This window comes from Cupriavidus basilensis, from assembly GCF_008801925.2.
Lineage (GTDB): Bacteria > Pseudomonadota > Gammaproteobacteria > Burkholderiales > Burkholderiaceae > Cupriavidus > Cupriavidus basilensis.
This window is the reverse complement of the sequence record NZ_CP062804.1, coordinates 1,713,865-2,619,257: the sequence shown is the minus strand read 5'-3', so window position 1 is coordinate 2,619,257 and position 905,393 is coordinate 1,713,865. Positions and strand designations below refer to the sequence as shown.

Sequence of the window (905,393 nt, the reverse complement as noted above, 5' to 3'; positions counted from 1 at the left end):
GGGTTCCTCCATCGAGGCTTGTTCGACGCCTGCCAGTAACGCGCGGTGGCACACTCACATGCCAAGCCTGCGCGCAACCCGTGCTGACATTGCGAAGCCCGTCAAAGCCGCGTTGAGATCGCCGGGGACGTACTGAAGACTCGCATCCGCGCCGCTGTGGCCCCTCGACAGTTCCTACGCCCGTAAATGATCAAGGTAGCAAGTGCCTCTCGAAGAACACGGCAATCTTGCGGTTGGCCTCGGTGACGTCGGCGCGGTCAAATCCCGGCGGATCATTGAGCAGCTCTCCCACAAGCCCATCGAGGCCAGGTGGGTGCGGCGATAACAGCGCGCCATGCCCGCCCGCGGGCAGGTCAGCGATATGCTCGCAGGTCTGGCAGGCCGCGAGCACGCGGTCTGCGTGGAAGCGCGGGATCAGCCAGCGATCCTGCTCGGCCGTCACCAGGCCAAGCGGCACCGCTGGCCGGGCCAGCGAGCTCATGTCGAAATCGGCTGCGGCAGGCACACCGGCTACCGCTGCGGCAATACGGGGGTCGGCCGCGGTGCGCGGGATATCGTCATTGAAGCGGTGGTGGATCACACGCAGGGCCACCCACTTTTTCGGCCCGTCCAGCAGGCCGCCGGTCAATCTTGTGATCAATCCGACGCAGGACTGGAAATCTTCCGCGATATGCTCGTCGCAATGCTGCATGAAGCGGGCCGGCGACCAGCGACCACCGGCCAGGCTGAGCGCGGTGTGACCACCTGCGGACATGCCGAACACGCCCACCTTGTCGAGTCGGAGCATGGGGGCGAAACGCGAGTCGCGTCCCATCGCGTCGATCGCGCGCGACACCTCCGCGGGCCGGATCGTCTAGCTGTCGGGGCCGGGGTCGCTGCCATCCAGGTAGTTGTCCGCCCGGTGCTGCGGCATGGCAACGATGAATCCGGCCTCCACCAGGTCTCGTGCCAGGTCGGCATGCACCCAGGGCGAGCCGCCCGATCCGTGCGAGATGACAACCAGCCTCCCGTTGCCCGGCACGGCGCGGCCTTCCGCCGCCACGTCCAGCATGAATCGTCCCCGCCGCACGGGTTGGCTCGCGTCGCTCGATGGGTAATACACGGTTACCGGACCGTCTTCGGTGGTGGCCGGCAACTCGCTCAAGCCCATCGAGGCGCGAGCAACACCACACAGCAATGCCAGCGCCAGGCTGACCCAACGAAACATGCGCATCGGAACCCTCGTCATTGGCAGGGGACCATCCCCCGGTGTCTGAAGCATGTGCGGCGGCACACCTTGCGTCTCGCCGAAAGTGAACGGTGAAGGCTTCCGGCTAGCCGATTTCAGAAATCGGCCAGCTTTTCTCTGCGAAATTCGGTGGGCGTGGAGCCCGTGGCCGCCTTGAAGGCGCGATTGAATGGGCCGATCGACTGGAAGCCAGCCTCCAGGGCAATCGTCAAGACCGGTAGCGTGCGGCATGCTGGATCGCTGAGCGCGGCGCGTGCTTCCTCCAGCCGGAATCCGTTGACGAAGGCATTGAAATTGCGGTGCCCCAAACGCTGGTTGATCAAGCGCCGTAGCCGGTATTCTGGTACGGCGAGCTGGGCAGCCAGGCTTGCGATGCTAAGATTTTCCCGGCGATAGGCGCGTTCGTCGGACATCAGGCGCAGCAGGGCGTCCACCAGCGCCTGCTCGTGCTCATCCGCGACGCACGGCTGCGCGGTGTCTACCACTGCACCCCCGGCATGAACGGGCGGGGCAGGCAAATCGGAGCGGGCAGGACAGGGGCGGGTGTCGGGCGGGGTGAAGGGAACAGTTCCGAGCGGGTCATACGCAGCATCGAGAATGCCAGCGGCGCAACAATGCACAGCAGCATCGCCGTATCGAGCGTGGCGCCCGCCGCCGATAGTCGGCCGCCACTAGAGGCAAGCCGCGCGGCGAGTTGCAGCAGCGTATAGGCGACGCCGGCGACCACGATGAAGCCACGCAAGCGCCGACGGCCTTCAACCAGATCGACACGCCAGCCCGCCACCGCCGCTTGCACGGTCAACAGGGCGAACAGCAGCGGCACCGCGCGCTGCAAGCCCATCGTGAATAGTGCGATTGCCGTGCCGCTGTGCGCGAGCACCGCGCAGTTCAGCCCGCCGAGCCCGGCGGTTGCGCCCCACGCAAGCGTGTGAACCGGCCTGAAGCCAAAGGCGTCGTCGAACAACGCCTGCACGAAGATCCAGAACATCACGGCATTGCCCACCGATACGGCAACGATTGGCGCCTGGAGCAGCCGTGGCGCCGCTTGCTCGAACCACGGCATCGCCCCTGCCGTCTGCACGGCCAGTCCAACGGCCAGTGCCACGCCCGTCCGCACGGCCGGCAGGGCCGGCCGGTCACGTCCGAACGCCCAGGCAAGCAAGGCCAGCAGCGCCAGCAGCATGCCACGCAGGAGAGCGTCCAGCAGGAAAACAGGGGGCAGGGGCGACGTCATCTTGGCTCCGCGAAACCGCGCCTTGTCTAGGTCTTGCAATACTACCGCGATGATCACGCCTCGAAGTTTGCCTCAGAGACCGTCTCTCAATTGCCACCCGTTGTCGGTCCTGACAAGCCACATGTTCTGGTGGTCGAATGTCACCGCGTTCTTCCCACTACCATCCGCTCCCTTAGTCACCAGGATGTAGATCTTGTCATCCGGAACCTGCGGGCAGTCACGCTTGATGTCATTTCGCACGTTGATCATCTGATTTGAGTCCTTCAAGCGATCGATCTGGTCCTTGTCCAGCCTCAAACTTAGTTCGTACGTTGCCTGAACGAAGTAAAGGCTGACGTTGTTGCCTTGAGCAGCATCACCGATCTGCTTGAAATCCGACAGGCTGATGGATTTGCAGCCATCAAACTTGGCTGCGACTGCTTTCTTTGTGTCGGATTCAGATGGCTTGCCGTCTCCGCAGGCGACAAGTCCACCAAGGGCAACCGCGAGTAGAAGATTGCGCACAGTCTTGAACGGGTGGCTGCCCCTGCCAGAGCCGATCACCGGAAATGCCGCAGACCAGCCACCGGCTGGATTGATCGGCATCAGATACCAGCGATAGCGCTCTTGCTCGATACACTCGCTCAACCGCCGCCGGAAGATTTCGACGCTCAGGAGTTCCTGTCGCGAAAACTCCGCTTGGGGAATCTCATTTACCTCCGTCAGGCAACGGCGGCACAAGGCGTTCAAGTCGTGTCGATAGGCCTCGCTGAGATCGTTGGCAAAGACGCTGTCGTACTTGCGCACGCCTCCGTCCTGCATAGTAAATATCCTGGGCGGAATGGGCACCGTTGTATGGAACCGGCAACGTAGCGCAACCGTCCGCTTTGGTAGGCATTGGCGTCTTTAGCATCACGCCATGATGAACAAAGGCCACCCTGTACCAGGGTGACCTTTGTCAACAATCCGAATGGCCAGCTCGCTCTGTTACTTCACGCTGGTCAGTTCCTGCGTGTATGTCCTCAGGTAAGTCGGATCCGAGAAGCCGGTCGGATAGCCATAGGTATCTTGCCACTTCACAATACGACCCAGCTCCGTCGACCACCATGTCTTGATGGTTTCGTTATAGGTCGTGAAGCCAGCCGGATCGTTCAAGTTGGCGTACGAGATCACATAGCTGATACGCAGTGCATTGAACGTACCGGCAGCCGTCGTAACGGACTCGATACCTTCCACATTGCCCACCACGCTGGCGTTTTCATGATAACCAGGTACGCCGCCCACCAGGCAAGCGTATTGCCACGTGCTGTTCCACGTCTTGCCCACATACAGCGGGAAATTGTACAGGTCACGCTTGGGCGTATACGTGCAGACGTTGTTGGTCGCCGGGTTGGTCTGGGTCAGACGATTGCGATCGCCATCTTGCGTGTAGTTGCGGAAAGCCGAGTTGTCGGCCAGATTCACGGCATTGATGGTGAACACGCCGTTGTTGACGGCCGAAGTCGTGTAGGCAATGTTTCTGACGTTGCTGGTGCCACCGATCGTTACCGAGGTTTCCTTGAACGTCGTTACCTCGCCGACCGTTGGCGTAATCGCCGAATAACGCGTCGATGCGGCAACCGCCAGCTTCAGCGTAAATACCTTGTTCGGATTGCTGGCGAGTGCGGCCGTCAGAACGATGTTGTCACCGTCTGGGCTGATCAGGTTGCCGGACCATACCGTGTCCGTCAGCGTCTGGTTGGTAACCGTCGTCTTGGTGCTGGTAATCACGGCTTGCCACTTGACCGGCTCGGCCGCCTGCAGCGTGATGAAGTCGCCCGACTTGACATTGATGGACGCGGTCTGGCCTGTCCCGACGCTCGTCGCTTGTGGCGCGCTGCCCGTGGCATTGATGCTCAGCGAGCTGCCGCCACCGTCGTCACTGCCGCCGCCGCCGCAGGCGGCAAGAGACCCTGCCAGCAGGAGGCTGGCAAAAAACTTACTCATCGTTTTCATTATTTCCCTTCAATCTTATTGTTAATTTTTAGTGCGATGGATTTCTGACTCGAAATCTAAAGCATCGCAATTCTAGCTCTTTATGCAATAAGTCCGGGAAAATCGATAACCCAACCAATGGGGGGCTGGGGAGATGCAAATGGCCACCTCGATTCCCGCGGCCCGGCCAAGCGTACTCCCGCCTCGCACATCAAGACACACGCCTTGCGGCCAGCCGGACCGGAAGTTGACGAACTGCGGAACACGTTTGCCTTCGAACAGGGCCTGGGTCAGACGGCAACGGAATGACATGATCCTGGCGGTGTGTATCGCTTATCGATAAGTCGTCAATCTCGTTCTTTGAGATATCGTTATAGCGCCGCGTCGCATTGCGACGGACTGTATGTTTATACAGGGATCGTACGATGCGAGATCGGAAGCGCGCCAGCGGAAGACCGCACCAGATTGCGCCGCCAGAAGCGCGAACGGGCGCCGTGCGGCGCCCGATGCAACGAGGGTGTGTGGGGAGCGAACCTAGCGTTGCACGGCGTGCCGCTCGCGCTGGGACAGCAGCGCGGCCTCCACGCGGCTGCGTACCTGCAGCTTCTGCAGGATGTTCGTCACGTAGTGCTTGATGGTTTTTTCCGACAGGCAGATGCGTTGTCCGATCTCGCGGTTGGTCAGCCCGAGGCCGATCATGCCAAGGACTTCCTTTTCGCGATCGGTCAGCTCCTGCAGCGGGTCGGGTGCGGGTTCGCGCGTCAGCGAGGCCAGGATTTCCGTGGCCAGCGGCGGCGATACATAGATCTCGCCGCTGAGCGCCGAGAGCAGCACCGCGTGCAGCTTCTGCGCGGAGATTCCCTTCAGCACATAGGCACGGACTCCGGCCTTGAACGCCGCAAGCAGCGTGTCATGGTCCTCGGAAGCGGTCAGCAGCACGATCACGCTGGCGGGGCATGCCGTGGCGATCCTCTCGGCCGTTTCCAGCCCGCTCCAGCCTGGCATGCTGACGTCGAGCAGCACCAGGTCGGGCAGCAGCTCCCGGCTCATCGCCAGCGCTTCTTCCCCCGACGACGCTTCGCCGACCACGCGAAACGTGTCAAAGCCGTTGAGAGCCTGCACCACACCCTGCCGGAACAGCGGGTGATCGTCGACGACGAGAACCTGCACGAAGTCAGCCATCTTGCATCTCCGGTGTGTTGAGCGGCAGGCTCACGTGAATCACCGTGCCTTGCCGCGGCGAACTGATGACCTGGAATGCGCCGCCGAGCAGTTCGGCGCGCTCGCGCATGCCAACCAGGCCCTGGCCGCCTTTCAGTGCGGCAACGGCCGGATCGAACCCGCAGCCCGTGTCCGTGACGCGGATGATGAGGTTGTCGTTTTCCGTGCGAATCTCCACGCGCTGGCCGGTGCCGCCCGCGTGGCGCAGCCCGTTGGACAACGATTCCTGCAACAGCCGGTACAAGGCGATCTTCACTGGCAGCGGGCCTTGCTCCTGTGCGATGCCGATATCCTGGATGACGGTGGCCCCTGACTTGCGTTCGTAATCGCGCACGGCGCGATTGGTCACCTCGGCCAGTGTCAGCGGTTCGATATCGGGCAGGCGAAGGCCGCCGCAGATCGCACGCAGGTCCGCCAGCGCGGACTTGAGCGAGGCGCGCACCGACTCCATGGTGGCAGAGGCCGTAGGTGTGGTAGCGGCGACCGAGGCGACCGGGGCCGTGACGGCCGTGGAGTCCACGTGCCGCGCTCCCACGTGGTCGTGCAGCAGCGACTCGATCTGCATGAGCGCCAGGCTCATGTCCTGCCCTGGCCCATCGTGCAGGTCCGACGAGATCTGGCGCAGCTGCCGTTCGTTGACCGTGGTGCTGCGAAACGCCGCGCGCCGGACGCAATCGTGCAGCGCTTCGTTCTGCCGGACCAGCCCAGACAGCTGCGTGACCTTGTTGCGCAGTTCCTCGCGCTGACGATCGATCGTACGACTGCCACGGTGCACGAGCCAGAACAGCGAGAGGTACATCGCCAGCACGGTACCGGCCACGCCGCCCCAGCTATTACGCTGGGCCACCCGCGCTTCGTGCTCCACTTCGTCGGTCTGCTGGTAGAACTCGGCCACGGCGATGACCTTGCCCGTGCCGTTGCCGCGGATCGGTACGTAGGTCTCGATGAGCTGCTTCCAGCGGCCGGCTTCCACCTCGTTCTCGTCGCTGTCCAGCGGACTGATCTTCGATTGCACGCTGCCTTCGAGCGCGGTCCGCAGGCCGTCCTCGATCGGGAATTTGCGCCCGACCGTCTCGGGGCTGCGGCTGTAGAGGATGCGGCCGTCGGGGCGCCACACCTTGAATGCCACGATGCGTTCGCCCAGCGGGGTATTGTCGAGCAGCTTGCCGAGTTCGTGCCTGTCCTGGTCGGTCAGGTCGTCGGCGGCGAGCAGTGTCTGGGCGTGAGGGGCCACGAAGCTCTCCACGTAGAGCCCGGTCACGCCGCCGACACGGTTGACCACGCCATTCTTGACCTCGCGCGCCACCAGCGTGCCGATCACCACCACGACGAGCACCACCACGGGCAGGCTGGTGACCAGGAATTGCCGCGAAAGGCTCATATCGGCGAGGACTCTCAAGATACGGACTCCCTTCATGATGACGCTCCCTCAAAGCCTAGCAATGCAAGTGTGGAAAACCTATGGACCATCGTCGGATTCGGTCCGGACCATCGCCGCGCCAAAGTCGCGCGCACCGGCCGTGTCGGACGCGAGGGCCGCCGCGTATAGTCAGTACAAAGCCCTATCCGGAGCGCAAGGCCCTCGGCAGGCAGGCCAGTACGGCGCCTTTGCACGGATGCGATAGCAGCGGCTTCGTGCGATATCGGCCTCCGGGCATCCCAGGGCGGCGCCGGATCGCCGCCCCCATAGCGCTTGCCTCCCCCAGGTGCTACGGGGCTTTTTCTTGGCATGGCAGCAGCATGCATGCGGCGCACGGGAGCCTCTGGCGCGCCGTGGCAGACGGGCAACCCGCGACAGCAAGGAGTGCAGATCATGACGACCAGTGCCGCAGTTCGATACCCGATGACGGGGCCTGCATCAAAGATGGCCGCCGCCGTCGCGCTGGCCGTATGGCTTGCGGCCTGCGGCGGCGGAGGGGGCGACAGCACGCCGGCCGCGCCGGCCACGCCCGCCGCCACTACGTCGCCCACCGCCTTCAGCGGGCCGATCACCGGCTTTGGGAGCATCTTCGTCAACGGCGTGCGCATCGACAACAGCGGCGCCGTCAACACGCTCGATGACAACCCCAATGCCGGTGCCGACGACCTGCGCCTTGGCATGGTCGTGGAAGTGCAGGGCGCGCGCGACAACGACGGCCCGACCGGCCGCGCCACCGCGATCGCCTCGCGCAGCTTCGTGCAGGGCCCGGTGGCATCGATCAATAGTTCGGGCGGCAGCTTCGTGGTGCTCGGCGTGGCCATCACTGTCGCGCCGTCGACCGTCTTCGATGGCCACAACAGCTTCAGCGGACTGTCGGGCCTGGCCGTCAACGACATCGTCGAGGTCCACGGCCTGCCCGATGCCAACGGCACGAGCGTGAAGGCGACGCGGGTCGAGCGCAAGTCGCCCGGAACGGAAATCCGGCTCACCGGCATCGTGCGCAACGCCGGTGCCAGCAGTTTCACGATCAACGGCATCACGGTGCAGTACACGCCGGCCGTGCTCGACAACCTGCCATCGGGCATCGCCAACGGCGGCGTGGTACGCGTGAAAGGCACGCAGACCGGGCCGACCGCGATCACCGCGACCCGTGTGCGTGGCACGACGCTGGTGCCTGCCGTGGTGCAGGGCCAGCGCGCGGAACTGGAAGGCGTGGTCACGGCGCTGCGTTCGGCGACGGACTTCGACCTCTCCGGCTTGCGCGTGACGGTGCCGTCGACGGCCACGGTGCGCGGCACGCCGGTCGTGGGCGCGCGGGTCGAGGTCAAGGGCACGGTCAGCAGCGGCGTGCTCGTGGCGGCCGACGTCAACGTCGAAGACGAGCGCCAGCAGGCGAACGAGGCTAACGAGATCCACGCTAACATCGTGTCGATCGACCGCACCGCGCAGATCTTCTCGGTAAACGTCGGCGGCCTGCGTGTGCAATGGAGCAGCGAAACGGTCTTCGACAACGCCACGCTGCCGCGCGGCGCCGGAGATCTCGCTGTCGGCATGCGGCTCGAAGTGAAGGGCAGGACGTCGGGCAATATCATCATCGCGAGTCGTATCAAGCGGGACAATTAGCCAGTACAGGTTGCAGGAGCGTCGTCATGTTGTGCAAAGCGCGATCCGCGGGGTCGCGCTTTTCTTTGGTCGAGCTCATGGTTCGTGGGTCTCATGGTTTGTCGGTCTCATGGCGGCGAGTACTTGCGGGGCGCCTGCGGCTTCGCGCCATAGCGGTCGCTCTGGCCATACCGTTTGTTCTGACTGTTCTGACTGTTCTGAGTGTTCTGACCGTACGGCCGGGCGCCCTTCGGCTGGCGCTGCGGTGCCGCGCGCAGCCAGTCCCGGTAACCGAACGGCGATTGCAGACCGAACGTCACCGGCGGGGCGCCAGCTTCCGCCGCGCCATCGCTTGCGTTGCCGCTCTTGTTCCCGACTGGCCCGAACAGGCTGACCGCAACCGGCGCGGTGTCGACGAACAGCCAGTGGTCGTCGGGTTGCCGGCAGGCGATGCCGATGATTTGCTGCGGCTGGTTGTCGATCACGGTCTGCACCGATACCTGGTCGCAGGGCAGCCCGACGATCCAGGTCTGCCCGGCCAGCGTCTGCGCAGTGGCAGGGTTGCCAGCCAGTGCCGCAAGCAGCGTCGCAAGCGATGTTGCGATGGCGCGTCTCATCGCGATACTCCGGGACGTGGTGGCTGCAACTGCGGCTGCGGCTGTTGTTGCGGCTGTTGTTGCGGCAAGGCACCCGCAAGCGGTGCGGCCTTGCCTGCCGGCGTAATGACTTCCGGTGGCGCCATGAATTTCCAGTCCGTGTAGCTGGTCTTGCCGTCGAAATCCTGGAAGCGCAGGTCGAAGTTGCCGATCTTGATCGGCTTGCCCCCGGCGGTGCTGTAGACGCCCATGATGCCGGGGCCCGGTATCGCCGCGACGGTCGCCCATGCATCGTCGCCGGTCAGCGGATCGGGGTAGATCCGGCGCAGGTGGCGGCGTGGTTCGGGAAAGCGCGGGTCCTTCAGCAGCGCCTGGAGACTGGACGGTGTGCGCGGCAGGCCCGGTGGCGTGGCATTGGCATAGCTGATGAACGCATCGCGGAACTCGTTGCCGATGGCCAGCAGTTCTTCCTCGGCGGCTCGTCGCTCCACGATGGCGCCAAGCCGCACGGTGGCCACGGCGGCCAGCCCCAGCACGGCCATCATCAGGACCACGCCAACGTAGGTGAATCCCGCAACGCGCGCGCTGTATCGTGCCATCTAGCGCTCCACGAACGGGGTGCCACTGCGCCCGCTGCCGCCCGCGCCGCTGCGCAGGTCGTAGACACGGCCACGGCCCGCATCGTCGGGGGGAATCAGGACCCACGCGGTGCTGCTGTTGGCCACGGGATCGAACGGCAGCGTGCGCAGGTACTTCTTCTCGACGAGTTCTTCGAGCGAGTCGGGATAGCGTCCGGTGTCGCCATAGAACTTGTCGATGGTCGAGCGCACGGTGGCCAGGTTGTCGATCAGGATCGTCTCGCGCGCCTGGTCGATGCTGTGGAAGTAGCGCGGGACCGCCAGCGTCAGCAACAGCGCCACGATGGCCAGCACCACCAGCAGTTCCACCAGCGTGAAGCCGCGCGTTTGGCGAAGGCGGTGAAGGGGGCGAAGGCGACGGCTGGGCATGGGCATGGGCATCGGAGTCACCATTTCGCGTAGGGCACGCCGTTCAGCCCGATCTGCGTCGAACGGCTGAAGATGTCGTAGACGTCCTCGCCCTCCTGCGGCGCGGTGGCTTCGCTGGCGTAGCTGCGCTTGCCCCAGGTGGCGGCTTCGGGCTGGGTCGGATCGCTCGCCAGCGGGTCGCGCGGCACGCGGCGCAGGAAGTAGAGCTTGGCGCGCGTCGGGCTGCGCTGGTCCACCACGCCTTCGACGAGCAGGTCGAGATCCCTCGGGTAGCCGGTGGCGCCGGGCGGCTTCGGAATGCGGCCTTCGTCGCTCGCGCGCTTGTAGGCATCGATCGCATTGCGGACCTCGCGCAAGGCATGCCGCAACTGCTGCTCCTGGGTGCGCTGCATCGCCACTTGCGCGAGCGGCACGGTCAGCGTGGCCAGCACGCCCAGGATGGCCAGCGTGACGAGCAGCTCGATCAGGGTGAATCCGCGCGGGCGCTTGGGGACGGTGTGCATGCGGATCTCGGCGTTCAGGGCTGCACCTGCACCACATGGGGCGCGGGTGCCCGTGCGGACACGGCGGCCCCCTTGATGCCGACAGGCGCGGCGGCCAGTACCTGGATGGCCGACGCATTGGCCGGCGCGAGCGCGCGGAAATGGATGCTGGCGAAGCTGCCGTTGCCGCTGGCCCCACTGTTGTCGGTGCGCGTGCCGGTAATCAGCAATTGCCCGCCGGCATCGACCTTGCTCGTGAAGCTCGTCGGCGCACCGCCCTGGCGCAGGAAGCTGCCTTCCACCACATCGCTGGCCTGGAACACCTTCTGATCATAGGTGATGGCCACCGGCACGCTGGTCACGGCCTGCGCCGACTGCATGGCCAGTTGCAGGGTGAAGGTGTCGCCAACCTTCAACTGCTGCACGCCGTCCCAGCTCAGTTGCGCGCTGCCACCGCCGATGGCGGCTTCGGGTTCGGCTGGCGGTGCCGGCGGTGGGGCGGGTGCGTCCCCGGACGGCATCGCGGCTTCGGCAGCCGGCGTCTGCGGCGCCGGGGCAACGACCTGGATCATCTGCGCGGACGCGGGAGCCGGTGCCGCCGCCACGGCCCTGCCGCCGCGCACCGACGGCATCGAGGTGCGCGGACCCTGAGCGGTCACCGCGGCGGGTGCCGCAGGGTTTGCGGCCGGAACGGCGATGGGCTGCTGCGCGGCCGGTGCCGGGCTGCCGTTGATCGCCACCAGCGGCGCCCGTGCGCCCGGGACGATCATCTCGTCGGGACGCAGCCGCAGGCTGTTCTCGGTGCCGGCGGAGAATTCGGTCAGCGACGTCTCGGGACGTTCGATATTGCGGACCAGGCGCGGCGTGATCGACAGTACGATCTCGGTGTTCTGCTTTTCATCCGCCGAGCTGCCGAACAGCCGGCTCAATATCGGCAGGTCGCCGAGCCCTGGAATCTTCTTGGCATTGCGCCGGTCTTCGTCGCTGATCAGGCCGGCCAGCACCTGGTTCTCGCCATCGCGCAGTCGCAGCACCGTGCTGGCCGTGCGCGTGCCGATCTGGTACGCCACCGACCCCGACTTGGTGGTCACGGTGTTGACGATGTTGCTGACTTCGAGGGCTACCTTGATCGCCACGTCGTTGTCCAGGTGGACGGCGGGTTCAACATCGAGCTTCAGGCCCACGTCGATATAGTTCACGGACTCCGACGCAAAGCCCGTGGCGGTGGACGTGGTGGTGATCAGTGGCACGCGGTCACCGATCAGGATCTTGGCCTTCTCGTGGTTGCGCGCGCGGATGCGCGGATTGGCCAGTAGCCTGGCCGATGATTCGGTGGCGCCAGCATTGATCGTGAGCGGGCCGATACCGGCTGCCACCGTGGAACTGGTCAGGTGGGTCAGGTCGCGCAGTGTCAGCAGTCCGCCGGCGACCGACGGGATCGGCGTCAGGCTCAGGCTGTCGGGCCACGCCACGCCAAGGTTGACCAGTCGATCCCGTTTGACTTCGAGGATTTCCACTTCGAGCATGACTTCGGGCTCGGGCACGTCATGCAGCGAGATCAGGCGCGAAGCGAGCCGGATCGCCTCGGGGCTGTCGCGCACGATCAGCATGTTGAGCTTGTCGTCGACGACCACATCGCGCGTCTTGAGGATCGTCTTCAGCGTGTTCGCAACCATCTTGGCATCGGCATTCGCCAGATGGTAGCTGCGCACCATGAGCTCCTGATAGTCCTTGATCTTGTTCGGTGTGTTCGGATAGATCAGCACCGTGTTGTCGTTGAGCACCTGCTGTTCAAGCTGGTTGGTCAGCAGCGTGTAGAACACCACGGCCTCCACGGTGCTGTTCTTCAGGTACACGGTAGCCTTCTGGTCGGTGCGCACGTCCTTGTCGAACAGGAAGTTCAGGCCCGACGAGCGCGACACCACTTCGAACAGCTGCTTGAGCGTGACATCGCGGAACTCGATCGAAATCGGCATCTTGTACGCGGCGGCCAGCATCGAGGGCGCGCGCTTTGGCGTGCTCTCGATGGCCAGCGCAGCCGCAGCGGCAGTCGGCGCCACCTTCGCTGCCGGCTTGGCCGCACGGCGGGCGGCATCGAGCGCGCGCAGGCCGGCGCTGGCGCGCTCGTTGCCACGGTCGATCGTCAGCACGCGGCGATACAGGGCCTCGGCGATCTGGGCATTGCCGCCGGCGGCTTCGCGGTCCGCGCGCTGGTTGTAGGCCGCCGTGGTCAGTTCCTTGGCCCGCACATAGCCGACTTTGTAGCGCACATCGTTCGGATCGATTTGCAGCGCTTCCTGGTACTTGGCCATCGCTTCTTCGTTGCGGCCTTCGGCGGCGAGATCCTGCCCCGTCTGGTAGGCCTTCTGCGCGGCGCAACCGCCAAGCAGCAACGCCGCCGCGGCCAGGGCGGCACCGCACAAGCGCCGCAGGCGCGCGCCCCCGTTGTTGCCTTGTGCGATGGCAGTCATGATCATTCCCCCCCGATAGCAAGACGCTGCGTCTGCCTGAGCGGCAGGTACGTCAACGTGAGCGTGTTCGATGTGATGGCCTCGGCTCGATACTGGCCATCAAGCACGCTTTGTTCGTGGACCACGTAGGTCTCGCCGCCCCGGGCGAGATAGGCTTCCCATTTGCCGTTCTCGAGCTTCTTCCCGAGATAGGTGAAAGGCAGCGGCGGTGCGGTGGGCGTTGGCGGCGGGCCGGCCACCACGGGCGCCGGTGGCGGCGGCGGTGGCGCGGGCGTCCAGTTATGGCTGGCAAACAGCGACGCCGGACCCTGTGCATCGCCGCCAAGCAGTTCGTTGCGGTCGCGCAGCGCGGCAATCTCGGCCGGACCCGCGTCTGTGGCCGGCCCCGGTGCCTGGGCCGTGGCGACGGCGGCAGTTGGCCGCTCGCGCTGAGCGCTGGCGGGCCCACGTTCCACCGCAGCCACGACTGCGCCGGCGGGGTCGCGGTTCGCCAGGATCGCCAGCACCACGGTGATGGCCAGCGCACCACCGAGTATCAGCAGGCGGGGCTTCATGGCCGCACCTCCTGCATGGCGACGATGCCGGGCGTGGCATCGACGGCCGGGGTTGCCGATTCGCGCTCGGGGCGCGTCTCTACGCTATTCGGCTCGCTCGTCTGCGCGAGATGAAACGTGAAGCGCAGGCGGCCTTCCAGCTGACCGTTGGCGACGCCCTCGCGCCGGAACGCGATTTCATCGAGCGATGCATACGGGAGCGCGCGCAGCGCGGCTTCGCAGAAGCGGCGGATCGCCACGTACGAGCCCTTGACCGGAAACAGTGCCTGATAGCTGTAGACGCGGCTCTGGCTGTCATAGCTGCGCTTGTATTCACCCTTGTCCAGTTGCAGGCCATTGGCGTTGGCCAGCGCGAACAGCGTTTCCAGCGGCAGCTCGGTGCGCCGCGCATCGCCCAGCACCGCGTAGAAATCGGCGAGCCTGGTCTGCGGCGCGTTGCGCAAGGCCTGCTCCTGCCGGGCGCCGTTGCGCCGGGCATCGGCAACGGCGCGCCGCAGGGTGGCCTCGGCCTGCGTGGCCGCCTGCCGCGCATGCGGCATCCACCATGCCCATGCCACTGCCGCGCCGATGCACAGCACGGTGGCCACTGCGGCGAGCGGTGGCGTGCGGCTGGCGAGCAGGGCCAGATGCAGGCCCGCGCGGCGGATCGGCATCAGGTTCATGGCTGCCTCCCGGCCACGGTGGCCGAGACGGTCACCGGCCCGGCGGCGGCCTCGGTGAGGACGTCGCGCCATTGCGCGGCGAACTGGAAGCGCAGTGGGCGGTTAGGGTCCTGCAGATTGATCTCGTGACTGGTCAGCGTGGCGTTGGTAAAGAACGGTTGTGCCGCAAGCCGCGTCATGTAGGCCAGCATGTCCTCGCTGTTGCGGGCCTCAGCCGTGCCCTTGAGCGTGTGCCGCGCGGGGTCCGGCGTGATTTCGAGCAGGGCGATGCGCTCGCCAGTGGTGGCCGACTCGATCGACCGGAACAGGTCGCGCCACGGCACATTGAGCCGCGCGACCATGGCGTTTACGGCCGTGGCCTGCCCGGCAGGAATGGGTTGCGTGGTGGCGCGCGCCGGGCTGGGCGCATGCTGCACAATGGCCGCCTGGCGCTTCGCTTCCCAATGACTGGCCTGCATGGCGCTGCGCTGGGCCATTACCGCTGCGCCGATGCACAACGCCAGGCCGGCCGCGACGGCCAGCCACGTCACCGGCCGCGCCAGCGCAAGCGAGCGGTAGAGCGTCGGCGGTGCGAAGTCGATCCGAACGGGCTTCATGACGCATCCTCCGCGCGGACGGCATCGAGCGGCACGCAGAGCGGGCTGTCGGACGGTGCCAGCCATGCCGCCGGCACCGCGCCGCAGAGACGCAGGCGGGAGGGCGGCGCGATGCACAGCCGCAGCGCTTCGCGCGTCACGACATTGAGCGGCCAGGTGCCGTCACCCAGCGCTTGCGATGGCAATGCCAGGCGACGCACATCGGCGAGCCGGCGGTCGCCGAGCATCGCGAGCGTCAGCGCATGGGCATCGACCATGCCGAACCAGTCGCCGGGCTCCAGCTTGGCGCACCAGCGGTTCCACGCGGCGAGAAACTGCGGGCGGATCGACATCCATGTCAGCCGCTGCGTGTGGCCGATACGCTGCAGTCCTTCCAGCAGTCGTTCCGATACGGCACAGGCCAGGAATGGATGCGACGCATCATGGTCGGCACGCACGGTCCAGGCACTGGCGCTGTCGCCGAACAACTGCAGGCTGCGCAGTTGCACGGCGGCGTCGCAGTCGCGCCGGCTTTCGGCATTGCGCGGCGCGGTGGCCATGAACAGGCGACTCCATTCGTTGCCGATCACCGCCGTGGTACGCAAGCCTGTGCAGTGCGCGTCGGCCAGCACGCCAGCCAGCGCCTGCAGCGCAGCATCGGGCGACGCGTCGTCGAGCACGCGTTGCGCCACGAACTCGCGCACGGGACGCAGCCAGCGCGTGGTACGCGTGACACGCAGGCACGTGGAGGAGAGTTCGATGTGCAACGCACCGGCGATTCTATTCATGGAGCGTCACCCGCTTGATTTCATCGAACGTGGTCTCGCCGCGCCGCACGAGCGCCAGCGCGGCGTCGCGCAGGCTCCGGCTGCCGTTGCGGCGCGCTACCTCCTTGATTTGCCGCACCGGGCGCCGTTCCACGATCAGCTCACGGATCTCGTCGTCCAGGATCAGGATCTCGGCGATGGCGCGGCGCTTGCTGTAGCCGGTGCCACGGCAGTCACCGCAGCCCGTGCCGCGCATGCAGCGGAAATCCTCGATCTGTGTGCGGGTCAGGAATACGCGCGCGAGCTCATCGTCATCGGGCTGATAGGTCTCGGCGCAGCGCGCGCAGTTCAGGCGCACCAGGCGCTGGGCCCAGATACCGTTGAGGGCGGAGACGAAGGCGTACGGGTCGATGCCCATGTGCGTGAAGCGGCCGAAGACGTCATAGACGTTGTTGGCGTGCACGGTGGTCAGCACCAGGTGGCCGGTCAGGGCCGATTGCACGGCAATCTCGGCGGTCTCGCGATCGCGGATTTCGCCCACCATGATCTTGTCGGGGTCGTGCCGCAGGATCGAGCGCAGGCCGCGTGCAAAGCTCAGCCCCTTCTTCTCGTTGACCGGGATCTGCAGGATGCCCGGCAGCTGGTACTCGACCGGGTCCTCGATCGTGATGATCTTGTCGCGACCGTTGTGGATCTCCGTAAGCGCGGCGTAGAGCGTAGTGGTCTTGCCGGAGCCCGTCGGGCCGGTCACCAGCAGCATGCCATATGGCTCCTGCGCCAGCCGGCGCAGCGCCACCAGCGATGGTGCGTCGTAGCCGAGCGCCTCCAGCGTGAGCGCGCCGTAGGCCTCGATCATCGCGCGCTTGTCGAGGATACGGATCACCGCATCCTCGCCGTGGATGCTCGGCATGATCGACAGGCGCAGGTCGATCTCGCGTCCGCCGGCCTGCACGCGGAAGCTGCCGTCCTGCGGCACGCGGCGCTCGGCAATGTCCAGTTCGGCCATGACCTTGAGCCGTGAAATCACCTCCTGCGCCATGTCCGTACCCTGCGCGGTGATGGCCAGGTCGAGCACGCCATCGATACGGTATTTCACGGCCAGCCCGAGCGGCGTGCTCTCCAGATGGATGTCGGATGCGCCCGCCTTGAGCGCGTCGTAGAGCGTGGAGTCCACGAGCTTGACGGCAGGGCTCGCCGCCTCGGACAGCGTGGCAAACGACAGCACGGCGACGGCCTTGCCGCCGGCCCCTTCGGTAGCCGTGCTGCCGACGATTGCATCGACGGCGCGCACCGACTCTTCCTGCTTCGACAGGTAGGCCTGGATGTCGGCCTGCAACGCCAGGCGATACTGGACGGGGCCGCCCGCGCAGGTTTCGAGCCAGGTCTGCAGGTCGGCGTCGAACGGATCGGCGACGACCGCGATCACGGCGGTCTCAGCGCCATCGACGCCGTGCAGCAATACGCAGCGCCGCTGGATCGCCTTCGACAGCGGCAGCAGTTCGAAGGCGGGCGTCATGGTCAGCATCTGCGCGGTTTCCACGACGGCCATGCCGAACGTGCGCCCCAGGGCCAGCACGAGCTGGCGCGGGTCGGTGCCGGTCAGCACTTCCAGCTCGCTGACCATCGGGCGTTGCGTGCGCTGCGACTGCTGGCGTGCGCGTTGCAGTAGCGTGGGCGTCAGCGCAGGTGTCGGTACGGGTGTCGGTGCTGCGGCCGGCGCGATGTCGATGCTCATGTGAGGCCTCCGGCAAGGTCGAAGATCGGCATGTAGAGCAGCACGACGATGGTGCCGACCACCAGGCCGATCGCCGTCATCAGCAACGGTTCGAACATGCGCATGAAGCGGTCGATCCAGCGGCTGATCTCGCCGTCATAGAAGTTGGCCGACTGCGTTAGCATGGCGCCGAGTTCGCCGCTGCGTTCGCCCACGCGCAGCATGCGTACCGAGATCGGCGTGACCAGCCCCTGGCCCTCGAAGGCGGCGGACAGCGGCTGGCCCTGCTGGATCGCCTGCCGTGCCGCGTCCAGGCGCTCGCGCATGTCCGTGCCAGCCATGCCTTGGGCCGTGTCGAGCGCGGCGACGATATGGATGCCACCTTCAAGCAGCATCCCGAGCGTGAGGTAGAGCCGCGACAGCTCCACGATATGCACACGTTCGCCAAGCGCCGGAATCCGCCTGAGGAGAGCGGTCATGCCACGGCGCGACAGCAGCGCGCGCACCCCAAGTGCGGCGGCGATGACCAGTGCCACCGCGCCGGGCATCAGCACGCTGCCGTGGCGGCCGGCAAACTGGCCCCAGTCGAGCAGCAGCTGCGATAGCCAGGGCAGGCTGCGACCGGCGCCTTGATACACCTCGGCAAAACGCGGCACCACGTAGCCCACCAGGAACAGGCTGACCGCACTGCCCACGCCAAGCAGGATCAGCGGATAGATCGCGGCGCTGATGAGCCTGCCTCGCACACCGTCGACGCGCTGCTGGTAGGACAGGTAGCGCTCCAGCGCCTGCGGCAGGCCGCTGGTGTTTTCGGCCGCCTGCACGATGCCGACGTAGAGCGCCGGAAACACATCGGGGTGCGCGGCCAGTACGCGCGAAAAGCGCTTGCCTTCGCGCAGGCCGGCGAGCAGACGGTCGAGCAGGGTGGCGGCGACCACACCGGCTTCCTTCTCGCGCAGCGCTTCGAGTGCTTCGACGAGGCTCAGTCCGGCGCTCAGCAGCGCCAGCAGTTCCTGGCTGAACAGCGTCACCGAAAAGCGCGACTGGCCGCGCGTGCGCCAGCGCAGGCCCATGACACGCGCGGGACGCACAGGGTCGATGGCGGCCGCCCGCAGACCACGCGCTTCCACCTGGCTGCGGGCGTCCGCCGCGTCGCGGGCATCGAGCCTCAGGCGCACGACGAGGTGGTCAGCCGAGAGGGCGCGCACGTCGAATTGCATGGCGGTCGCCTGCGGGGTCAATTGGTGATGTCGGCGTTGTCACCCGCGCCGCCGGGCTGACCATCCTTGCCCAGCGAGCGCAGCTCCACGTCGGTCGCGGCGCCCGGCGAGCGGTACAGATAGGCGTGGCCCCACGGATCGAGCGGTACCTCGCGCTTCAGGTAGGGGCCATTCCAATGCGCGCCGCTGCCGGGGCGGCTCACCAGCGCGACGAGTCCTTCCTCGGTAGTGGGATAGCGGCCCATGTCCAGGCGATAGGTGTCGAGCGCCTTTTCCAGCGCGTCAATCTGCGCGCGGGCGATCGTGCGTTCGGACTTGCCGAGCTGCGAGAAGTACTTCGGCCCGACGTATGCCGCGAGCAGCCCGATGATGACGACGACGATAAGCAGTTCCAGCAGTGTGAAGCCCGCGCGTCGCGGGCGCCGGCGATGGCTAACGTTCATGGTGACCCTCACGGTTTGCTCGTGTTGTTCGTGTTGCTCGTGTTGTTCTGGTTGACCTGCATGCGGGCCAGCACGGCCGGCACGTACAGCATGGTTTCGCGGTAGGGGGGAATCCGCGCGGCATGCCTGGCCACGGCACCTTCGCCGGCGTTGTACGCGGCCAGCGCCAGGGTCAGGTTGCCGCCGTGGCGATCGAGCAGGTACTTGAGGTGCCGGATGCCGGCCTCGATGTTCTGGGCGGGATCGGTCAGCTCGGTGACGCCGTACATGGCTGCGGTGGAGGGCAGCAACTGCATGGCGCCGGTGGCGCCCTTCGGCGACACGGCGGCGGCGTTGCCGCGCGATTCCACATCGATCACCGCCTTGACCAGCGCCGGATCGATGGCGTGCTTGCGCGCAAGATGCTCGGCGAGTTGCGTCACCTGGCCGGCGTCGGGGCGCGATGCTGCGGCGCCGACCGCGGCGGGCGCGATCGGGATGACCTGCGCGCGCAATGCTGGGCGCTGCGCGTCGTCGCGCAGGAACAGCCGGTAGCTCTTGTCCAGCGGCCGCGTGGCAAAGCGGACCGCGCCGTCCGGACCCTCCGAGCGGTAGATGTCGGCGGCACGCACAGGCTGGCCTGCAATGGCCATCAGGCCTGCGCAAGCGCAACATATTCTCGTTATCGTGGCTGCCATTGATATTCTCCCCGCCCATGGAAAAAATGTAGCACGCCGATTATCCAAATCAAATCCTGCCGTGGGTCATCCAATCGGATGGCCTTTTCTCGGACGGGTTTCCCTTATTTGGTCGCGACCGGATGGGGCCGAAAGTCCCGACTGGATCAGTCAATTAATTCAAAATGAATCCAGCGCCACTTGACTGTTGGGGAATACCCGAAATTCGAGGGGGCGCAATGTCAAGACAATGCTCCACCTTCCGACCAATGGCGGGCGTTCTCTGAATGCACAAATCTTTGTTCAACCGGCAGGGATTTACAAAAAGCTCCCGGGAGCGAAGAAAAAACACAGCAGGCCGTATCAAGAATGGCCGCAGGGAGCTGCGTCGTGCACAAGAAGCCAAGATCATGTGGGTTCCCCACAAGACGCTGCGGACATGTCCAATGTCCTTTGGCCAGGGCATTGCCTCATGACAGATTGACGCCTCGCGCCGTATGAAAAGTTGATTTTCATGCCCGTGGCAGGCGTGCATGCGCAGCGCGAATTCGCGCCTGCGCGGGGAGGGTTCGCGCTTGAAAATCACGTAAAGACGTTCAATGGCGTTTTTTAATAGAACGTTACGCGGTGTAAATAAATGGAGTGAATAATGGATGCGCAGGGTCACGAAACGGTTCCCGACGAAGGACGCCGACGCCTTTTCAAAACCACCGCGGCAGGTGCCGGCGCGGCGCTCGCTGGCGCCGCGCTGCCGGCCGCCCCGGCGCTGGCCAAGGACAGTGACGATGCGAGCCTGGCCACGCGCTCATTCGTCGAAGTGCTGCCGGTGCCGTTGGTCAAGCAGCCGGTGGCGGCACTGAGCCCCGCGCCGCTCGTGACCCGGGGCGAAGGAGAATGTGGCCGCGGCAGCCATCAGCGCTGGGGCGAGTTCGAGCCGCGCAAGCTCTATGAGTTGCATGTGAAAGAGGCGCTGCACTCGTTTCACCGCGACCTGCCGACGCAACGCGTGTGGGGCTACGACGGCATGCTGCCCGGACCCACCGTCGTCGCGCGCTACAACGAGCCGGTGCTGGTGCGCATCTTCAACGAACTGCCCGCCAATCACATCGGCTTCGGCTCGCCCGAGATCACCACGCACCTGCACAACCTGCACATGGCGTCGGAAAGCGACGGCTTTACCGGCGACTACTACAGCAGCACGCGCTTCGGCCCGACGCTGACCGGCCCTGGCGGCTATCGCGATCATCACTATCCGAACTGCTACGCGGGCTACGACGCATTCAGCAGCACCCAAGGCGACGCGCGCGAGGCGCTCGGCACCTGCTGGTATCACGATCACCGCCTCGATTTCACGGGGCCCAACGTTTACCGGGGCCTGTCGGGCTTCTATCTGCTGTTCGACGAGCTCGATTCGGGCAACGAGGAAGACGCCAATCCCAATGCGCTGCGCCTGCCCAGCGGCGTGGGCCGCTACGACATCCCGCTCGTGTTCCAGGACCGGCGCTTCGATCGCAAGGGCATGCTCGCGTTCGATTCGTTCAACTCGGACGGTCTCCTGGGCGACAAATTCCTGGTCAACGGCAAGATCCAGCCACTGTTCGAAGTGGAACGGCGCAAGTACCGCTTCCGCCTGCTCAATGGCGGGCCCGCCCGCTTCTATGAGTTCCACCTGATGTACCAGAACGCCGAGCAGGACTTCACGTACATCGCCAACGACGGCAACCTGCTGCCGGCGCCCCTGACGATGCGCAAGATCCGCATGGGCGTGGCGGAGCGTGCCGACATCGTGATCGACTTCAGCAAGTACCCGATCGGCAGTCAGCTGTTCCTGGTCAACCGGCTGGAACAGGACGACGGCCGCGGCCCCGACGACAAGCTGATGAAGAGCGGCACGCAACTGCTGCGTTTCGACGTCAGGTCCAATCCGGCGCGCCCCGATATCAGCCGCGTGCCGGCCAGGTTGCGCGATCTGCCCGACCTGCCCAGCGAAGCGCAGCTGCGCAAGCTGCCCACCCGTGTGTGGGAGTTTGACCGCTCCAACGGCGGCTGGACCGTCAACGGCAACCACTTCGATGTCGAAAAGCCGGCCGCCCGGATCAAGCGCGGGGCCGAGGAAGTGTGGGTATTGCGGGGCTCCGGCAACTGGCATCACCCGGTGCATATCCATTTCGAGGAGGGACGCATCCTGTCGCGCAACGGCTCGACGCCTCCGGTGCACGAGCGCGGGCGCAAGGATGTCTACGTGCTCAAGCCCGGCGAGGAGATCCGCGTCTTCCTGCGCTTTCGCGACTATGAAGGCAAGTACCTCATGCATTGCCACAACGGCATGCACGAGGACCACGCGATGATGGTCCGCTTCGACATCGTCCCCTGACTGGCCATCGTCCCACGGTAAACGGAGTCCGACCATGCACGCAAAGCGAACAATGCTCCTGGCCCTCTGTGGCGCAGTGCTGCTGCCGGGCGCGGCCGGTGCGCGCGGTACGGCGCCCGGCCCGCGTGGCGGCCCCAGTGGGCCCCGCGCTGGATATTTCCCCAACGCGGTGTTCGATACGCACGACGGCCGAAAGGTGCGCTTCTACGACGACGTGGTGCGCGGCCGCGTGGTGGTCTTCAACATGATGTACACGGTGTGCACGGGCATCTGCCCACCCAACACCGCGAACCTGATGGCGGTGCGCAACCTGCTGGGTGCGCGCGTCGGGCGCGATGTCCACATGGTGTCGCTCACGCTGCAGCCGGAGCTCGATACACCGGCCGCGCTGCTCGCCTATGCGCGCCAGTACGGCACGGGCAGCGGATGGACCTTCCTGACCGGCCAGCGCGCCGACATGGAGCAGGTGCGGCGCCGTCTCGGTTTCTACGATACCGATCCCGCCGAGGATGGCCGGCTCTCGCGCCATACCGGCATGGTGGTGATCGGCAATGAAAGGCTGGATCGCTGGTGCATGATGCCGGCCCTGACATCGGCGCGGCAGATCGCCCACGCGATCCTGAATATCACATGAGCGGTGAAACGGTGGAACGGTGAAACGGTAAGGCAGCAAGGCAGCAAGGCAGCGGCACGCGCGGACGCCGCATGCACACGGAACGATGTGCAGCGGCACCAGGCGATTCGATTCGGACGGGAGGGGGCCATGGATCAACACGGGGAGCGCAAGCAACGCAAGCGGCTGGCCACAACCAGCCGTTGGATCATCGCCGGGCTTGCCGGATCGGCTGCCGCGCTGGTGGCGCTGCATGCGGGCCGGCTGATTGCCGCGGCGCCGGTCGTATTTCCGCCCCCGGCCAGGCCGATGGGCTCGTTGAAGACGGTGCCCGTGCCGGGGCCCACCGAACAGGAGCTGGCAGTGTTCGTGCGCGACAGGAAGGCGGCCATCCAGCTCGGCAAGGCGCTGTTCTGGGACATGCGCGTGGGCAGCGACAACCTGACCGCGTGTGCGTCCTGCCACTTCCAGGCGGGGGCCGACAACCGGATCACCAACCAGATCAACCCGGGGTTGCTGGCCGGCGACAACCAGTTCAACACCGGCAGCGCCAAACAGGTTGGGCCGAACTACAAGCTGCGTGCCGCCGATTTCCCGCTGGTCCGGCACGGCGATGTCGATGACGCCGGGACGATCATCGCCGACAACAACGACGTGGTGGGCTCGCAGGGCGTGTTCGCCGCCACGTATGACGACATCAAGCCGAATGGCCGGAAAGACGACTGCACCAACATCTCCGATTCGCTGATGCACGGCGGCACCGGTTTCGACGTGAATGGCGTAAACGTGCGGCGCGTGACCGGCCGCAACGCACCCAGTGTGATCAACGCCGTATTCAACTTTCGCAACTTCTGGGACGGCCGCGCCAATAACGTCTTCAATGGCGGCGATCCGTTCGGCATGCGCAACCCGCAGCCGCTGGTGTGGAAGCTGGAAGGCAGTGTGCTGCGGAACGTGCCGGTGCGGCTCTCGTCGTCGTCGCTGGCGTCTCAGGCATCGGGCCCGCCAATGTCGAACGTGGAAATGAGTTGCGCAGGCCGTGCCTTCATCGACCTCGGCAAGCGTCTGCTGGACGAGACGATCCTGCGCGCGCAGACCATCTCGCCCAAGGACAGCGTGCTGGGGGGCTTTGCCGCCAACGCGCCGACATATTCGCAGCTGGTGCGCAAGGCGTTCCAGCCGGCCTTCTGGGAATACGCCGGGCAGCTGACATTGCCGGGCGCGCAGCCATTGAACTTCAGGAACATGGACCTGCCGCGCATGCGTCGCGACGACGAGCGCGCGCGCGACAAGCTGCCCAAGCCCGGCAAGCTGGTCACCACGCAGATGGAGGCCAACTTCGCGCTGTTCTTCGGCATTGCGGTGCAGCTCTATGAATCGACGCTGGTGTCCGACGACACGCCGTTCGACCGTTACGCCGATGGCGACCGCACGGCGCTCACGGCGCAGCAGCTGCGTGGCATGAAGATCTTCCAGGAGCAGGGCAAGTGCCTGGGCTGCCATAGCGGCCAGGAGTTCACCAATGCCTCGTATGCCAACGTGCAGAGCCAGCGCGTGGAACGGATGACGATGGGAGACGGTGGCGTGGGCGTCTACGACAGCGGCTTCTACAACATCGGCGTGCGGCCCACCAGCGAGGACATGGGCCTGGGCGGCACCGATCCGTTCGGCAATCCGCTGTCAGAGACCCGCATGGTGATGCAGGGCAAGACGGCGCTGCTGGGCAATAACTTCGGCAGCGGTGTCGCACAATCGTGGCCGGCAGGTGCGCGCGATATCGCCGATGGGGCGTTCAAGGCCCCGGCCCTGCGCAACGTCGAATTTACCGGACCGTACTTCCACAACGGCGGCGCGGCGACGCTGATGCAGGTGGTGGACTTCTACAACCGTGGTGGCGACTACGCCTACGCCAACCGCAAGGACCTCGATTTCAACATCTCGCCGATCGGTCTGTCGCAGGCCGAAAAGGAGGATCTGGTGGCATTCCTGCTGTCCCTGTCCGACGAGCGTGTGCGCTTGCGCCGCGCGCCGTTCGACCATCCGTCGCTATGCGTGCCGGATGGGGCCTTGGGCGGCACGAAGTCGATCGCGCAGCACGGCAGGTCCGGTCATGGCGTGGACGACATGGTGTGTCTCGATGAAGTGGGGGCGAACGGCACGAAGCGAGGGTTGAAGACCTTCCTCGAACTCAGCCCGTTTGCGCGCTGACACCACCCGACACCGGAGACCACACCATGTTCGCTACCCCCAACTTCCGCGCGATGGGCGCCGCGCTGGCCACGCTGGCGGCGATGTCCGGCACGCTGGCCCAGACCCCACCCGTGGGCGCCGACATGCAGTTCGACGTGCTCGGCCCTATCCAGGAGGCCACGCTGGACAACTGCAGCAATGCACTGTGCGGCGGCACGATCAAGGTCAATGGCCATCGCATCGTGATCCCGGCCAATACGATCGTGATCCTGCCGGGCATGGCGCTGACGTGGAAAGAGCTGTTCACGCTGGCGCCCGCCACCTACCTGGCGGCAGGCAGCAGCGGTCTGGCGCTGGCCGACGTGCCGGCCCCGCTGGCCGCCTATGAGGCGCACCTGATCGGCAATCAGGTCGGCGACACGTACATCGCCGGGCTGGTCAACATCGCCCAGCATTCGCTCAATGCGGGCAGCGGCCTGATCAACTACATCGACTACGCAACCGGCGAGCTGCGCGTGGGCGGCAAGCTCGTGCGCGATGGCAACGGTGTGCCGCGCAACGCGCTCGATGCCGCGCAGCCCGGCACGCGCATCCGCCTCAATGACCCCGTGGGTCGCTATGGCCGCAAGATGGCGGGCGATCCGCGCTTTGCAGTCGACGCGGACAGCCCCACGGTGCGTAGCGTGACAGGCTATCCGATGTGCGTGCCGCGCGTGGCGCCCACCGCGCAGGCAAGCGATCCGGCATGTCCGGAAGGCAATCGCCCGAAGAATCCGGACGGCCTGCACAACGCCAACTTCACGATGCCCGATCCGGCGGCGGTGCAGCCCGGACACGTGCCCGATCCGCGCATCATGGCGCCGTTCGAAGTGGGCGACAGTGTCACGTACTCGGGGACGCTGGTGTCCGACGCCGGACCGCAGGGGCCCTATGCAAGCGGATCGACCTATATTGCGGCGCACACGTTCGTGGCCAACGTGGCGATCTACACGGCGCCGTTCACCGATCCGGCCTATGTCGCGATCGACGTCGCGCTGCTGGGCAACGGCGGCGTCACCGAGCCAGGCGCGCTGGAAGCCACGATGCGCACGCGCTTCGAGGGATTCACGACCGATCCGTCGCGCAATATCCGTCTGTACGGCGTGGATGTCGCGCCCGATGGCAGCACCTCGGAGCGTGACTGGGGCGTCGTCAGCGTCGATCCCGGTGCGCCGACCGGCGCGCAGAAGGGGCGCTGGCGTTTCCGGCCGCCCTGCACGGGCCTGGTGGCCAGCGTCAATTTCTGCTTCGGCCCGCTCGACGAGAACACGTTCCTGCCCGCCACGCGTGAGGTTCGTGCAGTGGTGGAGGGCGCCTGGACGCCGTCATCATCGGTGCCGCAGCCGAGCGGCATCGTGGCCGGTCAATACCACGCGCCGATTGGCGAGTATCTGTTCCAGGAAGGCCTGCCCGGTGGGGCACCGCCGGCTATCGCCTTTGCCACGATGCCGTTCCTGGCGCGCGGTGGCTACAGCTCGGCCACCGGTGTGGTGGCCACCGGCCCGCTCAATCCGTGGCCCGGATCGGGCGGAGTCCCGTCGACCTGTACCGCCCCGACCGCCGACGCGGGCGCGAGCGTGACCGTGCTGTCCGGCGCCACCGGCAGCCTCAAGGGCACGGCATCGGGATCGGGTTCGCTGACGGTCCTGTGGACACCACCGAAGGGCTTCACGCTGAGCCCATCGGCCACCGTGCTGACCCCGAGTTTCACGGCACCCGCGGTCACGGCCACCAATACCTACCTGTTCACGCTGGCGGTGACCGGCTGCGGTGGGCAGACCGCTACGTCGGCGGTGGCGGTCACGGTGACGCCGGCGCAGCAGAACGTGCCGTTCATCAATCCGATCGCGCCGGTATCGGTGGCGTCGGGCGCCACGGCAACGCTGACGGCCGTGCCCGCGACCAGCCCGAACAAACTCACCTACAGCTGGACGCAGACCGGCGGACCGACGCAGTCGTTCCAGACCTCGGGCGCAGGCGCGAGCCTGCAGGTATCGCACGTGGTGCCGATCGGGCAGACCACCGCCGACGTGCTCTCGTACACGGTGGTGGCCACCGACAGCGTCACCGGCGCGAAGTCGAGGCCGGTCACGGGCACGGCCTCGTTCACGCCGGCGGCCGACGTCGAGCGCATCACCGTGGCCGAGTATCGCGTGGCCAAGCAACGGCTCGATATCACGGCTGTGTCCTCGGTGGCGAACGCGAAGGTGGTGCTGACGCTCCAGCCCTACAAGACCACGAACGGCAAGGTCTTCGATCCCGCGTCGGTCGGCAACACGCTTACCAACAACGGCGGCGGCAACTACACGATCACGATCGTCGGTGTGCCGCAGCCGGGTCCGGGCGAGGGACTGGTCGTGAAATCGAATCTCGGCGGCGAGAGCCCGCCCACGCCGCTGACGCGCATCCGTTGAGCGCGGCGGGGGGGTGGCAGGAAAACGGCAGGACATCGTTGATGCAGACTGGGATTGACTGACAAAGGCATCCGGCGATTGGCACGAGACGACGAGCAGCGAGGCGAGCAGCGCGTTATCGGACCTTCGGACCTTCGGGCCATGAGGCCATGAGGCCATGAAGCCCTGACAACCGGACACAAGGATTCCGTTACCGGCCAGGCAACTACCCGGGGCGGCTTTTGAGGAGGTACAGCATGAAGACTCGACTCAGCACAATGGCGTGTTCCATCGCGCTCGCATTTGGCGCGGGAGGCGCATCCGCCGAACTGGCCCGCATGGGCCCGATCGACCGGGCCAACGGATATCCGCAGTGGTATCAGGACAAGACCGGCCTGACCCTGGATTTCTGCCAGAACCAGAGCGCGGCCGAACTGGCGGGTGGGTGGTGCGTGCTGCTGCCGCCCGATGTGCCCGGTGGCAGCGGCCCCGAGACGTTCCCGAACAACTTCGCCGACGAGCACTTCTACTGGCTGGCCAACGCGGGGGATCGGCGCGCACCGATTCCGGGCTCAGCCCAGACCACGGTGGCGCAACTGGTGCTGGCGATCGAAGGGGCGTTCGGCGGCGGGCCGGTAGTGCCCGGTGACCAGGTGGTGTTTGCGCGGCTGCGCCTGCGCCTCAATCCGATCCCGTTCGACGGCACCTATACGTTCTACACGCCGTACGGCAAATTCGAGTTCCCGAACCAGGTGGCCGGCGAGCGGCTGTTTTCGACCGAGGATATCGGTATTGCACCGGGTGCGTTTACCGAAGTGCTCAAGGGCCGCATCGGGCCATTCCTGCTGCCGTCGGCAACGGCCGGCGGCCTCGAAGTGCCCCCGATCCCGGACCTGCAGCCGGGGCAGGACCCGTTCCACGACATCCTTGTGAACACGGGCGCGGCCAGTGCTTATCCGGGTAACGGCCGGCGCTATATCGCCGATCCGGCGCGCGTGGGCCCGGTGACCGGCAGCCCGATGGCGGACTACATCATCGCTGGTGGTGGCACGCGCAACGCGAACATCTTCCGCATCGAGGGGCCAAACGGCTTCGTCTACGAAACCACTGACTTCACGATTGCCGGACGCATCTTCGAGGGCGCCATCGCTGGCATGGCAACGGTGGACCGCGCCAGCTACCAGCGCACGGCAACGAACCGGCAGGTCGATGTCTACGCGACGGCCATGCCGACGCTGCAGGCACGGCTGCCGGCCATGCCGCCGTCGGCCACGGTCTCCACCCAACTGGCGTACTTCGACGCGCCCTGTACACCTTCGGTCGATGCCGAGGGCAATTTCGTGCCGCCTTACAGCGCGCCGGCGAATGGGGTGGCCAACCAGATGCTGAACAGCGGCACGCGCTACTACGGGCAGAGCCGGCCGGCGACGATTCCTACCGAGGTCTGCGTCCAGGCCAACGCGATCAGTTCGGGCGGACAAGCCACGACGGTCTATATGCCCGCCCAGCTAGGCGACCAGGTGTTCATCACCGAGGCGCTGTACGACCCGACTACCCAGGCCATGTCGGTCAAGGCCAGATCGAGCGACCAGGTGGTGCAGCAAACGCTCAAGGCGGAAGGCTTCGATGCGCCGTTCGATGCCAATGGCCAGATGGTGGCCACCGAAGTGCTGTCGCCGCCGTCCAAGGTGACGGTGCTGTCAAGCGGACATGGCCTCAACGAGATGCAGGTCAGCACTGGTGCAGTGGCCGGGGGCGGTACGTCGTTGCCAGTGGCCAATAACGATACGCTGACCGTGCTCGAGGATTCGGGCGCCACCATCATCAAGGTCCTGCTCAACGATACCGCGGTGGCGGGCGGCACCGTGGCCATCTCCAGCCCGGCCACGCTGGGCACGGCGGCGGCCAATGCCGACGGCTCCATCACCTATACGCCACGCCCGAACGCCAACGGGTCCGATCGCTTCGGCTACAAGGTGACCGTCGCCGGCAAGGTGTCGAACGAAGGGTCGGTGGCGGTGACCATCACGCCGGTCAATGACCCGCCGGTGGCCAATGCCGACAGCACGAGCGCACTGCGCGGCATCCAGTCCAGCTTCAATGTGCTGGCCAACGATACCGATCCCGATGGCGCCACGGACCTGGCCTCGGCGGTGATCGTCACCGGCAATGCCAACCTCGGTCTGAACGCGGACGCCACGTTCAACGGCGGGATCGTGACCTTCACGCCGAGTGCGTCGATGCCCACGGGCATCGCCACGTTCACGTACCGCGCGGTGGACCGGGCTGGCGCCACCTCGGCCACGGCGGCCACGGTGTCAGTCACGGTATCGGCCGGCGAAGCCATTGCCGGCACGCGGGCGCGCTTCACGCAGAACAAGAACCGCTGGACCATTACCGGCACGGACAGCCTCAGCGCGAACCAGACCATCACCATCAAGTACGACAACGGCACGTTCCGCCAGAACGGCAGTTGTACGAACCCGGGCAGCGCCGTGGGCACGGTGGTGGGGACGGCCGTGGTCACGGCCGGGGCGTGGACCTATGACCAGGCATTGACCGCGACCACGGGCATCCTTAATCCGAGCAACACCGGCAACAACAACTTCTGGTGTACGCCACCGACGACATTGCGCATGACGTCGTCGCAGAGCCCGGCCACGGCCACGCTGGCGATCGAGCTGAAGTAGCAGAAGGAGAAGCACGAAACGGCGCGCAGGACGGTTGGGGGAAGCAACACAGCGCCGCCCCGCGCCTGGCAGCACCACGCTGGGTGGTGCGAGGATTTGTCATAGGGCTCTTCCGCTGATGTGGGCCAGATCTGCTTGCGGTAACGCGCTTCAGGAGAGTCCGAACGTCTTGCGCAGCCTCCGTTGCGGCGTGACTACTTGCTAGCAATGGCGGTCGATTCGTCGGGCTGCCACCCACCACCCAGGGCCTTGAAAGCCGCGACGGCAGCGCGCGCTGATTCGGTTTGCGCCTGCGCGCGCGCGTCGGATGTACGTAACAGGCTTTCGTCGGCTTGCAGGACTTCAATCAGGCTGACGACGCCTTTTTGATACGCAGCAAACGATGCATTTCGCGCGCGGCCAAGCGAATCCACGCCTTGTGTGAGCACGGCCGCTTGCTCCTCGCGCTTGACGAGGGCTGAGAAGGCGTTTTCCACGTCTTCCGTGGCGTGCAGCACGGCGAGCCGGTACGCGGCCAGCATCTCCGCCTCTTGCCCCTTGGCCTGATCGATCTGCGCGTTGATACGGCCGAAGTCGAACAGGCGCCAGCGCAGACCGAGCACGCCGGCAAATTGACTGGCACCGCTGCCGAACAGGCTGCCGGCGCCCACCGATGTAGCGCTGCCGAGCAGGCCGCTGAGCGAGAACTTCGGATAGTACTCGGCGATGGCGACACCGATGCGCGCGTTGGAAGCTGCTAGGCGGCGCTCGGCGACGATGAGGTCGGGGCGGCGCCTCAGCAATTCGCCCGGCGATCCGCTGATCGCAATTTGCGGAGCGGCCGGGATGTCGCCGCCTTGCGCAAGCTCCGCCCGGTGCGTGCCCGGCAGCGAGCCGAGCATCACATCCAGCGCGTTCATCGCCGCATCGAGGCCAGCCTCAAGCGCAGGGATAGAAGCGCGAACCTGGGCGAGTGCGCCTTCGGCCTGCCGGACTTGAAGCTCGGCCGCCAGTCCCTTGCCGTACAGCAGGTTGATGGTGGAGAGCAATTCTTCTTGCGTCTGTACCTGGTGGCGGGCCACTTTCAAGCGCGTCTGCAAGCCGCGGATGGTGATGTAGATATCGGCAGTCTGTGCGGCCACGGCCAGCCGTGTGGCGACTGCGCCCGCCTGGGAGGCCTGGTAGTCGGCAAGTGCCCCCTCGCGGCCGCGGCGCAGGCCGCCGAATACGTCCAACTCCCAGCTTGCACTGACATTGGCCTCAAAAGCGTTGCCGTAGCGGTCGAAGCCGGGCCGCGAATTCAAGACGCGGCCCAAAGGGGTTTCGACGGACTGGTAGGCACGCGCGGCCTGGCCCGTGACATTGCCGGAGGGCAGCAACGCGGCATTGGCAGCGCCAAGCCCCGCACGGGCTTGCGTGACGCGGGCGAAGGCCTGTGCAAGGTCCAGGTTTTGTTCCAGCGCGAGCTGCACGTACCGCGTGAGTTGCGGATCGCCAAAGCCAGCCCACCACGCGGGCAGATCGGCTTCGGCATTGGCTGTGCGCTGCTCCACTGCTGTCTGGCCCTGGAATTGCCGGGGAACTGGCACATCGGGCTTCACATAATCGGGGCCGACGGCACAACCGGTCGCCAGGCTGGCAGCGAAGAGGGCCATAAGGGAGTGTTTTGGCAACATGGATGTCTTCCAGCGAGTTTGTGTGACTATAGTACAAAATGGTCACACGTTGTTCAACTATCGCGACTCGCGTAAGCTGGAGCCTATGAAGACCGCCTCCTACCCCGTTTCCGCCCGTGGCCCGGCGGACCATGACGTGCGAGACCAGATCGTTGCCGCCGCCACCGAGCACTTCAGCCGCTACGGCTACGAGAAGACCGCCGTTTCCGATCTGGCCAAGGCCATCGGTTTTTCCAAGGCCTACATCTACAAGTTCTTCGAGTCCAAGCAGGCCATTGGCGAGATGATTTGCGCCAACTGCCTGCGCGACATCGAGGCCGACGTGAATGCCGCCCTGGCCGACGCCGACTCCCCGCCAGAAAAGCTCCGGCGCATATTCAAAGCCTTGACTGAGGCCAGCCTTCGGTTGTTTTCCGACGACCGCAAGCTGTACGAGATCGCGGCCTCGGCAGCGACGGAGCGCTGGCAAGCGGTGATCGCTTATGAGGACCGCATCCAGGGGGTGCTGCGCGATGTACTGCAGGAGGGCCGGCAGACTGGAGACTTCGAGCGCAAGACGCCGTTGGACGAGGCCACGACGGCCATCTACCTGGTCATGCGCCCGTACATGAATCCGCTGCTTTTGCAGTACAGCTTTGACTACACGGAAAGTGCGCCCGGGCTGCTCTCCAGCCTCGTGCTTCGGAGTCTTTCCCCCTGACGTGCAGTTTTTTGATTGTGACCATTGACTAAAATAGTCACAAGAACCAGAATGAAAGCCCAGATCATCTTGTCGATGGGGCTTTCATGCTTTCTCGTTGCTTTGTTACCTCTATCGTTATTGGTGCGTTGCCGCTCGCTTTGAGCGCTTGCGGCGAAAAGGCCCCTGCCGATCCGCGCACCGAGGCACCGTTGGTGCGTGCCGCGTTGGTTCAGCCCGTCGCTTTCGCGTCGCGTTCATTCACAGGAGTCGTCGCTGCCCGGGTGCAGAGTGATCTCGGGTTCCGCGTGCCCGGCAAGGTGCTGGAGCGGCTTGTGGATGCCGGGCAGACAGTCAAGCGCGGGCAACCGCTCATGCGCATCGACCCTGTCGATCTGAAGCTCGCCGCACACGCACAGGAAGAAGCCGTGAGCGCCGCACGAGCGCGCGCGCGCCAGACGGCGGAAGACGAAGCCCGCTACCGCGATCTGCGCGGAACTGGCGCCATTTCCGCCTCAGCCTATGACCAAGCCAAGGCTGCGGCGGACGCCGCCAAAGCCCAGCTGAGCGCAGCGCAAGCGCAGGCCGATGTTGCGCGTAACGCCAGCCGTTACGCAGAGCTTGTTGCCGATGGTGAAGGCGTGGTCATGGAGACGCTGGCCGAGCCCGGCCAGGTCGTCAATGCAGGGCAAGCCGTCGTGCGGCTGGCCCACGCTGGCCGCCGTGAAGCGGTGGTCCAGTTGCCGGAAACGTTGCGCCCGGCGATCGGCTCTGTCGCACAAGCCACGCTTTTCGGCAAGGAAAGCGCCGGTGCACCTGCCAGGCTGCGGCAACTGTCGGATGCTGCCGATCGGCTTACCCGTACGTTCGAAGCGCGCTATGTGCTGGATGGGGAACTGGCCAATGCGCCGCTGGGCGCCACCGTGACGATCCAGATTCCCGATCGGCTTACCACCGTGCAAGGCGATCTGCAGGTGCCGCTTGGTGCCGTGTTCGATGCCGGCAAGGGCCCGGGTGTGTGGGTCATCCAGGGTGATCCGGCGAAGGTGTCGTGGCGATCCGTCACCATCGTGCGCCTCGGTGACGAAAGCGCTCGGGTTGCTGGCCAAGTCAAGCAAGGAGAGCGGATCGTCGCGCTTGGCGCACAACTGCTGCGTGAAGGACAGCAAGTGCGTGTGGCAGGGCAAGGTGCCAGCACGGCCGTGGCGGGGGGGCGCTTGTGAGCCAGGGTCGTTTCAATCTATCGGCGCTCGCCGTGCGCGAGCGCGCCATCACGTTGTTCCTTATCTGCCTGATCTCTCTGGCGGGTCTCATTTCCTTCTTCAAGCTGGGCCGCGCCGAAGACCCGGCGTTTACGGTCAAGGTGATGACCATCATCACTGCGTGGCCCGGCGCGACGGCGCAGGAAATGCAAGACCAGGTGGCCGAGAAGATCGAAAAGCGCATGCAGGAACTGCGCTGGTATGACCGCACGGAAACGTACACGCGGCCGGGCCTGGCATTCACCACGTTGACCCTGCTCGACAGCACGCCACCGTCGGAAGTCCAGGAGGAGTTTTACCAAGCGCGCAAGAAAGTCAGCGACGAGGTGGTCAACCTCCCGCCCGGCGTGATCGGGCCGATGGTCAACGACGAATATGCGGACGTGACCTTTGCGTTGTTTGCGCTCAAGGCGCAGGGCGAACCGCAACGTGTGCTCGTGCGAGATGCGGAGACGCTGCGCCAGCGCTTGCTGCACGTGCCCGGCGTGAAGAAGGTCAACATCATCGGCGAGCAGTCGGAGCGCATCTATGTCGAGTTTTCCCATGACCGGCTGGCGACGCTGGGCGTGAGCCCGCAAGAGGTTTTTACCGCGCTCAACAGCCAGAATGCCCTGACGGCAGCCGGCTCGGTGGAAACGAAAGGGCCGCAGGTATTCATCCGTCTGGACGGCGCGTTCGACGAGCTGCAGAAGATTCGGGATACGCCGGTTGTATCCCAGGGCCGGACGTTGAAGCTGTCGGACATTGCCACGGTCAAGCGCGGCTACGAGGATCCTGCCACGTTCATGGTGCGCAATGGTGGCCAGCCTGCCTTGCTGCTGGGCATCGTCATGCGCGAAGGCTGGAACGGGCTGGACCTGGGCAAGGCGCTCGACAAGGAGGTGGGCGCCATCAACGCCGACATGCCGCTCGGCATGAGCTTGACCAAAGTGACCGACCAGGCAGTCAACATCGCCGCTGCCGTCGATGAGTTCATGCTCAAGTTCTTCGCCGCGCTGCTGGTGGTCATGCTGGTGAGCTTCGTCAGCATGGGCTGGCGCGCGGGCCTGGTGGTGGGCGCGGCCGTGCCGTTGACACTGGCGGTCGTCTTTGTGGTGATGGCTGCGACAGGCAAGAACTTCGACCGCATCACACTTGGATCCTTGATTCTGGCGCTCGGCTTGCTGGTGGACGATGCCATCATCGCCATCGAAATGATGGTGGTGAAGATGGAAGAAGGCTACAGCCGCGTCGCCGCTTCGGCATATGCATGGAGCCACACTGCGGCGCCCATGCTGTCGGGCACGCTGGTGACCGCCGTCGGCTTCATGCCCAATGGCTTCGCGCGATCCACCGCCGGTGAATACACCAGCAACATGTTGTGGATCGTCGGCATTGCGCTGATCACGTCCTGGGTGGTCGCAGTGGTGTTCACGCCTTACCTGGGCGTAAAGATGCTGCCCGATTTCAAGAAGGTCGAAGGCGGCCACGATGCGATTTACGACACCCTGCGTTACAACCGCTTCCGTGCGCTGCTCGGGCGTGTGATTGCGCGCAAATGGCTCGTCGCGGGTTTGGTCGTCGGGCTCTTTGCCTTGGCCATCCTCGGTATGGCGGTGGTCAAGAAGCAGTTCTTCCCAATTTCGGATCGGCCTGAGGTGCTGGTCGAGGTGCAGATGCCCTATGGAACATCGATCAACCAGACCAGCGCGGTTACCGCAAAGCTGGAAGCTTGGCTCGCCAAACAGAAGGAAGCCAAGATTGTGACGGCTTACGTTGGCCAGGGTGCGCCGCGCTTCTATCTGGCGATGGGGCCGGAACTACCGGATCCGTCGTTCGCCAAGATCGTGATCCGCACAGACAGCCAGGAAGAGCGTGACGCGTTGAAGCAGCGCCTGCGCCAGGCGATTGCCGACGGTCTTGCCCCCGAGGCGCGCGTGCGTGTCACTCAACTGGTGTTCGGCCCGTATTCGCCGTTTCCGGTCGCATACCGGGTGACCGGGCCGGATGCGCAGACGTTGCGCCGCATTGCGGCCGATGTCCGGCAGGTGATGGACGCCAGCCCGATGATGCGCACGGTCAACACCGACTGGGGGATGCGCGTACCCACGCTGCACTTCACCTTGCAGCAGGACCGCTTGCAGGCCGTGGGGCTGACCTCCAGCGCCGTCGCGCAACAACTGCAATTCCTGCTCAACGGCATTCCGGTGACGGCAGTGCGCGAGGACATCCGCACGGTGCAGGTGACCGCCCGCTCGGCCGGCGACATCCGACTGGATCCGGCCAAGATCGGCGACTTCACGCTGGCAGGCGCCAACGGGCAACGCATTCCGCTGTCGCAGGTGGGCAAGATCGATGTGCGCATGGAAGAGCCCATCATCCGCCGGCGCGATCGCATGCCGACGATCACGGTGCGAGGCGATATTGCCGATGGCCTGCAACCGCCCGACGTTTCGACGGCCGTCAGCGCGCAGCTTCAGCCAATCATCGAGAAACTGCCTAACGGATACCGCATCGAACAAGCGGGTTCCATTGAAGAATCGGGCAAGGCGACGAGGGCCATGCTGCCGCTGTTCCCGATCATGCTGGCAGTCACCCTGCTGATTCTCATCTTCCAGGTGCGGTCCATTCCGGCGATGGTCATGGTGTTCCTGACCAGCCCTCTCGGCCTGATTGGCGTGGTGCCAACGCTGATTCTGTTCGGGCAACCGTTCGGCATCAACGCGCTGGTTGGCCTGATTGCGTTGTCGGGCATCTTGATGCGCAACACGCTGATCCTGATCGGGCAGATTCAGCACAACAAAGACGAAGGGCTGGATCCGTTCAGGGCCGTTGTGGAAGCCACGGTCCAGCGTGCGCGGCCGGTGATCCTCACCGCGCTGGCCGCCATCCTGGCCTTCATTCCTCTGACCCATTCGGTGTTCTGGGGCGCGCTCGCCTACACGCTCATAGGCGGGACGCTTGCCGGGACAATCCTGACTCTGGTGTTCCTGCCGGCCATGTACTCGATCTGGTTCAGGATTCGGCCCGGCAGCGCGGCCGATGCGCAGCGTGATCGACACGAGACCGTGCCGCCCGCCGGACAACTGGCGTCCGAGTCATATTGAATTGCGAGGGCATGTTGCCGCCGCAGAGACGCCCTCGCGTCGACGATCCGGCCATGACGGGAAGGGGAGTCTGAACGATGGAACCTGCTGGGAAGGGCTGGCGCTGCGCGCCGGGGGATTGCCCCGGACGCGGGCTGTTTCCTGGCTTGAGGTGAGGCGATGGCGGCCACCCCGATAACGGTAGCGCTAGGATCCGATGGAAGCGTGAGCCCGCCCGCACAGGAGTGAATCGCCGTGGTGGGCGATGTGAGGGCGCGAAAAAAGGCCGGCATATCTGCCGGCCAAGCGTCCCTGCACCTAGTAAACAAGGCAAGGTCGATATGACTTGTCTCCAGCGCGCCCCGACAGCGCGCTGGCCATGATCACGAGTGATATTAGAAGCGGTGGCGCACGCCAACCATTGCGCCGGTCTGGTTCTGGCCGGGCAGCGTATTCATCGCATTGGTGACGCCGTAGGTGGCCTGTCCCTTGTTGTTCACGTAGCCGAGCAGCAGATAGGCATCGGTACGCTTGGACAGGGCATAGTCGGCATTCAGCACGAACATCCACGAATCGTTGCTGTCGTTGCGCGCATCGGTGTAGTACGCCGCACCGGTCAGGCTGAATGAAGGCGTGATGTTGTACAGCGCGCCAAGCCAGTACAGATTGTCATGACGGACGGTGGTCGTACTGCTGAGTTCATCGCGCAGCCAGCGGTAGCCGGCGAACAGCTTCGCGTCGCCGAGCGCATAAGACGCGCCAATGGCGGCACGCTTGGCCGCGGCGCCGGATGTGGCAACGGTGCTGCCCTGGTATTGGTCGTAAGCGACACCCACCGAGACCGGGCCGGTGGCGTAGGCCACGCCACCGCCGAAGTTCTTGCCGACCCGGAAGCTGCCCGGCACTTCGCCGCCGTTGACGACGTTGCTGTCGCGGCCGAAGCTGTAGAAGCCGGTTGCGGTCAGCCCGCCGAACTTGCCGGTGTACTTCACAGCGTTGTCGGCGCGGCCGTTGAAGCCATTGGTGTCGACCGAATTGAGCGAGTAACTGTTGCCGGCCATCATCGGGTCATAGGCGGCGAACAGGTCGTACAACGTGTTCTGCTGGCGGCCCAATGTGACGGCGCCAAGGTCGTTCTGCAGACCGACGTAAGCCTGGCGGCCGAACAGGCGGTTACCCTGGGCGGACGTGCCGGTGTCGAGATTGATGCCGCTCTCCAGCACGAAGATGCCCTTCAGGTTGTTGCCGAGATCCTCCACGCCGCGAATGCCCCAGCGCGAACCGGAAAGGCCACCCGACGTGACGCCATACAGTGCGCCGCCCCCGTTAGGGCCTTGCACATGGCTTTGGTAGCTGATACCGGCATCGGCAATGCCATAGAGCGTCACGCTGGACGATTGCGCGAATACGGCGCCGGACGCGGACCAGGCCGCAGCGGCGGCGGTCAATGCAAGGAAAGTTTTTTTCATTGTCATTTCAATTTCTGCTTAGCAAGTCGTTTCTTGCTTTCGGAAGGTGCCATGCCGGAGGGATCAGGCATGACCCGGTACGGCTATGGACGACGCATGATGAGGCAGCTTTATGACAATTATGTGTAAATAGTTGTATAAAAACGTTTATTATATTTTCTGAAATAGCAATTATTCATTGCTTTCATTGCAAGAAGCGCTACACGGCTTCAAATATGACTCACAACCATCTTTTGCAAACTGGCGAACGCAAGTCCAATCTCCATTTCGATAGCTTTTGGTAAATAGGGGAAGGATCGGATTGGATGGAGTCACGGCATCTGAAAGTTGCTAGCGCGCTACTTCAAAGTGCGTGAAAGACGCGCTGATCCAACGTCGGTGCTCCCGACGCTCGGGCCGCGCATGCCATCGGTATTCCATCGCGGAATTATTGTCATTCGGTTAATTCAATTGCGTCGGTGCAACGTCAACCTTAATATTGGGGGGGAATAGAGTGCCGCTGTCGGGTTTTCCCCCGGACTGCGTGATGCGCAGCTACAGCGAAGCGCGTCGTGAATACTCTCCCCCCGGGATTCGACAAGTGTGTCGCGTAGTCGGGCTTACAACAGCAAGCCGAACTCGAGCAATCCCCGCACTTGCGAGCGGCTGTTGCCGTCCGAACCGAAAGCCAGACCAGGGGCGGTCTTGCGCGCGCCGACGTAGGAGAACTCGGCGCGGCCAAAGAAGCGCTTGTATTGGTAGGTGGGCGTCACGGTAAGCGACCATGCCGTGCTCCCAGGACCATACAGCAGGTTGGGCGCGCCGTCGGCGGCGCTACCCGTGGAGCCGATGTACTCCAGGCGCACCGGCAGTTTGAAGCCCGCTTTGCGTAGCAGTGCCGGGGCGGCGTCGGAGCCAAAATCGTAGCTCATCAGCAGCGCGCCGCCATAGGTCGATGCGGACGCCTTGGCGCCGAACTCCGGAAGCTTTGGCACGCGGGTGTATTGCAGGTAGGGCTGGAAGGTCCAAGGGCCTTCAGTGCGCGTGTAGGTCAGGTTGTAGATTTGCTGGTTGTTCTGGAATAGAGGTGTCGCTGCGGTGGATACATCGGTGTGGTTAGTATTGCCGCCCGCGACAACCGCCAGCGTGTTATTGCTGTCGAATGCATAGCTAGCCGACATGGACACCCAGCTGTATCGCTTCGAGTAGAAGCCGTCGTTCACCGAGGCCGCGAGCGTTAGCGGCCCTGCAGCGTAGTTCACCTGCACCCCACGGTTCACGGCGTTTTCCTGATTCCACAGCAGACCGCGCTGGACGTTCATGTTCTGGAACGAGAACGTGCTCTCGGCGCCGATCAGCGTTGGCAGCTTGCCAACCACTACGGAGAAATCCTCGGTCGGCGCGATCTTCAGGTAGCCCTGTGCGACGGGGCCGAAGAACGTCGGCGTGGCATCCGAAGTGCGGATATACGGCATGCCGAGGACAGGGATCGAGTAGTACCCTGCCTGGAGAAAGAACTGCAGCAAGCCATCCGGCTTGTTGATGAATACCTGGGCATTGCCAATATCGAACTGCCGGCTGCGATCTGAAGGCAGGGCGTTGCTCTGCACTTGGCCTAGACCGCTCAGCACGCCGGTCAGGTATATCGGGCCAAGGCCGCCTGCATCGAAGCTGGCTGGCTCCGGGTTGGCGCTCAGCGTCAATGCGCTGGCTGGTTGTAGCGCCGGTGGGGCCTTCGCCTCGGCCGCGGGCAGCGGATTTGCGTCGGTCGTCGCTGCGGGCTCTTGCTCGTCTGCCCGGGCGGCAATAGGTATGGCGCTCAATAGCGTGAGCGATATGCCTATGCAGATGCGGACGCTAATTCTCATCGGACGTCTTCCTTCGAATGCCGAGGCCAGGGTCGCCAGCCGGCGACCCATCGTGAACACCAAGGTGTCGCAACGGCCGCTGCTTCCCGCGCTCCAGGCCCACCGGTAGTTGCACGCTGCGCTCAGCGCCTGCGGATATCCAATGCGTCGCGACGCGGCGCGCCATTGAACAGCTGGCGCGGACGGCCGATCTTGTATTCCGGATCGGTGATCATTTCTTCCCACTGCGAGATCCAGCCCGGGGTGCGTGCCAGGGCGAAGATGCAGGTGAACAGCGACGTCGGGATGCCGAGTGCGCGTTGCACGATGCCCGAGTAGAAGTCGACGTTCGGGTACAGCTTGCGGCTGACGAAGTACTCGTCTTCCAGCGCGATCTTTTCCAGTTCCATGGCGAGCTTGAACAGCGGGTCGTTGTGCAGGCCCAGTTCGTTCAGCACTTCATAGCAGGTTTCGCGCATCAGCTTGGCACGCGGATCGTAGTTCTTGTACACGCGGTGGCCAAAGCCCATCAGGCGCACGCCCGAGTTCTTGTCCTTGACCTGCTTGATGAACTCGGTGATGTTGTCGACGCTGCCGATTTCCTCAAGCATCTTGAGGGCGGCTTCGTTGGCGCCACCGTGGGCAGGGCCCCACAGGCAAGCCACGCCGGCAGCGATGGCGGCGAACGGGTTGGTACCCGAGGAGCCAGCCAGGCGCACCGTGGAGGTGGAGGCGTTCTGCTCGTGGTCTGCGTGCAGGATGAAGATGCGGTCGAGCGCGCGCTCGAGCACCGGGTTCACCTTGTACGGGGCGCACGGCGTGGAGAACATCATCTGCATGAAGTTGCCCGAGTAGGACAGGTCGTTCTGCGGATAGATGTACGGCTGGCCGATGTTGTACTTGTAGGCCATGGCGACCAGGGTCGGCATCTTGGCGATCAGGCGGATCGCGGAGATTTCGCGCTGGTGCGGATCATCGATGTCCATGGCGTCGTGGTAGAACGCGCTCATGGCGCCCACCAGGCCCGTCAGGACGGCCATCGGGTGGGCATCGCGGCGGAAGCCGCGCAGGAAGAACTGCATCTGCTCGTGAACCATGGTGTGGTTCATCACGGCGCCCACGAATTCTTCCTTCTGCTTGGCGTTGGGCAGTTCGCCCTTGAGCAGCAGGTAACAGGTTTCCAGGTGGTCGCACTTGGTGGCCAGTTGCTCGATCGGGTAGCCGCGGTACAGCAGCTCACCCTTGTCCCCGTCGATGTAGGTGATCTTCGAATTGCACGAAGCCGTCGACATGAAACCGGGGTCATAGGTGAACTTGCCGGTTTGTCCGTACAGCTTGCGAATATCGACTACGTCGGGGCCAACGGTACCCGTATAAATCGGCAGCTCAAGGCTGGGGGAGCCATCGGAAAACGATAGCGTGGCTTTCACATCGGTGGGCGTCATTTCTATTCCATAAATGCGGTGAACTACAGCGCTGCTCAATTTCCGGCCAGGTACGGGGAGATATCGAGAGAAAAATCAATGTCCTGACAGCGGCTTGACTACGAAGTGTACCTACGCAGAGAACATTTCAATCATGATTTAATACTGCCAATGTCATTCAATTTATTCATGGTGATAGCATGCTCTGCGTCATGGTGGCGTCAGCTTGATCCGCAGGTCTCGTGTTCGCGGTGGATGACGTAGATGATGCTGCCAAGGACAGCGCATCAAGAATGCGCAGCGCGGCCTCGAAATCCTGCTTGTTGATGCCGGCAAAAACGCTGGCACGAAGCTGCGCGAGCTTGGCCTCGATCTTTTCGGTTAGCGCCTTGCCGGTGGCGGTCAGCCATAGCGCATTGGCGCGCCTGTCAGTTGGATCCGCCTCCCGGCGCACCATGCCTGCTGCGCATAACTGATCGAGCAGCCTCACCAGTGACGCGCCCTGTATCCCAGCGTACTCCGCCAGAGTGATCTGCCGCACCCCGCCTCCCAGCCTCGCAATGGCCAATAGCGGCCTGGCACATGCCGCGGAAATGCCGTATGCGGTTACGACTGCGTGGGAGATCCGCCGCCATTGCCGACCCGCGTGCATCAGTCGGCTGGCGAAGGTGAAATGCAAGACGTCAATGGTCGTCATCACCATATTCATGCGACATCTAATGATCAGGAGGCGTCATTTTGAGTGGTCTGCCCGGACGTATATCCGCCTCCAAGTGCCCTGGTCAGCGCAATTTCCGACTGGATCTGCTTGCTGCGAATTTCCACCGCCTGACTCTGTTCCATGAGCAGGGGCAGTCTTGCTTCAAGGGCCGACGGCTTGTCGAGGAGTCCTTGCCGGTAATGCGCCTCGGCGCTGTTGGAAGCGAAGCTGACCGACTTAAGCTTGCTTTCCTGCATCGCTGCTTGCCGGTTCAGGCCGTCTAGCTCGATACCCGCCTGCGCTACCTCACGCACGGCGTTGAGCACTGACTCGTTGTACTGCGCGATCAGGGCATTGCTCTGCGAGCGCGTCGCGGCAAGGTTCGCGTTGAGCCGTCCACTGTCGAATATTGGCAGGCTCAGGCCGGGGATCACGTTGATCTGGCGGCTCGACTTGCGCAGCAGATCGGCAAGGTGCAGCGAATCGAGGCCGAGGAAGGCGCGGATGTCGAAGCTTGGATAGAACGCCGCCTTGGCTGCGTCGATCTGGTCCATCGACGCCTGCACGTACCACCGCATCGCTTGCAGGTCGGGTCGGCGCGCGAGCAATTCGTAGCCGAGCGACGATGGCACGCCGCCGGCGCTGTCCGGCAGCGGCCGTGGCGCGATGGCGGGCAGGTCGTCAGGACCGGCACCGGTCAGCGCGCGCAGTCCCTCGCGCAGCGAACGCACGCGCGTCTGGGCCACGGTGATCTGCTGATCCAGTTGCAGCAGCTGCGCCTGCGCGGTCTCGGCTTGCGTGCGAGGCTCAAGGCCACGTGCGGTGCGGGCCTGGCTGGCGGCGACCAGGTTGCGGCGCACGTCGCGCGCCTGTTCCAGCAACGCTTCGAGCGCGTAGGTGGTCTGGATCTCGTAGTAGAGCTGGACGACCTGGGACGACAGCAGCAGGGCGGCCTGGGCGGCCTCGGCCTGGCGGGCCTGGGCCACCCCCATGGCGGCATTGACGCGCGCGCGATCCTTGCCCCAGAGATCGAGCGTGTATCCGGCGCCCACGCCGATGGTGCCTTCGGTGTACCACGGCCCCGTGGTGCCCATTTCCGGATTGGTGTGGGCAAACGGTCCGAGGAATCCGTTCTCCGACAGCTTCTGGCGATTCACCGAAGCGTTAAGGCCGACCAGCAGGCCGCTCGATGCATCGACGAGCTTGGTCTGCGCGCGGCTGGCGTCGACCCGCGTCCGGGCCACGGCCATCGAGGGCGAATCCTGCAGCGCGCGCGTCACGAGCGCACCAAGCTGGTCGTCCGCGTAGCGCTGCCACCAGGCGGCGGACGGCCATGCCCCATCGGGCAGCGCGGTGTCCTGCGCCACGCGAACCTGTTCGCCGGGGATCTGCGGCAGCGGCGCCGTATCCTTGCGCATCAGGGCGCAGCCGCTAGCGGTTAGCAACAATGAAACGGCCGATGCCATGATGATCAGCCGGGACAGGAAAGGTCGATGCAATGCGGGGCGGTTCATGGTTCCCTCGTGAGTCAGGCCGCCGGCGTCGCCAAGCGACGGTCCAGTTGCGAAATACGTTCATCGAGCACGCGCGCGGCGCAGACGACATCGTGGAGCCAGTCGGCGTCCGGGCCGGGGTCCATGGCGAAGCTATCCAGGGCACGTAATGGGTCCGTATCGTTAGCGGTGTGGACAGGATGCTGCGCGCCCTGTCCGTCGAACCGGCCGGCCATCCATTCGAGCCGGATCGCTGCGTGCGCGCGGAATGCCTCGAGCGATTGAGCCAGCGTGCGTGGCAGGGCGGGCCCGGCGTGCGCGAGCACGATCTGCAGCCAGTTGACCGCCAAGAGCGCTTCCTGTGCTTGCGCCAACGACCTCGTGATGGCCGGGGTGACTGAGTCGTGGTCATAGTGCCAGCCCGGCTCCAGTGCCACGCGCGCCTGCATTTCGCGGTTCTGCATGAGCAGCGACCAGCCCTGGAGGCGCGCCTTGTCGACCGCGGCGCCGCGCGCATCGGTGTCGCGCTTGTCGCTGCCCGCGCGGGCCAGCCCAGCCACGCTGCGCAACAGGCGCGCCAGCATGCGCTTCAGGGCATCGCCTTCCCGCTCGGGCCAGATCCATGTCGAGACGGCAATCGACACCACGGCACCAACCAGGATGCCGATCATGCGGTCGCGAATCTCGGTCAGGTCGGTCGTCGGTGCAAAATGTCCGAGCTGGGACAGCGCATAGGCGAACACGAATTGCACGCCGATGTAGTTCGTGCGCGGCGAGCCCGCGGCGATCCACGCGCCGACGGCGACGATAGGCAGCGTGAGCACCAGCAGGCCGGCGATGGAGTCGAGATGCGGGACGATGAAGATTGCTGCCACGAGCGCCACGACGCTGCCAAGCGCACAACCGATGATCCGGGTCAGCCCCTTGTGAGAGGATGCGCCCAGGCTCGGCAGCGCCAGAATGAAGCAGGTCAGCATCGACGTGTGGATGCCCTGCCATTGCACAGCCGTGTAGAACACATAGCAGATCATCGCGGCCAGCACGGTCTTCAACGCAAACTGGCCGTAGGCGGGGTTCTGGAAGGCGTCGCCCGACAGGAGCCCTTCCTTTTGCAGGCGGGGCGACGCGGGTAGTGCTTCGGCCTCGCCTATCGCTTGCAGCGCATGCTCCATCTCACGCAGTACGCTGTCGAACTGGCTGGCCACCGGACGAGTGCCAACCACATTGGCGGGGCGCGGCAAGGCAGTGCGCGTCGCGATGGCATCGCGCAGTGCCTGGCAGTGGGCGCGCAGCGCCGCCACGTCGGCTTCCTGCGCCGGTGACAGCGCCGCCATCGGCAGGCGCGATAGGTGTGCGGCGGCCGTGTGCAGGCGGTCGATCGCCGCGATGCAGGCGAGGTGCCGTGCCCGGTCGCGATGGTAGGTTTCATCGCCCTGGGTGGCAAAGACGAGGTGCCGGTGCAGCACCAGCACGCCCTTGGCCACCGCGTCAGTGCCGATCGGCCGGGACGGCGATTGCGCGCGGCGCGCATCGAGCTGATCGAGCACGACTTGCAGCTGGCGGCGCATCTCATCGTTCAACAGCCGGGCGGGCCGGCGCGGCCAGAACACGAAATTGACCGTGATAGTGAGCAGGATCGGATAGGTCATGGCGACCCATACCCATAGCAGGCTCCGCACCAGGGATTCCGGCGCCAGTCCAAGATCGACGAAGCTCTGGAAATAGAACACGAGGAGTGCGACGAGATAGCCAATGGCCCCGAGCTTGCTGATGCGCATGAAATACATGCCGCAGAACGCGACCACGCACGCGGCCAGGATACGCAGCATCGGATAGTTGATCGTGAACTTGACCAGCAACAGGCCGATCACCACCGCGATCGTCGCACCGATCACAAGCACGATGCCAGACAGCCGGGTCAGCACGGTATTCTCCTGCGCGGTGAAGAACACCATGATCAGTGACAGCGGGAGGAACGGCACCTCGAGCGCCATCGAGATGACAATGACCAGCGCCGTGGCCACGACAAACCGCAATACTGCTTCCTTGCGCCCCGGGAACGGCGCGAGTTCGGTGCGAATCAGACCCATGATGGCTGCCTCAGTGCGACGACGAAGCGGTGTCGGACGTCACGATTGCCACCGCCGATGCGCCGATCCGGAACACGGTGGGGTCCGGTGCATTGACCAGGATGCGGACCGGGAAGCGCTGAGCCACGCGCACCCAGTTGATCGAGCGGGGCACATGAGGCAGGCCAGCCGCGTCTGCGCCGCCATCGTCGGGAAACACGCCGAAGCCCACCGAATCGACCACGCCGCGGAAGCGCTTGTCCGCCTGGCCGAGCACGTAGACCTGCGTCGACTGCCCCGGCTTGATGTGTGCGAGCTCGGTCTCGCGGAAATTGGCCACGACATACCAGCGGGTGGTATTGGCCAGCGTAAAGACTGGATGGCCGGCCGCCGCGAACTGCCCGGCGGTGGTCTTGAGGTTGATGACGATGCCGTCGAACGGCGCACGCACGGTGGCGTATTCCAGATTGAGCTCGGCGAGCGCGATTTCCGCCTTGACCACCTCGCGTTTGGCTACCAGGGCGTCCACGCCGCTGATGCCGGCGGTGGCGCGTTGCGCATCGAGCACGGCAGCGCTCAGTTGTGCCTTGGCAGAGCGCTGAGCGGTGCGCGCCTGGTCGACCTGTTCCGCGGCCACGTATTCCGAGCCCAGCAACGGCTCCATGCGGCGCAACGTATCGGCGGCCTGCTCGGCCGCGGCGCGGGCGCGCTCCACGCTGGCTGTCGCGGCGGCGGCGCCGAGCTTCTGCGCGTTGACCGAGCGCTGGGTCAGCTCGATTTCTCGATCGAGCGACGTCAGCGTCGCCTGCGCCTTGGCGAGCGAGGCTTCGAACGGCCGCGGGTCGATCTTGAACAGCAGGTCGCCGCGCTTGACGGCCTGGTTGTCCCTGACCGCCAGTTCTACGATCTGGCCACTGACTTCCGGCGTCACGCTGATCGTGTCGGCGTAGGCGTAGGCATCGTCGGTGCGGGGCGCCGCATCGATGCGCCAGGTGACGAAGACCGCGAGGCAAAGCGCCACCAGGATCAGCAACAGCGCGATGGTGCGGCCCACGCGGCTTTGGTTTTCAGTCTCTTCAGGCATTGCAATACGCTCGGATCAGTTTTGGAAAAAGATGAGCCAGCCGACCAGGGCCAGCGTCATGGTCAGGGCCGAATAGACCACTGGCAGCGTCAGTCGGCCGGGATGTCGCAGCAGTCCTGCGGCGCGCAGCCCCGCGTGGATCAGCGCCGTCACGACGATGGCGCCGACCATGCAGAACAGCCAGTCGGGGAAGAAGGCGCCCAGCACGCTGACCGACGGCGACGTCGCACAGCCACCCAGCAGCGCGCATGCAATAAACAGTGTTGCCCGGGATCTCATTGCTCGTTTCTCCGTTTGAGCCATGTCCAGCTATCAAGTCAGTGTCATGAATGTTGCCTAGGCAACATGTTGATCAAAAAAATTTACTCGCGTGCCAGCATTCGTTCGAGCAGCGCCTCGAACCGGGACAGATCGGCGCTGTCGAAGTCCCCAAGGAAGCGGTTGATGATGGCCGCCGATGTGGCGAGCAGTTCGGGAAACAACTGCCGGCCCTCCTCGCTCAGTTCCAGCTTGTGTGAGCGCCGGCTGTCGGGATGGGGCAACCGGCGGATCAGCAGCTTCTGCTCGAGACGGTCCAGCATGCGCGTCATGGCACCCGGGCTATAGGAGATCTCCTTGCAAAGCTGTGCCGCCGTATCGCCGCGCCCCCCCCAGAGCGTCGACAGGATGGCGTATTGCGCGGCCGTGACGCCAAAAGGCTCCAGATCCCTGTCGAGGGCCAACACCAGCTTGCTCTGGCCGCGATTGATCAGGCGGGCGACTCTGGCGCGCCGCTCGTAGGTGATCACCTCAGCGTCTGTATCCATGGTGTGGGCCTCCCGGTTTCGATGGCTGAATCATACGTTGCCTAGGCAACATGTGTCCAGGCACCCGTCGCAACGGGGTATTGCGTCGGCTGAGCACAATCGCCGGCCGCTTATGGCCCTAACGGCGTAATCATTGCAAATTAAAAAATATATATTTGCATAGCATCAGGTTTTGTTGCTGAAAGAAAAATACTACGGTGCACCGTCGAATGCGTTGCAGCATCCCGCCAAGCACTTCCAACCGAACGACCGGACCGGCAGGCCGGACGACCCATCCCTGACGCACCAGGAACGCGGTGCGACCCACGCCGCGCGCTGGCGTCGCTCGTCCCCAAAGGACATGGTCAGTTCTTGACGGCCAGGCGCACCGACTTGTCGTCAGCGCGCGTACCCGGGGTTGTGGGGCGCACGTGGGTGCCGGTCACGAAGTAGGTGTGCAGGTCGTACGCAAAGCGGTTGAGCTTGCTGATGACGCCCTTGTTGCCACGGCTCAGCGCGTTGTAGCCAAGCACGGCCGGGATGGCGACTGCCAGACCGAAGGCGGTCATGATCAATGCTTCGCCCACGGGGCCGGCCACCTTGTCGATGGTCGGTATGCCCGAGGCGCCGATGCTGATCAGAGCGTGATAAATGCCCCACACAGTGCCGAACAGGCCGACGAACGGAGCTGTCGAACCCACCGAAGCCAGCACCGCCAGGCCCGACTGCATGCGTGCCACGGCCTCGTCAATTGCGCTCTTGAGCGAGCGGGTCAGCCAGTCGGAGATGTCGAGGGCATCGCGCAGTTGCGTCTGGCTGGCGCGATGGTGCTGCGCGGCTTCGCGGCCGGTGATGGCCAGCATGCGAAACGGATTGCCATCGTTGGCGCCAAGCGTGTCGAGTGCGTGATCGAAATCCTCTGAGTGCCAGAAGCGTTTCTCGGCACCATTTGCCATCTTCCGCAAACGAAACAGATCCCAAGCCTTGGAGATAATCACGATCCATGACAGCACCGACATGATCAGTAGAATGATGGCGGTCGCGCGGATGACGAAATCGCCTTGCGCCCAGAGGTGGGGTAGTCCGAGGTCCTGCATGGCAGCTCCTGGAGAATTTCAGTGTTCGGAAGTAACAGAAGGAATCCGGCAATCAGTTCAACTCGAAGCTGACCGGCTGCTGTGCGGTTCTGCCACGGCGCGGCCGTTCTCCCTATAGGGCTTGCAGCGCATCGCCTGAGCGGCATTGGTCGCTCGCGTATCCGGGCGCGCCGACGCAGCGCCCGCCGTGAAGGCTCGAAGCGGGAAATGGGGCATTGCAATACCTCTGATGGCGTGGATGTGTCGCGGGCACTCTGTGCCCGCACCAATGCACTACGCGAACGATCCGCCAGACAGAGGGGGGCCACGGCTACGGGGCCGTAGCGAAATTATGCGAGCTATGTACCGCGCGGCGAGCAGTGGGTAGTGCCAGCGCCTCGCGCAGGCAACCAGCAGCCAGAATCCCAGCGAAGGCATGGCCACCGTGGCCGCGGCAAAAGCCAGGCACTGCAGGCAGACAGGATCGCCCGGCCCGCACGGATCGGTGTCGGCGGGCGCGGCACACGGATTGCCCTGCAGATGCACATGAATATGTGACAACGCGTGAACAGCGCCACAGGCCTGCCCGAAGAGCAGGAAGAGGCTGAGCAGGAGGGCAAGCGAGCGTCGCGACATCGAGGGCTGCAGAAATGGCGGTAGACGATCAAGCGGCGTCAAAGCGCTTTTTGCAACGGTGTTGCGAGTTTGGCACCTAACAACGCCCTTCGCAAGATCCAGTGCGGCGCCAGCTATTCTGCATGCACCTGGCGATACCCGCTGGCGTCCAAGACGGACGCCGACCAGCCACAAGCATCATAGATGCAGGATCCCAGGCCATCCGCGAACACCAAAGAGGACAGGGAGTAGCCTACACGGCACTCTTGTCGGCTTGCAGGCGGTGATACTAAGTTCTACGCTTTATTCAGCGGGTTGCCGACCGACAAGCTTTCCTTTCCGTCCACCGGGCAACCGCGTCCCCCGGATCCGGACTCGGGAACCCATCAAGGAGTTAGCGCCATGGTCGACTGCTCTCTGCAACACCCCACCGATCATCCTCACCAGCACGGGCCGCAATGCGGACACGTCGCTGTGCGCCATGAGGGACATGTTGACTATCTGCATGACGGGCACCTGCACAATATGCACGGCGATCACATCGATGAGCACGTGCTCGCCATAAGCGACACCAACCCTGATCGGTGCACCCCTGACCATCATTGCGGTGCCCATGACCCGAACCACAGGCACGGCCCTGGCTGTGGCCACGAGGCCGTACCGCACGGCGACCATGTCGACTATCTGGTTGGCGACCACCTGCATCACCCCCATGGGGATCACTGTGATGACCACGGTCCATTGACGCTCGCCTGACATCACAGCACGAAAGGGATTCTCGGTCGGCAACCAGCCTATTGAATCCTGGAAGCTGGCATTACCGCTGCAAGCGGGGAACCGCCCAGCGTGGTTCGCTCTCGCCCTGCATTGCATTGCATTGCATTGCATTGCATTGCATTGCATTGCCGCAAGGACCCCAAAAAATGCCGGTCCCAGGACCGGCCTCTCGCCAGGAATGTAGCCTCCTACTGGGTCACCAGCTCAAGCCCGGCTTGTGACTCGTCATCGCCGCGGGCGACCAGTACCTTGATCTTGTTCGGTACCGCTGCACCGATACCGTCGACCGGGATTGTGGTGATCAGCCAGTCTGCGTTGTTGGCCAGCGTCAGTGCTCCCGAGTCAAAGATCACGGTCTTGGTGCCAGCCGTGGTGATTCGTAGGCGATAGGTCCCGCCATCCAGGTCAATCGAATCGCTGCCCGATGCAGGTACCGTCGACTTGTAGCCGACTGCTGCAAACGTAGGCGTCGCCGCTGTCAGGTCAGCCGCCGGGACGGTCAGGTAGATATCGACATTCTGTGCATTGAACGATGCGTTCAAGCTGCGAACGCGAGCCTTGTCAGAGAACAGCCCCTTCTCAAACGGGTCGTCGATCTGCAGTATGTCAGCCGCAGTTGCGCCGGGCAGGGCCACTACCGTGTATTTATGGCCGGTGTGGGTGTTCACCGTGGTTCTCCCGAGTTCAGTTGCTGTGTTGGCAACATTGAACGAGAACGTCTGGTTACCCTCGTCCACATTGAAATACTTCGAAACAAACTTGTAGGGCTCATTGAGCAGGTTGGTCTTGGTGCCGTTCTGCAGCACATCCACGTTAGGGCCGCCGGTAATAGCATGGATCACGCGCACGGTCGGCTCGCTGACGCCGATGCGAGCACCGATGCTGTCGTCCCCGCCTCCGCATGCCGAGAGAATTGCCGTTGCGGCTAGCGCTAGGCCAAGGATAAGACTGGTTTTAGATCGAAACATGTGTCACCTCTATTCGTTTGAGCTTGGGCGCGCTGCTGCGCACGGCGCCTGCATGCTGCGAGTGAAAATGCGCCGGTGCATGCTTGTAAGCGTTGTAATCGCGTGTCGCCGTGAAGCTAAGATAGGTAGCAACTTCGAGCGCAGGCAGGCGCCCGGCTCCGAATTCAATGTCGGATGATTCCGACAGAAGTCGAGAGCGAGAAGCTAGTGCGGGCCTTTTGCCTCACCGCATATTGCCCGCGCCCGGCGAAAATCCGCGACAACGCGGTCACGATGACAGTCAAGGCCTCTGCCCTTTGAAAAATCCGCAAGGATTTTGTAGTCTTGATGCAAAGTGAGCGTGACATCTCAAAGCAGGAAGACATACCCGAGAGCCATTTTCTCCAGGCGCCGGCTCTGGAAGGAGCCGGTCGGCAGCAGGCCCGGCTTTGTGCGGCCATTCCGCCCGGTGACGGAGGACAAATGGCGGACTACAGCAATCCATCGCCAACAGCAGCAACAGCAGCGCCGATGGGAAACGCGGCCCGGTGGCCGGCTGCCCTGGCGGTCGTTGCCGCTTTCAGCGCTCACGCGCAGACACCGTCGCCTCTGGCCGAGTGGCAATACTCAGCCGGTGTCCCGTTGATGAAACTCTATGGGGCCAAGGTGCCAGAATGGCAGGTCCAGGTCGGGGCCGCCGCCAGCCTGCGACCGGTATACGAAGGTACCCAGCGCTATCACGTGCTCGCGGGCCCCAGCTTCGATATCCGCTATCGCGACCTGTTATTTGTTTCAACGGGCGAGGGCGTCGGCGTGAATCTGCTGCGGGCGGATCATTGGCGCGCGGGGGTGGCCATCGGCTACAACCTGGGCCGCCGCATGGCCGACGACCCGGGCCGACTCAATGGACTAGGCAACATCAATTTCGCGGCTGAGTCCAAGCTATTTGGCGAATATGCGGTGTCGGCGGCATTCCCTTTGGTGGTGCGCATCGATGTGCGGCGCAGTCTGGGCGGCACCGATGGCTGGATCGGCGATATCGGCGCCTACCTGCCCCTGCCCGGCAGTTCGGAGCGCTTTTTCTGGTTCGCCGGCCCTACCGTCACCTTCGGTGATGCACGCTATATGAGCCGGTGGTTCGGCGTCACCTCGGCTCAGGCGATGCGCTCGGGCTATCCGCAATACAAGGCCGACGCGGGCCTCAAATCATACGGCGCGGGGTTCTCCGCGATCTGGTTCTTTCGGGAGCATTGGTTTGTCACTGGCGACATGGCGGTCGGCCAACTCACAGGTTCGGCAGCGCACAGTCCGATCACGCAGAAGGCAGCCAATACTGTCGTCGACCTTTCGCTGCACTACCAGTATTGATGCTCGTTTTCCCTCCTTCGCTGGTGGGCCGGTGGCACCGAACGCCGCGCGCTGCGCGCAATCGGCCTGAAGTTGCCGCCGGCCACAGGCGCGGAGCGCCGTGGCGAACAAGGCGAGAACGGCAGCGCGTGCGCCGGCGAGAGCATGTGGGAACATGGACCCCAACCCGCATTGGCATGGTAATGGCCGCCGAGCAAGCTCTGTGGTGGCTCCCGCCCTCGATGGGGCGTTTCGCTGAAGCTCAAGGCGACGCTGCTGGCCGCCGACGGGAGCGAAGTCAAGGGCGCCAGCTTTGCCTGGACGTCGACCGACCCGACCGTGGCCGCCGTGGCTCAGGCATTCGCATCCTCATCGTCGCCGTCCCGTTCCATGCCGCGTTGATGCGCCGCCTTCATGAGCGCAGGCTTGCCTTGCTCAGCCATTGCGGCATCAACCGGGTCGTCGCGCTGCCGCATCAGCCAGTAAACGACGCCAAGCGCAACCAATGCTGCCGCAAGAGCGGCGATATGCGCGGGCGGCGTGGCTGGGTCGAGAATGATGAATTTGCGCGCTATCGCCAACAGGGCAATGAGGATGACGGTCTTGACTTGGACAATGTGGTCGCGCCGCACCATAACCCTGGTGATGGAATGCTTGAACTCCATTGCGATCAGCAGTGTCATGACCATGCCGAACACCGATTGAAACGTCTCATGATCCAGCGGGTTAAGTGCACCCGCCATAAGCAACATGGCGACCGCGCGTATCAGTTGCCAGAGCGATACCACGATGATCACTGAAACCACGGCGCTCAGGATGTAGGCAATGATCTGCTCGAAGCGCTCATAGAAGCCCAGAACGCGCCACTGCAGCCGATATGCATCGAGATCCTTGCGCAAGCCGCCTCTTTCATTCCTCATGGTTCACCCTTGCAGATAGTTAGACGTCGACGCAGCGGATTGAGCGGGGAGCCGGGGAAACGAGCCTCTCAGGGCTGGGCTCAAGGCTTTCCTTACATATTAGGGGTGCGGGCGTATCCCTGTGCTGTGGGCTTGTGCAGTTCGTACTTTAATCCGAGTCCGACGGATCAGTGCACGAGTGATAGCTACGCGCTGCCGCTGCCGCTGCCCGCCGGAGAGTGCGTGCGGAAAGTTCATGACCAGCCACTCGCCGCAGCCACCAGTTCCACGGCTACCGCTGTCCTCCATTGCTCCCCGATCAGCTGGTATCGGTTTTCCGGGAGGGAAACCATCGGCCCAGGTGACTGACAGCCCGTTGGGCGGGACCTGCCGGATGTGCTGGAAGAGACTGTTCTTCGAAAGATCTGGTTTGCGATGTTTTGTTAAATTTACCATTATTGATAAATAGATGGGCAGAATTGGGTAGATTGCTGAATGTCGGTCGATGAGCAAATCACCGGCGGCAAGCTCAACAGGAACCAGGAGGACAATATGGATCGTGGAATCAAGGACGAAGCTTTCGTCCGGCGCGCGCTGGAGTTGGCAGATTTCGATTGCGGTCGCTGGATCGCCAATCAGGCAGGCTTCAATCAACAGGCTTCGACGCCGCTAGCACCGCTGGCTAAAGCGGCAATCGTCACGTCGACGGCAATCTATGCACAGAAAGCCGGATTCGATGACGCAGAGGTCAAAGCAGCGCTCGCCCTGGCGACGGTTGGGGAGGCGCGCGCCTTCATTGATCGCCTGTCGCCCAAAGTACCGCGGCGCGAATAGGCCGGCCCAAGCCGCCCCTCCCGGGCGGCTTTTTCACTCGTCTTCTCGCCGATAACTGGCGCAATCGGACAAGTCCCATCTTGGGCGATTGACGCCATCCAGAGGTGCCCGAGATCTCTCAAATCTTCGCGTTGAATAGAACCCGTTTTAGCTGGCCTCGGCCCGGTCTGATCTCGGTTATCGAATCAATCCCTGTCCGTTCACCTGACGCCCTTGAACGTTCGCCCGCCCTGATGGAGGAGGGAGGAGAAATTGATTCTCTTGTCCGTCGGCGTGAAGATGCGGCACTATCTCTCCTTGCTGCCGAGGTCGTACGCCTGCCTCGCCCGTTCAATGGCTGGGAGATGTGTGATGGCCCATAGCGCCTTCGTTGGCGTGTCCCAGCTCGAAGTGGTCGCCGCCGAGGTTGTGTCTGCCGGTGCCGAACAAAGGCAAGTCGCAATTGAGCAGGCACAGCGAAAGATCGACGATCTGCTCGCGACCTGAGTGCAGCCAAGTCGTCAGGCCACGGGAAACGGCGGGACACGATGACCGTTGTCTCGCCATCGTCGTCAGAATAGCTTGATCAAACGGATCTGGGTCATGCTCCCGACCTTTGCATTGCGCGAACTGGTTGTCGCCATGTACTGCAACGTCAGCGCCGCGTCAATGCCGGGCACCATCGCGGTATAGAACGCACCGGCATTGAGCGATCGGTATCGGCTCGGGCCCCAGGGGTTGTTCGCGTCGTCCTGGTACTGCTGAACGAAGACGGTGTGCAATCCGAACACGCCAATCCCGGTCTTGTATGCCGCCGCGCCTTCCAGTCCGATCCAGTTTCCGCTGCGCAGGTCATTGTCCCGATTCTTCGTATTCAGGCCCAGGGTCGCCTTTGCCGCGAAGGCGATGTCCGGCGTTGGCAGATAGGCCACTTGCACCGACGGCCGCAGCGTATAGAAATGACCAGTGCCTATGTCGGGTGCAGGCGATGCGTTGTAGCGTCCTGTCGGAATGACGAGGGACGCGCCCAGCAATACACGCAGCTGCTCAGTCGTATAGAGCCAGCCGCCTTGCAACTCCAGGTCTCCGATACCCGATACGTCGCCACTGGAACTGGCTGCTTCGCCGGCAAGGTTGGACTGATATGTCGCGCCGAACTGGCTTGCGATGGCCTGCTGTGCGGCCGCGGGGACTGCGGGGTTCGCCTGCACGGCCGGCGTTGCGGCATTAGCCCTGACCGATTGCGATTTGACGCCATACGGCAGAACGCCGCCAAACGCGAAGCGACCGCCGCCATAGTCCGCGTTGGTGATGTAGCCAACGCCGAGGTTGAACAGTTTGAAAGTGCCTGAGGCAGGGATCTGGGCGGTATTGGCGCCATACGTGGGATACGCCGTCACGGGGGTGGGGGACGGAAGTGGAATGGCGCCGCCGGGGATCGGCTTCGTCAGTGTGTTGCCATCGTTGCCGGTCACTTTCCTGATGTCGATATAGGTTTCTGCAACGCCAACTGCAAGCCCGGCGGCATCCGGGGGGGTGAACATTTCCCCGCCGATGCTGCCTGCGATGTTGTACCGCACCTGAAAGTCTTCTCCGGCATGTGCGGCCATGCTTGCAAGGCAAGTGATTGCCGCGAGGGAAAGGCAATAAGCAGAAGTCTGCAACACAAGGGTCTCCTCCTTGTTATAGAAGCGGCGTAAAAGAAGCCCCGCCCGCAGGCGCCATGAACTGGCGCCAGAAGGTCTGTTGTGCTTGTTATCTGTCTGCGGGGCGACGGGTGCTTCAGGCGGCCTTGGGGAGGCGCATCTCGACGCGTAGCTGTGGCGGATAGATCAAATCAAGGGCGCGCTGGAGGATGTGCTCGGCCTGAGAGGCAGGGCCTTCGGCGAGCACGCATCGGTCCGGGCGGACCACCACCATCCAGTCGAGCGGGGCCACGCCGGGCAACACGACCTCGTCCAGTGCTTCCAGGCGCCGGCCTTTGGGCGCGAGATGCTGCGCCTGGGCACGCTGGCACCATTGCCACACCATGCCGCCAGCGAGAGACCAGCGCACCATGAGCTCAGACGACAGACGCGTCGCCGGGTCGAAGCCGAATCCGATGACAGCCCACTCAAGTCCCAGGCACTCGTCGCTGAGCGTCGGGATCCCGCTTTCTGCCGGCCGGACCCAGCCCTGTGGAAAACTTGAACCGGCACGCAATTTCTCGATGCCAGGCGCGCGCACGAACAGGCCTTTGTCGAACGTGTTTGCGGGCTTCACTTTCAAGTCTTCGAACAAGGCACGGCCGCGCGGCAACAACCTTATCGCGCTCATGCACCCGTGTATGGCGAGTGCCGCTGCTCGGTTGCGCGGCATGACAAGTGCCCCAAGAAAGCGCGCCAGGTTGATGATCTTTCTTGCGTGAGGCCGGCGTTCCTGGTCATAGCTGTCGAGAATCTGCTCGCTCGCCTGGCCGCGTAGCACCCACGCCAGCTTCCACCCCAGGTTTGCCACGTCCCGCAGGCCGGCCACCAATCCTTGCCCGGCAAAAGGCGGCGTAATGTGAGCGGCATCACCGGCCAGGAAACATCGACCTTTCGAGAAAGACTTCGCTTCACGTGCGTGAAATCGATATACCGCAGTGCGCTCGATCTGGATCTTGTCTACATCGCACCATGGCGCTAGTAGCTTTCGTACCGATTCAGGCCGTTCCATTTCCTCGGCGCGTTCTCCCGGCTTCAACATGAATTCCCAGCGCTGGCGTCCCCCTGGCGCGACCATATGCGGCGTTGGCCTTGCCGGGTCGCAGAGAAATTCGCAATGGTCAATGGGATTCGGCACGCCAAGTGCGTCGACGATCAGCCAGTCCTGCTGGAATGTACGGCCCTCGAAATCAAGCCCCAACTCACGCCGGACCAGTGAACCTGCGCCATCGATCCCCACCATATAGTTTGCCCTGACCTTCAGGTCGGGCGAGCCAGCTGATTTCACGACGGCATGCACGTGATGACCATCATCGACGAAGGACTGGAGTTCAGCCCCGAGGCGAACGTCCACGGTGCGGTACGCTGACAGCTTCTTGCGCAGCACCGCCTCCAGCTCCGGCTGGTAGAACGTGACGAGCATCGGATGGCCGTCGACGATCCTTGCGCTGTTGATGCGCGCAAAGCGGCCGAACAGTGGCGAGCGGTATTGCACCTTTGGAATTGCCACCGTGGCGAATTCTCCCTCCGCTACGCCCACGAGCTGCAGAATGCGCAGGGCCTCGTTGTCCAGCGCGATTGCGCGCGGTTTGGCAAAGATCTCCGTGGCGCGGTCGATGACCAGGACGCGGATCCCGTAGCGGCCAAGCAGGTTGGCCAGCGCTGCCCCCACCGGCCCCAATCCAACAAGCAGGACATCCGTATCGAGCATGTTCCCCTGCGCGGTCTTGTCGGCGTTCGTCATCATTGCTCCTGCCATGCGGGAATCACGGGATAGCGAGCCACCAGGGCCATCGCCGCCTCACGTGACGCGACAGGACCGAAGATATCGGCCACGGCGCCGCGCTCGGGGCAGAGCCGGGCCTTGACGCGGGTGTCGGACATGCCATGCTCGGCAAGCGCCGCCTGGATGACGTGCTCGATGGTGAGCAGCCGCAGGTCCGGCTTGGAGACCTTGCCGACGGCGGTAAGGGGCAGTGCGGGCATGATTTCGATGCGCACCGGCACCGCCGCACGTTCAGGCATCCTCTCCCGCGCGTATGCCATCAACGTCTCGCTGCAAGCCTGTGCGCCTGGCCTGAGTACCGCGAAGGCCACCGGCAATTCGCCCGCATGGGTGTCCGGCTGGCCGACCGCAGCGACCATGGCGACTTCGGGGTGTGCGGCGATCGTGTCCTCGATCATCGACGGATCGATATTGTGGCCGCCACGGATAATCAGATCTTTCGCGCGGCCGCACAGCGTGAGAGATCCGTCCGCGTCAAGGCGGCCCAGGTCGCCCGTGTTGAACCATCCGCCCTCGATCCAGATGCCCCGGTTGTCGGCTTCCCTGAGGTAGCCGGGAAACACATTGGGGCCGCGTATGCCGATCACGCCGGTGGCGCCGGCTTCGGCAAGCTCGGCGGGCCTGCCGTCCGCGCATAGCTTGAACAGCTTCAATTCCTGATACGGAATGCGGATGCCAACGGTACCGGCCTTGGGCATGGCTTGTGGCGGGTTGACGGTCGACACGCAACTACCTTCCGTCAGGCCATATCCCTCGTGGATGCGAACACCGGTGAGCTTTTCAAACTCGTGTGCGACCTGACTGGGTAGCGGCGCCGCACCACAGAGGACGTGGCGCAAGGTCGGGATCCCGCCCGCAGGCAACGGCCTGGAAAGCAGCGCCGCCAGGATGGTTGGTACGGCGGAAAACGTGGTGGCCCCAAATCGGTTGGCAATTTCCCAGAAGGCGTCCAGCAGGCCCGGCGTCCGATACCCGCCAGCGGTCAGCATGACGATTTCCGAACCACTATGAAGCGCGCCGAGTCCGGTCACCATGGCGCCATTGACGTGGAAAAGGGGCAACCCCGCCAGTATCACATTGCGCCGGTCGTCGATCCGTTGAAGGACCCATGCCATCACGGCTTCGTTCAGGTGACTGTGCACGGCCACCTTGGGGTACCCGGTGGTGCCACCCGTATGAAAATAGGCGCACGGCTCGGCGGGCGTGAATTGCCGCCCGCTGATCAGCTGCGTGCTGTCGGATTCGGCCAGCACGTCATGGAAGTCAAGCACCTGCACGCCGGGACGGCTCGGCATCTTGCCGCGCGGGATGTGACCGCCGGAACCGGTACGCCGCCCCATCGCGGCCGTCGGGTCGACCTGCAGGATCGTCTCGACCCGAGGCAGCCTGTCCGCGACGTCCACCGCTTTTTCCCAGATGCCCCCTTCCGTGGTGGGCCCCAGCGCGATCACAACTTTGGCTCCCGTCTCTTCGCAGATTCGCGCAACGTAGCTGGATTCCAGCATCGGGTTGATCGGGCTGGCAATGCCGGCAGCTTCCGCGCCCCATAGCGCCAGGTGGCCCTCGATCAGGTTCGGTAGCAGGATGGCCACTGGCACCCCCGGCGTCACGCCCAGGCGGTGGAGTGTATTAGCGGTGCGATGGATGCCCTCCAGCAATTCGGCATAACGGACGTCGCGCGTTGGCGCGCCGGCGCTGCCGTCCAGTAGCAGCCGCAGGGCCACGCGTTGCGACCAGTGCTCGCAAGCGGTCCGTAGCACCGTGTAAGTGTTTGTGGCGTGGATCACGTCCTGCCAGGGCGTCCGTTCGATCTGTTCCACGTCCTCCAGTCGCCTGACGACATCTGGCATGGCGTTGATTGCAAGGCTACTCATAAGACATCACTCTCATTCCGAAACTGCGAAGGATGGCGCGTGTTTGGTCGCAAACCGGCATGGTCGTCATGCCGGGGCGATCACGGTGGTCTGCTCACCCAGGTCGATGGTGCCGTCATCCGTGCGAATCGAGGCCCGGATGCTATCGCCGGGCCGAAGGTAGGCGGGATTGGTCATGCCGCGGCGCACGAACATGCGCCATTTACCGGCGTCGCTCAGAAAATGTTTTGCCATGAACATGGCGAGCTTGCCCGGCGCGCGCGCCGCGCAACCGGCAGGTGTGCCGGTGGCGATCAGGTCGCCCGCGTGAACGTCGTGCATGGATGCCAGTTCCGTCAAGGTTGACGCCGGCGCGTGGATCATATCGGCGCAGTAGGCGTCCTGCCGGGGCTGTCCGTTGACATCCAGGCGCATCCGCAACGCCGGCCAACGTTGCCACTCTTCCGGTGTCAGCAATATGAGCCCGGGGCCAACAGGTCCGAAGCCGCGATAGCTCTTGCCCTTGTAGAACTGACCCTGCGGCAATTGCACGTCACGCGCCGACAGGTCATTGACGATGGTCACGCCGGCAAGCCAATCACCGAGAGCGTCGGGGCTGACCTTCACGCCCGGCTGCAAATCCCGCCGCAGCACCAGCCCGAGCTCGATCTCGTAGTCGAGCAGCTTGACGTGGGCCGGGGAGGCAACCGGAGCATCCGCGGCCGTGATGCATGAGGACGCCTTCGTAAAGATCGTGTTGAATGGAAAATCCTCGACACGCAGGCCGGATTCCATGACGTGGCTGCGGTAGTTGACCCCCTGGCAGAGGAATTGCTGGTTTTGCGTGACGGGAGCCAGAAGCTGGACGGCCTCGCGCGCAATCGTTGCCTGCGCCGCCGGCACTTGCCAGATGCTCTGCCAGTGTTTGGCAAGCAACTCGCCAGTGGTCGCGGCGTTGCCCTGCAACGGCGCGATGCGCGCGCCAAAGAGAATGCCCCATTGCGGGCCATCCGTATGGATGTAGCGAATGACGGTACGAGACATGATACTTCCTATGGAATTGCCAAGTTCTAGAGCCAGGGCCTGGCGGGTGCACCCAGTGCCGTTTCGATCAGTTTGAGCCGCGCCGGCGCAATCGCCTTGCGCTGTACCAGCCTCAGCACCTTCAGCACATTGCGCAGAGTCTTTCTTGGCTTCATGGAAGCCGGTGCGTCTGCCCCCCAGGCCCAGATGCCGCCGAAATCAAGCGGCGAGTAAGCGGTTTCGAAATCCGCGGTGAACAGGTCGCCATCGGTGTAGTGCTCCAGCTCGAAACCGTCCGGGTCGCGCCAGTAGTCGAACAACTGGCTGCCCAGCAAATGCCGCCCGATGCCCCACATGTGCGAATGGCCTTGCGCACGCAGCACCTGCTGACCTTGCCCAAGCGCATCGAGATCGATGACTTCGTAAGCGCTGTGCTCGTATTTCTCTTCGATGCCACCCACCAGTACGAGGGTGTGGTGGTCCGCTGGCGCCTGGCCAAGGTCGAGCCGGCAGAAGGCCAGGTTGGGACTGCCATCCGCGAGGTACTGCACATCGGTGGGAATGACGCCGAGCACGTTCATGTACCACGCCGCCATGGTGGCAAAGTCCACGGTTTGAAAGACAACATGACCCAGCCGGACAATACTGGCGGGCTCAATCGGGGTGCGAACGGTGCGGTTGACGCGCGGCGCATGTTGCGCCGTGTTGGTCAACGTCATGGGTGGGCGCATGGGCAGCGCTTCGACACGCTGCTGGCCTTGCAGGAGCCAGACACTACGGCCAGAGGGATCGAACAGCTCGACACCGCGGCCGCCTCCGGGAATCTGCTGTTCGGTCAACCACGTGGCGCCAAAGCGATCGACATACCGATGCAAGTCGGTATCGTCGGACATGCGAAAGGCAGGCCCAACGAAGCGGCTCGCCGCCGAACGTTCGGCCACGGCAATGCAAGGGGCCGTCCCGACGCCACGGGCCGTGATCCGGCCAGGCGAGACGCTGACCAGTTGCATGCCGAAATCGCGCCAGAAGCGTTCAGTCGCCGCCAGGTCTTTTTTTTCCCAGCGAAGGAATGCCAGCTCCACGGCTCTGCCGCATGGCTGTGGGCGATTCAGTCTCTGCACGCCAGGTGGCAGCCGACTCTCCGGATAAGACTCCGGCTGACGGAGTACTCCAGTTGACTTGGGCATGAGGTCTCCAACCGCTGAGCGGTCCATTTGTCATTGTTTTGGATTTGCGCCGTGCATGCTGGTGCCGCCAAGGAGGCGCCACGGCGCTTGCGACGTCGGCATGTGTCGGCAGGCGACGTCGTTTACGGATTTAATAATAGTCCAAGTGTCATAATGACATATATGTCGTTAACACCTAGATGGCGAAAAAAAAGCGAGCTGGTCGCCCGCTTCGCCGTGCCCAATGTGCGGGGTGTTTCACGTCTAGCGGTCAAGGGATTGCACGCCGGCTGCTATGTCGGCCGCGGTTGCGGCGAGGATCTCCCGATACGCTTTCACCACGCCCTCCATCTGCCCGGGCGCGGGCACCTCGGTTTCGGTGCGGCCGCTCAGAACCTTGCCATCCGGCAGTCGCCGCACGGTCCAGGCGATGGTCGCCGCGGCCCACTTGCCCACATTGGCGTCGAGGTTTACCACCTCGGTCGTTACCCGGAAGGCCGGCTGCGTCGCCGGCAGGCCGCGCTGGTAGACATCCAGCGCGCCAAGCGTGGATTGCAGTTGCTGCGACAGCGCATCGCGTAGCTCGTCGGGTAACGGGGACGTCCAGCGCGATGTGTCGAGCAGCTTCACCTCCCCGCTGGTGCCGTCACGCACTACCAGCTGAATGCGGTTCAGCCGTTCGGGCACGCGCACCGGCGTGACCTCGATCCATAACGGTTCGCTGCTACGGCTGGCTCGCCCTGTCACGGCCGGCGTGACGTTGGAGCGACTGGCTGCCAGCGTGTAGTAGCGCGCCTCGGGCGACGCGCAGCCGTTCATCATGGTCATGCCCGCGGCGGCCAGCGTAAAAAACAGCGTCATACGTTTCATCATTTCTCTTCTCTCTTGCCTTGCAGCAGTGCTTCGGGATGCCGCTCGAGATAATCGGTCAGCGTGCGCAGCGAGACTGCCGTTTGCGTGAGTTCCTGCATCATCCGACGCGTGTCCTGCTGCAGCGATGCGTCGGGCGCCAGCGCGCCATTGGCCGTGGCGAGCGTGCGGCGCACATCCTTCAACGCGGCGAGCACTTCAGGTGCCACATCGCCATTGACCTGTGCCACGAGCTTGTCCGCGTTGACGAGCATCTTGTTCATGGACACCATCGCCGTGCGCGCGTCCTGCCCGATCTGGTCAAACGGCACTTTGCCGATCTTGGTCACAATGTCGCCAAGCTTGGCCTGAAGCTCGTCGAAGGTGCCCGGCGTGGTGGGGAACTCAGGCAGCGACCCGTTCAGGTCCAGATCAGCCGGCAGAGTTGCCCTCGGAAAGAAATCGAGTGCCACATAGAGCTGGCCTGTCAGCAGGTTGCCGGTGCGCAACTGCGCACGCATGCCGCGCTGTACCAGGCTATGCACGATGGCGAGCTTGCGCGCGTCATCAGCCACGTCTTTCTCGTGCAGTCCCATGCGAGACGGATAGAGTTCCACCACCACGGGCATGCGGAAGGCCTTCTTGTCACGCTGGTATTCGATACCGATCGAGCGCACTTGCCCGACGGTCACACCGCGGAAATCGACTGGCGCACCTGGAGACAGGCCGCGCACGGACTGATCGAAGTTGAGCACTGCCAGTGCGGGGGCGAGTTCCTCCGGCTCCTTCATGGCTTCCGATTGGTCCGCCGCAAGCAGGAACTCGGTGTTCTCGGCGGCCGTGGCGTGCGCAGTCGAGTGCTCCGGCGCCTGGAAGGCAAGGCCACCAAGCATCACGGTGACCAGCGACTGCGTGGACAACTTCAGCCCGTTCGCATCGAGCTTGAGGTCGACGCCGCTGGCATGCCAGAAGCGCGTATCGGCGCAGACGAGCTTGTCATAAGGCTTGTTGACAAAGATCCGCAGCGTGATGTCGTGGCCGTTCGGCTCGAGTTGATACGCTACGACATGCCCGACCTGCACGCGACGATAGTAGACCGGTGAGCCGATGTCGAGCGAGCCCAGGTCTTGCGCACGCAGCACGAACTGCCTGCCTGAGGCGTCGGCAGTGACTGTCGGCGGGACTTCGAGACCGGTGAAGCTGCGCGTCGTCTTGCCTGACTTGCCGGCATCCACGCCGATATATGCGCCTGATAGCAGCGTCTCGAGCCCCGACACGCCGCTGGTGGCAAAGCGAGGCCGCACCACCCAGAAGCGTGTGTCGGCCACGGCGAAGGTCTCTGCGTCCTTGGACAACGCAATCGTTGCGATCACATGCGAACGGTCCGCTGCCAGCCGTGCCGTCTTCACCAAGCCGATATCGACGTCCTTGTAGCGCACGGGGGTCTTGCCTGGTGTCAGGCCTTCGGCGGTGCGAAATGTGACGGTGATCTCGGGCCCGCGCGATGCTAGCGTGTTGATCAACAACGAAAGCCCGACCACCGCCGCAACGAGGGGGATCAGCCAGACGAGCGAGGGTAGCCAACGCGCGCGAGGCTTGCGCACGGGCGGCGGTACACCATGAGGTGGGGGATGATTAGTGTGTTCAGGCATGATCGGAGTGCGGAAATTCGATAGAGGGAGGCGACGTATCAAACGCATCCCACAGCAGACGGGGATCAAAGCTCAGTGACGCGAGCATGGTCAGCACGACATCCGAGGCAAAGGCCAGGGCCCCGCCCCCGGGCGTAATCGTGGCCAGCGCCCCGACCTGCACCAGTGAGGCCAGCAGTGCCACGACGAAGATGTCGAGCATGGACCATCGGCCGATGACCTCGACCAGCGCGTAGAGCCGGGTCTGTTCTCGGATGCGCCAGGTCGATCTGCGGCGCACCGATATCAGCAGCAATGTCAGGATCATCATCTTCAGCAGCGGGACAACAATGCTGGCGATCAGCACCAAGAGCGCCAGCACGTGCGAGCCGGACAGCCACAGATAGATGACGCCGGACATGATGGTGTCGCGCTGTGTACCGAGAATTGACTGCGTCACCATCACCGGGAGCAGATTGGCTGGGATATACAGAAGGTAAGCGGCCAACAGGAAGGCCCAGGTGCGCGACGCGCTGGCTGGCTTGCGACGATGCAGCAAGGCGCCGCAGCGCGGACACGGTCCGGCCTCGAGCGTCATCGGGCTGAGCCGATCACAAGCGTGGCATGACAGCAGGCCGCGCGAAGCAGCGGTAACGTGGGGCAACTGAGTCGTGGTCATGGTGCGGCGTCCGGCGTGCAGGTGTGTCTGTCATCTGCACCCTGCGCGTCGAGGTAATGCCACAGGTCGCGTGGATCAAAGGACAGGATCGCGGCAAGTACGACCACGAGGGCACCGAACGACCAGAGCGCGACGCCAGCAAGCACCTGCGCTATGGTCGACAGCTTTACCACCGTCACCAGCACGCCAATCATGAACACTTCGATCATGCCCCACGGCCGCGTCAGGAGAATGCCGCGCACAACGCGGTCGAATCCGGGGGGCATGCGGTGCTGTGCCATTGGCACGAGCAGGTAGCACATCATGAGTAACTCTGCCAGCGGAAGCAGGATCGTCGTGGCGAACACGAGCATCGCCACCGGCGACATGTCATGCGCGTAGAGTGCTTGCACGGCGCCCCATAGCGTGGTCTCCACGCGCGAGCCCTTGAGTTCCATGGCGACAATCGGGTACGCGTTAGAGATCATGAACAGGATCAGAGCGGTCACCACAAGCGGCAGCAGGCGGCGATAGGCGAGCGAACTGTTGCGATAGAGGGCACCGCCGCAGCGCAGACAAGTGGCACGTTCGCCCGGTTGCAGTGTCACGCGCATATGGAGTGCATCGCAATGCTCGCACGCAACCAGCCGATGCATGGCCTGCGGTGGATCTGGCGGCGGAATGTGGTTCTGATGCATTGAGGCAAGCAGTGCGTCGATCGCACCGGGTTCATTCGAGATTCCCGCATTCTGTTACATAATGACTTTAATGTCATCATGACAACAAGTATCTTGTAAAAATTGCGATGGGCACGTCTGCTGCAAAGCACCTCCTTGTCCCACCGTTCAGCAGACGCTGCGCACTCGGTGCGAGCCGGGGATGGCACTGAGCTTGTTCGTGTCAAGGAGGGCGGGACGTGGCCTACGCCATGGTGTCGGCGTTGTAGCGGCGTATTGATATAATCATCCAATCACATAAGGTCCTAAAATTGAAGATGCCTGCCGCCCCTGATCCTAAAGACCATCGCCCTCGCGTTGCCGCTGAGCGGCGTGCACGGATGCGCATGCGTCTCATTGAAAGCGCGATGATCGTCTTTGCGCAACGAGGTGTCGGAGTCAGCGTGATTCCGGAAGTCATCGCGGCGGCTGGCGTCTCGCAAGGTTCCTTCTACAACTACTTCCGCACCAACGACGATCTGCTGGCGGCTGTCAGCGAGGCGCTCAGTCGCGACATGGTGCAAATGATCGAGAGCGTGGTTGGCGATATCGAAGATCCGGCGTTGCGTGTTGCAACGGGTTTTCGCTTGTATCTGCACCTTGCGCGATCCTATCCTGTGGTGGCGCAGTTTCTATCCGGCACAGGCCTGACCTTGGTCGGCAAGAAGAGTGCCGTGTACGAGTACCTGCCCTCGGATGTCAAGGAAGGCCTGAAGACTGGCACGTTTGACGAGGCATCGGCCGATGTTGCATTGGACATGGTGGCAGGCGCGGGGGTAATCGCCGTTCACCGTATGGCCCAGGGAAAAACGACCAAGGATTATCCCGAGCGGATTGTCCGGGCGGTGTTGCGGTCGCTCGGCGTGTCCGCATCGAATGCCACAAAGTTGACCTCCGCGCCTTTGCCAAAGCTGGTCGTTCCGCCTGAATCACTGCTCGAAAAGGCACAGGAGAGGCTCGCCGAAATGGCCGAGCCCTCCAACTTGCGCGCATAGCCAACACTACGATACTTCGCCGCTCGCTTCGGCGAGCAAGCCATCGAATAGCACTTCACTCGCATCCAGCGGCGACTTGGATATCGCATCAGCCACCGCTTCGTCCACGCCTAAGGCGCGCAATGCCACGGCAGCGGCGAGCTCCGAGAAATCTTCGCGACATTCGGTTTCAAGCATGTGGTGCATCGCGCTCATTGCCGCGCCGGCGACGATATTGAACCCCAGGGCGGTCGGCATGCGCTTGAAGCGCTTGCGTCGAATACCTTCCTCTACGTCCCTGCGGACAAACTCCAGCATATTGGGCGCCTGGTAGCCAGCCCAGCCCAGCCGACCCAGGATTGCAGCCACTCCCGGCTGGCGTATCGCAAGCATCGACGCCAGCCGTATTCCCCTGGCGATGTGCTCGGCCAGGTCGTCATGGCCGCGCACAATGGGGTCGGCGGCCCGCTCCCATTGTTCAGCAATCTTCCCGACAAGCTCCCGCACGATCGCATCTGACGACGGAAAGTACTTGTAGAACGTTCCACGGGACACCCGTGCGGCCGAAATGATGTCATCGATGGAAGGCGTTGCGGCGCTGTTCTCTACCATCAAGCGCATTGCACTGTTCAGCAACAGCGAGCGCATACGCTGCCGCCGCTTTGCCGCAACCCGCTGACGGTGGTCGCGAGTCTCCCACGGCTCGGTTTCAGCTGCCAATCTCTTCGGTATCGGGGTCATTGATCTGTTTTTTTCCTCATGGTCAATGAGTCGACATAGCCGCGCTTCCTGCGCCTTCAGTCCAGGCCCATCACGTCACTCCGCATCCAGCGCTTGTCTGCGCGCGTCCACTTGCTTGTGGTCGCCATGCACCTTCTTCGTCTCATGTGGAATCCGGTACGGCATAGTCGTCCCGGTTCGCTCATAAAATAAATTCTACGTCATCATGACACATAAGTCAGTATGATGTATATTCCGGGCTATCGGGAAGGGCGAAAGCCCTGACAGGCCTGCTGTCGCATACGCCAGCACGAGTCCGTGGGGCGGCTCGGCAGCGTGGATCGCTGATGACTCGCAGGCGAGCGACGGACCTTACTTGAGGGCAGAAATTGAACAGGAACTATCGAGCGGCAGCTCTTATCATCATCGCGGCACATCTGCTAGCAGCCTGCACACCGCACTCTGCGTCTGAACACGCGGACGTAAGGCCGGTGCGGACAGTGGTCGCCGGACGTACCGCCGGGTCGGTCGGCGCGACCTACTCAGGCGAGATTCGCGCGCGTTACGAAAGTCAGCTTGGATTCCGCACAGCCGGCAAGATCGTCGCGCGCATGGTGGAGGTGGGCAGCCACGTCAAGCGCGGCCAGCCGTTGTTCCAGCTCGACCCCACCCAGGAGACGTTGCAGGTGGCTGCGGCGGGTGCGGAGGCTGATGCCGCGAGGGGCCGGGTAGCCCAGGCGCGGGTGGATGTTCGGCGTACCGAGCAATTGCTCGCGCAGAACTTTGCCTCGCAAGCCGAGCTGGACCAGCAGCGGCTGGCGCTCAACCAGGCGGAAGCACAACTGCGTTCTGCCCAGGCGCGCCAGCAGCTGAATGCCAACCTGCGCGGTTTTACCACGCTCCTGGCCGACCGCGATGGTGTGGTCAGTGCAGTCAACGCGGAAGCCGGGCAGGTGGTCGCGGCCGGGCAGTCGATCGTGACCGTTGCGGCTGACGGCGAACGCGAGGTCTCGATCAGTATTCCCGAGTCGCGAGTCGACGAACTGCGTAAGGCGTCGACGCTGAAGATCACGGCCTGGGCGCATCCGGACAAGTCATGGACCGGCAAGCTCCGGGAGCTTGCGCCGGATGCGGACAGCATCACGCGGACGTACTCGGCACGCATTTCCATTCAGGACGCGGATCCGGACCTCCTGCGGCTAGGCATGACAGCGTCTGTCATAGCACCGGACGTGGACGGCAACGGCGTTGTCCGCGTGCCGCTGACCGCTATTGTCGATCATGAACATGGCCGGCAGGTGTGGGTGGTTGATCCGAAGACGTCGCGGGTGATCGCGCGTGAAGTCAAGCTGGGCGCCGCGCAGAATGACAGTGTGATCGTGGTTGGGGGACTGGCGGGAGGAGAGACCGTCGTGAGTGCCGGCGTGCATATGCTGCAGCCTGGCCAGCAGGTGAAGGTGGCCGAGGCGGTAGCTGTCGCCAGGGCGGGAGGTGTGAAGTGAAAGGCATCAACCTGTCCGAATGGGCACTGAAGCACCAGCAGATGATCGCGTTCCTGCTATTGCTGTTGTCCGTGGCCGGCGTGCTGGCCTATGGCAGCCTTGGCCAGAAGGAAGACCCGGAGTTCACGATCAAGACCATGGTCGTCCAGGCGTACTGGCCGGGGAGCTCCGCCCAGCAGATGGCCGATCAGGTCACTGACAAGATCGAGCGCAAGCTGCAAGAGGTGGCGGAGATCGACTATACGTCCACCTATGTGAAGCCGGGCGAAACGCAGGTCAAGGTGAACTTGCGCGAGGACGTACCACCGGGCGCAGTGCCGGACGTGTGGTACCAGGTCCGGAAGAAGATGGGCGACATCCGGCATACCCTGCCACAGGGCACGCAGGGACCTTTCTTCAATGACGAGTTCGGGGACACCTTCGGTAACCTCTATGCCATCACTGGTGATGGCTTCGACTATGACGATCTGAGACGGATTGCAGATGCCGCGCGTAACGAGTTTCTTCGTGTCGGCGACGTCAACAAGGTCGACCTCGTGGGCAAGCAGGAACAGAAGATCTATGTGGAAGTCTCCACCGCCAAGCTCGCCTCGCTGGGGATCGACCCGGCACTGATTGCGTCGACGCTCCAGCAAACCAATGTCGTGACGTCGGGCGGGACGGTGCAAACCACTGCGGAACAGGTGCGGCTGGCTGTCAGTGGCGAGTTTGACTCGGTCGAAGGAATTCGCGCCATCGGCATCCGTGCCGGCCAGCGTACCTTCCGCCTTGGCGATATCGCCGACGTCCGTCGGGGCTTTGTGGAGCCTGCCACCTCGAGGATGCGCTTCAACGGCAACGAGGCGATTGGACTTGCGGTGAGCATGCGCAAGGGCGGCGACGTGATTCGGCTTGGCACAAAGCTGGACGAAACGGTCAAGCGCATCGAGTCCACCTTGCCGGTGGGTGTGCAGATCCACGCCGTAAGCGACCAGCCACGTATCGTCGAGCATTCCGTATTCGAGTTCAAGAAGAGTCTGGCCGAGGCAGTGATCATTGTGCTCGTCGTGAGCTTCCTGTCGCTGGGCTTGCGCACGGGACTGGTCGTCGCGCTCAGCATCCCGCTCGTGCTGGCCATGACGTTCCTGGCGATGTATGTGATGGGCATCGACTTGCAGCGCATCTCGCTAGGTGCGCTGATCATTGCGCTCGGACTATTGGTGGATGACGCCATTATTGCCGTCGAAATGATGGCACTGAAGCTCGAGCAGGGCTGGGATAAGTTCCGCGCCGCCACCTACGCGTACACGGCCACGGCTTTCCCGATGCTTACCGGCACGTTGATCACGGCGGCGGGCTTCCTGCCGGTCGGCTTTGCGAAGTCGGGCACCGGCGAATATGTGTACTCCCTGTTCCAGGTGGTGGGCATTTCGCTGTTGTTGTCGTGGATCGTGGCCGTCCTCTTCACGCCATACATCGGTTTCAAGCTGTTGAAGGAGCATGCGCATGCGTCGCATGACGAGGATGCCGTCTACCAGCGCGGCTTCTATGTCAAGTTCCGCCACTTCATTGACTTCTGCCTTAAGCAGCGCGTGTGGGTGCTCGGCATCACGCTCGCGGCATTTGTCGGCGCACTGGTGCTGTTCAAGGCGATACCCCAGCAGTTCTTTCCCGCGTCAGACCGGGCCGAACTCATTGTGGACCTGTGGATGCCGAAAGCCTCGACCTTTGAGGCGAGTCAGCGCGAGGTCCAGACGCTGGAAGACCTGCTCAAGGGCGATCCGGACATTGCTGCCGTGACCAGCTTTGTTGGCAACGGTACGCCACGATTCTACCTGCCGCTCGATGTGCAGACGCCCAATCTGAACCTGGGCGAGATGCTGGTGATGACGAGGGGCGGTGAGGCACGGGAGCGGGCGAAGGAGAAGCTCGAGAAGCTGTTCGACGAAAGATTCCCGAATGTGCGGGGCCGCGTCAATCGACTGGAGAACGGTCCGCCAGTCGGATACCCGGTGCAGTTCCGCGTGTACGGGCAGGACAACGTCAAGGTTCGCGCGATCGGTCAGCAGGTGGCCGACATCATGCGCGAAGAGCCGCATGTGCGCCAGGTCAACCAGGATTGGGGCGAACGCATCAAACGCGTGCAGATCGACGTGGACCAGGATAAGGCGCGTGCACTGGGCATCAGTTCAGGCCAGATCAAGGAAGCCCTCGAGGCCTCGTTGTCGGGCACGCCAATCACGCAGTACCGTGAGGAGGACCAGGGTATCGACGTGGTCGCGCGCCTCGTCGCGGCGGAGCGCACGGACCTGAACAACCTGAAGGATGCCAAGATCTATGTGCGCGACGGAAAATTTGTGCCGGTCTCGCAAGTGGCCCGGCTCACGCTTGACAGCGAAGACAGCGAGCTCTGGAGGCGCAACCGCGTGCCAACGCTGACCGTTCGTGCCGACATCGCGGGGGCGCAGGCACCTGACGTCACGCGCGCGCTACAGCCGAAGATCGATGCATTGGAAAAGGCGCTTCCGCTCGGCTATGGCATCGAGATCGGAGGCGCTTACGAATCGAGTGAGAAGGCCCAGCGTTCTGTTTTCGCGGTGATGCCGGTGACGATTATCGCGGTGCTCTTGCTGCTGATGATTCAACTTCAGGACATGAAGAAGATGGCGATGGTCCTGCTGACCGCGCCGCTCGGGCTGATCGGTGTCAGCGCGATCATGGCCACATTTCAGATTCCATTTGGCTTTGTCGCCATGTTGGGTGTGATCGCCCTCGCTGGAATGATCATCCGCAACTCGGTGATCCTGGTCGTACAGATCGATCAGGACGTGGGCGCGGGCGTCGCACTGTGGACAGCCATCGTCGAAGCGGCGGTGCGGCGGCTGCGTCCGATCGTGCTGACTGCCTTGGCTGCAATTCTGGCGATGGTGCCGCTTACCCATTCCGTGTTCTGGGGCCCGATGGCGTGGGCAATCATGGGAGGACTCGCCGTCGCCACGGTGTTGACGCTCGTCTTTCTTCCCGCTTTGTATGCGACCTGCTATCGGGCCAAGCGCCCGGAGACCGTCTGATCGCAAGTATGACGATGAAAGTTATGTCGATGAAAAGATTGAGTATGGCCCTGCGGGCCGGGCAAGTGGCGTTGGGCTGCATGCTTTTCCTGAACGCTGGAGCGTCGGGCGCTATCGATCTCGTGGGGGCCTACCAACAGGCCTTGGCGCATGATCCGACAAGCCTGGCTGCAAATGATGCGCTCACGGCCGGGCGTGAGAAGGCTGTGCAGGGCGATGCCTTGCTGCGTCCCCGCGTAAGCCTCCAGGCGGCACTGGATCGGATCAACAATCGTTCGTCCGCCAACCCGCCAGCCGAGCTCGCGCCCTTGGTTTCCGCCGATAGTTCGGGCACGGCGAGGCAGGCCGGCGTCTTGCTCGTGCAGCCGCTTTACGACAAGACCGCGGTAGCCACGAGGAAGCAGTTGGGCGAGCAATCGAACCTGGCGCAAACGCAGTTCGACCAGTCTCGCCAGGATCTGGCCTTGCGGGTGGCCGAGGCCTATTTCGGCGTGGTATTGGGCGAGGAAACGCTGCGTGTAGTGCGGGCCGAGAAGGCGGCCTTGCGACAGCAACGGGACCGCGCGAAGGCGCGCTTCGACATCGGCCAGGGCAAGATCACCGATCTTCATGAAGCCCAGGCGCGCCTGGATGGCGTGGAGAGTCGCGAAGTCACGGCGCAGTCTGCGTTAGAGCAACGACGCACGCGCTTCCTGGAAACGGTCGGCCTGCCGCCCGATCAGCTCAGCGGGCTGGCGCCAAATTTCGCGCCGCGACCGCCGGAACCGGACAATCTCCTGGCGTGGCAGGCAAGGGGTGAAGATCAGAACTACGTCGTGAAGACCAAGCAGTCGGAGCTCGACATTGCCCGCGCGGAGATCGACAAGTACCGCGTCAGCAGTCGCCCGACCGTCGCGCTCGTGGCCCGTTACGGCGCCCAAGGCCAGACCGGCAACCTGGCTCCCTGGGTTGCAGCCAGCAACACCCGAACCGCGACGATCGGCGTGCAGCTGAACATTCCGCTGTACGCGGGCGGCGGACTGGATTCGCGCGAGCGGGAATCCGTTGCGAGAAGGAGCCAGGCGGAGCAGGAGGTTGCCGCCGCCCGGCGAGACGTGCGCTTGAATGTGCAGGACGGATTCCTCTCGGTGAAAACGGGCGTGTCGCGCGTCGCCGCGCTTGAGCAGTCGTTGACTTCGGCGCGTAGCGCGCTCGCGGCGACGACGCTGGGCCGGGACGTTGGCACCCGTACGGAACCCGACGTACTGGACGCACAGCAGCGCGTGTTCGCCGCTGAGCTTGACTTGGTTCAGGCACGCCTGGACTACCTCCTTGGCCGTCTGCGGCTTGCCGCCGCGGCGGGGGAACTGAGCGAGGAAACCTTGCGCTCGTTGAATGCCTGGCTCGCAGCCTGATCGCGAAATCCTATGCTAGGAGATCTGCAGCACTATTGGAGCAGCGCCTTTCTCGCTGCCAACGCGTTTATCGGGCTGAACATGGTGGGCGCGCTGCTGCTCGGGATGCTGGTGGGCTACGAGCGCTCGTACAACGGGCGCGCCGCCGGCATGCGCACCTACGGCCTCGTGTGCATGGCGTCCACGGCGCTGACGGTATTCGTCGGTCACGCGTCGCTCTGGTATGGCGGCGCCACGGCGCACATCCAGGCAGATCCGACCCATACTATCCAGGGCGTGGTCACCGGCGTCGGCTTCCTCTGCGCCGGGGTCATCATGAAGGACGGCATGCGCATCCGCGGCCTCACGACCGCGGCGTCCATCTGGGCTGCCTCGGCCATAGGCGTGTTGCTCGGGGTTGGCTTCTATGCCGCCGCGTTGGTGCTCGCCGTGCTATGCGTGGGCTCGATGTCCCTGTTGCACCGGCTGGAGTCCAGGCTTCCGGGGCGCATGACGCTTGATGTGTCGCTGACTTTCCAACCCGGCGAAGCACCGGACTTCGATCTGCTGATCGACAGGGCAAGGTCTCGCGGCTATCGCGTGCTGCACGACAGCCTGACCATCACGTTTGCCGACAACCAGGCCGTGTGGCGAGTCAGCCTGGTCGCACCGGACAAGGCGCGCGCGCTATCGCCGGCGGGACTGGCGGCCGAGATGGCTGCAACCCAGGGAGTCTCTCGGTTCAGTATCGTGCCGGTGCGCAGTTGATCCGGGTATCGGTTCTCACTTCAATCTTTGAATGGCGTTGCCGGGCCTTTTGCGACGTGTGCGGATTGGCGCGATCGCCATCAACGCAGTATCAGGCTCGACATTTCGGAGGTTCCGGCTGTTGCACGCTCGGCGGGCCCATCTTCCAGGAACAGGTCATGCAGGTGGCTATGCTGGCGGCTGGTTTCAGTGCCGGCGAGGCTGACCAACTGTGCCGCGTGATGGAGGAACATGCCAACCCGGTGGCATCAACCGAAGGCGCGGAGGTCGTCAGCGACGATGCGCGATGGGCCTCACGCTGAACCGGTACCCGCTCACCGCTCACCGCTCACCGCTCGACGCTTTGATCCGGCCCCAAGCTAGCCACCTACCAGAACCGCGAACTCGCCCGCGGCTGCGGCATCGTGACCGTGCGGCAGCGTCCTCGGCCAACGGCGTAGTCTTCATGGCGCTGGAATCAGCGTGAGGATTCGGAGTGAAAAACTGGTCGGTTCAGGATTGGGTCGGACCGAATTCGAGCGAAAGCAACGGCTTGTGTTAAGGCTAGGTTCGCCTCAAGGCAACGTGCCTCAGCCCTCACTAGGGTGGTGAGATCCCTAGCCACAATTCCGCTCATCGACTGCCTCAAGCAGGAAATCCAGGAACGTGCGCACCTTTGCCGACAGATTTCGGCTGCTGGGATAGACGGCCGAAACCGCCTGGGCCGGTGGACGTACGTCCGCCAGTACCTCGACCAGGCGACCGCTACGAAGATCATCATCAACCGTGAAGTCGAGCAATTGCGCGATACCGGCATCGCTGAGTACGGCAGCCAGCGTGCCCAGCGGGTGATCAAAGGTCATGCTCGAGCGAATGGCGACTTCGCTTTTGGCATTCCCCTCGGCAGAAAAAGTCCAAGGCAGGACGCGTCCGCTATCGGGCATAAGCAACCCCAGGCAATTATGCTGGCGCAAATCATCGGGGCTGCGGGGGACATCATGCTGGCGCAGGTACGCTGGCGTGGCGACGACACGAAACTGTGCCTCATGCAAGCGGCGCACAACCAGCCTTGAGTCTGCTATCGGCCCCAGCCGGATAGCCATATCGAAGTCCTGTTTCACGAAATTAGCCAACGAATTGCTAAGAGAGACTTCGATCCTCACTTGCCCCATGTAGCGCTCGACGTACCGTGGGATCAGTGGGATGACGCGCTTGATGCCGTAACTGTAAGGCAGGCTTATGCGCAGCACGCCGCGAGGCCTGCTATGGCAGGTAAGCGCCTGCTCTACTTCCTGGATGCTCTCCAGCGCCTGGTGGCAGGTCTTGTAGTAAGCAAGTCCGTCGTCTGTCAGGCGGATGGCGCGGGTTGTGCGCTGAAACAGCTTGATTCCCAACCTGTTCTCCAGGCGCCGCACAGCCTTACTAATCGCGGACGGCGTGGTCCCCAGGCAGGCCGCCGCCGCGGTGAAGCTCTGCGCTTTCGCCGCAGCGCAGAACAGTTCCACTGTATTCAGTTTGCTCGTGTCCAGATCTTTCATGACGTGTGTCCCCGAAAGGAAATATCGCGGCATCATCCGTTGCCGCGCGGAGCTTGGCCAACGTGATATGGCCGACTCGCAATGTTGCGTGTTCAAGAATTTGTGCCGCCGTGGCACAAATGAAATGCCGCCGGATGACTTCTTGTTGGTAGGGACTACTCGTAGAGTATGAAGCCATCAGGATCGCAACGATATGGAGTCTAGGGATGAACAAAATCCAATCCTTTTCTGCGTCACCGAGACTGCACTTGGGCGTAGTCGTAGGGCGCGCACTGCTGGGCGCGCTGTTTGTCGTATCTGGCTTGTTGAAAATCGGACATTTTGCCAGCGTTTCGGCAATGCTCACAACCTTAGGGCTGCCATTCGTGCAGTGCGTCACCGTCCTTGTCATCATCGTCGAAGTTGGGGTAGGGCTGGCATTGGCGCTAGGTTGGAAGACGCGGTTCGCCGCTGCGGTACTGGCGCTGTTTGTGGTTCCAGCCACGTTTATCTTCCATAGCTTCTGGTTCGCTGACTCTGCCAACTACAGCAACCAGCTGAATCATTTCCTCAAGAATTGCGCCCTGTTCGGCGCATTACTGATGCTCGCATGCACCAATGCAATCCCGCGCCTCGGCCGGGCTGCCGACTAGGCAAAGTCGAGAGTCCGTGGCGAAACTTCGGTCAGGATCTGAGCCGGGTTGCCGTCAATATCCAACAATGCCCCAACAGGAGGCACCTGCGATGTTTAAACCGCAGCCCACTATAGACGTTTCGGCGGTCGTGGACACAAGCCGCCTCAGCACCTTCCAGATCTGGATCCTGCTGCTGACTGGCCTGACAGTCATCATCGATGGGTTCGACGTGCAATCCATGGGCTTCGTCGCGCCCGCCATCATCCAGGCCTGGGGCGTGGACAAGGCTGCGCTCGGCCCTGTATTCGGCGCGGGCTTGCTGGGCATGCTGCTGGGCTCGCTGGCCTTCAGTGTCGTTGCCGACAAGGTGGGGCGCCGCCCGGTCTTGATCTGGGCTACGCTTGCCTTTGCGCTGTGCATGCTCGCCACTTCCCAGGCAACCAGCATTACGCAACTGCTGGGGCTGAGGTTTGCTACCGGCGTGGGCCTGGGCGCCATCATGCCCAACGCCATGGCGCTGGCGAGCGAGTTCAGCCCCAAGCGCAAGCGCGTGACGCTGATGATGCTGGTGTCCAGCGGTTTCACTGTCGGCGCGGTGCTGGGTGGCCTGATCTCGGCCGTGCTCATTCCGGCCTGGGGCTGGCAGTCCGTTTTCATCGTGGGTGGCATCGTGCCGATGGTGCTTGCGATCTTGATGTTTCTGCAGATGCCTGAGTCCATGCAGTTCTTGGTGGTGCGCGGCGTGCGGCATGACCGGGTAGCGGCGTGCCTGCGCCGCATCGACCCGTCCCTGGCGGTCACGCCGGACACGCACTTGGTCGTGCCCGGCGCTCGCCAGGGTGGCGTACCCGTGCTGGAGTTGTTTCGCGGCGGCCGCGCCAGGATGACCTTGCTCCTTTGGGCAGTCAATTTCATGAACCTGCTCAATCTATACTTTCTCTCTAACTGGCTACCCACGATCGTCAAGAGCGCCGGGCTCCCGACTTCGGCGGCGGTGCTGGTAGGTACGGCGCTGCAGATAGGTGGGGTGGTCGGAACGTTAGCGATGGGGCCGGCGATTGACCGCATCGGCTTCTTTAAAGTACTCGTGCCTGCCTTCCTGTTGGCGGCGGTCACAATTGCAACTATCGGTCAGCCCGGTCTACCGCTGGGATTGCTGTTTCTCGTTGTCGGTATCACTGGGATCTGCATCATTGGCGGTCAGCCTGCGGTGAATGCCCTGGCTGCCACTTACTATCCGACCTCGTTGCGCTCCACTGGCGTGGGCTGGAGCCTGGGAGTGGGACGAGTCGGCTCCATTGTGGGGCCGGTGGTCGGGGGTGAACTGATCCGGTTGAACTGGTCGAATGCCGACCTATTCCTCGCTGTGGCTGTGCCGGCCGTGATCTCCGCGCTGATGCTGTTTCTGATGGCGAGGCGTCCCCACTTGGCGATCCACGCGAGCGCGGCGCAATGACGGCGTTGTGTACGCGGCACGTGCCGTCTTCCGACGAGCGTTCTTTGACGGCCCCTTGCGATCATCCATGAGGCCGTCCTGAAGATCGCCCGTCGCTTCATCTCTTGGCGACATCTCGGGGAAGTCATGTTGTTAGGTCTTCATAGAAGGTGTCGAAGGTGCCGTGACTCGCGCAAACGTTCACATCCCCTCCAGCGAATCCGGCACCTGCGATCCGCTACAGAGGGAAACCATCTACCCCGGAGGTGTCGAAAAGCCAGGTAAATGACCGCTCGCCACTGACCAGATGGCGGTTTCGCCGAGTGCGACATTGATGCAGGGAGGGTTGGCATCCAGGCGGCCGAAGCGGTCAGCCGATTCGCCGGAAGCCGTTCCTCCTGGTGGATTGAGTGGATCAGCCCAAACCGGGAAGAGGCGATATAGCCGAAGGGGAAATGCGAAAGCCAGGGCGGCGATCTTCGACATGAGGAACTCCAGCGGAATGGCTACGTGAGCGGAAATGGTGCGGCGTATCGAGAACCATAGATCACCGGACTCAACGCCACGCTGTCGTCCACCTTACGGAATTGTCATTCAGCGCTCATCGGATTTCGGTTAAAAATGACGTTCGGAACTGGGTTTCCTACTCAAGGGACATCAAATGAAAATTCTGATCGTCGAAGACGAGGCCAAGACAGCAGACTACTTGCGCATCGGTTTGACCGAGGGCGGATGCGTGGTCGATGTGGCAAGCAATGGCATCGATGGGAGGCATCTGGCTCTACAGAACGACTACGACGCGATTGTGCTTGATGTCATGCTGCCGGGTATCGATGGATTTGCCGTACTGGAAGCGCTCAGGGCCAGCCGGCAGACGCCTGTGATAATGCTGACCGCCCGTGACAGGATCGAAGACCGCGTGAAAGGTCTGCAGGCGGGCGCTGATGACTACTTAATAAAGCCCTTCTCATTCCTCGAACTGCAGGCACGATTGCATGTGTTGATCCGACGTGGAAAGCCGCAGGAAATGGTGCATCTTCAGATCGCCGACCTCCACGTGGATATGTTGGCGCGCAAGGCTTATCGCGGCAATGTGAGGCTGGAGCTGACCGCCAAGGAGTTCAATCTGTTGACCACGTTGGCGAGGCGCAAGGGAAAAATACTATCAAAGACGGAGCTGGCGGAACTCGTGTGGGATATGAACTTCGACAGCAACACCAACGTGGTCGAGGTTGCGGTCAAGCGGCTGCGGGACAAGATCGATGGGCCGTATGATAACAAGCTGCTACACACCATTCGTGGTATGGGCTACGTTCTAGAGTCCCGGATCAATGATGTGACGCAATGATACGCTCGATTGCATTCCGACTCTCGATACTATTCGGCCTGGTCGGGCTTTTAGTGTTCGCGCTTTCAGGCATCGCGCTATATCAAGGACTCCGTCATACGCTCGATCAGCAATTGGACAACGACCTGCGTGCGAAACTGGAGGTCGTCCAGAACCTCGTGGAGAAGGTGCCGTCGGTCGAGCGGTGGGGTGAGTTACGCGACACATTGACCATGTTGACCACCACGGACGGAAACACTCGCTTCTGGATTTCCTGTACGGATCCGTCGCTGAACTACGGAAAGAACTTTCCGTCCGCGCTTCATCCGCCAGGGGACAGCCGCATCAAGCAATTGGTGCTCGATGATCCGCAGCACCCGCTGAGAACCCTTGGGAGAATGCTAAAACCGCTGGTGGACCATCCGGAGATCCATCTGGTTGTAGGCGTAAGCACAATGCAGATCGAGGCAACGATGCGAGCTTTCGCGGTCGGACTGACCATAATCTGTTTGTGTGGCATCGGACTCGTCAGCGGACTCGGCTACTGGGTGGCACGCGTCGGACTGCATCCGGTAGCGCAGCTATCTGCTTCCGCGCAGTCACTCAGCCCGAGCAATCGGGCTCAACGTTTGCACCTTGTTCCGGCAGTGAGTGAGCTGACCCCTTTGGTCTCATCGTTCAATGGCGCGCTAGACCGGCTTGAATCCGCCTATGCGCAGCTAGAAGGCTTTAGCGCCGACGTAGCGCATGAACTGCGAACGCCGATAGGAAACATGCTTGGAGCCACGCAGGTGATGCTCACTCGCGAACGCAGCGCGGCAGATCTGCGCAATGTATTGCAGTCAAATCTCGAGGAGCTGGAACGTCTCGGCGCCATCGTCAATGACATGCTATTTTTGGCCCGAGCCGACCAGGGAGAGGCTGCACAAACATTGAGGCAGACCAGGCTCTCCGACGAAGTGAAGAAAACGGTTGAATTCCTGACGCCATTGATTGACGAAAGGGCCCTGACGGTCCAAACAGAGGGAGACGCAGAAACACTTGTGGACCAGGCGCTATTCCGGCGAGCGATGACCAACTTGCTGCACAACGCCATACAGTACTCGTCTCCCCGTTCGCACGTGCGCGTAACAATGCGGGTGTGCCTGGAAGGCGCTGAAGTTGCGGTGTCAAATGTTGGCGCCCAAATCGCATCGGAACACCTGAGTCGTTTGTTCGACCGTTTCTATCGCATTGATTCATCACGCGCGCGCGGCGCGGACAGCCACGGCCTCGGCCTGGCGATCGTCAAGGCCATAGCACGCATGCATGGCGGCACCGTTTTCGCCAGCAGTAGCGAAGGCATAAACACCTTCGGTATGAGAATTCAAGGCAGTATGCTCGAGGGCCTTCAGAATCGCCAACGTCCCTGACCTGTCGGCGATGTCCGCAGAAGTCAGGTTCACCATTAGCTGCCGGCCACTCCTGCCCGCGGCAATATGGCGCTTGCGCTAGACCATCATCTTTCCCGCCAGGCGGGGTCGCCTTTCCTGCATACCAGTCCGCGCGGCAACGGGTGCTCGTCGACAGGATCGTGCAGTACCGGCCCGGAAGCCGGTGTCATGGCAGTGTCGCACTTGCCACCGGACCACACTCCGAGAGGCCGCCTCCCAGGGCGCGATACAGGTCGATGGCATTGGCTAGGCGAAGCTGGCGCGCCTGTATTAGCGCCTGCTCCGCGGCAAGGAGCTGCCGCTGCGCATCCAGCGATTCCATTTGACCGCCCACGCCATTGCGCCATCGCTGGCTGGCAAGCCGGTACCGCGCGGCCTCGGCGTCACGCATCTGCACCTGGCCCTCCACCGTCTCCTGCAAGGTGGCGAGCGCCGATAGCGCATCGGCCACTTCGCGGAACGCCACTTGGATGGTGCGCTCATAGTTGGTGGCCTGAATGCGCAGGCGAACCTCGGCCAGATCGAGATTCGCACGGTTGCGGCCTAAATCGAAGACCGGCAGCACGAGTTGCGGCGCGAATGACCAGGTAGCGGTGTCGGATCCGAAGAGGCTGGCGAGGGTAGGGCTGATGCTGCCCGCCGTCGCGGTCAGCGTGATGCGCGGGAAAAATGCCGCGCGCGCCGCCCCTACAATGGCATTGGCGGACTGCAACTGTTGCTCGGCCTGGCGGATGTCGGGCCGCCGAACCAGCAGGTCCGATGGCAATCCGGCCGGAATGTCGGCGATTACGCTGTTTTCCGACAGCGTGAGCGGTGCAGGTAGCCCTCCCAGTGCGGCCAACGGGGTTCCGACCAGCACTTCCAGCGCGTTCTGCGCCTGCGCGCGAAGGCGGCCCAGCTCGGCCACCGCCACACGGGCCTGGGCGACCAGGGATTCGTTATCCTGCAGGTCCAGCGCCGCAGCCATGCCGGCGTCGTAGCGCTGCCGGGTGAGCGCGTAGGTGCGGTTGCGCGCGTCGAGCGTGGAGCGAGCGATGGCATACTGCTCCGCGTACGAGCGCTCCGCGAGATAGGCCTTGGCGACTTCCGCCACAAGAGAAAGCTGCGCGGCGCGACGTGCTTCTTCGGTGGAAAGGTACTGCGCGAGTGCCGCATCGGATAGGTTTCGCACGCGGCCGAAGAAATCCAGTTCGTAAGCGATGACAGCACCACCGGCTTGGTAGGACTGTCGGATCTCGCCTTGACCATTGCGCGATTGCGCGGCGGATGTCCGCTGGCGCGTGAAACCCGCCGTCGCATCGAACTGCGGCAGCAAGTCGGCGCGCTGCACGCGATAGAGGGCGCGCGCTTCGTCGATCCGGAGCGCGGCCACGCGCAGATCGCGATTATTCTCCAGCGCGGCGGCAATCACGCCTTGTAGGCGCAGGTCGCGGAAGAATTCGCGCCAGCCGATGTCGCCGGCGCTGCGCGATGTGGCCGGGGCTGGCTTGGCAAAGCCTTCAGGTGCGTCAGGGTAGGCGGGGGCCACTGGCGATGCAGGGCGTTCATAGGGGGGCGCAAGGGTGCAGCCGGTCATAAGGAAGCCAGCCAGCAGCGCGGTCAGTCTCGGGATCATTTCAGGGCTCGGACGTGCGGTGGGCGCTGCCGGAGTTCGGCGGGGTTGTCGGGTCTGCATGGCGTTGCCCTATTCCGCGGCAGCCGCCGGCTGCTGCAATTGCACGGGTCTCCTGTGGTAACGCGAGAGCCTGTCAAGTCCCAGGTAGACCACTGGGGTGGTGAAGAGCGTGAGCATCTGGCTCAACAGCAAGCCGCCGACCACGGCCACGCCGAGGGGCTGCCGTAGCTCCGCGCCGGTACCGAAGCCGAGCATCAGCGGTACGGCACCTAGCAGAGCTGCCAGCGTGGTCATCATGATAGGACGGAAGCGCGTGAGCGCGGCCTCATAGATGGCCTGTCCAGGACTGATGCCGCGCGCGCGCCGCGCTTCGAGCGCGAAATCAATTAATAGGATGCCGTTCTTCTTGACGATGCCGATCAGCAGGATTACGCCGATCAACGCCATGATCGAGAAGTCAAAGCCGCCAAGCCACAGGAAGGCGAGAGCGCCAATGGCGGCCGACGGCAACGTGGACAGGATGGTGAGCGGATGGACCAGGCTCTCGTACAGCACACCGAGGATGATGTATACAGCGAGCAGCGCAGCCAGGATCAGGCTCGGCTGACCAGCCAGCGCCTCCTGGAATGCCTGGGCCGAGCCGAGGAATGTGCCTTGGATGGAGGCGGGCATGCCGATGCGGCGGCGTATCTCATCGATCCGCGCCACGGCGTCGCCGAGCGGCGCTCGCGCAGCCAGGTTGAACGATATGTTGACGGCGGGCAACAAGCCGTGGTGCAGGATCGAAACCGGCCCGGCACCTGGCGCGGCGATGGTGACGATGGCTGAGAGCGGCACCATGTCGCCGGAAACCGGCGAGCGCAGCCGGAGCGATTGAAGCGTCTCGATATTGCCTCGGCCGTCGCCGTCGACTTCCAGCACCACTTTGTACTGGTTGGTATCGGTCTGGAATTCATTGATCTGGCGCTGGCCGAAGGCGTTATATAGCGCGTCGTCTACATCGCCTGCGGTGAGACCCAGGCGGGCGGCAGCTGCGCGATCAATTTGCAGGCGAATGACGTTGGCGCCAAGCTGCAGGTCGCTGGACAAGTCGCGGTAGAGCGGCTCCTTCTGTAGTTCAGCGGCCAGCCGCTGCGACCAAGTGTACAGACTGCCGGTGTCGCTCGCCTTCAGCACATATTGATATTGGGCGCGCGGCTGGCCCGCGCCGATGTTGATGTCCTGCGCCGCGCGCAGATAAAGCTGAATGCCCGGTATTGCCGCCAGTTTGGGCCGCAGCCGGTCGATTAGGGCACTGGCTGAAACATCGCGGTCCGAGCGGTCCTTGAGCACTATCCAGAAGCGCCCGTTGGCCAGTGTCTGGCTGCCACCGGTCATACCTACTGACTGGGTGATCGTGAGCACGGCAGGATCGGCGCGGATGATTTCAGTCAGCGCACGGTGCTTCTCGAGCATGGCCGTGTATGGGACATCGGCGGCCGCCTGGGAGGTGCCGACGATAAAGGCTGTGTCCTGCAGAGGAAAGAAGCCCTTCGGCATCAGCGCGAAGCCGGCTGCACTGAGGCATACAGTGATGCCGAACACGCTTAGCATGAGGCCCTGTCGGCGCAGGCACCAGCGCAGTCCGACGGCGTACCGCTGCACGAGCCATGCGGACAGCCGGGATTGCTGGAAATCAACGCCATGCGCACCCCGGCGCATGGCCACGGCAGCCAGCGATGGCGCCAGCGTCAGAGAAATGACCACGGAGATCAGGATGGCCACGGCAGAGGTCAGCGCGAACTCGCGGAACAGCCTGCCGACCACGCCAGACATGAACAGGAGCGGGATGAACACGGCCACCAGCGACAGCCCGATTGATAAAACGGTCGAACCGACCTCTTCCACGCCGCGCAGCGCGGCTTGTCGCATGCTCAGCCCGGTTTCCTGATAACGATGAATGTTCTCGATCACGACGATGGCGTCATCGACGATGAAGCCAACCGCCACCACCACAGCGACGAGCGTCAGGTTGTTCAGGCTGAAACCCATCAGGTACATGGCCGCGAAGGTGGCCGCCAGGGACACTACCAGCACCGCCGCGACGACCAGTGTGGCAGACCACTGGCGTAGGAACAGCGCCATCACGCCGATCACCAACGCGATGGTTATCACCAGCGTCAACTCGACCTCGTGCAGGGAGGCGCGAATTGTGCGGGTGCGGTCGTTGGTGATCTCTACCTGAATGGCTGCGGGCAGCGCTTGGCGCAGGGCAGGAAGGGCACGTGCGATGCGGTCATATGTCCCGACGATATTGGCACCGGGCTGGCGCATGATCGACAGGGCGACACCTGGCCGGCCGTTAGGAAATGCGTTCACGTAGGCATCCTCTGGGCCCAGCGTGACCTGTGCCACATCCTTCAGGAATACCGGGCTGCCCCCCCGCCAGGCAACCACGAGGTCGCCGTAGGCGCCTGGCTCGAGCAACTGGCCGTTGGTGTCGAGCGTGCTCACGCGCGTGTCGCCATACAGCGCGCCTTTCGGCGCATTGCGGCTGGCGGCGCGAATGGCGGTGCGGATGTCCGCCAGTGTCAGGCCGACGCCCGCGAGCGCCACGGGCGACGCCTGCACGCGAATGGCCGGCCTGCGCAGGCCGGTGGTAGTGATCAGGCCCACGCCGGGCAATTGGCCGATCTCGCGCACCAGAACACGCTCTGCATAGTCGCTGACCTCGGTCAGCGAGAGCGAATCGGAATGCACGCCAATGATCGCGACTGGGCTGTCGGCTGGGTTGACTTTGCGCCAGGTCGGCATGGACGGCATGTCGGGCGGCAACCTGCTGCTGGCCCGGTTGATCGCCGCCTGTACCTCCTGCACGGCGCTGTCGAGCCGTGTATCCAGCGTGAACTGGAGGACGATGCTAGCGGAGCCCAATGCGCTGGTTGACGTCATCTCCGCGATGCCCGGGATCGCACTAAACTGGACCTCGAGCGGTGTGGCGACTGACGACGCTATGGTGTCGGGACTTGCTCCAGGCAGTAGCGCGTTGACCTGAATGGTTGGCACTTCGGCCTCAGGAAGCGGTGCGACGGGCAACTGGAAGTAGCTGACTACGCCCAGCAGGACCAACGCCATGGCGAGCAGGACGGTGCCGATCGGGTGATCGACGAACCAGCGAAAGAGGGGGGCTCGTTCTGTCACGTCAGATTCTCGCCTTCGTGGTGGCAGGCGGAACGGTCACGCGTACGCCAGGGCGCAGTCGCGACTGTCCGTCGGATATCAGCTGGTCGCCGGCGGTCACGCCATCGATCACGACTTGCTGCCGGTCCTGGTAAAGGACGTTGACGGGTATGATCTCCACTGTGCTGTCCGGCTTCAGGCGGAACACATACGGTTTGTCCTGCTCGCCATAGCGGAGCACCGCAGGCGTGGAAACCAGCGCGTCGTGCAGCAGCCCTGTCTGTAGACGCACAGTGACAAACTGGCCGGGCCAGAGCTGACCAGCACTGTTATCGAACTCCGCCTTGACACGTACCGCGCCATTGCTTGTACCCACGCGGCTGTCGATCACCAGCAGTCGCCCCTGCGCCACGGACGTTCCAGCCTCGCGAGATATCGCTTGCACGGCGGCCGGCGTGCCGGCGCGAATCAGGCTCTGTAATACTGGCAGCGCCGACTGCGGCATGGCGAACTCCACCGTTATCGGTGCGATCTGCGTCACTGTAAACAGCCCCTCTGTGTCATTCATACGGACCAGATTGCCTTCGTCGACATTGCGCAGACCGACCCGCCCGGAAATGGGCGAGCGTATCCGCGTGTAAGACAGCCGCACTTCCTCGGCGGCGATCGCGGCGCGGTTGCCTTGCGCGGTCGCGCGTAGCTGTTCCACCAACGCTAGTTGCCGGTCGAGTGTCTGGCGCGGGATCGCGTCCTCGCCCATCAAGGTCTTGTAGCGCTTCAGATCCAGTTCGGCTATCCGCAGTTGAGCCTGGGTCATCTCCAGTGTGGCGCGGGCCTGGTTGAGTGCCGCCTGGATGGGGCGGTCGTCCAGGGACGCTAGCAATTCTCCCTTCGTGACCTGCTGGCCTTCAACCACATAAAGGCGTGTGAGATGGCCATCGATCTGCGCCCGCACCACGACGTCGCGCAACGAACGCACTGTGCCGACGCTCTCCACCTGGCGTGGCACATCCCGCGCCTCCACGCGTGAAAGCCGTACGGGAACGGGCGGGGGCGGCGCTGCGGTGGCGGGCGAATGGCTCGACTGGCTGCGCTGGAGCAGGCCCAGTGTGCCGAGCAGGATCAGTGCGAGGGCAGAACTGGCCAGCGCCGCGCGTCGCGAGCGGGTGGAAATGGGCGGCAATTGCATTTTGGGTAGGCCATTGCGGGCCATGAATCATTGGCAAGGAATTTATAGCGGACGATCACTGACGCGACGCTGACGCCACGCTGACAGTTGTGTTGGGCAGTACGCTCGCGCGTAATCGCGATGTCGCCGGCCGCGCATGACATGGCATTCAGCGGCCTGACCGAGGGAAGCTGTTAGGGAAAGACTGATTGAATCAGCGCGGCAGTCATCGTCGAGTGGCTTGCCAGCGTTGTCATGGGCATGGCCAAAAGATGAGTCGGCGATAAGGCGACAGATTCGTTTTGCGGAAGCGGAAAGCCACGGCAAGAAGCGGGCGACGCGACGCCAGCGCTCCCTGACGGAGATGGAAAGCGTGTTGGCGTGGTCGCGGCTGATTGCGGCGGTCGAGTCGTACTACCCCAAGGCAAACGTGGGCGACCGCCGATCGGACTGGAGCGAATGCTGCGTATTTACTTCGCTCAGCAGTGGTACGGTCTGTCAGACAAGGCGCTGGAAGACGCACTGTACGACAGCATGGCCGTCAGGCGCGGCAAGATCAAGGCGATGCGTGACGGAGCGGTCAAGGACTTGCTGATCGCCGTCGAAGGGGCCAAGGCCCGGATCCGTTCACGAGTCGAGCATTCGTTGCACGTCATCAAGCATCGCTTCGGGCATGGCAAGGTTCGCTACAAGGGCCTGGTCAAGAACACGGCGAAGTTGTTCAGCCCGTTTGGTCCGGCAAATCTGATACATGGTCTTATCGACCTTGTTCGTATCTGCCTGATGGCCGAGCTCGACTGCTGGCGGGTCTTTGTCATCGAGGTTCGAGCCACCAGCCTGTGCGCGGGCCAATGTCGACACCGCAAGGGTGGTCGCTGCAGCGACCACTGGAATGCTCTTCAGAAATTTCCACGTGCGGCGAGCTTAAGCGCGCTGCATGCCCGATTTCATCCGTTCAACCACCTCGAAGACGACCATGCCGGCCACCATGGCGGCGACAAAGCCCGCGGCCTTCGGATAGCCCGCACCCATTGCAACCAGTGCGGGGCCCGGGCAAAAGCCTGCAAGGCCCCAGCCAATGCCGAAGGCGGTGCTGCCCAGGACAAGCCTCGGCGTGATTGCGGTGCTGGCCGGCAGTTGGACGGGCAATCCCAGGAATGAGTGCTTGCGGCGACTGGCGATGAAGAAGGCGAGCGAGCCGATGGCGATTGCGCCGACCATGACGAAGGCCAGGGACGGGTCCCAGCGTCCCGTCAGGTCGAGGAAGCCCAGCACTTTTGCGGGGTTGGCCATGCCGGAAACCATCAAGCCGATGCCGAAAAGCAGGCCGGCCAGCAATGCGGCGATTGCGGTCATGTCAGCCTCCAATCATGTGTCGTACTACGAGGACGGTCAGGAAGCCCGCCGCCATGAAAGTCATGGTCGCGACCAGCGAGCGGATGGACCCGCGCGAGATGCCGCATACGCCGTGGCCGCTCGTGCAGCCGCTTGCGAAGCGGGTGCCGAGGCCGACCAGGAAGCCGGCAACCAGAATTTCCCCCCAGCTCGCTTGAATATCGGGTGTCGCCGGCTTGCCGAGCAGGCTGGCTAGGACAGGGGCGCCCGCCAGCCCGACGAGGAACGCCACGCGCCATGCCATGTCGTTACGCGGTAAGCTGAGCAGCCCCCCGAGGATGCCGCTGATGCCCGCAATCCGGCCGTTGAACAGGACGAGCACGGCAGCCGCCGCGCCAATGATGAGCCCTCCGGCCAGCGATAGGCCAGGTGTGAAGTTACCCAGGTCAATCAACATATAGGCCCTCTACCTGGTGTTGGCGCAAAACTGCGAATACAACACGGCCATCACGGCAAGCGCCTCCTGGCTCGCGATGGAATAGAAGATGCTCTTCCCCTCGCGGCGCGTTGTCACCAGACCGTTTTCACGGAGCACGGCCAACTGCTGGGAGAGCGTTGGCTGCCGGATGCCGAGCCGCTCTTCCAGTTCGCCCACGGACAACTCGCCCTGGGACAACTGGCACATCAGCAGCAGCCGGTCTTGGTTTGCGAGCACCTTGAGCAGCGCACAGGCTTGCGCTGCGGCAGCTTGCATGGTGTCAAGGTCGATGGCGGGATGGGACTCGCTCATGGGTTGTCCTCAATTTAGATATTGATATTATATTGAAAAATAAAATGTCTGTGAATAGAATGTGTTGCATCCAAGGAGGCCCGCATGCAAGCGACCATTCAACCGTTCTTCGACCCGGCGACCTGGACCGTAACCTACGTGGTCTATCAGGCGGGGCGTCCAGAGTGCGCCATCATCGACTCCGTCCTGGACTATGACCCCAAAGCGGGGCGGACCTCGACGGCGAGTGCCGACAAGGTCATCACCTTCGTGCGTGAGCATGCACTGCAGGTCGAGTGGATTCTGGAAACGCATGCGCACGCTGACCACTTGTCGGCCGCGCCTTATCTCCGGAGTCGGGTGGGTGGCAAGATTGCGATCGGCCAACACATCCGCAGCGTGCAGGGCGTGTTTAAAAAGCTGTTCAACCTGGAGCCGGAGTTCCGGCTCGATGGCTCGCAATTCGACCACCTCTTCGCGCAGAACGAGGAATTCGCCATTGGCGGCCTGACGGGCAAGGCGCTGCATGTGCCAGGCCATACACCTGCTGACCTGGCATATCAGATCGGGGATGCAGTCTTCGTCGGCGACACGTTATTTATGCCCGACGTCGGCACGGCCCGCTGCGACTTTCCCGGTGGTAATGCACACGCGTTGTACCGCTCCATCCGCAAGCTGCTGGACCTGCCAGGCGATACCCGCCTCTTCATGTGTCACGACTATCCGCCCGAGGGCCGCGGACCCACATGGGAAACGACCGTCAGCGCACAGCGTGAAGGCAACATCCACGTGCACGATGGCGTGAGCGAGGAACAGTTCGTCGCCATGCGCCAGGCGCGCGATGCAACGCTGGCGATGCCGACACTGATTCTGCCTGCGGTGCAAGTCAATATCCGCGCCGGGGAGTTGCCGCCCGCCGACGCGAACGGTATTCGTTACCTGAAGATTCCGCTTAACGCTATCTGAGAACTGGTTCGCGCTTTGCGTGGTGGCAAGGCGAATCGGGCCCGGTGTCGTTCATGAGGTGCGACAGGCGAAAGGCAAAAAAAAACACCGTGACCAGCCCGCGGCTGGCTGGTGAGCCTCGGCCATGACTTCCACGAGCGATAGACCGGCTTCGGCCGCGGCACCCGCGACCTTATGAATGAAGACCGGCCCGGCAACGGCAGCAGTCAGCATGCCGCTGCCTGCGTAACCCCCGTGGGCAGGTGCGTGGCCGGTGCCGCCGCCCGAAATGATGTTCACCTCCTGTCGCCAGGCGTGCTGGCTGGGGCACCGCCAAGGCATTCGTCCGGCGATGCAGCCAGCCACGGTGACTATTTCTCATAGTAAGCAGAATCAACCGGCCAAGGCTGAACGTGCGGCCACTCGCGTCGAGGGCTGCGGGAGAAACACCGCGCATCAACCTTCGACTGCTTGTGATTCAGATAAGTATACGCTAATGTATTGTCATGATTGAAAACGACATCTTCAAGGCGCTGGCCGATCCGACCCGCCGCACGATCTTCGAGAAGCTGGCGACTGGCAGCATGAACGCCAGTGCCTTGCGGCAAGGCATGGAGATCAGCCAGTCGGCCATGTCCCAGCACCTTTCGGTTCTGCGCAACGCCAGGCTGGTGCGTGAAGAGCGGCAAGGCCGTTTCGTGAATTACGAGGTCAACCCGGAGGGCTTGGCGCTCATCGCCGGCTGGCTGGCGAAGTATCGCGCCTACTGGCCGGCGCGCGTCGACACGTTGAAGGCTTTGCTGAAGGACATGGACCAATGAACGACATGCAATCGGAAGGGCAGATGAAGGATCTGGTGCTCGAATACGAACTCGACGCGCCGCCCGAGAAAGTCTGGCGGGCAATCAGCATCCCCGCGTTTCGCGAGAAATGGCTGCCTCAGGGCGCATTGGCCGATGCCGAGCCGGTTTCTTCGACGCCGGACGAGGAAATTCGCTACAGGATGCGGGACGAAGAGGCGCCTTTCCTTGAAAGCACAGTGACGTTTCGGCTCAGGCCCAATGCCGTTGGCGGCACCGTGCTTAGCATCATCCACGTGCTGGAAGACGCTCGGCTAGAGCGCCACGCGCAGACGGCCGCGAACGACGGCTGGCCCTACCTCATGCGCGCCGCCTGACGCCTCGCGCCAACAACCGCTAATCTGGAATACAGGAGTTCGCCAATGCGCGAAATGATGCAACTCGTCCCTACGGTCGTTGAGCAATCCAGCCGGGGAGAACGGTCCTTCGACATCTATTCGCGGCTTCTGCGAGAGCGGATTGTCTTCCTGAACGGTGAGGTCAACGATGCGGTATCCGCATTGGTCTGTGCACAGCTCCTGTTCCTGGAAGCCGAGAATCCAGCGAAGCCCATCCATCTCTACATCAATTCGCCCGGCGGGGTCATTACCAGCGGCCTTGCCATGTACGACACCATGCGATACATCAAAGCGCCGGTGCATACGCTGTGCATGGGTACCGCGCGTTCCATGGGCTCGTTTCTGCTGATGGCGGGTGAGCCAGGCGAACGGGCGGCGCTCCCCAATGCGAGTCTGCACGTTCATCAGCCGCTGGGCGGTTTTCAAGGGCAGGCGTCGGATTTCCTCATCCATGCCGAGGAGATGCAGCGGACCAAGCAGCGTGTCACCCGGCTCTATGCCGAACATTGCGGGCGCACCTACGAGGAGGTCGAGCGCACCCTTGACAGAGACCGCTACATGACATCGGAGCAAGCGCTGGAATGGGGGCTGATCGACCGCGTTCTCACGCAACGGGAGCCGACATCGTTGCGGTGAGCGAGCCGAGCTTCCTGGCGCCGTCCAGGCGAACTCCGATCTTGATGCGGAAGGCGACAGCTGTGATTGCGGCCTGTAAACTGGCCGCGCGACAGTGGCGCCACCGCGAACGCATCAGCCACACACTCAACGGAGAGTAGACATCGAAGACATCGCGTTTGGCCTCGGCCTGCTTGTGGGGGGCATCTCCGCAACCGTCGGGAGCGTGCGGCTGCGCTCGGTAATATGGCGCGTGGTCTTGCCTGCCAGCATGGCAAGCGCAGCATTTGCCGCTGCGACCATCTGGGGGCGGCCGTACTCGGGCCTTCTGGTTTTATTCATCAGCGTGGCCACCGGCAGTGGCTATCTGATCGGCATGCTGGCAACGCTTTTCACGCGGCGCAGGCTTGCGAAGTGCCGCCAATCGCCGCCAACCGCCGCCAATCGCCACGGGCAAAGACTAGATAGATGACCAAGCAGACAGATCAAGCCATGCCAAGCGTTTCATTCTCCATCCGTTTTCTATTTGCCTGCTGTCTTCTGGTCGCGACAGCCAATCACGTGCGGGCAGATTTTCAACATGGCTTTCTCTGGGACTACGGCTATGGGCATGGCGCGTACTGGGCCAGCCGGGTGTTCTGGGGAGCGCTGACATTTGCCGATCCCTTGGCGGCACTGCTTCTTTTCATCAAACCAAGGGTGGGCATTGCTCTCACCGCGGCAATCATCATTGTCGATGTCGTCCACAACACGTTTTACGTCGCATTGAATCGGCAATGGCTCGAGCCGTTCTATCTTTCGCAGGTGGCGTTCCTTCTGGCGGTGCTGCTCCTCGCGCCGGTGGCGTGGCATCGTACGGCTCGCCGGGACGAACTAAGCCGATATTGACCCGCCGTCCTCCAAACCGCGCTAGCGTGGCCTGCCGCGCGCGCTCGGCTTGATGCTCCCTGCGCGCGGCGCGTCTTTACCCGCCATGACACTGCCGCCGTTCATCTGCTCCATCCACGACAAGGCATCAACGTACGACAAGAACTGGTGGAGATATTCAGGCGACAGTTCGCGCATCAGCGAGAGCGAGCGATGCACGAGGCGGCTCGAATTGAGCGGGCCGGCATTGTCGGGCACTTGCTCCAGCGACTGCCGCAACCGTCGATCGGTGCTGACCCTGGACCAGGTCTCCCGGAAGTAGTCGAGCACCTCCATGTCCGGTAAGGATGCGCGCCGGGGCACGCCTGCGATCGCTGCGGGAGCGCCGCGATCCGACGGCGTCCGGATGGCCATGTAGTTGACCAGTCCGGCCAGCGGCCCGCGAGGGGGAGCGCATGGCAATGCTGTGCCGCTGTCCTTGCCGTCCTTGCGGTCTTTGCAATCGGCGCTTTCCAGATCGCCGGCATAGGCCTCGAGCAGTTTGGCCAGCCTGGCGTCCAGGATGTGTCGCGCATTACCGCTGTGTGCGGCCGCGCGCCGGGCCAGCGCCTCGATGAAGCGAAAGCGGACAGGATTCAGGCGATCAGCACCACGTGCGCGCCAAGCGTCGAGCGTGGCAAGGGCATCGCGGATGTTGCTACCAATCTCGCCACCAATATCGCCACCAATATCGCCACTACTCACGCGGCTTCCCCGTTTCGTTGGACGGCCTTGGGATTGGCGCGATTTCCACGCGCCGGTTCTTGGCCCGTCCCTCGTCGTTGGCGTTCGAGGTCACGGGCTGCTCGGCGCCGAAGGCGGCCGCAAACACCGAGGAGGGCGGGACGCCTTCATCGATCAACGCGCGGGTTACCGTCAGCGCGCGCTGGGCCGACAGCTCCCAGTTGTCGGCAAAGCGGCGGTTGGCCTCGCGCACTTGGCGGTCGTCGGTGAATCCGCTCACCATCAGGATCTCCTCGCGGGCCTGGAGGTACGCGGACAGCGGCGCGGCCAGGCTCTTCAACACCTCCCGGCCTTCGGGCTGCAATTGATCGGAGTTGAGGGCAAACAACACGCTGCCCTTGATGCCGATGCGCCCGTTGACCAGCGTCACCCGGCCCGCAGCCAGCGGGCCAGCCAGCGCTTGCTCAAGGGCCTCGCGGCGATGCTTCTCCACCTGCCGCTGCTTGACCTCCTCCTCCAGCCTGGTCGAGAGTTCCAGCTGCACGCCGATGACGCTCACCAGGATCAGCACAAAGGCGCCCAGCAGTACCGACATCAGGTCGCCGAAGACGGCCCAGATCGGCACGGTCGGCTCCACGCCGGCGTCGATCTCCTCGCTCATGCCGCTTCAGCGCTGGCGGGCGCCCGCTGTCCTGCGAGATGTTGCAGGTTTTCGACGATCTGCTTCTGCGACAGCATGCTCAGGTCGATGACTTCCCGGGCCTGTGCGACGTAGTAGGCAAGCTGTTCGTCGCTACGCGCGGCGGACTTGTCCAGCGCGGCTTCGATGCGCTGCAGGTGAGCCACCAGCTTGTCGTTCGACTCGCCGAACAGCTGCACCGCCATGCCGAAGGCTTCGCCCAGGCTTGCCACCTCGACGGCGCTGCCGGTGACCTGCGCGGCGACAGCCTCCAGCTTTCCGGCTTCAGCCTCGACCTTGTCGGTGAAGCGGGTGCCAACACGATCCAGCAGATCCGCCGTCGTGCCCACCAGCGCGTCGACGGCGGTGCGCTGCTCGGTGGAGGCATGGTTCACGGCATCGAGCAGGGTTTCCAGCGTTTGCAGCAAGCGGCCGCGCTCCTCCAGCATCGCGTTGTCGCGGACCATGCTGTCCGATAGCTTCTGGCGCAGTTCGCCGATGACGTCGGCGGCTGCCTTCGGGGCTTCCGAAGCGGCTTGCACGAGCCGGGCGATCTCGGCGATGGTGTTGCTGGCGTGCGCCTGCGTCTGGGCCGAGATGTCGCGCGCGGTTTGCGCCAGCGTGTCGCAGACTTCCTGCTGCCGGCTGGCATTGTGCGTGCCTGCCTGCTCCCACTCCTGGCGCAGCGTTGCGGCCATCGTGCCGAGCGTATCGGTCCAGGCCGCCAGCCGCTGCTGGTCCCGGGCAGCCAGTTCCGCTTGCAGGTCCGCATGCGACTGGCCCACGGTGCGCACCAGCGACGCCGAGTGCTGCTCGAACGTGGCCGCCGCCGCCGCCAGGGCGTGCTGGTTGTCGCCCGCCAGTTTTTCGCTGACGCGTTCGTGCCGGGATAGCGCGGTGTTCCACGCTTCCGACATGCCGCTTGTCGCGGTTTCCAGGCGGGCGGAGACGCTTTCCAGCAGCTTGGGGGCCGCCGAAGCGGCTTGCACGAGCCGGTCGATCTCGGCGACGGTGTTGCTGGCGTGCGCCTGCGTCTGGGCCGAGATGTCGCGCACGGTTTGCGCCAGCGTGTCGCAGACTTCCTGCTGCCGGCTGACGTTGTGCGTGCCTGCCTGCTCCCACTCCTGGCGCAGCGTTGCGGCCATCGTGCCGAGCGTATCGGTCCAGGCCGCCAGCCGCTGCTGGTCGCGCGCAGCCAGTTCCGCTTGCAGGTCCGCATGCGACTGGCCCACCGTGCGCACCAGCGACGCCGAGTGCTGCTCGAATGTCGCCGCGGCCGCTGCCAGGGCGTGTTGGTTGTCGCCCGCCAGTTTTTCGCTGGTTCGTTCGTGCTGGGAGAGCGCGTTGTGCCACGCTTCCGACATGCCGCTTGTCGCGGTTTCCAGGCGGGCGGAGACGCTTTCCAGCAGCTTGGGGGCCGCCGAAGCGGCTTGCACGAGCCGGTCGATCTCGGCGAGGGTGTTGCTGGCGTGTGCTTGCGTCTGGGCGGAAATGTCGCGCACGTTCTGCGCCAGCGCGTCACAGATTTCCTGCTGCCGGCTCGCGGTGTGCGCGCCCGTCAGTTCCCACTCCTTGCGCAGCGTCGCTGCCAGCGTGCCGAGCGTATCGGCCCAGGCCGCCAGCCGCTGCTGGTCTCGCCCAGCCAGTTCCGCTTGCAGGTCCGCATGCGACTGGCCCACCGTGCGAACGAGTGCCGTCGATTGCTGCTCCAGGCTCGCCGCGGCGGCCGCCAAAGCATTTTGATTGTCGGCCGCCATTTTCTGGCTGACGCGTTCGTGCTGGGAGAGCGCGTTGTTCCAGGCTGCCGACAGGCTGCCGGTCGTGGCTTCCAGGCGGGTGGAGACGCCCTCCAGCAGTCCTGCGGAGCGTTGCTCGAAGGTGTCGGTGAACCGGGAGAGCGAGGCGCGCAGGTCCTGGGTAAGCGCTTCGCTTGATCGCTGGTGCCCCGCCAGCGCATCGTTCCAGATGCCGGCCACGGTGGTGGTGGTCGCCTCGAAACCGGTCGACAGGCCGTCCAGCTGCCGCTGCACGGCCTGCGTGACGGTGTCTTGCAGCGCGGCGGTCCCGCGCGCGAGGCTGGCCATGGTGGCCTCCACCGCCGGCTGGAGCGCTGCACCGGCGGCGCGGGCGCTATCGGCGACGCTCTCCTTCAAGGATTGCTCCACCGATGAAGCCAGGCGGGTGTACGCGGCCTCGGCCTTGCCGTGGAAAGCGTCCTGGCTGGCGAGCTGGCGCTCGTGCAAGGCCAGGCTTTGCTGTTCCATGGCCGCCATCATGGCCTGCAGCCGATCGACCAAGGTGGGCATCACCTCGGCCTGCCGCTGCAGGAGCTTGAAGGTTTCCTCGCGCTGGTGGGATAGCGAGTAGATGCGCAATGTCGTTGCGATCCTGGTGTCGAGCCTCTGCGCCGCTTGTGTCCGCTCGCGGCGGCACAACGTCGAAAGCAGCCCCAGCATCGCGGAGGTGGCCACGCCCGCGACCGAAGTGCCGAACGCAAATCCCAGGCCCTTGACCGGCGCGGCCAGCGAGGCGCGGATGGCCTGCAAGTCCGTCGCGCTTTCCAGCGCCATGCCGGTGCCTTTCAGGGTAGCCACCATGCCCAGGAACGTACCCAGCATGCCCAGCAACACCAGCAAGCCCACCAGATACGGCGTGAGCGACGGACCCGGCAAGCCCACGCGCTCACCTTCGATGCGCAGGCGCGTCGCATTGCGCAGGCTCGCAGGCAATAGCGCCAGCCAGGCATCCAGGCTGGCCGGCGGCTCGGACAGGCCAGCTATGGCCTGCGCCAAGGTGGACGTGTCCTGGTGATAGCGCCGCAGCTCGAGTGCGCCTGCCACATAGCAGGCGCCGATCAGCATGGTGACAGCCAGCGCCAGGGTGTTCGATCCGGCGTAGCCGACACCGATCCAGCACACCGCGGCCAGACCGGCCAGAAAAACAGCGAAATTAAGATATCTGGACATGGCGTCCTGTTAGCTGGAGCGAAGGGCGGCAAGCAGCCCTTCGACCGGTTGAAAACGAATATCCAGTTCGGCAAGCAGTACGCTGCGCATATCCCTGCGGAACACGTCCAGCCATGCGCCGGACGTGACCACAGCGGGCTCGCCCGAGGCCTGGGCGTCGGCCAGCATTGCCTGCTCGGCCTGGCGCAAGCGCACGAAGTGGCCTTCCAGCAATGCGGGCACGCCACCAAGCAGGCTGCGCTCGCGCGCACCCAGTGCCCCCTCCATGACGGCATCCACCGCTGCGAGCTGCGCCAGGGCGGGCGTCCTGGCGGCCAGCATCGCCCGCAGGCGGCCGCGCAAGCTGCCGATATCGGTCTCCATCGCCTGCTGCATCGAGAGATAACGCTGGCGATAAGTCGCGTAATCGACCGCTGCATCCATGGAATCTCCCTGGGCAGGCGCTTGCGGTTGCCCGCGCCGCTTGGCCGAGGCAACTGCGCTATCGCCTGCGATGGCATTCGCCAGCGCGGTCCGCACACGGTCGCAAGCAAGCGCCTCGGCACTGCCGAAGGCGCGCGCGCCGGGGGCTACCGACGGCGGGTTGCCGTTCAGGGCCGTGGACAGTTCGATGGCGTCGGCCCAGCCGAGCCACTGGCTCAGTCGGTCCGAGAGCGATTGTCTGGGTTCGGGAACATCGACGTGCGCAAGGCGCGCAAGCATGCGAATGAGCGTCGGGCCGCTGCAACCTGTGTGCTGTGGAGCTTGCACCATACCGGCTGAATCAAAAACCCTGCAGTTTACACGCCAGCGAGGGGTGGACCTATCGCATTTCGCTTTGAATTGCGAATACCCACGCAGGGTCACATCGGAATCACATGCCGCGAGGTTTTTCGGCCGGAACAGAGATGGAAACTTTCGCGATTAAGGGGTTGCCGAGCAGGGTCGATTAGTCCATAATGCAGTCCATTGATTCGGCGGGAACTCAAAAAATTCCTTAAAAATCAATGGGTTAGAGTGATTTTTTGGTAGTGGGAATAAAGCGGTAAGGTAGTAAAGCAACGCGTAATCGTTGCCCATGTGGCTCAGTGGTAGAGCACTCCCTTGGTAAGGGAGAGGTCGGCAGTTCGATCCTGCCCATGGGCACCATGTCTTTTCCCTCAGGTCCCCCGGGTTCGCGTTCTTCGCGCGGGCTCATCAAGCTAGATGGCGCCGACAAGCTGTTCCTCCCGGCCCACGCCACTTTCGCCAATGCGGAATCACCGCACCGGCAGCCTTCAAGTATCAAGTTCCTCGTTCCAGGTTTCAGCTTCCCCCGAACATAAAGCTCGACACGGTGATGCCGCCGGCGAAGTCGGCTTCGTGGTAGACGCGCGTGGCAATGTCGTCTTCGGCCGCGCCCACGGCGACCATCAATGGCAACAAGTGCTCTTCTCGCGGATGGGCCTGCCGGGCGGCGGGCGCGCTTTCCCAGCCCGCTAGCGCGGCAGTGCGCTGCGCCGGGGTGGTTGTCGTCAGCGCTTGCTGGAGCCAGGCATCGAATGCGGCCGATGGCGCTTTCCCGGCGGGGCCGAAGGCGCGCAGGTTGTGGTAGCTCAGCCCGCTGCCCACGACGAGGATGCCTTCGTGGCGCAGCGGCGCCAACGCTCGCCCGAGTGCGAGATGCGTTTGCGGATCGAGCCCGCGCTTGAGCGAGAGCTGCACGGTCGGCATATCGGCTTCGGGATAGATGGCGGCCATCGGCGCAAACATGCCATGGTCGAAGCCGCGCAGCGGATCGAGCCGCGCGGCCAGGCCGGCTTTCTCGAGCAAGCCTTGCACGCGCGCGGCGAGCTGCGGTGCGCCCGGTGCCGCGTACTGAATCTGGTAGGTGTAATCCGGGAAGCCGTAGTAGTCATAGATCATGGGTGGCTTCGGGTTGGCCATGACGGTGAATTCCGGCTCTTCCCAGTGCGCTGAAATCATCAGCACGGCCTTGGGCGCAATGCCCGTGCGTTGCACCAATCGGGGCATCTGCTGCAGCGCGGCCTTGAGCTTGTCATAGCGGCCGCCCATCTGGTCTTCCATCCAGGGCCAGGGCCCGCCGCCGTGCGAGATGAAAAATGTAGGGAGTGCAGGCGTTGTCATCCGGGCTTCTCCTGTTGACATGGCGTCAGTGTGGGCGGCGCTGCCCGGCGGCATAGCCGAGCAGGCCGGACAAATCGCGTGCGGCGCGCTTGACCTCGCGCTCCACACGTTCGCGAAGATCGGGGTCGCGCTCGAAACGAATGTCCGGGCCGGCCACGCTGATGGCAGCCACGGTGGCGCCGCTGGCGTCGAACACGGGTGCCGCGCAAGAGTCGATGCCGGGCTCGAATGCAGAGAAGCTCCAGGCGCAGCCGCGCTCGCGGTCGGCCGCGAGGATGTCGCCCAGGCGGGCATACGTGGCCGGGCTTTGCCCGGTGGCGGTCGCGAGCGGTTCCTCGCCGAGCCGCTCGCGCAACGTATCTTCCGGCAGGCCGGCAATCAGCATGCGGCCGGGCGTGGTGAGGTGCGCCGGCACCCGGCTGCCAACCTGGATATTGCTGACCAGCGAGGTCTGGGGCATATCGCGCAGCAGGTAGAGCACGTCGCCGCCATCCAGCACGCCGAGATAGGCGGAGAGCCGCAGCGATTCGCTCAGGGTGGCTAGCACGCGCCGCGCAAAGACGGTGAGATCCTTGCCTGCCAGCACCTTTGCGCCCAGCTTGAGCAGAGCGAAGCCCGCCTGGTGGCCGCCCTGCGGCAGCCGCTCCACCATGCCTTCGTGCTCCAGCGTGGCGAGCAGGCGCATCACGGTGACGCGGTTCACGTCGATGCGCCGGCCAACTTCGCTCAGGTTGGTGGTGGAGCCGCCTTCGGCGATAAAGCGCAGCAGCCGCATGGCGCGGATCACCGGGCTGACCAGTTGCGTCTTGTCTTCGTCGCCGCCGGGATCGGCGGCATCGCTTGCGTCGGGCACGGGCTGGTTCAGCCTGGGGTTCTTGCTCATCGGTTCCGTGAAAGGGTGGGGCGGCGAGGTCTGCCTGCGGACTTGGTGCTTAGCCGAGGGCTACCTGCCAAGCGTTGTAATCGTACACCCAGTCCGCGTTGCCACCCTCCTTGAGCCAGGCGTTGCTGCGCGAGCCGATCTGGATGCGGCTGGTGCGCTCAAAACGCGCGGCCCGGTAGCGTGCGAGCGCGCTGGGGATATCGTCGCCATTGGCTTCGGCCAGGCAGCGCGCCAGTACCACGCCATCCTCGATGGCCATGCCGGCACCTTGCGCCATGAAGGGCATCATCGGGTGGCAGGCGTCGCCCATCAGCACGACATTGCCGGCTGACCAGGCGGGCAGCGGGTCGCGTACGTAGAGCGCGGAGATCAGCACGTCGTCACAGGCATCAAGCAGCGCGCGCGCCTCGGCATGGAAGCCAGCGTAGGCTGCGCGCACGTCTTCCACACGGCCCGGCGTGGTCCAGGACTCGTTGCGCCAGGCTTCCTGCGCCACCGTGGCGAAGATAAAGATCTCGCGCCCGCGGTTGAGGGGGAAGGTGACGATCTGCGAGGTCGCCTCCGGGCCCCACCACTTGGTGAAGGCCTGCAGGTTCGGCACGCCGGCAAGGCGCTCGGCGGGCACCACGGCGCGGTAAGCCACCACGCCGGTGAAGACCGGATGCTCCGGCCCGAACAGCGCGGTGCGCACGGCCGAGTGAATGCCGTCTGCACCGATCAGCACATCCACATCTTCCTGCGTGCCGTCGGCGAAATGCAGCGTGGCGCCGGCCGCATGCCGCTCGATCCGCGTCGCCTTCTTGCCCAGCTTGACGCAAGCCGCCGGCAGGGCGGCTTCCAGCGCGGTCATCAGGTCGCCGCGGTGCATGGTGAGCTGCGGCGCGCCATAGCGGATCTGCGCCTCGTCGGACATGGCCAGCCGCGAGGTCTCCTCGCCGGTGTTCCATACCCGGCTGATGCGGTGGCTGGGCCGCGCGGCGGTCTCGCGCAATGCCTCGCCCACGCCCAGGCCATCCAGCGCGCGCACGGCATTGGGCGTGAGGTTGATGTCCGCGCCGACCCGCGCGAAGCGCGAGGCTTGCTCGAACACCACCACGTCTTTCCCGAGCTTGCGCAGCGCAATCGCCGCGGCGAGTCCGCCGATGCCGGCGCCGTTGATGCCAATCTTTTGTGAAGCCATGGTGCTTGTTCCTCAGGGGTCGCCTTGGTGTGGGTCCGGGTGTGCGCCTCGCTGCTCAGCGGCTGCGCTTTCCGGTGTGTATGTTCAAATATGAACGTAGTGTTCATAAAAGAATATAAAGACGAAGTGGGGATGTCAATCCGAGGGTTTACGCTGGGAGGACGAAAAAAGAGGCCGCATTGGGGCCGCAGGGGGAAGTGGAGCGGAGGGAGCGGGGGCGATGCGTTGGCGGTAGTGAGCCGGGGGTTCTGGCTGGCCGGCCGGAAACGGAAGCGGCAGCTTACTGCTGAGTGCTGATCACTACGACATCCGCTGCCATGCGCCAGCGGTGGACTCCGTCCCTGGAATGTCGTCGTTGATCATGGTTTGGCACGTAGCGGCATGCCATGCCCGAGGCCCCAGCGCATCGAGCCGGGTTTGCCGTTGTTCGCTGCCGGTCAAGGTACAAGCGCGGGCTGGTGCCCGGCTTTGTTCGTGCGGTTGGACCTCGCGAGCCGGCTAGTGTTGATGCTTAGAGCTTGGCAACAGCCATCAACTCCGCGACCGTAACCTCAAGCGCAGTCGCAATTCTCAAAAGATGCATCACTCCCTAATTCTGCCCTCCGCGCTCCACCGAACTCATATAGGAGCGGTCGATGCCGGCCCGATGGGCAAGCGCTTCCTGGGAGAGGTCACGCCGAAGGCGGACCTCTCTGATCGCGGATCCCAACTGAACAAGAGGGGCGGCACCACCGTGCCTTGGGGAAGCTATTGGCATTCAGAATGTTTGGCGGGCAACTGGCTGTTGAGTATCTGGAGAGCGAGGGCGATGCGTTGGCGGTAGTGCTCCGGAGGACCTGGCCGGCCGGAAACCGAAGCCCGCAGCTTGCTGCCGAGCGCCGATCACTCACGCACTTCGTCACCCCGGTCTTCCCATCGTTTTCCGTGCCTCTTCCCGGTCAGAATTCACGCAATACCCAGCCACTGATAAACGCAAAATACTCGCGTAGCCAGGCGTTGTAGCGCAAGTAGAGCGGCGTTGGCGCTCCTGCGCCAGACACTGCCTGGAACCCAGCCTTAAGCGCGATCCGCTTTGCGCGCACCAGATGAAAATCACTGGTCACCAGCACCAGCGGGTCTGCGGCGCTCACGCCCTGTTGCGCAAGCAACCGGTGGCTGAAGAGCAGGTTTTCCTCCGTGCTGGTGCTCCGGTCCTCCCGGATCAGGCGCTGCGGTGCCAGGCCGTGCGCGATCAGGTAGTCCGCCATGATGTCCGCCTCACTGCACCGCAGCCCGAAATCCTGGCCGCCGCTCACAACGACCCGCGCGGCCGGCCATTGCCGCGCCAGCGCCAGCCCTTTGTCCAGCCGTGCGGCCAGGGTGCGCGACGCGGTGCAATGTGGCGTGCCGGAGCCCAGTATGAGGATGGTGTTTGCCGTGGGTCCCGTTGCCGGGAAGTTTGCGTTGCTGGCGCTGATGAAATAGAAGAACATCCCTAGCGTCACCAGCCACCCGGCAAACGCTGTGCGGCCCAGCGCCCAGATCCATCGGCGCCGTGGGCTGGCCGCGCGCCATCGCGCTACCTGCTCCCAGCGCCATGACAGCGCGAGAAAGGCCGCGCCGATCGCCAGAGGGAGGACGACCCCGAAGTTGAACAGGCCCATCAGCATCAGGGCGATGGCATCGGCCACCAGCAGTGCGCCAAGCAGGGCAAGGCAGGCGCGCCGCCAGAAAGCGCCAGTCTTCAAGTCATGCATTGTTGTTCGGACCCATATCGTTAGTCAGTGTATTTAAGCGTGATGCAAGGCCAGGCGCTGGCTGCCTGGCCATGCAGCCTTCAGATCAATCGACAATGACGGGCGTGTCACTGGCATCCAGGCAAACGGTCAGCTGCGAGCCTGCTTTGCTGAAGGCGCAATGCGGTAGCGGCGTGCGCAGCGCGTTGGCGAGGGGGATGGCGATGAAGATCAGGATCAATGAGCTGGCAACCACGGACCGCACCACCATCCTTGTGCTTGATATCGGACGGCGGCGCCGTGCGCGGGCCGCTCTGACATGCAGGAATACCCCGCCAATCAGCAGCGCCATGCCGACCAGCATCGCCGCGGCAATCTCTTCCCGCTCTGGCGATAGCAACAGGTTGCCATCGTGCGTTGCGGGATAGTGCAACAGCCACCAGGCGCCCGCGCCTGTTTGCACGATCCCGGCCATGCACCAGGCAGTGCGGTGCCCGTCCAGACGGAACGCCGTTGCCAGGAGCAAGCCCGCCATCGCCGCGATCCAGGCGCCGGCATACATCATTTGATTGAAACTACCGCCAAACAGGGTGCCGCCCACGTCCAGTGGCCGCATCCCATGGAAGTCGGTCAGGCCAAGGCACGTCAGGATGCCCAGCAGGGCAATCCAGCTCAGCGCGGTGTCCAGCCATAACCACTGCTTGGGCACAGGATGCGTCATTGCGTCATGGGTGCATTGCCGGCGTCCGGCCCACGCATCATCGGGCCTGGCTCTCGCCCAGCGAACGCAGGAGGGTCGGCACCTTGGCGCTGCTGGTGGCCTGCACGCGGGTGATGAGGTCGTAATCCACCCGGCGCATGCCGTAAGTCTCGGCGATATCGCGCTGCAGGCGGTGCCAGAGGTGGCAGGTCATCTGCGCGTCGGCCATGGCCCGGTGGGCACGGCCGGCCTTCGGCAGGCGCAGCATATCCACCAGCGTCGACAACCTGTGGTTTTGCGCATGCGGGTAGACGCGCCGCGAAACGAGCATCGTGCAGGCAAAGGTCTGATCGGCCGGCATGCCCAGCAGCGAGAGCTCGGCTTGCCAGAACCTGCGGTCGAATCCCGCGTTGTGGGCCACCACGGGATGCTTGCCGACGAACTGGGCCACCTCCCGCATTACCTTCGACGCCGCGGGTGCCGATGCAATCATGTCGTTGGTGATGCCGGTGAGGTGAACGACGTCAGAGGGAATGCGTCTGCCCGCGTTCATCAGGCTTTGATACTGGTCGACGATTTCCCCGTCGCGCAGCAGCACGACTGCGATTTCAGTGGCCCGGTCGCCTTGACGCGGTGACAGTCCTGTCGTTTCAAAATCCAGAACCGCAACGGTCTGCATGGTGTTCTTTTCCTGTTTCCTATGATTAGTGAATCGCCCGCCCCGGGGTGGCGGGTCAGGACGACTGCATCGCCCGCCGCCGCGCGCGCGCCGCCAGGCCGCTGCCCAATGCCCAGCGCAAGGTGGGCGCCAGCACGCGCATTCCGGCCAGCGAGACCGGACGGCGGATCGCGGTGCTGCCATGCAGCCCGAGCTCGCGCTGCGCCCAGCGCGGCAATAGCGCAATGCCAGCGTCTCCCATGACCCGCACCGCTGGCACCAGCAGCGGGCTGGCCACTGGCATGGCCATGACCAGCCGCACCACTTCGCGGGTGCGCTCGCTCACTACCAATTGCGGGCGCATGCGCTCCAGGTAGCTGGCGATGGCGTCGGCGCTGCGTGGCACGCCGGTGGCGCCCAGGCGCTCGGCGATCTGTGCCACCTCCGCGTAGTAGCGGTCCTGCTCGGTGACCGAGAGCGGGCCGACATAGCGCAGGTAGGCGGTGAGAAAGCTCGACACCTCGGCAACATGCACCCAGGTCAGCAACGCCGGATCGTCGGCCGCGTAGGGGCGGCCATCTGGCGCCGTGCCCTTGATCGCCGCGTGGATGCGCCTGACCCGGTCAATCAGCGCCAGCGCATCGGCGCGGTTGCCGTAGGTGGTGCCGGCGATAAACTGCGCGGTGCGGCCCAGGCGGCCCTGCATATCGGTACGAAAGGTGGAATGATCCCATACTCCGGCCAGCGCCAGGGGGTGCATGGTCTGCATCAGCAGGGCGCTGACGCCGCCGGCCAGCATCGCGGGGAAATCCGCGTGCACACGCCAGCAGACCGCGTCCGGCCCGAACAGGCCGGGATCCCCGGGCGGGTTGTCGTAGTCGAGGCTGAGGCCGGAGTTGCTGCGGGTCAGGCCCCGCACCTGCGCGCCGGCACGGGCGCGCAGGCGGTCGAGCAGCCGCCGGGGGAGAGGGACGGCCTGGGGCGTGGAGGGTGGGGTGCCGGGTTGTTGGCCTTGCGAGCCGCTCATAGGTGCCTGGTGTGCGAGATATGCGAGGTTGATCGAGCGCCGCTCAGTCAATGCTCAATAGCATTGCTCAGTAGTAATGCTCAGTAGTAATGCAGGTCGGTCGCCTTCCCCCAGAATACACGGTAGGCATACACCGTGTAACCCAGGATGGTCGGCAGCACCACTGCCGCGCCCACCAGGATCACCCCCAGCGACTCCGGCGCGCTCGCAGCTTGCCAGATATCGATCTTGTCCACCACCAGGTACGGGAAGATGCTGTATGCCAGGCCGTTGAACGCCATCAGGAAAATCACCGCCGTGCCGGCGAAGGGCACCCAGCACCAGCGGTCGTTGCCGCGGTCGTGCATGGCCGGCAGGCGCCGCAGCAGGCGGTCGATGAGGATGAACAGCGCCACCGTGACCAGCGGGATCGGCGCCAGCAGGATGATGTTGGGCAGCGAGAACCATTTATCGAAGATGCGCTGGCTCACCATCGGCGTGACCAGCGAGATCGCCGCCACGCCAATGCCTGTGAGCCACAGGCTGCGGCGCGCCCAGTACATGGCGCGCCGCTGCAGGCTGCCGCTGGTCTTCATGATCAGCCAGCCCGCGCCCAGCAGGCAGTAGCCCGCCACCAGGCACAAGCCCACCACTACCGCAAAGGCCAGGTCGAGCCAGCCGTGCTGGAATCCCGTGATATACAGGCCGAGCATCAGGCCCTGCGAGAACGCGGCCAGCAGCGAGCCGGCGTAGAACGCGCGGTTCCACCATGGCTTGTGGTGCGCGCGTGCCTTCACGCGGAAGTCGAACGCCACGCCGCGCAGGATCAGCCCAGCCAGCATCAGCGCCACTGGCAGGTAGAGCTGGGTCAGGATCACGCCGTGCGCAATGGGAAAGGCCACCAGCAGCAGGCCCACGCCCAGCACCAGCCAGGTCTCGTTGGCATCCCAGAACGGGCCGATGGAGGCGATCATGGTGTCCTTGTCGGCATCGTCCGCGCGGCGCAGCAGCACACCCACGCCCAGGTCGTAGCCGTCCAGGATCACGTAGACCAGCATGGAGATGCCCATCAGGGCCAGGAACACCAGCGGCATCCAGCCGGCGGGTTGGGTCAGGTCGGTCATTCTGCGCTCCGCAGTTCGCCAGGCAACATGGCTTGAGGGGGTTCGGTCCGCGGGTTGTCCACCTTCGGGGCGGTCCCGGCCTTGCGCGCCAGGTGGAACACCACCGAGACATAGGCCGCGATCAGCGCCAGGTAGAGCGCCAGGTACATCGCCAGCGTAGAGGCGATCATCGCCGCCGGCACCTTGGACGCCGCCTGCGCCGTGGTCAGCACGCCGTACACCAGGTAAGGCTGGCGGCCGATCTCGGTCACGTACCAGCCAGCCACCAGGGCCACCCAGCCGGAGAAGGTCATGGCAATCAGCACGCGCGCCATCCACGGCGCGGGCTGTCCGCCACGGCGCAACTGCCACGCCGCCACCCACGATGCCGCCAGCATCAGCAGGCCCACGCCCACCATGATCCGAAAGGCGAAGAACAGCGGCGCCACGGGCGGGTGCTTGTCGCCAAAGGCATCGATGCCCTTGATCTCGCCATCCATGTGATGCGTCAGGTAGAGCGAGGCCAGCTTGGGAATGGCGATCTCGAAATCATTGCTTTGCGTGCTTGCGTTGGGTACGCCGAACAACACGGCGGGCGCGCCCTTTTCCGTCTTCCAGATTCCCTCCATCGCGGCGATCTTGGCCGGCTGGTGGTGCAGCGTATTCAGGCCATGCAGGTCGCCCGCCACGATCTGCAGCGGGATCAGCACCGCGGCAATGGTCACGCCGGTGCGCAGCGACGACAGCACCTCTGGCGCGCGGTCGCCACGCAGCCAGCGATAGGCCGAGATGCCTGCCAGCAAGAACGCCACGGTCAGCCCCGACGCCAGCAGCATATGCACAAAGCGGTACGGGAACGACGGGTTGAAGATCACCGCCAGCCAGCTCGTCACATGCGCGCGGCCATCGATCATCTCGAAGCCAGCCGGGGTTTGCATCCACGAATTCAGCGCCAGGATCCAGAACGCCGACAAGGTGGTGCCGCCCGCTACCAGCAAGGTGGCGATGGTATGCGTGCGGTTGCTCACCCGGCGCATGCCGAACAGCATGATGCCGAGGAAGGTCGCCTCCAGGAAGAACGCCGTCAGCACCTCATAGGCCAGCAACGGACCGGCCACGTTGCCCACGGTCTCCATATAGCCCGGCCAGTTGGTGCCAAACTGGAAACTCATGGTGATGCCGCTGACCACGCCCAGCGCAAAGGTCAGCGCAAAGATCTTCACCCAGAAACGGTACGCCGCCATCCAGCGTTCATCGCCGGTCTTATTGAAGCGCAGCTTGAAAAACAGCAACACCCAGCCCAGCGAGATGCTGATGGTGGGAAACAGGATGTGGAACGTGATGTTGGCGGCAAACTGCACGCGCGCAAGCACCACGGGGTCGAGCGACGAGAACATGCAACTACTCCTTCCGGGTACGGGTCGTCTTGGCTTTCACGGCACTGGCAGGGGGTGTGCCGGCGCGGGCTTTTCCGCCGATGGCAAGGCTGAGCTTGTCCTTCACGTCCAGCAGCTTGTTGACCTTGGAGCCGAGCTTCATCAGCTTCTCCAGCGTGGCCACATCGAGCTTCTGGATCTCGCCGAACCAGCTCGTCACCAGCAGGATCAGCCCGTACATCTCCTTCATCCGCTCCTGCGCATGGCGATCGTCCGGATCGCTCACGGTCTCTAGCTGGACCTCGCGCAGCATGGACAACGTGGGGTCGATCTCGCGCCGGCGGCGTTCCTCCGCCAGGGTGCGGAAAATCGCCCAGACATCGTCAGGTGCCGAAAAATACTCGCGGCGGTCACCCGGCTGGTGAGACAGCTTGACCAGGTTCCACGATTCCAGCTCCTTCAGCCCGATGCTGACGTTGGAGCGCGAGAAGCTCAGCGCCTCGGCGATTTCGTCGGCGTTGAGCGGGCGGGAGGCGGTAAACAGCAAGGCATAGATTTGCCCAACCGTGCGGTTGATGCCCCAGCGGCTGCCCATTTCACCGAAGTGAAGCACGAAGCGCTGGATCAGGGGCGACAGTTGCATCTTGTTAGTTTTGAATTTTTAGGAAGTTGTGAAAGTTTAGTACGAAACCGCAGGCTATGCTGCGGTGCGGGGTGCGACAACGGGTCGCTGCTGTCCTGCGCTAAGCTGGCGCCCTCGGCGCCATATCTCTACGTCGAACCTGCCGACAATCCAGGTCGGCCTGCTTGTAAGATAGGGTTGCTGGGGAGCAACTGCCGCCCACACCAGCCAACCCAACCCAGAATGAACAGGACCAGTCATGTTTTCAGGCCATTCGATCCATTTAGGGAACTCCGCCGTTGCGATTACGCTGTTGGTGGCGTCGGCGACGGTATTTGCCGCTCCGCAGACAAACAGTCTCGGCCTGAGTCTAAGTACCCAGCGCGGCATTAGTGGCGGTCGGAGCGGCGGCACCGAGCTGGAAACCGCGCCACTTTCACAGCAGAAAATCGGTGTGGCACAGCCCGCGTCGACATCCGGGACCCTGCCAGGTAACGGATCGGCGATATATCCGTACATCGTCGTGCCGTATACGCAGCTGCCTGGCGTTGCGCCCACTCCGCGTCCGCAGCCGCTTCCCCGACCGATGCCACGTTTGCCATAGGAGGCACGCGAGTCTCGACGATGCAATGCGGGGGCGAGAGCGCGGGCATGGAAGGCAAGTAGCTCTCAAAACAAGTACTACGCTGATTCACCGCGAATGGGATTCCTGAGCACGCCAAGCTTGCTGACTTCGACCTCGAGCACATCGCCGCTCTTCTTGAATACCGGCGGATTTCGCTTGGTGCCGACACCGCCCGGCGTGCCGGTGACAATCACGTCGCCAGGCCCAAGCGTGACGAAGCTGGAGCCGTAGGCGGCGGTCAGCCCGCGAACCTGGCCTGGGGACTACCTGCTGGATCTGCCGGGGTGTGCTCCGCCATTCGCGCATTTGGCAAGCGGGCTGATTACTTGCGGATGTTCTTTTTCAAGCCACTATATTTGAGGCGAAAGCCTAAGGTTTTTCGCCTGTCAGGTTTCTCGCGATCAGGCGCGGCCGGCAGCCGATAAGGGCCACCACATGGCATTCACATGGCATTCCCGCAACGAATGCGATGCGGGTGGTGATTGGGGGGCTGGAGATGTATCGGGACTTGCTGGTGCACGTAGATGGGAGCGAATCAGGGCGGCGCAGGGTGCAATTCGCTGCCGACCTAGCTGGCAGCACAGGCGCGCGACTGAGCGGAATCCATGTGACCCCACCGCCGGAGGTGCCGCCGCTATACAAGCCGACGCGGGTGGAGGAAGTCGCGGCGCATCTCTCCTCGCAACTCGCGCTGCAAGCCGCGGAGGCGGCGGCTGTGATCGGAGCGCCAGGCTGACACGTGCTGGTTCGAGACAGCAGGCGACGTCGTCGAGGGTATTCGCGACAGAGCCCGCTACGCGGACCTTGTCATTGCTGGCCAGTACGAATGGCAAGGCTCGCCGGAAACCCACCCCTTGCCGATCGCTCATCATGCACTCCGGAAACAGATTGAGCAGGGGCCGTATGATCTCTTGGTGATGGGCGGCTACTCTCACCCGATGTGGATGGCGTTCATATTCGGCGGCGTCACAGAGTCCATTCTCCTGTCCTTGAAGATACCCGTGCTGGTTTCCCATTAGCGAGGCCGCGTTTTAGACTGGCGGAGAAATTACCTTGAACCGCTTCCATATGCGTCGCAAGGCTTCCTTGTCGGCGGACACCAGGGCGGCAATATAGCCGCGCGCATAGCTGGCGCCGGCACAGGCTTCCTGCTGCTCGTTCTGCAGGCGGCCAAGCAGACCATCCGCGACGGTCATGTCGTTGCGCCAGCCCAGGTCGTCCTGCAGGCGGGCTAATAGGTCCCGGTATCGTCGTGTGCGCTTTTCCGGGTACAGTGACCCGAAGAACTCGGTCGCATAGCGTAGCTTCTTTGCAGCGATGCGGGCGCGATGGAGCCGGCGCGGATCCAGCCTGGCCAGGCCGCGGCCGCGCTTTAGCAGCTTGCGATGCCGCTCATGCAATCTCGCAAGTGCGAAATCGCTTGCACTTCCTGCAAGCGAGGCGCGCTGCGTTTCGTCCAGATCCCGACGCCAGTCAGCACTTTCCAGCCACCGGCAAAGCTCCAGGATCAGTCGCGTGTACCGTTCGGAATCAACTGCCTGTGCGGCGTGCCGCCGTTTCTCGCCGGCCATCGCCGCCACGCTGTGCAGCGGCTCTGTCAGCAGATCCTCCGGCGCGCCTTTGAATACCGCTGGCAGGGTGGTATTCGCGAGCACTTCCCAATCGCGTGCGGGCCCGAGCTCTCCCGCGATCCAGTTCAACTCGGCTACCAGCCCTGTAGGGAAAACAATCGACGTCGCAAAAAGATCGAGCGCGGAACGCAGGCGGCGCAGCCCCACGCGCATCTGATGCACGCTTTCCGGGGCGTCGCCACAGATCACCCCGCGCTCGTTACCGCAGATTTGAGCCAGGCAGTTCCGGGCAATCACCTGAAACACGGTCTCCACCGTGACCTTCCGGCCGAGCTTGAGGGGCTGGGCGTGGACTGCTTCCAGCCGCATGCCGGCGAGCAGCTCGTAGCCTCGGTCCCCTTTACTGACGCGGCTCAGGCGCATCGGTACCGATGCAAGCAAGTGCAGGGCAAACGCATACAAATGCGCCGCATTGCCGGCCTGGATCTCCATCTCCAGTTCCCGGATGGGTGCCGTGGCGTCCCCGGCCTGGACAATACCCCGATCCAGCGCCAGCTCGACTTCGTCCCCCTGCGGCAAGCGCAACAGCGCAACGGTGCGCTGCACGTTGGTAACGAACACCGGCTGTAACTGGTCCGCCAGATCGCCCTCGCGAATCAGCAGGCCCAGATCGGTAGTGCCCGGCACCAGCGCCCTGAGCGCATCGAGATCGGGCCGGTTGGTGGGGACCGCGGATTCAAACTCGTCTCTCGCATAAAGACCCGCTTGGCGGGTTCCGCGCGTTTTCAGCGTCTGTACGTAGTGCGCCCCCGCCTGGCGCACGCGCAGGGAGACCCCATGCTGCCTCAGGCGCAAGCCGGGCGTATCGAAATAGGTGCTGACAAGCAATGCCTCGTGTGGTGGCTCGACACAGAACGAAGCCACCAGGGGCAAGGCTAGCAGCGCATCGGCTTGGTCCTGCTGCAACTCCAGCTTCAGCTCGCGCTCCATTTCCGGCCTCCCACATGCTGCCAGACAGCCCCTGGTCGGTGGCGTCATCCACTGGCTTGCGCCAAAGCGTTACCTGCGTCTGTTCACGCCGCCAGCGTGCGGAGCAGGGCATCCTGCGCGGCGAACGGTACGCGGCCGCGCCGACGGCGGTAAGTGCCGTTGGCGGTCATTTCCCATGTGTCTCGCTTGTCTTTCAGGTATGGCTTTAACCCCTCGTCGATGACGCGCGCCTTGAGACGCTTGTCGGTCACGGGAAAGCACACCTCGATGCGCCGGAAGAGATTGCGCCCCATCCAGTCAGCACTGGATAGCATCACGTCTTCCGCCTTGTCATTGTAGAAGTAGTAGATGCGCGAATGCTCGAGAAAGCGGCCGATGACCGAGCGCACCCTGATGTTCTCCGAGCAACCGGGAATGCCCGGGCGCAATGCGCACGCACCCCGCACGATCAGGTCGATCCTGACGCCCGCGCACGATGCCTGGTAAAGGGCATCGATGATGCCTGGCTCCAGCAATGCATTCATCTTGGCGATGATTCTTGCCTTGCGTCCCGCCCTGGCGTGCTCGGCCTCGCGCCCGATCGCCGTCAGCAAGGCCGCGTGCAGGGTGAACGGCGATTGCCAGATGCGGGCAAGCTGGCTGGTCTGGCCCAGCCCGGTCAGTTGCCCGAAGACACTGGCCACGTCCTCGGCGATGCCATCGTTACAGGTCAGCAGACCGAAATCCGTGTAGACCTTGGTGGTCTGGCCGTGATAGTTGCCGGTGCCCAGGTGCGCATAGCGCCTGAGGTGCCGGCCTTCGCGCCGCAGCACCAGGGCCATCTTGGCATGCGCCTTGAAGCCGACCACACCGTAGACCACATGGGCGCCGGCCTGCTCCAGTGCCGCGGCCCAGCCGATATTGGCCTCCTCGTCGAAGCGAGCCAGAAGTTCCACCACGGCAGTGACTTCCTTGCCTGCCCGCGCGGCATCGATGAGCGCCTGCAGCAGGGCCGAGTCATGGCCGGCGCGGTACACCGTCTGCTTGATCGACACCACGTCCGGGTCTTGCGCAGCCTGCTGGATGAAGTCGACAACTGGGCTGAAAGATTGATAGGGATGGTGCAGCAGGATATCGCCATCGCGGATCGCGCGGAACATATCCGGCTGACGCTGCAGCGCCTTTGGCAACCCCGGGCGGAACGGCGGGTACTTCAGGTCAGGGCGTTCGACCTTCTCCGGCACATTCATCAAGCGCACCAGGTTGACCGGTCCGTCCACGCAGAACACATCCGCATCGTCCAGCTCGAATTGCTCTTGCAGAAAGCGCGTCATCTCCGCGGAGCAGTTGCCAGCCACCTCCAGCCGCACCGCGGCGCCGAGATGCCGCTGCGGCAGCTCACCCTGCAAGGCTTCACGCAGATTTTTGACCTCCTCCTCATCGACGAACAGCTCGCTGTTGCGGGTTACGCGGAACTGGTAGCAGCCGCGCACCTCCATGCCCGTGAACAATTCGCCCACGTGGGCGTGCAGGATGGATGACAGGAAGACGAAGCCATGCTCGCAGCCGGCGACTTCCCTGGGCAAGCGGATAACGCGCGGCAGCGCGCGCGGCGCCTGGACAATGGCCGCGCGATGGCTGCGGCCAAAGGCGTCCCGCCCCTGTAGCTCGACAACGAAGTTCAGGCTCTTGTTCAGTACGCGCGGAAAGGGGTGAGTCGGGTCCAGGCCGATGGGAGTCAGGATCGGCATCAGCTGCTGGAAGAAATAGGTCCTGATCCACTCCGACTGCGCGGCAGTCCAGCTGGGGCGGCGCAGGAAACGGATCCCCTGTTCGGCGAGCTGGGGAATCAATACTTCATTGAACAGCCGGTACTGGTGCGCCACCAGGTCCCGCACCTTGGCGCTAACCAGGGCGTGGACGCGTTGTGCGCCCAGTCCATCCGGGCCAGTCGCAGCGGACTGGACTTTGATCTGTTCCTTCAGCCCCGCGACACGGACCTCATAGAACTCGTCGAGATTGCTGCTGAAGATGCAAAGGAAGCGCAAGCGCTCCAGCAAAGGCGTGTGCGGATGTTCGGCCTGGGCAAGAACCCGCCGGTTGAATTCCAGCAGACTGAGTTCCCGGTTGAAGTAAAGCGCTTCGCCCGCCGGGCTTGGAGGCGCTTCGGCGCGCCTCTCTGCAAATTTCATTGTGACGGCCCGCGAGGAGCCCTCCTGCGAGATCAATGTCGCGCTTTCGTCCATATCGGGCTGGTTGAGTGCTGTGTGAGTGTTTATGACATGCCAGTGTCATAATAGCTCACTTTTATTGTCGGATTGCGCCAAATACAGCCTTATATGTAGCCCATGGGGCGCACGTAAGATTCTGCCGAACTGGCGTGCTGAGTCGCTCGGAACCAGCAGGCAAACAGAGCCGAGATGAAGCGACACCCCTCGACTTGAAACCCCACAAGCGCAGGGATTAACGGTCAATCGTCCAAATCATGGATCAGGCTTATTAGTTGCCGTTTGAATCACAATTCGCCTGGGGCTAGGCCGCCAAGTCGTGCCAGCGCCGCAAACAAAAAGAGCCACCGACCTGGTGGCTTCGTTCACCCCGTGTCGAGAGCGATCTGGCGCTCTTCGCCGTTCGTCGGGCCACCGATGAATTCCGCCTGCGTCAACGAGCCGATCGGGAGAAACGCGAATAGTCTTTCCAAACGCGGTCGCGGATTTCGGTGAGCGTGGTCGGGGAAGGAGGGCGGTACTGCCCGGTCAGGAGACCGTAGCGTGACCGAGTTCGATCTACGACGGCGATGAATTTCCGCCATCAGGCGTACTATCAGGAGGTGATCGAACGCCAGGTTTTCCCGTGCCTGAGCGTGTAACGTATCCCCAGCCAAATGGTCCTGCCATGATCCTGTATCACACCGCCCCCGATTCCCCGGTTGTCGAGATTTCCGTCGAAGGCAAAATCACTGACCACGATCTGCGCGAAGCCATCGCGCGCCTGCGAGAGGATCTCGAACTGAACGGCAAGACCCGCGTGCTCGAACGCATCGAGCATTTCACCGGCATCGAGCCAAAGGCGCTGTGGACCGACCTGACGCTCGGCGTTTCCGTGGCCCGCAAAATCACACGCGCCGCCGTGGTGGCCGATGCGGGATGGATCCACGCCTCGATGCATCTGGCGCGGTTCTTCACGAAGGCCGAAGTCAAGGCGTTCCACGTCAACGAGCTGGATCAGGCGCGCGCCTGGATCAATGCCTGAGCCCCGCGCCGCTTAGCGGCTTTTTTTTCGTCGCGGCCGTCCGAGCCAGGGTTGCCGACTGGCGGCATTGCAAGATGCAGACTCGACTCTCGCGGATCTCACCGCTCGGAGCCATTGCATACCATTAGCCATACTTTGGTCGGTCGCGGCAACAAGCCTCAGTCGATTCCGTCGACACACCACCTCGACGGCCAACACCGGGCACGTGATAAAATTCGCATGTGAACTAAATAACTTCCTATATCCGTCACAGACATGGAGCATCGCCTCGTCTATCTACTGAATGTCGGCCAGCGTCGACTGCATCGGTGGTCGCAAGTACGCACGGCTACGGGCGGTGCGACAGCGGCCCAGGCTGGGCTGCTTTTCTTTCTGGGCAGCAACGACGGCGCGCTGATGAGCGAGGCCGCCGCAGCGCTGGACCTGGGCGCACCCGGGATGAGCGGTCTGGCTGACCGGACCGAAAGGGCCGGCCTGATCGAGCGCCGGCCGGACGAGACCGATCGCCGTGCATCGCGCCTATGGCTGACAGAGGCAGGACGCTCGGCTCGCCAGCGTGCCAAGGCTGGCATGAAGGAAACGAATGCCAGACTGACCGAAGGTTTTACCGCGGCCGAGATTGACGTGGTAGCGCGGTGGCTGACCAGCTTGCAGACGAAGTTTCCGGCCGCCGACGACGGCGAGGTGTAACGCTGGGTAGCGGCCGGACAGCGAGGCACTCGACTTACTGCGGGGCGACCTTGGTGAAGTCCGGTTTGCGCTTCTCGGCGAAGGCCAAGAAGGCTTCCTTGGCTTCGGCACTGGCCAGCCGCTCCTCGAACCTGGCGCTTTCGCTGTTCATCTGCGAAACCAGTTTCTCCGCGTCTCGCATGAGCTTTTTCATTGCGCGAAGCGACCCGGCGGGCCTGGCGGCAATCTTTTCGGCCATCAGGCGCGCGTTTGCCCGCAACTGGTCATTGGCGCAAACCTTGTTCGCGATGCCCCATGCCACGGCGGTTTGCGCGTCAAGCGGCTCGCCCATCGCGAACATCTCGAAGGCCCTGACGTGCCCGATGCGCAGGGGCAGCAGGTAACTCGAAGCCGCCTCGGGAACAAGGGCAAGGTTCACGAAGGGCATGATCAGTTGAGCATCCTGCGCGAGCACGACGTAATCGCAATGCAGCAACATGGTGGTGCCAATGCCGACGGCCTTGCCGTTGACCGCGGCGACAATTGGCACGGTCGAGTTGGCAAGGGCGCGCAGAAAGCGCTGCACGTGGCGTTCGCTGGGGCCATTTCCCGCCGCTATTGCTGCGAATTCGCCCACATCATTGCCCGCCGTAAAAATGTCCCCGTCCCCCTGCAGCAGCAATACACGGATATGGCGGTCCTGCTGAGCCTGCTCGATAGTGTCGGCGAGTGCGCCGTACATCTCGTTCGTCAAGGCATTCTTCTTGTCTGCCCGGGCAATCGTAATGGTCAAAACGCCGCCGGTTAGGTCAACACGAATTTCCGAGGTCATGGTCGGTCTCCAGATGGGTTGCGGGATGCCGTGCAGGCATCCGGTTTTGGTTCGCATGCGAAGTATATAAAAAATTCGCATGCGAAGTAAACACCTGGCCGAGTCAGTGCATCGAGAGCGTCCCGCACGCGGGGATGTCCGGTGACGGCAATAGGCAGGCTTGGGTCTGGCTGTAGACTGAATGGGCCTGCCGCTCCTGGTCGACGGATCGAAACTGGCCGAGTGCCCGCAGTAACCTGCCATGCGAGACGCAGCGCGGATTAGAGGAACGGCGAAATGTTCGCCATCGCACGCGTCACGTAGGCCTCCTTTTCTCCCACTGGCGCCACATAGTGAATCGCACTACGTGCAGCCTCGACACCTTTCAGACGCGCGATGAACCAGGCCGCCAGATACTGCGACGACAGGCAGCCGCCGGCGGTCGCGACGTTCCCCTTGGCCACGAACGGCTGATTGAGCACGGCCACACCTGCCTCCTCGACCCAAGGCTTGGTGGTCAGGTCCGTGCAGGCCGGAACGCCGTCCAGCAGGCCCAGTTTTGCAAGTAAGAGCGTTCCCGAGCACTGCGCGCCAAGCAACTGGCGCGTCGGGTCGAACCCCAGCTGCGACATCAAGGCGGCATCGGCAACAACGTTCCTGGTCTGAACCCCGCTGCCCACCAGCACCGCGTCGGCATCGCAAGCGTCCTTCAGGGATGCTTGCGCCTCCAGCACCACGCCGTTCATCGAACGCACTTTGGCCGCCGGGCTGGCAATCGAAACCCGCCAGTCGGGCACTTTTACCCGATTGAGGATGTTGAGCGCGATCAGGGAGTCGAGTTCGTTAAAGCCTTCAAAGGTCAGGATGGCGATGTGCATGGGAGCCTCGTGCGAGTGGGGACGTTGTAATGCGACATCGTAGAGCCGATAATCAATACACTCAAATAATTGTCATGGATACGCTCAGGCATGCCTCAGCCTCGCTACAAGCAACTGGTCGACCGTCTTGCGGCCGACATCCGCGCGGGGCGCCTGCGTCCCGGGACGCGGCTGCCAACGCACCGCGATCTCGCGGCACGCGAAGGACTGGCGCTGGTCACGGCCACGCGTGTCTATGCGGAGTTGCAGGTCATGGGACTGGTAAGCGGCGAAACCGGCCGCGGCACGTTCGTCAAGGAGGCGCTCCCTCGCGGCCAGGGCATCGATCTGCAGGCATGGAGCGATGACACGGTGGACCTGAGCTTCAACAATCCTTCATTGCCGGGCCAGGCAGACCTTCTCAGGGCGGCGCTGCGCCAGCTCGCAGCCGCAGGTGACCTGGAGGCCCTGCTTCGATACCAGCCCCACGGCGGACGTGAGCACGAGCGGGCGACGGTGGCGCGCCACCTGGCCAGCCGGGGGCTGGCCGCATCGGCGGAAACGGCGTTGCTGGTGAGTGGTGCACAGCAGGGGCTGACGATAACCGCCATGGCCTTGCTTGAGCCCGGCGACGTGGTTGCAGTGGACGCCCTGACTTACCCGGGATTCAAGCTTGCTGCCGAGGCCAATCGGCTGGAACTCGCGCCGATTCCTGCCACCGAGAACGGCCCCGACCTGGACGCATTGGCGGCCCTGTGCCGGCGGCGGCGGGTACGGGCCGTGTACACCATGCCGACGCTCCATAACCCGCTTGGCTGGGTGATGAGTGCAAGGTGGCGTCGGGAGCTTGTCGCCATTGCCCGAGAACACGGACTGATACTCATTGAAGACGCCGCCTACGCATTCCTGGCTAAAGGCGCTCCACCTCCACTGGCATCCCTTGCGCCGGAGACGACGGTCTATGTGTCGAGCTTGTCGAAGAGTGTCGCGACCGGTCTGCGCGTCGGTTTTGTCTGTGCACCGCGTGAATGGATTCCCAGGCTAGAAAGGGCCATCCGGGCAACGACCTGGAACACCCCGGCGACCATGACGGCCATCGCCTGCGGCTGGCTCGAGGACGGCACGGTGGCCAGACTTGAAGCCGACAAGCGGCGGGACGCCATGCAGCGTCAGGGCGTTGCCGCTGAAGTCCTGGGCCCGTTGAGGAGGATCAGTCATCCCGCGTCGTACTTCATCTGGCTTCCCCTGGCACAGGAGGTTCGCGCGGACGCGATCGCGATGGCGTTGATGCGCGAACGGATTTCAGTGTCGACGGCCCATCCGTTCTCGACATCCGCTCATGTGCCGCACGCCATACGGCTGGCAATTGGCTCCGTCAGCTTGGCCACACTCAGGCATTCCCTGGAAGCCGTGGCCCGAGTGATTGCCGATCAGACCTTCTGACCTACGGGCAGGGCGCGATCCGGCTGGCGGCTTGCTGGTAGTTCTTCTCCAGAGCACTGTTGTGTTGCCGGATTCGCGCGTGGCTGCGGGAGCCGACAGTGCCCGCGCATTGGCTCGCTACGGCATCCGACAGACCCAATCCAGTCATTCACGATGCGCTGCCGGGTCGGCACCGCGCCGAAATCATCGGTTCGTGCCGCCGCGCCGGAGCCTTGCGGAGTGTATCCATGACAATTATTTGAATGTACTGGTTATCGGCTTTACGATAGTGACGTAGCGCAGTTGGCCGGCATCGCCCAGGGTGGTGCAGCGAACACCAGCGCCGAAGATTCGTCAGTTCGTCCCGATAGGAAGGAGCTCAATGAAATCGCCTGACAACGCTTTCTCGCAAGCGCCAGGTCGTGCCCGCGAGGTGACCGACATGGCAGGGAAAACGGAGGAATCATGGATGACTTCCTGATTGCCTTCGGCGCACTCTGGTTTGTGATCTGCGTGTACGCCAGCCTGGCTTACCACCTCAGGCGTAGTGAGCCTGACGCGGCACCACAGAGCAAGTCTCTTCCATGGCTCGGTAAGGAAACCTTCATGCCTCCATACACTGATTCCGCATCCGCAGGTTTCTATCCCCGGGGCCATAGGAGGAATTCGCGGCAGCGATTACCGCGCTGCATAACCAGGTCACCGGGGCGAATTCGTTCTTCGCGCAAGTGAAGTTCCGGGGCGTCTGGCATGAAATGACGTCTTCCGAGGCCGGCGTCGAGGCACGCCTTCGGCGCGGCTATGGCGTCCGTGGACCCGCGGCGCGCGCCAGGCCGAGCCTTTCCCTCAATCTCGGCACCGCAAAATCGATGAATGCCCGAAGCTTGAGCGGTATCTGGCCCTGGCCCGCGTATATCAGATTGACCGGCGCCGGTAGCGGCTCGAAGGCTTCCAGCAGCATCTTGAGGCTGCCCGACTTCACCAGTTCTTCGATCTGGTACGACGCCACCCGTGCAATGCCCGCCGCCTGCGCCGCGGCAACGACGGCAGCTTCCACTGAGTTCACTACGAGCCGGGATGGCACCTCGATCTTCAGCGGCCGCCCTTTCGAGAGAAATTCCCAGTTGCTGCCAACCGCATACCCTTCGTATGTCACGCAGTCGTGTGAAAGAAGATCTTCAGGCTTCTCGGGTGCCCCACGCTGCTTCAGGTAGGCGGGGCTTGCGCATACCACTTCCCGAAGCAGGCCAATACGCGTGCCAATCAAGCTGCTGCTCGGTTGCTCTCCAATTCGCAGCACCAGATCCACCCGCTCGTCCAGCAGATTGACGAGCCGGTCCGTCAATTGCACCCGCATGCGGACTTGCGGAAACGCACGTAGAAAGTCAACGATCACCGGCATGACGTGAATGCGGCCCAGCACGGGCGGCACGCTGATCACGAGTTCGCCCTGCGGCGCATGATATTCGCCCGAAGCCGTACGTTCGATTTCCGCGATCTCCTCCAGAACGCGCCGGCATGATGTCACATAGGCACGCCCGGCTTCCGTCAGTGTCAGCTTGCGGGTACCGCGCACGAGCAACCGCACATTCAGGTGTGCCTCCAACTCCGACACGCGTCGGCTCACGGTCGCCAAAGGAATGCGAAGTTTTCGACTTGCGGCGGAAAGCCTTCCGGTGTCTATTGCCGCCAACAAAATGACCATCGCCTCGAGTCGATCCATGGCCTTCCACCGATGAAAGGGTAATTCCCAATTCTACCGGCTACTCAACGGACCTGGAGAGGCCTAGATTCCCTATCTATCCGGACGCGCCTTTTTCATCCTTTGCGTCAACGTATTGGGCGCGCGACCACATGTTCCATAGCCTGTTTCCGGTCTTGCCCATCAGGAGCCAACCATGACGTTCGATACGCTGAAGGTGAACCGCGACGGAGCGGTTCTGTTCGTGGAAATAGCCGCGCCACCCATGAATCTGCTCGGACCCGCGCTCGTACGCGACCTGGTCACGCTGATCCGGGACGCCGAAGCCGATGACGGCACCAAGGTGCTCGTCTTCAGCAGTGCCGACCCCGGTTATTTCATCTCGCACGTAGATGTGACGAAGGTAAAGGAGTATCGCGAGGAAGCCGCAAAGCTGACCGGAGAGCCATCGATCGCATTGCTGTTCCGCCACCTGAGCGCCAGTCGGCTTGTCTCCATTGCACAGATCGAGGGGCGTGTGCGCGGCGCGGGCAGCGAATTCGTGCTGGCGTGCGACATGCGCTTTGCTGCGCGGGAAACCGCGGTGTTCAGCCAGATGGAAGCCGCGTTCGGATTGATTCCCGGCGGCGGCGCGGCCCAGTCCCTCACCCGCCTGATGGGCCGCGGCCGGGCGCTCGAAGTGATGCTGAGCGCGTTGGACTACGACGCGGACACCGCTGAACGGTATGGATGGATCAACCGGGCGCTGCCCGCCCAATCGCTCGGCGACTTCGTCGCATCGCTGGCGCGACGCATTGCACGTTTTCCGGCGGCCGGGCACGTGATGGTCAAGGAGCGCGTCAATGCCATCGCGCTGGCATCCGTCGAAGATTTTCGCCGCGATTCCGATCTCTTCGGGGAGAACGTGCGGTCCCTGCCAGCGCAACGCCGAATGGAAGCTGCCATGGCGCGCGGCTTCCAGACCCGCGAGGCGGAACTGGACCTCGCCCGGATGCTGGGCGAACTTGCCGAATGACAACCAGGAGCGCATTGATGTTTCAGAAGCAAGACGTACGTTTTCCCGTCGAGGGTGGTATCGAGCTGTCGGCATGGCTGTTTGTGCCGGAGCACCACAACGCGCCGCTGCCGGCCATCACCATGGCGCACGGCTTCGCGGGTACGAAATACCATGGCATCGCGTCGTTCGCCGAGGCCTTCGCAAAGGCCGGCTTTGTCGTACTGCTACACGATCACCGCAACTTTGGCGACAGTGGCGGCGCGCCAAGGCAAGACATCAACCCCTGGCAACAGATCGCTGATTGGCGCCGCGCGATCTCCTATCTGCAAGCGCGGCCGGAGGTGGACGAGAACCGCATCGGCATCTGGGGCACGAGCTTTGCCGGCGGGCATGCCATCGTGCTGGGCGCGACGGACCGGCGTCTGAAGGCGGTGGTGGCGCAAGCGCCCACCATCGACGGCCATGCCGCGGGGCTTCGGCGGGTTCCGCCGGAGGCCGTCGCCGACCTCGAGGCGAGGTTTGCGGCCGACGAGCGGGCACAACTCAATGGCGAACCGCCGGAGATGCAGCAGATCGTCTCCAACGATCCCTCCGGGCCGGCCGCCTACAAGGCTGCGGATGCCGTGAGCTTTTACCTGCGCCCGGTGCCGGACGGCATCTGGGAAAACAGGCTCACGCTGCGCTCGACGCGCTGGGCACGCATGTACTCGCCAGGAGCCTTCATCGATCGCGTATCCCCGACCCCGCTGCTGATGCTGGTCGCCGAGCGCGACCACATCGCCGTCACCGACCTGGCGCTCAAGGCGTACGAGCTGGCACTGGAACCGAAGCGGATGGTCATGCTCAAGGGCGGCCATTTCGATCCCTACCTTGCTGAGCTTCCGAGCGCTTCGCGCGAGGCCGTCGACTGGTTCAGGAAGAACCTCTGACGGCGCGGACAGATCGGTCGGCGACCAGCGCCCGCCGTCCGTCGCCCAGGCTCAGTCCATTGCCGAAAGCCCCGTTCTAACGCATCGGGGACGCCCGGGAGCGACGGAAATTTGATACGAGATGAAGGATTCTGAATGAAAACGTTTGACAACCCTCTCCCGGAAGCGAAACGGCTAACCCGTCGCGATTTTCTTGGTGTCTCCGCCGCAGCAGCCGGCTATGGCATTGGCCTGCCCGTGTTTGCCGGCGAGGCATCGGCTGCCCAGGCATCCGTTGGGACGGTCGGCGCCACGGATGCCATCCGCCCGTACCGCATAGCCGTTCCGCAGGAGGCGCTGGTGGATCTGCGCCGGCGGATCGCTGCAACGCGCTGGCCCACGCGGGAAACCGTCACCGATGAATCGCAGGGCGTTAGATTGGCAACCATGCAGCAACTCGCCCGCTACTGGGCGACCCAGCACGACTGGCGCAAAGTGGAAGCCCGGCTGAATGCCTTGCCGCAATTCATGACCACCATCGATGGCGTCGACATCCACTTCATCCACGTACGGTCGAAACACGCCAACGCGCTGCCCGTCATCATCACCCACGGTTGGCCCGGATCGGTGATCGAGCAGTTGAAGGTCATCGGCCCGCTTACGGATCCGACCGCACATGGCGGCAAGGCAGCCGATGCGTTCGACGTCGTGATTCCCTCGATCCCCGGCTACGGATTCTCCGGAAAGCCGACGACGACCGGCTGGGACCCGGTGCGCATCGCGCACGCATGGATTGCCCTGATGCGCCGCCTCGGCTACAAGGGATTCGTGGCGCAGGGCGGTGACTGGGGCGATGCCGTGTCGGAGCAGATGGCGCTGATTGCCCCGCCGGAGCTGCTTGGCATTCACGTCAATATGCCCGCGACCGTGCCCCCCGATGTATCAAGGGCGCTCAAGTACGGTGAGCCGGCGCCCGCCGGCCTGTCCGTGGACGAGCAGCATGCATACGGGCAGCTGGACACCTTCTTCAAGCATGGCCTCGGGTACGCGATCGAGATGGCGAACCGCCCGCAAACGCTCTATGGCATCGAAGACTCTCCAATCGGCCTGGCCGGCTGGATCCTTGACCACGATGCGGCCAGTCAAGCGCTCATCGCACGGGTGTTCGACGGTCAAGCTGAGGGCCTCACGCGCGACGACATCCTCGACAACATCACGCTGTACTGGCTGACGAAAACCGCGATCTCTTCAGCGCGACTCTATTGGGAAAACAAGCTGGCGTTCTTCGATGTCAAGCACGTCACCATCCCGGTCGCCGTAAGCGTCTTCCCAGACGAAATCTATGCGGCGCCACGCAGCTGGGCCGAGCGAGCCTATTCAAAGCTCATCCACTACAACCGCCTCGAAAAGGGAGGGCATTTCGCGGCATGGGAGCAGCCAAAGGCTTTCGCCGATGAGCTGCGCACGGGTTTCCGACCCTTGCGTGCGCGAGTCACGGTGTAGGGCGGCCGGCATCGCGCCAGCCATTCCTTTGAGCGACCAGCCCCAGCCAGCCAAGGAACTTGCCATGTCGACGATTCACTTTCACTACAAGACCACTTCGACGCCCGAGCACTTCGTCGCCGGGCTTACCGACTTCGGGATCAGAGCCATTGAAGCCCGGAGTGGCGTGGCAAGAGAGGATAGCGCGTCGTGTGCCAGCTAGTCCTCAAGCGTGGACGGCGATCTGGACAGCCCTTTGCATCACCCATCGTGTCCAGGCAACGGAAACGGAGCGACCGTCCCTTTTATCTTCAATACCGAAACGAGAATCCTGCAGATGTCCACACTATTCGATCCCATCCAGATTGGCGCGTTGAAGCTGTCGAACCGCATCATCATGGCACCGCTCACGCGCATGCGCGCGTTCGCCGAGCGTAGTCCCAGTGCCCTCAACGCACGGCACTACGCGCTGCGTGCGAGCGCCGGACTCGTCATTACTGAAGCTACTTCGGTCACGCCTCAGGGCGTCGGCTATCCCAACACGCCGGGTATCTGGACCGAGAGGCAGATTGCTGGCTGGAAAGAGGTCACTTCCGCGGTCCACGAGGCGGGCGGCCTGATCGTCTCCCAGTTGTGGCACGTTGGGCGAGTGTCCGACCCGCTGTACCACGATGGCCAACTTCCGGTCGCTCCCAGCGCCATCGCGCCAGAAGGCCATGTCACGCGTGTGCGGCCTCAGCGCCCATACACGGTACCGCGTGCGCTGGAGACCGAAGAAATTCCCGGCATTGTGGAGGATTTCAGGGTCGGCGCCGAAAACGCTAAACGCGCTGGTTTCGATGGCGTCGAGCTTCACGCGGCAAATGGCTACCTGTTTGATCAGTTTCTGCACGACGGATCTAACCTGCGGACCGACCGCTATGGTGGTTCGATCGAGAATCGCGCGCGCTTCTTGCTGGAGGCCGTCGACGCGTTGCTCACGGCCTGGCCGGCGGGCCGCATTGGCGTGCATCTGAACCTGATGTCAAGTGCGTACTCGGTGCGTGATTCGAATCCGCGTGCGCTGTTTACTTATGTCGCCGAGCAACTCAACGCGCGCAACCTCGCTTTTATTTTTGCGCGCGAGGCGCTGGATCGCGGCGACGACCGCATCGGCCGCGACGTGCGGCGCGTCTTCAAAGGGGCCTACATTCTCAACGAAGGGCTGACGAGGGAGAGCGCTGAGTTGGCTATCGAGCGCGGCGAGGCGGACGCGGCGGCGTTCGGGCGTCCGTTTATCGCCAACCCGGATCTCGTCGAGCGTTTTCGACGCGGTGCACCGCTCAATAGGGTCAATCCGGAAACGATCTATACGGACGACGAAATCGGCTACAACGACTATCCGTTGCTCGATGAAGCGGTCTGAAGCCGAGCGCGCTTCCGGCCTAGCCGGGTTGAGTGCAAAGAGCGAAGCGTCGGCTCACGCCACGCGTGCTTGGCGCGAAATGAATCAACCTGAAGAGAGGAGGTATTGATGTCGAATCAGATAAACACCCGTCGTCGACGCTTTCTGGGGACGGCAGTTGTCAGCGTTGGTGCGATGGAATCGGTCTTGAGCGGGCTAGCGAACGCGCAAGTCGAGAAGTCGAGCCAGCCTGCTGCAAGCGCGCATACCGCAGCGTCAATTGCATCGTTCGCCGAGATCAAGCAGATCGATGCCGGCGTCCTGAACGTAGGGTATGCGGAAGTCGGCCCGGGCAATGGCCCTGTCGTGATCTTGCTCCACGGCTGGCCTTATGACATCGAGAGCTTCGCCAACGTCGCGCCTCGGCTCGCATCGAAGGGCTATAGGGTGATTGTCCCGTACCTGCGCGGCTTTGGCACGACGCGGTTTCTTTCCCGGGATACGGTCCGCAATGGCCAGCAGTCGGTGCTCGCCGTCGACCTCATCGCGCTGATGGATGCGCTGAAGATCCAGAAGGCGATCATCGGCGGCTTCGACTGGGGCGCGCGCACGGCCAACGTCGTGGCAGCGCTGTGGCCGGAGCGCTGCAAGGCATTGGTTTCGGTGAGTGGCTATCTGATCGGTAGCCAGGTGGGCAACAAGGCGCCGTTGCCGCCGAAGGCGGAGCTCGCGTGGTGGTATCAGTTCTACTTCGCAACGGAGCGGGGCAGGCAGGGCTATGAAGCGAATCGGCGCGACTTCGCGAGGCTTATCTGGCAACTTGCGTCACCGAAATGGCACTTCGACGATGCGACGTTCGAACGATCCGCAAGTGCCTTGCAGAACCCGGACCACGTTGCGATCGTGATCGACAACTACCGCTGGCGATTGGGTGCCTCAAACGGGGAGCCGCAATACGATGCGCTGGAGGCGCGTCTTGCTGCCGCGCCGGTCATTACCGTGCCGACGATCACCCTCGAAGGCGACGCCAATGGCGCGTCCCATCCGGAGCCTGAGGCGTATGCGAGAAAGTTCGTCGGCAAATACGTGCACCGCAATCTCACAGGCGGAGTCGGTCACAATCTGCCGCAGGAAGCGCCCAACGCCTTTGCGGACGCAGTAATCGAAGCAGCGAGCTAGACCGACGCCATACCGCGCGAGTTGCCGCCGCGATCATCGCGGCCGCGAGCAAAGTCCAATAGGCATCGCACTGCGTCTGACTTGTCGCCGATTGCGCGCGCGGTTCGCGACGGGCGATGCGATAACTGTGCTACGCGACGACCTTCCTGGCACTCACACGACGCGTGCGCGCAGTGTGCCCCGTGGTCTGAATCGCGCGCTGTTCCCGCACCAGGCTGCCGTCGTCGACCGGGATGCATCCACCTGTGATCCACCTGTGCGAGTCGCCGCTCGCACAGCCTCTGATGTGCCGCCTCTCCCGGCGTCAGCCCAAGGGCGCGTGAGATGTCGGTGTCGCCGACATGGAAGGCACGCACATCCTGGCGTATCTCGGCCATGCAGCGGCCGCAACGCGCCGCGATCAAGGTCCTAGGGTAAACCCATACTTGCCAATATGTTCAAACATATTATATGTTTAATATGTTCGAACATATTGGCGTGTGTTCGTGAAACCAGCAATTACCTCAGAGGCCGATATGTCCACTTTTCCCGTCCCCGTGGCTAGCACCGTTGTTGATTCGATTCTGTTCCGCGATGCCTTTGGCACCGCCAGGATGCGCGAGATCTTCTCCGACCGGGCGCTGATCCAGCGATACATCGACGCCGAGATCGCGCTGGCGAAGGCCGAAGCGCGCGTCGGCGTGATCCCGGCCGAGGCGGCGGAAGTGATTGCGCGCGAGTCGCGCATCGAGCGCATCGACTTCGACCATATGCGCGAGGAGACGGACATCGTGGGGTACCCGATCCTGCCGCTGGTGCATCAGCTGGTTGGCATGTGCGGCGATGCCGGCCGCTACGTGCACTGGGGCGCGACCACGCAGGACATCATGGACACCGCGGTGGCACTGCAGGTGCGCGACGCGCTCGACAGCATCGATACTGATATCCGCGAACTGCGTGGCATCCTGGCCGGCCTGGCGGTCAAGCATCGCGACACGCCCATGGCCGGCCGCACCCACCTGCAGCAGGCGCTTCCGGTCACTTTTGGCTACAAGGTAGCGATCTGGCTCGCCATGTTCGACCGCCACCAGCAGCGCCTGGCGCAATTGCGTCCACGGGTGGCCGTGGTGGAGTTTGCCGGTGCGGCGGGCACGCTGGCCTCGCTGGGCGACAAGGGCTTCGCGGTGCAGCAGGCGATGGCCGAGGAACTTGGGCTGGGCGTGCCGGCAACCACCTGGCATGTGGCACGGGACGGCTTCGCCGAGGCGGTGAACCTGCTCGCACTGATCACGGGCTCCCTTGGCAAGATCGCACTCGACATCATGATCATGGCGTCGACCGAGTTCGCCGAGGTCTACGAGCCCTTCGTCAAAGGCCGTGGCGCCTCCAGCACCATGCCGCAAAAGCGCAACCCGATCTCCAGCGAACTGATGCTGGCCGCCTCGAAGGCCGTGCGACAGCATGCCGGCCTGATGGTCGATGCCATGGTGCAAGACTTCGAGCGCGCGACCGGCCCATGGCATGCGGAGTGGATTGCGATTCCCGAGAGCTTCATCTTCACTGCGGGTGCCCTTTACCAGGCGAAGTTCGCGCTTGGCGGCCTCATCGTCGATACCGAACGCATGAAGCACAACCTCGGCATCACCCGTGGCCTGATCGTGGCCGAGGCGGTGATGATGGGCATGGCCCCCTTTACCGGCCGCCAGCAGGCGCACGACATCGTCTACGACGCCTGCCGCACCGTGAACGAGAAGGGCGGCACGCTGGCCGAGGCGCTGATGGCGCTGCCTGAGGTCACGCAACACTTCGATCGTGCGGCGATCGACCGTTTGACGGATCCGGCCAACTATCTCGGCCTGGCACCGCAGATGGTGGACCGCGCCGTCGCGCTGTCGAGCGGTGTGTAAGAAGCCGCATCGAGGAGACAGATATGGAAAACCATTCATCCAGCGCAGATGCGCTGATCTCGCCCCCGAGAAAACTACCCTGGTATCGCAAGCTGGGTATACAAGTGCTGGTGTCCCTGGTGCTGGGCATCGCGGTGGGCTTCCTCTTCCCGAAATTCGCCTCGCAGCTCAAGCTGCTCGGCGACATGTTCCTCTCGCTGATCAAGGCGGGCGTGGCGCCGCTTGTGTTCCTCACCATTGTCCACGGCATGGCATCAGCCGGCGATGTGAAGAGTGCCGGCCGCGTCGGCTGGCGCTCCATCTTCTATTTCGAAGTGCTTTCGACCATTGCCCTGGTCGTGGGCATGCTGGCGGGTAACCTCTTGCAGATCGGCAAGGGCATGACCACGGTAGCCACCGGCGCCGCCCCGCCGGTGGTGGCCAAAGCCGGGCCGCACGGCTTCCTCGAGTTCATGGCCCACGTCGTGCCAGACAACTTTGTCGGGGCGTTCGCCAAGGGCGAACTGCTGCAGGTGGTGGTGCTTGCGGTGATGGTCGGCATCGGCATCCTCGCCATTCCGGAAGGCCGGCGCGAGAAGATCAACGAGGGCCTCGGCCAGATATCCGAGGTACTGTTCTCCTTCATCAACCTGGTGATGAAACTGGCGCCGATCGGCACGTTCGGCGCAGTAGCCTATTCGGTCGGCAGCAACGGCACCGCGGTGCTGATTGCGTCGGCCTGGTGCTGCCAACCGGCTACGCATTCAACCTGGATGGCACCTCGCTCTTCATGGCCATGGGCGTGATGTTCATCGCGCATGCCTACGGCGTGCCGCTGTCGCTCGATCAGCAGATTGGCATCCTGTTGCTGATGCTGCTGACTTCCAAGGGCGCGGCGACCGTCTCCGGCGGCTCCTTCGTGGTCTTCGCCGCAACGGTGACTTCGACCGGGATGCTGCCGGTCGAAGGGCTGGCCGTTATCTTCGGCGTCTACCGCTTCCTGTCGATGGCGATCGCCACCTGCAATACGATCGGCAACAGCGTCGCTACCGTGGTCATTGCCAAGTGGTCCGGTACCTTTGACCGGGAGGCTGCGCAGCGGCATCTGTATCCCGAGCGCTTTCCTGAAACCGCCAAAGCCGATGCCGCGCTCGACGATGGCAACCTGTTGCCCGAGGACTCCAGGGAAGGCAATCCACACAGCGCCGGTATCCCGCTGTCGAAATCCGGAGTGTGATCGGACCGGCCCGCCGAGCAAGCGACGGTGCCACTTCAGGAGCATCAGGTTCAAGTGGCGCCTTGCCGCTCGTCCTCACTAGCGGACGGACGTTCCGCGCGAATGCCAAACCAGCACATCACGGCTCCCACCAGCAGCAGTGCGGCCGCGAGGCCGAGCGAGAGATGCATGCCGTGCATGAAGGCCTGCGGGGCAGTGTCGTGCACCAGGTAACCGAACCCCGCGACACCGAGCATACCGCCCACCTGCCGCGCTGCGTTGAGGACGCCGGAGGCGATGCCCGCGCGGGAGCCATCGACGGCTGACAGCGTGACATTGGTCATGGTCGGCACCATCAGTGCAATGCCGCTGGCGGCCAGCAGCATCGGTGGGGCGAGCAGCCAGTAGGGGCCGTCGATGCGCACCGGCAACAGCAGCAGGTAACCCAGGGCGGCCAGGAGCAATCCCAGCACCATCAGGTATCTCGTGCCCATCCGCGTGATCAGGCGGCCGGCGAGCACGTTGACTGCCATCAGCACCACCGTCATCGGGAGGAACGCCAGCCCGGTCTGCTGTGGCGATAGTCCCTGCTGAAGCTGGAAGAACAGGCTGAAGACAAAGATCTGGCCATAGTAAGCAAAATTCACGATCACACCGGCGAGTGACGCCACCCTGAACGCGGGGATGCGCAATAGCGCCAGCGGCAGCATCGGCGCAGCACTGCGTGATTCGATGCGGACGAAAGCGGCCGCCGACGCCAAGGCCAGCCACAGCCCCGCCTGCACCCAGGCGTGTCCCCAGCCGAGACGGCCGGCTTCGGTGACCGATGCGGTGAGTGCCGCCAGCGCCAGTATGGCCGCGCCTTGCCCTGGCCAATCCAGGCCGCGTTGATGTCCGCCGCCATCGGCGGCGACATGGCGCAACGTCAGATACAGGCCAATCAGGCCCAGCGGCAGGTTGATCAGGAAGATGCTGCGCCAGCCGAAGTGGGTCACCAGCAAGCCGCCAAGCACCGGCCCGGCCGCTAGCGAAATACCACCGATCGCACCCCACCAGCCGACTGCGCGGCTGCGTTGTTCGCGATCGGGAAAGGCACGCTGGAGCATCGACAGCGAGTTCGGCACCAGCAGCGCCGCACCAATGCCCTGGCCCAGCCGGGCCACCACCAGCATCGCCAGGCTGCCCGCCGCGCCACACGCCACCGACATCAGCGTGAACAGCGCGAGCCCCATCAGGAACACCCGCCTGGCGCCCAGGCGATCTCCGAGCGCTCCGCTGGTCAGTAGCAACGCCGCGAACACCAGCGTATAGGCGTTGATCACCCATTGCAGCCCCGCCACATCGGTGGCGAATCCTTGCCGCAAGGTATTCAGGGCGACGTTGACGACGCTGACGTCCAGCAGGACGACAACAAAGCCGAGCGCAGCGGCCAGCAGGGTGGCCCTTTGTGCGTTGGTGGTGGTAGGCATGGCATGGATTCCAACGATAGGATCTGCGCATGCTAGGCTGCAGACATATCTGCGTAAATTCCCTAAAATCTCCACCGAACCTGGAGAAAACGCACAGATGCTCGATTGGGAAAACCTTCGCCACTTCCTGGCAGTCGCCCGCACCGGCACGCTGTCCGGCGCAGCGCGCGATTTGCAGGTGGATCACGCCACGGTCAGCCGCCGGCTGGCCGCGCTGGAAGCCGGGCTGCAAGCGCTTCTGGTTGAGCGCTTGCCGCGCTCGTGCCGCCTGACGCCGCTCGGGGTGTCGGTCTTCGAGCACGCCAAGGCGATGGAAGCCGCCGCATTCGCTATCGAGAGGCAGACGCGCGCCAGCCACGAGCCCGTGAGCGGCAAGGTGTCGCTCAGTGCGCCACCAGTGCTGGCCACACATCTGCTGGCCGGCCGGCTGGCGGATTTCCGCGCGGCTTATCCAGGTATCCAACTCTGCGTGTCGGCGCAGGCCCGCGCGGTGTCGCTGACGCGCCGTGAGGCCGACGTAGCGCTACGGCTGGTGCGGCCCAGCGAGTCGAGCAGTGTGGTGCGCAAGCTGGGGCAGATGCCATTCGCCTTGTACGCAAGCCTCGACTATCCGGCATTGCGCAATCCCCGCGACTGGACCTTTATTGCCTACGATGCGCAGTTCGCCGACATGCCGCAGCAGCGCTGGCTGCTGGAGCTGGCGGGTCCAAGGCCCGTGGGCTGCGAACTCAGCGATATCAGCGGCCATCTCGCCGCTGCCCGCGCAGGGGCGGGCGTGGCAGGCCTGCCTTGTTTCCTGGGGGATGACGATGCAGGCCTGGTACGGCTGGAGCACGAGGGCGCTGCATTCTCGCGCGACATCTGGCTGGTGGTGCACAGGGACTTGCGGCGCTCGGCCCCTGTGCGCGCGGTGATGGACTTTCTTGGCGAGGTAGTGGCCGGGCACGGCGCATTTGGATCCGTTTCGGAATAGGCAACTGGCTTTCAAGCGCTTGCTTGGGGCCGGCTAACGTGGCCGGGCCCGCCAATATCGGTCGGTCGACACGGACGCCTGGATCATCGACAATCGACGTGTGAATGACAGAGAATTCTCTTCGTGGAGTGAGCCCCAGACCATAAGACGCAAATCTCGCGTGCGGTGGGAAAAAATATAAATGACTCTGATTGACGATTTTCTGCCTCAATATGATTTCCGCGAGCGACACGCTGCGCTCGTACACGCGCCAGCAAACATCATTCTGGATTGCGTTGCTCGCCAACGTGCGCAAGACGATCCGCTGGTACGGCTGGCCATTGGCCTGCGCGAACTGCCGTCGCGATGGATGAAACGGTCGAGCAGACCCCCGCTTGATCTCGACGATTTCACGTTTCTTGGTCGCGAGGGGGATTCCGGGCTGGCGTTCGGACTGATCGGCGCTTTCTGGCGGGCGGATTACGGTTTGCTGGACATTGGGTCTCCCGAAGCCTTCAAGGCGACCGCCAGAACGGACGTCTGCCAGCTCGTCATGAGCTTCAACGTAGACGCCAATACGTCAGGCGCATCCGTGCTGAGCACGGAGACCCGGGTGTTTTGTCCAACCGCGGCAGTTCGTCGCCGATTTGCTCCCTACTGGTACATCATCCGTCCCGTCAGCGGGCTGATCCGGCGGCGTATGCTTGCCCGGGTTCGGCGACAGGCCGAACGTGTTGCCAAAGAACGATGAGCGCCGTCTGCGCAAGGCGGTGAAGGGCGGGGCGGGTATTCCCCGGTGCGCTTGCACGCTAAAGAGCGATGCGGTGGCCTCCGCCGAAAAAAGGGTCCAATATGAATGGACAGGGGCCGTTTGCGATGCCATCCGGCGCAAATGCCAATCCGGCGGCAGTGAGTGCGACCCGATGTCACACCCCGCACCAGCTGCATCAAGCCCAGAGCGTCCTTTCAGGCTGCAGCTCGCCGCTATAATCAGCCACCCATTTTCACGACGCAACATGTCCTTCACCCGTCGGCTCGTCTTCTGGCTCGCGCTGCTGGGCATGGTGTTGCACTCGCCATGGCCGCCGATGGCCCACGGGCAGGCTGCCGGGGGAATGATAGATCACTCGATCTGCAGTGCGAGCGGCATACGTGTCGTCTCGGTAGAGGATCAAACGTCCCTCGATCAGGACGCCCCCGGCAATCACCAGAGCCTCGACGATTCCCTCTGCTGCCTGGTCTGCGCGGATCTCGGCAGTACCGTTGCAATACCGCACGTGCCCTTTGTCTTTCAGCCTCAACTGAGGCAGCTTGGCCTTGTGCGGCCGGTGTTACAGCCGGATGCCTATCGGCCTCCGGGCAATCTTCGCGCGACGGCCCGAGCGCCACCCTTGGCATGAGCGCATAGCCTGAACGGCCGCGCGCTACACAGCGCGCGCTCATGCCACGGGCGGGCTAACGGTCCGCCCCCGTATTGCCCTGAACACCATGAATCCGATCCTTCGCGCCGGCACCACAGGTGCCGCCTTGCTGCTTCCCTCGTTTGCGTTCGCCTGCGCCACCTGCGGCTGCTCACTCAGCGCCGATGCTGCCATGGGCTACTCCGCAATGCCGGGCTGGCGCATCAGCTTCGACTACAGCTTCATCAACCAGAACCAACTGCGCCATGGGACAGGATCCGTCCCCGCCACGCAGGCTGCCGCAATCAACGACGCCGGTGGCAACCAAGAGGTGGAGAAGCAGACGATCAACCGTTACTACAACCTGGGCCTGAGCTACAGCCCGAATAGTAGCTGGAGCTTCAGCACTATCGTCCCCATCATCGACCGCAGTCACACCACGTACGGCAACGCTACCTCCGACCAGCTCACGCCGGACAACGTGAGTGGTGTGACCGCCAGTGGCCTGGGCGATATCAAGCTCATCGGCACCTACCAGGGTTTCCTGCCCACCCGAAACCTCGGTGTGCAACTTGGCGTGAAGCTGCCCACTGGCGCCTACGGAGGCCAGAATGTCGCCACCGGCGCCACCGTGGGGCGCCGCCCGGTGTTTTTCTCGTCAGGCCCGAATGCGGCTGCGGGCCAGGCGCTCGACGCCAGCCTGCAGCCCGGTACCGGCAGCACCGACCTGATTCTTGGCGCGTACTATTACCAGCCGGTCAGCCAGAATTTCGACGCCTTCATCAATGGCCAATTCCAGGCGGCAGTGATGCAACGGCTGCACGACTTCAATGCGGACTATCGTCCCGGCAATCTCCTGACCGTGAGCACCGGCGTGCGCTACGTAGTCAACCCAAAGATAGTGCCCCAGCTACAGTTCAATTTCACTCACAAGAACGCGGACCAGGGCGCACTTGCCGATACCATCAGTACAGGGGGTAGCGTGCTCTACCTGAGCCCCGGGGTCACCGTCGCCGTGAGCGAGCATGTGCACATGTACGCCTTTGTGCAGAAGTCGATCCATAGCAATCTTCAGGGGTATCAACTCTTCCCTCGCTGGACTGGCAACCTGGGGGTGTCCTATGCGTTCTGACCTCTCGTCTCGTCGCGACTGGATCCGGAAGGCCGCCGCTCTTGCCTGCGGACCGTCTCTTGCTGGCTGGCATACATCGGCGAGCGCGGAGAGCCTGGCGGTGGGGCGGCCTGCGCCACCGCTGGTGCTGCGCACGCTCGACGGGCGCACCATCGATACGCGGAGCTTGCGTGGCCAGGTAGTCGTACTCACGTTCTGGGCGACGTGGTGCGGCCCGTGCCACGTAGAGCTGCCTGTCTTGTCGGCCTATGCAGCGGCTCACGCTGGCGAAGGGCTGACTGTGCTCGGGTTCAGCCTGGACACGCCGGACTCGCTCGCCGACGTGCGCAAGATGGCTGCCAGCCTCGCCTTTCCGGTAGGGCTGCTAGGTAGTGCCTACGCGGGCGGCTATGGCCGGGTCTGGCGCCTTCCAGTGAACTTCACCATCGACCGCGCGGGGATGCTCGCCGATAACGGCTGGGATGATGCCACTCCGGCCTGGACAGCCGAGCGGCTGGAGCAGGTGGTCACGCCTCTGCTGAAGCGGTAAAACTGGGCAGAGTCCTGGGCGACATGGAGTGCTTGGCATGCCGATTCGCGGCCGTTCAGACTTCTACAGGAGTGCCGCTCCAGAACGTGCTAGCGGGCGGCCGCCTAGGAAGAACGCCAAAGCTGCTCGAGGTCTCCATGAACGTCGAGTAAGTTGACTGAGAAGCGGCATGCATTCTCGAGCGGCAACCCTTTAGCACTGACGCCCGCCACGGCAGCGTCCGCTAAGGCCCAGCACTTGCCGGCCCGCGGGAAGGATCGGACGACTCCGAGGGGGCGCAGACGCGCCCAGGGGTGGGCGCCGATGTCGGTCGGCACACATGGTGGTGGCCTCAGGCTCCTTGTGCTCGGCTCAAGGTCGGGTAATCGGTGCGCCTGTTCGCGCTCGCTGCGAAGAACTGCTGGATCCCGGCATCACCTTCGATTTCGGCCTGACTCCACGACGGGTCGATCTGGTTAGTGAACCCTTCGACGTGGTGATCCGCATGGGGGAGTCCGGGAACTCGCAACGGATCGCACGCGCGTTGGCCTTACTCACGCCGCATCCGGCTACCTGGAACGGTCGGGCGAGCCAGACAAGCCCGGCGACCTGGATCGGCACGAGTGCTTGAGCCTCCTGAAGGCGGGTTCGTGGACGTTGCGAGACGGGAAGCGAAGCGCCACGGTGTCGGTGGGCGGGCGGTTCGTGTTCAACAGCGTTGGCTTGAGCCGCCGCCTGGCAACGCTGGATATGGGCATCGTCCTGATGCCGGATGAGGTTGTCGCTGATGAACTGGCCAGCGGAAGGCTGCATGAATGCCAGGCATGGCAGCCGCAGGTAAAGCAGCGCATTGCGCTGCACAAAAAATTTGCCGGATATACCAAATACACACCGTAAAAAAGACATTTCTTGCCATAATAACAACCGCTTCTGATCAGTCTCCGACCCGTTTCGGCAAGGGGCAGGTCAATCGTCTGTCAGCCGTAAGGCACTTTCTTGTGAATGGCTCGTGGAAGAACAAATCACTGTCTACGCATTCCCGGTATTCCTGCTATTGATGCTGGTGGAGCTGGGCTACGGCCTGTTCGTCGGTCGCAATACCTATCGCCTGAGTGATGCTCTCAGCAATCTGAGTCAGGGCTTGCTAAGCCAGCTGGTGGCCAGTGTCAGCCAGCTCTTCCAGATCGGCCTGTATGTTCTGACATGGCGCCGGGTGGCACTGTTTCCTCATGCCGGCCTGTGGGGCAGTGTCTGGGGCTGGCTGCTGGCGATCGTGATGTTCGATTTCTGCGACTACTGGTTGCATCGGGCCGGGCATGAAAGTGCGGTGTTCTGGGCCGCCCATGCCGTGCATCACCAGAGCCAGGATTTCAATCTGTCCACCGCGCTGCGCCAGGAGAGCACCGTTGCCTTCCTGGGATGGCCGTTTTACTTGCCGATGGCGCTGGCCGGGGTTGCACCGCAGCAGTTTGCGCTGGCCGGCCTCGTCGTGCTGCTATACCAGTTCTGGATCCACACCGAGCACATCGGCAAGCTGGGCTGGTTTGACCGGGTGTTTTCCTCGCCGTCCAACCATCGTGTGCATCATGCGGTCAACGACCAGTACCTGGACAAGAACTACGGCGGGATGCTGATCATCTGGGACCGGCTGTTCGGTACTTTTGCCGAGGAGGAGGAGAAGCCGGTGTACGGTACCCGCACCCCGCTCAACAGCTGGAGTCTGCTATGGGCGGTGGCTTCCGGCTATATGCCGCTGTGGCAGATGGCGCGCCGCGCGCCACGCTGGCAGGACAAGATCAAGGTGTGGTTCAAGGCACCGGGCTGGCTGCCGCCCGGCGTGAGCGATGATAGTGCGCCCTTTGACTTGCAGCGTGCACGCCAGCGTTTCGATCCTCCGCTGGTGGCCGGTGCCGCGCCAGTGGCTCTGCTGCAGTTTGCTCTGCTGATGGTGGCCGGTGCCGGCTATCTGTGGCAAAGCGATGCGATGGGGAGCGGCCTGCTGTGGGGGCTGGCGCTGTTGCTGATCGCCGGTCTGGCTGGTCTGGGCGGCTTGCTGCAGGGGAGGTTGCGGCCACGCAGCCTGCTGGGGCTGGATGTGCTGCTGTTGTTGCTGGCCGGATTGCTGCTGCGCTGACTGGGATCCAATCGTAGAGTCGCCGAGTCGCCAAGCGGCAAAACGGCTGGGCAGCCCATGGCCCCGCCTATAACCCTATAACCACCCTGCCCATGCGGTGCGCTCAGGCCCCGCCGCCCGCCCGCAATTCCGCCCGCACCGAATGCGCCCGCCGATGCGCGCCCGGCGTCTGGCCCGTATGGCGGCGCACCAGGTTGCGGAAGGCGGACATATCCTGGTAGCCGCATTGCTCCGCAATGGCGGTCAGGCTGAGCGTGGAGACTTCCAGCAGGTGGCAGGCGCGCTCAGCGCGCAATTGGTGCAGGAACTGCAGCGGCGACATGCCCACTGTCTTCATGAAATGCCGCAGCAGCGTGCGTTCACTGGTGGACGCCACCGCTGCCAGCCGCGGCAGGTCATAAGGCTCGGCCAGATGCTGCTGCAGGTAGCGGCGCGCGCGCAGCGCCACGCTGTGGCGCTGCGCGTCGCCGGTCTTCAGCCAGATGTTGACTGTCTCGCCGCGCTCGGGCTGGTCCAGCAGAGCGTTGCCCAGCGTGCGGGCCAGCGCGTTACCGGCGGTATGCGCCACCGCCTGCAGCAACAGCGCATGCATGCGATCCAGCGCGCGGGAACTGAGCAGGTTGCCGCTCTTGACCACTGGCTGGTCGGCCTGCAATCGTCGCGCGGGTTCGCTCAGCTGCATCCAGTTGGCAATCAGCCACGGCACCGCCAGCTTGCGCTGTGCCGGCAAATCCATGGCTACCAGCAGTGCCACTGCCGTGAACGGCGCCACCACCAGCGCCCCCCGCGCAGCCACTGCCGCAATGGCTGCGCGTTCGCGGTCCAATCGCGACAGCATATGTTCAAGCCCGCCGATGTGGTCAAACAACGGTGGCGCGATCACCACCATGGCGTCCTTGCCTGCGCCGGCCAGCTCTTCCAGCGGCACGCACGTGCAGCGCAGCACGCTGGCCAGCGCCTGCCAGCGTTGCGGCTCGGCTACCGCCAGCCGCCAGCGAAAAGGCGCCGCCGTGGCGCGCCGCCGGCTTTGCATGGAGGCAAGCGTGTTGGCAATGTCCAGCATGTCGACCGCGGTGGAGAGGGCGGAGACAACGGCCGAGGGGTAGCACAGCAGATAGACGTCCGACATGGCGCGGCGAGTTGTGGTTGGAAGGGTGCCTGCCCGATGGCGGGAACGCCACCAATTGTGGCGGAATCCACTCTACCTGTCACGGCCGCGATGCCCGACCATGTCGGCGGCACCATGGCGCGTCGTCGGTTGGCGCGCAACGTTCCATGGGCCCACAGCACAGACACAAGACCGAGGAGACAACACAATGAAGCAACGCATCGTGCGCGGCGCGACCGCACTTGGCGGCGCCGTGCTGGCGGCCGCCACCCTGGGCGGCTGCGCCACCGCAGGCAGCGACAGCGCCAACTGGAGCGAAGGCGGACTCAACGCCGAGATCCGCCGCACCGCCTTTGGCATTCCCCATATCAAGGCCGACGACTACGCCAGCCTGGCCTTTGGCATGGGCTACGCATACGCGCAGGACAACGTCTGCCTGATGGCCGACCAGGTCGTCACGGTCAGCGGCGATCGCTCGCGCGTGTTCGGCCCTGACGAAAGTACCGAGGTGTCATTCAAGCGCATCAAGAACAGCGAATCGGACCCATTCTTCCGCGCCATCATCGATGACGACGCCCTGCGCGCTGGCTATGCGCAGGCCTCGCCAGAGGCGCGCGAACTGCTGCGCGGCTATATCGCTGGCTACAACCGCTACCTGCGCGATACCCCGCCCGCCCAACGCCCGGCTGGCTGCCGCAACGCTGACTGGGTCCGGCCCATTACCGCCATCGACCTGTTCCGCCTGGCCGAAGAGAAGAGCATCCAGGCCAGTGCCGGCGCGCTGGCCGCGGGCATTGTCGCCGCCGTGCCGCCTGGGGCGGCGGGCACTGCCAAGACCGCGCAGCAGGCGGGGGCGGTAGACCTGGCCAGCATCGACTTCGAGGCCGTCAACAAGGACCTGCAGCTGCTGGATCCGCCGATCGGCAGCAACGGCTGGGCCTTTGGCAAGGAAGCCACCACGAATGGGCGCGGCCTGCTGCTGGGAAATCCGCATTTTCCGTGGACCACCACCAATCGTTTTTTTGAAGCGCACCTGACCATACCGGGCAAGCTGGACGTCATGGGCGCGTCCATTGCATCGTTCCCGATCATCAGCATCGGCTTCAACAAGGACGTGGCCTGGACGCACACCGTGTCCACCGCCCGCCGCTTCACGCTGTATGAACTGAAGCTGGCCGAAGGCGACCCCACCACCTACCTGGTGGACGGCGTGCCGCACAAGATGACCCCACGCACCGTCAGTTATGCGGCAAAACTGCCCGACGGCCGCACCGAGCAGCGCTCGCACACTTTCTACATGACGGAATACGGCCCGGTGCTGTCCATGCCATCGGCCGGCCTGCCGTGGTCCGCGCAAAAGGCCTACACGCTGCGCGACGCCAACCGCAACAACACGCGTTCGGTCGACACCTGGCTAGATATCGGCCGCGCGCGCGACGTGGCTGGCATCCGCACTGCCGTTGGCCGCCTGGGCATTCCGTGGGTCAACACCATTGCCACCGACCGCGAAGGCCGCGCCATGTTTGCCGATGTGTCGGTCGCACCCAACGTATCGGCCGCCATGCTCAAGCAATGCGCGCCGGCCGGCGACAGCGCTACGCTGGCCGCCAAGCTGATGCAGGGCACGGGCATGGTCCTGCTGGACGGCACGCGGGCTAGCTGCAACTGGACGGTGGACGCGGCATCGCCAGTACCGGGGCTGGTGGCCCCCAGCGCCATGCCCGTGCTGGTACGCGATGACTATGTCGCCAACAGCAATGACAGCTCGTGGCTGTCTAACCCCAGCCAGAAGCTGACCGGCTTCTCACCGGTGCTGGGACCCACTGAAGTTGCGCAACGCCTGCGCACGCGCGTTGGCCTGATGGAAATCGGCCGTCGCCTCTCGGGGGAGGACGGCCTGCCCGGCAACCGCTTTGACGTGCCCAGCCTGCAGGCCGTGCTGTTCCGCGACCGCAACCTCTCAGGCGAACTCGTGCTGGATGACCTGCTCGATGCCTGCCACGGCACCAAGGACGCCGACCTGAGCGACGGCTGCGCGGCGCTGCGCAAGTGGGACCGCCACAGCAACCTCGACAGCCGTGCCGCACCGCTGTTCCGCGAGTTCTGGATGCGCGCCAGCAAGATCCCCAAGGTCTACGCCATCGAGTTCAACCCGAGCGATCCGGTCAACACCCCACGCGGACTGCGCATGCGCGATGCGGCCGTGCGCGCCGAGGTCTTCAAGGCACTGAAGGACGCGGTGCAGGCCATGCGCACCGCCGGCTTTGCGCTGGATGCGCCGCTGGGCCAGGTGCAGGCCGCCACGGCACCGACTGGCCGCATCGCCCTGCACGGCGGTGAGGAATACGAAGGCGTGCTCAACAAGCTGCAAAGCACCCCGGTGTCGGACAAGGGGCTGCAGGTCTACTTCGGGACCAGCTACGTGCAGACCGTAGGCTTTGACGAGCAAGGGCCGGTCGCCGAGGCGCTGCTGGTGTACGGCCAGTCCGCAGATCAGCAGTCGCCGCACGCCTTTGACCAGATGGCGGAGTACTCCGCCAAGCGGTGGGTGCGGCTGCCGTTCAGCGAGCAGGCCATTGCGGCGGACCCGCAGTTGAAGCTAACGCGGCTGAGCCAGTAAGCCGGCGGCGTTGGGAGCGGGGCCACCGGCCCCGCTCACCAGACAAGCGTGCCTCAAGCGGTCGATAGCCCGCCGCGGGCCTCTGCGAGTGCAACCGTCAAGTGCTGCACCTTCTTTTTCAACTGATCGCGCTCTTCTGTCAGCTGTGCCACCAATTGCGTCAGACGGTGAATTGCCAGTTGATCGGGGGTGGCGTCGCTGGGTGGGGGCACCGGTTCAGGCTTGGGTGGCATGCGGGCCTCGCGCACCTGTCTCGCCACCTGGCGCAGTTCCTTCTTGCCCCCTGCAACGGCCGCTACCTGCTTCTCGCCAGGCAAGGAGGCTACGGCTGCCGCGGCATTGATGGAAATCACGCCGGCCTTTACCGCGCTGACCAACTCGGGCGCAGCGGTCTTCTGGATTTTTTCGATCTGACCAAGCGTCGCACTGCTCACCCGCGCCGTGCGCGCAACGGCCTCGCGAGTCAACACGGTACCGGCCCCGGCTTGCACGGCGACTTCAGCCCCGGCAGGCTTTGCAGAACCAGGCTGGGCTTGCGCTTGCGCTTGCGCTTGCGCTTGCACTTGCGCCAGACGCGCGGATACGATTTCCTTCTTCCGCAATGCGAGTACACCGCGCTGGAAATCCGATACGCTGCGCCGCCCGAGGTGATTGTCGATCATCCACAGGTGCACATCCTCCATGGACTGGAACGTCTGGTTTTGTACCGTATTGAAAGGGACTCCGTGCTTCTGGCAGATGCTGTAGCGGTTGTGTCCGTCCACCAGGAGATCGCCCCACAGCACCAGTGCATCGCGGCACCCCTCCGAGAGCAAGCTGCGTTCCAGCGCCGCGTATTCGTCGTCTGTAAGTGGATCGATATAGGCACGGAGGTCTTCGTTGATAGTGATCGTCATGGGTCACGCGAAAAAGGTAGGGCAGTAGTGTACACACTGCCTGCCTTACCAGGCGACGGCCGACCTGGCGGCCGGGCGGTGGCTAACCGCCGGTACAATGTGTGCACGGTGCCATGTGCACAGATCGTTTCTCCACGGCTGACCCATGCTAAACCTGGACCTGCGTTCCATGACGGCAATGACGGGGATGATCAATATCGCCCTGGGCATCGTCCTGCTGGCCTTTCGCCGCGCCTATCCCGCTTCCATCAAAGGGTTGCTACCCTGGGCGCTGGCGCCGCTGCTTTGCGCGCTTTCCACCGCCTTCTATGCGATGGATGGGCATTGGCCGGCCGTGCTCGTCGCACTTGGCGGTAACGCGCTGCTGCTTTCGGGCTGTGCACTGTTCTACTTCGGCAGCCAGCGCTTCTACGGGGTGCCCTGCACCTGGAAACGCTGGCTCGCCCTGGGCATTGGCTGCCTGGCTGGCATTACCTGGTTCCTGCTGGCCCATCCCGACTACCGGATCCGCGTGTTGCTGCTTACCTCGGTGTTAGCGGCAATATGCCTGAGCCATGCGCGGCTGACCTGGCAGCACGGCCGGGGCTTTGCGCCGCGCTTCATGGCAGTTGTCCTCGCTTTCCAGGGGCTGGCCTTGCTGATGCGGGCTGCGACGACGCTTTTCCAGGATGCCGTCGATACTTCCCGGTTTTCCCCTTCGGCCATTCAGACCGCGTACATTACAGCGTTTTGCTTCGCCTCCCTCTTCGTCTGCCTTGGACTGCTTTTGACGGTGAGCGAGCGGTTACGTGCGCAGTTCGAGTACCTGGCCCAACGCGACGACCTGACGGGAATATTGAGTCGACGCGCTGTGCTGCACGCAGGTAGTAGTGAACTGAAGAACCGGCGCGGCGGCCAGCCACTGTCGTTGCTGCTGATGGATATCGACCACTTCAAGCGCATCAACGACCAGCACGGACACCTGGTGGGTGACCGCGTTCTGGCGCATTTCGCACAAATCGTAGGGCGGGCACTGCGCCACACGGACCATCTCGGCCGCTTTGGCGGCGAAGAGTTTGTCGTGCTGCTGCCGCAAACCGGCATGGAGGCGGCGCTTGCCATGGCCGAGCGCGTGCGCCAGGCAGTCGAGCAGCAATCGGCCATCGCCGGGCAGCCCGCCTGCACGGCAAGCCTGGGGTTGGCCAGCGTCGAGGCCGGGGAAGCGACCCTTGACGAATTGCTGGCACGGGCCGATTCGGCGTTGTATCGCGCCAAGGCTGAAGGGCGCAATCGTGTTGAGGCAGGCTAAGGGGCGGTTTCAACTGGCTTACCGTCTCAAAACAACGATTTAACATAACCATCATGCGGTGTGGCTTGTCGTAGTGGCTAAGCAATGGCTGGAGCGAAGCTCAATCTTTGTCATTGAAGACAAACCGGGCGCCAGCATGCGATCATCGATACCCTCGGATTTCACGTAAAACCACGTGCCATGCCGGCGGCAGACAGGGGTGTTCGCCCTGCTGCCAATCCCCAACGCCAGCGAAGGAAGACGCGCGCTCATGACGCAACAAACCATTTTCAGCCTCGAACCCAACCCGAACGCGCTCGACGCGGCCACGCGGGATGCACTGATGCGCGACCCCGCTTTCGGTCGCGTCTTCACGGACCATATGGTGACGATCACCTGGCGTGAAGGGCAGGGTTGGCAGGACGCCAAGGTCACTGCCCGCAAGCCGTTCTCGATCGATCCGGCGTGCTCGGTACTCCACTATGGCCAGGAGATCTTCGAGGGCATGAAGGCCTATCGCGGCGCGGATGGCGCCGTGACGCTGTTCCGCCCGCTCGAGAACGCGCGCCGCTTCCAGGCGTCGGCCAAGCGCATGGCCATGCCGGCGTTGCCTGAATCGCTCTTTCTGGAAGCGATCGAGCAGCTGGTGCGGATCGACCAGGCCTGGGTGCCGCACGGCACGGGCAGCCTCTACCTGCGTCCCTTCATGTTTGCCAATGAGGTGTTCCTCGGCATCAAGCCCGCCTCCGAATTCATTTTCTGCGTGATCGCCTGCCCGGTGGGACCGTACTTCAAGGGCGGCGACAAGGCCGTCTCCGTCTGGGTATCCGAGAACTACACCCGCGCCGCGCCCGGCGGCACCGGCGAGGCGAAGTGCGGTGGCAACTATGCCGGCAGCCTGGTCGCGCAGAGCGAGGCCACGGCGAACGGATGCGACCAGGTGGTCTTCCTGGATGCCGCCGAGCACCGCTGGGTGGAGGAACTCGGTGGCATGAACATCTTCTTCGTGATGGACGACGGCACCCTGGTCACGCCGCCCCTTAGCGGCTCGATTCTTCCGGGCATCACCCGGGCTTCGGTGATCGAGCTGGCCAGGGAGATGGGCATGGTGGTGGAAGAGCGCCGGTATTCGTACCCCGAGTGGGAGGCGGATGCCCAAAGCGGACGCCTGGCCGAGGCCTTTGTTTGCGGAACGGCGGCGACGCTGGTGGCCATTGGCGAAGTGCGGTCCGCGCGCACGCGCTTCGCGATCGGCAACGGCACCGCCGGCAACACCGTCAAGGTGCTAAGGGAGCGGCTGGTGGAGATTCAGCGCAACCAGGCCGCTGGCCCTGCCGGCTGGGTTCATCACGTCGGTTTGTAAGAGCGCCTTGCTGGGCGCTTACGGTCGGGCTCGCCTGATCTGCCGCCTGGCAATCGGCGGGCCAAACCGGAAACCATGGCGCAGCCGGATTCTCACCTCGCTGCGCCATGCCGCCCCCGCGCTAGCCGGGGCCGTCATACTCACGCCACGCCGTCCTCCCCCCCGCATGACGCGCTGATCTTCTCGATCAGGCCGAGCAGCAGCGGCGCATAGCGCGCCACATCACGCGGCTTTTCGCTGGGCTTGTGCGGGAAGCTGATATTGAGCCCGTACCACTGGTGGTCCGGCCCGCGGAACGCCGCGCCCACGGCGGTCAGGTGACCCGGCTGGTAGTTGGCGCTGCAATAGCCTTGCGCCTGGGCCTGGGCAATGCCACGCGACAGTTCCTTGTGCAAGGCCGGCCATTCGTCGCCGGCCTTCTCCTCGATCCGTGCGAGGAAGTGGTCGCGCACGCCGGCCGGCACCGCGGCCAGCCACGCCATGCCGATCGAGGTCAGTTCCATGGGAACGCGCGTGCCGGGCGCGACGCGCCGGGTGCGCGATACGCTGTCGCGGCTGTGGCGCACCGCGGCCAGGTAGACCATGGCGGTCTGGTCGGGCACGGCCAGGCCGACATTGACCTTTTCCGCCTCGGCGATCCTGCGCATCAGCGGCAGGGCGATATCGGGCACCGTGGTGGCGTGGTGGAAGGCGTCCGCCAGGCTCACCACCACGGCCGCCAGCCGGTAGGCGCGCTCGGTGGCGTCGTAGCGCAGGAAGCCGCTGTCCACCAGCGAGCGCGTGAGGCGGCTGACAGTGGGGCGCGGCAGGCCGGTGCGCGCAGCCAGGTCCGCATTGGTCAGGCTGGAAGAGCCGACGCGGAACGCGCGCAGCAGCAGCAGGCCACGTTCGAGCGACTGACTGCCTCCGGTCTGGCGCGTGAACTGGCCGGTACTGTGCGTGAGTTCGCGGCTCGAAGGCGGTTTGGCGCGGGAGTCCGGGTGGGAATCGGGGTCGGAACCGGAGTCGGAATGGGGGTGCGGGTCAGCCATGTCGTTGGCCGCAGGCCCGCGGATCCAGCATCGGGGCGCTGCAAGTAATTTCAGTATCCGAAATTGTAGTGTAGCGCGGGAATCCGCATCGGCGAATACTGGGTGCCTTTCCACTTCCCGGAGCCCCTCGCCATGACCTCGGCATCCACCCCCGAAATCGTCCTGACACGCGACCAGCATGTTGCGCAGATCGAGATCTCGCGCCCGCCCCATAACTTTGTCGACGCCGATGTCATGCGCCGGCTGGCCGAAGCGCTGCTGCAACTCGACGAGGACGACAGTTGCCGCGCCATTGTGCTGTCATCTGGCGTGGGCGCCTTCTGCGCCGGGGCCGATTTCAGCGGCGCCGACCAGGGCAGCGTCTCGCGCGACCCATCGGCCTTCTACGCTCAGGCCATGAAGCTGTACCGCAACCGCAAGCCCATCGTGGCGGCCGTTGCGGGTGCCGCGATCGGCGCGGGGCTGGGACTGGCCCTGGTGGCGGATTTCCGCATCACATGCCGCGAAGCGCGCTTTAGCGCCAGCTTCAACAGGCTCGGCTTCCATCCCGGCTTTGGGATGAGCGTGACGCTGCCACGCCTGGTCGGCGAGCAGCAGGCCGCGCTGTTGTTGTATACGGGCAGGCGCATCGACGGCGAAGAAGCGGTGCGAATCGGGCTGGCCGACGAACTGGTGGCGCAGGCCGAGGTGCGTGCCCGCGCGCTGGCGCTCGCGCACGATATCGCGGCCTCGGCGCCGCTGGCCGTGGAAAGCACACGCGAGACGCTGCGCCTGGGGCTGGCCGACCGCATCGTGCAGGCCAACCAGCGTGAACTGGCCATCCAGCGCGTGCAGTTCGCTACCGCGGATTTCCGCGAAGGCGTGGCGGCGATGGCCGAGCGCCGCGCCCCCGTCTTCCAGCGCCGCTGAGGGGGCCGCATGCCACATGAGAGACCCGTCTGCGCCGGCCCGCTCGAGGGAATTCGCGTACTCGACCTGACTTCAGTGGTGCTGGGCCCGCTGGCCACGCAATCTCTGGCCGACCTGGGCGCGGACGTCATCAAGATCGAAGGGCCGGAAGGTGACCTCATGCGCGCCAACGGCGTATCGCGCAACGCCGGCATGAGCTCGATCTACCTGGCGCTCAACCGCAACAAGCGCTCGGTGGTGCTGGACCTGAAGACGCCTGCAGGCGCGGCGGCGCTGCGCCGCCTGATCGGCGGCGCCGATGTGCTGATCCACAATATGCGCGTGGCCGCCATCGAGCGGCTGGGTTTTGGCTACGCCGCGGTGGCAGCGTTGAACCCGCGCATCGTCTATTGCGTGGCCACCGGTTTTGGCCAGGACGGCCCGCACCGTGACAAGCCGGCCTTCGACGACATCATCCAGGCCGCTTGCGGGCTGGTGTCGCTGGGCTCCGCCGCCGGCGGCCGGCCCGAGTATGTGCCCAGCCTGATCGCCGACAAGACCACCGGGATGGCGCTGGCCAACGCGGTGATGGCCGCGCTGCTGCACCGCGAGCGCCACGGCAGCGGGCAAGCGGTGGAGGTACCGATGCTGGAAACCATGGCCAGCTTCGTGATGGCCGAGCACCTGGCGGGGTTGACCTTCGAGCCCGCCACCGGCGCGGCCGGCTATGCGCGCCTGCTGCAAGGCGGGCGGCGGCCGGCGCAGACTGCGGACGGCTGGATCTGCGCGCTGCCATACACGGACCGCCACTGGAGAGCCTTTTTCCACGCCGTGGGCCGCGATGACCTGGGTGACAAGTACAACATCGCCAGCCGCGCGCAGCGCAACGCCCATATCCGCGCGCTGTACCAGCACCTCGCGCAGATCACGCCGACCCGTACCACAAGGGAGTGGATGGCGCTGTTCGAGACGCTGGATATCCCCGCCACGCCGATCTATGCGCCGGACGAATTGCTGGCGCATCCGCACCTGGAAGCGGTCGGGCTGTTCCAGCAGACCGAGCATCCCACCGAGGGCCCGTTGCGCGAGATGCGGCCCGCGACGCGCTTCTCCGCCACGCCGCTGTCGCTGCGCCGGCATGCGCCTACGCTGGGCGAGCACACCGATGAAGTGTTGCGCGAAGCCGGGCTAAGCCCTGAAGACATCGCCCGGATAACGGGTGGTCGGGACGCCGCCTGAAGCGGCACGCAAACAATAGAGGAGACATGGCATGAACTTCGTACTGGAAGAAGAACACCGGATGCTCAAGGATCTGGTGGCGCGCTTTGTGCGCGAGCAACTGATCCCGCTCGAAGCGGGCGTGCTGGCCCGCGAGGCCGAGGGCGGCCAGCTCACGCTGCTGCCGCAGGAGCAGGACAAGCTGGACGGACTCTCGCGTGAGCTGGGCCTGTGGGGCCTGGATGCGCCGGCCGAGATGGGCGGCGCCGACCTGCCAGTGGTGGCCATGGTCGGCGTCAACGAGGAACTGGGCAAGACCGTCACACCCTATGACCTGCCGCCCGATTCGCCGAACCTGCGCATGCTGCTCAAGACCGCCGACGCGGCCCAGCGTGCGCGCTACCTGGAACCGTACGCGCGCGGCGAGACCATCTCCGCCATCGCTATTTCCGAGCCCGGCGCCGGCGGCGACCCGGCCATGATGACCACCCGTGCCGAACGCGACGGCGATGACTGGGTGCTCAACGGCCGCAAGATCTGGATCAGCCGCGCCGCCCGCGCCGACTGGACCATCGTGATGGCCGTAACCGACAAGGCACGCGGCGCCCGCGGCGGCATCTCCGCTTTTCTGGTCGACCGTGGCACGCCCGGCTTCAAGGTAGAACGGCGCATCCCCATGATCGGCGGCGCCTCCACCTACGAGGTGGTGCTGGAGGACTGCCGCGTTGCGCACACGCAGCTGCTCGGCGTGGAAGGCCAGGGCTTCGCGCCGATGCAGGCACGGCTGTCCAGCCGGCGCGTGCAGATGGCGGCCTGGTGCATTGGCCGAGCCCAGCGTGCGCTTGACATGCTGTGCGAGTACGCGCCGCAGCGCCGCACCTTCGGCGCCGCGCTGGCGGACCGGCAGGCAATCCAGTGGTGGGTGGCCGATGCCGCCACCCGCATCCACGCCTGTCGCCTGATGACTTACGAGGCCGCGGCACGCATTGACGCCGGCGACGAGGCGCGTACCCAGGTCTCGATGATCAAGGTATTCGCCACCGAGATGGCCTGGGACGTGATCGACCACGCCATGCAGGCCTTTGGCGCGATGGGCATGACCAAGGAAATGCCGTTGCAGCAGATGGCCAACGAGACGCGGTTGATGCGCATCTACGAAGGCCCGTCCGAAGTGCACCGATGGGTGATCGCGCGGGATCTGCTTGGCCTCAAGCGTTAGCCCGCCGCCAAAGCGAACCACGGAATCACTGAACCACGGAAACACAGACGCACCCGCACTGGCGGAACCCACTGCCAGGCGCAAGACCAAGGAGACAACATGACCCGAACCGTGAACTGTTCCCGGCGCCGCTTCGCTGTCCTGGCTGGCACCGTCTTCACAGCTAGCCTGGCAGGCGCGCCGTTCGCCGCGCTGGCGCAGCCGCAGGCATTTCCCAGCCGCCCGATCCGCTTTATCGTGCCGTTCCCGTCCGGCAGCGGTACCGACATGACCGCCCGCATGTTCGCCAAGAAGATCGGCGAGCTGACGGGGCAGGGCGTGGTGGTGGAGAACAAGCCGGGTGGCAACGGCTTTATCGGCGTGCAGACGCTGCTCAGTGCGCCGGCCGACGGATACACGGTCTTTATCGGCAGCAACTCCACGCTGTCCACCAATGCCGCCACCTTCCGCAAGCTGCCTTACGATCCGCTGACTGACTTCACGCCCATCACGCTGTTGTCGCGCGGGCCATGCCTGATCATCGTGCCGGCCAGCTCGCCGTATCACACGTTCAAGGCGCTGGTGGAGGACGCGCGCAAGCGGCCCGGCGCGCTCAACTACGGCACCGGCTCGGTGTCGTACACGCTCTACAGCGAATGGCTGAACGAGCAAAGCCGCATGAAGACCACTGCCGTGCCTTACAAGGGCGCCGGCGACGCGATCAACGGCGTGATGGCCGCCAACGTGGACTTCGCCGTGGTGGATGCCAGCGGCGCGATTGAGCTGGTCAAGGGCGGCAAGGTGCGCGCGCTGGCTTACACCGCGGCCCAGCGTTCGCCGCTACTGCCGGGTGTGCCAAGCGCGGCCGAAGCCGGCGTGCCGGACTTCCTGGCCTACAACTGGGTGGCAGCGGCGGTCTCCGCCAAGACACCTGCGCCCATTGCACAACGCCTGGGCGAACTGTTCGCCCAGGCCGGCGCCGCCGACGACGTCAAGGAGTATTACCAGCGCCAGTCCACCTCGCTGATCCTCTCCACGCCGGCGGAACTGCGCGACTACCAGAAGGAAGAAATCGCGCGCTGGAAGCGGCTGGCAGCGATCGCGAAGATCGAGCTGCAGTAAAAAGAGAGCGCAGGGGGATCATGCCCCATTCGCTTGCTCGGCGCGCGGCCCTCTCCCTGCGGACTCCGAGGCAAAAGCTCTAGCCTTTACAACTTTGACGATATGCGTCGCCCCGGGGCGGCCCAATAGAGGTCTTCGCGAGGACTGGCGGTGTTCGTGGAGTGGTTCGAGGCGCACCTCAAGTCATATCGTCGGCTGACTTTATTGCCCCCAGTTCGCCATCGCAATTCAAGCCGCCATCGAGCAGTCGGGCATTTTGCCTTTGCTCCCTATGCGGCGGCCGGTACTGAAGATGACTGCTTGGGTGTCGCGAGAGCCAACGCGACCGCCCACCGTTTAGCTGCTGCCGACTCCCATCGAATATCAATCAATAAAATTGAACAAGTTGTCCGACTAACTCATCACATCGTCAGCCCGCGCTGCCATAAAGTTCAACCCATGGACGGATCGATGCCAAAGACGACGTTCTAAATAATTCAACCAGGTAGCCAAGGAGAGAAATCATGACCAACGCCAAGCTCGAAGTCCTGACCCCGCAAAACAGCCAGCTGATCTTCATCGACCACCAGCCGCAGATGGCCTTCGGCGTGCAGTCGATGGACCGCCAGGCAATGAAGAACAACGCGGTTGGCCTGGCCAAGGCGGCCAGGATCTTCAATATTCCCACCACCATCACCACGGTGGAGAGCGAGTCTTTCTCCGGCTATACCTACCCCGAACTGCTCGACGTATTCCCCGGCCAGCAGACGCTGGAACGCACCTCGATGAACTCGTGGGACGACCAGAAGGTGCGCGACGCGCTGGCCGCCAACGGCCGCAAGAAGATCATCGTGGCCGGCCTGTGGACCGAGGTCTGCAACACCACCTTCGCGCTGTCGGCGATGCACGACAGCGACTACGAGATCTACATGGTGGCCGACGCTTCCGGCGGCACCAGCAAGGAAGCGCACGACTACGCCATGCAGCGCATGGTGCAGGCCGGCGTGGTGCCGGTGACCTGGCAGCAGGTGCTGCTCGAATGGCAGCGCGACTGGGCGCACCGCGACAGCTATGACGCCGTGATGAAGCTGGTCAAGGAACATTCGGGCGCTTACGGCATGGGCGTGGACTACGCCTACACCATGGTGCACAAGGCCGAGCAACGTACCGCCACGCCGCACGCGTCGCTCGCCCCGGTTCCAGCCCGCTGATATTCCCGGCCTGAGCCCGCAGGGAAATTCCCCAGGCAGTCAGACTAGTGCTAAAGTTCCGAGCCATGTCACCTGGTATTGCCCGGGGGCATCATGCAAAGTTGATATCGGGAGAGACTGCCTGGCCATGCGCCGGGCAGCGCCGAAGGAGCAACCGCCCCGGAAACTCTCAGGCAAAAGGACCGGTATCACGTTTGAACTCTGAAGAACCCCGGCGCTCGTCAGCCGGCGGTACCGAAGGAGCAAGCGATCCCCGCCACTCCCAAAGTGGCGTATCGTGAATCTCTCAGGTCAAGGACAGAGGGGGCGTCTTTTGCGCATGCCGCGCAGGAGGCTCCCACTCGACGTCCTGGAACCATAGAGATGAAATCAATTGCCGTTATCGGTGGTGGCATCACCGGCGTGACCACTGCCTACGCGCTCGCCAAACGCGGTTTCTCGGTCACCCTGCTCGAAAAACACCGCTATGCCGCCATGGAAACCTCGTTCGCCAATGGCGGCCAGCTTTCCGCTTCCAATGCTGAAGTCTGGACACACTGGTCCACCATCCTCAAGGGCATCAAGTGGATGCTCAAGAGCGATGCGCCGCTGCTGGTCAATCCGCGCCCGAGCTGGCACAAGCTGTCCTGGTTCGCCGAGTTCATCGCCGCTATTCCCCATTACCGCAAGAACACCGTCGAGACCACGCGCCTGGCGATTGCCGCGCGCGACCACCTGTTCTCCTGGGCGGCGGCCGAAGGCATCGATTTCGACTTGAAGAAGGAAGGCATCCTCCATATCTATCGCGACAAGGCGGGCTTCGAGCATGCAGGCAGGGTGTCGAAGCTGCTGGCCGAGGGCGGGCTGGAGCGCCACGCCGTCACGCCGGAAGAAATGCGCGCGATCGAGCCGACCCTGGCCGGTCAGTACTACGGTGGCTATTTCACCCAGAGCGACGCCACTGGCGACATCCACAAGTTCACCAGCGGCATGGCCACGGCCATCGACCGCCTGGGCGTGCGTTGCCTGTACAACCAGGATGTCCAGTCGGTCAGCACCGATGGCCGGCAGGTCACCATCGTCAGCAGCGACGGCCAGCAGGCCGAATCGCGCGTGTTCGACGGCGTGGTCGTCTGTGCCGGCACGGCCAGCCGGGCGCTGGCGGCCAGCCTTGGCGATCGCGTCAATATCTATCCGGTCAAGGGCTATTCGATCACCGTCAACCTGAACGATGCGCAAAGCCAGGTGGCCGCGCCCGTCGTGAGCCTGCTCGACGACGAGACCAAGCTGGTCACCAGCCGCCTGGGCGTTGACCGCTTCCGGGTGGCGGGCACGGCGGAGTTCAACGGCTACAACCGCGACATCCGCGCTGACCGCATCCGTCCGCTGGTGGAGTGGGTCAACCAGTGCTTCCCCGGTGTCAGCACGCGCAGCGTGGTGCCCTGGGCCGGACTGCGGCCGATGATGCCTACCATGCTGCCGCGCGTGGGCCGGGGCCGTGCGTCCTGCGTGTTCTACAACACCGGCCACGGCCACCTGGGGTGGACGCTGTCGGCGGTCACCGCGGACATGATCGGCGATGTGGTGCAGCAGGCCATGGGCGCCCGGCGTGCACATGGCGTGCAGGACGCGGTGGCGCTGGTGACTCCGTAAGGGGCCGGACGCGTTACCCGCCAAGCGCGGCCATATTCTCCACCCGCAAGGTCTGCGGGACCGACAGCGAGATATCGGCCGCGCGCAGCCGCTTCAGTATCTCGAACAGCAGGTCGCTCTTGGTCGCGGTGGCGATCCGCGGGCTGCCTACGTAGCCCGTCACGCTAAGCGTGATCCCGTTCGGCGCCAGCTGGCTGAACGTGACGGATGGCGCGGGCTTGTCGAGAATGGCCTCATTTTCCCGATAGGAGTCGAGCAGCAGTTCGCGCACCTGCTCGGGATCGATGTTCAACGGGAAGGTGAGCAGCAGCGTCGCCACGCCTTGCGTGCTGTTGCTCATCGTCACGTTGCGCAGGTTCTGCGAGATCAGCTGCGAGTTGGGCACGATCACGGTCGAGCGGTCGCCCAGCAGGATCTCCGTCGCGCGCACGTTGATGCGCTTGATGTCGCCCTCCACGCCGCCGATGCTCACCATGTCGCCGACCTTCACCGGGCGCTCGGTCAGCAGGATGAGCCCCGACACGAAATTCTTGACGATCTCCTGCAGGCCGAAGCCAATGCCAACGGACAGCGCACTGACGATCCAGGCCAGGTTTTCCCATCTGACGCCGAGCAGCGACAGCGTCAGCAATACGATCAGCACATAGCCGATGTTGCTGAACAGCGTGATGAGCGAAGCGCGCAGGCCCGCTTCCATGCAGACCTTGGGCAGGAGTTCCGCGTCCAGCCAGCGCCGCACCGAGCGCAGCAGGTAGGTGCCGACCGAGAGCGCGATGACCGCGTTCAGGATGCGGTCGGGCATGATGTTGAGGCTGCGCAGCCGCTCGCCGCCGAGCATCGACAGCAGGCTGTTGAGCAGGTCGCTCGGCGTGGTGCCGAAGCCGCCGGTCAGCAGCGCGATGACGGCCACCAGGAGGAGCAGGCTGGTGCCGATCCCCGAGAGCACCGTCGACGCCTGCGCGAGATGGCTGTCCCCGAGTCCGAACAACTGCTTGATGACCTTGCCGCTTGGATGGTGCGCGCTGAACACGCTTTCGCAGACGTCGCGGGTCAATTGCGTCAACAGGTACAGGCTGCACAGGACGATGTCGATCCAGACAAGCTCGTAGGTCAGGAAGCGGGCGAACGTGATGTAGCCGATCAGCAGCGCCATCAGCGAGGCGACGACCGTCACCGTTACGCCAGCGTGGATCAGGCCGGCAAAGGTGGAGCGCGCTTCAGGCCGCTCGCCCGCCGCGGCGAGCTTCGTGCGCACGCGGTTGGCGCGCAGCAGCGCCGCGCCTATCGTCAGCACCACCACAAGCGACACCAGGCCGCGGCCTAGCAAGGTCACCTGCAGGCTTGTGTCCGCGGTCCGGTTGAGTTGCTCGAGTGTGCCGGCGATCAGCAGCAGGCCAGCGAGGACACTAGGGAACGGACGCATCGCCAGCGCGACCTTGTCGGCGAGCGCGGGCACGCGCCATGAGGGATGGCGCGTGCACAGCAATGCCCGTCCCAGGCCCGCGATCAGCGCGCTTGTCAGCGTCAGCTTGCCGAGTTCGCTGATCAGGTCCTGTACCTGAGCTGGTAGTTCATAGTGCGGGGCGAAAGCAAAACACACAACCTGTACCGCGATGGCGGTCGCCGCAACCGTCGCGAGTACCGTGGCAAGCGCGAGCGCGCTGCGCCGCAGCCGGCTCTCGGGCAAGCGCGTCAGGCAGAACCATGCCAGCGCCCGCTCGATCAGCCGTCGGCCGACGGTCCAGGCGCCGATCGCAAGCAGCAGAAGCAGGGCGGTGATTGCCTGCCGCCCGGGTTGCCAGGCCAGGTCCCACAACGGGGTAACTTGCCCCATGAACGCGTTTAGCCGCTGCTGGTCCTCCTGGCTTGGCGCGAACAACGGCTCCCAGAATGCCGTGCCGAGAATGCTGGCCGAGCGCAGCGCGAGCTGGTTCTTCAATCGGCTGCGCTGCAGCTTGGCGATCTGCTCGGTCAGGTTGGTCACATTGCCCTTGACCTCGGCCACTTGCTTCAGTCCGCTGTCCAGTTGCGCCTTGCGCGCGTTCAGGTCTGCCCGCTGCTGTGCGACTGCGGCTGCCTCCGGTGTGGTGCCGGCGGCGGGTGGCGGCCCGAGCACGTCGAGCTGTGCCTGTAGCTGCGCACGCTGGGGCGTGAGCGCCGCGCTCAGCTTGTCGACGTCGCCTGCCAACTGGTGGATGGCGTCATCCAGCCCTTCGAGCTGCGTGCCGCTGGTGGGCGACGACGCCAGTTGCTTGATGCGGTCCTGCTCGGTCTGGAGCCGTTTCAGCTCGGCAACGGCATCCGCGCGCGATGGCGGCCTGCCGGCGGGCGCATCCGCATTCATGGTGGTGTCGGCGGCTGCGGCCGGGAGCGCGGTGGGGATCAGGTGCAATAGCGCAACCAGCACAAGGCTCAGCACGAGCCTGGGGAGTTTGCTCATAGAAAGAGATAGATCCTTACTGATCGGCTTGCCGGGCCGGCAATCGCGCGGGTTCGCGTGGATTGCCATGACGCGTCAGACGGTCGATGACCGGGGGCGACGATCAGGATGTTGGGCGGCCGCGCGGAGATCGAGATGGGAGTCGATCGGAGCGCCAGGGGGCGATCTTGCCGGCGTGTGCTCTATAGTCAGTCGGACTATTGGCGATGCCGCGTGATCGGCACGCCGCTTGATAAGGGAGACTTGCCTGAAAGAGTCTGAATTATACAGAAGGCATCGCGTGCCCTTCGTTTTCAGCAGGCTACTGGCGTTTGCGTCACTCGACCCGTATCATCCAAGGTTTCACGCGAGCGGCATGCAAGCTCTGCTATTCTTGGTCAGCCGCTGCTGCCGCGGCGTGGGTTTTCATGGTGGTGGTTTATTCCCGTGTGAGATCATGTCCGTCAACGCCAATGCCTCCATCTCGCTCGCAGCCCCGGTATCGATTGACGCATTCGGGTGCGCCGCGGAGAAGCTCTCCAGGGATCAGAAGCTCGCCGGCAGCGATATCCAGTTTTTCCGCAAAAGCTCGCCCGGCGAGAAGGCGAGCCAGGTTATCACTGCGGCGTCGAATCGTGGCTTTCTGGTTGGGGTTTCGCTGTGCACCGGACATCGCCGCCGGGTGTTTCATGAGGGCCGCGCGAGCACCCACGAGTTTGAAAGGAATTCCATTTATATCCGGAATTTCCTTGAAGACTATAAAGCCGATTTTTATGGCTATTTCGATTTCATCCTGCTGGAGATTTCCCGCACCTTTATCGAGCGCACCAGCGCGGAACTAGGCCGCTCGCGCATCCTGGGGCTGCGCAGCGCGGGGGGAGAGCAAGACCAGGTACTGGCGCATCTCGCCCAGGCGGCGGCACCGGCGCTGGGCCACCCCGGCATGGCCAGCAAGCTGTTCGTCGATCAGCTGGGCTTCACCATCGGGACCTATCTCGTCGAGCACTATGGGAATGGATCCGTCGCAACGCCCAAGACGAACCGGTTGCTGTCGCAACGCAGCGTGGCGACGGCCAAGGAAATGCTGATCGCCAAGATCGATGGCGACCTTTCCATTGCGGACGTCGCCGACGCCTGCAACCTGTCGCGTAGCCATTTCACCCGTGCCTTCCGGGACACGACTGGCCAGACACCTTATCAGTGGCTGGCGGCCCAGCGCCTGGAGCGCGCCCGCTGGCTGCTGCGCGAATCAGGGCTCTCCCTGGCGGAAGTGGCCGTGGCTTGTGGCTTCTCCGATCAAAGCCATTTCACCCGCGTGTTCTCGCAATCGGTCGGCGTCTCTCCCGGCAACTGGCGCCGCCGGGTTCACGCCTGACGCGCCGGGCGCAAGGCCAATCCGTCGGCGCCGATGCTAGCCGCTGCCCGGGCACAAGACAATTGTCCCTTGGTATGGGTAGACGGCGCCTGCTGTGCTCCACACAATGCGGCTGTGCCACCATTGGCACTGCCACCGTCAGTGCCTGAGCAACTTGCGACCAAGCCATGAATGACCCTCAAGCCGGCACTGCCGGCACACCTGCCGCCGAGCGCGGCAGCGCCGGTGCCGCCGGTGCCGCCGGATCGCCGTGGAGCCCGCTGCGGCACAGCACTTTCCGGATGCTGTGGATCGCCACGGTGGCGTCCAATGTGGGCACCTGGATGAACGACGTGGGTGCCAGCTGGCTGATGACGTCGCTCGATCCCGATCCCCTGATGGTCGCCCTGGTGCAGGCGGCGGGCAGCCTGCCGATGTTCCTGTTCGCCCTGCCGTCCGGGGTGCTGGCCGATATCGTCGACCGGCGCAAGTACCTGATCTTCGCCCAGCTTTGGACGCTGGCCGTGGCGACCACGCTAGGTGTGCTCGCGCTTACCGGCCTGGTCAACGCCCATGTGCTGCTGCTTGCTGCATTTTTGCTGAGCACCGGCGCGGCGATGAGCTCGCCGCCGTTCCAGGCCATCGTGCCGGACCTGGTCGACAAGGCGGACTTGCCGCCGGCCATTGCGCTGAACTCGCTGGGGATCAATATCAGCCGTGCGATCGGCCCTGCGCTGGGCGGCTTGATCCTGTCGTTCTCCGGGCCCGCGGTGGTATTTCTGCTCAACGCGCTGTCGGTGCTGGGCGTGACGCTGGTGCTGTACCGGTGGAAGGCCGAACCCGCCCGGCGGAACCTGCCGTCCGAGCATTTCTTCTCGGCGGTGCGTGCCGGCCTGCGGTACGTGGAGGCCGCGCCGCTGCTGCGCGTCGTGCTGGTCAGGGCGGTCGCGTTCTTTCTCTTCGGCAGTGCCGGCTGGGCGCTGCTTCCGCTGGTGGCCCGGCAGGAACTGGGCCTCGGTCCGGGCGGATATGGCTTGCTGCTGGCCAGCATCGGCCTGGGCGCCGTCGGTGGCGCCCTTGTGCTCCCCAAGCTGCGCGGCCGGGTCTTGGCCGATCGCATGGTGGTGCTGGCAAGCTTGTTGTTCGCGCTGAGCTTGCTTGCGCTGGCCTATGTGCGGCATTTCTGGCTGCTGGCAGCGGCACTGCTGTTTGCCGGGCTGGCATGGATCGCGGTGTTGTCCACGCTCAACGTGGCCGCCCAGCGCAGCGCCGCTGGCTGGGTCAAGGCGCGCGCGCTGGCGGCCTACCTGACCGTGTTCTTCGGCGCCATGACCGCGGGGAGCGCGCTATGGGGCAAGACCGCCGCGCTGCTGGGCATTCCCGTCGCCCTGGTGCTGGCGGCAGCGGGGTTGGTCCTTGCATGCGCGACTGCGTTGCGGTGGCGCCTGGACATCTCGCCGGACCTGGACCTGGCGCCTTCAGGTTTTCTGCACCCGGGTGAACTGGACGTGGCCCATGACCGTGGGCCGGTGATGATCTGCGTGGAATACGAGGTCGCGCGCGAGGATGCAGCAGCGTTTGCCAAGGCTGTGCAGGAGATGCGCCGGATTCGTCGTCGCAGCGGTGCGCTGTCCTGGGGGGTCTACGAAGACCTGGCCGTGCCCGGGCGCTTTATCGAGACCTTCCTGGTGGAGTCGTGGCTGGAGCATCTGCGCCAGCACGAGCGCCACACCATGAACGACAAACTGATCCAGACGCGCGTGCATCGTTTTCACCGCGGCGCCGCGCCGCCCGTCGTGCGCCACCTGGCAGCGCCCGACGGCAACTGACCACCCCGCGCCGGATCAGGGCAGGGTGGCGTCCAGGCGCGGCAGCAGTTGCCTGGACAGCGCCAGGATCAGCAGGATTGCGGGCCCTGGCGGAATGCGGCATAGGCAGGCATGAAGCTCGTCACCGCCACACCGGTCTTTCCTGCGGAGATCCCAAAATCGCGCGACAAGGCCGGCAGCAGGGTATCGGCAGCCCGGATGGAGGCGGCGGCAAAGAAGCCGCCCAGGCCCAGCGCAAGCCGCTCGTGGCGCCTGCCGAGTGCCAGGGGCATCACGCTTTCGGACATCGTCTTCAGTCCCCTGGCTGCGGCCCGGAATTCGCGCTTCGCGCCAGCACGTTCCCGATGCAACGGATGATGTCAGCTTCCATGAAGGGTTTGCTGAGAAAACAGACCGCGCCGATCGCCTCGGCGCGTTGCCGGAAGCGCTCCTCGGGGAAGGCCGTCATGAAGATCACCGGCGTGGAAAGCCCGCGTGCGCGCAGGTGTTCGCAGAGCGCGAAGCCGTTCATCGCGGGCATCTGCACGTCGGCGACCAGGCAGGAAATGGCATCGATGGTGTCTGACTGAAGCAGATCGTTCCCGCTCGCATAAAGCTCGACGCTCATGTTGAAGGAGCGGAGCAGGCTTCCCAGGGCTTGTCGGACAGCAGCATCGTCGTCGACGATGGCGATCACCGGGGTAGCTATCACACGGTGTTCCTCCTTTTGTCTTGAGCGGTGACGAAGCGGTCGGAGGCCTCCATCGCTTGCTTCGAGGATATCGCGCTGTCACGTTCAGTGAAATCATACGGTGGTATTGTCGGCATCGGTCGCGGATTCCCCCCGGGCAAGGCGGGAAGGGCGGTCCGGCCGCGCCGTCCCCACCGTGCTATCCGGCGCGGCCCGGCCCGCGCTAGCAAGGCCTGGCTTGGCCGGGGGTAACACCAAAGTATGAGACGGCGACACCAGCGGGCGCATCCTCTACAGCGGATTGCCCCTCGGGGGCGCAATATACTCTGAGGTTCCAGCTTTCATGACGCGGTCCCAGGTCCGATGAATTCGTTGCGCAGCTACAAGCTCGAGTATTTGCTGGACGGTGAGATCGCGCTGCTGCGCGGGACCGCCGCCGGATGCACGCCCGTGCTGCTTTCGCTCGCCGGCCCGGCTGCCAGCGCGGCTGGCGTACGGCGGCGCCTCGAGCACGAATACACCTTGCGGGACCTGCTGCGACCCGATTGGGCAGTGGTCCCGGTGGCATTGATCCGCTATGACCGCAGGCCGGCCCTGCTCGCGGCCGACGAGGGAGGCTTGCCGCTGGCCCAGCTGCTTGGCCAGCCGTTCCCGCTGGATGCCTTCCTGGAAATCGCGATCGCCGTGTCCGCCGCGATCGTGGCCATGCACGAATCCGGCATCGTCCACCGGGACATCAAGCCAGCGCATCTCCTTATCGCACCGAACCGGGAACGGGCCTGGATTACCGGGTTCGGCATTGCCACCGTCGCATCGTCCGGCACCTTGCCCGGCGCGCAACCCCCGATGCTGGCGGGAACCCTGGCCTACATGGCGCCCGAGCAGGCCGCCAGGGGCGAGCCGGCGGTCGACGCACGGGCGGACCTCTACGCGCTGGGCGTGATCCTGTATCAGATGCTCACGGGTGTCCTGCCGCTCGAAGCCAGCGAGCCGGTCGGCTGGGTGCACTGCCATTTCGCAAGACTGCCGGTGGCGCCGTCGGAGCGCAACGACGGCGTTGCACCAGTGTTGTCCACCATGGTGATGCGGTTGCTGGCCAAGGCACCCGGGGAACGCTACCCCAGCGCGAGCGCGCTTGCCGGCGAACTGCGGCGGTGCCTGGAGGCGTGGCGCAGCCAGGGCAGCCTGGAACTGGTCGCAAGCGCTCCGTTGCCTGACTTGCCGGATATCCAGGGCAATGCGCCGGGTTTGCTTGCCGAGGGCCTGCAGCGACTGCCGCCAGAAGCAAGCGCCTTGCTGATGGCCCTGTCTTGCCTGGGCAGCACGGTGCCGGCGGCAACCGCGGCGCAGGCGCTGGATGTCACCGAAGCACGCCTTGGCGGCCTGTTGGCCGAAGCCGTGGCCGGGGGCTACATCGTGGCCGGCGACGCCTGCTATCGCTTCGCCCACGAACGGCTCCAGGAGGCAGCGTATGCCTTGATCCCGGCAGCCGACCGCCCGGCCTTGCACCTGCGGCTGGGACGCCGGTTGGCGCAGCGCATGGCGCACGGTGACAACAGCGGTGACAACAGCGGTGACGACCGAAACGGTGGCATCTTCTGCGCGGTTGACCAGTTCAACCGGGCAGTCGGCATCCACCTCGATGACGGCGAGCGGCTCCAGGTTGCCCAACTGAGCCTGGAGGCCGCGCTTCGCGCGATGAAGACGACCGCCTACGACCGCGCCAGTGCCTGTTTTTCCGCCGGCGAGCGATGGCTGCCAGACGGGGCATGGGAGGCCCATCACGCATTGGCGCTGGCGTTGGCGATGGGGCGCGCCGAGTGCGAATTCGTTGGTGGCCGGCTCGGCGCTGCCGCGGCCAGTTTGCTGGACTTGAGCGCCAGGACGCGGACACCCTATGACCTGGCGGCGGTCACGCGGCTGCAAGTGGCTGTGTATACGGCGCTTGACCGGTCCGACCTCGCCGTCAGGCTGGGGCTGGGCTTCATCCGCACAATGGGATTGGACTTCCGGCCCGGCGCGCAGGGGCAGGTGGAGCAGGAGTACCAGCGCTTGCTTGCGTTGCTGGGCGATCGGCCGGCCGAGTCGCTGGCCAGCTTGCCGCGCATGCATAGCCCGGTGTGGCGCGCCACGCTCAGCGTCCTGGCCGAGGTGATGTCGCCCGCGTCGTTCATGGACCGGAACCTGCGCGACCTGATACCGCTCTGGATGGCGCTCATCAGCCTGGAACATGGCAACGACGAAGCCTCCTGCATTGCCTACGTTCACCTTGGCATGACGATCGGGCCGCGCCTTGGCGACTACGGGCTGGGTTATCGCCTGGGCCGGGCCGGCCTGGCGCTGGTCGCGCAGGAGGGCATGGGCCGCTTTCGGGCCAAGGTCCACATGTGTTTTGGCGCGTTGCTGCTGCCGTGGACCCAGCCCATCCGCGGTGGGCGCGAACTGATCGAGCGCAGTTTCGAAGAAGGCCGGCAGACGGGGGATTTCAATTTCGCTGCCTACAGCCGCAACCAGCTGGTCACCCATCTGCTGGCTTGCGCAGAGCCGCTGGCCGACGTGGATGCGAAGATCGAGGCGGGCCTGGCTTTCGCCCGCTCGCTGGGCCTGGCGCGGGTCGTCGATATCCTGAGCGCGCAATCCAGGTATGTTGCGGTGCTGCGGGGCCGGGCCCCGGGCTGGATGGCGCTGGACGCCGGCGAGCCGGGGTTGCTGGAAGCCGAGGCAAGACTGCAGGGCGACCCCCGCCTCGCCGTCGCCGCCTGCTGCTACTGGATTCGCAAGTTGCAGGCCTGTTTTGCCGCGGACGACTATCGGGGTGCACTGGACGCGGCCGGCAAGGCGGAGCCGCTGCTATGGACCGCCCCATATTTCCTGGAGATCGCGGACTATCATTTTTTCGCGGCGCTCTCGCTGGCCTGGGCGCCGGCATTGCCGGGCCACGCGCCCGGCCAAATATCCGGCCACATGCCTGGCAGCGTGCAGGCGGCGGCGTTCAAGCGCCATCACGACCAGCTGAGCGTCTGGGCACGGGAGAATCCCGCCAACTTCGGCGCGCGCGCTGGCATCCTGTCGGCCGAAGCCTTGCGCATGGCGCGGGAGCCCTTGCAGGCCATGCGCCAGTACGAACAAGCGGCCCGCCAGGCGAGAGAGCGGGACCAGGTTCATGACGAGGCCCTGGCCTACGATCTTTGCGCGCGCTGCTGTTTCGAACAGGGCCTGGCGGCGCCGGCATTGGCTTACCTGCGCAAGGCACGCGATGCCTATGGCAGTTGGGGCGCCGACGGCCAGGTGCGCAAGCTGGAGGCGCGCGCTCGCGCCCATGACGGCACGGATCTGGACACGGGCCGCGCGGCGACCGGGCAGGCCGACGCGGCGGCCCTTCAGCCCGCTACTTATATCGGGCCGGCCGCCCAACTGGACCTCGACACCGCCATCAGGGCGACGCAGGCGCTGGCCGGCGAGATGCAGCTCGACCGCCTGATTAACACGCTGCTGACTACCACGCTTGAGCAAGCGGCCGCGCAGAGGGCACTGCTGTTTCTCCGGCAGGACGGTACGCTGCGCTTGGCCGCGCAAGCCCGTACCGAGCAATCCGGCATTGTGGTCGACCTGGATCCGATTGGTGCCGTGCCCTATCCCCGCGCCATCGTCGACGCGGCGCTCACGACCCGCGCGGATTTCGTCCTCGACAATGCCCGCACGCATGCGAAGTTCGGGCAGGATCCGGACGTCCAGGCGCGCAGCGTGCGCTCGGTGGCCTGCCTGGCGTTGGCAAAGCAGGCCGCGCTGATCGGCGTGCTCTACCTGGAAAATAATCTGGCGGATGCGCTGTTCACCGGCCGGAGAATCAACCTGCTGGCCATGCTGGCCTCCCAGGCGGCCATCTCGCTGGAGAATGCCAGGCTGTATGCCGAGTTGCTGCGCCAGAACCAGGAGCGCCAGCGGGTACAAGCCGAACTGGCGCACGTCTGCCGGGTCACCACGCTTGGCGAGCTGGCGGCATCGATCGCACACGAGGTCAATCAGCCGCTGACCGGCATCGTCACGTATGGCGGCGCGTGCCTGCGCTGGATCAACCGTCCTGAACCCGATCTCGATGAAGCGCGTCATGCGGTGCAGAACATGATCGCGGAAGGACTGCGCGCAAGCGAGGTGATCCGGCGTATCCGGGCGCTCGCGCGCAAGGGGGAGTCCCGCCGCTTGCCGTTGCAGCTGAGCGACCTTGCGGCCGAGACCGTCGCCATGGTGAAGCACCAGGCCGAGGCCCACGGCATCGTCATCGCCCAGGACTGCGTGGCCGGGCTGCCGCAAGTGCTCGGCGACCGCATCCAGTTGCAGCAGGTGATCATCAACCTGCTCGTCAATGCCATCCAGGCAATGTCATGCCGCCGCCCGGGGCGCCGTCACCTTCGTGTCGCCACGGCGGCGCCAGCCGAAGGCCAGGTACGGTTGCGCGTGGAGGATACCGGCCCGGGTATCGACGCGGGAAAGCTGGACAAGCTGTTCGAGGCGTTCTACACCACGCGCGAGCAAGGGCTGGGTATGGGCCTGTCGATCTGCCGGTCGATCGTTGAAGCGCATGGTGGCACCATATGGGCCGAGTCTCCCGTGCGCACCGAGGCGCAAAGCGGCCAGCATCCGGCAGGCCCCGGCGCGGCCTTCTCCTTTACCCTGCCGGTGCCGCAACCACAGCCATGACCTCTCTTAAAGTGATCGCTGTTCAACTTGTAATGTGAGGCGCGTCCTAATAAGTCACAGTAGACAAAAGCCGGCACAAATTGACAATATGCCGGCAAAGCAAAAGCGTAGAGTGCCCGCGGGGTAGCCATACGGCGACACAGCCCCGCACAGCCCGACACAACGATTGACGTTGTCCCCGTTCTTGCTGGCGCCTTTGACGTTGACTGGAGAAACTGACCGTGACAATTCAAAGTCTGGAGCCCGTTGACACGATTTCCCCGGACGACGCGTTGGTGCTGGTCGTCGACGACGACGCGCTGCTGCGCGGTGCGCTGGGCAACCTGTTTCGCTCGGTCGGCATGCGTGCCGCGCTGTTCGGCTCGGCCGCGGAATTGCTTGAATACCAGTTGCCGGAGGCACCTTGTTGCCTGGTGCTCGACGTCAGGCTGCGCGGCCAGAGTGGACTGGACCTGCAGGCGCGCCTGGGGCAATTGGGCATCCGGGTCCCGATCATCTTCATGACAGGCTATGGCGATATTGCCATGACCGTGGCAGCGATGAAGGCGGGCGCGGAAGACTTCATGGCCAAGCCGTTTCGCGATCAGGACCTGCTCGATGCGGTATCGGCAGCGCTCGCGAAGGACCGCCGGCGACGCGAGGGAATGCGCAGGGCCCAGGGGCTTCGCAGCTGCTTCGAGACGCTGACGCCGCGGGAGTCGGAGGTGATGGCGCTGGCCACGTCCGGGCTGATGAACAAGCAGATTGCCAGCCGCATCGGCATCAGTGAGGTGACGGTAAAGATCCACCGCGGGCAGGCCATGCGCAAGATGAAAGCGCGCACGTTTGCCGATCTCGTGCTGATGGCCCAGCAACTTGGCGTCTGCCACGTCGGATGCTAGCGGCGCTGGGATAGCCACGGCTGCATATCCACACGCCTCGCGCCGGGACACCTGCCTCGCCTACAATTTGTTCTGCATGGCTGCAACGGCCCAATCAGAAAACGAAGCAAGGCGAGGCAAGATGATGGACTTCAGTTTGACGCCCGATCAACGGGAGTTGCAGGAGCGCACCCGCCAGTTCATTGCGGACCAGGTCATGCCGATGGAGCGCGATCCCCGGCAAACGCCGCATGGCCCAACCGAGGACTTGCGTGCGGACCTGGTGGAAAAGGCAAGGGCGGTGGGCTTGCTGACACCCCACGCCAGCACGCAGGCCGGAGGCCTCGGGCTTTCGCACCGGGACAAGGCCATTGTCTTTGAAGAGGCGGGCTACTCGCCGCTGGGGCCGGTCGCGATGAACATCCATGCGCCGGACGAAGGCAATATCCACCTGATGGAACTGGTCGCCACGCCGGAGCAGAAGGCGCGCTGGCTACATCCCCTGATCCTCGGGCACACGCGCTCCTGCTTTTGCATGACCGAGCCGGCGCCAGGCGCGGGGGCCGATCCGTCCATGCTGCAGACCACGGCGGTGCGCGATGGGGATCATTTCGTGATCACGGGCAGGAAGTGGTTCATCACGGGCGCCACCGGTGCCACCTTTGCCATCATCATGGCGCGGATGGAAGACGGCACCGCCACCATGTTCCTCGCTGACATGAACCAGGCCGGTGTCGAGATCGAGCGGCAGATGGACGCGCTCGATACGTGCTTCACGGGTGGGCATGCCGTGGTGCGCTTCGATGGCCTGCGGGTCCCCGAGGGCGACGTGCTCGGCAAGCTTGGCGAAGGATTCCGCTACGCGCAGCTGCGCCTGGCCCCGGCGCGGCTGACGCACTGCATGCGCTGGCTCGGGGCGGCCCGGCGCGCGCATGACATTGCGGTCAACTATGCGCGGCAGCGCCTTGCGTTTGGCCGGACCCTGGTGGAGCATGAGGGCGTGGGGTTCATGCTGGCCGACAACGAAATGGATATGCACACCGCGCGCCTGACCATCTGGCACTGCGCCTGGGTGCTGGACCAGGGCGAGAAGGGGCGCGACGAGTCCAGCCTGGCCAAGGTGTATTGCTCGGAGGCGTTGTGGCGGGTGGTGGATCGTTCCGTGCAGGTGCTTGGCGGCAGCGGGGTGACGGACGAAACCATCGTCGCGCGCATCTTCCGCGACATGCGCGCCTTCCGGATCTACGATGGTCCCTCGGAGGTGCATCGCTGGAGCATGGCCAAGCGGATTGCGCGTGGCTGAGCCGTTGCCGGCGCGCCGGGTCGAACAGCGATTCTGATTCAGCGATGCAGTGATGTGTCTTCACCATAGGAGGTACGCTCGCCGTGGACAATTCCTTCCACCATTTTTCCGAGTTGTTTGCGCAACTCGGCCTGCCCGCCGACGATCGGGCGATTCGTGAATTCCTGGCCGCGCATTCTCCCCTGGCCTCCGATGTCGTGCTTGCGGACGCCCCATTCTGGACGCCCGCGCAGGCCACGTTGCTGCGGGAGGAAATCCTGGAAGATGCTGACTGGGCGGAAGTGGTTGACCAGCTGAATGCGGCGCTGCGAGTGCCCGGTTAACGCCCCGGCGAAATTCGGCTCTGCTCCGCTCCAAATAGAGTACTTCTGCTCCTGTTCTGCATTGTTGCGGTGCGGCAACATCCCCTGGACGCGCGTCATTGTCGACGCCAGGGGAAACCGCCGCAACCATGAAGTGCCAGTTATTTGTATTGGCCGGATGTCCGGCCTGCACCGCGCTTGAACTGTGCATGCGAGACGCCGGTCTCGCCTATGACCGCATCGTGCTGGCGTCGCCACGCCATGCTGCCGATGTGCTGGTTCTGCTTTCCGAATCCGATCCGCGTTGTCCGGCCTTGAGCATGGGCGAGCAAAGCGCAAGCGGCCTCGCGGCTTGCCTTGCGCTTCTCGGCCAGGGGCATCCCGAATGCGTTTCGCTTGCACCGCCGGCATTCACCGCCGCGGGCAAGGAACTGATGGATGGCATGCTTAGCGGCCGTGTGCTGACGGCCAGGAATGAGCGGGCGTTCCTGCTCGCGCTCGGTGCGCTGCGTGCTGCCGTCCAGGCATGGGGCAGTGCGATGCCGGCGGCGCTGCGCCGCATCGGTTTGTTCGTGCCTTACCTGGACCTGAGGATCGCGGATGGCCTGTCTGGCGGGAAATTCAGGCTTGCCGGTGCGTTCGGCGCGGACGAAAGCGCGTTGGCGTCCATGGCCAATCGCTTGCCAGCCGGGTTTGAAGACGCCTACCTGGACCGCCTTAGAAGGGGCCGGAGCTGGGTCTATTGGGAAGGGGGCGCCAGCATGCTTGGCGACCGGACCACGCGGTTTCAGAGTATCCGCCACTGGCCCGCGGCCAGCCGCACGGCGGCCGCCGGCGGCCTGCTTATCTAGTCGTTCTATCTAGTCATTCGCAAGCACGCCGCCTGACGGTGGCGCGTGGCCGGCCCCCGCCGAGGGGGCGGCCACGCCATGGTGCCCTTGGTGCCCGAGGTGCTAGTCGCGCAGACGGGCGCGTTCCGGCGACATATCCATCGGCATCATATTGACGTTCGCGTTATGCATGACCCACAGCGAGCCTGCCACGATGATGGCGATCAGCAGCCCGGTGCACACGAAGATCGCCGTGTTCATGCGCTGGTCCGCGGACGTCCCGATATGCAGGAAAAACACCAGCTGCACCACCAGCTGCGCAACGCAAAGCACCACGATGGCGGCAAGGCCCATGCCCTTGGGCACTAACCCGCCCATCACCGCGCCGAACGACGCGAGGGTGAGCACCAGCGACAGCGCAAAGCCGATCGCATAGCCTTTCAGGCTGCCGTGCGCGGCGTGCGCCGTGGATCCTGTGTGGAGATGGGTGGTCTTCATACAAACTCTCGCAGATAGACAAAGGTGAACACGCAGATCCAGATCAGGTCCAGGAAGTGCCAGAACAGGCTGAGGCAGGCCAGGCGGCGCCGGGTCACGCCATCCAGGCCGAAGGACTTGACCTGGTGCATCATGACCAGGATCCACAGCAGGCCGCAGCTCACGTGCAGCCCGTGGGTGCCTACCAGGGAGAAGTAGGCAGACAAGAATGCGCTGACGCCCGGTCCCGCGCCGGCATGCAGCAGCTCGGCAAACTCATACAGCTCCATGGCGATGAAGGCCGCGCCAAGCACGAACGTGATGCCCAGCCACTGGATGACCTGGCGCTCCCGACCGGGCTGCATGTTCAGCATGGCCACGCCGAAGGTGAAGCTGCTGATCAGCAGCAGCATGGTTTCGCCGAGCACGAACGGCAGCTCGAACAGCTCCCGGCCGCTGGGGCCGCCTGCCGTATTGCCGGCGAGCACCCCGAAGGTGGCGAACAGCACGGCGAAGATCAGGCAGTCGCTCATCAGGTAGATCCAGAACCCCAGTGTGGTCTTGGATCCGTCGTCGTGCGCGACGTGCTCGTGCGTGTTGTGAATGACTGTGTAGCTCATGGGTCAAGCCGCCTTGCGTAGCTGCGCATAGCGCGCGTTTTCGATGCGTTCGACTTCGGCCGCCGGGACGTAGTAGTCCACGTCGCGGTTGTAGGTCCGTGCGATGAAGGTGCCGATCACACCCAGCAGGCCAAGGCCCGCGATTGCCCACATGTGCCAGACGAGCGCGAAGCAAAGCAGCAGGCCGAACGCCGATACGATCACGCCCGCGCTGGTATTCCTGGGCATATGGATGTCCTCGTAGTGGGCTGGCCGCACATAGGCGCGCCCGGCCTCCTTGTCATCCCAGTGCTGTTCCAGCGAGGTGATGTGCGGCACATGGGCGAAGTTGTAGAAGGGAGCCGGCGATGCGGTGGCCCACTCCAGGCTGCGGCCATCCCACGGGTCGCCGGTGAGGTCGGGATTTTGCTTGCGGTCGCGCACGCTCACGGCCAGCTGGATGAGCAGGGCGACGATACCGGCGCCGATGATTACGGCGCCGCACAGCGCCACGATCAGGTAAGGCTGCCAGTCGGCGTGCGTGTAGTGGTTCATCCGGCGGGTCATGCCCTTGAAGCCGAGCACGTAGAGCGGCATGAAGGCCAGGTAGAAGCCCACCAGCCAGCACCAGAACGAGATCTTGCCCCAGCGCTCGTTCAGGGTGAAGCCGAACACCTTGGGGAACCAGAAGCTCATGGCGGCCAGGCAGCCGAAGATGACGCCGCCAATGATCACGTTGTGGAAGTGCGCAACCAGGAACAGGCTGTTATGCAGCAAGAAGTCCGCGCCGGGCACGGCCAGCAGCACGCCCGTCATGCCGCCGATGGCAAAGGTCACCATGAAGCCGATCGTCCACAGCGTGGAAGAGTGGTAGCGGATGCGGCCGCGATACATCGTGAACAGCCAGTTGAACAGCTTCACGCCCGTCGGGATCGAGATGATGGTCGTCATGATCCCGAAGAAGGCATTGACGTTCGCGCCCGAACCCATCGTGAAGAAGTGGTGCAGCCAGACGAAGAACGACAGGATGCCGATGGACGAGGTGGCGTACACCATCGACTTGTAGCCGAACAGCGGCTTGCCGGAGAACGTGGAGATGATCTCCGAGAAGGCTCCGAAGCACGGCAGGATCAGGATGTAGACCTCCGGGTGGCCCCAGACCCAGATCAGGTTGACGTACATCATGGCGTTGCCGCCAAGCTCATTGGTAAAGAAGTGCATGCCCAGGTAACGGTCGGCGGTGAGCAGCGCGAGCGTGGCGGTCAGCACCGGGAACACGGCAACGATCAGGATGTTGGTGATCAGCGCGGTCCAGGTAAACACCGGCATCTTCATCAGCGTCAGGCCCGGGGCACGCATGCGCAGGATGGTGACGATGAAGTTGATCCCGGTGAGCGTGGTTCCCAGGCCCGATATCTGTAGTGACCATATGTAGTAGTCCACCCCCACCGTCGGGCTATATCCCAGCTCGGACAATGGTGGATAGGCGACCCAGCCCGTGGCGGCAAAGTCGCCGACGAACATCGACATCATCACCAGCACCGCGCCTGCTGCCGCCAGCCAGAAGCTGAGCGAGTTGACGAACGGATAGGCTACGTCGCGCGCGCCGATCTGCAGCGGCACGATGACGTTCATCAAGCCGAGGATGAACGGCGTCGCCACGAAGAAGATCATGATCACGCCGTGGGCGGTGAAGATCTGGTCGTAGTGGTGTGGCGGCAGGTAGCCGGCCGCATCGCCCACGGCGATCGCCTGCTGCGCGCGCATCATGATGGCGTCGGCAAAGCCGCGCAGCAGCATGACCAGCGCCATGATGATGTACATCACGCCGATGCGCTTGTGGTCGACCGAGCAGATCCACTCGGTCCACAGGTACTTCCATTTGCCGAAGTAGGTCACGGCGCCGAGCAGCGCGATGCCGCCCAGCATGACGGCGGCCAGCGTACCCATGATGATGGGCTCATGGTACGGAATCGCCTCGAGGTTCAGTTTGCCGAACATGGATCAGTGCTCCGTGGCCGCGGCGCGGTGGCGTTGCGTGTGTTGCATGCAGTGCATGTGTTTCGGATTCATTGGCTTCATCAGTTGGCGGCCAGCGGGGGGCTTTGGGCTGTGCATACGTCGCCAGGCACATCGCCACGCGTATTGCCAAGCGTATTGCCACGCATATTGGCGCGCATATCGCTATGCATGTACTTGTTGACGATGTTCTGGAACAGGCCGGGCGCAACGCCCGCGTAGACCGTTGCCGGCTCCTTGGTGCTCGGCAGCTCCAGCGTCTTGTAGGCTGCCTCGTCCAGCGTCAGCGGCGACTGCCTGGCCTGCCGTACCCACGCGTCGAACGCCTCGCGCGAGGTGGCCACGGTGTCGAAATGCATGTCGGAGAAGCCGGGGCCGCTGTAGGCCGCGGACATGCCCGCGTAGGTGCCAGGCGTGTCGGCGATCAGGTGCAGCTTGGTCTGCATGCCGGCCATGGCATAGACCATGCTGCCGAGCTGCGGGATGAACAGGGAGTTCATCATCGATTCCGCGGTGATGCTGAAATTGATCGGCGTATCGACCGGGATCGGCAGCCGGTTGACCGAGGCGATGCCGTAGTCCGGGTAGATGAACAGCCATTTCCAGTTCAGCGCCACGGCTTCCACGCGGATGGGCTTGACGGTCGACTCCAGCGGCTTGTAGGGGTCCAGCGAATGCGTGGTGTTCCAGATCAGCACCGCTAGGCCGGCCACAATCACGCACGGGATGGTCCAGACGACCACCTCGATCCGCGTGGAGTGCGACCACTTGGGCGCATACGTTGCCTTGGTGTTGGAGGCGCGATAGCGCCAGCCGAAATACAGCGTCAGGAAGATGACGGGCACGACGACCAGCAGCATGATGAACAGCGAGACCAGGATCAGCGTCTTTTCCTGGTGCCCGATGTCGCCCTTCGGGGATAGCAGCTCCAGCTGGCAGCCACTGAGAAGGAGCATCGCTGCTCCACCGAGGAACAGCCCCGCATGGCGGAGTCCTCCCTTGCAAGCATTCAGCCAAGCGCTGGATTCTCGCCGGACGGCAGCGTCTGCCCCGGCATTTGAGTTATGCATAAGACACACCTTAGTTATGCATCACATCACCGGCGCGCGCGTCGGGACTGCCTGCCACGGCACGCTGGAAACCATCGCGAGAGAGGGGAGTCCGCCGGACTGGCGGGAAACGCATACAAAGCGTTAAATGTATGGATTTGTGTGATGCTGCGGCGCATGATAATGTAAGACAAAGGCCATACATAAAGCAAAATGCATCAGAGCAAATCCATACAAGATGACGGCGCCGCTCCCGGCTGGGCCGCAGCCTTCGTGCGCGGCGAGGGCGCGCGCTACCAGCAGATCGTTGGCTTCATCGAGCGCGCGGTCGGGGACGGGCGCCTGAACCCCGGCGACCGCTTGCCGCCGCAGCGCGAGCTGGCCAGGCAGCTCGGGGTGGATCTCACCACGGTGACGCGTGCGTTTACCGAAGCCAAGCGGCGCAACCTGATCGAGGCGCGCGGGGCGCTGGGCACCTTCGTCGCCCCGCCAAAGGTCGAACTGGCACAGATGGTCGACCTGAGCATGAACGTGCCGCCGCCGCCCGCCGGCGTGGATTTCCATGATTTGCTGCAGCGCGGGCTGTCGCAGGTGCTGCTGCGCTCCGATGCGCACCTGCTCATGACCTACCAGCTTGGTGGCGGCAGCAGGGCGGACCGGGCCGCCGGCGCCATGTGGCTCAAGCCGGTGCTGGAGTCGGTCAGCCCGCAGCAGCTGATTGCCTGCCCCGGCGCCCAGGCCGCGCTGGCGGCGCTGATCCTCACGCTCACGCAGCCCGGCGAGGCGATCCTCGCGGAGCCCCTGACCTATCCCGGCCTGCGCGCGGCCGCCGAGCAGCTCGGGCGCCGCGTGGTGACGGTGGCCACCGATGACGACGGCATGCGGCCCGATGCGATGGAGCAAGCGTTGCGCGAGCATGGCGCACGCGCGATCTACCTCAACCCGACCATCCAGAACCCGACCACGCGGACCATGCCCGCGCACCGGCGCCGCGATGTCGCGCTGGCCGCGCAGAAGTGCGGCGCCTGGATCATCGAGGATGATCCCTACTGGCTGCTAGGCAGCGACGCGCCGCCGCCCGTGGCCCACTTCGCGCCGGGCCAGGTCTACTACGTTGCCACGCTGTCGAAATGCCTGAGCCCGGGGCTGCGGACCGCCTATATCCGCCTGCCCGAAGCGCGCAGCCGGGCGGGCGTGCTGGCCGCGCTGCGCTCCTTCGCGCTGATGTCCACGCCGCTGTCGACGGCCCTGGCCACACAGTGGATTCACGAAGGCTCCGCCGCGCAGCTGCTGGCCGGGATCCGCACGGAAGCCTTCGCGCGGCGCGAGCTCGCGCGGCAGTTGCTGTTCAGCGCGGACCAGGCACCGCCCAGCGGCATACACGTCTGGCACACCTTGCCGAGCTACTGGACATCGCTGGCGCTGACGCAGGCCGCGCGTGCGGAGGATCTGCGTGTTACCGCTTCCGATGCGTTCTATGCGGGCCCCACGCCGCCCAATGCAATCCGCATCTCGCTGGGAGGTGTCGAGACGCGTGCCCATCTTGCTGCCGCGTTGAAGAAGCTGGCCGAGTTGCTGGTGCGCAGGCCGCAGGCGTCGCGGGAGATTGTGGTTTAGGGGGAGTTTTTTGGGTCTGCGCCGATCTGCATGGCGGCCAGGCGCAAGCACTGTCGCCGCGAGATCGGAAAGGTTGGGGTGGACCGTTGACCACACTTCATGTAAGCTCTCCCGCCCTCTTCGCGCCGCTGTACCGCGCCGCCATGCCCCAGATCATCGTTAGCCGTCTACACAAGACCTACCGCATCCACGAGCGCGACCCGGGCGTGCTCGGGGCGCTGCGTGCACTGATTCGCCCGCGCTATCGCACGGTCGATGCGCTGGCGGGGGTGTCATTCGAGCTGCAGCGCGGCGAACTGCTGGGGCTCATTGGCCCAAACGGCGCCGGCAAATCGACCACCATCAAGATCCTTGCCGGCATCCTGCGGCCCGACGGCGGCCGCGTCGAAATCGACGGGCGCGTTCCCTTCGCCGACCGCGAGCGGCACGTGGCGCGCATCGGCGTGGTGTTCGGGCAGCGCACGCAACTTTGGTGGGACCTTCCGGTGGGCGACGGCTTCGCGCTGCTGCGCGACATCTATCGGGTCGACCCGGTGCGCTTTGCCCGCACGCGCGACGAACTGGTCGCGCTATTGCATCTCGAGCGCCTGCTCGACCAGCCGGTGCGCCAGTTGTCGCTGGGGCAGCGCATGCGCGCGGAGATCGCGGCGGCGTTGCTTCACGAGCCCGACATCCTCTTCCTGGACGAGCCGACCATCGGGCTCGATGCACCCACCAAGCTCGCAGTCCGTGACTTCGTGCGGCGCGCCAACCGCGAACGCGGCACCACCGTGCTGCTGACCACGCACGACATGCATGACATCGAGGCCCTGGCCAAGCGCGTGATCGTGATCGGCCACGGCCGTGTGCTGGCCGACTGCGCGGTCGAGGCGTTGCGGGCCCAGGTGGTGGCTGCGCGCCGATTGGATGAGGGCCTGTCAGCGGACGCGGAAGACGAGGGCATGACCATCGAGGCCGTCATCGCGCGCTTCTACGCGATGCACGGCGCGGTGGAGGCTTAGTCCATGATGGCGCCGCGCGAACTCGTGCGTCCCTATCTCGCCGCGTTCAGATCCCGGTTCCTGCAGATGCTGCAGTACCGGGTGGCGGTATACGCGGCCTTCGTCACGCAGTGCTGGTGGGGGGGAATCAAGATCATGGTACTGGTGGCGTTCTACCGCAGCGCGGTGGCGGCGAGCGCGCCGCTGTCGCTCGCGCAGGCCATCACCTATACATGGTTGGCCCAAGGCCTGCTCGCACTGCTGCCGTGGATGGGCGACCCCGAGGTGGCGCAGGCGGTGCGCACCGGTGCCGTGGCATACGACCGGCTGCGGCCGGTGAATGCCTATGCGCTGTGGTTTGCGCGCTCGGCCGGCTGGACGGCGGCGCGCGCGCTACCGCGCGTGGCACTGATGCTGGCCTTTGCTGGCGTCGCGCTGCCAATTGCCGGGCTGGGGGAATGGGCCTGGCAGCCGCCTGCCGGGCTGGCGGCTGGCCTGGGCTTCATCGCCTCGGTGCTGCTCGCGCTGCTGCTGTCCACATCGCTGGTGATGCTGCTCAACATCGCGGCGGCAGCGGCGCTCAACGAGCGCGGCATCAATACGCTGGCGGCACCCGTCGTCATCGTGTTCTCCGGGAACCTGCTGCCTCTGGCACTACTGCCGGACACCTGGCAGACCGTGTTGCTGGTGCAACCATTCGCGGGCGTGATGGATATTCCGGCGCGGATCTATTTCGGGCAGCTGGGCGGCGCGCAGATGCTCTGCGGGCTGGGCCTGCAATGCCTGTGGATCGTGCTGCTGGTGAGCGTTGGCCATGCTGCCATGGGCCGCACGATGCGCCGGCTCGACGTGCAAGGCGGCTGAGGCGCATGGGCTCGCTGGCATTGTTCGCCCGCCTCGTGATGGCTTCGCTGAGCGGCCAGGCACGCTATCCGGCCTCGGCGCTGATGCTGACCGTGGGGCAGTTCCTCGTCACCGGCATTGAGGTGGTCGCGGTCTGGGCGCTGTTCCACCGCTTCGGCGACGTGCAGGGCTGGAGAATCGGCGAGGTGGCGCTGTTCTACGGGCTGGTGAACTGCATGTTCGCCATTGCCGACGCCCTGGGGCGCGGCTTCGACGTGCTGGGCACAACGCTGTTGCGCACCGGCGAATTCGACCGGTTGCTCTTGCGGCCTCGTCCCCTGGCTCTGCAATTGATGGGGCAGGACGTCCGCATCAGCCGTCTGGGGCGCTTGTTGCAAGGGCTGATGGTACTGGCTTTCGCAACCGTGCAGGCCGGCATCGCGTGGACACCGGGAACCATCGCCATCGCCCTGTTCGCGGTCGCAGGCGGCGTGGCGCTGTTTCTGGGCATCCTGGTACTGCAGGGCACGCTGTCCTTCTGGACCATCGAGAGCCTCGAGGTCGCCAACGTCCTGACATACGGCGGCGTACAGGCGACGCAATATCCGCTGGCTCTGTATGCGCAATGGTTCCGGTACGTGCTGACCTTTGCCGTGCCACTGGCCTGTGTCGCCTACTACCCTGCGCTGGCCATATTGGGCAAGGCCGATCCACTCGGTGCGCCTGCCTGGACAGGGCTGGTGTCGCCATTGGCGGGTTTCGTCTTTCTCCTTGCTGCTTTCGGCGCGTGGCGTGTCGGGCTGCGCCACTATGCCTCGACCGGCAGCTAGTGGGTAACGCGCCTGTCCGTTTTCGCTTCGGTGTTGCCTCCGCAACCACCTGCCCGGCATCCCGGCCCGCACCCGCTGGCCCTTGGGCACCAATCTGATTGAAAGCACCGGCGTGACCAAGAGCGTGGCCCACCCCACCACGAAACCATCGCGACGTGATGTATCGAGGCAAACCGAACCGGTAACGGCAGATTGGCGAGTGGGCAAGAATGCCGCTACCGGGGGCCTCACCGCGAAACCAGTATCACTCGCAGGGGCGTGGCGATTGAAACCGGTAGCGGCATGAGTTCGTTAGAACCCGGGGCCAGACGACGAAACCACCGGGCTGCGCAATCCCAATAAGCCAGCCTCCTGCAAGGATCGCTTTCTTTTGGTTACTTTTCTTTACGAGCCCTCCATGTCAGGATACTTGTCGTCTCCGTCTCCTTGGTGAAGCAAAATGGAGGGCGGTGTGCGAATAGGTGATGACACGATATGCAATCGAGCATCGGGAATGGGTGGTGGAGCAGATGATGCCGCCGCTGAACCGGTCGATAGTGGAGTTGGCCAAGGCCACAGGGATCACGACAGTGACCTTGCGGACTTGGCGCAGGATGGCGAGAGAAGCAGGAAGAATTGTGCCGGGTGACGGAAAGCAGAGTGATCAATGGTCCAGCGCGGACAAGTTTCGCGTTGTGTTGGAGACAGCGCCGCTAAGCGAAGCGGAGCTGTCGGAGTACTGCCGCGCAAAGGGCATCCGGGCGGAGCAGATTCAGCAATGGCGTGAGGCGTGCGAGCAGGCCAATGCGGCTACCCCCGTCAAGCGAACGTTGGCGCAGCGGCGGGAAGACGAAGCGGCGCGTGGGCGAGTGCGTGAGCTGGAACGCGAGCTCAAGCGCAAGAATGCGGCGCTGGCGGAGACGGCGGCACTGCTGGTCTTGCAAAAAAAAGCCGCAGCGATCTGGGGACGGGACGAGGAAGACTGATCAGCACCCCGGATCGCTTGGAAGCCATAGAGTTGATCGATGAAGCCGTAGGCGCCGGGGCCCGTCAGGCGAAGGCGTGCGAGGCGCTTGGTTTGACCGAGCGGACCATGCAGCGCTGGCGGCATGCCCCCGCCGACGGGCGGCTTGAAGCGCGTCGTGATGCACCGGCCAACAAGTTCAGCGAATCAGAACGGCAGGCGGTGCTGAGGGCGGCGAACCAGCCAGGTTATGCGAGCCTGACGCCGCACCAGATCGTGCCAAAGCTGGCGGATGAGGGCATCTACGTGGGATCGGTATCGACGATCTACCGGGTGCTGCATGAAGCGGGACAAAGCCGTCGGCGTGGCCGCAGCAAGGCCCCGTGCACGCGCCCGCTGACGACGCACCGGGCCACGGGTCCGAATCAGGTGTGGTGTTGGGACATCACCTGGCTGCCGACTACGGTCAAGGGCAAGTTCTTCTACTGGTACATGATGAAGGACATCTACAGCCGCAAGCTGGTAGCCAACGAGGTGCATGAGAGCCAGACGGCTGAGCACGCCAGCCGCCTGCTGATGCACGGCTGTTTGCGGGAGCAGACAGCGGGTCGTCCGCTGGTGCTGCACTCGGACAACGGCAAGGCCATGAAAGGGGCCACCATGCTGGCAGCAATGTATGACCTAGGGGTGGTGCCATCCTACAGCCGGCCCAGGGTGAGTAACGACAATGCCTATGCCGAAGCGCTGTTCCGCACGGCGAAGTACTGCCCGATGTGGCCGGAACGCCCGTTCGATAGCCTGGAACAAGCGCGTGACTGGGTGCTGCGCTTCGTGCGCTGGTACAACGACGAGCACCGACACAGCAGCCTGAAATACGTCACGCCCAACCAGCGGCATCAGGGCACAGCCACCGCTCTGTTGGCGCAGAGAACGGCACTGTATGAAGTTGTGCGCGCCCGGAATCCGCAGCGTTGGACCACGGGCATCCGCAACTGGGAACTACCAGATGCTGTGTACCTGAACCCGGAGCGAGCGCAGCAAAACGGACAGAATTACAAGCAAGCAGCGTAACGGCTGAGGCGACAACTACCTTGACACACGCCGCGAGTAAAGAAAAGTGACATCTCCCCCAAGCGAAAACGGCCAAAGGCGCACAGCCGCGCCAGCAGCTAGGAGCGCTAAAAGACTGGCCCTGCGGCCCCAACTAGCAACACCCGGCGCTCGCCGTAGATCTTGCGCAGGCGGGGTGTGCAAGTCATTGACTGGAAAGGAAACCCGCCCTGGCCGCCGGCTGCCCGATCGGGAATCCATACTCAGGCGGGGTGATCGTTATGAGTTTTCATGCGAGGCCGTCAAGGAATACCCGCGCCTAGCCGGCCCGGGGGTGTTGCGACGGCGCTTGCGCAATGTCCTCGGCCTCCAGGGCCGCCACGGTATCGGAGTCCTGCGTGGCGCCAAGCTCGCCTTCCCATTTGGCAACGACGGCCGTGGCGATGCTGTTGCCGATGACGTTGGTGGCAGTGCGGCCCATGTCGAGGAACTGGTCAATGCCAAGGATCAGCAGCAGGCCGGCTTCCGGCAGGTTGAACATCGGCAGGGTTGCCGCCACCACGACGATGGAGGCACGGGGCACACCGGCGATGCCTTTGCTGGTGACCATCAGCACCAGCAGCATGGTGATCTGCTGGGTCAGGCTCATCTCGATGTTGTAGGCCTGGGCGATGAACAGCGCCGCAAATGCCTGGTACATCATCGAGCCGTCGAGGTTGAACGAGTAGCCCAGCGGCAGCACGAAGCCGGTCACCTTGTTGGGTACCCCGAACCTCTCCATCTGCTCCATGGTCTTGGGGTAGGCCGCCTCGCTGCTGGCGGTGGAGAACGCCAGGATCGTCGGCTCGCGGATCAGCTTGAGCAGCGTGAACACCCGAGTGCCCAGGAACAGGTAGCCCGCCGCGGTCAGTACCAGCCACAGCACCAGCAGGCCCAGGTAGAAGCCGCCAATGAACTTGCCGTAGGTAAACAGCACGCCAATGCCTTGCACCGTGATGGCGGCGGCTACGGCGGCAAACACGCCGAGCGGCGCGAAGCGCATCACAAAGTCGGTGACGCGCAGCATGATCGCCACCAGTTCCTCGATCGACGCCACCAGGTGATGGCCCACCTTGCCCTTGAACGACGCAATGGCAAAGCCAAAGAACAGCGAGAACACCAGGATCTGCAGGATCTCGTTCTGCGCCATCGCCTCGAACACGCTCTTGGGGAAGACGTGCGTGATGAAGTCCTTCAGGTTCAGCGTGGAGGTCTTGAGGTTGGTGGCCGTGCCGATTTCGGGCAGTGGCAGGTTCAGCGCATGCCCGGGCTGCAGCAGGTCCACGAAGAACATGCCAAGCAGCAGCGATATCAGCGATGCGGTGATGAACCAGCCGAGCGCCTTGATGCCGATGCGGCCCACGGCGCTGGCGTCTTTCATGCCGGCGATGCCCGCCACCAGCGTGCCGAACACCAGCGGCGCGATGATCATCTTGATCAGCCGCAGGAAGACGTCGGTGACGATGGAGAAGTAGCCGGCGATCTCCTTGGCCATCGCCGCATCGGGCACGAAGCGGTTGCAGAGATAGCCGGTGACGATGCCCAGGACCATGGCGATCATGATCCGGGTTGTGAGCTTGTTTGCCTTCATGATGCGTTGTCTCCAGGGGGTGCGGCCAGATCCTGGTCTGATCGTCGGTATCGGGGGCAGGGCGGGGCAGGGCGGGGCCGTGCTTTGCACCGGACGCGCCTCGCCCCCGGATCAGCGTGCGCGGGGCGCCAGGCTCAGCGGGGCTGGCTGCGTCAGCACTTCCGGGCGCAGGATCTGGTCCAGTTCCTCCCGGGTCAGCAAGCCCTTTTGCAGCACGATCTCGTACACGCTGCCGCCGGTAGCATGGGCCTCCTGCGCCACGGCGGTGGCGTTGGCATAGCCGATGTAAGGGTTCAGGGCCGTCACGATGCCGATGGAGTTCTCGACCGTGGCCCGCAGGCGTTCTTCGTTGGCGGTGATGCCGTTGACGCAGCGCTCGGCCAGCGTCAGGCAGCCGTTGCGCAGATGGCTCACGCTCTTGAACAGGCTGTGCGCGATGATCGGCTCGAAGGCATTGAGCTGCAGCTGGCCGGCTTCGGCCGCGAAGCTGACCGTGATGTCGTTGCCGATGACCTCGAACGCGATCTGGTTGACCACCTCCGGGATGACCGGATTCACCTTGCCGGGCATGATGCTGGACCCTGCCTGCATGGCCGGCAGGTTGATCTCGCCCAGCCCGGCGCGCGGGCCGCTGGACAGCAGCCGCAGGTCGTTGCAGGTCTTGGAGAGCTTGACCGCCACGCGCTTGAGCACGCCGGAGAGCTGCACAAAGGCGCCGCAATCCTGCGTGGCCTCGATCAGGTTCGGCGCGGTCATCAGCGGAATGCCGGTGATCTCCTTGAGCCGCTTGAGGATCAGCGGCGCGTAGTCCGGGTGCGCGGTAATGCCGGTGCCGATGGCGGTGGCGCCCATGTTGATCTCGCAGATCAGCAAGGCGGCTTCGCGCAGCCGCTCCTCGTCCTCGCCGAGCATCACGGCGTAGGTGCTGAACTCCTGGCCCAGCGTCATGGGCACGGCGTCCTGCAACTGGGTGCGGCCCATTTTCAGGACATGCCTGAACTCTTCGGCCTTGCGCTCGAAGGCGCGCCGCAGCACGCCCATGGCATCCACCAGGCCCAGGATGCCGAACCAGGTGGCGATCTTGAGGGCGGACGGGTAGACGTCGTTGGTGCTCTGGCCAATGTTGACCTGCTCGTTCGGGTGCAGGTACTGGTACTCGCCCTTGTTGTGCCCCATCAGTTCGAGCGCGCGGTTGGCGATGACTTCGTTGGCGTTCATGTTGGTCGAGGTGCCGGCGCCGCCCTGGATCACGTCGACGACAAACTGATCGTGCAGCTTGCCGCCAAGCAGTTCCGCGCAGGCGGCGACGATGGCGTCGCAGCGGGGCTCGTCGAGCAGGCCCAGTTCGTGGTTGGCCAGCGCGGCTGCCTGCTTGATGCAAGCCAGGGCCTTGATGAGCTCGGGGTAGATGGAGATGGGGGTGCCGGTGATCGGGAAGTTCTCTACCGCGCGCAGGGTGTGCACACCGTAGTAGGCATCGGCCGGGACCTCGCGATCGCCCAGGAGGTCATGTTCGGTTCTAAAGGTGCCAGCGGTCATTGCATTGCTCCTCGCAAATTTGCATCAGGGAGGAGTTGACTTTAGGTAATCCGCCGGCTGGTAGCGACCATGATGCGAATTTGTCATGGCGCGGCGCGAATTACTCATGCGGCCCCCGCGCTACCGGCAAGGCGCCCGCAGCGGCTGGACCGCGGCGGGCGGCGGCCTCGCGGGGTGATGATTTTTCCGCATACTTCGCCCCGAATTTTGCATCGCCCTATCAGGGCTTATACGGATACGGGCGCTTTTGGGTTGCCGTATCATCGCCCGCTCATCACCCATTATCACCATTTGGCGGGCACTTACCCAGCGCCTGATTCCAATGCATGGAGAACACCATGAAGCGTTTTGCACGTCTTAATACCCTCAGCGCCTTGCTGCTTGCCGCCAGCCTGACCACCGGCGTTGCCCATGCCCAGCTTGCGCCGTCCGCCCCTGCCGCCGGCGCGCCGACACAGGCCAGCGAAGCCCGCAAGGCCAATATCGTGATCATCGGCACCGGTGGCACCATTGCCGGCGCGGGCGCTGCGGCCACCAATACCGCCGCCTACCAGTCGGCCGTGGTGCCGGTGGACAAGATCATCGCCTCGGTGCCGGAGATCTCCAAGATTGCCAACGTCAAGGGCGAGCAGGTCTTCCAGATCGGCTCGGAGAGCTTCAACAACGAGCGCCTGCTCAAGCTTGGCAAGCGCGTCTCGGAACTGCTCAAGCAGCCGGACGTGGACGGCATCGTGATCACCCACGGCACCGACACCATCGAGGAAACCACCTACTTCCTCAACCTCACGCTCAAGAGCGACAAGCCGGTCGTGGTGGTGGGATCGATGCGTCCGGGCACGGCGCTGGGCGCGGACGGCGCGCTGAACCTGTACGACGCGGTGCTGGTGGCGTCCAGCCCGGAGTCCAGGGGCAAGGGCACGCTGGCGGTGCTGAACGACGAGATCCACACCGGGCGCGACGTCACCAAGACCAACACCTTCAAGATCGAGACCTTCCGCTCGCCGTTCGGCCCGCTGGGCTACGTGGTGGAAGGCCGCACGCTGTACTACCGCCTGCCGGCCCGCCCGCACACCATGCAGACCGAATGGGACATCGACAAGATCGACAAGCTGCCTGAAGTGGCCGTCGTGTACGCCTACGGCAACGTCAATCCGGCCAGCATCGATGCAGCGGTGAAGAACGGCGCCAAGGCCATCGTCTATGCCGCCACCGGCAATGGCAGCGTGGGCGACTACATGGTCGAGCCGCTCAAGGCCGCCCGCGCCAAGGGCGTGCAGATCGTGCGTGCCTCGCGCACCGGCAGCGGCGTGGTGGTGCGCAACGCCGAGCAGCCGGACGACAAGTACGACTGGCTGGTGACCGACGACCAGCTGCCGCAGAAAGCCCGCATCCTGATGGCGCTGGCTCTGACCAAGACCAACGACACCAAGGAACTGCAGAAGATCTTCTGGAAGTACTGAGCGCGCACTGAGCGAGCATCAGTCGGGTACTCGGCGCCTTGCGCTTGTAAGCGTGAGGCCGGGGAGGGATGTTGCAATTTCGGAATAATGTGGCGCAGAATTTGCACGGTGCTATCGGCTTTCACCGATTTTTGCAGCGCCGTGCTGCCGTATGATGTGCCAGAGACAGCGCGTCCCCCCTGATGTTGAGTACATTCCAATATGGAAACCAAGTGGCTTGAAGACTTCCTGTGCTTGGCTGAAACGCGCAGTTTTTCGCGCGCGGCGGCCGACCGGCATATCACCCAGTCGGCGTTCAGCCGGCGCATCATGGCCCTTGAGGAGTGGCTTGGCGTCAGCCTGGTTGACCGCAGCGTGCATCCGGCAATGCTGACCACGGCAGGCTGGCTGTTCCGCCGGCTGGCCGCCGACCTGTTGCGTGACGCTTATGCCGCACGCGCGCTGCTGAGCAGCCGCCAGCCCCTTGCCGAGAGCGACAAGGTCATCCGCTTCTCGGTGGCGCACACCCTGGTCTTTACCTTCTTCCCATCCTGGCTCAAGTACCTGCACGAGCGTTTCGGCTCGTTGAGCGCCTGCGTGCATGCGGTGAACGTGCCGGAAGGCGTGCAGCAACTGGTGGATGACGATTGCGACATCCTGCTGGGCTACCACCATCAGCAACTGCCGATCCTGCTTGACCCGAACGGCTTCCCGTTCCTGATGCTGGGCGTCGAGCGGATCCTGCCGTTCTCGGCGCCGGACAAGCAAGGGCAGCCGATCTTCCGGCTGCCGGGCACGAATGCCAATCCCTTGCCCTTCATGGCCTATTCATCCGGCGCGTTCCTTGGCAACGTGGTCGAGATGATCCTGCTCAATGCGCCGCAGCCCTACGGGCTGCAGCGCTGCTTCGAGACCCATATGTCGGAGGCCCTGAAGGCCATGGTCGTGGCCGGGCACGGGGTGGGCTGGTTGCCGGAGAGCTGCGTCAGCGACGAGATCAAAGAGGGCAAGCTGGTGTTGGCGGGGCCTGCCTCATGGGCAACCAGCCTCGATATCCGCTTGTACCGCTCGGCGGCCAGCCCGAAGCCGCTGGTCGATGAGCTGTGGTCCTTTATCAGCCACGTGCGGGACCCGCAGTTGATGCTGATGGGCAAGACCGCGGAATCGAGCGACTGCGGGATGCCGTAAGGCGGGGTTCCGGTCCGCGGTGGTTGGCGGCCCGGTTCGGTCCCTGACTTCACGGCTTGCGCCGCTGGCCGACGGACGCCGTTTTGAGCAGGAAAACCGTTGCGCAAGGTATCATTCGTTGCCGGTGAATACTCAGGTCCCGCGCCGGAGTGGCGCAAGTACGGCGCACGCCACTCATCAGGCCAAGGATGTTCCGGTTGAGGCTCGCCAGCGTTTTTGTGATCCTGGCGCGGTTTCAGATATGTGGCCTGTTCAGCGGTTGCCCGGTGGTCGATTTCGCCACTCAGCCACACGTCGGCCATGGCCGCCCCCGGGTTTTTGCCGCTCATACCAAGTGACGGAGCGCCGGCCACCGCCGAAGGCCGCTTCGCTCGACGCGCGGCGCATGCAGGCTTGCTGCATGCGCCGCTATTCATAGCCTGCTTGTCGCCAGAACTGGCGCCCGCCGGTTCGCATGCTTGCGAACCACCAGATGAAAGTTTCCTGATGTTTGGATTTCTCCGTAGCTACTTCTCCAACGATCTCGCGATCGACCTCGGCACCGCCAACACCCTGATCTACATGCGCGACAAGGGCATCGTCCTCGATGAGCCCTCGGTGGTCGCGATTCGCCAGCAGGGCGGCCCCAATCCCAGGAAGACCATCGAGGCGGTGGGCAAGGAAGCCAAGCAGATGCTGGGCAAGGTACCTGGCAACATCGAGGCCATCCGCCCGATGAAAGATGGCGTGATCGCCGACTTCCGGGTCACCGAGCAGATGCTCAAGCAGTTCATCAAGATGGTGCACGACACCAAGCTGCTGCGGCCATCACCCCGCATGATCATCTGCGTGCCGTGCGGCTCGACCCAGGTCGAGCGCCGCGCCATCCGCGAATCCGCGCTGGCCGCCGGCGCCAGCCAGGTCTACCTGATCGAGGAGCCCATGGCGGCCGCGCTCGGCGCGGGGCTGCCGGTGTCGGAGCCGTCCGGCTCGATGGTGGTGGATGTCGGCGGCGGCACCACCGAGGTCGGCGTGATCTCGCTGGGCGGCATGGTCTACAAGGGTTCCATCCGCGTGGGCGGGGACCGGTTCGACGAGGCCATCGTCAACTACATCCGGCGCAACTACGGCATGTTGATTGGCGAGCAGACCGCCGAGGCCATCAAGAAGACGATCGGCTCGGCTTTCCCGGGTTCCGACGTCCGCGAAATGGAGGTCAAGGGCCGCAACCTGTCCGAAGGCATCCCGCGTGCCTTCACGGTATCGTCCAACGAAATCCTGGAAGCGCTGACCGAACCACTTAACCAGATCGTGTCGGCGGTCAAGATCGCGCTGGAGCAGACCCCGCCGGAACTCGGCGCCGATATTGCCGAGCGCGGCATGATGCTTACCGGTGGCGGCGCGCTGCTGAGCGACCTGGATCGCCTGCTGGCCGAGGAAACCGGCCTGCCGGTCCTGGTGGCCGATGATCCGCTGACGTGCGTGGTGCGGGGCGCGGGCATGGCGCTCGATCGCATGGACAAGCTCGGCAGCTTCTTCTCCTACGAGTAACGGCTCGCAGGTCGCAACGAAGAAGGCCGGCCCTCGGGCCGGCCTTCTTCGTTGTAGTTCCGGTGCTTCGAAAGCACCGATAGCACCAGCAGCAGCACCATTGCGCAACCGCGCTTAATCCCCCAGTGCCACCCCCTCGCGGCGCGGGTCGGCACCGCCGGCCCAGGCCCACGTGCCATCGGGGCGCTGGCGGCGCATGATGGCCTGCGTGCCGCTGGTCATCTCGATCTGCGCGACCTCATGCCCACGGTCTTTCAGGCCCTGCACCAGGGCCGGGCTGACCAGGCCGGCTTCCAGCTCCGTCGGCCCGTTGCGGCTGCCGAAGTTGGGCATGTTGATGGCCGCCTGCACGTCCATGTTCCAGTCCAGCAGGCCCACCAGCGTCTTGGAGACGTACTCGATGATCTGCGAGCCGCCGGGCGAACCCACGGTTGCAACCAGCTTGCCGCTGTCGCGGTCGAACACCAGCGTGGGCGCCATCGACGAGCGCGGGCGCTTGCCGGGCTGCACGCGGTTGGCGACGGGCTTGCCGTTCTCGCTCGGCACGAAGGAGAAGTCGGTGAGCTGGTTGTTCAGCACGAAGCCGCGCACCATCAGGTGCGAGCCGAAATAGCTCTCCACGGTGGTGGTCATGGAAATCGCGCCGCCCGCGTCATCCACCGCGACGATCTGCGAGGTGGACACGCGCGGCGGCGAGCGGTCCGGCGCCAGCGCGACTGTGGCGCCAGGTGGCACGCCAGCCTCCGCCTTGCCCATGCTCTTCTCGCCGATCAGGCTAGCGCGGCTTGCCAGGTAGTCGCGGCTGAGCAGCCCCGCCACGTTGACGGGCACGAAATCCGAGTCCGCCACATAGAGGCCGCGGTCCGCATAGGCCAGGCGCCCGGCCTCGGAAATGGCGTGCGCGGCGTCGATGCCCGGCTCGACACCGGCAGGCGTTGCGACCTGTTTCGGCTTGAGCGCGGCGAGCGCGTATTTCGGGTTCCTGGCCTCCAGTGCCTGCAAGGCGCCGAGCATCTGCGCGATCGCGATGCCGCCTGATGAAGGCGGCGGCATGCCGCAGATCTTCCAGCGCTTGTAGTCGCTGCAAATGGGCGCGCGCTCCTTGGCGCGGTAATCCTTCAGGTCAGCCAGCGAGAGCGAGCCCGGATTGGCGCTGCCGTTGACCTGCTTGACGATCTCACTGGCAATCGGGCCGGTATAAAGCACGTTTGGCCCGCGCCGCGCGATCTCGCGCAGCGTCTTGGCCAGCGCCGGATTCTTCAGCATGGTGCCGACCGGCCTGGGCTTGCCGTCCGGCGTCAGGAAGTAGGTTGCCATCTCGGGCGAGGCCGGAAGGAACTTGTCGGCGGCGATCTGCGTATAAAGGCGCGGCGAAATCGGGAAACCCTGCTCTGCCAGCGCGATGGCCGGCTCGAACAGCTTGGCCCAGGGCAGCTTGCCATGCTGGCGGTGCGCCAGTTCCAGCGCGCGCAGCACGCCGGGGGTGCCCACCGAGCGCCCGCCGATCTGCCCTTCGCTGAAGCTCATGGGTTTGCCGTCGGGGCGCATGAAGAGATTCTCGCCGGCGCCGGCGGGCGCGGTCTCGCGGCCGTCATAAGCCTGCACGCGCTTGCCGTCCCAGTACATGATGAAGGCGCCGCCGCCGATGCCGGTGGCTTGCGGCTCGACCAGCGTCAGTACTGCCTGCATGGCAACGGCCGCATCGATGGCCGTGCCGCCCGCGCGCAGGATCTTGCGGCCGGCTTCGGTGGCCAGAGGATTGGCGGCCGCGGCCATGTGCTTGTCGGCGTAGGTGGTCGTCATGCCCGGCCGGTAGCCGGACGAGACTTCCGGTGCCGCGGGCAGGGCAGTTGCCGTGGGAGCGGTTGTGGCCGGCGGTGTCGAGGACACCCCGGTCTGCGTCGAGCACGCGCTTAGCAGGGCGAGCGCCAACGCCAGCGGGCTGCCCCGACGTATCAATGAAAACTGCTGAGTGGCCATTTCATTTTTCTCCTGAAAGGAAAGGCATTCTAGAAATCGATGCTTGCCCCCTCGGGGGTGGCAGAGCTGCGTACGGCCTCGATGGCTTCGAGCCGGCGCCTTGCCTCCTCGGGAAAGCGGGCGATGAGCGCGGCAATTAAGGTCTCGCATTGCGCCAGCGCGGGTACCTTGGTATCAAACGGCGAGCCGGTCTGCACAAAACTGCTTAGCGTGGCCGTGGCGAAGCCGGCAATCGGCGACTTCCACTCGTCGGTAAACAGGATGATCCTTGCGCCCTGGCGATGCGCCGCGGCGGCAAAGTCGATGACGCTTTTCTGATAGCGGCGGTAATCGAAAACGACCAGCGCATCGTCTGGCCCGATGTCGACCAGTACCTCGTTCGCCCGCTCCAGGGCAGGCTCGACGAGGCGGACCTTGGGCCGGATATGCGTCAGGTGCGACGCGAGCCGCGAGGCGAGGAACAAGCTCGATCGTCCGCCGGTGCAGAACACGGCGGACCGCGCATTGCCAAGCAACTCGACGGCGATGTTGAAGTCCTCCGGCGAAGCGTGCTGCGCCACGCGCTCGACCGATATCGCCAGGCTTGCCAGCGCCCCCTTCTGGAAGTCTTCTCCGAGTGCTGCGTCGCCCGGTGCGCCGAGCCGGGACAGCGGCGAATTCATTGCCTCGTCGACCTCCGCCAGCAGCGCTCGCTGAAATGACGGGTAGCCGTCGAATCCCAGCTTCACGACCATCCGGTACACAGTGGGATCGCTGACCCCGGCTTGTCCCGCGAGGTTGGAGATGGAGGTCAGCGCGGCACTCGGGTAGCTGGCGAGCAGCGTTTCCACTACCTTCAGCTCCGCCGCGGTGAAGCCGGCGCCCTGGTCTGCCAGCATTTCCCTGATTGATAACCTGGCCAACCTGCTCTCCGAAAAAGGGACTGCCGGGCCACTATGCGGTGCGGCAGCATGATGTAATAGATATTACAGAACGTAAAACAAAGGCGAGAATATCATTTGGGTAGCTCGGCAAGACCGCGTAGAAACCCTCGGTTTCGCCTGATGGACGCTGAGCGTATTTGTTTGTCAGTGCAGCACCCGGCTCAGCCTTCAGATTTTTTGTAGCGTACGTTACAAAGTGCCGCCGCGGACCGCCTCGGACAGCGCACGACGACCTTGTCGCCATCCACGAACACCGGACGAACGCATCTCGAGGCTATCGACGCGGCGTTGATTGTTATGCTGATTGTTGTACGAACAGGCAGTCCGCCGCGCTCACCAGTTGCACGAACGGCCCGCTCAACGTCCGGTTGTGATGCGCGATGATGGCCTGCGCCGGCAGCACCGGCGTGTCCATGCAGGTATGTCCGTCCGCGACCAGCACCGGCCTGAAGCCTAGCTCCGCGGCGGCACGGCAAGTCGTGTCGACGCAGTACTCCGTCTTCATGCCGGCGATGACCAGTTCGGCAACGCCGGCATCCGCCAGCCAGCCTGCCAGCCCGGTTCCGGCAAAGCAGCTGGGCCGGGCTTTATCGAACACCGTGTCCGTCACGGCATCCACCGCAAGCTCGGGAAGCAGTTGCGACAGCGCGCTGCCGGGCTCCAGTGGAGATCCCAGCGGGCCGGTGTGGCGCACGGCAAAAATGGGCGCGCCCGCTTCGCGGGCTTTCGCGATGAGCGTGTTGATGGTGGCGAGGACGCGCTGCCCTTCATAGGGCTTCTGCGGACCGTTGAACATGCCGACCTGCATGTCGATGATCAACAGGGCGGAACGTCCGGCGCTTGCACTGCTTGGCATGGTGTTTCTCCTGTGATGCCAGCGCGGGCGCAGAAACCAAAAGGCCCCGTCCATCGCTGGCGGGGCCTTGGGGTGAAGACTTGAGCGGCTTATTCCTGGCTCATGGTCCGACCACACGACCCGCCATCAGCGGTCGTGGTAGTGATAGTGGTCGAGGTGTGGAGAGCCGGGAAGTGCATCTGCGGATCATGCAGCAGGCCCGGCTGGGCGTCAATATCCCGCGCAGGCTCAGCGCGCAAGCGCACGCTGGCGAATGTGCTCGAAGTCCGCCGGCGGGGCGTGCCGCGTCAGGAGAGTCTGCACGGCATGGGGAAGGCGCCGGCCTGAACGTCACCCCATTCCACCCAGGCTGGGAAGTATCCCAGTGACGTCTGTACCGGCCCATCGTGCGCCGGAACCACGACAATATCCGGATGCCTGCCCGCCAGCGCGCGAATCTGATCCACCGCGTCCTGGGTTTGTTCAATGTCGCCATCCACCAACCAACGTGCTGCCCAGAACTTCGGGCTGCCAAGCTTCAATGCCTTCGCATTCCAGACTGCATCGCCCACCAGGAAGTACTGTGCACCGGAGTCGACAGCGATGAACATGCCGATCGAACCGGGGGTATGACCGAGAAGAGGAACGAGCACGACCGTGCCGTCTCCATAGAGATCCAGGCTGTTCGCGAACCCTTTGTATGACACCGGTTCGAATGCCAAGCTTTTCCATTTGATCGATTGCGCGCTGACTTGCGAGGGCCAGCTGCCGCCGACGCCAGCGGTAGGGCGCCTGATCACCGACAGCTCCGCGGGATGCACCAGCACCGTGGCATTCGGGAAGTCGCTAATGCCGCTGGCATGATCCCAGTGACTGTGGCTCAGGATAATCGTTTGCACGGGTGCCATGCCGGCGCGCAATAGCTGGTCGATCACCGGGGCCACCGGATTCTCGTACTTGAAAAACAGGCTTTGCCACCAAGGCATATCTTGCCGATATTGATCGGCCACCTTCGAGCCCAGCCCTGCGTCAAACAGCAGCGTGTCAGTGCCGTGTTTCACCAGGAACGCGGAGAAGTTATTGCTCACCTTGCGCGCGAAGCTCCCGCCGGAGTAGACCAAGGCCTCGGTAACGGATAGCTCCGCGGTTCTGATGATCGCAAAAGCTACCTTGGGTTGGCCCGAAGTCGATGGGCTGCCTGGTGCCGAGCCATTGTCGGCGATAGCAGGCATGGCAATAGCAGACAGCAGTAGAAGAACAAGCATACGAAACATGGCGTCACCTTTGTCGATGGTTCCGGGATGCTGCGGAGTGCATCCCACGCGCACCTTAAACCTTGGTGTAGACTCCAAGGTCAAGACAAATCAGGGACGTCGCGTTTGACGGGGGTCACAGGTGAACATCAGCGAGTTGGCGAAGGCAGTTGGCACGACTACAGATACCCTGCGTCACTACGAAAAGGTGGGACTGTTGGCGCCGCCCGCTAGGCTGGGCAATGGCTATCGTTCATACGACACCCAGGCCGTTCGGCACATTCAATTCATCCGTAGCGCGCAAACGCTCGGGTTCTCGCTTGCCGAGATTCGGGAAATCATCCCGCAACTGATTGACGGCAGGTTTGGCCGGGCCGAGATAGAGCAACGCTTGAGCGCCAAGATCGGACAAATCGATGCCCATATCAAGGCGCTTCAGTCCTTGAGAAAGGAGTTGGTCGCAACGGCCAACGCCTTATCTTGTCCTCCGGGCGCTCCGGTCACCATGGCATCCGCGACTAAAGTTCCCGTGATCCATCAGGACAAGTTGCATACGGACAAGAGAATCTCACCGCGCCCCGGCAAGCGATGACACCGTCGGACAAGGCGCGTTCTCCTCGACTCTCGCGATGCACTTCTCGATGGTTCTCATGTTCCGGCCACACGACCCACCATCAGCGGTCGCGGAGTGCAAGCGCATTACCGGGTGCTGCAGGACGGGCTGGACGTCAAAATCCCGGCCAGGCTCAGCGCGCAAGAGCACGCCGGCGAATATCCGCGAAATCCGCCGGCGGGGCGTGACGCGTCAGGCGCGGCCCGGCCTGCGAAACCTGCGCGGGCAGGTCGTGCTTGAGCAGCTGGCGCAGGGTGGCGGCAGCGCCGAGCAAGCCGGGCAAGTCCATGCCGGTGTCATAGCCCATGCAGTCGAACAGATGCACCATGTCTTCGGTGGCGACGTTGCCGGTGGCGCCGGGCGCGTAGGGGCAGCCGCCGATGCCCCCAAGCGACGTGTCGAAGCGGCGGATGCCGGCTTGCACGGCGGCCACTGCATTGACCAGGCCCATGCCACGCGTGTTGTGGAAATGGGCAGTGAATTCGAGCCTGGGAAAGCGTGCCTGCGCGGCCTCGCACAGGGCCTGTACCTGGTTGGGGTACGCCATGCCGGTGGTGTCGCATAGCGTGATGCCGTGCACGCCCAGGCTGGCAAAGCGAGCGACCCATCCAAGCACAGCTTCGGCCGCGATCTCGCCTTCCATCGGGCAGCCGAATACGCAGGACAGCGAGACGTTCACCGGCACGCCGCGTTGCGTGGCGAGCGCGATCACGTCCTGCAGCTGGCTCAACGATTGCGCTTGCGTCATGCGCAGGTTGGCCAGGTTGTGGGTCGCGCTCACCGACATGACGAGGTTGAACTCGTCGGTGGCGGACTCCAGCGCGCGCTCTGCACCGCGCACGTTCGGCACCAGCGCGGTGTACACCACGCCGGGCGCGCGCCGGATACGCTGCATGACCGCCTCGGCATCCTTGAGCGCCGGGATGGCCTTAAGCGACGTGAACGACGTGACTTCGATCTTGGCGAAGCCCAGGCCGCCCAGCGCGTCGAGCAGGGCGACCTTGTCATCCGTCTCGATGAAATCGCACTCCATCTGGAAACCGTCGCGGGTCGCCACTTCATTGAACTGCAGGCGGATGCCTTGGCCGTGATGCATGCTTGCACTCCTTTTGCGGGTTGCGGATGACGCGCCGGCCGGCCACCGGCGGCTTGATCCGGCTTGTGTTCGCCAAGCCGTGGTGCCGTCGTCTTGGCTCGGGCCGTCCCCGCCACTCTATGGGTGCGGCGCCGCTGGCGGAATTGCGATCTCCACAATCCGGCTTCGCAAAACGCGAAGGACCCGGGCTAGAATGCGCCAATGACCTGGCCTCTCAATCCCGCCCGAGTAGATTTCGTGACGCTGCGCCTGTTCTGCGCGGTCGTGCAGACCGGCAGCATCACGCAAGGCGCGGCCGCCTGCCACCTGGCCCTGTCGGCGGCCAGCCGGCGCTTGTCGGATTTCGAGGAAACCACGGGCTTCCAGTTGCTGGAGCGCACGTCCAAGGGGGTGACGCTCACGCCCGTGGGCCATATGGCCATGCAGCATGCCATGCGCCTGTTCCAGGGCTTCGAGCGCTTCAGCGCGGAGCTGCAGGACCATTCACGCGGCTTGCTGGGCCATGTGCGGCTGTGGGCCAATATGTCCGCCCTGACGGAGTTCCTGCCTGCCAGGCTTGCCACCTTCCTGGCGCAGCATGCGGGGGTTCATGTGGAAGTCGAGGAGCAACTCAGCGGCGATATCGCCCGCGCGCTGGTGGACGGCCTGGCGGATATCGGCGTGTTATCGGAAGGCACGCCCACGGATGGCCTGGACATCAGCGATTTCCAGACCGACACGCTGGTGCTGCTGTGCTCGCGCCGCCATCCCCTTGCGCGCAAGCGGCGCGTCGATTTCGCGAGCTGCCTGGAGTACGACATGGTCGGGCTCAATCGCGGCAGTGCGTTGCTGGAGCTGACCTCGCGCGCGGCGGAGCAGGCCGGGCGGCCGCTTCGGCTTCGCATCCAGGTCCGCAGCTTCGACGCGATGTGCCAGATGATTGCGGCCGACCTTGGCGTAGGCGTCCTGCCGCAAGCCGTGTGCCGCGCCCAGGCCAAGGCGCTGGGGCTGCATATGGTCGGCTTGTCGGACGCTTGGGCCAGCCGGCGGCTTCTGCTGGCAACGCGCTCGGGCGTGCCCTTGTCAACCGCCGCGCGGCTTCTCGGGGAGCATCTGCGGCAGGCCGGCGTGCCCTGACCGGATCCCCGCCCGGCAGGCTTATTCCACCTTGGCGCCAGACTCCTTGATGATCTGGCCCCAGCGCGTGGCCTCGCTCTTCATGTAGGCCGTGTATTGCTGGGGCGTGCCGCCGAGGATGTCGGAGCCCTGGGCGATCAGCTTGGCGCGCACCGCCTCGTCTTTCAATGTCCTGTCGGTTGCTTCCCGCAGTTGCCTGACGATGGGCTCCGGCGTTCCTTTTGGCACCAGGATGCCTTGCCACGCGCCCATTTCCAGGGCGCTCATCCCGCTCGCTTCCTTGATCGTCGGGATCTCCGGCAGCAGCGTCGAGCGCTTGGCGCTGGTGATGGCCAGGGCTTTCAGCTTGCCGCCCTTGATCAGCGGCTGGGCGTCGCTCAGCGGCAGGAACATGAACTGCGTCGAGCCCGCGATCAGGTCGGTGATCGCCGGCGCACTGCCCTTGTAGGCGACATGGGTGACCTGGATGCCGGTTTCCTTGGCAAAGAGCGCGCCGCCGAGATGGAGCAAGGCGCCGGCACCAGATGACGCGTAGTTCAGCTTGCCGGGGTTTGCCTTGGCGTAGGCCACCAGTTCATGCACGTTCTTCACCGGCAGGCCTGGCGTGGTGACCAGGACCAGCGGCACGATGGCGGTGAGCGAGACCGGCACGAAATCCGCGAACGTATCGAATTGCACGTTCTGGTACAGCGCCGGGGCCAGCACCACGGCGGAGGTGCTGTAGAAGATGGTGTAGCCATCGGCCGTGGCGCGCTTGGCTTCCGTTGCCGCGATGTTGCCACCGGCGCCGGGCTTGTTGTCCGGCACGACGGAGGTGGACAGCTGCTTGCCGAGGCCCTGCGCGACGATGCGCGCGTTGATGTCGGCCGAGCCCCCGGGCGGGAAGCCAACGATCATCCGGATCGGCTTGCCGGGATAGGTGTCCGAAGCCAGCGCGGGCGTGGCCGCGATGGCGGGCAAAACAATGGCCGTCGCCAGCAACGCATGGGCGAGTTTGTGCATGGTGTCTCCTTTTTATTTTGAAAGCGGATTCGGGCGCAGCGAGGGGGCCGGCTATGGCTGGTTGGACAGCAGCCAGCCAAGCGCGTCCTGGATCGTGGGGTTGTCCTGGATGGGATGCGCATCCAGCGCCGTGGCCGTGGCCCTGAAGCGCGCTTCGACACCGGGCAGGACCAGTGAGGCAAGCCCGGCGCTTGCGAGTTCTTTTTGCGCTTCCACCACCTCGTGCGTGCGGCGCCGGGCGTGGATGGTGTGGGTGCGGACCAGCATGTCGATAAAGCCGGCCAGCGGCGCTTCATCGATGTCGCGCAGCACGCCATAGAGCTTGTCGCGCACGCCTTGCTTCTCGGCGGCCATCAGCAGTTCCACGGACAGGGCCTCCATGCCCTTGGTGAAGACGCTGCGCAGGATCTTCAGCGAGATCGCATCACCGGCCACGCCGCCTTCCACGGCTTCGGCCTTGCCGCCGGCCGCGTTGACCAGCTTGCAGAATTCGGCGGCGGATGCCCCGGCGCAAAGCAGCGGGGTGCGATGCAGCGACAGCGAGATGGCGCCCATCACGGCCACGTCGACATACGCGAGCCCGGATGCGGATGCCGCGGCGGCGGCCTTGCGTTTGTCCTCGGGGCTGGCGGTCGTCAGGTCCGCGTAGCTTGCGCCTGCTTTCATGTGCGCATGGCAGTTGCCCGCCACGGCCAGCGCAGCCGATCCGAATACGCAGGACAAGACCCAGTCCGCCGAGGCGAGCCAGGGGCCGATATCCGCATGGACGGGAAGGCCCCGGGCGGTGGCGAGTTCCTTGCCTGCGGGCGAGAGATGGGTGTCGCAGAGGTGGAGCTTCACGCCCGGCAGGCTTGCCAGGGCGGTGGCGTAGCAACGGCCGACTTCCCCCAGGCCAATGATTGCGATGTTCAAGACTATCTCCTGGCTGATTTCGGCCAAGAGTACATAAAAAAAACAGTCGCAACAATCTGAAATGACTAGCCTACGGGTATACCTCTAATTTTTCGGCGCATCTGACGACTTTTTTTGCAGGGTCGCGCCGGATTTGTACTCAATTTGTTTTGTCGGCGGCTTCGTCGCCGGCGTCGGCATCGTGCGGCAACCCCGCCGGCGCCGAGTCCAGGCGGCGGCTCATGAAGCGCTGGTTGGAGATATGGAGGTGGACCGACATAAGCTGCGCGGCCAGCTCGCCGTTGTGCAGCTCCATCGCCAGCACGATGTCCTGGTGATGATGCAGGCTGCGCCTGAGGTCATCGAGTTCATAGAGGAAGAACGAGCGGACGATGACCGGCATGTCGATCATCGTCTCCAGCATGGACTTCAGGCGGTTGGAGCCGGATGCCTCCAGCAGCAGGCGGTGAAAGGCGCTGTTCGCCGCCTGTATTTCCGCGATGGCGTCATCCCCTTTGGCGCCGGCTTCGATCACGGCGGCCATGCGTGCGTTGCAAGCCTTGAGCGCGGTGATGGTCTGCGCATCCGCCCGCTCGGCGGCAAGCCTGGCCGCGTACGGCTCCAGCAGCGCGCGCAGGCTGAACATCTCCTCGATGTCCCAGCGCGTCCAGCCCGCGACAAACACGCCGCGGCCGGTCTGCGCCACGGCCAGCCCGTCGTCGATCAGGCGCTTGAGCGCGGCCCGCACGGGCGTCCTGCTGACGCCCATTTCCTCGGCGATGTGCTCTTCCTTCAGCTGCGTGCCCGCGGTGTAGTGACCCGCCACGATGCGCTTTTTCAGCTGCTCGTAAGTCTGTTCGCTTCCTTTTTTCATAGCTGGCTTTGTTCTTTCCGGGGCGTGCCCATGCCGGGCGGCGCGCGATGTCCTCGGCGCGACTGGGATGCAAATTGCGCGCAAGCGTGCACACCATGCGCGGCGGCAATCGTATCAGACCACGTGTCGGCCCCGGAAAACGGCCCTGAGGGTGGCGGGCGGGAATGCCCGTTGCCTGGATGAGGTGTATTGCGCACCTTTCATTGCGCTATGTATTCAGTTTGTATTCTTCCCCGCCGAATGCGGGGTGTTACTCTGTTTTTTAGCTGTATTTTTCTTGTCAAATCCTTTTCTTGCTTTTTATTGTACTTTTTTTGTATTATCAGGGGGTCGCAAGCGCGCTGCAGGCGCGGGCGGACAAGCAGGCGGCCGCAAGAGCCCCTCGACTTCAAGACACCAAAGGAAACGAAAGGAAAGCCATGACCATCTCCCCGGAACAGATCACGCGCCTGAAGGCGCTCGGCGCGGCCACGATTCACGAGGCGCAAGGGCAGAAGGGCGCGGTCGACGTTGGCCTCAAGCCGCTGGACCCCACCTTGCGCATGGCCGGGCCAGCAGTGACGGTGGACCTGCGCCCCAGTGACAACCTGATGATTCACTACGCGCTGACCAAGACCAGGCCGGGCGACGTGCTGGTGGTCGACGCCAAGGGCTATCTCGAAGCCGGCCCATGGGGCGACCTGCTCACGCTCGCCGCGCAGAAGCTCGGCCTTGCCGGGCTTGTGGTCAACGGTTCGGTACGCGACGGCAACGCCATCATCGAGATGGGGTTCCCGGTCTTCTGCCGTGGGCTGTCGATCAAAGGCACCAACAAGCATCAGCCCGGCCGCGTAAACGTGCCGGTGTGCCTTGGCGGCGTGGTGGTGAATCCCGGCGACATCATCGTGGGCGACCGCGATGGCCTGGTGGTGGTCGATGCGAACGAGGTAGACAGCGTGATTGCCAGGAGCGCCGACCGGGAGCTGAAGGAAGCGAAGATCCGCGAAGAGCTGGAGAAGGGCAAGACGATGGTCGAGCTGCTCGGGCTGGGAGATACGTTGCAGCGCTACGGGCTGGTTTGATGGCGGGCAGCGCTGCGCGGCGGCAAGTACGCCGCAGCGGCTCGGGGCAGCATAGGGTCGCAGTTAGGGGGCGCAGTCAGCGGGCACAGTTGTGCCCCTTTTTGCCATTCAAGGCGCTAGTGTTCATCACGGCAATCAAGCCGGCAAGATAGACGCCACGCCTTTCGTTGGGAAAGCGAGGTCGAGCTTGGATCAAGAAGTATCAAGACAAGTCAAGACAAATTGCTGCGAGCGGCTCCGGCCGCCGCTTGCCGTCCACCATGCACTCCAACGCGTGGAAGTCCGGCCAGAGCGCATCCGGCGATCCTGACAGCACGGCGGATGCCCCTGCCTGGCGCGGCGCATCGTCATACGCCGGCTGGACACTGGCTGTGTGCATGCCGACGGCTTGCGCGGCGCGCAGGCTGCTCGGCGTGGCGCCGACCAGCAAGGCGCGGTGCGCGGGCACGTCGGCGGTGCGCAGGATCAGCCGGTAAAGCTCGATCTCGGTTTCCCGGGGCAGCAGCGCGTCCGCGGTGGCGACGACAGTAAAGCGGCCCATCCAGTCCGGGCCGATGGCGCTATCGAGCAGGATGTGCAGCGCGCGCGATGGGACCGGCGCGGCAAGCGCCAGCCGCGCGCCGCCCAGCTCCGCGCTGCGCATGAGCTGCATGGCCTGGGCACGGATTCCGGCCGGCATGCCGGCACGCGCGCCGCTGCAAGCATCCTCATGCGAGTGGAGTGGGGCATCGCGTTCTCGCGGTGCTGCGCCGAAGCCGGACTTGCGCAGTTCGTCCGCGCGGATGAGTACATCGTCCAGGGTGAGCACCAGCAATTCCAGCGACATTTTTCTTCTCCCTATGCAGTACGTTTTCGATACGCGGACGCGATTGCGTTTCCGGCCAGGGCACTATAAGGTAGCCGCTTCATATTGAAAAATTGGTTTATAAAACCGACCAATAGGTTTTCTACTATGAATCGCACCACCACCTTCCGGCAGCTCAACGCCATCGATGCCATTGCCCGCCTGGGCGGCGTTTCCCGCGCGGCGGAGGAATTGCACATCACGCAGCCAACGGTGTCGCTGCAGATCAAGCTGCTTGAGGAAGCGATTGGGGCGCCGCTGCTGCAGCGCGCGGGCCGGGGCGCGCAGCTCACGCCCGCCGGTGAGGTGATGGCGGGCTACGCCGGTCAGATCCTGCGGCTGTGGCGCGAAGCCACCGAGGAGGTGGCGGCGCTCAAGGGCAACCTGGCCGGCACGCTGCGGGTCGGCGCCATCACGACGGCGGAGTACCTGCTGCCCTCGATGCTGGTGGCATTCACCGCGGACCAGCCCGATGTCAAGATCAAGCTCCATGTGGGCAACCGCGAGGAGATCGTGCGGATGCTGGCCATGCACGAGATCGACCTTGCCATCATTGGCCGGCCACCCACGGACATCCGCACGCAGGCGACGCCGTTCGCCAAGCACCCCATGGCATTCATCGCGGCGCCGGACCATCCTTTGATGGCGCGCCGCAATCTCACGCTGCAGGACCTGGTGGCGGAGAACCTGCTGGTGCGCGAGCGCGGCTCCGGCACGCGCAATACCGTGGAGCGGCTGTTCAGGGAGGCCGGCCTGCGGCTGCCCCTGGGCTCCGAGCTGTCCAGCAACGCGGCGATCAAGCGGATGGTGTCGGCAGGGTTGGGGCTTGCATTTCTCTCCCTGCACGCCTGCACACTGGAATTCCAGGCCGGGCTGATCGGGCTGTTGCCGCTGCAAGGCAATCCCATCGAGCGCGACTGGTACGTACTGAACCTGCCGGGCGTGCGCCTGCCGCGCGTGGCGGTCGCCTTCCGCGGCTACCTGGTGGAGCAAGGCCAGGCGGAGATCAACCGGCAGCTGGAGTCCTTTGACGTGATACTGCGCCGCCTGCACGCGCGCGCCCGGCGCCAGCACAAGGCAACGCTTGCGCAAGGGGAGCGATCATGAGGCCCGGCATGCCGATGCGCAGTGCCATGGCGGCGCTTGCGCTCGGGCTGGCATGCACGGCGGTACAGGCCCGCGGGCCTGTGCCGTACAATCCGCCTCCTATTCAGGATCTGGCGCAGATGCAGCAGGCTGCCGCGGCGTTCGTGGCTGCGCAGAACCAGCAAGCGGGCACCCGCTGGGTAGCGGGCGAGCCGAACAACAAGGTGCTGGTGCCCCGCTGCGCCACGGCCTTGGGTGTGCAATGGGCGCCGAAAAGCCAGGGGCTGTCCAGCCAGAGCGTAGCGGTGCGCTGCCCGCGTACCGCAGGCGGCTGGACCCAGCACTGGGAGGTCTTCGTCCCGGTGAGGCAGGCCGCACGTTGACGCGCTGGCGCGTTGGCCAGTTGGCCCGTTGGCGTGCGGGCAATCCCTCGGTCGGGGCAATCACTTAACAAGACATGAAGAAAAAGTCTCTTCTAATTGCCGCCGCGGCAATCGCCATCCTGGCTTACCCCGCATATCTCTATTGTTATTACGGCGTGGCCTATGGCGGCAAGGCATACAGCCCCAACGGGGCCTTCTATTATCAGAAATACAAGCTGGCCAGCTGGCGTAGCTGGGTGCCGACCATGGCCTTTCCGGGACAAGGCTCGGACAAGCTCTACTATGTGAACGGCTATGTGCGGGTGTACACCGCCGACGGGAAGCAGATCGGCCAGGCATCGGCGTCCGGCGTGCCGTTGGCGGAGGTGTTCTGGGCTGGCGATGCGCTGGTGGTGATGGACGGCAGCGACGATCAGGATGGCCCCATCATGCTGCCGGGGCGCTCGGACTGACCGGCGCAGGGCATTCAAGTTTGCGGATGGCTCGCCGTTAGGAGGGGCACCCGCTGATTTCGAAAGTAGACCTTGCGCCTCGCCACCGAATACGACCGCCCCGCCAGCAGGCTGCTGCCGGACGAGATTGACGCCAGCGGGCAGCATGCCGAGCCGTCGGTCATCGACTGGCTGCTGCACGATGACCAGGTGATCCGCGAGTGCTTTCGCCATGCCGCCGCGATCCTGAAGAATGCGACGGGTGCCGCCATGACGGCGGTTACGTTGCTCGACGAGGAGCACCAGCACTATCGGGGCGCGGTGGGCATGCCGCTTTCGCCTATCTCGCGCAAGCACTCGCTTTGCGATCATGTGGTGCGGCACGGCGACCTGTTCGTGCTTGAGGACGCGCTGGCCGATCCACGCTTTGGCGAATGCATGCTGGTCAGATGCTTCCCCTTCGTGCGTTTCTACGCAGCGATCCCGATCAATGGGCCCTGTGGCACGGTCGTCGGCGCGCTCTGCGCGATGGATTCGGCGCCGCACCGCATCACCCTGGCGCAGTGCGAGGTCTTCAGGCACCTGCGTGCCATGGTAGAGAACGACCTGAAGCTGCGCACTGCCACCGCGATCGATCCGCTCACGCAACTGTTCAACCGGCGCGCCATGCTGGAGAGCGTTCGCCGCAGATGGCATGAAACCGCCGACGGAGAAGAAATCGGCGCGGTCATGGTCGACGTCGACTGGTTCAAGCGATACAACGACGCCTACGGGCATCCGGCGGGCGACACCTGCTTGCGCGAGGTCGCATCGGTGCTGCAATCGATTGCCGATGCGCATCGCATGCTCGCCGGGCGCCTGGGCGGGGAAGAGTTCGGGCTGCTGCTGTGCGGCGCGCCACGGCCAGCGCTGGAGACGGCGCTGGAAGACCTGCGCCTGAGCGTGGAGCGCTTGAAGATCGAGCACCGCGGCTCGCCGTTCGGCAGCGTGACGCTGAGCATCGGCGCCTCGCTGGCGCGCAAGAAGGGCGCCGTCGAGCCCGGGTCTCGCGAGGGGTTCGCGCTTGCGGACCGCGCGCTCTATATGGCCAAGGCCGACGGCAGGAACAAGGTGGTCATCATCTAGATGGGCAACTCGCTGACTGGCTAAACCGCTAACCCGCTAGCTGGCCGCCGTGCCTGCGCAGGCCTGCGCCCATTGCACGAACCCGGCATGGCGCGCCAGCAGGCGGCGTGCCGTGTTGTAGTCCGGCGAATCGATGCGCGGGCCCTGCGCGGGCTTGCCGTCGCGCACCGCCTCATACCTGCCAACCCTGTTTTGCGCCTGCGTGACCTGCTGCGCCGATGGCGTCAGCGCGGCGTGTATCGCGGCGACCTGATGCGGGAACACCGTGCATTTCGCCTTCAGCCCGATCCGCCTGGCCCAGGCGAGGTCCTCCGCCAGCGCCGTGGCATCCTGGTAGTTGAACGGACAGTCGATCGGCACGCAGCCTGCGGCAATGCAGTCCACCAGGAAGCGCGCGCGCACATGATGCAGCTCGACGCCGTCCGGGCCGCGCACCGCATCGAGATCCGCGCTCAGGTCTTCGGCCGCCAGCAGGCAGGCACTGACGCGCGGGCTGGCCGACAGGATGGCGGGCGCGGCAACGATGCCCCGCGCGGATTCCAGCGTCGGCACGATCTCGGTGTGGCCATGCGGCAAGCCAAGCTCGCGCTCAAGGCCGGTGATCAGCTGGTCGAGCGCCAGGATCTGCGCGCCCGACTCGGTGTGCGGCAGCAGGATCGCCGCGGGCGCGCCGGGCAGCACGCCGCGCAGGTCTTCCAGCCCATCGCCATCCAGCTTGTTGACGCGCACGGCGCCGACAATGCCGCGCGCCCGGCATTCGCCCATCAGGGCGGCGATCCGCGCGCGCGCCGCGGGACGGTCTGCGGGGCTGGTGAATTCCTCCAGGTCGGCGACCACCACATCCGGCCCGCTCTCCAGGGCCGCCTGCTGGCGCACGGGGTCCAGGCCGGGCACGAACAGCCAGCTGCGCCGCAATCCTGGCGGCCGTCTTGTCGCTTGGGTGCTCATGGCGTTTCTCTCGTGGCGGGCGCGTGTCCAGCGCCCTGGAACAGCACGGCACTGGTCGGCTCACCCGCCTGCAGGCGGGCCAGGATCGCCGGCTCGGCTTCATCGGAAGCCAGCGCCTGGTCGATGATGGCGGCGGCGACATCCGGCGCGAGGAACAGCACGCCGTTGTCATCCGCCAGCACGATGTCTCCTGGGTTGACGGTGACGCCGCCGCAGATCACCGGCTCATTGACGGCGCTGCCGCCGTCGTCGATGCGCTTGGTGGTCAGGACGCTGGTGCCGCGCGCGAATACCGGCATCCCCATGGCGCGCAGCTCCAGGATGTCCGTCACCACGCCGTCGACGATGATGCCCCTGGCGCCGGCGCACAAGGCTGCGGTGCCGGTGACGGCGCCAACGGGGGCATGCGCATGGTCGCCGCAGGCGTCGATCACCAGCACATCGCCGGGCGTGAGGCTGGCCAGCGCCCGGTTCACGGCGATGGCGTTGGGCGTGGCCAGGCGCAGCGTGACGGCACGGCCAACGACCTTCACGTTGGGCGCGAGCGCGCGGATCTCGTGGCTGGCAAAGCCGTCTTCAAGGAAATGCCCGAGCGTGGGGAAGCTCACGCGTTCAAGCTGGCGCAGCAGCGCCGTGTCAAGTTTGGCTTGCATGGCGCTCACTCAGGACAGCGAGGTGGTGGCGTCCACTCCGGTGGCCGCCGCCGGGGCATGCCTGCCGAGCGTCTCGGCCAGCAGCAACAGCGCGGCGGCGGAAATCAGCGCGGAGCCGATCATGTACCAGGCAACGGAGGAGCCGCGGCCCGTGGCGGACAGCAGCGCGGTGGTGATGATCGGCGTGGCGGCGCTCCCCAGCAGCCCGGACAGCATGTAGCTGATCGACAGGCCCGAGTAACGCACCTTGGTGCCGAACAACTCCGCCAGGAATGTGGCGATCGGACCGTAGTTGGCCGCGAAGGCGCTCATCATCAGCAGGTAGCCGAGCAGGGCGAACGAGAACACCTTGGTGTCCAGCAGCCAGAACAGCGGGAAGGCAAGCAGCGCCTCGGCGATGATGCCGCCGATGATCACCGGCTTGCGGCCCACCTTGTCCGACAGCAGGCCAAACAGCGGCAGCAGCACGACGCACAGCGCGCATGAGATCAGCGCGATGGTGAGCATCTGGTTGCGGGAGAAGCCGAGCGTCTGCGTGCCGTACGTCAGCCCGAACGCCACGATCAGGTTGAAGGCCGTGCCGGTCGACATCGTCGCGATGCCGCCCAGCAGGACTTGCTTCCAAGATTTCGTCAGCACTTCCGCCAGCGGGATCTTCACCTGCGCGGCGGTGGCCTTGACCTTGCTGAACGACGGCGTTTCCGACGTGTTCAGGCGGATGTACATGCCCACGCCCACCAGCAAGACGCTGGCCAGGAACGGAATGCGCCAGCCCCAGGACAACAGCGCCTCATTCGACAGCACGGCATTGCAGAGCAGGAACGCCAGGTTGGCGATCAGCGTGCCGGCGGGCACGCCGATCTGCACCCACGATCCGTACAGGCCGCGCTTGTCGGCCGGGGCGTGTTCCACCGCCATCAGCACCGCGCCGCCCCACTCGCCGCCCAGGGCCAGGCCCTGTATCACGCGCAAGGTGAGCAGCAGGATGGGCGCCCAGATACCGATCGAGCGGTAGTCCGGCAGCAGGCCGATGGCAAAGGTGGCCGAGCCCATCATGATGAGTGAGATCAGCAGCATGGACTTGCGGCCGACCTTGTCGCCGAAGTGGCCAAACAGCGCCGCGCCGAGGATGCGGGCCAGATAGGCCGATGCGAAGGTGCCAAAGGCGAGCAGCGTGCCGGTGAGCGGGTCGAAGGCCGGGAAGAAGACCTTGTTGAAGACCAGGGCCGAGGCCGTGGCGAAGATAAACAGGTCATACCACTCGACCGTGGTGCCGATGACGCTGGCCGCGGCAATCTTTTTCATGTTGCGGGGCGCTCGCCCGGCTTCGGGCTGGTGGGTGGGGGCGTGGTCGGGGTTCATGAGGCTTTCCAGTAATGCGGGCAGGCTTGGGCACGCGTGAGGTAAGGGGGCCGATGCGGGGTGATGCTTTGGATGTCTTTTTGTTCGGGTGGTCAGACCAATATAGCGTAGATGGCCGAGAAATTAAGCGTAATAGGTAGTTGTTCTAGGTCTGGTGGGCAGGTGGTCCGGCCTGTTGGGGCGAATTTCATCACTTTGGCTTCGTTAACGCAAGCCACGTGCCAGCAACAAAAGTGACTAAATGGCACTTTTGGCTAAGGTCCGCGGGTGGAATTGGTGCGAAAGTGGGCGGCTGGAGGCGCCGGATCGGGCCTGGCTTGCACCAGCGATGTGCGCCCGGACCCGGATTGCCCGGGCCCGGCAAAGGGGCTGTCCGACCTACTCAGCGATGTCCTCGGACAAGCGCGACACGATCGCCAGCAGATGGAACGACATGGCGTGGCGCGCCCGGATGGGGTCCCGCGCCACAATCGCGCTGACGATGCGGTCGTGCTCGCCAACCGCCGCGCGCCAGGCAGACGCATCCACAAAATGCTTGTCGAGCCGCTTATACAAGGGGCTGGCCTCACACAGATCCCATACATGGGTGACCACCGATGCCAGTGCCGCATTGCCGCAAGCGTCGGCGATGGCCTGGTGGAAGGCCCGGTCATGCGCGAAGTCGCCAGCTTCCGGGGACTGGTCGGGGTTCATCCTCCGGTGTGCCTCTTCGATCGCGGCGATCTGCTCCGGCGTGCCTTGCTGGGCTGCCAGCGCCGCGCATTCCGGTTCGAACAGCGTGCGCGTCTCGATCAGCTCGAACGGGCTGGCTTCCAGCGCCGCGCCCAGGCGGGCATCGATCTCGGCCGCCGGATCGGGCGCGGCGCCGTTGACGGCCGCTTGCCCGTTCTCCTTGGGGTCCAGCACGAATACGCCGCTGCCGACGCGCACCTCGATATAGCCGCCGATCTCGAGCGCGATCAACGCTTCGCGCAGCGTGGAGCGCGCGACGTTGAGCTGCTCGGCCAGCTCGCGCTCCGCGGGCAGGCGCTCGCCGGGGGCGAACTCGCCTGCGCTGATTTTCTTGGCAATCTGGTCGGCGATCAGCCGGTAAAGGCGCTGCGCTGAAACCGCTTGAAGTAAGGACATGAAGGCAAGGCCGCTGCAAATTGACTGATGGCCTGATCAATACAGCAAAACCCGGTGTCTGTTCAAGGGGCAGGGCGAGTTTCGCCCGGCTTTCCGGGGCGCCAGCGGGAGTGGTCCGGCCAATTGGCCCCGGATTGGCAGCAAGCCGGGCATGCGCTCCGGGTGCTATCGGTCATCTTTCCCGCGCATCGCAGCGCGCGTACTGGGCAAAACGTGAAACTATCACCCTCAATTGGACTGACCACCCAGTCAAAAAATCAAAAGATTTGGCAATTTTTCTGTGAAAGCCATAGAATTGGTCCGGCCACCTGTTGAGTTTCAAATGCGGTGGCACAAAAAGCGGCTTTAGCGCCATGCGGAGGGCCGCACTGGTCTGACCTGAAGCCTGACCCGAAGCGCTTTCCCCCGATTTCCCGGCCGGCCCCTCACGGCGCCGCCGCCCAGATCCAGACAAGACAGCAGGACACCAATGCAATGGAGCATGCAATGAAGAACGCAGACCTGGTACGCCGCAAAGATGCCGCCACGCCCCGTGGCGTTGGTGTGATGTGCAACTTCTATGCCGAGCGCGCCGAGAACTCGGAGTTGTGGGATGTCGAAGGCAACCGCTACATCGACTTCGCGGCCGGCATCGCCGTGCTCAATACCGGTCACCGCCATCCGCGCCTGGTGCAAGCCATGCAGGCGCAGATGGAGCGCTTCACGCACACCGCCTACCAGATCGTTCCCTACGCCAGCTATATCGAACTGGCCGAGAAGATCAACGCCCGCGCGCCGGGCGCGTTCGCCAAGAAGACCGCGTTTTTCACCACCGGCGCCGAGGCCGTCGAGAACGCCATCAAGATTGCCCGTGCGGCCACCGGGCGCCCCGGCGTCATTGCCTTCTCCGGCGGCTTCCACGGCCGCACCATGATGGGCATGGCGCTGACCGGCAAGGTGGTGCCGTACAAGGTGGGGTTTGGCCCGTTCCCGGGCGACGTGTTCCACGCGCCGTACCCGTACGGGTTGCATGGCGTGAGCGTGCAGGATTCGATCAACGCCCTGCACCAGCTGTTCAAGGCGGATGTGGACCCGAAGCGGGTCGCGGCCATCATCTTCGAGCCGGTCCAGGGCGAGGGCGGTTTCAACGTGGCGCCGGCCGAGTTCGTGCGCGCGCTGCGCGGCATCTGCGACGAGCACGGCATCCTGCTGGTGGCCGATGAAGTGCAGACCGGATTTGGCCGCACCGGCAAGCTCTTTGCCATGGAGCACTACGACGTCACGCCGGACCTGACCACCATGGCCAAGAGCCTGGCCGGCGGCATGCCCTTGTCGGCCGTTTGCGGCCGGGCCGAGATCATGGACGCGCCGGCCCCCGGCGGGCTGGGCGGCACCTACGCCGGCAACCCGCTGGCGGTGGCCTCGGCACTGGCGGTGCTGGAGGTGCTGGAAAGCGAGAGGCTGATCGAGCGCGGCGCCGCGCTCGGCCAGCGGTTGCAGGACAAGCTGGATGGCCTGAAGTCGCGCGTGCCGGAGATCGGCGAGGTCCGCGGCGTGGGCGCCATGATTGCCGTGGAGTTCCGCAAGGCCGACGGCAGCCCCAATCCCGAATTCACGCGGCAAGTGCAAGACCGCGCCCTGGAGCGCGGCCTGCTGCTGCTCTCCTGCGGTGTCTACGGCAACGTGGTGCGCTTCCTGTTCCCGCTGACCATCCCTGACGCCGTGATGGACGAAGGGCTGGGCATCCTGGAAGCCGCGCTCCTGCAGTAACTGCCTGCGCGCAAGCCCAAGCCAAAGCCCAAGCCCGCAAACATCGTATTCAAGACTTCGAAGGATCGCCGCACCCAAGCTGAAGCGGGCGGCGATCGCAAAAACGGAATTCACGACCATGAACAAGCAATCGCCGCAATCATTGCCGGCGCGCACTGAGCGCAACGGTGGCCAGATCCTGATCGACCAACTGATTATCCAGGGCGTGAAACGCGTCTTCCTGGTGCCGGGCGAAAGCTACCTGCCTTGCATCGACGCGCTGTACGACCATCAGGACAAGATCCAGCCCATCGTGTGCCGGCAGGAAGGCGGGGCGGGTTATATGGCCGAGGCGCAAGGCAAGCTGACCGGCGAGCCCGGCATCTGCTTTGTCACGCGCGGCCCCGGCGCCACCAACGCCAGCATCGCCGTGCACACCGCCTACCAGGATTCGACCCCCATGATCCTGTTCGTTGGCCAGGTCGGCAACGATTTCTACGAGCGTGAAGCGTTCCAGGAGGTCGACTACCGCCGCATGTTTGGCCAGATGACCAAATGGGTGGCGCAGATCGACCGCACCGAGCGCATTCCCGAATTCATCGCACGCGCCTTCGCGGTAGCCACCAGCGGGCGGCCCGGCCCAGTCGTGCTGGCGCTGCCCGAGGACACGCTGTGGGGCAAGGCCACGGTGGCCGACGTGCCACGTTACCGCCGTGCCTATAGCGCGCCGACGCCCGACGCCGTGGCCTCGCTGGCCGAGCTGATCGAGCAGGCGGAGCGCCCGTTCCTGCTGCTGGGCGGATCGGGCTGGACGCCGCAGGCGTCGCGGCAGATGGAAGGGTTTGCCGAGCGCTTCGCGCTGCCGGTCGGGGTGGCCTGGCGCCGCCTGGAGTGCTTCGACAACCATCATCCGAACTTTGCCGGGCATGTGGGCTGGGCCATGCCCGAATCGTTGCGCAAGCGCGTACAGGAAAGCGACCTGCTGATCGCGGTGGGCACGCGCATGGGCGAGGCCACCAGCGAGGGCTACACGGTGGTGCAAAGCCCGCTGCCGAAGCAGAGGCTGGTCCACGTGTACCCCGACGCCAATGAGCTTGGCCGCGTGTTCCATCCCACGCTGCCGATTGCCGCGGACGTGGTTTCGTTTGCCGCCGCGGTGAGCGAACTCTCCCCATCGCGTTCCCCGGGGGCGCGCAACGCCGGGCATGACGCCCATCAGGTCTACCTGGCCGAGCAGGAACCCAAGGCCGCGCCGGGCGCCCTCAACCTCAATGTGGCTGCCTGCCACGTCCGCGACAACGTGCCGCAGGACGCTTGCATCACCGTTGGCGCGGGCAACTACGCCTTGTACCCGCATGCCTACTACCGCTTCAAGGGCGTTGGCACCAGCCTGGCGCCGACCGTGGGATCGATGGGCTACGGCCTGCCGGCGGCCATTGCCGCCAAGCTCGAGAACCCCGATCGCACCGTGATCTGCTATGCGGGTGACGGTTGCTTCCAGATGAACTTGCAGGAACTCGGCGTTGCCATGCAGTACCGCGTCGGCATCGTCGTGCTGGTCTTCAACAATGGCATCTGGGGCACCATCCGCGCGCACCAGGAGCGCGAGTTCCCGGGCCGCACCGTGGCGCTTGGCTTCGACAATCCGGAGTTCAGCGAACTGATCCGCGCCTATCGCGGGTATGGAGAAGTTGTCGCCAGCGATGAAGCATTCGGTCCCGCTTTTGCACGTGCCCTTGCGTTCGCCAACACCCGGCAGCTGCCCGCCTTGCTGGAGCTGCGCTATGACGCGGACGGCATCGCGCCGGGCATGACCTTGTCGCAGATCCGCTCGGACGCACTCGCCCGGCAAGCGGGCGCGAAGTAATGGCCACGACGGCAAGGAGAGAGAACATGAGCATGCTGGCAATCAACGGCGAGCGCCTGTGGCAGTCGCTGATGGACCTCGCCGCGATCGGCGCCACGCCCAAGGGCGGCAATGCGCGCCTGGCGCTGACGGCGCTGGATGGGCAGGGGCGCGACCTCGTGACTGGTTGGATGCGCGCAGCCGGACTGAGCGTGACGGTCGACCAGGTTGGCAATATCTTTGCCCGCCGGGCAGGGCGCAACAACGCGCTGGCCCCGGTCATGACCGGCAGCCATATCGACACGCAGCCCACCGGCGGCAAGTTTGATGGCTGCTATGGCGTGCTGGCCGGCCTGGAAGTCATGCGCACCCTGAACGACCACGGCATCACCACCGAGGCCCCGCTCGAAGTGGCCATCTGGACCAATGAAGAAGGCTCCCGCTTTGTCCCGGTGATGATGGGTTCCGGCGTGTTTGCCGGCGTCTTTCCGCTGCAGACCGCGCTGTCGGCCACCGATGTGGCGGGCAAGCGGGTGGCGGATGAACTGGCGGCCATCGGCTATGCCGGCGACGCGGAAGTTGGCCGCCAGGTTGGCGCCTACTTCGAAGCCCATATCGAACAGGGGCCGGTGCTCGAGGCCGAGGACAACGTGATCGGCGTGGTGACCGGATCGCTGGGCCTGCGCTGGTACGACGTCACCGTGACCGGCATGGAGGCGCACGCCGGCCCCACGCCGATGCCGCTGCGCAAGGACGCGCTCTATGGCGCCACGTTCCTGATGCAGGAAGTGATCCGCATCGCCAACGACTTCGCGCCGCACGGGCGCGGCACGGTGGGCGTGGTCAAGGTCCATCCGTCGTCGCGCAATGTCATTCCCGGAGCGGTGACGTTCACGGTTGACCTGCGCCACCTCGACCCGGTGCAGCTTGCCGGGATGGATGCGCGCTTTCGCGCGGCTTGCGCCGCTGTCGCGGACGGTACCACCACAGGCGCGGCCCTGGATGTGGTTGTGGACGACGTGCAGTACTTCGCGCCCACGCCGTTCGCGCCCGAGCTGATCCGCCACGTGCGCCAGGAAGCCGCCGCGCGGGGCTACAGCCATCAGGACATTGTCACGGGCGCAGGCCACGACGCGGTCTATATCGCCGGCGTGGCGCCCACCGCGATGATCTTCGTGCCGTGCAAGGACGGCATCAGCCACAACGAAATCGAAGACGCCAAGCCGGAACATCTCGAAGCCGGGGCCAATGTGCTGCTCGGCGCCATGGTGGCGCAGGCGAATGCAAGCGCCTAAGCGGGCCGGAACCCCAATGAATGCCAGGAATCCACGATGAGTGACTTGAGAGATCTCGCCTATTGGCGCAAGCAGGCCGCAACGGTATCGATCCGTTCGCAAGCCTATATCGATGGCCGCTGGGCCGACGCCGCCGACGGCGCCACCTTCGAGACCATCAACCCCGCCACCGGCAAGGCGCTCGCCAGCGTCGCGGCCTGCGGCGCGCAGGACGTCGACCGCGCGGTAGCCGCGGCGCGCAAGGCGTTTCAGTCCGGCGTCTGGTCGGACTTGCCGCGCAGCGCCAGGAAGGCCACGCTGCTAAGGCTGTCGCACCTGATCGACACGCATCGCGAAGAACTCGCGTTGCTGGAAACGCTCGACATGGGCAAGCCCATTGCCGAGACGCTGCAATACGACATCCCCGAAGCCGGCCGCACCTACGCCTGGTACGCCGAAGCCATCGACAAGATCTACGACGAGATCGCGCCGACGGGCCCCGGCGTGCTGGCCACCATCACGCGCGAGCCGCTGGGCGTGGTGGCGGCGGTCGTGCCCTGGAACTACCCGCTGCTGATGGCCAGCTGGAAGGTGGCACCCGCGCTGGCCGCCGGCAACAGCGTGGTGCTCAAGCCCGCGGAGCAGTCCCCGCTGACCGCGCTGCGGCTGGCGGAACTCGCCGAAGAAGCGGGCATCCCGGCGGGCGTTTTCAATGTGGTGCCGGGTCTTGGCGCCGCCGCCGGGCAGGCACTTGGCCGCCATCCCGACGTGGACTGCATTGCCTTTACCGGCTCCACCGCCACCGGCAAGCGCTTCATGGAGTATTCCGGCCAGTCCAACCTCAAGCGCGTCTGGCTCGAGTGCGGCGGCAAGTCCCCGCATATCGTCTTTGACGACTGCCCCGACCTGGACCGCGCCGCGCAGGCCGCCGCCATCGGCATCTTCAGCAACCAGGGCGAGATCTGCATCGCCGGTTCGCGCCTTTATGTGCAAAGCGGCATCTACGATGCGTTCATGGAGAAGCTGGAAGCGCACGCGGCGCGCATGCAGCCGGGCGATCCGCTCGACCCCGCCACCGCCATGGGCGCCATCGTCGACGGCGCGCAACTGCAGCGGGTGATGTCCTATGTGAAGAGCGGCGAGGACGAAGGTGCCCGGCTGCGCACCGGCGGCAAGCGCGCGCGCACGGACAGTGGCGGCTTCTACATGCAGCCCACCATCTTCGAGTGCCCCACGCAGTCGCTCACCATCGTGCGCGAAGAGATCTTTGGCCCGGTGCTGGCGGTGACCCGCTTCGAGTCCGAGGAAGAGGCCATCCGCATGGCCAATGATTCGCCCTACGGGCTGGGCTCGGGACTCTGGACCTCCAACCTGTCCCGCGCCCACCGGGTTTCGCGCAAGCTGCAGGCTGGGCTGGTGTGGGTCAACTGCTATATGGACGGCGACGTGACAGTGCCATTTGGCGGCGTGAAGCAGTCGGGCTCGGGACGGGACAAGTCACTGCATGCGCTGGACAAGTACACGGACCTGAAGACCACGTGGATCAGCCTGGCGTGACAGGCAACGCGCTGGCCGACCAGCTGCTCAGAGCAGTTCCATTTGCCGGACGGCAGGGGCATGGCGGCGTGCCAGCGTCAACGCCGGCACGCCGCCAACCGGCCACGCCAGGCTAAAGCCCTGTTGCCGCGCCTTGTGGGCGGCTTCTTCCTTGCCAGCCACCTGGAGATGCCTGTACATGGCGCGGGCATGTGTCTTGACCGTCGGCGCCGAGATATTCAGCAGGCGGCCTACGGTCTTGACCGCATGACCTCGGGAGAGCAGTGCCAGCACGTCGTACTGGCGTTGCGTCAATCCCAGTTGCGTTGCTTCTCGTGTCAACCGCTGGCTCCCGGCTGCGGGCCGCGGTGCCAGCGCAGCCAAGGGCAGGGCGGGCAAGGCGGGGAACAGTGAAAGCTGGCTCGCGCGCGCACGCTCCGGCTGACGGGTGGCGATACGCCGGATGGCGGTCCTGAGCACGTCGAGCGGGGCGGATTTTGGCAGGCAGCCGCAGAAGCCTTCGGTGATCTCGCCTTGCGGCAGTTGCAGGGGGACGGCATCGCATAGCAGCAGCACGCGCGGCGCGGCCCATAGCCTGCGTGCCTGGCCGAGCCATTGCCAGCCCGTGCCAGCATCGGCGGGCATGCCAAAGACAATCAGGTCAACGGCGCCGCCGGCATGCAAATGCTCCGGGATTTCCCCCGGGTCGATGGCAACGGCTTGCGCGATGCCGGCAATACTTTCCAGCAGCGTGAGCATTGCAATCCGCAGCAATGGATGGCTTTCAACGAGCACCACGTTCATGCCGTAACTCCCCGTACAAGCGCAAATGCAAGTGCAACGGAGACAGGCTGAACCCGCGGGGATGGCACGAAACGACACTGCCAGCGCCGACCAGCGCCTGCGGCAGGTTTTGCAATCCCCGGATTTCCGACCCTGCCCTGGCGAACCCGCCAGGACTGCTCTGTGCGTCGTAGAGCCTGCCCGAATATGTCATGTTTTTATCTCGGAGGATATTAGGTTCGGATTATGTTTGAAATCAAGTGGCTATGTTGCATGGATGAAACATGAATATGCGCGCTATGCATGTCAAATGCGGTCTTCTGGCTATCTTCTGGCGCAGGCCACGATGTCAGCCACTGCGTGCCTCCGCGCCTCATGCCGCCAAGGCATCTTCGCCGCAGGCGCCGGCGTCGGTCCCGCACGCGGCATGTAGCGCAGACGCGAGGATCATGGCTTCGGCGTTGCGCGCCGGTGGCCGGCAGGGGCGCGGGCGGTAGACGGCCTGGCCCTTGGCGATGGGCAGCCCGCTGAGGGCGCACACGCCAGCCCCGCGCGCCGATATCGCAGTCCAGATCTGCGCGCCGTAACGGCAATGGGTGGCATCGCGCCAGTTGATCACCGCCAAGGTGGGGCTGGGTCGCTCCACCACGCTGACGATGGCGGTGTGGCGGTGGTGCCCGGAATCTTCCTCATCGGGCCAGGCGCAGTCGGCGTACAGCTGGAAGGCCTGGCGCGCACGGAGCAGGCCGATGGTGCTGTCCCACGGGTCGGGGCGGTCTGCTTGCGCGCATGGGGTGGAGGATGTGGCGGGATTCGGGTGCGCTGGCATGGTCAGCTCCGGATGATGGAGGCGGGCGGGGGAGGCAGCCGGACCCCCAATCGCGCGGATGAAGGCTGGCGTGCGGACGCCAACCATAAAGACATCTTATGACGCGCGCCGCGCCGCACGCAGTCGTCCATCGGTGCAGGCGCGGTACGACATTGAGATGGCCGGGTTATACGAACGTAGGAGGCGCCCGCTGCGGATGGAACGAAGGCCGTTGCCTGCGGGGGCAATCTCCCTATTTTTCAGTGAGAATCCACAATCAACATATTTGAATAACGCATCCATGAAATGGCTGATTCTCAGGCGGTCGTCGATGCGTGCCCTGCCTATCCTTTAGTTTGATTGACAGCTTCTCGCCGTCGCACCGATCATCGGCTCGCACCGCGTCCACCGGGCACACAGGTGTCCAGGGGCCATGGCCGCTGACTGATTCTGATAGGAGAGAGCGCATGTCCAATGAAGCAAAGTGTCCGTTCAATCATGCCGCCGGCGGCGGTACGACAAATCGTGACTGGTGGCCGAAGCAGTTGCGGTTGGACTTGCTCAGTCAGCATTCCGACAAGTCCAGCCCAATGGACGAGAGCTTCAAATATGCCGAGGCTTTCAAGCGTCTCGACCTCGCGGCGGTCAAAAAAGACCTTGCTGCGCTGATGACCGACTCGCAGGATTGGTGGCCGGCGGACTTTGGCCACTACGGTCCGCTCTTTATCCGCATGGCCTGGCATAGCGCGGGCACCTACCGTGTCGACGACGGCCGGGGAGGCGCCGGACGCGGTCAGCAGCGTTTCGCACCGCTCAATAGCTGGCCCGATAACGTCAGCCTGGACAAGGCACGCCGCCTGCTCTGGCCGGTCAAGCAGAAGTACGGGAACCAGATTTCCTGGGCCGACCTGCTGATCCTCACCGGAAATGTCGCGCTGGAGACCATGGGATTCAAGACCTTCGGCTTCGCCGGCGGTCGTGAAGATACCTGGGAACCGGACAATGACGTCTACTGGGGTAACGAGAAAACCTGGCTGGGCGGCGATATCCGTTACGGCAAGGGCGCGGCCGGCAACGACGGGGATCCGCATGGCGCGGGGGCCGGCCGCCCGGACGACGGACGAAACCTGGAAAATCCACTGGCTGCGGTGCAGATGGGCCTCATCTACGTGAATCCGGAAGGCCCCGACGGCAATCCGGATCCAATCGCGGCCGCGCGCGATATCCGCGAGACCTTCCGCCGCATGGCCATGGACGACGAGGAAACCGTCGCGCTGATCGCCGGTGGCCATACTTTTGGCAAGACGCACGGCGCCGGACCGGCCGATAACGTTGGCCCGGAGCCGGAGATTGCTGATCTGGAGCAGCAGGGGCTGGGCTGGAAGAGCAGTTTCGGCACCGGCAAGGGGGCCGATGCCATTACCAGCGGTCTGGAAGTGACCTGGACAGCGACGCCGACGAAATGGGGCATGGGATTTTTCGAGAACCTGTTCCACTACGATTGGGCGTTGACCAAGAGCCCGGCCGGCGCGCATCAATGGGTGGCAAAGGATGCTGGTGAGACGATCCCGCACGCGCATGATCCGTCGAAGAAGCTGCGGCCCACGATGCTGACCACCGATCTTCCGCTGCGCTTCGACCCGGCTTACGAGAAGATCTCGCGGCGCTTCCTGGAGAATCCCGACCAGTTTGCCGACGCCTTCGCCCGCGCCTGGTTCAAGCTGACCCATCGCGACATGGGTCCGCGCGCCCGTTACCTCGGCCCGGAAGTGCCTGCACAAGCTTTGATCTGGCAAGACCCGATCCCCGCCGTCGACCATCCGTTGGTCAACGACCAGGATATCGTTTCGCTCAAGCAGAAGATTCGAGCGTCGGGGCTGTCCGTAGCGCAGCTGGTGTCGACGGCCTGGGCATCGGCGTCAACCTTCCGTGGCTCGGACAAGCGCGGTGGTGCCAATGGTGCGCGCATCCGCTTGGCACCGCAGGTTGCATGGTCCGTCAACCAGCCCCAGCAATTGGCGAGGGTGCTGACGGTCCTGGACGGCATCCAGTCCGGGTTCAACCGCGCACAGTCTGGCGGCAAGAAGTTTTCACTGGCGGATTTGATTGTGCTGGCCGGCGGAGCCGGTATCGAGCAGGCGGCAGAAAGGGCAGGCCATCGGGTGACCGTGCCGTTCGCGCCAGGTCGCATGGACGCGTCGCAGGAACAGACCGACGTGCAATCTTTCGGGGTGCTTGAACCGGTTGCGGATGGCTTTCGCAATTACCTCAAGGGAGAATACAGCGTTCCCGCGGAGGCGTTGCTGATCGACAAGGCCCAACTGCTGACGCTGACCGCACCGGAGATGACCGTTCTGATTGGCGGGCTTCGTGTGCTGAACGTTCATGCCGGAACACAGGCTCACGGCGTTCTCACCGACCGGCCGGAGACGTTGACCAATGATTTCTTTCGTAACCTGCTCGACATGCGTACGGAATGGAAACCACTTTCGGCTTCCCGGGAGGTATTCGAGGGATACGACCGCAAGACCGGTGAACTGAAATGGACCGGCACGCGTGTCGATCTGATCTTCGGTTCGCACGCACAGCTCCGCGCGCTCTCTGAAGTCTATGCAAGCGAGGACGCCCAGGAGAAATTCATTCGTGACTTCGTCACGGCATGGGTCAAGGTGATGAATCTCGATCGGTTCGATCTGGCCTGCGCATAAGCCAACCATCACCGTCGGCTGTTTGTCGACGGATCCATCTTAGAGGCCATTTCAAAAAGATCCTGGCGTCGTTGCGCGGCCTTGGCCGTACCAGTTGTACTGTCTGCGGCCGCGCGCCTGGCCAGAACCGCTTCGCTTCATTTTGAAACCGCTTCTTACTGCGGCAAAGCCCCCCATCGCATTGCCGAATCCGGCAATGCTTCTCGCGGACTTCCAGCCCCGCTCCCCGCACCTTGCTCGTGGGCCTGCGCCCCTGACCCACCCGCCACGCATTCCGGACACCTTTCCAAGTGGCGGGATGATTGGGTTAGCGCCCCCCCGGCGCGAACCCATACCCTTGCTGCGCCGGTGTAAAGACCGTGCGAGAACCATATCGTCAAACAGGACGGAACAGCGAGGAGAAACGCATGAAAAGAATGGGAACACTCTTGGTAGTGGCGGGGGCAACGATGCCGGGCATAGCGGCGGCACAATCGGGGGTGACCATCTATGGCGTAGCCGATCTCTACACCGAGTATGTCAGGTCCGGGGCGGTGCATGTCGCGCGGGTCGAAGACGGCGGGCTGTATCAATCGCGGTGGGGTTTGCGGGGCAAGGAGGAACTGGCGCCGGGACTTTCCACGGTATTCACACTAGAGACTGGGCTTGCGCTGGACAGTGGCACCGCCCAGCAGGGAGGGCGCCTGTTCGGCCGCCAGGCCTGGGTCGGCCTGAGCAGCAACGACTGGGGCGCGCTGACGTTTGGCCGCAAAAACACGCCGATCTACTACATCGAGGGGCAGGCATCGGCCTTTGGCTTCTCCCCGTATGGCCCGCTCGGTCGCCTGCAGAACGGCGGCCCTGCCGGCAGCAGCCTGACCGCGCGCGCGGACAATTCGATCCGGTACGAGAGTCCCGAACTTGCCGGGCTGCAGGGCAGCGCGATCTATTCATTCGGCGCCGAGCGGACCAGCGCGCCACGCGATGCCGACCGGCTGGCGGGCCTGGCGCTGACTTATGCACGCGGACCGCTCTGGCTGGGCCTTGCCTACGAACGTACCTACAGCATCAACGCGGTAACGGATGCCGACCGCGACGAGCGCGCGATCGGCGCCGCGTATGAATTCCCGTGGGCGAAGTTGTTCGCCAATGTCCGCCAGGCCACACGATGGGTGCCAGGCCAGGCGACGCTGAAGGACCGCGGCTTCCATGTCGGCACGACCATTCCCGTGGGAGGCGCCGGTTTGGTGCTGGTGGCATATGGCATGCAGCAATCGGTCGGCACGCCGAATCGTGGCCAGCAGCTGTCGATCGGCTATCAGTACTCGATGTCCAAGCGTACAACGCTCTATGCCAACGCCAGCAAGATCTGGAACACGAACGGGGCCAACTACACATTTTCAAACATCCCCAATGAGGTCACAGCAAGCAGCGTGTCCGACCCGCGCGGGGTCATGATAGGCATGCGCCATCTCTTCTGATGTGCGCACGCCGGCGTATGCCACCCGGTCGCCGTCTTCGGCCAGAGGCCGATGCGTTGCGATCTCGTCATGCATAGGAGAATCCATGAAGCGCTCTACCTTCGCAGTGGCCTTCGGGCTGCATCTGTTCTGCGCGTCGATCGCATCGGCGGCCGTCGTTCAGGTGCAGACCCTTGGCGCGGACACCGCGTTGCGGCTTACCGATGCCGCCAAACAGTTTGCCGAGGACCGGAGACTTGCCGTCAGCATCGTCGTGGTCGACGTATCCGGCCACTTTCTCAGCGGCGTGAGAATGGATGGCGCCCCGTTTGCGACCTTTGATGTCGCACGCGGCAAGGCCATCGCTTCGGCGGCCACGGGAGGCGCCTCCGGCGCCGAACTCGTGAAGCGCTATCAGGCCAATCCCATCGTCTTCGGCCAGATGAGTTCGCTGGTATATGGCGGCCCCGTCTTTCCATCGCAGGGTTCACTGGGCATCTACGTCGGTGGCCGCCTGGTCGGGGCTGTCGGCGTTAGCGGGGGGCCATCGGACATGGACGAGGAGATCGGGCGTCGTGGCGTGGTCGCGATCGGTGCGGCCGAGGCGCCCTGAGTGGCGTATGCGCTATGGTGGTGCCTGCCGGTGTACGACACCGGCAGGCGCGCCGCGTTAGCACTTCAGCACGTCAGCGCTCGCTGCGGGCATGGATGTCCGTCAGGAAGCGCTCGATCCGCGTGACGAGGTCCACTGGCGTCTCGTCCATCGGATAGTGTCCCGCATTGCGGATCACGTCGATGGCCAGATCGAGGCATACTTTGCCATACGTCTGCTCCATGACGTCGGCAGTCAGCGATGGGTCGTGCTCACCAACCAGCAGCAGTGTGGGAACACGGATGCCTGCAATCTCGGCTGAGAAATCGGTGTCTGCCCATGCCCGGAAGTAGGCGGCGAACGCGTTGGCATCGGCATGCAGCGTCGAGGCTTGAACCAATTTCTCCACCCAGTACTGGCTCAGGCGTTCGCCCGTCGAATGATCCACGACAGCAATTCTTGCCGCGAAATCGTCGGCAGCACGTTCGAACAGCGAGCGTGTCGGCTCGTCGAACAGCACGCGCGTCGGTGGCACAGGTGTGACGCCGACCATGGCCTTGACGCGTGCAGGGGCCAGCATGGCGGCAGCCTGCATGGCCTTTCCTCCCATGGAGTGTCCGATCACCGAGAAACGTTGCCATCCCAGTTCGTCACCAAGCGCCAGCACATCGGCGGCGATCTCCTGCATGTCGAATCTGCCCTCGACCTCTCGCCGGGCACCATAGCCTCGATAGTCGATGAAGGCGTAGGTGAAGCGGTCACCGTCGAGCACGTCCACAAGTGGCCCCCATCCACGCGCATGGCCAAACCAGCCGTGCAAGGCGATAACATGGTGTGGGCCGTTGCCGATTGTGACCACGGTGCCGTTTTGCTGGTATTGCATTGATTTCCTCCGGTCGTCGATGTTTCGTTCCATATTGCATGACGGACCGCGGCGTTAGCGCAGCGCCCGTCAAGTTCCTGGACAATCCGGTAAGCAGACGCCGCGCGGGATCGGGCGATCGCTTGCCGGCGTGCCTATGCCGCAGAACGGAGGACGTATTGGTAAACGGCTCCCCAAATGGGCAAGCGTCTTGTTTCCAGATCAGTAGAGTGTGAGCCTGGGCTGACCCTATCGCCCACGCCTCGAGATTCACCAGGAGACAAGAGTCAATGCAAAGCCGGAAGCTCCCATCATTTCTCACCGCCCCTCAGCGGGTGGCCACATTTGCCGCCATCACTGCGGCCATCGCCGCCGCACTGGCCGTGGCACTTGCAGTCCTGTGGCCCGCCGCCGCCAACGCGGCGCAAGCGGACACAAACACGCAGGCCAGTTGGAAGCCTTCGAAGCCTATCGTCTTTATCGTGCCGTTCCCGCCGGCAGGCATCAACGATGTACTGGCCAGGGCCGTGGCGCAACGCCTGTCGAAAGCGCTGGGACAACCCGTCGTGGTGGAGAACCGACCGGGCGCCAGCGGCAACATCGGCGCGGAGGCGCTCGTGCGCGCGGCGCCGGACGGCCATACGATCGGCATCCTGAACAGCATCCACGCGGTCAATGCCGCCTTTTACCGAAAGCTGCCCTACGACGTGACGCGCGACGTGGTGCCTGTGGCGCCACTGGGCGAGTCGCCGCTTGTACTGGTTACGAATCCGCACACACCCTACAAGTCCGTCACCGAACTGATTGCCTACGCCAAGGCGAATCCCGGCAAGGTCAACTACGGTGGCCCGACCAGCTATCCGCTCGAAATGATCAAGACGATGGCCGGTGTCGACATCACCAATATCCCCTACAAGGGCAGCGGCCCAACCATCAACGATATGATCGCCGGACACATCGACCTGGCGACAGGCCCGCTGCTGGAGTACATGCCGCATGTGAACGCCGGCAAACTGAGGCTGCTGGCCGTCGGTACGGCGAGCCGGCTCCAGGGCCTGCCCAACGTGCCCACGGTGGCTGAGAGCATTCCCGGGTACGACATTACCGTCTGGTATGGCGTGTTCGCCCCCAAGGGCACGCCGGCGCCGGTGACCGAGCGGCTGCGCAGCGAGGTCCGCGCCATCATGAACGATGACGAAATCCGCGCCAGGCTGGCCGGCCTGAGCATTGACACCGCCTTCAGCCAGACCGGCGTGACCGGCTTGAGCAGCCGCCTGACCAGCGAAACGCGGCGCGCGCACCAGATCGTCACCAAGACCGGCGGCTACCTGAACTAGATCGGGCATTGCCTTGTTGTGAGGATTCCAACATGAAACATCCCATGGAGCGCCGCCGGCTGTCTGCCCGCTTGCTCGCGTTGTGCACGCTGGCTGTGATGCCTGCGCTGGCGCGCAGCGCATCGGAGGCAGGCGAATCGCGGCCCGCGCGGCTGATCGTCGAGCAAGTCTGCGCGGCATGCCACGGCAACACAGGCCAGAGCACGCAGAAGGCATACCCCAGCCTGGCGGGTCAGAACGAAGACTACCTGTTCAAGCAACTGAGGCAGTTCAAGGCCGGAGCCAGCGAGCCGGCACTGCGCCAGGACGCCACGATGGCTGCCGTGGTGCAAAGCATGAGCGAAACGCAGATGCGCGAAGTGGCTCGCTACTTTAGCCGCCAGGCACCCGCGCGCGGACAGGCCGCCCTGCCGCACTTGGTCGGGGCGGGCATGGCCATCTACTGGAAGGGCAATCCGTCCAATCACCTGCCGGCCTGCGTGACATGCCATCGGCCAAACGGGGAGGGCATCGCGCCCGACTTTCCGCGCATTGCCGGCCAGCAGCCGGAATACGTGGCCAGGCAGCTCCACGCGTGGAAATCCGGCACACGTGGCGGTCCCGGCAAGCTGATGAGCCTGCTTGTGCCGTTGATGACGGACGAAGAGATCCTCGCCGTTGCGCAGTATGTCGCGCAACTGCGCTGATGGACTGCATCTTGCCGTCCGGCGCAGTGGTGCTGCCGACGGCCCAATCGAAAGGAACCAGAACGATGATGATCGACAGGAGACATTGGCTGAAGGCTGCAGGTGCCCTCGGCCTGGGAGCCGCATCGCTGCAAGCGGCGGCGCAGGTGACGTCGGGGCGGAACGCACCGGTTGCCGAGCCGGGTGCAGTTCCACTCCCCGCATTCAAGCCGGGCAAGATCCACCGGATCGAGTCCGCCACGCAGACCGTGCACGTCGGCATTCTCGACCCCAAGGCAACGCCGGCCGCCAGCATCGAGTCGGGCGATCTCGTGATGTATCCCAACACCTGGGTGAACTGGGCCAACGGCGCCTCGTACGGCATGAGCTACGAGGATCGCGAGCCCGTGCGCAAGCGATTTCCGCAAGGGCCGTACTCGAACGTCGGCCCCGTGGAACTACGGGGGGCGATGCCCGGCGACGTGGTGGAGTGCCGGATGGTCAGGTTGCGTCCGATCGGCTGGGGATGGAACTCCGCGCCCAAAGGGGTCGGTGCACTGCCTGACGACTTTCCGAAGCCGTACCTGCGCTATTTCAAATTTGACGAGAGCCGGCAGTACACCGAGTTCGCGCCGGGCATCCACATCAAGCTGGCGCCGTTCCAAGGCGTGATGGCGGTGCAGCCCGCCGGCGATGAACCGGTCAGCGCCATCCTCAGCGGTCGGTATGGCGGCAATCTCGTGTTGCGCGAGCTGGTTGAGGGTACGTCACTGTTCCTGCCGGTCCAGCGGCCGGGCGCGATGATCTGGACAGGCGATTCGCACGCTGCCCAAGGCGACGGCGTGGTCAATCAGACCGCCATTGAAACCGCGATGGAGGACATGCAGATCCAGTATTTCCTGCACAAGCAGCGGCCCTTGTCCCTGCCGATGGCGGAGACGCCCAGCCACTGGATCATTCTCGGCTTCGGCAACAATCTCGACGAGGCGCTGGTCGCCTGCCTGCGGCAGATGCTCAACTGGGTGAGCGCTGCGACCGGCATGGATCCTCAGGACGTGTACTCGCTCGCTAGCATTACCGCGGGATTCCGCATCACCCAGTACTCCAACCAGACGGCCAGCAACTACACGTCGATCCCGGCCAAGACCGTGCACGGCATGCTGCCCAAGGCAGTATTCGATGCGGCAATCCAGGACAAGTTGTCGCGCTCGCTGCGCGGTTGACGGCGGCTGACATCAGTTGACGCCGGGTGGCGTCGGGCGCCTCAGTCGCCGTGTGCATCGCCCGGCATGCCGATGCGGCGAAACTCCGACGGGCTAAGCCCCAAGTGTTGGACGAAAAAGCGCGTGAAGTGTCCTTGCGCGCTGAATCCGAGCTGGTCTGCTACGTCGCCGATGCTGGCATGCCGTTCAGCCAGCAGCCGTGTGGCGATGCCAATTCGGATCCAGTCGAGGTATTGCTGCGGCGAGATGCCCATGCAGGCCTTGAACTGGTGGAAGAGCCGGCTGCGGGACATGCCCACCGCGCTGGCGACCGTCTCCACGTTGGGATTTTCGCCCGCGTGGCTGCGTATGTACTCCGTCGCGCGCTTGATCCGGTAGTCCAGCGGTTTGGTGTTTGCCAGCACTTCGGTCATGGACCGCCGCTGAAGATGGCAGGCCGACACCCTGCGTGCCAGTTCCGCGACAGCGGCCTCGCAATCTATCGAGCCAGTCGCCGAATCGGCAGCCAGGTCCCGGGCCAGGCAGGTACCCAACTCTGTCAATGATGCTGCGGTATGCGCATCCATGCGCGCCAGCGTCTTGCTAAAGCGCAGGCCGCTGGCAGGATTGTCGACGCCGAGCGTGCGTCCGAGCCATTCCGGCTCCAGCAGCAAGGCGAGCAGCAGCGAGGGTGAGCCCTCCTTGGCGCTCTTCGCATGCGTCGACCAGGGATTGATCAGCAGCGCGCAGCCGTCGGTCAGTGTCTGCGCGTGGCCGTCGATCTTGAACGTCGCATCCGTGCCGCCGAACTTGAAGATCAGATGGAACTCGGCATGGGCATGCGCGACGAGCGGCCCCGATATCCGATGAAGGGTGGCACGGCCGAAGCTGCCGTGGACGATGCGTAGCTGGCGGTCCTTTGCCATTCAGGGTGTCTCCTCATCAATGCCTTGGGGGATCGTGCGTGCTCACGCGCGGTGGGCGGTGGAGCAAGGCTTCGCCTTGCGCGAGCCCGGTGCTCGACCAGCACACGCCGACAAGCCACTCGATCATCCTGGTTATGCAAACGTTTGCAGTGATTGGGATTATGTCATCTGTCGGGCAGTCGTCAAGGGGGAACAGTCCCTATCGATCCGGTCAGATGTGAGGCAAGGTCTACACGGAGACGAAGGAGAGGGGGCCGATGACGATGCAAGCGTCGAATACGCCCCGTCCTTCGCGGGCTCCGGCACGTCGGCAAGGCTCGGCTTGTCAGCGTTTCTCGCTTGTACGCGTCGAGGTGCAGCGGGCGCGGTGGCCGGCAAGCCCGAATACAGTTGCGCGTTTGAATGCGACTTCCCCGGCCTGCTACGCCCAGGGAACGCGAATGCCCGCCTGGCTGGCAATTTCCCCCAGCGCGGTAGCAGTTGCAGCCGTCAAGGCAATTCCGCTCACGCCGCGCTCCCGGGCTTCGGCGTAACCGCGTTCTCCCGGCAGCCGTGGAGGACCTTCGGAAGACGCTGGCAGATTGTGGATGGCCTGCGCGAGCTCGGCCAATTGCGCTTGAAACATGGAGGGGTCCAGCACCTGAGCGATATCGATCACGAGCATCCACGCGTTCTGCGTGTGGCGATGAACGGCAGGGGAAGCAAGCAGCGCGGGTGCCAGGATCGGATGGTTGGTCAGCAGGCTGCAGGCGATCTCGGCCATCAGCGCGAGGCCCGAGCCTTTCGGGCCGCCCAGTGGCAGCGGCGTTGTCGCCTGATGGGCGTCCGTGGTGGGGTTACCCATGGCATCGATGGCCCAGCCCGGCTCGAGCGGCCGGCCGGCTGCCCGAGCCTGCATCAGCTTGCCGAAGGCGATCGCGCCCGAAGCCATGTCGAACACGATCGGCTCGACGAGGCCAGGGCAGGCCATGGACAGCGGAGCCGTCGAGACGCCGGCCACCGATGCGCCATGGTAGGCCATCAACGGTGCCGACGCGGCCATGGCCATGGCAAACATGCCCGCGCTGGCCACATGGGCGGCGTGAAAGCCGAGCGCGCCGGTGTGCGTTGTTTCCCGCAAGAGCACCAGGCTCGCCCCGGCCTGGCGCGCGGCGGCAATGCCTTGCTCGGCGGCAATGCGCATGCCCAGCGCACCGGCGCAGCGATCCCCCTCGACAACGGTTAGTGCTGGCAAGCTGAGCACCGGGCGCGGTTGTGCCCGGCCATTCATGTCGCCAGAGGCCAGCCACGCAATGTACTGCGGGATGCGCGCTACCCCATGTCCGGGAGAACCACGCAGGTCGGCCCACACCAGGCTCTGCGCCACCAGTGAGGCGCCAGGTTCGTGCAGCCCTGCCGAGGCAAGTAGCGCCTGCGCGAAGGTTTGCAGCCGGGCTGCACTGATCGTGGTCGGGGCGCGCGCAGTCATGCGGCCCCCGATGGCGCCTGGTGGACCGGGAAGAACTTGTACAGCCAGTCCGTGACCAGGTTCAGGACAGCCCGGTTGTCGTCGGAGAAGATGAAATGATCGATCTCCGAGAACAGGTGCAGTTCGACCGGCATCCTGGCGTGGCGGAACAGCGCGATCGACTGGTCCGTAGGGGTGACCGAATCGTCCGCCGGATGCAGCAGCAGGAGCGGACGCGGGGCAATGTCACCGGCCACTGCGTTCGGCCGAAAGCCCAGCATGCTCTCGACCACCTCGAACGGGAATGTCATGAAGCTTCCCGCAGGCAGGTTGCTGCGCATCGCGGCGGGGATCGGCACGATGTCAAAGCGCGAGACCGGCATCGACTGGCCCATGGCCAATCGGGCACGGCCTTCTTCCACCATTGCCTCGAAGCGCTGCCATTCGCCCGGCCCGGCATGTTGCTGACGCAGCTTCATCTCCCCATCGCCCCATCCGGCCGATGAGATGCAGGCCACGATGCGAGGGTCAACGCCGGCCGCATAGACCGCCACGGCCGCGCCGAAGCTGTGGCCCATCACAGCAATTTTCGCTGGCTCCACCTCGGAAAGGCTCTGCAAGTAGCTGACCGCATTGCGCGTGTCGCGCACCTGGTCCTCGCACAGTACCTTGCCGCGCTCGCCTTCGCTGTTACCGCAGCCCCGCATGTCGAAGCGCAGGACCACATAGCCCAGCGAAGAAAACAGGCGCGTCGCCAGCTGCACCATACCGTCATCCTTGTTGCTGCCGAACCCATGCAGCACGGCGATGGCGGGACGTCGCTCGCCGCCGGCAAGATTGGAGGGTAGATGCAGGGCTCCGGCCAGGCGGAGCCCGTCGGAGTCAAATGTTACATCTGTGTGCACGCTCATTTCTCCAGGTTTGGTGACACACGATGTTCTACGAAATCCGCGGTTCCATGACTGCCCAAGAATCCAAGGACTTACCCGATCGTCCGCTGACTTTGACGACGGGCGCGATTTGCGTGTCCGTCAGTACGGCTCACGATCGCGCGCGCCGGACGCAAGGCAGGCAGCGATGTGGTCGATCAGTTGAAGCAAGACCTGCCTGTCGAAGTAGTTGTTCATCCTGTGGCTGAGGAACACGTCGCCGCCAGCGCCGGCGACGCGTTCTCTTACCTGGGCAATCCGTTCGGCAAGATCGGGGAGGCCGGCTTGCATCGCCGCCCGGGCAATGGCATCAGGCCAGAAACCATAGGCGTCAATGCCGCAACAGTCCGCGACGCATTCCGTTTCGAGCCAGTGAAGCAAGGGCAGGATAGGGGCGAGCCGGCAATGCAAGCAAGCTGGTAAAACAGCCAAATCAGGTGCAATCCCGATGAATAAGAGCGCAACGCCGCAGGGCGAATCCCCTTCCCGCCTGTTCGACGCCAGGATCCAGGAGCTGGACGACTGGCGGGGCAAGACGCTCGCCCACGTCCGCGCGCTCTTCAAACAGGCTGACGCCGAATCCTGCGCCGCATGCGTTGGCGCCTATCCTGGCCGGCCACGCAGCATTCATGGCCAACTAACGCGCCCAGCAGCTACGGCCGCTTGTCTCCTGCCGGGCTGGCAGGGCGCTGCGCCGGCAGCTTGCCGACGATGCAATCCACGGCGCGTGTGTCCGATTTGCCTTGCCCGAGCGCGCCGATGACCGAGTCGCGATACTGCGCCGGCGTGATGCGCTGGTAGTAAAGCCGGGAGGTCTGGTCGAGCCAGTACACGTAGTCGCTGTCGTTCTGGCCGCCGTCGGTGCGCAGCCAGTCGCTGATGTTGTTGTTTCCGATCATCATGTTCGGGCAACCTCGCTGCACGCTGTCGAGGTAGGCATCGAAGCCTTTCGCCTCGTAGTTGCGCACCGAATCTGGCGCGCAGGCCCATAGCGCCATCGCTGCGCAAGCGCAGGCAAGCCAGCTTGCCGCCCGGCGATGCCGTGGGCTATGGCGCGTTGTCATTGCGGGGGCTGGCATATCGCTCCTGTGTCCTCTCGATCACGCGATCTCTCGATCCCTGGTTCCCTGCTGCTCTGGTTCGGTGTGCGTGAAGCCACGTCCAAGGATAGAGCGGATCCCCCGACACCTTGCCGCGTGGCGAAAAATTTCATGGGTCGCCAGCAAAGGCTTGAATGCCAGGGTGGGCAATGCTGCCGGATACCGTAGGCCGCACTTTTATGTGCGATTGCAGCAAAAATTGGCAATCGTCCTTGAACAATGGGTTGTTCCATTCTATAACCATCCCATTGGATGGTATTTGGATGGTATTTGGATGGTGTCCGGATGGTTAGCAACGATGGATGAGCAACAAAAGGCACTTGTGGCGCAACCCCGCCCTAAAGGCGGCGAAACCGAGAAGATCACAATCAATCTCGGCCCGGTCGATCTCGGCCAGATCGACCTGCTGGTCGAGGAAGGCTTTTACTCAAACCGTACCGACCTGATCCGCACCGCGATCCGCAACCAGCTTGCGATCCACGCGCAGGCCGTCAGCGAGACCGTGACGCGGCGCGCACTGGTGCTTGGCCTGCAGCATTTCTCCCGCCAGGACCTGGAGGCGGCGCAAGCCGCGCACCAGCGCCTGGATATCCATGTGCTGGGACTGGCCAGCATCGCATCCGATGTCACGCCCGAGCTTGCCCTGGCCACGATCGAGTCGATCATGGTGCTGGGCGCTTTCCATGCTTCCGCCGCCGTCAAGACGGCGCTGGCCGGCCGCATCCGCTAAGCCGCCAGGCAACGGAAAGCCCAACGCCAAAGGCACGTAGAAGGACACCATGATGAAGATGAACGAAGAATTCCTGGCTTCCATGCAGGAAGCCATGGCGCTGCTGCGCACCGCGGGGCCGTTGGAAGCCACCGAGGTCATTGCGCGCGCGTTGCGCGGCAACAGCGCAGTGCCTAATGCCAGCTTCCAGCCTGCGCAAGTTGTCGAGGCGCTGCTGCCGCGCCAGGCGCAGGAGAACGCAGCGCATCCCGGCACGCAGGATACCGGCCACTTCACCACCCGGCGCCATGCCGGACACGCCGGCCAGCGCGCCTACAAGCTCTACGTGCCGGCCGGCTTCGCGGGCAAGCGCCTGCCGCTGGTGGTGATGCTGCACGGCTGCACCCAGGACGCCGACGATTTTGCGGCGGGTACCCGCATGAATGCGCTGGCAAGGCAGCACGGTTTCCTGGTTGCCTATCCCATCCAGCCCGCGACGGCGAACTCGTCCAGGTGCTGGAACTGGTTCAAGCCGGGCGACCAGCAGCGTGAGCTGGGCGAGCCGTCACTGATCGCGGGCATCACGCGGGAAGTCATGGCCAGCCATCCGGTCGATCCCGATCGCGTGTACGTGGCCGGCTTGTCCGCCGGCGGCGCCATGGCCGCCGTGATGGTGCATGCTTATCCCGACCTGTATGCCGCGGCGGGGATCCACTCCGGCTTGCCGTATGCCAGCGCGCATGACTTGCCGTCGGCACTCGCCGCGATGCAGGGCGGCAAGCTGGCGGGCAAGCACATGGCGAACGCGCAGGCCGCGCCGCTGCGGCCCCTGATCGTCTTCCAGGGAGACGCGGATAAGACGGTGCATGTGTCCAACGCCGACCGGCTGCTGCGAGCATTCCAGCTTGGCGGTGAGCAGGACAGCCAGTGCCGGAGCAAGCAGAACGGGCGCGCCTTCACGCGCCGTCAGTTGAAGTCGCGCGATGGCGTTGATGCGGAGTATTGGCTGCTGCATGGCGCGCCGCACGCGTGGGCGGGTGGCAGTACGCATGGCTCGTACACCGATGCGAGCGGGCCCGATGCCAGCGCGGAGATGGTGCGGTTTTTCCTGGCGCATCCGTTGAAGAGGTAAGCGGTGGCACGGGTGCGTCGACCCGATCACCCCTGCACGCCTCAAGCCTCAAGCCTCAAGCCTTCATCCGCGCCACCAGTTCCTGCGCAAACTCCAGCGACAGCCGCGACAGCGGCTCGGACTGGATATTGAAGATCTGGACCGAGGCATTGACCTTGGTCCGGATCGGAATCGCCACGATATTGGGCCACGCCTGCCCGAACACCGTCATGGCATCGACCAGCGCGATGCCTGCCCCGGCCTGCGCCAGCGCGCGCGCCACGTGCGCCTGCTCCACTTCGATGCGCATATCGAGGTCGTCGAAGCCGCTGCCAAACATTTCCCGCACCAGCAAGCCGAACGGCACATCCGCGCCGTAGCCGATCAATGGCTCCCCGGCAAGCTCGGCTGGGCGCACGTAGCTGCGCCCGCTCAAAGGGTGCCCCGCGGGCACCAGCGCCACCATCGGGTTCTTCACCAGCAGCCGGGATTCCAGGTTAGGATGCGCCAGCGGCATGTTGGACACGGCCAGCTCGGCCTGGCCGGAGAGCAGGGCGCGCAGCATGTTGCCTGGGATCTGCGTGCGCACGACGATGCGCACGGCCGGATGCGCGGCGCGAAACGAGGCGATGGCGCGGGGCAGCACCGTCTGCCCGAGATTCGGGCTGCATGAAATGCGCAGGCTGCCCGTACGGTTGGTTGCGAGGTCTTTCGCGATCTCGTTCACGCGCTCGATCCCCTCGTACACCACATTGACCTCGCCCAGCAGCCGCCTGGCCTCCGGCGTGGGATGCAGGCGTCCCTTCACGCGGCGGAACAGTTCCAGCCCCAGGCGCTGCTCGGTGTGCGACATCAGCCGGCTGATGGCGGGCTGCGACACATACAGGAGTTTGGACGCGCCGCTGATCGATCCGGTGAGCATCACGGCGCGGAACACTTCGATCTGCCGGAGGTTCATTTTCATGATTTCAACCTATTAACCTGATGTTAAGTCACGCGGATATATAAGCATATGACAGTAAGGGTGAGGCTGCCTACACTGGGTCCTGGCAGCGCGCTTGCACACGCGCACCAAGGCGGCGCCAGGTGCGATTGGCGCCGGCACCGCGATGGGGATGCATGGCCCATCGCGGGGCATCCTGATGCATGCCGGTGCATCGCCCCAACGTCCATTGCGGGAGACAAGGAAAACACATGAGCGACATCCATCTGACCTACATCAACGGCCGTGACATTGCCAAGCTCGCGATGACCGACCAGGAAATCCTCGACGCGGTCGAGCAGGGCCTGCTGGCGCAAGGCAACAAGCAGACGGTAATCGAGCCGCGCGTGCACCTGATTCCAGACCCGGCATTCAATGGCCACTTCAATGTGCTGCGGGGCTATGTGGCGCCCCTGGGGCTGGCCGGCGTGAAGATCGTTGGCGACTACGTCGACAACTACAAGCTGGGCCTGCCGTCGGAGATGGCCATGCTCAACCTGTTCGACCCTCGCACCGGCATGCCGGTGGCGATGATCGACGCGACCTTCATCACCGATGCGCGCACCGGCGCGGTGACCGCGCTGGGCGCTCGCCACCTGGCACGGCGCAACAGCAAGGTGCTTGGCCATATCGGCGCGCGCGGTACGTCGTACTGGAACGTGCGCCTGCTCGACAGCCTCTTCGACTTCGACGAGATCCGGGTGCATTCGCGCCGCCCGGAAAGCCGCGACGCGTTCGCCGCGCGGCTGGAGAAGGATCTTGGCAAGAAGGTCATCGTCACGCAGGACTGGGAGTCGTGCGTGCGGGGCGCGGACATCGTGGTCGAGGCGTCGCGGCTGGACAAGCCCACGCCGCTGCTCAAGACCGAGTGGATCAAGCCGGGCGCGTTTGTGGTGCCGTACGGGACCATGAGCGCGGTGGAGCTGTCGCTGACCGACATCATGAGCAAGCTGGTGGTGGACGACTGGACGCAGTGCAAGGGCGGCATGTTTGGCTCCCTGCGCGCGCATGTGGAGGCGGGCAAGTTGTCCGCGCAGACGCTGCACGCGGAGCTTGGCGATATCGTCGCGGGCCGCAAGCCGGGCCGCCAGAGCGATGACGAGACCAACCTGTTCTGGCACCGCGGCCTGTCGCTGAGCGATATCGCGCTTGGCCACGCCATCATGAAGAAGGCCGAGCGCATGGGCATTGGCCAGCAGCTCGTCTACGCATGATCGCCAACGCGCGCATGTATGCGGTGGCCGCGCCGGTGGCCCAGGCGTGGCGTGCGCTGTTTGCCTACGTGGGCGAGCGCGCCGGCGTGGCGTGGACGTACGTCGAGCATGCCGCGCCGGCGCCGGTCAGCGCGCTGTGGGCGCGGCCGGACTGCGGCTGCGTCTTCATGTGCGGGTTCCCGTTCGTCAGCGCGGGAAGCCGGCATCGCCTGCTGGCGGCGCCGGTGCCATCGCTGCCGCGCTACGGGGACCGGCCGGAATACTTCACCGAGTTCATCGTGCGCGACGATGCGGCGTTCGCCACCCTGGAGCTGGCCTTTGGCGGCCGGCTGGCCTGCATGTTGCCGGAATCGAACTCCGGCTTCAATGCGCCGCGGCACTACCTGATGGCAAAGGCTGCCGCTGGCGCTGCCACGCTGTTCCGGCCAACGGCGGCGCCAACCCCCACGCCACGCCAGGTGATCGACGCGGTGATCGGCGGCGATGCCGAGGTTGGCGTGGTCGACAGCTATGTGCTGGACCTGCTGCGCATGCATGTCCCTGAGCTGATGGCGAAGGTGCGCAGCGTGGCGGTGACGCCGGCGTCCCCGATCCCGCCGCTGGTGGCCGCGCCGCAGGCCGGCGACGCCGCCGTGGCGCGCGTGCGCGCCGTGCTGCTGGGCCTGCATCGCGACCCGGCCTGCGCGGGCTGGCTCGCGCAGCTGCGGCTGGCGCGCTTTGCATGCGTCGCCGCGCAGGACTATGACGTGCTGGCGCGCTACGCTAGCGAAGCCGACCGCGCGCGCTTTGCGCTGACCGGCACCCTTGACGCCAGGCAGCCGCGCCCATGACCGCCACGGCAGCGAGCGCGGCTTGCGTGCGGCCCGACCGTGCCAGGGAGTCCGTTTTTGTGATTGTCTGCTAGTCCGACTGACGTGGAGAAATGTCGATGAAGCGTTTCCTGATGACCTTGCTGGCCGCCGGGTTGCCGATGCTGGCCAGCGCCCAGGCCTATCCGTCCAAGCCCGTGCGGCTGATCGTGCCGTTCCCGGCGGGTGGGCCCGCCGACGTGCTCGGCAGGGTCGTGGGCGAGGGACTGTCCAAGGCGTGGGGCCAGAGCGTGCTGGTGGAGAACAAGGCGGGCGCGGCCGGCACCATCGGCATGGAGCAGGCGGCCAAGGCCGCGCCGGACGGCTATACGCTGGCGGTCGTGCCGGTGGGCAATATCGCCGTCAATCCTTCGCTGTTCCGCAGCCTGCCGTACAAGGCGCAAGACCTGGTGCCGGTGACGATGCTGGCGACGGCGCAGAACGTGCTGGTGGTCGGCGCCAACGTCCCCGCCGCTTCTCTCGCGGATCTGCTCAAGCTGGCGGCGCAAAAGCCGGGCGAGCTGACCTTTGCTTCGCCCGGGGCCGGCAGCCAGGCGCACCTGGCGGGCGAGTTGCTGCAGCTGGACGCCAAGGTCAGGCTCAACCACATTCCCTACAAGGGCGTGAGCCCGGCCATGACCGACCTGGTCGGGGGCCAGGTGACCATGATGTTCGCGCAGGTCTCGTCGGCGTTGCCGTACGTCAAGGCGGGCAAGCTCCATGCGCTCGGCGTGGCCAGCCAGAAACGCCTGGCGGTGATGCCCGACGTGCCCACCATTGCCGAGCAGGGCTTCCCCAGGTTCGAGGCGGTTTCCTGGTACGCGCTGATGGCCCCGGCAGGCACGCCAAGGGAGGTGATTGCCCGCATCAATCACCAGGCGCTTGAAGTCCTGGCGAACCCGGCGCTCAAGGAGAAGCTGGCCACGCTCGGCATGGATCCCAGCGGCGGCACGCCACAGGAACTGGCCACCACGATCGAGCAGGACAGCGCGCGCTGGGCCGGCGTGATTCGCAAGCGCCAGATCACGGTGGACTGAGGGCGTTGCGATGCCGCCAGCTTGATCCGCTGCGCCAATCGCAGGCAGCGGGGGAATCAAGCCAGGATCAAGCCGATGCTGTCCTGCACCCGTCCTGCACCTGATTCGCGACCGGCGACGACGCCTTTACCCCGCCACCTGGTAGTTGCCGCGCAGCTCGATGACGTCGCAGTTGTGGCCCTCGCCGCCGCGGTCCACCACCAGGAAGCGCGCCGTGCCTTGCGTGACGATCAGCGAGTGATGCCAGGTGCCGCGCTTGTAGTTCACGCCTTGCCTGCCGTTGGTGACGTACACGCGGATGGCCGATTCGTCGATCTGGTCGCCAACGGGCGCCACGACCACGAGGAAGGCGGCCTCGTCCAGGGGCACGAAGGCCTGGCTGCCGAGCGGGTGCCGCTCCATGGCACGGATGCCGAGCGGCAGCGCATAAGGCTGCGCGTCGAAGAAGCTGATCAGCGCGCGGCCGCCCTGCGTGCCGACATCGACGCTGGCAAGGTCGTCATAGCGCAGCGTCATGCCGCCATTGATCACCATCGGCGCACGCCCCTCGCTTTCGATGACATCGCCAAACGGGGCGAATGCGGCTACGGTCAGTGGCTCCACCTGCAGGCGCACCGGCGCTCGGGATGGCAGTGGGGGCTGGATCGCCTTCTCGTCGGGAGCAGACACGTTTTTCCTTTTTCCTCTTGTCATGGGTAAGAAGTGGCCGGGAAGGCGCTTGGCTAACCTCCGCGGATCAACTGGTAATACCAGTGGTGCCAGTATCCGATTGTCAATGACGGGCGTCAAGGCGCCAATATCACAGGGTTTACGCCGCTTTCCCAGGGAGACGCCGGGACGTATCCTTCGCCATCTCCAAGAAAACAGACTGGTAATACCAGTTGAGATAGCAAGCCGAGCCACCTGAGGAGGAAACCGTTGTGTCCCTGACCACCGCCCCATCGCTAGCCCCCGAGCCAGCCGCCGCCCACGCGACGGCGGCGCAGGAAAACGCCGTCTACCGCAAGGTTGCCTGGCGCCTGTTGCCGTTCCTGATGCTCTGTTATGTCGTGGCCTACCTGGACCGCGTCAACGTGGGGTTTGCCAAGCTGCATATGCTGGGTGACCTGCAGTTCAGCGAGTCCGCCTACGGGCTGGGCGCTGGCTTGTTCTTCATCGGGTACTTCTTCTTTGAAGTGCCGAGCAATGTGCTGATGCACCGCATCGGCGCCAAGGCGACCATCTCGCGCATCATGATCATGTGGAGCGTGATTTCGGCGGCAATGGTGTTCGTGCAGACCACCACGCAGTTCTACGTGCTGCGCTTCCTGCTTGGCGCGGCCGAGGCGGGCTTCTACCCCGGCATGATCCTGTACCTGACCTACTGGTTCCCGTCGCACCGCCGCGCGCGCATGGTGGCGCTGTTCATGTGTGCGATCCCGGTGTCGGGCATCTTCGGCGGCCCGCTCTCCGGCTTCATCATGGAGTCCATGCAGGGCGTGGCGGGGCTGCGCGGCTGGCAATGGATGTTCCTGATCGAAGCACTGCCCTCACTGCTGGTCGGCGTTGCCGTGCTGGCCTACCTGGACAACAACATCCGCTCGGCGCGCTGGCTCACGCAGGGTGAGAAAGACCTGCTGGAGCGCAACATCGCCAACGAGAACGCCACCAAAGGCGGGCACATGACCATGCGGCAGCTGTTTTCGGACCGCCGCATCATCAAGATGGCCTGCATCTGCTTTTGCACGGTGATGGGCCAGTACGGGCTGACGTTCTGGCTGCCGTCCCTGATCCGGCAGTCCGGCGTGAGCGGCGCGCTGAATATCGGCCTGCTGACGGCCATCCCGTTCTCCGTCGCAGTGTGTTCGATGATCCTGGTCAGCCGTAGCTCCGACCGCATGCGCGAACGCCGCTGGCACCTGATCGTGCCGTTTTGCTGCGGCGCCGCCGGTCTGGCGCTGAGCGCGATCTTCAGCGACAACGTGGTGCTCTCGCTCGCCGCACTGGCGCTCGCTGCGGGCGGCAGCCTGGCCACGTCGCCGTTGTTCTGGAGCCTGCCGACCGCGCTGCTATCCGGCGCGGGCGCCGCTGCCGGCATCGCCATGATCAACTCGTTTGCCAACCTGGCGGGCTTTGTCAGCCCTTACATGATCGGCCTGATCAAGGACGCGACGCAGAGCACCAACCTGGCGATGTTCGTGCTGGCTGGCGTGCTGCTTTGCGGCGCGGCGCTGACCTATACGGTACCGGCGCGGCTGGTGAACAAGTAAGCCAGGCAGGCATGCGATGGCGCTGCCCGGGGCGTGCTCCGGGCGGGCCGTCGAGTACAATTTGCCGTCGATCCGGCGGCAAGCGCCGGCCTCCATCTTTCACGATCCCGCGCAGGGCTTCATCGCATCCAATGGTCACAGCTACCGCCATCTCCGCCAACGCCGCGAACCTGATCCGCGAGTGGATCGAGGGCGGCAAGTATCCGGCCGGATCGCTGTTGCCCTCGCAGCGCGACCTGTCGGAGCAGCTCGGCATCAGCCGCACCTCGCTGCGTGAGGCGTTGTCCACGCTGCAGGGGCTCGGGCTGGTCGTCTCGCGCCCCGGCAAGGGCGTGTACGTGGCCGCCGACGCAGGCGACGGCGCGCCGCCGCCATGGCGTTTCTCCAAATCGCATTCGCTGACCGACATCTACCAGTTGCGCTTCGCGCTGGAGGGCTTCACCGTGGGGCTGGCCGCGGCGGCGCTGCTGCCGGAAGACATCGACGCCCTGCGCGAGAACACCGAGGCCATGCGGGTGTGCATCGACGCGTCCGACTTCACGCAGGCCGCCCGGCTGGACTTTGATTTTCATATGCGCATCATCGCGATCGCCGGCAACCGCGCCATCGCCGATATCCTGCGCAACAGCACCGACGTCATGCAGGAAAGCCAGCGCCTGCCGTTCTACCAGCGCGGCAGCCGCCATGCCACCTACACCGAGCATTGCGCCATCATCGACGCCTTGGCCGCGGGCGATGCCAGCCTGGCCCAGCGCGCCATGTCGGATCACATCGTCCGGGCGGCCCAGCGCGCCGGCGTGCATTTCCCCGCGGGCAGCCGTGTGGGCGACGGGGCGGCGCCGGGCCATCTTCCCGGCTGAGCGGGCTCTAAGGACGGAGCGGATGAAGGCATCCAGGATTTCTCCTAAAGTTTCTGCGCGCATCGCCGTTATCCAGGCGACGAAGAAGGCGTAGTCCACATAAAAAGGGGAGATGCAGCAATGATGTCATTTGCCAACCTGACCATCCGTACGCGCCTTGGCGTGGGATTCGCGGTGGTTTTGCTCTTGATGGCCGCAGCAATCGCGATCGGGCTGGACCGCTTGCCCGGGGCCGGCGGCGGTGACGCGCAGCAAGCCATCGATGGCGCGCGTACCCTGATGTTTACCCTTTGGCTTGTCGCGCTTCTGGTGGGCGCCGCCTTTACCTACGGCATTGCGCGCAGTATCGCCGAGCCGCTAGGCGAGGCCGTTTATATCGCCGAGACCGTGGCCTCCGGCGACCTCAGCAAGGAATTTGAAACCGAACGCAAGGGCGAATTCGGCCGCTTGCTGGCCGGCATGGGCGAGATGGAGGACATGCTCACGGACCTGGTGACCCGCATCAAGGAGTCGACCGATTCCATCTCCGACGCCTCCAAACAGATTGCCGAGGGCAATGCCGACCTCTCGCAGCGCACGGAGGAGCAGGCCGCGGCGCTGCAGGAAACCGCATCGAGCATGGGCAAGCTGACCGCCATGGTCAGGCAGAATACCGAGCGCGCGCACGCGGCCAATGAGCTGGCGGCCAATGCCTCGCACATTGCGCAGCGCGGCGGCACCGTGGTGGGCGAGGTGGTGGAAACCATGCAGGCGATCAGCGCCAGCTCCAAGAAGGTCGTCGACATCATCGACGTGATCGAGGGCATTGCGTTCCAGACCAATATCCTGGCGCTCAACGCTGCCGTGGAAGCGGCGCGCGCGGGCGAGCAAGGGCGTGGTTTTGCGGTGGTGGCCGGCGAGGTGCGCACGCTGGCGCAGCGCAGCGCCGCGGCCGCCAAGGAAATCCGTGGCCTGATCGGCGATTCGGTTGAGCAGGTGCGCAACGGCTCCGCGCGGGTGGAGCATGCCGGCCAGACCATGCGCGAGATCGTGACGGCGTCCAGCCAGGTCACCACCATCCTGGGCGAGATTTCGGTGGCATCGGCGCAGCAGAGCGGCGGCATCGAGCAGGTCAATCAAGCCGTGATGGAAATGGACGCGGTCACGCAGCAGAACGCCGCGCTGGTGGAACAAGCCGCCGCCGCCGCATCGGCCCTGGCGGAACAGGCGCACCAGTTGCAGAACGCGGTGGGCGAGTTCAAGCTGGAAGCCACCCCTGACGACGCCCCGGGGCAACACCGCTTTGCCGGCACGCTGCAGGGCGCGCATGCCTGATCGCTTGCGGCAGGCCTTGTGATGCAGGCGCGCCTTGCGCGCCGCGTCCTGGTCAAATCGGCTTGTATTTCTTACACGGATGGCGGGCATTTACCGCCATCATGTTCTTGCCAGTCTCCCTGCGCACTTCATTTTTGCTCCGCGCATGCGTGATGTGCGCCTGATCCGGCGCTTCTCGCCGGCATCCTGCGCCGCAGCCACTATCCTTAAGTCGGGCATCGAAGTTGCGTGCCAGTCCATGGCGACAAGCCATTTGCGTGGACTGCTGGTGCTTTTGGCCTTGTTGACGATGTCCTGCCAGGGCCGGCGCGGCCAGCGCGGCCGGCATGGCTACAGCGGCTAATAAAAAGGAGTGCCTGATGACGAAAACCGTGAGAAGCAAACTGCTGTTGGGCGTGATGCTCGCCGGCGGGTTCCTGGTTTCGGCCCAAAGTTCTGCGCAGCCGGACCGCGACTCTGACCGTGGCTACCAATACCAGGGCCAGCCGCCCCGGGATGACCGTGGGCGGCCGGGTGACGATCGGGACAACGCGCGTAGCGGGCCGGGTCATTGGCATAAGGGCGACAGGCTCCCCGCGGAGTACCGTGATCGCCAATATGTCGTGGATGACTGGCATTCGCATGACCTGCCGAAGCCGTCGAAGGGCCACCACTGGGTTGCCATTGGCGCGGATTACTACATGGTCGCGCCAAACGGGGCGATTGTGGATGTGGGCGGGCGGCGCTAGAACGTTCTTCCCCGCCGGATCCGGCCCCATACGATCGGCGGGCCGGATTCCGGGTGCGCGCAGGGCATGGATCGATGATCGATCGCATTCCATGACTACGCGCAACGTCAACGCAATCGGCGTCGGCTAAACTCAATCGGGATACAAGTCTGGAGCCGGCCATGACGGTGGCTCCGGGTGCCGGCTGCGCGCACTTTGAACCGACGTGTCTGACACTTGGTTTTTTGCTGGGGCGTGGCCTGCGTCCGGGCTGGTATCCGGCGGGCGCCGTCATGGGCGCGCCGATGGTTGACGGACGGTGGCTTGCGTGGTTGCAAAAGGCGCGGCCCTGTCCGGTTTGTCCCCCACAGAAAAATAGAGGATTAAAGATGTCAACTCGTCGTCATTTCTTGAAAGGCATTCCGATCATCGCGGCGGCCGGCGCGCTGGGTGTTTCCCTGCCAACCCGGGCACAGGGAAGCGGCCCGATGGTGGATGAAAAGGATCCGCAGGCGGTCGGCCTTGGCTACAAGGCGGATTCGTCGAAGGTGGACAAGACCAAGTACCCGAAGCATGACGCCAGCCAGCACTGCGGCAACTGCCAGCTCTTCCAGGGCAAGGCGGCGGACGCAAGCGGCGGCTGCCCGCTGTTCGCCGGCAAGCAGGTCGCGACCAAGGGCTGGTGCAGTGCGTGGGTGAAGAAGGCGTGAAAAAAGCTTGATGCAGGTTGATGCAGGCTTGATGCCGTGAAGGCGGCGCACGCGCGTCTGGGCGCGTGCGCCGCCTTTTTTGTTCAGGCATCGATCGGCCACTTGGGCCGGCGAGTGTGCCGATAGGGCAGGGAACGCAAATCGGGCGAGCCCCGGCTTGCCGCTGCCGGAGCGCAAAGGCCGGGGCATCGTGCTGAAACCCCTAGCCGGCGCTTGTGAATGCTGTGGCCTTGGGCAGGTACACCCAGTGGCTGGGATGCGTCAGCTCCGGCACAAGGCAAAGGCGCCCGGTTTGTGGCTGGGCAAGCTTTGCGATGGCGGCGCGCACGGCATCCTTCAGCGCCCCGGCGTGCGGCGCAGCGCCCTTGGTGCAGCAGTTGACGACGATGTCCTTGCCGTTGCCGCGCCAGATGGCGTCCAGCCGCCGGGCGAAGTGGTCCGCGCCGATCGTGGGGCAGGCCCAGGCGGCGGCAAACACGGCGTCGCGGTAATAGGCCGGCGTGTAGGCGAGTGAGCACTGGTGGCGGATCGCGTTGACGAGGATCAGGTCGAAGCGCGCGCCGGGCACCATGCTGGGCAGGCTCGCCTGGGGGAGCGGCCAAGCGTGCAGCCTGGCCCGGATCTGCCGGCCGCTCTGCCCGCGCGCCGGGCCGACCGGGATACGGCCGCGTCCCCTGGCGACAGAGGATGCCATGGGTCCGGGAAGCGGGGCGAACTCGGCCTTGTGCGGGCTTTCCAGCACCAGGATCAGCCGGGGCTGCCCGTGCGGGTCTAGCTGGTCGGCGTCTTGCCGGCAGAAGTCGTGGGCGAGTGGCTGGCCGGCTGCCGCAAGGTAGCGAAAGGCGTTGCCATGCACGACGGCTTCGCCCACCTTCTGGTCCGGGCAGGCGAACGAACAGAACGCTTTGTGCCACTCCCGGTTTTCCCGCTTGCGATTGACTGCATCGAATGTGCGCTGGGCGATCCGCTCGAAAGCCAGCTGGCTGCTCGCAGGCATGGCCGTGGCTCAGCTCGGCATGGATGCCTGGGACAGGCCCGCCGTGGCTGGCGGCGCGGCAAGCCGTGCCGCGCGGCAAAGCGCAGTGGCTGTCGCAAGGCCCTGCGCCACGACGGCCATTGGCCGGTACAGTGCCGTGGCCAGTACCGCAGCCATGCCCTCTTGCGTCAACGGGCCAAATGCAGCAAGGCACCTCTGCAGCGGCGGGGACGTCTCGGCGGCGATCAGGAATGCCAGGATTTCCGTGCCGGCTTCGCCCAGGCCGGCGGCCTGCGCCAGGGCCGAGGCGCGGGGCCAGGCCGGATACGCGGTGATGTAGGCGGGGTCGGCAGCATAGCGGACGGCTTGCGCGATACCGGGGTCTTGCGCTGCCAATTGCACCCGCCGAGGATCTTGCGCCAGCTCAGCGCGCCGCAGCAGCCGTCTTATCCAATGGCAGACCACGGCGGGAGGCGGCATGTCATTCGTCATATCGGCGCTGGGTGCGGCAGGGAGCATCGGGGTTCCGGTTGGTTTGTTGGTTTGTTTGTTTTCAGTGCGCCAGCTCCACCCGGCGTTCCGCCTGGCGCCCAAGCCGCACGCTGTGGTCGTGCAACGTGGCCTTCATGCGCCTGAGCGAGGCCGTCAGCGCGTGGCGTTCCTCCGTGCTGAAGGGGGCCACGGAGACGGAGTGGAGCGCCTTCAGTCCTTTCCAGACGCGGTCCACCTTAGGCTCGGCGCACGGGGGAATCAACGGCCGGCCGGCGGGATCGTATGTGATCCAGCCGTCGGCGTGCAAGGCTTCCAGCAGGCTTTCCGAGTGTGCCGCGGAAATCAGCATCTGGCCCAGGTAAGGCTCATGGCGAACGAACTCTTCCTGGCGGATAGCGCGCAGCAAGATCCATTTCGCATAGTCGAGTCCAGCATCGCACAGAGTCTGGTCCAGCACGCGCTGCCATTCGCGCACGCTGTCCATCAAGGCAAGAAGTACGGATTCCGTCGGTTCGAGAGCCTTAGGCTGCATTGCTTTATCTCCTGTCTTTCGGGCTTGCCGCCAGACCAGGGGCCGGTGCGTGGCCGGCCCGGGCGGCGCAGGGGATGCGGCGGGCGTCGCCTGCCTTGATTTCCTGCGGAGCAGACATTAGCAGACAACTTCTGCCATGGCGAAGTGTCCCTGCGGATCGAAAGGTCTGACAGTGCACTACGCGGCGCAAACCAAGGGAAAATCCCAAGTGGCTTGTCCGGTGCGCATCACGCCGGCGTTCGCGCCGCGAACTTCGGTGCGGCCGCAGACCGAAAGATGCGGGTCCGAAACCAAGCCGATTGTCATGCGTCTTTCCTTGGGGGGGCTGGCGATGCCAATCCCGGTGCCATGCCGGGCAGGCAACCGGGCAGGCAGGGCGGACAGGTCCGACTTTGGGCTGGCCGCGCTTGCGGCGGATGCGGGCTATGCCGACCAGGCCCACCTGAGCCGGGAGATCCAGTCGCTGTGCGGCATGACGGCGTCGGCCCTGCTGCGCCAGTTGCACGCGCCAAAGGCTTGATTGGCCGTTTTGTTCAAGCCTTGCCGCGGCATCCGGGTGAAAATGGTGTTCCTTATCCATCACCAGGGAGTTCGCCATGGGCACCAGAGGCCAGGACCGGCAGATCGACAACATCGAGTTCAACGTCAGCGACATCGCGCGCAGCAAGGCGTTCTATGGCGCAGCCTTCGGCTGGACCTTTACCGATTACGGCCCCGCCTACAGCGAGTTCAGCGATGGCCGGCTGACCGGTGGCTTCACCACCGGCGAAGAGGTCCGCCCCGGCGGGCCGCTAGTGATCCTGTACGCGGATGATCTGGCGCAGGCGCAGCAGGGCGTGGAGGCGGCCGGTGGCACCGTGGTCCGGGCGGTCTTCTCGTTCCCGGGCGGGCGGCGTTTCCACTTCCGCGACCCGGACGGCTACGAGCTGGCGGTGTGGTCGGCGGCATAGTGCAGGCGCGTCGCCTGGCGCTGCCTTAGCGGTCATTCCGGTCGTTCCGGCTATTTGCCTATCTGCCGGCGACGCCGTCGCCTGCAGATATTCGCGTTATCCCGTATTGTGTCGGCTTGCCATGCCCTCTCTCGCATCGGGAGGGTGAGCCATGGCGCATGTATCAAACAATCGGGCAGGGCGCTGGCGCATCGCGCGCGGCTTCCCGGGCGCGGCGGTAACTGGCAAAGACAGTGTCGAACACAGCAGAATCCAATCTCCCCTCGCGCGCGGCGGATGCGCCCATGACGTCGCTGGAGCGCCGCGGCATGGCCGCCATCCTGGTGGCGGTCTCGCTCGCTACGCTCGATACGGCAATCGCCAACACCGCACTTCCCAACATCGCCGCCTCGCTGCATGCCACCCCGGCGGCATCGGTCTGGGTCATCAACGCCTACCAGCTCGCCATGGTGGCCACGCTGCTGCCGTTCGCGGCGCTGGGCGGCATCGTCGGGCACCGGCGCGTGTATCTCGGCGGCTTGATGCTGTTCATCGCCGCGTCGGTGGTCTGCTCGCTTTCCTGGTCGCTGCCCACGCTGGTGGCAGCCCGGTTGCTGCAGGGCGTGGGCGCCAGCGCCATCATGAGCGTGAACGCGGCGCTGATCAGCGCGATTTTTCCGCCGCACCGGCTCGGGCGTGGCGTCGGGCTCAACGCGCTGGTGGTTGGCGTGTCGTTCGCGGTGGGACCCACGGTGGCCTCGATCATCCTGTCGCTGGGGCCGTGGCCGTGGCTGTTTGCGGTGAACCTGCCGATCGGCCTGCTGGCGCTCTACATCGCCTGGCCCGCGCTGCCCCAGACGGTGCGCGGCGCGCACCGCTTTGACCGTGTGGCCGCGGGGCTCAACGTGGTGATGTTCGCCTCGCTGATCTTTGCGCTGGGCGAGGGCGCGCAGCGCGCGCCGCTGGGGCAGTCGCTGGCGGCGCTGGCCTTGTTCCTGGTGGCGTTCGTGTTGCTGCTGCGCCGCGAGCGTGGTCATCCCGCGCCGATGCTGCCCATCGATCTGCTCAAGCGGCCCATGTTCGCGCTGTCGACCATGACCGCGATCTGCTCGTTCGCCGCGCAGGGGCTGGCCTTCGTGTCGCTGCCGTTCTATTTCGAGAGCGTGCTGGGGCGCAGCCCGATCGAGACGGGCTTCCTGATGACGCCGTGGTCGGCGGTGGTGGCGCTGATGGCGCCGCTGGCCGGGCGGCTGTCCGACCGCTATGCGCCGGGTTTGCTCGGCGGCGTGGGGCTGGCGGTGATGTGCATGGGCATGGTGTCGCTGGCGCTGCTGCCGGCGCATCCCAGCGCGCTGGATATCGGCATTCGCATGGCGATTTGCGGCGCGGGCTTCGGCTTCTTCCAGTCGCCCAACCTCAAGGCGCTGATGTCGAGCGCGCCGCGCGAGCGCGCCGGCGGCGCCAGCGGCGTGATTGCCACCGCGCGCCTGCTCGGACAGGCAACAGGTGCGGCGCTGGTCGCGCTCAGCTTCGGCATTGCGGGCCGCCACGGTCCCACCCTGGCGCTGGCGATTGGCGCGGGCTTCGCGGGCGTGGCCAGCATCGCCAGCGGGCTGCGCCTGATCACGCGTGAGCCGGGCGCGGCCGCGCTGCGGCACTCGGGCGAGTGAGCGGCCGCCGGTAGTGCACCGGCGTCGCCGTCGCCGTGGCTGCCTCAGAAGCCCACGGGCGCGTGCGGCACGTAGGGCGCCTCCAGCGCGGCGATCTCCTCGGTGGCGAGGCCGAGCGAGAGCGCTGCCACGGCGTCCTCGATATGGTGCGGCTTGGACGCGCCAATGATCGGCGAGGTGATCTCCCGCTTCTGCAACAACCACGCCAGCGCGACCTGGGCAGCCGGCACGCCGCGCGCCTGCGCAATGGCGTGTACCTGCTCCACCACCTTGCGATCCGACGCCTCGGTATCGCGGTACAGCGTCTTGCCAAACGTGTCGCTCTCCTCGCGGGCGCTGCCGGCAAGCCACGGCCGGGTCAGGCGGCCGCGCGCCAGCGGGCTCCACGGCATCACCGCGATGCCCTCGGCGGCGCATAGCGGCAGCATCTCGCGCTCCTCTTCGCGGTTCAGCAGGTTCACATGGTCCTGCATGCTGGCGAACTGCGTCCAGCCGCGCAGGCGCGAGGTGTAGATGGCCTTGGAGAACTGCCAGGCATACATCGAGGACGCGCCGATATAGCGCGCCTTGCCCGCCTTGACCACATCGTGCAGCGCTTCGAGGGTTTCCTCGATGGGCGTATGCGGATCCCAGCGGTGGATCTGGTACAGGTCGACGTAGTCGGTGCCCAGGCGGCGCAGGCTGTTGTCGATCTCGGCCAGGATAGCGCGGCGCGACAGGCCGGCCCCGTTCGGGCCGGGGCGCATGCGGCCGTGAACCTTGGTGGCGATCACCACGTCGTCGCGGCTGGCGAAGTCTTTCAGCGCGCGGCCGACGATTTCCTCGGAGGTGCCGTCGGAATACACGTTGGCGGTATCGAAGAAGTTGATGCCGGCCTCGATCGCCTGCCGGATCAGGGGGCGGCTGGCTGGCTCGCCAAGCGTCCAGGGGTGGTTGCCGCGCTCGGGCACGCCGTAGGTCATGCAGCCCAGGCACAGCCGGGAGACCTTCAGCCCCGTCGCGCCAAACCTTACATAGTCCATCTGCCTCTCCTTGAATGCGTCGCTGCCATCGATGCGGGCGGTGGGCCCGCGGCGGACTCCGGCATGGTATGCCAATTCCAGCGAGGACGACGGCGCTCAAGGCAGCACGTAGCCGCCGTCGACGAACAAGGTGGATCCCGTCATATAACCATTGCCGAACAGGAACAGCACGGCATCCGCGACTTCATCCACGCTGCCAACCCGGCCAAGCGCGGTGCTGCGGCTGTAGCTCTCGAACGCGTGCGAGCGCAGCTCGGCGCTCCGGCGCTGCCACAGGTCGCTGTCGATGGTGCCTGGTGACACGCTGTTGACCCGCACCGGCGCCAGGTCGAGCGCGAGCGAACGGCCAAGGCCCTCGATGGCGGCGTTGCAAGCCGCATAGGCCGAGGCGCCCTTGATCGGGCGCGCCCCGGCGGCGCCGGACATCAGCACGATGGCGCCATCCGGTGCGATCTTGGGCGCGGCTTCGTGCACGGCATGGTACTGGCCCCAGAACTTGCTGCGAAAGGGGCTTTCCACCGCTTCGTGGTCATCGCTGTGGATAGACGCGACCTGGTAGGTGGCGCCGGGTGCGAACAGGTAATCGAGGCGGGCAATCCTGGCGAAGAACGCGGCGACCGATTCGCGCTCCGCCATGTCGACCACATGGCCGCAGGCGGCGCCGCCTGCGGCTTCGATGCGGGCGAGTTCCGCATCCAGCGCGTCTTGCGAGCGGCCGCCGAGGATCACCGCGCCGCCGGCCGCGACCACACGGCTGGCCACGGCGCGGCCGATGCCGGAGGTGCCGCCGATGATGACGGCGGTCCGGCCTGAGAGCGGGCGGGTTGGATGGTTTTGGGTGGTCTGTGCGTGCATCGATGCGTGCCTTGTCGTGAGCGTTGTCGTGAGCTTTGTCGCGGGCTTTGTCGCGGGCGTTAAGGGCAATCCCAAATTGACGCTATGGGCCTTGGACTATATTCTGGAACCTCAATCCATAAAACGAACCATTCCTCATGAGCACACTCGTTAATGCCGCCGATGTCCTCAAGCTCATCGCCAAGCTCCGCAGCGACATCACGGTGACCGACGTGGTGACGCATCTCGGCCTGGCCAAGAGCTCCGCCTCGCGCACGCTCAGCATGATGGCCGAGTACGGCTTCCTGGAGCGCGACAGCGTCTCGCGCGCCTACCGGCCGGGCGCGGTGGTGATGGAGGCTTCGTATCACTTCCGCGCCTCGCATACCGCGCTCACGCTGTTGCAAGGCGTGCTCGACAAGCTGGTCGGCGAGACCGGCTACACCGGCTATATCAACGTGCTGGACGGTGCCGATTCGGTCGTGATCCAGATGCGCACCGGCGCGGGCTCGCTGCAGGTCTACACGCCGCCGGGGTCGCGCGCGCCCGCATATGCTTCGTCCATCGGCCGGGCCATCCTGTCGCGCCTGACCGATGAAGAGGTCACGGCGCTGGTGCAGGACGGCTTCGAAGTGCGGCGCGGCAACATCCCGCGCACGCGCAAGGACCTGCTGGCGCGGCTGAAGGAAGCACGGGAAACCGGCTGGGCGCTGTCGCGCGGCGAGTTCGTGCAGAACGTGGCGGGGATTTCCGCCGCGCTGCGCGATCCGACCACGCGGCAAATCTATGGCCTTGGCATTGCCATGCCGGTGCAGGACCTCACCGATGCCATGGTCCAGCGCTTTGGCGCGCGCATCGTCGAGGCCACCAGCGACGCCGGCCGGCAGATCGGCGACCCGTACTGGCTCGCCTTTGCGCCGCGCTGACGCCGCCGCGGTCCCTGTTGTCCCCCTTATTGCCCGGCATCCTCCTGCCACGATCCGATCACGCTGGCGATCGATGCCGTCAGGCGCTTGGCGTACGGCACGTGCAGGAACTCGTTCGGGCCGTGCGCGTTGGCGTTTGGGCCAAGCACCCCGCACACCATGAACTGCGCAAGGGGGAAGGCCTTTTCCAGCATGCCCATCAGCGGAATCGTGCCGCCTTGCCCCAGATAGCCGCAGGACGCGCCGAAATACTGCTGCGAGGCCGCCTCCAGCCGTGAGGCCAGCCACGGCGCCATGGCCGGTGCGTTCCAGCCGTCGGCCACGCTCTTGTCCGGCACGAAGGCCACGCGCGCGTTGTACGGCGCGTGGCTTTCCAGCAAGCGCTTGAGCTCCTGCGCGGCGGCCGCGCTGTCGACCAGTGGCGGCAGCCGCAGCGACAGCTTGAACGCCGTGCGCGGGCGCAGCACATTGCCCGCGGTAGCCAGCGGCGGCAGGCCTTCGGCGCCCACTACCGACAACGCGGGGCGCCAGGCGCGCCGGATCAGCGCGGTGGCGGGATCGGTGGTGGTTGGCAGCACGCTGGCGCCATCCGCGCCGCAGGCCCACGCAAACCGCTTCCACACCAGGTCGCCAAGCTGGCGTGCCGCATGCTCAGCTTGAGCCTGGCGCTGCGGCGGCACCTCGCAATGGAAGCTGGCAGGCAGGATCTCGCCGGAGCCGCTGTCTTCCAGCCGGTCCAGCACATGGCGCAGCACGCGGAAGCTGGACGGCACGATGCCGCTGGCATCGCCGGAATGCACGCCTTCGTCCAGCACCTGCACTTCCAGCCGTCCGCTGACATAGCCGCGCAACGACGTGACCATCCAGAGCTGGTCGTAGTTGCCCGCGCCCGAGTCCAGGCAAACCACCAGGCCGATGCGCCCCAGGCGGTTCGCCAGCGCATCCAGGTAGGCGGGCAGGTCATAGCTGCCGGATTCCTCGCAGGTCTCGATGATGCCGACGCAGCGCGGATGGCTGGCGCCGCCCGCTCTCACGGCCATCACGGCGGCCAGGGCGGCGTAAAGCGCGTAGCCGTCGTCCGCGCCGCCGCGGCCGTAGAGCTTGCCGTTCTCGTACTTCGGCTCCCACGGCCCGAGGTCGCGGCGCCAGCCGTCGAACTCGGGTTGCTTGTCGAGGTGGCCATAGAAGAGGATCGTGCCGGCGCTCGCATCCGCGGTGGCCGGGATTTCGAAGAACAGCAGCGGCGTGCGCCCCGGCAACCGGATCACCTCGACCGTCATGCCCGCGATCTTCTGCGCCTCGGCCCACGCGGCGGCCGAGCACACGACGCGATCCAGCAGGCCCCGCGCTTGCCAGCCGGCGTCGAAGGCGGGGCTCTTGGCCGGCACGCGGATGTAGTCGTGCAGCGCGGGCAGGATTTCGCTGTCCCACTTCGCCTCGATAAAGGCGCCGATGGCGCGCAGGCCCGCCACCGGGGCGGCGGTGTCCTGGCGCGGCGCGGCAGCCGTCATGCTGCCGGCTCCAGCGGCGCGAACGCCGTGCCCAGGGAGGCCTCCAGCGGCTGATACAGTTCGCGCATATTCATGGTGCGCGACAGCAGCAGACGCTCGCCGGGGGCCACCAGCACGCGCAGCCGCATGCCCTGGCGCACGCGCGCCGAGACCACCGGCTGGCCGTCGTCATCGAAGGTCATGATCAGGTTGGGGAAGGCACTCTGGCGCTCGCCGTGCTGTTCCAGCGTCATGTACTCGTTGATAAAGCGCAGTTCGGTGCGCGCGGTGTCGTCGAACACCAGGTGGCCCACATCCAGCCCCTCGCGCTGCTCGCAGCGGTACTCGGCCACGATGCCGTCCGCCACGATGCGCCCGCCCAGCGCCGCCGCCGCGCCATCGACGCCGCCGGACAAGAAGGCGCGGCCCACTTCGATGGCATGGCTGATCGCGCCAGGCGCGCCGTGTGCGGCGGCGTAGCCCACCGTCACCGGGTTGCGTGCCACCGCCACCACGCCCCCCGCCTCCACGGAGGCGCGGCGCACCAGCGCCGAGGTCAGCTCCAGCCGGCCGGAAACCACGCCTTCCAGGTAGCGCGCCTGGGCGCCGCCGGCGAAGGCCTGCACGGAGACGTAATCCGCTTCGGTGTGCAGCCCGAGCGCGCCCATCACGCTCGACGGGTGGGCGCGCCCGTTGCAGGCCAGGTCCATCACGGGGATGCCGGTGATGGCGGCATGGAACCAGCCATTCACCGTGGTCTCGGCGCCGTTTTCGTTCGAGTTCAGCGCCACCAGCGGGCGGCCGCCGGCATGTTCGCGAATTAGCGCCAGCGTGCGCAGCAGGTGCGCGGGGCGCACGCAGGGCAGCGGCGCGGCGGGCGCGCCGACGATGGCCACGGTGGTGGTGATCGCCTGCGGATCGAACTCGTCCACGCTCCACAGTTCCGGCACGCCGGCGGCAAGCGCCAGCCGGGCGACGCGCAGCCCCTCTTCGATCAGGCCGCCGCCGCCACCGCCCAGGATGGCGCCGCCGAGCACCGCGGCTTCCACGTCGTCTACCGTCAATTGTCTTTTCACTACAGGCTCCTTTGATGGATGGATGTTTACTTCGTGTTGTGCCGGCTTCCGGCTTCCTGCCGCTTACTTTTTCAGCGGCAGGCTCTTGGTCAGGCCGCTGAAGAAGCTGAAGAGCGCGTCGCCGGCGATCACGCCGCCGGCAAAGACTTCAAGGCGCTCCTTTGCGGCATGGCCCTGCCAACGCAGCATGGCGGCGCGCACCACCAGGCCGGCCGCCACCATCCAGCCCGCGGCCGGATTGGTGATGAGCAGCCCCGTGGCCAGTAGCACGCCAAGCTGCTGGCGCGCGCCGCCGATCAGTTGCAGCGCCATGCCGGGCAGTGCCCACAGCAGCAGGTTGCGCGCGGTGTCCGCCGAGATGCCGGCCTTGATGGCGGCGGCATAGGCGTTGTTGATGGGTGCGAACTGATGGTTGGCGAACAGGCCCCGGTAGGACGCCAGCACCACCACGATGGCGACCAGGAAGCCCACCATCGCCGCGATCAGCTGCTCGCGCCGGCCTTCGCGCTCATAGGCGGCATCCGCGCCTTCGCCGCGCAGGATGTAGCCCGCCTTGAGGTCGTAGCCCATGTCGGCAAAGGCGGGGCCCGTGGCGGCGGAAAAGCCTGCCAGCACCACCAGCGCCTGCGGCGGAAACCCGATCCAGATGCCGATCAGCAAGGAGATCAGCGCCACCGCGAAAGCGGGAAACCAGCCTGAGTGCATGGCCGCGATGCCAACGATCAGCTCATGGACAAAGGCCGAGAACGCGCCGTAGAGGATGAAGCCGAGCAGCAGCGGCAAGGGCATGCCCGCATGGAGGCCGGTGGCCAGGGCCAGGCCTGCCATGATGGCCAGATAGCCGAAGCCGCCGAGCCGGAACGAAGTGCGCATGCGCCGGGCGTCAGCGCGGGCATCCACCGTGGCGCCCGCGCCCTGGCTCGCGGCCTGTGCACGCTGCGCGGCCTTGCCGAACATGGCCCGCGCCACCTGCGCCAGCGCCACCAGCCCGGCGCCGATCATCATGCCGTGCGGCACGTAGTGCGAGCCGATCTCGGTGCCGAACAGCGGCATCGAGTAACCGCGCAGCAACAGGCCCGCGGCAAACGCTGTCATCGCGCCGAAGCTGCCGATAAAGGCCACGCCGAAGGCCGACATCGGCAGCTTGAGCAAGCCGCCGGCCACGCCGGTGACCAGCCCGCCGGCCAGCAGCCAGGCTTGCTTGCCGCCGCTGTCGCCAGCCTTGATGGCCTCGGCCGCCGCCACGCCAAGCGGCCAGGCGCCGGACGCGGGAAAGGCGGGGGTATCGAACATGCGGTAGAGCAGGTAGGCGTCCAGCAGCATGGCCACGGACACGCCGGCCAGCATCGGCAGGATCAGTTCGGGCATGCCCATCACGTAGGGAATGCCGATCGGCAGGATCAGGCTGTTGGCCGCGCCGAAGGTGGCCGACGAGATGCTTGTCTGCGCCAGGTTCTGCACGTGGACCGAGCGGAAGCCGGACAGCGCGGCAAGCGGGATGCGGGCCAGCGTCATGGCCACTAGCGCGCCGATCAGCGAGGTGTTGGGCGTGATGCCGAGGGTGGTCAGCAACTGGATGCCTACCACCGCACCGAACGCGCTGATGGCGATCATGAGCAGCAGGTTGGCGGGCGCCAGCGCGCGCGGGTGGCGCACCGGCGGTGCGGCGCTCTCTAGCGGGATCGCAGCGTCATGCATGAGGCAGTCTCCGGGTGTGTGGGTTGGCGGGGCGGGTTCAGAAGGCGTGGCGCAGCCCGACCTGGATCGTGCGCGCGTTGGCGCCCGGGTAGGCCAGCGGCAAGCCCGGGCTGGTGTTGCCGCCAATCACATTGCCAGCGCCGTTGTGGTTGTTCAGCCAGGCCGCGGAGGTGTAGACGCTGGTGCGCCTGGACAGCGAGTAGACAAAGCCGAAGCCGAACAGCGAGGCATCCAGTTGCGCGGGGCTGTGGTCGTTCAGGAAGGTGTAGCCCGCCAGGAAGCGGCCAGCCTTGCCGACCGGCACCGCTACGCTCAACGTGTACAGGTCCTGGTCGATACGGCCGAAATACACGTCATCCGCGATGCGCTGGCGCTGGTAGCCACCGTACAGCGCGAACGGGCCGAAGTCGTAGTTGCTGCCCGCCATGTAGGTGGTGATGCTGCCGTTGGTCACGACATTGGGCAGCACCACGACGGGCTTCACCACTTCGCCCAGCGCCGCGGCGGAGGCGAACTTGCGCACGCCATAGGCTGCGACGAGGCGCATCGGGCCGCTGGCATAGTGCACGTTGATGCCATAAGAGTCATCGCCTGCGCGCGGCGCGGTGCTGCGCTCGCCGAGCGCCAGCATGGCCGCCATCGTCAGCCCGCCAAACGAGGGGCTGGTGTACTTGATGGCGTTGTCGATGCGCTCGCCACCGGGGTAGAGGCCAAGGTTGGGGAACTGCGGGGCCATGCCATTTTCGAAGGCGTCCATCTGGAATGCCACCGACACCAGCGGGCTGTATTGCCGGCCCAGCGTCAGGGCGCCGGCGCGCCCGCTCAGGCCGACATAGGCTTGCCGCCCGAACAGCCGGCCGCTCTGGCCAGCCACTCCGGTATCGCTGTTCAGGCCGTTTTCCAGCACGAATACCGCCTGCAAGCCGTCGCCGAGGTCTTCCGTGCCGCGCAGGCCGAAGCGGGATCCGGCGTATTGGCCGGATTGCATGCGGGCCGTGGTGGGGCCGCCAGCGCTTGAAAGATCCAGGCCCGTGTCCATCAGGCCGAACAGGGTGACGCTACCTGCCGTGGCCACGGCAGGGGCGCACAGCAGGGTACAGGGCAGCCATGCCCAGGTCTTCCGATGCATCGATTCTCCTCCAGCGTTTTTTCTCTTTTTTATCGAGTTCCATTTTATGGAACTGAGATCCATAAAATGGATGTGCGTATGGTAATGCATGGAGTCTGGTTGTCAAGGAGGGGCTGTATCCAGGCCGTTCGAACCCGTTCGAGCCCGATCGAGCCCGTCTGAGCTGGCGAGTGCAGGCAGCCGCTGGCGCGGCGGTAAGGCTTTGGGGGAGTGCGCTCGGAGAAGAGCGATGCTTGCGGGGGAGGGAAGGTTGCGCGGCTTGCGGCGCTGAACCCGACATTGCCGTGCCGTTCGGGCAATGCGCTTGCGGTAGCGAGAGCCTGGCGCCGATTTCCGGGCAACCGTTGAAGCGTATCGATGCGCTGTCGCGGGCTAAGGGGTTGCCGGCTTGAGGTTGGGGCTTCGGCGCGTCTCGCCTAGGCGCCGCACAAAGAACGACAGGATTTCGTCGCGCGCGGCCACTGTCGGCTCGCCAGCTTCGTCAATCAGGTGGACGGTGACGACGCTGTGCGGGCAAGGCACGTGCTGGGCAAAGAAAGCAGGGACATCGGGGTTGGCGGCGCTGTCCGGCAGCGCGCGTCCCACGAACCGGTCGCCAAGGCCCTCGGCATAGGCAGCAAAGCGTTCCGCCCTGCAAAACCGATCGCCTTCAAATCGGTACGCCAGCACCGTGAGATCCTCCCGCTCGAGCCGCTCGCGCACCACGGCGAGTTCGCCGGGCGCCATCTCGATGCCACCCGGATCATCCAGCGGCAGCGAGGGCTGGCAGATCACCGGCGCCAGCATCGCCGGCTCCAGCATCATCGACAGGGCGAAGTTGCCGGTGAAACACATGCCGATGGCGCCGACACCGGGGCCGCCGCACTCCTGGTGCGCCAGCCTCGCCAGCGCCCGCAGCCACTGTGTCACCGGGCTCGATTGATTGGCAGCGAATGCGCGAAACTCCGCGCTAACGCAGGCGCGCCGAAAGACCGCTGCACCTGCCTCGGCGTCCGGCACGGCGCCGTCGCGGCCGAAGAGCGACGGCATGTAGACCGTCAAGCCCGCATCGCGTACCCACCGGGCAAAGCGTGCGACGTGCGGGCTGATGCCCGGCATCTCCGTCATGACGATGACGGCAGGCCCTGTGCCGGCCACGTGGACCACCTTGGCCACGCCATCGAGCGTGATCGTGCGGCGTGTGAAATCGTCAAGGCGGTCTACTTCCTTCATGCTGCGTTTCACCATGGCGTCGTCTCCCGTGCGTTGGATAGTCAGGCCGCAGCGGCCAGATGCTGCAGGTGCCCGTAGCCGGCCACCGTCGCGAAGCGGGGCAACTGCCAGACATCGCCATTGACCCCCCAGGTGCCGTCGGCCACATCGTGGAGCCTCACCGAGGTGGCCAGCCGCCGCTGGTCGCCGGCTGGCTGTGCCTGCTGGAAGGCGTCGTGCATCAACCGGACATACAAGGCCCTGGCCGGCGCGTCCAGCACGCCAGCGGGCACATGGACCGTCGCGATGCAGGGCAGCACCTGCGATGCCATGTCGACGCCGCCGCACGTCCACAGGCCGGCCTCCGTTTCTTCGATCACGACCCAGATCGCGAAGCGCTTGTGCGGGTCGTCGGGCATGCGCTCCGCCATGGCGGCGGCGTCGCTGATGCGGCGCGCGAGATCCGCGCGGGCAGGGCCGGCAAACGCCCCTTTGGGAATGTTGACGAGGATATTGGGCATCGATGCGTAGTTGTCGTTGAGGTAGGTGCATTAGACGCTTCGGTCAGCTAGACTTTGAGTGTCAATTTAGACATCTTTAGGGCGTTTCCGGCCAATGAAGGATTTCACCGTTCTGGCGCTGTCAGGCGCCTACTCAACCAGCGTGGCTGCGACGATCGATATCCTGCGCACGGCTTCGTTGCTCGCGCCGCGCATGCATCTGCCCCGGCCGACCTGGCGCGTGGTGTCGACATCGGGGCGTTCGGTGCCGCTGAGCGGCGGCATGCATATCGATGCCGCGGCCTTGCCAACGCGGCTGCGCGCGCAGGCCGGGCATGCGGCGACCTGGATCGTGCCGGGGCTGGGCATCGACGATGCCAACGCCATCGCCAGCCGGCTGGCGCAAGACGATGCGCGGTTGGCGGCCCGGGCAGTTGCCACGCATGCCGCCGCCGGCGGCCATGTCGCGGCATCTTGCTCCGCGGTGTTCCTGCTACAGGCCGCGGGCCTGCTGGCGCAGCGCCGGGTCACGACATCCTGGTGGCTGGCGGCCGAGTTGCAACGCCTGGAGCCGCGTTGCATCGTCGATGCCGACCGCATGGTCTGCGCCGATGAGCACGTGAGCACAGCCGGCGCGGCATTTGCACAGACCGACTTGATGCTTCACCTGTTGCGCAGCCGGTTTGGCGTCGCGCTTGCCGACGCGGTGAGCCGGGTCCTGCTGATCGACGGGCGGCAGGCACAAGCGCGCTTCGTGGTGCCGGCCATGTTGTCCAACGGCAATGCGCTGGTCGGCCGTCTGGTGGCACGGATCGAATCCGCGTTGCCGCAGCCGCCCAGCATCCAGGTACTGGCGGACGAGTTCGCCATGTCCCAGAGAACGCTGTCGCGGCGCGTGCGCGAGGCCACGGGCAAGAGTACCTTGGCGCTGGTGCAGAGCGTGCGGCTCAATCGCGCCCGCATGCTGATCGAGTCGAGCCGGATGTCCGTCGAGCAGGTTGCCGAGCAGGTGGGCTATGAGGATGCCACGGCGCTCAGGCGCCTGATGCGCAAGAGGGCGGGCGTCACGCCAAGCCAGTATCGAACGGCGGGTGAAGGGCCTTGATGCGGGGCGTCGTCGGCCACCATTCAATGGCGCAGGTGATGTGGCGCGTCCTCGTCGCCGTCCTCGTCGCCGTCTTCGGGGCCTGGGGTCGCCGCCGGCGCCCAGGTGTCGATGGAAAGCCCCGCATCGATCGCAACCAATTGCCGGAGTGTCTGCGGTGATACGTGGACGCCGACGTTTTCGATATTCCCCTCGCAGAACAGAAAGCACAAGATATAGCCATCGCTGCCGAGCGCCGCGCGGATGTGCTGATACATGGGGGAGATCTTCTCTATCAGCGACATGATGTGCACATCCGCTGAACATCCCTCGATCTCATCGCGGGAAGTCACTGTCAGGACCGAGTGAGGAACGACGCCCAACGCTCGGCGTTCCCCTTTCCGAGAGTAGTCATAGGTGCTGAGCCCTATGGTGTCGGCAAGCGCCTCGGGATCGAATTGATCGCTATAGAAACAAAGGCTCGCATACATTCTGGTTAGCATTTTTCCCGTTCCGTGCGTGTAGTGTCTGGCTGGCTGTCCGATTGTTGCTCCCGCGCCGAATGCAATTCGTGCGTCATTCGTTTTCTATCTTCCGCCCTTTCTCCCTTCCGGGCCAGCCGGCCAGCCACGAGAGTAGAATCTCGCAAAATTTTTCGCTTGTGGCGCACAGGAATCGACATGACACAGGGCAACGCCAATGCCAACGCCGCCGCGGTGACCGGGCTGGAGCCGGCCGCGGCGGCAAATCCGCCGCACGGCCGGCAAGGCCTCACGGAACAGGAGCAGGCCACCTACGCCCGCAAGGCCGTGATCGCCTCGGCGGTCGGCTACGCGCTGGACGGCTTCGACCTGCTGATCCTCGGCTTTATCCTGAGCGCGGTGTCTGCCGGCCTCGGGCTGACCAGCACCCAGGCGGGCTCGCTGGTCACCTGGACGCTGGTGGGCGCGGTGGCCGGTGGCATCTTCTTCGGCATCCTGAGCGACTACGTGGGCCGGGTGAAGGTGCTGACCTGGACCATCCTGCTGTTTGCCGTCTTCACCGGCCTGTGCGCGCTCGCGCAGGGCTACTGGGACCTGCTGGCCTACCGGACCATCGCCGGCTTTGGCCTTGGCGGCGAGTTCGGCATCGGCATGGCGCTGGCCACCGAGGCCTGCCGGCCCGGCCAGCGTGCCCGCGTTTCCTCCTATGTGGGCCTTGGCTGGCAGGCGGGCGTGCTTGCCGCGGCGCTGCTGACGCCGGTGCTGCTGCCTTATATCGGCTGGCGTGGCATGTTTGCCATCGGTGTGCTGCCGGCGCTGGCGTCGTTCGTGGTGCGCCGCTTTATCGGCGAGCCGGAAGTGTTCGTTGCCAGCAGCAAGGTGGCGCGCAAGGGCAACCCGCTCAAGATGCTGGTGGCGGATGCCGCGACCGCGCGTGCCAGCCTGGGCGTGGTGGTGCTGTGCTCGGTGCAGAACTTCGGCTACTACGGCCTGATGATCTGGATGCCGACCTACCTGGCCAAGCAATTCAATTACTCGCTGACCAAGTCCGCGCTGTGGACCTCGGTGACCATCATCGGCATGGCCATCGGGATCTGGGTGTTCGGCCAGCTGGCGGACCGCGTCGGCCGCCGGCCCACGTTCCTGATCTACCAGGCCGGGGCAGTGGTGATGGTCTTTGTCTACTCCCAGCTATCGACTCCCTACGCGTTGCTGTTCGGCGGCGCGGTAATGGGCCTGTTCGTCAACGGCATGATCGGCGGCTACGGCGCGCTGATCTCGGAGCTGTATCCCACGCAGGCCCGCGCCACCGCGCAGAACGTGCTGTTCAATATCGGCCGTGGCGTGGGTGGCTTTGGCCCGCTGGTGGTTGGCGCGCTGGCCGCCAGCTATTCGTTCGGCACGGCGATTGCCGTGCTGGCGTCGATCTATGTGCTGGATATCCTGGCTACGCTGTTCCTGATTCCGGAGCGCAAGGGCGCCGCGCTGGAGTAGCCTGGACCCTTGAGCCTAACCCTCAAGCCCGACCCTCAAGCCCGACCCTCAAGCCCGACCCTCAAGCCCCGCTCTCCACCGCCGGCCCTCCCAACGCCTTGTACAAGGTCGTGATGTTCACCAGCCGGTCGAACCGGTTGCGCGCCGCCGCCACGGCTGCCTGGCGCAACGTCTCCTTCGCATCGAGCCAGGGCTGCAGCGCGGTGGCGCCGGCGCGGTAGCGCGCCGCGCTAAGCCGCTCCGCCCGGCTCGCGGACTCCAGCGATTCTCCCAGCCGGTCCGCGCGCACGCCCAGCCCCGCATGATCGGACAGCGCGTTTTCCACTTCGGCAAAGGCCGTGTACAGCGACTGCCGGTATTGCACCACCGTTTCCTGGTACTCGTTGTGCGACACCTGTATCGTCAGCTGCGTGGTGTTCCATTGCAGGAAGGGCAGGCTCAGCCCGGCGCCGAGCAGGGCGGTGGGGTCTCGCAGCAGCGAAGCCAGCGCCGCGCTGCCGGTGCCGACGATGCCGGTCAGCGTCAGCTTGGGGTAGAAGCTGGCGCGGGTCGCGTCGGCGTTTGCCAGGGCGGCGCGCAGGCGCCATTCGGCCTGCCGCACGTCAGGCCGGCGTCCGACAACCGCGGCGGGAATGCCGGCGGCGATGCGCGGCAGCGCTTCGACGGGCAAGGCCTGCGGCTCGGCCACGTCGTGCCCGGGTGGACGGTTGAACAGGATGGCCAGGGCCTGGCGGTTTTCGCTGCGCTGCTGGTCCAGCACGGTACGCTCGGCCAGCAGGGCGGCCAGTTGCTGCTCGGCTTGCGCCAGGTCCAGGCCCGACACTGCGCCAGCGCGGTAGCGCGCGGCCACCAGGCCAAGCGTGCGCCGTGCGTCCGCCAGGCTTTGGCCGGAGATGTCGATCAGTTCGTTCAGCAGGCCGGCGCGCCAGTACAGCGTGGCCGTGGTGGCCGCCAGTGCGATGGTTGCGGCTTCCAGGTCTGCCGCGCTTGCGCGCGCTTCCCAGTGCGCCGCGCCGCGCAGGCTGGCCAGCCGCCCCCACAGGTCGATCTCATAGTTCACTGTCGCATTGAGCCCCCCTTCGTCGCGCCGCCCGGGACCGTCCAGGCTCCATTGGCGCGTGCCCCTGGCCTGCGCGCTCAGTTCGGGCGCGCGGTTGGTGGCGGCCAGCCCCGCGCGCAGCCGGGCGCGCTCGAAGCGCAGCGCGGTAATGGCAAGATCGTTGTTGGTAGCCAGCGCGGACGCGACCAGCGCGCTCAGTTGTGGATCGCCAAAGGCCTCCCACCAGGCGTGCTGCTCCAGCGCCGTGCCCGGCTGCCCGGCCGTGTCCTGCCGGGGCGCGTGTTGCCAGTGCTGTGGCACGTCCAGGGCGGGATCCACCTCCGGCGTGCGCAGTGCGCTGCAAGCACTCAGGGCAACGGCAATCACCGGCAGCGCGGCGAGCAGGCGCACCGGCAACGCGCGCGGCGAATGCGGCGAGTGCGGCAGCCGTGGTGGCCTTGGCGAATGCGGACTGCGCCTATTCATGGCCAAGCGCCTCGATCGGTTGCAGGCGCGCTGCGTTGCGCGCCGGCATATAGCCGAACACCACGCCGACCAGTGTCGAACACAGGAAGGCGCCGGCAACCGCGCCCGCGGAGAACACCATCTGCCATTGCGGGATCAGCAGCGCCAGCGCCAGCCCGATCAGGTAAGCCACGGCGGTGCCGATCAGCCCGCCCAGCAGGCATACCAGCACGGCTTCGGTCAGGAATTGCATCAGCACATCGCGCTGCCGGGCACCCACGGCCATGCGGATGCCGATCTCGCGGGTGCGCTCGGTCACCGAGACCAGCATGATGTTCATCACGCCGATGCCGCCGACCAGCAGCGAGATCACGGCGACCGCCGACAAGAACAGCGTGAGCGCCTGCCCGGTGCGTTCCATGGTCTTGACGATGCTGTCCATGTTGTAGGTAAAGAAGTCCTTCTTGCCGTGGCGCAGCGTCAGCAGGCGCTCGATGGCTTGCTGGGCTGCCGCGCTGGGCTCGCCGTCGCGGATGCGCACGGACAGCTCGTCGAAATGCGACTGGCCGAAAATGCGGCTGCCCGCGGTGGTGTAGGGCAGCCAGATATTGAGGCTGCTGCCGTTGTCGTCGAACATGGTCTTCTTCTCACGCGCCACGCCGATCACCACGCAAGGCAGGTTGCCCACCAGGATGATCTGGCCCAGCGCGCTCAACGCATTGCCGAACAGCTTGCGGCGGGTTTTCTCGTCGATCACGGCCACTTGCGCGTGCCTGCGCAGCTCATCAGGCAGGAAGGCCGCGCCTTGCGTCAGGCCCAGGCCGCGCACGCGGAAGAAGCTGGCGCCCACGCCATGCACGGTGGCATTGACGTCGACGCCGCGGTACCTCAGCCGCTGGACCTTGCTGGTGATCGCAGTGGCGCTGTCCACATACGGCAGCGCTTGCAGGGCCTCGATATCGGCGGCCACCAGGGTGCGGATGCCGGCGGCGCGGTCGTCGCCAAAATCCTTGCCGGGGAAGATCTCGAGCGTGTTGGCGCCGATGGCGCGGATATCCGCCATCACGTAGCGCTTGGCGCCTTCGCCGATGGCCACGATCGACACCACGGAGGCGATGCCGATGATGATGCCCAGCATGGTCAGCGCGGTGCGCATGCGATGCGCCATCAATGCGCCCCAGGCCATGGAAAAGGCCTCGGTGCAGCCCTGCCAGGCGCGCGCACGCCGCAGCGGGGCCTCGGCGTTGCCGCCGGCCGCCGGGGCTTGGGCGGCCAGCCTGGCTCGCACAGGGCTGCTGCCCGGCTCATCCTCGGCCCGCGGCGGCCGGTTGGCGCGGTCGGCCACGATACGGCCGTCGGCGATCTCGATGATGCGCTCGGCGTTGCGTGCCAGTCCCATGTCGTGGGTGACGATGATCACGGTGTGGCCGAGCGTATGCAGCTCGCGCAGGATGGCCAGGACTTCCTTGCCGCTATGGCTGTCGAGCGCGCCCGTGGGCTCGTCCGCCAGGATCACCTGGCCGCCGTTGATCAGCGCGCGGGCAATGCTCACGCGCTGCTGCTGGCCGCCGGAGAGCTGGGAGGGGCGGTGCCCGGCGCGCTCGCCCAGGCCCAGCCGCTCCAGCAGCTGCAGGGCGCGGGCACGGCGCGCGGCGCGGTCGGTGGCGGCGTAGATGGCCGGCACTTCCACGTTGTCCGCGGCGGAAAGCTGGGCCATCAGGTGGTAGCGCTGGAAGATAAAGCCGAAGCGCTCGCGGCGCAGGCGGGCCAGTGCGTCATCGTCCAGGGCCGCCACGTCCTGGCCTGCCACCAGGTAGCGCCCGGCGTTGGCCTGGTCCAGGCAGCCCAGGATGTTCATCAGCGTCGATTTGCCGGAGCCGGACGCGCCGACGATGGCGACCATCTCGCCCGCGCAGATGGCCAGGCTGACCTGGCGCAGCACCGGGATGTCCTGGTCACCGGCGCGGAACGTGCGTTCCACATGCTGCAGCAGCAAGAGCGGGGCTTGCGTCATGACCTGGTTTCCGCGTTGACGGCAGCGGCATCGCCGGTGATGACGCGATCGCCTTGCGCCAGGCCGCTCAGCACTTGCGCATGCGCGTTGTTGCTCAGGCCGGTGCGCACCTTCACCGTCTCCACGCGCTGGTCAGGGCGCAGCACGCGGACTTCCATGCTGCCGTCCTGGCCGCGCGGCCCCAGCGCGGCCAGGGGCACCAGCAGCGTGTCCCTGGCCTCGCCCAGCATGATGGCGACCTGTGCCGTCATATCGATGCGCAGCTTGTGGCCTGGATTGGGGACGTCGAACAACGCATTGAAGAACACGGCGTTGTTGATCTTCTCCGGCGACGGCTGAATGGACTGCAGCGACGCGTGGTAGCGGCGGTCCGGCTCGCCCATGATGGTGAAGTAGACCGCCTGCCGGTCGGCGATGCGGATCACATCGGCCTCCGACACCTGCGCCTTGACGGTCATGGCATCCAGGTTGGCCAGCTTGAGGATGGTCGGTACCTGGTAGGACGCCACCACGGTCTGGCCTTCCAGCGTGGAGAGCGCCACCACCTCGCCGTCCATCGGCGCGACGATGCGGGTGTAGCCAAGGTCGATGCGGGCGGACTCGGCCTTGATGCTGAGCTGCGCGATATCGGCGTCCAGGGCGATCAGCTCGGCCTCCAGCGAGCGCAGGTCGGCTTCGGCGATTTCAAGGTCCTGGCGCGAAGCCGCCTCCTGCGACTGCAGTTCACGCTGGCGTTGCCAGTTCAGGCGGGCCTGGCGCAGGCGCGAGCGCTTGGCGTCGCGCTGGGCCTTGCCACTGGCCACGGCGGCATTCGCCTGGCGCAGCGCATTTTCCAGCAGCACCGGGTCGATCTGGGCCAGCAACTGACCCTGCTTGACCTTGTCGCCGAGCTTCACCTTCAGCGATTTGAGCTGGCCATTGACCTGCGCGCCGACTTCGACCTGGCGGATGGGCTGCAATACGCCATTGGCCAGCACGGTGACTTCGAGGTCGCCGCGGGTGACGGTGGCGGTGATGTACTCGGGGTGCTTGCCGGGTGTGAGGCGCCAGGCCGCCAACGCAATGATGGCGGACAGGGTGAGCACGGCGATGATCAGGCCGTGCCTGCGGCGGTTCGGGGGATGGGCCATTAGCGTTGCGGGGATCTACGGAAAAAGGATCAAGGTCAGGCAATCCGCGGCGGATGCCTTGGGGAACAGGCGTAGAGGCCTGTTTTGGCAATCAAAGGCAGTGGCGATGCATGAGGGGATTGTGAACGGACAGGCCTGCCGTGTCTGTGGGCAATCTATCCCCGCTTGTCTGAAAGTGTGGCGAGATGTGCGGCTTTGTCGTCGCGCCTGTGTTGGCCGGGGCTCGCGGTGCGGCTGATGGGCGATTCGCGGCCAGCCATGGCGCGGGGCGGTGGCTCGAAGATGCGGGCGCGCTCTGGCGGCGGGCGGAAGGATCTCGTCGGGCGGATCGCATTGGTGTTGCCCGGCCAATGCGAAGCGATTCCACAGGCCAGCGCTTCGCCCTGAATCGGTTCGAATCAACTCGTGACAATTGCGCACAATTACGCACAGTTTCGCGTCACTTTCCAACAGACGCCGATAGGCCCTGTCCCTAGACTCTGGGGCTTGATCCAAGGGGGCTTAGGTGAATCGCATGTTGAGAAGAAAGTTGGAAAGATCGATGTGGGCCGGCGCTTTCCTGGCCAGCGGCCTTGGCGGTGCCGGCGCGCATGCCGATAACGTCTACACGGTCGGACTGGGCCTGGGCGCCGCGCCGCGCTATGAGGGTAGCAACGAGTACAGGCTGATCGGCGGCCCGCTGTTCAGCGCGGAGTTCGGCAATGGCTTCTTCATCAGTCCGCTGCGCGGCGGCGCCGGCTACGGCCACACGTTCTCCAACGGCATGTTTGCGTCGCTTGGCCTCGACTACGACCTGGGACGCACCGATAGCAAACGCTTCGACCTGCCGGGCTCCGATCACCTGAGGGGCATGGGGCGGATCCCGGGATCCCTGGTGGGGGCGTTGCAGGTCGGCATGCCGGTGTATGGCGGCGCGGTGCTCAGCGTGACGCTCGACGCGCCGATGACCAACCGCGACCGTGGCCTGAGCGGCCATCTCGACCTGTCCGTGCCCGTGTACAAGGCCGGCAAGCACCTCATCAGCGTCAGCCCCAGCCTGCATTTCGGCTCGCGCAAATACACCCAGACCTTCTACGGCGTGACCGATGCGCAAGCCGCGAACAGCCAGTTCCGCGCCTACACCACCAAGGCCGGATTCGACCGCGCCAGCGTGGCCGTGTCCTGGGAATACGCGATATCGCCTTCCTGGTCGGTAAACAGCACGGTGGCCGTGACCCGCTTGCTGGGTGACAGCGCCAACAGCCCGATCGTGCAGTCGAAACAGTCGTTCGTTGGCCTGACGGCGCTCAAGTACCGCTTCTAGCCGCAACGGCGGCGCAACGCCGTTCTGCTTTGCTCTTGTTCGCCGAGGGAAGACATGACACCGCGAATCCCCATCCTGATGTACCACCAGATCGATGCGCCGCCGCCGAGCGGCACGCCAATGCGCAGCCTTGTGGTGGCCGCGCGCGATTTCTCCTGGCAAATGCGCCTGCTACGGCTGATGGGATATCGCGGCCTGGCCTTGCGCGACCTGCTGCCTTACCTGCGCGGCGAGAAGGCTGGGAAGGTAGTGGGCATCACGCTGGACGACGGCTACCGGAACAACCTGGAGCATGCGCTGCCAGTGCTGCAGCGTTGCGGGTTCAGCGCAACCTGCTATGCGGTCAGCAGCCTGGTCGGCAGGACCAATGCCTGGGACGCGGCCATTGGCGTGCCAGAGAAGCCGCTGATGACCGTGCAGGAACTGCGCGCGTGGACCCGTGCAGGCATGGAGGTCGGTGCGCATACGCGCACCCATGTGGACCTGACCCGGATGGACGGCATTGCCGCGCTGGACCAGATCGCGGGCAGCAAGCTCGCGTTGCAAGATGCGCTCGGCGTGCCGGTCCGGCACTTCTGCTACCCCTATGGCGAGTTCAATCAGCCAGTCGCCGACCTGGTGCGCGAAGCCGGCTACCACAGTGCCGTGACCACGCAGCGCGGCCGCGCTGCCATCGGCGGCAACCTGTTCGGCCTGCCGCGCGTGCTGGTCGCGCGGACCTCGCACCTCGGGCAATTTTTGCTGAAGCTGGCGACAGCCTATGAAGATCGCCGTGGCGTGGAGGTGGTGTCATGATGCACGCTGACCGAGACGTCGTGCTGTCCGCCGGCCAGTTGCGGGTGCTGGTGCTGAACTCCCGGCTGGATGGCGGCGGCATCGATTCGCACACGCTGTCGCTGTGCCGGGCCCTGCGGCTGCAGGATTGCGTGGTGAGCCTGGCCGCGCCGGCGCGCGCACGCTGGATCGACGCGGCGCAAGCCATGGCCGGCATCCAGGTGCTGGCGCTGGATGCCGGGCGGGCGGTCTGGCCGCTGGTGCTGTCACGCTATATCCGCGAGCAGCGCATCGATGTCATCCACGCGCATCACGGGCGCGATTACTGGGTGGCGATCGCGGCCTGGATGCTGTCTGGCCGGACTGCATCGGTGGTGGTGACGCGTCACCTGATGACCCAGCTCAAGGAGCGCACGCGCCGCTACCTGGCGGCGTTCTCCAACGTGATCGCGGTGTCCGATGCGGTGCAGGAGTCGCTGCGCCGGGTTGATCCGGAGCGCGCCTTGCGGCTGCGGCGGATCTACTGCGGGATCGACACCGAGCGCTTTCGCCGCATTGCCATGCGCGGCTATCGCGTGCGCGAGGCCCTGGGGCTGCCGCAGGACGCGTGGGTCTACGCGATGATCGGTGGGGCGCAACGGCCTGACGGCAAGGGGCAGTTCTACTTCGTCAATGCCGCCGCGCAGGTGCGGGCGCGGCACCCGCATGCGCATTTCCTTTGCGTCGGCGAAGGCGACCTGATCCCGCAGTTGCGCCAAGAGGCGCAGGCGCTGGGCCTGGCTGGGCACATCCACTTCCTGCCGTTCGAGCATGATGTGGCGTCGCTGTTGCAGGCGATCGATGTGCTGGTGCATCCGGCCGTGGGCAGCGAGGCGCTCGGGCTGGTGATACTGGAGGCGCTGAGCTGCGGCAAGCCAGTCATTGCCACCGCGCTGGACGGGATACCCGAGACCTTTCTCGATGGTGCCCACGGCGTGCTGGTGCCGCCGCGCAACGCGCATGCCCTGGCGCAGGCCATGTGCCAGCTGGCGGCGGACCCCGGGCGCGCGGCCCGCATGGGGTGGCGCGGGCGCGGCTGGGTGGAGGTGAACTTCTCGCTGGCCTCGCTCGGGCGCGAAACCGTGCAGTTGTACCGGGACTGCGTGACGGCGGCGCGGCATCGGGACCGGGCGCGCATCGCGCAAAGCGGGCAGGCCGCTTCGGAGCGGACCTGAAACGGTGCGTTTTGGCACCAGGGTGGGGACAGTCGTCTATACTTGTCAGCATGCTAACAAGTTTGGTGAGTTGAATGTCCTCTGCAAAACGTCAAACGACGCGCTCCGCTCCTCCGGCCGAGGATCCGGCGCCGTCCGAAGCGGACCCGGCCAAGGCGCTTCTGTGGGCGCGGCCCGGTTTCCTGGTGCGTCGCCTGCACCAGATCCACGTGGCCATGTTTTTCGAGGAATGCAAGTCTCCCAGCATCACGCCGGTGCAGTACGCCATCCTGACGGTATTGTCCGTGTTGCCCGGGCTGGACCAGACCGCGCTGGGGCAGGAAGTCGGCTTTGACCGCACCACCACCGCCGACGTGGTGCGCCGCCTGGAAGAACGTGGCCTGGTCGAGCGCAAGGACAATCCGGCCGACCGCCGCACGCGCCACGTGCACCTGACCAAGGAAGGGCAGACCGTGGTGGCGTCGCTGCGCGCCGACATGGAACGCGCGCAGGAGCGCATGCTGGCGCCGTTGCGCCCGGCGCAGCGCAAGGTGTTCATGGACCTGCTGTCCACGCTGGTCGAGGCTAACAACGACTATAGCCGCACCGTGTTGCGCATCATGTAGCGACAGCGCGCCGGCATGGCGCCGGCGCCTGGACTACACTCGCTCAGACCGGATACACCAGGTCGTTGGCGATGATGGTGGTGTCGTACACGACCTGGCGCTCGGCCAGCAGCAGCTTGCCCTCGACGCGGGCGAAGCGGTCGTGATACGTGCCCGCCATGTGGATGGTGGTGGGGCCTTCGACCAGCGTTTGCAGCAGCAGGAAGCTGGCCTGGGCCTGGATCTCGCCAGATTCGCCTTCATCGGTGACGCGCGTATTGGTGACGAGATGCAGCATATAGCGCGGCGCGAACATCTGGGTGCGCGCAATCGCCACCGCCCGGTCGTGCATCATGCCGCGGCCTTCTGCATAGACGAGCCCCACCGGCAACCCGAGTTCCACGTTCTCCCGCGCGGTGACGCGGTAGATGCAATCCTCGGTAAAGAACTCGGGCCACGTTTCCACCATGCCGGCATCGAGCACGGCGCAGTATTCGCTGTGGAAGGCGTCGATCTCCATGCGCAGCGCTTGCGCGCGCGCGGGGGCCAGCTGGCAGGGGCGAAAGAGGCTATGCGCCATCGGTGTCATGGTTGGGGTGATTGTCGGTGTCATGCTGTTCAGAACCCCATCACGCTGCGGTAGTACTGGTACATGGCGCGGATCGCGGACTCCGAGATCAGCGAGTTGGCGGTGCCGACGTGTCCGGGATCGAGCTTCAGCACATTGCGGTCGGTGCTGGAGCGGCGCACGCCTTCCTGCACGAACTTCATCGCCTCGTTGTCTTCCAGGCCAAGGAAGCCGGCCGGGCCCATCAGGTTGCCCTGGCGCAGGCGGTGGCGCGTCATCTCCTCGGTGTCGTCCTCATAGCCGAACATGGTCCACTGCATCAGCATGCTGTCCGGGCCGTTGGGCACGATCTGGCGCACGCCCAGCGTGTTCATCTCGCGCTGCACGATCAGGTTCGGCCAGATGGTCTGCATGGTGACGGACCACGGCGAATCGAACTCCTTGATGTACTCCAGGAAGCGGTCGTCCTGCAGGCGCATGCCTTCGTGGTAGGAGCGCATCTCCTTCTTGTTCTCGTCGCTCACCGCCGCGTACTTGTCTTCTTTCTTGGCCGAGGCCATGGTGCCGTGGCGGCCGTGCACCGGGTCGGCGATCATGGCGGAGTCGTTGCCGGCGACCAGCAGGCCGAACACCACCAGGAAGGAGTGCAGCAGCGTGGCGTGGTACGGGTCCTTCAGGTTCTCGTGGTACATCTTCCAGTTGCAGGGCAACTCGTTCTTGTAGTACCCGAGGACCTTGAGCGGCTTGCCGTTGAACACCACATCGAAATCCTTGAGGATTTCCGGCGTCATATACACGTCCAGCGGTTCCATGTCGTTGGCGTACGAGGCGAAGATCACCCCGTTGCGCGTGGCCACGTTCAGCTTCACCAGGCCATGGTCTTCATTGCGGAAGTCCTTGGGCATGCCGCCTGCACGATTCACGCCGCGCTTGAACGGCACGCCCTGCAGGTTGCCCTTCAGGTCGTAGGACCACTGGTGATACGGGCAGACGAACTCCTTGGCGTTGCCCTGGCCATGCCGGCAGAACTCCGCGCCGCGGTGCGCGCAGCGGTTCTCGAAGACATTGACGGAGCCGTCTTCAGCGCGCGCCACGACGACGGGCGTCGGCCCGACGTAAGAGCGCTTGAAGTCGCCCGAGTTGGGAATCTCGGCCTCCAGCGCGACGAAATTCCACGAGCGGCCGCGGAAGATCTTCTCCAGTTCCAGGTCGTACACGGCATTGCTGGTGTACACCCAGTCAGGGATGAAATGCAGGGCGTCTTCCGGCCACTGGCAGGCGGCCAGTTCGGCATCCTTGGCGCGCGGCGTGCGGTTGATGACCGCATGGGTCTGGTACATGTTTCGTTCCTCGTTCAGGATTGGGTTTCGCTCGCGCGCACGGCGGCGGCTTCGCGCGCCGCCTGCTTCAAGGGCAGGGCGGTGTCGCACAGCAAGCCGATATCGCAGGCGGTGCCTTGTTCGATCAGGTTGCGAAGCTGGCGCAGGTCGCCGCCCGCGTTGACGGCAATGGCGTGGCGCAGTTGCGCGCCGGCCATGCCAAGCAGCAGGAATCTGGGGGGCGTGCCGGCGTCGGGGGCTTCTGTGCTGCCGCGCAGCGCGTAGCGCAGGGTGGGATCCATGGCGCCCAGCATCTGGATATTGCAGCCGAGCTGGTCGGTCCAGAACCAGGGCAAGGCGGCCGGGGCCGTCGTCACGCCGAGCATGGCGGCCGCGGCGATGCGGGCCTGCTCATTGGCGTTCTGCCATGACTCCAGGCGCATCTCCTGGCCAAACAACGGCTGGTATTGGCTGGCGCAATCGCCGGCGGCAAACACACCCGGCGCGCTGGTGCGGCAGTGCGCGTCGACCTGGATGCCGCCGTTGCCCGGGTGCAGCGCAAGCCCGGCTGCCTCGGCCAGGCCCACATTGGGGTGCAGCCCGATGGCCACCACCACCAGCGGCGCGCGCAGGGCAGTGCCGTCGGCCAGCGTGATGGCAACTTCGTCCACAGCCGGCGGGATCGACGCGATCGCGCAGCCCAGGCGCAGGTCGATGCCGAGGCCGCGCACGCGTTGCGCCAGCCAGTCCGAGAACACGCTCGGCACGGCGCGCTGCAGCAACAGCGGTGCGGCTTCGACCACCGTCACCGCCAGCCCCATGGCGCGGGCGGTGGAAGCGGTTTCCAGTCCAAGGAAGCCGCCGCCGATCACCAGCACCGCGCGCTCGCGGCGCAGCGCGGCCCGCAAGCCGCGCGCATCGGCGAGCGAGCGCAGGTAATGCACCCGGGGCTGGCCCTCGGGCAGGGCGGCCAGGGTGCGGGCACGCCCACCGGTCGCCAGCAGGCAACGGCTGAAGGAAATCACCTGGCCATCGGTGCAATGCGCCGTGGCGCTGGCGGGATCGAGCGAGGCCACGGTGGTGGCCAGGCGCAAGTCGATGTCTCGCTCGGCATAGAAGCCGGCCGCGTGCACGCCGATGCGTTCGTCTTGCTGCTCGTCCGCCAGCACGGCCTTGGACAGCGGCGGGCGCTCATACGGCGCATGGGCCTCGCCGCCGACCATGACGATGCCGCCGTCATGGCCCAGCGCGCGCAGCGCGGCGGCGGCCGTGGCGCCAGCCTGGCCGGCGCCGATGATCAGGATGGGAGCGTCTTGTGACATGGCCGGCGCTCAGGCTGTGACCATGACATCGACCAGGACATCACTGTCCACGATCTTGACCGGGTAGACCTTGATGCCCTGGGTGGCGGGCGCGCACATGGCTTGCCCGGTGCGGATATCGAAGCGCGCCTGGTGCAGCGGGCATTCGATGCAGCCATCCTCCAGGTAGCCGTCGGACAGCAGCGCGTACTGGTGCGTGCAGACGTTGTCGGTGACGAAGTACTCCCCTTCGCTGCGGTACAAGGCCAGCTGCGCGTCGCCAAGCGTGAGCGGCATCACTTCATCGTCCTGAAGCTGGCCGGTGGTGGCGATCTTGGTCCAAGCCATGATGCATCTCCTTTTATCAGTATGCTGAGTATTAATGATCAGTGTACTGATTTAAATTGCCGACTGAATCAGCGTTAACCCTTGAGCGTCGCCGAGGTGGCCGCAGTGGCGCAGTGGCCGTGCAAGGGCGCGGCGGCGCTGGCCGGGGCAGGGCGCGCCAGCGCGGCCCGGCGCTCCAGCAGCGCTTGCACCTCGCCCATGATGCCGCGGCGAAAGGTGAGCACGCAGACCACGAAGATCAGGCCTGTGACCATGCTGACCGACTCGCCCAGCGTATTGAACCAGTCCACCCCCGTCATCGCGGCCAGGCTGCTGCCGGCATCGCCGAGCTTGTTCTCGACCGCGACGATCACCAGCGCGCCCAGGATCGGCCCGGACAAGGTGCCCATGCCGCCCACCAGCGTCATCAGGATGACGGATCCGGACATGGCCCAGTGCACGTCGGTCAGCGTGGCAAAGCCGAGCACCAGCGTCTTCAAGGCGCCTGCCAGTCCCGCCAGCGCGGACGACAGCACAAAGGCCAGCAGCTTGAACCTGTCCGTGTCGTAGCCCAGCGAGATGGCGCGCGGCTCGTTCTCCTTGATGGCCCGCAGCACCTGACCGAAAGGCGAGTTCACCACCCGCGCGATCAGCAGCAGTGCGGCGCCGACCACGATGGACACCACGTAGTACATCGTCAGGTCGCCCTCCAGCGAGAGCAGCCCGAACAGGCTGCCGCGCGGCACCGCCTGCAAGCCGTCCTCGCCGCCCGTCACCGGGGCCTGCAGGCAGAAGAAGTAGAACATCTGCGCCAGCGCCAGCGTCACCATCGCAAAGTAGATGCCCTGGCGCCGGATCGCCAGCGCGCCAAAGGCCAGGCCGAGCAGCGCGCCGAACGCCGTGCCGGCCAGCAGGCCGAGCTCCGGCGTGGCGTGCAGGGATTTCATCACGTAGCCGCAGGCATAGGCCGCGCCGCCAAAGAACGCGGCATGGCCGAACGACAGCAGCCCGGTAAAGCCCAGCAGCAGGTTGAAGGCGCAGGCAAACAAGGCAAAGCACATCAGCTTCATGGCCAGCACCGGGTAGGCGCCGAGGAAGGGCGCCAGCGCGACGGCCGCCATCAGCAAGGCGCCAGTCAGTCTTGCGCGAGAGTCAAAGGTCATTATTTTTCCTTTCCGAACAGGCCGGCGGGGCGCACCATCAGCACGCACACCATGGCCACGAAGACGACGGTTGCCGAGGCTTCCGGGTAGAACACCTTGGTCATGCCTTCGAACACGCCCAGGCCCAGCCCGGTGAAGATGGAACCGAGGATCGAGCCCATGCCGCCGATCACCACCACGGCGAACACGGTGATGATCAGGTTCTGGCCCATCAGGGGCGAGATCTGCATCACGGGCGCGGCCAGCACGCCGGCAAAGGCGGCCAGCCCCACGCCGAAGGCGTAGGTCAGCGTGACCAGCAACGGCACGTTGATGCCGAATGCTTCCACCATGCGCGGGTTCTCCGTGCCGGCGCGCAGGTAGGCGCCAAGCCGCGTCTTCTCGATCACGTACCAGGTGGCGAAGCACACCACCAGCGAGGCCGCCACCACCCAGGCGCGGTAGTTGGGCAGCACCATGAAGCCCACGCTGGTGGCGCCGGTCAGCGCCTCGGGCGTGGCGTAGGACAGGCCGGAGACGCCATACGCCGAGCGCAGCAGCCCCTCGATCAGCAGGCAGATGCCTAGCGTCAGCAGCAGGCCATAGAGGTGATCGAAGCGATAGAGCCGGCGCAGCATGGTGCGCTCCAGCACCACGCCCAGCACGCCGGTGACGAGCGGGGCGAGAAGCAGCATCAGCCAGTAGCTCAGCCCCAGGTAGGCCAGGCCCATCCAGGCCAGCACGGCGCCCAGCATGAACAGGGCGCCGTGGGCAAAGTTGATGACATTGAGCAGGCCAAAGATGACTGCCAGCCCCAGGCTCAGGATGGCGTAGAACGAGCCGTTGACGAGTCCGAGCAGCAACTGGCTCAGCAGGGCGGGCATGGGTATGCCAAAAAATTCCATGACGATGGTTCCTTACACGCCAAGCAGGGCGTTCAGCGTGGGCATCTTGCGCGCGAGCGCGCTGGCATCGAAGCACTCCACCATGCGGCCGTGCTCCATCACGTAGAAGCGGTCGGCGAGTGGCGCGGCGAAGCGGAAGTTCTGCTCCACCATGACGATGGTGTAGCCGCGTTTCTTGAGCGTGGTGATCATTCTGGCGAGGGTCTGGACGATGACGGGGGCCAGGCCTTCGGAGATTTCATCGAGCAGCAGCACGCTCGCGCGGGTGCGCAGGATGCGGGCGACGGCCAGCATCTGCTGCTCGCCGCCCGACATGCGCGTGCCCTGGCTCTTGCGGCGTTCCCACAGGTTGGGGAACATCGCGTAGATCTCGTCCAGCGGCATCGGCTCGCGGCCTGACGTTGCAGCGTCAGGCTTGAACACCGGTGGCAGCATCAGGTTTTCCTCGCACGACAGGCTGGAGAAGATCGCGCGTTCCTCCGGGCAATAGCCCAGGCCCAGCGGCGCGATGCGGTGCGTCTTCATGCCGATGGTCTCGGCGCCGTTGACGCGGATCGAGCCCTTGCGGGCGCCGACCAGCCCCATGATGGCGCGCATGGTGGTGGTGCGGCCCGCGCCGTTGCGGCCCAGCACGGTGACGACCTCGCCCGGGTTGACGCTCAGGTCCACGCCGTGAAGGATGTGGGATTCGCCGTACCAGGCGTGCAGGTCCTGGATCTGCAGGGCGGGGGTGGGCTGGCTCATCATGCGGCCTCCGTCAGGGCGGCATCGGCCGTGCCCATGTACGCTTCCATCACTTGCGGGTTGCGCGTCATTTCCTCGTATGGTCCCTCCGCCAGGATGGCGCCGCGCTGGAGCACGGTGATGCGCTCGGCGATGGACGACACCACGCTCATATTGTGTTCCACCATCAGCACGGTGCGTCCCGCGGAAACCTGCTTGATCAGGGCGGTCACCACCTCCACATCCTCGTGCCCCATGCCTTGCGTGGGCTCGTCGAGCAGCATCAGCTCGGGGTCCATGGCCAGCGTGGTGGCGATCTCCAGCGCACGCTTGCGGCCATAGGCCAGCTCGGCGGTCGGCAGGTCGGCAAAGCCCTCAAGGCCGACGGCCTTGAGCAGCGCGAGCGCGCGGTCGTTGAGTTCGTCCAGCGAGCGCTTGCTCTTCCAGAAGTGATAAGCGGTGCCGAGCTTGCGCTGCAGCGCCACCCGCACGTTCTCCATCACGGTGAGCTGGGGGAACACCGCCGAGATCTGGAAGGACCGGATCACGCCCTTGCGGGCGATCTGGGCGGGGCGCTCCCGCGTGATGTCCTCGCCATTGAACAGGATGGTCCCGGCGGAGGGCGCATGGAACTTCGTCAGCAGGTTGAAGCACGTGGTCTTGCCGGCGCCGTTGGGCCCGATCAGGGCGTGGATGGCGCCGCGCCGAACGCGCAGGTCGACCTTGCTGACGGCGGTGAAGCCCTTGAACTCCTTGGTGAGGCCCCGGGTTTCAAGGATGACGTCAGCCTGGCTCATGCGTGCTCCGCTGTTTGGTCTTGGCAGGTTGGTTCTGCATCGCGGCTCACTTCTTCACCAGTGCGCATTCGCTGGCGGACAGCGGGCGGAATGCCGAGTCGCCGGGGATGGTGCCGATGTACTTGACCAGGTCCCACGGGCCCTTCGACTCCGCCGGCGTCTTGGCCTGCGCCAGGTACATGTCATGCACCATGCGGCCATCCACGCGCACCTTGCCGGCATGCACGAAGTCGTCGTTGACCGCGAGGGCGCGCATCTTTTCCGCCACCGCCGGGCCATCCACCGTCCTGGCCGCCTCAACCGCCTTCAGGTAGTGCAGCACACCGGAATACACGCCGATCTGCCCGTGCGTCGGGTAAGCCTTGTGCTTGGTGTAGAAGCGCTCGACGAAGGCCTTTGACCTGGCGTCGAGGTCGAGCTTGAACGGGTCCACATAGGTCAGCCCCTGCGCCACGCTGGGGCCCAGGCTCTTCAGGTCGGTGATGAAGGTCGACGGCGTGATCACGGTCTGTCCGCCCTTGATCAGGCCGAATTCGCCCGCGGCCTTGACGCCGTTGATCATGTCGTTGCCGGCGTTGGCCAGCACCACCACCTTGGCCTTGGACACAGAGGCAGCCACGATGGGGCTGCTGAAGTCGCTGGCGTTAAGCGGATGCTTGGTGCTGCCCACGTTCTTGCCGCCGCTGGCCTCCACCTCCTTGCGGAAGTCCGATTCCAGCGACTGGCCCAGCGCGTAGTCCACGGTGATGTAGTACCAGCTGTTCTTGCCGTCGGCGATCAGCCGCTTGACCAGCGGCGCCGACACCGAATATGTATCCCAGCCCCAGTGAAAGCCGGTGGGCGAGCAGTTCTGGTTGGTCAGCGCCATGGCGCCGCCGGTGGAGACGATATTGATCTTCTGCTTTTGCCTGGCGATTTCCTGCACCGCCAGCGCGGTGGAGGAGTTGGGGAAATCGATCACCATGTCCACGCCATCGGTGTCGAACCAGCGGCGCGCCAGCGACGAGGCGATGTCCGCTTTGTTCTGGTGGTCGCCAGAGAGCACCGTGACCGGTTTGCCGAGCGCCTTGCCGCCGAACTCTTCCACGGCCATCTGCGCCGCGAGCACCGAGCCGCGGCCCGAAAGATCGGCGTAGGAGCCGGACATATCGGTAATCACGCCAACCTTGACGCCGTTGGCGTCCGCCAGCGCGGCGGTGCTGCATAACAGGGCGATCAGGGCGGGAATCGAGGTGCGGCGTGCGTTGTGAAGAGACTTCATGGGGGCGCTCCAGACAGGGTGAATGGGGTTCAGGAACCGGGGGGGAACAGGATGGCTTCGTCTTGGTGCAGCGATCAGTATGCTGAATATTAAATGCAGTGTACTGAGCAAATTTTGCGCCAGAGGACGAAGCCGGGCTACAGGGCTACAGAGGGCACGGCGGGATCAGGTGTCAAGGTTGCGGCCACGGGTCTCGGGCACGAACACCATGCCGACGACAAAGGCGATGGCGGCGATCGAGACCGGATACCAGAGGCCAAAGTACACATTGCCGCTGGACACGTTCATCGCCGTCACGACGAACGACAGCATGCCGCCGACCCAGCCCGCACCCAGGTGGAAGGGCAGGGACAGCGACGTGTAGCGGATGCGCGCCGGGAACAGCTCGACCATGAATGCCGCCAGCGGGCCGTACACCATGGCGAGCAAGAGAATGGGGATCAGCAACATCAGGAACAGCATCGGGCGGTTGATGGCGGCCGGGTCCGCGTGCTCCGGCCAGCCGGCGGCCACCAGCGCCTGCTTGATCGCCGCTTTGTCAAAGCCCTGCAGCGTGGTGTCGCCGATGCGCAGATCGGGTTGCGCGCTGGCATCGATCTGCGTGAATTCGTAGCCGACGCCAAGATCCGTCAGGTAGCCCTTGACCTTGTCGCACGCCGACACCGGCTCGGCAAACAGGCGGAAGTGGCAGTCGCCGGCGCGCAGCTGCACCGTGTTGCGCTGCTGGAACTGCTCCAGCGCCGGGTTGGCGTAGTGCGTCAGCGCCCTGAAGATGGGCTGGGTGGCCAGCGCCGCCAGCAGGCAGGCGGCCATCATGATGTGCTTGCGCCCGATCCGGTCCGACAGCCAGCCGAAGAACAGGTAGCAGGGCGTGGCGATCACCAGCGCGATGCCGATCAGCAGGTGAACCAGCTCCAGCGGCACGTGCAGCGTCTTGTTGACGAAGAACATCGTGTAGAAATGACCGGTGCCGAAGATGGCGCCGAGCCCGGATGCCACCACGAACAGCAGCAGCACGTACTTCAGGTTGGCCCAGTTCGTGAAGCTGTCCAGGATGGGGGATTTCGACGTGGCATTGCCGGCTTTCATGCGCGCGAAGATCGGCGACTCATGCAGCTTGCCGCGGATGTAGACCGACACCACCAGCATCAGGAACGAGACCAGGAACGGCAAGCGCCAGCCCCATTCGCGGAACTGCGCCTCGGTGAGCAATGTCTTGAGCAGGTATACGACCAGCAGCGACGAGAGCAGGCCGAGCGTGGCCGTGGTCTGCAGGGAGCTGGTGTATAGCCCGCGTTTTTCCACCGGAGAATGCTCGGCGACGTAGGTCACCGCGCCACCCACTTCACCGCCCAGCGCCAGCCCCTGCAGCAGGCGCAGCACCACCAGCAGGATGGTGGCGGTGATGCCGATCTGGCCATAGGTGGGTAACAATCCGACGCCCACCGTGGCGATCCCCATGAGCAGGATCGTCACCAGGAAGGTGTGCTTCCGGCCGATCTTGTCGCCCAGCCGGCCGAACAGCAACGCCCCCACCGGGCGCACCAGGAAGCCCGCGCCGAAGGTGGCAAGGCTGGCGAGGAAAGCCGTGGTCTCGTTGCCGGGCGGGAAGAACAATGCACCAAAGTAGACCGCCAGCGCCGCGTAGATATAAAAGTCGTACCACTCCATCAGCGCCCCGAAAGACGACGCGAGGATCACCTTGCGTTCTTCCCTTGTCATGCCCTGCTTGCGCACGGCGGCACCGTCATTGGCCAGGCTGATCGTCATGGTCGTTTCTCTCCGGGGGGGCAGGTCAGCCTGCCCGTGTGTGTTCTCCACACTGTCAGCATGCTGAGTAATTTCAATCAGTGTACTGAGCAGAATTTGTCAGTGTTATGGGGGTTAACCCTTTTGGCTCCGGCTAGACATTCCCCAACCTCGTTGCTATATTAAAAATGCTCAGCATACTGATCAATTAGCAAGCCCCCACCCAAACAGGAGTCGCCACAGCATGACGAGAATTCGGAAGATCGCCCTGGAAGAGCACTTCATGGCCACCGGTTTCCAGGCCTATTCGAAGGGATACCTCCAGCATATCGACGCAGCGGTCATGGCCGATCTCGCCAGGCGCCTGGCGGATTTCGACGACATCCGCATTGGCGAGATGGACCGTGCCGGCATCGATCTCACCATCCTGTCGCAGACCGGCCCGGGCGTGCAGGGCGAGACGGATCGCGTTGCCGCCATTGGCCGTGCCCGCGAGAACAACGACTTCCTGGCGGCGCAGGTGGCGCGCCACCCCACGCGCTTCGCTGGCTTTGCCGCGCTGCCGATGCATGACCCCGTCACGGCCGCGGACGAGTTGGAGCGCGCCGTGAAGCAGCTTGGCTTCAAGGGCTCGCTGGTCAACGGCCACACGCAGGGCGTGTATTACGACGATCCTTCCTATGACGCGTTCTGGGAGCGCATGCAAGCGCTGGATGTGCCCATGTACCTGCATCCGACCGATGCCTTTGTCGCGCCGCATATGTATTCGGGCCATCCCGAAATCAGCGGCGCGGCCTGGGGCTGGGGCGTGGAGACGGCCAGCCACGCGCTGCGTCTGGTGTTCGGCGGCGTGTTCGACCGCTTCCCCCGGCTCAAGCTCATCCTTGGCCATATGGGCGAGGGGCTGCCGTTCCAGCGCTGGCGCTTCGACAGCCGCTTTGCGGTGTACTCGCATGGCATCAAGCTGGCGAAGAAGCCGTCGGAATACATCGGCAGCAATATCGTGATCACCACGTCGGGCGTGTGCTCGCCGGCAGCGCTGAACGGCGCCATTGCCGAGATGGGCGCCGAGGCCGTGCTGTTCTCGGTCGACTATCCCTACGAATCCACGGCGATCGCGGCGGATTTTATCGAGCAGGCACCGATGGATGAGGCCACCCGCCGCCTTGTCTGCCATGGCAATGCCGAACGCATTCTCAAGCTTTGAACCCCGAAACAACGGAGCGCCCCGTGCAAAAGACTTTCCGGATCGGCCAGATCGTGCCGAGTTCCAACACCACGATGGAAACCGAAATCCCCGCGATGCTGCTCGCGCGCCAGCAGGTGCGGCCCGAGCGGTTCACCTTCCACTCCAGCCGCATGCGCATGAAGAAGGTGGTCAAGGAAGAGTTGGCGGCCATGGACGCCGAGTCCGACCGCTGCGCGCTGGAACTGAGTGACGCCCGCGTCGACGTGCTGGGCTATGCCTGCCTGGTGGCCATCATGGCGATGGGCCACGGCTACCACCGCGTCTCTGAAAAGCGCCTGCAGGCCCATACGGCCGCCAACGGCGCCGACGCGCCCGTGGTCACCAGCGCCGGTGCGCTGATCGATGCGCTCAAGGTGATCGGCGCCAAGCGCATCGCCGTGGTTGCGCCCTACATGAAGCCGCTGACCGAGCTGGTGGTGGACTACATCCGTAACGAAGGCTACGAAGTGGTGGACTGGCGCGCGCTGGAAATCCCCGACAACCTCGAAGTGGGCCGCCACGACCCCGCCAGGCTGCCCGGCATCGTCGCGCAGATGAACACCAAGGATGTGGACGCCATCGTGCTGTCCGCCTGTGTGCAGATGCCGTCCCTGCCGGCGGTGGCCAAGGTCGAGGCGATGACCGGCAAGCCGGTCATCACGGCCGCCATCGCCACCACCTACGCCATCCTCAAGCAACTCGACCTCGAGCCCGTGGTGCCGGGCGCCGGCGCCTTGCTCTCGGGCGCTTACTAAGATGCGTACCTTTGTTTGCGGCGGCAACGTCCACGCCAACGGCATCCGCCAGCACTATCTCCGCTATGGCGGCCACAGCGGCGCGCGCGTGACGCGCGATCCGGTGATCGTGGTGCCGGGCATCACCAGCCCGGCTATCACCTGGGGCTTCGTAGGCGAGCGCCTTGGCGAGCAGTTCGATACCTATGTGCTGGATGTGCGCGGACGCGGCCTGTCGTCCGCTTCGGACACGCTGGACTACAGCCTGGACGCCCAGGCCGCCGACGTGCTGGCGTTCGCGCAGGCGATGAACCTGCCCACCTACAGCGTGGTGGGCCATTCGATGGGCGCGCGCATCGGCATCCGTGCCGCGCGCAGCCAGCCTGCCGGGCTGGCGCGGCTGGTGATGGTGGATCCGCCCGTGTCCGGTCCGGGCCGGCGCGACTATCCCGCGCAGCTCGCCTGGTATGTGGACTCCATGGCGGTGGCGCGCCACGGCGTGGACATCGAGACCATGCGGCGCTTCTGTCCCACCTGGACCGACGAGCAGCTGGCGTTGCGCGCCGAATGGCTGCACACCTGCGACGAGCGCGCAGTGCTGGCCAGCTTCCAGGGCTTCCACACCGACGATGTGCACGCCGACTTGCCAGGCATTGGCATTCCCGCCTTGTTGATGGTGGCAGGCCGTGGCGATGTGGTCCGCGCCGAGGATATCGAGGAGATTCGCGGGCTGCTGCCGCAGCTTGAAGTCAGCCATGTACCGGGCGCCGGCCACATGATTCCCTGGGACGACGAGGGCGGCTTCTACAACGCGCTGGGCGACTTCCTCGGCGCCGAAATTGTCCCCCGGCAACAGGCCGCGGCCTGAACTACCGATCGACCGAAACGATCATCAGGAGAGAACATGCCAGTCAGTGACCACGCCCTGATCCAGGCCTGGAAACAGGTCCTCACGCTGTCCCGGCTCGCGCCCGGGCAGACCGTCACCATTCTCACCAGCGCCGCCACGCATCCGCAGACGCTGTCGTGCGCACTGGTTGCCACCCAGGCGATGGGCGCCATCGTCAATCGCCTGGACCTGCCGCCCGTCAACGCGGACAAGGCCTTGAGCCGCGATCCGCTGGCCTACCTGGGCACCACGGCGCTCACCGGCAACCGCGCGGCCATTGCCGCGCTCAAGGAGAGCGACCTGGTGCTGGACCTGATGACGCTGCTGTTCTCGCCCGAGCAGCACGATATCCTCAAGACCGGCACCAAGATCCTGCTGGCGGTGGAGCCGCCCGAAGTGCTGGTGCGCATGGTGCCCAGCGACGCCGACCGCGAGCGCGTGAGCGCCGCCAACGCGCGCTTGTCGCGGGCGAAGGAGATGACGGTCACATCTGACGCGGGCACCGACCTGCGCTGCCCGCTCGGCGAGTTTCCCGCCATCAGCGAGTACGGCTTCGTCGACGAGCCGGGGCGCTGGGATCACTGGCCCAGCGGTTTCGTGCTGACCTGGCCGAACGAGGGCGGCGCGAGCGGGCGCATCGTGCTGGACCGCGGTGACATCTTGCTGCCGCAAAAAGGCTACGTGGCGGACCGGGTCGAGTTGACCGTGGAAGGGGGCTTTGCCACGCGCATCGAAGGTGGCCTGGATGCCGAGCTGCTGAACGACTACATGGCCTCGTTCAACGACCGCGAGGCCTATGCCATCTCGCATATCGGCTGGGGCCTGCAGCCGCGCGCGCGGTGGTCCACGCTGGGCCTGTATGACAGGGAGGCCTCGATCGGCATGGACGCGCGGGCTTACGAGGGTAATTTCCTGTTCTCGCTCGGCCCCAACAACGAGGCAGGCGGCAGCCGCACCACCGCCTGCCATATCGATATCCCGTTGCGCAACTGCACCGTGAGCCTGGACGGCGAGGACGTGGTCCGGCAAGGCAAGGTACTGGACGGATGGAGCAGCAAATGACGAGACATGGCGAACTCCCTACCTACGAGCGCCAGGGCTTCGGCACCCAACTGCCGCTGCAGGGCCCCATCGGCCTGCTGATCGTCGACTTCGTCAACGGCTTCGCCGATCCGGCGATGTTCGGCGGCGGCAATATCGCCGAGGCCATCGCCAACACGGTGCCGCTGCTGGACAGCGCGCGGCAACAGGGCTGGGCGGTGGCGCACAGCCGGATCGTGTTTGCCGATGACGATGGCGACCACAACATCTTCACGCTGAAGGTGCCCGGCCTGCTGACGCTGAAGGAGCATGGGCCGGCCAGCGCGATCGTTGCGCAGCTGGCCCCGCGCGATGGCGAGCTGGTGGTGCGCAAGACCGTGCCGTCCGCCTTCTTCGGCACGTCGCTGGCGGCGTGGCTGACGCAGCGCGGCGTGCGCACGCTGGTGGTGGCCGGCGCGGTCACCAGCGGCTGCGTGCGCGCCAGCGTGGTCGATGCCATGTCGCACGGGTTCCGCCCGCTGGTGGTGTCGGACTGCGTGGGCGACCGCGCGCTCCAGCCACACGCGGCCAATTTGTTCGACATGGAGCAGAAGTACGCCGCCGTGATGCCGCGTGAGCAGGCGCTGGCGGCGCTGGCCCGGCACTGCATCGGCTGAAGCCCCAATTGACGGGCGCCGCCCGTTTCGCCAATGTGTCGATAAGCTCAGTGCACTGAATATGTGCCGCTGGACGTGCGATCAGGCAGGTGCACGGAACTTGCTTGCAGACCCGCTGGTTACCGGGCTTTCCGCCACGCACGAACCCCACGAACCCCACAAAGCAGTCACGGACGGCCGCAAGCCCGGGCTGGAGAAATGTATGGACAAAGACCACATCGAGAAGCAAGGCGGGCGGGGTGTAGGCGCGCGCGTGGCGCGCAAGGAGGACGCGCGCCACCTGCATGGCAAGGGCCGCTTCGTCGCCGACATCGCCATGCCCGGCCTGCAGGAGGTTGCGTTCCTGCGCAGCCCCATGGCGCATGCGCGGCTGCTGGCGCTGCACAAGCCGGTAGGGCTGGAGCATGCGGTGATCGGGCGGGACGATATGCATGGCGCGCTCGATATCGTGGCCGAATCGGCTTTCCCGTCATACCAGCCGTCGGCGCAGCCGCCCCTGGCCGCCGGCAAGGTCCGCTTTGTCGGCGAGCCCATCGCCATGGCCTTCGCGCCGACCCGCGCGCAGGCCGAGGACATCGCCGAGCGCATCGTCGCGGAGCTCGATGAGCTGCCGGCACTCACCGATGTCGATGGTGCACGGCAGGCCAGCGGCACCACGCGCGTGCACGAGCACTGGAAAGACAATCACTTCCTCACACTCACCGCCGACAAGAATTTCGACACGCTCAGCAAGACCGCTGCGGTGGTGGTCAGCCGCAAGATCGACCTGGCGCGCCAGTGCATGGTGCCGATGGAAGGCAAGGCCGTGCTGGCCTACTGGGACCACCAGTTCGACCAGCTGATCGTCTACAGCGCCACCCAGGTGCCGCACATGATCCGCACGGTGCTCAGCCATTGCCTGGGCCTGGAGCAGGAAAAAGTCCGCGTGATCTCGCCCGACGTGGGCGGCGCCTTTGGCTACAAGTGCGTGCTGCAGCAAGAGGAGCTGTGCATCGCCTGGCTCGCCATGACGTACCGCAAACCGTTCCGCTTTATCGAAGACCGGCGCGAGCACCTGACCGCGGGCGCCAACTCGCGCGAGCACCATTACGAGGTCACGGCCTACGCCGACGCGCGCGGGCGCCTGCTGGCGCTGGACGCCAGGATCGCCATCGACGGCGGCGCCTATTCGGTGTGGCCCTTCACCATCGGCCTTGAACCCGGCCAGGCCATCGGCAACCTGCCGGGGCCGTACGCCTTCGACGGCTACCGCTGCATCACGGAATGCGTGGCCACCAACAAGCCCGGCTTTGTCCCGTACCGGGGCGTGGCGCGCACGGGCGTGTGCTTTGCCATGGAACTGCTGATGGATGCGCTGGCGCGCGAGGTCAAGCGCGAGCCGTGGGAGATCCGCTGCGAGAACCTGGTCCAGCCGGAATCCATGCCCTATGTCAACGTCACCAACAAGCACTTCGATGGCGGCGACTACCCGGCCAGCGTGCGCAAGGCCGCGCAGATGATCGGGCTGGCGCGCATCCGTGAGCGCCAGCGTCAAAGGCTGAACGATCCTTCGGCGGGCTCGCGCTATCTCGGCGTGGGCTTTGGCACCTACACCGAGCAATCGGCGCACGGCACCTCGGTATTCGCTGCATGGGGCACGCCGGTGATTCCCGGCTTCGATTCCGCCACCGTGCGCATCACGCCGGATGGCGGGCTGGAAGTGCGCGTGGGCGTGCACTCGCATGGCCAGGGCATGGAGACTACCTTTGCCCAGATCGCGCACGAGATCCTCGGCATCGATGTGGCGCGCGTGAAGGTCGTGCATGGGGACACCGGTGTGACGCCGTTCTCCACCGGCACCTATGCTTCGCGCTCGCTGGTGATGTCGGGCGGCGCGGTATCGCGTGCATGCAAGGCGCTGGTGCCGCGCCTGCTGAAGATCGGCGCGCATATGCTGCAGCGTCCCGAGGACGAGGCGACGCTGGCTTGTGGTTCGGTCAAGGCGGGCGACGCCGCCGTGCCGATCAGCGAGATCGCCAACGCCTGGTATATCAACCCGCAGCGGCTGCCCGCCAATGTGGATCCCACCGGGCTGGAAACCACCATGGGCTACAAGCCCAACGTGGATACCGGCAGCTTCACGTATTCCACCCACGCCGCGCTGGTGGAGGTGGACACCGATTCCGGCCACGTCGAGATCCTCGACTACGTGGTGGTGGAAGACTGCGGCACCATGGTCAACCCCATGGTGGTGGAAGGGCAGACGTATGGCGGTGTGGCGCAAGGCATCGGCACGGCCATGTTCGAGGAGATGCGCTACGACGGCAACGGCCAGCCGCTGGCCTCCACGCTGGCCGACTACATGCTGCCTGGCCCGACCGAAATCCCCTCGATCCGCATCCACCATTTCGAGACGCCGTCGCCGCATACGGAATTCGGCGCCAAGGGCATGGGCGAGGGCGGCGCCATCGCGCCCCCTGCGGCCATTTTCAACGCGGTCAACGACGCGCTGGGGCAGTTCGGCGTGGAGTTGCTGGAGACCCCGCTCACGCCGCGCAAGGTGCTTGAAGCGCTGGCCCGCGCCGAGCAAGCCCGGAAGCCGCAGACCACGCCAACCAGAGAGGCGGCCTGAACCATCATGAAAGCAGCTGCATTCACCTATCACGCGGCCCCCACGCTGGCCGCCACCTGCGCCGAGCTGGCGGACCGCACCGACAACGCCAAGGTCATGGGCGGCGGGCAGTCCATGGGGCCGATGCTCAACCTGCGCCTGACGCGCCCCGATGCCATCTACGACCTGTCGAAGCTGGCCGAGCTACGCACGGTCACCACGCAGCAGGATCGCGTGCGCATCGGCGCAGCGGTCACCCATGCGCAGATCGAGGATGGCGAATTCCCGGCACTGCGCGGCGGCATGCTGCAATCCGTGGCGCGCGGCATCGCCTACCGCGCCATCCGCAATCGCGGCACCATCGGCGGCAGCCTGGCGCACGCCGATCCCGCAGCGGACTGGGTGGTGGCGCTGACCGCCATTGACGCGCAGATCGAGCTTGCATCGAAGGCTGGCACGCGCATCGTCCCCATGACGGAGTTCATGCTGGGTGCGTACACCACGGCGCTCACCGAAGGCGAGCTGATCTGCGCCGTCCATGTGCCGAGCCAGCCCGATACGGCACGGTGGGGCTACCACAAGCTGTGCCGCAAGACTGGCGAGTTCGCCGAGGCCAGCTGCGCCGCGTACTTCGATCCGTCCACGCGCTTCGCCCGCATCGCGCTGGGCGCGCTCGACGGCGCGCCGGCGCTGCTGCGCGGCCTCGCCAGCGACATTGCCGCGCAAGGCCCCGCCGCGCTCACGCCGCAGGCCGTGCTGGCCGCCGTGACGCAAGCCACGCCGGCCAAGGATGCGATCGACCGCAAGCTCTGCTGCGCAGCCGTCACGCGCTGCATCGAACAACTTTTCAACTGAGGGCCGCAGTGGAAACCATCGCACTGACGATCAATGGCCGCGCCGCGTCCGGCGCCTGCGCGCACCGCACCCACCTGGGCGACTTCCTGCGCGACGCACAGGGCCTGACCGGCACCCACCTGGGCTGCGAGCACGGGGTTTGCGGCGCCTGTACCGTGCTGGTCGACGACAAGCCCGTGCGCTCGTGCATCACCTTTGCCAGCGCCTGCGCCGGCAGCAAGGTGGTGACCATCGAAGGCTATGACGACGACCCCGTCATGCGCGACCTGCGCGCCGCGTTCAACCAGCACCACGCGCTGCAATGCGGCTACTGCACGCCCGGCATGCTGGCCACCGCGCGCGACATCGTGCTGCGGCTGCCGGATGCCGACGAGGCAACCATCCGCCAAGAGCTATCGGGCAACCTCTGCCGCTGCACAGGCTATATGGGGATCGTGGCCGCGATCAGCTCCGTGCTGGCGCAGCGCAAGCCGCCTGCAACGGGTAACGTGGTGCAAGCCGTAGCAGCGACCGTGAAGCGCGAATTCGTCTGCTTCACGCCTGCGGCCGACAGCGCTGTCCTGGCCCACGCCGAGCCTGCCACCAAGGAAGACGCCGAGCGCAGCGCTGACAAAAAGGGCTGGTCGCGCATCGACGGCAGCTTCAAGGTGCCGTTCCCGGCTGACGACGTGTGGCGCTTCATGGCGGACCTGCCGGCGGTGGCAAGCTGCCTGCCAGGCGCGGCGCTCACCGAGCAGGACGGCGATCGCGTCAAGGGGCATGTGGCGATCAAGTTCGGGCCGATGGCGGCGCGCTTCAACGGCGCGGCGCGGCTCGAGCGCGACGACGCGAACCGGCGCGGCGTGCTCAAGGGCGCGGGGCAGGATTCGCTGAGCAACTCCAAGGCCGCCGGCGACATCACCTATGTGCTGCAGGCGATATCGGTGGGCGAGACCGAAGTGCTGATCGACCTGCAGTACTCCCTGCAAGGCCCGCTCGCGCAGTTCTCCCGCTCGGGGCTGGTGCGCGATTTTGTCCGGCGCATGATGGCGGACTTCGGCAAGAACGTCGCCCGCAAGATGGACCCGTCGTTGTCGGAGAGCGAGCGCAGCCAGGCCACGCAGATGAACCCGGTGTCGATGATGTTGGGGGTGATGTGGGAGAGGGTGAAACGGGTGTTTGGAGGTGGGCGGGATTAGGCCCCGGGGCAGGGCTGGAGGGTGGCAGCCGCATCCCTTTGTGGCAACCCTGCCTTTGCGCCGCCTGAGCCCGGCATTGATGATGCGTCCTTCCGGAGTGATCCGGTCCTCGGCCGGCAATCGGCTGCGGCGCTTCTTGTGGGCAAGGAGGAGAACATCGCCCGGGAGGGGCAGCGCTTGCATATGCAGCGGTGAGAGCCAGGGAGATGCGGCATGCGGCAGCGACTTGATGAGATAGGCATCGGATAGCCCTGTTTTCAAACGGTGTCTGCGGTGCGTGTCAGATGTGACTTGTTCCCGAGAATCACAAGGTGTGGTTTCTGGGCGGAGCGAGTTCGCGCAGGCCCGAATAGGCCGTGGTCTGGTCCTGAATTCGGAGTACATGGATCATCAACAGGGCGAGCAGGCCGGCCTCGACACCGAACAGCAGCCATGGGCTGTCCAACCATGTTTTTGGGAGCCGGTGGTACGCCCATCGCATCGGCCATCTCCCGTGTCAGGCACCACGTGAGAGGCCAGAGGATGGCAAAGCAGGTGGCTGCAACGACGGGTCCCCTGGACGGATACTTCCTGGCCACGACGGCAGCAGACACCATCAAGCCGAGTATCATCAGCGAGCCGGCAGCGAACGGTCCGGAGATTGCCGGCAGCGACGACATCAGCCATCCGAGTGCGAATGCGAGGGCCAGGCCACCGCTGACCACCACCGATTGCCGGTGAGCCGCGCACCAGGCCGCAACACCGGTCTGTCTGTCGGGGCGTGTCGTCAGCAGGAACACGCGATTGTCGGGCGACACCCGAACAGTCACGCCCTTGGCGCGGAAATCGACCAACTGGCCCCGCGAATTGATGGCATATTGCACACGCCCGCCGTCCAGGAACCGCACGTCGTGCGAGTCAATGCCCGCGATGCTGATTTGCTCTCGCCCGAGGACTTCCCACGGCTCGGCTATCTCGATCCCGGCAAAGGTTTCCAGGTTCAGTTCGACGCGCGCGTCGGGATGGACCACGCAGGATACGCCTGGGCGTAGTTCCCGTGTAAGCGCACCGTCTGCGCGTTTGACCCATGGCGCGGCTTCCTGGCTGCGGCGCAGGCCTAGCCATCTTGCCGCTCTCGCGGTCCAGAAAGTCATAGTAGCTGCGCAGCGTCGGCGCATTGATTTGCTGGCGTTGGTGCCAGCCAGCGGTAAAGGGCCGCGAGCGCACCGATACTGAGCAGGTTTGACGATACGCAGACCATGGAGTACAGCACAGCGTCAAGCAGCGTGATATTGCGGAATGCTTCGGTCGGGTTGCTCACCGGGAAAAAGTGCAGAACAACGTACACGGGAAACGTGGTCACAGTGATTGTTGCCAGGACAGACCAAACGCGCCCGCGGCTCATGTCCCATATCTGCCTAAAGGACGCATTTCGTGCATCGATGGCCAATGCGGGCAGCATCAGGGTCAGGCGGGCGTACAAGAAGCAGGAGCTGATTGCCAGAACCAGCGCAATAGCGACAACTCCCCAGGTTGGGGATATCAAGACCCATACTGTCAGAAATAGCATGGCGAGGAAGTTGCCGGTACTCTCGGCTACGGTGAGCAGGAAGAACTCGGTTGTCTTGCTTGACCAGCTTTTCGTTGTCTTCCCTAGCAACAGAAGACGATAGCCTCCCAACTGCAAGGGAGCTGCAACAATCGTTTGTAGGCCGGTGAACAGGACCAGCAAATCCATGGTCGACATTCCGCCGTCTCTGAGGCGGGAAATCCAGCAGGAAACGGCGCTAAGGACTGCAACTGTCAAGCCCACGAGGCGTGGAAGTGCAGTCAAGACCTGGAATGCCGAGACGTAGGAATGCTGGATGGTTTTCAGCCAGTTGATTTTTGGGTTCATATCGCCTTGTGCAGGAACGGATTTGGAATGGGCGGCGTGATTCGGACCCCGCTGGGGGCAACGTGTCGCGGCTTCACAGCTGGCCTGCCATGGCGTCTGAGCTGCCGATCAGCACGCAGCCGCATTCGGTGCGGTCGCCCTCACAGGCCACGGGACGGGTGCCACTCATCAGGCCAGAGGTTGCAGTGATGATCTTGTTGACCCCGTGCGGTCGCCCGTCCGGGTAGCGTTCGGGGCAGTCCACGAGGTCGCCAAGGCGCGCCATGGGCTGCCCGTCGAGCAGGTCGTCCTCGGCCCCGGTAATGACCACGCCGTCATGGCTGGTCTTGTCGCCCTTCTTGATGAGTGTTCCTGGCATTCCGATTGCTCCTGCGTTACTGAGTCACCACCACTTCCACGCGCCGGTTTGCCGCGCGGGCCGCAGGGGTCTTGTTGTCCGTCAGCGGTTCGGTGTCGCCCTTGCCGATGGCTTCAAGGCGCCCTTTGGCGACGCCCTTGCGGGCCAGGTACTCACTGACCACGGCGGCGCGCTCCTCGGACAGGGCCTGGTTCGATGCATAGCGCGCGCTCTTGATCGGCTGGTTGTCGCTGTGGCCGGTCACCTGCACCATGCCCTGCACCTGCTTGATCTCGGATGCGACCTTGTCCAGCGTTGGCATCAGCGTTTTGCTGATCTCGGCTTTTCCGGCGCCGAACATAGCGTCGCCCCGGAATGTCACGGTGCTGCGGCGGTCGTCGTCCTTGACCGCGACCACGCCGCGCGCGATCTCATCCTTCAGCAACTGGGCGAGGCGCAGCGTCTTTGGTGGCGGCGGTGGCTTCATATTGCCGATCGCGACAATCTGCTGCACGAGGTCGCGCTCCCGGAGCGTCAGCTGGTACTTGTAATAGCCGGCCATGCCCGAAACAACCAGCAGGCCAAGCACCCAGGTCACCCAGATGGGGATGCCACCCAGGTGCTGGAAGCGCCCCGGCGGTGCGGGCTGCACGTTCGGCGACAGCGCCTCGGGCACCGGGTCACGGTGCTTGTTGATTGCCTCCAGCAGGCGGCTCCGGATATGGCGCAGCTGTCGTTCGCCGTCCGCCACGCCGCGATACCGCCCCTCGAACCCCAGCGACAGGATATGGTAGTAGACCTCGATGGGGCCGATGTTCTCGGCCACCGAGTCCACCAGCCGGCCCAGGATGAGAAAGACCTTGACGCCACCCTCGCAGTCCTGGTGAAAGGTTGATGCCAAGGCGCTGCCCGGCCACGCGCCGAGCGAGGCGGCGCTGCCGCCGCCCCATTCGGTATGGGCCACGGCCTCGTCCAGCGCCGTGCACAGCGCGTAATGCACGCCGGTGGTGTGCCCGCGGTCGATGTTCAGCCGGTCGCACACAGCCTGGAAAGTGCGCAGTTCCTGCTCCAGCAGGGCGCGCAGCCGCTCCACCGTAGCGCGCTCCTCCAGTATGGGCGGCATGTCGGCCAGCGCCCGCAGCAGCCGCCGGGCGGCTCCCAGCAGGGGATTGGGCGTGCCGTCAATCTCGGCGACGCGGGCCTCGATGGTCTTGCCCGCGGGCAGGGGCGTCGGGTCGGCCTCCTGCTTCTCCTGGCCTGTCACGGCCAGCTTCACGGAGGCGCCGGGCGCCTGCTGCCCCCGCTGCGGCGGGGGGGCGTCCTTGTCCAGCCACGCGGTCATGCCTCGTCCACCTGGCCGGGGGCGGCACCGTCATTGATGATGCGGACCGCATCGGCATTGATGGACGTCGGCCTTGCTGCCTGGGTGTCGCGGGTGTTCTTCTGCACGGCAATTGCGCCAAACAGGGCCAGCGCAAACGACATGGCATAAAAGCCCTTCTCGCTCAAGGCAAGCGTGGCATTGAACAGCCCGACGCACAGCAAGAGCACTGCCAGCAGCACGGACAGCCAGCTCAGCCCATAGTAAATCCCCGTGACAGGAATGCCCTCCAGCCTGTCGCGGACGGACTTCTGCACGGAGACGGCGGCGAACAGGCCATACACCAAGACGGTGAAGTAATAGCCTTTTTCATTGAGTTGCATGTCGGCATTGAACAGGCCGATCAGGAAGGCAAGAAAGCCCGCCAAAAGCGCAGCCCAGGAGGCGGCCACAAAGGCGAAGGAAGGTTGTTGAGAGTTGGTGTAGTTCATACGTGTTTCCCAGGTTGAAGCGCGGGTTGACGCGCCGGTTAAAGTGCTGTTTAAAGTGCTGGTCGATGCGTTAGCCGATGCGCTGGTTGCCGTGGCAATGCGAACGGCCTTCTGCTATGCCGCGCGCCTTTGCGCGCCCCCAGTCATGCCAAGGTGCCGGATCTTCTCGTCATCCCCGACAAAGACCGTACGTGCCCATCCATATCCGCCGGGCGCGTACTCATGGAAGTGGGGCACACGGAACCAGGCGCGGCTGTCATGGATGTAGTTGTCGAACATCTCGACGGCGGCTCTCTCGCGCAAGGCAAATTCATCCACCGCCTTGGCGGCGGTGGTTGCTCTCAGGTAGGCAACCATTTCGCGGGCGGGCTCCACCAGCACGTCGTCAACGGCGTAGTACTTCCTGATAGCCGCCGTGGATACCATTGCATCCGGCGCTACCAGCGCCACACTGGCCGAATCCGTCATCGGGCGGTCGGCACGCGGCACGCACAGGTGCATGCCGGATTTTTCCCACGTGCCAACGATCGCGCCGCCCGGCCCGATGCCACCCTTGCGAAAGTCATCGAACGAGAACCACCGTTCGACGGATTGCGTCTTGACATTGAGACTGGCTTGCTGATCCGGGTGTAGAAAGCCCAGTAGCAACTGGAATTCCTCAGCCGCTTCGAGCAGGTCCGTGCGGTCATTGGTCACCAGTTCGTCCGCGCCTTCGCCGGGCCGGCAATCTTCCGGCTTCTTGCCGGCCACCTCGGCAAGAATGGCCACCTCGCGCGCCAGAATGGCGGCTTCGTTGGCCGCGATCCTGGCCTTGATGTCCCCCAGTTCCTTCATGTCGGCCATGATCTGCGGGATCGCCCGCCGGGAACTGGCACGCGCCTTCAACAGCTTCATCTTGCTGTCCAGTTCGGCGTTTTCCTTCTTTAACCGTTCAATTTCGGGGTCGGTCTTCCGCCTCCTGTCGGCTTCCGTCCTTAGCGCGTGAGGGGTCTTCCTGTCTTCGCGCTTGTCCGCGCAGAACCGATAGAAAGGCTGATTGGTGAGGTAATGGCCCGTGTGGTAGCGTGCCCGCAGCGCACGCCATTGCAGGTTCTGCCGCAGCCCGAATTCCAGTGCCTGCTCCAGGCTATCCATGGCGGGCAGCTTAGCGCGCCAGTCGTTGAAGGCTTTGGCGACGGCGGGATCGATGGAGAAGTCTTGCAGGTGCGAGTCGTCCATGCGATCGTCGTCGCCGTCCTTATCCAGACGTAGCGGAACGCCGGCATTCAGAGCCTCGATGTACATGTCATGCAAGGGGATCTTGCCCAGCCTGTGTCCCTCGCCCTTGGTGGACTTGCCCTGGTCGCCAGGCGCATAGCTGCCGCCCACGTCCGAATGAACACCGGGATAGGCCACTTCCAGCAGCCTGACGAAATCCACCGGATAGCGCTTGCCTTGCCGGATCGAGTCCAGCGGAAAACTCATGCGCTGTTCGTGAATCGAGAAGAAATGCACGCAGCGCCGCACTTGCGGCGGGATGTTCAGCGCGCCACCACCGGACCAGCTGAAGTGCCCGTCAAATTTATCGGAATCCACGGCGGCACGGGTGGAGTCCGGCGGCCCAACCGATGCCACCGTATCGAACAGCCCCATGAAATTCACCTCATAGGGAATCCTGTCGATCAGTTTCCCGTTCTTGGCCCAGCGCTTGATCAGCCTGCTGACAAAGACCCTGGCGCCCGCCGCGCCGCGCGAGAAGCCAAAGACGTTGATGTAGGCCTTCTTGATCAAGCGGTTGCGCTGGCAACTGCGGACCACGGCCTCATGAATGCTGCCGAGGTGCTTCTCTCTTTCTGCGAGCTTGAAGGAATAGAAAGCTCTGTCGAGCGTTGCACAAATTTTGCCAGCATCATCCTCCTTAATCAGATCGTCACCATGCTTTGCCGTAATCGCCTTATAAACCGCATTTAGCACACGCGTATAGCCCCACACGCAGCGCTTGGCGAATCCCGCTGCTAGTGCCTTGCCTGCGCTGCTGTACGTCTCCTCTCCGATCTCGGGGAATGGTGTGCCCACCCCAACGATGTAGTAGCTGAATAGACCTTGTTCTGGCCTATTCTTGCTGGCTCTGAACAGCCGGACTACATTGGTGTGCGTCCCATGGACGGAATCACGCCATTTGTTATTGGGGTCATCATTGTTGTTGGTGCCGTCGAAGAACAGGCAGATGTGGATGGTCTGCTCGCAGTCGCCCAGCGGATCGACTACACGCATTTTTCCCTTGTTGTAGGCTTTCTCTCCTTCCGGGAGGCGACCTTTGTTCGTTTCCGGCATCGCGGCAGGCCAGCGCAGTACGCTCATTTGAAACGCTCCTGTAGTTCTTTCGTCAGTGCTTCGTCGAGTACCCCTTGGGCAATAAACGGGTCGTCATCGGGAGGTCTGATATTGACATCGTTGTTCCCATTGGCATTGCCGTCTCCTACCATGACTTTCACGCGATCTCCTGGTAGGAAAATGGCAAAAAAACCGGATGTCTTCGGCGCATACTGAGGCACTGTCACGGTCGCTTTCATTACTACTGCTCCGGTTCTGTTTTCATGGTTGTAGGGAAAGCGGTCCCGCTCCCACTCGATTTCGAGTTTGGTATTGGGCTGCCAGTACTTCGGAATCCCGATGCAGCACATCTCCCCAGCAGTGGCAGGCCCATCCTTATATGCCGGGCTCATGTTGGCACCCCCGCCGTTCATGCCACGTGGCCCGCTGACGCTGAAGCGATAGATGGCATCCGATGAGTAGTTCAGGCCGCTAACGCCTCCGCCATATCTCTCTTCCTTTTTGGTCGCGCTGGCGTGATTGGGCGGCTTGCCAATCGGCCGTTCCTCGGAGCAGGCAGACAGCGACAAGCATGCAGCCAACGGCAGCATCATCGCAAGCTGGCACTTCATGCGCGCATGCGTCCATGTATTAACTCGATTCACTTTGTCTCTCCAGTCCCCGAGGTGGCAGCGCGCGCCGTCCATCCGGGTTTGGAATTTCTCCGTTGTTGTAGGCTTTCTCTCCTTACGCTCATTTGAAGCTCTCCTGTAGTTCCTTCGTCAAGGCTTCATCGAGTACCCCTTGGGCAACAAAGGGGTCGTTGTCGGCGGGCCGTTTCCATACCGAGTTATTGCCGTTTGCGTTGCCGTCCATGACTACCACCTTGACGCGATCGCCCGGCAGGAAGATGGCCCAGAATCCATAGGTCTTCGGCCCGTACTGAGGCACAGTCACGGTCGCTTTCATTACTACCGCTCCAGTTCTGTTTTCATGGCTGTAGGGAAAGCGATCGCGCACCCACTCGATTTCGAGCCTGGTATCGGGCTGCCAGTGCTTCGGAATCCCGATGCAGCACCGTTCTGCACCGCCACCGGAAGGGCCGTCCTTTCTGGACGGACCGATGTTCGGCCCCCCGCCGTTCATGCCACGTGGCCCGGTAACGCTGAAGCCCTCGATGGCATCCGATGAGTAGTTCAGGCCGCTAACGCCTCCGCCATATCTCTCTTCCTTTTTGGTCGCGCTGTGCTCGCCTGCACGCCATTCCTCGGAGCAAGCGAACAGCGAAACGCACGCACCCAACAGCACCATCAATGCAAGCCGGCGCTTCACATGCCCATGCGCCCATGTATTAGCTCGACTCACTTCGTCTCTCCAGTCTCTGACGTGGCGACCAGCTTCCTGCGCAGGCTGTTCCACACGTAATCGGGGATGCGATCCATGCAGTCGCCGAACCCTTCGCCACTTTCGGCACGGGACTTCAGCGCACTGCATACTTCCGGATACAGATCGAATTCCAGCCCGTATTGATACGAGTGCTCGCAATAGCGCAAGCGGTCCGCGGGTTCGGTGAGGTGCCACCGCGTGACGCGCCGATAGCGCGCCAGGAAGTCCCGGAAGCGGGGCAGATAGGGGCCATCCGCTGGCACCGTGCCGTTTTCCACGAGGGTGCCCAGCAACTGATCCGGCTCGCTGTGCGCCATGAAGGCATCGACTTGCTGCTGGTCGAAGCGGATGGCAACCGGGGCGGTCTGCACCGTATGCCCGTTCATGGGGCCGTCCAGGCGCTGCCACTCCGGCTCATGCCCGCGATATTTCCATTGCAGGATGGGGGCCATCAGCTTTTGCGTCGTGTCCTCGCCCCATAGCGTCATGGTGGTCTTGAGGTTGCGGGGATCGAAGTAGCGCAGCATGACGCCCATGCCGTCGCCAATATCGGCGATCAGGAATTGCTGCAGATGCGTGGCCAGTGCGTCAATCCCGGCGCGGCTCCAGATCAGCGAGATGCAGGGCGCGAGCAGGTCGAGTTCGTCCAGCTTCGCGAGCCAAGGCTCCTCGGCGTCGGCGACATGCGCGAGAAACAGGGACGCATCGCCGGCTTTCTCTTCGGGCAGGCCGGCATAGACGTTGCGATGCGCCGACGCCTGGCGGACCAGGTCGCCAACCTGAGCGTGGTGTTGCGCACCGTCGGCAAGAACATAGACAAAAATGGGGTTGGCTTGGCTCATGGCAGTCTGGTGGTTAGCGCAGCATCAGGGCGGTGTTGCGCGCGGCGGCTCGGATCAGGCATTCGATGCACACCTGTTTCGTGTTCAGTTCCATCGGCAGGCTGTTTGGCCCGGTCAGGAGCTTGCTGGCGGCGTGAACGGTGAAACTGCCGTTGGTGCCGTGCTCGATGTTGCCGTCCAGGCGCAGGTAGCTCCCACCCCCGGCCAGCAGCAGCTTTTCCTTGGCCTGGATGCGGATCTCGTCGGCCGTGAGCGTGATCTTGAGTTTTGCCAGCAGGTTGATGTTGTTCTTCAGGGCTTGCAGGTCGATGTCTCCCATGTTGGCGACCAGTTTCATGCCGGCCTCATATGCGAACAGGCGCAGCGCCTTGCGCACGCTGGCAAAGAAGCCGCCGCCGGTGGTCACCGACAGGTGTTCCCCGGTGGTGAGCGCGGTGTCGCCGCCGCTGGCAATATGCGTGGAACCGGCAGCGGCGGAGACGATGCCGGCGGGGCTGGCCGATACCAGGTGGGGCGCGGTGAATTCCTTGAGATCCCCTCCGCCCTTGATTTGCGCCGTTTGCGCTTCCAGCCGCTTGGCAACTTCCGGCTGCTCGCCGTCCTGGGCATGGGCTTCGGTCGCGTTCTCCCCCAGGGTGGCGGCAATGTCCTGCGCGCTTTCGAGTAACTGAACAACATCGCGTACGTTCATCGCGTTGCCTTCGGCATGCAGGCGAGAGGAGGTGGTGATGAGCATGCCGAGCGCGGCGCGCAGCGCGCCATGCGCATCGGTGCGCAGCTCGAACCCTTCGCCGCGCTTGTCCTTGCGACCCTCGAAATCCTTCACCCGGACGTTGTGGCCGAGCGCGAGCAAGCTGCTCTGGTGGTCCGACGCCACCTGTACCTGCTGCTGGCCTTCGGTATCGTCGTAAAGCGTGTGGTTACGGCCATCGCCGAACAGTTCCTTGCTCTGGTAGCCGGACAAGGCGAACTGGTTCGGCAAGTCCCATGGCGGCAGGTTCAGCTGGTTGTTGACGCGCCCGACGATGATCGGCCGGTCCGGGTCGCCGCCCAGGTAGTCAACAATCACTTCCTGGCCGATGCGCGGGAGGTGCGTGCTGCCGAAGCGGTTGCCCGAGGCGAAATCCGCGACGCGGACCCAGCAGGAACTGTTTTCGTCATTGTTCCCGTAGCGGTCCCAGGGAAACTCGATTCTGATGCGGCCAAAGTTGTCGCACCAGATTTCCGTATTGGCCGGGCCGACAACCCTGGCGACGTGATAGCCGCCGATCCTGGGTTTTTCCACGGTTTCAGGCCGGAAGATCTCGCTGGTCGGCTGCGCTTGGAATTCCACTTCGCAGCGCCATTGCTGGCCGCTGCCGGCGAACTCACCTACGTCCTCGATCAGGAGGTACGTGGCAAAGATCAGGTACTCTCGGTTCGCCTTCGTACGCAGGAAGCGCTCGAGCGTGAAGGTGTGCCCTGGCGCCATCGCGCGCACATTGCCCTTGCCGCGCACGCGGAAGGCTTGCTGCCGGATCGCTTCCATGCGGATGCGCGCCAGCATGTCGCCCTCCTGGCGGGCATCGCTGCCGGTCGCGGGCTCGGAAAAGTCTCCCGGCCAGGAATAGAGCTGCTGAGTCGCGTGGCTGGTGTCGCGCGGGTCAGCGGCCGAAACGTTCAGGTTCGCGCCTGGGTGGTTGAAGTCGTAGTCGCCGTGCGCCCATTCTCCCGGGATGAGCCGGTCGCGGACCTCGAATTCATAGAGGTGTTCTTCGTCTACGCGGTCCGAGGAGGGATACCAGCTGATCGTTTCATAGGCGGGGCTGGGGATATTCAGGAAGGCGCCGTTGCCGTCGGTCAGCACCATGCGATGGTGGCCCTCGGAGAATTCCCAATGGAAATTGATCCCCCATTCCGCGAGCAGGCGGCGTACGAACTGGTAGTCCGTTTCGCCGGCCTGTAGCTGATACTCGCGCTTTGGGTACGCGATGAGTGAAAGCCGGCGCTCGACCGGGAAGGTGTATTTGCTCAACACCGCTTCCACGATTTCCAGCACCGTCATGTTCTGGTATCGCTTGAAGGTGCTGGTGAGCGTGGCGAGCCACAGCCACGGGCGCAGCGTCAGGCGGTAGCGGATGCGCTCGTTTTCATGGAAGGGACCGCGCACGTCGGTGACGATGCCCGTAATTTCACGCACGCCCTTGCCGAAGCCGCCCGCCATGCCGGTGCCGGAGCCGTCCAGCTCGATGCTGATGGTCAACTCCTGGCCCTGCATGGCTTCGAGGTCGAAATCGCCCGCCGGGCCGTACAGCGCATTGCGGTCGTCGGGCGTCTTCAGGTCCAGTTCGTATTCGAACAGGGCATTGATGCCCTCGGTGCCGGACAGCCTGGAAAACACCAGCAGCGGCTGTCCCAGCAGTTCCGGCAGGCCGGCACCGGAAACGGTGACGGTACGAGAGGAAAATGGCAATCGACTACCCATGCAATCACGCTCCGAAACAATAGGATTGGTTGCTACCGCAGACACCCAGTGAGTGGGTGTCTTGCGGGGCTATTGCTGCGCTACTTGCCAAAGGCGCAACGACCGAAGGGGGATAGTAAATTGGGCAACGTCGCTAGGGGAATCAGACGGGTCTTAAGAATTTGCGGAAAATTCCGAATTAGAGTTCTTGAATTCAGATTGAGGGCGGATTGAAATCACGCTGAGATAGCCCGTCAGATAAGACGGGCGTGTCGAATGCGGGTTTGCGGATTTTTTTCGTTTCATTACATTTCTCTCACAATGCGTGGGCAGAAAACAACGCCGCTGACAGCTCGCGCAGCCAAAGCGGCGGCCCGATGGGCGGTGGAGGTTGACGGCGGCGCCCCGGCGAGCGGGGCAAGCGGAGGGGAAGGAGGGAACGCACGCGCGCGCGGCGGCGAGGCAGCCGCAAGTGCCGAACTGAAGAAGGAGGCGTTCTGGTTCATCACCACGTAGGCTGGGGGTGATGTGGGAGAGGGTGAGACGGCTGTTTGGCGTGGCCCGGTTACGCGGTGTGTGTGTTGTGGGCGGGGTTTTATTTCTTCTGGCTGCTGTCGCGGCTGTACGGTATTGGCGTTTTAGAACGTGTGAGATGTCACTTTTCTTTACTCGTAAAGAAAAGTAAACAAAAGAAAGCGATCCTTGCAGGAGGCTGGCTTTTCGGGGTTTCGCAGCCCGGTGGATTCGTCGTCAGGCCCCGGGTTTTAATGGACTCGTGCCGTTACCGGTTTAAAGGACCACGACCCAGCAAATGACGCTGGTTTCGTGGTGAGGCTGCTCGGTAGCGGCATCCCTGCTCGTTCACATATCTGCCGGCACCGGTCCGAATCGCCACGATATATCACGCCGTGATGGTTTCGTGGTGAGGTGGGCGCGGTGGTGAATCTCTCAGAACTGTTCCAGCGGTGCCACCGCGCCCACGACGGAAACGGGACGCCTGCAACTTCGTGGCCGCTCGCACAGCGAGCGACAGACGGATTGAAATTCGTGGCGGTAGCTACCGTTGGGGGCCACCACGAAACCCTGGGCATTGGCAGCGTCGTGACGATCTAAACTGGTAACGGCACGAGTCCATTAAAACCCCGGGCCTGACGACGAAATCATTGGGGTCCCCAATGACGTCGTCCAGCCTCCTGCAAGGATCGCTTTCTCTTGGTCACTTCTTTTTACGAGTAAAGAGAAGTGACATCTCACACGTTCTAAAACGACCAACTCCGTATAGCCGCGACAGCAGCTAGAAGCATCAAAACCCCACCCACAAGAGACGTTCCCGAGTCAGCGGGCTACAAGCAACACACATCGCATACCGCCCCCGACCTACTGTTCCTGCTCCAAGCTCAACAGATTTTGCGTACGAATCAACGGAACGGGACATCAAAACGCCGAACCCCCAGCTCTCCCCTACATCCTCGACGTAGCCAGCCGCGCGGCCAGCCCCAGGAACACCACCCCCGCAAACCAGTTCAGCGCACGCTGTGTGCGTGCCGAGCGCAGCAGCAGGGCGCCGAACATGGCCGAGCAGTAGGCGATGACGGAAAAGACCAGCAGGGTGGCGATGATAAAGACCACGCCGAGCACCATGATCTGCAGTGCGATGTGGCCACGGTCCGGCGCGACGAATTGCGGCAGGAATGCGAGGAAAAAGATCACCACCTTGGGGTTGGTCAGGTTCATCACCACGCCCCGCCGGTACATATGCCCCACGCCAGCCTTGTCGCCGTTGCCCTGGCTCATCGCGCCCACCGGGGCGCGGAACGCCTGCCAGGCAAGATAGGCCAGGTATAGCGCGCCGGCGATCTTGAGCAGCATGAATGCGAGCTTGGACGCGGCGAACAGCGCGGCCAGGCCAAGCGCGACCGCGGCCGTATGCACCAGCAGCCCGGTGCACAGGCCAAGCACGACGACCATGCCCGCGCGGGGCCCCCGCATGGCGGATTGCAGCAGCACGAAGACATTGTCCGGGCCCGGGGTCAGTCCAAGCACCACGGCGATGCCGAAAAATGGCAAAAGGGTTTCGAACGGGGGCATGTGCTTCACTCCTTGGCTACCGCGGCTATCGCGTTGTCGGGTTAGGCCCGCTATCGGGCGATATCGGGCAAGATCGGGCAAGAGGCATGGCCGGCGCATCCGGCGCGCCATCCGGATATTGCCAGCCAGACAGCGTTTTGTGCCGGCAATGCAAAAAGCCCGTGCGGCGTGAACCGTACGGGCTTTTCAGAATTTGGTTGCGGGGGCAGGACTTGAACCTGCGACCTTCGGGTTATGAGCCCGACGAGCTGCCAACTGCTCCACCCCGCGGGCCGAAATATACGCGGGTTGGCGCGTCATGGATAGTCCTGATTGGGATTATTTCCAGAAATGGTCTCGGCGCATTGCAAGAATCAATGCAGTTGCTGCAAGAATGAGCGCGGCATTCGCGCTTTGTCGGGCATCCGCCCGGTGGCCGATCACGTCGTCAAGCCACGTATTCGCCGCACACGCGGCATCGGCGGACACGATTGCCCGCGAGATCGGCGGTGCGCATGCCCCAGATCCTGGCACCGGCCTGGCAGCAACCACCTCCGCTTTTACCCTCCGGCGGCATCCTTCGGCGCCGGAGCCAGGCGGAACTGCGCGGACAAGTCGGCCTCGGCGCCAAGCTGGGCGTCGGTCTGCACGACGCCTTTTGCGGCGAGTTTCGTGAGCGTGCGCGCTGCCTGGATCGGGCTGACGCCCGTGGCCTTTGCGACCTGATATGCATCCATCGGGGTGCCCGTCTTTTGCAGGGCGTCGATTACTGCCTGGCGAGTGTCGTGATTGTTGTTCATTTCCGGGCGTAGGTTGAGTCTGCTCAGACTAGACGAGGTGGACCGCCGGCGCAACCCCGCATTCTTGCTGATCCGCCTGCCCGAAAGGGTTGCGCGACGGGCTTCGCAGGTCAAAATAGAGGGTCTGATCGCACGCATCGAAAGAATCGCAAGAACAATGAAGCACACGCTACTGCTCATCGACGGCCTGAACATCCTGCGCCGGGTCTACGAAGCCAACCCGGCCGAGGACATTCCGGCCAAGGTCGAAGGCGCCGTACTCTCGGCGCTGGCCTCGTTTCGCCGCGCCCTGACCGAATGCAAGCCGACACACGCGCTGGCGGCGTTCGACACCGGCGGCAAGACCTGGCGTCACGCGCTGTATCCCCAGTACCGCCAGCACCGCAAGCCCATGGATCCGGAGCTGGCGGAGGTTCTGCCTGACTTCCGCCTGACGCTGACGGAGGTGCTCGGGCTGCAGACAGCCATGATCGAAGGCTACGAGGCCGACGACATCATCGCCACGGCCTTCTATCGCTGGACCGCGAGCAAGGAGGGGCAGGTGATTCCGGTGAGCACGGACAAGGACGTGCTGCAGCTGATCGCCGACGGGGCCATCGTGCGCAACCACTTCGCTACCGCGAAGAACGGGGAGCCGTCCTGGTTCGATGAACGCTATGTCATGGACAAGTTCGGCGTGGGCAGCCACCAGCTTGCCGACTATCTCGCCCTGCTGGGGGATAGTACGGACGATATTCCCGGTGTCGAGAAGGTCGGGGCGAAGACCGCGGCCAAGCTCTTGCAGCGCTACGGCGACCTGGAGGGCGTGCTTGCCAACGCCGCCGAGGAAAAAGGCGTGGTCGGCAAGAACCTGGCGGAACAGGCGCATCTGGCCCGGCTCTCCCGCCAGTTGCTCTCGCTGAAGACCGATGCCCAGCTTGGCCTGACGTGGAACATGCTGCGGGTGGGAGACACGGCTGAGTAGGGCGCGCTGAGTAGTGCGCGTTGAGTCGGGGCGCCGAGTAGGGGGGAGCATGGCGGCCTGGGCAGCGTTCAAAAAACATTCAATATCCAGCCGGGGTTCTTCCGGTGCAGACTATGGCTTCCCGGAGGAGGCGAGATGCTGCAGCTCAACACATATGAAACCCTGGTGGCGGCCTCGCTGGTCCTGCTGGCCGGCCGCAAGCTGATCGCCGTCACGCCGTTCCTGAAAACCTACAGCATCCCCGAGCCGGTGGTCGGCGGCCTGGTGGTGGCGTTTGGCCTCTTTGCCGCGCGCGCGTTCGCGGGGGTGCAGGTGGGGTTTGATCTCACCATGCAGACGCCCTTGATGCTCGCGTTTTTCGCCACGCTGGGGCTCAGTGCCGACCTGGCCAGCCTGCGCCGCGGCGGCAGGAGCATCGCTGTCTTCCTGCTCGTGGTGATCGGGTTGCTCGTGATGCAGAACGCGATCGGCGTCGGCATGGCGACCGTTCTCGGGCTGAAACCGGTGGTCGGGCTGCTGGCGGGGTCGATCACGCTATCTGGCGGCCATGGCACCGGCGTGGCCTGGGGCCACACGTTCGCCAGCCAGTACGGCGTGGCCTCCGCCACGGAACTGGCCATTGCCTGCGCCACGTTCGGGCTCGTGCTCGGCGGTTTGCTGGGCGGCCCTGTCGCACGCGTGCTGCTGCGGCAAATCAAGACGCCAGGCAATGCCGCGCACGACCCCGATCCGCTCAATTTCGAGGAGCCGGCGGCGGTGCGCCTGATCACCGCGTCCGCGCTGATTGAAACGCTGGCCCTGATCCTGGTCTGCCTGACCGCCGGACAGGCGCTGGCCGCTGCCTTTGCCGATAGCTGGCTCGCCTTGCCAAGCTTCGTCTGGGTCTTGTTCATCGGGGTCATCCTGCGCAATGGCCTGTCGGTGCTCGGCTGGTACAGCGTGTTCGACCGCTCGGTCTCCGTGCTGGGCAACGTCAGCCTGTCGATGTTCCTGGCGATGGCGCTGATGAGCCTGCGGCTGTGGGAGCTGTCCGCGCTGGCCCTGCCCTTGCTGGCGATCCTGCTGGTCCAGGCAGCGGCCATGGCGGCCTACGCCATGTTCGTCACCTTCCGCGTAATGGGACGCAACTACGATGCCGTGGTGCTCGCCGCCGGGCATTGCGGCTTTGGCCTGGGCGCGACGCCGACGGCCATCGCCAACATGCAGGCGATCACCGATCGCTTCGGGCCGTCGCACCTGGCGTTCCTGGTGGTGCCCATGGTCGGCGCGTTTTTCATCGACCTGGCCAATGCCATCGTGATCAAGGCCTACATGCTGCTGCTCGCCGCGCTTTAGCCGGTGGCCTGGGTGCCCTGGGTGGCCCGGATGGCGGGCAAGCCGCGCAGCCATATCGCTCATTGCGTTGCCGGCTCGTGCCCATAGACGGCGTCACGCAAATCCGTCACGAAGCGGCCGGACATGCCTTCATACAGGGTGTTGGTGAACGCGGCCACGCTCAGGCCCCGGGCGCGGTCGACGAACCACGAGTGTCCGTAGGCGCCGCCCCAGCGCCAGGTGCCAACCGACTCGGGCGAGCCGGCCGCAGCCGGATCGTGCAGCACCGAGAAGCCCAGGCCGAAGCCGGTGCCTGGCGCATCCGGCGGGCCCCATGCGCCGGTCTGGTTGCGGCCCATTTCATCCACCCAGGCAGCGGGCATCAATGGCTCGCCGCCCTGGCGCAGGGCTTCCAGCAAGCGAAGGAAATCGCCGGCGCTGCCAATCATGCCAGCGCCGCCGGAGGGGAAGGCGCCGGTGTCCAGTGCGCGCGCCGGCGCGTAGTGGATGCCGGCCGTGCCGTCGACGACAGGGACCACGTCGTGCGCGCGCATGCGGCGCGGCACCGGCGTGTCGTTGACGTAGGCGGTGGCTAGCCGCCCGGCATCGGCCGCGGCAAAGCCAGTGTCGCCCATGCCCAGCGGACCCGTGACCAGCGCGTGCACCGCGTCGGCCAGCGGCGCGTCGCAAACGCGTTCGATCACGGCGCCAAGCACGTCGGTTGCCAGCGAGTAGCCCCAGGCGCTGCCTGGCTTGTAGAGCAAGGGCACGCTGGCGATGCGGCGCAGGTTCTCCGCAAGGGTGATGCCCGGCTGGTCCATGCCGTCCGAGACGCCGGCGCGGGCATAGGGCCCGTGCTCGTCGGCTTCGAAGAAGCGGTAGCCCAGCCCGGCGGTATGGGTCATCAACTGCCGCACGGTGATGATGGCGGGGCTGCCGTCGGCCAGTCGGGGCATGAAATCCGGCAGCCAGCGCGTCACGGCCTCGTCGAGCCCCAGGCGGCCCTGCGCCACCAGCACCATCGCTGCGCTCGACACGATGGGCTTGGATACCGACGCCAGGCGGAACAGGGTATCGGCGCGCATGGGCCGGCCGGCCTCGCGGTCGGCCAGGCCTGCGGCGCGGCGGTGGATGACTTCGCCGTGGCGGGCAACCAGCACGACGGCGCCGACCAGGCGATGCTCGGCAAGGGCTTGTTCAATCGCCGCATCGACGCGGGCGGACAGGGAGGACTGGGTGGACAGGGGTGACAACATGCGTGTTTTCCTTCGTCGCAAGACAGGGATGGGATCAAGCAAACGATAAGAAACATTTGACTCGGGAAAAAGTAGGCTAGAGTTCCTTGTTATCCGGACGGATTTGTCCGTAATCGAAGATCAAGGCGCCTGGAATGGCGGGAAAGCCAATGGACAGCCTGAGTGGCTTTACGGTGTTTGTGCAGGTTGCCGAGACCCGCAGCTTCGTGGCCGCCGGCCGCCAGATGGGCGTGTCGGCGTCGGCCGTGGGCAAGAGCGTGGCAAGGCTGGAAGAAAAGCTCGGCACGCGGCTGTTTCACCGCAGCACGCGCAGTATCACGCTGACCGCGGAAGGGGCGCTGTTCCTGGAGCGCAGCCGCCGCATCCTGGCCGAGATCGAGGCGGCGGAGCAGGAGTTGTCGCGCGCCGCGCAAGCGCCGCGCGGGCGCTTGCGCGTCAGCCTGCCGCTGGTGAGTTCGCTGGTGCTGCCGGTGTTGGGCGAGTTCATGCGGCAGTACCCGGAAATCGAGCTGGACCTGGATTTCACCGACCGCATGGTGGACGTGATCGAAGAGGGGTTCGATGCCGTGGTGCGCACCGGCGAGCCAAGCGACTCCCGTCTATCGGCGCGGCGCCTTGGCGCATTCCGGATCCTGCTGGTGGCGTCGCCGGCGTATCTCGCGCAGCGTGGGGTGCCCCGGCAGCCCGCGGACCTGGCCGGGCATGCCTGCCTGCAATACCGCTTCCCGAACAGCGGCAAGCTGGAAGCCTGGCCGCTGCGCCGCGCAGCCGTTGATCCGGAATTGACCCTGCCTACCTCGATGATCTGCAACAACATCGAGACCCGCGTGTGCTTTGCGCTGCAGGGCCTCGGCATCGCCTGCCTGCCGGACTTCGCCATCCGCGAGGCGCTGGCCGACGGCCGGTTGCGTACCGTGCTGGACGACTACGTGGACCGTAGCGGCACCTTCCGCGTGCTGTGGCCGGCCAGCCGGCACCCGTCGCCCAAGTTGCGCGTGTTCATCGACTTCCCGGGCGAACGGGTGTTTCCGGGTGGCGCGGATCATGCCGTTTGAGCATGTCCGGTCGGCGCCAGATCGGTGCCGGATTGGCGCCAGCAAGCGCTCAGGCGGCTGCCTGCCGCGCGTGCCGCAGCAACGAGAGGATCAACGGCGTGCGGGGTGAGGCGCGTTGCCACAAGATGCCGAACCGGCGCGGCTCGGTCGCCTCGGGCAGCGTCAGCTTGGCGATGCGCAGGCCTGCCGTCAGCGGCGACGCGATGTCGGGCACGAGAGATACACCCAGTCCCCGGTCGACCATCATGGCGATCGCCACCAGCGAGCTGAGCTCGAACCGCTCGTGCGCGGCGATGCCGGCCTGCCGCAGGTACCGGTCGGCCTGCTTGCCGCCGCCCACGCTGCGGTCGTAGCGGATCAGCGGCTCGGTGCGCAGCAGGTCGTGCGGATCGCGCCGGGCTAGCGCGGCAGGCGCCAGCACAACCAGGGGTTCCTCACGCAGCAGTTCCCAGACGATGGTCTTGGGCAGCGCGAAGGGCGGGTGCAGGCAGACGGCCGCATCCAGTTCCGCGTTTTTCACGGCGTCGTACAGTGCCGCCGATTTGTCCGACTGGATAAACACGGAGACACCCGGATGCGCCGCGGCGAACCCGGCTAGGGTTTCCGGCAGCAGGCTGTGCAGCGCGGTGTTGATCGTGCCCAGGCGCAGCTCGCGCGGAGCCTGCGCCTCATTCACCCAATCGCGCAACTGGCCGAAGTCCCGCAGCAGGGTGCGGGCGCGTTCGGCCAGCCGTGCGCCTGACTCGGTCGGCGCCACGGTGCGGCCGGCCCGGCCCAGCAAGGTGGTGCCCAGCTCCCGCTCCAGGACGTGGATCTGCTGCGCGATGGCGGCGGGCGTCACGTTGAGCCGCCGGGCGGCCTGCGCGAGGGAGCCGGTATCCACGACGACCAGGAACGCGTTGAGGTAGGCTGTCTCCATACATTTTCTATCGATTAAAGAAAGACATAGATAGTTTATCTTTGTTATGGCGTGACTCACACTGGCGCACTCCAAAGCCATCGGTTCACGTTGCCATGAGAAGCAAGCTGTTCGTCCCCGGTTCCCGCCCGGAATTGTTCGACAAGGCCTTGGCCAGCGCCGCGGACGGGCTCTCGTTCGACCTCGAGGACGCGGTGGCGCAGGAGCGCAAGCCGCAAGCGCGCGAGGCACTGCGCGCGCTGCTGCGCTCGGGCCAGGCCCGCGCCGGCGGCAAGACGCTGATCGTCCGGGTCAACGCGCTGGACACCCCTCACTTTGCGGCCGACGTGGCCGCAGTGGTGCAGCCCGGCCTGGACCTGATCAACCTGCCCAAGCCCGAGAGCGCCGACGACGTGCGCCGCGCTGCCGCCACTATCGAGCAGGCGGAACGTGCCAACGGGTTTGCGCATGGCGTGGACAGCCCGGTCCGCCTGCTGCTCAACATTGAAACGCCCAAGGCGCTGCGCCTGGCCGGCGAACTGGCAGCGGCCCACCCGCGCGTGGCTGGCTTGCAGCTTGGCCTGGGCGACCTGTTCGAGCCGCTAGGCATCGCCAGGCGCGAAAGCGCGGCGATCCAGCAAGCCATGTATGCGGTACGCATGGCCGCCGGCGAGGCCGGCGTATTCGCCTACGACACGGTGTTTGCCAACATCAAGGATGAAGCCGGCTTCCGCGCCGAGGCTGAGCTGTCGCGCCGCATGGGCTTTCTTGGCAAGAGCTGCATCCATCCCAGCCAGGTCCCGCTGGCCAATCAGGCCTTCCGCCCGAGCGATGAGGAGATCGGCCATGCGGCGCGGGTACTAGAGGCCGCGCGCGATGCCGAGGCCAGGGGCGTGGGTGCCTACGTGGTGGACGGGAAGATGATCGACCCGCCGTTCGTGAAGCGGGCGCAAGCCATCGTGGCTACCGCCAGGCGCCTTGGATTGCTGCCTGCCTGACTCCACCGGGATCCGCTGCCGGAGTCAGGCTGCATCGCATGGGGAAAACAAAAAAACAGAAGGAGACATCTTGACTACACGAACCGCATCCGTATCCGTAACCACATTCGTATCCTTTTCCCGTAGCGTGGCCTTGGCAGCCATGGCCATTGCCAGCCTGGTATCCGGGGCGGCGTTCGCGCAGGGCGGCTATCCAAGCAAGCCCATCACCATCGTCGTACCCTATCCGCCGGGCGGCTCCAACGATATCTTCGCGCGCATCGTTGCCAGGGAGATCGGCGAGGAGCTTAAGCAAGCCGTGGTCATCGACAACCGTCCCGGCGCCAGCGGCAATACCGGCACTGGCATCGTGGCCAAGTCCGCGCCGGACGGGTACACGCTGGTCGCCGTGTCGTCCAGCATGACGACCAATGCCGCGGTGCAGGCCAAGCTGCCGTTCGATGCGGTCAAGAGCTTTGTGCCGGTGGCGATGTTTGCGCAAGGGCCGTTCATTGTCGCGGTCAACAATGCGTTTCCCGCCAGGACGCCGCAGGAACTGATCGCGGCGATCCGCGCCAGGCCGGGCAAGTACAACTACGCGTCAAGCGGGCCGGGCAGCGTCAACCAGTTTGGCACCGAGCTGCTCAAGGCCAGGGCCGGGAACCTGTTCATCACGCATATTCCGTATCGCGGCATGGGGCCCGCCGTGACCGACCTGATCGGCGACCAGACACAACTGCTGATCTCCAGCGGCCCCTCGCTGCTGCCGATGGTGCGCGCCGGCAAGGTGCGCGCGGTTGGCATCACCAGCCTCAAGCCGAGCCCGATCGCGCCGGATCTCACGCCCATGTCCAGCGCGGTGCCGGGCTACGAGTTCGAACTCTGGTGGGGCCTGCTGGCACCGGCCGGCACGCCGCCGGCGATCGTCAGCCAGCTCAACGCCGCCGTCAATACCATCTTGTCCAAGCCCGAGATTAAAGCGGCCTTCCTGAAGGAGGGCGCCGAAGCCAGGCCCGTCACGCCGGCCCAGTTCGCCGCCATCATCGGGCAGGACGTGGAACGGTGGAAGACGCTCGCCAAGCGGCAGAACATCGTCGTGGACTGATGCCAGCCCGCCTTGCCTCTACTGCCTCTACCGCCTGTTTCCGGAGATCTCCATGCGTTCCCCCTCTGATGACCGCGCCGCGCCGCTGAGCGAGCGCACCGGCAAGCCAGGCCCGTTGTCCGGCCTGCGCGTGCTGGACCTGAGCGCCTACATAGCTGGCCCCTATGGTTGCTCGCTGCTGGCCGACCAGGGTGCCGAGGTCATCAAGATCGAGCCGCCCGCCGGCGACAACCTGCGCAAGTATCCTTCCTCGCTGGAGGCGGAGAGCCGCGCCTTCCTGGGCGTGAACCGCAGCAAGCTGGGCGTGGTGCTTGACCTCAAGCAAGCCGACGACCTGCAGCGGCTGATGGCGCTGGTGCGCACCGCCGACGTGCTGGTGCACAACTTCCGGCCCACCGTGCCGGCCAGGCTGGGCATCGCTTACGAACAGCTCAAGCTGGTCAACCCGCGCCTGATCTATTGCGCCGTGACCGGCTATGGGGAAGACGGCCCGCTCAAGGACAAGGCCGGCTACGACCAGGTCCTGCAGACCATGACCGGCATGTGCACGCTGCAGGGCAAGCCGGGCGGTGCGCCAGAGATTCTCTATGGCTCGGTCGTCGACTACTACGGCTCGGCGCTGGTTGCCGGCGGCGTCGCGTCCGCACTCTACGAGCGCGAGAAAAGCGGCGAAGGCCAGTATGTCGGCATCTCACTCTTGCGCGCGGCGCTGACCATGCAATCGGCCCGCATGGTCTGGGCGGACAACGAACCCAGGGAGGTTGGCCGCGACATGCGCTCCGGCGGCATCACCGGCATCCATCCGACCAAGGAAGGCTATCTCTACATCTCCGCCAACACGCCGCATTTCTGGGCGGCGCTCTGCGAGAAAACCGGCCTGGCGGAACTCGCCACCGAGCGCTACGACAGCGTGCGCAAGCGCGCGCAGCATCAGGACGAGATCGTCCCCATGCTGCACCGCGCGCTGGCAGCCCGCACCGCGCTGGAATGGGAGGCGCACTTCGGCGAAGCGGTGCCCTGCGCTGCCGCGCGCTCCGTGGAGGACATGTTCGACTTCCCGCAGGTGCGCTCGGAAGGCATGGTGACCACGTTCGAGCATCCCACCGTGGGCCAGTACCGCGGCTTTACCCGTGCCATCAAGTTCGGGCGCACGCCGGGGCCGGAACCGTTCGCGGCGCCGGTGCTGGACCAGCATGGGCGGAGGGTGAAAGCGGAGGCGGACCGGTTGGTGAGCGAGGGGATGTAGCCGGTCTCGCCGGGCTTCGATTCATTGGCAAGCCCGTGGCAAATGGTCGCTGCATGGATGGCGCGACCACGCATTGCGCCCAATGCGTCGCATTGCCGCATTCCGCCCGGCTGGCGCGTGGATGCCAATGCCGCGCTGCGCGGGTTCAATGTCTTCGACAAGCACTACGTCACCACCGCCTACTACAACGCCACGCAATGGCTGCAAGGATCTGGCCGGCGGGTCGAGCTGAGCGTCAACTACCGCTTCTGAGCGGGCTGGCGGCGCCTGGCGCGTCCGGCCGCACGGCGGCCGACCGTGCGAACCAGCGATCCAGCAGCCAGACCATCACCAGCGTGGCGCCCATCATGGGGAACACCGCGCCCAGCAGACCCAGGCCGATCACCCACGCCCGCATGGGCGGGAGCGAGCGCGGGAAAGACGGCGCGGCCAGGGCGCGCGCGGGCCGGCGCTTTAGCCACATCACGAGGCCTGTCACGGCGAGCAGCATCAGGCCCAGCGAGATCACCGTGCACGCAATCTGGTTGGCCAATCCGAAGTAGCGGCCCATGTGCAGGGACGTGCCATAGGAGATGGCCTGTGCCACCGCGCCGTAATCGCCGTAGCGAATGTCCTTGAGCACCTTGCCGGTGTATTGATCGATATGCAGCGTGCGTTCCACCTTGGGATCCGCGGGGAAATAGGAGGCGGTGAACACGCCGGTGGCGGACTTCGGCAGCACGAGCTGGTAGCCGCTCGACACACCGTTCTCGGCCACGATCGCCACGGCGCGGTCCAGGCTGATTGTGGCAGCGCCCACTGTCGGTGGCGTGCCGGACGGAACCTTGGCCATGCCGACTGCCCAGGGGACCGCCGCGAGCGGAAGCGCATCCATGCTGGCCGCGCCCGGCGTCGAGCGGACCCCTGCGTCGCCCCATGCGCCGGCCGGATTGCCCAGCCGCGCCGCGGTCGCGATCGCCTTGAATTGCTTGCCCCAGGATGCGGTCCAGGGCAGGCCGGACAACACGAACGCCACGGCGCCGATGGCCATCCAGGCACCGATGACCAGGTGGACTTCCTTCCACCACCCGCGCCCGCCGGCGGCCTTGCCGATCACCAAGGCCTTGCCGCCTTTGTCGCGCAGCCGCGGCCACCACATCGCGACGCCCGTGGCAATCATCACCAGCGACCAGCATGCCGCCAGCTCCATCAGCAACTCCCCGGTCTTGCCCAGCAGCAGCGCGCGATGCAGCATGCGCACCTGCTTCATCAGCCTGTCCTCCACGCTCAGGCTGCCGAGAAAATTGCCGGTGTACGGGTCCAGGTACAGGCTTTCGCTCTTGCCCGACGGCAGCCGAAAGACAAACTCGGCGCTGGCGCGCGGGGACGAATCGACGGTGTACGTCGTCGCCACGGCCCCTTCCGGCGCCTGGGCCCATGCCCAGTCCAGCAAGGACTGGGCGGGAAGCTTCGCGCCCACGGGCTCCACGCGCAGCAATTGCGGATAGAGCAGCGATTCGATCTGCGGCTGGAAGCAGTAGATCGTGCCGGTGATCGCCAGGACGACCAGGAAGGGCGCGACGAAGAGCCCGGCGTAGAAGTGCCACCGCCAGAGCATGCGATAAGACGCCGCTGCTGCCGGCGAGGGCTGGGTGGCTTGCGCGCCCATGGGCGGCCGTTCGAGAGGCTGGGACATGGCGGGATCTGTCAAAGGGTGTACTTCAGGCTCAGGTAGAACGTGCGCTGCGGGAAGGGGTGGAACAGGAAGTACTTGTGATTGTTCAGGTTGTCCACGCCCAGTGCACCGCTCCAATGCTTGTCCAGTTGGTAGTGCACGCGCGCATCCATCACGAAGAAGCTCTCGAAGCCTTGGTAGGTCGCAGGGTTGATGTCGGTGTTGTCGACCGTCGCGTACACGCGGCTGCTATAGCGCGCGGCCAGCGTGTAAGCCCATTTGTTGTCAGGCCGATAGGTTGCCGCCACCGTGCCGCGCCACGTGGGCACGTAGGGCACGCGCTTGCCGACCGCCGTCGCGCCAGGCGTGGTCGGCACGTAGCTGTCATCCGAGAGAATCCGGGAGTTGACATAGGTGACGTTACCCGAGAGCGTCAGGCCATTGATCAGCACATTGTCTTGCTGGCCGGCTAGCTCCAGCCCCAGTTGCCGCGTCTTGCCCACGTTTTGCGTAAAGGAGACGGGCGTGGCGAACCCGGCAATTGTCGAGGTCTGGGAGATCAGCGCGTTCTTGACGTACTCGCTGAAGGCGGAAACGCGCAGTTTTCCCTCGCTGGTGTGGCGCTCGATGGCAAGTTCGCCCGACAGGACGCTCTCCGGTTGCAGGAACGGATTGGCCTGGGTGAATGTCGTTCCGGTCTGCACGCTCTGGTAGAGCTCGCCGACCGTCGGGAAGCGAAGCGCCTTGCCGAACGAGCCGGTCACCGACCATAGCTGGCTGGCCTCCCATGTCAGCGACGCCTTGGGGGAGAATCCGGATTTGTCGAGGCTGGGCTGCTGGATCGGCACCCCCACGCCGTTGCTGCCAATGGCGTAGTTGAACCCGTCATAGGCGCGCCACATTTCATAGCGGCCGCCCAGCGTTGCCTGCAGGCTCGGTGTCATGCGCCAGACGTCCTGCAGCCAGAGCGCGCCGGTCTGCGTCTTGCCTTGCGAGGTGCTGAACAGGGCGCCATTGCCGCCGGATACCCAGTTGGTGGTGCTGTAGGTCGGGCTGCTCAGCTTGAACTGGTCGTAGTGGGCGCCAAAGCTGACGATGTTCGCGCCGTCGATGCCCTGCGGCCGCCAGATACCCTTGACGTCGAAGGTGGACCAGCCGGAGCCGCTCATGTCGGTGGTCCGGCCCGGCCCACCCGTCAGGGCCGCCGGATAGAGCCCGGTGGACAAGCGGCTCGAATCCTGCAGATAGTAGAAGTTGCTGACAATGGCCTCCCAGTCGAACAGCCCTTGCGTCCGGGTCCCGACCTTCAGGCTCTGCATCAGGTGTTCCTGATCGACGTTGTTGCTGGAAAACTGGCCCGCGATGGTGCTGGCGCTGTACGCGAACCCACCGATATTGACGTTGCCGCCCGGCGCGCCATAGAAGGGCGACCCGGATGCCGTGCTCAGGTAGGTCTGCGCGCTCGCTTTCGAGCTGTTCTGCCAATAGCCCAGCGTGTAGACCGCGCTCAACGTCGGCGTGAAATCGTAGCCCAGCTTGACGGTGGCGTTGTCCTGCAGCGTATGGATGAAATTGCCCGCGCCGATTACCTGGATGGCGCCGCCGGTCCGGTTGCGGTCGGCGTACGCGCCAGTGATGACCGGCAGGCTGGCGCCGGCGGCGGTCGTCGACTGGCCGACGGTGGCGAAGGTGAGCGGCTGGCTGAAGCTGTTGAGGTGGTTCGCGCTGAACCACCACGAGAACTTTCCGGTGCGGTCGCCCAGCGTGGCGCTGACCTGCTGCGCCGGCTCGTTCTGGTCGGTGCCGTACTTGCTGAACTGCTGGATGGCGCCCGTGACTTCCAGGCTGCCCTCGAGCGTCTTCGGCATCCGCGTGGTGATCTCGGTCACGGCACCGTAGGAGTTGCCCGGATACGCGGCTGCGAACGGGCCGTACATGACGTCGACCCGGTCGATCGATTGCGGCGTCACCATAAACCACTGCGGGGAGCCGTTGCCGTTGTTGTTGTTGATCAGGGTCGACAGCAAGACCCCGTCGGCATAGATCAGGCTGCGCGCGCTGGCATTGATGCCGGTGGTGCGGGTCGCCATCGGGGACTGGGTGTCGCCGATAAAGCGCTTGCGCACCAGCACGTCGGGTAGGTATTTCAGGGCATCTTCCGCGCCCATCACGTTGATGGCCTGCGCGGCTTGTTCGCCGGTGATGCTCGCGGTAGTCTGCGGCAACTGGTTCTTCTCGGCAAACGAGCGAGTTTCGGTCACCTGGACCGCCGGCAGGCTCTGTTCGTCGGCGGCCTCGGCCAGCGTGCCGATGGTGCCAAGGATGACTAGGGGCAGCAGCGTGCGCATGATTGGGTCTACCTCAAATCGTTGTCCGGCGCCCGCGCGCAGGTGCGCGCGGACGCCACGATCACGCCAAAGGGCGTGCGTTGCTTACAGACTGGATTGAGGCAGGGCCGGAGGGTCCCTGGGGCGTCCTGACGGAAAAGCCCCGAGTGGCGTGAAGCGGGTGACCAGCACGTGCGACGTGGCGACCACCAGCAGCGGGATCGCCGACAGCGCCGCAGGCGCAAGGTTAGGCAGCGGCACATGGTCCGCCAGCAGATCGCAATAGCCGCAGGCGTTCATCGAGCTGCCCGGCATGTCATGCGGTGCATCGCCCGGGTGGGCGGCCGAGCAGATGACGGCTGCGGGATCGCTGGCCTGGGCCGCAGCCACAAACTGGCTGACTGCCGGCGCAAGCACGATGAGCCACATGGCGATCAGGCCAAGCCATGCGGTCAAGCGGATGCGGCGGATAAGCGTCATTGTTATATGGGAGCGGGCGCGGCGCAGTCTACCCCAGCCAAGGTAAAGTGCGATCAGGCAGGCTGCGCGTCATTTTGACACAGGCGCAACCCGGATATGCGCCGAAGGCACAGGAGATTGGCGCGATTCCCATCAGAAGTGGCGCGATTGTGGCGCGATAGCCGAAACCGCGCCACTCCGGGTATCCGCGTCATTCCGACGATCAACGGCAAGGAGGCTGTGTTGGTACGTCTGATAAGGCATTTTTACAGCGAGCTCGCGTAGCAGATATGCGGCTTCCAAACACCAGGTCCTGGCGCTCACGGCGTCAGGCACATCCGAGCAAACTCTCTGCAATCGTCGTTCGCGGCGGGATGCCGCAGCACCGCGTCAAGCGCATCCAGGAAGGCCGCAACGGTTGGGCCGCCTTGCTCCTCGCGCTCGGCTTCGTCCATGCGCATCATGCGGTCCAGGAACCCCACCACCTGCGTGCTCGGCTGCCGCTTTAGTGACGCCAGCAACTGCGCTGCATAGGCGCCGACGGGCTGGCGCTCAATCAGCGACCCGAAGGGGCCAGGACCACCATAATCCAGCTCGGGATACTTTTCGATCAGGGCCAGTATGCGTGCCAGGACATCTTGATAGTCTTGGCTTTCTAGCGCATCCAGGTGTTCGTAGATGCGATCGATCACAATCCATTTGTCACCCTGTGCGCGGGCCTCTGCGGCCGCCTTGTCGAGGTTGGAAAAAATTGAATCGGAATCTGGATTCATTGTCACGCTCCGGAGTAATAGGTAAATAGGTAATAGGTCGCGGAAAGTCGGTCAGAAACGCTGATTTGAGTGAAGCCTGAGCGCTACCGCCCACGGCGACAATCCGTCGCTCGGATTGACGGGTTGACGGGTGATGTGACCCAGCACGTGGTGTGGAGACACGCGACTAAAACTGCACTTTACCCGCGACCTGTGTGGCTTGTCTGCAAAAAGTGGCGCTTTCTTGATGGTTCCCGGCGGGGCAACCAGTGGCTAGTGCGCTGGCCGCGCGGCCAGTCCCAGGCGATCCGCAACCGCCAGCAGGCGTCGGTCGCGCGTCCATAAGGCACTCCCGGGCGTCAGCCGCGTGGCGGCCAACAGATGCGCGTCGACATAGCCAATACCCAGTCCGTACAGAACCTGGTCTTCAATCATCCGGTCGACCTCATCGTCCGTCGCCACCACGGCGCGCGGCAGGTCGCGCAGTGCCCCCAGCACCAGATCACGCTGTCGCAGGCTTCCCAGCGCGATCTCACCTATCACAAATGGATGGGCCAAGACGCGATTGGCATCGAGCAAGGCGGCTAGCGCCGCATCTCCGGCACGCAGGTGGTCAATCCAGACCGAGGTGTCGACGAGGATCACACGGGCTCCGACCGGCGGCGTGCCGCCGGCTCCAAGGCAGGTTCAGTGCCGCCGAGGCGACTCAGACGGCGTGCGCTTTCGCGCTCGATCAGCGCGCGCAGCGCTTCGCGGACGAGGGAGGATTTCTCGGACAGGCCGGTCAGGGCTTGGGCTTTGGCCAGCAAGTCGTCATCCAAAGCAAGTGTGGTGCGCATGCCAATCTCCGTTGTCGATCGGCATCAATTTTAGCATCGTATGATGCGGAATGACGTGCATCACGACTTCCGGTCAGGCCCGTATCCGCTGCGAGGCGGCCGCAGTCATCTGCGCGCAAGCCAGGCCTGGACTGCAGCGTGAGTCCTGCATGGCAACACTCAAGCGAGCAGCTGATCGCGCAGCGCCAGGGGGTGCAACGCTCGGAAAATGTCGAGAGCATGGGACTTATCCCCGGGACGCACGCCGGACAAACCAGCCGGTCAGGACAGACGTCACGCTCATCGGCACGAAGATGCCCAGAAAAATCACCGGCCACAAGTCGCCGAGATCCGAGCCGCCGGAGTGTGCCCAGTTCGATGTCATGCACCAAAGCACGGGGAGGCTCGCACACACTGCGGAGAGACCTACGGATTCGATGATTGGATGGGCCGCCTCTTCTACCGCAGCGCTACAGACTCGAAGCTCGCCACCACGGCATTGTCTGCGCCGAGCAGGTCGAGTTGGCGGCCCGCAATGCGATAGCGCCGTACCGTTTCCAGTGCGTGCAGAAACTGCGTTTCCTGGGCCATGCCCTGCGCGCAGGCCATCATGGTGCCTGCCAGGCCCTTGAAGCGAAGCCGGTCGCCATCGGCTTCATAGCCGCCCATCAGGCTGTTACAGCCGCCATTGCCTGACAGCCGCGCTTCGTGCGTGGCGAGGATCAGGTGCGGTTCGCGCTGGCGCTCCGCCACGCTGACCGGCGCATCGCCCAGCCGCGTGAGCTTCCAGTAGGTCCCGCGCAACGGGCTGTCAGGCACCTGTGCAGCTGGCTTTTCTGACGGCTTCTCCTCGCCCCTGGAAGCCGATACCAGTTGCAACTGGAGCGGCGCGTTGTTGCCGTCCAGCGCCGGGACATGCGTGTCGGTGGTGAACAGCAACCGGCCATGCTGCCGGATCACCGCTCGCACGGCATAGCGATGGTCAGGCTCGATCGCCTGGTCCTGGTAGGCAACCCCGAAATGGAAGGGCGGCTGCCCCGCCGGATCCAGCGTGGACCGGTCGATAACCAGGGCTGGCGCGCCCGCGCGCGACACATCTTGCAGCGTGACTTCGAACACGGCATCGGGAGGCAGCGCGATACGCTCGCGATAGGTCGCCGTGCCCGTCACGATACCGGCCAGTGCGGGTAACGCCAGGGTGGCCGCGAATGCGGCAAGGGTTTGGCGTACGGGGTGCTTCCACATGGTCTTGTCCGTTCTCAGGTTCATTGGGTGAAATCGTGCAGCGCTCACGCCATCACGTTCAGGTAGTTTGCCAGGCTGGGAAACAACGGCTGACTATATGCCGAGCCGCTCTTTGAGTGCCTCGGTAGTCAGCGCTCCCGAGAACGTCAACATCTCGCCCCCAGGGCCCTGATAAACGGCAAATGGCACGCTGTCCAGCTTCAAGCGTAGAAAGTACTCGGTGTTGGCCTTGACCTGGCTCACGGCATTTTCCGGGGTCTGTGCGGCGGAGACCTCAAGCCCACCCTTGCGCGCGTCGAGCAAGGCTTCATGATTGTCCATGTCCCTGACAGCGTTCTGGCTACCGAGCAGGTAGGCGCTCTGCAGCGCGGATTTTTCCGGGGTCAGCAGTCCGACCGGGATCCAGATGAAGTGCGCGGACGACAGCAGTGGCTTCGCTGCCTTCCAGAGCTCACCGCAATGGGGGCACTGCGGATCAAAGAAGATATAGATCTTCCTGGCGCTGAGCACATTGCCGGCATTGAAACCGTGCGTGTTACTTGCCACGGACTCGATCGACAGCGTTGCAGCAGGCTGCTGGGCGACGCTGGAAGGCGCGGGATTTGCCTCGACTTTGGCTTTCTCTCCGCAACCATAAATCTGGACGATGAGCGCTGCGCAGATCGGCAGCAGTAGTGTTCTTTTCATATTGAGATCGTTTCAAAGAAAATTCAGCAAGAACGCCGTCAGCCGATAGCACCGAGCGCAATGAGCTTCGAGATCGTATTGAAATTACGGGTCGTCGCGGCCACCTTGAGCTTTCTCTCGATGAAATTGTTGTTGGCCTTCAGGTCGCTGTATTTCGTGGCGCATAACACATACGCCATGTCGCCGACCACTTGTACCTGGTCTGGCGCATGTCCAAGTGCATGGAACGCGCCGAGCAACGCATCTTCAGGCCCGGCTGACAGCAGCGTGAAATAGAGCTTTGCGGGATCGGCGCCCTTGAACGGGTTGTTGTCCATCGCCTCGTTGAAGTACGGTGCCGACCTTGCCAGGACTTTGATATCGCCACCAAACCGTTCCTTGATGACATCGTGAACCAGGTCCTCGATGGCGGACTGGTTCAGATTCGTCGATGCAATGACATTGCCACTCTGGATGTAGGTTCTCACGTTGGCGAGCCCCGCTTCTTCCAGCGCAGCGCGCAGCGGTGCCATGAGCACCTTGTTCTTTCCCGTCGGCGTTACACCGCGCAACAGAATGATCTTTGTCTTCATGGCCCTGCAGCATCGTGAAAGCAGCTTGGCTGCCAAACGCCAAGTATAGACTGTGGCGTCCCCATGCGAGCGGCATCACGCTCCCGGTGGGGCTGTGAACCGTGGGCATGGTGTAGACGATGCGCACCCGGCCTGCGTGTTTGCGGCAAACCGCGTCGAGCGCGTCCGGCATGATGCCGTCGGCGTCGATCGGAACGCTGGCCAGGGGAATGCCCAGCAGTTTTGCAGCGCGCTTGAAACCGGGGTAGGTCAGGGATGACACGGCAACCAGATCGCGCCGCGTGACAAGGCTTGCGAGAATGACGCTCAGGGCGTGCCGGCTGCCGCCACTGACAATCAGTGTCGCGACCGTTTTGCTCGCGCTGTCGATGGTGCTGGGCTCGTCTATCGGGAGATATCGGACGATCTAGAGGTCATTTCAAAAAGATCCTGGCGTCATTGCGCGGCCTCGGCCGTACCAGTTGTAATGTCTGCGGCCGCGCGCCCGGCCAGAACCGCTTCGCTTCATCTTGAAACTGCTTCTTGGTCCAGTTTCCCAACGGCAGCCCGTTATTTCGGAATCACCTGCGCATGGTGAGAAACCAACAACCACCGGCTACCGTTTTTCTCAAAGATATTCGTAAAGAAAGTCTCGAACTTCAGCGCTTCGCCGCCGGCCCTGGGTTGGAGCACGGCGCTCTCGGTGCCGATGACCCAGGCCAGTTTTCCGTCGGTCTGGACTTGATCGATCGATGCAGGCGACACCGCCATCTCGGAGAAGGCATCAAAGGCGGCTGGCCAGTACCCGGACACGGCATCTGCGTATCCGACGGCTACGGTCTTGCTTCGGGGCCCGATATTGACAACATAGGGTTTGTTAGCCCACAGGGCCACCATTGCCTTGGTGTCCCTCGCGGAGAGGGCGGCATAGAAAGCCTGGTTGGCGGCCTTGATCGCTTCAATGCCGGAGGACTGCTGTGCGCTTGCGCCCGCAGCGTGCAGACCGGCGACCGATGTTGCGGCGAGAACCAGAACGTTGCGGCGATTCATCGTGATTCCTTTACGGATCCGGGAACATGGTTCCTCGTGCGGAAATCCTCGCGGCATCGCGCGGGGCATGAAACGTCGGCACCTAACGTTCCGGCTTCAGACGTCGGACTGTGTCCCTGAATATAGGTGAAAACAGCGAGAGTGTCAGGATGACTTGCCGTAGATGTAGTTTCGCAACTGCGCGTGCGGGCTTGCGCCACGAACCGCGCGGTCATGCTGCGCCCCGCAAGGCGATGAACACTACGCCGAACACGGCAGCGCCGATGACCAGCCCGGCCCACGCTCGCATGGCGCTGCGCGTGCTGAACACCCAGATCGCCACCGCCGTGTAAAACGCAAAGGCAAGCAGCGTGGCCACGAGCACGCTGGCCGCGCGTGAAACGCCGGCGACGACCGGCAGCGCCAGCGCCAGCATAGCCGCGAACAACGAGGCCAGCGCGTAGCCGCCGAGCGTCGCTGCCAGCACCTGGCAGGCGACCATCCAGCGGTAGCGCGCCGATACGGCCTGGGTGGGCTTGCTGCTCATGTCTTCACCGCCGGCGTTGCCCGCCCCGACCAGCCGCGCCGGACTTGCCAGGCCGAAAATGCGAGCGCAAGGCCGAAGCCGATCACCGTCAGTTCCACGCCCGCACGCTCCCAGTCCGCCCGCGAGGCGTAGGTCCAGGCCTGCTCCGCGGTGCTCAGCGCGTTGAGTAATGGCAAGCCGAGGCAGAGCAGCGCGCCTGCCGACAATTGCGCCATCCAGGCCCGGACTGGCGGCCGGACCGTGGCGTGCAGCAGCGTTGCCAGCCAGGCGTAAAAGAAGATGCGGATCTCCCACGTGGCGCGGTCGGGCAGGTCGGCGGGGATCAACCGGTTGCCGTACAGGTAGGCGATGCAGGCAATGCAGAGGCCGGCGATGGCCGCGACGTTCAATGCCTCGATGCAGCGATAGACGCGTGCGGTGAAGGTGCCGAACTCATGCTCGCTCTTCTTGCGTCTCTTGATGGTGAAGAGGAGGGTGCCGGTGGCCATCATGGCCGTACCAGACAGGCCACTGAAGAAATACAGCCACTTCATCGTCCATCCACCGAAGCCCACCAGGTGCAACTGCTCCATGACGCGGTGAATGTCCTTCGCCGAGTGCGCATCGGCTGGATCGGACCGCTTTACGTCGAGCACGGCGCCGGTGACGCCATCAAAGGTGACGCTGCCGGCCTCGTTGAGAATGCGGCGGGAGGTTCCGGTGTCGGGCGTGCGCCCCAGGATCTTGATTACCATGCTGGTGTCTGCGGGGCGTTCGACGATGAGGCGGCTCGCTGGGCTGCCCGTTAGTGCCCGCGCCTGCCGCAGCAAAGGTGCAAGGTCGTGCATTGCGGCTGCCTTTCCCGTGCGGGGGCGCAGCAACGGCGTTTTGGGCGATAACTCGCCCTGGAATTGGCTGAACGCATTGTCATCCCATCCGTAGGCTGCATGCAGCGGCAATGGCACATAGCTCGTATAGAAGATGGCGAGGCCGGTGTAGACGATCATGAACAGGAAGGGCAGCGCCAGCACGGCCGTGGCGTTGTGCGCATCGAGCCAGGAGCGCTGCCCCTTGCCGGGACGGAAGGTAAAGAAGTCCTGGAAGATGCGCTTGTGCACGACAACGCCGGATACGAGCGCCACCAGCATGCCCATTGCCATCGCCCCGACCACCCAGAAGCCCGCCAGGCCGGCTTCCAGCGAATAGTGGAAAGCCATGAAATGCCGGCCGCCTTCCGTGTGCCGGCCCCAGGGCACCGGCAGCAGCGTGCCGGTGCGCGGGTCCATCGCGGCTTGCCGAATGGCGGGCGATCTGCTCCCGGCTTGCCACAGATGGATCGCGTCGCCTTCGTGCCGGGGCATATCCATGCCCCAGAGGCTGGCATCCGGCGCGGTCGCGGCAAGGTAGCGCGCCGCGCGCTGGAGCACCTCGGCTTGCGTGAGCACGATCGCCTCCGTGCTGGCGGGCAATGCCGGCTGCGCCTGCATCCAGCGCGTAATCGGTTCGCGAAACACACTCAGCGTGCCGGTCAGGAAAATGGCGCAGAGCAGCCAGCCGCAGGCCAGGCCGCACCAGGTATGAAGCCATGCCATGCGCTGGCGAAAACTGTCTTTCATGTCACGAGCATGCAGGATCGGCGGGCAAGATCAGAACGACCCGCGCAAGGTCAGTGTCACGTTGCGCGGCTCGCCGTAGTAGTTGCCACGCCGCAGCTCGCCCAGCATGGCGTAATAGCGCTTGTCGAACAGGTTGGCCACGTTCAGCGCGGCTGTCCAGTGGCGGTTGATGCGATAAGCGGCACGCAGGTCCCACACCGCGCGCGCGCCTTCGCCCATACGCACCTCGGGGTCATCGCCCGCGAAGTACGAGTAGCCGGTCTGCGCCGATACGCCGCCGCCGATGGTCCAGGCATTCCACGGCCCCGGCAGGCGATAGGTGGTGGAGGCGCGCAGCAGATGGCGGGGGGTCTCGGCGTTGATGCTGCCGCCTTCGTCGTTGCGGCTGGTCACATAGGTGTAGCCTGCGGCCACCTGCCAGCCGGGAAGGATCTCGCCGCTGGCCTCGGCCTCGAAGCCCTTGCTGCGCAGCGTGCTGCCATTGCGGAAGCACTCTGCGTCGGCGGAGGTGCCAGGGCAGTTGCCATAGTTGGCCGCGTCGGACACGGCAATGTTGTTCTTCCTGACGCTGAACACCGCTGCCGAAACGTTGAGGCGACCGTTGTACAGTTCGCCTTTCACACCCGCCTCGTAGTTGGCGCCGATCGCCGGCTTCAACGTATCGCCGGAGACGCTCCGGTACTGGCTCTGCGGCTGGAAGGTGTCTGCATAGCTGGCGTACAGCGACCATTGCTTGTTCAGGTCATACACCACCCCCGCGTAGGGCGTGAGCTGATGATCCACCTTGTCGTCGCGCAGCTGGCTTGCGCTCAGGCGCTCCGACGCGCGGTAGTCCAGCCAGCTCAGCCGTGCGCCAAGCAGCATGTGCAAGGGCTCGGCCAGTTGCAGGCGCGCGCTGGCGTAGATGCCGTAGCGCCGGTCCCGGGAATCCTCCTCGCTGCTCCATCCCGGGCGCATGGGGTCCGGAATGGCGCCGTGATTCGGGTTGAACACGTTGATGGCGGTGCCGTCGTCGAGCGATGCGCTATTGTTCTTCACGCGCTGTCTCGATGCGTTGGCGCCTACCAGGATCTGGTGCGTGCCGCCGAATGCCGCGAAGCTGCCGGTGACGTTGGCATCGATCCCATCGCTGACAACCTTCAGGTCCTTGAAGTAGAGGCTATAGAAGCGGGTTCCGGTGCCCGTGGCACGGTCCACGGCCCCGCGTGGAATCGCCACCTTCTGGTCGAGCTCGCCCTCGGTGTGGTTGTAGGAAACCTTGGCCCTCCAGTCGCCGTCAAAGCGATGCTCGACCTCGGCGAATGCTTCGTTGACCGTTGCCCTCTGACGGTTCCAGTCTTGCACCAGCGAGGTCGAGCGGGACACGTCCAGCGCGCCGCCATCGTTGTAGCGGGGCAGGCCGAACAGCCAGAATCCGTCGGCGGTCTTCTGCTGGTGGCGCACGCCCAGGGTCAGCGTGGTGTCGCGGCCCAGGTCGGCGTCGATGACGCCATAGAACAGCGGCTGGCGGGAATGCGTGACGTCGTAGAAGTACTTGCGGTCTTCATAGGCGGCGACCATGCGAGCGCGGATGGTGCCCTCGGCGTTGAGTGGGCCGCCGGTATCGATCTCGGTGCGGTAGTTGCTCCATGAGCCCACGCTGGCCGTCACGTCGAAATGCCGCTCCGTGCGCGGGCGCTTGCGCACCAGGTTCACCGCGCCGCTCGGGTCGCTGGCCCCCACGATCAGCCCGCCCGCGCCACGCAGCACCTCGACCCGGTCAAGGATGGCGGTGTCCAGGGGCAGCCAGCCGGTGGAGGAATACAGCGTGCCCGAGACGCCGTCGATCATGTAGTTGTCGTTGTCCACCGCGAAGCCCCGGATGGTGAACTTGTGGTCCCCAAAGTTTCTCTGCGAGCGGGTGACGCCGGTGGACTGTGCCAGGACCTGGTCGAGGCTGGTGAGGTTCTTGTCGTCCATCTGCTGGCGCGTCACCACGCTGACGGACTGCGGCGTTTCGCGGATTGACTGCGTCATCTTGCCGATGGTCAGCGCCGGGCTGGTGTACGAGCCAGTGAGCTCGGTCATCGCGCTGCGCTCGACCTGTGCGCTTACTGTGACGGCGGGCAGCGTGGCATGGCCGTCGGATGCCGGCTGCGCAGTCCGCTGGATCGTCACGGCCGTGCCGTCGATGTCCGCGCTCAGCCCGCTGCCAGCCAGCAGCCGCTCCAGCGCTTGCCGCGTGGTCAGCCGGCCGGTGACGGCTGGCGCCGTCTTGCCGGCCAGCAACGCTGGCGTGGCGACGAGCGTGATGCGGGCTTGCCGCGCCAGCTCGGTCAGGGCCTGCGCCAAAGGCTGCGCGGTGATGGATATTTCCACCGGCGTACCGGCGCTGCCTGTAGATTGCGCGTGCGCGGCGTACGGCGCGCCGAGCGCCAGGAAAGCCGCCAGGGCCAGCGGCGCCAAGGCGAACGGGGTAGCAGACATCTGCATTCGATCCTTCTTCTGTATGCATATGGCGTCATGAAGACGACGCCCTCTCTACAGATGACGAATCACGAACACAAACCCTGATGTCCCCCTTGAAAAAAGATGCCGTTGAGAACGAGCCTCCCGTTTCCGTCAACGCGCGACGATGTCCGTGACGCCATCGCGCTGGCGCAGGCGCACGGGTAGCACCAGCGGCAAGCTGCGGGTGAAGCCGTCGATATGGTCGAGATCCACGCTGGCCGTGACGGGCAGGCCGCCGATGACGGGATCGCTGACGCGCAGGCCGGATTCGCCGTAGCGGCCGAGTTCGGCCAGGACGTTTGCCAGAGGCGTGTTGTCAAAGCTCAGGCGCCGGCCTCGCCACGGTGCCATGGCGTCGGTCGGCACGGCGTCGACACGGCCGGGCCGCCCCTGGTCGTCGACATCCACGGCTTGTCCTGGCATCAGTACCACGGTTTGCCCGTGCCCTTCGCCACTGGCGCCGGTCACGCGCACCTTGCCTTCTATCACGGCAACTTGCACGGCCTTGCTGCCGATGGAAGGGGTATAGCGCACGGAGAATTTCGTGCCGACCACCGTAATGCGTGTCGCACCGGCAATGACGTGGAAGGGCCGGGACTTGTCGGCCTGGACCTTGAAGACGGCCTGGCCCTCGGGCAATCTGACCTCGCGGCGGTTGCGGTAGAGCGTCACGTCGGCCTGGGTGGCGGTGTCGAACACGAGCTGGCTGCCGTCGGGCAGCGCGGTGTCCAGGCTCTGGCCCCGTTGTGTGGCGTAGTGGCGGTTGAAAATGGGCTGGTTCTGCCAGGTGTTCCAGCCGAACCAGCCGGCACCCAGCAAGCCGGCCGCCAAGGTCGCGATGAGGGCATGGGGCAGTAGCGGTCGGTTAGCGCGGGCGCGTTTGGCTGCCGGTGCCGGCACCGGGGGACGCACGTCGCCGGTGGCGTCGAGCGCTGACGATTCGGAGGCTTTTTCGATGGCGACCGTGGTCCGCAGGCGAGCCGTGCCCGCCGGTGGGAGGTCATCGATAGCGTCCCAGACGCCGGCCATGTCCTCAAAGGCCGCGCGGTGCTCAGGCTTGGCGTCGAGCCAGGCCTGGAACTCGGCGCGCGCCATGGGCGACAGTCCGTCGGCCATGCGCACGGACCAGCGCAGGGCCTCGAATGCTGGCGGGGACAGGTCGTCCAGCAGCGATTCGTCGATCGGCTCGCCGGGCGCCGTGGGTGAGGCGGGTGTAGCGGGTAAGGGGGGCGACTTCGGCGGTACAGGGCGCTGGGTCATCGCATGGCTTCTCTTGTGGTGTCTTTCATGATGACGGATCAGGCGCCAAAAACCTGATGCCGGGCAACGGGTGGCGGATAGGGGAGCGGGTGCGTGCTGAGAATAACCGCAGTCAGCCGCCTTGCGGCAAACTGACGGGCGGCTCGGATGGCAATCCGGACGGCAGTCCGGATGCCGGCTGCGTTCTTGCCCTGCGTGGGTCGTCGCCCAGCGCCTTGCGGCAGGCCGCCACCGCCAGCATGACGTGCCGCTCCACGGCGTTGATGCCCACCCCCATGCGGGCGGCCACTTCGGCGTGGGACAGGCCATCGATCTTATGGAGCACGAAGGCTTCGCGGCAGCGTGGCGGGAGGCGTTCGATGGTGGCGACCAGCAGGCGACCGCGCTGCCGCCCGGCATAGGCCGCTTCCGGGTCGTCGGAGAGCGGGCCCGCCATGTCTTGCAGCACGGCGTCGGACTCGTGGTTGCGCACTTGCCGCGCACGGTGACGGTCGATCAGCAGGTGGCGGGCGATCTTGTAGTGCAGCGCGCGCGGGTCATCGATGCGTTCGCCAGCGCTGGCCATGGCCAGCCCGCGCTCGCAGGCTTCCTGGACCAGGTCTTGCGCCTCATCCAGGTTTTTGACTTCACGTAAGAAGAAACGCAGCAGCTCGCCGTAATACCGCACATGCACGATGCACCCCAGCCAGAAAGAGGACGAAAAACTTGCCCGTCTGGTGGCTGAGATGTGGCGGCGGCTAGATCTGTTGCGCTGTGTGCGACGGGAACCCGCGGATTATAAATGAGAACGTTTCGCATTGATAGGCCGCCGGAGCCCGCTTGCCGTCAGTCCAGCCTTGGCAGCATCTTGGCGGGATTGAGCAGGTTCTTCGGATCCAGCGCCCGCTTGACCTGCCACATCAGCTCCAGCTCCACCGGCGATTTGTAGCGCTTCAGGTCGTCGCGCTTGGCCACGCCAATGCCGTGCTCGGCGGAGATCGAGCCGTTCTCCGCGTGGGCCAGGGTGTCCACCGCCTCGGAGATCGGTGCGTACCACTGGCCCAGGAAGTCCGCGGCGCTGCGGTCCTTGGGGCGCAGCGGGTTGAAGTGCACGTTGCCGTCGCCCATATGGCCGTAGATCACCATGCGCGCGGCGGGCTCCAGTGCCAGCACCTTGGCCGAGGCGTCGCCGATAAACGCGGCGATGCGCGACAACGGCACCGACACGTCGCACTTGATGCTGCCGCCGGTACGGGTCTGCGCGTCCGAGATTTCCTCGCGGATGCGCCAGAAGCGCTGGGCGTCGGCCAGGCTGGCGGCCACCGCTGCATCCAGCACCAGTTCTTGTGCCAGCCCGGCTTCGAGGATTTCCATCAGCGTGGCGTTGAGGCTTTCGTCGCTGCCACCGGAGGTCAGCTCGATCAGCACCATCCAGTCGTGCCGTTCGGGCAGCGGCGAGGCCACGTCGCCCAGGTATTCGAGCACCAGTTCCAGCGCGGGCGCCGAGATCAGCTCGAACGCGGTGACGGCCTGGCCACCATGCTGCTTGGCCACGCCGAGCAGGCGCACGGCGGCTTCGGGGCTTTGCACGGCCACGAAGGCCACGGCATTGGCGCGCGGCTGCGGCATCAGCTTGAGCACGGCCGCCGTGATGATGCCGAGCGTGCCTTCCGAGCCGACGAAGAGTTGCTTGAGGTCGTAGCCGGTGTTGTCCTTGCGCAGGCCGCGCAGCGACGAGTAGATGCGGCCATCGGGCAGCACGGCCTCGATGCCCAGCACCAGGTCGCGCATATTGCCGTAGCGCAGCACGGCGGTGCCGCCTGCGTTGGTGGCCAGGTTGCCGCCAATCTGGCAGGAGCCTTCCGAGCCGATGCGCAGCGGGAACAGGCGCTGCTCCTGCTCGGCGGCGGTGCGGGCCGCGTTGAGCGTGACGCCGGCCTGCACCGTCATGGTGTCGTTGATGGTGTCCACGGCTAGCACGCGGTTCATGCGGCCCAGGCTGAGCAGCACCGCGGTGCCGCTGTCATCGGGCACCGCGCCGCCCATCAGCGAGGTATTGCCGCCTTGCGGCACCACCGGCACATCGCGCGCGTGGCACCAGGCCATGACCTGGCTGACCTGTTCGGTCGTGGAGGGCATGACCACTACCTGGGCTTTGCCGCGGTAGATGCGGCGGTAGTCCGTGACGTAGGACTCGGTGTCGGCGTCGCCGCTCAGGCAGGCGCCGGCGCCGACGATGGCTTGCATCGCGGCCAGGGTGGCGCTGGTGGCGGGGGCGGTGTGGGAATCAGTCGGCATGTTGTGTTCTGCGATTGCGGTGGCGGGCATCAGTATGCGGCAGACGGCCCTGCCGCGGGCGCGGCGCCGGCGCCGATGAAGTCCGCGGCCAGCCGGCGAGCCGCGCCGGCATAGAGCAGCACATCCACGCCTGTGGCCACGAAGGTGCAGCCCAGGTCCAGGTAGCGGCGCGCCAGCTTGGGGTCGGAGGTCAGCGTGCCCGCGGCCTTGCCGCTGGCGACGATGGTGCGCATGGCGCCTTCGATGGCGGCCTGCACCTCGGGGTGGCCCGGGTTGCCGCGATGGCCCATGGAGGCGGCCAGGTCGGCGGGGCCGATAAAGACGCCGTCGACGCCGTCGACAGCGCAGATGGCATCCAGGTTCGCCAGGGCCTTCACGGTTTCGGCCTGCACCAGCAGGCAGATCTCATCGTCGGCCACATCCAGGTAGTCGGCGCGCGCGCTCCATTGCGAGGCACGGCCCACGGCGCTGCCCACACCGCGCATGCCCTGCGGCGGGTAGCGGGTGGCGGATACCAGCGCGGCGGCTTGCTCGGCGGTATCCACCATCGGCACCAGCAGGTTCTTCGCGCCGATATCCAGCAACTGCTTGATCAGCGGGACTTCGCCGGCCACGCAGCGCACCACCGGTTGCGAGCGGTACGGGGCGATCGCCTGCAGCGCATGTAGCGTGCCGCGCAGGTCGTTGGGCGCGTGCTCGCCGTCGATCAGCAGCCAGTCGAAGCCGGCCGTGGCCGAGACTTCGGCGAGATAAGGCGATGCCATCGAGAGCCACAGTCCGATCTGGGGCTGGCTGGCCGCCAGCGCGGCCTTGAATGCGTTTTGTGCGGGCATGGTGTTCCGAAGAATGTCGTGGGCGTGGATGGGATGCCGCCTGGGCTTAGCCGAGCAGGCCCTGGCAAATATATTTGGTGTGCATGTAGTCGTCCAGCCCGTGGCGCGAGCCCTCGCGCCCGTAGCCGGATTCCTTGACGCCGCCGAAGGGCGCGGCCTCCGAGGCGATAGCCCCTTCATTGACGCCGACAATGCCCGTTTCCAGCGCCTGCGCTACGCGCCAGATGCGGCGCACGTCATTGGAGTAGAAGTAGGCGGCCAGGCCGAAGGGCGTGTCGTTGGCGTCGTGGATCACTTCGGCTTCATCGGTGAAGCGGAACACGGCGGCTACCGGGCCAAACGTTTCTTCGCACGACAGCGCCATTTGCGGCGTGGCGTTGGTGAGCACGGTGGGCGCGTAGTAGTGCGGTCCGTCTGCCAGGCGCACGCGTTCGCCGCCGGTCATCACCACGGCGCCCTTGGCGACGGCATCTTCCACATGGCGGGCGATTTTCTCCACGGCGCGCGCGTTGATCATGGGGCCGATCTGCGACGCGTCATCGGTGGCAGGCCCGACCTGCAGCGCGGCCACCCGCAGCGACAGGCGCGCGACGAAATGGTCGTGCACGCCAGCCTGTACATAGACGCGGTTCGGGCAGACGCAGGTCTGGCCCCCGTTGCGGAACTTGGAGGCCATCAGGCCATCGACGGCGGCCTCGATGTCCGCGTCGTCGAACACGATGAACGGCGCATTGCCACCGAGCTCCAGCGACAGCTTCTTGAGCGTGCCGGCGGATTCGCGGGCCAGGTGCTTGCCCACCGGGGTGGAGCCGGTGAAGGTGATCTTGCGCACGCGGCTGTCGGCCAGCCAGGCGTCGACCACGGCGGGGGTATTGGCGCGCGAGGCGGTGACGATGTTGAGCACACCGGCGGGCAGGCCGGCTTGCTGCGCCAGGTAGACCAGCGCCAGCGCGGTCAGCGGGGTGTCTTCCGCGGGCTTGGCCACCACGGTGCAGCCGGCGGCCAGCGCGGGCGCGATCTTGCGCGCGATCATGGCGAGCGGGAAGTTCCACGGCGTGATGGCGGCTACCACGCCCACCGGTTCCTTGAGCACCAGCATCTTGCGGCCGGGGACGGACTCGGCGACGATCTCGCCGCTGATGCGGGCGGCTTCCTCGGCGAACCACTCTACGTAGGAGGCGCCGTACAGCACTTCGCCGCGGGCCTCCTTGATGGGCTTGCCTTGTTCGGTGGAGATGATCCGGGCCAGGTCTTCCTGGTGCTCGAGGATCAGGGCGTGCCAGCGCTTGATGATCTGCGCGCGGTCGCGGGCGGTGCGACGGCTCCAGGTGGGGAATGCCGCTGCCGCGGCATCGGCTGCCTGGATGGCGTCCTGGGCGTCGCTGTCGGGCACGCAGGCGAAGACGGTGTTGGTGGCAGGGTTGGTGACATCCAGGTGGTGGCCGGTGTGGGAGGCTGACCACGCTTGGCCGATCAGGTTGCTGGTGCGGAGCAGGGCTGGGTGGGTTAGGGGAGTGGGGTGGATGGCATGGTTTTTGGATATGGGGGTGAGTGCAACCGCAACTGCAACCGCAACCGCAACTGCTTGAATTCAAGGACAACTGCAACTGCCGTTTCACCACCCCTGCGGGGCGGCGACCTACTTTCTTGTCTTGCCAAGAAAGTAGGCAAAGAAGGCGCGCCGGATGGGGCGACTACCCCTCGTGATCCAACGAAAAGAGCGGCCGGGACCCAAACTCGCATCGCCTTAAGGCGATACTCAGACATGGGTCCCTCTTTTCCGCTCTTTTCGCCGGATCACGAGGCGCCCCATACGGCCTTGGCACACCTCCACGGCTCGCTTCGCATCGCCGAGGGGGATTCCCGCCCCTTCGGGCGGGAATCCCGGCTACCACAGTTGGTTGATCTTGCGCTGGTTTGCTCCCCTCTCCCGCCTGCGGGAGAGGGACGGGGGAGAGGGCGGGCGATCGCAATTTCGTGATGGTTCCAGGCTGCGAGGCTTTCTACTTTCTAACTGACAATCCCCAAGTGCCAAGGCACAAACTCGTTGTCGCCCAGCCCGAGTGCTTCGCTCTTGGTTGGTCGTCCGGAGGCCGCTTCCAGGATGTGTTCAAAAATCCGCTGGCCCATCTCGTCCACAGTCAATTCGCCGTCCAGCACCAGCCCGCAGTTGATGTCCATATCGCCTTCGAGCCGCGTGTACATCGGCGTATTGCTCGCAAGCTTGATGGTCGGCGCTGGCTTGGAGCCGAACATCGATCCGCGCCCGGTGGTGAAGCAGATCAGGTTGGCGCCGCTGGCGATCTGGCCGGTGGCGGCGACGGGGTCGTAGCCGGGGGAGTCCATGAAGACGAAGCCGGATTGCTCGATGGGCTCGGCGTATTCATAGACGGCCTGCAACGGCGTGGTGCCGCCTTTCATGGCGGAGCCGAGCGATTTTTCGAAGATGTTGGCGAGGCCGCCTTGCTGGTTGCCGTGGCCGACCACGCCGTTGAACTGGGCGTTCTGCCCGGCGGTGTAGCGCTCCCACCAGGCCAGGCGGTCCAGCAGTTTCTGGCCGACTTCCGGCGTGACGGCGCGGCGCGTGAGCATGTATTCCACGCCGTGGATCTCGGGGGTTTCCGACAGGATGGCGGTGCCGCCGTGGCGCACCAGGATGTCCATGGCCGCGCCGAGCGCCGGGTTGGCGCTGATGCCGGAGAAGCCATCGGAGCCACCGCATTCCAGGCCGATCTTCAGGTGGCTGGCGGGCACGGGCTGGCGCGTGGCGGTATTGGCGCCGGGCAGCATTGCCTCGATGGCGCGGATGCCGGCCTGGATGGTGGCCGCCGTGCCGCCGCTGTCCTGCATGACCATGGTGCGCACGTGGCTGCCGGGCACCAGGCCTTGCGACTCCATCAGGCCCGCTACCTGGTTGCGCTCGCAGCCCAGGCCCACGATCAGCACACCGGCCAGGTTGGGGTGGCGCGCATAGCCCGCCAGTGTGCGCCGCAGCACGTCGAAGTGCTCGCTGGGCGAGGACATGCCGCAGCCGCTGCTTTGCGCGAAGGCGGCCACGCCGTCCACATTGGGATAGGCCGCCATGCGCTCGGGCGTGAAGTGGTCCGCGATATGCCGGATCACCGTGGCCGAGCAGTTCACCGACGACAAGATGCCGATGAAGTTGCGCGTGCCAACGCGGCCGTCGGGCCGCACGAACCCCATGAAGGTGGCGCGCTCGGCCTCGGGCACGTAGTCCACCGGCCGCACGTCCTGGCAGAAACCCGGGTCACGATAGAAATCCACCAGCGCCAGGTTGTGCGAATGCACGTGATCGCCGGCCTCGATGTCGCGCTCGGCCACGCCGATCACGGTGTCGAACTTGCGGATCTGGGTGCCCTTGGCAATGGCGCAGGCGGCAATCTTGTGCCCCGCGGGCACCTGGGCGCGCACGCGCAGCCCCAGTTCCGGCAGGCTCTGGCCAAGGCTCAGGGCGTCCCGGGCGATCAGGACGTTGTCGTTCGCATGCAGGCGGATGAGGGCGGCGGAGTTCACGTTGGGTCAGCCTTGTTGCAGCAGTTCTTTGAGCTTGAGGCGCTGGATCAGGTGGGTTTCCTGGTCGTACACCGTGCTGATGTAGCGCTTGTATTCCGGGCCGTCCAGGTACATCACCGGCGCATCGATGCGGGCCGCGACCTGCTGGAATTCCTTGCTGGCCACAGCCTGGCGGAAGGCGTCGCGCAGCTTCTTTTCCACCGCCGGGTCCAGTCCGACGGGCGCGCCGATGCCGTTGGGCGCCTCCACCACCACGTTGTAGCCCAGCTCCTTGAGCGTCGGCGTGTCCTTGAAGCGCGGCGTGCGCTGGTCGCCCCAGGTGGCCAGCAGGCGCAGCTTGCCGGCTTCCACATGGGGCGCCCACGAGCTGGAATCGGCCAGCAGGTCCACTTGCCCGGCGAGCACGTCCTGCAAGGCCTGCGCGCCGCCCTTGTAGGCGATGGCATTGAAGCGCACACCGGCGGCCTGCGCGAATTCTTCCATGCCCACGTGGGTGGCGCCGCCGATGCCGGCATGCGCATAGGTGAGCTTGCCCGGATGCGCCTTGGCCTCGGCCACGACGTCCTTGAGCGACTTGAAGCGCGAGTTCGCCGGCACCGCGATGCCGAAGGTCTGGCCTGAGGTGCGCGCCAGGTAGGTCAGCTCGCTGCGCGGGTCCATCTGCAGCATGCCTAGCTGCGAGAAGCGCGTCACCGAGATCGGCACCTGGCCGATGGTGTAGCCGTCCGGCTTGGCGCGGGCCAATGCCTTGGTGCCGATCATGCCCGATGCGCCGGCGCGGTTCTCCACCACGATGGATTGCTTGAGTACGCCGGACGCCACCTGGCACAGCGCGCGCATGGACTGGTCGGCGGTGCCGCCGACGGGCCACGGGCAGATGAAGGTGATGGGCCGGTCCGGATAGTCGGCGGCACGTGCGAGGCCCGGCAGCAGCAGGCCGGCACTACCAGCCGTCGCAGCCGTGGCGGCAGCGGCGCCGCTGATGAGCAGGCGGCGTCGCCCGTGGTTGATGCCGTGGGATGCGGTCATGTGTCGTCCTCGCAGGGTGTCGTTATTGGAGTCATGGGCTGGTGGCAATGTCCACCGGTCAGGCCGGATTGTGGCAAAGCCATTCATAACAATCCAATCAATCATCGGAATGGCTTCATAACCTTAAAGTTAAGTAGAATCGCACCATGCCCCAGATCGACCGTGCCCTGCGCTCCAATATCAAGCTACGCCACCTGCAACTGGTGGTGGCGCTGGACGAGTTTCGCCATCTCGGCCACACCGCCGAGTTCCTCTCCGTCAGCCAGCCAGCCGTCTCCAAGATGCTCACCGAGGTGGAGAAGACGCTGGGCCTGACGCTCTTCACGCGCTCCACGCGCGGCACCGAGCCCACGCCGGCGGGCGCGTCGCTGGTGCGTTTTGCCCGTTCGGTGCTGGCGCAATACGAGCGCACGCGCGATGAAATCGCCGCGGAGGCCAGCGGCGCCGCCGGGCGCACCCGGGTGGGATCGATGGGTGCGGCCCTGCCGGTGTTGCTGGCGCAAGCCATAGGCCAGCTCAAGCAGCGCTCGGCCCAGGCCACCGTGCTGGTGGAGGAGGGCGACCTGCCCCACCTGCTGCCCAAGCTGCGCATCAGCGAACTGGATCTGATCGTCGGGCGGCTGGAGCCCGGCTACGCCGCCCCGGACCTCATCACCGAGCCGCTCTATAACGAGCCGATGGTGGCGGTGGTGCGCAGCGGCCACGCGCTGGCAAGCAAGCGCGCACCGGGCTGGGCGGACCTGGCCGGCATGCCTTGCGTGGTGCCGCCGCCATGGGCCTCGCTACGGGTCAAGATCGAGCAGGAGTTCTACCGCTTTGGGCTGCAGCCACCAAGCGACCTGATCGAGTCGTCGTCCTACCTTGCCATCACCACCTTCGTCTCCCAGCTAGATGCCGTGGGCTTCCTGGCCAGGTCGGTGGGGCAGCAGTTCGAGCGGGAAGGCCGCTTCCATATCCTGCCCATGGACATAGCGCTGGAGCTGCCGCCAGTGGGCGTGATCACGCTGCGCGAAGGGCGGCCTACGCCCAGCAGTATCCAGCTGGTCGAATGCCTGCGGGCAGCGGCCGGGCAATTGGCCGCGCCGCCGGCCGGCGCGAAACGGCCGGCGCGCGCGCCGCGGCGCACGAAGTAGCCAGCCCGCCGCGATCAGCGCGGCCGGGACAGCAGGTACTTCGCCAGCGCGTGAAACGCCGGGATCGTCGTCGGGTCGTTGGCGGCATTGCCGGCGACCGGGTTGGAGGCGTAGCGCACGATCACCATCTCGGCCTTCGGGTCGATATAGATGCGCTGGCCATGCACGCCGCGAGCCATGTAGGCGGCATGCTCGTTATGGGTGACCCACCACATGTCGCGATAGCTGCCGCCCTTGAGCAGCGGGTAGTCGGCCTTGGCAAACGCGGCCTTGTCGCCGCCGCCGCGGATGTCGTCGACCACCGTCTTGGGCAGGATCTGCTGCCCGTTGAACTTGCCGTCGTTGCGCAGCATCTCGCCAAAGCGCGCCAGGTCGCGCAGGCCGGTGTTCAGGCCGCCGCCGGCAAAGGGCGTGCCGATGGAGTCGACGGTGAAGTACGCATCCTGCTCCGCGCCCAGCCGGCGCCAGATGCGCTCGGACAGCAGCTCGGCCACCGAGCGCCCGGTCACGCGCGCGATGATCCAGCCCAGCGCGTCGGTGTTGACCGTCTTGTAGCCAAAGGCCGCGCCATGCTCGCCTTGCGCCTGGATGGCCTGGAGCGACTCGTAGTAATTGCGTGGGCCGGTGTAGTCCTTGGGCTTGGGCAGCGGGCTGCCCGCCTGGGCGTGCATCCAGACCTCGGCGTCGGGATCGGCGTAATCCTCGCTGTATTTGAGCCCCGTGGTCATGTCCAGCACCTGGCGCACCGTGGCATTGCCGAACGCCGATTGCGCCAGCTCCGGCACGTAGTCCGCCACGCGCTTGCTGGCATCCAGGCGGCCTTCTGCCACCAGCATGGCGCCGAGCGTGCCGATGACCGACTTGGTGACCGACATGGCCGCATGCTGGCCGTCGTCCTTCAGCGCGCCGAGGTAGCGCTCGTAGACAATGCGCCCGCGATGCAGCACCACGATGCCATCGGTGTAGTTGGCCGCCAGGGATTGCGCCCAGGTCATCGGCCGGGTGGCGCCGATCGGCATGAACTGCAGCGCGTCGATATCGGTGCGCAGTGCGCGCGGCAGCGGCACCGGCGCGCCAAGCCCGCGCGAGACATTGACGGTGGGCATCAGTTCGCGGAAGTGCGACACGCTCCAGCGCAGGGCGGGGAAGCGCCAGTAGCTGCCGTCGTCGAAGCGCACCGTGCGCTCAGGCGGCGGTGGCGCGCCCTTCATCCAGCCAAGGCCGGCGGGATCGCTGGCGGCGGCATCGGGTGCCGGTGGTGTCGGGGCGTCGGCCCATGCCAGGGGCATCAGCCCGAAACCGCAAAGGGCCAGCGCGATCGCCGCGCGGCCGGGAACGCCGGTGCTCATCATCGAGATCCTCTATCGAAAATCAAATGTCTGCGTACATGCAGCCTCGGGCAATATAAACCATTCAAATCGCGGTGCGCTTCTATCCCGCCCGTCACCGGATTGAATATGGATCGAATACTGATCAATTTCGGCTTGCTACCTCAAGCCGAAATTCGGAAAATGCGCCGGCGCGCAGGATAGTTGCGCCGGGAAAACAGGGTCCCGCAGTGTCAGGTCACATAAAAGCCCATTAAAAGAACACAGATAAACAGGCAAAAACAATATGCAACGAATCGATCGATTTATCCGCAGCCGGCTGAGTATTGCCTTGCAGGCGGCTTTTGCGCAGGCGCCGTCGCGCTATGCGGGACCGCGGGGAGCGGTGTGCGTGCTGGCGCTGGCCGGTGTGATCTCCGGCCCGGCCCAGGCGGCCGGGGGCGCCGCCGTCGGCGGCGGCGGCGCGGGGGGCAGCGTCAATCAAGGCACTGGCAATGGCGCGGCAGGCGCCAATGGGGCCGGAGCGGCGCCTGGCGGTGCGGGTGGCGCAGCTGGCCTGGTCGCGGACAGCTGGTTCAATGGCTCGCCGCTGGCGGGCGGCGACGGCGCCGACACCTTCGCCCCCGTGCAGGGCGGCGGCGGGGGCGGGGCAGGCGGATACGGCATGGTCATCACGGGCGCCGATGGCTCAGCGAGCAGCGCGAGCATCGCCGGCGGCGCGGGCGGCAAGGGCGGCCTCGTCACCCCAGTGGCTCTGCCCGGCCTGGGTGGCGGCGGTGGCGGTGGCGGCGAAGGCGGCGGCGGGGTGCTCCTGACCAGTTTCGGCAGCAGTTTCGGCAATACCGCCGCCATTACCGGTGGCGCTGGCGGGGCAGGTGGAGATGGCCTGCCCAGCTAGCCTCATCCCGGGCGGCAATGGCGGCGATGGCGGTGCAGGCGTCGTGTTCCGTTTTCCTGGCGGTGGCCTGTCCAATAGTGGCGCCATCACGGGCGGCAATGGCGGTGCGGGCGGTGCCACGCAGTCGACGGGCGGCGTGGGCGGGCAAGGCGGCGTCGGCGTCAGCGGCACCGGCATCAGCCTGACCAACACCGGGGCCATCAGCGGGGGCAATGGCGGTGCGGGCGGGCCCGGCATCGGCGTCGCTGGCGCGGGTGGCATCGGCATCGTCGGCAGCGACCTCACCATCGTCAACAGCGGCGCCATTTCGGGTGGCAACGCCGGGGATGGCAGCACGCGTGCCGCCGCGATTCGCTTCACTGGCGGCACCAATTCGCTGGAGCTGCAGAGCGGCAGCAGCATCAACGGTGTGGTCGATGGCACCCTGGGCAGCAATACGCTGATCCTCGGCGGCGCGGGCAACGCATCGTTCAATGCCGGGGACGTCGGCGCGGCGGCTGCGTACCGGGGCTTTTCCACGTTCCAGAAGACCGGCGGCGGCACCTGGGTGCTGGGCGGGACCGATAGCACGGGCATCAACTGGGCGATCCAGTCCGGCGTACTGCAGGGCAATACGGACAGCCTGCGCGGCAGCAGCATCAGCAATAACGGCACGCTGGCGTTCGACCAGGCCAGCGACGGCACCTATGCCGGCAGCATCAGCGGCACCGGCGCGCTGGTCAAGGCCGGCGCGGGCACGCTGACGCTCAGCGGCGCCAACCATTACAGCGGCGGCACGACGATCTCGGCCGGCACGCTGCAGGGCGACACCAACAGCCTGCAAGGCAATATCGTCAACAATGCGGCGCTGGTTTTCAACCAGGGCACCGATGGCACATTCGGTGGCGCCATCAGCGGCAGCGGCAGCCTGGCCAAGGCGGGCGCGGGCACGCTGACGCTTGGCGGCACCAACACATACAGCGGCGGCACCTTGATCTCCGCCGGCACGCTGCAAGGCAATACCACCAGCTTGCAAGGCAATATCGTCAACAATGCGGCCCTGGTCTTCAACCAGGCCGTTGATGGCGCCTTCAACGGCGCCATCAGCGGCAGCGGCAGCCTGGCCAAGACCGGGGCCGGCACGCTGACGCTTGGCGGTGCCAACCGCTACAGCGGCGGCACTGTGATCTCGGCCGGCACGCTGCAGGGCAATGCGACCAGCCTGCAAGGCAATATCGTCAACAACGCGGCACTGGTCTTCAACCAGGACACCGATGGCGTGTTTGCCGGCGCGCTCAGCGGCACCGGCACGCTGGCCAAGAACGGCGCGGGCGCGCTGGTCCTGACCGGCAACAGCAGCCTTGGCGGCGCGACCACTATCAATGCCGGCCGCCTGGCCGTGAACGGCAGCAATGCCGCATCTAGCTTCCAGGTCAACAGTGGCGCCACCCTGGGCGGCAATGGCACGGTCGGGAGCGTGACGGTGGCCAGCGGCGGCACGGTCGCGCCGGGCAACTTCATCGGCACGCTGAACGTGGCCGGCGATATCCGCTTTGCGGCCGGCTCAACGTATGTCGCGCAGATCAACGCCGCCGGCGCGTCCGACCGCATCAACGCCACCGGCTCGGCGGCACTCGCCGGCACGCTCGACGTGATCAAGACCGCCGGCCTCTACAGCCCGGGGCAGCGCTACACGCTGCTCAGCGCCAGCGGCGGGGTGAGTGGCACCTTCGGCGCGCTCACGCAGAACCAGCCGTTTGTCGACCTGGGGCTGGCCTATGATGCCAGCCATGTCTATCTGGACGTGGCGCGCAGCGCGGTGGCCTTCCCCGCGGTGGCGTTCACCGCGAACCAGCGCGGCGTGGCTGGCGCGGTCGAGCGCATCGGCAGCGGCGAGCTGCATCGGGCCGTGCTGAATTCGCCGTCCGCCGCCGCTGCGCGGCAGGCCTTCGATGCCTTGTCGGGCGAGGCGCATGCGAGCATCGCCAGCCAGCTCATCGATAGCGGCCAGGTCATGCGCGACAGCCTCGGCGCGCGCCTGCGCGGCGCGTTCGATGCGGGCCTGCCCCAGCCCATCCTGGTGGCATCGCTGGGCCCGGTACCCATGCCGGTGGCCGCGCGCAACGGCGCCTGGGCCACCACGTTTGGCTCTTGGGGCCAGCGCGCGGGCGACGGCGGCACTGCCCGCACCACGCAATCTGGCGGGGGCTTGCTGGCCGGGGCCGACGCCGATGTAGGCGCAGGCTGGCGTGCGGGCCTGGCGGCCGGCTACGACCATACGCGCATGGAGGTCAGCTCGCTGTCGTCGTCGGCGGGCATCGACAACTACACCCTGGCCGCGTATGCCGGGACGCAGCGCGACGGCCTTGGCGTGCGCCTGGGCACCTCCTATACCTGGAGCCACATCGATGCGACCCGACGGATCGCCTTCGCCGGATTCAGCGACACGGCACAGAGCAGCTACGCCGCCGGCGCGGCGCAGGTCTTCGGCGAAACCGGCTACACCTTCGCGCTGGGCGCGGCGTCGCTGGAGCCGTTCGCGGGCCTCGCGTACACGCATTTGCGTACCGACGGCTATCAGGAGAGCGCCCGCGCCGCCGGCCTGAAGGCTGGCAGCACCGCGCAGGACACCACGTTCTCGACCTTGGGCGCCCGGGCCGCCATCCCGTTTGCCGTGCGTTCCGCCATGCCGGGGACGCTGCGTGCCCGGCTGGGCTGGCGCCATGCCTATGGCGATGTCATCCCGACGGCCACCCTTGGGTTTGCCGGCGGCGACAGCTTTGCCGTGCAAGGCACGCCCATCGCGCGCGACGCGCTGGTGGCCGAGCTTGGCGTGGAAGCCGGCGTCGCGGCGAATGTCAGCGTTGGCGTGAGCTATCGTGGGCAACTGGCCTCGCAGGTGCAGGAGCACGCGCTGGTCGGGAGCCTGCGCGTGCGGTTCTAAGGCGCCGGGACGACGCACCACATTGCGGCGTCGTCCTGCCGGCTGGCACTGATTTAGCTCTACCCGCGCCGCCCCATGGTGCGGTGCGGGTGCGTGCCGCGCATGCGCCTTCGGCCCGCGAAGGCGCTCTGATCCCGGCTCCCTTGATTTCCTCGAAATGTAAGATCAATGTACTTTTTGTCTTACATGGCATGTCTCCTGCTTTGCTGGTCTGCAACGCCCTCATGTATACAACCTGGGATACAAGCGATGACCAGCAAGACGCCTCTGCGCCGATCCGCCGCCAGCCTTGGCAGTTGCCGAAGCCTGCCTGAGTGGCAACAGCTCTACAAGACGCAAGGCGCGTCGCCCGCGGACGCGCTGGCGCCGTTCCTGGACCTGGACGCAGCGGACCCGGCCTGGATCGCGCGGCTGGATGCGGCGCGGCTGCAGTCCCAGCTGGCTGCGCTGGCGGCGCGGGTTGAAGAAGCGGGCGGCAAGCGCGATGCGTTTCCCCTCTACGGTGTGCCGTTCGTGGTGAAAGACAACATCGACGTGGCGGGGTGGCCCACCACGGCGGCGTGTCCCGCGTTTGCGTATGTGGCCGAGCGCGATGCCGGCACGGTGGCGCGGCTGCGCGCGGCCGGGGCCATCGTGGTGGCCAAGGCTAACCTCGATCAGTTCGCCACCGGCCTGGTGGGCGTTCGTTCGCCCTACGGCGCGGTGCCCAACACCTTCGACGCGGCGTACGTCAGCGGTGGCTCCAGTTCGGGCTCGGCGTCTTCGGTGGCGCGCGGCTGGGTGCCGTTCTCGCTCGGGACAGATACGGCGGGGTCGGGGCGCATTCCCGCGGCATTCAACAATATCGTGGGCCTCAAGCCGACCCGGGGCTGGCTCTCCAGCGCCGGCGTGGTGCCGGCCTGCCGCACGCTGGATTGCGTCTCCGTGTTTGCGCTGACGGTCGAGGATGCCGCGCTGGTGGCGGAGATCGCGGGCGGTTTTGACCACGACGATCCTTACTCGCGCACCTATCCGCTGAGCGCGCCCGCCGCGCTGGCGCCATCGCCCGTGCTGGGCATTCCCGATGCGCTGGCTTTCTTTGGCGATACGCAGGCGCAGGCCAGTTTCGCGCAAGCGCAGGCGGACTTGCAGGCGATGGGCGCCAAGCTGGTGCCGATTGATTTTTCGCCATTCGCCGAGCTGGCCGCGCTGCTCTACCAGGGGCCATGGGTGGCTGAGCGTTTCCTGGCGGTGAGCCAGCTTCACGCCAGCCAGCCGGAAGCCATCGATCCGGTCGTTCGCGTGATCGTGGAGGAAGCGGGCCGCTATAGCGCGCTGGACGCGTTCAGCGCCGAGTACCGGCGCGCGGCGCTGACCCGCGCTATCCACCTGGCGCTGGCAACGGTCGATGCGCTGGTGGTGCCGAGCGCGCCGTCGATCTATACGCTGGCCGCCGTGCAGGACGATCCGATCCGCCTGAACGCGCGGCTTGGCACCTATACCAACTTCACCAACCTGGCCGACCTGTCGGCGCTGGCGCTGCCGGCCGGTGCGCGCGAGGACGGCCTGCCGGCGGGCATCACGCTGATTGCCCCGGCCTGGGCGGACCGCGCGCTGGCCCGCTTTGGCCGGCAGTGGCAGGCGGCGCAAGCGTTGCCGCTGGGCGCCACCGGGCGGGCTTGTCCCGTTGGTGCGCAGCGCGCCACGCCGGTCACGCCGGGATCGGTGCGGCTGGCCGTGGTCGGCGCCCACCTTAGCGGCATGCCGCTTAACCATCAACTGCTCACGCGCCACGCGGCCTTTGTGGAGGCTTGCCGCACGGCGCCGTGCTACCGGCTTTATGCGCTGGCGGATACGATCCCGCCCAAGCCCGGGTTGGTGCATAGCGGCACAGGGCAGGGCGCGCCGATCGAAGTCGAGCTCTGGGATGTGCCACTGGCCGGCTTTGGTGCCTTCGTCGCGGAGATTCCCGCGCCCCTTGGCATCGGCAAGCTGCTGCTGGAAGACGGCCGGCAAGTGACCGGGTTCATCTGCGAACCCCGGGGCCTGGAAGGTGCCCGCGATATCACGGCATTTGGCGGCTGGCGCGCGTATCGCGCCAGCGCGGACGCCAGCGCAAATGCCAGCGCAACCTGACCCGGGAGCGCCGATGTTCCACACCGTACTGATCGCCAATCGTGGCGAGATTGCCGTGCGCGCCATTCGCACCTTGCGTGCGCTAGGTATCAAGAGCGTGGCCGTGTATTCGGATGCCGATCGCAATGCCGCGCATGCCCGGCTGGCGGATGTGGCGGTGCCGCTAGGTGGCGAGCGTGCGGCGGATAGCTACCTGGTGGCCGAGCGCGTGCTGCAAGCCGCGTTGGATACCGGTGCGCAAGCCGTGTTTCCGGGTTACGGCTTTCTGTCGGAGAGCGCGGCGTTTGCCGAGGCCTGCGAGGCGGCGGGCCTGGTGTTCATTGGCCCGACGCCGCACCAGCTCCGCGAGTTCGGGCTCAAGCACCGGGCGCGCGAGCTGGCGGCCGAGGCGGGCGTACCGATGACGCCCGGCACCGGCCTGCTCTCCAGCGTGGAACAAGCCCTGCGGGAGGCCGCGCGTATCGGCTACCCCGTCATGCTCAAGAGCACGGCCGGCGGAGGCGGTATCGGCCTGTCGCGCTGCGCTGATGATGCCGAGCTGAGCGCGGCCTTTGACAGCGTGCAGCGGCTGGGCGAGCAATTTTTCAAGCATGGCGGCGCCTTTATCGAGCGCTGCCTGGACCGCGCGCGGCATATCGAGGTGCAGATCTTTGGCGACGGCGCGGGCCGCGTGGTGGCGCTGGGCGAGCGGGATTGCTCCACGCAGCGCCGCAACCAGAAGGTGGTGGAGGAAACCCCGGCGCCGCACTTGAGCGAGGCCACGCGCCACGCGCTGCATCGGGCCGCGATCCAGCTGGGCGAATCGGTGCGCTACCGCTCTGCCGGCACGGTGGAGTTCATCTACGACGTGGAGCGGGAGGATTTCTACTTCCTGGAGGTCAATACCCGGCTGCAGGTGGAGCATCCCGTGACCGAACTGGTCACCGGGCTGGACCTGGTCGCCTGCATGCTGAAGCTGGCCGCGGGCGACGCGCTGGACTGGGATGCCATCTCCCGCCCGCCGCAGGGTGCTGCCATGGAGGTGCGGCTCTATGCGGAGGATCCGCTCAAGCAGTTCCAGCCCTCGCCGGGCACCTTGACCGAGGTGGCTTTTCCGGACGGCGTGCGCGTCGACGGCTGGGTCGAGACCGGCACGGAGGTATCCGCTTTCTACGATCCTCTGCTGGCCAAGCTGATCGTTCACGGCCCCACCCGCGAAGCCGCGCGCGCAAGGCTCGCGGCAGCGCTGGCCGCCACGCGCCTGTGCGGCATCGCCACCAACCTGGACTACCTGCGCCAGATCGTCGACTCGCCCGAGTTCACCACGGGCCGCGCCTTCACGCGCATGCTCGACGGCTTTCCCTACGCGCCGGCGGTCATCGAGGTGCTGGAGCCGGGCACCTACACCAGCATCCAGGACGTGCCGGGCCGCACGGGCTACTGGCATATCGGCGTGCCGCCATCCGGCCCGATGGACGACTACGCCTTCCGGCTGGCCAACCGCATCGTCGGCAATCATCCGGGCGCGGCCGGGCTGGAATGCACGCTGACAGGGCCACGCCTGCGCTTTCATGGCGCGGCCGTGGTGGCGCTGGCCGGCGCGCCTTGCACGGCAACGCTCGACGGAATGAACGTCCCGTTCTGGGCGCCAATCAGCGTGGCCCCGGGCCAGGTCCTGGCGCTGGGCAAGGCCACGCAAGGCTGCCGCACCTACCTTGCCGTGCGCAATGGCTTCGATGTGCCGCGCTATCTGGGCAGCCGGTCCACCTTCGCGCTCGGGCAGTTCGGCGGGCATGCCGGGCGCACGCTACGGCCGGGCGACATGCTCCCGCTCGGCCAGCCACATCTGGCCGCCAGCGGCGTCGAGGCCCCGGTGACGGCGCCACAGGCCGCCCCCGCGGCACTGGTGCCGACCTACGGCCAGCATTGGGAGATCGCGGTCCTGCACGGCCCGCATGGCGCTCCCGACTTCTTTACGCCGGCATCCATGGAGATTTTTTTCGCCACGGACTGGGAGGTGCACTACAACGCCAACCGCCTTGGCGTGCGCCTGGTCGGGCCCCGGCCCGAATGGGCGCGGCGCGACGGCGGTGAGGCGGGGCTGCACCCATCCAACGTGCACGACTGCGAATACGCAATCGGCGCCATCAACTTCACCGGCGACTTCCCGGTGATCCTTACCAATGATGGCCCGAGCCTCGGCGGCTTTGTGTGTCCCGTCACGGTCGCCAAGGCCGAGCTATGGAAGGTTGGCCAGGTCAAGCCGGGCGACCGGATCCGCTTCCGGCCAATCAGCTTCGATGCCGCGCGTGCCTTGCAGGCGGCGCAGGATCAGGACATTGCCGGGCTGCGGCAAATCACGCGCGCGCCGCCGCTGCCGGCGCCGGGGCGTTCCACCGCCATTCTTGCCGCGCGCGCGGCCAGCGGCTATCACCCGGCCATCGCCTACCGGCAGGCGGGCGACGGCTATTTGCTGCTGGAGTACGGCGAGAACGTGCTCGACATCGGCCTGCGGCTGCGGGTGTACCTGATGATGGAGGCGCTCAAGGCGCAGCCGATTGACGGCGTGCTGGAGCTATCGCCCGGCGTGCGCTCGCTGCAGGTGCGCTACGACGGCCAGCGCATCCATCAGGCGGCGTTGATCGAGGCGCTGCTCGCCATCGAGGCCGGCCTGCCGGACGTGGCCACGCTGAAGATTCCCACGCGCGTGGTGCACCTGCCGATGGCCTTCGAGGATGGTGCCACGCTGGATGCCGTGCAGCGCTACCGCGAGACGGTCTGCGCTGATGCGCCGTGGCTGCCCAACAATGTCGACTTCATCCAGCGCATCAACGGCCTGGCGCATCGCGACGACGTGCGGGACATTGCGTTCGCCGCGCGCTATCTGGTGCTGGGGTTGGGCGACGTCTACCTTGGCGCGCCTTGCGCCGTGCCGCTTGATCCGCGCCACCGGCTGCTCACCTCCAAGTACAGCCCCGCGCGCACCTTCACCGCGGAAGGCACGGTCGGCATCGGCGGGGTCTATATGTGCATCTATGGCATGGACTCCCCGGGCGGTTACCAGTTGATCGGGCGGACGCTGCCGATCTGGAACAAGTTCCTCAAGAACCCGCTGTTCGCGCGCGGCGCGCCGTGGCTGTTGCGCTTCTTTGACCAGGTGCAGTTCTACCCGGTGTCAGAGGCGGAGCTGGACCGGCTGCGCGAGGATTTCCGCGAAGGACGCGCCACGGTGCGCATCGAGCACGATGTCTTCGACTATGCCGCGTACCGGCAGTCGCTCGTGGACAGCGCGCACAGCATTGCCGCCTTCCAGGCGCGGCAGCAGGCGGCTTTCAGCGCGGAGGTGGCGCACTGGAAAGCCCATGAGGCCAACGCCGCGCCCATCGAAGTGCCGGCCGCCTTGCGCCATGACGAGCACGACGGCCATGCCGTGATGGCGGAGATGAGCGGCAGCGTGTGGAAGGTGCTGGTTCAGCCCGGCGAGCAGGTGCGGGCCGGGCAGCCGCTGCTGGTGGTCGAGGCCATGAAGATGGAGCTGACCGTGCTGGCCCCGGTGGCGGGCACGCTGCTGGCCATGCGCTGCCGCGCGGGCTCGGCGATCAAGGTGGGCGACCGCCTGGCGTCGATCGCCTGACAAGCGTGGAGCGTGCCTCAGCGCGGCTTGATGAACTTCAGCGTCATGCGGTCCGATTCGCCGATGGCCATGAAGCTCACACGGTCGCGCTCGCCGCCGCGTAACGTCGGCGGCAACGACCACACGCCATCGGGATGGTCGTGGTTGTCGCGGGGGTTGGCATTGATCTCGCTGCGCCCGGCAAGCGCAAAGCCGGCCGCGCGGGCGTGGTCGATGACGTAGTCTTCGGTGACGTAGCCGGTGGCGATCATCTGCTCCAGCGAGGTGCCGGGCGTGGCCCAGTGCTCCTCCACGCCCAGCACGCCGCCGGGTTTGAGCACGGCGTAGAAGGCGCGCAGGCTGTCGTCCAGGTGGCCGTCCTTGATCCAGTTGTGGATGTTGCGAAAGGTCAGCACCAGGTCGGCGCCGCCCGGCGGGGCGATATCGGTAAAGGCGCGCACCGGCAGCGTGCCGACCGTGACCTTGCCGTAGTTGCCCGGATCTTGCGCCAGTTTCTTCTCGAAGTTCGCCCTTGAGCGCTTGCCTTCCTCGCTGGCATCCGCGGCGCTCACATCATAGTGCGCGGCGTATAGCTTGCCGTGGTCGCGCAGCACCGGTGCCAGGATCTCCGTGTACCAGCCGCCGCCCGGCGCGATTTCGATCACTGCCTGATCCGGCTGCAAGCCGAAGAACCGCAGCGTTTGCAACGGATGGCGGTACACGTCGCGGGCCTTGTTGGCGGCACTGCGCTGCGGACCTGCGATGGCGGCGGCGAGGGCTTCGTCTGCCGCGGCAGGCGCTGCGCTTGCCGCGCTGGCCAACATGCCGGCGCCGGCCAGCAGCAGGGCGTGCCGCACGAAACGGCGCCGGGCAGGGGAGGGAGTCATGGCATTCCTTGCTGCAGGTGAGCGGTGAACGATGCGCGGTGAACTGTGGTTATCCATAGCCGCCCCTGAATCTGGACGCAGCCAGGCAGGTTTGTCAAGCCGGCTCATGCCTTTCCCGCGTTGGCCCGTGCCGCCCTCGAGGAAGCGTCTTAGGAAATGCGTTTTTATTCGTTCTCAATCCGGCAGCGTCATTTCATAGTTGAGCCGTGATGGCTATAGGCGGTTGCCGTCAACGACAAAGCGTGCATCGGGCAGGCCCGGCTTAGCCCGCACGCGGACAACATGCTGCAAGGAGAGCGTTTCATGACAGTCGCATCGGAAGACAAGATCAAGCATCCCGTGCTGGAAGCCGCTCGCGGCGTGGCACGTTCCTCCGGCCTGCCCTATGCCGGCCGCGTGACGCCGCAGCAGGCCTGGGCGCTGTTCAGCGCCGGCGATGCGGTGCTGGTCGACGTACGCACAGCGGAAGAGCGCAAGTTCGTCGGCTATGTGCCCGATACCCTGCACGTGCCCTGGGCCACCGGCACCAGCCTGACCCGCAACCCGCGCTTTGCGCGCGAGCTCGAAGCCAAGACCGGCAAGGACGCCGTGGTGCTGCTGCTGTGCCGCAGCGGCAACCGCTCCGCGCTGGCTGCCGAAGCCGCCACCAAGGCGGGGATCGCGCATGTGTTCAACGTGCTCGAAGGCTTCGAAGGTGAGATCGACGAGCGGCAACGGCGCGGCAAGCGCGGCGGCTGGCGCTTTCACGATCTGCCGTGGATCCAGGACTGAGCCGCGGCTGGCGCAAGCAATCGATCCATAGAGATCAACGAGCATAGCGCTCAACAAGCCGCGCGAGCCATCACGCGGACAACGCAGAACGGGGAGTACCACAGTGGCTGACTTCGAGATCGGCGAGATCGTGCTCGCCTTGCAGCAGGTGCGCCAGCAATGGAGAGAAGGCCAGCAACGCTTGCTGGAGCCGGGTGGGCGCGACCTGCCTTCGCGCGATGCGCTGGCGCAGGTGGTCGCCACGCTCAAGGGGGTGCTGTTTCCCATGCGGCTGGGGCCGCCCGATTTGCGCCAGGAGAGCGAGAACCTCTATATCGCGCATTCATTGGACGCGGCGCTGCACGGGCTGCTGGCCCAGGCAAGGTTGGAGTTCCACTACGCCGCGCGCTATGCCGAACGCGATGAAGCCGCGCTAAAGGCGCGCGCGCTGACGGCCGTGCATGCGTTCGCCGCCGAGCTGCCGCGCATCCGCGGCCTGCTCGACAGCGACGTGCTCGCGGCCTTCCATGGCGACCCCGCGGCCGGCAGCGTGGATGAGGTCCTGCTCTGCTATCCCGGCATCCTGGCGATGATCCATCACCGCATCGCCCACGCGCTCTATGGCCTCGGGCTGCCGCTGCTGGCGCGCATCGTGGCGGAGCTGGCGCATGCTGAGACTGGCATCGACATCCATCCCGGCGCGCAGATCGGCGGCGGCTTCTTTATCGATCACGGCACGGGCGTGGTAATTGGCGAGACCACCATCATCGGCGAGCGCGTGCGGCTGTACCAGGCGGTGACGCTCGGCGCCAAGCGCTTTCCGCGCGATGCCACGGGCAAGCTGGAGAAGGGCCTGCTGCGGCACCCCATCGTCGAGGACGATGTGGTGATCTACGCCGGCGCCACCATCCTTGGCCGCGTCACGCTGGGCCGCGGCGCGGTGATCGGCGGCAATGTGTGGGTCACGCAGGATGTCGCCGCCGGCGCCCATGTGACGCAGGCCGTATCGCGCAACGAGACCGCCAGGGCGCCGGGCGCAAGCGAGCTGGCGCGCGCGATCGAGGCGAGCTTGCCATGACTGACCTGGTGCGGACTTTGGGCGCCACCGTGCGCCAGTTGCGCGAGGCGCATGCGTGGTCGCAGGAGGAGCTTGCCGAGCATGCGGGCATGAACCGCTCGTATATCGGCGAGATCGAGCGTGGCAGCGCGATTGCCTCGATCGTCACGGTGGAAAAGCTGGCCGTGGCGCTGGGCGTGCCGATCTCGTGGCTGCTCGGATCGGGCGCCGCGCACGTCTCGCTGCGTGATGCGCAGGTGGTAGGCACGCGGTCCTAGCCATCGCCGCCGATGCCCACGAACCACGCGCCAATCCTTGCGCAGATCCATGCGCATTGCCGTCTATAGCATGTTGAACGGGCCGGGCCGTCTCCCGATAATCGCTGCGGTAATAACGATTCTTGTTTTTCTCATATAGCAATCAGCCATCAGCTCACAGCTCACAGCTAAACGGAGTAGCACATGTCGGTAAACGGGAGCGGCCAGACGGCGCTCGGCGATAACGCAGCACGGCAACTAGCCAATGCCACCAAGACCATCCCCCAGCTCGCGACCATCACGCCGCGCTGGCTGACGCATTTCCTGCAATGGGTGCCGGTGGAAGCCGGCATCTACCGCCTCAACAAGGTGCAGGACCCCGAGTCCGTCAAGGTCGCCTGCACCCAGCGCGACGACGAAGGCAAGCTGCCGCGCACCTTCGTCAACTACGAAGAGCAGCCGCGCGAGTATTTCCTGAACGCGGTCAGCACCGTGCTGGACGTGCATACCCGCGTCTCGGACCTGTACAGCAGCCCGCACGACCAGATCAAGGAACAGCTGCGCCTCACCATCGAGACCATCAAGGAGCATCAGGAAGGCGAGCTGATCAACAACCCGGACTACGGCCTGCTGGCCAACGTGGCCGAAGCGCAGCGCGTCTTCCCGCTGACCGGCGCGCCCACGCCGGACGACATGGACGAGTTGCTCAGCAAGGTGTGGAAGGAGCCCGCGTTCTTCCTGACCCACCCGCTGGCGATTGCCGCTTTTGGCCGCGAATGCACGCGCCGTGGCGTGCCGCCGCCCACCGTCAGCCTGTTCGGCTCGCAGTTCATCACCTGGCGCGGTATTCCGCTGATCCCGTCCGACAAGGTGCCGGTGGCTGACGGCAAGAGCAAGATCCTGCTGCTGCGCGTGGGCGACAAGCGCCAGGGCGTGGTCGGCCTGTTCCAGCCGGGCGTGGCGGGCGAGCAGGGCCCGGGCCTGTCGGTGCGCTTCATGGGCATCAACGACCAGGCTATCGCTTCGTACCTGATCTCGCTGTACTGCTCGCTGGCCGTGCACGCGCCGGATGCGCTGGCGGTTCTCGATGACGTGGAGATCGGCAAGTACCATGACTATCCTGACACCTACAAGTAATCCGGTGAATCTGCCGAATCCGCCGGCCAGCCCGTCGGCGGCGCTGCCGGGCGCGCCTTCGGTGCCGCCCGGCCTGCCGGATCCGGCGGTGCTGGCGCGCCTGGCGGGGGCGTTTTTCTCGGCCCTGCCGGGGACGTCGCCCGCCGCCGCGCAGTCGCTGCCCGTGGTGAACAACCCGGCGCCGCCTGGCTCGCCCGTGGCGGGTCCAGGCGGCACGGGCACCGGCGTGCCGGGTGCGGCGATCCCGCAGGGCCACGTGCCCGGCGCCAACCTGCTGCCCGCCGCGCCAACCCATGTGCTCTCGCTGGCTAATCGCGCGCCGGCCTTGCGGCCAACCTCGGTGGCGCAGAATAGCCTGCCCGACACGGTAGCCACGGTGGCGCCCGCGGTGGAAAGCCGCTTCGGCGGCCAGGCGCTGGGCGTGCCGCATGCGGCGTCGCCGTCGCCGCAGTCCTCGGCCGCGCCTGCTTACTACTTCCTGGAGGGCGCGGGCCGCGACCTGCATGGCGGCGCATCGAGCCTGCGCGAGATCGCCACGTTCGGCGATCCGCTTTCGCTGCATGCGCCGCAGCAAGGGCCGGGCGCTTACGGCTCTGGGCGCGAGCAAGAGCAGACGCTACCGTGGGCATCGTCTTCGGCGCGCGTGCCGTTCGACGTCAACGCCATCCGGCGCGATTTCCCGATCTTGCAGGAACGCGTCAACGGCCGCCAGCTGGTGTGGTTCGACAACGCCGCCACCACGCACAAGCCGCAGTCGGTGATTGACCGCATCTCGTACTTCTACGCGCACGAGAACTCCAACATCCACCGCGCTGCCCATGCACTGGCCGGGCGCGCCACGGATGCCTACGAGGCCGCGCGCAGCAAGGTGCAGCGTTTTATCGGCGCGTCCTCGCCCGACGAGATCATCTTCGTGCGCGGCACCACCGAGGCCATCAACCTGATCGCCAAGACCTGGGGCGTGCAGAACGTGGGCGAGGGCGACGAGATCATCGTCTCGCACCTGGAGCATCACGCCAATATCGTGCCGTGGCAGCAGCTTGCCGCGCAGACCGGGGCCAGGCTGCGGGTGATTCCGGTGGACGATTCCGGGCAGGTGCTGCTGGATGAATACCGGCGGCTGCTCAATGACCGCACCAGGATCGTGTCCGTGACGCAGGTCTCGAATGCGCTGGGCACCGTGGTGCCGGTCAGGGAGATCGTCGACCTGGCCCACAGTGCCGGCGCCCGCGCGCTGGTCGACGGCGCGCAGTCGGTCTCGCACATGCGGGTGGACGTGCAGGCCATCGACGCGGATTTCTTCGTGTTCTCGGGCCACAAGGTGTTCGGGCCCACCGGCATCGGCGTGGTCTATGGCAAGCGCGAACTGCTGGAGGCCATGCCGCCCTGGCAAGGCGGCGGCAACATGATTGCGGATGTGACCTTCGAGCGCACCGTGTTCCAGCCGCCGCCCAACCGCTTCGAGGCCGGCACCGGCAACATCGCCGACGCGGTGGGGCTGGGCGCCGCGCTGGACTACGTGGAGCGGGTCGGCATCGAGAACATCGCCCGCTACGAGCACGACCTGCTGGAGTACGCCACCCACCTGCTGCAGCCCATCCCGGGCGTGCGGCTGGTAGGCACGGCGCGCGACAAGGCCAGCGTGCTGTCCTTCGTGCTCAAGGGCTATGAAACCGAGGAAGTGGGCCGCGCGCTCAACGAGGAAGGCATCGCCGTGCGCTCCGGGCATCACTGCGCCCAGCCTATCCTGCGCCGCTTTGGCGTGGAGGCCACGGTGCGGCCGTCGCTGGCCTTCTACAACACCACGGACGAGGTGGACCGGCTGATTTCGGTGGTCAGGCGGCTTTCGGGGCGCCGTTGAGCCGGAAAACGCGGGGCGTGGGGCTGATAACCCCCCTGAAACTGCATGAATCGGGACGCGCCCTGCGTTTTCTTCTAAAATCCGCTATCTTCTCACCTTGATCGGCGCGCCTTCCAGCCTTCGGACCGGGGCCCGCCTTGTTGAACGCAACCGGCAAGCTACCGCCAAGCCTTTGGTATCAGGCCACAACAGGCCATCGACGCCGGCGCCATCCAGCGCATACAGCGCCTTATTCATGAGCAATCTCAACCAGCAAGCCATCCTCTCCGTCCACCACTGGACCGACACGCTCTTCAGCTTCACCTGCACCCGCGACCCCGGCTTCCGTTTCGAAAACGGCCAGTTCGCAATGGTTGGCCTGGAAGTGAACGGTCGTCCGCTTCTGCGTGCCTACAGCATCGCCAGTGCCAACTACGAGGAAACGCTGGAGTTCTTCAGCATCAAGGTGCCGGACGGCCCCCTGACGTCGCGCCTGCAGCACCTGAAGGAAGGCGACCAGATCTTCGTCGGCAAGAAGCCCACCGGCACGCTGCTGGTCGACAACCTGCTGCCGGGCAAGACCCTGTGGCTGCTGGCCACCGGCACCGGCCTGGCCCCGTTCCTGTCGATCATCCGCGACCCGGACGTGTACGAGCGCTATGACAAGGTCGTGCTGACCCACACCTGCCGCTTCGTCGAGGAACTGGCCTACCGCGAGCTGATCCAGGAACACCTGCCGCAGCACGAACACCTGGGCGAGCTGATCCGCGAAAAGCTGGTCTATTTCCCCACCGTGACCCGCGAAGAGTTCGACAACCAGGGCCGCATCACCGACCTGATTGCCAACGGCGAGCTGTTCGAGCGCCTGGGCGTGGAGCCGTTCTCGCTCGAGAACGACCGCATCATGCTGTGCGGCAGCCCGGACATGCTCAAGGACATCCGCGCGATGCTGACCGAGCAGCACTTCACGGAAGGCAATATGAGCGAGCCGGGCCATTTTGTGCTTGAAAAGGCATTTGTTGGCTAAGCGTTCGGCACACTGAAGGCCATTGCGCCATGACGATCGCCGGGGTTCCCCGGTGATCGCTCAATCCCGCTGGCGGGACATCATTGCTGGCGGGACATCACCCAGAAGTGAATCCCCAGGGTGGTCAGGAAGACACCCCCGAGCTGTATCCACGCCAGTTCCGTCCCCAGCGACAGATAGAGCCCCGCAGCGCCGGCGGCCGTGCCCGCACGCCCGTGCCATTTGCGCGTCCTGCCATGGTTCTCTTGCATCATGCTTGCGTTCCTTCGCCGACGAGCGCCACTCACCAGGCGCGCCATCACTAAGCCACTGCCACCACCGGCAACCCTCGTACCCGCCCCACATCCGGCACCGCGGCCATCAGCGTGCGCGTATAGCCATGCCGGGGTGCGGCAAAGACCGCATCCGCTGGCCCGATTTCAACCAATTGCCCGCGCTGCATCACGCCCACCTGGTCGCATAGCTGGCGGATCACCGCCAGGTTGTGGCTGATCAGCAGGTAGGTCAGGCCGAATTCGTCCTGCAGGTCGCGCATCAGGTTGAGTACCTGGGCTTGCACCGAGACGTCCAGCGATGACGTGGGCTCGTCGCAGATCAGGAAGGCGGGGTGGCTGACCAGGGCGCGGGCGATGGCGATGCGCTGGCGCTGGCCGCCGGAGAACTGGTGCGGATAGCGCCGGCCGGCGTCCGGCGACATGCGCACGCGGCGCAGTGCCTGCGCCACGCGTTCCGCGGTGTCTTCCGTGCTATTGCTCAGCCCCAGCGCTTGCAGCGGCTCGGCAATGATGCGGTCGATGCGCCAGCGCGGGTTGAGGCTGGCGTACGGGTCCTGGAAGATCATCTGGAAGCGCCCGGGCAGGGTGGCCGCAGCCTGGCGGTCCGCCCAGCGGTCCACGCCGTCGATCACGATGCGTCCCGCGCCGGGCCGGGTCAGGCCGGCAATCATGCGCGCCACGGTGGACTTGCCCGAGCCGGATTCGCCCACCAGCCCGAAGGTGGTGCCGCGCGGGATGGCGAAGCTGACGTCGCGCACCGCGTGCAGCACCTTGCGCGGCTGGCGCGCGAGGGTGCGCAGCAGCCAGCCGGCGGAGAGATCGAAGTCGCGCGACAGGCCCTGCACCTGCACCAGTGGCGCGGCGTCTTGGCCGGCCTCGGGGCGGGATGCCGGTGCCGGCAGCGGCGCCACGGCGCCTTCGTCCGGCACCGGCAGGCGGTGCAGCCGCTGGTGCACGGAGGGAATGGCGGCCATCAGCGTGCGCGTGTATGCCGCGCGGGGGCGGTCGAGGATGTCGCGCACCGCCCCGGTCTCCAGCACGCGGCCTTGATACATCACCAGGACGCGGTCGGCGGCCTCGGCGATCACGCCCATGTCGTGGGTGATCAGCATGGCGGCGGTGCCGCGCTCGCGGCAGACGCGGCGCAGCATTTGGATCACCTGCGCCTGCACAACCACATCGAGCGCGGTGGTCGGCTCGTCGGCAATCAGCAGTTCGGGCTCGCCGCACAGCGCCAGCGCAATGGCCACGCGCTGGCGCATGCCGCCGGAGAACTGGTGCGGGTATTGGTTGAAGCGCGTGGCGGGGTCGGGGATTTCCACGTCCGCGAGCCATGCCAGCGCGCGCTGGCGTGCCTGCGCTGGCGATAGCGGCAGGTGTGTGCGGATGGTTTCGGTGAGATGCCGGCCGATGGTGCAGACCGGGTTGAGGCTGGTCAGCGGGTCCTGGAACACCATGCCGATGTGCTTGCCGCGAATGCGGCGCATGTCTTCGCCGCGCAAGGTATCGATGCGTTCTCCGCGCAGCGTCACGCTGCCGGCGCTGATGCGCCCGGGCGGCTCGATCAGGCCGGTGACGGCATTGCCCGCCATCGATTTGCCCGCGCCGGATTCGCCCACCACACCCAGGATCTCGCCGGGGGCGATGTCGAAGGACACGTCGTCGAGCACGTTCACCGTGCCACGATAGGTGTCGAACGCCACGGACAGGCCGCGCACGCTCAGGACGGGCAGGTTCACAGGCATCTTGGTCATTGGAGCTTGGGGTTGAGTGCGTCGCGCAGCCAGTCGCCCGCGAGGTTGACCGAGAGCGCCAGCGCCAGCAGCACCAGCGCGGGGAACAGCAGGATCCACCACTCGCCGGAGAACAGGAAACCCTGGCCAATGCGGATCAGCGTGCCCAGCGAGGGCTGGGTGGGCGGCAGGCCCACGCCCAGATAGGACAGCGTGGACTCCGCCACCACCGCCAGCGCAAAGCTGATGGTGCCGATCACCAGTACCGGCGCCAGCAGGTTGGGCAGGATATGGCGCAGCAGGATGGCCGTGCGCGAGCGCCCGATGATGCGGGCCGCCAGCACGTAATCCTTGTGCTTCTCCACCATCACCGCGCCGCGCACGGTGCGCGCGTATTGCACCCACTCCGACAGGCCGATGGCGGTCACGATCACGTAGAGGGCCATCTCGTCGCGGTAGCCAGCGGGCAGGATGCCGCGCGCGATGCCAAAGATCAGCAGCGCCACCAGCAGCACCGGAAAGGTGAGCTGGACATCGGCAAGGCGCATCACCACGGTGTCGAACCAGCCGCCGGCATAGCCGGCCACCAGGCCAAGCGTGACGCCGATGGCCAGCGACAGCGCCACCGCCGCCGCGCCCACCAGCAAGGACATGCGCAAGCCGTAGAGGATGGCGGAGAAAATGTCGCGCCCCTGGTCGTCGCTGCCAAGCGGATAGAAGGCGCCGGACGCGCCATGCCCCCAAGGTGGCGTGAAGGCGTCGAGCAGTTCCAGCCCGGCGGGATCGAAGGGGTTTTGCCGCGCCAGCCAGGGCGCGAACAGGGCGGCGAGCACCAGCAGCGCCAGCAGCAGCACGGCACATTGCGTGGTGCGCGAGCGCGCCAGCGCCCGCACCACGGGAGACTCGGCATTGCGCCAGCGGGCTTGCGCCGGGGCGGCCGGGGCGGGTGGAGCGGGGGCGTTCTGCATTGAGGTCATGGAGAGGTCAGGCACGGCGCAGGCGCGGGTCAACCAGCAGGTAGACCAGGTCCACCGCCAGGTTGATGCACACGTACAGCACCGCGATCATCAGCAGGTAGGCCGCGATCACCGGCACGTCCACTGCCTGGATCGACGAGATGAACAGCAGCCCCACGCCGGGCCACTGGAACACCGTCTCGGTGACGATGGCGAAGGCGATCAGCGAGCCGATCTGCAGCCCGGTGATGGTGACCACCGGGATCAGCGTATTGCGCAGCGCGTGGCCGTAGTGGATGCGCCGCTCGGGCAGGCCGCGCGCGCGGGCAAAGCGCACGTAGTCGGTGCGCAGCGCCTCCATCATTTCCGCACGCACCAGGCGCATGATGAGTGTCAGCTTGAACAGGCCAAGCGTGGCCACTGGCAGCACCAGCGACGCCCAGCCTGAGCGCGTGAGCAGGCCCGTGTTCCACCCGCCCAAGGCTACGGTGTCGCCGCGCCCGAACGAGGGCAGCCAGCGCAGCTCCACGGCAAACAGGTAGATCAGCAGGATGCCGATCAGGAAGGTCGGCAGCGAGACGCCGACCAGCGACACCGTCATCAGCACGCGGCTGGCCCAGCCGTCGCGCTGTATCGCCGTGTAGACGCCCAGCGCCACGCCGCCCAGCACGGCCACCACCGCCGCCACCAGCGCCAGCTCCAGCGTGGCAGGCGCGCGCTCCAGGATGACTTGCGTTACCGGCCGCTTGACCCGGTAGGAGATGCCGAACTGGCCGCGCAGCACGTTGCCGAGATAGCGCGCGTACTGCACCGGCACGGGCCGGTCAAAGCCCAGTTCGGCCACCAGTGCCTGGCGATCTTCGATCGAGGCATCCTCGCCCAGCAGGCTGACCGTGGGGTCGCCGATATGGCGAAACACCAGGAAGGCGATAAAGGACACGGCCAGCAGCACCAGCAGCGACTGGCCGAGGCGGCGGAGAAGGTGGACCAGCATCAGCGCGCGCCCATTGTCACGACTTCGCCAGCTTGAACAGCTTGAAGTAGGGCGTGTTCGACGGGTTCACCGGGATGTCGAACTTGCGCGCCATGGCATAGGTCTGGATCTGGTCATGCAGCGGCAGGTAGACCAGTTCGTTCTGCACCGTGGCCCAGATACTCTTGATGGTGGCGTCGCGCTGCTTCTGGTCGCCCTCGCTTGAGAGCGAGACGATCTTCGCATCCAGCTCCGGGTTGCTGTAGCGCGTGGCATTGGTGGCGCCGCGCGCATTCTTGCCGCGCGTGTGGACCAGGTAGTCGAAGATGTAGGCGGAGTCGTAGGTCGGCACGCCCCAGCCGTACAGGTAGAAGTCCGTATCCAGGTTGTTGATGGCGGCGGTCTGGATCGCCAGCGGGCGCGAGACCACCGTGGTCTTGACGCCAATGCGGCCCAGGAAGCCGGCAGCGGCCTGGCAGATCGCCTCGTCGTTGAGGTAGCGGTCGTTGGTGCAATGCAGGGTGATGCCAAAGCCGTTGGGGTAGCCGGCTTGCGCCAGCAGCGCCTTGGCGCGCGCCACGTCGGGCTTGCCGACCACGTCGAAGGCCTTGTCATAGCCATGCACGAACGGCGGCGCGATGATATTGGTCGGCACCGACAGGCCGCGCATCACGGCCGTCTTGATGGCGTTGCGATCGATGGCGAGCTGGAACGCCTCGCGCACGCGGCGGTCGGCCAGCGGGTTGCGGTCTTTCACGTCCGAGTACTTCAAGGGCGCGTTGCCCACGTTCAGGCCGAAGAAGATCACGCGGTTTTCCGCTGCCTGGTTCACCCGCAGCCTGGGGTCGGCGCGCAGCCGCGCCGTGTCCTGGATTGGCAGGTCCTGCACGAAGTCCACCTCGCCGGAGAGCAGCGCGGCCACGCGGGTGGCGGGCGACTTGATCGGCAGGTAGACCAGCTCGTCGATCTCCAGCGGGAACTGGCCGCGGCCCCAGTACTGCGGGAAGAGCTTGAGCACCGTGCGCACGTCCTGCTCGCGCGACACCAGCGTGTACGGGCCGGTGCCGTTCACATTGCGCGTGGCGTAGGTCTCTTCCTTGGCCGAGGCGTTCTGCGGTTGCTCCACGTTGTGCGACCTGGACCATGCCGCGCTCAGGATCTGGATATTGGTCAGGTTGTCGGGCAGCAGCGGGTTGGGGCCGGCGGTCTTGATGCGGATGACGAATGGCGAAACCTTGGTCACCTCGGTAATCGAGACCAGCAGCGATTTCATGTCCGAGGTGGGCGACTTGGCGCGCAACAGAGAGAACACCGCATCGTCGGCGGTGAACACGCTGCCATCGTGGAACTTCACGCCCTTGCGCAGCTGGAACTCCCATACCGTGGGGTCGTCCGTGCGCCGCCACGAGGTGGCCAGGGTGGGCAGCAGCTTGCCATCGGCGGTGCGGATGATCAGCGGCTCGTAGACCTGATGCAGCAGGTTGTGGTTGGGCCCGTTGTTGACCGCGTGCGGGTCCAGCGTGGAGGCGTCGGCCGAACGCGCCCAGCGCAGGGTTTCGGCATGCAGCGCGGGAGCGGCCAGCAATGCGGCGGCCAGGGTGGCGGCCAGCGCCAGTCGTTGGATCATGTCTGTTGTTCTCACTTACGGTCGTTGTCTTGCAATCAGGAGTGCATGGGCTCGCCGGCAACCGCGGGAAAGCGCTGCGACAGCAAGCCAAAGAGCGCGCGCAGTCCCTGCGCCTCCCCGCCGCGCGGACGGCCCGGGCGGTCTTCCTGGTTCCAGGCGAACAGGTCCAGGTGCAGCCAGGGCGTACCGTCCGGGATAAAGCGCTGCAGGAACAGGGCGGCGGTAATGGCGCCGGCCAGCGGCGCGGCGGCGGCATTCTGCGTATCCGCGAACGACGACTTCAGCATGGTGTGATAGGGCTGCCACAGCGGCATGCGCCACAGCGGATCGGCCAGCCGCCGGGCCTGCGCAAGCAGGTCGGCGGCAAGGGCGTCGTCATTGCTGAACAGCGCGGGCAGCTCCGGCCCAAGCGCGACGCGGGCCGCGCCGGTCAGCGTGGCCAGGTCGATGGCGATGGCGGCGCTCTCCTGGCGCTCGCCCAGCGCGTGAAGCAGGGCATCGGCCAGCACCAGCCGGCCCTCCGCATCGGTGTTTTCGATTTCCACCGACGTGCCATTGGCCGCACGGAGCACATCGCCCGGGCGCAGCGCGCCGGCGCCGACGGCGTTTTCCACGGCCGGCACCACCAAGGTCAGCAGCACGGGCAGGCGCGCCTGCATCACCAGCTGCGCCAGCGCAATGGCGTGGGCCGCGCCGCCCATGTCTTTCTTCATCCAGCGCATGCCCTGCGCCGGCTTGATATCCAGCCCGCCTGAATCGAAGCACACGCCCTTGCCGATCAGCACCACGCGCGGCGCAGCCGGGTCGCCCCAATGCAGCGTGGCCACGCGCGGCGCTTCGGCAGCCGCGCGGCCCACGGCATGGACCAGCGGGAAGCCCGCATCCGGCAGGGCGTCGCCGATCCATTCCCGGAACTCGGCGCCATGCGCCTGAGCCAGTGCGCGGACTTCTTCCGACAAGCGTGCGGGGCCGAGGACGTTGGCCGGTGTGTTGACCAGCCGGCGTACCAGGCCGATGGCTGTGGCCAGTGGCTGGAGGGTTTGCTGCGTGGCCTGTGGCACGACCAGTTGCGCGAGGTCTTCGGCGCCATTCGCCGCGTCGTCCACCGTGTCGTCCCAGCTCGCCGGCAAGGCACCGATAGCCCAGCCGAGCGCGGCCAGCGGCGGTTCATTGTGCGCGGCGGTGATGGCATAGCGCCCTGGTGGCAACTGCTTCGGCAGGCCCGCCAGTTGCCACAATGGCTGGGCCGGATCGGCGCCAACGATCACGCCCGCCAGAGCGCCTTCGGCATCCGGCAGCAGCAGCATCTTGCCAGGCAACGGGACGAAGCCGGTTGCGCGTGCCCACTGTGCTTGCACCGGCGGCAATTGTTCCAGCAAGGCCGCAAGCGTTTGCGGTGCCGCCACGTGGAGCGGGATGGCGCCATCGGGCAGCGTGGAGAAGCTTTGAGGCATGGAGCAGGTAGCGGCAGGCTTGCCATGAACAAGGACTTGCTAGACTACCGGCCGGTGCGCATCGGCACAAAGAAGCATATTGCGCTTCCATATGCGCTTGTTGACGGGGCAGTGCCTGCTTGCCTTCCCAGGCTGGAACCACTCAGAAGAGAACGCGCGTTGTGAATGTGAAAATCAGGAATTACTCGTCGCTGATCGCCTTGTTGGCGCTGTATGTCCCTGCCGCACAGGCGGCGCAGGCCGGCATGCAATGCGAGCGCGCGGCGAGCAGCACGGAGATCGCGATCTGCGCCAATGAGGATCTGCGCAAGCTCGACAGCAAGCTCTCTGCCGTGTATGGCAAGCTCGCCAGCGCCCAGGCCCGGCAGCGTGCCGCGCTACGGCAAGCCCAGCTTGCGTGGCTGAAGACCCGGGATCAGTGTGGCGCGGACAAGAGCTGTATCAACGCGCAGTATGACGAGCGACTTGCGGCATTGCAGGCGCAGCTGCGCGAAGCCGCCGCCTACAAGCCGGACAGCGTGGACCGGCAGGCGCTGGAGGACCTGCGCCAAGCCGTGGAAGCCATGCGCAAGACCGAGCCGGTATTCCCGCTTGAGAAGGCCCTCGATGCGATCCGCATCAAGACGGGCGTGACGACGTTCGCCAACGTGAAAGACGGCAAGCAGACGGGCGACGACGCGCATTTCCCGGCGACGCGCCCCCCGGGCGTCACCAGCGACGAATGGCGCGCCTTGCTGGCCTCCGGCATCGAAGGCGGCGGGGAGAACGGCAACGCTTCCTACACGCTGATGGATATCGACGGCGACGGGCAGCGTGATCTCATCATCGACACCTATTCCGGTGGGACCGGGCTGTTTTCCTTCGTGAGCGCGCTGCGGCGGGAGGGCGGAAAATTCGCAGGCGCCGATGGCTCGACGGGCCGGGCCGACGCGTTCGAGGAAGGAGGCTACCTTTACTCGATCAACGGACGCGGCGCCAACCAGGCGGCGGACTGGGTCCGCCTGCGCGGACGCGTCTATGTAGCGTACTGGAACAGCTACTACGGGGTGGACAACGTTCACCTGCTGAGGCCGCTGACGGTGGTTGGCGAGGTGCCAAGGCTTGCCGTGCACTACCGCTACCAGCTCTCCATCCCCAAGGTCCAGAAGGACGAAGAGAAGGGCACGGTCGCGACGCTGGACAGCACCCTGCATGCAGCCCTGACACGCGCGCTTGCGCAGGCAAGCAGCGAGGTGGCACGCGATGCCGGCAGCATGGACAAGCCCCTTTGCCCGGTTCCGGACACGGTCAAGGGCGATGACCGTGGTGCCTACTACAGCTACGGCACGGGCCACTACACCTTTGAAATCGTGGCAGACATGCCCGTCTGGGTGGGGCGCCAGTGCTACATCGGACGACTGGTCGACTGGTTTGGCGGCTATTCACCCAAGGACGGGCTGTTCGCGCAGCTGTGGATGCGCAAGCCGGAGGACCAAGAGCAGGCGCAAACGTATTCCGTCAAGGGCTTGCGCACCGCTGTCGGGATCAAGGCGTCGATCGGCAAGATGGAGGGCGACAACGATATGTAATCCACCGCTTGCCGCCGCCCGCCGCCCCGTAGCCGGATCATTCGCTGATCTCGACCTCCATGTTGGTGATGGTCGGGAAGTGCTTGTCTTGCTTCAGGTTGACGGTAAAGGCCACCCCCTTGCGCTTGCCCGCCATGAAGCCGGTGTTGCGATCCAGGTCGGACACAGCATCCTGCAGCGGCGGCGTCAGTTGCTTGTAGAAGGCCAGCACCTGCTCGATGCTGTCGGTAGTCTGCAACCGCAGCACACGGTTGGCCTTGGCGTTGCTCAGCGCATCCTGCGCGGTGCGGTGAACGATGGCCCGCGGGTATAGCGGCACTTGCGACGAAAATCCCTTGGGGGGCTTGATCGGCTTGGCCGTGGTGTTGGCGGCATCCAGCGTGATGGTCTCCACCTTGGTGATCTTCTCGCCGGAGTCGGTCTGCAGGTCTTCGGGCACGTCCTGGCTCCACGCAACCAGCGGTTGCGCCTTGGCACGATCGAAGCCGGGCCGCAGGAAGACGGACAGCCGGCCGTGCTGGTCGTCCTGGCAGCCATCCTTGCCGCATTCGCGGTGCACCAGCGCTGCAGCCAGCACGTCACCGCGCTCGTCTACCAGCACGGCCGCGCGCTCGGCGCCATGCGATAGCTGGCGGCGCGACGACAGCACGCGCTGGCCATCGGGCAGTTCCTGCTGGACCCGGTTGGCGCGCGACTGCAGCCCCGACAGGATCTGCTCGGCGAGCAGGCCGTCCTCCCAGTAGTAAGTACCGGACGCATTGCCGGCAAACCGGGTGATGGCGAGATCCAGCGCGGGGGCTTCCCGGGTTTCCTGCTGGCGGCTGCTGTCCAGGACCAGGACGGCATCCGCGGCCAGGGCAAGGGGCGCGGCGCCGAGGGTGGAAAGCAGCAATGCCAGCGCTGCACAGGAGGCGGGACGAAATCGAAGAGCCATACGGATAGGAGAAATGGTAGGGATTGTCAGTCCGGTAAACAAGAAAACGGGCCCGGGAGGGTCCGTTTTGACGGGAGGCTGCGAAGCCTGATGTGATCGTAAGTGTACTTGGTAATGCCGGGCGACCGGCCTGAAACGGCGCCGATATCGTCCTCGCCGCGCTCAGTCGGCGATCTCCACCTCCACGTTGGTGAGGCTTGGGAAGTGTTCATTGCGCTGCGCCTCGACGGAAAACGCCACGCCCTTGCGCTTGCCGCTCACGTAGCCGCTGTTGTCATTCTTGCCGGTCTCCAGCTGCCTCATCGGCGGCGACAACCGTTTGTAGAAGGCCAGTACCTGCTCGATGCTATCGGTGGTCTGCAGCCGCACCACGCGCCTGGCCCGGGCGTCGCTCAGTGCATTCTGCCCGGTGCGATAGAGGATCGCCCTCGGGTACAGCGGCACCTGCGCCGGGAATCCCGTGGGGCGCTGGACCGGGCTGGCGCCCGTGTGGCCGGCATCCAGCGTGATGGTCTCCACCGTGGCGATCGTCTCGCCCTTGCCAAGCATCAGGTTCTTGGGCACATCCTGGCTCCACGCGACCAGCGGCTGCGCCTGGGCGCGGTCGAAGCCGGGCCGCAGGAAAACCGACAGCACGGCGTGCTGGCTGTCCTGGCAGACGGATTCCTTGCCGCACTGCCGGTGCACCAGCGCCGCGGCCAGCACGTCGCCGCGCGCGTCGACCAGCGCGGCCGCGCGCTCGGCGCCGTCGGAAAACTCCCGGCGCGACGCTAGCAGGCGCTGGCCACCGGGCAGCGCCTGCTCGAGCCTGTCCGGGCGCGATGCCAGGCCGGTCAGCAGTTGCTCGGCCAGCAGACCGTCCTCCCAATAGTAGGAGCCGGAGGCCAGGCCGGCGAATCGGGCCACGGCTGGTTCCAGCGCCGAAACCTCCCTGGTCTCCTGCTCGCTGCCAGTGATCGGGACCAGGACGTAGTCGTTGGCCAGGGCATGGGGCGAGGCGGCGACGGCGGAAAGAAGCAAGGCCGATAGAGCGCAGGGGATGGGACGAAATCGAAGAGCCATGCAGAGAGGAGGAAAAGGTAGGAGGGGGGTGTCAGTCCGATCAACAAGAAAGCGGGCCCTGAAGGGGCCGCTTTGACGGTAGGTCACGGAGCCTGATGTGACTGACAGTATACTTGGCAACGCCGGCTAATTGAAGTCGGGCACCAATGACGGGAAACGCAGAGAACCATGAACAAGAAGATGCCAGCCATCCTGATGGCCGCAAGCATGATCGTGCTTGCCGCTCCGGCGCACGCGCAAGCAGACCCGGCCGTGCTCAAGGGCATGTATGACATGTCCCGCAACGTCGCTGGCCTCACCAGCTACTGTGTCGGAAAGGGCTTCCTGAAAGCCGACAGTGTCAAGAACGCCAGGAAGATGGTCGGCCTGATCGCGGGCATCCCCGGGGTAGATACAAGTGGTGGCGAAGCCAGCGAGGCCGCCGGGCTGCGCGGCAACGTGCTGATGCCGGACGGCAAGGAACAAGGGATTGAAAGCAGCCCGCTCGGCGCCAAGCAGTGGTGCAAGGACTCGGCACAAGGCGTGTCGGATGGTTTGAAGAGCGCGGCTGCCGGCTAATCACGCGGCGTCGAAAGAAATCGCATTCGGCTGCCCGAACCAGCGCTATCGGACGATGGCGCTGGTTCGGCGCCAGCCAGGCAAGCGCTGTCCCTCATCGTGCAAAACCGCATATCTTCCCTCGTTCTTATTCCTTAAAGATCGCCTATCCACGGCGTATGTTCATGCTTTGGCGATACGGCGCGCAACTTCCGCGCAGCCGCTTCAAATCATCGCAAACCAGGAACAGGAGCCTACGATGAGCGTGGAAATCATTGGCATGATCCAGAGCCAGAAGCAGTCGGAGATCCATCCGGCCAGCGGCCCGGTGGTGGATCGAGACTATGTGCGGGCATTTGCGCAAGCGCATGAGAACGCCGGCTTCGACCGCGTGCTGGTGCCGCATCACTCCACCGGCCCGTCCGCCACGCTCACCATTGCCTACGCAGCTGCCGTGACCGAGCGCGTGCATTTCATGCTCGCACACCGGCCGGGCTTTACCGCGCCCACGCTGGCGGCCCGACAGATCGCCTCGCTTGATCAGTTCAGCGGTGGCCGGCTTGGCGTGCACTTCATCTCCGGCGGCTCCGATTCCGAGCAGCAGCGCGACGGCGATTTCCTCAGCCACGACGAGCGCTATGCGCGCACCGACGAGTACCTCGGCATCCTGCGGCGCATCTGGACACAGGACAAGCCGTTCGACCACGAAGGCAAGTATTACCGCTTCACCCAGGGCTTCTCCGAAGTGAAGCCGGCCCAGCAGCCACACGTGCCGATCTTCTTCGGTGGGGCTTCGGACGCGGCGATTGATGTCGCCGGACGTCATGCCGATGTGTACGCACTGTGGGGCGAATCGCTCGAGCAGGTCCGCGACATCACCACGCGGGTGCGCGCCGAGGCGGCCAGGCATGGGCGGCAGGTGCGCTTCTCGGTCTCGTTCCGGCCGATCCTGGCGCAAACCGAGACGGCGGCATGGGCACGCGCCAATGCCATCCTCGAACAAACGCGCCGCCTGCGCGAGGCGGCTGGCCTGGGGCAGGGCGGGCCGCAGCAAAGCGAAGGCGCGCGCCGCCTGCTGGCCGCCGCCGACAAGGGCCCGCGCGTGGACAAGCGCCTGTGGACGGAGATCGCCAAGCTCACCGGTGCGCGCTCCAACTCCACCGCGCTGGTCGGCACGCCGGAGCAAGTCGCCGACGCGCTGCTGGATTACTACGACCTTGGCGTGACCACGTTCCTGATCCGCGGCTTCGATCCGCTCGAAGATGCCGTGGACTACGGCCGCGAGCTGATCCCCCGCGTGCGCGCGCTGGTGGCGCAGCGCGAAGCCGCGGCCGGCGCTGGTTCCGGTGCTGGCCGCAAGGCAGCCTGAAGGGGATGGCGAGCGGCATCATGACGGCATCCCGAAGACAATTCCTGCGCTACGGCGCATTGGCGGCGGCCAGCTGCACCTTGCCGTTTTCCGTGTCGGCCCAGGGCCGGCCCGTGCTCAAGGCCGGCGACCAGAAGGGTGGCCTGCGCGCCTTGCTGGAGAGCGCAGGCGAGCTCAAAGGCCTGGCCTACGACATCCAGTGGACGGAGTTTCCCGCCGCCGCGCCGCTGGCCGAGGCGCTGAACGCCGGCGCGGTGGATTCCGGCCCGATCGGCGACGCGCCCGCCATCTTCGCGCTGGCCGCCGGCACGCCGATCAAGATCATCGGCGCCAACCGCTCGGACCCGTTCGGCACCGCCGTGCTGGTACGCGCCAGTTCGCCCTTGAAGACGGCGGCGGACCTGCGCGGCAAGAATATCGGCACCAACCGTGGCTCGATTGGTCACTTCGTTGCTTTGAAGGCGCTGGAATCGGCCGGCTTGAAGCCCGAGGACGCCAGCCTGCGCTTCCTGCCGCCGGCCGACGCCAAGCTGGCGCTGGTCAACGGCTCGATCGATGCATGGGCCACATGGGAGCCATACACCGCGCTGGCCGAGACCAGCGGTCATGCCCGCGTGCTGGTGAGCGGGCGCGGGCTGTGGTCCGGCCTGAGCTATCTGGCGGCGACGGACAGCGCGCTGGCCGCCAAGCGCGAGGTGCTGCGCGATTTCCTGCAGCGCGTGGTGCGCGCGCAGGTGTGGTCGTACCAGCATGTGGACGGCTTTTCAGCGGCGCTGGCACGCATCATCGGCATCCCGCCCGAAGCCGCGCGGCTGCAGTTCGAGCGGCGCCGTACGCAGTGGCGCAACATCGATGCGGCAGTGATTGCCGAGCAGCAGCGCACGGCGGATTTCTACCTGAAGGCCGGGCTGCTCAAGCAGCGGCTGGATGTGCGGACCACGTTCGATACCGGTTTTCCGCTGGCGGTGCAGGCCAACCCGGTGAGCTGACCGGGCCGCGAGCGGCCGCAGGTGGCGCCGAGCGCGCCGCGCCATGATGTGGCTTGTTTGTGGCTTGTCGTTTCGCGTGAACCTGACCGGCGCGGCGCCTCAACGCAAAGGCACCACCAGCTCGCTCTCCCGCAGACTGACGACCCGGTTACGCCCGCTGCGCTTGGCCTGATATAAGGCCTCGTCAGCGCGCGCATAGGCCTGCTCGAAGCTCGTCCCAGGGGGGCTCCAGCTCACGCCGAAACTAGCCGTCACCTGCAGCCCTGCCTTGACCGGAAACACATGCTGCTCGATCTGCAGCCGCATGCGCTCCGCCAGTTCGACAGCGGCGTCCAGCGCGCACGCAGGCAGCAGCGCAGCGAACTCTTCGCCGCCCACCCGGCCGATGACGCCCGCGCCTTGCACCGATTGCTCCAGGCAGTCGACGACGCCGCGGATCACGGTATCGCCGACAGGGTGGCCCATCGAGTCGTTGACCCGCTTGAAGTGATCGATGTCGAGCACGATCAACGACAGGCTGTCCCTGGCCAGCACCGCGCCGGCCCGCTCGATGATGGCGCCGCGGTTCAGCGCGCCGGTGAGCGTGTCGCGCGTGGCGCGGAACTCCAGCTCCCGGGCCAGGTCCTGCAGGCGGTGGTTGAGCCGGTTCATTTCGAGCTCTTCGCGGTCGCTGCGCCGTATCAGGCGCCGGGTTTCGCGCATCAGCCGCTCGTAGTAGCCGATCAGTTCGCCCAGCGTGTCGCGGTACGCCTGGGCACCGGCATCGGGATTGCCGAATACCGCCCTGGCGCGCGCCAGGACGCCGTTTTCCGACTCGAAGAGATCTGGCTCGGACATGCGCTGCTCAGCTCGCCGTGGTGGCGTGGTCGAGGAAATCGATGGCGGGGAAGTCGGCGTGCAGGTCCTGGCCGAATTCCAGGATGGTGTCGTCGTCCACGTCGTGATACCAGTGCACGATGACCCGGTTGCCCTTGTCGGCTGCGTCGTTCATGGCGTCGAACATGCTGAACAGCACCTTGGTGCTGGAGCTGTTGAAGTACGTCAGCGCCACGTGCACGGTGACTTCGGTGTCCTCGCAGGCAGCCAGGTATTTGCGCAGGCGCAGGATCACGTCACCGTAGAACAACGCGGCGTTCTCCGGATAGGACTCGCCTTTGAGGGAGAGCGTGTGCTGCTTGAAATCAAAGCTCACCTCGGGCGAGGTCGGTGTGGCGGCAATGAACAGGTTTTCCATCAGGTTCCCTTTCGATCCCGTTCAGTCATTCAGATGGTTGCGGTAAGGAAGAACATCGTCGATACCGGGTCCGCGTCGATGGGCTGGAAGCTGTACTCCAGCGGTGCGCTGGCGTCGCGGGCTACCGTCAGGAATCCCAGGCCGGCGCCCTTGCTGCCTTGTGGCGCTTCGGCGCGCATGGTTTCCTTGTAGGCCTGCTTGATCTGGTCCAGCGTCATGGTGCGCAATGGCTCCAGCGCGGCGCGCAGTTGCCCCACGCGGGTGATCGCCACCGGGTTGGAGCACATCAGCCGGTAGCGGTCATCCACCATGCAGATGCACACCGAGCCGTGGCGCAGCTGGTTGGTGTCCTGGGTGGGCGGCGTGAGCGCGTCGGACGAATAGTGGACGATGTTCTGCGCCATCTCCACGAACGAGGAGAACAGCTTGCGCCGGGTCGAGCCATCGACGCCGCTCACCGTCAGCTGCAGCCGGACCGCATCGGACATTGCCGCGATGATGTTTTGGGAAAAGTAGCCGACGTAGTAGAAGATCACGTTGCGTTCCCGGGCCATTTCAAAGAATGGCCCATATTCATGGTCAATCGAATTGCAGTTCATCTCAGTGCTATAACAGGCCATTGCAGGACTATTGAACGCGAAAGCAGAAAAAAGTAAGGTCGTCGCGGCGGCGGTGATGGCCTTGCCACGCGCGATACTGGTCCAGCACCGCTTCGTTGATCTGCGCCGCCGAGGCATGCCGGCTTGCGCGGATCGCTTCGCGGATGCGGCGCTTGCCAAAGGCGATTTCCTTGGGGCCGCCGATCTGGTCGATCAGGCCATCGGTGGTGACAAACACCACGCTGTCCGGCAGGGTCTGGACAAGGCGGTTCTGCCAGGCAAAGTTCAGGTCGGTGTCCACGTAGCCGACGCCCATGCGCTCGCCGTCCACCATCTCGCCTTCCTCCTCGCCGGGATGGAGCACGAACAAGGCGCACTTGGCGCCGGCGAACACGAGCTGGCGGCTGGCGTTGTCAAACCAGAAGAACGCCGCATCCATGCCGTCATTCGAGCCAGGCGTTTCATCATCGCCGTCGAGCTGCCCGAGCATCTGCTTGATGCCGCGGTTCACCGCCATCAGGAGCGCGCCGGGGTCGCGCGGGCCGCGCTGCTCGATGGCCTGGATCAGGATGGATGAGGAGATCAGGGTCAGGAACGCACCCGGTACGCCGTGGCCCGTGCAATCGGCCAGCGCGGCAAACCAGCCGTCCTCGAACGCGGCAAAGTGATAGAAATCTCCGCCAACCACATCGCGCGGCTCCCACACCAGGCCCGCGTCGCCGAGCGTCCTGGCCAGCGCCTCGCGCGAGGGGCGCAGCATCGAGCGCTGGATGGTGCTGGCGTAGTCGATGCTGTGCATGATCTGGCGGTTCTTCTCGGCCTGCATGTCCGCCACCACGCGCATGAGCTGCAAGCCATGCCCGATGCCAAGGAAACGGCCGTCGCGCGCGATGATGAAGCCATCGGCAAGTGCCTTCTCGCCGTACTCCACCGCCTTGAAGGTCAGGGCCTCGATGCTCATCGCGGCATCGACCACCAGCGGCTCCTTGTCCATGAAGGCGATGCAGCTCTTGCGGTTGTACAGCTCGCGGTGATAGGGCTTGCTCATCTGCGACATGAAGATCGCGCGATTGATCAGGCCGATCGGCGTGTCGTTCTCGGTCACCGGCAAGCTGGCAAGGTCCCGGTGCTTGCCGAACACATCGAGGACTTCCTGATTGTTCTGTTCCGTGGTCACCGATGGCGTGGTGACGCAGAGATCCTCGGCACAGGGCTGCCGGAAGCGGGAACGAGCCACGTGTGAGTCAACCGGAACGTCAGGCATCGCCAGGGCATTCGGACTATTGGGAAGTCACCGATTGTATGGCGCGCGCATGACGATTACGTGACATATGGCGCATGCGGCCCGTCCGGGGGTATCTCGCGGGCGCCGTCGCCAGCGCCTGAAAGCCCCCGGAAATCCCTTGGGGACACGCCGTAGGCCCTGCGGAATGCGCGGGTAAAGTCCGAGGCACTGTTGAAGCCGGCGCCATAGGCGATCTCGCCGATGCCGATGTGCGCATGGCGCAGGAGATCGTCGGCTGCCGCCCGCAACCTGCAGTTGCGGATATACGCGCCAAGGCCGCCTTCGTGCTCGAACATCCGGTACAGGGTTGGGCGCGGCAGCCCGAACGCTTGCAGGATGCTCTCGGGCGAGAGGTCCTCGTGGTGTAAGTTGGCCTGCACGTAGCGCTGCACCCGCTCCAGCATGGCGGCGCGGGCCGCCGCGCGCGCGTTGCCGGCAAGGCGCGCCTGCTTGCCGAATGCGGCAACGATCAGGTGCGCGCAGCCCTGGATGGTGCTTTCCGCATCGGCCTCGGACCGTGCCGGGAGGCTGCGGCAGAGCGCCGTCACGTGGTCGAAGATCAGGCGCGTCAGCGGCGAGGTATAGGTCACCACGCGGCCATGAATGGACTCGGCATCGGGGATGGCCGCCTCCACCGTGGCGCGCGGCACGAAGAAGGCCAGCACCCGGGCGCGCGTGGGGCGGTGCATGTGCATCGGCTGGTTCATGTCGAGCGCCAGGATGCCTGGCACGAACTGGGCGGATTTGCGCTGCCGGGAGAAGTCCGTCACCGTTTCGGCGATCCCGTCCATGGCCACATGGAACACGTAGTCGCGCACGCTGTCGGTGGAGATGCGCGCGGTGGTGCGAATCTGGCTCACCGGGTCGGTGCGGCTGTCCAGGTAGGTCAGGTCCTTGAGCACATAGGTATCGATTTCGCCCCGGAAGCCGCCGGCAACCTGCGCGCGCGACACCGGGACATCGAGTATGCGGCCGACATAGTCGCGCCAGGCCGGCAACTGCAGCGTCACCGCCTCGTTCGCGACGGTGAAATGCTGGTGCACGACTAGCGGCGGGGTTGCGGCAGCGCTGGCGGACGCAGCCGGCTGGGCATGCCTTTGCAGATGGGAAGCCAGGATCCGGCTGACGGTGTCTGAATAAGCCTGGGTCATGATGGCGTCGGGGTCAGGAAATAGCTCGCGTCCCAAGTCCGAGCCATTGTACCGGCGATGCTCAGCGGCTAGTCGGTTGCCGGTGCGCTCGCTTCTTTCAGTGCGGCCGCGTCGTACTCGCGCACAGCATCGGCAGCGCGGCCGTTTTCCAGCACGCGGAAGCTGGCCGGATCGGCGCCGTCGATTGCTACCAGGTTCACATAGCCGATGATATAGGCGTGCTTGCGGTCGCGCGCAAAGTCCGCGTCGAGGAACTCCAGTGTGGGCAGGTGCACACGCTTGGCCGAGACCGGCCGGCGCCCGAAGAACAACTGGTCTCCGGCCAGCAGGAAGCCAGGGTGCGGTACCTGCAGCGTATCGTGCGGCACGGCTACCTTGAGCGGCTTGTCGTCGCAGAACAATTGCGCGTCGTCCCATGCGTAGCAGCCTGCGATGCGCAAGGCATCCGGGTTCACGCCTTTCTTGGCCTTGCCGCGATGGAAGGCACGGCTGGCATCGCGGGCCCACGAGCCCTGCAGCACGGTAAACCCGGCGGGATCGACCTTGCGCAGGGCTTGCGGCGTTTGGTAATGGTTCGGCGCGTAGAACACGGTGACGCCGTCACTGAGATAGCCATCCCCCAGCGTTTCCAGGCTGGATATCGGCCGCGAGGAGAGCAAGGTCAGCTCGCACGGGCCGTCAGCGTACCAGTGCAGCCAGTGGATGCCATGCGCATCGCCACAGAACACGCCCATCAGGCCGTGGCCAACGGGCATTTCCCTCGCGGCAAAGGTGGCCGGATCGAGCCCGGTGAGGCGATGGCCGCCGTATTCCACTTCTTGCGCTGGCGTGGCTGGCGTGGCTGGCGTGGCTGGCGCGGCGGGCGCCTGCAGGCGGTGCCACCAATAGTCCTGCAGCGCGGGCAGGGCAGTGAAGAACTCCCGCCAGTGCTCGACCTGGCGGTGGTCGAGCGCGGTCATGCGCTGGCCGTCTTCGATGGGGCCGATCTTGTCGGTCATGCGCAGCGGGCCGTCGCCACTGGGCGCTACCACCAGGCTGGCGCGGTCGGCTTCGATGCGCTGGCCGAAGTAGTACGCATGCCCGGCATCGGCGATGTAGTTGCCCGGCAAGCCCACCACGGTGGCGCCATCCGCGCCGATCACACGCTTGCCGTTGAAGTAGGCCGACTCGGCGTCCACGGCGTAGTAGTCATGCATGCAGGTCACCGGCTCCAGCGGGCCATTCTCGGGCCAGCGCCAGTCCTGGTAGACCAGCGGCCGGAAGGCCTGCGGGCTGCGGGTGCGGATGGTCTTGCCGGTAATGAAGTAAGCCTGGCGGGCGTCGCGGGCGTAGCGCTCGTTGAGGACTTCGAAAGTGGCGATGTCGGCGTTCTCGATCCGGTAGAAGTAGTACCAGACCGCGGCGCTGCCTTGCTGGGCCTGCACGATGACGTGCTCGCCGTCGGTGAACCAGCGCCCGTCGATGCAGCGGAACGCCTGCGGATGGGCAATGGGCAGCGGGCTGCCGTCCTTGGCCCAGAGCGGCCGGTCGTTGTGCGACCAGATCACGGTGTCGCCCTCGATGAAGTACGAGGGATGGTTGGTTGGCTGGCGCGATGCGGTCATGGGAAGGCGTTGGGTGCCAGGTGGAGCAAGGCCGACATATTAAACTGTCCGCCCGGATCGGCAATGGTTGGCGAATCCTCCTTCATTGCAATTAACGGCCAAGCATTTCTGCCATCCATCCGTGGCGCGCCGGCCGCTTGCGGCCGGCGGCCGAGGCGTGCAGGATGTGGGCGGCAAGCCATACCCGAAAATGCGCAAGACAAAGTGGAGACCCTATGTCGTACATGCTGTTGATTGTCGAACCCGTTGGCCAGCGCGCCGAGCGTTCCCCGGAAGAAGGGCGCCAGGCTTACGCCAGCATGCAGCGTTTTGCCGAAGGCCTGAATGAGCGCGGGCTGCTGCTGGGTGTCAACTCGCTCACGTCGCAGGCCAATGGCGTGCGCGTGCAGGTGCGCGAAGGCCGCCGCGACCTGCTCGACGGCCCCTTTGCCGAGGCCAAGGAAATGATCGGCGGCTACTTCCTGCTCGACTGCGCCACGCAGGACGAGGCCATTGCCATCGCCGCCGAGTGCCCCGCCGCGGCATGGTGCACCGTGGAGGTCCGCGAGGTCGGGCCTTGCTTCCTGTAAAGCCGCAAGCGGATGGGGTGCGCGGCTTTACCTAGGTAGTTACCCTTGGTTTGCAGGGATATTTGTACAGGATGTCGATCTGGCGGCGCGCGGTTCGTCGTACCGGTAAGAGCCAACGAGATGGCAGCGGCGTGCCACCGCCACGGCTTACCACCGACAACCAGCAACCTCAAGCTAAGGAGAACCGCGATGCGATTCATGATCCTGGTGAAAGCCACGCAAGGCAGTGAAGCCGGCGCGATGCCGGACGAAAGCCGCTTCGCCGCGATGGCGGCATATCACGAGCAACTGGCCAAGGCGGGCGTGCTGCTCGACGCCGCCGGGCTCAAGCCCACTTCCGCCGGCTGGCGCATCCGCTATGCCGGTGGCCAGCGCACCATCATCGACGGGCCGTTTGCGCAAAGCGAGGAAATAGTGGCGGGCTACACGCTGATCCAGGTGCGCAGCCGCGAGGAAGCGATGGAATGGGCGCGGCGCTTCCCATCGCCGCATGGCGATATGGCCGACGGCGAGATCGAGGTACGGCAGCTGTTCGAGCTGGAGGACTTCGCGCCGAGTCCTGCGGTGGAGCGCTTTCGCGACCTGGACGTTGGCCAGCACTGAGCCAACGATCCCACGATCACACCCGAGCCCACCCCAACCATTGCCGGATCCCGACACCATGCTCAAGCCCATCCTGCTCGCCGCTTTCGCCGCCATCGCCCTGCTGCTGATCTACGCCGCCACGCGGCCCGATACCTTCCGGGTTGAGCGCAGCGCCAGCGTCAAGGCGCCGCCGGAGCGCGTGTTCGCGCTCATCAACGACCTCCACAACTTCAACCAGTGGAACCCCTATGAAAAGAAGGACCCGTCCCTGAAGGGCACCTACGGCGCCACACGCAGCGGGCAGGGCGCCGCCTACGCCTGGGAGAGCGACAAGGTAGGCGTGGGCAGCATGGAAATCCTCCATGCGGAGCCGGCCTCCAAGGTCACGATGCGGCTGGATTTCATCAAGCCGTTCGAGGCGCACAACACCGTCGAATTCACGCTCAGGCCGCAGGCCGATGCCACCAACGTGACCTGGTCGATGGAAGGCGGCGTGCCGTACTTTGCCAAGTTGATGCATCTCGTCTTCAAGATGGTCGGCAACGATTTCGAGCAAGGGCTGGTCAACCTGAAGACGCTAGCCGAGGCCCCGGCGGCCCTGGCCCGTTAAGCGGGGCAACCCGCCGAGCTTCCCCCCAATCACGCGAAACCGAATCCAAGGACGAATCATGCATAAGCAAATCTACCTGAACCTTCCCGTGGCCGACCTGCAGCGCTCGCAGGATTTCTTCATGGGCCTCGGGTTCACCTTCAACCCGCAGTTCACCAACGACAGCGCCGCCTGCATGATCATCGGCGAGAACATCCACGCGATGCTGCTCAAGCACGAATTCTTCAAGACTTTCACTACCCGCAAGCTGTGCGATACCTCCGAGAGCACCGAAGTGCTGATCTGCATCTCCTGCGAGAGCCGCGCCGAGGTGGACGCCCTGGTCGCCAAAGCCTTGGCCGCAGGCGCTACGGCGCCACGCGCGCCGCAGGACCACGGCTTCATGTACGGGCACGGGTTCGATGATCTTGACGGGCATATCTGGGAGTTGGTGTACATGGAGCCCTCGGCACCCGGCGCGACCAGCGCGGCCTGAAACACATGGTGACGACGACACCGACGCAGCGGGCGATCGAAGCCGTCTGGCGCATCGAATCCGCCAAGGTCATCGCCCACGTTGCGCGCGTGGTGCGCGACGTGGGCCTGGCCGAAGAACTGGCCCAGGATGCGCTCGTTGCCGCGCTGGAGCGCTGGGGCGAGACCGGCGTGCCGGACAACCCGGGCGCCTGGCTGATGACCACGGCAAAGAACCGCGCGCTCGACCATCTGCGCCAGCAGGCACTGCACGCCCGCAAGCACGAGCAGATCGGCCACGATCTCGAAGCGATGGAGGCTCACGTGGTGCCGGATTTTGTCGATGCGCTGGACGCCGCGCGCGCGGACGATATTGGCGACGACCTGCTGCGGCTGGTCTTCACCGCCTGCCACCCGGTGCTCTCCACCGATGCGCGGGTCGCCATGACGCTGCGCCTGCTGGGCGGGCTGACCACCGAGGAAATCGCGCGCGCCTTTCTCACGCCGGAGGCCGCCATCGCCCAGCGCATCGTGCGTGCCAAGCGCACCCTCGGTGCGGCCCGCGTGCCTTTCGAAGTGCCAGGCCCGCAGGCACGGGCGCCGCGCCTGGCGTCGGTGCTGGAGGTGATCTACCTGATTTTCAACGAAGGTTATTCCGCTACGGCTGGCGACGACTGGATGCGCCCGGCGCTGTGCGAGGAAGCACTGCGCCTGGGCCGCACGCTGGCCGGCCTGGCGCCGCAGGAAAGCGAGGTGCACGGACTGGTGGCGCTGATGGAGATCCAGGCCTCGCGCACGCATGCACGGGTCGATGCGCAAGGCCGCCCGGTGCTGCTGCTTGAACAGGACCGCAGCCGCTGGGACCGCCTGCTGATCCGGCGTGGGCTGGCGGCGCTGGCGCGCGCGCAAGAGCTGGGCGGCGCGCTCGGCCCCTACGCCTTGCAGGCGGCGCTGGCCGCCTGCCACGCCCGCGCCACCGCCGCCGCAGATACCGACTGGGCACAGATCGCCGCCATCTACGACGCGCTGTCGGAGGTGGCGCCATCACCCGTGGTGGAGCTGAACCGCGCGGTCGCGATCGGCATGGCTTTCGGCCCCGAGGCCGGCCTGGAACTGGTGAATGCGCTTCTCACCGAGTCCTCGCTGGCGAAGTACCACTTGCTGCCCAGCGTGCGCGGCGACTTGTTGTACAAGCTTGGCCGTTTCGCCGAGGCCCGCGCCGAGTTCGAGCGCGCCGCCGGCATGACCCGCAACACCCGCGAGCGCGAGTTCTTGCTGGGGCGGGCGCGGGATGCTGGGGCTCCCCGGCCCTGACCCGCCAGCGCGCATTGCCGCGCGTCACCACCGCCTGACTGGCAAAACGCTAATATCAGATACCGAAATAACTAAATTCCGCAATACCGGAAAGCCGACGATGATCTTAGCCGCGGGCCCGGGGGATCGATTGCTCCCGATCTCTGCACAAGCCAACCGGCCGCCGACGACCGCGGGACCGGCCGGCGATACCATCGAAGTGTTCCAGGAGACTCTAATGATTCCACGGCTACTGTCGACCGCCAGCCTGGCGCTGGTCGCATTCTTTGCATCCGGCACTGTCGGCGCGCAACAACCCGCGCCGCAACCCGCCCCCCAGGCGGCGCCGCAAGCGCCCATGAATCCAAAGGAAGCCAAGGCGAAATTCGCAGAGAAGTTCGCTGCCGCCGATACCAACCACGACGGCAAGCTGAGCCGCGAGGAAGCAGAGGCCGGCATGCCGGAGGTCTACAAGAACTTCGACAAGATCGATACGAAGAAGAAGGGCGAGATTACGCAGAAGCAGATTGGCGCGTACTTTGCGGCCAAGGCCAAGCAGAAAGCCGCGGCGCAGAATCCGGGAAGCCTGAACTGACCTGGCGCTGCCGGCAGGGCGCTTGCGAGCTGAAATGCGCCCAGGTTCCGCCGGCAGCGGACGACGGGACAGCACTGAAAATACGGGTCCCTGACGACAGAGATCCCCGGAAAACTGGCCGGATCAAAGCCAGTGCCGGGGAGCTTTAATAAAGCCTGGATTCTTTCTGGATTCTCTTTATACCTTTGATACCTGACAACGATGGAGGATCTCTGTTGTCCTTTGAGTCAGGTCAGGAGATTGAAGGCGAAGCCTAGCGCAATCGCGCCGCCGAGGGCCTCCACTGCTGCCAGCGCGAGAAGGTTCTTCAAAATGAAGCTTTCGTCCTGCTTGGTCACCATGGTGTTGTCTCCTGGAGTCGGAATCCCACGGCTGGCATGTAGTGGCAAGCTAAGCAGTGCCAATCCACGCTCCAGCCACGTCTTGATTCGCTTCCAGTAGACCGCAACCCGGGGCCGCAGAGAAGTTGGCATAAACCCCTATTCAGGCAGCCGGAGGAGCGCTGCCGCTAGTTTGGCCAGTTCGCACACTTCGTGCACGTGCGCGGTGGCCTCGATGTCGCGCGATGCGCAGCACGATGAGAAGCCCGGTCCGGCGCCCTAACGCACCAGCGCCCGCAAGCCCTCCAGCAACCTCCCGATCTCCGCCTCGGTGGTCAGGTAGCTGACCGATGCGCGGGCGATCTGGCTGAGTCCGCGGGCGTGCATATCCAGGGGCGTATAGGCGACGCCGTTGCTGCCGATCACCACGCCCTGCGCCGCCAGGCTGCGCTGCACCGAGACCGGGTCCTGGCCGGCCAGGTTGAACGCCACCAGTCCGGAGCGCTCGTGGCCCTGGTCCAGCACCGTCACGCCGGGTATGCCGGCCAGCTGCGCACGCAGCGCCTGCGCGGTGGCATCGATCCGCGCACGGATGTTCTCGAGGCCGATTTCCAGCGCTTCCTGCAAGGCGTTGGCCAGGCCGCAGCGCAGCGCCATCGATGCTTCCGCCGATTCGAAGCGGGCCGCGCCGGCCAGCAACACCGGCTCGCCGTCTGCGTTCAGCGGCGCAGAGTACGTGTCGACGAATGCCGGCGTGAGCCGGGGCAGGAAGTCCTGCCGCACATAGAGCAGGCCTGTTCCCCTTGGGCCGCGCAGTGCCTTGCGCCCTGCGCCGCTGAGCACGTCGCAGCCCAACTGGGCGACATCGATCGGCAATTGCCCCACCGCCTGCGCGGCGTCGATGAAGTAGGGGATGCCGTGGCGCCGCGCTACCTTTCCGATGGCCGCTGCGGGGTTGATCAGCCCGCCGTTGGCCGGCAGCCAGGTCAGCGCAATCAGGCGCACGCGGTCGTCCAGCATGGCCTCCAGCGCCTCGGGATCCACCGCGCCGCTGTCGTCGGACGGAATGGCTTCGATCGACGCGCCCGCGCGCTGCGCCGTGAGGCGCATGGTGGCCAGGTTGCCGCCCCATTCGTGGCGCCCGACCAGGATCCTGTCGCCGGGTTGCCAGGCTCCCAGGGCGGCGAACGCAGCGCCCCAGCCGGGCGAATTGCCCGTGGTCAGCGCGATTTCCGCCGGCTGGGCGTTGAGCAGTTGCGCGGCGAGGGTGCGCGCGCGTTCCGTTTGTTCGCGCGCCGCGACGCCGGCTTCCATCGGTCCCAGCGTGGCCTCGCGCTGCAGGTGGCTGTAGATCGCCTCGAGCGTGGCCGCTGACGGCAGGGAGGCGCCGCCGTGGTTGAAGTGCGTGGTGCCTTGCACACCCGGGGTAAGGGCGCGCAGGGCGTCGATGGCGGCAGCGGTGAGGGGGGCTGGCATGGGAGTTCCTGTGATGCGCGTTCGGTTCAGGCCGAAGTCAGCGAGATGACCGCTTCGACTTCCACGGCAACGCCGGCAGGCAGCGCGGCCACGCCCACGGCACTGCGCGCATGGCGGCCCGCATCGCCGAAGACTTGCACCATCAGGTCCGACGCACCGTTGGCGATGGCGCTCTGGCGATTGAAGTCCGGCGTACAAGCCACGAACACGCCCAGCCGCACCACACGGGCCACCCGGTCGAGCCGGTCACCCGTGGCGGCGGCGATCTGCGACAGGATGCCGAGCGCCGACAGCCGCGCCGCCCGCACGCCGTCTTCGTCCGAAATATTGTCGCCCAGGCGGCCCAGGTACGCGGCCTGGCCATGTTCGCGGGAGATCTGGCCGGAGATAAAGAGCTGGTTGCCGTCCTGCACGAACGACACATAGTTGGCAGCGGGCGCGGCCGCGGCTTCGAGGGTCAGCCCGAGTTCGGCCACGCGGGCGGAGAGGGAGAGAGTCATGGGGGTTGCGCGGGAAAGAGATTGGGAAGGCCCATCCTATCGGCTTGGCGGCCGGGAAACCAATCAATTCTTGCCCTGCCACACATGAGTAAAACTAATCCGTGGGTGATCATGTGATGCCATGCGGCGCCACGTGGCATCAGGCGCGGTCCAGCGTATCCTCGGCGGCCGCCGCCATCAGCCAGCCACGGAACGCCGACGCGGCCTCGCCCAGCGCGCCGCGCGGTGCGACCAGCCACCAGCCGATGCCGGGATCATCCAGTACCGCGTCGGGCAGGGCCTGCACCAGCGCGCCGCTGGCCAGTTGCTGGGCGATCAGGCGGTGGCGGCCCATGGCGATGCCCTGGCCGGCGAGCGCCGCTTCCACCACGATGTTGTAGTCGTGCAGATGCACGGTCTGCGCCTGGCTCAGGTCCAGGCCAAAGCGGCGCGACCAAGCGTCCCACTCGAACGGCTGCCGGGCATGCGACGATAAAAACGCAAAGCGCAGCAGGTCCTGTGGCGTGGCGGGCCGGTCCGGCCCGGCGATCAGGCCGGGCACGCAGACCACCGACAGGCGCTCCGGCATGAGTTGCTGCGCCTGCACGCCCGGCCAGGCGCCGCGCCCGTAGCGGATCGCTACGTCGACCTCGCCGCCGGCCACATCGGCCAGGCCGATATCCGGCCGCAACTGCAGGTCGATGCCGGGATGCGCCAGGTAGAACGCCTGCAAGCGCGGCGCCAGCCAGCGCGTGCCAAACGACGCCAGCAGCCCCACGGTCAGCGTCGTGCGCGCCGTGCCGGGCGTCCGTACCTGCTCCGTGCCGTCGCGCAGCAGCTCGAACGCTGCATGTACCTTGGCGTAATACACCTGCCCCGCGGGCGTCAGCACAACCGCGCGCGCGCGCCGCTCGAACAGCGTCACGCCCAGGTCGTTCTCCAGGCGCTGGATATGGTGGCTGACGGCGCTCTGTGACACAAAAAGCTCTTGCCCCGCCAGGCTAAAGCTCAGGCGCCTGGCGGCAGCTTCGAACGCGCGCAGGGTGACGAGAGGCGGCAGGGATCGCATGGAACGCATGAGGCTGGGTCAAAAGCTGGAGGCGAGCGCGACATGCTACGCCTGGTTGCGCAGGCCTGCTGGTTCCGTCGTGCCTCAAAATGAGGCCGGTCATGCACCATTTGTATCGCCTTATTTGGTGCGTGATGCGTCTGTTACTTCATTTTTCCCGCAAAAAATACATATGTTTCATGGTTATCCATGATGGAACAGTTGTTGCTCAGTGAATAGTATTCAAACGCGATGGCCCGTCGCATGTCTGCTAAACAAGGAGCGATAAATGAAAGCTGTGAAAGCCACCTGCCTCGGATTGGCAATGCTGGGAGCGATGCTTGGCGTGGGGGCGGTCCAGGCCTCGGATGTGGCTGCCAGCCCCACGCTGACCCGGATCAAGGCGTCGGGAACGATCACGATCGGGCATCGCACCACCTCGATCCCGTTTTCCTACTACGACAGCAACCAGAAGGTGATCGGCTACTCGCAGGACATCTGCGACAAGGTGGTGGCCGAGGTCAAGAAGCAGGCGGGGTTGGCCAAGCTTGATGTGCGCATGGTGCCGGTCACGTCGCAGAACCGCATATCCCTGGTCCAGAACGGCACGGTCGACCTGGAGTGCGGGGTCACCACCAACCTGAAAGCGCGCCAGCAGCAGGTGGCGTTCTCCACCACCTTCTTTGTTGCCGGCACGCGCTTGCTGGTCAAGAAGGGCGGCCCGGTGCACGACTTCCCGGACCTTGGCGGCAAGGCCGTGGTCACCAACGCGGGCACCACGTCCGAGCGGATCCTGCGCAAGCTCAACGACGACAAGAAGGCCAACATCACGATCCAGAGCGCCAAGGACTACGGCGAGTCGTTCCTGATCCTGCAATCGGGCCGCGTTTCCGCCTTCATGATGGACGACGTGCTGCTGTCGGGCGCGAAAACGCTGGCGCCGAACCCGGCGGAATGGGAAGTGGTTGGCACGCCCCAGTCGTTCGAGGCCTACGGCTTCATGATGCGCAAGGACGATCCCGAGTTCAAGAAGCTGGTCGACGGCGTGATCACCGGCCTGATGAAGAGCGGCGAGATCAAGGGCCTGTACGACAAATGGTTCAGCAAGCCGGTGCCGCCTAAGAACATCAATTTCGAGTTCCCGATGAGCGCCGCGGTCAAGAGAGCTTACGACCAGCCCAACGACGAAGCGTTTGAGTAATTTCGTACCAGGAGGAGACCAGCATGACCGTTGTCAAGAACCCCGCCACCCTGGGTGATGCGGGGCAAGCGCCCCGCGTTGAGAGCGGGCTGGACGCCGCCGCCTTCGCCAAGGTGACCAGGCGCATCGTGCCGTTCATCGTCCTTTGCTATTTCTTCAGCTACCTGGACCGGGTGAATGTTGGCTTTGCCAAGCTGCAGATGCAGCAGGCGCTGGGGCTGAGCGACGTGGTGTACGGCGTCGGGGCCGGTATCTTCTTCTGGGGCTACATGCTCTGCCAGGTGCCCAGCAGCCTGCTGATCTATCGGCTGGGCATGCGCAAGAGCATGGCCGCCATCATGATCGTGTGGGGGCTGGTTTCCGCCGCGACCATGCTGGTGAGCACGCCAGCGGAGTTCTACTTCGCCCGTTTCATGCTGGGCGTGACGGAAGCCGGCTTCTTCCCTGCCGCGGTCATGTACCTGAACAAATGGTATCCGGCGGCCCGGCAGTCGAAGATCATGTCGATCCTGTTCCTGGCGATGCCGCTGGGGATGGTGCTGGGCGGGCCGATTTCTGGCGCGCTGATGTCCGGCACGCATGACCTGCATGGCTTGCAGGGCTGGCAGTGGATGTTCCTGATCGAAGCGTTGCCGGCGATCGTGCTGGGCCTGCTCGTGCTCAAGATGCTGCCGGAGTCGCCTCAGGCCGCGCCCTGGCTGACCAAGGCGGAAGCGGCGGCGATCACCACCACGCTATCCACGGAAAACGCCCGCAAGAACACGAGCTTCGTGGCCGCGCTCAAATCCCCGGTGCTGTGGATGCTGATGGGCATTTGCCTGCTGTTCAATATCGGCAACTATGGCCTGGTGTTCTGGCTCCCGACCATCATCCAGTCCACGGGCATGCAGTCTCCCCTCGAGATTGCCTTGCTGACGGCAATCCCGTATGGCGTTGCCTGCGTGGTGATGAACCGCAACGCGGCGCATGCGCAGCGCGTGGGCGAGCGGCGCCTGCATGCCGCCGTCCCGCTCTTTGTCGCGGCCGCCGCCATGTGGGCCAGCACGCTGTTTGCGCACAATACCGTCATGGCCATGGTGTTCCTGACCATCGGCATCTCCGGCCTGATGGCGACGCTGGCGATGTTCTGGGGCCTGCCGGGCCGCGTGCTGGCCGGTACGGCCGCCGCTGGCGGCATCGCCATGATCAACAGTGCCGCCAGCCTCGCTGGCTTGATCGGCCCCGTGCTCATGGGTGGCATCAAGCAGTCCACCGGCAGCATCTCGCTGGGGGTGCTGGCACTGGCGGCCATGATGCTGATTGCTGCGGTGCTGATCCTCGCCATTCCGCGCGAGCTCATGTCCGACCGGCAGGTGTGAGATGGCGACGCAACGCATGACGCAGGCGGAACTGCGGGCTGCCGTCGATACGGCCATTGGCAAAGTCCGGCCGCCGGTTTCGGCGCAGGATATCGAGGCTGTCGTGGCGCTGGTGCAGGGCATGGAGGGCATGGCGCAGGGGCTTGCCAATGCCTTGGCAAGCGGGCCGGTGCGGAGCAGGGTGGGGGGCGGCGATGGCGGTTGATTTGCAGTCCGTCACTGGCATCGCGGCGCAGCTCCGCGGCGGGAGTCATTCCGCGCAAGACGTGGTTCGGGCCAGCCTTGCCAGGGCGGCGCAGGTGGCGCCGCTGAACTGTGTCTCCCGGCTGCTGGCGCGGGAGGCCATTGTCGGCGCGGGCGCCTGCGACACGGCCCGCCTCGCCGGCAAGGCCCCGTTTGCCCTGGCTGGCGTGCCTTTTGTCGTCAAGAACCTGCTGGACGTGGAAGGCCACGCGACTCTTGCCGGCGCCCAAGCGCGGGCGAATGAGCCGCCCGCCACCCGCAGCGCCGCCGCGGTGCAAGCATTGATGGCGGCCGGCGCGATCCCGGTGGCGCTGACACAGATGGACGAGTATGCCTGCGGCGCTACCGGCGAGAACGTGATCGGCGGACCGGTGCGCAATCCGCTGGATCCGGCCAGGATCGCGGGCGGATCGTCGGCGGGCACCGCCGCGGCGATTGCAGCCGGGATCGCACCGATTGGCATCGGGTCCGATACCAACGGATCCATTCGCGCGCCGGCGTCGTTCTGCGGCATTTGGGGCCTGCGGCCGACCACGGGCCGCATTTCGGCGCAAGGGTGCTTTCCGTATGCCGAGAGCCTGGACGCGGTGGGTCCGATGGCCTCGGATGCAACCGGACTGGCAATGGCATACCGCGCGATGCTGGGGTCCGCAGCCGAACCCGGACCCGGCGAGCCGGTGCGGCCTGCCGGCGTGTCGATGACGGGCCTGCGCGTGGGGATTCTGCAAGCCGGCTTTGGCGATTTCGCGCAGGACGAGGCCCAGGATGCCGTGCTGCGCGTTGCCTCGGCGTTTGATGCTGTACGGAAGATCGATTTACCGGAAGCCGATCTTGCGCGCGACGCCGCGTCGATCATTTCCGCGTTTGAGGTCGGGCGCAACCATGTGCAGCGCGGCTTCGCCGAGCGCCATCCTGGCTATAGCGCCTTTGTGCGCCAGCGCATGCTGGCCGGCCTGTCCATCCCCGAGGGCTGGTACCAGTTGGCCAAGGCCTACCAGGCCGTGTGGCGCGAGAAGCTGGAGGCACTGTTCGATGAGGTTGACCTGCTGCTGGCATGCACCACGCCATACGCCGCACCCCTGATCGGAGCGGAGCAGATCGCTGGCGGCAAGCGGACCTACGTGCCGCGCGCAGATGCCGGCCACCTGACTCGCCCTGTCTCGCTGGCGGGGCTGCCCGTGGTCGCCGCGCCTTGCGCCGTGGCTGGCCTGCCCCTCGGCGTACAGCTAATCGCGCCGCCGTGGCAGGAAACAAGGTGCCTGGACGTGGCGTTGTTCCTGGAAGCGCAAGGGCTTTGCCGCAATGCGCGGGCCGGCTGCGGCCAGCTCGCCTAGCCGCATGCCTGGCCTGCTAGCCCCGCCTGGCCGGGACGTAGGCGCCGGTCTGGTGCAACTGGCCTTCGGCGAGTTCGAGCGCCTTGATCGCGCCCTTGCCCTTCTTGGCCAGCAACTGCTCGACCAGGGCTTCCGCCACCGCCACGCCAGCCGTGATGGAGGGAAAGAACGACGGGCTGTCGATGGAGAACAGCAGCGTGCAATCGGCATGCAAGGCAATCGGTGCCACGGTGCTGTCGGTCAGGGCCACCACGCGGCAGCCGGCCTCGCGCGCGGCATCGGCCACGCGGATGCTTTCCTGCGAGTAGGGCGCAAAGCTCACGACCACCACGGCATCCTTGGCCGTCAGGGCGCGCAGCTCCATTTCGAGCGTGCCCGCGTCGCCACGGATCAGGTGCACCGTTGGGCGAAACAGCCGGTACACGTAGTGCAGGGTGAACGCGATGGGGTAGCACGAGCGAAAGCCCGCTACATACACATTCGGCGCGGCGCTGAGCAGCTCGGCGGCTTGCGGCATCGACTCGGCATTGTTGGCCCCGGTCAGGTCCAGGTTGCGGTGCTGGGCGTCGAGCATTTCCGTGAGCATCCGGCTTGACCCGCTCTCGCGTACCAGCTTCTTGGCACGCTTGGCGTAGGGCTGCGGGCCGCCGCGGATCGACTCGACAAAGAGCTCGCGCAGGCCCTGCCAGCCCTCGAAGCCAAGGAACTGCGCCAGGCGTACCAGGGTGGCCGGCTGGACACCTGCATTCGCGGCAATCTTGCGCATGGACAGGATGGGAATCTCCTGCGGATGATCGAGCAGGTAGCGCGCCCCGCCCTGGAACTGCGTACTGAGCGTGGCGAAGTTCTCCCGGAGATGAACGAGCAGTTCATCCAGGCTCTGCGGCGGCGTGGAGACTTCGGTAGGCATTGGGGTGTCCTGATTGTCGGATGTAACGATTGTTGCACAACTGGTCACCCGACGCACGGGGCGTGCCTCCGGCGTCGCGCGGCGCAGAGTGAATCGAGTGAATCTCATCTATTTATTAAGAAACAATTGTTGCATAACCGGGCACGCTTTCTTATACTTCACCGGTGCCCGCAGCGCTTCATTGCGCCGATCCCGCCTTGAGGGCGAAGCTCGCAGTCCCAGGCGGGCAGGCGTGGTCCAGCTTCGCGGCCCGGCAGGCCTGGAGGCCGGAAGGTGGGCGTAGGTTGTCAAACAAGCGGGAATCGAACCACAGTAAGCAGGGGAGAGACGTCATGTCGGCATTACCCATGGAGGCCGCCAGCATTGCAGATCTGCTGTTTCGGCGCGCGACGCTGGTCGATGGCACGGGCGCGCCGCGGCGGATCGCGGATGTCGCCGTCGCTGGCGGCCGGGTCGTTGCCGTCGGTGACCTGGCCGGCATGCGGGCCAGGGCAGTGATCGACGCGGCGGGCCGCGTCCTGGCGCCGGGCTTCATCGATTCCCATACGCACGACGACGGCTACCTGCTGGTGCATCCGGAGATGGAACCCAAGGTTTCGCAGGGCATCACCACGGTGGTGACAGGCAACTGCGGCATCAGCGTGGCGCCGCTGGTCACCGGCGATCCGCCGCAGCCACTGGACCTGCTGGGGCCGGCGGAACTGTTCCGGTTCGCCGAGTTCGCCGACTGGCTGGATGCCATGCGCGCCAAGCCGGCCAACGTGAACGTGGTGCCGTTGCTGGGCCACTCCACGCTGCGCGTCAAAGCCATGCCGGACGTGAGCCGCGAGGCCAATGCGCAGGAAGTGGCCGCCATGCGCGCGGAGGTGGAAAAAGCCATGCAGGCAGGCGCCTTCGGCGTCTCCACTGGCACCTTCTATCCGCCGGCCGCCGCCGCCACGGAGCAGGAGATCATCCAGATCTGCGAGCCGCTGCGGGCATTCGGGGGCATCTACTCCACCCACCTGCGCGACGAGACCGACGATATCGTGCCCGCGATCGAAGAGGCGCTCAGGATCGGCGGGGCGCTGGATTGCCGCACCGTCTTCTCGCATCACAAAGTGGCAGGCAAGCGCAATCACGGCCGCTCCGTGGAGACCCTGGCCATCCTGGAGAACGCCTCCAGGCTACAGCCGCTATGCCTGGACTGCCATCCCTATCCCGCAACCTCGACCATGCTCCGGCTGGACCGCGTACGACAATCCACGCGCACCATGATCACCTGGTCCAAAGGCTACCCGGAAGCTGGCGGCCGGGATTTTCAGGAACTCATGCAGACGCTGGGGCTGGACGAACATGGCCTGCTGGAACGGCTCAAGCCCGCCGCCGCCATCTACTTCATCATGGATGAATCAGACGTCGAGCGCATCGCCAGCTTTCCCCTGACCATCTTTGGCTCGGACGGGCTGCCGTTCGACCCACGCCCCCATCCGCGCCAGTGGGGCACGTTCCCGCGCATCCTTGCGCGGATGGTGCGCGAGTCCGGGCTGATGACGCTTGAGCAAGCCGTTCACAAGATGTCCGGGCTTGCCGCCGAGCAATACGGACTCACGGACCGCGGGCTGGTCCGGGCCGGCCAGTTCGCCGACCTGGTCCTGTTCGATGCGCAACGGGTGCAGGACCGCGCCACCTTCGAGGATCCGATCCGCCTCAGCGAAGGCATCCACGGCGTCTGGGTCAATGGCCAGCGCGTGTGGGAAGACACACACGTTATCCCGGCATTTCCCGGTCAGGTTCTGACGCACCGCCCACGTCCCTAATTCGACATTTCGTTTCCACACCAGACATCATGACCCACGTATTTCACCGCAATCCCCGCCAGACGCTTGCCGTGGCAGTCGCCGGCAAGGGCATCGAGCTCATCGACAGCAACGGCAAGCACTATATCGACGCTTCGGGCGGGGCCGCGGTGTCCTGCCTGGGCCACGGGCATCCCAAGGTGATCGAGGCGATCAAGCAGCAGGTCGATTCGCTCGCTTACGCACATACGTCGTTCTTCACCACCGAGGTGTCGGAAGAACTGGCCCGCACCTTGGCGCAAGCGGCGCCCGGCGATCTGAATCACGTCTACTTTGTCTCGGGCGGCTCGGAGGCGGTCGAGGCCGCGTTGAAGCTGGCGCGGCAGTATTTCGTGGAGATCGGGCAAACGCAGCGCCGCCACTTCATCGCGCGCCGCCAGAGCTACCACGGCAATACGCTGGGGGCGCTGGCCATCGGCGGCAATGCATGGCGCCGCGAGCCGTTCCTGCCCCTGCTGGTGCCGGCGCACCATGTGGCGCCGTGCTACGCCTACCGCGACCAGGAAGCGGGTGAAACCGACCAGCAGTACGCGCAGCGCCTGGCCGACGAGCTCGAAGCCAAGATCCTCGAGCTTGGCCCGCAGAGCGTCGCCGCGTTCGTGGCGGAGACGGTGGTGGGCGCGACCGCTGGCGCGGTGCCGCCGGTGGCGGACTATCTCAGGCGCATTCGCGCCGTCTGCGACAAGTACGGCGTGCTGTTGATCCTCGACGAAATCATGTCCGGCATGGGCCGCACCGGCTACCTGTTCGCGTGCGAGGAGGATGGCGTGGTGCCCGATATCGTGACCATCGCCAAGGGCCTGGCCGCGGGCTATCAGCCGATCGGCGCAATGCTATCGAGCAGCCGCATCTATGACGCGGTGGTGGGCGGCAGCGGCTTCTTCCAGCATGGGCATACGTATATCGGGCATGCCACGGCTTGCGCGGCGGCACTGGCCGTGCAGCGCACCATCGCCGAGGACCGTCTGCTGGAGAACGTGCTGGCGCGCGGCGAGCAACTCCGCGCCCGGCTGCGCGAAACGCTGGGCGACCACCCCAACGTTGGCGACATCCGCGGCCGCGGCCTCTTTGTCGGCGTGGAGTTCGTGGCTGACCGCGAGACCAAGGCGACACTGGACCCGGCCCTGAAGATGCATGCCCGGCTCAAGTCCACCGCCATGCACAACGGGCTGCTGATCTATCCGATGGGCGGCACCGTGGATGGCGTGCGGGGCGACCACGTGCTCTTTGCGCCGCCGTTCATCTGCACGGCGCAGGATATCGACCGCATCGTCGAGCGCTTTGCCGCGTCGGTGCAGGCCGTGATGCCGGCGACCCGCGGCGCGCTCGCCTGAGCCGGTACGCCAGGCGCAAGACGGGGCGCGGCGTAACCGGCGGTCGTATGTCGTATTGCCAGGACTATTTGCCGCCGACCGAATACGGCGGCATCTGGTAGCTCCACGTCTCGCTCAGCGTCTTGTCGCCGGACACCAGCGCCGCGCGCATTTCCACCACCTGCTTCGGATCCTTGACCTTGATCCGCAGGTTCAGCCGCCAGCCCTTGATGACGGGATTGGGTTCCACCACCCTGTCGATGATCTCGGCGTTGCTGTTCACGCTGACCTGCGCGCCGACCTGCGTGCCCGGGGGGAGGCTCGCCAGCACGGGGCCTTCGAAGTCGACCACGATGCCGGTGCTGCCATCCAGGTGGCGGATCAGGTTGGCCTGCGTGATTTCTCCCGCTGAGCGCAGCGTCTGCTTGACCGAGGCCAGGTCTTTGTCCATCAGGGCGCGCTCGTCAAGGGTCCAGTGCATCGTGTAGTCCGCCTTCAAGGGCTGGCCCTTGGGCGGCAACTGGTCCGGCGTCCAGAACGCGACGATGTTGTCGTTGGTCTCGTCGGGCGTGGGGATTTCCACCAGTTCGACCTTGCCCTTGCCCCAGTCGCCCTGGGGCTCGATCCAGGCGCTTGGCCGCAGGTCATAACGGTCCTTCAGGTCTTCATACGAGGAAAACTCGCGGCCCCGCTGGAGCAGGCCGAAGCCCTTGGGGTTGGTGACCTGGAAGGTGCTGATGGCGAGGTTGCGCGGATTGTTCAGCGGGCGCCACAGCCATTCGCCGCTGCCGGTATGGATGGCAAGGCCGTTGGAGTCGTGCAGGGCGGGGCGGAAGTTGTACTGGTCGCGCTGCTGGTTCGGCCCGAACAGGAACATGCTGGTCAGCGGCGCCACGCCGAGCTTGGCGACGGGGCCGCGCAGGAAAATGCGCGCCTGCACCTTGAGGACCGCGTCCTCGCCGGGATAGAGATCGAAGCGGTAGGCGCCGGTGGCACGCTGGGAATCGAGCAGCGCATAGAACACCAGGTGCTTGTCCTGGGGGGCGGGCCGCTCGATCCAGAACTCGCGGAAGGCCGGAAACTCCTCTGCGACGGGCAGCCCGGTATCGATGGCCAGGCCGCGGCTGGACAGGCCATAAACCTGGTTCTTGCCGATGACCCTGAAGTAGCTGGCCCCCAGCACGCTCATGATCTCGTCGAGCTTGTCGGCCCGGTTGATCGGGTAGAGCACCCGGAAGCCGGCATAGCCGAGGTTGCCGGTCGCGGACTTGTCCAGCTTCAGGTCGCCGAAGTCGAAGCGCGCGGGATCGTACCTGATCTCATGGACCGCGCCGCCCACGATCTCGTTGATGCGAACCGGGCTGCCGAACTGCATGCCCTGGTGGTAGAAGCCCAGGCGGAACGGCGTGCCCTGGTCCTTCCACTCCAGGTTGTCGCGCCGGGGCTGGATCTTGATGTAGTCGGCAAACTGCATCTGGCTGAACACCGGAGGCAGGTTGCTGACCGGCGCGGCATAAGGCTTGTCGGCCAGGGTCTTGGCGCGGGGCACTACGTCGTCCAGGGAGAACGCGCTGGCCTGGCTGCCCGCCAGCAGCGCCCCTGCGGCCAGCAGCGTTGGCAAGGCGATTTGCATCTTGTTACGAATCGACGCGGCGAAGGCGGCAAGAACCACGAATCTCTCCAGAAAAACAGGTTAAGCAAGGCTGCCGCGTCACATGCTGCGGCAGCAGATAGTGTAGTGGCGGTAAACTGCGCTCGCAGTGCAGAAAGATAAACGATAGCGCATTTCGCTTCGCGTGCCTGTCAGGCAGGCAGCAAACGCGCACCACCTGCGGGGCAGCTACCTTGTCGCGCCACCTGGATCACGCTCAGATGAGAATGCTCTCTGCGCTGGCCCTGTCGGCCAGCCTGGTTTGTTCGCCGGTTCTTGCCGGCACCGCGCCGGCTGCCGCCGGCGACAAGAATGCCTTCGTCGCCGATCTCATCGGACGGATGACGCTGGAGGAGAAGATCGGGCAATTGCGCCTGATCAGCATCGGCGAGGACATGCCCCAGCCCCAGTTGCTCAAGGAGATCGCGGCGGGCCGGGTAGGCGGCACGTTCAACTCGGTGACGCGCAAGGACAACCGGCCGATGCAGCAAGCGGCGGTGGAGCGCAGCCGCCTGAAGATCCCCATCTTCTTCGCCTACGATGTGGTGCACGGGCAGCGCACCATCTTCCCGATCAGCCTGGGCCTGGCATCGAGCTGGGACATGGAGACCGTGGCGCAGAGCGCGCGCGTCTCGGCCATCGAGGCCAGCGCGGACGGCCTGGACATGACCTTCGCGCCGATGGTCGACATCTCGCGCGATCCGCGCTGGGGGCGCACGTCGGAAGGGTTTGGCGAGGATCCGTACCTGGTCTCGCTGTGCGCGCAGGCCAGCGTCCGGGGCTTTCAGGGCACCTCCCTGGCCAACGCAGATAGCGTGATGGCGGTGGTCAAGCACTTCGCGCTGTACGGCGCGGTGGAAGGCGGGCGCGACTACAACACGGTCGACATGAGCCCGCTGCGCATGTACCAGGACTACCTGCCGCCGTACCGCGCCGGCGTCGATGCCGGCGCCGGCGGCGTCATGATCGCGCTGAACTCGATCAACGGCGTGCCGGCCACATCCAACACATGGTTGCTGCGGGACCTGCTGCGCAAGAGCTGGGGCTTCAAGGGCATCACCGTGAGCGACCACGGGGCCATCGACGAGCTGACCAAGCATGGCGTGGCCAAGGATGCGCGCGAGTCCGCCAAGCTCGCCATCATGGCCGGCGTCGACATGAGCATGCACGACTCCGCCTACCGGGATCACCTGCCCGAACTGGTGAAATCCGGCGAAGTGCCCATGCGCGTCATTGACGACGCGGTGCGCGAGATACTGGGCGCCAAGTACGACCTGGGACTGTTCCAGGACCCCTTCAAGCGCATCGGCACCGCCGAACAGGACCCGGCGGACGTCGACGCACCGAGCCGCCTGCATCGGGAGGCCGCACGCGCCGCCGCGCGCAAGTCGCTGGTGCTGCTCGAGAACCGCGAGCGCACGCTGCCGCTGAAGAAGTCCGGCACGGTCGCGGTCGTCGGGCCGCTGGCCGATGCGCCCATCGACACCATGGGGAGCTGGTCGGCTGCCGGCAAATCCTCGCAGACGGTGACGCTGCTGCGAGGCGTGCGCGACGCGCTCGGCGGTAATGGCCGCGTGGTCTATGCCCGCGGCGCGAACGTGACCGATGACGCTGGCGTGGTCGGGTACCTGAACTTCATGAACTGGGACAAGCCCGAGATTGTCCAGGACAAGCGCGCCCCGGGGGACATGATTGCCGAAGCCGTGGCGGCAGCGCGCGGCGCCGACGTGATCGTGGTGGCCGTGGGCGAGTCGCGCGGCATGTCGCACGAAGCCTCGAGTCGCACCAGCTTGTCGCTGCCGGGCAGCCAGGAGACCCTGCTCAAGGCGCTCAAGACCACCGGCAAGCCGATGGTGGTGGTGCTGATGAACGGCCGCCCGCTCACCATCAACTGGGTGAAGGACAACGCCGACGCCGTGCTCGAGACCTGGTACGCCGGCACCGAAGGCGGCCATGCCATTGCCGACGTGCTGTTTGGCGACTACAGCCCTTCGGGCAAGCTGCCCGTTTCCTTCCCGCGCTCGCTCGGGCAGATCCCCACCTACTACAACCAGCTGCGTATCGGGCGCCCGTTCGTGCCGGGCCAGCCAGCAAACTACACCTCGCAATACTTCGAGGAAACGTCCGGCCCGCTGTACCCGTTCGGGTACGGACTGAGCTATACGGATTTCAACGTGTCCGGCATCTCGCTGTCGAGCCCCACCATGCCACGCGGTGGCCGTATCGAGGCGAGCGTGACGGTGAAGAACACCGGGCAGCGCGATGGCGAAACCGTGGTCCAGCTCTATATCCAGGACGTTGCCGCTTCCGTGGTGCGGCCGGTGAAGGAGCTGAAGGACTTCCACAAGCTCATGCTCAAGGCAGGCGAAGAGCGCGTGGTGCGTTTTGCCATTGACGAGGACAAGTTGAAGTTCTTCAACGCCAGGCTGGAGTACGCCGCCGAGCCAGGGGAATTCAAGGTGCAGATCGGGCTGGATTCGCAAGCGGTGCGGGAGCAGGGCCTCGTGCTGCAGTAGGGGATTGGGTTGGAGCGTTGACGGCGCGCTGTTTAAAACACGCCAGGAATGACGCGATATCGCACATTGGCCTGATACGCGCGATAGGCGGGATCCTGGCCCAGCAGTTGTTCTTCCCTGAACACACGGCCGGTTTGCAAGGCATAAAGGCCACCGTAGAGCAGTGCATTGCGCCAGCCGAAGTTGGCCAGCAGGAAGCCAAGGTCTGTCACCAGATAGCTGAGATAGATGGGATGGCGCACGAGCCGGTACGCGCCGCGCGACACCACGCCGCGATTGGCGGGCAGGATGCCGAAGGAGCCGCGCAGCGATAGCTTGGCGAATAGCTGGAACAGGATGCCGGTGATTTCCAGCGTGGCGCCGACAGTCTCGGGGACAAGGCGAACGCCGGGGTCGAGCTCGATCCCGAGGTAATAGAAGCTGCCGCCAATCGACAGCACAAAGCTCAAGGGGCGCATGTCGCGTTTTTCGGGGATGCGCGAGAACAGCGACAAGCCGACGGTCAGCACCGTGGCAACCACGAGCAGCAGCAAGGTGATGCGCTCGGGCGCCAGGCGCCACTGCGCGTAGGCGCTATAGGCGAACAGGCTCAGCAGCAGGGCGACACAGAGGCGCGCGGATACCTCCATCACCATCTCACGCACTTGTGGCCGGATGAATCTGGCAGTGAATCCACCAGCGTTGCGCGCATTGACCCCATTGGCGCTACGCGACTTTGCGTCGCTTTCGTTATGCATTCCCTGGTACCTCTATGTTTTTATAAGGCAAGCCTGCATGACCCGGGCGAGACATCATCATGCCGCTTCGGGTGGATTCAGCGTGCCAACCATGAGCAGAGATTACGCCGGGATGCGGGTGCAACCCATATCCCCCTGACGAGGGGTCAACCTTGCGCCTTGCGTGTCAGGCGGCCACGGGCCGCGCTGGAGGGTGGCGACGTCGTGCAAGGCGGCGGGCGGGATGTGCGTCGGCCTACACCTTGTAGCCCGATGCGGCCTCGCTGATGTACTCGGCGAGCCGGCTTGCCACCGGCTGACGGCTATGGCGCGGCCGCTCCACCAGGCCGATCTCGCGGTGAAAGGTATCGTCGCCAAGCGGCAAGGCTGTCACGCCGTGCGGCCACGGGCCTTGCGCCGCCGTTTGCGGAATCAGCGCCACGCCAAGGCCGCGCGCCACCAGTTGCACGATGCCCTGCAGTTCGTCCAGCTCGATGGCGTCCTGTACCGCCAGCCGCGACTGTCGCAGGAACTGGTCGACCAGCCGGCCACCGAACGAGCTGCGGTCATAGCGGATGAAAGGCGCGGATTCCAGCGCGTCGCTCCACGCCTGGCCTGCCATCGCGGCCGGCGCCAGCAGCACGAACGGCTCCATGACCAGCGTGCGCCACTCCAGCTCCGACGGCAGCGCAAAGGGCGGCCGGATCATCACCGCGATATCGATCTCGCCCGCATCCACCTGGCCAAGCAGGTTCAGGGACACGCCCGGCACTACACGGATCCTGCACCCGGGCAGCTCGGCCCGGAAGGCAGCCATGGCGTCGATCAGGAACGACACCTGGGCCGAGGCGATCGAGCCCACCCGCACCATGCCGCTGCGCTCCGTGGCGCCGCCGTGCTCGCCGATGCGCGCGTAGAGCGCCATCAGTTCCTCGGCCAGCGCCAGGGTTTCCCGGCCGGCGGCATTCAGCCGCGCCGAGCGGCCCGTGCGGTCGAACAGGGCGAAGCCAAGCTCTTGCTCGAGGCGGTGGATCTGCGCGCTGACCGCCGACTGGGTGAGCCCGATGCGCGCGCCCGCGCTGGCAAAGGTGCCGTGCCGGGCTACGGCGATAAAGGTCTTGAATTCGCGCAGCATGATCGATTCATCAATTTTCGTGTAGCTAAGGTCAAAAATATATCGCTTTTTTTAATTGGTTGCCATGCCTAGACTTTCCCTCATTGGTTCACCGGCCGGCGCGTTGCCGGCGGTGGGCCAAGACCCGACCCACACACGACACATCGATCCCCAAGCGCCATGAGCGAAATCACTCCCGTCCTCGCCCCGTTCCACCTTGCCTTCCCCGTCCACAGCATCGCCGCCGCGCGCGAGTTCTACGGCGACCTGCTGGGCTGCCCCGAAGGGCGCAGCGCGCCGGACTGGGTGGACTTCAACTTCTACGGCCACCAGATCGTGGCCCACCTGGCGCCGGAAGAAGCGGGCCACCGCCATACCAGCGCCGTGGACGGCGATGCCGTGCCGGTGCGCCACTTTGGCGTGGTGCTGCCGATGGACCAGTGGCATGTCGCCGCCGACAGGCTCAAGGCCGCCAACCTGTCGTTCATCATCGAGCCGCATATCCGCTTCAAGGGCGAGGTAGGCGAGCAGGCCACGATGTTCTTCCTCGACCCGTCGGGCAATGCGCTGGAGCTCAAGGCCTTCGCCAATATCGCTTCGCTGTTCGCCAAGTAATACCAACATCGGATCCACGCCAGATCCACGTCGGATCCACGCCAGACCAGAGTGAGACCGGCCACAAGGCCGGCCGCCGCATGCGGGGCAGGGCTTGCCCGCCCCGCATGCATCGCCCCCACGCAGTAGCTGCAAGAGTTAGTCGATATGCGAAGAATCCTGGTTGCCAACCGTGGCGAGATTGCCTGCCGCATCATCCGCGCCGCGCAGGCGCTCGGCATGGAAACCGTCGCCGTGCATTCCGCCGCCGATGCCGGCGCGTTGCACTGCGAGATGGCCGACGTTGCCGTCGCGGTAGGTCCCGCGCCGGCGGCGCAGAGCTACCTGAATGTGGAAGCGGTGCTCGCCGCGGGCACGGCGCATGGCGCCGATGGCGTGCACCCAGGCTATGGCTTCCTCTCCGAGAACACCGCGTTTGCCCGTGCGGCGCAAGCGCAAGGCATGCAGTGGATCGGTCCGTGCGTCGAGTCGATCGAGAACATGGGCGACAAGAACCGCGCCCGCGATATCGCCGCCGCGTGCGGCGTGCCGGTGCTGCCTGGCAGTATCCGCTTCCTGCCTGATGACCTGTCGCGCTTGCACGCCGAGGCCCAGCGCGTTGGCTATCCCGTGCTGGTCAAAGCCGCCGGCGGTGGTGGCGGCATCGGCATGAAGCGCGTCGACGGGCCAGACACGCTGGCGGCCACGGTGGCGTCCACCCAGGCGCTGGCCCTGAAGGCCTTTGGCGACGCCAGCATCTACCTGGAGCGCTACGTGCCGCGCGCCCGGCATATCGAGGTGCAGGTGTTTGGCTTTGGTGACGGCACGGCGGTGCACCTGTTCGAGCGCGAATGCTCGGTGCAGCGCCGCTTCCAGAAGATCATTGAAGAAAGCCCGGCGCCCAATGTGCCGGCCGCCGTGCTGGCCAGCATGAGCGCGGCGGCGGTGGCGCTGGCCGCGCACCAGCGCTACAGCGGCGCGGGCACGGTCGAGTTCATCCTCGACGCGGACAGCGGCGAGTACTTCTTCCTGGAGATGAACACGCGCATCCAGGTGGAACATGGCGTGACCGAGGCCATCACCGGCTGGGACCTGGTGCAGGCGCAGATCCGGCTCGCCGCCGGCACGCTCGCACCCAGCGCGCAGCATGATATCCGGCGGGCAGGCGCGGCCATCGAGTGCCGGCTATATGCCGAGAACCCGGCGCGCCATTTCATGCCATCGCCGGGGAAGCTGGCGCGCTTTTGCCTTCCGGCGGGCATGGCCGGGCTGCGCGTGGACACCGGGGTGCGCGAGGGCGATGCCATTACGCCGTTCTACGATCCGATGATCGCCAAGCTGATTGCCTATGGCACCGACCGCGAAGCCGCCATCGCCACCATGCAGGCGGCGCTCGGTGCAACCGAGATCGAAGGCATCCGGCACAACGCCGTGTTCCTTGGCCGCGTGCTGGACCATGCGGACTTCCGTGCCGGCTGCGTCGATACCGGTTTTGTGGAGCGCGAACTGGCGGTGCTGGTGGGCGAGTCCGCCGCGCCGGTGGCGGTGCCCGCGCCATTTGCCGTGGAGGTGCGGGCATGATCGCGCAGGACACGCAACACGCCGCACCGGCCGCACCGGCCACGCAAGCATCCTGGCGGATCGCGCCGTCCGGCGATCGCTGCCTGATTGTCGAGTTCGGCACGGTGGCGGATATCGCCATCAATCGCCAAGCCTGCGCGGCAGCGGTGCGGATCGCCGCTGCGGCCTTGCCCGGCGTGACCGACATCGTGCCCGCCCTGACGACCGTGGGCGTGCACTACCAGCCCATTGCCGTGGCCCGCGCGACGGGGACCAGCGCCCCGTTCGAGGCGCTCTCGGCCATGATCGGCGAACTCCTGCGCGAAGGGCTGTCGTCAAACGCGGGCGCGCCGCTGGTGATCGATATTCCCGTCTGCTATGGCGGCGAGCACGGCCCCGACCTGGACGATGTGGCAGCCACCTGTGGCCTGTCGCCCGAGCAGGTCATCGCGCTGCATAGCGCCGAGCCGGTGGATGTGCTGATGCTGGGCTTCGCGCCGGGGCATCCCTATGTGGGCCGCTTCGACGAGCGCCTTTCGCCGCCGCGCCGCAGCACGCCGCGTACCGCGGTGGCGGCGGGCTCGATTGGCCTGGCCAATCGGCAGACCGTGATCTATCCCATGACCTTGCCGGGCGGCTGGAACCTGATCGGGCGTACGCCCGTGGCGCTGTTCGACCCGCATCGCGCGTCGCCGTGCCTGCTGGCCGCCGGCGATCGTGTGCGCTTCGTGCCGATCTCTTCCGACGTATTTGCATCCATGCTGGCGGGCGGAGGCGTGCAACCATGAGCATCGAAGTCATCAAGCCCGGTGCGTTGAGCACCTTCCAGGATCTCGGCCGCAACGGCTACCAGCAACTCGGCGTGCCGGCCAATGGCGCCATGGACGAGCGAGCCCACCGGCTGGCGAACGCGCTGGCCGGCAACGCCGCGGCGCAAGCCACGCTGGAGATCACGCTGATGGGCCCCACGCTGCGGTTCCATGTGCCGGCCGTGATCGCCGTGTGCGGCGCGGATCTGGATGCCACGCTGGACGGCGCGCCCATGCCGATGGACCGTGCGGTGCCCGTCGCCGCAGGCGCGGTGCTGGCCTTCGGCAAGCGCCGCAGCGGCTTGCGCGCTTACCTTGCGGCGCAGGGCGGCTTTGCGCTGACGCCGGTCATGGGCAGTTGCAGCACCTTTGTGCGCGGCGGCTATGGCGGCGCGGCGGGCAAGCCGTTGCGCAAGGGCGAGCACATTGCCTTGCGTGGCGGCGTGCCCGCACCGGTCCGCGATGCCGGTTCCCCGGCGTCTCCGGCGCTTCCGGTGTTTCCAGCCGATGTCCTCACCGCGCCCGATCAGCCCCTGCGCATCGTCGCCGGGCGCGAATGGGCGCGCTTTACCGACGCCGCCAGGCACGCGCTGGTCAGCGAGCCGTTTCGCATTGGCGCGCAATCCGACCGCATGGGTTATCGCCTGGAGGGCTCGCCGCTCGCGCTGGCGGCGCCTGCCGAGATGCTGTCCGAGGCGGTGGCCTTCGGCACGATCCAGGTGCCGCCCGACGGTCAGCCCATCGTGCTGATGGCGGACCGCCAGACCACCGGCGGCTATCCCAAGATTGCCCATGTGTGCGCGGTGGACCTGCCGCGCCTGGCGCAAAAGATGCCGGGCGAGGCGGTGCGCTTTGCCTTGATCGATCTGCGCGAAGCCCAGCGCCTTGCCATGCTGCAGGACGCGGTATTCGACGCCATGGATACGGCAACGGCAGGGGAGCACGCGCATGGCTGAGATCGATTTCAACAGCGATATGGGCGAGAGCTTTGGCATCTACCGCCTTGGCGACGATGCGGCCGTGCTGCCGCATGTCACCTCCGCCAACATTGCCTGCGGTTTTCACGCGGGTGATGCGCAGACCATGGCAGCCACCGTGCGCGCCGCCATTGCGCTCGGGGTCTCGCTCGGCGCGCATCCGGGCTTTCCGGATCTGCAAGGCTTTGGACGGCGCGCCATGCAGCTTGGCCGCGAGGAGATCTACAACATCACGGTCTACCAGGTTGGCGCCCTGCAGGCGTTTGCCGCCGCGGCCGGCAGCCGGCTCGCGCATGTGAAGCCGCACGGCGCGCTGTACAACCAGGCCGCGCGCGATGGCGTCATGGCGCGCGCCTTGTGCGAGGCGGTGCGCGATGTGGATCCGTCGCTGGTGTTCTACGGCCTGGCCGGCTCCGCGCTGGTCACGGCCGCGCGCGAGACCGGGCTCGCGGTGGCGCAGGAAGTCTTTGCCGATCGCACGTATCAGGACGATGGCTCGCTGACCCCGCGCAGCCATCCCGCCGCCATGATCACCGACGTGGACGCGTCCATCGCGCAGGTATTGCGCATGGTGCGCGACGGTGTGGTGCGCTCGCTCGGCGGCGTGGATGTGCCGGTCCGGGCGGACACGCTTTGCATCCACGGCGACCAGCCAGGCGCGGCGGGGTTTGCCCGCCGCATCCGCGCCGCGCTGGAGGCAGAGGGCATCACGGTGCGCGCACCGCAATCACGATAGTTACGGAAAAATAGAATATGCCCCACACAAAATCCCCCATATCCATCGTGGCAGACACCGCCGGCACCCTCTGGAAGCGCGTGGCGCAGCCCGGCGAGATGCAGGTAAAGGATGCCACGCTGCTGATTATCGAATCCATGAAAATGGAAATACCGCTTGAGGCCGGATCGGCCGGTTATATCGAATCGTATTGCGTGGCCGAGGGTGAAGTGGTGGAAGAAGGGCAGGTATTGGGAATTTTTATTCCTGTCGCTTGAAAGCGCGCGATTGATAAAGCTGTAAATCCGCCGCTGACATTGATTTTGTGGCGTCGGCCGGGCCGCACGGCCTGGCTTTTTCTCAATGATCCCGTGGGTTGGGAGGTTAATCACCAGCCGGCTGCGAACGATGTCGGTTTCGGTGCGTTCCATGCCCCAGGCGGGACGAGAGGTTCATTGTTGTGGTGCGGCGGGGCGCATTGAATCCCCGAGTCAGATGGCTTTTTTTAGTCAGGAATCATAACGCCCGGAATTCCGTGTTTTTAACGAAATAGCCGCTGGCATACTTGTTGCAAAGTATCCGGTGTAATCGATGAAGCATGCATCCCGGTGGCCATTTAAGGCCCGTGATTCCCGGCAAGTGGTTAGCTCTCCGGAAATAAAAACAAGACGCGAGCCCGCTCTGTGCGCCAGCAGGTTTCAGGCACAGGACGGCCATCGCGGCAGGTATTCGTGCTTCAGCGCTGGTTCATCCAGGGGTTTCACCACGCCTGGACTGGATTTTCTACCCCGTTGCATCCTGGAAACTGACAATATGTCCAACGCCCCCACCTCATCCCTGCCGATGCCCGACACGGTGCCGGCATCCACCCCTGCCACGGCGCCGGCAACCGGCAATGCCGTCGCCCGCAAAGCCGCCATGGCCGCCGCCGCCGGTACCGCCATCGAGTATTACGAGTTCGGCGTGTACGGCTATATGGCCTCTACCATCGGCCCGCTGTTCTTCCCTAGCGACAGCGCCACGGCTTCGCTGCTGGCCATCCTGGCCGTGTTCGGCAGCGCCTTCCTGATGCGCCCGATCGGCGGCATCGTGCTTGGGCGCCTGGGCGACCGCGTTGGCCGCCGTGCCGTGCTGCTGGTCACCGTGATCGGCATGGGCATTGCCACCGGCATCATCGGCCTGCTGCCGGTGGCCGCCAGCGCGGGCATCGTCGCGCCGCTGCTGCTGTTGGCGATTCGCCTGGCGCAGGGCTTCTTCGCCGGCGGCGAAGTCACCGGCGCGGCCGCCTATGTGGCCGAGTCCGCGCCCAAGGGCAAGCGCGGCTTCTATGGTGCCTTCACGCCGGTGGGCGTGGCCGTGGGCGGCGCGCTGGCCGCGACCGTGTGCGGCATCACCACCGGCTTGCTGGAGCCCGCGCAAATGCAGGCGTGGGGCTGGCGCATTCCGTTCCTGATGGCGATCCCGATGGTGGTGATCTCGTCGATGGTGCGCAAGCGCGTGGAAGAGTCCGTGGCCTTCAAGCAGTTCCAGGAACACAGCGAGCCGCCCAAGGCGCCGCTCAAGGAAGTCTTCACCGCGCACATGCCCGCGGTGGTCAAAGTGGTGCTGCTGTCCTTTGGCCAGAACGTGGGCTACTGGGTGGGGCTGGTGTTCATGAACATCTACATGACCACCTATCTCAAGTACGACAAGGCAACGGTGTACTGGATCATGGCCTTCGTCAGCCTGACCATGGCCATGCTGATGCCGCTGTGGGGCGGGCTGTCCGACCGGCTCGGCCGGCGCAAGGTGCTTGCCATCGGCTTTTGCGCCTACATGGTGCTGGTATTGCCGATGATGATGCTGATGGACAACCACAGCATCGGCCTGGCCTTCCTCGCCATGATGGTGGTCGCGCTGCCCATGCCCATCGTGCAGTCCGTCGGCTACCCGACCTATGCCGAGCAGTTCCCGACCCGCGTGCGCTACACCGGCATGGCGTTCAGCTTCAACATCGGCGCCATCCTCGGCGGCGGGCTCACGCCCTATGTGGCCACCGCGCTGATCGGCAGCACCGGCAACCTGCTCAGCCCGGCCTACTTGCTCATGGGTGGCGCGGCAGTCAGCCTGCTGGCCCTGCTGGGCGTGAAGGAAACCGCCCGCCAGGCCCTCGACTGACGACGGACCGCAACCGGAGCATGGAGATGGAAAGAAGCATCCACGCCGCGGCCGGGCTCGCCCCCGGTTGGGCCGCCACGCCGGCCGGCGCCCGCGCCGGCATCCGCAGTGGCCGGTACAACGGCAATACCAGCGGTATGGCGCCCGGCCATGGGCAGGGCAACCTGATGATCCTGCCCAAGGCCTGGGCCGGGGATTTCCTCGGGTACTGCCGGGCCAACCCGGTGCCATGCCCGCTGATCGGCATGACCGAAGCGGGCAGCCCCGCGGTGCCGATGCTCGGCAGCGATATCGACCTGCGCACCGACGTGCCGCGCTACCGCGTGTGGCGCCATGGCGAACTGGTGGAGGAGCGCGACGATATCAGCGCGCTCTGGCAGGACGATTTCGTGGGCTTTGTGCTGGGCTGTTCGCTGTCGTTCGAGGACGCGCTGGAGCGCGCCGGCTTGCGCGTGCGGCACGTTGACGAAGGCAAGATCGTGCCGATGTACCGCACCAGCATCCAGACCACGCGCGTCGGCGCCTTCCATGGGCCGATGGTGGTGTCGATGCGGCCCTACACGCCGGAAGAGGCGGCCATCGCCTCGGCCGTGTGCGCCCGGTTGCCGGGGGCGCACGGGGCACCGGTGCATATGGGCGACCCCGCCGCGATCGGCATCGCGGACGTCGGCCGCCCGGACGAAGGCGAGCCGACCGCGATCCTGGCCGGGGAGATTCCGGTGTTCTGGGGGTGTGGGGTCACGCCGCAGGCGGCGGCCATGATGGCGCGTCCGCCGCTCTGCATCACCCATGCGCCGGGGCATATGCTGGTGTGCGATGTGCCTGCCGACGCGTTGAAGCTAGTGTAGGGCGATCGTTGCGATGGGTGCGGCGACCAGCAGCGGCGCGGGCGGCATCGGCGCTGCCCAGCGGTAGACCAGCAGGCGGCCCTTGTAGGCATCAATGCCGGGCGCGGCCACGCGGTCGAGCTTTTCCTCGCGCATCGCGAAACCCTGCTCGGCCATCTGCCGGTTGAAGGCGGGCCGGTTGCCGCGGTCGGGGTCGATGATCCAGATCTCGACCGTGGGGCTGGCATGGCGCCCGATAAAGTGGGCGAGGTTGGCATTGGCATCGCGCTCGTAGAGCAGGTCGCTGCCGATGATCAGGTCGAAATGGCCGTGGACGCCGGTGGGGGAGGGGTTGGCGCCAGCAGGGGCATCTTGCTCGTGCTCCGCGGCGCTCCAGTGCCCGTGCCGGTACTTCATTGGCGCGAGGTCATTCAGGCGTACGTTCTCCGCGAGGAAGGCGGCGGCCATCGGATGGCAGTCGCTGGCGGTCACGTCGGCACCCCTGCGGTGCCCCACCAGGCTGGCCAGCCCCAGCCCGCAGCCGATTTCCAGCACCCGCTCGGCGGGGTCCACCGGCCGCAGCGCCATGCGCGCGGCCAGGTGCGCGCCGGACGGCCACAGCAGCCCGAACAGCGGCCACATGGCGGACGAAATGCCCATGCGTTCGGCTTCGCCGAGGGGGTCGGAGTACTGCTGCTTGTCCAGCAAGGAGCGAATGACCAGGTCGGCGACGCCGGTCACGGCGATGCTCTCTTGCTTGGTTTGGTAGCCGGGCATCAAGGGGGGAAGCCAGGACGCCGGCTTCGCAATAGGAGGGAATCGGCCATTATGCCCGAAAACCCCTTCGCAAGCCCGGAATCTGAGGCTAAATGCGTTGAAATGAAGCGAAACCACCAGGAAGAAGGCTTGGGCAGGCGCCGCCGCGGGCAGGAAGTGCGGCATCCGCCTGACGCGGCGCTCCGTTCTTGTCGCCACCCGCGCCGTGCGAGAATTCGCGATAAGTAAAATAGCGGAAATCTCGATCCGCCTATTCTCGGAGATTATCGCGGTGAGCATTCCATCCATCCCATCCAGCGCATCCATCCGCAAGCGCCTTCGCATGCGGCACCTGCAACTGATGCTGGCGCTCTCGGAGTCGCCCTCGCTGCGCCAGGCGGCCGAAGGGCTGGCCCTGACCCAGCCGGCCGCGACCAAATCCCTTCAGGAACTGGAAGACGTGCTCGGCGTATCGCTCTTTACACGCCACGCGCGCGGGCTGGACCCGACGGTATCGGGCAAGGCGGTGATGCGCTACGCGCGGGTGGTCTTTGCCGACATGGATGAACTGCGCGAGGAGCTTGTCGCCATCCAGGCCGGCGATGTAGGCAAGGTGCGCGTGGGCGCGGTGATGGCGCCGGCGCCGGACCTGCTCACCCACGTGATCGTCAAGCTCAAGCAAGCGCATCCGCGCTTGCACATCATCGTGCAGATCGATACCAGCGACGTGCTGGTGCACGCGCTGCAGCAGGACCAGATCGATATCGTGCTGGGCCGCATCCCCGATGGCTGGCCGTCGGAGGAGTTGTCGTTCGAGACACTGGGGGAAGAGGCGCTGTCGATCGTCACCCGCGTGGGGCATCCGGCGGCGGAGCGCGGCAAGCTGAAGCTGGCCGCGCTGACGGAGTACGCGTGGATCATCCAGCCGCACCCCAGCCCGATGCGCCAGATCATCGACCAGACCTTCCGCGAGAATCGCGTGCCGCCGCCGGTGAGCACGGTGGAGACCTCGTCGATCCTCACCACGCTGTCCGTGCTGCGCGAATCCGACATGCTCGCCGTGCTGCCCACCTCGGTGGCCCGCTACTACGAAGACCTGAACATGATCGCCACGCTGCCGGTCGCGTTGCATGGCCGGCTTGCGCCTTACGGGCTGGTGCTGCGCAAGAGCCGTCCGCCCACGCCCGCCATGCAGCTTGTCATCGACATGCTGCGCGCGGGCGGAGCGACGGCGACGGGCGGCATGGAAGGCAAGGGCGGGGTGGCCACCGTCAAGCCTTAGTCCACCCCTGTCCCGCGCCTTCAATCCCGCGCCCTCAATCGGCGGAGATCCTGGCCTTGCGGACCACTTCGCCGTAACGCACCATCCGTTCGGCCATCATGCGTTCAAAGGCGGCCGGTGCCATCTCCTCGGGCGGGAACACGCCGCGCGCGCGCAGCGCCGTCTGCATGGCGGGGTCGCTGGCGGCCTGGCGCACTGCCTGGTAGAGCTTCTGCACCACCGGCTCGGGCGTGCCCGCAGGTGCGGCGATGCCTGTCCAGGAACTCAGGTTGAGCTGCGGATAGCCCAGCTCGGCCATGGTCGGCACGTCGGGCAGCTGCGGCAGGCGCTGCTCGGAAGCCACCGCCAGCGCACGCACCTTTCCTTCCTTGATGTAGGGCAGCATGATGACCAGGTTGTCGAGGATGAACTGGACCTCATTGCTCAGCACGGCCGTGATCAGGTGCGTGCCGCCGCGATAGGGGATGTGCGTGGCGTAGATGCCGGTGCTGGCCTTGAGCATTTCCACATTCAGCTGGCCCATGCTGCCAACGCCGCCGCTGCCGTAGTCGAGCTTGCCCGGGTTCTTCTTCGCGTAGGCCAGGAACTCCGCGAAAGTCCGCACCGGCAGGCTTGAATGCACCACCAGGGCGTTGGGCTGGCGGCCCAGGATGGCGATGTTCTCGAAATCCTTGATCGGGTCATAGCCCAGCTTTGGCTGGGTCAGCGGGTTGGCCAGGTGGCTGCTCTGGGAGGACACCACCAGCGTATAGCCATCGGGCTTGCTGCGCGCCACGGATTGCGTGGCGACCGAGCCGCCCGCGCCCGGGCGGTTGTCGACGACCACCGGCACGCCGAGGATGCGCGACAGCGGCTCCGAGTACTGGCGGGCCATGATGTCCACCGAACCACCGGGCGGGAAGGGCACCACCAGCGTGATGGGGCGCGACGGATAGGCACCCTGCGCTTGCGCGGCCAGCGGCGCGGCACACGCGAGCGCGGCTACGCTGAGGCCGGTGCGCAGGAAATGGCGGCGAGAGAATGGCACGTTCGGCATGGCAGTGAGTTGAAGGTAGTTAAAAATCGGGTGCGGGGGCAGTGCGCCGGCTCAGCGCAGGGCGAGGATGGCCAGCGCCACCGCCTGCGCGCGCGGCACGAAGGTGGCAAGCTCGGAGTACTCGCGCACGGTGTGCGCATGGCCGCCCACCGGGCCGGTGCCGCACAGCGTGGGCGTACCGACCGAGGACGTGAGCCCGCTATCGGCCGCGCCGCCGGTGAATTCGCCGTCCACCGTGAAGCCCAGGTGCTGCGCGCCGCGCTGGTACAGCGCCAGCAGGTCCGCGGGCGTCTGGGTCATCGGCCGGGTGCGGCGCATCTCGGTGATCCGGCCCTTGGTGCGCGGCAGCGATTCGGCCTCGATGATCGCGCGCACCTGCTCGACCAGCGCTTCGATGTCCGTGTCGGCGGTAAAGCGCACGTCGAGCTCGGCCTGCGCCAGTGGCGCCACCATATTGGGCACGATGCCGCCCTTCACGCAGCCCACATTGGTGGTGATGCCCTGCTCGGCGTCGGTCAGCGCATGCAGCGCCAGGATCTTGCGTGCGAGCGCGTCGATCGCGCTGGCGCCCTGGGCATGGTTGACCCCGGCGTGCGCGGCCACGCCCTCCACCTCGAACTCCACCACCATCGACCCCTTGCGCCCTGTGACCAGGTTGCCGCTGACGCGGCCGGGCTCGGCGTTGAACACGGCGCGCGCGCCGCGCGCCACGTCCATGATCCGTTCGCGGGTGGCGCCGGAACCGATCTCCTCGTCGCAGGAAAAGAACAGGCGCACCGGCAAGGCGTTGCCGCCGCAGCGCGCCAGGGCCTCGGCCACGAACACATTCATCACCAGGCCGGATTTCATGTCGGCCACGCCGGGCCCGTAGGCAAGCCCATCCTCCACGCGGAACGGGCGGCGCGCCGCCGTGCCGGCCGGGAACACGGTGTCCATATGGCCCATCAGCAGGATGGGCGCGCCATCGCCGGCACCAGGCACCAGCGCATCCAGGCACACGCCATAGCCGGGCACGGCATGCAGCGTGACCGCAATGCCGGCGGCCTCCAGGTGCGCGCGCAGGACCTCTGCCACGGCCGTCACGCCGGCTTCCTGCCGGCTGCCGCTGTCGATGTCGACAATGCGCTGCAGGAGCGCCTGCATTTCAGCCTGCTGGCCACCCAGCCAATCGATCACCCCGCTTGCCGCCTGGGCATGCATGTCGCTATCCGCTGCGTTGTCCGCCATATACCGCTTGCTCCTTGCTTGGTGTGGGGCTGAATCGTGCATTGCAAAAGTGATATGATCATGCAATACGCATTGCAACGTGTCAACACCATGAAACATGCCCCGGAGACTCCCTCACGTGACGCTACCTTGCTCGAGCGCCTTGCGCGAGAGGCGGCCACGCTGACAGCCCGCGAGCGCACGTTGGCCGATGCGCTGGGCCGCGACTATCCGCATGCACTGCTGGAATCGGCCACCGCGCTGGCTGCCCAGCACGGCACGAGCGCTTCCACGGTGGTGCGGCTGTTCGCCAAGCTGGGCTATGCCAGCTATGGCGATGCCCAGCGCGAGGCACGGGCCAGCGTGACGGCGCTCCTGCCCACCGCCGGCCAGCGCGCGCCGGCCACGATCGGTGGCAAGCGCACCCTGCGCGCTTGCGTGGACGACGCGCTGCTGCACGACCAGCACAACCTGGCGGCCACCCACGAAGGGCTGGACATGGCCGCCTTCGAGGCAATTGCGCGCCTGCTGGCCGAGCCGCGCGGCCGGCTGTTCGTGCTGGCGCAAAAAAACAGCGCGCCCGTGGGCGCATGGCTGGCGCTGCATCTGAATATGTGCCGGCCACAAGTCCAGGAACTGGGCGCGGGCGCGGTGACGGCCACGGATGCCATGCTGTGGGTGGAGCCGGAGGATGTGCTGCTGACTTTCAGTATCCGGCGGTATTCCAGCGCACCGGTGAGCATCGCGCGCGCCTTCCGCGAACGCGCTGCGCGCGTGATCGCGATTTGCGACAGTCCGGCCGCGCCGCTTGTGCCGCTGTCGGATCACCATCTGTTGGTGCGCACGGCCAATGCGTCGCCTTTCGACTCTTATACGGCGGCTTTCTTCCTGTGCAATGCGCTGGTCTCGGCGGTCGCGCAATTGCGGCATCCAGCGGTCATCAAGGCGTTGCAGCGGCGCGATGCGCTGTGGGAGGCTTTTGAGGCGGATCCTGTTGAGGGGTTGAGGCGGGGGTAGGGGTTTAGGTCTGGGTACGATATTGCTGCTTTGTAGCCCCGCTGGCGCGGGGGCATGCGTTTTTTGGGTGGGGTTTTCTTGCTTCTAGCTGCTGTCGCGGCTGTACGGTGTTGGCCGTTTTAGAACGTGTGAGATGTCACTTCTCTTTACTCGTAAAGAGAAGTAACCAAGAGAAAGCGATCCTTGCAGGAGGCTGGCTTGTCGGGGTTGCGTAGCCCGGTAGTTTCGTCGTCAGGCCCCGGGTTTTAATAGCCTCGTGCCGTTACCGGTTTGAATGGCCACGATCCTGCGGATGGCGCTGGTTTCGTGGTGAGGCTGCTCGGTAGCGGCATCCCTGCTCATTCATCCATCTGCCGGTACCGGCGCGAAGTGTCACGATATATCACGCCGTGATGGTTTCGTGGTGGGGTGGGCGCGGTGAGGAATTCCTGCTGCTATCAATGCAGTGCCACCGCGCCCACGACGAAAACGGGACGCTCGCAGCTTCGTGGCCGCCCGCACCGCGAGCGACAGACGGCTTGAAATTCGTGGTGGTGGCTACCGGTGGGGGTCACCACGAAACCCTGGGCACTAGCAAGGTCGTGGTGGTCTAAACTGGTAACGGCACGAGTCCATTAGCACCCAGGAAGAGTTCTTCGACCTATCCATTCGGTGCCACCGTGCCCACGACGAAAACGGGACGCTTGCAACTTCGTGGCCGGTCACCCCGCGAGCGACAGACGGCTTGAAATTCGTGGTGGTGGCTACCGGTGGGGGCCACCACGAAACCCTGGGCACTAGCAAGGTCGTGGTGGTCTAAACTGGTAACGGCACGAGTCCATCAGCACCCGGGGCCGTACGACGAAACCATTGGGGCTCCCAATGACGCCACGCCAGCCTCCTGCAAGGATCGCTTTCTTTTGGTTACTTTTCTTTACGAGTAAAGAAAAGTGACATCTCACACGTGCGTAAACGGCCAACACCGTACAGCCGCGCCAGCAGCTAGAAGCAGTAAAACCCCGCCCACAAGAGACACCCCCGCGTCAGCGGGGCCACAAACTGCCGCCCCCGCCCCAAAAATCCCGCATTCCCTCAAACCACCCCATCTTCCAACGTAACCAACTGCGCCCCATCCTGCACCTGGTCGCCGATCCCATAAAGCACCTCCTGCACCACGCCGTCGGCCGGCGCGGTCAGGGTGTGTTCCATTTTCATGGCTTCCATCACGATCAGCGGATCGCCCTTGCCAATGACCGTGCCGGCCTTGACCATTACCGCGATGATGCGGCCCGGCATCGGCGCCACCAGCTTGCCGCCCTCGGCATCGGCGCTGCCCGCATGGGCCAGGGGGTCGATGACTTCCAGCCGGGTCTGCTGCTTGCCGCTGAATACGTAGAGCGCGTCGCCGTCGAGATGCGTGCTGCCCTTGACGGTGCGCTCGCCCAGGTCCAGCGCGTGGTTGCCGGCCAGGCTGGTGGCGCGGAAGGGCAGGGTTTGCTCGCCTACCGTCAGCCATTGCTTGCCGCCATCGCTGCGCAGGCTGGCTAGCGTTTCGCCTTCGCCGGTGCGCAGGCGGAACTGGCTGGTGGCGTCTGCGTTCAGGCGCCATGCGCCGGCGTTCTGCCAGGGCGAGTGCGCGTCGGCCGGGTCCACGCGGCGCGCGCGGGTTTGTGCATCCACCAGCGCCGCCACGGCCAGCGCAATGGCGTCGGTGCCTACCTTCGCGGGCGGCGGGAATAGTGCTGACTGGTTGCGCTCGATCAGGCCGGTGTCGAGGTCCGCCGTGCGGAACGCCTGGGAGGTCACCAGCCGCTGCAGGAAGGCGATATTGGTCGACAGGCCCACCACGTGATACTCGGCCAGCGCCTGTGCCATGCGTGCCAGTGCTTCCTCGCGGTCGCGGCCCCACACGATCAGCTTGGCGATCATGGGGTCGTAATACGGGCTGATGGTGTCGCCCTCGCGCACGCCGGAGTCGATGCGCACGCCAGCCGGGCCGTTGCCGTCCTGGCCCAGCGCGAACGTGACCGCTGCCGGTGTGCGCAGGTAGCGCAGCGTGCCGGTGGAAGGCAGGAAGCCCTTGTCGGGGTTTTCGGCGTAGACGCGCGCTTCCAGTGCATGGCCGTGGATCTGAAGCTGATCCTGCCTGAGCGGCAGCGGCTCGCCCGAGGCCACGCGCAGCTGCCACTCCACCAGGTCCTGCCCGGTGATCATCTCGGTGACCGGGTGCTCCACCTGCAGGCGGGTGTTCATCTCCATGAAGTAGAACGAGCCGTCCTGGTTGGCGATGAACTCCACCGTGCCGGCGCCGACGTAGCCCACGGCCTGAGCCGCGGCAACGGCGGCTTCGCCCATCGCGCGCCGGCGTTCCTCGCTCATGCCGGGGGCCGGCGCTTCTTCCAGCACCTTCTGGTGGCGGCGCTGCACCGAGCAGTCGCGCTCGAACAGGTAGACGCAGTTGCCGTGCGTGTCGGCAAAGACCTGGATTTCGATATGGCGGGGGCGGGTCAGGTATTTTTCGACCAGCACGCGGTCGTCGCCGAAGCTGGCGCTGGCCTCGCGCTGCACGGACGCCAGTGCGGCTTCGAAGCCTTCGCTGGCTTCCACCACGCGCATGCCTTTGCCGCCGCCGCCGGCGCTGGCCTTGAGCAGCACGGGGTAGCCGATGCGGTCGGCTTCGCGGCGCAGCAGGGCGGCATCCTGATTCTCGCCGTGGTAGCCGGGCACCAGCGGCACCGCGGCCGCCTCCATCAGGCGCTTGGCCGCGCTCTTGCTGCCCATGGCGCGGATGCTGGATGCCGGCGGCCCGATAAAGACGAGGCCGGCTTCGGCGCAAGCTTGCGCGAAGCCGTCGTTCTCGGAAAGGAAGCCGTAGCCGGGATGGATGGCCTGCGCGCCGGTGGCCTTGGCCATCTCGATGATGTGGTCGCCGCGCAGGTAGCTGTCGCGCGCTGCCGCGCCGCCAATATGCACGGCCTCGTCGCACAGCGCCACGTGGCGCGCGTTGGCGTCGGCGTCGGAGTAGACGGCTACCGTGCGGATGCCCAGGCGGCGGCAGGTGGCTGCCACGCGGCAGGCGATTTCGCCGCGATTGGCGATCAGGATCTTGTTGAACATGACTGTTCCTAGTTTTCTGGTTCTGGCGGCGCGGCTGCGGTGGCCGCGCGGCGGATGCGCAGGATTGGCTGGGTGCCTTGGCTCAGGCAGGACGCCAGGACGGCGAGCGCTTCTCCAGGAAGGAGCGCACCCCTTCGCGGCCTTCGTCCGACGCGCGGATCGCGGCGATGCGCTCGGCGGTGTCGGCCAGCAGCGCATCGTCGATGGCGCGGCCGGACACTTCCTGCACCAGCCGCTTGCTCTCGCGCACGGCATTGGGGCTGTTGGCCACCAGCGCGGCGGCGATCTCGCTCACCTTGGCATCCAGCGTGTCGCCCGGCACCACCTCATGCACAAAGCCCAGCCGCAGCGCCTCGGCCGCGCCGAAGCGCTCGGCCGTGATGAAGTAGCGGCGTGCCGCCTGCTCGCCCATGGCGCGGATCACGTAGGGGCTGATGGTGGCGGGCAGCAAGCCCAGGCGTGCCTCCGACAGGCAGAAATTCACCGTCTCCGCAGCCACGGCGATGTCGCAGGCGGCAACCAGGCCCACGCCGCCCGCATAGGTGTCGCCGTGGATGCGCGCGATCACCGGCTTGGGGCAGGCCCAGATGGTGTGCAGCATCTGCGCCAGCTTGAGCGCGTCAGACCGGTTCTCGTCGTGCGAGTAGCCGGCCATCTTCTTCATCCAGTTCAGGTCGGCGCCGGCGCAGAAGGCCGGGCCATTGCCAGCCAGCACGATGGCGCGCACCGTGGGCTCGCTGCCGAGCGCGCGGAACGCGCCGGTGAGCTCGGCGATCACGGTTTCATTGAAGGCGTTGCGCACGTCCGGCCGGTTCAGCGTGACGGTGGCCACGTGCTGCGCGGCCGTGACGGTAAGCGTGGTGAATTCCATGTTGGTGTCCTGTACGGTGCGGTGCGATCTGTTATCCGGGGCGCTTGCCATCACATGCGGAACACGCCGAACTTCATCTCGCCGATGGGCGCGTTGAGGCTCGCCGACAGGCCCAGGCCCAGCACCGTGCGGGTTTGCGCGGGGTCGATCACGCCGTCGTCCCACAGCCGCGCGCTGGCGTAATACGGGTGGCCCTGATGCTCGTACTGGTCGCGGATCGGTTGCTTGAACTTGTCCTCGTCTTCCGCGCTCCAGCTGCCGCCCTTGGCCTCGATGCCGTCGCGGCGCACGGTGGCCAGCACGCTGGCTGCCTGCTCGCCGCCCATGACCGAGATCCGTGCGTTCGGCCACATCCACAGGAAGCGCGGCGAGTAAGCGCGCCCGCACATGCCGTAGTTGCCAGCGCCAAACGAGCCGCCGATGATCACCGTGAACTTGGGCACCTGCGCGGTCGCCACCGCCGTCACCATCTTGGCGCCATTGCGCGCAATGCCTTCGTTCTCGTACTTGCGGCCCACCATGAAGCCGGTGATGTTCTGCAGGAACACCAGCGGGATCTTGCGCTGGCAGCACAGTTCGATAAAGTGCGCGCCCTTGAGCGCCGACTCCGAGAACAGGATGCCGTTGTTGGCGATGATGCCCACCGGATAGCCCCAGATCCGCGCAAAGCCGCACACCAGCGTGGTGCCGTAGCGCGCCTTGAACTCGTCGAAATCCGAGTCGTCCACGATGCGCGCAATGACCTCGCGCACGTCATAGGGCTTGCGCGTGTCGGTCGGGATCACGCCGTACAACTCCTCCACCGGATAGCGCGGGGGCAGCGGCTCGTGCAGGCGGATCTGGTCCGGCTTGCGGCGGTTCAGGTGCTGCACGATATTGCGCGCCAGCGACAGCGCATGCGCGTCGTTCTGCGCAAAGTAATCGGCCACGCCCGACAGGCGCGTGTGCACATCGGCGCCGCCCAGGTCTTCGGCGGTGACCTCCTCGCCGGTGGCGGCCTTCACCAGCGGCGGGCCGCCCAGGAAGATGGTGCCCTGGTTCTTGACGATGATCGATTCATCGCTCATGGCCGGCACATAGGCGCCGCCGGCCGTGCACGAACCCATCACCACCGCGATCTGCGGAATGCCTTGCTTGGACAGGTTGGCCTGGTTGTAGAAGATGCGGCCAAAGTGGTCGCGGTCCGGGAACACGTCGTCCTGGTTAGGGAGGTTGGCGCCGCCCGAGTCCACCAGGTAGATGCAGGGGAGGTTGTTCTGCTCTGCGATTTCTTGCGCGCGCAGGTGCTTGCGCACCGTGAGCGGGTAGTAGGTGCCGCCCTTGACGGTCGCGTCGTTGCAGACGATCACGCATTCCTGCCCGGCCACGCTGCCGATGCCGGTGATGATGCCTGCGCCGGGCGCCGCATTGTCGTACATGTCGTACGCGGCGAGCTGCGACAGCTCCAGGAACGGTGTGCCCGGATCCAGCAGTTGCTGCACACGCTCGCGCGGCAGCAGCTTGCCGCGCCCAAGGTGCTTGGCGCGGGCTTCCTCGCCGCCGCCTTGCGCCAGCTTGGCGATCTTCGCCTTGAGGTCGGCGACCAGCGCCTGCATGGCGTCGGCATTGGCGCGGAAGGATTCCGAGCGCGCATTGAGTTTGGTTTCGAGCGTGGGCATAAGGTGTCGGATCTCGGGTCTTTGTTCTTGTGGCTAGTGCTGCGGGCGCGGGGGCGTCGGCTGGATGCTCAGGCCGTTTCGGCGTAGAGCTCGCGCCCGATCAGCATGCGGCGGATTTCCGAGGTGCCGGCGCCGATCTCGTACAGCTTGGCGTCGCGCCACAGGCGGCCCACCGGGTACTCGTTGATATAGCCGTTGCCGCCCAGGATCTGCACGGATTCGCCGGCCATCCAGGTGGCCTTCTCGGCGGTATAGAGAATCACCGCGGCGCAGTCCTTGCGCACCTGGCGCACGTGCTCGGTGCCGAGCGAATCCAGGTTCTTGCCCACCGTGTACAGGTAGCTGCGTGCTGCCTGCAAGGTGGTGTACATGTCGGCCACCTTGCCCTGTATCAGCTGGAACTCGCCGATGCTCTGGCCGAACTGCTTGCGGTCGTGGATATAGGGGGTGATGACATCCATGCACGCTTGCATGATGCCCACCGGGCCACCGGAGAGCACGGCGCGCTCATAGTCCAGGCCGCTCATCAGCACCTTGGCGCCCAGGTTCTCGCCGCCGAGGATGTTCTCCACCGGCACTTCGACATCCTGGAACACCAGCTCGCCCGTGTGCGAGCCGCGCATGCCGAGCTTGTCCAGCTTCTGCGCCACCGAGAAGCCCTTCATGCCCTTCTCGACGATAAAGGCGGTCATGCCGCGCGCGCCAAGGTCCGGCTCGGTCTTGGCGTAGACCACCAGCACATCGCAATCCGGGCCGTTGGTGATCCACATCTTGGTGCCGTTGAGCACGTAGTGGTCGCCCTTGAAGTCCGCGCGCAGCTTCATGCTCACCACGTCGGAGCCGGCGTTGGGCTCGCTCATGGCCAGTGCGCCGATCCAGTCGCCGGAGACCAGCTTGGGCAGGTATCTGGCCTTTTGCGCGGTGGTGCCGTTGCGGTGGATCTGGTTGACGCACAGGTTGGAGTGCGCGCCGTACGACAAGCCGACCGATGCCGAGGCGCGGCTGATTTCTTCCATGGCGATCATGTGGGCCAGGTAGCCCATATTGGCGCCGCCGTATTCCTCCGCCACCGTGATGCCGAGCACGCCAAGGTCGCCCATCTTCTTCCAGGCGTCCATCGGGAACTGGTCGGTGCGGTCGATCTCTGCGGCGCGCGGCGCCAGTTCGGCCTGCGCCCAGTTGCGCACGGTCTCGCGCAGCATGTCGATGTCTTCGCCGAGGTGGAAATTGAGGCCGGGGAGTTCGTTCATGGTTGAGTGCTCGCTATCTAGTGGAGTACGGCCGCGGCAGACGGCGGCCCGATGTCAGATGGGATTCGGTTGGGTCGTCACGTGGTCTTGTCGCCAAGCCCCAGTTCCAGCGTCATGCGCTCGCGCATCACGAACTTCTGCACCTTGCCGGTAATGGTCATGGGCATTTCGTCGACAAAGCGGATGTAGCGCGGAATCTTGTAATGCGCGATCTGGTCGCGGCAGAAGGCGCGGATATCGTCCTCGGTGGCCGTATCGCCCGGCTTGAGCACGATCCACGCGCAGACTTCCTCGCCGTACTTGGGGTCCGGCACGCCAAACACCTGCACCGCCTGCACCTTCGGGTGGCGGAACAGGAATTCCTCGATTTCGCGGGGATAGACGTTCTCGCCGCCGCGTATCAGCATGTCCTTCACGCGGCCGACGATATTGCAGTAACCCTCGGCGTCGATGGTGGCGAGGTCGCCCGTGTGCATCCAGCCATCGCGGATCGCCTCGCGGGTGCGCGGCTCGTCGTCCCAATAGCCTTGCATCACCGAGTAGCCGCGCGTGCACAGTTCACCCTTTTCGCCAACGGGCACGATTTCGCCGGTGCCGTCCACCAGCTTGACCTCAAGATGCGGCTGGATCAGCCCCACGGTGGTCACGCGCTTGTCGAGCGGGTCGGTGGTGGAGCTTTGGAAGGAAACCGGGCTGGTCTCGGTCATGCCATAGGCGATCGTCACTTCCGCCATGTGCATCTGCGAGATCACGCGTTTCATTGTCTCGATGGGGCAGGGCGAGCCCGCCATGATCCCGGTGCGCAGCGTGGAGAAGTTGTACTTGGCAAAATCCGGATGATCCAGCTGGGCGATAAACATGGTCGGCACGCCGTGCAAGGCCGTGCAGCGCTCCTCGCTGACCGCCGCCATGGTTGCCGCCGGCTCGAACGCCTCACCGGGGAACACCATGCAGGCACCGGTGGATACGCAGGCCAGCACGGCCAGCACCATGCCGAAGCAGTGGTAGAACGGCACCGGGATGCACAGCTTGTCCTGCTCGGAGAAGCGCATCGCCATGGCGATGAAGCGTGCGTTATTGACGATGTTCCGGTGCGTCAGCGTGGCGCCCTTGGGTGCGCCGGTGGTGCCGCTGGTGAACTGGATATTGATCGGGTCGTAGCGGTCCAGTTGCGCGGTGAGCGCGTCCAGTTCGCCGGTGAGGGCATGCGTGCCATGGGCGAGCAGCGCATCGTAGTTCAGCATGCCCGGCGTGCGCTCGCCGCCCATGCGGATCACCCAGCGCAGCGCGGGCAGGCGCGCTGCCTGCAGCGCGCCCGGCTCGCAGCTTTGCAACTCCGGCGCCAGCGTCTGCAGCATTTCCAGGTAGCGCGACGTCTTGAACGACTCCGCCGCCACGATCGCCTTGCAGCCCACCTTGTTCAGCGCGTATTCCAGCTCCGCCAGGCGGTAAGCCGGATTGATGTTCACCAGCACCAGCCCAAGGCGTGCGGTGGCGAACTGCGTTACCAGCCACTCCACCCGGTTCGGCGACCAGATGCCGATGCGGTCCCCGCGCTCCAGGCCCAGCAGGCGCAAGCCCCCGGCCATGGCGTCCACCACCTGTGCAAATTCCCGCCAGCTCCAGCGGATGCCTTGCTCGCGAAACACCACCGCCTCGCGATCCGGGAAACGCGCTACGGTTTCGGTTAGCAGCGCCGGCACCGTCAGCTCGGACAAGGGAATGTCGGTACTGCCCCTGACGTGGGAGAGCCCGCCAATGGGCAAGATCGTTGGGCTAGCCGCACCCTGCATCGTCATACTCGTCTCCAAAGCGCTGTCGCAATATTGTCCGTATCCCGGTTTCTTGAGGTTTGTTCAACTTTGTTGAGTGTGGCTCAAGTCGGGGAGTGCGCATATATTCTGGCCCTCGTCCCGTCTTAGCTAGCATCGGGGCTGTGGCGTTGACTGGAAAAGTACACGCAGACCCGAAAAATTGCAACCATGAGTTGAGTAAAGATCAATTACAATCCCGTGACGGGGGCGAGCAGCGCCCCAAGGCGTGCCCGGGCATCTGTTTTATGCTGCGCCGCACTATAATCGCCGGCTTCCGGCAAGCGAGGTAACACGTCGATGGACGACATCATGGTGCGGCGCCGCGTCCCCGCGAGCGCCAAGGCGGAGCAACGCATCCGCGACATCCTGCGCGTGGCCCGCGAAGTCTTTGCCGAGATGGGCTACGAGCGCGCCACCACCACCGAGATCGCTCAGCGCCTGGGCATCTCCGAAGCCACGGTGTTCACCTATTTCCACGGCAAGCGCGAGCTTTGCGTGCGGGTGATCGAAGACTGGTACGACGAGATCATCGCGGCGGTGGAAGAAGGCATGCCGCGCGGCCAGAGCACCAAGGCGCAGCTCGAGTTCTTCGTGCGCACGCACCTTCGGCTGTTCCTGATCCAGGGCACCGGGCTATGCGCGCTGGTGCTTTCCGAAGGCCGCGCCAGGGGGCCGGGGCTGGGCGAGGTGTTCGTGCCGCTGCAGCGGCGCTACACCGCGCCGCTGATGGATATGCTGGCGCGCGCGCGGGAGAGTGGGGAGATCCGGGCCGACCTGCCGCTGAGCTTGCTGCGCTCGGCGATCTTCGGGCCGATGGAACACATTCTCTGGGACGCAATCGCCAGGCAGCGGCCGGTGGATATCGAGCGGACCGCCAAGGATATCGTGGCGCTGCTCTGGCCGGCACTATTGCCGCCGGACCTGGAGGTAGCGGCGCTGCGGGAGTTTTATGGGGAAGTGGGGGCGGCGTTGCGGCGAGTGGACGGGCGCACGGAATAGGGCGCGCGGAATAAGGCACGCGAAGCAGAGCGCTCCGTCGTGCCGCGGCGTGTGCGCGTACTTGGACTATGCTGGAAGGGTTCCTGGCCCGAGAACACCACCCGGGCCAACGATGGAGAATGGTCATGCAATATCGCTTAGCCAGATGGATGGGGGCTGCCGCCGCCGCACTCGCGCTGTGTGCCTGCGCCTTCCTGCAGCCGGTGGAGACCGCGCAAAAAATGATCGGCAGCCCGCAGAGCGCCGTGCGCGACACCTTTGGCAAGCCCACGGAGACCTACCAGCTTGCCGGCGGCACCAGCCGCTGGATCTACTCAAAGCAGCCGCTCGGGTTCGAAGTCTACGCGGCGGATTTCGATGCCAGCGGAAACCTCACCAGTTTCCGCCAGATGCTGACCGAGAAGGAGATCTATGAGGCGCGCCCGGGTACCTGGACCAAGCAGGACGTGGCCGAACGCTTCGGCCTGCCGCGCGAGCCGGTCGAGTACTACCCGCTGATGAAGCGTGAGGCGTGGTCGTACCGGCTCTACGTCGGCGCTTACCAGCCGGCCCACTTCAGCGCCTACTTTGACAATCGCGGGGTGCTGGACCGCACCATGATCATTGTCGATCCGCTTGGTGGCGACGACCACTCCAGCAGCAAGTGATTGCTGCCTTGGAAACCCGCTATGCGGCGGGTGCAAAGGCGAGGCGCGCAACGGCCTAGGGGTTCGCTCCGGAGATGCGCAAGGCATCCTTTGCCATTAACGTTCCAGCCGCGCCTCGATCCCCCCGATCAACCGCTCAACCCAGATCCGCAGCAAGCCATTGGACGGCGCCATCAACGCCGAATACCCCACAATCCGATACACCTCGCTGCGTCGTATCTTGGACACCTTCGCCGGATCCAGCCAATCGTCATTGCCCGCAAGCAGCAGCAGCGTCTCCAGCCCGATAAGCACTGGCCACAAACACGCCAGGCGCAATCGCACAGAGAACGCCGGAATCGCAAACGTGTAATCCACCGCCTCACGGAAATGATCCAGCGTCGTGCGGATCAGCGCGAACAGAAGTGGTTTCGCGCGCGCCGCATTGCCTGGCAACAGCAAGTCTTGTGGCGTCAGTCCATACTGGTCCAGCATGGTCTCGGGCAGGTAGCAACGCCCGATCCGCAGGTCCTTGGCGCAGTCCCGCAGCACATTGGTCATCTGCAGCGCCTTGCCAAAGCGCACGCCTCGCAGCAGCATCGCCTCGGAGTCTGCCTTGAGCGTCCCGGGCATATGGGCGTAGGTCATCTTGGTCCAGAACTCTCCCACGCATCCCGCGACCAGGTAGGTGTACCGGTCCAGCTCTTCCCATTCGCGCAGCACGCCGATCTGCCCGGAGTGTTCGTCGGGGAACGTGCGCAGGTCAAATTCCATGCCGGAAGCCAGGGTCGACACGATCTCGCGAACCGCCGTCCGATCGGCCGCGCTTAGCTGGGACAGCACTGTCAGCGCCGGGCCGAGCGATTCGAGCAGAACCTTCTCGTCCGATAGCGCTTGCTGCCCGGCGACCTCTGCCGCCAGCCGCCGCATGAGCGTGCCATCGTCCGTGGCGCCGTTGACCTGATCACGCAGCGATAGCAGCAGTTCCAGCCGTTGCTGCGGTGAAATCAGCGAGGTGTCCGCAATGGTGTCCGCGGCGCGCGCCAGCAGATAAGCCAGGCCGATCGGATCGCGCATCCCGGCGGGCAGCACCCGCAGGGTGAGATAGAAGGAGCGTGAAACGCCTTTGAGCAGCGGGCCAAGAAGGAAGGCCCGGGTAGGGTTAGGCATGGATGGGGTCGGGTCGTGATGGACGGTCGTGATTGACAAGTCGGCGCTGCCGGATTGTATCCGCATCCGGCGCGATGACCGCGTGCCCGGGCGCTGCCTTGCCAGACTGAACCAACCAGCGCTGGCCGAGGCGCTTGCAAAGATCGTGACAAGCTGGTGGGGTTGCAGAGGCCGCAACGCAAGTGATGGCCGCGATGCGGCCGTGCAGCATCAAGGAAGGCGGCGCAGCCGAATCACGCCATTCTCATACAGGACCACGCCGGCGACATGCCCGGCCGCATCGCGCTCGAACTGGAGCTGGCTGCGGCCGTTTTCGTAGGCGAACCGATCCGGTTTGCCGGCGACGGGGAACACGGGGCGGCGAAACCAGTTTCCGGCGCGCACGCCAAGTTGCCCGTTCTCCGCGCGAACATCAAGGTCCAGGTCCGTGCGAATGATGCGGCGGGCGCGGTAGTGGCCGGCGTAGTCCAGTTGCGTGTCGAGCGACACTACGGCAACCGGCGGCGCGGCTTCCTTCGTGCGTAGCCCCGCGACGCCGCTAAAGCTGCTAAAGCCGCCAAAGCCGCTATCACCCAGGTAGTAGTCGACCCGCACGATCTCGCCGGCCTCGCGGCTGAACACGTACCGCGCGCCGGCATCGGCGTCGACAAAGGTGTCTGGCCCGCCGGGCGAGAGCGCGCGAAACCCTGTGCCCGTTGAGCGGCGATAGAGCTTGCCGTCCTGCGCCACGAAGGTGAAGCTGGTGTCCTTGTCTGCCTGGTAGACGCCGCCGTACTCGGCCAATGCGGCCGGTGCTGGCGCCATTTGGGTAGCCGGGGCGATCGGGTAGCGGCTGGCCGTAATGCCTGTCAGAACCTTAACCGGGCTGGCGTGCGAATTACTGGCCAGTATCGCCACGGCTTCCTGTGTATCAGGTGCAAATGCCAGCAGTGTCCGGTAGCCCCCGGTAAGCCCGTCGTGGTGATACGTTCGATGCCCGGCCGGCCCACGGATCAGGATGGCATAGCCGATCTCATCTCCACGGAAGTAGCCCAGGGGGGTGAGCGCCCGTTCTGCCGCCGGGCCAAGCGGACCGGCCCGGCCAGCCATGAGGGCGCGCGCCAGCAGGAGCAGGTCGGGGGCCGTCGAGCGCAGTGCGCCGGCGCCAGACAGCGCATCGAAATCCCATGGTCCCTGGAGCGCCTCGTGCTGATAGCCGGTGGCCAGCCGGCTGGCCTGCCGGCCTAGGTATTGCATCGTGTCGCGCATGCCCAGCGGCCCGGTGATGTTCTCGCGCACCAGCACATCCCATGGCTTTGCGTAGTGGTCCGAGAGCAGTTGGCCGACGAGGCCCATGCCCAGGTTGCTGTACGCCGCGCCGCACGGTGGCGCATGCTCAAGCGTCATGCCGGAAAGACCGGCGTAGATTTTCCAGCGGTCGTGCCGGGAGAAGGGGTTTGGCGTGCCGTAGCCGGGAAAGTCCTGTGGCTCGCGGGGCAGGCAGGCGCTGTGCGTCACCAGCTGGCGCAGGGTGATGGCGGCGGTTTCGGGCTTCAAGGTGGCCTTTGCCTCGAGCAGCTTGCCCAGCGTGTCGTCCAGGGACAGGTCGCCGCGCTCCACGGCCTGCGCGAGCAGCAGGCCGGTGAATACCTTGCTGATGGAGCCGATCTCGAAGAGCGGCTGTGCGTGCGCGCTGTCGTCCTCCACAACCTCGCCGACGCTACCTACTGGATTGCGTTGCAGCGCGAAGCGGCCTTGCTGGTTCCGCCAGATGCCCACCGCCACGGTGCCGGGTTCATCGTCGAGCACGGCCTTGGCGATTTCGGCGGGGGGCGACGCGAACGTAAGCGGTGCGGCCGCAACCGGCGGGAGATAGGAAAGGCCGGCTAGCGCCGCCAGCGCGGTAGCCAGGTCACCGGACCGCTTTGTTTTTCCCGGCATGAGAATCCTTGAGTGGTCTCAGGCGTCGATTCTATTTTGTTTTCCGCGCGTCAGTGCCGTGGTTTGGTGTGGTAGAGCGCACAGGTCGCACGGCCTGGGCAGGCTCAAGCAGGCGCCATCCCGCGCTCATGGGCTGCCGCCATGCGTGAACCTGGGTGCGCCGGGGAAGTCGCGCCGCTGCGCCGGCTCAGAGCGCGCCCGTCAGCCTGCGCCGCACAAAGACGATATGCTCGCGCAGCACATAGAACTGGTCGGCGTAGGCGAGCGGCATCTTCATCTTGTTGACCGCGTCTTCGATGTGGTCAAGGCGCTGGGCCAGAGCGGCTTTTTCTTCCTCGGAGGGGTTTACCAGCGCCACGCGCTCGATTTCGATCAGGATGCCGTACCAGCGATAGATGCGGGACTTGACTCGCCACCTGTAGAGCGAAGGCACCAGCCGGAACGCCGGGATCAGGATCACGATCACCGGCACAAGCACCAGTGCGCGGGAGAGCAGGCTCGCCAGCCAGAAGGGCAGGTGGCGGTAAAGGAAGCCCTTGCCCGAGGCGTAATAGCGCGTGGCGTCGTCGCTCAGCGGGAACTCATGCGCGGTGGCCGAGGGAAACTGCCCGGCGCTCTGCAGCAGCCCGGCCTTGCCATGGACCTCGCGCGCGGCCTCGATCAGCAGGTCGGACAGCGCGGGATGCAGCGAGTCGCGCGCCACCAGCTCCACCGTCGGGCCGATCAGGCGGATCGGATGTGCCGGGAGATTCTTGCCCAGGTCGAATACACCGGCGGGCAACACCAGCTCCTGCAGATAGAGAAAGCGCCGCGTGTAAGCACTGGCCTGGGCGAAATCCAGCAGGCGGATGCCCGGCATGCGAAACAGCTTGCGCATGACCGGGCCGGTGGCGGAATCGCCGGTCAGCATGGCCACGTCGATCTTGCCGTCGACCAGCGCCTGGGCGGCGTCGTCGCCATCGAACGCGATAAGCTCGGCGCTGCCGCCCGGCTCGATGCCGTTCGCCTTGAGCAGCGTCAGCGCCAGCGCGCGGGCACCGCTGCCTTCGCGCCCGATGGCGATGCGCGACTTGCGGAAGTCGGACAGCTTGTGCTGTTCCTTGCCGCGGTACAGCACCGTGATGGGCGCGTAGAACACGCTGCCCAGCGAGACCAGCCCCTCGGTGTCCACATCGCCGGAGACGCCGCCCTGGACCAGCGCCAGGTCAACGTCCTGCTTGCGATCGGCCAGCCGCTCCACGTTCTGGCGCGAGCCTTCGGAAGCCAGCACATTCAGTGTGATGCCATTGCGTGCGAGGATCTTTGCGTACTTCTCGGCGGCGTTGTAGAAGGAACTGCCCTTGGGGCCCGCGCTGATGGAGATGGTGCTCGGCGGCGCCGGCTGCACCAGCCATACGGCGAGCCAGATGGCGGCCAGGGCAAGGGCCAGCACGGGGCCGAAGGACACGGCCAGGTCGCGCCAGGAAATGGCGACAAAGCGGGCGCGCAGGCGGCGGATATCAGGCAGCGCGTTGGCGGCAGTGGGCTTGTCTGGTGCGGGGTCCGGCGGCATCGGCGCGATTGGGGAGGGTAGGGCCGTTGGATGATAGCACCGCGGTGTGCCGCATTTTTGCGCGCGTGCTATCCGGCTACGTCATTGCGTCCAACGGCTTCCTGGCGCTAGTCGTGCTCCCGGTTATCGCCGTTGCGCTCCGTGCCATACGCCTGTCCGCGATCGCCGGAGCGGTGGTCGTTGTTCCATTCGTTGCCCGGATGGCCGTCATGCCGGTCTTCACCGCGATAGCCGCCATCGCCACCGGTGCGGCCTTCGCCACCGGGTACCCACAGGCACCCTGTTTGGGCGAGTGCGAGCGCAGCAGCGCAAATCATAAGACGAGTTCGCATGACATGCTCCTATCACTACCACGCCGCAGGCGTGATGCGCTGCGGCGGTCATCCGCAGTGCTTCATGCCCACCGGAAACCTGGCATGACGTCACTGTGTTCCTCAACGCTTACGCCACCCAGTTCATGGATCATGCGCTTGACGGAATCCTTCGCGTCCGCGGCGCAGCTTGCGACCAGCAGCATCTCGCCTTGCGCGAGCTGCGCGCGCTCGCGGGCAACCTTGCCGCGCGGGATGCGTGCGCCAAGCTGGCCCGCGAGCCAGGCGCCGCACAAGCCGCCGAGCGCCCCGCTTGCCACGCAGGCCAGGACGCTGGCAAAGGTGCCCGCCGAGGTGCCGAGATGCAGCGTCGCGGCAACGGCCGATATGGCGCCGATCACCGTGCCCGCTATCGCCCATTCCTGGCGATACGTGGTTTGCCTGGACGCGGCCCGGGGCAACCCTTCCATGGGCTGGTCGTCGCGCTGGATGAACCAGGGCCCATCGATATGGACAGGGGCAACAGGCAGCGCCTGCAACGAAGATTGCATGCTTCTCGCGGCAGCGATGCCGCTAAGCCGGAAATACAGGACGCTGCGCATGATGTCACCTCGGGATCTATCGCATGGCGCGCTACATGGCGAAGGGCCGCAATGCGGCGCCGCGACAGGCTGAGACTGACATGGATCGGCTGCGAAGTCGGTACGATGGCGGACACGGAATCCAACGCGGCGCATGGTGCAAAAAAAGCCCCCGGCCCGAAGGCCGAGGGCATGAAAGGAATGACGTTCAGCGTTGGCTTGCGTTTGCCGCCATCGCCGGTCGGCCGCATGAACCCTGCCCGGTCGCAGCCGCGTCTACTGCCTGGCAGTTCCCTGCGCTTCCGCGACTTGGGATACCCGTTCCCCATTGCCCAGGATCATCAGCGCGCTGTCATCCATTTCCGGCGACGGCTCGACCAACTCAAGCACCGGAATCTCCGGGAATAACACCACCACCAACTCCCTGACGAGCTTGTGCGATTGGAATGGCCCAAAGCGGTAGACAGCTTTCCTGTCGATCTCCGCGAAGTACCATCCACCGACCATGTCGGGATAGACGATCACACTGTGACCATTAGCTTGGGCTTGCATGTGCCCTCCAGAACGTTTCCCCTGCCAAGTGGTTCGAGCGCCACTAGCTACCGCATGCCCCAAGGGGAGGGGGAGGCATGCCTTGGCTATGATGCGGCCCCGCAGCCCTATGGCATCCGGTCGATCGACATCTGGGGGCATCTTAGGCGGGGGCTTATGGCAAGTCGGTACGCTAGCGTGCAAGTTGGGTTCTCTTTCTATGGCGCAGTGTCTGGCGGCTTCGATAAGCGCGTCATGCGGCTGGTTTAGACTGTGGATCAGATGGCGGTCCTGACCCTGATTTGCCATGGCAGATGCCGGCAAGAGGCAGGTCCTGAACCTACGAGGCACACCCATGCAGACACAGGAAGACGCCAGAGCCAATCATCTGTTGGCGGTGTTGCCGGAAGAAGAATGGGCGCGCCTGGCGCCGCAGCTGGTGCTGGTGGATTTGCCGCTGGGGCAGGTGATCTATGAGTCTGGGGACCGGCTCAATCATGTGTATTTTCCGACCACGTCGATCATATCTTTGCTCTACGTGATGGAAAACGGCGCATCGGCCGAGATCGCCATCGTTGGCAACGAGGGCATGGTCGGGATCGCGCTGTTCATGGGGGGCGAGACCACGCCAAGCCGTGCCATCGTCCAGAGCGCCGGCACGGCCTATCGGCTTGACAGCGCCACGGTGAAGGCGGAATTCAATCGCGCCGGCCCCATGCAGCGGTTGCTGCTGCGCTATACGCAAGCGCTGATCACGCAAATGGCGCAGACGGCCGTATGCAACCGGCATCACTCCATCGAGCAGCAGCTGTGCCGCTGGCTGCTGCTCAGCATGGACCGCTTGCCAACCAACAAATTGAAGATGACGCAAGAGCTGATTGCCAACATGCTTGGCGCGCGGCGTTCCGGCGTGACGGAGGCAGCGCTGAAATTGCAGAACGCCGGCCTGATTCGCTATCATCACGGGCAAATCGAAGTGCTCGACCGGCCAGGGCTGGAGCGGCGCGTGTGTGAGTGCTATGCCGTGGTCAAGCGCGAGTGCGATCGCCTGCTGCCCGACCTGCGGGCGATCTGAGCGGGGATCAGGCCGTCTTGCTTGCCTCGTCCGCCAGGATCGAAATCAGCTCCGGCACCGTCGGCTGCGGCCGGGCGGTGTGGCTGGCGCGCTCGTAGGTATCCCGCACCGCCTGCGCCGTGGCCCGCGCGGCGCCCAGCTCCTGCGCCATCGTGGTGTAGTAGCCCATGTCCTTGAGCGCGTTGGCAATCGAGAAGCGGAAGCCGGACTTGTCCTGCGACTCGATGTAAGGGCGCATGCGGTTGAGGATCACGCCGTCTGCGCCGCCCTTGGCCAGCACTTCCACCAGCACGCCCGGGTCCACGTCTGCGCGCTCAGCGCAGGCGGCGGCCTCGGCCAGCACGGCGGAGAAGCCCAGCGAGACAAAGTTGTGCAGCAGCTTGAGCCGGTGGCCCGAGCCGGCTGGCCCGGCGTGCACGATGTTTTCCGCGAAGCAGGACAGCAATGGCCGGCATTGCTCGAACAAGGCGCGGTCGCCGCCGACGATCAGGTTGAGGCGGCCTTCCTCGGCTTCCTTGGGCGTGCGCGTCATGGGCGCGTCAAGGAAGCGTGCGCCGGCCTTGGCCACCGCTGCGGCAATGCGCTCCGTGGACGAGGGAATGGCGGTGGAGCAGTCGATCACCACGGCGCCCTGGCGCAGGCCGGCAAGCACGCCGTCCGGGCGAAACAGCACGTCCTCCACCTCAGGCGTGCCTGTGACGCACAGGATCACGATATCGACCGCGCGCGCAAGCTCGGCCGGGGTGGCGGCCGCGGTGGCGCCAGCCGCCAGCAGCTTGTCCAACGGCTGGTTGCCGGGATGGTCGAGCAGCACCAGCGGGTGGCCGTGCCTGGCGATGTTGGTGGCGATGCCATGGCCCATCATGCCAATGCCGATCATGCCGATTCTCTTCATGTTGTCTCCGTTCTTGTGTTTTCTGCCAGGCGCTGCCGGCTCCGATTTTATTGATTCCAGGTCATCCTCGATCCCGTATTTTGGGCGCTCGGAGCCAACGCCGGGCTTCTTGTCGCCGCCAAACGGCGCCACCGCGGTGGAGATGATGCCTGGATTCAGGCGATGATGGCGTAATCCGGCGCATCGGTCACGCGCCAGGCGCGGGCGTGGCTGATGGTATGGCGGTGCGCGCTCAGGCCGAATGGCGTGTTGTTTGCCATGGCGACGGCATGGGGGATACGCGGTCCGGCGGCCGCGCGGATGGCACGTCAGGCTTTTGGCGGCGGTGCGAAGGCTGCGGCCTGCCCCGGCTTGCGCAGCATCTTGTCGACCTCGCCGGCATGCAGTTCCTCGATCTGGATCATCTGGCGCGCGAATTCCTCCAGTGCCACGGAGCGATCCTCCACCAGCGCCAGCAGCTCGCGATATAGCTTGAGGGCAGCGTTTTCCGCATCCAGCGACTCACGCAGCATGGCGGCGGTATCGAAGGTGTGGCTGTCGAGCAGCTTGCCGATGGCCAGCGACGGATACGCGCCCAGCGTGGTAATCCATTCCCCCGCCTGCTGGGCATGCAGCAGTGATTCGTTGGCCTGCTCGCGCAGCCAGGAAACGATCGGGATGCGGCCGAAGCCAAACACAAGCAGCGAGTAATGGGTATAGCGCACCACCCCCGCAAGCTCGGCTTCGAGGATCCGGTTCAGCACGCTGACCACTTCTTCTGTTTCGATCTCAGCCATGGCATGTTCCCTCCGACGGGTTGGCGTTGCTACGTCATTGGCGGGTCGCAATCATCATGGAGTCGGGCCCGGTGAGCGGTTCCACCCGCGCTTGCGCAAAGCCCACTTGCCTGGCCCAGGCGCAGCACTGCGCCCCGGTGTAATCGAAGCCGCCCGGGGTTTCGATCAGCATGTTCAGGCTCATCAGCAAGCCAAACACGTTCTGTTTGCGCGCATCGTCGATCATTGCGTCATAGACGATCAGGCGGCCGCCGGATGGCAGCGCGGCGTGGCATTTCTCCAGCAGGTATAGCTTCTGCTCGAGATCCCAGTCGTGCAGGATATGCCCCATGACCAGCACGTCTGCCTGCGGGCAGGGGTCGTTGAAGAAATCGCCGGGATAAAAGCGCAGCCGATCCTGCAGGCCATGCGCGGCGACATACTCCTCGAAGACCGGGCCAACGGCGGGCAGGTCGAAGCCGCCGCCACGCAGGTGCGGGTGGGCCAGCGCGATCTGCACCGGCAGGGCCCCTTGCGCCGTGCCGATGTCGATAAAGGTCTCGCACTGCGCCCAAGGGAATTTGCGCGCCATCGCCTGGGCGGCGGCCAGGCTGACGCCGGTCATGGCTTGCAGGAAGCCGCGCAGGCCTTGTTCGTCCCGATAGATGGCGGCGAAGAGGTCGCCATGCTCGTCGGCCTGGGTCTGCGGCAGGCCGGAGCGCAGGGAATCGGTCAGCGACGCCCAACTGGGGTACAGGCGCGCATTGGCCATCTCCAGCAGGCCGCCTACGTAGCTGGGCTTGGCCTTGTCCAGGAAGAGGTCCGTGTCGGGCGTGTTGCTGTACCGGCTGGGTGCCTCGGCGTCTTCGCGCTCGAGCAGGTGCAGGGCCACCAGCGCGTCGAGGAAATCCACCGCGCCGCGTGGATGCAGGCCAAGGGCGGCGGCCAGGGGGCCGGCCGGCTGTGGCGCCTTCGCCAGTTGCGTGAACACGCCAAGCTCCACTGCGCTGAGCAGGGTCTTGGAGGCCCAGAAGCCCATCCCGAGCTGCAACACCCGCTCCGGTGTCAGGTCCGGCACCTGCCACGGGCTGGCGGGCATGGGGCCGCGGGCGACGTCTTTTCCGTTCTGCATAAGTCACCTCGTCGCCGCCGCCGGCGCACACCTGGATACCCGGGCGCCGGGGCGTAGGGAAGGATGCTGGTAACTCTAGATGCCGGAAGAGGCGAAATCCAGCCGATTCTGGCGCGGCAGCCCTGGCACTCCCATCCTGCCGGGCGACGCCCCCGAATGCCCTTTCGCCTGCGGGGTCTACTGGGACGCGGCCAGCCGCCGCCCGCGACAAAGATGGGTGACAAGCAGCGCAAGGCCGAGCAGGCAGCCCAGGCACCAGGCAAAGGCGCTGCCGTAGCCATGTGCCGTGCCGGCGCCTTCCAGCCGCGCATAGAACAGGTTCCCGACCAGCGCCACGCCAACCGAATTGCCCACCTGCTGCACCGTGGCCAGCACACCGGCGGCCACGCCGGCATGGTGTTGCGCCGTCCCCGCCAGCACGGTGGAGGCCAGCGGCGCCATCACCATGCCGATGCCCGCGCCCTCGACCACCAGCAGGATCAGCATCACGGTCATCAAGCCTGTGCCTTGCGCCTGCCATGGCAGCAGCGTGTTCGCCAGTTGCAGCCAGTGTCCAGCCGCGAGCAGCATCGCGCCATAGGCGATGGACGAGCGCCCCAGGCGGGCGGCAATGCGCGGCGCGGCCAGTGCGGTGGCGAAGAAGCCCAGCGCCAGCATCGTGAACGCGCCGCCGCCTTGCAGCGGGCTCAGGCCAAGGCCGTCTTGCAGGTAGAGCGCCAGCACGAAGTAGAACGAGGCGTTGCCGGCGTAGAAGGCGACCGTCACGGCCAGCCCGCGCGCAAAGCCTGGTGCGGCGAACAGCGCCGGGCTCATCAGCGGCTGCCCGCCGTGCGCATGCAGCCAGCGCTGATGCCAGGCGAACACGGCAAGCAACACGGGCGCCATGGCTAGCGTAAGCAGGGCGGCGGGCGGCCAGCCTTGCTGCCTGCCTTCCACCAGTGGCCACACCAGCGCACCCAGTGCTGCCGCCAACAGCGCCATGCCAGGCACGTCCGGCTTGCTGCCGCTGATGGGCGGCGATACGCGCAACACGCGTGGCGCCAGCAGCAGCGCAATGATTGCCACGGGCACGTTGATCAGGAAGCAAGTGCGCCAGCCCAGCCCGCCCAGGTCGGCCCGGATCAGCGCGCCGCCTGCCAGTTGGCCGAGCAGCGCCGCCAGGCCCAGTGTGAGACCGTACGCGGCGAAAGCCCGAGCCCGCGCGGGGCCGGTGTAGGTGAGCGAGAGCATGGCCAGCACCTGCGGCTGGAGCAGCGCGCCCGCCAGGCCCTGCGCCACGCGTGCCGCGACCAGTGCGGGCGCGGACGGGGCAAGCCCGCAAGCGGCGGAGGCGAGCGCGAACAGCGACAGGCCCAGCATGAACATGCGGCGCCGCCCGAGCATGTCGCCCAGCCGCCCGCCGGTGATCAGCCCGGTGGCGTTGGCCAGGCCGTAGCCCGCCACCACGAACTGCAGCGCGCCGGCACTGGCGTGTAATTCGCGCTGGATGGCCGGCAGCGCCACATTCACGATAAAGAAATCCATCACCACCATGAAGGTGCCGCTCAGCATCACCAACAGGGCCAGGCGGTCCATGGGGGTCGGGGACGATGCGGCGGCGTGGTGCGGGACGGGCGCGCTCTCGGCGCGGTTCAGGCTCGAGGAGGTCATGGCTGGCGTCCTTGGCAAGGGGTTTAGCCGAGTTCGCGCACGAACGCCAGGATGTCCGCGCCAAGCCGCTGCGCATGCGTGAACGGCAGGCCGTGCGGCGCGCCAGCGTAGACGGCGAGGCGGGCGTCGGGCAGCAGGGCCGCCGTGCGCTCGGCGGTCAGCACATGGCCGGGCCGTGTGGAATGGAGCCGGGCGGGGTTTGAGGCGCCGGGATGGCGCAGGGACGGGGCGGAATGGGTACTGGCGGCGGCAGGCATGAGGCAGCTCCGGTGGCGGTTACCTGGCGAGTCCAGGCAAGCTCAGTGTGGGAGCTGGGGAGCTGCGCGCCAATTACGCGACAGGTAATCAAGGTGCCCATGACGACCGCGGCAGGGGCCAGGAGCCAGGAGGATCACGGCGCCGGCTATGACCGGTGCGCCGGTCGCGCCGGCTCTGGACGCCGGCGAACGGGAACAAGGGAGAAAGGGAGGAAGGGAGGAAGGAAGGGAGAAAGTTACCGCCTGCGATGGCTTCGCGGCGCCCGCGGCGTCCCGCTCCGAATCGATTCTTCGAGCAAATCCGCGAGGGCCCGCGTCCGGCGTTCCGCGATCTGCTGCACCGTTGCCAGAGCGCCAGGCATCCCCGTATCCGTGAGCGCATCGGCGCCCAACTCCTTCACGGCTTCGCCGCGGCGGGCCGGATCGATCTGTGGTTTCGCGTCATTTAGCATGGGATTCGAGGCCTGCGGTTGCTGTTTCAGGCCGGATTGTGCACCCATCTCGGGTGGGGACGATCCCCCCTTGTTGGGGTAATCGTGAAGGACTATTGACGGCGGAAAAGCGCCTGTGCCGACGCCCGGCGATCCGCCATCGGGATGATGCGGATGAGCGCCATAGGCCATTGTGGCGAGGACGTTTCGCGCGGGACCCGATGTTTCGGGTGTACACGCGCGAATCACGCAACTCAGCCTGCAAGAAGCGCCGCGAAACGGTCAATGTCCACATTCCCGCCGCTAACGATGATGCCCACGCGCTTGCCCTTCAGTTCGGCCTTCATGCCGCGTGCGGCGGCGAGGCCCAGGCAGCCGGTTGGCTCCACGACCAGCTTCATGCGTGACGCAAAGAAGCGCATGCCATCGACCAGCTCGTCGTCACTGGCGGTAAGGATATCGTCGACATCACGGCGAATGATCTCGAACGTGTGACGGCCCAGGTGCTGCGCTTGCGCGCCGTCGGCGATGGTCTTCGGCGTATCGATATGCACGATCGCGCCGGAGCGCAACGATTGCTGGCCATCGTTACCGGTGGCGGGCTCTACGCCGTAGATCTTGCACCGCGGCGCCAGTGCGCGCGCGGACAGTGCGGAGCCGGCGAGCAAGCCACCGCCGCCCAGGCAGACGAACAGCGCGTCGAGCTCGCCCGTTTCCTCGAACAATTCCTTGGCGGCGGTTCCCTGGCCGGCAATCACGTCCGGCTGGTCATAGGACCCGATCAGCGTCAGGCCCTGTTCCTCCGCCAGCCTGTGGCAGATTGCCTCGCGGTCGTCGGTGTACCGATCATAGAGCACCACCTTGCCACCGTAGCCCTTGGTCGCCGCCACCTTGGCAGCCGGCGCATCGTGCGGCATGAGGATCGTCGAAGGTATTCCCAGCAACGCCGCCGACAGTGCGATGCCCTGCGCGTGGTTGCCGCCGGAGAAGGCAAGAGCGCCCCGGCGACGCTGCGCGGCATCGAAGCGCGCCAGCGCATTGAATGCACCACGAAACTTGAAGGCGCCAGTGCGCTGCAGGTTCTCGCACTTGAAGAACAAAGCGGCGCCCAGTTCCTTGTCGGCGGTCGTGGAGCGCATCACGGGCGTCCGGTGGGCAAAGCCTTCAATCCGGCGCGCGGCCGCTACCACGTCATCGAAGGTTGGAAGATTCAGCATCATCGTTAAGTCTTGTTAGATTGAAGGCGTTGTCAGGGCCGATGGATTCCGGGCCCCCTGAGCATCGATAGCGCGCCGCAGGGCAGGCGTGCCATCGTCATGGCCTGCGGCGCCATGTCGTCAGATTGCAACTGGTGTGAAAGTCTCAATCAAACCGTGGGCCGCTTTCCCTTTCCTGTTCCTGCTCGAACAGCTCTTGCTGCTTGCAGGGACTCAGAGGTGCGATCAATCTGTACAGTTTATCTATATTTGGATAATTTGTAAATTCGTGGCCAAAGGACGGCAAGGCAAAAAAAATGCCCACCGGGTAAACGGAGGGCATGAAGAAGTGACATTGGGCGAGACGCTTTTCTCGCCCGCCCGCAGTGTCGCACCGTGGGCGCTGGGCATCTGCCCCAATAGCGTGGGGATTGTGCTCCATCACTCACTTGACTTGGATCAACATTCGAAGCTAGGAGATGTGATCTCCGCTCCCTGCGGGGCAGTGGCACCGGATGGCCCCCGCGGCCTGCTTACTGCTCGCGCGGCACAAACCGCCAGCCGCCGGCTTCGAGCGCAAAGGCAAAACCGGTGACGCGCTGGTCGGGCTTGCCGCCGGTGGAGATCAGGGCAGAGCAGCGCACGTTGCCGCTATCGTGGCTCAGACTGCACTCGTTGAGTTGCTTGACCGTCAGCGATGTGGCCATTGCGGTCAGTTCCGCGACGGCCTCCGCATCCGTCTGGGTCTTCAATTGCCCACGGGCGAATTCGCGCATCGAGGCGGTGGCTTGCGCGGCGTCCGGGCCACTGATGGCGGGTTCTTCACGCCGCACCAGCACCCACGGCTCCGGGTTGCCGCCGAAGGCCAGTGCACGGTAGCCGTCGCGGCGGCCGGCCTTGACCCCGACGATGCAGACGATCTCGCCGCCGCTGGCGGGCAGGCAGCCCTTGACCGTATGCGCCTTGATGGAAGCCATGATCCCCGCCACCAACGGCGAGCGCGCACGCTCGGCCGCGGCCGGGTCAGTCTGCTCCAGTTGCTTCAGGCGCTCGGCTTCCGATTGCTGGATGGCGGCGGTGACCTGGTCGGGCGTGGGCGCGGGTGGGGCCTCGGCGGCGATGACACCGGCGCTGGCGGATGCCAGGCAGACTGAAAGGAGTGCAGCTCGGGTAGCGAGGCGGGAAATGCGCATGGATAGGGTGCAATGGCCGGATAAGAAGGGCGGCCAGTTTAGCACCGGGGCAGGTAACCATGAGCAGCAAGGGCCGCTTTGTCGGGGCGCTCGCTTTCCATTTTGCGTTGCGGGGACCACGCCCGGCGTCCGGTGCCAGTCACCGGCATGAAACAGCCCGCCAATCGGCGGGCTGGGCGGCCAGGTCAGGCCTTGCGGGGTCCAAGCGCCAAGCGCCAAGCGCCTTAGCTGGCTTTCTCTTTCTTCTGGTGATGGACGATCCGGTCCCACCAGTAATGGAACGGATGGGCATGTTCCGGATAGAGCACCGACTTGTGGAAAAAGCCTGCGCGAATGACGAAGGCATAGAGCAGGACGACTGCCCCGAGGAAGAGCATATAGACGATCATGGCGGTTCCCTTTTATGGTGGCCATGATTCATTGTAGGCGTCGTGCGCCTGGCGTGCCGGGCGCTGGCGGCTACGTTTTCCTGGCCTACCGCGCGGCGAACGGCATCGCCGGCCAGGTCATGTAGATCCATGGCGCAAACATCGGAAACATTGTGAACGGCTGAGCCGATGCCGCAAGCGCCTCTCAGGCGCGGACTGCGGCGCAGGCTTGCCAATCACCGCACCGGGACGGAGCCCCGCCATGCCACTTATTCAGAGCGATATCCCCGCCCGGCTGGATCGCCTGCCGTGGTCGCGCTGGCACTGGCGGGTGGTGATCGCGCTGGGGGTGGCATGGGTGCTCGACGGGCTCGAGGTGACGCTGGTGGGTTCGCTGGGCGGCGTGCTCGAGCGCCCGGATGGGCTGGGCCTCGATGCGGCGCAGGTAGGGTGGCTAGGGTCGCTGTACATCGCTGGCGCGGTATTGGGCGCGCTGGCGTTCGGCCGCCTTGCGGACCGCCTTGGCCGCAAGGCCTTGTTCCTGGTGACGCTGGCGGTGTACATGGCGGCGACATTGGCCACCGCTTTTTCCACGGGTTTCGTCTTCTTCGCGGTGTGCCGCTTCCTGACGGGCCTTGGCATCGGGGGCGAGTACGCGGCGATCAACTCGGCCATCGATGAACTGATCCCGGCGCGCGTGCGCGGACGCGTCAGCCTGGCCATCAACGGCAGCTTCTGGTTCGGTGCCGCGCTTGGCGCGGGCCTGAGCCTGGTGCTGCTGGATCCGCGCGTGTTGGGCCCGGCCCTGGGCTGGCGCGTGGCGTTCCTGCTCGGCGCGGTGCTGGCGCTAGCCATCTTGCTGGTGCGCCGGGACGTGCCGGAGAGCCCGCGCTGGCTGCTCACGCATGGGCGTGGCGAGCAAGCCGGGCGCATCGTCGCCGCCATCGAGGCGCAGGTGGTGGCCCAGTACGGCGCGTTGCCGCCGGCCACGGGCACAATCTTGCTTTCCAGGCGCGCGGCCCCCACGCTTGGCGAGGTCGTGCATGTGCTGTTCAAGCGCTACCGGCTGCGCAGCGCGGTAGCCCTGGCGCTGATGGTCTCGCAAGCGTTCTTCTATAACGCAATCTTCTTTACCTATGCGCTCGTGCTCACGCGCTTTCACGGCGTGCCCGATAACCGCGTGGGGCTATACATCTTTCCCTTTGCGCTGGGCAATGTGCTGGGGCCGCTGCTGCTGGGGCCACTGTTCGACCACGTCGGGCGGCGCCGCATGATCGGTCTGACCTATGTGCTCTCCGGCGTGGGACTGGCCATGACCGGGTGGGCCTTCGAGCAGGGCTGGCTTGACGCGCGCAGCCAGGCGCTGTGCTGGTCGGCTGTGTTTTTCCTGGCCTCGGCGGCGGCCAGTTCCGCTTACCTGACGGTGAGCGAGGTCTTTCCCATCGAGACGCGCGCCCTCGCCATCTCTGTGTTCTACGCCGTGGGGACGGGCACCGGGGGCTTTATCGGGCCGTTGCTGTTTGGCGCGCTGATCGACAGCGGCAGCCGCGCCGCGGTGGCTGTTGGCTATGGCATAGGCGCGGCGCTGGTGATCGTCGCGGGCTTGTTTGCCCTGCGCTATGCGGTCAATGCGGAAAGGCGCCCGCTGGAAGAGATCGCGCCGCCGCTGTCGTCGCGCGATTAGCTCGCCTTGCATGGCGCCCTGCCATCACGGGCGCAGGTCTAGTCTGCCCGGACCGGATCCTTCCTGCGGAATGCGGCCTGCGCGGTGGCGATCAGCCGGCCTTGGCTGTCGGTGACCTCGGCGTTGGAGAAAAATACCCGGCGGCCACCGCCCACGCGCCGGCCAACCACCAGCAGCGTCTCCACTTGCGCGGACGAGACATAGTTGACGTTCAGCGAGATGGTAGTGGCGGCGCGGCGCACGCCATTCTCGGGAAACAGGCCGGCGTAGCCGCCCGCCGCGTCCAGCAGCGTGGCCAGGATGCCGCCTTGCACGACGCCCGTGTTGTTGAGGTGCGCAGCCTGCGGCATCAGCGACATGCGCACCAGGTCCGGCTGCCACTCCACGATGACGAGATTCAGCGATTCGAGAAACGGGTTCTCCAGTGCGTATGGCTGGCTTGCGGGGGTGTTGTCAGGCATGGCGAGCGAAGGACTGTGCCAGTGAGTTGGAATGGCCGTCATGATAGCCGCTGGCGGGCCCGCGGCAATCCAGTCGGCGTCGTCGTCACGCTCTGCGGCGCGACGGGCGAGATGCGTTTGCCGCGCGCCTGATCCTGTTCGCAGGCACCAGGGATGGCTAGGCGGGCATCGCGCCCATCATCAGCAGCCCGCATCCGCCCAGCAAGCCCGCCCAGCGGGCGGCGCGTACCGCGATGGCCGGCGCGTAGCCGAGCAACAGCACCAGCACGAGCGCGCCGAGCGTCAGCGTGCCGATCCATGAGACGCTGCCCATCGGCCAGCCTTGCTGCTGCACGCAAGCCGCCAGGGCAAGGGCCAGCGCGGCCCAGCCGAGTACCTGCAGGCGCAGGCGCTCGGCGGGCGAAGGCGTGGCGCCGCGGCCGTGGCGATCGGCATAGTGGCGGTCCAGCGTCTGGCTGAGCGCGGTGAAGCCGCTATACGTGAAGGCCAGCGCGGTGAAGAAACCCAGGCTTGCGCTCATGCGGCTCCCTTCGCATCGCTGGATGGCATGCCGATGTCTTTGGCCGGCACCGGGCGCCGCGCGGGCACGCGCGCCTTGGCGCGCCGCCCCAGGATATGCGCTGCCGCACCCAGCGCAATGCCCAGCGCCAGCACCGTCAGGTCGAACCCCGCCACGGCGGCAGGCCCCTGGCCTTGCAGCAGCGTCACGCCCAGGTGGGTCTGCGTGGTGAAGGCGTTGAGCACCGGAATGGCAGCGAGCATCAGCGCACCGGCCCACAGCTGCACGCGCCACATGGTGCGCGTCGGCCGCACCTGCGCCAGCACGGCTGCCGCGCCCCAGGCGATGAAAAAGGCATGGATCTCCGCGTCGGGACGGTGCGGCATGCCCACGGGCAGCAAGCGGTTTGCCCAGAAGTACGTAGCAAACGCGATCGGCAGGCCGGCAATGGCGCCGAGGTTGAGCGCGTCCACCAGCCGCAGCCCAAAGCTCGGGCGCGCGCCGGCCGCCAGTGCCTTGGCCTGGCCCTGGCGTGTCTTCACGCCCCACAGCAGCGCGCCGGTGGCCACCATGGCGCAGCCCGCCAGCCCGCTCACGAAGAACAGCGCGCGCAGCAAGGGCCCGGCGAAATGCGCCTCGTGCAGGCCCACCATCACGCCGCGCGTCTGGTTGGCCGCGCCGGGCGCGTCGCCCGTGACCGCGACCAGCGCGCCGGTGACGCCGTTAAAGCGCATCGACGGCGCATTGGCGGACAACGAGCCATCGGTGCCGCGCGACACCGTGATGGTGGCGTTGGCATCGCCCGCCAGCATGATGGCGACGCGGCTGGGCTGCGCGCCATGCCAATGGCGCATGGCTTGCTCCACCAGCGGGGCGACCGGCGTCAGCGGCGCCGCCTGCCCACTTGGCTTGCCTTGCGGCGCGCGGCCGAAGGCCTCGTTGATGAAAGCCTGCTGGTTGCCCTGGTACGCAGTCTGGATGCCCCACGGCATGTACATGAACATCAGTGTGACCAGCCCGGTGTAGGTGATCATCAGGTGGAAGGGCAGGGCCAGCACCGCGGTGGCATTGTGCGCATCGAGCCAGGAGCGCTGGCCCTTGCGCGGGCGGAAGGTAAAGAAGTCCTGGAAGATGCGCCGGTGCGTGATGATGCCGCTGAGAATGGCCACCAGCATGAACATGGCGCACAAGCCGATGATCCAGCGCGCCCAGATCGCCTGCATGAAGTACAGGTCGAAGTGCAGGCGGTAGAGGAACTCGCCGCCGCGCGTGCTGCGCACGGTCTGCAGGAAGGCGCCGGTGGCCGGATCCAGCGTGCGGCTCTCGAAGCGGCCGCGGCCGCCCCCGATGCCTGAAGCCGGCGCGCCGGGTGGGCGCGTCCATAGTACGCTCACCGCAGGGTTGCGCGCATCCGGCAGGTCGATGAACCAGCGGGGCGAGTCCGCGGCGTTGCGCTGCAAGTACGCTACCGCACGGCTGGCGGCCTCGGCGCTGGACACTGGCGTGGCGGCCGAGCGGTGCAGCTCGGGCTGCATCCACAGGGTGATCTCGTCCTTGAAGTAGCTGGCGGTGCCGGCGCAGAACACCAGCAGCAGCACCCAGCACACCAGCAGCCCGGACCAGCTATGCAGCCAGGCCATCGATTGACGCAGCCCGGCCTTCATGGCGCGCTCCGCAAGACAGCCAGCAAGAGGCCGAGCACCACGGCAGGCACCGCCACGCCGGCCCAGGCGCGCCACGCGCTGCCGGCGGCGAACACCCACAGCACCGCGCACGCGTAGAGCGAGAACGACAGCAGCGTGGCGGTCATCACCGCCTCGGCTGGCGGCATGGGCATCACCACGGCCAGCAGCCCGGTGGCCACGGCCGCGAGCACATAGCCGCCCCCGATGGCGGCCACCACGCGCGAGGCAACGCCAAGGCGATAGCGGCCGGTCTGGCTCAATCCCATGACAAGCGCTCCCTTACTTGTTGGGCGTGGCTGCCGGCACTGCGGGTACCGCGGGCAGGCCATCGCCCTGCGTCAGCGACAGGGTGGTGACGTAGCTGGCGATGTCGTATGGCTTGCCATTGCGCTCGCCGGCGGTCTTGTCGACGTGGTGCACCTCCAGCACGTAGGTGCCTTGCCACGGCTGCGCCAGGCGCACGATGCCTTGCTCGTCGGTGCGCAGTTCGCGGCCCCAGCCGGACTGCACGGCCACGCCTACCTTGGCCTTGGGCAGTGGGCGGCCGGCATAGACCACCTGGTACTCGCCGGCGCGGCCGGTCGGCACAATGTCCAGCGCGAGCTTGGGCGCTACCGCGCTTGTGGAGCCGGCACCCAGCAAGCGAGCCGCCGGCGTCCAGGCGGTACGGATCACCTTGTCGCCGTCCTTGCGCTCCAGCAGCGGATAGCCCGTGTCCTGCGCGACAATGGTCTCGCCCGCGCCTGCGCGCCCTGAGAGTACGAAGCCGTTGGTCGTCTTGTCGGCCTTGAGGGGCTGCTCACCCCTGGCCGTTACCAGCACGGCGGTGGGCTGCACGAACCGGTCCAGCAGTCCCGGCGAAACTTCGCGCAGGTTCTCGTTGAATTCGCCAAAATACAGTTGGGCGGTCGCCGGCGTTTGTTCCAGCCAGACCTGATGGGCTTGAGCGGTGCCGCTCAGTGCGGCGCCGCAAAGCAGGGCGGAGGTGATGAGGCGATTCATGGGCTATGCATCCTTTCAAGACGGGGGGCTGGCAGTGCCGTGTTGCGCACAGGCCGTTGGCCGGGACGGCCAGGAAATCGTGACCGTGAAGTCGCATATGATAATCGTTCTCATTTAACTTGTGTGGGTTTTGCATGATGGCGCAGGGTTGGGGGCAGGACATGGACGCAGGCCGGCCGATGCCCCACGGAGGCGGATTTGCGGTCATTGATGGGGTGCAGGAGAGGGGCCTTTGGCCCGGCTTTTGCGTCCGGATTCAAGGCTCGGCGGGGGCGGGTCCCGCGCTCGGCTATCATGTGCGATCCTCAGGATCTCCAGTGTGCGGCCAGCGCCGCATCCGCGACCGTTTCCCCGCCCTTTCTACCTGCATTTATTGTGTCTTTTGCCATGCCTTCTTCTGATCCCGCCGACGTCAAGAAAGTCGCCGCCATTGTCTGGATCCGCGTCCAGATGGAGCGGCTCGGCATCTCCATGGATGAACTGGAGGCGGCAGGTTGTTTTGACTGGGAGGCGGCGCCCGCCAGGGCGCCGATCGAGGAGCCCATCGAAAAGGAAAATGAAATGGATGTAGATGTCGCCCAGGCACTGTTGCCCGCAGGACCGATCACGGCACCGCCCGCGCTGTTGCCTGCCGGGCCGATCACCGCACCGCCTGTCGTGGCACCTGCGCCATTGCGCAAGGCCGTAGCGCGCAAACGCGTTGCTGCCCCTGTCAGGCAATCAGCGCCGCCTGCTGTGCCGGTCGCAACGCCGGCCGCATTGCCGCAGGCCACGCCTGTCGCAGATGCGGTGGCGGTTGCCGAGGCCGTACCCGCGGAAAAGCCGGCCGCCGTATTGCTTGCCGAGCCGGCGGCAACCCCGGCCGCCGCGCCCGCGCCTGCACGGGTGACCATGTCCGTGCCCACGCAGAAAGCGGGAGCCGTGAAACCGGCGGCACCAGCAGCGGCACCAGCAGCGGCGCCGGCACAGGCAGCCGAGGCCGCCGCCGCGCCGGCCGCGGCCGCACCTGCGCCCGCACTGCCGCAGGCGAGCGCGCCCGCACGCCGCTACCGCAATGCCGAGGGACAGGTCTGGGATGGCGTGGGACCCATGCCCGCATGGCTGCTGCGCGCAGTCAACGCGGGCCAGTCGGTGGAGCATTTCCGGGTGAATTGACGACAGCGGCCGATGGCCGCTGTCCTGGTCGCTGCCGGCGAGGCAGCGACGGCGCCGCGCTGCCGTTCAGGCCAGCGGGTTAATGATGGTGCGGCAGCGGATAAACGTCGTTTCCGCATCCAGCGCGGCGGCCAGCGTTGGCGAGGGCACCTTGTCGAGGTCGGTCACCACGTAGCCCATCTGGCCATGCGTCTGCAGGTGCTGGGCCACGATGTTGACCCCGTCGCGCGCCAGCAGCGTGTTGAGCGCGGCGAGCGCGCCCGGCGCGTTGCCGTGCACGTTGAGCAGCCGCGCCGGCGACGTTAGCGGGCCGGGGCTCACCTCGGGGAAATTCACCGCGCCAATCGTGTCGCCCGTCCTGAGGAAGGCAATCAGCTTGGTGGCGACTTCCGTGCCGATATTTTCCTGCGCCTCCTCCGTGCTGCCGCCGATATGCGGCGTCAGGATCGCGTTGGGCACGCCTTGCAGCGGGCTGGTGAAGCGGTCAGCGTTGGTCTTGGGCTCTTCCGGGAAGACGTCGATCGCCAGGCCGGCGATATGGTTGTCATCGCACGCCGCGCGCAGCGCGTCGATATCCACCACGGTGCCGCGCGACGCATTGATCAGGATGGCGCCGCGCCGGAACTGCCGGAGCACGTCGGCATCGATCATCTTCTTGGTCTGCGCGGTGGCCGGCACGTGCAGCGTCACGATGTCGGCCTGCGACACGGCATCCGCCAGCGAGCGCGCCGCGCGCGCCGAGCCCAGCGAAAGCTTGGCCTGCACATCGTAGTACACCACGCGCATCCCCATGGCCTCTGCCAGCACGCCAACCTGCGAGCCGATATTGCCGTAGCCGATGATGGCGATGGTCTTGCCGCGCGCCTCGAACGACCCGCTTGCGCCCTTGGCCCATTTGCCGGCATGCGCCAGCGCGTTTTTCTCCGGAACGCGGCGCAGCAGCAGGATCGCCTCCGCGATAACCAGCTCGGCCACGGAACGCGTATTGGAGAACGGCGCGTTGAACACCGGCATGCCGGCGCGGGCCGCGGCGTCGAGGTCTACCTGCGAGGTGCCGATGCAAAAGCAGCCAATGGCCACGAGGTGCCTTGCGGCTTCGATTTCAGCGGCGCCAAGGTGCGTGGCGGAGCGAATGCCGAGAATCTGGTGGGCCGCGGGAGCGCGATGCAGTTCGTCGCCAGCGAGCGCGCCAGTGCGGCGCTCGACGGTGACATGCGCTTCCTTGAAGCGCTCGACGGCGGTGTCATGGATGTTTTCAAGCAGCAGTGCTGAGGTCATGGCGATTGGGTGATGGCGGCGAAGGCGCGAGGTGGGTGCGGCAGCGCGAGGGCATGCGCAAGGTGAAACGTACGCTGCCATGGTAACGCAGGCGGCGCTGCCCCGCCGAACACCCACATCGCCGCCAATGGCAAATCCGTCCCGCCCGGGACGAGGCTCGCCAGGGAAAGCCCCCGGATTGACCGGCGAATCAACGGCTCCTAAAATTAATCGGAATATTATTCCGTCTAATAGAACATTGGACGCAACAACTCCGGAAGAACGACCCGCCACCAAGAGCAGGCCAAGAGCAAGCGTGAGCCACGAATAGCGAACACCGGACATCAGTCAGGCATCAATGGAGACAGCCATGTACCACCGCCTTTGCGCCAGCCTTGCCCTGGCAACCCTCAGTGTGGCCACTACCTATGCCCAGCCTGGGCTGCGTGTGGGTGCTGAGCAAGCGTGGCGAGCCCGAGGCGATCCTCGCCAGCCCGGCGGGCGCAACCACCACCAACGTGGCGTTTTAGCCCGCCGTTGAGCCGGGGCGGCCGCGCAAGGTGTTTGTGACCGAATCGGAAACGGGCACGATCCTGTTCGCGGATCTGGACGAGGCCGGGCTGGGCGTTTGATCCCGTTGCGGCCCGCGCCGGTCACTTCGGTGGCAGCAGGTCTTGCAGATCCCGCAGGGTTGCCGCGGTAGCGGGGCCCGCGGGCGCGGAGACGGAGGGCGCCGGGCGGGCCTGGCTGATCGGATTCGTGCTGCCGGCCGGGCCATTGCTGCCGCCGGCAGCGACATGCGGCACGGCAGCCGGGTCGAGCCGGCCATTCTGGCCCAGCGCGATCTGCCCGCAGCCGGTGAGGAAGCGGTCCTTCTTCAGGCTGTTGGTGATGTCGATCGCCAGGACTGCAGCGCGTTCCTCGATCGGGATGATGGTGCCGCCGCGGCTGAACGTGTATTTGCCTTTCCACACCGCGCGGTTCTGCCTGACATCCGTCAGGGTCGTGCCATATTCGATCGACAGGCGGCCGCCGGACGCATTGACCACACCCCCGCCGTTGGCGATGGTCAGCACCGTATCGGCGCCGAACGTGCGCATCCTGCCGGTCAGCGCGGTCGAGTCCAGCTCCAGCCCCGAGATCTCGTCGTATGCCGATTCCACGCCGCACTGCCGGGTCACCTCGCGGAACTTGGCCGCGAATGCCGCGGAGAAGTCGCTGTTCCACCCCATGCCGGTAGTGCCCAGCACATACATGCGGGTGGGCTTGCCGGTGTAGTCGCTGGCGCGGCTGGTCACGCCGACGGTGGTCGGCGCGCAGCCGCCGAGCAGCATCGACGCTACGGCCAGCGCGACGGGGGCGCTATTTCGATATCGGTTTCCCATGTCTTGTGCCCAGAGAGAAATGGCGAGGCGAGCGGCTGCGGCCGGCGCCCGCTCACTACTTCGTGTATGAAAAGTAATAGGGACTGGTGGCGGATCGCATGACATAGCGTCCGTCGGCCTCGGTCAGCCGATAGCACGTTTGCATCGCGCTGAAATTCGGGTTGGCCATCTCCAGGCAGACCTGGCTGGTTTCCGGCTCGATGCGGTAGCGCCCGGACGAATAGCCGCGGCTGACGGAGTTTGTCACGTCCAGGCTGCCGCTTTCCCGGACCTGCATCCAGAGCGTAACGCCGGACGGCGCGATGGCGTTGATCCTGCCTAGATGCGTGAAATGGCTGGTCAGCTCGGCCCCGGTCAGTTGCCTGCCCGGCGCGCCGGCAGCGGGCCGGGCCGGGGCGTAGGCCGTGGCGCCCTGGCTGGGCTGCCCGGGCTGGCCAGGCGGGAGCGCCATGGCAGGCGGGGCGGCGGATGCCGTCTCGCTACGGAATTTCTGCAGCGCCAGCGCGGACCGCGCCGGCACCTCGCTGATCCATTGCGCGGGAATGGCAAAGTTGATGTTCTGCGCGTCGGTTCGCATCAGGTAGGTAATGCCGACGAGTTGCCCGTCCGTGTTGAACAGGCCGCCACCGCTGGAGCCCGGGGAGATCGGGGCGGTGGTCTGCAGGCGGACGATGCGGTCGCGCTCGTCCTTGTTCAGCGAGGAGAGCAGGCCATCGCTCAGCGTCAGCTCGTAGCCGCGCGGCGCGCCGATGGCGTAGACCTTCTGCCCCACCTTGAGCGCGGCCAGCGGCGCGATCTTTACCGCCGGGGCGGTGAGGCCCTTGGCGCGCAGGATGCAGAGGTCGCGCTCGACATCGGCGTGCACCAGGCTGGCGCCATACGTGACCTTCTCGCGCCGGATGCTGATGGACTTGCCGCTCTTGAGCACATGGCAGTTGGTGACCAGTTCCTCCGGCCCGATCACCACCGAGCTGCCCAGGCCAAACCGCGTGCCCTGCGCGTCAAAGACGGATACCACCCAGATGCTGGGCGATTCCCGCTCATAGAGTTCGGCCGAGTCCAGCGCCAGGCAATCCGTCGAGATGCCAAAAGCCAAACACGAAATAGCGACGCTTCCCGCAATGTTTTGCGCCCGACCCATGATGTTCATTCTGGTGACTGGTTTCGCCGGATTCAGCCGCTATCCTGACGATGCGGGCTGTCCGGTCTTTCCCGGCCAAAGCGGCCGGGCTGCTTATGATAAACGTTCCGGATGCCAAGCGGGCGGCCCGCTATTGCGGCCGCCGCGCTAAAGATTCCCGGTTGGTGGCCGACAACATGGATGCTGGGAGGTGCGCCTTCCCGCTGGCTTCAATGCCAATCGTAGCTTCAACCGTAGCTTCGAACGTCGCTTCAATCTCAACCTCAATTTCAACCTGGAAGACCCTTCAATGGATATTTCCCTCGTCAGTGCGGCTAGCAACTCGGGCGGCGATCCGGTGCCCACCATGATGCTGCGCAAGTCGCTGGACCTGCAGGCCCAGAGCGTGGCAACCCTGCTGGGCTCGATGCCGCAAGTCAGCGTTCCGGCCAGCAATCCCCCTCACCTTGGCCAGAACATCGACGTCAAGGTCTGATTCCGGCAATCCGGTAACGGAGCTGCCCGCGCCCGGGTTGACATCAAACGGGCGCGGGGGGCTAATCGGCGCAGCCGGGTGGCTGCGGCGCCAGTGCAAACGTCAGCCGCACGGTCGTTCCTTGCGCCGAAGAGCGCAGGTCCAGCGCCGCCCCGATGGCCTCGGCACGCCGGCGCATATTTCCCAATCCCCGTCCGTGCGCGGCAGCCTCGGGCGTAAAGCCGCGGCCATTGTCGTGGATCTCGATGACCAGCGCTTGCTGGCAGGCATCATGGCGCGCCGAGACCCGGATAGCGCTGCCGCCCGCATGCTGCATGGCATTGGAAAACACCTCCAGCAACAGATAGTGCAGCTCACGCACCCGCTGCGGCGTCAGGTCGTGCAGCGCCGGCAGGCGCGCTACCTGCCAGTCCACCCGTAATCCCGCCGCCTCCAGCCGCGGGCCAAGCCGGTAGCGCAGGTTGCCGAGCACGGTGGCCAGGTCGCCGCCGGTGTCCTGCAGCGCGTCGACGGATAGTTTCAAGGCATCCAGCGCATGCTGCAGTTGTTGCTGCAATGTGTGCATGGAAGGGCCGCCGGAGCGCAGCATGGCGAGCATGCCCACCAGCTGGCTGCCAAGCCCGTCATGGATGTCGCGCATGATTCTGCCACGCTCCTGCAGGGTGGCCTGCTCGCGCTCCATCTCGCGGGAGTGGAGGTATAGCGCATGCAGTTCCTGCTCCTTGCGCGAGACCGCGCTGTCGAGCTTCTTGTTCAGGGCAGCCAGCATGTGTGTGGCGCGCGTGTAGCGGTCGACCAGCAGCCAGCCCATGGTCAGGCTGAAAATCAGCGACACGTAGCGGGTGACGGAGGAGTCCCAGTAGTCATCCCCGATCCACCAGACATGGATCAAATCCAGCACCGAGATGAGCAGGGTGAGGCCAAGGGCGGCGGCAATCGCCGTGCGCTCACGCTCCGGACGCGTCACGGCGGCGCGGATCAGAACGGCCACGATCGACAATGCCATCGCAACATTGACGACCACATTGGCCAGCACCATGGCGTGGGTGCTATGGGCCGTCACCATCAGTGCGATCAGCGGAAGCTTGACGCTCAGGTAAAGCAGCATCCCGCGGCGCAGCCAGCGCGCCTCCAGGCCCGTCACAAGGATGGCGAACCTGGCGGTCGCGTACATGAAGACCGCCCGCCCGGCCAGCACCAAGGCGAGCCACACATCGGGCGCGCCGGTGTCGTCGGCAACGAAGTACTCGGCCAGCCCGAAAGACCAGCCAAGCTCGGCGATGGCATATAACCCGAACAGGGGATCCCGCTGCCGCCACCACACCAGCGCCGCCAGGCAAGCCAGCAGCACACTGGCCGCTGCGATGACCACCGGGCCGATGACCTTGAACCAGAGCGCCCGCTGGTAGTGCGCCTCCACGAGTGCCGGCGCGCCAAACTCCACGCGTGACAGGCCGCCGCGCGAGCTGGCGCTGGCACCGATCGTGACAAGCAGTTCGTTCTCCGGGCGCAGCAGGTCAGCCGGCACCGGGATCAGCAACGGCTGCTGGCCGGCATAGGGCACCGGGGCCGACAGGCTGCCAGCGCTGGCAAGGCGGCTGCCGTTGAGCCGCACCTCATAGCTATTGGCGGCCCGCTCGATGTACAGCGCGGCCATGCCCTGGCGGCCCGGCAGATCCGGGAAGCGCAGGAGAAATCGCGCGCCGCCCGTCTGGCCAGGACGGGACCGGTCCCAGTAGTAAGGCAGGCTGACGGTGGCCGGCGTGCCGTCGGCGGTGATCATGGCGGCCTCGCCAAGGATTTGCAACTGCCCGGCGGCAAGCGGTGATGAACCGGGCAAGGTGAGCAGCAGCCAGAGCACAAGCGCTAGCAGTGGCTTTGCGGTGAGCAGGGATTGGGGCGACAGGATGCGCGCCATCCGCAAGGGGGCGGTAGCCGGCGTGCCGGGGGCGCTGGCCGCCGCGTGGGGTATCACCATGAGCTGGTCTGGGGCTTGGCGCAAGGGTGCGGGATGATGCCGCGCCCATCGTAGCGTTGCGCCGGAGTTCGGTCAATCGCGCCGGCTGAGCGGCCCATCGCCGTGCCTTCAGGCGGGATGGGCCGGGCCTCACCCCACCTCGGCCGGCGCGGTCGCGGCGGGCCGGGAACGGGTGCCGCCCGCAGGCGAAGACACCTGTTTCAGGCGTGGAGCGTGTGCCGCCTCGGCATGGCTGCCCACGACCTCCAGGCGCAGCAGGATGATGGGCACGGACGCCAGGGCGCGTTCCAGCGTGACCAGCAACTGCCCGGCCCGCATTTGCGGCATCCGGATCTCGAAGCTCAGCATGCACTTGATTGGCGGCAGGCCGAGCGGCATCTGCCGCTCGTTGGACGGGTACTGGCCGCAGTCGCTGGTGGCGCAGCGCATGGCCACGCGCACGTCGGGCACATCGTCCAGCCGCGCGATCACGCTCAGGCGATACAGGCGCCACCGCTGGATGGGCGGCGCAAGATTGACGGCTTTCATGGCAGGTCTCCTTTGTCTTTCGACTCGAGGCAATCGAAGCGTTTGGTGCGCCCGGCCGTGGCCGGGGCGCACCGGGCCTTTAAAGCGCGGGCCGCAAGCCGGTGGAAAGTTGCAGCTCCACCGTGGCGCCCGCCAGGTCCGCCTGGGCCTGGAGGTAGTCGAGGTAGGTCTCGTCCGCGGTGCGTTGCGCATCGAGCAGTTCCAGCAGCGAGGCAGAGCCCTGGCGGTACGACTGGCGCATGCCGTCCAGCACCCGGTCGGCATCGGCGATCACCGAGTCGCGGTAGCGTTGCAGGTTGTCCCGCGCAGCCTGGAACGCGGTGAGCGCGTTGCGCACGTCGACCTCGGTTTTCAGCTCGGCCTCGCGCAGGGCCAGCATGGCCTGCGTGACCTCCGACTCCGCCTGGATCAACTCGCCGCGCTGCAGCCGCGACAAGGGCAGGGGAATCGATACCGACACGCCCAGCATGCGCGAGCGCGCCGTGCCGTCGCCATTGGGCTGGCCCTCGTCGTCCGTGGTGCCGCGCACGCCGGGGGTCATGGTCATTGCGAAGCTCACGCTGGGATCCACCCAGCGGTTGGCGCGCGCCAGCCCTGACTTGTCGCGGGCATTCTCCAGCGTGGCGCGGGCGATCCGCACCTCGTCGCGCGCTTCCATCGCCTGGGCGATCAGCGCGCCGCTGTCGGTGCCAGGATCGTAGGGCTGGAACTCGCAAGCCAGCGGCGCGTTGCCGAAGGCCTCGGCCACGCGCACGCCAAGCTGGATGGACAGCTTTTGCATGGCAGCCTGCGCGGCGGCGCGCGCCGATTTCACCTCGGCGGTGAAGCGGTCACGCTCGACCCGCGACTGCGACAGCTCCAGGCCACCGATGTCGCCCGCCTTGCGGCGGATCTCGTTGGCGCGCACCACATTGGACAGGGCGGATAGCGTCGATTCCTGCCGGACCAGGGCTTCGCGGCTGCGGCAGGCTTCGACAAAGGCGGTGGCGGATTCCTGGTACAGCGCGTGCTTGAAGCCCTGCAGGTTCGCCTCGGTCAGGCGCAGGTTGCTCTCGGCGGCGCGGATGCGCGCGCCGCGCTTGCCGCCCAGCTCGATGGGGATCTCGATTTCGAACTCATGCGTGCGCGGCGGCTTGGGCGACACCGCGCGGCTGGTCTCGATGTTGCCACGGCCGTACTTGAGCACCGGGTCCGGGCGCACGCCGGCGATCGAGATCTCGGCTTGGGCGCCGCGGATGGTTTCCTGCTGCGCGGACAGGCCGATGTTGTGCCGCTCCACCGTGTCGAGATAGGAGGCGAAGCGGACCGGTGCGCGGGCCGTGGCGGCGGGCGCGTCCTGCGCGTCCTGCGCCCAGGATGCGGATGCCGCCAGCATCGATGTTGCCAGGGCGAGGTGGCGCAGGGCGGGTGCCGCTGGCAAGTTCTTGTCTTTGATTTGCATGGGATTCTCCTCAGGCCTGGCCGGCGGCGCTGGTCGCTGGTGCGTTGCCTTCGGCATCGGTTTCCGATTCCCCGGCCGCTTGCGCCGCGCGCTCGGCGCGGGCCTCGACCAGGTAGTAAAGGGCGGGCAGCAACAGCAGGGTCAGCAAGGTGGCGGTAAAGAGCCCGCCTACCACCACGGTGGCCAACGGCCGCTGCACATCGCTGCCCAGGCCTCGCGCCAGCATTGCCGGGGTGAGCCCGATGGCGGCCACGGTGGCGGTCATCAGCACCGGACGCATGCGGCTTGCCGCGCCTTCGATCACGGCTTCGCGCAGGCGCAAGCCGTTCTGCGCGCGCAGCCGGTTGATCTGCGAGATCATCAACACGCCGTTGAGCACGGCGACGCCAAACAGGGCGATAAAGCCCACCGCGCTGGACACGTTCAGCGTCATGCCGCGCAGATGCAGCGCAGCCAGGCCGCCGATGGTAGCCAGGGGCACTGCCAGCAGCACCAGCGCCGGCTGGCGCAGGTTGCGGAATTCGGCAAAGAGCAGCACGAACATCAGCGCCAGCGTCATCGGCAGGATGATGGCGAGGCGCGCCTGCGCGCGTTCCAGGTTCTCGAACTGGCCGCCCCATTCGATCTGGATGCGCTTGTGGTCGTAGGACACGGCGCGCTCGATGGCGGGCTGGGCCTCCTTGAGGAAGCTGGACAGGTCGCGGTCGCGCACGTTCAGGCGCACGATGATGTGGCGGCGCGCCATCTCGCGCACGATCACGCTTTCGCCGGACACGGTGGTGATGCGTGCGACCTGCGCCAGCGGCACCTTGGCGCCATTGGCCGCGGTCAGCATCAGGTCGCCCACGCCGGATGCGCTGGCACGCACGGCCGGCGGGAAGCGCACCGTCATGTCGTAGCTCTTCTCACCCACATAGAGCTGGCCAACCGGCGATCCGCCGATGCCGGTGGAGATCAGCTCGGCCACGTCGGCCGCGTTGATGCCGTAGCGCGCGGCGGCGGCGCGGTCCAGGTCGATCTTCAGGTTGGGCAGCGGAGGCTCCACGTCGATTGCCACATCCGCGGCGCCGGGCACGCCGCGTAGCGCTGTGGCCACTCCGCCGGCAATGCGGCGCACGTCGCCCAGGTTCTCGCCGAACACCTTGACCACCAGGTCGCTATGGGCGCCGGACAGCTTGTCCTGTACCCCGTCGATCATCGGCTGCATGAAGCCCACCGAGTAGCCTGGCATCTGCGCGTAGCGCGCCGCCAGCTTGTCGATCAGCTGCTGCTTGGTCATGCCCGAGGCCCACGTCTTGTATGGATGCAGGCCGACGCTGGCCTCGATATGCGAGGGCGTCCAGTAGTCGGTGCCGTCATCGTTGCGGCCGGTCTGCGTCACCACGTAGGCGACTTCCGGGAACTCGCGGGTCACCCGGCGCAGCTCGCTTGCCATGTCGGAGGCACGCTCCAGGGTGATGCCGGGCGGCATCTGCACCTGCAGCCATAGCGAGCCTTCGTCCAGGTACGGCAGGAAGTCGCGACCGATGGTGGCACCCAGCGCCAGCACGCAGGCGAGCGCCAGCGCGCAGCTGGCGGCCACCCAGCGGATGCGTCCAATGCCGCGCTCCAGCGCGGCGCGGTAGCGCACGCCGAGCCAGTCCAGCACAGGATTGTGGAACACGCGGCGCGGCTTGCACATGGCAATCCAGGCCAGCCCCGGCACCAGCGCCAGCGCAACGATCAAGGCGCCGATCAACGCCGCGCCAACGGCGAACGCCATCGGCGAGAACAGCTTGTACTCGATGCGCTCGAAGGAGAACAAGGGCAGGTAGGCCGCAACGATCACCAGCATGCCGAAGAACATTGGCCGTGCCACCTGCAAGGTGGCCTCGATGGCGTCGCGCGGGGTGAGCGCGCGGTCCTTGTCCTGCTCGCGCCGGCGCAGGATGTTCTCCACCAGCACCACCGCGCCATCCACCAGGATGCCGAAGTCGATCGCCCCCAGGCTCAGCAGGTTGGCCGGGATGCGCAGGTGATACATGAAGACAAAGGCGATCAGCAGCGAGAGCGGAATCGTCAGCGCCACGATCAGCGCCGCGCGCGGGCTGCCCAGGAACAGCAGCAGCACGACGCCTACCAGCAGCATGCCTTCGGTCAGCGTGAAGCCTACCGTGCGCATGGTGGCGTCGATCAGCGAGGTGCGGTCGAGGTAGGCGACCACCTTCACGTCCTTGGGCAGCAGGTTGTCGTTCAGGTCCCGCACCGCCTCGTGCACGCCTGCAAGTGCTTCCGATGCGTTGAAATCCTTGAGCAGCAGCGTGATGCCGGAGATCGTGTCGGGGTTGTCGTCCTTGCCCAGGATGCCGCGCCGCTCCACGTTGCCGTAGCGCAGCTTGCCGAGATCCTTGACCAGCACGGGGGTACCGTCCTTGCTCGTGACCACCACGTTGCCCATGTCGTCGAGCGAGCGCAGCAGGCCCACGCCACGCACCACGTACGATTGTTCGCCGCGGTCGATGACGCTGCCGCCCGCATTGACGTTGTTGGCGTTGAGCGCCTCGGTGACCTGCGTCAGCGTCAGGTGGTACTGCGTCAGCCGCGCCGGGTCGAGTTCCAGCATGAACTGCGTGGTGAGCCCGCCGAAATTGGTCACGTCGACCACGCCGCGCACCTTCTTCAGGCGCGGGATCACGGTCCAGGTCTGCAGTTCGGATAGCTCGCGCAGGTCGCGCGTGCTGGACTCCAGCGTGTAGCGGTAGAACTCCCCGGTCGGCGAGGTGTACGGGTCCAGCCCCGGCTTGGCGCCGTAGGGCAGGTCGACCTCGTTCAGTCGTTCCTGCAGGCGCTGGCGCGCCCAGTAGCCGTCGGTGCCATCCTCGAACACCACGGTGATGAGCGACAGCGCAAACAGGCTGCGGGTGCGCAGCACATGCATGCCGGGGGTGGCCAGCAGCGTGCGCTCCAGCGGGATGGTGATCTGCTGCTCGATTTCCTCCGCGCCGAGCCCTGGCACCTGGGTCACGATCTGCGACGTAACGTCGGCAATGTCCGGATAGGCCTCCACGGGCAGTTGCTTCCAGCTGTAGGCGCCGTACAGCGCCACCAGCGCGAAGACCAGCCAGACGATGGCGCGCCGGTTGAAGCATAGGGTGACGAGGCGGTCAATCATGTAGCAGCACTCCGTTTTTCACGACGATGCGTTCACCGGCCTTGAGGCCGGCCAGGATCTCGACTTGCCCGTCGGCATGCGCGCCCGTGGTGACCACGCGCGGCTCGAAGCGCAGCGGGGCCTTCTCCACCAGCACGCGCGTGTAGAGCCCGCTTTGCAGCAGCGCGCTGGGCGGCACCAGCAGTGCCGCGTGCTTTTCGCCCGCGAAGGTCACCTTGGCAAAGAGGCCGGGGCGATAGCGTCCGTCCGCGTTGTCGATGGCCACGCGGACTTTCACGGTGCGGGTGTCGGGGTCGAGGATCTCGCCGATGTAGCGGACCTTGCCGGTCACGGGCTTGCCGGGGTAGGCGTTGAGCAGGATCTCGGCGGGCTGGCCGACGAAGATCGAGGCGATGTCTTTCTCCGACACGCTGGCCGCGAGGTAGACCGTGGACAGGTCGGCCACCGTCATGACCGGCGCGCCGTTGTCGTTCCAGAAGCCGCCCTGCGCGCCTTCGAGCTCGATCACCCGGCCGGCCAGCGGCGCGTGCATGGTGTACTGGCGGTGCGATTGCGGCGCGGTGCCGGCGCCAAGCTGCGCGAGCCGGGCGGCCGTGGTCACGGCGTCGCTGTTGGCTTGCGCGTAGGCCAGCTGGGCTTGTTCATAATCCTTGCGTGCTGCGATTTCCGCTTCGAACAGGGTGCGTTGGCGGTCCAGGTTGAGCTTGGCTTCAAGCAGCGCCGCGCGCGCCTTGCTGGCCTCACCCTGCGCCGCGCTCAGCTCGGCGGAGTCCAGCGTGAGAAGCGGGTCTCCCTTGCGTACGGTGTCGCCCAGGGCAGCGTGCAGGCGGACGGTGCGCCCGGGCATGGGCGGCACGATCTTGACCAGCTTGGCGGCATCGGGCTCGATCGAGCCCGGTACCTCGATGGGGCGCTCCAGCGCTTGCTCGACGAGTGTCTGCACCTGCAACTGGGTGCGCAATGGCGATGCCTCGGGCACCGTGATGAAGTTGCCCTCGTGCACCGGCTCGGTACTGTGCTTGGGCGTGTTGGCGGTGGCGCCGGACAGGCTGGCGCCATCGCAGCCGGCCAGCGCGAGACATGCCGCGCAGACGGCGGCTAGCGCAAGGCCTGGCTGCCGGCGCAGCGGCAAACGTAGGCGGGTGATGGGCGTTTGCATGGTTTTTTTTCTCCTCGGTCGGTGCACTTGCCGTGGCGGCAGCCAGGACAGGGGCACCGCTTGTTGCCGGTGCGTCGTCGGTGGCATCGCAAAGCGCAATGCGCAATCGCAGGTTCAGGATCCACGGGCGACAGGATTCGACAGGCGTGACGCATCCCCGGCGCTGCGGGCTGGCAAATGCACGCAGGTAACCGGTGATGGGCGAAAGCGCCCGCTTTGCTAACGGGGGGAGGCGGCGCGAAAGGCGGGGCGGGTCCGGCGCGCACGCGGCCGGGACGGCGCGAAACGCAATGGGAGCCTGGCGGGTCCAGGTAGCCTGCCGCGGCTCCGGCAGGAGGCCGGAAGCGGAATCAGGCCAGCTGGAACACGCCGTGCCTTCGGCGCTGCCTACTAGAAGGGTCTGGGTCCATGTCTTTCCTCAGGCAATCAAGGTGGATCTTGGCGGGCGGGCCTTGCGCTCAGGCAGCGGCTAACGCGCGCTCGGGCTGCGGCACGGTCTCCCAGCGCACGGCGCGAACCAGCGGCTCCAGGCCAAGGCGCTGCACCAGCTTGACCATGCCGGGCCTGCCGCCCGGCTGGCAATGCACCAGCACGCGCATCTCGACCAGCTCGCGGCGCTCGCACTGCCGGGTGCGCAGGCGCTGCAGCGAGAGTTCGCGCGCGGCCAGCTCCTGGCGGACCTGCTGCTCCAGCCGGGCGCCATAGTCGTCCTTGCAGAGCAGCACCACCTGGAACAGCTGGGCGGCTGTGCCGCGGCTCGCCTTGGCGGCGCGGCGGTTGGGGGCCTGGGGGAGCATCCAGTTGAACAAACGCATATCCAGCTCCTTTCCTTCTCCTTGGGGTTATTCGAGCGCGCCGGCCGGAATGGCCCAGCGCACGAGGGAAACGCTCTTTTCCATGCTGATGCGGCTGACGATCTGCTCCAGCTTGCCTTCATTGCCGGGCGCGGCCAGCACATCGGCGCGCACTTCTATGTGCCCGCCAGCGGCGGTGTCCTCGCTGTGCAGCGACTGCAGCAGCAGGGCGGGCATTTCGGTCAGCGCATGCAGCAGCAAGCCGCGCACACGGATTTCTTCCTGGGCCGTGCATACCGTGGTGATGCGATAGACCATCTCCACTTCCTGCGCGGTGGCCGTACCGTTGCGATTGATGCGCTGGCCCAGCATGCGCAGGCCAAAGTTGGCGCACAGGATGCAGGCGGTGCCGATGGCGGCTTCCAGCGCATGGCCAAGGCCGGCGAGCACGCCGACGGCGGCGGAGCACCACAGCGTGGCAGCGGTATTCAGGCCGCGCACGTTCAGGCCGTCGCGCATGATCACGCCGGCGCCGAGAAAGCCGATGCCCGAGACGACCTGCGCGGCAATGCGCGCATGCCCCTGCGGATCAAACGTAAAAGCGGAAACCGAAACAAACAAGGCCGCGCCGGCGGCAACCAGCGCGTTCGTGCGCAGCCCCGCCATGCGCTGGCGCAACTGCCGTTCGGTACCGATGCAAGCGCCCAGCGCTAGCGCTTCGAGCAAGCGCAGGGCAAATTCGTGCCACACCATGAGAACTCCCGTATTGAGCAGGAAGCACCGGTGAGCCTTGTGCAAATCGCGGGCAAGCGCAGGCAGCGGCGTGCTGCAACGCAGGCGCGATCAGAAGAATGAAGCCGTATTCAAGAAGAGAGGCGGGACAGGACGTCCGGCCTCGAAAGCACCGTGCCGCAAGCGGGGCACGGTCGCTAGGGATACCGTGGCCCGTCAGGCGGAGGTGCCGATCCTGGATCGACTACTGTCGTCGGAACAAGTGCTCACTGGGTAGCCCTGGAATTAAGAACCCGCGTACTGTAGCGGCGCAAATTGAATGGGTCAAGCACAAAACGGCGGATGCCTGCGATTCATCGATATTGACGGTCGAATGCATGTAGATCGCCTGAAAATCAATCGGACAAGTCTGAAAATAGATCAGGAAATTCCCGAATCAATGCATCGCATCGGAATATCTCGCGGCCTGATCTGGCGTGCCGCGAGATTGGCGCGTTGCGATAGTCAGTGCGTCGGCGCCGGCGCCGGCACGGCGGTGCGCCGCGACCGCGCCGCCAGCACCTGGCTCAGGCCCAGCCCGCCCAGCGCCGCCACGGCCGAGAACAGGAACACCGAGCCATAGCCGGCATGGCTGGCGATCACGCCGGCCACCGGGCCGGTCAGCCCCAGCGCCAGGTCCAGGAACAACGCATAGGCGCCAAGCGCCGAGCCGCGGTTGCTCTGGGGCACCAGCTTGACCGCCTCCATGCCCAGCGACGGGAACACCAGGGCAAAGCCGAAGCCGGTGACGGCGGCGCCGATCAGCGCCTGCGTGGGCGTCGGCGCAAGCCAGATCAGGGCCAGGCCGGCGGCTTCCACGGCAAACGAGCACAGCGCCACCCGATAGCCGCCAAAGCGGCCGATGCTATCGGCCAGCAGCAGGCGTGCCACCACAAAGCTCACGCCCAGGCTGGTCAGCGCCAGCGCGGCATGGTCCCAGCCGTGGCTGGCGTAGTACAGCGTGACAAAGGCCGTGATGGCGCCAAAGCCCACCGAGCCCAGCGCCAGGCACAGGCCAAACGGCGTCATGTGGCGGAACACGGTGCGAAACGGCATGCGCGCGCCCTTTACCGTGGGCACCGCTGCCTTGCGCCGGGCCAGCATGAACGCGGCCAGGGCCATGACGGTGGTGACGATGCCCAGCGAGGCAAAGCCCCAGCGTGCATCCAGCAGCACGCCAACCGGCGCGCCCAGCGCCAGCGCGCCGTAGGTGGTCATGCCATTCCACGAGATCACCTTGCCGGTATGGCGGGCGCCCACGTCGCCAATACCCCAGGCAATGGTGCCGGTGGTCACCAGGCTCTCGCCCGCGCCCAGCATCAGCCGCCCGGCAAACAGCCACGCCAGGCTAAGCCAGCCGATCGGCACGAACAGGCTGGACACCACCGCCAGCAACCCGCTGGCGGCAACCAGCGTGAGCCCGAGCGTGACGGATTTCTTGGGGCCCTGCAGGTCGCACAGGTTGCCCGCGTAGGCGCGGCTCAGCAGCGTGGCCAGGTACTGGATGCTGACCGCCAGCCCGGCCACGACCGTGCCATAGCCAAGATCGCCGTGGACAAAGCCGGGTATCACCGCCAGCGGCAGGCCGACCGTCAGGTAGGCAATGAAGTTGAAGAAGACGATGGCGACGATGCGCCGGTTGATGCTGCCTTGCTGGTGTTCCCCGGATTCCGGGGCGGCGAGGGTCGTGCTGTTTGCGGACATGGCGATGCGAAGGCGAGTGTCTTGGCGCTGAAAGCGCAGAGCCCGGACAACGAACCGTGGCGCGCCATGTTTTGGGCGCGCGGGAGCGGGTGGTCTTGGGGCGAATGCGAAGCGGGTAGCGAAGGTGTGATGCGGGCGCTACTCGCGGCGGCGGATGAATACGGCGGGGCGCAGGCGGTGGGCTGGCAGCATGAGCAGGGACATGGCTAGGGGGCGGTTAGCCGGCCTGTGTCCCCAGAATCTGGCCGGTGAAATCGGAGCCGCCCGGTCGTATGCAAGTCCGCCGCTGCTGGCTGGGCAATTTTAAGCGGCTGTTTAGTTGGTGTAAATCCGGGTTGCGGAATTTAGCCCCCCGAGTGCGCCCGAGCGCGTGCCAGGTCTGGCTGAAGTGCGCTAAGTGGCACGTTCACGGGGCGGCGGGGCCTGTGCAAGTGCGCTCGGAGAGGTAGACAATGCCTCGTGGCAGCAGCAGGGTTCGCCACCAGTTTCGTCACCAGTTTCATCACCAATGACTTAGTGAGAGGACCGGATATGCAACTCGGAATCATAGGACTCGGGCGCATGGGCGCGAACATCGCAAGGCGGCTGCTGCGCGCGCAGCACGAAGTGGTGGTGTACAACCGCAGCGCAGACAAGGTGCAGGCCCTGACGGCGGACGGTGCCGTCGGCGTTACCAGCATCGAGGCGCTGGTCGGCAAGCTGGCCGCCCCGCGCGCGATCTGGGTCATGTTGCCGGCGGGCGACACCACCGAGCAGATGATCGCCGCGCTGGCGGACCTGCTCGAGCCTGGCGACGTCATCATCGACGGCGGCAACACCTTCTACAAGGACGATATCCGGCGCGCTGGCGAACTGGCGGCGCGCCAGCTGCATTATGTGGACGTGGGCACCTCGGGCGGGGTCTGGGGCCTGGAGCGCGGCTATTGCCTGATGATCGGCGGCAAGCAGGAGGTCGTAGGCCGGCTCGATCCGCTGTTCGATACGCTGGCGCCAGGTTATGGCGACATCCCGCGCACGCCGGGGCGCAACCCCGCGAACGACCGCGCCGAGCGCGGCTACATCCACGCCGGGCCAGCGGGCGCGGGCCACTTTGTGAAGATGGTCCACAACGGCATCGAGTATGGCCTGATGCAGGCCTATGCCGAGGGTTTCGACATCCTCAAGACCAAGGCCGCCGAAAGCCTGCCCGAGGCCGAGCGCTTCCAGCTCGACCTGGCGGATATCGCCGAGGTATGGCGGCGCGGCAGCGTGGTGTCCTCGTGGCTGCTCGATCTCACCGCGCAGGCGCTTGCCAGCGACGTCAAGCTCTCGCGTTTCTCCGGCGAAGTCGCTGACAGCGGGGAGGGGCGCTGGACGATCGATGCGGCTGTCGAGCAGGCAGTGTCGGTGCCGGTGCTGGCCAGCGCCTTGTTTGCGCGGTTCCGCTCGCGGCAGGATCACACCTATGGCGAGCGGCTGCTCTCGGCCATGCGCTTTGGATTTGGCGGGCATGTGGAAGAGCGTGGCGGCGGGGAGTCCGGTGTGGCGCACGCCGGCCGCCCCGCCGGCCTGCCTGATTCCGCACTTTAGTAGGGTGGGGCGCGAATTCGTCAGTCCTTTGCCGCGTTGCCGCTAAATTTCCCCAAAGATTGGCCGTTAGCCGGAGCAGTGGCCCGTCATTGCAGCGCGCCGCTCCGGCGCCAAGCATCGCTGGAGCCACGCGGCGATGCCGGGCCCCGGGGAAACGATCAACACCGCGCAGCGAGCCCGCGCCTTGCGGGGACAAAGGAAGCGTATGAGCAGCTCGATGAGAGACATCGACGAACGGACCAACCTGACTAACAACAACCAGTTCGAGTTGCTGTTGTTCCGCCTGGGCGAGTCGGACCAGTCCGCGCAGAGCGAACTGTTCGGCATCAACGTCTTCAAGGTCCGCGAAATCCTGGTAATGCCCCAGGTCACCACCGTGGTCGGCGGCGGCCCGGCCATGCTCGGCATGGCCGATATCCGCGGCCAGGTGATTCCTGTGATCGACCTGCCCAAGATGGTGGGATGCACGCCGCGCAGTGGCCTGAACATCCTGCTGGTGACCGAATACGCGCGCTCCACGCAAGGCTTTGCCGTGGAAGCCGTGGAAGAAATCGTGCGCCTGGAGTGGAACCAGGTGGTCTCGGCCGAGACCAGCGTCCGGGGCGATATGGTGACCAGCATCGCCAAGCTCCATAACGAGGCCGATCCCGCGAACCCGCGCCTGGTCCAGGTGCTGGACGTGGAGCAGATCCTGCGCGACGTGCTGCCGACCCGCCAGCCGGAAGTGGACCCCAAGACGGTCGGGCCGCAACTGCAGCTGCGCCCCGGCACCAAGATCCTGGCTGCCGACGATTCCGCTTTTGCGCGCAGCCTGATCGAGCAAGGCCTCAAGGCCATGGGCGTGCCGGTGCTGATGACCAAGACCGGCCAGGAAGCCTGGCAGCAACTGGGCGAGATCGCCGATCACGCCGCCGCCAACGGGCGCACGGTGCAGGACGAGATCGCGCTGGTGCTGACCGACCTGGAAATGCCCGAGATGGACGGTTTCACGCTAACCCGCAAGATCAAGGCGGACTCGCGCTTCAAGTCGATCCCGGTGGTGATCCACTCCTCGCTGTCCGGGACGGCCAGCGAAGACCACGTGCGCAAGGTGGGGGCCGATGCTTACGTGTCGAAGTTCCTGGCGAAGGACCTGGCGGATACGATCCGGGGCGTGCTGGCACGCTGATTCTTTGTCCCCTGGTTTGCTGTCTCTCCCGCTCCCACGTGTGGGAGCGGGAGAGACAGCCGTCGTCATGGCGCGCGGCTTTGGCCCGTTCGGCGGCTTCGGCGGCTTCGGCGAATGCGCTCAGGCCGCCATTCCCAGGAACTGCTGCAGCTCCGGCGTAGCCGGATTGCTGAACAGCTGCTCCGGCGGCCCGATCTCATGCACGCGTCCCTGATGCATGAACACCACCCGATTGCACACTTCGCGCGCAAAGCGCATTTCGTGCGTCACCATCAGCAGCGTCATGCCCTCCCTGGCCAGCTGGCGCACCACGTTCAGCACCTCCACCACCAGCTCCGGGTCCAGCGCCGAGGTAATCTCGTCGCATAGCAGCGCCCGTGGCTGCATGGCCAGCGCGCGCGCAATCGCCACCCGCTGCTGCTGCCCGCCGGAGAGCTGGTCGGGATAGCTGTCGAACTTCTCGCCCAGCGCCACCTTGGCCAGGCACTCGCGCGCGCGGGCCAATGCTTCCGGCTCCTTGACGCCGGCCGCCACGGTGGGCGCGAGCATCACGTTGCGCCCCGCGCTCAGGTGCGGGAACAGGTTGAACTGCTGGAAGATCATGCCGACCTTGCGCCGCAGCGCGCGCAGCTCCAGCTCGCTGCTGCCGAGCTTGGCGCCTGCCACGGTGATGTTGCCTTCGTCGATGCTCTCCAGGCCGTTGATACAGCGCAGCAAGGTGCTCTTGCCCGAGCCGCTCTTGCCGATGATGGCGATCACCTCGCCGGCCTCCACCTTCAGGTCGATGCCCTTGAGCACTTCGTTGGCGCCAAAGCGCTTCTTTACGTTTTCAATGGCGATGAGCGACATTGAGCTTCCTTTCCAGGTGACGGCTGTAGCGGGATAGCGGCCAGCACAGCGCAAAGTAGATCAGCGCGACCAGCGCGTAGACGGTAAAGGGGCTGAAGGTGGCGTTGGTGATGACCGTACCCGCCTTGGACAGCTCGACAAAGCCGATGATGGACGCCAGCGCCGTGCCCTTGATGATCTGCACCACGAACCCCACCGTGGGCGCAATGGCAATGCGCAGCGCCTGCGGCAGGATCACGTAGCGCATCTGCTGCAGGTGGCCTAGCGAGAGGCAGCCGGCGGCTTCCCACTGGCCCTTGGGGATGGCCTCGACGCAGCCGCGCCAGATCTCCGCCAGGTAGGCGCCGGACCACAGCGACAACGCCAGGCCAGCGGCCAGCCAGGCCGGGATCTCCACGCCGAACAGCGCCAGGCCGAAGAAGGCCAGGAACAGCTGCATCAACAGCGGTGTGCCCTGGAACACTTCGATAAAGGCCCACGCCGCGCGGCGCAGCGGCGCGCGCCGGCTGATGCGCATCAGCAGCACCAGCAGCCCGACGGCGGCACCGCCGGCAAAGGCCACCAGCGACAGCACCACGGTCCAGCGCACCGCCATCAGCAGGTTGCGCAGGATGTCCCAGGTTGAAAAATCGGTCATGACGCCCTCCGGAACAGCATGCCGCCAATGCCGCGCAGCACCTGGCGCAGCCCGATGGCAAGCAGCAGGTAGATGGCGGTGGTCAGCAGGTAGACCTCGAACGCGCGGAAATTCCGGCCCTGGACGAAGTTGGCGGCAAAGGTCAGGTCCTCGACCGCGATCTGCGAGCACACCGCCGAGCCCAGCATGACGATCACCACCTGGCTGGACAGCGCCGGCCATATCTTTTTCAGGGCGGGGCGCAGCACCACGTGGCGAAATACCTGGAAGGGCGACATCGCCAGGCTGGCACCCGCTTCAAGCTGGCCGCGCGGCACCGCTGCGATGCCTGCGCGCACAATTTCCGCGCTGTAGGCGCCAAGGTTGATCACCATGGCCAGGATGGCGGCCTGCATTTCTCCCAGTTGCACGCCCGCGCTGGGCAGGCCGAAGAAAATAAAGAACAGCTGGATCAGGAACGGCGTATTGCGGATCAGCTCCACATAGCCGCCGGCGATGGCCGCCAGCCAGGCCGGGCCCTGGGTGCGCGCCCAGGCGCAGGCGATGCCGAGGGTCACCCCCAGCACGCCGCCCATGGCGGTGAGTTCAGCCGTGACTTTGATGCCGTGCGCGAACACGCCGGCGTAGTCAAAGGCTGAAAGGAAATCGAATTGGTAGGACATGCGGTAGCGATCGGTGGAGGCGCCCGGCTGGGGCGCTCATGAGCGCGGAGCTGGCGCAGTACGCCATGCCGCGGCGGCTGGCCGCCGGGCACGGCTTCCCGTGGCTTGGGCCGTCAGTGCATCAAGGCATCAACGCATCAACGCATCAAAGCGTGGCCGGCAGCGGCATGCCCAGCCACTTCACCGTGATCGCATTGAGCTCGCCGTCCTTTTTCACTTCCGCCAGGATGGCGTTGACCTTGGCTTGCAGCTTGGGCTCGCCCTTGTTCAGGCCGATGAAGCAGGGCGAGTTCTTGATCAGGAACTTCGGCTCTGGCTTCTTGGGCGGGTTCTTGGCGAGGATGGCGGCTGCCACCACGTTGCCCGTCGCCACCAGTTGCACCTGGCCGGACAGGAACGCGCTGATGGTGCCGTTGTTGTCTTCGTAGCGCTTGATGGTGGCCGTCGCCGGGGCGATCTTGGTCAGCTCCAGGTCTTCCACCGCGCCGCGCGTCACGCCGATGGTCTTGCCGGCCAGTTCGGCGGCACCGGTCACTTTCTGGTCGGCAGGGCCAAACACGCCGTTATAGAACGGTGCGTAAGCCTCGCTGAAATCGATGGCCTTCTCGCGCTCGGCGTTCTTGCCCATGCTGGAGATCACCAGGTCCACCTTCCTGGTCTGCAGGTAGGGCACGCGGTTGGTGCTGGTCACGGGCACCAGTTCCAGCTTCACGCCCATCTTCTTGGCAATCAGCGCGGCCACGTCGATGTCCAGCCCCTGGGGCTTCATCTCGGCGTTGACCGAGCCGAACGGCGGAAAGTCCTGCGGCACCGCGACCTTGAGCACGCCGGCCTTGACCACATCGTCCAGCGCTTCGGCGCCGGCGGTTTGCATCGAGAAGGCGAGGGCAGCGGCACCGAGGCCGAGGAGGAGTTTGGAGAGCTTCATAAGGGTCCTTGCTAGCTTGCCGTTGGGGTGGAAATTCAAAGAATCGAAATCGAAATCAAAGAAGCGGGTCGTTGCTATCTACCGGTTGCCCGCGCGCTCAGGCCGCATGGCCCAGCGGGCTCAGCGCCTGGCGCAGCGGATCGGGCGGGTCGGCCGGTGTGGCGGCGCTCAGGCCCGCCTCGACATGGCACAGGTGGGCGTCCATCAGTGCGATGGCGCGCTCGGTATCGCCAGCGGCCAGCGCCGCCACGATCAGTACATGCTCGGCGCAGGACTCGTTGGCCTGGTGGCTGGACTGGTAGCGCATGGCAATCAGCGTGGTGCGCGCCGTCAGGTCGCGCAGCGTGTCGGCCAGCAGCACATTGCCCACGCATTCGCCCAGGCACACATGGAAGTCGCCCAGCAGGTAGCTGCGCAGGGCGGCGTCGTCAGCGCTCAGCGCGCGCTGCTCCTGCGCCACGTGCTCCTGCAACCGGCTGATGGCAGCAGCGGAGACCGGCGCCGCATAGCGCAGCAAGCCAAGCTCGATCGCGCGACGGGCGGCAAACGCCTGCCGGGCCTCCTGGCGCGAGGGCTCGATCACAAACCAGCCGCGCCGGGCGGACACCGTGACAATGCCGCGCGCCGCCAGCCGGGTCAGGGCTTCACGCACCAGCGTGCGGCTGACGCTGAACAGCCCGGCCAGCGCCTGCTCGCCCAGCCGCGTGCCGGGCGCCAGGCGCTGGGCCAGGATCGATTGCGTGATGCGTTCGGCAATCTCGGCGGAAGTGCTGCCGCGGACGTGGCCGGTGGCATCGCTGAAGACTGGCATGGAGGGGGTGGCGAAAGTCATGCCAGCCTTAGACGCAAGAGGTATGCCAGACTGATATACAAGCGTGATGTGCAGTTTTTGTACGCAAAACAGCCTTGGCCCGGATTGGGCGCGCACCAGTTGGGCGCGGCTTATGCCACCGGCGAGTGCGGGTGCACGGCAGTGGTGCGGCGAGCGCTGCCGGCAAAGTCCCCAGGCTGCGTGTGGGAGACGTCACCAGCCGTCCGGATAGGGCACAATGCTGCGCAGAATTCCGGCTCGCGGTGGCCTGGAAGCACGCTAAGCATCGGAATCATGAGAAGCACGGGGAGAGGGAATCGGGCATGAAAGGCATCGTCTTCAATCTGCTGGAAGAAGTCGTGATCCGCCATCACGGGGAAGACGCCTGGGACAACCTGCTGGAGCAGGCGGGGCTCGGCGGGGCCTATACCTCGCTTGGCAGCTACCCGGACGAAGATGCCCACCGGCTGGTGGGCGTGGCCGCACAGGCGCTCGGCATGGCACCGTTCGATGTGCTGCGCTGGTTCGGGCGCGAGGCCATGCCCTCGCTGGCCAGCCGCTATCCGGCTTACTTCGCCGCGCATTCGGCCACGCGGCCGTTCGTGCTCAGCGTCAACGACATCATCCATCCCGAAGTCCGCAAGGTGTATCCGGGCGCCGATGTGCCCACCTTCGGCTTTCGCGACGAGCCCGACGGCACGCTGCTGATGCGCTACAGCTCGCCCCGGCGCCTGTGCGCGCTAGCCCAAGGATTTGTGGAAGGTGCGGCCGATCACTTTGGCGAGGCGCTGAGCTTCGAACATGTCGAGTGCATGCATGACGGTGATGCAAGCTGTGTGTGCCGCATCGGCTTTCTCGGGCCCAGGCAAGCCTGAGCGCGCATGGACACGAACCCGCTGCTGGAGGCCGCGAAGGCCGAGAACCTGAAGCTGCGCCGCAGGCTGGAGCGCGAGCGCCAGGCGCGCGTGGAGGCCGAGGCCATTGCCGAGAAAGGGCTGCGCGAGCTCTATGAGAAACAGCAGCAGCTGCAGCTCCTGGAGGCCGTGGCGGGCGCGGCCAACCAGGCCATCTCGGTGGCCGACGCGCTCCAGTTTGCCGTGCGCATGGTGTGCCGCTACACCGGCTGGCAGCTGGGCCATGCCTACCTGACCGATGTGGCCTGCGCGCAGCCGCGCCTGCTGTCCACTTCCATCTGGCACGGCGTGGACGGCGATGGCGGCCAGCGCTTCCACGAGTTTTATCAATGCACCGAGGCCGTGGCGTTTCTCGCGGGGGTCGGGTTGCCCGGGCGGGTGCTGGCCGCCTCGGCACCGGCCTGGGTGGGCGATATCGCGCTGGATGCGAACTTCCCCCGAGCCGGCGCGGCGCAGCGGGCCGGGCTGCACGCGGCTTTCGCCTTTCCCGTCTTGCTGGGCAGCGAAGTCACCGCGGTGCTGGAGTTCTTCGCGGACCGCGTGGCGGAGCCGGACGAAACGCTGCTGCACCTGATGACGCAGATCGGCAACCAGTTGGGCCGGGTTGTCGAGCGCAAGCGTGCCGAAGACCAGCTGATTCACGATGCTTTCCACGATCCGTTGACCGGGCTGCCCAACCGCGCCCTGTTCGCGGACCGGCTGGCGCGCGCCGTGGCGCGCGCCAGCCGCCATCGCGAGCAGCCATTTGCGGTGCTCTTCATCGACCTGGACCGCTTCAAGCTGGTCAACGACAGCCTCGGCCACCTCGCGGGCGATGCGCTGATCGTGCAGGTGGCGGTGCGCCTGGGAGATTGCCTGCGCGTGGACGACACGCTGGCCCGCATGGGTGGCGATGAGTTCACCATCCTGCTCGACAGCATCGACGATGTGAACGAGGCGGTGCGCATCACCGAGCGGCTGATGCATGCGCTTGAAACCCCGTTCGTGATCGAAGGCGAGCAGCTCTACGCCAGCGCCAGCATCGGCATTGCCACCAGCCCGCTTGGCTACGAATCGGCCGAGGAAATGCTGCGCCACGCGGACCTGGCCATGTACCGGGCCAAGACGCTGGGCAAGGGGCGCTACGAGATCTACGACGCCACCATGCACGAGCGGGCCGTGAGCCGCCTTGCGCTGGAGTCCAGCCTGCGGCGCGCATTGCACAACGGCGAATTCGTGCTGCATTACCAACCGGTGGTCATGCTGGAGACCGAGGGCATCGTCGGCGTGGAGGCACTGGTGCGCTGGCGCAAGTCCGAGTCGGAACTGGTCTACCCCGCCGAGTTCATTGGCGTGGCGGAAGAGACCGGCATGATCCTGTTCCTTGGCATGTGGGTGCTGCGCGAGGCCTGTGCCACGATGGCGCGCTGGCACAAGGAGTTCCCGCGCAGCCCGGCACTGACCGTCAGCGTCAATGTCTCGGCGCGCCAGTTTGCCCAGCACGACTTCGTGCAGCATGTGGGCCGTGTGCTTGCCGACACCGGCATCGCGCCGGAAACGGTGCGGCTGGAGATTACCGAGAGCATCACCATGGTGGACTCCGAGCGCACCGTTGCCGTGCTCGGCCAGCTCCGCGACCTGGGCGTGCGCATCAGCATTGACGATTTCGGCACGGGCTACTCATCGCTGAGCTACCTGCACCGGTTCCCGCTCGATATCCTGAAGATCGACCGCTCCTTTATCGCGCAACTCGACCGCGGCGAGGAGGGCCTGCAGATCGTGCAGACCATCATGAGCCTGGCGCGCAACCTTGGCATCGAGGTGGTGGCCGAGGGCACGGAGACCTCGCGGCACGTTGAGCACCTGCGGGCCCTGGGCTGCGATTTCGGGCAGGGCTATTTTTTCTCCCGGCCGCTCGCGTCGGAGGACGTTTCCGCCTTGCTGAGGGAACGGGTTCCCGCGCCAAGCCTGGCCTGATCTGGCCTGATCCGGTCACCACCCACCGCCCAGCGCGCGGAACGTCGCCACCGCGGCGCGCGCGTTGTCGGCGTGCACGCGGGCCTGCTGGTCGCGCGCGGCCAGCAACTGGCGCTCCTCATCCAACACCTCGAACAGGCTGACGGCCCCGCCCTTGTACGCATCTTCGGAAGCGCCGCGCGCGCGTTCGTGGGCGTCGATCTCGGTGCTCAGCTCCTTGCCTTGCGATTCCAGCTCGGTCAGCGTGACGATGGCGTTCTCCACGTCTTCGGTGGCGCGCAGCATGGCCTTGCGGTAGTTGACCAGTGCCTCGGCGTTGGCGCCTTTGGCCTGCGCCACCTCGGCATCCACGCGGCCGAAATCGAACAGGCGCCAGCGCAAGCCCGCTGCCGCCACCGGCTGGAACGCGGCAGCGGAAAACAGCTTGCCGCCGCTCAGGGTCTCAAAGCCGAGCAGCGCGGACAAGGACAGCTTGGGGTAGTACTCGGCGGTGGCCGCGCCGATGCGCGCGCTGCTGGCGGCCAGCCTGCGCTCGGCCGCGATCACGTCGGGGCGGCGGCGCAGCAGGTCGGCGGGACCCTGGGCCACGGAGATGGCCGGCACGGCCACGCCGCTCGGCAGGGGGCCAAGCTCGGCCGCGTAGGTGCCCGGCTGCGCGCCCATCAGCACATCGAGCCGGTTCAACTGGGTTTGCAGCTCGATGCGCAGCGGTGGAATGGTGACGCGCGCCTGCGCCACCAGCGCTTGCGCCTGGGCTACCTCGCGGCTCGATGCAAGCCCGTCGCGCAAGCGCAATTGCACCAGGTCCAGCAGCTTGCCGTTGTTCGCCACCTGCTCCTGCGCAATGGCAATGCGCTGCTGCGCGCCGCGCACGCGGAAGTAGGCATCGGCGGCCTCGGCCGCCACCGAGATGCGCGCGCCGAGCTGGTCGGCCTGCGCGGCCTGCGCCTCGGCGTCGGCCGCCTCTGCGCCACGCCGCAGGCCGCCGAACAGGTCGATCTCCCAGCTCGCCCCCGCGCCCAAATCGTATAGCGCGGCATTGCGGTCGTAGCCAGGGAACTTGCTCGCGATCTTGCCTAGCGGGCTTTCCAGCGACTGATGCACCTTGGCCGCCTGCGCCGAAAAACTGCCTTGGGGCAGCAGTTGCGCACCGGCCTCGGCGGCGGCGGCCCGTGCCTGCTGCACGCGGGCAAACGCGGCGGCCAGGTCCAGGTTCTGGTCCAGCGCGCGCTGGACGATGCGCGTAAGCGCGGGATCGTCGAATCCCGTCCACCAGGTATCCAGCGCAGGCGCAGGCTGGCGCGTGGCGCGTGCGGCCAGCGCATCGGCATGCGGGTAGCTGGCCGCGGTGTCGATCGCGGGCGCCCTGTAGTCCGGGCCTACCGCGGCGCAAGCCGCCAGGCCAAGCGCCGTCAGCGCTGCCGCGGCGAGCGCGGTGGCCCGCGCCGCGTGCCGGCGCAGGTGCTGGTACGGCTGCGGCTGCGGCTCTTGAGGCGCGAGTCCGGGGCGGGGCGGGGTACGGCGCATGTCCATCTCCTTCGGGGATTCAGGGATTCAGCGAAATCAGGAAGCGGCTTGATCGCCGCCCCACTGGCTTTCTTCAACAAGTTACTTGCATGATGATATTTACAACTCTATACTAACTTTCATCTTGATAGCAACCTGATTTCCCGGAGGTCGCGAACATGCAGAAAAAGCCGCTCGACAATGCGCCTTGTCCCATTGCCCGCAGCCTGGCGCGGGTGGGTGAGCCGTGGAGCATCCTGATCCTGCGCGAGGCGTTCTACGGCAACAGCCGCTTCGACGAATTCCAGAAGCAGCTGGGCATCGCGCCCAACATGCTGGCGCGCCGCCTCGAAACCCTGGTGCGCGAGGGCCTGCTTGCGCGGCGCCAGTACTGCGAGCGGCCGCCGCGTTTCGAATACCTGCTGACTGACCGGGGCCGCGAATTCCGCCCGGTGATGCTGGCGCTGCTGGCCTGGGGTAACCGTCACTTCTCGCCCGAGGGCGAGAGCGTGCTGCTGGTGGACCGCCAGACCGGCGCCACCGTTGTCCCGATCCTGGTGGATGCGCAGACCGGGCATCCCATTACCGATGCCGATCACGTGGTCGTGGCCGGCCCGGCCGCCAGCGAAGGCGTCCGCGCCAAGCTTGAAAAGTCGACGCGGGCACGCGTGGCCACCATCCCCGATGTCCCGCAAGCAGCGGTCCAAATCTGAAAGCGCTACAGCGCTGCAGCGAAAGTTCGAGCGAAAACCAGAGGAAGCGTCATGACAAGCGATATCACCGCCGAGCGTGCAGGCCCGGCGCCCATCCCCGTTACCAGCAAGCCTCGCATCAGCCGCAAGCGGCTGATCGTGACCGGCGCGCTCATCGCCGCCGGCCTTGGCGCCGCGGCCTATGGCCAGCACTGGTGGACGCACGGCCGCTTCCTGCAAAGCACCGACGATGCTTATGTCGGCGGCGAAGTCACGGTGATTGCACCGAAGGTGCCGGGCTACCTGGCGCAGGTGCTGGTGACCGACAATCAGCAGGTGCACGCCGGCGACTTGCTGGCCCGCATCGATGACCGCGACTACCGCGCCGCGCTGGCCAAGGCGGAAGGGGCGGTGGCCGCCCAGCAGGCGTTGCTGGCCAATCTGGATGCCACCCGCTCCTTGCAGGAAGCCGTGATCGGCCAGGCCCGGGCGGCGGTCACCGCGGTGAATGCCGACACCCAGCGCTCGCGCGACGACCAGGCTCGTTACCAGAGCCTGGCGGCCAAATCGGCCGTATCGGTCCAGAGCTCGCAGAAGGCCGACTCGGACTACAAGCAAGCTCTGGCCAACACGCAGAAGGCCCAGGCCAGCCTGCTCGCCGCGCAGCGCCAGATCGACGTGATCGCCACGCAGAAGCTGCAAGCGCAGGCGGCGCTCGCGCAGGCCGTGGCCGAGCGCGATATCGCCAAATTGAACCTGGGCTACACGGAGTTGCGCGCGCCCATCGACGGCACCATCGGCAACCGCCGCGCCCGCGTGGGCGCCTACGCCGCGGGCGGCGCGCAGCTACTGTCCGTGGTGCCGGCACGCGGCCTGTGGGTCGATGCGAATTTCAAGGAAGGGCAGCTTGCGCATCTGCGCCCGGGCATGCGTGCCACGGTGGAGGCCGACGTGTTGCCTGGCCGCGTGTTCCACGGCCGCGTACTCAGCCTGGCGCCGGCCACGGGGGCACAGTTCAGCGTGCTGCCCCCGGAGAACGCCACCGGCAACTTCACCAAGATCGTCCAGCGCGTGCCGGTGCGCATCATGCTGGATGACAACGAGGCCGCGCTGGCCATGCTGCGGCCCGGCTTGTCGGTGCTGGCGCAAGTCGATTCCCGTGCCGACGCGCAGGTGCAACCATGAGCAGCAGCGTCCTGGCCGGCCCCGGGCAGGCCACGCAGCCAGCCGAGCCCGCGCAGCCGCCCGCGCCGGCGTATTCCGCGGCCTCCATGAGCACGGGCGCCAAGGTGCTGGCCTTCGCCACCATGTGCGTGGGCATGTTCATCGCCTTGCTGGATATCCAGATCGTCTCGGCCTCGCTGCGCGACATCGGCGGCGGGCTGTCGGCGGGCACCGATGAAACCGTGTGGGTGCAGACCAGCTACCTGATCGCCGAGATCATCGTGATTCCGCTGTCGGGCTGGCTGTCGCGCGTGATGTCCACGCGCTGGCTGTTTGCCGTTTCGGCGGCAGGATTTACGCTAACCAGCCTGCTGTGCGGCCTCGCCTGGAACATCCAGAGCATGATCGCCTTTCGCGCCATGCAGGGCTTCCTGGGTGGCTCGATGATTCCGTTGGTGTTCACCACGGCTTTCGCCTTCTTCGGCGGCAAGCAGCGCGTGATTGCCGCGGCCACCATCGGCGCGCTGGCCTCGCTGGCGCCCACGCTCGGGCCCACCGTGGGTGGCTGGATCACCGACAACTACTCCTGGCATTGGCTGTTCTTCATCAACCTGGTGCCGGGCATCTTCATCGCGGTGGCGGTGCCGCTGCTGGTGCGCGTGGACCAGCCCAACTGGTCGCTGGTGCGCGGCGCCGACTATCTCGGCATGACGCTGATGGCGCTGTTCCTCGGCTGCCTGCAGTACACGCTGGAAGAAGGCCCGCGCTGGGACTGGTTTGGCGACGATGTGATTCTCACCACGGCCTGGATCTCGGGCATGGCGGGCGTCGGCTTTGTCTGGCGCAGCCTGACCTACGCCCATCCGGTGGTGGACCTGCGCGCGCTCAAGGACCGCAACTTCGCACTCGGCTGCTTCTTCTCGTTCGTCACCGGCGTGGGCATCTTCGCCACCATCTATCTCACGCCGCTGTTCCTGGGCCACGTGCGTGGCTTCAGCGCGCTGCAGATCGGGCTGGCGGTGTTCTCCACGGGGGTGTTCCAGGTCATGTCGATCCCCGTCTATGCCTTCTTCGCCAATCGGGTGGACCTGCGCTGGCTGATGATGTTCGGGCTGGGCTGCTTTGCCTTCTCGATGTGGCAGTTCGCGCCCATCACGCATGACTGGGGCGCGCAGGAGCTGTTGCTGCCGCAGGCGTTCCGCGGTATGGCGCAGCAGTTCTCGGTGGCGCCGGCGGTCACGCTCACGTTGGGGTCGCTGGCGCCGGAGCGGCTCAAGCTGGCGTCCGGGCTGTTCAACCTGATGCGCAACCTGGGCGGCGCGATCGGCATCGCCAGTTGCGCGACTATCCTGAACGACCGCACCAACTTGCATTTCCAGCGTCTGGCGGAGCACCTGAACTACAGCAACGAGGCCATGGGCGCGCTGCTGCAGGCAGTGGGCAGCAATATGGCCGCGCTGGGGCACGACGTCGCCGATGCGCAGTCCGCCGCGCTCAGGCAACTGTGGGCACTGACCTGGCGCGAGGCGCAGACGCAGACGTTTGGCGATGCCTTCCTGGTCATCATGGTGTGCTTTGTCATCGCCACCGCCATGGTGCCGCTGCTGCGCAAGGCGGGGCCGCCCATGGCGCCATCGGCCGATGCGCATTGAGGCCTTCCACACCCGGGAGATGGATCATGAACACCCGTTTAGCTAGCGCGCTGGCCTGTGCCACGCTGTTTGCCGCCATGGCGGCCCAAACCATCCACGCCGGCACGGAGCGCCCACGCGACTCCGGCGTGGGATGCGCCCGCGCCGACAACCGTTACTGCAAGGCGCCGCAGGGTGCGGCAGCTGGCGATGCGCAAGCGCAATGGCCGGCCGCCGCGCGGCCGGCTTCGTCCACCACCCCAAGGAGCCTGTGATGAAAACCAGGGAAGTTGTGTTATGCCACCCCGTTCGCACCGCCATCGGCGCCTATAACGGTTCGCTCAAGGCCACGCCGGCGACCGAACTGGGCGCGGCGGTCATCCGCGAGACGGTGCGCCGCTCAGGCGTCGATCCGGAGCGCATCGGCAGCGTGGTGTTCGGCAATGTGATCCAGGCGGGCAACAGGATGAATCCCGCCCGGCAGGCGGCCATCGGCGCGGGCCTGCCGGTTTCGCTGCCGGCGATGACGGTCAACCGCGTATGCGGGTCCGGCGCGCAGGCCATCGCCAGCGCCGCCGATGAAGTCTGGCTTGGCCATGTCGACGTGGCGATTGCCGGTGGCATGGAGAACATGGACCAGGCGCCTTACCTGATGCCTGCCGCCCGCTGGGGCAGCCGCATGGGCGACGCGGCACTGCAGGACAGCATGCTGCGCGATGGCTTGGTGGATGCATTCTCGGGCGAGCACTCCGGCTGGCATACCGAGGACCTGGTGACGCGTAACAAGATCGGCCGCGACGAACAGGACCGGTGGGCCGAACGCTCGCAAAGCCGTTTTGCCCGCGCGCAGGAGCAAGGCCGTTTTGTGGAGCAGATCATCGGTGTGCCCGTGAAGGCAAAGGGCGGCACGTCCACGTTCAATGTGGATGAAGCGAACCGGCCGGATACCACCTTCGAGATTCTCAGCAAGCTGCGTCCGGCGTTTCGCAAGGACGGCACCATCACCGCGGGCAATGCACCGGGGCTCAACAGCGGCGCGGCCGCCATGCTGGTCGCCGAACGATCGCTGGCCGAGAGCCTTGGGCTGGCACCGATGGCCCGGCTGGTGGCCTATGGCGTAGGCGCCGTCGAGCCGGGCTTGTTTGGCCTTGGGCCCGTTCCGGCCGTGCGCCAGGCGCTGCAGCGCGCGCAATGGGCGCTGGGCGATGTCGAGTGGCTAGAGATCAATGAGGCCTTCGCGGCGGTGCCCCTGGCCGTGGCGGGCGAACTCGGATTGCCGCTCGACATCATCAATGTGGAGGGCGGCGCGATCGCGCATGGCCATCCCATCGGCGCAACCGGGGCGGTGCTCACCACACGCCTGCTGTACGCGATGCGGGCGCATGGGCTACGCCGGGGCATCGTGACGCTGTGCATCGGGGGCGGGCAGGGCATTGCGCTGGCCCTCGAAGCCCTGGATTAGACGGCACCGGCGGGGACGGCATCGCGGCGTTTCAATCCAGCTATCATGTTGAAAGTATCAAGATGCCGAAGCGGAGTCCTCGACCATGCAAAGAAAAACCTTCAGGAACATGCAATGCCCCATCGCCCGCGGGCTGGAGCGCGTTGGCGAGTGGTGGAGCATGCTGCTGATGCGCGAGGCGTTCTATGGCGCGCGGCGTTTTGACGATTTCCAGAAGAACCTGGACATCGCGCCCAATATGCTCACGCGCCGCCTCACCGCGCTGGTGGAGGAAGGCCTGCTGGAGCGCCAGCAGTACTCGGAAAAGCCGCCGCGCTATGAGTATGTGCTGACGCAATGCGGGCGGGATTTCCTGCCCGTGCTGCTGGCCATGCTGGCCTGGGGCAACAAGCACTTCGCGCCGGAAGGCCCCAGCGTGGAATTGCGCGACAAGGAAACCGGCAAGGTGGTCGATCCCGTGCTGGTGGACGCCGGCACGGGCGAGCGGCTGAGTTTCAAGCGGCATGCCCTGGTAGCGGGCCCGGCCGCCGCGGACGGCATGCGCCGGCGCCTGGCATCCGCCGCCGGCTTCCTGGGGGGCGCAGAGCAAGCCGGGGAGGCGGGCGACGCGGTGCTCGCTGGCGACCTGCCGTAGGCGCTCTGCACTGTTAATCACCATTAACCAAGTCGGATATCGAAGCGGGAAACGTCATGAAGATTCTGGTCCTGGGCGCTGGCGCCATGGGTGGTTACTACGGCGCTCGCCTGATGCAGGCGGGGGCGGATGTCACGTTCCTGGTGCGGCCACGGCGCGCCCAAGCGCTGGCGAGAGACGGCCTGACCGTGCGCAGCGAGCTTGGCGATTTCCGCGCCGCCGTGAAGACGGTGCTGGCCGAGCACGTCAAGGCGGACTACGACCTGGTCCTGCTGGCATGCAAGACCTATGACCTGGACAGCGCGATGGCCGCGCTGGGCCCGGCGCTTTCTGCCAGCGGGAGCAAGCGCGCGGCGATCCTGCCGCTGCTCAACGGGTTGCGTGCGTATGAGACGCTGGACGCGCGCTACGGCCGCGACAGGGTACTTGGCGGCGTGTCGTACATTGCCACCACGCTGGACGCCGCTGGTGCGGTGGTGCATCAAGGCGCGGTCGACAGGCTCATCGTGGGCGCGCGTGCCGAGTCGGCGCAGGGCCTGGCCAGCGCCTTCCATGCGCTTGCCGCCAGCACGCCCGGCACGCGCGAGTTGTCACCGGCCATCGACCAGGCGCTATGGAACAAGTGGGTGATGATCTCGGCCGGCGCGCTGATGACCTGCCTGATGCGTGGCACCGTCGGCGAGATCGTGCGGACGGTGGACGGCCGCGCGCTGATGCAGCAGGCCATGGACGAATGCGCGGCGGTGGCGCGTTTGTCCGGGCACGCCTTGCCCGAGCCGGTGACCCAGGCCATGGCCGCTCGCCTGCTGGATGAGAACTCGGCCTGGGCCGCCTCCATGATGCGCGATATCGCGCAGGGCGCGCCCCGCCTGGAGGCATACGACATCGTCGGCGACATGGCGCAGCGTGCCGCGCGCATGGGGCATGCGGTGCCGCTGGTGCGCATCGCCTATAGCCACCTGCAGGTCTACGAAGCGCAGCGCGCCGCGGCCTAACGCGCCGAGGCCGCCTGCGCGGCGGCGGCCGTGCGGCGCTCCCGCGCCGCACGCCGGAACATGCCCGGCCCCACACCAAAGTGCGCTTTGAAGGCGCGCCCGAAGGCGGCCTCGGAGGCATAGCCGCAATGCTCGCCGATGCTGGCTGCGGAGCCGCGGTCCAGCGTCAGCAGGCGGGCGGCCATCTCCATGCGCAAGGTGGTCACGAACTGCAGCGGCGTCTCGCCGCTAAGCTGGGCGAAGCGCCGCGCGAACGTGGCGCGCGACACATGGCACGCCGCCGCCAGCGATGCCACCGACCACGGCTCGGCCGGCGCGCGCAGCACCGCATCGATCGCCTTGGACAGCCGCGCATCGCCCATCAGCGCCAGCAGGCTATGCGTGACGCCGCCCTGCGCGATCAGCGCGCGCAACACCAGGGTCAGCAACGCGGTGGAGAGCTGCCCGATGACCGCCGCGCCACCTGGCTCGGGCGCCTGCGCCTCGTTGCGCATCATGTCGATCAGCGCATGCAGCCAGGCGCAATCGGCGCGCTGCGCGGTGGCCACACGCAGCACCGGCGGCAGGTTGCGCAAGAGCACCGTGCCCGGCAAGCCCAGCACGAACGTGCCGCACAGCATGTCCAGCGGATGCGCGTCGCCGGGCATCGTCACCTCGGTCAGCAAGCCATTGAAGCGCGTCGTCCGGGCCGGCATGGCGGCGTGTGCGCCGGCGGCACTTTCGGTCTCCTCGGTCCCCTCGGGCAGGCTGCGCAGCGTGTGCGCGCTGCCATGCGGGAACAGCAGCACGTCGCCCGTATCGAGCGAGATGGCCTCCTGCGCCACCAGCGCGCGCGCCTGCCCCTTCAGGATGATGTGATACGGCAGATGGCCGGCCGGCGCCGCCGCATTGTCCACCCGCCAGTTGCCGGCGAAGTGGCAGTGCAGGTCGACGGTGCCGGCTGGCGAAAGCATGCGCACAAGTTCGGTCAGGCTATCCATGGTGGGAACGTTAGCATTGAGACGGATATGTGTGTTGAGACGATTGGGCAAGATAATGCGACGATTGTGTGCGGTAAGTCTTGCCTGGTGCGCCTAGACTTCAGTCCATGGAAGCAGCGCAACAAACACAGCGCGGGTCCATCAACCAACCGCAAAGGAGTGCCATCATGTCCCGTCTTCACACCATCAATCCCTCCGAAGCCACTGGCCAGGCCGCCCAGCTGTTTGCCGCCATCAAGGGCGCCGTGGGCAAGGTGCCCAACGCTTACGCGGTGATCGGCAGCAATGCCCCCGAGGTGCTGGCCCATGCGCTGCAAACCGGCGCGCTGCTCAAGAATGGTACGCTCAGCGCCCGTGAGCTCGAAACGATCAACCTTGCCGTCAGCGAAGCGTCGGGTTGTGACTATTGCGTGGCCGCGCACACCATGACCGGCAAGATGGCTGGCTATACCGCGGAACAAACGCGAGAGCTGCGCGCCGGCGAGTACCCGCAAGACAGCAAGATCGACGCCCTGGTCCGCTTCGCACTGGCCGTGGCCACGACTTCCGGCACGGTCCCTGCCAGCGTCGTCGCCAATGTGCGCGAAGCCGGTTACACCGATCGGCAGATCGTCGAGAGCATCCAGGCCATCAGCGCGATCCTGTTCACCAATATGATCAACCGCGTCAACGATACGGTGATCGATTTCCCGAAGGTGGCGTGAGAGGCGGCGGGAGGCGAGCTGATCGTGCCCCGCGCTGGCCGACACCGCCGTCCTTAACGCCGGCTACGACGTCACCCGCGCGCGGTATCGTGAGATCAAACCCGGTGTTGTCGCTAGCTGGAAGCAGGCGAGTGGGGAGCGCCGGCTGTAAGCCAGGCGCAGGCGGCGGGTGAGTCCCGCCGCCTGCTTGCGGATGGCGTATCCGTTACGGCTTCGGGCTCAGGCCGTTCAGGTGCTTGACCAGCTTGCCCAGCGTGGTGGCCTGGATCAGCAGGCTGAACACCACCACCAGGTAAGTCACGCCGATCAGCATCTCGCGGCCGGGGAACTCCGGCAGCGATAGCGCCAGTGCAATCGAGATGCCGCCGCGCAGGCCGCCCCAGGTCATGATGGTGGCCGAGTGCGGATTAAGCCGGCGGAAATTCTGCAGCGCCAGCAGCGGGATGGCCACGCTGATGCCGCGCGCAATCAGCACCACGGGAATCGCCGCCAGCCCCAGCCAGACAATATGCAGCTGCAGCGACAGCGCGATGATCTCCAACCCGATCAGGCCAAACAGCACCAGGTTGAGCAACTCGTCCAGCAGGCCCCAGAAATTGAACAAGTGTTCGCGGGTCTTCTCCGACATCGACTTGCTGGTGCTATGGTTGCCGATCACCAGGCCCATGATGACCACGGACAGCGGCGCGGACACGTGCACCGCTTCGGCCAGGCTGTAGCCGCCGGTGGCGAGCGCCAGCGTGATCAGGATCTCGACCGGATAGCTGTCGATCCCGCGCAGCAGCACCGACGCCACATAGCCCACCACAATGCCCAGCACCACGGCGCCCAGCACTTCGCGCACCAGCGCGAGCGCCACGTGCGAAGCGGAGAACTCGGTGGCGCCGGTAGCGAGTCCCACCAGGGTCAGGAATGCCACCACCGCGGTGCCATCGTTGAACAGCGACTCGCCCGCAATCTTGGTTTCCAGGCTTTCCGATGCGCCCGCGTTCTTGAGCACGCTGAGCACGGCGATCGGGTCGGTAGGGGAAATCAGCGCACCGAACACCAGGCACCACAGCAGGCTGACCGGGTGGCCCAGCCACTGTGCGACATAGAAGAAGCCGAACCCGACCGCGGCGGTCGAGATCACCACGCCGATCGTGGCCAGCATGACCACGGCCCGGCGCTGGCGGCGCATGCGCGAGAGGTCGACGTGCAGGGCGCCGGCGAACAGCAGCAGGCTGAGCAGGCCGTGGAAGACCACGTCGGAGAAATCGATCTGGGCCACGAGCTTGCGGGCCTGCGCGACCATTTCAGGGTGGTTGAAGCCGAGGATGGACACGCTCAGGCAGGTCACCAGCCCGACGGCGGTGATGCCCAGGGTGTCGGGCAGCTTGATGAAGCGGTGGTTGATGACGCCGAAGATGGCGATGAGGGTGAAAAGGGCGCCAGTCCCTTGGAATACAGTCATGCGGGGAGTTCTCCTTGCCGATGGGCGTTGCGGGTGTTTCAAGAATGACAGGCAGTGCAGGTACTGCAGGCACCGCCGGCATTGCGCGTCGGGTGCGACGCTATGTGGATTTTGTGCCACATCAACCATATCAGCAATTGGGAAATTTCTTCAATTGGCGCCCGCCTGACGAAAAAAAGGGTTCAGCCGCCGCTGAACCCCCCTTGCTTACCTGGCTCGCCGCTGCGTCAGCGGTTCAAGCCCCGAACCCCGTCGCGCCGCCATGCGCCCTGGCCAGGCGGAACTGGCCGACCGCATCGGCCAGCTTGTTGGCTTGCTCATGCAGGAAACCGGCGGCCGCCGAGGCTTGCTCGACCAGCGCCGCATTCTGCTGCGTCGTCCCGTCGAGCTGGCTCACGGCCTGGTTGACCTGCGTGATGCCTACGCTTTGCTCGCTGCCGGCACTCGAGATTTCGCGCAGCACCTGCTCGACCTGCTTCACGCTGGCCACGATGCTGTTCATGGTCTCGCCGGCGTCTCGTACCAGCTCCGCGCCCGAGTCCACCTTGGCCACCGATTTGCTGATCAGTCCTTTGATTTCCTTGGCGGCCTGGGCGCTGCGCTGGGCCAGCGTGCGGACTTCGCCAGCCACGACGGCGAATCCGCGTCCTTGTTCGCCGGCGCGGGCGGCTTCCACGGCAGCGTTGAGCGCCAGGATGTTGGTCTGGAAGGCGATGCCGTCGATGACCCCGATGATGTCGTGGATCTTGGCGGAGGCGGTCGAGATTTCCTGCATGGTGGTCACCACGCGAGAGACGGCATCGCCCCCTCGGTTGGCGACCTGGGAGGCCGCCGCCGCCAGCTCGCCGGCGCGCACCGCGGCCTCGGCCGAGTTTTGCACGGTGCCGGTGAGCTCGTCCATGGCCGCCGCTGTCTGCTCCAGGCTGGCCGCGGCTTGCTCGGTTCGCGAGGACAGGTCGATATTGCCCTGCGAGATTTCGGCGGTTGCCGTGCGAACCGATTCGCTGCTGTCCCGGATATCGATCAGCACCGTGGTGAGCTTGTCGGCAAACTGGTTGAACGCGCGGGCGATCTGCGCGACCTCGTCATTGCCGTCGGCGGGCAGGCGCTTGGTCAGGTCGCCTTGTCCGGAGCCGATTTCATCCATCGCCTCGCGCACCTGGGACAGTCGCCGGAACGCAGAGGCAGTCATGACCGAGCCGACTCCCGCGGCGAGGAAGGCCACCGCCACCAGGGTCATGAACATGGCTTGCAGCACATTGCGCAGGCCGGCCAGCGCTTCGTCCTCATCCATGGCAACCACCACTTCCCAGTCGGAGTTCTTGACCGGCTCCGCATGCAGCAGCTTGGTGGCGCCGGCGATCTTGACCGCGAGGGGCTGCTCGGGATCCGACAGGCTGGCCAGGGCGTTCGCCGTCAGGTCGGCGGACAGATCGGTGGCCGGCTTGAGGTTGAGCTTGGCATCCGGATGCGCCACGATGCGCCCGCTCTTGTCTGCCAGGAAGGCAAAGCTGGCGGGGGTGGGATGGATGCCGTTCACGGTGGAGGTCACGGCGTCCAGGTTCACATCGGCGGCCACCACGGCCTTCAACTGGCCATTGGCCAGCACAGGCAGGGCCAGCGTCACCACGAGCTTCTTGCTTGCGACATCTTCATACGGCTGCGTGATGACCAGCTTGCCGGCGCTGACGGCGGCCTGGTACCACGGGCGGCCCGTGGGATCGTAGTCGGCCGGGATGCCGAGATCGCGGGAAAACACCGCGTGCTTGTCCGGGTAGCCCGCATAGGCCACGATAAAGCCGCCGGATTTTTCCAGCTGCGTGACCGCGGCCATGGGATCGGTGGAAAGGCTCTCCGGCGAAACGGCTTGCACCATGGCGGCCCGCGCGTTTAGCCACTCGGTGATGGCTTGCGCGTTGCCTTGGGTGATGGTGGCGAGGTTTTGCCGCAGCGTGCGTTCGTCGCTGCGCTTCGTGACAACGTAGGTGATGCCGGTGGACGCCGACAAGGCGGTGACAACGATGGCGACACAGGTCGCCGTAATGCGTGTACGGAGCGAGAGATGCATGCGCGTTGGGTAGGGGGCGGTGGTTAAAAAAAGGCCTCCGACAATTTTGTTGTCGGCCAGCATGCCCCGGCTAACGGAAGGCTGGAGGGGAACTGTAGGGCTGAAACGGCAATGTGCAGACATTTCACCGCGATCGTGCATGGTGGCGCCCCGCGGCGTGGTGAATACGCCGCTATTGCGCAGCGGGACTCAGTTTCCGCCCCCTCCTTGCCTTAGCCGCCAACCTCAAAAAATGCCAGGAACCGACGCATGATCGGTGACAGCGCGCCGGTGCGATGCGCCACCAGCACCCGGCTGGTGGCATCCTGGCCAGCCAGTGGCCGGTACGTCACGCCGGGGATGCCGGTGCGCGCGTAGATCTCCGGCAGCACCGACACGCCGGCGCCGCTCGCCACCAATCCAATGATGGTGGTCGCCTCGCGCGCCTCCTGGCCGATGCGCGGGGCAAAGCCCGCCCGGTTGCACAGCGTGGTGACGTGGTCGAACAGCCCGCAGCCCAGCCCGCGGGGGAACAGCAGGAAAGCCTGTGCGGACAGCGCGCCGATATCGATCCCGGCGTCGTCCACCGCGTTTGCCAATGCGTGCCAGGCAGGCAGCACGGCGACCAGGCGGTCGGCCAGCACTTCGTGCACGGTGATGCTGGCGGGCGGGTAGAACTGGGGCGACGGCCGCAGGAAGCCAATGTCGATCTCGCCTTTCTCCAGTCCTTGCAACTGCTGGCCGGTGGACATATGCACCAGCTCCAGCATGGCGCGCGGGTGGTCCACGCGGAACTGCTGCACCGCGCGCGGAAATGCATCCTGCATCGGCACCGAGGCGGTGAAGGCCACGCGGATCTCGCCTGCCTCGCCGGCGGCCACCTGCCTGACCACCTCGCGGGCCTGCTCCAGGTTGGCCAGCGCCGCCCTGGCCTTGTCCAGGAACAATGTGCCCGCCGGCGTCAGCGCCACATGATGGCGGGAGCGGTCCAGCAGCGGGCTGCCGAGCTCGTCCTCCAGCGCCTTGATCTGGATGCTCAGCGGCGGCTGGCTGATATGGAGCTTGCGCGCGGCCTCGCTGAAGCTCAGCGCTTCGGCCACGGCGACGAAATAGCGGAGTTGGCGGAAATCCATTGCTTATATCGAAGTGCAATAACAAGGGGTTTGAAAACGTATTGGACAGTATCACGGCAGCTGCCCAGAATGCACGTAAACGGCCTTGAGCCGCACCTCAAATTGCACCATCAGGAGACAACCATGCTGCGCCGCCCCTACCTTGCCGGCTTCCTGGCCGCCGCGCTGTCGCTGGCCGCCAGCGCCGCCAGCGCCCAGGCCTACCCGGCCAAGCCCATCCGGCTGGTCGTGCCCTATGCCGCCGGTGGCGCGGTGGACATCGTGGCGCGCTCGGTCGGGCAGAAGATGAGCGTGCTGCTCAAGCAGCCCATCATCGTCGACAACCGCCCGGGCGCCAGCACCAATATCGGGATGGAGGCCGTGGCCAAGGCCGCGCCGGACGGCTACACCATCATGATGGCGTCCAACAGCCTGGCCACCAATGCCGCGCTGTTCGCCAAGCTGCCGTTCGACCCGGCACGGGATTTCACGCCGGTGGCGCGCGTGGGGCAGGCCTCGCTGGTGCTGGTGGTGCCGGCAAAATCCAGCGTGGCGTCGCTCAAGGGCCTGGTCTCCCAGGCACAGGCCCAGCCGGGCAAGCTCAGCTATGCCTCGGCCGGCAACGGCAGCTCGGGCCATCTCGCCGGCGAGCTGTTCAAGGAAGCGGCGCATATCGACGTGCTGCATGTGCCTTACAAGGGCGGCGCGCCCGCGATCACCGACCTGCTGGGCGAGCGTATCTCGTTCATGCCGATCAACCCGCTCGAAGTCATCACCCATATCCGCGCCGGCACGCTGCGCGCCATCGCGGTGGCAAGCGACCAGCGCACGCCGCTGCTGCCGGACGTGCCGACCTCGCGCGAGCAAGGCTTGCCAGGCTTCACCGCCTCGGTCTGGTGGGGGCTGGTGGCGCCGGCCAAGACGCCGCCGGCCGTGGTCCATGAACTCAACACCGCCGCCAACGCCGCGCTCGCCGACCCCGATGTGCGCAAGCAGCTCGCGCAACTGGGCGTGACCATTCTGCCGGGCACACCTGAAGCGTTCGGCCAGTTCGTGCGCGGCGAAGCGACCGCCTGGAACGGCGTCATCCGCAAGGCAGGCATCACGGCCGACTGACGCCTCACGCGCATCCGCCGACCCAACACGATCCATTACGATCCGCCACGATCCAAGAGAATCCCCCATGTCCGACATCCAAGCCCAAGCCCAGCCGGACGCGCAGCGTCCCTCGATCCTGGTGGTCAGCGCGCACGCCGCCGATTTTGTCTGGCGTGCCGGCGGCGCCATCGCGCTCTACGCCGAGCGCGGCTACAACGTCAAGATCGTCTGCCTGTCCTTTGGCGAGCGCGGCGAGTCCGCCAAGATGTGGCGCCAGCCGGGCATGACCATCGAGCGCGTCAAGGCGGCCCGGCATGAAGAAGCCCAGCAGGCCGCCGACATCCTGGGCGCGACGCTGGAGTGCTTCGACCTGGGCGACTACCCCATGCGCGTGACCGACGCGGCGCTGCTGCGCCTGGCCGATCTCTACCGCGCGCTGCGGCCCGAACTGGTGCTGAGCCACTCGCGCGAGGACATCTACAACTTTGACCATCCGCTCGCCACGCACGTCGCGCAGGAGGCGCGGGTCATCGCCCAGGCGCATGGCTACAAGCCCGAGGTGCCCGTGATCGGCGCGCCGCCGGTGTTTCTGTTCGAGCCGCACCAGCCCGAGCAATGCAACTGGAAGCCCGACGTGCTGCTCGATATCTCCTCGGTATGGGAAAAGAAGCAGCGTGCCTTCGCCACCATGGCGGCCCAGGAGCACCTGTGGGAGTACTACACCCGCGTGGCGCTGCAGCGCGGTGCGCAGGCCGCGCGCAACTCCGATCGCAAGGTGAAGTACGGCGAAGGGTATGCGCGCGTGTTCCCGCAAGTTGCACAGAGCCTGTCATGAAGACCATCGCCTATCGCAACATCCTGCGCGCGGCCGCCGCGGACATCGACGTACTGGGCGCCGCCGGTGTCGCCACGGTGCACGAGGCGCAGCGCCGCACCGGGCTGATGAAGCCCTACATGCGGCCCATTCAGCCCCGTGCCGCCATTGCCGGCAGCGCCGTGACGGTGCTGATGCATCCCGGCGACAACTGGATGATCCACGTCGCGGTGGAACTGGTGCAGCCCGGCGACGTGCTGGTGGTGGCGCTGGTCAGCGACTGCACCGATGGCTTGTTCGGCGACCTGCTGGCCACCTCGCTCAAGGCGCGCGGCGCGCGCGGCCTGGTGATCGACGGCGGCGTGCGCGATGTGGCCACGCTCAATGCCATGGGCTTCCCGGTCTGGTCGCGGGCGGTTTCGGCGCAGGGCGCGGTCAAGGAAACCGTGGGCGCGGTCAATGTGCCGGTGGTCTGCGCCGGCGCCCACGTGCGGCCCGGCGACGTGATCGTGGCCGACGACGATGGCGTGGTGGTGGTGCCGCGCCCGCTCGCTGCCGAGACCGCGCGCCGTGCCGCCGAGCGCGGTGCCATGGAGGAGGGCAAGCGCGCCACGCTGGCCGCTGGGGTGCTGGGGCTGGACATGTACCAGATGCGCGAGGCGCTGGCGGCCAAGGGCCTGGTGTACGCCGACCAGACCGTGGACTGGTACAGCGGCTTCGACGAGGCCTGACCGGGCGGCCACCGCCGGTTCGCGATCTGGTATAAGCGTCGCACACACGAATCCAGACACGAATCCAGGCCGGGGAACCCCATGGAACTGCGCCAGCTTCAGTATTTTGTCCGCGTGGTGGAGCTTGGCAGCATGAGCCGCGCCGCGCTCGACCTCGATATGGTGCAATCCGCCATGAGCCAGCAGATCAGCCGGCTGGAGAGCGAGCTGGCCACCCGGCTGCTGCGCCGGACCACGCGCGGCGTGACGCCCACCGAGGCCGGGCTGGCCTTCTTCCGCGAGGCGCAATTGGCGCTGCGCCATGCCGAGCAGGCCAAGCGCGCCGCCCACCATGCGCGGCTTTCCGGCACGGTCAGCGTGGGGCTGGCGCCCACCACGGCTTCGGTCATCGGCGTGCCGCTGATGCGCGCCATGCGCGAGCGCTATCCGGATGTGCGCCTGCACATGGTGGAGAGCCTGTCAGGCCACCTCAGCGCCATGCTCAACGCCCGCCAGCTCGACCTGGCCGTGCTGTTCGACACCGTTGTGGCGCGCCGCTGGAGCGTGACGCCACTGCTTGAGGAAACCCTGTTCCTGATCCGCTCGCGCCGCGCGCTGCCGGCCGAGGACGACGCCGAGGCGCCACCGCGGCTGCGCATGGCGCAGTTGCGGGACGTGCCGCTGATCATGCCCACCGGCCTGCATGGGCTGCGCAGCACGCTCGATGCCGCCTTCGCCCGCGTGAAGATCGTGCCGCAGGTGGTGCAGGAGGTGGATTCCCTGGCCATGCTGATGGACGCCGTCGACCTCGGGTTTGGCGCCACCCTGCAGCCCTGGGCCGCGGTGGGGCGCTATGCCGATGCGCAGGCGCGTTTCCACCTGGCCGAGATCGCGGACCCCAAGGTGCGGCGCCAGAACGTGCTGTGCAGCCTCTCAGACGACGAACTATCGCCCGCCGCGCTGGCCTTGCGCGTGGTGCTGGCCGATTGCGCCCGCGAACTGGTGCGCTCCGGCGCCTGGCGGGGTGCCCGGTTGCTTGGGCCGGAGGGATGATGGACGTGCCCCGGGGGGGGTATCACGATTCGTGATGCCCCCATGCGATCCGGGGGCTTAGCAGGGCGCCGGCGGGCCGCTACAGTGCGGGCATCCCAACCGGAACCCTCATCGTGCTGTCCACTATTCAAATCCGGGAGCCGTCCCTGCCGGCTATCCCTAGCCTTGCCCGAGGCGCACGCCCATGATCGACGTCCTGGTCATCGGCGGCGGCAATGCCGCCCTGTGCGCGGCCCTGATGGCGCGCGAAGCCGGCGCCAGCGTGCTGCTGCTGGAAGCCGCCCCGCGCGAGTGGCGCGGTGGGAACTCCCAGCACACCCGCAACCTGCGCTGCATGCACGACGCGCCACAAGACGTGCTGGTCGAGGCCTATCCCGAAGAGGAATACTGGCAAGACCTGCTCAAGGTCACCGGCGGCCTGACCGACGAGCGCCTGGCTCGCCTGGCCATCCGCGCCTCGTCGACCTGCCGCGACTGGATGCGCAGCCACGGCGTGCACTTCCAGCCACCGCTGTCAGGCGCGCTGCATGTGGCGCGCACCAATGCCTTCTTCATGGGCGGCGGCAAGGCGCTGGTCAACGCGTACTTCCGCAGCGCCGAAGCCCTTGGCGTCAAGGTGCGCTACAACGCCCCGGTGGACGCCATCGAACTGGACGGCGACCGCTTCAAGGCCGCCCGCATCGGCAGCGAGCGCATCGAGGCGCGCAGCTGCGTGCTGGCCGCCGGCGGCTTCGAGTCCAACCGCGCATGGCTGCGCGAGGCCTGGGGCCAGAACGCCGACGGTGACTGGCCGGCCGATAATTTCCTGATCCGCGGCACGCGCTTCAACATGGGCGTGCTGCTCAAGTTCATGATCGAAGCCGGGGCGGACGCCATCGGCGACCCCTCCCAATCGCACTGCGTGGCCATCGACGCGCGCGCGCCGCTGTATGACGGCGGCATCTGCACCCGGGTGGACTGCGTCTCGCTGGGCGTGATGCTCAACCGCAATGCCGAGCGCTTCTACGACGAAGGCGAGGATTTCTGGCCCAAGCGCTACGCCATCTGGGGGCGGCTGGTCGCGCAGCAGCCCGGGCAGATCGGCTATTCGATCATCGACGCCAAGGCCGTGGGCCGCTTCATGCCGCCGGTATTCCCGGGCGTGCGCGCCAACACGCTGCCGGAACTGGCGCGCCAGCTCGGTCTGGACGAGGCCACCTTCATGCGCACCATCGGGGACTACAACGCGGCGTGCCGCGTCGGCACCTTCGACCACACCGTGCTGGACGATTGCCACACCGAGGGCATTGCCCCGGCCAAGACCCACTGGGCGCGGCCGATCGATACCGCACCGTTCTTCGGCTATGCCCTGCGCCCCGGCATCACCTTTACCTACCTCGGCCTCAAGGTGAACGAGCACGCCGCCGTGCACTTCGGCGGCAAGCCCAGCGCCAACCTGTTCGTGGCTGGCGAGATGATGGCCGGCAACGTGCTCGGCAAGGGCTATACGGCAGGTGTCGGCATGGCCATCGGCACCGCCTTCGGGCGTATCGCCGGCACCCAGGCCGCCGCCGCCGCGCTTGGGCGGCCCGGTCACAACGTATTCCAGGAAAAACAGCATGCAACATCTTGAAGCGCTGACGCGCGAAGCGGCGGCGCTGGCCCAGGGCGTGCTGCCGCTCACCGGGGACGAGGCCGAGGTAGGCCGCGTCATGCAGATCTGCAATGCCTGCCGTTATTGCGAGGGCTTTTGCGCGGTGTTTCCCGCCATGACGCGCCGGCTGGAGTTCGGCAAGGCCGATATCCACTACCTGTCCAACCTGTGCCACAACTGCGGCGCTTGCTACCACGCCTGCCAGTACGCGCCGCCGCACGAGTTTGCGGTCAACGTGCCGCAGGCCATGGCCAAGGTGCGTGTTCAGACATACTCCGACTACGCCTGGCCCGCCGCCCTCGGTGGCCTGTACCGCCGCGCCGGCCTGGCCACCGCGCTGGCGCTGGCAGCCGGGCTGGCGTTGTTCCTGGTGATGGTGCTTGCCATGCGTGGCAGCCTGCTGCACGCACCGCTGGCCGGCAACTTCTACGCCATCTTCCCGCACAACCTGCTGGCGGCGATGTTCGGCCTGGTGTTCGGCTGCGCGGTGCTGGCGCTGGGCGTGGGCGTGACGCGTTTCTGGCGCAGGGTCTCGCCCGGCGAGCTGCAGGGCGAGGCGCGCGGCCCGGCCATCGGCGGCGCGGCGCACGATGCATTGCGGCTGCGCTACCTGGGCGGCGGCCACGGCCAGGGCTGCAACAACGGGGACGACGCGTTCACCCTGTGGCGCCGGCGCTTCCACCATTTCACGTTCTATGGCTTCATGCTGTGCTTTGCCGCCACGGCGGTCGCCACCTTGTACCACTACCTGCTGGGGCTGCACGCACCGTATGCGCCCACCAGCCTGCCGGTGCTGCTGGGCACGGCCGGCGGCATCGGCTTGCTGGTCGGCCCGGCGGGCCTGCTCTGGCTCAACCTGAAGCGCGACCCGCGCACCGGCGATGCCGCCCAGAAGCCGATGGACCGCGGCTTTATCGCGCTGCTGTTTTTCACCAGCCTGACGGGGCTGGCGCTGCTGGCCTGGCGCGACACCGCGGCCATGGCGCTGCTGCTGGCGGTGCACCTGGGCGTGGTGATGGCGTTGTTCCTGACGTTGCCTTACGGCAAGTTCGCACACGGCATCTATCGCAGCGCGGCGCTGCTCAAGTGGAATATTGAAAAACGCCGGCCCGATTGAGGTGTTGTGGGCTGGACGTCAAAAGCAACTGCGGTTTCGCCACCCCTGCGGGGCAGACCTACTTTCTTGCTTGCCAAGAAAGTAGGCAAAGAAGGCGCCCCATACGGCCTCTGAACACCTCCACGGCTCGCTGCGCATCGCGTGTGGGTGTTTCCCGCCCCTTCGGGCGGGAAACACGGCTACCACAGTGGTTGATCTTGCCGCCGGTTGGCTCCCCTCTCCCACTTGTGGGAGAGGGGTCGGGGGAGAGGGCGGGCGCTCGCCATTGCGATGTCCCTCGCGCTCCTGTTTGCTTTAGCCTGCGCTCACCGGCGTGAACGTCGGCACCGGCGGCCCGTCGTCCGTCGGCGTGAACGTCAGTTTCACTTCCTGCCCGATGCGCACGGTATCCAGGTCGCAATCCACGATGTTGGTCATCATGGTCACGCCTTCTTCCAGCGTCACATAGGCAATGCAGAAGGGCGTGGGGCCGGCACGGCGGGTGACGCTGAACGAGTAGATGGTGCCCCGTCCCGAGGCCTGCTTCCATTCGGTCTCGCCCATGCAGAACGGGCACAGCGTGCGCGGGTACCAGTGGGGCTTGCCGCAGGATTTGCAGTGCTTGACCAGCAGGCGGCCTGCGCGGGCGGCTTCCCAGAACTCGGTGTTGTCCGGGGCAACCTGCGGCGCTTTGAGGGGAGTGGCTGTGTAAGGTGTGCTCATCTTATTACTCCCGTTCCAGGATGACGGTGGCGCTGCCGTGGCGCGAGCCGAGGTAGCCGCCGGTGCCTTGGGCCAGGGCCAGGTCGCAGTTCTTGACCTGCACGGCGGGATGGGCTTCGCCGCGCAGCTGGCGCACCGCTTCGATCACCTTGGTGATGCCGCCGCGGTTGGCCGGGTGGTTGTTGCACAGGCCACCGCCGTCGGTGTTGAAGGGCAGCTTGCCCACGCCGGAGATCAGGTTGCCGTCGGCCACGAACTTGCCGCCTTCGCCCTTCTTGCAGAAACCCAGGTCTTCCAGCTGCATCAGCACGGTGATGGTGAAACTGTCGTAGATCGAGGCGTACTTGATGTCGGACGGGCGGATGCCGGCCTCTTCAAACGCGATCGGGCCGGAGATGGCGGCGCCCGACCAGCTCAGGTCGACCATGCCGCCGAGCTGGCCCTTGACGGCTTCACCGGCGCCACGGATCTTCACCATGGGGCGCTTGAGCTTGGCCGCGATTTCCGGGCGGGCGACGATCAGCGCGCCGCCGCCGTCGGACACCACGCAGCAGTCGAGCTTGCGCAGCGGATCCGAGATCATTGGCGAATTCAATACGTCCTCCACCGTCACCACATCGCGCAGCATGGCGTGGGGATTGTGCTGCGCGTGGTGCGAGGCCGCCACCTTGATCCAGGCAAGCTGTTCGGCGGTGGTGCCGTACTGGAACATATGGCGCATCGCCACCATCGCGTACAGGTTCACGGTCACCGGGCTGAACGGCGCCTCGAACGGCTGGTCGGGCAGGTTGGCGCCCCAGTTGCGCGCCTGCGTGCCGCTCGAGCCTTCCGAGCGCGGGCGGCCTGCCAGCGTGATCAGCGCCACATTGCACTTGCCGGCGGCGATGGCCTGCGCGGCGTGCGAGACGTGGACGATATACGCCGAGCCACCGGTATCGGTGGAGTCGACATGGCGCACCTTCAGGCCGAGGTAATCGACCATATTGAGCGCGCCAAGGCCAGGCGCGTCACCCGCGCAGAAGTAGCCGTCCACGTCCTGCAGGGTGAGGCCGGCGTCCTCCAGCGCGCCCTTGGCGGATTCGGCGTGCAGTTGCGCGACGGATTTGTCCGGTGCCTTGCGGGTCGGGTGCTCGTAGGCCCCGACGATATAAGCTTTGCCGTTGATGCTCATGGGTCTCCCTGGTTGTTGTCCCGGATATGTTGGTGTGCGTTGATGGCTATGGACTATGGATATAGCCGAAGTCTTGAGTTCTTGCTTGGTGCCGCGAGTGTCAAGGTGCGCGCCCGTATTGCTCGCGCAGATCGCGCTTGAGCACCTTGCCGATGGCGTTGCGCGGTAGTTCCTGCGACAGCTCCAGCGCGGCCAGGCGCTGCATTTTCTCCAGCCGGCCATTCACCCAGTCCAGCAGCGCGGCGGCTTGGGCGGTGGCGCCGGGCCGCAGCACCACGAAGGCGACGGGTGTCTCGCCCCAGCGTTCCGAGGGCACGCCGACCACCGCCGCGTCCGCGATGTCGGGATGCCCGAGCAGCACCGCCTCGATGTCGCTCGGGTAGATGTTGAAGCCGCCCGAGATGACCATGTCCTTCTTGCGGTCCATCAGGATGAGGAAGCCGTCGGCATCGAAGTAGCCTACGTCGCCGGTGCGGATGAAGCGCTTGCCGGTGGCGTCGAACCACTCGGCCTCGGCGGTCTTCGCTGGATGATTGTGGTAGCCGGACATCATCGCGGGGGAATGCCCGACGATCTCGCCCGGGGTGTTGCGCGGCGCGTCGGTGGGGAGCTCGCGGCCGTGATCGTCCAGCAGGCGCATATCGGTGTCAGGCGAGGGACGCCCGACCGTATGCAGCTTGTCCGGGTGCTCATGCGTGCGAAGCTCGCAGCGCCCGCCGCCCTCGGTCATGCCGTAGTACTCGATCAGCGCGCCCGGCCAGCGTGCCAGCACCTGGGCCTTGAGCGCTGCGGCAAAGGGCGCGCTGGTGCAGAACTTATAGCGGAACGATGACAGATCGGTGCTGGCAAAGTCGGGGTGGGCCAGGATGCGCTGGTATTGCACCGGCACCAGCATGGTATGGGTCACGCGGTGCCGCGCGGCCAGCGCCAGGTACTGGCCGGCATCGAACTTGCGCATCAGCACCACGGTGCCACCCAGCGACAAGGTGGGGAACAGGCTGACCAGTGTGGTGTTGGAGTACAGCGGCGTGGACAGCAGCGCCACGGTGTCCGGGCCGTAGCCGCCCTGGGTGGCGCGCTGCACATGCGACGAGCGCATGCCGAACGGCTGGATGATGCCCTTGGGCACGCCGGTGGTGCCGGATGAATAGATCAGGTTGAAAGCCCAGTCGGGCTGCACGTCGACCGGAGCCGGCCGGGCATCTTCGGGGGCCAGCCATTGACCAAAGGCAAGGCCCGCGTGGCTGTCGTCCAGCGCGATGCAGGGAATGCCAAGCTCGGCCTCCAGCCCATGCAGGGCCTGGTGCGTGCTGGCATCGATCAACAGCCGGCGCGCCCCCGAGTCCTGCACCATGCCACGCAGCGTCTGCGGGTTGAGCGAGGGCGACAGCGGTGCCACCGCCACGCCCGCCCGCAGGCAGCCGAGGAAGGCGGCGACGTATTCGATCGACGTCGCGGCGCAGATGGCGACGGCGCCTTGCGCCGGCACACCGTCTCGCTGCAGCGCGGCGGCAACGCGGTCGGCAAGCCGGTTGAGGCTGGCGAAATCTACGCTGCGTTCGTCCAACACCACGGCCGGATGCCGTGGCCGGAGCGCGGCTTGGGCGTCGACGAGGGCGGCTAGAGGGGTGAAGTCAGTGCTTGTCGGTGACATAGGGCTGCCATTGGGCGCTTGGGGTGTGCTTGGGTGTCTCATTCATGGCCGGCCTGCCGTGGCTGTGAAAGAGTGTCGCCCCTTGTGCCGGGTTCGACAATTTGGCTTTTTGGAAGAGGGGCTTGCCGGGAATCGTTGTTGCGGCGCACAAGATGGCGCGGAAGGGGCAAGCGAGGGGAGGGACGAGGGGGCGAGGGGCGCTGCGCAGGGAGACGGAGGAAAAACCAACTTGCAGGGTGGCCCTCGATGGAGCCACCCTATGGCGGAATCAGCCCATGGCCAAGGCCGCCGCGCTCATCTGCTGCTCGGGCGTGGTCTTTTCCATGGACTTGGCCAGCGCGCCACTGGCGCTGGATATGGCACCGGTAAGCGAACTCATGGCCTGGTTCAGCGCTGCCAGGCGGACCTGCTTCTGGTCGGCAGAAAGGTTCTGGGCCGAGGCCACGGCTTGCAGCTCCTGCTGCTTGCGGGCCAGTTCGTCGCGCAATTCACGGATTCGCTTGAGCAGGTCCTTGGCCGTATCCGGCAGGTTGCTGTTGTCGATATCACTGTTTCGGCCGCTGGAGCCGGCCGGCTTGCCTGACGCCAGCGTGCGGCCAGCCGATGAAAGATCGACATGGATGCCATCGGACGGCTTGCCGCCGCCCGACTGGCTGGCGGGCGTTGCCTGGCTGGCGGTGGCAAGGCTGGCTGCGCCGGCCAGGGCCGTGGCGGCGGCAAACTGGCCGCTGGTGGAGGACGCCGGATCGATCGTGCTCATCGGATTTGTTCCTTCGGGTAGTGCGCGAACGCGCGGGAGGCGGCCGCGCGCGGCGCACCTGGGTACCCGGAATTAACGAACTCGTGAAGCGGATCTGTAGGGCAATACAGGTAATTTTGTGATGCTGGCGGCGCCAAATACAGCAATAAGTGGATGATGAAGCTCAAAAAGCCGATGCTACCGGACGCGCCTTGCGATAAAGGATGAGGGTGGCCAGCAGCCCGCATGCCGCGGCAAAACTCATCCAGTAGCCCGGCGCGGCCTTGTCGCCGGTCACCTCGATCAGGTAGGTCGAGACCGCCGGCGTAAAGCCGCCAAACACCGCTGTGGCAAGGCTGTAAGCCAGCGAGAAGCCGGCCACGCGCACCTCCACCGGCATCACCTCGGTCAGGGCCACCACCATGGCGCCGTTGTACATGCCAAAGAGGAAGGACAGCCACAGCAGCACGATCAGCATGCGCTCGAAGCTCGGCGCGCCCGCCAGCCACGACAACGCGGGATAGGCGGTAACCAGCGCGATGGCCGAAATGGCCAGCAGGATAGGGCGGCGGCCAATGCGGTCGGACAGGGCACCGCCGATGGGCAGCCAGATAAAGTTGGAAATGCCGACACAGAGCGTGACGGCAAGGCTGTCGGCCGTGCTGAGCTTGAGCACCGTCTTGCCGAACGTGGGCGTATAGACGGTGATCAGGTAGAAGGTGGTGGTGGTCATTGCCACTAGCAGCATGCCGGCCAGCACCGTGCGCCAGTTGCGCAGCATGGAGTCGAATACCTCGCGCGTGCTCGGATGGTGCCGGCGGGTACGGAACTCTTCGGTCTCCTGCAGCGAGCGGCGCAGCACGAAGAGGAACGGCACGATCAGGCAGCCGATAAAGAACGGAATGCGCCAGCCCCATGCGCCCAGCTCGTCGGTCGTCAGCCAGTAGTTGAGCCCGAAGCCGAGCCCGGCTGCCACCACGATGGCGATCTGCTGGCTGGCCGACTGCCAGGCGGTATAAAAGCCCTTATGGCCCGGCGTGGCCATTTCAGCCAGGTAGACCGATACGCCGCCCAGTTCCGCGCCCGCCGAGAAGCCCTGCAGCAGCCGGCCGGTCAGCACCAGCAGCGGCGCCAGCACGCCGATGCTGGCATAGCCCGGCACCAGGGCGATCAGGATGGTCCCGCTGGCCATGAGCGACAGCGTCACGATCAGGCCCTTGCGGCGTCCCACCTTGTCGATGTAGGCGCCCAGCAAGATCGCGCCGAGCGGGCGCATCAGGAAGCCCGCGCCAAACACGGCGAAGGTCAGCATCAGCGAGGCGAACTCGCTGTTTGACGGAAAGAAGGTGTGGGCGATGTAGGTGGCGTAGAAGCCGAACAGGAAGAAGTCGAACTGTTCGAGGAAGTTGCCGCTGGTAACCCGCAGGACCGCGCCCAGCTTTGAGGATCCAGGCACTGCCGCGCCTGCCATTTCCGCTTGCATCGCCAGTCTCCTTCGCCGCGCCGTCCCGGCTATCCGCCGCCTTTTGCAAAAGGTCGGCTAGCCTGTGCGGGCGCGCTTGTGCTGGTCAATATATGCCTTGCAAGCCGCCAGCGCCAGTCCCCCATGCGGGAGGCGCGAGCCGCCAGCAACACCCCCCCTGTGCCTCGCCCGATACTCAGGCGCCGCGAAACGTGGCCGGACGCTTCTCCACGAAAGCGCTGCTGCCTTCCCGCGCGTCTTGCGAGGCCGCGGCGATCATGAACTGCATCGCTTCCACCGCCAGCCCCTCATCGATGGGCAGGTTGATGCCGCGCGTGACCGCGCGCAGCGACGCGGTCACTGCAATCGCCGAATGCCGCGCGATCCGCTCGGCCAGCCGCAGGCAGGCGGGCAGCAGGTCGGCGGCGCTCACCACCGCATTGAGCAGGCCGAACCGCAATGCGCTGTCGGCATCGATTGCGTCGCCGGCCAGGATCATTTCGTTGGCCCGCTTGCGGCCCACGTGGCGCGGCAAGCGCTGCGTGCCGCCAAACGTGGGCGGGAAGCCCAGCTTGATCTCAGGCTTGGCAAACGTGGCATGTCCGGCCGCGATGGCCAGGCTGCAAGCCTCCACGATCTCGCAGCCACCGCCGAAAGCCAGGCCATTGACCGCCGCGATGACCGGTTTCGGGAACGTTTCGATGCGCCGCGTCATGGCTTGTCCCCGCAGCAGGAAACGGCGCTGCGCCTGCTCAGGGGAGGCCGCGATGTCAGGCGCGAAGCCGGCGATGTCGGCCCCCGCGCTGAAGGCCCGCGAGCCGCGGCCCGTCAGAATCACGCAGCGCACCGCGGGATCTGCCTCAATCGCATCGAGCCGGGCCATCAGCGCGTCGATCAGCGCATAGCTCAGGGCATTGAGCTTGTCGGGGCGGTTCAGCACCAGCAGGGCATGCTGGCCGGATTGTTCGTAGCACACCAGATCGTTTGCGTTGGTCATGTCGGGTAGGTTGTTCATCTTCAGCGGGTCCTGGTTGTCTTGTTGTTTTGTTGTTTTGTTGTTTTGTTGTCCTGATGGGTTGCAAGGCTTGCCGGTGCGGTCAGGCGATTGTCCGAACGGCGATGCGCGCCGTGCGGCCGCGAAAACCGGAGACAAAGACCACGGCCTCCTGCCTGGCGCAAAAGCACTCGCCGCTCACTAGTACCGTGTCGCGGCAAGCCGCATCCAGCATGGCTGACTGCTGCGTGAGCCACACGATGCCTTCCACGCAGATCAGGTAAGATCCCAAGCCGAGCGGGATCCGCAGCGCATCCGGGCCGAGGATCCAATTGCCTTGTCTTGTGCGCATGATCGCCTCCTGGCTAGCCCGCCAATTTCTGCAACGGTGCTTGCATTCTTGCGGGGAACAGCAAACGCTGCCCGGAAGCCTTTTCATGAAGGGTATGCCTGGCTGTCATGTCAATCCTGAGCCGAGCCTCCGCCAACGCGCTGCGCGCCATGTCGCTTGAAGCCCTGCGCGGCTTCGAATCCGCCGCGCGCCATCTCAGCTTCACCGCCGCCGCCGAAGAACTCTTCATCACCCAGTCCGCCGTCAGCAAACAGATCAAGAGCCTGGAAGACGTGCTTGGCACCGCGCTCTTCCTGCGCGGCGGCAAAGGCCTGAGCCTGACCCCGGAAGGCCGCCAGCTCTACGAGGCGGCGCGCCTGTCCATCGGCCAGCTCGGCGCGGCCATCGACCGCCTGCTCGCCGTTGACCGCATCTCCATCGCCGTCACCACCACGCCGTCCTTCGCGTCGCTCTGGCTGGTGCCCAAGCTCGCCCGCTTCCAGGCCGCCGAGCCCGGCATCGACGTGCGCATCGACGCATCCGAGCCCATGGTCAACCTGGAGCGCGACGGCATCGACCTTGCCATCCGGCTCAACACACAGCCCCCCGACCCCGACCCTGATGGCCCGCGCCCGCTGCTGCAGGAGCGCCTGATGCTGGTCGCCGCACCTGCCGTGGCCGCGCGCATTGCCGACGCCAGGCAGATACTCGATACGCCGCTGCTGGTGTTCCATGACCCCGGCGCCCGCTTTGACTGGATGTCATGGACGCAGTGGTATCAGCGCCTCGGGCTCATGCGCTCGTCCAAGCAGGCATGCTTGTACTTCTCGCAGTACGCGCACGTGCTGAATGCCGCCGCGCAGCAGGCGGGCATTGCGATAGGGCGTACGCCAATGGTGTTGCCGATGCTCAAGAGCGGGCAGTTGCAGGTGGTGCTGCCGGAGCATGTGGCTGACGGGCCGACCTATCAGATCGTGACGTCCAGCGTGGTGCGGCCCGGGGTGGAGCGGTTGCGGACCTGGCTGGAGACGGAGCTGGCGGGGGAGGTGATTGGGTGAGGGCTGCCGCAAGAACTGGCGACCTCTTCCTAGGGTAATCCCCAATATGCCGTATCATCACGCCCGGGCGTCGCGCCGCCGGGCGTTTTGCCGTCCTCGGGCCGCGAGCATGCCCCATCGCACTTTTTCAGGAAATCCGGGACAAAGCCAAGGTGCGCCGGCAGCCTGCCGGGCGCCAGATCACCGCCCATGGGTGCGGATTTGCTCACATTGAATAAACGGGGGCCACTGGTAAGTGGCCTCGGAGACATCCAGGCGCTTTGTCGGAGCACCCGGATTGCCAGGTATTGCAGGAGTTGCTTTTGTCCTTGAACGAAACCCAGCGCAGAACTGAAGTTGACCTGATTCGCGGCATCGCGCTGATTTTCATCGTGGTTGACCATGTGAACGGCAGCGTGCTGGCCGATTACACCATCCGCAATTTCGCGTTCTTCGATGCGGCGGAGATCTTTGTCTTCCTGGCCGGTTATTCGGCAGGGGCGGCCTACGTCGCCATGGAGGCGCGCCACGGCGCCTCTGCCGCGCAGAACCGCCTGATCCGCCGTAGCTGGGAGATCTACAAGGCGTTCGTGCTGACCGGCGTGCTGATGCTGGTGTTCGGCCTGTTGCTGGCGCTGGCCAAGGTGCCGGCGCCCGCGATCCGGTCCACCGAGGCGCCGATCTTCATGGCGCATCCGATCAGCACGCTGATCGAGGTCTTCAGCGTGGCGCGGCAGCCCTTTGTGTCGGATGTGCTGCCGATGTACGCGGTCTTCATCCTGTTTGCGCCGCTGGCGATCCGCATGGCGCGCGCGATGCCACTGACGTTTGTCGGCGCCAGCGGGCTGCTGTGGCTGATGGCGCCGATGCTCACGCCACTGCTGCCTAGCAGCGATGGCAACGGCTGGAGCTTCAACCCCTTCGCGTGGCAACTGCTGTTTGGGCTGGGCCTGATGGCGCGCCTGCGCCCCGATGTGATCCTGCCGCGCCAGGCGCTGGTGCGCTGGGTGGTGACGGTGCTCGCCGTGGCGGTGACGCTGGCCGGCGTGCTGCTGGCTTACCTGTGGATGCGTCCGCATGTGTACGAGCCATGGCTGCCGACCTGGCTGCCGGCCATGGTCTTTCCGCTGCCCAAGAAGAGCCTGGCGGCGCTGCGCATCGTGAGCTTCCTCGGGCTGGCCTGGCTGTGCTACCTGGCTGTCCGCGCGGGCTGGGTGGCGCGGCTGGCGTCGGTGATGGGGCCGGTGGTGCAGATCGGCCGCCACAGCTTGTTCTGCTTTGTCTTTGGCGCGGTGGTGTCGGTGGTGATCGAGGGCTTTACCTATGGCATTGCCGGCGGCCGGCCGTCGCGGCCGATCGCGCTGGGCGGCGATATCGTGGCCGTGGCGCTGTTGCTGGTGATTGGTGGCTGGTATGGGCGGCGCAAGGAGGGGCGAAAGGAAGCGCGCAAGCAAGAGAGCAGGGAAGAGGGAAGGGAAGAAAGAAAGGCAGTGCAAAAGGCTGCTGCTTAGGCAGCCTTCGCCGGCTTGCGATTGTGCTTGTGTGCGATTACGCCGTCATTCCTTGATATCCGAGCCTGTCCGTCTTCCTGTGTGCCATAGGTGGCAAGGCTCACTCCCCCAGCGCGATGCCATCCTTGCGCTTGTCCGACGCGCCAAGCAGGTCGCCGCACGCACTGCGCATGACGATCTGGGCGCCGCCGAAATCGCTGCGCCCGCCCAGTTCGCCAAGGCCGGCGGGATCGCTGTAGCCAGCATCGCGCAGGGCTTGCACGATGGCCGGCGGCATGCCGGCTTCGATGGCCAGGGCGGTGTCGGATTCCAGCCGCCAGCGTGGGGCATCCAGCGCAGCTTGCAGGGGTTGCTGCCAGGCGGCCAGCCTTACCAGCAACTGTAACTGGCCTTGCGGCTGCATCAGCCCGCCCACCACGCCGAAGCCCGCGTGGAAGCGCCCGTCGCGCAGGGCCGCGCCAGGTACCACGGTGTGATACGGGCGCTTGGCCGGAGCGGGGCTGTTGATATGGCCCGGCCCGGCAAAGCCGAAGCCGCGGTTCTGCAGCACGAAGCCACAGCCGGGCACGGCGATGCCCGAGCCGAAGCGCTTGAAGATGCTGGTCATCAGCGTGACCGCCAGGCCGTCGCGGTCCACCACCACGGTGCATACGGTGTTGCCGGCCGGGTCTGCCACGGTTTCCTTGGCATACTGCATGGCGCGGCCCATGGCTCGCACCGTGCGCAGCACGGCTGCGGGATCGTCCTCGGCCAGCATGGCAGGATCGAGTTCGCCGAGTTCGTCCAGCGCGTGCAGGATGGCCACGCCGTGCGTATTGGGCGGGCATTCCAGCACCGTCAGTCCGCGGAAATCCGTGGATATGGGCGTGCAGAAATCGCCCCGGTGGGCGGCGAAGTCGGCGGCAGCCAGCGCGCCGCCCGCGTTGCGGCTGGCTGTTTCGGCGGCCTGGGCGGGCTGGCCGAGGTAGTACGCATCGGCACCCTCGGCGGCGATGGCGGACAACGTGGCGGCCAGCTCCGGATTGCTGAAGGTTTCGCCGGCCGCAGGTGGGCGGCCGGCGCGATAGAGCGCGGCGCAGACCGGGTCGTGGTGCAGCACGCGGTCGAACAGCGCCCATTCCCGCGCCGCTACCGGCGCGACCGCAAAGCCGTCGCGCGCTAGCGCAATGGCGGGCGTGAACAGCCGTTTCCATTCCAGCCGGCCGTAGCGGCGATGCAGGTCCTCCCAGCCACGCACCGCGCCGGGAGTGGTCAGCGAGAGGGCGTGGCGCTCGGGGATGCGCTGCCCGGGCAGGGCCGCCAGCGCGTGCATGGGGAACGCGCCCGGCGCGCGCCCGGTGCCGTTGTAACTGACCGCGTGGCCGTCGGGCTCGACGATCATGGCCAGCATGTCGCCGCCGATGCCCGTTGCCATCGGCTCCACCACGCCCAGGATGGCATCGGCCGCGAGCGCCGCGTCAATGGCGCTGCCACCTTCGCGCAGCACCTGCAGCGCGGCCTCGGCAGCGAGCGGGTGGCCGGTGGCGACCATGCAGTGCGGCGCGCGCACGCCGTCGACTGTGTTGGCACGGCTGGCGCTAGCTGTGGTTGTCATGCGTGGCGCTCCAGGAGAATCAGATCAATCGGGTTTGACGCAATGGCGGGCGTGAGCGGCAACGCAGCGCCGCGGACCTATTCGGCCGCCGTTCCGGCGACTGTCCCGGCGACCGGAACGGCGGCCTTGGCCGGGCTTGCCTGGGCTTCCCAGGACACGGCGATGTTGCCGGTGACGAAGGTCTGGCAGGCCATGCGGTAGCCCTCGCCAAATTGCGCCTCCGACAGGTGCTTGCGCTCTTTTGGCTTGATGGCGTCGGTGAACTCGAGCCCGCGCTCGATCTTGCACTTGCAGGTGCCGCACAGGCCGCCGCCGCACTTGAAGGGGATGCCGCCTTTCTCGCGCAGGGAAACGCGCAGCAGGTTGCTGTTCTCGGGGGCGCTGACGACCTTGCCGTCGTTGCTGACAAAGGTGATTTCAATCATGGAAACGGTCCGATGCGATGAGGGGGCTGCCCGGCGCTGTGCCGGTCTTACTCGGTGGATTCAGTCGGTCGCTTGCCAGTCATGCGCATGGACGTCCCGCTTGACCAGCGTGATGTCCATGCTGCCGAAGGTGGCCAGGCGCGTGAGCTCGTCGCGTGCGCCCTGCAGCGTGTCGAACTGCTCGAGGAACTTGGAGGGCACGTAGTTGATGGTGGGGGCCGGGCGGCTCGCGGCATCGACGTCTTCGCCGAACTCCTCCACAACCTTTACCTTCACCGGGTGCGCTATTTCGGCGATGACGAAGTGCGCCGTCCTGCGGCCGTAGAAGAGATAGTCGTAAGCCTCGACGGCCAACAGCCCCTCTACCAGTTCGGTGCGAAACTGCCCCGGCTTGCTGCTGAGTATGACGTACATGACTGCGCTGCCTGGTGGATGCTGATGGATTACTGCGCGTTGCCGGGGACGCTGGCTTGCAGGACATTGGCCCCGCCGCTGGCGGTGGACGTGCTTTGCACTGGCAGTTCGTCCTGGATCAGCTCGATGTCATGCTCCAGCCAGATCTGGCAGGTCAGGCGATAGCCTTGCTCCAGCCGTTCTCCGAGCTGCTTCTTTTCCTTCCAGTTCGGCGGCGGCAGGTGCTCGGCGCCGGCGATCACGCGGCACGCGCATTTGGAGCACTTGCCCATGCCGCACTCGTAGCGCAGGTTCGGATACGGAAACTGCTTGATCCCGGCGCGCACCACCAGGTTGGTGCTGGGCTTGACCTCGTCCTCGAAGGTCTGGCCGTTCTTGTGAAATACGACTTTAGGCATACAACGTTTCCGCAAGCGGTCTGGTGTGTCAGGGGCGGCCGGGCGGATGCGCACCGGCCGCGCGTCATCGCACGATCTGGCGGCTGCTTCAGGCCGCCATGTCCAGTTCAGGCAGGGGGATTTCCTGCGCGACATAGTCGTGATAGAGGGCGGTGGTGTAGAGCAGGCGCATCTGGGCACCGATCTCGCAGATCTTGAGGCAGCGCTGCTGCAGCTCCGGGGTGTTGGCGTGTTCCAGCACGATCTGGTAGCCACGCTCGCCGTGGATTTCATCGGAGACGATATGCAGGTCGAAGAATTCGACCTCTTCGTCGGTGAAGTTGTACTTGTCGCGCAGGGTGGGGGTCTGCTTGCGGTAGATCGAAGGCACCTGGGACTCCAGGCCAACGACCAGTCCGGCAACGGCCACGACGGGGTCTTCGCGCATGGCTACGGCGTAGCACCAGCTTTGCAGGCCACGGGTGGTGGGCGACATGTTGTCGGGGTCGAGCACGCGCTCGCGGGTGGTGCCGCAGGCTTCGGCAAAGCGGATCAGCAGGTCGGTGTGGCGGTCGCCGCCGATTTCTTCCTCATACATATTGGCCAGCAGGAAGTCCTTGGCTTCGGTGAAGCGGTCGGGGGTGCGGGCGTAGATGTAGGCGAGGTAGTCGGCGAAGGGGCCGACGTAGTGATAGTGGTTCTCGGCCCAGCGGGCGAGGTGGTCGCGGGAGAGTTTGCCGCTGGCCCAGGCCACGCTGAAGGGGGCTTTGTTGGCGCTCTTGCCCTTGATGGCGTTTTCAAGGGCGGCACGGAAATCATCACGGTTCATCAGTTCGGCCATCGGGGGCTCCTGGGGGAACGGGTTCAAGGTTGTGAGGGACTGCGTGGCAGCTTCCGGAAGCGATTTGCTTGACCGGTCATCGTTTCAGTAATTGTATACTATCTACAATTAGAAGAAAGGGGTAGTGGTTGATAGGGCAAATACGAAGGCCGTGTGCAGGTCGCATGCAGGCTGCATCACGTAGTGTGAATCAAGCGGCTCTGGCTTCACCCGCTGCCTCGATCTGCCGATAGGCGAAGCCCGCCAGCGCCACATCCTCCAGCCCCACGCCCACGGACTTGTAGATCAGGATGTCCGTGTCATTGCCGCGCGGCTTCACGCTGCCGGTCACCACATCGGCTAGCTCGATGACCTTGTCGGCCGGCAGCACGGCGGGATCCGCCAGCACGATGTCCCCGGCCTCGCGCATGGATTGCGGGCGCCACTCCACTACCAGCCGGGCCGCGCGGGAGAGCGCCACGTCGTCCAGCTCGCGGGTGTGCGGCAGGCTCGACCCGATGGCCGCGACGAAGGCGCCGGGCTTGAGGGAATGGCCGGAGAACAACGGCGTGGTGGAGCGCGAGGCGGTGACCACGATGTCGGCCTGGGCCACGGCCTGGTCCGGCTCGGCAAGGTCGACCGGAATGCCGCACTGCCGCGCCAGGCGCTCGGGCATGGCGGCATCGGCATACGGGTCTGACAGCAGGATGCGCTTGAGCGGCAGGGCCGCGGCGAGCTGCCGGGCATGCTGCACGCCTTGCGTGCCGGCGCCGAACAGCGCCAGCACTTCGGCTCCCGGCCGCGCCAGGTGCCGGGCCGCCAGCACCGAGCAGGCAGCCGTGCGCAGCCGGGTGATCGCGCCTGCATCGAACGATGCCAGCGGCCGGCCGTCCTCGGTGGAGAAGATCAGGATGACAAAGGAAAACTGTCCCTTGATGGTGGTGTAGACCTTGGCGCCGGCCACCTGCTGCTCGGGAATCACCGCGCCCAGCGTGGACAGCTTGACGCCGCCAGCCTCGGTGCGGATACGCTCCTGCATGGCGGCCTTGCCTTGGCCGAAGCTGCGGAAAGCGTCCAGCATCACTTGCTGGGCATCAGCGGGGCTGACGTGGCGGTCGATCATCTCATCGGTGATATGCAGCATGGTCTGTTTCCTGGCGTAGCGGGAATGGAAGGGAGCGTAGGGTCTGAGGTGAGGCGAGGGGAGGCGAGGGGAGGCGTCAAGCGGGCAGGGCGAGCTTGACCAGCACGCCAATGGCGCCGGCCGTGCACAGCGCCAGCAGCAGCTTGCGCACGGCCTTGGCCGAAAAGCGGTTCTTGAGGCGATTGGACACGGCAAAGCCGACCAGCAGCATGGGCGACAGGCTCAGGCTGAGCCACAGGTCCACCAGCCCGAAGCGGCCGGCGGCAGCCAGCATGGCCAGCGAAAACGCCGCGCCGGCACACAGGATGCAGCCGATGGTGGCGCGCAATTGCGGCGGCGGCAGGTGCTGCATGACGATGGCAAAGGGCGGCGCGCCCGCCGAGGTGACCGTGCCCATGAAGCCGGAGGCGGCACCCGCCACCGCCATGTTCAGGCCGGATGCCTGCACCCGCCAGCCCAGCAGGCTCAGCGCCACCGCGGCCAGGATCGACAACGCGAACACCAGCGCCAGCACTTCGGCCGGCAATTGCGTCATCGCCGCCACCGCCACCACCGTGCCCGCCGCACGGCCAGCCAGGGCATTGCCCGCCGTGCGCCAGGCAATGGCACGGAACTCGCGTATCGCACCCAGCAACGAGACCAGCCCGCCCATGGCCAGCAAGGGGCCCGGGGCCAGTTGCGGAAAGAACAGCACGGCCACCGGCGCCGACACCATCGAGAAGCCGATCCCGCCCACGCCTTGCAGGCAGGCGCCGCACAGGATCAGCGCACCCATCAGGCCGAATTGCCAGGCGGTGGTGCCGGCGGGAAGAAGGGTGGAAAGTGTCATGGCGGCTTGGATTGATGTCAGGGATCGCACTCCGCGCCATCGGTGATGACATCCTGATGATGCGATAAATTGGTATACAGTCTACATAAAATTCAAATGAAAGACATCTGGAATCGGCAGGACGAGCGCTGCTGGCTCACAAAAGGTGCCTGCTATCCCCGTTCCGGCGCGAAAATATAGGATTTGCACCAGATTGGGTGGATTCCCTAGTCCCGGTAGATTTCGCTTGTTTTGATGTATATCAAGAATATAGTATACGTTCATGGGGCAGCCATAGCCCCGCAAGACAAAAACGATGGTCTCTACAGATAAAGATCCAAGGGGAATACATGCAACACGAAGTGGTGATTGGCGCAGCACACTGGATCTACCTGGCGGGCGTGGCGGTGATCGTCCTGACCATGATCCTGCGAGCCAATGTGGTCGTGCCGTCGATTCTGGGTACGTTCCTGGTGGTGTTCGCGCTGACCGGTAGCCCGGTCTCGGCGCTGGGAGGCATTTTTTCGGCCAGCCTGGTGGCGGCCAAGGAGTTGTTCAACATCTTCCTGGTCATCGCTTTCATGACGGCGCTGCTCAACTCGCTGAAGACGCTGCGCTCGGATATCCGCATGGTGGAGCCGTTCCGGGTGGTGATGAAGAACGGCCATTCCGCGTTCTTCATCCTGGCCGGCATTACCTACGTGATTTCGCTGTTCTTCTGGCCCACGCCGGCGGTGCCGCTGGTCTCGGCCATCTTGCTGCCGGCAGCGATCGCGGCGGGCCTGCCGCCGCTGGCGGGCGCCATGGCCATCGCGATTGCGGGGCAGGGCATGGCGCTGTCGTCCGACTATGTGATTGGCGTGGCGCCCGGGATCAGCGCCAAGGCCGCCGGCGCCGCGGTCAGTGCGGTGGTGGTTGCCGATCGCGCGCTGGTGCTGTCGATCATTACCGGCGCCATCGCGCTGACCCTGGCCTATCTGTCGATGCGCAAGCACATCGTGCCCGCCAGCGGCACCTTGCTGACCCATTGGCAAGCGCGCGCGGGCGGCGCCGTGGAAAAGGCCGAGCACGCGGGCACCTTCGACAAGGCCGAGATCGCGCGCGGCACCGAGCACGACGAGCCGCTCGTCACCGATGCCAATATCGAGCGCAGCCTGGCCATGGTGGCGCTGCGCCGCGTCAAGTGGTCGAAGTGCTTCGCGGTGGTGACGCCGCTGGCCTTCCTGGCGGTGGTGGCCGTGATGGTGCTGCCGAAGATGGGTTCGGCCCTGCCGGAGTTGAAGGGCGGCGATGCGGCCGCGCTGGTTGGCGGCGTCGCGGCGCTGCTGATGATGCTGGCCACGCTGGCGGCGGAAGGCCCGCGCAAGATGCTCGATGTGTGCCCCGAGCACATCACCGATGGCTTTGTCTTCGCCTTCAAGGCCATGGGCTCGGTGCTGCCAATCGCCGGCTTCTTCTTTGTCGGCGCCGGCGAGACCGCGGCGCACATCCTGGGCGTCAGCGCCGACAAGGCGCCCAGCCTGCTGTTCGAGCTGATCCAGGCTTACCAGCACATGATTCCGGACAACCATGTGCTGGTGGCGTTTGGCGTGCTGCTGGTGGGCATGATCACTGGCATCGACGGCTCGGGTTTTGCCGGCCTGCCGCTGACCGGCACGCTGGCCGGCGCGCTGGGCCCGGTGGTGGGCTTCGATTCCGCCACGCTGGCGGCAATCGGGCAGATGGGCGCGGTATGGACGGGCGGCGGCACGCTGATCGCATGGTCCTCCCTGATTGCGGTGGCCGGATTTGCCCGGGTGCCGGTGCTCGATGCGGTGCGCGCCTTGCTGTTGCCGGTGCTGATCGGGCTGTGCGTATCCACCGTTTGCGCCATGTTCCTCTGGCGCTGAACCTGTCGCATTGAGCCGCAAGGAGCGAGGCCATCCGTGCCTCGCTTTTTTATTCCTGAGGCGCGAATACACTCTTCACAAAAACAGTAGATAGTATACAATCTACATCAAGGTATCGGGTGGCACGGATAAAGCCACCCGGACCACGCCACGCAGTCCCCCACAACCTTGAACTCGTTCCCCCAGGAGCCCCCGATGGCCGAACTGATGAACCGTGATGATTTCCGTGCCGCCCTTGAAAACGCCATCAAGGGCAAAAGCGCCAACAAAGCCCCCTTCAGCGTGGCCTGGGCCAGCGGCAAGCTCTCCCGCGACCACCTCGCCCGCTGGGCCGAGAACCACTATCACTACGTCGGCCCCTTCGCCGACTACCTCGCCTACATCTACGCCCGCACCCCCGACCGCTTCACCGAAGCCAAGGACTTCCTGCTGGCCAATATGTATGAGGAAGAAATCGGCGGCGACCGCCACACCGACCTGCTGATCCGCTTTGCCGAAGCCTGCGGCACCACCCGCGAGCGCGTGCTCGACCCCGACAACATGTCGCCCACCACCCGTGGCCTGCAAAGCTGGTGCTACGCCGTAGCCATGCGCGAAGACCCCGTCGTGGCCGTTGCCGGACTGGTCGTTGGCCTGGAGTCCCAGGTGCCTTCGATCTACCGCAAGCAGACCCCCACCCTGCGCGACAAGTACAACTTCACCGACGAAGAGGTCGAATTCTTCGACCTGCATATCGTCTCCGATGAAATCCACGGCGAGCGTGGCTACCAGATCGTGCTGGAACACGCCAACACCCCGGAGCTGCAGCAGCGCTGCCTCAAGATCTGCGAGATCGGCGCCCAGATGCGCCTGCTCTACACCACCGCCCTCTATCACGACTATGTCGCGCAGGAAATCCCCCTGCCTGAACTGGACATGGCGGCCTGAGCCTGCCCTGGGCGGCATCGCGCAATCGTGGCATCGCATTGGCATTGACGGCCCCGCCCGGGGCCTGACCGGACGAAAGGCTTGGACATCATGGCAGTGGCAAAGACAGACGAATTCAACAACTACATCAACGGCGAATGGTCGAAGAGCGCCAGCGGGCGCACCTTCGACAACGTCAACCCGGCCGATACCGGCGATATCGTCGGCCGCTTCCAGGCCTCGACCGCGGCTGACGCGCAGGCCGCCGTGGCCGCTGCCGCGGCCGCGTTCGAGGCGTGGAAGAAGACCCCCATCTCGAAGCGCGCCAAGATCCTCAACGGCGCCGCCGATTACCTGGAAGCCAACGCCGAACAGATCGCCGAGGAACTGACCCGCGAAGAAGGCAAGGCACTCAACCTGAGCAAGGATGAAGTGCTGCGCTCGGCGCAGACCATCCGCTTCTATGCCGTGGAAGGGCAGTCCTTCTCCGGCGAGACCTATCCCCAGGACGATCCCGACATGATCGTCTACAGCCAGCGCGAGCCGCTGGGCGTGGTGACCGTGATCTCGCCGTGGAATTTTCCGGTGTCGATCCCGGCGCGCAAGATTGCCCCGGCGCTGATCGCGGGCAACACCGTGGTGTTCAAGCCCTCGTCTGACGCGCCGCTGAGCGGCTACCGGCTGGCGCAGGCGTTCGTCGAAGCCGGCATCCCCAAGGGCGTGCTCAACTTCATCACCGGCCGTGCCGGCGACGTGGGCGCGGCCATTACCGAAGCACCGGCGGTGCGTGCGATCTCCTTTACCGGCTCCACGGCGGCTGGCCAGCATATCCATCGCTCGGTGTCGCTGAGCACACGCACGCAGATGGAGCTCGGCGGCAAGAACCCGCTGATCGTGATGGAAGACGCCGACCTGGACCGCGCGGTGGACCTCACCATCAAGGGCGGCTTGTCGCTCAGCGGCCAGGCCTGCACCGGCACCAGCCGCGTGCTGGTGATGGCTTCGGTCAAGGCCGCCTATACGGAGAAATTGCTGGCCAAGGTCAAGACCCTGAAGATCGGCAGCGGCATGACGCCCGGCATGGACGTGGGCCCGCTCGCCACCCGCAAGCAGCTCGAAACGGTGCTCGGCTATGTGGAAGCGGGCAAGGCCGAAGCCACGCACCTGTGCGGTGGCGAGCGCCTGGGCGGCGAGCCATACGACAAGGGCTTCTATGTCTCGCCGGCCGTCTTTACCGGCGTTACCCAGCAGATGCGCATTGCCCGCGAGGAAATCTTCGGGCCGGTGATCGCCATTATCGAGGTGAGCAGCTACGCCGACGCCATCGCCAAGGCCAACGACACCGAGTACGGCTTGTCGGCCGCCATCGTGACCAGCAACCCACGCTATGCGCACGACTTCGCGCATGACATCCAGTCGGGCACGGTCAAGATCAACCGCACCACCACGGGCAACCTGATCAACGCGCCGTTCGGCGGCCTCAAGCAATCCAGCACTTCCACCTTCCGCGAGTCGGGCCGGGCAGGGCTGGAGTTCTACACGCAGATCAAGACCGTCTACCGCGGCTGCTGAACCAGCACGCCCGCAAACCAACCGGCATTCACGCAGCATTCACGTATCGCGCAGGAGCAGGACATGAGAAGAGCCATCAAGCTGGAACTGAAGGAAGCCCGTCACATGGTGGCGGCAGCCATCCGCAAGTCCGAGGAAATCGGCGTGCTGGAATCGATCTGCGTGGTCGACGACGGCGGCTACCCGCTGGTGCTGGAGCGCATGGACGGCGCGCGCATCACCGGCCCGCAGATCGCCTGGAACAAGGCCTTCACCGCCGCGGGCCACAAGCGCTCCACCCACCTGTTCAACCAGGCCCCCAACGGCCCCGCGCTGCCCGGCAATGAAGCCTTCGGCATCCAGTGGAGCTTCGAAGGCAAGTTCGCCGTGTTCGTCGGCGGTTTCCCGATCGTGGTCAACGGCGAAGTCATCGGCGGCATCGGCCTGAGCGGCGGCAACGGCGAACAGGACACCGCCGCAGGCGTGGCAGCGCTGCAGGCCCTGCAGGAACTGCTGGCCGGCGACGACCTGGAGGTGCTGGCAGAGGCCGATATCAAGAAGTAAATCCAGGATCCAGCGACATCCGGCAAATCGCGCGACGCGAAGCGAGCCCCCACGCGATGCGAAGCGAGCCGTCAAGGTGTACCAGGCCGTATGGGGCGCAAGGGAAGTCGCCCCATCCGGCGCGCCTTCTTTGCCTACTTTCTTGGCAAGACAAGAAAGTAGGTCGCCGCCCCGCAGGGGTGGTGAAACTGCAGTTGCTTTTGACTTTAGGTTCTAGATCCAGAAGCCCATCCCCCCGCATTCCGAGTCCACCATGTCCTACCGCATCCATCTCCTCGAATCCCAGCAATCGTTCGAAACCAGCGCCGGTGAAACGGTACTGGACGGCGCCCTGCGCGCCAATGTGCAGATGGCGCACGACTGCCGCTTCGGCGGCTGCGCTACGTGCCGCGTCAGGCTGGTCGAAGGCGCGGTGGCCTATGAGGAGTACCACATGGGCCTGACCCCGGAAGAAGAAGCCGAAGGCTTTGCGCTGGCGTGCCAGGCGCGGCCCACCAGCGACCTGGTGATCAGCACCGCGCGCCCGGGCGAGCCATGCGCCGAGCCTGCGCGCCACACCGCGGTGATCCGCAAGATCGCGCCGCTCAGCGCCGACGTGGTGCACCTGACGCTGGAGCTGCCGCAGGCGCAGGCGCTTGACTACCGTCCCGGCCAGTACCTCAAGATCTTCACTGGGGACGGCATCGCGCGCAGTTTCTCGATGGCGTCGGTACCCAAGGACCGCACGGTGGACCTGCACGTGCGCCGTATTCCCGGCGGCTACTTCACCGAGCGCTTGCTGGCGGGTCTGCGCTCCGATGACCAGCTCGACGTGGAGCTGCCGCTGGGCGGCTTCTATTTCCGCAAGGACGACTATCGCCCGCTGGTGATGGTGGCCACGGGCACCGGGCTGGCGCCGATCAAGAGCATCCTCGAATCGCTGATGGACGATCCCGATTGCCCGCCGGTCTCGCTGTACTGGGGCATGCGCACCCAGGCGGACCTGTACCTGCACGAACAGATCCAGGCGTGGGGCGCGCGGCTCTACGATTTCCAGTACGTGCCGGTGCTCTCGCGTGCCGACGGCGCATGGAGCGGCCGGCGCGGCCACGTGCAGCACGCCGTTGCCGCCGACCTGCCGGACCTGTCCGAGCATGCCATCTACCTGTGCGGCTCGCCCGACATGATCCGCGACGCCCGCGAGACCTTTCTGGGGCTAGGCGCCAGCGGCGCGCATATCTACGCCGACAGCTTCACATTCCAGCGCAGTTGAACCAGCGCGCGCGGGCTGGCCAAGGCCGGCCCGCGCGCCCACAAGACGAACATGTCCGACGACCACGGCAGTGTTCCACCCGCCCACCCGGCGGGCCATCCCGGTGCCAGCCTCGGCGCGCGCCATTCGCCGCTGTTTTCGCAGGTGACCGATACCTTGCGCCAGCGCATTGTCGGTGGCGTGTACCGCCAGGGCGAGCGCCTGGTGGAACACACGCTGTCGGCCGAACTGGGCGTGTCGCGCGTGCCGGTGCGCGAGGCGCTGCGCGCGCTGGCGGCCGAGGGGCTGGTTCGCATCGAGCCGCGCCGGGGCGCGTCGGTGGCGTGCCTGTCGGAGCATGTGGCCCGGGAGATGGTGGAGGTGCGCGCCACGCTGGAAGGTCTGAACGCCAAGCTGGCCGCGCAACGGCGTGATCCCCGGCTGGTCGCCGAGTTGCAGGAGGTCTTGCGCCAGGGCAGCGCGGCGGCATGCGGCGGCGAGGATGCGCGCCTGCTCACGCTCAATTTCCGCTTTCACGAAGTGCTGGGCAATATCGCCGCCAACAGCGTGCTGCAGGAGATGATGCGCTCCTTGCGCGAGCGCACCGGACTGGTGTTTGCGCCCGCGCACCGGCAGCGCGCGCAGCAGAACTGGGACGAGCACGCGCAGATCCTGCGGGCGGTGATTGCCGGCGACGCCGACCTTGCGTCACTGCTCGCCGCGCGCCACGTGTACAGCGCGGCGGAGGCGGCCACGCCTGTTGGCCCGCAAGCCTAGGCCCCCAGCCCCTCAGTGACGCAGCGCCACGGCAATGGCATGATCCAGGTGTTCGATGCCGAAGGTCACGTCCTGTATTTCCCCATTGACGAAGAATGCCGGCGTGCTGCGCACATGGCTGGCGATGCCGCTTTGCTGGTGCTCGCGCACGCGCTGCAGGTAGGTGTGGGACTTCATGTCGTAGTCATAACGTTCCAGGTCCAGTTCCAGCGCAGCGGCGTACTCCCGCAGCATCGCCGGCTTGAGGCCGTGATGTTGCTCGAAGAGCTGCTGGTGCATCGGCCAGAACTTGTGCTGGGCCGCCGCGGCCTCGGCAGCCTCCGCGGCGCCTTGCGCCAGCGGGTGCCAGGCCGTCAGCGGGAAATGGCGGTACACAAAGCGCACGCGGTCGTGGTAGCGGGCAAGCAGGATCTTCACGCCGCCGTAGGCCAGGCGGCAATACTGGCATTCGTAGTCGCCGTACTCGACCACGGTGACTTGGGCCGAGGCCGGCCCCAGTACATGGTCGGTCTTTTCAACGGGTGTCGACAGCATGACATTCTCCTTGCAGGATTGGCGCATGGGGGTCGGCTTGCGCGAGCGCCGGGCGCCGGGCACCCCTCAAGGAATGAACAGCTTGTCGATATAGCACCAGCGCCAGGTTTCGCCCGGCTCGAACGACTGGATCACCGGATGCTCCGTGGCCAGGAAATGCCGGGTGGCGTGCTGGTTGGGCGAGTCGTCGCAGCAACCGACATGGCCGCAACACAGGCACAAGCGCAGGTGCACCCATTCGTCGCCGCTGCGCAGGCATTCCTCGCAGCCTTCCGCGCTGGGTGTGACGGGATGGCTCAATGCAAGGTGCGCACACGTCGTTGTCATTGCGGTACTCCATCATTGGCCCCGGCAGGGCGGGCCCGTGCCGCGCGGATGAGCCAGGATCTTTCATTGTAGGCGGCGAAGATGCGAAGGGAAGCGCGGCAGTCACCGCGCGGCGCGCTTGCGTCGCCTAGACTCAACGGATGGCCTGTTGCGGCCTGAAGTCCCGATTTCGTATTTCGTCATTTCGTCATTTCGTCATTACGTATTTGGCATTGCACTCAGGAGAATGTCATGACCTGCAAGATCCAGGTGGTCTTCTACAGCATGTATGGGCACGTCTACAAAATGGCGGAGGCCGTGGCGGCGGGCGCGCGAGAAGTCGATGGCGCCGAGGTGACGTTGCTCCAGGTGCCGGAACTGGTGCCCGACGCCGTGCTGGAAAAGAGTGGCGCCAAGGCCGCTCGGGCGGCTTTTGCCCATGTGCCGGTGGCGGAGCCGGACAAACTGGCCGACGCCGATGCCATCCTGTTCGGCACCCCCACACGGTTTGGCAATATGTGCGCGCAGATGCGCAACTTTCTCGACCAGACCGGCGGGCTGTGGATGAGCGGCGGGCTGGTGGGCAAGGTCGGCAGTGTCTTTACCAGCACCGCCACCCAGCACGGTGGCCAGGAGACCACGATTACCAGCTTCCACACCACGCTGCTGCACCAGGGCATGGTGATTGTCGGCGTGCCCTACGCCGAAGCGCGGCTGCTGGACATGAGCCAGATCACGGGGGGCACGCCCTATGGCGCCTCCACCCTGACGGCCGCCGACGGCTCGCGCCAGCCGAGCGAGAACGAACTGGCGATCGCAAAGTATCAGGGCCGGCACGTGGCCGGCATCGCCGCCAAGCTCGCGGCGCGTTAGCCGGGCTGTCGACCGGATGGCGGGCGGGTTCAGCTTCGGGTTCAGCTTCGGGCCACTCGCTCGCTCTCCACCTCGGCCAGCACCGCGTCCAGGGTGTCGGCCAGCAGGTCGGCGTGCGCTTCGGTGAACACCATCGGCGGGCGGATCTTCAGGATGTTGGCCGCTTCGCCGGTGGCGCCAACCAGCACGTGGCGCCGCCGCAGGCCGTTGACGATGCGCGCCGTGCGCGCGGTCGCGGGCCGCGCGGCATCGCCGTCGTCGACAAACTCCAACGCGACGAACAGCCCGGCCCCGCGGATATCGCCGATCAGTGGATGCCGCGCCGCCACGCCTGCCAGCCGCTCGCGCAAGTACTTGCCCACGCGCCGCACCTGCGCCATGAGCTGGGTCTGCTCGATGACGTCAAGCACCGCCATGCCGGCGGCGACAGACACCGGGTTGCCGCCGAAGGTGTTGAAGTAACGGCACTCGCGCCCAAACGCCGCCAGCACTTCGGGGCGCACGGCCAGGCCGGCCAGCGGATGCCCGTTGCCCATTGGCTTGCCCATGGTGACGATGTCCGGCACCACGCCATGCCGCTGGAATCCCCAGAACGCCTCGCCGGTGCGTCCCAGGCCGGGCTGCACCTCGTCGGCAATGAACACGCCCCCGGCCGCGCGGATGGCGGCGACCGCATCTTTCAGGAAGCCGGGCGGATCGGTGAAGATGCCGTCGCTGGAGAACACGGTGTCGACCAGCAGCGCGGCGGGGCGGATGCCATGCGCGCGCAGGTCCTCGATGGCGTGGCGCACACCGTCGGCAAAGACAGCACCGAGCTGCGCCGGCGCAACGCGGTAGCTGTCCGGCGCCGGCACGGTACGCACGTTGTCGCCGAGCTTCACGTAGCGCCCGAGCGAGGGCGATGCCTCGGCAATGGACGCGGTCACGCCGTGGTAGGCAAAGCGCGTGATGATCAGCCCTTGTGCGCCGGTGTGGGCGCGCGCGATGCGCATCGCCAGGTCGTTGGCCTCGCTGCCGGTGCAGGTGAGCATGGCATGGCCCAGCGCGTCCGGCATGGTGGCCAGCAGGCGCTCCGCGTAATCCAGGATGCCCTCGTGCAGGTAGCGCGTGTGCGTGTTGAGCTGCGCCGCCTGGCGGGCAATGGCTTGCACCACCTGTGGATGGCAATGGCCGACCGATGCCACATTGTTATACGCATCGAGGTAGCGCTCGCCGTTGGCGTCGTAAAGCCAGACGCCATCGCCGCGCACGATGTGCAGCGGCTCCTCGTAGAACAGGCGGTACGCCGGGCCGAGCACGCGGGCGCGCCGCTCGGTCAGCGCTGCAACGCTTGGGGTGGCTGCTGCCATGGTCATCGGATTCCTTGGAGTCGTGGTCACGCTACCGCGCAGGCACGGCGCAGGACGGAGCGTGCTTGTTCGGTGGGGATCGCGTCGCAGGCCGCCAGCCGGTCCCAGGAGACCGCGTTGTTGCGCAGCAGGTAAGGCGCGTTTTCCGGATGCCGCGCGGCGCGCCAGCCGCTGATGGCTACCACCATCACCAGCCGGGCCTGCACCAGGTCGAACAGCACGTCGACCTCATCGGCTTGCAGCGGCAGTACCGCGTGATAGGTGGCGGCAAAGTCCGCCAGCGTGGCCATGGTGTCGCCGGCGGGGTCAACCTGATAGGCGGCGGCAACGGCCAGGTCGTCGATCAGGGGCGCATGGACCATGTCGCCAAAATCCAGCACGCCCGCAATGCGCGCATGGTCTTGCGGGTCGACCAGCACGTTATAGATATTGAAGTCGTTGTGGATCGGCTGGGCCCGCAGGTGCGCCAGCCGGGGCTGCACATTGGCGGCAAAGCGATCCAGCGCGCGGTTTGCCAGCGCGCGGCGCGCCACGTCCGGGACGCTGTCGAGCAGGCCGCGCACGCGGTCGGCGCGCTGGATGTCCCACGGCAGCTCGAGTTCGCCGGCGGGATGGCGCAAGTCGCGCAGCGCCAGGTCGAGCCGGGCCAGCGTGCGCGCCAGCTCCCGTGCCTGCGCTTGCGAGCGCTGCGCCTTGGGCAGCGGCACGCCAGGCAGGTAGGTGAACAGGCGCACCACGCGCGCTTCGCCACCGGGTGGCTGGGCGATCAGCGATGGCTGGCCCGCCAGGGTTGGCACGATGCGCTGCACGGGCAGGGCGGGGTCGGCCGCCGCGATGTGCAGCAGCGCCTGGGTCTGGAAGTCCGCCACCAGCGGTAGCTCGGCCGGGTGGGATACCTTGAGCATGTAGCTTGCCGCCGGCGTTTCCAGCAGGAAGTTCCGGTCGCGTTCGCCGCTCAGCGGAGAGAGCCGGCCCGCCAGCCCGTAGTGCTGCGTGAGCAGCGCCATCGCCCACGTCACAGGGACTTCGGGCGAGCCTTCGCTAAGCACATCGGCGGCCACCAGTGCCGCGCTTGCCGGCCCGTTCATGCCGCGCTCGCGAAGCCGCGCAGCGCGCTGGACAGGTTGGGCCCGAGATCGTCGGAGAGATAGCCGCCTTCCTGCACCAGCACCGTCGGCAAGCCCAGCCGCGCGATTTCTGCCGTGATGAGGGCGAAGCCGGGCGTGGTGACGGCCAGTGCCTGGTACGGGTCGCGCTCGTGCGCGTCCAGCCCCAGCGCCACCACCAGCGCCCCGGGCGCGAAGGCGCGGATGCTCTGGCACACATCGCGCAGCGCCGCCAGGTAGGCCTCGTCGCCGGTGCCGCGCGCCAGCGGGCGGTTGATGTTGTAGCCGAGGCCCTTGGCCTCGCCGCGCTCGTGCGCGTGTCCGGTGAAGAAGGGCGTGAACAGCATCGGGTCGCCATGCAGCGACACGGTCAGCACATCGTTGCGCTGGTAGAAGATGCCCTGGGTGCCGTTGCCGTGGTGCATGTCGATGTCGAGGATGGCGACACGGTCATGGTGGCGGCGCAGGTGCTGCGCGGCAATGGCGGTGTTGTTCAGGTAGCAAAAGCCGTTGGCGCGGTCCGCATAGGCGTGGTGGCCCGGCGGGCGGCACAGCGCATAGGCGGCGCGTTCGCCGTCGGCGACCAGTTGCGCGGCGTGGGTGGCCACGTCGGCCGAGCCGACCGCCGCACGCCAGGTGTTGGGCCCGATGGAGCAGGCGGCGTCGCCCATGTGGAAGCCCGCCTGGCCGACCACGCTGTCGGGATAGGTGCAGGGCTGCCCGGGGAAGGGATGGATGTTGGGCAAGACCTCTTCGGAGGCGTCGGGCAGCAGTTGCCAGCGGTCGTACGCGGTTTCCAGGAAGCGCAGGTATTCCGGCGTGTGGATCGCGGCGCGCGGGCCGGGGCCGTGATCGGCGGGGGCAATCACGTCGTGGCCATCGGCGCGCACCGCTGCCAGGAGGCGCAGGGCGCGCTCGGGCTGCTCGTTGCTGCGTTTCATCTTGCCGCGCACCATGAACGCGTGCGGGTCGTGGTCGAGATGCAGATCGCTGTAGACGACTTTCATAGGACGGACTCCATCGGGGGCGCCTCGGCGGCGCCCTGTTTTTGCATGAACACCGCCCGGACATGGACCCAGGCGTCATCGATATGAAAGCGCACCGCGGCTTGCGCGGCGGCCTCGTCGCGCCGCGCAATCGCCTCGGCAATGGGGCGATGGGTCTCGGCCACGGCCTTCGGGTCGTGGTACACGCTGTCGATCAGCGCCACGATCATGCGGATCTCCGTTTGCATCATGGAGAACATGCGATGCAGGTAGGCATTGCCGGACAGCTCGCAGATAGCCGTGTGGAACGCCAGGTCGCGCGCCACGCGCTCGATCTGCGGCAGCGATTCGGCCTCCTGCACCATGCGGTCGACCATGGCCACGAGCTGCTTCAGCCCGGCCTGCGGCGCCTGCTTGCAGGCGAGCGATGCGGCCATCAGTTCCAGGTTCAGCCGTACCTGGAACAGGTCGTCGATCTCGCGCACCGTCACCGTGCGCACGGCAAAGCCATGGCGCGGGCGCGAGACCAGCACACCCTGGCGCTCCAGCCGCCGCGCCGCCTCGCGCACCGGCGCGCGGCTGACATTCATGCGGCGGGCGATGTCGGCCTCGACGATGCGGCTGCCGGGCGGGAGGCGGCCTTCGACGATGGCCTGGGTGAGTTGCGCCTCCACCGCCGCCACCAGGTCGGAGACTTCGATGGAGGCAAAGGGCGAGGATTCGTCGAATGCGGAATCAGACATGGGCTTAGTCCTTGGGTCGGGCTACGACCGGCTTTACCTGCGGAGCGGGCGGCGCCTGCCGCCCGCGCAATGCGAGGTAGCCGCCCGACAGCATGATCAGCACGATGCCCGCCAGCGCGATGCCATCGGGCGGGCGCTGGAAGACAAAGGTACTGATCAGCACGGCGAGCAGCAGTTGAAAGTAATTGAGCGGCGCGAGCGTGGAGGCGGCAACGCGCCGGAAGGCGGCCAGCAGCAGCAACTGGGCCAGGCCGCTGCAGGCGCCACCGGCCATCATCAGCAAGATGTCGGGCGCGGGCGGCATGACCTCAGGCAGCGTCGCCAGCGCCGGCACGCCGGTCACCACCAGGCAGATCAGCGCGGTCCAGGCATAGAGCACCGGCCCGGCGACCACGCCCGCCAGCCGGCGCGTCAGCAGCTGGAAGGCCGCGTAGCATACGGCCGAGACCATCATCAGCACCGTGCCGACAAGCGGCAGGTCGCCGCCGGGCCGCACGATCAGCAGCATGCCGCCAAAGCCGGCCAGCACCGCCGCCCACTGCGCGCGTCCCACCCGCTCGCCCAGCACCGCCGGCGACAGCGCCACCATGATCAGCGGCGCGGTGAAGTAGATGGCGGTGGCCTCTGCCAGCGGCATGTGCACCAGCGCCGCCATGAAGCAGCTTGCCACGATGCCAAGCGCCAGCCCGCGTGCCAGCAGCAGCCATTTGCAGGGCGTGCGCCACAGCTTCAGGCCGCCTTCGCGCAGCAGCCACACCAGCGCGATGACGCTTACCGACACATAGCGGGTGAGGTTCATCATGGGCGCCGAGTGGTCGCGCAGCATCCATTTGCAGAAGGCGTCGTAGCTGGCAAACGCCACCAGCGCGCAGAAGAACAGCGCGATGCCATCGCGGCGCGCACTCGCCGTGGTGAGCCGTAGCGAAGGATTGGCCGGGCCGGTCATCAGGCCGCAACCTTGTCGCCGTCATTGCCAGCATTGCCGCCCTTGCTGCCGGCCGGGAGCTCACGCTCCAGCGCCACCATGGCGCGCTCGAACCGCGTGAACAGCTCGTCGATCTGCGCCTCGGTGATGATCAGCGGCGGGCAGAACGCAATGGTGTCGCCCATGGCGCGCACGATCAGGCCGTGCTCCTGCGCCAGCTGAGCCAGGCGCGGGCCTGCCTTCAGGGCCGGGTCGAAGGCGCGCCGCGCCGCCGGATCCGCCGCCAGCTCGACCGCGCCCAGCAGGCCAACCCCGCGCACCTCGCCCACCAGGGCTCGCCCGGCATAGGCACGCAGCGCTTGCTGGAAGCGGGGCGCGATGGCGTTCACATGATCCAGGATGTGGTCATCCTCATAGACGCGCAGCGTCTCCAGCGCCACCGCCGTGGTGACCGGATGGCCCGAGTAGGTGAAGCCGTGGCCGAAGGTGCCGATCTTGCCGCTGTTGGCGGCAATGGCCGCGTGCACTTTCTCCGACACCATCACCGCCGAAATCGGCATGTAGCCGGAAGACAACGCCTTGGCGCAGGTGAGGATATCGGGCCGCATGCCGTAAGTGGTGGAGCCGAACATCGCGCCGGTCCGGCCAAAGCCGCAGATCACCTCGTCGGCGATCAGCAGGATGTCATTGCGGCGCAGCACGGCCTGGATCTCGGCAAAGTAGGTGGCTGGCGGCACGATCACGCCGCCCGCGCCCATCACCGGCTCGGCGATGAAGGCGCCGATGGTGTCCGGGCCTTCCGCCTGGATCAGTGCCTCGAGCTCCTGCGCCAGGCGGCTGGCGAACACCGCCTCGCTCTCGCCCGGCGCGCCATAGCGGTAGTGGTGCGGGCAGCCGGCGCGCAGGATGCGGTCGATGGGCAGGTCGAAATCGCGGTGATTGGCCTGCAGGCCGCTCAGGCTCGCCGCCGCCACGGTGACGCCGTGATAGGCGTTGGTGCGCGCGATGATCTTCTTCTTGTCCGGCTTGCCGATGGCGTTGTGGTAGTACCAGACCAGCTTGACGGCGGTGTCGTTGGCCTCCGAGCCGGAGTTGGCGAAGAACACCTTGGACATCGGCACCGGCGCCATTGCCACCAGCTTCTCGGCCAGCATGATGGCCGCCGGGTTGGAGCGATGGTTGAACGTGTGATAGTAGGGCAGCGTGCGCATGGCCTGCACGCCGGCCTCGATCACGCGCGCATGGCTAAACCCGAGCGCGCTGCACCACAGGCCGGACATCCCCTCCAGGTAGCGCTTGCCCTGGTCGTCCTCCACATAGATGCCGTCGCCTTTGGTGATGACGAGCGGGCCGACGCCGGGGTGGGCGGCCAGGTTGGTAAAGGGGTGCAGGTGGGCCGCGATATCGTCTGCGGCAAGGGCGGCGTGAGAGGGCAAGGCGACGGTCATGTCAGTGACGTCCTGTTGTTGGTATCGGGTGTGTCGGAGCGCTGGGGCAGCGGCATGCCAAGGTCGAACGCGTCAATATCAATATCAATATCCCTGTGCCGGGTCGACTGCCACGGCAGGTCGCTGCCCGCGGCGCAGCTGGGCCAGATTATCCAGCGTCTGGCGCGCGATCGTCGCCGGATCGGTGCGGGCCGCCACGTGCGGCGTGACGTTGATGCGCGGATGCCGCCAGAACGGATGCCCGGATGGCAGCGGCTCGTGCTGGAAGGCATCCAGCGTGGCCGCGCCCAGCGTGCCGTCGTCCAGCGCGCGCAGCAGGTCAGCCTCGACCAGGTGGCCGCCCCGGCCTACGTTGATCAGGTGCGCGCCGCGCGGCAGGCGGGCGAACAGGTCCGCGCACAGGAACCCCTGCGTCTGCGCGGTGAGCGGCAGCAGGCAAACCAGCGCGTCGCAGCCTGCCAGGAAGGCATCCAGCCCTTCCTGGCCGTGGAAGGCTGCCACGCCTTCGGGCAGGCCCGCCTTGGGGCTGCGGCTCCAGCCGCGCACCGCATAGCCCACCGCCTGCAGCGCGCGGGCGCTGGCAATGCCCAGCGTGCCCAGCCCCGCAATGCCCACGCGGTGCCGTGACGGCGCCACGATGGCCTGCTCCTGCCACTGCCCGGCCGCCGCGCTGGCCAGATAGGCGCCCATGCTGCGCTGGTGCTGGATCACGGCCCACGTCACGTAGGCCGTCATGGTGCCGGCCATGGCGGTATCCACGATGCGGCAGACGGTTGGCCCGGACGGCAGGTCCGGATCGCTGCGCAGGTGGTCGATGCCGGCGCCCAGCGACTGCACCAGGCGCAGCCTGGGCATGGCCGCCAGCAAGCCGGGCGGGGGCGCCCAGCAGACCGCGGCATCGATGTCGCCAAGCGCGCCCAGGTCGGGCCCCACGCGCAGGTCCAGCCCGGGCGCCGCCGCGCGGAAGGCGGGTACCAGGTAGTGCATGTCGAGCACGCTGCTGAGCAGCGCCACGCAGGGGGGCTTGGTTGTCGTCATGTCCATCTTGTTGCGTGTCCCGGCCAGATTGTCGAGGTCGGTGCGGGTCATGCGTAGCCCCCGACCGCTTGCAGGCGGGCTGGCTCTGGTGTCTCGGGTGCCTGCGCTGCGTCCTGCACCCGGGTCAGGCGTGGGATGGCTTCGATCAGCTTGCGCGTGTAGGGATGCTCGGGCGCGCTCAGCACGCGGGCCGTCTCGCCGTATTCGACCACCTCGCCGCGCTGCATGACGGCGATCTTGTCGCACATCTGCGCGGCCACGCGCAGGTCGTGGGTGATGAAGACCATGGCCAGCTTGAACTGCTCGCGCACCTTGGCGAACAGCTCCAGCACCTGCGCCTGCACCGACACATCCAGCGCGGAGACGGGCTCGTCCGCCACCAGCAATTCCGGCTGCATCGCTAGCGCTCGGGCAATGCCGATGCGCTGGCGCTGCCCGCCGGAGAACTCATGCGGGTAGCGCTCGGCCACCTCCGGCCCCAGGCCGACCAGCCCGAGCAGCTCCAGCGTGCGCGCCTGTGCCTCCTGGCGCGATACGCCTTGCGCGATGGGGCCGGCAGCGATGGCCGCACCGATCCGATGCCGGGGATTGAGCGAGGCGTAAGGGTCCTGGAACACCATCTGCAGCTTGCCGCCCGCGCGCTGCAGCAGCCCGCCGCCTTGCGACAGGTTGCGCCCGTTGATCACGATGCGGCCGCTGTCGAACGGCGCCAGGCCAACGATGCAGCGGCCCACCGTCGATTTGCCCGAGCCCGATTCACCCACCAGCCCGAGCGTTTGCCCGCGCAGCAGCTCGAAGTTCACGTTGCGCGCGGCTTGCACCTCGCGCCCGCGCCGCAGCAGGCCGCCGCCGGTGCGGTAGGTCTTGCACAGGTCCTGCACCTGCAGCACGCGGTTGACCTCTGCCTGCACCGGTGGCTGGCGCAGATGCCCGCCGGGAATGGCGCTGATCAGCTTGCGGGTATAGGGATGCTGCGGATCGGTCAGCACGCGCGCGGCCGGCCCGGCCTCGACGATGGTGCCGGTCTGCATCACCACCACCTGGTCTGCGATCTCCGACACCACGCCGAAATCGTGCGTGATGAACAGCACGGCCATGCCGCGCCGCTTTTGCAGCTCGCGGATCAGTTGCAGGATCTGCGCCTGCGTGGTGACGTCGAGCGCGGTGGTGGGCTCGTCGGCGATCAGCAGGCGCGGCTCCAGCGCCATGGCGCACGCGATCATCACGCGCTGGCGTTGCCCGCCCGACAGGCGGAAGGGGTAGCTGTCGTACAGCAGCTCCGGATCGGGCAGGCCCACATCGGCCAGCGCCGCCACGATGCGCTTGCGTTTCTCGGCCGCGCCCAGCCGCTGGTGCGCATCGAACACCTCGGCGATCTGGTCGCCGATGCGCATGACGGGGTTGAGCGCCGTCATGGGTTCCTGGAACACCATGCCGATCTTCTGCCCGCGCAGCTCGCGCATGGCGTCGTCATCCAGCTGCAGCAGGTCCTGGCCCTCGAACAGGATGCGCCCGGCCACCGGCTCCACATGGGGCCGCGGCAGCAGGCCCATCACCGCATTGGCGATCATGGACTTGCCGGAGCCGGACTCGCCCACCACGCACAGCGTCTGGCCCGCTGCCAGCGTCAGCGAGGCTGCCTGCACCGCCAGCGCGCGGTCGCCGCCGGCAGGCAGGCGGATGCTCAGTTCCTGGATATCTAGTACCGGTGTGCTCATCGTCCGCTCCCGCCAAGGCGCGCATTGAGCGCGTCGTTCAGGCCTTCGCCCACCATATTGAGCGCCAGCACCGTCAGCAGGATGGCCGTGCCGGGAAACACCGCCATCCACCAGGCCTGGCGTAGCACGGTGCGCGCCGAGCCCACCATATAGCCCCAGCTCATGTGGTTCGGGTCGCCCAGACCCAGGAAGCTCAGGCTGGATTCGAGCAGGATGGCGGTCGCCACCATCAGCGAGGCCATCACGACGATGGGCGCGCTGGCATTGGGCAGGATCTGCGACAGGATGATGCGCGGTGTCGATTGTCCGGCCAGCTTCGCGGCCTGGACAAAATCGCGCTGGCGCAGCGTGAGGAACTCGCTGCGCACCAGGCGCGCCACCGGCGGCCAGGACACGATGGCGATCGCCGCCACGATGGAGCCGATGGACGGCTCGAAGATCGCCACCAGCACCAGCGCCAGCGCAAAGCTCGGCACTGCCTGGAACAACTCGGTAAAGCGCATCAGCGCCGCATCGATCCACCCGCCGAAGTAGCCGGAAATGGCGCCCAGCGTCACGCCGATCAAGAGCGAGACCACCGTGGACACCACGCCGATCAGCAGCGAGATGCGCGCGCCGTGGATCACGCCCGCCAGGATGTCGCGCCCCATGGTGTCGGTGCCCATGGCAAAACCGGGTTCCTGCATCGGTTGCAGGAATGGCTGCTGCACCATGTCCCAGGGATCGTGTCCGGCCATCCACGGCCCGAACAGTGCAAGCACGGCAAAGCCCGCCAGTACCACCAAGCCGAGCACGGCTGCCTTGTTGCGGCAGAACCGCCGCCAGAAAGTGTTTTTCATTGCATCTCGATCCGCGGGTCGACCAGCGTGTAGACAAAGTCGGTCAACAGGTTGAACAACACGGCCATGGCCGCGGTGACCAGGAAGCAGCCCAGCAGCAGGTTGTAGTCACGCTGCAGCAGGGCGTCGAACATCAGGCGGCCAATGCCGGGCCAGGCGAACACCGTCTCGGTCAGCACCGCGCCGCCGATCATGCCGCCGGCCTGGATGCCGGCCAGCGTCACCACCGGCAGCAGGGCGTTGCGCAGGATGTGGGCGCGCTGGATGCGCCCGGGCCGCACACCCTTGGCGCGCGCGGTCTTGACGAAATCCATCTGCGCCACTTCCAGCATCGAGGCCCGCGTCATGCGTGCATACACCGCCATGTAGAACAGCGCCAGCGTCAGCGCGGGCAGCACCAGGTGCGTGGCGATGTCGAACACCAGCGCCAGGCCATGCAGGTCCGCCCCCACGGTGAAGTAGCCAAAGCCGGGAAGCCAGTCGAGCTTGACCGAGAACAGCAGCACCGCCATCATCGCCAGCCAGTACAAGGGCGTTGCGTAGAACACCAGGGCGAACAGGGTGATGGCGTTGTCCACCCAGCTCCCCGCGCGCCGGCTGGCCCACGCCCCCAGTACCACGCCGAACAGCACGGAGAGCGCGAAGGCGCTGCCGGTCAGGATCAGCGTGGCGGGCAGGCGCTGCAGGATCAGGTCCAGCACCGGCTGCTGCTGGCGGTAGGAGTAGCCCAGGTCCAGGTGCACCACGTGGCCGAGGTAAGTGGCAAGCTGCTCCGGCACCGGCTTGTCCAGCCCGAACTGCGTGCGCAACTGCGCCACGAACTGCGGGTCGGAGGCCCCGGCCTCGCCAGCCATCACCGAGACAGGGTCTCCCGGCGCGGCCCGGATCAGCAGGAAGTTGACGGTCGCGATGACCAGGATCGCGATCACGCCCTGTACCACCCGGCCTAGCATGCGCTGCGTACGACTCATGGCTTTGCCCCAGAGATAAAGATGACTGCCATCACGCCAGCCAGGCGCGGCCGATGCCGTCGTTCAGGCCAATGCCGGAACTGATGGGATTGTTGATGCGGCTGCGGTACAGCGTGGGGAAGTTGAGCTCGTGCAGCCACACCACCGGCATCTCGTCGACCAGGATCTTCTGTACTTCGTGGTAGATCGCTGCACGCTTGACGGGGTCGATCTCGCGCGCGCCAGCCTGGAACAATTCGTCGACCTTGGCGTTGCGATAGCCCTCCACATTGTTGAAGGGCGAGCCTTGCGCGATGTTGTCCGAGGTGTAGTTGCGCGCCACGCCCAGCGCCGGGTCGCCATACTGGTAGACGTAGGTGAAGGCCAGGTCGTAGTCCCACTTGTTCAGCCGCTCGCCCCAGCCCGCCACGTCGGTGGGGGTCATTTCGATCTTCACGCCGGCCTGCTGCAGGTTCTGCCGCACGATCTCGGCCGAGCGGGTCCAGGTTTCGCCGTAGGGCAGGGGCAGCAGGCGCAGGGTCTCGCCCTTGTAGCCGGATTCGCTCAGCAGCTGCTTGGCGCGGGCCAGGTCGCGCGGATACTTGGCCACGTCGGTGCTGGCGTACTTGATATGGCTGTTGAAGGGGCCGGTGGCGCTCTTGGCATAGCCTTGCCATGCCACCTTGGCGATCGCGTCGCGGTCGATGGCAAAGGCCAGCGCCTGGCGGAACTTGATGTTGTCCATCGGCGCCTTGCGGTTGTTGACCCACAGCCACGAGTGCGGCGCGAAGAATTCCCAGCCCTTGGTGGTGACCTGCACGCCGGGCAGCTTGCTCAGGCGCGCCACGTCGAAGTACTCCACCGCGCCGCCGGGCACCAGGTCGACCTTGCCGGACTCGAACGCCGCGGCGCGCGCCGACGCATCGGGGATCACGTGGAAGTACACGCTGTCGACCAGCGGCACGTCGGGCTGGTGATACGCGTCGTTGCGTACCAGCTGGATGTACGAGCCGCGCACCCATTCCTTGAACTTCAGCGGGCCGGTGCCGATGGGCTTGGCGTTGGCCGGGTTGGTCAGGAAATCCGTGCCCTCGTAGATATGCTTGGGCACCATGGGCATGGTGCCCACTTCGAAGATGCCGAGAAACGGGCTGAACGGGTACTTCAGCTTGAACTCCACCGTGAGCGGGTCTACCGCGCGGATGCTCTCCACCGCCGCCAGGTTGGCGCGCAGCCGGGCGTGGGTCTTGCGCAGGAACACGTCGGCGGAGAACACCACGTCGGCCGCGGTAAACGGCTTGCCGTCGTGCCAGGTGACCTTGGGCTTGAGCTTGAACGTGTACACGGTGCCAGCCGGGTTCACCGTCCAGGAGGTCGCCAGCGCTGGCTGCGGTTCCAGCTTTTCGTCGTAGCGCAGCAAGCCCTCGTAGATGTTGCCGGAGATCAGCTGGGTGGGGCCGTTCTGGGTAATGCCGATCATCAGGCCGGAAGGCTCAGGCTGGACGAGCGCGTTGATCACGCCCCCCTTCTTGCCGGCCGCGAGGACGTGGAAAGGCACACCGGCGAGCGACAGCCCGGTGGTGGCAACACCCATTTTGATCAGTTGGCGACGATTCATTGCGGAACTCTCCTGGGGGCTAGGGATGGGTAACTGGCAAGACGGAACTGGCACGACGGAACTGGCAAGCAATGGCGAGTCAGTCGCGGAACGACGTGGCAGCGGCCGGTTCCAGCCGCTCCCGCAAGGCGCGCCATTCCCGCGCGTACGGATCGGCCGCCCCGGGCAGGCGGTTGGTGTCGCCGCTCTCGTACTGGCGCGCGGTCTTCTCGCAAATGGCTGGCGGCACCGGATTGACCCGCTGCCCGGTGGACTGGATCGCCACCTGCACGCGGCAGGCGCGCTCCAGGTTGTGCATCAGGATGAAGGCCTCCGCCACGCTGCGGCCAAGCGTGACCAGGCCGTGATTGCGCAGGATCAGGGCGCGCTTGTCCGGGCCGAGATCGGCCACCAGGCGCACGCGCTCGTCATGGTCCAGCGCAATGCCTTCGAAGTCGTGGTACGACACGCGGTCATGGAATTGCAGCGCCCACTGGTTGGAGGGCTGCAGGCCGCACGCCAGCGACGATACGGCCACGCCGGCCACGGTATGCGTATGCAGCACGCACACCGCGTCATGCCGGGCGGCATGCACCGCGCTGTGGATGGTGAAGCCGGCCGGGTTCACGTCTTGCCCCGGCGGGCCGCTGATGATGTTCCCGTCAAGGTCGATGCACACCAGCGAGGACGCGGTGATATCGCGGAACAGCATCCCGAACGGGTTGATCAGGAAGCGGTCCTCGGTGCCCGGCACCCGGGCCGAGATATGGGTGTAGATGCTGTCGTCCATGCCGTACAGGGCGACCAGGCGGTATGCGGCGGCGAGATCTTCACGCACCCGTTGCTCGGCCTCGGAGATGGCGGGAACCAGGCGGGAAGAGACGTTGTTGCCCATGTTTGTGTTTCCTTGGATTGGCGATTAGGTCACTGTAGGTCGATGGTCAGCTGTCGACAGTTGGCACTTATACCGATTACGCAAAGTTCAGGCCACGTGTTCAATTTGCAGCCGGATATGTTGCGGTGCGATGCGCAAGACGTTGATTTTCAAGGGAATGCGGGCTTGCCCTGGCATGGATGGCAGACTGCTGGGCGGCTTTGGCGGCTTGCCGGGGAATGGTGCCATGCGCAAAAAATGGGCATCGGCAGCCGGGTTTCGGGATTGACGAGCGGGAATAGGGCGCGGCGCACGGTTTGGTGGCGTGTAGAAAATCCAGCGTCGGGATAGCCGGCCAGGGTGTCCGTGTGTCTCTTTTGGCACATGGCGAGCTAGCAAGCGCGGGCTGGCTGATCGTGGCGCCGAGCATCCAGACGGCGGCTGAGTAGGGAGCTATAGGGCGGAATAGGGCGGAATGGGGCGCAATGGAGTGCATGGGATGCATCTGGCGCGCCCGGAGAAGTCTTTCCGGGAATCGCTTGACTCCTCGGGTAATAAGCTTATGATGTGTCCAATTGCTGCATTGCAGCAAAACGATGATGCCGCTCACGGAACCTTCTTCGACAGCGTTGGATCATCCCCAGGAGACTACTTCATGGCACATCCCACCCAAGCTCAATTCTTCGGCGTCCAGCAAGCTAACCTGGACCTGTTCCTGGCCTTGGTCGGTCCCCTGGCCCGTGGCGCGGAGAAAATCAACGAGCTGAACATGCAGGCCGTCAAGACCAGCCTGGCGGATACGACGAACTACGTCCGCGAATCCAGCCAGCAGCCGGTTGGCGCCGGCATGTCCGGCCTCAAGCCGGACCTGGCCAACGGGTTTGCCCAGAAGATGAACGCGTATGCCGGTCACATGAACGAGATCTTCGCCAGCACCGGCGCAGAGTTCGCGCAGGAAGCCCAGCGCCACATGAGCACCTACGCCACGCAGACCCAGGAAGCCATGGCGTCGTTCGGCCAGAACCTGATGTCGAGCGCCGGCGGCGCGTTCCCGGCTTCCGGCGCGAGCGCACCGAACTGGGTCGCGGCCTACGAAACGGCCATGAAGCCGATGCGCGACGCCTTCGAGAAGGTCATGCCCGCCACGGCTGCCAAGTAAGGCCAAGCCAGGCGGCACCGCTGGCCGCTGTGAAGCCAAAGCTAGTAGCAAGAAAACTGCGCCCATGTGGCGCAGTTTTTTTGCTGACAAAGCTGGATCTGCGTCGTCGTGCTCTGTGAGCGTGAGGGCGGCGAAACCCCAGCCATGCGACTGGGGTTGACGAAGGATTTTTTATTTTGCCTCTCTGCGAAAAACTGCTCCGCATATTAGGGCCTCACGGCGTACCGGTCAGTGTATGCGCAACGGGAAGGTATTTAGCCAAGATGCTCAGCATGGTGGCGGCCTCAGCCTTCGACACCGGGGGAAACGGTGAAACGTACGAGGTACCGTTGCGACGCTCGTGGGCCTTCGTGATGAAGGCAAATTCTTGGGAGTCCACGCCCAGCGAGGTGGACACACGCTGGATGGCTAGGTTACGGCCGGCATCTTTGGTGCGTACCTCATAGAACTCCAGTACGGCCTGGACCACCTGGAAATAGCCTTCGTAGGCCAAAGTAAACACCTGCAGATGTCGGCCGGGGCCTAGCTCCTCGGCTGTGGACCTATAGTCCGCTGCATTACGCAGGAAGCCTGCGATAGCGCCAGGCGTTGGGGCGACCGCCTCAAAGGCTTTCGTCTTGATAAGGTTTTCGTATTCAGCTGCGCGCGGCATCACAGTACCCTCAGCGTAGGGCCTTGTGCAATCTGGGCCATGATGGGGTCAGACTCTACCAGGGCAGCCCATTCAGCAGGCTCGTACAAAGAGAAGTTGACGGGGCGCAGCAGACCTTGTTCGGCCTTGTGCAAGGCCTCGGATAGCTCGAGGAGAGAGATGCTGCCGACAACAATCAGATCGATGTCGCTCTGGCCACCATCGGTGCGCTTGGCCACGGAGCCAAACACGAACGCTGAGGTGATGTGGTCGGCAAAAGGCGCGAGGGCTTCTTTCAGCGGCTCCACAACGGCAAAGGATTTGCGCGCGATACTAAGTAACTCTGGATAGAGGGTGAATTCGGTATTCGCCCGGATGCTTCGTTGCCGGCCTCGTCGGGCGTCTTCCCGAAGTACGCCGGCGGCGACCAGGCGGTCCACCTGCTTTTGAGCGCTTCCGCGCCCACTGTCCGCCAGACGCAGCAGTTCCTGTAGCGTAAAACTGCGGTCCGGCTGCAGCAGTGTGGCTCCAAGCACTCGCTGCAAGCCCGGTGTGAAGAGAAAGTCGGCAAGGCTCACTGTGAATCCTCTACATAGGGACAAGTATCCTTATTATAGGGATTGGTTGGTAAATCCTCAATAGAGGGATGTATGTCCCCGTTTTGAGGATTAAATAGAGTAGTCAACCGACGAGCCTGGTGATGCCGACACCGCCGATGTGTTCACCGAAGTCTCGCGCAGCATCGACCAATGGCTCTGGATGGCTGAGGCGCATTTCGCCGAGGCCCGGGACAAGCCCGCGTCAGCCAGCGGGTGGTGCCAGGAGGACGGCCTCCACGCGCTGGCGCAGCACCGGCAGCAAGTCCCGCGCAAACCAGTCGTTTTGCTTGAACCAGCCCTGGTTGCGCGGCGATGGGTGCGGCAGCGGAATAAAGCGCGGCCCGTGCGCGTCAAAGCCTGCCACGGTGGGTGTCACGCCACCGCGCGCCGCCGCTCCCAGGAAACGCCGCTGCGCATACTGCCCGACCAGCAAGGTCAGCTCGATCTCCGGCAGGCACGCCAGCAGCGCATCCATCCACAACGGCGCGCACTCCTTGCGCGGCGGCAGGTCGCCGCTGGGGCCACGGCCCGGATAGCAAAGGCCCATCGGGATGATGGCAATGCGCGCGGCATCGTAGAACACCGTCTTGTCCAGGCCCATCCACTCGCGCAGCCGGTCACCGCTGGGGTCGTCCCAGGGAATGCCGCTGGCATGCACGCGCGTGCCCGGCGCCTGGCCGACAATCAGGATGCGCGCGCTGGCGGCAGCTTGCACTACCGGGCGGGGACCAAGCGGGAGGTGCGCGTCGCACAGGCGGCAGGCGCGTACCTCGGTCAGCAGGGTGTCGAGGTCGGTTTTGCCCTCATTGCTCGCGGCGCAAGCAGCGACGGACGCTACGGGAGTGAGGGGAGTGACGGGAGTTTCGGGAAGGACGCGCTTCATGTCCGGCAAACGTGAATGGGATAGTCGTGCCGATGGCGCCCAGTGTATGCAGTTCGGCGAGGTTTGCCAAACAAGGCAGGTGCGCAAGGGGGCGCAATGACGACAAAAGGTCGCCGGGCGGCCACGAAGCCTTCCCTGATTGCGCAAGCGGGCCGCGCCGAAGCACAGCCCGCCTGCCTACCGCTCAATCACCGCTTCCAATCAGAAGCGGTGACGCACGCCCACGCCAAAGCTGTCGCCGTGCGACTGGTCGCTCAGCTTGTCGTAGAAGTACGCGGCATACACGTCGGTGCGCTTGGACAGGTTGTAGTCGTAAGCGAGGCCGGCCGTGTTGCGCTTGAAGTCCGCGACACTGTTCTTGGTCTTGTCGTACGCATAAGAGACCAGCACGTTGCCGTTGCCCACCGGGATCGACGCGCCAACCTGGCCGTTGGTGTGCTTGATGTCGCCCGTGACGTTGTTGACATCGCTCTTGATGTACTGGCCTTGCGCGAACAGCTTGACCACCTTGAAGTCATAACTCACGCCGACCTGCACGGCGTTCTGCTTGTCGAAGCCGGCCAGCGCCGTGGGCGCGGTCACATCGCCCGGGGTGCTGTTGAACTTGACCTGCTGGAAGGCGACGGTGGCGCCGAAGTTGCCGTTGAAGTAGAGCACGTTGCCGCCCCACTTGTTCTTGCCGACGCTGCCTGCCTGCTCGCCGAACGAGTAGATCGCATTGGCGGTCAGGCCGCTAAAGTTCGGCGTGGAGTACACCAGCGAGTTGCTCCAGCCCGAGTCGCCGATGATGCCCGGGTCATAGACGCGGCCATTGCTGGCCGAGAAGTAGGTGTGGAAGATCGCCGGCGAGAACACATAGGAGTCCACCAGCGGGTTGAACAGGATGGTCGAGATGAAGTAGGGCGTGGTGTTGCGCCCGAGCTTCACCGTGCCAAGCGTTGCACTCTGCAGGCCGACAAAGGCGTTGCGGGTAAACAGCGCATCGCCGTCGAAGCGGCCTTGCTTGCCGGTGTCCGGGCGCAGGAAGCCGTTCAGGTCGAAGATCGCCTTCAGGCCGGTGCCAAGATCCTCGCTGCCCTTGATGCCGAAGTACGAGGTTTGCATGCCGCCGCTGTTGACGCCGTAGGCGCGGTCCGCGCCGCCGGCCTTGGTAGCGCCGACATAGGCGTCAACCATCCCGTAAAGCGTGACGCTGGATTGCGCCATGGCATTGCCGCAGATCAAGGCTGCTGCCATGACCGCCAGTTTCACGACCGGCTTGAAATTGTGTTGCATAAAGACCTCCGTGGTTGACCCGTTTTCTATCGTTGCTGGCTCTGTCGCATTCACTGGGCACGACAACACCCCTCCGGGGGCAAGCCCCGGCTATCTAAAAACGCGTGCTCTTGAAATGGCTGGCGCAGGATGGCGCCGGTACGCTAGCGCCGCTGGCTCATGCTTGCTGCCAGCTCACGTGCGCGGCCACCACCTGCCAGCCTTCAGGCAGCCGTACCCAGCTCTGGCTCTGGCGGCCCAGGCGCGGCTCGCCGGCGCGGCGAAAGGCGATATTGGCGACAGCGAAATCGTTGCCGAAGGTGGTGACGCTGCGCTCGGTGATCTCGCGGGCCAGGCCTCTTGCCGGGCGTGCCGCGCGGAACGCGCGGATGGCCTCGATGCCGTAGAGGTTTTCGCCCGCGCCGTAGCGCAGCGTGTGCGGGCTTTCCCAGAACAGCCGGTCGAGCTCGGCGACGTCGTTGCCCACCAGCGCCCGTTCATAGGCGTCGAAGGCGGCTTCCACCTCGGCGAGGATGGCGGGATCGTTGATTCTCATCTTGCTTTCGTGGGTATCCGGACCAGCCCGGTAATGTTGCCTGGCATGACTGCGATGGATGCAGTTTGCGGCAATTCGATTGCATACAACCAGCACTTATTTCTTCTCATGGCGCACGCAATTTGTGTGCACTCGCTGTTGCATGCGCCGGCTCGCCATGCAAGCCCCGGCCACGCATCAGGCGGCCTCGGCCAACGGCTGGTGCAGGCCGGTCAGCGCGGCCTTCAGGTGCTCGGCAAACGCCGCCGCCGCGGGCGGCAGGCTGCGGCCCTTGCGCGCGCCCAGCACCAACCGCCCACCGCACAGCTCGGGGTCGGACAGGGGCACGGCAATCAGCGTGCCCTGACGCGTCTCGCGCAGCGTGCCAGCCTGGAACTGGAAGCAGATCGCGCCGGTCTGGCGCGCAAAGCTCTTCAGCATCTCCACCGTGGTGGCTTCCAGCATCACCCGCAGCGACAAGCGGTTGCGCGCGCAGATCGCCTCGATCAGCCGCCGGCTGCCAAAGCTCTCTGGCCCGAGGGCCACGGGATAGGGCTGGCAATCGGATAAACGCAACGTGCGCCGGCTCGCCAGCGGATGGTCCGGGCGCATCATTGCGCAGAAGGGCTGGGCAGACACCGCCAGTTCGTGCAGAAAGGTTGTCGGGGGCGGGTCGTGCGCCAGCAGCAGGTCGGCCTCGTCCTCCTTGAGCGCGGCCAGCAGGTCACCGGAGTTGCCCACCGTTACGCGAAACTGCACGCCGCGGTGGGTGGACTGGTAGCGGCCGATGACTTCAGGCAGGAAATCGGTGGCGACTGACTCAACCGTCGCCATGCGCACGGTGCCCCGCACCAGCCCGCGCAGCTGCTCCATCTGCGCGGCGGCGGAATCCAGATCCGCGAGGCTGCGGCGCACGGTAGCGATCAGCACCTCGCCGGCGGCGGTCAGCCGCACGCCGCGGGGCAGGCGCTCGAACAGCGCCGTGCCGATATCTTGCTCCACCTCCAGGATCTTCCGGTTGAGCGCGGTGGAGGCGACGTGGAGTTGCTCGGCGGCCTTGCGGATCGACCCAACGCGGGCCACGGCGTCAAGATAGAGATAAAGGCGGGGCGGGTGGAGCATGGCGGCGTGCGCTCGGGCGCTAGTGAGAACGATCCGCTCTCACTAGCAAGGATCGTGCGCGCGCCGACGCTACGCGGGCAGCCCGGTCCCCGTGACAGGGCCAAAGCCAGCGTCAACGACGGGGCCGCCGCCATGGCGGGGCAACGCGACCGAGCAGTAGAGCTGGCGCAGCGCGCCCAGCGCCGACGCCCGGTCCTGCTCCGTGGCATCGCCCAGCATGAGGCCAGCGGCGTGCGGGGCCACCGACATCACAAAGCGCAGGCGTTCAAGCCGGGCCGCCTCAAACGTCGCCAGCCAGGCGCGCGGGCTGGTCTCGCCCGCGGCCAGCGACGTGGCAATCAGCTCGGCGGCGCTGCAGGCATCCTCGATGGCTTGCGCCACGCCCTGGCCAAGCGGTGGCGCCATGGCGTGGGCGCTGTCGCCCAGGTACATCACCTGCGCATGCGGCTCGGCAAAGCGGATGCCGCACGCCTGCATGCGGTACCAGCAGATGGCATCCACATTGGCGCAGAGCGTATCGATCAGCCAGCCAGCCTGCGGCCCCGGCCTGGCGTGTGCGGGCGTGTAGGCGGCGCGCAGCGCCTGCGGGCCGATGCCCGCGTGAGACGTCTCCTGCGTCTTTTCGCCGGGCGCCAGCGGCAGGCTGCCGGCGATATTGATCCGCCCGTCCGGCAAGCGGAAAGCCAGCAGGCGGTTAGGGCCGTTGCACCATTGTTCGTAATCGTCGATCCGGCCGGCGCCGGCGTCCGGCACCAGGAGGCGGAACAGCAGGGCACCAAGCTGGTGCATCCGGGGCTGGCTGTCAAACGCGCTTCGGGTGGGCGAGTCACGGCCATCGGCCGCGATCAGCAGGTCGATGTCGTCAAGCCGGTGTTGTTGGCCATGCTGTTCCCAGACGACGTAGCTGCGTGCCGGATCCCGCGGGCTGGCGCCGCACGCCAGCAGCTTGCAACGGTAACGCACAGTGTTGCCGGCGGCCTGGCGCAGCACGCGGTACAGCGTGGCGCGCAGGATGCGCACGCCGCCATGGTCCGCCACGCGCGTGAGCGGCAGGTCCAGCAGCACCTCGCCGCTGCACAGCGACACGCGCCAGTGATCCCAGGGCAGGCCGGCCTCGCCAATGGCGCTGGCCAGCAGCGGGTCGCGCATGTGCAAGGCCTTGATGGCGTTGGGGCCGATCACCAGCCCGGCGCTTGCGTCGTCATCCAGTGCAACCTGCTCCAGGCATGTGACTTCCAGCCCGGCTTGCATGGCCAGCGCGCGGGCCATGATGCTGCCGGCCACGCCGGCGCCGACGATGACAATGCGTTTGGTGGGGATCCTGGGCGTCATGAGCGTCATGGGCGCCAGTTTGCGCAAAAGGACTGCACGCAACCAGCACCGATTTGGTCTCATGGCGAGCGCGCATTGTGTGCGCTCGGCGGGGAGAAGCCATCAGCCAGAAGCCGCCCCCGCCGAGCCTGTTCCCGGCTTAAGGCACGACCGACAAGAACAGGTACGCCGCCAGGATGACCAGGTGCACCACGCCTTGCAGCATGGTGGTTCGGCCCGAGTGCAGCGTGAGCGTGCTGACCAGCAAGGTCAGCGCAAGCAGCACGGTTTCCGTCGGGCCCAGGCCCAGCGTCAGCGGCTTGCCAACCGCGATAAAGACCGCGGCCACGGTAGGAATGGTCAGCCCGATGCTGGCCAGCGCTGAGCCCAGCGCCAGGTTCATGCTGGTCTGCAGGCGGTCGGCGCGCGCGGCGCGCAGTGCGGCCAGCCCCTCGGGCAGCAGCACCAGCGCGGCAATCACGATGCCAACCACGGCCGGCGGGGCGCCGGCACTTGCTACTGCTGCTTCCACCGTGGGTGAGAGCAGCTTGGCCAGGCCGACCACTGCCACCAGGCACACCAGCAGCATGCCGCCGCTGGCGAGCGCGATCTTCGTGGGCGGGGGCGGGGCGTGCACGCTTTCGTCGGAGGTGCCTTCCACCAGGAAGTAGTCCCGATGGCGTACGGTCTGCACAAAGACAAAGCTGCCATAGAGCACCAGCGAGGCAATGCCCGCAAAGGCCAGCTGCGACTGCGACAGCATTGGCCCGGGGATTGCGCTGGTGTAGTTAGGCAGCACCATGGTGAGCACGGCCAGCGCGGCCAGCACGGCCAGCGCGGCGGTGGCGCCCGGCGCCTGGAAAGCCTGCTCGCGATGGCGCAGGCCACCCACCAGCAGGCAGATCCCCACGATGCCGTTGCAAACCAGCATGGCCGCGGCAAACACGGTATCGCGCGCGAGCCCGGCCTTCTCGGGGCCCGCGGACAGCATCACGGAGACGATCAGCGCCACTTCGATCACGGTCACGGCAATCGCCAGCACCAGCGTGCCAAAGGGCTCGCCCACTTTATGCGCGACCACCTCGGCATGGTGCACCGCTGCAAAGACCGAGCCCGCGAGCGCCAGGCCGGCCAGCACCAACAGCAGCGCCTGACCGGGCGCGGCCATGCCCGCCCCGAGGACGGCCCAGGCTGCCAGCGGCAGCCATAAGGTCCAGGCAGGCAATTTGTTCGACGTCAATGGCATCCGATCTCCCTTTCTTGTTGATGAAATGTGTGGATTCAGCTTTTTTGTGATTAATGCGGCGTGTCTGGGCTGACGAGAAAGTGCCGGCCTCAGTGGGCTTGCTGGCCGTTTTCCCCTTGGCGTCCTATTGTGGTTCAGCTTGGGGCGGCAGCAATCCGCTCGGGCGGCAGCGCGCATGTAAGGCAGTCGCGCCAGGGATTCAGTTCCCTGAAATTCGCTTAAATTAAGAGGAATTGAAGGTTTATATGCTGGAGTTGTCGGGGATTTTGCGGTTTTGTCCTGTGTCCGGAAGCCCCGGGCTCCGCAAGTCGTGAACCCGGCCGGCCATTCTAGCGTCGCACCATGGCAGCACAAGCGTTTCCGGACGCGCCGCAAGCGTCCCATTACCGGTGCGGCGAATGCCGTGCCTTTCCCCCTCGACGATGGAGAGTGCTCATGAAAAAGTACGGTTCGGCTAAATGGCAGGGCGGCATCAAGGACGGCCAGGGCAGCATTTCGGCAGAGAGCGGCGTGCTCAAGGATGCACCCTACGGTTTCAAGGCCCGCTTCGAAGGCGGCCCCGGCACCAACCCGGAGGAGCTCATCGGGGCGGCCCATGCGGGATGCTTCTCCATGGCGCTGTCCCTGATCCTGGGCGAGGCCAAGATGGTTGCCGAGAGCATTGCCACCAAGGCTACGGTCACGCTCGACAAGGACGGCGCCGGCTTCACCATCACCGCCGTGCACCTGGACGTAACGGTGCGCGTCCCGGGGGCCGACAAGGCGGCGGTGGAGCAATGCCTGCAAGGGGCCAAAGCCGGCTGCCCGGTGTCAAAGCTGCTAAAGGCGGAGATCACCATGGACGCCAAGGTGGAAACCTGATCCGGCCGCGGCGGGCCCCAGGCCCGGTGGCCGGTCAATATGTCGACAGGCCAGCAGGCCAACAGCCCAATAGGTCGGGCGTGGCCATCCTGGCTACCTATAATGAAGACTCGCCGTCCCGCGCCGCACCTGGCGCGGGGCCGCGCGGGCGTTCAATGGACTGAACGCGTCTCCTATATCCAGACCTTCCAAGATAAGGCAGACATCATGCATAGCAGTGAAGCAGTCCTGACTCAGGCTAGGGCGGCCATCGCCCACGTACCTTTCCACAGCCATCCCATCCATCCCACCATCCACCTGCGCCTGAGCGACGGCGCGCTGATTCTCGAAGGCGAAGTCCCCGATATTGTCGACAAGAGCCGCGTTGCCGCGTCGGTACGCCGTGTCGACGGTGTGTCCGCCGTGATCGATCACCTGCGCGTTGCCGATGGCGGCGTGGCGGTTGGCGACGGCGAACTGCGCAATGCCATCTGCGTACGGTTGCTGCAGGCGATCGATTTTCGCAATTGCCGCATCTGCGCGCATACCAAGGGGAGGATCGAACCCGTGCGCGAAGCCGTTGGCGAGTCCAGCGGAGAGATCGCCATCGAAGTCGTCGACGGCGTGGTGACCCTGCGCGGCCACGTGATCAGCCTGTCGCACATGCGCCTGGCCGGTGTGCTGGCGTGGTGGTCGCGAGGTTGCCGCTGCGTGGTCAACGAGCTGGTGGTGGCCCCGGCCGAGGCCGACCGCGACGACGAAGTCACGGAAGCGCTGAAGCTGGTGCTGGAGACCGACCAGTTCGTCGATGCTGACCGCATCCGCGTGCAGACCAAGGACCGCGTCGTCACGCTCGAAGGCTATGCCACCACCGAGGCCGGCAAACGCCAGGCGGAGCGCGATGCCTGGTACGTGCATGGGGTTGAGGACGTGGTCAACCGCATCGTGCTGAGCAACTAAGCGCCACTGCCAACATCACGTCGCGGGTTTGCAGGTTCATCGTTTCAATCGCCGGATCGGATCATGCCGTGCCCGCCGGGCGCGGCATGTCCTCCACGCGCCAGTAGCGCCGCTGCGAGCGCAGCGCAAAGCGCGCCCGGTAGCTCGACATCGACATCCCCGTTGCCCGCTGGAACAGCCGCCTGAACGCCGCCGCGTCACTGTAGCCGCAGGCTTCGGCCACCGCCTGCGAGCCATGCAGGGTCACCTCCAGCAGGGTCTTGGCACGCTCCACGCGCAGCCCGTGCAGGTATTCCAGCGGCGTCATGCCGCTGACCTGCCGGAAATGCCGCAGCAAGGTCCGCTCGCTCACGGCCGCCGCCTGTGCCACCAGCGCCAGCCGGTACGGCGCATCCACATTGGCCTGCAGCCAGCGCATGGCGCGGTAGACGGGGCTGTCGGCGGTCTTGCTGAGCCAGCGTTGCGACACCAGCTCTGGCGTGAGCTGCTGGCGCTCGGCCTGGTACAGCAGCATGCGCGAGCAGGTCTGCGCCAGGTCCGGGTCATGCAGGTGCCCCAGCACGCGCAGCATGAACTCTGTCTGCAGCGCCGGCGCCACGCAGCCAAACACGCGCTGGTGCAAGCCCATCGGCTCGCTCGCGGAAAAATCGCAGCGCGGATAGCGCTGGCTCATCCAGCTCTGGAAGGTCCACGGCGCGCCCATGCGCGCGCCATCCAGCAGGCCCAGCTCCGCGGGAAAAGCGATGCCGCTCGCGCCCGCCGCGATCCATCCGCCCGCCTGCGCGTGCCGCTCCAGCAAGCGCAGCGCCTGCCCGGCGCCGCCCACGATCTCGCCCAGGTGCGGCGCATTGCGCGCGAGCACGCCCGGCACCACCACCAGCGCATTGCCGTCTTCCGTGGCGCGCCGCCGCCGCGCGGGCTCCAGCCCCAGGGCGGGCAGGGCCAGCGCGCGGCCCGACGGGCCAATCACGGTCCAGCTCAGGTCGCGGTCCGCATCCGGGCGTTGCAGCCGGGCCACCCCGGCCGCGGCGCGCAGCACATCCAGCGCGCCGAACAGCATGCCGGGCATGGCCTCGGGCAACCACAGCAAGCGTACGTGCAGCGGCACGGGGCGCCTGGCGGAGGGTGGCTCGGGCAGGGCGGTAGTGGCAGAAGAGGGAGGCATGGCGGGATCGGCATTCCAATTGGCGGGATTGATCCTACCTTGGCGCGCCCGCAAGGGCTAGCATCGTCGCTCGGCGAACCACCGCCCTAACCACAATAACGAAGCAAGCAACAGGAGACTTCATGCAGCCATCCCTACGCCGACTCACCCATACCGCTGTGGCAGCGCTCGCGCTGGCCTTCGGGGCAGCCGGCAGCGCACGCGCCGCGGACACGCAATTGCTGGACGCCGCCCGCGCGGCCGAGCCCGCGTTGATCCAGTCGCTCAAGGACATGGTGTCGATCGAGTCCGGCAGCACCAATGCGGCCGGCCTGGCGCAAATGGCCAGCTTCACGGAAGCACGCCTCAAGGCGCTGGGCGCGAGCACCGAGCGCATCGCCGTGACGCAAGGCCCCGGCACCATGGTCAAGGGCACGCTGACCGGCACCGGCAAGCGCCGCATCATGCTGATCGCGCATATGGACACCGTCTACGGCCCCAACACGCTGGCCACCCAGCCGATCAAGCTGGACGGCAACCGCCTGTACGGCCCCGGCATCGCCGACGACAAGGGCGGCATCGCGGTCATCCTGCATACGCTGGCCATCCTCCAGGCAGCCGGGTGGAAGGACTATGCGCAGATCACCGTGCTGTTCAACCCGGATGAGGAAGTGGGCTCGCTGGGTTCCGGCGACACCATCGCCAAGCTCGCGGAGCAGCACGACGTGGTCCTGTCCTGCGAGCCGTCCGCGGGCTCGGTGGTCATGAAGGGCCAGCCGCTGCTGCTGGCCGCGGCCGGCGTCGCCACGGCCACGCTGGATGTGAAGGGCCGCGCCGCGCATGCCGGCGCCGCGCCGGAGCTGGGCCGCAACGCGCTCTATGAACTCTCGTACCAGATGCTGCAAACGCGTGACGTGGCCAAGGACGTGCCGGGCGCCGCGCTGATCTGGACCCAGGCCAATACCAACGGCCCGCTGAACCAGATCACCGAAAAGGCCAGCGCCGTGGGCGACGTGCGCCTGACCCAGCCCGACGCGCAGGACAAGCTGCAGGCCGCGCTGCAAGCCAAGGTCAGCGCAAGCAAGCTGGTCCCCGACACCGAAACCACGGTCAAAGTCATCTCCGGGCGTCCGCCCTACGTGAGCGACGCGCGCAGCCGCGCGCTAGCCGCAAAGGCCCAGGCGATCTACAAGGAGATCGACCGCGAGCTGACGCTGGTGCCGCAGACCGGGGGCGGCACCGACGCCGGCTTCGCCGTGCGCTCGGGCAAGGCCACGGTGCTGGAGAGCTTCGGCCTGGCGGGCTTCGGATACCACGCCCGCGACGAATACATCGAGATCGACTCGATCGTGCCGCGGCTCTACCTGATGTCGCGCATCCTGCAGGAAATCGGGCGCAACTAAGGCGCTCCGGCGCGGGCGGCAGCGCCCTTGCGCAGCCGCCCGCGCCCGCGCTAGCATCGCCCGGCCTGCCCTCACAACGACCCAATCCTCCACAGGAGACACCATGCATTCCTCCCTGCGCCGGCTGACCCAGGCGGCCATCGCCACCCTGATCCTCGCCACCGGCGGCGCCCACGCCGCCGACGCCCAATTGCTGGCCGCCGCACGCACCGCGGAGCCCGCGGTGATCCAGTCGCTCAAGGAGATGGTGTCGATCGAGTCCGGCAGCGCCAACGCGGCGGGCCTGGCGCAGATGGCCAGCTACACCGAAGGCCGGCTGGCGGCGCTGGGCGCCCGCACCGAGCGCATCGCGGTCACCAAGGGCCCGGGCACCATGGTCAAGGGCACGCTGACCGGCACCGGCAAGCGCCGCATCATGCTGATCGCGCATATGGATACGGTCTATCCGGCCAACATACTGGCAACGCAGCCCATCAAGCAGGACGGCAACCGCCTGTACGGCCCCGGCATCGCCGACGACAAAGGCGGCATCGCCGTGATCCTGCATTCACTGGCCATCCTCAAGGCGGCCGGCTGGAACGACTACGCCGAGCTGACCGTGCTGTTCAACCCCGACGAGGAAGTCGGCTCCATCGGCTCCGGCGAGACCATCGCCAAACTGGCCGACCAGCACGACGTCGTGCTGTCGTTCGAGCCGACCGCCGCCAAGGCCGTGGTCAAGACCGAGGCCCTGCTGATGGGCGCCAGCGGCACGGCAACCGCCGTCATGGAAGTGAAGGGGCGCGCCTCGCACGCCGGCGCCGCGCCGGAGCTGGGCCGCAATGCGCTGATCGAGCTGGCCTACCAGCTGCAGCAAACGCGCGACGTGGCCAAATCCGTGCCGGGCACCCAGCTCAACTGGACCACCGCGCAGGCGGGCGAGGTCCGCAACCAGATACCCGAGCACGCCACCGCCATCGGCGACGTGCGCACCACGGTCAAGGACGGCGCCGGCAAGCTGCAGGCCGCGCTGCAAAAGAAGGTGGACGAAGGCAAGCTCGTCCCCGACACGCAAACCACCGTGACCATGGAAACCGGCCGGCCGCCGTTTGTCGCCAACGCACGCGGCCGCGAACTGGCGCAGCGCGCGCAAGCCATCTACGCCGAGCTCGACGGCCGCCAGCTGGCACTGGCCGAAGGCACCGGCGGCGCCACCGATGCGGGCTTCGCCGGGCGCTCAGGCAAGGCGGTGGTCGTGGAAAGCTTCGGCCTGGCGGGCTTCGGATACCACGCGCGCGATGAGTACATCGAGATCGATTCCATCGTGCCGCGCCTCTACCTGCTCACGCGCATCCTGCAGGAAATCGGCCGTAGCTGACGCCGCGCCCGGCTTGCGCGCTAAAGGATCGCGGATATCTGCCGTTAATGGAGACGGTTGGAGATAGTCTGAATTCCGTTCTTAGTGAAATGTATCTATTCTGATAATTCCCATTGATTCAGGCGGCTAGGACTAGGATTAGGAATGTCTTAATCCTAGTCCTAATCTTAGGAATTGCATTTTATCCCGGCGCTGATAACACGCCGCGCGTCTGCTTTTCAATCCCCCTTCAGTAGGTCAAAGCGCGCCCTGCGCTGCGAAATCTCCCGTAATGCCGCTTGCAGCCGTCGATTGACGGTGTGCGACGGTGTGCAATGCCTGCGCTTGCGCGCTCGCAATACCCCTCGATTCGTACTTGTCCGATTGACCGCATTGCCGTCGTCATTAAACATTGTCCATACATGTAAAGAGGATGACGGTTGTCTCCAGTCATTCCGGTAACGGTGCCAGTCATCAGAAAAGCACCGCTAATCCAGGGTCTATCCAATTATGAACAAGGGCAGTTTCCGCCTGGTCTACAGCAGGCATCGCGGGATGCTGGTCGCCGTTGAAGAATCGGCCGCCAGCATCGGAAAAGGACAGCAAGGCGGCGCACGCGCGCAACGGCGCAGCCACCGCGCAGGGCAAGGCCCGGCGCCTGGCGCATCGATGGCGGCCGCGCTGCCAGTCATGCCGCGCGCGCGCTTTGCCTCGTTGGCCTCAACTGCCTCGTTGGCCTCGGCTGCCCTGCTTGGGCTGGCTGCCCCGGCCACTGCCCAGATCGTGGCGGAGCCCAATGCCGGCGCCAACCGCCCCGGCGTGATCCAGACCAGCAACGGCCTGGCGCAAGTCAACATCACGCGGCCCTCGGGCGCGGGCGTGTCCACCAACGCCTACACCCGGTTCGACGTGCCCAAGGGCGGCGCGATCCTCAACAACTCGCCCACCATCGTGTCGACCCAGCAAGCCGGTTTCGTCAACGGCAACCCCAACCTGCTGCCGGGACAGAACGCGCGCATCATCGTCAACCAGGTCACCAGCGCGCTGCCCAGCCAGTTGCGCGGCTACCTGGAAGTGGCCGGCGCCCGGGCCGAAGTGGTGGTGGCCAACCCCAACGGCATCATGGTGGACGGTGGTGGCTTCATCAACACCAGCCGCGCCACGCTGACCACCGGCGTGCCGGTGTACGGCGGCACCGGCAGCCTCGACGCCTTCCGCGTCACCGGCGGCCAGATCTCGGTGCAGGGCGCCGGGCTGAACGCCGGCAACGTCGACCAGGTCGACCTGATCGCCCGCAGCGTCACCGCCAACGCGGCCATCCATGCCAACAACCTCAACGTCATCGCCGGCGCCAGCCAGGTAGACCGCGCCACGCTGGCCGCCACGCCCATTGCCGGGACCGGTCCCGCGCCCGGCATCGGCATCGATGTCAGCCAGCTAGGCGGCATGTACGCCAACAAGATCCTGCTGGTCGGCACCGAGGCTGGCGTGGGCGTGAGCCACCGCGGCGTGCTGGCCGCGCAGGCCGGCGACCTGACGCTCAGCGCGCAGGGCCGGCTGGAACTCGCCGGCAAGACCAGCGCCACCGGCAACCTCGCCATCGCCGCGCGCGAAGGCGTGGAGAACAGCGGCACCATCTATGGCGCGCAGGCGGTCTCGCTCGATACCGCAGGCACGCTCGGCAACAGCGGCACGCTGGCGGCGCAGCAGGGCTTGCGCGTCAATGCGGGCAGCGTGGTCTCCAGCGGCACGTTGGGCGCGGGCGTCAATGGCGACGGCGCGATCGGCCGGCAGGCGGACCTGAGCGTGGTGGCGGCCGGCACGCTGTCGGCCAGCGGCAAGCACCTCGCGGGCGGCAATGCCAGCCTGCAGGGCACGGCGCTGCAGCTAGCCGGCAGCCAGAACGCGGCGCTGGGCAACCTCAGCCTCGCCGCCAGCGCGGGCGACATCAACCTCAGCGGCGCCAGCAGCCAGGCGGGTGGGGCGCTAAGCGCCAATGCCAGCGGGGCGCTCGTCAACGACCGGGGGCAGTTGACCAGCCAGGGCAGCACCACCATCACGGCCGGCAGCGTCTCCAACCAGGGCGGACAGATGCTGGCGCACGGCGCAGCCACGCTGCAGTCGGCCGGCGCCGTCAACAATCAGCAAGGTGAACTGCAGGCGGGCGGCGCGCTCGCCGTCAACGCCGGCTCGCTCGACAACGCCGCGGGCCGCATCGAAGGCGACCTGGTTGGCGTGCGCACGGCGGGCGATCTGGCCAACCGGGGCGGCGCCATTAACCAGTTCGGCAAGGCAGACACCCGCATCAGCGTGGGTGGCGTCCTGGACAACACCTCGGGCACGCTGGCCACCAACGGCAAGAACCTGACCGTGGACGCGCAGTCGCTGTCCAACGACAGCGGCCGTGTCGCGCACGCGGGCGACGGCACGCTGGCCGTGACCAGCCGTGGCGCGCTGGGCAATGCCGAGGGCACCATCCAGACCAACGGCGCGCTGGACCTGCGGGCCGCCGGCGCGGTGACCAACACGGCTGGCCGGATCGAAACCGCCGGCACGCACAGCGCAATGTCGCTTGCCGCTGCCCGTGTTGACAACACCGCCGGGCGCATCGTCAATGCGGGCGATGGCTTGACCCGGGTCCAGGCGCAGCAAGCCTTGGTCAACGCCAATGCGGGCCGGATCGGCGGCAACGGCAAGGTGGAGCTGGCAGCCGGCACGCTGGCCAATCACGCACAGATCACCGCCAAGGGCGATGCCAGCCTGGATGCACAGTCGCTGGACAACGGCCAGTGCAGCATCACGGCGGGCGCAGCGCTAACGGCCACCGTGTCGGGCGCGGCCAGCAATCGCCAGGGCACCCTGTCCGGTGGTGTCGTCGACCTGTCGGCGGCGTCGCTGGACAACGCCGCCGGCCGCATCGAAGGCGATCAGGCCGGCATCCGCACCACAGGCAATTTGTCCAACAACGGCGGCGCCATCAACCAGTTCGGCACGGCCGACACGGTCATCAACGCGGGTGGCGCCCTCGACAACACCGCGGGCACGCTGGCCACCAACGGCAAGAACCTGACGGTGGACGCGCAGTCGCTGGCCAACGACGGCGGGCGCATCGCGCACGCCGGAGACGGCGCCCTGGCGCTGACGAGCCGGGGTGCGCTGGGCAATACAGCCGGCGCCATCCAGAGCAACGGCGCACTCGCCGTGCAGGCGGCCTCGCTGGACAACACCCGGGGCAACCTGTCCGCACAAGGCGCCGCCAGTGTCACCACGGGCGCAGACCTGGTCAACCGCCAGGGCACGCTCTACGGCCAGTCCGGCCTGTCGCTCAGCAGCCAGGGCCAGGTGGACAACACCGGCGGCACGGCGCAGACCAGCGGCGATCTGTCTGTCGCAGCCGCTGGCACGCTGAGCAACGCTGGTGGCACGCTCACCGCCAACGGCGCGCACGGCAAGGCCACTGTCTCCGCATCCGGCATCGACAACCGCGGCGGGCGCCTTGCCAACGCGGGCGACGGCGCCACCACCATCACCGCCGCCGGCGCGCTGGACAACACCGGCGGCACGCTCGGCGGCAACGGCGACGTGACCCTCGCCGCCACCGATCTCGCCAACGCAAGCGGCGCGCAGATCGCCGCGGCCGGCGCGCTCACGCTGGGCGTGACCCGCAGCGTGGACAATCGCAGGGGCAGGATCTACGGCGCCGTGGGCCTGACCCTCAACCAGGCCAGCACCACGCTCGCCAATGAAGGCGGCAACGTGCTTGGCGGCACCGACGTGCAGCTCACCCATGGCCTCCATGACAAACCAGGGCGGCGCGGTACGCGCCAACCAGGACGTGGGCGTATCCAGCCGCGCCGGCACCGTCAGCGGCAGCGGCGAGATGACGGCGGGGCGCAACCTGGCGCTTAACGTAGCGGGCGACTATCTCAACGACGCTGCCAACAAGCTGCGCGCCGACGGCGACCTGCAACTCCGTGCCAGCGGCGCGGTCACCAACACCGGCACGCTGGCGGCCGGCGGCAGCCTGGCCGTGCGTGGCGCCAATGTGAACAACGCCGCCGGTGCCGGCATCAACTCGCAGGCCACCACCGTCCAGGCCGACGGCACCATCACCAACGCCGGACGCATCGAAGGCAATGCCGTCAACACCATCAGCGGCGCGCTGGACAACACCGGCGCCGTGATCGGCAACACCGTGCAGGTGCAGGCAGCGGTGTTAAGCAACACCGGCCCGGCCGCCGTCATCGCCGCCGCGCAGGACCTCAAGATCCATGCCTCAAACGCCGTCTCGAACCTGGACGGCGCGCTGATCTACAGCGCCGGCAACCTGCAGATCGCCCGCGACGGCACGCGCGACCCGGGCACCGGCATGCTGGCCAACCAGGTCGGCGTGCTCAACAACCGCTCGGCAACGATCGAGGCAGACGGCGATATCGACATCGCCGCGCGCACGGTCAACAACACGCGTACCAGCATCGTGACGGAGGCGGGCACGCCGCAGACCACGACGACGCAGACGCTCTCGCTCTGGCTCGCCGGACTGGGTGACGGAGAAACCAACGGTCACATGAGTGCCACGTTCCCCGGATGGAGGTGGCGCGCCACGGCGGCAAGCATCAGCGGGGACATGGTCAACGCGCTGCGCGCCCCGGTCACGCTCGAAGTGCCAAAGTCCAACGTGGTCAATCTCAATACCACGGCCAAGACGCTTTCCTTCACGCAGCCGCCCTTCGAGACCTACGTCGGCAACGACAACCCGATGTGCGGCGACAACGGCTGCGCCGGTGAAGGCGGACCGGGCGGGCGCCCGTTTGCCACCAACCCTACCCAGTACTACCAGGACATCCAGGACACCGGGTCCACCTACAGGATCACCTTCTGGCCTGACTGGGATCCCGCCAAGCACCTCCGCCCGGACCAGGTGCGCGTGCGCTACGACCTCGGCCCGGACGTTCACGACTACAGCGAGACTTCCCGCACCACCGTCACCACCGTCGCCACCGACCGCCTGGTCAGCGCCACCGCGGCGGCCCGGGTCCAGGCCCAGGGCTCGATCCGCATCAACAGCGACGGTGGCAGCATCCTGAACCAGTCGTCCATCATGGCCGCCGGCGGCAACCTGTCCCGGCGCGCCGCCGGTGGCGGGGTACAGGACGTCGGCACGGTGCTCCAGCAGACGGTCAGCACCACCGACACCTCCACGTTCTACTGGCACCAGAAATCCGGCGGCAACAGCGATGAGCAAACGGTGCCGTATCCGACCACGCCCCAGGCGCCCACCACGGTAGCCGCGCTGCCGGCCCTTGCCACCGCCAACCAGGCCGTGCAGACCACCGCGCAGGACATCACCGTCGGCTCCGTCAACCGCGTCGGCCAGACTGTCACTGGCAGCGGCGTGGCCGGCGGCAGCGCCTCCGGCACGCAGCTTGGCAGTGTCGCGGGCACGGCCGGCGCCGCGCCAACCCTCGGCGCCGGCCCCGTCGCGGCCGCCACCGGCACCACCAGCCGCCCGCAGACGCTCGGCACCGCCGCCGGCGGCATCCCCAACCTGACGCTGCCCGTCAACGGCCTGTTCACGCTGCGCCCGGCCCCGGCCACGCCCTACCTGATCGAGACCGACTCACGCTTCACCCAATACAAGGCCTTCCTCTCCAGCGACTACATGCTGGGCGCCCTCGGCCTGGACCCGCAGCAGGTGCAAAAGCGCCTCGGCGACGGCTTCTATGAAGAAAAGCTCATCCGCGACCAGGTCACGGCACTAACCGGCCGTACCTTCCTGGCCGGCTACACCGACCAGTTGAAGGAATACCAGGCCCTGATGAACAGCGGCGTGACCTACGCCAAAGCCTTCGGCCTGTCCCCCGGCGTAGGCCTGTCCGATGACCAGATGCGCCAGCTCACCACCGATATGGTCTGGCTGGTAGCGCAAGACGTGACGCTGCCCGACGGTACGCATCAATCGGTGCTGGTGCCCAAGGTCTACCTGGCGCAGTCCAACGCCGTCGACCTCAACAGCACCGGTGCGCTCGTCACCGGCAACAGCGTCGCGCTCAATGCCACCAGCAACGTCAACAACAGCGGCCGCATCGTTGGCGACGTCGCCACGCAGGTGCTCGGCAACAACATCGTCAATCGCGGCGCCATTGGCGACACCACCGGCACCACCGTGGTCCAGGCCCTGCAGGATGTACGCAACCTGGGCGGGCGCATCGGCGGCCAGGACGTCCTGGTGCAAGCCGGGCGCGATGTGGTCAACGAAACGCAGACCGTCACGGAAGCCCGCACGATCGGGCCCAACGGCTACAGCGCGGGCGCCACGGGCGTGGCCGCGGTGGCGGCGATTTCGGCAACCGGCAATGCCCTGGTGCTGGCCGGGCGCGACGTCACCCTCAGCGGCGCCGTGCTCGAAGCCGGCAAGGGCGCACTGATCGGCGCCGGCCGCGACCTCACCATTGGCGCGGTCACCCTCGGCACCACGCAGGACGCCGTCTCGCGCGGCGGGCAAAGCTATGCCCACGACAAGACCAGCACGGTGGCCGGCAGCACGGTGCAGGCAGGCGGCAATGTGGTGGCGGTGGCCGGGCGCGACGCCGCGCTGGCGGGGTCCAGTGTGGGGGCGGGCGGCGATGTCTCCCCGATCGCCGGGCGGGATCTCACCGTCACGGCCGCGAAAGACACCACCGCCCACAGCGAAGGCTCGCTGGGCGGCAAGGGCGCGTCCTACACGCAGTCCGCCTACGACGAAACCGTGCGCGGCAGCACCGTGCAAGGCGGCACCAGCGCCACCCTGGCAGCCGGGCAAACAACGCTGGCAGCCGGCCTGCTGGAAGCCAACGGCATCACCGCCGCGCCGGTCACAGGCAAGGGCAGCGTCACGCTGACCGGCTCGGAAGTCAGCGCCGGCAAGCCCGGCGTGAGCGGCTCCGGCGTCAGCATCGTCGCCACCCAGGACATCACCATCGGCGAAGCCCGGGAAGTGCACGACGCCAGCTACGACAGCCGCAGCAGAAGCAGCGGCCTGCTCTCGCGCAGCGCCAGCCACGACCAGACCAGCAGCCATGCCGACCTTGGCGTAGGCAGCCTGGTCAGCGGCGACACCGTGCGCGTGACCGCCGGCAACGACCTCACCGTGCGCCAGAGCGGCATCGCCGCCACCGACGGCGTAGCCCTGGCCGCCACCAAAGGCAACGTGCTGATCACCGCCGGCCAGAACACCCGGGAAGAAAGCTACGCACACGAGCAGAAATCCTCCGGGCTCTCCGCCTTTGCCGGCAAGGGCGGCATCGGCGTCTCGGCGGGCAGCAACCAGGCCAACAGCGCCGGCCACGCCGTTGCCGTCACCCAGAGCGATGCGCGCAGCACCGTGGGCGCCGCCAACGGCAATGTCACCATCAGCGCCGGGCGCGACGCCACCATCCTCGGCAGCGACCTGATCGCCGGGCGCAAGGAAGGCAACACCACCGCCGGCCATATCGATATCCAGGCGCAGAACATCGCCGTGCTGGCCGGCGTGGACCACATCACCCAGGAAAGCAGCCAGAGCAGCCGCTCCAGCGGCCTGTCCATGGCGCTCACCGGCACGCCGCTCGACACGGCGCGCAACCTCCAGGACATCCAGCGCAACCCCAGCACCGTCACCCGCGCCAAGCAAACGCTCAATGAACTCGGCGCCGCCGCCTTCACCGCGCCGCAGGTGGGCATCACCTTTGGCAGCAACCGCAGCAGCAGCCAGGTGGAGACCGAATCGATCTCCCAGCGCGGCAGCCAGCTCACCGGCGCCGGCGATATCCGCCTGCGCGCCACCGGCAACGGCGACAAGGACGCCAACGGCAAAGCCACCGACGGCAATATCCTGATCGCCGGCAGCACCGTCAGCGCCGGCGCTGCCGCCATCCTCGACGCCCAGCGCGACGTCCTGCTGCAAGCCTCCACCGACAGCTACCGCGAAGCCACCAGCTCCAGCAGCAGCGGCTGGAGCCTGAGCACCGCCGCGCCCTCGCTTGGCGATGTCGGCCGCTTTGTCGGCGGCGGTCCCAACAACGGCGGCGTCTCCATGCTGCCGTACGGCAACCAGAAAGCCAGCGCCAGCGGCGACGCCAGCGCCGCCCGGCAAAACGCCACGGTGGTCACCGGCAATACCGTCGCCGTCAAGGCCCGCAGCGGCGACATCACCATCGCCGGCAGCGGCCTGTCGGCTGAAGGCGACCTCACGCTAGCCGCGCTGCAAGGCAAGGTCGACATCCTCTCCGGCCAGGACAGCAAGACCAAGCGCAGCGACAGCAGCAGCCGCCAGATCGGCGACCTGGGCGGCACCGGCTACACCGGCACCGTCGGCATCCGTACCGAGTCCCACCACCTGGACACGGCGCAGACCACCGAAAACACCATCCGCAGCCAGGTGGTCAGCCAGAACGGCAGCGTCACCATCAGCGCCAAGGACGACCTCACCGCACGCGGCGCCGATATCGCCGCCGGGAAAGACGTCACGCTGATCGGCAAGAACGTGGTGCTTGACCCCGGCAAGGACACCGCAAACAGCCACCAGGTCGACAAAACCAGCCAGTACGGCGTCACGCTCGCCCTGTCCGGCTACGCGGTAACCGCCGCGCAAACCATCGAGAACGCCGCCCGCGGCATGGAAGACAGCAAGAACGACCGCCTGCGCGGGCTCTACGCAGCGCAGGCTGCGCTCGCGGTCGCCAACGGCGTCAGCACCGTCCGGGACCTCGCCAGCGGCGGCACCGGCGGCACCGCGCTGATCAAAGCCACCGTCAGCATCGGCGGCGGCAGCTCCGAGTCCGAATCCCGCAGCCAGGCCAGCGCCAACCAAGGCACCACCGTCAAGGCCGGCAACGCCGTCACCATCGTCGCCGCCGGCTCCGGCGGCAAGGACGCCAACGGCTACGCCACCGACGGCGACATCACCGGGCGAGGCGTACAGATCGACGGCAAAACCGTCACCCTCAGCGCAGCTCGCGACGTCAACCTGGAAAGCGCGCAAGACACCGCCAGCCAAAGCAGCAAGAGCGGCGGCAGCAACGCCAGCATCGGCGTGGGCCTCGCACTCGGCGGACAGCAAAACGGCTTCACGCTCGAACTCGCCGCCAGCCAGAACAAGGCCAAGGGCGACGGCGACTCCGTCACCAACCACAACAGCCATGTCAGCGCCAGCGACCAGCTCACCATCACCAGCGGGCGCGACACCAACCTCAAGGGCGCGCAAGTCACCGGCGACACCGTGCGGGCAGACGTGGGGCGCAACCTCAATGTAGAAAGCCGGCAAGACACCGACAACTACCACAGCCGCGAATCGTCATCCGGCTTCCAGGCCAGCCTGTGCGTGCCCCCGATCTGCTACGGCACCACGGTCAGCGGCAGCGTCAGTGTGTCGAGCGGCAACACCGACAGCACCTACAACTCGGTCAGGGAGCAAAGCGGCATCTACGCGGGCAATGGCGGCTTCCAGGTCAACGTCAAGCAGAACACGGACCTGAAGGGAGCGGTGCTGGCCAGTACGGCCGACGCGGGCAAGAACAGCCTCACCACCGGCACGCTGACTACCAGCGATATTGAGAACAAGGCGGAGTACAGCAGTAGTTCGTCGACTATTGCCGGCAGCTTCGACAGTGGTCAGAGCCTGCTGAAGAACAGCGTGAACACCCTTGCGGCCACGGCCGCGGGGAATGCGCAAAAGGCAATCGAAGGCGATGCCGCCGGCACTACCAAGAGCGCCATTGCCAATGGGACGGTCACCATCACCAATGCCGAGGCGCAGAAGGAGAAGACTGGCAAGACGGTGGAAGAAGTGCTTGCTGGCTTGAATCGGGATACGGATGGCGCCAATCAGGCTCTCGATAAGATCTTTGATGCGAAGAAGGTGAAGGAACAGCAGGAGGAGAACAAGGTCCGGGCCGAACCGGTGCAGCAGTTGGCGCCGATGGTTTATAGCAAGGTCGGCGACATGCTGGTGGGCGCCTCTCCTGACACCAAGGCCGCTGTCCATGCTCTGGTGGGTGGTCTGCTTGCCCAGGCGGCCGGCGGCAGCTTCGCTGCGGGTGCTGCAGGTGGGGCGGCGGCCTCGCTGGCAATGGAGGCTTTTGGTAAGGCGCTTCTCGATCAGCCTGGTTTGAGTGATAGCGATCGTAAGGCGTTGGTGCAGTTGGCTGGATTGGTGGTTGGTGGGGTGGCCGGTGGCGTGGCAGGTGGGTCGGTTGCAGATGTTGCTGCGGGCGCGAATATTGGGAAGGTTGCGACGGAGAATAACTACCTCAAGCACACCACGGACCCGAGCGCGTCCCAGTTAGAGGAATTCAAGTCAGAACTAGCCGCATGCAAGGCAGCAACAAATTGCGATCCCGATACTGTCTATTCACGGTGGTCGGCGGTTTCGAGGCAGAATCAAGCCGAGGCAATGGCCAGCGACCGGGATGCAGCCGCCGATGAGTGGGGCAGGCAAATCGGTTGGGCAGTTGCCGCGATGAGTGCCAATCCTGCGAATTATTGTTCGCCCGGTGACGGAAGATGTTATAGCTTTGTATTGCAACAAGCCAAAGAGGCAGCGGTTGTTTATCGTCAAGCCATCGCCATCTCGCAGTCGTTGGAAATGGCGGATGGCGGAGTTGGCAGGTACGGAAATAATGCCAATGCTCTCTCGCCGCAAGACATTAAATCGATTAAATCCTATGAGAAATTAATTAAGGAGCACGAGCGAAAATTGGCTGATTTTGTTGCGAATCCGACTATTCGGCTGGGTATAGAGAATTTGCCACCTGCAATTATCGAGCGGCAGCATTCTGCAAGAATTCGTCATCTTGAAACGGAAATATCTACGTTCAGAGATAATATCGATAAATTATTAAAAATGGCCCCGAAAAATGCTAAAAATTGATCGCGGAGTTGGCTCGTTGGTGATTATTGACAAAAGCCGGTTGGGTATTATTTCAAGCTTCAATGAAATTCCGACAATATGTCTAATTTGGCTTGGTGGAACGAGGTGGGAAATTGATGATGGCTTGGTAAAAATACTGTTGAAGTCTGGGGTAACCTGTTTTCTAACATACGGAGAGGGGGCGGATGAGCTGCATGATCATCTTGATGATGTGCTTATTTCAATCGACAGATTCGATGTAGTTACCATGGGTCACGAAAATGATTCGATAGAGGATGTCGCATATTTCTTCTTTAACTCAATTTACTTTGGAGTTGGTGAGCGTCGCTATCTTGTTGTTATTGACATGAATTCGGATAATTGCAAAACATTTGTTGATGAAATGACGAAAAACTTCACGAGAGAAATGTAGTTGTTTTGCGAGACACATCGGTTTTGATAACGCCGGCATATAAATCGCCAACGTCAGACAATTCATTTCGAATGGTTTATTTGTGGCGACCAGTTGGTATTGATCAGAAAGTTGGGACCAGTCGATGAAATTCATGACGGTTATTGCTTGCATTTAAGGGCGGTGACGAAAAAATAAACGTTGGCAGAATAACAGTAAGAGGTGAGGTGGAATGAAGAATCGAAATATTTCCGCTGCCGAATTTAATCTTCTGGGTTTCCTTGGAAAATTAGGTCAAGTTGAAGGAAGAGGCGATTTCTTGATGAAGACGCCGTTAGAAGTTCAGCCTATGGAAGACGGTGGTATGGGTAGCTTCCGTATTTGCTTGCCCAATCAATGCGAAAAAAATGGGCATGAGACGATGGTGGCTTCGGCACAAGCGCTAGACAAGGACGGCACGCTAGTATTTGCGACGCTTTTCGTAGATAGCCAACATCGCCCGATTGAGGTGGATATCTGGAAGGTGGATTATTCTCAAATGCTGGAAATGCCTTCCAATTGGATTCCGGAACGAAATCCGCCATTGCCTGGCGGAGGAGAATAATGACTATGTAAATCCAGGTGAGATCACCGTGTTCGAAAGACTCAGAGATTGGAATAATGGTATTCATTGATTTGACTGAGGGGAGGGAGTTGTTGAATTTCATCGAGACCCTTGGTCCGCTCGCCTGGCAAAAATTTGAATCCAGGTATCCAGAAATTAAATTTAGAGGTCAGCAACCGAAAATGGAAGATAGGTCGGCGATGCCGCCTTATACTAGCTTTCGATTTGAGAATGAAGATCCGGAGGTAATTAATAGACTTAGATTTGCCGTAGAAACATACAGCGGAGAGATTGAGTGGGTCATGGAAGGACACTCGCGAGAAATGTTTCCCGGAACAACAAACTGGGTTATCTATCCAAAGAGAACATCTGAATCTCGGAAAATCGCTCTCGATGCTGGCATGGTGGTTGGTCAATACATGGCACTGAACGATCCGGAGTTTGGGCCGATAACGTACATCCCCGAGTCCGGTCCGTTGTCAAGATTACTTCTCGGGGAACAATGTGCGTTCCGAAGTTGCCAAAATGACAGCCATGATTAATGGGAATCCGACGGAAATCGAGTTGCGCGAAAGGATAGAACGCGAACTTGGATGGCGTGGGGCAACTAAGATAGTTGGAGGCCGATGGGGGATCGGTATTTCCCGTATCAAACGCGCCGTTTCGTCGAAACCGGTGATATTGATCATTCTGTTGTTGGAAACTGGCCCATATTCGTAAGCAAGGATGGTAGTTGTCACAGAGGAAGGTGCTCAGAATAGTCTTACGCGTGCATCAGCTCGTGCATGCACCTTCATGTTAGAACATGACCAGCGCTTCTATGGAAGTTAGAAGACATGGATGCTAGAAATTATGCATACAAAAACGCTCGCCAAGTTGTTTCAAGAGTCAAAGGCACAGCCAGTAATTCTGGGTGATATGGTTGTGGTGCCAATTTATCGGCTCCCTCTCGCGGCGGGGAAATGGCATGTCCGTGTGGAGCGAATATCAGCAAAAAACATTCCAGTTCAAGGGATCAGATTAAAGGTTGATCTTGGTCACATCGCTGTCGCCGGCCAGAAGCAGAAGGACATCGTTCTATGGGGAGACACCAGTCCAGATGTTGTTGATATGGAGATTTCATGTGCATCGGAAACTGTTTTTAAGGCTTGGAATGTGTGGCGAGTTGATGGGATTATGCAGGCTTGGATTGGTAATTCTGGAATGATTGTTGAGAACGATGTGGGTATAATTAAATTGCTCTGCAGCGATGGAAAATCAGCACCGGAATTCGATAATTTGATTGTGACAATTGCAATAAATTAGTGTTTAACGTTATGTCCGTGTTAGGGTTGCATGGGGTAACTCATGTGTATCATCATGATCAATTTTGATTCTGGGTCTATTGTATTTGACGATGGGTTGAATATATCGACCAGAACAACAATTGCACAGATGGGGAAGTTAGACTTTCCGGAGCTGTCTCCTGCGGTGAAATTGAGAACGAAATTAAGCATTGGAACTCATGTCTGCAAGAATCTGACATGGGCGGTTGGTGCAGTGTTTTCTCAAGAGCGAATAGTACAGGTATGGCTTCAATGTCTAAATGTTGATGGAGTGAATGCAGGTGCGTGGGATTTGGAAAATGAAAAAATTAGAAGAGATTTTCACGATAAATTAATAGAAGAGCGTTGTTGCTCGATTTGTCCATCAGAGAGAGCGCCGGCTTATTTATCCACTGGGGAAAGATCTCATCAATTATTGACATGCGTGGAGTGTAGTCATTGATCGTGATTGACTATTTCTGACGAAAGAACTGGCAGCCCAGGCAAGGCGGCAGCTACCACCAAGAGCGCTGTCGCCAATGACACGGTGACTATCATCAACTATAGTCAAATATCAAAATATCACGGTAAATATTTGAATAATAACATTATGATTCTCCCGCAAAAAAGGAGCCGTGATGGAAGATCGCGTTTCTTACAGCGTGATGAGAGCATGGATTTTTTCTCGTTATTACAGCTATTGCAGGTCAAAGCTCAATAATAAAAGCTCATGGGTCGAGGGCGAGAGTGAGGTTGGGTATGCCTATGATGAATTGGATAACTCTTTTGAGCTTCCGGTAGAGAGGTTGATGCTTGAGGTGTTGACTCTTATTCTTGATGCTGGGCGCGGATCAGAGCAGGCAGGAGCATATCATCGTAAGGCTATTGAAGATTTACTTGAAAATAATGATTTGTCTGAGATGCTTAAGGATATTCCGATGGATGAGGTAGAGGAATTTAAGATTGATATTAATGTTTTAGGGGTTATTTGAAATAAAACTCTATTTTCGTATGGTGATATTCTCTATTCTGACGTAATCAGGCGTTGTTGCATAAATCGAATCATCCTGTGATCCAAATTTCATGCGATGCGGACGGCCTGCGGGTGTGCGGGAACGGGCATGCGGATGAGTTCACCTACATGGCTCGCCACTTCGGTTGCCTGGGCGGTGACTTGGCGCGCCCAGAGGCGATCGCCGGTGAGCCTCTTGAGTCGGTACATCGGGTACTCGAGAAACGAGAGCCAATGGTGGCCGCTTTGCCTTTTCCATTCTCGTCTGCCATTTCGCGCAATCGCGCTGATGACCTTGTTACGATTGCCGAGGAGGAGCCATCTGGATAGATGGCGTAGGTAACGAAATCTGGACGTAGATGTGGTTTGTAGAGTCCTTCGCGCGTAATTTCGATTTTCCGGTGCGCGGATCATTGAATATGACGATCGCAATATGACGTTGGCGCATAGAGCTACATTAATTTTAAATTTATCTAAAAACAAAATCATGAAGCATCTATTTTTAATCGGCCTTTGCCTTTCCACTACCACCGCTCTCGCAGCCAGCCCAGTCCTCCTGGAAACCCCAGTCACCTACGCTCCGGGCGCCAGCGTAGTCGACCAGGTCAAGTCCGAATGCCAGATCGAGAACATGCTGACCACCCGCGTCGGCGATGTGCTGCGCAAGCGGAACAAGACCGGCGACGGCACGGTCGCGTCCACTGGCGATGCCAACGGTGCGCAGGTGCTCCGGCTGCAGATCACCCACATCCTGGGTGTTGGCGGCGGTGCCTGGACTGGCCCTAAAGCTATCACTGTGACTGCCGATCTACTTGAAGGCGGCAAGGTGATCCGCAATACCAAGATCAACCGTTGGTCGGTGGGTGGGATGTGGGGTGGCTTCAAGGGGACGTGTTCCATCCTTGACCGTACAGCCGTTGCCATCGGGAAGGATCTGGGGCGTTGGGTTGCCGATCCGTCTTATGTGATCAAGGAGGAGGCGCCGCCTAAGGAGGCTGCCGAGGCGGCGGCGGAAGCCGCACCGGCTTCTGCGGTTGCTCCGGCTAGCGTGGAGTAGCGCTCTGCGGTTGTTGTCTTGTCGGGCTGGGGTCGCGGGCGTTGTGCGTAACGCAGAGTGCGCGTCCCCTTGGCCGGACGTCGTATCCGGGGGTGCATTTCCCGGCGTTGTCATCAAGCCAATATAAAGAAGTCGCCATATGGGTCAATTCTCTCGTCTCGCCATGCTCGCACTGCCGGCCCTGCTGGCCGGCTGCACATCGGTTTCCACGCTTGCGCCGCCGCTCGGCCCTGACGATCCGTCTGCCGAGCTTTATGGAACCGGCGGCTTCAGCATGACCATTCCGCAAGTGAACCAGAAGGGCTGCTACCAGGGCGATGCCATCCTGAACACGCAGTCCGCTGCGCCAAGCATCCGCGTGCGTGCCGCGCGTCCGCTGGTGATTGCGATTGACGGTGCATCCGGCATTCATCGCTGCCGCGATATGGTGCGGTTCAAGCCGGAGGCGGGTCACAAGTACGTCGCGCATGGCAGGCCGGGGCCGGATGAGGAGTCGGCGAAGGTTTCCATCTGGAAGCAGGCGGTGAGCGCGAACAAGCCTTACTGCCATATCGCGGTGTTCGATGAGACGGACGAGACGGATGTCAAGCCGGTGCAGATCAAGCGGGTCGAGCCGCGCCAGCGGGGTTTTACCTGCATCGGTTTCGATTAATGGCGTGAGCGGTTAGCCGCGCAGATGCCAAACATGCCGTGACGCCTGGTCACGCAAATACAAGCTTTCATGCAGATCAGAAGAAGAATGATTGCCGCCATGCTTTCGGTGGCGGGTGGTGCGGGTTACACCAGCACGTCATTGCGTGCCCAGGTGCCTCCCGCCAATCCGGGTCAGGCCGCCATCCTCTCCGGCGCCGAACAGGAGCAGCGCGTGCGCCAGCAGCAGGAAGCCCGCGAACGCGCCCAGGCGGTCCAGGCGCCGGGCGTGCGGGCAGCGCAGCCGTCGGCAGAGGGGTTTCCCGCGTTGCCGGTCGAGCAGCCGTGCTTTCGCATCGAGCGCTTTGCGCTTGACGTCCCGGCGGAGCTGCCGCCCGCGCTGCATGCGCGCGGCGCGTCTGCCTTGCCGCAGGATCCGTTCGCCTTTGCCCGTGCGTGGCTGGATCACTACCAGGGGGCTTGCATCGGCAAGCAGGGCGTGGACATGCTGGCCAAGGGCGTGTCGCACGTCATCCTTGGCCAGGGCTATGTGACCACGCGCGTATTGCTGCCCGAGCAGGACCTGAGCACCGGCACGTTGCGCATGGCGTTGATCCCCGGCGTGATCGGGCAATTGCGCTTTGCCGAGGCGGATCTCCGGGGCACCTGGAAGAGCGCGTTTCCAGCGCGCCCAGGCGATCTGCTGAACCTGCGGGACCTGGAGCAAGGCCTGGAGCAGATGAAGCGCGTGACCAGCCAGGATGTGGACATGCAGGTTGTGCCCACCAGCGTGCCGGGCCAGAGCGACGTGGTGATCGCGGTCAAGCGGACCAAGCCGTGGACGGTGGTGGCGTCGATGGACAACTCGGGCACGCGCTCCACCGGCAAGCTGCAGGGCAACCTGAGCGTGGGCATTGACAACCCGCTGGGCCTGAACGACCTGTTCAACGTGGGCTACAGCCAGGATCTGGCCTTTGGCGACCGGCGCCACGGCACGCATGGCTGGAACGGCTTCTACTCGGTGCCGTGGGGTTACTGGACGGGCACGGTGTCGGCGTATTCCAGCACCTATTACCAGCAGATTGCCGGCGTCAACCAGACCTTTGTCTCCAGCGGCAATTCACAGACGGTGGATTTCAAGCTGCAGCGGGTGCTTAGCCGCAGCCAGAACGATGTGCTTGGCCTGCAGTTCCGGCTGTCCAAGCGCTTTGGCAAGAGCTTTATCGAGGATACGGAGATCGAGCAGCAGCGGCGCAACAACACGGTGGTGGAGGTGGGCATCACCGGTCGCCACTACTTCGGCGCCGCCCAGTTCGACGGCAGCCTGGCCTACCGCCAGGGCGTGGCCGGCCTTGGCGCGCAGCCCGATACGCTGGCCCAGCTGGGTGGCCCCACCTGGCGTTACCGCATGGCCGTGCTGGATGCGAACCTGTCGGTGCCGTTCAAGCTGGCGGAGCAGTCGCTGCGCTATGTCACTACCGTGCGCGGGCAGTTCACCAATGACCGGCTGTTCTATATCGACGCGCTGACCATCGGCAGCCGGTACACGGTGCGCGGCTTCGATGGCGAAAGCCTGCTGGCGGGGGAGCGCGGTTTCTACTGGCGCAATGAGCTACAGGCGCCGCTGGGCGGGAGCGGGCAGGCGCTGTATGCCGGGCTGGACTATGGGCGGGTGTTTGGGCCGTCGACCGAGGGGCTGGTGGGTACCCAGCTGGCGGGCGCGGTGATCGGGCTGAGAGGCGGGCTGGGGTCGAAGCTGGGGGCGGTGTCGTATGACTTGTTTTTGGGTATGCCGGTTTATAAGCCGGCGGCGTTCCATACGGCGGGGGTGACGGCGGGGTTGCAGTTGGTGTTTCAGTATTGATGGCTCGATCGGCAGAGGCACCGGTTCAATCTCGGATTGGAACTAGCAAGCTACAGAAACTTGTCCGGAATAACTCCGATTACGTCGATGAACGTTCGTTTTCTTGCTCTGGCATTTTTGATGCTGGTCTCGTCCGCAGGCCCGCAGGGGAATCTACAGGGCCTCTTCCTTGTAGAAAACCGCGTTGTGAGGCAGGGAATTTGTCAACAAACCTACGATTGAACGGAAATGAGTCTGATCCCAAAGATCTTCTGCCTACGGCCTCCTGCGCATGCACCGCACGAGACAATCTACTTCCCCAAGAGCAATCCGGTTCCTCTTCGGGCCGCGCTCGCGCGGATCGCGGCCACCGATGATCGCGAACTGCTGGCGGAGGCGATTTGCCACTATTCCGGCTACGTAAGGGAGGCAGGCATTGCCCGGTGCGTGGAAATCGGCGACCCGCGATTCCTTGCGCCCATCGCAGACCGCCTGAACGACTGGGTGCCCCAGGTTCGCAAGGTCGCCGGCGATGGGCTGCTCACGCTGCTTGCGACGACGCCGGCCGAACTCTTCGCGCCGCTGCTACCGAAGCTCCGGAGCCTGACCCAGGCAATGCGCACCGATCATGGCCCCTGGCTTGCCAAATTCGAACAGCAGCTTGTCCAGGCAGGCGGCAGCGCAGCTATCTCCGGCGCACTGTCCAGCACGGATATGAGGCTGCGCCGCGCCGCATTTGCCGTTTGCCTCGATCATGGGCTCCAGTCTATCGTCGACCTTGTTAGGCTTGGCTTGGCATCCGGCGATATTGTTCTTGCCCGTCAGGCAGCAAATCTGATCGACAAGGTTCCGCACGCGGAGCAGCAGCGTTGCATTGAACTGGCAATGACATCTACCTTTGGGCCTGTGCGCCGCGCCGCCCTGCGGTCCATCCTTGAGCAAGACGACCACGCTGCCATGGACTTCGCTAAGCGCGCGCTCCTTGATCCCCAGGGCAGCCTGCGCTATAGCACGGCGCGGTGGCTGATGCAGCGCGGCTTTGATGTCTTGCGTCACTGCGTCGACACCCTGGATTCGGGACGCCTGAGACCCGGGCAGATCAGAGCGGTGTTGTCTCTACTCGGGGAACTGCAAGGCAAAGAGGCGTTGCCAGTCATTGGGCAGCACACACAATCGGCGCACGTGGAGGTGCGCGCGCAGGCCCTGATTCTCATGGCGAAGCTCGCGCCGGCCACCAAAGACGATATCGCCGCTCGCGCCATGCAAGACCCCTCTCGCCGGGTTCGCAGGACTGCCGCTCTTCTGTGCGTAAGGCATGGTGCTTTTGTCTCGCTCGCCCAGCTACGCGGCATGCTCGAGCAATACGGAGATCACATCACGGCGCTGAGGATTGCCAGGCGGGAGAAATGGGACTATCTGGTTTGCGTTGCCTTTGTGGGGCAGCTATGCGAGCCGGATGAGCGAACTCGTGAGGATCTGGCTTGGGCTATTGACATATGGCTTGCTACGGAAGGGAGTAGCTGGACGCGGCCGAGTCCCGCGCATATGGAAGTGTTGGCGCAGCCGGGCATGATGACGTTGCTGTGCAATCTCGCGAACCGCTCGCAGGCATTGCTTGCGCGGCGCTTGCTTGAAGTGGGCGTCGCGGCTTGAGAAGATCGCTTGCGGCCAAGAACAGATATAGTGCACATCGAGTATCGACTATCCATGGCGTTTATCCACATCATCTACGCGGGCACGAGAATAATTCTGTCGAGAAAGCCCTACTTGTCATGGCGTGAGATCCAGGAGGAATTCTGCGACTATACGGCGTCGCTCGGTCCGTGGTCGGAGGTCGAGGTCACGGAATTTTTGAGTGATGAATATCGGATGCTGATGCCATCCGCCGCGACTCAGGTTTCAGCGTTCATCGATTCCGCTGCCGTGATCAAGGAGCTGTCGTTTGTTGACAAATCCGGCCAGGAAGGGCCTTTAGACTGCGGCCATTCAGTATCTGTTGTGCCGCCAGTCACCTGAAACAGGGGAATCATGCGTCTTCGCTCACTGTTCTCGTCGTTCGGCAAAAAGGTACCTCTGGAGGAACCAAATGCCGCAGTGGTCTACGCGACTACAGCTTGCAAGCGGTTCAATCATCCGGAATTTCAGGTTCGGGTATCAAACCGCGTGGTTCCGACAGACGATGTCACTTGGTTTCTAAGATTTCTTTAACAGCGGGTTGCCGACGGCGAGAGATTCCGAGGCGGTGAGAGCCTGCAAGTCGGATGGATGCTCACGATGCTCGAAGAGGGGCCGGCCGGATATCTACGGGTGATGGAGCCCGATATGAGGGTTGTCCCTGTGAAGTTCATTGACGCGGTTGACAGCACGCTGATGCACCTACGCCATCAGAAAGATATGGTTCAAAGCCTCTCGCCTCAGGTGGAACCTCACTTTCCATCGTTGCGCCAGAGCGCTGTCGTGCACGTGAACTACAAGACTGCAAGGCGAATACTGCTGACGCGCGGACCCGGCCAGGACACGGACTCTGGCTGGTGGCTCACAGACTTGGACGACAACGCTGGTTCACAGGACCCGACACGCTTCTTCAAAACCTCGCTCTATCAACTCGGTGTTGACCGGCCAGATTTGGCCAAGTTCTTCGCGGTGCCATCGGGTCTCCAAGTTGCCGTAGACAACGCATCCATCGGGGTACTCGGACCAGATGGAGAACTGAAGCAAATACCCGGCTCATACCTTAGCTAGCTGAATCGGCACCGGCAGCAGCGCTCGAATTGAGCCCGGATTGACTTGGGCTTTGCGTAGAGAGTAGCTCGATCGGATGGCCGTCGTTGGTGGCAGATTCAACCCGTCGATGAAACAGCTTGATGGAATCGTTCAGCCGGTGTATCGAAGTTTAGTGTCTTGCACGGGCGTTCATTCAGTCGCCTTGCTATCGCCTTCGCTTCGTCCGCGCAAAGGCCGAGTTGCTCCTCCTCATCAATCTGTGACGTCGAGATTGCGAGATTGGGCTTGCATCCATCTCGAAGGACTCCATGCTTGTCGGATCGGCATCTAACCCAACAATGGGCGCGGACAGGGATCAGGTCGGTACGCTAGTGTGCATTTGCATGGGTTTCTTGTGCAAGCCCAGGGAGGCAGGTGTCGATGGGGCAGTGCAAGGGCCTGCCGTGCCAGGCACGAGGCGATCGCACCGGCCCGCGTCACTTTGCCGGATGCTTGGCCGAGCTATTTGCGTTCGCCTCAAGAGCACCGAGCCGAAGGCTCATCACTTGCGCATGCAGCTTGATGGCCTTGACTATGGATTGAACGTCTTCATTCTCGCTCTTGGATGCGATATCGTCGAACTCTGCCCACAGCTTCTTCTCAGCTTCTGTCGTCATGGCTACTCCTGATGGCAATGGCAAACACCAGCGTTGGCAGAATCGGCGGTGCAACTGCTCTGCCGGCTGATGGGCCGGGGGGGCCGAAAAGGTATGTTACGTGCCGCTGTAGCGGAAGTCTGTGCGATGCCGTACGCTGGGGAGGTGCTAGGCGTTGTACGCGCTAATTTTCCTTGACTCCTACCACCTGTATTGCCTAAAAACTCACGCAGATTCGTGCTTTGGTGAAAATTGACAAGCGTTCTTCATCTCGTCGGGCCCGGCGGAGCCGGGAAGACCTCTGTCGGTCCCGTCCTGGCTCAGCGGCTCGGGTGGCAGTTCATCGACCTGGACGAGCGCTTCATGTCATTCGAAGGGAACATCGGCGCGTTCATCGCAACGTTGGGCTACGTGCTTTATGCGAAGCAGAATATTTCTGTTTACCGGAGGGTCAGGTGCTCGCTCGCAGCCCCCACGGTTTTGGCCCTATCCTCGGGCTTTCTGATGTACCCAGAAGACATTGACCACGAGTATCAGGCTCTGCGTAGCGCCATCGAATCGAATGCACTGACCTCCTTGCTGCTGCCAGCATTCGAGTTGGAGCCGTGTGTCGAGATCATCGTGCAACGGCAACTTTTGAGACCGTATCTACCCGGTGACAGGGCAAGCGAGGAGCGACGGATACGAGAGCGATTTCCAAAATTCATGGCGTTGTCATGCGCCCGGTTTCGAAGCGATGCTGCGCCAGACAAAACGGCGTCGCAGATTGAGCGGTTTGTGCGCGGACGTATCGTGCTCCTTAAGTAGGCGCGGTTGGCAAAGGGAAAATGCGGCTACCGTCGTCCACCTGCACCGCCGATCCCGGCTACTCTGAGACGTTCAGGCCAGGCGGACGATTCTGGCGGCTCTCGCTTATCCACACACAATGACACGGTGTGCGCGAACAGAAAGAACCGCGCGCCAGCGCTACCAGTCGACATCGCAATCTGGATTGGCGATAATCGTGGGCCTAATCTATCCACCTCGCTCATGCTGAGAGCCTCGATTCTAGGCAGACGCACATTAAGAGAGTATCGATATGTCAGCGAAAAATGGGAATCTAAAAATATGTTTCATTGGCCCTTCCGGTGCGGGAAAAACCACGCTCGCACGTCGCCTGTCGCGAGAGACGGGTATCCCACACATCCCGTTCGATGAAATCTACTGGGACATGGATAGCGGCGATTATTTGAAGCGATCGAACGAATTGATTGATGAGGCCACGGAACGGGTGAGATCGGGGAAATGCTGGATTGTCGAGGGATCATATGACAAGCGCTTGCTTCCGTTCTTCCGGGATGCGAATTGGATCCTGATGATCCAGACGTCTTTGTACGTGCGCGTTTTGAGGATACTCAAGCGCTATGTGCAGAGCAAATTTCGCGTAGCTGGACCAGTCGAGACATTCTCAAATACTATTGAGCTGATTCGGTTTACGAGCAGCTATCCAGCCAAGCTTTCCGGATTTTTTCAATCCCACCCCGAGCTGTTAGAGAAGACTCTCACGGTGAGTACCTACGAAGATATCGCATCCAGAACTGGTTCAAGGTCTGCCGTGTTTAGCGATCGACGTTAACACTGTGAGTTTTCCTGAGGAATTTATTCAAGGAGCCACATGATCGCAACAAAAGCGTGCCCGATTGTTTTGCACAGTCGTCACGGTATCGTACATATCCTCGCATTCAAGCATCCTGCCGCAGGCCACCAGTTGGTAAAGGGCACCATTGAGCACGGTGAGTCTTCGCCGGAGGCAGCAATTCGTGAGCTCTGTGAAGAGTCAGGTATTTGCGACGCTCACGTGGTTTCGGATCTCGGCCTTTGGAACGCGTCCTATCAGGAACAGATCTGGTCTTTCCAACTGTGCGAGTCGGGGGCGGAATTGCCTGACGAGTGGACCTTCGAGACTAGCGACGACGGCGGCCACACGTTTGCATTTTATTGGCACCCGCTGCAGCGGGACTTGCCCGAACAATGCCACCCGCTCTTTCAATCGGCTTTACGCGAGGTTCGTGTGCGAATCGGAGCGCTAACCAGGCCGGCTTGAGCGGTCCGCCGAGATAACCCCGTACTCCCGCTGAAGGAATGCACAGGTTGTGGACAGCTTACGCCGAGCTTTGCGATTCGCTACTCGACCAAATGTCCATGCCAAGGTTGACCATGTCGGTTGAGCCGCCGGACATGGAGCGTCCGTTTGGTAGATCCGTTGAATTCCTGATGTCCGCCGGCCATATTCAGGCTGCGAAGAAGGTTTCATAGGCTGCTGTCGCCAATCGCGGCCGCTCGACAGAGCCACGTGAATCCGAAACTATCTCGTCTGGACTTGTCGATCCATAAGGCCGCCGTCGAAGCCGTCGTGGCAGGAAGGAGGCTGTTATAGATCGGTCTTGACCTCTCCCTTGCGCCATTATCACTTCGCTGAACTTGGACGCGATCCCATCAAGGCATCAATAAAGGGGGCCTTCTTCGCAAGGTACTCGGCGATACCGCCGCGGTTGCTGGCTTCGAGCTCAAATTTCAAATCCTGGTACTGCTGTCGAATGGCGGGATCGTTCCTAAGAAGATTGCGAAATCGGAGCATTCTCTCAATCTGCCAGTGGCCACTGACACATACATGTACCTTGTGCGTTCGCACCCCATCTATATCGCGACGATAGAAATGGTGCCCGGCTGACAGATCGCTGCCCCGAATGTAACCCAGTGCGCTCATGAAACTGTCTCGGGTTGGCTCGTTGCGATGTTCTGAGACCTCAATCAAGAGGTCGATCTCTGGCTTGGCCGCGAGTCCAGGAACAGCGGTGCTTCCGATGTGATAAATACCGACAAGTTCGGTGCCAAGGCCCTTCGCTATGCGCTCTTTCTCGGTGAGGAAGAGCGCAGGCCATCTGCTGTCATAGTGGGAGATCTTGCTGGTGAGCTTCATTGTGTTTCCTTTGTGCGCCATCGGTCAAGAACTGCTAGTCCCAACGCATCAGCTCATACCGCATCCTTTCGCCCCGCCCCAAACGCCTCCTCACAACAAGCCAGCCAGGCGCGTGCCGCGCGTGACAAATATCCCTCCCGCCAGACCAGCCCCAGTTCCCACACCAGCTCAGGTACAACCAGGGGCCGGATCGCTACCCGCTCGGGATCCAGTTGCCCGGCAATTGGCGCAGGCAGGATGGCGACGCCCACATCGGCGGCGACCAGTTCGCCGATAAAGTCCCAATGCCGGCTCTGCCCGGCAATCTGCGGTGTAAAGCCAGCGGCTTCGCAGGCGTCCAGGATGACGCGATATAGCACGAAGTCGTCTTCGTACAGGACGAAGGGCAGGGTGGCGAGGTCGGTTAGCCGGACCGCGCCGGCGCGGCGTGGTGCGCGCTCGGCGGGAAATACCGCAACCAGTGCCTGGCGGGTCACGGTGAGGCTGGCCAGGCCGGCTACGGCGGCGGGCAGCACCGTGACGCCGAGGTCGAGCTGGCCCGTGGCTACGCCTTCTTCCAGCGCGCGGCCGCCTTGCTCGCTGAGCCGCAGCTTGACGCCGGGGTACTGGCGGCGATAGGCGCCGATCACCGGGGCGAGGTAGCGGCCGGCCATGGGCGGGATGCCTACCTTGAGCTCGCCGCGCGCCATGCCGTCTACCTCGGCGACTTCCTGGCGCAGGCGTGCCACTTCGGCCAGCACGGCCTGGCTGCGGGCGAAGACGACCTCGCCGGCGTCGGTGAGCTGTACCGTGCGGCCTTCGCGCAGCAGCAGCGGGCCGCCGAGTTCGTCTTCCAGGCTCTTGACCATCTTGCTGATGGTCGGCTGGGTCACATGCAGGGTTTCGGCGGCGCGGGTGAAGCCGTTCTGGCGGACGACTTCAACGAAGTAGCGCAGGGCGCGGATATCCATGGGGGCTCCTCGGATGTGGCGTGCGTGGGTGATCACGGCTTGCCATTCCAATATGGCATCGAATCAATAATTTATATTCATTTTATATATCGAAGTGCGCTTCGTACACTAGCGTCACTGCCACGCCTTGCGTGGCGCCATAGCTTGAATGTTCCGATGCCACGCGCTGTGACTGTCACTTCATCCACTTCTACCTCCACCTCCACCTCCACCTCCACCTCCGCGACCTTGCCGCAGCCACCCGGTGCCCGCCTGCGCACTGGCGCCATCGCGCTGACCCAGGTGGTGGCGCTGTCGGCCCTGTGGCTGCTGGCGGACTGGCTGCGCGGGCGGCTGGGGTTGCCATTGCCGGCTGGTTTGCTTGGGCTCCTGGCCTTGGCCGCGCTGCTGTTCAGCGGGGCGGTGCGCGGTGGCTGGGTGCGTCGCGGGGCGGACTGGCTGCTGGGCGAGATGTTGCTGTTCTTTATCCCGGCGGTGCTGGCGGTGGTGCAGTATCCGGAGCTGGTCCGGCATCAGGGTTGGCGGATCTGCGCCGTGATTGCCTTGAGCACGCTCGCGGTGATGGTGGTGACGGCGCTGGTGGTGGAGCAGGTGGTCCGCCTCGAACTCAGGCTGGCGCGCCGCGCGCGCCGTGCCACGCACAACCGGCAGCAGCACCATGCATGACTCCGTGCTGGCGGCGCTGAGCCTGGTGGCAACCGTCGCCTTCTATTACTTCAACAAGCGCCTCTATGCGCGCCGTGCGCGGCTGTGGCTGATGCCGCTGCTGGCCACGCCGGTGGTGCTGATCGCGCTGGTGCTGGCCGCGCATGTGCCGTATCGCGACTATATCGCCGACACACGCTGGCTGATGTGGCTGCTTGGCCCGGCCACCATCGCCTTCGCGCTGCCGATCTACGATCACCGTGCGCTGGTGCGCCAGCATTGGTTATCGATCTCGGTTGGCGTGCTGGCGGCGGTGGTGACGTCGGTGCTGAGCTCGGTCTGGCTGGCGCGCGGCTTTGGCTTGCCGGTGATGCTGCAAAAGGGGCTGGCGGTGCGCTCGGTGACCACGCCGTTTGCCGTGGATGCGGTGCGCGCGCTGGGCGGGCCGCCGGATCTTGCCGCGATCTTTGTGGTCATGACCGGGCTGATGGGCATGGCGATTGGCGAGACCGTGCTGGCCTGCCTGCCCTCGGTGCGCAGCCGCCTGGCGCAAGGCGCCATCTTCGGCGCCGCTGCGCATGGTGCCGGCACGGCCAAGGCGAGGCAGCTGGGTGAAGTGCAGGGAGTAGTGGCATCGCTGGTGATGATGATCGCGGGGCTGGTCAGCGTGCTGGCCGCGCCGCTGATCCGCAGCGTGTTTTTCTGAGCGGGCTTGCGTAGTACTGCGCAATGGCTGCGCGCACTTGGGCGCAGACGCTGAGTCGTACTGCGTAGCCCATGGCCTTGCGACCGCTCCGGGCGCAGGGTCTTTTGCGCACCCGCCAACGCACCGCGCGAAATTGGCGCAAAATGCGGCACTTGCGCGATCGTGCGCGGCGCGCTGTCATGGTCTGCTCATCCGCACGTGGCTTGCCGTTCTTCCCGCCACGGCGCGCGCGCTGTCCCTCTGCGCCGATTGTGCGCACCGCACGCGCAAGCTTCACCGATCTCTCTCTCGTTTTTCAATAACAACATCATGCGATTACCGCTTCTCGCGCTGGCTGCCGCGGCCTTTGGCATTGGCACCACCGAATTCGTCATCATGGGGCTGTTGCCCGACGTTGCCGCCGATCTTGGCGTTTCCGCGCCGGCTGCCGGCATGCTGGTCTCGGGCTATGCCATCGGTGTGGCCGTGGGCGCGCCCATCCTGGCCATCCTGACCAACAAGTGGCCGCGCAAGACCGCGCTGGTGGGGCTGATGGGCTTGTTCATCCTCGGCAATGCGCTGTGCGCGCTGGCGCCCAACTATGCATTGCTGATGGCCGCGCGCGTGGTCACGGCGTTTTGCCACGCGGCGTTCTTCGGCATTGGCGCGGTGGTGGCCGCGGAGCTGGTCCCGCGTGAGAAACGCGCGCAGGCGGTGGCGTTGATGTTTACCGGGCTGACGGTGGCCAACGTGCTGGGCGTGCCGTTTGGCACTGCCTTTGGGCATGCGTTGGGCTGGCGCTCCACGTTCTGGGCCGTTACCGTGATCGGCGTGGCCGCCGCGGCTGCGTTGGTGGCCTGGTTGCCCAAGGCCATCCCGATGCAGGCCGGCAGCATCCTGCGCGAGTTCCGTTCCATCGGCGCGGCGCAGGTGCAGCTGGCGCTGCTGATCAGCACGCTGGCATCGGTCAGCATGTTCACCGTGTTCACCTACATCGCCTACATCCTGCGTGACGTCACGGGCTTCACCGCGCAGCAGGAGAGCATGGTGCTGCTGCTGTTCGGGGCCGGCATCACGGTGGGCGGCCTGGCCGGCGGCAAGCTGGCCGACTGGAAGCTGATGCCCGCGCTGGCCAGCCTGCTGGCCGCGGTGGCGGTGGTGCAGCTGGTGTTCTCGTGGACCAGCCATTTTCCGGTGCCGACGCTGTTCACGCTGTTTGTGTGGGGCATGGTCAGCTTTGCCGTGGTGCCCGCCACGCAGGTGCGCGTGCTGGACAAGGCCAAGGGCGCGCCCAACCTGGCGTCCACGCTGAACCAGGGCGCGTTCAACCTGGGCAACGCCACCGGCGCGTGGCTGGGCGGGCTGATGATCAGCGCCGGCCTGCCGCTGACCCAGCTGCCCTGGCTGGGTGCGGCGGTGGCCGCGCTGGCGCTGCTGGCGGTGGGGGTGTCGGCGTCGCTGGACCGGGGTGGCCCGGTGGCGGCTTAGTACCAGCCGCGCCACGGCGCGCGGAGTGCCGCAGTGGCCCGCCGGGCTGTAGGATGTTGCCAGCAACGTTTCTTCGGGCCCGGCATGGACTACGCACACATCCTCCAACGCATCCACCGCGACATCGCGCCCTTGCTCACACAGGGCCGCGTGGCGGACTACATCCCCGAGCTCGGCAAAGTACCCGCCACGCATTTCGGCATGGCGCTGGTGTTTGCCGATGGCCGCAGCCATTGCGTGGGCGACGCCGCGGTGCCGTTCTCCATCCAGAGCATCTCCAAGCTGTTTGCCTGCACGCTGGCGTTCCAGCTGCTGGGCGAGGACCTGTGGCAGCGGGTCGGGCGCGAGCCTTCTGGCAACGCCTTCAACTCGCTGGTGCAACTGGAGTACGAGCAAGGCAAGCCGCGCAATCCGTTTATCAATGCTGGCGCGCTGGTGGTGACCGACGTGCTGTGCAGCCGTTTTGTCCAGGCGGAGACCGCCATGGTGCAGTTCCTGCGCCGGCTCAGCGGCAACCCGGCGATCGACTACGACCCGCGCGTGGCGCAGTCCGAGCGCGAGCATGCGGACCGCAATCGCGCCATGGCGTACTTCATGAAGGACTTTGGCCGACTTGAGATGCCGGTGGACAAGGTCATCGACGCCTATTGCCGCCAATGCGCCATCACCATGAGCTGCGAGGACCTGGCGCGCGCGGCGCTGTTCCTGGCGCATGGCGGGGTGGTGCCGTGGAGCGGCGAGCGCGTGCTGGACGCCAGCCCCACCAAGCGCCTGTCGGCGCTGATGCTGACCTGCGGCACTTATGACGCTGCGGGGGATTTTGTCTATCGGGTGGGTTTGCCGGCCAAGAGCGGCGTGGGCGGCGGCATTGTGGCTGTGCTGCCCGGCAGGTGGGCCGTGTGCGTCTGGTCACCGGGGCTGGACCACAGCGGCAATTCGCTGGCCGGGGTGCAGGCGCTGGAGTGGCTGACGACGTTGAGCGGGTATTCGATTTTCTGAATAGGGAATGAATGTGCGTCAAACGCCATAAATGCAATTATTCTTGCGCTACGGACGCACGATGGCCAGAGTATTTGCCTTATTGCATCGCTTCTAAAAAGTGCTATTATTTTTGCATTATCGGCCTGGATATGTAGAAATATTGCCACCATGGCGAAAAAAACCGCGCCACTCCTTCCCTCAACCCAGCGTTTGCTTGTCGAGTTCGGCGAACGTCTCAAGCTCGCTCGCCTGCGAAGAAAGCTCACGGCCAAGCAGGTGGCAGAGCGTGCCGGGATGTCTCAGATGACATTGCGATCGCTCGAGGCCGGTGGTTCGGGCGTAACGATCGGCGCTTATCTTTCGGTGATGCAGGTGTTGGGCGTCGAGAAAGACCTGGCCAAGATCGCGGAGACGGACGAGATCGGCAGAGGCCTGCAAGATTCCCGTTTGCTAGGACGCATGTCCAGCCAGCGCGCCGCTGCGCCGCGCCTGCCGCGCGACGAAACAGTCGCCCGTCCAGAGGACAGGTGGCCAGTTGAGACAGCAACTCCGCTTCCCGTCAATAGTGAGTCCTTGGCTGCCTTGATCTCCCCAAGGAGAAAGAAGCCAGCGGACGAGGAACACGAGTGATGAGCAAGATGATCGGGGTCTACGCTGACTGGGATGGCCTGGCATCCGCCAAGCGCCTTGGCTGGTTGCATGCCAGGAAGGCAAGGGCAGCAGAGCTGTTCGAGTTCGAGTACGATCCGGCGGCCTTGGCTGATCCCGCATTGGGGCGCTTGCAGATTGATCCCCGCATCGGGCTCTATTCTGGCCCACAGTTTCCAGGAGAACATCACGACAAGTTCGGGGTATTTGCCGACTCGTGTCCTGATAGATGGGGGCGCGTGTTGATGAGGCGGCGGCTGGAGCGCGATGTTCGCGACGGCATCTTCCCCAAGGGCACAAGGCTCTTTGAGTCCGACTACCTGCTCGGCGTGCACGACCGCTATCGAGTCGGTGCGATTCGATACCGGCTGAACGACGAAGGGAGCTTTCTCGATCATCGCGATGGTATTGCGGCCCCGCCATTCACCGAGCTCCGCGATCTGGAGCGCGCAAGCCGTGCTATCGAGGCGGATCCGGACAACACGTCCGCGGATGGCCGTGCATGGCTACGGATGCTAATTGCCCCGGGAGGCTCTCTTGGCGGTGCGCGCCCAAAGGCCAGCGTGGCCGACAGCGATGGCCACCTCTGGATCGCGAAATTCCCGAGCACCCGTGATGAGCATGATGTTGGCGCATGGGAGATGGTCGTGAACGCCCTGGCTACAGCGTGTGAGTTGCGGGTAGCGAAAGGGATGGCGCAGCGCTTCGCAAGCGACCACCACTGCTTCATGGTCAAGCGCTTCGATGCACCAGTGCTGGCCGGAGACTTCATTTCGCTTCCGCCATGACCATGACCGGTCGGGTCGATGGCGACGACGCTGCCGCCGGCGCGAGCTATTTGGAATTGGCCGAAGTGATCGTCCGGCATGGTGCGCAGCCCAGCAAGGATTTGTGCGAGCTTTGGTCACGCATCGTCTTCAACATCCTTGTCTCCAATACCGATGACCATCTGCGCAATCATGGATTCATCCTGATGCCAGGAAAGGGGTGGCGGCTATCCGACGCCTATGACATGAACCCTGTTCCCATCGCCGATGGCTTGACGCTGAACATCACTCACGCTGACAACGCGCTCGATCTGGAGCTTGCACGAGAGGTGGCCGGGTATTTCCGGGTTTCCTTGTCCGATGCCGATGACATCATCGAGGACTTCAAGAGGGTTGTCGGTCAGTGGCGGATTGCTGCGAACGGACTGCAACTGTCGCAGCGAGAACAGGACAATATGGCTTCTGCCTTTCGCCTGGCGCTGCGATAGGCAGGGCGCGATACCGCTCGGATTGAAGAGGCCCGCAGCAGGAATCCGTTGGTTACTGGCCTGAGGTTCTCCGGCTCGATGTGGGTATCGAGATCAGCCAGTCAACCCAGCATCAACCCCGCATGCGCCAGCAAGTGGCGAAACACCGCCAGCCGGGCGTCGCCCGTTTGCGCCAGCTTGCGGCAGACGTGCAGGTGCGCCGTCATGTCACTGTGTCCGCGCAGGGCGTCCTTGCACTCGCGCTCCGAGATTTCCAGGTGGATGCCTGTGAGGATGGCGCAGCCCTTGCCCACGGGGGCGCTGACGATGGCGGGCGGGGTGCCTTCCAGGCCCGTGTACACGGCCAGGATCTGCGCCGCGTGGTTTGTTGCATCGCCGAAGTCGAAGCGGCAGCCGCCGTGGTAGTGCGCATACAGTGTGATCGGGACATGGGTCAGGCTATGGGTCGTGCGTATTTCTGCTGCCGCAGTGCTGCGCGGCGTTGCGTCATAAGTGACGCCCCGGGTGAGTTCGGGTAAGCAGCCAACCGCGATGGCATCCACGAAGCTCAGTTCCCGCGGGCCGCAGATGGCACCTTCGGTGCCGGCATGGAAGGCGAGTTCCCTGCAGGCGTAGTACGCGCCCGCGCAGATGCCAAGGTAGGCGCCGCCTTCTTCGACAAAGCGCCGGATGCGCGCGTTGGGTGCGCCGTTCAGTGCTGCGCAATAAGGCAGGTCCGCACCGCCCGGCATGACAAACATCACGGCATCATCGAAGAGCGTTTCGTCCTGCCGGATGTCGTCGGCCATGACCGCCCGGATCTCGTACGCGCCGGGAAGCAACTGCTGCCCGATCATCCGCATCAGGCGCGAGGTCCCGTCGGAGGTGCCGGCGTCGATATAGGTCAGGATCTGGGGCTTCGGCATGATGGTTTGGCCCTTTTTTGCCCGATTGGGCGCAATGGTGCGGCAGCGGTGCTGCGTGCCTCAGGTTTGCGCGCGGCGGTAAAACGCCAGCCCACCTGCCAGCGCAATCAGCGTGCCGCCTGACAGCCGGTTCAGCCAGCGCATGCCGTCACCACGAAAGGCGTGCACAATGCGCGCGCCCAGCGCCGCGTACACCAGCATGACGGCCAGGTTCAGCAGGCATTGGGCCAGCGTCAGGATGGCGTACTGCGGCAGCAGCGCCGCGCTCGTATCGATGAACTGGGGCAGGAAGGCCGAGATAAACAGCAGCGCCTTGGGATTGGTCAGCGCCACCAGGAAACTGCGTGAGAACAGGATGCGGCCCCGCACCGCAGCCGTGTCCGGCACGGTTTCCGGTACCGTCTGCGTTGTCTGCGGCTCCTTGCCCGAGCGCAGCATCTTCCACCCCACATACGCCAGGTAAGCGGCGCCAAACCATTTGATCGCCTCAAAGGCAACCTCGGACGCGGCGATGACGGCGCCAAGCCCTGCGGCCACGGTGACGACCAGGATGATGTCGGCCGCGAGCGCCCCGGCCATGCCCCAGCACGCCTTGCGTACGCCATGCCTGGAGCCGTTGTTCAGGGCCAGCAGCACGGTCGGGCCGGGAGTGGCAATGGTCACGGCCGAGGCAAAGATGAAGAGCAGCAGGGTAGGGAGCGTCATGGTGCAATCTGGCTGGCGCGCGCTTGAGCGGGCGGGAGACATAGGATGATTGCCCGCCGGCAGATTGTCCAGTGCCTGGCATGCCCGGCGTTGCCACGCCATGTGTTGCGCAATTGGCAAAAATGCAAGCCGGGATTGCACGAGATGAGCAGACATTGCGTGTTTTGATACGATGATGGGTAGAACGCAACGGTAGCCCGCAACCGCCATGACGCTTGCGATGCGCGCTTGAACGACTAGCGTTCGCCCGGCTAAGTTGCGGTTCTCCCATAAAAAGCGGAGACAGCCATGATCAAAGAATACGCGTGGAAGAAGCGGGTTTTCGAGACCCATGAAGTACAAGTGCAGGTGCGGCCGAGAACGCCCACGGTCTGGGAGTACACGGTGCGGGTCTGCCGCCCGGGCACGAACATCCGGGCCGCCGGGACTTTGCTGGAATCGTCCAAGGTAACGGACCTGTTCCCCACGGCGGACGCGGCGGAGACGGCCGGTTTTGCCCACGGCGCAGAGCTGGCGAAACGGCTGGCCTAGGGTGGGGTTGAAACCCGGAAAGGGCTGGAACACGTCGATTTGGTGCTTTTTACCGGCTGATGGTGTAGCAGTGTGACTTTTTGTAGCGGGTGGTTTGGAGCGTACTTTGTGCCGTTATACTGCGCAGGTCGTTGCAACCACAGCGACCGGGTTTAGCAGCCCGCGGAAAAAGGTGACCAATCCGCCATCAATCCGCGTGAAAAAGGAGGCATACCCATGCCCCAGTCTTCGCTTGCTCGTCCCGGGCAAATCGCAGCTTCCAAGCCCTCTATCCTCTGCCAGCGCCTGCGCGCCTGCCAAAGGAGGGCGCCCGATGCATAGGTACCCGCACTACAACATCTCCGCCCAGCGCGCCGGGCGTGACACCTTCCTCACGGCCCACGCCCCTTCCGAAAGCCCGCTAAGCCTCGCCGCCGAAAAAACCGCGCAACTCAACGCGCTGCTTTCGGTGGCTGTCGAGAACGCCGCCGGCGGCTGGCAGGCCGTTTAGCCACAGGGCGGGAAGATGGCTGCGCGGCGCATGGCATCGATACGGTACTTCGCGCGCATCGCGGCTTGGCGGCGCCAAACAAAGTGCACTACAACACGCGCTGCCGATCGCGCCACCAATCGCACGCTTGCAGGCCCATGCGGCCATCGACTATGTTGAATCTCAAGGCCGATGTGGCCGCGTCGATGGGGAGCCGTGATGAACAGGGTCATAGGACACCTGGCCGTGCTCGTTGTCCTGGGCCTGTCTGCCTTGCATGGGGCGCAGGCCTCCGACATCGACTGTAAGTCAGCATCCGGCGCGGGATCGGTCCGCTGTGAAGATCCAAACGGCGACGGGATGCGATGTGGACTGGCGACCGACGGGCGCCCGCGCAACAAGCACCTGGTCTGCGATAACGCGGAGCTTTCGACGCGCTACGAGCGCATCTATGCCGAACAGCAGAAGCTGCTGCGCAGCGGCGTCACCAACGATGCCGACGTGCGCGCCTGGCGCAGCAGGCGCGATGCCTGTGGCTCCGTGCGCTGTCTTGATAGCCTGTTCCATGAATGGTGGCGGTGGCGGGACGCTGCCCGCATGAAGCCGGCACGGCCCGCTGTTTTGCCGAGCACGACCGTTGCGCCAAGCACGACCGTTGCAGCCCCTGTCCCGCCAAAGCAGGAACCAACACCTCCGGCGCGAGACCAGGCGACGCCGGCTCAGCTGGCTGCCACCGTGCCAGAGAGCGCGAAGCCGAGCGAGCCCGCATCGCCGGCGGCCGCCGGCGTTCAGGCCCCGCCGACGTCGCCCGGAACCGGGCAAGTCCCGTCCGAGCCAGCCTCCGCCAACGTGGTGTTGTCAGGTTTGCTGGCGGGCCTCGCCGCCGTCGGCATTGGAGCGGCCTGGCTTTGGAAACGCAAGCGAGAGCGGCGCGCGTCGCTAAAACAGGAACGGCGCCGGGTTATCTCCGCAGGCATGGCGATCCTGTATGGCTTGCTCATCGTGAATGTGCTGCTTCTGGCGTTCACGCTGAGGTCCAGTTAGCACACCGCTGCATGGCCCGTCGCCTCGAGCGGCAGCGCAATCGGTTCCCACCATCTCGCTTTAAAGCACTCGCGGCGTGTATCCTCTGCACTCACTGGACAGCAAGGACATGAATACAGTGAACAGGGAAATCACCTTAATGCGCCATGGCCAACCGAATCTGGCCATGTTAGACAAGGTTTCAGCACGCGATATGCAGGGCTGGATTGCGCAATATGATCTATCCGAAATCATTAACCAGCCCGCTCCAGAGGCTAGTGTGGAGCTAGCCGCCACCGCCAAGGTGATTGTGTCGAGCAGTGCGCCCCGAGCGCTGACATCCGTTCGGGCGCTGGGCCTTGCGCCGACCCTGGTAGACGAGATCTTCTGCGAGGCGCAACTGCCCTATGGGCGATGGACACTGCCGCGTCTTTCGCCGTTTACATGGGCATTGATTCTCCGGGTCTTATGGCTGTGCGGTTTCTCAGGGAAGGTCGAGTCTGCCCGTAAGGCCAGGATGCGGGCCGATACGGCGGCGCAACGACTTCAATCCCTTGCCAGCGAAGGGCCAGTTCTGCTGCTTGGTCACGGATTCATGAATCGAATGATCGGCAAGCAGTTAAAGGCGGCCGGATGGACTCAGGAGAAAACCGATGGCAACCGGTACTGGAGCGCCACGGTTTATCGGATGAATCAGGGTTAAGGCGAGGTGGCAGCGTGCTAGCTGCTTTCTGGAATGTTCCGTGATCTACTTCGCGGTGATGCGCGCTAAGCATCGATCTGCTCGCGACCGACCTCATCCGGCAGAAAAAGCGGCAAGTGCGAGAGATGGCGGTTGCGGCTGGGCCGCAGGTTTTGCGATGGGGCATGCAGCGGCTGAGGGGTAGACAACGGGCAGATTCCCCATCTTGTCGGAAGAATGTGGCACGTCCTCATGACCTTTGTGCGAGCGATACCACACCTGGATGGCCGCCTCGGTCATGAAGCGGCCCATCAGTTGGACCTTTGAGCATTACGACGTGCAAAACCCCCATAGCATCCTGAATTCCTGCTCCCCGCGGGAGTTCAGGCATGCGATGTGCTTATCTACCTAAGGGTGTGACTGTATCCGGGGGCGCAGGGAAAATTCGGGCTGGCGGCAAGTACGGTCTGCGCTAAGGTAGACTGCGCAATGAGGATACGGTTTGTATAGAACGGTGAATTCTGGTTGCGGGCAAATTCTATGAATAGGCTCAGTGGACGCCCGCCGAGCAGGACATCTCCGGCGAACGGCCGCTTCGGCATCGGACGGGAGCAGTCACGCGGATAAAATGCCGGGCGATTGATGATTCTTGCTCGGGGGGGTGGCGCTGATGGTTTACAGCAGGGACTTTTTCGAGTTGCAGCTTGACTTTGCTCGAACCGTTGCGGCGCTTTTCGAGATGCCCGTCGATCGAGCGTTGCTCGACTACACGAACTTCTATATTCGGTTTGGGCTAGCTAGGGATTTTGACCCGTGTCATCCCGTTTGGCGTTTGTACGTCGATGGACTGACCCGTACATCGGATATTTGCGACTGGACCTATCGCTTCTATCTCGCGCAAGTTGCAGATTCACGGACGTCTGCGACGGTCCCGGAAACTGGCTGTTTTTCCTATGCGATGCAGGACGCGGAATGTGTGCGAATTCATTTCCGGAATGCGGAGTCCACCGCGACATCTCCTTTGAGCAGGGAGCGCCTGCCTGCTCGGCTTGCTGAACTTCGGTCACTCTTCGGCGACGTCAAGCGCAACAGGCAACTAGTGACACGCGTGGTGGGCACCTCGTGGCTCTATCACCTTCCTGCATATCAACGGTGCTTTCCCGCGGCGTACGTCGCGAGCGCCAGGGTTGCGCAGCCGCGGTATCGCCACGTATCGCTGTGGGGGCAATTTCTCGATCGCCACGGCTCGCTCAGACTTGGCGCTGTGCAGGATTTCAAAAAACGGTTATCGAAACTGGCAAACGTTCGAGACCTAGCGCTCGCCTTCCCACTGCAAGCGCTCGCCGTCGAAGCCCCCATCGCGGCGTTCTACACCTTCTACGGGATACAGCCCGATTGCTAGCTGTTCCGTCTTACATTCGAATACAGGGAACGCCGGAAATGTTGATTGCCTTCGGAGGACTACCGGGCACCGGAAAGACAACGGTAGCGCAAGCACTTGCACGCAAGCTTGCCGCAGTGTACCTGCGTATCGATACGCTGGAGCAGGCAATGATTGCGGCCGGGAGCGATGGGGCTGATATCGGACCTGCCGGCTATCTTGCTGCATATGCCGTTGCAAAAGATAATTTGCGCCTGGGGATGACCGTTGTCGCGGACTCGGTCAATTCCTTGCATGTGACGCGTAGCTCCTGGAGAGGCGCGGCGCTCGAAGCAGGTGTGCGCATCTTCGATATTGAGCTGATTTGTTCTGATACGACGGCGCACCGTCTGAGGGTCGAGGAGAGACAGGCAGATATCCCAGGCCACACGCTGCCGACATGGAAGAGCGTGCTTGAACGCCAATATGACACATGGGATTCAGACCATCTTGTAGTCGACACAGCTAGCGTTTCCGTTGAGCAGGCCGTTGAAACGATCATTCATTGTCTTTCGATGTCACTTACAACGAGTCGATTGCCCTAACGTTCGAGAAAATCCGTTTCTCCGGGGCATCCTTGGATAACACGACGGCCCCAACGACGTCTTTGTAGCGGTGTATCTGTCCCCTGTGGGTCTACTACGGAAACTGGTGCTGGTGTAACCTCGGGGATCGACTTTGCTTTAAGCGCACGCCATTCGCCAGACGGGCCAGACGGTACTAGTTGCTCGCTTACGCTTCCCGGATCTCGCTCAGCACCTCAGCCTCGACTCCCGGCTTCTGTTCGCCATCCCTGGTAGCAATCAACTCCTTCGGCGTCAGCGGGATCAAGGGCAGGATCAGGGCGTACACTGCGGTTGTCGCGATCACGCAATAGGTGAATCCGTGCGTTGGGCTGCTGTTATAGATCCATGAGCCCAGCAGATCGCCGGCACGCGCCGAGAGCGCGAGAACGCCATCCACCAGCATCATCAAGGTGCCTTGCAGTCCTGGCGGACAGGACCGCATTGCGAGATCGAGGTATGCTGCCGTGGCTACGCCGCCCATGAGCCCTATCGGTGCCGCCAATACAAGCGCGAGATTGGCTGAGTGGATAAACGCCAGCGGAATCATCTGCGGCACTGCGACGATCGTTCCCCACCACAGCAGCTTGTTCAGCGGTACTTTCTTGCACAGAAAGCCATACAGCAAGAATGTCGGGATAAACGCGGCGGCAAAGATCCCGTTGTAGTACGAGTAGACGGAATCCGACGCATGCAGCGCATTGCTCAGATAGAACTGCAGCGGAGTGGCCGATCCCGGCGCAAAGTTCCACAGAAAGCAGATGAGAACCGCCGGATAGACAGCCTTATGTTTCACCAGCCGCCTGATATTCCCAACGAGATCCGCGCCTCTGGCTTGTGGCTGATCATAGAGTTGGCCGAAGACGGAAACGGGCTTCCAGAGCCCCAGCACGGCAATCAATGACGTGACCGTCGCCACCAGGATGAAGGCTTCTTTGGCGGCGAGATGATCTGAGATGTACCCCGAAGCAAACGCGCCCGCAACGACAGGGACCGAGCTGACCACGTTGCATAGCGCGCTCAGGCGCCCGGACATGCGCTTCTCCTGGCCCACCAGTGCGATCAAGCCCTGATAGGCTGCGGCGACAAATCGGGACGACAGCATTGCCAGCAGCATCCCGGTGACCAGTCCCGCGTATGAAAAACCTGAAAACGCTATCCAGATGAATGCCACCGCGGTCACCGGAGCGAAAATCAGGAAGAAGCCACGATCGCGCAATCCCAGCGGATTCCATTGGTCGCGCGCGAGGCCGAAAACAAACGCGATGTACACGGGTATGCCCGTAACCAGCCGGAATGTCGAAATCTGCGTCGCCGTCGCATGCAACTGGTTCTTGAGTATGTACGACGTCTGTATATCCACCAGGAGGCCGGCGGGCGTTGCCAGATAGATGAACAGGGTTAGCCAGCCGAAATACAGCAGGATTCGGTCGCTGCCCTCGGCACCATGACTAGCGGACGTGGCCGGCGCTTTCGTAAGGGCGTGTTTGAAGTTCTTGGACATGGGGGACCACGTACACGTCCTCGGAAAACTAATCGGATGGCCTCCGCGCATGTGCGGGCTGCGCCACCGGGCATGGTTTACAGAATAGAGCGTCAGTGCGGGAAACGTGTAGGTAAAAAATGGGACTCGATGTTCCCACGCCTACCGCATTCGCGCGTTGGCCTGCCCAGCGTCCACCAGGTTCATCCGGAGGCGTCAGGCGCGTTGCGCGCCTGAGTGGTATCTGACGGTTACGCCCGTAGCGCCGCTTTCATCATGGCGCCGACGCGATCGAACAGGCATTGCGCAGCAGGCGCCACGCCGAGCAGGTGGATGCAGGCATGCACCATGCCCGGCAAGCGAGTCTGTTGCACGATGACGCCCGCGTCAGCGAGCCGGCGGGCGTAAGCCTCGCCTTCGTCGCGCAGTGGGTCGTACTCGCAGACCAGGATGGTGGCGGGCGGCAGGCCATCGAGTCGCTCTGCGCGCAGCGGCGACGCATATGGCGAGCCTTTGTCCGCCGGTCCGTGCAGGTAGGCCGACCAGCAGAACGCCATGACGTCCCGCGTCAGGTAGTAGCCCTCGGCAAATTCGGCGTAGGAGTCCGAGTCCATCGCGCTGTCCAACGCGGGATATAGCAGCAACTGATGCGCGATGGCGGGGCCATTGCGGTCGCGTGCCAGCAGGGCTGCGGCGGCTGCGAGGTTGCCGCCGGCGCTGTCGCCGCCTACCGCGATCCGATTTGGATCGATGCCGAGTTCCGCGGCCTTGTCGAATGCCCATACCACCGCGCGATACACGTCCTCCAGCGGCACAGGAAACTTGTGCTCTGGCGCGAGCCTGTAGTCCACCGACAGCACCACGCAGCCGGTGGCGTTGGCCAAGGCACGGCAGGGGTTGTCGTAAAGCGCCAGCGAGCAGAGAACCCAGCCGCCGCCGTGCGCGAACACGATGGCGGGCAGCGGCGCGTCAGCTTGCCGCGACGCCGTCGGCCAGTAGCCGCGAATCCTGATCTCGTAGCCGTCATCGGCTGTCACGCTGAACATCTTGATCGCGGCCACGTCCTGCAAGGGACCGTGCAGCGCAGGCAAGTCGCTTTCGGTGGCGTGGCGCATTTGCGCTAGCGACGTCTCGCCGCCGCTTGCCGGTAACGCGGCCAGGAAGCGAGCGATATCTACATCAACGGCCATGCGCATGCCCTCCCTGCTGCGCTTCCAGGAACGGCAGCAGTTCAGCGATGAATGCCTCTGGTGCCTCCTCCATGATGAAGTGGCCGCAGTCGGGCACCACCACGCCGCGCAGGTCGATGGCGTTGTCGCGCAGGGTCAACTGCGGCGCGTCGTTGGTCGCGTGCTCCGCGCCGATGGCTAGCACCGGCATCGCCAGCTTGCGCTGTGCGCGTTCGCGGTTCTGCCGCACCGTTTCCGGAATCGCGCGGTAGTAGCCGAAACCGCCGCGCAGGCCGCCGGGCGCCGAATAGGCCGCGATGTAGGTGTCCACGGCTACGCGGTCGCGGCGATGGGACCACTGGTCGAACATGAAATTCAGGTAGGCGGCCTCGCGCCCGGTGATCAGCGTCTCGGGCAGATCGGCTACCTGGTTGAACATGAAGTGCCACAGGAACTTGTTCTCGGCAGGCGGGGCGAAGATGCTCGGCGCAGGCGCAAGTCCGGGGATCACGGCCTCGGTAAGCGCCAGCCGCGTGACAGCGTCGGGATGGTCGCTGGCCAGCGCGTAGGCCACCCACATGCCCACATCGTGGCCGACCACCTGATAGCGATCGTGGCCCAGCGCGGCCATCACGCGGTGCAATGTGTGGGCAGTGGCGCCGGTGTCGTAGCCCGTGAGCGGCCGGTCGGAGTGCCCTGTGCCCGGCGGGTCGACCGCGACGGCGAGAAAGCCGCGTTGCGCCAGTGCCGCCATCACATGGCGCCAGGCGAACCACGTCTGCGGCCAGCCGGGAATCAGCAGAACCGGCTGGCCGCTGCCTGCGGTGACACAGTGGACACGGTGGCCGTTGATGCGTACATAGGTGTGCGTGTGTTGGGTGTTGTCTTGCATGGATGTCTTCGGTGGATGGATTGGATGCATCGGATGCATTGGATGCGATGTCGGTGTCAGGCGATGCCGAGCATGCGGTCGATCTGCGCCTTGTTGACGGTGGCGCCAGCAAAGTCGTCGAAGATGCGCGAGGTCACGCGGATGATGTGGCGGTTGATGAAATCCACGCCTTCGCGCGCGCCGTCTTCCTGATCTTTCAGGCAGCACTCCCACTCAAGCGTGGCCCAGCCTTGGTAGTCGTATTGCGCAAGCTTGGAGAAGATCGACTTGAAATCGACCTGGCCATCACCCAGCGAGCGGAAGCGTCCGGCGCGCTCCGTCCACGACGTATAGCCGCCATAGATGCCTTGCCGCCCGCTTGGGTTGAACTCGGCGTCCTTGACGTGGAACATGCGGATGCGGTCGCGGTACAAGTCGATGTAGTCCAGGTAGTTCAGCTGTTGCAGCACGAAGTGGCTGGGATCGAACAGGATGTGGCAGCGCGGATGGTCGCCAACCAGGCCGAGGAAGCGCTCGAAGGTGGCGCCGTCGTGCAGATCTTCGCTGGGGTGAATCTCATAGCAAAGGTTGACGCCTTGCGCATCGCAGGCATTGAGCACCGGCAACCAGCGTTTGGCGAGTTCTTCGAAGGCGGCCTCGATCAAGCCTTCCGGGCGCTGTGGGAACGGGAACAGGTAAGGCCACGCGAACGAGCCGGAGAAGGTGCCCATCTCGGTCAGGCCAAGCCGGCGCGACGCCTTGGCGGCAAGCTCGAGGCGCTCCAGCGCCCAGGCGGAGCGCGCCTGCGGATTGCCGCGCAGCGCGGGCGGCGCGAAGTTGTCGCACATGGAATCGTAGGCGGGATGCACCGCCACCAGCTGCCCGAAGATATGCGTGGTCAGTTCGCTGATGACCAGGCCGTGCCCGGCCAGCATGCCTTTGACTTCGTCGCAGTAGGTCTGGCTTTCCGCTGCGGTCTTCACGTCGAACAGGCGCTCGTCCCACGCCGGAATCTGCAATGCCTTGAAGCCGATGTCGGCGGCCCATCTGGCGATGGCGGGCAGCGTGTTGAACGGCGCTTGCGTGTCGCTGAACTGGGCGAGGTGGAGACTTGGACCTTTGATGGTTTGCATGGATTGAACCGGCTATTGTTTGTCGAGCGACAAAGAATAGATGGCAAGGATGAGGAAGTCAACCGTGTTCGGTGCCGCGACGGTAAAATGCACGCCGCGACAGCATTCAATCACGAGCAGAACATGGCCGGACGCCCTAGAGAATTTGATCGAGACCAAGCCCTGAATACGGCCATGACCGTGTTCTGGGAGCGCGGCTATGAAGGCGCGTCGATGTCGACGCTGGTCGAGGCGCTGGGCCTGGCCTCGGCGCGCATCTACGCGGCGTTCGGCAGCAAGGAAGCGTTGTTCCGGGAAGCGGTGGCGCTATACGAAGCAGGCGAAGGTGGTTTCGCGGATCGCGCCATGCAGGAAGAGGCGTCGGCCAGGCAGGCCATCGAACGCTTGCTCAACGACGCGGCGCGGACCTACACCAAACGCGGCCGTCCGCATGGCTGCCTGGTGGTGTCCGCGGCCAGCAGCTGCGCAGTCGAGAACGAGCCGGTCGCCGACTGGCTGGCGGAGCATCGCCGCCAGCGCACGCAATCCATCATTGACCGGCTGCATGCGGCGGTGCAAAACGGTGAACTGCGGCAGGACACCGACATCGCCGCGCTTGGCGATCTCTACGGCGCGCTGTTGCACGGCATCTCCGTGCAGGCCCGCGACGGCGTCAGCCGCGCTCGCTTGCAGGCGATGATCGGGCCCGCGATGCTGGCTCTGGATGCTGCCGCAGCTTCCGGCAAAGCCGACGCTCAACGTTGATTCGGAAGAGTGGCGCTCGCTGCACGGGGTGCGGCCCCTGCTTGTTGATCCGGGCCGGATTGACATCCGGACGTCGACCATGTCCGGCACCGTACCGACCGCACGGCCCGTTCAGGTCACTATAATCAATGGGTCATGCGGCATCGCGCAGGGACCTTCGCTAGTCTAGCTACTGATGGGCTGCTGATGAGCCAACCTGCGGGGGAGAAACCATGCAAAGAAGCATCGATCAGGTACGTGTCGCGATTTTTGCCGTGGTGATTTTTCTGGTTGCCGCATGCGGCGGGGATGGAGGCGCAGGCGGCTCGGGTAGCAGCAGTGGCGCGTCCGGCCCGGCGGGCGGCATTGCTCTGCAAGTGGTCTCGTTTGGCGACAGCCTGTCCGATGTCGGGACCTTTGCGCCGATCGCTAGCGCGGTCGGCGGAGGGCGATTCACAACCAATCCTGGGCAAGTGTGGACTCAGGATGTTGCGCAATACTATGGCGATACGCTAAGCGCTGCGTTTACGATCGGCATCACGCATCAGTTGAGTGCCCACGGCGGCCTCGGCTATGCGCAGGGCGGCGCCACGGTGGCAACGCCGGCAAACCTGAACAATTTTCTGACTGACGTGATCGGCAACGTCGAAATGCCCGTCAGCCAGCAGGTTTCGAGCTATTTATCCGCACACAATAGCTTCAACGCCAATCAACTGGTGCTGGTCTGGGCTGGATCGAACGACGTGCTTCGCGCCGGGGCGCTGCCGGCGGCGGCGCAGACCGTGCAGACGGCGGCAACCACCCTGGCGCAAATTGTCGGACAGATCATCCAGAACGGCGCCACGCATGTCGTCTTGGTCAATGTCCCGAATGTCGGACTTTCGCCCGAAGGCATTGCCTCGGCCGACGGCGGGGCAAACCTGACCCAGCTATCGCAAATCTTCAACAACAGCCTGAACTCTGCCTTGCAGGCCGCTGGCCTGCAAGGCAAGGTCATCCAGGTCGATTCCTATACTTGGGAGAACCAGATCATTGCGAACTTTCAGGCCAATGGCTTCGTCGTATCAAACACCGGCGCCGCCTGCGACCCTTCGAAAACACCTCACGACACGGCCTTGCTATGCTCGCCGGCTACCTACGTGACGGCCAATGCCGATCAGACCTACATGTTCGCGGACAATCTTCATCCGACGACGCGTCTGCATGCACTGTTCGCCCAGTTCGTGGAGCAGCAGATCGCCAAGAGCGGTCTTGGTCATTGAGCCTCGGAGAATGGTGATTCGACAGCAGAATCGTCGGGTTCCAGCACGCACGCTTTTTTTGCCGGCGTGGTCCCAGAGCATGCGGGCGTGTTTGCCCTCAGGCCAGCCGCTCGAGCTGCCGACCGGCTTCGTCGAGCCAGGCCTGCTGCCGTCCGGCGATGTCCGAAAATTCTGAACTGGCCAGCGGGTGCTCGGCGAGGCGCCGCCAGTAGGCGCGGGCCAACGGCAGCATTTCGTGCCATGCACTGGCCGGCGGCTGAGTGGGCAGTGTGAGCGCGGGCAGGCTGTCGCGCATTGCGCCGCTGCGGTCCGGGGCCAGGGCCATGGGCAGCATGTCATAAGCAGGAGCCTGCGACAGGGGCATGGTGCCTTCATGCAGAAAGGCAAGGTTGCCGTTGTGCATATCACTGTTGCCGATCAGGCGGCCGAAGGCATATAGCCGGCAGACATCCTGATGCGCTGGCGCCGTAATGCGGCCCTGCTTGAGCAGTGCTTCGGTGAGTTCCGGCCAGGTCGCGCGAGCTCGCCCGACGAATTCCGCGTCCAGGGTGGCCAGTGACACCACGCCACGCCGACCACCCTGCTCGGTGCGGTCGAAGCGCGATAGCTGCAGGAAGCGCTGGCCGTTAACATCCAGCACTTCGCTATTTGCGGCGGACAGGCCGTGATTGGCCAACTGTTGCAGGGCGAGATGCTCCGCCAGCAGCAAGTCACGCCAGCGCTGACTAATCGCGTTGTCCTGCGCGGCACTGAACTTGACGAGGACTGCATGCCCATTCACGTGCACGGCGAATTTGGGTTGCTCCCCGCCGGCACTGGAGCCTACCAATTCGCCCGCCATGGATTGAGCAGCAAGGCGCGGGTAGTGCTGTGCGCGGTCACTCGTGGCGATGCTGTCCGGCTGGTGTGCCAGCCAGGCGGAGCGGCTTGCGTCACCCAGCAGCAGATTGCCGGGCACATCATGCTCTCCCGCCGCCAGCGCGGTCAGCACATGGTCGTCGCTCCAATTGAGCAGGTCATCTGGCAAACCTAGCGCAGCGGCACGGTGGCGCACCCAGTGCCGCCCGATAAAGCCTTGCGGGCGCATGTCCTGTAGCCACCATGGCAAGCCTTCCAGCAAGCAGTCGTCTTCGCCACTTTGGCGTAGGACAAAGCCTGGATGGACTGGCAGCAGCTCGCCCCACTGTTCAATCCGACCTGCAGCCGTAACACGGTGCAGCGCAAATTGCGTCCGCCCCGCCACAATCCGGCATGCCAGATACCGCACAGCCCGCGCGTTGCCAACACGCGCAATGCGGTCGCCAGCTTCTGCGATACGGCGGGACAGCGTGGGCTGGCTGATCTTCAGCCGCAGGCACAAGCTCGCCGCGTTGGCGGGTCCCTCGCTAAGGATTTCCAGCAGGGCGGATGGTTGGGCGGGCATGAATAGATAATGAATAGATAGTCATTTCAAGGATTCATTGTATATCAATGGCTTGGAAGTGTTCTCTTACTTGGGTCGCGATGTCTTATGAATAGATACAAGCGGGTCGCGACAGGCGGACGCAAACAACAAGGAAGAGGAGAGTCCTCTCGATAGGGGCTGATCGATAGCGGGGGAGAGCGTGCGCGCCGTTTGAGCCTCGCACGTTTCTTGTCCGTGTCCGTGCTACGCGGACAAGCGGAGAAAATCGCACAAAGTGGCGTTTGGTACGCAGAAAGCCGGTGGTCTCAGGAACGCCGCTCCATCACCCCTCTAGCTCAGGTGCGGCGCGCGCCAGCGATGACTTCGGCCCCTTTGGCGGCTAGACATAGCGCGGCGGCGCGGCCGATGCCGGAACAGGGGGCGGTGGCAGCGCTGAAGATTGCTGTTGTTTCCGAAACGCCTCCGTCACGCGCCTGGCGGCAAACAGTGCCAGGTAGTCGTGAATCTTGGCGCCGGCCTGAAGCTCGTGCCAGGCCGCGAAATACGCGCGCTCCACTTCCTCCACCGGGACTTTCAGGGCTTCGGATATCCTGGCGATCATCGAGGACTGAGATTCGGTTTTCATATTGCCTGCCACCCGGCAGGAAGCGGCGGTGCGTGATACGGCGCAGTGCTGTCGCCTGTCGCGAAAGGGCGAAAGGGCTTGGTCAGGCACTCGCCTGATAATCGGCGGGGCACGTTCTTTAGTATAGGAATGCAGCGTCGATAAACACGCCATCGTCTTGCCATATTTGTCCTGCACAATGCAGGCTATACCGACTCAGGTGCATAAGTTCCGAATGCCAATACCCACGACAGCCCCAGGCCTGGATCGCCGTAGTCGTCGTAACGAGTCGGTTGGCCTCTCCCTCGCTTTGTGGTCTCACCGTGCGTCCAAGAATGCCGGGGATGTTGGGGGAGGGGTGTGCTTGGCTTGTTTGTTCGCGGGGTGTGGAGCCATCAGGTTGATGGCTCTTTTTGTTTTTGGTGCCACGGCGCGGCGATTGGCCATGCTGCTGGTGCTTTGCATGGCGCCAAGTGCCTGGGCCGATGCGGACGTCGGGCTTCTTGCGTTGTTTGCCAAGGACGGGCTGTGGCGTAACGTGCAGGCGCGCTGCCTGGCACCCGGCGCGCGGCATCACCCCGATTGCGTGTTGGTGGATCGTGAAAAAGGCCTGGTGCTCTACAAGGATGCTATCGGCCGCTCGCATTTTCTCGTCATTCCGGATCATCGCGTGACTGGTGTGGAGGAACCCGGCGTCTGGGAGGACGGTGGGGCGAACCCGTGGGCATTCGGCTGGGACGCCAGGCGGTTTGTCGGGCAGGCACGCGGGCGGCCGTTGCCCGATGGCATCCTGGGGCTGGCGATCAATGCTAAGGCGGCGCGCAGCCAGGAGCAGATGCATATCCATCTGGACTGCATCAGCCGGGATGCCAGGGACTTTGTCGCCGGCGCGAGCGCGCGTATCGGGACCACCTGGACGGCGCTGCGGTTCATGGGCAAGCCGGTGCAGGCGGTGTTCGTGCCTTCGCCGGGAGCGGCGATGCCCGTCAATCCATTCCTGCTCATCAAGCAGCGGCTTGGCGCGGCGGCGTCAGTCGTGCCGGACCGGGGCGTGTTTGTCACCTATGTGGCGGATGCCGCGGGCACGGGTGGCTTTGTCATCGTGGACCAGCCGGTCGATCGTGAGGCTGGCAGCAACGGCCACGCCAGCGATTTCCTGGATCGCCAGTGCAAGCTGGCGCAGGAAGGGGCGCAAGAGGACGCGCCAGCGGCGCTTGAGTAACCTCGGCTTCTAGGCTGCCAAACCGGGGTTGCCATCGCGCAAGCCGTTGCTAGAATGAATGTCCCCGTTCAGCATGCAGGAGTGCAGCCATGGCAACGTATCAGCGCGGCGATTTGTTCCTCGTCACTTCTGTCGAGGAATTGCCCTGGGGGCGTTACAGAGGGTTTGTGACCATGATGGAGGGCACGCAGACGCAAGCGTCATCACGCCACACTTGCCCCATGTGCAGGGACAATCCGCTCCAGGCCCATGAAGACGCCGACGCCGATGTCGAGTACGCGTACAGGCACTATCTCTCGGACCATATCGACTGGAGTGCCCACGCCGGCGCTACGGAGCACTGAGCGGAAGCCGGGAAACCGGGAACCCGCTGCAGCGCAGGGCATCCCGAACTCGCTGCTCGCACTTACTTCAGGTTGTCCACCCAGTAGGCTTCGATCTGCTTGACCAGCACGGGCGGTAGCGCCACGTAGTGTTCTGCCGCCGCATCGGCCTGTCCGTCATTCAGTGCCCAACGGAAGAACGCGAGTGCGGCTTTGGCGCTGGCGGGATCCTTCGGGGCTTTTGGCATGATCACGAACACGGCGCCGGTAATTGGCCACGCCTGCGTGCCGGGCGCGTCCGTGATGACCTGATAGAAGTCGGGGTGCTGGTTCCAGTCCGCGGATGCTACCGCTGCGCTGAAGCTCTCCCGCGCGGGCTCGATAAACTCGCCGTCCCGGTTTCGCACGGCCGTGTAGGGCAGCTTGCGTTGCAGTGCGTAAGTCAGCTCGACATAGCCGATCGCCCCTTTGACATTCTTGATGTAGGTGGCCACGCCCTCGTTGCCGTTGGCGCCGACACCTGCCGGCCATTTGACAGTGGTGCCCGAGCCCACGCTGCCTTTCCATTCGTCGCTGACCTTGGACAGGTAATCGGCCCAGTTGAAGGTTGTGCCGGAGCTGTCGCTGCGATGCACGACCAGGATCTTTTGATTCGGGAAGTGGATGCCGGGGTTGATCGCGCTGATGGCCGGGTCGTCCCAGTTGGCGATCTTGCCAAGGTAGATATCCGCCAGCAGTTGGCCGGTAAAGCGGATCTGGCCCGGGGCCACGCCATCCAGGTTGACAATCGGCACCACGCCACCGACAACCACCGGAAACTGGACCAGCCCGGCTGCGCGTAATTCATCTGGCTTGAGTGGCATGTCGGAGGCGCCGAACGTGACATTGGCCGCCTTGATCTGCCGGATGCCGTTGCCCGAGCCGGTGGGCTGGTAGTTCACCTGCTGGCCGGTCTTGGCGTAGTAGGTGGCCGCCCATTTCACCAGCAGCGGATAGACGAAGGTGGAGCCAGCGCCGGTGATATCGCCCGCGTGCGCGGGCAGCGCACAGCCGGCGAACAGGCTGCCGAGCAGAATGGTGAGCGTGGCGCTGCGCTTCACATTTTGCCAAAAGAGGGTTGGAGTCATTTTGCAATCTCCCAGGCATGTCAGTGAACGGCGCACTTACACTTGGTGCACGTACGCCCGTATTGGACGTACTGCAGGACGTACTGCATGTAACGCTCCAACGGCGCTGTCCGCCGGGGAGGTCACATGCTTATCCTAGCACTCGCAGCCTTGTTACCGGCAAGGCGTTTTTGCAGGTGTTACGGGGGATTTCGAATCGGCTGGCGCGGCACGGCGCCCGTGGCTGCGCAGCGAGATAGCACTGGCGGCCGGGGGTGGCCAATCCACGCTAGCACCAGCCTATGGCACCTATGCCGTGGCGCTGACCCGATAGACGCAGCGCCGCGCGTTGCTTAGCAGATGCTCTTCGCGAGTGACGGTGGCTTGCGCCCCGACGACCTCCTGGAAGATCCGCAGCTCGGCCCGGCAGAACCCCTGGCAGGTCTGCGCAGCGGCGCAGATCGGGCAATGGTCTTCGATCAGCAGCCAGTCCTTGCCGTCTTGCTCAAGGCGCGCCATGTAGCCTTCGGCGTGGCGCAGCGCGGCGAGCGTGGCCAGCCGCTGCTGCAACTCGCCCTGGCCGGCGACTGCTGCGAGATATTGCGCGCGGGTTTCGGACTCGCGCTGGCCGATCAGCTTGTCCATGCCTTGCTCGCCGAACAACTGCCGCACCGATCCGATCAACTGGATGGTGAGTTGCGCGTGCGTATCGGGAAAGCGGCCGTGCCCGCTGGCGGTGAGGGCCCAATCCTGGCGCGGCCGGCCTGCGCCGCTGGCGCTTTGCTGGCGGCCCTCGACCAGCCCGGCGGCGAGCAGCTTCTGCACCTGCTGGCGCGCGGCCTCGGCGGTGCCGCCTAGCGCCTGGGCGATCTGCGTGGTCGATGCCGCGCCCTTGGTCTTCAGCAGGAACAGGATGCGATCACCCGGAGACCCCGTAGGGTTATCCAAGTTATTGTTTGCATAATTCATGGGCGCACCCTAATATCCAAAAACTATCTTGGATATTAGGGCAGGCGGGCGGCAATGTCGAGCCTGCCCTGCATCCGGCCAAGCCGATTGTTGCTGTCTCAACGCTGTCTCGGTGCTGACTCAGTGCTGTCTATCAAGGAAATCGTCCCATGCAAGCCACTCGTACCCAACACGCATCGCGTCAGCTCACCATGCTTAATCCGCTTGGTCTCTATGATCCCAGCGCCAACGGTTACTCCCATGTGGCGATGGTCGCGCCCGGCGCGGGCCTTGTCTGCGTGGCCGGGCAGGGTGGGGAGCTTGCGGATGGCAGCCTGCCGGACAGTTTCGAGGCGCAGGTGCGCCAGGCGTTCGACAACCTGGGCGTGGCGCTGGCCGCTGCGGGCGCGCAACTGCGCCATGTGGCCAAGCTGACCGTGCTGGTTGTGGATCACGACGAGGCACGCCTGGCCGTGCTGGTGGCGGCGGTGGAGCGGGCCTGGGGCGATGCGCCCAAGCCGGCGTGCACCTTGATTCCGGTGCCGCGGCTGGCGCTTGACGGGATGTTGTTCGAGGTGGAGGCGCTGGCCGTGGCGCAGGGCTCAACCTTCTCTGCGTCCGCCGCATCCTCCGGCGCGGTGTAGCCGGTGCCAGTGCGCAGTACGCCCGTGTTGCGCTCAGGCCGCCAGTTTGGGTTGGCGGGACGGCTGAGGCTGCCCCGCCTGGGTCTCGCCAAACTGCGGATGGTGCGCGAACAGCTCGGCCACCCAGTTGACGAACACGCGCACCTTGGCCGACAGGTGGCGGTTTTGCGGATACATCGCGGCGATCGGCAACGAGTCCGTGGGCCAGTCGGGCAGGACTTCGACCAGCCGGCCGCTTTCCACATAGGGCAGGGCCATGGCACGCGAGATGCGGGCGATGCCGTGGCTTTCCAGCGCGCAGCTCAGGTAGACGTCGCCGTCGTTGGTGGAAATGGACGAGGGCAGCAGCATTTCCGTGCGCTGCTCGCCTTGCCCGAGCGGCCACGGTATTTCGCGGCCGGTGCGGTTGGACAGGTAGTTCACGGCCCGGTGCTGCGTCAGTTCGCTGGGCTGGGTGGGCGTGCCGTTGCGCTTGAGATAGACCGGCGAGGCGTAGAGCCCCAGCCGCAGCTGGCCAATGCGGCGCGCCACCATGGTGTCGTCGACCGGGTCGCCCACGCGCAGCACCACGTCCACGCCTTCCTTGAGCAGGTCGATGGGCTTGCCGTTGATGGTGAGTTCCATCTTGAGCTCGGGGTAGGCGGCAAAAAACTCGTGCAGCTTGGGGATCAGCACCAGCTGCGCAAGCCCGGCGGTGGTGTCCACGCACAGCGTGCCGCGCGGCGTGTTGTTCTGGTGGGTGAGGGATTGCTCGGCCTCTTCCACGTCCGCCAGGATCCGCACGCAGCGCTCGTAATAGGCGGCGCCGTCGGTGGTCACGCTGATGCGCCGGGTGGTCCGGTGCAGCAGCTTCACGCCGAGATGGGTTTCCAGGTTCTGGATCAGCCGGGTGAGGGTGGCCTTGGGCAGGTCCATGGCCTCCGCCGCGCGCGCAAAGCTGCCGACATCCACCACGCGGGTGAAGGCCTGCATTGATACGAGACGATCCATGTTCACTCCCCTGGGTAAGGTAACAGGCAGGTCTGGCTGGCGGGACAGGCACCCGGGTGGGGCGCGGCCCGGCATGGCTCATGACGGCTTGCGCGGCTGCGCAAGTGCGGGAGTGGAGCACAAAATGGATGACCTTGCACAGCAAAGGGTTTCCTGGACGCCACATGCCCGATTATTTCACCGGAGAAACAGTGCATTGGTAAAGCCTCGCTTTATCCCACCTTCATCAACCACCATAATTCGCTGCATCGCAATATGCAATGGATGCGTCGCCCTCGCGCCGCACGTGACCGACATGTCGCCCTCGCAATCGAAAGCCGCAGCAGCAGCCTTAGCAGCCGAACTGGCCGAGGGGCGAGTGACCGAGCACACGGTGGAGAGCTGCGGGCGCACTATCGCGGTGCGCCTGAATTACCCGCCGGGCTATCCGGAGGGTAAGGCCGCACCGTTGCTGCCGTGGCTGATCTACCTGCATGCGGGCGGCTTTGTGGAAGGCAGCCCGGACAAATCCCAGCGCCTGGCGCGCTCGCTGGCTGTGACGGTGCCTGCGGTGGTGGTCACCCCGGCGTATTCGCTGGCCCCCGATTTTCCGTTCCCGGCGGCGCCGGAGGACGTGTTTCATACCGCCGAATGGGTACTGCGCCATGCGCGGCGCCTGAAGGTGGATAAGCAGCGCTTTGCCCTGGTGGGCGAAGAAGCCGGTGGCAACCTGGCGATCGCGCTGTCGCAGATGCTGCGCGACCGCGGCTTGCCCGAGCCGCGCGCGCAGTGGCTGATCCGCCCGGTCACCGATCCGTGCCTGCAGCACGCCTCGTGCTCGGTCGGGCAGGGCGGGCGCAGCGTGCCGCTGGAAATGCTCCAGCGCCTGGCGGGCTACTACCGCGATTACCTGCCGACCCCGGCCGCCAGCGTGCATCCCTACGCGGCCCCGGCGCTGGCTTCGCGGCTGGCCGGCCTGCCGCCCACCTTTGTGCAGGTGGCGGAAGAAGATGCCTTGCGCGCCGAAGGCGAAGCCTTCGTCAGCCGCCTGCAGACGGCCAGTGTGCCGGCGCAGGTCCAGATCATGCCCGGTGCCTGTGGCGCCGGCGTGGAAGTGTCCCACGACCGATGTCAGGTGTGGATAAACGAAGGCGCGCGTTACCTGCAAGGCTATCTTGCCGGCGACGACGACGCCTCACCCAAGGCCGAACGCCAGACAGGAGCCAGCCCGCCCGGCTGATCCCGCGTTACCAATCAGCCAAGCCGGCCTGCGAGCAGCAGGCGTACCGGGCGCGCTCCGTTTGCGCGCTCCGGCGGGGGCGTTCGTCCTATTTTTGCTTTCCAGTTGAAGAAAACCCGCAGACGGAATACGGAGTCAAGAAAATGAATCAGCAAACTCGACGCACCATGATTGCGCTGGCCATCGTCGCAGTGCTCGGCGCTGGCCTGGCCACCTCGATCTTCAAGCCCTGGCACGCCGGCGAGGCGCAGGCCGTGCCTGGCCCGGCAGCACCCACCACCGTGGACGTGGCAGCCGCCCTTGGCAAGACCATCACCGAATGGGATGAGTTCTCCGGCCGTCTGGAAGCGGTGGACCGGGTTGAGATTCGCGCCCGCGTTGGCGGCACCATCGACGCAGTGCACTTCCGTGAAGGCGCGCTGGTAAAGAAGGGCGATCTGCTATTCACCATCGACCCGCGTCCTTATGCCGCGGAGGTAGCGCGCGCGGAAGCCGCGCTGGCAGCCGCGCAAGTGCGTGCCGGCCACGCGCAGACGGAGCTGGCCCGCGCGCAGCGCCTGGTGCAGGACAACGCGGTATCGCGCCGCGAGTTTGATGAGCGCGACAACGGTTCGCGCGAAGCCATCGCCAATGTGCGTGCCGCGCAGGCCTCGCTGGATGTGGCTCGCCTTAACCTGGCCTATACCCGCATTACCGCGCCGGTCAGCGGGCGGGTATCGCGCGCCGAGATCACGGTGGGCAACCTGGTGGCGGCTGGTGCCGGCACGCCGGTGCTGACCACGGTGGTGTCGGTCTCGCCGGTGTACGCCAGCTTCGAGCTCGACGAGCAGACCTACCTGCGCTATACGGCGGACAAAGCGTCTGGAGCGTCCGGTGCGTCCGGTGGCGAAGGTGGCCAGTCAAAGCTCCCGGTGTTCCTGGGCCTGGCCAACGACGAGGACTATCCGCGCGAGGGCCATATCCAGTCGCTGGACAACCGGCTCGACACCAAGAGCGGCACCATCCGCGTGCGCGCCGTGTTCGACAACCCGGACGGCCGCCTGCTGCCAGGGCTCTATGCGCGCATCAAGCTCGGCGGCGGCACGCCGCACCCGGTGGTGCTGATCAACGACCGCGCCATCGGCACCGACCAGGGCAAGAAGTTTGTGCTGGTGCTGGATGGCGCCAACAAGCTGGCCTATCGCGAAGTCACGCTTGGACCGTCGTATGAAGGGCTACGCGTGATCCGCCAGGGTTTGAAGGCCGACGAGAAGATCGTGGTCAATGGCCTGCAGCGTGTGCGCCCCGGCATCACGGTCGCGCCCAAGCCGGTCGATATGGCGTTCAAGCGCGAACTGGATCAACGCGGCGAATCGGCTGACCGCAGGCAAGCGGCCACGGAGAAAACCACGGATAAGACGGCCGACGGAAAGCCGGTGACCTGAGCCGATCCCGCATGAATTGCATGCGCTGAATCCGTCAAGGGTTTGCTCCCCTCTCCCGCGCATGGCGGGAGGGGGGCCGGGGAAGAGGGCGGGCGCATCCACAGTGCGCCGGCTTTGAATGTCCCTCTGCCCCGGGGCAAAACCATTTTTTTAGCTTCCCCGCTCCACATGGCGCCTGCCATTCAGGCCGCCAGGGGGAGCCCTTTCGCCAAGACAGCCGAGACTGAGATGAATCTCTCGAAATTCTTTATCGACCGGCCTATCTTTGCCGGCGTGCTATCGGTGCTGATCTTCCTGATCGGCGCCATCTCGATGTTCAAGCTACCCATCTCGGAGTATCCCGAGGTGGTGCCGCCGTCCGTGGTGGTGCGCGCGCAGTATCCGGGCGCCAACCCCAAGGTGATTGCCGCGACCGTGGCGTCTCCGCTGGAGGAGCAGATCAACGGCGTCGAGGACATGCTGTACATGTCGTCGCAAGCCAATAGCGATGGCCTGCTGACGCTGACCGTCACCTTCAAGCTCGGCACCGATCCGGACAAGGCCCAGCAGCTTGTGCAGAACCGCGTGGCGCAAGCCGAGCCGCGCCTGCCCGAGGACGTGCGCCGCCTGGGCATCACCACGGTGAAAAGCTCGCCCGACCTGACCATGGTGGTCCACCTGGTCTCGCCGAACGACCGCTACGACATGACCTACCTGCGCAACTACGCGGTGATCAACGTCAAGGACCGCCTGGCGCGGATCCAGGGCGTGGGCCAGGTGCAGCTGTTCGGCTCGGGTGACTATTCCATGCGCGTGTGGCTGAACCCCGAGAAGATGGCCGAGCGCAAGCTGGTGGCCGCCGACGTGGTCAAGGCCATCCGCGAGCAGAACGTGCAGGTGGCCGCTGGCGTGATCGGCGCCTCGCCCGCGCTGCCGGGCGCTGACCTGCAGCTTTCCGTGAACGCGCAGGGCCGCCTGGAAACCGTGGAGGCCTTCGGCGACATCATCGTGGCGACCTCGCCCGATGGCGGCGTGACCTACCTGAAGGACGTGTCGCGCATCGAGCTGGGCGCGTCGGAGTACGCGCTGCGCTCGCTGCTGGACAACAAGTCCGCGGTGGCCATTCCGATCTTCCAGGCCCCGGGCTCCAACGCCATCCAGATCTCGGACGATGTGCGCAAGACCATGGAGGAGCTCAAGCAGAACTTCCCCGATGGCGTGGACTACAGCATCGTCTATGACCCGACGCAGTTCGTGCGCCATAGCATCGAAGCCGTGACCCACACGTTGTTCGAAGCCATCGCCCTGGTGGTGCTGGTGGTTATCCTGTTCCTGCAGACGTGGCGCGCCTCGGTGATTCCGCTGCTGGCCGTGCCCGTGTCGATCGTGGGGACGTTCGGGCTGATGCATGCCTTTGGCTTCTCGATCAATGCGTTGTCGCTGTTCGGGCTGGTGCTCGCCATCGGGATCGTGGTGGACGATGCGATCGTGGTGGTGGAGAACGTCGAGCGCAATATCGCCGAGGGGTTATCGCCAAAAGAGGCCACCTACAAGGCCATGCGTGAGGTGAGCGGCCCGATCATCGCGATCGCGCTGACGCTGATCGCCGTGTTCGTGCCGCTGGCCTTCATGACGGGCCTGACCGGTCAGTTCTACAAGCAGTTCGCGCTGACCATCGCCATCTCGACCATCATCTCGGCCTTCAATTCGCTGACGCTGTCGCCGGCCTTGTCCGCGCTGCTGCTGCGCGGCCACGATGCGCCGAAGGACTGGCTCTCGCGCGGCATGGATCGCGTGCTGGGTGGCTTCTTTGGCCGCTTCAACCGTTTCTTTGGCGCCAGCGCCGATCGTTACGGCAAGGGTGTGAAGGGCGTGATCTCGCGCAAGACGGCAGTGTTCGGCGTCTACGCCGTGATGCTGGCGCTGACCTGGGGTGTGTTCCAGCTGGTGCCCAAGGGCTTTGTGCCGGCGCAGGACAAGCAGTACCTGGTGAGCTTTGCCAAGCTGCCTGACGGCGCCACGCTGGACCGCACCGAAGACGTGATCCGCCAGATGTCCGACATCGCGCTCAAGCAGCCGGGCGTGGAGTCGGCGATTGCCTTCCCGGGCCTGTCGATCAATGGCTTCACCAACAGCCCCAGCGCCGGCATCGTCTTCGTCTCGCTCAAGCCGTTTGAAGAACGCAAGACCAAGGAACTGTCGGGCAACGCCATCGCGGCGCAGCTCAATGGCAAGTACGCCGCGATCCAGGACGCCTTTATCGCCGTGTTCCCGCCGCCGCCGGTTCAGGGCCTGGGCACCATCGGCGGCTTCAAGATGATGATCGAGGACCGTGCCGCGCTGGGTTATGACGCCCTGTTCGACGCGACCAACGCCTTTACCAACAAGGCGCGCGCCACGCCGGAGCTGGCCGGTATCTTCACCAACTACCAGGTCAACGTGCCGCAGCTGGATGTGAAGCTCGATCGGGTGAAGGCCAAGCAACTGGGCGTGCCGGTGACGGACGTGTTCGACACGCTGCAGACCTACCTCGGCTCGGCCTATGTCAACGACTTCAACAAGTTTGGCCGGACCTACCAGGTCAAGGTCCAGGCGGATGCGCAGTTCCGTGCCCACGCCGAGGACATCCTGCAACTGAAGACGCGCAACAGCGCGGGCGACATGGTGCCGCTGTCGTCGCTGCTCACCGTCAACCAGGGCTTTGGCCCGGACAGCGTGATCCGCTACAACGGTTTCACCGCCGCCGACATGAACGGCGGCCCGGCCCCGGGCTTCTCCTCGGGCCAGGCCCAAGCCGCGGCCGAGCGCATTGCGGCCGAGACGCTGCCCAAGGGCATCAAGTTCGAGTGGACCGACCTGACCTACCAGGACATCCTGGCCGGCAACGCGGGGGTATGGATCTTCCCGCTGTGCGTGCTGCTGGTGTTCCTGGTGCTGGCCGCGCAGTACGAAAGCCTGACCTTGCCGCTGGCCGTGATCCTGATCGTGCCCCTGAGCCTGCTGGCCGCCATGACTGGCGTGTGGCTGACCAAGGGCGACAACAACATCTTCACGCAGATTGGTTTCATCGTGCTGGTGGGGTTGTCAGCGAAGAACGCGATCCTGATCGTGGAGTTTGCGCGGGAGCTGGAGCATGAAGGCCGCTCGATCGTAGCTGCCGCAATTGAAGCCAGCCGCCTGCGCCTGCGCCCGATCTTGATGACATCGTTCGCGTTCATCATGGGTGTGGTGCCGCTGGTGGTGTCCACCGGCGCGGGTGCCGAGATGCGCCATGCGATGGGCGTGGCGGTGTTCGCCGGCATGCTGGGCGTGACCTTCTTCGGGCTGTTCCTGACGCCGGTGTTCTACGTGGCGCTGCGTATGCTGGCGACCCGTGGCGAGCGCCGCAAGGTGTCGGACGCGCCGTCGGCGAGCCACAAGGCTATCGCCTCTGCTGAGTAAGGGTGATCGACATGAACGCAACACTGACATCCAAGATGACATCGCTACTGCCCGCGGCGCTGCCGCGACTGGCCACGCTGGCCGTGGCCCTGATCCTGGCGGGCTGCTCGCTGGCGCCGACCTACAAGGTGCCGGAAAGCGCGACCGCCGCCACGCCGGCCTACAAGGAAGCGATGGCCGCGCAAGCCGAAGGCACGCAATGGAAGGTGGCCACGCCCGCCGAAGGCGCGCAGCGCGGCGAATGGTGGAAGATCTTCGGCGACGCCGATCTCGACCGCCTGATTGCCACGGCCACCGAGTCCAACCAGGACCTGGCGATCGCCGCGGCGCGGCTCAAGCAGGCCCGCGCCTTCACCGGCGTGGCCGAGGCCGACCAGTACCCGCAGTTGAGCGTGGGCCTGGACCCGACCCGCACCCAGCTCTCGGCCGCCTCGCAGGGGTTGCCCGACGGCACGCGGGTGGCGCCGCAGACGGTGCTCAAGGCGCGCGCCATCGCCAGCTATGAGCTGGACCTGTTCGGCCGCGTGGCGGACAACGTCAAGGCGGCGCGAGCGGAAGGCGACGCTGCCGAAGACCTGTATCGCTCGGTGCTGCTCGCGCTGCAGGCGGACGTTGCGCAAGCCTACTTCGCACTGCGCACGCTGGACAGCGAGCGCGACCTGCTCAACGCCACCATCACCTTGCGTGAGGACGCACTCAAGCTGCTCAAGCGCCGGTTCGAAGAAGGCGAGACCACGGATCTGGATCCCGCCCGCGCCGAAGCCGAGCTGGGTACGGCCCGCGCGGATCTCGCCGGCATCGAACGCCGCCGCGCCAACCAGGAGCACGCGCTGGCGGTGCTGACGGGCGCGCCGCCGGCCGCCTTCACGCTGGCCGCGCGCCCGCTGGACGCCGCGCTGATCGCCGTGCCGGCGGGGCTGCCCTCCGACCTGCTGGAGCGCCGCCCCGACATCGCCCAGGCCGAGCGCCTGATGGCGGCAGCCAACGCGCGGATCGGCGTGGCGAAGGCCGCGTTCTATCCGCGCATCACGCTCACCGGCTTGTTTGGCTTTGAGTCGAACGACCTGTCGAACCTGTTCAAGTGGTCCTCGCGCGCGTGGATGCTGGGGCCGCTGGTGGGCAGCACGATCGCCGCGCCGATCTTCGACGGGGGCCGCAACAAGGCCAACCTGGCGGCGGCGCGCGCGCAGCACGAGGAGGCGGTGGCGAGCTATCGCCAGAGCGTGCTGACCGCGATGCGCGAGGTGGAAGACAGCCTGGCGGACGTACGCTGGCTGAGCCAGCAGGCCGGCGCATTGGACGGCGCACTGGGCGGCGCCCGCCGCGCGGCCAAGATCTCGCGCAGCCGCTACGAGGCAGGCGCGGTGGATTACCTGACGGTGATCGACGCGGATCGTACGGTGCTGCAGTCGCAGCGCGAGGCCAACCAGGTGGCCGGGCTGCGCGCCTCCGCCACGGTGGCGCTGGTGCGCCGGCTGGGCGGTGGGTGGGGGCCGTTGCCGGATGCCGCACCCAGTGTGGCGCAGACGGGCACTGGCCCGCTGGCCGTGAACCACTAGGTTCCGGCGCCAAGCCTTTAAAACGCGGCAGCCGCCCTCGCGCGGCTGCCGCGTTTTGTCGTTGCCGCGCCAACGCGGCGAACAAATCTGACTACACTAAAAGCATCGCGGCCACCTCAGCCGGAAAGGCCGCAGGCCGCAGCCCGCACCGCAGCCCGCCGGCGCTAGATAGTCCAGGCCCCCACCATGAGCAGGCGGCGAACCCACAGAAGGCGGACCCACAAGCGGCGGACCCTGTTCGTCGGATTCCTGGTTTTGGCGGGCGCGGCGGCTGTTCTGTTGCTCCCCTTGCCGCAGTCGTGGCGCCCTGTCACGCATATCGTCAACGAGGCGACGATCGCGCAGCCCGATGCCGTGGTGTTCGACTACGTTTCCACGCCCGCCAACTGGCCCAACTGGCATCCATCCTCGCTCGCCGTGACCGGTGCCTCGGCCGGTCATTCGCTCCTGCCCGGCGAGCAGGTCACCGAGACCTTCTCGGTAGCCGGGCGGCGCGGCCAGGTGGTGTGGACCGCGGTGGAGCGCAGCCCGTCCTCGGCCTGGATGATCCAGGGCACCATCGACGGGCGCGAAGCGGGCGCGGTCCGCTACACGCTCGCCCGGACGCCGGAGGGCACGCATTTCCGGCGCGAATTCAGCTACGCCGCGCCTAACCTGCTGTTTGCGCTGAGCAATTGGCTGGTCCTGCGCAAGCGCATCGAGGCCGAGTCGGCCGAGGCGGTGACGCGGCTGCGGGCGGTGCTGGAGGCCCGCAAGCCCTCGCCCGGCGCGGGCGGCTGATCAGCGTGCGGCCTGTGCCGCAGCGTCCGGGCGGGCTAGTGGCCGAGCCAGCGCGAGCAACAGCAGCGCACAGAGCAACGCTGCCGCGAGGTTGTAGCCCATTGCGCCGGCAAACGCGTGGGCATAGCGTTGCGCGCCGCCCATGCTGCCTTCGGCTTGCAGCGCCCGCTGGAAGAACATGCCAGCGATGGCGATGCCGAATGCGCCGCCGACTTGCTGCATGGTCGACACCACCCCGGACGCCATGCCGGCCTGCGTCTCCCGCGCAAGGCCGAGCACAAGATTGAGTAGCGGCGTCATCAGCATGCCCTGGGCCAGGCCGAACAGGATCAGCGCGGGCACCAGATGCCAGGGCACCAGCATGGCGCCCGCCGTCACCACCTGGAACGTCAGGGCAGTGTGCGCCGCGGCGTAAAGCAAGGCCGCCACGGCGAGTACGGCATTGCCGAAGCGCCCCACCAGCCGGGGCGTCCACATCGACGCGGCAACGAAGCCCACGCTGGCCGGCGCGAACACGCTGCCGGCCAGCAGCGGGCCGACGCCCAGCCCGGCCTGCAACAGCAGGGCAAAGCACAGGAAGAACGCGCTGGCCGTGGAGTACACCAGCAGCACCACCAGCGTGCCCAGGGCAAAGCGGTGCTGGGCAAACAAGGCCAGGTCCACCAACGGCGCGGGCCGGCGCTGTTCCACGCGCACAAAGCCGGCCAGCAAGGCGGCGGCCAGCGCCAGCGAGGCAAAGGTCCAGCCCGGCCAGCCGCGCGCCGGGCCCTCCAGCAACGGCACCAGCAGCAGCGTCAGGCCGGCGCTGGCCAGCAGCACGCCGGGCCAGTCTAGCCCGCTTGCGGGCGAGCCGGGCGCTGGCACGGCCCGCGATTCGGGGATGCGCCGCGCGGCCAGCATGGCAGCCGCGCCCACCGGGATATTGATCAGGAAGATCAGGCGCCAGCCGAGGCCAAACAGGTCGCTCTGCACCAGCAGGCCGCCCAGCACCTGGCCGGCGATGGCGGCCAGGCCAAGCGTCATGCCGAGCAGGCCGAAGGCGCGGCGGCGTGCGGCATCGTCAAAGCTGACGCGGATCACGGCATAGATCTGGGGGAACAGCAGCGCGGCGGCGCCGCCTTGCAGCACGCGCGCCGCGATCAGCAGCGCCGGAGCAGGCGCCACGCCGCACAGCGCCGAGGCCAGCGTGAAGCCCGCCATGCCGAGCACGAACAGCCGCCGCCGGCCGTGGAGATCGCCCAGGCGGCTGCCGGTGATCAGCAGCACGCCGTAGGCCAGTTCGTAGGCCGCCACTACCGCGCCGACCTCGGCGAAGCTGGCGCCCAGGTCGGCCTGGATGGCGGGAATCGCCACATTGACCACGAACAGGTCGAAGACGGTGACAAAGCCGCCCAGTAACAGCACGAACAGCGCGGGCAAGCCGCTTGGAGAGAGCATGGGGGATCCTGGTGAACACGCAGGCCCGCATTCTCAGTTGCTGGTTAAAGTATTACAATTTAACTGTTTATGCTATTACAACGGGTAACAGACTAACGCCATGCCGCCACGCACCCTGGACCGTACCCGCGCCGCGCTGGCGGACTTCCTGCGCCAGCGGCGCGAATGCATCTCGCCCGCGCAGGCGGGCCTGCCCAGCGCGGGCCGGCGCCGTACCCCGGGCCTGCGCCGCGAGGAGGTGGCGGCGTTGGCCGGCGTGGGCCTGACCTGGTACACCTGGCTGGAGCAGGGGCGCGAGATCGGCGTTTCGGCTGCGTTCCTGGAGAACCTGGCGCGCGTGCTCCGGCTGGACGCCGCCGAGCGGCGCCATCTGTTTCTGCTGGCGCACCAGCGCCCGCCGGCCGAGAGCGGGCGCACCTGGTGCACGGTGCCGCCGCTGGTGCGCCGGTTGATGGACGACCTGCCGCTGCGGCCTGCCTATGTGCTCAACCTGCGCTGGGATGTGCTGGCGTGGAACGCGGCGGCCGAGCGCGTGTTTGGCTTTGGCGCTTGCGCGCCGGGCCATCGCAATCTGCTGCGCATGATCTTTCTGGACCCGGCGATGCGCGAGCGCTTTGCTGGCTGGGAGGCACAGGCGCCACAGATGCTGGCGAGCTTTCGCCGCGACCTGGCCCGCGCACCGGACGATCCGACGCTGCTTGAGCTGGTCGACGAGCTGGAGCGCGCGGCGCCGGATTTCAGGCAATGGTGGCGCCAGCACGACGTGCAGGGCGTCTGCTCCGGCACCCGCGCCTTGTGGCTGGATGCGGTGGGCACGGTGCGCTGCGAGCATGCCACGCTCACTGCGGACGAGGAGCGTCACCTGCGGCTGGTGGTCTATGCGGCGGTAGCGGGGGAGCCGGCCAGCGAGGCGTTCGAGGCATGGCTGGCCAGCGGCAGCGATGCGGGCGCGCCCGCCGTATACTGATCGTGCAATTCAATTGGAGTCTTGGAGTCGATGGTGTCGGTAGAAAACCTGGCGTCCCCCACAGGGCGCACCCCAGAAACGGCAACTACGCCGGAGCCTGCAGCGCAGGCATTGCCGCCCAAGCCTGTGGCGCCACCCACGCCGGATATCAATGATTGCTGCGGCAATGGCTGCGATCCCTGCATCTTCGACCTGCACGCCGCGGCGATGGAGCAGTACCGCGCCGAGCTCAAGGCCTGGCTGGCGCTCGCCGGCCAGACAGCCGATGCCGGCGCGGGCGGTCCCAGCTTCTGACCCGGCTGGCACGCCCACTTCCCACGCAAGTACCGCGCACATACCACAACAAGGAGTCCTGCCGTGACCGTCACCGACCGGAATATGCTGGCCGATCTCCACGCGTTCGTGCGGGACCATCCGCGCCTGCTGGTGCTGACGGGGGCCGGCATCAGTACCGACTCCGGCATTCCCGGCTACCGTGACGCGCAGGGCAACTGGCAGCGCACGCCGCCCGTGCAGGCGCAGGAGTTCTTTCGCTCGCATGCGGTGCGCCAGCGCTACTGGGCGCGCAGCATGCTGGGCTGGCCGGTGCTTGCCAACGCGCAGCCTAACGCCGCGCACTTCGCGCTGGCTCAGCTGCAAGCGGCGGGCTATGTGCGCCAGCTTGTCACGCAGAACGTGGACGGCCTGCACCAGCGCGCCGGCAGCACCGGCGTGATCGAGCTGCATGGCCATGTGGGCAGCGTGATCTGCCTGCAATGCGGCACGCGCCGTCCGCGCGCCTCGCTGCAGGCGCAGCTCGAGGCGGACAACCCGTCGCTAGCCGAACTGCGCGCGCTGCCGGCTTCCGATGGCGATGCGCACCTGGAGCTGGCCAGCTTCGAGGCAGTGCACATTCCCGCGTGCGGGCATTGCGGCGGCGTGCTCAAGCCCGACGTGGTGTTCTTCGGGGAGTCGGTGCCGCGCGAGCGCGTGGATGCGTCCCTGCAGGCGCTGGATGAGTCGGATGCCTTGCTGGTGATCGGCTCGTCGCTCACGGTGTTCTCCGGCTACCGTTTCTGCCTGGCGGCGGAAAAGCTGGGCAAGCCGGTGGCGGCCATCAATCTTGGCCAGACCCGTGCCGATGCACTGCTGGCGTTGAAGGTGGACGCCTCGTGCGCGGCTGCGCTGATGGACCTGGCCGGGCGGCTGGACTTGCCTGCGGGCGCCGCCGCCCGCTAAGCGCGCTCAGGGACCGCGCCGAGCCAGCGGATTGTCGGGGCCGGGCACAGGCAGCGCGCGCTGCGCGTCGCAGGCACGCAGGGTATAGCTGTGCGTGGCGTCCGGCCCGCCGACGATCTGCAGGCCTTCGCGCAGCAGCCAGGCCCGGATCTGGGCCTCGGTGGCTTCCGGGTGAAACTGTGCGTGCAGGTTGCCGCCGCCGTCGCTGTGCGCCGGCAGTGGGGCGTTGCCGCTGTTGTTGCGTCCCACCAGCAGGCCGAATTGCAGCACCGCCAGCGTGGCGGCAACGAGGGCAAAGGGCTTGACCCAGCGAGCGCCGTTGGCGGTTTCGGCGGGCGGTGGTTGCGGGGTGGGACGTTGCCTTGGTTTCATCTCGTCCGTTTTGCTGCTGTTGCTGTTGCTGGCGACGCGGCATTGTAGCGTTTGGGGGTGATCAATAAAGCCCACGCTGGCGGGGAATACGGCCGGCGCCCGGCACTGGCTTGTGCGCGCTCGGCTTCAGCGAGCGCCACCCTTCGTCAGAGGGGGCTTGCCGCAGCCGGAAGGCATGAAAGCAAGCTAGGGAATCCCACTACAGCACTGGCGTGGATATTGCATAAAAATCCGCTGTTAATTCTGTGAAATTTCACAAGGCGGACAAAATGCAAGTAGCGAGGCTGGCCAGCCCTGGCCGGGAGACGATTTGAGGCGCCGCGCGCACTGCGGTGGGTGCTATGAGTGCCGCAGGGGCGGTGCATGCGAAGGCCCAGCGCCATGAACACGCGCTTTGTCGAAGCCTTCATGTGGGTAGCGCGGCTAGGCAGCTTTCGTGCGGCGGCCGAGAAGCTGCACATCACCCAGGCGGCCATGTCCAATCGCATTGCCTCGCTGGAGCAGGAGATTGGCGCGCGCGTGTTCGAGCGCGAGGCGCGGGACCTGCGGCTCACGCCGGTGGGATTGCGCCTGCTTGGCTACGGCGAGCGGCTGCTGGAGTTGCAGCGGGAGATCATGGTGCTGGGGCGCTCCGGCCACGAACTGCTGGGGCTGGTGCGCATCGGCGCCATCGAGAGCGTGGTGCATACCTGGCTGGTCGACTTCCTGCGGCACCTGCAATCATCCTATCCGGGCATCGAGGTGCAGATCACCTCCGAGACCACCGAAGGGCTGCACAAGACCTTGCGCGCCGGCGGCATCGATATCGCCTTGCAGACGGACCCCGCTGTGGGCGAGGGCATCACCAGCACGCCGTGCCTGCCGATGGCGATCGGGTGGGTCGGGCCACCCGGCGCGGGGCAGCCCGATGAAGGGAAACTGGCCACGTTGCTGCAGCACCCGACCATCACCATGAGCCCGGGATCGCAGCCGCACGTGGCGCTCAAGGAGCTGTACCGCAAGGCCGGGCTGCCCGTTGGCAAGGTGCACTGCGTGAGCTCCATCGCGGCCATCGTGCGGCTGGTGAAGGCGGGCTTTGGCAACGCGCTGATGCCGCTGGCGCCGGTGCGTGAAGAGGTGGAGCGCGGTGAGCTGCGCGTGATCTGTTGCGATGTGCCGCTGCCGCACCAACGGCTGGTAGTAAGCCATCTCGACCATGCGGCGTCGGAGGCGATTCGCCTGGTGGCGGAGCTGGCCTGCCGCGAATCGGATCGCTTCGTGCGTTCGCTGCCTGCACCGTTTGCGCCAGAGTGAAGCACGGCCGCGCGCCAGGCTGGTGCGCGAACGTAGCCGGATCGAACAGAAAAACTGATCGGAAACACGAAGAAAAACCCGTTTGTCGCGCGCGGCGATCGCGCCGATCATCCTCTCACCGCTTTGTATTGGCGTGGCAACCGGAGAGTTTGATGAGCGAGATGTTTGCGACCGAAAGTTTGGAGACAGCGCGCGCGGCAGGCATGGCCCCGCAGGGCATGCTGTTTGTCGCGTCGAATGTGGATGCGGCCGACGAGGCCGATTTCAATCAATGGTACGACCGCGAGCACGTGGAAGAGCGCGCCCGCATCGAAGGCTTCATCTCCGCCGCACGCTATGAAGCCGTGCAGGGCGGCCCCAAGTATCTCGGCCTGTATCGCACCGAGTCGCTCGGTGCCTTCACCTCGGCGGCCTACAAGGCGGCCTTTCGCCGCCAGACGCCGTGGTCGGTGGCCAACCTGGACCGCATGCGCCAGCCGATGCGCCGCGTGAGCGAAGTCACCGCCACGGTCGGGCAGGGCAGCGGCAGCTGGATTGCCGTGTTGCCGCTGGCCAAGCCGGAAGATCCGCTGGCACTGATCGACCTGGCGGGCGAGGTTGGCGGGCAACTGTCCGCGCAGCCAGGCTTTGTCCAGTCCTACCTGCTGATGCCCGACGCCGAGCTAAGCCAGCCGCTGCCCAAGGAGAGCCTGACCGACCGGCAACTGCTGCCCATCCTGGTGATCGAGAGCAGCGCCGAAGCCGCGAGCGAGCAGGCACTGCAGGAAGCGGCAAAGCGCCTGGGCGCATCGATGCAGCAGGCCGCACGCTACGCGTTGAAATGGAAGCTCTTCTCCGGGGAGGTGGCGTGATGACCAACGCAAGCACGATTTCCGCCACGCAGGGCGCCGCGGGCACGCTCGATGCGGCCACCCACGCCGCCAAGCCCAGGATGGGCCGGCTGGCCGCGGCCAGCACCATCGGCACCACGCTGGAGTGGTACGACTTCACCGTCTACAACCTGATGGCCGCGCTGGTGTTCAACGCGGTTTTCTTCCCGTCGTTCGATCCGCTCACGGGCACGATCCTGGCGTTTTCCACCTATGCGGTGGGCTATGTCTCGCGCCCGCTTGGCGGCGTGCTGTTCGGGCATCTGGGCGACAAGCTCGGCCGGCGCTTCGTGCTGGTCGCCACGCTGATCCTGATGGGCGTGGCCACGGGCCTGATGGGCGTGCTGCCCACCTACATGTCGTGGGGCATCTGGAGCCCGATCCTGCTGGTGGCGCTGCGCTTCGCGCAAGGCGCGGCGATCGGCGGCGAATGGGCTGGCGCGGTCTTGCTGTCGATGGAGCACGGCGAGCAGCACCAGCGCGGGCGCAATGCATCGTTTACGCAGGTGGGGCCGTCGTGCGGCACGCTGCTGGGCACCGGCTTTATCGCCGTGGTGTCGCTGTGGCTGAGCCCGGAGGATTTCCAGGCGTGGGGCTGGCGCATTCCGTTCCTGTCGAGCGTGCTGCTGGTGCTGTTCGGGCTGTGGCTGCGCAAGGGCGTTGAGGAAACTCCGCTGTTCAAGGAGATGGAAGCGCGCAAGAGCACGGCCAAGACGCCGATCAAGGAAGTGCTCGTGGATCACTGGCGGCGCCTGCTGGTGGCCGGCGGCGTGCGCATCGGCTCCGACGTGCTCTATGCGCTGGTGGTGGTCTTCACGCTGACTTACGTGACCAGCGTGCTGCACCTGTCCCGGCCGCTGGCGCTGACGGCGACCATGATCGGCGCGGCGTGCAACGCCATCGCGGTGCCCCTGTTCGGCAGCCTGTCGGACAAGCTCGGCCGCCGCCCGGTGTATATCGCAGGGGCCTTGCTGGCCGTGGTGTGGGCCTTTGTGTTCTTCCGCCTGATGGACAGCGCGCAGCCGCTGCAGATCTGCGCCGCGGTGGTGGTTGGGCTGATCATCCACGCCATGATGTATGGCCCGCAGGCAGCCTTCGTGACCGAGCAGTTCCCCACGCGGGTGCGCTACGCCGGGTCATCGCTGGCCTATACGCTGGCGGGCATCGTGGGCGGTGGCTTTGCGCCGCTGATCATCGCCAGCCTGTACAAGTCGTACGGCTCGACGCTGGCGATCTCGCTGTATGTCAGCGCCGCCGTGGCGCTGACGCTGGTGGCGCTGCTGGTGGCGCGGGAAACCGCGAAGAAGCCGCTCGAAAGCTGATTCGGCTAGCCTTCGAGCGCCGTCGTGAAGACCGTTTCGCGGCGGCCCTGCAGCAGCGCCTGGCGAAAGGAGAGCACATGGGCCGTGACCGCGCTGGCCGCTGCCGCGCCGTCGCCCTCGCGCAGCGCCTTCAGGATGGCGCGGTGCTCGGCGCCGACCTCGGCCAGGTGCCCTTCGGACGACAGCGAAATGGCCCAGAAGCGCTGCGAGCGCGCGTGCAGCACCTTGAGGATCTCGATCAGGATCGGGTTGCCCGAGACCTGCGCGATTTCCTCGTGGAACAGGCGGTCCAGGTTGGTCACCTCGGGCAGGTTGCGCTGCGCCACGGCGTCTTCCACCTGGCTCAGCAGGCTTTCGAGCTTGTGCAGGCCGGCGGCGGTGATGCGCTCGGCGGCCAGCCTGGCGCACAGCGTTTCGTTGGCCAGGCGCACGTCGATCAGGTGCAGCGCATCGTCGATGGACAGTGGCGAGACCACCACGCCCTTGCGCGGCAGGATCTGGACCAGCCCCTCGTTGGCCAGCCGGTGCAGCGCCTGGTTGATGGGCGTGCGGCCAAGGTCAAGATCTTCAACCAGGGTGGAGATGTTGAGATGCTCGCCGGGGCGGTAGACCAGCGTGGTCAGCCGCTCCCGCAGGCCGGTATAGGCCAGCTCATTCTGCGACGGTTCTTCGGTCCTGGCCCGGGCGCGCGATGTGCCGGCGCTACGGCGATCCACTGATGGCAAAACTCTCTCCCGACAACACGGCAACGCGTGCAAGGGCGATATCGTACTACCAAAAGCAGGCGCGAACGCTTGGGCCTTGTGCTCACTGCGCCTGGCGGTGACGACAACGTCTTTCCAGGTGGATTTGCCGGCGCCCGTGGCGATAACCCTTGCCAGCGCGTTTTCTCGCTCCCACGCCCCGCCACTGCCAAGCCAATCCAAAATCTCCGTAATTTTCGCATTGCTGCGAATTGTCTGGGTTCAATTCCGGAATAGTCTCATAGACGTCCCGTTTCCAAGTCGATAGGGTTGTGAAGCTAAATTCATCGGAGTAGCGGATTTTTTTCGGAAGCCCAAGTCACGCAAGTTAACCTGGTTTTTGTCGCATTGTGTCAGGAGTGCAGCGAGGGCGCCGGACATCAAGGAGCTTACCTGCACGGGTACCGCATTACGCGCGCCGGTGGCAGCCTCATTGAAGGCGTAACCAATGCGCGCGGCGAGACTGCGCTCAAGCTAGCCGAGTTCGGCGAAACCGTAAAGATTGAAATTCTATAAGACCGCTTATGGCAACCCATTCCACACATCCTTCGCAAATGCCGCCTGCATCGTATCCGGAATTGACCCTCAAGCCGGGCGGCGCGGTGTGCAAGGTGGCGATACCGCTGCGCCCATTGCGCATCTATTTCCAGCTGTTCCCGGGTATCTCCCGGACTGAAGCCGAGCGCGGGCTGGCCGGCCTCAGCTACAAACTGCGCATCCCTGGACAAACGGATAGCGAAGGCACGACGGAGGCCAACGGCAAGATTCTCTTGCCGGGCCTGCAACCTGGCATCACAGGCGAACTGGAGATTCTTGGCACGCTGATCCAGTTGACCGCGCGTGACTACAGCGATGACGAGAAGACCGACAGCACAACGACGATGGGCATCCAGGGTGCCAAGCGTCGCCTGATGGTGCTGGGTTACTACGACAAGCCTTATCGGTCCGTACGGCCCGGGCAAGTGGCTGTGTCGCAGATTCCCGATGACAAGTTGGACCACATCGAAATCGAGGACGCGATCCTGCGCTTTCAGGTGGACAGCGGCATCGAGCCCAATGGCGAAATTGAGCGGCACGAACTCGCTGGCAGCAAGATCGATCCGTCGCAGGCGTTTGGCTTTCACCGCGACCTCACTGGCTCGAACGTCAAGCAGTTTCACCCCGACTTCGTCGCCAAGCTGGCAGCGGGCGGCGGCAGCGCCCCTCCGGGCACCATGGAGCCATGTACCGTCCCGCCTCTGCCACGACCGAAAGACAAAGGCACAGTCGGATCTGCCACGCCGGGACCGTCGCCAAAACCGCTGGCACGTGAAATCTACGATGGACACCGGTTTGTACCGGTGCGTTTCGTGCGGTACAACGAATCGACCACCTTTCATCCGGGCAGGCCCGAACTGGACGAGCGCGGCTACCGGGAACATGACGGGCCCATCGTGAGCCTGATGGCTGGGCAGAGAATTGACCTGTTGCTGCTGCGCCTGCATGTCGGGGCGAGCGTGCCGCTGAGCTTCGTCAGTACGGATGAGAGCACGGTCAAGATCAGTCATGTGACGGGTGACTTGATCGAGTTGACGGGAATCGCTGGTCTGCGCAACAAAGCGGAAGGAACGACCGCTGCAATTGAAGTGCGCTATGGCAGTCCCAGCGGGCCGCTATTGCACACCCTGGCAGTGCAGGTCTACGACCCCATCAACGTTGCCGTGGCGGTGCATTTTGTGTCTATTGGGCAGGCCGGCCAGCCGGAGATCCCACGGATTCCTCCGTCACTTCAGCGTCCAAAGCTTGAACCCATCTTCAACAAGATCAATGACATCTGGCGGGCAGCGGGGATTCGCTTTGAGGTCAAGCAATGGCTGAATGACACCATCGACTTGACGCAGGCAGGGGCGATGACCGTCAAGCCTGCCAAAAACGGGCAACCCGCAGTGAACGAGTTCCCCGCGGTGACCAGTCTGAATCGCAAGGCGAGGCATCTGAACATGTATGTGGTGGAATCCACAATCGGTAGTGGCATTGGCTGGGGGCTTTGCAATACCGCCCTGGTGGCCGCCGAGCAGATGCATGGCGGCCAGCCTTCCAGTCAGGATCAGCTCATCCAGACGTTCGCCCACGAGATCGGACATTTTCTCGGACTATGGCACCCCGCAACGCATAACCCCAAGGGGGACGATGTTCACGTGCAAATTCAAGGCGGGGATGAACGCCACAACCTGGAGGATTTCTGGTCTCGCCGGATGCTGATGTATGTCTATACCGGTTTGAACGGCATCGGTCCACTGGACGCCAATACCCGGCAACGAGGACGGCAACAGGATGTTGGCAATGGCTGGCATGTGGGCGGCAAGATGCTGTGCTGCAAGACGGTGCCGAAGATTGTGTCCTCCCCGGAGTATTCCGAAATTGTCACGACACGCGGGATCGCACTACTCAATAAGTCTGAATCGTCAACGGAGAAGAAAACGGCATGGTCACCACCGTCCGACAACGCTGGGCAAGGCGTCTTTGCCTGAGCCTGCTGCTTGCCAGCACCATTGCATTGCCACAAACATGGGCTGCGCAAGATCAAGTCATACAGGAGCAAACGAATATGCCTAGCCTGGCAAAAATGATCGACCACGAGCAGTGGGATGAAGCTTATGCCTATGTTCGCCTACAACAGAATGCCATCGTGCCGGAAGTCCGCGCTATCGTGAGCGATCCAAGAACGAGCAGTACCGCGATGGAAATTGCCTACGGCTTTCTGCGGAAAGTTCCCACGCTTGAATCGGCAACGCTACTGGCGCAAGGCTTTAGTCAAGGAGGCGGTCAAGCAAGCGTACTTGGCCTGATCGAGAACCCTCGTCCCGAGGTTTACCCAATTCTGAAGGGGCAGATGCGACCACCTGCAAAAGAAGGCGACAGGGATCTCCTGCTCACGATGGCGCAGATCCCCGTGCCACCGGAGCAGCGCATCGCCGATCTGAAGCCCTATCTGGCGGCAAAAAACTACGGGGTGCGCGTCGGCGCGGTCTTCGGCCTCGCGCTGCTGGACGACCCCGGCAGTATGGAACTGATGACGCGTGCGCTGAGTGCAGGTAACCGCGACAGGAAAAGGGACCCACTCATGATCTTCTATCAGTTCCGCGCCTGGCGCACGCCGAAGTTCGTGCCGGTGCTGATTCCCGTGCTGAACGACCCGATGGAGATCAAGGATATCGGACTGCGCCGCTATAACGCGGATGGCAGCGAATCGGCCATGACGCCGGAAGAACGGCGCTATCTACGCGCCCGCGACTACGCGCTGAACATCCTTGTCAAGACGCTGAACATCGACGTGCCGTTCAAGATCGAGGAGGACGTGACCTATTCCAAGGAGCAGCGCGAGTTGGTCAAGCAGAAGCTGCGTGACTTGGGCTACACGGTGACCGATGAGCCCTACGCGGTCACGACCGGCGTGTAAGCAAGATGGCCGACATGGACCCGCAAGGCGTCCCCTCGCCCGAGCCGGCTAACAAACCGGCAGCCGGTAACGATTCGCAGCCGACGCGAGCCGAAGGCGTCAAGCCGACGCCGCGCTGGATTCCGCCGCCGCGAACTCTTGAGCAGCGTATGGGCACCACCGTCCGACAACGCTGGGCAAGGCGTCTTTGCCTGAGCCTGCTGCTTGCCAGCACCATTGCATTGCCACAAACATGGGCTGCGCAAGATCAAGTCAACCAGGAGCAAACGAATATGCCTAGCCTGGCACAAATGATTGATCACGAGCAGTGGGATGACGCTTATGCCTATGTTCGTCGACAACAGAATGCCATCGTGCCGGAAGTCCGCGCCATCGTGAGCGACCCAAGGACGAGCGGTACCGCAATGGAAATTGCCTACGGTTTTCTGCGGAAGGTTCCCACGCTTGAATCGGCGACGCTACTGGCGCAAGGCTTGGGAAAAGGGGGCGGTCGAACAAGCGTATTTGGCTTGATAGAGAACCCTCGTCCTGAGGTCTATCCCATTCTCAAAGCAAAGCTCCAATCTCCAAAGGAGGAGGAAAACGAGAACCTCCTGCTCACGATGGCGCAAATCCCCGTGCCACCGGAGCAGCGCATCGCCGACATGAAGCCCTATGTGGGAGCAAAGGACTATGGAGTGCGGGTCGGCGCGGTCTTCGGCCTCGCGCTGCTGGACGACCCCGGCAGTATGGAGTTGATGGCACGCGCCCTAGGCTCGGGGGTTCGCGGCAAGAAGGAAGTCCCACTCATGATCTTCTATCAGTTCCGCGCCTGGCGCACGCCGAAATTTGTGCCAGTGCTGATTCCCGTGCTGAACGACCCGATGGAAATCAAGGATATCGGACTGCGCCGCTATAACGCGGATGGCAGCGAATCGGCCATGACACCCGAAGAACTGCGCTATCTACGCGCCCGCGACTACGCGCTGAACATCCTTGTCAAGACGCTGAACATCGACGTGCCGTTCAAGATCGAGGAGGACGTGACTTATTCCAAGGAGCAGCGCGAGCTGGTCAAGCAGAAGCTGCGCGACTTGGGCTACACGGTGACCGATGAGCCCTACGCGGTCACGACCGGCGTGTAAGCAAGATGGCCGACATGGACTCACAAGGCATCCCCTCGCCCGAGCCGGCTAACAAACCGGCAGCCGGTAACGATTCGCAGCCGACGCCTCGCTGGATTCCGCCGCCGCGAACTGTTGAGCAGCGTATGGGCACCACCGTCCGACAACGCTGGGCAAGGCGTCTTTGCCTGAGCCTGCTGCTTGCCAGCACCATTGCATTGCCACAAACATGGGCTGCGCAAGATCAAGTCAACCAGGAGCAAACGAATATGCCTAGCCTGGCACAAATGATCGACCACGAGCAGTGGGATGAAGCTTATGCCTATGTTCGCCGGCAACAGAATGCCATCGTGCCGGAAATCCGCGCTATCGCGGATGACCCAAACACAAGCAGCACCACGAGGTACATTGCCTATAGCTTTCTGCGAAAGGTGCCTACGCTGGAATCAGCACTTTTGTTGGCGCACGGGCTGGGAGAGGGCGGTAGAGACAACAGCGTATTCGGCCTGATCGAAAACCCCCGTGCCGAGGTCTAACCGATTCTCAAGGCAAAGTTGCAATCACCAAAAGAGGAAGAAAACAAAAACCTTCTATGCACTGCTTGATCGGGTCATAGCGACACGACAGTTAGATCGCAAGATCGGAACGAAAGTCTGCCAAGCAAGTCCTTATGCCAGATTGTTGAAAGCCATTGAGGCACCGCCGAGTAAACAGGCCAACCTCTTGAGAGAGTTCGTACAGCATTGGTATGAGGAATTGCATCGCTCACCAGAAAGGCCAGGGCTGTCAGGAGCTACCGCAGTATATGATCGTCCGTATTGGTACACTCTGGGAGACAAACAACTGGAAGACAGTGGATATTTTGGGCGCTGGTGCATTGAGGCTGTTGCTGTCGCCAAGGCATTCGGTATAGGCGATAGCCTCTGCCTTGACCATCCCAACTACCCCGGCGATTTGCTGATGGATGGTCGCAGCCCTCGGTATCCTGATGCGGTAGCTGCAGACCAGCCAAGTGCTCCTGCGCGAGGGTGGTTGCAGCACCTGCTCGGCAAGTGAGCTGTAGTTGTGTGGCCGTGTATCGGTCAGGATGGAGTGGCCTTGGACATTACCGCCAATGCCAGTGGCTCCAGGGGCAAAGGCGTCACCTGGAGCAACACCCGCGTCAATGCTGGCGAGCGCTTGACCCTGGAGTCCAGTGGCGACACCACCCTGCGCGGCGCGCTCGCCGGCGGCAAGCAGGTGGTGGCCGGCGTCGGAGGCAACCTCAACATTGAGAGCTTGCAGGACACCAGGCCCTTCAAGGGCGAGGACCAACGCCTCGGCGGCAACGCAGAATGGACTGGTCACCACGGGACCTACGCCGTTAGATGCCGGAATGGTCACCATTGTTGAACTCGACTTGATCGAGTGCGCCGAGCCGCCATCAATCGAGCTTGATGTCCGCCGCTGTGATCACGGCCTTCCACTTGGCCACTTCGGCCGCGGTGTGCTGGTTTAGCGCGGCGGGTTTGTAGGCGGCGTCCGGCAGCAGCTGGATGCCCTGGTCGGCCAGCTTCTTCGCAAACTCCGGGTCGGCGATGGCCTTGGCGAACGCGGCGTAATTGCGGGCGATAACGTCCTTGGGCGTGCCCTGTGGCGCATACAGGCCGTACCAGGTGGATGCCTCGAAGTTCGGCACCACGGTTTCCGCCACGGTGGGCACGCCGGGGAACTGCGGCACGCGCAGCTTCGCCGTCTGCGCGACGGCGACGACCTTACCGCCCTTGACCTGCGGCAGGGCAGTGTTGGTCTGGTCGAACATGCCATCCACCTGCCCGCCCATCACGTCCGTCAGGGCCGGGCCGGCGCCTTTGTAGGAGACCGGGGTCACCTTGATCCTGGCCTGTTGGGCGAACATGGCGGCGACCAGATGCGAGGTGGAACCCACACCGGCGTTGCCGAAGTTGAGCTTGCCCGGATTGGCGCTGGCAAAGGCGACCAGGTCCTGCACGGTCTTGAACTTCGAGTTCGCGCCGACCAACAGCACCAGCGGCGTATCGGGGAAGCGGAACACGCCCTCGAAGTCCTTGGCCGGGTCGTACGACAGCTTCTTGTACAGCGACGGCGCCGCGGCCATATAGCCCATATGTCCGACCAGGAAGGTGTAGCTATCGGGCGTGGCCTTCGCCGCCTTGCCCGCGCCGATGGTGCCGCCGGCGCCGGCCTGGTTCTCGATCAGCACCGGCTGGCCCAGATCGCGCCCGACGCGGTCCGCGATATTGCGGGCAAGCGCATCGGTCGGGCCGCCGGCCGCGAAGGGCACGATCCACGTGATCGGGCGAGCGGGGTAGCTTTGCGCCAGCGCACTGGTGGACAGGGCTAACAGGGCCAGGGTGGCGCCCAGGTGCTTGGTCATTGTTGTCTCCATCATCAAGGTGGTTTTGGTTGTCTTGATCGGTTGTTTGAGATGATCGGTACTGCTTATATGTACATATAGTTCATATGTTTAAACATATTATAGGGGTGTGGCACTCGAGCGTCAACCCGGATCCGCATCTCGTTTACCCTTTGCGCTTGGCTTGCGGGCCGCCAGGCGCTAGCATTTGCTACGCCTCAGGCACATCGATCGATCATTCAGGGAACCCATGGAGCCACGCCACGCCGAGTTGACCAAGGCACTTATTCACGACATCACGAGCGGGGTCTATCCGGTCGGGTCAAGCCTGCCGGGCGAGCTGGAGCTGGCCGAGAAGCACGGCGTCAGCCGGGGCACCGTGCGGGTGGCGCTGATGCGCATCCAGGAGCTAGGCTTGGTCTCGCGTAAAAAGCGCGCCGGCACCCGGGTGGAAGCCGCCGCGCCGCGCAGCAGCGAGTACACGCCCAAGCTCTCCACCATCGACGAACTGGTGCAATACGGCGCCGCGACGCAGCGCGTGATCCACGGCGCGCGCGAGATCGTGCTGGACATCGAGCTGGCCACCCGGCTAGGCTGCCCGCCGGGCTCGCGCTGGCTGCATATCGAGACCTCGCGTACCAATCCCGAAGCGCCATCGCATCCGTTGTCATGGTCCGATGTCTACGTGATGGCGGCGGACGGCGCCAAGATCCGCAAGCTGCTCAAGACAGATCCCGGCCTGATCAGCGAACTGGTTGGCAAGACCACCGGGCGCCTGGTCAAGGAAGTGCGCCAGACCGTGCGGGCAGTGGGCGTGCCCGCTGCGCTCGCGCAGGTGCTTGGCACCGCGCCCGATGCGCATGCGCTGGAATTCGTGCGGCGGTATTTCGACCAGTCGGACCGGTTGTTCGAAGTGGTGGTGAGCCTGCATCCGGCCGATCGCTTCACGTATTCGACGGTGCTGCAGCGTCAGGGCTGAGCTTTCGCCAGCCCGGGGATCGTCTGGAGACGGGTGGCCAAGGGGTTTGCTTTCCGGTGGCGGGACGTGTCATTATGTATAGACATAATTGATTCGCGCAGCTGCTGTTCCGCCTGCTGCGCCCACCCCGCCATGACCGTGATCTTCCAGGAAGACGTCGTCGACACCATTGCCGACGCGCTGCAGTACGTCAGCTACTACCATCCCGCCGATTTCGTGCAGGCGCTCAAGCGCGCCTTTGCCGCCGAGCCCGCTGGCGCGGCGCGTGATGCCATCGAGCAGTTGCTGGTCAACAGCCGCATGAGCGCCGAGGCGCACCGGCCGATCTGCCAGGACACCGGTGTGGCGCAGGTTTTCATGACCGTGGGCATGGACGTGCGCTTTGCGGCGCGCGATGGCGCAGCAAAGCTGTCCGTGCAGCAGATGGTGGACGCCGCCGTGCGCCGGGGCTACACGCATAGCGCCAATCCGCTGCGCGCCACCATGGTTGGCTCGGCCCTGGGCGAGCGGCGCAACACCGGCGACAACACCCCGGGCTTCCTGCAACTGGAACTGGTGCCCGGCAACACCATCAAGATGACGGTGGTGGCCAAGGGCGGCGGCGGCGACGTCAAGGCAAAGTTCGCCACACTCAATCCAAGCGATTCGCTGGTCGACTGGATCCTCGCCGCCATCCCGCAGATGGGCGCCGGCTGGTGCCCGCCCGGCGTGCTTGGCGTTGGGGTGGGCGGCACGCCGGAGCAGGCCATGCTCGCGGCCAAGCACGCGTTGTTCAGCCCCATCGATATCCATGCGCTGCGCGACAAGGGGCCCGCGAACGACACCGAGCGGCTGCGGCTGGAACTGTTCGAGCGCATCAACGCGCTCGGCATCGGTGCACAGGGGCTGGGCGGGCTGGCCACCGTGCTGGATGTCAAGGTGGCCGCGCTGCCGTGTCACGCTGCGACGCTGCCGGTGGCGCTGATTCCCAATTGCGCGGCCACGCGCTTTGTCACGGTGGAGCTGGATGGCTCAGGTCCCGCGCGGCTCGAGCCACCGCCTGCCGATACCTGGGATGGCATTCCCGCCGCGTTGACCGCCAAGCCGGGGCGCGTGGTCGACCTGGACAATCTGGATGCCGCGGAGGTGGCGCAATGGCAGGTTGGCGAGACTTTGCGGCTGCGCGGCCGCCTGCTGACGGCGCGCGATGCCGCGCATAGACGACTGGTAGCCATGCTGGACGCGGGCGAGCCGCTGCCGGTGCCGCTGCGCAATCGCGCGATCTATTACGTGGGGCCGGTCGATCCCGTTGGCGACGAAGCGGTGGGGCCGGCAGGGCCTACCACGGCTACGCGCATGGACAAGTTCGTGCCGCAGTTGCTGGAGCAGGCGGGCCTGCTGGTGATGATTGGCAAGGCCGAGCGCGGGCCAGTGGCCATCGAGGCCATCCGCCGCCGCGGTGCGGCCTACCTGATCGCGGTGGGTGGCGCGGCCTACCTGATCTCCCGGGCGATCCGCAAGGCACGCGTGCTGGCCTTCGCGGAACTGGGAATGGAGGCTATCCATGAGTTCGAGGTGGAGGACATGCCTGCCACGGTGGCGGTGGATGCCACAGGGCGGTCGATTCATCGGATCGTCGCGGGCTGAGGCCCGCTGCGCTCCGGCGGTCTAAGTCCCGGGCCGATAGCGCCCGCGCAGCGGATCCAGCAGGCTGGTCAGGCCGTTGTGGTCGAGTTCGTGCATCAGGGCCAGCAACTGGCCGATCTCGCCCGGTGGAAAGCCCTCGCGCGCGAACCAGTTCAGGTAGGTGCCCGGCAGGCTGGCGATGACGCGGCCCTTGTACTTGCCGTAGGGCATGGTGCGGGTGAGCAGGAGTGGCAGGTGTTCGGGATTCATGGAGCGACCTCAGGCGGGCCTCGGATGGCGCCGGCAGGGGATGTTACCAGCGCGCCGCGCCCGGTTTGCCGCCGCCCGCCGCGCCGGGGTACGATCCTGACCTTACCGCTGACGAGGACAAGCAAGATGGCAAAGCAAGGCACAGGCGCTGGCCTGAAAGGCATCGCCCTGTTCGAGGCCGCCAAGGGGGTGCTGGTGATCCTGGCGGGGCTGGGCCTGGTTGCGCTGCTGCACCGGGACGCGCAGGCGCTGGCCGAGGCCATTGTCGCCCGCCTGCACCTGAACCCGGGGAGCCGCTACCCGACCATTTTCCTGTCGCTGATGGCCCATCCGAGTGACGCGCGCCTGTGGGCCATTGGCGGATCCGCCGCGACGTACGCAGCCATGCGCCTCACGGAGGCCTACGGCCTTTGGCGTCAGCGTGTGTGGGCGAAATGGCTGGGTGTGTGGTCGGGCGCGGTCTACATTCCGGTGGAACTGTACGAGGCGGTGGTGCATCCCAGCGCGATTCACATCGGGCTGGCCATCGCCAATGTACTGATCGTGGTCTACCTGGCCAACAGCATCAGGCGCAATCCGGCCAGCGCCTAGCCATCGCAGGCGTCTCCCGGCGTGGCCAGGCCAGCCATGCGCCAGCGGCCAGGCCGTACAGGTGGGCGCTGGCCACGACCGGGCCGCCCAGCCACGCGCCTGCGTCCTCGGCGGGCCCCGCCAGGATCTGCCAGCCTGCGCGCGCCGCCAGCGCGAGCAGCAGCATCGCCGCAAGGCCATCGCAGCGGGCCCGCGGTAGCAGGGCGACCATGGCAAGCCCGTAGTTGATGCCGGAGAAGCCCGCATAGCGGAGCAACTCCGGCTCGCCGCCTAGCAGCAGCAATCCTGTCATGGCCGCTAACGGCGGCACCACCTGCCAGGCGCGCATGCGCGCCGGCAGGATTGCCGCCAGCATCAGCAGGCCCGCCACGTTGAGCAGGCAATGCGTCCAGCCGAGATGCACGAAATGGCAGCTCAGCAGGCGCCAGGCCTGGCCCGCGAACATGGCCTCGCGGTCAAAGCGCAGGGCCTGCATCAGCGCAGGCCCGGCAGCCTGGAGCGCGACCAGCGCCAGCGCCAGCAGCAGCCACCCGACAGCGGCGCGCCGCCTGCCACCGTGCGTGTCAGCGTGCATTTCAGCGGCGCGCAACGCCGCCTGCAATGCCGCCTGCCAAGCGGCGCCATGCCGCTGCGGCCAGGGCGCCGGCCAGAACCAGCAGCATCCACGTGTCCGCCGCGCCGGTCCCGGTGTCGCCGCCCTGGCTGGCGGTGGCGCCACCGGCACTGCCCTTGCCCGCACCCGCTTGCTCACCCTCCGGCGCAAGGCTGTCGTCGCGCAGTGCGAGGTCCACCAGCACCGGGTCGTGATCGGACGAACGGTAGGCATCCGGCGCGTAGAACGACGTTTGCTGATCCGCGCTCTTGAAGGCCACCGAGTACTCCAGGGCAATGGGCTCATCCGCATTGATGTGCCACTCGCCGACCGCGCGGATGCGGCTCGCGGCGGCGTCATTGGCCAGCGCGTGGTCGATGTAGCCGGCCTCGCCGCCAAAGACATAGCTATAGGCACCGGCCCCGACGAAGCGCGCCACCATGTCGGCGTAGCCCTTGTCGGCAAAGAGACGGATCGGGTCTTCCTTGGCGTAGCTGTTGAGGTCGCCGATCAGCAGCTTGCCGTCATCCGCGACGCCGGTGGGCGAGGTGGCAAGCCAGTCGGCGATCTTGCCGGCAGCGGCGAGGCGGGTCGGGTTCCAGCAGCTCTGGCCATCGCCCTGGTCGGCGTCGGCGCCCGTGGATCCGGTGCAGCCCTTGGACTTGAGATGGTTGACCACCACCGTGAGCTTGCGGGACTGGCCCGGCAGGCGGAAGGTGCGGGCCAGCGGCTGGCGGTTCTTGTCGTCGATGGCCAGCGTGGCAGGCACGCCCACGGGCTCCACGGTGCGGCTGTTGTAGATCAGGGCGACCTTGATGGCGTCGCCGCCGAGCTTGTCCACGCCCGGGTCGACAAAACGCCAGTCCGCACCGAGCTTGCCGACCAGCCGCTGGATGGCGCTGAATTCGCCGTAGCCATCGTTCTCGATTTCCATCAGGCCAACGACATCGGCATTCAGCGCTTTGAGGGCGGCCACGATCTTGGCTTCCTGGCGCTCGAACTCGGCCAGCGTCTTGGCGCCGCGATTGTTCGGGTCGTCGAAGCCCGCGCCCTTGCCGTCGCCATTGAAATAGTTCAGCACGTTGAACGAGGCCACCCGGATATCGGACTGGGCCGCGCGTGCCGGCGCGCTGGTGCGCGGATTTGCCGTGGCCTGGAAGGCAGGGGCGGGCGCGCCGGGCACGGTCTGCAGGCGCCAGCTGCCAAAGCGCATTTCCAGCACCCCCTGCACATTGCTGACGGTGTAGCCGCCGCGCAGCGTGTTGGCCGCGCTCAGGCCCGGCGCGGGGAACGGCACGACCGCCGGGTTCTGCTTGTTCGAGCCGTCGTCGAGCACCAGGCGGTTCAGTGCGTTGGCCGCGGCCTGCGCGGCCGCGCCGGCCTTGGGCAGCGCCACATTGGTCGGCAGCGGCAGGCGGCCGTTGCTCAGCAGCACGCTGCCGTAGCGGCCCAGTTCATAGGTCTCGCTGACAGTGAGGGTTTGCGGCAGCCGCACCAGCATGCCCTCGAAGGCAGCCAGCGATTGCGCGGTCTGCGCGGGCAGCGTGACCACCGCGGGCGTGACGGTCTGGCCGTTGCCGCAAACCGCCACGGTGCTGGCGAGCGCCAGCTGCGTCTGGCCGAATTTCTCCTCGACCTTGCCAACCAGGTGGACCAGGTCGCCGGCACGTGCACTGGTCGAGGGGGCGTACACGAATAGTCCTTCGGACACGCCGGGACGGTTCTGGCGCTGGGCATCCGCCTGCTGGACGAAAAAGCCGCCGAAGCCATCCGTGCCGGGATAGTCGGCCGTCACCACCGCCTCTACCTCGACCGTCTGCCCGGCCAGCGGCGAGGTGGCGCCAGCGCCCTGGATATCGGCGATCAACGTGGCCGCGGCGCCGCACTGCGCGGTGGCCGGCGGCAATGGCGCCGGTGCGTTGTTGTAGTAGCCAAGGTCGGCGAAGGCATCCGTGCCGAAGCCGTCCCACTGCAGCGCCGGATCGAAGGCCCCGGTGCTGTCGGTGTCGCCGGTGACCAGCCCGGCCTTGCGGCGCAAGGTGTTGTCCTTGGTGGAGGAGGCGCCGGAGCCCCAGGCGCCGCCGGCAGGCTGCACGCCGACCTGCCCGAAACGGTCGATCACGGTGCCCGCGCGCGTCAGTACCAGTGCGTCGTCGCCGTTGAAGGTAAATGCGATGACCTGGTTCAGGCGGCTGCCGAGTGTGGCCGCCATGCTGGTATGCGCCATCACGTAGACCGCGCCGGGGGCCAGTGTGCCGCTGAGCGTGAACGTGCTGGTGGGCGCCGTGGCGCCGTTGTTGTATTGCTGCAGCTTGTATTGCGACAGGTCGATCGCGGTAGCATCCGGGTTATACAGTTCGACGGCCTTGTTGTTGGAGGTGCCTTCCACGACTTCGCTGATGATCAGGTCGGCATGAGCGGGCAGGGCGATGGCAAGCAGGGCGGCACTAAGGACGGACAGGCGCATGTGGGGCGGCTCGATGGGTTGGGTTTTGCAAAGTCCGTGATGCTATTGAGCGCAGGTGACAGGGGCATGAATGGCTGGCATACATTTGCCCTATTCGCCCCGGCCGCCCAGGCCGCCCCGGAGCAGCGCGCGGCTCACGCCCGCCAGCGCGGCAGGACGCGGCGCACAAACCAGTGCCACGCGGTGAGCGCCACGGCGCCCCCCAACGCCCAGAGCAGCCAGGGATCGGTGGCGCCAGCGCCGGCCTGCGCTTTGTCGATGGTGTCCTTGCTGGCATTCGCGCCGGTGCCACCGCTGGTGCCATTGTGAGCGCTCGTACTTCCCGCGCTACCGTCTGCGCCCGCTGCGCCGCCCGTGGCCACGCCATCGCCGCCCATGGCAAGGTCGACCACCAGCGGGTCGTGGTCGGAAGAGCGGTAAGCGTCGGGCGCATAGAAAGATTGCTGCTGCGCCTCGCTCTTGTGGGCCAGCGCATAGGACAGGGAAATCGGCTCGTCGGCGTTGATGTGCCAATGGCGGGCCGCGAGGGTGCGGCTCGCCGCCCCCGCATCGGCTAGCGCGTGGTCGATATAGCCGGCCTCGCCGCCAAAGACATAGCTGTAGGACAGGGTGCCGGCTTCGGCGAAGCGCGCGATCATGTCCGCATAGCCGCGCTGCGCCAGCAGGCGGATCGGGTCTTCCTGCGCGTAGCTGTTGAGGTCGCCAATCACCAGCTTGCCATCGTCGCGCACGCCGGTGGGCGAGGTGGCCAGCCAGTCGGCAATGCGGCTGGCCGCTGCCACGCGCGTGGGGTTCCAGCAGCTCTGGCCATCGCGCTGGTCCGCGTTGACGCCGCGGGCGTCGTTGCAGCGCTTGGACTTGAAATGGTTCACCACCACCGTAAGCCTGGCGGGATGGCCCGGCAGGCGGAAGGTGGCGGCCAGCGGCTGGCGGGTTCTCACGCCCAGCGCCAGGGTGGCCGGCGTGCCGACGGGTTCCACGGTACGGCTGTTGTAGACCAGTGCAACCTTGATGACGTCGTCGCCCAGTTGCTCCCGGCCAGGATGGATGAAGCGCCAGTCCGGACCGAGCTTGCCCGCAAGCCGGTGGATGGCGCTCAGCTCGCCATGGCCATTGTTTTCGATTTCCATCAGGCCGATCACGTCGGCATTCAGGCCTCGCAATGCGCTCAGGATCTTGGCTTCCTGGCGGGCGAACTCGGCTGGCGTCTTGGCGCCGCGGTTGCCGGGGTCATCGAAGCCCGCGCCGCGGCCGTCGCCGTTGAAGTAGTTCTCGACATTGAACGCCGCCACGCGCAAATCGGTGCGGGCGGCGCGCGCCGGGGCGCCGGCGCGTGGATTAGTGGGCTGGAACGCCGGTAGCGGCGCACCGGGGAGCGGCTGGATGCGCCAGGCGTTTGCGCGCCATTCCAGCACGCCCCGCACATTGGCGACGGTGTCCCCGCTGCGCAGTGTGTTCGATGCGCTCAGGCCCGGTGCGGGATGGATGACGCGCGGCGGGTTTTGCCGGCTGTAGCCGTCGTCCAGCACCAGGCGATTGAGCGCATTGGCGGCAGCCTGTGCGGCGGCGGCTTCCCCGGGCAAGGCCACGTTGGTGGGCAGCGGCGGGCGGCCGAGGCTGAGCACCACGCTGCCGTAGCGGCCGAGCTCGAAGGTCTCGCTGACGGTGAGGGTCTGCGGCAGCCGCACCAGCATGCCCTCATAGGCCGCCAGCGAGCCCGTGTGCGGCGTGGGCAGCGTGATGGTTTCCGGGGTGACCGCCTGGCCCGCCGCGCACACCGTGGCCGGGCCGGACAGCCTTAGCCGCATCTGGCCCGCGCGTTCCTCCACGGTGCCGAGCACGCGCACCAGATCGCCTGCCCGCGCAGCCGCGCGCGGCGCATGGACGAACATGCCCTCCGACACGCCCGGACGGCGCTGGCGCTGGGCGTCGGCCTGCTGCACGAAGAAGCCGCTGAGGCCGTCGGCGCCCGAGTAGTCGGCCGTGACCACCGCCTCCAGCGCGACCCTTCGCCCGATCGACGGCGTGCCCTCGCTTTCGTCCCGCAGGTTCGCGATCAGCGTGGCCGGCGCTCCGCATTGCGCGGTGGGAGGGGCCAGCAGCGCCCGTGCCTGGTCGCGATAGCCCGCGTCTGCATGGGCGGGCAAGGCAAAGCAGAGCCAGGCCAGGCAGGGTGGCAGGATGCGCGGCAGGCAGCCGTGCAGGAAAGGCTTTGGCAACAACAGGCGCATGGATGGGTCTCCAAGGTCTCGGCGCAATGTGGGTCCGGATGGACTGCTGATGCCAAGCGTAGAAGCCAGGGCCGGCTCGCGGATTGAGCCAATTCTCATATTGGCCGCGCCGCAGACTCTGCGAGAATGCAGCCTTGTCCTCAACGCAGCTGACGAGATACCGTGACTGTCCGTGCCGTAGTGTTCGATTTTGGTGGTGTGCTGTTCGACTGGAACCCGGAATACCTGTATCGCGAATTGATTCCGGATCCACAGGAGCGCGCCCGGTTCTTGTCGGAGGTGTGCTCGCCGGCGTGGAATATCCGCCAGGATGCCGGCAGGCCGCTGCACGAGGCCACCGAGTCCCTGGTGGCCCAGCATCCCGCGCAGGCCGGCCTGATCCGCGCATTCTATGGCCGCTGGCCGCAGATGCTGCGTGGCACGCTGGCCGACGGGGTGGCGCTGCTGCGGCGCCTGCACGACGCGCAGGTGCCGCTGTTCGGCCTGACCAACTGGTCCAGCGAAACCTATCCCCATGCAGAGCGCATCGGCGATTTCCTGTCATGGTTCCGCGATATCCTGGTGTCCGGCGAGGTTGGCGTGGCCAAGCCCGACCCGGCCATCTACCGGCTCATGCAGGCGCGCATCGATGCCAGCCTGCCGGGCATCGCGCCAGGTGAGCTGCTGTTCATCGACGACAACGCGGCCAATGTGACTGCGGCAACGGCGCTGGGCTGGCAGGCCGTGCATCACGCCAGTGCCGCGCAAACTGCAAGCGCGCTGCGCGCAGCGGGATTGCATTTCTAGCCAGACTAGCCCGATCGATTTTTCCGACCGTCCTTCCGACAGTCTTACGCGCAAAAAGGATTCAGGAGCCCGCCGCCATGGCATCCACACCCGAACGTCCCAAGCATTTCTCCATGATCCGCGAGTTGCATCTTGCCGATCTGTTCACACTGGGCAACGCCGCCTGCGGCATGGCATCGGTGTTTTTCGCCATGTTCTACATCGCTTCGGGCTCGCCGGCGCATTTCATGGCGGCGGCAGCGCTGGCGCCCGCGGCTTTCATTTTCGATGTGCTGGACGGGCGCATCGCGCGCTGGCGCCACCAGCATTCCGCGCTGGGCCGCGAGCTGGACTCGCTCGCCGACATCATTTCCTTCGGGGTTGGCCCGGCCACGCTGGCGTTTGCGGCGGGCATGCGCGGCGGCTGGGACATGGCGGCGCTGATCTATTTCGTTTGCTGCGGCGTGAGCCGGCTGGCACGCTTCAATGTCACCGCCGAGACCTTGTCCGAGGGCAGCGACAAGGTGGCGTATTTCGAGGGCACGCCGATTCCCACCAGCGTGCTGCTGACCGCCGCGCTGGCCTTCTGCGCGTGGCAGGGCCGGGTGGGCGATACGCTCTACGGCGGCGTGTGGTCGATCGGCCCTGCGGACCTGCATCCGCTAGCGCTGCTGTTCGTGCTCTCCGGTTCGCTGATGATCAGCAAGACCTTGCGCATCCCGAAGATGTAGTCCCGGGCAAGAATGCCAGCCCCGGCTCCGCGCCCGCGCCGCAGGTTGGCCACTATTGCCGCAGCGACAGCCAGATCGCCTTGGGCTCGGTGAAGTTGTCGATGGCAGCGTTGCCATGCTCCCGGCCCAGCCCCGAGTCGCCGGCCCCGCCCCGGGGCAGGCGCACGTCGGTGTGGCCACAGGTGTTGATCCACACGCCGGCCGCCAGGCTGAGCGCTGCCCTTGCCGGTGACAAATCGGGACCTCCGTGGCCGGATTGATATCGGTGGAGTATTCCCCGGTGCCGGGTGGCGGGCGCGTTCGTCAGCCTTCGGAGGGTGTTGCCCGGTCCGCGGCGCCGCGGGGGATGTCCTGTCGCCAGCCGGCATTGCGCAGCAGCGCCGTCATGGCTGTATGCAACTGATGCGCCACAACTGGCTTGTGCAACAGCGCGGCGCCTCCGGCATGGACACTGCGCAGGCGGTCCGGGGCAGTATCGCCGGTGATGATGACGGTGGGAATCATTTGTCCTAGCCGCTCGCGGATCGCCATCATGGCTTCCTGGCCGGTGCGCTCACCGCGCAGGCGATAGTCCGCCAGCAGCAGGTCGGGCTGGAAGGCGCCAAGCGCGGCCAGCGCGTCGTCCTCGGACTCCACGGCCAGGCACACCGCTTGCCAGCTCTCCAGCAGCGCCGCCATGGCGACCCGGATTTCCTGGTCGTCGTCGATCACCAGCACGCGCAGCCCCTTCAGGCTGGGCTTGTGGTGCAAGCCGGCGGGCTGGGTTTCGGCGCGGTCCTCGGTCAGGGGCAGGGCGAAGCGGAAGACCGAGCCGCGGCCGGGCCGAGAGTTCAGCAGGATGCGGGTGGAAATGGTGCGCGCCAGCCCTTCCACGATGGCCAGGCCTAGCCCGAGGCCCTTGCGCTGGTCCCGCTCCGGATTGCCCAACTGGTGGAACTCCTTGAAGATCGCGCGATGCTGGGTCAGGGGAATGCCGACCCCGGTATCCCAGACCTCGATCATCGTGCGCTCGCCCCGACGGCGGCATGCCACCAGCACGCCGCCCTGGGCGGTGTAGCGGATGGCATTGGCGATCAGGTTGCGCAGGATCAGCTCGACCAGCGTCGGGTCGGCGAACACCGTGGCGGTGGTATCCCGGGTCCGGTAGAACAGGCCGCGGGCATCGGCCTGCGGCGCAAACTCGTTCTCCAGCTTGTAGAGCAAGGGCTGCAGGCGGAAGGCGCGCGGCCGGGCGGTGATCACGCCCGCGTCCACCTTGGAGAAGTCCAGCAACGTATTGAGCATTTCGCGTGCGGCCCCGGAGGCAGCCTCGATGTGCGTGAGCAACTGGCGCTGCTTGTTGGTGAGGTCGGAGCGGCTCAGCGTGACCACGAACAAGCCGAGCGCATGCAGGGGCTGGCGCAGGTCGTGGCTGGCCGAGGCGAGGAACACCGATTTGGCGCGATTGGCTTCCTCGGCCTCGCGTTGGGCGTACTCCGCGCGGGCCGTCTGCTCGCGCAACTGCGAGATCAGCTCCACGTTGGCAAAGCGCAGCGCGATGCCGTGCCGTGCCACGCGCGCATAGTTGCGCGCAAAGATCATCAGCACCATGAGATAAAGCGGCGCGCCGAGGAACATGGGCAGGTAGGCGACGTCACCGGTGGCGATGAAGACCGCCCAGACCGGCACGATGGCCGGGATGAAGAAGCCCACGGCAACCGGCAGGCAGGCGGAGAACACCGCCAGCGCGGCCGCGCTCATGCCCGCGATCAGCGACAGGATGCAGATCACCGTCGCGGGCGTCCTCACATCCATGTAAAGCCACGCCGCCAGCCCCCAGAGCGCGCCGATCAGCGTCAGCAGCAACGTCATGCTGCGTGCATAGCGCCCGGCATGGGCTTCGGTCGTGCGCTCGGGCATCAGGCGCCGCCCGAAATGCCCGGTGGCGCAGGCCAGTCCCATCGTCAGCGCCCAGGGCAACGCACCCGGATGCCCACCGCCGAGGACTAGCCCAAGGGCCAGGATGAACGCCGCCAGCGCGCAGCCCAGCATGGCGATGCCGAAGCTCTGGTCGATCAGTTCCATTTGCGCGGCCAGCAGCCGCGGTTCGTCAAAGCGCGGGAGGAGAGACGCCATGGCTTACCTGCCCGTCTGCACCAGGCCGCGGCGCTGGGCCTCCAGTACCGCCTCGACCCGGCTGACCACGCCCAGGTAATCGAGAATGGCCGCCACGTGCACGCGCACTGTGTTTTCGGAGAGCCCCAAATGGTGGGCAATGATCTTGTTGGAGCGGCCTTGGCCGAGCTGGTCCAGCACCTCGAGCTGGCGCGGCGTGAGCGAGCTGGCCTGGTAGCCCTGGTAGGGGGCGGCGCTGGCATGGCCATCCGGGTTGCCGCCGTCGGCGCCGGCAGGGTCGGCGTTGAAGTACGTGTTACCGCGAAGGCAAGAGGCGATGGCGTCTTCGATCTCGACGCTGCTGGCGGATTTTGGCAGGAAGCCGGCAATTTCCTTGCGCGCGGCGGCGGGAATGGTCTCCAGCCCGGAGGTGCCGGACACGATCAGGATGCGTGCTGCGCAGAAGTGGCGGCGCAGCACCTTGATGCCCTCGATCCCGTTGAGGCCGGGCATCTGGATATCCAGCAGGATGATATCCACGCTGGCGGCGCGGTGTTCCTCCACCGCGCCCATGACCGAGCCCGCCTCGATGATGCTCGCCACGCTCGGGCTGTCTGCCAGCACCAGGCGCAGGCCGGTGCGGAACAGGGTGTGGTCGTCGATGAGCAGGAGGTGGGCGTTGAGCATGGGTTGGGGTTGGCCGGCGCACGTCGCGCAGGCTGCGGCCGATGGAACAAGTGGAGCAAAATGTGACGCGCTGCGCCCCGGTCGAAGCGAGCGCCAGGGCGAATTGGACTCGATTATGGCGGGCTTGTCTATTTCCCCACTAAAGAGGGGAAAGGATGGGTTGGGCACGGCGGAGTCTGGCACGGGGCCGCCCCGTAGGCCGCCTGTGCGCTGGCGCTGGGGGGAAGATGGCCCTGCCGCATGCGGGCCCCGGCAGCTTGGCGCAGGGATGGGCACTAGTCCAGAAGGATTATTTTGTTCGCGCACGTCTGGTGTCACCATGCATGCATGGGTGATTTCCGCGACTCGCCCATACCACTTTTGTTACCCACTACCACCCGGCAGTGGGTTTTTTTTGGGCCACGTTCGTGCTGCTGGATAGGCTGGCCGCCGGGGAATGCAACCTGTTGCAGGCCGATGTGCCGATACCTTCTTAATTGACCGGCCGACCGGCCGACCGACCGACCGGCCAGCCAGTCAGTCGATCAGCTTGCCCGCGGCATCGAAGAACGGATGGTCTGCGCCAAAGTCACCGATCACCGCCGCGTGGCTGACCAGCCCATGCGCGGGATCCCACTGATGCAGCAGGTAGCCGGGCGGCTCCATGCGAAACCGCGAGGCCGCCTGCGGATCGAGATCGAGCGTGACCTGATGCGCGGGACCCGGCGCCGTCATGGCGATGGTGCCGCCAAAGCGGTGCGTGATGTGCCGGTGCAGGTGGCCGCACAGCACGCGCTCGACGGTGGGGTGCCTGCGCACCACCGCCTCCAGCAGCGCCGCGTCCGCCAGGCCCTGCTGGTCCATGTGGCCGATGCCGGTATGAAAGGGCGGGTGGTGGAGCATCAGCAGCGTGGGCCTGCCAGGCTCGGCCGCGAGCGTGGCCTCGAGCCACGGCAGCGCGGCGGGATCGACCTGGCCGCCCGGCTTTCCCGGCACCGTGCAGTCGAAGGCCACCAGGCGTAGTGGCCCGGCCTCCACGCTGTAGTGAACCGGCGCGTCGCCGTCGCCGTTGGCGAACAGGTAATCGTGATCGGCAAACACGCGGCGCAGCGTGGCGCGGTGATCATGGTTGCCGGGCAGGAGCCGCACCGGCATCGGCAGCGTTTGCAGGATGCCGCGCAGGAAGCGGTATTCCTCCTCGGTGCCGAAATCCACCAGGTCGCCGGTGATGACGACGGCGTCGGGCTGCTGCGGCGCCGCCAGCAGCGACGCGATGCAGCGCCGCAGCGCGCCCGCGGTGTCGACCATGCGGTAGGACAGCTTGCCGCCGGCCTTGATGTGCAGGTCGGTGATGTGGGCCAGCAGGTAGGTGCCGGCCGGGTTGTCGTTGTTGGTGTTCATGCGGCAAGCGCTTCGGGGAGCGTGATCAGGTGGCCGGTATCGAGGCGCAGGCCTACGCGGTCGCCCGCGAGCCAGCCATCGCGCCGGGTGGTGTCGACGACAAGCGGCGCCGGCGCGCCCACGTCGACCAGCAAGCGCGTGTAGTTGCCCAGGAACAGCGCGGTGACGACCGAGCCGCCCAGGTGGGCATCCTCGGCCTGTGCCAGCGCGACGTCTTCGGGGCGGAATAGCAGTTCGGCGCGCGGCGAGGGCGCGGCGGCGAGGCTTGCGGCAGTGCCATGGCGCGGCACCAGGCCGCCCGGCACGCGCCAGGCATCGGCCTCCAGCACGGCCGGCAGGCGGTTCATGGTGCCGATGAAATCCGCCACGAAGGCATTGGCCGGCGCGCGGTAGATCTGCTGCGGCGTGCCGGTCTGCGCGATGCGGCCGCGGTCCATCACGATGATGCGGTCGCCCAGCGCCATTGCCTCGGCCTGGTCGTGGGTGACGTAGACGGCGGTGATATGCAGGCTGCGCAGCAACTGGTTGATATCGGCGCGCAAGGCGTCGCGCAGCTTGGCGTCCAGCGCGGTCAGCGGCTCATCGAGCAGCAGCACGCGCGGCTGCACGGCAATGGCGCGAGCCAGCGCCACGCGCTGGCGCTGGCCGCCGGACAACTGGTCGATGCGCCGCTCGGCAAAAGGCCCCAGATGCATCATGGCGAGCATCTCGTCCACCCGGCGGCGGCGCGCGGCCGCGTCGATGCGGCGCACGCGCAGGCCGTAGGCGATATTTTCCGCCACGGTCATGTTGGGGAACAGTGCGTAGCTCTGGAACACCATGCCCACGCCGCGCTGCTCGATCGGCAGCGGCGTCACATCGTTATCGCCAAACATCACCACGCCGCCGGCGTCAGGGAACTCCAGCCCGGCGATGATGCGCAGTGTGGTGGTCTTGCCGCAGCCCGAGGGGCCGAGCAGTACCACGGTCTCGCCTGCGCCGATGTCGAGGTCGAGCGGTTGCAGCGCCAGCGTGCCGTCGGCGAAGGTCTTGCCGCAGTGGCGCAGCGTGATGGTGGTCGGTTCATGCATGGCGGGCCTCGGAAGTGGAGAGCGGATCGGTGCCGGGGATCGTTCTGGCGTCGGCGCCGTCGGCAAGCGGCTGGTGCTTGCGGGCGCGCGCGCCCAGGGCGGACAAGCCCTGCATCAGCACCAGCAGCGGGATGATCATGAAGAAAAACACGATGGTGTAGGCCGAGCCGATCTCCAGCCGCATCGAGGCGTAGCTGTCGGCCAGTCCCACCGGCAGCGTCTGCGTGGTGGGCGTATGCAGCATCCAGGTCAGGTTGAACTCGCCTACCGACAGCGTCACCACCATCAGCGCCCCGGCCAGGATGCCCTGGCGGCAGTTCGGCAGCACCACGGTAAAGAAGCGCTGCAGGCGGTTTGCGCCCAGGCTGGCGGCAGCATCCTCCAGCGTACGGATATCGATGGCCGACATGATGGCCAGCACCGAGCGCACCATGAACGGCAGCGTAAACAGCACGTGGCCCACGAGGATAAACAGCCAGCTCGTGCGAAATGCCTGCCAGCCGCCATAGAGCAGGATCAGCCCCAGCGCGGTGGCCAGTCCTGGCACCGCCACCGGCAGCATCAGCAGCTCCTCGATCAGGCGCGTCACGCGCCCGCGCCGCAGCGCCATGTAGTAGGCCGCGGGCACGCCCAGCACCAGGGTGCAAGCCAGGCACGCCAGGGCAATGCCCAGCGACAGGAAGATGGTGTTGCGGTAGAGCGCCCACACCTCTACCAGCCAGCGCGTGGTGAGGCCGCTGGACACGCCGACAAAGATGTTGTTGGTGAGGCCGGCGAGCACGGACAGCACCACCGGCACCACCATGAACAGGCACACCAGAAGGGTGAGCGCGAGCTGCAGCCAGTAGGCATTGCCGCGGCGGGAAGACGTCATCATGGGTAGCCTCAGGCAGTAGCGGCGACGGCGTCGCCCGAGAACCAGCGTGCCACCGCCAGCAAGGCCCAGGTGACCGTGCCGAGTAGCACGGACAGCGCGGCGGCCATGCCGAAGTTGGCGTAGTTGGTGAACTCGTTGTAGATGGTCAGCGGCAAGACGTCGAGCTGCGTGGCCAGCGTGAAGGCGGTGCCGAAGGCGCCCATGCTGGTGGCGAAGCAGATCGCGCCGCTGGAAATCATGGCCGGCATCAGCGCGGGCAGCATCACGTCGCGCACCACGCGCCAGCGGCCCGCGCCGAGCGAGCGGGCGGCTTCTTCCAGCGATGCGTCGAGCTTGGCAACGGCTGCCATCACCGTCAGGATCACGCGCGGGATGGAGAAATACAGGTAGCCGACGAACAGGCCGGCGAGACCGTAGGCAAAGGTCCAGCGGTCTCCCACCAGCCAGTCGCTGACCATGGCGAGCAGGCCGTTGCGCCCGCCCAGCATGATGACCATGAAGCCGATGACGACGCCGGGGAAGGCGAGCGGGAACGTCAGCATGGCGACCAGCAGGGCCTTTCCGGGCACGGCGTTGCGCTCCAGGAAGGTGCCGGTGATGCCGGCGATGATCAGTGTGGCCAGCGTGACCGTTGCCGATAGCAGCACGGTGACCATCAGGCTGTGCAGATAGCGCTCGCTTGAGATGACGGTCCAGTAGACGCTCGCGCCTTTTTCACCCGTGACGCTGATCGCCAACAGCTTTGCCATGGGCAGGCAGAAGAAGGCGAAGAAGACGATCAGGGCAGGGAGGGCGAAGAGGAGGAGTGGGGGGCTTCGTTTAGGCATGATGGGTTTGCTTTTTCCCGGGGTTGGGGAGGATCAGCTTCAACGTTGATGGCTTGGGTTCAATGGGGGGGCTTAACTTCAACTTCAACTGCCGTTTCACCACCCCTGCGGGGTGGCGACCTACTTTCTTGTCTTGCCAAGAAAGTGGGCAAAGAAGGCGCGCCGGATGGGGCGACTTCCCCTCGTGATCCAACGAAAAGAGCGGCCGGGACCCAAACTCGCATCGCCTTAAGGCGATACTCAGACATGGGTCCCTCTTTTCCGCTCTTTTCGCCGAATCCCGAGGCGCCCCATACGGCCTAGGTAAACCTTGACGGCTCGCTTCGCATCGCGCTGGGGTGATTCCCGCCCCTCGTGCGGGAATCACGGCCGAACCGAATCGTTTGTCTGACCGTGTCGTTTCTGGTCCCGCTGGTTGGCTCCCCTCTCCCACTTGTGGGAGAGGGGACGGGGGAGAGGGCGGGCGCCGTCAAGCTTGCGATGCTGCACTTATCCGCTTGCGCTCGCCGTTCAACGGACTTCCTTCAGATATTGCTCGCTGAAGCCTTTCTGCGCATCTGCCATCTTTGCGAAATCCACCGGCTTGGCGCGGGCGTAATCCGCTGCCGGCAGGAACCGCGCTTGCACTTCCTTGGGCACGGCGGCGCTGCGCACGGGGCGCAGGTAGGCATTGGCCCACAGGGCTTGCCCTTCATCGGAGAGTACAAAGTCCAGCACCTTCTTGCCTTGTGCGTCGTGCGGTGCGTTGTTCACCAGGCTCATCACGTACGGCACCACCACCGTGCCTTCCTTGGGAATCACGAAGGCCACGTTGGATTTGTCTTTGTAGCGGGCGCGGTAGGCGTTGAAGTCGTAGTCCAGCAGGATCGGGATCTCGCCGGAGAGCACGCGGGCGTAGGCGGTTTGCTTGGGGACGATGGGCTGGTTCTTCTGCAGGTCGCGGAAGTACTTGAAGGCTGGGCCGAAGTCGTCCATCGAGCCGCCCATCGCCTGGTTGACGGCAACCGCGCCGACGTAGCCGACAAAGGCGCTGGCCGGGTCGAGGTAGCCGATCAGGCCCTTGTACTCGGGCTTGAGCAGGTCGGCCCAGGACTGCGGCACGGGCTTGCCGCGCAGCGCGTCGACGTTGACCATGAAGCCGAGCGTGCCGGAGTGGATGGCGAACCAGTTGCCTTGCGGGTCCTTGAGGCCGTCGGGGATGTCGTTCCAGTGGGCCGGCTTGTAGGGGGCGGTGACGCCGTCCTTCTTGGCCTGGATGCCGAAGGTCACGCCGTAGTACACCACGTCCGCTACCGGGCTGCCTTTTTCGGCGACCAGCTGCGCGAGCGACTGGCCGGAGTTCTTGTTGTCATGCGGCACCGTGACGCCGGTCTTTTCCTTGATGGCGCGGATCTGCGAGGCCCAATCTGCCCATTCGGGCGGGCAGTTGTAGCAGATCGCGGTTTGCGCTGCCGCGCCCTGGCTGAATGCGCAGACGGCGACGGCGCCTAGCGCGCTGGCGATCCGGCGCAGCGGTTTGTGCCAGGAACGGGTTGCTTGCATGGTGAACTCCTTGGGTTGCATACGAGGGCTGGGGGAACGCGGTGGGTGAAGGGTCATGCCGGTGCGGCTACCGTGCCGCCCAGGCGCAGGCCGTGGGGCAGCAAGGTGATGCGCCCGGGTCGGGCGCCGGATACGTCGGATAGGCCGGATACGTTGGATACGCCGGTTGCTGCGAGGCCGAAGCGCTGAAGCAACTGCGCCACGGCGCGCTCGCCGATTTCGCCATTGGGCTGCACCACCGATGCCAGTGGCGGCTCCACCAGCGCGCCCAGCGCGATGCCGTCGTAGCCCAGCACGGAGATGTCACGCGGCACGCGCAGGCCGAGCCGCTTCAGGTCGGAGATCACGCCGATCGCCAGCAGGTCGTTGGTGCAAAAAAAAGCGGTGGGCGCATCCGGCCCGGCGGCTAGCGCGCCGATCTGGTCAGCGTTGCTGGCGGTGTGGGTGGGCAGGCACAGCGGCGGTGCTGCTTCCAGGCCGTGCGCGTGCATGGCGTCGCGGTAGCCCTCGAAGCGCTGGCGCGCGCGGTCGGAGGCGATGAAGGCGCCGGAGACCACGCGGATGCGGCGGTGCCCCGCCGCGATCAGGGCTTGCACGCCTTCGCGGGCGCTGCCGCGGTTGTCTACCGAGACGGAGTGGCGCTGGCCGCGCGCGGCTGCCTGGTTGTAGGCCAGCACATAGGGCACGCCTTCGGCATCGAGCTGGTCGAGCACGGCGCTGCGGGCGGCGTCGGCCACCGTGAGCACCATGCCGTCGACCCGGTGGCGCAGCAGGTATTCGATGCGCTCGCGTTCGCGCGCGGGGTCGTAGGCGCTGGTCACCAGCATCAGCGAGTAGCCGGCGGCCAGCGCGGCATCCTCGATGCCCCGCCAGCATTCGGCGAACACGGCGTTTTCCAGGGTGGGCAGCATCACGCCGATCATCCGGCTTTGCTGCGCGCGCAGCTTGCTGCCGAGCAGGTTGGGGCGGAAGCTCAGCCGCCGTGCGGCTTCCAGCACGCGCTGCGCGGTGCCTTCGCGCACCAGCGCAGGGCTGTTGAACGCGCGCGATGCGGTGGCCAGCGATACGCCAGCCGCTTGCGCAACGTCCACCAGCGTGGCGGTGCCGGCGGCGTCCGGGGCGGTGCTGCTGGAACGGTCCTGGGTGCGCTTCACGTCAGAGCTTCCGGTCTTGGTTTCGGGGTCACATTGCGCGCGTGGCGAACCAGGCACGCAACGGCGGCAAAAATGAAAACGTTTTCATTCAAGCCGCAAAAAAATCGGGTCGCAAGCCTTTTTGCTGCTGCGGTGCATTAGCGCTATCGCGCTGCGGCAAGGCGAAACCCGGTACAGCGCGAATTCTGGGGATGCTGCATGACAGCACGATGACAGGCGCAGACGAGGGCGCGCAGGGACGGCCGGCAGGATCGCGGCGCCGCGGATCACAATGGGGTTGAAACTATCCTGCAATCTAATTAACATGTTAAGTACAGGCGGCGCCAACGGGCGATCCGCCGTCGACGATCCGCCGGCCCGGCAGCGCAAGCGCCCGGCCACGCGCGGGCGCAACCAGAGAGGAGCACGATGCGACAAGCCAGAATCGCCGCCGGCGGCCGGCCAGTGCGGGCAGTGCCGGTGGACGATGCCACCTTGCTGCCGCTGGACGGTGGGCGCGCCCTGCGCGAGGATGAATTCATGTGGCAGCCCGCCATCACCGGCACGGTGTACGGCACGCTGCTGAACTTCAAGGGCGCGCTCGCGGCCCTTGGCGACAGCGTCAATGCGGCCCCTTACCAGGCACCGCCCGCTGGCCCGATCCTCTACATCAAGCCGGCCAATACCCTGGCCGCCCATGGCAGCCTTGTCGAGCTGCCACCGGGCCAGGAAACCCTGGAAATCGGCGCGGCGCTTGGCATCGTGATCGGCCGGCGCGCAACCCGCATCGACCCGGCGCAGGCCGCAGACTATATCGCCGGGTACACCGTGGTGTCGGATGTCAGCGTGCCGCACGCCAGCTATTACCGCCCGGCGGTGCGCCACAAGTGCCGCGATGGCTATTGCCCGATCGGCCCGTGGGTGATGGCCCGCGAGCAGGTCGGCAACGCCGATGCGCTCGGCATGGTGGTGCGCATCAATGGCGAGGAGCGCCAGCGCAACCATACCGGCAACCTGCTGCGCCCCGTGGCGCAATTGCTGGCCGATGTCACCGCCTTCATGTCGCTCGAAGCCGGCGACGTGCTGCTGGCGGGCGTGCCCGAAGGCGCGCCGCTGGCGCGTGCCGGCGACAGGGTGGAGATCGAAATCGAACAAGTAGGGCGCCTGCGGCACGGCATCAAGGCAGCGCGCGGGGAGGCAGCATGAGAACCGCACGCGTAGCCTTCGATGGCCTGGTCCACGCCGCGCAGCCGGCCGGCGAAGGCGCATTGCGCCTGGACGACGGCCGCGTGGTCAGCGAGGACGCCGTGACGTGGCTGCCGCCCGTGGTGCCGCGCACCACCTTCGCGCTTGGCCTGAACTACGCCGACCACGCGCGCGAACTGGCCTTCAAGGCGCCGGAAGAACCTCTCGTATTCCTCAAGGGGCCGGGCGCGTTCATTGGCCACCGGGCGCATACCATCCGGCCGCCGGGCGTGAAGTACATGCATTACGAGTGCGAGCTGGCGGTGGTGATCGGCAGCACGGCGCGCGGCGTCAAGGCGGCGCAAGCTTATGACTACGTGCGCGGCTATACGGTCGCCAACGACTACGCCATCCGCGACTACCTGGAAAACTACTATCGCCCCAACCTGCGGGTGAAAAATCGCGACACCTGCACGCCGCTGGGGCCGTGGCTGGTGGATCGCGACGACGTGCAGGATCCGATGAACCTCGCGCTCACCACGACCGTCAACGGCAAGCTGACCCAGCAGGGCAGCACCCGCGACATGATCTTCGCCGTCCCGTGGCTGATCGAATATCTCAGCAGCTTCATGACGCTGGAGGCGGGCGATGTGATCCTGACCGGCACGCCCGAGGGGCTGGCGGACACGCAGCCGGGCGATGAGATCGTCACGGAGATCGAAGGGGTGGGGCGGCTGGTGAACACCATTGCCTCGGCTACCGAATACGGCAGCGGGCGCTGAAGCGCGTTGACGCGAGCTGAAGCGAACCCGGGCGCACCAAATGCCAACAGGAGACAACCATGATCAAGCATTGGATCAACGGCAAGCAGGTCGACAGCAAGGAGACGTTCACCACCTGGAACCCGGCCACCGGTGAAGAGATCGCCACGGTGGCCGCGGGCGGCGAGGCCGAGGTCAACGCCGCGGTGGCGGCCGCCAAGGCGGCGTTCCCCAAGTGGGCCAATACCCCGGCCAAGGAGCGCGCCCGTATCATGCGCTGCCTGGCCGACCTGATCACCGGGCACGTGCCGCAACTGGCCGCGCTGGAGACGCAGGACACCGGCCTGCCGATCGCACAGACCGGCAAGCAGCTGATCCCGCGCGCTGCCGAGAACTTCAATTTCTTCGCCGAAGTGTGCGTGCAGATGAACGGCCGCACCTATCCCGTCGATGACCAGATGCTCAATTACACGCTCTACCAGCCGGTCGGCGTGTGCGCGCTGATCTCGCCGTGGAACGTGCCCTTCATGACCGCCACCTGGAAGGTCGCGCCATGCCTGGCGCTGGGCAATACCGCGGTGCTGAAGATGTCGGAGCTGTCGCCGCTCACGGCGGACCAGCTCGGCATGCTGGCGCTGGAAGCCGGCGTGCCGGCTGGCGTGCTCAACGTGGTGCAGGGCTACGGCGCCAGCGCGGGGGACGCGCTGGTGCGCCATCCGGACGTGCGGGCCGTCTCGTTTACGGGCGGCACGGCCACCGGCAAGCGCATCATCGAGCGCGCGGGCCTGAAGAAATTCTCGATGGAACTGGGCGGCAAGTCGCCGGTGCTGGTGTTCGACGACGCGGACCTGGAGCGCGCGCTGGACGCCGCGCTGTTCACCATTTTCTCGATCAACGGCGAGCGCTGCACCGCGGGTTCGCGCATCTTCGTGCAGGACACGGTCTACGACGACTTCGTCGGCAAGTTCGCCGAACGCGCCAGGCGCTTGCGCGTGGGCGACCCGACCAGCGAGCAGACGCACGTGGGCGCCATGATCACCCAGCAGCACTGGGAGAAGGTCACGGGCTATATCCGCCTGGGCGAGCAGGAGGGCGCCACCATCCTGGCCGGCGGCGCCGAGCGCCCGTCCGACCTGCCGGCGCACCTGCGCAACGGCAACTTCGTGCAGCCCACGGTGCTGGCCAATGTGGAAAACCACATGCGCGTCGCGCAGGAAGAGATCTTTGGCCCGGTGGCCTGCCTGATCCCGTTCAAGGGCGAAGACGATGGGCTGGCCATGGCCAACGACACCGCTTACGGCCTGGCCTCGTACATCTGGACCCAGGACGTGGGCAAGGTGCACCGGCTGGCGCGCGGCATCGAGGCCGGCATGGTGTTCGTCAACAGCCAGAACGTGCGCGACCTGCGCCAGCCGTTTGGCGGCACCAAGGCATCCGGCACGGGGCGCGAGGGCGGCGAGTTCAGCTTCGAGGTGTTTGCGGAAGTGAAGAACGTTTGCATCTCGATGGGCGGGCATCATATTCCGCGCTGGGGCGTTTGAGCGCAGTCCGCACCAAAGCAAAACAAGAGAACAAGACAGGAGACACCGCCATGGGCAAGCTATCCCTCGCCGCCAAGGTCACGCACGTGCCGTCGATGTACCTGTCCGAGCTGCCGGGCAAGCATCACGGCTGCCGTGAGGCGGCGATTGCCGGGCACCGCGAGATCGGCCGGCGCTGCCGGGAACTGGGTGTCGATACCATCGTGGTGGCCGATGTGCACTGGCTGGTCAACGCCGGCTACCACGTCAACTGCAACGCGCACTTCCAGGGCATCTACACCAGCAACGAACTGCCGCATTTCATCAAGGACATGGCCTACGCCTATGACGGCAATCCCGAACTGGGCCGGCTGATTGCCAGCACCGCGTGCGAGCAGGGCGTGATGACCCGCGCCCACGAGATCGCCAGCCTGGAGCTGGAGTACGGCACGCTGGTGCCGATGCGCTACATGAACGCCGACCGCCATTTCAAGGTGATCTCCATCGCGGCCTGGTGCGCCTGGCACCAGCTCGATGAAAGCCGCCGCTTTGGCGAGGCGCTGCGTGCGTCCATCGAGGCCAGCGATGCCAATGTGGCGTTTCTCGCCAGCGGCTCGCTGTCGCACCGCTTCAACGACAACAACAGCCCCGAGGAAAGCATTCACCAGATCAGCCGCGAGTTCTTCAAGCAGGTGGACCTGCGCGTGGTGGAACTCTGGCAGCAGGGCGACTGGGCCACCTTCTGCCGCATGCTGCCGGAGTACAACGAGCACTGCATCGGCGAGGGCGGCATGCATGACACCGCCATGCTGCTGGGCCTGCTGGGCTGGGACAAGTACGACCGCCCGGTGGAGATCGTCACCGACTACTTCACCAGCTCGGGCACCGGGCAGATCAATGCGATCTTCCCGGTGCGCTGAGGGATCACGGATCACGGATAACGATTCACGCTTCATCGGAGAGGCCTGCCAATGCCCCACATCATCGTCGAGTACACGGACAACATTCGCGCCGACGCGCGCGTGCCCGCCCTGCTCAAGACAATCAACGACGTGCTGATCGCGCAGGACGGCGTGTTTCCCATCGGCGGCATCCGTTCGCGCGCGCTGGCGCTGACCGACTACCGCATGGCCGACGGCGAGGAAGACTACGCCTTCGTCCACATCACGCTGAAGATCGGCGCCGGGCGACCCGAGGCGACCAGGAAGGCGGCCTGCGATGCGCTCTTCGAGGCTGTCAAGGCGCACTTTGCCGAGCTGTATGCGCGGCGCTACCTGGCGCTGTCAATGGAGCTGGTTGAGTTCAACGAGGGCGGCAGCTACAAGCACAACAACGTGCACGCCCGCTTCAAGAAGGGCTGACCGGCTCCATCGTCAGGCAACAGGCCCCCTACGCACAACGCACAACGCACAACGCACAACGCACAACGCTTCCCACGGAGACCCCATGCTCAGCCCAGAGCTGATCCACCAGATCGCCCATCGCCTGCACGGCGCAGAGCAATCGCGCCAGCAGATCCGGCAAATCTCGCTGGACCACCCTGACATCACGATTGAAGACGCCTACGCCATCCAGCGCGAATGGCTGGCCCACAAGCTGTCCGAAGGCCGCACCATCAAAGGCCACAAGATCGGCCTGACCTCGCGCGCCATGCAGCTTTCCTCGCAGATCGACGAGCCTGACTACGGCACCTTGCTGGACGACATGTTCTTCCAGGACGGCGCGACGATTCCGCCGGGGCGCTTTATCGTGCCGCGCGTGGAGGTGGAGCTGGCCTTCGTGCTGGACAAGCCGCTCAAGGGGCCGAACTGCACGCTGTTCGACGTGTATGACGCTACCGCCTACGTGATCCCCGCGCTGGAGATCATCGATGCGCGCAGCCATGGGATCGACCCCGACAGCAAGCGCCCGCGCAAGGTGTTCGACACCATCGCCGACAACGCGGCCAATGCCGGCGTGGTGATGGGCGGGCGCCCGGTGCGGCCGTTCGATGTGGACCTGCGCTGGGTCTCGGCCATCATGTCGCGCAACGGCGTGATCGAGGAAACCGGCGTGGCCGCCGGCGTGCTCAACCATCCCGCCAACGGCGTGGCATGGCTGGCCAACAAGCTGCATCCGCATGGCGTGGGCCTGGAAGCGGGCGAGGTGATCCTCGGCGGCTCCTTCACGCGGCCGGTGGCGGCCAGCCCGGGTGATACATTCCACGTGGACTACGGCGCACTGGGCGCCGTGGCCTGCCACTTCGGCTGAACGCCTGACCCGGACGCCATCATGGAAATCCCCCTCAATACCTTCAAGCGCGCGCTTGCCGCCAACGAGCAGCAGATCGGCCTGTGGCTCGGCCTGGCCAGTCCATACACCGCCGAAGTGCTGGCCGACGCCGGCTTCGACTGGCTGCTGATCGATGGCGAGCACGCACCCAACACCGTGCCGTCCATCCTGGCGCAACTGCAGGCGCTGGCCGCCTATCCCGTGCGGCCGGTGGTGCGTGCGTCGTGGAACGACACCGTGCAGATCAAGCAGTTGCTTGACCTGGGCGTGCAGACCCTGCTCGTGCCGATGGTGCAGGACGCGACCGAGGCGGCCGCCGCGGTGGCCGCCACCCGCTACCCGCCGCAAGGCGTGCGCGGCGTGGGCAGCGCCATGGCACGTGCCTCGCGCTGGAACCGTGTCGGCGGCTACCTGGCCCAGGCCAACGGCGAGATGTGCGTGCTGGTGCAGGTGGAGACGCGCGCCGGGCTCGCGCACCTCGATGCGATTGCCGCTACCGAAGGCGTGGATGGCGTGTTTATCGGTCCGGCGGATCTTGCCGCCGACATGGGCCATCTGGGCAATCCGGGCCACCCGGACGTGCAGAGTGCCATCGCCGACGCCATCGCGCGTATCCGCCGCGCCGGCAAGGGCGCGGGCATCCTCAGCGCCGACGTGGCGCAGTCGCGGCAGTACATGGCGCTGGGCACCACGTTTACCGCTGTTGGGGTTGACGCCACGATGCTGGCCCGTGCGGCCGAGAGCCTTGCCGCGCAATTCAAGGGCCAGGGCAGTGCGGGGACCGGCCGGGATAAGACGTACTAGCTGCGTACTACACAAAGCACAAAAAACAAACAACAGAAAAATCGGAGGAGACCCAATCATGCAAGCAAACGCCTGCGCCCGGCGCACGCGCCTCTATGCCATGGCGCAGCATGCTTCGCGCGTTGCCACAGGATTGGCGATAGCGCTGGGCGGCACCAGCGCCGCCAACGCCGCCGACCCCGCCGCACGCTGGGTGGTGCCCTACACCGCCGGCGGCGGCAGCGACCTCGCCACGCGCATCGTCGCGCAGAAGATCGCGCCGGCCATGCACCAGAACTTCGTGGTCGACAACAAGCCGGGCGGCGCCACCATCCTCGCCGCGCAGGATGTGGCCAAGGCGCGTGCAGACGGCGCTACCGTGCTGACCGCCGGGCAGGGTACGCTGGTACTTAACCCGGCGCTGTATCGCAAGCTGCCCTATGACGCCACCAAGGATTTCACGCTGGTGAGCTCGCTGGTGAAGCTGCCCGTGATACTGGTCGCCAACCCGGCCTTGCCTGTCAAGACCTTGCCCGAGTTCATCACGTGGCTGAAAGCGGGGCAGGGCAAGGCTACCTATGCCTCTGTTGGCACCGGCAGCCCGCACCACCTGAGCGCCGAGTTGCTGCTTGACCGCGTGCAGGCCAGCGCCGTGCACGCGCCGTACAAAGGCACGCCACCCGCTTTGCAGGACGTGGCGGGCGGGCAGGTCGATTTCATGATGGCCGATCTTTCGGCCGCGGTGCCGTTGATCCGCGCCGGGCGGCTGCGCGCCATCGCGCTGCCCGCGGAGCAGCGCTCGGCGGTGCTGCCGGATGTGCCGACCTTTGCCGAGGCCGGGCTGGCTGGCTTCACGGCGTTCGCGTGGCAGGGCGTGGTGGTCCCGGCCGGCACGCCGCCGGCCTCGGTCGACAAGCTCAACGCGGCCATTGCCGCGGCGCTGAAGGACCCGGCGGTGGTCAGGCAAATGCAGGAGCTTGGGCTGGAGCCCATGGGAGACAGCAGGGCGGGCTTTGCCGCGTTCGTGGACAATGAGCGCGCCAAGTGGGGCGCCCTGATCCGCGCGCACAAGATCGTGCTGGATTGAGCCTCGCCTAAGTGGCCCGCCGCGCGGCCGCCGGCGAGGCCATGGCTTCCTGCACGCGGCTGGCTATGTCCTGCAGCGGTGCCACGAAGCGCTTGACCGCCTCCTGCTCGCTCAGGGCGCGCGAGAGATACACCACATTGAGGCTGCCGCGCACGCGGTCCGCGTGCCGGATCGGCACCGCGACCGCACCGATCTTGCGCTGCTCCAGCCAGTCGCCGCGATTCGACCCGAAGCCATCCTCGCGCACGCGCGCAACCAGCTTGCGCACATAGGCGGCGTTGTTGGCCAGCGCTGCCTGCTCATCGCCGCCGCCGCCTGAGCGCAGCAGGTTGAGGATGTCCTCCCGTTCCCCTTCGCCACAAAACGCGAAATAGGCCCGCCCGGCGGCCGTCGACAGCATCGGCAGGCGCCGCCCGACCATGGCGCGGTGGAAGGACAGCGGGCTGAAGCGGTGCGTGGTCTCGCGAATGATCATGGCGTCGCCGTCGGGCGTGGTCAGGTCCGACGGCCATAGTACGCGCTGCAGCAGCTCGCCCATCAGCGGTGCAGCGATGGTGGAGATCCACTCATCGTCATTGAAGCCTTCGCTCAACGCCCTGACCTGCAGCGTCAGGCGATAGCTGTCGTCCGACTCGCTGCGGCGCACGAAACCCTCCGCGATCAGCGTTTCCAGCAGGCGTCTGACCGTGGTGCGGTGCAGCCCGGTCAGCTCGCTCAGCTGCTGCGCGGTCCCGCGCCCGCTTTCCATCCGGTTCAGCGCCTTGAGCACGTCCAGGCCACGGGTCAGCCCGCGCACGCTGGCGTAAGGCGAGGTGCGGCGATCAGGCGCCCCAGGCTTTCCAGGCATAAAAAATCCTTTTAAATCAACGTTGTGCACTCCTTGCACATTCTGTTCGTTTTTTTGTCCGGATGCAATCGGCTCTCTACACTCCGCTGTACCAGTTAGCCATCCAAAAACATTCACGAACGAAGGAGACACGATGTCGACCGCCGCCACGCCCCTCAAGTCCGTCCCGTCCAGCCAGCCCGAATTGCCGTTCCAGAGCATTTGGGGCGAGCTGCGCGGCGTTTCCTTCAGCCAGGGCTGGCTCGATGCCAAGGGCATCCGCACCCGCTACCTGCATGCGGGCAGCAGCGACAAGCCCGCTTTGATCCTGTTGCACGGCGTCGGCGGCCACGCCGAGGCCTACGTGCGCAACCTGCAATCGCATGCCGAGCATTTCGACGTATGGGCGATCGACATGATCGGCCACGGCTGGACCGACAAGCCGGCGGGCGGGCGCGAGATTGCCGATTACGTCGACCACGTGATCCGCGTGATGGATACCCTCGGCATCGCGCGCGCTGCATTCAGCGGGGAATCGCTGGGCGGCTGGGTGGCCGCGCGCCTGGCGATCGACCATCCCGAACGCGTGGAGCGGCTGGTGCTGAACACCGCGGGTGGCTCGCAGGCGGACCCGGTGGTGATGGAGCGCCTCAAGACGCTGTCGATGCGCGCCGTGGAAGAACCGGGCTGGGATTTCATCAAGGCGCGCGTGGAATGGCTGATGGCCGACAAGGCCAAGGCCTTCGACGACCTGATCGCCACGCGTCAGGCCATCTACGCGCAACCCGGCATGGTCGAGGCCCAGCGCGGCAACATGGTGCTGCAGGACATGGAAACGCGCCAGCGCAACATCCTTCGCGCCGAACACTATGGCCGCATCAAGGCCCCGACGCTGGTGCTGTGGACCTCCGACGATCCCACCGCCGATGTGTCGGAAGGACGGCGCATCGCCACGATGATTCCCGGCGCGCTGTTTACGGTGATGGACGGCTGCGGCCACTGGCCGCAGTTCGAGGATGCCGACACCTTCAACCGCATTCACCTGAATTTCCTGCTCGGCAACGCCGTGCCGGAAGCGGCCACGGTCTAAGCCGGCAAGTACCGGACAAGCAGGAGGGGAGACATGAACAACGCCATCGAGATGGCGGGCGAAGACGCTCGTGCGCAGGATCTGGACACTGACGTCGCCATCATCGGCGCCGGCCCGGTGGGCCTGATGATCGCCAATATCCTTGGGCTGCAGGGCGTGCGCGTCGTGCTGGTCGAGAAGCTGGACCAGATCATCGACTACCCCCGCGCCATTGGCCTGGACGACGAGGCCCTGCGGGTGTTCCAGTCGGTTGGCCTGGCCGATGCGCTGCTGCCGCATACCACGCCGCACCACTGGATGCGTTTTGTCACGCATACCGGGCGCTGCTTCGCGTCGATCGAGCCGCGCACCGATGAGTTCGGCTGGTCCCGCCGCAACGCCTTTATCCAGCCGCTGGCGGACCAGATCCTGTACGAGGGCCTGCAGCGCTTTGCCCATGTGCAGGTGCTGTTCGGCCATGGCGTATCGGCCTTCACGCAGGACGAACACGGCGTGACGATCCGCGCGGAAGACGCGCACGGACGTGTCACCGCCATCCGCGCCGCCTACCTGGCCGGCTGCGATGGCGGCAACAGCGTCGTGCGGCGCACGCTGGACGTGCCGTTTGAAGGCCGCACCAAGCCCAACCAGTGGATCGTGGTGGACGTACGCAATGACCCGATCGGCACGCCGCATATCTACATGCACTGCGACCCGACGCGTCCCTATGTGTCGGCCGCGCTCCCGCACGGGATCCGCCGCTTCGAGTTCATGGTCATGCCTGGCGAGACGGAAGAGGAACTGTCCCGGCCGGAGAACCTCGCCGCGCTGATCCGCAAGGTGGTGGCCGATCCGGACAAGGTCGACTACATCCGCAAGCGCGTCTACACCCATAACGCGCGCCTGGCGCGGACGTTCCGCGTCAAGCGCGTGCTGCTGGCGGGCGACGCGGCGCATATCATGCCGGTCTGGCAGGGGCAGGGCTACAACAGCGGCATCCGCGACGCGAGCAACCTGGGCTGGAAGCTGGCGATGGTGGTCAAGGGCGTGGCGCAGGACCGCCTGCTGGATACCTACGGCATGGAGCGGCGCGCCCACGCGCGCTCGATGATCCACCTGTCCGAAGTGGCGGGCGACATCTTCGCGCCCGCCAGCCGCTTCGGCGCGTCGTTGCGCGACGGCCTGACCCGCGTGCTGAACGTATTTCCCTCGGTCAAGCAGTACTTCGTGGAGATGCGCTTCAAGCCCATGCCGCGTTATGAATCGGGTGTGGTGCTATTGCCCGAGCGCCAGGGTGACGACCGCTTCCTTGCGCGCTTGCTGGAGCGCTCCGGCAATTCGCCGCTCGGACGCATGCTGGGCCTGATGAGCGAGAAGCGGGATTCGCTGGTTGGCCGGCTCGTTCACGGCCGCGATCCGGCGGGAAGCTCGCCGGTCGGGCGCATGTTCATCCAGCCAATGGTGCGGACCGAGCAAGGCCATACCATGCGCCTGGATGACGTGATCGGCAATCGCTTTGCCATCGTCGCCTGGGGCGCGGACCCGACCTTTGGCCTGACGCCGCAAGCGCGCGCTGTCTGGGAGAAGCTGGGCGCGTGCTTCGTCATGGCCAAGCCCGATACGCAGCTTGCCTATCGCGACGACGTGCCGCAAGGGGTGATCGCCATCGGCGACACCGCCGGGCGTCTCAAGGAGTGGTTCGGCAAGCTGCCCGGCTCCGTGGTGCTGCTGCGCCCCGACCGCTTTATCGCCGGTATGTGCTCGCCGCAGCAGGTGTCCGATGCCATCCAGGCGCTGGCCGGAAAGCTAGCGCTGTTCGACGCGTCACCGTCGGCTGCTGCCGTACCGGGCGCTTTTCCCGCGCAGCCGGCGCGCGACCGCGCCATCGCCTTTGCGCGGGGAGCCTGACATGCCGATGCATCTCGAATGCCTGTCCCATACGCCGCTGCACGGCTACCACGATCCCGCGCCGGAGATCGTGGCCGAAGTGGAGCGCGTGCAGGCCGCGGCGCGCGCGCGCGTGCAAGCCTTTGCGCCGGAGCTGGTGGTGGTCTTTGCGCCGGATCACTTCAACGGCTTCTTTTACGACGTGATGCCGCAGTTCTGCATCGGCGTGGCGGCCAGTGCCATTGGCGACTTCAAGAGCCTGGCGGGCCCGCTCGATGTGCCGCGCGACACCGCCCTCGCGATGGCGCAGGCGGTGCTGGACCGCGACGTGGATGTGGCCGTGTCCTACCGCATGCAGGTGGACCACGGCTGCGCGCAGGCGCTGGAAGTCCTGCTGGGCGGGCTGGACGTTTGCCCGGTCATCCCCGTCTTCATCAACTCGGTGGCGCCGCCCATGGCAACGTGCCGGCGTGCGCGGCTGCTTGGCGACGCGATCGGACGCTTCCTGCAGGGCCTGGGCAAGCGTGTGCTGGTGGTGGGGTCGGGCGGCATCTCGCACGAGCCGCCCGTGCCGGAAATCGCCTCGGCCGATGCGCAGGCCGCCGAGCGCCTGATTGCCGGGCGCAATCCGCCGCCCGAGTCGCGCGCTGCCCGCCAGGCGCGTACCGTGGCCGCCGCGCAAGCGTTCACCAAAGGCGACAGCCCCCTGCATCCGCTCAACCCGGCCTGGGACCGCGCCTTCCTGGAACGGCTGGCCAGCGCAAATCTTGCCGCGGTGGATGCCATGCGCAATGACGACATCACGCGTGACGCCGGCAAGTCGGCGCACGAGATCCGCACCTGGATCGCCGCCTTTGGCGCGCTGTCCGCTGCCGGGCCTTACCAGGCATCGATCGAGTACTACCGGCCCATCGACGAGTGGATCGCAGGCTTCGGCGTGATGCAGGCACAGCCCGCCACCGGGCACGCATAACCCAACCAGGACTAACCATGTCAAACCAGGAAATGACGCTCGCGCTCGCCAGGCGGCTGCGCGAGGCAGAGCAGACGCGCACGCCGGTCGAGCCGCTGCGCGGCGAAATCCCTCCGGGCGATGCAGCGATGGCTTATGCCATCCAGCGCGCCAACGTCGACGCGTGGCGGGCCCAAGGCCGCCGCGTGGTAGGCCGCAAGATCGGCCTGACCTCGCCTGCGGTGCAGCGCCAGCTTGGCGTGGACCAGCCTGACTTCGGCACGTTGTTTGCCGACATGGTCTTCGGCGACGACGAGCCGATTCCGCTCGCCCGCACCCTGCAGCCGAAGGCCGAAGCCGAGGTCGCGCTGGTGCTCTGCCGCGATGTGCGGGAGAAGGACGCCACCTTGGTCGACCTGATCAACGCCGTCGCCTACGTGCTGCCTGCGATTGAAGTGGTCGGCAGCCGCATCCGCAACTGGGATATCTCGTACGTGGATACCGTGGCTGACAACGCCTCCAGCGGCCTGGTGGTGCTGGGCGCAGTGCCGGTGCTGCTGGCTGGCCTGGACCTGAAGACCGTGAAGATGGAAATGCTGCGTGATGACGAGCGGGTTTCCACGGGTTGCGGCGCGGATTGCCTTGGCCATCCGCTTAACGCCGCAGTCTGGCTGGCCCGGAAACTGGCCTCGCTGGGGGACCCGCTGCGTGCCGGCGACCTGATCCTGACCGGTGCGCTGGGGCCGATGGTGGCCGTGGCGCCGGGGCAGTGCTTCGAGGCCCGCATCAGCGGCATCGGCAGCGTGCGGGCGCGGTTTGCGCCGGACTGACGCCCGCCACCTCAAGCTTTTTCATCACATTAAAAAAACACAAGGAGACAACATGCAACCCACCAGATCCATCCTCGCAGGCGCACTGCTCGTGACCGCCGGTGTGCTTGGCAGCGCCCCCGTCCATGCCGACACGTTCCCCAGCCACCCGCTGACCATCGTGGTGCCGTTCCCCGCCGGCGGCGTGACCGACATGATCGCGCGCCAGATGGCGCAGCAGATGCAGACCGGCCTTGGCAAGCCGGTCGTGGTCGAGAACCGTCCCGGCGGTGGCGGCCAGATCGCGGCGCAATCGGTCAAGCGCGCCGACGCGGATGGCTACACCATGTTCGTGGCCGCCACCGAAATGTTCGCGATCAATCCCGGCCTGTACCGGAATTTCTCGTACGACCCGCTCAAGGATTTCAAGCCCGTGACGGCGCTGGCGTCGTCGCCCCTGGTGCTGGTGGTGCCGCAGGGCAGCCCCGTCAATTCCGTCAAGGACCTGGTAGCGCTGTCCAAGAGCAAGCCGAACGGCGTGAACTATGCCTCGCAGGGGATCGGCTCGATCGGCCACCTGCTGGGCGGCTTGTTTGCCGAGAAGGCCGGCGGCCACATGACGCACGTGGCTTACAAGGGCTCCGCCCCGGCCTTGCAGGATGTGATGGCCGGGCAGGTCGACATGATGTTCGACCCGGTGATCACCACCTCGCCGCTGATCAAGGGCGGCAAGGTCAAGCCGCTGGCCATCGCCGCGCCGCGCCGCTCGCCTTCGTTGCCGGACGTGCGCACGCTCTCCGAACTCGGCATCGGCGGGCTGGATGCCGGCGTCTGGTTTGGCATGGTGGTCAAGGCCGGCACGCCCGATGCCATCGTCGCGCGTCTCAACGAGGCAGCGCTCAAGGCGCTCAAGGCGCCCGAGGTGACCAAGCGCTTTGCCGACCAGGGTCTGGAAGCGCTGCCCATGACGCCGCAGCAGTTCGGCGCCTTCCTCAACAGTGAAAGCACGCGTTGGGCCCCGCTGGTCAAGGCCAGCGGCGCCAGCGTGGAATGACGCAAGAGTTCCAACAGGAGAGATCCATGACCCGCAAACTGAAAGCCGCCATCATCGGTTCCGGCAATATCGGCACCGACCTGATGATCAAGATACTGCGCCATGGCGCGCATATCGAGATGGGCGCGATGGTCGGCATCGACCCGGCATCGGACGGCCTGGCGCGCGCCGCGCGCCTGGGCGTGGCGACCACCCACGAAGGCGTGGAAGGGTTGACGCGCCTGCCTGTGTTCGGCGATATCGATGTGGTGTTCGATGCCACCAGCGCCGGCGCGCACGTGAACAACGATGCGTTCCTGCGCGGCCTGCGGCCGTCGCTGCGCATGATCGACCTGACGCCGGCGGCCATTGGCCCTTACTGCATCCCGGTGGTCAACGGCGATGCGCACCTGGACGCGCACAACGTCAACATGGTCACCTGCGGCGGACAGGCCACCATCCCCATGGTGGCGGCCGTATCGCGGGTGGCGCCGGTGCTGTATGCCGAGATCGTGGCCAGCATCTCCAGCAAGAGCGCGGGGCCCGGCACGCGCGCCAACATCGATGAGTTCACCGAGACCACCTCCAAGGCGATCGAAGCCATCGGTGGAGCCAGCAAGGGCAAGGCCATCATCGTGCTCAACCCGGCCGAGCCGCCGCTGATCATGCGCGACACGGTGTATTGCCTGAGCGAGATGGCGGACGAGGCTGCCATCGCCGCGTCGATCGACGCCATGGCCGCCGAGGTGCGGCAATACGTGCCCGGCTATCGCCTCAAGCAGAAGGTGCAGTTCGACCGCATCCCGGCGGATGCACCGCTGGTGGTGCCCGGGGTGGGGCGTGTGAGCGGGCTCAAGACCTCGGTGTTCCTGGAGGTGGAAGGCGCGGCGCACTACCTCCCGGCCTACGCCGGCAATCTCGACATCATGACCAGCGCCGCGCTCACCATCGCCGAGCGGATGGCGAGCGCCATGCTTGCCCAGCGCGCCGCCGCCTGACTTACCTGCAGATAAGGAGTGCCTGCCATGCAAGGCCAAAAGAAGATCTACATTTCCGATGTGACGCTGCGCGACGGCAGCCATGCCATCCGCCACCAGTACAGCGTCGAGCAGGCCCGGCAAATCGCCAAGGCGCTGGATGACGCCAAGGTCGATTCGATCGAAGTGGCCCACGGCGATGGGCTGCAGGGATCCAGCTTCAACTATGGCTTTGGCGCCCACACCGACCTGGAATGGATCGAGGCGGCGGCCAGCGTGGTCAAGCACGCAAAGATCGCCACGCTGCTGCTGCCGGGCATTGGCACCGTCCACGACCTCAAGGCAGCCTATGATGCCGGCGCGCGCATCGTCCGCGTGGCCACGCATTGCACCGAGGCGGACGTCTCGCGGCAGCATATCGAGTACGCGCGCCATCTGGGCATGGAAGCCGTCGGCTTCCTGATGATGAGCCACATGACCACGCCGCAGCACCTTGCCGCGCAGGCCAAGCTGATGGAGAGCTACGGCGCCACCTGCTGCTATGTGGTGGACTCCGGCGGCGCGCTGACCATGAACGATGTCCGCGACCGCTTTCGCGCCTTCAAGGCGGTGCTGAAGCCGGAAACGCAGACCGGCATGCACGCGCACCACAACCTGAGCCTGGGCGTCGCCAACAGCATTGTGGCGGTGGAGGAGGGCTGCGACCGCGTGGACGCCAGCCTGGCCGGCATGGGCGCCGGCGCCGGCAACGCCCCGCTGGAGGTCTTTATCGCGGCCGCCGAGCGCATGGGATGGGACCACGGCTGCGACCTGTACAAGCTGATGGACGCGGCCGATGACATCGTGCGTCCGCTGCAGGACCGGCCCGTGCGGGTCGACCGCGAAACGCTGGCGCTGGGCTATGCCGGCGTGTACTCCAGCTTCCTGCGCCACAGCGAGGCCGCTGCGAGCAAGTACGGCCTGAAGACCGTCGACGTGCTGGTGGAGCTGGGCCGCCGCCGCATGGTGGGCGGGCAGGAAGACATGATCGTCGACGTGGCGCTGGATTTGCTCAAGGCGCGCTAAGGTCATCGGCGCCTCAGGTTTCATGTTGCCTGGCAAGCCGCTGGCGGCTCAGTGCCTCGGCAGTAAACACAACGCCGCCTCCCCGCTTTCGCCGGGGAGGCGGCGCGTTGCGGCGACGCAGAACGTCACCGCGAGCAAAGAGCGTTAATTCGCCCAAGGTCAGCCGTGTTAGATCGCGGCGGGCCCTGAAGGCTATTGCAGTGGCTGTTGCAGCCCCATGCGGCTAGCGGTGGACTTGCTGGCCACTCTTCTGGCCTTGCTGGTTTTGTTGCCCGGCCTGATCGGTCTTCTGGCCTTGCTGGCCTTGCTTGTCCTGGCCGCGGTCCTGCTGCTGTTGCTGGCCGCCCTTCTGATCCTGGCCACCTTGCTGTCCGCCTTGTTGGCCACCTTGCTGGTGCTGCTTGCTTTGGTCTTGCTGGCCTTGGCCGGGTTGCTGTTGCTGTTGCTGTCCCATCTCTGTCTCCATGGCGCGGCGGTAGTGCCGCGAGAGGGAAAGGCGCAAGGCGCGTGCCACGGCTTGTGCGCTGGCGCCACATGAGAGCGTCCCACCGCGGCTGATACCCCGGGAATCCCGGTCTGGCAAGGGATGGCGCAGTCTTTCGCTTTCTTCTTTCGTACGGTTGCTGCGTCCAATCTGCGTCCGACACGCATTGCAAGTCGTTGGATCTGCACTTCCAGGGCCCGCTAGCCAAGGTCCTGCCAGCCCCTTTTTACAAATCCCGCAGGTTTTTACAAGCCGACCAGCAGCGCCACCGACAGCACAAAGCGCACGATCAGCGGCTGCAAGGTCACCGCCAGAGGCCGGCCTCTCATGCCGCCAGGTGCATGCGCGACGCCGGACCCGGCGGGGTTCCGCGGTTATCGCCAGGTTCGAGCAGGCTCAACGCGGCAGGGCCCAGCGTGTTCGCGCAAGCGCAGGCTAACGCAGCCACGCTGCCCAGGCCCACTTGCGCGGCCAGCCACTCGGTGCGCACGTCGCTGAAGCCGGCAAGCAGGTACACCGCGCGCGCGACGCGCTGCTCGCGCAGCAGCGCGCCTAGCGCCTCGCCCTCGGCGAACAGCCGTGCGCGTACCAGCCGCGGGGTGACTTCCCATCGCTGCGCGACCAGTGCCGCATTCCACGGTAGCCGAGGCAGGCCGAAGATCTCGCCGGCAAGCGCGCGTGACCAGTGTTTCTCCGAATGGCACGGGCAGCCCGGCAGGGTGGCCAGGGTCATGCGCGGGCATGCGTCGTCCGGCACTTCCTGCAGCGTGATGGTGGTGCTTTGGCCCGGCGCTGGCAGCAGGTCGCAATCGAAGTACGCAAACGCCGGCACCACGAACGGGTTGCCAGGCGTCACCTCCCGCCGCGCGTTCGCGTCGCGCAGGCGCGCGGTGCCATGCCGCGCGTCGACGCGCACGGCAAAGGGGAAGCGCAGGTGAGACAGGCGCAGATCGGTGCTGCTGACGAGGGCCATGCGAAGCTCAGGTGACGCAGGCTGGCGCGCATCGGGCGCGGCGCCAGGGAAAAATCGCATTGTACGGCTTCGCGCGGCCAGTGAGTTTCACGATGCCGAAGGCGGGTTTCAACGCCGGCCTTGGCCGCGACCGCTGCACGATGGTCGCTGCCTACAGCTCCGACAGGCCAAAGTGGCGCAAACGCTCAAGGTCGGTCACCCGGATGCTCTGGTACGACAAATCGACCATGCCCTCCGCCGCCAGGCGCCGCAGCGCCTGGTTGACCCGCTGGCGCGAGAGCCCCGTCAGCAGGCCGATCTCCTCCTGCGACAGCTCCAGCACCGCGCTGGTACGGGGGTACAGCGCCGGGTGGAAGAGTTGGGCAACCGCCTGCGCCACGCGGGCATCGACGCTCAGCAGCCGCTCGTTCTGCACGGTGGCGATGAACTGGCCCATGCGCTCGTTCAACTGGCGCACCACGAAGCTGGCAAACGGCAGGCTTTCGCTGAGCAAGGTGTGGAACACCGTGTCGGGCACCAGCGCCATGCGGGAGTCGCGGATGGCGATCACATCGTATCTCCGCGCTTCGCGCTTGATGACACTGCCTTCTCCACACCAGCCGCCCGCCGGTACCCCAGAAAAGGTGCAACCGCGCCCATCCGGCGTGTAGACCGCGAGCTTGATCAGGCCGGTCTCGACCCCGATCCAGTAGCGCGATGGCTCGCCACGATGCGCGATGAAGGCGCCAGCGGCAAAATCCTGCACCACCACCTGCCGCGTTGCCAGCGCCTGGTGGCCAGGCGCTAGCGCGGCGAACCATTCATGCCGGGAAAGCAGGGCGGCATGCCCGGTGCAGGGCGGTGGCGTCGTGATATCTGCGGGGGGAGGGGTAGGCGATCTGGGTGTGGCTGCGGGCAGGCTGGGCATGATTTCGGCTTGGCCCGGCACGGGCATTGTCATCCGGACGACAGAGCTTGGTCCTGTGCGATGATAGCCTTGCACAGTGAAAAGTAACAGCGACCGGCGGCGCGCGGCACATCCCGAGGGCCAATACCCGCACAGCCGGCGCATGCGGAGACTACGGCAATGCCAAGCGATTTCGACACCGGCCTGGGCAAGAACCCGGCCAATCACGTACCCCTCACACCCATCGATTTCCTGGCGCGCGCCGCCAGCGTGTATGGCGACCGGCTGGCCATCGTGCACGGCCCGGTGCGCCAGAACTGGCGCGACACCTACGCGCGGGCACGGCGCCTGGCCAGCGGGCTGGCCAGCCTGGGCGTGGGCAAGGGCGATACCGTTGCGGCCTTGCTGCCCAATACGCCTGCCATGGTGGAGGCGCACTTCGGGGTGCCGATGGCGGGCGCGGTGCTCAATGCGCTGAATATCCGGCTCGACGCTTCTAACCTGATCTTCATGCTGCGCCATGGCGAAGCGCGGGTGCTGCTGGCCGATACCGAGTTTGCCGACCTGGCGCGGCAGATCGCCAACGAGATTCCCGGGCTGAAGGTGGTGGCGGTGCTGGACGCGCTCGGCCCCCAGGACGCTCCGGCCTTCGGCGAGACCGACTATGAGCGCCTGCTGGCCTCGGGCGATCCCGAATTCGCCTGGCAGATGCCCGCTGACGAGTGGGATGCGATCGCGCTCAACTACACCTCGGGCACCACCGGCGACCCCAAGGGCGTCGTCTACCACCATCGCGGCGCGGCCATCAACGCCATCTCCAACATCCTGGAGTGGGACCTGCCCAAGCATGCGGTGTACCTGTGGACGCTGCCGATGTTCCACTGCAACGGCTGGTGCTTCCCGTGGACCATCGCGGCACGCGCCGGCGTCAACGTCTGCCTGCGCAAGTTCGAACCCAAGCTGGTGTTCGACCTGATGCGCGACGAGGGCGTGACGCACTATTGCGCCGCGCCGATCGTGCATACCGCGCTGGTCAACGCCCCGCCCGCCTGGCGCGAAGGCCTGCGCGGCCCGGTGCGCGGCATGGTCGCGGGTGCGCCGCCGCCCGCCGCGGTGCTGGCGCAGATGGAGGCCATGGGTTTCGCGTTGACCCATGTCTATGGCCTGACCGAAACCTACGGCCCCGCCGCGGTATGCGCCGAGCAGGACGACTGGGCCGGCCTGTCGCAAGAGGACCGCGCCACCAAGAAGGCACGGCAGGGCGTGCGTTACCACCTGCAGACGGAGGTGGCGGTGCTTGACCCGGACACCATGCAGCCGGTGGCCTCGGACGGCGAGGAAATCGGCGAGATCATGTTCCGCGGCAACATCTGCATGAAGGGCTACCTCAAGAACGAGAAGGCCACGCGCGAGGCATTTGCCGGCGGCTGGTTCCATACCGGCGACCTGGGCGTGTGCACGCCAGACGGCTACGTCAAGATCAAGGACCGCAGCAAGGACATCATCATCTCCGGTGGCGAGAATATCTCCAGCGTGGAAGTGGAAGACGCGATCTATCGCCATCCCGCCGTGCTGGCCGTGGCGGTGGTGGCGCAGCCGGATGTGAAATGGGGCGAGACGCCCTGCGCGTTCGTGGAACTGAAGGATGGCGCCAGTGCCACGGCCGAGGAGCTGATCGCCCATTGCCGCACCCTGCTGGCGGGCTTCAAGGTGCCCAAGGCGGTGTACTTCGGGCCGTTGCCCAAGACATCGACGGGCAAGATCCAGAAGTTCGAGTTGCGCAAGAAGGTCAAGTCGGATGCGGCGATCGACGTGTAAGGGCTTTGTCCGAAGTCGCTAGATACGCCAGAGCCGTCTGCGATGAAGGCGGCTGTCACCTCCTCTCCTCACAGCTGCTCTCCCGCAAGCAGAAGAGGCCACCTTGTACCTGCAAGTCCGCGGCGGGTCACACATTGCCCGAGAACCGGGTCTTGCCAAGAGGCTCGGGCGGCAGTTGAGTTGGCTTATGGCAGGGATGACCACCTGGCGTAGCGGCGCGGCAGGGTAGCCGTATGGGATGTCTATTGCGCTGGCTTTTGGCTATCCCTGCCCCAGCAACGCGGACTTCTTTCTGAAAATTCCTTGCATTATTTCGGAATTTTCCCAATGACATTGAGTGTGCTTTTGGGTGAAGCTAACTAGTTAGCGTTCCACTCGAAAGGAGCAGCATTGTCGCAACAGATCAAGAGCGTTCGCTCTTGCGGGCACGTCCTCCACAGCTCACCAAGCGTGTTTATCCTCGTCCGCGACAAGCTGGCGAAGGGTGAATCTGCCGTGCGTCTTACGAATACCCAGATCCGGAGAAGCCTGAGAGGGCCATAGCGTCTCGGTCTACCTTCCCCCCGTTGACGTCTACGTCGAAAGCAAGGTCTCGCCGGCTACAGCCGAGTGGGGGGCGGGACTGTTCAACGTATTCACTGCTAACACGGATGACTTAGAGGCCCAATGGCTGACACTCGCGATGCACTCCGCAATGGAGATAAAACAAGCACGAACGGCATACTCATCGCTACCGGTCGCAGCGTTTTCCATCACAACGTAACGTTGGGTGTCGAAGGCGACTACGCAACCTGTCCTGCTTGCAAGGCTGGTGGCCCTGTGATGAACGACTGCTACCCGGCCTTCGACATAGACGGCAAACAAGTGCTTGTAAGCGGAGCACGAGTCTTCTGCAAATGTTCAACAAGGCCGTTTGTTATTCCCTCACAGAGGGACTTCACCATCGAAGTGAACCGAGGAGGATACCGAGGTGCGGCACCGAGCATACCAACAAGCAATCTAGCCCCGGATGCTTCGAACAAGCTTGTTGAGGATATACAAAATAGGCAATACGCCGAGGACGAGAGCTTAATTTGCCCAAAAATGAGCAACGTCGAATTTCATGCAACCATGATGCAACTACGTGACAAGGCGGTACGGCTGCTGAGTGATCGGCTTTTCGAGTTGTCGCGGTGGAATCAGGCAGACCAGGACAAGGTGATCCTGTGGTTCGGTCACGCGTCTGGCAATACGCGGCAAACGCTACGCGATGGGTTGACCAGAATCCGTGACATTATGGGAAGCTTGCGTGAAAGGAACTTTGAACGCCATTCAGGAGAGAGACTCCGGCGCGTGGGGTGTGTACCGCGTGCCCGCGATGGGGAGATTGAAGCTACCGCGAGTGTTTGCAAGCCGGATGGCACCTACACTATTTTTGTCGGCCCAAAATTCTGCCGTCTGGATCATGAGCAGAATAGCCCAGAGGGAATCCCCTTCGATAAGGATAGTAAGCTAACAGTACTCATTCATGAGGTTTCACATTTCCCGGAGGCGATGAACTCTGAAGACAAGTGGTACAGCATTCTCCTGTCAAGGCTTCGGGCCAAAGCGCGCAATCAGTTTTGCATCGTCAATGCAGATAACATCGCATACTACGTGACGAACATCCCAAATTGGAGCTACAGGCCGCCAGCATGGAGACCGTGATGAAAAAGCTGCTCGTTGCATTCGTATTGCTCTGTGTGTTGCCTGCCTATGCCTGCCGGCCTGCATTCTTGACGCACGAACCCATTTTCGAGCGTGGGGCCGCGAAGCTCTCCGTCCCCGAAATTGCTCGGCTGGCCGCGTGGCGCAGTGATACGCGGCAAGCGTTTCCCGCGGGCTTTGAGGTATTCATGTCGCTCTGGCAGAACGAGAGCGCCGGAATCTCCAGGAAGCTTGCCGAAGCGCGTGCACGTTGGCTTGCCGATCTGCTTGAGCACATGGATGTCAACGGCGCGGACATTCACCAGCCAGAGATTCGCGACATCGACAACCACTACGCTCCATCAGCGGATGCCGCCACGTTCCTGAACACCGTTACGATAGCTGTAAACCCGCGATGCCCGCACGCATGTTGCGACAAAGCGAGTCGGTGAGTTGTTCCCCGTGCCTACTTGGCCGTGTCCCCTCGTGCGGGGGCGCCCTGGGCCGGCTACCCACCTGCAGGCAGTGTCCCTGACGCTCTCTAAATAACCTCAGACAAGGCCTTGGCGAAGGCAGGGAGAAAACCGGCCATGCCGCGGTCTCAGGCGCGCAGATAGCCTTCGGCCAGCGCCACCCAGCACGCAGCGCCAAGCGGAATCAGCTGGTCGTTGAAATCATATCCGTCGTTGTGCACCGAGCAGCCTACCCACTCGCCGGTGCCATTGCCCAGTGCAAAATAGCAGCCCGGCATCCTCTCCAGCATCCACGCGAAATCCTCGCTGCCCATCTGCATCGAGGGCGGCACCTGGATGACCTTGTCGCTGCCCAGCACGCTGGCCACGGCCTGCCGTGCGATGGCGGTTTCTTCCACGGTATTGCAGATCGCGGGCGCCAGGCGCTCATAGGCGATGTCTGCCGTCACGCCGCACGAGGCGGCCTGGTGCGTCACCACCTCGCGGATGCGGGTCTCCAGCAGGTCTCGCACCTGCGCCACGGTGGCGCGCACGCTCAGCTTCAGCGTTGCGGTCTCCGGGATGATGTTGTAGGTGCTGCCGGCCTGCATCTCGCCCACGCTGATCACGGCGGCGTCGACCGGCGCCACATTGCGCGCCACGATGCCTTGCAGCGCCACCACGGTCGAGGCGAGGGCCAGTGTGGGGTCGGTGGCGCGGTGGGGCATGGCGCCATGGCCGCCCTTGCCGCGGAACGTGATCGTGGCACGGTCCGAGGAGCCGCCCATCGGGCCGCTCTGCACGACCGCCATGCCAACCGGCAGGCCGGGCGCATTGTGAAAGGCGTAGATCGCGTCGCAGGGGAAACGCTCGAACAGGCCGTCGTTCATCATGGCCAGCGCGCCGGTCATGCCTTCCTCGTCGGGCTGGAAGATCAGGTTGAGGGTGCCGTCGAAGTGGCGTGTGGCGGCCAGGTACTCGGCTGCGGCCAGCAGCGTGGCGGTGTGGCCGTCATGGCCGCAGGCGTGCATGCGTCCTGCTACCTGGCTGGCATAGGGCAGGCCGGTGCGCTCCTGCAGCGGCAGCGCGTCCATGTCGGCACGGATGCCGATGGTGCGCGCGCCGTTGCCCACCTTGAGTTGCGCCACCAGCCCGTGGCCGCCTACGGTGTGCACGCTATAGCCCCACTCGCGCAGCAGCGCGGCGGCCATCTCAGCGGTGCGTGGCACGTCGGCGCCCAGCTCTGGGTGGGCGTGGATGCGGTGGCGCAGTTCGGCGAAGCGCTCGGCGGATTCGGTCAATGCTGGCGGGATGTTTCCTGGGTGCTTGGTCATGGCTGCAGGGTGTGTGTCGTGATGTCGGATGGGTTGGGTTTTGCGTCGCGGGTCAGTCGCGCCCAGGGTGGCTGGGGAACAGCGCCAGCGCGGTCAGGCTGATGCAGGAGGCCGCGATCAGGTATCCGGCAGGCGCCATGTTGCTGCCCGTGGCGCTGATCAGCCAGGTTACGATCAGCGGGGCAAAGCCGCCGAACACGGTCACGCCAAAGCTGTACATCACCGACATGCCAGTGGCGCGCTGGTGGCGCGGCAGCGCTTCCATCATCAGGGCGGCACCCGCGCCGCTGCCGACCGAGCCCAGGGTAACGGCCCCGCCGATCAGCGCCATGGTGAGCGGCAGGCTGGGGCCTGCGCACAGCAGCGTGAAGTTGGGGTAGACCAGCGCCAGCGAAGTCAGCCCACCGGTAAACAGCAGGGGCTTGCGGCTCGGCAGCCGGTCGGCCAGCAGGCCGAACAAAGGCGCCATCACCAGCATGGCAGCGCCTGCCGTGCATGCCGCCAGGAAGGCGGTGACAGGTGGCATATGCAAAGCGCGCACCAGGTAAGTGGGCATGTAGAACACCATGATGTACATGGATGAGGTGCTGCCGGTCATCAGCAGCATGCCTAGCAACAGCGTGCGGCCATGTTCGCGGAACACCGTGCCGACACCGCCATGCGCGCTGCCGCCTTCGTGGGTTTCTTGCAGGTGCCGGCGGATATACATGCCCACCGGCGCAATCAGCAGGCCAAGCATGAACGGCAGGCGCCAGCCCCACTCAAGCATGGCATCGGGGCTCAGCAAGGCCGATGCCGCGGCTCCCGTCAGCGCGCCCAGCAGCGCGGCACCGCCTTGCGTGGCGGCTTGCCAGCTGACCAGGAAACAACGGTTGCGCTTGCTGGCGGTCTCCAGCAGCAGGGCCGATGCGGCGCCGATTTCGCCGCCAGCCGACAAGCCTTGCAGCAGCCGGCCGACAACCACCAGCACGGTGGCGGTCACGCCGATGCTGGCATGGGTGGGCGTGAAGGCGATCAGCGCGGTGCCCGCCGTCATCAGCACGATGGTGAGCGTAAGCGCCGCCTTGCGGCCGCGCTGGTCGGCCAGGTTGCCGATCAGCACCGCGCCCAGGGGACGCATCACGAAGCCGACACCAAAGGTGGCGAAAGACAGCAGCAACGATGCCAGCGGGCTGCTGGACGGAAAGAACAACTTGCCGATGGTGGCGGCAAAGAAGCTATAGACTGTGAAGTCGTACATTTCCAGCCCGTTGCCGATGGCGGCGGCAACGATGGCGCGGCGCGAGTGCGGGCGGGCGGCAGTGGCGGGCACGGCGCCGGCCGGATGGCCTGGTGCGGTGTGGGCGATGGTCATGCTGTCCTCCTCGGCTGGGGTAGATGGGCAGCGGGTGCGGCGTGGCCCCGTTACTCTCGGTGTGGGGGCATGTTAGGGGCCGCGCGAGGGATAAGCACTTCGCTTTTTTTCATGGGTATGAGCATTGGGAATCAGGGGGCGGCCGCCGCTTGGGCGCGCGGCGTCAGGCAATGGGCTTGTTTTCATTGCCCTTTGATTTGATCGTTGCCCGTAACTAATTGATTGTTATGGGTTTTAATCGGGGGTGGTTTGCGTCATGCCGGGCCAGCGCGGTGCTGGGGCATTGCCTGGCCCGCATGCGCGTTGCCGGCGCGTGCGGGCGCTCACTGGGCGGCGGGGTTGCCCGGTGGCGGATAGTGGCTCGCCAGCGCTTGCAGCACGGCGTCGTGCAGGCGCGCTGCCGCCCAGGTCAGCACATGCCGGTCGCGCGTGACCAGCGAGATGATGCGGTCGGGCACGGGTTCGGCGATCTCGATGAAATCCATCCGCTCGGTAATGTACTTGCTGCCAAGCGACTCGCTGGAAAGCAGGATCAGGGTGTCAACCTGCCAGCACAGGTCCAGTGCCAAGCCCATCGATGTGCATTCGATCACCCGGGCCGGCACTGCCAGGCCGTTACCCGCGAACAACTGATGAAAAGGCGAGCTGGCATCGGACAGCGGGTCCAGCGCGAGCCAGTCCGCCTGCTGCAGCACGCGCACCGAGCGTGCCGCGCGCAGCGCATGCCCGCGCCGGGCACCGATCACGGTCGGCAGCCGGCACACCTGGGTGCAGTCCAGCCCGCGATCCAGCGGCAGCAACTGTGAGGTCACCGCGAAATCCATGGTGCCCTCGCGCAGGTGCTCCAGCAATTGCGCCGGACGCATTTCCAGCACCCGCAGCCGGGCGTTCGGGAACTCGCGGCGGAAGGTGCTCAGGCAGGCCGCCATTGGCCGCATCAGCGCAGTGACCGGCGTCACCCCCACGGTGATCTCGCTTTGCACCGTGCCTTTCATGTCTTCCAGGTCTTCGCGCGCGCGGCGCACATTCTCGCTGATCAGCCGTGCATGCGAGACCAGCCGCTGACCAAAGGGCGTGAGCTGCACGCCCTTGCTCGAGCGCACGAACAAGGTGGCGCCGACGCTGCTCTCCAGCTCCTTGATGGCCTTGCTCAGCGCGGGCTGGGTCAGGTGAAGGATGCGCGAGGCTTCCTGGATGCTGCCGGTTTCGGCAACGGCGGCCAGGGCGCGCAGCTGGTTGAGCTTCATGGGGTGGCCTGCTGGATCGTGGGCGCACATGTTAATGGCAAAGCGGGCGGCGTGAAAGGATGGGCGCCTGGTGCTGAGATCCGCGTGGGAGGTGGCCGTGAGGTGGCCTTGAGGTGGCTTTCAGCCAGGCGCCGGAACCATTGGCATGCTCCTTGCGCGGGGAACTGCATCCGGCTTGCGCTAGAATGGCAAGCCTAGCCACTGCAAGCAATCATGATGCGCTGCCATCCCGGCGTGCCTGATTCATCTTGCGTTAGCGCGTGCGCACCGATATTGTGCATCGGTGCACCGCCGACGAAGCTGCGCCGCAGTAGCCATCTTTTTCTCGCAGCGCTTCGTCTGCCTTACTCTCAATATCCCATGCAGCTTGACGACACCAACCCGCAAAACTCCTTCCTGAACACCACGCGCAAAGAGCGCAAGCGTGTGCAGGTGTACCTGGTCAGCGGCATCCGGCTCGTCGGCTCCATCGAGTCTTTCGACGCATTCGTGGTGATGCTGAGCACGCCCGGCGGCATGCAGACCATCTACAAGCGCGCCATCTCGACGATCCAGCTGGATACCGGCACGCGTCCTCCCGGCGGCGGTGGCGGCGCACGTCCGCCCGGCGCAGGCCCGCGCACGCCCGGCTCGGGCCCCCGTCCGCCGCGTGTGTCTTCGGAAGGCAACGCCCAGGCACCGCTGGTGGTTACGCGCAAGCGCCGCGCCATGGTGCCAGGCGGTTCAGGCGAGTAATGCTGGCCGTCCTGGCCGGGCGGCCGGGGCCTTGCGAAAGGTGGTGAGGCCACCTTGTGTCGGTTGCCGGCGGTTGCCGTCAGTTGCCGATGCCTAGCAGCTCGACTTCAAAGTTCAGCGTGGCGTTCGGCGGGATCGTGCCGGGCACGCCGCGCGCGCCATAGGCGGTCGGGCCCGGGCACACCAGCTTGGCCTTGCCGCCAACCTGCATCTTCTGCACGCCTTCCGTCCAGCAGGGAATGACGCGGTTCAGCGGGAACGAGATCGGCTGGCCGCGCTTGTAGGAGCTGTCGAACTCGGTACCGTCGGTGAGGGTGCCGCGGTAGTGCACCTTGACCACATCGGAGGCCTTCGGCGTGGCGCCGGTGCCCTTGACAAGGGTCTGGATGGACATGCCGGACGGCAGGGTCTCCGCGGCCGGGGCGGCTGCGTGGGCGAGGGACGCCATGCCCAGTGCGGCAAGTAGCAGTGCAATCGTCTTCATGTGTGTGCTGGCAGAGTGGAGGGGGAAGTTGGCCGGTCGCGCCGGCGGGAAAACCAACATCTTAATATGATGGATGCCGGCATTGCAGGAAGCCTTCTCCTGGCTCGAGCCGGTGGTCATCGCCGTCCTGAGCAACCGGCTGGGGTGGTCAGCACGAACCTGTGCCGATAGCGCTTGCCGTACAACGGAAAGCAAAGCGCTGGCAAGCCTGCCGTCGCCTCTGCGCGTTGTGCGCGGCCAGCCATGCGACGCCAGTAGCACCCGGCGGCAAACTTGGCTAGAGTGGGAACCTCGTACAGTTCGCGTCAAGCATGAGGATACCCATGGAAGCCCAGCGCCTGCAGTTCCCGGGAAGTGATGGTCAGCAACTCTCCGCGCGGCTGGATTTGCCAGTTGGCCCGGTGCGCACCTTTGCCTTGTTCGCCCATTGCTTCACTTGCGGCAAGGACGTGCTGGCGGCGACGCGTATCGCGCAGGCGCTGACGGCACACGGCATCGCCGTGCTGCGCTTTGATTTCACCGGCCTTGGCGGCAGCGGCGGCGATTTCGCCAATACCAATTTCTCGTCCAACGTGGCCGACCTGCTGGCGGCGGCGGACTATCTGCGCCAGCATCACCGGGCGCCGGCCTTGCTGATCGGCCACAGCCTGGGCGGCGCGGCGGTGCTCAGCGCCGCGCACGGCATCCCCGAAGCCAAGGCGGTTGTCACCATCGCCGCGCCGAGCGATCCGAGCCATGTGGTCGGCCTGTTCGGCGACCAGGCCGCGCGCATCGAGGCCGATGGAGAAGCCGAGGTCCGGCTCGCCGGCCGTCCGTTCAAGATCAAGCGGCAGTTCATCGAAGACGTGGCCGAGCAGAAGCTGCTCGATAGCGTAGCCAAGCTGCGCAAGGCGCTGCTGGTCATGCATGCGCCGCAGGACGACACCGTCGGCATCGACAACGCCACGCAGATTTTCATTGCCGCCAAGCATCCCAAGAGCTTCGTCTCGCTCGACCGCGCCGATCACCTGCTCACGCGCAAGGCCGATGCCGTTTACGTGGCCAACACCATCGCGGCATGGAGCCAGCGTTATCTCGACATCGATGCCCTGGATGTGCCGGCCGCGGTGGCCGAGGAAGGGCTGGTGCGGGTGGAGGAAAGCCACGTTGGCAAGTACCAGGAGCGCATCACCGCCGGGCCTCATCACTTGCTGGCCGACGAGCCCGTTTCGTTTGGCGGCCTCAACGGCGGCCCTGCGCCTTACGACCTGCTGCTGGCGGGGCTGGGCGCCTGCACTGCCATGACCATGCGCATGTATGCGGACCGCAAGGGCTGGCCGCTGGAACACGTGGCCGTGACGCTGCGCCACGAGAAGATCCACGCGGCCGATTGCGCGGAGTGCTCCACCACCGAAGGCAAGATCGACTGGATCGAGCGGGAGATCACCATGCGCGGCCCGCTGGACGAGGCGCAACGCGTGGCGCTGCTGGAGATCGCCGACAAGTGCCCGGTCCACCGCACCCTGCATTCGGAGGTGGTGGTGCGCACCCATCTGGCGGAGACAGTCGCCGGGTAGGCTGCCGGCACGAGCCGGAAGAGGCGGCCTTCGGGCTGTCCCTTCCGGTCTTGCCTGGGGCTTCTCAGAGGAAGGTTGTCTCGATCCTCGACGCACCCTTGAGGAACAACGTCACCGGCGTGCGCTCGCAGATCTGCGCGAGCCGCTCGCGCTCGGCCTCGCCCAGTTCCACACCGCTGAGCCGGACTTCGCGCCGGATGAAGCGTGCCTCATCCTTGCCCTGGAAGACTGCCGTGACTTCCACATCGGCCACGGGCCACTGTTTTTTCTGCATATACATCTTCAGCGTGATGGCGGTGCAGGACACGAGACCGGACAGCACGAAGGCAAAGGGCGGCGGGCCCTGGTCCGTGCCGCCCAGCCCGGCGGACTCGTCACCGAGCAGTGCGTGGCTGCCAGCCTGCAGGTGCACGAGGTAGTTGGCGTCGACCGAGCCGATCCGGGCGGTGGCCTGGGAGTTTGACATGGTATTTCCTGGGGTGGTTGGTGCAGATGGTTGTGCGGATTGTGCTCAATATTATGTGGGCGCGCGCCGGAGGGAAAGGCTCTTTTCGGCATATTTCCCGCTTGTCATCGGCACGGGGGCCAGTGCACCGTACCCACCTGAGGTCCCCTGTGGCCAGGGCGCGCCTACACTGTAGCCATCAATTCAAGAACAGGGGCACGCATGGAAGCATCGCAAATCTTGTCGTTGCTGCTGCATTTCGACCAGAATCTCGGCCCCGCCATCGCGCAATACGGCGTCTTGGTCTACGGCATCCTGTTCGCCATCGTGTTCTGCGAGATCGGGCTGTTGCCGCTGTTCTTCCTGCCTGGTGATCCGCTGCTGTTCCTCTGTGGCGCGTTCTGCGCGTCGGGTGCGCTCAAGCTATGGATCTTGCTGCCGGTGCTGCTGGTCGCCGCGGTGGCCGGGAGCCTGCTGAACTACGCCATCGGCAAAGCCATCGGGGCCCGCGTGTTCACCGGCGGCTACCGATGGATCAACCGCGACGCACTGCGCAGGACGCATGACTTCTACCAGCGCCACGGCGGCCTGACTTTGCTGCTGTCTCCCTTCGTCGCCGTGGTGCGCACCTTTGCCCCTTTCGTCGCGGGCGTGTCCGCCATGTCCGCGCCGCGCTTCGCGCTGGCCGCGAGTGCTGGCGCCACGGTGTGGGTGGTGTCGCTGCTGGGCGGCGGTTATCTCTTCGGCAATGTGCCGCTGGTGCGCGACCACATGAGCGCCATCGTCCTGCTTGGGCTTGCGCTTGGGCTGGGGTCGCTGGTGGTGGCCAGTGCGTGGCGGGCGGTGAAGGGCAGGCAGGGCGCGCGGGGGTGAGTCGTTTGCGGTTGTGACGGCGCGCAAGCATGGACATGGAAGGCCTCGGGTCGCCCGGCTTCTGGTTGCTGATCGATAGGACAAAAAGTACACATATTTTTGTGCTAAATTATGTGCTTTATTACGGGTAACGAACGGGCTGCAAGCCTGTCCATGCAGTCCGATTGGAACCCGCTACGCCAGGCAACCCAAAGATATGACAGTCACACGCGCCATCTACGCTACCGCGACCGTAAGCATCACGGACCTTCGCCGCAACCCCGGTGCCATCATTGAGGAGGCCGGTAACGAACCCGTGGCAGTCCTCAATCACAATCGCCCGGCCGCATACCTGGTTCCCGCCCAGGCTTTCGAAGCACTTATGGACCGGCTTGAGGACATCGAGCTTGCAGAAATCGTTCGGCAGCGTCGCGGCGGGAAGTCCGTAAAGGTGTCGCTGGATAAGTTATGAGCTCGCCTTTCACGAAGACGCTTTGAAGGAATGGAAGAAACTCGATGCGTCGATCAAGGATCAGTTTCGAAAGCAGCTCGAGAAACGTCTGGCCGAACCCCGGGTGCCGTCTGCCAAGCTCAGTGGCAAGGACATGAAAGACGTATACAAGATTAAGCTGCGCGATGCCGGATACCGGCTGGTGTACGAGGTCAACGATCGTACCGTCACTGTGCTAGTGCTCGCTGTTGGACGACGGGACAAGAGTGAGGCTTATCGCCGGGCCGGTGTAAGGCGATAGCGGTCACCTTGTATTGCCCGACCTATGGTTCGCCTTTCCCATCTCGCGTAGCAATGGCATCATCCGGCCGGCTCGTGCTCCACAAGATGCACACCAGCAACAACACCTGCACCACTAGCCGGATACCCAGCAGGCTAGGCGGAATCTTCGGGAACAGCTCGGGGTGCTGCCACATGTAGACATTGGCCGGCGTGACCGCAAGCGTCAGCAGTGCCAGGCCGTATCCCGCCGCTCGCCGGGTGGGTAGCCACAGCACCCCCAGCGCGCCCAGCAGCTCGAACACGCCGCTCACCAGCACGGCGGCGGCAGGGTAGGGGATCGATGGCGGGACGATGCTGACGAACAACGGCGTCAGCATAAAGTGCCCGAGCCCGCCGAGGGCGAACCATACGAACACAAACAGCAGCCCGGCGCGTTTTGCTTTGCTCATGAACGTCCTTGTCGGTGCGCGTACGCCATCCTGTGGGTTTCATCGGGGGCAACCTCTGGTCCGGCCGGGCACCCTGTGCTCCCCCACGTGGAAGGTGCCCAAGAAGGATACCTTGTCCTTTGCGCCGTTTGAATGTTCCACCCGTTTCAATCGAGAGATGGGGTCCCCGGGGCCGAGAATGGCCACGGTCCTGCATGGCCATGTGCATGCCTCGCACCCAGTGGCCCAGTGGCTCAGTAGCCCATGCGGCCCGGCGGGCCGGCAGCGAGGTCGGCCCGAGGCCACTTGGCGCGGGCGGCTGGCCAGGCAAGCCTCCCAATTCGAGATTGCTCTCCAACCTTCATCGTTTTGTCATCCTCACCACCCAGAATGCGCTCACTGTTGATGCAAGGAGTGTGGGATGACGCATGCGATTGAAGTGCGCGGCCTGTCCAAGTCGTTCCAGGCGGGACGCAAGGCGCTGGATAACGTGAGCCTTGCCGTTGCCCCTGGTGAAATGGTGGCGCTGCTGGGTGCCTCGGGCTCGGGCAAGTCCACGTTGTTGCGCCACGTGGCGGGTTTTGTCGCTGCCGATGCGGACGGCGCTGGCGAGGTGCTGGTCAATGGCCGGGCCATCCAGCAAGGCGGCCGGCTGGCGCGTGATGTGCGCGCGGCAAGGGCAGAGATCGGTTTTGTATTCCAGCAGTTCAACCTGGTGGGCCGCCTGCCGGTGATCACGAACGTGCTGACCGGCATGCTGCCGCGCGTGCCGCTGTGGCGCAGCCTGATCCGCTTGTTCCGTGCCGGCGAGATCGACGCAGGGCTCGAAGCGCTTGCCCAGGTTGGTATAGACGACTATGCCTTTCGACGGGCATCCACCTTGTCGGGCGGCCAGCAGCAGCGCGCGGCCATTGCCCGTACGCTGGTGCAGAACGCACGGGTGATCCTGGCCGACGAGCCGATCGCCTCGCTGGATCCTGAATCGGCGCGGCGCGTGATGGAGTTGCTGGCGCAGATCAACCGAGCGCGCCGCGTGGCGGTGGTGGTGTCGCTGCACCAGGTGGATGTGGCGATGCGCTATTGCCCGCGCGTGGTCGCGCTGCGCCACGGCAAGGTGGTCTACGACGGCCCCTCCGCCGCGCTGACCCCGGCCATGCTGCGCGAGCTGTATGGCACGGAAGCCGCCGAGCTGCTGCCCGACGGCGCGGGGCTGGAGGTTGTCGCGCCCGCCATCCCGCAAGGCGGCCTGGCGGCGGCCTGATTGACCCCGGATTTTTTCGTCATGTTTCCCGCAAGCACCCCCAACAAGGCTTTTCCTCGGAGTTTCCTCATGCTGCGCAGAACCCTTTTCGCCCTGATCGTCACGAGCGCCGCTGGCGCACTCTCGCTGCCCGCCTTTGCCCAGGAAGGCAAGGTCCTCAACATGGGCTTTATCTCGACGGAAACCTCGTCCAACCTGAAGTCCGCCTGGCAGCCGGTGATCGACGACCTGAGCAAGCAGATGGGCGTGCAGGTCAAACCGTTCTTTGCCTCCGACTATGCCGGCATCATCGAAGCCATGCGCTTCAACAAGGTGCAGATTGCCTGGTTCGGCAACAAGTCCGCTATCGAAGCGGTGGACCGTGCCAACGGCGAGGTGTTCGCCTCGGTCATCGACAAGGACGGCAACCCCGGCTACTGGTCGCTCCTGATCGTCAACAAGGACAGCAACCTCAAGACGCTGGATGACGTGCTCAAGCAAGGCAAGTCGCTGAGCTACGGCGCGGGCGATCCGAACTCCACCTCGGGCACCGCCGTGCCGGGCCACTACCTGTGGGGCGCCCACAAGATCGAGCCGAAGACCTTCTTCAAGACGGTGCGCGTGAGCAATCACGAAACCAACCTGCTGTCGGTGCTGAACAAGCAGGTCGACGTGGCGGTCAACAACACCGAGAACATGGAGCGCTACCGCATCAACACCGGCAAGAGCGCCTATGACCAGGTGCGCGTGCTGTGGAAGTCGCCGCTGATCCCGGCGGATCCGCTGGTCTATCGCAAGGACCTGCCGGCCGATGTCAAGGCCAAGGTGCAGACCTTCTTCGTAAACTACGGCAAGGGTGCCGACGCCGCGCGCGAGAAAGAGAACCTCGCCAAGCTGACCTACCAGGGCTTCCGCGCGTCCAACGACAACCAGCTGGTGCCGATCCGCCAGATCGAGCTGGCCCGCGAGAAGACCAAGATCGAGTCCGACACCACGATGGCCGCGCCGGACAAGGAAAAGCGCCTTGCCGAGCTGAGCAGCAAGCTGGCTGAGCTGGACAAGATCGCCGCCAGCGCGCAGTAACGCGCCCATCGTCGGCCCGCCCCAAAGCCGGGGCGGGCCGCACACTGTCGCCTCACCTTTGCTTTAGCCCGAGTATTCATGCATCCATCCGCCAACCCCACCATGATCCCAGCCACCCCGCCTCGTGCCGTCCGTCCGCCGCGTGCCAGCCTGCCTGTCATGTTCGTATGGGCGGTGGTGCTCGCCTTGCTGGTCATGTCGTGGCAGGGCGCCGACATGCGTCCGCTTGACCTGTGGAGGGACTCCGGCAACATGGCGAAATTCGCTGCCGACTTCTTCCCGCCCAGTTTCCGTGACTGGCGCATCTACCTCGACGAGATGCTGGTGACCGTGCAGATCGCGATCTGGGGTACCTTCCTGTCCATCGTGTTTGCCGTGCCTCTGGGGCTGGCGTGTTCCGCCAATATCGTGCCGGCCTGGGTCTACCAGCCGATGCGCCGCGTGATGGATGCCTGCCGCGCCATCAATGAGATGGTGTTCGCCATGCTGTTTATCGTGGCGGTGGGGCTGGGCCCCTTCGCCGGTGTGCTCGCGCTGTGGGTGCACACCACCGGCGTGCTCGCCAAGCTGTTCTCGGAAGCCGTGGAGGCCATCGACCCGCGTCCCGTGGAAGGCGTGCGCGCCACCGGTGCCAGCGCGCTGGAAGAAGTGGTCTACGGCGTGATCCCGCAAGTGCTGCCGCTGTGGATCTCATATGCGCTGTACCGTTTCGAATCCAATGTGCGCTCGGCCACGGTGCTTGGCATCGTCGGCGCGGGCGGCATCGGCACCGTGCTGTGGGAGATCATCCGCAGCTTCCAGTATGCCGAGACCTGCGCGGTGATCATCATCATCGTTGGCTTTGTCACGCTCATCGATTTGCTGTCCGCCCGGATCCGCAAGGCGCTGGTTTGACAGCGGCTTAAGGCGGCCTTAAGCCGCCTTAAGCCGCCTTAAGCCGTTTCAAGCCGCCTCACGACACCAGCCCGCACACACAAATCATCATGACGATCCTCAGGCGCATCGAAATCCTCTTCTCCGGCCACGGCACCGCCTTCTACGGCGGCGAGGCCATTACCCAGACCGAGCATGCGCTGCAGTGCGCGCAGCTGGCCGAGCAGGCCGGCGATCCTGAGCCGCTGATCGTTGCCAGCCTGCTGCACGACCTCGGCCATCTCGTGATGTCCGAGGACAGCACCACCGATCTGCGCCACCAGGAAGTCGGCGCCGACCTGCTGGCGGTCGGCTTCGGGCCAGCGGTGACCGAGCCGGTGCGCATGCATGTGGCCGCCAAGCGCTACCTGTGCGCGACCGAGCCTGGCTACCAGGCCACCCTGTCACCAGCCTCGCAACATAGCCTGGCACTGCAGGGCGGCCCCTTTGACGCGGCCCAGGCGGAGGCTTTCGTCGCCCATCCGCACGGGCCGGCAGCCGTGCGCCTGCGCCGCTACGACGACCTGGCCAAGGTCGTCGGCCTTGCCACGCCGCCGCTGGAGTACTACCTGCCGATGGTAGCGCGCTGCCTGCGCCGCGCGCCCTGACCGGCATCGCACCTAAGCAAACTCACTCGAACCCGATATCCGCATGGACTTGCCAGAAGCACGCCGAACCAGCGGCGGCCCGACCCTGCACGAAGTGACCGGCACCGATGCCGAACTGCTGCAGGTCGCCGCCTTGCTCTCCGAAATGGACAACGAGACGCCGCTGCCTTTGCAGCGCATGCGCGCGCTGTTCGCCCAGCTCAAGGCGATGCCGCACTATCGCTGCTACCTGATGCGCAGCGCCGCCGGCGAAGCGCTCGGCACGTTCTGCCTGCTGGTGTTCCCGGTGCTGGCGCACGACGGCCGCAGCGAGGCGATCGTGGAAAGCGTGGTGGTGACCCACGCCGCGCGCGGCACCGGCGTAGGCACGGCCATGATGCACGCCGCCATGCGGCTGGCCGAGGAGGCGGGCGCCTCCAAGCTGGCGCTATCGTCCAGCGCGCGCCGGCTGCAGGCGCATCGGTTCTACCGGCAGCTTGGGTTTACGGAGCACGGGACCAGTTTTAGCATCGGGTTGCCGGTGGCGGCGGTGCATCTCTGATAAGAGCGCTATCTCATCCGCTTGCCCCCACTCCGCCTCACCGTCTCCCCCCCGGCTCCGGGCGCCTTTTCCGCCGGCGGCTCGATACTTTCGCGAAAGCGCTGCGTGACAGCGGTTTCGGCCAGCGCGTGATACGCCAGGGAAATGCCGATCGACGCATCCGGCGGCAGGTCGGAGATCGGGCGGAACACGACGCGGCCCGATGAGTGCGATGCGTTGACCGATGGCACCAGGGCGACCCCGAGCCCGCTATCCACCAGCCCTACCACGGTCTGCACCTGTACGGCTTCCTGCGCAATGTAGGGGCTGATGCCGGCGCGTGCGAACAGGTGGGACACCGCGGCTTGCAGGCCGCCCACGTGTGAGGGCGTGTAGCCGATCAGGGGGCAGTCGGCGAGGTCGTGCAAGGCGACCTGCTTCTGCTTGGCCAGGGCGTGGCCGCGCGGCAGCGCGGCACAGAATACGTCGGTCTGGATCAGCTGGAAGCGGACGTTCTCCGGGCGTGCGGTGGGCACGCGCACGAAGCCCACGTCGAGCTCGCCGCTTTCCACCAGCGATAGCAGTTCGAGGTTGGTGCCTTCACGCAATTCCAGCTTGACCTGCGGGTGGCGCTTGGTGAACGCCTGTATCAGCCGCGGCAGCAAACCGAACGTGACCGAGCCGATAAACCCGATGCGTAGCCGGCCGGCTTCGCCGGTGGCGGTCGCTCGCGCGGCCGCGCTGACTTCTTCCGCGTTCTGCAGGCATTTCCTGGCGGCTTGCAGGGCGGCCTCGCCGGGAGCGGTCAGCCGTACCCCGCGGGCAGTGCGCTCGAACAAGGGCGTGCCGAGTTCCTCCTCCAGTTTGCGGATGGCGACGGAGAGCGGCGGCTGTGCCATGAACAGCCGTTCTGCCGCTCGGCTGAAGCTGCTGGTCTCGGCGACGGCCACGAATTGCTTGAGTTGGCGCAGGTCCATCCATATACCTCATGTATAGCTAGGTGCATGTAAAGTATTGGATTAAGTATATGGCATTGCTTACGATTGTTTCTGAAACAGGCACAAAGAAGCCAAGGGCGCCGAGCACACGCTTGGCCGCGCCTGACCTCAGACCGGAGACAATCGATGATCAGCACGAAACGCTGGCTTGCCGCTGCCGTTGCGGCCACCGCCGCTCTCACCACGCCCGCGCTTACCCTGGCGCAGGCTTTTCCTGCCAAGCCCGTCAAGATTGTCGTGCCTTACCCGCCGGGCGGCACCAATGACATCGTGGTGCGCCTGCTGGCGCAGAAGCTGGGCGACAGCATGGGCCAGCCGTTCGTGGTCGAAAACAAGCCCGGCGCCTCCGGCAACCTGGGCGCGGAGCAAGTGGCCCGCGCGGCGCCCGACGGCTACACGCTGCTGCTGGTGACGACGGGGCATTCGATTCACCCTTCGCTCTACAAGAACCTGCGCTACAACATCAAGACCGATCTCACGCCGGTGAGCGAGCTCACGCGCGGCCCGATGCTGGTAATGGTGACCCCGTCGCTGCCTTACAAGACGGTGCGGGACGTGATTGCCGCGGCCAAGGCCAAGCCGGGATCGATCAACTTCGGCTCGGCGGGCAACGGCTCGTCCACGCACCTTGCCACCGAACTGCTGAGCTCGATGGCAGGGGTGAAGATGACCCACATCCCGTACAACGGCAGCGCGCCTGCCATGGCGGACGTGATGGCGGGCAATGCCCAGCTGGTGATGGACCTGATGTTCTCCGCGCTGCCGCAGGTCAATGGCGGCAAGCTGCGTGCGATCGCCATTACCGGCGCAAAGCGCTCGCCGCTGCTGCCTAATGTGCCGACGGTGGCGGAGTCCGGCGTGCCAGGCTTCGAGACCCTGGCGTGGAACGGGCTGATGGCGCCGGCAAACACGCCCAAGCCGATCATTGACAAGCTCAATGCCGAGATCCACAAGGCGCTGGACGCGCCGGAGATGAAGGAGCGCCTGCGCGCGCAGGGCTTCGAGCCATCGCCGGGCACGCCTGAGCAGTTCGGCACGTTGATCCGCTCGGAGAGCGACCGTTGGGCGAAGGTCGTCAAGTCGTCCGGCGCCAAAGTCGAATAAGCCGGATTTGCGAAGGCAGGGGCGGGTACCGCCCCGACCCGATCGGCTCCTCTTCTTTTTCCTATTCCTCTTCCGCCGCCACGGTTTTCTTGCAAGCGATCTCGCCATGCCAGACCTTAATCCCCTTGTCCGTCTCCTTCGCCCGCGTTCCGTCGCCGTCATCGGCGCCTCGGATGATCCGCTGCGCATTGGCGGCCGGCCTATCGACTACATGCGCAGCCAGGGCTACCAGGGCCGCCTGATGCCGGTCAATCCCAATCGCGCCACCATCCAGGGCCTGGAAGCCTACGCCAGCGTGGCCTGCCTGCCGCAGACGCCGGACGTGGCCATCGTGGCGGTGGCCGCCAAGCTGGCGCCCGACGTGGTGGCGGAGCTGGCGGCACGCGGCACGGCGGCGGCCATTGTGTTTTCCGCCGGGTTTGCCGAGGCCGGGGACGAGGGCGCGCAGATCCAGCAACGCATGGTGGCGTCGGCGCGCAAATACGGCATGCGCCTGCTTGGCCCGAACTCCCTTGGCGTGGTCAATCCCGGCACCGGTTTTTACGGCAGCTTCACCTCGGTGGTGGAAATGGGCTTTCCGGTGGCGGGGCGGGTCGGCATTGCCAGCCAGTCCGGCGCATATGGCAGCCACATCCTGGGTATTGCGCGCGATGCAGGCATCGGCGTGTCGGCCTGCGTGATGAGCGGCAACGAGAGCGACATCAGCCTGGGCGACATCGTCCACGCCATGGTGGACGACGACAACACCGATGTGATCGCGGTCTACTCCGAGGGCATCCGCGACGGGCAGCGCCTGATGCAGGCGCTGGAGGCCGCGCGCAAGGCGCGCAAGCCGGTGGTCATGATGAAGGTCGGCACCAGCGCGGTGGGCAGCGCGGCGGCGCAGTCGCACACGGCTTCGCTGGCCGGCAACGATGCGGTGACCGATGCGGTGCTGGCCGAGTTCGGCGTGGTGCGGGCGCGCTCCACCGAGCATATGCTCGACGTGGCACGGCTGGCCACGCGCCGCATCTATCCCGCCAACAATTCCCTGGGCGTGATTACCGTCAGCGGCGGCGCTGGCGTCATTATTTCCGATGCGGCGGAAGTGGTTGGCTTGCCGATGCCGGAGATGCCCGCTGCGACCCAGGAGCGCCTGAAGGCTTTGCTGCCCTTTGCGGCGCCGCGCAACCCCGTGGACTGCACGGCGCAGTTCCTGAACGACATGACCATCGCGGGCCGTTTCACGCAAGCCGTGGTGGCCGAGGGCGGCTACCAGTCGGTGCTGGGCTTCTTTACGTACACGGGCGGCGCCGATTCGATCGCGCCGCGCCTGCGCGAGCAGCTCAAGGGCGTGCGCGACAAGCATCCTGACCGGCTCTACCTGCTGTCGGTGCTGGCCTCGCCCGAGCGTGTGCGCGAGTACGAGGCCGACGGCTTTTCCGTGTTCGAGGATCCCACGCGCGCGGTGGTGGCCATCGAAGCCATGGGCCGTTTTGGGCAAGCGTTCGAGCGGGCTGCTGGCTTGCCGCCCCCTTCGGTGCCCGCGGTGGCGCTGCCCGACAGCATGCCTAGCGAGGCGCAGGCCAAGCGCGTGCTGGCGCAGGCCGGCATCGCCGTGGCCCCGGAACGCGCTTGCGCCACGGCGGGCGAGGCGGTGGCGGCGGCCGAGGCGTTGGGCTATCCCGTGGTGCTCAAGATCCTGTCGCCGGACATCCAGCACAAGTCCGAGATCGGCGGCGTGCTGCTGAACGTCACCGATGCGGAGGGCGTGCGTGCTGGCTTCGGCCTGTTGATTGCACGCGCCAAGGAGGCTGTGCCGGGCGCGCGCCTCGAAGGCGTGCTGGTCGCCAGACAGCTCAGCGGCGGCGTGGAGTGCATTCTCGGCATCCAGCGCGATCCCGTCTTTGGCCCGGTGGCCATGTTCGGGCTGGGCGGCATCTTTGTGGAAGTCATGAAAGACGTGGTGCTGCATCGTTGCCCATTCGGCGAGGACGTGGCCGAGCAGATGATCCGCTCCATCAAGGGCGCGCCGCTGCTGCTGGGTGCGCGCGGCAAGCCGCCGGTGGATATCAAGGCGCTGGCGGGCATGCTGGCGCGGCTGTCTGTGTTTGCGCACCAGTGTGGCCCGCGCTTGCAATCGGTGGACCTGAATCCGGTGTTTGCGATGCCGCAAGGACAGGGCGCCTTTGCCGTCGACGCCGTGATCGAGGTGACGGAGCTGCCCCGATGATTCGCGACGCCGAAACCCTCAATGGCCTGCTCGACAGCATCCGGCGCTTTGTGCGCTAGGAACTGGTACCCGCCGCGCGCCTGACGCCGTCACCATCCAGCAGACAACAGCAGACAACACGCCATGCCACTCGACCCCAAACATCTCCTCAGCCGCCAGTTCGCGCCCGTCGAGCAGGCTTACAGCGCGCGCGACAGCATGTGCTATGCGCTGGGCATCGGCCTGGGCGCCGATCCGCTGGACGCTGGCCAGTTGCGCTACGTCTATGAGCACGCACGCGGCGGCCTGCAGGCGCTGCCCACGCTGGTCAACGTGCTGGGTTACAGCGGCTTCTGGGCTGACCAGCCGGATACCGGCATCACTTGGCAAAAACTGGTGCATGCCGAGCAAGCGTTCGTGCTGCACCGGCCGTTGCCGGCGCAGGGGCGGGTGGTCGGCAGGAACAAGGTCACCGCGCTGTACGACAAAGGCCCGGACAAAGGCGCGTTGATGATGCAGGAGCGCCAGGTGCATGACGCGGCCACCGGCGAGCTGCTGGCCACCGTCACCCAGACCACCATGCTGCGCGCCGACGGGGGCTTTGCCGCCGGCGGTGCCACGGCGGGCTCGCCGCCGCCCCCGCATGCGATGCCTGAGCGCGAACCGGACGCCGTGTGCGATCTGGCGACGCTGCCGCAGGCTGCACTGCTGTACCGGCTCAACGGAGACTTCAATCCCTTGCACGCCGACCCGGCGGTGGCGCAAGCGGCCGGGTTCGCGCGGCCCATCCTGCATGGCCTTTGCACCATGGGCATCGCCATGCATGCCGTGCTGAACACCGTGCTGGCTTACGATGCCGCGACGGTGCGCGGCATGCGGGTGCGCTTTACGGCCCCGGTGTTGCCCGGCGAAACGCTGCGCACGGCGATCTGGGTCGATGGCCCGGTGGTGTCGCTGCGCACCACGGCGCTGGAACGCGGCGTGGTAGTGCTCAACGCCGGGCGCGTGGACCTGAGCCGGCCGCCCGCGCCAATCTGACCCAATCTGACGCTGCTTGCGCAGCCATCCCGACACACGTATTCCGAGGAGAACCGAATGGATCTGCTGATCAAGGACAAAGTCGCCATTGTCACGGGCTCGGCCCGCGGCCTGGGCGCGGCTACGGCACGCCACCTGGCGCAAGAGGGCGTCAAGGTGGTGATCACGGACATCCTGCGCGAGCAGGCCGAAGCTACGGCCGCCGCGCTGCGCGCAGACGGCTTGCAGGCGTATTGCATCGTCGCGGACATCACCAAGGGCGCCGATGTGCAGCGGCTGGTGGATGAAACCGTCGCGCATTTTGGCGGGGTGCACATCCTGGTCAACAACGCCGGTTTTCCGCGCGACAAGTACCTTGTCAAGATGACCGAGGAGGACTGGGACCTGGTGATGGAGGTCATGCTCAAGGGCGCCTTCCTGGCTACCAAGGCCGTGATGCCGCGTTTGATCGAACAAGGCTGGGGGCGGGTCATCAACATCAGCTCGCGCGCGCACTTCGGCAATCCCACGCAAGCCAATTACGCGGCGGCCAAGGCCGGGCTGATCGGCTTGGCCAAGGCGCTGGCGCTGGAGGAAGGGCGCTACGGCGTGACGGTCAATTGCGTGGCGCCTGGCTTCATGGAAACCGAGATGGTGCAGGCGTTGCCGACCTACGAGACCATCAAGGAGCGGGCCGTCGCCGCGCAGCCGATCAAGCGGGTTGGCCGGCCGGGCGACATTGCCGACGCGGTGGCCTTCCTGGCTTCGGAGCGCGCCGGCTTCATTACCGGCGAGGTGCTGCATGTCACCGGTGGGCGCTATGGCTGAGTTCTCGGCAGGGCCGGTGCGTTGCGCCGCCAAAGACGGCATTGCCACGCTGACGCTGGACAACCCGCCACTGAATGTGGTTTTCCGCGGCCTGACCGAGGCGCTTGACCGTGCGCTGGACGCGCTGGAACGCGATCCCGCCGTGCGCGCCGTGGTGCTGACCGGCGCCGGCACCCGTGCCTTCTGCGCGGGGTCCGATATCGCCGAGTTCCGGCCGCTGATGCGGCCCGGGCAGATCGTGCCGGGCAAGCTTGCGTTGCAGCATGCGGTGTTTGGGCGGCTGGACGATTTCCCGAAGCCGACAGTGGCGGCGGTCAATGGCCTGGCGTTCGGCGGCGGCCTGGAGATCGCGGTCTGCTGCGACCTGATCGTGGCGGACGAGACGGCACGCTTCGCGCTGCCCGAGATCAAGCTGGGCGTGTTTCCCGGCAGCGGCGGCCCGGTGCGCGTCACGCGGCGCGTGGGCGAAGGGCGCGCCAAGGAGCTGATGTTCCTGGGCGAGCCCATTGATGCAGCCACCGCGCTGGCCTGGGGCCTGGTCAACCGCGTGGCGCCGCCAGGCCAGGCGCTGCAAGCGGCATTGGCGCTGGCTACAACACTGGCGCAGCGCCCGCCGCTGGCGCTGGCGCTGTGCAAGCAGGCCATCGACCTGAGCTTTGACACGACCGAAGACGAGGCCATGCGGCGGGCGCTGCCGCTATTGGACCGCGTTTTCAGTTCCAAGGAAGCGCAGGAGGGCGTGCGTGCCTTCTTCGCCAGGGAAACCCCGCGGTTCGGCACTGACGAACTGCATCAAGAACAAAGGATGCCATCATGAAACGAGCCGCCATTGTCTCTCCGCTGCGCACGCCCATCGGCGCGTTCGGCGGCAGCCTGCGCAGCATCGCTGTCGAAGAACTCGGCGCCACCGTGGCGCGCGCCGTGGTCGAGCGCACCGGCCTGGATCCGGCCCGTATCGAGGACGTGGTGTTCGCGCATTCCTACGCCAACGGGGAGGTGCCTTGCACCGGCCGCTGGGTGGCGCTGCAGGCCGGCTTTCCCATCAGCGTTGCCGGCATGCAGCTGGACCGCCGCTGCGGCAGCGGCCTGCAGGCCATCGCCACGGCTGCGATGATGGTGCAGACCGGCGCCGCCGATGTCGTGCTGGCCGGCGGCGTCGAGAGCATGAGCAACGTGGAGTACTACACCACCGACATGCGCTGGGGCAAGCGCGCCGGCACCGTGAAGTTCCACGACCGCCTGGAGCGCGGGCGCGAGCGCTCGCAGCCCGAAGCCCGCTTCGGCCGCATCTCCGGCATGATCGAGACCGCCGAGAACCTGGCTCGCGACTACGGCATCTCGCGCGAGGAGGCTGATGCCTTTGCGCTACGCAGCCACCAGCGCGCCGCCGCCGCGTGGTCCAGCGGCAAGTTCGCGCAGGAAGTGGTGCCCGTCAGCGTGCCGCAGCGCAAGGGCGAAGCGCTGATCGTGAGCGAGGACGAGGGCATTCGTGCCGATCTCACCATCGAGCAGCTCGCGCGGCTCAAGCCCTTGATGAAGGACGGCATCGTCACTGCCGGCAATGCCTGCCAGCAGAACGACGCCGCCGCCGCCTGCCTGATCGTGGCCGAAGACAAGCTGGACGCGCTTGGCCTGGCGCCTATCGGCTACCTGCATAGCTGGGCCGTGGCCGGTTGCGAGCCGTCGCACATGGGCATTGGCCCCGTGCCAGCCGTCAAGAAGCTGTTCGGCAAGAACGGGCTGGGCTTTGACGACATGGGCCTGGTGGAGCTGAACGAAGCCTTTGCCTGCCAGGCGCTGGCCTGCGCCAAGGGCTGGGGCTGGAACGATCCGGATCGCTTCAATGTGAACGGGTCCGGCATCTCGCTGGGGCATCCGGTGGGCGCCACCGGCGTGCGCATCATGACCTCGCTGATGCACGAGCTGGGCCGGCGCGGTGCGCGCTACGGCCTGGAAACCATGTGCATCGGGGGCGGGCAGGGCATTGCCGCCGTGTTCGAACGCGCCTGACGCCGCCACTACGCCACCACGGACCGGACCGCCCCATGACCTACCCATTCCTCAACCGGCTGCGCGTGATCGAAAGCTCGGCCTTTATCGCGGCGCCACTGGCCGGCCTCACGCTGGCTCAGTTCGGCGCTGACGTGATCCGCGTGGACATGATCGGCGGCGGCATCGACTACATGCGCATGCCGCGCATGCCGCAGGCCGGCGGCAAGGGGCGCAGCCTGTACTGGACCGCGCTGAACAAAGGCAAGCGGAGCATCGCGGTCGACCTGCGCAAGCCTGAAGGGCGTGAACTGGTGCAGGCGCTGGCGACGGCGCCCGGGCCGGATGCGGGCGTGCTGCTGACCAATATCGGCACGCCGTGGCTCGCGCACGAGGCGCTGGCCGCGCGGCGCGCGGACATGATCAGCTGCACCATCCAGGGCAACGGCGACGGCGGCACGGCGGTGGACTACACCGTCAATTGCGCCACCGGTTATCCGGCTGTCACCGGCGGCGGGTCGCGCGAGCGGCCGGTCAACCATGTGCTGCCGGCGTGGGACATTGCCTGCGCCTACCAGGCCGCCTTTGCCGTGGTCGCCGCGGTGGCGCAGCGCCGGCGCACGGGCGCAGGCGCGCAGCTAAAGCTGGCGTTGTCCGACATGGCCTTCACCATGCTGTCGCATCTCGGCTTGCTGGCCGAAGCCGAATTGCTGCAGCAGGAGCGGCCGTCGATCGGCAACCACCTGTATGGCGCCTTCGGCCGCGACTTTGGCACGCTGGACGGCGGCCGCCTGATGGTGGCGGCGATCTCGGCGGGGCAATGGAAGGCGCTGGTGGAGGCATGCGGTATCGCCGGGCAGGTGACTGCGCTGGAGCAGCGCACCGGCCTGAACCTGGGCGACGAGGCCGATCGCTTTGCCTGCCGCGAGGCCATTGCCGAGCTGGTCGCCCCCTGGTTTGCCGCCCGCACGCAGGCCGAGGCGGAGCGCCTGCTGGAAGCGCGCAAGGTCTGCTGGGGCCGCTACAGCACGGTCGGCGAATTGCTGGCCGGCGATCCGCGTGTCAGCCTTGCCAATCCGGTGTTCGAGCGCATTGCGACCCCAGGGGTCGGTGAACATCTTGCGGCAGGCGCGGCAGTACGGGTTGCGTCGATGGAGCGCGCGGCAACGTTGCCTGCCGCGTTGCTGGGCACGCATACCGATCAGGTGCTGCATGAAGTCCTGGGGCTGGATGGCGCCGCCGTCGGCCGGCTGCATGATGCCGGCGTGGTGGCGGGTCCGGAGCGGGACCCTACGGCTGGTGCTGGTTCTGGTGTTGATGCTGGCGCGTGCGCTCGTGCGTAAGCCGCATCAACGCGCTTGCCGCGTCCTCCAGCGCGCCGCTGTTGTCGATCACCGTCAGCCGGCACCCCGCCGGCACGGCGAACGGCTCGCCGGCGCGCTGCAGGCGCCGCACGATGGCTTGCTCGTCCTCGCGGCCGCGCAGCCGCAGGCGCTCTCCCAGCACGTGCAGGCGCACGCTGACCTGTACGGCGTGCAGGGCCGGATAGCGCGCGTGGGCGGCGGCCAGGTGCTCGCGTGACCCGTTCACGACCACGCACAAGCCTTGCGCCAGCCAGTCGTCAAGCTCGGTCCCGATGCCGTAGCACAAGCCGTGGCTGCGCCAGTGCAGCGCAAAGCCGCCTTGCGCCACGCGTTGCTCGAACGCCTCGGGGGTAATCGCCACGCTGTCTTCATCGGCGCTGCTGGCGCGGGTGATGTAGCGTTGCGCCACGCGTACGCCGGCATCATCCTGCAACTTGTCGCGCATCACGCGCAGCAGCGAGTCCTTGCCGCTGCCGGAGGGACCCATCAGGTAAACCAGGCCGCTGCCGTCCGGGGCTTCGGCACCGGCCGCGGCGATGTCGGCGCGCGCCGCGGTGCGCATGGCCTTGGCGCTCATGCCGTGGCTTCCAGCAGAGCCGCGCCGGCGGCATCGGTGGTGGTGCCGTCAAAGCCATAGTGGCGGGCGGCCAGGAAGGGCGCATCCGGCGCGCTCTGCACGAACAGGCTGACGTCGCGTACCGGCATCGGCTGCTGCAGCAGCGGGCCGCTTGCGGCTTGCAGCATGGCGATGGCGCTGTCCTGCTCGGCTTGGTCGAGCAGCCCAGTGAGCGTGATGTGGAAAATAAACGTCTCGAATGCGTACGGGTAGCCCCACGCCTCCAGCATGCGCCGGGCTGGCTCGCTCAGTTGGCCCGGCTTGCGGCGTGCCAGCTCGGCAGGGGTGGGCGGCGCGCGGAAGCTGTCGAACTCACGCACCGCTGCGTCTGCCAGCGCGTGCATGTGCGCATTGGCGCTGGCGTCGCCGCCGAGGCTCCAGGCCAGGAAGCCCCGCAGGTTATGCAGCGCTAGCGGTACCGCGAAGGGCTGGCGGTCCAGCGCGAAGGCGCGCATGGCGGCGTCCAGCCCTGCGGGCGTCTGGCCGTGCGCGAGCCGGAACGGGGCCTTGAGCGTGGCATGCAGGCCATAGTGGGCCGGCGCTTCGGTCCAGCGGGCAATGTGGGCAATGTGGCGGGCAGCGTCGGGTACGGTACGCGCGATCGCCTCGCCTGTTTCGGCGCTGCGCCCCAGCCATTGCTCGCCCACCTGCCGAAAGGGCGCGGCAGGATTAAGGTAGATGGCGTAGCGGTAAGCCTGTGGCAGTGGATTGTTCGACATCGGGCTCGGCATCCTGTGCATGCGGGTCAGGCCGCGCGCCGCTCGCCGCCGGCCTGCACCAGCGGGAAGGCACGCGTGGCGTGGTGCAGCACGCCACCGACAATGGCGGCGCAGACCTGGGGCAGGGCGGGATCGCGGTCGTCGACGATGATGGCGTCGGCACGCAGGCCGGGGCTGAGCGCGCCGCGGTCGTTCATGCCGGCGGCGCGCGCCGGGTTGCGCGAGACCAGGTCCCAGGCGGCCGGCAACGGCAGCACGCCGAGCTGCGCAACGCGGAACGCGGCTTGCAGGGGCGCCGGGTAGTAGTAGTCGGAGGCCAGCACGTTGCACAGTCCGGCCGCGATCATCTCGGTAGCGTCCGGGGCGCCAGTGTGGCTGCCGCCGCGGATCACGTTCGGCGCGCCGAATACCGCGTAGTTGCGCAGCGCGCGGGCGGCGCGGGCCACATCCACGGTAAGCGGGAACTCCGCCACGGTGCAGCCTTGCTGGTGATAGCGCTGGCGGGTGGCGGCGTCGCCGTCGTCGTGCGAGGCGACTTGCAGGCCGGCGGCGCGGGCGGCGGCAATCAGCCGGGCTACGCCTTCGGGCACCTCGCCCGCCTGCGCGGCGGCTTGCTCCAGGCGCTGGCGGAAGATGACCGGGTCGCACTCCGCACGGTCCGCGTACTGCGCCAGCTTGCGCGCCACATGCAGGCGGGTGGCCATCAGCGGCAGGTGGTCGTTGATGGCCAGGAAGCGCACCTTGCCGCTGTCGATCCAGGCCAGCGCGGTTTCCAGCCCGGCCAGGTGATGTGCCTCGAAGCGCAGGTGCACATGGTGCTGCGCGCCAAGGGTGCCGCGCATGCGCTCCAGGCCGTCGAACATGCGCTGGGCGTAAGCCTCGCCACGCAGGCCGCCTTCCCACGATAGCGTCACGCCGTGCAGCTCGGTGGTGATGCCATGCGCGAGCAACTGGCGGTCCACGTCGAACAGCGCGCTGGTGTACGGAAAGCTCACGCCGGGGCGCGGCATCACGGCACGCTCGAAGGCATCGCCGTGAATATCCACGATGCCGGGCAGCACCAGCAGGTCGCCCGCATCGAGGGCAGGCCCTGCCGTGCTGGCTGGCCCTGCCAGGCAACCGTCGCGGAATGCGAAGGCGGCCGGCGCAATGCCGTTGGCGGAGAGAACGCGGCGGCCACTCAGGCCGGCGAGGGTGGGGTGAGATGCGTGATTGGTATCCATGCTGGCGACCTTAGCGCGGGCAGATGACAAACAGATGTCTAGACCAATTTGATCGGTGGGACCGCGTTCCAAACTGCAGCCGATTGCGCATTTTAGTCCTCATCGGTTACGGTCAGCTGGACCCAGTCGCCGGCAAAGCGCACCACGCTGTATTGCAGCGGCGCGCCGTCCAGGTCGACGTTGAGCGCCTCCACCTGCAGGATCGGCCGCGTCTTGGGCTGGTTGAGCTGGCGGGCCACCGGCGCCGTCGGCATGGCGGCGGTGATGCGCGACCACTTGCGCGTGTAATCGGTAATGCCGTAATGGGCGAGCGCCTTGGAGATCGACAGGCGCGCACGCAGCTCGGCGTCCATGCCGGGAAACCGCGTGGCATCGAAATAATGCTCGGCCACGTCGATGGTGCGGGCTTCGGCCTTGCCCAGCATCTGCACGCGCAGGATGGGCGCGCTGCGCGCCAGGCCCAGGTGCTTGGCGATCTCGGGCGCGCGCAATGTTTGCGATTCCAGCACCTCGATGTGCCCGCGCATGCCCTGGCTGGCCAGGTTCTGCGAAAACCGCGTGCGCCGCCCGATGGCGTAGTCGATGGCGTGTTCCTGCACGAAGGTGCCCCGGCCTTGTTCGATGCGCACCAGCCCGTTTTGCTCCAGCTCGCCCATGGCGCGGCGGATGGTATGGCGGTTGACGGCGAAACGCGTGGCCAGCTCTGGCTCAGGCGGCAGGCGCTCGCCCGGGACATAGAGCTTGTTGCGGATGTCGAGCGCCAGGGCCTCGCCGATCTGGCGCCATACCGCGACTCCCGAGCCCCGCTCGACTTCTTGTTCCACCATCGTGTCCTGCCTTTTCGTCATCCTGCGTTAATCATTTGCGTGCTTCAATAGGGTGCGATTGTGCCTCAACCTGGCCATGCCGTGCACGAGGCCAAAGCGCATCGCCGGGCGTCATGAAAGCTTCATCTGGCTGTGTTGTAGTTCGGCCATGGATGGTATTCTACATCTAAACGTATAGACGTATAGGGGATGTGAAATGGATCGAACCGATACCGAAGCGGGCGCGCAGCCGGGGGCAGCGGCCCAGCAGCAAGCGGCTCAAGCGGCCCGCGCCGCCTGGCTGCGCGTGCTGGCACTGGCCGCTCCGGATGCCCTGGCGCAGGCCGTGGGCCGCCTCGGCGCGCTGCCGGCCTACCGCCTGCTGCGCAAGCCGGAGAGTGGCATGGCCATGGTGCGGGGGCGCGCCGGCGGCACGGGGGCGCAGTTCAACCTCGGCGAGGTCAGCGTGACGCGCTGCGCGGTCACGCTGGAGCCGGGCGTAGTCGGGGTGGGTTACGTGCAAGGCCGCATCCACGCCCAGGCGGAGCAGATCGCCGTGCTGGATGCGCTGCTGCAGTTGCCAGATTGGCATGCGCGCGTGCAGGCCGAAGTGGTCGCGCCGCTGGACCGGGCGCGCACGGCGCAAGGCGAAAACAAGGCCGCCGTGGCGGCGCAGACAAAGGTGGAGTTTTTTACCATGGTGCGTGGAGAGGACTGAGATGCCAGGCCAAACGATTGCCGCCCAGACGGCTGGATACGACAACGTGCCCCCGGCGCGGCACGGCGCGCCTGCGCCGATGCTGCTGCCCGGCTTTGACGATGCGGTGCAATCGGCGCAGCGGACCTTCCGCGCCGCGCTGCATGCCATGTCCCACCCGGGCAGCATCGGCGAGCTGGCCGAGCCGTGCGGCGTGCCGCAGGGCTTGTCCCCGGCCTTGAGCGCGCTGCTGCTCACGCTGGTCGATAGCGATACGCCGCTGTGGTTGCCACCGCAGACGCCCGAAGGCGTGCGCGCCTTCCTGCGCTTTCACTGCGGCTGCCCGCTGGTGACGCAAGTGGCGCAGGCGGCCATCGTGGCGGTGCCGGCCGGCCATGCCATGCCCGATCTGATGGCTTGCGCCCAGGGCGATCCGGCGTACCCGGACCGCTCGGCCACGTTGCTGATCGAGGTCGCGTCGCTGAGCGGCGGCCCCGAGGTCACGCTGCGCGGCCCGGGCATCGAGACCCACGCCACGCTGGCCGTGCAAGGCTTGCCTGCCGATTTCTGGACCCAGTGGCAGGCTAACCATGCGCGTTTCCCGCTTGGCGTGGACGTGCTGCTGACCAGTGGCGGCGCCCTGTGCGCGCTGCCGCGCACCACCCAAGCGGAGGCTTGACATGTATGTTGCCGTCAAAGGGGGCGAGCGCGCCATCCTCAATTCGTACCGCATGCTGGACGATTACCGCCGCGGCGACCGCCGCGTGCCGGAGCTGACGCTGGCGCAGGTGCGCGAGCAGATGCCGCTGGCTGTGTCGCGCGTGATGGCCGAGGGCTCGCTGTATGACCCGCACCTGGCCGCGCTGGCGATCAAGCAGGCCGCGGGCGACCTGATCGAAGCCGTGTTCCTGCTGCGCGCCTATCGCACCACGCTGCCGCGCTTTGGCTATTCGGTGGCGCTCGATACCGGCGCCATGCGCCTGCAGCGCCGGATCTCGTCCACCTTCAAGGACGTCCCGGGCGGGCAGGTGCTGGGGCCGACCTACGATTACACCCAGCGCCTGCTCGACTTCACGCTGGAAGCCGAGCGCGACAATGCGCCGCTGCCGGCTGCGGCAACCACGCTGGATGCGCGCATGCCGCGTGTGACGGACCTGCTGCGCCAGGAATCGCTGATCGAGCCGGAGACCGTGCCCGAGCACGATCCCGCGCCGCCCGACCTCACGCGAGAGCCGCTGGAGCTGCCCGCTGCGCGTCCGGCGCGCTTGCAGAACCTGGCCCGCGCCGATGAAGGCTTCCTGCTGTCGATGGGCTACTCCACCCAGCGCGGCTATGGCAACTCGCACCCGTTTGCTGCCGAGATCCGCTACGGCGAGGTGGAAGTGGAGCTGTTCGTGGAAGAGCTGGGCTTTGCCGTGACCATCGGCGAGATCGAGGTCACCGAATGCCAGATGGTGAGCCAGTTCGCCGGCAACGCGCAGGAAGGGCCGAGCTTTACGCGCGGCTACGGCCTGGTGTTCGGCTATGGCGAGCGCAAGGCCATGTCGATGGCGCTGGCCGACCGCGCCATGCGCGCCGCCGAACTGGGCGAAGCCGCCGACGCGCCCGCCAACGACGTGGAGTTCATGCTCTACCACAGTGACAACGTGGAGGCCTCCGGCTTCGTGCAGCACTTGAAGTTGCCGCACTACGTTGATTTCCAGACCAATCTCGAACTGCTGCGCCGCCTGCGCGCCGAGCGTGGGCAAGCCGTGCCATCCCCGGCGCCCACGCCGCCGGGGCAAGACGCTGCCGGTATCTCCCAAGTGCTGGCGCAGGAGGCCATCGCATCATGACCGACACCAATGCCAACACCGTCGTGCGCGACGAACACTACAACTTCGGCTACCTGGACGAATCCACCAAGCGCATGCTGCGCCGCGCGCTGCTCAAGGCGGTGGCGATCCCCGGCTACCAGGTGCCCTTCGGCAGCCGCGAGATGCCGCTGCCCTACGGCTGGGGCACCGGCGGCATCCAGGTCACCGCCTCCATCATCGGCGCAGACGACGTGCTCAAGGTGATCGACCAGGGCTCGGACGACACCACCAACGCCATCAATATCCGCCGTTTCTTTGGCCGCGTGACAGGCGTGCAGACCACAGAGCGCACCGCACAGGCCACGATCGTGCAGACCCGCCACCGGATTCCGGAAACGCCGCTGGCCAAGGGCCAGATCATGGTGTTCCAGGTGCCGATCCCGGAGCCGCTGCGCTGGCTGGAACCGAGCGAGACCGAGACCCGCACCATGCACGCGCTGGCCGAGTACGGCGCGATGCATGTCAAGCTGTACGAGGACATTGCCCGCCATGGGCGCATTGCCACCACCTACGACTACCCGGTGATGGTCAACCAGCGCTATATGATGCGGCCGTCGCCCATCCCCAAATTCGACAACCCCAAGCTGGACTACAGCCCGGCGCTGATGCTGTTCGGCGCGGGGCGTGAGAAGCGGGTCTACGCGGTGCCGCCCTTTACCAGCGTGAAGAGCCTGGACTTTGACGACCATCCGTTCGCGGTGGAGACGTGGGATGGCTGCTGCGAGCTATGCGGCTCCACCGACAGCTATCTCGATGAAATCATCACCGACGACGCGGGCGGGCGCATGTTCGTCTGCTCCGATACCGAGTACTGCGCCACCCGCCAGGAGCAGGGTGAGACCGGGCCCAACGGCACGGCCGCCAACGCAAGCAAGGAGGCAGCATGAGCCGCACCGATCCGCACCAGCCGCTGTTGTCCGTGCGCGGCCTGACCCGCACCTGGGACGGCGTGCATGGCTGCCACGATGTCAGCTTCGATCTGTTCCCCGGCGAAGTGCTGTGCGTGGTGGGCGAGTCCGGCTCGGGCAAGAGCACCTTGCTGCAGGCAGTGTCCTGGCAGGCCGCGCCGGAATCCGGCAGCGTTTGCTACGACACGCGCGAGCAAGGGCTGGTTGACCTTGCCACGCTGTCCGACGCCCGGCTACGCCTGCTGGCGCGTACCGACTGGGGCTTCGTGCGCCAGAACGCGCGCGATGGCCTGCGCATGCGGGTGAGCGCCGGTGCCAATATCGCCGAGCGCCTGATGGCGGTGGGCGGGCGCCACTATGGCGAGCTGCGCGAAGTGGCCGGCACGTGGATGGAAAAGATGGAGCTCGACCTGGGCCGCCTGGACGATGCGCCGACCAGCTTCTCCGGCGGCATGCAGCAGCGCTTGCAGATCGCCCGCAACCTGGTGACGCATCCGCGCCTGGTGTTCATGGACGAGCCCACCGCCTCGCTCGACGTCTCGGTGCAGGCCCGCCTGCTCGACCTGCTGCGCCGGCTGGTGGCGGACCTTGGGCTGGCTGCCATCATCGTCACCCACGACCTCGCCGTGGCGCGCCTGCTGGCGCACCGCACGCTGGTGATGCAGGGCGGGCGCGTGGTGGAAAGCGGCCTGACCGACCAGATCCTCGACGATCCGCACCATCCGTACACCCAGTTGCTGGTGTCTTCCATTCTGCAGGGCTGATCATGACGCAAGACGCCTACCACCATCCAAGCACAGCCGCCGACGCCCAGCGCATCCAGGTGCGCGGCCTCGGCAAGACCTTCATCCTGCATAACCAGGGCGGCACGCGCCTGCCCGTGCTGCAGGCCATCGATTTCGACGCTGCCGCCGGCGAATGCCTGGTGCTGGCTGGCAGTTCCGGCGCGGGCAAGAGCACGCTGCTGCGCTGCCTGTACGGCAACTACCTGGCCACGGAAGGCAGCATCCGCATCCGTGACAACGACGCGTGGGTGGAGCTGACCCGCGCGCCGGAGCAACGCATCCTGCAATTGCGGCGCGAGGTGATTGGCTATGTCAGCCAGTTCCTTCATGTGATCCCGCGCGTGAGCACGCTCGATGTGGTGGCCGAGCCGCTGCAGCAGCGCGGCGCCAGTGCCGACGAAGCGCGCGAGCGTGCCGCGGTGCTGCTGGCGCGGCTGCAGGTGCCGGGCCGGCTGTGGAGCCTGCCGCCCGCGACGTTCTCGGGCGGCGAGCAGCAGCGCGTGAATATTGCGCGCGGACTGATCGGCGGCCATCCGGTGCTGTTGCTCGACGAGCCGACCGCCTCGCTCGACGCGGATAACCGCGCGGTGGTGGTGGCGCTGATCCGCGAAGCGCTGGCCGAGGGCCGGTGCCTGGTCGGCATCTTCCACGACGAAGCCGTGCGTGAGGCGGTGGCCACCAGGCTGCTGCCATTGCACCCGCCGGCTGTCATGGAGGCTGCGCCGGCCGGCAAGCTTGCGGCTGTCGCGGGCTGAGCCATTCATCTTTCCCGTATTTACTCGTTCCCAATCGTTCCCAATCGTTCCCGGAACCGACCATGCTTCCTGCTTACCTGACTCATGCACGGATCGTCCTGCCCGACGGCGTGCTAGCCGACAGCGCCTTGCTGATCGACAACGGCCACATCGCGGCCATCGAGCCCGATGCCGCCGCCGTGCCGCGTGCCGCCCAGGTGATCGACCTGCGTGGCCAGACGCTGCTGCCCGGCCTGGTCGATCTGCATTGCGACGCCATCGAGAAAGAAGCCGAGCCGCGCTCGCGGGTGATGTTCCCGCTGGATTTTGCCGTGGCGCAGATCGATCGCCGCAACGCCGCCGCGGGCATCACCACGCCTTACCATGCGGTCTCGTTCGCCGGTAATTCGTTCGGCGTGCGCAATTTCGACACGGCCGGCGAGCTCGTGCGCGCCGTCGCCGCCTTTCGCAGCCACAGCCTGGTGGATAACCGCATCCATTGCCGTTATGAAGTCACCGACGCCAGCGCGTTGCCGGTGCTGGAGCAACTGGTGGAATCCGGACTGGTGGACCTGGTCTCGGTGATGGACCATTCGCCCGGGCAGGGCCAGTTCAAGACACTGGAGGCCTACCTGGCCTACATGATGGGCAACCACGCCATGAGCCGCGAAGAGGCCCATGCTGCTGCCGCCAGGAAACTGGTGGAGAAGGACGGCGCACTGGAACGGGTCGAGCGCCTGCTGGCACTGGCCGCGCGCACAGGGGTGCCGGCCGCGAGCCATGATGACGACTCGGCACAGCGTATCGCCACCATGCATGCGCTGGGCGTGCGCATGAGCGAGTTCCCGATCAACCTGGAGACGGCGCAAGCCGCCAAGGCAAAGGGGCTGCCAACCATCCTTGGCGCGCCCAACGTGCTGCGCGGCCAAAGCCAGAGCGGCTCCATGCGTGCCATCGACGCCATCAACGCCGGGGTGGCGGACTGCCTGTGCTCGGACTACCAGCCGTCCACGCTGATTGCCGCCGCCTTTGCCGCGGAACGCCTCGCTGGCCTGAGCCTGCCGCAGGCTGCCGCGCTGGTCAGCGCCAACCCGGCCGCCGCTTGCGGCTTGTCCGATCGCGGGCGCATCGGGGCCGGGCTGCGTGCGGACCTGGTGGCGGTCGCCATGGTGGCGGGCCAGCCGCTGGTGACGCATACGTGGTCATCGGGCCGGCTGGTGTTTGCCGCGCACTATCCGGCGGGCGCCCGGGCGGCTGACAGCGCGGGCGTGGTCCAGATGCCAGCGCTCGACGCACCAGGCGAGCCTAGCCGCGCGGCGGCATGACCATGGCGGCCGATATTGGCAACGGGTGGGCCGAATCGCCGCAGGCGGGCAGCGTGGCCGCGGTAAGCCTGAGCGCCACGCACACCTTCAGCAAGACGGTGACGCCAGTCATCCGCCTGCTGGCCGGGCTGGGCGTGGAGGGTGACGCGCATCTGGGGGTAACCGTCAAGCACCGTTCCCGCGTGGCGGTGGACCCCAGCCAGCCCAACCTGCGGCAGGTTCACCTGCTATCGGTGGAACTGCTGGCCATGCTGCAAGCCGCCGGCCATGCAGTGGCGCCCGGCGCGCTCGGCGAGAACATCACCACGCGGGGCATCGACCTGCTGGCGCTGCCAACCGGCGCGCGGCTGCACCTGGGCGAGACCGCGCTGGTCGAGATCACCGGGCTGCGCAATCCCTGTGCGCAGATCGAGCGCTTCCAGCCGGGCCTGCTTGCTCGGGTGCTGGGTCGGGACGATGAAGGCAAGCTGGTGCGCAAGGCCGGCATCATGGGCATTGTCCTGGCCGGCGGACTGGTGCGCGCGCACGACACGATTCGCGTGACGCTGCCGCCCGAGCCTCACCGCAAGCTGGAACGGGTTTGAGCAGGATGCGAGGATGAGGGTACGGATGAGGGGGGGCCGCCCTAGCGGTGCGACGCGCGGACCGCTCCGCGGTGGGAACCGTGCCAGTCGCCCGGTATGTCGGGAAAGATCTCGCACTCGCCGCGCACGATCAGCTCCACCGTCGCGCAGACGCCCTTGACACCGCGCGGGCCTACGCAGACCAGGCTGTGCGGGTGTTCCGAATGATTGGGAATGGCATACACGCGCATCCCTTCCTGATACAGGGGATGTGCGGGCAGCCTGGCGTTGAGTAGTTCGACAAAACGCAAGGGGCTTACAACCGGCTTTTCCATCTTGCTCTCCCATGGAGCATGGGCGCGACCTCCGGCGGGCTCCGGATGGGCCGAAAGTGCTTGGAGAACGGACTGGACGGGAGGCGGGGGGAGCCCTCCGTCCATGTCACCTGCACAGACCAGGAATGTGACCAGGACGCCGCGGCAGGCGCGGAATACGGCGCAAAAGCCGCTTACCGCGGCGATCGATTCAAGGGGCCACGCCGTAAGGTTAGGCGATTTATTGGCGGGATCAAGCTTGCCGTCGGCGTAAAAGAGCTAGTGGGACGAAGGCGGCACTCAGCGGCGGCCATCGCCGCTGGGGAAGGCCGGCTGGCGGGCTGAGGTATATTCCACGGGTGGCAGATACGCGCCTCCTACCGATTTCCTTTTCCGCATGAACGTTACGCCACCCCTTGCCACCGCTGGTGCTGAATCCAAGGCCGCTTCCTTCGCCGCATTGCGCGCGCACTACGATGCCGTGGTCCTGCCGCTCTGGACCGGGCCGGGATGGAACGCCACGATGCAGCTGCCCTATGAGGCGCTGTCCGGCACCGACTGCCAGCCTTTGCCGGTGGCGCGCTACCGCGCCATGGCCTGCGCGCGCCAGCTCTATGTGTTTTCGCGGTGCGATGGCCCCGATGGGGCGGCCCATGCCGCACGCCTGTTCGCATCACTCGGGGGCCGCTTTGCCGATGGCGCGCAAGGTGGCTTCATCTACAGCATCGATGCGCAGGGACAGCCTCTGGATACCACCAAGGACCTGTACACCCACGCCTTCGTCGTCTTTGCCTGCGCGGCGTATTACAAGCGTTCAGGCAGCGCGCAGGCGCGTGCCTTGCTGGATGGCACCACACGGCTGATCGAGGCGCGTTTCGCCACCGCGGATGGCCTGTACCATGCCGCGCTAGCACAAGACTTTCGCCCGCTAGGCGGCCCCCCCCAGCAGAACCCGATCATGCACCTGACCGAGGCCTACCTGGCGGCGTTCGAGGTCACCGGGGAGCGCCGCTATGCGGACCGCCTGGCGGGCATTGCCGCAGCCGTGCAGGCCACCTTTGTCGATCCGGCGACGGGTTGCATTGCCGAGTTGCCGATGTGCACGGATCGCGCTGGCAACCGGGTCGAGCCCGGCCATCAGTTCGAGTGGTTCTCGCTGCTTGCCAGCGCGCCCGCGTTGTTCGAGGGCTCCGGGCTAGCGCAAGCGCTGGCACGCGCCTTCGGCTTTGCCATGCAGCACGGCGTTGACACCAGCACCATGGGCGTAGCCGCGGCGCTGCATCTGGATGGCTCGCCCCGAGACCCGATCCAGCGCATCTGGGCCCAGACCGAATTCGCGCGGGCGCTGGCGGTGCGCGGGGACACCGTGGCGCTGGCGCACCTGCAGGCCTGGCTGAAAGCCTACCCGGCGCGATTCCTGCACGCGGGCGGCTGGCATGAGTGCCTGTCGCCTGCCGGCAAGGTGGAGCGCGCGGAGATGCCTTCGACCACGCCATATCACCTTGCCACGGCTTACCAGGCGCTGCCGCGGGATTGACGCCCTGGCCGGTCAGCCGGCGGCTGGGCTGAGCAGGCGGTCGAACTCGCTGCGCACGATACGGTAGGACTCGCCGGAAAAGCCCTCCAGCCCGGCCCGGTCGATCACGGTGATATGGCCGCGGCTGTGGCGGATCATTTGCAGCTCCGCCAGTTTGCCCACCGCCTCGGTCACGCCCTCGCGGCGCACGCCCAGCATGTCGGCAATGGTTTGCTGGGTCACGTCGAGCTCATTGCAGGGCGAGCGGTCCAGCGCCAGCAGCAGCCAGCGGCACAACTGCGTGGTCAACGAGTGGTGGCGGATGCAGACAGCCGTCTGCGACACCTGCGTAAGCAGCGCCTGCATATACAGCAGGGCCATGCGCTGCAATGTGGGCAGCTCGGGGTAGATCGCGCGCAGCTCGCTCGCGGCAACGCGAAAGCCGGCGCCGCTCCTGCGCACTTCGATCCGGTTGGGCATGGTCTCGGCGCCGGTCAGCGCGGGCAGGCCCACCAGCCCCTCACGGCCCACGGAGGCGAGTTCCACGGTGGCGCCGCTTTCCTGCAGCGACATCATCGAGATCACCGCCGTGCTCGGGAAATAGAGATGCCGGATGCGCTGGCCGGAGTCGCTCAGCAGTTGCCCCGCGCGCAGGTTGACGCTGTCCAGGCGTGGCAGGAGCAAGCGGCGCTCGTGCGGTGGCAAGGCGCCCAGCAAGTGATTGCCGGATAGATCCAGTTCGGTGTCGGTCATCCCGTTGTCTCCCCAAGTCGAAAGGTCGCGGCTGCTGCGCCAGCCGTTTGGTTTTTCTCTGTTCGGTATGCCACGCAGACGGGGCTTGACCCGTTAACGTATTAAGCTTCATGCGTGCGCTTGCCGACAGTGGCCGGAGGTTGGAGATCGCCACGGTATTGGGGGGATATGCTTTTGGCTGGATTCAACCCTGGGTTCATACTTTTGACCTAGGAGGGCTTAGGTGGGCTTAGGTGGGCTTAGGTGGGCTTAGGTGGCCCGGGCGCCGCACGGGGAGGCGGCGGACGGATCGGCGCAAACAATCTGAAAAAAACCTGTAAGTTCGTGTGGGTGGCGGCGACGAATGGGCACATTCACCCAGTTGGAGATTGCCATGTACCCGAACCTCACCAAGTCGTTCACCAAGTCGCTCACCAAGTCTCTGTTCGCCGCCGCCATCGCCGGCGCCGTGCTTGCCCTGGGCAGCGCCCAAGCTGCTAGCCCGGCTTCCCATGGCGCCACCAGCGTGCGCGATATCTACAGCGACGGGGCGCGCACTGCGCCCGTGAACGCCTTCACCGATGGCGCACGAGGCGGGCGGTTCGATGCATTCACCGACGGTACCCACGCCCGCATGGTGGATCCCTTTACCGATGGCGCACGCATCGCCGGCCTGGATCGCACTGGTCCCTCCGCAGATCCGGCACGCAGCATCGACACGTTCGTCGACGGCGCACGCAAGCTCGATACGTTCACCGATGGCGCGCGCATCGCCGGCCTGGACCGCGCTGGCGTATCCGCCGATCCGGCGCGCAGCATCGACCCGTTCGTCGACGGCGCACGCAAGCTCGATACGTTCACCGATGGCGCGCGCTTCGCCGGCCTGGATCGCACTGGCGTATCCGCCGATCCGGCGCGCAATATCGACCCGTTCGTCGATGGCGCGCAGAAAGTGGCTGGCATGGACACCCGCGGCGTTTCGGCGTCGCCGGCCCGCAGCTTCAACGTGTACCAGGATGGCGCGGATGCTTGAGCCGCGCGCGGCCCAATGCGCCGGGGCCGGCTACTCGTCCAGCCAGGACCCGCGCAGATCGCTCTTTTGCAGCAGTTGCAGCAACGTTTCGGCGGGCCGGCTCAGGCGGCCCGCGCGCAGCGAGATGAATTCCACCTCCGGCAGCGCCGGCAGGCTGTCGCCGTTGACCAGTGGCGACAGCCCGCGCCCGGACAGGTATTGCGCGCGCACGGTAATGCCCAGCCCGCCACGCGCGGCGGCGATGCAGCCCGAGTGACTGCTGCTGGTGCAGACGATCTGCCAGCGCATCCCGGCCTTGGCCAGTGTATCGAGCACGATGGCACGCGTGACACTGGGCTCGGGCACCAGGATCAGCGGCAGCGGCTGGCGCAGGTCCGCCACCGTGCCGGGCCGGGCTAGCCACTCCAGCTTGCCCCTGAACAACGGAGACCCGCGCCGGTCGCCTTCGCGGCGCTTGCCGATCATCAGGTCCAGCGCGCCGGCATCCATCAGCTCGTAGAGCTTGCCGGTCATGCCGATGGTGATCTCCAGTTCCACATCCGGATGCGAGTTGCGAAATGCCGCCAGCACATTGGGCAAGGGGCCCAGCGCGAGGTCATCGGAAGTACCCAGGCGCACGCGGCCCTGCAGGCGCGGCGCATTGAACTGGGACTCCGCGCGCGCAATGGCATCCAGGATCAGCCGCGCGTGCGCCAGCAGCGCCTCGCCGTCGGCGGTCATGGTCAGGGTGTGGGTATCGCGCACAAAGAGCCGGCGCCCGACGTGCTGTTCCAGGCGCCGGACGTGGTCGCTGACGCTGGATTGGGAGAGGCCGAGCTGGCGCCCCGCGTCGGTAAAGCTGTGCGCGGCGGCTACGGTGGCGAAGGTCTTGATCCAGACAGGGTTGAGCATGCCGCATTGTCATCGGATTTTCCGATGACAGTCAATATACCTAGCGGGGTTCCCGATTGGCATGGCCGGTATTAACATCGGCTGCATTCCTGGCACTGGTTTTGCCCCGATCGCTTCTTGCACGGTCCATTCCAGATGCCGCGCCGGTCATTGCCCCTGATTGCCGGCACTTGCCCCGAGACGTACCAGATGACCAGCCAAACCTCGCAAAAGGCCATGTTGTGGATTGTCGCAGCGGGCTTTTTCATGCAAACGCTCGACACCACCATCGTCAACACCGCGTTGCCCGCGATGGCGCGCAGCCTCAACGAAACCCCCCTCGACATGAAGCCCGTGGTGGTGGCCTACACGCTGACCATGGCCATGCTCACGCCGGCCTCGGGCTGGCTGGCCGACCGCTTCGGCACCCGTCGCGTGTACTTCGCCGCGATCCTGATCTTTGTGCTGGGCTCGCTGTTCTGCGCGGGTGCGCAGAACCTGGACCAACTCGTGATCGCCCGCGTGATCCAGGGCGTGGGCGGCTCCATGCTGCTGCCGATCGGCCGGCTGGCGGTGCTGCGCAGCGTCTCCGGCGAGCAATACATCGCGGCGCTGGCCTTTGTCTCGGTGGCGGGGCAGGTCGGGCCGATCTTTGGCCCGGTGCTGGGCGGCTGGATCGTGCAGTCGGTGGCCTGGCACTGGATCTTCCTGATCAATGTGCCCGTAGGCGCCATCGGGATGCTGGCGGTCTTGCGCTACCTGCCCGACCACACCGTTGGCCGTGCGCCGCCGTTCGACTTTGTTGGCTGCGGCTTGTTGTCGCTTTGCATGGTGGCATTCTCGCTGGCGCTGGACACCCCGCACGAGGCAAGCCACGCGGCATGGAGCGGCGGCCTGTTCGCGCTGAGCCTGCTGTCCGCGCTGCTTTACATCCCGCATGCGCGGCGCCGGCAAAACCCGCTGTTCCGGCTGGCGCTGTTCCGCGAGCCCAATTTCAGCGTGGGCCTGGCCGGCAACCTGGTGTGCCGCATCGGCTCGGGCGCGGTGCCGTTCCTGATGCCGTTGCTGCTGCAGTTGCCGATGGGATATTCCCCGCTGCATTCGGGGCTGATGCTGCTGCCGGCCGCACTGGCCGGCGTGGTCGCCAAGCGCTGGATCGTGCCACTGGTCAAGCGCTTTGGCTATGACAACTTCCTGCTGGTCAACACGGTATTGGTGGGTGGCTCGATCGCCTCGTTCGCAGCGATTGCGCCGGGCTGGCCCGTGGGCCTTGCCATTGCGCAGCTCGCTTTGTTCGGGGCCACCAACTCCATGCAATTCGCTGCCATGAATAGCGTGACGCTCAAGGGTTTGAGCGTGGAAGACGCAGGCAGCGGAAACAGCCTGTTCTCGATGGTGCAGATGCTGGCAATCGGCCTCGGGGTTACCATCGGCGGCGGGCTGGTCAGCATGTTCACAGCCCAGCTGGGCGTGGCCGGCACAGCCTACCGGCTGGCGTTCTTCACCGTGGGCATGATCACGCTGCTATCGGCGCTGGTGTTCCGCCGGCTCGATGCCGAGCAGTTCGACAAGAGCCGCGGCCCGGCCAGGTAGCCAGCCGCTGATGTGCCCTGGCGCAACGCGCCGCGCCGCGCGCCGGCTTGCCCCGTCATCACTCGGTCACGCCGTTCTCATGCAGCAGCCGCTCGCACTCGTCGAGCAGGTCGTGCGCAAAGGCCGACTGGTAATTGGGGTCCAGCGCTTCCATCATTTCGTGGGCGGTGTACAGTCCGGCCTCACGCGAGAGCGTGCCGGCGAGCTGGCGTGCGAACTGATCGCTCAGTTGTGACAGCAAGCGCCGCTCGGCCAGCGCCAGTTGCAGCTTGGAGCGCGATAGCCACAGGCTCGCCAGGGTGGCGCCCTGCGCATCGGTCATCCATTGGCGGTGTTCGTAGAATGCCGACAAGCGCTCGGCGGCGAGCGCAAACAGCAAGGCCTTGCGGGTATTGAAATCGAGCTTGAGCGCGGGCGCTGGCGCGGAAGCAGAAGCCGAAGCGTCGGGGGGAGAGGTTTTCATGATGACTTGCAATCTTGCGGTGGGGCGCGAGCCTACCACGCTATCCGATGTCGGGGCGACGTCCGTGCGGGTCAGGATTTCCCGGCCGCCGCGAAGCGCGCATTCAGCCAGGCGCCGATCGCCTTGATCTCTTCCATGCAGACCGAGTGCGACATGCGGTAGGTGTGCCATTCCACCTTGCAGCCCAGTTTTTCCACGGTCTCGCGCGCCAGCAGGCCGAGCTGCACGGCCACCACGTCGTCCTCGCTGCCGTGTCCGGCAAAGATCGGCGTGGCGCGGTTGGCTTCGCTGAACTCGGCGGCAAGCATTGCCGGCGCGGGGATGTAGGTGGAAAGGGCGATGATGCCGCCCAGCGCCTCGGGATGCGTCAGGGCTGTGGTATAGGCCACGGCCCCGCCTTGCGAGAACCCCGCCAGCACTACGCGGTGGCTGGGTACGCCGCGCTGGTTCTCCCGCGCGATCAGGGCGCGGATGGCATCGCGGGAGACCCGGATGCCGGCCTCGTCCGCATGGCGGCGGGCGTCATCGAGCGACTGGATGTCGTACCACGCCGGCATGACGTAGCCGCCGTTGCAGGTAACCGGGATGGCCGGCGCGTTGGGAAACACGAAACGCACGCCGGGCGCGGACGCCAGGCCCAGCTCCGGCACCACGGGCACGAAATCGCTGCCGTCGGCGCCGAGCCCGTGCATCCAGATGACCGACCACGTGGGTGACGGCGCGGTTTCGATTTCAATGGCTGGCAGTAGTGCGCTCATTTCGATGTTCCTTGTTCCCGGATCCTGATCGGGCCCCCTTGCCGGCACGGCGAGCGCGCTGGGCGCCACTGCCCGGTGCGGGGCAATGTGTTTGTGCGGATGGCATGGGGGTGGCCGCGTGAGGCGGCAAGTATCGCACAGCGCCCGCGCGGTGCCGGCGGCTGGGCTATCGGGAACGCTTCAGCACGTGCCGCGTGTCATGCGAGCGGATGGCCGCGGCGGCTTCAAGCCGCGCGGCACGGCATGAGGGCAAACTGTCAGGCTGCTGAAGGCACGGTAGGCACTGTGATGAGGCCGGGCGCGGAGCGGGGCGTTTGCGCATGCTCCGCGGCGACGGGAGCGCGCCGCTTGTCCACGACGCTCTCGACGCCGGAGGCGGTCACCTCCTCCAGGAAGGCGACCAGGTCGCGGTAGTAGTCAACCTGCATCTGTGCCTCCAGCAGGCGACGCTCGGCTTGGAATAAGGTAAGCCGCATTTGCTGCAATTCCCTTGCTGCGATTTTCTCCGGGGTGGGCGGACTAAACATGTCTGCAAGCGAACGCATGGCAACCTCCCGCTATCGACGGCTTCGAATTGAAGCTCCTGCCATGCAACCAATATAGTAAAAAAACGCGCATTTCAGGTTCTGTCGCGCGCCGTCCACACGGTCGATTGCCGGCGCGCGGTGGCAGGAGTAAATTGATCGTCCGGTGTTTGCAAGGCAGCTGGCAAGGCTTACATGGCGAGCGTTCCCGGCTCCGGCTGCTTCATTTTTTCCAGGTAGCCATGGATCTGCGCGACCACCGCCGCGCCTTCGCCCACGGCCGCTGCAACCCGCTTGGTGGAACCCGAGCGCACGTCCCCGATTGCAAAGATGCCTGGCACACTGGTCTCCAGCGTGGATGCCGGCAGGGTGCCTTCATGCGGCGTGTCTGTGCCGGTCAGCACGAATCCCCTTGCATCCACACGCACATTGCAACTGGCGAGCCATCCCGTATTGGGATCTGCGCCGATAAACAGGAACAGATGCCGGACCGGCACCTCGGTCACGCGATCGCTGTCGCGCGAGCGATAGCCGATGGTGGCCAAGCGTTCTTCCCCGCCCAGGGCTACGATTTCCGTGCCGGTATGCAATTCGATATTGGGCTGGGCCGCGATGCGCTCGATCAGGTAGCGCGACATGCTGGCCTCCAGCCCCGATGCCCGGATGAGAATGTGCACGCGCTTGGCGTGCGCGGCCAGGAACACGGCGGCCTGCCCCGCGGAATTGCCGCCGCCCACCAGCACGACCTCTTCGCCGCTGCACAGGCGGGCTTCCACCGGGGAGGCCCAGTAGTAGACGCCCCGTCCTTCGTAGCGATCGAGTGCCGCGATGGCGGGGTGGCGATAAGCTGCGCCACTGGCAATGACCACGGTCCGGGCAGCAATCTTGCGGCCATCGCTCAGCTCGATGCGCTGCGGATGTTCACCGCAATGCAGCGCGCTCACCTGCAAGGGGATGGCAAGGTGTGCGCCGAACTTCTGGGCTTGCACGAAAGCCCGGCCGGCCAATGCTTGTCCGGAAATACCCGTGGGGAAGCCCAGATAGTTTTCGATGCGCGAGCTGGCGCCGGCCTGGCCGCCTGGCGCAAGGCTGTCGAACACCGCAACGCACAGGCCTTCGGAAGCGGCATACACCGCGGTGGCCAGACCCGCCGGACCTGCACCCACCACGATCACGTCGTAGATATAGTCCGGGTCGAATTCGGGCAGCAGGCCCAGGCAGGTGGCAAGCTGGCCCGCGTCCGGGCAGCGCAGCACCGCGCCGCCGGGGCAGATCACCAGCGGAAAGTCGCCGGGCGCGGCGCCGGTGAAATCGAGGAGTGCGCACGCATCGGGATCGGTATCCGCGTCGACCACGGTATGGGGGTAGCCGTTGCGCCGCAGGAACGCCTGCAGGTGCAGCAGGCGCGCGTCGCTGCCGCGGCCCAGCAGCGTCGGACCATTGCCGCGCTCGATCAGGCCAACGCGGCGCAGGATCAGCGCACGCATGATGCGCTCGCCCAGTTCTGCTTCCGCGACCATCAGCGCGCGCAGCCGGTCGGGTGGAATCGAGATGGCCTCGACGTCTTCCAGCGCCAGGCCGTCGACCAGCGCGGGCTTGCCCGATAGCTGCCCCACTTCGGCAAGGAAGCTGCCCGGTCCGTGCTCGCCGACCACAGACGCACGGTCTAGCGCGTCGCGCTGCAAGACGCGCACGCGGCCCCGCAGTATCACCACCATGCCGTGGGCGGGGTCGCCGGTGCGAAACAGGTATTCATTGGCGCGCCACTGCCGCGGTGTGCCGAAATGCTGGAGCCGCACGATCTCGGCGGCGGTGAGCAGGGGCCACATCTGGTGGCGCCGGGACTCCATCGGCGAGAACGCCGCGGTGGCTGCCTCCTGCTCGATGGCCAGGCCTGCCGCAACAATGGCTTGCGGGTCAGGGGGTTGCAGGCTTCCGATAGCGTTGTCTGCGCTCATGGCTGTAGGGCCTCTCCCGGTGGCACCGCGCTGCTGCCGGTGCGGATGAGTCGAGTGCTGCTGGTGCGTGCGCGGGGAAGCCCGGGCATGGTCCGGAGAGTGTGCTCGTGATGCTGCGTTGCGGCAATCCTTCGTTGTCCGCGCACCCCAAAAGCGTAGTACACGCGGGGCATCAAAGGGCGGTAGTGCCAAATAGTGATCTATGGCTGTCTTTGTGGTTGCTGCGGCTTATGCCGTTGGTGGATATCGTAAGTACAACCTAGTAAAAACCCTTGACTATCTACTTACAGGTAGATAAGATGTGTTCCATGGACGCCGCAGCAAGGTAACGCTAAGCAGACATGGCCCAGCCGGCCGGTTTCCAGCGCAGCAAACAAGTAACAAGACGAAAGTCATTTTTTTTGCCCCGCTTCTCTACCTAGTGATAGGTAAGAGAGTGAAAAAAACGACGAACCAGCTAAAACCCGGTCCCCGCGGCCAAAGCAGACCCCCGGACCCATGCTTCGATTGGAGAACATCATGAACACCAAGCTTTTTGCCAAGTCCCTGCTCACCGCCGCCACCCTCGCCGCAGCGTTCGCTGCCGGCCACGCCCAGGCTGCCGCAACCGTTACCGCCGACAAGTACGGCTATGAATACCGCACCCGCGACGTCTACAGCGACGGCGCCCGCAGCGGCAAGTTCGATGCCTTCACCGAAGGCGCGCGTGCCGGCAAGGCCGATCCGTTCACCGACGGTGCCCGCGTTGGCAAGACCGACCCGTACACGGATGGTTTCCGTACCGTCGCAGGCCTGGATCGCAGCGGCGTGTCGTCTGAACCCAGCCGCAAGTTCGACCCGTACACCGACGGCGCCCGCAACGACAAGCGCAACCCGTACTTCGACGGTGCCCGCAGTGGCGCGCGGGACGTGTACACCGACGGCGCAAGGGCCTGAGTCAAAACCGGTACCTCTCTGGTCTCGATGACCAAGGTGCCGGACTGCATGCATCACCCCGTGGCGTCAGCGTAACGGCGCACGGATACCAGGAGCGAATCATGAACCGTTGGCAAAGTTTCCGGATGTTGGCAGGCTGGGCGCTGGTTTGCGTTGCCAGCGGCTCCATGGCCACCGTAGTGGCACAGGCACTGCCCGCCTGAGGGTTCCCCGGGATCCGCAGCATCCGTGGTAAAGAAGGCATAGCGCAGCGTCCCCACGCTGCCCGCGAATCGGCGCGCCCAATGTGGCGCGCCGAAGCTTTTTCCAGGCCCCGTGAATCCAGCCCGGATCGCTGCGCCTGGCTAGCTTGCCAGGCGCTTGCTCCAGCCGCGCACAATGCCCGTTGTCAGGGCGGTGCCGGCCAGGATCACGGCGCAGCCCGGCAGCATCGAAGGGGTGATGCGCTCTCCCAGGAACAGCGCACCCCACAACACACCGAAGGCCGGGATCAGGAATAGCGCGGTCATTGCCCGTGCGGGTCCCGCCTTGGCGATCAGGCGAAAGAAGAGCACATAGGCCAGCGCGGTGCAGGCGGCAGTCAACGCGCCCAGCGCCAGCCATGCGTGCGCGCTTGGCTGCGTGGCCGGCCACAGCCAGGCTGCAGGCGCACACAGCAGCAGAGCCGATGCGAGCTGGCTGCCCGCTGCCACCGTCAGCGGCGGCACGTCCGCCAGGTACTTGCGGGTGAAGTTGGCGGAAAAGCCATAGAGCAGGGCAGCTGCCAGGCAGGCCAGTGCAGCCAGCCCGACGGCCTTGCCCGCGGCGCCGTGCTGCAGCCCGGCCTTATCCCATACCAGCCACAGCACCCCGGCGAAGCCCAGGGCCAGCCCGGCTATGCGCGGCGCTGCCAGGCTTTCACGCAGCCACAGCCAGCCGATCAGCGCGGTAAACAGCGGCGTGGCCGCGGTGAACATGGCGGAAAGCCCAGCGGGAATGGTCAGCGCGGCAAAGCTGAACAGCACGAAGGGCAGCGCGGAATTCGTGATGCCGACCACGGCGATCGCCCACCAGCGGCGGCGCAGGCAGGCCAGCCCGCCGCGCCAGGCCAGCAGCGGGAGCAGCAGCAGGGCCGCGCCGCCGGCGCGCCCGCCCGCCAGCGGCACGGCGCCGAACTCACCCGCACCCAGACGGATAAACAGGTAGGAGGCGCCCCACAGGGCGGCCAGGGACAGCAACATCGAAAGCTCGGAGCGTTTCATTTCCAGGCACCTCATGGGGGATGACAGGGCCAGGATAAGACGGCAAACTGGTACCAGAAAAGAGCAAGAAATCAGAAAATATATGGATCCAGACTTCGCCTTCCCGATCCGCTTGCCGGCGGCCGGATCGCGCCATTTGCTGCGCAGCCTGCACGGCCAGCTTAAGGAGGCAATCCTGGACGGGCGCCTGCGTCCCGGCTTGCGCCTGCCTGCTACGCGCGCGCTGGCCCAGGCCTGTGGCGTGTCGCGCAACACCGTGGTGGCCGCCTACGACCTGCTGCTGAGCGAGGGCTATGTGGTGGCGCGCGATCGTGGCGGCACCTATGTGGCGGGGCTGTTGGCGCGCACGCGCGAGCCAGCCCCGCAGCCCGGTGCGCCCGAGGCTGAGCGCCGGCTGGCCGCGTTCTGGCGCGCGCCGCCCTTGCCGCCTCGGGAAGCTTCGCCGCTGGTGCCGCGCTTTGATTTTCGCGTTGGCGTGCCCAGCCTGTCGGCATTCCGGGCAGACCTGTGGGGGCGCCTGACGGCGCGCACAATGCGGGCGATGGCCCATGCGCCAGTGGCCTATGCCGATCCGCAAGGGCAGCCCGCATTGCGCGAGGCGATTGCCAGCCACGTTTCGTTTGCGCGCGCGGTCGCCTGCCAGGCTGGCGACGTGGTGGTCACGGCGGGCGCGCAGCAGGCCTTCGACCTGCTGGCCCGCGTGCTGGTGACGCCCGGGCGCACCGTGGTGGCGATGGAGGACCCGGGCTACCCGCCGGCCCGCGCAGCCTTTGCCGCCGCCGGCGCCAGGATCGTGCCGGTGCCGGTGGACGCGCAAGGACTGATGGTGGACCGGCTGCCCGCCGATGCGCGGGTGATCTACGTCACGCCATCGCATCAGTTTCCCCTCGGCCATGCCATGTCGGCGGCGCGGCGTGCGGCCCTGCTTGCGTTCGCGCAATCGCACGGCGCGGTCATCGTCGAAGACGATTACGATGGCGAGTTTCGCCACGCAGAGCGCCCGCTCGACGCCCTGCAGACCCTCGATCGCGCCGAATCCGTGTGCTACGTCGGGACCTTCTCCAAGAGCCTGTTTCCCACGCTGCGGCTGGGCTTCGTGGTGGCCCCGCGGTGGGCCCGGCAGGCCCTCACGCTGGCCAAGCAATGCAGCGACTGGCATTGTGCTGCCACCGCGCAGGACACGCTCGCCGCCTTCATCGCCGAAGGGCACCTGGCACGCCACGTACGCAAGATGCGCCGGCTTTATGGCGTGCGCCGCCAACTGCTGCTGGATACGCTGCGCGCTGATTTCAGCGGCCGGCTCGAGCCGGTGCCCTGCGCCGCCGGGCTGCATCTGGCCGCGCTATGCGTTGGCCATGCCGATCCCGAGCCGCTGGCGGAGCGCGCGAGGGAGCAGGGCATTGGGGTCTGGACCGCGCAGGAGTACTACCTCGGCCCGCAGGATCGCGCGGGCTTGCTGTTCGGCTTCGGCGCGATCGACGAGGCGGGCATCGCGGCAGGGCTGAAGGCGCTGCGCAAGCTTTGGTGAGGGCCGGCGCGCTCAAGCCTGGATGCACGCGGTGCAACGTCTGGCGCTTTCGGTCGACGATGATGCGGTGGCACGGATTCTTTGCTCCGCGCCAAAATACGTCACCCGCAGGGTGCCAGGTACGCTCCCAAAGCCGCTCTGCCAATCTGATACGTTGCTTCCTCGCGGTGCACCGCGAAGCCCAATTGCCGGTTGATCGAGAGCATGGCAGCGTTGGCATTGGCGTTGTAGGTAGTGACCATCTGCACTCCCGGGCGGCGCTCTCGAACAAGCTTGAGCATGCGGGCCTTGACTGCCTTGGCCAATCCCTGCCCTCGCCAGGGCTGTGCGACTGCCGTCAGGTTCTGGTGAACTCGGCCCGGGAACCGTTGGTCCCAGTTGGCATCGCACGCTGCGGCTATGTTGCCCTCGTCGCGCAGCAGCACCATGAAATGATCCCCGCCGCGCCTGTCCATATCTGCATACCAGGTTGGGTAGCTCGCTAGCTCATAGCGCAGACGGGGCCCATCGAGAGTCCCTAGCGGTTGTTCGTTCAGCAGCGAAGTCAATGGTTCCATCAAGGATTCGAGCCTCGCCATTGGCACGCGTCCCGCATGAATTTCCCACGACAGTTGCGAGCAGCGTAATGCGGGGGGCTCGCCCCATCGATCTAGCGCATCCCAGTCCACCTGGTCAAACAACAAGCGATTCTCAACATTGCGCAGCTTGCAATCCGCCCCGATCCGCGCCATGTACGCGTGGCCCTCGGGCAGGTGAACCTTGGTTGTTGCGATACGCTTGGCGCGCTGGTCCATGAAGTGCGCCAGTCCTTGGAGAAGGGCCCTGCCAATGCCTTGGCGCCGGTGATCGCGCAGCACCCCGCCCGAAATATCCACATAGTCGAGGTAATCCTCGCTCCCGGGTGACCCTTCGCGGCGACACGAAAGGGTCAGGATGCCGACCATTTCGCCATTGCGCAGGGCCAGCAATCGCTGGGTCTCGTGAATCGGGTGCTGTTGGCGCAGGACATTTTCTGCCTCGTGGTCAGGCATGACCGGATCTTCCGGAAAGTCCTGACCTAACCGAAGCCGCCGAAACGCGTGAAACTGCTGCCATTGCGCAGGGGTTGCGGCTGCGGGGTCCAGGCGATGGAGTTCCACGGGTGCACGATCGGAGGAGAAATGGGGCATGGGCCGGAATCCGACTTCGAGGCGATACGCTCGGCACACGAGCCTATCACAGCGTGAGCATGACCACCCCGAGGCGCGTACCCCGCGCTAACGCCGCGGCGCCTTCTTCGGCGGCGCGCCAAGGGCGCCGGACGCGGCGGCTTGCACGATGCGCCGGAAGGTGGGGCATTCCATGTGGCTAGGCGCCGGGCAGGCGGCGGCGTGGCGCAGGCCGTCGCGCATGGCGCTGAGCTTCTTGATCGTCCTGTCCAGTTCATCCGCCTTGGCTGCGAGCATCTGCCGGTCGATACGGGGCTGTCCCTGCGGCGCGAACATGAGGGCAATTTCGTCGAGCGAGAAACCGGCGGCGCGCCCTAGCGCGATCAGTGCCAGCCGTTCCAGCACGCCGGCATCGAACAGGCGGCGCAGCCCGCGCCTGCCGGTAGAGGCAATCAGCCCCTTTTCTTCATAGAACCGCAGCGTCGACGCGGGAACGCCGGACTGCTGCACCACTTCGGCTATGTCTAGGCTTTTCACCCTCTTGACCTCAAGTCGACTTGAACTGGCACAGTCTAGCTTCCGCCCCCTGGGGCAGCAAAGGAAAACGATCATGGACGTCACACAACGGGCCGAAAGCGAGCAGGCGCCGCTCTGGAGGGGCCGCTCCGGGCGCGCCTGGGTCGAGGCGCAGGCGCCGCTAGACCAGATGTTCAAGCCCTTCGAAGACCTGCTCGTCAAAGCGGTCTGCGCCGGCGCCGGGCACCGGGTGCTGGATGTGGGCTGCGGTACGGGCAGCACCACGCTCGCCGTAGCGCGGCGGCTCGGCGCGAAGGGCCATTGCACCGGCGCCGACATTTCGGATCCGATGATCGCCGTCGCGCGGGCGCGCACCGAACGCGAAGACATCACCGCATGTTTCATCCGCGCCGACGTGCAGGACCATGCCTTCGATCCCGCAAGCTTCGATTGGATCATCTCGCGCTTCGGCGTCATGTTCTTCGACAACCCGGTTCTGGCCTTCAAGAACCTGCGCCGCGCCGCGCGGGACGGCGCGGATCTCTGCTTTATCGCGTGGCGCAGTGCCGCGGAAAATCCGTTCATGACGACGGCCGAGCGCGCCGCGGCAGCGCTGTTGCCGAACATGCCCGCGCGCCGGCCGGATGCGCCGGGGCAGTTTGCCTTCGCGGACCGGCATCGGATCGCTGCTTTGCTGGAAGACAGCGGCTGGGCCGAAATCGACATCCGGCCGATCGAGGTGGACTGCACCATGCGCGAGTCGGATCTGCTCGGCTACCTCTCCTGTCTTGGTCCCGTCGGCCTGATGCTTCAAGAGGTGGACGAGCGTACGCGCGAACAGGTCATCGAAACGGTCCGCGCCGCCTTCGATCCCTATGTGCACGGTGTTGAAGTTCGCTTCACCGCGGCCTGCTGGATGGTCAGCGCCCGAGCGCGGCCTGCGCCAGGCACGCTAAAGGGAGCCACCCATGTCTGACGCGGTGGGCTACCTGATGTGCGCTGTCCTGATCGGGGCGGGCGCGACCGTGGTGATGGACATCTGGGCCGCGGCGCGAAAGCGGCTGCTCGGCATTCCTCCACTGAACTATGCTCTGGTGGGCCGCTGGCTCGGCCATCTGACGCGCGGGCGCTTTCGCCACGCTCCCATTGCGGCTTCGCCGCCCGTACGGGGCGAGCGCCTGATTGGCTGGCTTGCCCACTACCTGATCGGCATCGCGTTTGCGGCTACACTGCTGGCCTTTTGGGGCCTTGGCTGGGCGCGTCATCCAACTCTTGGCCCGGCGCTGATTGTGGGAATCGGCAGTGTCGCCGCACCGTTTTTCGTGATGCAGCCAGCCATGGGGGCGGGCATTGCCGCCAGCCGTACTCCGCGCCCGGGCGTCGCGCGCTTGCATAGCGTCGTCACGCACGGGATATTCGGCCTGGGCCTTTATGGGGCCGGTTGGGTGGCAAGCTGGCTGGACTCGCTTGCATGGCGGAGTTTCTGGTAGCGCTTGCGTGCCCATCTGGACCCCAATCCGATGGGCGCTGCCAAAAAGCGATTCAGCGGTTTATCCACATAATCCATCGAAATTATCCATTTACCTTATATTGCCGCGCTCCCTACACTTTGCGCCAACGCCCCCCTTAGCAGGGCGTACGACAAGAGAGGAGCAAGTATGGAGACCACCTTGGCGCGCCGCACGGCGGCGCTGGCGCTAGCTTTGCCGTTGCTCGCCTGCGGCGGCAACGATGACGGCGCAAACACGGGAGCCGCTGCCACGTCCGCCGCGGCGGCCACCCCGGGCATGACGCTGACCATCACCGCGCGGGAAGACATGCCCGGCACCTACGGCAACGTGGGCGCCTACGAAAAACTCACCGGCACGCTCAAGGGTGAGGTCGATCCCGCCAATGCACATAACGCCATCATCCAGGACCTGGCGCTGGCCCCGGTGAATGGCCGCGGCCTCGTCGAGTACACCACGGAATTCGTCATGCTCAAGCCCAAGGACATGAGCAAGGCGGGTGGCGTGCTGCGTTACGACGCGCCCAATCGTGGCAATATCCTGACCATGCCGAACCCCACCGCGGTGCCCGGGGATTCGCTCTACTTCGAGCGCGGTTACGTGCTGCTGTACTCGGCCTGGCAGGGCGACGTGCCGAAGAGTTCGGCGGCACGCCTCACGCTGACTGTGCCGGTGGCGAAGAACAAGGACGGCAGCAGCATTACCGGCCCGTATGCGGCGGAGCTGATCCCGAGCGTGGCCAGCCCGTCGATGAGCCTGCCGGGCGGCGTGTTCAACAGCACGATGATTCCCTATGCGCCGGCCAGCCTCGACAACACCTTGCCGGACTATACGCTGACGCGGCGCGTAAACGAGACCGACCCGCGCGTAGCGATTCCCGCCACGGACTGGAAGTTCGCCACCTGCGATAACGCAGGCAACCCCTTCCCAGGCAAGGCCGACGCTGCCAACGTCTGCCTCAAGGGCGGCTTCGTGCCGGGCTACCTCTACGAGATCACCTACGTGGCGAAAGACCCGAAGGTGATGGGTGTGGGCCTGGCGGCGCTGCGCGACACCATCACGTTCTTCCGGCACCAGGCCGCGGATTCGGCGGGCACGCCCAATCCGGTGGCGGGCGCGGTGCGCTTTGCCATCGGGCAGGGCACCTCGCAATCGGGCAACGCGATGAAGACCTTCCTGCATCTTGGCTTTAACCAGGCGCTGGATGGCAGCAAGGTGTTCGACGGCATCTATGCGCACGTGGCCGCGCGCCAGACCAATATCAACACGCGCTTCGCTGTGCCGGGCGGCGGCGGTGGCCTGCGCACCGACCATCGCGCCTTCGGGCAGACCGCGCCGCGCGGGCTGGCCGCCGACTACCAGGACACGCTGGCGGGCCGCACCGGCGGCGTCATGCAGCGCTGCACCGCTACGCAGACTTGCCCGAAGTTCTTCCTCGGCCTGTCGGGCACGGAGTTCTGGCAATTGCAGGGCTCGCCGGTGCTGACCGATCCCTACGGCTTTGCCGACCTGAAGCAGCCTGACAATGCGCGCATCTACTACTACGCCAGCACGCAGCACGGCGGCAAGTCGCCGCTGATCAGCTACGCGCCAGTGTCGACGGTGTACCCGGCAGGTTCCATGGTCGATTTTGCCGATACCTTCCGCGCGCTGTTCGTCGCGCTGGAAGACTGGGTGGCTCGCGATGTCGCGCCGCCGGCCAGCCAGGTTCCGGCCATCGCCGATGGCACGCTGGTGCGGCCCGATCAATTGACCTTCCCCGTGACCAAGGGCATTACCTGGGCCGGCGCGGGCAGCAATGCCGCGATTCCCGCGCTGCAGTACCTGGCGCGCTATAACGGCTTCCCGCTGCTCGACTACGGCCCGACCTATCGCCCGCAGGATGAGTCCGGCATCCCGACCCTGCTGCCGCCGTCGTACATGGGGCGGGACTACGCCATCATGGTGCCGCAGGTGGATGCGCAGACCGGGCTGACCAAGGCCGGCATCCACGCCGTCGACGTGGACGCGCCGGTGGGCACCAGCCTGGAGTTCAACTACGTGGCCACGCCGGGCATTGTGGATCTGGTCAACCTGAGCGGCAGCTACATTCCTTTCCACAAGACCGAGGCCGCGCGCATTGCGGCTGGCGATACGCGGCCCTCGCTGGAGGCGCTCTACACTGACCAGGCCGGCTACGTGGCCAAGGTGCAGAGCGTGGCCGCCGGGCTGGTGGCCAGGCGCTTCCTGCTGCAGGCGGATGCCGACCGGCGCGTGGCGAGTGCGCAGGCGAATCCCGTGCTGCCCTGAGGGAAGGGGCTTTTGAAGGGGCTGTGATGCGGCGGGCGGGGCGCTCCGCCCCGCCTAGCCCGGAAGCCTCGCTGCGGTTCCTGCGCCTTGCCATCCGGGATCCGCGGCAAAGCGCTGCGCAAGGAAGTCCAGCATGGTGCGCAGGATTGCCGGCATTTGCCGGCGCGATGCGTAGACGCCGTGGATGCCAAGCGCCTGGGGTTGCCACCCGGGCAGCAGGGCCACCAGTTGCCCGCTGCGCAGCAGCGGCGCGGCAGAGTAGAGCGGCTGCATGGCGATGCCGGCGCCCGCCACCGCGGCGGCCAGCAGCACGGTCGATTCATTGGCGCTGAGGTTGCCCTGCACCGGCACCGCCAGCGTTTGCCCCGCGCGTTCCAGTTGCCACAGGCTCTTGCCGAAGTACGAGTAGGTGAGGCAGTTGTGCATGGCGAGGTCCTGCGCCTGGCGCGGCATGCCGTGGGCGGCGATGTAGGCGGGCGCAGCGCAGATCACCGAGGCGCAGCTTGCCAGCGGGCGCGCGATCAGGTTGGGGTCGAGGTCGTTGGTGATGCGGATCGCCAGGTCGATGCGTGCCTCTACCAGGTTGACCGCCTGGCTGCCGATATGCAGGTCGACGGCGGTTTCCGGATAGCGCTCCAGGTAGGCCGTCACGGCCGCGGCCAGCACGGACTCGGCCAGCGATTGCGCGCAACTGATGCGCAGCATGCCGCGCGGCATGCCCGCGCGCTCATGCTCGGGCCGCGCCATCTGCGCGGCGATCTCCAGCATCTGGCGGCAGCGCAACAGCGCTTGCTCCCCGGCGGGCGTCAGGCTCAGGCTGCGCGTGGAGCGGTGCAGCAGGCGTTGCTCGGCCCAGGTTTCCATCTGCGCGAGATAACGGGTGACCATGGCGCGCGACATGTCCAGCGCCTCGGCGGCGGCCGTCATGCTGCCGCGTTCGGCAATGGCTACGAAGACTTCGGCGGCGGTGATGCGGTCCATGGATTGCGTTGGCGGGTGACGCTGGTGATCTGGTGACGTGACGCTGGATTAGCTTGTTGCCCTATTTGATCGATTGATGCAACAAAGATGTTCATTCTATGGGGTTTTTGTACTGGTCTGTGCAAATTAAGCTGGCGGCTTCCTTGATTCCCAGCCATGTGAGACTCCCGATGCGCTCCAGCCTGACCCTGAACCGATTCCTGCGCGGCCTCGCCACCGCCTTGTGCTTGGGCATCGTCGCCAGCGCGCCCGCAGTGGCCGCATCCGCGCTCAAGCTGGAGGTCTACAACCCTGGCACCAAGAGCATTTTCCCGGTCTCGTCCGAACTTGTCACCGGCGCGCACGACGCGGTGCTGATCGACGCGCAGTTCCAGCGCAACGACGCCGAGGCGCTGGTTGCGCGCATCCGCGCCAGCGGCAAGAACCTCACCACCATCTACATCAGCCACAGCGATCCGGATTTCTACTTCGGGCTGGACGTGCTCAAGGCCGCGTTCCCGGCGGCCAGGATCGTCGCCACGCCGCAAACGGTGGCGGCCATCCGGGCATCCATGTCAGGCAAGCTGGCTTATTGGGCCCCGATCCTGAAGGACAATGCGCCCAAGGCGCTGGTGCTGCCCGAGCCGCTGGCCGGCAATGCCATCGAGCTGGAGGGCAGCAAGCTGGAAGTGCTGGGCCTGGACGGCCCGGCGCCGGAACGCACGGTGGTGTGGATTCCGTCGCTCAAGACCGTGGCCGGCGGCGTGGTGGTCTTTGGCAAGAGCCACGTCTGGGTGGCCGATACGCAAACACCGGCCTCGCGGCAGCACTGGATCGCCATGCTCGATCGCATCGCGGCGAAGAAGCCAGCGCGGGTCGTGCCCGGGCACTATCTGGACGATGCGCCGCAGACGCTGGCGTCGGTGCGCTTCACGCGGGATTACCTGCGCACGTTTGAGCAAGAGGCGGCGCGCGCGCCGGATGCCAAGGCGCTGAGCGCGGCGATGCAAAAGCACTATCCGCAACTGGGCGGCCTGGACTCGCTCGATCTGAGCGCCAAGGTCATCAAAGGCGAAATGCAGTGGCCTGCAAAATAACGGCTGGGCGCCAAGCCGTGTCTCGCGTTTCGCGATGTGCATAACGCCAGCATCAACTCTCAGGAAGCATTGATCATGTCCGGTCTCACCCTGCATTACATCTACGACCCGCTGTGTGGCTGGTGCTACGGTGCCGCGCCGCTGGTGCGTGCCGCGCGCGCCGTGCCTGGCCTCGCGCTCGCGCTGCACGGCGGCGGCATGCTCACGGGCGCCAATCGCCGCCGCGTCACCGCGCAATGGCGCGACTACGTGATGCCGCACGATCGCCGCATCGCCGCGCTCACCGGCCAGCCGTTCGGCGAGCGCTATTTCGAAGGCTTGCTGCGCGACGAGAGCGCGATGATGGACTCCGCGCCGCCCACCACCGCGATCCTGGCCGCGCAGGCGCTGGGCGGCGTCGAGGCCGCCGCCGATCTGCTGGCGCGCCTGCAGCATGCGCACTATGTGGACGGGCTACGCATTGCCGATGCGCAGGTGCTGGCCGATCTTGCCGGGCAGGCCGGACTGGACCCGCAGCGCTTTGCCAGCCTTTGCCTGGACATCGGCGGTGACAAGACGCAGGCACATATGGCCGCCAGCCGCGCGCTGCTGAACCGTCTGGGCGGGCATGGCTTCCCCACGTTTGCGCTGCAAAACGGCACCGGCCAATTTGCGGTGCTGGACGTGGGCCCGTTCCTTGGCGACGTGGGGGCGTGGCAGGAAAGCCTGGCGCGGGCGGTTGCGCAGCAGGGCGGGCGCGTGCAGGCGGGCAGCCAGGATGGCGCCGGCGGCCCGGCTTGCGACGCGCAGGGTTGCGCTTTGCCTGCGCAAGGGTAAACTTCGCGCCCGCATTGCCGTTATACCAATCGACGTCCCGGCACACAGGCTGCGCCGGTTCCGTCGATTGTCGTTTGCACGCGGCTTGTCCTTTCGTCGGGACAAGCGCTGCACGAGACGGCATCGACCCTACACCCGCACCCTACATGCCGCACATCCAAGGCCCTCCCGGAGAGACCGAACTTTTTCGCACGCTTGTACTTGGCGTGACCGATTACGCGATCTATGCGCTGGATCCCGCTGGCATCGTGAGCAGTTGGAACTCCGGTGCGCAGCGGGCCAAGGGATACACCCGGGATGAAATCCTGGGCGCGCATTTCTCGTGCTTTTACACGCCGGAGGATCGCGCCGCGGGGCTGCCCGAGCAGGCGTTGCGGCAAGCGCGCGAGGCGGGCCGCTTCGCGGCGGAAGGCTGCTGGCGCTTGCGCAAGGATGGTTCCCGCTTCTGGGCCCACGTGCTGATCACGCCGATCTTCGATCGCAAGGGCAAGCAGCTTGGCTATGCCAAGGTCACGCGCGACATGACGCAGCAAAAGGCCGACGCCGAGCGCATTGCGGAGGTGACACGCACGCTGGACCTGGCGTTGGAGAACATGTCGCAGGGGCTGTGCCTGTTCGATCCGCATGGCACGATCATCCTGACCAATCGCCGCATGGAAGAGATCTTCCGCGGCGCGGGCGCGGCGCTGGTGCCAGGCGCGGATTTTCTCGCCCTGTGCCGCACCATGGCCGGCGTGCGCGAGAGCGAAATCGCGGCACCAGGGGTGCTCGCCAGCCGCCTTTACGGCGATATGCGGGCCGAGGCCGGCCAGTCCGACGACCGCGCGGAGCAATACGCGCAGGCGCTTTGCGAGCGGCACCGCGAGATCCTGCGCCGCCACCAGCAATGGCGCAGCGTGGAAGCGTTGCCCGACGGGCGCGCCATTGCGCTGTCGCACAGCGCCATGGCTGACGGCTCGTGGGTGACCACCTGCGAGGACGTGACCGAGCAGCGCCGCATCGAAGCCAAGATCCAGTATATGGCGCGCCACGATGGGCTCACCGGCTTGCCCAACCGCAGCTATTTCAACGACTACCTGGACGAAGAACTGCTGCGCGCGCAAAAGCAGGGCAGCCGGGTGGCAACGCTAGGCATCGACCTGGATCGCTTCAAGGAAATCAACGACCTGCACGGGCATGCGGCCGGCGACACCGTGCTGCGCGCGGTGTCCCAGCGCATCGCCAGCCAGCTGGAGCCGGGCGAGTTCATCGCTCGCATCGGCGGTGATGAGTTCATTGCCGTGAAGCGTTTCGAGCGGCAGGCCGAGCTGAGCGACTTCAGCGCGCGCCTGGTGACCTGCCTGAGCGAGCCGGTGCGGCTCGAGGGCTTTGACCTGACCACGGGCGCGAGCATCGGGATTGCGATCTATCCCGGCGACGGCACCCATCGCGACCAGCTCGTCAGCAATACCGACCTGGCGATGTACCGCGCCAAGGGCAGTTTGTCCGAATCGATCTGCTTCTACGAAAGCCGGATGGACGAGGCCGAGCGCGAGCGGCGCGCGCTGGCCGGCGAGCTGTGGACCGCCATCGCCGCCAACCAGTTCGTGCTGGACTACCAGGTGCAGACCGCCATTGCCAGCGGTGAGGCCATCGGCTGCGAGGTGCTGCTGCGCTGGCATCATCCCGAGCGCGGGCTGATCGCGCCCGATAGCTTCATTCCCCTGGCTGAAGAATGCGGCGCCATCCTGCCGATCGGCGAGTGGGTGCTGCGCACCGCATGCCAGGAAGCCGCGCAGTGGACGTTCCCGCGCAAGATCTCGGTCAACCTGTCGCCGGTGCAGATCACCCACGGCAACCTGGTCACGCTGGTGGCGCAAGTGCTGGAGGAGACGGGGCTGGCGGCGGGACGGCTGGAACTCGAAATCACCGAGTCGACCATCATCGGCGACAAGGAACGGGCGCTGGACATATTGCGCCGCATCAAGGCGCTGGGCGTGACCATTGCCATCGACGATTTCGGCACGGGCTACTCGTCGCTGGACACCTTGCGCTCCTTCCCGTTCGACAAGATCAAGCTGGACCGCACCTTTATCGCGGAAATTTCCGACAGCCAGCAGGCCAAGGCCATCATCCGCGCCATTCTGGCGCTGGGCCAGAGCCTGGCGATCCCGGTGCTGGCCGAAGGCGTGGAGACCGACGAGCAGCTCAGCCTGCTGCAGGCCGAGGGCTGTGATGAAGCGCAGGGATTCCTGCTCGGGCGCCCGCAGCCGCTCGAGCATTTCCGCCGCGCCCACGCCGTGGTCGGGCCGCGGCTGGTGACGGCGCAGACACCGGAACGCTAAGAGGCGCATCCGGCGCATGCGGGGCATCCTGTGCGCGCGCGTCGCGATCTGTGCCGTTAGCGCGGTCCCGGCCGTATGCAGCGCCTTTGCGCCGCGGTGGAACTCGCCCGGCAGCCAGCCACTCTCATTGCTTGTCGGCAGGCTCCCGCGCTGCCATACGGGTAAAAACCGGGAGTGGCCGTGGCACCACGCATCACCGTCGAAGGTGGCCAGCCGGCCGGCCAGCCTCATGTGCGCGAGGTGGGCGACCCCACCGGCGGCCAGGCACTCGCCCCGCACCGCCTGGCAGGCTGCGCGCACGCCGATCCGCTCACGCCCGCCGATCGCTACCAGGAGTTGTTCGTGGCGGTGCAGATGGGGCGCATATTTCCCGACAGCAAGACCTTCACCGACGCCATGCCCCGGCAGGACCCGGCCACCATCCTGGCCGCCTACCGCGCTCGCGCCGGCGCTGCCGGCTTCGACCTTGCCGCCTTTGTGCACGCGCATTTCGTGCTGCCCGAGGTGCCGGGCAGCTGCTACGAGTCCGATCCCAACCAGGCGCTGGCCGACCATATCGACGGGCTGTGGGCGGTGCTGACCCGGCATCCCGCGCAGCACCCGCCGCAATGCTCGCTATTGCCGCTGCCGCATGCCTACGTGGTGCCGGGCGGGCGTTTCTCCGAGCTTTACTACTGGGATTCGTACTTCACCATGCTGGGCCTGGCCGCCAGCGGGCAGGGCGGCTTGCTGCGCGGCATGGCGGACAACTTCTCCTACCTGCTCGACACCTATGGCGTGATCCCCAACGGTACCCGCAGCTACTACCTGAGCCGCTCGCAGCCGCCGGTGTTCGCGCTGATGGTGGAGCTGTTCGAGGACCAAGGCGTGCAGCCCGAGCTGGATTTCCTGCCACAGTTGCGCAAGGAGTACGCTTTCTGGATGCGGGGCGCCGACTGCCTTGCGCCGGGGCAGGTGTGCCGGCGGGTGGTCAGGCTGGCCGACGGCAGCCTGCTGAACCGCTACTGGGACGAGCGCGACACCCCGCGCGAGGAAGCCTATATCGAAGATATCGGCACGGCCGCATTGGCCGCCCGGCCGGCCGCGGAGGTATTTCGCGACCTGCGCGCCGCGGCCGAATCGGGCTGGGACTTCAGCTCGCGCTGGCAGGAACCCGGCGGCGGGCTGGAGTCCGTTCGCACCACGGCGATCCTGCCGGTGGATCTCAATTGCCTGTTGTTCAAGCTGGAGCACAAGCTCGCCGAACTGGCCCAGGCCGCCGGTGACGCCGACGCACCGGTCTTCGCCCAGCGCGCGCAGGCCCGCCGGGAGGCCATCGACCGGCTCATGTGGCGCGAGGCTGAGGGCGCCTACTTCGACTTCGACTGGCAACGCCACCGCGCCCGTGCCAACCTGACGGCGGCGACCGTGGTGCCGCTCTTCGTCGGCGCGGCCACCCCCGAGCAGGCGGCGCGGGTGGCGCAAACCGTGGTCGCGAGGCTGCTGCAGCCCGGCGGCATTGCCACCACCGAGCACGTCAGCGGCCAGCAGTGGGACCTGCCCAACGGCTGGGCGCCGCTGCAATGGCTGGCGATTGGCGGGTTTGCGTGTTCCGGGCAAGCGGCGCTTGCCAACGAGATCGCCCATCGCTGGCTGGTGACCGTGGCTAGCCTTTACCAGCGTGAGTACAAGCTGGTGGAGAAATACGCCCTGCAGCTCACGGAGGACGGCGCCTTAGGCGGCGGGGGTGGCGAGTATCCGCTGCAGGATGGTTTTGGCTGGACCAACGGTGTGGTGCGCAGGCTGCTGCAGGAGCACCCCACGCATGTGGCGTGCCGCTGCCGCGCGGGCGTGAAGTCCGTGCATCCATGAAGGCGCGAAGGTGTGAAGGCATGAGGGCATGGCTTCAGCGATGGCTGGCACTGGTTGCCGCTTGCCACCGCGCCACCGTGCCAGCCAGCCAGGCTGGATCGTCGTGCGGCAAATCGTGCCCCGCCCAGGGATGGCGGCGGTGCTGGGCGCCCCAGGCTTCGGCCAGGCGCGCAGAGCACACCGGGTCGACCAGATGATCCGCTGCTGATGACAGTACCAGCGTCGGGCAGGCAGGCGGCGCACCCGGCGCGTGATAGCGTGCCGCGGCCCATAGCTGGCGCAGGGCATTGGCCCGGCTTACCGGCGCGCTGCTGCGAATCGCGCACCATTGCGCCACATCCGTCGCGAAGGCCGCGCTCGCGTTGCAGGTCAGCCGGTAGATGATGCGCTCGCAGTAAAGGGCGTTGTGCCAGCGCAGCGCCATGCCCAGCAGTGCCGGCCAGTTGCGCGGCGGCAGCCGCTCGGCCACGCTGCTAAAGGGCCGCATGCTGGTGTTGACCAGCACCAGCGCGCCGATCTCCTCCGGGTGCTGCTGCGCCCACTGCGCCGCCACCATGGCGCCCAGCGACATCGCCAGCAGCCGGTATGGCCGCGCCAGCCCTTGCCTGGCGGCGCGCTCGCGCAGGAACGCCACCATGGCAGCTACGTTGGCTGGCGCGCGCCCGGTCGCCTCAACGCCATTGCCAGGCAAGTCCAGCATGGTGACTGGCCCGATGCCGGCGTGGGTTTGCAGCACGCCCGGCAGGATGCCCCAGTGGCGGGTTTCGCGTGTCAGGCCGCGCAGCAGTATCCAGTCACTCATCCTGGCGGCCCCCAGGGCCACTGTGCGTTGGCGCGGTCGAGCAATTCCTGGCGGCGTTGCCCGCGTGGCAGCCAGCGCTCGGGCGCATAGGCCACGCGGGCCAGGAAATCCAGCAGGTTGGCATGCCGGCGCAGCACGCGCGCGGTGCGGTGCGCCTTGACCGGGTTGAAGAATCCCTGGCGCGAGAACAGCTGGCGGGGATTTTTCTTGATCCACAGCCAGGAACCCAGCTCCAGCGTCATCGGCAGGAAGATGTTGCCGGGCGGCGTGTGGTCGTAGGCCCAGTCCCACAGGTCCCCGTGCAGCAGGTATTGGCGGCTCTGCGGCTCGAAGGCATAGCCGTGGTGAGGATGCGCCTGCTCGAACATGGTCTTGAGGGCAAACATCTCGGGCAGGTGCGGCATTGGCGCGGTGGTGCGCGCGTAGGGAAACCAGATGCTGTCGCCCCAGCCGTAGCCCGAGTGGCAATCCAGCGCGAAGCTCAAGGGCCGGCCCTGCAACTGTTGCTCCACCACTTGCAGCATGGCTGTGCTTTCCACCTCCATGGGCGCACCGAGCTTGCCCCGGTACCACGGCAACCATGCCCCCACGCGCTGGCCGCCAGCCAGCGGCGGCACCCGGCCAACCGCGTCCTGCGGCGCGTTGCGCATCAGGTCCACGCCGTTGGGGTTGGCGCGCGCGCCCGCCCACATGCCGCCCGGGTTGACGATCGGCATGAACAGCAGCCGCACGGATTGCAGCTGGCGCTCCAGCAGTTCGTCCCACTCCAGGCGCCACAGCAGCATGCGCATGTAGTCGAGCAGCAGATGCGTGCCGATGCGCTCCAGGCCATGGATGCCGGCAAAAAAGCCGATGGCAGGCGCGTGCGGATCGCTCGCCCCGATGCTGGCGGTGTACAAGGGAAAGCACTGGCCGCCTGCCTGCACCTCGCCAACGCGGCGGGCATCCAGGCGGCTTGCGCCGGCTTCCAGGATGCTCTCCAGTTGCTGCATTTCAGCAAAACTGCCTGCGTTGGGTGGCTGCGCCATGGGCGAGGGCGGCTCCTTGGGGGGCGATGCGATGGTCGATTGTCAGGGCGTCAACGTCAATATAGGCGCTGGCGGCCGGTCAGGTAACAAAAGCGTGCCCGCCATCATCCCCCGGTTTTGTGAAAGCCCCGTGACCGGCGCCAGGTGTCAGGGGGGGCAGGCCGTGGCCAGCGCTGGCTCGGCCGATGCAAACAGCATCAGCAGGGGCCAGCCGCGCGTGTTGGCCAGCGCGCGCAGCGCAGCGTCCGGGTTGGTGGCCACCGGGTGGCTCACGGCTTCGAGCAGCGGAATGTCGTTGCGCGAGTCGCTGTAGAACACGGTGCGCTCGAACTGCGCCCACGCCATGCCGAGCGATTCCAGCCACTGCGCCACGCGTGTGATCTTGCCCAACCCGAAGCTCGGCACGCCGTCTACCGCGCCCGTGAAATTGCCTGACGCGTCGCGCCCGGCCTCTACCGCCAGCAGGTGCGCCACGCCCAGCGCCTCGGCGATCGGCTCGGTGACGAAGCGGCAGGTGGCGGTGACGATGCAGCACAGATCGCCGGCGTCCTGGTGTGTGGCCAGCAGCGCGCGCGCCTCGGGGCGGATGGCCGGCGCGATCACGTCGCGCATGAAGCCGCTGCGCAGGCTCTCCAGCCGTGCATGCGGATGACGCGCCAGCAGGCCCAGGGCGAAGGCGGCGTGGCGGTGGAAGTCCAGGCGTCCGGCGCTGTACTCGGCCAGCCACAGCGCGTTGTTGGCCTCGACTTCGGCGGCATCCGCCGCGCCGGCCTCCACCAGGTAGCGTGCCCATTCATATTCGCTATCCAGCGGTAGCAAGGTGTGGTCGAGGTCAAACAAGGCAAGGCAGGACATGCGCCGTCTCCGGTCGGAAAAGCGGCAAGGATGCCCACCGGCAATGACCCAAGGATGAAGCGCGGCGCAAGAATCCCGATACGGCTATCAGGGATCTTTGCCGCCTTTGGCGAAGTTGCCGAGCTTGCGGGGGGCGCCGATGCCGCCTACGCCGCCTTGCGCGGCGCGAGGCATTCCAGGAAGGCCCCGATCAGCCGCGTATGCGTGCGGCCCTGCAGGCAATAGAGGTATTCGTGCAGCACGGGCGGCTGGCTGGCAAACGGCACAATGCACAGCGCCGGGTCGCGCGGCACTTCTCCCAGCGGCACCACGCTTGCGCCAAGGCCCTGGCGAATGGCTTCGTAGATGGCTTCGCGGCTGCCGATGACGGTGCAGGCCGGCAGCGGCAAGCCGGCGTCGTCCAGCGCGGTCTCGGTGGCCTTGCGCGTCATCGAGCCGTGCTCGCGGATCAGCAGGTGGCAGGTTGCCAGCTGCGCCAGGCTGACCTTGGGCGCGCGCGCCAGCGGGTGGGCGGGGTTGACTACCAGCACCATTGGGTCGGTGGCCAGCGTGATGCGGGCCAGACGCTCGTCCTCGACGGCGTGCGAGGAGACGGCGACGTCGATGCGGTACTCGATCAATGCATCCAGCATCTGCTGCGAGTTGCCGATATCGATGCTGATCTCGATGGCGGGATAGCGTTCGCGAAACGCGGCCACGCTCTTCAGGATGTAGTAGGGGCCGGTAGCGCCGATGCGCAGATGGCCGAGATGCAGGTTGCCGGCATTGCGCAGCAGGAAATCCGCGCTGCCTTCGTGCTGCATCAACTGCTCCACCACCGGCATCAGGGCCACGCCGACGTCGCTCAGGTCGACCCGGCCAGCGCGCCGGTAGAACAGCTCCACGCCGTAGTTCTCTTCCAGCTGGCGGATGCGGCCCGTGACCGTGGGCTGGCTTACGCGCAGTTGCTTGGCGGCGGTGGTGATGCTGCCCTGCCGTGCCACTTCATAGAACGTCGTCAGCAGGTCGCCGAGCATGGGGGATTTCCGTGGGGATTGCGCAAGCGCGCCAGTCTAGCGGCGATTTATGACAGTTCTTCGCCGCGCGGCCACGGGCGCGGCGGCGCGGCGAAGAAGCCGGGGGTAACAGGCAAGCCCGGGCCTGTGCGTGCGGCCCGGGCTGCGTTCAGGGCACTGCCCGCGCGGGCTTGCCCTGGGCCGGGTCGGAGATGGAGTCGGCGCCCGTTTCCAGGCGGCCGGCAAAGCGGCGCCGGAAGCTGCCCTGGGTGGTGGTCACGACGAAGTCGTACCAGTTGCCCTGAAGCCCCACCGGCCAATGCTGGTCGAGCTGCTTGCCGGCCGGGATGTCGAAGGTCCAGGGGCCGTCGTCACGGTAGGCGGCGGGCGTGACGGTGAAGGTGCAGGCATTGGTGCCGGTATTGATCATGGTCAGGTAGACGGCGGCATTGGCGATGTCGTAGCACACCCGGATTTCCGGCGCGGTGCCGCCCGCGGCGGCCACGGTGCTGACATCGCCCTGGAAGGCCCGGTGGAATCCGTTCGGGCCCAGCACCCACAGGTCGTATTTGCCGTTGTCAGCGGTGAAGACGTCCCAGCTGTCATTGACCTGTTTGCCCGGCTCCACCGCATAGCGGCGCGGCACGCGGTCCAGGTGCAGGCGGTCGTACACGTGGAAGACGGCGGCGGCCGTGCCGGTGTTGCTCAGCAGCAGCCACATGGCCTTGGCGCCCGGATCCTCGCGGCCGCTCACATGCAGCTCGTAGGGCAGCGCGCGCGAGGGCCGTGTGCCCGCGGGCTGGGTGGCCGGGTTGGCGGCCTGGGCGGCTACCGTGGGCAACGCTACCTGAAGTTTTGCTTCCTGCGCAGCGCGCACGCTGTCGGCATCGGTCTTGGTGCGGTTGGGGATGTTGGGCAGCGCCGCGCTGTTCGGGCTGACGAAGTTGAACGCCGACAGCATGTCGCCGCAGATGGCGCGGCGGTACGGGCTGATGTTGGTCTCGGCAACGCCGAAGCGTGCCTCCAGGAAACGCAGCACCGAGGTGTGGTCGAATACCTGCGAGTTGACCCAGCCACCGCGGCTCCACGGCGAGACCACGTACATCGGCACGCGCGGGCCGGGGCCGTAGGGATGCATGTCGGTATGGTACTCACCGTCGGTGGCGACGGTGGACTTGCCGGCGAGCACGCCGTTGGCGTCGTAGGCAGGCGCGCAGGGCGGCGGCACATGGTCGAAGAAGCCGTCGTTCTCGTCGAAGTTGATCAGGAGCACGGTCTTGCTCCAGATGGCCGGGTTGGCCGTCAGCGCATTGAGCACTTCCTGCGTGTACCAGGCGCCTTGCACCGGGCTGGAAGGCCCCGGGTGCTCGGAGTAGTTCGCCGGCGCCACGATCCATGACACCTGCGGCAGGCTGCCCGCGGCGATGTCGTCCTTCAGCGCTTGCAGGAAGCCGCCGTCCGGCATGGTGTTGCCGATGCCCTTGATGAGCGGGTTGATGGCGTCGTCGGCGATGGTATAGGCCGGGTAGGGGCTGCCATTGGACGCATTGCCCCGCGCCTCGTTGGCCTTGCGATATTGCACGAAGCCAGCCAGCGGGTTGTCGGTGAAGTTGTCCGGCATGTTCTGGTACAGCTTCCAGCTCACGCCCGCCGCCTGCAGGCGCTCCGGATACGTGGTCCAGCGGTAGCCGCCGGTGGATGCGCCCATGGAGTCGCCGCTGTTGTCGATCACCGGGCCGCCATTGGCGCCGGTGGGGTCGTTGGTGCCGGTCCAGTGGAACAGGCGGTTGGTGTTGGTGCCGCCATGGAAGCCGCAGTGATAGGCGTCGCACAGCGTGAAGGCGTTGGCGAGCGCGAACTGGAAGTCCAGCTCGGTCTGGGTGTAGTAGCCCATCGACTGGGTGTTCTTGAAGGTGGGCCACTTGTTCATGCGGCCCAGGTCCCAGGCGTTCTGGGCGTCGGGGTAGCTGTGCGGCGTGCCGCTGACGCGCTGCGCATTGCCGGCCGTGCTGTCGAGGTGGTACGGCTGCACGATGCGGTTGGTGTAGGCCTGCTGCCAGACATTGAGGCCGCCAGCCAGCGGGATCGGGAAACGATCGCCAAAGCCGCGCACGCCCTGCAGGGTGCCGAAGTAATTGTCGAAGGAGCGGTTTTCCTGCATCAGGATCACCACGTGCTCCACATCGCGGATGGTGCCGGTGGCGTTGTTGGCGGGAATCGCCAGCGCGCGCCGGATCGAGGGCGGGAAGGCGGCCAGCGCCGCGGTGGCGGCGGCGCTGCCGCCGGCCATCTTGAGGAATTTGCGTCTGCTGTGAAGGCTCATCTTGGTTTTATGCTGGACTGTTCGGTTGGTGCAGGGCGTGGCGCCGGTGCGCTATCGCGCGCTGGCGCACGCCGCTGTTGGCGACGGTTTGCTAATGCTTGTCAGGGTGCGCAGCGCAACTGCGGCGTGGCTGCGGGCTGCTGCCCGGGCTGCGCCGGATCGGCGGGCTTGTCATTGGCGTCGCCGCCGCAAGCCGTCAGCGTGGCGCACAGCACCAGTGCCGCCAGCCAGCCCGGCTGCGCGAAGAAGGAGATTGAAGGCTTCATGGTCACGTTTGCTCTCGGGGAATAGGTATCAGGGGTTGAGCGTGGACAGCGGCTGGTGCGAGCCGGCAATGCTCTGCAGCTCGGCCAGGCTGAGCTGGCGCGTCCACATGGCCAGGTCGTTGAACTCCATCACGCCCTTGAGCGCGCCGCCGTTGTTCGCCACATAGGCATGCGTGGCATCGTCATTGAGGCCCCAGGCCTTGGTGGCCAGGCCGTTGAGCTTGGTCACGTCGGTGTTGGCGATGGCCTTGTTTTCAGCCTTTTGCAGCCCGAGCACCGGGTCGATGAGGTAGGCGCTGAAGGTCTTGGCCGTGGCGTTGATCGACAAGGCCAGGTAGGTCCACTGGTTGGCGCTGAACGTCATGCCCGTGATGTCGTCGCGCTTGCCGCCGCTGCCGATGTTGAAGCTCACCGAGCAGCTGCCCCACAGGCCGATCGCGATGCCCGCGTTGCTGCCGGAGGTCCAGTTCTTGTTGGCCAGGATCGGCTCGCCGGTGCCGTTGCCTTGCGTGCAGTCGGACCTGAACCAGAAGCCGATGGTGAATTGCGGGGCGAGTGCGATATCGGCGCCGTTCTGCGTGAGCCGATAGGCATCGATTCTCGAATCGACCTTCAGCGCCTTGCCGCCGAAATTGTCGCTGCTCAGCGAGCCGCCATCGGTGCCGGGAATCCAGGGGCCGATGGTGGTCGTGCCCTTGCTGTCGGTTGCCGGCAGCGTCTCGAAACTGTAGTAAGCAGCCAGGTTGTTGCGCAGCGTGTCGGCCAGCACGATTGGCTTGACGTAGTTGATCTGTGCCAGCAACGCGGTGGGCACACCGTTGCGCACCAGCGTGTAGTTGAAGTGGTACACGCCGCTGGCCGGCGGGGTGATGGTCTTGTCCTCATAGGTGGACGTGCCGGCCGGCAGCGTGGCGATCTGTACGCCGTCGCGCAGCAGGGTCATGTCGCCGCTGGCGGTGGTGGGGTTTTGCCATGACAGCACGATCGAGGTGCTGGTGCTGCCCACCACGGACTGCAAGGCCCGCACGCCCGCTGTGCCGGCCAAAGCCGAGCCGTCGATCTGGTACGAGGCGGCGGGCAGGGCCACGCCAACGTGCGCGAGCATGGTGGGCAGCAGGTCGGCCTCGGTCGGCAGTGCCGCCAGCGCGTCCGCATTGGCGGGCGCGGCCGGCAGGTTGCCGGCCACCGCCGTGTTGAAGGGCTTGTTGAGCGCGATGAAGGTGGTGCGGTTTTGCACCGTCGGCAGCGTGGTGGTGGAACCCGTCGCGTCCAGGCCGTGACTGGTGGTCACGGCGACCAGCCAGTCTTCGTTGGCATTGGCGGCGCGGCGCGCTTGCACGGCAGCCAGCAGCTTGCCCAGCGCCTGGTCAAAGCCGGACAGCGCGGTGGCGTAGCCGCCGTTCTGGAAGCCCTGGGCGGACGCAGCCAGGTCGGGCGCGCTGAACTGGGCGAAGACCACGTCGTAGCCGGACTGCACCAGCTTCACACCCTCTTGCGCCACGCAGTTGTCGTCGGCGGTGCAGTCGCGCATCGAATCGAGATTGCCCGCGGCCACGTCGGCCTTGAGCAGTGCTGGCAGCACGGGCGCGCTGGAAGCGACGCCGCGGCGCAGCCGGCTCGAGCCGGCGTTGGCGCGCAAGTACTGGAACAGGCTCGGCGTGCGCAAGCCGGTGGCCACGGCAACGTCGTCGCTGACGCCGTGGCGGTTCGCCCAGTTGCCGGCGAGGACGGTGGCCCAGCTCGGGCCGGCAAGCGGAACCTGCTCGGTGGTGGTGCCGAGCCGGCCGCCGGTCGATGCTGGCGTGATCGACAGCGTGGCCAGGTTGGGCAACGTGCGCTGGGCGATGCCGTTTTGCAGCTGGCTATAGGTGGCGCCGTCCACGCCGACCAGCAGCACTTTCTTGCTGGCAACGCCACTGCCGCCCGTGTTGTTCTGATCGGGTGCCACCACTGCCGGCGAGTCGCTGCCTCCGCCGCCGCATGCCGCTACCGTGCCCGCCAGGGCCAGGCCACATGCCATGCGTGCCCGCTGTTTCCATGCCATATCCGGTTCCTCTTTTCTGTTATCCAACGCGGCGCGCCGCTCCGGCGGCGCGTCCGATCACGCTCCCCGTGACGCGTTGGCAGAGTAAGAAAAGGGGTTGTCATGCGGGTGACAGGGAGGCAAAGAATGCTGATACGCCCATTTGTATTCTTGATGGGACCGGCACGCAGAGGCGCACGCCCTGCCTGGATGGCGGGATGGAGGACGAAAAAAGCGAGGAGAGTGCGGCGCCAGCAATGACCGCGGAGGACGACGAAGGGAGAGGACGCGAGGCGTAAGGCGGGATGTAGTGCGGGGATCAAACGTGCTGCGTTGCCCCTGTCATGGCGACGTGGGCAACGCAGCGGCGGCGAGCGCCGCGAATGTCAGGCCTTGGCTGCCTGCGGGGCCGCACCGCTAGCCTGCGTGTTCGGGCGCCGCACCATCAACGCCAGCAGCGCGGCCACCACGCACGCCGCGCCCGCGGCGTACAGCGCCGGCGTGTAGGTCAGCAGCAAGGTACGGGTAAGGCCCGCGCCAAACGCAGCCGTGGCGGCGCCGACCTGGTGGGCTGCAAAGATCCAGCCGAACACCATTGGTGCGCGCTCCTTGCCGAATACCGAGCCTGCCAGCCTGACCGTGGGCGGCACTGTGGCGATCCAGTCCAGGCCATAGAACATGGCGAAGATGGACAAGCCATACAGCGTGAACGTGGAGTGCGGCAGCCAGAACAGCGACAGCCCGCGCAGCCCGTAATACCAGAACAGCAGCTTGCGGCAGTCATAGCGGTCCGACAGCCAGCCCGACAGGATGGTGCCGACAAAGTCGAACGCGCCCATCATCGCCAGCGCGCCGGCGGCCGGCACGGCGGCCATGCCGAAGTCCGCGCACAGCGAGATGAAGTGCGTCTGGATCAGGCCGTTGGTGCTCAGCCCGCAGATGAAGAAGGTGCCGGCCAGGATCCAGAAGGTCTGGTTGCGGGCGGCGTCGCGCAGCACCACAAAGGGCCCGCGCAAGGTCAGCGGCGTGGGCGCACTGGTCGGTGCCGGCGCGGCTTGCACGTGCACCGGCACCTCACCGAACGCAGCCAGGCCCACGTCGGCCGGACGGTTGCGCATGAAGCAGAACACCAGCACGGCCAGCACCGCGCAGGCGCCCAGCACAGGCACCACCGCGATGCGCCAGCCCATATGCTCGATCAGCCAGGCGGCCACGGGCAGGAACGCCAGCTGGCCGGTGGCCGAGCTGGCGGTCAGGATGCCGATCACCAGCCCGCGGCGCGCGCTGAACCAGCGGCTGGCGACCACGGCCGCGAGCACCAGCGCGGTCAGGCCAGAGCCAACGCCGAGCATCAGGCCCCAGGCAATGAACAATTGCCACAGCTCGGTGGCCACGGTGGCCAGCGCCATGCCGCCGGCTATCAGCGCCAGCGCGGCCCACACCACGTTGCGCACGCCGAAACGCTCCATCAGGATCGCCGAGAACGGGGCCATCAGGCCGAACAGCGCAAAGCGAAACGCGAGGATGGATGAGATCTGATCCGTGTCCCAGCCCATCTCGCGCGTCAGTGGCTTGAGGAAGGCGCCGGGCAGGCCGAGCGCGGCCGAGGTGGTCAGCATCACGCAGAAGGTGATGGCGGCGATCAGCCATGCGTAGTGGATGCCGCGCCGGTCGAGCCGGCTGGAAAGCGCTTGAGCGAACATGGGTCGGGTTCCGGGGGGCGTTTGGTTTGTCTTGGGGCGCTGGCCCTTGCTGTTACTGCGGATTCGGGCCCAGCAGCATGTCGCGCGCCGCGGCCAGGATGTCTTCGGAGATGGCATCGCCCTGCGTGGCACGTGCCAGCGTCATGGCGCCCACCAGCATGGCCAGCTGTCCCAGCGCCAGCTTGCGGCGCTCGGCCGGGTCGGCGTGCTCGACCGTCTTCATCCAGTCCTCGACCATGACCTTGAGGCCGTCGATATAGACCTGGCGCACTGGCTTGTCCGCCGGTTCGCGGGCAATGTCGCCGGCGAGGGCCACCGCCGCGCAGCCATCGCCGCGGTCGGTGCAATGCGCCGTGGTGAGGTAGGCGTCCACCAGGCTGGTGCGCATCGCCTGCTTGTCGCCTTTGGCGCGTTCGATGCGGCGCGACCAGCGCCGCGCGGATTCCTCGAAGGCGCGCTTGCTCGCCAGCGCGGCCAGCGCGTCCTTGGACGAGAAGTGCCCATAGAAGCCACCGTGCGTGAGGCCCGCGCCGGCCATCAGTTCGGCCACGCTCACGCCGTTCAGGCCGCGCTCGCGAAATAGCTTGGAGGAGGCCTGCTCGATGGCTTCCCTGTGCTTGTCTGCCTGCTCTCGTGATGCGCGCGCCATATCGGGCTCTCCTGCTGAAACTTTGCTTGACCGGATTTTATATGACGGCCATAATTTATTCAATAAATGTTGACTATCATTTAAGTTGGCATCGCCGCGCGGCATCCCGGATGCGGGCGGCGTTGCCATTCTTTTCCTCTGTATCAGGAGAATCCGTCATGCAGAACCTGTTCGATCTCACCGGCCGCGTTGCCGTCATCACCGGCTCCACCAAGGGCATGGGGCTGGAAATGGCCCGTGCGCTGGGCGCCTCTGGCGCCGCGCTTGTGGTATCCGGCCGTGACCAGGCCGCTTCCCAGGCGGTAGCGGCCGCACTGGAGGGCGAGGGCTTCAAGGCCAAGGGCATCGCTTGCGATATCGGCAACGTGGAGAGCGTGCAGGCGTTTGCCAGGCAAGCGCTGGATGCCTACGGCCGCGTGGATGCGCTGGTGCTGAACGCGGCGGGCAGCAGCACGGCGGGCGCGCTGCTGAGCCAGGGCCCGGAAGTGTTCGAGCAGGCCATGGCGGGCAATGTGCGAGGCAACCTGGTGCTGGTCAATGCGTTGGCGCCGCAGATGATCGAGCGTGGCGACGGTGCCGTCATCTTCATGTCGAGCATCGCCGCCAAGCGCGGCTCGGCCATGCTCGGCATGTACAGCATCACCAAGGCCGCAACGGACGGCGCGGTGCGCAGCCTGGCGCTGGAGCTCGGGCCGAAGGGGATCAACGTGAATGCGATCAACCCCGGGCCGGTGCGCACGGAATTCTCGCGCGAGGCGCTATGGGGTAACCCGGAACAGGAGGCGCGCCTGGCCGCCGCGATTCCGATGCGGCGGATTGGCGAGGCGAAGGATGTGGCGGGGCTGGCGGTGTTGCTGGCATCGCCGGCCGGGCGCTTCATCCACGGCCAGAGCATTGGCGTGGATGGTGGACTTTCGGCGTGAGCCGCTGAGGGTCAAAGGTCAAAGATCAACGTTCAAAGGATCGCGCCCCGCAGATGCCGGGGCGCCGGGCCGCCAACGCCCCTCAGCTATGCATGCCTGCCAGCCGCATCAGCAGGCGCAGCAGCAAAGCCGCCACGCCAAGCGCAGCCACGCTGGCCACCCAGATCAGCACCATCCAGCCGACCCGCTTGAGCCACGGCCTGGGCGCATCATCCGGCGATCGCCGGCGGTGCTGCGTCGCTGGCATCAGTGATACCCCTCGCCGTGTTTCACCTTGCCCCGGAACACGTAATAGGCCCACACCGTGTACATCAGGATGAAGGGAATGATGAACAGCGCGCCCACCAGCGCAAAGCCCTGGCTTTGCGGTGGCGAGGAGGCGTCCCAGATCGAGATATCCGGCGGCACGATATTCGGCCATACGCTGATCGCCAGCCCGCTATAGCCCAGGAAGACCAGCGCCAGCGTGTACATGAACGGCGCGAGGTGCGCATGCTGTTGCAACGAGCGGATCAGCCGGTACATGGCAAACGCCACCAGCAGCGGTACCGGCGAGAACCAGAGCAGGTTGGGCAGGCTGAACCAGCGCTCGGCAATGCGCGGCTGCGACAGCGGCGTCCAGATGCTGATGACCGCAATGACAGCGAGCAATACCCAGGCCAGCTTGCCGGTGAGTTCCAGCATGCGCTCATGCAGCTTGCCTTCGGTTTTCATGATCAGCCAGGTGCTGCCCAGCACGGTGTACGCCACCACCACCCCAACGCCGCAGAACAGCGGGAAGGGCTGCAGCCAGTCCAGCGGGCCGCCTGAGAAGGTGCGCCCGGTCACCTTGATGCCGTCGATATACGCGCCCAGCGAAACGCCCTGGAAAAACGCCGCCACCAGCGAGCCGCAGATAAACGCCTTGTCCCAGACGTGGCGCTCGCGGTCATTGGCCTTAAAGCGGAACTCGAACGCCACGCCGCGAAAGATGAGCCCCAGCAGCATGAAGATCAGCGGCAGGTAGAGCGCGCTGAGCACCACCGAGTAGGCCAGTGGAAACGCGGCCAGCAGGCCGGCGCCGCCCAGCACCAGCCAGGTCTCGTTGCCGTCCCATACAGGTGCCACCGTGTTCATCATGACGTCGCGGTCATGGCGGTCCGGCACGAAGGGATACAGCATGCCGATGCCCAGGTCGAAACCGTCCATCACCACGTACATCATCACGCCAAAGAAGATGATGACGGCCCAGATCAGAGAGAGGTCGATGCCCATGATGATCAGCTCCTGCTATCGGCCAGGCGGTTGGTGGAAGCGACCGCGCCAGGTACGTCGCCCGGATCGTCCACCGCGGAGAGCGGTCGCGCCGGCGTGCCTTCCACGGCGTGTCCGCCGTCGGGTTCCGGATCGCCCTCGTGCTCGACCGGGCCTTTGCGCACCAGCCGCATCATGTAGGCGATGCCCACGCCGAAGACGAAGAAATAAGCCACCACGAACAGCGCGAGCGAGAACGCCAGTTCCGGCACGCCGTGCGGCGAGACCGCGTCGGCGGTGCGCATCACGCCGTAGACGATCCAGGGCTGGCGCCCGATCTCGGTGGTGAACCAGCCGGCCAGGATCGCGATCAACCCGGTCGGGCCCATCCATAGCGCCATGCGCAGGAACGCGCGCGCGCGGAACAGCTTGCCGCCCCGGCGCAGCAGCAGGCTCCAGAGGCCGAGCAGGATCATCAGCATGCCCAGCCCCACCATCACGCGGAAGCTCCAGAAGATGATGGTGGAGTTGGGCCGGTCTTGCGGCGCGAACTCTTTCAGGCCCTGGATCTGGCCGTCCAGGCTATGGGTGAGGATCAGGCTGCCCAGGCGCGGGATTTCCACCGCGAAGCGGGTTTCCTCGCGTGCCATGTCGGGCCAGCCGAACACGATCAGCGGCAGCGGCTCGTCGCCGTGGTTTTCCCAGTGGCCTTCGAGCGCGGCGATCTTGGCCGGCTGGTGCTTGAGCGTGTTGATGCCGTGCATGTCGCCAATGACGGCCTGGATCGGCGCCACGATCAGCAGCATCCACATGGCCATCGACAGCATCTTGCGGATGGCCGGGTTATCGCGCTGGCGCAGCAGGTGCCAGGCGGCGGAGGCGCCAACAAACAGCGCGGTGGCGAGGAAAGCCGCCACGCTCATATGCAAGAGGCGGTACGGGAACGACGGGTTGAAGATCACCGCCAGCCAGTCCACCGGCACCACCCGGCCATCGACGATCTCGTAGCCCTGCGGGGTTTGCATCCAGCTGTTGGAGGCCAGGATCCACGTTGCCGAGATCAGGGTGCCGAGCGCCACCATCAGCGTGGCGAAGAAATGCAGCCCGGGGCCGACCCGGCTCCAGCCGAACAGCATCACGCCCAGGAAGCCGGCCTCCAGGAAGAACGCGGTCAGTACCTCATAGGCCAGCAAAGGGCCGGTCACGCTGCCGGCGAAGTCCGAGAAGAAACTCCAGTTGGTGCCGAACTGGTATGCCATCACCAGCCCCGAAACCACGCCCATGCCGAAGTTGACGGCAAAGATCTTGGACCAGAAGTGATAGAGGTCGCGGTAGACCGTGTTCTGCGTGCGCAGCCAGCAGCCTTCCAGCACGGCGAGGTAGCTCGCCATGCCGATGGTGATGGCCGGGAAGATGATATGGAAGGAAATCGTGAAACCGAACTGGATCCGTGCCAGGTCGAGCGCGCTCAAGCCAAACATGTCGTGATCTCCGTGGGGCATTGGGAACGGGCTTGGCCGGCCAGTTCGGGTGCGGTCCATTCACGTTGCGTTTCAGGCGCACGCATACATAGAGTAGACCACAGGCCGAGCGCATAGAGGTGCGCTTTTTCGTGGGCTGACTGACGTGGCGAAAGGCCGGGGGAGGTTGCTCGCAAAAGGAAACCCGCCGAGGCGGCCGGGTCTGATGCAGGGATGTCCATGGATGGGGCAGCAGTGAGGCTGGGAGTTGGCGGCGTGCCATGGACACCATCCTACCGGTAGCTTGCGGTGGATAACAGAAGCAACAGCTCAGAAAAAGACCGGATCAGATTTGAGGGAAGTGTCCTGGGAAGTGCCTTCCATGCGCGTTCAGACCAGCCAGTCCCGACTTGGCAACGCGTTGGACCAAGGTCCCATTGTCTTCGCCTGCCATGGAACCCACTCTTAGGGGAGGAACCACTGGTGTGTCAAGGAGAGCAGAATGAACAGCAAGCATTTTCTGGTCGCGGCCGCGCTGGCGGTGATGGCGGGTTCGGCGCTGGCCCAGCCCGAAACCCAGGTTGAGGTCAAGAAAGCACCGGGCCAGGTCACCATGTCAGGGACCGCCAGGGTCACGGCCACGGTGGTTGCCATCGAAGCGGCCACCAGGACAGTGTCGCTGAGGGACAAGACGGGCAAGGTGGTCAGTCTGGTGGTGGGTGAGGAGGCCCGCAACTTCGACCAGTTGAAGGTCGGCGACGTGGTGACCGCCGAGTACAAGGAAGCCATCACCCTGACGCTCAAGAAGCAGGGCGGCGGCAAGAGTGCGGTCAGCGAGCATGAGTCGATGGACCGGTCCGCGCCGGGTGCCAGGCCGGGTGGCACGGCCGGGCGCGAGGTGACGGTCCTGGCCGATGTCGTTGCGATCAATGCCAAGACCAAGATGGTTACCTTGAGAGGGCCTAAGGGCAATACGCTGGACCTGATGGTTGAGGACCCCGAGCAGATGAAGAACATCAAGAAGGGCGACCAGGTCCAGGCCGTGTACACCGAAGCCGTGGCGGTATCCGTGGAGCCTGCCGCCGGAAAGTAGCGCTGGCGCGCGGGCTGCAGGGGCTGCGGGGGCTACGCTAGACGGCCGATATCGAAGCGGCACCGCCCGACGCGCCATCCAGCACCGGCGGTGCGGTGACGATCGATTTCAGCCCGGGCTGCGCCGCGCGCAACTGGTCCAGCCGCGGCAGCGGACGGCGCAGCGCCTCGGATCCTGCAAAGGCTTGCTCCATGGCATGCGCCACACCCAGCGTATGGTGATCGGCGCGGAAGCGGCCCACCACCTGCAGCCCGAACGGCATGCCGGCATGGTCCAGGCCGCAGGGCAGGCTGATGGCGGGGTGGGTGGTGAGCGTGACCACGTAGGTAGGGGCCAGCCAGCGGTAGTAGTTCTCTTGCTTTTCCCCATTGATGGTCTCGGCGTAGAGGCTGGTCCAGGGGAATGGCGACACCGGCGTGGTTGGCGACAGGATCACGTCGTAATCTTCAAAGGCGGCCTGGAAGCGGCCCAGGATGCGCGTCTGCTCGGCTTGCGCCCAGGCGCTGTCGACCAGCGACATGGCCGCGCCCATCTCATAGTTGGCGCGCGTGTTCGGGCCCAGGCTCTGCGGATCGCGCTGATAGGCCTCGTGCATGCCGGCGACAAAGCTCTCGGCGCGCAGCACGTCGAAGCAGCGGTGCGCGTCGCCCAGGTCGAACCGGATCTCGTCGCAACTGCGGAACAGGTGCCGCATGGCGGCGATCTTGTCGCGAAAGACCTGCCGGATCTGGTTGTCGACCGCGCACACGCCGAAATCCTCGGTCCAGCCCACCCGCAGCGAGCCCAGGTCGACATTGCCTGGCAGCAGGAATGACATCGGGTCGAGCGCATAGGTGAGCGGGTCGCTGGCCGACACGCCGGCCGAGGCCGCCAGTTGCAGGCAGGCATCGGCGACGGTGCGGCCCATCGGGCCGACCACGGAGATGGGCGTCCAGCCCAGCAGCTTGCGCGAGCTCGGCACCACGCCCGGCGACGGGCGGAAGCCCACCACGCCGCATTTGGCCGCGGGGATGCGCAGTGAGCCGCCGGTGTCCGAGCCGGTGCAGACCGGCAGCATGTCGGTCGCCAGCGCGGCAGCGGAGCCGCCCGAGGATCCCCCCGCATTCAGGTTGGGGTTGAAGGGGTTGCCGGTGGCGCCCCACACCGCGTTGCGCGAGTTGGCGCCCGCGCCCATCTCCGGGATGTTGGTCTTGCCGGTGACGATGGCGCCGGCCGCGCGCAGCCGGGCCACCAGCACGTTGTCGGCGCTGGGCACGTTGTCGCGGTACAGCGGCGAGCCATAGGTGGTGAGCAGGCCGGCCGTGGCTTCCAGGTCCTTCACGCCCAGCGGCAGGCCGTGCAGCAGGCCCAGCGGCGCGTCGTCGAGCACGGCGCGCTCGGCTGCGCGGGCTTCTTCGCGGGCGCGCTCGTAGCAGGTGGCGGTGACGGCGTTGATAAAGGGGTTGACCGCCTCGATGCGGGCGATGCACGCCTCAAGCAGTTCAACGGGCGAGATCTCCTTGCTGCCGATCAGGCGGCGCAGCGCCACGGCGGATTGGGCAAGCAGGTTATCGGTCTGGGTCATGGTGAATTCTCTGGCAGGTAGGGGGAAGCGCCGCGCCGGCATGGCAGGTGCGGCGGCGTGGCATGCGAATCGCGCTAGCGGCTCAGCCCGCGCGCCGACACCGGCCACAAGCAGGCCACGGCCTGCCCACGCACCCCAACGATCTCGTCGTACAGGTTGAGGGTGGGGTCGCAATGGCCAGGCACCAGCAGCACCTGGCTGCCGAGGCCCGGCAGGCCCGCCGCGCTGGTGCCGGGCACGGGCTCGATGATGCCGTGCTCGTCGTTGGCCGCCACATAGGCCAGCGCGTGGTCCTGGCCATTGGCGCCCCACACCAGTGGCAGGCCTGAATCCACCGCCATCGATTTCAGGCCCGCGTCCAGCACAACGCGCGGCGAGGGCCGCGTTGCCGCCGCCACGCTCATCACGGTGGTGGCGATAAACAGGCTGTGCTCGAAACGCAGCGCGCCGCTGTAGTCGTTGCGGCCGTAGTCAGCGTCCATGAAGATATAGGAGCCGGGCTGGATTTCGGTATAGACGCCGCTCTCCAGGTCGAACTCCACGCTGCCGCTGCCGCCGCCCGTCACGGTGGCGCAAGCCACGCCGGCCTCGGCCAGTTCGGCGACGATGGCGGCGGTACGCGCCGCGGCATCGGCCGCGGCCTGCCGGCGCGCAGTGTAATCGCGCACATGCTGAATGCCGCCGTGATACGCCTGCAAGCCGCGGAACGCTAGCTGCGGATGCGCGCCGATGGCTTGAACGAGGCGCAGCGCGGCAGGCGCGTCAGCCACGCCGCAGCGTCCCTGGCCCACGTCGATCTCGACGAACACGCCGATGCTGCTGCCTGCCTGCGCGGCGGCTTGCGCCAGCGCGGCGACCTGGCGCGCATCATCCACGCAAACGCTCATCCGTGCATGCCGCGCCAGGCGGGCCAGCAGCGCGGCCTTTGCCGCCCCGGCGATCTCGTTGCTGATATGGATGTCCCTGACCCCCGCCTGCACGAACGGCAGCGCCTCGCTGACCTTCTGGCAGCAGATGCCGGCCGCGCCGCGCGCGATCTGCGCCAGCGCTATCTCCGGGCATTTGTGCGCCTTGGCATGCGGGCGCAGTTGCACCCCGGCGCGGTCGGCGGCCTGCTGCATCTGCGCCAGGTTGCGCTCGAAGGCATCGAGGTCGAGCATCAGCGCCGGCGTGTCCATGGCGGCTGCGGGCTGGCCGACCACGGCGCAGGCGTCAAGCTGCAGGGTGGCGGAAGTGGAATCGGGGAGCGTCATATATCGGGCTGTCTTGGGCTGTCTCGGATCGTTCTGGAGGGCATGGCGCCGCCTCGGGGGCGGCGGTGCTTGCGATGATGTGGGCTGGAGGCGGGCGCTGTCAAACCAAGCCCGCCACGGGCCATCTGCGTGCGCTCAGTCCGCGGTGATATTGGCACGCTGCGCAATGGCGCGCATGCGCGGCAGTTCCTTGGTGATCAGCGCGGTCACCTCCGCGCCCGTGCCGTAGGACGGCTCGAAGCCATTGTCCAGCAACTTCTTGCGCGTATCCGGGTCGGCCATGGTCTCGGCCAGCGCCTTTTCCAGCTTCGCCTTCACCTCGGGCGCCAGGCCGCGCGGCGCCACTACGGCCAGCCAGGTATCCATATCGGTACCCGGGTACCCGCTTTCCGCCACGGTGGGCACGTCGGGCAGCAGGGATGAGCGCTTGGCGGTGGTGACCGCAATGGCCTTGACCTTGCCGGCGCGGATCTGCGGCACGGCGGCCGAGACGGTATCCACCGAGAACGGGATCTGGCCGCCGATCAGGTCGGTCATGGCCGGCGAGCTGCCGCGATAGGGCACGTGCAGCATCTTGATGCCAAGATCGTTCAGCAGCATCTCGCCGGCGAACTGCGCGGTGGTACCCGTGCCGAACGAGCCGTAGGAGAATTTTCCGGGTGTCGCCTTCACCGCTGCCGCGAGCTGCTTGAGGTTGTTGACCGGCACATCGCGGTTGGCCAGCAGGATCAGGCCGGTGCGCCCGGTCAGCCCGATCGGCTCGAAGCTCTTGAGCGGGTCGTAGGGCAGCTTGGGATGGATGGCCGGATTGACCGTGAATGTGGTGCCCGAGCTGACCAGCAGCGTGTAGCCATCCGGCGCTGCCTTGGCCACCAGCCCGGCGCCTACGATGGTGCCGGCGCCCGGCCGGTTGTCGATCACCACGGTCTGGCCCAGGTGGTCGCCGAGCTTCTTGGCCAGCAGCCGGCCGATCACATCGGTGGCGCCGCCGGGCGGGAAGGGGATCACCATCTGGATCGGGTGCGTGGGGTAGGCCTGGGCCAGCGCGCTGCCGGCGGGCACCGCCAGGCAACAGGCGGCCAGGCATGCAAGCTTGAAGGTATGGACGGGTTTCATGCTGACTCTCCTGCGTGCGACGATGGGGGAATGGATGCTGGCGGTTAGCGGCTCAGGCGGCGAGCGCGGCCGCCTTGTCCAGAAAGCCTTGGTACTCCGCTGGCGGCACGAACAGCCCGCCGGTGGTCCACACCAGATGCGTGGCTTGCGGCATCGTGGCTTCGAGCTGGTGCCGGGCCAGGTAGTCGCGCCCCGCCGCGCTCTCGCACAGCAGGCGCGGCCCGCTGAAGCCGGCCGCGGCAGAGGGCTCGATGCGCAGCCCTTGCGTGTGCCATGCCATGGCCAGGTGTTCGAACAGGGTATCGTCGGCCACCGTGAACACGCCGGACAGCAGCGGGCGCATGACGGCTGCGGCCAGCTCCGAAGCCCGCGGCACGGCTAGCCCGTCGGCCTGCGTGCGGTTGCTCAGGCCGAAGTCATAGACGGACGGATTGCCTGTGCCTGCCATCATCTGCACCAGGAAGCAGGGCGACTGGGTCGGCTCGGCAAACACACAGTGCACGTGCGGCCCAAACAGTTGCCGCATGCCGAAGGTGATGCCGGCCGGCGCGCCGCCCACGCCGCAAGGCAGGTAGACGAAGAGCGGGTGGTCGGCATCGACGGGGATCGCCTGCGCGGCGAGTTGCTGGCGCAGGTGCAGCGCCGCGGCGCTGTAGCCGAGCAGCAGCGACAGCGAGCGCTCGTCGTCCACGAAGTAGGTGAACTCGTCCTGCTGCGCCTGGCGGCGGCCGGCGGCGACGGCGTCCTCGTAGTCGCCAGCATGCTCCACGACTTCCACGCCACGGTTGCGCAGCCGCGCCTTCTTCCATGCCTTTGCATCCGACGACATATGCACGGCCGCGCGAAAACCTAGCGCCGAGGCCATCACGCCAATGCTCAGGCCAAGGTTGCCGGTGGAACCCACCGCCACCTGGTAGCGCCCGAACAAGGCGCGCACCGCCGGCTCCCCCAAAGCCAGGTAATGCTCCGGCCCGTTGCGGCCAGGGCCAAGCAGGCCATGGCGCAGCGCCAGGTTCTCGGCAAACTCCAGCACCTCGTGGATGCCGCCGCGTGCCTTGATGGAGCCTGCCACCGGCAGGCTGTGGTCGGCCTTGACCCACAGCCTGCCCTGGCTGTCTGGCAACCCAAGGGCTGCCTGCATCGACGCCGCGGCGACCAGGGGCGACTCGATGACGCCATGGGTCTCGGCCAGCTCGGGAAACAGCGCCGATAGCAGCGGGGCAAAGCGGGCAAAGCGCGCCTGTGCGGCCTCGACATCAGCTAGACTAATGCTGTGCCCGCCGGCGGCCTGGACCGGCGGTGGCGTCGCGGCGCGCGCCGGATTGCACCAGAGCAGCGGCGTGGCGGCGGCCAGGCTGGCGCGCAGCGCTGCGGCATTGTCCGTGCTGGTTGCGGTTAATGGGTTCGTGGCTAAAGGCTGGTTCATCGCAAAGGGATAGGCTGCTGCGGGTTCCTGGGTGACTTCATTGTTGGCCCGCGCGGATGCGCTGGCAATCCATTTATATTTAGCGAGGCATTAGTTTGACTAATGAAAACCTGAGGGCGGACGTGCGTATCGGCGGGCACTTATGAGTGCCTTGTCATGAGCACCTTGTTATCGTCCTCCTTGCTGAGCTGGCTGCGCTGCTTCGAGGCGTCGGCGCGCCATTGCAACTTCACCCACGCGGCCACGGAACTGTGCGTGACGCAGGGCGCGGTCAGCCAGCAGGTGAAGCAGCTGGAGCAGTGGCTGGACCGGCCCTTGTTCCTGCGCACGCCGCGCGCGCTGGTGCTGACGCCCGAAGGCGAGCGGTTGCGCTTTGTGCTGCGCGAGTCCTTCCAGGCCATCGAGGGCACGCTCACCCAGCTACGCAAGCCGCGCGAGACCGGCCCCATCGCGCTGAGCTGCGCACCGTCGTTTGCCATGCGCTGGCTGACCCCGCGGCTGGGCGATTTTTTCCGTGATCACCCCGAGGTGGGCCTGCGCGTCTACGGCGAGTTCCACGCGCTGGACCGCACCCGGATGGTGCGCGATGGCATCGACGCCGCCGTGCGCTTCGACCTGGGCGGCTATGACGACCTCAAGGCGCGGTTGTTTCTCGACGAATGGCTGCTGCCGGTGGCAAGCCCCGCCTTCCTGGCCGCGCATCCCGAGTTGCGCAGGCCACAGGACCTGAGGGGTGCCTGGCTGCTGCACGACGTGAGCCCGTGGGACGGCGCGCAAGCCTTCGAGGAATGGCGCCACTGGCTGCAGGTGGCGGGGGTGGAGGCAGAGGTGGGCGAACTCGAAGCGGGCCAGCGCTTCAACCTGTCGCAGCTGGCCGTGGGTGCGGCGCTGGCCGGGCAGGGCATCGCGATGGGGCGCTCGGCGCTGGTGCTGGAAGATATCGAGGCCGGCCGGCTGGTTGACCTGTTCGGCATCCATGCGCGCTCGCAGGCGTCCTACTTCTTCGTCTGCGCACATGGGCAGACGTCGCCTATCGCCACGGTGGAGGATTGGCTGGCTGCCGAGGGCGCGCGTTTCGAAGCGGCGCGGGCCAAGGTGCTCGATGTGCAGGCACGCAGCGCGAAGGCCGCGCTCAGGTGACAAAGCGTTCAATCCCCTGCATAGTTTGCGACTTTCGAGCATTCAAGCATTCGAGCTTTCGAGTCACCGATGGAATTTCCTGTCCTGATCCTGGCGCTGGGCGCCGTCGTGGCCGGCTTCGTGCAAGGCTTGTCCGGGTTTGCCTTCGGCATGGTGGCCATGTCCTTCTGGGTCTGGACCGTGGAGCCGCGCCTGGCAGCGACGATGGCGGTGTTCGGCTCGCTGACCGGGCAGGTGGTGGCGGCGGTGACGGTGCGGCGCAGCTTTTCGCCTCGGCAGTTGCTGCCCTTCGTGGCCGGCGGCATCCTGGGCATTCCCATCGGCGTGGCGATCCTGCCTGCGCTCAATCCCAGCGTGTTCAAGGCTTGCCTGGGCGGGCTGCTGGTCATCTGGTGTCCGCTGATGCTGATGTCCAGGCAACTGCCCCACATCCGGGCCGGCGGGCGGGTGGCTGATGGCGTGATCGGCGCGGCCGGGGGCATCATGGGCGGCATCGGCGGCTTTACCGGCGTCATCCCCACGCTGTGGTGCACCCTGCGCGGGCTGGCCAAGGACGAGCAGCGCGCCATCATCCAGAACTTCAACCTGGCCACGCTGGCGGTGACCATGGCGACCTATGTCGGCACCGGCATCGTCACGCGCGACATGTTGCCCATGTTCCTGGTGGTGGGGCCGGCCATGCTGGTGCCCAGCATCCTTGGCGCGCGGCTGTACATCGGCATCAGCGAGATCGCATTTCGCAGGATCGTGCTGAGCCTGCTGACCGCATCCGGCGTGGCGCTGCTGTCTGCCTCGCTGCCGAAGCTGCTGGGCACGTTGCACTGATTGGCCACTGAGCCCTGGGCCGTGCGCGCGGCGGCTCAGGTGTGAAAGGTCTCTGTTTCGGTTTCCGCCTCCGCCTGCACTGGCGCGTCAGAGCCGCCGCGCTCGAATTCCGCGATCACCTGCGCCCCGAGCAGCAGCAAGGTGGCGGCGATTTCCAGGCTCAGCAGGACGACGATCGCGGTGGTGAGCGAGCCATACACCACGCTCACCTGCGACAGCGTGGCGAAGTACCAGACCAGCACGTGCCGCGAGATCTCCCAAAGCAGCGCGGCGCTCACCGCGCCAATCAGCGCATGGCGCACCGACAGGCGGCCCACCGGCATCACCAGGTAGATGGAGGCCAGCAGCAGGATCTCCCCGGCCAGCCCGAGCAGGTAGAGCAGGGTGCCGGAGACACGGTCCAGCGACAGGTCATGGCCCAGCACTTCGACATGCCGCGCGCCTAAGGCCTGCAGGCTGCCCGAGACCACCGTCACCAGCAGCAGGCCGATGCTGAGCACGACGATGTAGCAGTACGGCAGCACCGCCGACACCAGGAAGTGGCGGCGGCGGATCGCCACCCGGTGCACAAAGATCACCGACATGGCGTTCTCCAGCACCGTGAACGCCAGCGAGCTGAAAAAGATCATGCTCGCCAGCAGCACCCAGCCGATCACCCCGCGGTTCGCCAGGAAGTTGGCCAGCTCGTCCACCAAGGCGCGGGATTGCCCCGGCAGCAACCATTCCAGGTAGCGCGACAAGGTGGCCAGCAGCGATTGCGGCTCGATCACATGGGACAGCGCGATCACCATCAGGATCAGCAAGGGCACGATCGACAGCAAGGCGTAGTACGCGACCGCGCCCGCGAGCAGCAAGCCCTGGTTGGCTCGGAAATGGCGGAGCGTGCGCAGTACGAAGCGCCATGGGTGTTTCAGCACCAGCCGGGCGCGCGCGTCGAGTATCTGCATGGCAGGGGATGGGTCAGTTCGTCATGGCAGTGAGGTCACTTTCGCGGCGCATCCGTGTTCTCTCAATGTGGCGCATCGCGCGCCGTACGGCAAGCCGTGGTTGTCCTACACAGGCTTGCGCCATTCTCCGACAGAAACGCCGGCAGGCAAGACTATGCTTGGATAAGGCTTGGCGCGCGCCATGCGCGCATGCCTATTGCCCATTGCCCATTGCCCATTGCCTCGCCGGCATTCACGCGACACGCACGCGACCATCTCGACAGGAACCGCAATCCCATGGCTGATCTGAACGCCAGCCCCGCTGCGCAAAACCAGTCGCCTGTCTGCGCTGACGCCGCAGCTGCGGGCGCATCGGCGACCCAGCCTGCACTGGCCGCAACCCTTCCCGTCGTCCCGGCCAGGCGCGGCGACCTGGCACTAACCATCCTCGCGGTGCTCGCATCGCTCTACACGCTGCACCTGGCCAGCGCTTTCGTGATCCCCGTGGTGCTTGCGGTGGTCGTCGCGTACATGCTTGATCCGCTGGTCACCTTGCTGTGCGGACGGCGCATCCCGCGCGTGCTCGGCGCCTCGCTGGTGTTGCTGGCGCTGCTGGCCGGCGTGGTCTGCTGCGCATACCTGGTGCAGGATCAGGTTGCCGGCCTGATCGACCGTTTGCCGGAAGTGGCCACCAAGCTGTCGCGCTCCGTGGGCGCCTTGCTCAGCGGCGACGACTCGATGGTGCAAAAGATCCGGCGCGCGGCCACGGTGCTGGGTGGCACCGGGCAAGGGCCGCCCGTGCGTGGCTCCCAGATCGTGGTGGAGCGCGCCGGGGATTCGCTCAACAATATGCTGCTGGCAGGTTCGGTCGGCGTCTTTGCCGTCGCCGCGCAGGCCGCGGTGGTGTTGTTCCTCGCCTTCTTCATGCTGGTGTCCGGAGACATGTTCAAGCGCAAGTTCATCAAGATGGCGGGTACCACGCTGTCGCAGAAGAAGATCAGCGTGCACATGCTCGACGAGATCAACCGGCAGATCCAGCGTTATATGGTGATGCTGCTGGTCACCAACGCCATGGTGGGTGCGCTGACCTGGCTCCTGCTGAAATGGCTGCAAGTGGATAACGCCGGCACGTGGTCGTTGGCCGCCGCGGCGTTGCATCTGGTGCCTTACTTCGGTGCGGTGCTCATTGCGGTTTGCATCGGTCTTGCCGCCTTCATGCAGTCGGGCGACTTCGCGCTGGCGGCAATGGCGGCAGGCGGCTCGCTGCTGGTCGCCACGCTGATCGGCGCGCTGGTGACCACCTGGATGACGGGGCGCATGGCCAAGATGAACGCCGTCGCGGTGTTCGTGGTGCTGCTGCTCTTCACCTGGCTATGGGGCACCTGGGGCGTGCTGCTGGCGATTCCCATTGCCGTGATTGCCAAGGTGGTGGCTGACCATGTGGAGGGGCTGGAAGTGGTGGCGGAGTTTCTGGGCGAGTAAGGTTGGCTTAAGTTGGCTTAATCCGCAGCCACAAAGCGCGCCACCAGGGCCGCCACATCGGGTGGGACTGCATCCGCCGCGCACGCCCGCAGATGCAGCGTCTGTCCCGTCGGCAACGTCATGGCCGCATCCCGCTCGCCAAAACGCAGCGTGCCTTCGGCAAACTCGCGCACCTGGCAATCTCCCTGGCTCATCGACACAAACTGCAACGGCAGCGCTTGCCGCGGGCCATTGCCGGCGGCGATCCACAACCACTGGTATTTGCGCGAGCGCGGCGCATCGGCGGGCAAGCCGAGGCGCTTGATTTCCAGCACCGCGCCCGTGGCCGCGGTGAAGGCGAAGAGAATCTGGTAGGGGGCAGAGGCCGCAGGGGGGTGCGTCATGGCTGGCTGGATATCTGCAGGAAACCGGAGCGTGATTCTACCCGCTGCCGAGCTGCGAGCGCGCCGCGCAAGCCGCGCATATCGATAGGCGAACACCTTCATTCCCTGCCCATGGCCGCGGCGCTAACATCGCTGCCAAGCGAGCCGGCATCACAAGTGCCGGTCGCGCTTTGATAACAGCGGCCAGCTTGCGCGCCGCCGCGCATCGGCGCGGCGCGCGAAGCGCCGCAACCCTGAGTGTGGAGCCTGCATGCAACGCCGTAGTCTATTCAAATCCATCGCCCTGGCCGCCGCCATGATCGTGTTGCCGGCCGCGCACGCCGCCGACCAGGTGGTGCGCCTGGGCACCATGAGCGGCCCCGACGCGCAGATCTGGGAGGTCGTGCGGACCGTGGCCAAGCGCAACGGCCTGGACGTGAAGATCATCGAGTTCAACGACTACGCGCAGCCGAATGCGGCGCTGGATGCCGGGGACCTGGACGCCAACAGCTTCCAGCACCAGCCCTTTCTCGACAGCCAGATCGAGGCGCGGCACTACAAGATCGCCAATGTCTGCCTGACGTACGTGGCGCCAATGGGCTTTTACTCGAAGAAGCTCAAGTCGCTGAAGGCACTGCCGGACGGCGCCAAGGTGGGCATCCAGAACGATCCATCCAATGGCAACCGCGCGCTGCTGCTATTGCAGAAAGAGGGTCTGGTCACGCTGCGCGATGGCGTCGGCAAGAACGGCAAGAACGCCACGCCGCTCGATATCAAGGCCAATCCCCGCAAGCTGAAGATCGTGGAACTGGACTCGGCCATCCTGCCGCGCTCGCTCGATGACCTGGCCGTGGCTTCCATCAATACCGATTATGCGGTCAAGGCCGGGCTCAGCCCGGCCAAGGATGCGATTGCCACCGAAGACCTGCGCGGCCCCTATGCCAACCTGATCGCGGTACGCACGCAGGACAAGGACAAGCCGTGGGTCAAGCCGCTGGTGGCGGCCTACCAGTCGCAGGAAGTGCGCGACTTCCTGGCCACGCAGTTCAAGGGCGCGATCCTGCCGGCTTTCTGACGGCGCGCTCTTTCGCGGATAGCGCCGGCTATGCGGCCAGCGCTTCCTCGACAAACAGCAGGCGGTCATTGCCCCAGAACAACTCGTCGCCGACGAAAAAGCTTGGCACACCGAACACGCCGCGTGCAACCGCGGCCTCGGTGGCCTGCTTGAGCGCATCCTTCACCGCCGGGTCATCGATCATCCCCAGCACCTGGCGCGCGTCGAACCCGGCGGCTGTGAGCGCGGCGCCGATCTCGGCGGGGTCGTTCAGGTTACGTTGCTGCTCCCACATGGCGGCGAAGATCGTCTCCACATAGCGGTGGAACGCGGCTTCGTCCTGCAACTGGAAGCCGATCGCGGCGCGCATCAGCGCCAGCGTATTGACCGGGAAATGCGGATTCTGCTGGAGGTTGGCACCGTACCGGCGCGACCAGCGCGCGGTGTCGGTCTTCGACCAGCGGCCCTTGGCGGGGATCTCCGCGGGGCTGTGGTTGCCGGTGGCCTTGAACACGCCGCCCAGCAGGATGGGCCGCCATACGATCTGGGCGCCGGTGCGCTGTGCCACGCGCGGCAATTCCTTGTAGGCCAGGTAGGAATACGGGCTGCCGAAGTCGAAATAGAATTCCACTTGCTTGCTCATGTCGTCGTCTCCGCTTGTTGTGGTGTTTTGTCTTTGGTGCCTTTGATGGCTTTGATGGTTTTCATTGCTTTGAGGCTCTGGCCGGCAGGGCTTACCACGGCTCGATCCACGGGCGGATATCCAGCTCGTGCGTCCACGCGTCGCGCGGCTGCTGGTGCAGCATCCAGTAGGTGTCGGCGATGTGTTCCGGATTGACGATGCCGTCGTCCTGCTTGGTGGCGTAGCGGTCGGGGAAGTTCGAGCGAATGAAGTCGGTGTCGATGGCGGCGTCCACCACCAGGTGCGCCACGTGGATATTCTTCGGCCCCAGCTCTCGCGCCATGCTCTGGGCTAGCGCGCGCAGGGCGTGCTTGGCGCCCGCAAAGGCGCTCATGCCATCGCGCCCGCGCAGGCTGGCGGTAGCACCGGTGAAGAAAATCGAGCCGTGCCCGCGCGGCAGCATCACCCGGGCGGCCTCGCGCCCCATCAGGAAGCCGCCGAAGCAGGCCATCTCCCAGACCTTGAAGTACACGCGGGATGTGGTTTCCAGCACGGAAAACCGCACATTGGCGCCGATATTGAAGATGGCCACCTCCAGCGGCGCGATCTCACGCTCGATGCGCTCGATCAGCGCCACCGTCTCGTCCTCCTTGCGGGCATCGCAGGCAAAGCCGTAGGCCTCGCCGCCCTCGGCGCGGATCTGCTCGACCAGCGGCGTGAGCTTGTCGGCGCTGCGGCGCGTCACGCAGGCGATATAGCCCTCGCGCGCAAAACGCCGAGCAATGGCGCCGCCAGTGGCGTCGCCGGCACCTACCACAAGGATGGCTTTCTTGTTGGACATGACTTGTCTCCAGTCTTGGAATGATCCGCCGGCCATGGCCGGGCGGGCTTTCTGCGTTCGTGCCCACGCTGGCCGCTTCCATCGGAAGTGGATCCGGCATAAGATAAACGATCGTTTAGTAAACGAACGTTATGGTATGAATGCGGGTCGCGTCAAGCGGCATCTGCCCCAGCACAATCTCAGGAACTGCAATGCGTTATTCCGCAACTCACAAAGCTGCCACCCGCGAGCGGGTGCTGGAGGCCAGCGGCGCGCTGGTCAAGCGCGAGGGCTTTGCGTCGACCGGCGTTGACCAGCTGATGGGCGCCGCCGGCCTGACCGGCGGGGCGTTCTACAGCCATTTCGATTCCAAGCAGGCATTGCTGCGCGAAGTGATCGAGCGCGAGCTGCAGCGCAGCCGGGAGCTGTTGCTGCCTGACGGGGAGGGTGGCGATGGCGCCTGGCTGGCAAGAATGCTGGATTGCTACCTCACCATGGGCCATGTGCGGCATCCGGAGACGGGCTGCCCGCTACCCAGCCTGGGCGCGGAGATCGCCCGCGCCGATGTGGACACACGCCAGGCCTGCGAGGACGGCATGGTGGCCATGCAACTGGAACTGGCGCTAAGGCTGGGGAGCGGAGAGGCGGCCTGGGGCGTCATGTCCCAGTGCGTCGGGGCGCTGATGCTGGCGCGCACGGTGGCCAGCCAGGATGTGGCCAGGGAGATATTGAAGGGGGCGCGGACGATGCTGGAGCGTGCGGGTGACTCGCGCGTGTAGCGCAACGCGCTTTGTTCTAACATGCGGGCTGCACATTCAGACAGGACCCCCACCGATGAGGAACGTCATCCTGATTTCCGTTGTTTCGACCTTGCTTGCCTTTGGCAGCGCAGCCTGCGCCCAGGTCGATGACAAGTCCAAGCCCGAGGCGCTGATCCAGACCGTGACGCAGCAGCTACTGCGTGAGGTGCGCACCCGCGCGGTCGCGCCGGGCGATATCCAGCGCATCACGACGATCGTGAACAAGGACATCCTTCCGTACACCGATCTGAACCGCACCACGCAGCTCGCCATGGGCCGTTACTGGCGCACCGCAACGCCGGCGCAGCAGCAACAAGTGGTGGAGCAGTTCAAGCTGCTGCTGATCCACACCTATGCCGGCGCTATCGCGCAACTCCGCCCGGACCAGCAGATCGAGTATCCGCCGTCGCGCATCGAGCCAGCCGAGACGGACGTGGTGGTGCGCACGGTCGCCACCAATATGAAAAGCGGCCAGCCTGTGCAGATCGACTACCGTTTGCACAAGACGCCGGAAGGCTGGCGCGTGTATGACCTGAACGTGCTGGGCGCCTGGCTGGTGCAGACCTACCGGCAGCAATTCAACGACAGGATTCAGCAAAGCGGGGTGGATGGGCTGATCCAGTCGCTGACCGAGCGCAATGAGCGGCTTGTGTCTGGCAGGCAGTAGGGGAGTCCAGGGGGCCATGCTGGCTAAAACCGCCGCATGACCTGGAGGATCAGTCGGCCCGATACCACCGGCCAGAATCCGGGCGCACAGCAGCCCTTGCATCGTTCAGCCAGACTTGCTCGTCATGCAGTTGCGATGAGGTCGAAGGTGCGGTGTCGAAGGCAACCTGAAGTGCGTGCGCCACATGGGTATCTTCGATGGGAAGCTCCCAGGTCAGGAATAGCTGGATGCAATCCTGGTCGGGCGGGAAGTCGCCCGCGTTAAACCCGCTGCTGTGGCGTTGAATCACGCCATGGGGCTGGCAGGTATCGAATATCACCGCCGTACCCCGGGACAGGGGGATTCGAAGATCCAGCGAGGGAAAATGCAAGTCCTGGCCCCTGTCTTCACTCAGGAAGAGATTGCAAAAGGCCGCACCGCCATACTGCGCGCCGTCATGGTGATACCTCGCGCCGCGGCAGGCCATGAGGGCGACGTCGCTGGCGGCAAGCACCCCGGGCAGTCCAAGCGCGCACGCCCAATTGGACACCGCCTGCACGCAGCGCGCGTAGTCCGGCCAGCGCGCCCGCGCTCGCGCCAAGGGCATGGCCTCGACATCCCCGGGTTCCAGGACCATGCGGGACGATATCTCCCTGGCCCAGTCCGCAAGCAGGCGCGCAGGGAGCGCGGGCACGTCGACTGTGCCGGTTAGCACGATGCCACTGACGCATCGACTGCGGATCGCGTCGCCGCTCCAGAAATAGGAGGTGAGGAGGTCTTGTGCTGGATGCGGTTGAGGGCGGTGGTTCATCTGTACCAGTGTCATGCGGCTGTCTCGATACTGTAGCGGATCGGAGCGCGTCGGCCGCTGTTGGCCATGGGTTCAATCGGTCAATGCCGCACACTAAGGGCTGTTAGAACGGGGGCCTGCTGGTAAGCTCGCCGCTTGTAGTGTATTGCGATCATCCACGGGCCGTCTCAGGTAGCTCGCGGATTTCGAACCCCACTTTCGCGAGTGGGGAATCCACGCAACGATAGAAGAATCCTGATCATGGCTCAGCGTCGTATCGTGCTCACAATGCCGGCATCTGCCGCCGTAGCGTTTGAGGCCTTCCATAATCACGAGAAACGGTTGATATGGGACACATTGCTGTCGGTTGCTTATGTGGAGGGCGGCGGGACGCATCCCCACGTAGGTGCCATCACCACGAATCTCGGTCGTGGCTGGAAAAAACTTCTTGGCATGCGAACGCAATTCGTCAGCTACGATCCTCCAAGAACTGCCGCAGCGACCACCATTGCCCCTACCGGCCTGTTCGCATTCTGGGGCGCTTCGATGCGACACCGTGACCTTGGCCATGGCGCCTCGGAGCTGATTTACACGTTCAACATCAAGCTACGCCCCCGGCTGTTGGGGCGCATTCTGGATCCATTCGTGGCCAAGATCTTCGAGTTGGAAACGCGTCGACGCTTTGCTGCAATGGCTGCCTACTTGCGACAACGGAAGCCAGGAGATGACTGACTTCATCGGGGTGGCGCTTTCCGCTGATCGGTTTCATCAAACTGCTATCTGTTGCATCGATCGGTTGAATCCTCACCCAGAAGCAGCCGTCCAATAGGCGCAGCCTGCTGCCGGGGGGGCGGCCGATGCCGCATGGTAGTGTCCCGCCATATCTCCCTCCACACGCTTATTGAGGCCGCAATGAAAGTCAAACGCATCGTTGCAAATATCAGCACGCAAGCCGTAAGCGACGCCAAGGACTTCTACGGGAGCGTATTTGGCCTCGACCTGTTGATGGATCATGGCTGGATTGCCACGTACGGGTCGCCGGAAAGGATGGCAGTGCAGATCAGTTTTGCTTCGCAAGGCGGATCGGACACGCCAACGCCGGATTTATCAATCGAAGTGGACGACATTGCCGCCGCACTTGAGCGTGTGAAGGCGGCAGGGATTCCCATCGAGTACGGCCCGGTCGACGAACCTTGGGGCGTACGGCGCTTCTATGTTCGCGACCCATTTGGCAAGCTGATCAATGTGCTCGCTCACACCTGACGCGCAGTTCTGCCACGGCGGGGGCGAGTGTGCTGACAATGGCAGGCAACCGCAACAGTCAGCCAATTCCCGCCAGCTTTCGGGCGTCGAGCATCATGTTCGCGCCCAGCACAAGCAGAACCGCGCCCATGGCCCAGCGCTGGGCCAGCAGGAGTCCCGGCCGGCGGGACAGGAGCGTTGCCATGCTGCCAGAGCAGATCGCCACGGCGCCGTTGACGGTGGCGAACGCGATAATCAACGAGGACCCGAGCACGAGCGATTGCTCGAGGACGTTGCCGTCCCGATAGTTGATGAACTGCGGCAGGACTGACAGGAAGGTCATCGCCAGCTTGGGATTCAACAGGCTGGTGGTGGCGCCCATCGCAAACAGCCGTCGAGGGCGTTCGTGCGGCAGGTCGCGGACTTCCAGCGGAGAGCGGCCGCCAGGCTTCACGGCCTGCCACGCCAGGTAGAACAGATAGGCCGCGCCCACCGTGCCCAGGATGCTGCTGGCGTAGGGCACGCTCAGGAAAAATGCCGTGATGCCAAACGCCGCGCCAAACATATAGAAAAGGTATCCGAGCATGACGCCAGCCAGCGACACGAGTCCGGCCTTGCGTCCTTGCGCAATGGAGCGTGACATCACGTAGACCATGTTCGGGCCAGGCGTCACGGCTAGCATGCCCCCAACCGCTAAAAATCCGTAGATCGATTCCGTACCGTGCATGTTCGGGGTTCCCCAGTGGACATCGACTGCAGTATCCACCTGGTGAGTAGCCGAGTAAAACGGGTTAAACTGAGGTTTTTGTTCAGATTTTCTGATTAATATGAAAAAGCTCGATCTGGACGTCATCGAGATGGTGGTGGCGGTTGCCGACACCGGATCGTTTGCGCGGGGGGCGCAGACCGTACACCGGTCCGCGTCGGCGGTGAGCATGCAGATCAAGGCGCTTGAGGAGTCGCTTGGCAAGCCGTTGTTTGTGCGGACCACGCGGCACGTGACGATTACCGCCGAGGGAAAGACGCTGCTGGACTATGGCCGTCGCATGCTCGCGATGCGGGAGGAGGCGTGGGCGTCGATCGTGCGCCCGGAGATGAAGGGGCGCGTCACCATCGGCGTGCCTGACGACTACGCGTCATCGTTGCTGCCGTCGGTCCTCAGGCAGTTCGCGGTGGCGCACCCGCGTGTGGAAATCCGGGTGATCGGCATGCCTAGCAGTGCGCTCGTGCCCTTGCTTAATGACAACACGCTCGACCTGGCATGCCTGACCAGAGCCAAGGGCATCGCCGGCGAATTCATTCGCTTCGAGCCGATGGTGTGGGTCGGGTCGGCCGTAAGGAAAGTGTGGAACGAGCGCCCGCTGCCCATCGCCGTTTTCGCCCATGGCAGCACGGCGCGCGCCAATGCCATCAGCGCGCTGCAGCGGGAGAACATCAAATACCGCATGTCCTACGAGAGCCCGAGCCTGCTGGGCCTTGTCAGCATGGTCGAAGCGGGGCTTGCGGTGGCCCCCCTGGCGAGATGCAGCGTACCCGGGCATCTTGTTCAGCTATCCCAGAGCGATGGCTTGCCGCCACTGGCCGAACTCGAAATCGTCCTCGCCCGCAGCTCCCGGTCCGCGCGACCTCCCTGCGATTATCTTGCTGAGCAGATCCTGGTTGAATTGAGAACCTGAGGAGAGCCTGAGCGATCACGCATGGTGAAGCGTCCATCGGCGAATATAGGGGGCTAGGTCAGTCCGTGGCGGGTGATGGCTCAATCGTCGGCGACCTGGCGCGAGCGCCAGCGGCCGTCACTTTGCTTGCAGAACCAGCCAGTCCAGTTGTCTTCCTGGTCCGCCCGCCTGAGCTGCATCTTCAGTTGCCGGCAGGGCTGGCCCTTGTCGGTCTTGCTGCGCAGTGGCGTCAACTGGCCTTCGATGGGCTTGCGCCTGGCTTCCGCCGGGGACGTCCAGGACGCCATGGTGCCATCGGTGCCGTCATTCAGCACCTTGGCTACGCTCTGGGCGAGCGAAGCGGATTCCTTCTGACTCATGTTGCCGATGACCATGCCGTTGATGAAGGTGTCCAGGTAGGCGAGCGCGGGCGCCGGCGCGGCGAGCAGGGCGGCGCAGAGTAGCGTGGTGCGGAGCAATGGGTGCTGGGTCATGGCGCGGTCCTTGGCGGAAGGTCGTAAGCGGCGGGGGCAAGGCACGGCAGCAGGCAACAATGTGCTTGAAACAATGCATGCTGTCGCCTGCGCCAGAAGGACTGGCCTGCCACCTTGCCGCTAACTTAGTCCACGCCGTTGGCAAAAGGCAATACAGACTGTTCGCGCCGAGACTTAAGGAAAATGAATCCGGCCAATGCAGGCTGGGCAGACGGCCTGACGTTAGCGAAGCGCGGGCACGAATTGAAGTGAAAGATCTCGCCGTGTGAATTAAGTCTCATGGCGAACGTGATGTCCGGGATGGGTGGGGCGGGCGGCACTTTCGGCTGATTTCACTTTCTACCCCGTCCGATATGAAATCTTTCAACAGGCATGCCGCGCGGCGCCATTGCGCGCTATGTTCAACTCCGAAGTACCGCTGCGTGCCGCGTGCCCCGGTGGCCTCCGAGTTATTTCGTATCCACGCTTTTTCACTTGTCAGGACAGCCATGCCTAATCGTCGGTTGATTTCCCGTTCCCTGCACGCGCTGAGCCTCCTTGGCGCGGCCATGCTTTTCGCACCGCTCGTCCACGCCGCGCCGCCGGGCCCCGTCGGCATGGCGGAGGAAACCGTGGTCTCCGGGCGCATCGTTTCGATCGACCCGGAATCGAAGGCGGTGCTGGTGCAAGGCCCGCGCGGCAATGTCGCCGAGCTGATCGGTGGCGATGAAGTCAAGAATTTCAAGCAGATCAAGAAGGGCGACATGGTCACGCTGACGCGCGCGGCGGCCGTGGTCACCATGCTGGAGCCGGTCGATAGCAAGGACACGGCGCTGGCGGAGTCGGTGGAGCGCACCGCGCGCGCTGGCGAGGGCGACAAGCCCGGCTTTGCGCGCGAGATCACAACCACGGTGACGGCGGAGATCACCAAGGTCGATGCGAAGAACCGTACCGTGACTTTCCGTGGCCCGCGCGAGACGCTGCGCACGGTGAAAGTCCAGGATCCCGGCATCGACCTGGGCAAGCTCAAGGCGGGCCGCCTGGCCAAGATCGTCTATCGCGAGGTCATCTCGATTGTGGTGACGTCGCCGCCGAAGTCGTAAGGCGCGCTGGCATCGACAGTGATCCCGCGGCGCTGCGTGGCCGCGGGATTTTTCTTTTGGCTTATTGTGGCGCCAGGCTAGCGGTGAAAGCCGCCCATGCGCCGCCCGCCACCGGCACCGCCAAAGCTGCGGCCACCCGCACCGCCGCTGCTCCATTGGCGGGACTGGGACGCCTGCCCGAACCGTTCCTGTCCCACGTCGCGCGCCTGGCGCTGCTGGTCCAGCCGTCCCGTGACATCCGGGCTGGCCTGCACAGGCTCCCAGCCGCCCTGCGTATGCTTTTGCCAGCCGCCGTCCTGGGTGTGCTGGTAGACGTTGCCGTCGTGCCCGGCATACACGTCGCCATTGTTCCAGGCCACCGCATTGCCCTTGTCCCGGTTGACCACCACGCCCTTGCCGGCTGCCTCGTGCTGGCCGGTCTGCGTATTGCCGGCCACGCCAATCTCGGCCGCGCCGGCGCGCCCGGTCTGTGCGTTGTAGCCCGCTACCTGGCGTGCGCCAGCGTAGTTGCCGGTGTACGCGTTGCCGGCGATTGCGCCGCGCCCGGCCCCGCTGCGCCCGGTCGATGGGTTCGAGAACGAGCCTTGCCGTCCTGCCGCCGCATTGCCGCTGTAGGGGTTGAACGCGGCGCCCTGGCTGCCCTGGTAGCGTGCGCCGGTGGCCGGGTTGTAGCCGGCGCCAGCGGTGCCGCGCCATTGCGTGCCAGTCCAGGCGTTGTAGCCCGAGGCGTGCGTCACGGTGCCCTGGCCCCAGCGCCCGTAGAAGTTGGCCGTGTTGACGTTGACGTAGTTCCAGTAACCGCCGCCCCAATAGGGGCCCCAGTAAGGCGCGGCGGCGCCCCAGATCGCGCCCACCGCGAAGCCGAAGGCGAACCCTTCGGCGGTGCCCAGCGCAAAGCCCGCGCCGTAGCCGTAGGTGGGCGGATAGCCGTAGTACACGGTGCCCACGTATGGCGGGTAGACGTAGCCCGTGCCATAGACCACGGTGCCATCCGGGGCTACCACCACGCCCATGTAGCCCGGCGTATAGCCGACCACCACGGTATCCGGCGTCACGGAGTAGATGCGCACATAGGTGACGTAATGCAGCGGCGAACTGGTGGGGATGGTGTAGATCACGCCAGGCACTTCGGTGGCAACGCGCCAGGGGCCGGTGGGCGCCGTGGCGGCGAACCACACGCCGTTGGACACGGCGTAGAAGTGCTCGCCGTCGACCTGCAGCACCGGCGTGGCAGCGTTTACCGCGTAGTTCAGCGAGGTGCCGGCAATGGGCGTGAAGCGCGGCGCGCCGTCGAAGGCGACCGTGATCGTTGCCTTGGCGCGCGACACCGACGCGGTCTGCGGGATGTTGGCGGCGATCTGCGCCTCGCGTGCCTGCGGGGTGCCCGGAACCGACACCAGCACGTTGGCCTTGGGATCCTGCGGCGGGATCTTGGCGAAGTCCGCCGGCAGTTCGCTGCCTGGCACGAACTGCCACGGACCATCGAAGCCCGGCGCGCGGAACCAGCGCCCGGAGATCAGCACGTAGTAGCGGTTGGAATTGGGATCGACGAACACCGCGCGATCGGTGTTGGTGACTGTCAGCAGCACGACGCCGGCCACCGGCGCGAGCTTGGGCGTGCCGTCGATGACGATCAGCTCGGTGGGCACGGTGGACACCAGCACCGCCGGCGGGTTGGCGGCGCGCTTGCCGTCGGCCGGCAGCATCGGGTCGGCCTTGACGCCGGCCTGTGCCTTTGCCGCGGCGGCGCTTAGCGCTTGCGGCGGGCTGGCCAGCACAGTCCAGGGGCCGGCCAGCGCCGCGGCGCTGTACCAGTAGCCTGCGGCCTGCAGGTAGAGCTTGCCGCTGTTGTCGCGCAGCAGCAGCGCGCGGCTGTTCAGCGCGTGCTGGTAGCGCGTGCCGCTCACGTCGCGCCAGGCCGGCTCGCCATCCACCATCGCCAGCAAGGTGGGCGTGGAGGCGAACACGATCTGCGGCGCATCGTTCTTCACCGGCACGCCGGGCGCCTTGGCCTGCTCCTGCGCGACGGCGTAGCTGGCCTGCAGCTCATCGAGCGGCACCGTCATGCCGCCTTTGGGCAGGCGCGCCACCAGGGCCGTGCGCACCGCGTCGGCGGCGTTGGGGTTGGTGGGGACCTCGACACTGGTGAACTCGATGTCGCGCAGCTGCACCAGGCCAGAGGTCTTGTCGATATCGGCGTGCGCGGCGAAATGCGCGACGCCGTAAGTGGGTGAGCCATCCTTGGCGCCGATGGCTACCGCCGCGCGGCCGGATAGCTTGTCGCCATCCCACTGTTCGACCTGCGGCTGGTAGATCTCGATATGCTGCGACGCAGCGTCGAAGTTGCGCGGCCAGGTCAGGGGCGCCGTGGGCTTGGGCGGGTTGGCCGCCTGCGCGGGGGGCAAGCCCAGCGCCAGGCAGCAGGCTGCCAGCAGGATGCGCAGGCGCGGCGCAGGCTTGCGTGCGCAGGTGGTGGTCGGCTTGGACATGGGGGCGGCTCCTTGTCGATGAAATGGAGTAGGCGGCTAGCCTGGTGGCCGGCGGCCGTGACGGTGGCGCGGCGGCTCAGTGCCAGGCGCTGCCCACCTGCACGTAGAAAGCGTTCTGGTCCTTGCTATGGGCGACGTCGATGCCGATTGACAGGCCCAGCTTGCGCGCAATCAGGTAGCGAAAACCGCCCCCCACGCTGTACACGGTGGCTGCATCGGAAAAGCTGTGCCACTTGCCGTAGGCCTTGCCCGCGCCGGTGAAGCCCAGCAGCGACCAGCGCGGGGTCATCTCCCAGCGCAGTTCCATCTCGGTGGCGAGCGCGTTGCGGTCCTGGTAGCGTCCTTTTGACACGCCGCGCAGATCGACGAACGGCTGCGCATAGAAGGGGATGTCGCCGGTGGAGAAGCGGCCGTCGGCACGCAGCCCGAGGATCCACGTGCGTGCCAGCGGCAGCCAGGTAAAGCCCCGCGCGTTGTACATATTGAAGGCCTGCGTGCTGCCGAATCCGCCGCGCGCGAACTGCGCTTCCAGCTCGGCGTAGCTGCCACGGCTGGGATAGAAGATGTTGTCGCGCGAGTCGTAGTCGACCACCAGGCCGCCTTTGCCGATACGCTGGTCGCGCTCGAAGCCGCCCAGCTCGGTGGCCACCTGGCCCTTGAAGGTGGCCTTTGAGTCGAACAGCACGTAGCGCGGCCCTACGTACCAGCGGGAGTCGCCCAGGCGCACCATGAACTGCTGCACCAGCATCAGTCCCTCCAGCGCATAGGCCCGCGCCTGGTTCAACAGGCCGTAGTAGTCGAGCTGCGCGTCGACCTTGGCGATGGCGCCCAGGTAACGGTAGCGGTCGCCATCCCAGGTATGGAAGTGGGCGGCGCCGGCGCCCCAGGTGCCGTTTGCCGTATAGGCGCCGCCCACGGCAGTGATGTTGGGCGGGGCTGGGCCCTTGCCGGTGGATTGCGCTTTCTCGGCTGCATCCTTCATCGATTCGGAGAAGAACACCAGCCCCAGGCCGCCGCCGTAGCCGACGGCAGGCTCGGTGATGAGGGTCGGCACCGGCAGCGCGCCCTTGTGGTTGAGCAGGTAGTCGCTCGCGTCAAACTTGCCGTCCTGCGGATCGGTGAAGCTAAGGCTCTTTGCAGACTTCGCTGTCGTCTCTGGCGCCTGGTCGCCTGCCGGCGCTGCTTGTGCCTGTGCGGTTGGCGCATTGAGCGCCATGAGGGCAATGACAAGGATGGTCGGCGCGCAAGAGAACCGGTTCGGTATTGGCATGGGCAAGCGTTGGGCAAGCGATCGGCTTTGCGTGGCAGGCGCCGCCACGTCCCGCTACCTTATGCCATCCCCCTGCGACGCGGACGCCACGCAAAAACTTTCAGATCGCGCACGAAAAGGACTGAATACCGGTTACGTGCACGCTGTGGCAGCATCGCCCCTGCGTGACTGATGCGCCAGCCGAGTCCTTCGGCTGGTGGCCAGTGGCCGAATTGCGGGGAACGAGACGATGAGGACCACTTTGCTGCGCTGCGGCCCTGCCGCGATGCTCGCTTTGACGCTAGGCGTCGCGCCGGGGCTGCACGCGCAATCTGCCGCGGACGACGCCAACAAGAGCAACAACCCGCTTAATCCGGCGCCTTCGCTCAACCTGCAGAACTATTACTCGCCACGGGTGTACGACACCAACGTGCACACCAACGATTTCCTGCTGCGCGGCACGCTCCCGGTGCTGCCCGGCAAGCTGGTGGGCGTGCCGCAGATCCTGCGCGCCACGGTGCCGGTGAGCACACGCCCGCAGGCCGATGGCAGCTACACCACGGGCCTTGGCGACATCAATATCTTCGACATCTTCTTGCTCAAGGAACACGGCACCCAGATCGGCGTGGGGCCGCTGCTGACCATGCCGACGGCGACTTCGCCGGAGCTCGGCACGGGCAAATGGCAGGCTGGCCTGGCCGCGGTGGTGGTGGATCCCAGCCCGGCGCGGCTGCTGGGCGCCTTGGTCCAATGGCAGCATTCCTTTGCCGGGCAGAGTGCGCGCCCGACCGTGCAGACGCTGACTTTCCAGCCTTTCGGCATCTTTAATTTCCCGGGCGGCTGGTACGTGCGCTCCACGGGGGTGTGGACATTCAACCTGCAAAACGACGCGTACTACGTCCCCGTGGGTCTCGGCGTTGGCAAGGCCTGGAAAGAGGGCAAGACCATCATGAATGCGTTTATCGAACCGCAGTACTCGGTGGCGCACCACGGTCCGGGGCAACCACAGTGGACGGTGTTTGCCGGACTGAACATGACATTCGGCAAATAGGGGAGCAAGCAGCGTGGTGAACGACGCAACGGCGGCGATGGCCACCAATTCCCTAACATCGGACCCCAAAATTTTCAATTCTCATTCCGGTTTGCTCTGCCATGCTAAGAGCACGCGCCGGCTTGGGGCGTGGCTTGCCTATTCCGGAACAAAGCAATGAGTCGCCGTCGAGAGAAGGACAACCAATTGCGCCGCGCTGCGCTGGCCGGGGTCGCGCCTGCGGCCAGGAGCACGGCCCCGGTGGCGGCAGCCCCCACGCGCTGGCGCCGCGCGTTGCTGATCGGCTCGGCGGTGCTGGCTTGCGCAGCCGTGGGCGGGGGCGCGGCGTGGTGGCAGGCGCGTGGCGCCGTGCACGTACCGGCCACGGCCGTGTTTGGCGATGGCAAGACCGGCCCGAAGGACATGGCCTGGGTGCCGGGCGGCGAATTCCTGATGGGCAGCGACCATAAGCTCGCGCAGGCCAACGAGCGTCCGGCACACAAGGTGCGCGTGCACGGCTTCTGGATGGACCGGCACCACGTCACCAACGCGCAATTCGCCACGTTCGTGCTGGCCACTGGCTATGTCACCACGGCGGAGCGTAAGCCGGAGTGGGAGACATTGCGCGTGCAACTGCCACCCGGCACGCCGCGCCCGCCCGATTCCGCGATGGTGGCCGGCGGCATGGTTTTTGTCGGCACCAACCGCCCGGTGCCGCTGCAGGATTACTCGCGCTGGTGGCGCTATGTGCCGGGTGCTGATTGGCGGCATCCGAACGGCCCCGACAGCAACATCATCGGCAAGGACGACCACCCCGTGGTGCAGGTGTCCTATGAGGACGCGCAGGCCTACGCCAAATGGGCCGGCAAGCGCCTGCCGACCGAAGCCGAATGGGAATTCGCCGCGCGCGGCGGGCTGGAGCAAGCCACATATGGATGGGGCGACCAGTTTGCCCCGGACGGCCGGCAGATGGCCAACGTCTGGCAGGGCCAGCAGGTGCAGCCGTTTCCCGTGGTCAGCGCCAAGGCAGGCGGGGCGCTTGGCACCAGCCCCGTGGGCACCTTCCCCGCCAATGGCTATGGCCTGTCGGACATGACCGGCAACGCCTGGCAATGGGTGGCCGACTGGTATCGCGCCGACCAGTTCAAGCGCGAGGCGGTGTCCGCCAGGTTGATCGACAACCCGGCCGGCCCCGGCGAATCGTGGGACCCCTCGGAGCCGGGCGTGCCGACGGACGCACCGCGCCGCGTCACCCGCGGCGGCTCGTTCCTTTGCAACGAGGACTACTGCCTGAGCTATCGCCCGAGCGCGCGGCGCGGCACGGACCCATACAACAGCATGTCGCATCTCGGCTTCCGCCTGGTGGAGGACGACGCGCAGTGGAAACAGCAGTCCAGGGACGGCAAGGCGATGACGCAGGCGACCGCTGGCGCAGCCGGGCCCGGCTGAGCCCGGTTCGCATCGCGCGACAAAGACAACCATTGGCAATTTCAACTGGCGCTGCGCAAGGGCGCGGGGATTCCTTCGCCCTGCGCCCGGGGCGGCAACGGACAAACTGCTGCACAGGAGGAGCATCGATGCCTTCGCGCACGACAGCGGCAAGATCCCGGCACGGGAGCCAGGCGCAATGAGCCGAATCCGGGGAAGCACCGCATCCATCGCCACGCTCACGCCGCCCGCGCCGCGCGAGGCGAGCCTGGCGCACGCCGGCGCCGGCAAGCGTGCCGTGGTGCTGGGGGCCTTGCTCTTCGCTTCGGGGGCTTGCGCGCTGGTCTACCAGGTGCTGTGGATCAAGCAGGTAGCGCTGATCGTCGGCGTCGATGTGTACGCCGTCACTACTGGCGTCAGCGCCTTCTTTCTGGGCCTGGCCTGCGGCGGCTGGGTGCTGGGCAGGCTGGCTGACAGGGTGGCGCGGCCGTTGCTGTTCTACGCCGCGCTGGAGCTGGGCATCGCCGTGCTGGGGCTTGGCGCCACGCTCGGCCTGGCACAGGCGGCGCCGTGGTTCGTCGCGATCGAGAGCGGCGCCGGCCTGCTGGCATGGTGCCTGCCATTCGCGCTGATCGGGGTGCCGGCCTTGCTGATGGGCGGCACGCTGCCCGCGCTGATGTCGGCATGCGCGCCGTCGGCGGCCAAGATCGCGCGCGCTGGCGGCGGGCTTTACGCCGCCAATACGCTGGGCGCCATGGCAGGCGCGTTGCTGACCACCTTCATCCTGATCCCGTCGTTTGGCGTGCGCGGCGCGGCCATGGCCGCCGCGCTGGTCAACGTGGCGCTGGCCGCAGCGGCATTCGCCCTTGGCCGCGCCAGCGCGCCGCGGGCAATCGTTCCCGCGGCGGCAGCGCCCGTTGCCGCCACGGCCGCGCCGCAAGCGCGGGCGAGGCTTGCGGTAGGACTCTACGCGGTGGCTGGCGGCATTGCGCTTGGCTACGAAGTGGTCTGGTCGCAGACCATCGTGCAGTTCATGAGCACGCGCAGCTTCGCCTTCACCATCGTGCTGGCTACCTACCTTGGCGGCCTGGTGGTGGGCAGCGCCATCTACGCGCGCTTTGCCGATCGCGTGCGCGATCCGTGGGGCGTGTTTGGCGTGCTGGTGGGCCTGGCGGGCCTGGTCGCGCTGCTGCAGGTGGCCGGACTTGGAAACTGGCTAGGCCAGTGGCAGGTGAGCCTCGCAGGCGTGGTCATGGATGTCACCGGCAGCGAGCTGGCGGCGATGTGCGCGCGCTTTGCGTTGGCGGGGCTGTGCGTGGTGTTTGCGCCCACGGTGCTGCTGGGTGCCGCGTTTCCCGCGGCATTGCGCTTGTGCGCCGAGCCGGGCCATATCGGCCGCGACATGGGCGTTGTGCTGGCGCTCAATACCGTGGGCGGCATCGCCGGCACCTTCCTGACCGGCTTCGTGCTGGTGCCGGTGCTGGGCCTGGTTCACGCGCTTGGGATACTTGCCGCCGCCGCGGCCACGGTAGGCACGGTGGCGGCGCTGCGCGGCCCTGGCGTGCGGCCCGCCATGTGCGCGGCCGCCCTGGGCATCGGCGTGTGCGTGGCAGTGGCCGGGGTGCTGACACCGCCCGATCGCCTGGCGCGGCTGCTGGCCGAGGCCAAGGACGGCACCTTGGTTTCCTATGAGGAAAGCCCCGGCGGCACGGTCGCCGTGATCGAGCAGGGCAGGCCGGGCGCCAGCTTCCGCCGCTTGTATATCTCGGGTGTTTCCAACTCGGGCGATGCCATTGGCTCGTTGCGTTATATGCGGCTGCAGGCCTTGCTGCCGCTGCTGGTCCACACCCGGGAGCCGCATTCGGCGCTGGTGGTCGCGCTTGGCACGGGCATTACCGCGGGCGCGCTGACGCAGTACCCGGGGTTGGAGCGCCGCGTCACGGCCGAGCTGTTGCCGGCGGTGGTGCGCGCCGTGCCCGAATTCCGGGGCAACTACGACGTGAGCCGCAATCCCCGCTCCGATATCCGCGTGCGCGATGGCCGCCACGAGCTGCTGCGCAGCGCCGAGCGCTACGACCTGATCACCTTGGAGCCACCGCCGCCATCGGCCGCCGGCGTGGTGAACCTGTATTCACGCGATTTCTATGCGCTGGCGCGCAGCCGCCTGCAGCCGGGCGGGCTGTTCGCCCAGTGGCTGCCGATTGCCACGCAGAACGACGAAGACACGCGCGCGCTGGTGCGCAGCTTCCTCGACGCCTTCCCGCATGCCTCGCTGTGGACCACCGAGGTGCACGAGATGTTGCTGGTGGGCTCGGACGCACCGCTGGAGCTGGACGCCGCGCGTATCCAGGCGCGCTTCAACCAGCCAACGGTGGCCGGCGCGCTGCGCGAGGTGGGGATCAATTCGCCAGCCGCGCTGCTAGCCACCTGGGTGACAGGGCGCGAAGGGCTGGAGCGCTACGCCGCCGGCGCGCCCGCCGTGACGGACGACCGCCCGTTGATCGAGTACGCAGGCTGGGTGCGGCGCGACGAGATCACGCGCGTGCTGCCGGCCCTGCTGGACTTGTACGCAGCGCCGCCGCTGCGCGGCGCCGATCCTGCCTTGCTGGGGGATATCGCGCAGGAGCGCGGCCGGTTGATGCACTTCTACGCGGCCTCGCTCGCCGCCTACGCCGGCGACCGCCAGCGCTGGCAGGCGGAGATCGGGCAGGCCATGCAGGGCGGCCAGGCCAACCAGTACTTTCGCCGCATGCTCGGCATGCGGCACTGAGCAACGCAGCGTCCGCGAACACGGATTTGAGAAACCGGGGCCGCCGGCAGCGGTCGGGCAATAGAGGAGAAGCAGACATGCGAATCAATCGCTCACTAAAGCGGGCGGCTATCGCGCTCGCCGTGGCGGTGCCGATCGCGGCCGCCGGTTGGCTGGCTTCCGCGCCAACCACCACCATGGCCGCGGACGCGCCAGCCAGCGCGTCTGGCGGCGGGTCCGCCAGGAAGCCGAATATCCTGGTGATCTTCGGCGACGATATCGGACAGACCAACATCAGCGCCTATAGCCAGGGCGTGGTCGGCTACAAGACGCCGAACATCGACCGCATCGCCAGGGAAGGCATGATGTTCACGGACTACTACGCCGAGAACAGCTGCACGGCGGGCCGGTCATCCTTCATCACGGGACAGACGCCGCTGCGCACGGGCCTGAGCAAGGTCGGCGCGCCGGGTGCGCCGGTCGGCCTGCAGAAGGGCGACATCACCATTGCCCAGGCGCTCAAGGCGCAGGGCTATGCCACCGGCCAGTTCGGCAAGAACCACCTCGGCGACAAGAACGAGTACCTGCCGACGGCGCATGGATTCGACGAGTTCTACGGCAACCTCTACCACCTGAATGCGGAGGAAGAGCCGGAGCGCCCCTACTGGCCGAAGGACAAGAACGATCCGTTCGTGAAGAACTTCTCGCCGCGCGGGGTGATCCATTCGTTCGCCGACGGCAAGATCCAGGACACCGGCCCGCTGACGACCAAGCGCATGGAGACCATCGACGACGAAACCACCGCCGCCGCGCAGGAGTTCATCAAGAAGCAGGCTAAGGACAACAAGCCGTTCTTTGTCTGGATGAACACCACCCGCATGCACTTGTTCACCCATGTGCGCGATTCGATGAAGGGCCGCAGTGGCATGCCCGGCAACGAGTATGCCGATGGAATGCTGGAGCACGACGAGGACGTGGGCAAGCTGCTCAAGACGCTGGACGACCTGGGGATCACCAAGGACACCATTGTGGTCTACACCACCGACAATGGCCCGAACCAGTTCTCCTGGCCAGACGCGGCAACCACGCCATTCCGCAGCGAGAAGGACACCAACTGGGAAGGGGCGTTCCGGGTGCCGGCGATGGTGCGATGGCCCGGCCATATCAAGCCGGGCGAAGTGTCCACCGAGATGTTCTCCGGGCTGGACTGGTTCCCGACGCTGTTGGCCGCTGTGGGCGACACCACGGTCAAGGATCGCTTGCTCAAAGGCTGGTCGCCAGCGTCCGGACAGAGCTTCAAGGTGCATCTGGATGGCTACAACCAGCTTGACTACCTGACCGGCAAAAGTCCGAAGGGCGCGCGCGAAGAGTTCTATTACTTCAGTGACGATGGCGATCTGGTCGCAATGCGCTACAAGGACTGGAAGGTCGTGTTCTGCGAGCAGCGCGCTCCGGGCGGCATGCAGGTCTGGGCCAATCCGTTTACCTGCCTGCGGCTCCCCAAGGTCTTCAACCTGCGCATGGATCCCTACGAGCGCGCGGATGTCGTCTCGGATCAGTACTACGACTGGGTCACGAAGAATGCCTACCTGACGGAGATCGCTACGATGAAGGCCACGGTATTCCTGGAGACCTTCGTCACCTACCCGCCGAGCCAGAAGCCGGCCAGCTTCAGCGTGGACCAGGTGCGCAAGTCCGTGGATGAGCGCATCGAGAAGCTGAGGCCGCCCAAGAAGTAGCCATTGGCATTGCGCAAGGAAGCAACGAACTGGCCCGCCGCTCCTGCTGGCGGGCCAGTTTCTCGATATACCCCGGCCAGCAGGCCAGGGATCCAGAGGTCCGCACAATGAGTCCCAGAGAGGCGATCGCCGCCCTGCAGCAGCATGTGGAGCGCTCCATCAAAGGCCAGGGCGACGTCATCCGCCAGATCGTCATCGGCCTCCTGGCCAACGGCCACCTGCTGCTGGAAAGCGTGCCGGGGCTGGCCAAGACGCGCATGGTCAAGAGCGTGGCCGCGAGCCTGGACGCGCAGATGCGCCGCATCCAGTTCACGCCGGACCTGCTGCCCGCCGACATCACCGGCTCGGACATCCTGTACCAGGACGCGGGCAAGAACAGTTTGCGTTTCCAGCCGGGCCCCGTGTTCGGCAACCTGATCCTCGCCGATGAAATCAACCGCGCACCGGCCAAGGTGCAATCCGCGCTGCTCGAAGCCATGGAGGAGCGCCAGGTTTCTGTCGGCGGCACCACCCACCCCATGCCCGCGCTGTTCATGGTGCTGGCCACGCAAAACCCCATCGAGCAAGAGGGCACTTATCCGTTGCCCGAGGCGCAGATGGACCGCTTCCTGATGAAGGTGCTGATCACCTATCCCGCCGCCGGCGATGAGCGCGATGTGCTGCGGCTGGTGCGCGGCGAGGAGATCGGCAGCACCGGCGCTCGCGCAACGCCGCACGAGGCACAAGCCAAGGTGCCGCAAGCCGCGATCTTCGCCGCGCGAGAGGAAATCCACGGCATCCACGTGGCCGACGCGATCGACCGCTATATCATCGATCTCGTCAATGCCAGCCGCACACCGGCCCGCTTTGATGCCGAGCTGGCGAAATGGATCGCGCTCGGGGCCAGCCCGCGCGGCGGCATCGCGCTGGACCGTGCGGCCCGTGCCAACGCCTGGCTGGCGGGGCGTGATCACGTTACCCCGGACGATGTGCGCGCCATGGCGCTGCCCACCCTGCGGCACCGCTTGATACTCTCTTACGACGCCAGCGCCGACGGGCTGGATGCCGACGCGGTGGTCAACAAACTGGTCGAAGTCGTGGCCGTGCCGGCATAGGGGCCCCCGCGATGCCGGTGGGAACCCGCGTAGCCAACCCGGCCAGCAGGCCCATGCGGGCGAGCGAGCTCGGCACCGTGTGGGTCGACGCCGCGCACCTGGCGCGGCTGGAGCTTGCCGTGCGCGACCTGGGCTTCACCATGCGCCAGCCGCATGCCAGTGTGCTCTCGGGCAAGCATGGCTCGCGCATCCGCGGGCGTGGCCTGAACTTCGAGGAGCTGCGCGGCTACCAGCAGGGTGACGATATCCGCCACCTGGACTGGAAGGCCTCGCTTCGCACGGGCAGGCCGCTGGTGCGCGTCTACACCGAGGAGCGCGACCTGCCGGTGCTGCTGGTGGTGGACCAGCGCATGCCGATGTTCTTCGGCTCCAGGCGCGCGATGAAGTCCGTGCTGGCCGCGGAGTTTGCCGCGCTGTGCGCGTGGATGGCGCTGCAGGCGGGCGACCGCGTGGGCGCCGTGGTGTTCAACGACAGTGAAGCCACGCTGATCCGTCCGCTGCGCAGCCGTGCCCGCGTGCAAGCCGTGCTGGGCGCCATCGTGCGGATGAACCAGGCACTGCACGCCGACAGCGCAGCACGGCCGGTCTACGGGCAGCTAGACCGCGCGCTGGAGCGCGCCTTGCAACTGGCCGGGCATGACCACCTGGTCTGCGTGGTCAGCGACTTCGCCGGCGCCGGCCAGCGGACCCAGGACCTGCTGCGCCAGCTCTCGGGCCACAACAGCGTGATCGCGGCGATGGTGTTCGATCCGCTGTTCCAGGCGGTGCCGCACCACACGGGACGCATGGTTGTGACGGAAGGGCAGCTGCAGGTGGAGCTCGATATGGGCAACAAGACCACGCGCGAGCCGATCGAATCTTTTTTTACCGGCCGCCTGCATGATGTCACCGAGCTGCTCAAGCGCAGCGGCGTGCCGATGATGCCGATCGATACGCAGGGCGAGGCCCTGGCCCAGTTGCGGCATTTCCTGGGACGCCTGGCGCCGCGCGGCAAAGCGCCCGGGCGATATTAAGCCGTCCGGCGCACACCCCATGGCAGACCTGACCCACGCCTACGCCACCGATGCCGCGCGGCCCGCTGCCGGCACAGCCGATGCTGCCGGCACCTTGGCCAAGCTGCAGGAAATCCCCTTGCCGCCACCGGTTTCCTATCTGCCCCAGACCTGGGGCTGGGCCGTGCTAGCCACCTTGCTGCTGGCGCTGGCCGCGCTGCTGGCCTGGCGTGCCTGGAGGCGCCATCAGGCAAACCGCTACCGCCGCGACGCGTTCGCCGAGCTGGCGCGCATCGAGGCCGGCCTCACGGCCGCGGGCAGCGACGCCAGCCGCCGCGAGGTGCTTGCCGCCTTGCCGGCGCTGGTCAAACGCGTGGTGCTGGCGTTCGCGCCGCGCACGCAGGTGGCAAGCCTGTCCGCGCAGGCGTGGCTGGATTACCTCGATGGCACCTGGCGCGCCGGCAGCTTTACCAGCGGCCCCGGGCGGCTGCTGCCGGAGCTGGCTTACGGCCAGCGCCCGCCACCCGCCGCCGAGGTCACGGCGCTGATCGCGCTACTGCGCGCCTGGATCGGACAGCACCATGCTCACCTTTGACCATCCGTGGGCCGCGCTGGCCTTGCTCCTGCCGGTCCTGGTCTGGCTGTGGCTGCCGGCTTACCGGGAGACCATGCCTGCGGTGCGCGTGCCGTTCTTCGAGGAAATGGCCGAACGCTCCGGCCTGCGGCCATCCGAGGGCGCGGTGGTGATGCGCCGCAATTGGGTGCAGCGCCTGCTGGCGCCGTTGTGCTGGGCGCTGGTGGTGGCCGCGCTGGCCAAGCCGGTATGGGTCGACCCGCCAATCGAGCGCACGGAGCCGGCGCGCGACCTGATGCTGGCCATCGACCTGTCGCAATCGATGGAGGCCAGGGATTTCGCGCGAGCCGACGGCCACCGCGTGGACCGGCTGGCCGCGGTCAAGCAGGTGGTCAACACGTTTATCGACCGCCGCAAGGAGGACCGCATCGGCCTGATCGTGTTCGGCGCGGCAGCGTTCCCGCAGGCGCCGCTCACCATGGATCACGGCAGCGTCAAGGCGTTGCTTGCCGAGGTGCAGATTGGCATGGCCGGCCCGCAGACGGCTATCGGAGACGCCATCGGGGTGGGCGTGCGCATGACCGGTCAGTCGCCCGCCCAGGAAAAGGTGCTGATCCTGCTGACCGATGGCAACGACACCGCCAGCAAGGTGCCGCCAGAGCAGGCCGCGCAGGTCGCCAAGGACAAAGGCCTGATCATTCATACCATTGGCATCGGCGATGTCAACGCGACTGGCGAGAACAAGGTCGATCTCGGTGCGTTGCAGAAGATCGCCAGCATGACCGGTGGCCGCGCCTTCCGTGGCGAAGACCTGGCCGGGCTGGAGGCCATCTATGCAACGCTCGACCGCATCACGCCGGTCAAGGTAAAGCGGCAGTCGCACCAGCCCAAGCGCGATCTGTTCTACCTCCCGCTTGCCGCGGTGGGCGTGCTGCTGCTGCTCTACCACGCGATCATGCTGCTGCTGACCGCTGCGCGCCGCCCACGGCGGCAGCCGCTGGTGGCGCCGGCGCCCGCCACCGTGGCGGAACCGGGGCATTGAATGGATCTCTCCGCATTCCATTTCCTGCGCCCCCTGTGGCTGCTGCTGATACCGGCGGCGCTGATGATCGTGCTCGCCTGGCACTGGCTGTCGGACCCGCGCCGCCGGTGGCAGGGCGTGATTGCCCCGCATCTGCTGGCGCGGCTGATCGTGGACGGCGGGCGCGGCTGGCGCCTGCGGCCGGTGCACGGCGCATGCGCCGTGCTGGTCCTGACCGGTCTGGCGGCGGCCGGCCCGGCCTGGGAGCGCGAGCCCCCGCCCTTTACCGAGGACAAGGCGCCGATGGTGATTGCCATTGATCTTTCGCGCAGCATGGACGCGGTAGACCTGGCGCCGACGCGGCTGGAGCGCAGCAAGCAGAAGGTGCGCGACCTGATGCAATTGCGCGCCGGCTCGCGCACCGGGCTGGTGGTGTACGCCGGCTCCGCGCACATGGTGGTGCCTCCGACCGACGACCCGCAGTTCATGGACTTGTACCTGGCCGCGCTGGATACTGGCATGATGCCGCGCGCCGGCAAGAACGCCGCCGCCGCGCTGGCGCTCGCCGACAGCCTGCTGGGACGTGAGTCGGCCGCGGGCACCGTGCTGTTCATCACCGATGGCTTTGATCGCGCGCAGATTCCCGGCTTTGCCGCGCATGCCCGCAACAGCGATGTACAGCTGTTGGTGCTGGCCGCGGGCACCACCCAGGGCGGGCCGATCCGCACCGCCGATGGCCGCGTGGCCACCGATCAGCAAGGCCGCCCGGTGCGGGGCCAGCTGGACCAGGCGGGGCTCAAGGCGCTCTCGTCCGACGCCGATATCCCGCTGGCCAGCCTGACGTTGGACGACGGCGATGTGCGCTGGGTTCAGCGGCGCGCCGTGCGCAATATGGAGGCCGCGCAGGAGAAAAACGCCGAGGTCCGATGGAAAGAGGGGGGCTATGTCCTCACCATCCCCATCGCGTTGCTGGCCGGCTTCTGGTTCCGGCGCGGCTGGGTGGTGCGCTGGCTGCCGGCGCTGCTGCTGGCCCTGCTTGCGCAGGCACCGCGCCCGGCAGTGGCGGCGCCGGCGGCGCCCACCATGGCGTCAGTCAAGACATCGGTCAAGGCATTGGTCAAGGCGGCATTCCTGGATGCCTTCCTCACGCCCGACCAGCAGGGCCGCTGGCAGTTCGAGCACGGCGACTTCACCGCCGCACAGACGCATTTCCAGGACCCGATGTGGCGCGGCTGGGCCAGCTACCGCGCGGGCGACTACGCGGGCGCGCTGACGGCGTTTGCCAGCCTCGCCACGCCGGACGCCTTCTTCATGATGGGTAACTGCTATGCGCAGCTCAAGGACTATCCGCGCGCGCTGTCGGCCTACGACAATGCGCTCAAGGCGCGCCCCGGCTTTGCGCAGGCCACCGCCAACCGGGCGCTGGTAGCGGCACTCATCGAACAGGAGAAAAAGAAGAAGGACGATGGCGAGCAAGCACCCGACATGCCGCCGGACCAGATCCAGTTCGACAACAAGGACGATGGCGGCAAGAAAGGAAAGGTCGACATAAGCCGTTTGCGGCAGCAGAACGCCGAGCTATGGATGCGCAACCTGCAAATCTCGCCAGCGGATTTCCTGCGCCAGAAATTCCAGATCGAGGCACGGCAACCCGCGCCGGGCAAGGCCGCGCCATGAAACGCCTGCTGCTCTACGGCACCATCCTCGCCTTGCTCAGCCTGCTGATCGCATTGCCGGCCCTGGCCGATGCGCCGAAATCGATGGCGCGCGCGCACCTGGAGCCGGGTGGCGCGGTGGCACAAGGGCAGCCCGTCAAGCTGGTGGTGGACGCGCTGACCACCAACTGGTTCACCGAAGCGCCGGTCTTTCCCCCGCTGGAACTCCCCGGCGCTATCGTCAGCCCGCCGGGTGATGACGCCACCAACCTGAGCGAAGACATCCAGGGCGTGAAGTGGTTTGGCGTTTCGCGTACCTACATCGTCACGCCCCAGGCCGGTGGCGATATTGCCATTCCGCCGCTGGAACTCAAGCTGCAGGTCGGGCAGGTGAGCGGGTTGGTCACGGTGCACACCCCGGCGCTGAAGCTGAAGGTCAAGGCAGTGCCGCGCCCGGCCGGGGCCGAGAACGCCATCGGCACCACGCGGCTTGACGTGACGCAGTCCATCGACCGTGACCTGCGCGCGCTCAAGGAGGGCGATGCCTTTACGCGGACCATCGAGATCAGCGCCGATGGCGTGCAGGCCATGCTGCTGCCGCCCACCCCGTTTGCGCCGGTGTCCGGGTTGGCGGTCTACCCCAGGGCGCCTCGCGTGCAGGACATCAGCCAGGAGCGGCAGGGCTTTCTTGGCGGGCGCCGGGTGGACGCTGCCACCTATGTGGTGCAGCGTCCCGGGCGCTACGAGCTGCCTGGCGTGGATGTGCAATGGTGGGATATCCGCGCCGGCAAGCTGCGTACGGCTAGTGTGCCGCCATTGCGGTTTTCCGCCGCCGCCAACACCGGCTACCAGCCGCCGGTCGGCATTCCCGGCGAGCCCCTGTCGGCGACGACGGCACGCCACGCGCGCCTGGATCCGCTGCGGCTCGCCTATTGGGCAGCGGTGCTGTTGGTGCTGGCGCTGGCGGCATGGCTGCTGTTGCCGCGGCTGATCCGTGCGCTTGGGCGCTTTAGGGCCTGGCGCCGCCAGCGGCGGCTGGCGTACGCGGGGTCCGAGGCCGCCGCCTTCGCGCGGCTGCGCCGCGCGCAGCGGGGCCGCGATCGCGGCGAACTGATGGGCAGCCTCTATGCCTGGCTGGACCGCGTGGCACGGCGGGCGCCCGCGGTGCTTGGGCGGCCCGCGGCGCTGGGCAATGCCGAACGCGCCGCCGGCAGCGCGGCGTTTGCCAGTGCGGCTGAGCAGCTGCTGTCCGGCTGCTATGGCGCGATGGCCGGGCAGGGCGACGCGCCGGCAGCGCTGGGCAACGCGCTGAATGAGGCCCGGGCAGCGCTGGCTCACGAACCCGCCAGGCCTGGCCATCGCGCGGCGACGCCGTTGCCGCCGCTCAATCCCGGCAGCTAGCCATGTTTGGCCAGCCCCTTGTGAAACCGATCCATCCTGATCCATTACACCCATTACAACCATGCACCCATCGCCGCGGCAGACCTTCCTTGCATCGTGTCGGCGGCGCGCCGCCGCGCTGCCACAGCCGATCGCGCTAACTATCGCCCTAGCGATCACGCTGACGTTTTCGCTGATGTCCGGCAACGCCAGCGCTGCGCCGGTGGACTTGCCGAACTCCCTGCCCAATATGGTTGGCGGCGGCATTGGCTCGACCACGCAGTACGCCGGCGGCAAGGACCGCATGATCGGCGTGGTGCCCGGCTTGCGCTATGTCACGCAGGGTGGCCATCTGTTCGAGTGGTACGGGCCCTATGCGCAGTACAACTTCGGCGGCGTCACCGGTTTTCAGTGGGGGCCTGCCGTCGCGCTCAGGCTCGGGCGCTCGGATGTCGACGACCCGGTGGTCTCCCAGGTCCACGAGATCAAGACCACGGCGGAAGCGGGTGGCTTCCTCGGTTATGAGTTCCTGAACGAGGGGCGTGTGCCTTACCGCCTGCGCGTCAACGTGGCCGTGGTCACCAATGCCGGCGTGGTCTATACCGGCGCGCGTGCCTCCCTCAACGGCACCGCATGGGTGCCGCTGCACCCGCGTGTCTATGCCGGCGCGGGGCTGGGCGCCAGCTGGGTTAGCCACGGCTTCAACCAGACCTACTACGGGGTCACGCCGGACGACGCCGCGCGCAGCGGGCTGCCCGCCTATTCGCCCGGCGGCGGCCTGCAGCAATACACCGGCTGGCTGGGGTTGATCTTCCAGATCGACAAGAGCTGGTACGCCGGAGCCATGGTCTACGCGCAGCGGCTCTCCGGCAGCGCGGGCGACAGCCCCATCGTGACGCAGCGCGGCACGCGCAACCAGATCACTTACGGTGCGGGCCTGGCCTATGCTTGGAGATAGCCGAGCGTCGCAATCCGTACCAGCAAATACAGCAGAGAACCGAGTCAGTTGCCAAGGAGCGCTTGTGGAAAAACCCCGTGCAGAAACCCCTGAAGACATCCTCTCCCGCCGCGAGGCTGGCAAAGTCACTCGCAAGCATGTGCCCCGCCGTGCGCATGCGGCGATCGGCAATGTCGACCGGGATCCCGTCGAGTTGCTGGAGATCAACAGCGCCGGGCGCGTCGAGCGGCTGGTGCCGCTGCGCTACGGCCGCATGATCGAATCGCCGTTTACCTTCTATCGCGGCAGCGCCATCGTGCAGGCACACGACCTGGCCGGCACGCCGAACTCCGATCTGCCCATCCAGATCTGCGGCGATGCGCACCTGGCCAATTTCGGCGGGTTTGCCAGCCCGGAGCGCTCGCTGCTGTTCGACCTCAACGATTTTGATGAGACCAGCGTTGGCCCGTGGGAGTGGGATCTGAAGCGGCTTGCCGCCAGCTTCACGGTTGCCGCGCGGCACCTGCGCCACAAGCGCGGCGTGGCCGACGACCTGGTCTATCGCGTCGTGCGCAGCTATCAGGAGCACATGGCCGAGTATTCGCAGATGGGCATCCTGGATACCTGGTATGACGCCATTACCTTCGAACGCCTGATTGCCAACGCGGCCTCCCCACAGGTCCGCAAACGCCTGGAGCGCGGGATGGAGCGCGCGGCCAGCCGCACCAGCGAGGCGCTGCTGCCCAAGCTGTCGGAGCAGGTTGGCGAGCGCTGGACGATTCGTGATGCACCGCCGGCCGTCTTCCATATCCGCGGCGCGAACACGCTGTTTTCGCCCGAGGACAACTGGATGACGCTCGAAAACAAAGAGCGGGCGCTGGACAAGGCGTTCAAGGCATACCTGAACACGCTGGCGCCGGACCGGCGCCAGTTGCTGAGCCATTTCACGCGCCACGACGTGGCGTTCAAGGTGGTGGGGGTGGGCAGCGTCGGCACCCGTTGCCTGATCATCCTGATGATCGACAACCATGGCAAACCGCTCTTCCTGCAAAGCAAGCAGGCCAACCAGTCGGTGATTGCCCGCTACTTCAAGTCGGCTCCGGTGGCGCACGAGGGCCGGCGCGTGGTGGAAGGCCAGCGGCTGATGCAGGCCGCCAGCGATGTCTTCCTGGGCTGGAACGACGGCCCCTTCGGCCGCCACTTCTACCTGCGGCAACTGCGCGACATGAAACTATCGCCGCAGATCGAACTGATGGACGCCGAGTTGCTGGGCGAATATGCGGCGCTGTGCGGATGGATACTGGCACGCGCCCACGCTAAAGCCAGCGGCAGTGCGCTGGAGATCAGCGGCTACCTGGGCAGCAGCGACGCGATGGCCGAGGCCATCGTGGCGTACTCCAACGGCTATGCCGACCAGGTCGAGCAGGACTACGATACGTTCGTCGCGGCATGCAGGTCGGGCCGGCTGCAAGCGCGCACGGATGCCGATATGGCGGCGGACTTCCGCGTCTAAGGGCGGGCAGGCCGGGCATGGTGCCGCGCCGGGGAAATGCCGGTCGCCCGGGTACAGATATCGTCTCGCGCCGGGGCCGCGTGGTGCGTGCACCACATCCACGCCATCTCAATTCCAACAGTCGCGAAAAAATTCAAATCACGCGCCAAGATATTTCATATCCGGAAAACTTTTGAAATTGGAAACCGCGGCACTAAAGTTCGGTACTAAGAACTGGCGGCACCGCATGGCGGCGCCCTTGCCGCTGAAGCTGGAGAGCTAACTTTCCTGAGTGTCGCGCTTAAGCAGGCTGGCACACAGGCCGGCGCGGCGCCTCGGGCCAACGTTCCGGAGCCGGCCATGCTTCATGTCCATCGTGCACGCGCCGCGCCGTCCATAGCGCCCGTCGACAGGAAACAGCGCGACGGCAAGCCCGGTGCACTTCCGGCCCAGCGGGATACGCGGCGCGATACGAGCAGCGGGGCGCGTGTCCCGAGGGTCAACACCCGTATCCTGCACACCTTTATCACGCTGTTCAATGCCGGATCGGTCGCCTCGGTGGCGGACAGGCTGCGGGTCTCCCGCGCCACGGTGCTCTACCAGCTTCACTCGCTGGAGGACCGGGTCGGCACACTGTTCTACGTCCAGCCCGATGGCGTGCTGTCCCCGACACCCCTGGCCTTGGAGATGGCCCCCAAGGTCCGTAGCATGCTGGGCATCTGGACGGCGCTGGTCGGCGACGCCACCGCCTGTGAAGGGGTGTCCGAAGCCGGCCGGTTGCGGATCGGCGTCGCTGGCGTGGCGGAGTTGGTGGCGCCCCATGTTCTTGCCCATGTGAACAGGATGCATCCGCGGATGGACGCCATGGCGGTGCCGCTGGCCACCGAGGGCGCGCTGGTCCAGGCGCTGCGCAGCTCGGCAATCCAGCTTGGTTTGTCCCTTGGCGCGGCGGATGGCTTCCAGGTGGTGACCGACTGCGTGGCCATGCACTGCCGGATGATGCTGGTCTGCGCGCGCTCGCACCATGCGCGGTTCATGGCCGCGCCGGTGCATGCATTGCCGTGGCTGCTGGAAGACAGCATGCCGGGGCTTTGCGCGGATCTCGGCGTCTGGTTCCGTGCGGTGCTGGCGGGCGGCGAGGCACGGGTACGCGCGCAATCGGCGGGCGTCCTGCTGGATCTGCTGAGCGCCGGGCTTGGCGTGACCTTGCTGCCGGAGATCGGCCTGCGCCGCCACCTGGCAGAGCGAGATCTCGTGATGCTGCGACCCGCGGCGCCGTTCACTGCGCCGCCGCCAGTGCATCTGTGCGTGGTGGCGGCGTCCACAACCCGTAGCGCGGCCTGCCAGAGAACGCTGGCGCGGGATCTCTATCGCGCGCTGGTTGCCGATATGGAGGCGGGGGCAACGTGCCAGGCCTGATCGTCCTGGATCCTGGCCCCGGTTTCAGCCGAATCACCTGAATCACCCGAACAGGTGATTGCGAGCAACGCCGCGCCGACTATGATCATGGGTCGAGGCAGCCCCGCGACCTGCCTTTTTACACTTAGCCCTTGACCACCCCGGCCGAGGGCTTTTTCTTTTGTGCGCATCGATCGTGCCGGTGCTTGTGTGGAACGAGAATTTTCATGGCGGCGGGAAAAACATTCAATTCAGACTAAACCATTTTCCGAGCAGAATCTGCTGCAGCCGCCATGACGGCGCGACATGTGCGGCCACGGCCCGCCAACGCAGGATGCCCGACCAAAAAGGTGAATACACCATGCCCCTCAGGACGACGAAGCGCATAGTCATTGCCTTGCCAATGCTGCTGGGAGCGGTTTCCGCCAACGCCACGGAAGGCGCGCTGGGCCGGCCCGTCACCGGCACCAGTGTCAACCCCAACGCAGGCATCGTCGCGCCCGAGCCGATCCTGGCGGTCAACCTGGGCGAGATCTACCTGCACGGCAACGTCGGTGGTGGCCGCCAGGGGGCGATCGCGGGGCAGACAGCGCTCGATATCAACGGCGAGGTCGCTTTTACGCTGGCCACCATCATGAAGGTCTGGGACACCAAGACCGGCGCATGGAATTTCGCATCCAGTTTCACGTTGCCCTATCTGTGGACCAAGGCAAGCGCCACGCTCACGGCGGGCAGCCTGCAGGGCCGCCGTGAGGACACCGCGTCCGGGCTGTTCGATCTCTATTTCACACCAGTCATCGCGGGCTATCACTTCTCGCAGACCGAACATGTGGCGCTGAGCCTGAATATCTGGGCGCCCACCGGCAGCTACAACGCCAAGTCGCTGGCCAACACCAGCCTGAACAACTGGACCTTTATTCCGCAAGTCGCCTATACCAAGATCCTGCCCGGGCAGGGGTGGCAGTTCGATGCGGTGGCCGGCCTGCAGTTCTACACGCGCAATAGCGCCACCAACTACCAGAACGCGCCGCTGTTCACGCTTGACGTGATGGCGCGCAAGCACTTCACCAAGGCCTTCAGCGCGGGCCTGATCGTCGGCACCACGCAGCAGATCGGCAACGACAGCGGGCCCACCGCGGACCGCCTCAACGGGTTCCGGGGGCACGACTGGGCGGTCGGGCCCGTCATCAACTACGACACCAAGATCGGCGCCAAGAGCACGCTCTCGCTGGGCCTGCGCTGGGTGCCGACGGTGGCCAGCAAGAACCGGCTGGATAGCACCAAGACCTTCATGGGCACGGCGACGGTCGTGTTCTAGCCCCGGGGCGGGACGAGGAGTTCAAGGCTTGCCAAGGAACAGGTAGAAGCTGTAGCTGCCGCCCGCCGCCCGGCCATAAGCCAGGTAGAAGGGGCCAAGCGGGCTGTCCAGCGCAAGGAACAACGAGCCGGACTTGAGCAGGCCCGTCGGGCCGCCCGGCACCAGCGGCGCGCCTATGCGTCCGGCCTCCAGCGAGAAGCCGGCGTAGACGCCTTCCAGCAGCCGCTGCTGCACCAGCTTGTTGTAGTAAACCATGCGCGCGAACTGCAGGTTGCCACCCAGCAACTGGCCGGTGCTGTAGCCCGATTGCTGCAGAAAGCCACCCCACTGGAACAGGTCGTAGCGCGGCAGCGGGTCGCCGCCGATATTGGTGCCGGCCTTGAAGCCGAGGCTTACCGTATGCCGGCCTTGCGACCAGGCATACATGCCGTCAGCTTCGGCTTTCACATAAGCCTGGTCCGCGCCGAGCCCGCGCTGCGAGCCGTAGACGCTTGCACTGCCGCTATAGCCGGAACGCGGGAAGTTCACGCTATCGAGCTGGTCGAACAGTAGCCTGGCGGTGATCGCACCGCGCCCGATCTTGCCCGGCCCGGGCGAGAGCACTGCCGGGCCGGTACTCAGCGTGGCGTTCTCCTGCCCGTTGAGCACGCCCAGGCGCGCCTCGCCGTATTTGGTGAACTGGCTGCCCACGTCCAGGGCCATATCGACCCGCCTCAGGTCGTAGGTGGCGATGCGCGTGCTGCCCTGGAAGATATTGACGGGACGCCGCTCCAGTTCCACGCGCGGGGCGATGAAGAAATACTGGCTCACGTCCAGCGGCTGGTAGAACTCGCTGACAAGCCGGCTGGTCTGGCCGACCTGCGCATCGGTGCGCCACTCGGCGCCGAGCGAATTGATCCACGTGCGGCGGTAGCTGGCGTTCAGGTTGAAAAAGGCATCCCCGCGAAAATCCGTGCTCAGCCCCAGTCCGAAGCGCAGGTAGTTGGGGCCGTAGGATTTTTCGATGGCATCGACCGAGAGCACGCGCTTGCCCGGCTCCTCGAGAAAACGGTAGTTGACGTGCTCGAAGTCGCCGGTGCCGAACAGCCGGCGCATGTCCTGGTCGAGCTGGTCCTGATGGATTGGCTCGCCGGGCTTGGTCTGCATGGTCGCGGCCGCAAAGGCCGGGTTCACGCGCTGCATCGGCGCGAAACGGATCTCGTCGACGGGGCGCTCGTCCGGCGCCGGCACTGCACGCTGGCGCTCGCGCAGCGCGGCGTAGGCCTGCGGCGGCAAGGCAAGCGCCGACAGCCGGCCCGCCACCTTGCGCGCTGCCGCCTCGCCGATGGGGATGGTGGCCGGAAGGTGGTCGAAGTCGCCGGCGGAAAAATCGCCAAGCTCGGGCAGGATCAGGATGTCTTGCGGCCTGAGCTGGGATAGCGAGGCGCGCACGTTCTGCTCGCTCAAGATATTCAGCATCTGGCTGGTCACGCCGATCACCGAGGTGAGGTCTTCGCGTTTCATCAGCGTGGTGCCAAGATTCACCGCGATCACGATGTCGGCGCCCATGGCGCGCGCCACGTCGACCGGCAGGTTATCGGTCAGGCCGCCGTCCACCAGCAGCCGGCCTTCATATTCGGTGGGGGCCACCGCACCGGGAACCGACATGCTGGCCCGCATGACGTTGGCCAGTTCGCCCCGCTTGAAGACCACGGCGGTACCGTTCACCAGATCGGTGGCTACCGCGCGAAAGGGAATGGGCAGGGAGTCGAAATCCCGATAGCCCGGCGCGCGCGCCAGCGTACGCAGCACGGTTTCGAGCTGTACGCCCGACACGATGCCCTTTGGCAGCAGCAGGCCATTCCCGCTGACGCCGATTTCCGGGGTGAACAGGTTGGTATGGTCATCGAGCTTGCGGCGAATCGCCAGATCCTGCCGGGGCGGACGCTCCTTGAACAGCTTCTCGGTCGACAGGCCGCCGACCAGTTGCGCCATCTCCTCCGGTGCCATGCCGGTGGCGTACGCGGCGCCCACCAGCGAGCCCATGCTGGTGCCGGCGATGCAATCCACCGGCACGCGCAGCGCCTCCAGCACCTTGAGCACGCCGATATGGGCAGCACCACGCGCACCGCCGCCAGAGAGCACCACGCAGATGCGTGGCCGCCCCAGGGATAGTGGTGCTGGAGCGTTTGCTATTGGCTGCGCGGGTCGATCCGGTTGATCTGGTTGATCCGATGGGATCGGTTGTGTCGGTGGGACAGGTTGAGCCGGTTGCGCCAGTGCGGGCCCTGGCGCGGCAAATGCGGCCAGCGCCGCCAACAGGGCCGGCAGCCAGCGAATACGCGCGAGGAGTGGCGAAAGGGGCATGGCTAGGGTGAGGAAGAGGCCATGCCAAGCAATCCACCGGCGGTGATCGGCGGTACCTCATGCAATGGCGCCGGCTGCACCATGCAACCGGGCGCTTTTCATGTTCCATCATGACTGTGGGCAGGGCAATTGAATGTTTTCGATTTTGGCCCGCGGTTGTGCTGCAAAAGGTGGCTGGGCGGCGTGGCTCGCGATGTGCCGGCTTGCTCGCCAGCGCTTTGCTTACGCTTCCACTAGCGCCTCGAAGCGCAGGGCAAGAAAGTCGATCAGGGCGCGCACCGCAGGCAGCAAGCCCCGGCGCGAAGGATATACGGCGTGAATGACGCCGCCCTTTGGCCGCCACTCCGGCACCAGCATGACCAGCTGGCCTTGTTTCAACTCGTCCTCCACCACCATGCTCGGCAGCGCCACCGCGCCCACCCCGGCCAGCGCGGCCAGGCGCAGGGCCAGCATGTCGTCGGTGACCAGCCTCGGGCTATGCCGGATTTCCACGCTGGCGCCCTCCGGCCCCTGCAGCCGCCAGCTATGCGTGGGTTGCGGCGGGCCCCAGTCTAGCGTGGGCAGCTCGGCCACGTCGGCCGGCACGGCGGGCATGGTACGGCCCGCCAGCAGCGCGGGGCTGGCCAGCAGGCACCACGCGCGGGTGGCCAGCGTGCGCATCACCAGGTCACTGTCGCTCAAAGGCGGCACCCGCACCCGGATCGCCACGTCGATGCGCTCGGCAATCACATCCACACGGCGGTTGGTCGCCTCGAGATGCACGACGACCTTCGGGTAGGCCGCCATGAATTCCGCGATCATGGCGCCGATCCGCGCGTGCAGCAGCGCCACCGGGCAGGTCACCCGCACGATGCCCTGGGGCTCCGAGTGCGTCAGGTCGATGGCCTGCTGCGCGGCATCGGCCTCCACCAGCATGGCCTTGCAGTGCGTGTAGTAGCTCTGCCCGATCTCGGTCACGGAGAAATGCCGCGTCGAGCGCTGGATAAGGCGCGTGCCCAGGCGTTCTTCGAGTTCGCCCACGCGGCGGCTCAGCTTGGACTTAGGGATGCCCAACGCACGGCTTGCCGGCGCAAAGCCCTGATGGTCCACCACCTGGGCAAAGTAGAAAAGGTCGTTGAGGTCGGGATGCATCGGGTCATCGTCCTATCAATAGGACACTGAGGATAACGCACGGCGGCTACCGGCGTTCCAGCCGCAGGCCTAAGCTTGTCTTCGTCAGGGGCAAAGCCAGCCCGCCACCGTCCAGGAGTTCCCATGAAGAAGATCACCGGCACCTACCGTGCCCCGCATGCCCATTGGGTGGGCGACGGCTTTCCCGTGCGCACGCTGTTCTCGCAGCAAAGCCTTGGCAGTCACCTGAGCCCCTTCCTGATGCTCGACCATGCGGGCCCGGCTGAGTTCTCGCCTGCCGCCCGGCGGCGCGGCGTGGGCGAGCATCCGCACCGCGGCTTCGAGACGGTGACCATCGTCTACCAGGGCGAGCTTGAGCATCGCGATTCCACGGGGCAGGGCGGGCGCATCGGCCCCGGCGACGTGCAATGGATGACGGCAGCGTCCGGCATCCTGCATGAGGAGTTCCACTCGGAGGCCTTCACCCGCACCGGCGGCACGCTGGAAATGGTGCAGTTGTGGGTGAACCTGCGCGCCAGCGACAAGATGGCCGCGCCCGGCTACCAGACCATCGTGTCGGCGCAGATCCCGTCGGTGCCGTTGCCCGGCGGCGCCGGCCAGGTGCGCGTGATTGCGGGTGAGTATTGGGGCGCAGGCGAAAGCGCACGCGGGCCGGCACGCACCTTCACGCCGATGGATGTATGGGACGTGCAACTGCGCCACGGCGCGGACGTGGACCTGCCTGCGCCCGAGGGGCGCACCGTGGCGCTGGTGGTGCTGCGCGGCAACGTGCTGGTCAACGGCAGCGAGGCCGCCCAAGCCGGGCAGATGGTGCTGCTCGATCGCGCGGGCGCCGGATTCGCGCTGGCGGCCACAAGCGACGCGCTGGTGCTGGTGCTGCATGGCGAGGCCATCGACGAGCCGGTGGCGACCTACGGGCCGTTTGTGATGAACACCGAGGAAGAGATCAAGCAAGCGCTGCAGGATTTTCGCAGCGGCCGCTTCGGGCAGATCGAAGCGGCGTAGTCAGCGTCGGACGCTAACCCATTCGACGTCAATCGCAAATCGTGAATCAATGAAAGGAGATTCTCATGGCAACCCCCTACAAGCGCCTGGACAAGAGCCAGGCCGCCGTCCTCCTGGTCGATCACCAGGCCGGCCTGCTATCGCTGGTCCGTGATATCGAGCCCGACAAGTTCAAGAACAATGTGCTCGCGCTGGCGGATCTGGCCAAGTATTTCAACCTGCCTACCATCCTCACCACCAGCTTCGAAGATGGCCCGAACGGGCCGCTGGTGCAGGAGCTCAAGCAGACCTTTCCCGATGCGCCATACATCGCGCGCCCTGGCCAGATCAATGCCTGGGACAACGAGGATTTCACCAAGGCGGTCAAGGCCACCGGGCGCAAGCAGTTGATCATCGCTGGCGTGGTGACTGAGGTCTGCGTGGCTTTCCCGGCATTGTCGGCGATGGCCGAAGGCTACGACGTATTCGTCGTCACGGATGCATCGGGCACCTTCAACGAGATCACCCGCAACGCCGCATGGGCCCGCATGGAGCAAGCCGGGGCGCAGATGCTGAGCTGGTTCGGCGTGGCCTGCGAACTGCACCGCGACTGGCGCAACGATATCGAAGGGCTGGGCACGCTGTTCGCCAATCACATTCCCGACTATCGCAACCTGATGGCGAGCTATAGCACGGTGAAGGCGGGCAAGTAGCATTCAGCGGGTTAGCAAAAGTGGGGCGGGTTCACAAAAAGGCCCGGGCGCCGCCTTCAGCGCGGCGCGGATGGTCAGCAGTTCCCGGACCCGCCCGAAAATCTCGCCTTGACATCCTTACGTACGATATATATCTTAAGATATGTTTTTCGATACGTAGGAGCTGCGGCGATGCGTCACCACCCCCTTCTGGGCAGGCTTAGCCATCACATGCTTGCCCATCTGTCTTCCCATTTTTCCTCTCATTCCTCGGATTCCTCGCACCATGGCGAGCACCATGGCCGCCATGCCATTGGCCGCCACCACCACGGCGGCGGCCCCGGCGGCTTCTTTGGCGGTGGCGGCGATGGTTTCGACGGCGACGGCGATAGCTGGCGGCGCGGCCGCAAGTTCAGTTCGGACGATCTTCAACTCATGCTGCTGTCCTTGCTGGAAGAGAAGCCCAGCCATGGCTACGAGCTGATCAAGGCGCTGGAGGCTCGCACCAACGGCTTCTACAAGCCCAGCCCGGGCATGGTCTATCCGGCCCTGACCTTCCTTGAAGAACTTGGCTACGCCACGGTGGATACCGAGGGCAACAAAAAGCGCTATCAGCTGGCGGGGCCGGGCCTGGCCCATCTTGACGCCAACCGCGAGCGGCTGGCCCTGATGCTCAACAAGCTCAAGCACGTGGCGCGCAAGATGGAATGGGTGCGGCGCGCGCTGTCGGGCGAAGCCGCCGAGCCGGGTGCGGCGGGCGTAGCCGCCGACGAGCGTGAAGCCGCGGGCGGCTGGCTGCCCGAGTTCGTCGAGGCGCGCGTGGCGCTCAAGCGGGCACTGCTGCTGCGCACCGATGCCACACCGGATGAGCAGCGCCGCATCGCCGCCATCCTGGCGCGGGCAACCGCCGAGATCAACGCCGGCCCGGGCGGCCAGGGTGCCTAGTGCTGACCCGCATCCCGACACTCCACATTCCGTATGCCTCATTCCCCTCGTTCCCGCCAACCAGGAAATCCATGACTACTCGTGATCTCACCGTGCAACGCGTTCGCCATGAACTCAAGATGCGCTTGCTGCAAGTGGTGCGTACCCAGGCGGTGTCGCCGCAACTGCTGCGCGTGACGCTGGCTGGCGAAGACCTGAAGGGCTTTGTCTCCGCGTCCTTTGACGACCACATCAAGGTGTTCTTCCCCGCGCCTGGGCAAAGCAAGCCCGCGCTGCCGGAGCTTGGCCCCAACGGCCCTGTGTTTCCCGAAGGCCAGCCCAAGCCCGCCGCGCGCGACTACACGCCGCGCCGTTACGATGCCGCCGCCGGCGAGCTCGATATCGAGTTCGTGCTGCATGGCGATGGCCCCGCCTCGACCTGGGCGGCGCAGGCTGCGCCCGGCCAGTATCTGGGCGTGGGCGGCCCGCGTGGGTCGTTCGTGATTCCCGAGGGCTTCGACTGGCACTTGCTGGTGGGCGACGAAACCGCGCTGCCTGCCATCGGTCGCCGCCTCGATGAGTTGCCGTCCGGCGTGCGCGCGCTGGTGGTGCTGGTGGTGGACAACGCCGCCGCCGAAATCCCGCTGTCCAGCCGTGCCGATGTGGAGATCCGCTGGCAGCACCGTGACAGCGCACCGGCAGATAGCGCCACCGGGCTGCTGGAACAAGCCTTGCGCGAGGTCACGCTGCCGCACGGCGAAGGCTATGTCTGGGCGGCTGGCGAGGCCGCGTCGATTCGCGCCGTGCGTCAGTACCTGGTGGGTGAGCGCGGCATCGAGAAAGGCCGCATCCGCGCGGCCAGCTACTGGAAGGCCGGCGCCGCCGCCGTGCACGAGAACATCGACGACTGAGTGGCGCATGCCGGGGCAGTGCAAGCCTTGAAGGCCGGATCAACTGGTTTTACAATGCAACCGCCTCGCCGCTGGCGCCGCATTCCGCGGCGCTCTGCATCTGGCGAGTGAAACGGAGTTGCACTATGGTCCGGCGAACCAGCCTGGAAGGCGCCGCATGTCCCGTGGCCCGCTCGCTCGATGTGATCGGCGACTGGTGGTCGCTGCTGATCGTGCGCGATGCCTTCGATGGCTTGCGGCGCTTTGGCGAGTTCCAGCGCAGCCTTGGCCTGGCGAAGAACATCCTTGCCGACCGGCTGCGCACGCTGCTGGCGCACGGCATCCTGGAGCAAGTGCCGGCCTCCGACGGCAGCGCTTACCAGGAATATGTGCTGACGCCGAAAGGGCGCGCGCTGTTCCCGGTGGTCGTGGGCTTGCGGCAGTGGGGCGAAGCGTTCTTCTATGGCCCTGGCGAGCCGCATTCCGTGCTGGTGGACAGCAAGGCTGGCAAGCCCGTGCGGCCGCTCGAGGTGCGTGCCGAGGATGGCCGCTTGCTCGGGCCCGACGATGCGGTGGTGAAGAAGGCCGGCGTGCCCGGCGCGTAGCGGTGCTACCGCCCAGCTTGCAAAAGCCGTAGACGCGGCCGGTATTCGCCGCTAAGATCTTTCCGGTCAGCCGCACCAACGGCTGGCAGCGTCGCTCGGACGGTTCCGGGCGCTTACGTTCAAGGAAAATCCATGTCAGCCTCCGCAGGCAAGCGCCGCTTCGCGCGTATCGATCGTCTTCCCCCGTACGTCTTCAATATCACCGCCGAGCTGAAAATGGCGGCGCGCCGCCGTGGCGAAGACATCATCGACATGAGCATGGGCAACCCGGACGGCGCCACGCCGCCGCATATCGTTGCCAAGCTGACCGAAGCCGCACAGCGCCCCGATACCCACGGTTACTCCGCCTCCAAGGGCATCCCGCGACTGCGCCGCGCGATCTCGCACTGGTATCGCGAGCGCTACGACGTCGAGATCGATCCGGATACCGAGGCCATCGTCACCATCGGCTCCAAGGAAGGGCTGGCCCACCTGATGCTGGCCACGCTCGATCGCGGCGACACCGTGCTGGTGCCCGACCCGAGCTACCCCATCCATATCTATGGCGCGGTGATTGCCGGGGCCGATATCCGCTCCGTGCCGCTGGTGCCGGGCGTGGACTTCTTCGCCGAGATGGAACGCGCCATTCGCGGCAGCTATCCCAAGCCGAAGATGATCGTGCTGGGCTTTCCGTCCAATCCCACCGCGCAATGCGTGGAGCTGGACTTCTTCGAGCGCGTGATCGCGCTGGCGCGCAAGCACGATATCTTCGTGGTGCACGACCTGGCCTATGCCGACATCGTGTTCGATGGCTGGAAGGCGCCGTCGATCATGCAGGTGGAAGGGGCGAAAGACATTGCCGTGGAGTTCTTCACGCTGTCCAAGAGCTACAACATGGCGGGCTGGCGCATCGGCTTCATGGTTGGCAACCCGGATCTGGTGGCCGCGCTCACGCGCATGAAGAGCTATCACGACTACGGCACGTTCACCCCGCTGCAGGTGGCCGCCATTGCCGCGCTGGAAGGCGACCAGCAATGCGTGAAGGAGATCGCCGCGCACTACCAGACGCGCCGCGACGTGCTGGCGCGCGGGCTGATCGAATCCGGCTGGCCGGTGGAGATTCCCAAGGCGTCAATGTATATCTGGGCGCGCATCCCCGAGCCGTATCGCGCGCTGGGCTCGCTGGAATTCTCCAAGCAACTGCTGGCCAAGGCCAAGGTTTGCGTCTCGCCCGGCATCGGCTTTGGCGACTACGGTGACGAGTACGTGCGCTTCGCGCTGATCGAGAACGAAGCGCGCATCCGCCAGGCGGTGCGCGGCATCAAGGCGATGTTCCGCGCGGACGGGCTGGTGAAGGTGCCTGTGGACGAGCACCAGCCGCACGGCCACGCGCCAAAGCCCAAGGACTGAGTGCGTCGTTTTTCCGTATCCGCGTGCACGTGAGCACACGCCGGCGCCATGCCGGCGTGCAACGATCAGGCATGCCCTGATCGGCCAAGCATGGCCAGCGGGTGGGCCTCACGCGGCCAAGGGCTGTCGAAGAAAGACTGCACCACGGCCTCGCTGACCTCGCTCGCAGCCCTCACGCGCCAACGCGGCGCATTGTCCTTGTCGACGATCAGCGCGCGCACCCCCTCGATGAAATCGCCTTGCGTGAACGCGTGCGACACCACGCCGAGCTCCATGCGAAAACAATCGGCAAGATCCAGGTCGCGGCCGCGCAGCAGCAGTTCCTGCGTGACCGCCATCATCAGCGGCGATCGCCCGCGCAGGATCTCGAGCGTGCGCGCGGCCCAGTCGGCATAGGCCGGGTCGGATTCCGCGGCCAGGCTCTCGAGCAGGCCAGCCACGCTGCCGTCTGCCCGGAAATGCCGCAGCACGGCAGGCAGCACCGACTGCAGCGGCGCCGCCGGCACGCCGGCGGCAGGCGTTGCGTGCAGCGCGGCGCGCAGGTCCGCCAGCACGTCGCCTGTCCGGTTGATGGCTGCCAGCGTCTGCTCGAAGTGCTCCAGGCTTGCGGCAGGCACGGCGATGTCGGCGAGCTTGCACAGCAGCGTATCGGCAGCGCCAAGCGTCACGCCTGTCAGCCCGACATAGAGCGCCAGCGGCAGCGGCAGCTTCGACAAGAAATGGCTCGCGCCCACATCGGGCACCAGGCCGATGCCGGTCTCCGGCATGGCCACGCGCGAGCGCTCGGTGACCACGCGCAGGTGCGCGGCCTGCGCCAGGCCCATGCCGCCGCCCATGACGATGCCGTCCATCAGCGCCACCACCGGCTTGGGGTAGCAGTGCAGGCGGTAGTCAAGCTGGTACTCGTCCACGAAGAACTGGCGGTGCAGCGCCGTACCCGCGTGGAAGCTGTCGTACAGCGCGCGGATGTCGCCGCCGGCGCAGAACGCCTTTGGGCCCGCGCCGCGCAGCACCACCGCGGCGATGTCGTCGCGCACGGCCCAGGCGGCAAGCTGCGCATCGAGCAGGCCGATCATCGGGTAGGACAGGGCATTCAACTGGCGCGGCCGGTTGAGCGTGATCAGGCCGATGCCGTTGATCTCATCGAAGCGCACCTCGTCTTCGGCGCTCGGCGCGGCGGCGGGGCGTTCCTGGGTGGCATCGTTCGGGTTCAGGCGCATGGCGTGGCTCCTAGGCATTGCGCCATTGCGGCGCACGTTTTTGCAGGAAGGCGTTGACGCCTTCGCGCTGGTCCTCGCCGTCGAACAGGTCGACAAAGCGCTCGCGCTCCAGCGCCAGCGCCGGGCCGCGCGGCACGCCCTGGCGCGCCAGGTGCACCAGCTGCTTGCTGTAGGCAGCCGCGCGCGGGCTCACATTGCTGGCGCGCTCGGCCAGGCGCAGCGCCGCGTCCAGCGCCTGGCCCGTGGGCACCATCTCTTCCACCAGCCCGATGCGCAGCGCGGTGGCGGCATCGATGCGCTCGTTGGCCAGGATCATGCGCTTGGCCCAGCCCTCGCCCACCAGCCAGGGCAGGGTTTGCGTGCCGCAGCCACACGGCAGCAGGCCGACGCCGGCTTCCGGCAGCGCCATCTGGGCCTGTTCCTCGGCAATGCGCACGTCGCAGGCCAGCGCGCATTCCAGCCCGCCGCCCATGGCATAGCCGTTGATCGCCGCGATCACCAAGGGGCGTGCGTTTTGCAGCGCCTCGAAGGCGGCACCGAAGCGTTGCGCCATCAGCCGCGCATGCGCGCGATCGCCGTCGGCAAAGCCATTGAGGTCGGCGCCGGCGCTGAAGAAGCGGCTGCCGTCGCCGGTGATCACGATGGCGCGCACGCGCGTGTCCGCGTTCAGCGTGGCCACCAGTTGCTGCAACTGTGCCAGCCCCTCGGCGTTGAACGCATTGGCGGGCGGGCGCTTGAGGGTGAGGCGGGCGATATGCCCGTCGATGACGTGCTCGATCATGCTTGCCGCTCCTCTTGGGCCAGGTACTGGCGGATCACGCCCGAGAAGTCGAGCTGTCCGTCGCCGGCCTGGCTCACCGCCTGGTAGATCTGCTGGGCCAGTGCCCCGAGGAACAGCGGTTGCCGCACGCTGCGGGCGGCATCCGTGGCCAGGCCCAGGTCCTTGAGCATCAGGTCCGCGCCAAAGCCGCCGCTGTAGCCGCGCGAGGCCGGCGCGGTCTCGATCACGCCCGGGTAGGGGTTGCAGGTGTCTGCAGCCCAGCAACGGCCGGTGGAGGTGTTGACGATCCCGGCCAGCACGCCGGCGTCGATGCCCAGCTTGACGCCGAGCGCCATGGCTTCCGACACGCCGATCATGGAGATGCCGAGAATCAGGTTGTTGCAGATCTTGGCGACCTGTCCGGTGCCGGTGTCGCCGCAATGGACGATGTTGCGGCCCATGCCGGACAGCACGGGTTTCAGTTGTTCGAACAGGCTTGGTTCGGCGCCGACCATGAACGTCAGCGTACCGGCCTGCGCGCCGCCGGTGCCGCCGGAGACGGGGGCGTCGGCAATCGGGTTGCCTTGCTGCTTGGCCTCGACGGCCAGTGCGCGGATGGTGGCCGGGTCGATGGTGCTGGAGTCCACTAGCGGTACGCCGGGCCGTACGCCGGCAAGGACGCCTTCCGGGCCGAGGTAGGTGGCGCGGACGTGGGCGGCGGCCGGCAGCATGGTGATGACGAAGTCGGCTTCGGCGGCGGCCTTGCGGGCGGAGGGGGCTACGGCTGCGCCGTCGGCTTGCAGGGCGGACAGGGCGGTGGGGTTGAGGTCGAATACGGTCAGGGTGTGGCCTGCCTTGAGCAGGTTGCGGGCCATGGGGGCGCCCATGTTGCCTAGGCCGATGAAGGCTATGTGCATGTTGGGTCCTTGTTCTTGGTGGTTGGTGTTTGGTGGTTGGTGGTTGGTGGTTGTGGCAACCGCTTAACTGCAACTGCAGTTTCACCACGCCTGCGGCGCGGCGACCTACTTTCTTGTCTTGCCAAGAAAGTAGGCAAAGAAGGCGCGCCGGATGGGGCGACTACCCCCTCGGGCTTCGACGAAAAGAGCGGCCGGGACCCAAACTCGCATCGCCTTAAGGCGATACTCAGACATGGGTCCCTCTTTTCCGCTCTTTTCGCCGAATCCCGAGGCGCCCCATACGGCCTTGGCACACCTCCACGGCTCGCTTCGCATCGCCGTGGGTGTTTCCCGCCCCAAGGGGCGGGAAACACGGCTACCACAGTTGGTTGATCTTGGCGCTGGTTGGCTCCCCTCTCCCACTTGTGTGAGAGGGGTTGGGGGAGAGGGCGGGCGCTGGCCGAAGGCGATGCGTGCCAATCAGCGCAGGCCAATCAGCGCAGGCTGATCGTCGTATTCACCCCGTCATTTACCGTTGCGTCGTCAAACCACCTTGCGGTGACGGTCTTCGTCTGCGTATAGAACTGCACCACTTGCTTGCCATAGGGGCCGAGGTCGCCGAGCTTGGAGCCGCGTGAGCCGGTGAAGCTGAAGTAGGGCACGGGTACCGGGATGGGGATGTTGATGCCGACCTGGCCGACGTCGATCTCGCTCTGGAACTTGCGGGCGGCCGCGCCGCTTTGCGTGAATACGCCGGTGCCGTTGCCGAAGGGGTTGCGGTTGACCAGGGCGATGGCTTCGTCGAGGGTGTCGACGCCGATCACTACCAGCACCGGGCCGAAGATTTCCTGGGTGTAGATGGACATCTCGGTGGTGACATCGGCAAACACGGTCGGGCCGATGAAATTGCCATCGGGGTAGCCGGCTACCTGCACGTTGCGGCCATCGAGCGCCAGCGTGGCGCCTTCGCGTTCGCCGGCTTCGATCAGGCCGAGCACGCGCTGCTTGGCGGCGACGGAGACTACCGGGCATACGTCGGTGCCAGGCTCGTTGCCGGCGCCGACCTTGAGCGTGGCGGCCTTTTCCACCAGTTCGGGCAGCCATTCGCGCGCCGCACCCACCAGCACGGCTACCGAGGTCGCCATGCAGCGCTGGCCGGCGGCGCCGAAGGCTGCGCCGGCCAGCGCGTTGAGCGTGTGCTCGCGGTGCGCGTCGGGCAGCACCACGGCGTGGTTCTTGGCGCCCATCATCGATTGCACGCGCTTGCCGTGCGCGCCTGCGAGGTTGTAGACGTGGGTGCCCACGGCGGTGGAGCCGACGAAGGAAACCGCCTTGATGTCCGGGTGCGTGCACAGCGCGTCCACCACCTCGCGCGCGCCATGGACCACGTTGAGCACGCCGGCGGGCACGCCGGCCTCGATGGCCAGCTTGACCAGTTCCATGGTGGACAGCGGGTCTTGCTCCGAGGGCTTGAGCACGAAGGTGTTGCCGCACACGATCGCCATGGGGAACATCCACAGCGGGATCATGGCCGGGAAGTTGAACGGCGTGATGCCGGCGCACACGCCAATCGGCTGCTGCAGGGTGTAGGTGTCGACGGTGGCGGCCACGTTCTCGGCAAAGCCGCCTTGCTGCAGCGTGCCGATCGAGCAGGCGTGTTCCACGACCTCAAGCCCGCGGAAGATGTCACCTTCGGCGTCGGCCAGGGTCTTGCCTTGCTCGGCGGTGAGGATGGCGGCGATGCGCTTGCTGTGCTCGCGGATCAGCGCCTGGTACTTGAGCATGATGCGCAGGCGCGCGCCCAGCGGTGTGTGGCGCCACGTGGCAAAGGCGCGGTGCGCGGCGCCTACGGCGGCATTGACCTCGGCCGCGGTGGCCAGCGGCACCTGCGCCAGCACCTGCTGGGTGGCCGGATTGACCACGGGGCGGAATTCGGTGGCAGCGGATTCCACCCACTCGCCGTTGATCAACAGCTGGACGGTGGGCACGGCGGCGTTGGGGTTCTGGGCACTCATGGGGTGGTCTCCGTCGGTTCTATGTGTGGGTGGTGCAAGGCAGGAAAGCGGTCGGGCAATCGGCTCAAAGGGTGCGGGCGATCAGCATGCGCTGGATCTCGCTGGTGCCTTCGTAGATCTGCGTAATGCGGGCGTCGCGGTAATGGCGCTCGACCGGGTAGTCTTCCAGGTAGCCGTAGCCGCCATGGATCTGCAGCGCCTTGGAGCACACGCGCTCGGCCAGTTCGGAGGCATAGAGCTTGGCCTGCGAGGCTTCCGACAGGCAGGGCTGGCCGGCCGTGCGCATATGCGCGGCACGGTGCACCAGCAGGCGTGCCGCGTTGAGCTCGGTGGCCATGTCGGCCAGCATGTTGGCAATGGGCGCATGCTCGCGCAGCGGGCGGCCAAACTGCACGCGCTCGGCGGCGTAGCGGCAGGCGGCCTCAAAGGCCGAGCGGGCGATGCCGAGTGCCTGCGCGGCAATGCCGATGCGCCCGCCCTCCAGGTTTGACAGGGCAATGCGCAGTCCCTCGCCGGGTTCGCCGAGCAGGGCGTCGTGCGGCACGTGGCAGTCGTCCAGCGTGATGGCGCAGGTGTCGGAGGCGCGGATGCCCATCTTGCGCTCGGGCGTGTGCACCGAGAAGCCGGGCGTATCGGTGGGCACCACAAAGGCCGACAGGCCGCGCTTGCCTTGTGCCGGCTCGGTGGCGGCAAACACGATGGCCACGCCTGCGCGCTGGCCGTTGGTGACGAACTGCTTGCTGCCGGATAGTACCCAGCCATTGTCCGTGGCGCGCGCCCGGGTGCGCAGGTTGTGCGCTTCCGAGCCGGCCTGCGGCTCGGTCAGGCAGAACGCGCCGATGATCTCGCCGCTGGCCAGGCGCGGCAGGTAGCGCTCCTTTTGCGCCTGCGTGCCGTAGTGCAGGATCGGGCCGCAGCCCACCGAGTTGTGCACGCTCATCAGGGTGGCGCAGGCAGCGCAGCCGGCGGCGATTTCCTCGATGGCCAGCGCGTAGGCGATGTAGTCGGTATACGTGCCGCCCCATTCCTCCGGCACGATCATGCCGAGCAGCCCGAGCGCGCCCATCTCCGCCACCACCTCCGGTGGCAACTGGCCGGCACGGTCCCACTCGGCAGCGCAGGGCGCCAGGCGCTCGCTGGCGAAGGCGCGCGCGGTGTCGCGGATCATGGCTTGCTGTTCGCTGAATTCGTGATGCATGGCGGCTCGGGTTGGGCCGGGATTGGCGTGGGGGCACGCGATCCGGGTGAGGCTGGCGGTCTGGTGGCCCGCACTGGGCGGGAGTGTTGGCAGCAAGTGTAGGAAGACAGGCGAGGCGCTCCTATGCCAGAATCCGCCAACCTTGCTGAACTCGTTTGCCACTGCCGGCAAGCCTGGGCCAGCGAGCCATCCGTTCCAGATCCTTGCCTTTCCATGGAAAAACACAGCGTCGCCATCTGCTTCGTGCATCACGCCATCGCGGGCTTGCGCGCGCGCGGCATCGCGCCGGAGCCGGTGCTGCAGGCGGCGGGCATCGTGCCCGCGCTGCTGGCGGTGCCGCAGGCGCGCGTGTCGGCGGCAAGCTATAGCGCGTTGTGGCTGGAGGTGGCCGCCGCGCTGGACGATGAATTCTTTGGCCAGGACTCGCGCCGCATGAAGTGCGGCAGCTTTGCCATGCTGTGCCACGCCATCGTGGGCAGCAAGACGCTGGCGCAGGGGCTGGAGAGGGTGGTGCGCTATTTCGGCTTGCTGCTGGACGATATCGGCGTGCGGCTGGAGCGCGAAGGCATGGGCGGCGAGCCGGGCGCTGGCAAACGCGCACGGGCTGCGCTGGTGCTCACGGCCACCTCAAGCCAGCCGCCGAGCGTGTTCGCGCAGGAGACCATGCTGATCATGCTGCACGGGCTGATGAGCTGGCTGCTGCGCCGGCGGGTGCCCGTGCTGCTGGCGGCGTTCAGCTATCCGGAGCCGGCCTATAGCGCCGAGTACCGCCTGATGTACTCGCGCCACCTGGCGTTCGGCCAGCCGGCCACGGCGCTGGTGTTCGACGCGGCCTGGCTGGACCAGCCGGTGCACCAGGACGAGCGCAGCCTCAAGGCCTTCCTGCGCGACGCACCGCACAACGTGGTGGTGAAGTACACCGACCGCACCAGCATCATGGCGCGCGTGCGGCGCCAGTTGCGCTCGCAGCCGCCGGAGCAGTGGCCTACCTTCGACCGCCTGGCGCACGACGTGCATATGTCGTCATCGTCGCTACGGCGCCGGCTGATGGAGGAGGGCGGGACCTACCAGCAGCTGAAGGACGAGATGCGGCGCGACCTGGCCATCGAAGCGCTGAGCCATTCCAGCCGTCCGCTGGCGGAAATCGCGGCCGAGCTTGGCTTTGCCGAGCCGGGTGCCTTCCATCGCGCGTTCCGGCGCTGGACCGGGCTGCGGCCCGGGGCATACCGGGGCACGCCGTTGCAGGATTAGAGGCCGCCTTTGCGGGTCGATTGAGGTTTGCCAGTGGCCAGTTCGGCGGGCGCGCCGGCCGCTGCCGGGGCAGGCACATGCGCCAGCATGCGGTTGCGTCCCGATAGCTTGGCCATGTAGAGCGCCGTATCGGCGCGCGCGGTGAGCTGCGCCAGGCTCTCGCCGGGGTGCCACTGGGCATAGCCGCCGCTTACCGTGTAGCGCACGGTGCCAAACGGGCCGCTGACGCGGCTACCTTCGGCCAGCAGGCGGATGCGCTCGGCGGCGGGGCGGGCCGCTTCCAGCGAACTGGCGGGCAGCAGCACGACGAATTCCTCGCCGCCCATGCGGCCGATGCTGTCAGGCGCGCGCAGGCTGGCGGCGGCCAGGCGCGCGAACTCCACCAGCACGGCATCGCCAGCGGCATGGCCAAAGGTGTCGTTGACGGCCTTGAAGTGGTCGATGTCGATGATCAGCAGCACCGGCGCGGGGCCGCCGCGCCCGGCGCGCGCCAGCTCGCGCGCGGCCTCGTTCTCGAACGCCTTGCGCGACATCACGCCGGTCAGGAAATCGGTGTTGGCCACGGCTTCGAGCTGGCGCACCATGGCGTCGTGGATCATCAGCACGGCGCCCATGGTGAGGCCCGGCATGGCCAGTGCGCCGAGCACCAGGAAGGCGGTATTCAATCCGGGCGTGCTCGTCGTGGCAGGGTGGTCCATGACCGAGAGCGCAGAGAGCACGCCTCGCAATACATGTGCCGCGGACAGGAAGAAGGCGAACCCGGCGGTGGTCAGGTAATGGCTGGCCGGGCGCGCCCGCGGGCGGTAGCGCACCAGCACGTACCCTGCGCAGGCGCAGAACGTGGCGTGGAATGCCGAGACGATGACCACACGGGTATTGAAATCATTGAATACGTAGCGCCACGTCACGACGCCGGCCACCACGGCGAGGGTGCCGGCGATCATCGTGCGCCAGGGTGGCCGCCGCCCGCAGAAGCGGGCGATGCCCGCGTGAAACAATGCCAGCCCCCAAGCCAGCGCGCCGTTGGCCACCACGATCGACAGCGCGTCCGGGATCCTGTCACGCAATGTAATCAGCAGCAGCGCGACCATGGCCGTCAGGTTGGCTTGCCACCACAGCGTCACGCCCGGCTGGCCGCAGCGCCGCAGCGACCAGACGATCGCCAGCATCATGACGCTAAGGAGCGTCGTAACGGCTAGCAGGGCGAACGGGTCGGACATCTGCAAGTTTCCTCCGGTGCCGTGGGTGGGCGTGATGAGGTGCGATGGGGCTTGATGAGGCGGGTCGTCTCGCCGGGCCTCGCGGCGAAGCTCGCGAGAATACCTCAATGGCGCTGTCTCCATTCACCTACGCACGTGGGGTGTCGGACATCCGCCTGCCGCAGGCCGGCGCGAGAGGACGCGCCGGGGCCGGACGGCTAGAATGCTGGGCGGAGCGCTTTGATCGGCGGGGCGCATCAATGTCTGCCTGATCCCTTCATCACTGTCTTGGCCTGAAACACAATGCAACCGATCAGATTTGACCTCGGCGACCTGCAGGCGATGGTGGCCGTGGTGGAGCAAGGTGGCTTCCGCGCCGCCGCCGAGGCCCTCAGCCTGTCGCAGCCGGCCCTGTCGCGCCGCATCGACAAACTGGAGCAGGCGCTCAATGTCAGGCTGTTCGAGCGCACCACGCGCCGTGTCACCCTGACCGTGGTAGGCCGGGAGTTTGTCGGCAAGGCGCGCGCGCTGCTGGCGGAAGTCGAATCTTCGCTGATGGGCATCGGCGACGCGGCCGCGACGCGCTCAGGCGAAGTGACGGTTGCCTGCGTGCCGTCGGCGGCGCATTACTTCCTGCCGGCGGTGATCGCGCGTTTTCATGCGCAATTTCCCAACGTCCGCGTCAAGATGGTGGACGAAGGCGCCAACGTCGTCTTGCACAGCGTGGCCAGTGGCGAGGCGGACTTTGGCCTGAACTTCATCGGCACGCAGGAGGCCGACCTGTTGTTCGAGCCCTTGCTGCGCGATCCTTTCGTACTGGCTTGCCGCCACGATCATCCGCTGGCCCGGCGCCGCTCGGTGAAATGGGCAGAACTTGGCGCCCACACGCTGGTAGCGTTAGCCAGGTCGAGCGGCAACCGGCTGATGCTGGATCTTGCCCTCGCCGAGCTGCCGCTGCGGCCGGCCGCCTTCTACGAGGTGCGCCATGTCAGCAGCGTGCTGGCGCTGGTGGAGGCCGGGCTGGGGGTAGCGGCCGTGCCGCGCCTGGCGCTGCCCGGTGGCGAGCGCGCCACGCTGGTCGCGGTCCCCCTGCGCGATCCTGCCGTGTCCCGCACGCTGGGCATCCTGCGCCGCCGCGGGCGCACGTTGCCGGCGCATGCGCAAGCGCTGTACGACATGGTCGGGCAGGCGGTGGCACGGCGCGGCCGGAGCGCGGCCACATCGGCGCAAGGCGTGGACGGCAGTGCCGGTATTGATGCGTAAAACCGATCAAAGCCAAGAAACATTGCATTATCGCCATGCGCGGTGCTTGCATAGAATGGTCGGCCTGCCTCGCGGAGACTGACGCGGGCAGGCCGATTCCCATTTCAATGCCCACAGAGAGCGCATATGACCAAGCCAACCACGCCGACCATGCTGACCATTGCAGCGCCGTACCCCGTCAAGGCAGCCCGCAAGCTTGTTTCCCCTTCCCATCCCCCGCGGCAACACAAGCAGCGATGGCTGGCACTCATGCTGGCCGGCGTGGCGCTGGCCGCCGGCAATGCGCTGGCCGACGAGGTCAAGGTCATGAATTCGGGCGGATTTACCGCGGCGTACAAGGCCCTCGGCCCGGGCTTCGAGAAGGCCACCGGCAATACGCTGTCCACCGCATGGGGCCCGTCGATGGGCAAGTCGCCCGAGGCCATTCCCAACCGGCTCGCGCGCGGCGAGCACGCCGACGTGGTGATCATGGTGGCCTATGCGCTGGATGACCTGATCAAGCAAGGCAAGGTACTGCCGGACAGCCGGGTCGACCTGGCCGATTCGCGCATCGGCCTGTCGGTGCGCGAGGGCGCGCCCAAGCCGGATATCAGCACCGTTGACGCATTCCGCAAGACCCTGCTGGATGCCAGGTCCATCGCCTACTCGGACAGCGCCAGTGGCGTCTATGTCGAGACGGAGATGTTCAAGAAGCTGGGCATCGAGGCGCAGGTCAAGGGCCGAGCCCACAAGATCGAGAAGACACCGGTAGGCAGCGTGGTGGCGCAGGGCGATTACCAGATCGGGCTGCAGCAGGTCAGCGAGCTGCTGCCGGTCAAGGGCGCCAGCTTTGTCGGCAAGATTCCCGAGCCGTTGCAGAAAATCACCACGTTCGCCGCCGGCGTGCCGGTGGGGGCGGAGCATCCGGAGGCGGGGCGCGCGTTGATTCGCTATCTGGCTTCGCCTGCGGCGCGGGGAGAGATCGAGCGCAGCGGGATGGATCCGGTCGTGGGGAATACGCGGGGACAGTGAGTGTGAGAGGAGGGGCGGGCGCTGGTTGCGCGTTCGCCCTGACGCTTGCCCTGGCGATCTGGAGCGGCGGCGAAGCGGCTCCGGCAGGTCTGCTCCAGCGCGAGGAGACTTCATCCTGAAACCGGTTCTTGGCATGCCGTGCAGCCGGATTCAAAACAATCCGTCTGGATGGTATGATCCGCGTCCATGACACAAGCACACCGCAGAAAGAAGCAGCCCGAAGTGCTGCGCCCGCAGCTATTGCACTCCGCGGCCCAGCTCGCCATCGAGTCCGGCCTGCGCGCCGTGACGCTGGATGCGGTGGCGGCGCGTGCCGGCGTCAGCAAGGGCGGCTTGCAACATCATTTCCACAACAAGCAGGCGCTGCTGGACGCGCTCTTCGACGATGCGGTTGAGACCTTCAACACCGATGTGGCCGCTGCGATCGCCAGCGACACGCAGGCCGAGGGCCGCGCGGCGCGGGCCTATATGCGGGCGACGTTGCAGGAAGAGCGCAGAGAGGACACCGCCAGCTATCTGCATCTGCTGCTGGCGCTGATGCTGACCGATGCCGATACGCGCGATCGGTGGGCGCCACGCATTGCCGAAATCACACGCCCCGATCCGCTGCCCGCGGCGGAGGCGGCGAGGCTGATGATTTGCCGCCTGGCTGCTGACGGGCTGTGGCTCGCCGACCTGCTGGGCAGCCAGTCGATGGAGCCCGGGCTGAGGGCGGAGGTCCTGCGCCAGCTGGATCAGATGACGCGAATCCAGCCGCAATGAACGCCCGATCGAACGCGCAATTGAATACCCGGCTGAATACCCAGCTAAACGCGCAACCCGGCGCCTGGCAGGACGCCGGCGCGCCCACGCAAGACACAGCCGGCACCCCTGGCGCCGACGCGAATCTGCACCGGGCCATCGACGCGGCCCGCGAGGCTCTGCTGAGCCACCAGCATCGCGACGGCCACTGGTGCTTCGAGCTGGAGTCCGATGCCACCATTACCGCGGAGTACATCCTGATGATGCACTTCGTGGACGAAATCGATGCCGAATTGCAGGCGGCGATGGCGGTCTACCTGCGCAGCATCCAGCGGCAAGACCGTCATGGTGGCTGGGACCAGTATCACGGCGGCGCGCTTGACGTGTCATGCAGCGTCAAAGCCTATTTCGCGCTGAAGGCGGCCGGTGACGACCCCGATGCCCCGCACATGGCCCAGGCCCGCCGCGCCATCCTGGCGCAGGGCGGGGCCGCCAAGGCCAATGTTTTCACCCGCATCCTCCTGGCCACGTTCGGGCAGGTGCCTTGGCGCGCCACGCCCTTCGTGCCGGTCGAGCTCATCCTGTTCCCGCGCTGGGCGCCGGTGCACCTGGACAAGATGGCCTACTGGGCGCGCTCCACGCTGGTGCCGCTGACGGTGCTGTGCTCGTTGCGGGCCAAGGCCATCAATCCGCACGGTGTCGGGGTCAGCGAGCTGTTCGTCACGCCGCCCGAGCGCGAGCGGCACTATTTCTCCCGCGAGGGCCTGATGCGCAAGGCCTTCCTGGTGGCCGACAAGCTGGCACGCAGGATCGAGCCGTGGATTCCTGCCGCGGTGCGCCGGCGGGCCATCGCCCGGGCGCAAGCCTGGTGCGTGGAGCGCATGAACGGCGAGGATGGCCTGGGCGGCATCTTTCCGCCGATGGTGTACTGGTACGAGATGATGGCGCTGCTTGGCGTGCCGAAGACCGATCCGGCACGCGTTACCTGCCTGGCCGCGATCCGCAAGCTCGTGGTGCGCCGTGCCGATGGCTCGGCCTATTGCCAGCCCTGTTTGTCACCGGTGTGGGATACCGCCTGGAGCATCATGGCCTTGCAGCACGCCGGCACCGACGCGTGCACGCAGCAGGCGGTGCAGCGCGCCTACGACTGGCTGGAAGCGCGGCAGGTGCGAGACCTGCGCGGCGATTGGGGCAAGCACGTGCCGGCCTCCGTGCAGCCCGGCGGCTGGGCGTTCCAGTACGCCAATGCCTATTACCCTGACATCGACGACAGTGCGGTGGTCGCCGCCATGCTGGCCGTGCACGCGCGCCGGATCGGCCAGCCCGAGCGCTACCAGGACGTGGTCGCGAGCGCCGTGAAATGGATGGTCGGCCTGCAATCGCGCAACGGCGGCTTTGGCGCCTTCGATGCCAACTGCGATCGCGAGTACCTGAACCGCATCCCCTTCGCCGACCATGGCGCCCTGCTGGATCCGCCCACCGAGGACGTTTCCGGGCGTGTGCTGCTATGCATCGGCCTGAGCGGAAACCGCGAAGCGCACGCCGCCGCCGTCGCGCGCTGCGTGGCCTATCTGCGCCGCACCCAGCGCGCCGACGGCGCCTGGTGGGGACGCTGGGGCAGCAACTATATCTATGGCACCTGGAGCGTGCTGGCGGGCCTGGCGCTGGTGGGCGAGGACGTGCGCCAGCCCTATATCCGCAAGGCAGTCGACTGGCTGCTACGCTGCCAGCACGCCGACGGTGGATGGGGCGAGACCAACGATAGCTACTTCGATGACGCGCTGGCCGGCACCAATGGGGGCGAGAGCACGCCCAACTGCACCGCCTGGGCGCTGCTGGCCCTCTTCGCCGTGGGCGAGGTGGATACGCCCGCAGTGCGCAGGGGCATTGCTTACCTGCTGGACTGCCAGGCTGTCAGCGGCCTTTGGCAGCATCCTTCGCACAACGCGCCGGGATTTCCCCGCATCTATTACCTGAAGTACCACGGCTATACCGCCTACTTCCCGCTATGGGCGCTGACGCGCTACCGTCAGCTGGCAAGGCGCCCGGCGGCGAAGTAGGGGGCGAGGCGGCCGGTACGGCCCCCCGGTCAGTCGCGCATCGCCGGTATGGCGTTGCCCGTCAGCAGTACCGCCGCCTGCTCGCCATACGCCACCACGTAACCACCGTTGGACGCTTGCCATGCCTGGGCGCCTTGCCGGTCGGCGAACCAGAGTTGCTGGTAGTCGCCGAACTGTCCAAGGTCGAGGCGGTAGCGGTCCAGTACCCTGGCGGGCCGGCTGTCGATGTCGCGTTTGCATGCGGACCAGCTGGCGTAGCCCAGTTCGGCCGCCAGCAGTTGCAGGCAGTGCTTGAGCTGCAGGGTGTGGCGCAGCCGGTAGAGTTCCGCGACGCTTTGCGCGCGTACCTGCGCGCGGTGGATGCGTCGGATCACCGGTAGCGCCTGCATGGCTTGTTCGGCGTGGAGCTGGCGCAGCAGCCTGCGTGCATGGCGGCGCAGGAAGTCGCTATTGGCGGGGCGAGCGGATGTGTTGAGCGTTGTGAGCCACATGTCATGTCCTTTGCAATGCCGTTTCCCGCGGCGGCAAAAAAGGTCAACGGTGTGGTTCTTGCAACGAACTGGCGGTGCCGGGCTGGATCGCTCGGCACCGTACGGTACGGGCAGGCAGGTGCGCTGGCTTTTGCGGGAGCGGGCGCCCTGCCTGCGCCCGGGCCAGATTATATGCCAACGGCGGGTCGGCTTGGCAAGCGTTGCTGGATTCAGGGTGCGCCCGCCCTCTGGCCGTATACCAGCCGCCAGCCGCCAGCCTGCTAGGCAGCCTGCGCCTCGATCTCGGCAGTTAGTCCGAGTTCCTCCACCAGCCGCGCCGCCAGCGCTGCCGCCTGGTTGCGCACGTCGATGATGGTGCCGGACTCCCACAGCGCCCCGCGTAGCGGCGCGCCCAGTGCGCTGAGGCCCGGCACGAGGCGGCCGCCGCGATCGAATACGCGGCCGTGCCCGTCGCCGTCCAGGCCGGATCCGGCTGCCGCTGGCCGCACCAGGCCGCGCGCCAGCAGGCTGCGCACCAGCGGCCGGGTGTTGCCGGCGTGCCAGCCGTATTCCGCGCCGGTGCAGTTGATGGCGGCGTCCACCGTCGCCGGGGCCTCTAGTTCGCGGGAGAGGTGCAGGGCCACCCGGACGGGTTTCTCCGCCTTGCCTGCGGGGCCGCGTTGCCAGCCCCTGGCGTTGTTCACTTTATTCTTGCTGGCCACGGCTTCGAGCGCGGTGACGCGGGCGGCGTGCACATGCAGGCGGCCCTGCGCACGCACTGCCGCGAAGACCGCGTGCGTGGGCGGTGCCGCGCGATGCAGCAGGTTGTCCCAGAAGGGACGCACATGGCGCAGGAAGCGTTGGCGCTCCGGCACGCTGGCGGCTGCCCACAGCGGGGCGATGTAGGTGCGCAGCGCGGGCGGCACGCTTTGCCAGTCGAGGCCCTGGGCGGCTAGCTTGTAACGCTGCCGGCGCACCCAGCGGACCACGCTGCGGGCGGTGGGCGCGGCCAGCGCTTCGGGCCCGGCGGCGGCGAGGAAGTCGTCGCAGGGGCCGGCGTTGTGGCGCAGCCAGGGCACCAGCGCGCGCCGCGAGAACGCGTGGTAGGTGCCGGTGAAGCCGAGCCGTTCCAGCGTGGCAACCACGTCGAGCATGGTCAGGCTGGTGCCGATCAAGGCGATATCGCGCGCGCTTGCGAGCCGGGCCAGCGCGTCGGGTTGCCAGGGATCCGGGATGTAGCGGCCAGCGGTTTCCAGTGTGTCGTCCTGTGCCAGCGCTGGCCGTGCCTGCTGCACACCGGTGGCCAGCACGATGTGGTCGGCGTCCCATGCGCGGCCGTCGGCGCTGCGCACGCGGTGCGGCACGCCAATGGTCACGTCGGTGATTTCCGTGCGCACGTGCTCCAACGTGGCGCGTCCGGCGGCGTCGGCCAGGGCGCGCGCCAGGGTGTCTCCCAGGTAGTCGCCATAGACGCTGCGCGGGGCGAAGGCATTGTCGGCCTCGGCTGGGCTGGCATGCCCGTGGCGTACCAGCCATTGCGCGAAGTCCTCCAGCGCTTCGGGATAAAGGCTGAAGTTCAGCGCGGGCCCGTTCAGGTAGTGGGCCGGGTCCTGTGTGCTGTAGGCCAGCCCGCGCCCCGGCTCGGCACGCGGCTCGAACAGATGGATGGCAAGCGGGGCGCTGCTGTCGCGCAGCAGGCGGATGGCGCTCAGGGTGCCGGCCATGCCGCCGCCGACGATGGCGATGCGGCGCGGCTGGGAGTCGGGTCGGGTCATGATGGCCTCAGGCTTGGGTGCCGGGCGGCGTGGCTGCCGCGGCATGGGTTGCGACGTCGGCCGCCGCGCGCAGGGCCTGCGCGCCCGCGCCGGTCAGGATCGCGTCGTTCTGCGGCGTGTGGATGCGGCTGCAGAGCACGTTGCGGTAGTGGCGCTCAAGCGGGTTGCCGCGCGACAGGGCGGGGTTGCCGGCGTGCCTGAGCGCGAGCTCGACGGCGGCGATGGCGTTGTCGGTCACGGTGAGCTTGAGCAGGTTGCTGTCGCTGGCGCTGGCTGGCGCGCCGGCATCGGCGTCCGCGCTGAAGCGCTCCAGCAGGACGCGGTTGGCCAGCAGCCAGGCGTCGATGCGGCCCACCGCTTCCTGGAAGCGCGGCAAGGTGGCCAGCGGCGCGCCCAGGCTGCCGGGGGCGCGCAGGTTGAGCCATCCCACGAACCAGTCGCGGGCGCTGCGCGCCACGGCGTCATAGAGCGTGCCGAGCAGGGTCGATGTCCACACGGCCCAGGCCGGGTCGTAGCGCTCGCCCCAGGCGGCGGGCAGGCGCAGGTCGACCGCGTAGGCGGCGGGCAGCGGCGTGTTGTCGAAGACCACGTCGTGGCTGCCGGTGGCGCGCATGCCAAGGTGGTCCCAGGTGGGCACCACGCTGATGCCGGGCGCATCGCGCGGCACCAGGAACACGCCGGTGCGCGGGGCCGGCTCATCGGTGCGCCCCCACACGGCCAGCCAGCTCAGGGCCGGGATGCCGGTGGAGTAGATCTTGTGGCCGGACAAGAGCCAGCCATCGCCATGCCGGCGCGCCACCGTGGCCGGCAGGCCGCCGCGCGCGGGAGACCCCAGCTCGGGCTCCACCCGCAGCGAGTTGATCAGCGCGCCTTGCGCCACCGCGCTGCGCTGCACCTGCTCGCGCACGGGCGCCGGCCATTGCGTGTCTTGCGCCAGGTTGCGGTGGCCAAGGATCTGCATCACCAGCACCAGCGCGGTAGACGGATCTCCGGCGGCAACGTGATGGACGACGCGGCGGGCGTCGGCGAGTCCCGCCCCGGCACCGCCAAGCGCGCGCGGCACGGTCAGGGCGAGCAGGCCAAGCTGGTGGAGCTCGGCGATGTTCTCGAAGGCGAAGCTGCCATCGCGGTCATGGGCGGCGGCGCGCGCCGCAAAGCGTTCGGACAAGGCACGCAGCGCTTCGTCGGAGGCAAGCGCGCGGGCCGCGTCGGGCGGTGGCGGGGCGGGCTCCGCAGGCTCGGCTGAGGCAAAGCCGTTGTCGCGATGCCACTGGGTAATCCGCTGCCGGCTGGTGGTGCCGGTGGACTGCAAGCTCATGGTTGCTCCTGTCGTGTGCTTGTGCCGTTTTGTCTTTGGTGTTGCGTCGCGGGGGCTTAGTGGCAAATCAGCCCGCTTTCCACCAGCATCATGTTGAAAGCGGCGTCGCCGGCGGCCGCATCGCGCAGCCGCGCAAGGCGTCCGTCGCGCTGCCAGCGCGCCAGCCATTGCGCCAGGTAGCGGGCGGATTGCGCATCCGGCTGGCGCAGCGCCAGCGCCGCGCCCTCGCCGTCGAGCACCAGCGGCGCCGCGGCAAAGAAGCGCCATTCGGGCAAGCGCATCACCCGGGCGACCAGCGTGGCGTCTTCCGCCACCGCCGCGCACTCGCCGCGGCGGAATGCCAGCAGCGCCTGCAGCGCAGAGGGATAGCTGCGCAGCACGGCGCCGGCGCGCGCCAGCGCGGGTTGAAAAGGGCTGCCCGCGCTCACGCAGGCCGTCTTGCCGTTGAGTGCATCGAGCCGGCTGACCGGCGTGTAGCGCAGCGTCAGCAAGGTGCCGCGCGGCGTGGCCGGTGCCGGCACGGCAGCCGCGCGCGGACGTGCGGTGTCTTGCGGCGCGCCGAAGGCAAGGTCGATATCCGTGTTGGCGCTGTTGCCGAAGCTCGCAACGGGCAGATGACGCAGCCGCACCGGTACGCCCAGCGCACGGCCGAGCTCGGCGGCCAGTGCGGCCTCGCCCGGGTCGGGCTCCGCGATCAGGGGCCGGCCCGGTGGCGTGGGGCGCGGATAGGCGTGCACGCCCACCACCAGCTCGCCGCGCGCCCTGGCTTGCAGGAGCAGCGGGCCGGGCTCGGCCGGTTGTGCTTGCCAGGGTGCACCCGTGAACAGCCAAAGTGGCATTGCCATGGCACCGGCGGCCAGTGCCATGGCGCCTGCCGCGCGGCGCGCGGCACGCAGCGCTGCCGGCGGGATGCGGGGCAGGGCGCGCGCTGGATCGCGCTCTTGCACCGCATGCGGGCCCAGCCACCCGGTGCCGTTCAGATGCCAGAGTTCATCGGGCATGGCTTACCATCCCTGGCCCAGTCCCAGCAGGCCCAGGATCTCGCGGCGCAGCCGGATCAGCTCGGGATCGTCGCGGTGGCGCGGGTAGTCGCGATCGATCTTGATCTCCGCGGTGATGCGCGCGGGGCGTTCGCTGAACACGATCACGCGGGTTGCCAGCAGCAGTGCTTCTTCCACGTCGTGGGTGACCAGCAGCGCGGTAAAGCGCGAGCGCTGCCATAGCGAAACCAGTTCGCCTTGCATGCTCAGGCGCGTGAGGGAATCGAGCTTGCCCAGCGGTTCGTCGAGGATCAGCAAGCGCGGCTCGTTGACCAGCGCGCGCGCCAGCGCGGCGCGTTGCGCCATGCCGCCGGACAGCTGGCGCGGATAGGCCCGCGCGAACTCGGTCAGGCCGACGCGCGCCAGCGCATCGTCCACGCGCTCGCGCTGGCTGCCGAGCAAGCCGCGCGCCTCCAGGCCCAGCGCGGCGTTGTCCCAGACGGTGCGCCACGGGTACAGCGTCGGGTCCTGGAATACCACCACCCGGCTCGGGTCCGGCCCGCCGATCGGCACGCCATCGACTGCCAGCGTGCCTCGCCGCGGCGGCTCCAGCCCGGCAACGAGCCGCAGCAGGGTGGACTTGCCGCAGCCGCTGGGACCGAGCAGGGCCACGAATTCGCCCGGCTCGGCCGTCAGGCTGACGCGGCTGAGCACCGGCAACACCTGGTCGCGCAGGGTGAAATGGTGGCTCACCTGGTCGATCGTCAGGCGCACGCCGTTGCTGGCGCTGTCCCTGCCGGCAGCAGCTTGCGCAGGTTGGGCCGGGGCGGGCTTGTCGAGCACGGCGCTTACCATTTGACCACTCCTTTTTGCCATGCCAGCAGGCGATCCCGCGAGCGGAACAGCAGCGTGATGAGCCCCGAGAAGATGATCGCCATGACCAGCAGCGCGCCGTACATGCTGGCGTAGGCGGCCCAGCCCTGGGCCCATTGCAGATACCAGCCCAGCCCGGACTTGACGCCCAGCATCTCGGCCACCACCAGCACGGAGAACGACGCGCCAAGGCCCATGAACAAGCCAACGAACACGCTGGGCAGCGCCGCGGGCACGGCCACCTTGAGCACCAGGAAGCGCTCCTTGGCGCCGAGCGTGCGCGCCACGTCGTAGTACGCCGGGTCGACCGCTGCCACGCCCGACCAGGTCAGCACCGTGACCGGGAACCACGTGGCCAGCGCCACCAGGAAGGTCGCGGCGCTGGCGCTGCTGGGAAAGGCGAAGAATACGATCGGCAGCCAGGCCGTGGCCGGCAGCGGGCCCAGCAAGCGCAGCACCGGATGGACCCAGTAGCCCGCGCGGGTCGACCAGCCGATGGACACGCCGGTCAGGAAGCCCGCCAGCGCACCCAGCAGGTAGCCGGTGGCCAGCAGGCGCAACGAATGCGCCACGGCTTCTGCCAGCCGCGCATAGTCCTCGACAAAGACTTCGACAAGCGCCTGGGGTGGCGCGAAGAAGGGGCGCGGCAGCAGCCCGAGCTTGGCGGTCACCACTTCCCAGATCAAGGTCAGCACCGCCAGCACCAGCAGCCATGGCCCCGCGCGGCGCAACGAGGCGCCAACGCCGCCCAGCCGGTGCTGCACGAAGGCCAGCACCAGCAACACCACGGCAATGCCCGTGAACAGCGAGGCGGTCTCATGGGTTAGCGGCCAGTCCTCCGGCTCCGGCCAGAACTTGACGATGGCCGCCACGCTCAGCCAGGCCGCCGCGGCCAGCGCGCCACCTAGCCAGACGCGCGGCACGGCGGGCGCGGGCACGGCCAGGAAGTCATCGTGCGCATCCTGCAGGCCATGCGCGCCGTGTTGTCCTTCAGCCGAGAACGTTGGCATAGATGCGCTCCGCAAATTTGTTGGAGTCGGTGCCCGGCCGGATGACCGACACCAGCTTGAGCTCGTCCGTGTATTGCGCCAGTTCCTTCTTCAGGTCCGCGCCGACCGGATGGTGGCCGTGGGTGTGGCTCTTGAGCATGGCCACCACATCGGCCTGCGGCACCTTGGCGAACTCGGCAAAATGCCGGGCAGTCTCTTCCGGGTGGGCGACCGTCCAGTCCTGCGCCTGTAGCACGGCATGGGTGAGCGCGGCGGCGGCCGGCTTGTCCTCGCGCAGCAGGCTGCCGCGAATCCCCAGCACGCAGCAGGAGCGGTTGGCGTATTCATCCGACAGGTTGGTGGCCACCTCGACCAGGCTGCGTTCCTTGCGCAGCAGGTAGGTGCGCGGATCGCCATCGGCGGCGGCCTGGGCCTCGCCCTTTTCCAGCGCGATGCCGAGCAGGTCCGCCGGGTATTGGCGCCACTGCACGTCGCGCACCGGGTCGATGCCGCGCTTGGCCAGCAGGATGGAGAAGAAATTCTTGGCCGGGCTGGCCATGTCGCTGACCGCTACCGTCTTGCCCTTGAGGCTCTTCAGGTCGGTCACGCCGGAATTGCGCAGGGTGAGCAGCCGCATGCAGCCGCCGTGGGTGGCGGCGGTCAGCTTCACGTCAAAACCCTGTTCCAGCGGCTTGAGCCAGCGCAGCGCCATGCCTACGCCCGCATCCGCCTTCTTGGTCGCGATGGCTTCCAGCAACTGGTCGGTGGAGCCGCCAAAGTTGATCAGTTCCACCTCCAGCCCATGGTTGCGGAAGATGCCTTCCTTCACCGCCGCGGCGACCGGCGCCAGGCACACGCCGCTGGCGTTCCAGGCCAGCTTGATCGGCTTGAGCTGCCCCGCCGCGCTGGCCCGGGACGTCCAGACAAAGGGCGCGATGCCGCTGGCCACGGCCAGCGTGCCGGCTGCCTGCAGCCAGCCGCGGCGGCTCAGGGTGGCGGTGCTGCGCGGATGGTCCGCGGACGCGGGACCGTGGTCGGCCAACGGTTGCTCTGGCTCTTGATGCATGACACTCCTCGTTAGGCGGCGGTATGCCCGATGTGGTGGGATGTGGACGATATGCACCATGCTAAGAACAGGTTCACTGCAATAGAACGAATTTGTTGGCACAAGCTTGCACGCCCAGCGACTAATGCGGCCGCTGCATATGCTTGTACCGAGGCGGTAGCCGATGGCCCGCTGGGTTAAGATCGCCGCTTTCCGCTCCGGTCAGATCGATGCAAGCGCAGGCAGTCGCCGCCCCAAGGCGGGTGGATATCGTGGTGTACCCCGGCTTCAAGGCCATGGAGGCGATCGGCCCGATGACGGTGTTCGACTACGCCAATGTGCGGCTGGCCCAGCTCGGGCAGCCACCGGCCTATGCCACGCGGGTGGTGGCGCTGGAGGCCGGCCCGGTGCGCTCGGACACGTTGATGACGCTGGAGGCCACGGCGCGGCTCGATCCCGTGCTGCTGCCGGATATCGCAGTGATCGTCGGTGCGCGCGACATCGAGCGGGCGATGGGAGACGCCGAGGGCATCGTGCCGTGGGCACGCGCCGTGGCGCCACGCATCGGACGATTGATTGCGCTGTGTTCGGGCACCTTCTTCCTGGCGGCGGCGGGCGTGCTGGACGGGCGGCGCGCCACCACGCACTGGAGCGTGGCCACGCTGCTGCGCCAGCGCTTTCCGGCCGTGGAGGTGGATGCGGATGCCATTTTCATCCGCCAGGGCAACCTGTGGACGTCCGCGGGGGTGACTGCCGGCATCGACCTGGCGCTGGCCGTGGTGGAAGAGGATCTTGGCCGGGACCTGGCCCTATACCTGGCGCGCGAGCTGGTGGTCTACCTCAAGCGCCCGGGCGGGCAATCGCAGTACAGCCTGCACCTGGCCAGCCAGGCGACCAGCCATGCCGGCATTCGCGGCGTGCAGGACTGGATCCTGTCCGACCTGGCGCACGATTTCACACTGGAGGAAATGGCAGGGCGGGTGGCGATGAGCGAGCGCAATTTCCGGCGCGTATTTGCGCGGGAGACGGGCGCCAGCCCGATGGCGTTCATCGAGTCGGCGCGCATCGAAGGCGCGCGGCGGCTGCTGGAGCAGGGTGAACTGCCGCTCAAGGCCATTGCGGCACGCACGGGCTTTGGGTCGGATGAAGGGCTGCGGCGCGCGTTCCTGCGCCAGCTAGGTATCACGCCGCGCGAGTACCGCGAGCGGTTTGGCGCCGTGCAGCCATAGCGTGGCGCTCACGGGTTGCCTGTGGCAGGCGATGCGGCCACGGAGGGCGCATTGGCGTGAAGGCCCGGGTCCTGGCTCGCCGGGGTATCGGCGCTGGTGCCGTTCTGCGTGCTGTCTTGCGAGCGCTGGCGACCCCGGCCGCGGCCGCCGCCACGCCCGCTGGTCCCGACCGGCGCGGCGTGGTTCTGCCGCAACTCCTGGTTGATGCTGTCCACCGTGCGTGGCGAAGGCGTCATGCGCGCGAAGTTGCTCTGGATCGCGTTCATGGCTTCGTCGCCGCCGGCCGGCGAGCCTTGCGCAAAGGCGGCGCAGGAGAGCAGTAACGTAGCTGCCACGGGAATCAGGCGGAACGTGCTGGCGTTGCGGAGCATCGTGTTGTCCCTCGGGGTTGTCGCGATCCCGGAGGATGCTATCAGCATGGTGTGCCGGCGGGCAACGCGGCGCCCGGCGGATTCCGTTTCAGCGGCCACCGGCTTGTTTCAACGTATTACCAAGCGGCGCCGCCTGCCCAAAGCGAGGCGGCTCTACGCCAGGTTCTGCCCGATACGCCACAGCACCCCGGATGGGTCCAGCAGCACGAAATCCCGCATCTCATCGCGGGCGGGCACGAAGGCCTTGAGTTCGATGGCGGACAGGTTGCTCATGGTATGGGTGCCTCCAGGCCAGGCCCAGACAAGCGGCTGCGGTTGGATTTTTGTTTTTTTGCAGGAACGCAGGGCAATGCTCCAACGCTGCTGCGCACGCGTCTCGATCCCGACATTGTCGTGATGGGGCAGTACGTTGCCATCGGCGCCGCGGATCAATGTCCACATGGTTCGTGCGTGCAGGGGAGCGGCAGCTTGCCGCGCCCCCGCCGGCGGCGCGGTTCAGAGCTGTGCCGTGTGATGCCGTATATGGTTTTCCATCAAGGTGGAGATGAAGTAGTAGCCGTGGTCGTAGCCCTCGTGCCGGCGCAGCAGCAGCGGCTGCCCGATGGCGGCGCACGCCGCTTCGAAGACCTCCGGATACAACTGCTCCGCGAGGAATTTGTCGGCCAGGCCCTGGTCGACCAGGATGCCGCGGGGGAAGGGCGCCTTTGCCTGGCGCGCCATCAGCGCCGAGGCATCGTACTGTGCCCAGCTGGCGCGATCCTCGCCCAGGTAGCGGCTGAACGCTTTCTCGCCCCAGGGGCAACGCGTGGGCGCGGCGATTGGCGCAAACGCCGACACCGAGCGGAAGCGCCCGGGGTGACGCTGCGCCAGCACCAGCGCGCCGTGCCCGCCCATCGAGTGGCCGAAGATGCCAACGCGCTGCGCATCGGCCGGCAGCACGGTGGTGACCAGGTCGAACAGCTCCTGCGTCACGTAGCTCTCCATGCGCCAGTACTGGCTCCACGGCGCCTGCGTGGCGTCCAGGTAGAAGCCCGCCCCCACGCCGAAATCCCACGACTCGGCCTCGCCGGCAATACCGGTGTCGCGCGGGCTGGTATCCGGCGCCACCAGGATCAGGCCGTGCTCGGCGGCATAGCGCTGGGCCCCGGCCTTGATCATGAAGGTCTCCTCGGTACAGGTCAGGCCGGCCAGGTAGAACAGCGCGGGCAGGCGCTGTTCGGGCTGGACCAGCGCCTGTGCGGGCAGGAACACCGAGAACCGCATCGGCAGGCCGATGGTGGCCGACGCATGGAGATAGAAGCGCTGCACGCCGCCGAAGCAGCCGTGTTCGGAGAGAAGCTCGAGCATGGCCGGCCTCAGTACAGCACGACCGAGCGGATCGACTCGCCGCGCTTCATCAGGTCGAAGCCCTCGTTGATGCGCTCCAGCGGCAGGGTGTGGGTGATCAGGTCGTCGATGTTGAGCTTGCCCTCCATGTACCAGTCGACGATCTTGGGCACATCGGTGCGCCCGCGCGCGCCGCCGAAGGCCGATCCCTTCCATTCGCGCCCGGTCACCAGCTGGAACGGACGGGTGGAGATTTCCGCGCCCGCCTCGGCCACGCCGATGATGATGGACTTGCCCCAGCCCTTGTGACAGCACTCCAGCGCCTGGCGCATGACCTTGGTGTTGCCGATGCACTCGAAGGAGTAGTCGGCGCCGCCATCGGTCAGCTGCACGATATGGTCCACCACGTTCTCGACTTCATTCGGGTTGACGAAATGCGTCATGCCGAACTTGCGCGCCATGGCTTCGCGGCCCGGGTTCAGGTCCACGCCGATGATCTTGTCCGCGCCCACCATCTTGGCCGCCTGGATCACGTTCAGGCCGATGCCGCCGAGGCCGAACACCACCACGTTGGCGCCGGCTTCCACCTTGGCGGTAAACAGCACCGCGCCCACGCCGGTGGTCACGCCGCAGCCGATGTAGCAGACCTTGTCGAATGGCGCGTCCGGGCGGATCTTGGCCAGCGCGATTTCCGGCACCACGATGTGGTTGGCAAAGGTGGAGGTGCCCATGTAATGGAAGATCGGCTTGCCATCGATGGAAAAGCGCGAGGTACCGTCGGGCATCAGGCCCTTGCCCTGGGTCGAGCGAATGGCCTGGCAAAGGTTGGTCTTGCGCGACAGGCAGAACTTGCACTGGCGGCATTCCGGCGTGTAGAGGGGGATCACGTGGTCGCCCGGCTTGAGCGAGGTCACGCCCGGGCCCACGTCGGTGACGATACCGGCGCCTTCGTGGCCCAGGATGGCCGGGAAGATGCCCTCCGGGTCGGCGCCGGACAGTGTGTAGTAGTCGGTATGGCAGATACCCGTGGCCTTGATCTCCACCAGCACTTCTCCTGCGCGCGGGCCGTCCAGGTCCACTTCTTCCACGGTCAGCGGGGCGCCGGCTTTCCAGGCGATGGCGGCTTTGGTCTTCATGATGGTTTTCCTTGGTTGTGGCTGGCAGCCAGGGCGCCGGCCCGATGTCTGGGGACGAAAGTCGGCGCCGCGCGGTACAGGCCCGGGCGCGGCGTCTTTCGTCAGCTGCCACTATACGTCGATCAGGGTGGCCATGGACGCCCGAAGCGGCGGATTTGGCCTTGGGCGCCTCCTGTTTGGCCAAAATCGTGGGTTGGCTGGCCGGGTTGGTTGACCGGGCCGGCGGGTGGGGCTTAAATGCCGGTTCCACCCACGCGTTGCCGCCCGAGCTCAATGTCCTTGCCGTATCGCCTGTGCGCCTCGCCTACCTCCAGCAAGGACCAGACATGAGCCACGACGCCGAGCGCACCTCCCGCGCCTCGCCTGTGCAACGCGCCCTCTGGATCCTGCGTGCCCTGTCCGACCCGCAAGTGCGCCGCCTGTCCGACGTGGCACGCGCCACCGGGCTGGACCCGGCCACCGCGTCGCGCCTGCTGGAGTTGCTGGTGGCCGAAGGCTTTGTCACTCGCGATGCCAGCCGGCGCTTTGGCATCGGCCCGGAGATATTCCAGCTGGCCGACGTAGCCCAGCGCCGGGTCGACCTGCGCGCGCTGGCGCGGCCGAGCCTGGAGCGGCTGGTGGAAGAGTTCGAGGATACCTCCGTGCTGACGCTGGCCAGCCGGGGCGAATCGGTGGTGGCGGATATCGAGCTGGGCACGTTCCCGATCCGCGCCAACTATGTCGAGATCGGCACACGCCGCCCGCTCGGGGGGGGGGGCGCTGGCAGCCTGGCGGTGCTGGCCTGGATGCCGGAAGCCGAGCGCACCGCGCGGACCCGGCTTGGCAAGGCGCAGCGTGCGCGTTACCCGCGCCTCACCGCCGAGGTGATCGGCGAGCAGATCGAGGCCGCCCGTGCGCGCGGCCATGCCTTGTTCCTGGATTGGGTAGTCGACAAGATGGGTGGCATCGCCGTGCCGCTGCTTGACTACGAGGGCCGCCCGCTGGGGGCGTTGAGCGTGGCGGCACTGAGCGAACGGATCTTGTCTCGCGAGGCGAAGATGGCACGCCGGCTAAAGGAAGAGGCGCGGCGCATCACCGGTGCGTGGGCGCGCCGGGCGCTGGGAGACTAGTGCAATCGTGCGTCTGCGCGGTGCGTCTCTGCGCCGGCAGGCCTCAAGGCATGTCGAACTGTTCCGCGGGCTTGCCCTGGTCCAGTTCCGGCAAGCCCGCGGAATACATCACCGCCCAGTTGTCTGGACCCAGCCCGCCATCACGGCAAGGCAGGCTGGCGATGCGCTTCTGGTCTTTCTCCACCACCAGCCCCTCCTTCTCCCAGCCCTTGCCGCTGCCGGCGTAGACCACATAGTCGTAGCCGCCGTTGGAGAACCTGAAGTAATCGGTGCCGCCGCCGGAGTAGGCCGTGACACCCCAGCGGAAGTGCTTGCGGGGATCATCCGTGAGTTTCGGGTACGCCAGTTCGACGGCGCCCTTCTTGCCAAAGCGGTACTGCACATACCCCTTGGTTTTGGACAGGTCCGGCGAGGCGCACAGCGACACAAGCTTGTTGCCCTTGACGGTGCAGGAGAACGCAACTTGTTCGTCCTTCGTGCACAGCGAGTCGCGTGCCGTTGCTGTCAGCGAGAACATCGAAAGCAGCAGGGCGCCGAAGAGGCGATGCGAGCGGTACATGGATGGCTCCGGGAGGGGGGGCTCAGGCGAGCAAGGCAGCCTGATCGAACGCGACGAATTCGCAGCCGTAGTGGTGTACCACATCATCGGCCGTGTTCACCAGTTGGTAACGCACGACGCGCACGCTGACTTCGAGCCTGGCCAGCGAGCCAAAGCTGAGGATGCCTCTGGGGAGCACCGCCCCGACGGCCAGTGCGGTTGTCCCTGGCGTGCGCGAGCGCAGCCCCACGCCGGAAGCCGATAAGTCGGCTATGTCCAGGACGAGTGCGGTGCCGTCAGGCAACGGGGCCTCGAACGTGTAGTTGTAGTCCAGCGTCTCTGCCCGGTAGTCGCGCCGCCGCTGCACCTGGGACAGCATCGTCGGGAGCGGCACGGCGAATGCGGTCGCGCCGGCGAACACGCAGCGCTTCGCGGCGCCCAGGGCAAGCGTGACCGAGACATCGTCGAGCACGGTCGAAAGCTCGCTCTGTGCGCTGGCCAGTACCGCCTGGTTGTCGGATTCGTTCTCGCAGCCCTCAAGCGTAAACTGGCGCGCTGCAACATCCACGAACAATACCCGTGAGCGCACGGTGCGCCCATCCGGCAAGCGCAAGTCGAGGTAGCGCTCCTGCGTAGCCAGGACTTCCAGCATGTCGTGGATCTCATCCGCAAGCGCGTGCTGGAATCCATCCGGTGACGGCGGGTTTATCGAAGCGGGATCAAGTTTATTCATGGGTTGGTGTGGCTGACCGGCAAAGGCGGCCGCAAGCATGGCTGCTAAACGTTGCCTAACGGCAGGAATCTGCCAATCTTTAGTCCGGGCGAGAACGTGGCGGATGCCTAAAGAACGGGCTTGCAATGCCGTTAGAGCCGTCAGCATGCAAACGAATGAACAAATGATGCAAAGCGGCGAAGTGCAGCCTGGAAGCTGGATGCGCGCAGCGTTGTCCGATCCGATATCCAATGTCTTGAATGAGTTAGTTGCGATGAATCGTAGTGCGCACGCGGCCATGCTCCTGGGCCACCCGGCACCACCACCATGGCTTCGGCAGCCATAGGCACGTCCTTGCCGTTTCCATTGGTGGCGAACGGCGATGTCGAGCGGATCAGCGATCCGGACCAGGTACTTGAGATCCTGCAGGATCTGGTTCGCAAGCGCATCCGGCTCCATCTTCATCCCGCGCAGCAGTACCGGGTGGCTTCGAGCTTTCTGTTCATCGATCCCGCCAAAGGCAGCTGCGTGCTCGCGTGGTGCCGCAATGGCGTGGAGCTGGAGGCAATCCTGAACGCCAGCGATATGGCGGCTTCGGCGTCGATGGGCGACATCACGTTCCAGTTTCGCATCGCTTCTGCCGCCGTCACCCGTTTCGATGGCGGACCGGCGTTTCTCGCCCCTTACCCGACCGGGATCTATCAAGTCCCGCGGCGCAGGCATTTCCGCGTCCGCCCGCAGGAGGAAAGACAGTGCCGCTGCCAGATCGTGCTTGGCGACGGCCAGCTCGTGGAGATGGAAGTCACTGACGTGTCGGTGTCCGGCGTGGGCTTGCGCTCCCGCAGTGTCGGCCCGCAGCGCTTGCCGGTCGGGACCTGGATCGCTGAATGCCATCTGGACCTTGGCGAGCTGGGCGGGTTGAACCTGCCGTTGCAGGTGGTGCGCCATCGAAAGGCCTGGCGCGGCGACGAGGCGCACCATCATTTTGGCTGCCACTTTGGCCAGATGGATGTTCAGGCCGCGAAGTGGCTGCAGCGTGTTGTGTTTGCGCTGGAGCTGGCCGGGCGCGAGTAAGCAGGCAAGCCGGCCGCCCGGCATCGCTGCGGCCACGGTCGGACATCGAGCTCATCCCTTGGCGGCATTGCGCACAAAGCGCTGCTCTGTCACGGCAGCCCCCCATTGCTCGCCCGGCGCCTCCTGCACAAGTTGAAACCCGTGGGACTCATAGAGATGGCGCGCCGCGTCGAGGCCCTTGAACGTCCACAGGTAGGTTTGCCTGTAGCGCGCATCCGCGAAATCCAGCGCGCGTTCCAGCAACTGGCGTCCGACGCCGGTGCCGCGCAAGGCGTTGTCGACGATAAACCAGCGCAGGTGGGCGAGCCCGCCCGGTTCGCCATCGATGGCGATGCTGGCCAGCGAGCGGCCGCCTTCCAGGCACAGCCACAGTTGCCTGTCCGGCGATGGCAGGCTGGTCGCGAACGCGGCCAGTTCGGTGGCCACCTTGTTCTCGAAGAAGCTGCCGAAGCCCACCAGTTGCGAATAGAAGCGGGCATGCAGGCTGGCGATGTCGCCGATGCAGCCCGGGCGATAGCCTTCCTGGATCCCGCTGCCCACGCCGGCATCGTCCCCGGTGGTCTTGTGCGCGTTGTCCGCAGCAAGCGCATTCGCATAGATCGACAGGGACCGGACCAGCGCTTGCTGGTCGGCCGGGGTCAGCCGCCGCAATGCGCTGGAGACCTGTTCCGTGGCAAAGCCATCGATCTGGTGGTGCAAGTGCCTGCCGGCCTCGGTCAGGGTCAGGTGGGATGCGCGCGCATCATCGCTCGCGGCCGTGCGTACGACCAGACCCAATGATTCAAGCTTGGCGAGCTGCCGGCTTGTATTGGACTTGTCCAGCCGCAGGATACTGGCCAGATCGCGCGCCTGCAGCCCCGGCGCCAGCCCGATCTCGATGATGGCGTGCACCGCGGAGGGCGCAAGCTGGCTATCGGCCAGCGTGGTCCGCATGAAGCCGAGCTCGCGGACCAGCTTTCTGGAGAACACCCTGAGCGCGGCGATCGTGGCATCACGCGGCTCGGGCAGGGGCTCGACGATATCCATGGCGGCTCCGTTGGTTGCGCATCGCAACCATAATAGTTGCGGGTCGCAAGTTATTCAAGGAACCCAGCCGGAGAGGCCTGCCTACGCCGGTCCGCGCAACAACGGGGCCAAGGCCTGCGGCACCTCCACCTCGAACCGCAACACCGCGCTGGCCAGCGCCTTGCCGTAGTTGTCCAGCGCCAGGCTGCGCGACACGCCGCCCCCTAGTGCGCCATGCGCGACGAAGTTGAGCACCTGCAAGCCATCGGCCTCAAAACGATCGACCTCGCCGGTGACCACGCCGCCATACAGGCTCTTGAAGGCTTGGGCGGTGAGCTGCGCCTTGAGATACGGGTAGAACGCGGCGTCATAGGCGATCACCGAGGTGTTCGAAATATCGCCCTTGTCGCCGGACCGGGTATGCGCCACGCGCCTTAGCAGAACTTTCATGCGATATGCCTCGCAGCGGATCAAAGGAAACGGGTCAAAGGAAATGGATCTCGGAACTGACCTGCGCGCGCGGCACCAGGGCCGACCACACGCCGATGATCTCGCGCGTGCGCTCCTGGTGCGGCACGCGCTTGCCGGTGGAGGCCAGGCCGCACACGGCCATGCTGTCGATCTCGCGGCCGACCTTGGCGGCTTGCTCCCGGGTGAGGGTGCGCGCGGCCACGCGCACGGCAATCTCGTTGGGCTCGCAGGCCGGCGCCGGGGAAGCCTCGCCGTGGATCGCGTTGACGCCAAGGAAGTCGATGCGCAGCGCTTGCGCGTCGAGCCCGGCCAGCTGGAACCGGTGCGCCAGGATGGTCTTGGCCAGCCGCGCCTTTTCCAGGCAGCCGGGGCCGGCGTAGAAGAACATGTCCTCGCCGATAAAGCCCTCCGTGCAGCCAAGCGAGACCTTGAGCGTGGGCGTGCGCGCAGATCCGCTGATGCCGCTCATGCGCACCTGGTCGGGCGCAACCTGCTCCAGTTGCGCGGTGGTGAAATCCACCACCACGTCAGGCGTGATGTAGCGGCGCGGGTCGTGCACCTCGTAGAACATCTGCTCCTTGACGGTCTGCAGGTCGATGCGGCCGCCGGTGCCTGCCACCTTGGAAATCACGGCCGTGCCGCGCGCGTCCACCTCGGCAATCGGGAAGGCCAGGTTCCACGGCTCGGGCACGTCCTTGTAGCCCGGGTCGCCAAAATAGCCACCCGTCACCTGCGCGCCGCACTCCAGCAAATGGCCGATGGCGCTGCCGCGCGCGAGCAGCTCGGTATCTTCAGGCTGCCATCCGAACGCATGCATCATCGGCGCGAGAAACAGCGAGGGATCGGCCACGCGGCCCGTCACCACGATCTGCGCACCGGCTTGCAGCGCGCGCACGATCGGCTCCGCGCCCTCATACGGCTCGGCCGAGATCAGCGAGCCGCGCAGGGTGGCGATGGGCGCGCCGGTCTCCAGGATCTCCAGCGGCTGGTCGCAGATGGTGCCGGTCAGGTCGGTGGTGGTGATCGCCGCGATCTTCACGCCGGGCAGGCCAAGCTCTGCGCACAGCTGCGCGATGCGCCGCGCCGCGCCGAGCGGATTGATCCAGCCCTGGTTGCTGACGATGCGCGTGCCGTTGGCGATGCAGTGCGGCAGCACGACGCGCATGCGCTCGTCGAGGTAGGTGTCGTAGCCTTCGAAGGCGGGGTCGCGGCGTTTTCGTACCTGCGCGGCGCAGACGGTGGCCTCGGCCATGGTTTCGAAGCAGAGGAAATCGAGCTTGCCGTGCTGCGCGCTCAGGGCCGCGGGTTCGACGCGGTCGCCCCACCAGCCGGAGCCTGAGCCAATGCGCAGGGTCTTGGTTGCCATGACGGGATCCTTGGTTTGTTGTTCTGCGTGGCGTCTTGGGCTTACTGGGCCTGGATGCCAGCGCTCTTGATCACGCGCGCCCATTTCTCGGTATCGGCGCGGATCACCGCGGCGAAGGCGGCGGGGGAGTCGCCGCCGGGCACCGCGCCGAGCTGCTCGATGCGCTGCTTGACCTCGGGCGCGGCCAGCACCTTGGCCACCGTTTGCTGCAGGCGCGCCACCAGCGCGGGCGGCGTGCCGGCCGGGGCCAGCAGGCCGAACCATGAGTTCACCACGTAGCCGGGCAGGCCGGACTCCGCCACGGTGGGCACATCCGGCAGGATGGGCGAGCGCTGCGGGCTGGTTACCGCCAGCGCGCGCACCTTGCCGGCCTGGATTTGCGCCAGCGCCGAGGGCAGGTTGTCGAACATGAGGTTGACCTGGCCCGCCAGCAGGTCGGTCATGGCGGGCGCCGCGCCCTTGTACGGCACGTGCTGCATCTTCACGCCGGCCATGCTGTCGAGCAATTCGCCAGACAGGTGCGGCGAGCCGCCGGTACTGGTGGAGGCGTAGTTGAGGCCGCCCGGCCGCTGCCTGGCCAGCGCGATCAGTTCGGCCACGGACTTGACCGGCAGCGTGGCATTGGTCAGCAGCACGTTGGGCGAGTTGGCGACCAGCGTCACCGGCGCGAAGTCCTTGGCCGAGTCGTACGGCATGCGCGCGTAGAGAAACTGGTTGGTGACCTGGGTGCCCAGCGTGCCCATCAGCAGCGTGTAGCCGTCCGGGGCGGCCTTGGCCACGGCCTCGGCGCCGATGTTGCCGCCGGCGCCGGGCCGGTTGTCCACCACCACGGTTTGTCCCAGCGCCTCGCCCAGTTTCTGCGCCATCAGGCGCGCGAGGATGTCGGTGGTGCCACCGGGGGTGAAAGGCACCACCAGCCGTAGCGGCTTGGTGGGGTAGTTGTCCGCAGCCCGCGCCGGCAGCGCAAGCTGGGCGCACAGGGCGGCGCAGGCCATGGCGGCCAGGCGCAGGGTGGCACGTCGGTGCATCGTTGTCTCCTCGCAGGCGCTGCCGTGACGGCAGTGCCCGGTGGTTGTGCCGTGTGCGCGGGTGCGCCGCGGCATTTCGTTTAGTGAAATCTTTTTTGGATGATCTTATGCATGAGCCGGTTTGAAGGTCAAACAAAGGCTATGAATTTTCATTCAATGAAAATTTGATGCATCGCCAAGGGGCTCTGCGGCCCGGGTTCCGGTGGTGCCGCGCGAGTTGCCGATGAAGCTGGCCGCGCTGCTGGGCTGCGCGGTGCCTGGCGGCAACCGAACCGCGCTCAGTACCCTTGATACCCCTGGTATCCCTGGTATTGCGGCTGCGGCGGCTGCTGATAGTAATAGGGCGCCGGCTGCGGTGCGCATGGCACGTAGGCGTGGTCGTAATCCCGATAGCAGTATCCCGGCGGGGGGCCATATGCGGGCTGGGGCGGCGCAGCGACAACGACCGGCTGGCTGGCCACGGCGGTGCCGATCACGGCCAGTCCGACCAGGGCGCCGATGGCCAGCGCTACCGCGCCGGCCGAACCGCCGCCGTGGTAGCTGCCCTGGTAGCGGTCGCGTGCCGAAGCAGGTCCTGCGGCCAGCAGTGCGGCGGCGACGAGGCCCACGCCGACGACGCGGATGGCACGATGGGTGTTGCGCATGACTGACTCCTTGAGACGGCCAGCGAGGGCGGCTGGCCATGACGTCATCTTAGGGGTCAGGTGTCTGCGCAATAGACCGGCGCGGTTAGCAGATGTAACGCCAATATCACCGTGATCACGCCGATCAGGGGGCGGGGCGCGGCGGCGGGGGCGGCGCAGCGTCCGCGCCCGGGGCGGCCTGCGGCGGCGCCTTCTTGTGATGGTGCTTGTGCTTATGCTTCTTGTGGCGCGCAGGCTGGGCCGGCATGGGCGTTGCCGTGGCCCGCTCGCCCTGTGGCCGCTGCGGCTCGGGCGGTGCAAGCTGGGCATGGGCGATGCCGCCCAGGGCAAGGGCGGTTGCCAGCGCGGCTGACTTGAGGCTTCGAATTCCGGGTTTCATCCATGCTCCTGAAAAATAATCCGTCACAACAGTCACAATTATCCGCACTGTGACGGTGGATGCGGTGTAGGACAAAGCCTGATTCGCGTATCGTGTTCGTAGCGCCTCGCATCAACCAGGCCACTCAAGCGCCGCTGCCATCACGCGGCACCGGCGTGATGCCGACGCGGGCCGCCGCCGGGGCGTTCCCGGCCTGGCCTTCATGTTGCCGGCCAAGCCACCATCCCAGCCACGCCCATCCCAGCGCCAGTGCGGCGCCGGTGAACGCCACCACGGCCGGGTGGCCGGATAGGCCGTCGATGGCGGTCTTGAACCAGGCACTGACGGCATCGCCGGCGCGATAAACGGCGGTGTCGATCACGTTCTTCGCCTTGTACTTGGTCTCGGCGTCCACCACGGTAAACAGCATCTCCCGCCCCGGGCGCAGCAAGGCGTATTCCCCCACGCGGCGCAGGATCATCACGGCCGCCAGCACGCCAAAGGTGGGCCACAGCGCCAGCACCAGGAAGCCAGCCGCCACTGCCAGTGGCACCGCCGTGAGCAGGGAGGTCACGCCATAGCGCCTGGCGATGCGCCCCGACAGGAACACCTGCACCAGGATGGTCAGCGCCTGCACGATGGCATCGATGGCGCTGAACACCTGGGTCTGCTGCGTGCGGCTGGGAAAGGTCTGCGCCATCAGCCTGGCCTGCTCGAAGTAGAGGAACGTGCTGGCCGTGGCCAGCAGGATCACGAACAGGCTGATGCCAAGCAGGTAACGGGACTGCGCCACCAACGTCAACCCCGCCCAGAGCCCGCCCCCGATGGGCCGGGCCGGGTCTTGCGCCGGCACCGGATCGTCCGCCACCGGCACGCCCGCGCCGGCGCGCTTGCGCCAGCCGAACAGGTAGCCCACGCCGGGCAGCGTGGCCGCGAGCAGCGCGGCCGACAGCACCATCAGCCCGGTCAGGCCGATGCGCGTCACCAGCCAGCCGCCCAGCAGCGGGCCGGCCAGGCCGCCCGCGCTGGCGCCGGCGGCCAGCAGGCCGAACAGCCGGCGCGCCTGGCCGGGGCGGAACACGTCTGCCATCAGGCTCCACGCCACCGACACCACGAACAGGTTGAACACCGATAGCCAGACGTAGAACACGCGCGCCAGCCAGATGCTGTCCGGCGTGCCACGCGTGGCCACGGCAAAACCCAGCAGGTTGGCAATAAAGAACGCATAGACCCAGGGCACGAAACGCCGGCGGGGCAGCCGCGCGCTGCACAAGCCATAGAACGGGATGGCCACCAGCATGACCACAAAGGTGGCGGTGAACAGCCATTGCAGGTTTTGCACGCCGCCGGCGATGCCCATGGTCTCTCGCACCGGGCGCAGCATGAAGTAGCTGGCGAACAGGCAGAAGAAGAACAGGAAGCCGGCCACGACGGCGCTGCCTTCACCTGGCTGGATGCCAAGTCCGTGCCGGGTAGCCTGCTTGGACTCCGCGGAGTTTGTGGGGTTTGCCATGATGGGCTCAGGCGGCCAGCAGCGCGGCAATGCGCTCGCGCTGGCGGGCATCGGGCATGCGGCCAAGGCCTGCGCCAAGGTTGTCCTGCATGTTGCGGGGCTTGGACGTGGCGGGGATCGCCGCCGTCACCGCGGGGTGGCTGACAATGAATTTCAGGAAGATCTGGCCCCAGGACGCGCAGTCGATTTCGCCGGCCCAGGGCGGCAGCGGCCGGTCCTTGACGGCGCGGAACAGGTGCCCGTCCTGGAACGGGCGATTGACCAGCACGGCCACACCGCGCTCCTGGCACAGTGGCAGCAGAGCGCGCTCGGCATTGCGCTCGGCCAGGGAATAGTTCAGCTGCACAAAATCCAGGCGTTCGCTTCGCACGATCTGCGCCAGCGCCTCATGCGCGTCCTCGCGGTAGTGGGTGATGCCGACATAGCGCGTCTTGCCCTGATCCTTCAGTTGGCGTGCAAAGCGCAGGTTGTCGCGCCAGTCGATCAGGTTGTGGACCTGTAGCAGATCCACGGTATCGCTATGCAGGTCGCGCAGCGACTGCGTCCATTGCGCCTGCGCCGCGCCGCCGGCCGGGCTGGATATCTTGGTGGCCAGGAAGACCTTGCCGCGGGCATTGGCGTCGCGCAGCAGGTCGCCGGTGACGCCTTGCGCGCTGCCATAGCTGGGCGCGGTGTCGATCACCGGGCCGGACGTTTGCAGCAGCAGGGCCAGGACTTCGGCCAGCGGGGCGCGTTCGGCGCGTTCCGTTCCCACGTTGAAGGTATCGGCCGTGCCCATGCCGATCACCGGCAGGGTTTCGTGGCCACCGGGCAGTGCCCGGCGCAATGGCCCTGCAGCGGGCGGCGCCGCGAGTGTGCTGGCGGGCCAGGTGCCACAGGGCAGGCTAAGTGCGGCGGCAAGGCGCGCGCCGTGGCCAAGAAAACGGCGTCTATCGGATGACATGACGATCTCCTTGCTGCTGGGCCTGGAACCTGGCGGCCGGGGCTGCGGCATTTAGTCACTGCGCACTGCGCAGCGGCCCGGCTAGCTTATGCTGTTGCCCCGATCCGTATCATATTCTCACAGATAAGAAACCTGCCGCCATGGTCGCTCTGCTGGTCGCTTGCACCTACCTCTTGCTTGCCGGCGTGCATGTCTACTGGGCGCTGGGCGGGCGCCTGGCAAAGGATGCCGCCGTTCCCCGTGTGCCCCGCAAGGTAGCCGCCGGCGACATTGCGCCGCCGGCAACGGCGAGCGCGACGGTGCCCGCCTTTACGCCCTCGCGCACGGGCACGCTGCTGGTGGGCATTGGCCTGGCGGCGGTGGCCTTGATGGTGGGGGCGCGGGCCGGGCTGGCCGCGGCGCCTTGCACCGGGCCGGTCCTGCAATGGGCCATCGGCCTGGTCGCGCTGGCCATGCTGGCCAGGGCGGTGGGTGATTATCGGCTGGTCGGCTTCTTCAAGCGCATCACCGGCTCTTCGTTCGCCTGGCTGGATACGTGGGTCTATTCCCCGCTGTGCCTGGCGCTGTCCGCTGGCCTGGCGTATGTGGCAATCCTCCCGCCCTGAGCGGCGCCGCATTCCTGGCAGGCGCCTGCGCCGTATCGCAAGAACCCCCGATTGCAAAATGAAGTTCCGCGTCTGACAATGCCGTGCACCAGAGGCCGGGCGCGCCGAGCATTTTTCCTGGTGGATGACCGCGTTGCTGCATCGCTTTCCCGGCCAGACCCCATTCATGGCACGGCTGCAGCAAGCCGAGCTGGAATACGTTGCCGCTTCGCCTGCGGCTGCCGCGGCTCTCGCGGAAACCTATGTCGGGCTGCCATTCACCACCTTCGAGGGCCATTGAGTGCCCGTCCCGATTGCCAGACAGGAGATGTCATGACAAAGCTTGGTTGCCCGCCACCGTGGCCGGGGGAGGGCCGGCGATGATCGCCAGTTTCCTCGGCGTGCTGTTCGACGGGCTGGCCTATGGCTGCCTGCTGTTCCTGATCAGCGTAGGGCTGTCGGTGACCATGGGCCTGATGAATTTCGTCAACCTGGCCCACGGCGCGTTCGCCATGTTTGGCGGCTACATGGCGGTGGTCCTGATGACCCGGGCGGGCGTGCCCTTCCTGGCGACGCTGCCGCTAGCCTTCGCGGGGGCCGCGGCGGTGGGCTGGGTGCTGGAGCGCACCCTGTACCGGCGCCTGTACCGCGCCAGCCATCTCGACCAGGTGCTGTTCTCGATCGGGCTGACCTTCATGGCGATCGCGGGGGCCACCTACGTGTTCGGGCCGGGACAGCAGCCGGTGGCGCTGCCCGACTTCCTGCTCGGCCAGGTGCGCGTGGCGGGCCTGGACCTTGGGGCCTATCGCCTGTTCCTGATCGGCGTGGTGGTGGTCATCACCGCGGCGCTGGGCTGGCTGGTGGCGCGCACGCGCTTTGGCGCGCAGGTGCGCGCGGCGGTGGACAACCAGCAAGCGGCGCGCGGCCTGGGCATCAATGTGGAACGGGTATTCAGCCTGACCTTCGCGCTTGGCTCCGGGCTGGCCGGGCTGGGTGGCGGGCTGGGCATCGACGTGCTGGGGCTCGATCCGTCGTTCCCGCTCAAGTACATGGTGTATTTCCTGCTGGTGGTGGCGGTGGGCGGCGCGGGCACCGTCCGCGGCCCGCTGGTGGCGGCGCTGCTGCTTGGCGTGGCCGATGTGGCCGGCAAGTATTACGTGCCGGCGGTAGGCGCCTTTGTCATCTATGCGCTGATGGTGCTGCTGCTGGTGCTGTTCCCGGCCGGTCTCTACGGGAGGCGGGCATGAGCGCTGTTGACGAGGTGCCGAGTCGCGCGAGCGAGCGGCGCACCTATCTGCCCCATCTGCCCGACGGCCGCTGGCGCGTTGGCGAGATCGTGTTCTGGCTGGTGCCGGTGGCAGTGTTCTTCCTGCTGCCCGGGTACCTGATCCTTGGCAGCCAGGTGCTGATCACCGGGCTCTTCGCGCTGTCGCTGGATTTGCTGCTGGGCTACGCCGGGATCGTCTCGCTGGGCCATGCGGCCTTCTTCGGCCTGGGCGCCTACACCGCCGGGCTGCTGGCCGCGCATGGCTGGGGCGAGCCGGTCTCGGGCCTGATCGCGGCCGGTGTGGTGGCCGGCCTGGCGGGTTGGCTGGCGAGTTTCCTGGTGGTGCGCGGCGGGGACCTGACCCGGCTCATGGTCACGCTGGGTATCGGGCTGATGCTGTTCGAAGCGGCCAACAAGGCGGCCTTCCTGACCGGCGGCGTGGACGGCTTGTCGGGCGTCACCATGGCGCCGTTGCTCGGGCTGTTCGAGTTCGACCTGTTTGGCAAGACCGCCTACCTCTACAGCCTGGTGGTGACGTTCCTGTTGTTCGTGCTGGTGCGCAGGCTGGTGGCTTCGCCCTTCGGACTGTCGTTGCGCGGCATGCGCGAGGGTGCGCGCCGCATGCCGGCGCTGGGTGTCGACGCGCCGCGCCGCCTGGGCGCGGTGTTCGCCGTGGCGGCGGCGCTGGCCGGCGTGGCCGGTGGGCTGCTGGCGCAGACGACACAGTTCGTCGGCATGGATGTGCTGGGCTTCCCGCGTTCGGCGGAATTGCTGGTGATGCTGGTGCTGGGTGGCGCGGGCCGCTTGTACGGCGCACTGCTCGGGGCGGCCGTGTTCATGGTCGCGCAGGATGTGCTGGCGGGCATCAACCCGGTGTACTGGCAGTTCTGGATTGGCCTGCTGCTGGTGGTGATCGTGCTGTTTGCGCGCGGCGGGCTGATGGGCGCGCCGGATGCCTTGCGCCGCGCCATGCGCCGCAAGCCGGGAGGTGAGCGGCCATGACCAGGTTGCTGCGTACCGAGGGATTGTCCAGGTCCTGGGGCGGGTTTGCCGCCAACAGCGATATCTCCCTGCAGTTTCCGCCGGGCGCCCGCCATGCGTTGATCGGGCCTAACGGCGCCGGCAAGACCACCTTCATCAACCTGCTCACCGGCGCCTTGCCGGCCAGCAGCGGCAGCATCTGGCTGGGCGACGAAAATATCACGCAATTGCCCCAGCACGCGCGGGTGCGGCGCGGCATGACCCGGACCTTCCAGATCAACACCTTGTTCCCCGGCCTGACGGTGCTCGAATCCGTGGTGCTGGCGGTGGCAGAGCGCAGCGGCGCCACCCGGATCTGGCACCGCACCGTGGCTTCGCAGCGGGCACTGGCTGATGAGGCCATGGCGGTGCTGGCCAGCCTGCGCCTGCACACCGAAGCCGATACCGAGACGCGCAGCCTGCCATACGGCAAGCAGCGTCTGCTGGAAATCGCCCTGGCGCTGGCCACCCGGCCCGCCATCCTGCTGCTGGACGAGCCAGCGGCGGGCATCCCGGCCGGGGAGAGCACCGAGCTGTTCGGCGTGATCGCCGGCTTGCCGCGCGACATCACCATCCTGTTTATCGAGCACGACATGGACCTGGTATTCCGCTTTGCCGAGCGCATTACGGTGCTGGTGGGTGGCCGCGTGCTGACCGAGGGCACGCCCGCCGAGATCGGCGCCGATCCCCGCGTCAGGGAGGTATACCTCGGGGAGGCCGCCCATGACTGAACTGCTGCGGGTGCAGGGGCTGAGCGCGGGCTATGGCGATGCCGTCGTGCTCGACGGCATCGACCTGGCGCTCGACGCCGGCGACAGCCTGGCCTTGCTGGGCCGCAACGGGGTGGGTAAGAGCACGCTGCTGATGACGTTGATGGGCCTGACCCGGCAGCGGCGCGGCAGCCTGTCCTGGCGCGGGCGCGACCTGGCGCGGCTGGCGGCGCATCAGCGCGCCGCCGCTGGCCTGGGATGGGTGCCGCAGGAGCGCTGCATGTTCCCATCCCTGACTGTGGAGGAACACCTGACGGCGGTGGCGCGCCCGGGCCACTGGGATGTCGCTCGGGTGTATGAAGTCTTTCCCCGGCTGCAGGAACGGCGCACAAACCTGGGCAACCAGTTGTCAGGGGGCGAGCAGCAGATGCTGGCCATTGGCAGGGCGCTCATGGTAAACCCGGCGCTGCTATTACTCGACGAGCCGATGGAGGGATTGGCGCCTATTATTGTTCAGGAATTGCAGCATGTGATCCGCCGCTTGATCGAGGACGGCGGCATGGCTGTGATCGTGGTGGAGCAGCACGCTCGCCTGGCGCTTGGCATGACGCGGCGCGCGATGGTGCTTGATCGCGGCAGGGTAGTGTTTGAGTCGACCAGCACGGAGCTGCTGGCGGACAAGGGCAGTCTGGACAGGTTGCTGACGGTTGCCTGAGCAACCCCGGTATGGTCAACCGGCGGCAGGCGATTGGCGGCGAACGTTGGTGGCCGTTGGCGGCAACACCGCCTTCGGCCTTTGGCAGTGCCCATTTTTTGCAGGCGGGTAGTCACGGGGAACTATGGAAACCCATGAGCAGAATCGGCTCGTCAACGCCTATATCCAGCGTTACAGCCGCTACGACCCGGCCATTGGCCGGCACGAGGTGCGCTCGTTCTGGGTCTGGCAGGCTTGCGACTGGCTCTGCGTCAACGACCCCGAAGGGTTATGGCGGCTGGTGCTGGAAGTCCTGGCCCGCACCGACAGTCCCCGCGTCCTTGGCGCGCTTGCTGCCGGCGAGCTGGAAGACCTGATCGAATACCACGGTCCGGCCTTCATCGGCCGCATCGAGCAGGAGGCCGCGCGCGCCCCGCGCTTTCGCCGCCTGCTGTGCGGCGTCTGGCGCAGTTCCACGCCCGAGGTCTGGGCGCGCGTGCTGGCCGCCAGCGACAGCAACTTCAACGAGGTGCCGCAGCGCGCGATGTGGATATGCTACGAGCGGCGTGGCTGGGATGCGCAGGGCGCGGCGGCGCAGCCCGATGGCGAGGCTGGCGTGTCTCGCGAGGCCCACAGACAGCCCGCGCGTGTCGTGCCATCGCCGTCGCCATCGCCGTTCCGGCAGCGTGAAGGCGCGATGCACTCAGACTCGCCGCATCACCCCGCCTGGCCTACTTCCCCGGATCCTTGACGTTGTCGAATTTGTCGAACTCCACGTTGTAGAGCTCGCCGCCAATCTTTTCCACACGCCGGATATAGACGGTCTGGACTACGTCGCGGGTGTCCGGGTCGATCATGATCGGTCCGCGCGGGCTGGCGATCTTCATGCCCTTGAGCGCCGCGACGAACTTGTCGCCGTCGGTGGCGCCGCCGGTCTTCTTCAGCGCATCGTAGATCGCGCGCATGCCGTCATAGGCGGCCACGGCCATGAAGTTAGGCCGGCCGGCGCCAGGGTTGGCTTCGGCAAAGGCTTTCAGGAAGGCCTTGTTCTCGGGCGAATCGTGCGCCATCGAGTAATGGAACGACGTGATCACGCCCAGCGTGGCGTCGCCCATGGCCGGCAACACGTGGTCGTCGGTCAGGTCACCGGTGGCGATCACACGGACGCCGGCCTCGGCCAGGCCGCGCTCGCGAAAGCCCTTCATGAACGCCACGCCTTGCTCGCCGGCCGGCAGGAACAGGAAAACCGCCTCCGGCTTGGCATCCTTGATGCGCTGGATGAACGGCGCGAACTCCGGGTTGCGCAGCGGCACCCGGATCGATTCGACCACCTGTCCGCCGCCGCCGATGAAATTGGTCTTGAACGCGGTCTCCGCGTCGATCCCCGGCGCGTAGTCCGCCACCAGCGTCACTACCTTGCGCACCTTGTTCTTGATGGCCCAGGTGGCCATCGGCGCCGAGATCTGCGGCAGGGTCATCGACACCCGCGCGATATACGCGGATTTGGTGGTGATCGAGGACGACGCCGCGTTGAAGATCACCATCGGCTTCCTGGCCTGCTCGGCAATTGGCGCCACCGCCAGGGCCTCGGGCGTGAGGCCGAAGCCGGCCAGCACGTCGACCTTGTCGCGCACCACCAGTTCCTGTGCCAGCCGCTTGGCCACATCCGGGGCCGGGCCCGTGGTGTCCTTGCTGATGATCTGCACCTTGCGTCCCGCCACGGTGTCGCCATTGAGCTTCTGGAACGCCTTGATGCCGCCTTCCATCTGCTTGCCATAGTCGGCAAAGCTGCCCGAGAAGGGTGCGATCAGCCCGATCCTGACGGGATCGGCGGCGTGGGCGAGCGTTGGCGCCACGGCAAGCACGCTGCAAGCCGCGAGGGCACGCAGCAAGGGGGCAAAGGTCATCGATGGTCTCCTGGTCGAGTGCGCTCTGGTCCCGCAAATGGGCTGTGCGGGTGCCGGCGCGGGGCACTGGCAGAGGAGTTTAGGGGGCGGGGCGGTTTGGTGCAATCGGGGCTTGCGCAAAGGGCTGCGGGCAGCCACGCGCATTCGGCATAGAATGCGCGCTGGCTCAGACACCACCCATGCGGTGCAAATCGGGAATGATGAAAGTACTTGCGCTATCCGGCAGCCTGCGGGCTGTGTCCATCAATTCCGCACTGCTGCGCGCGGCCGCGCGGCTGGCGCCAGCGAATGTGTCGGTTGCCGTGTTCAGCGGCCTTGGGGCGTTGCCGCTGTTCAACCCGGACGACGAGGCTTGTCCGCATGCCAGTGTCACACGCTTGTTTGCCGAAGTGGCGCAAGCGGACGCGCTGCTGATCGCTAGCCCCGAGTATGCGCACGGCGTGACCGGCACGATCAAGAATGCACTGGACTGGCTGGTGGGTTACGAGCCGTTCGCCTACAAGCCGGTCGCCGTGCTCAATGCATCGCCGCGCGCGCACCATGCCGATGCGGCATTGCGCGAGACCTTGAAGACGATGGCCGCCGTCATGATCGAGCCGGCATCGATCACCGTGCCATTGCTGGGCGCCAGGCTGGATGAGGATGGCATGGTCTCGACGCCGGCCATTGCCGCTGCCATTCAAGAAGCGCTGGTGGCGCTGTACGATGCCGTCGTCCTTCACAAGACGACGGCAGTTGCCACATTTGCGCTGGCGTGACCGGCAAGCGGCTGGCGGCGCGCCATAGGAGGATCAGGGGCGGTTAGGGCACGGTTCAGGCAGCCACGAGGCGGAACGTGGATACCGCTTCCTTCAGGCGCTGGGCCTGCTCTTCCAGCGATCCCGCAGCGGCAGCGGCTTGCTCCACCAGTGCGGCGTTCTGCTGCGTTACCGTGTCCATCTGGGTGACGGCCTGGTTGACCTGCTCGATGCCGGCGCTCTGCTCGGCCGAGGCGGCGCTGATCTCGCCCATGATGTCGGTCACGCGCTTTACCGCGCCCACGATCTCATCCATGGTCTGGCCGGCCTTGGTAACCAGCTGCGAGCCCTTTTCCACGCGCTCGACCGAGTCACCGATCAGCGACTTGATCTCCTTGGCGGCGGTCGCGCTGCGCTGCGCCAGGCTGCGCACCTCGCCGGCCACCACCGCAAAGCCCCGGCCTTGCTCGCCCGCGCGGGCGGCTTCCACCGCGGCGTTGAGGGCGAGGATGTTGGTCTGGAAGGCGATGCCCTCGATCACGGCGATGATGTCGACCACCTTGCGCGAGGCGCCGTTGATCTCCTGCATGGTGTCGACCACCTGGCCAACCACCGCGCCGCCCTTGATTGCGATCTCGGAGGCGTTGACGGCGAGCGAGCTGGCCTGCTTGGCGTTGTCCGCGTTCTGGCGGACGATGCTGGTCAGCTCCTCCATGCTGGAGGCCGTCTCCTGCAGTGACGACGCCTGTTCTTCCGTGCGCTGGGACAGGTCCGTGTTGCCTGCGGCGATCTGGCTCGTGCCGGACGCAATGGATTCGGTGCCGGTGCGCACCTGGGTCACGATGCGCAGGATGTTGCCATTCATGTCGCCCAGGGCGCGCAGCAGCTGGCCGGTCTCGTCCTTGCTATCCGAGCGGATGTGGCTGGTCAGGTCGCCAGACGCCACCTTGCGTGCGAAGCCCACGGCGCGATGCAGCGGCGCGGTGATGCCGGCGGTCAGCCATACCGAGAACGCCACGCCAATGGCCAGCACCAGCACGCCAAGCGCGATCAGGCGATTGCGCGCGGAGAGGTAGATCTCGTTGATATCCAGTGCGGTCTGGTCAATGCTGGCGCGCTGGATATCCAGCAGCTTCTGGATCTCGGCAAGATAGGCGTTGCCGGCGGGCACGAACTCGCTCTCGAGCACCTGGTTGGCCTCTTCAGTCTGGCCGGCTTCCTTGAGCTTGGTGATCTTGTCGCGCGAGTCGTTGTACGGCTTGCGCACGGTCTGGATCGTCTTGAATGCCGCCTTCTCCGCGTCGGAGGACAGCATCGGCTCGATCTTGTCGCGCAACGCCGCGATGGCGTCGACGGACCCCTTCGTCTCGGCGGCGAAGAACGCGCCCAGGCTCGGATCGGCACTGCGCGCCACCGCGGTGGTGCGGCGCACGCTCGTATGCATCAGGCGATACCAGTCGCTGACGACGCGTTCCTTGGCCAGCGGCTGCTGCATCATGTCGTGCGTGTGGCTGGCCACGTCCTGCAGCCCCAGGATGCTGAACACGGTCATGAGCGTTGACAGCAGCAGCACCACGCCAAAGCCAATGCCAAGGCGTACCCCAATTCCAAGATTCTTCATTTTCTTCTACCTGAATGGAAATAATAAGGCGGCGAAATGCTGGCCCATAGGACCCGGATTCGCTCTGTTGTCAGCCGCGCCGTTTGTCGCGAACGCATCTGCGGACTATGGTGAATATCGGCTGTCGAGGTGGGAACTTGAGTGGCGGGGCTTGTCGCCCGGCCGGCAGGCCGCGAGAGCGGCCTGGCGAGGAGGGTGTGCTCAGGCGGATTCGCGCTGGCTCTGCAGTGCCAGCCGCTGCCAGTTTCGCGCGGCATAGGCATGCGCCTGGCGCAGCGCCGCCCAGAGACCGACGAGCCGGATGTCCTTGAGCAATCCCGTGGCTTCGAACTCGGTCGTGCGCATCACCCGTGTCCTGCCATCGCCCAGCGGCTCCAGGCTGAAGGTGTCGATCAGCTTGCCGACCCAGGCTCGGCACCAGACTGTGCTTTCCTGCATCTGGTACTGCAGCAGCCGGTTCGGCTCCAGTTGCAGGATGCGCTGGTTGATGGTGCCCCGGTCCGTGGTGCATTGCCGCGTATTGCCGACCGCGGCGACGCCCTCCAGGACGCGGCAGCTCATTGGCTTTGGAATCCCCAGCCAGAACAGCAGCGGGCGCGACGCATCCATGCGGGCATGAAGGAAGTGCGGCCAGACATGCCGTGGCTCGCACTCAAGAATCCACTCGGACCTGATCTTCATCGCGTGAACTCGATCTCGGGCATTGACCTGCAATGCAAGAGGGAGCCACGCGGGCTCCCTCTTGTTCCAGCTGCGTTCTGTTTGCCGCTCAGCTTACAGCGCGGCGTCCTTCAGCTTCTTCATCGGGCGAACCTTGACCTTGACGGTCGCCGGCTTGGCAGCGAACCATTGGTCTTCGCCGGTGAACGGGTTCTTGCCGAAGCGCTTCTTGGTGGCGGCAACCTGGGTTGCCACGACCTTGAACAGGCCCGGCAGGGTGAATTCGCCGGCGCCCTTCTTGTGCACCGCGCTCAGGATGGTGTTTTCCAGATGGAGCAGCACAGTCTTGACCGTCTTGGCATCCAGTTCAGTCTGGGCCACCAGGTGGGCCACCAGGCTGGACTTGTTGAACGTGTCCTTCAGGGGTTTCACCGCCGGCGCGGCCGCTGCGACCTTCTTTGCCGGAGCCGCCTTCTTTGCCGGCGCCGCTTTCTTGGCGGCAGGCTTGGTGGTGGTCTTTACGACAGCATTTGCTTTGGTAGCCATGGATTATGGAGTCTTGTGTTCGTTGAATGACGCTTGCCGCCGACGGCAGCAAGCGTACGCGGAGCATAGCATTCCCGGTGGCGCCTGCCAAACGTCTGCAATCACCATGGACAATGGACAGTGCTTTGGGTCCCGGCTGCGGAAGTTATTGATGGATGCGGGATGCAATTTTTATGAGTGCGCCGGATGCGATTGATGAAATGTGAGATTCGCCAAAATCGCAGCAGGAGTGCCCACCGGCCCACAGGCCCGTAGGCAGCGTCCGGAGCTTAGTCAGAAGACAGCGATTGCGATGCCGCGCCCTGTGGCTGGCATTGCGCGGCCTTGCTGGCTGCCTGGTACAGCACGGGTTCGAGAATGCCCAGCCGCGCGCGCGCTGCCTCGAGCGGCTCGTGCAGCAGCGTCTCGTAGTCCTCGGCCATCAGCCACTTCGCCTTGCGTCCATGCCGGTACCCCTCGACGACGGCACGCAGGTACGCGGTGTTGCCGGTCTTGCGCAGGCTCTGCAAGGCGGTAGCAACGGCGATGAATGCCCAGCCGAGGGCGCCGGTCTGTGCGTAGCTGAACGCCACCAGCGCCGCTTCGCCCATGTTCTCGTTGGCCTTGTAGCCGGTCAGCACATGCCAGATGTCGTGGATGTCGCGGGTTCGCCTGCCGAACCAGGCGTAGGGATCCTCGACCAGCGGCTCGCTGTTGAGGTTTGAAATCGCGGCAAGGCCGGCGGCGCTGTAGCCCGTTTGCTCCAGGAATGCGCGGTAGGCGGCGCCGAGCGTGCCGGGTGCGAAGCTGGCGATGAACGCCGGGTCGGAGAAGCGCTCCGTCAGTTCAACGCGAAGATAGGCCAGCCGCCGCCCGCTCGTGGTCCGCAGGAGCCGCGCGTAGTTCTTCGGCGCGGACGGCCCGTTGAGGGCGCGCATGATGAGAAACACTTGCGTGGTGTCGTCTCCGTTTGCCAGCAGCTTGCGGATCGCGCGGAATGCGGCTGGAAAGTCACGCTTGTAGAGAGCGGGGGAGGTCGCTACGTCCATAGCCTCGTTCCTCTTATCGGGTTTGTTGCTGCGGTTGTTGCCGGGATGGCGAAGTCGGCGGTGCTTCGGGTCTTCCGGGTTTCCAGGGTTTTTATCCCGGTCCTCGATTGCAATGAGCGATCTTTGCAGGGAACGGCCGACTACAATGTCGCCTTCCTGACATAAGACTAAGATTGGCGCTGTGTCAAAGTTATCCACCCCCGAAGACCACCTCGCCGCCCTGCGATCCAGTGTATGGTTCGCCGGTCTTGCCGCTGATTTTCAACGGTGGATCGTGGCGCACGCCAAGGTCAGGTTGCTGGCTGCGGGCCAGCGCTTGTTCGCGCACGGGGACCCGGCGGATGGCCTGTACTTTGTGGTGGCTGGCGCCATCCGGATGACCAGTTCCTCCCCCGATGGCAAGGAGGCACTGCTGGCTTTTGCGGAAACGCCGCAATGGTTCGGCGAGGTTGCCTTGTTTGACGCCTTGCCGCGCGCCCACGATGCCTGGATCGAGTCCGACGTGGTGCTGCTGCATATCGGCCAGCAGGATGCGGTGCGGTTTCTCGACGAAAATCCGGTGCACTGGAAAGCGGTGGGCCAGTTGATGGCTCCAAAGCTCAGGCTGGCGTTTGAAGCCATTGAGTCGTCGGTGCTGATGCCTGTGCCGGTCAGGCTGGCGCGCCGCTTGCTGGCCATCGCAGGCGGCTATGGCGAGCGCCATGGCCAGAGCAAGCGGGTGATCAACGTGCAGCAAGAGCAACTCGGCCTGATGCTGTCGGTTTCCCGGCAAACGGTGAACCAGATTCTCCGGGATTTCGAGGCGCAGGGCCTGGTGCAGCGCACGCGCGGGTCCATCGAGCTCCTGGATCTCGCGTCGCTGCGAAGATTCGCGGAGGTCGGCTAGGTCAAGCCGGCCCGCCGCGATTGCACTCAGGCCACGATCAGCGTCAACCCCGCCGGCAGCGACTCGCCGAAGACCCGTCCTTCATCGGCCTCATCGAGTTCCACCGTTGTGCGCACCATGTCGATCCAGCTACGTGGCGCGTTGGCGGCCTCGAGCCGGCTGACCACGCGCATGCGGATCTCCAGCGGCAGGTCCCGCGACCGGTCCCCTGTCATGCGGGCGATCTGCACGGCGGCGAACGCGCCCGGCTCGACCTTCTTCCAGTCGAGCGCAAGAATCGCCTCCAGCCATTGCGAGCCAACTTCTGGCGGCACGACGCTGTGCGCGCTGCCATAGAACGGCCGGCGCGCGCCGATACGGCCCACGGCCCACCAGCCTTGAGGGTTCTCCGACGGCTTCCTGAGCCGCGCGAGCAGCCACTCGGCGACTTCGATCTTGCGCTCGACGGGCACGCGTTCCAGCGATCCCGCGAGCCGCACCATGTCGGCGTAGCCTGATTTGGCGGCGCCGGCGGGGCGCTTGTAGCGCGCCGTGCCCGGGGGCTGCAGGTAGAAGGCGATGTCGTCCAGCAAGCGCAGCTGCGCGCTTTCGTCCAGGCCACCGGCAGTGCGGCGCCACAGCGTCCACCATTCCGACCAGATCTGGCTCTCATTGACGTACTGGATGCCCTGCTCGAACAACGACCACAGCTGCCCGGCACGCCACTCGTCCAGCGGGTAGCCGAACCCAGGCCGCATGCAATAGCCGGCAAGGTTGAGCCAGAGGCGTTCATGGTCTGCCGTGCGGCGGCGGCGGCGCGCGCGTTCCCACAAGGTGCCGAACAGGGCGCGCAGCAGCGCGCTGTCCCATTGGTCGCGCGCGCCCAGCAGTTGCTCCAGTTGCGCGCGCAGGCGCTTGACTTCCTTGGGGCCAACGTCTTGCGAGCGGGCGCCAAAGGTGCGGTCGATGCATTCGATGGCCTGGGCCAGGGAGGGATGCGGGGCTTGGGTCGCCGTGTCCGCCGCTGGGGCATCGCCGCGCAGCTGGAACTCGAGCAGCCAGCGTTGCGCAGGATTGGCGATCTCGCTGCAGTGCACTTCCAGCGTGCCGACTTCGGTGAGCGATGTGGTGAGCTGCACCAGCGTCTCGCGTGCGTCGCTGGCGCCGCGCGGTTGCACCACGGTGGCGATCGGCGGCAGGCGGACGAAATCGCCGCTGGCGAGGTCGGCCAGTTCGCCCGGCTGATAGGGTGTGTCGGCGACGGAGGAAACCAGGTGGAAGCGCACCGGGTGCCCGAGGCGCAGGGAGAAGGTGCGGTCCTTGAGATGGATCTCCTGGCCGTCTTCGGTGCCGCGCGGCAACAGGCAAATGCCGCGCTGAGCCTGCGCGGCGTCACCGTTGTCCAGCACGAGGAAATAGCTGCGCGGCGAGCCCCCGCCGATGCGCGGCGCATGCCCGGCGCGGGCCAGCGCGAACGCCACCGCGCCACGGGCGACCGCCACGTCGGGGTTGTCGTTGTGCAGCACATGCAAGGGCGCTTGGCGCCAGGCGCCAAGCGTGCTCGACAAACGCCCCGTCAGCGCCTCGGCGCGGAACACGCCGCCGTTGAGCAGCAAGGTGTCGGGCATCGGTGGCGCGTCGTCTGGCGCTTGCGTTGCATCCTGCGCGTTCGCGATGCGCGACTGGGCCGCATGCTGGCCCAGGAAGGCCGCAACGTGCCGGGTGATCGCCGGGTCGGCCGCATAGGGCAGGCCAAATTCGACGATGCCGCCCCGTGAGCGCCCCGGTCTTTCGCCGGCTGAAACGGCTGGGAAAAACCCCTCGACAATGATCTGCTCGATCTCCTGCCGGGTGACTTCGACGGAGCGCGCGCCGCCGATCAGCCGGGAGCCCGAGCCGAGCAGGGTGATCGTGACTGCGTCCGGCGCCTGCGCGCTGAGCAGTTGCTCCTTGGCGGCACGGCATCGCTCGACCAGCTGCGACAAACTGCCCGCCGACAAGCGCGAGTGCGCCGTGGCGATGCGCGACTCGACCAGATGCGCGAGGGCGAGGTCCATGTTGTCGCCGCCGAGCATCAGGTGGTTGCCAACCCCGATCCGGGTCAGTTGCGGCTGGCCGTCCTGCACCTCCACCTTGATCAGGGTCAGGTCGGTGGTACCGCCGCCCACATCGCAGATCAGCACCAGCCGCGTTTGCGCCAGGTCGGCCGCTAGCGTTGCGCGATGATGGAACACCCAGTCATAGAACGCCGCCTGGGGCTCCTCCAGCATGCGCAGCGCGGGCAGACCGGCCACGCGCGCGGCTTCCAGCGTGAGGGCGCGCGCGCCTTCATCGAACGAGGCGGGCACGGTGAGCACCACGTCCTGGTCCTCGAGCCGGGCATCGGGAAAACGGTGGTTCCATGCCGCGCGCACATGCGCCAGGTAGCTGGCGCTGGCCGCCACCGGCGACACCTTGCCGACTTCGTCGGCGGCGCCCCACGGCAGGATCGGCGCCACGCGGTCGACCGACGCATGCGACAGCCAGCTTTTGGCGCTGGCGATCAGCCTGCCGGGCACTTGCGCGCCCAGCGTGCGCGCAAGGCGGCCCACCACGACCTGGCCGGGCGTCCCATCCGCCCCATCCGCCCCATCCGCAACATGCCACGGCAACTGCAGATCGCTGGCATTCAGCTCTCCCGGCGCCGCGTGGTACCGCACGGACGGCAGGAGCGGCCGCGTGGCCACCTCGCCCAGGCCCACCAGTTGATCGATGTCGAAGACGCGGATGTCCTCCGACCCTGCCTCGCCATAGGCGACGACCGTGTTGCTCGTGCCCAGGTCAATGCCGACGCTATACCGCTTCATGCAGGGCACTCAGGCATTCGCGCCGCCGCGCACGTCGAACTCGACCTTCCAGCGCTCGCCGGTACCACGGGGCACGGCTTCCAGCTCCAGCGTGCCGGCCTCCGTGATGCGGGCATGCAGCTTCACCGGCACGACTTCGCCAGGCGTGCGGCCCTCGGGCGGCAACGTGGCCTGGATTTCATCGAGCTCTTGCAGGTCTTCGGGTCCCCAGAAATCGAGCAGGGTGCCTACCTGGTCCTGGCGGCGCACCGACGAGCCAAAGAAGCGGAAGTGCACGGGTTCGCCGACCACGAGCCCGAATTCCTGCTCCGGCAACGGCGCCTCGGTGCCTTCCTCCATGCCGAAGGGCGCCACGCAAAGCGCCTGGATGGGCGTCTCGAAGCCCGGGATGGCGGGCATCGCCGACTCCACCGCAATGTAGTAGGCCCGCGCGGTGCCGCCGCGAATGCGCACGCCCTTGCCGCGGCGCACGTAGCCGTAGTAGGCGGCGCCACGCGCGACAGCCAGGTCCAGGTCGGCGCCCCCCAGCAGGCGTGCGGGGGCCGCGCCTTCCGCAGCGAGCCAGCCGTTGAGCGTCTGCAGGATGCGCTCGACCAGCAGGGCGGACTTGAACACGCCGCCATTGAACAGCACTGCCGTGGGATGCAGGAAGGTCGCGCCCTGCGCCGGCGCGCCTGCCAGGCCTTCCATCTCGGCCAGCGCTGCCACCTGGCGGCCCAGGAAGGCCGCCAGGTGTCGCGTGATCGCCGGATCCTGCGCGTACGGCAGCCCCAGTTGCGTTAGCCCGGCGCGGGCCCGGCTGACCGGGCGGGCAGAGCCATCCACCTGCGGGAAAAAGCCTTCCAGGATGATCTGGGTGAGCTCGGCGCGGGTCAGCTCGGTGCGGATCGAGCCGCCGATGAGCTTGGAGCCGCGGCTCGGCACGACCAGCGGCACCGCGTCCGTGGCCGGGTTGCTGAGCAGGGTTTCCTTGGCGCCGCGGCAGGCATAGGTGAGCGCGCGCAGTTGCCACGGGTCGGCCTGCGTGCCTTGGGCCGCGAGCTTGCGCGCCACTACGTGGGCCAGCGCCAGGTCCATGTTGTCGCCGCCCAGCAGGATGTGCTCGCCGACGGCAACGCGGTGCAGCTCCAGGTTGCCCTCGCGCTCGATCACGGCGATCAGCGAGAGATCGGTGGTGCCGCCACCCACGTCGACGACCAGGATGATGTCGCCCACCTTGACCTCTTTGCGCCACTGCCCGCCGCTCTTCTGAATCCAGCTGTAGAGCGCCGCCTGAGGCTCCTCCAGCAGGGTCATGCGGGCATAGCCCGCGGCTTCGGCGGCTTCTGCCGTCAGCTCCCGCGCGGCCGGATCGAACGACGCGGGAATGGTGACGGTGATGTCCTGCTCACCGAACGGGGCGTCGGGATGCGCGTGGTCCCACGCTTCACGCAGGTGCGAGAGATAGCGCACGGAAGTCTCGAGCGGCGACACGCGCGGCACTTCCGCCGGCGCGTCGTTCGGCAGGATCGCCGCGCGGCGGTCTACGCCGGGGTGGCACAGCCAGCTCTTCGCGCTCGATACCAGCCGGATCGGCGTGGCCGCGCCACGGCTGCGCGCCAGCTCGCCCACGGCGAAGTCCCGCGCGGCGTTCCACGGCAAGGCCAGGTCGCCTGGAGCCAGCTCGCTCGGATGCGGCAGGTACATAAACGAGGGCAGCAGGTCGCAATCTTCGATCGCGCCTGGTGCGGTGAGCTGCGTGATGGGTAGGACGCCCTGGGTGGTCTTCTCGCCGTCACTGGCGGTGAGGTCGACGTAGGAGAGGGCGCAATGCGTCGTGCCCAGGTCGATGCCGATCGAGTAGCGCGGGTCGCTCATAGCTCGACCTCGGCCGGGGCGATCACGGTGGCGTCATGGCGCTCGGCCAGGCGGGGCAGGCGGACTTCCGCCACACGCCAGCCACGGTGGCTGATGTTGCCGTTGAACGGTGCGGTGCCGACCACGTTTCCGGTCAGCCGGATGGCGGTGGCATCGAACCCGTCGGGCACCGTTACGCGGCTGCCCTCGGCTTCCTCGCGCACCGGCCGGATGGTGAAATGCTCTCGCAGCACGGCGCGGCAGCCGTCATGCACCAGCCGGGCGGCGGCACCGATTTCCGTGTCGGAATAGCCGGCGATGTCTTCCTCGACAAAATCGATGAAGCGCGCGTCGCGCTGGAGCAGGCCCAGCAACTGGAGCGCGGCCTCCGGGCTCGCTTCCTTTAGCGCGCTCGGCGCCGGTGCTGCCTGTGGCGCTGGTGCGGCCACGGGGGCAGGGACCGGTGCAGCGGGCGCTGGACTTGCGCCGGGCCCCGTGCCGTCACGCAGGCGCCGCACGCCCGCGGCAAGCTCGCGGTCGCCCAGGATGTTGAAAAACGTGCCCACGGCAAGGGAAATCCTGCCTAGGAAAGACATGTTCGAGTCGGTCATCAATGGCTCCAGATGTGCTCTGTTGAAGGACGAGCTGTCCCCTGGCGATGCTGTACCGGGCCCGCCCTGGCGCAGCGCAGGCGCTTGCCGGCAGGCAACGGCGTGGCGCGCGCAGGTGCGGGCTCGCCCGTCAGCATCTTGTTCTTCGGGCCCGGCCGGGCCGCTCAAGGCGGTATTTTGCCCTAAGGCGCCCATGAGCCGGCCAATGCTGCCCACAAAGGGGCGGGACTCTCATCGATACCATCCCATGATGGCCGCCATGACTCGCCCTTACGCAGGGCGCCGGAGTAGCCTTTAATAGAGCAAAATAGAGCAAATGCCCGTCACGATCTGCATTGGAGCTGGGATGAAAGCGCTTTCCACCAAAGAACGGACGCGCAGGCGCCCGTCCGACAGGGTACTGAACGTTCTCGCGGCGCTCGTGGGCCTGGTTACGCTTGCGGTCGGCATCGCCTGGCTCATCTACAAGTGGCGCGTAGATCTCGAAGTTCCCTACTTTGCCATTCCGCTGGTGCTGACGGTCCCCGTGATCGCTGCCGCCGCGTTCCGCAGTTTTTGGGACTAGCGCAGCGGTTTTGTGCTTGTTAGCCGCCTTTGGGCGCAGATAAGCCCGCTGGCCCGCCAGATGGACGCAGAGAGGCGGGCAAATGCCGGCGCGCCGACCGCCCCCGCACGCGCCCCGTGCCGCGAGCCTTGCCCCCGCGCAAAACTTGCATTTTGCGATTGCGAAGCAAAAACCCCGTGTGGTTCAGACCCCCCTGGAGAAAATTCAGGCAAAATTCGGGCATTCCTGCCGGGCTGTGACCCAGCCGGTGGCGTTCTCCAACCTATTTCTTGATCCTGAGATAAGCAATGAGTACCCAGCAACCCACCATCATCTACACGCTGACCGACGAAGCTCCGCTGCTGGCGACCAGTGCCTTTTTGCCCATCATCCGCACCTTCACCGCCCCGGCCGGCATCAACGTGACGACCAGCGACATCTCGGTGGCGGGTCGTATCCTGGGCGAATTCCCCGAATTCCTGACCGAGGCACAACGCGTGCCCGACAACCTGGCCGAGCTGGGCCGGCTGACCCTGCTGCCGGACACCAACATCATCAAGCTGCCTAACATCAGCGCCTCCGTGCACCAGCTGGTCAGCGCGATCAAGGAACTGCAGTCCAAGGGCTACAAGGTCCCGGATTTCCCGGAAGACCCGAAGACCGATGCGGAAAAGGCCATCCGCCAACGCTATTCGAAGTGCCTTGGCAGCGCCGTGAACCCGGTCCTGCGCGAAGGCAACTCGGACCGCCGCGCGCCGGCAGCCGTCAAGAACTATGCACGCAAGAACCCGCACAGCATGGGTGAGTGGAGCATGGCTTCGCGCACCCACGTGGCGCATATGAAGCACGGTGACTTCTATCACGGCGAAAAGTCCATGACGCTGGACCGCGCCCGCGACGTCAAGATGGAGCTGGTCACCAAGAGCGGCAAGACCATCGTGCTCAAGCCGAAGGTGTCGCTGCTGGACGGCGAGATCATCGACAGCATGTTCATGAGCAAGAAGGCGCTGTGCGACTTCTACGAAGAACAGATGGAAGACGCGCGCAAGACCGGCGTGATGCTGTCACTGCACGTGAAGGCCACCATGATGAAGGTCTCGCACCCCATCGTGTTCGGCCACGCCGTGAAGATCTTCTACAAGGAAGCCTTCGAGAAGCACAGCAAGCTGTTCGACGAACTGGGCGTGAACGTCAACAACGGCCTGGTCAACCTGTACGACAAGCTGGAAAGCCTGCCGAGCTCCAAGCGCGAAGAAATCATCCGCGACATGCACGCTTGCCACGAACACCGTCCCGAGCTGGCGATGGTGGATTCGGCCAAGGGCATCTCCAACCTGCACGCGCCCAACGACGTGATCGTGGACGCCTCGATGCCGGCAATGATCCGCATCGGCGGCAAGATGTGGGGCGCCGACGGCCGTCCGAAGGACACCAAGGCCGTGATCCCGGAGAGCACCTTTGCCCGCATCTACCAGGAGATCATCAACTTCTGCAAGACCAACGGCAACTTCGACCCGGTCACCATGGGCACCGTGCCCAACGTCGGCCTGATGGCGCAGCAAGCCGAGGAATACGGCTCGCACGACAAGACCTTTGAAGTACCCGAGGCCGGCGAAGCCCGCATCGTTGACATCGCCACCGGCGAAGTGCTGCTGGTGCAGAACGTGGAAGAGGGCGACATCTGGCGCATGTGCCAGGTCAAGGACGCCCCGATCCGCGACTGGGTCAAGCTGGCCGTCACGCGCGCGCGCAACTCCGGCATGCCGGCCATTTTCTGGCTGGACCCGTACCGCCCGCACGAAGCCGAGATGATCAAGAAGGTCGAGACCTACCTGAAGGATCACGACACCACCGGCCTGGACATCCAGATCATGTCGCAAGTGCGCGCCATGCGTTACACGCTGGAACGTGTCATCCGCGGCCTGGACACCATCTCGGTGACCGGCAACATCCTGCGCGACTACCTGACCGACCTGTTCCCGATCATGGAACTGGGCACCAGCGCCAAGATGCTTTCCATCGTCCCCCTGATGGCCGGCGGCGGCATGTATGAAACCGGCGCGGGCGGCTCGGCGCCGAAGCACGTCAAGCAACTGGTGGAAGAAAACCACCTGCGCTGGGATTCGCTGGGTGAATTCCTGGCGCTGGCGGTGTCGCTGGAAGAACTCGGCATCAAGACCAGCAACGAAAAGGCCAAGATCCTGGCCAAGACGCTGGACGCCGCCACTGGCAAGCTGCTGGACAACAACAAGAACCCGTCGCCCAAGACCGGCGAGCTGGACAACCGCGGCAGCCAGTTCTACCTGGCCATGTACTGGGCCCAGGAACTGGCCGCACAGACCGACGACGCCGCCCTGGCAGCGCAGTTCGCGCCGCTGGCCAAGCAACTGACCGACAACGAGCAGGTCATCGTTGGCGAGCTGTCGGCCGTGCAAGGCAAGCAAGCCGATATCGGCGGCTACTACAAGCCCGACTTTGCCAAGCTGGACATCGTGATGCGCCCCAGCAAGACGCTCAACGCCGCGCTGGCAGCCGTCAAGGCTTAATCGATACAAGCCGGGCCGCCCTGTCACGCAGGGCGGCCGCCGGCGGCGGCCACGCCTTGGGAAAGGCGTGCCGCCATGCAAGCCCCGGGTACCTGGTAACAGGTACCCGGGGCTTGTGCTATTCGCGCTTCACCCTGCCGTCCTTTGCGAGCCGACGATATTGCGTTATCTCGCCCTGCACGCGCCGGCGGAAATCCTCCGCGTTGCCGCGCATGACCCAGATCGACTGCCGCTGGAAGACTGCCTCCACGGCAGGGTCCAGAAGCACCCCCTGCAATTCCCTTTCCAGTCGTTCCACCACCGCTTGCGGCGTGGCGCGCGGCGCGGCAATGCCGAACCAGAATGCATTGGCGGGCATGGCGATGCCGAGTTCGGCAAAGGTTGGCACGCCCGGATACTGCGGGGAGCGCGTCCCGGCACTGATCGCCAGCGGGCGCAACTTGCCAGACTCGAGGTAAGGCTGGGCAACGGCGATGGGGTCGAGGCTCAGGTCGATCTGCCCGCCAATGACGTCGGCGAGGATCTGCGTGCTGCCGCGATATGACACGGGGGTGATGTCCACATGCAGATCGGCCTCGATCATGGCGCCCACAAGGCATTGCGCGGTGCCCGGGCCGGTGGTGCCGTAGGTGACGATGCCCGGTTGGGCGCTGGCACGCGCCAGCATGTCCGCGAACGACTTGATGCCGGAGTCCGCACGGGTGGTGAGCATGACCGGCGCCTGCGCGATGATGCCGATCGGCGCCCAGGCGCCTTCCGCCGGGATGGGCAGGCTGGTGCGCAGCGCGGGGAGCATGCTGAACGTGGTGGAACTGGCGAGCAGCAGCGTATAACCGTCGGCGGGCGCCTTGGCGACCTGCTCCGCCGCGATCATCGTGGAGGCACCTGGCCGGTTGTCGACGACCACGGGCTGGCCCAGTCGGGTGCGCAGCTTATCGGCGATGACACGGGCAATGATGTCGGTGGTGCCGCCCGCCGTGAAAGGGACCACCAGATGCACGGTTCGCAGTGGGAATGCTTCTGGGACGGTCGGTGTCTGCGGGCTGGGCACCGAGGTGGCCACCAGCAGCGAAGTGGTGACCAGCCGGCGCAACGGGTCTAAGGAAAAAAGCAGGTCCATGGGCAGGTCAACTGGCGTCGGGTAGCAGCACCTGCAGGCTGGCGTGCGCAGATAAATACACGTTAAGCATCAAAAATGGCGGCTATGTCTGGACTAGATGGCTTGCCGGGCTATCGCGTCGATTTTACGTCAGATGCTGCATTGCAATATGTGCGCCTGGCTGTGCTGTTGGTTGCACTAATCATTTTCCGTGCCATATAATGCGAACCATTCTCATTTAAGTTTGGCCGTGCCAGACACTTCACTACGCAAGGGAAGCGATGGCCGCCGCCGAATCCGCGTTACCGCAGTCACAGCAGCATGTCCATGCCCTCTACAGCGCTCACCATCGCTGGCTGCAGGGATGGCTGCGGCGTCAGCTTGGCAACGCGTTTGACGCCGCCGACCTGGCGCAGGATGTGTTTCTCCGCTTGCTTCATCGCGAGCCGTGCGATATCAGGGAACCGCGCACCTACCTGAGCACGATCGCGCGCGGCCTTGTCATTGAGCACTGGCGCCGCCGGGAGCTGGAGCTGGCCTGGCTGGAGACGCTGGCGCAACTGCCCGCGCCGCAGGCGCCGTCGCCCGAAAGCCGGCTGCTTTTCCTGGAAACCCTGATCGCCATCGACCGCATCCTGGATGCGCTGAAGCCGCAGGTGCGCAAGGCATTCCTGTGGGCCCAGCTCGAAGGGCTGACCTGCCGGCAGATCGCGGAGCGCCTCGGCGTGTCGCTGGCTACCGCCGAGCGCTATGTCGCGGCGGCGCTGCGCCATTGCTACAGCTTGCGTTTCGGTGGCTGATGCCCGTGCGTGATTCCGCCAGGCCAGGCGAGCCCACGGCTACGCCCGGGCCGGAAGCCCCGATCCCCACTCGCATCGTCGACCAGGCCATTCACTGGATGGTCAAGCTCGACTTTGGCGAGGCCAGCGCCAGCACGCACAAGGCATTCGCCCAGTGGCGCGACGCCAACCCGCTGCACGCGGTCGCCTGGCAACGCGTGCAGGCACTGCGCACCGATTTCTCCGGCATGCCGCCGGCACTGGCGCTGCGTACCCTGCAAGCTGCCGACGCCCGGCGTGGCGTGGGCGGGCTAAAGCGCAGGCAGGTGCTCAAGGTGCTGGCATTGGCCGGCATCTCGGTGGCCACGGCGGCAAGCGTGCGCGAACTGGCGCCATGGCAGCGCCTGGTCGCCGACGCCAGCACGGCCACCGGCGAGCAGCGCACCCTGCGCCTGGCCGATGGCAGCATCATCGTGCTCAACACCGATACCGCCATCAGTACCGCGCTGGGCACTGAGCGCCGTCTGGTCACGCTGCGGCGCGGCGAGATCCTGGTGACCACGGGACATGACGATGGCTTCGCGGCCGGCAGCGCAGCGTTGCGGCCATTCTGGGTACAGACGCCGTTCGGCAGCCTGCGTGCGTTGGGCACGCGCTTTGTGGTGCGGATCGAGGACGAACGCGCCCGCGTTACCGTGCAGGAGGGCGCCGTGGAACTGCACCCGGCTGCGGGCGGGGCTGCCGACGTAGCGCGTGCAGGTGCGACCTGGTGGCTCGCCAAGGCCGGCAGCATGCCGGCGCCACCGCAGCCGTTCGAGGCGGATGGCTGGGCCGATGGCGTCATCGCTGGCAAAGACATGCGGCTGGCGGACGTGCTGGCCGAGCTGTCGCGCTACCGCACCGGCCACATCGCCTGCGATCCGCGCGTGGCGGATCTGCGCATCTCGGGCGCCTATCACGTGCGCGACACCGATCGGGTGCTGCACTTCCTGATGCAGGCGCAGCCGATCGCCGTGGTCTATCGCACGCGCTTCTGGGTTTCGGTTGGCCCGGCGGGCGGGCGTTGACCCCATGCCAGGCGCATCCGAAAAAATATGTCAGGAAGATTGAGGGGATTTCGATTCTCGACCGGCCTACAGCGTAGGAACTCAAATTAAACGCTGCCGGAGAAAGGAATCATGTCTGCAACCCGTTATGCCACTGTCATCGCCGCTGCGCGCCCACCCCGACCCAAGCCGTTTGCGCTCGCCGTGCACCACGCTATGGTCTGCCTTGCCATGGGCGCAACCGTGGCGCCGCTTGCCGTGAGGGCACAATCGCAGTCGGGCCCCACGGACGCCGCACCGACCCTGCCGGCGATAACCGTCACCGCCGGCGCCGAAACGCCGGGAGAACTGCCACAGTCGTACGCGGGCGGCCAGGTGGCGCGCGGTGGCCGCCTGGGGCTGCTGGGCAACAAGAGCGTCATGGACACGCCGTTCGCCGTCACCAACTACACCGCGCAGCGCCTGGAGGACCAACAGGCCACCACGCTGGCCGAAGTACTGAACAGCGATCCGTCCACGCGCTTCACGGGCCAGGTTGGCGGCGTGACCGACTCTTTCTATATCCGCGGCTTCCCGATCAATGAGGGCAACCTGTCCGAGATCGCGTTTGACGGCGTGTACGGCGTGTCACCGAATTACCATCTGTTTACCGAGTACCTGGAGCGGGTCGAAGTGCTGAAGGGGCCGGCCGCCTTGCTGTACGGCATGTCGCCGAACAGCGGTGTCGGCGGCGTGGTCAATGTCGTGCCCAAGCGCGCACTGGCGACGGACCTGACGCGTTTCACGCTCGACTATGCGTCGGACGCGCAGGTGGGCGGCGCGGTGGACCTGAGCCGCCGTTTCGGCGAGGACCGCGAGTGGGGCATTCGCTTCAACGGCCTGCACCGGCAAGGGCCGACGGCGCTCGACAACCAGAAGTCGCGCGCCGAGGTGGCCGCGCTGTCGCTCGACTACCGCGGCGAGCGCCTGCGGGCCTCGCTCGACCTGATCGAGCAGTACCAATGGGTCGATGCGCCCACGCGTCCCTTCCTGATCGCAGCCGGCGTGCAGGTACCGTCTGCGCCGGATGGCAGGCGCAATGTCAGCCAGCCCTGGGGCTGGTGGAAGTCCAACGATGTGTCGACGCTGCTGCACGCGGAATACGACCTCACCGACAACGTGACGGTGTTTGCCGATGCCGGCGGTACCCGCTCCGACGTGGCGCGCTTGTCCGAGCAGACGCCAACCATCCTGAATTCGGCCGGCGCGACTTCGTCGGCCGTCCAGAACTGGAAGTTCCAGGTCAACCGCTCGAGCTTCGATGCCGGCGTCAGGAGCAAGTTCGAGACCGGGCCGGTCAAGCACGCGCTGGCGCTGCAGGCCAACCTGTATATGGACCGTTTCGCCAGCGCCAACGTGGCCGGCACGCCGGTCACATCCAATATTTACGCCCCGGCCGACCGCCCGGCGCAGAACATCGCCGCGCCGCAGAGCGTGCCGAAGGTATCCGACTCCACGTTGTCGGGCCTGTCACTGGCCGATACCTTGAGCGTGCTGGACGACCGCCTGCAGTTCACTCTTGGCCTGCGCTACCAGCAGGTCAAGTCGAGCAACTATGCTGCCACCGGCGCGAAGACCGCTTCATACGACGAAAGCGCCGTCACACCGCTGGCCGGCATCGTCTTCAAGCCCTGGCACAACGTCTCGCTCTATGCCAACTACGTGGAGGGGCTGAGCAAGGGAGACATCGCGCCGGGGACCGCGTCGAATGCGGGGCAGGTCTTTGCGCCGTACAAGACCAAGCAGCAGGAGGTGGGCATCAAGCTCGACTCGGGCAAGGTGATGGCGACCCTGGCCGCGTTCCGCATGACCAAGCCCAGCGGCCAGCTGTACGGGACGGTCTATGCCATCGACAGCGAGCAACGCAACCAGGGGCTGGAGCTGACCGTATCGGGGCAGGCCTACAAGGGCGTGCGCCTGCTCGGCGGGCTGACCCTGCTTGACGGCGAGCTGACCAAGACCAACAGCGCAGCCACCCTTGGCAACCGCCCCGTGGGCGTGCCTACCGTCATGGCCAACCTCGGCGGCGAGTGGGACCTGCCGTGGGTTCCGGGCCTGACGCTGACCGGCGCGGTCAACTACACGGGCAGCGAGTACGTCAACCAGGCGAACACGCAGCAGGTGCCGTCGTGGACAACCGTCGACCTCGGCGCGCGCTACAAGACGTCGATGTACGGCAAGTCCACGACGTTCCGGGCGGGGGTGTTCAATGCGTTCAACCGGAAGTACTGGTCCGGGGTGGCATCCTACGGCACGATCTCGCTCGGCGCGCCACGGACCTTCATGGCTTCCATGAGTGTGGATTTCTAAGCATTGGCCGCACGACGCCCCGCGCTTTGCGGCGCCTTCGCTGGTCTCGCCCTCGGTTTGGGCGTGGTGCCGGATTCGGTGCTCGCGCAGGCGCGTCCTGTAGCAAGCACGGTGGCGAGCACGGGCCAGGCGCGGATGTTCACCATCGCGCCTGGCCCGCTTTACGTGGTCCTCAATCGTTTTGCCAGCGTCGGCGGCATCGATCTGTCCTATGATGCCGCGCTGCTCGGCAGCGCCCAAAGCCCGGGACTGAATGGCATCTATACCGTGCCGGACGGGCTGAGGGCGCTGTTGGCGGGCAGTGGGCTGGAAGCGTCGGAAGTGCCGGGAGGCGGGTTCTCATTGCGCAAGGCGCAGGCGGCCTCCGGCACCCAGGCCGCGCCATTGCTGCCCACGGTCACGATCGTCGGCGCGGTTGCGAGCGAGTTGCCCCCGGCGCTTGCCGGCGAGCAGGTCGCGCGCGGTGCCAGGCTTGGGCTGTTGGGCAACATCGACATCATGGACGCGCCGTTCAGCATCACCAGCTACACCGCCAAGGCGATCGAGGACCAGCAGGCGCGCACGGTGGGCGATATGGTGGCCGTTGATTCGTCCGTGCGCTATGTCAGCCAGCCTGGCGGCATCCTGGACGCCTTCACGATCCGCGGCTTTCCGGTTGGCAATGGCAACTTCGGCGAGATTGCCTTCGACGGCATGTATGGCGTGGCCTCCAACTACCGGGTGTCGACCGGCTACATCGAGCGGGTCGAGCTGATCAAGGGCCCGACGGCCATGCTGATCGGCATGGCGCCCAGCGGCAGCGTCGGCGGCGGCATCAATATCGTGCCCAAGCGGGCGACCGGTCCCGACCTGACCCAGGTCACGGCCGACTATGCCGCTTCATCGCAACTGGGCGGCAACCTTGACGTAAGCCGGCGGTTCGGCGCGCAGCGGCAGTTCGGCGTTCGCTTCAATGGCAGCTATCGGGCGGGCGACACCAACCTGGATAACCAGTCGCGCCACGCTGGAGCTGGCGCGCTGGCACTGGACTACCAGGGCGAACGCCTGCGCGCAACGCTGGATTTCATCGGCCAGCAGGAGACGATCGCCGCGCCATCGCGCCTTTTGCATATCGCGTCCGGCATCAACGTACCCGATGCGCCCGACGGGCGGCGCAATGTCTCGCAATCCTGGGAACACTCCAGTATCCGCGACCAGTCCCTGCTGGTGCGGGCGGAATACGACATCGGCGACAAGCTCACCTGCTTCATCGCCGGCGGCGGCGGCCGTACGCGGGTGGCCAGGCTCTTTGCCATCACGCCCACCCTCATCAACGAGGCTGGCGATATTGCCGTGCTGGACTCGAACTACAGGTTCAATGTAGCCCGCACTACCGTGGACACGGGCCTGCGGGCCCGCTTCGACACCGGGGCGGTGGGCCATCAACTGAGCTTGCTCGTGAGCGACTATCGGGACCAGCTGGAGCGCAGCTTCAACAACGCCACGACCACCTGGCTGACCAACCTCTACCAGCCTGTGTCGTTGCCGGTGCAGTACATCGCGGCGCCTGCCGGCGTACCGAAGGTCTCCCAGACGCGGCTGTCCGGCGCGGCCCTGGCCGATACGCTGTCGATGCTGGACAAGCGCGTGCAGCTGACGCTGGGGCTGCGCCATCAGCAGGTCACATCGGACAATTTCAGCGCCGGCGGCGCCATCGCTTCGCACTACGACCGGGGTGCCTGGACGCCAATGCTTGGGCTGGTGGTGAAGCCCTGGCAACACGTCACGCTGTATGCCAACCGCGCCGAAGGGTTGAGCAAGGGCGACACTGCCCCTGGTAATGCCAGCAATGCCGGCGAGGTATTCGCGCCTTACAAGTCAAGGCAGCTTGAGTTGGGCGTGAAGGTCGAGCAGGGCGGGATGATGGCGACCGTCAGCGCATTCCAGATATCCAAGGCGAGCGGCCAGATGTCCGGGACGCTGTTCGCGGCGGACGGCGAGCAGCGCAATCGCGGGCTGGAGTTCGGGCTGGTTGGTGAGGTGGTGGCCGGGGTGCGGCTGCTGGCCAGCGCCACCGTGCTCGATGCGAGGATTGTCCGCAGCAGTCGCCCCGAGTTGGCCGGCAAGGCCGCTGTCGGCGTGCCGACGTTGCAAGCCAACCTAGGCGCCCAATGGGATGCCGGCTTCGTGCCGGGCCTGACGCTGGCCGGAGGGCTGGCCTATACGGGACGGCAATATGTCGACCAGGCCAATACGCAGAGTATCCCGCACTGGACCCGCGTCGACATCGGTGCGCGCTACCAGACTACCGTGGCGCGCAGGCAGACCACCTTCCGCCTCAATGTCCGCAATGTCCTTGACAAGCATGACTGGGCGGCGGTTGATGCCTACGGCGGGCTGGCGCAAGGCGAGCCGCGCACGCTGCTGCTTTCGGCGACGATGCGCTTCTGAGGCAGTTCTACTTGGTGGCGGTGGATTCCGCGGCGCGCTCGTCGGCATCGCGCAGGCGCTTGACGGCCTTGCCCAGCAGCCCGCCTTCGCTATCCGACACGGCTTCTTCCAGCGTGGCAAGAGCGGCCCTGATCTGCGTGCCGTGGGCGCTCGAGTACGCCTGGTCTTCGATCAGCGCGTCGGCTTCCTTGCGCACGCGCTTGCCCAGCTTGCGGGCGAACTCGGGATCGAGCTGGCCTTGGGCCGTGGCATTGGCGATATGGTCGAGCAGGGCGATCAGGCCCGGCGCGGTCGTGGTGGCCGGGACAGCGTCCTCGGTCTTCCTGAGTTTTTTGGGCATGGTTCTTTTCCTCCGGTTGGGGCTCGATTCTAGCGCTAGGGGGAAACCCGGGCCTGCTTCCCAGTATGAAAGATTTGTGACACCTTGTCGGCGCGACGGGTGATGCCCGGTAATTGGCAGCGGCAGGAAAAAACGCGGGGTGCCTATGATTTGCTGCGCCGCACACAATAGCACATCACGGGCGGCATAAAAAAAGGAGGGACACCGCATGTGTCTCCTCCCTTTCGCCGGGCGCCTTGCGGGCGCCCGGCGTGATCCTCTTCCTCTTCGGACGCTCAGACTACCGTGGCAAGCGCCAGGGTCAGAAGCAGCGCGATCACCGAGATGAGCGTTTCGCACACCGACCAGGTCTTGAAGGTCTGGGCCACGGTCATGTTGAAGTACTCCTTGACCAGCCAGAAGCCGCCGTCGTTCACGTGCGACAGGATCAGCGAGCCGGCGCCGGTGGTCAGCACCAGCAGCTCGGGCCGGGTGCCGGGCACGCTGGCGGCGATCGGCGCGACGATGCCGGCAGCCGTGGTCATGGCCACGGTGGCGGAGCCGGTGGCGATCCGGATCAGCACGGCGACCAGCCAGCCCAGCAGCAGCACCGACACATGCGCGCCGGTGGCCACGTCGACGATGGCGTTGGAGATGCCTGAATCGCGCAGCACGCGGCCAAAGCCGCCGCCCGCGCCAACCACCAGCGTGATGATGGCGGTGGGCGCCACGCACTCGTTGGTGAACTTGAGGATGTTTTCCCGGGTGAAGCCGCGGCGCTTGCCGAAGGTGTAGAAGCTCACCAGCGCGGCGATCAGCAGCGCGATCACCGAGTTGCCGATCAGCTTGAGGAAGTCGTTGGCAAAGCTCTTGGGCGTGGTGATGAGGTCAGCCCAGCTGCCGATCAGCATCAGGATCACGGGCAGCAGGATGGTAAACAGCGTGATGCCGAAGCCCGGCAGCTCGTGCGAGGCCTTGACGCCTTCGTCCTCCTCGGTGAACTGCGCGGCCAGCGGATTCACATCCGGCAGCGTCACGTAGCGCGTCATCAGCTTGGCGAACAGCGGGCCAGCGATCGCCGCCGTGGGAATGCCCACGATCAGCGCGTACAGGATGGTCTTGCCGATATCCGCCTTGTAGGCGGTCACCGCCAGCAGCGCGGCGGGGTGCGGGGGGATCAGGCCGTGCACCACCGAAAGGCCGGCCACCATCGGGATGCCAACCAGCACCATGGAAGTGCCGGTGCGCTTGGCCACGTTGAAGGCGATCGGCACCAGCAGCACGAAGCCCACTTCGAAGAACACGGGCAAGCCGACGATAAAGGCGATGGTCACCATGGCCCAGTGCACGTTCTTCTCGCCGAAGGCGTCGATCAGCGTGCGCGCGATGCGCTCGGCGCCGCCGGACTCCGCCATCATCTTGCCGAGCATGGTACCCAGGCCCACCACCAGCGCGATGTGGCCGAGCGTGCCGCCTACGCCGGCCTCGAACGATTTGACGATGTCGCCCATCGGCATGCCCACGGCAAAGCCGAGCAGCACCGAGACGACTACCAGGGTGATAAAGGGATTGAGCTTGAATTTCGCGATCAGCACGACCAGTGCGATCACCGCGATCAACGCGTAAAGCAAAAGGGTGGTTCCGGTTACGGCGCCCATGTTGTCTCCTTTGTGCGAGGTCCGCCGGGACTCCGGCGGGGCTCCCTCGCGTCCGCTATGAAAAGGGCCGCGCTGGTGGCGGCCGGTTCAGGTTTTCGTGGCGGGCTGGCCCGGGATCAGGCAGCCGGCTTCTTGTAGGCGATGCAGTCCACTTCGACCTTGCAGTCCACCACCATGCTCGATTGCACGCAGGCGCGCGCGGGCGGGTTGGCGCCGAAGTATTCCTTGAAGATCTTGTTGAACGACGCGAAGTCGCGCGCGTCGTCCAGCCACACGCCGCAGCGCACGACGTGCTCGGTGCCGTAGCCGGCTTCGGCCAGGATGGCCAGCACGTTCTTGATGGCCTGGTGGGTCTGCGCAACGATGCCGCCGTCGATCACCTCGCCGGCCACCATCGGCACCTGGCCGGACACGTAGAGCCAGCCGTCGGCTTGCACGGCACGGGAAAACGGCATGTGCTGGCCGCCGGTGCCGGCGCCGCCCTCGACGCCAAATCGTTTGATATCCATGGGGACTCCTGAAGCAGATTGCAAATTGGGAAATGGGTGGTTACTGCGCCGGCGCCGCGCTGGCCCCGGCAGGCTTTGCGCGCGCGAGGAAGCGGCCGGCCCGTGCGCCGGTGGGCTTGCGCTGCTGCCACGACAGCTCGCCGTTGACCCACACGCAAGCGATGCCCTCGGCGGGCTGCATGGGATCGGTGAAGCTGGCCGCGTCGCGGATGGTGGCGGCGTCGAACAGGACCAGGTCGGCCCAGTAGCCTTCGCGCACCAGGCCGCGCCCGGCCAGGCCGAAACGCTCGGCCGACAGGCCCGTCATCTTGTTGACCGCGACCGCCAGCGGGAACAGTTCGCGGTCACGGGCGTAGTGGCCCAGCACGCGCGCAAAGGCGCCCCACAGGCGCGGGTGCGGCAGCGGATCGTTGGGCAGGCCATCGGATCCCACCACCGTGGCGGGATGGCTCAGGATGCGGTCCACGTCCGCGTCTTCCATGCAGTGATAGACCGCACCGGCGGGTTGCAGGCGGCGCGCGGCGTCTTCGAGCCCTAGTTCCCACTCGGCCGCGATATCGGCCAGCAGGCGCCCGCCCATCTCGGGGTGCGGCTCGGACCAGGTCACCATGATGTCGAAATCGCTGGTGACCTGCTTCAGGTCGAGCGTAGAGGAGCTGGCGGTGTAGGGATAGCAATCGCAGCCCACCGGCTGCCAGCGTTGCGCGCGCTCCAGCGCATCCAGCACTTCCCCGCTGCGTCCCCAGTTGTCCAGGCCAGCACACTTCATATGCGAGATCACCACCGGCACGCGCGCATGGCGCCCGATGCGGAAGGCTTCATCCATCGCCTCAAGGATGTCGGCGAACTCGCTGCGCAGGTGGGTGGCATAGAGCGCGCCCGCGTGCGCCAGCGGCTCGGCCAGCGCCAGCACTTCGTCCGTGGTGGCGGCAAAGGCGTTGGCGTATGCCAGGCCGGTGGACAGGCCAATGGCGCCATGGTCGAGCGCTTCTTGCAGCTGGGCGCGCATCGCCGCGATCTCGGCCGCGGTGGCGGTGCGGTCCAGCCGGTCCATGTGGTTGCTGCGCAGCGCCGTATGGCCGACCAGCGCGGCCACGTTCACGGCGGGCCGCGCTGCCTGCACGGCCGCGGCATAGGCGGCGAAGTCCGGGTAGCAAAAGGCGTCGGCGGTGCCCAGCAGATTCATCGGGTCGGGCGGCTCGCCGCGCAGTGTGACCGGCGCCGCGCTGATGCCGCAGTTGCCGACGATCACCGTGGTGACGCCTTGCGATAGCTTGGGGGTCATCTCGGGCTGGCGAACCACGTTGGTGTCGTCGTGCGTGTGCACGTCGATAAAGCCCGGCGCCAGCACCAGGCCCGCGCCTTGCACCACATGTGCGGCGCTGGCGGGGTCGATGGCATCGGCGCCATCCTCCAGCATGGCGATGCGCGCGATGCGCCCGGCGCGCAGCGCCACGTCGGCTGCGCGCGCCTCGGCGCCGGAGCCGTCGAGCAGGGTGACGCCGCGGATGAGGGTATCGAACAATTCAGGCATGGTCAGTCTCCGAGCGGCTGGCGGCTATCGGTGGCGCCAGTGCCGCGGTGCGCGTCGAGCACGTACTTGAGCCGGCGCAGGTTGTCCTGGCTCTGGTCTTGCTGCAGCAGGGCGAGCTGGGTGGCCAGCACGTCCATGACCAGCAGCATCGCGTAGCGCGAGGCCGAGGGCTTGAAAATGAAATCCGTTTCCAGCGTGCGCACCGGCAGCAGCACGTCCGCGCGCGCCGCCAGCGGCGAGCCCAGCGCAGTCACGGCCACCAGTTTCGCGCCGTATTCGCGGGCGATATCGCAACTGGCCAGCATCTCGGGCACGTTGCCCGTGGCGGAGAACGCAAGCACGACATCGTCCTTGTGCAAGGTGGCTGCCACCATCTTCTGCAGCAGCGCGTCCTGGTAGCTGGCCACGGGACGGCCCAGGCGGGCCAGCCGGTAACGCGCTTCGTCGGCCATGAAGGACGAGCCGCCACCCATGCCAAAAGCGTAGACCATGCGCGCCTCCAGCAACAGGCGCGCCGCACGCTCCATATGGTCGGGATCGATCAGCTTGCGATTGACCTCAAGAGAGTCCAGGATATCCGCATGAATGCTGTCGGCCAGCGTAGCGGGGGACGGCTCCGCCGCGCGGGCGACTTCCGCCTGCAGGAAGCGCTGGCCCACGGCCGTGGCTTGCGCCAGTCGCAGCTTGAGGTCGCGCACGTCGCGGCAACCGATGGCCTTGGCAAAACGGGTCACGCTGGCTTCGCTCACGCCGGCTTGCCGCGCCAGCTCGTTGATGCTGGTGGCGGCGGCGCCCGCCAGGTCCTGCAGGATCACCTGGGCGACCTTCTGCTCGGCCAGGCGCAGCGTGGGGCCACGCTCGGCGATGCGGGTCAGGATGTCGAAGGGCGCGGACATGGTTGGCGGGGCAATGGTGGGGGCGAGCCGTCCCGGGTACGCAATGTCGCCTCGGAGCCAGCTTTGGATGTTACTTTATAACAAGGGTGAAATATCGTAATTTCAAGGCTATCATTACGTCAATCGGAATTTTGCAGGATGATGACAGCATGCGTGAAATAAAGTACCAAGCCGGCACGATTGATCCGCTCAACAAGGCGCTGGGCAAGCTCGACGCCCCGCTGGCGCCCGATGCGGCCGGCCAGGTGGGCTGGCATTTGCTGGCGGAAGACCTTAGCCTGCCAGCCGCTGTGCTGTATGAAGAACGGCTGGCGCATAACCTGGAATGGATGCGCCGCTTCATGGGCGAGTATGGTGTGCAGTTGGCGCCGCATGGCAAGACCACCATGGCGCCCAAGCTGTTCGCGCGCCAGCTGGCCGCCGGCGCCTGGGGCATCACGCTGGCCACCGCGCACCAGACTGCCGCCGCGTACGCGCACGGCGTGCGGCGCGTCTTGATGGCTAACCAGCTGGTGGGCCGGCGCAATATGGAAATCGTGGCCGACCTGCTGCGCGATCCGGATTTCGAGTTCTTTACGCTGGTGGATTCGGCGGCGCTGGTGGACCAGCTGGGCAAGTACTTCAGCGCACGCGGCCAGACGCTGCAGGTACTGCTGGAACTGGGCGTGCCAGGCGGGCGCACCGGTGTGCGCGGTGCGCAGCAGCAAGAAGCGGTGCTGGCGGCGCTGGCGCGCTGGCCCGGCGTGCTGTCGCTGGCCGGCGTGGAAATCTACGAGGGCGTGCTCCAGGAAGAGGCCGATATCCGCGACTTCCTGCGGCGCACCGTGGCGGTGACGCGCGAGCTGTTCGCGGCCGGCCGCTTCGGCCGCAGCCCGGTGGTGATGTCCGGTGCGGGCTCGGCCTGGTACGACGTGGTGGCGGAGGAGTTCGCCCGCACCGACATCGGTGCGCCGATCGATATCGTGCTGCGCCCGGGCTGCTACCTCACGCACGACGTGGGCGTCTACCGCGCCGCGCAAAAACGGATTCTGGCCAGCAACCCGGTCGCGCAGAAGATGCGCGAGGGCCTGTTGCCGGCCTTGCAGTTGTGGGCCTATGTGCAGTCGATTCCCGAGCCGGAGCGCGCCATCATCGGCATGGGCAAGCGCGACGCCGCCTTCGATGCGGGCATGCCGATCCCGGCGCAGGTCTACCGGCCCGGCGCGAGCGCGCCGGTGGCGGTGCCCGCGCATTGGGAGGTGACGGGCATGATGGACCAGCACGCTTACCTGGCGATCCGCCCGGGCGACGATGTCCAGGTCGGGGACATGGTGGCCTTTGATATTTCCCACCCCTGCCTCACCTTCGACAAGTGGCGCCACATTCCGGTGCTCGACGGCGACCTGCGCGTGATCGACCTTGTGCAGACCTTCTTCTGAACGGCCGCACGCAGCAGCAAAGACAGCGATCACAGCAACGACAGCAACGACAGCGACAACAGGGGACGCTTGCATCATGAGCATCGACATTCTCGCCTTCGGCGAAGCGCTGGTTGAGTTCAACCAGCAGCCCGACGATCCCGCCCGCTACCTGCAGGGCTTTGGCGGCGACACTTCCAATTTCTGCATCGCCGCGGCGCGCCAGGGCGCCCGCGCCGGCTATATCAGCGCGGTGGGCGAAGACACCTTCGGCGAGCGGCTGCTGGCGCTGTGGACGCAGGAGCGGGTGGATACCCGCCACGTGCGCATCGACGCGGGCGCGCCTACCGGCGTGTACTTCGTCACCCACGACGCGCACGGCCACCGTTTCGACTACCTGCGCAGCAGCTCGGCGGCCAGCCACTACAGCCACGAGAACCTGCCGCATCACGCCATTGCCGAAGCGCGCTACCTGCATGTGTCAGGCATCAGCCTGGCCATCAGCACCAGTGCCTGCGATGCCGGACTGGCAGCAATGGAGCATGCGCGCAAGGCTGGTTGCCAGGTCACGCTCGATACCAACCTGCGCCTGAGGCTGTGGACCCTGGCGCGCGCGCGCGGCATCATGCGCGAGGCCTTCGCGCTGACCGATGTGTGCCTGCCGAGCTGGGACGACATCACCGTGCTGACTGGCCTCGATGACCGCGACGCCATCGTCGACTATCTGCTGGGCTGCGGCATCGGGCTGGTCGCGCTGAAGCTGGGCGAGGAGGGCGCGTACGTGGCCACGCCCGAGGCGCGCACGCTGGTGCCGCCGTATGCGGTGCGCCCGGTGGACGCTACCGGTGCCGGCGATTGCTTCGGCGGCGCCTTTGTCGCGCGCCTTGCCGCCGGCGACGATCCGTTCGACGCCGCGCGCTACGCCAATGTGGCGGCCGCGCTGTCCACCACGGGCTATGGCGCCGTGGCGCCTATCCCATCCACCGAAACCGTGCTGGCGCGAATGGCGCAGTCTGTTTCCGTGATCGCCTGATTCTCAAGCCATCAAGCCATCAAGCCATCAAGCCCTAAGCCCTAAGCCCTAAGCCCTAAGCCCTAAGCCCTAAGCCCTAAGCTCAATCGCCCGACCTGACCGAAGATCCACTGCCATGCAAACCCAATCTCCCTCGCTGATCGAACGCCTCGTTAATGTGCCGGTGATCCCGGTGCTCGAGTTCTCCTCCGTGGACGAAGCCCTGCATGTGTCCGAAGCCTTGATCGGCGGCGGTCTGCCGGTGCTGGAGATCACGCTGCGCACGGCGGTGGCGCTGGACGCCATCAAGGCGGTGGCGGCAGCTTTCCCGCAAGCCTGCGTAGGCGCGGGCACGGTGTTGACGGCGGCCGACCTGAAGGCCGTGAGCGAGGCCGGCGCGCAGTTCGCGGTTTCACCCGGGCTCACGCCGGCGCTGGCCGTGGCCGCGCAGGGTGCGGGCGTGGCGCTGTTGCCTGGCGTAGCCACCGCCAGCGAGGCGATGGCCGCAATGGAAGCCGGTTTCAAGTTCCTGAAGTTCTTTCCGGCGGAAGCGTCGGGCGGCGTGCCGATGCTCAAGTCGCTTTACGGGCCGTTCGCGCAACTGCGCTTCTGCCCGACGGGCGGCATTGACCTTGCCCGCGCGCCAACCTATCTCGCGCTGCCCAATGTGGTCTGCGTTGGCGGATCCTGGGTGGTGCCCAAGGATGCGGTGGCCAAGGGCGACTGGGCACGGGTGCGCACACTGGCGCAGGAGGCTGCTGCGCTGCGCAAGCCCGCCTGAAGCCCCCAAGGCGTCGGACAAAGGCGGATAGCGGGCCGCCGCGCCAGGTTATAAGCTTGGCATATCCCGACTGCTGGAGGCAGCATGGCTGTGCAACTGGCGGGTCCGGCCCCGGGTGGCATGGCGGCTTCCCGCCGCCGCGGCGCCATACTGGCCCAGCGGCTTGGCCGCGTGTTGATTTGCGTGTGCGTCCTGTTTGCCGGGGGTTGCGCCAGCCTGCCCAAGGAAGCGCCGCGCGAGCAGAGCGCAGCGCTGGCGGATCCGGAGACCACCGCCCTCGGGCGGCTGGTTGCGCAGAGCGCGCCCGATCAGGCGCTGTCCGGCTTTCATGTGATCGCCTCTGGCGAAGAAGCCTACGGCACGCTGATTTCGCTGGCCGACCATGCCACGCGCACCCTGGATCTCCAGTATTTCGTCATCGAGGCCGACGAATCATCCCGCGAGATCCTGCGGCACGTGCGGGCGGCGGCCGAGCGAGGCGTGCGCGTGCGGGTGCTGGTGGACGACCTGCATAGCGACGGCAAGGATCGCGCCTTCCTGCGCTTCGCGGGCCATCGCAATATCGAAGTACGCATGTTCAACCCGTTTCCTGCGGGGCGATTCTCCAAGCTGACGCGCATGCTCTCGTCCGCCACCGATGTCCGCCGGCTCAACCGCCGCATGCACAACAAGGCCTTTATCGCCGACAACGCGCTGGCCATGGCAGGGGGCCGCAATATCGGCAACGCCTATTTCCTGCGCGCTCCCGACACCAATTTCGTCGACCTTGACGTGATCGCTGCCGGCCCCGCGGTACGGCGGCTGTCCGCCGCATTCGACCAATACTGGAACAACCCGCTGGCCGTGCCAGTGGAAGTGCTGGCAACCCCGGCGGAGGCTGCGGATGCGGCCTCCGCCTCCGGCGCTGGCGCGGCGCGGCCCGAGCAGGCGCTCGTCGACACGCAGACGGATAGCAAGCGCATCGACGCTGTAGGCATGGCACCTACCGGCAAGATCGATGCACGGGAGAGCTTCCTGGGCCGCCAGTTCACCGCCGGCGGCAAGCTGGCTCTCGAATGGGCTCCGGCTAGCGTGATGGTCGACGCGCCAAGCAAAGCCGCGCCGGACCAGGCGCCGGCTGCCGGCGAGACCATGAGCGAGGAACTGGGGCACATGCTGAGCGGGGCGAGCCAGGAGGTCATCCTGATCTCACCCTATTTCATTCCGGGCGACCGCGGCGTCGCGTGGATGGCGGGTCTGGTCAAGCGGGGCGTCAAGGTGCGGGTCTTGACCAACTCACTGGCTGCCACCGATGCGCCCATCGTCCATGTGGGCTACCGGCGCTATCGGCCCGAGCTGCTGCGCGCGGGGGTGGAACTGCATGAGCTCAAGTCGCGCCCCGGCCGGCCCCAGCGGATCATCGGGGATTACACCTCTTCGCAGGCTAGCCTGCATGTGAAGGCAGCGGTCGCCGACCGGACCAACCTGTTCGTGGGATCGATGAACTTCGATCCGCGCTCGGCCAGCCAGAACACGGAGACGGGTCTGATCATCCATAGCGCCAAGCTCGCGCAGCAAGTCGCGCAGTTGTTCGCCGGGGCGATCGACGACAACAGCTACCTGCTGCGCTTGTCCGATCAGGGCGCGGTGCAGTGGGTGGATGGCAAAGGGGATAAAGCGGTGGTGTTCGATACCGAGCCGGATACAAGCTGGCAGAAGCGCTTGTGGATCGACGTACTCGCGCCGTTCACACCCGAGCAGTTGTTGTGATGCAGCGGAGCGCCATGCCTGGCGCTCCGGTGCCGTCAGCGCATCTTACTTGCTGCGATCGGCTGCGCCTTCAAGCTTTTGACCACCCTTCTGTATATCCTGGCCCAGGCCGGCCATGGTGTTGCAGCCAGCCAGCAGGGTGGCAAACAGAACGCAGAAGATCCATCCTTTTTTCACGCCAGACTCCTTTCGATCATTGAATTCGCCGCAATTTTACCGTTGCCGCGGCGCTCTATTGAAGCACGCTGCGCGCCATTTTGTAACTGATCGTGCCAAGACTGTGACACGGCGCGGGCACGCGCTGCGCCCTAGGTCAGCAATTCTCGCGCGCGTGCGCAGATCGCAGCATGTGTCTGCGCCAGCCAGTGCGCGGGGAAGGGTTGTGCCAGCAAGTATCCCTGTATGGCGCAGCAGCCCCAACGTCGCATTTCGGCCAGCTGGTGCCGTGTTTCGATGCCCTTGGCACAGACTGGCAGGCCAAGGCGCAGCGCCTGCTCGCAGGCCGCTTGCAGCCGGGCGGCGGCGCCGGCCTGCCCTGGCTGTTCGCTGCTGCCGATGCAGCGCGCGTTGAACGTCAGTAAATCGGGTTGCAGGCGCTCCAGCGTCGACGCGCCGCCGGGCGCGTCGGCAAAGTCGCTCAGGGCAAACCGCAGGCCCGCGCCGCGCAACGTGGCGAGCTTGGCCGCGGCAACGTGGTCGCCGGCCAGCAATGCCTCGCCGGGAATCTCGAGGCAGATCCTCGCCGGGGCGAGCTTGCGTGCCGCCAGGGTGCGCAGCAAGGTGTCGATCAGCGGGGTGCCGTGCAACTGGGCGCTGGAAACCAGCAACGACAGCTCCACCGGATCCGCGACACCCGGGCATTCCAGCAAGGGCAAGGCGTTTTCCATCAGCCAGCGTGCCACCTCGCCCATCATGCCAAGAGATTCCAGCGCGGGCAGGAAGTCTTGCGGCGCGACACGCCCCAGTTCGGGGCTCTGCCAGCGCAGACGGGCGGTGTAGCCAGTCACGCAACCGGTGGCCAGCGATGCCCTTGCCTGCAGGTTCAGCGCGATCTGACCGCGCGCCAAGGCAAAAGGCAGGGCGGCCAGGAGCGGTGTGGAGAGTGATTCAGGGGTGGCAACGGCGCTACCGGCAACGCCGTCGCCGCCGCGTTTGCGTACGCGCAGCATCGCGTCATAGGCCTCATGGAGGCTGCGCTCCGCCGGTTTGTCGGGTTCGTCCAGCGCCACGCCAATGCTGCTGGACAGGAACAGCTCGAACCCGTTCTGCACGAACGGCCGCGCCAGGCCAGCGGCCACGCCGCGCGCCAGGCGCATCGCCGCCTGCATGGGATCGGCCACCGGCAGTGGCTGCGGGGGCAGCGGCACAACCGCACCGATATCAGCCTGGCCTAGCCAGTTTACTTCGGCCGTCTGGGCCAGCGCGGCTACGCGCGCCGCCGCCTGCGCGCGCAGCCGCGTCGATAGCGCTGCACCAAGTGTTTCGCTGGCGTAGGTAAAGCGATCGAGGTGGATCACCAGCACTGCGAAGCGCCGCTGCGTGGCCAGCGGCATCTGCCGCCGCGCCATCAAGGCAGCCACGAAGTCGCATTTTTCTTGAGGGTCCACCTCCGGCGAGCGGACGGTATCGTCTGCGTCTGGATGCATTGGGGATCCCTGTGGGCAGCATGATGTCGCTGCACGGTGGCACGAGCGCTGCCAGCCAAAGCGCTGGCCGCGGCAACCGCCGCGCCATCGGCGCGCCGGCTCAGGGATCTGGCCCTCAAGCCGGCGTCAGGGATGGCACGGCACAGTGACGATCATACGGCAGAGCGAGCGCGGCCCGAAGCGTGTCGGGCACAGGGATAGTGCGGATTCGCCGGGGCTTGACGGAGGTCAAGTTTCGGCGGCAGGCGGGTCTGGGGTCAGCCGGTGGTCTCGGCGTCGGCGCCATCGTCTGGCAGCACGCGCGACGCCAGCACCTTGTCGATGCGCTTGCCGTCCATGTCCACGATCTCGAACTTCCAGTCGCCCCAGCGCACGGTGTCGGTGGTCTGCGGAAGGCGGCCCAACAACAGCAGCAACATGCCGGACAGCGTGTGGTAGCGCTCCTTGTCCTCTTCCGGCACCTGGCGCAGGCCAATGCGGTCTTTCAGTTCGGGGATGGGAATGAGGCCATCGAGCAGCCAGGAACCGTCCTCGCGCTGCACGGCCCATTCCTCGCCCACGCCATCCTGCTTGAATTCGCCGGTGATGGCTTCGATCAGGTCCTGCAGCGTCACCAGGCCGAGCACCTCGCCGTATTCGTCAATGACAAAGGCGATCTGGCCGCCGGAGATGCGGAAGTTCTCCAGCAGTTCCATGCCGGTCACGCTCTCCGGCACGAACACCGGAGGCTGCGCCACGGTGGCCAGGTCGGTCGGCTCGCCGCGCAGGCGGCGCGCCAGCAACTGGCGGGCGCTCACCACGCCCAGCATGTCGTGCATGCCGCCGCGCACCACCGGGAAGCGCGAGTGATCGGACTCCTCGATGCGGCGCAGGTTTTCTTCCAGCGGGACTTCCACGTCCAGGCAGACTACATCGCCGCGCGGCACCATCAGCGAGGTGAGCTGCCGGTCATCCAGGCGGAACACATTACGCACCATGGTGTGCTCGTGCTGCTCGATGACGCCGGCTTCCGAGCCTTCCACCAGGAGGGCATGGATCTCCTCTTCGGTCACCGCCGGGCCGCGGCCGCTTTTCACGCCAAGCATGCGCAGCACCAGCCGGGTTGAGCTGGATAGCAGCTTGACGAACGGGGTGGAGGCCAGCGCCAGGAAGGAAATCGGGCGCGAGACCAGGCGCGCGATGGTTTCGGGGGCCATCTGGCCGAGGCGCTTGGGTACCAGCTCACCCAGCACAATGGAGAAATAGGTCAGGCCGGCCACCACCATGGTGGTCGCCACCCAGCCGGCGGTCGAGGCCTGCATGCCAAAGCCCTGCAGCCAGACGCCGAGCGGCTGCGCCAGGGTGGATTCGCCAACGACGCCGTTCAGCACGCCAATGGAAGTGATGCCGATCTGGACGGTAGACAGAAATCGGGTGGGATCCTCGCCCAGCTTGATCGCTTCGATCGCGCCGCGGTCGCCTTCTTCGATGCGCCGCTGCAGGCGGGCCTTGCGGGCTGTCATCAAGGCGATTTCGGACATCGCGAACAGGCCGTTGATCAGGATCAGCGCCAGTAATATGGCAATTTCCATCAGGGTGCGCGCCCTGTGCGCGCAGGAGTTATCGAGGCCCAAAGCATAACATTGCTGTGTGTCAGGGCCGCTGCGGGCTTGCCTGGATTGCCCCGCCCATTCCCCCTTGCGGCACTTTGCGCTGACCGAGCCGTCACCCGGGCGCAGCGTGAAAACCGAACGGTGCCTCCGTTCGAAAACACGACGTTCGAGACAGCGCAAGTCGCTTTCCGCTCCGGCCTTTGCGCGATGTTGTTCGCTATCTCATTGATATAAAACAAAAAATACTCTTCTCCAGCAGTTGGCACAGCCGTTGCGTTACTGCCACCGAACCACCGTGCCATGCGGTGAGTTTGGCAACGGCGCTGCCTGGCAGCCGCCGTGAACGCTGACAAAGCAAGGAGACAAGTATGGAAGTGCAATCACAAGTCCAGGTGATGGGCATCGACGCCGGCGGCACGATGACCGACACCTTCTTTGTGCGCGGCGACGGGCGGTTCGTCGTCGGCAAGGCGCAAAGCAACCCGGAAGACGAATCCCTGGCCATCTTCAACTCCTCGGAGGATGCGCTTGCGCACTGGCAGCGCGGGGTCGACGACGTGTACCCCGAACTGCTGACCTGCGTGTACTCGGGCACCGCGATGCTCAACCGCGTCGTGCAGCGCAAGGGGCTGGACGTGGGCCTGATGGTCAACAAAGGCTTCGAGCACGTCCATTCGATGGGGCGGGCCATCCAGAGCTACCTGGGCTACGCGCTGGAGGAGCGCATCCATCTCAACACGCACCGCTACGACGAACCGCTGGTGCCCCTGTCGCGTACCCGCGGCGTGACCGAACGCACCGACGTGCAGGGAGAAATCGTGATCCCGCTGCGCGAAAATGAAGTGCGCCAGGCGACACGCGAATTGGTGGCGGCCGGGTCCAAGGCCGTCGTGATCTGCTTCCTGCAATCGCACAAGAACGGCACCAGCGAGCAGCGGGCCCGAGACATCACGCGTGACGAGCTCAACAAGCTCGGCGCCGATATCCCGGTGTTCGCCTCGGTGGACTATTACCCGCAGCGCAAGGAAAGCCACCGGATGAACACCACGGTGCTGGAGGCATACGCGGCCGAGCCCTCGCGGCAGACGCTGAAAAAGGTCAGCGACCGTTTCAGGAAGCACGGTGCCAGGTTCGACCTGCGGGTGATGGCCACCCACGGCGGCACCATCAGCTGGAAGGCCAAGGAACTGGCGCGCACCATCGTCTCCGGGCCGATCGGCGGGGTGATCGGCTCCAAGCTGCTGGGCGAGACCCTGGGCTACGACAATATCGCCTGCTCCGACATCGGCGGCACCTCGTTCGATATGGCGCTCATCACCAAGGGCAACTTCGCCATCGCCGCCGATCCCGACATGGCGCGCCTGGTGCTGTCCCTGCCGCTGGTGACGATGGACTCGGTGGGCGCCGGCGCCGGCAGCTTTGTGCGGCTTGATCCCTATAGCGGCGCCATCAAGCTCGGCCCGGACAGCGCGGGCTACCGGGTCGGTACGTGCTGGCCGGAAAGCGGGCTGGACACGGTGTCGGTCTCGGATTGCCATGTGGTGCTGGGCTACCTCAATCCTGACAACTTCCTTGGCGGCGCGATCCGGCTGGATGTGGAGCGGGCACGCCAGCATATCAAGGCGCAGATCGCCGATCCGCTGGGTTTGTCGGTAGAGGACGCCGCGGCCGGCGTGATCGAACTGCTCGACCTGCAATTGCGCGAGTACCTGCGTTCCAACGTGAGCGCCAAGGGCTATAACCCGACCGAGTTCGTCTGCTTCTCCTACGGCGGTGCCGGGCCCGTCCATACCTATGGCTACACCGAAGGGCTGGGCTTCAAGGATGTGATCGTGCCGGCTTGGGCTGCGGGCTTCTCGGCGTTTGGCTGTGCTTGCGCGGACTTCGAGTACCGCTATGACAAGAGCGTCGACCTGGCGCTGCCGCAGGATGCTGCGCAGGAGGACAAGGCCCGGGCGGCCCAGACCATCCAGAAGGCGTGGTCGGACCTCGCCGCCAAGGTGATCGAGGAGTTCAAGATCAACGGCTTCAAGGCTGAAGACGTGATCCTGCGGCCCGGCTACCGCATGCAATACATGGGCCAGCTTAACGACCTGGAGATCAGCTCCCCGATCGTCAATGCCGCCACGGCGGGCGATTGGGACCAGATCGTCGATGCCTTCGAGGAAACCTACGGCCGCGTGTACGCCAGTTCGGCGCGCTCGCCCGAGCTGGGCTTCTCCGTCACCGGCGCCATCATGCGCGGCATGGTGATTACCCAGAAGCCGGTGCTGCCGGAAGACCCGGAAGGCGGGCCGAAGCCGCCCGCGCAAGCACGGCTGGGAACGCGTCCCCTGTATCGCCAGAAGCAGTGGCACGACGCGGTGCTGTGGAAGATGGAAGCGCTGCTGCCCGGCAACACCATCACCGGGCCGGCCATCATCGAGTCGGACGCCACCACCTTCGTCGTGCCCGCGGGCTTTGCCACCACGCTCGACAAGCATCACCTCTTCCACCTCAAAGAAGTGAAGTAAGGAGACACGCCATGAACATGATGTCCAGCAAGGAAGTCGGGCTCGCCGACCTGCTCAAGACCGGCGAGACGCTCAAGCAGTTCCGCGACGCCATCCTCGAACGTACCGCCGAGACCGGCCATTACAACGGGCTCACGCGCCTCGCATTTCGCGAGCGGGACCCGATCCGCTACGAAAAGCTCTTCTCCAAGCTGCGCGGCGGCCTGGTGCATGCGCGCGAAACCGCCAAGAAGATCGCCGCCAGCCCGATCGTCGAGCAGGAGGGCGAACTGTGCTTCACGCTCTACAACGCCGCAGGCGATTGCGTGCTGACCTCGACCGGGATCATCATCCACGTCGGCACGATGGGGGCCGCGATCAAGTACATGATCGAGAACGACTGGGAGACCAATCCCGGCATCCATCCCGGGGACATGTTTACCAACAATGATTGCGCGATCGGCAATGTCCATCCCTGCGATATCGCCACCATCGTGCCGATTTTCGCGCATGGCAAGCTGGTGGGCTGGGTGGGCGGCGTGACCCACGTGATCGACACCGGCGCGGTGACGCCCGGATCGATGTCTACCGGACAGGTGCAGCGCTTCGGCGACGGCTACATGATCGCCTGCCGCAAGACCGGGGTGAACGACACCCCGCTGCGCGACTGGCTGCATGAAAGCCAGCGTTCGGTACGCACGCCGAAGTACTGGATTCTCGACGAGCGAACCCGCATCGCCGGCTGCCACATGATCCGCGACCTGATCGAGGAAGTGATCGAGGACGAAGGGCTGCAAGCCTACGAAGAGTTCTCCTACGAGGTGATCGAGGAAGGGCGCCGTGGCCTGCAGACGCGCATCAAGGCGATGACGCTGCCGGGCAAGTACCGCAAGGTGGCGTTTGTCGACGTGCCGTACAACCACCCGGATGTGCAGACCTCGTCTGCCTTCGCCAAGCTCGATTCGATCATGCACTCGCCGGTGGAAATGGAAATCCGCAAGGATGGTTCGTGGCGCCTGGATTTCGAGGGCGCGAGCCGCTGGGGCTGGCATTCCTACAATGCGCACCACGTGGCCTTTACCAGCGGTATCTGGGTGATGATGACGCAAACACTGGTGCCCACGCAGCGTATTAACGATGGCGCCTACTTCGGCACGGAATTCCATCTGCCCAAGGGCACCTGGATGAATCCGGACGATCGCCGCACCGGCCATGCCTACGCCTGGCACTTCCTGGTCTCGGGCTGGAGCGCGATGTGGCGCGGCCTGTCGCAGGCCTACTTCAGCCGCGGCTACCTGGAAGAGGTCAATGCCGGCAACGCCAACACTTCAAACTGGCTGCAGGGCGGCGGCATCAACCAGGAGGGCGAGATCCACGCGGTCAACAGCTTCGAGGCTTCGTCGTGCGGCACCGGCGCCAGCGCCATCAAGGACGGTCTCAACCATGCCGCGGCGATCTGGAACCCGGAAGGCGATATGGGCGATATCGAGATATGGGAAATGGCCGAGCCCCTGCTTTACCTGGGGCGCAACGCCAAGGCCAATTCCGGCGGCTATGGCAAATACCGGGGCGGCTGCGGCTTCGAGACGCTGCGCATGGTGTGGAAAGCGCAGGACTGGACCATGTTTTTTATGGGCAACGGCTATATGAACAGCGACTGGGGGCTGATGGGCGGCTATCCCGCCGCCACCGGCTACCGCTTCGAAGCCCACAAGACCGGCCTGAAGGAGCGCATCGCTGGCGGCGACAGCCTGCCGCTAGGTGGCGATGCCAATCCGGACCTGCCGGACTACGAGAACCACCTCAACGCCGGCGCGGTCGTCAAGCGCGACCAGCAGTGCATGACGACCGAGGACTGCTACGACAACTACGATCTGTACCTGAACTACCTGCGTGGCGGCCCGGGCTTTGGCGACCCGCTCGACCGCGAGGTCGAGGCCATCGAGCGGGACCTGAACAACGCCTTGCTGCTGCCGGAATATGCGCAGAAGGTTTATGGCGCGGTCGCGACCAAGGACGGCGACGGGATATGGACGGTGGATGCCAAGGCGACCGCATTGCTGCGTATCGAGATCCGCAACCAGCGCCTGGCGCGCTCGCAGCCTGTCCAGGAATGGATGAAGGGCGAGCGCGAGCGGATTCTGGTCAAGCATGCCTCGATCCAGGTGCGGCACATGTTTGCCACCAGCTTTGGCCTGTCGAACAAGTTCGAGCAGCAGTTTCGTACGTTCTGGGGGCTGCCGGACTCGTGGACCTTGACCGAGGACGAGCTGGACGTGCCGACCTATGGCTCGAAATACCGCATGGACCTGTCCAAGATGCCCGACGTCAACACGGTGGTGCTGGTCGAAGAGTAAGGCCCGGCCGGTACCGACGAACGCCCACATTAGTCAATACGCCAGAGAGGATTCAAGATGTCCACTTACACCAGTGAACAGGTCAAGAACCTGGTCGACGGCAAGCTCGACTGGGACACCACCCTGCGCATGCTATCGATGCCCAAGGACGCCGCGCGCTTTCAGCTATACGTGCAAGCGCTGCAGAAAAAGCTCGATTGGGATGATCGCATCGTGCTGCCGCTTAGCCCGCACATGTTTATCGTGCAGCAGGCAAAGACCAAACAGTGGGTCACGCAATGCGATTGCGGCCATGTCTTCTGCGACTACCGGGAGAACTGGAAGCGCCATGCCAACGTCTACGTGCGCGACACGGATGAAGCCATGGCCGAGGTCTATCCGCACCTGATGGCGCCGGACACGCAATGGCAGGTGTACCGCGAATACTACTGCCCCAAGTGCGGAACCATGCACGACGTGGAAGCCCCCACGCCGTGGTATCCGGTGATCCACGACTTCGAGCCGGATATCGAAGCGTTCTATACGGACTGGGTGAAGCTGCCTCTGCCGGAGCGCGCGGACTGATACCGAGCTCGACATTGAGGTAATCGCTTCTGCACTTCCGGGCCAGGGGAGGGAGCTTGCATCCCTCTCGGCGGTGGCCTTTCGGCCGTTCGATTTTCGGACGGCCGTTTCGTTTTTGGCCGGTCGGTGACGGCAGCTGAGGCTGCCCGTGCGGCCGGGCGGGCCGTGCGGCGGGCGCACGGCGCGTGGCCTGGAACTTGCGGGGAGGCAAGCCCCGGCTGGCTTTGGCAGTACCGTCGGGAGTAGGATGCAAAGAGCGGGCGCCAGTCCCGCGAAGCACGCAAGACAAGAGATCGAGCCGGCTAACCGGCCATCCGGGCCCGCATCGGGCGGGCCCCCGCAAGGAGACACGGAATGCAAGAAGCCGGCACACCGATGGACTGGTTTTCCCATCCCGACCATGACGCCAGCATCATGTCCGCCTGGGAGCACCTGATCGATGGCGGTGAGGCGAGCACTGGCGAACTGCGCTGCGTGGTCGATGATTCGTGGCGCCGGTGCCTGGTGGGCCAGGTTGATCCTGGCGCAGGGGCCGCGCCGCCGCCGCTGGACGAAGCCGGCCTGAAAGTCCGGCGGGAGAAGAATGATCGCCTGGTCAGCGCCAGCCTGCCACTGATACAGCAGACCCGCGAGTTTCTCTCACAGACGGGCACTATCATGCTGCTGGCCGATCCCGACGGGATGATCTTCCAGCAGGAGGGGGATGTGCATATCGTCGAGCCCGCCGGTGAAGTCGGCCTGATTCCGGGCTGCGACTGGGCGGAGCTCAACTGCGGGACCAATGCCATCGGTACCGCGCTGGCCTTGCAGCAACCCGTGCAAATCCATGGTGCCGAGCATTTTTGCGCCGGTATCAAGCGCTGGACCTGCTCGGCCACCGTGATTCGTGATCCGCTGGACGGCGGCGTGCTCGGTGTGATCGACGTGTCAGGCCTGGCGCAGACCTATAGCCGGCATAGCCTGGCGCTGACCGTATCGCTGGCCGGCCGGATCGAGAGCCGGCTGGCCAAGCTGGCCATGGAGCGCCGTCTGCGGCTGCTGGATCGCTGCATGAGCCATTTTGCGTCGGTGCGCAGTGATGGGGTGCTCGTTCTTGACGAAGGCGGGCGCCTGGTCAAGGCCAATCCGCAGGCGCCTTCAGCGCTGGCGCGACTGGGCGTGAACACCATTTTGAACAGCGCGTTTTCCATTCCCGGCCTGGACGCCCGCGTGGCGCGCACCGGGTCTGGGCCGCTCCCCGAATGGCTTCGCCTGACCCGCTTCGAGGCGATCCGCGATCGCGGCGACATGCTCGGTTTCGTGGTGGTGATCCCTGCTGCCCCGCATCATCCTGCATCGGGTACTGCCGGCGCCCCGGCCGCGCGGCCGGGCGCGGCGCCGGCGCCGGCGTTTTCCAGCATCGTAGGCAACGGCACCGCCTTGCGCTCGGCGGTGGAGAAGGCGCAGCACCTGGCGCCGTCCAGGGTGCCGGTGCTGCTGCTGGGCGAAACCGGCGTTGGCAAGGAATTGTTCGCGCAGGGGATTCACCAGGCCAGCGCCTGCGCGGACGGCCCGTTCGTGGCGCTCAATTGCGGGGGGCTGTCACGGGACCTGCTTGCGAGCGAGCTCTTTGGCTATGCCGAGGGGGCGTTCACCGGCGCGCGCCGATCGGGCGCGGCCGGCAAGATCGAGGCCGCCAACCGAGGGACGCTGTTTCTCGACGAGATTGGCGAAATGCCGCTCGACATACAGCCGCACCTGCTGCGTGTGCTGGAAGAGGGAGAGATCTACCGGCTGGGCGAGAACACGCCGCGCAAGGTCAGCTTTCGCCTGGTCGCCGCCACCCACCGGAACCTGCGTGACGACGTGGCCGCGGGGAAATTCCGCATGGACCTGTTCTACCGCATCGCCGTGACCAATATCGCCATACCCGCCTTGCGCGAGCGCAAGGACGACATCCCGGCCCTGGTCACGCACTGGCTGGGCCGGCTATGCGAGCGCTATGGGCTGCCGATGGCCGCGTTCGACGACGATGCTTACCGATGCCTGCTTGCGTACGACTGGCCGGGCAATGTCCGCGAGCTGCGCAACGCGCTTGAGGGCGCCTTGCTGATGGCCGAGGGCGGCGTGATCACCCTGGACAAGCTGCCGCTCGAAATCAGCGAGGTGGGCATGCCAGGCGGGGCAGGCCGGCCGAAGGACCTTGCCGGCAGTGTGCCCGAGACGGTTTGCTCACTGGAGATGGCCGAATCGGAATCCATCCGCAAGGCCCTGGCGTATACCGGTGGCAACCTGACCAGGACCGCTTCGCGGCTAGGCATCGCGAAGAGCACCCTGTACCAGAAGATCCGCAAATACGGCTTGGGTGCTGCGCTGAGCGAAACACGCGGGCGGGTGACATAGGGCGGCGGGAGCGACGTCGACGACCGTGTTTCAGCCCGGGCTGGTGTCGCGTTGCAGCATTGGGGGGCGCCCGTATTACGTCGCAGGTAATCGCCAGACGGCCTTCGCCATGCTGTAATGCCGCCATGGATACCCTGACCCCCAGCTCCGAAACCGCCCTCGATTTCCCCGGCCTGCTGCGTTACTGGCGCGGCAAGCGCGGTTATAGCCAGCTTGCGCTGTCCCTGGCCGCCGGGGTATCGCAGCGGCATATCAGTTTCCTCGAATCCGGCCGCGCCCGGCCCAGCCGCGAGATGGTGCTGTCGCTGGCGGACCGCCTTGGCGTGCCGCTGCGCCAGCGCAACCGCCTGCTCCTTGCGGGTGGCTTTGCGCCGGCTTACACCGAGCACGGCCTGGCCGCACCCGCACTGCAGATGGTGCAGCAGGCCGTGGCGCTGATCCTGTCCAAGCAAGAGCCTTATCCCGCGGTGGTGCTGGACCGATTCTGGAACATGCTCGATGCCAACCAGGCATACCGCAACATGATTGGCGTGCTGCTGGGTGGGCGCGCACCCTCCAGGCTGGAGGAGGGCGGTGGGCGCATCAACCTGATGCTGACCGTCTTCGATCCGGACGGATTGTGGCCGGTCATCGACAACGCGCGCCAGGTCGGGCGCTACCTGCTGCGGCGCGTCTGGCAGGAGTTGCAGACGCAGGCGCAGGACCAGACCGCGCGGGAGATCTTCAACCGCATCGCGGACTGGCATCCCGATATGGTCGGGCCGGCCGGCGTTCCGCTGTTCGACGACGACGCTGCCGAGCGCACGCCGCCTCCAATGCAGCCTGTGGCGCTGGCCGCCGACGGTTTTCGCGCCTCACTGTTCTCGACGCTGACCACGCTGGGCATCCCGCAGGACGTCACGCTGCAGGAGATGCGCATCGAGTGTTTTTTCCCGGCCGATGAGGCTTCACGCCATGCGCTCGAGGCGCTGTCCCGGTAGCCGGCGGCCTTGACCGGTGCGCGCGGCAGGACGGGCGCCAACATGCGCGCTGAGCAGATCGCGCAGCATGGTGTGCGACAATGCGCGTTGTCTTTTGGTCTACACGAGGGTCCGTCCATGTCCTTGCGCGCCTTTTTCCACGCTGCCGCCGTGCTGGTTGGCAGCAGTGTCTGTCTTGCCGCGTATGCCGAGCCTGCTGCCACGGTTCGCCCCGCCGCCACGGCGGGTTTGATTGAATGCCAGGCTCCCAGCGGGGGAGCCGTCTTCCGTTCCACGCCGCGCGAAGGCTGCGCCGCGCAGGCCGCGCCCGATTCTTCGGCGCCGGACCCGCAACGCTGGCAGCCCTTGGCGGGGGCCAACGGGGTGATCTCTTACTTCGACAAGACTTCGGTGCGCCGCCGTGGTCCCGAGGTGGGTGTCGCCGTCATGCGCAACGCACCGGCCGGGGTGATCCGCACCACCAGCGGCGAGCCGATCCGCTCTTCGCTCAAGCGCATGGTGTTCAATTGCGCCACGTCGATGTATGCGGTAGTGGAGCAGACGCTCTACGCCAAGCGTTATGCGCGCGGCGAGTCGCTTTACACCATCAGCGCCCCTCACACCGGCATGCCGCAGCCTGCCAGTGCAGGCACGGTTCCCGGCGAACTGCTCAGCCGCTTGTGTCCTTGATGCCTGTGCCAGCGCGTGCGGCGAGGCTGGATGCTGCGTTGCAGTGTCGATAGGCGAACTGACACGTCAACCCATTCGTTCCCTGCTTCGTTTTGGTAGTCACGAAGCGCAGGTGCCTAGCGCCACCAAGGGCCGCAGGCAGGCTTCTCTCTACAGCTGACCAGGAGGCTGAAATGAAGAAGTGGATCGTGATGTTGACGCTGGCCATGTTTGGTGCGGGTGCTTATGCCCAGGCGTCGGCGCCTGCCGCGCCCGCGGCCGGCGACAAGCCAGCGGCGTCAAGCTCCGGCAAGACGACGAAGAAGCCGGCAAAGAAAAAGAAGAACCATGCGCCTCCTGATGCCGACAAGATGATGAATAAAGGCGCCTGAGCGCCGCTAGTGAAAGGCGACGGGCAGCGGCGCGCCGGTGCGCTCGCTTGCTGCCGAGCTAGTTCGCCACGCCGCCTGTGAGCCCTGCGTCGCGCGTGAAGCGCGCGGTGCGGCGCTCCCGGGTACCGATGTCCAGCGGCGCCATGCGCCATCCGGGGGGACTGGCATCGAGGCGGAACCCGATCGAGAGGCTACGGCCTCTCTTTTTTTGGGCGCGGCGGACCCCATCCGCATGATTCCAGTGCAGTGCACGATTTTGCAGGTGCGCTATGCGCCGTTCCAGTGCTGCGCACGTGCTCGCCACGCACGTTGACGGCGTGCGATCCGTATTCTAGCGTTGCAGATTCGGGGGCTGCCCCTATCTAGGAAACATGGCACAGCGGCGCGAGGGCAGGTGCCGATGTTCGCCTTCCGCCTTGCTCATGCGTGGTGGCGCCGTAGGGGGGAATCGCTGAAGAAACGGCTGTGCCCGGAACGTGCCCTGCGAGGCACCAGGCGATGATTCGACGGCATGCCCAATGTGACGCCTGGGCTTGGGCGGCGCGCGGAAAGCGGCCTCGGGATGGCTGGGGTTTCAAATTGTTGCAAACGTTGCGTGATCGAAACGTGACTTCTTCGTCTCGAATTGTTAAGGTCTTATTGCGCATTGCAGCAAGTCGGATACGCCTCGATACATCCAGACACCAGGTCAGCACCAAGTCAAAAACGATGCGCAGCGAGATCCCCTACAGTTTCCCCAGGATTCGCGCTGGCCGGCATCCCGCCGTTGCTTCCGTCATCCCGCTCGCATGGTGGCCCGCCTTTTGCTGCGGTGCTTGATCGATCTCAACCGTCCAACTACGCCCGTCACTGGCTTTCATGTCCGAAACCGTTACCTTGCCGACCGTCGAATTTATCCAGCGCCGTGCAATGGCGCCTGCGAATACAGGCGCACTTCGCCTCGGCAGATGGTTGTGCGGCGGCATGCTGGCGCTGTGTGCCCTGGCGGCGCACGCGTTCGACTTCGACACCGTGGCGGCGCGCGCGCGCCAGCTCGCCGCAAGTCCTTACAAAGCACCCGCGCAGAATCTGCCGCGCGAGCTGCGTGAGCTGCCGTACGAGCGCTACCGCGAGATCGAGTACAAGCCTGAGCGTTATCTGTGGCGCAATGCCAAGCTGCCGTTCGAGCTCTCCTTTTTTCATGAAGGCATGGTGTTCGACCAGCCGGTGCGCATCAATGAAGTGGTGAGCGGCAGCGCCCGCGAGATCCGCTTCGATCCGGCCGCATTCAACTACGGGCCGCACAAGGTCGATACCAGCAAGCTCAAGACGCTTGGCTTTGCCGGCTTCCGCGTGCTCTATCCGCTTAACAGCACCAAGGGCAAGGACGAAGTCGTTTCCTTCCTGGGCGCCAGCTACTTCCGCGCGCTGGGCAAGGACCAGTGGTATGGCTTGTCGGCGCGGGGCCTGGCCGTGGATACCGGGCTTAATTCCGGTGAAGAGTTCCCGCGCTTCGTGGAGTACTGGATCGAGCGGCCATCGCCGGCGGACAAGCAACTGACCATCTATGCGCTGATGGACTCGCGCCGCGTGAGCGGGGCATACCGGATCGTGATCCGGCCAGGCACGGAGACGGTCATGGAGGTGAAGTCGCGCTTGTTCATGCGGGAGAACGTCACCAAGCTTGGCCTGGCACCGCTGACCAGCATGTACCTCTTTGGCGAGAACCAGCCATCGTCGGTGCCGGACTACCGACCTGAGGTGCATGACTCAGATGGCCTCTCGGTGCAGCTCGGCACGGGCGAGTGGCTGTGGCGCCCGCTGAGCAATCCCAAGCGCCTGCTGGTGACCTCGTTCGCCGCGACCAATCCGCAAGGATTTGGCCTGATGCAGCGGGATCGTAATTTCAGCAGTTACCAGGAGATTGGCGCGTGGTACGAGCGGCGGCCGAGCGCCTGGGTGGAGCCCAAAGGAAACTGGGGCTCGGGCCGGGTCGAGCTGGTGCAGATCCCGACCCCGGACGAGACCAACGACAACATCGTGGCGTACTGGGTGCCTGACACCCCGCCCAAGCCCAAGCAACCTTTTGATTTCGAATATCGCCTGCTGTGGCAGAAGGACGGCGAGAAACAGCCGCCACTGTCGTGGGTGACACAAACGCGGCGTGGCCAGGGCCTGAGCCGCAAGCAGGACGACACCAGTTTTTCGCTGGTGGTGGACTTTGAAGGCCCGGCCTTCAAGAAACTGGCCGCCGATACCCGGATCGATCCGGTGATCTCGGCCGACAGCAACGGGGAGCTGCTGAACACTTCGACGCAACGCAATGCGGCCACCGGCGGCTGGCGCATGACCATGGTCGTGCGCCGCAAGGACGAGAACAAACCGGTCGAATTGCGCGGCTATCTTCGCAACGGCAATACAACCCTATCCGAGACGTGGAGCTACATCTTACCCCCAGGCTGAAGCGGCGCGCCGCTCCGGCGGCGGCATGCGAGCGCTATCTCGATCGCGTTCCTGTCTCGCCCGACCAGCGTCGCGAGCTGCTTGACAACGTCGCTGGCAGCGACGCCGCCGACACGGAGTCGGCCATCCATCTGCTGCAGCGCACACTCGCGGCCAAGGACGGCGAGCCATCCCCGGCGGGGCCGTCCTACGGCTCGGTGGGGCGCCGCCTCAACCTAGCCTATGGCGCGCCGCAGGTGTCGGGCGAACCGCTGGTGCAGCGTCGTGCGGACGGCACCGTGCATATCGACACCGGCCCCGCACCCAAACGCGCATCCATGGTGCCGCGGGCATGGCCTCCGCACATCGTCACCGGCTTCCTGCGCAACCTCGGCAGGCGCATGCTGGGCCGCCCGCCAGTGCCGGAGACCTGGGACACGTTGCATGACGGCCCCGATGCCGAGGGCAAATGGCACCCGGCGGGCAAGCACCGTCGATGGGTACTGCTTGGCCTGGTAGCCGGGCAGACCGCGCTGGCGACTTACTTCATGACCAAGGTGCTGCCCTATCACGGCACCGATCCGCTCGAGATCGCCGTGCTGGCGCTCTTCGCCATCCTGTTCTCGTGGGTGTCGGCCGGGTTCTGGACTGCCATGATGGGTTTCCTGGTGCTGGCCAAAGGCGGCGACCGCCATCTGATCTCGCGCTCAGCCGCGGTGGATGGACCCATTGCCGAGCAGGCGCGCACAGCGGTCATCATGCCGATCTGCAACGAGGACGTGACTCGCGTATTTGCCGGGCTGCGCGCGACCTATGAGTCGATGGAACGTACCGGCGAGCTGGCGCGCTTCGATTTCTTCGTGCTGTCCGACAGCGGCAACCCGGACCTGCGTACCGCCGAGACCGATGCGTGGATGGAAACCTGCCGCGCGGTCAACGGCTTTGGCCGGATCTTCTACCGCTGGCGCCGCCATCGCGTCAAGCGCAAGACCGGCAACGTGGCGGACTTCTGCCGCCGCTGGGGCAGCGCCTATCGCTACATGGTGGTGCTGGACGCAGATAGCGTGATGAGCGGCGAGTGCCTGACCACGCTGGTCAAGCTGATGGAAGGCAATCCGGGCGCTGGCATCATCCAGACCGCGCCGCTGGCCGTGGGCCGCGAGACCATGTATGCGCGCGTGCAGCAGTTTTCCACGCGCGTGTACGGACCGCTGTTTACCGCCGGCCTGCATTACTGGCAGCTCGGCGAATCGCACTACTGGGGCCACAACGCCATCATCCGCATCCAGCCGTTCATGGAGCATTGCGCGCTGGCGCCGCTGCCCGGCAAGGGCCCGCTGGCAGGGGAAATCCTCTCGCACGATTTCGTCGAGGCCGCCTTGATGCGCAGGGCCGGGTGGGGCGTATGGATTGCCTATGACCTGGAGGGCTCCTATGAGGAACTCCCGCCGAACCTGCTCGATGAGGTCAAGCGCGATCGCCGCTGGTGCCAAGGCAACCTGATGAACTTCCGCCTGTGGATGAAGCAGGGCTTCCACGCCGTGCACCGCGCAGTATTCCTCACCGGCGTGATGGCTTATCTGTCGGCGCCGCTGTGGTTCCTGTTCCTGGTGTTGTCCACCATCATGCTGGCCAAGCACGCACTGGTGCCGCCGGAGTACTTCACGCAGCCCTACCAGCTGTTCCCGACCTGGCCGGAATGGCATCCCGAGAAGGCGCTGGCGCTGTTCTCGGCGACCGCCACACTGTTGTTCCTGCCCAAGATCGCCAGCGTGTTGCTGCTGATGAAGGACTCGCGCAACTATGGCGGGCCGTTGCGGCTGGTGCTGTCGATGCTGATCGAAGTCGTGATGTCGGCCTTGCTGGCCCCGGTCCGGATGCTGTTTCACACCAAGTTCGTGGTGGCGGCCTATAGCGGCTGGGGCATTACCTGGAAGTCGCCGCCGCGAGAGGATGCGCAGACCACCTGGGGCGAGGCGTTCCGCCGCCACGGCATGCACACCTTGCTGGGCCTGGCCTGGGGCGGGCTGGTGCTGTGGCTGGACCCGAATTTTGTCTGGTGGCTGCTGCCGATCGTAGGCTCCCTGGTATGCTCGATTCCGCTTTCGGTCTGGCTGTCGCGGGTCTCGCTGGGCCGCGCGCTGCGCGGAGCCAGGTTGTTCGTGACGCCGGAAGAGGCCACGCCCCCGCGCGAGATGGTGGCCATGCAGAAGCACGTGGAGGCAGCGGGAGAGCCGCCGGCATTTATCGACGCCGTGGTCGACCCGGTGACCAATGCGCTGATGTGCGCGACCGCGTCGCCGCGCGTGGTGCAGCCACAGGCTACGCAAGCCGAGCACGCCGCGCTGGTGCAACAGGCCCTCACCGCCGGCCCTGACGCACTGTCGGCGGCCCAGAAACACCTGTTGCTGGGCGATCCCTTTGCGCTCGCCCAGTTGCATGGACTGGTATGGGGTTCACCGCAGGCGCACGCGCGGTGGAAAGAAACCCGTGTGCTGCCCCGGCGCGCGGCCAACGTGGTGCCGTTGCGTCCAAGGCTCGCCTGAGTAGCGTCATGCCCGGGAGCCTGTGCGCCTGCTCCCGGAGGCAAGGCCCGGCATCCCGGCAGGAATGCCAGATCGGGCCGGAAGGACTTAGCGCAGTGCTGTGGCGCAGATGGGGGCGTTGATGTAGACGTCGCCAACGCGACGCTCGCCGCGCTCGTTGCGCGTCATGTAGCGGAACATCATGCTGATGCCCAGCTTGGTCAGGATTTCAACGTCCCGGTTCGCGCAGATATTGCGCTGCAGCGGCGCGGCGTAGCTGAGCTCGAAGCTGGCGAGGTCCAGCATGGGGCCCCGGTACTTGGTCAGCTCCAGCTGGAACAGGATATGTTTGCCAGGGACCGACTGGCAGCGGCGCAAGCGTGTCTCGCCATCGATCTCGATGGGCAGGGCATCGTTGAGCTGGCGGCAAGCGCGCGACAATATGTTGTCGGGGCGGGCGGTATTGCGCAGCAATTCAGGCACGCCCGCCGCGCCGGTGTTCTGGCCCGTGGCAGCGCCCTTGAGCATTTGCGCCAGGGCATCGGCCTCGTCCACCACCACGGGGGCAGGCGCGGAGGCAGCGGCCCTGGCTGGGGCTGGTGCCGCATGGGCACGCTGCGCCCACGGCAAACTAGCCGCGCCGGCGGCCAGGGCAAAACAGACAGAAAGCAGTTTGTATCTTGTTCTCATGCAGGAAAACGTTGCCGGGAACCGCACCATCGGGTGGGCTCCCGCGGTGCGTCGGGCTGCGTGATCGTCCGCCTCGGGCGGCCGACAGGCTGGCATTGTACCCTTGGCGTCGCTGCCGTTGAAAGCCACGCACTCCTCCACTTCGCGGCGAAGCGAGGCCCGAATCGCCGCAATGCCGCGGTACCGTCAGGCCTGTCATCACAGTTGCGCGCGCCCGGTCGGACGTGCGCCTGCATCATCGCCGCGCGGCATGCCGAGTGCGCGGCTTGTTACGCTATGCAACAATTACGCCTTTGGCCGCTCCCGTGCCGCTGCGCCGTTAGCCAGTCTGACGCATTGGGCGCCGGTGGCCATCCCGGCCGCCTAGTTGTTCCTCAGGAAGTTTCGATGACCCGCTCCACCCGCGCCCCGCAATCCGGGCGCTTTCCGCTTTGGCTCCTGGTATGCGCTTCGCTTACCGCGCTGGCGCCGCTTTCCATTGACATGTACCTGCCGAGTTTCCCGGCGCTGGCCGGGGATCTCGGGGTCGATATCGGCCGCGTGCAGCTCACGCTGGGGACGTTCCTGGTCGGATTGGCGGTGGGGCAGGCATTCTATGGCCCGATCAGCGACCGCTTTGGCCGCAAGCCGCCGTTGTATGCCGGCCTTCTGGCCTATGCGTTGGCCGCGGCCGGGTGCGCGCTCGCGCGTGACGTCGATGCGCTGATGCTGTGGCGTTTCTTGCAGGCCCTGGGCGGCTGTGCAGGCATGGTGATGGCACGCGCTGTCATTCGGGACCGGCTGGAGGCCCATGAGTCCGCGCGCGCCTTCTCCTCGCTGATGCTGGTGATGGGGCTGGCGCCGATCCTGGCGCCCATCATCGGGGGCGCCGTGCTGGCGGCATTCGGCTGGCGCGCCATCTTCTGGTTGCTGTGCGGCGCAAGCCTGCTGATCCTGTGGGTGGTCCACCGCTACATGGAAGAATCGCTCGACCACGCCAGCGCCATGCCTTTGCGCCTGGGCCGCGTGCTCTCGAACTACGGCGAGTTGCTGCGAGATCGGGGTTTCGTCGGCTATTCGCTGTCGGCCGGCTGCGCGCAGGCGGGCATGTTCGCATACATCGCGGGGTCGCCGTTCGTGCTGATCGAGTTGCATGGCATCGATCCCTCCCATTACGGCTTCGTGTTTGGCGCCAACGCATTGGGCCTGATCGGCATGTCGCAGCTCAACGCGCGCCTGGTGCGCAACCGCACGCTGGACCACGTCCTGCGCGGCGCGCTGCTTGCACCGTGCCTGGCCGGCCTTGCCCTGGCTGCGGCCGTGCTCGCCGGCCTGGCGCCGCTGCCGGTGCTGCTGACGGGCTTCTTTGTGTTTATCGCCAGCCTCGGCTGCATCCTGCCGAATGCCTCGGCACTGGCCATGGCCCAGCAAGGCCATCGTGCCGGCACCGCGTCCGCATTGATGGGCACGCTGCAATTCTCCCTGGGCACCCTGGCCGGCGCGGCCGTCAGCTTCTGGCGGGATGGCAGCGCGCTGCCGCTGGCAGTGGTCATGGGCGTTTGCGGCACCGGCGCCGTGCTGATGCGGGCCTTTGGCCGCTCAGGCGCGACGGTGCACGGCACCGAATGATCCGGGTGCAGGTGGTGCCACGATAGCGGGGCGGCCTGGCTCAGCGTGGCCGCGCCATCCCATCGATACACGGTTAAGCGGCTGCGCTGTTTTGCAGCACCACCAGTTGGGCTGGCATCGGGGCGGCGAAGCCGGCCTCGCCAAAGCTCTCGCGGATCACCCGGTTGCTATCGAAATACACCTGCCAGTAATGGTCGGTATGGCAGTACGGACGCACCGCGAGCACCGGCCCCACCAGGGTGAACTCGAGAATCTCGACATCAGGCGGCGGCTCGGCCAGAACGTTGGGCAGCGCGGCCAGCCGCGCCTTGAGCAGGGTGGCGGCAGCCGCCACGTCGGTGCTGCCGGCCAGCTGGGCCTTTAGCTCGACCCGGCGGTACGGGTTGGCGCTGAAGTTCTGGATTGTGTCTGCAAAAATCTTGTTGTTGCCGACCACGGTCAGGACATTGTCTGGCGTGTCCAGCGTGGTGGCAAACAAGCCGATCTCCCTGACGGTCCCGGTGATCCCGCCTACCGTGACGAAATCCCCGACCTTGAAGGGCCGCAGCACCACCAGGAAGGCGCCTGCCGCGAAGTTGGACATCAGCCCGGACCACGCCATGCCGATGGCGATGCCGGCCGCCGCGATCAGCGCGGCAAAGCTGGTGGTCTGGATGCCGAAGTAACCCAGGATCCCGATGATCAGCACGATATTCAGGGTCACCGTGACGATGGAGCCGACATAGCGCAGCAAGGTCGGGTCGACCTTCTGCTTGGTCAGGGACCCCTGCACCATGCGCACCACGACGTGGATCAGCCACCGGCCAACCACCCAGAAGACCAGGGCAGCGAGAACCTTGAACCCGACTTCCGTCGCATAGGCGACGACGACATCCTGATACTTCTGCAGCGTTGTAGCATCCATCGCGTTTCTCCCTTGCTGGCTCGGCAGGTACACAGGCAACGAACATCATGCAGCGGATGCCCGGACGCGTCGGGGGCGGAGCGCGAAGGCAGGCAACGCATTATTGCTACGCGGCGAGCGGAAGTTCAAGCACAAAATGGCCGCGCAGGGCGCAGCGCGCCACTCGCGGCCATGGGTCGTGGGAGCGTGGGGTCGGGGTGGCGCAAGGGCGTGAATCCCCTTTGCGCCGCCGTGCCTTACCAGTTGGTTTCGCGTTCCGGCGTGGCGGAGATGCGATGCAGCGACAGGTCTGCGCCGTTGTATTCCGATTCAGCGTCAAGCCGGATGCCCACGACCTTCTTGAGCGTGCCGTAGACCACGGTGCCGCCCACCAGGGCGATCGCGATGCCAAGGAGGGTGCCGAGGCACTGCGCGCCGAGCGAAACGCCGCCGATGCCACCGAGCGCCTGGCTGCCGAAGATGCCGGCGGCAATGCCGCCCCACGCGCCGCATAGCCCGTGCAGCGGCCAGACGCCCAGCACATCGTCGATATGCCATTTGTTCTGGGCCAGCGTGAACAGGTAGACGAACAGCGCGCCGGCGATGGCGCCGGTGACCAGGGCGCCCAGCGGGTGCATCAGGTCGGAGCCGGCGCAGACCGCCACCAGCCCGGCCAGCGGGCCGTTGTAGGCAAAGCCGGGGTCGTTGCGGCCGGCCGCCCAGGCGGCAAGCGTGCCGCCGGCCATGGCCATCAGGGAGTTGATGGCCACCAGCCCGCTGATCTTGTCGACGGTTTGCGCGCTCATGACATTGAAACCAAACCAGCCTACCGCCAGCACCCATGCGCCCAGTGCCAGGAACGGGATGTTCGAGGGCGGGTGCGCGCTGATGCGGCCGTCTTTCTGGTAGCGGCCGCGGCGCGCGCCCAGCAACAAGATGGCGGGAAGCGCGATCCAGCCGCCCATGGCGTGGACCACGACGGAGCCGGCGAAGTCGTGGAACGGCGCGCCGGCGACCGAGGCGATCCAGTCCTGCACGCCAAAGCGGTTGTTCCAGGCAATGCCCTCGAAGAAGGGGTAGACCAGGCCCACCAGCACGAAGGTGGCCACCAGTTGCGGGTTGAAGCGCGAGCGCTCGGCAATGCCGCCAGAAATAATCGCTGGTATGGCGGCGGCAAACGTTGCCAGGAAAAAGAATTTCACCAGCTCATAGCCGCTTCTTTCCGCCAGTGCATGGGCGCTGGTGAAGAACTCAACCCCATAGGCCACGGTGTAGCCGATAAAGAAATAGGCGATCGTGGAAACCGCAAAATCCACCAGTATCTTGACCAGTGCGTTGACCTGGTTCTTCTTGCGCACCGTGCCCAGCTCCAGGAACGCAAAGCCAGCGTGCATGGCTAGCACCATGATCGCCCCTAGCAAGATGAACAGGGCATCGGTGCCGCTCTTCCATTTGTCCATACAATCCTCTATGCGCAAAATGGGAGCACACGCACGCAAAAAGCGTACCAGTCTGGGGCGCCGCAAGCCGGAATCTGCACCGTGTTGGTGGAATTTGCACCGATTTGTCGCGCTCGAAGGCGGCGGCGCACGGATCGAGAAGCCGTAACGCGAAGCCGGTTAACATGCGCCGGGGGTGACCGGCAGATGGAGGCTGCGCCAAAATGAGGCGATGCCCCTATTTGGGGCGTGCACCCACGGTTTACATGCACCAATATGGATTGAGAGGCGCGTGCATCCAAAGCCATTGCCATGCCGCCGACCAAGCCGTCCGGGCGGTTTCGGTGGCAGCAATGCGCACACCGCGCTGGCCTGATCTTGTCAAGCGATGCCTGTCATCACGTACGGGCGTTCGAATGACCATTAACCTTGCTGGTCGCATTTGAAAGCGCGGAGAAGGGGGGTAAATTCCCCGCAAAGGCGCTTGACTCAAGGATTTGCGGCTTTTTTCGTTGCATTGGTGCCACTGGGGATTGCCCAATGCGTAAAGCGCGGATTAGACTGCGCCGATCGGTAATTTGCCGCGTGGCAGACACTCCGATCAAGACGACCAACAAGGGAAATCAGCCATGAATAAAGGTGAACTGGTATCTGCCATCGCCGCTGACGCGGAACTGAGCAATGCTGCAGCAGAGCGCGCGCTGAATGCCGCTCTGGACAACATTAAGAAGGCGGTTGCCAAGGGTGATTCGGTAACGCTGGTGGGCTTCGGCAGCTTCAGCTCCGGCAAGCGCGCCGCACGTACCGGACGCAATCCGCGTACTGGCGAGACGGCCGCCAAGACGGTCAAGTTCTCTGCCGGCCAAGGGTTCAAGGACGCTGTGAACAAGAAGAAATAAGTAGTCCGCGCCCAGGCGCAAACAGGAAGGCGGCCCGTTGGGCCGCTTTTTTATTGGTGCCCGGGTGCATTTCGACGTTCTCGGGGGGCAGGGCAGGACGATCGTTCCGGGTTAAACTGCCGATCGTCGGCGCCAGCCTTTCGACCTGCACCGCGGGTCGGCCCGGCCGCTTCCAGACTCCGGATTTTCATCATGAATGACCTGTCCCACCAGCTTTCCATGACCGTGCTGATGACGCCGGACATGGCCAATTTCTCCGGCAATGTGCACGGCGGCACCATCCTCAAGTACCTCGACATGGTCGCCTACGCCTGTGCCAGCCGCTATGCCGGGCGCTACGTGGTCACGCTGTCGGTCGACCAGGTCGTGTTTCGCCAGCCCATCCACGTGGGTGAGTTGGTGACGTTCCTGGCGGCAGTCAATTTCACCGGCCGCAGCTCCATGGAAATCGGCATCAAGGTGATCACGGAAAATATCCGCAGCAAGCTGGTTCGCCATACCAACAGCTGCTACTTCACCATGGTCGCTGTGGACGACAACGGTGCGCCCGCCGAAGTGCCGCCGCTGGTGCCCCGCGACGAAGTCGAGCGCCAGCGCTTTGCCGCAGCCCAGCTGCGCCGCCAGCTGCGCCAGGAAATGGAAAAACGACACGATGAAATCACCGGCACGGTGTCCTGAGGTGGGGGGCACGGCCATGCAATCCGGGCGTTCCCAATACGTTTCCCGTGGGCCGCGGTGGCCCCTGACCGGCCTTCTGGCTGCGCTTGCGCTGCTGGCGCCGGCCGCGCATGCCGAGGAGATCGGCAGCGTGAGCACCAATTTCCGCGTGACCGGCTCCGACAAAGTCGTGATCGAAGCCTATGACGATCCGCAGGTCGAAGGCGTGACCTGCTACGTGTCGCGCGCCCGCACCGGAGGCATCAAGGGCTCGCTGGGCATGGCCGAAGACCCGCCGGAAAGCTCCATCGCCTGCCGCCAGGTAGGGCCGATCACGTTCAGGGGCCCGCTGCGCCAGCAGGACAATGTGTTCTCCGAGCGCATGTCGATCCTGTTCAAGACCCTGCACGTGGTGCGCACGGTCGACCGCAAGCGCAATACCCTGGTCTACCTGACCTACTCGGACCGCATCGTATCCGGCAGCCCGCAGAATAGTGTGACCGCCGTGCCGGTGGCGGCCGCCACGCCGATTCCGGTCAAGTAGGCATCCGTTCCCTGATCCACGATCCACGATCCACGATCCATTCAACAATCCAGTCCGGAGAAGACAGCATGAGTGAGCAAGGCAAGGTTGCGCTGGTAACGGGCGCGGCCCGCGGCATCGGCAAGGCGGTGGCACAGGCGCTGCTGGCGGCAGGCTATCGGGTGGTGTTTGCCGGGCGTACCGCCGAGCCGCTCGAGGCGCTGGCCGCGCAAGCCAGGGCCGAGGGCCATACGGCGCTGGCGGTGCAATGCGACGTCAGCGATCCGGATTCGGTGGAGCGGCTCTTCGCCCAGGTTCGCGAGCATTTCGGCCGGCTCGACGTGCTGTTCAACAACGCCGGCATCAATGCGCCGGCGGTGTCGATCGATGAGCTCTCCGTGGCGCAATGGAAGGCGGTGCTGGACACCAACCTGACAGGCGTGTTCCTATGCTCGCGCGCGGCCTTCGCGCTGATGAAGTCGCAGAGCCCGCGCGGCGGCCGCATCATCAACAACGGCTCGATCTCGGCGCACTCGCCGCGTCCCAACACGGTGCCGTACACGGCCACCAAGCACGCCATTACCGGGCTGACCAAGAGCCTCTCGCTGGATGGCCGCGCCTTTGACATCGCCTGCGGGCAGATCGATATCGGCAACGCCGCCACCGATATGGCTTCGCGCATGGCGCGCGGCGTGCCTCAGGCCAACGGCGAGATCGCGCCGGAGCCGCTGATGGACGTGGCGCACGTGGCCAGCTCGGTGGTGCACATGGCCAACCTGCCGCTGGATGCCAATGTGCAGTTCATGACCGTGATGGCCACCAAGATGCCCTTCGTCGGGCGCGGCTGAACCTGGCGTCTCCCGCTACTTGATCGCCAGTGCCTCGCTTTCGGCGCGGCAGTCGCCGGCCGGCCGCAGCCCGTTGGCACGGGCTTGCGCAACCTCCGCTTTGGCTGCAGCAAGATCCGCGAGGAAGGTGGGGTCTGCATGCAGCCGCGCCACGGTAGCTGCGCCCATGATGCGGCCCTGCGTCGCATCGCTTTGCCAATGCACATTGCAGACCAGCCGGCTTTGCCCATAGGCCAGCCCGCGCGCCAGGATCACATTGGACTGTTGCGGCGCGATTTCCGCCAGGATCAACGCCCACGCCCAGCCGATGGCGTTATGCCCCGAAGGGTAGGAGCCGTCCTTGGAAAGCATGGCCTCCTCGGCGGGCGTGCAACTCGGCTGCTGGTTGACCACGAACGGCCGGGCGCGCGCAAACTTGTCTTTCGCGCCGTACGTCGATAGTCCGGCATCGGCCAGGGTCCGGCGCAGCAGCAGGTAGAGCCTGGGTGTTTGTTCCTGCGATATCGGCGCATCCAGCGCGCATGAGAAAACGCCAGCGGCCTGCGGGAATTTCAGGTTGGCATCGATTGCTGCCTGGCGATAGCGTGCCGTGCCTCGCAGGGCCTGGTTGCCGCGTGCGATCTCGTCGTCCAGGGCTTGCGCCGCGGAGCCGGGCGCAGGCGGCGGTGGCACCAGGGCCAGGCTATCGGGCCTTGCATCCGCCGGCAGGTAGCCGGCGAGAATGCCAGGCCGTATTTCCGGCACCGGCGCAGCGGCGCTGCCCTGGCCCTGGCCGGCACAGCCCGCGAGGAGCAAGGCAGTGCCCAGCACGGACAAGCCCGCGAGCCGGTTGGCGCAGGGCGGTAAAGGTCTGGTGAGTGAGTTTGCTGGCATCCGCATCCGCATCTGTTATCTGTTATCTGTTGCTTGTGCCCGTCATCGCCGTCGGACAGGCGTGGTACCGGTAAGCAAGCGGCCGTGTTCCCGCTCACGGCCGCCTGGGGGACCCTGACCTTGTCCAGCGTGCAGGTTCAGGCTTCGAACATCTTGCGCAGTGTCGACTTCAGGATCTTGCCGTTGGCATTGCGCGGCAGCATGTCGGGACAGAACACGATCCGCACCGGCACCTTGAAGGCCGCCAGCCGCTCGCCCACGAACGCCTGCAACTCCGCCTCGGTGGCTTGTGCGCCGGGCTTCAGGCTGACCACGGCCGCGGGCTCTTCGCCCAGCGTGCGGTGGGGGATGCCGACCAGTGCCGCATCCATGATGGCGGGGTGATCGTACAGCGCGCTTTCCACCTCGATGCTGTAGATGTTTTCGCCGCCGCGGATCAGCATGTCCTTCATGCGGTCGACGATATAGACAAAGCCCTCCTCGTCCAGCCGCGCGATGTCGCCGGTCTTGAGCCAGCCGTCGATGAATGTCTGCGCGGTGGCTTCTGGCTTGTTCCAGTAGCCGCGTACCACATTGGCGCCGCGCACCATGAGTTCGCCGGTCTCGCCGGTGGGCAAGCTGCGTCCACGCCCATCCACCACTTTCATCTCGCCGATGGGCAAGGCCGGGCCGCCGCTTTCGGGGCGCGCCACATACTCCTCTGCACTGTGGCTGGTGAAGGTGGCCGAGGTCTCGGTCATGCCCCAGCCAATGCCGGGGGCCGAATGCGGGAACACTTCCTTGATGCGGCGCACCAGTTCGGCCGAAGCGGGGGCGCCACCGTAGTTGACGTTTTCCAGCGACGACAGGTCGAAGCGCTCGCGCTCCGGGTGCTCGATGATCTGCCAGGCGATGGTGGGCACGCCGCCGGCCGCCGTGCAACGCTCGCGCTCGATCAGGCCCATGGCACGCACGGCATCCCAGCGCCGCATCAACACGATCTTGGTGCCGCTGGCCAGCGCGCCGTTGAGCACCGCCATGCAACCGGTAACGTGGAAGAACGGCACCGACAGCAGCATGCCTTTTTGCGGTGCGGCCGGATCGGGCGCAGGAATCGCTTCGCCGCGGCGCAGGCAATTGCGCATCGGGCTGAACCCGGCGGCCACGGCCACATTGGTGGCGTTGCGGTGGGTGCCGAGCGCGCCCTTGGGCTTGCCGGTGGTACCTGACGTATAGAAGATGGTGGCGTCGTCGTCGGCGTCGATGGCCACATCGGGTACCGGCAGTTCGGGCAGCGATGCCCATTGGTCCGGCGTGCCGATCAGGCTCTCCAGCCGGCTGATGCGCGTGTCGCTGGCTGGCGCATCGGCGCGGCTGACGTAGATTTTCTCCAGCGCGGGGCAGCCTGGCAGGTGCTCGATGATGCGGCCCAGCCGTTCATCGTCAACGATGGCGATCTTGCTGCCGGAGTCGGCCAGGCCGTACTCCAGTTCCGCCCCGGTCCACCAGGCGTTGAGCGGCGTGACAATGGCGCCTGTCAGCAAGGCGCCGTAGAAGACGGCCGGCCATTCCGGCAGGTTGCGCATGGCCAGCGCCACGCGGTCGCCCTTGGTCACGCCATCTCGGATCAGCGCATGCGCGATGGTGAGCGCGGCGCGGGCGAACGCATCGTACGAGACACGCTCGTCCTCATAGACGACGAAGGTCTTGTCGCCCAACGTGCGGGCTTGCAGGAACAGGTCGCGCAGCGTAGGCGGCGCGTTTTTCCAGACGACGGTGGTGATGCCCCGGATCACGCGCGTTTCGGTTTCGAACGGGGCGCCGGGTGCGGTAAGGCGGGCGTGGGCCTCGGCCAGGCTGATTGCTGGCCAGGTCGTAGCGGATTGCGGGTTGTTCGACATCGGTGCCTCCCTGACTGCATGGCAGGATGGGCAACGCTCTGGCATGCCGGCGCGCAAGCTTGCCCGCGTGCCGCGCCTGTCCGGAAATGCGGGCGGCAATGCACGCGGGCACGAAGTGCCCCGGCTCAGGCCTCAGGCTTCGGGCTTTGCGCCCTGGCCCTGGAGCGAGCCCGGAACGGGAACAGCAGGTGCGCGGCGGCTCAGATCGTGACGCCGCCGTCCACCACCATGGCCTGGCCGGTCATGAAGGTGCTGGCCGCGGACGCCAGGAACACCGCGGCGCCGGCAATCTCCACCGGCTCGCCGATGCGGCGCAGGGGCGCGCCTTGCGTCGACAGCTTGTAGCGCTCCGGATCCTCCCAGAGCGCCTTGGCGAAATCGGTGCGGATCAGCCCGGGGGCGATGCAGTTCACGCGCACGTTGCTCGGGCCGAACTCCACCGCCAGGTTGCGCGCCAGCTGGAAGTCGGCCGCCTTCGACACGTTGTACACGCCAATGGTGGGCGAGCCGCGCAGGCCGCCGATGGAAGACACGATGATGATCGAACCGTCCTTGCGCTCCAGCATCTGCGGGGCCACCATCTGGATCAGCCAGTGGTTGGAGATGACGTTGTTGTCCAGCACCTTGCGGAACTGTTCGTCGGTCACGCCGCTCATCGGGCCGTAGTAGGGGTTGGACGCTGCGTTGCAAACCAGTACGTCGATCTTGCCGAACGTGCTGTTGGTCTGGTCGACCAGGCGCTGCAGGTCTTCCTTGGAGGAGATATTTGCGGGCACGGCAATCGCGGTGCCGGCGCCATGCTTGGCATTGATGGCATCGACGACTTCCTGGCAGGCCTCGGCCTTGCGCGAGGAAATCACCACTTTGGCTCCTTGCACCGCCATCTGCTCAGCGATGGCGCGGCCGATGCCGCGTGAAGAGCCGGTGACGACGGCAACCTTGCCGGTCAGGTCGAACAATGACATGCGTGTCTCCTGGTGTCCTGGTCCTCGCGGGGCGGGACCAGATGATCTTTAAAAGGCGCTGGTGAATCTGCATCTTGGCAGCACGGCCAGGCATGTTCTGCACAGTGGTTCATGCAGGGGCTTGTCAGTACCATAGTGCTACCGGCCGGTACATTATGGTTGGGAGGCATGGCTCAGTCCACAAGCAAATCGGCGGCCGGCCCGGCTTATCAGAGAATTTTCTGTTGGCAATGCATTCGGTGCATGACGTCGGCAAGACAGCGGCATGATGTCCGCACCCACAAACGGCGAACAGGTCATAACAGGCTGCAACAGGCCACAAAGGACGAGGTAAGCGTTTCATGCTTTGGCAAATCAAGGATACCGAGGTCTACCTGCTGGGGGCGATCCACGTGCTGGATGCGCCCTTGCCGGCACTGGTGCCGGCCGCGGAGCGCGCCTACCGCGCTTCGGCGCGGGTGGTCTTCGAGGTGGCGCTGGACCAGGCGCCGGACTTCGCGCCGGCGTATTTCCCGCAAGGCGATAGTCTCAGCCGCCATCTGCAGCCGGCCACGCTTGCGCAGGTGCGGGCGCTCTGGCTGGATTTCGGCCTGCCCGGCCCGGAACTGGAGCGGCTGCGCCCCGTGTTCGCCGCGATGCATCTGCAGTTCGCGGTGGCCGCCAGGCACGGCTTCCTGGCGCAGCATGGTGTCGATCGGTTCTTGTGGGCGCGCGCCGCTGTCGATGGACGGGCAACGGATGCGCTGGAGGACGGCACCGAGGCGCTGCGGATGTTGCAGCGCGTGCCGCTGGCCGAGCAGGTATCGATGCTGGCATTCTTTGCCGAGCAGCCGGAACTGGCAGCAGCGGAGCCGGCGGATATGGTGCGCTGGTGGCGGCAAGGGCAGGCCGGGCCGTTTGGCGCGCTGCTGGCGCAGCGCCGCGCGCAATGGCCGCACGCGCTGGCGGTCCTGGTCGACGCACGCAACCAGCAGTGGATGCCGAAAATCCAGGCGCTGGTCGCGGATCGCGTGCCAACCCTGATCGTGGCCGGCGCCCTGCACATGGTGGGCGACGCGGGGCTGCCGGCGCTGCTTGGGGCGGCTGGGCTCGAACTGCTGCCCGAACCCTGGTGAAGCGAATGCCTATCTGTTGCCGCGCGCCTCGATCAGCGCGGGCAATCGCTGCGCTAGTTGCGCCTCGCTGGCAAGATCCAGCGCCAGCCCGAAGCGATCCCCCAGCGCTTGGACAACGGCAGCCGGCGTCTCCAGTTGCTGGCGCTGCACGCTGCCATCGGCCGCGCGCACGGCAAAGTCGCCGTTGATCAGCGTCAGCCGGGTGTCGCCTTGCGAGCGCGCCAGGGTCAGGGCGTTGCGGAACAGGCTGTCGGGATGGGTGGAGGTGTACCAGTTGCGCGGCTCGAAATCGATGGCCTGCTGCGGCGAAAGATCGAACTGGTAGAGCTTGAGCCATGCGCTCGCGGTCTTGACTTCCAGGTCGTACACGTGAAAGACCGCACCTGTCGCCTCCACGCACGACAGGCGGTACGGGAACGAGGGGTCGGCTTGCTCCGCCTGCGGCAGCGCCATGGCGCGGTACGGGGTAGGGCCGCCAAAGCCCACGTCCACGATATAGCTCCGATGCGCGGCCTCCACGCGCAGCAGCATGTGCGATTGCATGGTGGGCACGTCTTCCGGCACGTTCCAGCGCACCCGCGCAGCCAGCGGCGTGACTACGTAGCCAAGTGCGCGCAGCGCGGCGGCAAGCAAGGTGTTTTGCTCGAAGCAGTAGCCGCCGCGCGCGTTGGTGACCAGCTTGTCGAACACCGCATCCAGGCCGATCCTGATCGGGCGCTGCAGCAACACGTCGACGTTTTCAAAGGGAATCCGCGCCAGTTGTGCCGCGATCAGGCTGTCTAGCGTGGCGAGGTCCGGCTGGCGCGGCAGCGGGTGGCCGATGCGGCTGAGATAGGCTTGCAGGCGGGTGTCGTCTAGATGGGTCATGGCGATGGATGTCTGGTTTGCGCTGCCCGCGCAGGCTGAAGGGATCGGGCGGGGCGGCGCTGTCAGGTCAGCGCCAGCAAGGCAGGCAGGTCGATCAACTCGATGTCGGCATAGTGCAGCCGCAACAGCCCGCGCGCCTCGAGCTCGCGCAGGGCCTGGTTGACGGTCTGGCGCGACAGCCCGAGCATCTGCCCGAGTTGTTCCTGCGGGATATGCACGGAGCGGCGCTCCAGCCCGGGCAGGTCGCCATAGGCCTGGGCAATGGCCACCAGCCGGCGGCCGGTGCGCGCCAGCGGCGGCAGCAACTGCGCCTCCTCCACATAATGAAAGGCCTCGCGCGTCTTGGCGGCAAGCAGCTTGCCGAACTCGCGCCACCATTCGGGATGCGCCGAAAGCATCGCGTAGAGCTTGTCGCGCTGCAGGTGCAGCACGGTGGCCGCGCTGGTGGCATGGGCGTCGTGGGTGCGCGCCAGCCCGTCGAACAGGCAAATCTCGCCAAACCAGCTGCCCGGCCCCAGCAGACCGATCAGGGCGGCCTTGCCAGACTCGCTGTGGGTGTCGATCTGCACCGTGCCGGCAGTCACGCCGTAGATGCCGTCAAAGGCGTTGCCGCGGGTAAACAGCATCTGGCCGGCCGCCAGCCTGCGCGTGGCCGCGTCCCGCAGCAGGGTGTCTTGCATGGCCGCCGGCAAGGCGCCAAACCAGCTCCCGCCGCGCAAGGCGCGCAGCGGATCCAGGGCCGGCTCCTGCTGGCCACGGGTTGCCAGGCGCATGATGGTCTCCTTGATCGATGCTCGTGCCGACTGTCAAAAACCGGACAGACGGGCTTTTTGCTGCCTATTAATATACGGCCACAACGCGTAGCCACAGTACGCGGCCACAGTACGCGACCACAAATGCGCAAGTACAACGACGCAACTACAACGACGCCCCGGCAGGAGACCCTGTGAAGACACTGATCGACCACCTGGCCAACTACGCAGCCTATCATCGCGACGCGCGCAATGTGTTCAGCCATTTCATCGGCATTCCCATGATTGTGCTGGCCGTAACTACACTGCTGGCCCGCCCGGCCATGCCGCTTGGCGCCGGTCCGGCGTACCTGACGCCGGCGATGGTCGTTTATTTTCTGTCCTGCCTGTTCTACCTGCGCCTGTCGGCGGGGTTCGGGCTGGCGATGACGGCGATCCTGGCTGGCTTCGTCTACGCCGGCGGCGCCATCGCTGCGCTGTCCACCGGCGCCTGGCTGGCCTGGGGCATCGGCCTGTTCGTGGCGGGCTGGCTGATCCAGTTCATCGGGCACTACTACGAAGGCCGCAAGCCCGCGTTTGTGGATGACCTTGTCGGGCTTCTGGTCGGGCCGCTGTTCCTGGTGGCCGAAGTGGCTTTCGCCATGGGCCTGGCGCGGGACACCCGCGAGGCCGTCAGCGCCCATGCGCATTGACCTTCGGCGCGCCCGGCAGCGAGGCGTGGTGTTCCGCGCCGTGTTCCAGCAGCCAGTCGCGCAGTTGCAAGACCTTGTCGTCGGGAGGCAGGCCGCGCCGGTGGACGTAGTAATAGGCCTTGCGATTGTCGATCTCCGCCGGCAGCGTGGCTAGCGGCACCACCAGCCGCCCCTGCGCCAGTTCCTCGGTGATCAGAATGCGTGGAATCAGCGCCACGCCGATGCCGGCCGCGGCCGCCTGCGCCAGCATGGTGTAGAGGTCATAGCGCGGGCCGCGCAAGGCCTGCGCCGGCAGTGCCGCGCCCGCGGCGGCGAGCCAGTCGCTCCATGCGCGCAAGCGGGTGTTCAGGTGCAGCAGCGGCAAATCCAGCAACTGCTCCAGGTCCAGGCGCTTGCGGCGCCCCAGCAGGGCGGGGCTGCACACCGGCACCGACGGGCCTTCCTGCAGGATCCGCTCGCCCTGCGTGCCCGGCCACAGCCCTTCGCCGTAATAGATGGCTGCGTCGAACGCGGTATCACTAAGCTCGAATGCCTCGGTGCGCGCCGAGAGATGCAGCGTGAGATCGGGCAGGGCGCGTGCCAGCAGCGGCAGGCGCGGGATCAGCCACTGGCTGGCAAAGGTGGGTCCGATGGCCAACTCGATGGCGCGCCCGCGCGGGCGCTGGGCCATCACATCCAGCGTCACCTGCTCGATCTGGTCGAGCCGTTCCCGCACTTCTTCGGCATAGGTCCCGCCAGCGGGCGTCAGCACGATGCGCTTGCGGATGCGATGGAACAGCGGCACGCCAAGCCGCGCTTCCAGCCCTGCGATCTGCCTGCAGACCGCGCTCTCCGTCACCGCCAGCTCGTCGGCGGCGCGGGTAAAGCTGCCCAGGCGCGCCGCGGCCTCGAACATCTGGAGTGCCGTGAGGCTGGGTATGCCCTTGCGCATAGTGCGTTTTTGGAAGGAAGTTGGTGCGAAGTTATCAATTGTACGAACTCTGCCGCAGTCGCACAATAAGCCCCATCCGGAGGCCGTCGGCCCCCGCCATCCCCCGAAAACAAACACATTTCAGCGTATTGACCATGACGAAGCCGAATCTGCAACGCCTCCTCGAGACCGTTTGTGGCGAAACCCAGGCAGCCGAGTTGCTGCAATTGATGAATGTTTCCCCGCAACTGCTGTCTTCTACCAGCGAACTGGCCAGCCGTGCCGAAGTGGCGCAGGCGCTCAATATGGTGCTGTTCGCCGGCATTCTCGAACGCGTGCCGACCGGCATGGCCTATACCCGCGACGTGATCCAGGCGGGCGGGCAAGTGGTGTTCGACCACGGCGCGCTGCGCACGGTGAAGTGGGATTGCGGCAGCCTGCCCTCGGGCGAGATCGCTTTCACGCGCATCCTGGGCCCGCTGGGCTACCGCCTCAACGGCACCTATCCGCTCGAGCGCATCGGCATGACCGGCCGCTCCTACGCGCATGCCGACCTGCCTGACGACATCGCCCAGTACTTCCTGAGCGAGCTGCATCCCGAGCGTTTCAGCGCTGATTTCCAGTCCGCCGTGTCGCGCGTGGTGTCGAAGTCCGTCGATCCGCTCGGCGACGAAGCCGTCGCGCAACTGGCCCTGCTCGAGCGCGATGCGAGCCTGCCGATGGCCGACGCCGCACGCCTGGTGCCGCAACTGGCAGCCTGCTTCGCCCGCCAACATGCCGAGCCGGCGCTGGCCGACTATGAATTGCTGCTGAAGGAATCGGCCGAGATGGCCTGGATTTCCACCGAGGGCAATGCCTTCAACCACGCCACCGACCGCGTGGCGGATGTGCGTGCCGTGGCGGACGCGCAGCGCAGCCTTGGCCGCCCGATCAAGGATTCGGTGGAAGTGTCGCGCTCCGGGCGGGTCCTGCAGACGGCATTCAAGGCCGATCCGGTGGAGCGCGGGTTTGTCGGCGCCGACGGCGTGGTGGTCAAGCGCAGCGTGCCGGGCTCGTTCTACGAGTTCATCACGCGCGATTTCGTGCCTGCGACGGAGGCAGCTGGCGGCACGTTGGATCTGTCGTTCGATGCTGGCAATGCGCAAGGCATCTTCAAGATGACGGCGGCCTGCTAACGCGGCCAATGCGGTAGCAGGAGCAGGAGAAGGGCCGGCTCGTCCGGCCCTTTTTTGGTTTACGGCTGGCCAGCCGGCAGGCGCAGGCGAGCCAGCAATCCGCCCAGTTCGCTGTTGCCTAGCTCCAACCCACCCTCATAAAGGGCCGCCATCTCGCTGACGATGGCCAAGCCCAGTCCACTGCCGGCAGCGGACTCATCCAGCCGCCCATACCGTGCCGTGGCCAGTTCGCGGGCCTCGGCCTGCATGCCCGGCCCGTCGTCTTCGACCGTGACCTCAAGCATGCCGCCGTGCTCCGCGAGCTTCACGCGAACGCGCGAGCGCGCCCATTGGCAGGCGTTGTCGAGCAGGTTGCCGAGGATCTCGATCAGGTCCTGGCGGTCGCCGGCGAAGTGCCCGTCGCCCTCTACCTGGATATCGATCTCGCGGCCGCTGTGCAGGCGGGTCAGCGCGCGTGCCAGCTCGCCTGCCGCGGGGCCGGCGTCAATGCGCGCCCCGCGCGTGCTCGCTGCCCCTGCCGCCCGTGCGCGCGCCAGATGGCGGTCCACCTGCCGGCGCATGGCCTCGACCTGGCTGGCGGCGGCGCGGGCTGCCTCGCCGGGCAGGCGCTCGGCTTCGTTGGCGAGGATGGCCAGGGGCGTCTTGACGGCGTGCGCGAGGTCGGCGGCCTGGCGCCGCGAGCGCTCCAGCGCACTGGCGTTGCGCGCCAGCAAGCTATTGATCTCGGTGACCAGCGGCACCACCTCGGACGGCCACGTGCCGCCCAGGCGGCTCTCGCGGCGTGCCTGCAAGGTAGCCAGAGCCTGGCGCAGCCGCGCCAGCGGCGCGAGGCCAAACTTCACCTGGGCCGCCACCGCCAGCAGCAGGCCCGCGCCCAGCGCCGTGAGTGACCAGCCCAGCAGCCGGTTGAAGGCCTGGCGCGCGGCGCGCAGCTCGGTGCGATCCAGGGCCACCGACAGCGTCACCGGCGTATCGGCCGACGCCAGCACGATGGGGCGCGACACCACCAGCAGCGATTGCCCGTTGGGCCCGGGCCGGATCTCGGCATGGCTGCCTGCCACCTTGTTGCCCACCGTGGCGGGCATCTCGGCATCCCAGAGCGAGCGCGAGCGCAGCGTGGCGCCCGGCGCCTGCGCCTGCCAGTAGGCGCCCGAGTAGGGTAGCTCAAAGCGCGGGTCGGCCGGGGCGCGGGTCAGGGCGAGCTTGCCGTCAGCGCTCCAGTCCAAGGCGGCGGCGAGGCTGGTGAGCTGATTGTCGAGCTGGCGCACATAGGTATCGTTGACGTGGCGCGCGAACAGGGTGGAGAGCAGCCAGCCGGTGCCGCCGAGCGCGGCGGCCAGCCAGACGGCCGCGACCGCTAGCAGGCGGATGGCTAATGACTGGCGCATGGGTCAGTTGGCGGCGTTTGTGGCGGTTGCGGGGGCATCGGGAGACGTCGGCGGGCGCAGGCGGTAGCCTTGTCCGCGCACGGTCTCGATGACGTCCACGCCGAGTTTGCGCCGCAGCCGTCCGATAAAGACTTCGATGGTGTTGCTGTCGCGGTCGAAATCCTGCGCATAGATGTGCTCGGTCAGCACGGCCTTGCTGATGATCGCGCCCGGGTGGTGCATCAGGTAATCCAGCACCTTGAACTCATGGGCGGTCAGCACCACCGCGGCGCCGTCGACGGTTGCCACGCCCGTGCGCGCGTTCAGGCGCACCGGGCCGCAGGCCAGCTCGGGCGTGGACATGCCATGGGCGCGGCGGATCAGCGCGCGGATGCGGGCCAGCAACTCTTCCATGCGAAAGGGCTTGGCGAGATAGTCGTCGGCCCCGGCATCGATGCCTTCCACCTTGTCGGTCCAGCTGTCGCGCGCGGTCAGGATCAGCACCGGCAGGTTCACCTGTGCCGCGCGCCAGCGGCGCAGCACGGACAGGCCGTCGAGCCCGGGCAGGCCAAGGTCGAGCACCACGGCATCGTACGGCTCTTCGGCGCCCAGGTGCCAGGCATCGATGCCGTCCGCTGCCGTATCGACGGCGTACCCCGCGCCCACAAGGCTGGCGTGGATCTGGGCGGCCAGCATGGCCTCGTCTTCTACCAGGAGGATGCGCATGGGGGATCAGGGTTTCTTGCGGGCCTGCTCAAGATCGCGCCCCTTGGCTTTGAGCAGCGTGGCGGTCCTGGCGTCGTACTCGAGCTTGGCCACCGAGCCGCTTGCCAGCAGCAGCTTGACTTCGTACTGCCAGACGCCATCGTCGCGGTCGAGCTTGACGCCGATCACATCGCCCGTGTATTGCGCCGACACCGCCTCCAGGATGCGCGTGAGCGGCAGGATCTCGCCCGACTGGACGGCGGCGCGGGCGCGGTCGGCGTCCTTGTCGGCATGGGCGGGCGCCGGCGCCGCCAGCAGCAGCGGCAAGGCGGCTAGCAGCGGCAACAGGGCGCGAGGCAGGGATAAGGTGCGCAACGAAGGCAATGGCGTGAACGAGCGGGGCAATACGGTTGTGAACAAGCCTTGAAGGCGCGAAGCAGTCTGCCGTGCCTTGCCTGAACGCAAGCTGAATGGCGCGCTCAGCATGGGTTCAGGCAGGGATCACCACAATGGGCGCCATTGCATTGATCGTCATCGTCACAGTTTTCCAGGAGTCTGGCCATGCAAGGCGTGCGCATCTCGAATGATAGCCCTTCCGAAACCCACCGCCGCGCCACGCGCGACGGGTTCGCGCTGGCCGCGGCGGTGATCGTCGTCCTGCTGGGCGTTGTGTCCCTGTTCTGGGCGCAGGTCGACGCGCGTGCTGTGCTGCATGAATGGAAGCACATGGACAGCGGCCTGTCCATGATCGTGCTCGGGGCACTGGTGTTCGGGCCACTGCTGGCCTTCGGGCTGGACGATTGAAGCGGGCCCCTGAAACCCCCGGCGGGTTTTCCATGCCTGGACATGCTCCTGCGCAAGGTCCTACACTCGATCCACAACAAAACGCACGACCGTTCTTATTTATGTTCTCCACGCATGGTCGACCATGCGCCACGGACATGACCGGCACAGTGCGATCCCTCAGGGTCAATCCAAAAAGGAGACATGGCATGGAATCGAAGAACGTCCCGCTGGTAGCCGAGTTGTTGCGCGATGCGCCGAAGAACTGGGGCAAATGGGGGCCGGATGACGAGGTCGGGTCGCTGAACTATCTCACCCCGGCCGAGGTGCTGCGCGGCGTGGCCTCCGTGCGCTCCGGCAAGACCTTCACCCTGCAGATCCAGATGGGAAACCCCGCCGGCGACCCGGTCTGGCCCGGGCGTTCGCAGGCGCGCCGCCTCAACGTGATGGACAAGGGCCACTATCTTTGCGGCAAGGGCCCGAAGTTCCCCGGCGAGGCCGAGTACGCCGACGACATGATGATCATGTACCTGCAGGGCTCGACCCAGTACGACGCCCTGGGCCATGTCTGGTACGGTGATCAGCTGTGGAACGGCTACGACGCCAAATCGACCATCGGCGGCCTGGAAAAAGCCAGCATCCTGCCGATCGCGGAGCGCGGCGTGGTCGGCCGCGGCGTGCTGATCGACATGGCGCGCCACCGCGGCAAGGACGTGCTCGCCCCGGGCGAGACCTTCACCCACCTCGACTTGCTCGCCGCCGCCGAGATGCAGGGCGTGCGCATCGAGAAACGCGACATCCTGGTGATCCGCACCGGCTGGATCGGCTCCTTCTACAAGCGCGACCAGGCTGAGTTCTATCGTGAGTTCGTCGAGCCGGGCCTGACCTACAGCCCGGAACTGGTCGAGTGGTTCCATCGCATGGAGATCCCCAACCTCGTCACCGACACGATTGCCAACGAGGTGACCGTGGACCCGGTCTCGGGCGTTGCCTTGCCGCTGCACAATGCGCTGATGCGCAACCTGGGCGTCACCCTGACCGAGATCGCCCAGCTGGACCCGCTCGCCGCGGACTGCGCGGACGATCAGCAGTGGACCTTCCTGTATACGGCAGCACCGCTCAAGGTAGTGAACGGCAGCGGCGCACCGGTCAACCCGGTGGTCATCAAGTAAGCCAGGCAAAAAGTTCGCCCTCGGCGCCGTCCGGTGCAAGAGGCCTCAATGGCCTATTGCACTGGGCGGCGCCAGCTTCGTTTCGACCAAGCGCTATGCTTGACACTACCCGCCGTGCCTATCGAGGTGCCTCATGACGCCCTATGAAGAGAAGCCCTGGCTCTCCAGCTACAACGCCGGCCAGCCGCACACCATCACCCCGCAATTTACCGACGCATTGTCCATTTTCCGGGCCGCAGCGGACCGCGCGCCGGCCAGTGCGGCAATCCACTACTTCGACGCCACGCTCAGCTATGCCGAGGTCGATGCGCTCTCCGATGCGCTGGCGGTAGCGCTATCATCGCGCGGCTGCACGCGCGGCGAGCGGGTTGCGCTGTACCTGCAGAACGTGCCGCAGTTTGTCATCGGGCTGGTTGCCGCGTGGAAGCTCAGCGCCATCGCGGTGCCGGTCAACCCGATGAACCGCGCACGCGAATTGCGCCTGGTGCTGGCCGACTCCGGCGCGAAAGTACTGATCTGCCACGAATCGCTCTACGCCGATGTGGTGAGCGGGCTGTTCGACGCCGAGCGGCGCGGCCAGGGCGACGCTGCCGCGCCCCTTGCGCTGCCGGCGGTGATCACCACGTCCGAGCTAGATTTCCAGACGCGTGCCGATCCGCGCCTGTTTGCCGCGACCCGGCGCCAGCCCGCCGAGGGCGTGCCCGATCTGCTGGCGCTGGTGCGAGAGTACCTGGGCCAGAGGCCAGCGCCGGTCAAGCTCGCGGCAGACGATATCGCGATGCTGGTGTACACCTCTGGCACCACCGGCGTGCCCAAGGGCGCGATGAACACCCACGGCAATGTTGCTTTCAATGCGCAGGTGTACCGCGACTGGATCGGCTTGGCGGAGGGCGGCCCGATCCTGGGCGTGGCGCCGCTGTTCCATATCACCGGACTGGTGGGCCACGTGGCTGCCGCGTTCATCTGCGCCGCGCCGCTGGTGCTGGCTTGCCGCTTCGAGCCGGGCGTGATTCTGGAGGCCATCCGCGACCGTCGGGTCGAGTTCACCATCGGCTCGATCACGGTCTTCATCGCGCTGATGAACCATCCCGAGGCGACCCGCGCGCATTTCGCCACGCTGGGCAAGATCTACTCGGGCGGCGCACCGATCCCGCCGAGCGTGGTGGAGCAGTTCCGCGCCAAGTTTGGGCACTATATCCACAACGGCTACGGCCTGACCGAGACCAACTCGCCCACCCACGTGGTGCCGCTGGGCCGGGAGGCGCCGGTGGACCCGGCCTCCGGCACGCTGGCGATCGGCGTTCCCGCCTTCAACGTCGACTCTTTCATCGGCGACGATGCGGGCGCGCCGGTGCCGGTGGGCGAGGTCGGCGAGATCATTTCGCGCGGGCCGATGATCGTGCCGGGCTACTGGAACAAGCCGGAAGAGACGGCAAAGGCCATGGCGGGCGGCTATTTCCACACCGGCGATGTTGGTTTCATGGACGCGCAAGGCTGGTTCTACCTCGTCGACCGCAAGAAGGACATGATCGTCGCCGCCGGCTACAAAGTCTGGCCGCGCGAGGTGGAAGACGTCTTGTATACGCATCCCGCGGTGCGCGAGGCGGCCGTGGTGGGCATCCCCGACGCGTATCGCGGCGAGACGGTGAAGGCCGTGGTCAGCCTGAAACCGCAGGCCAGCGTCACGCCGGAAGCGCTGCTGGCCTGGTGCAAGGAGCGCATGGCAGCCTATAAATACCCGCGCGTGGTGGAGATCATCGACGAATTGCCGAAGACGGTCACGGGCAAGATCCTGCGGCGAGAGCTGCGCGGCTGAGGGGGCCGCGCGCGCAAGAAGGCAGCTGAAATCCTCGGCGCGCGCACGCCATCCGGCGTGGCAAAGAAGACGAAATCGCGCGTTTACCCCTTGTATATAGAGTCCGCGGACGCATCCACTGGTGCGTCCGCGCGACACAACGGCAGGCCGCGCGAGGCAAAACCTCGAAAAACCCCGGGGAAAACCCCGGTTTTTACCCTCGCACACGCGAAAACCCCTTGACGTTGCGTTGTTTCCGCTATGATTCAGTCGATGCCGCACGCCGATAGTCGAACGCCGATAGTCGCTCGACGAAGCGTCGAGCGACATCGGATGCCACATCCCGTGCGACATCATTCTGTTCAACTCATATTTATCGATATGGCGACCAAAGCGAATCCGACCGCGAAGACTGCAACCAAGACCGCTGCCAAGAAGGCACCGGCAACCAAAGCCGCTCCCGTAAAGGCTGCTGCCAAGAAGGCCGCGCCGGCCAAGAAGGCTGCTCCGGCTGCCGCGGTGACCCCGCGCCCGCTGAAGGACACCTTCAACAAGTCGAGCCTGGTCGCTCACCTGGTAGCACAGACCCAGCTGGACGCCAAGGCCGTGAAGACGGTGCTGGCCCATCTGGAAAACACCATCGTCAGCGCGCTGCACAAGAAGGGCGCCGGCGAATTCACGCTGCCCGGCCTGATGAAGGTCACGGCTCAGCAAGTACCGGCCAAGAAGAAGCGCTTCGGCAAGGACCCGTTCTCCGGTGAAGAGCGTTGGTTCCCGGCCAAGCCCGCTAGCGTCAAGGTCAAGGTACGCCCGCTGAAGAAGCTGAAGGACGCAGCTGCCGCCTGATAGGGGCCCTGTTTCCAGCTTGAAAAGGAGCCGCTAGCCGGCTCCTTTTTTGTATCCGGCGAATGTTCAGCCGTGCCCGTAGCCCCAGCTTTTCCTGCTTTCCCCGCTGTTTTGGTCGTTTCCGTAGTTCCTCAGCCGGCCGCCAATGAAGCCGGTGCATCGTTCCGGGAGATCGTCATGCCTAGCATCCAGTGCCGCCTGTGGCGGCTTGCCTTGCGCCTGGTCCGGCGCAAACAGCGTTTTTCCAGCGCGCAGGCGCTGCACGAGGAGATTCGCCGCCGCCGCAAGATCGGCCGCGCGAATCCCACGGCGCGCTTGCTGGCGCGCCATGCGGTGAGCATGGAACCTGTGGCCGGCGTCGAGGTCTACACCGTGCGCCCGCGGGGCAACGACAGCGGCAGGCAAATCCTCTATCTCCATGGCGGCGGCTACGTCTTCGATATCGTCAGCCAGCACTGGGACTTCATCGGCAAGCTGGTGGACGCGCTCGGCGCGACGGTGACCGTGCCGATCTATCCGCTGGCGCCCGAGCATACCCATCGTGAAGTCTTTGCCGGACTGCTGCCGCTCTACGACCAGTTGGTCCGCGCCAATCCGCCCGCCAGCCTGACCGTCATGGGCGACTCCGCCGGCGGCGGCATGGCACTCGCGCTGGCCCAGGTGGCCAGGGATACCGGGCGCGCGCTGCCTGGCGGCCTGGTCTTGCTGTCGCCGTTCCTGGATGCCACCGGCAGCAACCCGGACATTGATGCGCTCGAACCGCTTGACCCGATGTTGTCGAAGCTCGGCGGCATCGAGTGCGGGCGCGTCTATGCCGGCGGCGATCCCGTCACGCTTGCACAGGTCAGCCCCATCTACGGTAGCCTGCGCGGCTTGCCTCCGGTCACGCTTTTCATCGGCACCCACGACGTCCTGCTGCCGGACTGCCGCGCTTATCGCGCGCTTGCGCAGGAACAGGGCCTGCCGCTGCGCTACTACGAATACGAGGGCATGTTCCACGTGTGGATGCTGTTGCCGATGCCGGAATCCAATGCCGCCTTCGCGCAGATCGTCGCCGCGGTGCAGGCCGATGAAGCCCCGCAGCAGCAGCCGGAGGTGCGCGCCGGGCAGGGCGCTGCAACCGGGTATCAGCCGATGTAACAAGGAACGGCGATAATCGCGGGGTTGCCGGCCAGGTGCCGGCCCAAAGTAGTCAGGAGTCCCCATGCTTTCTCGTCGTTACGGCGCGGTCTGGCTGACCGCGCTCGCTTTGCTGGTTCTTGCGGCGCTTGCCGCCGGGCACCGGCTTTCCCCCGCATGGCTGGCTGTGCCCGTTGTGCTGCTGCTGGTTGGCCTGCATGACATCGGCCAGTCGCGCCATTCCATCCTGCGCAACTATCCGATCTGGGGCCACCTGCGCTTCTTCTTCGAGTTCATCCGCCCGGAGATCCGCCAGTATTTCATCGAGGACGACACCAACGAGATGCCGTTCTCGCGCCAGCAGCGCAGCCTGGTCTACCAGCGTGCCAAGAACGAGGTCGACAGCCGGCCCTTCGGCACCGAGATCGATGTGCGCCTGTCTGGCCACGAGTGGATCAGCCACTCGCTGGCGCCGACCCGCATCCCTTCCGCCGACTTTCGCATTACCGTGGGCGAGGGCCGTGCGCAGCCTTACTCGCTGTCGATCTTCAACGTCTCGGCCATGAGCTTTGGCGCGTTGTCCGGCAATGCGATCCGCTCGCTCAATCGCGGCGCCAAGCTTGGCGGCTTTATCCACGATACCGGCGAAGGCTCCATCTCGCCGTATCACCGTGCCGAAGGCGGCGACCTGATCTGGGAGGTGGCCTCCGGCTACTTCGGCTGCCGCCGCCCGGACGGTGGCTTCGATCCCGACAAGTTCGCCGAGCAAGCGCGCTCGCCGCAGGTCAAGATGATCGAGGTCAAGCTCTCGCAAGGCGCCAAGCCGGGCCACGGCGGCGTGCTGCCGGCGGCCAAGGTGACGCCGGAGATTGCCGCCACGCGCGGCATCGCCATGGGCGAGGATTGCATCTCGCCCGCCACGCACAGCGAATTCTCCACGCCGCTGGGCTTGCTGCAGTTCGTCGACCGGCTGCGCACGCTGTCCGGTGGCAAGCCCACCGGCTTCAAGCTTTGCATCGGGCACCCGTGGGAATTCTTCGGCATCGTCAAGGCCATGCTGGAATCCGGCATCCTGCCGGACTTCATCGTGGTGGATGGCGCCGAAGGCGGCACCGGCGCGGCGCCGCTGGAGTTCGTCGACCATATCGGCGTACCGCTGCAGGAAGGCCTGCTGCTGGTGCACAACACGCTGGTGGGCGTGAACCTGCGCGACAAGATCCGCGTTGGCGCGAGTGGCAAGATCATCACGGCCTTTGACGTGGCGCGCACGCTGGCCACCGGCGCCGACTGGTGCAACTCGGCGCGCGGCTTCATGTTTGCGCTCGGGTGCGTGCAGGCGCAGAAGTGCCATACCGACCGCTGCCCCGTGGGCGTGGCCACGCAGGATCCGGTGCGCCAGCGCGCCATCGTGGTACCTGACAAAGCCGATCGCGTAGCCAGCTTCCACCGCCAGACGTTGCATGCACTGCTGGAAATCCTGCAGGCAGCTGGCCTGAATCATCCGGGCGATCTCAAGCCGCACCATATCGTGCGGCGCATCTCGCCCAATGAAGTGCGGTTGATGTCCGAGCTGCTCAAGTTCCTCACGCCGGGGGACCTGATCAACGGGAATTTCCGCTACCAGCTGTACGAGAAGTACTGGCCGCTGGCGCGTTCCGACAGTTTCTCGTTGTAAAGCCAGGCGCTAGCGCGCGGCTTGCGGCGCCGGCAGGCGGGCGCGCCCGTGCTGTCGGAATGCACTGGGCGCCTGCCCAACATGCTTCGCAAAGAAGCGCGCGAAATACGCGGCGTCCGCAAAGCCCAGCGTCGAGGCGATCTGCTTGATGTCGAGATCGCTATAGAGCAGGTCGCGCTGCGCCTCCACGATCAGGCGCGAATGGATCAGCTGCAGCGCGCTCCTGCCGGCAAGCTGCTGGCAGATCCGGTTGAGCTGGGTGGGCGAGATGCCGAGCGTGCTGGCATAGTCCGCCAGATCCTGGTGGTTCCGAAAACGCGCCTCTACCAGTTGCTGGAACTGCTGAAAATGGCGTGCGGTCCTGCCCGCCGGCTGCGCCCCGGTTGCACCCGCGCCGCAAGCGCGCCGGGCAATGCCCACCAGCAACAAGGACAGCAGCGCCGACAAGGCAGCACCGCGCCACAGCGAGACTGCGTTCATCTCCGCACGGAACAGTTCCAGCGCCCCGGCAAGCACGGTGGCGTCATCGCGCTCGCCGCCGGCCGGGTCACCGAACGGGTCATGGTAGGGCCGCTCGAACAACGGTAGCGCATCCGGTACGCCAGCCAGCAGCGTGTGCAGGTAGTGGTCGGTCATGGTAATGACGATGCCATCCACGTCCGGCGTAAACCGAAAACCATGCACGCAACGCGGCGGCACCGTTACCACGGTGCGCGCGCCCAAGGGGTACTCGCGGTCGTCGAGCAGCGCGCGGCCGCCGCCCTGGTGCACGTAGAGCACCTGGAAGAAGCGTTCGTGGCGGTGTGGCTTGATTTCCCAGTCGTTGACGCCGCTGCGCTCCGGGATCGACTCGAAATGCAGCTGTTCCAGCAGGGGCTCGTTGGAGTTGACCCCATAGAGAGAGTAGGTCGGGACGGTTTTCATGGGGCGGGGGCGGGCACCGGGGTGGCCATTGTCCCGCCGGTGGGGCGGATCTGTCCATCGGTGCCGCCACTCGCCACGGCAGCGCACCGATGGCCGCCGATGGCTATTGATCCGCCTTGGCGCCCGACTTGCGCACGATCTCAGCCCACTTCTTGCCCTCTGCCGCGGTGTAGCGCGCGAACTCCGCGGGGGAGGAACCCACCGGTTCGGCGCCCATGTCCGCGTACTGGCGTTGCACGTCGGGCTGGCGCAGGGCTTGCGCGGCGTGGGCCGCGAGTTTCTCCACGATCGGCGCTGGCGTGCCGCGCGGCGCCCACAAGCCGTACCAGGTGCTGATATTGAAGCCGGGCAAGCCAGACTCCGCCACCGTGGGCACGTCCGGCAGGGCACGCGCCCGCTTGAGCGTAGTGACGGCCACGGCGCGCAGCTTGCCAGCCTTGATGAACGGCATCGCCGATGGCATGGAATCGAACATCAGCTGGATCTGGCCGCCCATCAGGTCGGTCAGCGCGGGCGAGCTGCCCTTGTACGGCACGTGCTGCATCGAGACATTGGCGGCGAACTTGAACGATTCGCCCGCCAGTTGCTGGGCCGACGCATTGCCGGCCGAGCCGAAGTTGATGCTGCCGCCCTTGGCCTTGGCATAGGCGATCAGGTCCTGCACGGTCTTGACCGGCGAATCGTTGTTGACCACCAGCACCAGCGGCACATCGGCCAGTTGCGTCACGGGCACAAAGTCGCGGAAGGCATCGTAGCGCATCTTGGGATAGATGCTCGGGTTGATCACATGCAGCGAGGCATTGGCCAGGATGGTGTAGCCATCGGGCGCAGCCTTGGCGACCATTTCCGCGCCGATCATGCCGCTGGCGCCTGGCTTGTTGTCGATCACCACGGTCTGGCCAAGCGTGTCGCCCATCTTGACGGCGACCACACGCGCCAGCAGGTCGGTGGGGCCGCCCGGCGGGTAAGGCAGCACCATGCGGATCGGGCGCTGCGGGAAATCGTCGGCGGCACGGGCCGGCGACGTGCCCAGGGCAGCAAGAGCGGTGGTTGAAATCGTTGCCAGCAGGGCAAGGCGCAACGCGGACCGGCGATGCTTGGTGTGCTGTGTACTGTGCTGCGTGTTCAGGACCCTGAATCGATTTGCCATGCGTTAGTCTCCTTGATTTTTATTGCGACTTTGCCGATGACCTGCCTGGCTTCCAGCGCGTCCAGCGCCTCGGCCAGCCCGCTCATCGGGTACACCTTCGACACGGTCGGTCGGATCTTTCCTTCGCTGGCCCAGCCGCACAGTGTCTTCATGACGGCCTGCAATGCGTGGGCATGCTGTGCGCGCTCGTTGGCGGGCGTCCAGCCGATGTAGCGGCCGACGAAAAATCCATGCAGCGTCAGGTTCTTTACCAGCAGCAGGTTCAGCGGCGCTTGCGGGATGCGGCCGCTGGCAAAGCCGATGCTGAGGATTCGCGCGTTGGCGGCCGCAGCGCGCAGCGCCTGGTCGAACAGGTCGCCGCCTACCGGGTCCACCACCACGTCGGCACCGCGTCCACCGCTCACGCGCTTGACGGCGGCGGCCAGGTCTTCCGGGGCGAGCGCATGTTGGGCGCCGCGCCGCAGGGCCTGTGCGCGTTTCGCTTCGGTGCTGGCGCAAGCAATCACCGAAGCGCCCAACTGGTGGGCGATTTCCACGGCGGCCAGGCCCACGCCGGCGCCGGCGCCAAGCACCAGCACCGTGTCACCGGGCTGCACGGCGCAGCGCCACACCAGGCCGCAGTAAGCGGTGCCGTAGGAGAGCGGGATCGGCAGGGCTTGCAGCGCGTCAAGCGTATCGGGAATGGGGTAGACCGTGTATTCGGGCAGCGTGACTTCTTCGGCAAAGCAGCCCCAGTCGGCAATGGCCGCCACGCGGTCGCCAGGGCGCAGGCGGGTTACCGCTGCGCCGCAAGCCACTACGCGGCCGACCGCCTCGGTGCCGGGCACGAACGGCAGCGGCGGCTTGGTCTGGTAGCGGCCTTCCACCATCAGGCCCGTGGCGTGGCTGACGCTTGCGTACTCCACGGCCAGCGTGACAGCGTGCGGATCCGCCAACGCCGGGCACGGGATGCTGGCAAGGCGGACGTCTTGCGCTTTGCCGAAATGTTCGCAGAGCAGGGCCCGCATCATGCGCTGGCTCCCGCGGCGGCGTTACCCGCCAGAGGGCTGGCCTGCCTGACCACGCCCATCTCCAGCCATTGCGCGAGCTTGTTCGAGGGGACACCGTACTCACGCAGCACGGCTTCGGTGTGTTCACCGACACGCGGCGCGGCGGTGGCCGCCCGCCGCATGCCCTTGGCGGGGATGCCGGCAAACGGCAAGGCACCCAGCCCCGCCTGCTCGACCGTCTGGAAGGTCCCCTGCAGCGCCGCCAGCGGGTGGTCGAGCACTTGCTGGTAGTGGCGCACCGGCGCATGAAGGATGTCGTGCGCCTGCAGGACGCCGAGCCAGTGCGCCGTGCTTTTGCCGGCAAGTACCGCCGCCACGGCGTCCTGCAGCCAGGCCGCGTGCGCCATGCGGCTGGCGTTGTCCGCAAAGCGCGCATCTTGCGCCCAGCCAGGGCGATCCAGCGCGCGGCAGAGCCTGCCGAATTGCGCGTTGTTGAGCGCCAGCAAGGTGAGGCTGCCATCGCTGGTGGCAAAGACGCCATTTGGCGCGCTCACCGGCCCGGCGGTCACAGCGCCCTGGATGGCGTACTCGAGGATATTGTTGGCCTGCAGCGCCACGCAGGCGTCGAACAGGCTCAGCGCGACATGCGCGCCGGCACCGCTGCGAAAGCGCCTGCACAAGGCGGCGGCGGCGGCCTGCGCCGCGTACAGGCCGGTGGCCGCGTCCGCCAACAGCATGCCGATGCGCCGCGGCGAGCCGTCGGCCATGCGGTTGGTGTGCATGAGGCCGCTGTCGGCCTGCATCACGGAGTCCGAGGCCGGGTAGTCGGCATAAGGGCCGTCCGCGCCATAGCCGCTGATGGACACATAGACCAGCGCCGGATTGCGCGCACACAGCGCCGCGTAGCCAACGCCAAGGCGCTCGGCAACCTGCGGCCGGAAGTTCTGCACCACGATATCCGCCCGCAGCGCGAGGTCGAACAACAACGCCTTGCCGGCGTCGGTGGCCGCATCGATGCAGACGCCGCGCTTGCCGGCGTTGTACGCGATCGACAGGGCACTGTGCTCGCCACGCACCACGCCAACATGTCGGCCCCAATCGCCTGCAGGCGGATCGACCTTGATGACGTCGGCACCTTGCTGCCAGAGGATATGCGCGCAGTAGGGGCCTGCGATGCCCTGGCTGATATCCAGGATGCGCAGGCCGGAGAAGGGCAGGTCGTCGACAGCTTCGGATGAAGGCGGGGTACGCGAAGGTAGGGCGGATTGCAGGTCGGTCTGGGCCATCGGCAGGGATCTGGTAGTCGTCATATCGTGTCGGATGCCCTATGCTAGGGCGTACTCCTGGCCGTGACAATCCGCCGGCCTGTGCCACCCGTGTTGACTCATGATTGACAATAATCCCAGCTTTGACCTGAACCTGATCCGGCTGTTCGTCACGCTGGTGGAATCCAGAACGCTCACGGCCGCCGCCGCGCGCGGCGGCATGACCCGTTCCAATGTCTCGCGCCGGCTCAAGGCGCTGGAGCAGCATATGGGCGCGCAACTGATGCGGCGCACCACCCGCCATGTGGAGCTGACCGAGGCCGGGCGGCTGCTGTATGCGCACGGCGTGCGCATGCTGGATGAGCTGCAAGCGGCGGGCACTTCCATCGACAGTCTCGGCCAGACCGTGCGCGGCGATGTGCGGATCCGCCTGCCCACTGGGCTCGGGCACCTGTACCTGGCGCAGGTGTTGCTGGAGTTCGCCCGGCAATACCCGGCCATCTCCCTGCGCGTGCTGATCAATGACTATATCGGTGACCTGATCTCCGCCGAGGTGGATGTGGCGTTGAAGATCACCTCCCTGCCGCCGGAGGATCATGTGGCGCGCAAGATTTGCGCGGTAGGCTGGTGCCTGTGCGCATCGCCCGCGTTCCTGGCGGAGCACGGGCCGGTCAGCCGCGCGGAGGATCTTGCCCACTGCGACCTGATCGCGCCGGCGTCACTAGGGCGTCGCTTCGATCTCAAGCTGAAGCTGGCCGGCACGCCGCTGATGCTGCGGGTCGCCCCGCGCATCCAGTCCGGCGACTATCCCTTCCTGTTCGAGTCGATGATGACAGGACTCGGCGTTGCCTTGCTGCCGCGCTATGCCGTGTGGCAGCAGATCGGGCGTGGCGAAGTGGTGGAGGTGCTGCCCGAGTACGAGCCCGAAGGCGTGGGCGACAGCATTTACATGCTGACCGCGCCAAACCGGTTTCCCACGCTGGCCACCCGTACGCTGATGGACTTCATCCGCGCGCGGCTGGAGAGCCAGGCGGGGAACTGGGGCGGGCGTGCGGCTGGCGAGGAAGTTGACGCCGCGCGATAGTTTGGCGGCGTTGGAGTGGCGTCATTGGCGCGAGCAGCGCAGGCCTGCGCCAGCCGCGCCTGCAGCGGTTGGCTGGGCAAGCCCGTCTGGTTTACTGCGGCCCCAGCTTCTTGATCAGCGCATCCAGCATCGCCAGTTCCTGCTCGTCCAGGTCCGTCAGCGGCGCGCGGACCGGGCCGGCGTCATGCCCGACCAGCTTGGCGCCGGCCTTGACGATGCTCACCGCGTAGCCTGCGCGGCGGTTGCGGATGTCCAGGTACGGCAGGAAGAACTCGTCGATCAGGCGGTTGGTGGTGGCGTGGTCGTCGGCGGCAATCGCGCGGTAGAAGTCCATCGCCGTCTTGGGGATGAAGTTGAACACGGCTGACGAGTACACGGGCACGCCCAGCGCCTTGTAGGCGGCGGCGTAGACTTCGGCGGTGGGCAGGCCGCCCAGGTAGGACAGGCGGTCGCCCAGCTTGCGGCGGATGCGGACCATGCCTTCGATCTCGCCCACGCCGTCCTTGAAGCCGATCAGGTTGGGGCAGCGGTCGGCCAGGCGTTCGAGCATGTCCGCGTTGATGCGGGAATTGCCGCGGTTGTACACGATCACGCCGATGTGGACCGACTTGCAGACTTCTTCGATATGGTTGGCAATGCCGTCCTGGCAGGCTTCGGTCAGGTAGTGCGGCAGCAGCAGGATGCCCTTGGCGCCCAGGCGCTGGGCTTCCTTGGCGTAGGCAATGGCCATGCGGGTCGGGCCGCCGGCGCCGGCCAGGATGGGCACCTTGCCGGCGCAGGTTTCCACCGCGGTGCGGATGACATTGGCGTAGTCGTCCGGCGTCAGCGAGAAGAACTCACCGGTGCCGCCGGCGGCGAACAGGGCGGTGGCGCCGTAGGGGGCCAGCCATTCCAGGCGCTCTACATAGGTCTCGGGCCGGAAGTTGCCTTGCGCGTCGAAGTCGGTCACGGGGAAGGAAAGCAGGCCTTCCGAGACAATCTGCTTGAGTTCTTGTGGTGTGGTCATGATGGCTGGTCCTGATACCCGCAAGGGCGGTGTTGGTTCAGTGGTTCTTGTGCATGACTTTCGCCTGCACAATTTCGAGATACGTCATCGTACAACTAGATATTTGGATGCGCAAGTACTTTTGTTTTGGGAACAGGCATCGTCCTCCGGCTTTGCTGGCGTCACTCAATATGAAAGCTGCCTGAAAGCTTGGGCCGTGGCATCTTCCAGTCGGCGCACCCAGACCGACAGCGCCCCTGCAACGGCTAATGCACCCTCGCCAACGCAGTTGTCTTGGCGCTAGGGTAAACACTCAATGTTGCCGATGAAATCGGATGCCTATAATTCCAGTTATACGATGACATATCACGTAAGCGGACAAACAGGCGAGATGGCCGCGTGCCGTACCCCGTAAGGCGGCCCCCATCTCCAATCCGGCTCGTGCAGGAGACACCATGAATCTCAGCAATACCATCAGCGTGGCCGGCGAGGCCACCCGTCGCAGCCATGTCCGTTACTGGATCCTGCTGATGATCTTCGTGGTGACGACGGTGAACTATGCCGACCGCGCCACGCTTTCCATCACCGGCCCGGCGATGCGCTCCGAGTTCGGCTTCGATGCCGTGCAGATGGGGTTTATCTTCTCGGCGTTCAGCTGGGCCTATGTGATGGCGCAGATCCCGGGTGGCTGGCTGCTGGACCGCTTTGGCGCGCGCCGCATCTATGCCTGCAGCATTTTCCTGTGGTCGCTCTTTACCCTGCTGCAGGGCTTTATCGGCGGATTCGCCACCGTCGGCGCGGCCGTGACCACGCTGTTCGTGCTGCGTTTTGCCGTGGGCCTGGCCGAGTCGCCGGCGTTCCCGGCCAATGCCAAGGTCGTGGCCAGCTGGTTTCCCACGGCCGAGCGCGGCACGGCCTCGGCCATCTTCAATTCCGCGCAGTATTTTGCCGCGGTGCTGTTTACGCCGCTGATGGCCTGGCTGACCCACGCGCTGGGCTGGCACCACGTCTATCTGTGGATGGGCGCGCTGGGCATGGTGCTGGCCGGCCTCTGGCTCAAGGTGGTGCGTAGCCCGGCGAGCCATCCGGGCGTGAATCGCGCCGAGCTTGACTACATCAAGCAGGGCGGCGGCCTGATCGAGATGAGCGGCGACGCTGGCAAGAAGGACAAGGAAGCCTCAGGCACGCGCTGGTTCTACGTGCGCCAGCTGCTCTCCAACCGGATGCTGCTGGGCGTGTACCTGGGCCAGTACTGCATCAACGTGCTGACGTACTTCTTCCTGACGTGGTTTCCCGTGTACCTGGTGCAGGCTCGTGGCATGTCGATCCTGAAGGCGGGGTTTGTCGCATCGCTGCCGGCGATCTGCGGGTTCCTGGGCGGCGTGCTGGGCGGCCTGATTTCCGACGGGTTCCTGCGCCGCGGCTATTCGCTGACGGTGGCCCGCAAGGTGCCGATCGTCGCCGGCATGCTGCTGTCGGTCAGCATGATTGCCTGCAACTACGTGGATAGCGAATGGCTGGTGGTGGGCTTCATGGCACTGGCCTTTTTCGGCAAGGGCATCGGCGCGCTGGGCTGGGCCGTGGTGGCGGATACGGCACCGAAGGAAGTGATTGGCCTGGCCGGCAGCATCTTTAACATGTTCGGAAATATCGCGGGCATCGTCACGCCTATCGTGATCGGATATATCCTTGGCACCACCGGTTCTTTCAATGGCGCGCTGGTCTTTGTCGGCGCCAACGCGCTGGTGACGGTGATCAGCTACCTCGTGATCGTCAAGGAAATCAAGCGCGTCGAGCTCAAGCATCCCTGAAATCCATGAATTGATTGGCGCCAGCTGGGCAGGTGCCGCCCCGGCGCAGCGGCCAGGTGTTTCGCAAGGAAAAATACATGACGGTGATCGATATCAAAGTAGAACAGCCAGGCGGTTCACAGCCGGCTGCGCCGGTGCAGGGCACTGCGCTGTACATCCGCATCCACGCGCTGGATAACGTGGCGATCGTCGCCAACGATGGCGGCCTGCCCGAGGGCACGGTGTTTCCCTGCGGGCTGACGCTGCGCGAGCGGGTGCCGCAGGGCCACAAGGTGGCGCTGGTGGACCTGGCGGCTGGCGATGCCGTGGTGCGCTACAACGTGGTGATCGGCTACGCGCTGCGCGACCTGCCCAAGGGCAGCTGGGTCAACGAGCGCGTGATCGAGATGCCGGTGGCGCCCGGGCTGGACAACCTGCCTGTCGGCACGCGCGTGGCGGAACCGCTGCCACCGCTGGAAGGCTATAGCTTCGAGGGCTTTCGCAACCCGGACGGCTCGGTCGGCACCCGCAACATCCTTGCCATCACCACCACCGTGCAGTGTGTGTCGGGCGTGGTGGAGCACGCGGTGCGGCGCATCAAGGCCGAGCTGCTGCCGCAGTATCCCAATGTGGACGATGTGGTGGGGCTGGAGCACACCTACGGCTGTGGCGTGGCCATCGACGCGCCGGACGCGATCGTGCCGATCCGCACGCTGCGCAATATCGCGCTGAACCCGAATTTCGGCGGCACCGCCATGATGGTGAGCCTGGGTTGCGAAAAGCTGCAGCCGGAGCGCCTGCTGCCGGCCGGCAGCTTGCCCGGTGGCCTGGATGTTGGCGTGGTGTGCCTGCAGGACGACGAGCACGTCGGCTTCGAGAGCATGATCGATTCCATCATGGCAATGGCGCGTACTCACCTGGCCAAGCTGGACCAGCGCCGCCGCGAAACCTGCCCGGCCTCGGAGCTGGTGGTGGGCGTGCAGTGCGGCGGCAGCGATGCTTTTTCGGGTGTGACCGCCAATCCCGCCGTGGGGTTTGCCACCGACCTGCTGGTGCGCGCCGGCGCCACCGTGATGTTCTCGGAAGTCACGGAAGTGCGCGATGGCATCGACCAGCTCACCGCGCGCGCCGCCACGCCCGAAGTGGCGCAGGCCATGATCCGCGAGATGGACTGGTACGACCGCTACCTGGAAAAGGGCCGGGTCGACCGCAGCGCGAACACCACGCCCGGCAACAAGAAGGGCGGCCTGTCCAATATCGTCGAAAAGGCCATGGGCTCGATCGTCAAGTCGGGCAGCACGGCCATCACCGGCGTGCTCTCCCCCGGCGAAAAGCTCAAGCAAAAGGGCCTGATCTACGCGGCCACGCCCGCCAGCGACTTTATCTGCGGCACCCTGCAACTGGCCGCCGGCATGAACCTGCACGTGTTCACCACCGGCCGCGGCACGCCGTATGGCCTGGCCGAAGTGCCGGTGATCAAGGTGGCGACGCGTAGCGATCTGGCACGCCGCTGGCACGACCTGATGGACGTGAATGCCGGGCGCATTGCCACCGGTGAGGCCACCATCGAGGATGTGGGCTGGGAGTTGTTCCGCTTGATGCTGGATGTGGCGAGCGGGCGCAAGAAGACCTGGGCCGAGCACCATAAGCTGCACAATTCGCTGGTGCTGTTCAACCCGGCGCCGGTGACCTGACCGGATAGCCCGGCCAGCGCGGCCAAGAAAATCGATACGGCGATAAGCGGCCGGGACCAGTGTCCCGGCCGCTTTACATTCGTCGGGGGCCAACCTTAAATGAGGAAGGATTCGGCCCTTCTCCTGGCTACAACGCCTGCTGCCTTCCCCCTTCAGCTCGCCATGCCATCCTCTGCCCGACATGACGCCGGGGACGGATCAAGCCTTGCTTGGTGGCGCGCGGCCGGTGCCGCGGCCGAACCCCTATCCGGGATTCCGTCACGAGGTGCATCATGGCCGATCTATCGAGTGAGCTGGTCAATGGGTTGAAGTCGAAACTGAGAGGCCAGGTGCTGCAACCTGGCGAGCCGGGCTATGAGCAGGCGCGGCAAGTCTGGAATGCCATGATCGACCGCCGTCCCGCGCTGATCGTCAAAAGCGCCGGCGCGGCCGATGTCATCGATACGGTCGCGTTCGCGCGGGACAATGGCGTGCCGCTGTCGGTACGCGCCGGCGGCCACAATATCGGCGGCCTGGCTCTTTGCGATGGCGGCGTCACGCTGGACCTGTCGGGCATGAAATCGGTGCGGATCGATCCCACCACGCTGCGTGCCTATGTGGAGCCCGGTGCCACGCTGGGTGATTTCGACCACGAGGCGCAGGCCTTCGGGCTTGCCACGCCGCTTGGCATCAACTCCACCACCGGTGTGGCCGGACTCACCCTGGGCGGCGGCTTTGGCTGGATCAGCCGCAAGTACGGCACCACCGTGGACAACCTGGTCAGCGCCCAGGTGGTGACAGCCGATGGCAAGCTGGTGCATGCCAGCGCCACCGAGCATCCCGACCTGTTCTGGGCCATTCGCGGCGGCGGCGGCAACTTCGGCGTGGTCACCATGTTCGAGTTCGCCCTGCGGCCAGTCGGCCCGGAAATCTATGGTGGCCTGATCGTCTATCCGCTGGAGCAGGGCGTGGCGGTGTTGCAAGCCTTGCGCGACCGCTTCGACGGCATGCCGGATGAGCTGACCGTGTGGGCGGTGCTGCGGCTCGCGCCGCCACTGCCGTTCCTGCCGCCGCAGACCCATGGCAAGCCCATCGTGGCCCTGGCCATCTGCTATATCGGGCCGCCAGCCAACGGGCCGCAACTGGTCGAGCCATTGCGCCATCTCGGCACGCCCTACGGCGAGCATGTCGGGCCCATGCCGTTTGCTGCCTGGCAGCAGGCGTTCGATCCTCTGCTCACGCCGGGGGCGCGCAACTACTGGAAATCGCACAACTTCGCCGGGCTGGATGATGGCCTGCTCACGTTGCTGGTGGATTACGTCAACAAGCTGCCCTCGCCGCACACCGAGATCTTCATCGGTGCCATGGGCGGCCAGACCAACCGGGTCGCGGCAGACGCCATGGCTTACCCCAATCGCGATGCCAACTACGTCATGAACGTGCACGGACGCTGGACCGAGCCGGCTGACGACGCCGCCTGCATCGCCTGGTCGCGCGAGGTGTTCCAGGCCGCGGCACCGTACGCGCTTGGCTCGGTATACGTGAATTTCCTGACACAGGAAGAGGGCGATCGCGTCGGCGCCGCGTACGGGCCGAACCATGCCCGGCTGGTCGAGGTCAAGCGGCGGTACGACCCCAACAACCTGTTCCGCCACAACCAGAACATCAAGCCCTGAGCGCTTCCCGCAGGCTATGCCGCCGGCTCCGTGCCGGCGGCATGGGTCACGTCGATCTTCGTACCGCAGCGGAGCGTCTGGTACACCACGCAATAGCGCTCGGTCAGCCGCAGCAGCGATTCGATCTGGTCGGCCTGCGCGTCGGTATCCAGTTCAAAGCGCATCCGGATCGCGCGCAAGCCCACGGCGGCGTCCTTGCTCACGCCAAGCGTGCCGCGAACATCGAGGTCGCCTTCCACCAGCACGCGCGCGTCGCGCAGCACGATGCCCAGCGCCGTGGCCACCGCATTCAGCGTGACGCCAGCGCAGGCGGCCAGGGCCTCCAGCAGCATGTCGCCGGAGCAGGCACTCAGGCCGGTGCCGCCGGTGGCAGGATGCAGGCCGGCTTCGACCAGTGCCTTGCCGGTTTCGACGCGGCAGGTCACCCCCTCGCCCAGGCGGCTCGACGCGCGCAAGGTGACCAAGGCAGCTTCGGGGTGTTCCCGGTACTTTTCCCTGAGCGGGGCCTGGAGGGTGCGGAGCTGGTCGGCGTGCATCGGCGTTCTCCCAAGCGTTGGCTTCAGGCATCGAGCCTAGGCGGCGGTTGCAAAACCTTCAAGGCGGTAACGGGAAGCCGGAATCTGACGGATCTGAGATGTCAAATCAACCGCGCCCCCGGCCAGGCCCCCGACATCACGATATTGCGCACGGACTGCCGCACCGTTTGCATGATGTCCCACAATTCCGGCACCGGTGTGCGGTTACGCGCGGTGGCAAGCGCCACCTGCCGCGTCACTACCGGATCCACCAGCCGGGCTGAATGCAGCCGGCCTTGCGCTACGCGATCCGCCACCGCGGCAAACGGCAGCAGGGTGGCGCCGCAGCCGTCTTCCACCAGGCGCATCGACACGGTATTGGACGCGTCGCATTCCAGGGCCAGTTGCAGGCTGGCGCCCGCGCGGGCAGCGAGCGATTCGGCAAGCACGCGCAGGCCGTGTCCCGTGCTGGGCAGGATCAGCGGCACTTCGCCAAGGCGGCGCACGGGAAAGGTCGGGCCGAGGTGGCTCCAGGATGCCGGCGTGACCAGCGTCAGGTCTTCTTCCAGCAGGATGTCGACCTTCAGCGCCCCTTGCTGTTCGGGCAGGTAGAGCAGGGCCACGTCGATCTCGCCGGCCGCCAGCCAGGCGAGCACGGGGCTGGCTAGTCCTTCGACAAAGCGCACCTTGGTCGCCGGGAAGCGTTGCTTGAGCGCGGTGCCGATGCTGGCAAACGCGGTGTTGGCGATGGTGGGCTGCGCCGCGATCACCAGTTGCGCCGGGCCTTGCGCCGACGAAGCGCGGATGGCTTCGCGGGCTTCGGCCAGCGTGGCCGCCACTTGGCGTGCATAGACGATCAACGTCTGGCCGGCTTCGGTCAGCACCACGCCGCGCCCGCTGCGGTGGAACAGGCGGGTGTCCAGCGCGGCTTCCAGCCGGGCGATCTGCCGGCTTACGGTGGACTGGTCCGCGCCCATTTCGAGCGCGGCGCGCGAGATGCTCTGCGTGTTGGCGACGCAGACGAAGCAGGCCAGATCCTCGGAGTTCATCGCAACGCTTAGCTGACGAAACGATCGCGCAGCGCCTGCGTAGCGGTACGGAAGAGACCCTGGTCCACGCCCACCGCCACGAAGCTCGCGCCCATGTCCAGGTAGCGGCGCGCGTCGGCTTCTACCGGTGTCAGCGTGCCCACGGCCTTGCCGGCGCGCCTGGCGGCCTCGAAGATGCGCGCCACCTGCGCCTGCACTTCGGGGTGGTTGGGGTTGCCGAGGTGGCCGTAGGCGGCCGCGAGATCGTTCGGGCCGATAAAGATGCCGTCGACCCCATCGACCGCGCAGATCTCGTCGGCCGCGTCCACGCCTTTGCGGCTTTCGATCTGCACCAGCACGCAGATGTTGTCATTGATCTGGCTGAAGTACTCCGGCACCGTGCCATAGCGGTTGCTGCGCTGGACCGACGACACGCCACGCACGCCTGCTGGCGGGTAGCGCGTGGCGCTCACCGCGCGCCCGGCCTGCTCAGCGCTTTCCACAAAGGGAATCAGGAAATTGTAGAAGCCGATGTCCAGCAGCCGCTTGAGCAGCACCGGATCGTTGGCGGGCGGGCGCACAACCGGCGCGCTCACGCTGCCTTGCAGCGCCATCAGTTGCGGGATGAAGGTCAGCACGTCGTTGGGCGAATGTTCGCCGTCAAGCAACAGCCAGTCGAAGCCCGCCAGGCCGAGGATCTCGGTAGTGGTGGCGTTGCCCAGCGAGCACCAGCACCCGATCAAGCGCTTGTGCGCCAGCACGTCGGCGCGAAAGCGGTTGGGCAGGGGCGAGGGCAAGGTTGAATTCGGGAGGGAGGACATGACGATGGTGTTCCTGTCTTTTAAGTCTGGAAGGCGAATGGGTCAGCCGGCGACCCCGGTCTGCCAGGGCGGTGTGTCCCCGCAGCCTTTGACCGGCTGCGGGGCCAGCGCTGATGCCAGATGGCTTGCTGGTCTGGCGGGTCAGTGCGAACCGCTGACGATCTGCTTGGTGAAGCTGGCGCGTTCCATCTCCACCACCTCCACGCTGACCTGTACGCTGTCTTCCGCGTTGGCCGGGCGCACCGCGTCGGCAATGACCTCGCAGATCGCTTGACTCAGTGCCTGGCGCACGGCCAGGTCGCGGCCGTCCAGGATGTGCAGGCGCGCATGGACGAACGCGCGTTCGCGCGCTTCGGTGCCCTGGCGGTAGGAGGTCAGCGTGATGCAGCGCGACTTGATGTCCGGCTCGCCGAACTGGCCGGAAGCCAGCAGCGCGGCATTGGCCTCGTCCAGCAGCTCTTCCTGCGAGCAGGTGAGGCGGGTGTTTTCGGTAATTTCAATGATGAGGTGGGGCATGGTGGCTAGGCCTGAAGGTTTCGGTGAGTCGCCGGGGCGGGGGGATCAGTCCACCGCCAGCCGCGACAGCGGGCCGGGCGACTTGCCGCGCGCGGCCTGCACGCGCGCCGCCGCGTCGTCAAGCTGGGCCAGCGTGCCGCTGTCCACCGGCATGAATTCGGCGCGGGCGCGGCGCCAGGCGCGTTCCGGCTCGCCGGGCAGCAGGATGGCATCGGTGCCGGGCTGCAGGTGCGATGAGCGCAGCCAGTCGACGAAGGCCTGCACTTCATGGCCAAAGGTGGTGCTGCTGCCCAGGCGCTCGGGGTCGAACACGATGGCCAGCATATTGTTCCAGACCGCGTGCTCGTGGGTCAGGGTCTCCGGGCGAATGGTGTGGCCGCCGGTGACCGCCGCGCCCAGCAGTTCGCACATCACCGCCAGCACGTAGCCCTTGTGCTCGCCGAACGGGCGCAGCGCGCCCTGCGCGTCGCCAGCGGGCGGGAACATCACGGCCGGGTCGTCGGTGGGATGTCCTTCGGTGTCGAGCAGGCAGCCCGGGGGCACCGTCACGCCCTTGTTGTTGGCCACGCGCACCTTGCCCAGCGCGATCGCGCTGGTGGCGAAATCCATCACCAGCGGCTCTCCACCGGCCACCGGCACGCCGATGGTGAACGGGTTGGTGCCATAGCGCGCCTCATAGCCGCCATGCGGGGCCACGATCGGCTTGGATAGCACATTGACGAAGTGGATGGAGATCATGCCGGCAGCGGTAGCCTGCTCGGCCCAGTGCCCAACCCGGCCCAGGTGGTGCGAGGCGCGCAGCCCCAGCACGCATACGCCGTGCTCGCGCGCGCGCTCGATGGCCAGGCCCATGGCTTCCTCGGTCACCGCCTGGCCCATGCCGCGATTGCCATCCAGGCTGAGGATGCCGCCAGCCTCGTGCACCACGCTCACGCGCTGGTTCAGTTGAAGCTGCTCGCCTTGCCAGGACATCACGTACTTCGGGATCATGCCGACCCCGTGCGAGTCGTGGCCTGACAGGTTGGCGCCGACGAGGTGGTCGGCGGTCAGGCGGGCCTCGCGGGCATCGGAGCCGGCGGCGCGCCAGAGATCGACCACCCATTGATGGAGGGCGGGAGTGGGGATGCGGTGTTCACTCATGAGCTTGGGGTTCGAAAGAGGAGGGGAGATCGGTGGGGAAATCGGTCGAACATGGCGGCCCCCATGATAAGCCGCCGGGCCCGGCTTGGGTACCCGGCGAACCATGCGAGCCATGCACCGGCGTCATTCCGGGCGGATGTTGGCGCTCTTGATCAGTTGCGCCCACTTGGCCACTTCGCTCTTCTGGAACGCGCCCAGTTCGGCCGGGCCGGCGCCGGACGGCTCGATCCCGAG

At 65.8% G+C, this 905,393-nt stretch carries 816 protein-coding genes, 2 tRNA genes, 12 pseudogenes and 1 riboswitch (1 of these 831 running past the window's edge); of the genes and pseudogenes, 400 read left to right on the top strand and 430 right to left on the bottom strand.

Annotated elements, in window-relative coordinates; translation table 11 throughout:
- Window positions 1–190 precede the first annotated feature (190 nt).
- From F7R26_RS32580 to F7R26_RS32555, 7 genes and pseudogenes are all read right to left on the bottom strand, one after another.
- Window positions 191–1,213, bottom strand: a pseudogene (locus tag F7R26_RS32580) (alpha/beta hydrolase family protein).
- Window positions 1,214–1,323: 110 nt separating this feature from the next.
- The gene (locus F7R26_RS41170) at window positions 1,324–1,662 is read right to left on the bottom strand and encodes a helix-turn-helix domain-containing protein (protein WP_241754618.1); all 339 of its coding nucleotides are present in this window, start codon (window positions 1,660–1,662) and stop codon (window positions 1,324–1,326) included.
- Window positions 1,663–1,706: 44 nt separating this feature from the next.
- Window positions 1,707–2,462, bottom strand: coding sequence for a hypothetical protein (locus tag F7R26_RS32575; RefSeq protein ID WP_241754617.1), 756 nt, complete (start codon window positions 2,460–2,462; stop codon window positions 1,707–1,709).
- Between the two features lie 72 nt (window positions 2,463–2,534).
- Window positions 2,535–3,248 carry a DUF885 domain-containing protein gene (locus F7R26_RS32570; RefSeq protein WP_150991075.1) on the bottom strand — a complete coding sequence of 238 codons (714 nt, stop codon included), beginning with the start codon at window positions 3,246–3,248 and terminating at the stop codon, window positions 2,535–2,537.
- Window positions 3,249–3,428: 180 nt separating this feature from the next.
- Window positions 3,429–4,436: a hypothetical protein gene (locus F7R26_RS32565; protein WP_150991077.1), complete on the bottom strand. Its 1,008-nt coding sequence runs from the start codon at window positions 4,434–4,436 to the stop codon at window positions 3,429–3,431.
- Window positions 4,437–4,949: 513 nt separating this feature from the next.
- Window positions 4,950–5,597: a response regulator gene (locus F7R26_RS32560; RefSeq protein ID WP_150991079.1), complete on the bottom strand. Its 648-nt coding sequence runs from the start codon at window positions 5,595–5,597 to the stop codon at window positions 4,950–4,952.
- Window positions 5,590–7,053: a sensor histidine kinase gene (locus F7R26_RS32555; RefSeq protein WP_150991081.1), complete on the bottom strand. Its 1,464-nt coding sequence runs from the start codon at window positions 7,051–7,053 to the stop codon at window positions 5,590–5,592. Before F7R26_RS32555 ends, F7R26_RS32560 begins: the two co-directional genes overlap by 8 nt.
- A 396-nt stretch (window positions 7,054–7,449) precedes the next feature.
- On the opposite strand from F7R26_RS32555, the gene F7R26_RS32550 reads away from it, so the two are divergent.
- Window positions 7,450–8,679: a DUF5666 domain-containing protein gene (locus F7R26_RS32550; protein WP_150991083.1), complete on the top strand. Its 1,230-nt coding sequence runs from the start codon at window positions 7,450–7,452 to the stop codon at window positions 8,677–8,679.
- A gap of 107 nt (window positions 8,680–8,786) precedes the next feature.
- Here the strand turns inward: F7R26_RS32550 and F7R26_RS32545 are convergent, their stop codons facing one another.
- Genes F7R26_RS32545 through F7R26_RS32485 form a run of 13 tightly spaced genes read right to left on the bottom strand, consistent with a single transcriptional unit; the run spans window position 8,787 to window position 19,781 of the window.
- Complete coding sequence (locus F7R26_RS32545) at window positions 8,787–9,275, bottom strand: hypothetical protein (protein ID WP_150991085.1); 489 nt, start codon at window positions 9,273–9,275, stop codon at window positions 8,787–8,789.
- Window positions 9,272–9,853 (bottom strand): type II secretion system protein, encoded by a 582-nt coding sequence (locus F7R26_RS32540; protein ID WP_193692196.1) that lies wholly within the window; start codon window positions 9,851–9,853, stop codon window positions 9,272–9,274. The genes F7R26_RS32545 and F7R26_RS32540 overlap by 4 nt, the downstream gene beginning before the upstream one ends.
- Window positions 9,854–10,273 carry a type II secretion system protein gene (locus F7R26_RS32535; RefSeq protein WP_241754616.1) on the bottom strand — a complete coding sequence of 140 codons (420 nt, stop codon included), beginning with the start codon at window positions 10,271–10,273 and terminating at the stop codon, window positions 9,854–9,856.
- A 5-nt stretch (window positions 10,274–10,278) separates the two neighbouring features.
- Complete coding sequence (locus F7R26_RS32530; protein WP_150991086.1) at window positions 10,279–10,764, bottom strand: type II secretion system protein; 486 nt, start codon at window positions 10,762–10,764, stop codon at window positions 10,279–10,281.
- A gap of 14 nt (window positions 10,765–10,778) precedes the next feature.
- On the bottom strand, window positions 10,779–13,214 hold the full coding sequence (locus F7R26_RS32525) for a cohesin domain-containing protein (RefSeq protein WP_150991088.1): 2,436 nt from the start codon (window positions 13,212–13,214) through the stop codon (window positions 10,779–10,781).
- A gap of 2 nt (window positions 13,215–13,216) precedes the next feature.
- Window positions 13,217–13,768 carry a hypothetical protein gene (locus F7R26_RS32520; protein ID WP_150991090.1) on the bottom strand — a complete coding sequence of 184 codons (552 nt, stop codon included), beginning with the start codon at window positions 13,766–13,768 and terminating at the stop codon, window positions 13,217–13,219.
- Entirely contained in the window at window positions 13,765–14,430 is a 666-nt protein-coding gene (locus F7R26_RS32515; protein WP_150991092.1) for a hypothetical protein, read from the bottom strand. Before F7R26_RS32515 ends, F7R26_RS32520 begins: the two co-directional genes overlap by 4 nt.
- Complete coding sequence (locus tag F7R26_RS32510) at window positions 14,427–15,026, bottom strand: hypothetical protein (protein ID WP_150991094.1); 600 nt, start codon at window positions 15,024–15,026, stop codon at window positions 14,427–14,429. The genes F7R26_RS32515 and F7R26_RS32510 overlap by 4 nt, the downstream gene beginning before the upstream one ends.
- Window positions 15,023–15,793, bottom strand: a complete 771-nt coding sequence (locus tag F7R26_RS32505; protein ID WP_150991096.1) for a hypothetical protein — start codon at window positions 15,791–15,793, stop codon at window positions 15,023–15,025. The genes F7R26_RS32510 and F7R26_RS32505 overlap by 4 nt, the downstream gene beginning before the upstream one ends.
- Complete coding sequence (locus F7R26_RS32500; protein WP_150991098.1) at window positions 15,786–17,507, bottom strand: GspE/PulE family protein; 1,722 nt, start codon at window positions 17,505–17,507, stop codon at window positions 15,786–15,788. The genes F7R26_RS32505 and F7R26_RS32500 overlap by 8 nt, the downstream gene beginning before the upstream one ends.
- On the bottom strand, window positions 17,504–18,706 hold the full coding sequence (locus F7R26_RS32495) for a type II secretion system F family protein (protein WP_150991100.1): 1,203 nt from the start codon (window positions 18,704–18,706) through the stop codon (window positions 17,504–17,506). Before F7R26_RS32495 ends, F7R26_RS32500 begins: the two co-directional genes overlap by 4 nt.
- A gap of 17 nt (window positions 18,707–18,723) precedes the next feature.
- Entirely contained in the window at window positions 18,724–19,149 is a 426-nt protein-coding gene (gene gspG / locus F7R26_RS32490; protein WP_150991102.1) for a type II secretion system major pseudopilin GspG, read from the bottom strand.
- An 8-nt stretch (window positions 19,150–19,157) separates the two neighbouring features.
- Window positions 19,158–19,781 carry a lytic transglycosylase domain-containing protein gene (locus tag F7R26_RS32485; protein WP_241754615.1) on the bottom strand — a complete coding sequence of 208 codons (624 nt, stop codon included), beginning with the start codon at window positions 19,779–19,781 and terminating at the stop codon, window positions 19,158–19,160.
- Window positions 19,782–20,454: 673 nt separating this feature from the next.
- On the opposite strand from F7R26_RS32485, the gene F7R26_RS32480 reads away from it, so the two are divergent.
- The 5 genes from F7R26_RS32480 to F7R26_RS32460 all read left to right on the top strand — a co-directional run bounded on the left by F7R26_RS32480 (window position 20,455) and on the right by F7R26_RS32460 (window position 30,104).
- A complete protein-coding gene (locus F7R26_RS32480) occupies window positions 20,455–22,179 on the top strand; it encodes a multicopper oxidase family protein (protein ID WP_150991106.1) in 1,725 nt (574 codons plus the stop codon).
- A 52-nt stretch (window positions 22,180–22,231) separates the two neighbouring features.
- Window positions 22,232–22,813 carry an SCO family protein gene (locus F7R26_RS32475; protein WP_206702540.1) on the top strand — a complete coding sequence of 194 codons (582 nt, stop codon included), beginning with the start codon at window positions 22,232–22,234 and terminating at the stop codon, window positions 22,811–22,813.
- 129 nt (window positions 22,814–22,942) lie between these two features.
- Window positions 22,943–25,000 carry a cytochrome-c peroxidase gene (locus F7R26_RS32470; RefSeq protein WP_150991110.1) on the top strand — a complete coding sequence of 686 codons (2,058 nt, stop codon included), beginning with the start codon at window positions 22,943–22,945 and terminating at the stop codon, window positions 24,998–25,000.
- A 26-nt stretch (window positions 25,001–25,026) separates the two neighbouring features.
- Entirely contained in the window at window positions 25,027–27,435 is a 2,409-nt protein-coding gene (locus tag F7R26_RS32465; protein ID WP_150991112.1) for a hypothetical protein, read from the top strand.
- 236 nt (window positions 27,436–27,671) lie between these two features.
- Complete coding sequence (locus tag F7R26_RS32460; protein ID WP_150991114.1) at window positions 27,672–30,104, top strand: cadherin-like domain-containing protein; 2,433 nt, start codon at window positions 27,672–27,674, stop codon at window positions 30,102–30,104.
- A gap of 194 nt (window positions 30,105–30,298) precedes the next feature.
- Here F7R26_RS32460 and F7R26_RS32455 read toward each other — a convergent pair whose 3' ends face one another.
- The gene (locus F7R26_RS32455; RefSeq protein ID WP_150991116.1) at window positions 30,299–31,759 is read right to left on the bottom strand and encodes an efflux transporter outer membrane subunit; all 1,461 of its coding nucleotides are present in this window, start codon (window positions 31,757–31,759) and stop codon (window positions 30,299–30,301) included.
- An 85-nt stretch (window positions 31,760–31,844) separates the two neighbouring features.
- On the opposite strand from F7R26_RS32455, the gene F7R26_RS32450 reads away from it, so the two are divergent.
- The 3 genes from F7R26_RS32450 (at window position 31,845) to F7R26_RS32440 (ending at window position 36,786) form a co-directional block, all read left to right on the top strand.
- On the top strand, window positions 31,845–32,459 hold the full coding sequence (locus tag F7R26_RS32450) for a TetR/AcrR family transcriptional regulator (protein WP_150991130.1): 615 nt from the start codon (window positions 31,845–31,847) through the stop codon (window positions 32,457–32,459).
- A gap of 86 nt (window positions 32,460–32,545) precedes the next feature.
- The gene (locus F7R26_RS32445; RefSeq protein ID WP_150991118.1) at window positions 32,546–33,661 is read left to right on the top strand and encodes an efflux RND transporter periplasmic adaptor subunit; all 1,116 of its coding nucleotides are present in this window, start codon (window positions 32,546–32,548) and stop codon (window positions 33,659–33,661) included.
- The gene (locus F7R26_RS32440; RefSeq protein WP_150991120.1) at window positions 33,658–36,786 is read left to right on the top strand and encodes an efflux RND transporter permease subunit; all 3,129 of its coding nucleotides are present in this window, start codon (window positions 33,658–33,660) and stop codon (window positions 36,784–36,786) included. Before F7R26_RS32445 ends, F7R26_RS32440 begins: the two co-directional genes overlap by 4 nt.
- A 374-nt stretch (window positions 36,787–37,160) precedes the next feature.
- Here F7R26_RS32440 and F7R26_RS32435 read toward each other — a convergent pair whose 3' ends face one another.
- The 12 genes from F7R26_RS32435 to F7R26_RS32380 form a co-directional block, all read right to left on the bottom strand.
- Complete coding sequence (locus F7R26_RS32435; RefSeq protein WP_150991122.1) at window positions 37,161–38,234, bottom strand: porin; 1,074 nt, start codon at window positions 38,232–38,234, stop codon at window positions 37,161–37,163.
- Window positions 38,235–38,833: 599 nt separating this feature from the next.
- The gene (locus tag F7R26_RS32430) at window positions 38,834–40,081 is read right to left on the bottom strand and encodes an outer membrane beta-barrel protein (RefSeq protein WP_241754614.1); all 1,248 of its coding nucleotides are present in this window, start codon (window positions 40,079–40,081) and stop codon (window positions 38,834–38,836) included.
- A gap of 122 nt (window positions 40,082–40,203) precedes the next feature.
- Window positions 40,204–41,505 carry a citrate synthase gene (gene gltA / locus F7R26_RS32425; protein ID WP_193692195.1) on the bottom strand — a complete coding sequence of 434 codons (1,302 nt, stop codon included), beginning with the start codon at window positions 41,503–41,505 and terminating at the stop codon, window positions 40,204–40,206.
- Between the two features lie 166 nt (window positions 41,506–41,671).
- Window positions 41,672–42,181, bottom strand: coding sequence for a MarR family winged helix-turn-helix transcriptional regulator (locus F7R26_RS32420; RefSeq protein WP_150986666.1), 510 nt, complete (start codon window positions 42,179–42,181; stop codon window positions 41,672–41,674).
- Between the two features lie 26 nt (window positions 42,182–42,207).
- Window positions 42,208–43,698 (bottom strand): efflux transporter outer membrane subunit, encoded by a 1,491-nt coding sequence (locus F7R26_RS32415; protein WP_241754613.1) that lies wholly within the window; start codon window positions 43,696–43,698, stop codon window positions 42,208–42,210.
- Between the two features lie 14 nt (window positions 43,699–43,712).
- Window positions 43,713–45,767: an FUSC family protein gene (locus F7R26_RS32410; protein ID WP_150986667.1), complete on the bottom strand. Its 2,055-nt coding sequence runs from the start codon at window positions 45,765–45,767 to the stop codon at window positions 43,713–43,715.
- Between the two features lie 10 nt (window positions 45,768–45,777).
- Complete coding sequence (gene mdtN, locus F7R26_RS32405; RefSeq protein ID WP_150986668.1) at window positions 45,778–46,830, bottom strand: multidrug transporter subunit MdtN; 1,053 nt, start codon at window positions 46,828–46,830, stop codon at window positions 45,778–45,780.
- 15 nt (window positions 46,831–46,845) lie between these two features.
- Window positions 46,846–47,109, bottom strand: coding sequence for a YtcA family lipoprotein (locus tag F7R26_RS32400; protein ID WP_193692194.1), 264 nt, complete (start codon window positions 47,107–47,109; stop codon window positions 46,846–46,848).
- An 83-nt stretch (window positions 47,110–47,192) separates the two neighbouring features.
- Window positions 47,193–47,636 (bottom strand): MarR family winged helix-turn-helix transcriptional regulator, encoded by a 444-nt coding sequence (locus F7R26_RS32395; protein WP_150986670.1) that lies wholly within the window; start codon window positions 47,634–47,636, stop codon window positions 47,193–47,195.
- A gap of 344 nt (window positions 47,637–47,980) precedes the next feature.
- The gene (locus F7R26_RS32390; protein ID WP_150986671.1) at window positions 47,981–48,712 is read right to left on the bottom strand and encodes a MotA/TolQ/ExbB proton channel family protein; all 732 of its coding nucleotides are present in this window, start codon (window positions 48,710–48,712) and stop codon (window positions 47,981–47,983) included.
- Window positions 48,713–49,609: 897 nt separating this feature from the next.
- Window positions 49,610–50,095, bottom strand: a complete 486-nt coding sequence (locus tag F7R26_RS32385) for a hypothetical protein (RefSeq protein ID WP_193692193.1) — start codon at window positions 50,093–50,095, stop codon at window positions 49,610–49,612.
- Between the two features lie 176 nt (window positions 50,096–50,271).
- On the bottom strand, window positions 50,272–51,051 hold the full coding sequence (locus tag F7R26_RS32380) for a DUF4397 domain-containing protein (RefSeq protein WP_150986674.1): 780 nt from the start codon (window positions 51,049–51,051) through the stop codon (window positions 50,272–50,274).
- A gap of 510 nt (window positions 51,052–51,561) precedes the next feature.
- Between F7R26_RS32380 and F7R26_RS32375 the strand changes: the two genes are divergently transcribed.
- Window positions 51,562–52,398: a MipA/OmpV family protein gene (locus F7R26_RS32375; RefSeq protein ID WP_150986778.1), complete on the top strand. Its 837-nt coding sequence runs from the start codon at window positions 51,562–51,564 to the stop codon at window positions 52,396–52,398.
- A 332-nt stretch (window positions 52,399–52,730) separates the two neighbouring features.
- Here F7R26_RS32375 and F7R26_RS32370 read toward each other — a convergent pair whose 3' ends face one another.
- Window positions 52,731–53,297: a phosphate-starvation-inducible PsiE family protein gene (locus F7R26_RS32370; protein WP_150986675.1), complete on the bottom strand. Its 567-nt coding sequence runs from the start codon at window positions 53,295–53,297 to the stop codon at window positions 52,731–52,733.
- 474 nt (window positions 53,298–53,771) lie between these two features.
- Here F7R26_RS32370 and F7R26_RS32365 point away from each other — a divergent pair, with 474 nt between their 5' ends.
- Together F7R26_RS32365 and F7R26_RS41540 are read left to right on the top strand one after the other, a co-directional pair.
- Window positions 53,772–54,110, top strand: a complete 339-nt coding sequence (locus F7R26_RS32365) for a hypothetical protein (protein WP_150986676.1) — start codon at window positions 53,772–53,774, stop codon at window positions 54,108–54,110.
- 351 nt (window positions 54,111–54,461) lie between these two features.
- Complete coding sequence (locus F7R26_RS41540) at window positions 54,462–54,596, top strand: hypothetical protein (RefSeq protein ID WP_277820369.1); 135 nt, start codon at window positions 54,462–54,464, stop codon at window positions 54,594–54,596.
- 65 nt (window positions 54,597–54,661) lie between these two features.
- On the opposite strand, the gene F7R26_RS32360 is transcribed toward F7R26_RS41540, so the two are convergent.
- The 9 genes from F7R26_RS32360 to F7R26_RS32320 form a co-directional block, all read right to left on the bottom strand.
- Window positions 54,662–55,756, bottom strand: coding sequence for a transporter (locus F7R26_RS32360; protein ID WP_150986677.1), 1,095 nt, complete (start codon window positions 55,754–55,756; stop codon window positions 54,662–54,664).
- A gap of 115 nt (window positions 55,757–55,871) precedes the next feature.
- Complete coding sequence (locus tag F7R26_RS32355) at window positions 55,872–57,521, bottom strand: bifunctional 3-(3-hydroxy-phenyl)propionate/3-hydroxycinnamic acid hydroxylase (RefSeq protein WP_241754612.1); 1,650 nt, start codon at window positions 57,519–57,521, stop codon at window positions 55,872–55,874.
- The gene (locus tag F7R26_RS32350) at window positions 57,518–59,434 is read right to left on the bottom strand and encodes an acyl-CoA synthetase (protein WP_150986678.1); all 1,917 of its coding nucleotides are present in this window, start codon (window positions 59,432–59,434) and stop codon (window positions 57,518–57,520) included. Before F7R26_RS32350 ends, F7R26_RS32355 begins: the two co-directional genes overlap by 4 nt.
- A gap of 66 nt (window positions 59,435–59,500) precedes the next feature.
- A complete protein-coding gene (locus tag F7R26_RS32345; protein WP_338404722.1) occupies window positions 59,501–60,379 on the bottom strand; it encodes a fumarylacetoacetate hydrolase family protein in 879 nt (292 codons plus the stop codon).
- Between the two features lie 104 nt (window positions 60,380–60,483).
- Window positions 60,484–61,518, bottom strand: a complete 1,035-nt coding sequence (locus F7R26_RS32340) for a VOC family protein (protein ID WP_241754611.1) — start codon at window positions 61,516–61,518, stop codon at window positions 60,484–60,486.
- Between the two features lie 348 nt (window positions 61,519–61,866).
- A complete protein-coding gene (locus F7R26_RS32335; RefSeq protein WP_150986681.1) occupies window positions 61,867–62,475 on the bottom strand; it encodes a PqiC family protein in 609 nt (202 codons plus the stop codon).
- The gene (locus F7R26_RS32330) at window positions 62,472–64,103 is read right to left on the bottom strand and encodes a PqiB family protein (RefSeq protein ID WP_150986682.1); all 1,632 of its coding nucleotides are present in this window, start codon (window positions 64,101–64,103) and stop codon (window positions 62,472–62,474) included. The genes F7R26_RS32335 and F7R26_RS32330 overlap by 4 nt, the downstream gene beginning before the upstream one ends.
- Window positions 64,096–64,761 (bottom strand): paraquat-inducible protein A, encoded by a 666-nt coding sequence (locus F7R26_RS32325; protein WP_150986683.1) that lies wholly within the window; start codon window positions 64,759–64,761, stop codon window positions 64,096–64,098. Before F7R26_RS32325 ends, F7R26_RS32330 begins: the two co-directional genes overlap by 8 nt.
- Window positions 64,758–65,438 carry a paraquat-inducible protein A gene (locus tag F7R26_RS32320; protein WP_150986684.1) on the bottom strand — a complete coding sequence of 227 codons (681 nt, stop codon included), beginning with the start codon at window positions 65,436–65,438 and terminating at the stop codon, window positions 64,758–64,760. The genes F7R26_RS32325 and F7R26_RS32320 overlap by 4 nt, the downstream gene beginning before the upstream one ends.
- 365 nt (window positions 65,439–65,803) lie before the next feature.
- Here F7R26_RS32320 and F7R26_RS32315 point away from each other — a divergent pair, with 365 nt between their 5' ends.
- The gene (locus tag F7R26_RS32315; RefSeq protein ID WP_241754610.1) at window positions 65,804–66,451 is read left to right on the top strand and encodes a TetR/AcrR family transcriptional regulator; all 648 of its coding nucleotides are present in this window, start codon (window positions 65,804–65,806) and stop codon (window positions 66,449–66,451) included.
- A 6-nt stretch (window positions 66,452–66,457) separates the two neighbouring features.
- On the opposite strand, the gene F7R26_RS32310 is transcribed toward F7R26_RS32315, so the two are convergent.
- Window positions 66,458–67,171 (bottom strand): TetR/AcrR family transcriptional regulator, encoded by a 714-nt coding sequence (locus tag F7R26_RS32310; RefSeq protein ID WP_150986685.1) that lies wholly within the window; start codon window positions 67,169–67,171, stop codon window positions 66,458–66,460.
- A 479-nt stretch (window positions 67,172–67,650) separates the two neighbouring features.
- Between F7R26_RS32310 and F7R26_RS32305 the strand changes: the two genes are divergently transcribed.
- The 5 genes and pseudogenes from F7R26_RS32305 to F7R26_RS41850 form a co-directional block, all read left to right on the top strand.
- Window positions 67,651–68,652 (top strand): efflux RND transporter periplasmic adaptor subunit, encoded by a 1,002-nt coding sequence (locus F7R26_RS32305; protein WP_241754609.1) that lies wholly within the window; start codon window positions 67,651–67,653, stop codon window positions 68,650–68,652.
- Window positions 68,649–71,702 (top strand): efflux RND transporter permease subunit, encoded by a 3,054-nt coding sequence (locus F7R26_RS32300; RefSeq protein WP_150986687.1) that lies wholly within the window; start codon window positions 68,649–68,651, stop codon window positions 71,700–71,702. Before F7R26_RS32305 ends, F7R26_RS32300 begins: the two co-directional genes overlap by 4 nt.
- A gap of 8 nt (window positions 71,703–71,710) precedes the next feature.
- Window positions 71,711–73,096 (top strand): TolC family outer membrane protein, encoded by a 1,386-nt coding sequence (locus F7R26_RS32295; RefSeq protein ID WP_241754608.1) that lies wholly within the window; start codon window positions 71,711–71,713, stop codon window positions 73,094–73,096.
- A gap of 12 nt (window positions 73,097–73,108) precedes the next feature.
- A complete protein-coding gene (locus tag F7R26_RS32290; protein WP_150986688.1) occupies window positions 73,109–73,843 on the top strand; it encodes an MgtC/SapB family protein in 735 nt (244 codons plus the stop codon).
- 125 nt (window positions 73,844–73,968) lie between these two features.
- A pseudogene (locus F7R26_RS41850) lies at window positions 73,969–74,067 on the top strand (hypothetical protein); the annotation flags it as partial.
- A gap of 372 nt (window positions 74,068–74,439) precedes the next feature.
- On the opposite strand, the gene F7R26_RS32280 reads toward F7R26_RS41850, so the two are convergent.
- Window positions 74,440–75,360 (bottom strand): LysR family transcriptional regulator, encoded by a 921-nt coding sequence (locus F7R26_RS32280; protein WP_150986690.1) that lies wholly within the window; start codon window positions 75,358–75,360, stop codon window positions 74,440–74,442.
- Window positions 75,361–75,566: 206 nt separating this feature from the next.
- Here F7R26_RS32280 and F7R26_RS32275 point away from each other — a divergent pair, with 206 nt between their 5' ends.
- Together F7R26_RS32275 and F7R26_RS32270 are read left to right on the top strand one after the other, a co-directional pair.
- On the top strand, window positions 75,567–75,992 hold the full coding sequence (locus tag F7R26_RS32275) for a DoxX family protein (protein ID WP_150986691.1): 426 nt from the start codon (window positions 75,567–75,569) through the stop codon (window positions 75,990–75,992).
- Window positions 75,993–76,083: 91 nt separating this feature from the next.
- Complete coding sequence (locus F7R26_RS32270) at window positions 76,084–77,430, top strand: MFS transporter (protein ID WP_150986692.1); 1,347 nt, start codon at window positions 76,084–76,086, stop codon at window positions 77,428–77,430.
- Between the two features lie 234 nt (window positions 77,431–77,664).
- Here the strand turns inward: F7R26_RS32270 and F7R26_RS32265 are convergent, their stop codons facing one another.
- Entirely contained in the window at window positions 77,665–77,895 is a 231-nt protein-coding gene (locus tag F7R26_RS32265) for a hypothetical protein (protein ID WP_150986693.1), read from the bottom strand.
- 175 nt (window positions 77,896–78,070) lie between these two features.
- Between F7R26_RS32265 and F7R26_RS32260 the strand changes: the two genes are divergently transcribed.
- Both F7R26_RS32260 and F7R26_RS32255 read left to right on the top strand, forming a co-directional pair.
- Window positions 78,071–78,757 carry a heavy metal response regulator transcription factor gene (locus F7R26_RS32260; protein ID WP_150986694.1) on the top strand — a complete coding sequence of 229 codons (687 nt, stop codon included), beginning with the start codon at window positions 78,071–78,073 and terminating at the stop codon, window positions 78,755–78,757.
- Window positions 78,754–80,148, top strand: coding sequence for a heavy metal sensor histidine kinase (locus tag F7R26_RS32255; protein WP_150986695.1), 1,395 nt, complete (start codon window positions 78,754–78,756; stop codon window positions 80,146–80,148). Before F7R26_RS32260 ends, F7R26_RS32255 begins: the two co-directional genes overlap by 4 nt.
- Before the next feature lie 187 nt (window positions 80,149–80,335).
- Here F7R26_RS32255 and F7R26_RS32250 read toward each other — a convergent pair whose 3' ends face one another.
- The 3 genes from F7R26_RS32250 to F7R26_RS32240 form a co-directional block, all read right to left on the bottom strand.
- Window positions 80,336–81,784 (bottom strand): efflux transporter outer membrane subunit, encoded by a 1,449-nt coding sequence (locus F7R26_RS32250; protein WP_150986696.1) that lies wholly within the window; start codon window positions 81,782–81,784, stop codon window positions 80,336–80,338.
- Window positions 81,785–81,853: 69 nt separating this feature from the next.
- Window positions 81,854–84,898 carry an efflux RND transporter permease subunit gene (locus F7R26_RS32245; RefSeq protein ID WP_277820378.1) on the bottom strand — a complete coding sequence of 1,015 codons (3,045 nt, stop codon included), beginning with the start codon at window positions 84,896–84,898 and terminating at the stop codon, window positions 81,854–81,856.
- 67 nt (window positions 84,899–84,965) lie between these two features.
- Window positions 84,966–86,156, bottom strand: a complete 1,191-nt coding sequence (locus tag F7R26_RS32240; protein ID WP_206702539.1) for an efflux RND transporter periplasmic adaptor subunit — start codon at window positions 86,154–86,156, stop codon at window positions 84,966–84,968.
- A 238-nt stretch (window positions 86,157–86,394) separates the two neighbouring features.
- Between F7R26_RS32240 and F7R26_RS42015 the strand changes: the two are divergent.
- Both F7R26_RS42015 and F7R26_RS42010 read left to right on the top strand, forming a co-directional pair.
- Window positions 86,395–86,657, top strand: a pseudogene (locus F7R26_RS42015) (transposase); the annotation flags it as partial.
- Window positions 86,658–86,711: 54 nt separating this feature from the next.
- Window positions 86,712–86,861 (top strand): annotated as a pseudogene (locus F7R26_RS42010) (transposase); the annotation flags it as partial.
- A gap of 174 nt (window positions 86,862–87,035) precedes the next feature.
- Here the strand turns inward: F7R26_RS42010 and F7R26_RS32230 are convergent.
- The 3 genes from F7R26_RS32230 to F7R26_RS32220 are packed head-to-tail and all read right to left on the bottom strand — an operon-like array spanning window position 87,036 to window position 88,236.
- Window positions 87,036–87,467 carry a YeeE/YedE family protein gene (locus F7R26_RS32230; protein ID WP_150986699.1) on the bottom strand — a complete coding sequence of 144 codons (432 nt, stop codon included), beginning with the start codon at window positions 87,465–87,467 and terminating at the stop codon, window positions 87,036–87,038.
- 1 nt (window position 87,468) lies between these two features.
- Window positions 87,469–87,903 carry a YeeE/YedE family protein gene (locus F7R26_RS32225; protein WP_150986700.1) on the bottom strand — a complete coding sequence of 145 codons (435 nt, stop codon included), beginning with the start codon at window positions 87,901–87,903 and terminating at the stop codon, window positions 87,469–87,471.
- Between the two features lie 9 nt (window positions 87,904–87,912).
- Complete coding sequence (locus F7R26_RS32220; RefSeq protein ID WP_150986701.1) at window positions 87,913–88,236, bottom strand: ArsR/SmtB family transcription factor; 324 nt, start codon at window positions 88,234–88,236, stop codon at window positions 87,913–87,915.
- 84 nt (window positions 88,237–88,320) lie between these two features.
- Here F7R26_RS32220 and F7R26_RS32215 point away from each other — a divergent pair, with 84 nt between their 5' ends.
- Window positions 88,321–89,181, top strand: coding sequence for an MBL fold metallo-hydrolase (locus F7R26_RS32215; RefSeq protein WP_150986702.1), 861 nt, complete (start codon window positions 88,321–88,323; stop codon window positions 89,179–89,181).
- Between the two features lie 180 nt (window positions 89,182–89,361).
- On the opposite strand, the pseudogene F7R26_RS41155 reads toward F7R26_RS32215, so the two are convergent.
- Window positions 89,362–89,460 (bottom strand): annotated as a pseudogene (locus F7R26_RS41155) (dihydroxyacetone kinase subunit DhaK); the annotation flags it as partial.
- A 206-nt stretch (window positions 89,461–89,666) separates the two neighbouring features.
- On the opposite strand from F7R26_RS41155, the gene F7R26_RS32205 reads away from it, so the two are divergent.
- From F7R26_RS32205 to F7R26_RS32190, 4 genes are all read left to right on the top strand, one after another.
- Window positions 89,667–89,981: an ArsR/SmtB family transcription factor gene (locus tag F7R26_RS32205; RefSeq protein ID WP_150986703.1), complete on the top strand. Its 315-nt coding sequence runs from the start codon at window positions 89,667–89,669 to the stop codon at window positions 89,979–89,981.
- Complete coding sequence (locus tag F7R26_RS32200; RefSeq protein WP_150986704.1) at window positions 89,978–90,337, top strand: SRPBCC family protein; 360 nt, start codon at window positions 89,978–89,980, stop codon at window positions 90,335–90,337. Before F7R26_RS32205 ends, F7R26_RS32200 begins: the two co-directional genes overlap by 4 nt.
- Before the next feature lie 45 nt (window positions 90,338–90,382).
- A complete protein-coding gene (locus tag F7R26_RS32195; RefSeq protein ID WP_150986705.1) occupies window positions 90,383–90,994 on the top strand; it encodes an ATP-dependent Clp protease proteolytic subunit in 612 nt (203 codons plus the stop codon).
- Between the two features lie 447 nt (window positions 90,995–91,441).
- The gene (locus tag F7R26_RS32190; protein WP_206702538.1) at window positions 91,442–91,861 is read left to right on the top strand and encodes a hypothetical protein; all 420 of its coding nucleotides are present in this window, start codon (window positions 91,442–91,444) and stop codon (window positions 91,859–91,861) included.
- 21 nt (window positions 91,862–91,882) lie between these two features.
- Here the strand turns inward: F7R26_RS32190 and F7R26_RS32185 are convergent, their stop codons facing one another.
- From F7R26_RS32185 to F7R26_RS32170, 4 genes are read right to left on the bottom strand one after another with little or no spacing between them, the layout of a single operon-like run.
- On the bottom strand, window positions 91,883–92,584 hold the full coding sequence (locus F7R26_RS32185; RefSeq protein ID WP_416351349.1) for a DUF2894 domain-containing protein: 702 nt from the start codon (window positions 92,582–92,584) through the stop codon (window positions 91,883–91,885).
- Window positions 92,577–93,224 (bottom strand): OmpA family protein, encoded by a 648-nt coding sequence (locus F7R26_RS32180; RefSeq protein WP_150986706.1) that lies wholly within the window; start codon window positions 93,222–93,224, stop codon window positions 92,577–92,579. The genes F7R26_RS32185 and F7R26_RS32180 overlap by 8 nt, the downstream gene beginning before the upstream one ends.
- On the bottom strand, window positions 93,221–96,208 hold the full coding sequence (locus F7R26_RS32175; protein WP_150986707.1) for a DUF802 domain-containing protein: 2,988 nt from the start codon (window positions 96,206–96,208) through the stop codon (window positions 93,221–93,223). Before F7R26_RS32175 ends, F7R26_RS32180 begins: the two co-directional genes overlap by 4 nt.
- A gap of 9 nt (window positions 96,209–96,217) precedes the next feature.
- On the bottom strand, window positions 96,218–96,961 hold the full coding sequence (locus F7R26_RS32170) for a DUF3348 domain-containing protein (protein WP_150986708.1): 744 nt from the start codon (window positions 96,959–96,961) through the stop codon (window positions 96,218–96,220).
- A 300-nt stretch (window positions 96,962–97,261) separates the two neighbouring features.
- Between F7R26_RS32170 and F7R26_RS32165 the strand changes: the two genes are divergently transcribed.
- A tRNA-Thr gene (locus F7R26_RS32165) sits at window positions 97,262–97,336 on the top strand.
- A gap of 156 nt (window positions 97,337–97,492) precedes the next feature.
- Here F7R26_RS32165 and F7R26_RS32160 read toward each other — a convergent pair.
- The 12 genes and pseudogenes from F7R26_RS32160 to F7R26_RS32105 all read right to left on the bottom strand — a co-directional run.
- Window positions 97,493–98,314: a DODA-type extradiol aromatic ring-opening family dioxygenase gene (locus F7R26_RS32160; RefSeq protein ID WP_150986709.1), complete on the bottom strand. Its 822-nt coding sequence runs from the start codon at window positions 98,312–98,314 to the stop codon at window positions 97,493–97,495.
- 25 nt (window positions 98,315–98,339) lie between these two features.
- Window positions 98,340–99,197, bottom strand: coding sequence for an IclR family transcriptional regulator (locus F7R26_RS32155; protein WP_150986710.1), 858 nt, complete (start codon window positions 99,195–99,197; stop codon window positions 98,340–98,342).
- A gap of 49 nt (window positions 99,198–99,246) precedes the next feature.
- A complete protein-coding gene (locus F7R26_RS32150; RefSeq protein ID WP_150986711.1) occupies window positions 99,247–100,377 on the bottom strand; it encodes an FAD-dependent monooxygenase in 1,131 nt (376 codons plus the stop codon).
- Between the two features lie 589 nt (window positions 100,378–100,966).
- Entirely contained in the window at window positions 100,967–101,134 is a 168-nt protein-coding gene (locus F7R26_RS32145; protein WP_338404721.1) for a helix-turn-helix transcriptional regulator, read from the bottom strand.
- A 181-nt stretch (window positions 101,135–101,315) separates the two neighbouring features.
- The gene (locus F7R26_RS32140) at window positions 101,316–102,113 is read right to left on the bottom strand and encodes a YdcF family protein (RefSeq protein WP_150986712.1); all 798 of its coding nucleotides are present in this window, start codon (window positions 102,111–102,113) and stop codon (window positions 101,316–101,318) included.
- 85 nt (window positions 102,114–102,198) lie between these two features.
- Entirely contained in the window at window positions 102,199–102,813 is a 615-nt protein-coding gene (locus tag F7R26_RS32135; RefSeq protein ID WP_150986713.1) for a hypothetical protein, read from the bottom strand.
- A 37-nt stretch (window positions 102,814–102,850) separates the two neighbouring features.
- A complete protein-coding gene (locus tag F7R26_RS32130; protein ID WP_150986714.1) occupies window positions 102,851–103,471 on the bottom strand; it encodes a 3'-5' exonuclease in 621 nt (206 codons plus the stop codon).
- Window positions 103,472–103,526: 55 nt separating this feature from the next.
- Entirely contained in the window at window positions 103,527–104,477 is a 951-nt protein-coding gene (locus F7R26_RS32125) for an oxygenase MpaB family protein (protein WP_150986715.1), read from the bottom strand.
- Window positions 104,478–104,557: 80 nt separating this feature from the next.
- On the bottom strand, window positions 104,558–105,580 hold the full coding sequence (locus tag F7R26_RS32120; protein WP_150986716.1) for a cytochrome d ubiquinol oxidase subunit II: 1,023 nt from the start codon (window positions 105,578–105,580) through the stop codon (window positions 104,558–104,560).
- Window positions 105,577–106,956 (bottom strand): cytochrome ubiquinol oxidase subunit I, encoded by a 1,380-nt coding sequence (locus tag F7R26_RS32115; protein ID WP_150986717.1) that lies wholly within the window; start codon window positions 106,954–106,956, stop codon window positions 105,577–105,579. The genes F7R26_RS32120 and F7R26_RS32115 overlap by 4 nt, the downstream gene beginning before the upstream one ends.
- A gap of 4 nt (window positions 106,957–106,960) precedes the next feature.
- Window positions 106,961–107,578 carry a GbsR/MarR family transcriptional regulator gene (locus F7R26_RS32110; RefSeq protein WP_150986718.1) on the bottom strand — a complete coding sequence of 206 codons (618 nt, stop codon included), beginning with the start codon at window positions 107,576–107,578 and terminating at the stop codon, window positions 106,961–106,963.
- A 660-nt stretch (window positions 107,579–108,238) separates the two neighbouring features.
- Window positions 108,239–108,415: pseudogene (locus F7R26_RS32105) on the bottom strand (fumarylacetoacetate hydrolase family protein); the annotation flags it as partial.
- A gap of 236 nt (window positions 108,416–108,651) precedes the next feature.
- Here F7R26_RS32105 and F7R26_RS32100 point away from each other — a divergent pair.
- The gene (locus F7R26_RS32100) at window positions 108,652–108,918 is read left to right on the top strand and encodes a universal stress protein (protein ID WP_150986720.1); all 267 of its coding nucleotides are present in this window, start codon (window positions 108,652–108,654) and stop codon (window positions 108,916–108,918) included.
- A gap of 295 nt (window positions 108,919–109,213) precedes the next feature.
- On the opposite strand, the gene F7R26_RS32095 is transcribed toward F7R26_RS32100, so the two are convergent.
- Window positions 109,214–110,743: a CYTH and CHAD domain-containing protein gene (locus F7R26_RS32095; protein ID WP_150986721.1), complete on the bottom strand. Its 1,530-nt coding sequence runs from the start codon at window positions 110,741–110,743 to the stop codon at window positions 109,214–109,216.
- An 83-nt stretch (window positions 110,744–110,826) separates the two neighbouring features.
- Entirely contained in the window at window positions 110,827–112,914 is a 2,088-nt protein-coding gene (gene ppk1, locus F7R26_RS32090; RefSeq protein ID WP_150986722.1) for a polyphosphate kinase 1, read from the bottom strand.
- Window positions 112,915–113,617: 703 nt separating this feature from the next.
- On the opposite strand from ppk1, the gene F7R26_RS32085 reads away from it, so the two are divergent.
- Together F7R26_RS32085 and F7R26_RS32080 are read left to right on the top strand one after the other, a co-directional pair.
- Window positions 113,618–113,974 (top strand): SpoIIAA family protein, encoded by a 357-nt coding sequence (locus tag F7R26_RS32085; protein ID WP_150986723.1) that lies wholly within the window; start codon window positions 113,618–113,620, stop codon window positions 113,972–113,974.
- 255 nt (window positions 113,975–114,229) lie between these two features.
- Window positions 114,230–114,664 (top strand): MarR family winged helix-turn-helix transcriptional regulator, encoded by a 435-nt coding sequence (locus F7R26_RS32080; RefSeq protein ID WP_150986724.1) that lies wholly within the window; start codon window positions 114,230–114,232, stop codon window positions 114,662–114,664.
- A 34-nt stretch (window positions 114,665–114,698) separates the two neighbouring features.
- On the opposite strand, the gene F7R26_RS32075 is transcribed toward F7R26_RS32080, so the two are convergent.
- Complete coding sequence (locus F7R26_RS32075) at window positions 114,699–115,475, bottom strand: enoyl-CoA hydratase (protein WP_150986725.1); 777 nt, start codon at window positions 115,473–115,475, stop codon at window positions 114,699–114,701.
- Window positions 115,476–115,735: 260 nt separating this feature from the next.
- Complete coding sequence (locus tag F7R26_RS32070) at window positions 115,736–116,332, bottom strand: DJ-1/PfpI family protein (protein WP_150986726.1); 597 nt, start codon at window positions 116,330–116,332, stop codon at window positions 115,736–115,738.
- A gap of 90 nt (window positions 116,333–116,422) precedes the next feature.
- Here F7R26_RS32070 and F7R26_RS32065 point away from each other — a divergent pair, with 90 nt between their 5' ends.
- Entirely contained in the window at window positions 116,423–117,754 is a 1,332-nt protein-coding gene (locus F7R26_RS32065; protein WP_150986727.1) for an aminotransferase-like domain-containing protein, read from the top strand.
- Window positions 117,755–118,532: 778 nt separating this feature from the next.
- Here the strand turns inward: F7R26_RS32065 and F7R26_RS32060 are convergent.
- Window positions 118,533–119,456, bottom strand: coding sequence for a LysR family transcriptional regulator (locus F7R26_RS32060; protein WP_150986728.1), 924 nt, complete (start codon window positions 119,454–119,456; stop codon window positions 118,533–118,535).
- 175 nt (window positions 119,457–119,631) lie between these two features.
- Between F7R26_RS32060 and F7R26_RS32055 the strand changes: the two genes are divergently transcribed.
- The 7 genes and pseudogenes from F7R26_RS32055 to F7R26_RS32025 all read left to right on the top strand — a co-directional run bounded on the left by F7R26_RS32055 (window position 119,632) and on the right by F7R26_RS32025 (window position 128,487).
- Window positions 119,632–120,450: an enoyl-CoA hydratase/isomerase family protein gene (locus F7R26_RS32055; RefSeq protein WP_150986729.1), complete on the top strand. Its 819-nt coding sequence runs from the start codon at window positions 119,632–119,634 to the stop codon at window positions 120,448–120,450.
- Between the two features lie 17 nt (window positions 120,451–120,467).
- Window positions 120,468–121,361 carry an alpha/beta hydrolase gene (locus F7R26_RS32050; protein ID WP_150986730.1) on the top strand — a complete coding sequence of 298 codons (894 nt, stop codon included), beginning with the start codon at window positions 120,468–120,470 and terminating at the stop codon, window positions 121,359–121,361.
- A gap of 135 nt (window positions 121,362–121,496) precedes the next feature.
- Window positions 121,497–122,843, top strand: a complete 1,347-nt coding sequence (locus F7R26_RS32045; protein ID WP_150986731.1) for an epoxide hydrolase family protein — start codon at window positions 121,497–121,499, stop codon at window positions 122,841–122,843.
- A gap of 316 nt (window positions 122,844–123,159) precedes the next feature.
- Window positions 123,160–124,227, top strand: a complete 1,068-nt coding sequence (locus F7R26_RS32040; protein WP_150986732.1) for an alkene reductase — start codon at window positions 123,160–123,162, stop codon at window positions 124,225–124,227.
- A 108-nt stretch (window positions 124,228–124,335) separates the two neighbouring features.
- Entirely contained in the window at window positions 124,336–125,385 is a 1,050-nt protein-coding gene (locus F7R26_RS32035) for an alpha/beta fold hydrolase (protein WP_150986733.1), read from the top strand.
- 515 nt (window positions 125,386–125,900) lie between these two features.
- Complete coding sequence (locus F7R26_RS32030) at window positions 125,901–127,271, top strand: class-II fumarase/aspartase family protein (RefSeq protein WP_150986734.1); 1,371 nt, start codon at window positions 125,901–125,903, stop codon at window positions 127,269–127,271.
- Window positions 127,272–127,294: 23 nt separating this feature from the next.
- Window positions 127,295–128,487 (top strand): annotated as a pseudogene (locus F7R26_RS32025) (cation:dicarboxylate symporter family transporter).
- A gap of 50 nt (window positions 128,488–128,537) precedes the next feature.
- On the opposite strand, the gene F7R26_RS32020 reads toward F7R26_RS32025, so the two are convergent.
- The gene (locus F7R26_RS32020) at window positions 128,538–129,935 is read right to left on the bottom strand and encodes an MFS transporter (RefSeq protein WP_150986735.1); all 1,398 of its coding nucleotides are present in this window, start codon (window positions 129,933–129,935) and stop codon (window positions 128,538–128,540) included.
- 97 nt (window positions 129,936–130,032) lie between these two features.
- Here F7R26_RS32020 and F7R26_RS32015 point away from each other — a divergent pair, with 97 nt between their 5' ends.
- The 7 genes and pseudogenes from F7R26_RS32015 to F7R26_RS31985 all read left to right on the top strand — a co-directional run bounded on the left by F7R26_RS32015 (window position 130,033) and on the right by F7R26_RS31985 (window position 136,061).
- A complete protein-coding gene (locus F7R26_RS32015; protein WP_150986736.1) occupies window positions 130,033–130,908 on the top strand; it encodes a LysR family transcriptional regulator in 876 nt (291 codons plus the stop codon).
- Between the two features lie 181 nt (window positions 130,909–131,089).
- Window positions 131,090–131,638: a hypothetical protein gene (locus tag F7R26_RS32010; protein WP_150986737.1), complete on the top strand. Its 549-nt coding sequence runs from the start codon at window positions 131,090–131,092 to the stop codon at window positions 131,636–131,638.
- A 265-nt stretch (window positions 131,639–131,903) separates the two neighbouring features.
- Window positions 131,904–132,287 (top strand): DUF2946 family protein, encoded by a 384-nt coding sequence (locus tag F7R26_RS32005; RefSeq protein ID WP_150986738.1) that lies wholly within the window; start codon window positions 131,904–131,906, stop codon window positions 132,285–132,287.
- Window positions 132,288–132,375: 88 nt separating this feature from the next.
- Window positions 132,376–133,419 carry a transporter gene (locus tag F7R26_RS32000; protein WP_150986739.1) on the top strand — a complete coding sequence of 348 codons (1,044 nt, stop codon included), beginning with the start codon at window positions 132,376–132,378 and terminating at the stop codon, window positions 133,417–133,419.
- On the top strand, window positions 133,409–133,948 hold the full coding sequence (locus F7R26_RS31995; RefSeq protein WP_150986740.1) for a TlpA family protein disulfide reductase: 540 nt from the start codon (window positions 133,409–133,411) through the stop codon (window positions 133,946–133,948). The genes F7R26_RS32000 and F7R26_RS31995 overlap by 11 nt, the downstream gene beginning before the upstream one ends.
- 400 nt (window positions 133,949–134,348) lie before the next feature.
- Window positions 134,349–134,737: pseudogene (locus F7R26_RS31990) on the top strand (LysR substrate-binding domain-containing protein); the annotation flags it as partial.
- A gap of 199 nt (window positions 134,738–134,936) precedes the next feature.
- A complete protein-coding gene (locus tag F7R26_RS31985; protein ID WP_241754606.1) occupies window positions 134,937–136,061 on the top strand; it encodes a sterol desaturase family protein in 1,125 nt (374 codons plus the stop codon).
- A gap of 103 nt (window positions 136,062–136,164) precedes the next feature.
- Here F7R26_RS31985 and F7R26_RS31980 read toward each other — a convergent pair whose 3' ends face one another.
- Complete coding sequence (locus F7R26_RS31980) at window positions 136,165–137,190, bottom strand: helix-turn-helix domain-containing protein (protein ID WP_150986741.1); 1,026 nt, start codon at window positions 137,188–137,190, stop codon at window positions 136,165–136,167.
- Window positions 137,191–137,377: 187 nt separating this feature from the next.
- Here F7R26_RS31980 and F7R26_RS31975 point away from each other — a divergent pair, with 187 nt between their 5' ends.
- Window positions 137,378–139,789, top strand: coding sequence for an acylase (locus F7R26_RS31975; protein WP_150986742.1), 2,412 nt, complete (start codon window positions 137,378–137,380; stop codon window positions 139,787–139,789).
- A gap of 53 nt (window positions 139,790–139,842) precedes the next feature.
- Here the strand turns inward: F7R26_RS31975 and F7R26_RS31970 are convergent, their stop codons facing one another.
- The gene (locus tag F7R26_RS31970; protein WP_150986743.1) at window positions 139,843–140,685 is read right to left on the bottom strand and encodes a ParB N-terminal domain-containing protein; all 843 of its coding nucleotides are present in this window, start codon (window positions 140,683–140,685) and stop codon (window positions 139,843–139,845) included.
- Window positions 140,686–140,872: 187 nt separating this feature from the next.
- Here F7R26_RS31970 and F7R26_RS31965 point away from each other — a divergent pair, with 187 nt between their 5' ends.
- Window positions 140,873–141,973 carry a GGDEF domain-containing protein gene (locus F7R26_RS31965; protein ID WP_241754605.1) on the top strand — a complete coding sequence of 367 codons (1,101 nt, stop codon included), beginning with the start codon at window positions 140,873–140,875 and terminating at the stop codon, window positions 141,971–141,973.
- 250 nt (window positions 141,974–142,223) lie between these two features.
- Window positions 142,224–143,315 carry a branched-chain amino acid aminotransferase gene (locus F7R26_RS31960; RefSeq protein ID WP_150986745.1) on the top strand — a complete coding sequence of 364 codons (1,092 nt, stop codon included), beginning with the start codon at window positions 142,224–142,226 and terminating at the stop codon, window positions 143,313–143,315.
- Window positions 143,316–143,455: 140 nt separating this feature from the next.
- Here F7R26_RS31960 and F7R26_RS31955 read toward each other — a convergent pair whose 3' ends face one another.
- Window positions 143,456–144,346, bottom strand: a complete 891-nt coding sequence (locus tag F7R26_RS31955) for an IclR family transcriptional regulator (protein ID WP_150986746.1) — start codon at window positions 144,344–144,346, stop codon at window positions 143,456–143,458.
- Between the two features lie 132 nt (window positions 144,347–144,478).
- On the opposite strand from F7R26_RS31955, the gene F7R26_RS31950 reads away from it, so the two are divergent.
- The 6 genes from F7R26_RS31950 (at window position 144,479) to F7R26_RS31925 (ending at window position 151,594) form a co-directional block, all read left to right on the top strand.
- Window positions 144,479–145,255: an enoyl-CoA hydratase/isomerase family protein gene (locus F7R26_RS31950; RefSeq protein WP_150986747.1), complete on the top strand. Its 777-nt coding sequence runs from the start codon at window positions 144,479–144,481 to the stop codon at window positions 145,253–145,255.
- Between the two features lie 9 nt (window positions 145,256–145,264).
- Window positions 145,265–146,473, top strand: coding sequence for a CaiB/BaiF CoA transferase family protein (locus F7R26_RS31945; protein ID WP_150986748.1), 1,209 nt, complete (start codon window positions 145,265–145,267; stop codon window positions 146,471–146,473).
- Window positions 146,474–146,504: 31 nt separating this feature from the next.
- A complete protein-coding gene (locus tag F7R26_RS31940) occupies window positions 146,505–147,671 on the top strand; it encodes an acyl-CoA dehydrogenase family protein (protein WP_150986749.1) in 1,167 nt (388 codons plus the stop codon).
- A 99-nt stretch (window positions 147,672–147,770) separates the two neighbouring features.
- Complete coding sequence (locus tag F7R26_RS31935) at window positions 147,771–148,772, top strand: Bug family tripartite tricarboxylate transporter substrate binding protein (protein ID WP_150986750.1); 1,002 nt, start codon at window positions 147,771–147,773, stop codon at window positions 148,770–148,772.
- A gap of 503 nt (window positions 148,773–149,275) precedes the next feature.
- Window positions 149,276–149,962, top strand: coding sequence for a hydrolase (locus F7R26_RS31930; RefSeq protein ID WP_150986752.1), 687 nt, complete (start codon window positions 149,276–149,278; stop codon window positions 149,960–149,962).
- 98 nt (window positions 149,963–150,060) lie between these two features.
- A riboswitch (glycine riboswitch) is annotated at window positions 150,061–150,157 on the top strand.
- Window positions 150,158–150,325: 168 nt separating this feature from the next.
- Window positions 150,326–151,594, top strand: a complete 1,269-nt coding sequence (locus F7R26_RS31925; protein ID WP_150986753.1) for a D-amino acid dehydrogenase — start codon at window positions 150,326–150,328, stop codon at window positions 151,592–151,594.
- A 13-nt stretch (window positions 151,595–151,607) separates the two neighbouring features.
- Here F7R26_RS31925 and F7R26_RS31920 read toward each other — a convergent pair whose 3' ends face one another.
- Window positions 151,608–154,034, bottom strand: a complete 2,427-nt coding sequence (locus F7R26_RS31920) for a DUF3772 domain-containing protein (RefSeq protein WP_150986754.1) — start codon at window positions 154,032–154,034, stop codon at window positions 151,608–151,610.
- Window positions 154,035–154,470: 436 nt separating this feature from the next.
- Between F7R26_RS31920 and F7R26_RS31915 the strand changes: the two genes are divergently transcribed.
- Entirely contained in the window at window positions 154,471–155,388 is a 918-nt protein-coding gene (locus F7R26_RS31915; RefSeq protein ID WP_150986787.1) for a helix-turn-helix domain-containing protein, read from the top strand.
- Between the two features lie 167 nt (window positions 155,389–155,555).
- Window positions 155,556–157,196 (top strand): MFS transporter, encoded by a 1,641-nt coding sequence (locus F7R26_RS31910; protein ID WP_150986756.1) that lies wholly within the window; start codon window positions 155,556–155,558, stop codon window positions 157,194–157,196.
- 68 nt (window positions 157,197–157,264) lie between these two features.
- On the opposite strand, the gene F7R26_RS31905 is transcribed toward F7R26_RS31910, so the two are convergent.
- Together F7R26_RS31905 and F7R26_RS31900 are read right to left on the bottom strand one after the other, a co-directional pair.
- Window positions 157,265–157,468: an MFS transporter gene (locus F7R26_RS31905; RefSeq protein ID WP_150986758.1), complete on the bottom strand. Its 204-nt coding sequence runs from the start codon at window positions 157,466–157,468 to the stop codon at window positions 157,265–157,267.
- Window positions 157,469–157,488: 20 nt separating this feature from the next.
- Window positions 157,489–157,872, bottom strand: a complete 384-nt coding sequence (locus F7R26_RS31900; RefSeq protein ID WP_150986759.1) for a response regulator transcription factor — start codon at window positions 157,870–157,872, stop codon at window positions 157,489–157,491.
- A gap of 357 nt (window positions 157,873–158,229) precedes the next feature.
- Between F7R26_RS31900 and F7R26_RS31895 the strand changes: the two genes are divergently transcribed.
- The 5 genes from F7R26_RS31895 (at window position 158,230) to F7R26_RS31875 (ending at window position 165,880) form a co-directional block, all read left to right on the top strand.
- Window positions 158,230–162,564, top strand: coding sequence for an ATP-binding protein (locus F7R26_RS31895; RefSeq protein WP_150986760.1), 4,335 nt, complete (start codon window positions 158,230–158,232; stop codon window positions 162,562–162,564).
- Window positions 162,565–162,785: 221 nt separating this feature from the next.
- The gene (locus tag F7R26_RS31890) at window positions 162,786–163,445 is read left to right on the top strand and encodes a response regulator transcription factor (RefSeq protein WP_150986761.1); all 660 of its coding nucleotides are present in this window, start codon (window positions 162,786–162,788) and stop codon (window positions 163,443–163,445) included.
- 124 nt (window positions 163,446–163,569) lie between these two features.
- Window positions 163,570–164,727 (top strand): acyl-CoA dehydrogenase family protein, encoded by a 1,158-nt coding sequence (locus F7R26_RS31885; protein ID WP_150986788.1) that lies wholly within the window; start codon window positions 163,570–163,572, stop codon window positions 164,725–164,727.
- Window positions 164,728–164,810: 83 nt separating this feature from the next.
- Window positions 164,811–165,050, top strand: a complete 240-nt coding sequence (locus F7R26_RS31880; RefSeq protein WP_150986762.1) for a DUF2789 domain-containing protein — start codon at window positions 164,811–164,813, stop codon at window positions 165,048–165,050.
- A gap of 188 nt (window positions 165,051–165,238) precedes the next feature.
- On the top strand, window positions 165,239–165,880 hold the full coding sequence (locus F7R26_RS31875; protein WP_150986764.1) for a hypothetical protein: 642 nt from the start codon (window positions 165,239–165,241) through the stop codon (window positions 165,878–165,880).
- Between the two features lie 102 nt (window positions 165,881–165,982).
- On the opposite strand, the gene cyoD is transcribed toward F7R26_RS31875, so the two are convergent.
- The 4 genes from cyoD to cyoA form a co-directional block, all read right to left on the bottom strand.
- Window positions 165,983–166,357 carry a cytochrome o ubiquinol oxidase subunit IV gene (gene cyoD, locus F7R26_RS31870; RefSeq protein WP_150986765.1) on the bottom strand — a complete coding sequence of 125 codons (375 nt, stop codon included), beginning with the start codon at window positions 166,355–166,357 and terminating at the stop codon, window positions 165,983–165,985.
- Window positions 166,354–166,956: a cytochrome o ubiquinol oxidase subunit III gene (gene cyoC / locus F7R26_RS31865; RefSeq protein WP_150986766.1), complete on the bottom strand. Its 603-nt coding sequence runs from the start codon at window positions 166,954–166,956 to the stop codon at window positions 166,354–166,356. Before cyoC ends, cyoD begins: the two co-directional genes overlap by 4 nt.
- 3 nt (window positions 166,957–166,959) lie before the next feature.
- Window positions 166,960–168,936 (bottom strand): cytochrome o ubiquinol oxidase subunit I, encoded by a 1,977-nt coding sequence (gene cyoB / locus F7R26_RS31860; RefSeq protein ID WP_150986768.1) that lies wholly within the window; start codon window positions 168,934–168,936, stop codon window positions 166,960–166,962.
- 80 nt (window positions 168,937–169,016) lie between these two features.
- A complete protein-coding gene (gene cyoA, locus F7R26_RS31855) occupies window positions 169,017–169,910 on the bottom strand; it encodes a ubiquinol oxidase subunit II (protein ID WP_150986770.1) in 894 nt (297 codons plus the stop codon).
- Window positions 169,911–170,216: 306 nt separating this feature from the next.
- On the opposite strand from cyoA, the gene F7R26_RS31850 reads away from it, so the two are divergent.
- The 5 genes from F7R26_RS31850 to F7R26_RS31830 all read left to right on the top strand — a co-directional run bounded on the left by F7R26_RS31850 (window position 170,217) and on the right by F7R26_RS31830 (window position 176,287).
- Window positions 170,217–171,620: an aminotransferase-like domain-containing protein gene (locus F7R26_RS31850; RefSeq protein WP_150986772.1), complete on the top strand. Its 1,404-nt coding sequence runs from the start codon at window positions 170,217–170,219 to the stop codon at window positions 171,618–171,620.
- A 143-nt stretch (window positions 171,621–171,763) separates the two neighbouring features.
- Window positions 171,764–172,621, top strand: a complete 858-nt coding sequence (locus tag F7R26_RS31845) for an ABC transporter ATP-binding protein (protein ID WP_150986774.1) — start codon at window positions 171,764–171,766, stop codon at window positions 172,619–172,621.
- Between the two features lie 6 nt (window positions 172,622–172,627).
- Entirely contained in the window at window positions 172,628–173,464 is an 837-nt protein-coding gene (locus F7R26_RS31840; RefSeq protein WP_150986789.1) for an ABC transporter permease, read from the top strand.
- Between the two features lie 5 nt (window positions 173,465–173,469).
- Complete coding sequence (locus F7R26_RS31835) at window positions 173,470–174,273, top strand: ABC transporter permease (protein WP_150986775.1); 804 nt, start codon at window positions 173,470–173,472, stop codon at window positions 174,271–174,273.
- 464 nt (window positions 174,274–174,737) lie between these two features.
- A protein-coding gene (locus tag F7R26_RS31830) for an IS3 family transposase (protein ID WP_241754329.1) occupies window positions 174,738–176,287 on the top strand; the annotation gives its coding sequence in 2 pieces (ribosomal slippage) (window positions 174,738–175,224 and window positions 175,224–176,287; 1,551 coding nt in all).
- Window positions 176,288–176,585: 298 nt separating this feature from the next.
- Here the strand turns inward: F7R26_RS31830 and F7R26_RS31825 are convergent.
- Together F7R26_RS31825 and aspA are read right to left on the bottom strand one after the other, a co-directional pair.
- The gene (locus tag F7R26_RS31825) at window positions 176,586–177,896 is read right to left on the bottom strand and encodes a dicarboxylate/amino acid:cation symporter (RefSeq protein ID WP_150991768.1); all 1,311 of its coding nucleotides are present in this window, start codon (window positions 177,894–177,896) and stop codon (window positions 176,586–176,588) included.
- A 111-nt stretch (window positions 177,897–178,007) separates the two neighbouring features.
- On the bottom strand, window positions 178,008–179,435 hold the full coding sequence (gene aspA / locus F7R26_RS31820) for an aspartate ammonia-lyase (protein WP_150991766.1): 1,428 nt from the start codon (window positions 179,433–179,435) through the stop codon (window positions 178,008–178,010).
- Window positions 179,436–179,773: 338 nt separating this feature from the next.
- Between aspA and F7R26_RS31815 the strand changes: the two genes are divergently transcribed.
- The 3 genes from F7R26_RS31815 (at window position 179,774) to F7R26_RS31805 (ending at window position 183,592) form a co-directional block, all read left to right on the top strand.
- Entirely contained in the window at window positions 179,774–180,895 is a 1,122-nt protein-coding gene (locus tag F7R26_RS31815; RefSeq protein WP_150991763.1) for an asparaginase, read from the top strand.
- A 201-nt stretch (window positions 180,896–181,096) separates the two neighbouring features.
- A complete protein-coding gene (locus F7R26_RS31810) occupies window positions 181,097–182,062 on the top strand; it encodes a LysR substrate-binding domain-containing protein (RefSeq protein WP_150991760.1) in 966 nt (321 codons plus the stop codon).
- A 486-nt stretch (window positions 182,063–182,548) separates the two neighbouring features.
- Complete coding sequence (locus tag F7R26_RS31805; RefSeq protein ID WP_150991758.1) at window positions 182,549–183,592, top strand: rod shape-determining protein; 1,044 nt, start codon at window positions 182,549–182,551, stop codon at window positions 183,590–183,592.
- A gap of 114 nt (window positions 183,593–183,706) precedes the next feature.
- On the opposite strand, the gene ggt is transcribed toward F7R26_RS31805, so the two are convergent.
- The 4 genes from ggt to F7R26_RS31785 all read right to left on the bottom strand — a co-directional run bounded on the left by ggt (window position 183,707) and on the right by F7R26_RS31785 (window position 188,604).
- Window positions 183,707–185,572 carry a gamma-glutamyltransferase gene (gene ggt / locus F7R26_RS31800; RefSeq protein WP_150991755.1) on the bottom strand — a complete coding sequence of 622 codons (1,866 nt, stop codon included), beginning with the start codon at window positions 185,570–185,572 and terminating at the stop codon, window positions 183,707–183,709.
- 29 nt (window positions 185,573–185,601) lie between these two features.
- Window positions 185,602–186,450 (bottom strand): MurR/RpiR family transcriptional regulator, encoded by an 849-nt coding sequence (locus F7R26_RS31795; protein WP_150991752.1) that lies wholly within the window; start codon window positions 186,448–186,450, stop codon window positions 185,602–185,604.
- A 340-nt stretch (window positions 186,451–186,790) separates the two neighbouring features.
- Window positions 186,791–187,351 carry a cysteine hydrolase family protein gene (locus F7R26_RS31790; protein ID WP_150991749.1) on the bottom strand — a complete coding sequence of 187 codons (561 nt, stop codon included), beginning with the start codon at window positions 187,349–187,351 and terminating at the stop codon, window positions 186,791–186,793.
- A gap of 287 nt (window positions 187,352–187,638) precedes the next feature.
- Entirely contained in the window at window positions 187,639–188,604 is a 966-nt protein-coding gene (locus tag F7R26_RS31785; RefSeq protein ID WP_193692192.1) for an MBL fold metallo-hydrolase, read from the bottom strand.
- A 121-nt stretch (window positions 188,605–188,725) separates the two neighbouring features.
- Between F7R26_RS31785 and F7R26_RS31780 the strand changes: the two genes are divergently transcribed.
- A complete protein-coding gene (locus F7R26_RS31780; protein WP_150991743.1) occupies window positions 188,726–189,175 on the top strand; it encodes a heavy metal-responsive transcriptional regulator in 450 nt (149 codons plus the stop codon).
- Window positions 189,176–189,329: 154 nt separating this feature from the next.
- On the opposite strand, the gene F7R26_RS31775 is transcribed toward F7R26_RS31780, so the two are convergent.
- On the bottom strand, window positions 189,330–190,292 hold the full coding sequence (locus F7R26_RS31775; RefSeq protein WP_150991740.1) for a hydroxymethylglutaryl-CoA lyase: 963 nt from the start codon (window positions 190,290–190,292) through the stop codon (window positions 189,330–189,332).
- Between the two features lie 201 nt (window positions 190,293–190,493).
- Here F7R26_RS31775 and F7R26_RS31770 point away from each other — a divergent pair, with 201 nt between their 5' ends.
- Entirely contained in the window at window positions 190,494–191,408 is a 915-nt protein-coding gene (locus F7R26_RS31770; RefSeq protein ID WP_150991737.1) for a LysR family transcriptional regulator, read from the top strand.
- Between the two features lie 21 nt (window positions 191,409–191,429).
- Here the strand turns inward: F7R26_RS31770 and F7R26_RS31765 are convergent, their stop codons facing one another.
- The 3 genes from F7R26_RS31765 to F7R26_RS31755 all read right to left on the bottom strand — a co-directional run bounded on the left by F7R26_RS31765 (window position 191,430) and on the right by F7R26_RS31755 (window position 194,175).
- A complete protein-coding gene (locus tag F7R26_RS31765; protein WP_150991734.1) occupies window positions 191,430–192,410 on the bottom strand; it encodes a Bug family tripartite tricarboxylate transporter substrate binding protein in 981 nt (326 codons plus the stop codon).
- Window positions 192,411–192,461: 51 nt separating this feature from the next.
- Window positions 192,462–193,322, bottom strand: a complete 861-nt coding sequence (locus F7R26_RS31760) for an NAD(P)-dependent oxidoreductase (protein WP_150991730.1) — start codon at window positions 193,320–193,322, stop codon at window positions 192,462–192,464.
- A 139-nt stretch (window positions 193,323–193,461) separates the two neighbouring features.
- Window positions 193,462–194,175: a GntR family transcriptional regulator gene (locus F7R26_RS31755; RefSeq protein WP_150991727.1), complete on the bottom strand. Its 714-nt coding sequence runs from the start codon at window positions 194,173–194,175 to the stop codon at window positions 193,462–193,464.
- Window positions 194,176–194,594: 419 nt separating this feature from the next.
- Here F7R26_RS31755 and F7R26_RS31750 point away from each other — a divergent pair, with 419 nt between their 5' ends.
- On the top strand, window positions 194,595–195,236 hold the full coding sequence (locus tag F7R26_RS31750) for a 4-carboxy-4-hydroxy-2-oxoadipate aldolase/oxaloacetate decarboxylase (protein WP_150991724.1): 642 nt from the start codon (window positions 194,595–194,597) through the stop codon (window positions 195,234–195,236).
- Between the two features lie 202 nt (window positions 195,237–195,438).
- Here the strand turns inward: F7R26_RS31750 and F7R26_RS31745 are convergent, their stop codons facing one another.
- The gene (locus F7R26_RS31745; RefSeq protein ID WP_150991721.1) at window positions 195,439–196,062 is read right to left on the bottom strand and encodes an HAD family hydrolase; all 624 of its coding nucleotides are present in this window, start codon (window positions 196,060–196,062) and stop codon (window positions 195,439–195,441) included.
- A gap of 126 nt (window positions 196,063–196,188) precedes the next feature.
- Between F7R26_RS31745 and F7R26_RS31740 the strand changes: the two genes are divergently transcribed.
- The 4 genes from F7R26_RS31740 to F7R26_RS31725 all read left to right on the top strand — a co-directional run bounded on the left by F7R26_RS31740 (window position 196,189) and on the right by F7R26_RS31725 (window position 199,105).
- Window positions 196,189–197,187, top strand: a complete 999-nt coding sequence (locus F7R26_RS31740) for a LysR family transcriptional regulator (protein ID WP_150991718.1) — start codon at window positions 196,189–196,191, stop codon at window positions 197,185–197,187.
- Window positions 197,188–197,195: 8 nt separating this feature from the next.
- Entirely contained in the window at window positions 197,196–197,549 is a 354-nt protein-coding gene (locus tag F7R26_RS31735; protein WP_150991715.1) for a hypothetical protein, read from the top strand.
- Window positions 197,550–197,623: 74 nt separating this feature from the next.
- Window positions 197,624–198,001, top strand: coding sequence for a hypothetical protein (locus tag F7R26_RS31730; RefSeq protein ID WP_150991712.1), 378 nt, complete (start codon window positions 197,624–197,626; stop codon window positions 197,999–198,001).
- Window positions 198,002–198,073: 72 nt separating this feature from the next.
- Window positions 198,074–199,105, top strand: coding sequence for a sensor domain-containing diguanylate cyclase (locus F7R26_RS31725; protein ID WP_150991709.1), 1,032 nt, complete (start codon window positions 198,074–198,076; stop codon window positions 199,103–199,105).
- Between the two features lie 36 nt (window positions 199,106–199,141).
- On the opposite strand, the gene F7R26_RS31720 is transcribed toward F7R26_RS31725, so the two are convergent.
- The 4 genes from F7R26_RS31720 to F7R26_RS31705 all read right to left on the bottom strand — a co-directional run bounded on the left by F7R26_RS31720 (window position 199,142) and on the right by F7R26_RS31705 (window position 203,196).
- Entirely contained in the window at window positions 199,142–200,053 is a 912-nt protein-coding gene (locus F7R26_RS31720; RefSeq protein ID WP_150991706.1) for an HpcH/HpaI aldolase/citrate lyase family protein, read from the bottom strand.
- Window positions 200,050–200,706, bottom strand: coding sequence for an RraA family protein (locus tag F7R26_RS31715; RefSeq protein ID WP_150991703.1), 657 nt, complete (start codon window positions 200,704–200,706; stop codon window positions 200,050–200,052). Before F7R26_RS31715 ends, F7R26_RS31720 begins: the two co-directional genes overlap by 4 nt.
- Window positions 200,707–200,715: 9 nt before the next feature.
- Window positions 200,716–202,068 carry an MFS transporter gene (locus F7R26_RS31710; RefSeq protein ID WP_150991700.1) on the bottom strand — a complete coding sequence of 451 codons (1,353 nt, stop codon included), beginning with the start codon at window positions 202,066–202,068 and terminating at the stop codon, window positions 200,716–200,718.
- 378 nt (window positions 202,069–202,446) lie between these two features.
- Window positions 202,447–203,196 (bottom strand): FadR/GntR family transcriptional regulator, encoded by a 750-nt coding sequence (locus F7R26_RS31705; protein ID WP_150991697.1) that lies wholly within the window; start codon window positions 203,194–203,196, stop codon window positions 202,447–202,449.
- A gap of 486 nt (window positions 203,197–203,682) precedes the next feature.
- Between F7R26_RS31705 and gabT the strand changes: the two genes are divergently transcribed.
- The 4 genes from gabT (at window position 203,683) to F7R26_RS31685 (ending at window position 209,601) form a co-directional block, all read left to right on the top strand.
- Window positions 203,683–204,945 carry a 4-aminobutyrate--2-oxoglutarate transaminase gene (gabT, locus tag F7R26_RS31700; protein WP_150991694.1) on the top strand — a complete coding sequence of 421 codons (1,263 nt, stop codon included), beginning with the start codon at window positions 203,683–203,685 and terminating at the stop codon, window positions 204,943–204,945.
- Window positions 204,946–205,063: 118 nt separating this feature from the next.
- The gene (locus tag F7R26_RS31695; RefSeq protein ID WP_170301992.1) at window positions 205,064–206,791 is read left to right on the top strand and encodes a thiamine pyrophosphate-binding protein; all 1,728 of its coding nucleotides are present in this window, start codon (window positions 205,064–205,066) and stop codon (window positions 206,789–206,791) included.
- 26 nt (window positions 206,792–206,817) lie between these two features.
- Entirely contained in the window at window positions 206,818–208,065 is a 1,248-nt protein-coding gene (locus tag F7R26_RS31690) for a Zn-dependent hydrolase (protein ID WP_150991692.1), read from the top strand.
- A gap of 36 nt (window positions 208,066–208,101) precedes the next feature.
- Window positions 208,102–209,601 carry an aldehyde dehydrogenase gene (locus F7R26_RS31685; protein WP_150991688.1) on the top strand — a complete coding sequence of 500 codons (1,500 nt, stop codon included), beginning with the start codon at window positions 208,102–208,104 and terminating at the stop codon, window positions 209,599–209,601.
- Window positions 209,602–209,628: 27 nt separating this feature from the next.
- Here F7R26_RS31685 and F7R26_RS31680 read toward each other — a convergent pair whose 3' ends face one another.
- Window positions 209,629–210,384, bottom strand: a complete 756-nt coding sequence (locus tag F7R26_RS31680) for a response regulator transcription factor (RefSeq protein WP_150991685.1) — start codon at window positions 210,382–210,384, stop codon at window positions 209,629–209,631.
- Between the two features lie 352 nt (window positions 210,385–210,736).
- Window positions 210,737–211,192, bottom strand: coding sequence for a DUF3331 domain-containing protein (locus tag F7R26_RS31675; RefSeq protein ID WP_150991682.1), 456 nt, complete (start codon window positions 211,190–211,192; stop codon window positions 210,737–210,739).
- Between the two features lie 446 nt (window positions 211,193–211,638).
- Here F7R26_RS31675 and katG point away from each other — a divergent pair, with 446 nt between their 5' ends.
- From katG to F7R26_RS31660, 3 genes are all read left to right on the top strand, one after another.
- Entirely contained in the window at window positions 211,639–213,879 is a 2,241-nt protein-coding gene (katG, locus tag F7R26_RS31670) for a catalase/peroxidase HPI (RefSeq protein ID WP_150991679.1), read from the top strand.
- 407 nt (window positions 213,880–214,286) lie between these two features.
- Window positions 214,287–215,339, top strand: coding sequence for a porin (locus tag F7R26_RS31665; protein WP_150991676.1), 1,053 nt, complete (start codon window positions 214,287–214,289; stop codon window positions 215,337–215,339).
- A gap of 85 nt (window positions 215,340–215,424) precedes the next feature.
- Window positions 215,425–215,931 (top strand): GlcG/HbpS family heme-binding protein, encoded by a 507-nt coding sequence (locus F7R26_RS31660; protein WP_150991673.1) that lies wholly within the window; start codon window positions 215,425–215,427, stop codon window positions 215,929–215,931.
- A gap of 73 nt (window positions 215,932–216,004) precedes the next feature.
- On the opposite strand, the gene F7R26_RS31655 is transcribed toward F7R26_RS31660, so the two are convergent.
- The gene (locus F7R26_RS31655) at window positions 216,005–216,793 is read right to left on the bottom strand and encodes an alpha/beta fold hydrolase (protein ID WP_150991670.1); all 789 of its coding nucleotides are present in this window, start codon (window positions 216,791–216,793) and stop codon (window positions 216,005–216,007) included.
- A gap of 269 nt (window positions 216,794–217,062) precedes the next feature.
- On the opposite strand from F7R26_RS31655, the gene F7R26_RS31650 reads away from it, so the two are divergent.
- From F7R26_RS31650 to F7R26_RS31640, 3 genes are read left to right on the top strand one after another with little or no spacing between them, the layout of a single operon-like run.
- The gene (locus F7R26_RS31650; protein ID WP_150991667.1) at window positions 217,063–218,109 is read left to right on the top strand and encodes a Bug family tripartite tricarboxylate transporter substrate binding protein; all 1,047 of its coding nucleotides are present in this window, start codon (window positions 217,063–217,065) and stop codon (window positions 218,107–218,109) included.
- A gap of 32 nt (window positions 218,110–218,141) precedes the next feature.
- The gene (locus F7R26_RS31645; protein WP_241754604.1) at window positions 218,142–218,795 is read left to right on the top strand and encodes a c-type cytochrome; all 654 of its coding nucleotides are present in this window, start codon (window positions 218,142–218,144) and stop codon (window positions 218,793–218,795) included.
- Window positions 218,796–218,824: 29 nt separating this feature from the next.
- Window positions 218,825–219,997: an acetamidase/formamidase family protein gene (locus tag F7R26_RS31640; protein ID WP_241754603.1), complete on the top strand. Its 1,173-nt coding sequence runs from the start codon at window positions 218,825–218,827 to the stop codon at window positions 219,995–219,997.
- A 41-nt stretch (window positions 219,998–220,038) separates the two neighbouring features.
- On the opposite strand, the gene F7R26_RS31635 is transcribed toward F7R26_RS31640, so the two are convergent.
- The 5 genes from F7R26_RS31635 to F7R26_RS31615 all read right to left on the bottom strand — a co-directional run bounded on the left by F7R26_RS31635 (window position 220,039) and on the right by F7R26_RS31615 (window position 224,357).
- Window positions 220,039–220,902, bottom strand: a complete 864-nt coding sequence (locus F7R26_RS31635; protein ID WP_150991661.1) for a helix-turn-helix transcriptional regulator — start codon at window positions 220,900–220,902, stop codon at window positions 220,039–220,041.
- A 421-nt stretch (window positions 220,903–221,323) separates the two neighbouring features.
- A complete protein-coding gene (locus tag F7R26_RS31630) occupies window positions 221,324–222,370 on the bottom strand; it encodes an Ldh family oxidoreductase (protein ID WP_150991658.1) in 1,047 nt (348 codons plus the stop codon).
- Complete coding sequence (locus tag F7R26_RS31625) at window positions 222,367–223,254, bottom strand: alpha/beta hydrolase (RefSeq protein WP_170301991.1); 888 nt, start codon at window positions 223,252–223,254, stop codon at window positions 222,367–222,369. Before F7R26_RS31625 ends, F7R26_RS31630 begins: the two co-directional genes overlap by 4 nt.
- Window positions 223,255–223,380: 126 nt before the next feature.
- Window positions 223,381–223,812: a DUF6331 family protein gene (locus F7R26_RS31620; protein WP_193692191.1), complete on the bottom strand. Its 432-nt coding sequence runs from the start codon at window positions 223,810–223,812 to the stop codon at window positions 223,381–223,383.
- Between the two features lie 119 nt (window positions 223,813–223,931).
- A complete protein-coding gene (locus F7R26_RS31615) occupies window positions 223,932–224,357 on the bottom strand; it encodes a hypothetical protein (protein ID WP_416351348.1) in 426 nt (141 codons plus the stop codon).
- Window positions 224,358–224,676: 319 nt separating this feature from the next.
- On the opposite strand from F7R26_RS31615, the gene F7R26_RS31610 reads away from it, so the two are divergent.
- Window positions 224,677–225,108: a CopG family transcriptional regulator gene (locus F7R26_RS31610; protein WP_150991649.1), complete on the top strand. Its 432-nt coding sequence runs from the start codon at window positions 224,677–224,679 to the stop codon at window positions 225,106–225,108.
- 52 nt (window positions 225,109–225,160) lie between these two features.
- Window positions 225,161–226,219 (top strand): extracellular catalytic domain type 1 short-chain-length polyhydroxyalkanoate depolymerase, encoded by a 1,059-nt coding sequence (locus F7R26_RS31605; RefSeq protein WP_150991771.1) that lies wholly within the window; start codon window positions 225,161–225,163, stop codon window positions 226,217–226,219.
- A 55-nt stretch (window positions 226,220–226,274) separates the two neighbouring features.
- Here the strand turns inward: F7R26_RS31605 and F7R26_RS31600 are convergent, their stop codons facing one another.
- Entirely contained in the window at window positions 226,275–227,162 is an 888-nt protein-coding gene (locus F7R26_RS31600; protein ID WP_150991646.1) for a LysR family transcriptional regulator, read from the bottom strand.
- A 230-nt stretch (window positions 227,163–227,392) separates the two neighbouring features.
- Here F7R26_RS31600 and F7R26_RS31595 point away from each other — a divergent pair, with 230 nt between their 5' ends.
- The 3 genes from F7R26_RS31595 to F7R26_RS31585 all read left to right on the top strand — a co-directional run bounded on the left by F7R26_RS31595 (window position 227,393) and on the right by F7R26_RS31585 (window position 230,279).
- Window positions 227,393–228,394: an ornithine cyclodeaminase family protein gene (locus tag F7R26_RS31595; protein WP_150991643.1), complete on the top strand. Its 1,002-nt coding sequence runs from the start codon at window positions 227,393–227,395 to the stop codon at window positions 228,392–228,394.
- Entirely contained in the window at window positions 228,391–229,224 is an 834-nt protein-coding gene (locus F7R26_RS31590) for a phosphate/phosphite/phosphonate ABC transporter substrate-binding protein (RefSeq protein WP_193692190.1), read from the top strand. Before F7R26_RS31595 ends, F7R26_RS31590 begins: the two co-directional genes overlap by 4 nt.
- A gap of 98 nt (window positions 229,225–229,322) precedes the next feature.
- Window positions 229,323–230,279, top strand: coding sequence for a Bug family tripartite tricarboxylate transporter substrate binding protein (locus tag F7R26_RS31585; protein WP_150986068.1), 957 nt, complete (start codon window positions 229,323–229,325; stop codon window positions 230,277–230,279).
- Between the two features lie 126 nt (window positions 230,280–230,405).
- On the opposite strand, the gene F7R26_RS31580 is transcribed toward F7R26_RS31585, so the two are convergent.
- Window positions 230,406–230,948, bottom strand: a complete 543-nt coding sequence (locus F7R26_RS31580) for an ureidoglycolate lyase (RefSeq protein WP_150986069.1) — start codon at window positions 230,946–230,948, stop codon at window positions 230,406–230,408.
- A 257-nt stretch (window positions 230,949–231,205) separates the two neighbouring features.
- Here F7R26_RS31580 and F7R26_RS31575 point away from each other — a divergent pair, with 257 nt between their 5' ends.
- The 3 genes from F7R26_RS31575 to F7R26_RS31565 all read left to right on the top strand — a co-directional run bounded on the left by F7R26_RS31575 (window position 231,206) and on the right by F7R26_RS31565 (window position 234,702).
- A complete protein-coding gene (locus tag F7R26_RS31575; RefSeq protein ID WP_150986194.1) occupies window positions 231,206–232,528 on the top strand; it encodes an MFS transporter in 1,323 nt (440 codons plus the stop codon).
- Between the two features lie 131 nt (window positions 232,529–232,659).
- Window positions 232,660–233,388, top strand: a complete 729-nt coding sequence (locus F7R26_RS31570; RefSeq protein ID WP_150986070.1) for a FadR/GntR family transcriptional regulator — start codon at window positions 232,660–232,662, stop codon at window positions 233,386–233,388.
- A 120-nt stretch (window positions 233,389–233,508) separates the two neighbouring features.
- Entirely contained in the window at window positions 233,509–234,702 is a 1,194-nt protein-coding gene (locus tag F7R26_RS31565; RefSeq protein ID WP_150986071.1) for a methyl-accepting chemotaxis protein, read from the top strand.
- A gap of 52 nt (window positions 234,703–234,754) precedes the next feature.
- Here F7R26_RS31565 and F7R26_RS31560 read toward each other — a convergent pair whose 3' ends face one another.
- Window positions 234,755–235,030 carry a hypothetical protein gene (locus F7R26_RS31560; protein WP_150986072.1) on the bottom strand — a complete coding sequence of 92 codons (276 nt, stop codon included), beginning with the start codon at window positions 235,028–235,030 and terminating at the stop codon, window positions 234,755–234,757.
- Between the two features lie 31 nt (window positions 235,031–235,061).
- On the opposite strand from F7R26_RS31560, the gene F7R26_RS31555 reads away from it, so the two are divergent.
- Window positions 235,062–235,430, top strand: coding sequence for an RcnB family protein (locus F7R26_RS31555; protein ID WP_241754602.1), 369 nt, complete (start codon window positions 235,062–235,064; stop codon window positions 235,428–235,430).
- Between the two features lie 368 nt (window positions 235,431–235,798).
- Window positions 235,799–236,119 (top strand): high-potential iron-sulfur protein, encoded by a 321-nt coding sequence (locus F7R26_RS31550; RefSeq protein ID WP_150986195.1) that lies wholly within the window; start codon window positions 235,799–235,801, stop codon window positions 236,117–236,119.
- Window positions 236,120–236,321: 202 nt separating this feature from the next.
- Here F7R26_RS31550 and F7R26_RS31545 read toward each other — a convergent pair whose 3' ends face one another.
- From F7R26_RS31545 to F7R26_RS31535, 3 genes are all read right to left on the bottom strand, one after another.
- Window positions 236,322–237,116 (bottom strand): hypothetical protein, encoded by a 795-nt coding sequence (locus F7R26_RS31545; protein WP_150986074.1) that lies wholly within the window; start codon window positions 237,114–237,116, stop codon window positions 236,322–236,324.
- Between the two features lie 9 nt (window positions 237,117–237,125).
- Window positions 237,126–237,491, bottom strand: coding sequence for a hypothetical protein (locus F7R26_RS31540; protein WP_150986075.1), 366 nt, complete (start codon window positions 237,489–237,491; stop codon window positions 237,126–237,128).
- A gap of 157 nt (window positions 237,492–237,648) precedes the next feature.
- Window positions 237,649–238,119, bottom strand: coding sequence for a MarR family transcriptional regulator (locus F7R26_RS31535; RefSeq protein WP_150986076.1), 471 nt, complete (start codon window positions 238,117–238,119; stop codon window positions 237,649–237,651).
- Window positions 238,120–238,423: 304 nt separating this feature from the next.
- On the opposite strand from F7R26_RS31535, the gene F7R26_RS40800 reads away from it, so the two are divergent.
- The 3 genes from F7R26_RS40800 to F7R26_RS31520 all read left to right on the top strand — a co-directional run bounded on the left by F7R26_RS40800 (window position 238,424) and on the right by F7R26_RS31520 (window position 240,718).
- Entirely contained in the window at window positions 238,424–238,639 is a 216-nt protein-coding gene (locus tag F7R26_RS40800; RefSeq protein ID WP_170301869.1) for a hypothetical protein, read from the top strand.
- Window positions 238,640–238,715: 76 nt separating this feature from the next.
- Entirely contained in the window at window positions 238,716–239,069 is a 354-nt protein-coding gene (locus F7R26_RS31525; RefSeq protein ID WP_150986077.1) for a VOC family protein, read from the top strand.
- A gap of 284 nt (window positions 239,070–239,353) precedes the next feature.
- Entirely contained in the window at window positions 239,354–240,718 is a 1,365-nt protein-coding gene (locus F7R26_RS31520; protein WP_150986196.1) for an MFS transporter, read from the top strand.
- A 44-nt stretch (window positions 240,719–240,762) separates the two neighbouring features.
- Here the strand turns inward: F7R26_RS31520 and F7R26_RS31515 are convergent, their stop codons facing one another.
- Together F7R26_RS31515 and F7R26_RS31510 are read right to left on the bottom strand one after the other, a co-directional pair.
- Window positions 240,763–241,740 carry an aldo/keto reductase gene (locus F7R26_RS31515; RefSeq protein ID WP_150986078.1) on the bottom strand — a complete coding sequence of 326 codons (978 nt, stop codon included), beginning with the start codon at window positions 241,738–241,740 and terminating at the stop codon, window positions 240,763–240,765.
- A 96-nt stretch (window positions 241,741–241,836) separates the two neighbouring features.
- A complete protein-coding gene (locus F7R26_RS31510) occupies window positions 241,837–242,595 on the bottom strand; it encodes an SDR family oxidoreductase (protein ID WP_150986079.1) in 759 nt (252 codons plus the stop codon).
- Window positions 242,596–242,732: 137 nt separating this feature from the next.
- On the opposite strand from F7R26_RS31510, the gene F7R26_RS31505 reads away from it, so the two are divergent.
- A complete protein-coding gene (locus F7R26_RS31505) occupies window positions 242,733–243,500 on the top strand; it encodes an IclR family transcriptional regulator (RefSeq protein WP_150986080.1) in 768 nt (255 codons plus the stop codon).
- A gap of 26 nt (window positions 243,501–243,526) precedes the next feature.
- Here the strand turns inward: F7R26_RS31505 and F7R26_RS31500 are convergent, their stop codons facing one another.
- The 6 genes from F7R26_RS31500 to F7R26_RS31475 all read right to left on the bottom strand — a co-directional run bounded on the left by F7R26_RS31500 (window position 243,527) and on the right by F7R26_RS31475 (window position 250,605).
- On the bottom strand, window positions 243,527–245,011 hold the full coding sequence (locus F7R26_RS31500; RefSeq protein WP_150986081.1) for a M20/M25/M40 family metallo-hydrolase: 1,485 nt from the start codon (window positions 245,009–245,011) through the stop codon (window positions 243,527–243,529).
- Window positions 245,008–246,066: an S-methyl thiohydantoin desulfurase domain-containing protein gene (locus F7R26_RS31495; protein ID WP_150986082.1), complete on the bottom strand. Its 1,059-nt coding sequence runs from the start codon at window positions 246,064–246,066 to the stop codon at window positions 245,008–245,010. Before F7R26_RS31495 ends, F7R26_RS31500 begins: the two co-directional genes overlap by 4 nt.
- Before the next feature lie 63 nt (window positions 246,067–246,129).
- Window positions 246,130–247,764 (bottom strand): OPT/YSL family transporter, encoded by a 1,635-nt coding sequence (locus F7R26_RS31490; RefSeq protein WP_206702536.1) that lies wholly within the window; start codon window positions 247,762–247,764, stop codon window positions 246,130–246,132.
- Window positions 247,765–247,801: 37 nt separating this feature from the next.
- Complete coding sequence (locus tag F7R26_RS31485; protein ID WP_170301871.1) at window positions 247,802–248,893, bottom strand: porin; 1,092 nt, start codon at window positions 248,891–248,893, stop codon at window positions 247,802–247,804.
- Window positions 248,894–249,265: 372 nt separating this feature from the next.
- Window positions 249,266–250,120 (bottom strand): dienelactone hydrolase family protein, encoded by an 855-nt coding sequence (locus F7R26_RS31480; protein WP_150986084.1) that lies wholly within the window; start codon window positions 250,118–250,120, stop codon window positions 249,266–249,268.
- 26 nt (window positions 250,121–250,146) lie between these two features.
- Entirely contained in the window at window positions 250,147–250,605 is a 459-nt protein-coding gene (locus F7R26_RS31475) for a tautomerase family protein (protein WP_150986085.1), read from the bottom strand.
- 94 nt (window positions 250,606–250,699) lie between these two features.
- Here F7R26_RS31475 and F7R26_RS31470 point away from each other — a divergent pair, with 94 nt between their 5' ends.
- The gene (locus tag F7R26_RS31470; RefSeq protein ID WP_150986086.1) at window positions 250,700–251,689 is read left to right on the top strand and encodes a GlxA family transcriptional regulator; all 990 of its coding nucleotides are present in this window, start codon (window positions 250,700–250,702) and stop codon (window positions 251,687–251,689) included.
- A 23-nt stretch (window positions 251,690–251,712) separates the two neighbouring features.
- Here the strand turns inward: F7R26_RS31470 and F7R26_RS31465 are convergent, their stop codons facing one another.
- A complete protein-coding gene (locus F7R26_RS31465; RefSeq protein ID WP_150986087.1) occupies window positions 251,713–252,171 on the bottom strand; it encodes a DUF4279 domain-containing protein in 459 nt (152 codons plus the stop codon).
- A 177-nt stretch (window positions 252,172–252,348) separates the two neighbouring features.
- On the opposite strand from F7R26_RS31465, the gene F7R26_RS31460 reads away from it, so the two are divergent.
- Window positions 252,349–253,644, top strand: coding sequence for an MFS transporter (locus tag F7R26_RS31460; RefSeq protein WP_150986088.1), 1,296 nt, complete (start codon window positions 252,349–252,351; stop codon window positions 253,642–253,644).
- Window positions 253,645–253,705: 61 nt separating this feature from the next.
- Here the strand turns inward: F7R26_RS31460 and F7R26_RS31455 are convergent, their stop codons facing one another.
- From F7R26_RS31455 to macA, 3 genes are read right to left on the bottom strand one after another with little or no spacing between them, the layout of a single operon-like run.
- A complete protein-coding gene (locus F7R26_RS31455) occupies window positions 253,706–255,169 on the bottom strand; it encodes an efflux transporter outer membrane subunit (protein WP_150986089.1) in 1,464 nt (487 codons plus the stop codon).
- The gene (locus F7R26_RS31450) at window positions 255,162–257,162 is read right to left on the bottom strand and encodes a MacB family efflux pump subunit (protein WP_150986090.1); all 2,001 of its coding nucleotides are present in this window, start codon (window positions 257,160–257,162) and stop codon (window positions 255,162–255,164) included. Before F7R26_RS31450 ends, F7R26_RS31455 begins: the two co-directional genes overlap by 8 nt.
- On the bottom strand, window positions 257,159–258,292 hold the full coding sequence (gene macA / locus F7R26_RS31445) for a macrolide transporter subunit MacA (protein ID WP_150986091.1): 1,134 nt from the start codon (window positions 258,290–258,292) through the stop codon (window positions 257,159–257,161). The genes F7R26_RS31450 and macA overlap by 4 nt, the downstream gene beginning before the upstream one ends.
- A 541-nt stretch (window positions 258,293–258,833) precedes the next feature.
- On the opposite strand from macA, the gene F7R26_RS31440 reads away from it, so the two are divergent.
- The 4 genes from F7R26_RS31440 to F7R26_RS31425 all read left to right on the top strand — a co-directional run bounded on the left by F7R26_RS31440 (window position 258,834) and on the right by F7R26_RS31425 (window position 262,188).
- Entirely contained in the window at window positions 258,834–259,595 is a 762-nt protein-coding gene (locus tag F7R26_RS31440; protein ID WP_150986092.1) for a MipA/OmpV family protein, read from the top strand.
- Between the two features lie 54 nt (window positions 259,596–259,649).
- Window positions 259,650–260,390: a polysaccharide deacetylase family protein gene (locus F7R26_RS31435; protein WP_150986093.1), complete on the top strand. Its 741-nt coding sequence runs from the start codon at window positions 259,650–259,652 to the stop codon at window positions 260,388–260,390.
- Window positions 260,387–261,583: a glycosyltransferase family 4 protein gene (locus F7R26_RS31430; protein WP_150986094.1), complete on the top strand. Its 1,197-nt coding sequence runs from the start codon at window positions 260,387–260,389 to the stop codon at window positions 261,581–261,583. Before F7R26_RS31435 ends, F7R26_RS31430 begins: the two co-directional genes overlap by 4 nt.
- 74 nt (window positions 261,584–261,657) lie before the next feature.
- Window positions 261,658–262,188 carry a MarR family winged helix-turn-helix transcriptional regulator gene (locus tag F7R26_RS31425; RefSeq protein WP_150986095.1) on the top strand — a complete coding sequence of 177 codons (531 nt, stop codon included), beginning with the start codon at window positions 261,658–261,660 and terminating at the stop codon, window positions 262,186–262,188.
- 43 nt (window positions 262,189–262,231) lie between these two features.
- On the opposite strand, the gene F7R26_RS31420 is transcribed toward F7R26_RS31425, so the two are convergent.
- The 10 genes from F7R26_RS31420 to F7R26_RS31375 all read right to left on the bottom strand — a co-directional run bounded on the left by F7R26_RS31420 (window position 262,232) and on the right by F7R26_RS31375 (window position 272,280).
- Entirely contained in the window at window positions 262,232–262,747 is a 516-nt protein-coding gene (locus tag F7R26_RS31420) for an aromatic-ring-hydroxylating dioxygenase subunit beta (protein WP_170301875.1), read from the bottom strand.
- Window positions 262,748–262,785: 38 nt separating this feature from the next.
- A complete protein-coding gene (locus F7R26_RS31415; protein ID WP_150986096.1) occupies window positions 262,786–264,075 on the bottom strand; it encodes an aromatic ring-hydroxylating dioxygenase subunit alpha in 1,290 nt (429 codons plus the stop codon).
- A gap of 14 nt (window positions 264,076–264,089) precedes the next feature.
- Window positions 264,090–265,376, bottom strand: coding sequence for an NAD(P)/FAD-dependent oxidoreductase (locus F7R26_RS31410; protein ID WP_150986097.1), 1,287 nt, complete (start codon window positions 265,374–265,376; stop codon window positions 264,090–264,092).
- A 9-nt stretch (window positions 265,377–265,385) separates the two neighbouring features.
- Window positions 265,386–265,703 carry a non-heme iron oxygenase ferredoxin subunit gene (locus tag F7R26_RS31405; RefSeq protein WP_150986098.1) on the bottom strand — a complete coding sequence of 106 codons (318 nt, stop codon included), beginning with the start codon at window positions 265,701–265,703 and terminating at the stop codon, window positions 265,386–265,388.
- A 74-nt stretch (window positions 265,704–265,777) separates the two neighbouring features.
- Window positions 265,778–266,845: a branched-chain amino acid ABC transporter permease gene (locus tag F7R26_RS31400; protein WP_150986099.1), complete on the bottom strand. Its 1,068-nt coding sequence runs from the start codon at window positions 266,843–266,845 to the stop codon at window positions 265,778–265,780.
- Complete coding sequence (locus F7R26_RS31395; protein WP_150986100.1) at window positions 266,845–267,729, bottom strand: branched-chain amino acid ABC transporter permease; 885 nt, start codon at window positions 267,727–267,729, stop codon at window positions 266,845–266,847. Before F7R26_RS31395 ends, F7R26_RS31400 begins: the two co-directional genes overlap by 1 nt.
- Before the next feature lie 12 nt (window positions 267,730–267,741).
- Window positions 267,742–268,473 carry an ABC transporter ATP-binding protein gene (locus F7R26_RS31390; protein WP_150986199.1) on the bottom strand — a complete coding sequence of 244 codons (732 nt, stop codon included), beginning with the start codon at window positions 268,471–268,473 and terminating at the stop codon, window positions 267,742–267,744.
- Window positions 268,473–269,249 carry an ABC transporter ATP-binding protein gene (locus F7R26_RS31385; protein ID WP_150986101.1) on the bottom strand — a complete coding sequence of 259 codons (777 nt, stop codon included), beginning with the start codon at window positions 269,247–269,249 and terminating at the stop codon, window positions 268,473–268,475. The genes F7R26_RS31390 and F7R26_RS31385 overlap by 1 nt, the downstream gene beginning before the upstream one ends.
- A 46-nt stretch (window positions 269,250–269,295) precedes the next feature.
- Complete coding sequence (locus tag F7R26_RS31380; protein WP_241754601.1) at window positions 269,296–270,510, bottom strand: ABC transporter substrate-binding protein; 1,215 nt, start codon at window positions 270,508–270,510, stop codon at window positions 269,296–269,298.
- A gap of 165 nt (window positions 270,511–270,675) precedes the next feature.
- A complete protein-coding gene (locus F7R26_RS31375; RefSeq protein WP_150986102.1) occupies window positions 270,676–272,280 on the bottom strand; it encodes an MFS transporter in 1,605 nt (534 codons plus the stop codon).
- Between the two features lie 223 nt (window positions 272,281–272,503).
- Here F7R26_RS31375 and F7R26_RS31370 point away from each other — a divergent pair, with 223 nt between their 5' ends.
- The 8 genes from F7R26_RS31370 (at window position 272,504) to F7R26_RS31335 (ending at window position 281,430) form a co-directional block, all read left to right on the top strand.
- Window positions 272,504–273,466 carry an amidohydrolase family protein gene (locus F7R26_RS31370; RefSeq protein ID WP_150986103.1) on the top strand — a complete coding sequence of 321 codons (963 nt, stop codon included), beginning with the start codon at window positions 272,504–272,506 and terminating at the stop codon, window positions 273,464–273,466.
- A 23-nt stretch (window positions 273,467–273,489) separates the two neighbouring features.
- Window positions 273,490–274,242, top strand: coding sequence for an aspartate racemase/maleate isomerase family protein (locus F7R26_RS31365; RefSeq protein ID WP_150986104.1), 753 nt, complete (start codon window positions 273,490–273,492; stop codon window positions 274,240–274,242).
- 1 nt (window position 274,243) lies between these two features.
- Entirely contained in the window at window positions 274,244–275,089 is an 846-nt protein-coding gene (locus F7R26_RS31360; protein WP_150986105.1) for an alpha/beta fold hydrolase, read from the top strand.
- 36 nt (window positions 275,090–275,125) lie between these two features.
- Window positions 275,126–276,172, top strand: a complete 1,047-nt coding sequence (locus tag F7R26_RS31355) for a M29 family metallopeptidase (protein ID WP_150986106.1) — start codon at window positions 275,126–275,128, stop codon at window positions 276,170–276,172.
- Window positions 276,169–276,807, top strand: a complete 639-nt coding sequence (locus F7R26_RS31350; RefSeq protein ID WP_150986107.1) for an N-carbamoylsarcosine amidohydrolase — start codon at window positions 276,169–276,171, stop codon at window positions 276,805–276,807. The genes F7R26_RS31355 and F7R26_RS31350 overlap by 4 nt, the downstream gene beginning before the upstream one ends.
- 202 nt (window positions 276,808–277,009) lie before the next feature.
- Window positions 277,010–279,418 carry a xanthine dehydrogenase family protein molybdopterin-binding subunit gene (locus tag F7R26_RS31345; protein WP_150986108.1) on the top strand — a complete coding sequence of 803 codons (2,409 nt, stop codon included), beginning with the start codon at window positions 277,010–277,012 and terminating at the stop codon, window positions 279,416–279,418.
- Window positions 279,419–279,424: 6 nt separating this feature from the next.
- The gene (locus F7R26_RS31340) at window positions 279,425–280,252 is read left to right on the top strand and encodes an FAD binding domain-containing protein (RefSeq protein ID WP_150986109.1); all 828 of its coding nucleotides are present in this window, start codon (window positions 279,425–279,427) and stop codon (window positions 280,250–280,252) included.
- Window positions 280,253–280,260: 8 nt separating this feature from the next.
- The gene (locus F7R26_RS31335; protein ID WP_150986110.1) at window positions 280,261–281,430 is read left to right on the top strand and encodes a xanthine dehydrogenase family Fe-S subunit; all 1,170 of its coding nucleotides are present in this window, start codon (window positions 280,261–280,263) and stop codon (window positions 281,428–281,430) included.
- Between the two features lie 257 nt (window positions 281,431–281,687).
- On the opposite strand, the gene F7R26_RS31330 is transcribed toward F7R26_RS31335, so the two are convergent.
- The 13 genes from F7R26_RS31330 to F7R26_RS31270 form a co-directional block, all read right to left on the bottom strand.
- Entirely contained in the window at window positions 281,688–282,440 is a 753-nt protein-coding gene (locus F7R26_RS31330; protein WP_150986111.1) for a hypothetical protein, read from the bottom strand.
- Window positions 282,441–282,559: 119 nt separating this feature from the next.
- The gene (locus F7R26_RS31325; RefSeq protein WP_150986112.1) at window positions 282,560–283,306 is read right to left on the bottom strand and encodes a hypothetical protein; all 747 of its coding nucleotides are present in this window, start codon (window positions 283,304–283,306) and stop codon (window positions 282,560–282,562) included.
- Window positions 283,307–283,379: 73 nt separating this feature from the next.
- Complete coding sequence (locus F7R26_RS31320; RefSeq protein ID WP_150986113.1) at window positions 283,380–283,664, bottom strand: PAAR domain-containing protein; 285 nt, start codon at window positions 283,662–283,664, stop codon at window positions 283,380–283,382.
- Window positions 283,665–283,680: 16 nt separating this feature from the next.
- Window positions 283,681–284,985 (bottom strand): type VI secretion system protein TssL, long form, encoded by a 1,305-nt coding sequence (gene tssL, locus F7R26_RS31315; protein WP_150986114.1) that lies wholly within the window; start codon window positions 284,983–284,985, stop codon window positions 283,681–283,683.
- Window positions 284,982–285,455 carry an inner membrane protein YiaA gene (gene yiaA / locus F7R26_RS31310; protein ID WP_150986115.1) on the bottom strand — a complete coding sequence of 158 codons (474 nt, stop codon included), beginning with the start codon at window positions 285,453–285,455 and terminating at the stop codon, window positions 284,982–284,984. Before yiaA ends, tssL begins: the two co-directional genes overlap by 4 nt.
- Window positions 285,456–285,569: 114 nt before the next feature.
- Complete coding sequence (locus tag F7R26_RS31305) at window positions 285,570–287,795, bottom strand: T6SS phospholipase effector Tle1-like catalytic domain-containing protein (protein ID WP_150986116.1); 2,226 nt, start codon at window positions 287,793–287,795, stop codon at window positions 285,570–285,572.
- A complete protein-coding gene (locus F7R26_RS31300; protein WP_241754600.1) occupies window positions 287,792–288,412 on the bottom strand; it encodes a DUF3304 domain-containing protein in 621 nt (206 codons plus the stop codon). The genes F7R26_RS31305 and F7R26_RS31300 overlap by 4 nt, the downstream gene beginning before the upstream one ends.
- A gap of 88 nt (window positions 288,413–288,500) precedes the next feature.
- Entirely contained in the window at window positions 288,501–289,112 is a 612-nt protein-coding gene (locus tag F7R26_RS31295; protein WP_241754599.1) for a DUF3304 domain-containing protein, read from the bottom strand.
- Window positions 289,109–289,975 (bottom strand): DUF4123 domain-containing protein, encoded by an 867-nt coding sequence (locus F7R26_RS31290; RefSeq protein WP_150986117.1) that lies wholly within the window; start codon window positions 289,973–289,975, stop codon window positions 289,109–289,111. Before F7R26_RS31290 ends, F7R26_RS31295 begins: the two co-directional genes overlap by 4 nt.
- Window positions 289,976–289,988: 13 nt before the next feature.
- On the bottom strand, window positions 289,989–292,439 hold the full coding sequence (locus tag F7R26_RS31285) for a type VI secretion system Vgr family protein (RefSeq protein ID WP_150986118.1): 2,451 nt from the start codon (window positions 292,437–292,439) through the stop codon (window positions 289,989–289,991).
- A gap of 1,440 nt (window positions 292,440–293,879) precedes the next feature.
- The gene (locus F7R26_RS31280) at window positions 293,880–294,506 is read right to left on the bottom strand and encodes a LysE family translocator (protein ID WP_150986119.1); all 627 of its coding nucleotides are present in this window, start codon (window positions 294,504–294,506) and stop codon (window positions 293,880–293,882) included.
- Window positions 294,507–294,700: 194 nt separating this feature from the next.
- A tRNA-Met gene (locus tag F7R26_RS31275) sits at window positions 294,701–294,776 on the bottom strand.
- A 269-nt stretch (window positions 294,777–295,045) separates the two neighbouring features.
- On the bottom strand, window positions 295,046–295,285 hold the full coding sequence (locus F7R26_RS31270) for a hypothetical protein (RefSeq protein ID WP_150986120.1): 240 nt from the start codon (window positions 295,283–295,285) through the stop codon (window positions 295,046–295,048).
- 157 nt (window positions 295,286–295,442) lie between these two features.
- On the opposite strand from F7R26_RS31270, the gene F7R26_RS31265 reads away from it, so the two are divergent.
- Together F7R26_RS31265 and gltS are read left to right on the top strand one after the other, a co-directional pair.
- A complete protein-coding gene (locus tag F7R26_RS31265) occupies window positions 295,443–296,249 on the top strand; it encodes a 5'-3' exonuclease (protein ID WP_043354389.1) in 807 nt (268 codons plus the stop codon).
- A 135-nt stretch (window positions 296,250–296,384) separates the two neighbouring features.
- Window positions 296,385–297,584, top strand: coding sequence for a sodium/glutamate symporter (gltS, locus tag F7R26_RS31260; RefSeq protein ID WP_150986121.1), 1,200 nt, complete (start codon window positions 296,385–296,387; stop codon window positions 297,582–297,584).
- A 59-nt stretch (window positions 297,585–297,643) separates the two neighbouring features.
- Here gltS and F7R26_RS31255 read toward each other — a convergent pair whose 3' ends face one another.
- Window positions 297,644–298,819, bottom strand: a complete 1,176-nt coding sequence (locus F7R26_RS31255) for a serine hydrolase domain-containing protein (RefSeq protein ID WP_150986122.1) — start codon at window positions 298,817–298,819, stop codon at window positions 297,644–297,646.
- Window positions 298,820–298,968: 149 nt separating this feature from the next.
- Here F7R26_RS31255 and F7R26_RS31250 point away from each other — a divergent pair, with 149 nt between their 5' ends.
- On the top strand, window positions 298,969–299,874 hold the full coding sequence (locus F7R26_RS31250; protein WP_150986123.1) for a LysR family transcriptional regulator: 906 nt from the start codon (window positions 298,969–298,971) through the stop codon (window positions 299,872–299,874).
- Between the two features lie 49 nt (window positions 299,875–299,923).
- On the opposite strand, the gene F7R26_RS31245 is transcribed toward F7R26_RS31250, so the two are convergent.
- Window positions 299,924–300,793: a LysR family transcriptional regulator gene (locus tag F7R26_RS31245; RefSeq protein WP_150986124.1), complete on the bottom strand. Its 870-nt coding sequence runs from the start codon at window positions 300,791–300,793 to the stop codon at window positions 299,924–299,926.
- Window positions 300,794–300,888: 95 nt separating this feature from the next.
- Between F7R26_RS31245 and F7R26_RS31240 the strand changes: the two genes are divergently transcribed.
- The 4 genes from F7R26_RS31240 (at window position 300,889) to F7R26_RS31225 (ending at window position 304,352) form a co-directional block, all read left to right on the top strand.
- Window positions 300,889–301,770: an HpcH/HpaI aldolase/citrate lyase family protein gene (locus F7R26_RS31240; protein WP_150986125.1), complete on the top strand. Its 882-nt coding sequence runs from the start codon at window positions 300,889–300,891 to the stop codon at window positions 301,768–301,770.
- Window positions 301,771–301,912: 142 nt separating this feature from the next.
- On the top strand, window positions 301,913–302,854 hold the full coding sequence (locus F7R26_RS31235) for a tripartite tricarboxylate transporter substrate binding protein (protein ID WP_150986203.1): 942 nt from the start codon (window positions 301,913–301,915) through the stop codon (window positions 302,852–302,854).
- A gap of 52 nt (window positions 302,855–302,906) precedes the next feature.
- Window positions 302,907–304,100 carry a CaiB/BaiF CoA transferase family protein gene (locus F7R26_RS31230; protein WP_150986126.1) on the top strand — a complete coding sequence of 398 codons (1,194 nt, stop codon included), beginning with the start codon at window positions 302,907–302,909 and terminating at the stop codon, window positions 304,098–304,100.
- A 57-nt stretch (window positions 304,101–304,157) separates the two neighbouring features.
- The gene (locus F7R26_RS31225) at window positions 304,158–304,352 is read left to right on the top strand and encodes a TonB-dependent receptor (RefSeq protein ID WP_170301870.1); all 195 of its coding nucleotides are present in this window, start codon (window positions 304,158–304,160) and stop codon (window positions 304,350–304,352) included.
- On the opposite strand, the gene F7R26_RS31220 is transcribed toward F7R26_RS31225, so the two are convergent.
- From F7R26_RS31220 to F7R26_RS31120, 21 genes and pseudogenes are all read right to left on the bottom strand, one after another.
- Window positions 304,336–305,775 carry a PepSY-associated TM helix domain-containing protein gene (locus tag F7R26_RS31220; RefSeq protein WP_150986127.1) on the bottom strand — a complete coding sequence of 480 codons (1,440 nt, stop codon included), beginning with the start codon at window positions 305,773–305,775 and terminating at the stop codon, window positions 304,336–304,338. The two genes, F7R26_RS31225 and F7R26_RS31220, sit on opposite strands and share 17 nt — an antisense overlap.
- 11 nt (window positions 305,776–305,786) lie before the next feature.
- Window positions 305,787–308,102, bottom strand: a complete 2,316-nt coding sequence (locus F7R26_RS31215) for a TonB-dependent receptor (RefSeq protein WP_150986128.1) — start codon at window positions 308,100–308,102, stop codon at window positions 305,787–305,789.
- Between the two features lie 84 nt (window positions 308,103–308,186).
- Window positions 308,187–308,561 carry a DUF2946 domain-containing protein gene (locus F7R26_RS31210; protein ID WP_150986129.1) on the bottom strand — a complete coding sequence of 125 codons (375 nt, stop codon included), beginning with the start codon at window positions 308,559–308,561 and terminating at the stop codon, window positions 308,187–308,189.
- A gap of 299 nt (window positions 308,562–308,860) precedes the next feature.
- Window positions 308,861–309,313, bottom strand: coding sequence for a hypothetical protein (locus F7R26_RS31205; RefSeq protein WP_150986130.1), 453 nt, complete (start codon window positions 309,311–309,313; stop codon window positions 308,861–308,863).
- A 252-nt stretch (window positions 309,314–309,565) separates the two neighbouring features.
- Entirely contained in the window at window positions 309,566–309,937 is a 372-nt protein-coding gene (locus tag F7R26_RS31200; protein ID WP_150986131.1) for a type II toxin-antitoxin system VapC family toxin, read from the bottom strand.
- A complete protein-coding gene (locus tag F7R26_RS31195) occupies window positions 309,934–310,131 on the bottom strand; it encodes a type II toxin-antitoxin system VapB family antitoxin (protein WP_150986132.1) in 198 nt (65 codons plus the stop codon). The genes F7R26_RS31200 and F7R26_RS31195 overlap by 4 nt, the downstream gene beginning before the upstream one ends.
- 438 nt (window positions 310,132–310,569) lie before the next feature.
- Window positions 310,570–311,379 (bottom strand): YbaY family lipoprotein, encoded by an 810-nt coding sequence (locus F7R26_RS31190; protein ID WP_150986133.1) that lies wholly within the window; start codon window positions 311,377–311,379, stop codon window positions 310,570–310,572.
- A 69-nt stretch (window positions 311,380–311,448) separates the two neighbouring features.
- Window positions 311,449–312,042, bottom strand: coding sequence for a thioredoxin domain-containing protein (locus F7R26_RS31185; protein ID WP_150986134.1), 594 nt, complete (start codon window positions 312,040–312,042; stop codon window positions 311,449–311,451).
- A gap of 38 nt (window positions 312,043–312,080) precedes the next feature.
- The gene (locus F7R26_RS31180) at window positions 312,081–312,614 is read right to left on the bottom strand and encodes a DUF1697 domain-containing protein (protein ID WP_150986135.1); all 534 of its coding nucleotides are present in this window, start codon (window positions 312,612–312,614) and stop codon (window positions 312,081–312,083) included.
- 127 nt (window positions 312,615–312,741) lie between these two features.
- A pseudogene (locus tag F7R26_RS41845) lies at window positions 312,742–312,915 on the bottom strand (PLP-dependent aminotransferase family protein); the annotation flags it as partial.
- Window positions 312,916–313,163: 248 nt separating this feature from the next.
- Window positions 313,164–313,643, bottom strand: coding sequence for a nuclear transport factor 2 family protein (locus tag F7R26_RS31170; protein WP_170301872.1), 480 nt, complete (start codon window positions 313,641–313,643; stop codon window positions 313,164–313,166).
- Window positions 313,644–313,854: 211 nt separating this feature from the next.
- Window positions 313,855–314,169, bottom strand: coding sequence for a DUF3649 domain-containing protein (locus F7R26_RS41150; RefSeq protein ID WP_193692189.1), 315 nt, complete (start codon window positions 314,167–314,169; stop codon window positions 313,855–313,857).
- Complete coding sequence (locus F7R26_RS31160; RefSeq protein ID WP_193692188.1) at window positions 314,166–315,764, bottom strand: PepSY-associated TM helix domain-containing protein; 1,599 nt, start codon at window positions 315,762–315,764, stop codon at window positions 314,166–314,168. Before F7R26_RS31160 ends, F7R26_RS41150 begins: the two co-directional genes overlap by 4 nt.
- Before the next feature lie 30 nt (window positions 315,765–315,794).
- A complete protein-coding gene (locus F7R26_RS31155) occupies window positions 315,795–318,230 on the bottom strand; it encodes a TonB-dependent siderophore receptor (RefSeq protein WP_241754598.1) in 2,436 nt (811 codons plus the stop codon).
- A 135-nt stretch (window positions 318,231–318,365) separates the two neighbouring features.
- Entirely contained in the window at window positions 318,366–319,514 is a 1,149-nt protein-coding gene (locus F7R26_RS31150) for a FecR family protein (RefSeq protein WP_170301873.1), read from the bottom strand.
- 112 nt (window positions 319,515–319,626) lie between these two features.
- The gene (locus tag F7R26_RS31145) at window positions 319,627–320,187 is read right to left on the bottom strand and encodes an RNA polymerase sigma factor (RefSeq protein ID WP_150986138.1); all 561 of its coding nucleotides are present in this window, start codon (window positions 320,185–320,187) and stop codon (window positions 319,627–319,629) included.
- Window positions 320,188–320,339: 152 nt separating this feature from the next.
- Window positions 320,340–321,740 (bottom strand): FAD-binding oxidoreductase, encoded by a 1,401-nt coding sequence (locus F7R26_RS31140; protein ID WP_150986205.1) that lies wholly within the window; start codon window positions 321,738–321,740, stop codon window positions 320,340–320,342.
- Between the two features lie 80 nt (window positions 321,741–321,820).
- Window positions 321,821–322,624, bottom strand: a complete 804-nt coding sequence (gene hpaI, locus F7R26_RS31135) for a 4-hydroxy-2-oxoheptanedioate aldolase (protein WP_150986139.1) — start codon at window positions 322,622–322,624, stop codon at window positions 321,821–321,823.
- A gap of 46 nt (window positions 322,625–322,670) precedes the next feature.
- On the bottom strand, window positions 322,671–324,149 hold the full coding sequence (locus tag F7R26_RS31130; RefSeq protein ID WP_193692275.1) for an NAD-dependent succinate-semialdehyde dehydrogenase: 1,479 nt from the start codon (window positions 324,147–324,149) through the stop codon (window positions 322,671–322,673).
- Window positions 324,150–324,634: 485 nt separating this feature from the next.
- Window positions 324,635–326,158: a UxaA family hydrolase gene (locus F7R26_RS31125; RefSeq protein WP_150986141.1), complete on the bottom strand. Its 1,524-nt coding sequence runs from the start codon at window positions 326,156–326,158 to the stop codon at window positions 324,635–324,637.
- A 6-nt stretch (window positions 326,159–326,164) separates the two neighbouring features.
- Entirely contained in the window at window positions 326,165–327,187 is a 1,023-nt protein-coding gene (locus F7R26_RS31120) for a tripartite tricarboxylate transporter substrate binding protein (RefSeq protein ID WP_150986142.1), read from the bottom strand.
- Between the two features lie 146 nt (window positions 327,188–327,333).
- Between F7R26_RS31120 and F7R26_RS31115 the strand changes: the two genes are divergently transcribed.
- Window positions 327,334–328,320, top strand: coding sequence for a LysR substrate-binding domain-containing protein (locus F7R26_RS31115; protein ID WP_150986143.1), 987 nt, complete (start codon window positions 327,334–327,336; stop codon window positions 328,318–328,320).
- 14 nt (window positions 328,321–328,334) lie between these two features.
- Here F7R26_RS31115 and F7R26_RS31110 read toward each other — a convergent pair whose 3' ends face one another.
- Window positions 328,335–329,609 (bottom strand): serine hydrolase domain-containing protein, encoded by a 1,275-nt coding sequence (locus F7R26_RS31110; RefSeq protein ID WP_241754789.1) that lies wholly within the window; start codon window positions 329,607–329,609, stop codon window positions 328,335–328,337.
- Window positions 329,610–329,934: 325 nt separating this feature from the next.
- Between F7R26_RS31110 and F7R26_RS31105 the strand changes: the two genes are divergently transcribed.
- The 4 genes from F7R26_RS31105 (at window position 329,935) to uca (ending at window position 339,197) form a co-directional block, all read left to right on the top strand.
- Window positions 329,935–330,546: a hypothetical protein gene (locus tag F7R26_RS31105; RefSeq protein ID WP_193692187.1), complete on the top strand. Its 612-nt coding sequence runs from the start codon at window positions 329,935–329,937 to the stop codon at window positions 330,544–330,546.
- Complete coding sequence (locus F7R26_RS31100; RefSeq protein ID WP_193692186.1) at window positions 330,530–333,469, top strand: autotransporter outer membrane beta-barrel domain-containing protein; 2,940 nt, start codon at window positions 330,530–330,532, stop codon at window positions 333,467–333,469. Before F7R26_RS31105 ends, F7R26_RS31100 begins: the two co-directional genes overlap by 17 nt.
- Window positions 333,470–333,718: 249 nt before the next feature.
- Entirely contained in the window at window positions 333,719–335,584 is a 1,866-nt protein-coding gene (gene atzF / locus F7R26_RS31095) for an allophanate hydrolase (RefSeq protein ID WP_150986145.1), read from the top strand.
- Between the two features lie 13 nt (window positions 335,585–335,597).
- The gene (gene uca / locus F7R26_RS31090) at window positions 335,598–339,197 is read left to right on the top strand and encodes an urea carboxylase (RefSeq protein ID WP_150986146.1); all 3,600 of its coding nucleotides are present in this window, start codon (window positions 335,598–335,600) and stop codon (window positions 339,195–339,197) included.
- A 17-nt stretch (window positions 339,198–339,214) separates the two neighbouring features.
- On the opposite strand, the gene F7R26_RS31085 is transcribed toward uca, so the two are convergent.
- The gene (locus F7R26_RS31085) at window positions 339,215–340,063 is read right to left on the bottom strand and encodes a class I SAM-dependent methyltransferase (RefSeq protein WP_150986147.1); all 849 of its coding nucleotides are present in this window, start codon (window positions 340,061–340,063) and stop codon (window positions 339,215–339,217) included.
- 303 nt (window positions 340,064–340,366) lie between these two features.
- Here F7R26_RS31085 and F7R26_RS31080 point away from each other — a divergent pair, with 303 nt between their 5' ends.
- The 6 genes from F7R26_RS31080 (at window position 340,367) to F7R26_RS31055 (ending at window position 346,131) form a co-directional block, all read left to right on the top strand.
- Window positions 340,367–340,834: a rhodanese-like domain-containing protein gene (locus F7R26_RS31080; RefSeq protein ID WP_150986148.1), complete on the top strand. Its 468-nt coding sequence runs from the start codon at window positions 340,367–340,369 to the stop codon at window positions 340,832–340,834.
- Window positions 340,835–340,937: 103 nt separating this feature from the next.
- Window positions 340,938–341,891 carry a serine O-acetyltransferase EpsC gene (gene epsC, locus F7R26_RS31075; protein ID WP_150986149.1) on the top strand — a complete coding sequence of 318 codons (954 nt, stop codon included), beginning with the start codon at window positions 340,938–340,940 and terminating at the stop codon, window positions 341,889–341,891.
- Entirely contained in the window at window positions 341,888–342,148 is a 261-nt protein-coding gene (locus F7R26_RS31070; RefSeq protein WP_150986150.1) for a helix-turn-helix domain-containing protein, read from the top strand. The genes epsC and F7R26_RS31070 overlap by 4 nt, the downstream gene beginning before the upstream one ends.
- 183 nt (window positions 342,149–342,331) lie before the next feature.
- Complete coding sequence (locus F7R26_RS31065) at window positions 342,332–343,264, top strand: family 2A encapsulin nanocompartment shell protein (protein ID WP_006157090.1); 933 nt, start codon at window positions 342,332–342,334, stop codon at window positions 343,262–343,264.
- Entirely contained in the window at window positions 343,239–345,125 is a 1,887-nt protein-coding gene (locus F7R26_RS31060) for a family 2A encapsulin nanocompartment cargo protein cysteine desulfurase (protein ID WP_150986151.1), read from the top strand. The genes F7R26_RS31065 and F7R26_RS31060 overlap by 26 nt, the downstream gene beginning before the upstream one ends.
- A gap of 235 nt (window positions 345,126–345,360) precedes the next feature.
- Entirely contained in the window at window positions 345,361–346,131 is a 771-nt protein-coding gene (locus F7R26_RS31055) for a ferredoxin--NADP reductase (protein WP_150986152.1), read from the top strand.
- An 80-nt stretch (window positions 346,132–346,211) separates the two neighbouring features.
- Here the strand turns inward: F7R26_RS31055 and F7R26_RS31050 are convergent, their stop codons facing one another.
- The 6 genes from F7R26_RS31050 to F7R26_RS31025 are packed head-to-tail and all read right to left on the bottom strand — an operon-like array spanning window position 346,212 to window position 353,149.
- Window positions 346,212–346,385 (bottom strand): hypothetical protein, encoded by a 174-nt coding sequence (locus F7R26_RS31050; protein WP_170301874.1) that lies wholly within the window; start codon window positions 346,383–346,385, stop codon window positions 346,212–346,214.
- Between the two features lie 47 nt (window positions 346,386–346,432).
- On the bottom strand, window positions 346,433–348,160 hold the full coding sequence (locus tag F7R26_RS31045; protein ID WP_150986153.1) for a dipeptide ABC transporter ATP-binding protein: 1,728 nt from the start codon (window positions 348,158–348,160) through the stop codon (window positions 346,433–346,435).
- Window positions 348,157–349,107, bottom strand: a complete 951-nt coding sequence (locus F7R26_RS31040) for an ABC transporter permease (RefSeq protein ID WP_150986207.1) — start codon at window positions 349,105–349,107, stop codon at window positions 348,157–348,159. Before F7R26_RS31040 ends, F7R26_RS31045 begins: the two co-directional genes overlap by 4 nt.
- 16 nt (window positions 349,108–349,123) lie before the next feature.
- Window positions 349,124–350,089 (bottom strand): ABC transporter permease, encoded by a 966-nt coding sequence (locus F7R26_RS31035; protein ID WP_150986154.1) that lies wholly within the window; start codon window positions 350,087–350,089, stop codon window positions 349,124–349,126.
- Between the two features lie 16 nt (window positions 350,090–350,105).
- Window positions 350,106–351,695, bottom strand: a complete 1,590-nt coding sequence (locus F7R26_RS31030) for an ABC transporter substrate-binding protein (protein ID WP_150986155.1) — start codon at window positions 351,693–351,695, stop codon at window positions 350,106–350,108.
- Between the two features lie 35 nt (window positions 351,696–351,730).
- On the bottom strand, window positions 351,731–353,149 hold the full coding sequence (locus F7R26_RS31025; RefSeq protein ID WP_150986156.1) for a leucyl aminopeptidase family protein: 1,419 nt from the start codon (window positions 353,147–353,149) through the stop codon (window positions 351,731–351,733).
- Window positions 353,150–353,310: 161 nt separating this feature from the next.
- Here F7R26_RS31025 and F7R26_RS31020 point away from each other — a divergent pair, with 161 nt between their 5' ends.
- Window positions 353,311–354,717: a lysozyme inhibitor LprI family protein gene (locus F7R26_RS31020; protein WP_241754596.1), complete on the top strand. Its 1,407-nt coding sequence runs from the start codon at window positions 353,311–353,313 to the stop codon at window positions 354,715–354,717.
- A gap of 37 nt (window positions 354,718–354,754) precedes the next feature.
- Here the strand turns inward: F7R26_RS31020 and F7R26_RS31015 are convergent, their stop codons facing one another.
- A complete protein-coding gene (locus F7R26_RS31015) occupies window positions 354,755–355,609 on the bottom strand; it encodes a hypothetical protein (protein ID WP_150986157.1) in 855 nt (284 codons plus the stop codon).
- A gap of 204 nt (window positions 355,610–355,813) precedes the next feature.
- Window positions 355,814–356,671, bottom strand: coding sequence for a hypothetical protein (locus F7R26_RS31010; RefSeq protein ID WP_150986158.1), 858 nt, complete (start codon window positions 356,669–356,671; stop codon window positions 355,814–355,816).
- Between the two features lie 210 nt (window positions 356,672–356,881).
- Between F7R26_RS31010 and F7R26_RS31005 the strand changes: the two genes are divergently transcribed.
- The 3 genes from F7R26_RS31005 (at window position 356,882) to F7R26_RS30995 (ending at window position 359,608) form a co-directional block, all read left to right on the top strand.
- On the top strand, window positions 356,882–357,271 hold the full coding sequence (locus F7R26_RS31005) for a hypothetical protein (protein WP_206702535.1): 390 nt from the start codon (window positions 356,882–356,884) through the stop codon (window positions 357,269–357,271).
- Window positions 357,272–357,509: 238 nt separating this feature from the next.
- The gene (locus F7R26_RS31000) at window positions 357,510–358,619 is read left to right on the top strand and encodes an LLM class flavin-dependent oxidoreductase (RefSeq protein WP_150986159.1); all 1,110 of its coding nucleotides are present in this window, start codon (window positions 357,510–357,512) and stop codon (window positions 358,617–358,619) included.
- A 20-nt stretch (window positions 358,620–358,639) separates the two neighbouring features.
- Window positions 358,640–359,608: an ABC transporter substrate-binding protein gene (locus F7R26_RS30995; protein ID WP_150986160.1), complete on the top strand. Its 969-nt coding sequence runs from the start codon at window positions 358,640–358,642 to the stop codon at window positions 359,606–359,608.
- Window positions 359,609–359,707: 99 nt separating this feature from the next.
- Here F7R26_RS30995 and F7R26_RS30990 read toward each other — a convergent pair whose 3' ends face one another.
- The 6 genes from F7R26_RS30990 to F7R26_RS30965 form a co-directional block, all read right to left on the bottom strand.
- Entirely contained in the window at window positions 359,708–360,445 is a 738-nt protein-coding gene (locus F7R26_RS30990) for a GGDEF domain-containing protein (RefSeq protein WP_150986161.1), read from the bottom strand.
- 7 nt (window positions 360,446–360,452) lie between these two features.
- A complete protein-coding gene (locus F7R26_RS30985) occupies window positions 360,453–360,842 on the bottom strand; it encodes a DUF1987 domain-containing protein (RefSeq protein WP_150986162.1) in 390 nt (129 codons plus the stop codon).
- 29 nt (window positions 360,843–360,871) lie between these two features.
- The gene (locus F7R26_RS30980; protein ID WP_150986163.1) at window positions 360,872–361,441 is read right to left on the bottom strand and encodes a SiaB family protein kinase; all 570 of its coding nucleotides are present in this window, start codon (window positions 361,439–361,441) and stop codon (window positions 360,872–360,874) included.
- A gap of 28 nt (window positions 361,442–361,469) precedes the next feature.
- Window positions 361,470–362,705, bottom strand: coding sequence for a SpoIIE family protein phosphatase (locus F7R26_RS30975; RefSeq protein WP_150986164.1), 1,236 nt, complete (start codon window positions 362,703–362,705; stop codon window positions 361,470–361,472).
- 56 nt (window positions 362,706–362,761) lie between these two features.
- Complete coding sequence (locus F7R26_RS30970; RefSeq protein ID WP_241754595.1) at window positions 362,762–363,877, bottom strand: helix-turn-helix domain-containing protein; 1,116 nt, start codon at window positions 363,875–363,877, stop codon at window positions 362,762–362,764.
- 68 nt (window positions 363,878–363,945) lie between these two features.
- A complete protein-coding gene (locus F7R26_RS30965) occupies window positions 363,946–365,481 on the bottom strand; it encodes a DKNYY domain-containing protein (RefSeq protein WP_150986165.1) in 1,536 nt (511 codons plus the stop codon).
- A gap of 215 nt (window positions 365,482–365,696) precedes the next feature.
- Between F7R26_RS30965 and F7R26_RS30960 the strand changes: the two genes are divergently transcribed.
- The 6 genes from F7R26_RS30960 (at window position 365,697) to F7R26_RS30935 (ending at window position 369,586) form a co-directional block, all read left to right on the top strand.
- Entirely contained in the window at window positions 365,697–366,050 is a 354-nt protein-coding gene (locus F7R26_RS30960) for a YciI family protein (RefSeq protein WP_150986166.1), read from the top strand.
- 189 nt (window positions 366,051–366,239) lie between these two features.
- Window positions 366,240–366,653, top strand: coding sequence for a YciI family protein (locus F7R26_RS30955; protein ID WP_150986167.1), 414 nt, complete (start codon window positions 366,240–366,242; stop codon window positions 366,651–366,653).
- 58 nt (window positions 366,654–366,711) lie between these two features.
- The gene (locus F7R26_RS30950; protein WP_150986168.1) at window positions 366,712–367,245 is read left to right on the top strand and encodes an SRPBCC family protein; all 534 of its coding nucleotides are present in this window, start codon (window positions 366,712–366,714) and stop codon (window positions 367,243–367,245) included.
- A 58-nt stretch (window positions 367,246–367,303) separates the two neighbouring features.
- Window positions 367,304–367,720: a VOC family protein gene (locus F7R26_RS30945; RefSeq protein WP_150986169.1), complete on the top strand. Its 417-nt coding sequence runs from the start codon at window positions 367,304–367,306 to the stop codon at window positions 367,718–367,720.
- A gap of 5 nt (window positions 367,721–367,725) precedes the next feature.
- Entirely contained in the window at window positions 367,726–369,012 is a 1,287-nt protein-coding gene (locus F7R26_RS30940; protein WP_150986170.1) for an RNA polymerase sigma factor, read from the top strand.
- Between the two features lie 217 nt (window positions 369,013–369,229).
- Window positions 369,230–369,586: a calcium-binding protein gene (locus F7R26_RS30935; RefSeq protein ID WP_150986171.1), complete on the top strand. Its 357-nt coding sequence runs from the start codon at window positions 369,230–369,232 to the stop codon at window positions 369,584–369,586.
- A 599-nt stretch (window positions 369,587–370,185) separates the two neighbouring features.
- On the opposite strand, the gene F7R26_RS30930 is transcribed toward F7R26_RS30935, so the two are convergent.
- The 3 genes from F7R26_RS30930 to F7R26_RS30920 form a co-directional block, all read right to left on the bottom strand.
- Window positions 370,186–371,382, bottom strand: a complete 1,197-nt coding sequence (locus tag F7R26_RS30930; protein WP_150986172.1) for an aminotransferase class V-fold PLP-dependent enzyme — start codon at window positions 371,380–371,382, stop codon at window positions 370,186–370,188.
- 26 nt (window positions 371,383–371,408) lie between these two features.
- Complete coding sequence (locus tag F7R26_RS30925) at window positions 371,409–371,882, bottom strand: RidA family protein (RefSeq protein WP_150986173.1); 474 nt, start codon at window positions 371,880–371,882, stop codon at window positions 371,409–371,411.
- A 139-nt stretch (window positions 371,883–372,021) separates the two neighbouring features.
- Window positions 372,022–372,939 carry a LysR substrate-binding domain-containing protein gene (locus F7R26_RS30920; protein WP_150986174.1) on the bottom strand — a complete coding sequence of 306 codons (918 nt, stop codon included), beginning with the start codon at window positions 372,937–372,939 and terminating at the stop codon, window positions 372,022–372,024.
- Between the two features lie 259 nt (window positions 372,940–373,198).
- On the opposite strand from F7R26_RS30920, the gene F7R26_RS30915 reads away from it, so the two are divergent.
- The 4 genes from F7R26_RS30915 to F7R26_RS30900 are packed head-to-tail and all read left to right on the top strand — an operon-like array spanning window position 373,199 to window position 377,045.
- Window positions 373,199–374,110: a glutamate/aspartate ABC transporter substrate-binding protein gene (locus F7R26_RS30915; RefSeq protein WP_150986175.1), complete on the top strand. Its 912-nt coding sequence runs from the start codon at window positions 373,199–373,201 to the stop codon at window positions 374,108–374,110.
- A gap of 23 nt (window positions 374,111–374,133) precedes the next feature.
- Window positions 374,134–375,468 carry an MFS transporter gene (locus F7R26_RS30910; protein WP_150986176.1) on the top strand — a complete coding sequence of 445 codons (1,335 nt, stop codon included), beginning with the start codon at window positions 374,134–374,136 and terminating at the stop codon, window positions 375,466–375,468.
- Between the two features lies 1 nt (window position 375,469).
- Window positions 375,470–375,673 carry a hypothetical protein gene (locus tag F7R26_RS30905; RefSeq protein WP_150986177.1) on the top strand — a complete coding sequence of 68 codons (204 nt, stop codon included), beginning with the start codon at window positions 375,470–375,472 and terminating at the stop codon, window positions 375,671–375,673.
- On the top strand, window positions 375,663–377,045 hold the full coding sequence (locus tag F7R26_RS30900; RefSeq protein ID WP_150986178.1) for an AtzE family amidohydrolase: 1,383 nt from the start codon (window positions 375,663–375,665) through the stop codon (window positions 377,043–377,045). The genes F7R26_RS30905 and F7R26_RS30900 overlap by 11 nt, the downstream gene beginning before the upstream one ends.
- 16 nt (window positions 377,046–377,061) lie before the next feature.
- On the opposite strand, the gene F7R26_RS30895 is transcribed toward F7R26_RS30900, so the two are convergent.
- Window positions 377,062–377,955, bottom strand: a complete 894-nt coding sequence (locus tag F7R26_RS30895) for a MurR/RpiR family transcriptional regulator (protein ID WP_150986179.1) — start codon at window positions 377,953–377,955, stop codon at window positions 377,062–377,064.
- A 332-nt stretch (window positions 377,956–378,287) separates the two neighbouring features.
- Between F7R26_RS30895 and F7R26_RS30890 the strand changes: the two genes are divergently transcribed.
- A complete protein-coding gene (locus tag F7R26_RS30890; protein WP_150986180.1) occupies window positions 378,288–379,754 on the top strand; it encodes an N-acyl-D-amino-acid deacylase family protein in 1,467 nt (488 codons plus the stop codon).
- 29 nt (window positions 379,755–379,783) lie between these two features.
- Complete coding sequence (locus F7R26_RS30885) at window positions 379,784–381,127, top strand: aspartate aminotransferase family protein (RefSeq protein WP_150986181.1); 1,344 nt, start codon at window positions 379,784–379,786, stop codon at window positions 381,125–381,127.
- Window positions 381,128–381,191: 64 nt separating this feature from the next.
- Here the strand turns inward: F7R26_RS30885 and F7R26_RS30880 are convergent, their stop codons facing one another.
- Window positions 381,192–382,739: a glucan biosynthesis protein G gene (locus tag F7R26_RS30880; RefSeq protein ID WP_150986211.1), complete on the bottom strand. Its 1,548-nt coding sequence runs from the start codon at window positions 382,737–382,739 to the stop codon at window positions 381,192–381,194.
- A gap of 245 nt (window positions 382,740–382,984) precedes the next feature.
- Here F7R26_RS30880 and bglX point away from each other — a divergent pair, with 245 nt between their 5' ends.
- Entirely contained in the window at window positions 382,985–385,273 is a 2,289-nt protein-coding gene (gene bglX / locus F7R26_RS30875) for a beta-glucosidase BglX (RefSeq protein WP_150986212.1), read from the top strand.
- Between the two features lie 32 nt (window positions 385,274–385,305).
- Here bglX and F7R26_RS30870 read toward each other — a convergent pair whose 3' ends face one another.
- Both F7R26_RS30870 and F7R26_RS30865 read right to left on the bottom strand, forming a co-directional pair.
- A complete protein-coding gene (locus F7R26_RS30870) occupies window positions 385,306–386,010 on the bottom strand; it encodes a methyltransferase family protein (RefSeq protein WP_150986182.1) in 705 nt (234 codons plus the stop codon).
- Between the two features lie 235 nt (window positions 386,011–386,245).
- Window positions 386,246–387,124, bottom strand: coding sequence for a LysR family transcriptional regulator (locus F7R26_RS30865; RefSeq protein ID WP_150986183.1), 879 nt, complete (start codon window positions 387,122–387,124; stop codon window positions 386,246–386,248).
- A 159-nt stretch (window positions 387,125–387,283) separates the two neighbouring features.
- On the opposite strand from F7R26_RS30865, the gene F7R26_RS30860 reads away from it, so the two are divergent.
- The 8 genes from F7R26_RS30860 (at window position 387,284) to F7R26_RS30825 (ending at window position 394,763) form a co-directional block, all read left to right on the top strand.
- Entirely contained in the window at window positions 387,284–387,718 is a 435-nt protein-coding gene (locus tag F7R26_RS30860) for a VOC family protein (protein ID WP_150986184.1), read from the top strand.
- Between the two features lie 147 nt (window positions 387,719–387,865).
- Complete coding sequence (locus tag F7R26_RS30855; protein ID WP_150986185.1) at window positions 387,866–389,278, top strand: acetyl-CoA carboxylase biotin carboxylase subunit; 1,413 nt, start codon at window positions 387,866–387,868, stop codon at window positions 389,276–389,278.
- A complete protein-coding gene (gene pxpB / locus F7R26_RS30850; RefSeq protein WP_150986186.1) occupies window positions 389,275–390,045 on the top strand; it encodes a 5-oxoprolinase subunit PxpB in 771 nt (256 codons plus the stop codon). Before F7R26_RS30855 ends, pxpB begins: the two co-directional genes overlap by 4 nt.
- Complete coding sequence (locus F7R26_RS30845; protein ID WP_150986187.1) at window positions 390,042–391,022, top strand: 5-oxoprolinase subunit C family protein; 981 nt, start codon at window positions 390,042–390,044, stop codon at window positions 391,020–391,022. The genes pxpB and F7R26_RS30845 overlap by 4 nt, the downstream gene beginning before the upstream one ends.
- The gene (locus tag F7R26_RS30840) at window positions 391,015–391,779 is read left to right on the top strand and encodes a LamB/YcsF family protein (protein ID WP_150986188.1); all 765 of its coding nucleotides are present in this window, start codon (window positions 391,015–391,017) and stop codon (window positions 391,777–391,779) included. The genes F7R26_RS30845 and F7R26_RS30840 overlap by 8 nt, the downstream gene beginning before the upstream one ends.
- A 17-nt stretch (window positions 391,780–391,796) precedes the next feature.
- Window positions 391,797–392,036 carry an acyl-CoA carboxylase biotin carboxyl carrier protein subunit gene (locus F7R26_RS30835; RefSeq protein ID WP_150986189.1) on the top strand — a complete coding sequence of 80 codons (240 nt, stop codon included), beginning with the start codon at window positions 391,797–391,799 and terminating at the stop codon, window positions 392,034–392,036.
- Between the two features lie 535 nt (window positions 392,037–392,571).
- Window positions 392,572–393,915, top strand: coding sequence for an MFS transporter (locus F7R26_RS30830; RefSeq protein WP_150986190.1), 1,344 nt, complete (start codon window positions 392,572–392,574; stop codon window positions 393,913–393,915).
- 20 nt (window positions 393,916–393,935) lie between these two features.
- Window positions 393,936–394,763 (top strand): putative hydro-lyase, encoded by an 828-nt coding sequence (locus tag F7R26_RS30825; RefSeq protein ID WP_206702534.1) that lies wholly within the window; start codon window positions 393,936–393,938, stop codon window positions 394,761–394,763.
- Here F7R26_RS30825 and F7R26_RS30820 read toward each other — a convergent pair.
- Window positions 394,755–395,519 carry a class I SAM-dependent methyltransferase gene (locus F7R26_RS30820; RefSeq protein WP_150986192.1) on the bottom strand — a complete coding sequence of 255 codons (765 nt, stop codon included), beginning with the start codon at window positions 395,517–395,519 and terminating at the stop codon, window positions 394,755–394,757. The genes F7R26_RS30825 and F7R26_RS30820 overlap by 9 nt on opposite strands.
- Window positions 395,520–395,841: 322 nt before the next feature.
- Here F7R26_RS30820 and F7R26_RS30815 point away from each other — a divergent pair, with 322 nt between their 5' ends.
- Window positions 395,842–396,780, top strand: a complete 939-nt coding sequence (locus F7R26_RS30815) for a LysR family transcriptional regulator (protein ID WP_150986213.1) — start codon at window positions 395,842–395,844, stop codon at window positions 396,778–396,780.
- A gap of 34 nt (window positions 396,781–396,814) precedes the next feature.
- On the opposite strand, the gene F7R26_RS30810 is transcribed toward F7R26_RS30815, so the two are convergent.
- On the bottom strand, window positions 396,815–397,816 hold the full coding sequence (locus tag F7R26_RS30810) for a Bug family tripartite tricarboxylate transporter substrate binding protein (RefSeq protein WP_150986193.1): 1,002 nt from the start codon (window positions 397,814–397,816) through the stop codon (window positions 396,815–396,817).
- A gap of 51 nt (window positions 397,817–397,867) precedes the next feature.
- Window positions 397,868–399,043, bottom strand: a complete 1,176-nt coding sequence (locus F7R26_RS30805) for a M20 family metallopeptidase (RefSeq protein ID WP_241754594.1) — start codon at window positions 399,041–399,043, stop codon at window positions 397,868–397,870.
- A gap of 90 nt (window positions 399,044–399,133) precedes the next feature.
- Here F7R26_RS30805 and F7R26_RS30800 point away from each other — a divergent pair, with 90 nt between their 5' ends.
- Window positions 399,134–400,039, top strand: a complete 906-nt coding sequence (locus F7R26_RS30800; RefSeq protein ID WP_150986215.1) for a MurR/RpiR family transcriptional regulator — start codon at window positions 399,134–399,136, stop codon at window positions 400,037–400,039.
- Between the two features lie 1,071 nt (window positions 400,040–401,110).
- Here the strand turns inward: F7R26_RS30800 and F7R26_RS30795 are convergent.
- The 5 genes from F7R26_RS30795 to F7R26_RS30775 form a co-directional block, all read right to left on the bottom strand.
- Window positions 401,111–403,135, bottom strand: coding sequence for an acetyl/propionyl/methylcrotonyl-CoA carboxylase subunit alpha (locus F7R26_RS30795; protein WP_193692185.1), 2,025 nt, complete (start codon window positions 403,133–403,135; stop codon window positions 401,111–401,113).
- 82 nt (window positions 403,136–403,217) lie between these two features.
- A complete protein-coding gene (locus F7R26_RS30790; protein ID WP_150992776.1) occupies window positions 403,218–404,006 on the bottom strand; it encodes an enoyl-CoA hydratase/isomerase family protein in 789 nt (262 codons plus the stop codon).
- A 50-nt stretch (window positions 404,007–404,056) separates the two neighbouring features.
- Entirely contained in the window at window positions 404,057–405,664 is a 1,608-nt protein-coding gene (locus F7R26_RS30785) for a carboxyl transferase domain-containing protein (protein WP_150992774.1), read from the bottom strand.
- Between the two features lie 68 nt (window positions 405,665–405,732).
- On the bottom strand, window positions 405,733–406,914 hold the full coding sequence (locus F7R26_RS30780) for an isovaleryl-CoA dehydrogenase (protein ID WP_150992772.1): 1,182 nt from the start codon (window positions 406,912–406,914) through the stop codon (window positions 405,733–405,735).
- A gap of 77 nt (window positions 406,915–406,991) precedes the next feature.
- Window positions 406,992–408,713 carry an AMP-binding protein gene (locus F7R26_RS30775; protein WP_150992770.1) on the bottom strand — a complete coding sequence of 574 codons (1,722 nt, stop codon included), beginning with the start codon at window positions 408,711–408,713 and terminating at the stop codon, window positions 406,992–406,994.
- A gap of 312 nt (window positions 408,714–409,025) precedes the next feature.
- Between F7R26_RS30775 and F7R26_RS30770 the strand changes: the two genes are divergently transcribed.
- Together F7R26_RS30770 and F7R26_RS30765 are read left to right on the top strand one after the other, a co-directional pair.
- The gene (locus F7R26_RS30770) at window positions 409,026–409,727 is read left to right on the top strand and encodes a TetR/AcrR family transcriptional regulator (protein ID WP_150992768.1); all 702 of its coding nucleotides are present in this window, start codon (window positions 409,026–409,028) and stop codon (window positions 409,725–409,727) included.
- A 125-nt stretch (window positions 409,728–409,852) separates the two neighbouring features.
- On the top strand, window positions 409,853–410,374 hold the full coding sequence (locus F7R26_RS30765) for a hypothetical protein (protein WP_150992766.1): 522 nt from the start codon (window positions 409,853–409,855) through the stop codon (window positions 410,372–410,374).
- Window positions 410,375–410,470: 96 nt separating this feature from the next.
- Here the strand turns inward: F7R26_RS30765 and F7R26_RS30760 are convergent, their stop codons facing one another.
- The 6 genes from F7R26_RS30760 to F7R26_RS30735 all read right to left on the bottom strand — a co-directional run bounded on the left by F7R26_RS30760 (window position 410,471) and on the right by F7R26_RS30735 (window position 416,439).
- Window positions 410,471–411,523: a phytoene/squalene synthase family protein gene (locus F7R26_RS30760; RefSeq protein WP_150992764.1), complete on the bottom strand. Its 1,053-nt coding sequence runs from the start codon at window positions 411,521–411,523 to the stop codon at window positions 410,471–410,473.
- A 210-nt stretch (window positions 411,524–411,733) separates the two neighbouring features.
- Window positions 411,734–413,443, bottom strand: coding sequence for a serine hydrolase domain-containing protein (locus F7R26_RS30755; protein ID WP_150992762.1), 1,710 nt, complete (start codon window positions 413,441–413,443; stop codon window positions 411,734–411,736).
- A 187-nt stretch (window positions 413,444–413,630) separates the two neighbouring features.
- Window positions 413,631–414,995, bottom strand: coding sequence for a TAXI family TRAP transporter solute-binding subunit (locus F7R26_RS30750; protein ID WP_150992760.1), 1,365 nt, complete (start codon window positions 414,993–414,995; stop codon window positions 413,631–413,633).
- A gap of 107 nt (window positions 414,996–415,102) precedes the next feature.
- Window positions 415,103–415,327 carry a hypothetical protein gene (locus F7R26_RS30745; protein WP_150992758.1) on the bottom strand — a complete coding sequence of 75 codons (225 nt, stop codon included), beginning with the start codon at window positions 415,325–415,327 and terminating at the stop codon, window positions 415,103–415,105.
- A gap of 62 nt (window positions 415,328–415,389) precedes the next feature.
- Window positions 415,390–415,908: a hypothetical protein gene (locus F7R26_RS30740; protein ID WP_150992756.1), complete on the bottom strand. Its 519-nt coding sequence runs from the start codon at window positions 415,906–415,908 to the stop codon at window positions 415,390–415,392.
- A 255-nt stretch (window positions 415,909–416,163) separates the two neighbouring features.
- Entirely contained in the window at window positions 416,164–416,439 is a 276-nt protein-coding gene (locus F7R26_RS30735) for a hypothetical protein (RefSeq protein WP_150992754.1), read from the bottom strand.
- 334 nt (window positions 416,440–416,773) lie between these two features.
- Between F7R26_RS30735 and F7R26_RS30730 the strand changes: the two genes are divergently transcribed.
- A complete protein-coding gene (locus tag F7R26_RS30730) occupies window positions 416,774–417,493 on the top strand; it encodes a Crp/Fnr family transcriptional regulator (RefSeq protein WP_150992752.1) in 720 nt (239 codons plus the stop codon).
- Window positions 417,494–417,500: 7 nt separating this feature from the next.
- Here F7R26_RS30730 and F7R26_RS30725 read toward each other — a convergent pair whose 3' ends face one another.
- The 8 genes from F7R26_RS30725 to F7R26_RS30690 all read right to left on the bottom strand — a co-directional run bounded on the left by F7R26_RS30725 (window position 417,501) and on the right by F7R26_RS30690 (window position 425,391).
- Window positions 417,501–418,388 (bottom strand): NAD(P)-dependent oxidoreductase, encoded by an 888-nt coding sequence (locus F7R26_RS30725; protein WP_150992750.1) that lies wholly within the window; start codon window positions 418,386–418,388, stop codon window positions 417,501–417,503.
- 308 nt (window positions 418,389–418,696) lie between these two features.
- Complete coding sequence (locus tag F7R26_RS30720; protein WP_150992748.1) at window positions 418,697–419,164, bottom strand: ferritin-like domain-containing protein; 468 nt, start codon at window positions 419,162–419,164, stop codon at window positions 418,697–418,699.
- A 34-nt stretch (window positions 419,165–419,198) separates the two neighbouring features.
- Window positions 419,199–420,275 (bottom strand): acetylserotonin O-methyltransferase, encoded by a 1,077-nt coding sequence (locus tag F7R26_RS30715; protein ID WP_241754593.1) that lies wholly within the window; start codon window positions 420,273–420,275, stop codon window positions 419,199–419,201.
- A 177-nt stretch (window positions 420,276–420,452) separates the two neighbouring features.
- Window positions 420,453–421,925, bottom strand: coding sequence for an MFS transporter (locus tag F7R26_RS30710; protein ID WP_150992746.1), 1,473 nt, complete (start codon window positions 421,923–421,925; stop codon window positions 420,453–420,455).
- Window positions 421,926–421,948: 23 nt separating this feature from the next.
- Entirely contained in the window at window positions 421,949–422,182 is a 234-nt protein-coding gene (locus tag F7R26_RS30705) for an alpha/beta fold hydrolase (protein WP_150992743.1), read from the bottom strand.
- Between the two features lie 685 nt (window positions 422,183–422,867).
- Window positions 422,868–423,833: a threo-3-hydroxy-L-aspartate ammonia-lyase gene (locus tag F7R26_RS30700; RefSeq protein WP_150992742.1), complete on the bottom strand. Its 966-nt coding sequence runs from the start codon at window positions 423,831–423,833 to the stop codon at window positions 422,868–422,870.
- A gap of 509 nt (window positions 423,834–424,342) precedes the next feature.
- Window positions 424,343–425,002, bottom strand: coding sequence for a hypothetical protein (locus F7R26_RS30695; protein ID WP_150992740.1), 660 nt, complete (start codon window positions 425,000–425,002; stop codon window positions 424,343–424,345).
- Between the two features lie 224 nt (window positions 425,003–425,226).
- Window positions 425,227–425,391 (bottom strand): hypothetical protein, encoded by a 165-nt coding sequence (locus F7R26_RS30690; protein WP_170302016.1) that lies wholly within the window; start codon window positions 425,389–425,391, stop codon window positions 425,227–425,229.
- Between the two features lie 241 nt (window positions 425,392–425,632).
- On the opposite strand from F7R26_RS30690, the gene F7R26_RS30685 reads away from it, so the two are divergent.
- Window positions 425,633–427,054, top strand: coding sequence for an MFS transporter (locus F7R26_RS30685; RefSeq protein WP_150992738.1), 1,422 nt, complete (start codon window positions 425,633–425,635; stop codon window positions 427,052–427,054).
- Window positions 427,055–427,092: 38 nt separating this feature from the next.
- Here the strand turns inward: F7R26_RS30685 and F7R26_RS30680 are convergent, their stop codons facing one another.
- From F7R26_RS30680 to F7R26_RS30660, 5 genes are all read right to left on the bottom strand, one after another.
- Complete coding sequence (locus tag F7R26_RS30680; RefSeq protein WP_241754592.1) at window positions 427,093–427,557, bottom strand: PaaI family thioesterase; 465 nt, start codon at window positions 427,555–427,557, stop codon at window positions 427,093–427,095.
- 115 nt (window positions 427,558–427,672) lie between these two features.
- A complete protein-coding gene (locus F7R26_RS30675; RefSeq protein ID WP_150992736.1) occupies window positions 427,673–428,035 on the bottom strand; it encodes a DUF3325 domain-containing protein in 363 nt (120 codons plus the stop codon).
- Window positions 428,032–429,678 carry a PepSY-associated TM helix domain-containing protein gene (locus F7R26_RS30670; RefSeq protein ID WP_150992734.1) on the bottom strand — a complete coding sequence of 549 codons (1,647 nt, stop codon included), beginning with the start codon at window positions 429,676–429,678 and terminating at the stop codon, window positions 428,032–428,034. Before F7R26_RS30670 ends, F7R26_RS30675 begins: the two co-directional genes overlap by 4 nt.
- Window positions 429,675–429,965, bottom strand: coding sequence for a DUF3649 domain-containing protein (locus F7R26_RS30665; protein WP_150992732.1), 291 nt, complete (start codon window positions 429,963–429,965; stop codon window positions 429,675–429,677). The genes F7R26_RS30670 and F7R26_RS30665 overlap by 4 nt, the downstream gene beginning before the upstream one ends.
- Window positions 429,966–429,978: 13 nt before the next feature.
- Window positions 429,979–430,701: a DUF4198 domain-containing protein gene (locus tag F7R26_RS30660; protein ID WP_150992730.1), complete on the bottom strand. Its 723-nt coding sequence runs from the start codon at window positions 430,699–430,701 to the stop codon at window positions 429,979–429,981.
- Between the two features lie 387 nt (window positions 430,702–431,088).
- On the opposite strand from F7R26_RS30660, the gene F7R26_RS30655 reads away from it, so the two are divergent.
- On the top strand, window positions 431,089–431,856 hold the full coding sequence (locus tag F7R26_RS30655) for an H-NS family nucleoid-associated regulatory protein (RefSeq protein ID WP_193692184.1): 768 nt from the start codon (window positions 431,089–431,091) through the stop codon (window positions 431,854–431,856).
- A 66-nt stretch (window positions 431,857–431,922) separates the two neighbouring features.
- On the opposite strand, the gene serA is transcribed toward F7R26_RS30655, so the two are convergent.
- The 3 genes from serA to F7R26_RS30640 all read right to left on the bottom strand — a co-directional run bounded on the left by serA (window position 431,923) and on the right by F7R26_RS30640 (window position 435,594).
- On the bottom strand, window positions 431,923–433,134 hold the full coding sequence (serA, locus tag F7R26_RS30650) for a phosphoglycerate dehydrogenase (RefSeq protein ID WP_150988330.1): 1,212 nt from the start codon (window positions 433,132–433,134) through the stop codon (window positions 431,923–431,925).
- Between the two features lie 632 nt (window positions 433,135–433,766).
- Window positions 433,767–434,498: a hypothetical protein gene (locus F7R26_RS30645; RefSeq protein WP_150988327.1), complete on the bottom strand. Its 732-nt coding sequence runs from the start codon at window positions 434,496–434,498 to the stop codon at window positions 433,767–433,769.
- Window positions 434,499–434,553: 55 nt separating this feature from the next.
- Complete coding sequence (locus tag F7R26_RS30640; RefSeq protein WP_170301934.1) at window positions 434,554–435,594, bottom strand: S1C family serine protease; 1,041 nt, start codon at window positions 435,592–435,594, stop codon at window positions 434,554–434,556.
- A 235-nt stretch (window positions 435,595–435,829) separates the two neighbouring features.
- Between F7R26_RS30640 and F7R26_RS30635 the strand changes: the two genes are divergently transcribed.
- Window positions 435,830–436,114: a YjfB family protein gene (locus F7R26_RS30635; protein WP_241754591.1), complete on the top strand. Its 285-nt coding sequence runs from the start codon at window positions 435,830–435,832 to the stop codon at window positions 436,112–436,114.
- Between the two features lie 61 nt (window positions 436,115–436,175).
- Here the strand turns inward: F7R26_RS30635 and F7R26_RS30630 are convergent, their stop codons facing one another.
- From F7R26_RS30630 to F7R26_RS30595, 8 genes are all read right to left on the bottom strand, one after another.
- Window positions 436,176–438,092, bottom strand: coding sequence for a sensor histidine kinase (locus F7R26_RS30630; RefSeq protein ID WP_150988321.1), 1,917 nt, complete (start codon window positions 438,090–438,092; stop codon window positions 436,176–436,178).
- Window positions 438,093–438,221: 129 nt separating this feature from the next.
- Window positions 438,222–438,620 (bottom strand): hypothetical protein, encoded by a 399-nt coding sequence (locus F7R26_RS30625; RefSeq protein WP_150988318.1) that lies wholly within the window; start codon window positions 438,618–438,620, stop codon window positions 438,222–438,224.
- 79 nt (window positions 438,621–438,699) lie between these two features.
- Window positions 438,700–440,061: a TolC family protein gene (locus F7R26_RS30620; protein WP_150988314.1), complete on the bottom strand. Its 1,362-nt coding sequence runs from the start codon at window positions 440,059–440,061 to the stop codon at window positions 438,700–438,702.
- A gap of 10 nt (window positions 440,062–440,071) precedes the next feature.
- Complete coding sequence (locus F7R26_RS30615; RefSeq protein ID WP_150988311.1) at window positions 440,072–443,212, bottom strand: efflux RND transporter permease subunit; 3,141 nt, start codon at window positions 443,210–443,212, stop codon at window positions 440,072–440,074.
- Complete coding sequence (locus F7R26_RS30610) at window positions 443,205–444,371, bottom strand: efflux RND transporter periplasmic adaptor subunit (protein WP_150988308.1); 1,167 nt, start codon at window positions 444,369–444,371, stop codon at window positions 443,205–443,207. Before F7R26_RS30610 ends, F7R26_RS30615 begins: the two co-directional genes overlap by 8 nt.
- A 458-nt stretch (window positions 444,372–444,829) precedes the next feature.
- Window positions 444,830–445,186 (bottom strand): hypothetical protein, encoded by a 357-nt coding sequence (locus F7R26_RS30605; RefSeq protein ID WP_150988305.1) that lies wholly within the window; start codon window positions 445,184–445,186, stop codon window positions 444,830–444,832.
- Between the two features lie 27 nt (window positions 445,187–445,213).
- On the bottom strand, window positions 445,214–445,915 hold the full coding sequence (locus F7R26_RS30600) for an MgtC/SapB family protein (protein WP_206702572.1): 702 nt from the start codon (window positions 445,913–445,915) through the stop codon (window positions 445,214–445,216).
- Between the two features lie 486 nt (window positions 445,916–446,401).
- A complete protein-coding gene (locus F7R26_RS30595; RefSeq protein WP_150988298.1) occupies window positions 446,402–447,640 on the bottom strand; it encodes an MFS transporter in 1,239 nt (412 codons plus the stop codon).
- Window positions 447,641–448,171: 531 nt separating this feature from the next.
- Between F7R26_RS30595 and gnd the strand changes: the two genes are divergently transcribed.
- Window positions 448,172–449,209 carry a phosphogluconate dehydrogenase (NAD(+)-dependent, decarboxylating) gene (gnd, locus tag F7R26_RS30590; protein ID WP_150988294.1) on the top strand — a complete coding sequence of 346 codons (1,038 nt, stop codon included), beginning with the start codon at window positions 448,172–448,174 and terminating at the stop codon, window positions 449,207–449,209.
- Window positions 449,210–449,414: 205 nt separating this feature from the next.
- A complete protein-coding gene (locus F7R26_RS30585) occupies window positions 449,415–450,377 on the top strand; it encodes a chemotaxis protein (RefSeq protein WP_150988292.1) in 963 nt (320 codons plus the stop codon).
- A 120-nt stretch (window positions 450,378–450,497) separates the two neighbouring features.
- Here the strand turns inward: F7R26_RS30585 and F7R26_RS30580 are convergent, their stop codons facing one another.
- The 5 genes from F7R26_RS30580 to F7R26_RS30560 form a co-directional block, all read right to left on the bottom strand.
- On the bottom strand, window positions 450,498–451,226 hold the full coding sequence (locus F7R26_RS30580; protein ID WP_150988289.1) for an amino acid ABC transporter ATP-binding protein: 729 nt from the start codon (window positions 451,224–451,226) through the stop codon (window positions 450,498–450,500).
- Complete coding sequence (locus F7R26_RS30575; RefSeq protein WP_150988286.1) at window positions 451,207–451,863, bottom strand: amino acid ABC transporter permease; 657 nt, start codon at window positions 451,861–451,863, stop codon at window positions 451,207–451,209. The genes F7R26_RS30580 and F7R26_RS30575 overlap by 20 nt, the downstream gene beginning before the upstream one ends.
- Window positions 451,860–452,525: an amino acid ABC transporter permease gene (locus F7R26_RS30570; protein WP_150988283.1), complete on the bottom strand. Its 666-nt coding sequence runs from the start codon at window positions 452,523–452,525 to the stop codon at window positions 451,860–451,862. The genes F7R26_RS30575 and F7R26_RS30570 overlap by 4 nt, the downstream gene beginning before the upstream one ends.
- 145 nt (window positions 452,526–452,670) lie before the next feature.
- Entirely contained in the window at window positions 452,671–453,453 is a 783-nt protein-coding gene (locus F7R26_RS30565; RefSeq protein ID WP_150988280.1) for a transporter substrate-binding domain-containing protein, read from the bottom strand.
- A 97-nt stretch (window positions 453,454–453,550) separates the two neighbouring features.
- A complete protein-coding gene (locus F7R26_RS30560; RefSeq protein WP_241754590.1) occupies window positions 453,551–454,285 on the bottom strand; it encodes a GntR family transcriptional regulator in 735 nt (244 codons plus the stop codon).
- A gap of 302 nt (window positions 454,286–454,587) precedes the next feature.
- Between F7R26_RS30560 and F7R26_RS30555 the strand changes: the two genes are divergently transcribed.
- A complete protein-coding gene (locus F7R26_RS30555; protein ID WP_150988278.1) occupies window positions 454,588–455,139 on the top strand; it encodes a heme NO-binding domain-containing protein in 552 nt (183 codons plus the stop codon).
- Window positions 455,140–455,145: 6 nt separating this feature from the next.
- Window positions 455,146–457,134: a putative bifunctional diguanylate cyclase/phosphodiesterase gene (locus F7R26_RS30550; RefSeq protein WP_150988275.1), complete on the top strand. Its 1,989-nt coding sequence runs from the start codon at window positions 455,146–455,148 to the stop codon at window positions 457,132–457,134.
- A gap of 15 nt (window positions 457,135–457,149) precedes the next feature.
- Here the strand turns inward: F7R26_RS30550 and F7R26_RS30545 are convergent, their stop codons facing one another.
- Window positions 457,150–458,661, bottom strand: a complete 1,512-nt coding sequence (locus F7R26_RS30545) for an efflux transporter outer membrane subunit (RefSeq protein WP_241754589.1) — start codon at window positions 458,659–458,661, stop codon at window positions 457,150–457,152.
- Window positions 458,662–458,819: 158 nt separating this feature from the next.
- Between F7R26_RS30545 and F7R26_RS30540 the strand changes: the two genes are divergently transcribed.
- The 7 genes from F7R26_RS30540 (at window position 458,820) to F7R26_RS30510 (ending at window position 465,218) form a co-directional block, all read left to right on the top strand.
- Window positions 458,820–459,353 carry a winged helix-turn-helix transcriptional regulator gene (locus F7R26_RS30540; RefSeq protein ID WP_150988272.1) on the top strand — a complete coding sequence of 178 codons (534 nt, stop codon included), beginning with the start codon at window positions 458,820–458,822 and terminating at the stop codon, window positions 459,351–459,353.
- Window positions 459,354–459,404: 51 nt separating this feature from the next.
- Complete coding sequence (locus F7R26_RS30535; protein WP_150988269.1) at window positions 459,405–460,517, top strand: HlyD family secretion protein; 1,113 nt, start codon at window positions 459,405–459,407, stop codon at window positions 460,515–460,517.
- Window positions 460,514–462,148 carry a DHA2 family efflux MFS transporter permease subunit gene (locus F7R26_RS30530; RefSeq protein WP_416351347.1) on the top strand — a complete coding sequence of 545 codons (1,635 nt, stop codon included), beginning with the start codon at window positions 460,514–460,516 and terminating at the stop codon, window positions 462,146–462,148. The genes F7R26_RS30535 and F7R26_RS30530 overlap by 4 nt, the downstream gene beginning before the upstream one ends.
- 26 nt (window positions 462,149–462,174) lie before the next feature.
- Window positions 462,175–462,402, top strand: a complete 228-nt coding sequence (locus F7R26_RS30525; RefSeq protein ID WP_150988266.1) for a hypothetical protein — start codon at window positions 462,175–462,177, stop codon at window positions 462,400–462,402.
- On the top strand, window positions 462,402–463,589 hold the full coding sequence (locus F7R26_RS30520) for a thiolase family protein (protein ID WP_150988263.1): 1,188 nt from the start codon (window positions 462,402–462,404) through the stop codon (window positions 463,587–463,589). Before F7R26_RS30525 ends, F7R26_RS30520 begins: the two co-directional genes overlap by 1 nt.
- Before the next feature lie 85 nt (window positions 463,590–463,674).
- Window positions 463,675–464,223, top strand: coding sequence for a winged helix-turn-helix transcriptional regulator (locus F7R26_RS30515; protein WP_150988260.1), 549 nt, complete (start codon window positions 463,675–463,677; stop codon window positions 464,221–464,223).
- Window positions 464,224–464,279: 56 nt separating this feature from the next.
- Complete coding sequence (locus F7R26_RS30510; protein ID WP_150988258.1) at window positions 464,280–465,218, top strand: 2-dehydropantoate 2-reductase; 939 nt, start codon at window positions 464,280–464,282, stop codon at window positions 465,216–465,218.
- Here the strand turns inward: F7R26_RS30510 and F7R26_RS30505 are convergent.
- Window positions 465,215–466,198, bottom strand: a complete 984-nt coding sequence (locus tag F7R26_RS30505; protein ID WP_150988254.1) for an AraC family transcriptional regulator — start codon at window positions 466,196–466,198, stop codon at window positions 465,215–465,217. The two genes, F7R26_RS30510 and F7R26_RS30505, sit on opposite strands and share 4 nt — an antisense overlap.
- Before the next feature lie 167 nt (window positions 466,199–466,365).
- Between F7R26_RS30505 and F7R26_RS30500 the strand changes: the two genes are divergently transcribed.
- Entirely contained in the window at window positions 466,366–466,902 is a 537-nt protein-coding gene (locus tag F7R26_RS30500) for a carboxymuconolactone decarboxylase family protein (RefSeq protein WP_193692183.1), read from the top strand.
- Window positions 466,903–467,107: 205 nt separating this feature from the next.
- Here the strand turns inward: F7R26_RS30500 and F7R26_RS30495 are convergent, their stop codons facing one another.
- The 3 genes from F7R26_RS30495 to F7R26_RS30485 all read right to left on the bottom strand — a co-directional run bounded on the left by F7R26_RS30495 (window position 467,108) and on the right by F7R26_RS30485 (window position 471,535).
- Window positions 467,108–468,355, bottom strand: a complete 1,248-nt coding sequence (locus F7R26_RS30495) for a cation:proton antiporter (protein WP_150988251.1) — start codon at window positions 468,353–468,355, stop codon at window positions 467,108–467,110.
- Window positions 468,356–468,590: 235 nt separating this feature from the next.
- Window positions 468,591–470,423, bottom strand: a complete 1,833-nt coding sequence (locus F7R26_RS30490) for a methyl-accepting chemotaxis protein (RefSeq protein WP_150988248.1) — start codon at window positions 470,421–470,423, stop codon at window positions 468,591–468,593.
- A 212-nt stretch (window positions 470,424–470,635) separates the two neighbouring features.
- Entirely contained in the window at window positions 470,636–471,535 is a 900-nt protein-coding gene (locus F7R26_RS30485; RefSeq protein ID WP_150988245.1) for a LysR family transcriptional regulator, read from the bottom strand.
- A gap of 123 nt (window positions 471,536–471,658) precedes the next feature.
- Between F7R26_RS30485 and F7R26_RS30480 the strand changes: the two genes are divergently transcribed.
- The 6 genes from F7R26_RS30480 (at window position 471,659) to tcuB (ending at window position 477,939) form a co-directional block, all read left to right on the top strand.
- The gene (locus F7R26_RS30480) at window positions 471,659–472,630 is read left to right on the top strand and encodes a tripartite tricarboxylate transporter substrate binding protein (RefSeq protein ID WP_150988243.1); all 972 of its coding nucleotides are present in this window, start codon (window positions 471,659–471,661) and stop codon (window positions 472,628–472,630) included.
- 67 nt (window positions 472,631–472,697) lie between these two features.
- Complete coding sequence (locus F7R26_RS30475) at window positions 472,698–473,447, top strand: PIG-L deacetylase family protein (RefSeq protein ID WP_150988240.1); 750 nt, start codon at window positions 472,698–472,700, stop codon at window positions 473,445–473,447.
- On the top strand, window positions 473,444–474,157 hold the full coding sequence (locus F7R26_RS30470) for a 4-carboxy-4-hydroxy-2-oxoadipate aldolase/oxaloacetate decarboxylase (RefSeq protein ID WP_150988237.1): 714 nt from the start codon (window positions 473,444–473,446) through the stop codon (window positions 474,155–474,157). The genes F7R26_RS30475 and F7R26_RS30470 overlap by 4 nt, the downstream gene beginning before the upstream one ends.
- Window positions 474,158–474,238: 81 nt before the next feature.
- The gene (locus F7R26_RS30465; protein WP_150988234.1) at window positions 474,239–475,189 is read left to right on the top strand and encodes a LysR family transcriptional regulator; all 951 of its coding nucleotides are present in this window, start codon (window positions 474,239–474,241) and stop codon (window positions 475,187–475,189) included.
- A 184-nt stretch (window positions 475,190–475,373) separates the two neighbouring features.
- On the top strand, window positions 475,374–476,801 hold the full coding sequence (tcuA, locus tag F7R26_RS30460; protein WP_150988231.1) for an FAD-dependent tricarballylate dehydrogenase TcuA: 1,428 nt from the start codon (window positions 475,374–475,376) through the stop codon (window positions 476,799–476,801).
- Window positions 476,788–477,939, top strand: coding sequence for a tricarballylate utilization 4Fe-4S protein TcuB (gene tcuB, locus F7R26_RS30455; protein WP_150988228.1), 1,152 nt, complete (start codon window positions 476,788–476,790; stop codon window positions 477,937–477,939). The genes tcuA and tcuB overlap by 14 nt, the downstream gene beginning before the upstream one ends.
- A 294-nt stretch (window positions 477,940–478,233) precedes the next feature.
- Here tcuB and F7R26_RS30450 read toward each other — a convergent pair whose 3' ends face one another.
- The 7 genes from F7R26_RS30450 to F7R26_RS30420 all read right to left on the bottom strand — a co-directional run bounded on the left by F7R26_RS30450 (window position 478,234) and on the right by F7R26_RS30420 (window position 485,013).
- Window positions 478,234–478,641, bottom strand: coding sequence for a Zn-ribbon domain-containing OB-fold protein (locus tag F7R26_RS30450; RefSeq protein ID WP_150988226.1), 408 nt, complete (start codon window positions 478,639–478,641; stop codon window positions 478,234–478,236).
- A 4-nt stretch (window positions 478,642–478,645) separates the two neighbouring features.
- Window positions 478,646–479,812 (bottom strand): thiolase domain-containing protein, encoded by a 1,167-nt coding sequence (locus F7R26_RS30445; RefSeq protein ID WP_150988223.1) that lies wholly within the window; start codon window positions 479,810–479,812, stop codon window positions 478,646–478,648.
- Window positions 479,813–479,912: 100 nt separating this feature from the next.
- Window positions 479,913–481,466 carry a class I adenylate-forming enzyme family protein gene (locus F7R26_RS30440; RefSeq protein ID WP_150988220.1) on the bottom strand — a complete coding sequence of 518 codons (1,554 nt, stop codon included), beginning with the start codon at window positions 481,464–481,466 and terminating at the stop codon, window positions 479,913–479,915.
- A 268-nt stretch (window positions 481,467–481,734) separates the two neighbouring features.
- Window positions 481,735–482,226: a hypothetical protein gene (locus F7R26_RS30435; RefSeq protein WP_150988217.1), complete on the bottom strand. Its 492-nt coding sequence runs from the start codon at window positions 482,224–482,226 to the stop codon at window positions 481,735–481,737.
- 163 nt (window positions 482,227–482,389) lie between these two features.
- Window positions 482,390–483,688: an MFS transporter gene (tcuC, locus tag F7R26_RS30430; protein WP_150988213.1), complete on the bottom strand. Its 1,299-nt coding sequence runs from the start codon at window positions 483,686–483,688 to the stop codon at window positions 482,390–482,392.
- A gap of 175 nt (window positions 483,689–483,863) precedes the next feature.
- Window positions 483,864–484,682, bottom strand: a complete 819-nt coding sequence (locus F7R26_RS30425) for a crotonase/enoyl-CoA hydratase family protein (protein ID WP_241754588.1) — start codon at window positions 484,680–484,682, stop codon at window positions 483,864–483,866.
- Window positions 484,683–484,764: 82 nt separating this feature from the next.
- On the bottom strand, window positions 484,765–485,013 hold the full coding sequence (locus tag F7R26_RS30420; RefSeq protein WP_150988210.1) for a hypothetical protein: 249 nt from the start codon (window positions 485,011–485,013) through the stop codon (window positions 484,765–484,767).
- 107 nt (window positions 485,014–485,120) lie between these two features.
- Here F7R26_RS30420 and F7R26_RS30415 point away from each other — a divergent pair, with 107 nt between their 5' ends.
- Window positions 485,121–486,050, top strand: coding sequence for a LysR substrate-binding domain-containing protein (locus F7R26_RS30415; RefSeq protein WP_150988207.1), 930 nt, complete (start codon window positions 485,121–485,123; stop codon window positions 486,048–486,050).
- A 302-nt stretch (window positions 486,051–486,352) separates the two neighbouring features.
- Window positions 486,353–487,540 carry an OpgC domain-containing protein gene (locus F7R26_RS30410; RefSeq protein WP_241754587.1) on the top strand — a complete coding sequence of 396 codons (1,188 nt, stop codon included), beginning with the start codon at window positions 486,353–486,355 and terminating at the stop codon, window positions 487,538–487,540.
- A 100-nt stretch (window positions 487,541–487,640) separates the two neighbouring features.
- On the opposite strand, the gene F7R26_RS30405 is transcribed toward F7R26_RS30410, so the two are convergent.
- The 7 genes from F7R26_RS30405 to F7R26_RS30375 all read right to left on the bottom strand — a co-directional run bounded on the left by F7R26_RS30405 (window position 487,641) and on the right by F7R26_RS30375 (window position 493,143).
- Window positions 487,641–489,134: a gamma-glutamyltransferase family protein gene (locus F7R26_RS30405; protein ID WP_150988201.1), complete on the bottom strand. Its 1,494-nt coding sequence runs from the start codon at window positions 489,132–489,134 to the stop codon at window positions 487,641–487,643.
- 77 nt (window positions 489,135–489,211) lie between these two features.
- Window positions 489,212–489,559, bottom strand: coding sequence for a 2Fe-2S iron-sulfur cluster-binding protein (locus F7R26_RS30400; RefSeq protein WP_150988198.1), 348 nt, complete (start codon window positions 489,557–489,559; stop codon window positions 489,212–489,214).
- Between the two features lie 60 nt (window positions 489,560–489,619).
- On the bottom strand, window positions 489,620–489,973 hold the full coding sequence (locus tag F7R26_RS30395; protein WP_150988195.1) for a ferredoxin: 354 nt from the start codon (window positions 489,971–489,973) through the stop codon (window positions 489,620–489,622).
- A 29-nt stretch (window positions 489,974–490,002) separates the two neighbouring features.
- Window positions 490,003–490,371 carry a 2Fe-2S iron-sulfur cluster-binding protein gene (locus F7R26_RS30390; RefSeq protein WP_150988192.1) on the bottom strand — a complete coding sequence of 123 codons (369 nt, stop codon included), beginning with the start codon at window positions 490,369–490,371 and terminating at the stop codon, window positions 490,003–490,005.
- Window positions 490,372–490,459: 88 nt separating this feature from the next.
- A complete protein-coding gene (locus F7R26_RS30385; RefSeq protein ID WP_150988180.1) occupies window positions 490,460–491,191 on the bottom strand; it encodes a TenA family transcriptional regulator in 732 nt (243 codons plus the stop codon).
- 190 nt (window positions 491,192–491,381) lie between these two features.
- Window positions 491,382–492,314 carry an ornithine cyclodeaminase family protein gene (locus F7R26_RS30380; RefSeq protein WP_150988189.1) on the bottom strand — a complete coding sequence of 311 codons (933 nt, stop codon included), beginning with the start codon at window positions 492,312–492,314 and terminating at the stop codon, window positions 491,382–491,384.
- 76 nt (window positions 492,315–492,390) lie between these two features.
- Window positions 492,391–493,143, bottom strand: a complete 753-nt coding sequence (locus F7R26_RS30375) for a sulfite exporter TauE/SafE family protein (RefSeq protein ID WP_150988186.1) — start codon at window positions 493,141–493,143, stop codon at window positions 492,391–492,393.
- 329 nt (window positions 493,144–493,472) lie between these two features.
- Between F7R26_RS30375 and F7R26_RS30370 the strand changes: the two genes are divergently transcribed.
- From F7R26_RS30370 to F7R26_RS30345, 6 genes are all read left to right on the top strand, one after another.
- A complete protein-coding gene (locus F7R26_RS30370; RefSeq protein ID WP_150988183.1) occupies window positions 493,473–495,011 on the top strand; it encodes a hypothetical protein in 1,539 nt (512 codons plus the stop codon).
- Window positions 495,012–495,206: 195 nt separating this feature from the next.
- Window positions 495,207–495,938: a TenA family transcriptional regulator gene (locus F7R26_RS30365; RefSeq protein ID WP_150988180.1), complete on the top strand. Its 732-nt coding sequence runs from the start codon at window positions 495,207–495,209 to the stop codon at window positions 495,936–495,938.
- A gap of 90 nt (window positions 495,939–496,028) precedes the next feature.
- Window positions 496,029–497,489 (top strand): aldehyde dehydrogenase family protein, encoded by a 1,461-nt coding sequence (locus tag F7R26_RS30360; RefSeq protein ID WP_150988178.1) that lies wholly within the window; start codon window positions 496,029–496,031, stop codon window positions 497,487–497,489.
- 63 nt (window positions 497,490–497,552) lie between these two features.
- Window positions 497,553–498,032 (top strand): GlcG/HbpS family heme-binding protein, encoded by a 480-nt coding sequence (locus F7R26_RS30355; protein ID WP_150988175.1) that lies wholly within the window; start codon window positions 497,553–497,555, stop codon window positions 498,030–498,032.
- 253 nt (window positions 498,033–498,285) lie between these two features.
- Window positions 498,286–499,284 carry a 2Fe-2S iron-sulfur cluster-binding protein gene (locus F7R26_RS30350; protein WP_150988172.1) on the top strand — a complete coding sequence of 333 codons (999 nt, stop codon included), beginning with the start codon at window positions 498,286–498,288 and terminating at the stop codon, window positions 499,282–499,284.
- 51 nt (window positions 499,285–499,335) lie between these two features.
- Window positions 499,336–500,040 (top strand): GntR family transcriptional regulator, encoded by a 705-nt coding sequence (locus F7R26_RS30345; RefSeq protein WP_150988169.1) that lies wholly within the window; start codon window positions 499,336–499,338, stop codon window positions 500,038–500,040.
- 12 nt (window positions 500,041–500,052) lie between these two features.
- Here the strand turns inward: F7R26_RS30345 and F7R26_RS30340 are convergent, their stop codons facing one another.
- Both F7R26_RS30340 and F7R26_RS30335 read right to left on the bottom strand, forming a co-directional pair.
- Window positions 500,053–500,574, bottom strand: a complete 522-nt coding sequence (locus tag F7R26_RS30340; protein ID WP_150988167.1) for a DsbA family protein — start codon at window positions 500,572–500,574, stop codon at window positions 500,053–500,055.
- A 66-nt stretch (window positions 500,575–500,640) separates the two neighbouring features.
- Window positions 500,641–500,901 carry a UBP-type zinc finger domain-containing protein gene (locus F7R26_RS30335; RefSeq protein ID WP_150988164.1) on the bottom strand — a complete coding sequence of 87 codons (261 nt, stop codon included), beginning with the start codon at window positions 500,899–500,901 and terminating at the stop codon, window positions 500,641–500,643.
- A 231-nt stretch (window positions 500,902–501,132) separates the two neighbouring features.
- On the opposite strand from F7R26_RS30335, the gene wrbA reads away from it, so the two are divergent.
- Window positions 501,133–501,753 carry an NAD(P)H:quinone oxidoreductase gene (wrbA, locus tag F7R26_RS30330; RefSeq protein ID WP_150988161.1) on the top strand — a complete coding sequence of 207 codons (621 nt, stop codon included), beginning with the start codon at window positions 501,133–501,135 and terminating at the stop codon, window positions 501,751–501,753.
- Between the two features lie 41 nt (window positions 501,754–501,794).
- Here the strand turns inward: wrbA and F7R26_RS30325 are convergent, their stop codons facing one another.
- The 12 genes from F7R26_RS30325 to F7R26_RS30270 all read right to left on the bottom strand — a co-directional run bounded on the left by F7R26_RS30325 (window position 501,795) and on the right by F7R26_RS30270 (window position 515,347).
- Entirely contained in the window at window positions 501,795–503,102 is a 1,308-nt protein-coding gene (locus F7R26_RS30325; protein ID WP_150988159.1) for an aspartate aminotransferase family protein, read from the bottom strand.
- Window positions 503,103–503,128: 26 nt separating this feature from the next.
- Window positions 503,129–504,190, bottom strand: a complete 1,062-nt coding sequence (locus tag F7R26_RS30320; protein ID WP_150988156.1) for a phosphotransferase — start codon at window positions 504,188–504,190, stop codon at window positions 503,129–503,131.
- Complete coding sequence (locus tag F7R26_RS30315; RefSeq protein WP_150988153.1) at window positions 504,187–505,215, bottom strand: histone deacetylase family protein; 1,029 nt, start codon at window positions 505,213–505,215, stop codon at window positions 504,187–504,189. The genes F7R26_RS30320 and F7R26_RS30315 overlap by 4 nt, the downstream gene beginning before the upstream one ends.
- Window positions 505,212–505,937 (bottom strand): GntR family transcriptional regulator, encoded by a 726-nt coding sequence (locus F7R26_RS30310; RefSeq protein WP_150988150.1) that lies wholly within the window; start codon window positions 505,935–505,937, stop codon window positions 505,212–505,214. The genes F7R26_RS30315 and F7R26_RS30310 overlap by 4 nt, the downstream gene beginning before the upstream one ends.
- A 4-nt stretch (window positions 505,938–505,941) precedes the next feature.
- Complete coding sequence (locus F7R26_RS30305) at window positions 505,942–506,883, bottom strand: DMT family transporter (RefSeq protein ID WP_150988147.1); 942 nt, start codon at window positions 506,881–506,883, stop codon at window positions 505,942–505,944.
- The gene (locus F7R26_RS30300) at window positions 506,883–508,310 is read right to left on the bottom strand and encodes an aspartate aminotransferase family protein (protein WP_150988145.1); all 1,428 of its coding nucleotides are present in this window, start codon (window positions 508,308–508,310) and stop codon (window positions 506,883–506,885) included. The genes F7R26_RS30305 and F7R26_RS30300 overlap by 1 nt, the downstream gene beginning before the upstream one ends.
- 84 nt (window positions 508,311–508,394) lie before the next feature.
- Window positions 508,395–509,399: a 2-hydroxyacid dehydrogenase gene (locus F7R26_RS30295; RefSeq protein ID WP_338404717.1), complete on the bottom strand. Its 1,005-nt coding sequence runs from the start codon at window positions 509,397–509,399 to the stop codon at window positions 508,395–508,397.
- Complete coding sequence (locus F7R26_RS30290) at window positions 509,396–511,066, bottom strand: dipeptide ABC transporter ATP-binding protein (RefSeq protein WP_150988143.1); 1,671 nt, start codon at window positions 511,064–511,066, stop codon at window positions 509,396–509,398. The genes F7R26_RS30295 and F7R26_RS30290 overlap by 4 nt, the downstream gene beginning before the upstream one ends.
- Window positions 511,063–511,905 (bottom strand): ABC transporter permease, encoded by an 843-nt coding sequence (locus F7R26_RS30285; RefSeq protein WP_150988141.1) that lies wholly within the window; start codon window positions 511,903–511,905, stop codon window positions 511,063–511,065. Before F7R26_RS30285 ends, F7R26_RS30290 begins: the two co-directional genes overlap by 4 nt.
- Window positions 511,902–512,876, bottom strand: a complete 975-nt coding sequence (locus tag F7R26_RS30280; RefSeq protein WP_150988138.1) for an ABC transporter permease — start codon at window positions 512,874–512,876, stop codon at window positions 511,902–511,904. Before F7R26_RS30280 ends, F7R26_RS30285 begins: the two co-directional genes overlap by 4 nt.
- Window positions 512,877–512,907: 31 nt before the next feature.
- A complete protein-coding gene (locus tag F7R26_RS30275) occupies window positions 512,908–514,473 on the bottom strand; it encodes an ABC transporter substrate-binding protein (protein WP_150988135.1) in 1,566 nt (521 codons plus the stop codon).
- A 79-nt stretch (window positions 514,474–514,552) separates the two neighbouring features.
- Window positions 514,553–515,347 (bottom strand): class II aldolase/adducin family protein, encoded by a 795-nt coding sequence (locus F7R26_RS30270; protein ID WP_150988132.1) that lies wholly within the window; start codon window positions 515,345–515,347, stop codon window positions 514,553–514,555.
- A 634-nt stretch (window positions 515,348–515,981) separates the two neighbouring features.
- Here F7R26_RS30270 and F7R26_RS30265 point away from each other — a divergent pair.
- Window positions 515,982–516,485, top strand: a complete 504-nt coding sequence (locus F7R26_RS30265) for a phasin family protein (RefSeq protein WP_170301933.1) — start codon at window positions 515,982–515,984, stop codon at window positions 516,483–516,485.
- A 214-nt stretch (window positions 516,486–516,699) separates the two neighbouring features.
- Here the strand turns inward: F7R26_RS30265 and F7R26_RS30260 are convergent, their stop codons facing one another.
- The 8 genes from F7R26_RS30260 to F7R26_RS30225 form a co-directional block, all read right to left on the bottom strand.
- Complete coding sequence (locus tag F7R26_RS30260; protein ID WP_150988128.1) at window positions 516,700–517,137, bottom strand: hypothetical protein; 438 nt, start codon at window positions 517,135–517,137, stop codon at window positions 516,700–516,702.
- On the bottom strand, window positions 517,137–517,694 hold the full coding sequence (locus F7R26_RS30255) for a nucleotidyltransferase domain-containing protein (protein WP_150988125.1): 558 nt from the start codon (window positions 517,692–517,694) through the stop codon (window positions 517,137–517,139). The genes F7R26_RS30260 and F7R26_RS30255 overlap by 1 nt, the downstream gene beginning before the upstream one ends.
- A gap of 223 nt (window positions 517,695–517,917) precedes the next feature.
- Window positions 517,918–518,598, bottom strand: a complete 681-nt coding sequence (locus tag F7R26_RS30250) for a uracil-DNA glycosylase family protein (RefSeq protein ID WP_150988122.1) — start codon at window positions 518,596–518,598, stop codon at window positions 517,918–517,920.
- A gap of 201 nt (window positions 518,599–518,799) precedes the next feature.
- Complete coding sequence (locus F7R26_RS30245) at window positions 518,800–519,873, bottom strand: porin (protein WP_150988119.1); 1,074 nt, start codon at window positions 519,871–519,873, stop codon at window positions 518,800–518,802.
- A 157-nt stretch (window positions 519,874–520,030) separates the two neighbouring features.
- Window positions 520,031–520,408 carry an oxalurate catabolism protein HpxZ gene (gene hpxZ, locus F7R26_RS30240; protein WP_150988116.1) on the bottom strand — a complete coding sequence of 126 codons (378 nt, stop codon included), beginning with the start codon at window positions 520,406–520,408 and terminating at the stop codon, window positions 520,031–520,033.
- Between the two features lie 177 nt (window positions 520,409–520,585).
- Window positions 520,586–521,509: a LysR family transcriptional regulator gene (locus F7R26_RS30235; RefSeq protein WP_150988114.1), complete on the bottom strand. Its 924-nt coding sequence runs from the start codon at window positions 521,507–521,509 to the stop codon at window positions 520,586–520,588.
- Window positions 521,510–521,578: 69 nt separating this feature from the next.
- On the bottom strand, window positions 521,579–522,850 hold the full coding sequence (locus F7R26_RS30230) for an FAD-dependent oxidoreductase (RefSeq protein ID WP_170301932.1): 1,272 nt from the start codon (window positions 522,848–522,850) through the stop codon (window positions 521,579–521,581).
- A 130-nt stretch (window positions 522,851–522,980) separates the two neighbouring features.
- Window positions 522,981–524,066 (bottom strand): calcium:cation antiporter, encoded by a 1,086-nt coding sequence (locus F7R26_RS30225; RefSeq protein ID WP_150988108.1) that lies wholly within the window; start codon window positions 524,064–524,066, stop codon window positions 522,981–522,983.
- A 435-nt stretch (window positions 524,067–524,501) separates the two neighbouring features.
- On the opposite strand from F7R26_RS30225, the gene F7R26_RS30220 reads away from it, so the two are divergent.
- Window positions 524,502–524,927 carry an OsmC family protein gene (locus F7R26_RS30220; RefSeq protein WP_150988105.1) on the top strand — a complete coding sequence of 142 codons (426 nt, stop codon included), beginning with the start codon at window positions 524,502–524,504 and terminating at the stop codon, window positions 524,925–524,927.
- A 207-nt stretch (window positions 524,928–525,134) separates the two neighbouring features.
- Window positions 525,135–525,866 carry a BON domain-containing protein gene (locus tag F7R26_RS30215; protein WP_150988101.1) on the top strand — a complete coding sequence of 244 codons (732 nt, stop codon included), beginning with the start codon at window positions 525,135–525,137 and terminating at the stop codon, window positions 525,864–525,866.
- A 61-nt stretch (window positions 525,867–525,927) separates the two neighbouring features.
- Here F7R26_RS30215 and F7R26_RS30210 read toward each other — a convergent pair whose 3' ends face one another.
- On the bottom strand, window positions 525,928–527,031 hold the full coding sequence (locus F7R26_RS30210) for a GlxA family transcriptional regulator (RefSeq protein WP_150988098.1): 1,104 nt from the start codon (window positions 527,029–527,031) through the stop codon (window positions 525,928–525,930).
- A 122-nt stretch (window positions 527,032–527,153) separates the two neighbouring features.
- On the opposite strand from F7R26_RS30210, the gene F7R26_RS30205 reads away from it, so the two are divergent.
- The 16 genes from F7R26_RS30205 (at window position 527,154) to F7R26_RS30135 (ending at window position 550,220) form a co-directional block, all read left to right on the top strand.
- Complete coding sequence (locus F7R26_RS30205) at window positions 527,154–528,413, top strand: M20/M25/M40 family metallo-hydrolase (protein ID WP_150988095.1); 1,260 nt, start codon at window positions 527,154–527,156, stop codon at window positions 528,411–528,413.
- Between the two features lie 103 nt (window positions 528,414–528,516).
- Window positions 528,517–529,770 (top strand): M20/M25/M40 family metallo-hydrolase, encoded by a 1,254-nt coding sequence (locus F7R26_RS30200; protein WP_150988093.1) that lies wholly within the window; start codon window positions 528,517–528,519, stop codon window positions 529,768–529,770.
- Window positions 529,771–530,259: 489 nt separating this feature from the next.
- Entirely contained in the window at window positions 530,260–533,658 is a 3,399-nt protein-coding gene (locus tag F7R26_RS42005) for a two-partner secretion domain-containing protein (protein ID WP_241754586.1), read from the top strand.
- Window positions 533,546–540,637 carry a hemagglutinin repeat-containing protein gene (locus F7R26_RS42000; RefSeq protein ID WP_241754786.1) on the top strand — a complete coding sequence of 2,364 codons (7,092 nt, stop codon included), beginning with the start codon at window positions 533,546–533,548 and terminating at the stop codon, window positions 540,635–540,637. Before F7R26_RS42005 ends, F7R26_RS42000 begins: the two co-directional genes overlap by 113 nt.
- Window positions 540,624–541,049: a hypothetical protein gene (locus tag F7R26_RS30190; RefSeq protein WP_150990726.1), complete on the top strand. Its 426-nt coding sequence runs from the start codon at window positions 540,624–540,626 to the stop codon at window positions 541,047–541,049. The genes F7R26_RS42000 and F7R26_RS30190 overlap by 14 nt, the downstream gene beginning before the upstream one ends.
- A 211-nt stretch (window positions 541,050–541,260) precedes the next feature.
- The gene (locus F7R26_RS30185; protein WP_150990724.1) at window positions 541,261–541,632 is read left to right on the top strand and encodes a DUF6984 family protein; all 372 of its coding nucleotides are present in this window, start codon (window positions 541,261–541,263) and stop codon (window positions 541,630–541,632) included.
- 92 nt (window positions 541,633–541,724) lie between these two features.
- Window positions 541,725–542,174, top strand: coding sequence for a hypothetical protein (locus F7R26_RS30180; RefSeq protein ID WP_206702533.1), 450 nt, complete (start codon window positions 541,725–541,727; stop codon window positions 542,172–542,174).
- Between the two features lie 298 nt (window positions 542,175–542,472).
- Window positions 542,473–542,937 (top strand): hypothetical protein, encoded by a 465-nt coding sequence (locus F7R26_RS30175; RefSeq protein ID WP_150990720.1) that lies wholly within the window; start codon window positions 542,473–542,475, stop codon window positions 542,935–542,937.
- 54 nt (window positions 542,938–542,991) lie between these two features.
- Entirely contained in the window at window positions 542,992–543,399 is a 408-nt protein-coding gene (locus F7R26_RS30170; RefSeq protein WP_150990718.1) for a hypothetical protein, read from the top strand.
- A gap of 175 nt (window positions 543,400–543,574) precedes the next feature.
- Window positions 543,575–543,928 (top strand): Imm2 family immunity protein, encoded by a 354-nt coding sequence (imm2, locus tag F7R26_RS30165; protein WP_150990716.1) that lies wholly within the window; start codon window positions 543,575–543,577, stop codon window positions 543,926–543,928.
- 507 nt (window positions 543,929–544,435) lie between these two features.
- Complete coding sequence (locus F7R26_RS30160) at window positions 544,436–545,005, top strand: hypothetical protein (RefSeq protein ID WP_150990749.1); 570 nt, start codon at window positions 544,436–544,438, stop codon at window positions 545,003–545,005.
- Between the two features lie 139 nt (window positions 545,006–545,144).
- Window positions 545,145–545,657: a hypothetical protein gene (locus F7R26_RS30155; protein ID WP_150990714.1), complete on the top strand. Its 513-nt coding sequence runs from the start codon at window positions 545,145–545,147 to the stop codon at window positions 545,655–545,657.
- A gap of 87 nt (window positions 545,658–545,744) precedes the next feature.
- A complete protein-coding gene (locus F7R26_RS30150; protein WP_416351346.1) occupies window positions 545,745–547,499 on the top strand; it encodes a ShlB/FhaC/HecB family hemolysin secretion/activation protein in 1,755 nt (584 codons plus the stop codon).
- 228 nt (window positions 547,500–547,727) lie between these two features.
- Window positions 547,728–549,131 (top strand): hypothetical protein, encoded by a 1,404-nt coding sequence (locus F7R26_RS30145; RefSeq protein WP_150990712.1) that lies wholly within the window; start codon window positions 547,728–547,730, stop codon window positions 549,129–549,131.
- Window positions 549,132–549,185: 54 nt separating this feature from the next.
- The gene (locus F7R26_RS30140) at window positions 549,186–549,494 is read left to right on the top strand and encodes a hypothetical protein (protein ID WP_193692182.1); all 309 of its coding nucleotides are present in this window, start codon (window positions 549,186–549,188) and stop codon (window positions 549,492–549,494) included.
- Window positions 549,495–549,743: 249 nt separating this feature from the next.
- Window positions 549,744–550,220: an immunity protein Imm33 domain-containing protein gene (locus tag F7R26_RS30135; protein WP_241754585.1), complete on the top strand. Its 477-nt coding sequence runs from the start codon at window positions 549,744–549,746 to the stop codon at window positions 550,218–550,220.
- Window positions 550,221–550,678: 458 nt separating this feature from the next.
- Here the strand turns inward: F7R26_RS30135 and F7R26_RS30130 are convergent, their stop codons facing one another.
- Window positions 550,679–550,858 carry a hypothetical protein gene (locus tag F7R26_RS30130; RefSeq protein WP_150990710.1) on the bottom strand — a complete coding sequence of 60 codons (180 nt, stop codon included), beginning with the start codon at window positions 550,856–550,858 and terminating at the stop codon, window positions 550,679–550,681.
- Window positions 550,859–551,089: 231 nt separating this feature from the next.
- Between F7R26_RS30130 and F7R26_RS30125 the strand changes: the two genes are divergently transcribed.
- From F7R26_RS30125 to F7R26_RS30115, 3 genes are all read left to right on the top strand, one after another.
- Entirely contained in the window at window positions 551,090–551,644 is a 555-nt protein-coding gene (locus F7R26_RS30125) for a shikimate kinase (RefSeq protein ID WP_150990708.1), read from the top strand.
- A 271-nt stretch (window positions 551,645–551,915) separates the two neighbouring features.
- On the top strand, window positions 551,916–552,452 hold the full coding sequence (locus F7R26_RS30120; protein WP_150990706.1) for an AAA family ATPase: 537 nt from the start codon (window positions 551,916–551,918) through the stop codon (window positions 552,450–552,452).
- A 39-nt stretch (window positions 552,453–552,491) separates the two neighbouring features.
- Window positions 552,492–552,920: an NUDIX hydrolase gene (locus F7R26_RS30115; protein WP_150990704.1), complete on the top strand. Its 429-nt coding sequence runs from the start codon at window positions 552,492–552,494 to the stop codon at window positions 552,918–552,920.
- A 363-nt stretch (window positions 552,921–553,283) separates the two neighbouring features.
- On the opposite strand, the gene F7R26_RS30110 is transcribed toward F7R26_RS30115, so the two are convergent.
- Entirely contained in the window at window positions 553,284–553,796 is a 513-nt protein-coding gene (locus F7R26_RS30110) for a GrpB family protein (protein WP_150990703.1), read from the bottom strand.
- Between the two features lie 53 nt (window positions 553,797–553,849).
- The gene (locus tag F7R26_RS30105) at window positions 553,850–554,746 is read right to left on the bottom strand and encodes a LysR family transcriptional regulator (RefSeq protein ID WP_150990701.1); all 897 of its coding nucleotides are present in this window, start codon (window positions 554,744–554,746) and stop codon (window positions 553,850–553,852) included.
- Window positions 554,747–554,902: 156 nt separating this feature from the next.
- Here F7R26_RS30105 and F7R26_RS30100 point away from each other — a divergent pair, with 156 nt between their 5' ends.
- The 7 genes from F7R26_RS30100 (at window position 554,903) to F7R26_RS41530 (ending at window position 560,448) form a co-directional block, all read left to right on the top strand.
- Window positions 554,903–555,412 (top strand): CidA/LrgA family protein, encoded by a 510-nt coding sequence (locus tag F7R26_RS30100; RefSeq protein ID WP_150990699.1) that lies wholly within the window; start codon window positions 554,903–554,905, stop codon window positions 555,410–555,412.
- Entirely contained in the window at window positions 555,405–556,097 is a 693-nt protein-coding gene (locus F7R26_RS30095; RefSeq protein WP_150990697.1) for an LrgB family protein, read from the top strand. The genes F7R26_RS30100 and F7R26_RS30095 overlap by 8 nt, the downstream gene beginning before the upstream one ends.
- Window positions 556,098–556,406: 309 nt before the next feature.
- Window positions 556,407–557,564, top strand: a complete 1,158-nt coding sequence (locus tag F7R26_RS30090; RefSeq protein WP_150990695.1) for an MFS transporter — start codon at window positions 556,407–556,409, stop codon at window positions 557,562–557,564.
- 84 nt (window positions 557,565–557,648) lie between these two features.
- On the top strand, window positions 557,649–558,563 hold the full coding sequence (locus F7R26_RS30085; protein WP_150990693.1) for a glutaminase: 915 nt from the start codon (window positions 557,649–557,651) through the stop codon (window positions 558,561–558,563).
- Window positions 558,564–558,713: 150 nt separating this feature from the next.
- On the top strand, window positions 558,714–559,175 hold the full coding sequence (locus F7R26_RS30080; protein ID WP_150990691.1) for a helix-turn-helix domain-containing protein: 462 nt from the start codon (window positions 558,714–558,716) through the stop codon (window positions 559,173–559,175).
- Window positions 559,175–559,981, top strand: coding sequence for a type II toxin-antitoxin system HipA family toxin (locus F7R26_RS41535; protein WP_277820368.1), 807 nt, complete (start codon window positions 559,175–559,177; stop codon window positions 559,979–559,981). The genes F7R26_RS30080 and F7R26_RS41535 overlap by 1 nt, the downstream gene beginning before the upstream one ends.
- Complete coding sequence (locus F7R26_RS41530) at window positions 559,978–560,448, top strand: type II toxin-antitoxin system HipA family toxin (protein ID WP_277820367.1); 471 nt, start codon at window positions 559,978–559,980, stop codon at window positions 560,446–560,448. The genes F7R26_RS41535 and F7R26_RS41530 overlap by 4 nt, the downstream gene beginning before the upstream one ends.
- Window positions 560,449–560,549: 101 nt before the next feature.
- Here the strand turns inward: F7R26_RS41530 and F7R26_RS30070 are convergent, their stop codons facing one another.
- Complete coding sequence (locus F7R26_RS30070) at window positions 560,550–561,353, bottom strand: BPL-N domain-containing protein (RefSeq protein WP_150990689.1); 804 nt, start codon at window positions 561,351–561,353, stop codon at window positions 560,550–560,552.
- Window positions 561,354–561,413: 60 nt separating this feature from the next.
- Window positions 561,414–562,058, bottom strand: a complete 645-nt coding sequence (locus F7R26_RS30065) for a LysE family translocator (RefSeq protein ID WP_150990687.1) — start codon at window positions 562,056–562,058, stop codon at window positions 561,414–561,416.
- A 288-nt stretch (window positions 562,059–562,346) separates the two neighbouring features.
- Here F7R26_RS30065 and F7R26_RS30060 point away from each other — a divergent pair, with 288 nt between their 5' ends.
- The 6 genes from F7R26_RS30060 to F7R26_RS30035 all read left to right on the top strand — a co-directional run bounded on the left by F7R26_RS30060 (window position 562,347) and on the right by F7R26_RS30035 (window position 566,728).
- A complete protein-coding gene (locus tag F7R26_RS30060) occupies window positions 562,347–562,589 on the top strand; it encodes a hypothetical protein (RefSeq protein ID WP_150990685.1) in 243 nt (80 codons plus the stop codon).
- A gap of 313 nt (window positions 562,590–562,902) precedes the next feature.
- Window positions 562,903–563,079 carry a hypothetical protein gene (locus F7R26_RS30055; RefSeq protein WP_170301969.1) on the top strand — a complete coding sequence of 59 codons (177 nt, stop codon included), beginning with the start codon at window positions 562,903–562,905 and terminating at the stop codon, window positions 563,077–563,079.
- 225 nt (window positions 563,080–563,304) lie between these two features.
- The gene (locus F7R26_RS30050) at window positions 563,305–564,102 is read left to right on the top strand and encodes a lysozyme inhibitor LprI family protein (RefSeq protein ID WP_241754584.1); all 798 of its coding nucleotides are present in this window, start codon (window positions 563,305–563,307) and stop codon (window positions 564,100–564,102) included.
- A 109-nt stretch (window positions 564,103–564,211) separates the two neighbouring features.
- Window positions 564,212–564,784 carry a histidine phosphatase family protein gene (locus F7R26_RS30045; protein ID WP_206702532.1) on the top strand — a complete coding sequence of 191 codons (573 nt, stop codon included), beginning with the start codon at window positions 564,212–564,214 and terminating at the stop codon, window positions 564,782–564,784.
- Between the two features lie 649 nt (window positions 564,785–565,433).
- Window positions 565,434–566,165 carry a hypothetical protein gene (locus F7R26_RS30040; protein ID WP_150990681.1) on the top strand — a complete coding sequence of 244 codons (732 nt, stop codon included), beginning with the start codon at window positions 565,434–565,436 and terminating at the stop codon, window positions 566,163–566,165.
- A gap of 38 nt (window positions 566,166–566,203) precedes the next feature.
- Window positions 566,204–566,728 carry a P-loop nucleotide/nucleoside kinase family protein gene (locus F7R26_RS30035; protein WP_150990679.1) on the top strand — a complete coding sequence of 175 codons (525 nt, stop codon included), beginning with the start codon at window positions 566,204–566,206 and terminating at the stop codon, window positions 566,726–566,728.
- A gap of 187 nt (window positions 566,729–566,915) precedes the next feature.
- On the opposite strand, the gene F7R26_RS30030 is transcribed toward F7R26_RS30035, so the two are convergent.
- The 4 genes from F7R26_RS30030 to F7R26_RS30015 form a co-directional block, all read right to left on the bottom strand.
- Window positions 566,916–568,250 (bottom strand): MFS transporter, encoded by a 1,335-nt coding sequence (locus F7R26_RS30030; RefSeq protein WP_150990677.1) that lies wholly within the window; start codon window positions 568,248–568,250, stop codon window positions 566,916–566,918.
- A gap of 230 nt (window positions 568,251–568,480) precedes the next feature.
- Entirely contained in the window at window positions 568,481–569,419 is a 939-nt protein-coding gene (locus F7R26_RS30025) for an alpha/beta hydrolase (RefSeq protein ID WP_150990675.1), read from the bottom strand.
- Window positions 569,409–570,290, bottom strand: coding sequence for an alpha/beta fold hydrolase (locus F7R26_RS30020; protein ID WP_193692181.1), 882 nt, complete (start codon window positions 570,288–570,290; stop codon window positions 569,409–569,411). The genes F7R26_RS30025 and F7R26_RS30020 overlap by 11 nt, the downstream gene beginning before the upstream one ends.
- Window positions 570,291–570,346: 56 nt before the next feature.
- Window positions 570,347–571,402: a sugar phosphate isomerase/epimerase family protein gene (locus F7R26_RS30015; RefSeq protein WP_150990671.1), complete on the bottom strand. Its 1,056-nt coding sequence runs from the start codon at window positions 571,400–571,402 to the stop codon at window positions 570,347–570,349.
- Between the two features lie 174 nt (window positions 571,403–571,576).
- On the opposite strand from F7R26_RS30015, the gene F7R26_RS30010 reads away from it, so the two are divergent.
- Together F7R26_RS30010 and F7R26_RS30005 are read left to right on the top strand one after the other, a co-directional pair.
- Window positions 571,577–572,146 (top strand): TetR/AcrR family transcriptional regulator, encoded by a 570-nt coding sequence (locus F7R26_RS30010; RefSeq protein ID WP_241754583.1) that lies wholly within the window; start codon window positions 571,577–571,579, stop codon window positions 572,144–572,146.
- Between the two features lie 212 nt (window positions 572,147–572,358).
- Complete coding sequence (locus F7R26_RS30005) at window positions 572,359–573,387, top strand: SGNH/GDSL hydrolase family protein (RefSeq protein ID WP_150990668.1); 1,029 nt, start codon at window positions 572,359–572,361, stop codon at window positions 573,385–573,387.
- A 97-nt stretch (window positions 573,388–573,484) separates the two neighbouring features.
- Here the strand turns inward: F7R26_RS30005 and yjjJ are convergent, their stop codons facing one another.
- Together yjjJ and F7R26_RS29995 are read right to left on the bottom strand one after the other, a co-directional pair.
- Window positions 573,485–574,747 (bottom strand): type II toxin-antitoxin system HipA family toxin YjjJ, encoded by a 1,263-nt coding sequence (gene yjjJ / locus F7R26_RS30000; protein ID WP_241754582.1) that lies wholly within the window; start codon window positions 574,745–574,747, stop codon window positions 573,485–573,487.
- Between the two features lie 424 nt (window positions 574,748–575,171).
- Window positions 575,172–575,417 (bottom strand): DUF3562 domain-containing protein, encoded by a 246-nt coding sequence (locus F7R26_RS29995; protein ID WP_170301971.1) that lies wholly within the window; start codon window positions 575,415–575,417, stop codon window positions 575,172–575,174.
- A gap of 382 nt (window positions 575,418–575,799) precedes the next feature.
- On the opposite strand from F7R26_RS29995, the gene F7R26_RS29990 reads away from it, so the two are divergent.
- Window positions 575,800–576,618 carry a CDP-diacylglycerol diphosphatase gene (locus F7R26_RS29990; RefSeq protein WP_241754581.1) on the top strand — a complete coding sequence of 273 codons (819 nt, stop codon included), beginning with the start codon at window positions 575,800–575,802 and terminating at the stop codon, window positions 576,616–576,618.
- 89 nt (window positions 576,619–576,707) lie between these two features.
- On the top strand, window positions 576,708–576,962 hold the full coding sequence (locus tag F7R26_RS29985; protein WP_150990661.1) for a hypothetical protein: 255 nt from the start codon (window positions 576,708–576,710) through the stop codon (window positions 576,960–576,962).
- A gap of 62 nt (window positions 576,963–577,024) precedes the next feature.
- Here the strand turns inward: F7R26_RS29985 and pstS are convergent, their stop codons facing one another.
- Both pstS and F7R26_RS29975 read right to left on the bottom strand, forming a co-directional pair.
- Window positions 577,025–578,068: a phosphate ABC transporter substrate-binding protein PstS gene (gene pstS, locus F7R26_RS29980; RefSeq protein WP_193692180.1), complete on the bottom strand. Its 1,044-nt coding sequence runs from the start codon at window positions 578,066–578,068 to the stop codon at window positions 577,025–577,027.
- Window positions 578,069–578,356: 288 nt separating this feature from the next.
- Window positions 578,357–579,016 (bottom strand): helix-turn-helix transcriptional regulator, encoded by a 660-nt coding sequence (locus F7R26_RS29975; RefSeq protein WP_150990659.1) that lies wholly within the window; start codon window positions 579,014–579,016, stop codon window positions 578,357–578,359.
- Between the two features lie 149 nt (window positions 579,017–579,165).
- Here F7R26_RS29975 and F7R26_RS29970 point away from each other — a divergent pair, with 149 nt between their 5' ends.
- Window positions 579,166–579,639: a RidA family protein gene (locus tag F7R26_RS29970; RefSeq protein WP_150990657.1), complete on the top strand. Its 474-nt coding sequence runs from the start codon at window positions 579,166–579,168 to the stop codon at window positions 579,637–579,639.
- Window positions 579,640–579,672: 33 nt separating this feature from the next.
- Here F7R26_RS29970 and F7R26_RS29965 read toward each other — a convergent pair whose 3' ends face one another.
- A complete protein-coding gene (locus F7R26_RS29965; RefSeq protein WP_150990654.1) occupies window positions 579,673–580,629 on the bottom strand; it encodes a LysR family transcriptional regulator in 957 nt (318 codons plus the stop codon).
- 295 nt (window positions 580,630–580,924) lie between these two features.
- On the opposite strand from F7R26_RS29965, the gene F7R26_RS29960 reads away from it, so the two are divergent.
- The 5 genes from F7R26_RS29960 to F7R26_RS29940 all read left to right on the top strand — a co-directional run bounded on the left by F7R26_RS29960 (window position 580,925) and on the right by F7R26_RS29940 (window position 589,031).
- Window positions 580,925–581,848 (top strand): alpha/beta hydrolase, encoded by a 924-nt coding sequence (locus F7R26_RS29960; protein WP_150990652.1) that lies wholly within the window; start codon window positions 580,925–580,927, stop codon window positions 581,846–581,848.
- A 143-nt stretch (window positions 581,849–581,991) separates the two neighbouring features.
- Entirely contained in the window at window positions 581,992–583,272 is a 1,281-nt protein-coding gene (locus F7R26_RS29955; RefSeq protein ID WP_150990649.1) for an efflux RND transporter periplasmic adaptor subunit, read from the top strand.
- Window positions 583,273–583,500: 228 nt separating this feature from the next.
- Window positions 583,501–586,692, top strand: a complete 3,192-nt coding sequence (locus F7R26_RS29950; RefSeq protein WP_150990647.1) for an efflux RND transporter permease subunit — start codon at window positions 583,501–583,503, stop codon at window positions 586,690–586,692.
- Window positions 586,693–586,703: 11 nt separating this feature from the next.
- On the top strand, window positions 586,704–588,251 hold the full coding sequence (locus F7R26_RS29945) for an efflux transporter outer membrane subunit (protein WP_150990645.1): 1,548 nt from the start codon (window positions 586,704–586,706) through the stop codon (window positions 588,249–588,251).
- A 255-nt stretch (window positions 588,252–588,506) separates the two neighbouring features.
- Entirely contained in the window at window positions 588,507–589,031 is a 525-nt protein-coding gene (locus F7R26_RS29940; RefSeq protein WP_150990742.1) for an SRPBCC family protein, read from the top strand.
- Here F7R26_RS29940 and F7R26_RS29935 read toward each other — a convergent pair whose 3' ends face one another.
- The gene (locus tag F7R26_RS29935) at window positions 589,032–590,468 is read right to left on the bottom strand and encodes an MFS transporter (RefSeq protein ID WP_206702531.1); all 1,437 of its coding nucleotides are present in this window, start codon (window positions 590,466–590,468) and stop codon (window positions 589,032–589,034) included. It lies immediately after the preceding gene.
- 100 nt (window positions 590,469–590,568) lie between these two features.
- Between F7R26_RS29935 and F7R26_RS29930 the strand changes: the two genes are divergently transcribed.
- The 3 genes from F7R26_RS29930 to F7R26_RS29920 all read left to right on the top strand — a co-directional run bounded on the left by F7R26_RS29930 (window position 590,569) and on the right by F7R26_RS29920 (window position 592,653).
- Window positions 590,569–591,435: a helix-turn-helix transcriptional regulator gene (locus tag F7R26_RS29930; RefSeq protein WP_150990643.1), complete on the top strand. Its 867-nt coding sequence runs from the start codon at window positions 590,569–590,571 to the stop codon at window positions 591,433–591,435.
- A gap of 111 nt (window positions 591,436–591,546) precedes the next feature.
- The gene (locus F7R26_RS29925; RefSeq protein ID WP_174427713.1) at window positions 591,547–591,729 is read left to right on the top strand and encodes an oxidoreductase-like domain-containing protein; all 183 of its coding nucleotides are present in this window, start codon (window positions 591,547–591,549) and stop codon (window positions 591,727–591,729) included.
- 84 nt (window positions 591,730–591,813) lie between these two features.
- A complete protein-coding gene (locus F7R26_RS29920; protein ID WP_241754785.1) occupies window positions 591,814–592,653 on the top strand; it encodes an NAD-dependent protein deacetylase in 840 nt (279 codons plus the stop codon).
- A gap of 6 nt (window positions 592,654–592,659) precedes the next feature.
- On the opposite strand, the gene F7R26_RS29915 is transcribed toward F7R26_RS29920, so the two are convergent.
- On the bottom strand, window positions 592,660–593,025 hold the full coding sequence (locus F7R26_RS29915) for a hypothetical protein (protein WP_150990637.1): 366 nt from the start codon (window positions 593,023–593,025) through the stop codon (window positions 592,660–592,662).
- Window positions 593,026–593,406: 381 nt separating this feature from the next.
- Between F7R26_RS29915 and F7R26_RS29910 the strand changes: the two genes are divergently transcribed.
- The 3 genes from F7R26_RS29910 to F7R26_RS29900 all read left to right on the top strand — a co-directional run bounded on the left by F7R26_RS29910 (window position 593,407) and on the right by F7R26_RS29900 (window position 596,509).
- On the top strand, window positions 593,407–594,318 hold the full coding sequence (locus F7R26_RS29910; RefSeq protein ID WP_150990738.1) for a LysR family transcriptional regulator: 912 nt from the start codon (window positions 593,407–593,409) through the stop codon (window positions 594,316–594,318).
- Between the two features lie 152 nt (window positions 594,319–594,470).
- The gene (locus F7R26_RS29905; RefSeq protein ID WP_206702530.1) at window positions 594,471–595,169 is read left to right on the top strand and encodes a DUF4286 family protein; all 699 of its coding nucleotides are present in this window, start codon (window positions 594,471–594,473) and stop codon (window positions 595,167–595,169) included.
- 80 nt (window positions 595,170–595,249) lie between these two features.
- Window positions 595,250–596,509: an MFS transporter gene (locus F7R26_RS29900; protein ID WP_206702571.1), complete on the top strand. Its 1,260-nt coding sequence runs from the start codon at window positions 595,250–595,252 to the stop codon at window positions 596,507–596,509.
- A 5-nt stretch (window positions 596,510–596,514) separates the two neighbouring features.
- On the opposite strand, the gene F7R26_RS29895 is transcribed toward F7R26_RS29900, so the two are convergent.
- Window positions 596,515–597,225: a GntR family transcriptional regulator gene (locus tag F7R26_RS29895; protein ID WP_150990734.1), complete on the bottom strand. Its 711-nt coding sequence runs from the start codon at window positions 597,223–597,225 to the stop codon at window positions 596,515–596,517.
- A 551-nt stretch (window positions 597,226–597,776) separates the two neighbouring features.
- On the opposite strand from F7R26_RS29895, the gene F7R26_RS29890 reads away from it, so the two are divergent.
- The 6 genes from F7R26_RS29890 to F7R26_RS29865 are packed head-to-tail and all read left to right on the top strand — an operon-like array spanning window position 597,777 to window position 603,186.
- Window positions 597,777–599,762: a zinc-dependent metalloprotease family protein gene (locus F7R26_RS29890; protein ID WP_150990633.1), complete on the top strand. Its 1,986-nt coding sequence runs from the start codon at window positions 597,777–597,779 to the stop codon at window positions 599,760–599,762.
- Window positions 599,717–600,691: a hypothetical protein gene (locus tag F7R26_RS29885; protein WP_150990631.1), complete on the top strand. Its 975-nt coding sequence runs from the start codon at window positions 599,717–599,719 to the stop codon at window positions 600,689–600,691. Before F7R26_RS29890 ends, F7R26_RS29885 begins: the two co-directional genes overlap by 46 nt.
- Before the next feature lie 5 nt (window positions 600,692–600,696).
- Window positions 600,697–601,815, top strand: coding sequence for a hypothetical protein (locus F7R26_RS29880; protein ID WP_193692179.1), 1,119 nt, complete (start codon window positions 600,697–600,699; stop codon window positions 601,813–601,815).
- Between the two features lie 5 nt (window positions 601,816–601,820).
- Window positions 601,821–602,330 (top strand): hypothetical protein, encoded by a 510-nt coding sequence (locus F7R26_RS29875; RefSeq protein ID WP_150989532.1) that lies wholly within the window; start codon window positions 601,821–601,823, stop codon window positions 602,328–602,330.
- Window positions 602,317–602,850 carry a PoNe immunity protein domain-containing protein gene (locus F7R26_RS29870; RefSeq protein ID WP_150989530.1) on the top strand — a complete coding sequence of 178 codons (534 nt, stop codon included), beginning with the start codon at window positions 602,317–602,319 and terminating at the stop codon, window positions 602,848–602,850. Before F7R26_RS29875 ends, F7R26_RS29870 begins: the two co-directional genes overlap by 14 nt.
- 42 nt (window positions 602,851–602,892) lie before the next feature.
- Entirely contained in the window at window positions 602,893–603,186 is a 294-nt protein-coding gene (locus F7R26_RS29865) for a hemagglutinin repeat-containing protein (protein WP_241754580.1), read from the top strand.
- 31 nt (window positions 603,187–603,217) lie between these two features.
- Here F7R26_RS29865 and F7R26_RS29860 read toward each other — a convergent pair whose 3' ends face one another.
- Window positions 603,218–604,189, bottom strand: coding sequence for a tripartite tricarboxylate transporter substrate-binding protein (locus F7R26_RS29860; protein WP_241754579.1), 972 nt, complete (start codon window positions 604,187–604,189; stop codon window positions 603,218–603,220).
- Window positions 604,190–604,418: 229 nt separating this feature from the next.
- Here F7R26_RS29860 and F7R26_RS29855 point away from each other — a divergent pair, with 229 nt between their 5' ends.
- Both F7R26_RS29855 and F7R26_RS29850 read left to right on the top strand, forming a co-directional pair.
- Window positions 604,419–605,147 carry a GntR family transcriptional regulator gene (locus F7R26_RS29855; protein ID WP_150989527.1) on the top strand — a complete coding sequence of 243 codons (729 nt, stop codon included), beginning with the start codon at window positions 604,419–604,421 and terminating at the stop codon, window positions 605,145–605,147.
- Between the two features lie 132 nt (window positions 605,148–605,279).
- Window positions 605,280–606,773 carry a fumarate hydratase gene (locus tag F7R26_RS29850; protein WP_150989524.1) on the top strand — a complete coding sequence of 498 codons (1,494 nt, stop codon included), beginning with the start codon at window positions 605,280–605,282 and terminating at the stop codon, window positions 606,771–606,773.
- Between the two features lie 21 nt (window positions 606,774–606,794).
- On the opposite strand, the gene F7R26_RS29845 is transcribed toward F7R26_RS29850, so the two are convergent.
- Entirely contained in the window at window positions 606,795–607,022 is a 228-nt protein-coding gene (locus tag F7R26_RS29845; RefSeq protein ID WP_150989522.1) for a DUF3820 family protein, read from the bottom strand.
- 126 nt (window positions 607,023–607,148) lie between these two features.
- On the opposite strand from F7R26_RS29845, the gene F7R26_RS29840 reads away from it, so the two are divergent.
- Complete coding sequence (locus F7R26_RS29840) at window positions 607,149–607,613, top strand: DUF2127 domain-containing protein (RefSeq protein ID WP_150989520.1); 465 nt, start codon at window positions 607,149–607,151, stop codon at window positions 607,611–607,613.
- Here the strand turns inward: F7R26_RS29840 and rrtA are convergent.
- The 3 genes from rrtA to F7R26_RS29825 form a co-directional block, all read right to left on the bottom strand.
- On the bottom strand, window positions 607,588–608,187 hold the full coding sequence (gene rrtA, locus F7R26_RS29835; protein ID WP_150989517.1) for a rhombosortase: 600 nt from the start codon (window positions 608,185–608,187) through the stop codon (window positions 607,588–607,590). The two genes, F7R26_RS29840 and rrtA, sit on opposite strands and share 26 nt — an antisense overlap.
- Window position 608,188: 1 nt before the next feature.
- Window positions 608,189–610,672 (bottom strand): ExeM/NucH family extracellular endonuclease, encoded by a 2,484-nt coding sequence (locus F7R26_RS29830; RefSeq protein WP_150989514.1) that lies wholly within the window; start codon window positions 610,670–610,672, stop codon window positions 608,189–608,191.
- A gap of 134 nt (window positions 610,673–610,806) precedes the next feature.
- A complete protein-coding gene (locus F7R26_RS29825; protein WP_150989511.1) occupies window positions 610,807–612,903 on the bottom strand; it encodes an ExeM/NucH family extracellular endonuclease in 2,097 nt (698 codons plus the stop codon).
- 162 nt (window positions 612,904–613,065) lie between these two features.
- On the opposite strand from F7R26_RS29825, the gene F7R26_RS29820 reads away from it, so the two are divergent.
- Both F7R26_RS29820 and F7R26_RS29815 read left to right on the top strand, forming a co-directional pair.
- A complete protein-coding gene (locus F7R26_RS29820) occupies window positions 613,066–613,689 on the top strand; it encodes an HAD-IA family hydrolase (protein WP_150989509.1) in 624 nt (207 codons plus the stop codon).
- Window positions 613,690–613,766: 77 nt separating this feature from the next.
- Window positions 613,767–614,399 carry a CDP-alcohol phosphatidyltransferase family protein gene (locus F7R26_RS29815; protein WP_150989506.1) on the top strand — a complete coding sequence of 211 codons (633 nt, stop codon included), beginning with the start codon at window positions 613,767–613,769 and terminating at the stop codon, window positions 614,397–614,399.
- A gap of 52 nt (window positions 614,400–614,451) precedes the next feature.
- Here the strand turns inward: F7R26_RS29815 and F7R26_RS29810 are convergent.
- From F7R26_RS29810 to F7R26_RS29770, 9 genes and pseudogenes are all read right to left on the bottom strand, one after another.
- A pseudogene (locus tag F7R26_RS29810) lies at window positions 614,452–614,616 on the bottom strand (aldehyde dehydrogenase family protein); the annotation flags it as partial.
- Window positions 614,617–614,702: 86 nt separating this feature from the next.
- On the bottom strand, window positions 614,703–616,514 hold the full coding sequence (locus F7R26_RS29805) for an ATP-binding response regulator (protein ID WP_150989503.1): 1,812 nt from the start codon (window positions 616,512–616,514) through the stop codon (window positions 614,703–614,705).
- A gap of 3 nt (window positions 616,515–616,517) precedes the next feature.
- The gene (locus F7R26_RS29800) at window positions 616,518–617,180 is read right to left on the bottom strand and encodes a response regulator transcription factor (RefSeq protein ID WP_150989500.1); all 663 of its coding nucleotides are present in this window, start codon (window positions 617,178–617,180) and stop codon (window positions 616,518–616,520) included.
- 516 nt (window positions 617,181–617,696) lie between these two features.
- A complete protein-coding gene (locus tag F7R26_RS29795) occupies window positions 617,697–618,560 on the bottom strand; it encodes a phosphodiesterase (protein ID WP_150989496.1) in 864 nt (287 codons plus the stop codon).
- A complete protein-coding gene (locus tag F7R26_RS29790) occupies window positions 618,557–619,630 on the bottom strand; it encodes an ABC transporter ATP-binding protein (protein WP_043354725.1) in 1,074 nt (357 codons plus the stop codon). The genes F7R26_RS29795 and F7R26_RS29790 overlap by 4 nt, the downstream gene beginning before the upstream one ends.
- Window positions 619,623–620,504 carry an ABC transporter permease gene (locus tag F7R26_RS29785; protein WP_150989558.1) on the bottom strand — a complete coding sequence of 294 codons (882 nt, stop codon included), beginning with the start codon at window positions 620,502–620,504 and terminating at the stop codon, window positions 619,623–619,625. The genes F7R26_RS29790 and F7R26_RS29785 overlap by 8 nt, the downstream gene beginning before the upstream one ends.
- Before the next feature lie 11 nt (window positions 620,505–620,515).
- On the bottom strand, window positions 620,516–621,334 hold the full coding sequence (locus tag F7R26_RS29780; protein ID WP_150989492.1) for an ABC transporter permease: 819 nt from the start codon (window positions 621,332–621,334) through the stop codon (window positions 620,516–620,518).
- Between the two features lie 510 nt (window positions 621,335–621,844).
- On the bottom strand, window positions 621,845–622,876 hold the full coding sequence (locus F7R26_RS29775) for an ABC transporter substrate-binding protein (RefSeq protein ID WP_150989489.1): 1,032 nt from the start codon (window positions 622,874–622,876) through the stop codon (window positions 621,845–621,847).
- Window positions 622,877–622,929: 53 nt separating this feature from the next.
- Window positions 622,930–624,030 (bottom strand): substrate-binding domain-containing protein, encoded by a 1,101-nt coding sequence (locus tag F7R26_RS29770; protein ID WP_150989486.1) that lies wholly within the window; start codon window positions 624,028–624,030, stop codon window positions 622,930–622,932.
- A gap of 519 nt (window positions 624,031–624,549) precedes the next feature.
- On the opposite strand from F7R26_RS29770, the gene F7R26_RS29765 reads away from it, so the two are divergent.
- From F7R26_RS29765 to F7R26_RS29730, 8 genes are all read left to right on the top strand, one after another.
- Window positions 624,550–625,215 (top strand): fumarylacetoacetate hydrolase family protein, encoded by a 666-nt coding sequence (locus F7R26_RS29765; protein WP_206702570.1) that lies wholly within the window; start codon window positions 624,550–624,552, stop codon window positions 625,213–625,215.
- Window positions 625,212–625,976: a fumarylacetoacetate hydrolase family protein gene (locus F7R26_RS29760; protein WP_150989483.1), complete on the top strand. Its 765-nt coding sequence runs from the start codon at window positions 625,212–625,214 to the stop codon at window positions 625,974–625,976. The genes F7R26_RS29765 and F7R26_RS29760 overlap by 4 nt, the downstream gene beginning before the upstream one ends.
- A 59-nt stretch (window positions 625,977–626,035) precedes the next feature.
- Window positions 626,036–627,496, top strand: coding sequence for a 5-carboxymethyl-2-hydroxymuconate semialdehyde dehydrogenase (gene hpaE, locus F7R26_RS29755; protein ID WP_150989480.1), 1,461 nt, complete (start codon window positions 626,036–626,038; stop codon window positions 627,494–627,496).
- Window positions 627,497–627,546: 50 nt separating this feature from the next.
- Window positions 627,547–628,395: a 3,4-dihydroxyphenylacetate 2,3-dioxygenase gene (gene hpaD / locus F7R26_RS29750; protein ID WP_150989477.1), complete on the top strand. Its 849-nt coding sequence runs from the start codon at window positions 627,547–627,549 to the stop codon at window positions 628,393–628,395.
- Window positions 628,396–628,446: 51 nt separating this feature from the next.
- Entirely contained in the window at window positions 628,447–628,836 is a 390-nt protein-coding gene (locus F7R26_RS29745) for a 5-carboxymethyl-2-hydroxymuconate Delta-isomerase (protein WP_150989474.1), read from the top strand.
- An 85-nt stretch (window positions 628,837–628,921) separates the two neighbouring features.
- A complete protein-coding gene (gene hpaH, locus F7R26_RS29740; protein ID WP_043354739.1) occupies window positions 628,922–629,725 on the top strand; it encodes a 2-oxo-hept-4-ene-1,7-dioate hydratase in 804 nt (267 codons plus the stop codon).
- Window positions 629,726–629,746: 21 nt separating this feature from the next.
- A complete protein-coding gene (gene hpaI / locus F7R26_RS29735) occupies window positions 629,747–630,550 on the top strand; it encodes a 4-hydroxy-2-oxoheptanedioate aldolase (RefSeq protein ID WP_150989469.1) in 804 nt (267 codons plus the stop codon).
- 58 nt (window positions 630,551–630,608) lie between these two features.
- A complete protein-coding gene (locus tag F7R26_RS29730; RefSeq protein WP_150989465.1) occupies window positions 630,609–631,616 on the top strand; it encodes a Bug family tripartite tricarboxylate transporter substrate binding protein in 1,008 nt (335 codons plus the stop codon).
- Window positions 631,617–631,623: 7 nt separating this feature from the next.
- Here the strand turns inward: F7R26_RS29730 and F7R26_RS29725 are convergent, their stop codons facing one another.
- On the bottom strand, window positions 631,624–632,463 hold the full coding sequence (locus tag F7R26_RS29725; RefSeq protein ID WP_150989462.1) for a DNA-binding transcriptional regulator: 840 nt from the start codon (window positions 632,461–632,463) through the stop codon (window positions 631,624–631,626).
- Window positions 632,464–632,596: 133 nt separating this feature from the next.
- On the opposite strand from F7R26_RS29725, the gene F7R26_RS29720 reads away from it, so the two are divergent.
- From F7R26_RS29720 to F7R26_RS29685, 8 genes are all read left to right on the top strand, one after another.
- Window positions 632,597–633,532: an alpha/beta fold hydrolase gene (locus F7R26_RS29720; protein ID WP_150989459.1), complete on the top strand. Its 936-nt coding sequence runs from the start codon at window positions 632,597–632,599 to the stop codon at window positions 633,530–633,532.
- Between the two features lie 33 nt (window positions 633,533–633,565).
- Window positions 633,566–635,419 carry a bifunctional 3-(3-hydroxy-phenyl)propionate/3-hydroxycinnamic acid hydroxylase gene (locus tag F7R26_RS29715; protein ID WP_150989456.1) on the top strand — a complete coding sequence of 618 codons (1,854 nt, stop codon included), beginning with the start codon at window positions 633,566–633,568 and terminating at the stop codon, window positions 635,417–635,419.
- Between the two features lies 1 nt (window position 635,420).
- Complete coding sequence (locus F7R26_RS29710) at window positions 635,421–636,371, top strand: 3-carboxyethylcatechol 2,3-dioxygenase (protein WP_150989453.1); 951 nt, start codon at window positions 635,421–635,423, stop codon at window positions 636,369–636,371.
- A gap of 17 nt (window positions 636,372–636,388) precedes the next feature.
- A complete protein-coding gene (gene mhpD / locus F7R26_RS29705) occupies window positions 636,389–637,180 on the top strand; it encodes a 2-keto-4-pentenoate hydratase (protein ID WP_206702529.1) in 792 nt (263 codons plus the stop codon).
- Between the two features lie 52 nt (window positions 637,181–637,232).
- Window positions 637,233–638,213, top strand: a complete 981-nt coding sequence (locus F7R26_RS29700; RefSeq protein WP_150989450.1) for a Bug family tripartite tricarboxylate transporter substrate binding protein — start codon at window positions 637,233–637,235, stop codon at window positions 638,211–638,213.
- Between the two features lie 26 nt (window positions 638,214–638,239).
- Window positions 638,240–639,190 (top strand): acetaldehyde dehydrogenase (acetylating), encoded by a 951-nt coding sequence (locus F7R26_RS29695; RefSeq protein ID WP_150989447.1) that lies wholly within the window; start codon window positions 638,240–638,242, stop codon window positions 639,188–639,190.
- Between the two features lie 27 nt (window positions 639,191–639,217).
- Window positions 639,218–640,234 carry a 4-hydroxy-2-oxovalerate aldolase gene (dmpG, locus tag F7R26_RS29690; protein WP_150989443.1) on the top strand — a complete coding sequence of 339 codons (1,017 nt, stop codon included), beginning with the start codon at window positions 639,218–639,220 and terminating at the stop codon, window positions 640,232–640,234.
- A 235-nt stretch (window positions 640,235–640,469) separates the two neighbouring features.
- The gene (locus F7R26_RS29685; RefSeq protein ID WP_150989440.1) at window positions 640,470–640,772 is read left to right on the top strand and encodes a hypothetical protein; all 303 of its coding nucleotides are present in this window, start codon (window positions 640,470–640,472) and stop codon (window positions 640,770–640,772) included.
- A gap of 271 nt (window positions 640,773–641,043) precedes the next feature.
- On the opposite strand, the gene F7R26_RS29680 is transcribed toward F7R26_RS29685, so the two are convergent.
- Both F7R26_RS29680 and F7R26_RS29675 read right to left on the bottom strand, forming a co-directional pair.
- Window positions 641,044–641,691, bottom strand: coding sequence for an AraC family transcriptional regulator (locus F7R26_RS29680; RefSeq protein ID WP_150989438.1), 648 nt, complete (start codon window positions 641,689–641,691; stop codon window positions 641,044–641,046).
- A gap of 151 nt (window positions 641,692–641,842) precedes the next feature.
- Window positions 641,843–642,598 (bottom strand): Crp/Fnr family transcriptional regulator, encoded by a 756-nt coding sequence (locus F7R26_RS29675; protein WP_241754578.1) that lies wholly within the window; start codon window positions 642,596–642,598, stop codon window positions 641,843–641,845.
- 159 nt (window positions 642,599–642,757) lie between these two features.
- On the opposite strand from F7R26_RS29675, the gene F7R26_RS29670 reads away from it, so the two are divergent.
- The 3 genes from F7R26_RS29670 (at window position 642,758) to F7R26_RS29660 (ending at window position 646,512) form a co-directional block, all read left to right on the top strand.
- Window positions 642,758–644,395 carry an acyl-CoA synthetase gene (locus F7R26_RS29670; protein ID WP_150989435.1) on the top strand — a complete coding sequence of 546 codons (1,638 nt, stop codon included), beginning with the start codon at window positions 642,758–642,760 and terminating at the stop codon, window positions 644,393–644,395.
- A gap of 666 nt (window positions 644,396–645,061) precedes the next feature.
- Complete coding sequence (locus tag F7R26_RS29665; RefSeq protein ID WP_150989432.1) at window positions 645,062–646,081, top strand: M35 family metalloendopeptidase; 1,020 nt, start codon at window positions 645,062–645,064, stop codon at window positions 646,079–646,081.
- A complete protein-coding gene (locus tag F7R26_RS29660) occupies window positions 646,081–646,512 on the top strand; it encodes a hypothetical protein (protein WP_150989429.1) in 432 nt (143 codons plus the stop codon). The genes F7R26_RS29665 and F7R26_RS29660 overlap by 1 nt, the downstream gene beginning before the upstream one ends.
- A gap of 149 nt (window positions 646,513–646,661) precedes the next feature.
- Here the strand turns inward: F7R26_RS29660 and F7R26_RS29655 are convergent, their stop codons facing one another.
- From F7R26_RS29655 to F7R26_RS29645, 3 genes are all read right to left on the bottom strand, one after another.
- Window positions 646,662–647,846: a M20 aminoacylase family protein gene (locus F7R26_RS29655; protein WP_150989426.1), complete on the bottom strand. Its 1,185-nt coding sequence runs from the start codon at window positions 647,844–647,846 to the stop codon at window positions 646,662–646,664.
- 52 nt (window positions 647,847–647,898) lie between these two features.
- On the bottom strand, window positions 647,899–649,200 hold the full coding sequence (locus F7R26_RS29650; protein WP_150989423.1) for an MFS transporter: 1,302 nt from the start codon (window positions 649,198–649,200) through the stop codon (window positions 647,899–647,901).
- 323 nt (window positions 649,201–649,523) lie between these two features.
- Complete coding sequence (locus tag F7R26_RS29645; protein WP_150989420.1) at window positions 649,524–650,447, bottom strand: LysR family transcriptional regulator; 924 nt, start codon at window positions 650,445–650,447, stop codon at window positions 649,524–649,526.
- 360 nt (window positions 650,448–650,807) lie between these two features.
- Between F7R26_RS29645 and hfq the strand changes: the two genes are divergently transcribed.
- A complete protein-coding gene (hfq, locus tag F7R26_RS29640) occupies window positions 650,808–651,182 on the top strand; it encodes an RNA chaperone Hfq (RefSeq protein WP_150989417.1) in 375 nt (124 codons plus the stop codon).
- Between the two features lie 79 nt (window positions 651,183–651,261).
- On the opposite strand, the gene F7R26_RS29635 is transcribed toward hfq, so the two are convergent.
- Window positions 651,262–651,666, bottom strand: coding sequence for an FKBP-type peptidyl-prolyl cis-trans isomerase (locus tag F7R26_RS29635; RefSeq protein WP_150989414.1), 405 nt, complete (start codon window positions 651,664–651,666; stop codon window positions 651,262–651,264).
- Window positions 651,667–651,989: 323 nt separating this feature from the next.
- Between F7R26_RS29635 and F7R26_RS29630 the strand changes: the two genes are divergently transcribed.
- Window positions 651,990–653,222 carry a bifunctional alpha/beta hydrolase/OsmC family protein gene (locus tag F7R26_RS29630; RefSeq protein WP_150989411.1) on the top strand — a complete coding sequence of 411 codons (1,233 nt, stop codon included), beginning with the start codon at window positions 651,990–651,992 and terminating at the stop codon, window positions 653,220–653,222.
- A 64-nt stretch (window positions 653,223–653,286) separates the two neighbouring features.
- On the opposite strand, the gene F7R26_RS29625 is transcribed toward F7R26_RS29630, so the two are convergent.
- A complete protein-coding gene (locus tag F7R26_RS29625) occupies window positions 653,287–653,688 on the bottom strand; it encodes an OsmC family protein (RefSeq protein ID WP_150989407.1) in 402 nt (133 codons plus the stop codon).
- Between the two features lie 201 nt (window positions 653,689–653,889).
- Here F7R26_RS29625 and F7R26_RS29620 point away from each other — a divergent pair, with 201 nt between their 5' ends.
- The 3 genes from F7R26_RS29620 to F7R26_RS29610 all read left to right on the top strand — a co-directional run bounded on the left by F7R26_RS29620 (window position 653,890) and on the right by F7R26_RS29610 (window position 655,271).
- Window positions 653,890–654,540, top strand: a complete 651-nt coding sequence (locus F7R26_RS29620; protein WP_150989404.1) for a VTT domain-containing protein — start codon at window positions 653,890–653,892, stop codon at window positions 654,538–654,540.
- Window positions 654,541–654,736: 196 nt separating this feature from the next.
- Window positions 654,737–654,991, top strand: a complete 255-nt coding sequence (locus F7R26_RS29615) for a type II toxin-antitoxin system Phd/YefM family antitoxin (RefSeq protein ID WP_150989401.1) — start codon at window positions 654,737–654,739, stop codon at window positions 654,989–654,991.
- Entirely contained in the window at window positions 654,981–655,271 is a 291-nt protein-coding gene (locus F7R26_RS29610; protein ID WP_150989398.1) for a type II toxin-antitoxin system RelE family toxin, read from the top strand. The genes F7R26_RS29615 and F7R26_RS29610 overlap by 11 nt, the downstream gene beginning before the upstream one ends.
- A gap of 22 nt (window positions 655,272–655,293) precedes the next feature.
- On the opposite strand, the gene F7R26_RS29605 is transcribed toward F7R26_RS29610, so the two are convergent.
- Window positions 655,294–655,701 carry a DoxX family protein gene (locus tag F7R26_RS29605; protein WP_150989395.1) on the bottom strand — a complete coding sequence of 136 codons (408 nt, stop codon included), beginning with the start codon at window positions 655,699–655,701 and terminating at the stop codon, window positions 655,294–655,296.
- Between the two features lie 400 nt (window positions 655,702–656,101).
- On the opposite strand from F7R26_RS29605, the gene phnC reads away from it, so the two are divergent.
- The 5 genes from phnC (at window position 656,102) to F7R26_RS29580 (ending at window position 660,064) form a co-directional block, all read left to right on the top strand.
- Window positions 656,102–656,941 carry a phosphonate ABC transporter ATP-binding protein gene (gene phnC / locus F7R26_RS29600; RefSeq protein ID WP_150989392.1) on the top strand — a complete coding sequence of 280 codons (840 nt, stop codon included), beginning with the start codon at window positions 656,102–656,104 and terminating at the stop codon, window positions 656,939–656,941.
- Between the two features lie 69 nt (window positions 656,942–657,010).
- Entirely contained in the window at window positions 657,011–658,003 is a 993-nt protein-coding gene (phnD, locus tag F7R26_RS29595; protein WP_150989389.1) for a phosphonate ABC transporter substrate-binding protein, read from the top strand.
- A 102-nt stretch (window positions 658,004–658,105) separates the two neighbouring features.
- Complete coding sequence (phnE, locus tag F7R26_RS29590) at window positions 658,106–658,897, top strand: phosphonate ABC transporter, permease protein PhnE (protein WP_150989544.1); 792 nt, start codon at window positions 658,106–658,108, stop codon at window positions 658,895–658,897.
- 89 nt (window positions 658,898–658,986) lie between these two features.
- Window positions 658,987–659,523, top strand: a complete 537-nt coding sequence (locus tag F7R26_RS29585; RefSeq protein ID WP_150989386.1) for a phosphonate degradation HD-domain oxygenase — start codon at window positions 658,987–658,989, stop codon at window positions 659,521–659,523.
- A 43-nt stretch (window positions 659,524–659,566) separates the two neighbouring features.
- A complete protein-coding gene (locus F7R26_RS29580; protein WP_150989383.1) occupies window positions 659,567–660,064 on the top strand; it encodes a GNAT family N-acetyltransferase in 498 nt (165 codons plus the stop codon).
- An 8-nt stretch (window positions 660,065–660,072) separates the two neighbouring features.
- Here the strand turns inward: F7R26_RS29580 and F7R26_RS29575 are convergent, their stop codons facing one another.
- Window positions 660,073–661,020, bottom strand: a complete 948-nt coding sequence (locus F7R26_RS29575) for a LysR family transcriptional regulator (RefSeq protein WP_150989380.1) — start codon at window positions 661,018–661,020, stop codon at window positions 660,073–660,075.
- Between the two features lie 147 nt (window positions 661,021–661,167).
- Here F7R26_RS29575 and F7R26_RS29570 point away from each other — a divergent pair, with 147 nt between their 5' ends.
- The 7 genes from F7R26_RS29570 to F7R26_RS29540 all read left to right on the top strand — a co-directional run bounded on the left by F7R26_RS29570 (window position 661,168) and on the right by F7R26_RS29540 (window position 669,513).
- Window positions 661,168–662,145 carry a tripartite tricarboxylate transporter substrate binding protein gene (locus F7R26_RS29570; RefSeq protein WP_150989377.1) on the top strand — a complete coding sequence of 326 codons (978 nt, stop codon included), beginning with the start codon at window positions 661,168–661,170 and terminating at the stop codon, window positions 662,143–662,145.
- A 106-nt stretch (window positions 662,146–662,251) separates the two neighbouring features.
- On the top strand, window positions 662,252–664,357 hold the full coding sequence (locus F7R26_RS29565) for an acetate--CoA ligase family protein (protein WP_150989374.1): 2,106 nt from the start codon (window positions 662,252–662,254) through the stop codon (window positions 664,355–664,357).
- A 123-nt stretch (window positions 664,358–664,480) separates the two neighbouring features.
- Window positions 664,481–665,374: a MaoC/PaaZ C-terminal domain-containing protein gene (locus tag F7R26_RS29560; RefSeq protein ID WP_150989371.1), complete on the top strand. Its 894-nt coding sequence runs from the start codon at window positions 664,481–664,483 to the stop codon at window positions 665,372–665,374.
- 57 nt (window positions 665,375–665,431) lie between these two features.
- Entirely contained in the window at window positions 665,432–666,181 is a 750-nt protein-coding gene (locus F7R26_RS29555) for an SDR family NAD(P)-dependent oxidoreductase (RefSeq protein ID WP_150989368.1), read from the top strand.
- On the top strand, window positions 666,174–666,998 hold the full coding sequence (locus tag F7R26_RS29550) for an enoyl-CoA hydratase/isomerase family protein (protein WP_150989365.1): 825 nt from the start codon (window positions 666,174–666,176) through the stop codon (window positions 666,996–666,998). The genes F7R26_RS29555 and F7R26_RS29550 overlap by 8 nt, the downstream gene beginning before the upstream one ends.
- Window positions 666,995–668,191 carry an acetyl-CoA C-acetyltransferase gene (locus tag F7R26_RS29545; protein WP_150989362.1) on the top strand — a complete coding sequence of 399 codons (1,197 nt, stop codon included), beginning with the start codon at window positions 666,995–666,997 and terminating at the stop codon, window positions 668,189–668,191. Before F7R26_RS29550 ends, F7R26_RS29545 begins: the two co-directional genes overlap by 4 nt.
- Before the next feature lie 35 nt (window positions 668,192–668,226).
- Complete coding sequence (locus F7R26_RS29540) at window positions 668,227–669,513, top strand: CoA transferase (protein WP_150989359.1); 1,287 nt, start codon at window positions 668,227–668,229, stop codon at window positions 669,511–669,513.
- Here the strand turns inward: F7R26_RS29540 and phnN are convergent.
- The 4 genes from phnN to phnF all read right to left on the bottom strand — a co-directional run bounded on the left by phnN (window position 669,461) and on the right by phnF (window position 672,919).
- Entirely contained in the window at window positions 669,461–670,096 is a 636-nt protein-coding gene (gene phnN / locus F7R26_RS29535) for a phosphonate metabolism protein/1,5-bisphosphokinase (PRPP-forming) PhnN (protein ID WP_241754783.1), read from the bottom strand. The two genes, F7R26_RS29540 and phnN, sit on opposite strands and share 53 nt — an antisense overlap.
- Window positions 670,097–670,107: 11 nt before the next feature.
- Window positions 670,108–670,869: a DUF1045 domain-containing protein gene (locus F7R26_RS29530; protein WP_150989354.1), complete on the bottom strand. Its 762-nt coding sequence runs from the start codon at window positions 670,867–670,869 to the stop codon at window positions 670,108–670,110.
- A gap of 26 nt (window positions 670,870–670,895) precedes the next feature.
- The gene (locus F7R26_RS29525; RefSeq protein ID WP_150989351.1) at window positions 670,896–672,092 is read right to left on the bottom strand and encodes an alpha-D-ribose 1-methylphosphonate 5-triphosphate diphosphatase; all 1,197 of its coding nucleotides are present in this window, start codon (window positions 672,090–672,092) and stop codon (window positions 670,896–670,898) included.
- A gap of 92 nt (window positions 672,093–672,184) precedes the next feature.
- A complete protein-coding gene (gene phnF, locus F7R26_RS29520) occupies window positions 672,185–672,919 on the bottom strand; it encodes a phosphonate metabolism transcriptional regulator PhnF (protein ID WP_150989541.1) in 735 nt (244 codons plus the stop codon).
- Between the two features lie 196 nt (window positions 672,920–673,115).
- Here phnF and phnG point away from each other — a divergent pair, with 196 nt between their 5' ends.
- The 8 genes from phnG to F7R26_RS29480 all read left to right on the top strand — a co-directional run bounded on the left by phnG (window position 673,116) and on the right by F7R26_RS29480 (window position 679,787).
- Window positions 673,116–673,616, top strand: a complete 501-nt coding sequence (gene phnG / locus F7R26_RS29515; RefSeq protein ID WP_150989348.1) for a phosphonate C-P lyase system protein PhnG — start codon at window positions 673,116–673,118, stop codon at window positions 673,614–673,616.
- 79 nt (window positions 673,617–673,695) lie between these two features.
- The gene (phnH, locus tag F7R26_RS29510) at window positions 673,696–674,274 is read left to right on the top strand and encodes a phosphonate C-P lyase system protein PhnH (RefSeq protein ID WP_150989538.1); all 579 of its coding nucleotides are present in this window, start codon (window positions 673,696–673,698) and stop codon (window positions 674,272–674,274) included.
- Window position 674,275: 1 nt separating this feature from the next.
- Window positions 674,276–675,430, top strand: coding sequence for a carbon-phosphorus lyase complex subunit (locus F7R26_RS29505; protein ID WP_150989345.1), 1,155 nt, complete (start codon window positions 674,276–674,278; stop codon window positions 675,428–675,430).
- Complete coding sequence (locus F7R26_RS29500) at window positions 675,427–676,338, top strand: alpha-D-ribose 1-methylphosphonate 5-phosphate C-P-lyase PhnJ (RefSeq protein ID WP_150989343.1); 912 nt, start codon at window positions 675,427–675,429, stop codon at window positions 676,336–676,338. The genes F7R26_RS29505 and F7R26_RS29500 overlap by 4 nt, the downstream gene beginning before the upstream one ends.
- Window positions 676,335–677,123, top strand: a complete 789-nt coding sequence (phnK, locus tag F7R26_RS29495; protein ID WP_150989340.1) for a phosphonate C-P lyase system protein PhnK — start codon at window positions 676,335–676,337, stop codon at window positions 677,121–677,123. Before F7R26_RS29500 ends, phnK begins: the two co-directional genes overlap by 4 nt.
- A 2-nt stretch (window positions 677,124–677,125) precedes the next feature.
- The gene (gene phnL / locus F7R26_RS29490) at window positions 677,126–677,899 is read left to right on the top strand and encodes a phosphonate C-P lyase system protein PhnL (protein WP_150989337.1); all 774 of its coding nucleotides are present in this window, start codon (window positions 677,126–677,128) and stop codon (window positions 677,897–677,899) included.
- Between the two features lie 62 nt (window positions 677,900–677,961).
- Window positions 677,962–679,203: an alpha-D-ribose 1-methylphosphonate 5-triphosphate diphosphatase gene (locus F7R26_RS29485; RefSeq protein ID WP_150989334.1), complete on the top strand. Its 1,242-nt coding sequence runs from the start codon at window positions 677,962–677,964 to the stop codon at window positions 679,201–679,203.
- A 2-nt stretch (window positions 679,204–679,205) separates the two neighbouring features.
- A complete protein-coding gene (locus tag F7R26_RS29480) occupies window positions 679,206–679,787 on the top strand; it encodes an MOSC domain-containing protein (RefSeq protein WP_150989330.1) in 582 nt (193 codons plus the stop codon).
- A 41-nt stretch (window positions 679,788–679,828) separates the two neighbouring features.
- On the opposite strand, the gene F7R26_RS29475 is transcribed toward F7R26_RS29480, so the two are convergent.
- Entirely contained in the window at window positions 679,829–680,101 is a 273-nt protein-coding gene (locus F7R26_RS29475) for a hypothetical protein (protein WP_150989327.1), read from the bottom strand.
- 376 nt (window positions 680,102–680,477) lie between these two features.
- Between F7R26_RS29475 and F7R26_RS29470 the strand changes: the two genes are divergently transcribed.
- Window positions 680,478–681,617 carry an AGE family epimerase/isomerase gene (locus F7R26_RS29470; RefSeq protein WP_150989323.1) on the top strand — a complete coding sequence of 380 codons (1,140 nt, stop codon included), beginning with the start codon at window positions 680,478–680,480 and terminating at the stop codon, window positions 681,615–681,617.
- A 12-nt stretch (window positions 681,618–681,629) separates the two neighbouring features.
- Here F7R26_RS29470 and F7R26_RS29465 read toward each other — a convergent pair whose 3' ends face one another.
- Window positions 681,630–682,349: a Crp/Fnr family transcriptional regulator gene (locus F7R26_RS29465; protein WP_150989321.1), complete on the bottom strand. Its 720-nt coding sequence runs from the start codon at window positions 682,347–682,349 to the stop codon at window positions 681,630–681,632.
- A gap of 373 nt (window positions 682,350–682,722) precedes the next feature.
- Between F7R26_RS29465 and F7R26_RS29460 the strand changes: the two genes are divergently transcribed.
- Complete coding sequence (locus tag F7R26_RS29460) at window positions 682,723–683,361, top strand: copper resistance protein CopQ (protein ID WP_150989318.1); 639 nt, start codon at window positions 682,723–682,725, stop codon at window positions 683,359–683,361.
- Between the two features lie 30 nt (window positions 683,362–683,391).
- Here F7R26_RS29460 and F7R26_RS29455 read toward each other — a convergent pair whose 3' ends face one another.
- Window positions 683,392–684,252 carry a LysR family transcriptional regulator gene (locus F7R26_RS29455; RefSeq protein ID WP_043354809.1) on the bottom strand — a complete coding sequence of 287 codons (861 nt, stop codon included), beginning with the start codon at window positions 684,250–684,252 and terminating at the stop codon, window positions 683,392–683,394.
- Window positions 684,253–684,441: 189 nt separating this feature from the next.
- Here F7R26_RS29455 and mdtD point away from each other — a divergent pair, with 189 nt between their 5' ends.
- Window positions 684,442–685,824, top strand: coding sequence for a multidrug transporter subunit MdtD (gene mdtD / locus F7R26_RS29450; protein WP_150989315.1), 1,383 nt, complete (start codon window positions 684,442–684,444; stop codon window positions 685,822–685,824).
- A 58-nt stretch (window positions 685,825–685,882) separates the two neighbouring features.
- Here mdtD and F7R26_RS29445 read toward each other — a convergent pair whose 3' ends face one another.
- The 4 genes from F7R26_RS29445 to F7R26_RS29430 all read right to left on the bottom strand — a co-directional run bounded on the left by F7R26_RS29445 (window position 685,883) and on the right by F7R26_RS29430 (window position 689,527).
- Window positions 685,883–686,287, bottom strand: coding sequence for a hypothetical protein (locus tag F7R26_RS29445; protein WP_150989312.1), 405 nt, complete (start codon window positions 686,285–686,287; stop codon window positions 685,883–685,885).
- A gap of 71 nt (window positions 686,288–686,358) precedes the next feature.
- A complete protein-coding gene (locus F7R26_RS29440; RefSeq protein WP_150989309.1) occupies window positions 686,359–687,045 on the bottom strand; it encodes an alpha/beta hydrolase in 687 nt (228 codons plus the stop codon).
- Window positions 687,046–687,302: 257 nt separating this feature from the next.
- On the bottom strand, window positions 687,303–687,590 hold the full coding sequence (locus F7R26_RS29435) for a hypothetical protein (RefSeq protein WP_150989307.1): 288 nt from the start codon (window positions 687,588–687,590) through the stop codon (window positions 687,303–687,305).
- Between the two features lie 170 nt (window positions 687,591–687,760).
- On the bottom strand, window positions 687,761–689,527 hold the full coding sequence (locus tag F7R26_RS29430) for an FAD-dependent oxidoreductase (protein ID WP_150989304.1): 1,767 nt from the start codon (window positions 689,525–689,527) through the stop codon (window positions 687,761–687,763).
- A 519-nt stretch (window positions 689,528–690,046) separates the two neighbouring features.
- On the opposite strand from F7R26_RS29430, the gene F7R26_RS29425 reads away from it, so the two are divergent.
- On the top strand, window positions 690,047–690,463 hold the full coding sequence (locus F7R26_RS29425) for a hypothetical protein (RefSeq protein WP_150989301.1): 417 nt from the start codon (window positions 690,047–690,049) through the stop codon (window positions 690,461–690,463).
- Window positions 690,464–690,807: 344 nt separating this feature from the next.
- Here the strand turns inward: F7R26_RS29425 and F7R26_RS29420 are convergent, their stop codons facing one another.
- Window positions 690,808–691,704, bottom strand: a complete 897-nt coding sequence (locus F7R26_RS29420) for a DMT family transporter (RefSeq protein ID WP_193692177.1) — start codon at window positions 691,702–691,704, stop codon at window positions 690,808–690,810.
- Between the two features lie 82 nt (window positions 691,705–691,786).
- On the opposite strand from F7R26_RS29420, the gene pdxR reads away from it, so the two are divergent.
- Window positions 691,787–693,232, top strand: coding sequence for a MocR-like pyridoxine biosynthesis transcription factor PdxR (gene pdxR / locus F7R26_RS29415; protein ID WP_150985617.1), 1,446 nt, complete (start codon window positions 691,787–691,789; stop codon window positions 693,230–693,232).
- Between the two features lie 101 nt (window positions 693,233–693,333).
- Here the strand turns inward: pdxR and F7R26_RS29410 are convergent, their stop codons facing one another.
- Together F7R26_RS29410 and F7R26_RS29405 are read right to left on the bottom strand one after the other, a co-directional pair.
- Window positions 693,334–694,401 (bottom strand): GNAT family N-acetyltransferase, encoded by a 1,068-nt coding sequence (locus F7R26_RS29410; RefSeq protein ID WP_150985616.1) that lies wholly within the window; start codon window positions 694,399–694,401, stop codon window positions 693,334–693,336.
- 87 nt (window positions 694,402–694,488) lie between these two features.
- The gene (locus F7R26_RS29405) at window positions 694,489–694,917 is read right to left on the bottom strand and encodes a helix-turn-helix domain-containing protein (RefSeq protein ID WP_150985615.1); all 429 of its coding nucleotides are present in this window, start codon (window positions 694,915–694,917) and stop codon (window positions 694,489–694,491) included.
- Window positions 694,918–694,990: 73 nt separating this feature from the next.
- Here F7R26_RS29405 and F7R26_RS29400 point away from each other — a divergent pair, with 73 nt between their 5' ends.
- From F7R26_RS29400 to F7R26_RS29390, 3 genes are all read left to right on the top strand, one after another.
- Window positions 694,991–695,872: a class I SAM-dependent methyltransferase gene (locus F7R26_RS29400; protein ID WP_150985614.1), complete on the top strand. Its 882-nt coding sequence runs from the start codon at window positions 694,991–694,993 to the stop codon at window positions 695,870–695,872.
- Entirely contained in the window at window positions 695,865–696,386 is a 522-nt protein-coding gene (locus F7R26_RS29395; RefSeq protein ID WP_150985613.1) for a DUF2938 domain-containing protein, read from the top strand. The genes F7R26_RS29400 and F7R26_RS29395 overlap by 8 nt, the downstream gene beginning before the upstream one ends.
- Window positions 696,387–696,554: 168 nt before the next feature.
- Window positions 696,555–698,693 carry an alpha/beta hydrolase domain-containing protein gene (locus tag F7R26_RS29390; protein ID WP_150985612.1) on the top strand — a complete coding sequence of 713 codons (2,139 nt, stop codon included), beginning with the start codon at window positions 696,555–696,557 and terminating at the stop codon, window positions 698,691–698,693.
- Between the two features lie 54 nt (window positions 698,694–698,747).
- On the opposite strand, the gene F7R26_RS29385 is transcribed toward F7R26_RS29390, so the two are convergent.
- Complete coding sequence (locus F7R26_RS29385) at window positions 698,748–699,674, bottom strand: LysR family transcriptional regulator (RefSeq protein WP_150985611.1); 927 nt, start codon at window positions 699,672–699,674, stop codon at window positions 698,748–698,750.
- 170 nt (window positions 699,675–699,844) lie between these two features.
- Between F7R26_RS29385 and F7R26_RS29380 the strand changes: the two genes are divergently transcribed.
- The 4 genes from F7R26_RS29380 (at window position 699,845) to treF (ending at window position 705,741) form a co-directional block, all read left to right on the top strand.
- Window positions 699,845–700,750, top strand: coding sequence for an MBL fold metallo-hydrolase (locus F7R26_RS29380; protein WP_150985610.1), 906 nt, complete (start codon window positions 699,845–699,847; stop codon window positions 700,748–700,750).
- Between the two features lie 75 nt (window positions 700,751–700,825).
- The gene (locus tag F7R26_RS29375; RefSeq protein WP_150985609.1) at window positions 700,826–701,566 is read left to right on the top strand and encodes a DsbA family protein; all 741 of its coding nucleotides are present in this window, start codon (window positions 700,826–700,828) and stop codon (window positions 701,564–701,566) included.
- Between the two features lie 146 nt (window positions 701,567–701,712).
- The gene (locus tag F7R26_RS29370; protein WP_150985608.1) at window positions 701,713–703,890 is read left to right on the top strand and encodes a sensor domain-containing protein; all 2,178 of its coding nucleotides are present in this window, start codon (window positions 701,713–701,715) and stop codon (window positions 703,888–703,890) included.
- 180 nt (window positions 703,891–704,070) lie between these two features.
- Window positions 704,071–705,741: an alpha,alpha-trehalase TreF gene (gene treF / locus F7R26_RS29365; protein ID WP_241754577.1), complete on the top strand. Its 1,671-nt coding sequence runs from the start codon at window positions 704,071–704,073 to the stop codon at window positions 705,739–705,741.
- Window positions 705,742–705,775: 34 nt separating this feature from the next.
- Here treF and F7R26_RS29360 read toward each other — a convergent pair whose 3' ends face one another.
- The 9 genes from F7R26_RS29360 to F7R26_RS29320 form a co-directional block, all read right to left on the bottom strand.
- Complete coding sequence (locus F7R26_RS29360; protein WP_150985607.1) at window positions 705,776–706,543, bottom strand: alpha/beta fold hydrolase; 768 nt, start codon at window positions 706,541–706,543, stop codon at window positions 705,776–705,778.
- A complete protein-coding gene (locus tag F7R26_RS29355; protein ID WP_150985606.1) occupies window positions 706,540–707,571 on the bottom strand; it encodes a M14 family zinc carboxypeptidase in 1,032 nt (343 codons plus the stop codon). Before F7R26_RS29355 ends, F7R26_RS29360 begins: the two co-directional genes overlap by 4 nt.
- A 147-nt stretch (window positions 707,572–707,718) precedes the next feature.
- Window positions 707,719–708,426 (bottom strand): HAD family hydrolase, encoded by a 708-nt coding sequence (locus F7R26_RS29350; protein ID WP_150985605.1) that lies wholly within the window; start codon window positions 708,424–708,426, stop codon window positions 707,719–707,721.
- 146 nt (window positions 708,427–708,572) lie between these two features.
- Window positions 708,573–709,442: a LysR substrate-binding domain-containing protein gene (locus tag F7R26_RS29345; protein ID WP_150985604.1), complete on the bottom strand. Its 870-nt coding sequence runs from the start codon at window positions 709,440–709,442 to the stop codon at window positions 708,573–708,575.
- Window positions 709,443–709,590: 148 nt separating this feature from the next.
- Window positions 709,591–711,744: a phosphocholine-specific phospholipase C gene (locus F7R26_RS29340; RefSeq protein ID WP_150985603.1), complete on the bottom strand. Its 2,154-nt coding sequence runs from the start codon at window positions 711,742–711,744 to the stop codon at window positions 709,591–709,593.
- A gap of 101 nt (window positions 711,745–711,845) precedes the next feature.
- Entirely contained in the window at window positions 711,846–712,010 is a 165-nt protein-coding gene (locus F7R26_RS29335) for a hypothetical protein (RefSeq protein ID WP_170301848.1), read from the bottom strand.
- A gap of 28 nt (window positions 712,011–712,038) precedes the next feature.
- A complete protein-coding gene (locus F7R26_RS29330) occupies window positions 712,039–714,054 on the bottom strand; it encodes a hypothetical protein (protein ID WP_416351345.1) in 2,016 nt (671 codons plus the stop codon).
- Window positions 714,055–714,419: 365 nt separating this feature from the next.
- Window positions 714,420–715,736 carry an MFS transporter gene (locus F7R26_RS29325; RefSeq protein WP_150985602.1) on the bottom strand — a complete coding sequence of 439 codons (1,317 nt, stop codon included), beginning with the start codon at window positions 715,734–715,736 and terminating at the stop codon, window positions 714,420–714,422.
- Window positions 715,737–715,788: 52 nt separating this feature from the next.
- Window positions 715,789–716,385 carry a TetR/AcrR family transcriptional regulator gene (locus F7R26_RS29320; protein WP_150985601.1) on the bottom strand — a complete coding sequence of 199 codons (597 nt, stop codon included), beginning with the start codon at window positions 716,383–716,385 and terminating at the stop codon, window positions 715,789–715,791.
- Window positions 716,386–716,543: 158 nt separating this feature from the next.
- On the opposite strand from F7R26_RS29320, the gene F7R26_RS29315 reads away from it, so the two are divergent.
- Window positions 716,544–717,308, top strand: coding sequence for an SDR family NAD(P)-dependent oxidoreductase (locus F7R26_RS29315; RefSeq protein WP_150985600.1), 765 nt, complete (start codon window positions 716,544–716,546; stop codon window positions 717,306–717,308).
- 82 nt (window positions 717,309–717,390) lie between these two features.
- Here F7R26_RS29315 and F7R26_RS29310 read toward each other — a convergent pair whose 3' ends face one another.
- Genes F7R26_RS29310 through F7R26_RS29300 form a run of 3 tightly spaced genes read right to left on the bottom strand, consistent with a single transcriptional unit; the run spans window position 717,391 to window position 720,022 of the window.
- Window positions 717,391–717,555, bottom strand: a complete 165-nt coding sequence (locus F7R26_RS29310; RefSeq protein ID WP_082055131.1) for a DUF2474 family protein — start codon at window positions 717,553–717,555, stop codon at window positions 717,391–717,393.
- Window positions 717,555–718,562, bottom strand: a complete 1,008-nt coding sequence (gene cydB / locus F7R26_RS29305) for a cytochrome d ubiquinol oxidase subunit II (protein WP_150985599.1) — start codon at window positions 718,560–718,562, stop codon at window positions 717,555–717,557. Before cydB ends, F7R26_RS29310 begins: the two co-directional genes overlap by 1 nt.
- 5 nt (window positions 718,563–718,567) lie before the next feature.
- Window positions 718,568–720,022: a cytochrome ubiquinol oxidase subunit I gene (locus F7R26_RS29300; RefSeq protein ID WP_150985598.1), complete on the bottom strand. Its 1,455-nt coding sequence runs from the start codon at window positions 720,020–720,022 to the stop codon at window positions 718,568–718,570.
- A 481-nt stretch (window positions 720,023–720,503) separates the two neighbouring features.
- On the opposite strand from F7R26_RS29300, the gene F7R26_RS29295 reads away from it, so the two are divergent.
- Entirely contained in the window at window positions 720,504–721,094 is a 591-nt protein-coding gene (locus F7R26_RS29295) for a hypothetical protein (protein WP_150985597.1), read from the top strand.
- A gap of 37 nt (window positions 721,095–721,131) precedes the next feature.
- Here the strand turns inward: F7R26_RS29295 and F7R26_RS29290 are convergent, their stop codons facing one another.
- From F7R26_RS29290 to F7R26_RS29275, 4 genes are all read right to left on the bottom strand, one after another.
- Window positions 721,132–722,658, bottom strand: a complete 1,527-nt coding sequence (locus tag F7R26_RS29290; protein ID WP_150985596.1) for an amidase — start codon at window positions 722,656–722,658, stop codon at window positions 721,132–721,134.
- 74 nt (window positions 722,659–722,732) lie between these two features.
- On the bottom strand, window positions 722,733–723,911 hold the full coding sequence (locus F7R26_RS29285; RefSeq protein WP_150985595.1) for a DSD1 family PLP-dependent enzyme: 1,179 nt from the start codon (window positions 723,909–723,911) through the stop codon (window positions 722,733–722,735).
- Between the two features lie 135 nt (window positions 723,912–724,046).
- Window positions 724,047–725,027, bottom strand: coding sequence for a Bug family tripartite tricarboxylate transporter substrate binding protein (locus F7R26_RS29280; RefSeq protein ID WP_150985594.1), 981 nt, complete (start codon window positions 725,025–725,027; stop codon window positions 724,047–724,049).
- A 52-nt stretch (window positions 725,028–725,079) separates the two neighbouring features.
- On the bottom strand, window positions 725,080–726,453 hold the full coding sequence (locus tag F7R26_RS29275) for a D-serine ammonia-lyase (protein WP_150985593.1): 1,374 nt from the start codon (window positions 726,451–726,453) through the stop codon (window positions 725,080–725,082).
- 156 nt (window positions 726,454–726,609) lie between these two features.
- On the opposite strand from F7R26_RS29275, the gene F7R26_RS29270 reads away from it, so the two are divergent.
- Window positions 726,610–727,593, top strand: a complete 984-nt coding sequence (locus tag F7R26_RS29270; RefSeq protein ID WP_150985592.1) for a LysR substrate-binding domain-containing protein — start codon at window positions 726,610–726,612, stop codon at window positions 727,591–727,593.
- Between the two features lie 69 nt (window positions 727,594–727,662).
- Window positions 727,663–728,418 carry a sulfite exporter TauE/SafE family protein gene (locus F7R26_RS29265; protein WP_150985591.1) on the top strand — a complete coding sequence of 252 codons (756 nt, stop codon included), beginning with the start codon at window positions 727,663–727,665 and terminating at the stop codon, window positions 728,416–728,418.
- A 35-nt stretch (window positions 728,419–728,453) separates the two neighbouring features.
- Here the strand turns inward: F7R26_RS29265 and F7R26_RS29260 are convergent, their stop codons facing one another.
- Window positions 728,454–729,365: a YihY/virulence factor BrkB family protein gene (locus F7R26_RS29260; protein WP_150985590.1), complete on the bottom strand. Its 912-nt coding sequence runs from the start codon at window positions 729,363–729,365 to the stop codon at window positions 728,454–728,456.
- Between the two features lie 276 nt (window positions 729,366–729,641).
- On the opposite strand from F7R26_RS29260, the gene F7R26_RS29255 reads away from it, so the two are divergent.
- Window positions 729,642–730,826, top strand: a complete 1,185-nt coding sequence (locus F7R26_RS29255; protein WP_150985589.1) for an AI-2E family transporter — start codon at window positions 729,642–729,644, stop codon at window positions 730,824–730,826.
- Window positions 730,827–730,843: 17 nt separating this feature from the next.
- Here F7R26_RS29255 and F7R26_RS29250 read toward each other — a convergent pair whose 3' ends face one another.
- The gene (locus F7R26_RS29250) at window positions 730,844–731,209 is read right to left on the bottom strand and encodes a hypothetical protein (RefSeq protein WP_150985588.1); all 366 of its coding nucleotides are present in this window, start codon (window positions 731,207–731,209) and stop codon (window positions 730,844–730,846) included.
- A gap of 250 nt (window positions 731,210–731,459) precedes the next feature.
- On the opposite strand from F7R26_RS29250, the gene F7R26_RS29245 reads away from it, so the two are divergent.
- On the top strand, window positions 731,460–732,263 hold the full coding sequence (locus tag F7R26_RS29245; RefSeq protein WP_150985587.1) for a MetQ/NlpA family ABC transporter substrate-binding protein: 804 nt from the start codon (window positions 731,460–731,462) through the stop codon (window positions 732,261–732,263).
- A gap of 28 nt (window positions 732,264–732,291) precedes the next feature.
- Here the strand turns inward: F7R26_RS29245 and F7R26_RS29240 are convergent, their stop codons facing one another.
- Together F7R26_RS29240 and F7R26_RS29235 are read right to left on the bottom strand one after the other, a co-directional pair.
- Window positions 732,292–732,885, bottom strand: coding sequence for a 2-hydroxychromene-2-carboxylate isomerase (locus F7R26_RS29240; protein ID WP_150985586.1), 594 nt, complete (start codon window positions 732,883–732,885; stop codon window positions 732,292–732,294).
- Window positions 732,886–732,976: 91 nt separating this feature from the next.
- The gene (locus F7R26_RS29235) at window positions 732,977–733,705 is read right to left on the bottom strand and encodes an SDR family oxidoreductase (RefSeq protein WP_150985585.1); all 729 of its coding nucleotides are present in this window, start codon (window positions 733,703–733,705) and stop codon (window positions 732,977–732,979) included.
- Window positions 733,706–733,896: 191 nt separating this feature from the next.
- Here F7R26_RS29235 and F7R26_RS29230 point away from each other — a divergent pair, with 191 nt between their 5' ends.
- Both F7R26_RS29230 and F7R26_RS29225 read left to right on the top strand, forming a co-directional pair.
- A complete protein-coding gene (locus F7R26_RS29230) occupies window positions 733,897–734,463 on the top strand; it encodes a TetR/AcrR family transcriptional regulator (RefSeq protein WP_150985584.1) in 567 nt (188 codons plus the stop codon).
- 55 nt (window positions 734,464–734,518) lie between these two features.
- Window positions 734,519–735,151 carry an MlaC/ttg2D family ABC transporter substrate-binding protein gene (locus F7R26_RS29225; protein WP_150985583.1) on the top strand — a complete coding sequence of 211 codons (633 nt, stop codon included), beginning with the start codon at window positions 734,519–734,521 and terminating at the stop codon, window positions 735,149–735,151.
- A gap of 49 nt (window positions 735,152–735,200) precedes the next feature.
- Here F7R26_RS29225 and F7R26_RS29220 read toward each other — a convergent pair whose 3' ends face one another.
- A complete protein-coding gene (locus tag F7R26_RS29220; protein WP_150985634.1) occupies window positions 735,201–735,941 on the bottom strand; it encodes a hypothetical protein in 741 nt (246 codons plus the stop codon).
- Window positions 735,942–736,181: 240 nt separating this feature from the next.
- Here F7R26_RS29220 and F7R26_RS29215 point away from each other — a divergent pair, with 240 nt between their 5' ends.
- Both F7R26_RS29215 and F7R26_RS29210 read left to right on the top strand, forming a co-directional pair.
- On the top strand, window positions 736,182–736,652 hold the full coding sequence (locus tag F7R26_RS29215) for an SRPBCC family protein (protein ID WP_150985582.1): 471 nt from the start codon (window positions 736,182–736,184) through the stop codon (window positions 736,650–736,652).
- 180 nt (window positions 736,653–736,832) lie between these two features.
- Window positions 736,833–737,183: a VOC family protein gene (locus tag F7R26_RS29210; protein WP_150985581.1), complete on the top strand. Its 351-nt coding sequence runs from the start codon at window positions 736,833–736,835 to the stop codon at window positions 737,181–737,183.
- A gap of 58 nt (window positions 737,184–737,241) precedes the next feature.
- On the opposite strand, the gene F7R26_RS29205 is transcribed toward F7R26_RS29210, so the two are convergent.
- Window positions 737,242–737,889 (bottom strand): LysE family translocator, encoded by a 648-nt coding sequence (locus tag F7R26_RS29205; protein WP_150985633.1) that lies wholly within the window; start codon window positions 737,887–737,889, stop codon window positions 737,242–737,244.
- A gap of 100 nt (window positions 737,890–737,989) precedes the next feature.
- On the opposite strand from F7R26_RS29205, the gene F7R26_RS29200 reads away from it, so the two are divergent.
- Complete coding sequence (locus tag F7R26_RS29200; RefSeq protein ID WP_150985580.1) at window positions 737,990–738,838, top strand: LysR substrate-binding domain-containing protein; 849 nt, start codon at window positions 737,990–737,992, stop codon at window positions 738,836–738,838.
- A gap of 80 nt (window positions 738,839–738,918) precedes the next feature.
- Here the strand turns inward: F7R26_RS29200 and F7R26_RS29195 are convergent, their stop codons facing one another.
- Entirely contained in the window at window positions 738,919–739,311 is a 393-nt protein-coding gene (locus F7R26_RS29195; RefSeq protein WP_150985579.1) for a hypothetical protein, read from the bottom strand.
- Between the two features lie 548 nt (window positions 739,312–739,859).
- Between F7R26_RS29195 and F7R26_RS29190 the strand changes: the two genes are divergently transcribed.
- Complete coding sequence (locus F7R26_RS29190; protein WP_241754575.1) at window positions 739,860–740,393, top strand: hypothetical protein; 534 nt, start codon at window positions 739,860–739,862, stop codon at window positions 740,391–740,393.
- 77 nt (window positions 740,394–740,470) lie between these two features.
- On the opposite strand, the gene F7R26_RS29185 is transcribed toward F7R26_RS29190, so the two are convergent.
- Window positions 740,471–742,882, bottom strand: a complete 2,412-nt coding sequence (locus tag F7R26_RS29185) for a DUF3300 domain-containing protein (protein ID WP_150985578.1) — start codon at window positions 742,880–742,882, stop codon at window positions 740,471–740,473.
- A gap of 76 nt (window positions 742,883–742,958) precedes the next feature.
- Window positions 742,959–744,152, bottom strand: a complete 1,194-nt coding sequence (locus tag F7R26_RS29180; protein WP_170301847.1) for a BamA/TamA family outer membrane protein — start codon at window positions 744,150–744,152, stop codon at window positions 742,959–742,961.
- A 229-nt stretch (window positions 744,153–744,381) separates the two neighbouring features.
- Here F7R26_RS29180 and F7R26_RS29175 point away from each other — a divergent pair, with 229 nt between their 5' ends.
- From F7R26_RS29175 to F7R26_RS29110, 14 genes are all read left to right on the top strand, one after another.
- Complete coding sequence (locus F7R26_RS29175; RefSeq protein ID WP_241754574.1) at window positions 744,382–745,182, top strand: hypothetical protein; 801 nt, start codon at window positions 744,382–744,384, stop codon at window positions 745,180–745,182.
- Window positions 745,183–745,338: 156 nt separating this feature from the next.
- Window positions 745,339–746,610 carry a formylglycine-generating enzyme family protein gene (locus F7R26_RS29170; RefSeq protein WP_170301846.1) on the top strand — a complete coding sequence of 424 codons (1,272 nt, stop codon included), beginning with the start codon at window positions 745,339–745,341 and terminating at the stop codon, window positions 746,608–746,610.
- Between the two features lie 178 nt (window positions 746,611–746,788).
- The gene (locus F7R26_RS29165) at window positions 746,789–749,359 is read left to right on the top strand and encodes a fused MFS/spermidine synthase (RefSeq protein WP_241754573.1); all 2,571 of its coding nucleotides are present in this window, start codon (window positions 746,789–746,791) and stop codon (window positions 749,357–749,359) included.
- Window positions 749,360–749,436: 77 nt separating this feature from the next.
- The gene (locus F7R26_RS29160; RefSeq protein ID WP_150985576.1) at window positions 749,437–751,077 is read left to right on the top strand and encodes an arylsulfatase; all 1,641 of its coding nucleotides are present in this window, start codon (window positions 749,437–749,439) and stop codon (window positions 751,075–751,077) included.
- Between the two features lie 107 nt (window positions 751,078–751,184).
- Entirely contained in the window at window positions 751,185–752,171 is a 987-nt protein-coding gene (locus tag F7R26_RS29155) for an AAA family ATPase (RefSeq protein ID WP_150985575.1), read from the top strand.
- A gap of 11 nt (window positions 752,172–752,182) precedes the next feature.
- Entirely contained in the window at window positions 752,183–753,184 is a 1,002-nt protein-coding gene (locus F7R26_RS29150; RefSeq protein WP_241754572.1) for a DUF58 domain-containing protein, read from the top strand.
- 19 nt (window positions 753,185–753,203) lie between these two features.
- Window positions 753,204–753,758: a DUF4381 domain-containing protein gene (locus F7R26_RS29145; RefSeq protein ID WP_150985574.1), complete on the top strand. Its 555-nt coding sequence runs from the start codon at window positions 753,204–753,206 to the stop codon at window positions 753,756–753,758.
- Window positions 753,745–754,779, top strand: a complete 1,035-nt coding sequence (locus F7R26_RS29140) for a vWA domain-containing protein (protein WP_150985573.1) — start codon at window positions 753,745–753,747, stop codon at window positions 754,777–754,779. Before F7R26_RS29145 ends, F7R26_RS29140 begins: the two co-directional genes overlap by 14 nt.
- On the top strand, window positions 754,780–756,435 hold the full coding sequence (locus F7R26_RS29135; protein WP_150985572.1) for a VWA domain-containing protein: 1,656 nt from the start codon (window positions 754,780–754,782) through the stop codon (window positions 756,433–756,435). It abuts the gene before it with no gap.
- Window positions 756,432–757,814: a BatD family protein gene (locus tag F7R26_RS29130; protein WP_170301845.1), complete on the top strand. Its 1,383-nt coding sequence runs from the start codon at window positions 756,432–756,434 to the stop codon at window positions 757,812–757,814. The genes F7R26_RS29135 and F7R26_RS29130 overlap by 4 nt, the downstream gene beginning before the upstream one ends.
- A gap of 61 nt (window positions 757,815–757,875) precedes the next feature.
- On the top strand, window positions 757,876–758,751 hold the full coding sequence (locus F7R26_RS29125) for a MipA/OmpV family protein (protein WP_150985570.1): 876 nt from the start codon (window positions 757,876–757,878) through the stop codon (window positions 758,749–758,751).
- Between the two features lie 64 nt (window positions 758,752–758,815).
- Window positions 758,816–760,243: a DUF2252 domain-containing protein gene (locus F7R26_RS29120; protein ID WP_416351344.1), complete on the top strand. Its 1,428-nt coding sequence runs from the start codon at window positions 758,816–758,818 to the stop codon at window positions 760,241–760,243.
- 339 nt (window positions 760,244–760,582) lie between these two features.
- The gene (locus F7R26_RS29115) at window positions 760,583–761,641 is read left to right on the top strand and encodes a LysR family transcriptional regulator (RefSeq protein WP_150985568.1); all 1,059 of its coding nucleotides are present in this window, start codon (window positions 760,583–760,585) and stop codon (window positions 761,639–761,641) included.
- A gap of 340 nt (window positions 761,642–761,981) precedes the next feature.
- Window positions 761,982–762,938 (top strand): SphA family protein, encoded by a 957-nt coding sequence (locus F7R26_RS29110; RefSeq protein WP_150985567.1) that lies wholly within the window; start codon window positions 761,982–761,984, stop codon window positions 762,936–762,938.
- A 21-nt stretch (window positions 762,939–762,959) separates the two neighbouring features.
- Here F7R26_RS29110 and F7R26_RS29105 read toward each other — a convergent pair whose 3' ends face one another.
- Together F7R26_RS29105 and F7R26_RS29100 are read right to left on the bottom strand one after the other, a co-directional pair.
- Window positions 762,960–765,062, bottom strand: a complete 2,103-nt coding sequence (locus F7R26_RS29105) for a patatin-like phospholipase family protein (protein ID WP_416351376.1) — start codon at window positions 765,060–765,062, stop codon at window positions 762,960–762,962.
- Between the two features lie 444 nt (window positions 765,063–765,506).
- A complete protein-coding gene (locus tag F7R26_RS29100; protein WP_150985565.1) occupies window positions 765,507–766,415 on the bottom strand; it encodes a LysR family transcriptional regulator in 909 nt (302 codons plus the stop codon).
- Window positions 766,416–766,538: 123 nt separating this feature from the next.
- On the opposite strand from F7R26_RS29100, the gene F7R26_RS29095 reads away from it, so the two are divergent.
- The 6 genes from F7R26_RS29095 to alaC all read left to right on the top strand — a co-directional run bounded on the left by F7R26_RS29095 (window position 766,539) and on the right by alaC (window position 771,899).
- A complete protein-coding gene (locus F7R26_RS29095) occupies window positions 766,539–767,420 on the top strand; it encodes a pirin family protein (RefSeq protein ID WP_150985564.1) in 882 nt (293 codons plus the stop codon).
- Between the two features lie 65 nt (window positions 767,421–767,485).
- Window positions 767,486–768,112, top strand: coding sequence for an isochorismate family cysteine hydrolase YcaC (gene ycaC / locus F7R26_RS29090; RefSeq protein ID WP_150985563.1), 627 nt, complete (start codon window positions 767,486–767,488; stop codon window positions 768,110–768,112).
- A gap of 171 nt (window positions 768,113–768,283) precedes the next feature.
- Window positions 768,284–769,036, top strand: a complete 753-nt coding sequence (locus F7R26_RS29085) for a PadR family transcriptional regulator (RefSeq protein WP_170301844.1) — start codon at window positions 768,284–768,286, stop codon at window positions 769,034–769,036.
- 71 nt (window positions 769,037–769,107) lie between these two features.
- Complete coding sequence (locus F7R26_RS29080) at window positions 769,108–769,926, top strand: siderophore-interacting protein (RefSeq protein ID WP_150985562.1); 819 nt, start codon at window positions 769,108–769,110, stop codon at window positions 769,924–769,926.
- A 125-nt stretch (window positions 769,927–770,051) separates the two neighbouring features.
- Complete coding sequence (locus F7R26_RS29075) at window positions 770,052–770,510, top strand: winged helix-turn-helix transcriptional regulator (protein WP_150985561.1); 459 nt, start codon at window positions 770,052–770,054, stop codon at window positions 770,508–770,510.
- Between the two features lie 132 nt (window positions 770,511–770,642).
- The gene (alaC, locus tag F7R26_RS29070) at window positions 770,643–771,899 is read left to right on the top strand and encodes an alanine transaminase (protein WP_150985560.1); all 1,257 of its coding nucleotides are present in this window, start codon (window positions 770,643–770,645) and stop codon (window positions 771,897–771,899) included.
- 65 nt (window positions 771,900–771,964) lie between these two features.
- Here alaC and F7R26_RS29065 read toward each other — a convergent pair whose 3' ends face one another.
- The 5 genes from F7R26_RS29065 to F7R26_RS29045 all read right to left on the bottom strand — a co-directional run bounded on the left by F7R26_RS29065 (window position 771,965) and on the right by F7R26_RS29045 (window position 777,988).
- Window positions 771,965–773,119 carry an enoyl-CoA hydratase/isomerase family protein gene (locus F7R26_RS29065; RefSeq protein ID WP_150985559.1) on the bottom strand — a complete coding sequence of 385 codons (1,155 nt, stop codon included), beginning with the start codon at window positions 773,117–773,119 and terminating at the stop codon, window positions 771,965–771,967.
- Between the two features lie 10 nt (window positions 773,120–773,129).
- A complete protein-coding gene (locus F7R26_RS29060; RefSeq protein WP_043354937.1) occupies window positions 773,130–773,900 on the bottom strand; it encodes an enoyl-CoA hydratase in 771 nt (256 codons plus the stop codon).
- Window positions 773,897–774,796, bottom strand: a complete 900-nt coding sequence (mmsB, locus tag F7R26_RS29055; protein ID WP_150985558.1) for a 3-hydroxyisobutyrate dehydrogenase — start codon at window positions 774,794–774,796, stop codon at window positions 773,897–773,899. Before mmsB ends, F7R26_RS29060 begins: the two co-directional genes overlap by 4 nt.
- Before the next feature lie 473 nt (window positions 774,797–775,269).
- Window positions 775,270–776,790: a CoA-acylating methylmalonate-semialdehyde dehydrogenase gene (locus F7R26_RS29050; RefSeq protein WP_150985557.1), complete on the bottom strand. Its 1,521-nt coding sequence runs from the start codon at window positions 776,788–776,790 to the stop codon at window positions 775,270–775,272.
- Window positions 776,791–776,854: 64 nt separating this feature from the next.
- Window positions 776,855–777,988, bottom strand: coding sequence for an acyl-CoA dehydrogenase family protein (locus F7R26_RS29045; protein ID WP_150985556.1), 1,134 nt, complete (start codon window positions 777,986–777,988; stop codon window positions 776,855–776,857).
- A 213-nt stretch (window positions 777,989–778,201) separates the two neighbouring features.
- On the opposite strand from F7R26_RS29045, the gene F7R26_RS29040 reads away from it, so the two are divergent.
- Window positions 778,202–779,239, top strand: a complete 1,038-nt coding sequence (locus F7R26_RS29040) for an AraC family transcriptional regulator (RefSeq protein WP_150985555.1) — start codon at window positions 778,202–778,204, stop codon at window positions 779,237–779,239.
- Here the strand turns inward: F7R26_RS29040 and F7R26_RS29035 are convergent.
- On the bottom strand, window positions 779,236–780,459 hold the full coding sequence (locus tag F7R26_RS29035) for a GGDEF domain-containing protein (protein ID WP_150985554.1): 1,224 nt from the start codon (window positions 780,457–780,459) through the stop codon (window positions 779,236–779,238). The two genes, F7R26_RS29040 and F7R26_RS29035, sit on opposite strands and share 4 nt — an antisense overlap.
- Window positions 780,460–780,741: 282 nt before the next feature.
- On the opposite strand from F7R26_RS29035, the gene F7R26_RS29030 reads away from it, so the two are divergent.
- The 4 genes from F7R26_RS29030 (at window position 780,742) to shc (ending at window position 785,513) form a co-directional block, all read left to right on the top strand.
- A complete protein-coding gene (locus F7R26_RS29030; RefSeq protein ID WP_150985553.1) occupies window positions 780,742–781,701 on the top strand; it encodes a LysR family transcriptional regulator in 960 nt (319 codons plus the stop codon).
- Between the two features lie 249 nt (window positions 781,702–781,950).
- A complete protein-coding gene (locus tag F7R26_RS29025; RefSeq protein WP_150985626.1) occupies window positions 781,951–782,712 on the top strand; it encodes a substrate-binding domain-containing protein in 762 nt (253 codons plus the stop codon).
- A 186-nt stretch (window positions 782,713–782,898) separates the two neighbouring features.
- On the top strand, window positions 782,899–783,474 hold the full coding sequence (locus F7R26_RS29020; RefSeq protein WP_150985552.1) for a TetR/AcrR family transcriptional regulator: 576 nt from the start codon (window positions 782,899–782,901) through the stop codon (window positions 783,472–783,474).
- A complete protein-coding gene (gene shc, locus F7R26_RS29015; RefSeq protein ID WP_150985551.1) occupies window positions 783,471–785,513 on the top strand; it encodes a squalene--hopene cyclase in 2,043 nt (680 codons plus the stop codon). Before F7R26_RS29020 ends, shc begins: the two co-directional genes overlap by 4 nt.
- Before the next feature lie 29 nt (window positions 785,514–785,542).
- On the opposite strand, the gene F7R26_RS29010 is transcribed toward shc, so the two are convergent.
- The 7 genes from F7R26_RS29010 to F7R26_RS28980 all read right to left on the bottom strand — a co-directional run bounded on the left by F7R26_RS29010 (window position 785,543) and on the right by F7R26_RS28980 (window position 792,984).
- A complete protein-coding gene (locus F7R26_RS29010; RefSeq protein ID WP_150985550.1) occupies window positions 785,543–786,004 on the bottom strand; it encodes a hypothetical protein in 462 nt (153 codons plus the stop codon).
- A 260-nt stretch (window positions 786,005–786,264) separates the two neighbouring features.
- Complete coding sequence (locus tag F7R26_RS29005; protein WP_170301843.1) at window positions 786,265–787,758, bottom strand: FAD/NAD(P)-binding protein; 1,494 nt, start codon at window positions 787,756–787,758, stop codon at window positions 786,265–786,267.
- 7 nt (window positions 787,759–787,765) lie between these two features.
- Window positions 787,766–789,076, bottom strand: coding sequence for an acyl-CoA dehydrogenase family protein (locus F7R26_RS29000; protein ID WP_150985548.1), 1,311 nt, complete (start codon window positions 789,074–789,076; stop codon window positions 787,766–787,768).
- Window positions 789,077–789,132: 56 nt separating this feature from the next.
- A complete protein-coding gene (locus tag F7R26_RS28995; RefSeq protein WP_150985547.1) occupies window positions 789,133–790,077 on the bottom strand; it encodes a substrate-binding periplasmic protein in 945 nt (314 codons plus the stop codon).
- A 3-nt stretch (window positions 790,078–790,080) separates the two neighbouring features.
- Window positions 790,081–790,911 (bottom strand): ABC transporter ATP-binding protein, encoded by an 831-nt coding sequence (locus F7R26_RS28990; RefSeq protein ID WP_206702527.1) that lies wholly within the window; start codon window positions 790,909–790,911, stop codon window positions 790,081–790,083.
- The gene (locus F7R26_RS28985; RefSeq protein ID WP_150985546.1) at window positions 790,905–791,939 is read right to left on the bottom strand and encodes an ABC transporter permease; all 1,035 of its coding nucleotides are present in this window, start codon (window positions 791,937–791,939) and stop codon (window positions 790,905–790,907) included. The genes F7R26_RS28990 and F7R26_RS28985 overlap by 7 nt, the downstream gene beginning before the upstream one ends.
- Window positions 791,920–792,984 (bottom strand): ABC transporter substrate-binding protein, encoded by a 1,065-nt coding sequence (locus F7R26_RS28980; protein WP_150985545.1) that lies wholly within the window; start codon window positions 792,982–792,984, stop codon window positions 791,920–791,922. The genes F7R26_RS28985 and F7R26_RS28980 overlap by 20 nt, the downstream gene beginning before the upstream one ends.
- Before the next feature lie 209 nt (window positions 792,985–793,193).
- On the opposite strand from F7R26_RS28980, the gene F7R26_RS28975 reads away from it, so the two are divergent.
- The gene (locus F7R26_RS28975) at window positions 793,194–794,192 is read left to right on the top strand and encodes a GlxA family transcriptional regulator (RefSeq protein WP_150985544.1); all 999 of its coding nucleotides are present in this window, start codon (window positions 793,194–793,196) and stop codon (window positions 794,190–794,192) included.
- A gap of 8 nt (window positions 794,193–794,200) precedes the next feature.
- Here F7R26_RS28975 and F7R26_RS28970 read toward each other — a convergent pair whose 3' ends face one another.
- The 4 genes from F7R26_RS28970 to F7R26_RS28955 form a co-directional block, all read right to left on the bottom strand.
- On the bottom strand, window positions 794,201–794,563 hold the full coding sequence (locus F7R26_RS28970) for a hypothetical protein (protein ID WP_150985543.1): 363 nt from the start codon (window positions 794,561–794,563) through the stop codon (window positions 794,201–794,203).
- Between the two features lie 153 nt (window positions 794,564–794,716).
- Window positions 794,717–795,004, bottom strand: a complete 288-nt coding sequence (locus tag F7R26_RS28965; protein ID WP_150985542.1) for a hypothetical protein — start codon at window positions 795,002–795,004, stop codon at window positions 794,717–794,719.
- 54 nt (window positions 795,005–795,058) lie between these two features.
- Complete coding sequence (fghA, locus tag F7R26_RS28960; protein ID WP_150985541.1) at window positions 795,059–795,910, bottom strand: S-formylglutathione hydrolase; 852 nt, start codon at window positions 795,908–795,910, stop codon at window positions 795,059–795,061.
- Between the two features lie 8 nt (window positions 795,911–795,918).
- Window positions 795,919–797,025, bottom strand: coding sequence for an S-(hydroxymethyl)glutathione dehydrogenase/class III alcohol dehydrogenase (locus F7R26_RS28955; RefSeq protein WP_150985540.1), 1,107 nt, complete (start codon window positions 797,023–797,025; stop codon window positions 795,919–795,921).
- A gap of 326 nt (window positions 797,026–797,351) precedes the next feature.
- Between F7R26_RS28955 and F7R26_RS28950 the strand changes: the two genes are divergently transcribed.
- The gene (locus F7R26_RS28950) at window positions 797,352–798,134 is read left to right on the top strand and encodes an IclR family transcriptional regulator (RefSeq protein ID WP_150985539.1); all 783 of its coding nucleotides are present in this window, start codon (window positions 797,352–797,354) and stop codon (window positions 798,132–798,134) included.
- A 43-nt stretch (window positions 798,135–798,177) separates the two neighbouring features.
- Here F7R26_RS28950 and F7R26_RS28945 read toward each other — a convergent pair whose 3' ends face one another.
- Together F7R26_RS28945 and F7R26_RS28940 are read right to left on the bottom strand one after the other, a co-directional pair.
- On the bottom strand, window positions 798,178–798,693 hold the full coding sequence (locus F7R26_RS28945) for a hypothetical protein (RefSeq protein ID WP_150985538.1): 516 nt from the start codon (window positions 798,691–798,693) through the stop codon (window positions 798,178–798,180).
- A 22-nt stretch (window positions 798,694–798,715) separates the two neighbouring features.
- Window positions 798,716–799,405 (bottom strand): flagellar brake protein, encoded by a 690-nt coding sequence (locus F7R26_RS28940; protein WP_170301842.1) that lies wholly within the window; start codon window positions 799,403–799,405, stop codon window positions 798,716–798,718.
- A 333-nt stretch (window positions 799,406–799,738) separates the two neighbouring features.
- Here F7R26_RS28940 and F7R26_RS28935 point away from each other — a divergent pair, with 333 nt between their 5' ends.
- Window positions 799,739–800,458, top strand: a complete 720-nt coding sequence (locus F7R26_RS28935; protein ID WP_170301841.1) for a flagellar brake protein — start codon at window positions 799,739–799,741, stop codon at window positions 800,456–800,458.
- 51 nt (window positions 800,459–800,509) lie between these two features.
- On the opposite strand, the gene F7R26_RS28930 is transcribed toward F7R26_RS28935, so the two are convergent.
- The 8 genes from F7R26_RS28930 to F7R26_RS28895 form a co-directional block, all read right to left on the bottom strand.
- Window positions 800,510–801,484: a bifunctional helix-turn-helix transcriptional regulator/GNAT family N-acetyltransferase gene (locus F7R26_RS28930; protein WP_150985535.1), complete on the bottom strand. Its 975-nt coding sequence runs from the start codon at window positions 801,482–801,484 to the stop codon at window positions 800,510–800,512.
- Window positions 801,485–801,565: 81 nt separating this feature from the next.
- Window positions 801,566–801,913, bottom strand: a complete 348-nt coding sequence (locus F7R26_RS28925; protein WP_150985534.1) for an AtuA-related protein — start codon at window positions 801,911–801,913, stop codon at window positions 801,566–801,568.
- A 34-nt stretch (window positions 801,914–801,947) separates the two neighbouring features.
- The gene (locus F7R26_RS28920; protein ID WP_150985533.1) at window positions 801,948–803,300 is read right to left on the bottom strand and encodes an acyclic terpene utilization AtuA family protein; all 1,353 of its coding nucleotides are present in this window, start codon (window positions 803,298–803,300) and stop codon (window positions 801,948–801,950) included.
- Window positions 803,301–803,341: 41 nt separating this feature from the next.
- Entirely contained in the window at window positions 803,342–804,328 is a 987-nt protein-coding gene (locus tag F7R26_RS28915) for a Bug family tripartite tricarboxylate transporter substrate binding protein (RefSeq protein WP_150985532.1), read from the bottom strand.
- 278 nt (window positions 804,329–804,606) lie between these two features.
- Window positions 804,607–804,972 (bottom strand): mechanosensitive ion channel protein MscS, encoded by a 366-nt coding sequence (locus F7R26_RS28910; protein WP_150985531.1) that lies wholly within the window; start codon window positions 804,970–804,972, stop codon window positions 804,607–804,609.
- Window positions 804,973–805,096: 124 nt separating this feature from the next.
- Window positions 805,097–805,351, bottom strand: coding sequence for a hypothetical protein (locus F7R26_RS28905; RefSeq protein ID WP_150985530.1), 255 nt, complete (start codon window positions 805,349–805,351; stop codon window positions 805,097–805,099).
- 124 nt (window positions 805,352–805,475) lie between these two features.
- Window positions 805,476–806,843 carry an NTP/NDP exchange transporter gene (locus tag F7R26_RS28900; protein ID WP_150985529.1) on the bottom strand — a complete coding sequence of 456 codons (1,368 nt, stop codon included), beginning with the start codon at window positions 806,841–806,843 and terminating at the stop codon, window positions 805,476–805,478.
- A gap of 7 nt (window positions 806,844–806,850) precedes the next feature.
- Window positions 806,851–807,786, bottom strand: coding sequence for an aldo/keto reductase (locus F7R26_RS28895; RefSeq protein ID WP_150985528.1), 936 nt, complete (start codon window positions 807,784–807,786; stop codon window positions 806,851–806,853).
- A 140-nt stretch (window positions 807,787–807,926) separates the two neighbouring features.
- Here F7R26_RS28895 and F7R26_RS28890 point away from each other — a divergent pair, with 140 nt between their 5' ends.
- From F7R26_RS28890 to F7R26_RS28860, 8 genes and pseudogenes are all read left to right on the top strand, one after another.
- On the top strand, window positions 807,927–808,391 hold the full coding sequence (locus F7R26_RS28890) for a DUF3995 domain-containing protein (protein WP_150985527.1): 465 nt from the start codon (window positions 807,927–807,929) through the stop codon (window positions 808,389–808,391).
- 100 nt (window positions 808,392–808,491) lie between these two features.
- Window positions 808,492–808,671: pseudogene (locus tag F7R26_RS28885) on the top strand (4-hydroxybenzoate 3-monooxygenase); the annotation flags it as partial.
- A gap of 79 nt (window positions 808,672–808,750) precedes the next feature.
- Window positions 808,751–809,617 (top strand): branched-chain amino acid ABC transporter permease, encoded by an 867-nt coding sequence (locus F7R26_RS28880; protein ID WP_150985526.1) that lies wholly within the window; start codon window positions 808,751–808,753, stop codon window positions 809,615–809,617.
- Complete coding sequence (locus F7R26_RS28875; RefSeq protein ID WP_150985525.1) at window positions 809,614–810,639, top strand: branched-chain amino acid ABC transporter permease; 1,026 nt, start codon at window positions 809,614–809,616, stop codon at window positions 810,637–810,639. The genes F7R26_RS28880 and F7R26_RS28875 overlap by 4 nt, the downstream gene beginning before the upstream one ends.
- Window positions 810,636–811,100 (top strand): annotated as a pseudogene (locus tag F7R26_RS41835) (ATP-binding cassette domain-containing protein); the annotation flags it as partial. The gene F7R26_RS28875 and the pseudogene F7R26_RS41835, both read left to right, overlap by 4 nt.
- 204 nt (window positions 811,101–811,304) lie before the next feature.
- Complete coding sequence (locus F7R26_RS41830) at window positions 811,305–811,388, top strand: ABC transporter ATP-binding protein C-terminal domain-containing protein (RefSeq protein WP_416053253.1); 84 nt, start codon at window positions 811,305–811,307, stop codon at window positions 811,386–811,388.
- Window positions 811,381–812,082 (top strand): ABC transporter ATP-binding protein, encoded by a 702-nt coding sequence (locus tag F7R26_RS28865; RefSeq protein ID WP_150985523.1) that lies wholly within the window; start codon window positions 811,381–811,383, stop codon window positions 812,080–812,082. Before F7R26_RS41830 ends, F7R26_RS28865 begins: the two co-directional genes overlap by 8 nt.
- Window positions 812,083–812,206: 124 nt before the next feature.
- Window positions 812,207–812,812, top strand: a complete 606-nt coding sequence (locus F7R26_RS28860; RefSeq protein WP_150985522.1) for a DUF6869 domain-containing protein — start codon at window positions 812,207–812,209, stop codon at window positions 812,810–812,812.
- Here F7R26_RS28860 and F7R26_RS28855 read toward each other — a convergent pair.
- On the bottom strand, window positions 812,793–813,968 hold the full coding sequence (locus F7R26_RS28855; protein WP_150985521.1) for an ABC transporter substrate-binding protein: 1,176 nt from the start codon (window positions 813,966–813,968) through the stop codon (window positions 812,793–812,795). The genes F7R26_RS28860 and F7R26_RS28855 overlap by 20 nt on opposite strands.
- Before the next feature lie 197 nt (window positions 813,969–814,165).
- Here F7R26_RS28855 and F7R26_RS28850 point away from each other — a divergent pair, with 197 nt between their 5' ends.
- Entirely contained in the window at window positions 814,166–814,726 is a 561-nt protein-coding gene (locus F7R26_RS28850; RefSeq protein WP_206702526.1) for an NADPH-dependent FMN reductase, read from the top strand.
- Between the two features lie 55 nt (window positions 814,727–814,781).
- Here F7R26_RS28850 and F7R26_RS28845 read toward each other — a convergent pair whose 3' ends face one another.
- From F7R26_RS28845 to F7R26_RS28830, 4 genes are all read right to left on the bottom strand, one after another.
- Window positions 814,782–816,326 carry a methyl-accepting chemotaxis protein gene (locus F7R26_RS28845; protein WP_150985520.1) on the bottom strand — a complete coding sequence of 515 codons (1,545 nt, stop codon included), beginning with the start codon at window positions 816,324–816,326 and terminating at the stop codon, window positions 814,782–814,784.
- Between the two features lie 201 nt (window positions 816,327–816,527).
- Entirely contained in the window at window positions 816,528–817,007 is a 480-nt protein-coding gene (locus tag F7R26_RS28840; protein ID WP_150985519.1) for an SRPBCC family protein, read from the bottom strand.
- A gap of 93 nt (window positions 817,008–817,100) precedes the next feature.
- Window positions 817,101–817,532, bottom strand: coding sequence for an HU family DNA-binding protein (locus F7R26_RS28835; protein ID WP_150985518.1), 432 nt, complete (start codon window positions 817,530–817,532; stop codon window positions 817,101–817,103).
- A gap of 269 nt (window positions 817,533–817,801) precedes the next feature.
- Window positions 817,802–818,560: a Coq4 family protein gene (locus tag F7R26_RS28830; RefSeq protein ID WP_150985517.1), complete on the bottom strand. Its 759-nt coding sequence runs from the start codon at window positions 818,558–818,560 to the stop codon at window positions 817,802–817,804.
- Between the two features lie 181 nt (window positions 818,561–818,741).
- Here F7R26_RS28830 and F7R26_RS28825 point away from each other — a divergent pair, with 181 nt between their 5' ends.
- Window positions 818,742–819,446 (top strand): Crp/Fnr family transcriptional regulator, encoded by a 705-nt coding sequence (locus tag F7R26_RS28825; protein ID WP_150985515.1) that lies wholly within the window; start codon window positions 818,742–818,744, stop codon window positions 819,444–819,446.
- A gap of 26 nt (window positions 819,447–819,472) precedes the next feature.
- Here the strand turns inward: F7R26_RS28825 and F7R26_RS28820 are convergent, their stop codons facing one another.
- From F7R26_RS28820 to F7R26_RS28810, 3 genes are read right to left on the bottom strand one after another with little or no spacing between them, the layout of a single operon-like run.
- The gene (locus F7R26_RS28820) at window positions 819,473–822,271 is read right to left on the bottom strand and encodes an Hsp70 family protein (RefSeq protein WP_150985513.1); all 2,799 of its coding nucleotides are present in this window, start codon (window positions 822,269–822,271) and stop codon (window positions 819,473–819,475) included.
- A gap of 9 nt (window positions 822,272–822,280) precedes the next feature.
- Window positions 822,281–824,128, bottom strand: a complete 1,848-nt coding sequence (locus tag F7R26_RS28815) for an Hsp70 family protein (RefSeq protein ID WP_150985512.1) — start codon at window positions 824,126–824,128, stop codon at window positions 822,281–822,283.
- Window positions 824,125–824,718: a DUF2760 domain-containing protein gene (locus F7R26_RS28810; RefSeq protein WP_150985510.1), complete on the bottom strand. Its 594-nt coding sequence runs from the start codon at window positions 824,716–824,718 to the stop codon at window positions 824,125–824,127. Before F7R26_RS28810 ends, F7R26_RS28815 begins: the two co-directional genes overlap by 4 nt.
- A gap of 346 nt (window positions 824,719–825,064) precedes the next feature.
- Here F7R26_RS28810 and F7R26_RS28805 point away from each other — a divergent pair, with 346 nt between their 5' ends.
- Window positions 825,065–825,283, top strand: coding sequence for a hypothetical protein (locus F7R26_RS28805; protein ID WP_150985508.1), 219 nt, complete (start codon window positions 825,065–825,067; stop codon window positions 825,281–825,283).
- A gap of 287 nt (window positions 825,284–825,570) precedes the next feature.
- Window positions 825,571–827,808, top strand: a complete 2,238-nt coding sequence (locus F7R26_RS28800; RefSeq protein ID WP_150985506.1) for an NADP-dependent isocitrate dehydrogenase — start codon at window positions 825,571–825,573, stop codon at window positions 827,806–827,808.
- Window positions 827,809–827,926: 118 nt separating this feature from the next.
- Here F7R26_RS28800 and F7R26_RS28795 read toward each other — a convergent pair whose 3' ends face one another.
- On the bottom strand, window positions 827,927–828,928 hold the full coding sequence (locus F7R26_RS28795) for a Bug family tripartite tricarboxylate transporter substrate binding protein (protein ID WP_150985504.1): 1,002 nt from the start codon (window positions 828,926–828,928) through the stop codon (window positions 827,927–827,929).
- 260 nt (window positions 828,929–829,188) lie between these two features.
- Between F7R26_RS28795 and F7R26_RS28790 the strand changes: the two genes are divergently transcribed.
- The 4 genes from F7R26_RS28790 (at window position 829,189) to F7R26_RS28775 (ending at window position 835,511) form a co-directional block, all read left to right on the top strand.
- On the top strand, window positions 829,189–829,707 hold the full coding sequence (locus F7R26_RS28790; RefSeq protein ID WP_150985503.1) for a sigma-70 family RNA polymerase sigma factor: 519 nt from the start codon (window positions 829,189–829,191) through the stop codon (window positions 829,705–829,707).
- Complete coding sequence (locus F7R26_RS28785; protein ID WP_150985502.1) at window positions 829,707–830,753, top strand: FecR domain-containing protein; 1,047 nt, start codon at window positions 829,707–829,709, stop codon at window positions 830,751–830,753. Before F7R26_RS28790 ends, F7R26_RS28785 begins: the two co-directional genes overlap by 1 nt.
- Window positions 830,754–830,864: 111 nt before the next feature.
- Window positions 830,865–833,081: a TonB-dependent receptor gene (locus F7R26_RS28780; protein WP_241754571.1), complete on the top strand. Its 2,217-nt coding sequence runs from the start codon at window positions 830,865–830,867 to the stop codon at window positions 833,079–833,081.
- Between the two features lie 3 nt (window positions 833,082–833,084).
- The gene (locus tag F7R26_RS28775; protein ID WP_241754570.1) at window positions 833,085–835,511 is read left to right on the top strand and encodes a TonB-dependent receptor; all 2,427 of its coding nucleotides are present in this window, start codon (window positions 833,085–833,087) and stop codon (window positions 835,509–835,511) included.
- Window positions 835,512–835,518: 7 nt separating this feature from the next.
- On the opposite strand, the gene F7R26_RS28770 is transcribed toward F7R26_RS28775, so the two are convergent.
- From F7R26_RS28770 to F7R26_RS28750, 5 genes are all read right to left on the bottom strand, one after another.
- Window positions 835,519–835,851: a hypothetical protein gene (locus F7R26_RS28770; protein ID WP_150985501.1), complete on the bottom strand. Its 333-nt coding sequence runs from the start codon at window positions 835,849–835,851 to the stop codon at window positions 835,519–835,521.
- A gap of 275 nt (window positions 835,852–836,126) precedes the next feature.
- The gene (locus F7R26_RS28765; protein WP_150985500.1) at window positions 836,127–837,488 is read right to left on the bottom strand and encodes a GntP family permease; all 1,362 of its coding nucleotides are present in this window, start codon (window positions 837,486–837,488) and stop codon (window positions 836,127–836,129) included.
- A gap of 116 nt (window positions 837,489–837,604) precedes the next feature.
- Window positions 837,605–837,997: a RidA family protein gene (locus F7R26_RS28760; protein ID WP_150985499.1), complete on the bottom strand. Its 393-nt coding sequence runs from the start codon at window positions 837,995–837,997 to the stop codon at window positions 837,605–837,607.
- Window positions 837,998–838,037: 40 nt separating this feature from the next.
- Complete coding sequence (locus F7R26_RS28755; RefSeq protein WP_150985498.1) at window positions 838,038–839,531, bottom strand: N-acyl-D-amino-acid deacylase family protein; 1,494 nt, start codon at window positions 839,529–839,531, stop codon at window positions 838,038–838,040.
- Window positions 839,532–839,533: 2 nt separating this feature from the next.
- The gene (locus F7R26_RS28750; protein ID WP_150985497.1) at window positions 839,534–840,427 is read right to left on the bottom strand and encodes a MurR/RpiR family transcriptional regulator; all 894 of its coding nucleotides are present in this window, start codon (window positions 840,425–840,427) and stop codon (window positions 839,534–839,536) included.
- Window positions 840,428–840,576: 149 nt separating this feature from the next.
- Here F7R26_RS28750 and F7R26_RS28745 point away from each other — a divergent pair, with 149 nt between their 5' ends.
- The 4 genes from F7R26_RS28745 to F7R26_RS28730 all read left to right on the top strand — a co-directional run bounded on the left by F7R26_RS28745 (window position 840,577) and on the right by F7R26_RS28730 (window position 845,366).
- Window positions 840,577–841,845 (top strand): amino acid deaminase, encoded by a 1,269-nt coding sequence (locus F7R26_RS28745; RefSeq protein WP_150985496.1) that lies wholly within the window; start codon window positions 840,577–840,579, stop codon window positions 841,843–841,845.
- Window positions 841,846–841,921: 76 nt separating this feature from the next.
- Window positions 841,922–842,857 (top strand): sugar kinase, encoded by a 936-nt coding sequence (locus tag F7R26_RS28740; protein ID WP_150985495.1) that lies wholly within the window; start codon window positions 841,922–841,924, stop codon window positions 842,855–842,857.
- A 115-nt stretch (window positions 842,858–842,972) separates the two neighbouring features.
- Complete coding sequence (eda, locus tag F7R26_RS28735) at window positions 842,973–843,617, top strand: bifunctional 4-hydroxy-2-oxoglutarate aldolase/2-dehydro-3-deoxy-phosphogluconate aldolase (RefSeq protein ID WP_150985494.1); 645 nt, start codon at window positions 842,973–842,975, stop codon at window positions 843,615–843,617.
- Window positions 843,618–843,701: 84 nt separating this feature from the next.
- Entirely contained in the window at window positions 843,702–845,366 is a 1,665-nt protein-coding gene (locus F7R26_RS28730; protein ID WP_241754569.1) for a phospholipase D family protein, read from the top strand.
- Between the two features lie 45 nt (window positions 845,367–845,411).
- Here F7R26_RS28730 and F7R26_RS28725 read toward each other — a convergent pair whose 3' ends face one another.
- The 3 genes from F7R26_RS28725 to F7R26_RS28715 all read right to left on the bottom strand — a co-directional run bounded on the left by F7R26_RS28725 (window position 845,412) and on the right by F7R26_RS28715 (window position 848,583).
- Entirely contained in the window at window positions 845,412–845,543 is a 132-nt protein-coding gene (locus F7R26_RS28725) for an entericidin A/B family lipoprotein (protein ID WP_006163387.1), read from the bottom strand.
- A 131-nt stretch (window positions 845,544–845,674) separates the two neighbouring features.
- Window positions 845,675–847,012 (bottom strand): EAL domain-containing protein, encoded by a 1,338-nt coding sequence (locus F7R26_RS28720; RefSeq protein WP_150985493.1) that lies wholly within the window; start codon window positions 847,010–847,012, stop codon window positions 845,675–845,677.
- Between the two features lie 257 nt (window positions 847,013–847,269).
- Window positions 847,270–848,583 (bottom strand): hemolysin family protein, encoded by a 1,314-nt coding sequence (locus F7R26_RS28715; RefSeq protein WP_150985492.1) that lies wholly within the window; start codon window positions 848,581–848,583, stop codon window positions 847,270–847,272.
- A gap of 389 nt (window positions 848,584–848,972) precedes the next feature.
- Between F7R26_RS28715 and F7R26_RS28710 the strand changes: the two genes are divergently transcribed.
- The 9 genes from F7R26_RS28710 to mdoH all read left to right on the top strand — a co-directional run bounded on the left by F7R26_RS28710 (window position 848,973) and on the right by mdoH (window position 863,386).
- Window positions 848,973–851,117 (top strand): hydantoinase/oxoprolinase family protein, encoded by a 2,145-nt coding sequence (locus tag F7R26_RS28710; protein WP_150985491.1) that lies wholly within the window; start codon window positions 848,973–848,975, stop codon window positions 851,115–851,117.
- A gap of 11 nt (window positions 851,118–851,128) precedes the next feature.
- Window positions 851,129–853,453 (top strand): hydantoinase B/oxoprolinase family protein, encoded by a 2,325-nt coding sequence (locus F7R26_RS28705; RefSeq protein ID WP_150985490.1) that lies wholly within the window; start codon window positions 851,129–851,131, stop codon window positions 853,451–853,453.
- Window positions 853,454–853,510: 57 nt separating this feature from the next.
- Window positions 853,511–854,017, top strand: coding sequence for an acetone carboxylase subunit gamma (locus F7R26_RS28700; protein ID WP_150985489.1), 507 nt, complete (start codon window positions 853,511–853,513; stop codon window positions 854,015–854,017).
- Between the two features lie 354 nt (window positions 854,018–854,371).
- Window positions 854,372–856,399 carry a sigma-54-dependent Fis family transcriptional regulator gene (locus F7R26_RS28695; protein ID WP_241754568.1) on the top strand — a complete coding sequence of 676 codons (2,028 nt, stop codon included), beginning with the start codon at window positions 854,372–854,374 and terminating at the stop codon, window positions 856,397–856,399.
- Window positions 856,400–856,524: 125 nt separating this feature from the next.
- On the top strand, window positions 856,525–857,379 hold the full coding sequence (locus F7R26_RS28690) for a helix-turn-helix domain-containing protein (protein WP_150985488.1): 855 nt from the start codon (window positions 856,525–856,527) through the stop codon (window positions 857,377–857,379).
- Window positions 857,380–857,496: 117 nt separating this feature from the next.
- Complete coding sequence (locus F7R26_RS28685; protein WP_150985487.1) at window positions 857,497–858,048, top strand: surface-adhesin E family protein; 552 nt, start codon at window positions 857,497–857,499, stop codon at window positions 858,046–858,048.
- A 173-nt stretch (window positions 858,049–858,221) separates the two neighbouring features.
- The gene (locus tag F7R26_RS28680; RefSeq protein WP_150985486.1) at window positions 858,222–858,419 is read left to right on the top strand and encodes a hypothetical protein; all 198 of its coding nucleotides are present in this window, start codon (window positions 858,222–858,224) and stop codon (window positions 858,417–858,419) included.
- An 858-nt stretch (window positions 858,420–859,277) separates the two neighbouring features.
- A complete protein-coding gene (locus tag F7R26_RS28675; RefSeq protein WP_416351343.1) occupies window positions 859,278–860,861 on the top strand; it encodes a glucan biosynthesis protein G in 1,584 nt (527 codons plus the stop codon).
- A complete protein-coding gene (gene mdoH, locus F7R26_RS28670) occupies window positions 860,858–863,386 on the top strand; it encodes a glucans biosynthesis glucosyltransferase MdoH (RefSeq protein WP_416351375.1) in 2,529 nt (842 codons plus the stop codon). The genes F7R26_RS28675 and mdoH overlap by 4 nt, the downstream gene beginning before the upstream one ends.
- 87 nt (window positions 863,387–863,473) lie before the next feature.
- Here the strand turns inward: mdoH and F7R26_RS28665 are convergent, their stop codons facing one another.
- Window positions 863,474–864,055, bottom strand: coding sequence for a hypothetical protein (locus F7R26_RS28665; protein WP_241754567.1), 582 nt, complete (start codon window positions 864,053–864,055; stop codon window positions 863,474–863,476).
- 387 nt (window positions 864,056–864,442) lie between these two features.
- Between F7R26_RS28665 and F7R26_RS28660 the strand changes: the two genes are divergently transcribed.
- Window positions 864,443–865,663: a Bcr/CflA family multidrug efflux MFS transporter gene (locus F7R26_RS28660; RefSeq protein ID WP_150985484.1), complete on the top strand. Its 1,221-nt coding sequence runs from the start codon at window positions 864,443–864,445 to the stop codon at window positions 865,661–865,663.
- A gap of 73 nt (window positions 865,664–865,736) precedes the next feature.
- Here the strand turns inward: F7R26_RS28660 and F7R26_RS28655 are convergent, their stop codons facing one another.
- Together F7R26_RS28655 and F7R26_RS28650 are read right to left on the bottom strand one after the other, a co-directional pair.
- The gene (locus F7R26_RS28655) at window positions 865,737–866,567 is read right to left on the bottom strand and encodes a mechanosensitive ion channel family protein (protein ID WP_150985483.1); all 831 of its coding nucleotides are present in this window, start codon (window positions 866,565–866,567) and stop codon (window positions 865,737–865,739) included.
- 236 nt (window positions 866,568–866,803) lie between these two features.
- A complete protein-coding gene (locus F7R26_RS28650; RefSeq protein WP_150985482.1) occupies window positions 866,804–868,006 on the bottom strand; it encodes an ammonium transporter in 1,203 nt (400 codons plus the stop codon).
- A 608-nt stretch (window positions 868,007–868,614) separates the two neighbouring features.
- Here F7R26_RS28650 and F7R26_RS28645 point away from each other — a divergent pair.
- From F7R26_RS28645 to F7R26_RS28630, 4 genes are all read left to right on the top strand, one after another.
- Window positions 868,615–868,884 carry an HU family DNA-binding protein gene (locus tag F7R26_RS28645; protein ID WP_150985481.1) on the top strand — a complete coding sequence of 90 codons (270 nt, stop codon included), beginning with the start codon at window positions 868,615–868,617 and terminating at the stop codon, window positions 868,882–868,884.
- A 192-nt stretch (window positions 868,885–869,076) separates the two neighbouring features.
- Entirely contained in the window at window positions 869,077–869,562 is a 486-nt protein-coding gene (locus tag F7R26_RS28640) for an acyl-CoA thioesterase (RefSeq protein ID WP_043355051.1), read from the top strand.
- Between the two features lie 16 nt (window positions 869,563–869,578).
- Window positions 869,579–870,085, top strand: coding sequence for a CreA family protein (locus F7R26_RS28635; protein ID WP_150985480.1), 507 nt, complete (start codon window positions 869,579–869,581; stop codon window positions 870,083–870,085).
- Window positions 870,086–870,153: 68 nt separating this feature from the next.
- Complete coding sequence (locus F7R26_RS28630) at window positions 870,154–870,912, top strand: SDR family oxidoreductase (protein ID WP_150985479.1); 759 nt, start codon at window positions 870,154–870,156, stop codon at window positions 870,910–870,912.
- A gap of 15 nt (window positions 870,913–870,927) precedes the next feature.
- Here the strand turns inward: F7R26_RS28630 and F7R26_RS28625 are convergent, their stop codons facing one another.
- From F7R26_RS28625 to F7R26_RS28615, 3 genes are all read right to left on the bottom strand, one after another.
- Window positions 870,928–871,785, bottom strand: coding sequence for an acid phosphatase (locus F7R26_RS28625; RefSeq protein ID WP_150985478.1), 858 nt, complete (start codon window positions 871,783–871,785; stop codon window positions 870,928–870,930).
- Between the two features lie 137 nt (window positions 871,786–871,922).
- Window positions 871,923–873,665, bottom strand: coding sequence for a class I adenylate-forming enzyme family protein (locus F7R26_RS28620; protein WP_150985477.1), 1,743 nt, complete (start codon window positions 873,663–873,665; stop codon window positions 871,923–871,925).
- A 200-nt stretch (window positions 873,666–873,865) separates the two neighbouring features.
- Window positions 873,866–874,630, bottom strand: a complete 765-nt coding sequence (locus tag F7R26_RS28615) for an SDR family oxidoreductase (protein ID WP_150985476.1) — start codon at window positions 874,628–874,630, stop codon at window positions 873,866–873,868.
- 341 nt (window positions 874,631–874,971) lie between these two features.
- On the opposite strand from F7R26_RS28615, the gene F7R26_RS28610 reads away from it, so the two are divergent.
- Entirely contained in the window at window positions 874,972–875,745 is a 774-nt protein-coding gene (locus F7R26_RS28610; RefSeq protein ID WP_150985475.1) for a TraB/GumN family protein, read from the top strand.
- Window positions 875,746–875,754: 9 nt separating this feature from the next.
- On the opposite strand, the gene F7R26_RS28605 is transcribed toward F7R26_RS28610, so the two are convergent.
- Entirely contained in the window at window positions 875,755–876,612 is an 858-nt protein-coding gene (locus F7R26_RS28605; RefSeq protein WP_150985474.1) for an arylamine N-acetyltransferase family protein, read from the bottom strand.
- A 62-nt stretch (window positions 876,613–876,674) separates the two neighbouring features.
- Window positions 876,675–877,385, bottom strand: a complete 711-nt coding sequence (locus F7R26_RS28600; RefSeq protein ID WP_150985473.1) for a Crp/Fnr family transcriptional regulator — start codon at window positions 877,383–877,385, stop codon at window positions 876,675–876,677.
- Window positions 877,386–877,558: 173 nt separating this feature from the next.
- Between F7R26_RS28600 and F7R26_RS28595 the strand changes: the two genes are divergently transcribed.
- Entirely contained in the window at window positions 877,559–878,056 is a 498-nt protein-coding gene (locus tag F7R26_RS28595; protein WP_150985472.1) for an Mpo1 family 2-hydroxy fatty acid dioxygenase, read from the top strand.
- Here the strand turns inward: F7R26_RS28595 and F7R26_RS28590 are convergent.
- Window positions 878,037–878,987 (bottom strand): LysR substrate-binding domain-containing protein, encoded by a 951-nt coding sequence (locus tag F7R26_RS28590; protein ID WP_150985471.1) that lies wholly within the window; start codon window positions 878,985–878,987, stop codon window positions 878,037–878,039. The genes F7R26_RS28595 and F7R26_RS28590 overlap by 20 nt on opposite strands.
- A gap of 134 nt (window positions 878,988–879,121) precedes the next feature.
- Here F7R26_RS28590 and F7R26_RS28585 point away from each other — a divergent pair, with 134 nt between their 5' ends.
- On the top strand, window positions 879,122–880,141 hold the full coding sequence (locus F7R26_RS28585; RefSeq protein ID WP_150985470.1) for a DUF1338 domain-containing protein: 1,020 nt from the start codon (window positions 879,122–879,124) through the stop codon (window positions 880,139–880,141).
- Window positions 880,142–880,200: 59 nt separating this feature from the next.
- On the opposite strand, the gene F7R26_RS28580 is transcribed toward F7R26_RS28585, so the two are convergent.
- Genes F7R26_RS28580 through F7R26_RS28570 form a run of 3 tightly spaced genes read right to left on the bottom strand, consistent with a single transcriptional unit; the run spans window position 880,201 to window position 882,588 of the window.
- On the bottom strand, window positions 880,201–881,529 hold the full coding sequence (locus F7R26_RS28580) for a sensor histidine kinase (protein ID WP_193692176.1): 1,329 nt from the start codon (window positions 881,527–881,529) through the stop codon (window positions 880,201–880,203).
- A 3-nt stretch (window positions 881,530–881,532) separates the two neighbouring features.
- Entirely contained in the window at window positions 881,533–882,234 is a 702-nt protein-coding gene (locus F7R26_RS28575) for a response regulator (protein ID WP_150984483.1), read from the bottom strand.
- A 6-nt stretch (window positions 882,235–882,240) separates the two neighbouring features.
- On the bottom strand, window positions 882,241–882,588 hold the full coding sequence (locus F7R26_RS28570; RefSeq protein ID WP_150984484.1) for a PepSY domain-containing protein: 348 nt from the start codon (window positions 882,586–882,588) through the stop codon (window positions 882,241–882,243).
- Between the two features lie 186 nt (window positions 882,589–882,774).
- Here F7R26_RS28570 and F7R26_RS28565 point away from each other — a divergent pair, with 186 nt between their 5' ends.
- The 6 genes from F7R26_RS28565 to F7R26_RS28540 all read left to right on the top strand — a co-directional run bounded on the left by F7R26_RS28565 (window position 882,775) and on the right by F7R26_RS28540 (window position 889,603).
- The gene (locus tag F7R26_RS28565) at window positions 882,775–883,017 is read left to right on the top strand and encodes a hypothetical protein (RefSeq protein WP_150984485.1); all 243 of its coding nucleotides are present in this window, start codon (window positions 882,775–882,777) and stop codon (window positions 883,015–883,017) included.
- Between the two features lie 188 nt (window positions 883,018–883,205).
- A complete protein-coding gene (locus tag F7R26_RS28560) occupies window positions 883,206–884,168 on the top strand; it encodes a cyclase family protein (protein ID WP_150984486.1) in 963 nt (320 codons plus the stop codon).
- Between the two features lie 133 nt (window positions 884,169–884,301).
- Window positions 884,302–885,984: a class I adenylate-forming enzyme family protein gene (locus F7R26_RS28555; protein WP_150984487.1), complete on the top strand. Its 1,683-nt coding sequence runs from the start codon at window positions 884,302–884,304 to the stop codon at window positions 885,982–885,984.
- Between the two features lie 360 nt (window positions 885,985–886,344).
- Window positions 886,345–886,809, top strand: coding sequence for an HU family DNA-binding protein (locus tag F7R26_RS28550; RefSeq protein WP_150984488.1), 465 nt, complete (start codon window positions 886,345–886,347; stop codon window positions 886,807–886,809).
- A gap of 177 nt (window positions 886,810–886,986) precedes the next feature.
- A complete protein-coding gene (locus tag F7R26_RS28545; RefSeq protein ID WP_150984489.1) occupies window positions 886,987–887,949 on the top strand; it encodes an alpha/beta hydrolase in 963 nt (320 codons plus the stop codon).
- A 64-nt stretch (window positions 887,950–888,013) separates the two neighbouring features.
- Complete coding sequence (locus F7R26_RS28540; protein ID WP_150984490.1) at window positions 888,014–889,603, top strand: FMN-binding glutamate synthase family protein; 1,590 nt, start codon at window positions 888,014–888,016, stop codon at window positions 889,601–889,603.
- 9 nt (window positions 889,604–889,612) lie between these two features.
- On the opposite strand, the gene F7R26_RS28535 is transcribed toward F7R26_RS28540, so the two are convergent.
- The 4 genes from F7R26_RS28535 to F7R26_RS28520 form a co-directional block, all read right to left on the bottom strand.
- A complete protein-coding gene (locus F7R26_RS28535) occupies window positions 889,613–890,527 on the bottom strand; it encodes a helix-turn-helix domain-containing protein (RefSeq protein WP_150984491.1) in 915 nt (304 codons plus the stop codon).
- A gap of 103 nt (window positions 890,528–890,630) precedes the next feature.
- Window positions 890,631–891,677: a Bug family tripartite tricarboxylate transporter substrate binding protein gene (locus tag F7R26_RS28530; protein WP_150984492.1), complete on the bottom strand. Its 1,047-nt coding sequence runs from the start codon at window positions 891,675–891,677 to the stop codon at window positions 890,631–890,633.
- The gene (locus F7R26_RS28525; protein WP_150984672.1) at window positions 891,653–892,684 is read right to left on the bottom strand and encodes an NADPH:quinone oxidoreductase family protein; all 1,032 of its coding nucleotides are present in this window, start codon (window positions 892,682–892,684) and stop codon (window positions 891,653–891,655) included. Before F7R26_RS28525 ends, F7R26_RS28530 begins: the two co-directional genes overlap by 25 nt.
- Window positions 892,684–893,952 carry a CaiB/BaiF CoA transferase family protein gene (locus F7R26_RS28520; RefSeq protein WP_416351374.1) on the bottom strand — a complete coding sequence of 423 codons (1,269 nt, stop codon included), beginning with the start codon at window positions 893,950–893,952 and terminating at the stop codon, window positions 892,684–892,686. The genes F7R26_RS28525 and F7R26_RS28520 overlap by 1 nt, the downstream gene beginning before the upstream one ends.
- A 100-nt stretch (window positions 893,953–894,052) precedes the next feature.
- Between F7R26_RS28520 and F7R26_RS28515 the strand changes: the two genes are divergently transcribed.
- Entirely contained in the window at window positions 894,053–895,015 is a 963-nt protein-coding gene (locus tag F7R26_RS28515; RefSeq protein WP_150984493.1) for a LysR family transcriptional regulator, read from the top strand.
- Between the two features lie 91 nt (window positions 895,016–895,106).
- Here F7R26_RS28515 and kdgD read toward each other — a convergent pair whose 3' ends face one another.
- The gene (kdgD, locus tag F7R26_RS28510; RefSeq protein ID WP_006160033.1) at window positions 895,107–896,021 is read right to left on the bottom strand and encodes a 5-dehydro-4-deoxyglucarate dehydratase; all 915 of its coding nucleotides are present in this window, start codon (window positions 896,019–896,021) and stop codon (window positions 895,107–895,109) included.
- 434 nt (window positions 896,022–896,455) lie between these two features.
- Between kdgD and F7R26_RS28505 the strand changes: the two genes are divergently transcribed.
- The 3 genes from F7R26_RS28505 to F7R26_RS28495 all read left to right on the top strand — a co-directional run bounded on the left by F7R26_RS28505 (window position 896,456) and on the right by F7R26_RS28495 (window position 901,139).
- Entirely contained in the window at window positions 896,456–897,811 is a 1,356-nt protein-coding gene (locus F7R26_RS28505) for an MFS transporter (protein WP_150984494.1), read from the top strand.
- Window positions 897,812–897,888: 77 nt separating this feature from the next.
- On the top strand, window positions 897,889–899,484 hold the full coding sequence (garD, locus tag F7R26_RS28500) for a galactarate dehydratase (RefSeq protein WP_241754565.1): 1,596 nt from the start codon (window positions 897,889–897,891) through the stop codon (window positions 899,482–899,484).
- A gap of 272 nt (window positions 899,485–899,756) precedes the next feature.
- On the top strand, window positions 899,757–901,139 hold the full coding sequence (locus F7R26_RS28495; RefSeq protein WP_150984495.1) for an FAD-binding oxidoreductase: 1,383 nt from the start codon (window positions 899,757–899,759) through the stop codon (window positions 901,137–901,139).
- A 14-nt stretch (window positions 901,140–901,153) separates the two neighbouring features.
- Here the strand turns inward: F7R26_RS28495 and F7R26_RS28490 are convergent, their stop codons facing one another.
- The 6 genes from F7R26_RS28490 to F7R26_RS28465 all read right to left on the bottom strand — a co-directional run.
- Window positions 901,154–901,675, bottom strand: a complete 522-nt coding sequence (locus F7R26_RS28490; protein WP_150984496.1) for an OsmC family protein — start codon at window positions 901,673–901,675, stop codon at window positions 901,154–901,156.
- Window positions 901,676–901,776: 101 nt separating this feature from the next.
- Window positions 901,777–902,703, bottom strand: a complete 927-nt coding sequence (locus F7R26_RS28485) for a LysR family transcriptional regulator (protein WP_150984497.1) — start codon at window positions 902,701–902,703, stop codon at window positions 901,777–901,779.
- A gap of 8 nt (window positions 902,704–902,711) precedes the next feature.
- Window positions 902,712–903,503, bottom strand: coding sequence for a 2-dehydro-3-deoxyglucarate aldolase (gene garL, locus F7R26_RS28480; RefSeq protein ID WP_150984498.1), 792 nt, complete (start codon window positions 903,501–903,503; stop codon window positions 902,712–902,714).
- Between the two features lie 141 nt (window positions 903,504–903,644).
- Window positions 903,645–904,019, bottom strand: a complete 375-nt coding sequence (locus F7R26_RS28475) for a 5-carboxymethyl-2-hydroxymuconate Delta-isomerase (RefSeq protein WP_043355096.1) — start codon at window positions 904,017–904,019, stop codon at window positions 903,645–903,647.
- Window positions 904,020–904,064: 45 nt separating this feature from the next.
- On the bottom strand, window positions 904,065–905,159 hold the full coding sequence (locus tag F7R26_RS28470) for a malate/lactate/ureidoglycolate dehydrogenase (RefSeq protein ID WP_150984499.1): 1,095 nt from the start codon (window positions 905,157–905,159) through the stop codon (window positions 904,065–904,067).
- Between the two features lie 123 nt (window positions 905,160–905,282).
- Window positions 905,283–905,393: the final stretch of a Bug family tripartite tricarboxylate transporter substrate binding protein gene (locus F7R26_RS28465; RefSeq protein ID WP_150984500.1), read on the bottom strand. It continues 972 nt past the right edge of the window; the window shows 111 of its 1,083 coding nt (coding positions 973–1,083); its start codon lies off the right edge, out of view — the gene reads right to left on this strand; the stop codon is at window positions 905,283–905,285.

Bases quoted from the DNA above. Each gene is read 5' to 3' on its own strand.
- F7R26_RS32575 (WP_241754617.1), bottom strand. From the start codon at position 2,462: ATGACGTCGCCCCTGCCCCCTGTTTTCCTGCTGGACGCTCTCCTGCGT.
- F7R26_RS32565 (WP_150991077.1), bottom strand. From the start codon at position 4,436: ATGAAAACGATGAGTAAGTTTTTTGCCAGCCTCCTGCTGGCAGGGTCT.
- F7R26_RS32560 (WP_150991079.1), bottom strand. From the start codon at position 5,597: ATGGCTGACTTCGTGCAGGTTCTCGTCGTCGACGATCACCCGCTGTTC.
- F7R26_RS32555 (WP_150991081.1), bottom strand. From the start codon at position 7,053: ATGAAGGGAGTCCGTATCTTGAGAGTCCTCGCCGATATGAGCCTTTCG.
- F7R26_RS32550 (WP_150991083.1), top strand. From the start codon at position 7,450: ATGACGACCAGTGCCGCAGTTCGATACCCGATGACGGGGCCTGCATCA.
- F7R26_RS32545 (WP_150991085.1), bottom strand. From the start codon at position 9,275: ATGAGACGCGCCATCGCAACATCGCTTGCGACGCTGCTTGCGGCACTG.
- F7R26_RS32540 (WP_193692196.1), bottom strand. From the start codon at position 9,853: ATGGCACGATACAGCGCGCGCGTTGCGGGATTCACCTACGTTGGCGTG.
- F7R26_RS32535 (WP_241754616.1), bottom strand. From the start codon at position 10,273: ATGCCCATGCCCATGCCCAGCCGTCGCCTTCGCCCCCTTCACCGCCTT.
- F7R26_RS32530 (WP_150991086.1), bottom strand. From the start codon at position 10,764: ATGCACACCGTCCCCAAGCGCCCGCGCGGATTCACCCTGATCGAGCTG.
- F7R26_RS32525 (WP_150991088.1), bottom strand. From the start codon at position 13,214: ATGACTGCCATCGCACAAGGCAACAACGGGGGCGCGCGCCTGCGGCGC.
- F7R26_RS32520 (WP_150991090.1), bottom strand. From the start codon at position 13,768: ATGAAGCCCCGCCTGCTGATACTCGGTGGTGCGCTGGCCATCACCGTG.
- F7R26_RS32515 (WP_150991092.1), bottom strand. From the start codon at position 14,430: ATGAACCTGATGCCGATCCGCCGCGCGGGCCTGCATCTGGCCCTGCTC.
- F7R26_RS32510 (WP_150991094.1), bottom strand. From the start codon at position 15,026: ATGAAGCCCGTTCGGATCGACTTCGCACCGCCGACGCTCTACCGCTCG.
- F7R26_RS32505 (WP_150991096.1), bottom strand. From the start codon at position 15,793: ATGAATAGAATCGCCGGTGCGTTGCACATCGAACTCTCCTCCACGTGC.
- F7R26_RS32500 (WP_150991098.1), bottom strand. From the start codon at position 17,507: ATGAGCATCGACATCGCGCCGGCCGCAGCACCGACACCCGTACCGACA.
- F7R26_RS32495 (WP_150991100.1), bottom strand. From the start codon at position 18,706: ATGCAATTCGACGTGCGCGCCCTCTCGGCTGACCACCTCGTCGTGCGC.
- gspG (WP_150991102.1), bottom strand. From the start codon at position 19,149: ATGAACGTTAGCCATCGCCGGCGCCCGCGACGCGCGGGCTTCACACTG.
- F7R26_RS32485 (WP_241754615.1), bottom strand. From the start codon at position 19,781: ATGGCCATTGCAGGCCAGCCTGTGCGTGCCGCCGACATCTACCGCTCG.
- F7R26_RS32480 (WP_150991106.1), top strand. From the start codon at position 20,455: ATGGATGCGCAGGGTCACGAAACGGTTCCCGACGAAGGACGCCGACGC.
- F7R26_RS32475 (WP_206702540.1), top strand. From the start codon at position 22,232: ATGCTCCTGGCCCTCTGTGGCGCAGTGCTGCTGCCGGGCGCGGCCGGT.
- F7R26_RS32470 (WP_150991110.1), top strand. From the start codon at position 22,943: ATGGATCAACACGGGGAGCGCAAGCAACGCAAGCGGCTGGCCACAACC.
- F7R26_RS32465 (WP_150991112.1), top strand. From the start codon at position 25,027: ATGTTCGCTACCCCCAACTTCCGCGCGATGGGCGCCGCGCTGGCCACG.
- F7R26_RS32460 (WP_150991114.1), top strand. From the start codon at position 27,672: ATGAAGACTCGACTCAGCACAATGGCGTGTTCCATCGCGCTCGCATTT.
- F7R26_RS32455 (WP_150991116.1), bottom strand. From the start codon at position 31,759: ATGTTGCCAAAACACTCCCTTATGGCCCTCTTCGCTGCCAGCCTGGCG.
- F7R26_RS32450 (WP_150991130.1), top strand. From the start codon at position 31,845: ATGAAGACCGCCTCCTACCCCGTTTCCGCCCGTGGCCCGGCGGACCAT.
- F7R26_RS32445 (WP_150991118.1), top strand. From the start codon at position 32,546: ATGCTTTCTCGTTGCTTTGTTACCTCTATCGTTATTGGTGCGTTGCCG.
- F7R26_RS32435 (WP_150991122.1), bottom strand. From the start codon at position 38,234: ATGAAAAAAACTTTCCTTGCATTGACCGCCGCCGCTGCGGCCTGGTCC.
- F7R26_RS32430 (WP_241754614.1), bottom strand. From the start codon at position 40,081: ATGAGAATTAGCGTCCGCATCTGCATAGGCATATCGCTCACGCTATTG.
- gltA (WP_193692195.1), bottom strand. From the start codon at position 41,505: ATGACGCCCACCGATGTGAAAGCCACGCTATCGTTTTCCGATGGCTCC.
- F7R26_RS32420 (WP_150986666.1), bottom strand. From the start codon at position 42,181: ATGACGACCATTGACGTCTTGCATTTCACCTTCGCCAGCCGACTGATG.
- F7R26_RS32415 (WP_241754613.1), bottom strand. From the start codon at position 43,698: ATGAACCGCCCCGCATTGCATCGACCTTTCCTGTCCCGGCTGATCATC.
- F7R26_RS32410 (WP_150986667.1), bottom strand. From the start codon at position 45,767: ATGGGTCTGATTCGCACCGAACTCGCGCCGTTCCCGGGGCGCAAGGAA.
- mdtN (WP_150986668.1), bottom strand. From the start codon at position 46,830: ATGCCTGAAGAGACTGAAAACCAAAGCCGCGTGGGCCGCACCATCGCG.
- F7R26_RS32400 (WP_193692194.1), bottom strand. From the start codon at position 47,109: ATGAGATCCCGGGCAACACTGTTTATTGCATGCGCGCTGCTGGGTGGC.
- F7R26_RS32395 (WP_150986670.1), bottom strand. From the start codon at position 47,636: ATGGATACAGACGCTGAGGTGATCACCTACGAGCGGCGCGCCAGAGTC.
- F7R26_RS32390 (WP_150986671.1), bottom strand. From the start codon at position 48,712: ATGCAGGACCTCGGACTACCCCACCTCTGGGCGCAAGGCGATTTCGTC.
- F7R26_RS32380 (WP_150986674.1), bottom strand. From the start codon at position 51,051: ATGTTTCGATCTAAAACCAGTCTTATCCTTGGCCTAGCGCTAGCCGCA.
- F7R26_RS32375 (WP_150986778.1), top strand. From the start codon at position 51,562: ATGGGAAACGCGGCCCGGTGGCCGGCTGCCCTGGCGGTCGTTGCCGCT.
- F7R26_RS32370 (WP_150986675.1), bottom strand. From the start codon at position 53,297: ATGAGGAATGAAAGAGGCGGCTTGCGCAAGGATCTCGATGCATATCGG.
- F7R26_RS32365 (WP_150986676.1), top strand. From the start codon at position 53,772: ATGTCGGTCGATGAGCAAATCACCGGCGGCAAGCTCAACAGGAACCAG.
- F7R26_RS41540 (WP_277820369.1), top strand. From the start codon at position 54,462: ATGGCCCATAGCGCCTTCGTTGGCGTGTCCCAGCTCGAAGTGGTCGCC.
- F7R26_RS32355 (WP_241754612.1), bottom strand. From the start codon at position 57,521: ATGATGACGAACGCCGACAAGACCGCGCAGGGGAACATGCTCGATACG.
- F7R26_RS32350 (WP_150986678.1), bottom strand. From the start codon at position 59,434: ATGAGTAGCCTTGCAATCAACGCCATGCCAGATGTCGTCAGGCGACTG.
- F7R26_RS32335 (WP_150986681.1), bottom strand. From the start codon at position 62,475: ATGATGAAACGTATGACGCTGTTTTTTACGCTGGCCGCCGCGGGCATG.
- F7R26_RS32330 (WP_150986682.1), bottom strand. From the start codon at position 64,103: ATGCCTGAACACACTAATCATCCCCCACCTCATGGTGTACCGCCGCCC.
- F7R26_RS32325 (WP_150986683.1), bottom strand. From the start codon at position 64,761: ATGACCACGACTCAGTTGCCCCACGTTACCGCTGCTTCGCGCGGCCTG.
- F7R26_RS32320 (WP_150986684.1), bottom strand. From the start codon at position 65,438: ATGCATCAGAACCACATTCCGCCGCCAGATCCACCGCAGGCCATGCAT.
- F7R26_RS32315 (WP_241754610.1), top strand. From the start codon at position 65,804: ATGCGTCTCATTGAAAGCGCGATGATCGTCTTTGCGCAACGAGGTGTC.
- F7R26_RS32310 (WP_150986685.1), bottom strand. From the start codon at position 67,171: ATGACCCCGATACCGAAGAGATTGGCAGCTGAAACCGAGCCGTGGGAG.
- F7R26_RS32295 (WP_241754608.1), top strand. From the start codon at position 71,711: ATGACGATGAAAGTTATGTCGATGAAAAGATTGAGTATGGCCCTGCGG.
- F7R26_RS32290 (WP_150986688.1), top strand. From the start codon at position 73,109: ATGCTAGGAGATCTGCAGCACTATTGGAGCAGCGCCTTTCTCGCTGCC.
- F7R26_RS32280 (WP_150986690.1), bottom strand. From the start codon at position 75,360: ATGAAAGATCTGGACACGAGCAAACTGAATACAGTGGAACTGTTCTGC.
- F7R26_RS32275 (WP_150986691.1), top strand. From the start codon at position 75,567: ATGAACAAAATCCAATCCTTTTCTGCGTCACCGAGACTGCACTTGGGC.
- F7R26_RS32270 (WP_150986692.1), top strand. From the start codon at position 76,084: ATGTTTAAACCGCAGCCCACTATAGACGTTTCGGCGGTCGTGGACACA.
- F7R26_RS32265 (WP_150986693.1), bottom strand. From the start codon at position 77,895: ATGTCGAAGATCGCCGCCCTGGCTTTCGCATTTCCCCTTCGGCTATAT.
- F7R26_RS32260 (WP_150986694.1), top strand. From the start codon at position 78,071: ATGAAAATTCTGATCGTCGAAGACGAGGCCAAGACAGCAGACTACTTG.
- F7R26_RS32255 (WP_150986695.1), top strand. From the start codon at position 78,754: ATGATACGCTCGATTGCATTCCGACTCTCGATACTATTCGGCCTGGTC.
- F7R26_RS32250 (WP_150986696.1), bottom strand. From the start codon at position 81,784: ATGATCCCGAGACTGACCGCGCTGCTGGCTGGCTTCCTTATGACCGGC.
- F7R26_RS32245 (WP_277820378.1), bottom strand. From the start codon at position 84,898: ATGGCGTTGGTCCTGCTGGGCGTAGTCAGCTACTTCCAGTTGCCCGTC.
- F7R26_RS32240 (WP_206702539.1), bottom strand. From the start codon at position 86,156: ATGGCCCGCAATGGCCTACCCAAAATGCAATTGCCGCCCATTTCCACC.
- F7R26_RS32230 (WP_150986699.1), bottom strand. From the start codon at position 87,467: ATGACCGCAATCGCCGCATTGCTGGCCGGCCTGCTTTTCGGCATCGGC.
- F7R26_RS32225 (WP_150986700.1), bottom strand. From the start codon at position 87,903: ATGTTGATTGACCTGGGTAACTTCACACCTGGCCTATCGCTGGCCGGA.
- F7R26_RS32220 (WP_150986701.1), bottom strand. From the start codon at position 88,236: ATGAGCGAGTCCCATCCCGCCATCGACCTTGACACCATGCAAGCTGCC.
- F7R26_RS32215 (WP_150986702.1), top strand. From the start codon at position 88,321: ATGCAAGCGACCATTCAACCGTTCTTCGACCCGGCGACCTGGACCGTA.
- F7R26_RS32205 (WP_150986703.1), top strand. From the start codon at position 89,667: ATGATTGAAAACGACATCTTCAAGGCGCTGGCCGATCCGACCCGCCGC.
- F7R26_RS32200 (WP_150986704.1), top strand. From the start codon at position 89,978: ATGAACGACATGCAATCGGAAGGGCAGATGAAGGATCTGGTGCTCGAA.
- F7R26_RS32195 (WP_150986705.1), top strand. From the start codon at position 90,383: ATGCGCGAAATGATGCAACTCGTCCCTACGGTCGTTGAGCAATCCAGC.
- F7R26_RS32190 (WP_206702538.1), top strand. From the start codon at position 91,442: ATGACCAAGCAGACAGATCAAGCCATGCCAAGCGTTTCATTCTCCATC.
- F7R26_RS32180 (WP_150986706.1), bottom strand. From the start codon at position 93,224: ATGAGCGAGGAGATCGACGCCGGCGTGGAGCCGACCGTGCCGATCTGG.
- F7R26_RS32175 (WP_150986707.1), bottom strand. From the start codon at position 96,208: ATGTCCAGATATCTTAATTTCGCTGTTTTTCTGGCCGGTCTGGCCGCG.
- F7R26_RS32170 (WP_150986708.1), bottom strand. From the start codon at position 96,961: ATGGTGCAAGCTCCACAGCACACAGGTTGCAGCGGCCCGACGCTCATT.
- F7R26_RS32160 (WP_150986709.1), bottom strand. From the start codon at position 98,314: ATGACAACGCCTGCACTCCCTACATTTTTCATCTCGCACGGCGGCGGG.
- F7R26_RS32155 (WP_150986710.1), bottom strand. From the start codon at position 99,197: ATGAGCAAGAACCCCAGGCTGAACCAGCCCGTGCCCGACGCAAGCGAT.
- F7R26_RS32150 (WP_150986711.1), bottom strand. From the start codon at position 100,377: ATGGCTTCACAAAAGATTGGCATCAACGGCGCCGGCATCGGCGGACTC.
- F7R26_RS32145 (WP_338404721.1), bottom strand. From the start codon at position 101,134: ATGCCAATAGCTTCCCCAAGGCACGGTGGTGCCGCCCCTCTTGTTCAG.
- F7R26_RS32140 (WP_150986712.1), bottom strand. From the start codon at position 102,113: ATGCATGACTTGAAGACTGGCGCTTTCTGGCGGCGCGCCTGCCTTGCC.
- F7R26_RS32135 (WP_150986713.1), bottom strand. From the start codon at position 102,813: ATGACGCATCCTGTGCCCAAGCAGTGGTTATGGCTGGACACCGCGCTG.
- F7R26_RS32130 (WP_150986714.1), bottom strand. From the start codon at position 103,471: ATGCAGACCGTTGCGGTTCTGGATTTTGAAACGACAGGACTGTCACCG.
- F7R26_RS32125 (WP_150986715.1), bottom strand. From the start codon at position 104,477: ATGAGCGGCTCGCAAGGCCAACAACCCGGCACCCCACCCTCCACGCCC.
- F7R26_RS32120 (WP_150986716.1), bottom strand. From the start codon at position 105,580: ATGACCGACCTGACCCAACCCGCCGGCTGGATGCCGCTGGTGTTCCTG.
- F7R26_RS32115 (WP_150986717.1), bottom strand. From the start codon at position 106,956: ATGTTCTCGTCGCTCGACCCCGTGGTGCTTGCGCGCGTGCAGTTTGCC.
- F7R26_RS32110 (WP_150986718.1), bottom strand. From the start codon at position 107,578: ATGCAACTGTCGCCCCTGATCCAGCGCTTCGTGCTTCACTTCGGTGAA.
- F7R26_RS32100 (WP_150986720.1), top strand. From the start codon at position 108,652: ATGCGGGTGGTGATTGGGGGGCTGGAGATGTATCGGGACTTGCTGGTG.
- F7R26_RS32095 (WP_150986721.1), bottom strand. From the start codon at position 110,743: ATGGAGCGCGAGCTGAAGCTGGAGTTGCAGCAGGACCAAGCCGATGCG.
- ppk1 (WP_150986722.1), bottom strand. From the start codon at position 112,914: ATGAAATTTGCAGAGAGGCGCGCCGAAGCGCCTCCAAGCCCGGCGGGC.
- F7R26_RS32085 (WP_150986723.1), top strand. From the start codon at position 113,618: ATGATCCTGTATCACACCGCCCCCGATTCCCCGGTTGTCGAGATTTCC.
- F7R26_RS32080 (WP_150986724.1), top strand. From the start codon at position 114,230: ATGGAGCATCGCCTCGTCTATCTACTGAATGTCGGCCAGCGTCGACTG.
- F7R26_RS32075 (WP_150986725.1), bottom strand. From the start codon at position 115,475: ATGACCTCGGAAATTCGTGTTGACCTAACCGGCGGCGTTTTGACCATT.
- F7R26_RS32070 (WP_150986726.1), bottom strand. From the start codon at position 116,332: ATGCACATCGCCATCCTGACCTTTGAAGGCTTTAACGAACTCGACTCC.
- F7R26_RS32065 (WP_150986727.1), top strand. From the start codon at position 116,423: ATGCCTCAGCCTCGCTACAAGCAACTGGTCGACCGTCTTGCGGCCGAC.
- F7R26_RS32060 (WP_150986728.1), bottom strand. From the start codon at position 119,456: ATGGATCGACTCGAGGCGATGGTCATTTTGTTGGCGGCAATAGACACC.
- F7R26_RS32055 (WP_150986729.1), top strand. From the start codon at position 119,632: ATGACGTTCGATACGCTGAAGGTGAACCGCGACGGAGCGGTTCTGTTC.
- F7R26_RS32050 (WP_150986730.1), top strand. From the start codon at position 120,468: ATGTTTCAGAAGCAAGACGTACGTTTTCCCGTCGAGGGTGGTATCGAG.
- F7R26_RS32045 (WP_150986731.1), top strand. From the start codon at position 121,497: ATGAAAACGTTTGACAACCCTCTCCCGGAAGCGAAACGGCTAACCCGT.
- F7R26_RS32040 (WP_150986732.1), top strand. From the start codon at position 123,160: ATGTCCACACTATTCGATCCCATCCAGATTGGCGCGTTGAAGCTGTCG.
- F7R26_RS32035 (WP_150986733.1), top strand. From the start codon at position 124,336: ATGTCGAATCAGATAAACACCCGTCGTCGACGCTTTCTGGGGACGGCA.
- F7R26_RS32030 (WP_150986734.1), top strand. From the start codon at position 125,901: ATGTCCACTTTTCCCGTCCCCGTGGCTAGCACCGTTGTTGATTCGATT.
- F7R26_RS32020 (WP_150986735.1), bottom strand. From the start codon at position 129,935: ATGCCTACCACCACCAACGCACAAAGGGCCACCCTGCTGGCCGCTGCG.
- F7R26_RS32015 (WP_150986736.1), top strand. From the start codon at position 130,033: ATGCTCGATTGGGAAAACCTTCGCCACTTCCTGGCAGTCGCCCGCACC.
- F7R26_RS32010 (WP_150986737.1), top strand. From the start codon at position 131,090: ATGACTCTGATTGACGATTTTCTGCCTCAATATGATTTCCGCGAGCGA.
- F7R26_RS32005 (WP_150986738.1), top strand. From the start codon at position 131,904: ATGTCCTTCACCCGTCGGCTCGTCTTCTGGCTCGCGCTGCTGGGCATG.
- F7R26_RS32000 (WP_150986739.1), top strand. From the start codon at position 132,376: ATGAATCCGATCCTTCGCGCCGGCACCACAGGTGCCGCCTTGCTGCTT.
- F7R26_RS31995 (WP_150986740.1), top strand. From the start codon at position 133,409: ATGCGTTCTGACCTCTCGTCTCGTCGCGACTGGATCCGGAAGGCCGCC.
- F7R26_RS31980 (WP_150986741.1), bottom strand. From the start codon at position 137,190: ATGTCGGACGTCTATCTGCTGTGCTACCCCTCGGCCGTTGTCTCCGCC.
- F7R26_RS31975 (WP_150986742.1), top strand. From the start codon at position 137,378: ATGAAGCAACGCATCGTGCGCGGCGCGACCGCACTTGGCGGCGCCGTG.
- F7R26_RS31970 (WP_150986743.1), bottom strand. From the start codon at position 140,685: ATGACGATCACTATCAACGAAGACCTCCGTGCCTATATCGATCCACTT.
- F7R26_RS31965 (WP_241754605.1), top strand. From the start codon at position 140,873: ATGATCAATATCGCCCTGGGCATCGTCCTGCTGGCCTTTCGCCGCGCC.
- F7R26_RS31960 (WP_150986745.1), top strand. From the start codon at position 142,224: ATGACGCAACAAACCATTTTCAGCCTCGAACCCAACCCGAACGCGCTC.
- F7R26_RS31955 (WP_150986746.1), bottom strand. From the start codon at position 144,346: ATGGCTGACCCGCACCCCCATTCCGACTCCGGTTCCGACCCCGATTCC.
- F7R26_RS31950 (WP_150986747.1), top strand. From the start codon at position 144,479: ATGACCTCGGCATCCACCCCCGAAATCGTCCTGACACGCGACCAGCAT.
- F7R26_RS31945 (WP_150986748.1), top strand. From the start codon at position 145,265: ATGCCACATGAGAGACCCGTCTGCGCCGGCCCGCTCGAGGGAATTCGC.
- F7R26_RS31940 (WP_150986749.1), top strand. From the start codon at position 146,505: ATGAACTTCGTACTGGAAGAAGAACACCGGATGCTCAAGGATCTGGTG.
- F7R26_RS31935 (WP_150986750.1), top strand. From the start codon at position 147,771: ATGACCCGAACCGTGAACTGTTCCCGGCGCCGCTTCGCTGTCCTGGCT.
- F7R26_RS31930 (WP_150986752.1), top strand. From the start codon at position 149,276: ATGACCAACGCCAAGCTCGAAGTCCTGACCCCGCAAAACAGCCAGCTG.
- F7R26_RS31925 (WP_150986753.1), top strand. From the start codon at position 150,326: ATGAAATCAATTGCCGTTATCGGTGGTGGCATCACCGGCGTGACCACT.
- F7R26_RS31920 (WP_150986754.1), bottom strand. From the start codon at position 154,034: ATGAGCAAACTCCCCAGGCTCGTGCTGAGCCTTGTGCTGGTTGCGCTA.
- F7R26_RS31915 (WP_150986787.1), top strand. From the start codon at position 154,471: ATGTCCGTCAACGCCAATGCCTCCATCTCGCTCGCAGCCCCGGTATCG.
- F7R26_RS31910 (WP_150986756.1), top strand. From the start codon at position 155,556: ATGAATGACCCTCAAGCCGGCACTGCCGGCACACCTGCCGCCGAGCGC.
- F7R26_RS31905 (WP_150986758.1), bottom strand. From the start codon at position 157,468: ATGCCCCTGGCACTCGGCAGGCGCCACGAGCGGCTTGCGCTGGGCCTG.
- F7R26_RS31895 (WP_150986760.1), top strand. From the start codon at position 158,230: ATGAATTCGTTGCGCAGCTACAAGCTCGAGTATTTGCTGGACGGTGAG.
- F7R26_RS31885 (WP_150986788.1), top strand. From the start codon at position 163,570: ATGGACTTCAGTTTGACGCCCGATCAACGGGAGTTGCAGGAGCGCACC.
- F7R26_RS31875 (WP_150986764.1), top strand. From the start codon at position 165,239: ATGCGAGACGCCGGTCTCGCCTATGACCGCATCGTGCTGGCGTCGCCA.
- cyoD (WP_150986765.1), bottom strand. From the start codon at position 166,357: ATGAAGACCACCCATCTCCACACAGGATCCACGGCGCACGCCGCGCAC.
- cyoC (WP_150986766.1), bottom strand. From the start codon at position 166,956: ATGAGCTACACAGTCATTCACAACACGCACGAGCACGTCGCGCACGAC.
- cyoB (WP_150986768.1), bottom strand. From the start codon at position 168,936: ATGTTCGGCAAACTGAACCTCGAGGCGATTCCGTACCATGAGCCCATC.
- cyoA (WP_150986770.1), bottom strand. From the start codon at position 169,910: ATGCTCCTTCTCAGTGGCTGCCAGCTGGAGCTGCTATCCCCGAAGGGC.
- F7R26_RS31850 (WP_150986772.1), top strand. From the start codon at position 170,217: ATGCATCAGAGCAAATCCATACAAGATGACGGCGCCGCTCCCGGCTGG.
- F7R26_RS31845 (WP_150986774.1), top strand. From the start codon at position 171,764: ATGCCCCAGATCATCGTTAGCCGTCTACACAAGACCTACCGCATCCAC.
- F7R26_RS31840 (WP_150986789.1), top strand. From the start codon at position 172,628: ATGGCGCCGCGCGAACTCGTGCGTCCCTATCTCGCCGCGTTCAGATCC.
- F7R26_RS31835 (WP_150986775.1), top strand. From the start codon at position 173,470: ATGGGCTCGCTGGCATTGTTCGCCCGCCTCGTGATGGCTTCGCTGAGC.
- F7R26_RS31825 (WP_150991768.1), bottom strand. From the start codon at position 177,896: ATGAAGGCAAACAAGCTCACAACCCGGATCATGATCGCCATGGTCCTG.
- aspA (WP_150991766.1), bottom strand. From the start codon at position 179,435: ATGACCGCTGGCACCTTTAGAACCGAACATGACCTCCTGGGCGATCGC.
- F7R26_RS31815 (WP_150991763.1), top strand. From the start codon at position 179,774: ATGAAGCGTTTTGCACGTCTTAATACCCTCAGCGCCTTGCTGCTTGCC.
- F7R26_RS31810 (WP_150991760.1), top strand. From the start codon at position 181,097: ATGGAAACCAAGTGGCTTGAAGACTTCCTGTGCTTGGCTGAAACGCGC.
- F7R26_RS31805 (WP_150991758.1), top strand. From the start codon at position 182,549: ATGTTTGGATTTCTCCGTAGCTACTTCTCCAACGATCTCGCGATCGAC.
- ggt (WP_150991755.1), bottom strand. From the start codon at position 185,572: ATGGCCACTCAGCAGTTTTCATTGATACGTCGGGGCAGCCCGCTGGCG.
- F7R26_RS31795 (WP_150991752.1), bottom strand. From the start codon at position 186,450: ATGCTGGCAGACCAGGGCGCCGGCTTCACCGCGGCGGAGCTGAAGGTA.
- F7R26_RS31790 (WP_150991749.1), bottom strand. From the start codon at position 187,351: ATGCCAAGCAGTGCAAGCGCCGGACGTTCCGCCCTGTTGATCATCGAC.
- F7R26_RS31785 (WP_193692192.1), bottom strand. From the start codon at position 188,604: ATGTTTCGTATGCTTGTTCTTCTACTGCTGTCTGCTATTGCCATGCCT.
- F7R26_RS31775 (WP_150991740.1), bottom strand. From the start codon at position 190,292: ATGCATCACGGCCAAGGCATCCGCCTGCAGTTCAATGAAGTGGCGACC.
- F7R26_RS31770 (WP_150991737.1), top strand. From the start codon at position 190,494: ATGACCTGGCCTCTCAATCCCGCCCGAGTAGATTTCGTGACGCTGCGC.
- F7R26_RS31765 (WP_150991734.1), bottom strand. From the start codon at position 192,410: ATGCACAAACTCGCCCATGCGTTGCTGGCGACGGCCATTGTTTTGCCC.
- F7R26_RS31755 (WP_150991727.1), bottom strand. From the start codon at position 194,175: ATGAAAAAAGGAAGCGAACAGACTTACGAGCAGCTGAAAAAGCGCATC.
- F7R26_RS31750 (WP_150991724.1), top strand. From the start codon at position 194,595: ATGACCATCTCCCCGGAACAGATCACGCGCCTGAAGGCGCTCGGCGCG.
- F7R26_RS31745 (WP_150991721.1), bottom strand. From the start codon at position 196,062: ATGTCGCTGGAATTGCTGGTGCTCACCCTGGACGATGTACTCATCCGC.
- F7R26_RS31740 (WP_150991718.1), top strand. From the start codon at position 196,189: ATGAATCGCACCACCACCTTCCGGCAGCTCAACGCCATCGATGCCATT.
- F7R26_RS31735 (WP_150991715.1), top strand. From the start codon at position 197,196: ATGCCGATGCGCAGTGCCATGGCGGCGCTTGCGCTCGGGCTGGCATGC.
- F7R26_RS31730 (WP_150991712.1), top strand. From the start codon at position 197,624: ATGAAGAAAAAGTCTCTTCTAATTGCCGCCGCGGCAATCGCCATCCTG.
- F7R26_RS31720 (WP_150991706.1), bottom strand. From the start codon at position 200,053: ATGAGCACCCAAGCGACAAGACGGCCGCCAGGATTGCGGCGCAGCTGG.
- F7R26_RS31715 (WP_150991703.1), bottom strand. From the start codon at position 200,706: ATGCAAGCCAAACTTGACACGGCGCTGCTGCGCCAGCTTGAACGCGTG.
- F7R26_RS31710 (WP_150991700.1), bottom strand. From the start codon at position 202,068: ATGAACCCCGACCACGCCCCCACCCACCAGCCCGAAGCCGGGCGAGCG.
- F7R26_RS31705 (WP_150991697.1), bottom strand. From the start codon at position 203,196: ATGTCCTTACTTCAAGCGGTTTCAGCGCAGCGCCTTTACCGGCTGATC.
- gabT (WP_150991694.1), top strand. From the start codon at position 203,683: ATGAAGAACGCAGACCTGGTACGCCGCAAAGATGCCGCCACGCCCCGT.
- F7R26_RS31695 (WP_170301992.1), top strand. From the start codon at position 205,064: ATGAACAAGCAATCGCCGCAATCATTGCCGGCGCGCACTGAGCGCAAC.
- F7R26_RS31690 (WP_150991692.1), top strand. From the start codon at position 206,818: ATGAGCATGCTGGCAATCAACGGCGAGCGCCTGTGGCAGTCGCTGATG.
- F7R26_RS31685 (WP_150991688.1), top strand. From the start codon at position 208,102: ATGAGTGACTTGAGAGATCTCGCCTATTGGCGCAAGCAGGCCGCAACG.
- F7R26_RS31680 (WP_150991685.1), bottom strand. From the start codon at position 210,384: ATGAACGTGGTGCTCGTTGAAAGCCATCCATTGCTGCGGATTGCAATG.
- F7R26_RS31675 (WP_150991682.1), bottom strand. From the start codon at position 211,192: ATGCCAGCGCACCCGAATCCCGCCACATCCTCCACCCCATGCGCGCAA.
- katG (WP_150991679.1), top strand. From the start codon at position 211,639: ATGTCCAATGAAGCAAAGTGTCCGTTCAATCATGCCGCCGGCGGCGGT.
- F7R26_RS31665 (WP_150991676.1), top strand. From the start codon at position 214,287: ATGAAAAGAATGGGAACACTCTTGGTAGTGGCGGGGGCAACGATGCCG.
- F7R26_RS31660 (WP_150991673.1), top strand. From the start codon at position 215,425: ATGAAGCGCTCTACCTTCGCAGTGGCCTTCGGGCTGCATCTGTTCTGC.
- F7R26_RS31655 (WP_150991670.1), bottom strand. From the start codon at position 216,793: ATGCAATACCAGCAAAACGGCACCGTGGTCACAATCGGCAACGGCCCA.
- F7R26_RS31650 (WP_150991667.1), top strand. From the start codon at position 217,063: ATGCAAAGCCGGAAGCTCCCATCATTTCTCACCGCCCCTCAGCGGGTG.
- F7R26_RS31645 (WP_241754604.1), top strand. From the start codon at position 218,142: ATGAAACATCCCATGGAGCGCCGCCGGCTGTCTGCCCGCTTGCTCGCG.
- F7R26_RS31635 (WP_150991661.1), bottom strand. From the start codon at position 220,902: ATGGCAAAGGACCGCCAGCTACGCATCGTCCACGGCAGCTTCGGCCGT.
- F7R26_RS31630 (WP_150991658.1), bottom strand. From the start codon at position 222,370: ATGACTGCGCGCGCCCCGACCACGATCAGTGCAGCCCGGCTGCAAACC.
- F7R26_RS31615 (WP_416351348.1), bottom strand. From the start codon at position 224,357: ATGCCAGCCCCCGCAATGACAACGCGCCATAGCCCACGGCATCGCCGG.
- F7R26_RS31610 (WP_150991649.1), top strand. From the start codon at position 224,677: ATGGATGAGCAACAAAAGGCACTTGTGGCGCAACCCCGCCCTAAAGGC.
- F7R26_RS31605 (WP_150991771.1), top strand. From the start codon at position 225,161: ATGAAGATGAACGAAGAATTCCTGGCTTCCATGCAGGAAGCCATGGCG.
- F7R26_RS31600 (WP_150991646.1), bottom strand. From the start codon at position 227,162: ATGAAAATGAACCTCCGGCAGATCGAAGTGTTCCGCGCCGTGATGCTC.
- F7R26_RS31595 (WP_150991643.1), top strand. From the start codon at position 227,393: ATGAGCGACATCCATCTGACCTACATCAACGGCCGTGACATTGCCAAG.
- F7R26_RS31590 (WP_193692190.1), top strand. From the start codon at position 228,391: ATGATCGCCAACGCGCGCATGTATGCGGTGGCCGCGCCGGTGGCCCAG.
- F7R26_RS31585 (WP_150986068.1), top strand. From the start codon at position 229,323: ATGAAGCGTTTCCTGATGACCTTGCTGGCCGCCGGGTTGCCGATGCTG.
- F7R26_RS31570 (WP_150986070.1), top strand. From the start codon at position 232,660: ATGGTCACAGCTACCGCCATCTCCGCCAACGCCGCGAACCTGATCCGC.
- F7R26_RS31565 (WP_150986071.1), top strand. From the start codon at position 233,509: ATGATGTCATTTGCCAACCTGACCATCCGTACGCGCCTTGGCGTGGGA.
- F7R26_RS31560 (WP_150986072.1), bottom strand. From the start codon at position 235,030: ATGCCGGCCGCGCTGGCCGCGCCGGCCCTGGCAGGACATCGTCAACAA.
- F7R26_RS31555 (WP_241754602.1), top strand. From the start codon at position 235,062: ATGACGAAAACCGTGAGAAGCAAACTGCTGTTGGGCGTGATGCTCGCC.
- F7R26_RS31550 (WP_150986195.1), top strand. From the start codon at position 235,799: ATGTCAACTCGTCGTCATTTCTTGAAAGGCATTCCGATCATCGCGGCG.
- F7R26_RS31545 (WP_150986074.1), bottom strand. From the start codon at position 237,116: ATGCCTGCGAGCAGCCAGCTGGCTTTCGAGCGGATCGCCCAGCGCACA.
- F7R26_RS31535 (WP_150986076.1), bottom strand. From the start codon at position 238,119: ATGCAGCCTAAGGCTCTCGAACCGACGGAATCCGTACTTCTTGCCTTG.
- F7R26_RS40800 (WP_170301869.1), top strand. From the start codon at position 238,424: ATGCGTCTTTCCTTGGGGGGGCTGGCGATGCCAATCCCGGTGCCATGC.
- F7R26_RS31525 (WP_150986077.1), top strand. From the start codon at position 238,716: ATGGGCACCAGAGGCCAGGACCGGCAGATCGACAACATCGAGTTCAAC.
- F7R26_RS31520 (WP_150986196.1), top strand. From the start codon at position 239,354: ATGACGTCGCTGGAGCGCCGCGGCATGGCCGCCATCCTGGTGGCGGTC.
- F7R26_RS31515 (WP_150986078.1), bottom strand. From the start codon at position 241,740: ATGGACTATGTAAGGTTTGGCGCGACGGGGCTGAAGGTCTCCCGGCTG.
- F7R26_RS31510 (WP_150986079.1), bottom strand. From the start codon at position 242,595: ATGCACGCACAGACCACCCAAAACCATCCAACCCGCCCGCTCTCAGGC.
- F7R26_RS31505 (WP_150986080.1), top strand. From the start codon at position 242,733: ATGAGCACACTCGTTAATGCCGCCGATGTCCTCAAGCTCATCGCCAAG.
- F7R26_RS31500 (WP_150986081.1), bottom strand. From the start codon at position 245,011: ATGACGGCTGCCGCGCCGCGCCAGGACACCGCCGCCCCGGTGGCGGGC.
- F7R26_RS31490 (WP_206702536.1), bottom strand. From the start codon at position 247,764: ATGCATGACGCTGCGATCCCGCTAGAGAGCGCCGCACCGCCGGTGCGC.
- F7R26_RS31485 (WP_170301871.1), bottom strand. From the start codon at position 248,893: ATGCATCGGAAGACCTGGGCATGGCTGCCCTGTACCCTGCTGTGCGCC.
- F7R26_RS31480 (WP_150986084.1), bottom strand. From the start codon at position 250,120: ATGGTGAAACGCAGCATGAAGGAAGTAGACCGCCTTGACGATTTCACA.
- F7R26_RS31475 (WP_150986085.1), bottom strand. From the start codon at position 250,605: ATGCCCAATATCCTCGTCAACATTCCCAAAGGGGCGTTTGCCGGCCCT.
- F7R26_RS31470 (WP_150986086.1), top strand. From the start codon at position 250,700: ATGAAGGATTTCACCGTTCTGGCGCTGTCAGGCGCCTACTCAACCAGC.
- F7R26_RS31465 (WP_150986087.1), bottom strand. From the start codon at position 252,171: ATGCTAACCAGAATGTATGCGAGCCTTTGTTTCTATAGCGATCAATTC.
- F7R26_RS31460 (WP_150986088.1), top strand. From the start codon at position 252,349: ATGACACAGGGCAACGCCAATGCCAACGCCGCCGCGGTGACCGGGCTG.
- F7R26_RS31455 (WP_150986089.1), bottom strand. From the start codon at position 255,169: ATGAATAGGCGCAGTCCGCATTCGCCAAGGCCACCACGGCTGCCGCAC.
- F7R26_RS31450 (WP_150986090.1), bottom strand. From the start codon at position 257,162: ATGACGCAAGCCCCGCTCTTGCTGCTGCAGCATGTGGAACGCACGTTC.
- macA (WP_150986091.1), bottom strand. From the start codon at position 258,292: ATGGCCCATCCCCCGAACCGCCGCAGGCACGGCCTGATCATCGCCGTG.
- F7R26_RS31440 (WP_150986092.1), top strand. From the start codon at position 258,834: ATGTGGGCCGGCGCTTTCCTGGCCAGCGGCCTTGGCGGTGCCGGCGCG.
- F7R26_RS31435 (WP_150986093.1), top strand. From the start codon at position 259,650: ATGACACCGCGAATCCCCATCCTGATGTACCACCAGATCGATGCGCCG.
- F7R26_RS31430 (WP_150986094.1), top strand. From the start codon at position 260,387: ATGATGCACGCTGACCGAGACGTCGTGCTGTCCGCCGGCCAGTTGCGG.
- F7R26_RS31425 (WP_150986095.1), top strand. From the start codon at position 261,658: ATGTCCTCTGCAAAACGTCAAACGACGCGCTCCGCTCCTCCGGCCGAG.
- F7R26_RS31420 (WP_170301875.1), bottom strand. From the start codon at position 262,747: ATGGCGCATAGCCTCTTTCGCCCCTGCCAGCTGGCCCCCGCGCGCGCG.
- F7R26_RS31415 (WP_150986096.1), bottom strand. From the start codon at position 264,075: ATGTACCAGACCCATGCGGTCATCAACCGCACGCCGCGCGCCAAGGAT.
- F7R26_RS31410 (WP_150986097.1), bottom strand. From the start codon at position 265,376: ATGTCACAAGACGCTCCCATCCTGATCATCGGCGCCGGCCAGGCTGGC.
- F7R26_RS31405 (WP_150986098.1), bottom strand. From the start codon at position 265,703: ATGGCTTGGACCAAGATCGCCACCACCGGCCAGCTTCAGGACGATGAA.
- F7R26_RS31400 (WP_150986099.1), bottom strand. From the start codon at position 266,845: ATGACCTTTGACTCTCGCGCAAGACTGACTGGCGCCTTGCTGATGGCG.
- F7R26_RS31395 (WP_150986100.1), bottom strand. From the start codon at position 267,729: ATGGAATTTTTTGGCATACCCATGCCCGCCCTGCTGAGCCAGTTGCTG.
- F7R26_RS31390 (WP_150986199.1), bottom strand. From the start codon at position 268,473: ATGAGCCAGCCCACCCCCGCCCTGCAGATCCAGGACCTGCACGCCTGG.
- F7R26_RS31385 (WP_150986101.1), bottom strand. From the start codon at position 269,249: ATGAGCCAGGCTGACGTCATCCTTGAAACCCGGGGCCTCACCAAGGAG.
- F7R26_RS31380 (WP_241754601.1), bottom strand. From the start codon at position 270,510: ATGAAGTCTCTTCACAACGCACGCCGCACCTCGATTCCCGCCCTGATC.
- F7R26_RS31375 (WP_150986102.1), bottom strand. From the start codon at position 272,280: ATGACGATCAGCCTGGCCAATGACGGTGCCGCCGTGCGCAAGCAGGGC.
- F7R26_RS31370 (WP_150986103.1), top strand. From the start codon at position 272,504: ATGACGAGAATTCGGAAGATCGCCCTGGAAGAGCACTTCATGGCCACC.
- F7R26_RS31360 (WP_150986105.1), top strand. From the start codon at position 274,244: ATGCGTACCTTTGTTTGCGGCGGCAACGTCCACGCCAACGGCATCCGC.
- F7R26_RS31355 (WP_150986106.1), top strand. From the start codon at position 275,126: ATGCCAGTCAGTGACCACGCCCTGATCCAGGCCTGGAAACAGGTCCTC.
- F7R26_RS31350 (WP_150986107.1), top strand. From the start codon at position 276,169: ATGACGAGACATGGCGAACTCCCTACCTACGAGCGCCAGGGCTTCGGC.
- F7R26_RS31345 (WP_150986108.1), top strand. From the start codon at position 277,010: ATGGACAAAGACCACATCGAGAAGCAAGGCGGGCGGGGTGTAGGCGCG.
- F7R26_RS31340 (WP_150986109.1), top strand. From the start codon at position 279,425: ATGAAAGCAGCTGCATTCACCTATCACGCGGCCCCCACGCTGGCCGCC.
- F7R26_RS31325 (WP_150986112.1), bottom strand. From the start codon at position 283,306: ATGAACCCAAAAATCAACTGGCTGAAAACCATCCAGCATTCCTACGTC.
- F7R26_RS31320 (WP_150986113.1), bottom strand. From the start codon at position 283,664: ATGCCAGGAACACTCATCAAGAAGGGCGACAAGACCAGCCATGACGGC.
- tssL (WP_150986114.1), bottom strand. From the start codon at position 284,985: ATGACCGCGTGGCTGGACAAGGACGCCCCCCCGCCGCAGCGGGGGCAG.
- yiaA (WP_150986115.1), bottom strand. From the start codon at position 285,455: ATGAACTACACCAACTCTCAACAACCTTCCTTCGCCTTTGTGGCCGCC.
- F7R26_RS31305 (WP_150986116.1), bottom strand. From the start codon at position 287,795: ATGAGCGTACTGCGCTGGCCTGCCGCGATGCCGGAAACGAACAAAGGT.
- F7R26_RS31290 (WP_150986117.1), bottom strand. From the start codon at position 289,975: ATGAGCCAAGCCAACCCCATTTTTGTCTATGTTCTTGCCGACGGTGCG.
- F7R26_RS31285 (WP_150986118.1), bottom strand. From the start codon at position 292,439: ATGGGTAGTCGATTGCCATTTTCCTCTCGTACCGTCACCGTTTCCGGT.
- F7R26_RS31280 (WP_150986119.1), bottom strand. From the start codon at position 294,506: ATGCCCCCGTTCGAAACCCTTTTGCCATTTTTCGGCATCGCCGTGGTG.
- F7R26_RS31270 (WP_150986120.1), bottom strand. From the start codon at position 295,285: ATGAACAACAATCACGACACTCGCCAGGCAGTAATCGACGCCCTGCAA.
- F7R26_RS31265 (WP_043354389.1), top strand. From the start codon at position 295,443: ATGAAGCACACGCTACTGCTCATCGACGGCCTGAACATCCTGCGCCGG.
- gltS (WP_150986121.1), top strand. From the start codon at position 296,385: ATGCTGCAGCTCAACACATATGAAACCCTGGTGGCGGCCTCGCTGGTC.
- F7R26_RS31255 (WP_150986122.1), bottom strand. From the start codon at position 298,819: ATGTTGTCACCCCTGTCCACCCAGTCCTCCCTGTCCGCCCGCGTCGAT.
- F7R26_RS31250 (WP_150986123.1), top strand. From the start codon at position 298,969: ATGGACAGCCTGAGTGGCTTTACGGTGTTTGTGCAGGTTGCCGAGACC.
- F7R26_RS31245 (WP_150986124.1), bottom strand. From the start codon at position 300,793: ATGGAGACAGCCTACCTCAACGCGTTCCTGGTCGTCGTGGATACCGGC.
- F7R26_RS31240 (WP_150986125.1), top strand. From the start codon at position 300,889: ATGAGAAGCAAGCTGTTCGTCCCCGGTTCCCGCCCGGAATTGTTCGAC.
- F7R26_RS31235 (WP_150986203.1), top strand. From the start codon at position 301,913: ATGGCCATTGCCAGCCTGGTATCCGGGGCGGCGTTCGCGCAGGGCGGC.
- F7R26_RS31230 (WP_150986126.1), top strand. From the start codon at position 302,907: ATGCGTTCCCCCTCTGATGACCGCGCCGCGCCGCTGAGCGAGCGCACC.
- F7R26_RS31225 (WP_170301870.1), top strand. From the start codon at position 304,158: ATGGCGCGACCACGCATTGCGCCCAATGCGTCGCATTGCCGCATTCCG.
- F7R26_RS31220 (WP_150986127.1), bottom strand. From the start codon at position 305,775: ATGTCCCAGCCTCTCGAACGGCCGCCCATGGGCGCGCAAGCCACCCAG.
- F7R26_RS31215 (WP_150986128.1), bottom strand. From the start codon at position 308,102: ATGCGCACGCTGCTGCCCCTAGTCATCCTTGGCACCATCGGCACGCTG.
- F7R26_RS31210 (WP_150986129.1), bottom strand. From the start codon at position 308,561: ATGACGCTTATCCGCCGCATCCGCTTGACCGCATGGCTTGGCCTGATC.
- F7R26_RS31205 (WP_150986130.1), bottom strand. From the start codon at position 309,313: ATGAATCCAGATTCCGATTCAATTTTTTCCAACCTCGACAAGGCGGCC.
- F7R26_RS31195 (WP_150986132.1), bottom strand. From the start codon at position 310,131: ATGCGCACCACACTTGCTTTGGATGACGACTTGCTGGCCAAAGCCCAA.
- F7R26_RS31190 (WP_150986133.1), bottom strand. From the start codon at position 311,379: ATGAACCTGAGAACGGACAAGACCATGTGGAAGCACCCCGTACGCCAA.
- F7R26_RS31185 (WP_150986134.1), bottom strand. From the start codon at position 312,042: ATGAAAAGAACACTACTGCTGCCGATCTGCGCAGCGCTCATCGTCCAG.
- F7R26_RS31180 (WP_150986135.1), bottom strand. From the start codon at position 312,614: ATGAAGACAAAGATCATTCTGTTGCGCGGTGTAACGCCGACGGGAAAG.
- F7R26_RS31170 (WP_170301872.1), bottom strand. From the start codon at position 313,643: ATGAATCGCCGCAACGTTCTGGTTCTCGCCGCAACATCGGTCGCCGGT.
- F7R26_RS41150 (WP_193692189.1), bottom strand. From the start codon at position 314,169: ATGAGCAGCAAGCCCACCCAGGCCGTATCGGCGCGCTACCGCTGGATG.
- F7R26_RS31160 (WP_193692188.1), bottom strand. From the start codon at position 315,764: ATGAAAGACAGTTTTCGCCAGCGCATGGCATGGCTTCATACCTGGTGC.
- F7R26_RS31155 (WP_241754598.1), bottom strand. From the start codon at position 318,230: ATGTCTGCTACCCCGTTCGCCTTGGCGCCGCTGGCCCTGGCGGCTTTC.
- F7R26_RS31150 (WP_170301873.1), bottom strand. From the start codon at position 319,514: ATGACCCAGCGCCCTGTACCGCCGAAGTCGCCCCCCTTACCCGCTACA.
- F7R26_RS31140 (WP_150986205.1), bottom strand. From the start codon at position 321,740: ATGCAAGCCATCGTCGGCGCCGGCGCCTGCCTGAGCGGCGACGCCGAC.
- hpaI (WP_150986139.1), bottom strand. From the start codon at position 322,624: ATGCCCGCACAAAACGCATTCAAGGCCGCGCTGGCGGCCAGCCAGCCC.
- F7R26_RS31120 (WP_150986142.1), bottom strand. From the start codon at position 327,187: ATGACCGCATCCCACGGCATCAACCACGGGCGACGCCGCCTGCTCATC.
- F7R26_RS31115 (WP_150986143.1), top strand. From the start codon at position 327,334: ATGCCCCAGATCGACCGTGCCCTGCGCTCCAATATCAAGCTACGCCAC.
- F7R26_RS31110 (WP_241754789.1), bottom strand. From the start codon at position 329,609: ATGCCCCTGGCATGGGCCGACGCCCCGACACCACCGGCACCCGATGCC.
- F7R26_RS31105 (WP_193692187.1), top strand. From the start codon at position 329,935: ATGCAACGAATCGATCGATTTATCCGCAGCCGGCTGAGTATTGCCTTG.
- F7R26_RS31100 (WP_193692186.1), top strand. From the start codon at position 330,530: ATGGCCTGCCCAGCTAGCCTCATCCCGGGCGGCAATGGCGGCGATGGC.
- atzF (WP_150986145.1), top strand. From the start codon at position 333,719: ATGACCAGCAAGACGCCTCTGCGCCGATCCGCCGCCAGCCTTGGCAGT.
- uca (WP_150986146.1), top strand. From the start codon at position 335,598: ATGTTCCACACCGTACTGATCGCCAATCGTGGCGAGATTGCCGTGCGC.
- F7R26_RS31085 (WP_150986147.1), bottom strand. From the start codon at position 340,063: ATGACTCCCTCCCCTGCCCGGCGCCGTTTCGTGCGGCACGCCCTGCTG.
- F7R26_RS31080 (WP_150986148.1), top strand. From the start codon at position 340,367: ATGACAGTCGCATCGGAAGACAAGATCAAGCATCCCGTGCTGGAAGCC.
- F7R26_RS31070 (WP_150986150.1), top strand. From the start codon at position 341,888: ATGACTGACCTGGTGCGGACTTTGGGCGCCACCGTGCGCCAGTTGCGC.
- F7R26_RS31065 (WP_006157090.1), top strand. From the start codon at position 342,332: ATGTCGGTAAACGGGAGCGGCCAGACGGCGCTCGGCGATAACGCAGCA.
- F7R26_RS31060 (WP_150986151.1), top strand. From the start codon at position 343,239: ATGACTATCCTGACACCTACAAGTAATCCGGTGAATCTGCCGAATCCG.
- F7R26_RS31055 (WP_150986152.1), top strand. From the start codon at position 345,361: ATGAGCAATCTCAACCAGCAAGCCATCCTCTCCGTCCACCACTGGACC.
- F7R26_RS31050 (WP_170301874.1), bottom strand. From the start codon at position 346,385: ATGATGCAAGAGAACCATGGCAGGACGCGCAAATGGCACGGGCGTGCG.
- F7R26_RS31045 (WP_150986153.1), bottom strand. From the start codon at position 348,160: ATGACCAAGATGCCTGTGAACCTGCCCGTCCTGAGCGTGCGCGGCCTG.
- F7R26_RS31040 (WP_150986207.1), bottom strand. From the start codon at position 349,107: ATGCAGAACGCCCCCGCTCCACCCGCCCCGGCCGCCCCGGCGCAAGCC.
- F7R26_RS31035 (WP_150986154.1), bottom strand. From the start codon at position 350,089: ATGCTGGTCCACCTTCTCCGCCGCCTCGGCCAGTCGCTGCTGGTGCTG.
- F7R26_RS31030 (WP_150986155.1), bottom strand. From the start codon at position 351,695: ATGATCCAACGACTGGCGCTGGCCGCCACCCTGGCCGCCGCATTGCTG.
- F7R26_RS31025 (WP_150986156.1), bottom strand. From the start codon at position 353,149: ATGCCTCAAAGCTTCTCCACGCTGCCCGATGGCGCCATCCCGCTCCAC.
- F7R26_RS31005 (WP_206702535.1), top strand. From the start codon at position 356,882: ATGAACAAGAAGATGCCAGCCATCCTGATGGCCGCAAGCATGATCGTG.
- F7R26_RS31000 (WP_150986159.1), top strand. From the start codon at position 357,510: ATGAGCGTGGAAATCATTGGCATGATCCAGAGCCAGAAGCAGTCGGAG.
- F7R26_RS30995 (WP_150986160.1), top strand. From the start codon at position 358,640: ATGACGGCATCCCGAAGACAATTCCTGCGCTACGGCGCATTGGCGGCG.
- F7R26_RS30990 (WP_150986161.1), bottom strand. From the start codon at position 360,445: ATGTCCGAGCCAGATCTCTTCGAGTCGGAAAACGGCGTCCTGGCGCGC.
- F7R26_RS30985 (WP_150986162.1), bottom strand. From the start codon at position 360,842: ATGGAAAACCTGTTCATTGCCGCCACACCGACCTCGCCCGAGGTGAGC.
- F7R26_RS30980 (WP_150986163.1), bottom strand. From the start codon at position 361,441: ATGAACTGCAATTCGATTGACCATGAATATGGGCCATTCTTTGAAATG.
- F7R26_RS30975 (WP_150986164.1), bottom strand. From the start codon at position 362,705: ATGCCTGACGTTCCGGTTGACTCACACGTGGCTCGTTCCCGCTTCCGG.
- F7R26_RS30970 (WP_241754595.1), bottom strand. From the start codon at position 363,877: ATGACCCAGGCTTATTCAGACACCGTCAGCCGGATCCTGGCTTCCCAT.
- F7R26_RS30965 (WP_150986165.1), bottom strand. From the start codon at position 365,481: ATGACCGCATCGCGCCAGCCAACCAACCATCCCTCGTACTTCATCGAG.
- F7R26_RS30960 (WP_150986166.1), top strand. From the start codon at position 365,697: ATGTCGTACATGCTGTTGATTGTCGAACCCGTTGGCCAGCGCGCCGAG.
- F7R26_RS30955 (WP_150986167.1), top strand. From the start codon at position 366,240: ATGCGATTCATGATCCTGGTGAAAGCCACGCAAGGCAGTGAAGCCGGC.
- F7R26_RS30950 (WP_150986168.1), top strand. From the start codon at position 366,712: ATGCTCAAGCCCATCCTGCTCGCCGCTTTCGCCGCCATCGCCCTGCTG.
- F7R26_RS30945 (WP_150986169.1), top strand. From the start codon at position 367,304: ATGCATAAGCAAATCTACCTGAACCTTCCCGTGGCCGACCTGCAGCGC.
- F7R26_RS30940 (WP_150986170.1), top strand. From the start codon at position 367,726: ATGGTGACGACGACACCGACGCAGCGGGCGATCGAAGCCGTCTGGCGC.
- F7R26_RS30935 (WP_150986171.1), top strand. From the start codon at position 369,230: ATGATTCCACGGCTACTGTCGACCGCCAGCCTGGCGCTGGTCGCATTC.
- F7R26_RS30930 (WP_150986172.1), bottom strand. From the start codon at position 371,382: ATGCCAGCCCCCCTCACCGCTGCCGCCATCGACGCCCTGCGCGCCCTT.
- F7R26_RS30925 (WP_150986173.1), bottom strand. From the start codon at position 371,882: ATGACTCTCTCCCTCTCCGCCCGCGTGGCCGAACTCGGGCTGACCCTC.
- F7R26_RS30920 (WP_150986174.1), bottom strand. From the start codon at position 372,939: ATGCGTTCCATGCGATCCCTGCCGCCTCTCGTCACCCTGCGCGCGTTC.
- F7R26_RS30915 (WP_150986175.1), top strand. From the start codon at position 373,199: ATGAAAGCTGTGAAAGCCACCTGCCTCGGATTGGCAATGCTGGGAGCG.
- F7R26_RS30910 (WP_150986176.1), top strand. From the start codon at position 374,134: ATGACCGTTGTCAAGAACCCCGCCACCCTGGGTGATGCGGGGCAAGCG.
- F7R26_RS30905 (WP_150986177.1), top strand. From the start codon at position 375,470: ATGGCGACGCAACGCATGACGCAGGCGGAACTGCGGGCTGCCGTCGAT.
- F7R26_RS30900 (WP_150986178.1), top strand. From the start codon at position 375,663: ATGGCGGTTGATTTGCAGTCCGTCACTGGCATCGCGGCGCAGCTCCGC.
- F7R26_RS30895 (WP_150986179.1), bottom strand. From the start codon at position 377,955: ATGCCTACCGAAGTCTCCACGCCGCCGCAGAGCCTGGATGAACTGCTC.
- F7R26_RS30890 (WP_150986180.1), top strand. From the start codon at position 378,288: ATGTCGGCATTACCCATGGAGGCCGCCAGCATTGCAGATCTGCTGTTT.
- F7R26_RS30885 (WP_150986181.1), top strand. From the start codon at position 379,784: ATGACCCACGTATTTCACCGCAATCCCCGCCAGACGCTTGCCGTGGCA.
- F7R26_RS30880 (WP_150986211.1), bottom strand. From the start codon at position 382,739: ATGCAAATCGCCTTGCCAACGCTGCTGGCCGCAGGGGCGCTGCTGGCG.
- bglX (WP_150986212.1), top strand. From the start codon at position 382,985: ATGCTCTCTGCGCTGGCCCTGTCGGCCAGCCTGGTTTGTTCGCCGGTT.
- F7R26_RS30870 (WP_150986182.1), bottom strand. From the start codon at position 386,010: ATGCATAACGAAAGCGACGCAAAGTCGCGTAGCGCCAATGGGGTCAAT.
- F7R26_RS30865 (WP_150986183.1), bottom strand. From the start codon at position 387,124: ATGCTGCGCGAATTCAAGACCTTTATCGCCGTAGCCCGGCACGGCACC.
- F7R26_RS30860 (WP_150986184.1), top strand. From the start codon at position 387,284: ATGAGCGAAATCACTCCCGTCCTCGCCCCGTTCCACCTTGCCTTCCCC.
- F7R26_RS30855 (WP_150986185.1), top strand. From the start codon at position 387,866: ATGCGAAGAATCCTGGTTGCCAACCGTGGCGAGATTGCCTGCCGCATC.
- pxpB (WP_150986186.1), top strand. From the start codon at position 389,275: ATGATCGCGCAGGACACGCAACACGCCGCACCGGCCGCACCGGCCACG.
- F7R26_RS30845 (WP_150986187.1), top strand. From the start codon at position 390,042: ATGAGCATCGAAGTCATCAAGCCCGGTGCGTTGAGCACCTTCCAGGAT.
- F7R26_RS30840 (WP_150986188.1), top strand. From the start codon at position 391,015: ATGGCTGAGATCGATTTCAACAGCGATATGGGCGAGAGCTTTGGCATC.
- F7R26_RS30835 (WP_150986189.1), top strand. From the start codon at position 391,797: ATGCCCCACACAAAATCCCCCATATCCATCGTGGCAGACACCGCCGGC.
- F7R26_RS30830 (WP_150986190.1), top strand. From the start codon at position 392,572: ATGTCCAACGCCCCCACCTCATCCCTGCCGATGCCCGACACGGTGCCG.
- F7R26_RS30825 (WP_206702534.1), top strand. From the start codon at position 393,936: ATGGAGATGGAAAGAAGCATCCACGCCGCGGCCGGGCTCGCCCCCGGT.
- F7R26_RS30820 (WP_150986192.1), bottom strand. From the start codon at position 395,519: ATGCCCGGCTACCAAACCAAGCAAGAGAGCATCGCCGTGACCGGCGTC.
- F7R26_RS30815 (WP_150986213.1), top strand. From the start codon at position 395,842: ATGCGGCACCTGCAACTGATGCTGGCGCTCTCGGAGTCGCCCTCGCTG.
- F7R26_RS30810 (WP_150986193.1), bottom strand. From the start codon at position 397,816: ATGCCGAACGTGCCATTCTCTCGCCGCCATTTCCTGCGCACCGGCCTC.
- F7R26_RS30805 (WP_241754594.1), bottom strand. From the start codon at position 399,043: ATGGCGGACAACGCAGCGGATAGCGACATGCATGCCCAGGCGGCAAGC.
- F7R26_RS30800 (WP_150986215.1), top strand. From the start codon at position 399,134: ATGAAACATGCCCCGGAGACTCCCTCACGTGACGCTACCTTGCTCGAG.
- F7R26_RS30795 (WP_193692185.1), bottom strand. From the start codon at position 403,135: ATGTTCAACAAGATCCTGATCGCCAATCGCGGCGAAATCGCCTGCCGC.
- F7R26_RS30790 (WP_150992776.1), bottom strand. From the start codon at position 404,006: ATGGAATTCACCACGCTTACCGTCACGGCCGCGCAGCACGTGGCCACC.
- F7R26_RS30785 (WP_150992774.1), bottom strand. From the start codon at position 405,664: ATGCCCACGCTCGAAACCAAACTCAATGCGCGCTCGGAATCCTTCCGC.
- F7R26_RS30780 (WP_150992772.1), bottom strand. From the start codon at position 406,914: ATGAACGAACTCCCCGGCCTCAATTTCCACCTCGGCGAAGACATCGAC.
- F7R26_RS30775 (WP_150992770.1), bottom strand. From the start codon at position 408,713: ATGACGATGCAGGGTGCGGCTAGCCCAACGATCTTGCCCATTGGCGGG.
- F7R26_RS30770 (WP_150992768.1), top strand. From the start codon at position 409,026: ATGGACGACATCATGGTGCGGCGCCGCGTCCCCGCGAGCGCCAAGGCG.
- F7R26_RS30765 (WP_150992766.1), top strand. From the start codon at position 409,853: ATGCAATATCGCTTAGCCAGATGGATGGGGGCTGCCGCCGCCGCACTC.
- F7R26_RS30760 (WP_150992764.1), bottom strand. From the start codon at position 411,523: ATGCCTAACCCTACCCGGGCCTTCCTTCTTGGCCCGCTGCTCAAAGGC.
- F7R26_RS30755 (WP_150992762.1), bottom strand. From the start codon at position 413,443: ATGCCGGGAAAAACAAAGCGGTCCGGTGACCTGGCTACCGCGCTGGCG.
- F7R26_RS30750 (WP_150992760.1), bottom strand. From the start codon at position 414,995: ATGCCGCCGGACCCCGCACCAGACAAGCCCACTGCCGCCAACGCGCTG.
- F7R26_RS30745 (WP_150992758.1), bottom strand. From the start codon at position 415,327: ATGCGAACTCGTCTTATGATTTGCGCTGCTGCGCTCGCACTCGCCCAA.
- F7R26_RS30740 (WP_150992756.1), bottom strand. From the start codon at position 415,908: ATGCGCAGCGTCCTGTATTTCCGGCTTAGCGGCATCGCTGCCGCGAGA.
- F7R26_RS30735 (WP_150992754.1), bottom strand. From the start codon at position 416,439: ATGCAAGCCCAAGCTAATGGTCACAGTGTGATCGTCTATCCCGACATG.
- F7R26_RS30730 (WP_150992752.1), top strand. From the start codon at position 416,774: ATGCAGACACAGGAAGACGCCAGAGCCAATCATCTGTTGGCGGTGTTG.
- F7R26_RS30725 (WP_150992750.1), bottom strand. From the start codon at position 418,388: ATGAAGAGAATCGGCATGATCGGCATTGGCATGATGGGCCATGGCATC.
- F7R26_RS30720 (WP_150992748.1), bottom strand. From the start codon at position 419,164: ATGGCTGAGATCGAAACAGAAGAAGTGGTCAGCGTGCTGAACCGGATC.
- F7R26_RS30715 (WP_241754593.1), bottom strand. From the start codon at position 420,275: ATGCAGAACGGAAAAGACGTCGCCCGCGGCCCCATGCCCGCCAGCCCG.
- F7R26_RS30710 (WP_150992746.1), bottom strand. From the start codon at position 421,925: ATGACCTCCTCGAGCCTGAACCGCGCCGAGAGCGCGCCCGTCCCGCAC.
- F7R26_RS30705 (WP_150992743.1), bottom strand. From the start codon at position 422,182: ATGCCTGCCGCCGCCAGTACCCATTCCGCCCCGTCCCTGCGCCATCCC.
- F7R26_RS30700 (WP_150992742.1), bottom strand. From the start codon at position 423,833: ATGATGCTGAATCTTCCAACCTTCGATGACGTGGTAGCGGCCGCGCGC.
- F7R26_RS30695 (WP_150992740.1), bottom strand. From the start codon at position 425,002: ATGCGCATTTCCCGCCTCGCTACCCGAGCTGCACTCCTTTCAGTCTGC.
- F7R26_RS30690 (WP_170302016.1), bottom strand. From the start codon at position 425,391: ATGATCGTCTATATGCTCTTCCTCGGGGCAGTCGTCCTGCTCTATGCC.
- F7R26_RS30685 (WP_150992738.1), top strand. From the start codon at position 425,633: ATGCCACTTATTCAGAGCGATATCCCCGCCCGGCTGGATCGCCTGCCG.
- F7R26_RS30680 (WP_241754592.1), bottom strand. From the start codon at position 427,557: ATGACGGCCATTCCAACTCACTGGCACAGTCCTTCGCTCGCCATGCCT.
- F7R26_RS30675 (WP_150992736.1), bottom strand. From the start codon at position 428,035: ATGAGCGCAAGCCTGGGTTTCTTCACCGCGCTGGCCTTCACGTATAGC.
- F7R26_RS30670 (WP_150992734.1), bottom strand. From the start codon at position 429,678: ATGAAGGCCGGGCTGCGTCAATCGATGGCCTGGCTGCATAGCTGGTCC.
- F7R26_RS30665 (WP_150992732.1), bottom strand. From the start codon at position 429,965: ATGGGATTGAGCCAGACCGGCCGCTATCGCCTTGGCGTTGCCTCGCGC.
- F7R26_RS30660 (WP_150992730.1), bottom strand. From the start codon at position 430,701: ATGAATCGCCTCATCACCTCCGCCCTGCTTTGCGGCGCCGCACTGAGC.
- F7R26_RS30655 (WP_193692184.1), top strand. From the start codon at position 431,089: ATGCCTTCTTCTGATCCCGCCGACGTCAAGAAAGTCGCCGCCATTGTC.
- serA (WP_150988330.1), bottom strand. From the start codon at position 433,134: ATGACCTCAGCACTGCTGCTTGAAAACATCCATGACACCGCCGTCGAG.
- F7R26_RS30645 (WP_150988327.1), bottom strand. From the start codon at position 434,498: ATGGGAAACCGATATCGAAATAGCGCCCCCGTCGCGCTGGCCGTAGCG.
- F7R26_RS30630 (WP_150988321.1), bottom strand. From the start codon at position 438,092: ATGGTGATACCCCACGCGGCGGCCAGCGCCCCCGGCACGCCGGCTACC.
- F7R26_RS30625 (WP_150988318.1), bottom strand. From the start codon at position 438,620: ATGAAAGCCGTCAATCTTGCGCCGCCCATCCAGCGGTGGCGCCTGTAT.
- F7R26_RS30620 (WP_150988314.1), bottom strand. From the start codon at position 440,061: ATGCAAATCAAAGACAAGAACTTGCCAGCGGCACCCGCCCTGCGCCAC.
- F7R26_RS30615 (WP_150988311.1), bottom strand. From the start codon at position 443,212: ATGATTGACCGCCTCGTCACCCTATGCTTCAACCGGCGCGCCATCGTC.
- F7R26_RS30610 (WP_150988308.1), bottom strand. From the start codon at position 444,371: ATGCAAACGCCCATCACCCGCCTACGTTTGCCGCTGCGCCGGCAGCCA.
- F7R26_RS30605 (WP_150988305.1), bottom strand. From the start codon at position 445,186: ATGCGTTTGTTCAACTGGATGCTCCCCCAGGCCCCCAACCGCCGCGCC.
- F7R26_RS30595 (WP_150988298.1), bottom strand. From the start codon at position 447,640: ATGTCCGCAAACAGCACGACCCTCGCCGCCCCGGAATCCGGGGAACAC.
- gnd (WP_150988294.1), top strand. From the start codon at position 448,172: ATGCAACTCGGAATCATAGGACTCGGGCGCATGGGCGCGAACATCGCA.
- F7R26_RS30585 (WP_150988292.1), top strand. From the start codon at position 449,415: ATGAGCAGCTCGATGAGAGACATCGACGAACGGACCAACCTGACTAAC.
- F7R26_RS30580 (WP_150988289.1), bottom strand. From the start codon at position 451,226: ATGTCGCTCATCGCCATTGAAAACGTAAAGAAGCGCTTTGGCGCCAAC.
- F7R26_RS30575 (WP_150988286.1), bottom strand. From the start codon at position 451,863: ATGACCGATTTTTCAACCTGGGACATCCTGCGCAACCTGCTGATGGCG.
- F7R26_RS30570 (WP_150988283.1), bottom strand. From the start codon at position 452,525: ATGTCCTACCAATTCGATTTCCTTTCAGCCTTTGACTACGCCGGCGTG.
- F7R26_RS30565 (WP_150988280.1), bottom strand. From the start codon at position 453,453: ATGAAGCTCTCCAAACTCCTCCTCGGCCTCGGTGCCGCTGCCCTCGCC.
- F7R26_RS30560 (WP_241754590.1), bottom strand. From the start codon at position 454,285: ATGACTTTCGCCACCCCCTCCATGCCAGTCTTCAGCGATGCCACCGGC.
- F7R26_RS30555 (WP_150988278.1), top strand. From the start codon at position 454,588: ATGAAAGGCATCGTCTTCAATCTGCTGGAAGAAGTCGTGATCCGCCAT.
- F7R26_RS30550 (WP_150988275.1), top strand. From the start codon at position 455,146: ATGGACACGAACCCGCTGCTGGAGGCCGCGAAGGCCGAGAACCTGAAG.
- F7R26_RS30545 (WP_241754589.1), bottom strand. From the start codon at position 458,661: ATGCGCCGTACCCCGCCCCGCCCCGGACTCGCGCCTCAAGAGCCGCAG.
- F7R26_RS30540 (WP_150988272.1), top strand. From the start codon at position 458,820: ATGCAGAAAAAGCCGCTCGACAATGCGCCTTGTCCCATTGCCCGCAGC.
- F7R26_RS30535 (WP_150988269.1), top strand. From the start codon at position 459,405: ATGACAAGCGATATCACCGCCGAGCGTGCAGGCCCGGCGCCCATCCCC.
- F7R26_RS30530 (WP_416351347.1), top strand. From the start codon at position 460,514: ATGAGCAGCAGCGTCCTGGCCGGCCCCGGGCAGGCCACGCAGCCAGCC.
- F7R26_RS30525 (WP_150988266.1), top strand. From the start codon at position 462,175: ATGAACACCCGTTTAGCTAGCGCGCTGGCCTGTGCCACGCTGTTTGCC.
- F7R26_RS30520 (WP_150988263.1), top strand. From the start codon at position 462,402: ATGAAAACCAGGGAAGTTGTGTTATGCCACCCCGTTCGCACCGCCATC.
- F7R26_RS30515 (WP_150988260.1), top strand. From the start codon at position 463,675: ATGCAAAGAAAAACCTTCAGGAACATGCAATGCCCCATCGCCCGCGGG.
- F7R26_RS30510 (WP_150988258.1), top strand. From the start codon at position 464,280: ATGAAGATTCTGGTCCTGGGCGCTGGCGCCATGGGTGGTTACTACGGC.
- F7R26_RS30505 (WP_150988254.1), bottom strand. From the start codon at position 466,198: ATGGATAGCCTGACCGAACTTGTGCGCATGCTTTCGCCAGCCGGCACC.
- F7R26_RS30500 (WP_193692183.1), top strand. From the start codon at position 466,366: ATGTCCCGTCTTCACACCATCAATCCCTCCGAAGCCACTGGCCAGGCC.
- F7R26_RS30495 (WP_150988251.1), bottom strand. From the start codon at position 468,355: ATGACTGTATTCCAAGGGACTGGCGCCCTTTTCACCCTCATCGCCATC.
- F7R26_RS30490 (WP_150988248.1), bottom strand. From the start codon at position 470,423: ATGCATCTCTCGCTCCGTACACGCATTACGGCGACCTGTGTCGCCATC.
- F7R26_RS30485 (WP_150988245.1), bottom strand. From the start codon at position 471,535: ATGGATTTCCGCCAACTCCGCTATTTCGTCGCCGTGGCCGAAGCGCTG.
- F7R26_RS30480 (WP_150988243.1), top strand. From the start codon at position 471,659: ATGCTGCGCCGCCCCTACCTTGCCGGCTTCCTGGCCGCCGCGCTGTCG.
- F7R26_RS30475 (WP_150988240.1), top strand. From the start codon at position 472,698: ATGTCCGACATCCAAGCCCAAGCCCAGCCGGACGCGCAGCGTCCCTCG.
- F7R26_RS30470 (WP_150988237.1), top strand. From the start codon at position 473,444: ATGAAGACCATCGCCTATCGCAACATCCTGCGCGCGGCCGCCGCGGAC.
- F7R26_RS30465 (WP_150988234.1), top strand. From the start codon at position 474,239: ATGGAACTGCGCCAGCTTCAGTATTTTGTCCGCGTGGTGGAGCTTGGC.
- tcuA (WP_150988231.1), top strand. From the start codon at position 475,374: ATGATCGACGTCCTGGTCATCGGCGGCGGCAATGCCGCCCTGTGCGCG.
- tcuB (WP_150988228.1), top strand. From the start codon at position 476,788: ATGCAACATCTTGAAGCGCTGACGCGCGAAGCGGCGGCGCTGGCCCAG.
- F7R26_RS30450 (WP_150988226.1), bottom strand. From the start codon at position 478,641: ATGAGCACACCTTACACAGCCACTCCCCTCAAAGCGCCGCAGGTTGCC.
- F7R26_RS30445 (WP_150988223.1), bottom strand. From the start codon at position 479,812: ATGAGCATCAACGGCAAAGCTTATATCGTCGGGGCCTACGAGCACCCG.
- F7R26_RS30440 (WP_150988220.1), bottom strand. From the start codon at position 481,466: ATGTCACCGACAAGCACTGACTTCACCCCTCTAGCCGCCCTCGTCGAC.
- F7R26_RS30435 (WP_150988217.1), bottom strand. From the start codon at position 482,226: ATGAGCACGATCGATCCGGCGTCCTCCACCAGCGGCCAGTTTGCCGCC.
- tcuC (WP_150988213.1), bottom strand. From the start codon at position 483,688: ATGCAAGCGGAAATGGCAGGCGCGGCAGTGCCTGGATCCTCAAAGCTG.
- F7R26_RS30425 (WP_241754588.1), bottom strand. From the start codon at position 484,682: ATGAACAACCTACCCGACATGACCAACGCAAACGATCTGGTGTGCTAC.
- F7R26_RS30420 (WP_150988210.1), bottom strand. From the start codon at position 485,013: ATGCGCACAAGACAAGGCAATTGGATCCTCGGCCCGGATGCGCTGCGG.
- F7R26_RS30415 (WP_150988207.1), top strand. From the start codon at position 485,121: ATGTCAATCCTGAGCCGAGCCTCCGCCAACGCGCTGCGCGCCATGTCG.
- F7R26_RS30405 (WP_150988201.1), bottom strand. From the start codon at position 489,134: ATGACAACCACAGCTAGCGCCAGCCGTGCCAACACAGTCGACGGCGTG.
- F7R26_RS30400 (WP_150988198.1), bottom strand. From the start codon at position 489,559: ATGATTGAAATCACCTTTGTCAGCAACGACGGCAAGGTCGTCAGCGCC.
- F7R26_RS30395 (WP_150988195.1), bottom strand. From the start codon at position 489,973: ATGTACGTCATACTCAGCAGCAAGCCGGGGCAGTTTCGCACCGAACTG.
- F7R26_RS30390 (WP_150988192.1), bottom strand. From the start codon at position 490,371: ATGCCTAAAGTCGTATTTCACAAGAACGGCCAGACCTTCGAGGACGAG.
- F7R26_RS30385 (WP_150988180.1), bottom strand. From the start codon at position 491,191: ATGGCCGAACTGATGAACCGTGATGATTTCCGTGCCGCCCTTGAAAAC.
- F7R26_RS30380 (WP_150988189.1), bottom strand. From the start codon at position 492,314: ATGCTGCATATCACCGATGAGATGATCGACCGCCACGTCAGCCCCGCT.
- F7R26_RS30375 (WP_150988186.1), bottom strand. From the start codon at position 493,143: ATGACACTTTCCACCCTTCTTCCCGCCGGCACCACCGCCTGGCAATTC.
- F7R26_RS30370 (WP_150988183.1), top strand. From the start codon at position 493,473: ATGCAACACGAAGTGGTGATTGGCGCAGCACACTGGATCTACCTGGCG.
- F7R26_RS30365 (WP_150988180.1), top strand. From the start codon at position 495,207: ATGGCCGAACTGATGAACCGTGATGATTTCCGTGCCGCCCTTGAAAAC.
- F7R26_RS30360 (WP_150988178.1), top strand. From the start codon at position 496,029: ATGGCAGTGGCAAAGACAGACGAATTCAACAACTACATCAACGGCGAA.
- F7R26_RS30355 (WP_150988175.1), top strand. From the start codon at position 497,553: ATGAGAAGAGCCATCAAGCTGGAACTGAAGGAAGCCCGTCACATGGTG.
- F7R26_RS30350 (WP_150988172.1), top strand. From the start codon at position 498,286: ATGTCCTACCGCATCCATCTCCTCGAATCCCAGCAATCGTTCGAAACC.
- F7R26_RS30345 (WP_150988169.1), top strand. From the start codon at position 499,336: ATGTCCGACGACCACGGCAGTGTTCCACCCGCCCACCCGGCGGGCCAT.
- F7R26_RS30340 (WP_150988167.1), bottom strand. From the start codon at position 500,574: ATGCTGTCGACACCCGTTGAAAAGACCGACCATGTACTGGGGCCGGCC.
- F7R26_RS30335 (WP_150988164.1), bottom strand. From the start codon at position 500,901: ATGACAACGACGTGTGCGCACCTTGCATTGAGCCATCCCGTCACACCC.
- wrbA (WP_150988161.1), top strand. From the start codon at position 501,133: ATGACCTGCAAGATCCAGGTGGTCTTCTACAGCATGTATGGGCACGTC.
- F7R26_RS30325 (WP_150988159.1), bottom strand. From the start codon at position 503,102: ATGGCAGCAGCCACCCCAAGCGTTGCAGCGCTGACCGAGCGGCGCGCC.
- F7R26_RS30320 (WP_150988156.1), bottom strand. From the start codon at position 504,190: ATGAACGGGCCGGCAAGCGCGGCACTGGTGGCCGCCGATGTGCTTAGC.
- F7R26_RS30315 (WP_150988153.1), bottom strand. From the start codon at position 505,215: ATGAAAGTCGTCTACAGCGATCTGCATCTCGACCACGACCCGCACGCG.
- F7R26_RS30310 (WP_150988150.1), bottom strand. From the start codon at position 505,937: ATGTCTGATTCCGCATTCGACGAATCCTCGCCCTTTGCCTCCATCGAA.
- F7R26_RS30305 (WP_150988147.1), bottom strand. From the start codon at position 506,883: ATGACCGGCCCGGCCAATCCTTCGCTACGGCTCACCACGGCGAGTGCG.
- F7R26_RS30300 (WP_150988145.1), bottom strand. From the start codon at position 508,310: ATGACCGTCGCCTTGCCCTCTCACGCCGCCCTTGCCGCAGACGATATC.
- F7R26_RS30295 (WP_338404717.1), bottom strand. From the start codon at position 509,399: ATGACCCGCACCGACCTCGACAATCTGGCCGGGACACGCAACAAGATG.
- F7R26_RS30290 (WP_150988143.1), bottom strand. From the start codon at position 511,066: ATGAGCACACCGGTACTAGATATCCAGGAACTGAGCATCCGCCTGCCT.
- F7R26_RS30285 (WP_150988141.1), bottom strand. From the start codon at position 511,905: ATGAAAAACACTTTCTGGCGGCGGTTCTGCCGCAACAAGGCAGCCGTG.
- F7R26_RS30280 (WP_150988138.1), bottom strand. From the start codon at position 512,876: ATGAGTCGTACGCAGCGCATGCTAGGCCGGGTGGTACAGGGCGTGATC.
- F7R26_RS30275 (WP_150988135.1), bottom strand. From the start codon at position 514,473: ATGAATCGTCGCCAACTGATCAAAATGGGTGTTGCCACCACCGGGCTG.
- F7R26_RS30270 (WP_150988132.1), bottom strand. From the start codon at position 515,347: ATGGGCAACAACGTCTCTTCCCGCCTGGTTCCCGCCATCTCCGAGGCC.
- F7R26_RS30265 (WP_170301933.1), top strand. From the start codon at position 515,982: ATGGCACATCCCACCCAAGCTCAATTCTTCGGCGTCCAGCAAGCTAAC.
- F7R26_RS30260 (WP_150988128.1), bottom strand. From the start codon at position 517,137: ATGCCGCGCGCAGCTGAATACGAAAACCTTATCAAGACGAAAGCCTTT.
- F7R26_RS30250 (WP_150988122.1), bottom strand. From the start codon at position 518,598: ATGAAGCGCGTCCTTCCCGAAACTCCCGTCACTCCCCTCACTCCCGTA.
- F7R26_RS30245 (WP_150988119.1), bottom strand. From the start codon at position 519,873: ATGCAACACAATTTCAAGCCGGTCGTGAAACTGGCGGTCATGGCAGCA.
- hpxZ (WP_150988116.1), bottom strand. From the start codon at position 520,408: ATGAGAATCAACGATCCCGCCATCCTCGCCGAGGTGGAAGCCGCCTTC.
- F7R26_RS30235 (WP_150988114.1), bottom strand. From the start codon at position 521,509: ATGCTCCACCCGCCCCGCCTTTATCTCTATCTTGACGCCGTGGCCCGC.
- F7R26_RS30230 (WP_170301932.1), bottom strand. From the start codon at position 522,850: ATGACGCTCATGACGCCCAGGATCCCCACCAAACGCATTGTCATCGTC.
- F7R26_RS30225 (WP_150988108.1), bottom strand. From the start codon at position 524,066: ATGCCATTGACGTCGAACAAATTGCCTGCCTGGACCTTATGGCTGCCG.
- F7R26_RS30220 (WP_150988105.1), top strand. From the start codon at position 524,502: ATGAAAAAGTACGGTTCGGCTAAATGGCAGGGCGGCATCAAGGACGGC.
- F7R26_RS30215 (WP_150988101.1), top strand. From the start codon at position 525,135: ATGCATAGCAGTGAAGCAGTCCTGACTCAGGCTAGGGCGGCCATCGCC.
- F7R26_RS30210 (WP_150988098.1), bottom strand. From the start codon at position 527,031: ATGCCTCCCTCTTCTGCCACTACCGCCCTGCCCGAGCCACCCTCCGCC.
- F7R26_RS30205 (WP_150988095.1), top strand. From the start codon at position 527,154: ATGCAGCCATCCCTACGCCGACTCACCCATACCGCTGTGGCAGCGCTC.
- F7R26_RS30200 (WP_150988093.1), top strand. From the start codon at position 528,517: ATGCATTCCTCCCTGCGCCGGCTGACCCAGGCGGCCATCGCCACCCTG.
- F7R26_RS42005 (WP_241754586.1), top strand. From the start codon at position 530,260: ATGAACAAGGGCAGTTTCCGCCTGGTCTACAGCAGGCATCGCGGGATG.
- F7R26_RS42000 (WP_241754786.1), top strand. From the start codon at position 533,546: ATGACAAACCAGGGCGGCGCGGTACGCGCCAACCAGGACGTGGGCGTA.
- F7R26_RS30190 (WP_150990726.1), top strand. From the start codon at position 540,624: ATGCTAAAAATTGATCGCGGAGTTGGCTCGTTGGTGATTATTGACAAA.
- F7R26_RS30185 (WP_150990724.1), top strand. From the start codon at position 541,261: ATGAAGAATCGAAATATTTCCGCTGCCGAATTTAATCTTCTGGGTTTC.
- F7R26_RS30175 (WP_150990720.1), top strand. From the start codon at position 542,473: ATGCTAGAAATTATGCATACAAAAACGCTCGCCAAGTTGTTTCAAGAG.
- F7R26_RS30170 (WP_150990718.1), top strand. From the start codon at position 542,992: ATGATCAATTTTGATTCTGGGTCTATTGTATTTGACGATGGGTTGAAT.
- imm2 (WP_150990716.1), top strand. From the start codon at position 543,575: ATGGAAGATCGCGTTTCTTACAGCGTGATGAGAGCATGGATTTTTTCT.
- F7R26_RS30160 (WP_150990749.1), top strand. From the start codon at position 544,436: ATGAAGCATCTATTTTTAATCGGCCTTTGCCTTTCCACTACCACCGCT.
- F7R26_RS30155 (WP_150990714.1), top strand. From the start codon at position 545,145: ATGGGTCAATTCTCTCGTCTCGCCATGCTCGCACTGCCGGCCCTGCTG.
- F7R26_RS30150 (WP_416351346.1), top strand. From the start codon at position 545,745: ATGATTGCCGCCATGCTTTCGGTGGCGGGTGGTGCGGGTTACACCAGC.
- F7R26_RS30145 (WP_150990712.1), top strand. From the start codon at position 547,728: ATGAGTCTGATCCCAAAGATCTTCTGCCTACGGCCTCCTGCGCATGCA.
- F7R26_RS30140 (WP_193692182.1), top strand. From the start codon at position 549,186: ATGGCGTTTATCCACATCATCTACGCGGGCACGAGAATAATTCTGTCG.
- F7R26_RS30135 (WP_241754585.1), top strand. From the start codon at position 549,744: ATGCTCACGATGCTCGAAGAGGGGCCGGCCGGATATCTACGGGTGATG.
- F7R26_RS30130 (WP_150990710.1), bottom strand. From the start codon at position 550,858: ATGACGACAGAAGCTGAGAAGAAGCTGTGGGCAGAGTTCGACGATATC.
- F7R26_RS30120 (WP_150990706.1), top strand. From the start codon at position 551,916: ATGTCAGCGAAAAATGGGAATCTAAAAATATGTTTCATTGGCCCTTCC.
- F7R26_RS30115 (WP_150990704.1), top strand. From the start codon at position 552,492: ATGATCGCAACAAAAGCGTGCCCGATTGTTTTGCACAGTCGTCACGGT.
- F7R26_RS30110 (WP_150990703.1), bottom strand. From the start codon at position 553,796: ATGAAGCTCACCAGCAAGATCTCCCACTATGACAGCAGATGGCCTGCG.
- F7R26_RS30105 (WP_150990701.1), bottom strand. From the start codon at position 554,746: ATGGATATCCGCGCCCTGCGCTACTTCGTTGAAGTCGTCCGCCAGAAC.
- F7R26_RS30100 (WP_150990699.1), top strand. From the start codon at position 554,903: ATGCCACGCGCTGTGACTGTCACTTCATCCACTTCTACCTCCACCTCC.
- F7R26_RS30095 (WP_150990697.1), top strand. From the start codon at position 555,405: ATGCATGACTCCGTGCTGGCGGCGCTGAGCCTGGTGGCAACCGTCGCC.
- F7R26_RS30090 (WP_150990695.1), top strand. From the start codon at position 556,407: ATGCGATTACCGCTTCTCGCGCTGGCTGCCGCGGCCTTTGGCATTGGC.
- F7R26_RS30085 (WP_150990693.1), top strand. From the start codon at position 557,649: ATGGACTACGCACACATCCTCCAACGCATCCACCGCGACATCGCGCCC.
- F7R26_RS30080 (WP_150990691.1), top strand. From the start codon at position 558,714: ATGGCGAAAAAAACCGCGCCACTCCTTCCCTCAACCCAGCGTTTGCTT.
- F7R26_RS41535 (WP_277820368.1), top strand. From the start codon at position 559,175: ATGAGCAAGATGATCGGGGTCTACGCTGACTGGGATGGCCTGGCATCC.
- F7R26_RS41530 (WP_277820367.1), top strand. From the start codon at position 559,978: ATGACCATGACCGGTCGGGTCGATGGCGACGACGCTGCCGCCGGCGCG.
- F7R26_RS30070 (WP_150990689.1), bottom strand. From the start codon at position 561,353: ATGCCGAAGCCCCAGATCCTGACCTATATCGACGCCGGCACCTCCGAC.
- F7R26_RS30065 (WP_150990687.1), bottom strand. From the start codon at position 562,058: ATGACGCTCCCTACCCTGCTGCTCTTCATCTTTGCCTCGGCCGTGACC.
- F7R26_RS30060 (WP_150990685.1), top strand. From the start codon at position 562,347: ATGATCAAAGAATACGCGTGGAAGAAGCGGGTTTTCGAGACCCATGAA.
- F7R26_RS30055 (WP_170301969.1), top strand. From the start codon at position 562,903: ATGCATAGGTACCCGCACTACAACATCTCCGCCCAGCGCGCCGGGCGT.
- F7R26_RS30045 (WP_206702532.1), top strand. From the start codon at position 564,212: ATGAATACAGTGAACAGGGAAATCACCTTAATGCGCCATGGCCAACCG.
- F7R26_RS30040 (WP_150990681.1), top strand. From the start codon at position 565,434: ATGGTTTACAGCAGGGACTTTTTCGAGTTGCAGCTTGACTTTGCTCGA.
- F7R26_RS30035 (WP_150990679.1), top strand. From the start codon at position 566,204: ATGTTGATTGCCTTCGGAGGACTACCGGGCACCGGAAAGACAACGGTA.
- F7R26_RS30030 (WP_150990677.1), bottom strand. From the start codon at position 568,250: ATGTCCAAGAACTTCAAACACGCCCTTACGAAAGCGCCGGCCACGTCC.
- F7R26_RS30025 (WP_150990675.1), bottom strand. From the start codon at position 569,419: ATGGCCGTTGATGTAGATATCGCTCGCTTCCTGGCCGCGTTACCGGCA.
- F7R26_RS30020 (WP_193692181.1), bottom strand. From the start codon at position 570,290: ATGCAAGACAACACCCAACACACGCACACCTATGTACGCATCAACGGC.
- F7R26_RS30015 (WP_150990671.1), bottom strand. From the start codon at position 571,402: ATGCAAACCATCAAAGGTCCAAGTCTCCACCTCGCCCAGTTCAGCGAC.
- F7R26_RS30010 (WP_241754583.1), top strand. From the start codon at position 571,577: ATGACCGTGTTCTGGGAGCGCGGCTATGAAGGCGCGTCGATGTCGACG.
- F7R26_RS30005 (WP_150990668.1), top strand. From the start codon at position 572,359: ATGCAAAGAAGCATCGATCAGGTACGTGTCGCGATTTTTGCCGTGGTG.
- F7R26_RS29995 (WP_170301971.1), bottom strand. From the start codon at position 575,417: ATGAAAACCGAATCTCAGTCCTCGATGATCGCCAGGATATCCGAAGCC.
- F7R26_RS29990 (WP_241754581.1), top strand. From the start codon at position 575,800: ATGGCTCTTTTTGTTTTTGGTGCCACGGCGCGGCGATTGGCCATGCTG.
- F7R26_RS29985 (WP_150990661.1), top strand. From the start codon at position 576,708: ATGGCAACGTATCAGCGCGGCGATTTGTTCCTCGTCACTTCTGTCGAG.
- pstS (WP_193692180.1), bottom strand. From the start codon at position 578,068: ATGACTCCAACCCTCTTTTGGCAAAATGTGAAGCGCAGCGCCACGCTC.
- F7R26_RS29975 (WP_150990659.1), bottom strand. From the start codon at position 579,016: ATGAATTATGCAAACAATAACTTGGATAACCCTACGGGGTCTCCGGGT.
- F7R26_RS29970 (WP_150990657.1), top strand. From the start codon at position 579,166: ATGCAAGCCACTCGTACCCAACACGCATCGCGTCAGCTCACCATGCTT.
- F7R26_RS29965 (WP_150990654.1), bottom strand. From the start codon at position 580,629: ATGGATCGTCTCGTATCAATGCAGGCCTTCACCCGCGTGGTGGATGTC.
- F7R26_RS29960 (WP_150990652.1), top strand. From the start codon at position 580,925: ATGTCGCCCTCGCAATCGAAAGCCGCAGCAGCAGCCTTAGCAGCCGAA.
- F7R26_RS29955 (WP_150990649.1), top strand. From the start codon at position 581,992: ATGAATCAGCAAACTCGACGCACCATGATTGCGCTGGCCATCGTCGCA.
- F7R26_RS29950 (WP_150990647.1), top strand. From the start codon at position 583,501: ATGAATCTCTCGAAATTCTTTATCGACCGGCCTATCTTTGCCGGCGTG.
- F7R26_RS29945 (WP_150990645.1), top strand. From the start codon at position 586,704: ATGAACGCAACACTGACATCCAAGATGACATCGCTACTGCCCGCGGCG.
- F7R26_RS29935 (WP_206702531.1), bottom strand. From the start codon at position 590,468: ATGCTCTCTCCAAGCGGCTTGCCCGCGCTGTTCGTGCTGTTACTGGGC.
- F7R26_RS29930 (WP_150990643.1), top strand. From the start codon at position 590,569: ATGCCGCCACGCACCCTGGACCGTACCCGCGCCGCGCTGGCGGACTTC.
- F7R26_RS29920 (WP_241754785.1), top strand. From the start codon at position 591,814: ATGCTGGCCGATCTCCACGCGTTCGTGCGGGACCATCCGCGCCTGCTG.
- F7R26_RS29915 (WP_150990637.1), bottom strand. From the start codon at position 593,025: ATGAAACCAAGGCAACGTCCCACCCCGCAACCACCGCCCGCCGAAACC.
- F7R26_RS29910 (WP_150990738.1), top strand. From the start codon at position 593,407: ATGAACACGCGCTTTGTCGAAGCCTTCATGTGGGTAGCGCGGCTAGGC.
- F7R26_RS29905 (WP_206702530.1), top strand. From the start codon at position 594,471: ATGAGCGAGATGTTTGCGACCGAAAGTTTGGAGACAGCGCGCGCGGCA.
- F7R26_RS29900 (WP_206702571.1), top strand. From the start codon at position 595,250: ATGGGCCGGCTGGCCGCGGCCAGCACCATCGGCACCACGCTGGAGTGG.
- F7R26_RS29890 (WP_150990633.1), top strand. From the start codon at position 597,777: ATGGCAACCCATTCCACACATCCTTCGCAAATGCCGCCTGCATCGTAT.
- F7R26_RS29885 (WP_150990631.1), top strand. From the start codon at position 599,717: ATGGTCACCACCGTCCGACAACGCTGGGCAAGGCGTCTTTGCCTGAGC.
- F7R26_RS29880 (WP_193692179.1), top strand. From the start codon at position 600,697: ATGGCCGACATGGACCCGCAAGGCGTCCCCTCGCCCGAGCCGGCTAAC.
- F7R26_RS29875 (WP_150989532.1), top strand. From the start codon at position 601,821: ATGGCCGACATGGACTCACAAGGCATCCCCTCGCCCGAGCCGGCTAAC.
- F7R26_RS29860 (WP_241754579.1), bottom strand. From the start codon at position 604,189: ATGACCAAGCACCTGGGCGCCACCCTGGCCCTGTTAGCCCTGTCCACC.
- F7R26_RS29855 (WP_150989527.1), top strand. From the start codon at position 604,419: ATGGAGCCACGCCACGCCGAGTTGACCAAGGCACTTATTCACGACATC.
- F7R26_RS29850 (WP_150989524.1), top strand. From the start codon at position 605,280: ATGACCGTGATCTTCCAGGAAGACGTCGTCGACACCATTGCCGACGCG.
- F7R26_RS29845 (WP_150989522.1), bottom strand. From the start codon at position 607,022: ATGAATCCCGAACACCTGCCACTCCTGCTCACCCGCACCATGCCCTAC.
- F7R26_RS29840 (WP_150989520.1), top strand. From the start codon at position 607,149: ATGGCAAAGCAAGGCACAGGCGCTGGCCTGAAAGGCATCGCCCTGTTC.
- rrtA (WP_150989517.1), bottom strand. From the start codon at position 608,187: ATGCACGCTGACACGCACGGTGGCAGGCGGCGCGCCGCTGTCGGGTGG.
- F7R26_RS29830 (WP_150989514.1), bottom strand. From the start codon at position 610,672: ATGCGCCTGTCCGTCCTTAGTGCCGCCCTGCTTGCCATCGCCCTGCCC.
- F7R26_RS29825 (WP_150989511.1), bottom strand. From the start codon at position 612,903: ATGCGCCTGTTGTTGCCAAAGCCTTTCCTGCACGGCTGCCTGCCGCGC.
- F7R26_RS29815 (WP_150989506.1), top strand. From the start codon at position 613,767: ATGGCATCCACACCCGAACGTCCCAAGCATTTCTCCATGATCCGCGAG.
- F7R26_RS29805 (WP_150989503.1), bottom strand. From the start codon at position 616,514: ATGGCGTCTCTCCTCCCGCGCTTTGACGAACCGCGGCTGCTGGCCGCG.
- F7R26_RS29800 (WP_150989500.1), bottom strand. From the start codon at position 617,180: ATGCTCAACGCCCACCTCCTGCTCATCGACGACCACACCCTGTTCCGC.
- F7R26_RS29795 (WP_150989496.1), bottom strand. From the start codon at position 618,560: ATGAACACCAACAACGACAACCCGGCCGGCACCTACCTGCTGGCCCAC.
- F7R26_RS29790 (WP_043354725.1), bottom strand. From the start codon at position 619,630: ATGCATGAACCGACCACCATCACGCTGCGCCACTGCGGCAAGACCTTC.
- F7R26_RS29785 (WP_150989558.1), bottom strand. From the start codon at position 620,504: ATGACGTCTTCCCGCCGCGGCAATGCCTACTGGCTGCAGCTCGCGCTC.
- F7R26_RS29780 (WP_150989492.1), bottom strand. From the start codon at position 621,334: ATGCCTAAACGAAGCCCCCCACTCCTCCTCTTCGCCCTCCCTGCCCTG.
- F7R26_RS29775 (WP_150989489.1), bottom strand. From the start codon at position 622,876: ATGCAAGCAACCCGTTCCTGGCACAAACCGCTGCGCCGGATCGCCAGC.
- F7R26_RS29765 (WP_206702570.1), top strand. From the start codon at position 624,550: ATGTGGCAGCCCGCCATCACCGGCACGGTGTACGGCACGCTGCTGAAC.
- F7R26_RS29760 (WP_150989483.1), top strand. From the start codon at position 625,212: ATGAGAACCGCACGCGTAGCCTTCGATGGCCTGGTCCACGCCGCGCAG.
- hpaE (WP_150989480.1), top strand. From the start codon at position 626,036: ATGATCAAGCATTGGATCAACGGCAAGCAGGTCGACAGCAAGGAGACG.
- hpaD (WP_150989477.1), top strand. From the start codon at position 627,547: ATGGGCAAGCTATCCCTCGCCGCCAAGGTCACGCACGTGCCGTCGATG.
- F7R26_RS29745 (WP_150989474.1), top strand. From the start codon at position 628,447: ATGCCCCACATCATCGTCGAGTACACGGACAACATTCGCGCCGACGCG.
- hpaH (WP_043354739.1), top strand. From the start codon at position 628,922: ATGCTCAGCCCAGAGCTGATCCACCAGATCGCCCATCGCCTGCACGGC.
- hpaI (WP_150989469.1), top strand. From the start codon at position 629,747: ATGGAAATCCCCCTCAATACCTTCAAGCGCGCGCTTGCCGCCAACGAG.
- F7R26_RS29730 (WP_150989465.1), top strand. From the start codon at position 630,609: ATGCAAGCAAACGCCTGCGCCCGGCGCACGCGCCTCTATGCCATGGCG.
- F7R26_RS29725 (WP_150989462.1), bottom strand. From the start codon at position 632,463: ATGCCTGGAAAGCCTGGGGCGCCTGATCGCCGCACCTCGCCTTACGCC.
- F7R26_RS29720 (WP_150989459.1), top strand. From the start codon at position 632,597: ATGTCGACCGCCGCCACGCCCCTCAAGTCCGTCCCGTCCAGCCAGCCC.
- F7R26_RS29715 (WP_150989456.1), top strand. From the start codon at position 633,566: ATGAACAACGCCATCGAGATGGCGGGCGAAGACGCTCGTGCGCAGGAT.
- F7R26_RS29710 (WP_150989453.1), top strand. From the start codon at position 635,421: ATGCCGATGCATCTCGAATGCCTGTCCCATACGCCGCTGCACGGCTAC.
- mhpD (WP_206702529.1), top strand. From the start codon at position 636,389: ATGTCAAACCAGGAAATGACGCTCGCGCTCGCCAGGCGGCTGCGCGAG.
- F7R26_RS29700 (WP_150989450.1), top strand. From the start codon at position 637,233: ATGCAACCCACCAGATCCATCCTCGCAGGCGCACTGCTCGTGACCGCC.
- F7R26_RS29695 (WP_150989447.1), top strand. From the start codon at position 638,240: ATGACCCGCAAACTGAAAGCCGCCATCATCGGTTCCGGCAATATCGGC.
- dmpG (WP_150989443.1), top strand. From the start codon at position 639,218: ATGCAAGGCCAAAAGAAGATCTACATTTCCGATGTGACGCTGCGCGAC.
- F7R26_RS29680 (WP_150989438.1), bottom strand. From the start codon at position 641,691: ATGGCCCTCGTCAGCAGCACCGATCTGCGCCTGTCTCACCTGCGCTTC.
- F7R26_RS29675 (WP_241754578.1), bottom strand. From the start codon at position 642,598: ATGCCCAGCCTGCCCGCAGCCACACCCAGATCGCCTACCCCTCCCCCC.
- F7R26_RS29670 (WP_150989435.1), top strand. From the start codon at position 642,758: ATGCCAAGCGATTTCGACACCGGCCTGGGCAAGAACCCGGCCAATCAC.
- F7R26_RS29665 (WP_150989432.1), top strand. From the start codon at position 645,062: ATGGCTGACACTCGCGATGCACTCCGCAATGGAGATAAAACAAGCACG.
- F7R26_RS29660 (WP_150989429.1), top strand. From the start codon at position 646,081: ATGAAAAAGCTGCTCGTTGCATTCGTATTGCTCTGTGTGTTGCCTGCC.
- F7R26_RS29655 (WP_150989426.1), bottom strand. From the start codon at position 647,846: ATGACCAAGCACCCAGGAAACATCCCGCCAGCATTGACCGAATCCGCC.
- F7R26_RS29650 (WP_150989423.1), bottom strand. From the start codon at position 649,200: ATGACCATCGCCCACACCGCACCAGGCCATCCGGCCGGCGCCGTGCCC.
- F7R26_RS29645 (WP_150989420.1), bottom strand. From the start codon at position 650,447: ATGAAGCTCAACCAGCTGCGCGCCCTGGCCGCCGTTGCCGAAACCGGC.
- hfq (WP_150989417.1), top strand. From the start codon at position 650,808: ATGCAGCTTGACGACACCAACCCGCAAAACTCCTTCCTGAACACCACG.
- F7R26_RS29635 (WP_150989414.1), bottom strand. From the start codon at position 651,666: ATGAAGACGATTGCACTGCTACTTGCCGCACTGGGCATGGCGTCCCTC.
- F7R26_RS29630 (WP_150989411.1), top strand. From the start codon at position 651,990: ATGGAAGCCCAGCGCCTGCAGTTCCCGGGAAGTGATGGTCAGCAACTC.
- F7R26_RS29625 (WP_150989407.1), bottom strand. From the start codon at position 653,688: ATGTCAAACTCCCAGGCCACCGCCCGGATCGGCTCGGTCGACGCCAAC.
- F7R26_RS29620 (WP_150989404.1), top strand. From the start codon at position 653,890: ATGGAAGCATCGCAAATCTTGTCGTTGCTGCTGCATTTCGACCAGAAT.
- F7R26_RS29615 (WP_150989401.1), top strand. From the start codon at position 654,737: ATGACAGTCACACGCGCCATCTACGCTACCGCGACCGTAAGCATCACG.
- F7R26_RS29605 (WP_150989395.1), bottom strand. From the start codon at position 655,701: ATGAGCAAAGCAAAACGCGCCGGGCTGCTGTTTGTGTTCGTATGGTTC.
- phnC (WP_150989392.1), top strand. From the start codon at position 656,102: ATGACGCATGCGATTGAAGTGCGCGGCCTGTCCAAGTCGTTCCAGGCG.
- phnD (WP_150989389.1), top strand. From the start codon at position 657,011: ATGCTGCGCAGAACCCTTTTCGCCCTGATCGTCACGAGCGCCGCTGGC.
- phnE (WP_150989544.1), top strand. From the start codon at position 658,106: ATGATCCCAGCCACCCCGCCTCGTGCCGTCCGTCCGCCGCGTGCCAGC.
- F7R26_RS29585 (WP_150989386.1), top strand. From the start codon at position 658,987: ATGACGATCCTCAGGCGCATCGAAATCCTCTTCTCCGGCCACGGCACC.
- F7R26_RS29580 (WP_150989383.1), top strand. From the start codon at position 659,567: ATGGACTTGCCAGAAGCACGCCGAACCAGCGGCGGCCCGACCCTGCAC.
- F7R26_RS29575 (WP_150989380.1), bottom strand. From the start codon at position 661,020: ATGGACCTGCGCCAACTCAAGCAATTCGTGGCCGTCGCCGAGACCAGC.
- F7R26_RS29570 (WP_150989377.1), top strand. From the start codon at position 661,168: ATGATCAGCACGAAACGCTGGCTTGCCGCTGCCGTTGCGGCCACCGCC.
- F7R26_RS29565 (WP_150989374.1), top strand. From the start codon at position 662,252: ATGCCAGACCTTAATCCCCTTGTCCGTCTCCTTCGCCCGCGTTCCGTC.
- F7R26_RS29560 (WP_150989371.1), top strand. From the start codon at position 664,481: ATGCCACTCGACCCCAAACATCTCCTCAGCCGCCAGTTCGCGCCCGTC.
- F7R26_RS29555 (WP_150989368.1), top strand. From the start codon at position 665,432: ATGGATCTGCTGATCAAGGACAAAGTCGCCATTGTCACGGGCTCGGCC.
- F7R26_RS29550 (WP_150989365.1), top strand. From the start codon at position 666,174: ATGGCTGAGTTCTCGGCAGGGCCGGTGCGTTGCGCCGCCAAAGACGGC.
- F7R26_RS29545 (WP_150989362.1), top strand. From the start codon at position 666,995: ATGAAACGAGCCGCCATTGTCTCTCCGCTGCGCACGCCCATCGGCGCG.
- F7R26_RS29540 (WP_150989359.1), top strand. From the start codon at position 668,227: ATGACCTACCCATTCCTCAACCGGCTGCGCGTGATCGAAAGCTCGGCC.
- phnN (WP_241754783.1), bottom strand. From the start codon at position 670,096: ATGCGCACCGCGGCGCGCGCCGACATCGCCGCGGCCGGTGCCGAAGCC.
- F7R26_RS29530 (WP_150989354.1), bottom strand. From the start codon at position 670,869: ATGTCGAACAATCCACTGCCACAGGCTTACCGCTACGCCATCTACCTT.
- F7R26_RS29525 (WP_150989351.1), bottom strand. From the start codon at position 672,092: ATGGATACCAATCACGCATCTCACCCCACCCTCGCCGGCCTGAGTGGC.
- phnF (WP_150989541.1), bottom strand. From the start codon at position 672,919: ATGGTGGAACAAGAAGTCGAGCGGGGCTCGGGAGTCGCGGTATGGCGC.
- phnG (WP_150989348.1), top strand. From the start codon at position 673,116: ATGGATCGAACCGATACCGAAGCGGGCGCGCAGCCGGGGGCAGCGGCC.
- phnH (WP_150989538.1), top strand. From the start codon at position 673,696: ATGCTGCTGCCCGGCTTTGACGATGCGGTGCAATCGGCGCAGCGGACC.
- F7R26_RS29505 (WP_150989345.1), top strand. From the start codon at position 674,276: ATGTATGTTGCCGTCAAAGGGGGCGAGCGCGCCATCCTCAATTCGTAC.
- F7R26_RS29500 (WP_150989343.1), top strand. From the start codon at position 675,427: ATGACCGACACCAATGCCAACACCGTCGTGCGCGACGAACACTACAAC.
- phnK (WP_150989340.1), top strand. From the start codon at position 676,335: ATGAGCCGCACCGATCCGCACCAGCCGCTGTTGTCCGTGCGCGGCCTG.
- phnL (WP_150989337.1), top strand. From the start codon at position 677,126: ATGACGCAAGACGCCTACCACCATCCAAGCACAGCCGCCGACGCCCAG.
- F7R26_RS29485 (WP_150989334.1), top strand. From the start codon at position 677,962: ATGCTTCCTGCTTACCTGACTCATGCACGGATCGTCCTGCCCGACGGC.
- F7R26_RS29480 (WP_150989330.1), top strand. From the start codon at position 679,206: ATGGCGGCCGATATTGGCAACGGGTGGGCCGAATCGCCGCAGGCGGGC.
- F7R26_RS29475 (WP_150989327.1), bottom strand. From the start codon at position 680,101: ATGGAAAAGCCGGTTGTAAGCCCCTTGCGTTTTGTCGAACTACTCAAC.
- F7R26_RS29470 (WP_150989323.1), top strand. From the start codon at position 680,478: ATGAACGTTACGCCACCCCTTGCCACCGCTGGTGCTGAATCCAAGGCC.
- F7R26_RS29465 (WP_150989321.1), bottom strand. From the start codon at position 682,349: ATGACCGACACCGAACTGGATCTATCCGGCAATCACTTGCTGGGCGCC.
- F7R26_RS29460 (WP_150989318.1), top strand. From the start codon at position 682,723: ATGTACCCGAACCTCACCAAGTCGTTCACCAAGTCGCTCACCAAGTCT.
- F7R26_RS29455 (WP_043354809.1), bottom strand. From the start codon at position 684,252: ATGCTCAACCCTGTCTGGATCAAGACCTTCGCCACCGTAGCCGCCGCG.
- mdtD (WP_150989315.1), top strand. From the start codon at position 684,442: ATGACCAGCCAAACCTCGCAAAAGGCCATGTTGTGGATTGTCGCAGCG.
- F7R26_RS29445 (WP_150989312.1), bottom strand. From the start codon at position 686,287: ATGAAAACCTCTCCCCCCGACGCTTCGGCTTCTGCTTCCGCGCCAGCG.
- F7R26_RS29440 (WP_150989309.1), bottom strand. From the start codon at position 687,045: ATGAGCGCACTACTGCCAGCCATTGAAATCGAAACCGCGCCGTCACCC.
- F7R26_RS29435 (WP_150989307.1), bottom strand. From the start codon at position 687,590: ATGCGTTCGCTTGCAGACATGTTTAGTCCGCCCACCCCGGAGAAAATC.
- F7R26_RS29430 (WP_150989304.1), bottom strand. From the start codon at position 689,527: ATGAGCGCAGACAACGCTATCGGAAGCCTGCAACCCCCTGACCCGCAA.
- F7R26_RS29425 (WP_150989301.1), top strand. From the start codon at position 690,047: ATGAACACCAAGCTTTTTGCCAAGTCCCTGCTCACCGCCGCCACCCTC.
- F7R26_RS29420 (WP_193692177.1), bottom strand. From the start codon at position 691,704: ATGAAACGCTCCGAGCTTTCGATGTTGCTGTCCCTGGCCGCCCTGTGG.
- pdxR (WP_150985617.1), top strand. From the start codon at position 691,787: ATGGATCCAGACTTCGCCTTCCCGATCCGCTTGCCGGCGGCCGGATCG.
- F7R26_RS29410 (WP_150985616.1), bottom strand. From the start codon at position 694,401: ATGCCCCATTTCTCCTCCGATCGTGCACCCGTGGAACTCCATCGCCTG.
- F7R26_RS29400 (WP_150985614.1), top strand. From the start codon at position 694,991: ATGGACGTCACACAACGGGCCGAAAGCGAGCAGGCGCCGCTCTGGAGG.
- F7R26_RS29395 (WP_150985613.1), top strand. From the start codon at position 695,865: ATGTCTGACGCGGTGGGCTACCTGATGTGCGCTGTCCTGATCGGGGCG.
- F7R26_RS29390 (WP_150985612.1), top strand. From the start codon at position 696,555: ATGGAGACCACCTTGGCGCGCCGCACGGCGGCGCTGGCGCTAGCTTTG.
- F7R26_RS29385 (WP_150985611.1), bottom strand. From the start codon at position 699,674: ATGGACCGCATCACCGCCGCCGAAGTCTTCGTAGCCATTGCCGAACGC.
- F7R26_RS29380 (WP_150985610.1), top strand. From the start codon at position 699,845: ATGCGCTCCAGCCTGACCCTGAACCGATTCCTGCGCGGCCTCGCCACC.
- F7R26_RS29375 (WP_150985609.1), top strand. From the start codon at position 700,826: ATGTCCGGTCTCACCCTGCATTACATCTACGACCCGCTGTGTGGCTGG.
- F7R26_RS29370 (WP_150985608.1), top strand. From the start codon at position 701,713: ATGCCGCACATCCAAGGCCCTCCCGGAGAGACCGAACTTTTTCGCACG.
- F7R26_RS29360 (WP_150985607.1), bottom strand. From the start codon at position 706,543: ATGAGTGACTGGATACTGCTGCGCGGCCTGACACGCGAAACCCGCCAC.
- F7R26_RS29355 (WP_150985606.1), bottom strand. From the start codon at position 707,571: ATGGCGCAGCCACCCAACGCAGGCAGTTTTGCTGAAATGCAGCAACTG.
- F7R26_RS29350 (WP_150985605.1), bottom strand. From the start codon at position 708,426: ATGTCCTGCCTTGCCTTGTTTGACCTCGACCACACCTTGCTACCGCTG.
- F7R26_RS29345 (WP_150985604.1), bottom strand. From the start codon at position 709,442: ATGCTCGGCGACCTGCTGACGACGTTCTATGAAGTGGCACGGCAGGGC.
- F7R26_RS29340 (WP_150985603.1), bottom strand. From the start codon at position 711,744: ATGAGCCTTCACAGCAGACGCAAATTCCTCAAGATGGCCGGCGGCAGC.
- F7R26_RS29335 (WP_170301848.1), bottom strand. From the start codon at position 712,010: ATGAAGCCTTCAATCTCCTTCTTCGCGCAGCCGGGCTGGCTGGCGGCA.
- F7R26_RS29330 (WP_416351345.1), bottom strand. From the start codon at position 714,054: ATGGCATGGAAACAGCGGGCACGCATGGCATGTGGCCTGGCCCTGGCG.
- F7R26_RS29325 (WP_150985602.1), bottom strand. From the start codon at position 715,736: ATGTTCGCTCAAGCGCTTTCCAGCCGGCTCGACCGGCGCGGCATCCAC.
- F7R26_RS29320 (WP_150985601.1), bottom strand. From the start codon at position 716,385: ATGGCGCGCGCATCACGAGAGCAGGCAGACAAGCACAGGGAAGCCATC.
- F7R26_RS29315 (WP_150985600.1), top strand. From the start codon at position 716,544: ATGCAGAACCTGTTCGATCTCACCGGCCGCGTTGCCGTCATCACCGGC.
- F7R26_RS29310 (WP_082055131.1), bottom strand. From the start codon at position 717,555: ATGCCAGCGACGCAGCACCGCCGGCGATCGCCGGATGATGCGCCCAGG.
- cydB (WP_150985599.1), bottom strand. From the start codon at position 718,562: ATGGGCATCGACCTCTCTCTGATCTGGGCCGTCATCATCTTCTTTGGC.
- F7R26_RS29300 (WP_150985598.1), bottom strand. From the start codon at position 720,022: ATGTTTGGCTTGAGCGCGCTCGACCTGGCACGGATCCAGTTCGGTTTC.
- F7R26_RS29295 (WP_150985597.1), top strand. From the start codon at position 720,504: ATGAACAGCAAGCATTTTCTGGTCGCGGCCGCGCTGGCGGTGATGGCG.
- F7R26_RS29290 (WP_150985596.1), bottom strand. From the start codon at position 722,658: ATGACCCAGACCGATAACCTGCTTGCCCAATCCGCCGTGGCGCTGCGC.
- F7R26_RS29285 (WP_150985595.1), bottom strand. From the start codon at position 723,911: ATGACGCTCCCCGATTCCACTTCCGCCACCCTGCAGCTTGACGCCTGC.
- F7R26_RS29280 (WP_150985594.1), bottom strand. From the start codon at position 725,027: ATGAAACCCGTCCATACCTTCAAGCTTGCATGCCTGGCCGCCTGTTGC.
- F7R26_RS29275 (WP_150985593.1), bottom strand. From the start codon at position 726,453: ATGAACCAGCCTTTAGCCACGAACCCATTAACCGCAACCAGCACGGAC.
- F7R26_RS29270 (WP_150985592.1), top strand. From the start codon at position 726,610: ATGAGCACCTTGTTATCGTCCTCCTTGCTGAGCTGGCTGCGCTGCTTC.
- F7R26_RS29265 (WP_150985591.1), top strand. From the start codon at position 727,663: ATGGAATTTCCTGTCCTGATCCTGGCGCTGGGCGCCGTCGTGGCCGGC.
- F7R26_RS29260 (WP_150985590.1), bottom strand. From the start codon at position 729,365: ATGCAGATACTCGACGCGCGCGCCCGGCTGGTGCTGAAACACCCATGG.
- F7R26_RS29255 (WP_150985589.1), top strand. From the start codon at position 729,642: ATGGCTGATCTGAACGCCAGCCCCGCTGCGCAAAACCAGTCGCCTGTC.
- F7R26_RS29250 (WP_150985588.1), bottom strand. From the start codon at position 731,209: ATGACGCACCCCCCTGCGGCCTCTGCCCCCTACCAGATTCTCTTCGCC.
- F7R26_RS29245 (WP_150985587.1), top strand. From the start codon at position 731,460: ATGCAACGCCGTAGTCTATTCAAATCCATCGCCCTGGCCGCCGCCATG.
- F7R26_RS29240 (WP_150985586.1), bottom strand. From the start codon at position 732,885: ATGAGCAAGCAAGTGGAATTCTATTTCGACTTCGGCAGCCCGTATTCC.
- F7R26_RS29235 (WP_150985585.1), bottom strand. From the start codon at position 733,705: ATGTCCAACAAGAAAGCCATCCTTGTGGTAGGTGCCGGCGACGCCACT.
- F7R26_RS29230 (WP_150985584.1), top strand. From the start codon at position 733,897: ATGCGTTATTCCGCAACTCACAAAGCTGCCACCCGCGAGCGGGTGCTG.
- F7R26_RS29225 (WP_150985583.1), top strand. From the start codon at position 734,519: ATGAGGAACGTCATCCTGATTTCCGTTGTTTCGACCTTGCTTGCCTTT.
- F7R26_RS29220 (WP_150985634.1), bottom strand. From the start codon at position 735,941: ATGAACCACCGCCCTCAACCGCATCCAGCACAAGACCTCCTCACCTCC.
- F7R26_RS29215 (WP_150985582.1), top strand. From the start codon at position 736,182: ATGGCTCAGCGTCGTATCGTGCTCACAATGCCGGCATCTGCCGCCGTA.
- F7R26_RS29210 (WP_150985581.1), top strand. From the start codon at position 736,833: ATGAAAGTCAAACGCATCGTTGCAAATATCAGCACGCAAGCCGTAAGC.
- F7R26_RS29205 (WP_150985633.1), bottom strand. From the start codon at position 737,889: ATGCACGGTACGGAATCGATCTACGGATTTTTAGCGGTTGGGGGCATG.
- F7R26_RS29200 (WP_150985580.1), top strand. From the start codon at position 737,990: ATGAAAAAGCTCGATCTGGACGTCATCGAGATGGTGGTGGCGGTTGCC.
- F7R26_RS29195 (WP_150985579.1), bottom strand. From the start codon at position 739,311: ATGACCCAGCACCCATTGCTCCGCACCACGCTACTCTGCGCCGCCCTG.
- F7R26_RS29190 (WP_241754575.1), top strand. From the start codon at position 739,860: ATGCTTTTCGCACCGCTCGTCCACGCCGCGCCGCCGGGCCCCGTCGGC.
- F7R26_RS29185 (WP_150985578.1), bottom strand. From the start codon at position 742,882: ATGTCCAAGCCGACCACCACCTGCGCACGCAAGCCTGCGCCGCGCCTG.
- F7R26_RS29180 (WP_170301847.1), bottom strand. From the start codon at position 744,152: ATGCCAATACCGAACCGGTTCTCTTGCGCGCCGACCATCCTTGTCATT.
- F7R26_RS29175 (WP_241754574.1), top strand. From the start codon at position 744,382: ATGAGGACCACTTTGCTGCGCTGCGGCCCTGCCGCGATGCTCGCTTTG.
- F7R26_RS29170 (WP_170301846.1), top strand. From the start codon at position 745,339: ATGAGTCGCCGTCGAGAGAAGGACAACCAATTGCGCCGCGCTGCGCTG.
- F7R26_RS29165 (WP_241754573.1), top strand. From the start codon at position 746,789: ATGAGCCGAATCCGGGGAAGCACCGCATCCATCGCCACGCTCACGCCG.
- F7R26_RS29160 (WP_150985576.1), top strand. From the start codon at position 749,437: ATGCGAATCAATCGCTCACTAAAGCGGGCGGCTATCGCGCTCGCCGTG.
- F7R26_RS29155 (WP_150985575.1), top strand. From the start codon at position 751,185: ATGAGTCCCAGAGAGGCGATCGCCGCCCTGCAGCAGCATGTGGAGCGC.
- F7R26_RS29150 (WP_241754572.1), top strand. From the start codon at position 752,183: ATGCCGGTGGGAACCCGCGTAGCCAACCCGGCCAGCAGGCCCATGCGG.
- F7R26_RS29145 (WP_150985574.1), top strand. From the start codon at position 753,204: ATGGCAGACCTGACCCACGCCTACGCCACCGATGCCGCGCGGCCCGCT.
- F7R26_RS29140 (WP_150985573.1), top strand. From the start codon at position 753,745: ATGCTCACCTTTGACCATCCGTGGGCCGCGCTGGCCTTGCTCCTGCCG.
- F7R26_RS29135 (WP_150985572.1), top strand. From the start codon at position 754,780: ATGGATCTCTCCGCATTCCATTTCCTGCGCCCCCTGTGGCTGCTGCTG.
- F7R26_RS29130 (WP_170301845.1), top strand. From the start codon at position 756,432: ATGAAACGCCTGCTGCTCTACGGCACCATCCTCGCCTTGCTCAGCCTG.
- F7R26_RS29125 (WP_150985570.1), top strand. From the start codon at position 757,876: ATGCACCCATCGCCGCGGCAGACCTTCCTTGCATCGTGTCGGCGGCGC.
- F7R26_RS29115 (WP_150985568.1), top strand. From the start codon at position 760,583: ATGCTTCATGTCCATCGTGCACGCGCCGCGCCGTCCATAGCGCCCGTC.
- F7R26_RS29110 (WP_150985567.1), top strand. From the start codon at position 761,982: ATGCCCCTCAGGACGACGAAGCGCATAGTCATTGCCTTGCCAATGCTG.
- F7R26_RS29100 (WP_150985565.1), bottom strand. From the start codon at position 766,415: ATGCATCCCGACCTCAACGACCTTTTCTACTTTGCCCAGGTGGTGGAC.
- F7R26_RS29095 (WP_150985564.1), top strand. From the start codon at position 766,539: ATGAAGAAGATCACCGGCACCTACCGTGCCCCGCATGCCCATTGGGTG.
- ycaC (WP_150985563.1), top strand. From the start codon at position 767,486: ATGGCAACCCCCTACAAGCGCCTGGACAAGAGCCAGGCCGCCGTCCTC.
- F7R26_RS29085 (WP_170301844.1), top strand. From the start codon at position 768,284: ATGCGTCACCACCCCCTTCTGGGCAGGCTTAGCCATCACATGCTTGCC.
- F7R26_RS29080 (WP_150985562.1), top strand. From the start codon at position 769,108: ATGACTACTCGTGATCTCACCGTGCAACGCGTTCGCCATGAACTCAAG.
- F7R26_RS29075 (WP_150985561.1), top strand. From the start codon at position 770,052: ATGGTCCGGCGAACCAGCCTGGAAGGCGCCGCATGTCCCGTGGCCCGC.
- alaC (WP_150985560.1), top strand. From the start codon at position 770,643: ATGTCAGCCTCCGCAGGCAAGCGCCGCTTCGCGCGTATCGATCGTCTT.
- F7R26_RS29065 (WP_150985559.1), bottom strand. From the start codon at position 773,119: ATGCGCCTGAACCCGAACGATGCCACCCAGGAACGCCCCGCCGCCGCG.
- F7R26_RS29060 (WP_043354937.1), bottom strand. From the start codon at position 773,900: ATGATCGAGCACGTCATCGACGGGCATATCGCCCGCCTCACCCTCAAG.
- mmsB (WP_150985558.1), bottom strand. From the start codon at position 774,796: ATGCACATAGCCTTCATCGGCCTAGGCAACATGGGCGCCCCCATGGCC.
- F7R26_RS29050 (WP_150985557.1), bottom strand. From the start codon at position 776,790: ATGAGTGCCCAGAACCCCAACGCCGCCGTGCCCACCGTCCAGCTGTTG.
- F7R26_RS29045 (WP_150985556.1), bottom strand. From the start codon at position 777,988: ATGCATCACGAATTCAGCGAACAGCAAGCCATGATCCGCGACACCGCG.
- F7R26_RS29040 (WP_150985555.1), top strand. From the start codon at position 778,202: ATGGAAAAACACAGCGTCGCCATCTGCTTCGTGCATCACGCCATCGCG.
- F7R26_RS29035 (WP_150985554.1), bottom strand. From the start codon at position 780,459: ATGTCCGACCCGTTCGCCCTGCTAGCCGTTACGACGCTCCTTAGCGTC.
- F7R26_RS29030 (WP_150985553.1), top strand. From the start codon at position 780,742: ATGCAACCGATCAGATTTGACCTCGGCGACCTGCAGGCGATGGTGGCC.
- F7R26_RS29025 (WP_150985626.1), top strand. From the start codon at position 781,951: ATGCTGGCCGGCGTGGCGCTGGCCGCCGGCAATGCGCTGGCCGACGAG.
- F7R26_RS29020 (WP_150985552.1), top strand. From the start codon at position 782,899: ATGACACAAGCACACCGCAGAAAGAAGCAGCCCGAAGTGCTGCGCCCG.
- shc (WP_150985551.1), top strand. From the start codon at position 783,471: ATGAACGCCCGATCGAACGCGCAATTGAATACCCGGCTGAATACCCAG.
- F7R26_RS29010 (WP_150985550.1), bottom strand. From the start codon at position 786,004: ATGTGGCTCACAACGCTCAACACATCCGCTCGCCCCGCCAATAGCGAC.
- F7R26_RS29005 (WP_170301843.1), bottom strand. From the start codon at position 787,758: ATGACCCGACCCGACTCCCAGCCGCGCCGCATCGCCATCGTCGGCGGC.
- F7R26_RS29000 (WP_150985548.1), bottom strand. From the start codon at position 789,076: ATGAGCTTGCAGTCCACCGGCACCACCAGCCGGCAGCGGATTACCCAG.
- F7R26_RS28995 (WP_150985547.1), bottom strand. From the start codon at position 790,077: ATGCCCGATGAACTCTGGCATCTGAACGGCACCGGGTGGCTGGGCCCG.
- F7R26_RS28990 (WP_206702527.1), bottom strand. From the start codon at position 790,911: ATGGTAAGCGCCGTGCTCGACAAGCCCGCCCCGGCCCAACCTGCGCAA.
- F7R26_RS28985 (WP_150985546.1), bottom strand. From the start codon at position 791,939: ATGCCAACGTTCTCGGCTGAAGGACAACACGGCGCGCATGGCCTGCAG.
- F7R26_RS28980 (WP_150985545.1), bottom strand. From the start codon at position 792,984: ATGCATCAAGAGCCAGAGCAACCGTTGGCCGACCACGGTCCCGCGTCC.
- F7R26_RS28975 (WP_150985544.1), top strand. From the start codon at position 793,194: ATGCAAGCGCAGGCAGTCGCCGCCCCAAGGCGGGTGGATATCGTGGTG.
- F7R26_RS28970 (WP_150985543.1), bottom strand. From the start codon at position 794,563: ATGCTCCGCAACGCCAGCACGTTCCGCCTGATTCCCGTGGCAGCTACG.
- F7R26_RS28965 (WP_150985542.1), bottom strand. From the start codon at position 795,004: ATGTGGACATTGATCCGCGGCGCCGATGGCAACGTACTGCCCCATCAC.
- fghA (WP_150985541.1), bottom strand. From the start codon at position 795,910: ATGCTCGAGCTTCTCTCCGAACACGGCTGCTTCGGCGGCGTGCAGCGC.
- F7R26_RS28955 (WP_150985540.1), bottom strand. From the start codon at position 797,025: ATGAAGACCAAAGCCGCCATCGCCTGGAAAGCCGGCGCCCCGCTGACC.
- F7R26_RS28950 (WP_150985539.1), top strand. From the start codon at position 797,352: ATGAGCCACGACGCCGAGCGCACCTCCCGCGCCTCGCCTGTGCAACGC.
- F7R26_RS28945 (WP_150985538.1), bottom strand. From the start codon at position 798,693: ATGTACCGCTCGCATCGCCTCTTCGGCGCCCTGCTGCTTTCGATGTTC.
- F7R26_RS28940 (WP_170301842.1), bottom strand. From the start codon at position 799,405: ATGAATAAACTTGATCCCGCTTCGATAAACCCGCCGTCACCGGATGGA.
- F7R26_RS28930 (WP_150985535.1), bottom strand. From the start codon at position 801,484: ATGGATATCGTCGAGCCCCTGCCCGAGCCGCGTGATGCCACGATCGCC.
- F7R26_RS28925 (WP_150985534.1), bottom strand. From the start codon at position 801,913: ATGAAAGTTCTGCTAAGGCGCGTGGCGCATACCCGGTCCGGCGACAAG.
- F7R26_RS28920 (WP_150985533.1), bottom strand. From the start codon at position 803,300: ATGGCAACCAAGACCCTGCGCATTGGCTCAGGCTCCGGCTGGTGGGGC.
- F7R26_RS28915 (WP_150985532.1), bottom strand. From the start codon at position 804,328: ATGCACCGACGTGCCACCCTGCGCCTGGCCGCCATGGCCTGCGCCGCC.
- F7R26_RS28910 (WP_150985531.1), bottom strand. From the start codon at position 804,972: ATGCGCAACACCCATCGTGCCATCCGCGTCGTCGGCGTGGGCCTCGTC.
- F7R26_RS28905 (WP_150985530.1), bottom strand. From the start codon at position 805,351: ATGAAACCCGGAATTCGAAGCCTCAAGTCAGCCGCGCTGGCAACCGCC.
- F7R26_RS28900 (WP_150985529.1), bottom strand. From the start codon at position 806,843: ATGGCAAACCCCACAAACTCCGCGGAGTCCAAGCAGGCTACCCGGCAC.
- F7R26_RS28895 (WP_150985528.1), bottom strand. From the start codon at position 807,786: ATGTCATCCGATAGACGCCGTTTTCTTGGCCACGGCGCGCGCCTTGCC.
- F7R26_RS28890 (WP_150985527.1), top strand. From the start codon at position 807,927: ATGGTCGCTCTGCTGGTCGCTTGCACCTACCTCTTGCTTGCCGGCGTG.
- F7R26_RS28880 (WP_150985526.1), top strand. From the start codon at position 808,751: ATGATCGCCAGTTTCCTCGGCGTGCTGTTCGACGGGCTGGCCTATGGC.
- F7R26_RS28875 (WP_150985525.1), top strand. From the start codon at position 809,614: ATGAGCGCTGTTGACGAGGTGCCGAGTCGCGCGAGCGAGCGGCGCACC.
- F7R26_RS28865 (WP_150985523.1), top strand. From the start codon at position 811,381: ATGACTGAACTGCTGCGGGTGCAGGGGCTGAGCGCGGGCTATGGCGAT.
- F7R26_RS28860 (WP_150985522.1), top strand. From the start codon at position 812,207: ATGGAAACCCATGAGCAGAATCGGCTCGTCAACGCCTATATCCAGCGT.
- F7R26_RS28855 (WP_150985521.1), bottom strand. From the start codon at position 813,968: ATGACCTTTGCCCCCTTGCTGCGTGCCCTCGCGGCTTGCAGCGTGCTT.
- F7R26_RS28850 (WP_206702526.1), top strand. From the start codon at position 814,166: ATGATGAAAGTACTTGCGCTATCCGGCAGCCTGCGGGCTGTGTCCATC.
- F7R26_RS28845 (WP_150985520.1), bottom strand. From the start codon at position 816,326: ATGAAGAATCTTGGAATTGGGGTACGCCTTGGCATTGGCTTTGGCGTG.
- F7R26_RS28840 (WP_150985519.1), bottom strand. From the start codon at position 817,007: ATGAAGATCAGGTCCGAGTGGATTCTTGAGTGCGAGCCACGGCATGTC.
- F7R26_RS28835 (WP_150985518.1), bottom strand. From the start codon at position 817,532: ATGGCTACCAAAGCAAATGCTGTCGTAAAGACCACCACCAAGCCTGCC.
- F7R26_RS28830 (WP_150985517.1), bottom strand. From the start codon at position 818,560: ATGGACGTAGCGACCTCCCCCGCTCTCTACAAGCGTGACTTTCCAGCC.
- F7R26_RS28820 (WP_150985513.1), bottom strand. From the start codon at position 822,271: ATGAAGCGGTATAGCGTCGGCATTGACCTGGGCACGAGCAACACGGTC.
- F7R26_RS28815 (WP_150985512.1), bottom strand. From the start codon at position 824,128: ATGAGCGACCCGCGCTACTCGATCGGCATCGACCTGGGCACGACGCAT.
- F7R26_RS28810 (WP_150985510.1), bottom strand. From the start codon at position 824,718: ATGACCGACTCGAACATGTCTTTCCTAGGCAGGATTTCCCTTGCCGTG.
- F7R26_RS28805 (WP_150985508.1), top strand. From the start codon at position 825,065: ATGAAAGCGCTTTCCACCAAAGAACGGACGCGCAGGCGCCCGTCCGAC.
- F7R26_RS28800 (WP_150985506.1), top strand. From the start codon at position 825,571: ATGAGTACCCAGCAACCCACCATCATCTACACGCTGACCGACGAAGCT.
- F7R26_RS28795 (WP_150985504.1), bottom strand. From the start codon at position 828,928: ATGGACCTGCTTTTTTCCTTAGACCCGTTGCGCCGGCTGGTCACCACT.
- F7R26_RS28790 (WP_150985503.1), top strand. From the start codon at position 829,189: ATGGCCGCCGCCGAATCCGCGTTACCGCAGTCACAGCAGCATGTCCAT.
- F7R26_RS28785 (WP_150985502.1), top strand. From the start codon at position 829,707: ATGCCCGTGCGTGATTCCGCCAGGCCAGGCGAGCCCACGGCTACGCCC.
- F7R26_RS28780 (WP_241754571.1), top strand. From the start codon at position 830,865: ATGTCTGCAACCCGTTATGCCACTGTCATCGCCGCTGCGCGCCCACCC.
- F7R26_RS28770 (WP_150985501.1), bottom strand. From the start codon at position 835,851: ATGCCCAAAAAACTCAGGAAGACCGAGGACGCTGTCCCGGCCACCACG.
- F7R26_RS28765 (WP_150985500.1), bottom strand. From the start codon at position 837,488: ATGGGCGCCGTAACCGGAACCACCCTTTTGCTTTACGCGTTGATCGCG.
- F7R26_RS28760 (WP_150985499.1), bottom strand. From the start codon at position 837,997: ATGGATATCAAACGATTTGGCGTCGAGGGCGGCGCCGGCACCGGCGGC.
- F7R26_RS28755 (WP_150985498.1), bottom strand. From the start codon at position 839,531: ATGCCTGAATTGTTCGATACCCTCATCCGCGGCGTCACCCTGCTCGAC.
- F7R26_RS28750 (WP_150985497.1), bottom strand. From the start codon at position 840,427: ATGTCCGCGCCCTTCGACATCCTGACCCGCATCGCCGAGCGTGGCCCC.
- F7R26_RS28745 (WP_150985496.1), top strand. From the start codon at position 840,577: ATGCGTGAAATAAAGTACCAAGCCGGCACGATTGATCCGCTCAACAAG.
- F7R26_RS28740 (WP_150985495.1), top strand. From the start codon at position 841,922: ATGAGCATCGACATTCTCGCCTTCGGCGAAGCGCTGGTTGAGTTCAAC.
- eda (WP_150985494.1), top strand. From the start codon at position 842,973: ATGCAAACCCAATCTCCCTCGCTGATCGAACGCCTCGTTAATGTGCCG.
- F7R26_RS28730 (WP_241754569.1), top strand. From the start codon at position 843,702: ATGGCTGTGCAACTGGCGGGTCCGGCCCCGGGTGGCATGGCGGCTTCC.
- F7R26_RS28720 (WP_150985493.1), bottom strand. From the start codon at position 847,012: ATGCATCCAGACGCAGACGATACCGTCCGCTCGCCGGAGGTGGACCCT.
- F7R26_RS28715 (WP_150985492.1), bottom strand. From the start codon at position 848,583: ATGGAAATTGCCATATTACTGGCGCTGATCCTGATCAACGGCCTGTTC.
- F7R26_RS28710 (WP_150985491.1), top strand. From the start codon at position 848,973: ATGGAAGTGCAATCACAAGTCCAGGTGATGGGCATCGACGCCGGCGGC.
- F7R26_RS28705 (WP_150985490.1), top strand. From the start codon at position 851,129: ATGAACATGATGTCCAGCAAGGAAGTCGGGCTCGCCGACCTGCTCAAG.
- F7R26_RS28700 (WP_150985489.1), top strand. From the start codon at position 853,511: ATGTCCACTTACACCAGTGAACAGGTCAAGAACCTGGTCGACGGCAAG.
- F7R26_RS28695 (WP_241754568.1), top strand. From the start codon at position 854,372: ATGCAAGAAGCCGGCACACCGATGGACTGGTTTTCCCATCCCGACCAT.
- F7R26_RS28690 (WP_150985488.1), top strand. From the start codon at position 856,525: ATGGATACCCTGACCCCCAGCTCCGAAACCGCCCTCGATTTCCCCGGC.
- F7R26_RS28685 (WP_150985487.1), top strand. From the start codon at position 857,497: ATGTCCTTGCGCGCCTTTTTCCACGCTGCCGCCGTGCTGGTTGGCAGC.
- F7R26_RS28680 (WP_150985486.1), top strand. From the start codon at position 858,222: ATGAAGAAGTGGATCGTGATGTTGACGCTGGCCATGTTTGGTGCGGGT.
- F7R26_RS28675 (WP_416351343.1), top strand. From the start codon at position 859,278: ATGTCCGAAACCGTTACCTTGCCGACCGTCGAATTTATCCAGCGCCGT.
- F7R26_RS28665 (WP_241754567.1), bottom strand. From the start codon at position 864,055: ATGAGAACAAGATACAAACTGCTTTCTGTCTGTTTTGCCCTGGCCGCC.
- F7R26_RS28660 (WP_150985484.1), top strand. From the start codon at position 864,443: ATGACCCGCTCCACCCGCGCCCCGCAATCCGGGCGCTTTCCGCTTTGG.
- F7R26_RS28655 (WP_150985483.1), bottom strand. From the start codon at position 866,567: ATGGATGCTACAACGCTGCAGAAGTATCAGGATGTCGTCGTCGCCTAT.
- F7R26_RS28650 (WP_150985482.1), bottom strand. From the start codon at position 868,006: ATGGACAAATGGAAGAGCGGCACCGATGCCCTGTTCATCTTGCTAGGG.
- F7R26_RS28645 (WP_150985481.1), top strand. From the start codon at position 868,615: ATGAATAAAGGTGAACTGGTATCTGCCATCGCCGCTGACGCGGAACTG.
- F7R26_RS28640 (WP_043355051.1), top strand. From the start codon at position 869,077: ATGAATGACCTGTCCCACCAGCTTTCCATGACCGTGCTGATGACGCCG.
- F7R26_RS28635 (WP_150985480.1), top strand. From the start codon at position 869,579: ATGCAATCCGGGCGTTCCCAATACGTTTCCCGTGGGCCGCGGTGGCCC.
- F7R26_RS28630 (WP_150985479.1), top strand. From the start codon at position 870,154: ATGAGTGAGCAAGGCAAGGTTGCGCTGGTAACGGGCGCGGCCCGCGGC.
- F7R26_RS28625 (WP_150985478.1), bottom strand. From the start codon at position 871,785: ATGCCAGCAAACTCACTCACCAGACCTTTACCGCCCTGCGCCAACCGG.
- F7R26_RS28620 (WP_150985477.1), bottom strand. From the start codon at position 873,665: ATGTCGAACAACCCGCAATCCGCTACGACCTGGCCAGCAATCAGCCTG.
- F7R26_RS28615 (WP_150985476.1), bottom strand. From the start codon at position 874,630: ATGTCATTGTTCGACCTGACCGGCAAGGTTGCCGTCGTCACCGGCTCT.
- F7R26_RS28610 (WP_150985475.1), top strand. From the start codon at position 874,972: ATGCTTTGGCAAATCAAGGATACCGAGGTCTACCTGCTGGGGGCGATC.
- F7R26_RS28605 (WP_150985474.1), bottom strand. From the start codon at position 876,612: ATGACCCATCTAGACGACACCCGCCTGCAAGCCTATCTCAGCCGCATC.
- F7R26_RS28600 (WP_150985473.1), bottom strand. From the start codon at position 877,385: ATGCGCCTGGCAACCCGTGGCCAGCAGGAGCCGGCCCTGGATCCGCTG.
- F7R26_RS28590 (WP_150985471.1), bottom strand. From the start codon at position 878,987: ATGCGCAAGGGCATACCCAGCCTCACGGCACTCCAGATGTTCGAGGCC.
- F7R26_RS28585 (WP_150985470.1), top strand. From the start codon at position 879,122: ATGACGAAGCCGAATCTGCAACGCCTCCTCGAGACCGTTTGTGGCGAA.
- F7R26_RS28580 (WP_193692176.1), bottom strand. From the start codon at position 881,529: ATGCGCCAGTCATTAGCCATCCGCCTGCTAGCGGTCGCGGCCGTCTGG.
- F7R26_RS28575 (WP_150984483.1), bottom strand. From the start codon at position 882,234: ATGCGCATCCTCCTGGTAGAAGACGAGGCCATGCTGGCCGCCCAGATC.
- F7R26_RS28565 (WP_150984485.1), top strand. From the start codon at position 882,775: ATGCAAGGCGTGCGCATCTCGAATGATAGCCCTTCCGAAACCCACCGC.
- F7R26_RS28560 (WP_150984486.1), top strand. From the start codon at position 883,206: ATGGAATCGAAGAACGTCCCGCTGGTAGCCGAGTTGTTGCGCGATGCG.
- F7R26_RS28555 (WP_150984487.1), top strand. From the start codon at position 884,302: ATGACGCCCTATGAAGAGAAGCCCTGGCTCTCCAGCTACAACGCCGGC.
- F7R26_RS28550 (WP_150984488.1), top strand. From the start codon at position 886,345: ATGGCGACCAAAGCGAATCCGACCGCGAAGACTGCAACCAAGACCGCT.
- F7R26_RS28545 (WP_150984489.1), top strand. From the start codon at position 886,987: ATGCCTAGCATCCAGTGCCGCCTGTGGCGGCTTGCCTTGCGCCTGGTC.
- F7R26_RS28540 (WP_150984490.1), top strand. From the start codon at position 888,014: ATGCTTTCTCGTCGTTACGGCGCGGTCTGGCTGACCGCGCTCGCTTTG.
- F7R26_RS28535 (WP_150984491.1), bottom strand. From the start codon at position 890,527: ATGAAAACCGTCCCGACCTACTCTCTCTATGGGGTCAACTCCAACGAG.
- F7R26_RS28530 (WP_150984492.1), bottom strand. From the start codon at position 891,677: ATGGCAAATCGATTCAGGGTCCTGAACACGCAGCACAGTACACAGCAC.
- F7R26_RS28525 (WP_150984672.1), bottom strand. From the start codon at position 892,684: ATGCGGGCCCTGCTCTGCGAACATTTCGGCAAAGCGCAAGACGTCCGC.
- F7R26_RS28520 (WP_416351374.1), bottom strand. From the start codon at position 893,952: ATGGCCCAGACCGACCTGCAATCCGCCCTACCTTCGCGTACCCCGCCT.
- F7R26_RS28515 (WP_150984493.1), top strand. From the start codon at position 894,053: ATGATTGACAATAATCCCAGCTTTGACCTGAACCTGATCCGGCTGTTC.
- kdgD (WP_006160033.1), bottom strand. From the start codon at position 896,021: ATGACCACACCACAAGAACTCAAGCAGATTGTCTCGGAAGGCCTGCTT.
- F7R26_RS28505 (WP_150984494.1), top strand. From the start codon at position 896,456: ATGAATCTCAGCAATACCATCAGCGTGGCCGGCGAGGCCACCCGTCGC.
- garD (WP_241754565.1), top strand. From the start codon at position 897,889: ATGACGGTGATCGATATCAAAGTAGAACAGCCAGGCGGTTCACAGCCG.
- F7R26_RS28495 (WP_150984495.1), top strand. From the start codon at position 899,757: ATGGCCGATCTATCGAGTGAGCTGGTCAATGGGTTGAAGTCGAAACTG.
- F7R26_RS28490 (WP_150984496.1), bottom strand. From the start codon at position 901,675: ATGCACGCCGACCAGCTCCGCACCCTCCAGGCCCCGCTCAGGGAAAAG.
- F7R26_RS28485 (WP_150984497.1), bottom strand. From the start codon at position 902,703: ATGAACTCCGAGGATCTGGCCTGCTTCGTCTGCGTCGCCAACACGCAG.
- garL (WP_150984498.1), bottom strand. From the start codon at position 903,503: ATGTCCTCCCTCCCGAATTCAACCTTGCCCTCGCCCCTGCCCAACCGC.
- F7R26_RS28475 (WP_043355096.1), bottom strand. From the start codon at position 904,019: ATGCCCCACCTCATCATTGAAATTACCGAAAACACCCGCCTCACCTGC.
- F7R26_RS28470 (WP_150984499.1), bottom strand. From the start codon at position 905,159: ATGAGTGAACACCGCATCCCCACTCCCGCCCTCCATCAATGGGTGGTC.